Source organism: Ornithinibacillus jepli, from assembly GCF_047228935.1.
In the GTDB taxonomy this organism is placed as follows: domain Bacteria; phylum Bacillota; class Bacilli; order Bacillales; family Amphibacillaceae; genus Ornithinibacillus.
This window is the reverse complement of sequence record NZ_JBFEGG010000001.1, coordinates 115,344-1,038,089: the sequence shown is the minus strand read 5'-3', so window position 1 is coordinate 1,038,089 and position 922,746 is coordinate 115,344. Positions and strand designations below refer to the sequence as shown.

General features: G+C 34.8%; 948 protein-coding genes, 2 tRNA genes, 1 other RNA gene, 9 pseudogenes, 6 riboswitches and 3 other annotated features (2 of these 969 running past the window's edge). Of the genes and pseudogenes, 260 read left to right on the top strand and 700 right to left on the bottom strand.

The window, feature by feature from the left end; all coding sequences use genetic code 11:
* The 6 genes from vrrA to AB1K81_RS05325 all read left to right on the top strand — a co-directional run.
* Positions 1–98, top strand: the 3' end of a protein-coding gene (vrrA, locus tag AB1K81_RS05350; protein ID WP_412975596.1) for a VrrA/YqfQ family protein. Its footprint begins 349 nt before the window's first position; the window shows 98 of its 447 coding nt (coding positions 350–447); its start codon lies off the left edge, out of view; the stop codon is at positions 96–98.
* A 76-nt stretch (positions 99–174) separates the two neighbouring features.
* Positions 175–1,128 (top strand): peptide-methionine (R)-S-oxide reductase MsrB, encoded by a 954-nt coding sequence (msrB, locus tag AB1K81_RS05345; protein WP_412975595.1) that lies wholly within the window; start codon positions 175–177, stop codon positions 1,126–1,128.
* Between the two features lie 54 nt (positions 1,129–1,182).
* Positions 1,183–1,386: a DUF6501 family protein gene (locus tag AB1K81_RS05340; RefSeq protein ID WP_412975594.1), complete on the top strand. Its 204-nt coding sequence runs from the start codon at positions 1,183–1,185 to the stop codon at positions 1,384–1,386.
* Positions 1,387–1,474: 88 nt separating this feature from the next.
* Complete coding sequence (locus tag AB1K81_RS05335) at positions 1,475–2,029, top strand: NADPH-dependent FMN reductase (protein WP_412975593.1); 555 nt, start codon at positions 1,475–1,477, stop codon at positions 2,027–2,029.
* Between the two features lie 214 nt (positions 2,030–2,243).
* Complete coding sequence (locus AB1K81_RS05330; RefSeq protein WP_412975592.1) at positions 2,244–2,483, top strand: ferredoxin family protein; 240 nt, start codon at positions 2,244–2,246, stop codon at positions 2,481–2,483.
* 396 nt (positions 2,484–2,879) lie between these two features.
* Positions 2,880–4,406 carry an FAD-dependent oxidoreductase gene (locus AB1K81_RS05325; RefSeq protein WP_412975591.1) on the top strand — a complete coding sequence of 509 codons (1,527 nt, stop codon included), beginning with the start codon at positions 2,880–2,882 and terminating at the stop codon, positions 4,404–4,406.
* Between the two features lie 189 nt (positions 4,407–4,595).
* On the opposite strand, the gene modB is transcribed toward AB1K81_RS05325, so the two are convergent.
* The 3 genes from modB to AB1K81_RS05310 form a co-directional block, all read right to left on the bottom strand.
* Entirely contained in the window at positions 4,596–5,276 is a 681-nt protein-coding gene (modB, locus tag AB1K81_RS05320) for a molybdate ABC transporter permease subunit (protein ID WP_412975590.1), read from the bottom strand.
* Positions 5,257–6,042 carry a molybdate ABC transporter substrate-binding protein gene (modA, locus tag AB1K81_RS05315; protein WP_412975589.1) on the bottom strand — a complete coding sequence of 262 codons (786 nt, stop codon included), beginning with the start codon at positions 6,040–6,042 and terminating at the stop codon, positions 5,257–5,259. Before modA ends, modB begins: the two co-directional genes overlap by 20 nt.
* Positions 6,043–6,106: 64 nt before the next feature.
* A complete protein-coding gene (locus AB1K81_RS05310; RefSeq protein ID WP_412975588.1) occupies positions 6,107–6,982 on the bottom strand; it encodes a LysR family transcriptional regulator in 876 nt (291 codons plus the stop codon).
* Positions 6,983–7,093: 111 nt separating this feature from the next.
* Between AB1K81_RS05310 and AB1K81_RS05305 the strand changes: the two genes are divergently transcribed.
* On the top strand, positions 7,094–8,164 hold the full coding sequence (locus AB1K81_RS05305) for a citrate/2-methylcitrate synthase (protein ID WP_412975587.1): 1,071 nt from the start codon (positions 7,094–7,096) through the stop codon (positions 8,162–8,164).
* Positions 8,165–8,596: 432 nt separating this feature from the next.
* Here the strand turns inward: AB1K81_RS05305 and xerS are convergent, their stop codons facing one another.
* From xerS to AB1K81_RS05195, 22 genes and pseudogenes are all read right to left on the bottom strand, one after another.
* Positions 8,597–9,667 carry a tyrosine recombinase XerS gene (gene xerS, locus AB1K81_RS05300; RefSeq protein WP_412975586.1) on the bottom strand — a complete coding sequence of 357 codons (1,071 nt, stop codon included), beginning with the start codon at positions 9,665–9,667 and terminating at the stop codon, positions 8,597–8,599.
* 470 nt (positions 9,668–10,137) lie between these two features.
* A complete protein-coding gene (locus AB1K81_RS05295) occupies positions 10,138–12,744 on the bottom strand; it encodes a DEAD/DEAH box helicase family protein (RefSeq protein WP_412975585.1) in 2,607 nt (868 codons plus the stop codon).
* Positions 12,745–13,248: 504 nt separating this feature from the next.
* Positions 13,249–14,277 carry a DUF4238 domain-containing protein gene (locus tag AB1K81_RS05290; protein ID WP_412975584.1) on the bottom strand — a complete coding sequence of 343 codons (1,029 nt, stop codon included), beginning with the start codon at positions 14,275–14,277 and terminating at the stop codon, positions 13,249–13,251.
* Positions 14,278–14,963: 686 nt separating this feature from the next.
* Positions 14,964–15,564: pseudogene (locus AB1K81_RS05285) on the bottom strand (methyltransferase domain-containing protein).
* A 238-nt stretch (positions 15,565–15,802) separates the two neighbouring features.
* Positions 15,803–16,039, bottom strand: a pseudogene (locus AB1K81_RS05280) (glutaredoxin family protein).
* A gap of 88 nt (positions 16,040–16,127) precedes the next feature.
* Complete coding sequence (locus AB1K81_RS05275) at positions 16,128–16,373, bottom strand: glutaredoxin family protein (RefSeq protein ID WP_047982043.1); 246 nt, start codon at positions 16,371–16,373, stop codon at positions 16,128–16,130.
* 76 nt (positions 16,374–16,449) lie between these two features.
* The gene (locus AB1K81_RS05270; RefSeq protein WP_047982042.1) at positions 16,450–16,836 is read right to left on the bottom strand and encodes a DUF302 domain-containing protein; all 387 of its coding nucleotides are present in this window, start codon (positions 16,834–16,836) and stop codon (positions 16,450–16,452) included.
* A 25-nt stretch (positions 16,837–16,861) separates the two neighbouring features.
* The gene (locus tag AB1K81_RS05265; RefSeq protein WP_412975583.1) at positions 16,862–17,161 is read right to left on the bottom strand and encodes a rhodanese-like domain-containing protein; all 300 of its coding nucleotides are present in this window, start codon (positions 17,159–17,161) and stop codon (positions 16,862–16,864) included.
* Between the two features lie 15 nt (positions 17,162–17,176).
* Complete coding sequence (locus tag AB1K81_RS05260; RefSeq protein ID WP_047982040.1) at positions 17,177–17,536, bottom strand: rhodanese-like domain-containing protein; 360 nt, start codon at positions 17,534–17,536, stop codon at positions 17,177–17,179.
* Positions 17,537–17,582: 46 nt separating this feature from the next.
* A complete protein-coding gene (locus tag AB1K81_RS05255; RefSeq protein ID WP_047982039.1) occupies positions 17,583–17,879 on the bottom strand; it encodes a rhodanese-like domain-containing protein in 297 nt (98 codons plus the stop codon).
* Positions 17,880–17,981: 102 nt separating this feature from the next.
* Positions 17,982–18,242, bottom strand: coding sequence for a metal-sensitive transcriptional regulator (locus AB1K81_RS05250; RefSeq protein ID WP_047982038.1), 261 nt, complete (start codon positions 18,240–18,242; stop codon positions 17,982–17,984).
* Positions 18,243–18,721: 479 nt separating this feature from the next.
* Positions 18,722–19,501 (bottom strand): sulfite exporter TauE/SafE family protein, encoded by a 780-nt coding sequence (locus tag AB1K81_RS05245; protein WP_047982037.1) that lies wholly within the window; start codon positions 19,499–19,501, stop codon positions 18,722–18,724.
* A 63-nt stretch (positions 19,502–19,564) separates the two neighbouring features.
* The gene (locus AB1K81_RS05240) at positions 19,565–19,792 is read right to left on the bottom strand and encodes a sulfurtransferase TusA family protein (protein WP_047982036.1); all 228 of its coding nucleotides are present in this window, start codon (positions 19,790–19,792) and stop codon (positions 19,565–19,567) included.
* Between the two features lie 161 nt (positions 19,793–19,953).
* Positions 19,954–21,081 carry an MBL fold metallo-hydrolase gene (locus tag AB1K81_RS05235; protein ID WP_412975582.1) on the bottom strand — a complete coding sequence of 376 codons (1,128 nt, stop codon included), beginning with the start codon at positions 21,079–21,081 and terminating at the stop codon, positions 19,954–19,956.
* Positions 21,082–21,167: 86 nt separating this feature from the next.
* Positions 21,168–21,563, bottom strand: coding sequence for a DsrE/DsrF/DrsH-like family protein (locus tag AB1K81_RS05230; RefSeq protein WP_047982034.1), 396 nt, complete (start codon positions 21,561–21,563; stop codon positions 21,168–21,170).
* A gap of 12 nt (positions 21,564–21,575) precedes the next feature.
* Positions 21,576–22,127, bottom strand: coding sequence for a sulfurtransferase TusA family protein (locus AB1K81_RS05225; protein ID WP_047982033.1), 552 nt, complete (start codon positions 22,125–22,127; stop codon positions 21,576–21,578).
* A gap of 295 nt (positions 22,128–22,422) precedes the next feature.
* Complete coding sequence (locus AB1K81_RS05220; RefSeq protein ID WP_412975581.1) at positions 22,423–23,517, bottom strand: sensor histidine kinase; 1,095 nt, start codon at positions 23,515–23,517, stop codon at positions 22,423–22,425.
* Positions 23,504–24,187 (bottom strand): response regulator transcription factor, encoded by a 684-nt coding sequence (locus tag AB1K81_RS05215; RefSeq protein ID WP_047982031.1) that lies wholly within the window; start codon positions 24,185–24,187, stop codon positions 23,504–23,506. Before AB1K81_RS05215 ends, AB1K81_RS05220 begins: the two co-directional genes overlap by 14 nt.
* A gap of 70 nt (positions 24,188–24,257) precedes the next feature.
* Positions 24,258–24,647 (bottom strand): OsmC family protein, encoded by a 390-nt coding sequence (locus AB1K81_RS05210; RefSeq protein ID WP_047982030.1) that lies wholly within the window; start codon positions 24,645–24,647, stop codon positions 24,258–24,260.
* 39 nt (positions 24,648–24,686) lie between these two features.
* Entirely contained in the window at positions 24,687–25,280 is a 594-nt protein-coding gene (locus tag AB1K81_RS05205; protein ID WP_412975580.1) for a peroxiredoxin family protein, read from the bottom strand.
* Positions 25,281–25,320: 40 nt separating this feature from the next.
* Positions 25,321–26,079, bottom strand: coding sequence for a cytochrome c biogenesis CcdA family protein (locus AB1K81_RS05200; protein WP_047982028.1), 759 nt, complete (start codon positions 26,077–26,079; stop codon positions 25,321–25,323).
* A complete protein-coding gene (locus AB1K81_RS05195; RefSeq protein WP_053071969.1) occupies positions 26,079–26,726 on the bottom strand; it encodes a hypothetical protein in 648 nt (215 codons plus the stop codon). Before AB1K81_RS05195 ends, AB1K81_RS05200 begins: the two co-directional genes overlap by 1 nt.
* A 244-nt stretch (positions 26,727–26,970) precedes the next feature.
* Between AB1K81_RS05195 and AB1K81_RS05190 the strand changes: the two genes are divergently transcribed.
* Entirely contained in the window at positions 26,971–27,156 is a 186-nt protein-coding gene (locus AB1K81_RS05190; protein ID WP_047982026.1) for a hypothetical protein, read from the top strand.
* 2 nt (positions 27,157–27,158) lie between these two features.
* On the opposite strand, the gene AB1K81_RS05185 is transcribed toward AB1K81_RS05190, so the two are convergent.
* The 7 genes from AB1K81_RS05185 to AB1K81_RS05155 form a co-directional block, all read right to left on the bottom strand.
* A complete protein-coding gene (locus AB1K81_RS05185) occupies positions 27,159–28,559 on the bottom strand; it encodes a hypothetical protein (protein ID WP_412975579.1) in 1,401 nt (466 codons plus the stop codon).
* A gap of 512 nt (positions 28,560–29,071) precedes the next feature.
* Positions 29,072–30,226 (bottom strand): TniQ family protein, encoded by a 1,155-nt coding sequence (locus AB1K81_RS05180; protein ID WP_412975578.1) that lies wholly within the window; start codon positions 30,224–30,226, stop codon positions 29,072–29,074.
* Positions 30,216–31,217, bottom strand: a complete 1,002-nt coding sequence (locus AB1K81_RS05175; protein WP_047982023.1) for an AAA family ATPase — start codon at positions 31,215–31,217, stop codon at positions 30,216–30,218. Before AB1K81_RS05175 ends, AB1K81_RS05180 begins: the two co-directional genes overlap by 11 nt.
* Before the next feature lie 16 nt (positions 31,218–31,233).
* A complete protein-coding gene (locus tag AB1K81_RS05170) occupies positions 31,234–33,246 on the bottom strand; it encodes a hypothetical protein (RefSeq protein ID WP_053071967.1) in 2,013 nt (670 codons plus the stop codon).
* A complete protein-coding gene (locus AB1K81_RS05165) occupies positions 33,239–33,886 on the bottom strand; it encodes a TnsA endonuclease N-terminal domain-containing protein (protein WP_412975577.1) in 648 nt (215 codons plus the stop codon). Before AB1K81_RS05165 ends, AB1K81_RS05170 begins: the two co-directional genes overlap by 8 nt.
* Positions 33,887–34,345: 459 nt before the next feature.
* Complete coding sequence (locus AB1K81_RS05160) at positions 34,346–35,623, bottom strand: YopA family protein (RefSeq protein WP_047982021.1); 1,278 nt, start codon at positions 35,621–35,623, stop codon at positions 34,346–34,348.
* Between the two features lie 101 nt (positions 35,624–35,724).
* On the bottom strand, positions 35,725–36,276 hold the full coding sequence (locus AB1K81_RS05155) for a hypothetical protein (protein WP_047982020.1): 552 nt from the start codon (positions 36,274–36,276) through the stop codon (positions 35,725–35,727).
* A 1,110-nt stretch (positions 36,277–37,386) separates the two neighbouring features.
* On the opposite strand from AB1K81_RS05155, the gene AB1K81_RS05150 reads away from it, so the two are divergent.
* Complete coding sequence (locus tag AB1K81_RS05150; RefSeq protein WP_412975576.1) at positions 37,387–38,088, top strand: DUF4386 domain-containing protein; 702 nt, start codon at positions 37,387–37,389, stop codon at positions 38,086–38,088.
* 24 nt (positions 38,089–38,112) lie between these two features.
* On the opposite strand, the gene AB1K81_RS05145 is transcribed toward AB1K81_RS05150, so the two are convergent.
* The 5 genes from AB1K81_RS05145 to AB1K81_RS05125 form a co-directional block, all read right to left on the bottom strand.
* On the bottom strand, positions 38,113–38,685 hold the full coding sequence (locus AB1K81_RS05145; protein ID WP_412975575.1) for a Crp/Fnr family transcriptional regulator: 573 nt from the start codon (positions 38,683–38,685) through the stop codon (positions 38,113–38,115).
* A 499-nt stretch (positions 38,686–39,184) separates the two neighbouring features.
* Positions 39,185–40,636 (bottom strand): NADP-dependent glyceraldehyde-3-phosphate dehydrogenase, encoded by a 1,452-nt coding sequence (locus tag AB1K81_RS05140; RefSeq protein WP_412975574.1) that lies wholly within the window; start codon positions 40,634–40,636, stop codon positions 39,185–39,187.
* Positions 40,637–40,832: 196 nt separating this feature from the next.
* Positions 40,833–41,597, bottom strand: a complete 765-nt coding sequence (locus AB1K81_RS05135) for a CAP domain-containing protein (protein WP_412975573.1) — start codon at positions 41,595–41,597, stop codon at positions 40,833–40,835.
* Positions 41,598–42,026: 429 nt separating this feature from the next.
* Positions 42,027–43,262 (bottom strand): MDR family MFS transporter, encoded by a 1,236-nt coding sequence (locus tag AB1K81_RS05130; RefSeq protein ID WP_412975572.1) that lies wholly within the window; start codon positions 43,260–43,262, stop codon positions 42,027–42,029.
* Between the two features lie 266 nt (positions 43,263–43,528).
* Complete coding sequence (locus AB1K81_RS05125) at positions 43,529–44,980, bottom strand: DHA2 family efflux MFS transporter permease subunit (protein ID WP_412975571.1); 1,452 nt, start codon at positions 44,978–44,980, stop codon at positions 43,529–43,531.
* 199 nt (positions 44,981–45,179) lie between these two features.
* On the opposite strand from AB1K81_RS05125, the gene AB1K81_RS05120 reads away from it, so the two are divergent.
* Positions 45,180–45,419, top strand: coding sequence for a Parvovirus coat protein VP1-like protein (locus AB1K81_RS05120; protein ID WP_412975570.1), 240 nt, complete (start codon positions 45,180–45,182; stop codon positions 45,417–45,419).
* 234 nt (positions 45,420–45,653) lie between these two features.
* Here AB1K81_RS05120 and AB1K81_RS05115 read toward each other — a convergent pair whose 3' ends face one another.
* Genes AB1K81_RS05115 through AB1K81_RS05080 form a run of 8 tightly spaced genes read right to left on the bottom strand, consistent with a single transcriptional unit; the run spans position 45,654 to position 57,956 of the window.
* On the bottom strand, positions 45,654–48,458 hold the full coding sequence (locus AB1K81_RS05115) for a VWA domain-containing protein (RefSeq protein WP_412975569.1): 2,805 nt from the start codon (positions 48,456–48,458) through the stop codon (positions 45,654–45,656).
* Positions 48,442–50,250 (bottom strand): vWA domain-containing protein, encoded by a 1,809-nt coding sequence (locus AB1K81_RS05110; RefSeq protein WP_412975568.1) that lies wholly within the window; start codon positions 50,248–50,250, stop codon positions 48,442–48,444. Before AB1K81_RS05110 ends, AB1K81_RS05115 begins: the two co-directional genes overlap by 17 nt.
* Before the next feature lie 13 nt (positions 50,251–50,263).
* The gene (locus AB1K81_RS05105) at positions 50,264–51,136 is read right to left on the bottom strand and encodes a DUF58 domain-containing protein (protein ID WP_412975567.1); all 873 of its coding nucleotides are present in this window, start codon (positions 51,134–51,136) and stop codon (positions 50,264–50,266) included.
* A complete protein-coding gene (locus AB1K81_RS05100) occupies positions 51,133–52,134 on the bottom strand; it encodes an AAA family ATPase (protein ID WP_412975566.1) in 1,002 nt (333 codons plus the stop codon). Before AB1K81_RS05100 ends, AB1K81_RS05105 begins: the two co-directional genes overlap by 4 nt.
* A 3-nt stretch (positions 52,135–52,137) precedes the next feature.
* The gene (locus AB1K81_RS05095) at positions 52,138–53,724 is read right to left on the bottom strand and encodes a DUF8809 domain-containing protein (protein ID WP_412975565.1); all 1,587 of its coding nucleotides are present in this window, start codon (positions 53,722–53,724) and stop codon (positions 52,138–52,140) included.
* Positions 53,717–54,568, bottom strand: a complete 852-nt coding sequence (locus AB1K81_RS05090; RefSeq protein WP_412975564.1) for an ABC transporter permease — start codon at positions 54,566–54,568, stop codon at positions 53,717–53,719. The genes AB1K81_RS05095 and AB1K81_RS05090 overlap by 8 nt, the downstream gene beginning before the upstream one ends.
* Positions 54,565–55,503, bottom strand: a complete 939-nt coding sequence (locus AB1K81_RS05085; RefSeq protein ID WP_412975563.1) for an ABC transporter ATP-binding protein — start codon at positions 55,501–55,503, stop codon at positions 54,565–54,567. Before AB1K81_RS05085 ends, AB1K81_RS05090 begins: the two co-directional genes overlap by 4 nt.
* On the bottom strand, positions 55,503–57,956 hold the full coding sequence (locus tag AB1K81_RS05080; RefSeq protein ID WP_412975562.1) for a DUF8725 domain-containing protein: 2,454 nt from the start codon (positions 57,954–57,956) through the stop codon (positions 55,503–55,505). The genes AB1K81_RS05085 and AB1K81_RS05080 overlap by 1 nt, the downstream gene beginning before the upstream one ends.
* Positions 57,957–58,267: 311 nt before the next feature.
* Here AB1K81_RS05080 and AB1K81_RS05075 point away from each other — a divergent pair, with 311 nt between their 5' ends.
* Complete coding sequence (locus AB1K81_RS05075) at positions 58,268–58,750, top strand: ribonuclease H-like YkuK family protein (protein ID WP_412976118.1); 483 nt, start codon at positions 58,268–58,270, stop codon at positions 58,748–58,750.
* Between the two features lie 8 nt (positions 58,751–58,758).
* Here AB1K81_RS05075 and AB1K81_RS05070 read toward each other — a convergent pair whose 3' ends face one another.
* The 3 genes from AB1K81_RS05070 to AB1K81_RS05060 all read right to left on the bottom strand — a co-directional run bounded on the left by AB1K81_RS05070 (position 58,759) and on the right by AB1K81_RS05060 (position 60,861).
* Positions 58,759–59,415, bottom strand: coding sequence for a DNA alkylation repair protein (locus AB1K81_RS05070; RefSeq protein ID WP_412975561.1), 657 nt, complete (start codon positions 59,413–59,415; stop codon positions 58,759–58,761).
* Positions 59,416–59,482: 67 nt separating this feature from the next.
* Positions 59,483–60,103 carry a CAP domain-containing protein gene (locus AB1K81_RS05065; RefSeq protein ID WP_412975560.1) on the bottom strand — a complete coding sequence of 207 codons (621 nt, stop codon included), beginning with the start codon at positions 60,101–60,103 and terminating at the stop codon, positions 59,483–59,485.
* Positions 60,104–60,198: 95 nt separating this feature from the next.
* Positions 60,199–60,861, bottom strand: coding sequence for a CPBP family intramembrane glutamic endopeptidase (locus AB1K81_RS05060; RefSeq protein WP_412975559.1), 663 nt, complete (start codon positions 60,859–60,861; stop codon positions 60,199–60,201).
* A 193-nt stretch (positions 60,862–61,054) separates the two neighbouring features.
* Here AB1K81_RS05060 and AB1K81_RS05055 point away from each other — a divergent pair, with 193 nt between their 5' ends.
* A complete protein-coding gene (locus AB1K81_RS05055) occupies positions 61,055–61,231 on the top strand; it encodes a hypothetical protein (RefSeq protein WP_412975558.1) in 177 nt (58 codons plus the stop codon).
* A 56-nt stretch (positions 61,232–61,287) separates the two neighbouring features.
* Here AB1K81_RS05055 and AB1K81_RS05050 read toward each other — a convergent pair whose 3' ends face one another.
* The 13 genes from AB1K81_RS05050 to AB1K81_RS04990 all read right to left on the bottom strand — a co-directional run bounded on the left by AB1K81_RS05050 (position 61,288) and on the right by AB1K81_RS04990 (position 78,463).
* On the bottom strand, positions 61,288–62,151 hold the full coding sequence (locus AB1K81_RS05050) for a 5'-3' exonuclease (RefSeq protein WP_412975557.1): 864 nt from the start codon (positions 62,149–62,151) through the stop codon (positions 61,288–61,290).
* A 13-nt stretch (positions 62,152–62,164) separates the two neighbouring features.
* Complete coding sequence (locus AB1K81_RS05045; protein ID WP_412975556.1) at positions 62,165–65,776, bottom strand: dynamin family protein; 3,612 nt, start codon at positions 65,774–65,776, stop codon at positions 62,165–62,167.
* A gap of 204 nt (positions 65,777–65,980) precedes the next feature.
* Positions 65,981–66,454: a CBS domain-containing protein gene (locus AB1K81_RS05040; RefSeq protein WP_412975555.1), complete on the bottom strand. Its 474-nt coding sequence runs from the start codon at positions 66,452–66,454 to the stop codon at positions 65,981–65,983.
* 234 nt (positions 66,455–66,688) lie between these two features.
* A complete protein-coding gene (locus tag AB1K81_RS05035) occupies positions 66,689–68,218 on the bottom strand; it encodes an acyl-CoA carboxylase subunit beta (RefSeq protein ID WP_412975554.1) in 1,530 nt (509 codons plus the stop codon).
* Positions 68,219–68,236: 18 nt separating this feature from the next.
* Complete coding sequence (locus AB1K81_RS05030) at positions 68,237–69,016, bottom strand: enoyl-CoA hydratase (protein WP_412975553.1); 780 nt, start codon at positions 69,014–69,016, stop codon at positions 68,237–68,239.
* Between the two features lie 15 nt (positions 69,017–69,031).
* A complete protein-coding gene (locus AB1K81_RS05025; protein ID WP_412975552.1) occupies positions 69,032–69,250 on the bottom strand; it encodes an acetyl-CoA carboxylase biotin carboxyl carrier protein subunit in 219 nt (72 codons plus the stop codon).
* A 25-nt stretch (positions 69,251–69,275) separates the two neighbouring features.
* Positions 69,276–70,625, bottom strand: a complete 1,350-nt coding sequence (locus tag AB1K81_RS05020; RefSeq protein WP_412975551.1) for an acetyl-CoA carboxylase biotin carboxylase subunit — start codon at positions 70,623–70,625, stop codon at positions 69,276–69,278.
* Between the two features lie 27 nt (positions 70,626–70,652).
* Positions 70,653–71,795: an acyl-CoA dehydrogenase family protein gene (locus AB1K81_RS05015; RefSeq protein ID WP_412975550.1), complete on the bottom strand. Its 1,143-nt coding sequence runs from the start codon at positions 71,793–71,795 to the stop codon at positions 70,653–70,655.
* A gap of 108 nt (positions 71,796–71,903) precedes the next feature.
* Complete coding sequence (locus tag AB1K81_RS05010; RefSeq protein WP_412976117.1) at positions 71,904–72,458, bottom strand: TetR/AcrR family transcriptional regulator; 555 nt, start codon at positions 72,456–72,458, stop codon at positions 71,904–71,906.
* Between the two features lie 87 nt (positions 72,459–72,545).
* Positions 72,546–73,325 carry a class I SAM-dependent methyltransferase gene (locus AB1K81_RS05005; protein ID WP_412975549.1) on the bottom strand — a complete coding sequence of 260 codons (780 nt, stop codon included), beginning with the start codon at positions 73,323–73,325 and terminating at the stop codon, positions 72,546–72,548.
* 75 nt (positions 73,326–73,400) lie between these two features.
* On the bottom strand, positions 73,401–75,851 hold the full coding sequence (parC, locus tag AB1K81_RS05000; RefSeq protein ID WP_412975548.1) for a DNA topoisomerase IV subunit A: 2,451 nt from the start codon (positions 75,849–75,851) through the stop codon (positions 73,401–73,403).
* A 36-nt stretch (positions 75,852–75,887) separates the two neighbouring features.
* A complete protein-coding gene (gene parE / locus AB1K81_RS04995) occupies positions 75,888–77,840 on the bottom strand; it encodes a DNA topoisomerase IV subunit B (RefSeq protein WP_412975547.1) in 1,953 nt (650 codons plus the stop codon).
* 206 nt (positions 77,841–78,046) lie between these two features.
* Positions 78,047–78,463: a CoA-binding protein gene (locus AB1K81_RS04990; RefSeq protein WP_412975546.1), complete on the bottom strand. Its 417-nt coding sequence runs from the start codon at positions 78,461–78,463 to the stop codon at positions 78,047–78,049.
* A gap of 170 nt (positions 78,464–78,633) precedes the next feature.
* Here AB1K81_RS04990 and plsY point away from each other — a divergent pair, with 170 nt between their 5' ends.
* From plsY to yidD, 3 genes are all read left to right on the top strand, one after another.
* Positions 78,634–79,215: a glycerol-3-phosphate 1-O-acyltransferase PlsY gene (gene plsY, locus AB1K81_RS04985; RefSeq protein ID WP_412975545.1), complete on the top strand. Its 582-nt coding sequence runs from the start codon at positions 78,634–78,636 to the stop codon at positions 79,213–79,215.
* Between the two features lie 81 nt (positions 79,216–79,296).
* Positions 79,297–80,214: a GTP cyclohydrolase FolE2 gene (folE2, locus tag AB1K81_RS04980; RefSeq protein WP_412975544.1), complete on the top strand. Its 918-nt coding sequence runs from the start codon at positions 79,297–79,299 to the stop codon at positions 80,212–80,214.
* 24 nt (positions 80,215–80,238) lie between these two features.
* Positions 80,239–80,478, top strand: coding sequence for a membrane protein insertion efficiency factor YidD (gene yidD, locus AB1K81_RS04975; RefSeq protein WP_412975543.1), 240 nt, complete (start codon positions 80,239–80,241; stop codon positions 80,476–80,478).
* A 19-nt stretch (positions 80,479–80,497) separates the two neighbouring features.
* Here the strand turns inward: yidD and AB1K81_RS04970 are convergent, their stop codons facing one another.
* The 7 genes and pseudogenes from AB1K81_RS04970 to AB1K81_RS04940 form a co-directional block, all read right to left on the bottom strand.
* Entirely contained in the window at positions 80,498–80,797 is a 300-nt protein-coding gene (locus tag AB1K81_RS04970) for a hypothetical protein (RefSeq protein ID WP_412975542.1), read from the bottom strand.
* A pseudogene (locus tag AB1K81_RS04965) lies at positions 80,797–81,222 on the bottom strand (acyl-CoA thioesterase). Before AB1K81_RS04965 ends, AB1K81_RS04970 begins: the two are co-directional and overlap by 1 nt.
* Positions 81,223–81,355: 133 nt before the next feature.
* Positions 81,356–81,580: a small acid-soluble spore protein Tlp gene (tlp, locus tag AB1K81_RS04960; protein WP_412975541.1), complete on the bottom strand. Its 225-nt coding sequence runs from the start codon at positions 81,578–81,580 to the stop codon at positions 81,356–81,358.
* A 160-nt stretch (positions 81,581–81,740) separates the two neighbouring features.
* A complete protein-coding gene (locus AB1K81_RS04955; RefSeq protein WP_412975540.1) occupies positions 81,741–81,896 on the bottom strand; it encodes an FbpB family small basic protein in 156 nt (51 codons plus the stop codon).
* Positions 81,897–81,964: 68 nt separating this feature from the next.
* Positions 81,965–82,567 carry a TlpA family protein disulfide reductase gene (locus tag AB1K81_RS04950; protein ID WP_412975539.1) on the bottom strand — a complete coding sequence of 201 codons (603 nt, stop codon included), beginning with the start codon at positions 82,565–82,567 and terminating at the stop codon, positions 81,965–81,967.
* A gap of 155 nt (positions 82,568–82,722) precedes the next feature.
* Positions 82,723–85,431, bottom strand: a complete 2,709-nt coding sequence (acnA, locus tag AB1K81_RS04945; RefSeq protein WP_412975538.1) for an aconitate hydratase AcnA — start codon at positions 85,429–85,431, stop codon at positions 82,723–82,725.
* 249 nt (positions 85,432–85,680) lie between these two features.
* Positions 85,681–86,808 (bottom strand): ATP-binding protein, encoded by a 1,128-nt coding sequence (locus tag AB1K81_RS04940; RefSeq protein WP_412975537.1) that lies wholly within the window; start codon positions 86,806–86,808, stop codon positions 85,681–85,683.
* 252 nt (positions 86,809–87,060) lie between these two features.
* Here AB1K81_RS04940 and AB1K81_RS04935 point away from each other — a divergent pair, with 252 nt between their 5' ends.
* Positions 87,061–87,525 carry a DUF2621 family protein gene (locus AB1K81_RS04935; protein WP_412975536.1) on the top strand — a complete coding sequence of 155 codons (465 nt, stop codon included), beginning with the start codon at positions 87,061–87,063 and terminating at the stop codon, positions 87,523–87,525.
* 9 nt (positions 87,526–87,534) lie between these two features.
* Here the strand turns inward: AB1K81_RS04935 and AB1K81_RS04930 are convergent, their stop codons facing one another.
* The 9 genes from AB1K81_RS04930 to AB1K81_RS04890 form a co-directional block, all read right to left on the bottom strand.
* The gene (locus tag AB1K81_RS04930; RefSeq protein ID WP_412975535.1) at positions 87,535–88,014 is read right to left on the bottom strand and encodes a CcdC family protein; all 480 of its coding nucleotides are present in this window, start codon (positions 88,012–88,014) and stop codon (positions 87,535–87,537) included.
* A 36-nt stretch (positions 88,015–88,050) separates the two neighbouring features.
* Entirely contained in the window at positions 88,051–88,410 is a 360-nt protein-coding gene (locus AB1K81_RS04925; protein WP_412975534.1) for a response regulator, read from the bottom strand.
* Positions 88,411–88,436: 26 nt separating this feature from the next.
* The gene (locus AB1K81_RS04920) at positions 88,437–88,874 is read right to left on the bottom strand and encodes a Na(+)/H(+) antiporter subunit B (protein WP_412975533.1); all 438 of its coding nucleotides are present in this window, start codon (positions 88,872–88,874) and stop codon (positions 88,437–88,439) included.
* 54 nt (positions 88,875–88,928) lie between these two features.
* Complete coding sequence (locus AB1K81_RS04915; RefSeq protein ID WP_412975532.1) at positions 88,929–89,633, bottom strand: cytochrome c biogenesis CcdA family protein; 705 nt, start codon at positions 89,631–89,633, stop codon at positions 88,929–88,931.
* 178 nt (positions 89,634–89,811) lie between these two features.
* A complete protein-coding gene (locus tag AB1K81_RS04910) occupies positions 89,812–90,036 on the bottom strand; it encodes a YneF family protein (protein ID WP_412975531.1) in 225 nt (74 codons plus the stop codon).
* A 51-nt stretch (positions 90,037–90,087) separates the two neighbouring features.
* Positions 90,088–90,540 (bottom strand): sporulation inhibitor of replication protein SirA, encoded by a 453-nt coding sequence (sirA, locus tag AB1K81_RS04905; RefSeq protein ID WP_412975530.1) that lies wholly within the window; start codon positions 90,538–90,540, stop codon positions 90,088–90,090.
* A 139-nt stretch (positions 90,541–90,679) separates the two neighbouring features.
* Positions 90,680–92,680, bottom strand: a complete 2,001-nt coding sequence (gene tkt / locus AB1K81_RS04900) for a transketolase (RefSeq protein ID WP_412975529.1) — start codon at positions 92,678–92,680, stop codon at positions 90,680–90,682.
* Between the two features lie 87 nt (positions 92,681–92,767).
* The gene (locus AB1K81_RS04895; protein WP_412975528.1) at positions 92,768–93,004 is read right to left on the bottom strand and encodes a DUF896 domain-containing protein; all 237 of its coding nucleotides are present in this window, start codon (positions 93,002–93,004) and stop codon (positions 92,768–92,770) included.
* Between the two features lie 84 nt (positions 93,005–93,088).
* Complete coding sequence (locus tag AB1K81_RS04890) at positions 93,089–93,736, bottom strand: YneB family resolvase-like protein (RefSeq protein WP_412975527.1); 648 nt, start codon at positions 93,734–93,736, stop codon at positions 93,089–93,091.
* 274 nt (positions 93,737–94,010) lie between these two features.
* Between AB1K81_RS04890 and lexA the strand changes: the two genes are divergently transcribed.
* Complete coding sequence (gene lexA, locus AB1K81_RS04885; RefSeq protein WP_412975526.1) at positions 94,011–94,634, top strand: transcriptional repressor LexA; 624 nt, start codon at positions 94,011–94,013, stop codon at positions 94,632–94,634.
* A gap of 148 nt (positions 94,635–94,782) precedes the next feature.
* Here the strand turns inward: lexA and glnA are convergent, their stop codons facing one another.
* From glnA to smc, 119 genes are all read right to left on the bottom strand, one after another.
* Complete coding sequence (glnA, locus tag AB1K81_RS04880; RefSeq protein ID WP_412975525.1) at positions 94,783–96,114, bottom strand: type I glutamate--ammonia ligase; 1,332 nt, start codon at positions 96,112–96,114, stop codon at positions 94,783–94,785.
* 71 nt (positions 96,115–96,185) lie between these two features.
* A complete protein-coding gene (locus AB1K81_RS04875; RefSeq protein ID WP_412975524.1) occupies positions 96,186–96,599 on the bottom strand; it encodes a MerR family transcriptional regulator in 414 nt (137 codons plus the stop codon).
* Positions 96,600–96,702: 103 nt separating this feature from the next.
* On the bottom strand, positions 96,703–97,938 hold the full coding sequence (locus AB1K81_RS04870; protein ID WP_412975523.1) for a methionine gamma-lyase family protein: 1,236 nt from the start codon (positions 97,936–97,938) through the stop codon (positions 96,703–96,705).
* A gap of 4 nt (positions 97,939–97,942) precedes the next feature.
* Positions 97,943–99,184: a GTPase HflX gene (gene hflX, locus AB1K81_RS04865; protein WP_412976116.1), complete on the bottom strand. Its 1,242-nt coding sequence runs from the start codon at positions 99,182–99,184 to the stop codon at positions 97,943–97,945.
* 60 nt (positions 99,185–99,244) lie between these two features.
* Positions 99,245–100,180: a stage V sporulation protein K gene (spoVK, locus tag AB1K81_RS04860; protein WP_412975522.1), complete on the bottom strand. Its 936-nt coding sequence runs from the start codon at positions 100,178–100,180 to the stop codon at positions 99,245–99,247.
* A 165-nt stretch (positions 100,181–100,345) separates the two neighbouring features.
* Entirely contained in the window at positions 100,346–100,570 is a 225-nt protein-coding gene (hfq, locus tag AB1K81_RS04855) for an RNA chaperone Hfq (RefSeq protein ID WP_186868752.1), read from the bottom strand.
* A 42-nt stretch (positions 100,571–100,612) separates the two neighbouring features.
* Entirely contained in the window at positions 100,613–101,545 is a 933-nt protein-coding gene (gene miaA, locus AB1K81_RS04850; RefSeq protein WP_412975521.1) for a tRNA (adenosine(37)-N6)-dimethylallyltransferase MiaA, read from the bottom strand.
* A 26-nt stretch (positions 101,546–101,571) separates the two neighbouring features.
* Positions 101,572–102,021 (bottom strand): Dps family protein, encoded by a 450-nt coding sequence (locus tag AB1K81_RS04845; RefSeq protein ID WP_412975520.1) that lies wholly within the window; start codon positions 102,019–102,021, stop codon positions 101,572–101,574.
* 109 nt (positions 102,022–102,130) lie between these two features.
* Positions 102,131–103,981 (bottom strand): DNA mismatch repair endonuclease MutL, encoded by a 1,851-nt coding sequence (gene mutL, locus AB1K81_RS04840; RefSeq protein WP_412975519.1) that lies wholly within the window; start codon positions 103,979–103,981, stop codon positions 102,131–102,133.
* 15 nt (positions 103,982–103,996) lie between these two features.
* Positions 103,997–106,600, bottom strand: a complete 2,604-nt coding sequence (mutS, locus tag AB1K81_RS04835; RefSeq protein WP_412975518.1) for a DNA mismatch repair protein MutS — start codon at positions 106,598–106,600, stop codon at positions 103,997–103,999.
* Positions 106,601–106,715: 115 nt separating this feature from the next.
* Positions 106,716–107,297 carry an outer spore coat protein CotE gene (gene cotE, locus AB1K81_RS04830; RefSeq protein WP_412975517.1) on the bottom strand — a complete coding sequence of 194 codons (582 nt, stop codon included), beginning with the start codon at positions 107,295–107,297 and terminating at the stop codon, positions 106,716–106,718.
* A gap of 182 nt (positions 107,298–107,479) precedes the next feature.
* Positions 107,480–107,908 carry a YlbF/YmcA family competence regulator gene (locus AB1K81_RS04825; RefSeq protein ID WP_412975516.1) on the bottom strand — a complete coding sequence of 143 codons (429 nt, stop codon included), beginning with the start codon at positions 107,906–107,908 and terminating at the stop codon, positions 107,480–107,482.
* On the bottom strand, positions 107,909–109,486 hold the full coding sequence (gene miaB / locus AB1K81_RS04820; protein ID WP_412975515.1) for a tRNA (N6-isopentenyl adenosine(37)-C2)-methylthiotransferase MiaB: 1,578 nt from the start codon (positions 109,484–109,486) through the stop codon (positions 107,909–107,911). It lies immediately after the preceding gene.
* A 424-nt stretch (positions 109,487–109,910) separates the two neighbouring features.
* Positions 109,911–110,171: a stage V sporulation protein SpoVS gene (spoVS, locus tag AB1K81_RS04815; protein ID WP_010093295.1), complete on the bottom strand. Its 261-nt coding sequence runs from the start codon at positions 110,169–110,171 to the stop codon at positions 109,911–109,913.
* 124 nt (positions 110,172–110,295) lie between these two features.
* Complete coding sequence (locus AB1K81_RS04810) at positions 110,296–111,093, bottom strand: TIGR00282 family metallophosphoesterase (protein WP_412975514.1); 798 nt, start codon at positions 111,091–111,093, stop codon at positions 110,296–110,298.
* A gap of 132 nt (positions 111,094–111,225) precedes the next feature.
* The gene (rny, locus tag AB1K81_RS04805; protein ID WP_412975513.1) at positions 111,226–112,833 is read right to left on the bottom strand and encodes a ribonuclease Y; all 1,608 of its coding nucleotides are present in this window, start codon (positions 112,831–112,833) and stop codon (positions 111,226–111,228) included.
* 243 nt (positions 112,834–113,076) lie between these two features.
* Positions 113,077–114,120 carry a recombinase RecA gene (gene recA / locus AB1K81_RS04800; RefSeq protein WP_412975512.1) on the bottom strand — a complete coding sequence of 348 codons (1,044 nt, stop codon included), beginning with the start codon at positions 114,118–114,120 and terminating at the stop codon, positions 113,077–113,079.
* Between the two features lie 176 nt (positions 114,121–114,296).
* Complete coding sequence (locus tag AB1K81_RS04795; RefSeq protein WP_412975511.1) at positions 114,297–115,541, bottom strand: competence/damage-inducible protein A; 1,245 nt, start codon at positions 115,539–115,541, stop codon at positions 114,297–114,299.
* The gene (gene pgsA, locus AB1K81_RS04790; RefSeq protein WP_412975510.1) at positions 115,541–116,119 is read right to left on the bottom strand and encodes a CDP-diacylglycerol--glycerol-3-phosphate 3-phosphatidyltransferase; all 579 of its coding nucleotides are present in this window, start codon (positions 116,117–116,119) and stop codon (positions 115,541–115,543) included. The genes AB1K81_RS04795 and pgsA overlap by 1 nt, the downstream gene beginning before the upstream one ends.
* A 69-nt stretch (positions 116,120–116,188) precedes the next feature.
* Positions 116,189–117,127: a helix-turn-helix domain-containing protein gene (locus tag AB1K81_RS04785; protein ID WP_412975509.1), complete on the bottom strand. Its 939-nt coding sequence runs from the start codon at positions 117,125–117,127 to the stop codon at positions 116,189–116,191.
* A 17-nt stretch (positions 117,128–117,144) separates the two neighbouring features.
* Positions 117,145–117,936, bottom strand: coding sequence for a DUF3388 domain-containing protein (locus AB1K81_RS04780; protein ID WP_412975508.1), 792 nt, complete (start codon positions 117,934–117,936; stop codon positions 117,145–117,147).
* Between the two features lie 168 nt (positions 117,937–118,104).
* The gene (locus AB1K81_RS04775; protein WP_412975507.1) at positions 118,105–118,362 is read right to left on the bottom strand and encodes a DUF3243 domain-containing protein; all 258 of its coding nucleotides are present in this window, start codon (positions 118,360–118,362) and stop codon (positions 118,105–118,107) included.
* A gap of 86 nt (positions 118,363–118,448) precedes the next feature.
* Entirely contained in the window at positions 118,449–119,165 is a 717-nt protein-coding gene (gene ymfI, locus AB1K81_RS04770; protein WP_412975506.1) for an elongation factor P 5-aminopentanone reductase, read from the bottom strand.
* A 12-nt stretch (positions 119,166–119,177) separates the two neighbouring features.
* Positions 119,178–120,461, bottom strand: coding sequence for an EF-P 5-aminopentanol modification-associated protein YfmH (gene yfmH, locus AB1K81_RS04765; RefSeq protein WP_412975505.1), 1,284 nt, complete (start codon positions 120,459–120,461; stop codon positions 119,178–119,180).
* A complete protein-coding gene (gene yfmF, locus AB1K81_RS04760; RefSeq protein WP_412975504.1) occupies positions 120,454–121,746 on the bottom strand; it encodes an EF-P 5-aminopentanol modification-associated protein YfmF in 1,293 nt (430 codons plus the stop codon). The genes yfmH and yfmF overlap by 8 nt, the downstream gene beginning before the upstream one ends.
* A gap of 171 nt (positions 121,747–121,917) precedes the next feature.
* Positions 121,918–122,868 carry an ABC transporter permease gene (locus tag AB1K81_RS04755; RefSeq protein WP_412975503.1) on the bottom strand — a complete coding sequence of 317 codons (951 nt, stop codon included), beginning with the start codon at positions 122,866–122,868 and terminating at the stop codon, positions 121,918–121,920.
* Positions 122,868–123,917, bottom strand: a complete 1,050-nt coding sequence (locus AB1K81_RS04750; protein WP_412975502.1) for an ABC transporter permease — start codon at positions 123,915–123,917, stop codon at positions 122,868–122,870. Before AB1K81_RS04750 ends, AB1K81_RS04755 begins: the two co-directional genes overlap by 1 nt.
* Positions 123,904–125,445, bottom strand: a complete 1,542-nt coding sequence (locus tag AB1K81_RS04745) for an ABC transporter ATP-binding protein (protein WP_412975501.1) — start codon at positions 125,443–125,445, stop codon at positions 123,904–123,906. The genes AB1K81_RS04750 and AB1K81_RS04745 overlap by 14 nt, the downstream gene beginning before the upstream one ends.
* Before the next feature lie 200 nt (positions 125,446–125,645).
* Positions 125,646–126,755, bottom strand: coding sequence for a BMP family lipoprotein (locus AB1K81_RS04740; protein WP_412975500.1), 1,110 nt, complete (start codon positions 126,753–126,755; stop codon positions 125,646–125,648).
* Positions 126,756–126,861: 106 nt separating this feature from the next.
* Positions 126,862–127,587 (bottom strand): GntR family transcriptional regulator, encoded by a 726-nt coding sequence (locus tag AB1K81_RS04735; protein WP_412975499.1) that lies wholly within the window; start codon positions 127,585–127,587, stop codon positions 126,862–126,864.
* 292 nt (positions 127,588–127,879) lie between these two features.
* Positions 127,880–130,159, bottom strand: coding sequence for an FtsK/SpoIIIE family DNA translocase (locus AB1K81_RS04730; RefSeq protein ID WP_412975498.1), 2,280 nt, complete (start codon positions 130,157–130,159; stop codon positions 127,880–127,882).
* Positions 130,160–130,283: 124 nt separating this feature from the next.
* Positions 130,284–130,490 (bottom strand): YlzJ-like family protein, encoded by a 207-nt coding sequence (locus tag AB1K81_RS04725; RefSeq protein WP_412975497.1) that lies wholly within the window; start codon positions 130,488–130,490, stop codon positions 130,284–130,286.
* On the bottom strand, positions 130,487–131,221 hold the full coding sequence (locus AB1K81_RS04720; protein WP_412975496.1) for a ClpP family protease: 735 nt from the start codon (positions 131,219–131,221) through the stop codon (positions 130,487–130,489). The genes AB1K81_RS04725 and AB1K81_RS04720 overlap by 4 nt, the downstream gene beginning before the upstream one ends.
* A 135-nt stretch (positions 131,222–131,356) precedes the next feature.
* Entirely contained in the window at positions 131,357–132,232 is an 876-nt protein-coding gene (gene dapA, locus AB1K81_RS04715; protein WP_412975495.1) for a 4-hydroxy-tetrahydrodipicolinate synthase, read from the bottom strand.
* A 6-nt stretch (positions 132,233–132,238) separates the two neighbouring features.
* Entirely contained in the window at positions 132,239–133,492 is a 1,254-nt protein-coding gene (dapG, locus tag AB1K81_RS04710) for an aspartate kinase (protein WP_412975494.1), read from the bottom strand.
* Between the two features lie 29 nt (positions 133,493–133,521).
* On the bottom strand, positions 133,522–134,574 hold the full coding sequence (gene asd / locus AB1K81_RS04705; RefSeq protein WP_412975493.1) for an aspartate-semialdehyde dehydrogenase: 1,053 nt from the start codon (positions 134,572–134,574) through the stop codon (positions 133,522–133,524).
* A 77-nt stretch (positions 134,575–134,651) separates the two neighbouring features.
* Positions 134,652–135,242: a dipicolinate synthase subunit B gene (dpaB, locus tag AB1K81_RS04700; RefSeq protein ID WP_412975492.1), complete on the bottom strand. Its 591-nt coding sequence runs from the start codon at positions 135,240–135,242 to the stop codon at positions 134,652–134,654.
* Positions 135,233–136,126, bottom strand: a complete 894-nt coding sequence (gene dpaA / locus AB1K81_RS04695) for a dipicolinic acid synthetase subunit A (RefSeq protein ID WP_412975491.1) — start codon at positions 136,124–136,126, stop codon at positions 135,233–135,235. Before dpaA ends, dpaB begins: the two co-directional genes overlap by 10 nt.
* Positions 136,127–136,300: 174 nt before the next feature.
* Positions 136,301–136,534, bottom strand: a complete 234-nt coding sequence (locus tag AB1K81_RS04690; RefSeq protein ID WP_412975490.1) for a YlmC/YmxH family sporulation protein — start codon at positions 136,532–136,534, stop codon at positions 136,301–136,303.
* A 130-nt stretch (positions 136,535–136,664) separates the two neighbouring features.
* A complete protein-coding gene (locus AB1K81_RS04685; protein WP_412975489.1) occupies positions 136,665–137,888 on the bottom strand; it encodes a M16 family metallopeptidase in 1,224 nt (407 codons plus the stop codon).
* Positions 137,889–137,910: 22 nt separating this feature from the next.
* Positions 137,911–138,861, bottom strand: a complete 951-nt coding sequence (locus AB1K81_RS04680) for a polysaccharide deacetylase family protein (protein ID WP_412975488.1) — start codon at positions 138,859–138,861, stop codon at positions 137,911–137,913.
* Between the two features lie 101 nt (positions 138,862–138,962).
* Entirely contained in the window at positions 138,963–141,077 is a 2,115-nt protein-coding gene (locus AB1K81_RS04675; RefSeq protein ID WP_412975487.1) for a polyribonucleotide nucleotidyltransferase, read from the bottom strand.
* 121 nt (positions 141,078–141,198) lie between these two features.
* On the bottom strand, positions 141,199–141,468 hold the full coding sequence (gene rpsO, locus AB1K81_RS04670) for a 30S ribosomal protein S15 (RefSeq protein WP_412975486.1): 270 nt from the start codon (positions 141,466–141,468) through the stop codon (positions 141,199–141,201).
* A 148-nt stretch (positions 141,469–141,616) separates the two neighbouring features.
* Positions 141,617–142,558: a bifunctional riboflavin kinase/FAD synthetase gene (locus AB1K81_RS04665; protein WP_412975485.1), complete on the bottom strand. Its 942-nt coding sequence runs from the start codon at positions 142,556–142,558 to the stop codon at positions 141,617–141,619.
* 19 nt (positions 142,559–142,577) lie between these two features.
* A complete protein-coding gene (gene truB / locus AB1K81_RS04660) occupies positions 142,578–143,471 on the bottom strand; it encodes a tRNA pseudouridine(55) synthase TruB (protein ID WP_412975484.1) in 894 nt (297 codons plus the stop codon).
* Positions 143,472–143,551: 80 nt separating this feature from the next.
* Positions 143,552–143,896, bottom strand: coding sequence for a 30S ribosome-binding factor RbfA (rbfA, locus tag AB1K81_RS04655; protein WP_412975483.1), 345 nt, complete (start codon positions 143,894–143,896; stop codon positions 143,552–143,554).
* 41 nt (positions 143,897–143,937) lie between these two features.
* A complete protein-coding gene (locus AB1K81_RS04650; RefSeq protein ID WP_412975482.1) occupies positions 143,938–144,216 on the bottom strand; it encodes a DUF503 domain-containing protein in 279 nt (92 codons plus the stop codon).
* A complete protein-coding gene (gene infB / locus AB1K81_RS04645) occupies positions 144,213–146,378 on the bottom strand; it encodes a translation initiation factor IF-2 (protein ID WP_412975481.1) in 2,166 nt (721 codons plus the stop codon). Before infB ends, AB1K81_RS04650 begins: the two co-directional genes overlap by 4 nt.
* A 20-nt stretch (positions 146,379–146,398) precedes the next feature.
* On the bottom strand, positions 146,399–146,701 hold the full coding sequence (locus AB1K81_RS04640; RefSeq protein WP_412975480.1) for a L7Ae/L30e/S12e/Gadd45 family ribosomal protein: 303 nt from the start codon (positions 146,699–146,701) through the stop codon (positions 146,399–146,401).
* Positions 146,691–146,969, bottom strand: a complete 279-nt coding sequence (rnpM, locus tag AB1K81_RS04635) for an RNase P modulator RnpM (RefSeq protein WP_412975479.1) — start codon at positions 146,967–146,969, stop codon at positions 146,691–146,693. The genes AB1K81_RS04640 and rnpM overlap by 11 nt, the downstream gene beginning before the upstream one ends.
* 13 nt (positions 146,970–146,982) lie before the next feature.
* The gene (nusA, locus tag AB1K81_RS04630; protein ID WP_412975478.1) at positions 146,983–148,083 is read right to left on the bottom strand and encodes a transcription termination factor NusA; all 1,101 of its coding nucleotides are present in this window, start codon (positions 148,081–148,083) and stop codon (positions 146,983–146,985) included.
* A 16-nt stretch (positions 148,084–148,099) separates the two neighbouring features.
* Entirely contained in the window at positions 148,100–148,570 is a 471-nt protein-coding gene (gene rimP / locus AB1K81_RS04625) for a ribosome maturation factor RimP (protein WP_412975477.1), read from the bottom strand.
* Positions 148,571–148,826: 256 nt separating this feature from the next.
* Positions 148,827–149,705: an STAS domain-containing protein gene (locus tag AB1K81_RS04620; protein ID WP_412975476.1), complete on the bottom strand. Its 879-nt coding sequence runs from the start codon at positions 149,703–149,705 to the stop codon at positions 148,827–148,829.
* Between the two features lie 208 nt (positions 149,706–149,913).
* Positions 149,914–154,203 carry a PolC-type DNA polymerase III gene (locus AB1K81_RS04615; protein WP_412975475.1) on the bottom strand — a complete coding sequence of 1,430 codons (4,290 nt, stop codon included), beginning with the start codon at positions 154,201–154,203 and terminating at the stop codon, positions 149,914–149,916.
* A gap of 240 nt (positions 154,204–154,443) precedes the next feature.
* Complete coding sequence (gene rseP / locus AB1K81_RS04610; RefSeq protein ID WP_412975474.1) at positions 154,444–155,715, bottom strand: RIP metalloprotease RseP; 1,272 nt, start codon at positions 155,713–155,715, stop codon at positions 154,444–154,446.
* 53 nt (positions 155,716–155,768) lie between these two features.
* Positions 155,769–156,572, bottom strand: coding sequence for a phosphatidate cytidylyltransferase (locus tag AB1K81_RS04605; RefSeq protein WP_412975473.1), 804 nt, complete (start codon positions 156,570–156,572; stop codon positions 155,769–155,771).
* 15 nt (positions 156,573–156,587) lie between these two features.
* Positions 156,588–157,352 carry an undecaprenyl pyrophosphate synthase gene (gene uppS, locus AB1K81_RS04600; protein WP_412975472.1) on the bottom strand — a complete coding sequence of 255 codons (765 nt, stop codon included), beginning with the start codon at positions 157,350–157,352 and terminating at the stop codon, positions 156,588–156,590.
* 242 nt (positions 157,353–157,594) lie between these two features.
* Positions 157,595–158,152 carry a ribosome recycling factor gene (frr, locus tag AB1K81_RS04595; RefSeq protein ID WP_412975471.1) on the bottom strand — a complete coding sequence of 186 codons (558 nt, stop codon included), beginning with the start codon at positions 158,150–158,152 and terminating at the stop codon, positions 157,595–157,597.
* Between the two features lie 2 nt (positions 158,153–158,154).
* A complete protein-coding gene (gene pyrH, locus AB1K81_RS04590) occupies positions 158,155–158,877 on the bottom strand; it encodes a UMP kinase (RefSeq protein WP_412975470.1) in 723 nt (240 codons plus the stop codon).
* Positions 158,878–158,972: 95 nt separating this feature from the next.
* Positions 158,973–159,857 (bottom strand): translation elongation factor Ts, encoded by an 885-nt coding sequence (gene tsf, locus AB1K81_RS04585; protein WP_412975469.1) that lies wholly within the window; start codon positions 159,855–159,857, stop codon positions 158,973–158,975.
* Between the two features lie 118 nt (positions 159,858–159,975).
* Complete coding sequence (rpsB, locus tag AB1K81_RS04580) at positions 159,976–160,722, bottom strand: 30S ribosomal protein S2 (RefSeq protein WP_412975468.1); 747 nt, start codon at positions 160,720–160,722, stop codon at positions 159,976–159,978.
* Between the two features lie 161 nt (positions 160,723–160,883).
* Positions 160,884–161,336: a DUF6115 domain-containing protein gene (locus AB1K81_RS04575; protein WP_412975467.1), complete on the bottom strand. Its 453-nt coding sequence runs from the start codon at positions 161,334–161,336 to the stop codon at positions 160,884–160,886.
* 7 nt (positions 161,337–161,343) lie between these two features.
* Complete coding sequence (locus AB1K81_RS04570; protein WP_412975466.1) at positions 161,344–161,646, bottom strand: hypothetical protein; 303 nt, start codon at positions 161,644–161,646, stop codon at positions 161,344–161,346.
* A 57-nt stretch (positions 161,647–161,703) separates the two neighbouring features.
* Positions 161,704–163,074, bottom strand: a complete 1,371-nt coding sequence (locus AB1K81_RS04565) for a flagellar assembly protein A (RefSeq protein WP_412975465.1) — start codon at positions 163,072–163,074, stop codon at positions 161,704–161,706.
* Between the two features lie 27 nt (positions 163,075–163,101).
* Positions 163,102–163,872: a FliA/WhiG family RNA polymerase sigma factor gene (locus AB1K81_RS04560; protein WP_412975464.1), complete on the bottom strand. Its 771-nt coding sequence runs from the start codon at positions 163,870–163,872 to the stop codon at positions 163,102–163,104.
* A gap of 51 nt (positions 163,873–163,923) precedes the next feature.
* The gene (locus AB1K81_RS04555) at positions 163,924–164,421 is read right to left on the bottom strand and encodes a chemotaxis protein CheD (RefSeq protein WP_412975463.1); all 498 of its coding nucleotides are present in this window, start codon (positions 164,419–164,421) and stop codon (positions 163,924–163,926) included.
* On the bottom strand, positions 164,414–165,052 hold the full coding sequence (locus AB1K81_RS04550) for a chemotaxis protein CheC (protein ID WP_412975462.1): 639 nt from the start codon (positions 165,050–165,052) through the stop codon (positions 164,414–164,416). Before AB1K81_RS04550 ends, AB1K81_RS04555 begins: the two co-directional genes overlap by 8 nt.
* 4 nt (positions 165,053–165,056) lie before the next feature.
* Positions 165,057–165,527, bottom strand: coding sequence for a chemotaxis protein CheW (locus AB1K81_RS04545; protein ID WP_412975461.1), 471 nt, complete (start codon positions 165,525–165,527; stop codon positions 165,057–165,059).
* Between the two features lie 30 nt (positions 165,528–165,557).
* Positions 165,558–167,588 (bottom strand): chemotaxis protein CheA, encoded by a 2,031-nt coding sequence (locus AB1K81_RS04540; protein ID WP_412975460.1) that lies wholly within the window; start codon positions 167,586–167,588, stop codon positions 165,558–165,560.
* Position 167,589: 1 nt separating this feature from the next.
* Entirely contained in the window at positions 167,590–168,642 is a 1,053-nt protein-coding gene (locus AB1K81_RS04535; protein WP_412975459.1) for a protein-glutamate methylesterase/protein-glutamine glutaminase, read from the bottom strand.
* A 5-nt stretch (positions 168,643–168,647) separates the two neighbouring features.
* On the bottom strand, positions 168,648–169,526 hold the full coding sequence (locus AB1K81_RS04530) for a MinD/ParA family protein (protein ID WP_412975458.1): 879 nt from the start codon (positions 169,524–169,526) through the stop codon (positions 168,648–168,650).
* Positions 169,516–170,640: a flagellar biosynthesis GTPase FlhF gene (flhF, locus tag AB1K81_RS04525; protein WP_412975457.1), complete on the bottom strand. Its 1,125-nt coding sequence runs from the start codon at positions 170,638–170,640 to the stop codon at positions 169,516–169,518. Before flhF ends, AB1K81_RS04530 begins: the two co-directional genes overlap by 11 nt.
* Positions 170,637–172,673, bottom strand: coding sequence for a flagellar biosynthesis protein FlhA (flhA, locus tag AB1K81_RS04520; protein ID WP_412975456.1), 2,037 nt, complete (start codon positions 172,671–172,673; stop codon positions 170,637–170,639). Before flhA ends, flhF begins: the two co-directional genes overlap by 4 nt.
* A 19-nt stretch (positions 172,674–172,692) precedes the next feature.
* Positions 172,693–173,772: a flagellar biosynthesis protein FlhB gene (flhB, locus tag AB1K81_RS04515; protein ID WP_412975455.1), complete on the bottom strand. Its 1,080-nt coding sequence runs from the start codon at positions 173,770–173,772 to the stop codon at positions 172,693–172,695.
* Between the two features lies 1 nt (position 173,773).
* Entirely contained in the window at positions 173,774–174,553 is a 780-nt protein-coding gene (gene fliR, locus AB1K81_RS04510; RefSeq protein WP_412975454.1) for a flagellar biosynthetic protein FliR, read from the bottom strand.
* Between the two features lie 3 nt (positions 174,554–174,556).
* Positions 174,557–174,826 carry a flagellar biosynthesis protein FliQ gene (fliQ, locus tag AB1K81_RS04505; RefSeq protein WP_412975453.1) on the bottom strand — a complete coding sequence of 90 codons (270 nt, stop codon included), beginning with the start codon at positions 174,824–174,826 and terminating at the stop codon, positions 174,557–174,559.
* 36 nt (positions 174,827–174,862) lie between these two features.
* Positions 174,863–175,528 carry a flagellar type III secretion system pore protein FliP gene (gene fliP / locus AB1K81_RS04500; RefSeq protein WP_412975452.1) on the bottom strand — a complete coding sequence of 222 codons (666 nt, stop codon included), beginning with the start codon at positions 175,526–175,528 and terminating at the stop codon, positions 174,863–174,865.
* Positions 175,521–176,189, bottom strand: a complete 669-nt coding sequence (locus AB1K81_RS04495; RefSeq protein ID WP_412975451.1) for a flagellar biosynthetic protein FliO — start codon at positions 176,187–176,189, stop codon at positions 175,521–175,523. Before AB1K81_RS04495 ends, fliP begins: the two co-directional genes overlap by 8 nt.
* 15 nt (positions 176,190–176,204) lie before the next feature.
* A complete protein-coding gene (locus tag AB1K81_RS04490; protein WP_412975450.1) occupies positions 176,205–176,567 on the bottom strand; it encodes a response regulator in 363 nt (120 codons plus the stop codon).
* 21 nt (positions 176,568–176,588) lie between these two features.
* Complete coding sequence (fliY, locus tag AB1K81_RS04485) at positions 176,589–177,779, bottom strand: flagellar motor switch phosphatase FliY (RefSeq protein ID WP_412975449.1); 1,191 nt, start codon at positions 177,777–177,779, stop codon at positions 176,589–176,591.
* The gene (fliM, locus tag AB1K81_RS04480) at positions 177,772–178,770 is read right to left on the bottom strand and encodes a flagellar motor switch protein FliM (protein ID WP_412975448.1); all 999 of its coding nucleotides are present in this window, start codon (positions 178,768–178,770) and stop codon (positions 177,772–177,774) included. The genes fliY and fliM overlap by 8 nt, the downstream gene beginning before the upstream one ends.
* A 33-nt stretch (positions 178,771–178,803) precedes the next feature.
* Positions 178,804–179,223, bottom strand: coding sequence for a flagellar basal body-associated protein FliL (gene fliL / locus AB1K81_RS04475; protein ID WP_412975447.1), 420 nt, complete (start codon positions 179,221–179,223; stop codon positions 178,804–178,806).
* On the bottom strand, positions 179,216–179,434 hold the full coding sequence (locus AB1K81_RS04470) for a flagellar FlbD family protein (RefSeq protein WP_412975446.1): 219 nt from the start codon (positions 179,432–179,434) through the stop codon (positions 179,216–179,218). Before AB1K81_RS04470 ends, fliL begins: the two co-directional genes overlap by 8 nt.
* Before the next feature lie 63 nt (positions 179,435–179,497).
* Positions 179,498–180,376 carry a flagellar basal body rod protein FlgG gene (gene flgG / locus AB1K81_RS04465; RefSeq protein ID WP_412975445.1) on the bottom strand — a complete coding sequence of 293 codons (879 nt, stop codon included), beginning with the start codon at positions 180,374–180,376 and terminating at the stop codon, positions 179,498–179,500.
* Positions 180,377–180,455: 79 nt separating this feature from the next.
* Positions 180,456–180,824: a TIGR02530 family flagellar biosynthesis protein gene (locus AB1K81_RS04460; protein WP_412975444.1), complete on the bottom strand. Its 369-nt coding sequence runs from the start codon at positions 180,822–180,824 to the stop codon at positions 180,456–180,458.
* Between the two features lie 29 nt (positions 180,825–180,853).
* Positions 180,854–181,342 (bottom strand): flagellar hook assembly protein FlgD, encoded by a 489-nt coding sequence (flgD, locus tag AB1K81_RS04455; protein WP_412975443.1) that lies wholly within the window; start codon positions 181,340–181,342, stop codon positions 180,854–180,856.
* A 9-nt stretch (positions 181,343–181,351) separates the two neighbouring features.
* Positions 181,352–182,716, bottom strand: coding sequence for a flagellar hook-length control protein FliK (locus AB1K81_RS04450; protein ID WP_412975442.1), 1,365 nt, complete (start codon positions 182,714–182,716; stop codon positions 181,352–181,354).
* Between the two features lie 29 nt (positions 182,717–182,745).
* Positions 182,746–183,330 carry a MotE family protein gene (locus AB1K81_RS04445; RefSeq protein WP_412975441.1) on the bottom strand — a complete coding sequence of 195 codons (585 nt, stop codon included), beginning with the start codon at positions 183,328–183,330 and terminating at the stop codon, positions 182,746–182,748.
* 8 nt (positions 183,331–183,338) lie between these two features.
* Positions 183,339–183,785, bottom strand: a complete 447-nt coding sequence (fliJ, locus tag AB1K81_RS04440; protein ID WP_412975440.1) for a flagellar export protein FliJ — start codon at positions 183,783–183,785, stop codon at positions 183,339–183,341.
* Positions 183,786–183,787: 2 nt separating this feature from the next.
* Complete coding sequence (fliI, locus tag AB1K81_RS04435) at positions 183,788–185,107, bottom strand: flagellar protein export ATPase FliI (RefSeq protein ID WP_412975439.1); 1,320 nt, start codon at positions 185,105–185,107, stop codon at positions 183,788–183,790.
* Positions 185,104–185,844, bottom strand: a complete 741-nt coding sequence (fliH, locus tag AB1K81_RS04430) for a flagellar assembly protein FliH (RefSeq protein ID WP_412975438.1) — start codon at positions 185,842–185,844, stop codon at positions 185,104–185,106. The genes fliI and fliH overlap by 4 nt, the downstream gene beginning before the upstream one ends.
* A complete protein-coding gene (gene fliG / locus AB1K81_RS04425; protein WP_412975437.1) occupies positions 185,837–186,850 on the bottom strand; it encodes a flagellar motor switch protein FliG in 1,014 nt (337 codons plus the stop codon). Before fliG ends, fliH begins: the two co-directional genes overlap by 8 nt.
* A 12-nt stretch (positions 186,851–186,862) precedes the next feature.
* Entirely contained in the window at positions 186,863–188,467 is a 1,605-nt protein-coding gene (gene fliF, locus AB1K81_RS04420) for a flagellar basal-body MS-ring/collar protein FliF (protein WP_412975436.1), read from the bottom strand.
* 127 nt (positions 188,468–188,594) lie between these two features.
* Positions 188,595–188,897, bottom strand: a complete 303-nt coding sequence (fliE, locus tag AB1K81_RS04415; protein ID WP_412975435.1) for a flagellar hook-basal body complex protein FliE — start codon at positions 188,895–188,897, stop codon at positions 188,595–188,597.
* Between the two features lie 11 nt (positions 188,898–188,908).
* Entirely contained in the window at positions 188,909–189,364 is a 456-nt protein-coding gene (gene flgC, locus AB1K81_RS04410; protein WP_412975434.1) for a flagellar basal body rod protein FlgC, read from the bottom strand.
* 3 nt (positions 189,365–189,367) lie between these two features.
* Positions 189,368–189,763, bottom strand: a complete 396-nt coding sequence (flgB, locus tag AB1K81_RS04405; RefSeq protein WP_412975433.1) for a flagellar basal body rod protein FlgB — start codon at positions 189,761–189,763, stop codon at positions 189,368–189,370.
* 348 nt (positions 189,764–190,111) lie between these two features.
* Positions 190,112–190,891 carry a GTP-sensing pleiotropic transcriptional regulator CodY gene (gene codY, locus AB1K81_RS04400; RefSeq protein WP_412975432.1) on the bottom strand — a complete coding sequence of 260 codons (780 nt, stop codon included), beginning with the start codon at positions 190,889–190,891 and terminating at the stop codon, positions 190,112–190,114.
* A 30-nt stretch (positions 190,892–190,921) separates the two neighbouring features.
* Positions 190,922–192,313, bottom strand: coding sequence for an ATP-dependent protease ATPase subunit HslU (gene hslU, locus AB1K81_RS04395; RefSeq protein ID WP_412975431.1), 1,392 nt, complete (start codon positions 192,311–192,313; stop codon positions 190,922–190,924).
* A gap of 17 nt (positions 192,314–192,330) precedes the next feature.
* Positions 192,331–192,876 (bottom strand): ATP-dependent protease subunit HslV, encoded by a 546-nt coding sequence (gene hslV, locus AB1K81_RS04390; RefSeq protein WP_412975430.1) that lies wholly within the window; start codon positions 192,874–192,876, stop codon positions 192,331–192,333.
* Between the two features lie 23 nt (positions 192,877–192,899).
* Entirely contained in the window at positions 192,900–193,808 is a 909-nt protein-coding gene (xerC, locus tag AB1K81_RS04385) for a tyrosine recombinase XerC (RefSeq protein WP_412975429.1), read from the bottom strand.
* Between the two features lie 495 nt (positions 193,809–194,303).
* Positions 194,304–196,382: a type I DNA topoisomerase gene (gene topA, locus AB1K81_RS04380; RefSeq protein WP_412975428.1), complete on the bottom strand. Its 2,079-nt coding sequence runs from the start codon at positions 196,380–196,382 to the stop codon at positions 194,304–194,306.
* Between the two features lie 239 nt (positions 196,383–196,621).
* The gene (gene dprA / locus AB1K81_RS04375) at positions 196,622–197,521 is read right to left on the bottom strand and encodes a DNA-processing protein DprA (RefSeq protein WP_412975427.1); all 900 of its coding nucleotides are present in this window, start codon (positions 197,519–197,521) and stop codon (positions 196,622–196,624) included.
* Between the two features lie 80 nt (positions 197,522–197,601).
* Complete coding sequence (gene sucD, locus AB1K81_RS04370; RefSeq protein WP_412975426.1) at positions 197,602–198,504, bottom strand: succinate--CoA ligase subunit alpha; 903 nt, start codon at positions 198,502–198,504, stop codon at positions 197,602–197,604.
* 54 nt (positions 198,505–198,558) lie between these two features.
* Positions 198,559–199,725: an ADP-forming succinate--CoA ligase subunit beta gene (gene sucC / locus AB1K81_RS04365; protein WP_412975425.1), complete on the bottom strand. Its 1,167-nt coding sequence runs from the start codon at positions 199,723–199,725 to the stop codon at positions 198,559–198,561.
* A gap of 89 nt (positions 199,726–199,814) precedes the next feature.
* Positions 199,815–200,093: an EscU/YscU/HrcU family type III secretion system export apparatus switch protein gene (locus AB1K81_RS04360; protein WP_412975424.1), complete on the bottom strand. Its 279-nt coding sequence runs from the start codon at positions 200,091–200,093 to the stop codon at positions 199,815–199,817.
* Positions 200,090–201,814: a hypothetical protein gene (locus AB1K81_RS04355; protein WP_412975423.1), complete on the bottom strand. Its 1,725-nt coding sequence runs from the start codon at positions 201,812–201,814 to the stop codon at positions 200,090–200,092. Before AB1K81_RS04355 ends, AB1K81_RS04360 begins: the two co-directional genes overlap by 4 nt.
* Before the next feature lie 9 nt (positions 201,815–201,823).
* A complete protein-coding gene (gene rnhB, locus AB1K81_RS04350; RefSeq protein WP_412975422.1) occupies positions 201,824–202,594 on the bottom strand; it encodes a ribonuclease HII in 771 nt (256 codons plus the stop codon).
* A 78-nt stretch (positions 202,595–202,672) separates the two neighbouring features.
* Positions 202,673–203,527: a ribosome biogenesis GTPase YlqF gene (gene ylqF, locus AB1K81_RS04345; protein ID WP_412975421.1), complete on the bottom strand. Its 855-nt coding sequence runs from the start codon at positions 203,525–203,527 to the stop codon at positions 202,673–202,675.
* A 7-nt stretch (positions 203,528–203,534) separates the two neighbouring features.
* Positions 203,535–204,083: a signal peptidase I gene (lepB, locus tag AB1K81_RS04340; protein WP_412975420.1), complete on the bottom strand. Its 549-nt coding sequence runs from the start codon at positions 204,081–204,083 to the stop codon at positions 203,535–203,537.
* A 129-nt stretch (positions 204,084–204,212) separates the two neighbouring features.
* Positions 204,213–204,557: a 50S ribosomal protein L19 gene (gene rplS, locus AB1K81_RS04335; RefSeq protein WP_412976115.1), complete on the bottom strand. Its 345-nt coding sequence runs from the start codon at positions 204,555–204,557 to the stop codon at positions 204,213–204,215.
* A gap of 208 nt (positions 204,558–204,765) precedes the next feature.
* On the bottom strand, positions 204,766–205,512 hold the full coding sequence (gene trmD, locus AB1K81_RS04330) for a tRNA (guanosine(37)-N1)-methyltransferase TrmD (protein WP_412975419.1): 747 nt from the start codon (positions 205,510–205,512) through the stop codon (positions 204,766–204,768).
* Positions 205,512–206,027, bottom strand: coding sequence for a ribosome maturation factor RimM (gene rimM / locus AB1K81_RS04325; RefSeq protein ID WP_412975418.1), 516 nt, complete (start codon positions 206,025–206,027; stop codon positions 205,512–205,514). The genes trmD and rimM overlap by 1 nt, the downstream gene beginning before the upstream one ends.
* 13 nt (positions 206,028–206,040) lie before the next feature.
* Entirely contained in the window at positions 206,041–206,430 is a 390-nt protein-coding gene (locus AB1K81_RS04320; RefSeq protein ID WP_412975417.1) for a YlqD family protein, read from the bottom strand.
* A gap of 159 nt (positions 206,431–206,589) precedes the next feature.
* Positions 206,590–206,817 (bottom strand): KH domain-containing protein, encoded by a 228-nt coding sequence (locus tag AB1K81_RS04315; protein ID WP_412975416.1) that lies wholly within the window; start codon positions 206,815–206,817, stop codon positions 206,590–206,592.
* A 14-nt stretch (positions 206,818–206,831) separates the two neighbouring features.
* Entirely contained in the window at positions 206,832–207,104 is a 273-nt protein-coding gene (gene rpsP, locus AB1K81_RS04310; RefSeq protein WP_186868649.1) for a 30S ribosomal protein S16, read from the bottom strand.
* Between the two features lie 130 nt (positions 207,105–207,234).
* Positions 207,235–208,584, bottom strand: coding sequence for a signal recognition particle protein (gene ffh / locus AB1K81_RS04305; protein WP_412975415.1), 1,350 nt, complete (start codon positions 208,582–208,584; stop codon positions 207,235–207,237).
* Between the two features lie 13 nt (positions 208,585–208,597).
* A complete protein-coding gene (locus tag AB1K81_RS04300) occupies positions 208,598–208,924 on the bottom strand; it encodes a putative DNA-binding protein (protein ID WP_412975414.1) in 327 nt (108 codons plus the stop codon).
* A gap of 80 nt (positions 208,925–209,004) precedes the next feature.
* The gene (gene ftsY / locus AB1K81_RS04295) at positions 209,005–210,003 is read right to left on the bottom strand and encodes a signal recognition particle-docking protein FtsY (RefSeq protein WP_412975413.1); all 999 of its coding nucleotides are present in this window, start codon (positions 210,001–210,003) and stop codon (positions 209,005–209,007) included.
* 15 nt (positions 210,004–210,018) lie between these two features.
* Positions 210,019–213,585, bottom strand: coding sequence for a chromosome segregation protein SMC (gene smc, locus AB1K81_RS04290; RefSeq protein WP_412975412.1), 3,567 nt, complete (start codon positions 213,583–213,585; stop codon positions 210,019–210,021).
* Between the two features lie 445 nt (positions 213,586–214,030).
* Here smc and AB1K81_RS04285 point away from each other — a divergent pair, with 445 nt between their 5' ends.
* Positions 214,031–214,252, top strand: coding sequence for a DUF1128 domain-containing protein (locus AB1K81_RS04285; protein ID WP_412975411.1), 222 nt, complete (start codon positions 214,031–214,033; stop codon positions 214,250–214,252).
* A 49-nt stretch (positions 214,253–214,301) separates the two neighbouring features.
* Here the strand turns inward: AB1K81_RS04285 and rnc are convergent, their stop codons facing one another.
* The 9 genes from rnc to sdaAB all read right to left on the bottom strand — a co-directional run bounded on the left by rnc (position 214,302) and on the right by sdaAB (position 222,323).
* On the bottom strand, positions 214,302–214,985 hold the full coding sequence (gene rnc, locus AB1K81_RS04280) for a ribonuclease III (protein ID WP_412975410.1): 684 nt from the start codon (positions 214,983–214,985) through the stop codon (positions 214,302–214,304).
* Between the two features lie 70 nt (positions 214,986–215,055).
* Positions 215,056–215,292, bottom strand: a complete 237-nt coding sequence (locus tag AB1K81_RS04275; RefSeq protein WP_412975409.1) for an acyl carrier protein — start codon at positions 215,290–215,292, stop codon at positions 215,056–215,058.
* A gap of 33 nt (positions 215,293–215,325) precedes the next feature.
* Positions 215,326–216,066: a 3-oxoacyl-[acyl-carrier-protein] reductase gene (fabG, locus tag AB1K81_RS04270; protein ID WP_412975408.1), complete on the bottom strand. Its 741-nt coding sequence runs from the start codon at positions 216,064–216,066 to the stop codon at positions 215,326–215,328.
* Positions 216,066–217,004, bottom strand: a complete 939-nt coding sequence (fabD, locus tag AB1K81_RS04265; RefSeq protein WP_412975407.1) for an ACP S-malonyltransferase — start codon at positions 217,002–217,004, stop codon at positions 216,066–216,068. The genes fabG and fabD overlap by 1 nt, the downstream gene beginning before the upstream one ends.
* On the bottom strand, positions 217,001–218,008 hold the full coding sequence (plsX, locus tag AB1K81_RS04260; RefSeq protein ID WP_412975406.1) for a phosphate acyltransferase PlsX: 1,008 nt from the start codon (positions 218,006–218,008) through the stop codon (positions 217,001–217,003). Before plsX ends, fabD begins: the two co-directional genes overlap by 4 nt.
* Before the next feature lie 3 nt (positions 218,009–218,011).
* Entirely contained in the window at positions 218,012–218,584 is a 573-nt protein-coding gene (gene fapR / locus AB1K81_RS04255) for a transcription factor FapR (protein WP_412975405.1), read from the bottom strand.
* A 104-nt stretch (positions 218,585–218,688) separates the two neighbouring features.
* Positions 218,689–220,722 carry an ATP-dependent DNA helicase RecG gene (gene recG, locus AB1K81_RS04250; RefSeq protein ID WP_412975404.1) on the bottom strand — a complete coding sequence of 678 codons (2,034 nt, stop codon included), beginning with the start codon at positions 220,720–220,722 and terminating at the stop codon, positions 218,689–218,691.
* 53 nt (positions 220,723–220,775) lie between these two features.
* Positions 220,776–221,645, bottom strand: a complete 870-nt coding sequence (sdaAA, locus tag AB1K81_RS04245) for an L-serine ammonia-lyase, iron-sulfur-dependent, subunit alpha (RefSeq protein ID WP_412975403.1) — start codon at positions 221,643–221,645, stop codon at positions 220,776–220,778.
* A 15-nt stretch (positions 221,646–221,660) separates the two neighbouring features.
* Complete coding sequence (sdaAB, locus tag AB1K81_RS04240; RefSeq protein WP_412975402.1) at positions 221,661–222,323, bottom strand: L-serine ammonia-lyase, iron-sulfur-dependent subunit beta; 663 nt, start codon at positions 222,321–222,323, stop codon at positions 221,661–221,663.
* Positions 222,324–222,478: 155 nt separating this feature from the next.
* Between sdaAB and AB1K81_RS04235 the strand changes: the two genes are divergently transcribed.
* Positions 222,479–223,750: an NCS2 family permease gene (locus tag AB1K81_RS04235; RefSeq protein WP_412975401.1), complete on the top strand. Its 1,272-nt coding sequence runs from the start codon at positions 222,479–222,481 to the stop codon at positions 223,748–223,750.
* 126 nt (positions 223,751–223,876) lie between these two features.
* Here the strand turns inward: AB1K81_RS04235 and AB1K81_RS04230 are convergent, their stop codons facing one another.
* Both AB1K81_RS04230 and AB1K81_RS04225 read right to left on the bottom strand, forming a co-directional pair.
* Positions 223,877–225,532 (bottom strand): DAK2 domain-containing protein, encoded by a 1,656-nt coding sequence (locus tag AB1K81_RS04230; RefSeq protein WP_412975400.1) that lies wholly within the window; start codon positions 225,530–225,532, stop codon positions 223,877–223,879.
* Between the two features lie 31 nt (positions 225,533–225,563).
* On the bottom strand, positions 225,564–225,926 hold the full coding sequence (locus AB1K81_RS04225; protein WP_412975399.1) for an Asp23/Gls24 family envelope stress response protein: 363 nt from the start codon (positions 225,924–225,926) through the stop codon (positions 225,564–225,566).
* A 269-nt stretch (positions 225,927–226,195) separates the two neighbouring features.
* Here AB1K81_RS04225 and rpmB point away from each other — a divergent pair, with 269 nt between their 5' ends.
* Positions 226,196–226,384, top strand: coding sequence for a 50S ribosomal protein L28 (gene rpmB / locus AB1K81_RS04220; RefSeq protein WP_186868631.1), 189 nt, complete (start codon positions 226,196–226,198; stop codon positions 226,382–226,384).
* 364 nt (positions 226,385–226,748) lie between these two features.
* Here rpmB and spoVM read toward each other — a convergent pair whose 3' ends face one another.
* The 15 genes from spoVM to AB1K81_RS04145 form a co-directional block, all read right to left on the bottom strand.
* Positions 226,749–226,832, bottom strand: a complete 84-nt coding sequence (spoVM, locus tag AB1K81_RS04215) for a stage V sporulation protein SpoVM (protein WP_412976114.1) — start codon at positions 226,830–226,832, stop codon at positions 226,749–226,751.
* Between the two features lie 51 nt (positions 226,833–226,883).
* Positions 226,884–227,528 carry a thiamine diphosphokinase gene (locus tag AB1K81_RS04210; protein WP_412975398.1) on the bottom strand — a complete coding sequence of 215 codons (645 nt, stop codon included), beginning with the start codon at positions 227,526–227,528 and terminating at the stop codon, positions 226,884–226,886.
* Positions 227,529–227,538: 10 nt separating this feature from the next.
* Positions 227,539–228,195 (bottom strand): ribulose-phosphate 3-epimerase, encoded by a 657-nt coding sequence (rpe, locus tag AB1K81_RS04205; RefSeq protein WP_412975397.1) that lies wholly within the window; start codon positions 228,193–228,195, stop codon positions 227,539–227,541.
* A gap of 1 nt (position 228,196) precedes the next feature.
* A complete protein-coding gene (rsgA, locus tag AB1K81_RS04200; RefSeq protein ID WP_412975396.1) occupies positions 228,197–229,078 on the bottom strand; it encodes a ribosome small subunit-dependent GTPase A in 882 nt (293 codons plus the stop codon).
* The gene (gene pknB / locus AB1K81_RS04195) at positions 229,079–231,091 is read right to left on the bottom strand and encodes a Stk1 family PASTA domain-containing Ser/Thr kinase (RefSeq protein ID WP_412975395.1); all 2,013 of its coding nucleotides are present in this window, start codon (positions 231,089–231,091) and stop codon (positions 229,079–229,081) included. It lies immediately after the preceding gene.
* Positions 231,085–231,846: a Stp1/IreP family PP2C-type Ser/Thr phosphatase gene (locus tag AB1K81_RS04190; protein WP_412975394.1), complete on the bottom strand. Its 762-nt coding sequence runs from the start codon at positions 231,844–231,846 to the stop codon at positions 231,085–231,087. The genes pknB and AB1K81_RS04190 overlap by 7 nt, the downstream gene beginning before the upstream one ends.
* A gap of 105 nt (positions 231,847–231,951) precedes the next feature.
* Entirely contained in the window at positions 231,952–233,301 is a 1,350-nt protein-coding gene (gene rsmB, locus AB1K81_RS04185) for a 16S rRNA (cytosine(967)-C(5))-methyltransferase RsmB (protein WP_412975393.1), read from the bottom strand.
* 1 nt (position 233,302) lies between these two features.
* Complete coding sequence (fmt, locus tag AB1K81_RS04180) at positions 233,303–234,244, bottom strand: methionyl-tRNA formyltransferase (RefSeq protein ID WP_412975392.1); 942 nt, start codon at positions 234,242–234,244, stop codon at positions 233,303–233,305.
* A gap of 15 nt (positions 234,245–234,259) precedes the next feature.
* Positions 234,260–236,668, bottom strand: a complete 2,409-nt coding sequence (priA, locus tag AB1K81_RS04175; protein WP_412975391.1) for a primosomal protein N' — start codon at positions 236,666–236,668, stop codon at positions 234,260–234,262.
* The gene (gene coaBC / locus AB1K81_RS04170; RefSeq protein ID WP_412975390.1) at positions 236,665–237,867 is read right to left on the bottom strand and encodes a bifunctional phosphopantothenoylcysteine decarboxylase/phosphopantothenate--cysteine ligase CoaBC; all 1,203 of its coding nucleotides are present in this window, start codon (positions 237,865–237,867) and stop codon (positions 236,665–236,667) included. The genes priA and coaBC overlap by 4 nt, the downstream gene beginning before the upstream one ends.
* 270 nt (positions 237,868–238,137) lie before the next feature.
* Positions 238,138–238,338, bottom strand: coding sequence for a DNA-directed RNA polymerase subunit omega (rpoZ, locus tag AB1K81_RS04165; protein WP_412975389.1), 201 nt, complete (start codon positions 238,336–238,338; stop codon positions 238,138–238,140).
* Positions 238,335–238,955, bottom strand: coding sequence for a guanylate kinase (gene gmk / locus AB1K81_RS04160; protein ID WP_412975388.1), 621 nt, complete (start codon positions 238,953–238,955; stop codon positions 238,335–238,337). Before gmk ends, rpoZ begins: the two co-directional genes overlap by 4 nt.
* A gap of 26 nt (positions 238,956–238,981) precedes the next feature.
* Positions 238,982–239,242 (bottom strand): extracellular matrix/biofilm regulator RemA, encoded by a 261-nt coding sequence (remA, locus tag AB1K81_RS04155; protein WP_412975387.1) that lies wholly within the window; start codon positions 239,240–239,242, stop codon positions 238,982–238,984.
* Positions 239,243–239,314: 72 nt separating this feature from the next.
* Complete coding sequence (locus AB1K81_RS04150; RefSeq protein ID WP_412975386.1) at positions 239,315–240,205, bottom strand: YicC/YloC family endoribonuclease; 891 nt, start codon at positions 240,203–240,205, stop codon at positions 239,315–239,317.
* 214 nt (positions 240,206–240,419) lie between these two features.
* The gene (locus AB1K81_RS04145; RefSeq protein ID WP_412975385.1) at positions 240,420–243,092 is read right to left on the bottom strand and encodes a calcium-translocating P-type ATPase, SERCA-type; all 2,673 of its coding nucleotides are present in this window, start codon (positions 243,090–243,092) and stop codon (positions 240,420–240,422) included.
* Between the two features lie 98 nt (positions 243,093–243,190).
* Here AB1K81_RS04145 and AB1K81_RS04140 point away from each other — a divergent pair, with 98 nt between their 5' ends.
* The gene (locus tag AB1K81_RS04140) at positions 243,191–244,894 is read left to right on the top strand and encodes an Rqc2 family fibronectin-binding protein (RefSeq protein WP_412975384.1); all 1,704 of its coding nucleotides are present in this window, start codon (positions 243,191–243,193) and stop codon (positions 244,892–244,894) included.
* A 104-nt stretch (positions 244,895–244,998) separates the two neighbouring features.
* On the opposite strand, the gene AB1K81_RS04135 is transcribed toward AB1K81_RS04140, so the two are convergent.
* The 38 genes from AB1K81_RS04135 to AB1K81_RS03950 all read right to left on the bottom strand — a co-directional run bounded on the left by AB1K81_RS04135 (position 244,999) and on the right by AB1K81_RS03950 (position 286,515).
* Positions 244,999–245,859 carry a LysR family transcriptional regulator gene (locus tag AB1K81_RS04135; protein ID WP_412975383.1) on the bottom strand — a complete coding sequence of 287 codons (861 nt, stop codon included), beginning with the start codon at positions 245,857–245,859 and terminating at the stop codon, positions 244,999–245,001.
* Between the two features lie 74 nt (positions 245,860–245,933).
* On the bottom strand, positions 245,934–246,554 hold the full coding sequence (gene pyrE / locus AB1K81_RS04130) for an orotate phosphoribosyltransferase (protein ID WP_412975382.1): 621 nt from the start codon (positions 246,552–246,554) through the stop codon (positions 245,934–245,936).
* Positions 246,544–247,257, bottom strand: a complete 714-nt coding sequence (pyrF, locus tag AB1K81_RS04125; RefSeq protein ID WP_412975381.1) for an orotidine-5'-phosphate decarboxylase — start codon at positions 247,255–247,257, stop codon at positions 246,544–246,546. Before pyrF ends, pyrE begins: the two co-directional genes overlap by 11 nt.
* On the bottom strand, positions 247,254–248,168 hold the full coding sequence (locus tag AB1K81_RS04120) for a dihydroorotate dehydrogenase (RefSeq protein ID WP_412975380.1): 915 nt from the start codon (positions 248,166–248,168) through the stop codon (positions 247,254–247,256). Before AB1K81_RS04120 ends, pyrF begins: the two co-directional genes overlap by 4 nt.
* Entirely contained in the window at positions 248,165–248,920 is a 756-nt protein-coding gene (locus AB1K81_RS04115; RefSeq protein ID WP_412975379.1) for a dihydroorotate dehydrogenase electron transfer subunit, read from the bottom strand. The genes AB1K81_RS04120 and AB1K81_RS04115 overlap by 4 nt, the downstream gene beginning before the upstream one ends.
* Positions 248,917–252,117 (bottom strand): carbamoyl-phosphate synthase large subunit, encoded by a 3,201-nt coding sequence (carB, locus tag AB1K81_RS04110; protein WP_412975378.1) that lies wholly within the window; start codon positions 252,115–252,117, stop codon positions 248,917–248,919. The genes AB1K81_RS04115 and carB overlap by 4 nt, the downstream gene beginning before the upstream one ends.
* Positions 252,110–253,210, bottom strand: a complete 1,101-nt coding sequence (gene carA, locus AB1K81_RS04105) for a glutamine-hydrolyzing carbamoyl-phosphate synthase small subunit (protein WP_412975377.1) — start codon at positions 253,208–253,210, stop codon at positions 252,110–252,112. Before carA ends, carB begins: the two co-directional genes overlap by 8 nt.
* Entirely contained in the window at positions 253,197–254,489 is a 1,293-nt protein-coding gene (gene pyrC / locus AB1K81_RS04100) for a dihydroorotase (RefSeq protein WP_412975376.1), read from the bottom strand. The genes carA and pyrC overlap by 14 nt, the downstream gene beginning before the upstream one ends.
* On the bottom strand, positions 254,464–255,366 hold the full coding sequence (locus AB1K81_RS04095) for an aspartate carbamoyltransferase catalytic subunit (RefSeq protein ID WP_412975375.1): 903 nt from the start codon (positions 255,364–255,366) through the stop codon (positions 254,464–254,466). The genes pyrC and AB1K81_RS04095 overlap by 26 nt, the downstream gene beginning before the upstream one ends.
* Positions 255,367–255,513: 147 nt before the next feature.
* Entirely contained in the window at positions 255,514–256,056 is a 543-nt protein-coding gene (gene pyrR / locus AB1K81_RS04090) for a bifunctional pyr operon transcriptional regulator/uracil phosphoribosyltransferase PyrR (protein WP_412975374.1), read from the bottom strand.
* Positions 256,057–256,222: 166 nt separating this feature from the next.
* Positions 256,223–257,128, bottom strand: a complete 906-nt coding sequence (locus AB1K81_RS04085) for an RluA family pseudouridine synthase (RefSeq protein WP_412975373.1) — start codon at positions 257,126–257,128, stop codon at positions 256,223–256,225.
* The gene (gene lspA, locus AB1K81_RS04080; protein WP_412975372.1) at positions 257,125–257,595 is read right to left on the bottom strand and encodes a signal peptidase II; all 471 of its coding nucleotides are present in this window, start codon (positions 257,593–257,595) and stop codon (positions 257,125–257,127) included. Before lspA ends, AB1K81_RS04085 begins: the two co-directional genes overlap by 4 nt.
* Positions 257,596–257,779: 184 nt before the next feature.
* Positions 257,780–260,536: an isoleucine--tRNA ligase gene (gene ileS / locus AB1K81_RS04075; protein ID WP_412975371.1), complete on the bottom strand. Its 2,757-nt coding sequence runs from the start codon at positions 260,534–260,536 to the stop codon at positions 257,780–257,782.
* A gap of 76 nt (positions 260,537–260,612) precedes the next feature.
* Positions 260,613–260,841 (bottom strand) — a binding site (T-box leader).
* Between the two features lie 58 nt (positions 260,842–260,899).
* Complete coding sequence (locus AB1K81_RS04070; RefSeq protein ID WP_412975370.1) at positions 260,900–261,403, bottom strand: DivIVA domain-containing protein; 504 nt, start codon at positions 261,401–261,403, stop codon at positions 260,900–260,902.
* 165 nt (positions 261,404–261,568) lie between these two features.
* Positions 261,569–262,348, bottom strand: coding sequence for a YlmH family RNA-binding protein (locus AB1K81_RS04065; RefSeq protein ID WP_412975369.1), 780 nt, complete (start codon positions 262,346–262,348; stop codon positions 261,569–261,571).
* Positions 262,349–262,358: 10 nt separating this feature from the next.
* Entirely contained in the window at positions 262,359–262,643 is a 285-nt protein-coding gene (locus tag AB1K81_RS04060; protein WP_412975368.1) for a YggT family protein, read from the bottom strand.
* 8 nt (positions 262,644–262,651) lie between these two features.
* Positions 262,652–263,077, bottom strand: a complete 426-nt coding sequence (locus AB1K81_RS04055) for a cell division protein SepF (RefSeq protein ID WP_412975367.1) — start codon at positions 263,075–263,077, stop codon at positions 262,652–262,654.
* A 16-nt stretch (positions 263,078–263,093) separates the two neighbouring features.
* Positions 263,094–263,765: a YggS family pyridoxal phosphate-dependent enzyme gene (locus AB1K81_RS04050; protein ID WP_412975366.1), complete on the bottom strand. Its 672-nt coding sequence runs from the start codon at positions 263,763–263,765 to the stop codon at positions 263,094–263,096.
* Positions 263,766–263,790: 25 nt separating this feature from the next.
* Entirely contained in the window at positions 263,791–264,591 is an 801-nt protein-coding gene (pgeF, locus tag AB1K81_RS04045) for a peptidoglycan editing factor PgeF (RefSeq protein ID WP_412976113.1), read from the bottom strand.
* A 38-nt stretch (positions 264,592–264,629) separates the two neighbouring features.
* Positions 264,630–264,887, bottom strand: a complete 258-nt coding sequence (locus tag AB1K81_RS04040; protein WP_412975365.1) for a YlmC/YmxH family sporulation protein — start codon at positions 264,885–264,887, stop codon at positions 264,630–264,632.
* Positions 264,888–264,993: 106 nt separating this feature from the next.
* Positions 264,994–265,773 (bottom strand): RNA polymerase sporulation sigma factor SigG, encoded by a 780-nt coding sequence (gene sigG / locus AB1K81_RS04035; protein WP_412975364.1) that lies wholly within the window; start codon positions 265,771–265,773, stop codon positions 264,994–264,996.
* A gap of 120 nt (positions 265,774–265,893) precedes the next feature.
* The gene (gene sigE / locus AB1K81_RS04030; RefSeq protein ID WP_412975363.1) at positions 265,894–266,613 is read right to left on the bottom strand and encodes an RNA polymerase sporulation sigma factor SigE; all 720 of its coding nucleotides are present in this window, start codon (positions 266,611–266,613) and stop codon (positions 265,894–265,896) included.
* A gap of 19 nt (positions 266,614–266,632) precedes the next feature.
* Positions 266,633–267,553 (bottom strand): sigma-E processing peptidase SpoIIGA, encoded by a 921-nt coding sequence (gene spoIIGA / locus AB1K81_RS04025; protein WP_412975362.1) that lies wholly within the window; start codon positions 267,551–267,553, stop codon positions 266,633–266,635.
* Positions 267,554–267,890: 337 nt separating this feature from the next.
* Positions 267,891–269,012, bottom strand: coding sequence for a cell division protein FtsZ (ftsZ, locus tag AB1K81_RS04020; RefSeq protein ID WP_412975361.1), 1,122 nt, complete (start codon positions 269,010–269,012; stop codon positions 267,891–267,893).
* Between the two features lie 65 nt (positions 269,013–269,077).
* On the bottom strand, positions 269,078–270,361 hold the full coding sequence (gene ftsA, locus AB1K81_RS04015; protein ID WP_412975360.1) for a cell division protein FtsA: 1,284 nt from the start codon (positions 270,359–270,361) through the stop codon (positions 269,078–269,080).
* Between the two features lie 211 nt (positions 270,362–270,572).
* Entirely contained in the window at positions 270,573–271,364 is a 792-nt protein-coding gene (locus AB1K81_RS04010; RefSeq protein ID WP_412975359.1) for a cell division protein FtsQ/DivIB, read from the bottom strand.
* A gap of 150 nt (positions 271,365–271,514) precedes the next feature.
* Positions 271,515–272,627, bottom strand: a complete 1,113-nt coding sequence (spoVE, locus tag AB1K81_RS04005) for a stage V sporulation protein E (protein WP_412975358.1) — start codon at positions 272,625–272,627, stop codon at positions 271,515–271,517.
* 62 nt (positions 272,628–272,689) lie between these two features.
* Positions 272,690–274,039: a UDP-N-acetylmuramoyl-L-alanine--D-glutamate ligase gene (gene murD, locus AB1K81_RS04000; protein ID WP_412975357.1), complete on the bottom strand. Its 1,350-nt coding sequence runs from the start codon at positions 274,037–274,039 to the stop codon at positions 272,690–272,692.
* Positions 274,036–275,016 carry a phospho-N-acetylmuramoyl-pentapeptide-transferase gene (mraY, locus tag AB1K81_RS03995; RefSeq protein WP_412975356.1) on the bottom strand — a complete coding sequence of 327 codons (981 nt, stop codon included), beginning with the start codon at positions 275,014–275,016 and terminating at the stop codon, positions 274,036–274,038. The genes murD and mraY overlap by 4 nt, the downstream gene beginning before the upstream one ends.
* Before the next feature lie 44 nt (positions 275,017–275,060).
* Complete coding sequence (locus tag AB1K81_RS03990) at positions 275,061–276,419, bottom strand: UDP-N-acetylmuramoyl-tripeptide--D-alanyl-D-alanine ligase (protein ID WP_412975355.1); 1,359 nt, start codon at positions 276,417–276,419, stop codon at positions 275,061–275,063.
* 2 nt (positions 276,420–276,421) lie between these two features.
* Positions 276,422–277,897 (bottom strand): UDP-N-acetylmuramoyl-L-alanyl-D-glutamate--2,6-diaminopimelate ligase, encoded by a 1,476-nt coding sequence (locus tag AB1K81_RS03985; RefSeq protein WP_412975354.1) that lies wholly within the window; start codon positions 277,895–277,897, stop codon positions 276,422–276,424.
* A gap of 162 nt (positions 277,898–278,059) precedes the next feature.
* Entirely contained in the window at positions 278,060–280,012 is a 1,953-nt protein-coding gene (locus AB1K81_RS03980; RefSeq protein ID WP_412975353.1) for a stage V sporulation protein D, read from the bottom strand.
* A gap of 104 nt (positions 280,013–280,116) precedes the next feature.
* Positions 280,117–282,369, bottom strand: coding sequence for a penicillin-binding protein (locus tag AB1K81_RS03975; protein WP_412975352.1), 2,253 nt, complete (start codon positions 282,367–282,369; stop codon positions 280,117–280,119).
* Between the two features lie 15 nt (positions 282,370–282,384).
* Positions 282,385–282,753: a cell division protein FtsL gene (ftsL, locus tag AB1K81_RS03970; protein WP_412975351.1), complete on the bottom strand. Its 369-nt coding sequence runs from the start codon at positions 282,751–282,753 to the stop codon at positions 282,385–282,387.
* Positions 282,753–283,730 carry a 16S rRNA (cytosine(1402)-N(4))-methyltransferase RsmH gene (rsmH, locus tag AB1K81_RS03965; protein ID WP_412975350.1) on the bottom strand — a complete coding sequence of 326 codons (978 nt, stop codon included), beginning with the start codon at positions 283,728–283,730 and terminating at the stop codon, positions 282,753–282,755. The genes ftsL and rsmH overlap by 1 nt, the downstream gene beginning before the upstream one ends.
* Positions 283,731–283,757: 27 nt before the next feature.
* On the bottom strand, positions 283,758–284,189 hold the full coding sequence (mraZ, locus tag AB1K81_RS03960) for a division/cell wall cluster transcriptional repressor MraZ (protein ID WP_412975349.1): 432 nt from the start codon (positions 284,187–284,189) through the stop codon (positions 283,758–283,760).
* 227 nt (positions 284,190–284,416) lie between these two features.
* Positions 284,417–286,030, bottom strand: a complete 1,614-nt coding sequence (gene bshC, locus AB1K81_RS03955; protein ID WP_412975348.1) for a bacillithiol biosynthesis cysteine-adding enzyme BshC — start codon at positions 286,028–286,030, stop codon at positions 284,417–284,419.
* Positions 286,031–286,134: 104 nt separating this feature from the next.
* A complete protein-coding gene (locus tag AB1K81_RS03950) occupies positions 286,135–286,515 on the bottom strand; it encodes a DUF3397 domain-containing protein (RefSeq protein WP_412975347.1) in 381 nt (126 codons plus the stop codon).
* Between the two features lie 194 nt (positions 286,516–286,709).
* Here AB1K81_RS03950 and AB1K81_RS03945 point away from each other — a divergent pair, with 194 nt between their 5' ends.
* Positions 286,710–287,189: an N-acetyltransferase gene (locus tag AB1K81_RS03945; RefSeq protein WP_412975346.1), complete on the top strand. Its 480-nt coding sequence runs from the start codon at positions 286,710–286,712 to the stop codon at positions 287,187–287,189.
* Positions 287,190–287,273: 84 nt separating this feature from the next.
* Here AB1K81_RS03945 and AB1K81_RS03940 read toward each other — a convergent pair whose 3' ends face one another.
* The 4 genes from AB1K81_RS03940 to AB1K81_RS03925 all read right to left on the bottom strand — a co-directional run bounded on the left by AB1K81_RS03940 (position 287,274) and on the right by AB1K81_RS03925 (position 289,434).
* Positions 287,274–287,753, bottom strand: a complete 480-nt coding sequence (locus tag AB1K81_RS03940) for an RsfA family transcriptional regulator (protein ID WP_412975345.1) — start codon at positions 287,751–287,753, stop codon at positions 287,274–287,276.
* A gap of 94 nt (positions 287,754–287,847) precedes the next feature.
* The gene (locus AB1K81_RS03935; protein WP_412975344.1) at positions 287,848–288,612 is read right to left on the bottom strand and encodes an enoyl-CoA hydratase/isomerase family protein; all 765 of its coding nucleotides are present in this window, start codon (positions 288,610–288,612) and stop codon (positions 287,848–287,850) included.
* A gap of 75 nt (positions 288,613–288,687) precedes the next feature.
* The gene (gene rpmF, locus AB1K81_RS03930; RefSeq protein WP_412975343.1) at positions 288,688–288,861 is read right to left on the bottom strand and encodes a 50S ribosomal protein L32; all 174 of its coding nucleotides are present in this window, start codon (positions 288,859–288,861) and stop codon (positions 288,688–288,690) included.
* A 48-nt stretch (positions 288,862–288,909) separates the two neighbouring features.
* On the bottom strand, positions 288,910–289,434 hold the full coding sequence (locus AB1K81_RS03925; RefSeq protein ID WP_412975342.1) for a YceD family protein: 525 nt from the start codon (positions 289,432–289,434) through the stop codon (positions 288,910–288,912).
* 171 nt (positions 289,435–289,605) lie between these two features.
* On the opposite strand from AB1K81_RS03925, the gene AB1K81_RS03920 reads away from it, so the two are divergent.
* Positions 289,606–290,820, top strand: coding sequence for a nucleotidyltransferase (locus AB1K81_RS03920; protein WP_412975341.1), 1,215 nt, complete (start codon positions 289,606–289,608; stop codon positions 290,818–290,820).
* A gap of 44 nt (positions 290,821–290,864) precedes the next feature.
* On the opposite strand, the gene AB1K81_RS03915 is transcribed toward AB1K81_RS03920, so the two are convergent.
* On the bottom strand, positions 290,865–291,887 hold the full coding sequence (locus AB1K81_RS03915; protein WP_412975340.1) for a SepM family pheromone-processing serine protease: 1,023 nt from the start codon (positions 291,885–291,887) through the stop codon (positions 290,865–290,867).
* Positions 291,888–292,125: 238 nt separating this feature from the next.
* Here AB1K81_RS03915 and ylbJ point away from each other — a divergent pair, with 238 nt between their 5' ends.
* Positions 292,126–293,331, top strand: a complete 1,206-nt coding sequence (gene ylbJ / locus AB1K81_RS03910; RefSeq protein ID WP_412975339.1) for a sporulation integral membrane protein YlbJ — start codon at positions 292,126–292,128, stop codon at positions 293,329–293,331.
* A 52-nt stretch (positions 293,332–293,383) separates the two neighbouring features.
* On the opposite strand, the gene coaD is transcribed toward ylbJ, so the two are convergent.
* The 7 genes from coaD to AB1K81_RS03875 form a co-directional block, all read right to left on the bottom strand.
* The gene (gene coaD, locus AB1K81_RS03905; RefSeq protein ID WP_412975338.1) at positions 293,384–293,866 is read right to left on the bottom strand and encodes a pantetheine-phosphate adenylyltransferase; all 483 of its coding nucleotides are present in this window, start codon (positions 293,864–293,866) and stop codon (positions 293,384–293,386) included.
* A 23-nt stretch (positions 293,867–293,889) separates the two neighbouring features.
* Positions 293,890–294,444, bottom strand: a complete 555-nt coding sequence (gene rsmD / locus AB1K81_RS03900) for a 16S rRNA (guanine(966)-N(2))-methyltransferase RsmD (protein ID WP_412975337.1) — start codon at positions 294,442–294,444, stop codon at positions 293,890–293,892.
* A 404-nt stretch (positions 294,445–294,848) separates the two neighbouring features.
* Positions 294,849–295,124, bottom strand: a complete 276-nt coding sequence (locus AB1K81_RS03895) for a YlbG family protein (RefSeq protein ID WP_412975336.1) — start codon at positions 295,122–295,124, stop codon at positions 294,849–294,851.
* 74 nt (positions 295,125–295,198) lie between these two features.
* Positions 295,199–295,639: a YlbF/YmcA family competence regulator gene (locus AB1K81_RS03890; protein ID WP_412975335.1), complete on the bottom strand. Its 441-nt coding sequence runs from the start codon at positions 295,637–295,639 to the stop codon at positions 295,199–295,201.
* 55 nt (positions 295,640–295,694) lie between these two features.
* A complete protein-coding gene (locus tag AB1K81_RS03885; protein ID WP_412975334.1) occupies positions 295,695–295,928 on the bottom strand; it encodes a YlbE-like family protein in 234 nt (77 codons plus the stop codon).
* Positions 295,929–295,936: 8 nt separating this feature from the next.
* A complete protein-coding gene (locus tag AB1K81_RS03880) occupies positions 295,937–296,335 on the bottom strand; it encodes a YlbD family protein (RefSeq protein ID WP_412975333.1) in 399 nt (132 codons plus the stop codon).
* A 228-nt stretch (positions 296,336–296,563) separates the two neighbouring features.
* Entirely contained in the window at positions 296,564–297,634 is a 1,071-nt protein-coding gene (locus AB1K81_RS03875) for a CAP domain-containing protein (protein ID WP_412975332.1), read from the bottom strand.
* A 224-nt stretch (positions 297,635–297,858) separates the two neighbouring features.
* Between AB1K81_RS03875 and AB1K81_RS03870 the strand changes: the two genes are divergently transcribed.
* Positions 297,859–298,230 carry a YugN family protein gene (locus AB1K81_RS03870; RefSeq protein WP_412975331.1) on the top strand — a complete coding sequence of 124 codons (372 nt, stop codon included), beginning with the start codon at positions 297,859–297,861 and terminating at the stop codon, positions 298,228–298,230.
* Positions 298,231–298,386: 156 nt separating this feature from the next.
* Entirely contained in the window at positions 298,387–299,430 is a 1,044-nt protein-coding gene (gene ytvI / locus AB1K81_RS03865) for a sporulation integral membrane protein YtvI (protein WP_412975330.1), read from the top strand.
* A gap of 43 nt (positions 299,431–299,473) precedes the next feature.
* On the opposite strand, the gene AB1K81_RS03860 is transcribed toward ytvI, so the two are convergent.
* The 6 genes from AB1K81_RS03860 to coxB all read right to left on the bottom strand — a co-directional run bounded on the left by AB1K81_RS03860 (position 299,474) and on the right by coxB (position 304,950).
* Positions 299,474–299,929 carry a DUF420 domain-containing protein gene (locus AB1K81_RS03860; protein WP_412975329.1) on the bottom strand — a complete coding sequence of 152 codons (456 nt, stop codon included), beginning with the start codon at positions 299,927–299,929 and terminating at the stop codon, positions 299,474–299,476.
* Between the two features lie 57 nt (positions 299,930–299,986).
* Positions 299,987–300,904, bottom strand: a complete 918-nt coding sequence (gene ctaG, locus AB1K81_RS03855) for a cytochrome c oxidase assembly factor CtaG (RefSeq protein WP_412975328.1) — start codon at positions 300,902–300,904, stop codon at positions 299,987–299,989.
* Positions 300,905–301,059: 155 nt separating this feature from the next.
* Entirely contained in the window at positions 301,060–301,374 is a 315-nt protein-coding gene (ctaF, locus tag AB1K81_RS03850) for a cytochrome c oxidase subunit IVB (protein WP_412975327.1), read from the bottom strand.
* A 3-nt stretch (positions 301,375–301,377) separates the two neighbouring features.
* Complete coding sequence (locus AB1K81_RS03845) at positions 301,378–301,998, bottom strand: cytochrome (ubi)quinol oxidase subunit III (RefSeq protein ID WP_412975326.1); 621 nt, start codon at positions 301,996–301,998, stop codon at positions 301,378–301,380.
* A gap of 1 nt (position 301,999) precedes the next feature.
* Positions 302,000–303,850, bottom strand: a complete 1,851-nt coding sequence (ctaD, locus tag AB1K81_RS03840) for a cytochrome c oxidase subunit I (RefSeq protein WP_412975325.1) — start codon at positions 303,848–303,850, stop codon at positions 302,000–302,002.
* 47 nt (positions 303,851–303,897) lie between these two features.
* Positions 303,898–304,950 carry a cytochrome c oxidase subunit II gene (gene coxB / locus AB1K81_RS03835; protein ID WP_412975324.1) on the bottom strand — a complete coding sequence of 351 codons (1,053 nt, stop codon included), beginning with the start codon at positions 304,948–304,950 and terminating at the stop codon, positions 303,898–303,900.
* Between the two features lie 838 nt (positions 304,951–305,788).
* Here coxB and AB1K81_RS03830 point away from each other — a divergent pair.
* Positions 305,789–306,742, top strand: a complete 954-nt coding sequence (locus tag AB1K81_RS03830) for a COX15/CtaA family protein (RefSeq protein WP_412976112.1) — start codon at positions 305,789–305,791, stop codon at positions 306,740–306,742.
* A gap of 89 nt (positions 306,743–306,831) precedes the next feature.
* Here AB1K81_RS03830 and pyc read toward each other — a convergent pair whose 3' ends face one another.
* The 3 genes from pyc to AB1K81_RS03815 form a co-directional block, all read right to left on the bottom strand.
* A complete protein-coding gene (gene pyc, locus AB1K81_RS03825) occupies positions 306,832–310,272 on the bottom strand; it encodes a pyruvate carboxylase (protein WP_412975323.1) in 3,441 nt (1,146 codons plus the stop codon).
* On the bottom strand, positions 310,260–311,441 hold the full coding sequence (gene ftsW, locus AB1K81_RS03820) for a putative lipid II flippase FtsW (protein ID WP_412975322.1): 1,182 nt from the start codon (positions 311,439–311,441) through the stop codon (positions 310,260–310,262). The genes pyc and ftsW overlap by 13 nt, the downstream gene beginning before the upstream one ends.
* A 152-nt stretch (positions 311,442–311,593) precedes the next feature.
* Positions 311,594–311,875, bottom strand: a complete 282-nt coding sequence (locus AB1K81_RS03815) for an Fpa/YlaN family protein (protein ID WP_186868555.1) — start codon at positions 311,873–311,875, stop codon at positions 311,594–311,596.
* A gap of 230 nt (positions 311,876–312,105) precedes the next feature.
* Here AB1K81_RS03815 and AB1K81_RS03810 point away from each other — a divergent pair, with 230 nt between their 5' ends.
* The gene (locus tag AB1K81_RS03810) at positions 312,106–312,591 is read left to right on the top strand and encodes a hypothetical protein (RefSeq protein WP_412975321.1); all 486 of its coding nucleotides are present in this window, start codon (positions 312,106–312,108) and stop codon (positions 312,589–312,591) included.
* Between the two features lie 141 nt (positions 312,592–312,732).
* Entirely contained in the window at positions 312,733–313,347 is a 615-nt protein-coding gene (locus tag AB1K81_RS03805) for a YhcN/YlaJ family sporulation lipoprotein (RefSeq protein WP_412975320.1), read from the top strand.
* A gap of 44 nt (positions 313,348–313,391) precedes the next feature.
* Here AB1K81_RS03805 and AB1K81_RS03800 read toward each other — a convergent pair whose 3' ends face one another.
* Entirely contained in the window at positions 313,392–313,643 is a 252-nt protein-coding gene (locus AB1K81_RS03800; RefSeq protein WP_412975319.1) for a hypothetical protein, read from the bottom strand.
* 110 nt (positions 313,644–313,753) lie between these two features.
* On the opposite strand from AB1K81_RS03800, the gene AB1K81_RS03795 reads away from it, so the two are divergent.
* Entirely contained in the window at positions 313,754–313,957 is a 204-nt protein-coding gene (locus tag AB1K81_RS03795; protein ID WP_412975318.1) for a YlaI family protein, read from the top strand.
* 50 nt (positions 313,958–314,007) lie between these two features.
* On the opposite strand, the gene AB1K81_RS03790 is transcribed toward AB1K81_RS03795, so the two are convergent.
* The gene (locus AB1K81_RS03790; protein WP_412975317.1) at positions 314,008–314,319 is read right to left on the bottom strand and encodes a YlaH-like family protein; all 312 of its coding nucleotides are present in this window, start codon (positions 314,317–314,319) and stop codon (positions 314,008–314,010) included.
* Between the two features lie 176 nt (positions 314,320–314,495).
* Here AB1K81_RS03790 and AB1K81_RS03785 point away from each other — a divergent pair, with 176 nt between their 5' ends.
* Positions 314,496–314,678 carry a DUF5325 family protein gene (locus AB1K81_RS03785; protein WP_412975316.1) on the top strand — a complete coding sequence of 61 codons (183 nt, stop codon included), beginning with the start codon at positions 314,496–314,498 and terminating at the stop codon, positions 314,676–314,678.
* Position 314,679: 1 nt separating this feature from the next.
* Here the strand turns inward: AB1K81_RS03785 and AB1K81_RS03780 are convergent, their stop codons facing one another.
* On the bottom strand, positions 314,680–315,489 hold the full coding sequence (locus AB1K81_RS03780) for an inositol monophosphatase family protein (RefSeq protein ID WP_412975315.1): 810 nt from the start codon (positions 315,487–315,489) through the stop codon (positions 314,680–314,682).
* A gap of 134 nt (positions 315,490–315,623) precedes the next feature.
* Positions 315,624–315,824, bottom strand: coding sequence for a hypothetical protein (locus AB1K81_RS03775; RefSeq protein WP_412975314.1), 201 nt, complete (start codon positions 315,822–315,824; stop codon positions 315,624–315,626).
* A 216-nt stretch (positions 315,825–316,040) separates the two neighbouring features.
* On the opposite strand from AB1K81_RS03775, the gene AB1K81_RS03770 reads away from it, so the two are divergent.
* On the top strand, positions 316,041–316,655 hold the full coding sequence (locus AB1K81_RS03770; RefSeq protein WP_412975313.1) for a YktB family protein: 615 nt from the start codon (positions 316,041–316,043) through the stop codon (positions 316,653–316,655).
* A gap of 37 nt (positions 316,656–316,692) precedes the next feature.
* Here AB1K81_RS03770 and AB1K81_RS03765 read toward each other — a convergent pair whose 3' ends face one another.
* The 4 genes from AB1K81_RS03765 to AB1K81_RS03750 all read right to left on the bottom strand — a co-directional run bounded on the left by AB1K81_RS03765 (position 316,693) and on the right by AB1K81_RS03750 (position 319,209).
* Positions 316,693–316,965 carry a UPF0223 family protein gene (locus AB1K81_RS03765; protein ID WP_412975312.1) on the bottom strand — a complete coding sequence of 91 codons (273 nt, stop codon included), beginning with the start codon at positions 316,963–316,965 and terminating at the stop codon, positions 316,693–316,695.
* A gap of 12 nt (positions 316,966–316,977) precedes the next feature.
* Positions 316,978–317,937, bottom strand: a complete 960-nt coding sequence (locus AB1K81_RS03760; protein WP_412975311.1) for an NAD(P)H-dependent flavin oxidoreductase — start codon at positions 317,935–317,937, stop codon at positions 316,978–316,980.
* Positions 317,938–318,064: 127 nt separating this feature from the next.
* On the bottom strand, positions 318,065–318,169 hold the full coding sequence (locus AB1K81_RS03755; protein ID WP_412975310.1) for a GapA-binding peptide SR1P: 105 nt from the start codon (positions 318,167–318,169) through the stop codon (positions 318,065–318,067).
* 143 nt (positions 318,170–318,312) lie between these two features.
* A complete protein-coding gene (locus AB1K81_RS03750) occupies positions 318,313–319,209 on the bottom strand; it encodes a polysaccharide deacetylase family protein (protein WP_412975309.1) in 897 nt (298 codons plus the stop codon).
* A gap of 153 nt (positions 319,210–319,362) precedes the next feature.
* Between AB1K81_RS03750 and AB1K81_RS03745 the strand changes: the two genes are divergently transcribed.
* Positions 319,363–320,886 (top strand): glycine betaine uptake BCCT transporter, encoded by a 1,524-nt coding sequence (locus tag AB1K81_RS03745; RefSeq protein ID WP_412975308.1) that lies wholly within the window; start codon positions 319,363–319,365, stop codon positions 320,884–320,886.
* Positions 320,887–320,942: 56 nt separating this feature from the next.
* On the opposite strand, the gene lpdA is transcribed toward AB1K81_RS03745, so the two are convergent.
* The 5 genes from lpdA to AB1K81_RS03720 form a co-directional block, all read right to left on the bottom strand.
* The gene (gene lpdA, locus AB1K81_RS03740; RefSeq protein ID WP_412975307.1) at positions 320,943–322,349 is read right to left on the bottom strand and encodes a dihydrolipoyl dehydrogenase; all 1,407 of its coding nucleotides are present in this window, start codon (positions 322,347–322,349) and stop codon (positions 320,943–320,945) included.
* 5 nt (positions 322,350–322,354) lie between these two features.
* Positions 322,355–323,632: a dihydrolipoamide acetyltransferase family protein gene (locus AB1K81_RS03735; protein ID WP_412975306.1), complete on the bottom strand. Its 1,278-nt coding sequence runs from the start codon at positions 323,630–323,632 to the stop codon at positions 322,355–322,357.
* 21 nt (positions 323,633–323,653) lie between these two features.
* A complete protein-coding gene (locus tag AB1K81_RS03730) occupies positions 323,654–324,631 on the bottom strand; it encodes an alpha-ketoacid dehydrogenase subunit beta (protein WP_412975305.1) in 978 nt (325 codons plus the stop codon).
* 3 nt (positions 324,632–324,634) lie between these two features.
* Positions 324,635–325,678, bottom strand: coding sequence for a pyruvate dehydrogenase (acetyl-transferring) E1 component subunit alpha (gene pdhA, locus AB1K81_RS03725; protein WP_412976111.1), 1,044 nt, complete (start codon positions 325,676–325,678; stop codon positions 324,635–324,637).
* 415 nt (positions 325,679–326,093) lie between these two features.
* Positions 326,094–326,744, bottom strand: coding sequence for a YkyA family protein (locus AB1K81_RS03720; protein ID WP_412976110.1), 651 nt, complete (start codon positions 326,742–326,744; stop codon positions 326,094–326,096).
* A 208-nt stretch (positions 326,745–326,952) separates the two neighbouring features.
* On the opposite strand from AB1K81_RS03720, the gene def reads away from it, so the two are divergent.
* The 3 genes from def to rnjA all read left to right on the top strand — a co-directional run bounded on the left by def (position 326,953) and on the right by rnjA (position 330,066).
* Positions 326,953–327,504, top strand: a complete 552-nt coding sequence (gene def / locus AB1K81_RS03715; protein WP_412975304.1) for a peptide deformylase — start codon at positions 326,953–326,955, stop codon at positions 327,502–327,504.
* Positions 327,505–328,185: 681 nt separating this feature from the next.
* Positions 328,186–328,395, top strand: coding sequence for a DNA-dependent RNA polymerase subunit epsilon (locus AB1K81_RS03710; protein ID WP_412975303.1), 210 nt, complete (start codon positions 328,186–328,188; stop codon positions 328,393–328,395).
* Between the two features lie 3 nt (positions 328,396–328,398).
* Positions 328,399–330,066, top strand: coding sequence for a ribonuclease J1 (gene rnjA, locus AB1K81_RS03705; RefSeq protein ID WP_412975302.1), 1,668 nt, complete (start codon positions 328,399–328,401; stop codon positions 330,064–330,066).
* A gap of 59 nt (positions 330,067–330,125) precedes the next feature.
* On the opposite strand, the gene AB1K81_RS03700 is transcribed toward rnjA, so the two are convergent.
* From AB1K81_RS03700 to cbpB, 7 genes are all read right to left on the bottom strand, one after another.
* Positions 330,126–330,794 carry a potassium channel family protein gene (locus AB1K81_RS03700; RefSeq protein ID WP_412975301.1) on the bottom strand — a complete coding sequence of 223 codons (669 nt, stop codon included), beginning with the start codon at positions 330,792–330,794 and terminating at the stop codon, positions 330,126–330,128.
* Between the two features lie 93 nt (positions 330,795–330,887).
* Complete coding sequence (locus AB1K81_RS03695) at positions 330,888–332,729, bottom strand: ABC transporter ATP-binding protein (RefSeq protein ID WP_412975300.1); 1,842 nt, start codon at positions 332,727–332,729, stop codon at positions 330,888–330,890.
* A gap of 12 nt (positions 332,730–332,741) precedes the next feature.
* On the bottom strand, positions 332,742–334,490 hold the full coding sequence (locus tag AB1K81_RS03690; RefSeq protein WP_412975299.1) for an ABC transporter ATP-binding protein: 1,749 nt from the start codon (positions 334,488–334,490) through the stop codon (positions 332,742–332,744).
* Between the two features lie 160 nt (positions 334,491–334,650).
* Positions 334,651–334,893: a YkuS family protein gene (locus AB1K81_RS03685; protein WP_412975298.1), complete on the bottom strand. Its 243-nt coding sequence runs from the start codon at positions 334,891–334,893 to the stop codon at positions 334,651–334,653.
* Positions 334,894–334,962: 69 nt separating this feature from the next.
* A complete protein-coding gene (locus AB1K81_RS03680) occupies positions 334,963–336,090 on the bottom strand; it encodes an N-acetyldiaminopimelate deacetylase (protein WP_412975297.1) in 1,128 nt (375 codons plus the stop codon).
* Positions 336,091–336,108: 18 nt separating this feature from the next.
* A complete protein-coding gene (gene dapD / locus AB1K81_RS03675; RefSeq protein WP_412975296.1) occupies positions 336,109–336,825 on the bottom strand; it encodes a 2,3,4,5-tetrahydropyridine-2,6-dicarboxylate N-acetyltransferase in 717 nt (238 codons plus the stop codon).
* 108 nt (positions 336,826–336,933) lie between these two features.
* Complete coding sequence (gene cbpB / locus AB1K81_RS03670) at positions 336,934–337,386, bottom strand: cyclic-di-AMP-binding protein CbpB (RefSeq protein ID WP_412975295.1); 453 nt, start codon at positions 337,384–337,386, stop codon at positions 336,934–336,936.
* A gap of 187 nt (positions 337,387–337,573) precedes the next feature.
* On the opposite strand from cbpB, the gene AB1K81_RS03665 reads away from it, so the two are divergent.
* Positions 337,574–337,885 (top strand): ArsR/SmtB family transcription factor, encoded by a 312-nt coding sequence (locus AB1K81_RS03665; RefSeq protein WP_412975294.1) that lies wholly within the window; start codon positions 337,574–337,576, stop codon positions 337,883–337,885.
* Positions 337,885–338,799, top strand: a complete 915-nt coding sequence (locus tag AB1K81_RS03660) for a cation diffusion facilitator family transporter (protein WP_412975293.1) — start codon at positions 337,885–337,887, stop codon at positions 338,797–338,799. Before AB1K81_RS03665 ends, AB1K81_RS03660 begins: the two co-directional genes overlap by 1 nt.
* A gap of 117 nt (positions 338,800–338,916) precedes the next feature.
* Here the strand turns inward: AB1K81_RS03660 and fadH are convergent, their stop codons facing one another.
* Positions 338,917–339,684 carry a 2,4-dienoyl-CoA reductase gene (gene fadH, locus AB1K81_RS03655; RefSeq protein ID WP_412975292.1) on the bottom strand — a complete coding sequence of 256 codons (768 nt, stop codon included), beginning with the start codon at positions 339,682–339,684 and terminating at the stop codon, positions 338,917–338,919.
* A 150-nt stretch (positions 339,685–339,834) separates the two neighbouring features.
* Here fadH and AB1K81_RS03650 point away from each other — a divergent pair, with 150 nt between their 5' ends.
* The 4 genes from AB1K81_RS03650 (at position 339,835) to AB1K81_RS03635 (ending at position 342,248) form a co-directional block, all read left to right on the top strand.
* Positions 339,835–340,686 (top strand): metallophosphoesterase, encoded by an 852-nt coding sequence (locus AB1K81_RS03650; protein ID WP_412975291.1) that lies wholly within the window; start codon positions 339,835–339,837, stop codon positions 340,684–340,686.
* Between the two features lie 65 nt (positions 340,687–340,751).
* Positions 340,752–340,976 (top strand): hypothetical protein, encoded by a 225-nt coding sequence (locus AB1K81_RS03645; RefSeq protein WP_412975290.1) that lies wholly within the window; start codon positions 340,752–340,754, stop codon positions 340,974–340,976.
* A gap of 114 nt (positions 340,977–341,090) precedes the next feature.
* Positions 341,091–341,678, top strand: a complete 588-nt coding sequence (locus AB1K81_RS03640) for an SCO family protein (RefSeq protein WP_412975289.1) — start codon at positions 341,091–341,093, stop codon at positions 341,676–341,678.
* Positions 341,679–341,780: 102 nt separating this feature from the next.
* The gene (locus AB1K81_RS03635; RefSeq protein ID WP_412975288.1) at positions 341,781–342,248 is read left to right on the top strand and encodes a YkyB family protein; all 468 of its coding nucleotides are present in this window, start codon (positions 341,781–341,783) and stop codon (positions 342,246–342,248) included.
* 16 nt (positions 342,249–342,264) lie between these two features.
* On the opposite strand, the gene AB1K81_RS03630 is transcribed toward AB1K81_RS03635, so the two are convergent.
* Positions 342,265–342,645: a hypothetical protein gene (locus AB1K81_RS03630; protein ID WP_412975287.1), complete on the bottom strand. Its 381-nt coding sequence runs from the start codon at positions 342,643–342,645 to the stop codon at positions 342,265–342,267.
* Positions 342,646–342,782: 137 nt separating this feature from the next.
* Between AB1K81_RS03630 and AB1K81_RS03625 the strand changes: the two genes are divergently transcribed.
* On the top strand, positions 342,783–343,946 hold the full coding sequence (locus AB1K81_RS03625) for an aminotransferase A (protein WP_412975286.1): 1,164 nt from the start codon (positions 342,783–342,785) through the stop codon (positions 343,944–343,946).
* Between the two features lie 53 nt (positions 343,947–343,999).
* Here AB1K81_RS03625 and AB1K81_RS03620 read toward each other — a convergent pair whose 3' ends face one another.
* Positions 344,000–344,188 (bottom strand): Spo0E family sporulation regulatory protein-aspartic acid phosphatase, encoded by a 189-nt coding sequence (locus AB1K81_RS03620; RefSeq protein ID WP_412975285.1) that lies wholly within the window; start codon positions 344,186–344,188, stop codon positions 344,000–344,002.
* 187 nt (positions 344,189–344,375) lie between these two features.
* Here AB1K81_RS03620 and lepB (AB1K81_RS03615) point away from each other — a divergent pair, with 187 nt between their 5' ends.
* The 3 genes from lepB (AB1K81_RS03615) to AB1K81_RS03605 all read left to right on the top strand — a co-directional run bounded on the left by lepB (AB1K81_RS03615) (position 344,376) and on the right by AB1K81_RS03605 (position 347,544).
* On the top strand, positions 344,376–344,900 hold the full coding sequence (lepB, locus tag AB1K81_RS03615) for a signal peptidase I (protein ID WP_412975284.1): 525 nt from the start codon (positions 344,376–344,378) through the stop codon (positions 344,898–344,900).
* A gap of 319 nt (positions 344,901–345,219) precedes the next feature.
* Positions 345,220–346,380, top strand: a complete 1,161-nt coding sequence (locus AB1K81_RS03610) for a zinc ribbon domain-containing protein (RefSeq protein WP_412975283.1) — start codon at positions 345,220–345,222, stop codon at positions 346,378–346,380.
* A gap of 21 nt (positions 346,381–346,401) precedes the next feature.
* Positions 346,402–347,544 carry a S1C family serine protease gene (locus AB1K81_RS03605; RefSeq protein ID WP_412975282.1) on the top strand — a complete coding sequence of 381 codons (1,143 nt, stop codon included), beginning with the start codon at positions 346,402–346,404 and terminating at the stop codon, positions 347,542–347,544.
* Positions 347,545–347,600: 56 nt separating this feature from the next.
* Here the strand turns inward: AB1K81_RS03605 and AB1K81_RS03600 are convergent, their stop codons facing one another.
* Entirely contained in the window at positions 347,601–349,547 is a 1,947-nt protein-coding gene (locus AB1K81_RS03600; protein ID WP_412975281.1) for an EAL domain-containing protein, read from the bottom strand.
* A 27-nt stretch (positions 349,548–349,574) separates the two neighbouring features.
* On the bottom strand, positions 349,575–350,939 hold the full coding sequence (locus AB1K81_RS03595; protein ID WP_412975280.1) for a TrkH family potassium uptake protein: 1,365 nt from the start codon (positions 350,937–350,939) through the stop codon (positions 349,575–349,577).
* Positions 350,940–351,133: 194 nt separating this feature from the next.
* Here AB1K81_RS03595 and AB1K81_RS03590 point away from each other — a divergent pair, with 194 nt between their 5' ends.
* The 3 genes from AB1K81_RS03590 (at position 351,134) to AB1K81_RS03580 (ending at position 355,068) form a co-directional block, all read left to right on the top strand.
* A complete protein-coding gene (locus AB1K81_RS03590) occupies positions 351,134–352,240 on the top strand; it encodes a CdaR family transcriptional regulator (protein ID WP_412975279.1) in 1,107 nt (368 codons plus the stop codon).
* A 90-nt stretch (positions 352,241–352,330) separates the two neighbouring features.
* Positions 352,331–353,743: a glycolate oxidase subunit GlcD gene (glcD, locus tag AB1K81_RS03585; protein ID WP_412975278.1), complete on the top strand. Its 1,413-nt coding sequence runs from the start codon at positions 352,331–352,333 to the stop codon at positions 353,741–353,743.
* Complete coding sequence (locus AB1K81_RS03580; protein ID WP_412976109.1) at positions 353,743–355,068, top strand: (Fe-S)-binding protein; 1,326 nt, start codon at positions 353,743–353,745, stop codon at positions 355,066–355,068. Before glcD ends, AB1K81_RS03580 begins: the two co-directional genes overlap by 1 nt.
* A 32-nt stretch (positions 355,069–355,100) precedes the next feature.
* Here AB1K81_RS03580 and AB1K81_RS03575 read toward each other — a convergent pair whose 3' ends face one another.
* Positions 355,101–355,511: a YwpF family protein gene (locus AB1K81_RS03575; protein ID WP_412975277.1), complete on the bottom strand. Its 411-nt coding sequence runs from the start codon at positions 355,509–355,511 to the stop codon at positions 355,101–355,103.
* A 172-nt stretch (positions 355,512–355,683) separates the two neighbouring features.
* Between AB1K81_RS03575 and AB1K81_RS03570 the strand changes: the two genes are divergently transcribed.
* The 11 genes and pseudogenes from AB1K81_RS03570 (at position 355,684) to AB1K81_RS03520 (ending at position 364,230) form a co-directional block, all read left to right on the top strand.
* Positions 355,684–356,403, top strand: a complete 720-nt coding sequence (locus AB1K81_RS03570; protein ID WP_412975276.1) for a hypothetical protein — start codon at positions 355,684–355,686, stop codon at positions 356,401–356,403.
* 151 nt (positions 356,404–356,554) lie between these two features.
* On the top strand, positions 356,555–356,761 hold the full coding sequence (locus AB1K81_RS03565; RefSeq protein WP_412975275.1) for a DUF1657 domain-containing protein: 207 nt from the start codon (positions 356,555–356,557) through the stop codon (positions 356,759–356,761).
* 53 nt (positions 356,762–356,814) lie between these two features.
* Positions 356,815–357,282 carry a hypothetical protein gene (locus AB1K81_RS03560; protein WP_412975274.1) on the top strand — a complete coding sequence of 156 codons (468 nt, stop codon included), beginning with the start codon at positions 356,815–356,817 and terminating at the stop codon, positions 357,280–357,282.
* A 36-nt stretch (positions 357,283–357,318) separates the two neighbouring features.
* Positions 357,319–357,798, top strand: a complete 480-nt coding sequence (gene spoVAC, locus AB1K81_RS03555) for a stage V sporulation protein AC (RefSeq protein ID WP_412975273.1) — start codon at positions 357,319–357,321, stop codon at positions 357,796–357,798.
* Position 357,799: 1 nt separating this feature from the next.
* Positions 357,800–358,816 (top strand): stage V sporulation protein AD, encoded by a 1,017-nt coding sequence (gene spoVAD, locus AB1K81_RS03550; protein WP_412975272.1) that lies wholly within the window; start codon positions 357,800–357,802, stop codon positions 358,814–358,816.
* Entirely contained in the window at positions 358,813–359,163 is a 351-nt protein-coding gene (gene spoVAE / locus AB1K81_RS03545; protein ID WP_412975271.1) for a stage V sporulation protein AE, read from the top strand. Before spoVAD ends, spoVAE begins: the two co-directional genes overlap by 4 nt.
* 22 nt (positions 359,164–359,185) lie before the next feature.
* On the top strand, positions 359,186–359,389 hold the full coding sequence (locus tag AB1K81_RS03540; RefSeq protein WP_412975270.1) for a DUF1657 domain-containing protein: 204 nt from the start codon (positions 359,186–359,188) through the stop codon (positions 359,387–359,389).
* A gap of 14 nt (positions 359,390–359,403) precedes the next feature.
* Positions 359,404–360,261, top strand: a complete 858-nt coding sequence (locus tag AB1K81_RS03535) for a DUF421 domain-containing protein (RefSeq protein ID WP_412975269.1) — start codon at positions 359,404–359,406, stop codon at positions 360,259–360,261.
* Between the two features lie 97 nt (positions 360,262–360,358).
* The gene (locus tag AB1K81_RS03530; RefSeq protein ID WP_412975268.1) at positions 360,359–361,876 is read left to right on the top strand and encodes a spore germination protein; all 1,518 of its coding nucleotides are present in this window, start codon (positions 360,359–360,361) and stop codon (positions 361,874–361,876) included.
* Positions 361,877–361,887: 11 nt separating this feature from the next.
* Positions 361,888–362,996, top strand: a pseudogene (locus tag AB1K81_RS03525) (GerAB/ArcD/ProY family transporter).
* Positions 362,971–364,230 (top strand): Ger(x)C family spore germination protein, encoded by a 1,260-nt coding sequence (locus AB1K81_RS03520; protein WP_412975267.1) that lies wholly within the window; start codon positions 362,971–362,973, stop codon positions 364,228–364,230. The pseudogene AB1K81_RS03525 and the gene AB1K81_RS03520 overlap by 26 nt, the downstream one beginning before the upstream one ends.
* A gap of 267 nt (positions 364,231–364,497) precedes the next feature.
* Here AB1K81_RS03520 and AB1K81_RS03515 read toward each other — a convergent pair whose 3' ends face one another.
* From AB1K81_RS03515 to AB1K81_RS03485, 7 genes are all read right to left on the bottom strand, one after another.
* Entirely contained in the window at positions 364,498–365,877 is a 1,380-nt protein-coding gene (locus AB1K81_RS03515) for a Glu/Leu/Phe/Val family dehydrogenase (protein ID WP_412975266.1), read from the bottom strand.
* Between the two features lie 83 nt (positions 365,878–365,960).
* A complete protein-coding gene (locus AB1K81_RS03510) occupies positions 365,961–367,376 on the bottom strand; it encodes a hypothetical protein (protein WP_412975265.1) in 1,416 nt (471 codons plus the stop codon).
* Positions 367,377–367,523: 147 nt separating this feature from the next.
* Entirely contained in the window at positions 367,524–367,655 is a 132-nt protein-coding gene (locus AB1K81_RS03505) for a hypothetical protein (RefSeq protein ID WP_412975264.1), read from the bottom strand.
* A gap of 78 nt (positions 367,656–367,733) precedes the next feature.
* Positions 367,734–368,306, bottom strand: coding sequence for an energy-coupled thiamine transporter ThiT (thiT, locus tag AB1K81_RS03500; RefSeq protein ID WP_412975263.1), 573 nt, complete (start codon positions 368,304–368,306; stop codon positions 367,734–367,736).
* A gap of 120 nt (positions 368,307–368,426) precedes the next feature.
* Positions 368,427–368,528, bottom strand: a riboswitch (TPP riboswitch).
* Between the two features lie 64 nt (positions 368,529–368,592).
* On the bottom strand, positions 368,593–370,380 hold the full coding sequence (locus AB1K81_RS03495) for a M3 family oligoendopeptidase (protein WP_412975262.1): 1,788 nt from the start codon (positions 370,378–370,380) through the stop codon (positions 368,593–368,595).
* Positions 370,381–370,540: 160 nt separating this feature from the next.
* On the bottom strand, positions 370,541–371,974 hold the full coding sequence (locus tag AB1K81_RS03490) for an N-acetylmuramoyl-L-alanine amidase family protein (RefSeq protein WP_412975261.1): 1,434 nt from the start codon (positions 371,972–371,974) through the stop codon (positions 370,541–370,543).
* On the bottom strand, positions 371,949–372,227 hold the full coding sequence (locus tag AB1K81_RS03485) for a phage holin (RefSeq protein ID WP_412975260.1): 279 nt from the start codon (positions 372,225–372,227) through the stop codon (positions 371,949–371,951). Before AB1K81_RS03485 ends, AB1K81_RS03490 begins: the two co-directional genes overlap by 26 nt.
* A 258-nt stretch (positions 372,228–372,485) precedes the next feature.
* On the opposite strand from AB1K81_RS03485, the gene AB1K81_RS03480 reads away from it, so the two are divergent.
* The gene (locus AB1K81_RS03480) at positions 372,486–373,019 is read left to right on the top strand and encodes a YceI family protein (protein ID WP_412975259.1); all 534 of its coding nucleotides are present in this window, start codon (positions 372,486–372,488) and stop codon (positions 373,017–373,019) included.
* A gap of 41 nt (positions 373,020–373,060) precedes the next feature.
* Here the strand turns inward: AB1K81_RS03480 and AB1K81_RS03475 are convergent, their stop codons facing one another.
* Positions 373,061–373,918, bottom strand: coding sequence for a VanW family protein (locus AB1K81_RS03475; protein ID WP_412975258.1), 858 nt, complete (start codon positions 373,916–373,918; stop codon positions 373,061–373,063).
* A gap of 298 nt (positions 373,919–374,216) precedes the next feature.
* Positions 374,217–375,428: an NAD(P)/FAD-dependent oxidoreductase gene (locus AB1K81_RS03470; protein WP_412975257.1), complete on the bottom strand. Its 1,212-nt coding sequence runs from the start codon at positions 375,426–375,428 to the stop codon at positions 374,217–374,219.
* 162 nt (positions 375,429–375,590) lie between these two features.
* On the opposite strand from AB1K81_RS03470, the gene AB1K81_RS03465 reads away from it, so the two are divergent.
* Complete coding sequence (locus tag AB1K81_RS03465; RefSeq protein WP_412975256.1) at positions 375,591–376,034, top strand: DUF2663 family protein; 444 nt, start codon at positions 375,591–375,593, stop codon at positions 376,032–376,034.
* A 64-nt stretch (positions 376,035–376,098) separates the two neighbouring features.
* Here the strand turns inward: AB1K81_RS03465 and AB1K81_RS03460 are convergent, their stop codons facing one another.
* Positions 376,099–377,379 carry a SpoIID/LytB domain-containing protein gene (locus tag AB1K81_RS03460; protein WP_412975255.1) on the bottom strand — a complete coding sequence of 427 codons (1,281 nt, stop codon included), beginning with the start codon at positions 377,377–377,379 and terminating at the stop codon, positions 376,099–376,101.
* Positions 377,380–377,671: 292 nt separating this feature from the next.
* Here AB1K81_RS03460 and uraA point away from each other — a divergent pair, with 292 nt between their 5' ends.
* Positions 377,672–378,925, top strand: a complete 1,254-nt coding sequence (gene uraA / locus AB1K81_RS03455) for a uracil permease (RefSeq protein WP_412975254.1) — start codon at positions 377,672–377,674, stop codon at positions 378,923–378,925.
* Positions 378,926–378,971: 46 nt separating this feature from the next.
* Here uraA and AB1K81_RS03450 read toward each other — a convergent pair whose 3' ends face one another.
* Positions 378,972–381,128: a type IA DNA topoisomerase gene (locus AB1K81_RS03450; RefSeq protein WP_412975253.1), complete on the bottom strand. Its 2,157-nt coding sequence runs from the start codon at positions 381,126–381,128 to the stop codon at positions 378,972–378,974.
* A gap of 197 nt (positions 381,129–381,325) precedes the next feature.
* Between AB1K81_RS03450 and AB1K81_RS03445 the strand changes: the two genes are divergently transcribed.
* The gene (locus AB1K81_RS03445) at positions 381,326–381,802 is read left to right on the top strand and encodes an SRPBCC family protein (RefSeq protein ID WP_412975252.1); all 477 of its coding nucleotides are present in this window, start codon (positions 381,326–381,328) and stop codon (positions 381,800–381,802) included.
* An 18-nt stretch (positions 381,803–381,820) separates the two neighbouring features.
* Here AB1K81_RS03445 and dacB read toward each other — a convergent pair whose 3' ends face one another.
* Positions 381,821–383,215, bottom strand: coding sequence for a D-alanyl-D-alanine carboxypeptidase/D-alanyl-D-alanine endopeptidase (gene dacB / locus AB1K81_RS03440; RefSeq protein WP_412975251.1), 1,395 nt, complete (start codon positions 383,213–383,215; stop codon positions 381,821–381,823).
* A gap of 200 nt (positions 383,216–383,415) precedes the next feature.
* On the opposite strand from dacB, the gene AB1K81_RS03435 reads away from it, so the two are divergent.
* On the top strand, positions 383,416–384,696 hold the full coding sequence (locus AB1K81_RS03435) for a helix-turn-helix domain-containing protein (protein WP_412975250.1): 1,281 nt from the start codon (positions 383,416–383,418) through the stop codon (positions 384,694–384,696).
* 6 nt (positions 384,697–384,702) lie between these two features.
* Positions 384,703–384,858 (top strand): hypothetical protein, encoded by a 156-nt coding sequence (locus AB1K81_RS03430; protein WP_412975249.1) that lies wholly within the window; start codon positions 384,703–384,705, stop codon positions 384,856–384,858.
* A 603-nt stretch (positions 384,859–385,461) separates the two neighbouring features.
* Here the strand turns inward: AB1K81_RS03430 and abc-f are convergent.
* Together abc-f and AB1K81_RS03420 are read right to left on the bottom strand one after the other, a co-directional pair.
* Complete coding sequence (gene abc-f, locus AB1K81_RS03425) at positions 385,462–387,039, bottom strand: ribosomal protection-like ABC-F family protein (protein ID WP_412975248.1); 1,578 nt, start codon at positions 387,037–387,039, stop codon at positions 385,462–385,464.
* A 398-nt stretch (positions 387,040–387,437) separates the two neighbouring features.
* Positions 387,438–389,162: a methyl-accepting chemotaxis protein gene (locus AB1K81_RS03420; RefSeq protein ID WP_412975247.1), complete on the bottom strand. Its 1,725-nt coding sequence runs from the start codon at positions 389,160–389,162 to the stop codon at positions 387,438–387,440.
* Between the two features lie 283 nt (positions 389,163–389,445).
* On the opposite strand from AB1K81_RS03420, the gene AB1K81_RS03415 reads away from it, so the two are divergent.
* A complete protein-coding gene (locus tag AB1K81_RS03415) occupies positions 389,446–391,065 on the top strand; it encodes an amidohydrolase (RefSeq protein WP_412975246.1) in 1,620 nt (539 codons plus the stop codon).
* Positions 391,066–391,120: 55 nt separating this feature from the next.
* On the opposite strand, the gene AB1K81_RS03410 is transcribed toward AB1K81_RS03415, so the two are convergent.
* On the bottom strand, positions 391,121–391,501 hold the full coding sequence (locus tag AB1K81_RS03410) for a YuzC family spore coat inner layer protein (protein ID WP_412975245.1): 381 nt from the start codon (positions 391,499–391,501) through the stop codon (positions 391,121–391,123).
* A gap of 162 nt (positions 391,502–391,663) precedes the next feature.
* Here AB1K81_RS03410 and AB1K81_RS03405 point away from each other — a divergent pair, with 162 nt between their 5' ends.
* Positions 391,664–392,914 (top strand): DNA polymerase IV, encoded by a 1,251-nt coding sequence (locus tag AB1K81_RS03405; RefSeq protein WP_412975244.1) that lies wholly within the window; start codon positions 391,664–391,666, stop codon positions 392,912–392,914.
* A 33-nt stretch (positions 392,915–392,947) separates the two neighbouring features.
* Here the strand turns inward: AB1K81_RS03405 and coaW are convergent, their stop codons facing one another.
* The gene (coaW, locus tag AB1K81_RS03400) at positions 392,948–393,754 is read right to left on the bottom strand and encodes a type II pantothenate kinase (protein ID WP_412975243.1); all 807 of its coding nucleotides are present in this window, start codon (positions 393,752–393,754) and stop codon (positions 392,948–392,950) included.
* 131 nt (positions 393,755–393,885) lie between these two features.
* On the opposite strand from coaW, the gene AB1K81_RS03395 reads away from it, so the two are divergent.
* Complete coding sequence (locus tag AB1K81_RS03395; protein WP_412975242.1) at positions 393,886–395,481, top strand: BCCT family transporter; 1,596 nt, start codon at positions 393,886–393,888, stop codon at positions 395,479–395,481.
* 50 nt (positions 395,482–395,531) lie between these two features.
* Here the strand turns inward: AB1K81_RS03395 and AB1K81_RS03390 are convergent, their stop codons facing one another.
* Positions 395,532–396,734, bottom strand: a complete 1,203-nt coding sequence (locus tag AB1K81_RS03390; RefSeq protein WP_412975241.1) for a S8 family peptidase — start codon at positions 396,732–396,734, stop codon at positions 395,532–395,534.
* A gap of 214 nt (positions 396,735–396,948) precedes the next feature.
* Here AB1K81_RS03390 and AB1K81_RS03385 point away from each other — a divergent pair, with 214 nt between their 5' ends.
* The 8 genes and pseudogenes from AB1K81_RS03385 (at position 396,949) to qoxD (ending at position 403,687) form a co-directional block, all read left to right on the top strand.
* Positions 396,949–397,764: an alpha/beta fold hydrolase gene (locus AB1K81_RS03385; RefSeq protein WP_412975240.1), complete on the top strand. Its 816-nt coding sequence runs from the start codon at positions 396,949–396,951 to the stop codon at positions 397,762–397,764.
* A 106-nt stretch (positions 397,765–397,870) separates the two neighbouring features.
* Positions 397,871–398,320: an Hsp20/alpha crystallin family protein gene (locus AB1K81_RS03380; RefSeq protein ID WP_412975239.1), complete on the top strand. Its 450-nt coding sequence runs from the start codon at positions 397,871–397,873 to the stop codon at positions 398,318–398,320.
* 63 nt (positions 398,321–398,383) lie between these two features.
* Entirely contained in the window at positions 398,384–399,157 is a 774-nt protein-coding gene (locus AB1K81_RS03375) for a DUF2268 domain-containing putative Zn-dependent protease (RefSeq protein WP_412975238.1), read from the top strand.
* 212 nt (positions 399,158–399,369) lie between these two features.
* Positions 399,370–399,447, top strand: a pseudogene (locus AB1K81_RS03370) (YjcZ family sporulation protein); the annotation flags it as partial.
* A gap of 403 nt (positions 399,448–399,850) precedes the next feature.
* Positions 399,851–400,792, top strand: a complete 942-nt coding sequence (gene qoxA / locus AB1K81_RS03365) for a cytochrome aa3 quinol oxidase subunit II (protein WP_412975237.1) — start codon at positions 399,851–399,853, stop codon at positions 400,790–400,792.
* Between the two features lie 65 nt (positions 400,793–400,857).
* The gene (gene qoxB, locus AB1K81_RS03360) at positions 400,858–402,804 is read left to right on the top strand and encodes a cytochrome aa3 quinol oxidase subunit I (protein WP_412975236.1); all 1,947 of its coding nucleotides are present in this window, start codon (positions 400,858–400,860) and stop codon (positions 402,802–402,804) included.
* A complete protein-coding gene (locus tag AB1K81_RS03355; protein WP_412975235.1) occupies positions 402,804–403,400 on the top strand; it encodes a cytochrome (ubi)quinol oxidase subunit III in 597 nt (198 codons plus the stop codon). Before qoxB ends, AB1K81_RS03355 begins: the two co-directional genes overlap by 1 nt.
* Positions 403,401–403,402: 2 nt before the next feature.
* On the top strand, positions 403,403–403,687 hold the full coding sequence (gene qoxD / locus AB1K81_RS03350) for a cytochrome aa3 quinol oxidase subunit IV (protein WP_412975234.1): 285 nt from the start codon (positions 403,403–403,405) through the stop codon (positions 403,685–403,687).
* Positions 403,688–403,709: 22 nt separating this feature from the next.
* Here qoxD and AB1K81_RS03345 read toward each other — a convergent pair whose 3' ends face one another.
* Complete coding sequence (locus tag AB1K81_RS03345; RefSeq protein ID WP_412975233.1) at positions 403,710–403,958, bottom strand: hypothetical protein; 249 nt, start codon at positions 403,956–403,958, stop codon at positions 403,710–403,712.
* Positions 403,959–404,131: 173 nt separating this feature from the next.
* On the opposite strand from AB1K81_RS03345, the gene AB1K81_RS03340 reads away from it, so the two are divergent.
* The 3 genes from AB1K81_RS03340 to floT all read left to right on the top strand — a co-directional run bounded on the left by AB1K81_RS03340 (position 404,132) and on the right by floT (position 407,737).
* The gene (locus AB1K81_RS03340) at positions 404,132–405,418 is read left to right on the top strand and encodes a S8 family peptidase (protein ID WP_412975232.1); all 1,287 of its coding nucleotides are present in this window, start codon (positions 404,132–404,134) and stop codon (positions 405,416–405,418) included.
* A gap of 156 nt (positions 405,419–405,574) precedes the next feature.
* The gene (locus tag AB1K81_RS03335; protein WP_412975231.1) at positions 405,575–406,111 is read left to right on the top strand and encodes an NfeD family membrane protein; all 537 of its coding nucleotides are present in this window, start codon (positions 405,575–405,577) and stop codon (positions 406,109–406,111) included.
* A gap of 48 nt (positions 406,112–406,159) precedes the next feature.
* A complete protein-coding gene (floT, locus tag AB1K81_RS03330; RefSeq protein ID WP_412975230.1) occupies positions 406,160–407,737 on the top strand; it encodes a flotillin lipid rafts scaffold protein FloT in 1,578 nt (525 codons plus the stop codon).
* Between the two features lie 199 nt (positions 407,738–407,936).
* Here the strand turns inward: floT and AB1K81_RS03325 are convergent, their stop codons facing one another.
* The gene (locus AB1K81_RS03325; RefSeq protein WP_412975229.1) at positions 407,937–408,290 is read right to left on the bottom strand and encodes a DUF1360 domain-containing protein; all 354 of its coding nucleotides are present in this window, start codon (positions 408,288–408,290) and stop codon (positions 407,937–407,939) included.
* 121 nt (positions 408,291–408,411) lie between these two features.
* The gene (locus tag AB1K81_RS03320) at positions 408,412–409,071 is read right to left on the bottom strand and encodes a DUF3889 domain-containing protein (RefSeq protein ID WP_412975228.1); all 660 of its coding nucleotides are present in this window, start codon (positions 409,069–409,071) and stop codon (positions 408,412–408,414) included.
* 134 nt (positions 409,072–409,205) lie between these two features.
* Between AB1K81_RS03320 and AB1K81_RS03315 the strand changes: the two genes are divergently transcribed.
* A complete protein-coding gene (locus AB1K81_RS03315) occupies positions 409,206–409,415 on the top strand; it encodes a heavy-metal-associated domain-containing protein (RefSeq protein ID WP_412975227.1) in 210 nt (69 codons plus the stop codon).
* A 51-nt stretch (positions 409,416–409,466) separates the two neighbouring features.
* Here the strand turns inward: AB1K81_RS03315 and AB1K81_RS03310 are convergent, their stop codons facing one another.
* The 3 genes from AB1K81_RS03310 to AB1K81_RS03300 all read right to left on the bottom strand — a co-directional run bounded on the left by AB1K81_RS03310 (position 409,467) and on the right by AB1K81_RS03300 (position 412,048).
* Positions 409,467–409,739, bottom strand: coding sequence for a GNAT family N-acetyltransferase (locus tag AB1K81_RS03310; protein ID WP_412975226.1), 273 nt, complete (start codon positions 409,737–409,739; stop codon positions 409,467–409,469).
* Between the two features lie 41 nt (positions 409,740–409,780).
* The gene (locus tag AB1K81_RS03305) at positions 409,781–410,764 is read right to left on the bottom strand and encodes a ring-cleaving dioxygenase (RefSeq protein ID WP_412975225.1); all 984 of its coding nucleotides are present in this window, start codon (positions 410,762–410,764) and stop codon (positions 409,781–409,783) included.
* A 102-nt stretch (positions 410,765–410,866) separates the two neighbouring features.
* Entirely contained in the window at positions 410,867–412,048 is a 1,182-nt protein-coding gene (locus tag AB1K81_RS03300) for a DHH family phosphoesterase (protein ID WP_412975224.1), read from the bottom strand.
* Positions 412,049–412,166: 118 nt separating this feature from the next.
* Between AB1K81_RS03300 and AB1K81_RS03295 the strand changes: the two genes are divergently transcribed.
* Positions 412,167–412,601, top strand: coding sequence for a YndM family protein (locus AB1K81_RS03295; RefSeq protein WP_412975223.1), 435 nt, complete (start codon positions 412,167–412,169; stop codon positions 412,599–412,601).
* Positions 412,602–412,722: 121 nt separating this feature from the next.
* Positions 412,723–412,836 carry a YjcZ family sporulation protein gene (locus AB1K81_RS03290; protein ID WP_412975222.1) on the top strand — a complete coding sequence of 38 codons (114 nt, stop codon included), beginning with the start codon at positions 412,723–412,725 and terminating at the stop codon, positions 412,834–412,836.
* A gap of 163 nt (positions 412,837–412,999) precedes the next feature.
* On the opposite strand, the gene AB1K81_RS03285 is transcribed toward AB1K81_RS03290, so the two are convergent.
* A complete protein-coding gene (locus tag AB1K81_RS03285; protein ID WP_412975221.1) occupies positions 413,000–415,729 on the bottom strand; it encodes a UPF0182 family membrane protein in 2,730 nt (909 codons plus the stop codon).
* Positions 415,730–415,973: 244 nt separating this feature from the next.
* Between AB1K81_RS03285 and moaC the strand changes: the two genes are divergently transcribed.
* Positions 415,974–416,456, top strand: coding sequence for a cyclic pyranopterin monophosphate synthase MoaC (moaC, locus tag AB1K81_RS03280; protein WP_412976108.1), 483 nt, complete (start codon positions 415,974–415,976; stop codon positions 416,454–416,456).
* Positions 416,457–416,510: 54 nt separating this feature from the next.
* Here the strand turns inward: moaC and AB1K81_RS03275 are convergent, their stop codons facing one another.
* The 14 genes from AB1K81_RS03275 to AB1K81_RS03210 form a co-directional block, all read right to left on the bottom strand.
* Positions 416,511–417,029: a MogA/MoaB family molybdenum cofactor biosynthesis protein gene (locus tag AB1K81_RS03275; RefSeq protein ID WP_412975220.1), complete on the bottom strand. Its 519-nt coding sequence runs from the start codon at positions 417,027–417,029 to the stop codon at positions 416,511–416,513.
* Positions 417,023–417,625: a molybdenum cofactor guanylyltransferase gene (locus tag AB1K81_RS03270; RefSeq protein WP_412975219.1), complete on the bottom strand. Its 603-nt coding sequence runs from the start codon at positions 417,623–417,625 to the stop codon at positions 417,023–417,025. The genes AB1K81_RS03275 and AB1K81_RS03270 overlap by 7 nt, the downstream gene beginning before the upstream one ends.
* Positions 417,625–418,125 (bottom strand): molybdopterin-guanine dinucleotide biosynthesis protein B, encoded by a 501-nt coding sequence (gene mobB / locus AB1K81_RS03265; protein WP_412975218.1) that lies wholly within the window; start codon positions 418,123–418,125, stop codon positions 417,625–417,627. Before mobB ends, AB1K81_RS03270 begins: the two co-directional genes overlap by 1 nt.
* Positions 418,126–418,127: 2 nt before the next feature.
* Positions 418,128–418,361 carry a molybdopterin converting factor subunit 1 gene (moaD, locus tag AB1K81_RS03260; protein ID WP_412975217.1) on the bottom strand — a complete coding sequence of 78 codons (234 nt, stop codon included), beginning with the start codon at positions 418,359–418,361 and terminating at the stop codon, positions 418,128–418,130.
* On the bottom strand, positions 418,358–418,831 hold the full coding sequence (locus AB1K81_RS03255; RefSeq protein WP_412975216.1) for a molybdenum cofactor biosynthesis protein MoaE: 474 nt from the start codon (positions 418,829–418,831) through the stop codon (positions 418,358–418,360). Before AB1K81_RS03255 ends, moaD begins: the two co-directional genes overlap by 4 nt.
* Positions 418,824–420,134, bottom strand: a complete 1,311-nt coding sequence (locus tag AB1K81_RS03250; protein WP_412975215.1) for a molybdopterin molybdotransferase MoeA — start codon at positions 420,132–420,134, stop codon at positions 418,824–418,826. The genes AB1K81_RS03255 and AB1K81_RS03250 overlap by 8 nt, the downstream gene beginning before the upstream one ends.
* Positions 420,135–420,148: 14 nt before the next feature.
* Positions 420,149–421,159: a MoeB/ThiF family adenylyltransferase gene (locus tag AB1K81_RS03245; RefSeq protein ID WP_412975214.1), complete on the bottom strand. Its 1,011-nt coding sequence runs from the start codon at positions 421,157–421,159 to the stop codon at positions 420,149–420,151.
* Positions 421,160–421,187: 28 nt separating this feature from the next.
* The gene (gene moaA, locus AB1K81_RS03240) at positions 421,188–422,195 is read right to left on the bottom strand and encodes a GTP 3',8-cyclase MoaA (RefSeq protein WP_412975213.1); all 1,008 of its coding nucleotides are present in this window, start codon (positions 422,193–422,195) and stop codon (positions 421,188–421,190) included.
* Between the two features lie 94 nt (positions 422,196–422,289).
* Positions 422,290–423,099, bottom strand: a complete 810-nt coding sequence (gene fdhD / locus AB1K81_RS03235) for a formate dehydrogenase accessory sulfurtransferase FdhD (RefSeq protein ID WP_412975212.1) — start codon at positions 423,097–423,099, stop codon at positions 422,290–422,292.
* Positions 423,100–423,110: 11 nt separating this feature from the next.
* Positions 423,111–425,462 (bottom strand): FdhF/YdeP family oxidoreductase, encoded by a 2,352-nt coding sequence (locus AB1K81_RS03230; RefSeq protein ID WP_412975211.1) that lies wholly within the window; start codon positions 425,460–425,462, stop codon positions 423,111–423,113.
* 88 nt (positions 425,463–425,550) lie between these two features.
* Positions 425,551–426,843 (bottom strand): L-lactate MFS transporter, encoded by a 1,293-nt coding sequence (locus tag AB1K81_RS03225; protein WP_412975210.1) that lies wholly within the window; start codon positions 426,841–426,843, stop codon positions 425,551–425,553.
* Between the two features lie 274 nt (positions 426,844–427,117).
* Positions 427,118–427,651, bottom strand: coding sequence for a helix-turn-helix domain-containing protein (locus AB1K81_RS03220; protein ID WP_412976107.1), 534 nt, complete (start codon positions 427,649–427,651; stop codon positions 427,118–427,120).
* Positions 427,652–427,769: 118 nt separating this feature from the next.
* Positions 427,770–428,285, bottom strand: coding sequence for a hypothetical protein (locus AB1K81_RS03215; RefSeq protein ID WP_412975209.1), 516 nt, complete (start codon positions 428,283–428,285; stop codon positions 427,770–427,772).
* A 134-nt stretch (positions 428,286–428,419) separates the two neighbouring features.
* Positions 428,420–429,352: a hydroxymethylglutaryl-CoA lyase gene (locus AB1K81_RS03210; RefSeq protein ID WP_412975208.1), complete on the bottom strand. Its 933-nt coding sequence runs from the start codon at positions 429,350–429,352 to the stop codon at positions 428,420–428,422.
* Positions 429,353–429,615: 263 nt separating this feature from the next.
* Between AB1K81_RS03210 and AB1K81_RS03205 the strand changes: the two genes are divergently transcribed.
* The 3 genes from AB1K81_RS03205 (at position 429,616) to AB1K81_RS03195 (ending at position 431,936) form a co-directional block, all read left to right on the top strand.
* Positions 429,616–429,891, top strand: a complete 276-nt coding sequence (locus AB1K81_RS03205; protein ID WP_412975207.1) for a YqhV family protein — start codon at positions 429,616–429,618, stop codon at positions 429,889–429,891.
* A 206-nt stretch (positions 429,892–430,097) separates the two neighbouring features.
* The gene (locus tag AB1K81_RS03200) at positions 430,098–430,598 is read left to right on the top strand and encodes a DUF3231 family protein (RefSeq protein ID WP_412975206.1); all 501 of its coding nucleotides are present in this window, start codon (positions 430,098–430,100) and stop codon (positions 430,596–430,598) included.
* Between the two features lie 120 nt (positions 430,599–430,718).
* A complete protein-coding gene (locus AB1K81_RS03195) occupies positions 430,719–431,936 on the top strand; it encodes an MFS transporter (RefSeq protein ID WP_412976106.1) in 1,218 nt (405 codons plus the stop codon).
* Here AB1K81_RS03195 and AB1K81_RS03190 read toward each other — a convergent pair whose 3' ends face one another.
* From AB1K81_RS03190 to AB1K81_RS03175, 4 genes are all read right to left on the bottom strand, one after another.
* Positions 431,937–432,551 carry a YitT family protein gene (locus AB1K81_RS03190; protein ID WP_412975205.1) on the bottom strand — a complete coding sequence of 205 codons (615 nt, stop codon included), beginning with the start codon at positions 432,549–432,551 and terminating at the stop codon, positions 431,937–431,939. It lies immediately after the preceding gene.
* Between the two features lie 146 nt (positions 432,552–432,697).
* Positions 432,698–433,129, bottom strand: a complete 432-nt coding sequence (gene arsC, locus AB1K81_RS03185) for an arsenate reductase (thioredoxin) (protein WP_412975204.1) — start codon at positions 433,127–433,129, stop codon at positions 432,698–432,700.
* 15 nt (positions 433,130–433,144) lie between these two features.
* Positions 433,145–434,446, bottom strand: coding sequence for an arsenic transporter (locus tag AB1K81_RS03180; protein ID WP_412975203.1), 1,302 nt, complete (start codon positions 434,444–434,446; stop codon positions 433,145–433,147).
* A gap of 15 nt (positions 434,447–434,461) precedes the next feature.
* Positions 434,462–434,806 (bottom strand): ArsR/SmtB family transcription factor, encoded by a 345-nt coding sequence (locus AB1K81_RS03175; RefSeq protein ID WP_412975202.1) that lies wholly within the window; start codon positions 434,804–434,806, stop codon positions 434,462–434,464.
* A 137-nt stretch (positions 434,807–434,943) separates the two neighbouring features.
* Between AB1K81_RS03175 and AB1K81_RS03170 the strand changes: the two genes are divergently transcribed.
* A complete protein-coding gene (locus AB1K81_RS03170; RefSeq protein WP_412975201.1) occupies positions 434,944–436,530 on the top strand; it encodes a peptide chain release factor 3 in 1,587 nt (528 codons plus the stop codon).
* An 18-nt stretch (positions 436,531–436,548) separates the two neighbouring features.
* Here AB1K81_RS03170 and AB1K81_RS03165 read toward each other — a convergent pair whose 3' ends face one another.
* A complete protein-coding gene (locus tag AB1K81_RS03165; protein WP_412975200.1) occupies positions 436,549–437,427 on the bottom strand; it encodes a protein kinase domain-containing protein in 879 nt (292 codons plus the stop codon).
* A gap of 223 nt (positions 437,428–437,650) precedes the next feature.
* Here AB1K81_RS03165 and AB1K81_RS03160 point away from each other — a divergent pair, with 223 nt between their 5' ends.
* Entirely contained in the window at positions 437,651–439,123 is a 1,473-nt protein-coding gene (locus AB1K81_RS03160) for an aldehyde dehydrogenase family protein (protein WP_412975199.1), read from the top strand.
* A 93-nt stretch (positions 439,124–439,216) separates the two neighbouring features.
* On the opposite strand, the gene AB1K81_RS03155 is transcribed toward AB1K81_RS03160, so the two are convergent.
* Both AB1K81_RS03155 and AB1K81_RS03150 read right to left on the bottom strand, forming a co-directional pair.
* Positions 439,217–440,095: a fumarylacetoacetate hydrolase family protein gene (locus AB1K81_RS03155; RefSeq protein ID WP_412975198.1), complete on the bottom strand. Its 879-nt coding sequence runs from the start codon at positions 440,093–440,095 to the stop codon at positions 439,217–439,219.
* Between the two features lie 15 nt (positions 440,096–440,110).
* Complete coding sequence (locus tag AB1K81_RS03150; protein ID WP_412975197.1) at positions 440,111–441,358, bottom strand: nickel pincer cofactor-dependent isomerase, group 22; 1,248 nt, start codon at positions 441,356–441,358, stop codon at positions 440,111–440,113.
* Positions 441,359–441,638: 280 nt separating this feature from the next.
* Between AB1K81_RS03150 and AB1K81_RS03145 the strand changes: the two genes are divergently transcribed.
* Positions 441,639–441,803: a hypothetical protein gene (locus tag AB1K81_RS03145; RefSeq protein ID WP_412975196.1), complete on the top strand. Its 165-nt coding sequence runs from the start codon at positions 441,639–441,641 to the stop codon at positions 441,801–441,803.
* Positions 441,804–441,858: 55 nt separating this feature from the next.
* Here AB1K81_RS03145 and AB1K81_RS03140 read toward each other — a convergent pair whose 3' ends face one another.
* The 21 genes from AB1K81_RS03140 to AB1K81_RS03040 form a co-directional block, all read right to left on the bottom strand.
* Positions 441,859–443,100 carry an EAL and HDOD domain-containing protein gene (locus tag AB1K81_RS03140; protein ID WP_412975195.1) on the bottom strand — a complete coding sequence of 414 codons (1,242 nt, stop codon included), beginning with the start codon at positions 443,098–443,100 and terminating at the stop codon, positions 441,859–441,861.
* Positions 443,101–443,262: 162 nt separating this feature from the next.
* Positions 443,263–444,330 carry an FUSC family protein gene (locus AB1K81_RS03135; RefSeq protein WP_412975194.1) on the bottom strand — a complete coding sequence of 356 codons (1,068 nt, stop codon included), beginning with the start codon at positions 444,328–444,330 and terminating at the stop codon, positions 443,263–443,265.
* 196 nt (positions 444,331–444,526) lie between these two features.
* On the bottom strand, positions 444,527–449,737 hold the full coding sequence (locus tag AB1K81_RS03130) for a S8 family serine peptidase (RefSeq protein ID WP_412975193.1): 5,211 nt from the start codon (positions 449,735–449,737) through the stop codon (positions 444,527–444,529).
* Positions 449,738–450,227: 490 nt separating this feature from the next.
* Complete coding sequence (gene cyoE, locus AB1K81_RS03125) at positions 450,228–451,124, bottom strand: heme o synthase (protein WP_412975192.1); 897 nt, start codon at positions 451,122–451,124, stop codon at positions 450,228–450,230.
* A 270-nt stretch (positions 451,125–451,394) separates the two neighbouring features.
* Positions 451,395–452,276, bottom strand: coding sequence for an aminoglycoside 6-adenylyltransferase (locus AB1K81_RS03120; protein WP_412975191.1), 882 nt, complete (start codon positions 452,274–452,276; stop codon positions 451,395–451,397).
* A 296-nt stretch (positions 452,277–452,572) separates the two neighbouring features.
* Positions 452,573–452,773, bottom strand: a complete 201-nt coding sequence (gene cspD / locus AB1K81_RS03115; protein WP_186870086.1) for a cold-shock protein CspD — start codon at positions 452,771–452,773, stop codon at positions 452,573–452,575.
* Positions 452,774–453,068: 295 nt separating this feature from the next.
* The gene (locus AB1K81_RS03110) at positions 453,069–453,800 is read right to left on the bottom strand and encodes an ABC transporter permease (RefSeq protein ID WP_412975190.1); all 732 of its coding nucleotides are present in this window, start codon (positions 453,798–453,800) and stop codon (positions 453,069–453,071) included.
* Positions 453,801–454,511, bottom strand: a complete 711-nt coding sequence (locus AB1K81_RS03105; protein WP_412975189.1) for an ABC transporter permease — start codon at positions 454,509–454,511, stop codon at positions 453,801–453,803.
* Complete coding sequence (locus AB1K81_RS03100; RefSeq protein WP_412975188.1) at positions 454,508–455,419, bottom strand: ABC transporter ATP-binding protein; 912 nt, start codon at positions 455,417–455,419, stop codon at positions 454,508–454,510. The genes AB1K81_RS03105 and AB1K81_RS03100 overlap by 4 nt, the downstream gene beginning before the upstream one ends.
* Positions 455,420–455,525: 106 nt before the next feature.
* Complete coding sequence (locus AB1K81_RS03095; protein ID WP_412975187.1) at positions 455,526–456,872, bottom strand: HAMP domain-containing sensor histidine kinase; 1,347 nt, start codon at positions 456,870–456,872, stop codon at positions 455,526–455,528.
* Entirely contained in the window at positions 456,869–457,537 is a 669-nt protein-coding gene (locus AB1K81_RS03090; RefSeq protein ID WP_412975186.1) for a response regulator transcription factor, read from the bottom strand. Before AB1K81_RS03090 ends, AB1K81_RS03095 begins: the two co-directional genes overlap by 4 nt.
* A gap of 125 nt (positions 457,538–457,662) precedes the next feature.
* Complete coding sequence (locus tag AB1K81_RS03085) at positions 457,663–458,118, bottom strand: DinB family protein (protein ID WP_412975185.1); 456 nt, start codon at positions 458,116–458,118, stop codon at positions 457,663–457,665.
* Positions 458,119–458,208: 90 nt separating this feature from the next.
* Entirely contained in the window at positions 458,209–459,324 is a 1,116-nt protein-coding gene (locus AB1K81_RS03080; RefSeq protein WP_412975184.1) for a PcsB-like coiled-coil domain-containing protein, read from the bottom strand.
* A 201-nt stretch (positions 459,325–459,525) separates the two neighbouring features.
* On the bottom strand, positions 459,526–460,350 hold the full coding sequence (locus AB1K81_RS03075) for a DUF6612 family protein (RefSeq protein ID WP_412975183.1): 825 nt from the start codon (positions 460,348–460,350) through the stop codon (positions 459,526–459,528).
* Between the two features lie 148 nt (positions 460,351–460,498).
* Positions 460,499–460,765: an efflux RND transporter periplasmic adaptor subunit gene (locus tag AB1K81_RS03070; RefSeq protein ID WP_412976105.1), complete on the bottom strand. Its 267-nt coding sequence runs from the start codon at positions 460,763–460,765 to the stop codon at positions 460,499–460,501.
* 145 nt (positions 460,766–460,910) lie between these two features.
* On the bottom strand, positions 460,911–461,630 hold the full coding sequence (locus AB1K81_RS03065) for a DsbA family oxidoreductase (RefSeq protein WP_412975182.1): 720 nt from the start codon (positions 461,628–461,630) through the stop codon (positions 460,911–460,913).
* A gap of 60 nt (positions 461,631–461,690) precedes the next feature.
* Positions 461,691–462,260, bottom strand: a complete 570-nt coding sequence (locus AB1K81_RS03060) for a GNAT family N-acetyltransferase (RefSeq protein WP_412975181.1) — start codon at positions 462,258–462,260, stop codon at positions 461,691–461,693.
* Between the two features lie 15 nt (positions 462,261–462,275).
* Positions 462,276–464,225, bottom strand: a complete 1,950-nt coding sequence (locus AB1K81_RS03055) for a GTP-binding protein (RefSeq protein ID WP_412975180.1) — start codon at positions 464,223–464,225, stop codon at positions 462,276–462,278.
* A 101-nt stretch (positions 464,226–464,326) separates the two neighbouring features.
* On the bottom strand, positions 464,327–464,893 hold the full coding sequence (locus AB1K81_RS03050; protein ID WP_412975179.1) for an NADPH-dependent FMN reductase: 567 nt from the start codon (positions 464,891–464,893) through the stop codon (positions 464,327–464,329).
* Between the two features lie 255 nt (positions 464,894–465,148).
* Positions 465,149–466,369, bottom strand: a complete 1,221-nt coding sequence (locus tag AB1K81_RS03045) for a DUF819 family protein (RefSeq protein WP_412975178.1) — start codon at positions 466,367–466,369, stop codon at positions 465,149–465,151.
* A gap of 165 nt (positions 466,370–466,534) precedes the next feature.
* The gene (locus tag AB1K81_RS03040; RefSeq protein ID WP_412975177.1) at positions 466,535–469,609 is read right to left on the bottom strand and encodes an efflux RND transporter permease subunit; all 3,075 of its coding nucleotides are present in this window, start codon (positions 469,607–469,609) and stop codon (positions 466,535–466,537) included.
* A gap of 106 nt (positions 469,610–469,715) precedes the next feature.
* Between AB1K81_RS03040 and AB1K81_RS03035 the strand changes: the two genes are divergently transcribed.
* From AB1K81_RS03035 to AB1K81_RS03025, 3 genes are all read left to right on the top strand, one after another.
* Positions 469,716–470,552, top strand: coding sequence for a TetR/AcrR family transcriptional regulator (locus AB1K81_RS03035; protein WP_412975176.1), 837 nt, complete (start codon positions 469,716–469,718; stop codon positions 470,550–470,552).
* A gap of 138 nt (positions 470,553–470,690) precedes the next feature.
* Positions 470,691–472,088 (top strand): TldD/PmbA family protein, encoded by a 1,398-nt coding sequence (locus tag AB1K81_RS03030; protein WP_412975175.1) that lies wholly within the window; start codon positions 470,691–470,693, stop codon positions 472,086–472,088.
* A complete protein-coding gene (locus AB1K81_RS03025) occupies positions 472,085–473,437 on the top strand; it encodes a TldD/PmbA family protein (protein WP_412975174.1) in 1,353 nt (450 codons plus the stop codon). Before AB1K81_RS03030 ends, AB1K81_RS03025 begins: the two co-directional genes overlap by 4 nt.
* Positions 473,438–473,466: 29 nt before the next feature.
* Here the strand turns inward: AB1K81_RS03025 and AB1K81_RS03020 are convergent, their stop codons facing one another.
* The gene (locus tag AB1K81_RS03020; RefSeq protein WP_412975173.1) at positions 473,467–474,246 is read right to left on the bottom strand and encodes a DUF4181 domain-containing protein; all 780 of its coding nucleotides are present in this window, start codon (positions 474,244–474,246) and stop codon (positions 473,467–473,469) included.
* 110 nt (positions 474,247–474,356) lie between these two features.
* Here AB1K81_RS03020 and AB1K81_RS03015 point away from each other — a divergent pair, with 110 nt between their 5' ends.
* Positions 474,357–475,229, top strand: a complete 873-nt coding sequence (locus AB1K81_RS03015) for a proline iminopeptidase-family hydrolase (RefSeq protein WP_412975172.1) — start codon at positions 474,357–474,359, stop codon at positions 475,227–475,229.
* A gap of 81 nt (positions 475,230–475,310) precedes the next feature.
* Here the strand turns inward: AB1K81_RS03015 and AB1K81_RS03010 are convergent, their stop codons facing one another.
* The 4 genes from AB1K81_RS03010 to AB1K81_RS02995 all read right to left on the bottom strand — a co-directional run bounded on the left by AB1K81_RS03010 (position 475,311) and on the right by AB1K81_RS02995 (position 478,298).
* On the bottom strand, positions 475,311–476,174 hold the full coding sequence (locus tag AB1K81_RS03010) for an NAD-dependent epimerase/dehydratase family protein (protein ID WP_412975171.1): 864 nt from the start codon (positions 476,172–476,174) through the stop codon (positions 475,311–475,313).
* A gap of 180 nt (positions 476,175–476,354) precedes the next feature.
* Positions 476,355–476,525, bottom strand: a complete 171-nt coding sequence (locus tag AB1K81_RS03005; protein ID WP_412975170.1) for a hypothetical protein — start codon at positions 476,523–476,525, stop codon at positions 476,355–476,357.
* A gap of 144 nt (positions 476,526–476,669) precedes the next feature.
* On the bottom strand, positions 476,670–477,881 hold the full coding sequence (locus AB1K81_RS03000) for an MFS transporter (RefSeq protein WP_412975169.1): 1,212 nt from the start codon (positions 477,879–477,881) through the stop codon (positions 476,670–476,672).
* A 15-nt stretch (positions 477,882–477,896) separates the two neighbouring features.
* Positions 477,897–478,298 (bottom strand): MarR family winged helix-turn-helix transcriptional regulator, encoded by a 402-nt coding sequence (locus AB1K81_RS02995; RefSeq protein ID WP_412975168.1) that lies wholly within the window; start codon positions 478,296–478,298, stop codon positions 477,897–477,899.
* 231 nt (positions 478,299–478,529) lie between these two features.
* On the opposite strand from AB1K81_RS02995, the gene AB1K81_RS02990 reads away from it, so the two are divergent.
* Both AB1K81_RS02990 and AB1K81_RS02985 read left to right on the top strand, forming a co-directional pair.
* Positions 478,530–479,357 carry an FtsZ/tubulin family protein gene (locus tag AB1K81_RS02990; protein ID WP_412975167.1) on the top strand — a complete coding sequence of 276 codons (828 nt, stop codon included), beginning with the start codon at positions 478,530–478,532 and terminating at the stop codon, positions 479,355–479,357.
* Between the two features lie 327 nt (positions 479,358–479,684).
* Complete coding sequence (locus AB1K81_RS02985; RefSeq protein WP_412975166.1) at positions 479,685–480,284, top strand: YqaA family protein; 600 nt, start codon at positions 479,685–479,687, stop codon at positions 480,282–480,284.
* A gap of 38 nt (positions 480,285–480,322) precedes the next feature.
* Here the strand turns inward: AB1K81_RS02985 and AB1K81_RS02980 are convergent, their stop codons facing one another.
* From AB1K81_RS02980 to AB1K81_RS02945, 8 genes are all read right to left on the bottom strand, one after another.
* Complete coding sequence (locus AB1K81_RS02980) at positions 480,323–480,532, bottom strand: hypothetical protein (protein WP_412975165.1); 210 nt, start codon at positions 480,530–480,532, stop codon at positions 480,323–480,325.
* 34 nt (positions 480,533–480,566) lie between these two features.
* Entirely contained in the window at positions 480,567–480,692 is a 126-nt protein-coding gene (locus tag AB1K81_RS02975) for a DUF6254 family protein (protein WP_412975164.1), read from the bottom strand.
* A gap of 25 nt (positions 480,693–480,717) precedes the next feature.
* Positions 480,718–480,879 (bottom strand): hypothetical protein, encoded by a 162-nt coding sequence (locus AB1K81_RS02970; protein WP_412975163.1) that lies wholly within the window; start codon positions 480,877–480,879, stop codon positions 480,718–480,720.
* Positions 480,880–480,973: 94 nt separating this feature from the next.
* Positions 480,974–481,666, bottom strand: coding sequence for an OmpA family protein (locus AB1K81_RS02965; protein ID WP_412975162.1), 693 nt, complete (start codon positions 481,664–481,666; stop codon positions 480,974–480,976).
* Positions 481,656–483,485 (bottom strand): MotA/TolQ/ExbB proton channel family protein, encoded by a 1,830-nt coding sequence (locus AB1K81_RS02960; RefSeq protein ID WP_412975161.1) that lies wholly within the window; start codon positions 483,483–483,485, stop codon positions 481,656–481,658. The genes AB1K81_RS02965 and AB1K81_RS02960 overlap by 11 nt, the downstream gene beginning before the upstream one ends.
* 170 nt (positions 483,486–483,655) lie before the next feature.
* Positions 483,656–484,861, bottom strand: a complete 1,206-nt coding sequence (locus AB1K81_RS02955; protein WP_412975160.1) for an alanyl-tRNA editing protein — start codon at positions 484,859–484,861, stop codon at positions 483,656–483,658.
* A 124-nt stretch (positions 484,862–484,985) separates the two neighbouring features.
* Complete coding sequence (locus AB1K81_RS02950; protein WP_412975159.1) at positions 484,986–485,816, bottom strand: mechanosensitive ion channel family protein; 831 nt, start codon at positions 485,814–485,816, stop codon at positions 484,986–484,988.
* A gap of 166 nt (positions 485,817–485,982) precedes the next feature.
* Positions 485,983–486,150, bottom strand: coding sequence for a hypothetical protein (locus tag AB1K81_RS02945; protein ID WP_412975158.1), 168 nt, complete (start codon positions 486,148–486,150; stop codon positions 485,983–485,985).
* 140 nt (positions 486,151–486,290) lie between these two features.
* Between AB1K81_RS02945 and AB1K81_RS02940 the strand changes: the two genes are divergently transcribed.
* On the top strand, positions 486,291–487,208 hold the full coding sequence (locus AB1K81_RS02940) for an SDR family oxidoreductase (RefSeq protein WP_412975157.1): 918 nt from the start codon (positions 486,291–486,293) through the stop codon (positions 487,206–487,208).
* Positions 487,209–487,219: 11 nt separating this feature from the next.
* On the opposite strand, the gene AB1K81_RS02935 is transcribed toward AB1K81_RS02940, so the two are convergent.
* Positions 487,220–487,738 (bottom strand): STM3941 family protein, encoded by a 519-nt coding sequence (locus tag AB1K81_RS02935; protein WP_412975156.1) that lies wholly within the window; start codon positions 487,736–487,738, stop codon positions 487,220–487,222.
* 168 nt (positions 487,739–487,906) lie between these two features.
* On the opposite strand from AB1K81_RS02935, the gene AB1K81_RS02930 reads away from it, so the two are divergent.
* On the top strand, positions 487,907–488,968 hold the full coding sequence (locus AB1K81_RS02930; protein WP_412975155.1) for an ArsR/SmtB family transcription factor: 1,062 nt from the start codon (positions 487,907–487,909) through the stop codon (positions 488,966–488,968).
* Here the strand turns inward: AB1K81_RS02930 and AB1K81_RS02925 are convergent.
* From AB1K81_RS02925 to AB1K81_RS02910, 4 genes are all read right to left on the bottom strand, one after another.
* Positions 488,959–489,426, bottom strand: a complete 468-nt coding sequence (locus AB1K81_RS02925) for an NUDIX hydrolase (RefSeq protein WP_412975154.1) — start codon at positions 489,424–489,426, stop codon at positions 488,959–488,961. The two genes, AB1K81_RS02930 and AB1K81_RS02925, sit on opposite strands and share 10 nt — an antisense overlap.
* A gap of 17 nt (positions 489,427–489,443) precedes the next feature.
* Positions 489,444–489,884 (bottom strand): NUDIX domain-containing protein, encoded by a 441-nt coding sequence (locus AB1K81_RS02920; protein WP_412975153.1) that lies wholly within the window; start codon positions 489,882–489,884, stop codon positions 489,444–489,446.
* Between the two features lie 550 nt (positions 489,885–490,434).
* A complete protein-coding gene (locus AB1K81_RS02915; RefSeq protein ID WP_412975152.1) occupies positions 490,435–490,650 on the bottom strand; it encodes a PepSY domain-containing protein in 216 nt (71 codons plus the stop codon).
* Between the two features lie 357 nt (positions 490,651–491,007).
* Entirely contained in the window at positions 491,008–491,148 is a 141-nt protein-coding gene (locus AB1K81_RS02910; RefSeq protein ID WP_064971738.1) for a YpzI family protein, read from the bottom strand.
* Positions 491,149–491,279: 131 nt separating this feature from the next.
* Between AB1K81_RS02910 and AB1K81_RS02905 the strand changes: the two genes are divergently transcribed.
* The 3 genes from AB1K81_RS02905 to AB1K81_RS02895 are packed head-to-tail and all read left to right on the top strand — an operon-like array spanning position 491,280 to position 493,822.
* The gene (locus tag AB1K81_RS02905; protein ID WP_412975151.1) at positions 491,280–492,260 is read left to right on the top strand and encodes an ABC transporter ATP-binding protein; all 981 of its coding nucleotides are present in this window, start codon (positions 491,280–491,282) and stop codon (positions 492,258–492,260) included.
* Complete coding sequence (locus tag AB1K81_RS02900) at positions 492,257–493,033, top strand: ABC transporter permease (protein WP_412975150.1); 777 nt, start codon at positions 492,257–492,259, stop codon at positions 493,031–493,033. The genes AB1K81_RS02905 and AB1K81_RS02900 overlap by 4 nt, the downstream gene beginning before the upstream one ends.
* Complete coding sequence (locus AB1K81_RS02895) at positions 493,034–493,822, top strand: ABC transporter permease (RefSeq protein ID WP_412975149.1); 789 nt, start codon at positions 493,034–493,036, stop codon at positions 493,820–493,822.
* 49 nt (positions 493,823–493,871) lie between these two features.
* Here AB1K81_RS02895 and AB1K81_RS02890 read toward each other — a convergent pair whose 3' ends face one another.
* The 4 genes from AB1K81_RS02890 to AB1K81_RS02875 form a co-directional block, all read right to left on the bottom strand.
* Complete coding sequence (locus AB1K81_RS02890; RefSeq protein WP_412975148.1) at positions 493,872–494,633, bottom strand: MerR family transcriptional regulator; 762 nt, start codon at positions 494,631–494,633, stop codon at positions 493,872–493,874.
* A 130-nt stretch (positions 494,634–494,763) separates the two neighbouring features.
* Positions 494,764–496,029 carry an MFS transporter gene (locus tag AB1K81_RS02885; RefSeq protein ID WP_412975147.1) on the bottom strand — a complete coding sequence of 422 codons (1,266 nt, stop codon included), beginning with the start codon at positions 496,027–496,029 and terminating at the stop codon, positions 494,764–494,766.
* Positions 496,030–496,316: 287 nt separating this feature from the next.
* Positions 496,317–496,493 (bottom strand): hypothetical protein, encoded by a 177-nt coding sequence (locus AB1K81_RS02880; protein WP_412975146.1) that lies wholly within the window; start codon positions 496,491–496,493, stop codon positions 496,317–496,319.
* Between the two features lie 14 nt (positions 496,494–496,507).
* Complete coding sequence (locus tag AB1K81_RS02875) at positions 496,508–496,981, bottom strand: DinB family protein (RefSeq protein WP_412975145.1); 474 nt, start codon at positions 496,979–496,981, stop codon at positions 496,508–496,510.
* Between the two features lie 110 nt (positions 496,982–497,091).
* On the opposite strand from AB1K81_RS02875, the gene AB1K81_RS02870 reads away from it, so the two are divergent.
* The gene (locus tag AB1K81_RS02870) at positions 497,092–497,406 is read left to right on the top strand and encodes a hypothetical protein (protein ID WP_412975144.1); all 315 of its coding nucleotides are present in this window, start codon (positions 497,092–497,094) and stop codon (positions 497,404–497,406) included.
* Between the two features lie 30 nt (positions 497,407–497,436).
* Here the strand turns inward: AB1K81_RS02870 and AB1K81_RS02865 are convergent, their stop codons facing one another.
* Positions 497,437–498,285, bottom strand: a complete 849-nt coding sequence (locus AB1K81_RS02865) for a DegV family protein (protein ID WP_412975143.1) — start codon at positions 498,283–498,285, stop codon at positions 497,437–497,439.
* Between the two features lie 184 nt (positions 498,286–498,469).
* Here AB1K81_RS02865 and AB1K81_RS02860 point away from each other — a divergent pair, with 184 nt between their 5' ends.
* On the top strand, positions 498,470–500,026 hold the full coding sequence (locus tag AB1K81_RS02860) for an ABC-F family ATP-binding cassette domain-containing protein (RefSeq protein ID WP_412975142.1): 1,557 nt from the start codon (positions 498,470–498,472) through the stop codon (positions 500,024–500,026).
* A gap of 121 nt (positions 500,027–500,147) precedes the next feature.
* Here the strand turns inward: AB1K81_RS02860 and AB1K81_RS02855 are convergent, their stop codons facing one another.
* The 10 genes from AB1K81_RS02855 to AB1K81_RS02810 form a co-directional block, all read right to left on the bottom strand.
* On the bottom strand, positions 500,148–500,456 hold the full coding sequence (locus tag AB1K81_RS02855; RefSeq protein ID WP_412975141.1) for an MGMT family protein: 309 nt from the start codon (positions 500,454–500,456) through the stop codon (positions 500,148–500,150).
* A 1-nt stretch (position 500,457) separates the two neighbouring features.
* Entirely contained in the window at positions 500,458–501,006 is a 549-nt protein-coding gene (locus tag AB1K81_RS02850) for a 2'-5' RNA ligase family protein (RefSeq protein ID WP_412975140.1), read from the bottom strand.
* 1 nt (position 501,007) lies between these two features.
* On the bottom strand, positions 501,008–501,553 hold the full coding sequence (locus AB1K81_RS02845; RefSeq protein ID WP_412975139.1) for a GNAT family N-acetyltransferase: 546 nt from the start codon (positions 501,551–501,553) through the stop codon (positions 501,008–501,010).
* A 19-nt stretch (positions 501,554–501,572) separates the two neighbouring features.
* Positions 501,573–502,184: a class I SAM-dependent methyltransferase gene (locus AB1K81_RS02840; RefSeq protein WP_412975138.1), complete on the bottom strand. Its 612-nt coding sequence runs from the start codon at positions 502,182–502,184 to the stop codon at positions 501,573–501,575.
* 174 nt (positions 502,185–502,358) lie between these two features.
* Positions 502,359–503,210: a DUF72 domain-containing protein gene (locus tag AB1K81_RS02835; protein ID WP_412975137.1), complete on the bottom strand. Its 852-nt coding sequence runs from the start codon at positions 503,208–503,210 to the stop codon at positions 502,359–502,361.
* A 350-nt stretch (positions 503,211–503,560) separates the two neighbouring features.
* Positions 503,561–503,830, bottom strand: coding sequence for a 30S ribosomal protein S14 (gene rpsN, locus AB1K81_RS02830; RefSeq protein WP_412975136.1), 270 nt, complete (start codon positions 503,828–503,830; stop codon positions 503,561–503,563).
* A gap of 26 nt (positions 503,831–503,856) precedes the next feature.
* The gene (locus AB1K81_RS02825; RefSeq protein ID WP_412975135.1) at positions 503,857–505,056 is read right to left on the bottom strand and encodes a GTP-binding protein; all 1,200 of its coding nucleotides are present in this window, start codon (positions 505,054–505,056) and stop codon (positions 503,857–503,859) included.
* 37 nt (positions 505,057–505,093) lie between these two features.
* Positions 505,094–506,113, bottom strand: a complete 1,020-nt coding sequence (locus AB1K81_RS02820) for a CobW family GTP-binding protein (protein ID WP_412975134.1) — start codon at positions 506,111–506,113, stop codon at positions 505,094–505,096.
* 114 nt (positions 506,114–506,227) lie between these two features.
* Complete coding sequence (locus tag AB1K81_RS02815) at positions 506,228–507,214, bottom strand: ZinT family metal-binding protein (protein WP_412975133.1); 987 nt, start codon at positions 507,212–507,214, stop codon at positions 506,228–506,230.
* A 304-nt stretch (positions 507,215–507,518) separates the two neighbouring features.
* Positions 507,519–507,932, bottom strand: a complete 414-nt coding sequence (locus tag AB1K81_RS02810; RefSeq protein WP_412975132.1) for a carboxymuconolactone decarboxylase family protein — start codon at positions 507,930–507,932, stop codon at positions 507,519–507,521.
* A gap of 122 nt (positions 507,933–508,054) precedes the next feature.
* On the opposite strand from AB1K81_RS02810, the gene AB1K81_RS02805 reads away from it, so the two are divergent.
* Complete coding sequence (locus AB1K81_RS02805) at positions 508,055–508,489, top strand: Lrp/AsnC family transcriptional regulator (protein WP_412975131.1); 435 nt, start codon at positions 508,055–508,057, stop codon at positions 508,487–508,489.
* Between the two features lie 85 nt (positions 508,490–508,574).
* Here the strand turns inward: AB1K81_RS02805 and trhA are convergent, their stop codons facing one another.
* On the bottom strand, positions 508,575–509,213 hold the full coding sequence (gene trhA, locus AB1K81_RS02800; RefSeq protein WP_412975130.1) for a PAQR family membrane homeostasis protein TrhA: 639 nt from the start codon (positions 509,211–509,213) through the stop codon (positions 508,575–508,577).
* A 119-nt stretch (positions 509,214–509,332) separates the two neighbouring features.
* Positions 509,333–511,015 (bottom strand): arginine--tRNA ligase, encoded by a 1,683-nt coding sequence (argS, locus tag AB1K81_RS02795; protein WP_412975129.1) that lies wholly within the window; start codon positions 511,013–511,015, stop codon positions 509,333–509,335.
* 41 nt (positions 511,016–511,056) lie between these two features.
* Positions 511,057–511,283 (bottom strand) — a binding site (T-box leader).
* A gap of 137 nt (positions 511,284–511,420) precedes the next feature.
* Between argS and AB1K81_RS02790 the strand changes: the two genes are divergently transcribed.
* Positions 511,421–511,624: a hypothetical protein gene (locus tag AB1K81_RS02790; RefSeq protein WP_412975128.1), complete on the top strand. Its 204-nt coding sequence runs from the start codon at positions 511,421–511,423 to the stop codon at positions 511,622–511,624.
* A 1-nt stretch (position 511,625) separates the two neighbouring features.
* Here AB1K81_RS02790 and AB1K81_RS02785 read toward each other — a convergent pair whose 3' ends face one another.
* On the bottom strand, positions 511,626–512,102 hold the full coding sequence (locus tag AB1K81_RS02785; protein WP_412975127.1) for a hypothetical protein: 477 nt from the start codon (positions 512,100–512,102) through the stop codon (positions 511,626–511,628).
* A 304-nt stretch (positions 512,103–512,406) separates the two neighbouring features.
* Here AB1K81_RS02785 and AB1K81_RS02780 point away from each other — a divergent pair, with 304 nt between their 5' ends.
* Positions 512,407–512,997 (top strand): cell wall hydrolase, encoded by a 591-nt coding sequence (locus tag AB1K81_RS02780; RefSeq protein WP_412975126.1) that lies wholly within the window; start codon positions 512,407–512,409, stop codon positions 512,995–512,997.
* A gap of 66 nt (positions 512,998–513,063) precedes the next feature.
* Here the strand turns inward: AB1K81_RS02780 and AB1K81_RS02775 are convergent, their stop codons facing one another.
* The 5 genes from AB1K81_RS02775 to AB1K81_RS02755 all read right to left on the bottom strand — a co-directional run bounded on the left by AB1K81_RS02775 (position 513,064) and on the right by AB1K81_RS02755 (position 515,953).
* On the bottom strand, positions 513,064–513,420 hold the full coding sequence (locus AB1K81_RS02775) for a VOC family protein (protein ID WP_412975125.1): 357 nt from the start codon (positions 513,418–513,420) through the stop codon (positions 513,064–513,066).
* Positions 513,421–513,430: 10 nt separating this feature from the next.
* Positions 513,431–514,381 carry a sigma-70 family RNA polymerase sigma factor gene (locus AB1K81_RS02770; RefSeq protein WP_412975124.1) on the bottom strand — a complete coding sequence of 317 codons (951 nt, stop codon included), beginning with the start codon at positions 514,379–514,381 and terminating at the stop codon, positions 513,431–513,433.
* Positions 514,382–514,563: 182 nt separating this feature from the next.
* Positions 514,564–514,875: a DMT family transporter gene (locus AB1K81_RS02765; protein WP_412975123.1), complete on the bottom strand. Its 312-nt coding sequence runs from the start codon at positions 514,873–514,875 to the stop codon at positions 514,564–514,566.
* Positions 514,875–515,216 (bottom strand): DMT family transporter, encoded by a 342-nt coding sequence (locus tag AB1K81_RS02760; RefSeq protein ID WP_412975122.1) that lies wholly within the window; start codon positions 515,214–515,216, stop codon positions 514,875–514,877. Before AB1K81_RS02760 ends, AB1K81_RS02765 begins: the two co-directional genes overlap by 1 nt.
* Positions 515,217–515,374: 158 nt before the next feature.
* Positions 515,375–515,953, bottom strand: coding sequence for a TetR/AcrR family transcriptional regulator (locus tag AB1K81_RS02755; protein ID WP_412975121.1), 579 nt, complete (start codon positions 515,951–515,953; stop codon positions 515,375–515,377).
* A 222-nt stretch (positions 515,954–516,175) separates the two neighbouring features.
* On the opposite strand from AB1K81_RS02755, the gene AB1K81_RS02750 reads away from it, so the two are divergent.
* Complete coding sequence (locus AB1K81_RS02750) at positions 516,176–516,643, top strand: CBO0543 family protein (protein ID WP_412975120.1); 468 nt, start codon at positions 516,176–516,178, stop codon at positions 516,641–516,643.
* A 308-nt stretch (positions 516,644–516,951) separates the two neighbouring features.
* Here AB1K81_RS02750 and AB1K81_RS02745 read toward each other — a convergent pair whose 3' ends face one another.
* Positions 516,952–517,377 carry an OsmC family protein gene (locus tag AB1K81_RS02745; RefSeq protein ID WP_412975119.1) on the bottom strand — a complete coding sequence of 142 codons (426 nt, stop codon included), beginning with the start codon at positions 517,375–517,377 and terminating at the stop codon, positions 516,952–516,954.
* Positions 517,378–517,520: 143 nt separating this feature from the next.
* Here AB1K81_RS02745 and AB1K81_RS02740 point away from each other — a divergent pair, with 143 nt between their 5' ends.
* The 3 genes from AB1K81_RS02740 to helD all read left to right on the top strand — a co-directional run bounded on the left by AB1K81_RS02740 (position 517,521) and on the right by helD (position 521,208).
* Positions 517,521–518,306 carry a nucleotidyltransferase domain-containing protein gene (locus AB1K81_RS02740; protein WP_412975118.1) on the top strand — a complete coding sequence of 262 codons (786 nt, stop codon included), beginning with the start codon at positions 517,521–517,523 and terminating at the stop codon, positions 518,304–518,306.
* Positions 518,307–518,387: 81 nt separating this feature from the next.
* A complete protein-coding gene (locus AB1K81_RS02735) occupies positions 518,388–518,765 on the top strand; it encodes an SLAP domain-containing protein (RefSeq protein ID WP_412975117.1) in 378 nt (125 codons plus the stop codon).
* A gap of 169 nt (positions 518,766–518,934) precedes the next feature.
* Positions 518,935–521,208, top strand: coding sequence for an RNA polymerase recycling motor HelD (helD, locus tag AB1K81_RS02730; protein WP_412975116.1), 2,274 nt, complete (start codon positions 518,935–518,937; stop codon positions 521,206–521,208).
* Positions 521,209–521,258: 50 nt separating this feature from the next.
* On the opposite strand, the gene AB1K81_RS02725 is transcribed toward helD, so the two are convergent.
* The 11 genes from AB1K81_RS02725 to AB1K81_RS02675 all read right to left on the bottom strand — a co-directional run bounded on the left by AB1K81_RS02725 (position 521,259) and on the right by AB1K81_RS02675 (position 529,205).
* Entirely contained in the window at positions 521,259–522,122 is an 864-nt protein-coding gene (locus tag AB1K81_RS02725) for an AraC family transcriptional regulator (RefSeq protein ID WP_412975115.1), read from the bottom strand.
* Between the two features lie 70 nt (positions 522,123–522,192).
* Positions 522,193–522,933 carry a YkgJ family cysteine cluster protein gene (locus AB1K81_RS02720; RefSeq protein WP_412975114.1) on the bottom strand — a complete coding sequence of 247 codons (741 nt, stop codon included), beginning with the start codon at positions 522,931–522,933 and terminating at the stop codon, positions 522,193–522,195.
* A gap of 115 nt (positions 522,934–523,048) precedes the next feature.
* Positions 523,049–523,705 carry a ribonuclease H family protein gene (locus AB1K81_RS02715; RefSeq protein WP_412975113.1) on the bottom strand — a complete coding sequence of 219 codons (657 nt, stop codon included), beginning with the start codon at positions 523,703–523,705 and terminating at the stop codon, positions 523,049–523,051.
* A gap of 116 nt (positions 523,706–523,821) precedes the next feature.
* A complete protein-coding gene (locus tag AB1K81_RS02710) occupies positions 523,822–524,994 on the bottom strand; it encodes a hydroxymethylglutaryl-CoA synthase (protein ID WP_412975112.1) in 1,173 nt (390 codons plus the stop codon).
* Positions 524,995–525,121: 127 nt separating this feature from the next.
* A complete protein-coding gene (locus tag AB1K81_RS02705; protein ID WP_412975111.1) occupies positions 525,122–525,295 on the bottom strand; it encodes a hypothetical protein in 174 nt (57 codons plus the stop codon).
* Positions 525,296–525,359: 64 nt separating this feature from the next.
* Positions 525,360–525,650 (bottom strand): HesB/YadR/YfhF family protein, encoded by a 291-nt coding sequence (locus AB1K81_RS02700; protein ID WP_412975110.1) that lies wholly within the window; start codon positions 525,648–525,650, stop codon positions 525,360–525,362.
* 164 nt (positions 525,651–525,814) lie between these two features.
* The gene (locus AB1K81_RS02695; protein WP_412975109.1) at positions 525,815–526,216 is read right to left on the bottom strand and encodes a VOC family protein; all 402 of its coding nucleotides are present in this window, start codon (positions 526,214–526,216) and stop codon (positions 525,815–525,817) included.
* Between the two features lie 13 nt (positions 526,217–526,229).
* Positions 526,230–527,222 carry a hypothetical protein gene (locus AB1K81_RS02690; protein ID WP_412975108.1) on the bottom strand — a complete coding sequence of 331 codons (993 nt, stop codon included), beginning with the start codon at positions 527,220–527,222 and terminating at the stop codon, positions 526,230–526,232.
* Between the two features lie 19 nt (positions 527,223–527,241).
* Positions 527,242–527,976 carry an RNA polymerase sigma factor gene (locus AB1K81_RS02685; RefSeq protein ID WP_412975107.1) on the bottom strand — a complete coding sequence of 245 codons (735 nt, stop codon included), beginning with the start codon at positions 527,974–527,976 and terminating at the stop codon, positions 527,242–527,244.
* 134 nt (positions 527,977–528,110) lie between these two features.
* A complete protein-coding gene (locus AB1K81_RS02680; protein WP_412975106.1) occupies positions 528,111–528,599 on the bottom strand; it encodes a GNAT family N-acetyltransferase in 489 nt (162 codons plus the stop codon).
* 21 nt (positions 528,600–528,620) lie between these two features.
* A complete protein-coding gene (locus AB1K81_RS02675) occupies positions 528,621–529,205 on the bottom strand; it encodes a GNAT family N-acetyltransferase (protein WP_412975105.1) in 585 nt (194 codons plus the stop codon).
* 225 nt (positions 529,206–529,430) lie between these two features.
* Here AB1K81_RS02675 and AB1K81_RS02670 point away from each other — a divergent pair, with 225 nt between their 5' ends.
* The 5 genes from AB1K81_RS02670 to AB1K81_RS02650 all read left to right on the top strand — a co-directional run bounded on the left by AB1K81_RS02670 (position 529,431) and on the right by AB1K81_RS02650 (position 534,450).
* The gene (locus tag AB1K81_RS02670; protein WP_412976104.1) at positions 529,431–530,141 is read left to right on the top strand and encodes a Crp/Fnr family transcriptional regulator; all 711 of its coding nucleotides are present in this window, start codon (positions 529,431–529,433) and stop codon (positions 530,139–530,141) included.
* A 227-nt stretch (positions 530,142–530,368) separates the two neighbouring features.
* Positions 530,369–531,598: a hypothetical protein gene (locus AB1K81_RS02665; RefSeq protein ID WP_412975104.1), complete on the top strand. Its 1,230-nt coding sequence runs from the start codon at positions 530,369–530,371 to the stop codon at positions 531,596–531,598.
* Positions 531,599–531,625: 27 nt separating this feature from the next.
* A complete protein-coding gene (locus AB1K81_RS02660) occupies positions 531,626–532,786 on the top strand; it encodes a hypothetical protein (RefSeq protein WP_412975103.1) in 1,161 nt (386 codons plus the stop codon).
* A 49-nt stretch (positions 532,787–532,835) separates the two neighbouring features.
* Positions 532,836–533,726, top strand: coding sequence for an ABC transporter ATP-binding protein (locus AB1K81_RS02655; RefSeq protein WP_412975102.1), 891 nt, complete (start codon positions 532,836–532,838; stop codon positions 533,724–533,726).
* Between the two features lie 22 nt (positions 533,727–533,748).
* The gene (locus AB1K81_RS02650; protein WP_412975101.1) at positions 533,749–534,450 is read left to right on the top strand and encodes a hypothetical protein; all 702 of its coding nucleotides are present in this window, start codon (positions 533,749–533,751) and stop codon (positions 534,448–534,450) included.
* A 75-nt stretch (positions 534,451–534,525) separates the two neighbouring features.
* On the opposite strand, the gene AB1K81_RS02645 is transcribed toward AB1K81_RS02650, so the two are convergent.
* Positions 534,526–534,927 carry a cytochrome C oxidase subunit II gene (locus AB1K81_RS02645; RefSeq protein WP_412975100.1) on the bottom strand — a complete coding sequence of 134 codons (402 nt, stop codon included), beginning with the start codon at positions 534,925–534,927 and terminating at the stop codon, positions 534,526–534,528.
* A gap of 327 nt (positions 534,928–535,254) precedes the next feature.
* On the opposite strand from AB1K81_RS02645, the gene AB1K81_RS02640 reads away from it, so the two are divergent.
* The gene (locus tag AB1K81_RS02640; RefSeq protein WP_412975099.1) at positions 535,255–536,724 is read left to right on the top strand and encodes a multicopper oxidase family protein; all 1,470 of its coding nucleotides are present in this window, start codon (positions 535,255–535,257) and stop codon (positions 536,722–536,724) included.
* Positions 536,725–536,864: 140 nt separating this feature from the next.
* Here the strand turns inward: AB1K81_RS02640 and AB1K81_RS02635 are convergent, their stop codons facing one another.
* The 5 genes from AB1K81_RS02635 to AB1K81_RS02615 form a co-directional block, all read right to left on the bottom strand.
* Positions 536,865–537,614: an SDR family NAD(P)-dependent oxidoreductase gene (locus AB1K81_RS02635; RefSeq protein ID WP_412975098.1), complete on the bottom strand. Its 750-nt coding sequence runs from the start codon at positions 537,612–537,614 to the stop codon at positions 536,865–536,867.
* Positions 537,615–537,744: 130 nt separating this feature from the next.
* The gene (locus tag AB1K81_RS02630; RefSeq protein WP_412975097.1) at positions 537,745–537,900 is read right to left on the bottom strand and encodes a hypothetical protein; all 156 of its coding nucleotides are present in this window, start codon (positions 537,898–537,900) and stop codon (positions 537,745–537,747) included.
* A gap of 50 nt (positions 537,901–537,950) precedes the next feature.
* The gene (locus tag AB1K81_RS02625) at positions 537,951–538,421 is read right to left on the bottom strand and encodes an NUDIX domain-containing protein (RefSeq protein WP_412975096.1); all 471 of its coding nucleotides are present in this window, start codon (positions 538,419–538,421) and stop codon (positions 537,951–537,953) included.
* Between the two features lie 13 nt (positions 538,422–538,434).
* On the bottom strand, positions 538,435–538,896 hold the full coding sequence (locus AB1K81_RS02620; protein WP_412975095.1) for an NUDIX domain-containing protein: 462 nt from the start codon (positions 538,894–538,896) through the stop codon (positions 538,435–538,437).
* 124 nt (positions 538,897–539,020) lie between these two features.
* Positions 539,021–539,689, bottom strand: a complete 669-nt coding sequence (locus tag AB1K81_RS02615; RefSeq protein ID WP_412975094.1) for an MOSC domain-containing protein — start codon at positions 539,687–539,689, stop codon at positions 539,021–539,023.
* Positions 539,690–540,223: 534 nt separating this feature from the next.
* Here AB1K81_RS02615 and AB1K81_RS02610 point away from each other — a divergent pair.
* A complete protein-coding gene (locus AB1K81_RS02610) occupies positions 540,224–541,087 on the top strand; it encodes an ABC transporter permease subunit (protein ID WP_412975093.1) in 864 nt (287 codons plus the stop codon).
* Positions 541,080–541,997 (top strand): ABC transporter permease, encoded by a 918-nt coding sequence (locus tag AB1K81_RS02605; RefSeq protein WP_412975092.1) that lies wholly within the window; start codon positions 541,080–541,082, stop codon positions 541,995–541,997. Before AB1K81_RS02610 ends, AB1K81_RS02605 begins: the two co-directional genes overlap by 8 nt.
* Before the next feature lie 36 nt (positions 541,998–542,033).
* On the opposite strand, the gene AB1K81_RS02600 is transcribed toward AB1K81_RS02605, so the two are convergent.
* Together AB1K81_RS02600 and proC are read right to left on the bottom strand one after the other, a co-directional pair.
* Complete coding sequence (locus AB1K81_RS02600; protein WP_412975091.1) at positions 542,034–542,984, bottom strand: GrpB family protein; 951 nt, start codon at positions 542,982–542,984, stop codon at positions 542,034–542,036.
* Between the two features lie 141 nt (positions 542,985–543,125).
* Positions 543,126–543,920, bottom strand: coding sequence for a pyrroline-5-carboxylate reductase (gene proC, locus AB1K81_RS02595; protein WP_412975090.1), 795 nt, complete (start codon positions 543,918–543,920; stop codon positions 543,126–543,128).
* Positions 543,921–544,100: 180 nt separating this feature from the next.
* Between proC and AB1K81_RS02590 the strand changes: the two genes are divergently transcribed.
* The 3 genes from AB1K81_RS02590 (at position 544,101) to AB1K81_RS02580 (ending at position 545,884) form a co-directional block, all read left to right on the top strand.
* Positions 544,101–544,658, top strand: a complete 558-nt coding sequence (locus tag AB1K81_RS02590; protein ID WP_412975089.1) for a hypothetical protein — start codon at positions 544,101–544,103, stop codon at positions 544,656–544,658.
* Between the two features lie 272 nt (positions 544,659–544,930).
* Complete coding sequence (locus AB1K81_RS02585) at positions 544,931–545,401, top strand: hypothetical protein (protein WP_412975088.1); 471 nt, start codon at positions 544,931–544,933, stop codon at positions 545,399–545,401.
* 219 nt (positions 545,402–545,620) lie between these two features.
* Complete coding sequence (locus AB1K81_RS02580) at positions 545,621–545,884, top strand: hypothetical protein (protein WP_412975087.1); 264 nt, start codon at positions 545,621–545,623, stop codon at positions 545,882–545,884.
* An 842-nt stretch (positions 545,885–546,726) separates the two neighbouring features.
* Here the strand turns inward: AB1K81_RS02580 and AB1K81_RS02575 are convergent.
* From AB1K81_RS02575 to AB1K81_RS02560, 4 genes are all read right to left on the bottom strand, one after another.
* Positions 546,727–547,179, bottom strand: coding sequence for a hypothetical protein (locus AB1K81_RS02575; protein WP_412975086.1), 453 nt, complete (start codon positions 547,177–547,179; stop codon positions 546,727–546,729).
* Positions 547,180–547,707, bottom strand: coding sequence for a hypothetical protein (locus AB1K81_RS02570; RefSeq protein WP_412975085.1), 528 nt, complete (start codon positions 547,705–547,707; stop codon positions 547,180–547,182). It lies immediately after the preceding gene.
* 194 nt (positions 547,708–547,901) lie between these two features.
* Positions 547,902–548,177: a YolD-like family protein gene (locus AB1K81_RS02565; RefSeq protein WP_412975084.1), complete on the bottom strand. Its 276-nt coding sequence runs from the start codon at positions 548,175–548,177 to the stop codon at positions 547,902–547,904.
* A 30-nt stretch (positions 548,178–548,207) separates the two neighbouring features.
* Positions 548,208–548,423, bottom strand: a complete 216-nt coding sequence (locus tag AB1K81_RS02560; RefSeq protein ID WP_412975083.1) for a hypothetical protein — start codon at positions 548,421–548,423, stop codon at positions 548,208–548,210.
* Positions 548,424–548,946: 523 nt separating this feature from the next.
* Here AB1K81_RS02560 and AB1K81_RS02555 point away from each other — a divergent pair.
* The 6 genes from AB1K81_RS02555 (at position 548,947) to AB1K81_RS02530 (ending at position 552,055) form a co-directional block, all read left to right on the top strand.
* Positions 548,947–549,165 carry a hypothetical protein gene (locus tag AB1K81_RS02555; RefSeq protein ID WP_412975082.1) on the top strand — a complete coding sequence of 73 codons (219 nt, stop codon included), beginning with the start codon at positions 548,947–548,949 and terminating at the stop codon, positions 549,163–549,165.
* A 17-nt stretch (positions 549,166–549,182) separates the two neighbouring features.
* Complete coding sequence (locus AB1K81_RS02550; protein WP_412975081.1) at positions 549,183–549,317, top strand: response regulator transcription factor; 135 nt, start codon at positions 549,183–549,185, stop codon at positions 549,315–549,317.
* Between the two features lie 15 nt (positions 549,318–549,332).
* Positions 549,333–550,037, top strand: coding sequence for an EAL domain-containing protein (locus AB1K81_RS02545; RefSeq protein WP_412975080.1), 705 nt, complete (start codon positions 549,333–549,335; stop codon positions 550,035–550,037).
* A gap of 14 nt (positions 550,038–550,051) precedes the next feature.
* Positions 550,052–550,591: a PilZ domain-containing protein gene (locus tag AB1K81_RS02540; protein WP_412975079.1), complete on the top strand. Its 540-nt coding sequence runs from the start codon at positions 550,052–550,054 to the stop codon at positions 550,589–550,591.
* Positions 550,592–551,143: 552 nt separating this feature from the next.
* The gene (locus AB1K81_RS02535) at positions 551,144–551,545 is read left to right on the top strand and encodes a hypothetical protein (protein WP_412975078.1); all 402 of its coding nucleotides are present in this window, start codon (positions 551,144–551,146) and stop codon (positions 551,543–551,545) included.
* Between the two features lie 39 nt (positions 551,546–551,584).
* Entirely contained in the window at positions 551,585–552,055 is a 471-nt protein-coding gene (locus AB1K81_RS02530; RefSeq protein WP_412976103.1) for a tyrosine-type recombinase/integrase, read from the top strand.
* A gap of 358 nt (positions 552,056–552,413) precedes the next feature.
* Here the strand turns inward: AB1K81_RS02530 and AB1K81_RS02525 are convergent, their stop codons facing one another.
* The 7 genes from AB1K81_RS02525 to AB1K81_RS02495 all read right to left on the bottom strand — a co-directional run bounded on the left by AB1K81_RS02525 (position 552,414) and on the right by AB1K81_RS02495 (position 556,550).
* The gene (locus AB1K81_RS02525) at positions 552,414–553,007 is read right to left on the bottom strand and encodes a hypothetical protein (RefSeq protein WP_412975077.1); all 594 of its coding nucleotides are present in this window, start codon (positions 553,005–553,007) and stop codon (positions 552,414–552,416) included.
* Positions 553,008–553,070: 63 nt separating this feature from the next.
* Positions 553,071–553,601: a super-infection exclusion protein B gene (locus tag AB1K81_RS02520; RefSeq protein WP_412975076.1), complete on the bottom strand. Its 531-nt coding sequence runs from the start codon at positions 553,599–553,601 to the stop codon at positions 553,071–553,073.
* Between the two features lie 69 nt (positions 553,602–553,670).
* The gene (locus AB1K81_RS02515) at positions 553,671–554,000 is read right to left on the bottom strand and encodes a hypothetical protein (RefSeq protein WP_412975075.1); all 330 of its coding nucleotides are present in this window, start codon (positions 553,998–554,000) and stop codon (positions 553,671–553,673) included.
* A 38-nt stretch (positions 554,001–554,038) separates the two neighbouring features.
* On the bottom strand, positions 554,039–554,869 hold the full coding sequence (locus AB1K81_RS02510; protein ID WP_412975074.1) for a hypothetical protein: 831 nt from the start codon (positions 554,867–554,869) through the stop codon (positions 554,039–554,041).
* The gene (locus AB1K81_RS02505) at positions 554,862–555,536 is read right to left on the bottom strand and encodes a hypothetical protein (RefSeq protein ID WP_412975073.1); all 675 of its coding nucleotides are present in this window, start codon (positions 555,534–555,536) and stop codon (positions 554,862–554,864) included. The genes AB1K81_RS02510 and AB1K81_RS02505 overlap by 8 nt, the downstream gene beginning before the upstream one ends.
* A gap of 278 nt (positions 555,537–555,814) precedes the next feature.
* Positions 555,815–556,156 carry a hypothetical protein gene (locus AB1K81_RS02500; RefSeq protein WP_412975072.1) on the bottom strand — a complete coding sequence of 114 codons (342 nt, stop codon included), beginning with the start codon at positions 556,154–556,156 and terminating at the stop codon, positions 555,815–555,817.
* A 55-nt stretch (positions 556,157–556,211) separates the two neighbouring features.
* A complete protein-coding gene (locus tag AB1K81_RS02495) occupies positions 556,212–556,550 on the bottom strand; it encodes a hypothetical protein (RefSeq protein ID WP_412975071.1) in 339 nt (112 codons plus the stop codon).
* A gap of 126 nt (positions 556,551–556,676) precedes the next feature.
* On the opposite strand from AB1K81_RS02495, the gene AB1K81_RS02490 reads away from it, so the two are divergent.
* Positions 556,677–556,820 carry a hypothetical protein gene (locus AB1K81_RS02490; RefSeq protein WP_412975070.1) on the top strand — a complete coding sequence of 48 codons (144 nt, stop codon included), beginning with the start codon at positions 556,677–556,679 and terminating at the stop codon, positions 556,818–556,820.
* Positions 556,821–557,521: 701 nt separating this feature from the next.
* On the opposite strand, the gene AB1K81_RS02485 is transcribed toward AB1K81_RS02490, so the two are convergent.
* The 12 genes from AB1K81_RS02485 to AB1K81_RS02430 all read right to left on the bottom strand — a co-directional run bounded on the left by AB1K81_RS02485 (position 557,522) and on the right by AB1K81_RS02430 (position 567,551).
* Positions 557,522–558,826: a phage portal protein gene (locus AB1K81_RS02485; protein WP_412975069.1), complete on the bottom strand. Its 1,305-nt coding sequence runs from the start codon at positions 558,824–558,826 to the stop codon at positions 557,522–557,524.
* A gap of 60 nt (positions 558,827–558,886) precedes the next feature.
* Positions 558,887–559,396 carry a hypothetical protein gene (locus AB1K81_RS02480; RefSeq protein ID WP_412975068.1) on the bottom strand — a complete coding sequence of 170 codons (510 nt, stop codon included), beginning with the start codon at positions 559,394–559,396 and terminating at the stop codon, positions 558,887–558,889.
* Between the two features lie 64 nt (positions 559,397–559,460).
* The gene (locus AB1K81_RS02475; RefSeq protein WP_412975067.1) at positions 559,461–561,035 is read right to left on the bottom strand and encodes a terminase large subunit; all 1,575 of its coding nucleotides are present in this window, start codon (positions 561,033–561,035) and stop codon (positions 559,461–559,463) included.
* A 49-nt stretch (positions 561,036–561,084) separates the two neighbouring features.
* Entirely contained in the window at positions 561,085–561,471 is a 387-nt protein-coding gene (locus AB1K81_RS02470; protein ID WP_412975066.1) for a hypothetical protein, read from the bottom strand.
* Positions 561,472–561,815: 344 nt separating this feature from the next.
* Complete coding sequence (locus AB1K81_RS02465) at positions 561,816–563,393, bottom strand: DNA primase family protein (RefSeq protein WP_412975065.1); 1,578 nt, start codon at positions 563,391–563,393, stop codon at positions 561,816–561,818.
* A gap of 23 nt (positions 563,394–563,416) precedes the next feature.
* Positions 563,417–563,596 carry a helix-turn-helix domain-containing protein gene (locus AB1K81_RS02460; protein ID WP_412975064.1) on the bottom strand — a complete coding sequence of 60 codons (180 nt, stop codon included), beginning with the start codon at positions 563,594–563,596 and terminating at the stop codon, positions 563,417–563,419.
* A 213-nt stretch (positions 563,597–563,809) separates the two neighbouring features.
* Positions 563,810–564,676, bottom strand: coding sequence for an SU10 major capsid protein (locus tag AB1K81_RS02455; protein WP_412975063.1), 867 nt, complete (start codon positions 564,674–564,676; stop codon positions 563,810–563,812).
* Between the two features lie 30 nt (positions 564,677–564,706).
* The gene (locus AB1K81_RS02450; RefSeq protein ID WP_412975062.1) at positions 564,707–565,132 is read right to left on the bottom strand and encodes a hypothetical protein; all 426 of its coding nucleotides are present in this window, start codon (positions 565,130–565,132) and stop codon (positions 564,707–564,709) included.
* 351 nt (positions 565,133–565,483) lie between these two features.
* Entirely contained in the window at positions 565,484–566,689 is a 1,206-nt protein-coding gene (locus tag AB1K81_RS02445) for a hypothetical protein (RefSeq protein WP_412975061.1), read from the bottom strand.
* Positions 566,690–566,766: 77 nt separating this feature from the next.
* Positions 566,767–567,018: a hypothetical protein gene (locus AB1K81_RS02440; protein ID WP_412975060.1), complete on the bottom strand. Its 252-nt coding sequence runs from the start codon at positions 567,016–567,018 to the stop codon at positions 566,767–566,769.
* A 61-nt stretch (positions 567,019–567,079) separates the two neighbouring features.
* Positions 567,080–567,247 (bottom strand): hypothetical protein, encoded by a 168-nt coding sequence (locus AB1K81_RS02435; RefSeq protein ID WP_412975059.1) that lies wholly within the window; start codon positions 567,245–567,247, stop codon positions 567,080–567,082.
* Between the two features lie 43 nt (positions 567,248–567,290).
* Positions 567,291–567,551 (bottom strand): group-specific protein, encoded by a 261-nt coding sequence (locus AB1K81_RS02430; protein WP_412975058.1) that lies wholly within the window; start codon positions 567,549–567,551, stop codon positions 567,291–567,293.
* Positions 567,552–567,773: 222 nt separating this feature from the next.
* Here AB1K81_RS02430 and AB1K81_RS02425 point away from each other — a divergent pair, with 222 nt between their 5' ends.
* Both AB1K81_RS02425 and AB1K81_RS02420 read left to right on the top strand, forming a co-directional pair.
* Positions 567,774–568,505 carry a helix-turn-helix domain-containing protein gene (locus AB1K81_RS02425; RefSeq protein WP_412975057.1) on the top strand — a complete coding sequence of 244 codons (732 nt, stop codon included), beginning with the start codon at positions 567,774–567,776 and terminating at the stop codon, positions 568,503–568,505.
* 15 nt (positions 568,506–568,520) lie between these two features.
* A complete protein-coding gene (locus AB1K81_RS02420) occupies positions 568,521–569,669 on the top strand; it encodes a site-specific integrase (RefSeq protein WP_412975056.1) in 1,149 nt (382 codons plus the stop codon).
* A 37-nt stretch (positions 569,670–569,706) separates the two neighbouring features.
* Here the strand turns inward: AB1K81_RS02420 and AB1K81_RS02415 are convergent.
* A tRNA-Val gene (locus AB1K81_RS02415) sits at positions 569,707–569,779 on the bottom strand.
* A 327-nt stretch (positions 569,780–570,106) separates the two neighbouring features.
* On the opposite strand from AB1K81_RS02415, the gene AB1K81_RS02410 reads away from it, so the two are divergent.
* The 6 genes from AB1K81_RS02410 (at position 570,107) to AB1K81_RS02385 (ending at position 576,312) form a co-directional block, all read left to right on the top strand.
* Positions 570,107–571,837: an ABC transporter ATP-binding protein gene (locus AB1K81_RS02410; RefSeq protein ID WP_412975055.1), complete on the top strand. Its 1,731-nt coding sequence runs from the start codon at positions 570,107–570,109 to the stop codon at positions 571,835–571,837.
* Entirely contained in the window at positions 571,827–573,659 is a 1,833-nt protein-coding gene (locus AB1K81_RS02405) for an ABC transporter ATP-binding protein (RefSeq protein WP_412975054.1), read from the top strand. The genes AB1K81_RS02410 and AB1K81_RS02405 overlap by 11 nt, the downstream gene beginning before the upstream one ends.
* 64 nt (positions 573,660–573,723) lie before the next feature.
* Positions 573,724–574,452 carry an alpha/beta hydrolase gene (locus tag AB1K81_RS02400; protein ID WP_412975053.1) on the top strand — a complete coding sequence of 243 codons (729 nt, stop codon included), beginning with the start codon at positions 573,724–573,726 and terminating at the stop codon, positions 574,450–574,452.
* Positions 574,453–574,563: 111 nt separating this feature from the next.
* Complete coding sequence (locus AB1K81_RS02395; protein ID WP_412975052.1) at positions 574,564–575,082, top strand: YjcG family protein; 519 nt, start codon at positions 574,564–574,566, stop codon at positions 575,080–575,082.
* Positions 575,079–575,504, top strand: coding sequence for a GNAT family N-acetyltransferase (locus tag AB1K81_RS02390; protein ID WP_412975051.1), 426 nt, complete (start codon positions 575,079–575,081; stop codon positions 575,502–575,504). Before AB1K81_RS02395 ends, AB1K81_RS02390 begins: the two co-directional genes overlap by 4 nt.
* A gap of 106 nt (positions 575,505–575,610) precedes the next feature.
* Entirely contained in the window at positions 575,611–576,312 is a 702-nt protein-coding gene (locus AB1K81_RS02385) for a YetF domain-containing protein (RefSeq protein ID WP_412975050.1), read from the top strand.
* A gap of 55 nt (positions 576,313–576,367) precedes the next feature.
* On the opposite strand, the gene AB1K81_RS02380 is transcribed toward AB1K81_RS02385, so the two are convergent.
* The 3 genes from AB1K81_RS02380 to AB1K81_RS02370 all read right to left on the bottom strand — a co-directional run bounded on the left by AB1K81_RS02380 (position 576,368) and on the right by AB1K81_RS02370 (position 577,209).
* Positions 576,368–576,640, bottom strand: a complete 273-nt coding sequence (locus tag AB1K81_RS02380) for a hypothetical protein (protein WP_412975049.1) — start codon at positions 576,638–576,640, stop codon at positions 576,368–576,370.
* Between the two features lie 72 nt (positions 576,641–576,712).
* Positions 576,713–576,910: a hypothetical protein gene (locus tag AB1K81_RS02375; RefSeq protein WP_412975048.1), complete on the bottom strand. Its 198-nt coding sequence runs from the start codon at positions 576,908–576,910 to the stop codon at positions 576,713–576,715.
* 86 nt (positions 576,911–576,996) lie between these two features.
* Positions 576,997–577,209 carry a hypothetical protein gene (locus AB1K81_RS02370; protein ID WP_412975047.1) on the bottom strand — a complete coding sequence of 71 codons (213 nt, stop codon included), beginning with the start codon at positions 577,207–577,209 and terminating at the stop codon, positions 576,997–576,999.
* 224 nt (positions 577,210–577,433) lie between these two features.
* On the opposite strand from AB1K81_RS02370, the gene AB1K81_RS02365 reads away from it, so the two are divergent.
* The gene (locus tag AB1K81_RS02365) at positions 577,434–577,922 is read left to right on the top strand and encodes a CotY/CotZ family spore coat protein (protein ID WP_412975046.1); all 489 of its coding nucleotides are present in this window, start codon (positions 577,434–577,436) and stop codon (positions 577,920–577,922) included.
* A 52-nt stretch (positions 577,923–577,974) separates the two neighbouring features.
* Here the strand turns inward: AB1K81_RS02365 and AB1K81_RS02360 are convergent, their stop codons facing one another.
* The gene (locus tag AB1K81_RS02360; protein WP_412975045.1) at positions 577,975–578,538 is read right to left on the bottom strand and encodes a CotO family spore coat protein; all 564 of its coding nucleotides are present in this window, start codon (positions 578,536–578,538) and stop codon (positions 577,975–577,977) included.
* A gap of 143 nt (positions 578,539–578,681) precedes the next feature.
* Positions 578,682–580,043 carry a magnesium transporter gene (gene mgtE, locus AB1K81_RS02355; protein ID WP_412975044.1) on the bottom strand — a complete coding sequence of 454 codons (1,362 nt, stop codon included), beginning with the start codon at positions 580,041–580,043 and terminating at the stop codon, positions 578,682–578,684.
* A gap of 161 nt (positions 580,044–580,204) precedes the next feature.
* Here mgtE and AB1K81_RS02350 point away from each other — a divergent pair, with 161 nt between their 5' ends.
* Together AB1K81_RS02350 and prpE are read left to right on the top strand one after the other, a co-directional pair.
* The gene (locus tag AB1K81_RS02350) at positions 580,205–581,374 is read left to right on the top strand and encodes an FtsW/RodA/SpoVE family cell cycle protein (RefSeq protein ID WP_412975043.1); all 1,170 of its coding nucleotides are present in this window, start codon (positions 580,205–580,207) and stop codon (positions 581,372–581,374) included.
* A 51-nt stretch (positions 581,375–581,425) separates the two neighbouring features.
* Positions 581,426–582,172, top strand: coding sequence for a bis(5'-nucleosyl)-tetraphosphatase PrpE (gene prpE / locus AB1K81_RS02345; protein WP_412975042.1), 747 nt, complete (start codon positions 581,426–581,428; stop codon positions 582,170–582,172).
* Here the strand turns inward: prpE and AB1K81_RS02340 are convergent, their stop codons facing one another.
* Genes AB1K81_RS02340 through yjbM form a run of 3 tightly spaced genes read right to left on the bottom strand, consistent with a single transcriptional unit; the run spans position 582,173 to position 584,510 of the window.
* Entirely contained in the window at positions 582,173–583,054 is an 882-nt protein-coding gene (locus AB1K81_RS02340) for an RluA family pseudouridine synthase (protein ID WP_412975041.1), read from the bottom strand.
* 20 nt (positions 583,055–583,074) lie between these two features.
* Complete coding sequence (locus AB1K81_RS02335) at positions 583,075–583,875, bottom strand: NAD kinase (RefSeq protein WP_412975040.1); 801 nt, start codon at positions 583,873–583,875, stop codon at positions 583,075–583,077.
* 26 nt (positions 583,876–583,901) lie between these two features.
* Positions 583,902–584,510, bottom strand: coding sequence for a GTP diphosphokinase (gene yjbM, locus AB1K81_RS02330; RefSeq protein ID WP_412975039.1), 609 nt, complete (start codon positions 584,508–584,510; stop codon positions 583,902–583,904).
* Between the two features lie 127 nt (positions 584,511–584,637).
* Here yjbM and AB1K81_RS02325 point away from each other — a divergent pair, with 127 nt between their 5' ends.
* From AB1K81_RS02325 to AB1K81_RS02310, 4 genes are all read left to right on the top strand, one after another.
* Positions 584,638–585,204: a CYTH domain-containing protein gene (locus tag AB1K81_RS02325; RefSeq protein ID WP_412975038.1), complete on the top strand. Its 567-nt coding sequence runs from the start codon at positions 584,638–584,640 to the stop codon at positions 585,202–585,204.
* Between the two features lie 81 nt (positions 585,205–585,285).
* Positions 585,286–585,666, top strand: a complete 381-nt coding sequence (locus tag AB1K81_RS02320) for a globin domain-containing protein (protein WP_412975037.1) — start codon at positions 585,286–585,288, stop codon at positions 585,664–585,666.
* A 14-nt stretch (positions 585,667–585,680) separates the two neighbouring features.
* Positions 585,681–586,577: a ClpXP adapter SpxH family protein gene (locus AB1K81_RS02315; RefSeq protein WP_412975036.1), complete on the top strand. Its 897-nt coding sequence runs from the start codon at positions 585,681–585,683 to the stop codon at positions 586,575–586,577.
* Positions 586,578–586,906: 329 nt separating this feature from the next.
* Entirely contained in the window at positions 586,907–587,086 is a 180-nt protein-coding gene (locus tag AB1K81_RS02310; RefSeq protein ID WP_412975035.1) for a hypothetical protein, read from the top strand.
* A 512-nt stretch (positions 587,087–587,598) separates the two neighbouring features.
* Here the strand turns inward: AB1K81_RS02310 and pepF (AB1K81_RS02305) are convergent.
* The 4 genes from pepF (AB1K81_RS02305) to spxA all read right to left on the bottom strand — a co-directional run bounded on the left by pepF (AB1K81_RS02305) (position 587,599) and on the right by spxA (position 592,108).
* Positions 587,599–589,413 carry an oligoendopeptidase F gene (gene pepF, locus AB1K81_RS02305; RefSeq protein ID WP_412975034.1) on the bottom strand — a complete coding sequence of 605 codons (1,815 nt, stop codon included), beginning with the start codon at positions 589,411–589,413 and terminating at the stop codon, positions 587,599–587,601.
* Positions 589,414–589,506: 93 nt separating this feature from the next.
* Complete coding sequence (locus AB1K81_RS02300) at positions 589,507–590,700, bottom strand: competence protein CoiA (protein WP_412975033.1); 1,194 nt, start codon at positions 590,698–590,700, stop codon at positions 589,507–589,509.
* A gap of 80 nt (positions 590,701–590,780) precedes the next feature.
* The gene (gene mecA, locus AB1K81_RS02295) at positions 590,781–591,470 is read right to left on the bottom strand and encodes an adaptor protein MecA (protein ID WP_412975032.1); all 690 of its coding nucleotides are present in this window, start codon (positions 591,468–591,470) and stop codon (positions 590,781–590,783) included.
* Between the two features lie 242 nt (positions 591,471–591,712).
* Entirely contained in the window at positions 591,713–592,108 is a 396-nt protein-coding gene (spxA, locus tag AB1K81_RS02290) for a transcriptional regulator SpxA (protein ID WP_412975031.1), read from the bottom strand.
* Positions 592,109–592,450: 342 nt separating this feature from the next.
* On the opposite strand from spxA, the gene AB1K81_RS02285 reads away from it, so the two are divergent.
* Both AB1K81_RS02285 and AB1K81_RS02280 read left to right on the top strand, forming a co-directional pair.
* Positions 592,451–592,792: a P-II family nitrogen regulator gene (locus AB1K81_RS02285; protein WP_412975030.1), complete on the top strand. Its 342-nt coding sequence runs from the start codon at positions 592,451–592,453 to the stop codon at positions 592,790–592,792.
* Positions 592,793–592,826: 34 nt separating this feature from the next.
* Positions 592,827–594,137, top strand: coding sequence for an ammonium transporter (locus AB1K81_RS02280; protein ID WP_412975029.1), 1,311 nt, complete (start codon positions 592,827–592,829; stop codon positions 594,135–594,137).
* 51 nt (positions 594,138–594,188) lie between these two features.
* Here the strand turns inward: AB1K81_RS02280 and AB1K81_RS02275 are convergent, their stop codons facing one another.
* On the bottom strand, positions 594,189–594,782 hold the full coding sequence (locus AB1K81_RS02275) for a GNAT family N-acetyltransferase (protein ID WP_412975028.1): 594 nt from the start codon (positions 594,780–594,782) through the stop codon (positions 594,189–594,191).
* 148 nt (positions 594,783–594,930) lie between these two features.
* Positions 594,931–596,157: a putative glycoside hydrolase gene (locus AB1K81_RS02270; protein ID WP_412975027.1), complete on the bottom strand. Its 1,227-nt coding sequence runs from the start codon at positions 596,155–596,157 to the stop codon at positions 594,931–594,933.
* A gap of 340 nt (positions 596,158–596,497) precedes the next feature.
* On the opposite strand from AB1K81_RS02270, the gene AB1K81_RS02265 reads away from it, so the two are divergent.
* Positions 596,498–598,741, top strand: a complete 2,244-nt coding sequence (locus tag AB1K81_RS02265; RefSeq protein ID WP_412975026.1) for an outer membrane protein assembly factor BamB family protein — start codon at positions 596,498–596,500, stop codon at positions 598,739–598,741.
* A 48-nt stretch (positions 598,742–598,789) separates the two neighbouring features.
* Here the strand turns inward: AB1K81_RS02265 and AB1K81_RS02260 are convergent, their stop codons facing one another.
* The 3 genes from AB1K81_RS02260 to AB1K81_RS02250 form a co-directional block, all read right to left on the bottom strand.
* Complete coding sequence (locus tag AB1K81_RS02260) at positions 598,790–599,923, bottom strand: PQQ-dependent sugar dehydrogenase (protein WP_412975025.1); 1,134 nt, start codon at positions 599,921–599,923, stop codon at positions 598,790–598,792.
* Positions 599,924–600,109: 186 nt separating this feature from the next.
* Positions 600,110–600,913 (bottom strand): MBL fold metallo-hydrolase, encoded by an 804-nt coding sequence (locus AB1K81_RS02255; RefSeq protein ID WP_412975024.1) that lies wholly within the window; start codon positions 600,911–600,913, stop codon positions 600,110–600,112.
* 468 nt (positions 600,914–601,381) lie between these two features.
* A complete protein-coding gene (locus tag AB1K81_RS02250) occupies positions 601,382–601,678 on the bottom strand; it encodes a DUF378 domain-containing protein (RefSeq protein ID WP_412975023.1) in 297 nt (98 codons plus the stop codon).
* Between the two features lie 170 nt (positions 601,679–601,848).
* On the opposite strand from AB1K81_RS02250, the gene AB1K81_RS02245 reads away from it, so the two are divergent.
* Positions 601,849–602,271, top strand: coding sequence for a pyridoxamine 5'-phosphate oxidase family protein (locus AB1K81_RS02245; protein ID WP_412975022.1), 423 nt, complete (start codon positions 601,849–601,851; stop codon positions 602,269–602,271).
* Positions 602,272–602,445: 174 nt separating this feature from the next.
* Here AB1K81_RS02245 and AB1K81_RS02240 read toward each other — a convergent pair whose 3' ends face one another.
* Both AB1K81_RS02240 and AB1K81_RS02235 read right to left on the bottom strand, forming a co-directional pair.
* Positions 602,446–603,012 carry an NADPH-dependent FMN reductase gene (locus AB1K81_RS02240; protein ID WP_412975021.1) on the bottom strand — a complete coding sequence of 189 codons (567 nt, stop codon included), beginning with the start codon at positions 603,010–603,012 and terminating at the stop codon, positions 602,446–602,448.
* Between the two features lie 10 nt (positions 603,013–603,022).
* Positions 603,023–604,081 carry an LLM class flavin-dependent oxidoreductase gene (locus AB1K81_RS02235; RefSeq protein WP_412975020.1) on the bottom strand — a complete coding sequence of 353 codons (1,059 nt, stop codon included), beginning with the start codon at positions 604,079–604,081 and terminating at the stop codon, positions 603,023–603,025.
* 186 nt (positions 604,082–604,267) lie between these two features.
* Here AB1K81_RS02235 and AB1K81_RS02230 point away from each other — a divergent pair.
* A pseudogene (locus tag AB1K81_RS02230) lies at positions 604,268–604,615 on the top strand (winged helix-turn-helix transcriptional regulator).
* 218 nt (positions 604,616–604,833) lie between these two features.
* Entirely contained in the window at positions 604,834–606,789 is a 1,956-nt protein-coding gene (locus AB1K81_RS02225) for a tripartite tricarboxylate transporter permease (RefSeq protein WP_412975019.1), read from the top strand.
* A 32-nt stretch (positions 606,790–606,821) separates the two neighbouring features.
* On the opposite strand, the gene AB1K81_RS02220 is transcribed toward AB1K81_RS02225, so the two are convergent.
* Entirely contained in the window at positions 606,822–607,796 is a 975-nt protein-coding gene (locus AB1K81_RS02220) for a tripartite tricarboxylate transporter substrate binding protein (RefSeq protein WP_412975018.1), read from the bottom strand.
* A 181-nt stretch (positions 607,797–607,977) separates the two neighbouring features.
* Positions 607,978–608,154 (top strand) — a binding site (T-box leader).
* A gap of 55 nt (positions 608,155–608,209) precedes the next feature.
* On the opposite strand from AB1K81_RS02220, the gene trpS reads away from it, so the two are divergent.
* The gene (trpS, locus tag AB1K81_RS02215) at positions 608,210–609,208 is read left to right on the top strand and encodes a tryptophan--tRNA ligase (RefSeq protein ID WP_412975017.1); all 999 of its coding nucleotides are present in this window, start codon (positions 608,210–608,212) and stop codon (positions 609,206–609,208) included.
* Positions 609,209–609,215: 7 nt separating this feature from the next.
* Here trpS and AB1K81_RS02210 read toward each other — a convergent pair whose 3' ends face one another.
* The 6 genes from AB1K81_RS02210 to AB1K81_RS02185 form a co-directional block, all read right to left on the bottom strand.
* Complete coding sequence (locus AB1K81_RS02210) at positions 609,216–609,989, bottom strand: YjbA family protein (protein ID WP_412975016.1); 774 nt, start codon at positions 609,987–609,989, stop codon at positions 609,216–609,218.
* Between the two features lie 142 nt (positions 609,990–610,131).
* Positions 610,132–610,338, bottom strand: a complete 207-nt coding sequence (locus AB1K81_RS02205) for a YuzI family membrane protein (protein ID WP_412975015.1) — start codon at positions 610,336–610,338, stop codon at positions 610,132–610,134.
* Positions 610,339–610,533: 195 nt separating this feature from the next.
* Positions 610,534–611,775, bottom strand: coding sequence for a beta-ketoacyl-ACP synthase II (gene fabF, locus AB1K81_RS02200; RefSeq protein ID WP_412975014.1), 1,242 nt, complete (start codon positions 611,773–611,775; stop codon positions 610,534–610,536).
* Positions 611,776–611,826: 51 nt separating this feature from the next.
* Entirely contained in the window at positions 611,827–612,765 is a 939-nt protein-coding gene (locus AB1K81_RS02195; protein ID WP_412975013.1) for a beta-ketoacyl-ACP synthase III, read from the bottom strand.
* A gap of 123 nt (positions 612,766–612,888) precedes the next feature.
* Positions 612,889–613,851: a BMP family ABC transporter substrate-binding protein gene (locus tag AB1K81_RS02190; protein ID WP_412975012.1), complete on the bottom strand. Its 963-nt coding sequence runs from the start codon at positions 613,849–613,851 to the stop codon at positions 612,889–612,891.
* Positions 613,852–613,882: 31 nt separating this feature from the next.
* Complete coding sequence (locus AB1K81_RS02185; RefSeq protein ID WP_412975011.1) at positions 613,883–614,494, bottom strand: hypothetical protein; 612 nt, start codon at positions 614,492–614,494, stop codon at positions 613,883–613,885.
* Positions 614,495–614,620: 126 nt separating this feature from the next.
* Between AB1K81_RS02185 and AB1K81_RS02180 the strand changes: the two genes are divergently transcribed.
* On the top strand, positions 614,621–614,800 hold the full coding sequence (locus AB1K81_RS02180; RefSeq protein ID WP_412975010.1) for a DUF2929 family protein: 180 nt from the start codon (positions 614,621–614,623) through the stop codon (positions 614,798–614,800).
* Positions 614,801–614,880: 80 nt separating this feature from the next.
* On the opposite strand, the gene AB1K81_RS02175 is transcribed toward AB1K81_RS02180, so the two are convergent.
* A complete protein-coding gene (locus AB1K81_RS02175; protein WP_412975009.1) occupies positions 614,881–615,162 on the bottom strand; it encodes a hypothetical protein in 282 nt (93 codons plus the stop codon).
* A 137-nt stretch (positions 615,163–615,299) separates the two neighbouring features.
* Between AB1K81_RS02175 and AB1K81_RS02170 the strand changes: the two genes are divergently transcribed.
* A complete protein-coding gene (locus AB1K81_RS02170; RefSeq protein WP_412975008.1) occupies positions 615,300–616,112 on the top strand; it encodes an undecaprenyl-diphosphate phosphatase in 813 nt (270 codons plus the stop codon).
* Positions 616,113–616,222: 110 nt separating this feature from the next.
* Here AB1K81_RS02170 and AB1K81_RS02165 read toward each other — a convergent pair whose 3' ends face one another.
* Positions 616,223–616,534 (bottom strand): metal-sulfur cluster assembly factor, encoded by a 312-nt coding sequence (locus AB1K81_RS02165; RefSeq protein WP_412975007.1) that lies wholly within the window; start codon positions 616,532–616,534, stop codon positions 616,223–616,225.
* A gap of 69 nt (positions 616,535–616,603) precedes the next feature.
* On the bottom strand, positions 616,604–617,362 hold the full coding sequence (locus AB1K81_RS02160; protein ID WP_412975006.1) for a prolyl oligopeptidase family serine peptidase: 759 nt from the start codon (positions 617,360–617,362) through the stop codon (positions 616,604–616,606).
* 143 nt (positions 617,363–617,505) lie between these two features.
* Between AB1K81_RS02160 and AB1K81_RS02155 the strand changes: the two genes are divergently transcribed.
* The 4 genes from AB1K81_RS02155 (at position 617,506) to AB1K81_RS02140 (ending at position 619,259) form a co-directional block, all read left to right on the top strand.
* Positions 617,506–618,336 carry a Cof-type HAD-IIB family hydrolase gene (locus AB1K81_RS02155; RefSeq protein ID WP_412975005.1) on the top strand — a complete coding sequence of 277 codons (831 nt, stop codon included), beginning with the start codon at positions 617,506–617,508 and terminating at the stop codon, positions 618,334–618,336.
* Positions 618,337–618,437: 101 nt separating this feature from the next.
* A complete protein-coding gene (locus AB1K81_RS02150) occupies positions 618,438–618,587 on the top strand; it encodes a hypothetical protein (RefSeq protein ID WP_412975004.1) in 150 nt (49 codons plus the stop codon).
* Complete coding sequence (locus tag AB1K81_RS02145) at positions 618,588–618,785, top strand: DUF3813 domain-containing protein (protein ID WP_339215903.1); 198 nt, start codon at positions 618,588–618,590, stop codon at positions 618,783–618,785.
* 210 nt (positions 618,786–618,995) lie between these two features.
* Positions 618,996–619,259, top strand: a complete 264-nt coding sequence (locus AB1K81_RS02140; RefSeq protein WP_412975003.1) for a NifU N-terminal domain-containing protein — start codon at positions 618,996–618,998, stop codon at positions 619,257–619,259.
* A 38-nt stretch (positions 619,260–619,297) separates the two neighbouring features.
* Here the strand turns inward: AB1K81_RS02140 and AB1K81_RS02135 are convergent, their stop codons facing one another.
* Both AB1K81_RS02135 and AB1K81_RS02130 read right to left on the bottom strand, forming a co-directional pair.
* A complete protein-coding gene (locus tag AB1K81_RS02135; RefSeq protein WP_412975002.1) occupies positions 619,298–619,696 on the bottom strand; it encodes a hypothetical protein in 399 nt (132 codons plus the stop codon).
* An 11-nt stretch (positions 619,697–619,707) separates the two neighbouring features.
* Complete coding sequence (locus AB1K81_RS02130; protein WP_412975001.1) at positions 619,708–620,550, bottom strand: YitT family protein; 843 nt, start codon at positions 620,548–620,550, stop codon at positions 619,708–619,710.
* A gap of 98 nt (positions 620,551–620,648) precedes the next feature.
* Here AB1K81_RS02130 and AB1K81_RS02125 point away from each other — a divergent pair, with 98 nt between their 5' ends.
* The 3 genes from AB1K81_RS02125 to yppF all read left to right on the top strand — a co-directional run bounded on the left by AB1K81_RS02125 (position 620,649) and on the right by yppF (position 624,344).
* The gene (locus AB1K81_RS02125; protein WP_412975000.1) at positions 620,649–621,512 is read left to right on the top strand and encodes a DegV family protein; all 864 of its coding nucleotides are present in this window, start codon (positions 620,649–620,651) and stop codon (positions 621,510–621,512) included.
* A gap of 199 nt (positions 621,513–621,711) precedes the next feature.
* Positions 621,712–623,967: a beta-propeller domain-containing protein gene (locus AB1K81_RS02120; RefSeq protein WP_412974999.1), complete on the top strand. Its 2,256-nt coding sequence runs from the start codon at positions 621,712–621,714 to the stop codon at positions 623,965–623,967.
* A gap of 188 nt (positions 623,968–624,155) precedes the next feature.
* Positions 624,156–624,344 carry a YppF family protein gene (gene yppF / locus AB1K81_RS02115; RefSeq protein WP_412974998.1) on the top strand — a complete coding sequence of 63 codons (189 nt, stop codon included), beginning with the start codon at positions 624,156–624,158 and terminating at the stop codon, positions 624,342–624,344.
* A 54-nt stretch (positions 624,345–624,398) separates the two neighbouring features.
* Here the strand turns inward: yppF and AB1K81_RS02110 are convergent, their stop codons facing one another.
* From AB1K81_RS02110 to AB1K81_RS02075, 8 genes are all read right to left on the bottom strand, one after another.
* Positions 624,399–624,800 (bottom strand): NUDIX hydrolase, encoded by a 402-nt coding sequence (locus AB1K81_RS02110; RefSeq protein ID WP_412974997.1) that lies wholly within the window; start codon positions 624,798–624,800, stop codon positions 624,399–624,401.
* A complete protein-coding gene (locus AB1K81_RS02105; RefSeq protein WP_412974996.1) occupies positions 624,800–625,285 on the bottom strand; it encodes a GyrI-like domain-containing protein in 486 nt (161 codons plus the stop codon). The genes AB1K81_RS02110 and AB1K81_RS02105 overlap by 1 nt, the downstream gene beginning before the upstream one ends.
* Positions 625,282–625,470, bottom strand: a complete 189-nt coding sequence (locus AB1K81_RS02100; RefSeq protein ID WP_412974995.1) for a hypothetical protein — start codon at positions 625,468–625,470, stop codon at positions 625,282–625,284. The genes AB1K81_RS02105 and AB1K81_RS02100 overlap by 4 nt, the downstream gene beginning before the upstream one ends.
* A complete protein-coding gene (locus AB1K81_RS02095) occupies positions 625,463–625,753 on the bottom strand; it encodes an NUDIX domain-containing protein (RefSeq protein WP_412974994.1) in 291 nt (96 codons plus the stop codon). Before AB1K81_RS02095 ends, AB1K81_RS02100 begins: the two co-directional genes overlap by 8 nt.
* Positions 625,754–625,765: 12 nt before the next feature.
* The gene (locus AB1K81_RS02090; protein WP_412974993.1) at positions 625,766–626,257 is read right to left on the bottom strand and encodes a hypothetical protein; all 492 of its coding nucleotides are present in this window, start codon (positions 626,255–626,257) and stop codon (positions 625,766–625,768) included.
* Positions 626,258–626,356: 99 nt separating this feature from the next.
* On the bottom strand, positions 626,357–626,785 hold the full coding sequence (locus AB1K81_RS02085) for a DUF1801 domain-containing protein (RefSeq protein WP_412974992.1): 429 nt from the start codon (positions 626,783–626,785) through the stop codon (positions 626,357–626,359).
* 236 nt (positions 626,786–627,021) lie between these two features.
* Positions 627,022–628,521, bottom strand: a complete 1,500-nt coding sequence (locus AB1K81_RS02080) for an alpha-amylase family glycosyl hydrolase (protein WP_412974991.1) — start codon at positions 628,519–628,521, stop codon at positions 627,022–627,024.
* Between the two features lie 143 nt (positions 628,522–628,664).
* Positions 628,665–629,030, bottom strand: coding sequence for a YisL family protein (locus AB1K81_RS02075; protein ID WP_412974990.1), 366 nt, complete (start codon positions 629,028–629,030; stop codon positions 628,665–628,667).
* 210 nt (positions 629,031–629,240) lie between these two features.
* On the opposite strand from AB1K81_RS02075, the gene AB1K81_RS02070 reads away from it, so the two are divergent.
* From AB1K81_RS02070 to AB1K81_RS02040, 7 genes are all read left to right on the top strand, one after another.
* Positions 629,241–630,437, top strand: coding sequence for an ornithine--oxo-acid transaminase (locus AB1K81_RS02070; protein ID WP_412974989.1), 1,197 nt, complete (start codon positions 629,241–629,243; stop codon positions 630,435–630,437).
* 250 nt (positions 630,438–630,687) lie between these two features.
* Entirely contained in the window at positions 630,688–630,900 is a 213-nt protein-coding gene (locus AB1K81_RS02065; protein ID WP_412974988.1) for a spore germination protein, read from the top strand.
* A gap of 16 nt (positions 630,901–630,916) precedes the next feature.
* Entirely contained in the window at positions 630,917–631,132 is a 216-nt protein-coding gene (locus AB1K81_RS02060) for a spore germination protein GerPB (protein ID WP_412974987.1), read from the top strand.
* Positions 631,133–631,217: 85 nt separating this feature from the next.
* Positions 631,218–631,805: a spore germination protein GerPC gene (gene gerPC / locus AB1K81_RS02055; RefSeq protein ID WP_412974986.1), complete on the top strand. Its 588-nt coding sequence runs from the start codon at positions 631,218–631,220 to the stop codon at positions 631,803–631,805.
* Entirely contained in the window at positions 631,805–631,981 is a 177-nt protein-coding gene (locus AB1K81_RS02050; protein ID WP_412974985.1) for a spore gernimation protein GerPD, read from the top strand. Before gerPC ends, AB1K81_RS02050 begins: the two co-directional genes overlap by 1 nt.
* 8 nt (positions 631,982–631,989) lie before the next feature.
* A complete protein-coding gene (locus tag AB1K81_RS02045) occupies positions 631,990–632,358 on the top strand; it encodes a spore germination protein GerPE (RefSeq protein WP_412974984.1) in 369 nt (122 codons plus the stop codon).
* Positions 632,359–632,436: 78 nt separating this feature from the next.
* Positions 632,437–632,655, top strand: a complete 219-nt coding sequence (locus AB1K81_RS02040) for a spore germination protein (protein WP_412974983.1) — start codon at positions 632,437–632,439, stop codon at positions 632,653–632,655.
* 44 nt (positions 632,656–632,699) lie between these two features.
* Here the strand turns inward: AB1K81_RS02040 and addA are convergent, their stop codons facing one another.
* The 3 genes from addA to AB1K81_RS02025 form a co-directional block, all read right to left on the bottom strand.
* Entirely contained in the window at positions 632,700–636,437 is a 3,738-nt protein-coding gene (addA, locus tag AB1K81_RS02035) for a helicase-exonuclease AddAB subunit AddA (protein ID WP_412974982.1), read from the bottom strand.
* Positions 636,430–639,933, bottom strand: a complete 3,504-nt coding sequence (gene addB, locus AB1K81_RS02030) for a helicase-exonuclease AddAB subunit AddB (RefSeq protein ID WP_412974981.1) — start codon at positions 639,931–639,933, stop codon at positions 636,430–636,432. The genes addA and addB overlap by 8 nt, the downstream gene beginning before the upstream one ends.
* Positions 639,934–640,009: 76 nt before the next feature.
* Complete coding sequence (locus tag AB1K81_RS02025; protein WP_412974980.1) at positions 640,010–640,666, bottom strand: TVP38/TMEM64 family protein; 657 nt, start codon at positions 640,664–640,666, stop codon at positions 640,010–640,012.
* A gap of 223 nt (positions 640,667–640,889) precedes the next feature.
* Between AB1K81_RS02025 and AB1K81_RS02020 the strand changes: the two genes are divergently transcribed.
* Positions 640,890–641,279 carry a YhjD family protein gene (locus AB1K81_RS02020; protein ID WP_412974979.1) on the top strand — a complete coding sequence of 130 codons (390 nt, stop codon included), beginning with the start codon at positions 640,890–640,892 and terminating at the stop codon, positions 641,277–641,279.
* On the opposite strand, the gene AB1K81_RS02015 is transcribed toward AB1K81_RS02020, so the two are convergent.
* The 4 genes from AB1K81_RS02015 to AB1K81_RS02000 all read right to left on the bottom strand — a co-directional run bounded on the left by AB1K81_RS02015 (position 641,227) and on the right by AB1K81_RS02000 (position 644,034).
* Positions 641,227–641,748 carry a competence protein ComK gene (locus AB1K81_RS02015; RefSeq protein ID WP_412974978.1) on the bottom strand — a complete coding sequence of 174 codons (522 nt, stop codon included), beginning with the start codon at positions 641,746–641,748 and terminating at the stop codon, positions 641,227–641,229. The two genes, AB1K81_RS02020 and AB1K81_RS02015, sit on opposite strands and share 53 nt — an antisense overlap.
* Before the next feature lie 116 nt (positions 641,749–641,864).
* Entirely contained in the window at positions 641,865–642,017 is a 153-nt protein-coding gene (locus AB1K81_RS02010) for a hypothetical protein (protein WP_412974977.1), read from the bottom strand.
* Positions 642,018–642,227: 210 nt separating this feature from the next.
* Complete coding sequence (gene lplA / locus AB1K81_RS02005) at positions 642,228–643,223, bottom strand: lipoate--protein ligase (RefSeq protein WP_412974976.1); 996 nt, start codon at positions 643,221–643,223, stop codon at positions 642,228–642,230.
* 79 nt (positions 643,224–643,302) lie between these two features.
* On the bottom strand, positions 643,303–644,034 hold the full coding sequence (locus tag AB1K81_RS02000) for an MBL fold metallo-hydrolase (RefSeq protein ID WP_412974975.1): 732 nt from the start codon (positions 644,032–644,034) through the stop codon (positions 643,303–643,305).
* A 106-nt stretch (positions 644,035–644,140) separates the two neighbouring features.
* Here AB1K81_RS02000 and yhfH point away from each other — a divergent pair, with 106 nt between their 5' ends.
* The 3 genes from yhfH to AB1K81_RS01985 all read left to right on the top strand — a co-directional run bounded on the left by yhfH (position 644,141) and on the right by AB1K81_RS01985 (position 646,868).
* Complete coding sequence (yhfH, locus tag AB1K81_RS01995) at positions 644,141–644,260, top strand: protein YhfH (RefSeq protein ID WP_412976102.1); 120 nt, start codon at positions 644,141–644,143, stop codon at positions 644,258–644,260.
* A gap of 214 nt (positions 644,261–644,474) precedes the next feature.
* The gene (gene pepF / locus AB1K81_RS01990) at positions 644,475–646,289 is read left to right on the top strand and encodes an oligoendopeptidase F (protein ID WP_412974974.1); all 1,815 of its coding nucleotides are present in this window, start codon (positions 644,475–644,477) and stop codon (positions 646,287–646,289) included.
* A 120-nt stretch (positions 646,290–646,409) separates the two neighbouring features.
* Positions 646,410–646,868 (top strand): DIP1984 family protein, encoded by a 459-nt coding sequence (locus AB1K81_RS01985; protein ID WP_412974973.1) that lies wholly within the window; start codon positions 646,410–646,412, stop codon positions 646,866–646,868.
* 253 nt (positions 646,869–647,121) lie between these two features.
* On the opposite strand, the gene hemY is transcribed toward AB1K81_RS01985, so the two are convergent.
* From hemY to hemE, 3 genes are read right to left on the bottom strand one after another with little or no spacing between them, the layout of a single operon-like run.
* Complete coding sequence (hemY, locus tag AB1K81_RS01980) at positions 647,122–648,525, bottom strand: protoporphyrinogen oxidase (protein ID WP_412974972.1); 1,404 nt, start codon at positions 648,523–648,525, stop codon at positions 647,122–647,124.
* The gene (gene hemH, locus AB1K81_RS01975) at positions 648,525–649,460 is read right to left on the bottom strand and encodes a ferrochelatase (RefSeq protein ID WP_412974971.1); all 936 of its coding nucleotides are present in this window, start codon (positions 649,458–649,460) and stop codon (positions 648,525–648,527) included. Before hemH ends, hemY begins: the two co-directional genes overlap by 1 nt.
* Positions 649,461–649,497: 37 nt before the next feature.
* Positions 649,498–650,526: a uroporphyrinogen decarboxylase gene (gene hemE, locus AB1K81_RS01970; RefSeq protein WP_412974970.1), complete on the bottom strand. Its 1,029-nt coding sequence runs from the start codon at positions 650,524–650,526 to the stop codon at positions 649,498–649,500.
* 404 nt (positions 650,527–650,930) lie between these two features.
* Between hemE and AB1K81_RS01965 the strand changes: the two genes are divergently transcribed.
* Positions 650,931–651,425: an antibiotic biosynthesis monooxygenase family protein gene (locus AB1K81_RS01965; protein ID WP_412974969.1), complete on the top strand. Its 495-nt coding sequence runs from the start codon at positions 650,931–650,933 to the stop codon at positions 651,423–651,425.
* A 71-nt stretch (positions 651,426–651,496) separates the two neighbouring features.
* On the opposite strand, the gene AB1K81_RS01960 is transcribed toward AB1K81_RS01965, so the two are convergent.
* The 7 genes from AB1K81_RS01960 to AB1K81_RS01930 form a co-directional block, all read right to left on the bottom strand.
* Entirely contained in the window at positions 651,497–651,973 is a 477-nt protein-coding gene (locus AB1K81_RS01960) for a thioredoxin family protein (protein ID WP_412974968.1), read from the bottom strand.
* A gap of 3 nt (positions 651,974–651,976) precedes the next feature.
* Positions 651,977–652,405, bottom strand: coding sequence for a disulfide oxidoreductase (locus tag AB1K81_RS01955; RefSeq protein WP_412974967.1), 429 nt, complete (start codon positions 652,403–652,405; stop codon positions 651,977–651,979).
* Positions 652,406–652,535: 130 nt separating this feature from the next.
* Positions 652,536–653,174, bottom strand: a complete 639-nt coding sequence (locus AB1K81_RS01950; protein ID WP_412974966.1) for a response regulator transcription factor — start codon at positions 653,172–653,174, stop codon at positions 652,536–652,538.
* A 40-nt stretch (positions 653,175–653,214) separates the two neighbouring features.
* Entirely contained in the window at positions 653,215–654,252 is a 1,038-nt protein-coding gene (locus AB1K81_RS01945; protein ID WP_412974965.1) for a sensor histidine kinase, read from the bottom strand.
* 14 nt (positions 654,253–654,266) lie between these two features.
* Positions 654,267–655,019, bottom strand: a complete 753-nt coding sequence (gene liaF / locus AB1K81_RS01940; protein WP_412974964.1) for a cell wall-active antibiotics response protein LiaF — start codon at positions 655,017–655,019, stop codon at positions 654,267–654,269.
* A gap of 14 nt (positions 655,020–655,033) precedes the next feature.
* On the bottom strand, positions 655,034–656,272 hold the full coding sequence (locus tag AB1K81_RS01935; RefSeq protein ID WP_412974963.1) for an MFS transporter: 1,239 nt from the start codon (positions 656,270–656,272) through the stop codon (positions 655,034–655,036).
* 90 nt (positions 656,273–656,362) lie between these two features.
* Positions 656,363–657,001 (bottom strand): phosphatase PAP2 family protein, encoded by a 639-nt coding sequence (locus AB1K81_RS01930; protein ID WP_412974962.1) that lies wholly within the window; start codon positions 656,999–657,001, stop codon positions 656,363–656,365.
* 132 nt (positions 657,002–657,133) lie between these two features.
* On the opposite strand from AB1K81_RS01930, the gene AB1K81_RS01925 reads away from it, so the two are divergent.
* The 4 genes from AB1K81_RS01925 to AB1K81_RS01910 all read left to right on the top strand — a co-directional run bounded on the left by AB1K81_RS01925 (position 657,134) and on the right by AB1K81_RS01910 (position 659,862).
* Entirely contained in the window at positions 657,134–658,303 is a 1,170-nt protein-coding gene (locus AB1K81_RS01925) for a M20 metallopeptidase family protein (RefSeq protein WP_412974961.1), read from the top strand.
* Positions 658,304–658,433: 130 nt separating this feature from the next.
* The gene (locus AB1K81_RS01920) at positions 658,434–658,985 is read left to right on the top strand and encodes a hypothetical protein (RefSeq protein WP_412974960.1); all 552 of its coding nucleotides are present in this window, start codon (positions 658,434–658,436) and stop codon (positions 658,983–658,985) included.
* A gap of 39 nt (positions 658,986–659,024) precedes the next feature.
* The gene (locus tag AB1K81_RS01915) at positions 659,025–659,294 is read left to right on the top strand and encodes a hypothetical protein (protein ID WP_412974959.1); all 270 of its coding nucleotides are present in this window, start codon (positions 659,025–659,027) and stop codon (positions 659,292–659,294) included.
* A gap of 265 nt (positions 659,295–659,559) precedes the next feature.
* Positions 659,560–659,862, top strand: a complete 303-nt coding sequence (locus tag AB1K81_RS01910) for a hypothetical protein (protein WP_412974958.1) — start codon at positions 659,560–659,562, stop codon at positions 659,860–659,862.
* A gap of 305 nt (positions 659,863–660,167) precedes the next feature.
* On the opposite strand, the gene AB1K81_RS01905 is transcribed toward AB1K81_RS01910, so the two are convergent.
* Positions 660,168–661,382, bottom strand: coding sequence for an ABC transporter permease (locus AB1K81_RS01905; RefSeq protein WP_412974957.1), 1,215 nt, complete (start codon positions 661,380–661,382; stop codon positions 660,168–660,170).
* Complete coding sequence (locus AB1K81_RS01900) at positions 661,375–662,118, bottom strand: ABC transporter ATP-binding protein (protein ID WP_412974956.1); 744 nt, start codon at positions 662,116–662,118, stop codon at positions 661,375–661,377. Before AB1K81_RS01900 ends, AB1K81_RS01905 begins: the two co-directional genes overlap by 8 nt.
* A 578-nt stretch (positions 662,119–662,696) precedes the next feature.
* Between AB1K81_RS01900 and AB1K81_RS01895 the strand changes: the two genes are divergently transcribed.
* The 3 genes from AB1K81_RS01895 to AB1K81_RS01885 all read left to right on the top strand — a co-directional run bounded on the left by AB1K81_RS01895 (position 662,697) and on the right by AB1K81_RS01885 (position 664,291).
* On the top strand, positions 662,697–663,125 hold the full coding sequence (locus AB1K81_RS01895; RefSeq protein WP_412974955.1) for an HIT family protein: 429 nt from the start codon (positions 662,697–662,699) through the stop codon (positions 663,123–663,125).
* 141 nt (positions 663,126–663,266) lie between these two features.
* Positions 663,267–663,782, top strand: coding sequence for a tryptophan transporter (locus tag AB1K81_RS01890; protein WP_412974954.1), 516 nt, complete (start codon positions 663,267–663,269; stop codon positions 663,780–663,782).
* Positions 663,783–663,916: 134 nt separating this feature from the next.
* Complete coding sequence (locus tag AB1K81_RS01885; RefSeq protein ID WP_412974953.1) at positions 663,917–664,291, top strand: YtxH domain-containing protein; 375 nt, start codon at positions 663,917–663,919, stop codon at positions 664,289–664,291.
* Positions 664,292–664,469: 178 nt separating this feature from the next.
* Here the strand turns inward: AB1K81_RS01885 and AB1K81_RS01880 are convergent, their stop codons facing one another.
* From AB1K81_RS01880 to AB1K81_RS01870, 3 genes are all read right to left on the bottom strand, one after another.
* Complete coding sequence (locus AB1K81_RS01880) at positions 664,470–665,378, bottom strand: glycine betaine ABC transporter substrate-binding protein (protein WP_412974952.1); 909 nt, start codon at positions 665,376–665,378, stop codon at positions 664,470–664,472.
* 134 nt (positions 665,379–665,512) lie between these two features.
* Complete coding sequence (locus tag AB1K81_RS01875; RefSeq protein ID WP_412976101.1) at positions 665,513–666,364, bottom strand: ABC transporter permease; 852 nt, start codon at positions 666,362–666,364, stop codon at positions 665,513–665,515.
* Positions 666,357–667,556, bottom strand: a complete 1,200-nt coding sequence (locus AB1K81_RS01870; RefSeq protein WP_412974951.1) for a quaternary amine ABC transporter ATP-binding protein — start codon at positions 667,554–667,556, stop codon at positions 666,357–666,359. Before AB1K81_RS01870 ends, AB1K81_RS01875 begins: the two co-directional genes overlap by 8 nt.
* A gap of 300 nt (positions 667,557–667,856) precedes the next feature.
* Here AB1K81_RS01870 and AB1K81_RS01865 point away from each other — a divergent pair, with 300 nt between their 5' ends.
* Positions 667,857–668,339, top strand: a complete 483-nt coding sequence (locus tag AB1K81_RS01865; RefSeq protein WP_412974950.1) for a GbsR/MarR family transcriptional regulator — start codon at positions 667,857–667,859, stop codon at positions 668,337–668,339.
* A gap of 21 nt (positions 668,340–668,360) precedes the next feature.
* On the opposite strand, the gene AB1K81_RS01860 is transcribed toward AB1K81_RS01865, so the two are convergent.
* Positions 668,361–668,696, bottom strand: coding sequence for a DUF1878 family protein (locus tag AB1K81_RS01860; RefSeq protein ID WP_412974949.1), 336 nt, complete (start codon positions 668,694–668,696; stop codon positions 668,361–668,363).
* 205 nt (positions 668,697–668,901) lie between these two features.
* Between AB1K81_RS01860 and AB1K81_RS01855 the strand changes: the two genes are divergently transcribed.
* From AB1K81_RS01855 to AB1K81_RS01845, 3 genes are all read left to right on the top strand, one after another.
* On the top strand, positions 668,902–669,441 hold the full coding sequence (locus tag AB1K81_RS01855; RefSeq protein WP_412974948.1) for a DUF3267 domain-containing protein: 540 nt from the start codon (positions 668,902–668,904) through the stop codon (positions 669,439–669,441).
* Between the two features lie 154 nt (positions 669,442–669,595).
* Positions 669,596–669,781: a hypothetical protein gene (locus AB1K81_RS01850; RefSeq protein WP_412974947.1), complete on the top strand. Its 186-nt coding sequence runs from the start codon at positions 669,596–669,598 to the stop codon at positions 669,779–669,781.
* A gap of 119 nt (positions 669,782–669,900) precedes the next feature.
* Positions 669,901–670,797 (top strand): peptidylprolyl isomerase, encoded by an 897-nt coding sequence (locus AB1K81_RS01845; protein ID WP_412974946.1) that lies wholly within the window; start codon positions 669,901–669,903, stop codon positions 670,795–670,797.
* Positions 670,798–670,856: 59 nt separating this feature from the next.
* Here the strand turns inward: AB1K81_RS01845 and AB1K81_RS01840 are convergent, their stop codons facing one another.
* The 8 genes from AB1K81_RS01840 to AB1K81_RS01805 all read right to left on the bottom strand — a co-directional run bounded on the left by AB1K81_RS01840 (position 670,857) and on the right by AB1K81_RS01805 (position 678,084).
* A complete protein-coding gene (locus tag AB1K81_RS01840; protein WP_412974945.1) occupies positions 670,857–671,054 on the bottom strand; it encodes a sporulation YhaL family protein in 198 nt (65 codons plus the stop codon).
* A 72-nt stretch (positions 671,055–671,126) separates the two neighbouring features.
* Complete coding sequence (gene yhaM, locus AB1K81_RS01835) at positions 671,127–672,074, bottom strand: 3'-5' exoribonuclease YhaM (RefSeq protein WP_412974944.1); 948 nt, start codon at positions 672,072–672,074, stop codon at positions 671,127–671,129.
* Between the two features lie 78 nt (positions 672,075–672,152).
* Positions 672,153–672,701 carry a GbsR/MarR family transcriptional regulator gene (locus AB1K81_RS01830; RefSeq protein ID WP_412974943.1) on the bottom strand — a complete coding sequence of 183 codons (549 nt, stop codon included), beginning with the start codon at positions 672,699–672,701 and terminating at the stop codon, positions 672,153–672,155.
* A 120-nt stretch (positions 672,702–672,821) separates the two neighbouring features.
* Complete coding sequence (locus AB1K81_RS01825) at positions 672,822–675,797, bottom strand: ATP-binding protein (RefSeq protein ID WP_412974942.1); 2,976 nt, start codon at positions 675,795–675,797, stop codon at positions 672,822–672,824.
* 5 nt (positions 675,798–675,802) lie between these two features.
* Positions 675,803–677,029: a metallophosphoesterase family protein gene (locus tag AB1K81_RS01820; protein WP_412974941.1), complete on the bottom strand. Its 1,227-nt coding sequence runs from the start codon at positions 677,027–677,029 to the stop codon at positions 675,803–675,805.
* 111 nt (positions 677,030–677,140) lie between these two features.
* Positions 677,141–677,383, bottom strand: a complete 243-nt coding sequence (locus tag AB1K81_RS01815; protein WP_412974940.1) for a permease — start codon at positions 677,381–677,383, stop codon at positions 677,141–677,143.
* A gap of 184 nt (positions 677,384–677,567) precedes the next feature.
* Positions 677,568–677,885, bottom strand: a complete 318-nt coding sequence (locus tag AB1K81_RS01810; RefSeq protein WP_412974939.1) for a DUF2178 domain-containing protein — start codon at positions 677,883–677,885, stop codon at positions 677,568–677,570.
* Positions 677,878–678,084 carry a helix-turn-helix transcriptional regulator gene (locus tag AB1K81_RS01805; RefSeq protein ID WP_412976100.1) on the bottom strand — a complete coding sequence of 69 codons (207 nt, stop codon included), beginning with the start codon at positions 678,082–678,084 and terminating at the stop codon, positions 677,878–677,880. Before AB1K81_RS01805 ends, AB1K81_RS01810 begins: the two co-directional genes overlap by 8 nt.
* A 159-nt stretch (positions 678,085–678,243) precedes the next feature.
* Here AB1K81_RS01805 and AB1K81_RS01800 point away from each other — a divergent pair, with 159 nt between their 5' ends.
* Positions 678,244–678,429 carry a YhzD family protein gene (locus tag AB1K81_RS01800; protein WP_412974938.1) on the top strand — a complete coding sequence of 62 codons (186 nt, stop codon included), beginning with the start codon at positions 678,244–678,246 and terminating at the stop codon, positions 678,427–678,429.
* Between the two features lie 54 nt (positions 678,430–678,483).
* On the opposite strand, the gene AB1K81_RS01795 is transcribed toward AB1K81_RS01800, so the two are convergent.
* On the bottom strand, positions 678,484–679,257 hold the full coding sequence (locus AB1K81_RS01795; protein ID WP_412974937.1) for an enoyl-CoA hydratase: 774 nt from the start codon (positions 679,255–679,257) through the stop codon (positions 678,484–678,486).
* Positions 679,258–679,388: 131 nt separating this feature from the next.
* On the opposite strand from AB1K81_RS01795, the gene AB1K81_RS01790 reads away from it, so the two are divergent.
* Positions 679,389–679,748 (top strand): hypothetical protein, encoded by a 360-nt coding sequence (locus AB1K81_RS01790; RefSeq protein ID WP_412974936.1) that lies wholly within the window; start codon positions 679,389–679,391, stop codon positions 679,746–679,748.
* Between the two features lie 54 nt (positions 679,749–679,802).
* Here AB1K81_RS01790 and AB1K81_RS01785 read toward each other — a convergent pair whose 3' ends face one another.
* Complete coding sequence (locus AB1K81_RS01785) at positions 679,803–680,153, bottom strand: YlbF/YmcA family competence regulator (RefSeq protein WP_412974935.1); 351 nt, start codon at positions 680,151–680,153, stop codon at positions 679,803–679,805.
* Between the two features lie 144 nt (positions 680,154–680,297).
* Between AB1K81_RS01785 and AB1K81_RS01780 the strand changes: the two genes are divergently transcribed.
* Together AB1K81_RS01780 and AB1K81_RS01775 are read left to right on the top strand one after the other, a co-directional pair.
* Entirely contained in the window at positions 680,298–681,182 is an 885-nt protein-coding gene (locus tag AB1K81_RS01780) for a PucR family transcriptional regulator (RefSeq protein WP_412974934.1), read from the top strand.
* Positions 681,183–681,309: 127 nt separating this feature from the next.
* Positions 681,310–682,407 carry an ABC transporter ATP-binding protein gene (locus AB1K81_RS01775; RefSeq protein ID WP_412974933.1) on the top strand — a complete coding sequence of 366 codons (1,098 nt, stop codon included), beginning with the start codon at positions 681,310–681,312 and terminating at the stop codon, positions 682,405–682,407.
* A 234-nt stretch (positions 682,408–682,641) separates the two neighbouring features.
* On the opposite strand, the gene AB1K81_RS01770 is transcribed toward AB1K81_RS01775, so the two are convergent.
* The 3 genes from AB1K81_RS01770 to fumC all read right to left on the bottom strand — a co-directional run bounded on the left by AB1K81_RS01770 (position 682,642) and on the right by fumC (position 684,755).
* On the bottom strand, positions 682,642–682,842 hold the full coding sequence (locus AB1K81_RS01770) for an alpha/beta-type small acid-soluble spore protein (RefSeq protein WP_412974932.1): 201 nt from the start codon (positions 682,840–682,842) through the stop codon (positions 682,642–682,644).
* A 173-nt stretch (positions 682,843–683,015) separates the two neighbouring features.
* Positions 683,016–683,225: an alpha/beta-type small acid-soluble spore protein gene (locus tag AB1K81_RS01765; protein WP_412974931.1), complete on the bottom strand. Its 210-nt coding sequence runs from the start codon at positions 683,223–683,225 to the stop codon at positions 683,016–683,018.
* A 144-nt stretch (positions 683,226–683,369) separates the two neighbouring features.
* Complete coding sequence (gene fumC / locus AB1K81_RS01760; RefSeq protein WP_412974930.1) at positions 683,370–684,755, bottom strand: class II fumarate hydratase; 1,386 nt, start codon at positions 684,753–684,755, stop codon at positions 683,370–683,372.
* Positions 684,756–684,945: 190 nt separating this feature from the next.
* On the opposite strand from fumC, the gene AB1K81_RS01755 reads away from it, so the two are divergent.
* Positions 684,946–685,857 carry a zinc dependent phospholipase C family protein gene (locus AB1K81_RS01755; protein WP_412974929.1) on the top strand — a complete coding sequence of 304 codons (912 nt, stop codon included), beginning with the start codon at positions 684,946–684,948 and terminating at the stop codon, positions 685,855–685,857.
* A 32-nt stretch (positions 685,858–685,889) separates the two neighbouring features.
* Here AB1K81_RS01755 and AB1K81_RS01750 read toward each other — a convergent pair whose 3' ends face one another.
* From AB1K81_RS01750 to AB1K81_RS01730, 5 genes are all read right to left on the bottom strand, one after another.
* Positions 685,890–686,432 (bottom strand): SurA N-terminal domain-containing protein, encoded by a 543-nt coding sequence (locus AB1K81_RS01750; protein ID WP_412974928.1) that lies wholly within the window; start codon positions 686,430–686,432, stop codon positions 685,890–685,892.
* 83 nt (positions 686,433–686,515) lie between these two features.
* On the bottom strand, positions 686,516–687,079 hold the full coding sequence (locus tag AB1K81_RS01745) for an AAA family ATPase (RefSeq protein ID WP_412974927.1): 564 nt from the start codon (positions 687,077–687,079) through the stop codon (positions 686,516–686,518).
* 79 nt (positions 687,080–687,158) lie between these two features.
* Positions 687,159–688,433: an MFS transporter gene (locus AB1K81_RS01740; protein ID WP_412974926.1), complete on the bottom strand. Its 1,275-nt coding sequence runs from the start codon at positions 688,431–688,433 to the stop codon at positions 687,159–687,161.
* Between the two features lie 78 nt (positions 688,434–688,511).
* Positions 688,512–689,972, bottom strand: coding sequence for a methyl-accepting chemotaxis protein (locus tag AB1K81_RS01735; protein ID WP_412974925.1), 1,461 nt, complete (start codon positions 689,970–689,972; stop codon positions 688,512–688,514).
* A gap of 82 nt (positions 689,973–690,054) precedes the next feature.
* Positions 690,055–690,288 carry an IDEAL domain-containing protein gene (locus AB1K81_RS01730; RefSeq protein ID WP_412974924.1) on the bottom strand — a complete coding sequence of 78 codons (234 nt, stop codon included), beginning with the start codon at positions 690,286–690,288 and terminating at the stop codon, positions 690,055–690,057.
* 227 nt (positions 690,289–690,515) lie between these two features.
* Between AB1K81_RS01730 and AB1K81_RS01725 the strand changes: the two genes are divergently transcribed.
* Complete coding sequence (locus AB1K81_RS01725; RefSeq protein WP_412974923.1) at positions 690,516–691,382, top strand: cation diffusion facilitator family transporter; 867 nt, start codon at positions 690,516–690,518, stop codon at positions 691,380–691,382.
* A gap of 84 nt (positions 691,383–691,466) precedes the next feature.
* On the opposite strand, the gene AB1K81_RS01720 is transcribed toward AB1K81_RS01725, so the two are convergent.
* The 9 genes from AB1K81_RS01720 to AB1K81_RS01680 all read right to left on the bottom strand — a co-directional run bounded on the left by AB1K81_RS01720 (position 691,467) and on the right by AB1K81_RS01680 (position 700,930).
* Positions 691,467–692,297 carry a P-loop NTPase family protein gene (locus tag AB1K81_RS01720; protein ID WP_412974922.1) on the bottom strand — a complete coding sequence of 277 codons (831 nt, stop codon included), beginning with the start codon at positions 692,295–692,297 and terminating at the stop codon, positions 691,467–691,469.
* A 341-nt stretch (positions 692,298–692,638) separates the two neighbouring features.
* Entirely contained in the window at positions 692,639–693,496 is an 858-nt protein-coding gene (gene speB / locus AB1K81_RS01715) for an agmatinase (protein ID WP_412974921.1), read from the bottom strand.
* A complete protein-coding gene (speE, locus tag AB1K81_RS01710) occupies positions 693,489–694,343 on the bottom strand; it encodes a polyamine aminopropyltransferase (RefSeq protein ID WP_412974920.1) in 855 nt (284 codons plus the stop codon). The genes speB and speE overlap by 8 nt, the downstream gene beginning before the upstream one ends.
* Positions 694,343–694,774, bottom strand: a complete 432-nt coding sequence (gene speD / locus AB1K81_RS01705; protein ID WP_412974919.1) for an adenosylmethionine decarboxylase — start codon at positions 694,772–694,774, stop codon at positions 694,343–694,345. The genes speE and speD overlap by 1 nt, the downstream gene beginning before the upstream one ends.
* Position 694,775: 1 nt before the next feature.
* A complete protein-coding gene (locus AB1K81_RS01700) occupies positions 694,776–696,272 on the bottom strand; it encodes an aminotransferase class I/II-fold pyridoxal phosphate-dependent enzyme (protein WP_412974918.1) in 1,497 nt (498 codons plus the stop codon).
* Positions 696,272–697,459, bottom strand: a complete 1,188-nt coding sequence (metK, locus tag AB1K81_RS01695; RefSeq protein ID WP_412974917.1) for a methionine adenosyltransferase — start codon at positions 697,457–697,459, stop codon at positions 696,272–696,274. Before metK ends, AB1K81_RS01700 begins: the two co-directional genes overlap by 1 nt.
* A gap of 92 nt (positions 697,460–697,551) precedes the next feature.
* Positions 697,552–697,675: riboswitch (SAM riboswitch) on the bottom strand.
* A gap of 125 nt (positions 697,676–697,800) precedes the next feature.
* A complete protein-coding gene (locus AB1K81_RS01690; RefSeq protein WP_412976099.1) occupies positions 697,801–698,775 on the bottom strand; it encodes an ABC transporter permease in 975 nt (324 codons plus the stop codon).
* A 40-nt stretch (positions 698,776–698,815) separates the two neighbouring features.
* The gene (locus AB1K81_RS01685) at positions 698,816–699,787 is read right to left on the bottom strand and encodes an ABC transporter ATP-binding protein (protein WP_412976098.1); all 972 of its coding nucleotides are present in this window, start codon (positions 699,785–699,787) and stop codon (positions 698,816–698,818) included.
* Positions 699,788–700,930: a COG1470 family protein gene (locus AB1K81_RS01680; RefSeq protein ID WP_412974916.1), complete on the bottom strand. Its 1,143-nt coding sequence runs from the start codon at positions 700,928–700,930 to the stop codon at positions 699,788–699,790.
* Positions 700,931–701,060: 130 nt separating this feature from the next.
* Here AB1K81_RS01680 and AB1K81_RS01675 point away from each other — a divergent pair, with 130 nt between their 5' ends.
* Positions 701,061–701,624: an RNA polymerase sigma factor gene (locus AB1K81_RS01675; protein ID WP_412974915.1), complete on the top strand. Its 564-nt coding sequence runs from the start codon at positions 701,061–701,063 to the stop codon at positions 701,622–701,624.
* A gap of 5 nt (positions 701,625–701,629) precedes the next feature.
* Complete coding sequence (locus AB1K81_RS01670) at positions 701,630–702,349, top strand: anti-sigma factor domain-containing protein (protein ID WP_412974914.1); 720 nt, start codon at positions 701,630–701,632, stop codon at positions 702,347–702,349.
* A gap of 226 nt (positions 702,350–702,575) precedes the next feature.
* Here AB1K81_RS01670 and AB1K81_RS01665 read toward each other — a convergent pair whose 3' ends face one another.
* The 3 genes from AB1K81_RS01665 to map form a co-directional block, all read right to left on the bottom strand.
* Entirely contained in the window at positions 702,576–702,872 is a 297-nt protein-coding gene (locus AB1K81_RS01665; protein ID WP_412974913.1) for an AzlD domain-containing protein, read from the bottom strand.
* On the bottom strand, positions 702,869–703,597 hold the full coding sequence (locus AB1K81_RS01660; protein WP_412974912.1) for an AzlC family ABC transporter permease: 729 nt from the start codon (positions 703,595–703,597) through the stop codon (positions 702,869–702,871). Before AB1K81_RS01660 ends, AB1K81_RS01665 begins: the two co-directional genes overlap by 4 nt.
* Positions 703,598–703,705: 108 nt before the next feature.
* Positions 703,706–704,458 (bottom strand): type I methionyl aminopeptidase, encoded by a 753-nt coding sequence (gene map, locus AB1K81_RS01655; protein ID WP_412974911.1) that lies wholly within the window; start codon positions 704,456–704,458, stop codon positions 703,706–703,708.
* Positions 704,459–704,681: 223 nt separating this feature from the next.
* Between map and AB1K81_RS01650 the strand changes: the two genes are divergently transcribed.
* Positions 704,682–704,816 (top strand): YjcZ family sporulation protein, encoded by a 135-nt coding sequence (locus tag AB1K81_RS01650; RefSeq protein WP_412974910.1) that lies wholly within the window; start codon positions 704,682–704,684, stop codon positions 704,814–704,816.
* Positions 704,817–704,865: 49 nt separating this feature from the next.
* Positions 704,866–704,964, top strand: coding sequence for a YjcZ family sporulation protein (locus AB1K81_RS01645; RefSeq protein WP_412974909.1), 99 nt, complete (start codon positions 704,866–704,868; stop codon positions 704,962–704,964).
* Between the two features lie 55 nt (positions 704,965–705,019).
* On the opposite strand, the gene AB1K81_RS01640 is transcribed toward AB1K81_RS01645, so the two are convergent.
* The 8 genes from AB1K81_RS01640 to AB1K81_RS01605 form a co-directional block, all read right to left on the bottom strand.
* Positions 705,020–705,778 (bottom strand): (S)-benzoin forming benzil reductase, encoded by a 759-nt coding sequence (locus AB1K81_RS01640; protein ID WP_412974908.1) that lies wholly within the window; start codon positions 705,776–705,778, stop codon positions 705,020–705,022.
* A complete protein-coding gene (locus AB1K81_RS01635) occupies positions 705,775–706,776 on the bottom strand; it encodes a phosphotransferase enzyme family protein (RefSeq protein ID WP_412974907.1) in 1,002 nt (333 codons plus the stop codon). The genes AB1K81_RS01640 and AB1K81_RS01635 overlap by 4 nt, the downstream gene beginning before the upstream one ends.
* 54 nt (positions 706,777–706,830) lie before the next feature.
* Positions 706,831–708,201 carry a dipeptidase gene (locus AB1K81_RS01630; RefSeq protein ID WP_412974906.1) on the bottom strand — a complete coding sequence of 457 codons (1,371 nt, stop codon included), beginning with the start codon at positions 708,199–708,201 and terminating at the stop codon, positions 706,831–706,833.
* A 154-nt stretch (positions 708,202–708,355) separates the two neighbouring features.
* Entirely contained in the window at positions 708,356–709,492 is a 1,137-nt protein-coding gene (locus tag AB1K81_RS01625) for a bifunctional cystathionine gamma-lyase/homocysteine desulfhydrase (protein WP_412974905.1), read from the bottom strand.
* 1 nt (position 709,493) lies between these two features.
* A complete protein-coding gene (locus AB1K81_RS01620; protein ID WP_412974904.1) occupies positions 709,494–710,429 on the bottom strand; it encodes a PLP-dependent cysteine synthase family protein in 936 nt (311 codons plus the stop codon).
* 17 nt (positions 710,430–710,446) lie between these two features.
* Complete coding sequence (locus AB1K81_RS01615) at positions 710,447–710,908, bottom strand: S-ribosylhomocysteine lyase (protein WP_412976097.1); 462 nt, start codon at positions 710,906–710,908, stop codon at positions 710,447–710,449.
* A gap of 21 nt (positions 710,909–710,929) precedes the next feature.
* Positions 710,930–711,568 carry a class I SAM-dependent methyltransferase gene (locus AB1K81_RS01610; protein ID WP_412974903.1) on the bottom strand — a complete coding sequence of 213 codons (639 nt, stop codon included), beginning with the start codon at positions 711,566–711,568 and terminating at the stop codon, positions 710,930–710,932.
* A 144-nt stretch (positions 711,569–711,712) separates the two neighbouring features.
* Positions 711,713–712,330 carry a YhcN/YlaJ family sporulation lipoprotein gene (locus AB1K81_RS01605; protein ID WP_412974902.1) on the bottom strand — a complete coding sequence of 206 codons (618 nt, stop codon included), beginning with the start codon at positions 712,328–712,330 and terminating at the stop codon, positions 711,713–711,715.
* Positions 712,331–712,496: 166 nt separating this feature from the next.
* On the opposite strand from AB1K81_RS01605, the gene AB1K81_RS01600 reads away from it, so the two are divergent.
* Positions 712,497–712,733, top strand: coding sequence for a YhdB family protein (locus tag AB1K81_RS01600; RefSeq protein ID WP_412974901.1), 237 nt, complete (start codon positions 712,497–712,499; stop codon positions 712,731–712,733).
* Between the two features lie 39 nt (positions 712,734–712,772).
* Here AB1K81_RS01600 and AB1K81_RS01595 read toward each other — a convergent pair whose 3' ends face one another.
* The 6 genes from AB1K81_RS01595 to AB1K81_RS01570 form a co-directional block, all read right to left on the bottom strand.
* On the bottom strand, positions 712,773–713,993 hold the full coding sequence (locus tag AB1K81_RS01595) for an anti-sigma-I factor RsgI family protein (protein WP_412974900.1): 1,221 nt from the start codon (positions 713,991–713,993) through the stop codon (positions 712,773–712,775).
* The gene (sigI, locus tag AB1K81_RS01590; protein ID WP_412974899.1) at positions 713,990–714,718 is read right to left on the bottom strand and encodes an RNA polymerase sigma-I factor; all 729 of its coding nucleotides are present in this window, start codon (positions 714,716–714,718) and stop codon (positions 713,990–713,992) included. The genes AB1K81_RS01595 and sigI overlap by 4 nt, the downstream gene beginning before the upstream one ends.
* Before the next feature lie 286 nt (positions 714,719–715,004).
* Positions 715,005–715,838 (bottom strand): S1 family peptidase, encoded by an 834-nt coding sequence (locus AB1K81_RS01585; RefSeq protein ID WP_412974898.1) that lies wholly within the window; start codon positions 715,836–715,838, stop codon positions 715,005–715,007.
* A gap of 32 nt (positions 715,839–715,870) precedes the next feature.
* Positions 715,871–717,901, bottom strand: a complete 2,031-nt coding sequence (locus AB1K81_RS01580) for an ABC transporter ATP-binding protein (RefSeq protein ID WP_412974897.1) — start codon at positions 717,899–717,901, stop codon at positions 715,871–715,873.
* Positions 717,901–719,652 carry an ABC transporter ATP-binding protein gene (locus AB1K81_RS01575; RefSeq protein ID WP_412974896.1) on the bottom strand — a complete coding sequence of 584 codons (1,752 nt, stop codon included), beginning with the start codon at positions 719,650–719,652 and terminating at the stop codon, positions 717,901–717,903. Before AB1K81_RS01575 ends, AB1K81_RS01580 begins: the two co-directional genes overlap by 1 nt.
* A gap of 384 nt (positions 719,653–720,036) precedes the next feature.
* Positions 720,037–720,249, bottom strand: a complete 213-nt coding sequence (locus tag AB1K81_RS01570; RefSeq protein ID WP_412974895.1) for a hypothetical protein — start codon at positions 720,247–720,249, stop codon at positions 720,037–720,039.
* A 147-nt stretch (positions 720,250–720,396) separates the two neighbouring features.
* On the opposite strand from AB1K81_RS01570, the gene AB1K81_RS01565 reads away from it, so the two are divergent.
* From AB1K81_RS01565 to AB1K81_RS01550, 4 genes are all read left to right on the top strand, one after another.
* Positions 720,397–720,951 (top strand): beta-class carbonic anhydrase, encoded by a 555-nt coding sequence (locus AB1K81_RS01565; protein ID WP_412974894.1) that lies wholly within the window; start codon positions 720,397–720,399, stop codon positions 720,949–720,951.
* A gap of 131 nt (positions 720,952–721,082) precedes the next feature.
* A complete protein-coding gene (locus AB1K81_RS01560) occupies positions 721,083–722,600 on the top strand; it encodes a spore germination protein (RefSeq protein WP_412974893.1) in 1,518 nt (505 codons plus the stop codon).
* Between the two features lie 7 nt (positions 722,601–722,607).
* On the top strand, positions 722,608–723,723 hold the full coding sequence (locus AB1K81_RS01555) for a GerAB/ArcD/ProY family transporter (protein ID WP_412974892.1): 1,116 nt from the start codon (positions 722,608–722,610) through the stop codon (positions 723,721–723,723).
* A complete protein-coding gene (locus AB1K81_RS01550) occupies positions 723,720–724,859 on the top strand; it encodes a Ger(x)C family spore germination protein (RefSeq protein ID WP_412974891.1) in 1,140 nt (379 codons plus the stop codon). Before AB1K81_RS01555 ends, AB1K81_RS01550 begins: the two co-directional genes overlap by 4 nt.
* Before the next feature lie 60 nt (positions 724,860–724,919).
* On the opposite strand, the gene AB1K81_RS01545 is transcribed toward AB1K81_RS01550, so the two are convergent.
* From AB1K81_RS01545 to AB1K81_RS01535, 3 genes are all read right to left on the bottom strand, one after another.
* Entirely contained in the window at positions 724,920–726,125 is a 1,206-nt protein-coding gene (locus AB1K81_RS01545) for a quaternary amine ABC transporter ATP-binding protein (RefSeq protein WP_412974890.1), read from the bottom strand.
* On the bottom strand, positions 726,125–726,976 hold the full coding sequence (locus tag AB1K81_RS01540) for an ABC transporter permease (RefSeq protein WP_412974889.1): 852 nt from the start codon (positions 726,974–726,976) through the stop codon (positions 726,125–726,127). Before AB1K81_RS01540 ends, AB1K81_RS01545 begins: the two co-directional genes overlap by 1 nt.
* Before the next feature lie 98 nt (positions 726,977–727,074).
* Positions 727,075–728,067 carry an ABC transporter substrate-binding protein gene (locus AB1K81_RS01535; protein WP_412974888.1) on the bottom strand — a complete coding sequence of 331 codons (993 nt, stop codon included), beginning with the start codon at positions 728,065–728,067 and terminating at the stop codon, positions 727,075–727,077.
* 615 nt (positions 728,068–728,682) lie between these two features.
* On the opposite strand from AB1K81_RS01535, the gene AB1K81_RS01530 reads away from it, so the two are divergent.
* Both AB1K81_RS01530 and AB1K81_RS01525 read left to right on the top strand, forming a co-directional pair.
* The gene (locus tag AB1K81_RS01530) at positions 728,683–729,114 is read left to right on the top strand and encodes a MarR family winged helix-turn-helix transcriptional regulator (RefSeq protein ID WP_412974887.1); all 432 of its coding nucleotides are present in this window, start codon (positions 728,683–728,685) and stop codon (positions 729,112–729,114) included.
* Positions 729,115–729,133: 19 nt separating this feature from the next.
* Positions 729,134–732,247, top strand: coding sequence for an MMPL family transporter (locus AB1K81_RS01525; RefSeq protein WP_412974886.1), 3,114 nt, complete (start codon positions 729,134–729,136; stop codon positions 732,245–732,247).
* 57 nt (positions 732,248–732,304) lie between these two features.
* Here AB1K81_RS01525 and murG read toward each other — a convergent pair whose 3' ends face one another.
* Positions 732,305–733,375 (bottom strand): undecaprenyldiphospho-muramoylpentapeptide beta-N-acetylglucosaminyltransferase, encoded by a 1,071-nt coding sequence (gene murG, locus AB1K81_RS01520; RefSeq protein WP_412974885.1) that lies wholly within the window; start codon positions 733,373–733,375, stop codon positions 732,305–732,307.
* A 116-nt stretch (positions 733,376–733,491) separates the two neighbouring features.
* On the opposite strand from murG, the gene AB1K81_RS01515 reads away from it, so the two are divergent.
* The gene (locus AB1K81_RS01515) at positions 733,492–734,862 is read left to right on the top strand and encodes an MATE family efflux transporter (protein ID WP_412974884.1); all 1,371 of its coding nucleotides are present in this window, start codon (positions 733,492–733,494) and stop codon (positions 734,860–734,862) included.
* 191 nt (positions 734,863–735,053) lie between these two features.
* Here AB1K81_RS01515 and AB1K81_RS01510 read toward each other — a convergent pair whose 3' ends face one another.
* From AB1K81_RS01510 to AB1K81_RS01465, 10 genes are all read right to left on the bottom strand, one after another.
* Positions 735,054–736,031: a permease prefix domain 1-containing protein gene (locus tag AB1K81_RS01510; protein ID WP_412974883.1), complete on the bottom strand. Its 978-nt coding sequence runs from the start codon at positions 736,029–736,031 to the stop codon at positions 735,054–735,056.
* Position 736,032: 1 nt separating this feature from the next.
* Entirely contained in the window at positions 736,033–736,362 is a 330-nt protein-coding gene (locus tag AB1K81_RS01505; protein WP_412974882.1) for a PadR family transcriptional regulator, read from the bottom strand.
* A 243-nt stretch (positions 736,363–736,605) separates the two neighbouring features.
* Positions 736,606–737,793, bottom strand: coding sequence for a NupC/NupG family nucleoside CNT transporter (locus AB1K81_RS01500; RefSeq protein ID WP_412974881.1), 1,188 nt, complete (start codon positions 737,791–737,793; stop codon positions 736,606–736,608).
* Positions 737,794–737,967: 174 nt separating this feature from the next.
* Positions 737,968–739,227: a 2-oxoglutarate dehydrogenase complex dihydrolipoyllysine-residue succinyltransferase gene (gene odhB / locus AB1K81_RS01495; protein ID WP_412974880.1), complete on the bottom strand. Its 1,260-nt coding sequence runs from the start codon at positions 739,225–739,227 to the stop codon at positions 737,968–737,970.
* The gene (locus tag AB1K81_RS01490) at positions 739,214–742,078 is read right to left on the bottom strand and encodes a 2-oxoglutarate dehydrogenase E1 component (RefSeq protein ID WP_412974879.1); all 2,865 of its coding nucleotides are present in this window, start codon (positions 742,076–742,078) and stop codon (positions 739,214–739,216) included. Before AB1K81_RS01490 ends, odhB begins: the two co-directional genes overlap by 14 nt.
* A 786-nt stretch (positions 742,079–742,864) precedes the next feature.
* Positions 742,865–743,338: a tRNA (cytidine(34)-2'-O)-methyltransferase gene (locus AB1K81_RS01485; protein ID WP_412974878.1), complete on the bottom strand. Its 474-nt coding sequence runs from the start codon at positions 743,336–743,338 to the stop codon at positions 742,865–742,867.
* A gap of 53 nt (positions 743,339–743,391) precedes the next feature.
* Positions 743,392–744,237, bottom strand: coding sequence for an amidase domain-containing protein (locus AB1K81_RS01480; protein ID WP_412974877.1), 846 nt, complete (start codon positions 744,235–744,237; stop codon positions 743,392–743,394).
* A gap of 108 nt (positions 744,238–744,345) precedes the next feature.
* Entirely contained in the window at positions 744,346–745,512 is a 1,167-nt protein-coding gene (gene queG / locus AB1K81_RS01475) for a tRNA epoxyqueuosine(34) reductase QueG (protein ID WP_412974876.1), read from the bottom strand.
* A gap of 144 nt (positions 745,513–745,656) precedes the next feature.
* Positions 745,657–745,730 (bottom strand) — tRNA-Gly (locus tag AB1K81_RS01470).
* A 208-nt stretch (positions 745,731–745,938) separates the two neighbouring features.
* Complete coding sequence (locus AB1K81_RS01465) at positions 745,939–746,070, bottom strand: hypothetical protein (protein ID WP_412974875.1); 132 nt, start codon at positions 746,068–746,070, stop codon at positions 745,939–745,941.
* Positions 746,071–746,315: 245 nt separating this feature from the next.
* On the opposite strand from AB1K81_RS01465, the gene dat reads away from it, so the two are divergent.
* The 3 genes from dat (at position 746,316) to AB1K81_RS01450 (ending at position 749,936) form a co-directional block, all read left to right on the top strand.
* The gene (dat, locus tag AB1K81_RS01460) at positions 746,316–747,188 is read left to right on the top strand and encodes a D-amino-acid transaminase (protein WP_412974874.1); all 873 of its coding nucleotides are present in this window, start codon (positions 746,316–746,318) and stop codon (positions 747,186–747,188) included.
* Between the two features lie 78 nt (positions 747,189–747,266).
* Complete coding sequence (locus AB1K81_RS01455) at positions 747,267–747,773, top strand: P-loop NTPase family protein (protein WP_412974873.1); 507 nt, start codon at positions 747,267–747,269, stop codon at positions 747,771–747,773.
* Between the two features lie 165 nt (positions 747,774–747,938).
* Positions 747,939–749,936, top strand: coding sequence for a S9 family peptidase (locus AB1K81_RS01450; RefSeq protein WP_412974872.1), 1,998 nt, complete (start codon positions 747,939–747,941; stop codon positions 749,934–749,936).
* Between the two features lie 46 nt (positions 749,937–749,982).
* Here AB1K81_RS01450 and AB1K81_RS01445 read toward each other — a convergent pair whose 3' ends face one another.
* The 7 genes and pseudogenes from AB1K81_RS01445 to AB1K81_RS01415 form a co-directional block, all read right to left on the bottom strand.
* The gene (locus AB1K81_RS01445) at positions 749,983–750,942 is read right to left on the bottom strand and encodes an alpha/beta hydrolase (RefSeq protein WP_412974871.1); all 960 of its coding nucleotides are present in this window, start codon (positions 750,940–750,942) and stop codon (positions 749,983–749,985) included.
* A gap of 250 nt (positions 750,943–751,192) precedes the next feature.
* On the bottom strand, positions 751,193–752,302 hold the full coding sequence (locus AB1K81_RS01440; RefSeq protein WP_412974870.1) for an ABC transporter permease: 1,110 nt from the start codon (positions 752,300–752,302) through the stop codon (positions 751,193–751,195).
* Positions 752,299–753,561 carry an ABC transporter permease gene (locus AB1K81_RS01435; protein WP_412974869.1) on the bottom strand — a complete coding sequence of 421 codons (1,263 nt, stop codon included), beginning with the start codon at positions 753,559–753,561 and terminating at the stop codon, positions 752,299–752,301. The genes AB1K81_RS01440 and AB1K81_RS01435 overlap by 4 nt, the downstream gene beginning before the upstream one ends.
* A gap of 11 nt (positions 753,562–753,572) precedes the next feature.
* Positions 753,573–754,505, bottom strand: a complete 933-nt coding sequence (locus tag AB1K81_RS01430) for an ABC transporter ATP-binding protein (RefSeq protein ID WP_412974868.1) — start codon at positions 754,503–754,505, stop codon at positions 753,573–753,575.
* 198 nt (positions 754,506–754,703) lie between these two features.
* Positions 754,704–755,492: pseudogene (locus AB1K81_RS01425) on the bottom strand (cytochrome c oxidase assembly protein).
* Positions 755,493–755,601: 109 nt separating this feature from the next.
* A complete protein-coding gene (locus AB1K81_RS01420) occupies positions 755,602–756,231 on the bottom strand; it encodes a response regulator transcription factor (RefSeq protein ID WP_412974867.1) in 630 nt (209 codons plus the stop codon).
* A 5-nt stretch (positions 756,232–756,236) separates the two neighbouring features.
* Positions 756,237–757,325, bottom strand: a complete 1,089-nt coding sequence (locus tag AB1K81_RS01415) for a sensor histidine kinase (RefSeq protein WP_412974866.1) — start codon at positions 757,323–757,325, stop codon at positions 756,237–756,239.
* Positions 757,326–757,473: 148 nt separating this feature from the next.
* Between AB1K81_RS01415 and AB1K81_RS01410 the strand changes: the two genes are divergently transcribed.
* The gene (locus AB1K81_RS01410; protein ID WP_412974865.1) at positions 757,474–758,574 is read left to right on the top strand and encodes an SDR family oxidoreductase; all 1,101 of its coding nucleotides are present in this window, start codon (positions 757,474–757,476) and stop codon (positions 758,572–758,574) included.
* Between the two features lie 26 nt (positions 758,575–758,600).
* Here the strand turns inward: AB1K81_RS01410 and AB1K81_RS01405 are convergent, their stop codons facing one another.
* The 4 genes from AB1K81_RS01405 to AB1K81_RS01390 form a co-directional block, all read right to left on the bottom strand.
* A complete protein-coding gene (locus tag AB1K81_RS01405; RefSeq protein WP_412974864.1) occupies positions 758,601–759,485 on the bottom strand; it encodes a TIGR01777 family oxidoreductase in 885 nt (294 codons plus the stop codon).
* Between the two features lie 554 nt (positions 759,486–760,039).
* Positions 760,040–760,543 (bottom strand): DNA-deoxyinosine glycosylase, encoded by a 504-nt coding sequence (locus AB1K81_RS01400; RefSeq protein ID WP_412974863.1) that lies wholly within the window; start codon positions 760,541–760,543, stop codon positions 760,040–760,042.
* Between the two features lie 4 nt (positions 760,544–760,547).
* A complete protein-coding gene (locus AB1K81_RS01395) occupies positions 760,548–761,114 on the bottom strand; it encodes a DJ-1/PfpI family protein (RefSeq protein ID WP_412974862.1) in 567 nt (188 codons plus the stop codon).
* A 327-nt stretch (positions 761,115–761,441) separates the two neighbouring features.
* Positions 761,442–761,714, bottom strand: a complete 273-nt coding sequence (locus AB1K81_RS01390) for a DUF4190 domain-containing protein (protein WP_412974861.1) — start codon at positions 761,712–761,714, stop codon at positions 761,442–761,444.
* A 165-nt stretch (positions 761,715–761,879) separates the two neighbouring features.
* Here AB1K81_RS01390 and AB1K81_RS01385 point away from each other — a divergent pair, with 165 nt between their 5' ends.
* Genes AB1K81_RS01385 through AB1K81_RS01375 form a run of 3 tightly spaced genes read left to right on the top strand, consistent with a single transcriptional unit; the run spans position 761,880 to position 763,517 of the window.
* Complete coding sequence (locus tag AB1K81_RS01385; protein WP_412974860.1) at positions 761,880–762,458, top strand: Maf family protein; 579 nt, start codon at positions 761,880–761,882, stop codon at positions 762,456–762,458.
* A 32-nt stretch (positions 762,459–762,490) separates the two neighbouring features.
* The gene (locus AB1K81_RS01380) at positions 762,491–763,057 is read left to right on the top strand and encodes a nucleotidyltransferase family protein (protein ID WP_412974859.1); all 567 of its coding nucleotides are present in this window, start codon (positions 762,491–762,493) and stop codon (positions 763,055–763,057) included.
* 10 nt (positions 763,058–763,067) lie between these two features.
* Positions 763,068–763,517: a GNAT family N-acetyltransferase gene (locus tag AB1K81_RS01375; protein ID WP_412974858.1), complete on the top strand. Its 450-nt coding sequence runs from the start codon at positions 763,068–763,070 to the stop codon at positions 763,515–763,517.
* 27 nt (positions 763,518–763,544) lie between these two features.
* Here the strand turns inward: AB1K81_RS01375 and AB1K81_RS01370 are convergent, their stop codons facing one another.
* The 6 genes from AB1K81_RS01370 to sspL form a co-directional block, all read right to left on the bottom strand.
* The gene (locus AB1K81_RS01370) at positions 763,545–763,973 is read right to left on the bottom strand and encodes a GNAT family N-acetyltransferase (RefSeq protein ID WP_412974857.1); all 429 of its coding nucleotides are present in this window, start codon (positions 763,971–763,973) and stop codon (positions 763,545–763,547) included.
* 54 nt (positions 763,974–764,027) lie between these two features.
* Entirely contained in the window at positions 764,028–765,353 is a 1,326-nt protein-coding gene (locus AB1K81_RS01365; protein WP_412974856.1) for an alpha/beta fold hydrolase, read from the bottom strand.
* A 266-nt stretch (positions 765,354–765,619) separates the two neighbouring features.
* Positions 765,620–765,988 (bottom strand): VOC family protein, encoded by a 369-nt coding sequence (locus tag AB1K81_RS01360; RefSeq protein WP_412974855.1) that lies wholly within the window; start codon positions 765,986–765,988, stop codon positions 765,620–765,622.
* Positions 765,989–766,240: 252 nt separating this feature from the next.
* Positions 766,241–766,427: non-coding RNA, 6S RNA (gene ssrS / locus AB1K81_RS01355), on the bottom strand.
* 82 nt (positions 766,428–766,509) lie between these two features.
* Entirely contained in the window at positions 766,510–766,758 is a 249-nt protein-coding gene (locus tag AB1K81_RS01350) for a sporulation protein (RefSeq protein WP_412976096.1), read from the bottom strand.
* A 17-nt stretch (positions 766,759–766,775) separates the two neighbouring features.
* Complete coding sequence (gene sspL, locus AB1K81_RS01345; protein ID WP_412974854.1) at positions 766,776–766,916, bottom strand: small, acid-soluble spore protein L; 141 nt, start codon at positions 766,914–766,916, stop codon at positions 766,776–766,778.
* Positions 766,917–767,047: 131 nt separating this feature from the next.
* On the opposite strand from sspL, the gene AB1K81_RS01340 reads away from it, so the two are divergent.
* Positions 767,048–767,770, top strand: a complete 723-nt coding sequence (locus AB1K81_RS01340) for a hypothetical protein (protein ID WP_412974853.1) — start codon at positions 767,048–767,050, stop codon at positions 767,768–767,770.
* A 120-nt stretch (positions 767,771–767,890) separates the two neighbouring features.
* Here the strand turns inward: AB1K81_RS01340 and AB1K81_RS01335 are convergent, their stop codons facing one another.
* Positions 767,891–769,504, bottom strand: coding sequence for an acyl-CoA synthetase (locus AB1K81_RS01335; RefSeq protein ID WP_412974852.1), 1,614 nt, complete (start codon positions 769,502–769,504; stop codon positions 767,891–767,893).
* Between the two features lie 193 nt (positions 769,505–769,697).
* Here AB1K81_RS01335 and AB1K81_RS01330 point away from each other — a divergent pair, with 193 nt between their 5' ends.
* A complete protein-coding gene (locus tag AB1K81_RS01330) occupies positions 769,698–770,198 on the top strand; it encodes a spore coat protein (RefSeq protein ID WP_412974851.1) in 501 nt (166 codons plus the stop codon).
* Positions 770,199–770,227: 29 nt separating this feature from the next.
* Here the strand turns inward: AB1K81_RS01330 and AB1K81_RS01325 are convergent, their stop codons facing one another.
* The 6 genes from AB1K81_RS01325 to AB1K81_RS01300 all read right to left on the bottom strand — a co-directional run bounded on the left by AB1K81_RS01325 (position 770,228) and on the right by AB1K81_RS01300 (position 777,208).
* Positions 770,228–770,695, bottom strand: coding sequence for an RDD family protein (locus AB1K81_RS01325; RefSeq protein WP_412974850.1), 468 nt, complete (start codon positions 770,693–770,695; stop codon positions 770,228–770,230).
* A gap of 12 nt (positions 770,696–770,707) precedes the next feature.
* The gene (gene sppA / locus AB1K81_RS01320) at positions 770,708–771,700 is read right to left on the bottom strand and encodes a signal peptide peptidase SppA (RefSeq protein ID WP_412974849.1); all 993 of its coding nucleotides are present in this window, start codon (positions 771,698–771,700) and stop codon (positions 770,708–770,710) included.
* 153 nt (positions 771,701–771,853) lie between these two features.
* Positions 771,854–772,471, bottom strand: coding sequence for a 3'-5' exonuclease (locus AB1K81_RS01315; RefSeq protein ID WP_412974848.1), 618 nt, complete (start codon positions 772,469–772,471; stop codon positions 771,854–771,856).
* A 105-nt stretch (positions 772,472–772,576) separates the two neighbouring features.
* Positions 772,577–773,353, bottom strand: a complete 777-nt coding sequence (locus AB1K81_RS01310; RefSeq protein WP_412974847.1) for a Cof-type HAD-IIB family hydrolase — start codon at positions 773,351–773,353, stop codon at positions 772,577–772,579.
* Positions 773,354–773,454: 101 nt separating this feature from the next.
* On the bottom strand, positions 773,455–773,682 hold the full coding sequence (locus AB1K81_RS01305) for a hypothetical protein (protein WP_412974846.1): 228 nt from the start codon (positions 773,680–773,682) through the stop codon (positions 773,455–773,457).
* A 70-nt stretch (positions 773,683–773,752) separates the two neighbouring features.
* Positions 773,753–777,208: a hypothetical protein gene (locus AB1K81_RS01300; RefSeq protein ID WP_412974845.1), complete on the bottom strand. Its 3,456-nt coding sequence runs from the start codon at positions 777,206–777,208 to the stop codon at positions 773,753–773,755.
* 145 nt (positions 777,209–777,353) lie between these two features.
* Positions 777,354–777,456: riboswitch (SAM riboswitch) on the top strand.
* 89 nt (positions 777,457–777,545) lie between these two features.
* On the opposite strand from AB1K81_RS01300, the gene AB1K81_RS01295 reads away from it, so the two are divergent.
* Positions 777,546–778,304, top strand: a complete 759-nt coding sequence (locus AB1K81_RS01295) for a cyclase family protein (protein ID WP_412974844.1) — start codon at positions 777,546–777,548, stop codon at positions 778,302–778,304.
* Positions 778,305–778,399: 95 nt separating this feature from the next.
* Complete coding sequence (locus tag AB1K81_RS01290; RefSeq protein ID WP_412974843.1) at positions 778,400–779,503, top strand: 5-methyltetrahydropteroyltriglutamate--homocysteine S-methyltransferase; 1,104 nt, start codon at positions 778,400–778,402, stop codon at positions 779,501–779,503.
* Between the two features lie 19 nt (positions 779,504–779,522).
* Here AB1K81_RS01290 and rbsK read toward each other — a convergent pair whose 3' ends face one another.
* Positions 779,523–780,410 (bottom strand): ribokinase, encoded by an 888-nt coding sequence (rbsK, locus tag AB1K81_RS01285; RefSeq protein WP_412974842.1) that lies wholly within the window; start codon positions 780,408–780,410, stop codon positions 779,523–779,525.
* A gap of 124 nt (positions 780,411–780,534) precedes the next feature.
* Between rbsK and AB1K81_RS01280 the strand changes: the two genes are divergently transcribed.
* From AB1K81_RS01280 to serA, 3 genes are read left to right on the top strand one after another with little or no spacing between them, the layout of a single operon-like run.
* A complete protein-coding gene (locus tag AB1K81_RS01280) occupies positions 780,535–780,708 on the top strand; it encodes a hypothetical protein (protein ID WP_412974841.1) in 174 nt (57 codons plus the stop codon).
* A 42-nt stretch (positions 780,709–780,750) separates the two neighbouring features.
* Positions 780,751–781,917 (top strand): pyridoxal-phosphate-dependent aminotransferase family protein, encoded by a 1,167-nt coding sequence (locus tag AB1K81_RS01275; protein WP_412974840.1) that lies wholly within the window; start codon positions 780,751–780,753, stop codon positions 781,915–781,917.
* Positions 781,907–783,493 carry a phosphoglycerate dehydrogenase gene (serA, locus tag AB1K81_RS01270; RefSeq protein WP_412974839.1) on the top strand — a complete coding sequence of 529 codons (1,587 nt, stop codon included), beginning with the start codon at positions 781,907–781,909 and terminating at the stop codon, positions 783,491–783,493. Before AB1K81_RS01275 ends, serA begins: the two co-directional genes overlap by 11 nt.
* An 82-nt stretch (positions 783,494–783,575) precedes the next feature.
* Here serA and AB1K81_RS01265 read toward each other — a convergent pair whose 3' ends face one another.
* The 5 genes from AB1K81_RS01265 to AB1K81_RS01245 form a co-directional block, all read right to left on the bottom strand.
* On the bottom strand, positions 783,576–784,352 hold the full coding sequence (locus AB1K81_RS01265; protein ID WP_412974838.1) for an HAD family hydrolase: 777 nt from the start codon (positions 784,350–784,352) through the stop codon (positions 783,576–783,578).
* Between the two features lie 116 nt (positions 784,353–784,468).
* Positions 784,469–785,065 carry a short chain dehydrogenase gene (locus AB1K81_RS01260; RefSeq protein ID WP_412974837.1) on the bottom strand — a complete coding sequence of 199 codons (597 nt, stop codon included), beginning with the start codon at positions 785,063–785,065 and terminating at the stop codon, positions 784,469–784,471.
* A gap of 65 nt (positions 785,066–785,130) precedes the next feature.
* Positions 785,131–786,162, bottom strand: coding sequence for a S66 family peptidase (locus AB1K81_RS01255; protein ID WP_412976095.1), 1,032 nt, complete (start codon positions 786,160–786,162; stop codon positions 785,131–785,133).
* 113 nt (positions 786,163–786,275) lie between these two features.
* On the bottom strand, positions 786,276–786,845 hold the full coding sequence (locus tag AB1K81_RS01250; RefSeq protein ID WP_412974836.1) for a dihydrofolate reductase family protein: 570 nt from the start codon (positions 786,843–786,845) through the stop codon (positions 786,276–786,278).
* A gap of 152 nt (positions 786,846–786,997) precedes the next feature.
* Positions 786,998–788,410 (bottom strand): DHA2 family efflux MFS transporter permease subunit, encoded by a 1,413-nt coding sequence (locus tag AB1K81_RS01245; protein ID WP_412974835.1) that lies wholly within the window; start codon positions 788,408–788,410, stop codon positions 786,998–787,000.
* Positions 788,411–788,618: 208 nt separating this feature from the next.
* Between AB1K81_RS01245 and AB1K81_RS01240 the strand changes: the two genes are divergently transcribed.
* Positions 788,619–789,383 carry an NRDE family protein gene (locus tag AB1K81_RS01240; protein ID WP_412974834.1) on the top strand — a complete coding sequence of 255 codons (765 nt, stop codon included), beginning with the start codon at positions 788,619–788,621 and terminating at the stop codon, positions 789,381–789,383.
* A 39-nt stretch (positions 789,384–789,422) separates the two neighbouring features.
* Here AB1K81_RS01240 and AB1K81_RS01235 read toward each other — a convergent pair whose 3' ends face one another.
* The gene (locus AB1K81_RS01235) at positions 789,423–790,112 is read right to left on the bottom strand and encodes a CBS domain-containing protein (protein WP_412974833.1); all 690 of its coding nucleotides are present in this window, start codon (positions 790,110–790,112) and stop codon (positions 789,423–789,425) included.
* A gap of 35 nt (positions 790,113–790,147) precedes the next feature.
* Positions 790,148–790,477, bottom strand: coding sequence for a chaperone CsaA (gene csaA / locus AB1K81_RS01230; RefSeq protein ID WP_412974832.1), 330 nt, complete (start codon positions 790,475–790,477; stop codon positions 790,148–790,150).
* Positions 790,478–790,700: 223 nt separating this feature from the next.
* On the opposite strand from csaA, the gene pdxK reads away from it, so the two are divergent.
* Positions 790,701–791,516 carry a pyridoxine/pyridoxal/pyridoxamine kinase gene (pdxK, locus tag AB1K81_RS01225; protein WP_412974831.1) on the top strand — a complete coding sequence of 272 codons (816 nt, stop codon included), beginning with the start codon at positions 790,701–790,703 and terminating at the stop codon, positions 791,514–791,516.
* Between the two features lie 135 nt (positions 791,517–791,651).
* On the opposite strand, the gene AB1K81_RS01220 is transcribed toward pdxK, so the two are convergent.
* From AB1K81_RS01220 to AB1K81_RS01205, 4 genes are all read right to left on the bottom strand, one after another.
* On the bottom strand, positions 791,652–792,938 hold the full coding sequence (locus AB1K81_RS01220; protein WP_412974830.1) for a nucleobase:cation symporter-2 family protein: 1,287 nt from the start codon (positions 792,936–792,938) through the stop codon (positions 791,652–791,654).
* A gap of 3 nt (positions 792,939–792,941) precedes the next feature.
* Positions 792,942–793,517 carry a xanthine phosphoribosyltransferase gene (locus tag AB1K81_RS01215; RefSeq protein WP_412974829.1) on the bottom strand — a complete coding sequence of 192 codons (576 nt, stop codon included), beginning with the start codon at positions 793,515–793,517 and terminating at the stop codon, positions 792,942–792,944.
* A 141-nt stretch (positions 793,518–793,658) separates the two neighbouring features.
* Positions 793,659–793,760: riboswitch (purine riboswitch) on the bottom strand.
* Positions 793,761–793,860: 100 nt separating this feature from the next.
* Positions 793,861–794,745 (bottom strand): RNA polymerase sigma factor SigJ, encoded by an 885-nt coding sequence (sigJ, locus tag AB1K81_RS01210; RefSeq protein WP_412974828.1) that lies wholly within the window; start codon positions 794,743–794,745, stop codon positions 793,861–793,863.
* 31 nt (positions 794,746–794,776) lie between these two features.
* Positions 794,777–795,946 (bottom strand): NAD(P)/FAD-dependent oxidoreductase, encoded by a 1,170-nt coding sequence (locus tag AB1K81_RS01205; protein WP_412974827.1) that lies wholly within the window; start codon positions 795,944–795,946, stop codon positions 794,777–794,779.
* A 148-nt stretch (positions 795,947–796,094) separates the two neighbouring features.
* Between AB1K81_RS01205 and AB1K81_RS01200 the strand changes: the two genes are divergently transcribed.
* Positions 796,095–796,547 carry a GNAT family N-acetyltransferase gene (locus tag AB1K81_RS01200; RefSeq protein WP_412974826.1) on the top strand — a complete coding sequence of 151 codons (453 nt, stop codon included), beginning with the start codon at positions 796,095–796,097 and terminating at the stop codon, positions 796,545–796,547.
* Positions 796,548–796,629: 82 nt separating this feature from the next.
* On the opposite strand, the gene AB1K81_RS01195 is transcribed toward AB1K81_RS01200, so the two are convergent.
* From AB1K81_RS01195 to AB1K81_RS01185, 3 genes are read right to left on the bottom strand one after another with little or no spacing between them, the layout of a single operon-like run.
* Complete coding sequence (locus AB1K81_RS01195; RefSeq protein ID WP_412974825.1) at positions 796,630–797,079, bottom strand: DinB family protein; 450 nt, start codon at positions 797,077–797,079, stop codon at positions 796,630–796,632.
* A gap of 25 nt (positions 797,080–797,104) precedes the next feature.
* Entirely contained in the window at positions 797,105–797,803 is a 699-nt protein-coding gene (locus AB1K81_RS01190) for an SRPBCC domain-containing protein (protein WP_412974824.1), read from the bottom strand.
* Complete coding sequence (locus AB1K81_RS01185; protein ID WP_412974823.1) at positions 797,796–798,116, bottom strand: metalloregulator ArsR/SmtB family transcription factor; 321 nt, start codon at positions 798,114–798,116, stop codon at positions 797,796–797,798. The genes AB1K81_RS01190 and AB1K81_RS01185 overlap by 8 nt, the downstream gene beginning before the upstream one ends.
* A gap of 149 nt (positions 798,117–798,265) precedes the next feature.
* Here AB1K81_RS01185 and AB1K81_RS01180 point away from each other — a divergent pair, with 149 nt between their 5' ends.
* The gene (locus AB1K81_RS01180; protein ID WP_412974822.1) at positions 798,266–798,691 is read left to right on the top strand and encodes a DUF6376 family protein; all 426 of its coding nucleotides are present in this window, start codon (positions 798,266–798,268) and stop codon (positions 798,689–798,691) included.
* A 47-nt stretch (positions 798,692–798,738) separates the two neighbouring features.
* Here the strand turns inward: AB1K81_RS01180 and fosB are convergent, their stop codons facing one another.
* The 10 genes from fosB to AB1K81_RS01130 form a co-directional block, all read right to left on the bottom strand.
* Complete coding sequence (gene fosB, locus AB1K81_RS01175; RefSeq protein WP_412974821.1) at positions 798,739–799,161, bottom strand: metallothiol transferase FosB; 423 nt, start codon at positions 799,159–799,161, stop codon at positions 798,739–798,741.
* Between the two features lie 5 nt (positions 799,162–799,166).
* Positions 799,167–799,631: a GNAT family N-acetyltransferase gene (locus AB1K81_RS01170; RefSeq protein WP_412974820.1), complete on the bottom strand. Its 465-nt coding sequence runs from the start codon at positions 799,629–799,631 to the stop codon at positions 799,167–799,169.
* A 1-nt stretch (position 799,632) separates the two neighbouring features.
* Positions 799,633–800,151, bottom strand: a complete 519-nt coding sequence (locus AB1K81_RS01165) for a GNAT family N-acetyltransferase (protein ID WP_412974819.1) — start codon at positions 800,149–800,151, stop codon at positions 799,633–799,635.
* Between the two features lie 160 nt (positions 800,152–800,311).
* A complete protein-coding gene (locus tag AB1K81_RS01160) occupies positions 800,312–800,680 on the bottom strand; it encodes a YybH family protein (RefSeq protein ID WP_412974818.1) in 369 nt (122 codons plus the stop codon).
* 79 nt (positions 800,681–800,759) lie between these two features.
* The gene (locus tag AB1K81_RS01155; protein WP_412974817.1) at positions 800,760–801,299 is read right to left on the bottom strand and encodes a hypothetical protein; all 540 of its coding nucleotides are present in this window, start codon (positions 801,297–801,299) and stop codon (positions 800,760–800,762) included.
* Positions 801,300–801,505: 206 nt separating this feature from the next.
* Positions 801,506–802,288: an AAA family ATPase gene (locus AB1K81_RS01150; RefSeq protein WP_412974816.1), complete on the bottom strand. Its 783-nt coding sequence runs from the start codon at positions 802,286–802,288 to the stop codon at positions 801,506–801,508.
* Between the two features lie 12 nt (positions 802,289–802,300).
* Entirely contained in the window at positions 802,301–802,789 is a 489-nt protein-coding gene (locus AB1K81_RS01145) for an NUDIX hydrolase (protein ID WP_412974815.1), read from the bottom strand.
* 20 nt (positions 802,790–802,809) lie between these two features.
* Positions 802,810–803,226 (bottom strand): GNAT family N-acetyltransferase, encoded by a 417-nt coding sequence (locus AB1K81_RS01140; protein ID WP_412974814.1) that lies wholly within the window; start codon positions 803,224–803,226, stop codon positions 802,810–802,812.
* A 92-nt stretch (positions 803,227–803,318) separates the two neighbouring features.
* Positions 803,319–803,921, bottom strand: coding sequence for a zinc dependent phospholipase C family protein (locus AB1K81_RS01135; RefSeq protein WP_412974813.1), 603 nt, complete (start codon positions 803,919–803,921; stop codon positions 803,319–803,321).
* Positions 803,922–803,942: 21 nt separating this feature from the next.
* Positions 803,943–804,347, bottom strand: coding sequence for a VOC family protein (locus AB1K81_RS01130; protein ID WP_412974812.1), 405 nt, complete (start codon positions 804,345–804,347; stop codon positions 803,943–803,945).
* A 150-nt stretch (positions 804,348–804,497) separates the two neighbouring features.
* Here AB1K81_RS01130 and AB1K81_RS01125 point away from each other — a divergent pair, with 150 nt between their 5' ends.
* The gene (locus AB1K81_RS01125; protein WP_412974811.1) at positions 804,498–805,268 is read left to right on the top strand and encodes a class I SAM-dependent methyltransferase; all 771 of its coding nucleotides are present in this window, start codon (positions 804,498–804,500) and stop codon (positions 805,266–805,268) included.
* 51 nt (positions 805,269–805,319) lie between these two features.
* Here AB1K81_RS01125 and AB1K81_RS01120 read toward each other — a convergent pair whose 3' ends face one another.
* The 3 genes from AB1K81_RS01120 to AB1K81_RS01110 are packed head-to-tail and all read right to left on the bottom strand — an operon-like array spanning position 805,320 to position 807,159.
* Entirely contained in the window at positions 805,320–806,081 is a 762-nt protein-coding gene (locus AB1K81_RS01120; protein ID WP_412974810.1) for a nucleoside phosphorylase, read from the bottom strand.
* Between the two features lie 21 nt (positions 806,082–806,102).
* Positions 806,103–806,600 carry an NUDIX hydrolase gene (locus AB1K81_RS01115; protein WP_412974809.1) on the bottom strand — a complete coding sequence of 166 codons (498 nt, stop codon included), beginning with the start codon at positions 806,598–806,600 and terminating at the stop codon, positions 806,103–806,105.
* A gap of 1 nt (position 806,601) precedes the next feature.
* A complete protein-coding gene (locus AB1K81_RS01110; protein ID WP_412974808.1) occupies positions 806,602–807,159 on the bottom strand; it encodes an NUDIX hydrolase in 558 nt (185 codons plus the stop codon).
* 199 nt (positions 807,160–807,358) lie between these two features.
* Between AB1K81_RS01110 and AB1K81_RS01105 the strand changes: the two genes are divergently transcribed.
* Complete coding sequence (locus AB1K81_RS01105) at positions 807,359–808,195, top strand: glycoside hydrolase domain-containing protein (RefSeq protein ID WP_412974807.1); 837 nt, start codon at positions 807,359–807,361, stop codon at positions 808,193–808,195.
* 150 nt (positions 808,196–808,345) lie between these two features.
* On the opposite strand, the gene AB1K81_RS01100 is transcribed toward AB1K81_RS01105, so the two are convergent.
* The 10 genes from AB1K81_RS01100 to AB1K81_RS01055 form a co-directional block, all read right to left on the bottom strand.
* A complete protein-coding gene (locus AB1K81_RS01100; protein ID WP_412974806.1) occupies positions 808,346–809,323 on the bottom strand; it encodes a nuclease-related domain-containing protein in 978 nt (325 codons plus the stop codon).
* A 252-nt stretch (positions 809,324–809,575) separates the two neighbouring features.
* On the bottom strand, positions 809,576–810,472 hold the full coding sequence (locus tag AB1K81_RS01095; protein WP_412974805.1) for a GNAT family N-acetyltransferase: 897 nt from the start codon (positions 810,470–810,472) through the stop codon (positions 809,576–809,578).
* An 81-nt stretch (positions 810,473–810,553) separates the two neighbouring features.
* Entirely contained in the window at positions 810,554–811,114 is a 561-nt protein-coding gene (locus tag AB1K81_RS01090) for an SLOG family protein (RefSeq protein WP_412974804.1), read from the bottom strand.
* Positions 811,115–811,331: 217 nt separating this feature from the next.
* Positions 811,332–811,832, bottom strand: coding sequence for a spore coat protein (locus AB1K81_RS01085; RefSeq protein ID WP_412974803.1), 501 nt, complete (start codon positions 811,830–811,832; stop codon positions 811,332–811,334).
* A 104-nt stretch (positions 811,833–811,936) separates the two neighbouring features.
* Entirely contained in the window at positions 811,937–812,227 is a 291-nt protein-coding gene (locus AB1K81_RS01080; protein ID WP_412974802.1) for a hypothetical protein, read from the bottom strand.
* Positions 812,228–812,246: 19 nt separating this feature from the next.
* Positions 812,247–813,020, bottom strand: a complete 774-nt coding sequence (locus tag AB1K81_RS01075) for an ABC transporter permease (protein ID WP_412974801.1) — start codon at positions 813,018–813,020, stop codon at positions 812,247–812,249.
* Complete coding sequence (locus AB1K81_RS01070; RefSeq protein WP_412974800.1) at positions 812,998–813,984, bottom strand: ABC transporter ATP-binding protein; 987 nt, start codon at positions 813,982–813,984, stop codon at positions 812,998–813,000. Before AB1K81_RS01070 ends, AB1K81_RS01075 begins: the two co-directional genes overlap by 23 nt.
* Before the next feature lie 202 nt (positions 813,985–814,186).
* Positions 814,187–814,747 (bottom strand): DUF4269 domain-containing protein, encoded by a 561-nt coding sequence (locus tag AB1K81_RS01065; RefSeq protein ID WP_412974799.1) that lies wholly within the window; start codon positions 814,745–814,747, stop codon positions 814,187–814,189.
* Positions 814,748–814,759: 12 nt separating this feature from the next.
* Complete coding sequence (locus AB1K81_RS01060; protein ID WP_412976094.1) at positions 814,760–815,536, bottom strand: MBL fold metallo-hydrolase; 777 nt, start codon at positions 815,534–815,536, stop codon at positions 814,760–814,762.
* 117 nt (positions 815,537–815,653) lie between these two features.
* Positions 815,654–815,806 carry a small acid-soluble spore protein P gene (locus tag AB1K81_RS01055; RefSeq protein WP_412974798.1) on the bottom strand — a complete coding sequence of 51 codons (153 nt, stop codon included), beginning with the start codon at positions 815,804–815,806 and terminating at the stop codon, positions 815,654–815,656.
* 486 nt (positions 815,807–816,292) lie between these two features.
* Here AB1K81_RS01055 and AB1K81_RS01050 point away from each other — a divergent pair, with 486 nt between their 5' ends.
* Positions 816,293–816,841 carry a cytochrome P450 family protein gene (locus tag AB1K81_RS01050; RefSeq protein ID WP_412974797.1) on the top strand — a complete coding sequence of 183 codons (549 nt, stop codon included), beginning with the start codon at positions 816,293–816,295 and terminating at the stop codon, positions 816,839–816,841.
* A 259-nt stretch (positions 816,842–817,100) separates the two neighbouring features.
* Here the strand turns inward: AB1K81_RS01050 and AB1K81_RS01045 are convergent, their stop codons facing one another.
* From AB1K81_RS01045 to AB1K81_RS01035, 3 genes are all read right to left on the bottom strand, one after another.
* Positions 817,101–817,700 (bottom strand): hypothetical protein, encoded by a 600-nt coding sequence (locus AB1K81_RS01045; protein ID WP_412974796.1) that lies wholly within the window; start codon positions 817,698–817,700, stop codon positions 817,101–817,103.
* A 3-nt stretch (positions 817,701–817,703) separates the two neighbouring features.
* On the bottom strand, positions 817,704–817,907 hold the full coding sequence (locus AB1K81_RS01040; protein ID WP_412974795.1) for a hypothetical protein: 204 nt from the start codon (positions 817,905–817,907) through the stop codon (positions 817,704–817,706).
* 254 nt (positions 817,908–818,161) lie between these two features.
* Positions 818,162–819,094 (bottom strand): manganese-dependent inorganic pyrophosphatase, encoded by a 933-nt coding sequence (locus AB1K81_RS01035; protein ID WP_412974794.1) that lies wholly within the window; start codon positions 819,092–819,094, stop codon positions 818,162–818,164.
* A 161-nt stretch (positions 819,095–819,255) separates the two neighbouring features.
* On the opposite strand from AB1K81_RS01035, the gene AB1K81_RS01030 reads away from it, so the two are divergent.
* Positions 819,256–820,368, top strand: coding sequence for an NAD(P)/FAD-dependent oxidoreductase (locus tag AB1K81_RS01030; RefSeq protein WP_412974793.1), 1,113 nt, complete (start codon positions 819,256–819,258; stop codon positions 820,366–820,368).
* A 76-nt stretch (positions 820,369–820,444) separates the two neighbouring features.
* Positions 820,445–820,582 (top strand): hypothetical protein, encoded by a 138-nt coding sequence (locus tag AB1K81_RS01025; protein WP_412974792.1) that lies wholly within the window; start codon positions 820,445–820,447, stop codon positions 820,580–820,582.
* Positions 820,583–820,619: 37 nt separating this feature from the next.
* On the opposite strand, the gene AB1K81_RS01020 is transcribed toward AB1K81_RS01025, so the two are convergent.
* Entirely contained in the window at positions 820,620–822,290 is a 1,671-nt protein-coding gene (locus AB1K81_RS01020) for a PAS domain S-box protein (protein ID WP_412974791.1), read from the bottom strand.
* Between the two features lie 332 nt (positions 822,291–822,622).
* Here AB1K81_RS01020 and AB1K81_RS01015 point away from each other — a divergent pair, with 332 nt between their 5' ends.
* Positions 822,623–824,620, top strand: a complete 1,998-nt coding sequence (locus AB1K81_RS01015; protein ID WP_412974790.1) for a bifunctional diguanylate cyclase/phosphodiesterase — start codon at positions 822,623–822,625, stop codon at positions 824,618–824,620.
* 10 nt (positions 824,621–824,630) lie between these two features.
* Here the strand turns inward: AB1K81_RS01015 and AB1K81_RS01010 are convergent, their stop codons facing one another.
* A complete protein-coding gene (locus tag AB1K81_RS01010; protein WP_412974789.1) occupies positions 824,631–825,593 on the bottom strand; it encodes a cation diffusion facilitator family transporter in 963 nt (320 codons plus the stop codon).
* 146 nt (positions 825,594–825,739) lie between these two features.
* On the opposite strand from AB1K81_RS01010, the gene AB1K81_RS01005 reads away from it, so the two are divergent.
* Entirely contained in the window at positions 825,740–826,999 is a 1,260-nt protein-coding gene (locus tag AB1K81_RS01005) for a putative glycoside hydrolase (protein WP_412974788.1), read from the top strand.
* 151 nt (positions 827,000–827,150) lie between these two features.
* Here the strand turns inward: AB1K81_RS01005 and AB1K81_RS01000 are convergent, their stop codons facing one another.
* On the bottom strand, positions 827,151–828,026 hold the full coding sequence (locus AB1K81_RS01000; RefSeq protein ID WP_412974787.1) for a DMT family transporter: 876 nt from the start codon (positions 828,024–828,026) through the stop codon (positions 827,151–827,153).
* 100 nt (positions 828,027–828,126) lie between these two features.
* On the opposite strand from AB1K81_RS01000, the gene AB1K81_RS00995 reads away from it, so the two are divergent.
* Complete coding sequence (locus tag AB1K81_RS00995) at positions 828,127–828,312, top strand: gamma-type small acid-soluble spore protein (protein WP_412974786.1); 186 nt, start codon at positions 828,127–828,129, stop codon at positions 828,310–828,312.
* Between the two features lie 14 nt (positions 828,313–828,326).
* Positions 828,327–828,635 carry a DUF3892 domain-containing protein gene (locus AB1K81_RS00990; RefSeq protein ID WP_412974785.1) on the top strand — a complete coding sequence of 103 codons (309 nt, stop codon included), beginning with the start codon at positions 828,327–828,329 and terminating at the stop codon, positions 828,633–828,635.
* Positions 828,636–828,672: 37 nt separating this feature from the next.
* On the opposite strand, the gene AB1K81_RS00985 is transcribed toward AB1K81_RS00990, so the two are convergent.
* Entirely contained in the window at positions 828,673–829,224 is a 552-nt protein-coding gene (locus AB1K81_RS00985) for a hypothetical protein (protein WP_412974784.1), read from the bottom strand.
* Positions 829,225–829,254: 30 nt separating this feature from the next.
* The gene (locus AB1K81_RS00980) at positions 829,255–829,722 is read right to left on the bottom strand and encodes a YkvA family protein (protein ID WP_412974783.1); all 468 of its coding nucleotides are present in this window, start codon (positions 829,720–829,722) and stop codon (positions 829,255–829,257) included.
* Between the two features lie 159 nt (positions 829,723–829,881).
* Here AB1K81_RS00980 and AB1K81_RS00975 point away from each other — a divergent pair, with 159 nt between their 5' ends.
* The gene (locus tag AB1K81_RS00975) at positions 829,882–830,172 is read left to right on the top strand and encodes a hypothetical protein (protein ID WP_412974782.1); all 291 of its coding nucleotides are present in this window, start codon (positions 829,882–829,884) and stop codon (positions 830,170–830,172) included.
* Between the two features lie 73 nt (positions 830,173–830,245).
* Here AB1K81_RS00975 and AB1K81_RS00970 read toward each other — a convergent pair whose 3' ends face one another.
* The 9 genes from AB1K81_RS00970 to AB1K81_RS00930 all read right to left on the bottom strand — a co-directional run bounded on the left by AB1K81_RS00970 (position 830,246) and on the right by AB1K81_RS00930 (position 841,048).
* Complete coding sequence (locus tag AB1K81_RS00970; protein ID WP_412974781.1) at positions 830,246–831,214, bottom strand: quinone oxidoreductase family protein; 969 nt, start codon at positions 831,212–831,214, stop codon at positions 830,246–830,248.
* Positions 831,215–831,364: 150 nt separating this feature from the next.
* Positions 831,365–831,613 (bottom strand): hypothetical protein, encoded by a 249-nt coding sequence (locus tag AB1K81_RS00965; protein ID WP_412974780.1) that lies wholly within the window; start codon positions 831,611–831,613, stop codon positions 831,365–831,367.
* 201 nt (positions 831,614–831,814) lie between these two features.
* Positions 831,815–832,882: a D-xylose ABC transporter substrate-binding protein gene (xylF, locus tag AB1K81_RS00960; RefSeq protein WP_412974779.1), complete on the bottom strand. Its 1,068-nt coding sequence runs from the start codon at positions 832,880–832,882 to the stop codon at positions 831,815–831,817.
* Between the two features lie 25 nt (positions 832,883–832,907).
* A complete protein-coding gene (locus AB1K81_RS00955) occupies positions 832,908–834,443 on the bottom strand; it encodes a response regulator (RefSeq protein WP_412974778.1) in 1,536 nt (511 codons plus the stop codon).
* Complete coding sequence (locus AB1K81_RS00950) at positions 834,418–835,881, bottom strand: sensor histidine kinase (RefSeq protein ID WP_412974777.1); 1,464 nt, start codon at positions 835,879–835,881, stop codon at positions 834,418–834,420. The genes AB1K81_RS00955 and AB1K81_RS00950 overlap by 26 nt, the downstream gene beginning before the upstream one ends.
* Entirely contained in the window at positions 835,874–836,854 is a 981-nt protein-coding gene (locus AB1K81_RS00945) for a sugar ABC transporter substrate-binding protein (RefSeq protein WP_412974776.1), read from the bottom strand. The genes AB1K81_RS00950 and AB1K81_RS00945 overlap by 8 nt, the downstream gene beginning before the upstream one ends.
* A gap of 299 nt (positions 836,855–837,153) precedes the next feature.
* Positions 837,154–838,272 (bottom strand): sugar ABC transporter permease, encoded by a 1,119-nt coding sequence (locus AB1K81_RS00940; RefSeq protein ID WP_412976093.1) that lies wholly within the window; start codon positions 838,270–838,272, stop codon positions 837,154–837,156.
* A gap of 69 nt (positions 838,273–838,341) precedes the next feature.
* Positions 838,342–839,862 (bottom strand): ATP-binding cassette domain-containing protein, encoded by a 1,521-nt coding sequence (locus AB1K81_RS00935; protein ID WP_412974775.1) that lies wholly within the window; start codon positions 839,860–839,862, stop codon positions 838,342–838,344.
* Between the two features lie 82 nt (positions 839,863–839,944).
* Complete coding sequence (locus tag AB1K81_RS00930) at positions 839,945–841,048, bottom strand: sugar ABC transporter substrate-binding protein (protein WP_412974774.1); 1,104 nt, start codon at positions 841,046–841,048, stop codon at positions 839,945–839,947.
* Between the two features lie 211 nt (positions 841,049–841,259).
* Between AB1K81_RS00930 and AB1K81_RS00925 the strand changes: the two genes are divergently transcribed.
* Positions 841,260–843,026: a dihydroorotate dehydrogenase gene (locus AB1K81_RS00925; protein WP_412974773.1), complete on the top strand. Its 1,767-nt coding sequence runs from the start codon at positions 841,260–841,262 to the stop codon at positions 843,024–843,026.
* A 54-nt stretch (positions 843,027–843,080) separates the two neighbouring features.
* On the opposite strand, the gene AB1K81_RS00920 is transcribed toward AB1K81_RS00925, so the two are convergent.
* Positions 843,081–844,007: a glycerophosphodiester phosphodiesterase family protein gene (locus AB1K81_RS00920; RefSeq protein ID WP_412974772.1), complete on the bottom strand. Its 927-nt coding sequence runs from the start codon at positions 844,005–844,007 to the stop codon at positions 843,081–843,083.
* A 428-nt stretch (positions 844,008–844,435) separates the two neighbouring features.
* On the opposite strand from AB1K81_RS00920, the gene AB1K81_RS00915 reads away from it, so the two are divergent.
* Positions 844,436–844,897 carry a hypothetical protein gene (locus AB1K81_RS00915; RefSeq protein WP_412974771.1) on the top strand — a complete coding sequence of 154 codons (462 nt, stop codon included), beginning with the start codon at positions 844,436–844,438 and terminating at the stop codon, positions 844,895–844,897.
* A gap of 170 nt (positions 844,898–845,067) precedes the next feature.
* On the opposite strand, the gene AB1K81_RS00910 is transcribed toward AB1K81_RS00915, so the two are convergent.
* From AB1K81_RS00910 to AB1K81_RS00900, 3 genes are all read right to left on the bottom strand, one after another.
* Positions 845,068–845,820: an AAA family ATPase gene (locus AB1K81_RS00910; protein ID WP_412974770.1), complete on the bottom strand. Its 753-nt coding sequence runs from the start codon at positions 845,818–845,820 to the stop codon at positions 845,068–845,070.
* Positions 845,821–845,912: 92 nt separating this feature from the next.
* On the bottom strand, positions 845,913–847,400 hold the full coding sequence (locus tag AB1K81_RS00905) for a PH domain-containing protein (RefSeq protein WP_412974769.1): 1,488 nt from the start codon (positions 847,398–847,400) through the stop codon (positions 845,913–845,915).
* Positions 847,400–847,888, bottom strand: a complete 489-nt coding sequence (locus AB1K81_RS00900; RefSeq protein ID WP_412974768.1) for a PH domain-containing protein — start codon at positions 847,886–847,888, stop codon at positions 847,400–847,402. The genes AB1K81_RS00905 and AB1K81_RS00900 overlap by 1 nt, the downstream gene beginning before the upstream one ends.
* A 342-nt stretch (positions 847,889–848,230) precedes the next feature.
* On the opposite strand from AB1K81_RS00900, the gene AB1K81_RS00895 reads away from it, so the two are divergent.
* The 3 genes from AB1K81_RS00895 (at position 848,231) to arr (ending at position 852,366) form a co-directional block, all read left to right on the top strand.
* Positions 848,231–849,355 carry a CAP domain-containing protein gene (locus AB1K81_RS00895; protein WP_412974767.1) on the top strand — a complete coding sequence of 375 codons (1,125 nt, stop codon included), beginning with the start codon at positions 848,231–848,233 and terminating at the stop codon, positions 849,353–849,355.
* Between the two features lie 180 nt (positions 849,356–849,535).
* The gene (locus AB1K81_RS00890; RefSeq protein WP_412974766.1) at positions 849,536–851,797 is read left to right on the top strand and encodes an ATP-dependent DNA helicase; all 2,262 of its coding nucleotides are present in this window, start codon (positions 849,536–849,538) and stop codon (positions 851,795–851,797) included.
* Positions 851,798–851,949: 152 nt separating this feature from the next.
* A complete protein-coding gene (gene arr / locus AB1K81_RS00885) occupies positions 851,950–852,366 on the top strand; it encodes an NAD(+)--rifampin ADP-ribosyltransferase (protein ID WP_412974765.1) in 417 nt (138 codons plus the stop codon).
* A gap of 146 nt (positions 852,367–852,512) precedes the next feature.
* Here arr and AB1K81_RS00880 read toward each other — a convergent pair.
* Positions 852,513–853,133 (bottom strand): annotated as a pseudogene (locus AB1K81_RS00880) (DnaB-like helicase C-terminal domain-containing protein).
* Between the two features lie 153 nt (positions 853,134–853,286).
* Between AB1K81_RS00880 and AB1K81_RS00875 the strand changes: the two are divergent.
* The 5 genes from AB1K81_RS00875 to AB1K81_RS00855 are packed head-to-tail and all read left to right on the top strand — an operon-like array spanning position 853,287 to position 861,282.
* Positions 853,287–856,466, top strand: coding sequence for a sigma factor-like helix-turn-helix DNA-binding protein (locus AB1K81_RS00875; RefSeq protein WP_412974764.1), 3,180 nt, complete (start codon positions 853,287–853,289; stop codon positions 856,464–856,466).
* Positions 856,466–858,586, top strand: coding sequence for a DEAD/DEAH box helicase family protein (locus AB1K81_RS00870; RefSeq protein ID WP_412974763.1), 2,121 nt, complete (start codon positions 856,466–856,468; stop codon positions 858,584–858,586). The genes AB1K81_RS00875 and AB1K81_RS00870 overlap by 1 nt, the downstream gene beginning before the upstream one ends.
* On the top strand, positions 858,567–858,740 hold the full coding sequence (locus tag AB1K81_RS00865; protein WP_412974762.1) for a hypothetical protein: 174 nt from the start codon (positions 858,567–858,569) through the stop codon (positions 858,738–858,740). The genes AB1K81_RS00870 and AB1K81_RS00865 overlap by 20 nt, the downstream gene beginning before the upstream one ends.
* Positions 858,737–860,809, top strand: coding sequence for an AAA family ATPase (locus tag AB1K81_RS00860; protein ID WP_412974761.1), 2,073 nt, complete (start codon positions 858,737–858,739; stop codon positions 860,807–860,809). The genes AB1K81_RS00865 and AB1K81_RS00860 overlap by 4 nt, the downstream gene beginning before the upstream one ends.
* Positions 860,806–861,282: a hypothetical protein gene (locus AB1K81_RS00855; RefSeq protein ID WP_412974760.1), complete on the top strand. Its 477-nt coding sequence runs from the start codon at positions 860,806–860,808 to the stop codon at positions 861,280–861,282. The genes AB1K81_RS00860 and AB1K81_RS00855 overlap by 4 nt, the downstream gene beginning before the upstream one ends.
* Before the next feature lie 200 nt (positions 861,283–861,482).
* Here AB1K81_RS00855 and AB1K81_RS00850 read toward each other — a convergent pair whose 3' ends face one another.
* Entirely contained in the window at positions 861,483–862,331 is an 849-nt protein-coding gene (locus AB1K81_RS00850) for a DNA adenine methylase (protein WP_412974759.1), read from the bottom strand.
* A 145-nt stretch (positions 862,332–862,476) separates the two neighbouring features.
* On the opposite strand from AB1K81_RS00850, the gene AB1K81_RS00845 reads away from it, so the two are divergent.
* The 3 genes from AB1K81_RS00845 to AB1K81_RS00835 all read left to right on the top strand — a co-directional run bounded on the left by AB1K81_RS00845 (position 862,477) and on the right by AB1K81_RS00835 (position 865,741).
* Complete coding sequence (locus AB1K81_RS00845; RefSeq protein ID WP_412974758.1) at positions 862,477–862,848, top strand: VOC family protein; 372 nt, start codon at positions 862,477–862,479, stop codon at positions 862,846–862,848.
* Between the two features lie 97 nt (positions 862,849–862,945).
* Positions 862,946–863,725 (top strand): ABC transporter substrate-binding protein, encoded by a 780-nt coding sequence (locus tag AB1K81_RS00840; RefSeq protein ID WP_412974757.1) that lies wholly within the window; start codon positions 862,946–862,948, stop codon positions 863,723–863,725.
* A gap of 315 nt (positions 863,726–864,040) precedes the next feature.
* The gene (locus AB1K81_RS00835; RefSeq protein ID WP_412974756.1) at positions 864,041–865,741 is read left to right on the top strand and encodes a methyl-accepting chemotaxis protein; all 1,701 of its coding nucleotides are present in this window, start codon (positions 864,041–864,043) and stop codon (positions 865,739–865,741) included.
* A gap of 114 nt (positions 865,742–865,855) precedes the next feature.
* Here the strand turns inward: AB1K81_RS00835 and AB1K81_RS00830 are convergent, their stop codons facing one another.
* Positions 865,856–866,728: an alpha/beta hydrolase gene (locus tag AB1K81_RS00830; RefSeq protein ID WP_412974755.1), complete on the bottom strand. Its 873-nt coding sequence runs from the start codon at positions 866,726–866,728 to the stop codon at positions 865,856–865,858.
* 132 nt (positions 866,729–866,860) lie between these two features.
* On the opposite strand from AB1K81_RS00830, the gene AB1K81_RS00825 reads away from it, so the two are divergent.
* Together AB1K81_RS00825 and AB1K81_RS00820 are read left to right on the top strand one after the other, a co-directional pair.
* On the top strand, positions 866,861–867,172 hold the full coding sequence (locus tag AB1K81_RS00825) for a hypothetical protein (RefSeq protein ID WP_412974754.1): 312 nt from the start codon (positions 866,861–866,863) through the stop codon (positions 867,170–867,172).
* Between the two features lie 155 nt (positions 867,173–867,327).
* Positions 867,328–869,580 carry an EAL domain-containing protein gene (locus tag AB1K81_RS00820; RefSeq protein WP_412974753.1) on the top strand — a complete coding sequence of 751 codons (2,253 nt, stop codon included), beginning with the start codon at positions 867,328–867,330 and terminating at the stop codon, positions 869,578–869,580.
* A 103-nt stretch (positions 869,581–869,683) separates the two neighbouring features.
* Here AB1K81_RS00820 and AB1K81_RS00815 read toward each other — a convergent pair whose 3' ends face one another.
* Positions 869,684–870,265, bottom strand: a complete 582-nt coding sequence (locus tag AB1K81_RS00815; RefSeq protein ID WP_412974752.1) for a TetR/AcrR family transcriptional regulator — start codon at positions 870,263–870,265, stop codon at positions 869,684–869,686.
* Between the two features lie 156 nt (positions 870,266–870,421).
* Here AB1K81_RS00815 and AB1K81_RS00810 point away from each other — a divergent pair, with 156 nt between their 5' ends.
* Entirely contained in the window at positions 870,422–871,183 is a 762-nt protein-coding gene (locus tag AB1K81_RS00810; protein WP_412974751.1) for an SDR family oxidoreductase, read from the top strand.
* 402 nt (positions 871,184–871,585) lie between these two features.
* On the opposite strand, the gene AB1K81_RS00805 is transcribed toward AB1K81_RS00810, so the two are convergent.
* Together AB1K81_RS00805 and AB1K81_RS00800 are read right to left on the bottom strand one after the other, a co-directional pair.
* Positions 871,586–872,539, bottom strand: coding sequence for an ATP-grasp domain-containing protein (locus tag AB1K81_RS00805; protein ID WP_412974750.1), 954 nt, complete (start codon positions 872,537–872,539; stop codon positions 871,586–871,588).
* Between the two features lie 18 nt (positions 872,540–872,557).
* A complete protein-coding gene (locus tag AB1K81_RS00800) occupies positions 872,558–873,610 on the bottom strand; it encodes an LLM class flavin-dependent oxidoreductase (RefSeq protein ID WP_412974749.1) in 1,053 nt (350 codons plus the stop codon).
* A gap of 99 nt (positions 873,611–873,709) precedes the next feature.
* Positions 873,710–873,818: riboswitch (SAM riboswitch) on the bottom strand.
* 124 nt (positions 873,819–873,942) lie between these two features.
* A riboswitch (SAM riboswitch) is annotated at positions 873,943–874,053 on the top strand.
* Between the two features lie 115 nt (positions 874,054–874,168).
* On the opposite strand from AB1K81_RS00800, the gene ssuE reads away from it, so the two are divergent.
* The 3 genes from ssuE (at position 874,169) to AB1K81_RS00785 (ending at position 877,522) form a co-directional block, all read left to right on the top strand.
* Positions 874,169–874,696, top strand: a complete 528-nt coding sequence (gene ssuE, locus AB1K81_RS00795) for an NADPH-dependent FMN reductase (protein WP_412974748.1) — start codon at positions 874,169–874,171, stop codon at positions 874,694–874,696.
* 69 nt (positions 874,697–874,765) lie between these two features.
* A complete protein-coding gene (locus AB1K81_RS00790) occupies positions 874,766–875,572 on the top strand; it encodes a YitT family protein (protein WP_412974747.1) in 807 nt (268 codons plus the stop codon).
* A 147-nt stretch (positions 875,573–875,719) separates the two neighbouring features.
* The gene (locus AB1K81_RS00785) at positions 875,720–877,522 is read left to right on the top strand and encodes a cation:proton antiporter (protein ID WP_412974746.1); all 1,803 of its coding nucleotides are present in this window, start codon (positions 875,720–875,722) and stop codon (positions 877,520–877,522) included.
* A 29-nt stretch (positions 877,523–877,551) separates the two neighbouring features.
* Here AB1K81_RS00785 and AB1K81_RS00780 read toward each other — a convergent pair whose 3' ends face one another.
* The 10 genes from AB1K81_RS00780 to AB1K81_RS00735 all read right to left on the bottom strand — a co-directional run bounded on the left by AB1K81_RS00780 (position 877,552) and on the right by AB1K81_RS00735 (position 888,204).
* Positions 877,552–878,496: a hypothetical protein gene (locus AB1K81_RS00780; RefSeq protein WP_412974745.1), complete on the bottom strand. Its 945-nt coding sequence runs from the start codon at positions 878,494–878,496 to the stop codon at positions 877,552–877,554.
* Positions 878,497–878,645: 149 nt separating this feature from the next.
* Complete coding sequence (locus AB1K81_RS00775) at positions 878,646–879,503, bottom strand: Cof-type HAD-IIB family hydrolase (RefSeq protein ID WP_412974744.1); 858 nt, start codon at positions 879,501–879,503, stop codon at positions 878,646–878,648.
* An 82-nt stretch (positions 879,504–879,585) separates the two neighbouring features.
* Positions 879,586–881,025 (bottom strand): 6-phospho-beta-glucosidase, encoded by a 1,440-nt coding sequence (locus AB1K81_RS00770; protein WP_412974743.1) that lies wholly within the window; start codon positions 881,023–881,025, stop codon positions 879,586–879,588.
* 62 nt (positions 881,026–881,087) lie between these two features.
* On the bottom strand, positions 881,088–882,521 hold the full coding sequence (locus tag AB1K81_RS00765; protein ID WP_412974742.1) for a glycoside hydrolase family 1 protein: 1,434 nt from the start codon (positions 882,519–882,521) through the stop codon (positions 881,088–881,090).
* A 66-nt stretch (positions 882,522–882,587) separates the two neighbouring features.
* Entirely contained in the window at positions 882,588–884,501 is a 1,914-nt protein-coding gene (locus AB1K81_RS00760; RefSeq protein ID WP_412974741.1) for a beta-glucoside-specific PTS transporter subunit IIABC, read from the bottom strand.
* 255 nt (positions 884,502–884,756) lie between these two features.
* Positions 884,757–885,605 carry a BglG family transcription antiterminator LicT gene (gene licT, locus AB1K81_RS00755; RefSeq protein WP_412974740.1) on the bottom strand — a complete coding sequence of 283 codons (849 nt, stop codon included), beginning with the start codon at positions 885,603–885,605 and terminating at the stop codon, positions 884,757–884,759.
* Positions 885,606–885,739: 134 nt separating this feature from the next.
* Complete coding sequence (locus tag AB1K81_RS00750; protein WP_412974739.1) at positions 885,740–885,958, bottom strand: hypothetical protein; 219 nt, start codon at positions 885,956–885,958, stop codon at positions 885,740–885,742.
* A 12-nt stretch (positions 885,959–885,970) separates the two neighbouring features.
* On the bottom strand, positions 885,971–886,120 hold the full coding sequence (gene sspO, locus AB1K81_RS00745; protein ID WP_412974738.1) for a small acid-soluble spore protein SspO: 150 nt from the start codon (positions 886,118–886,120) through the stop codon (positions 885,971–885,973).
* Positions 886,121–886,330: 210 nt separating this feature from the next.
* The gene (locus AB1K81_RS00740; protein ID WP_412974737.1) at positions 886,331–887,860 is read right to left on the bottom strand and encodes a solute symporter family protein; all 1,530 of its coding nucleotides are present in this window, start codon (positions 887,858–887,860) and stop codon (positions 886,331–886,333) included.
* A complete protein-coding gene (locus AB1K81_RS00735; protein ID WP_412974736.1) occupies positions 887,860–888,204 on the bottom strand; it encodes a DUF485 domain-containing protein in 345 nt (114 codons plus the stop codon). Before AB1K81_RS00735 ends, AB1K81_RS00740 begins: the two co-directional genes overlap by 1 nt.
* 225 nt (positions 888,205–888,429) lie before the next feature.
* On the opposite strand from AB1K81_RS00735, the gene AB1K81_RS00730 reads away from it, so the two are divergent.
* Entirely contained in the window at positions 888,430–888,957 is a 528-nt protein-coding gene (locus tag AB1K81_RS00730) for a hypothetical protein (protein WP_412974735.1), read from the top strand.
* 16 nt (positions 888,958–888,973) lie between these two features.
* Here AB1K81_RS00730 and AB1K81_RS00725 read toward each other — a convergent pair whose 3' ends face one another.
* The 5 genes from AB1K81_RS00725 to AB1K81_RS00705 all read right to left on the bottom strand — a co-directional run bounded on the left by AB1K81_RS00725 (position 888,974) and on the right by AB1K81_RS00705 (position 893,936).
* Positions 888,974–889,717 (bottom strand): LytR/AlgR family response regulator transcription factor, encoded by a 744-nt coding sequence (locus AB1K81_RS00725; RefSeq protein ID WP_412974734.1) that lies wholly within the window; start codon positions 889,715–889,717, stop codon positions 888,974–888,976.
* Positions 889,714–891,483 carry a LytS/YhcK type 5TM receptor domain-containing protein gene (locus AB1K81_RS00720; protein WP_412974733.1) on the bottom strand — a complete coding sequence of 590 codons (1,770 nt, stop codon included), beginning with the start codon at positions 891,481–891,483 and terminating at the stop codon, positions 889,714–889,716. The genes AB1K81_RS00725 and AB1K81_RS00720 overlap by 4 nt, the downstream gene beginning before the upstream one ends.
* Positions 891,480–893,024: a solute symporter family protein gene (locus AB1K81_RS00715; RefSeq protein ID WP_412974732.1), complete on the bottom strand. Its 1,545-nt coding sequence runs from the start codon at positions 893,022–893,024 to the stop codon at positions 891,480–891,482. Before AB1K81_RS00715 ends, AB1K81_RS00720 begins: the two co-directional genes overlap by 4 nt.
* Positions 893,021–893,296 (bottom strand): DUF485 domain-containing protein, encoded by a 276-nt coding sequence (locus AB1K81_RS00710; RefSeq protein WP_412974731.1) that lies wholly within the window; start codon positions 893,294–893,296, stop codon positions 893,021–893,023. Before AB1K81_RS00710 ends, AB1K81_RS00715 begins: the two co-directional genes overlap by 4 nt.
* Before the next feature lie 229 nt (positions 893,297–893,525).
* Positions 893,526–893,936 carry a VOC family protein gene (locus AB1K81_RS00705; RefSeq protein ID WP_412976092.1) on the bottom strand — a complete coding sequence of 137 codons (411 nt, stop codon included), beginning with the start codon at positions 893,934–893,936 and terminating at the stop codon, positions 893,526–893,528.
* Between the two features lie 239 nt (positions 893,937–894,175).
* On the opposite strand from AB1K81_RS00705, the gene AB1K81_RS00700 reads away from it, so the two are divergent.
* Together AB1K81_RS00700 and AB1K81_RS00695 are read left to right on the top strand one after the other, a co-directional pair.
* Positions 894,176–894,784: a TetR/AcrR family transcriptional regulator gene (locus AB1K81_RS00700; protein ID WP_412974730.1), complete on the top strand. Its 609-nt coding sequence runs from the start codon at positions 894,176–894,178 to the stop codon at positions 894,782–894,784.
* Positions 894,785–894,851: 67 nt separating this feature from the next.
* A pseudogene (locus AB1K81_RS00695) lies at positions 894,852–895,163 on the top strand (M3 family oligoendopeptidase); the annotation flags it as partial.
* Between the two features lie 16 nt (positions 895,164–895,179).
* On the opposite strand, the gene AB1K81_RS00690 reads toward AB1K81_RS00695, so the two are convergent.
* The 6 genes from AB1K81_RS00690 to AB1K81_RS00665 all read right to left on the bottom strand — a co-directional run bounded on the left by AB1K81_RS00690 (position 895,180) and on the right by AB1K81_RS00665 (position 898,966).
* Positions 895,180–895,950 (bottom strand): hypothetical protein, encoded by a 771-nt coding sequence (locus AB1K81_RS00690; protein ID WP_412974729.1) that lies wholly within the window; start codon positions 895,948–895,950, stop codon positions 895,180–895,182.
* A gap of 159 nt (positions 895,951–896,109) precedes the next feature.
* On the bottom strand, positions 896,110–896,589 hold the full coding sequence (locus AB1K81_RS00685; protein WP_412974728.1) for a GNAT family N-acetyltransferase: 480 nt from the start codon (positions 896,587–896,589) through the stop codon (positions 896,110–896,112).
* A gap of 52 nt (positions 896,590–896,641) precedes the next feature.
* Complete coding sequence (locus AB1K81_RS00680; RefSeq protein WP_412976091.1) at positions 896,642–897,175, bottom strand: ClbS/DfsB family four-helix bundle protein; 534 nt, start codon at positions 897,173–897,175, stop codon at positions 896,642–896,644.
* A 58-nt stretch (positions 897,176–897,233) separates the two neighbouring features.
* On the bottom strand, positions 897,234–897,641 hold the full coding sequence (locus AB1K81_RS00675) for an NUDIX hydrolase (RefSeq protein WP_412974727.1): 408 nt from the start codon (positions 897,639–897,641) through the stop codon (positions 897,234–897,236).
* Between the two features lie 3 nt (positions 897,642–897,644).
* Positions 897,645–898,571, bottom strand: a complete 927-nt coding sequence (locus AB1K81_RS00670) for a hypothetical protein (protein ID WP_412974726.1) — start codon at positions 898,569–898,571, stop codon at positions 897,645–897,647.
* Positions 898,572–898,579: 8 nt separating this feature from the next.
* Complete coding sequence (locus AB1K81_RS00665; RefSeq protein ID WP_412974725.1) at positions 898,580–898,966, bottom strand: hypothetical protein; 387 nt, start codon at positions 898,964–898,966, stop codon at positions 898,580–898,582.
* 214 nt (positions 898,967–899,180) lie between these two features.
* On the opposite strand from AB1K81_RS00665, the gene AB1K81_RS00660 reads away from it, so the two are divergent.
* From AB1K81_RS00660 to AB1K81_RS00635, 6 genes are all read left to right on the top strand, one after another.
* On the top strand, positions 899,181–900,482 hold the full coding sequence (locus AB1K81_RS00660) for an acetyl-CoA hydrolase/transferase family protein (RefSeq protein ID WP_412974724.1): 1,302 nt from the start codon (positions 899,181–899,183) through the stop codon (positions 900,480–900,482).
* Positions 900,483–900,642: 160 nt separating this feature from the next.
* A complete protein-coding gene (locus AB1K81_RS00655) occupies positions 900,643–901,890 on the top strand; it encodes a hypothetical protein (protein ID WP_412974723.1) in 1,248 nt (415 codons plus the stop codon).
* Positions 901,891–902,091: 201 nt separating this feature from the next.
* The gene (locus tag AB1K81_RS00650) at positions 902,092–902,934 is read left to right on the top strand and encodes an aldo/keto reductase (RefSeq protein ID WP_412974722.1); all 843 of its coding nucleotides are present in this window, start codon (positions 902,092–902,094) and stop codon (positions 902,932–902,934) included.
* A 112-nt stretch (positions 902,935–903,046) separates the two neighbouring features.
* A complete protein-coding gene (locus tag AB1K81_RS00645; protein WP_412974721.1) occupies positions 903,047–903,838 on the top strand; it encodes an ABC transporter ATP-binding protein in 792 nt (263 codons plus the stop codon).
* A complete protein-coding gene (locus tag AB1K81_RS00640; protein ID WP_412974720.1) occupies positions 903,831–905,447 on the top strand; it encodes a hypothetical protein in 1,617 nt (538 codons plus the stop codon). Before AB1K81_RS00645 ends, AB1K81_RS00640 begins: the two co-directional genes overlap by 8 nt.
* Positions 905,448–905,620: 173 nt before the next feature.
* Positions 905,621–908,377, top strand: a complete 2,757-nt coding sequence (locus AB1K81_RS00635) for an EAL domain-containing protein (protein ID WP_412974719.1) — start codon at positions 905,621–905,623, stop codon at positions 908,375–908,377.
* Positions 908,378–908,394: 17 nt separating this feature from the next.
* Here AB1K81_RS00635 and AB1K81_RS00630 read toward each other — a convergent pair whose 3' ends face one another.
* Both AB1K81_RS00630 and AB1K81_RS00625 read right to left on the bottom strand, forming a co-directional pair.
* Positions 908,395–909,039 carry a YczE/YyaS/YitT family protein gene (locus tag AB1K81_RS00630; protein ID WP_412974718.1) on the bottom strand — a complete coding sequence of 215 codons (645 nt, stop codon included), beginning with the start codon at positions 909,037–909,039 and terminating at the stop codon, positions 908,395–908,397.
* Positions 909,040–909,147: 108 nt separating this feature from the next.
* A complete protein-coding gene (locus AB1K81_RS00625) occupies positions 909,148–909,903 on the bottom strand; it encodes a MerR family transcriptional regulator (RefSeq protein ID WP_412974717.1) in 756 nt (251 codons plus the stop codon).
* An 87-nt stretch (positions 909,904–909,990) separates the two neighbouring features.
* Between AB1K81_RS00625 and AB1K81_RS00620 the strand changes: the two genes are divergently transcribed.
* Positions 909,991–910,692 carry a CPBP family intramembrane glutamic endopeptidase gene (locus AB1K81_RS00620; RefSeq protein ID WP_412974716.1) on the top strand — a complete coding sequence of 234 codons (702 nt, stop codon included), beginning with the start codon at positions 909,991–909,993 and terminating at the stop codon, positions 910,690–910,692.
* 60 nt (positions 910,693–910,752) lie between these two features.
* On the opposite strand, the gene AB1K81_RS00615 is transcribed toward AB1K81_RS00620, so the two are convergent.
* Both AB1K81_RS00615 and AB1K81_RS00610 read right to left on the bottom strand, forming a co-directional pair.
* Entirely contained in the window at positions 910,753–912,024 is a 1,272-nt protein-coding gene (locus AB1K81_RS00615) for a mechanosensitive ion channel family protein (RefSeq protein WP_412974715.1), read from the bottom strand.
* Between the two features lie 153 nt (positions 912,025–912,177).
* On the bottom strand, positions 912,178–913,011 hold the full coding sequence (locus tag AB1K81_RS00610) for an SPL family radical SAM protein (RefSeq protein ID WP_412974714.1): 834 nt from the start codon (positions 913,009–913,011) through the stop codon (positions 912,178–912,180).
* Between the two features lie 127 nt (positions 913,012–913,138).
* Between AB1K81_RS00610 and AB1K81_RS00605 the strand changes: the two genes are divergently transcribed.
* Together AB1K81_RS00605 and AB1K81_RS00600 are read left to right on the top strand one after the other, a co-directional pair.
* Positions 913,139–913,759 (top strand): DUF3298 and DUF4163 domain-containing protein, encoded by a 621-nt coding sequence (locus tag AB1K81_RS00605; protein ID WP_412974713.1) that lies wholly within the window; start codon positions 913,139–913,141, stop codon positions 913,757–913,759.
* Positions 913,760–913,977: 218 nt separating this feature from the next.
* Positions 913,978–914,196 (top strand): hypothetical protein, encoded by a 219-nt coding sequence (locus AB1K81_RS00600; RefSeq protein ID WP_412974712.1) that lies wholly within the window; start codon positions 913,978–913,980, stop codon positions 914,194–914,196.
* Positions 914,197–914,533: 337 nt separating this feature from the next.
* Here the strand turns inward: AB1K81_RS00600 and paiA are convergent, their stop codons facing one another.
* Both paiA and AB1K81_RS00590 read right to left on the bottom strand, forming a co-directional pair.
* On the bottom strand, positions 914,534–915,052 hold the full coding sequence (gene paiA / locus AB1K81_RS00595) for a spermidine/spermine N(1)-acetyltransferase (protein ID WP_412974711.1): 519 nt from the start codon (positions 915,050–915,052) through the stop codon (positions 914,534–914,536).
* An 84-nt stretch (positions 915,053–915,136) separates the two neighbouring features.
* Positions 915,137–915,622 carry a hypothetical protein gene (locus tag AB1K81_RS00590; protein ID WP_412974710.1) on the bottom strand — a complete coding sequence of 162 codons (486 nt, stop codon included), beginning with the start codon at positions 915,620–915,622 and terminating at the stop codon, positions 915,137–915,139.
* Positions 915,623–915,809: 187 nt separating this feature from the next.
* Between AB1K81_RS00590 and AB1K81_RS00585 the strand changes: the two genes are divergently transcribed.
* Complete coding sequence (locus AB1K81_RS00585; RefSeq protein WP_412974709.1) at positions 915,810–916,826, top strand: TIGR00341 family protein; 1,017 nt, start codon at positions 915,810–915,812, stop codon at positions 916,824–916,826.
* 55 nt (positions 916,827–916,881) lie between these two features.
* Here the strand turns inward: AB1K81_RS00585 and AB1K81_RS00580 are convergent, their stop codons facing one another.
* The 6 genes from AB1K81_RS00580 to AB1K81_RS00555 form a co-directional block, all read right to left on the bottom strand.
* A complete protein-coding gene (locus tag AB1K81_RS00580) occupies positions 916,882–917,634 on the bottom strand; it encodes an immunoglobulin-like domain-containing protein (protein ID WP_412974708.1) in 753 nt (250 codons plus the stop codon).
* 33 nt (positions 917,635–917,667) lie between these two features.
* On the bottom strand, positions 917,668–919,398 hold the full coding sequence (locus AB1K81_RS00575) for an ABC transporter ATP-binding protein (protein WP_412974707.1): 1,731 nt from the start codon (positions 919,396–919,398) through the stop codon (positions 917,668–917,670).
* Positions 919,399–919,459: 61 nt separating this feature from the next.
* On the bottom strand, positions 919,460–919,939 hold the full coding sequence (locus tag AB1K81_RS00570; protein WP_412974706.1) for an immunoglobulin-like domain-containing protein: 480 nt from the start codon (positions 919,937–919,939) through the stop codon (positions 919,460–919,462).
* 86 nt (positions 919,940–920,025) lie between these two features.
* On the bottom strand, positions 920,026–921,396 hold the full coding sequence (locus AB1K81_RS00565) for a DUF4179 domain-containing protein (protein WP_412974705.1): 1,371 nt from the start codon (positions 921,394–921,396) through the stop codon (positions 920,026–920,028).
* Entirely contained in the window at positions 921,389–921,913 is a 525-nt protein-coding gene (locus tag AB1K81_RS00560; RefSeq protein ID WP_412974704.1) for an RNA polymerase sigma factor, read from the bottom strand. Before AB1K81_RS00560 ends, AB1K81_RS00565 begins: the two co-directional genes overlap by 8 nt.
* A gap of 148 nt (positions 921,914–922,061) precedes the next feature.
* Positions 922,062–922,746, bottom strand: partial view of an FAD-binding oxidoreductase gene (locus tag AB1K81_RS00555; RefSeq protein ID WP_412974703.1) — the 3' portion only. Its footprint extends 680 nt past the window's final position; 685 of the gene's 1,365 nt are visible here — the last part of the coding sequence; its start codon lies beyond the right edge, outside the window; it ends in the stop codon at positions 922,062–922,064.

The window sequence follows — 922,746 nt, the reverse complement described above, 5'->3', positions numbered from 1 at the left end:
AGAGCATAACTCAAGATTCGTTACCAAGTAGTAATGATGAACAGTCACCTGTTAAAAGAACAGGAACTGGCCAATCTACACCAAAATTATTCATATAAATGGAGCACCACACTTGATTTTTCCTACAAAAAAGGAAAAAATGAATGGTAGTAGGAATAATTGGAGGTAATAAATATGACAGATAGATTCGAAAAAGCCACTTTTGCAGGTGGTTGCTTCTGGTGCATGGTGGAGCCTTTTGATACTCGTCCAGGTGTAGAGCGTGTTGTTTCTGGTTATACAGGTGGGCATGTAGAAAATCCAACTTACGAACAAGTATGTTCTAATACAACAGGACATGTGGAAGCGGTACAAATCACTTTTAATCCAGAATTAATGCCGTACGAACAACTACTGGAGACGTTTTGGCAACAAATAGATCCGACTGATCCAGGAGGGCAATTTAACGATCGAGGAGAATCTTATCAAACAGCGATTTTTTATCATAATGAAAAGCAAAAGGAACTTGCTGAAAAGTCAAGGCATGCTTTAGAGAAAAGTGGAAAGTTTTCGAAACCTATTGTCACCAAAATAATTCCTGCCAAGCCTTTTTATGAAGCAGAAAAGGGGCACCAAGACTATTATAAAAAACAATCCTTCCATTATCGCCTCTATAAAAAAGGCTCGGGCAGGGAAGATTTCATAAAGAATACTTGGAAAGTCGACAAGACAAACCTAAAAGAGAAACTAACACCACTTCAATATCATGTAACACAAGAAAAAGGAACGGAGCGTCCTTTCCAAAATGAATACTGGGACAACCAAGAAGAAGGTATTTATGTAGATATAGTATCAGGAAAACCATTATTTTCTTCAAAGGATCAGTACGATGCAGGATGTGGTTGGCCAAGCTTTACAAAACCAATTGATGCGTATGAAGTAGTAGAAGAATTAGATACATCACACGGTATGATCCGTACAGAAATCCGTAGTAGAACAGCCGATTCACATTTAGGACATGTATTTGAGGATGGACCGAAAGAGCAAGGTGGCCTACGATATTGTATGAATTCTGCAGCAATGCGTTTTGTTCCAAAAGAGAATATGGAAGAAGAAGGTTACGGTCACTTACTAAAATTATTCGATTAAAAAATATCTGTTTACCATAATAAGATTATGTTAACTAAAGGGGTCAAATTAATTATGATGCATTTAAAGTGGGAAAATAATCCAACAATTAAACAAATTGAATGTGTACATGCAAACGCGAAAAAATTCGTTGTAGATAATAAGTTAACACCAGGGAAAAAATATGACGTCAAAAATGAAACGGAAGAGTTCTATTTTATTTTTGATGACAGTAATCGTATCGCAGGATTTCGCAAAGATTATTTTAAAGAAGTTTAATATTATCCGGCCGATTATAGGCCGGAATATTGCTACATATAGAAATATGATATAACTACTTGATTCAAAACATGATGGAGGGGTCAACATGAAAGTTGTTACATTAGTTGGAAGTATTCGAAAAGAATCATTGAACATGAAGATCGCTAAATTTATGCAGGAGCGATATAAAGATAAATTTGATATGAGTATATTAGATATAAGCGTATTACCTTTTTATAATCAAGATGAGGAACATAATCCTCCAGAAGTAGTAAAAGATTTCAAAAAAGAAATAGCAAGTGCTGATGCTGTTATTATTGTTACTCCTGAGTACAACTGGTCGATTCCAGGTGTTTTAAAAAATGCACTGGATTGGGTTTCCCGTGTTGAAAGAGTTTTCGTTAATAAACCTGTTTTTCCATTAGGTGCTTCTCAAGGAGTACTTGGAACCATTCGTGCTCAACTTCATTTAAGGGAAATATTATCCTCTACTGGAGTTCACGCAAAAGTACTTCCGCCAGGTGGAAATGAAGTTTTAATTAACCTGGCAGCTCAGAAAATTGAGCAAGAAACTGGTACTATAACCGATATAACTACTATCGAATTCCTAGATAGCAAAGTGGACACATTTATAGATTTTATCAATGCACAACGTCCATAACGTAAGAGAGGAGCAGGGTTATTCCAACCTTGCTTCTTTTTAAATTGATTTTGGGTGCTCATTACGTATTCCAATCTACGACTTCAATCGTATGAAAAAAATGAAAAAGGTGATTCTATTAGTAATTGCTTGAACAATAAAATAAAGTTCTGTAGTATAATTACTATAATATGGCATTTATACAGGTTTATATTTTGTAAAAGGAGGGTCTTACATGGCATTTGTCATTACGTCGCCTTGTAAAACAGAAAAAGCAGGGGAATGTGTGGAAGTATGTCCTGTTGATTGTATAGAAGAAGGCAAAGATATGTTTTTTATAGATCCAGATATTTGTATCGATTGTGGTGCTTGTGAAGCAGTATGTCCAGTTGAAGCAATTTTCATGGAAGACGAAGTACCGGAAGAGGAAAACGAGTATATCTTATTGAACCGTAAGTTCTTTGAGGATAGATAATTAAGCGTCGCTACCATTATAGGTAGCGATTTTTATTTTTGGGAATGCGATGTAATGTTTGTCAGTTTCATTAATGGTAACTAAAATTATCATCACGAGTGAGTGGATGATATGTTTTTATCTTCTTTAATATAAATTTCAATATTCCTTTCACTACATTCTACTTAAAATACTACTATTCTGTTCATAAGGCTTCTTACCTATCTACGCTAGTAATAACTTACTCAATCGCCGGAAATCTAATTCATATTTCATTGACTCTGCTCACTGCAAATACTTATCCCTTTTTATAAAATACCATATAAATCCAACTAATATTGGAAATACTGATTATTGATATTTTCAATGATGACATAATTGCTCGATACTTGCAGTTAATGAAGGAGTGGTTTATTGATGGCTGAATCAAAAGAATTACCGCAGTTTCCGGAATCATATTGGAGGAAGACTGACATCGAAAGTTATCCTAAATTAGAGGAAGGAATAAAGGTAGACGTTGGTATTGTTGGAGGAGGAATTGTAGGTATTACAGCTGCTTATTTACTTGCTAAGCAAAACGTGAAAGTAGCTTTAATTGATGCTGGAGAAATATTAAATGGTACAACTGGGCATACCACTGCTAAAATTACAGCTCAGCATGGTCTTATTTATGATGAATTTATTAAGCATTTTGGTGAAGAGAAAGCTAAATTGTACTACGAAGCACAAATGAATGCTAAAGATTTCATTGAAGAAATAGCTAAAGAATTATCCATTGATTGCGAATTTGAAGAACAAGATGCAATTATTTACACGAACTCAGATGATTACATAACTCAATTAGAAACGGAGAAGAAAGCATACGATACTTTAGGTATTGAAAGTGAATTAACCGATACTATCCCAATTAAAGCCCATCATAAAAAAGCATTAATTATGAAAAAGCAAGCCCAATACCATCCAATAAAGTTTTTAAAAGTATTAGCTGAAGAAGCCGTTAAACATGGTGCCAAATTTTATGAAAATACTACGGCTATTGATGTGGAATATAATAAGCATCCGGCTATAATCACTAGAGATGGACATCGGATTATATGTAAGAATGTATTCGTAGCATCCCATTTTCCATTTTATGATGGTCAAGGGTTTTATCCGACTAGAATGTATGCAGAAAGAGCGTATGTTCTAGCAATAAAATCAAAAAAGAATTATCCAGGTGGGATGTATATAACAGCTGAAGAACCAACCCGCTCGTTACGATCGGTGAAAATTGATGGGGAAGAAGCGTGGCTTGTAATTGGAGAAAACCATAAAACAGGGCAAGGGAAGTCTACCATCGACCATTACAAAGCATTACAAGATTTTGCAGAGGCACAAATTGGTGTTGAGGAGATTTTATATCGTTGGTCAGCGCAAGATTTAACTACATTAGATAAACTTCCTTACATTGGTAGAATTTCCGAGGAAGAAGATACAGTATTTGTTGCTACAGGATTTCGAAAATGGGGGATGACTAATGGAATCGTTGCAGCAAGAGTCATAACGGATATTATTCAGGGAAACGATAATCCTTTTTCTGAGTTATTTTCTCCTTCTAGGTTTCAGGCAGATCCTTCTTTACGTAAATTCGCACGTATAAATGCAGATGTAGCAAAGCATTTAATCAAAGGTAAGCTAGAATTTACGGATCAAACGATTAAATCTTTATCAAAGGATGATGCTACTGTAACTCGTATAAATGGAAAGAGAGCAGGTGTATATAAGGATCAAGAGGAGAATTTCCATTGTGTTGATACAACATGTACTCATATGGGTTGTGAAGTCGAATGGAATTCAGGAGAAAGAACGTGGGATTGTCCTTGTCATGGTTCAAGGTTCTCTTATACTGGAGAGGTAATGGAAGGACCCGCCAAAAGGCCACTTGAGCGGATTGAGCTTGAATAATTAACTTTCCTAGAATTGTTGCTAGCCGTACGGTTGTAAATAACTGTACGGTTGTTTTGTGGTTTGTTTATTTTGAAAATTGTATCATATATTATATTATGAACGTAGAGATAGGAAAGATTTAGAAAGGGGAATGACGATGGATATAGATGCAGTAAAGCCCAAGACATACTAGTCATGGACTTTTCTTTAAACTTCTCTAATACGAACAAACAACAACATAAGAAATGAGATTAAGACAATGGAAATTACCCACAGCCATGCTAATGTCATATCCCCAGAATCCATTGCAACATAAATTGCCGTAGGGACGGTTTGCGTTACCCCTGGGATATTACCAGCGAACATTAACGTTGCACCGAATTCCCCTAAAGCCCGTGCGAAACTTAGAATACAACCTGTAATTAACATTTTCGAAGCTAATGGTATCGAAACAAGTAAGAATACTTTCCTTTCACTTGCTCCATCTAATCTTGCAGCTTCTTCAATATCATTATCCACACCTTGAAATGCTGATTTAGAGGATTGATACATAAGAGGAAAAGCTACTACTATAGCTGCAGTCACTGCTGCATACCAAGTAAACATAATAGACTGGTCAAATACCCATTCGATTACTTTTCCTACTATACTATTTTTCCCAAAGATGACAATTAAGAAAAAGCCAACAACGGTAGGGGGGAGAACCATAGGAAGCATGATAAATGTTTCTAAAATGGCTTTCCCCTTAAATTTTTTCTTAGAGAATAATCGACCTATTATCGTTCCTAAAATGATTACGATAAAGCTTGAAACAACAGCTACTTTTAATGACAACCATATAGGGTTAAAAAATTGCTCTGATAGTAAATTAGTCAGTAATGAATCCATAATTTTTGAATACCTCTAATGAATTTTGTTTTTGAATAAAGTTATAAAAATCTTTAGCAGCTTCATAGTTTTTCGTATTGTTTATAATCCCAATTGGATAGGAAATATTTGAATGTGAACTTGAATCAGCAGCTGTTACAATTGCTACTTTTTCAGACTGAAGAGCATCGGTTTTATAAACAACTCCAGCTTCTACATTCCCAGTTTCTACGTATGCTAAAACTTGTCTTACATCTTTGGCATATACTATTTTTGACTCTAAATCACTCCAAAGATTGAGAGTCTCTAACGTTTCCTTTGCATATTTACCTGCGGGAACGGTTTCTGGTATCCCTATAGAAATATGTTCTATCTCATTATGTAATAAATCTTCGAAACTTGAAATACCATATGAATTTTTCGTAGGTACAATTAAAACAAGTTCATTACGTAATACGGTAATACCGTTTGCATCTGTAATTAATCCTTCTTCGACTAGCGTACTAAATTTATCTTCTGCAGCAGAAAAGAATATATCGACTGGTGCACCTTGTGATATCTGCTGTTGTAAAGAACCAGATCCGCCGAAGTTGAACCTTATTTTCACATCATGGTTTTCTTCCTCATATAATTGTTTAATTTCTTCTAGAGCATCCTTAAGGCTGACTGCAGCAGATACCGTAATCTCTACATGCCCAGGTCGACCAGAACAACCAGCGGTTATTATTAAGACTAAAACAGATAATGATATTAACATCTTTCTATATAACAATAATATCCACCTCATTTGATAAATCTAGAAAGCTAGTTATAGTTTACTATATTTAAATGTAAAATTCTGTACTTGATTGCTAACTAAAGTGGAAAGAAGAGATAAATGGAATTAAATTTGAATCTAATTGGAATTCATTTTTGTAAATAAAATACATGCTTGCCTTAGGGATATGTATAAAGTCAATAGGAACCTCTAGTAATCTACCTTCCATTAGTTCTTTATTTATACTAGATTTAGGTAAAAAGCTTACACCCATACCTTCTGCGATAAATCGTTTCGTAATATAAGACTGATTCACTTTCATTGTTTTAAGTGAAGGGATTTTAAGCTTTAGCTGTTCCTTCAACTCTAACCAATAAAAAGGATGATTATCAGTAAATAAAATATTATTTTCAAGAATTTCTTTTGCATCTAATATAGGGCCAGACTCGGCATCATATCCATCATGTCTTATTACTAAAGATACTTCTTCTTCATGAAATAGTACTGATTTTAATCTATTACCTGGTAAACAAGAAAGACCAAGATCAGCCTCGCCACTTTCTATACAAGACGAGATTTCATTTGATTCCATCACTTGAATCATTAGTTCCACAGTAGGATTCTCCCTCATGTACTTATGTAGGATGGAAGGTAATATAGTGTCCGCAAGTAATGGTGATATGGCAACGCGAACAAGCTTATGAAACCCTTGTTTGAATTGATTTAATCGCTGAATGCTAGCTTCATATTGAGAGATCATTTTACATGCTTCCTGATAAAATAATCGCCCAAACTCTGTTAAGACAATATTTCTTCCGTCTTTAACAAATAATTTTCCACTCAATTCCTTTTCTAATTGTTTAATTTGAAATGTAACAGCAGGCTGGGTTACATACAATTTCTCTGCAACCTCACGATAGTTTTCATATTCTGCAGCAAGAATAAAGGTTCTCAATAGGCGAATGTCCATCTTTACACCTCATTAATAAGTATTATTTATTATTATATTAAAAAACATTAAATATTAATAATCTTTTTAATGCTTTATAATGAAGCCAAAGAGGGAAGGGAGAGTGAAGAAATGTTTCAACCAGGATTAAAAGGGGTAACTGCTGTTCAGACCGAATTAAGTAATATTGATGGCAATAAAGGATTATTAACTTATCGAGGTACCACCGTACAAAGTTTAGTTGAGAACTATTCATTCGAGGAAGTTGCGTATTTTTTACTATATAATAAGTTTCCCAGTGCAGAGCAATTAAAGGAATTTACATTAAATTTAATACAAAATCGAATTATTCCAGATTATTTAGTAACCATACTTAATCAACTTCCTCAGAAAATGCAACTAATGGATGTAATGAGAACGATTATATCTGCTTATTATACTGATAGTAACGAGAATATTTTTCAAACAGCAGAAAAATTGATAGCGTTTATGCCTACATTAATCTCATATCGATATCGACAAGTAAATGATCGACCGATTATAAAGCCGGATCATGAACTAAATCATGTTGAAAATTTTATCTATATGCTAACTGGTAAACGAAATTCCAATCACGCTAAAATACTAGAAACATATCTCATGTTAACTATGGAACATGGATTAAATGCATCAACATTTGCTGCAAGAGTGACCATTTCTACGGAAAGTGACTTAGTTTCTGCAATCACAAGTGCACTTGGTACTATGAAAGGTCCGTTACATGGTGGTGCACCATCAGGAGTTATTGCATTATTAGAAGAAATTGGAACAAAAGAAGCAATATGTGAGGTGATTCACAAGAAATTAAAAAATAAAGAAAAAATTATGGGGTTTGGTCATCGTGTATATAAAACAGTCGATCCACGCGCGGAAGCTTTAAAAACCATCTTAATGCAAATGGATGATTTGCCAGAATGGATAACATTAGCGTTAGAAACGGAAAAAGAAACAATTAAAATCTTACAACAATCAAAACCAGATAAAAAACTTTATACTAATGTAGAATATTATGCAGCTGCAATAATGAAAACAATAAATATAGATCCAGATTTATTTACACCAATTTTTAGTTCAAGTAGAATTGTCGGCTGGTGTGCACATGCAATCGAACAATTAGATAACAATACGATATTTAGACCAAATGCAATCTATGTAGGAAAATAATTTATAATTGCTGTAGAATAATTTAAAGTTGATTCGCAGTAATTTTTTATTCTGTCTCACTATCTAAAGTATACTTGTTAAGTGAGACAGAAATTAATTTTTAACCAATAACTTCCCATAATTTATATTATGTTAACTTGGAAATATAAAATTAATTTATCATTATTCCTTCCCTTTATGCTGACCAGTGACACAAAAATACTTAACGAAATGACACAAATATACTGAATCAGTACTTTTATTATATTACTTCCCCTTTTCAGGGTATTCGTTATGCTAAAATTTATATATCTTTTACTAAAAACATTAAATCAACTTGAATTTTGTCTAATTTAGTGACACAAATTTACTTAATGAGCTGCTTTATGTTCTTTTTTTGACTAAAACAAATCAGTTAGTGACACAAAAATACTGAAACCCTTTTATGTCTAACTAGTTGTCTGCTTTATTAACCGCACTTCTCATTTCTTCATTAGTTAGATGTGTATAGATCATAGTTGTTTGTATCGATGAATGGCCCAACTGTCTTCTTAATTTAGGTACATCATTGTTTTCAAAGTGATATCTAGTTGCAAATGAGTGTCTTAATTTATGTACAGATAAGGCTGGTTTACCAAATGCTTTTGCATATTTTTCAATTATTTTTTCAATAGAACGTCCTGTTAGTCTTCTGGACGTATCTTTAGGACCCATAGATGATGCAATGAATAGAGCTTTAAAGTTTTTGCTAACCTGGTATTTTACTTCTCGCACAGATATGTATTCCTTTAAGTCTATACTTGCTTGCTCACTGAAATATACATATTGTTCTTTGTTTCCTTTTCTTATAACTCTAACAGTATTTTTTTGCCAATCAATATCGTCAATATCAATATTAACTACTTCAGAAAGTCTTAGTCCTGATCCAAGTATTAATGATACTATTGCAGTGTCTCTCTCACGGTTTTTCTCGTGAAAGTTAAAGAGCTTTTTGTTATCCTTGTGTACCAATCCGTAATCACTGGCAACAAATTGACGAAACTGTTCATATTCATCACCTCGTAATATTTTACCTTCTATACGGTTAGCTAAAGTTTCTTGATCTTCTTTTACATCATTTAATTCAATTTTCGCCATAACATTTCGTTGAATATAGGGCTCCAAGTCATTTGTTTCTGCTACATTTTGTAGGTAATGGAATAAGGATCGTAATGCAGACAATTTCCGATTAATAGTAAGTGGAGTGTTCCCTAGATTATACTCTAAAAAGGATAAAAAGTCTTCTATTTGTTGCACTGTAAGCTTTTCAAGTACATTAAGAGGTATATCTACTATTTTCCCCCTAAAATACCCCTCTGCTAATAACCAGTCAAAGAATATAATATAATCATGACAATAATTTAAAAGGGAAGCTGCAGATAATTTTCTTCGCTTTTTATCAATAAATTCACCAACATACCATGGTAGTTCTTTTACTTTTTCTTCAATTCTTGCATATAAATGTTGCTTTTTATCTTTACTCAAATAGCTCACCCCTCACCTATATTTTAATTCTACATATATTACTTCGTCAAATTTATATTTTACGTAATAATATAGTTTATTCTCCTTTCCTTTGTATAATTGACAATTAACACAAATTTGTTGCTTTTCATTAAAAAATTGTATTCCGTTTACTGTACTTTCCCAACTATTAATGCTATTAATCAAATAACTAATAGCAAGAGATTACTCTGTTATTAGTAATTAAAAACTTTTATAGCTTCTGTTGCAGATTATTCGTCCAAATTGTATGTTTTTATATGTCTAATTTAATTCTCTAGTTTTGTCCACTACGTTCTGGTGAAATAAAAGAACTGGTTTTATAAATTTTATTTGTCTCCCTTCGAATTCTGTCTAATCGATTCCAAACTGAGTTAAAATTAAGTTCATAACGTTCAAACAGAAAAGGTCGCCAATAAAGACGACTTTTCTGGACGGTGCCTCATTATTTATTAATACTGTTCCAATTCATCAAGGGGGGTTGTTTTAAGAAACTCTTCTATATCTCGGTAAGTCAATCTTTCCTTAGTAATAGTATTACCGATATGCTCCTTATGGAATAAACTCGGTTCACCATCCTTCGCTAAAACTGAACGAATAGCCCTTAACACATTCGTTGCTTTTAACGCTATTTCTCTAACATCAGATGTGTTTATGTGGAATAAGCCTCTTGATTGAGGCAAAGCGTCCCTGCGAATCATACTTTTGTGGCTTATCATGACAGCATCGACTGTTCCTTCTTCTGGGAAAGGAACATTTTCCCTAATCCATTTTTTATGCCCATCTGTCTGCCTGCAAGCATCACTGTATACAGGATCACCTTGGTCTTCTTCTGTCTTTGCTTCAAATCCAAAGAACTTATCTCTTAAGTACCAAACTCCATCTGGAACTGTATCCCCTTTTGGAAGGACAACCTCAAAACCAAGTATTCTGCCTAGATGCTCCAATCCTTGTTCAAACTTTTTGGCGTCATCGTTGTTAATCAGATCCAACAACTTCTTCATATTTTTTTCAAACATAACTCCGAATAACCCTAGATTATTCAACACCATTTCAATGTTATCTGTTTGTATCGCAAGGTAAGGGTCAATTCGTGGAACGTCTTTTTCCGTAGGAACGGTGTGAATCAAATCAGCTAACCATGAAATACCGTTGGACATTCTTAATGCAGATGAATAATAATTCCTGTCTAAATTTGGGTCTATCGGAATCATTGTTTTAGCTAAGAATGCTGTATTACCAGCGATGTAATACCACCAAGCACGATAACCCTCAAGTTCCTTACCACCACTCAATTTTTCTAGTATTAATTTTGCTTTCTCAAGAGCTCTATCTAGTTCCATTTTCCATAACGCATAAGTAAAATCAATTTCGTTTTCAACATTAAGTGTTAGTTTTTGAACCTCAGCCTTAGTTTTTTTCTCATATTCCTCTCGAATTTCCGTCACTGCATCATTAATAGCAGTAAAGTATTCTTTATCGGTTATGAAGTCATTCATAAAACCGACCATCTCTTCAACTGATTCAATTTTCCCCGAGTTACTAAGCCCAAACTCAATTTCTGCTTGAATTTCCGGGTGAAATCCTATTAAATTCTCTCGCTTAGAACAAAATTTCAATAGATTAGGATCTAGCATAATAACATTTGCAAAGTCATCATTTGAACGTGTGCATCTTCCAAGTGCCTGCGTAATCCTGGTTTTCACTAACTCACTCAACACAGCATTCGCATTTAATCTATTCCACAAAAATCCTTCTTGTAAGTTTGTAGCCTCAGGCATCCCAAACACAATTTGTAAGCGACAAGTATCCCCGGATAAATCTATCCCATCATATCTATTGGTTAGCACAAGCACGACCTTTTCCTTTGATGAAAATGGCTCCAAACTGTCTTCTATGGCTGATGAATCCAATATTGTATATTCTGGTAATTGTTGTTCCATCTTTGAAATAAAAAACTGAGCAGTACGGTTGTCCGGACATAGAACTAACGCCCTTCCTTGATTACGAATTGTACCAAACGCCACTTTCATGGCATCATCTGGATTAAAAATTCTATTTGGAAAAAGAATTAATCTCCTTCCATTACTATATTTATCCCATCCCTTAGGAATAGGTATCTTACTAATTTTCCTTATCCCTGAAATTCTTTCAAGCTCTCCTCCTTCTCCGAGTGTTGCTGACATATATATTCTCTGATTCGCATCACTAAATGCAGAGTGAGTTTTTGTAGGTGGGACTAGTGGTTTTATATTAATTTCTCCCCAGGAAAAGAACATTTGACACGCTTCCAAGTTTCCATTTATTTTTGACCATGGGTGTTTGGCATTACCGTATTCAGTGATATTTGTTTCAAGCAATTGTATCAATTGAGGTAGTTTTTCAAGATATTTTGGATAGGGAATAAGATCATAAATCGGCTTATAATGTTCGTTATCACCACTCATTATTCTCGTATAATTGTAATCTGAAATATCTTCCTTGAATAATTCAATAATGCTCTCAAAAACTTCCTTATTATCTTTTCTTTTTATCTCTACTGTCCATAATGATGAAATGTAATTTTCTGCTGAGTGAGCATCGTCCAACAGTATGGTATTTGCATCATCCATTTTAAAAGGGTTTGTGTTAAAAACAGCACTATATGTAGTAATGCCAACGGATTTGCTAGTTACATAATTTCCGTACTCTTCCTCTGAATATTCCTTCTGCGGGCCAATAAGCAGGCTTGCTGGCAAACCATATTCCTTTGCCTTAGAATAAACTTGTTTTGCTAATTGTTTAGTTGGACATAAGTAGAGTACACGTTCTTGATGGCACCTTCTCCTGTATTCGGCAATTAATAATCCGATAAGAGTTTTACCTGTCCCCGTTGGTAGTTCAATAGCGACATCTGGATTTGTTTTAAACTTATTATAATATTCCCGTAAAATATCAGCTTGTTGGGACCATAAGCCTTTTATGTTTGGTATTTGTAATTCCCTAAAAATCGATTCTGGGTCTTTTTCAACAGTCTTCACAATCTTTGGTTTAACAAATTCGAATTTCTTTCTCTCCATAACAATTCCCCCTTTTTAATTTTTGTACATTTCTCAACTGGTAATCCCTAATTTTTTATTTCTATGCAATAATATGTTATCGAAATATGGAAACGGATACAACTTATTTAGATATTTTAAGTAGAGTACGTGACCTTTATATCAAGAAAAATACTAACTTGGTTTGTTAATTTATTGTTTTAAAACTTTCTGTTTTTCTATTATTAACCTGTACCTTTAAATCCATCTCTTTAAATTAATCCTAAAATACACCAAATATATTTTTGCTTTATTAAATAAAAAAAAGGTAATCATTTTCCAATGATCACCTTGTTTATCTAACGCATATTTTAATAGAATATTAGAAGTTTTTCTTTAGCTGCACCCATTATTGGTAGAAATTAATACACTATTTAACTATATTCAATTTTTAGTGGCTTCTCATCCAGTTATAAGTCGTTTTATATATGAAAATTGGTACTATAATCAAACTATTTTTATTACTTTTTTGTTTAATCGCAGTTTTTAGAAATCTCGTCCATTAACTTTTATTTCCTTTGGCGTTCTCTTTAAGGAACCATACTTTCTCTTCATTTTCTCTATTAAGTGAAACCTTTTATCATGACAGTATATTTGGCGGTAGGATTGATAAACTTGTAAGGAGTTATAATATATAACATTTTGAACATCTTTCATTGGAACAAAGGAATTTTCCAGCTCCAAGTAATTCTTATGATAGGTTCGTTCATACATGATTAAAATATGCTTTTGTGAAATAGGTAGTGCTATTTCAATTCCTTCAGAATTGTATCCTTCGTATGACATTATTGGATGACGTTTATGAGCAACTTTAACGACAGGATTATCAGATGTGTAAAATGGCATGGTGGTTTTGTTTACCCCTACTATCCAACAATGATTAACCAAAGACTGCGCTAACATGATTGGAAAATCTCCTAATATAAACTGAGCATGTTCAACACTAGGAAATTCATGCTCTTTTTCTACGGTCATACTCCCGTATTCATAGTCTTTATCTTGCATTTTTGCCAGTCTATCAACCATTGCTTGTAATGCCCCTTTTTGGGTTTCAATTAGACCCTCACGGAATTCTTTAGATCTAACAATTTGATAGGCAATAAATAGCGATAGAGGATGACGTTCTTCTACAGTTAGCGCTTCCGAAAATAAAGGATTAGGCTTTAATACATAGCGGCTTCTAATATTTTCTAATAAACTCTTATAAGGACCTTCAATTTCTGTAGAGAAGAATTCCTCAATTCCTTGTTCAATCGTTTTATAGCCACCTTGTTTTGTATCGAAACCCAATTTCGATAGCTCTTCTTCAAGTTTTTTCTTCTCATCTTCGGATATAACTTGAAATATTTCGTCAAAGGGAATATCATAAAAATACTTTTGCGATGCAACGTTAGTAATATTACTAGGAAAAACAGCATCCGTTTCTTTATCGTAAACCCATAACTGACCTTTTTCATTTGCAAAGTACTTCAAGTATGACCTAGGCACATAATGTTGATTTTTCACTTTTCCCATTAATATCCCCCTCGACCGTCTATCTATTAATTTTCTCATAATATAATTTTCTGTTTCATTATGTATAAATAATTCTATCATAAGTTAGGTGCAACGTTTGATGGGTATAATATGTACTTAAAAGCAGGAACACTTCCTTAATCTAGATGTGTTCTTTACGGGAGTCCTATCACCTTAAAAGTTTTTCGCTATATTATATAGGGGTGCATTATCTAACATTAAACTATTAAACCTCTTATATGGCATCAATGCTGGTCGAAATATCCGTTTAATTCCACATGGATGGGTAAATAACCCAGAGTTGTTTTCAATTTTTTATACCGGAGATCTTCCATAAAAGAGACTCTCCTCTATTCCAATTTTATTATATAGTATCCATTGATAATAAAAGCAACAGTTTGTGTTAAATTAATATAAACGCAATACTTTCGTGTCATAGATTTATAACATAAATGTATTGCGTTTTATATATAATTCCTTGAAATTTTAACTTTTTTATAGACAATAGGTTTGTCATACTAGTCAGTTTGTTCAAAGATATAATAGAAAAGCTGATTTTTATTCTTATAATTAAGCCTAAACATCATAACCTAGCTTTTCAATAACTTCATTCATGGCATCAACACTTACTTTTGATTCATCAAAAAAACATTATGTTAGGCAAAATAGGGAATTTAGAGACCAAGTTAGTCGTTTGGCTTCTGCCCAACAAATTGAATAACATGTGCTAGACCTTTATGAAGTTCTCCTTCGTGACGGGTAACTTCTCCCATAAATAGGTGAACAATGCGGCAATCACCAAATGTTTTTAAAAACTCTTCTGGTTTGTACAGAAAGTCCTGACTTTGTGGTCCGCCACTTTTATAAGGAATCTGGTAAGGCGAATACACCTCTGTTAGAAAATAACCACCTGGCTTTACAGCTGCCTTTACACCTTTAAGTGTTTTTTCTAAGCTCTGTTGGGAAATGTCCAAAGATACATACAATTTCATCCCATTTGTCTTTACTCCAGTTTGCTTCATTTAAGTCTACTAGTTCAGTCAAGACCACTACCCCTCGTTCTTTTGCTAGCTTATTTGTTTTTGCAAGCCCCGACTCAGCAAAATCCCATGTGGTAACTTTCATTCCCTGTTCTGCTAAGAAAACAGCATTTCTCCCTTCTCCTTCAGCTATGGCCAAAGCTTCACCTGAAATTGGTATTTTCTTATGAAATTTCTCCAAAAAAGCATTTGGATCCTTCCCATAAACATAACTCTCTGTTTGAAAACGAGTATTCCAATTATTCAACTTTTATCAATCCTTTCTTAATTAGTTGTATACTACATACTTTCACACATTCACCCAATGTGAATTACTAATTTTGTTCCTTCATGATGATGAGTTGATGTTTGAATCTTTAACAGCTTAGCGAGGAGTAACTGCTTACTTAGTAATCCTTCAGTTGTAGGTAGTGCATTATTTTAAATCCACTATATGATTTTGATAATTAAAAAAGGGTGTTATTTTTTCACCCTTCTTAAACTCCTTATTGCTTTAGTACTTCAACAATGCTTTCAGGGTCAAAACCGATAACCCACTTACCGCTAATTTATGTTTGAGGAACTCCCATTTGTCCTGTTTGTTTAACAACCTTTTGCATCATCAACGGATCCTTTTCGACATTCACTTCTGTAAACGGAATGTTGTTTTGTGATAGAAAACCTTTAAGCATTGTACAATAGGGACATTGTGTTGTTGTATATACGGTTATGTTCTTTTCCATAATTGAACCTCCATTATTTTATTTGAATCAAACTTACCCCTTTGGGTATTTATAATAGTAAAGAATAAGTGTTATAACACCTTTCAAGCTATTTAGCCTTGGTATTTAACACTTCTAGTATGCGAACTGGATCAAAACCAAAAACCCATTCACCGTTAATATTTGTTTGAGGAACAGAGAATCTTCGCGTTTTCCCAATAAGTTTAATCATTTCTAATAGATTAAGATCTACATTAACTTCTTCGTATTCTATATTCATATTAGTTAAAAAATCTCTAACCATTCCACATACCGGACACATCGTGGTGGTGTACAGTATTACATCTTTTTTCATTCTAGATAAGCCTCTATTTCTAATATTTATTCTGCAATAAAGCAGTCTCATTGTTAATGGACTACTTTATTGATTATTACTTACTCTTATCAATACAAGCTATTAATCTATTCTCAATATCAGTGGCAACATCCTGTAAAGACTCATCCTCTATCATTTGAATGAGGCTACTTGGTTTTGGCATTCCAATTTTTGTTTTTCCTTGTTTATCTTCATATACTACGATTTTGCAAGGAAGAAAATATCCAATAAGTTGGTTTGCTGATAAAACATTTTGTGCTTCTTGAGGATTACATACCTCAAGTACAGTAAAAGGACTTTCTAAATTAAACCCCTTATTTTTCAATGTTTCTTGAACATTAAACTGCCACTGTACACCAAACTTTTCTTTTTTCAAATTCTCTTCCAGTGATTGTATCGCTTCATCTATTAATTTTGACGTTTCAACAGTATAATGAAACATATATTCATCTCCTTAGAGTTGTTATTCATTCGGTTTTACCACTCCAGTTATTCATTCCACCGAGCATTTCCTCTACCTTATATCCTAATGCTACAAGAATTCCACAAGCAGCTTTACTACGATTACCAGATTGACAAGTAATGATATAGGTTTTATCCTTGTCTAATTCATCCTTGCGTAATGCAAGTTGTCCTAATGGGATATGCTTAGCATCAGGGATTTTACCAGTTGCTACTTCTCTAATTTCACGAACATCAATTACGGTCACTTCTTCACCATCTTGAAGACGCCTAACTACTTCTTCAGGTGTTACTTGTCTTGCCATAATCGTCTTCCTTTCTTAAATCCAAGCACTCATGCCGCCTTTTACATTGTAAATTGTTTCAAAGCCTTGTTTTTTAAGCATCTTAGCAGCTTTTGTACTTCTCATTCCACTTTGGCAAATAACAACAATTTCTTTTTGCTTATCAAGTTTATCCATCTTACCAGAAAGATTAGAAAGTGGAATGTTTTTAAAAGGTTTGCGGTGATTTGCTTTATATTCGCCTGGTGTTCGGACATCTATAAATTGTACATTGTTTTCCTTAAATTTATCTTTTACTTCTTGAACACTTATATTCGTAATGCCCTTAATTGGCATGAAACGATTGACTAAAAATGCGATAATTAAAATTAACAAAATCCATTCCATAATACCCATCTCATTTCCTCTATTTTTTTATTTTTTTATTTGAGAAAAGGAGAAATTACTCCAATTCTCCTTCCCAAGCAAGCATACCACCTAACATATTCGTTACATTGAAACTATTTTGGGTTAGGAATTGGCATGCATTTCCGCTTCTACCACCCGAACGACATACCATGTAGTAATGCTCATTTTTGTCAAATTCTTCAAGACGATCAGAAATATGACCTAGTGGGATATGTTTTGCACCCGGAATTTTACCAGTAGCAACCTCCACATCTTCTCTAACGTCAATAATATTTAGCTTCTCACCTGATACTAATTTTTGTTCTAATTCTTTTGCTGTAATTTCTTTCATTATAATTTCCTCCAATAAAGCTTTCCATTTTACCCATAGGGGTATATTTTTAATCAAAAAGAAAAGTTCAACAACTCTTCCTTTGCAACTGAATTGCTGATCTTATCTACTTTTCACTAATAAATCTACTGCTTCTTTTACTAATGCCTGCGTGTTTTCACCTTTTTCTATATTTTCCCTAACACATTGTTCTAAATTCATACTTACAATTAAACCAATGGTACGATCAATTGCACTTCGTGAAGCAGATAACTGAGTAATGACATCTTTACAGTCTTGGTTTTTCTCAATCATACTTAAAACGCCTTTGATTTGACCTTCAATTCGTTTTAATCGATTGACAACTGCTTTATCATATTCCATTCTTTATCACTCCTTTTCTCTGCACGGACAGTTACTTATATGATAACTAGCAACTTGATATCCCTTGCTTCTTAAATATCTTAACCCTAAATTAAGCTCTAGGCGATCATTTGCAATCACATGTAATGTTTGGTGTGGGATTTCTTGAACAAATCTTTTCAAATATGCGTATGGTATACGCATATCACTTTGATTATGATTAGTTTCAATGTTATAGTCCCTTATGTCTAAAACAACAGTGCTTGTCTTATCATGACCGGACATTTTACATGGAATACCTCGTACAGGAAAATATCTTCTATATAACATTATACATAAAAGTGAGCCAACAATTAAAATAAAATAGGTACCCATGTCCACCACCTATTATAATAGGATAAACTTATTTTATACCCTAATGGGTATTTGGTCAAGTATATATTAGGTATAAATTCCTGCTATCTAAACTGTCTCAAAATGACAGTTTAGAATACTAATAACTACATTAAAATATCTAACCATATCTTTACTGCAGTACCAGCAATCATAAGAGCTAAAATAACTTGTAAAATTCGAGTATTCATTTTCTTACCAGTTTTTGCTCCAAGTGGTGCTGCTAGTAGACTTGCTAAAATCATAATTAGTGCTGGCCAGTAATCTACTTGACCGGTAACGAGTTTACCAACACTACCACCGATAGACGATATAAAGGTTACTGCTAAACTTGTAGCAATCGTCATTCGTGTAGGGATGTGTAAAACAGTTAACATGATTGGTACAAGTAAGAAACCACCTGCTGCTCCTACTATTCCAGATGCTATTCCAACAATTAAGGCTAAGATAACTGCAAGTGGCTTATTAAAGGTCACTTCATCTAGTTCCATATCATCTACTTGCTTTTTCGGTATAAACATCATCACTGCAGCAACTGCAGCAAGAATACCATATACTACATTCACTGCTTGTTCGGATAGGTAGCTAGATCCATAACTACCAATTAAGCTACCTATTAAGATAGCTCCTCCCATATAGATGATGAGTTGCTTATTTAGGTATCCACCTTTACGATAAGCCCATACTCCGGCAATGGAAGCAAATAGTACTTGTACGGCACTTATTCCTGAAACTTCATGGGCTGTAAATGCTACTAGACCGAATAATGGTGGAATATATAATAGCATTGGATATTTAATAATCGAGCCGCCAACACCTAGCATACCAGATAAAAAAGAACCAATAAATCCAATTGCAAATATGACGATGATAAATGTTATATCCATTAACAAACCTTCTTTCTAATTTAGAAAAGCGAGTAGTGATTGCTAATCGCTATTTGGTTTTCGTTACGCTTTTTGAATATAGAAGTATAGGACATTATCTTCTGTTTTTTGTTCTAATACATTATGACCACCTGATTTTGCCCATGCAGGAATATCGCTTAGTGCACCTTTGTCTGTTGCAACTACTTCAAGCACTTCCCCAGAATTAATCGTATCAATTGCTTTTTTAGTTTTAACGATAGGCATTGGACAAGCTAGTCCTTTGGCATCTAATGTTCTTGTAATGTTCATATCAAAAACTCCTTTATCATTTTGTTTTGTTTAGGCTAATGAGTAGATGTTTAACCAAACCTTTAAATTATTGATAGATTTATAGACCATCAACCGAAAACTCAAGGTTATCAATCGTTTTTTTTGAAACATCAACCGAATTTTCTCAACTTAATCAAATATTAACGTACCGCACAGCGGTTTGGACCAATTTCCATTTCTGTTTGTTCGTCATTGTCAGGAGTGATTTTACCCATGTTTACTTGACGAATTTGTTGATATGCATTTGGTTGTGGTGGTAGGTTATCTGTAACCGTACGTCGGAATTCAGCTTCGTCTCCGATGTTTAGACCATGGTTTTCTTTAAACAAATCACCTAGTATTCTTGCCACAGTACCATCTTCATTTAATTCATCGATGATCATGAAGTGGGCAGGTAAAACAACTAAATCCTCTGCTAGTTCACGGTAACGTATATATAATGTTTCACGTAAATCGCCTACCCAGTCTTCAGCAAGTCCTGCTAAGTCTGGACGACCGATAGAGTCAATAAATAGAATATCACCTGTTAATAGATACTGATTGTCAATAACAAATGATGTTGAACCAATCGTATGACCTGGTGAGTATAGTGCATTTACATCAATTTGAGATGCACCAATTTTCACGTTTAGTCCATCTGTTAGCGGTGCGTAATCAAACACTACTTCTCTTGCATCCTTTGGTGGTAGATAGTAAGTTGCGCCTGTTTCAGCAGCAATGTGACGTCCACCTGAAATATGGTCAGCGTGTAAGTGTGTATCAAATACATGCTTGATTACTACACCTTTTTCTTTTGCAAAGTTTGTGAATACGTCAGTGAAACGTACTGCGTCAATAATTGCAGCTTCCCCTTCAGAGATCACCATATAAGATAGGCAACCTTTACCTAGACGAACGAATTGGTATAGCTCGCCGCCATTTTCTAAATCAGCTACTTTAATTGGTTCTAGATAGCTGCTCCAGGATTTCATTCCGCCTTCAAGGTAAGCTACCTCACGACCAGCTTCTGATAGCATTTCCGCTACCATGACAGAAGATCCCTCTTTTGCACATACTACTAGCACATCTTTATCAGTTGGAAGCTTAGGTAGAATATCTCCCACCCCATCTAACAATTCAAAGTAAGGAATATTTAAATACTCAAATTTATGTCCTTCTATTTTCCAATCCTCAAACGCATCCGCGTTACGTACATCCAGAATAAATAGTTCTTCATTACCGATTACTTTTCGAGCAACTTGTGCTACTGTCCATTTGTTTACTGTCATTTTCTAAAATTACCCCCTTAGGTATAGTAAATTCGATTTTTTTGCAGTGGAGAAATTTTCCACTGCATGAATTTTTTAAAATCAATTTAGAAAGTTAGTGTTGGTGCTGCATCTTTAGCAAACTCTAGGAATGTTACTGCTCCACCAACTTCGATTCCATCAACGAAATCTTCTTTGGTAAGACCCATAACATCCATTGTCATTTGACAAGCAATAAATTTAACCCCAAGTTCTTGAGCCATTTCCACTAGTTGTGGAATAGAAGGAATGTTAGCTTTCTCAAATCCTTCAGCAAAATGTTCTTTTCCAGTAGGCATTTCTAAATTGTGCATAGTTTGCTTGTGAATTAAGTTAAGTCCTTCAAACGTAAAGAAGATTTGTACCTCTTTTTCTGAAGCTGCCGCCGCAGTTGCGATATTAAATACTTTGTATGCATCAAACACTCCACCGTTTGATGCAATAATAGCTACCTTTTCTGACATAATAAATTCCTCCTAGACCTCTTTTGTTATTTTACCGTTCCACTCATTCATACCCGGTAGAACGTTATAAACTTTTGTAAAACCATTATTAGCTAATAGCTGTGCTGCCAAGTCAGAGCGTTTCCCTGTTCGGCAAATCACATAAATTTCTTGTACTTTATCCAATTCAGCTAGGCGAGATTCTAGTTCTCCCATTGGAATGGATTTTGCACCTTCAATATGACCAAATGCATATTCTGCTGCTTCACGAACGTCTAAAATTAAACCATTTCGTGATTCAATCTCATCAAGCGAAACAGTATGTTCGAATCTTTTTTCTACTTCTGGCTCATTAGAACCTTTGCGAATATAGTGGTAAAGTACATCGCCTTCTTCCACTGTTCCTAAATATTGATGTCCTACAGAACTTGCCCAAGCTGCTAAATCTGCTTTTGATCCTTTGTCTGTTGCTTGGATTTCCAACACTTGGCCTTCTTCTATATCCGTGATTGCTTTTTTAGTTTTCACAATTGGCATTGGACATGCTAAGCCTTTTGCATCTAACCGCATATTAGCTTGAATCATTCCGTTCCCTCCTTGGTTATTAGTTTATTTTATGGCATCTATACAAATACCGGCATGGGTATTTGTATTTGTAATAAAATAGTCGTTTCTCGATAACGACTTCTCTTTGATGCCTTTTCAAATTTCCACTCATTTCGCAAGTGAAAATCAATTACACGACCTATAATATACCCCATGGGGTAAAAAGTCAACCGATTAATTTATTTTTTATTTTTGTTGGGCGCATCTTCTTTAAAATTGGCCCCATGCACACTCTGCATCTGGACATATATCAGAAATTCACGCAATCCCACTCTCAGTAGTTCTCCTCCACAGGCAATTCAAACCAAAACGTATGAATATTCCCATCTGAACTAACATCTAGCTTACCATGATGACGTTCTATAATCTCCTTTGATATAGCCAGCCCTAATCCTGACCCACCAAACTCTCGTGACCTTGAATGATCAATTCGATAAAAACGATCAAATATCCTTTCTTGTTTTTCAATCGAAATAGGTTTTCCAGGTCCTGTTAAAGACAGATAATATGTCGATTGATTCATCTTCCCTTTTATCGTAATTGGTCCTTCTCCTTCATAATAGCGGATAGCATTATCTAATAAATTACTAATCACTTGTGTTATAGCACCACTATTAACCATAACTATACTAGAAGTAACATCAACAACAACTTTAATATTTACCTGTTTTAAAGTCCAACGAAACATTTCCACAGTTTGGTCCACCAATTTTTTCATATTACTAGGAGCTTTTTGTGTAAATCTTTGATTGGATATATAGTCCCATTCTTTTAATTGTTCCATTTGTTCTACCAAGTGAATGAGTCGTTTTGACTCCTCATATAAGGATTGGTACAGTTTATTATCCCCTTCTAGCACACCACTTTGCAGAGCATGTAAATACCCATTTAAATTTGATAAAGGAGTTCGAAATTCATGGGATAAATCAGAGACTAGCTTTCTTCGGTGTTGTTCATTTGCTTCTATTTGACTCACTAAATCATTAAAGTGACTAATTAATTCTCCAATTTCTCCATCAGGTTTAACTGTAATAGGTTCAGGATACTTCCCATACTTCATTTTTTTTGTGGAATCGATTAGCTCTCTTAATGGATGGATAAGTTTTTTTGTTAAATAAAAATGTGTCAGACTACCAATGATAATTGTGGAAATGCTGAATATCCACAAATATTGTAGTAAGGTAGCTTCAAATTTGGCTTGTTTTTGATTACTCATAGAGACTAATCCATCCGCGAGTACGCATGCCGTATTATAAATTGCCCAACTACTAAGACCTACAAAGGACGTAATAACTAATATATTAATAAGAGTAAGTCGGAAAAGAAATTGTTTGGGAACTAACCCATTTCCCCATTTATTCTTTAACAAATTTATACCCCATTCCTCTAACTGTAATGATTCGTTTCGGAGTAGCTGGATCTTCTTCAATTTTTTTTCGTAGTTTTTTAATATGGGCATCTATTGTTCGATCTAGCACTAGTTTATCTGCATATGGATAAAGCTGATTGATGAGATTTTCTCTAGAGATAACTAAATTTGGATTCTCCATAAAGTAATATAGAAGATTGAATTCGTGCTTCGTTAATTTGATTTCTTGATCAAAAAGTAGCACTTCTCCTTTTCGTGGTTTGATACAGAGGCCATCGTAAGCAATTTTTTGACAGAATTGGCCCGTACGACGGAGTACCGCTTCGATATGCGCTAGAAGTTCTTCTGGCTCAAATGGTTTCACCAAGTAGTCATCTGCACCAATTTTTAACCCCTTTATTTTATCTTCCGTACGAGATTTAGCGGATAGCATAATAATCGATACTTCATTACGTTCTTGTTCACGGACCCATGTACAAAATTCTTCTCCACTAAGTTTCGGAAGCATTAAATCAAGTATAATTAGGCAAGGATGTTTCGTTAAAAAAACCTCTTTAGCTTCTTCTCCATCTGCAGCCTCTACCACGTCATAGCCTGCTTTCTTTAAATAAATCTTAATTAATTCCCGAATCATTTTATTATCTTCTACAACTAATATCGTTTGTTTCATCCTCTCACCCCTTGCCCACTATACTACACACTCTATGCCATCTTCTCAAACCTTGCAAACCACAATCCCCTTATTTTTCTCTAACTTCAATCGTTTCAACAATCTCAATTGCATCTTTAACTGACTGTACCATGGCACAGTTTTTCACTGCTAAATCCAGTGATTTTTGTACTTTGGAAATATCTAGATTCTTGCCATAAACAATGTAGTGAAGGGTTATTTTCGTAACTCTATTTGCTTCTTCTTCATTTCGTTCAAGATCTGATTCAATATCTATCGAATCAAAATTAATACGTTTCTTTACTAATATTTTCTTTAACATCCCACCACTACAACCCGCAAGTGACGAAATGAGTAACTGTACTGGTCGAAAGCCAATGTCGGGTTTACTTGAAATATCTATTTTTCCATATTCGAAGTCCCCTTGAATGACACCAGATTCTCCTAAATGAAACTTCATTCTTTTCTCCTCCAAGCTCCTAAATTATGCATGGAATGATTACTCCATCTTCTCAAATTCTTGGACCATTAAATCATAATTCATTGCTCCAAATGCTCTAAAACCAATTATCCCATTGGAGTCAACCATATAAGTGGTTGGTATTGGCTGTATCATATATAGAGTCGCTACATCTAAATTTTCATCTAACAGAATAGGAAATGTTAGCTTATATTCATCTGAAAACTTCTCAATATCTTCAAGACTAGGTTCCGTATCTGTTAAATTCACTGCTAGGATCACAACATCCTTATCCTGATGGAATCTTTCCATATCTGGCATTTCTGCTCGACAAGGCGGACACCATGTAGCCCAAAAATTGATCATCACGCGATTCCCACGAAAGTCTGAAAGTTTTACCGTATCACCAGATAAAGTTTGCAGCTGAAAGTCTGGTGCCTTGTTTCCGACTTCCAATCCAATAACTGGCTCATCTGCTTCTTCATTTTCTTCGCCTAATTTCGTTTCTTCCGTTAACTGTACATCGTCTTCACTCTTAACTTGATCAGCTGATTTTCTGTTGGAGTCGATAAAATCATATACTGCCCAACCTAGCATACCAATAACAATGATCATTAGAATCCACTTTCTCATTAACCAAACCTCCTAAAGGACTAAATTTTTAACCCCGTCCTTATCCTAGTCTCGATAACCGAGTATCTTGAATTAAATCAAGTAGAAAACCGGATATACGTGGCATTAATCCAAAGAATAGAACTAACCCCATCATGATCATCATAACTGCACCTATTTTCATAATGATGTTACTATGTCTTACAATCCATTTTGTTTTCCCTATGAAGAATGTGAGAATTAAAAATGGCAATGCAAATCCTATGACATACATGAACGTATAAAACATTCCTTGACCTGGATTACTAGCGGCAAGAAGTAAAATCGATCCAAAGATAGGCCCAATACACGGAGTCCAACCAGCAGCAAATCCTAATCCTACAAAAAAAGTTCCAATATAACCTGCAGGCTTTCTTGTGGAATGAAAACGTCGTTCCTTCATGAGAGCAGGTATGTTAATCCATCCAGCAATAAATAAACCCATTACGATGATTAATACCCCTGCTATCCGTTGAATGAGTAAGCCAGAATCCCCAATTAAAAGCTTTTGTGCCCATTGTCCCAAAAAGGATGCACTTGCACCTAAACTTAAAAAGACAAGTGAAACAGCCAATAAAAAGAAGATGGAATGGGCAAATAACTGCCGCACCATTCTACTATTCTTATTTCCCTGTAACTCTTTTACACTTATTCCAGTTATGTATGATATGTAAGCTGGAAATATCGGTAAAACGCAAGGCGACAAGAAAGATAATGCCCCTGCTCCTATCGCTAAAAGCATTCCAGCTAACAGCATTGTATCGGCTTCAATAATACCCATTATGCATCCCTCTCTCTTAATTTATAAGTTAAGCTACCAATACTGGTAGTAAAAAACAATCCAACAAACCATGGTGCCATGTTATAACCAAAAACAGTTACAAAAGGCTGAACAAATGACAATACCAGCATTCCAATCGACCACATCGTTATTATAACGATTAATAAAACTGGAATTGTGATACGCTCCCTAAGGAAGAAGAAGAAACCAATTAGAATAGTTAGTAGGATTAAATAACCTAAAGCATACGGATTATCTTCTATAACAAATTGAATAAATTCATAAACAAACGAACTGATAAGAAAGATGTGAACAAAGGATTCCAATAAAGGAAGTACGTCTAAGTTTTTCCGTTTCGCTTTATAAAAGAGTAATAAAGCTATTAGTACAATCGCAAAATAAAAGGCTTTCGAATCACTTGGGTAGGCTAAAATGGATAGAGGATCGGAAATAAAAATAGTAATATTTAATACAATTTTCCCTACCCAAATAAAGATAACGAAATTAATAAGTTGTGAGGTTAGCTCCTCCATATGCTTTTTCTTTTTTTCTTTCGTTAAATCACTAAATAAATATAAAGAAAGATATCCTAGTGCTAGACTAAGGGCTATTATACCAATTGCTGTCAATTTGCTTGCTATCGCCACCTGCATTTCCTCACTTTCGAAACACTGTCCAACTGTATCTTATCCGTCTAATATGAAAATTTGATGAAAGCCATAAAATGTTTTTAATAAAAAAGAGACCGTAAGTCTCTTTAATGTAAGTTATTGTAGTTGGCGGGGCAGCAAGTATGTCTACTACTGTCTAAGCAAATTTACGTAATTACTCTAGTATAGAAATGTATAATTGTTCGATACTAAAATAAATAATACTAAGGGCGGAATACTCATGAAATATATTGAAATACCTGTATATAAATCAAAAATATTTTTAACTGAAGAAGAGATCTCTAAGCTTTTAAGAAAAGATATGGAGTTATATAAACTAGGATTGAAACGAGGAAAAGCTTTTATCAGAAGTAAACAACAAAGAGAACGTGAAGAACGAAAATATAATGCTGAGTCCAAGTATTGATATTAATTCCCCTTATTACTACTGTTAGGACATTTTAGATTAGTAAATTCACTTTCTATGTAATTATTTGTTATGTTATAAAAACTAATTGAATTTGAATTCCCGTTTAATTTAAATTGAATTAAGAATTGTGGCAACTTCTTATATTGCAACGGTAATCCATTATGATGAATTGCTTTACATCCATTTATCTTAGCGTAACTTAACCAGTTATAAAAATGATTTATAATTAATATAGACATTGTTCTATTTATCATATATATTAACTCTTTTTTACTTACTTGTTGGCCATTGACACCGTTTTGGAATAAAATGATGAATTCTTCAAGAAAAGTACTGTCTTGTTTCGAAGCAAAATCAAAATACAAAACAGACTGTTTTTTTAACAGATGAGTACCGTTTTCTACCTCCCAATAGTTTTTTAATCCTTCTATATTTTTCCTCCAATGAACAAATGAAAAAGCAAATGGGCAATTGTCGTCTCCGTAAAACATTTTCTTATATTTATTGATACAATGTTTATGCTTATAAAGTATTGTTTTCTTTAAATAACGAACTATAGATTTAAATGTTTGGCGTGTTGATTTATAAATTTCTTCTCTTAAATTATCATTCAAAACCGATAGTTCTGGAACTTGTATAGTGACATTCTCTTTTGTAAAGTTTGCTGAATTAAATTCAAAACATAATCTTTTAAAGTTGAAATGATTTATCAATGAATTTAAAGATTCTATTTGAGTATTTTTATGATACAAATAGATCCTAGTATTACTTGACTTCCCTATTCTATTAATGGCAATCCATTCACTAATTTGCTTATCCTTTATCTCTAATTGACGAGTTTTTTTCCATTCTATAAAAATATTTCTTATGGAATTCTCCTTAATAAACATAAAGCCACAAATACATTGAAATGGAGAGCTAATATAATCATCTGACAAAATATATGGAATTCTTCTCTTACACCTAGGGCAATTATTCCTTAGCTTTGTTAAATGATATGGACATGTGTTAGTTAGATTAAATTGGTGTAGAATGCTATGAAAACCAATACTTAAGCATTTTTCACATATTTGCATATTATCTTTAAAATATTCAGGATACCCTTGTTTGCTTTTGAAAAATACAGAACATAGTTTCTGTTCGTAATTTTCCACAATACTTTTTAAGGAAAGCCCCATAAGATTTTGAATCAGTTCATCATCAAAATCAATTACAGTATACAAGCTATATCTACATTCCCTGGTATTGTTTTTTTGTGTTGTTTTCGGTTTACTAAATAAGGATAAAATATCTTCGCTCCGAACAGAATTAGCATATTTAAACTTTTCAAATACTCCCCATGGAGATTCAAATTCATTAATCCAATTGTTATCCCAGGTTACTTTTAAATCTTTTTTCAATTTACGTCATACCTTCTTATTTTTTCCTATTTTCCCCTTTCATATATAATTTAGTCATAAAAAAGTTGGACACTCAGAATAACTTTGAGAGTGTCCATAGAATAATTTTATGTGAGTTATTTAAAATATAATTTGTCTAATATGTCTAATATTTCAAAGTTCGGTTTAATAAATTTATATTCCTTTCCCCTAAATCTACCTTTTTTAAAGAAGTTATTAGGGCACCTATATTCTTTAACTATTTCAGTTATAAGGATGGGCGACTTTATATATAGAAGATATGAATTTAACGGATTTTTTGGGGTTGCTATAATTACTTTCGATAAGAGGTTAAAACTGTCAATATACTTCCAATCAAATCCTTTTCCAGTTACGAAATCATTGGCAGCTGTTAAACACCTTTTAAAATCAGCTAGAATATATTCACCAACGATGCGATTCATTTTCCAGTGGAATAATGCTCTTCTTCCAGATTCTTCCTCGCGTTGGATAGTCGAATGAATTCTATCAATTTATTCATAACCATTTACTATTGGGTAACCGTATCTAGTATAATGCTCTCTACAAAAAGGTGTAGTACCATAGTTGTCCACATAATCCATACTTTTAAAATTCTGCAGTCTACTTCTCCATATTATGTAGGCAATAGCATATGGACAAACATCCTCAAGTACCAAGTTGTCCGAGTATCTAGTGAAATTTTTAATACACCCAATATGTTTTTTTAATATTGTATTTCTCAAGTGTCTAGCAATAGATTTAAATAATTGATTACACATCAAATAGGACTCAGATTGAAGGTCGCTAATTATATGATCTTTATTAAAAATTAATTTGTATTTTTTTAGCTTTTTCTCCCTTGTGTTAATTATTTGAGGGATAGACCTAGTTAGTGAAATCTTCTCTTTTGTATGAATAAAGCCTTTGTTATTCTCTACTACAAAAAATATATCTGAAAGATTATATTTGAAATCTTCTTCTTGATAGCTACTATCTTTTCCAAACCCTTCCATAAACTGAAGTGAGTAATTAACAGAATGAATAAATTTTTTTTCATATTTTAACCACTTCATAATATTAGAATCTTTTATTTTAATAGTAGTAAGAGTATTAATACGTCGGTCAAATTTTGCGAACTCGAATCCACACTTACAAACGAATGGTGATTTATAATAAGTATCATCTAGCTCAAAAGGTATCCTTTGATTACATTGAGGACAGTCATTGAGTAATTCTATTGAGTGAAAAGGACATTTATGTATGAAAAGGAATTGATGAAGTAACGAATGGTATTTGTTCACCAAACATGCGGGACAAAATGTTAAATGTTGCCGTAAAAAGCGCTGTTCAATATCTCCTTTAAAGTTGTATAACGGTGAGAGTAACTTATGCAGTAATAGCTTATTCTCTTGTATAAGATCAAATTGAAGGGCTTGTTTTGTTAAATTTCTATCCAACTGACCCAAACCATACAACGAAACTCTTTTATCAGTTTTAAATCCTTCAATGGCCAATACTTCATTCAGTTCCCTAGTATTTAAACTATTTACTTCCTGGAACTTTTTCAATATACTCCAAGGTGATTCAAAGAGTCCTATCCATGAAGGATTCCATGTATATGAGGATTGTTTAGAATTTCTGTTTGGAAAAGTTAATCTAATCATCATAACTGATTACCTCAGCAGCATTGACATATCCAGATTCAATGATTGCTTCAAGCCACATGTTTGTAGTTGGCCATCTTTCATTCCCCTCATTAGCACCAAATTTTTTTAATACATAATTTATAATAGCTATCATATAGTGCATTGGTATTTCTATTTTATGTTTTACTCCTGCTTTGGCCCTAATTTCTTGAATACATTGCCATATTACCTCAGTTTCATTTTCTAGACGCAACCCTTCCGAATAAGCAACTGGGAAAAAGTAACGCGTATAACTCCAACCACTATTCGTTGGATACTCCGTAACATCATCATAAGAAGATAATAAAAATGCTAACTCCTCAGGTTCTCTTAATCCATAGAATCTATTTTCATGAATCATAAATCTACCAACAATTTGTTTGTCTGATGTTAAATAAGTATTTCTCCTATTAGATAATTCTTTTTGTCCAACTAGGATTGTTGTTAGTGTTATTCCATAGCTTTCTAATTCGTTATAAACATCCATTAACCATTCGTATTCTACAGTGCCTAATCGTTGTGCGTCATCAATAAATAATACGATTTGGTTCCTAATAGAACGGTTTCCTCTTTCAAATAGGAAATTAATTAATCTGTCTCTTTTAGCATCTACTTTTCCTATATTATAGAGTTCATGTCCAATATCCTTTAATAAATGTTCAAAAAAACGATTTTCATTAGGGTTTCTCATCTTTCTCGTTCTAACTATATAAGTAAACCATTGACTTTTATATTTTAAATCGAAGACCTTCTGAATATATTTTATTGCATAGCTTTTTCCTAATCGTGGCTCACCATAAATAACCGCTCCAGGATTTCTTAAATTAATCCATTTCAGTACAGAGTCTGCTAATTCGTTTATAGAAATAGTATCAATTAAATAGTCACCTTGCTCAATTGGGTGCCCTCCACTAGGAATGGAAGGCCTTGTTGAAATCTCTGGTTTTGAGCTGTTTTTATAAGCGTTAGACATTTCTACACCTCATTTTTTATGAATTAAAAGAGAATCTTTCCCTTTTTTTATACTTGTTTATATTAGTAGAATTCTGTTTACCATTTGCTTGCCGAGATGGAAAATTTGATATTTTTGTGTCAGTTGAATTACTATTGGGAGTTGAATCTAAAGAATCACTATTTAAGCTATCTGTGTTTTTTTTATCTTGACTCAAAGATTTTTCGAACGATGCAAGTTGATTCCTCACACTTTTATTATTTTTTGCCTTTTCTTTTAAATATAGATGATATACCTCTATGGGATTATCTTCTTCTAATGAAATTTTTAATTGTCCCTCCCTAACTAATTTAAGAATTGTTTTACGTAATTTAAGACTGTGTTTATGAATATACCACTTACCGGTTGCTTTCAGAATTCCTAGTTCTGCTCCATTAGGTAAATAGGCTTTTATCATTCTCAAGTCATCAATGTTTATAACTAAAGTTAATTTTTCACCTATAAGATTAAAGGCTCCAGAAAGAACTTCATTTCTATATTTCGTGCCCATATAGGTAATATGAGGTCTTCTCCCATTTTTTAAAGATCCTCTAATAACCCGCTCAATTTCAATTGTATGAAATTCATAGCCATCCCTATATTCTTCATCTAGCTTTCTATATGGCATTTTCCTGTTAATTCGCTGTTGCATTGCTTCGAGTGGGGTAAGTCCATTTAAACTTTGTAAGGGGGTTCCATTACGTTCTGTAATTAAAACTTCCAAAAGTTGTTCAATTTCATCTGAAGTTACCTCATACTTTACCGCTTTTTCTTCAGGATTTTGTCTTTTGGAGTCCTTTAGATTGCTACCCGTAGTGGTAGTTAATTTTTGAAAGCCATTTATCTCGAGTAAATGGAAAAATTTCTCTATCAATGGTCTCCTCGTCGGAGTTCCAACAGGGCCAGTATTTACTTGACATCCAACTATCTTCTTAAGTTTGCTTTTTACTATTTTGGCAATATTTGCCTTTGCATTATCAAATAACATCTCATCCCAAACAGCATATTGGGTTTCAGGAATAATATCTGATGGGAAACCACCATATTCAGGATATTTAAGACCAGGTATCATTAGTTCAATTGGAGACTTAGGAAGAATACTGGTTTTAATACATGTAAGTACATCGGATGCAGAATATTCTTTATTTAACACGAGAGTAGCACCCAATATACAACTAGTTCCACAATCAACTATAGCTAATAACCAAATACGTTCCATTACATCTGTAATTTCATCACCTTCCGGTGAAGTATATTTTATGGCAATAGATGTATCTATTTTATGCCCATCAAATTCAACACGTTGGAAGGGTCTTATGATATTGTTTGATTTATCACCCTCACCTGTTGTTCTTAGAAGAACTTCAGAGTCTTTGCCATATGCATTTATGGATTTGTGGGGATTATTTATCTTTAGTTGTCTTATATACCTATAAAATGACCTTTTTCCAAAATCTTCAGTGTTAGAAGGATAGTCTCCTTTATTAAAATCAATTAAAGGATGCATTTTGCATATGTTAACAAATTTTCTATGCAGATCTTTTCCCAAAGGAATGTTAGTTGTGGGGTTATTTTTTTTCTTTTTAAAAACCATTTCATTTATTTCATCTTCGATATCAGGGAATTTGCGAAGAAATTTCATAAAGGCTCCAGTGAGCTTCTTCTCTTCATCGTTAAAAAAACCATCGATATTTTCTTCACGGGTATATCTTTTAACTCTAAAGTTTGGAATCAAAGCCCTATATCCAAAAGGTTGTCCTGTATTATCTATTTCTAAGCAACGTTTTAATAATCTATATAAGTCCGTTTGATTAATATTTGTTATCTTACAAATTTCATTAATAGTCTTTTCATTATCAATATACATATCTATAGCTTTTTTTCTTTTTATAAATATCTCTTTCTTTTCATTATCCAATAATATATTTTCATTTACTGTTGGCCAAGTCGTTCTATTAAGATATTCATTTGGTATATTCGGTTGATCTAATAGCCTTTTATATTTACTCATACCTTCTCCACACCTTTGTTAAATAGTTGAAATGTTGCTCCTCAATATTAAAATTGATTTTTCCTTCATAATATAGGTAAAATATATTTTGGTAGAAAGTAAAAACGTCTTTTTGGCTAGTATTATCTATTAACTCTTGGAATGTTGCAGGTTTTTCATTAATATATCTTAAAAGCGAGAATATAGAAATCTCATTTAATTTATAGAAATCTTTAGTATATGGAAGTATAACTTTGAGGTTATCTAATAGTGGTTGTTTTCTAACTTGAGTTTCATCAACAATTCGGTAATTACGATTATTATTCTTAATCCACTCTCTCTGAAGGAAAATACGTCTTTTGGTATCTTTGCGATTCAGCACATCCTTATTGTAGGCAACTTCAATAAATTCTTCGTTACCGTCTTTCCATTTTATCCACATATCAAATGTTGTTTCATGGATTTTGCCATCTATAATGCCTTTTATTTTCATTGGTTTCTCACAAAAATCTACAACATTTGGATTGGTTTCAATATGAATCCAATGGTCATATTCTAAATCACTATAAAAATGAACATCTCTATTAATTTTGTTACTATAACTATCCCAGAAGTTTGCACCATAATGCTTTTTGGAAGGGTCAACGACAGGGCTATACATGTTATACCTCCTCGTATTAATTATTCTTCACTTGATTAGATAATATACAAAATATGGCAATAGTACAAGAGCGAAAATTATAATCTTCGCTCTATTGAAGTTTATGTTTCAGCATTCGCCACTTCTACTAACGCATCAAATAGTGAATGGTTAATTATCCTTTAATTTAAACCTAAAAGACATATTAAAGTTAACTATAAGCAAAGTAAATCATGGTAAGAATGTAAGATATCTTATACTAACACTTGAGGCTTCCTTTACGGTTACAACACTAATCTCTTGATACATAGTATTCTTCTCCAATGGTAAAAAATTGTGTCGGTAAATAAAATATAACTCATATCGATTGCTAACACAGGAATAGCATGCCTTCTTATTCATGTGCCGTTACTCATTGTCACAGTGTAATTGGGTAGTGTGCATAAGCACCTAAAAGTATTTACTAAACTAGGAACTTCATTATAATTTAAGCCACGGTACATTGTAATAGCTACCTCCATTTTCTACATCACCATGCCATTTGTTCTTTGATAATCTGTTATTATATCTACCACTATAATTAAGTAGTCTTAATACACACATCTCCAGCATCCATATACCAATATGATATGCACAACTTAAGTTTTCATATGAAAGCATAACTTTTTTCTTTGGATGAACAATAGAATTTCTAACTTTTACAAGAAATTCAACTGGATTGTCAGTATCTAGATTTTTTCTCTTAATATAATCAAATAGTGAGTCTAAATTTATTCCCATACTTATAAATAAATGTTCTAATTTCTCAGTAGTATCTTTCCCTTTGAATTTTCTATTAGACAATTCTTTCATATCATCTACTAGATACAATTTTGAAATCAGCTCTAATGCTATTTGGATATTTGTAATCCTGTTTTCAAGTGTTACATGTGAGAAACACTCAAAATAGGTACCAAGCAGTAAATTCTTTGATCTTTTCCAAGGCTCCCTTTCCCAAAGTAAAGAAAAGTTTTGAAATAATTCCGGAAATATTTCTTTTTTGTTTTTAGGATACCACGTATTAAGAGTTGACCAGGTATCTATCAGTTTATTTTCATAACTAGAAAAAACCAACTCTAGGTTGTTATACCCTTTTATTTCGCAAGGGAAAATTCTTCTCCCGCAAATAAATGACAAATATGAATATAATTTGTTCAAAATTACCTTAGCGTCTTTATAGGTGAAATTCTCATTGTTTTTATTGGTAAGTTTACCAATGTGTGTATTAGCAAATCCTTTGTGTGTTTCCAGTTCTTCGTATATTTGCTTATAATCTATTTTCTTCTCTAATTCTATTGACCAATCATCAAATAATAGAGAAGAAAACCCAAGATATGTTCTACGTTCTTCTTCTATGACTTTATCTCCTATAGGTATTAGATTTACTAAAGAAAAGGTTAGTTTGTTCATCTCTTTTAATTCATACTGTATTTCCCTAAGAATTTTGCCGAATACAATATTCCCACATATTCTATAAAGGTATCCTTCGCCAACGAAATTGCCAGCTTGTAGAGTATATTTTCCTAGTAACTGGGAGTTAAGTATATTGTTATAGATATCATCTATTATTTCACCTGTAAATTTTATTTCATATATATAACTAAAAGAATTTACTATAGTGCCTTTTATCTTAAGTGTATTTGTGCCGTTATTCAAGGTAAAAAAACCATCATAGATAATTGCAGTTGGATTAAATTCTCCAAAAAAATATCCATTCATCCTACCCCTCCCAATCTATGTGTAGTAAAACTACTTTGGCAATCCAGCCAGTTCTACAACGAAAAAACCACACATTGGTACTTTCAATTCTTTCCTGATTCTTAGATTGCACCGTTATTCTTTAGATTTCTGATTAACTGTAGGTTGTCATTTTCTACGTTATAAAAGTAAACTTCATCCATGTAATTTTCAATATCCCATTTTTCTATACTCCACTCATTTGTGGTGATTAATATTACTTTCTTAGATCTTATTTTATCTATTTCATCTATAAATCTGCTTAATCTTTTAGGATTATCTAGAACCAGTTGTACAGGGTAAAATAAAGTAAAAGTATTCTCATTGCCTTTAGGATTAGATTGTGTATGAGTTACATAACTGTTTATGTTAACAGTCATGTTCCCCAATTTATATGTAGCTGTTGATTTTACAGCGCTAGGTAACAAATCCCTTTTAAAAGCTCGATTAATATGATCTGCTATGTCAGTCATAGCACTTGTTCTTATAATTCCTAGTTTAAACTCTTTATTTAGGCAGGAGAGAACTACCTTTAATTTTGCTTCGTTATCGTAACCTCTTACAAGTAAAGTCCTTCTCTTTTCATCGTGTAGAAATTCCAATACTGAAGTAATAGCCTTTTGTTCATCAATCATTATTTTACTCCCCCTTTTTCTCTGTGTTTATCTATTTAATTCGCTATTAAATTAACTAGTTTACTCCGTTATTCGGAGTACTTAATATTCGAACTATTATATGTATTTTAACATAAACACATAAAACTTAGCTAAACTACTTACTTATCCGGCTCTAATGTGGATTACTGCCATTATAAAAAATAATCATTATATTGAGTAACGAGTATAAAAATTTCAATTAAGAAAAATGCGAGTTTTTTAGAATAAATCGTTCAGAAGGAATAAATGGTTAATTCATTGGAGCATTTTTATAATCATTTGTGATTCTTGGTATCCAAAAATAATAATTCCTTTAAATTTATCACAAACCATTCCACGGTTAGGACTTTCACTATTAAATTTCCTAAATATATTTCTATAGAATTAAAACAGATAAATGAAATATGGATTAAAACGAGGAATAACATATATTAAGTATTTTTGTGTCATTGGAACGTATATTTAGTATAATTGTGTCATAATTTAGTGACACAATTATACTAAAACAAAAATAAAAAACCTTAATTTAACAAGGTTTATAACTTCAGTACTTTTGTGTCACTGGTCAATTATATCTTTTTGTGCATTTTTGTATTTACTCTGCTTTGCATTCAAACCAATTTCAGACTAAGGTTATATGATTTAATCCCGTTAGATCCATCTTACCAATAAGAAAATAAATGGATTAATGCTTTAATAGATGAAGTAATCTTATTTATTCCTGTAACGGAAAACCCCTTCTTACTTACCTTTGATGATGAAAATATCGCTTATTTTTTTTACTATCCAAATAATATTAATAACTTAATAAAAACATTTGAATTTCCCATGAGACCGTCCTTTAAGGCTATCCCCCCTTGTGCTAATCAAATTTACTTTAGTTCCCGTTTATTAAAGAAAAAATTGAAATAGCCAAAGACTAAAAATGTAATTGCAAAAGTTTTATAAGGTACTATGTAAGTAAATGTCGCTTTAAATAAGGTAAAAAGTCTTTGGGCATACAGAAAAGATTAGAAGTTATTGACTTAAGTCAATGAGGTCCCTGACTTCCTCCATTACAATAAATAAAATTGAAAAAGGAGGATTTACATGACAAATCAAAGTAATTCGTTCAATAGTCAACACATTCCCGCCGTTATTGCTGGAATATCCTTAATTATTATGGGCATGGCTGCTGCTTTTTCGTATGGGTATGTTCATAATTCATTAGTAGTCAGTGCTGAAGCTGTCATCACCTTACAAAATATCGAAGCATCGCTATCTTTATTCCAATTGGGAATACTTGGATGGGTTGTGATAATTCTATCGGATATCTTAGTTTCATGGGCTTTTTATGTATTCTTGAAACCGATTCATCGTGAATTATCGCTTTTGGCTGGGTGGCTTCGTCTTATCTACACCGCAATTTTAGCCATGGCAGTTTCCCACCTATTGATTTCGAGCAACCTAGTTCGCCAACAAATGTCTGGTGAAGTTACTGAACTTGCACCCTCTGATATTATGGCATCCATGTCGGCATTCGATTCTATTTGGTCACTAGGATTAATCATATTCGGTGCACATCTAATCTTGATAGGAATTATTGCATTGAAGTCGAACTACATTCCAAAAGTCATCAGTATCCTATTAGTTATAGCAGGTGGAAGCTACATGCTAACTCATGTTTTACATGGTTTCGTTCCACAATTAGACAAAACAACTTCTCTCATCGAAATGGTTTTAATCATCCCAATGACAATTGGGGAGCTTGCATTTGGGATTTGGCTTTTGTTGAAAGGAAGAAAAATATGACCATAGACAAATTCAAAAGTGACCCTAATTAATGCGCTTTTTGATCCGAGATAATGATTCAGGGGTTATACCGAGATAGCTTGCTAGTTGGTGCTGAGGTACTCTGTTTTCCAGCCCGGGTCTCTTTTTCAGTAGTTCTTCGTATCGTTCTTGGGGAGTTGAGGACATAAACGCTGCAAAATCATAGTGCATTTCACTGATATTGTTTTCTATGATTTTGCGCGTCATTTTTTCTAAACCAGGAAATAAGTTGTACATATCCTGTTCGATTGCTAAATCACCTTCAACTAAAACACAGTCTTCCATACAGCAGATTGTATAGTTGGAGGATAAATCATTCGCATTCTGGTTAAATATAGTGACACTCTCCTCTTCAGTAAAAAAGTTATAGGTGACTTCTTTCCCGTTCTCATCTACCGCATACTGTCGTACACACCCTTTTAAGATAAAATAACATTTGTCCGGAACCTCACCTTGATGTAATAAAATGGTTCCTTTTTCAAAGGTGGTTACCTGGAGAGCATCAGCTATTTTTTCAAGTTCAGCATCACTTAAATTTGAAAAACGCTTCATATATTGAATGATGGTTTCTTTCATCCTTTTCACCCCTAATTGATTATTTGTAACCCTTTCTTCCACTAACCTGTACATTTAGTTGAAGAACTTAAAATTCAGAATCCTATATGCATTTTAACATAAAAAAGCAATTCTTAGCTCAGACAGTCCCTAAATAATAACGATTATTTGTAGGATTTTCACTCACTATATAGTAACCAACAAAAAAAACCTCTGTCCTATTTAAGGGCAGAGGTTGTAAAAATTTGTTTATAAACTTTATTGTAAATTTACTATCTATAATGTAACTGTACGAACTATAATGTAAATTTAAATAGAAATGTTACGTTTTTCGTCGAATTGGCTAATTCTACAGTCTCACAATAATACTTACTAAAAACAAAAAATATAATTGTGTTTTAATCGTTAGTATTATTGTGCAACTGGTCATTTACGATATAAACTACTTATAGTCTAAAATTAAAAGACCAGGGAAAATATCCCTGATCATTAAACTAATTATTCTACTATATTTAATACTTTATTCTACTATATTTAATACTGTTACTTTTTCCTGTGTCATAGACTCTAGACTCTTACGTATTCCTTGTGCACCCATACCAGAACCTTTAACACCAATAAACGGAAAATGATCTGGGCCACGTTCAGTACGACCATTTATTTGAACAGAACCTGCTTCAATTCGGTTGGCAATTGCGAATGCTCGATTTATATCTTTAGTAAAGACACTAGCTTGTAAGCCATATTCTGATTCATTAGCAATACGGATCGCTTCTTCATCTGAAGAAACTCGTATAATAGGAAGAATTGGTCCGAATGGTTCCTCCCAGGCAACATCCATTTCTTCTGTTACATGATCCAAGAGAGTTGGATAAATTAAATTCCCTTCTCTTTTATTTCCAGTTACTACTGTTGCTCCTTTTTCTACAGCGTCATTGACTAACTCTTGAACAAAATCTGCTGATTTAGTATTAATTAATGGAACAATTACACTATTTTCTTCTGGTGATCCCACCGTTAGCTTTTCAACTTGTTCCTTTAACAAGATTACTAGCTTATCAGCTACACTTTCATGAACTAATACACGTTTGATTGCTGTACAGCGTTGTCCCGAGTAGGAAAAAGCTCCACTTATAATATGCTTCGCAGCTTCATGTAAATTAGCATCTTCCCTTACAATACCAGGATCTTTTCCACCTAGTTCAAGTACTAATGGAACCATACTTGCTTTTTTAGCAAGCTGTACACCGGTTTTTGTTCCGCCAGTGAAAGAAATCATATTTATTCCCTTATGTTCTACTAAATAATCACCAATTACTGATCCACGGCCAGTAACTAATCCTAATATACCTTTTGGTAGTCCAGCTTTATCTAAGGCTTCAATCATCTTAATACCACTTAGGGAACCCTGTGTAGCTGGTTTAAAGACAACTGCATTTCCTGCCATTAATGCTGGTGCGATTTTAGCTGCTGCTAAGTTTACTGGATAATTAAACGGAGAAATCGCAAGTATAACCCCTCTTGGTACACGATTAATAATGGCAAGCTTTGACTTTGATCCACCAGGAAAACTGTCCCCCATCATACTTTCGCCATGCATATGGAGTGCTTCTTCAACTGTATATCGGACGAAGTCAGCTGTACGTACTACCTCTTTCTTGGCATCATTAGCAGCTTTCCCAACTTCTTTCATGATAATTTCTGCAAGTTCATCTTGCATATTGATTAGTTCATCTGCCCATTTATATAAGTAGTTCGCACGGTCTTGTAATGAAACCTTGGCCCACGATTTCTGAGCGTCATGAGCGGAACTAATTACTTCATCAACTTCATCTTGTGATATCGATTGAATTTTACCCAATGTTTCTGAAAGATACGGAGACTGAATATCAATAGTCTGTCCGGTATTACTCTCTTTCCATTCACCATTTGTGTAATATTTATACGTAGGTAGTTTAATCTTTGATGTCATAATAATCTCCAATCTTTTTTATAATATCCACCTAACCGTACTGAGACAGTTAAAGAGGAATGTCTATTATTATAATATAGAACCTAGTACTAACACCAAGTAATATGCTTATAGTTGAAAAATATATTAAAAACTATTTGTATAGTAATGACAAAAAAGAGATTAGCAGAACCGCTAATCTCTTCATGTATAAAAATTATTTACCGATAAATTGTTGTGTCCACAAGTTTCCTTGTTCCACGTATCCTACACCAATGTGTGTAAAGTTCGCGTTTAAAATATTGGCACGGTGACCTTCACTGTTCATCCATGCATTGACTACTTCCTCTGGAGAGCGTTGACCTTTGGCAATATTTTCTCCTGCAGTATGGTAAGTTATTCCAAAGCTTTTCATCATGTCAAATGGCGAACCATAATTAGGACTATTATGGCTAAAGTAATTGTTTGATGCCATATCACGAGATTTTTCTTTCGCTACTTTACTTAATTCTAAATCGATTTTTAACGGTGATAAACCATACTTCTCTCTTTCTTGATTAGTAAGATCGACTACATCTTGCTCAAATTGACTAAGTTCAGAAATATTAGATTGGCCATTATCTGGTTCTTCTTGTGTTACTTGTTCTTTAGATGGAACTTGTACAGGTGCTTGTTCTTTCGTTGGTTCACTTACCTGCGTTTGGTTTTGCTCAGGCTTTTCTGGTTGAGAAGGTTCTTCTTTTTGAACTGGTTCCTCATTTGAATCTTCCCAATCAATTAGATATTTCTCCATCCATTTATTGAATAAATCATTAATTTTAACTTGTGCATCTTCCCTACTTAAATTACCATTTTCTCCATTAATTGAATAGTAGACTTTATAGTTATATGAGGTATTTGATTCAGCATTTGCCGTATCAAAAGCTGCTCCCAAAATTAAAGTCGCTGATAAGGCTGTGACAATACCTATTTTTTTAAACATTGAACTTCCCGCTCCTTTTTCGATGAAAATTTGTTTATCAACTTACAACCACATCATAGCACACGTTTTTTGTAATAATTATGGATTATTTTTCCATTAAGACTGTTTAGAATGTTAATAAACCATACTCATCAGTTAAAAATACTAGTACTATTTAAGTTAATGGACAAATGCTCCATCTAATTAATTGGAAAATAAATGCAATATATGAATAAAATAACATGGATATAGTATTGACACCTCTATATTCTAATGAGATTTGTAACAAATATTATTACTTTGTAATCTGAGTAGCACGCATACATCGGTGCACCTTACTATGAATTTATAATTGGTAGTTGCTTATTTGCTAGGATACTTAATTAGCGCATCGAGCGATAAAGGGAACTGGAATAATTAATTCATTGGTTAACACTACTACACCTCACGCTATATATTTGATAATAACCTAAACATAATGATATAGATTATTGCACTAACTATTGCACAGGTCATAATAAAGCCAAATATTAAAATTGGAGATAATGATACAGAAAATACAACTGTAATTGGTGCAGCGAATCTCCCGAGTGAGTATTGAAGATCAGATGCCCCCATATACTGTCCTCTTGCATTTATTGGTGCATACTTACTGATAAAGTTTTGTACGACAGGTCCATGAATGATTTCACCTAAAGTTAAAATGATTGTAATTCCAAATAGTAACCATGCGTTTGTCGTCAATCCAACTAAAAACATACCTACTCCAGATAAACTGGCTGCTAGAATCAAAGAATTTCTATCACTCCATTTTTCCAACATGTTGATTACCGGGATTACACAAATAACAAATAATAATCCATTAAGTCCTAACATCCAACCAAACACTTCTTCACTACTTAGATGTACTGTCCAGGCTCCTATAGAAAATAAATTTTGCGTTGGAACAAAATTTCTTATATAAATGGCTAAATAAAGGTCCAATTGCATAATCGATATAGTTATAAAAATACCGCCAAGTATATATAGAAAGAAAACTTTATCTTTAAGTATGACGAGATAGTTGAGAACTTGATTTTTTACTACTGATATTAATTTCATCCTTTGTACATCTTCCTCGTTTTTTATAGGTATCGTTTCTTTGATTAAGAAAAAGATAGCAATGGAATAGAGAAACGTAACTACCGTACAAGTCCATAAAAGCTCACTTCGATATTGGAAAAATAAAACGGCACCTATGATCGGACCGAAAACCGCTCCTAGATTATTAGCTGATACAAAAGTCGCGAATACACTCCTTCTTTCATTTTCAGGAACTAAATCAGCAACCATTGCCGAACTTGCGGGCCGGTAGATAGACTTACCAAGACTTATTCCAAGAAAAGCAATGTAATCCATATAAGGGGAAAAGGATAGTGCAAATAGTGCAAAGAAAAGAGCCTGCATAAATGCCCCAATGAGCATAATTTTTCGCCTTCCGTATTGATCGGTAATATAGCCACCAATCATTCCGCCAAAGATACTAATTAATGAAGGTGCCGTCATCATTAAACCTGCCTCAACGAGCCCAAGCGTATCACTAAAGTATATTGTCAAAAACGGAAAATACATCCAAAATAACATATTAAAGAGCGTTTCACCTATCAATCTAGTTTTTAAATTTAAATCCCAGGAAAGCCACTTCAACGTTTTTACCCCCCTCATAAATATCCCCAGCCAGGTATTTTCAACGATAAATTAAAATTTCAGAAAAATATAGACTTATATTACAAAATGATTTATACTAATATTATAAAAGTTAGCCAATATAGGGCTTTATTTAAAATGTCCCACATAACGAACATAGGTTCTTAATAATGTTTAGTTCCCCTACTTACAATGGTAGAGGGGCTTTTTTGTGTCATAAATTTAGCCGGATACCCTAAAAGGATATCCGGCTATTTATAATTTTTCTATTGTTCTATTTCTTTAAGTTCTCTTTCTTTTAATCTCTCTTGATCTATTCTCTCTAATTCCTCCTGTGGTAGTCGTTGGTCTTTTATAAAACAAGAAATGACCAATCCGATAAAGGATAATCCAGCTACCACGATAAATGCTATATTTGCACCGTAAATATCAGGATTTACTATTTCCTTACTTATTGCACTTTCTTCTGATGTCGTCATAACGGTAACGAGTATGGCAGTTCCAATAGATGCTGCAATTTGTCTCATCGTGTTATCCATCGCTGCACCATGCGGAATTAATCGTTTTGGTAATTGATTTAAACCAGCAGTAGCTATTGGCATCATGACCATAGATAGACCAAACATTCGAATTCCATACATAATAGTCATATAGGCAAATGATGTTGTCGTATCTAAATTAATAAAAGCAAGTGATGAAACAGTTATAATGAGTAAACCAACCATAACTAATTTCTTGGCACCAAATTTATCAAATATTCTACCAGTTATTGGTGACATGAAACCTGTTATTAATGCCCCAGGTAACAATGCTAGCCCTGCTTCGAAGGCAGTAAAGTCACGCATGTTTTGCATATAAAGAGGTATTAACGTTTCCACCCCGATTAATCCCATGAAAGTAATCATTCCAATTGCAACAGCTAAAGGAAAGATAGAATAAGTAAACACTCTGAACTCGAGCATAGGGTGCTTTAATTTTAATTGACGTAATATAAATCCAATAAGTGCTACTAATCCAACAGCTAGTGATAGAATAGTCATCAAAGCGAACCACCCATTATTTCCGGCAGATGTAAACCCATATAGTAATCCACCAAATCCAAAAGACGATAAAATAATTGATATAATATCTAATTTAGGCTTCTGCAGTTCCGTGACATTTTTCAGCGCAAAAAAGGCAACAGCAATATCGATAATCGCAATTGGCAGAATAATAAAGAATAACAATCTCCATGAAGAATGCTCTGTTACATACCCAGATAAGGCGGGACCAATAGCTGGTGCAAACGAGATGACTAAACCAATTAAGCCCATAGCTGCACCACGTTTATGTACAGGGAATATCATTAGAAATACAGTCTGCATAAGAGGTAACATTACCCCCGCTCCAGCGGATTGGATAACTCGCCCTACTAATAATGTAGAAAAATTAGGAGCAATTCCTGCAACTAACGTTCCAATTGCAAATATACTCATTGCGGTAATAAACAATTGTCTTGTCGTAAATCGTTCTAATAAAAATGCACTAACCGGGATCATGATCCCATTTACTAACATAAACACTGTCGTTAACCATTGAGCAGTGTTTGGTGTAATTCCCATTTCTTCCATAATTGGAGGAATTGCTGTAATCATTAACGTTTGATTTAAAATGGCAATAAAAGATCCAGCTAGAAGTAATGTAACAATCATTTTTCTATTTATAGCTATATTCTGCATATAAACCCTCTCTCCTACTTTCAAATAATCTGACAAAAATTTTCACTTATACAGAATACCTGAATAAATTGTATTAATCTATTTGTATGCTTCATTTCAGCTGCAATTAATCTCATCTCTCTTATATTAGCCCAATAACATATATAGTTTTAAAAACTTATATATTTTCAATAATGTTGCAGATAAAGGAGGGATAAAGATGGTATGTTTACCGGGATATCGATACTGTGGGCCAAGATGTAGTGGTCCAGGGACACCCACCAATCAACTCGACTATTTTTGCATGCAACATGATATTTGCTATCGTAACCCTGTTTCAAGAAGAGTTTGTGATGATGTGTTTTTAAGACAGCTCCAACCATACTTGCATAGGAGAGATAAATTAGGTAGAGATGCACGTCTGATGTATCGAGTGATCTCATTTAAAATGAGTTTTTAAATATAATAAAACAATCACATTCAATTAGACTCTGATTGTGATTGTTTTATTATATTTACCTATAGGTAGTTATAATTTATTATTACCAAATTAGATTCGGTATTGTTCTATTTGCCTATTCAAGCAACTTATCATCTATTGTAGTTACACTTTATATCCCTAATAACATCTTTCGTGGATGAATTTTTTCTTACTTCTTTTACCTATTGATACCCTGGTTAAAATCTCCTACTTCTATCTACTTTTTCTGTTTTTTGCATCTAATAAGCGTTTCATACGATCTTCTGTACTTTCCTGTATGTAGGATGGTTTAGGTTCGGAGGTTGAAGATACGTTATTATTATATTGTTTTTTAGGCTTCGCTTCCACATGTTGAATTTGCTTCTTTGTCGTTATTGGAGAACTTGTTCTCTTTTTACTAGCTGACTTTAATTGGTCAAACGTTTGATTTAGAGTTTTCTTCTTTCCTTCATGCTTTTTCTTTAAATTTTCTTTTCTTTGATTTAGCTTTGCAAGAATGGGAATCGTTCCAAACCTTCTAATTGCAATCTCAACAAAAAATAATAGAAAGGAAGCAAGCAAAAGTTGTGTGAATATTGGTTGACTATCAACCCTCCGATTTACTATCTCTCGAAATGCATCCTTTGGATCTTCAATAATTTGTCCGTCACTTAGATCGATTATTTCGTTTAATAACAAATTATTTTTTGAAACAAGATCAAACTCCTTCGAATAAGGAACTACTATCCCAGTTTGATACGTACTAGAAATTTGATTATCCTCTAATTTTGATAACTGTAAATAATATACGCCGGTTTCCGCTTGGAATGTTATTTCATGCTCTCCAGGTGCAGTCGGTCTTATTTGAGCATCTATTTCATTTCCCTTTTCATCTAGTAACCTTGCTTCAAGTGGTAAAACATTATTGTTATCTGAAGAAACGGATAAGATTACTTCTTTTCCGTTAACCTCTTGTTGAACATGATACATTTCTTGCTGATAAGACGGTAAACTCCACGTTAACATTTCATTCCAAAGATTTGGCCATTGTTCCCATATTGGAAAGTTACCTGCCCATTCTCCGTTTACATCAGAAGTCCAAGCAATAGTATTTCCTAATCCATACTTCCATCTAATTAATATTGGATCTCCTTTATCACTAACTAAAATTTTTTCTGCTCTTGATTTTGGTTCAGTTGCCACATATGCATTCATTTGTGGAACACCTTGTTGAAATATAGGATTCCATTCCGTTCCTTCTATATACATAGGGAAAAACGGATTGTCTTCAATGTATGTTCTAGTCGATAGAATTGTTTCACGAGATAAAATACTCGGTATGATAGATGCATCATACACATCATAATACCTACCATTTCCTTCTTCTGCTAATTCTTGTAATAACATATGATCTGCGTCACTACCAATAGCTACCGTTGATAATGTGACATTTTCCTCTAACCCATTCGAGATAATTTCCATATAATCATGATCTGTTGCCGACTGACCATCCGTTAGAAGGATGATATGTTTTCTCTTCAGTTCTAATGGCGTTAATTGTTCATATGCTAATTCAAGCGCTGGAAAAATATTCGTTCCCCCACCTTCAGATACAGAACGTATCTGTTCAGCCGCTTCCTCTTTATTTTCAAGTGGGCCAGTTTCAATTATTTGCCATGGGCTGTCATCAAAAGCAATAAAACCTAATGTGTCTTTTTCACGTAATAACTCTACAGAACGGGCTGCAGCTTCCTTGGCTAGATCCATTTTATATCCTGCCATACTTCCTGAGCGATCTAATACAATAATAAGTCCTAAAGATGGTAATTCATTCTTACCCTTTAAGTCCATTTCCACTGGTAATAATCTCTCGATTGGCGTTTTGAAATACCCACCTAAACCATAGCTTTTATTTCCACCAGTCATTATGAATCCTAATCCAAAATCTTTAACTGCACTTTCAATAACATCCATTTGTACCTGTGTAACATCGGTAGCAGATACATTGCTAAAGACAATACTCTCATAATCTAATACGCCTGTTAACGTAGTCGGTAAACGAGTAGGACTTATCGTATCAACGATTACACCTGATGCATCAAATACATGTTCAATATTACTTGCTTCATTTTGAGAACCTTCAACTAGTAACACCTTAGGGGTTCCTTCTACAGTAGAAATGGCGTATCCTACATTATTTTGTAGAATTTCATCTCCTTCTGAACTTAGTTCAGCTTGAAAGCTATGTGTACCAGTAGAGTCAATCAAGTAATCAAAGGAATAGACATTAGTCCCCTGTTTTATTTGTATTGTTTCATCGATAACCAGTTCATTGTTTTTACTAATACGGAGTCTTGCAGTTGTGTCTATTGTACTAGAAACATTCGTATGAATGGTCGTCTGTTCCCCTAAAAAAAGATTTCTAGGTACCTCAAAACGCTCTAATACAATATCATTTTCAATCGTAGTGTTAAAGGGAATAACATCTACCTCTATATCCTGTGAATTTAGAATACTAATTTGCCTTTTAACATCACCAATATTTTCATTTCCATCAGTTAATAGAACTATTCTTCCGTTATAACTAGACGAGATTAAACTTGATGCTACTTGTAAACCTTCCTCTAAATTAGTAAAGGAGGTATTATCTGGATTAACATTAGAAATAATCCCTTTTTCTCGTTTAGATAAAGCCTGAACAACTTGTCCATCTTCTGCAGCCGAAATAATCGCATACGTATCTTTTTCGCTCATTCCTTCAATCGCTTCTTCCATAATCTCATACATGTTATCCTGTTGATCTCGTAAACTTTCGGAATGATCTACTACAAAAACAGTTGTTACTCCCTCCACAGGAAACTTTATAGTTGGGTTTGCCAAAGCTAGAATAATTAATGTAAATATAAGAAAACGAAGGGTAATAATGATTCTCTTCTCAGTATTGGAGCTTAATGTAACACTACGCCAAAAATGGTACAATAGCCATAACACAGGAATAAGTAATAGGAGGAATAATGGTTCTTCAAATTGTAATCCCACGTCGATAAACCTCCCATTCGATTAATAATACTACGAATGCAACTAACACTAACCAATGCCATATTTCATTCGGCTTTTCTTCACTATTAATAGCATTTTCTTCATTAGCTTCTACTATGAAACTAGTGCCTGTATGAATATACTTTTCTTCGGTATCTATAGCAACTGTGAATAGTCTTTCTGATTTACTACCTTCCGTTTCCTCTATAAGTTTATATAAACCTGGTATACGGGGAGCTTGAATAAAGGATTCATCTAAATTTACATTCATAACTTCCTGATCAGTTTCATTAACAATGACACCATTAGTTGCTTGACTATCATGGGATACAGGTAATTTTTCACTTGGTTTAACATAACCTAAAAACTGCTGTTTCTCAGTTAAAAAGTTAATAGCATTATATAAAAATATTGGAAAACTAGAATGTAATGGCCAATCTGTATCCGATATATTAAATCCAACTAGAATAATAGGATTTCCTTTATAGTAACCTTTACTAATAAGTGGCATTTCCCCACTTGCGAGTATTGTTTCTAATTCTCGCATGACATATGGCTTACTTGATTGAATGTAAACCTGTTCCATATCGACATATTGAAATAAAGTATCTTCTATAATTTGTACCGGATCTTGTAAATTCTCTTTATCCTTTATATGAATTGATTCCCCATCGGTAGGGGAAAAAATTAACGCCGGTCCATTTGGCCATTCATTATCTGGTGCATCTTCTAAAATATAAATAACATTTTCGTCTGTTTCATTTGAAAGGTTATCGGACTGGATGAGATCTGTAGTGAAGTAATTTAATGCTCTCGCCGTAAAAGAATTAATCTCACCAACAACATGAATAGTAGGCGACGTATTTTCTCCTAAAAAAGCAAACAACGTGTTATCGACTACATAGTTATCCTCATAATTCAAAACAGCTTTATAATAAGGTTTAACTGGTAAATCTGATATAGGAAGCTGTACTAATTTTCCTGGCCCAATTAATTCTTGAAACGATGTTAGTACTTGCCCATCACATTCAATTGTAATTCTAGCAAGCTGTTCTTCTTCTGACTCATTGTAAACGGTTAGTAAGCCATTTATTCCGTCAGTATGTTGCGATACACCAAATGTATGCAATGATAGATTTTCCTTAGAAGTTCCAATGCTATGAACGACTAATTTATTTTGTAAATAGTTGGTATTGACTTGTTCCTTCCTTACCAAATCCGAATAAACATGGATTTCTCCACTTGTTCCTGATAATATTTGGATACCAAGGTCTATCGCTTTCTCCACATTACCATGCTGGTAAGATGGAGTTACTTCGTTAATTTTAGACTTCATGACATTCGGATCCGTTTCATTCGAAAATAGTATGGTTGGTACTTCTTCCGCTAAAATAACAGTTAACATTTGTTGATCAAGTTGATCTATCAACTCCTCCATTTCGCCTTTTGCAATTGTAAAGCGGGTCGTTTCATCCGCTTCTTCTACTACAGTCATAGATGCAGATGTATCAAGTACTATTACAATATGTTCACCAGATAACACATTCATACCCAAAAAAGGCCTAGTAAGGGCTACTATTAAAAGTAATAATATAAAGAGCTGGAGGTACAGTAGTAAGTGATTCTGTAATTTTTTCCACCATTTAGTAGCCTGCCACTCCTGCATTACTTGTTGCCAAAGGAGGGTTGAAGGTATTACTTGTCTGTCATATTGTTTTCGAAATAAATAAAATAATATAACCGCTAATAGAAATACGGTCAATAAGAAAAAGATAGGTGTAATAAAATTCATGAAATCACCTCACCTAAACCCACCCTTTTGATGGCATTCGATTAAATAGAACATCTTCAAGAGAATCCTTAGTTTGACATGAAAGAAAACCAATGCCACGCCCATGACAAAATTTCTCTAACGTTTCCAAATGATTAGCTATACGCTCACCATATCTCACTTTAACTATTCTATTCATCGAAACATTTACTCTATCTCCTGTTTCACTATCTAATAATTCTAAATCCCCATGATAGTGAGGATTTATTTCTTCATGACCTAAAAGCTGTATAACATATAGCTCTTGTTTATAAGCTTGTAGTTTCTTTAATGCTTTCTCCAGTAGTTCAATAGGTTCTAATAAGTCACTAATAAGAATGGATACACTAGATTTCGGTTGTATGAATGATGGAACAGAATCCGAAAATGTAGATTCCGATTCACTAGATGAGATATTATCTACATAGTGAACGATTCTATTTGAAAAAGCTTTACCTTTTTTATAGCCAAAAGGATGAGAAGTGGATCCAATCGGAAAAATACCAACTCGATCATCTGCGCTTAAGGACATGTAGCCAATTGCTGCTGTAAGTCTTTTAGCAAACTGCCATTTCTCCGGAATAAGACTCATAGATTTCGTACAGTCAAGATAAACAGTTACTAGTAACTCTTTCTCATCTAGGAACCGTTTTATATAATGTTTGTTCGTTCTAGCAAAAACATTCCAATCGATTTGACGTAGGTCATCTCCTGGTTGATATATGCGATAATCTGAAAACTCTAATGAAGTACCTTGTTTAGTAGAACGTCTACCACCTTTATGATGTCCACGTTTCATATTTCGTGACTGAAATCGAAATTTATCGAGTTGATACATTAATTTACTAGTTAAAAGCGGCTCGTTCATGAAATTTCTCCAGTTGCTGTTACTATTTCATCAATAAGTTCATCTGTTGTTATACCAGTTGCTTCACCTTCAAAATTCAAGAATAGGCGATGTCGTAATACTGGCTTTATGGCTTGTTTAATATCTCCTTTTGAAACATGGAAGCGTCCTTTTGATAATGCTCTTACCTTAGCAATTCGGATTAATGCTTGTAAACCACGAGGACCCGAGCCATATCTCACATATTTTTTTACAGAGTCAATGCTTTGTTCTTGGTCAGGGTGTGTAGCCATAATAATATTTACTGCAAAATCTAATATTTCTTCTGAGAGAAGTATTTCTTTTGCTAACTGTTGAACCTCTTGAATTTTCTGTTGGTTGATTATCTTATTCACTTGTGGTAATTCTATTCCGGTTGTATTCATAACGATTTGTTTTAACTCATCTCTAGTTGGGTATTGGACGTCAATTTTCATTAAAAAGCGGTCCATTTGTGCTTCTGGAAGTGGATAAGTGCCTTCTAAGTCTAGTGGATTCTGTGTAGCTAAAACAAAAAATGGTTCAGGTAGTTGTTTAGTTTCTCCCATGATCGAAACCGTCTTTTCTCCCATTGCTTCCAGTAAAGCGCTTTGTGTTTTCGGTGTAGATCGATTAATTTCATCCGCAAGAACAATATTGGAAAATACCGGACCTTGATGAAAGATAAATTCCTGTTTTTTTCCATCTTCACCTGGTTCAATAAGCATTGTTCCTGTAATATCAGATGGCATTAAGTCTGGGGTAAACTGAATTCTAGAAAAACTTAAATCCATGACTTCAGAAATTGTTTTTACTAACATCGTCTTACCTAGTCCAGGTAACCCTTCTAATAGAGCATGGCCGCCTGAGAATATAGTCCACAGTACTTGGTCTATAACTTCATTTTGCCCGACTATAAAGGCACTAATTTCTTTTTTTACATTAGATATTATTTCCGTAATTTCCTCGAGTTGCTTTTCTTTGGATTCTAAATCGATCAAGATTCATTCTCCTTCCGGGTTTAAATCGCTAAAGTAATCTTTTACTACATTTTCTAGATATGAAGGTAAATCTAATCGATCTACACTACTTCGATAAGTGTTTGCATATTCGCCATATACCTCTTCATAAGACCGAACATTACCTTTTATAACTACTCCCTCAGGGGTTATTTGATATTCACTACCTCCCTCACCTAGCTCTGCAAAATCATCTTCAATGGACTCATCTCCTTCAAGTCTTTCTGGTATAGTCAATTCACGAGATCCTTGCCCAAACCCAGCTCCTGAACCTCCACTAGCAGTACCGTTACTTGTACCTGTGCCAGTTCCATCTCCCGAACTAGAACCATTGCCAGCTCCTGAACCAGATCCATTACCTTCTCCATTTCCGTTTCCTTGTCCATTATTGTTCCCATCCGCTTGGGAACCACCTTGACTTTCACGATTTGAAGAGCCATTTTGTTCACTAGATGTTGAATTACTACTTTGATTAGAATTACTCGAATTATCAAAAGCTAATTGATTAGAATTTGCTAAACCGTTATGAAGCATAGTTTGTTGTAATGCTTGCGCCAAGTTTTGTACTTGTTGCTGAATGGCTAATAATTCGTTTAAACCATTAGAGCTTTCTATTAAATTCGTTAACTCTTCTTCTAAAACAGCAAGCATTTCACTTAACTTTTCCTCGGTTAATTCCGATAAATCCGGATTATTTTGTTCTCCCAACTGTGCTAAAAGATTTTTAAGTGCAGTTTTTTCTTCGACAGACAAAGAAGCCATTTCTCTGTCTAATAAATTGTCTAATGCACTACTTAGCTTTTGTGAATCTTTTTCATTTAACGCTTCTGAAAGCTCTTTTAAGCCATTTACTGCTTTCGCAAGTTCTTTTAATTTATTATCATTTTGTTTAGCCTTTTGAACTTCTTGAGCAAGGTTTGCTTCTTCTTTAAGAAGGTGCTCCAACAAATCCTTACTTTTCGTTATCTTCTTAGCTTGATCCTCTAATTCTTTTATTTTTTCTGATTCGTCCTCTTTTGCTAACTCCTCAATTTTCTCTTTGGATTCCTCTACGATTTCCTGGTCCTTCTCTTTATCTAATGCAAGTTTCATGGTGTTACTAGGTAGAAAATAAAGCGTAACTGTAAAAATTAATAGAAGACCAAAGATAGTAATGGGACGCACGTAAAGCAATTTTATTCGTTTAGCTTGCAATTTTGACAATGCTTGTTTCATTTTAGTTAGTGCTTCTCTTCGCTGTAATTGACTCATGATAGATGAATCATGAATATAATTGAGGGCTGTTTGGACCCTATCTTCTTGAACAAATTCATCAAAAAGTATTGCAGCTTGTTTATTTGTAGGGCGCTTAATTACTATAAGTATGATGAATACAAGAAAAAACACTAGAGTTAAATAAAAAAATTTATTCGTTAAATGCGTAATCACAACAATTCTTGCAAGTAACATTAATAGCACCATAGAAAAACCTAAACCAAGTAAACCATAATGGAAATACTTAATTAAGTTATTAAAAACTAATTTGCGCTTTGCAACTTTTAATAAAGAAAAAAATTGTTGGTTATCATTCATTACTTACCGTTCCTTTTTTAGCCTTCATTCTTGGCCTTAATTTGATAATACTAACCCACAATGCAAGTGCGGATATAACGAAATATGTGATAACAAAACTTGCAACTAGAGAAAAATCTATGCCTGATGTTCGTTGAATTTCATCTATCATATACGGTTCATATGTTGACATTAAAATAATGAACGGATTTACCATTGCCAAGATATAAGGGAATACCGAACTACTATTTTGATAAAAAAATAAATCCCCTACAATGATTATTAAAAACGCAGTTCCTGCTGTTAAAAATAATGTAAGTCCATACGTCACAATCGACGAAATAATGGTTTTTCTAATTAACGTAGAAAATAATACTCCTAAGCTTCCAATAGTAAACATCGTTAAGAAATATAAGCTAAAAGTGGATACTAATAAACTAGGCGAAACACCGCCAAACAAAAATACAATACTGTAAATCGGCATGGATGAAAGCATCATTAAAAGTAAATAAGAAATAGATGATAATAATTTACTTAATATAATGCTTGTTGATGATTGTGGTGTTGTTAGCAAAATATTCAGCGTCTGTCTCTCACGTTCCCCACTTATAACACCTGCAGTTAAACCCGGGGTCATGAACAGTATCAACGCCAGTTGCACAAAGGATAACACCATAAACATCATTCGACTTTGCTCAGGGCTAAAAACAGATGACGAGGAGACAACAGTATTTACGATAATAAACCCCATCCCAATTATGCCTAAAGCTACAAGGTAAAAGAATAAGCCCAAAAATCCTTTAAACGAACGAAACCGGAGCTTTATTTCTTTATTTAATACTGGATTAATAAATAGTGATTTCAAGAAAATTCTACTCCCTTCGTAATTTCTAGAAATACATCCTCTAAATCCGTTTCTTCTTCGTTAAAACTAATAATTGGCAATCCTTCTAATATAGCTTTTTTGAGTAAATCTCCTTGTTCATCGTCGGTACCAGTGTAGGAAAATACTAATGAATTCCCATCTTTTTCGTGTCTTGATAGCCCACTGATTTTCGGTTCATCTTCAAAAAATTGTATAGCCTTTTCTAAATTAGATGAAAGTTTAACATGTATGATTTTGTTAGATTGAAGCTGCTTTTGGATAGAAGATACTGAACCAGAAGCTACCAATTTACCATTTGTTATAACACCTATCTCATCACACATCTCTGCCAGCTCAGGTAAAATATGAGATGAAATAATAATTGTTTTTCCCATGTTCTTCAACTCTTTTAAAATTTCTCTCATTTCAATCCTAGCCCTTGGGTCAAGACCAGATGCAGGCTCATCCAAGATTAATACTTCTGGGTCATGAATCAATGAGCGCGCAAGACACAATCTTTGCTTCATCCCTCGGGATAACAAGTCTACATAATCATTTTTTTTATGAGACAAATTGACCAGTTCTAAAAGCTGCGAGATTAATACTTCCCGTTCTTTTTTTGGAATGCCATAGCTTGCTCCATAAAAATCTAAGTACTCAACTGTTTTGAATTGATCATATACTCCAAAGAAATCAGGCATATAACCAATATGTTTTCGAACTTGTTTCGGATTTTTTGTTACATCAATCCCATTTATATATGCAGTTCCTGAAGTGGGTTTTAATAAAGTTGCTAAAATAGAAAAGGTAGTTGATTTACCGGCACCATTATGTCCAACAAAACCAAATACAGTACCTTTTTCAATTTTTAAATTCAATGAGTCAAGTGCAGTAAAAGAACCGTATTTTTTCGTAAGGTTTATTGTCTCTATCATTATTCATACTCTCCTTCCAGCTCGAGAGTTGGAATAGTAATTTCTGAATCACTTATTCCACTTTTTTCAAATTTAACGACTACCTTTCCATCTTCCGAAATATAATCGTTAGCATCCTCTTTAAAAGTAGTTTGACTATCTGCTAATGGGACAAAATCTTCTTTATTAGTATTATAAATACTATATTTCGTATCTTCTGTCGTACGGTGTCTGAGCTTCATAGTATTGATTTTAATATTGTTAAGACCCATTTCAACTGGAAGTTGATATGTCAATTGATACTCACCTTGTTCTACGACTACAAAATTATCACCATAAGATAAACCATTATGATGGATAAAACTTTGGCTGCCTGAAACAATCGAGATTTCCGGAATAATAGCATTTTGGTCCAGCTTAAATTCGCTACCAGATAATGAGCGTAATTCCACATCTACTCCTTGAGTCACAACCGATAAGGAATGAATCTCTTTCAAATTTTTATCCTCTAATGAAATTTCAGTTATTGGTTCAGACGTAAAGGCAGCTAATAAAGGTTTCTTTTGACTATTCGGTTGTATGTCAAAATACATAATAGAATCGAGTAATCCGAACTTCTTCCACTCGACTAATTTCTCCCTACTATCTGGCTCAGTTAAACCACCATAATTGTTTTGATTATAGAAACCAGGTATTGCAGATTTAGCAACACTAGATCTTGGTGCACCAATTATATTTTGAACATTTTTAGTATCTATTCCAGATTCTACATTAATGGTTTCACCAGCTTTTACTGATCCTAACGGATATGCTTTTGAACCACTCAGTAAATAGGCATCGTCAACATCAAACAGTAAATTATTCGTAACTGTTCCTTTTAGCTTATTATTCTCTACCCATAAATCTGCTTCTAGCTTTCCAGTTTCAATCGAATTGATTTCTCCCATCGCAGAGCGTATTGACCAATATTCAACATTAGAAAATGAAATTCTTGTTTGATTTAATCCTTTTTCCACCATCGGAACAGCAGAGATATCAGGATTATCATACCCATTGTAACGATACAAAGGAAAGGCTAGAAACTCATTAGGTTTAATCGTTATTGGATAGTTACCACCACTATTTGTTAGTAATGAAAATGCTCCATACCCACTTGCATATCCTTTATCATCAATGGATAGAATACTAACGTTATTAATTTGGGATCCTCCAATACGGTCTTTTGCTCCAACAATGAATATCGCTAAGCTTGAAATAATAGCAACTACTGGAATAATAATCCATGAAATTTCACGCTTATCTATTTTTCTTAAAAAGAAATAAAGTCCTGGAATAATCAAAATTAAATAGATAACAAATAAAATAACTAACGTTTTAACTGGGATAAAAGATGAAGGGTACGTCTCAACTATATTTCCAAGTCGATATGATAGTTCTTCATTAGCGTAAGTTTGTTGACCGTTCATATCCTTGTCTACTGTTTTTTGAAGTACTTCTGTCCAAAAAGTTGAATAACCATCCCATTTGGACAATGTCTCGCTCCCTATATTAAAAGCAAATTGGGTAATTTCCCCTAAACCATAATCTTTATTAACTACCATCGGAATAGAATGGTCTGCAAATACAATTTCCACATTTTCTTTTAATTTTCCGGTACTAATTTCTACGTTATCAAAATTCGGTAGATCTTCACTTTTTTCGCTAGATAAGAAATGTAATTCACTAAATGACTTTTGATCCTCTACCTCGATTAAGATTAGCTCATTGAAACCAACATGTTGTTCAAGTAGTGGATTACTTTCAAACATAATATGTCCACCAGATGTCACCCAATCTCTTAATGCATCTATTTGTTGATCAGAAAGATTTGAAATTTGGTAATTACTAATCATTAATACATCAAATACCTCTAGACCTTTAGATTCTGAGGCTAAATCATCTTTAGAAACATTTATAAACTCTATTGGTTGACTTCTATATCTTGCAGTCTTTAGCGAATTTAATGAATCTGGTGTTTCACTTAGTACACCAATGATAAGTCGTTGCTCAGGAAAAATTAATGGTCTTTTTGTTGTATTTCCATCAAGCTCAACTTCCTTGCCATTTTCCCATCCATTTTCATAAAACTTAACAAGCGATTGACGCTGATTATTTGGCCCACTATAGAAATAATTATCACTAAATCCAGGTAATGAAACTTGAATAGAAGTAGCTTCCCCCTTCGGAATCTCTACAGGAACGACAATATTTCCAACTGATTCATAATTTGGGTTTGAAAAAAACACTAAATCTCCGGATACCGTATCTCCTTTATTTGATACCTTTACAGTTACGGGGAAGCCTTTGCCCATTTGAACTTTACCTTCTATACCGTATGTAATGGATATTTCAAGATTATCTTCTGCTGGTACCTCTACAGGCGTTAGAAATACAAATAAGAAAAAGAAAACTACTAAACTTTTTACCTTCCGCACATTAACCCTCCTATAAAACAAAACAGCCTAATCTTTTCTAAAATATGTAAACTATTTTTTGATTTAACTATAACATAGAGAAAATATAAATTATATCGTATTTACAGATTTTTCTTCCAAATATTTTATTAGCTGAGATGATTTATCTATATTTTTATAATTATTTCTAATTTATAATTTACAAACTCATAAGAATAGAAGGATAATCTTTCGCAAAAATAAATAATAAGTAATTAACGTTTAGGAGGTTTGAAATAGTGCCTAATCTAAGATTGTTAGATTTTAGTTTTCAAAACTTGACAAATAAAAACATGACCTTTAACGAAGTCTTTCATCATATCGTTCGTTTTATGAAAAAGGATCCAAGTGGACGCTATAAACTAATATTTGGAACAGATTCTCAAATACACCCAACTTATACAAGGTTTATAACAGGTATCGTTATTCAATGCGAATCGAAAGGTGCATGGGCTTGTATTAGAAAAGTAATAGTACCGAGGAAAATGACGATTTTACATGAGAGAATTTCTTATGAAACAACCTTAACAGAAGAAGTTGTATCCATGTTTTCTGAGGATAAAAAGAGCCAGCTCATTGATATTGTCCTACCATATATTTACAAAGGATCTTCCTTTACAATAGAAGGTCATATTGATATAGGAGCTACGAATAAAAATAGGACTAAGGTTTTTGTCAATGAAATGGTCGGTAGAATGGAGTCATTAGGCATAGAGCCAAAGATAAAACCAAATTCCTTTGTCGCAAGCTCTTATGCCAATCGTTTCACTAAATAATAACAATGTTATAAATATTTACTTCCCTCTCGAATACTGAGTTTAGCAAGATTGTTTTCTTGTATAAATGACTTAACTGAGGCAGGGTTAGTTTTAGAATATTCACGCAACGCCCAGCCGATAGCCTTCTGTATAAAAAACTCTTTACTATCAGAATTTAATTTTATGTATTGATATAAAAGTTCTTCGTCAGTCCTATTCTTGTATTTGAGCTGAAACAAAATAGCAGTTCGTCTTAGCCACATGTTTTGGTGACTAGCCCAGTCGTCTATTTTACCTAGTATAAATTGTGGTGAATCCATAGCAATCTTACCTATTGGTTTTTGTGCGAGCATGTCAACAGTGTCCCACCAAGATTTCGTTGTGATTAAAGACTCAAATAAATCAATATGTTCTTTAGTAATTTTTCCAAGTACTTTTTCTATATAATCCAAGGCAATATTTTGATATTCTCTTTCTTCCATCCTCCACAATTCAATCACAAAGTCATTGTTAAATGGTTGATTCAAAATACCAATTTCTTTAAAAAAGGCATTGGATACCATTCTTCTTTCAGGTGTTTTAATACCTAAAAAAGTAAAGCGATTCTTCATGTATTTTTCCATATAATATGCATTCTCATCATTGCGATGTTTTTCTAGAGCATTAACAAGACTCTCAATCATTTTTTTCCGCTCCCATATTAAACATATAAGGTCTAATTAGGCGAACCTAAATTAGACCTTTGTAAGATTAGGACCCTGTAAACATTTGTACCCAAGCACCATTGTAATATCCAACACCAATGGAATCGAATTTAGGATTTAAAATATTCGCTCTGTGTCCTGAAGAGTTCATCCAAGCATTCATTACTTCCTGTGGAGTTTTTTGGCCTTTTGCGATATTCTCACCAGCTGTACGATACGAAATGCCAAACGTCTTCATCATATCAAATGGTGATCCATAATTAGGACTTGTATGAGAGAAATAGTTGGAATTAATCATATCCGCTGCCTTCTTTTCTGCAACAGCCTTTATGTCAGCTCTGTGTTTTAATGGAGATAACCCTGCCTTTGATCGCTCTTGATTAACAAGTTGTGCTACTTGTTCTTCAAAAGTAGTCGGACTTGGAGCAGTTGCTCTAAGTCTAATTACAGACCCAACTTGCATATTCGTTGGAACCACATTTGGATTTAACCTCATCAATTCACGATAGTCTAAGCCATAGCGTTGTGCGATAAACCAGAATGTATCTCCTTTAGAAACCTTATAAAAATCAAAAGGTGGTTCTTTAAACATTTTGATTTCAGCACTTGCTCCTATTGGAAAGGTAATCAATATCGCCAGAAGCAACGGAATAATTCGTTTTAACATAAAAATGTCACCTCAAATTACTTTTTTTGTAATCCCCTGCTTCTATTTTCTTCTTTTACTTTATAGTAATGCATGGTTATTCTTGGTACTTTTAATTAATAAAAAAGAGTTAACCCAATTAATATAATCATGATATCAGCACATATATGGATCATCCATGAAGCCCAAATAGTTCGATTCCGTTCGTTCACTTTATGAAATACTAATCCAATAATCCATAAACCAACAAAACAAATTGCAATAAGAGTCGGACTAAACCAAAATGCAATCATCGGAATATGGTACGATGCAAAAAGTAAAGGACTATACATGTATCCTATCTTTTTTGGTAAATTAAAGAATATAAACCCTCTGAAAAAGTATTCCTCTAAAAATGAATTTCCAAAAGTAACATAAATACCTACAATAATATAAGTAGTAGTAGTTATACCTAATCGGTCTGTTAAATCACTTTTTATTGCACTCAAATCTATAAATGGTAAACATATAAGATATGCAATGAGAACGACTGTAGCAGATGATAATCCAAGCAGAATAATTCTTTTCCATTCATTAAAGGTTATTTTCTCCAGATTAACAGGATCTTTAAATCGGAAATCGCTAAATAGAATAATATACGACCATATCGTTAGGAAAAACAAAATTATTTTTAGTCCTGTTTTAATTAAATAATTGATTTCCAAACCGTGTTCGATGAAAGCTAGTAACCCACAAGTAATTAATGTACTAATAATTATGTAATAATGCTTTTTCTTCATAATTTCCCCTAATTTATAAAAATTTTATACTTTTGTAATTATTATTACATACAAAAGGTAAGATGTACAAAGTTAAAAAAGGATAATTTTGTTAAAAAAATACGAATTAAAAATGATATTCGGGGAAATATACATTTTGTAAGGTGAAATGAACAATGTTTATTTCACAATAAAAATATAGGAGGGTCAGAAAATGGCGAAAAACAATAACAATCGCAACAACAATAACAATAACAACAATCGAAACAACAATGATAACGTTGAGTTTGCGAATGAGTTTCTAAATGAAGATTTAGATAACAACAACAACAATAACAACAATAATAAGAACAACAATCGCAATAACAACAATAACAACAACAACCGTTAATAGTGATTGAAAAGCAAAAACCTGTATTGTACTTAAATACAGGTTTTTGTTCGAGATTAAGATAGAAGCTTTATCAAATTTTTTACTTGCAGCTCCTCAAACTTACTAGAGACTTTTTCACGATTATATTTCCAAGTTGCGTTTTCTAGCGTAATATCAATCGGTACATCACAACGTATTTCTGCAAGACTCCTAGACAGATGAAGCATATCAAGATTTGCCTTTATTTTTGATTGTACTCCTTTTGGTAGCTGTTCCATATTTTCTAGTAATCCTTCAATCGATTCATGTTCTTGTAACAGCTTTAAAGCAGTCTTTTCCCCAATACCTTTAACACCTGGATAATTATCAGAAGAATCCCCCATTAATCCTTTTAAATCGATAATTTGTCTTGGAGAAAGACCTTTTTTTTCAACAAAGTTTTCTTCATTAAATACTTCATAGTTGCCTTGACCTTTCCTCATAATCGCAACACTAATTCCTGATTCGATAAGTTGTAAAATGTCTTGATCACCTGTGAGAATTAATACCTCATGCTCATTTGAAAATTGTTTAGCTATTGTACCAATACAATCATCTGCTTCGTAATTTTCAATACCAACATTTGGCATTTCAAAAGCACTTACTACTTCCTTCGCTAAATCAAATTGTGGAATTAACTCCTCTGGTGGTGCTGAGCGATTTCCTTTATAGTCCTCATACATTGTTGTCCGAAATGTTTTACTACCCATATCCCAACAACAAATAACATGTGTAGGTTGAAACGTATTTACCGCGTCTAATAAATACCTTACAAATTGATAGACTCCATTGGTCGGCACCCCGTTTTCATTCCTCATAAAGTTCCCACGAATCGATGTTGCGAAAAAACCTCTAAACAGTAAGGCCATTCCATCAACTAATAGTATAGATTGCTTCATCTTTACACGTCCTTTAGTTTATACTGTCCAACAGTTCAGATATATTCTTTGCCTTATTCATTAAAAGGTCTAGATCAATAACATCTTCAAGAATTTCTAAACTATTCGTAACATATTGCTCAATCTCATTTTGAATTTTTCTTGTTGTTAACTCTATATTGGATTTCCATTGATCATGGTAATGTTCCATCATTTTTTCACTAGTTTGTTCAATAAACCTTTGGATTTCTGGTAATATAATTTGATAAACAGCTTCTTTCATTTTTTCTTTTTCATTTTTTTCAAAGAATGCCTTTGTTCCTTTAAATAACGAATAAGCTTTTTCAAATACCTTCAAGTTTATATCCTGAAGCGGCTGAGAATATAATGGTGTTTCCAGTTGAATTACTTCAATAGATGGTAAGCTAAAATCTCTTTCAACAGATAGAAGTTTCTGAGTATAGGCATCCATTACGTCTACATGCTGTTCCTTTATATATGACTCAATCCGCAGCGATACGGCTCTAGCCTCCTGTAGAAGTTCATAACCAACATAGTCTAGTAAATCAATTGTATTCTTTTGTAGCTGATGTACTGCCTTCCGTCCAGATTCCGTTACTGTCGTCGGATTAAATTTATCTTTAAACATATCATGGAAACGAATTCCTGTTCTCTCAATTACATAATGTAATTGTTTGGATATTTTTTGATTTATTCTTTCATTATAAATATTTATATCGAGAGAACTAACTTCTGCATACAGCTTTTCTTTTTTATTTAATAATTCATCTTTATAATGTTGCTTTTCCACCTCGGTTAAACTTGCTTTCTTTATGAAGTGATCTAATAATTGTTTTACCCGAAGTAATTCATGTAAGGTAGATTTTATCGCTAGCTGTGATAATTCATTTTCTAAAAACGTATAAAAATCCTCTTCAAATTCACTTATCTCTTTGTTAATTGGTTTTATTGCTATTTTTTCTTCTAATGACTTTTTACTTGATACTGGATATATTCTTGGATTTCTAATTCCTAGTTTAGCCAGCTGTTCTTTAACATAATTTTTTACTAATTGCAATTCAGTTTCGTCATTTGCTAAGTCTGATGCATTAATGATAAAAAACATTTTATCAAGCTGAAAAGATTCCTTAACCCTTCCTAATTGCATGACAAAGTCTTTGTCTGCTTTTGTTATCGCATGGTTGTAATACGTTACATAAAGTATGGCATCAGCAGTTTTTATATAATCAAAAGCTACATTAGTATGTCTTGCATTGACAGAGTCAGCTCCTGGTGTATCTACTAAAGTAATGCCCCTTTTCATTATAGAGCAATCATAATACAAATCAATAGATTCTACAAAACAAGCCTTAGATTCATCTGTCGCATATGGTGCAAAGTTACTTAAGTGTATTTTCCGAGACTTCCCAATCCATTCCTTATGCTCGTCATATCCTTTAATCATTGCTTGTAAATAATTCTGATACATTTTACTCAAATCTTCACGATGTTGTATATCATTTTGTTTAATCCAGTTTAAGAAGCTACCAATATCAGAGAACCTAGGAGGAGTAAAATGCTTTAGTATGTTACCTAAATCTTTTATAAGCGTTTCTTGATCCTTCATATGAATTACAACGGTTTCATGTTCTAATTCTTCTGTTACCGGAGTAATCCGGTTAATTACTGCAGTTGTAGGATTCGGTGACGATGGTAAAACACCTTCCCCAATCAGCGCATTTGCAAATGATGATTTCCCCGCACTAAAAGCACCGAATAAGGCAATGGTTAACTCTCGATTTTCTAATCGCTGTTTTCGTGAATTTAACTCTTTCATAATTGTTTCAAATGCAGGTAATTCCTCCACAATCTGAACTGTTTTTTCAATTGCTTTCATTACTTCTTGTACTTGTGGAACATCGTTCTCTAAAGGCTTCACATATGGCACCACTTCTTCTGGTTCTGTAATGTAATCCACCTTAGACAAAGTCTTACCTTTAATAAAGGTTACTTTTTCTATACTTTTTTTTACTTTATCCTCAGTTTCTTTCGTGAACTCCGGAGAACGTAGCTGCATTTCAATACGAGCTACCTGTCTATTATAAACCTCTTTTAAAGAATGCAATTTTTCGAGAGCATTTGTTTGTTCTTCACTTTCTTGCAATTCTTTTTCATATTGATCTATCGTTTGTTTAGATTCGTTCTCGATAATTTTTATAATATTTGTTAATAAATTTCGCGCTGTATTTCGGTATTTTGTTTTTATTTCATGGCCGAGATTGTTTGTATAATTTAGAACGTAATCACCATTTACAATAGCACCTTTCTTAACTTGGTTTACTAAATCTTCAGGGCTAATAGCAACAGAGAACTGCTGAACGATAGTATTTATTTCTTGATTTATAATCGAATATTTTTTAAGTAGCTCTGTAACTTTTTCTCGGAATTTCCATTCAATACTAGCATGCATGCTATCCGTCACTGAAGAAAGAAATTCAACTAATCGCTTTTCGCGTTCTTCTTCGGTTTTTTTCTTTGCACCGATAATACCAATCTTAAAATCTTTTTGTTGGGATTCTAAAAAACTTAACGCTTTATCTCGAACCGTTGCTGGCATAAGATAAGCATTTTTCAATGTTTGATTGAGATCATCAATAAATTCCTTTTCTAGATTAATCGATTTTTGCTTTACTGTTTCCATGTCTTGTTGTAGGTTCTCTATTTTGTTAAACAAATCTTCATCTAGACCTTCGACATTCGAAACTTGATGAACGGACTCGTCATACTTTTCTTCTAAGAAATGTTTATGTGATTCGATAATATTTTCAACAGATGAGTCAATTCGTTGTATTCTTTTCTCTAACAATAATGTATTGACTTTTTCTTTAATACATTCAAATTGATTAATTTCCATGTCTTGCTTATAAAGTGATGAAAAATACACTTCTTCTGGGGATAATCCCCATTGATCGAACGTTTGTTTAATGCTCTTCTTAAATGATTGGAAAGTTAGTTCTTCCTCATTATGTTTATCAATTTGGTTTATAATAATATGGAATGGTATATTCATAGATTGGATATTTTTTAGGAACATTAAATTTAATTCAGATTGAACATGGTTATAATCCATTACATAAAATAACACGTCAACGAGGTGTAAAGAAGATTCCGTAATTATTCGGTCAGTATCATCTGCAGCATCAATTCCTGGAGTGTCAATAATAGAACACTGTTCCGGAATAATTGGTTGACTTGAACTTATCTCTATTTTTTGGATAGAGTCTTTATCTTTACAATATTCCTTAATCATATCCAAGTCATAAGGTTCATCATACTCAATCGGTTCCTCATTATGGAAGAACACTCTTGCAACACCCTCACCTGAGGAGAGTTTAACGATATTTGCACTAGTAGGTATTGGACTTTTTGGTAATAAATCTGTACCGATTAATGCATTGATCATCGAGGATTTCCCAGCTGAAAAATGACCTGTAAAACCAATGATATATTCATTCGATTGTTTTTTCTTATAAAGATCAATTATTTTTTGAGCATTTACTTCATCACCATGTTGCATCATAACATGATAGATACCTAATAAATTATCATTATTTAATACGGATGTCTGTTGTTGAATTGCTCTCACGAAACTAACCCCTTTATTTCTTCTTCATAAATCTATTATATCCTAATCTTTCACATCATTACTACACCTTTACAAGGGTTTTATCATTACAAATCGTTCGAAAAATATAAAAATAATCCACTACCAATGGGGAAAGTAGGGATTATTATTTATGGCGAAAACTATCTGACACTTATGAACTTAAGTAATTTCAAGATAACCAGTTTAACTAATATTACTACCTTGGATTAGTTCCGTTGTAATATGCCGTATTAAATCACCTCTACTAATTACGCCTAGTACCTTATGTGAATGGTCTAAAACTGGAATCTTTTTAAAGTGGTAATGTGAGAACATTTGAAGTGCATCATCCAAATCATGCTCCGGGCTAAGTGTTTTTATATCTTTTGTTTTCATTATGTTTGACACAGGCTTATTTAACACATACTGTAATTTATCTGTCAGCTTTTCCTTTTCTGTAACCATAACAACCGCAAACATATCAAATACTGTTCTACTATTTGGTTTCAAATAGCGAATGACATCCCCATCACTAATAACACCAACCAATGTATTTTCTTCATTAACTACTGGAACTCCTCCAATTTTATGTGTAACTAATAACTCTAATAATTCTTTTATGGTTGTATGTTCTTTTACACTTATTACATCATGTATCATGAAGTCTCTGATTAACATTATTTCACCATCTTAAATTTATTTAAACTTGAAAATAATCAATCCATTTTCCAATTAATATTCCCCTCTATAATAAGATTTACACATCACGTAACATTTATTAGTTTACATAATAAAATTATGGTAAATTAATCCGTGGATTTTATATATTATATGTAAAAACTACTAAGATGTTAGATAAATGCCCATAAAAAAATGACCCAAATAAATTCTTATTTGAGTCATCTTCTCCTTTTATACAGGATAAACTCCGTGCTTTCGTTCGGTAAAAACTACATTTTTTGCTTCATAGATACGATAACGATTCATTAATTCATCTCTTAAATTATTTGGTTCAATAATAGCATCAATAACCAGCTCACTTGCTAGACGATAAATATCGATATCATCCCGATATTCATCCTGTTTATGCTTAATAAACTCTGCCCGCTCTTCCTCAGGCAATTCGGCAATCTTGTTCGCGTAAACAGCATTTACAGCAGCTTCTGGCCCCATAACAGCGATTTGAGCAGTTGGTAAGGCAATACAACAATCTGGTTCGAAAGCAGGACCTGCCATCGCATATAAGCCTGCTCCGTATGCTTTTCGGACAATAACTGATATTTTTGGTACTGTAGCTTCACTCATTGCTGCAAGCATTTTTGCTCCATGGCGAATAATTCCAGCACGTTCTACTTTTGTACCAATCATAAATCCTGGTACATCCATTAGGAATAGCAACGGAATATTAAATGCATCACAAAGCTGAATAAACTTTGCCGCTTTATCAGCAGAATCAGGGAAAAGTACTCCACCTTTCATTTTAGGCTGATTAGCGATAATCCCAACCGATTTTCCATTTATTCTTGAAAGTCCGGTAATTAATTCTGGAGCAAATTTTTTTTTAATTTCACAGAAGCTAGCATCATCTATGATTCTATTAATTAAATCATACATATTAAATGGAGCATTTTGATTTTCTGGAATAATTTCTTCAATTGATTTTTCAAATTCTTTTGGAGCAATTGGCTCATAATCTTTAGGTTTATTTCTAAAGTTATGTGGGAAGTAAGTTAAATATTTTCTAGCATAAGTAATTGCTTCAGGTTCCGTTTTCACTAATACATCACCGACTCCTGACACAGTACAATGCATTTTTGCCCCGCCCATTTCTTCTAATGTTACCTTTTCTCCAATAACTTTTTCTGCCATCCTTGGAGAACCAAGATACATGGAAGCATTTCCATCAACCATCACAACGATGTCACAGAAAGCCGGAATATAAGCTCCCCCTGCAGCAGATGGTCCAAATAATAAACATATTTGTGGTACACGACCGGAAAGCTTTATCTGATTATGAAAAATTCTTCCAGCACCTCTTCTTCCTGGGAACATTTCAATTTGATCGGTAATTCGAGCACCTGCTGAATCTACTAAATAAATAATTGGTAGCTCTAGTGTAAGTGCTGTTTCTTGAATACGAAGAATTTTTTCTACAGTTCTTTTACCCCAGGATCCTGCTTTTACTGTTGAATCATTCGCCATGACACAAACATCTTGACCATTAATTTTTCCAATACCTGTTACGACACCATCCGATGGTAAAGACGCATCCATACAATTGGCGAAAAAAGCATCTTCAATATCCATTCCGTCATCAAATAAGAGCTCTAAACGTTTACGAACAAATAGCTTTCCTTTTTGTTCATTTGCGATATGATACTTTTCTTTTCCACCTTTTTCTATTTGCTCGACTCTCTTTTGCAGTTCTTCTATATAAGACATTATCTGACCTCCAACTCTTTAATTTCCTTTGTATACTGGGGATCGTTTCTCTTTAAAAGCTAGTAACCCTTCCAATCTATCATTTGTTGGAATGGTCTTTTTATAACATAAGTGTTCTATTTCTAAACCGGCTTTTAGATCTACTTGACTGCCCTGATTAATGGCACTTTTTGCTTGACGCAGTGCAATTGGTCCATTTTTAGCAATTGTTTTAGCGATATTTATAGCTGTGTCAAGGAGTTCATCTTCAGTAGTTAACTGTTCCACTAATCCAATAGAAAATGCTTCTTCAGCTGTAATTGCTTTTGCTGTATAGATTAATTGTTTTGCTTTTCCTATTCCGATTAATCTAGGAAGACGCTGTGTTCCTCCTGCTCCAGGGATAATTGCTAACGATGTCTCTGTTAGCCCTAATTTTATCGTATTAGCAGCGATCCTTATATCACATGCGAGAGCTAATTCCAATCCACCCCCGAATGCTACACCGTTTAGTGCTGCAATTACTGGTACGTTGATGGATTCTACTTCTGTTACGGTCTTTCCAATATATTGAACTGCTTTAACGACTTCCTCATTCGTCATTCCACTACGTTCCTTTAAATCAGCGCCAGCACAAAAAGCTTTATTTCCACTTCCAGTAATAACCACACAGTAAATTTGTTGGTTACGATTCACTTCTAATACGACTTGATCTAAATTATCTAAAAGTGCTCTAGACATGGCATTTGCGGCTTCAGGTCTATTTAACGTTATGACAGCTATATGGTTATCTACAATTTCTAAATTCACTAAGGTCATAAAATCCTCCTAAATTTAGTTAGTTTCAATAATTGCCAAACAATCGCCTTCGTTAACGAAATCACCTTCTGCAACTTTGATTTCCTTAATAGTACCCGCTTCTTCTGCGGCTATCGGAATTTCCATCTTCATTGATTCTAGAATAACGATATCTTGATCTTCTTCCACTGTGTCACCTACAGATACTAATACCTTCCAAACATTACCAGCCATTATTGCTTTAATTTCTTCCATGTTTTCTCCTCCTAAATACATTATGTTATTTTTTTATTGTACTGAAATATTCCTCAATAAATTTAGTGGTTGTTTCACCTGCTTGAAACGCCTCGTGACAAGCAATTTCTAAAAGCAAAGGTACATTTGTTTTAATTCCTTCAATAGATGTTTTCTGTAACGTCTCAATTAATAACTTGATAGCTTCATTACGATTTTGACCTTTTACTATTAATTTACTAATCATTGGGTCATAAAAGGGTGTAACCTGGTAATCACCTTTTACTGCGCTTTCTAATCGAATATTTTCACCAGTTGGTACTACAAAAGTTGTAATATGGCCTGGTGAAGGGAAAAATGTTTTCGGATCCTCGGCATATATTCTAGCTTCGATTGCATGCCCATTGATCGATATGTCTTCTTGCTTAATAGCCAATGTCTTTCCATTTGCTACATTAATTTGTTCTTCAACAATATCTATTCCTGTAATTTCTTCTGTTACAGGATGTTCTACTTGTATTCTCGTATTCATTTCTAAGAAATAAAAATTTTCGTCCTGGTCGACTAAAAATTCAATAGTTCCTGCGTTTGTATAACCAATTGCCTTCGCAGCATCAATTGCTGCTTTTCCCATTTTATTTCTAGTTGTTTCAGATATAAATGGCGAAGGAGCTTCCTCCATAACCTTTTGATTGCGGCGTTGAATAGAACATTCACGTTCAAATAAATGTAAAGCATTGCCAAAGTTATCTGCCAAAAGTTGAATCTCAATATGCCTTGCATGTTCAATCTTTTTTTCTAGAAACATCGAGCCGTCCCCGAAAAAGCTCTCCGCTCGTTTAGCATTATTATCAAACGCTTTAAATAATTCTTCATCACTATTTACGACTTGCATCCCAATTCCACCACCGCCTAGGGAAGCTTTCAACATAATGGGATATCCGATTTCCTTTGCAATTTCTACTGCCTCCTCTTTAGAAGTGATGGCATCCTCTGTTCCAGGTACAATTGGAACATTCGCTTTTTTCATTGCTTTTCTCGCTTCAATCTTACTTCCCATCATGCTTATCACTTTACTTGTTGGGCCAATGAATGTAATACCTTTCAATTCACATGCCTCTGCAAATTTGCTATTTTCACTCAAAAAACCGTATCCTGGGTGAATTGCATCCGCACCAGCTTCCTTTGCAACTTGAAGGATTTTATCCACATTTAAATAACTTTCATTTACGCGTGAGGGACCAATTAAGTAACTTTCATCTGCCATAGATACAAATGGTGCTTGTTCATCTGCTTCAGAATAGACTGCAACGGTTTGAATCCCCATTTTCTTGCATGTTCTAATCACTCTTGCTGCAATTTCACCACGATTTGCTATCAGTACTTTAGAAATCATTTTTTCACTCCTTAATCTACTTGTAGTCTAGCAACCTAATTGTCTAGCAATAACAAGTCTCTGAATCTCAGATGTACCTTCACCAATTTCAAGTAGTTTAGCATCACGCAAATAGCGTTCTACTTCGTATTCTCGCATGTACCCATATCCACCATGAATTTGGATAGCTTGATTTGCTGCTCGAAAGGCTGTTTCTGTAGCAAATAATTTCGCATAAGCCGATTCTTTCGTAAATGGTTGATTATTATCTTTTAGCCAAGCTGCTTTGTAAACCATATTTCTAGACAGTTCTACTTCCATTGCAATATCTGCAAGTTTAAACTGGATAGCTTGGAAATTTGAAATAGATTTTCCAAACTGCTTACGTTCTTTAGCGTATTGTAATGCTTTTTCAAATGATGCTTGTGCTATACCTAAGCCTAAAGCAGCAATTGAAATTCTCCCACCATCTAATGTATATAAAAATTGGCTAAATCCTTTTTGTGGATCACCTAGTAGGTTAGACCTTGGAACACGAACATTATCAAGGACAATTTCTGCTGTATCGGAGCCTCGAACACCCATTTTATCGTAATTGCTTGTGATTTTTACTCCTTCGGTATCTGTAGGAACGATAATTGCTGAAATAATATTTTTACCCTTTTCATTTTTACCAGTTACTGCTGTGACTATTAACGTCCTTGCAAAACTTGCATTCGTAATAAAGCATTTTTCACCATTGATAATAAAATCATCACCGTCTATTACTGCAGTGGTTTTTGTTCCTCCAGCATCAGAACCAGCATTTGGCTCCGTTAAACCGAATGCACCTAGCGCTTTCCCTTCCGCTAGTGGTTTTAGATACTTCTCTTTTTGTTCTTCGGTTCCAAAGTAATAGATAGGACTAGCTCCTAAAGAAACTGCTGCAGCATAGCTTAAGCCAGTACTCCCACAGACACGTCCGATTTCTTCTACGGCGATTGCATAGGATAACGTATCTCCCCCTGAGCCACCGTATTTTTCTGGAAAAGGAATTCCCAGTAGACCAAGTTCACCCATCTGTTCAAAGATATCTAAAGGAAATTTTGCTTCTTTATCAATTTCAACTGTTCGAGGCTTAATAACTTCCTCCGCAAAATCACGTACCATTTTTCTAATCATTGTTTGTTCTTTTGTTAAATTAAAATCCATATGTTCCCCTCCTTAGTTTATATAAGACCGACTGGTTGGTCGGTAATATTTTAAAAAAATACAACTTTCGTTTAGAAACTAATTGAATTATCTCATTTATTTAACCGCTTACATTTTTTCTTTTAAAATTGATCGCATAATTAAATCCACATAAATATTGCCAATTTCATCGATCGACTTATCGCCAGACTTTTTATACCATTTATATGTCCAGTTAACCATTCCTAATATGGCCATCCCGGTAATTTCTGCTGACAAGTCTTCTCGAAATTCATTTACATCTTTTCCTTCACGGATGGTATCAATGATAATATTCTTAAATTGGTCGCGCTTTTTCTTAATTAGTTCCTCATAATTTGCTTTTAAGTATACATTTTCTTGGTAAAATACTGAAATATGTGGCTTATATAAATCAAACACTTGAACAAAATTTTTAATAATTTGCTCTAATTTCTTTGTCGGAGAGTCATAGGTGTTTTTTGCTATGTATGCTTTTTCTAATACATACGTAATAAACGTATCATGTATAACAAATAAAAGTTCATCTTTAGATGTAAAATGATGATAGAATCCGCCTTTTGAAGTGCCAGTACTATCAACAATTTCATTAACCGTTACACCGTGAAAACCTTTCTTTTCAAATAAATGTAACGCCGCATCGATAATTTTATCTCTTAAATTCGTCAGAAGCCCTCCTCTCTAATTTTCCACTTTAGCTTATCATAATTTTCGCAATTTATAAAGATAAAATTATTTTTGTATTTCTATCGTTCCATAATGAAAAAGTGATGTTTTTCTTTTAAATTGGATAAACCCTAATTCGTTAAATCTATTGCTCTTCCAATGATCTTTAAGCACGACCCGTTCTTTTGCTACTCTTTTTGCTTCCCTTACAATTTCAGTAGTTATATCAGTAGTAATGGCTTGCTCTCTAATTATGTTGATACCATTTGACTCGTTAATTCCTTCATGGAACATGGGATCAAAATAAACAATATCGAAAGAATTCGATTCAGCTCGTTGTAAAAATTTTAAATGATCCAAATGAACTACTTCTATATTTCTCATTGCTTGATCGAATTCCAAAATTCCAGTTGCTAAAGAACCTAAGCCTTGTTTTGCTAACAAATATAGTATTTCGTTCCCTTCGATGCCGACTACCCTTCCATCGGGTCCGACAGCTAGGCTAGCAATTATACTATCTGAAGCTAAGCCTAATGTGCAATCTAAAAAAGATTTCCCGCTAGTTAGTTTTGCTGTTGTAATTAGTGGTTCAACTTCCCCTTTTAAAATACGTTTTGCTCGAATCATTGCTAAGTTGGGATGGAAAAATAAATTTTTATCACTTTGATAGGGTGAGATATCTATTCGGTCTTTACCTACAATCATAATATCGTCTTGGTAAAGTGATTTTAATTGAGCAATAGAAACTCCGTGCCTTTCTTTAAAGGGGATATTATACTCATGGGATAGTTTTTTTGCTTTAGCTACTAGCTGACTAGTAACTCTCCCGGCTGTAGTTATAATCATTGCTGATTCTCCTTATACCAAAATATTACTTAGTAAAAAGACAGACTGTCATATAGACGAGTCTGTCTTCTTTCACTAATCCATAGTAGGATCAAACGGTTTTTCGTAATTCGCTTCCTTCCATACTTCTACAACTTCACCTTGATTATCTGCATCAATGACAAAGGATCCATTGCTATATCGATCACTATTCGTTAATTCTAATGGGAAAATCTGATGTGTTTCCCCTTTCGATGTCGTGAAGGAAATTGTATCCTTTTCATAAGTAGCAAAGAACCCAACGATACGATGCGGTTTATTTTTCAGCTCTCTTAACATAATTAAACCACGTTTTGCTCTTGTTGATTTCTCAAATTCTCGTAATTTCATTCGCTTACAAGCTCCACGCTGTGTAATGACAACAAGTGAAGGTTCAGATAAGTCATCAAAGACTTGTCCGCCTACTACATATTCACCGTCTTTTAATTGAATTGCTTTAACCCCTGCTGCACGTTGCCCAACTACAGGAACTTCCGATTCATGGTACCAAAGTCCATATCCTTTATTTGATGCGATAAATACATCAGAATAGCCTTTAGTCTGGCAAACACTTACCACTTCATCATCATTTTTTAAATTAAGAGCGACAAGTGCTTTAGAATAGCGTTGTGCCTCATATATTTTCAATTCACTACGCTTAACTATACCATTCTTCGTAAAGAATATGAGATATTCATCATCTTTAAATTCTCTTATAGGTAAAGAATGGATAATATATTCATCCTTATCTATTTGGACTATGTTTGAGATATGCTGTCCAATATCCTTCCAACGAATATCAGGTAGCTCATGAACAGGAATATATAAGTATTTTCCTTTATTCGTAAACACTAAGATCTTATCTGTTGTATTGGCCTCGATTAATCCAACTAAATGGTCATCTTCTTTAATCGCAAAGTCTTCTCCATTGGATGCTGCATAAGAACGAATACTTGTACGTTTAATGTAGCCATCCTTCGTTACAGAAATTAACACATCCTCACTTGCTACCGTTACTTCAATATCTATCTTCAGTTCTTCAATCTTGTCTTCAATAACTGTTCTGCGTCGCTCTGAAAATTGCTTCTTCATTTCTTTTAAATCATTCTTTATTGTTTCCAGTAATTTCTCTTCACTTCCTAGAATAGATTCGTACTCCGCAATTTTCTTTCTTAATTCTTCTGCTTCTTCCTGAAGCTGTGTAACATCTGTATTGGTTAAACGGTAAAGCTGTAACATCACAATCGCTTCCGCTTGTCTTTCTGTAAAATCATATTTTTCCATAATTTGATTTTTGGCATCTTGCTTGTCTTTTGATGCGCGAATAGTAGCAACTAACTCATCTAGTATGGAAATCGCTTTAATTAATCCATCTACAATATGAGAACGATCTTTAGCTTGCTTTAAATCAAACTTAGTAGACCTCGTTACAATTTCTTTTTGGTGTAAAATATAAGCATCAAGCATTTCAGCTAAAGAAAGTAACTTCGGTGTTCTATCAAGTATCGCCACCATATTGAAGTGATAGGTAACTTGTAAATCTGTATTTTTATAAAGGAAGTTAAGAACACCTTCACTATTTACATCTTTCTTAAGCTCAATAACGATACGTAATCCAGTTCTGTCAGTTTCATCACGAACTTCGGCAATTCCTTCTACTTTTCGATCAAATCGTAACTCATCAATTTTCTTAACTAGACTAGCTTTATTTACATCATATGGAATTTCATCTATTACGATTTGTTCACGATTCCCGCGAATCGATTCAACGGTTGCTCTTCCACGGACAACAATTTTCCCTTTACCAGTGTCATATGCTTTCTTAATTTCGTCTACACCTTGAATAATACCGCCAGTTGGAAAATCTGGGCCTTTAATGATTTTCATTAATTCCTCAGTAGTAGTATTCGGCTTATCGATACGTCTGATTACACCATCAATTACTTCTCCTAGATTGTGTGGTGGAATATCAGTAGCATAACCTGCTGATATTCCGGTTGAACCATTCACTAAAAGATTAGGAAACTTGGCAGGTAATACAACTGGCTCATGATCCGTATCATCAAAGTTAGGCATTAAATCTACTGTATCTTTATTAATATCACGTAGTAGTTCCGACGAAATCTTTGAAAGCCTCGCTTCCGTATAACGCATTGCTGCTGGTGGATCGCCATCCATACTACCATTATTCCCATGCATTTCAATAAGTACATTTCGCATCTTCCAGTCTTGACTTAATCGTACCATCGCATCATATACAGATGAATCACCATGTGGATGATAATTCCCGATTACAGTACCAACAGTTTTTGCGGATTTACGAAAATGTTTATCATGTGTGTTTTTTTCTCGAAACATAGCATATAGAATTCTACGTTGAACAGGTTTTAAACCATCGCGTGCATCTGGAATTGCACGATCTTGAATTATATATTTACTATATCTACCAAATCGATCACCGATTACTTCTTCTAATGGAAGATCGAGAAATTTTTCTGACTGTGACAAGCCATTTCCCCCTTCACTTAACTATTAAATCTATTTTTATGAGTGAATTTTATCATTTTCTAGTATATTTGGATCATCATTTAATCCGAATTCTACATTGGATTCAATCCATTTCCTTCTAGGTTCAACCTTATCTCCCATTAACGTAGTAACACGACGCTCCGCTCGAGCAATATCCTCAATGGTTACCCGGATTAGAGTTCTAGTTTCTGGATTCATCGTTGTATCCCATAATTGATCCGCATTCATCTCTCCTAGCCCTTTATAACGCTGTATAATATAACCATTCTTAAACTTTTTAACTGCTTCTCGCATCTCATCATCATCCCATGCATAGATGAGTTGTTCTTTTTTACCAGTGCCTTTTGAAATTTTATATAAAGGCGGCAGGGCAATATATACTTTACCAGCTTCAATTAATGGTCTCATATAACGATAGAAAAACGTTAATAATAGCACTTGAATATGAGCACCATCCGTATCAGCATCTGTCATAATAATAATTTTATCGTAATTTGCATCTTCTAATGTAAATTCAGGACCAATTCCAGCCCCGATAGTATGAATGATTGTTGAGATTTCTTCATTTTTAAAAACATCTTGCAACTTAGCTTTTTCTGTATTAATAACTTTACCTCTCAGTGGTAATACTGCTTGGAATTTGCGATCTCTTCCTTGTTTTGCAGACCCACCAGCAGAGTCACCCTCAACCAGATATAATTCGTTTTTCTCAGGGTTTTTTGATTGCGCAGGTGTTAACTTCCCACTTAAAATAGTATCCTTACGACGTTTCTTTTTACCAGTTCTAGCATCATCACGAGCTTTTCTAGCTGCCTCTCTTGCTTCTTTTGCTTTTATAGCCTTTTTCACAAGTAAGCCAGAAATATCTGGGTTTTCCTCAAGGAAGAAGTTTAGCTTTTCAGATACTACCGCATCTACTGCAGAACGTGCCTCTGAAGTACCTAATTTCCCTTTCGTTTGACCTTCAAACTGAAGTTTTCCCTCAGGAATTCTGACTGATACTAGCGCTGTTAATCCCTCACGAATATCAGTACCTTCAAGATTTTTATCCTTTTCTTTTAAAGCATTGGTTCTTCTTGCATATTCATTAAAACATCTCGTTATCGCTGCTTTAGCTCCCGATTCATGGGTACCGCCATCTTTTGTACGGACATGGTTAACGAATGATAAAACGTTTTCTGAAAAACCATCATTAAATTGGAAGGCAAATTCTACTTCAATCTCTTGTTGTTCACCCTCAAAGAAAACTACGTCATGAAGTGGATCTTTGTCCTCATTTAAATAGTGAACGAAGGATTTTAGTCCATCAGGATATTCATATACTTCATTTTCCTCTGTGCGTTCATCTTTAATCTCAATACGTAAGCCTTTTAATAAGTAAGCTGCTTCTCGTAAACGCTCTGAAATCGTTTCATAACTAAATACGGTCGTAGAGAAAATAGAAGAATCGGGTTTGAAATGGATTCGTGAGCCTGTCTTTTTTGATGTTCCAATTTTTTTACTAGAACCCACTGGAACTCCGCCATTTTCAAAACGTTGAAAATATACTTCACCATCACGATGTGAGGTTACTTCTAACCATTCTGACAATGCATTTACTACTGAAGCTCCTACACCGTGCAATCCACCGCTCGTTTTATAACCACCTTGCCCAAACTTTCCTCCAGCATGTAATACGGTGAATATTACTTCCATTGTCGATTTACCTGTACTATGCTTACCAGTCGGGATACCTCTCCCACTATCTTCAACTGAGATACTATTATCTTTATGTATCTTAACTTTAATAACATTTCCGTATCCAGCTAGTGCTTCATCGACAGCGTTATCTACAATTTCAAATACTAAGTGATGTAATCCTCTATGATCAGTACTACCAATATACATCCCAGGTCTTTTCCGAACCGCCTCAAGACCTTCAAGTACTTGAATGGAATCATCAGAATAATGTAAAGGTGTCTTGTCCAAATCCGTTTGCTCCCTTCACCAATTGTTCATATTGTTATTATTTATATAGTAGAACAGGTGTTTGTTATTTGTAAAGGTCTCTCATTACCAGCACAATATTTATTAGTATACTACAACATATTTTGTCTTGTATAGAAGTTCTATGTGAGAGCATTCTATTTTAAATGATTCCCAAATAAAAAAGGATGACATTTGCCATCCAACTTTTACGACTTTTTAACGAGTACAGCATGTGCAACTTTAATACAAAGATCCATAATAACAGTATAGCCTCTTTCATTTAAAAACTCATACGCTTCATCATTCGTAATCCCTTGTTGTGCCCAGAATACTTTACATTCTGTTTGCGCAGCTTCTTTCGCAATATCTGGTAGAAATTCTGGTCTTCTAAAAACATTAATAATATCAATAGGTTCCTTAATATCCAGTAGAGTTGCATATGACTTTTCACCTAACACTTCATCTATCGTAGGATTTACTGGAATAATCCGATAACCTATGTCTTGCATTATTTTAGAAATCTGATAGGATGTTCTTTCAGGGTTGTCCGAAAGCCCTACTACTGCAATTGTTTTTGCTGATTGTAATATTTCTTTAATTTCTTCATTACTAGGATTCTGCATGCTTGGTTACTCCCTTCATTTCGATTATACTTATAGTTAGTTTAGCATGTAAGTTAAAATATAATTAGTAATTTGTTAAATATCATAAATTATTTTGTTTTAGTACCTTATCCTAATAGTTCATGATAAAATAAACATAATTAAATTTAAAGATGAAAGTAGGAAATGAAATGGAATATGTTCTGTTTGCTATAATTGCATATTTATTAGGCTCCATCCCATCTGCCCTAATTGTTGGAAAAGTTGGTTATAATATCGATATTCGTGAACATGGAAGTGGTAACCTTGGTGGTACCAATACATTTCGAGTGTTAGGTATTAAAGCAGGGATTATTGTAACATTAGCTGATATTCTAAAAGGAACTTTAGCAACTCTAATCCCGTTATTTTTTGACGCTGATGTATATCGTCTCGCTATTGGTATATTTGCTGTAATTGGACATACATACCCATTATTCGCTCGTTTTAAAGGGGGAAAAGCTGTCGCTACCTCTGGTGGTATTATTCTTGGAGTAAATCCTATTTTATTTGCTGTTATGGTGTTAACATTTCTATTAACATTAAAAATTTCTAAGTATGTGTCTCTTTCCTCCATGGTCACTGGTTTAGTTTCGTTTATAGTAACGCTATTTATTGGAGACATTGGCTTAATGATTGTCGTAGGCGTGTTAACCTTATTTGTTGTTTATCGCCATCTAGCAAACATAAAGCGGATATTAAATAAAACAGAGCCTAAAATTAAGTGGATGTAAAAGCGGTATGATTGAAATATATGGAATAATTGCCTTATACTTTGATAAGAGACAAGTCTTGCATTAGAAAGGGAAATAGTAATGAACGCAAATAACATACCGCATATACAACTGCCTACTAAGGAAGAAAGACACAAACTATTCGGATCAGTAGAACCCGGTCCAAAAGAGAAGCCCATCGAAAAAGATAAAATGGCTGATTTGCAAAATATGCAAAAAGACTTTTTATTTGAACTTGATTCTGTTGGAATAACGAATGTTAAACATCCGATTATGATACGAAGTCATACTAGCCCAGAAGTACAGACTAGTGTTGCATCTTTTACATTTACATCTAGTATACAACAATCAAGTAAAGGTACAAACATGAGTCGTTTCATGGAACAATTATCTTCTTATAGTAAAAATGGTTTTCAAGCTGATTTTTCTATATTAAAAGAATTTACAGCTGAACTTGCTGACAGATTAGGTCAGAAAGATTCCAAAATTGCAATTCATTTTCCTTGGTTTTATGAACGAGAAGCTCCTAATACTAAATTTGCAGGATTAAATCATGCAGACTTAACTATTGAAGTTTCTTATACTCAAGAGGAGGGACATGCCATAGAGGTTGGTATGGATGTACTTATTACTACTCTTTGTCCTTGCTCAAAAGAAATTAGTGAGTATAGTGCACATAACCAACGAGGTAAAGTATCTATGAAAGCTAGCCTAATCAAAGACTTCGATGAATCTGATATAGATTGGAAACTTGCATTATTAGAAGCAGCCGAAAGTAATGCAAGCTCACGATTACACCCTATACTAAAACGACCTGATGAAAAAATGGTGACTGAAGAGGCGTATGAAAACCCACGATTTGTAGAAGACATGGCAAGGTTAGTTGCAGCAGACTTATATGAACTAGACTTTATTAAGGGTTTTGAAGTTACATGTCAAAACGAAGAATCTATTCACATGCATGATGCTATTGCAACAATACGTTATAATAAATTTTAATCTTTCAAAAAAGAAGGTTAATATATGAAGTTTATCGTAATAGGACTTATAAAATTCTATCGTAGTGCCATTAGTCCTTTTACACCATCAACATGTCGGTTCTATCCAACCTGTTCTGAGTATGGACTTGAAGCGGTACGTAGATTCGGTGCAATTAAAGGTAGTTATTTAACCATAAAAAGAATTAGCAAATGCCATCCTTTTCATCCAGGTGGGGTTGACTACGTTCCTGAAAAAATAGAAAAACAAAAGCGCTCAAAGTGAAGTACATTTGAGCGCATAGTTATAAATTAAACTTGTTAATTTGGTCCCATACCCCTTCTTTTGTAAGAATTTCTTTTTGCCTGTCCCCAAACAAATCGAAATGAGGGTAGTTATCATCATGATGAATCCATTTTGGATCTAAATGATATTGCTCACCCCAATGAACTAGTTTAGCAAGATTCTTACAACCAACTTTCGTTACAGTTGTGCAACCAGGAAAACGGCTATCTAACCAGTAATGAGTCAGAAAGGCGATTTCTCCACTCTCTACTTGCTTTTTCCAGCTTTTCAATTCTTCTCTCTTTAATCCAAAAGCCACTACTCCTCACCTACTATATTCTTCATGTATAACTCATGCCAATTAGGAAACGCTTTTCGTAATGAAATTGGCCGGAAGCTATCTTTCTTTACAATGACATGTTTCGTTGTCCCAGTTACCCTAATGTCATCATCTTCATCTACAATAGCATAACCATATACCGTACGTAATCCGTCATATTGTTAAATTCATGTTTTAACAAATACTTTCTCTCCATATCTAACAGGTTTTTTAAACGAAAGTTGAGCATCAATAACTGGAGACACGATATCATTGTTTTCCATTTCAATATAACTTAATCCTAAATGTTCAATGAATTTCGTTCTACCAATTTCAAACCATACTAGATAATTCGCATGGTAAACTACACCCATTTGATCCGTTTCTTGATATCTTACTTCAATGGGAAATTTTATCTTTTTCAAGTTTGTTGTCCTCCTTACCCTTGTATTGTTAGTTTACCATACAGGTAAAGGTAGAATAAACAAACTGACTTAAGCGTATTTTAGGAGTAAACATAAACCTCAAACCTTTAATAGATTTGAGGTTAATTGTATGCTAATGGTCCTGTGCTTCATCTTTGATTTCAGAACGGAATCCTTCAATTGCTTCTTCACGACGTTTGTTCTTATCGATTATTTTCTGTTTTTCTTCACCTGAAGCAAATTGCATTGTTTCGTGTGCTTCTTCAATATTTTCGATCGTATTTTGTACCATATTTTGAAGTTTCTCTACGTTATCACTACGATCATCTGGTTTTGGGGATTGCTGTTTTTCGTTCATGTATATCCTCCTTTTTTAAAATCATGTTGCCACTAGCATTGTTATTTTTTGATTATCTTCTATAACTATGCAGGTAAAAATAATGATTATAAAAAGGATAAGAGGACGGAATATAATTGATATCCCATCCTCAAAAATTAGATTAATAATTTCATTCAAATTATGCTTCTTTTCTTTTTGACAAAATGTCACGTGCTCTTTTTTCTAAGTTATCTTCAATTCGGTCCAATATTTCTCGATCTGACAAGATTTGTTGTCTATTCGTTTGAACCAGTTCTTCAAATGAAAGACGCTTTTTTAAAGAAATGGTAATCACTCCCTTTTTATATAGAAGTATTACCATTCCATACTATTTTTATAATAATTTTTGTAAAATTATATACGTTAGTTTAAAGAATTCATCATATCGACCATAAAATCATATGACATTGGTCCAACTTTTCGAGGAGCTTGAATTACTCCATCGGAGCCTATGAAATAAGAAGTTGGGATAGTCATAGCCATATAAGTGTCTGTAGTCTCATTATTGTTATCTATTGCAACTGGAAACGTATAACCATATTCTTCAATAAAATCACGAACCGCCTGCTCATTACGTTCAGAACCGGTTGCATTAATAGCAATTATCGTTATTTCATCACCATGTTCTTCATAGAATCTTTCTAATTCTGGCATTTCTTCTTTACAAGGAGGACACCATGTAGCCCAAAAATTTATTAGTACTTTTTTACCCTTTAAATCAGAAAGTTTCACGGTGTCACCATTTAACAATGGTAATTCAAAATCTGGTGCAGTGTCACCTTCATTTATTCCTCTAGCACTCGGAGAGACTATTGTCACACCATCAACAGACGGATCTCCAGTTACATCGACTAAATTTGGTCCTGATGCTGCTTGTCCATCTTTTTTTTCAAAATCTACAACGTTTATCACTAAAGCTATGCCAAGCGCAAGTAATATTCCTATACCGACAAACTTTTTAATCATAGTATAAACTCCCTACATATATGTAATCCATCTTTAGCCTATGTCTATAATATACAATCTTGCCTCAATATATAAAGAAATAAACTCATATGTCATAGAGTTTTCACATTTTACATAAAAAATGAGCTCCTATCAAGGAGCCCATTCCATTTTGATTAAGCTAATTTGTTACGTAGTACCATTTGTAAGATACCACCATGACGATAGTAATCAATCTCTACTTCACTATCAAAACGTACAACAGCTTTAAATTCAGTTGTTTTACCATTTTCATCTATAGCAGTTACTTTTACAAGATCATGTGGCTTAACATCTTCACCAATCTCTAGGTTGAATGTTTCTTTACCAGTTAGACCTAATTTTTCAGCATTTTGACCTTTTTCAAATTCTAATGGAAGTACACCCATCATAACTAAGTTAGAACGGTGGATACGTTCAAAGCTTTCTGCAATAACCATCTTAATTCCTAGAAGGTTTGTACCCTTAGCAGCCCAGTCACGTGAAGACCCCATGCCATAATCTTTACCAGCAAGGATTACTAATCCCGTACCTTCTTCTTGGTATTTCATTGCTGCATCATAGATTGGCATTATTTCACCTGTAGGCCAGTAAGTTGTATATCCACCTTCTGTACCTGGAGCGATTTGGTTACGAATACGGATGTTTGCGAATGTACCACGCATCATTACTTCATGGTTACCACGACGGGAGCCATAAGAGTTGAAGTTTCTTGGTGAAACTCCTTTTTCTTGTAAGTAAAGACCTGCTGGCATGTCTTTAGCAATTGCTCCTGCTGGTGAAATGTGGTCAGTTGTTACAGAGTCACCAAATTTACCAATTACACGTAGGTTGTTTAATGGTTCTACAGTTCCTGCATCTTTTGCTAGACCTTCAAAGAATGGTGGATTTTGGATATATGTTGATTCTTCATCCCACTCGAATAAAGGCTCGTCAGTTGTATCGATTTCATTCCATTTTTCGTTAGAGTTGAATACATTTTCGTACTCTTTACGGAAAATTTCTGGATTAACGACACGACTAACTTCATTTTTAATTTCTTCCATAGATGGCCAAATATCATTTAAGTAAATAGGTTCGCCATCTGCATCTGTTCCAATTGCTTCTTTAGCTAAGTCAATATCTACAGTTCCTGCTAGTGCATATGCCACAACTAATGGTGGTGATGCCAAATAGTTTGCTTTTACTAGCGGGTGGATCCGACCTTCAAAGTTACGGTTACCAGATAATACAGAAGCTACTGTTAAATCATTATTCGCAATTGCTTCTTCAATCTCTGGTAAAAGTGGTCCAGAGTTCCCGATACAAGTTGTACAACCGTAACCAACTAAGCTAAATCCTAACTTATCAAGATATGGCATTAAGCCAGCATCTTCTAAGTAACGTGTAACAACCTTTGATCCTGGTGCTAATGAAGTCTTAACAAAAGCAGGAACTTCTAATCCTTTTTCTACTGCTTTTTTAGCAAGCAATCCTGCACCTAACATAACGTATGGGTTTGATGTATTTGTACAAGATGTGATTGCAGCGATTGCAATAGCACCAGTCTTCATTACAGTCTCTTTACCATTAGATAATTTGACTGTTACTTCTTTATCAAATTCAGATTTATCTAAACCAAAACCTTGATTACCTTGTGGTGCTGTGATAGCTTTGTTAAACTCCTCTTTCATTTTAGATAGTGGAATTAAGTCTTGTGGACGTTTAGGACCAGAAAGGTTTGGTTCTAATTCGGATAAATTAATTTCCACAACTTCAGTGTACTCAGGATCTTTTAAATCTGGTGAATACCATAAGTTGTTTTCTTTGCAATATTTTTCAACTAATTTAATATGATCTTCATCACGACCAGTTAAACGTAAATAGTTTAGTGCTTCTTCATCAACTGGGAAGAATCCGCATGTAGCACCATACTCAGGAGCCATGTTAGATATAGTTGCACGGTCTGCAAGTGGCATGTCTTTTAAACCTGGTCCATAGTACTCAACAAATTTCCCTACTACATTACGTTCACGTAGTACTTGTGTAACTTTAAGTGCTAAATCCGTTGCTGTAGTTCCTTGTGGGAAGCTTCCAGTAAATTTAACACCAATTACTTCTGGTTGAGGGAAATATGAAGGCTGACCAAGCATACCTGCTTCTGCTTCAATACCACCTACACCCCATCCAAGTACACCTAGTCCATTAATCATCGTAGTATGTGAGTCAGTACCAACTAGTGTATCAGGGAATGCATCATATTCACCATTTTCATTTTCCACTTCATGTACTACATTTGCAATGTATTCTAAGTTAACTTGGTGAACAATACCAGTTGCTGGTGGAACAGCACGATAATTGTCAAATGCTTTTTGAGCCCAATGTAAGAACTCATAGCGCTCTCCATTACGTTTGAATTCTAAATCCATATTAGCTTGTAGTGCACTTGTAGAACCGTATTGGTCTACTTGCACAGAGTGGTCGATTACTAAATCAACCGGAACTTCAGGGTTAATTTGATCAGGTTTACCGCCTAAATCTACCATTGCTTTACGTAGTGAAGCTAAGTCAACAACAGCAGGTACCCCTGTAAAGTCTTGTAAAATAACGCGAGATGGTTTGAACGGTACATCTACCCCTTTACCATCTTTAGTACCCCATTTTACTAATGCTTTTACATGATCATCATTAATTACACGGCCATCATATTGACGAACGAGAGATTCTAGAAGAACACGAATAGAAAATGGTAATCTATCAATTTTTCCTAAACCAGATTCTTCTAATGCTTTTAGTTGATAGTAGTTATAAGACTTACCATTAAGATCGAATTTCTTCTTTGCATTGAAGACACTATTCTCTCCCATTTGCATAAACCCCTTTCAATCTGAATTTGGAATAATTGCTATAAACGAAATAATATCAAATTATCATAAGCGCTTCCAAATTCTATTAGTTTTCTTTCATTATCATATTAAAGGAAAATCGAGTATAAAACAATCGTTTCATACTCGATTTAATATACAAAAATCTTATGTAAGATGATAAGTTTTAGTTATACAGTTTTAATTTTTATTTTTCCACTTAATTATATCAAAAGTATTTTCATAAAAGTGCTATTTTGGAAAAATAATACGAAATGTACTTCCCTTTACTTCATTTTGCAATATCTCTAATTTGGCATTATGCCTTTCCAGTAATTGTTTCGTAATCATTAAACCTAATCCAGTACCTTGCTGTTTCGTAGTAAAGAATGGTTCACCAAGTTTATGGATAACTTCTTCATCGATACCAGGTCCTTCATCAGCTATATCTATTCTAACTTCCGCATCCGATTCTTTTAATGTAACTGTAATAACCCCAGCATCCTCCATCGCTTCGATTGCATTTTTTAAAATATTGATTAAAACCTGCTTAATTTGCGACTTATCACAATAAATAAACTTTTCTTCTCCGACGATTTCGATTAAGATGTTTTTTAAATTCGCTTGAGGTCTTAGCAATTCCATAACATCTTTAATCATCTGTAAAATAGACTCTTGCTTTTTATTATCCGTAAGCGGTTTCGATATAAATAATAACTCCGACGTTATCGTTTCCATCTTTTCAATCTCGTCGATCATGATTTTATAATAAACATCTTTCCGATTAACTCCAGCTTGTAGTAATTGCAGAAAGCCTTTTATCGAAGTTAATGGATTTCTAATCTCATGCGCAATCCCAGCTGCTAATTGACCAGCAATAGACATTTTTTCAGACCGAATGATCATTTCCTCTGTTTCCTTCTTATCTGTAATGTCTCTTGAAGTACAGACATAAATATGTTCGCCACTTATGGGATCTTTCATTTTAGCAACTTTGCTCTCACACCATATGTATTTATGATTGATATTCATTATATGGGCATTAAACGTTTGATTCGTAAATGTTTCCTTATTAAAGTCTTTCCTTATGTATTCTATATCCTCTGGAAGAATAAATTCTGTATAGGATTTCCCTATAAGTTCCTGAGGCTTAAATCCTAGAATTGGTTCAACCGCCTTTGAAAAGTAAACACCTGTACCTCTTTTATCCCAAATAGAAAAAAATTCACTACTATTTTGTTCTATCCAATTTGTAATAAACTCTGGCAAATTTGCTAGACTATTATTATGATTAGAAGATGATGACAAAACATTATCAAAAGGGCTGATTACAATTGCTGAATTTTGCTCTATACTGTCTTTATTTGGTTCTTTCTCCATCGGATCCGCCCCTTTACTACAATTTCATACAAACTTTCAAGTTTAATATACTATATGTTGATATTTATCCAAATATGAAAGTTGTTTAAAAAGAAAACTATAATTATAATAATATTAGCATAGATAATTACTAAAAGTAATAAGTTTATCAGAATTTTAACTCTTTAGAAGCAAAAATTACAGTATTGTTACTAATTATCAACTAAATTATGTATGTCTTGCAAAGAGTAATAAGAGAAAAAGGTGGATATTATGTCATATATTATAGTGTTTTGGGGATTCTTCATGATTGGATTCATGGCAATTGGCGGATACTTCATGTTTCGCAAATTCCTAAAACAGCTTCCAAAGGAAGATGGAAAATCCATGATGGATTGGGAACTACATTATTTAGAACAAACGAAACATATGTGGAATCAAGGAGAAAAAGACTTACTTGAAGAATTCGTATCCCCTGTTCCAGAATTATTTCGTGATGTAGCTAGGCAAAAAATAGCTAGCAAAATAGGGCAGGTTGCACTGGATAAAGGATTGTCTATCATAAACCAAGAAACTGTCATCGAAGGTTATATTCTTGCAACTCCGAAGCGAGATCATAAATTTTTAAGAAAGAAATTAAAAGAAAAAGATATTGATGTATATCCTTATGAACCGTTATTTAAATTATCTAAAGACGATTATCGAACCAATTGGCAAGCGAAATACACTAAAAACTAAAAGGTGCCTTCACGATGATGAGGGCACCTTTAATTGTTTTTCTAATTGTTTATATTTATATAACATAGCTAGCCTCCAGCTGCCAAGCATACCAAAAGCTAACAGGAAAAACATCCCACTCGTTTCCCCCAATGAAATTGTCCCACCTATTAATAGTTTTAATATAACTCTAGCAATTAGTAATACAAATAATATCACAATAAAAGCTTTAGAAGGAATTAAATAAATATGCTCTTTTCGGATTTCAAATTTTGAGGTTTTAATCAGAAAAATAGAAAATATAATTCCAACAGAAAGAGCCTCTACGACCTGTATCCACTTTATTTGAAATTCCGGAAAGAAAAACATGAGAGCACCAGTACTCATAAATAATGGTGGCAGAATAATTCTCTTTACAGAAGCTGGTTTCCTTGACGCTCTTAGACGTACAACTATCATTACGGAAGCCATCATAAATGCTACCACTGTACTTGCTATAATCCAAAACATAATAACACTCTTTCTCGTGTATAGTTATCTAGCAGTTTATGATAAAACGCGATTTACCGTTTCTAGTACACGGTGTTCATCGAATGGTTTAACAATAAAATCCTTTGCCCCTAATTCAATAGCTTCTACTACAACTTTTTGGTGACCCATTGCAGAACAAACAATTACTAAAGCAGTAGAGTCAATTTTCATTATTTCTCTAATTGCATCGATTCCATTCATAACAGGCATTGTTATATCCATAATTATTAAATCAGGATGGTGCTCGGAAAATAAGGAAATAGCTTCTTCCCCATTTTCTGCTTCTCCTACTATTTCATGGTTACTTTTTGTTAGGATCGTTTGTAATGTAGTTCGCATAAATTTCGCATCATCAACTATTAAAATTCTTGCCATTTAACAAATCCCCCAATTATATAAAATCAAACTTCTGATCCTGTATCATTTGCTATATTTATAATAATTGTAACGGTTACTCCAACTACTGTTAAGTATACTCCCAAGTCAAATAGCATAGCTGTTGCAAGTTCTACTTCTCCAAATATCGGAAATTCAAAATACCCAAATGTATGTGATAGGAAAGGAGCATCAAATAAGAATGACCCTAAACCTGTTAAAAACGCAACCAATAACCCAACTGGTATAAGTACTCGGAAATTTATCGGCAATATTTTATTTACAAAGTCTATTCCGTATGCCATATATAGTAAAACTACTGCTGCTGCGGTAACTAATCCACCTATAAATCCACCACCAGGAGCATTATGGCCTGCGAAAAATAAGTAAACAGAAAACCCTAATAATATAAAGGCAATTAAAGCAGTTGCAGTTTGTAATATCAGATTATTAGGTTTAATCAAAAACAACACTTCCTTATGTAATATCTATAGGTATTATAATAATATAGTTTACCATTAAAATCCATAGAAACCTATCCACCCTGCCAGGAATGCAGTTAGTTTTGTCAACCAATCGAAAAATAATGCAATTCCTAAAGCAATCATAATATATCCACCGATTTTAACAATTTTATGGCTATTGCGTTTAATCCAACTCAATTTACCGATAAAGAAGGATAATACAAAAAACGGGATGGAAAACCCTAAAATATAGGCAATCATCATTACCATCCCTTTACTTGGCTCAGTAGCTGTTAATGTAAATACAACCCCAAGAATTGGACCAGTACATGGCGTCCACCCTAAAGAAAAAGCAAGACCTATTAAAACCGATCCTAAAAATCCAGATGGTCTGTTTTTAAAGGTGATTTTCTTATCTTTCATTAAAAATTTGAAATTAAATATCCCTACAATAACTAGACCGAAGAATATAATTAATAGAGCTCCAATTTGCCTAATTATATCTTGATATGTTACAAGAAATTGTGCAATGGCTGAAGAAAAAAAACCAAACACAATAAAAATACTTGAAAAACCAATTAAAAAGCAAAGAGTATGTAAAATACTATTACGATTTAACATTTTATTTTCATCTTTAATTTCACTAACGCTCATACCTGTTATGTATGATAAAAAAGCAGGATAGAGTGGTAAAACGCATGGAGAAACAAATGAAAGAAACCCTGCTCCAAATGCAAGAAAAATATTTATTTCAGACATAATTAGCCTCCTGAATTTCTGTGTCTATTACTCATTATAACAAAAGGATTACAAAAGAATGCTTAATGATTTTGACAATTAGACGAAAATATTGTCATGAAAAAACCCCTACTAGGATTTAGTACGGGTTATCTCTGTGCAATGTATACTTATGTTAGTATTTCATTATTGCAGAACGCTATTTATTATCCATTTGATTATTCATCGCACGCATCATTTGATTAATTTTCTTTTGTGAAGGTTTTTGCCCCATTTGCATCATTAACGTACGTAGCATTTGCTCATTAATTGGTGGATTCTTTTTCAAATAACTCATCATGTATTTTCTGGCAATAAAAAATCCAAGAGCAACACCAGCAATTAAAGCTGCTATAGCAATTAATACGACCCAAATTACGTCCATTTATTCGTTTCCTCCTTCGTGTTGTCTCTTATACAGTATAGTAAAACAGTTCTAAGAATACAATACTTGGTCATTATTATATGCAGTACTAATCTTTACAGGCGAAATCCATCCATAATTTTCATAATCATTATCAATGATGAATAAATATGGATGAAACCGTCTCAAAGTAGGAAATAATAATGCTTCAGCATCCTGTAATGTTTCACAACGAAATTTTATATGTTTTTCTTCAATATGTAAAGTAATAAATTCTCTTTTATTTCCTATTTCTAGCTTATCCATACTATACTCTCTTCGCAAAGTATTTTTAGGTTGTCTAATTAATTGTGAGATTAGAGGATCCTTTGGGAAGTTCTCGGTTATAAAATTAAATTGCATAAGTAAGTCATTACGTAATTGATTGTAATAGTGTTCTTTTAAAAATCGGAATAGAATGTCACACTTATAATAATAATGCTTAGCAAATTCTTCTTTAATCCAATATACTTTATATTCTTTCATATTTCTTCCCTCCCCTTTTCCATCTATTATACGTAATCTATTAAAAAATAATGTCATACTGCGAAACAAAATATCACTAGTTTTGTCGAAAATAAATAAAGTCCAATTCTTATTCGAATTGGACTATTACTACTGGATTTTATTTAACTAAATTCTTCACATTGATTATAACATTCTCTAACGTAAAGCCGTATTCTTCTATAAGCTTTTCACCATTCGCAGATGCACCAAAAGTTGTAATACCCATCACTTTTCCTTCTAGACCTACATATCGCTCCCAGCCTAATGGTGATCCCATTTCAATTGCAATACGGTTTTTAACTGCTTTTGGTAATACTTTTTGTTTATAGCTTTCATCCTGTTTGTCAAAACGATCCCATGATGCAAGACTAACTACTCTTACATCTATACCGTCTTCTCTAAGATTTTTTTGTGCTTCCATTGCAAGTTGTACTTCTGAACCAGAAGCAATTAATATAGCATCTGGAGTTTCTTTCGAAGCATCGCTTAGAATATAGCCTCCACGTTTGACACCTTCATAGGCGTTTACTTTAGTCCCCTCTAGCGTCGGTAAGTTTTGTCTTGTTAAGACAAGGAGTGTCGGTTGATCGGTCGATTCTACCGCAAGTCTCCAGGCTGCATTCACTTCATTACCATCTGCTGGGCGAATAACAGAGAGATTTGGCATACTTCTAAATGAAGATAAATGTTCAATCGGTTCATGGGTTGGTCCATCTTCTCCAACCGCAATAGAGTCATGTGTGAATACATACGTAACTGGTGTATTCATGATTGCCGATAAACGTATTGCCGGCCGTAAATAATCACTAAATACAAAGAAGGTACCGCCAAACACTTTTAGACCTCCATGCAGAGCCATACCGTTTAATGCTGCCCCCATTGCATGTTCACGTACACCAAACCAAATATTTCTACCACTATAATTATGTCTTGTGAGGTCTTCCTCCCCATTTATTGTAGTCTTGTTAGACCCAGCTAAATCTGCACTACCACCAAGGAAGTTAGGGATTTCTTGAGCAATTGCATTTATTACCTCACCTGAAGATGCTCTTGTAGCTAATGATTTTCCTACTTCATATTTAGGTAGATTTTCTGCCCAACCTTCTGGCAAATCCCCTCGAATTGCCATTTCTAATTCATTAGCTTCTTGCGGATACTTTTGTTTATAAGTGGTAAAAAGATTATTCCAATCACTTTCAAGTTTTTCTCCTTTAACTTGAATCTTTTCCTTGAAATCAGTATATACCTCATTAGGAACTTGGAAGTCTTCATGTCCCCATTGATAGAATTCCTTCGTTAATACTACTTCATCTTCTCCTAGTGGTGCACCATGAGAAGCTGATGAAGCCGATTTATTTGGAGAACCATAGCCAATTACTGTTTTAATTTCAATTAATGTTGGCTGTTCCGTATTTTCTTTCGCTTGTTTTATTGCAGAACGGATTTGTACTATATCATTTCCGTCCTCCACCCGAATAACCTGCCATCCATAAGATCGGAATCGTTCTTCTGTGTTATCAGAAAATGAACGGTTTAACTCTCCATCGAGAGAAATATCATTCGAATCATACAATACAACTAATTTTCCTAATCTCAAATGACCTGCTAGGGATGCTGCTTCATGAGAAATCCCTTCCATTAAATCACCATCACCAACTAGTGTATATGTATAATGGTTGATAACCTGAATATCTTCTTTATTATATTTGGCAGCTAAATGCGCTTCTGCCATCGCCATTCCAACAGACATAGCAATCCCTTGACCTAAAGGGCCAGTCGTTGCTTCAACTCCATCTGTATGATGAACTTCTGGGTGTCCTGGAGTTCTAGAGCCCCATTGACGAAACGCTTTTATATCATCTATTGTAACGTCATACCCCGATAAATGCAGTAAACTATAAAGAAGCATTGATCCATGTCCTGCTGATAAAACAAAACGATCCCTGTTAAACCATTTAGAATTCTTCGGATTATGGTTCATAAAATCTGTCCATAAAGTATATGCCATTGGAGCTGCCCCCATAGGCAATCCAGGATGACCAGAATTTGCTTTCTCAATAGCATCAATAGATAATGTACGGATTGCATTAATTGACATCTGTTCTATGTTGATTGACATAATTTCTACTCCTTTCCTTAAGTAACTAGCTATAAGTAATGACAGCCTACCATATTTCTAGTATTCCTTAATATAGCATTACTATGTCTAGTGTTTTTGGTTTCTTTCCTGCATATCACGAAGTTTTTTCGGTGTCACATCATTGCCTTTTGGATCAATAACTGTCATTGTTTTCAACTGATTTTTAAAGGAATTTCGTACATTTCCTAAATATTCTTCCCGTAATGTTTTCTGTTCTTTTTGTTCTTCCTTCGTCAATCCTTCAGCAGTTTTTGCCTTTTTAGCTAACGCATTAATTCGGTCAAGTTTATCTTGTGAAATCATATAGTAACCTCCTAGGTTCATATCATGAAAATATTAAAAAGCAAGAACATTGGATGCTCTTGCTTTTTAATATTACCTTTTCAGTTAATCTGAATCAATTATTTGGTATTCTTGATATCTTCGATGGATTGTAGCCTTCGATACTTCGTAACCCAGACCATTTAAGGTCTTTGCTATTTCACTGAACGTAAGGTTATTATTTCGTAATCGAATAATCTCTTCAATTGGCACTTCTTTCCGTTCTCTACCTGGTGATAAATGTTGATTAGTAAGGTTATGAGCAGGTTTATACCCATTAGCTATAGCCTTTTTCATTCCTCGCTTAATTTTTAAGTTATGTATCTTCCGTTGATACTCTTCAACAATCCCTACAATAGCCAGTACCATTGAATCAGATTCAGATAACTCAAGCTCCCCATCATGAATCGAACTAAAAATTTGGACGTTGAGTTTAGTTAGTTGATGAAATAAAGCTATTTTTGTATTGCCCCGGCCAAGTCTTGTCTCATCTTGAATTAAAAGAGCTTCTGCTTGTCCATTTTCAAATGACTCTAGCATATCAAAAACCCCATCACGTTCCACTTCATATCCACTTGCTCTTTCTTCTATGCACTTGATGACATTAAACTGATACCGATTAGCCAATTGAAGTAATTCTTCTTTTTGTCTAGCTAATGATGTCTCTTGAACTTTTTTATCTGTACTCACACGGCAGTAAATAATTACATTCAATTTATAATTCTCCTATTATGCACTAATTAATGAAAGGTATAAGAATCCTAATGTTAAAGCAAAACCAACAATATAAAATAAATCTGTCAAATTTACTTTACCAAACATTTCTCCATCATCCCTTCTTCTTTACATTACAAGAACCTCTGTTCGTATTTTTAGTATAACAGAACATACGCTCTTGTCAACAGTTTTTTTCGAACGAATGTTTGCTTTTTTTTCTTATCGATGATAAACTAGCAATAATAAATTATATGTGCGAGGTGTTTAATAGATGACTAAATTATCAACTAGACAACAAGCAATACTTGAATACATAAAAGAACAAGTCAAATTAAAGGGCTATCCACCATCTGTTCGAGAGATTGCTGAAGCAGTAGGCCTTGCCTCGAGCTCCACTGTTCATGGACACCTTTCTAGACTAGAAAGTAAAGGATTTATACGACGTGATCCTACTAAACCTAGAGCTATTGAAATACTAGATTTAGATGAGGAAAGTAATATTCCTAGAGACGAAGCTCGATATGCACCTGTCATTGGTAAAGTAACAGCTGGTATCCCGATAACTGCTGTTGAAAACATTGAAGAATTTGTACCAATTCCTAGTTCGACTGCAGGTCCAGATGAAAATCTATTTGTACTTGTAATTGATGGTGAGAGTATGATAGAGGCAGGTATTTTAGACGGTGATATGGTCATCGTCAAACAACAAAATACTGCTCAAAACGGTGATATTGTTGTAGCAATGACCGAAGATGACGAAGCAACTGTAAAACGATTTTTTAAAGAAAAGGATCATATTCGCTTGCAACCTGAAAATACTACGATGGAACCATTAATATATAAAAATGTATCCATACTCGGTAAAGTAGTTGGCTTGTATCGCCACATTCATTAATAAAGATATTTCCCCTATAAAATTAACTAACGCCTATTGCTCTCTTAAGCAATAGGCGTTAGTTCTAGTTATTTCAGTATAGTACTATTATTTGCAAACAAAACCGGTAAACTAAAGGGGTTGCCTTTAAATTACCGGTTTTTTATTATTAATAGTTAGTTAGATATTGATCTCTCTCCCAAGGATGGACGCTCGTTCTAAACATATCCCATTCTATCTCTTTTGCTTCAATATAGTGTTCAAATAAATGCTCACCAAGAGATTCCACGATTACTTCATCGTTTTTCAGTTCTTGTAATGCATCAATTAAAGATGATGGTAAATCTTTAATACCAACTTCATCGCGTTCTTCTTTTGACATAACATAGATGTTACGATCTACTGCAGGAGGCGGTGTTAAATTGTTACGGATTCCATCAAGACCCGCAGCTAATAATACTGATAATGCCATATAAGGATTAGCAGCTGGATCGACGCTTCTTGCTTCAACACGAGTACTTAGTCCACGAGAGTTCGGAATACGCATTAGACAGCTTCTATTAGCTGCTGACCATGCTACATAGCTTGGTGCTTCATAACCAGGTACTAGGCGTTTATAAGAGTTAACAGTAGGGTTTGTAACAGCTGTAAATCCAGTTGCATGTTTTACAATACCCGCAATAAATTGATAAGCAGTTTCGCTTAATTCTAAATCTCCACTCGGATTGTAAAATGCATTTTCATTACCTTTAAATAAAGACATATTTGTATGCATACCAGATCCGTTTACACCAAATAATGGTTTTGGCATAAATGTTGCATGTAGATTATGCTTTCTAGCAATTGTTTTAACTACTAGTTTAAATGTTTGGATATCATCAGCATGTTTTAATGCGTCGGAATATTTAAAGTCAATCTCGTGTTGCCCTGGAGCAACTTCATGGTGGGATGCTTCAATTTCAAAGCCCATTTCTTCTAATTCTAACACGATGTCACGACGGCAATTTTCTCCTAAATCAGTAGGAGCTAAGTCGAAATATCCACCATGGTCATTTAGTTCTAATGAAGGCTCTCCCTTTTCATCTAATTTGAATAGGAAAAATTCCGGTTCTGTTCCAATATTAAATGCATCAAAGCCTAATTCTTCCATTTTCTTCAGATTACGCTTTAAGTTATAACGAGGGCAACCTTCAAATGGTGTACCATCAGGACGATAAATATCACAAATAAAGCGTGCAACCTTACCTTTTTCAGAAGTCCAAGGGAACACAACAAATGTATCTAAGTCAGGATAAAGATACATGTCAGACTCTTCAATGCGAACAAAACCTTCAATTGAAGAACCGTCAAACATCATCTTATTATCAAGAGCTTTTTCCAATTGACTTAATGGGATTTCGACATTTTTAATTGTTCCTAGCATGTCTGTAAACTGAAGTCGAATAAATTTTACATTTTCTTCTTTAATCTTTCTTTCAATTTCTTCCCTAGTGTAACCCATAATTTTTCTCCTCCTAAAATTTAAAATAAAGTTAATATAGTAGGAAACTCCTTCCCTCTATACCTACTTATTTACCTATTAACAAAGAATCTAGCAAGCTCACCTTGCCTTAGGTTCGCTTTTCCAAACCGATTCGCTTCGGTAATTTCTTGTCTCAAAATCGCTCTTAGCTCTTTATCGGTTAGGTCTGATTTTTGCTTTTGAGGTAATGCTTTTTCTTCTTCTTTTTGCTCTTTTTCAGAGTCTTCTTCGTTAAGTAACAATTTGATACCAGCAAGATTTAAACCTTTGTCTAGATAATTCTTTATTTCTAGTAGTCGATCTACATCATTGAATGAGAATAGTCGTTGATTCCCCTCTGTTCGCTCTGGATGAATTAATTCATTCTCTTCGTAGTAGCGAATCTGCCTAGCGGTTAGTTCAGTAAGTTTCATTACAATACCAATTCCGAATAAAGGCATGGAGCGTCGATCTGTGTCATTCATGATTATGACCTCCCTTTACAAAATTATTATATTAAATGTGAGTTATTCTGTCAACAAAATGTTAGGTAAGTTAACATCATCTCTAAACTTTCAATTTTCTAGATTACTTTTCCTGTATTATAGCTTGTACAGCCTCGATTAACGCAATTTTTACATGGGCATATGTTAGTCCACCTTGTACAAAAGCAGTATAAGGTTCTCGAATTGGACCATCTGCAGATAGTTCAATACTAGACCCCTGAATAAATGTTCCCGCTGCCATAATCACTTCATCTTCATAGCCAGGCATTTCACTTGGATAAGGCGTAACAAAAGAATTCACCGGGGAATTTCGTTGGATTGCCTGACAAAATGCTACCATCTGTTCCGGAGTTTCAAATGTCACCGATTGGATTAAATCAGTTCGTTTCTCTTGATAGTATGGTGTTGTTACAAATCCTAACAATTCTAATAACCTAGATGTAAAGATTGCTCCTTTTAACGCCTCACCAACAATATGTGGTGATAGGAAAAAGCCCTGATACATCTCCTGAAGTAGATTGTATGTTGCTCCCAATTCTTTTCCTAACCCCGGTGCAGTGAGACGGTACGAACATAATGTAACTAGGTCATCTCGTCCAACGATATAGCCGCCACCACGTACAATTCCACCACCTGGATTTTTAATTAAAGACCCAGCCATAATGTCTGCACCAACATGTAACGGCTCCTTTTCTTCAACAAATTCTCCGTAACAGTTGTCAACAAACACTATGACATCTTCCTTTAATCCTTTAACAAAGCTTATCATTTCCGCAATTTTATCAACTGTAAAGGAAGGTCGATTTGCATATCCTTTTGAACGCTGAATAGCGACCACTTTTGTTCTATCATTTATTGCTTCTTTTATTCCAGGATAATCAATCTGACCTTCCTCTGTTAAAGATACTTCATTATATGTAATCTGAAAATCCTTGAGTGATCCAGTATTTTCTCCATCTGATCCTATTACATTTTCTAAAGTATCGTACGGTTTTCCCGTAATATAAATTAGTTCATCACCAGGTCTTAACAACCCATAAAATACTGTAGTAATTGCATGAGTTCCAGATACCAATTGTGGCCTTACTATAGCAGACTCTCCTCCGAACACATCGGCATATACAGCTTCCAATGTATCTCGTCCAATATCATCATAACCATAGCCACTTGTAGAATTAAAGTGGCTATCACTTACTTTATTATTTCGGAAAGCATCTAATACTCTTTTTTGGTTCACTTCCACTTTTTTATTAATTTCCATGTGAATTGTTGCAATGTCTTTTTCTGCTTGTTCTACGAGTCTCTCTATTTCGTTCATGTTTCTAACTTTTCTCCTTTACAATACCCTTAAGCGGATGTTCCGGACGAATAAATCCAGTTACAATATAGGATTCAGTATTTTCTTCAAATGTTTTTTCCTTAAGAATTGTCTCATGCTCAAAACGATTAAGCAAATTACCTTTATCCGCTTCGACTTTAATTTGATAAGGCTCCCATTCTTTTATCAGCACTTCTTCTATTTTCTTCACTAATCGAACTAGATCTTCATTTTCCAAAGCACTAATAATGATATAGGGCCGATTTCTCGGGATGAAATCATTTTTTATAAGATCTTTTTTATTATAAACCGTTAACATCGGTATCGAACTACTCTCTAATTCGTCGAGCAATTTTATAACCGTATCTTGATGTTGCTCATTATCTGGATGTGAACTGTCCACAACATGAAGAATAAAATCTGCTTCCTGTACTTCTTCTAAAGTAGAACGAAAGGCTGCTATCAATGTAGTTGGGAGCTGTTGAATAAATCCTACCGTATCCGTAATTAAAACTTCTAGACCGGACGTAAATTGTAATTTTCTCGTTAGAGGATCTAACGTTGCAAATAATTTATCTTCCTCTAAAGATTCGCTATCCGTTAACCGGTTGAATAATGTTGACTTTCCAGCGTTGGTGTAACCAACAATAGCAATTTGAAACACTTCATTTTGTTTTCTACGTTTACGATATTGATCACGCTGTTTTACAACTTGCTTCAACCGCCTTTTTATATCATCTATGCGTCTACGAATGTGTCGTTGATCTGTTTCCAGCTTTGTTTCACCAGGACCACGTGTACCAATACCTGCACCCAACCGAGATAATTGAACACCTTGCCCACGTAGTCGAGGTAATAAATATTGTAATTGCGCTAGTTCTACTTGAAGTTTACCCTCTTTCGTTTTTGCTCTTTTTGCGAAAATATCGAGGATAAGTTGACTTCTATCAATTACTCTTCTATCAAAGTAATCGCTTAAATTTCGTGATTGCCCAGCTGATAATTCATCATTTGATATAACTATGTCAGCTTCAAGTTCATCTATTTTTTGTTTAATTTCCTCCATTTTGCCCTCACCAATATAAAAAGCAGGATGAATTCGTTCTCTATTTTGCGTGATTACTTCTACAACAGTACCACCTGCAGTATCTACAAGTGATATAAGTTCTTCAAGTGAAGACCCAAAATAATCATCCTGCTGCTGCGGCTTTTTAACAGCTATTACAACTACTTTTTCTTCGGACATTGTACTCATTCTCTCCTTAATTGACTGCTATAATTTATGTCGCTATGTTGAGTAATAAAATTACCATATGGACTGAATGTCTTCTAGTTTTAAATCATTACCTGTTAACAATATAAGCTCATCTGGAGAGATATTATCCTTATATAATAATCGCACCGCCTGCATTCGAATCGCATGTTCTACGACATTACGGATAAATCTCGCATTAGAGAAGTTACTAGTAGGATCATTTTTTTGTTTATAGAGGAAATTTCTTAGTTTCCACTCTGCATCCTTAGATAATTGATATTCTCTTTCTGACGCCATTTGTCGCGTTATATCCATTAATTGATCTACGTCATAATCAGGGAATTCAAGTATAAACGGAAATCTAGATTTCAGACCGGGATTAAGGGTTAAAAATCTGTCCATTTCGTAAGGATACCCAGCTAATATTAATACAAAGTCATTACCACTATCTTCCATATGTTTTACGAGAGTATCAATAGCTTCCTTACCAAAATCTCGTTCTCCGCCACGTGCTAGTGAGTATGCTTCATCAATAAAAAGTACGCCACCCATCGCCTTTTGTATAAGTGCACGCGTCTTTTGAGCAGTTTGACCAATATACTCACCAACTAAATCCGCTCTTTCAGCTTCAATAAAATGTCCCTTGGATAATAAGTTCATTTCAAAATATATTTTAGCTAATTTCCTCGCCACTGTCGTTTTTCCTGTGCCAGGATTACCTTTAAAGAGCATGTGCAGAATTTGTTTGGAATTATATAGCCCCATTTGACTTCGCTTTTCATTTATAATGATAGTTGCATAGATTTCTTTTATTTTTTGTTTCAGATCACTTAATCCAACAAATGAGGATAATTCTTGATCAATATGAGCAAAAGGTTCTTTGCCTACATATTCCTCACGCTTATTGTTATCTATTTTAGCTGCTTTATTATCTTGTAATACAATATTAATTTTACCATTTTTATGATGAATCTTTTGCGTAGTCAACTTTATCACTCCTTAGTCATCTTATTATACGTTCAGAGGGATAAAGTTGTGACAAATGCCTATATCGTTTACCTGTAACGTAACATAGGTCCGCCCCCCAAAACATCATTCTATTTTGGAGGACAGACCCATTGGGAACGACACGTATTTTTAGGAATATTCCTTTTATTCTTTATCAAGATTTACATTTTTAGCTGGTGCAAAAGTAGAAATTGCATGTTTAAAAATTAACTGTTGCTTTCCTTCTGACTCCAACAATACTGTAAAATTATCAAAAGCCTTTACGATGCCTCTTAGCTGAAAACCGTTCGTAAGAAAAACAGTAACTGAAATATGCTCTTTTCTTAATTGATTTAAATATTGGTCCTGAATGTTCACAGATTGCGCCACCTAAATTTCCTCCTCTTTTCTATCTATACTATATATTTCTACTTAACTTTTAAGAAATCCTGCTAAATCAATTAAAATCTCATTAAATTTTTCACTTATTGTTAATGGAGTTAGATTATACCAATTAACTTCCATTTTGTTTTTAAACCAGGTAAACTGTCTTTTGGCAAATCGTCTAGAATTGCGTTTCAATAATTCAATCGATTCTTCTAAAGTCGTCTCTCCTCTGAAATAAGGAATCAATTCTTTATAGCCAATTGCCTTCATAGATTGGCAATTCGAATATCCTTCACTTATTAATTTATGAACTTCTTCTACTAACCCTTCCTCAACCATCAAATCAATACGATGATTAATACGTTCATATAGCATAGATCGTTCCATTTCCAATCCAATTAGCATACTATCAAAAGGCATTTCTTTTTGTTGGTGCATTTGATACTCTGTCATCGTAAGTCCAGTTTTCTCATATATTTCCAAAGCTCGAATAACCCTTCGAAAATTATTAGGATGAATCTTTTCGGCCTGTACGTGATCTATTTGTTTCAAGCGATTGTATAGAGGCTCAATTCCTTCCGCTTCCATTTCCGCTTCTAACTTTTTCGTTAAGGCATCATCTCTCTTTTCTTCTGAGAAATTATAATCGCTTAATACCGATTGTATATAAAGACCACTTCCTCCTACAATAATTGGAATGTGGTTTCTTGCTGATATTTCTTTTATGTATTGTTGAACATATTTCTTGAAGTCTGCAACAGAAAAGTTTTCATCAGGATTTTTAATATCAATCATATGATGAGGTATGCCTTGCATTTCCTCTATTTTAATCTTCGCTGTGCCGATATCCATTCCTCGATATACTTGCATAGAATCGCCACTTATAATTTCCCCATTAAATTTCTTTGCAACCTCAATACTAAGTTTCGTTTTACCTACAGCGGTTGGACCAACTATGGCAATAACTTTCTGTTTCATTCATCTTCCCCTAATATTCCATTCTTTTATTTATATGCTCGATATTGTGATAACATCCAAACATATTTTTCATAGCTTCCTAGAAGTGTAATTAGCAAATCTTTTGTTGGTTCATCATTTCTTCCTTCTGCTAATTCAAATCCTATGTCTTTAATTTCCTTTATAAGTTGTTTGTAATCATTATGTAGTTGATCTATAATTTCTTCTTCTTCATCATCAGCACTTGCTTCTACTATTGTAGCTTCCTTTAAATATTTTGACATAGTCGCTAATGGCTTACCATCTATCATCAATATTCTTTCCGCTACCGTATCCAAGTCTTCTGCAAACTTAACGTACATTTCCTCAAACAACTCATGAAGTTGAAAAAAATGTCTTCCTTGTACAAACCAATGATATCGATGCAGTTTAACATACATTACAAATTGATTAGATAGTAATTGATTTAAAAAATTGATTAGTTTTTGATTTTCCATCTGCACTCCACCTCTTTGGCTAGTAGCATTAGCTAAAACAAAGTCACATACTACCTTATTCTACCGCCTTTACTATTATCATTATCGAAGTGCAGATGAAATATACCTATTACATCACCCGTTTGAACATTTTCTCTAGTTCATAGGTTGTGAAATGAATAATAATCGGTCTACCGTGTGGACATGTAAATGGATCCGTTGTTTTCCTTAAATCTTCTAGTAAACGAAACATGTCGTCATGATTTAAATAATGATTTGCTTTAATCGAACGTTTGCAAGACATTAAAATTGCAGCTTCTTCTCGAATAGATTCTACATTAATTTTTTCATCTTGCATGATTTGCTCAATCATCTCACGAATGACTTCTTCTTCAAACCCTTTAGGAAACCAATTCGGATAAGAGCGAATGATATATGTTTGATTACCAAAATCTTCAAAGAATAACCCAACTTTTTCTAATTCGTTCTTATAATGCTCAATAAATATTGATTCCTGCTTTGAAAATTCAAAGGTGAGTGGAATTAATAGTTCCTGCACTTCATTACTTGTTCTACCTAACTTCTTCTTAAAGAATTCATATTTGATTCTTTCCTGTGCTGCATGTTGGTCTATCATGTAAAATCCGTTTTCGTTTTGAGCAAGTATATATGTTCCGTGTAGTTGACCGATAGGATACATGGTTGGCACACGTTCACGAGAAGGAATGATTTCCTCGTTTACGACTAGAATGTCATCATTTATTTCCCTCTTATCTGATACATTCTCTTCAAGTTCATTCGATTCTATCTCCTCTACCAGTATGTTTTCCATAACATGTTCAGGGCTATTTTCTGTTTTATAACTAGGAAACTTATCTAGTTGTTTAGTAGTATCTACCATTTCTTTCAGCATGTTATTATTCTTATTAAAGTCAAATGCATGTTGAAAGGATTGTTTAGGTTTTTCCACAGGCTTTTGAACTATTTCAGGTATAAGCCTTGTTTGTCTAAATGTATTCTGAATCAACTTTTCAACTAATCCAAATAGTTCCTTATCCTTACTGAACCTCGCTTCAAGTTTTGTCGGGTGAACATTGACATCCACTAGAATTGGATCCATATCAATTTTGATTACTGCGATCGGAGATCGTCCGATAGGTAGTAACGTATGATAGCCACGAATTATAGCTTGACTTAAAGGTATGCTTTTTATATATCTACCATTCAAAATAATTGAGATATAATTTCTAGATGCTCGGGTGATTTCTGGTTTAGCGATATATCCACTAATCTTAAAATCTAATGTTTCTCCTTCAATCGGCAGCATCTTTCTCGCTACACCCATACCATATATTTGCGAAATTACTTGTAGCATATCTCCAGTACCAGGTGTCCTAAATAAAGGCTTGCCATTATGTGTTGCCTCAAAGCGAACCTCTGGGTGGGATAACGCCAACCTATTTAAAAGGTCGGTAATATGTCCAAGTTCAGTATGAAGTGTTTTCATATATTTAAGACGGGCTGGCGTATTGTAAAACAAATCAGATACGGTAATTTCTGTTCCTTGTCTAGCATCACTTTTCCCGCGTTCCTTAACGACTCCACCTTCAAGTGATAAGAATGTTCCAGCCGAATCACCTTGTGAAGTCTTAATTGTAAGTCTGCTAACCGATGCAATACTAGCTAAAGCCTCTCCACGGAACCCAAGCGTATTTACATGAAATAAATCCGATTCGTTTCTTATCTTACTAGTCGCATGACGAAGAAACGCTCGTTCAACATCATCTTCAGCCATGCCTTCCCCATTATCAATTATTTTAATTTCTTCAAGCCCAGCTTCATTCAATTCCACTTTTATCCAGCTGCTACCAGCATCTATACTATTTTCAACTAATTCTTTCACAACAGAAGAAGGTCTTTCAACAACCTCTCCTGCTGCTATTTTATTTGCTAATGCATCTGGCATTTGAAATATTTTCATTAGAAAGAACCCTTTCTATTTATACTGCTTTGTCTTAATATTTTGTTTCACTAACTTTTGTAATCGGTGTAACTCATTCATAGCCTCAATTGGTGTCATATCAAATAAATCAATTTGATTTAAAGCCTCTATTAATTTACCCTCTTCAGAAGCTATAGGAGTTTTCTCTTTAACTTGGTTTACTTCCTCTTCAAAAAGCGAAAGTTGATTTGATTCATTATTTCCTTGTATTCTTTCTTCAACATCATAATTTTCTAATTGATTCAAAATTACGGTTGCTCTATCAATCAATTTATCCGGCAGGCTAGCAAGTTTAGCCACATGAATACCGTAGCTTTTGTCTGCCGCACCTTCTTTAATTTGGTGAAGGAATACAACATTTCCTTCATATTCTTCTGCACGAACATGAATATTTTTAAGTCTCGATAAGTTATCTTCTAATGCTGTTAATTCATGATAGTGAGTGGAGAATAATGTTTTCGCATGGATATGATCATGAATATATTCCACTATAGCTTGCGCAAGTGCCATTCCATCATAGGTACTTGTTCCTCGTCCAATTTCATCAAGTAAAATTAGACTTCGCTCAGTTGCATGTTCGATTGCGTGATTTGCCTCAAGCATCTCTACCATAAACGTACTTTGTCCAGAAACGAGGTCATCTGCGGCACCGATACGAGTAAATATTTGATCAAAGATAATTAGTTCAGCTTCATCACACGGAACAAAACAACCAATTTGTCCCATTATCGCAATTAATGCTAGCTGTCTCATATACGTGCTTTTACCTGACATATTCGGCCCAGTAATTAAAAGTATACTCTTCTCATCATCTAAGAGAATATCATTTGGTACAAACGTACCATCATCCATAACTTGTTCAATGACGGGATGTCTACCATTTTTCACTTGAAGTTGATGTTCTGTGAAAGTTGGTCGATGATAATTATTCGCTTCACTGACAGTTGCAAAAGCTTGTAGGACATCAATCTTACTAACTACATCTGCTAAATATTGCAATCTAGGAATTTCTGATTTTATTTTTTCACGTATTTCGGTAAATAAGCTGTATTCTAGTTCCACACTTTTTTCTTCTGCTTCTAGAATAAGCTGCTCTTTCTCTTTTAATTCTGGAGTTATGAATCGTTCTGCATTGGTCAATGTTTGTTTCCGCTCATATCTTCCTTCAGGCAACAAATGTAAATTTGCTTTTGTAACTTCTATATAATAACCAAATACACGATTGTATCCAATCTTTAATGATTTAATATTCGTTTCGTGCTTTTCTTTTTGTTCCAGTTCTGCTATCCATTTCTTTCCATTCCTGGTAGCGTCTCGATAAGCGTCAAGTTGCTTGTTAAAGCCATCTTTAATAATCGACCCTTCTTTAATTGAAATTGGTGGGTCCTCCATAATACTTGTTTCCAGAATGTCTACTATGTCTTCAGGATATTCTAATTGATTCGCTAAGTTCGTTATCTCATCATTATTAATTGTTGTTAGTAATCCTCTGATTTCTGGAATCCGTTTTAATGATTTTTTTAACTGAATTAAGTCTCTTGCATTGACATTACCAAAAGCAATTCTTCCAGCTAATCGTTCTAAATCATAAACTGATTTCAAACTTTCACGAAGTGCGTCTCTTTCCATAAATGATTGATAGAACCCTTCAACTGCTTTTAGCCTTTTTTCTATTTGGATTCTATCTAGTAAAGGCCTTTCCAGCCATTTTTTTAACATCCGAGATCCCATAGCAGTTACCGTCTTGTCTAAAACCCATAAAAGACTACCATGTCTTCCCTTACGAAGTATAGTTTCCGTTAATTCCAGATTTCGTTTGGAATACATATCTAGCGAAAGATAATCATTCAGCTCCAGTATTTCAGCTTGTTTTAAATGATCTAGTGAACGCTTTTGCGTATGCTGTACATAATTTAATAACCGACTAAAAGCTTTTACTAAACGTTCATCATTGAGATTCTCACAAATATTTCGATACTCTCCGTTAAAGGTTACTTCATCCTGATAAGATAGGGTTACTTGAAGCCTGTCAATTAATTGCCTTTGTAATTCTTCAGGTAGACTGGATGAGACAACTATTTCCTTAATTGGCTGGTTATAGAATTCATGAATGACACGGTCAAAACTTGATGCAATCTGCGCTATTCTACTCTCACCAGTAGATAGGTCACAATAGACTATTACATATGAACCATCTTGAAAATGAGATAAACTAGCAATATAGTTATTGTTCCGTTCGTTTAACATTGTACTTTCCATTACCGTACCAGGAGTAATAAGTTGTACGACCTCACGCTTTACTACACCCTTAGCATTCTTAGGATCTTCCACTTGCTCACAGATGGCTACTTTATACCCTTTTTCCACTAAATTCTTTATATAATTTTCAGCTGCGTGGTATGGTACCCCACACATTGGTATGGGATTCTCTCCTCCAGAATCACGTTTAGTTAACGTGATTTCAAGTTCTCTTGATGCACGAATGGCATCTTCAAAGAACATCTCATAAAAATCTCCCAATCTAAAAAACAAAAACGCATCTTTATATTCTGCTTTAATCTTTAAATATTGTTCCATCATCGGTGTATATTTTGCCATTACAAAATCCTCCAAAAGCCTACATATTATTCTAATATTATAGCATAAAATGTAGTAGCAGAAGTGTAACTTGCGTTCAAAAAAAAACTTACGAGGAACATCCCCCGTAAGTTCATTAATCTTTACTTCTACTACTTGAGCTACTTTCTAGGAAATCTGGATTAAGATCACTTAACTCATCCTCTGTCACCGTGTAATCCCAGCTTTCCTCATCATCTTGTAATTTGTGTGCGTTAGGCTTTACTTTAACAAATACTTTCGTTTCACCAAGCACTTGCACTAAGAATTCTCTTTCAATATCTACCAGAATTTTATTTCCTTGGTTGGAAATTCTGCACTCCAAGCAATTTGGTTGTTGAAGCACTTTGCAAATCACATCATAATCATCACTAATGCAGTTTTCGTCTAATACACCTAGAGGGATAAAGTCACTGTATGTCACTCGTTCTGTTACTACCTCTGTTTTTGTATTATCATTATAAGAATACCAAATGTTAATTTCATAGCTTCCGTTAACTTCAATGGTATCTTCTGATTTTTTCTTTGCATTGTAAAGATGATTAATCACCCAGCATCCAAGGATACTTGTAGGTCTATGTGATGGCGAAACGGAATGAGTAGCTTGCGTGAATTTTTTACCCTTACCGATAACCGCTTTTGTAATTATTTCTCGATAGTCTTTATCTAGAAAACTCATAATAACGTTTACCTCCTCTTTTTTCATAGTCATTTTATGCAAGACAAATACCTAAAGTGCATAATGAATGTAGAAAGACTTGAGGAGAATGTTAAAAATTGGGCTATAACCGTTTCAGAGAACGTGTTATAGGGATATATAAAAAACAAGCAAGAAATATTATTATCTCTTGCTTGTTTTTATTAATGCTCACAACCTACACTATTTCTCTCTCCACTACCTGTTTTTCCTGATAACGGATCTCCACCTGTTGATTCAATAACTTTATTCGTAACTTCACGTGCAATTGTTTTGGAAACAAGCTGTAATACATCATTAACTACAATCTGAGTTTCTTTAAATTCTTGTACAATGGGAATTTCATCGATCTCTGCTTGTAGTCGGTCAATTTCATCCTCTATACGTTTTAAAGCTTCTCTTTTCTCATAGGCTTGGAAATTAACAGCTTGTTTCTGTAACGTCTTTATTTTTTGGATTAATTTTTGAACCTTTTTATTTTCATTTATCTTAGTTTCTACTTGCTTAAAACGATCAATTTCTTCTGTATTTGCAAGCATATCTGCAAGTTTTTTTGCTTCTTCAAGAATTTGTGTGCGTGTATATTCTGCCATTTATTTCACCTCAACTGTATTTTCGACCATGACACCATTTAAGGACCATGTTTTTGCTTCTGTTATTTTAACTTCTACAATTTTACCAATTGCCGATTTAGGTCCTTTAAAATTAACTAATTTGTTCTTTTCTGTGTATCCTGCAAGAACATTTGGATCTTTTTTGCTTTCACCTTCCACAAGTACTTTAACTATTTTATCTTCATAAGACTTCATGGAAGCAGCAGATTGTTTGTTTACTAGTTCGTTCAAACGATAAAGCCGTTGCTTTTTCACTTCTTCTGGTACGTCGTCTTTTTTCTTTGCTGCAGGAGTACCCTCACGTGGAGAATAAATAAATGTATAGGCAGCTTCAAAGCCTACTTCCTCTACTAGAGACATCGTTTCCTCAAATTGCTCCTCCGTCTCATTCGGGAACCCTACAATAATATCTGTAGTTAATGTCGCATTGGGGATTGCTTTTCTAATTTTGCGAACTAATTCAAGATAATCTTCACGAGTATATTTACGATTCATTCGCTTTAAGACTTCATTACTACCAGATTGAACTGGTAAATGAATATGGTCAAGTAGGTTACCACCTTTAGCTAATACTTCAATTAAATGATCATCGAAGTCTCTTGGATGAGATGTAGTAAAACGAACTCTTGGAATGTCAATCTTATGAATATCGTCCATTAAATCACCAAATCGATAATCAATATCTTCAAAGTCCTTCCCATAAGCATTCACATTTTGTCCGAGTAAAGTAATCTCTTGATAACCTTCTGCAGCTAGTTGACGAACTTCTTGAATAATATCCTCTGGCCTACGACTTCTTTCTTTACCACGCGTCATCGGAACAATGCAGTACGTACAGAATTTATCACAGCCATACATAATGTTAACCCATGCTTTTATTTTTCCGTTTCGAACTTTTGGAAGGTTCTCAATTATATCCCCTTCTTTAGACCAAACTTCAACCACTTGAGCTTTACCAAACATTGCATCTTTTACTAAATGCGGCAAGCGGTGGATATTATGTGTACCAAAAACTAAATCTATATGTTGATGCTTTTTCATGATACGGTCAACAACAGACTCCTCTTGGGACATACAACCACAGACCCCTAAAATTAAGTCTGGCTTCTCTACTTTTAAAGGCTTTAAATGGCCAATCTCACCAAATACTTTATTCTCTGCATTTTCACGGATTGCACAGGTGTTAAGTAAAATAAGATCTGCTTCACTAGTTTCTGTAGTAGACTCATATCCCATCTCTGTTAGTATACCTGCCATGACTTCTGTATCATGTTCATTCATTTGGCAACCATATGTACGGATAAGGAACTTTTTCCCTTTTCCGATTTCCTGCATATCTTCTGGGATGTTAAAGTCATAATGAAATTGCACTTCTTCCCTACGACGCTTTCTAGCTTTTTTTAAATCAGGTGGTTGATAACTTGTTTGAAAATATTTTGCAATTAAATCATCACTAGACATCTTCTTTATACGTTCGATATTATCTTTTTCTGAATTAATTTCAGTAGATTGAACTGGATTTATTTGTGCTTGTTCAAGTCGTTGTTTTTCATTCATCAGACGAACTCCTTTCTAATGCTCAGGAATTTAATATGTATAGTTACTCATTATTACAGTATAAAGCCTTTCATTGAATTTAACAATAAATGTGAGAAAACGACACAATAAATTTAAAACTAAATTTTAGCATAGCTTGTAATCCACGGTTCGAATATACTAGCCTTTTACTTACAGCATCATTGCGACCTATTCTCGAAAGTACCTCGTAACGTCTCCTTACCGTGGGCTGCTAATAATCTCTTAATGAAACACTTTCGAAACGAAACTTCGTGCACAGTAAAAAATGTTTATCTTTTCAAGCGGTTTGCGTGTATTTGCACTGCTTAGTCCTCTACCTAGTTTATATATATTGTCAACTATATTGGTAAGCGGAAATAAAAAAGTGCTACGCTAGGAAGCGTAGCACTATGTATACATTATGTTATCTCGGCTCAACAATTAATTTAATTGCTGTCCTTTCCTCGTTGTCAATCATAATATCTGTAAAAGCTGGAATACAAATTAAATCTACTCCACTTGGGGCCACAAATCCTCTAGCGATAGCAACTGCTTTTACGGCCTGGTTTAATGCACCAGCGCCAATAGCCTGTATTTCTGCTGTGCCACGTTCGCGTAATACGTTCGCAAGTGCTCCCGCTACTGAATTTGGGTTTGATTTAGCTGAGACCTTCAATATTTCCAATACTAGTACCTCCTTCATTTCCTATTATAGTTCTATTGCTACTATATTCTTTTAGGCGTTAGCTTATAACCTTATTATGCATCAACAATTCAAAAAATTCAAATATCCATGCTACCAGAAGGCTTTAAGAAAAGAATGGATGGTCATCATTTATGATAATTCTATCAATATTACTTGCCTTTCCATTGTCATCACTTATAGTGACTAAAACAGCGTTTAACTGATTCCTTCCATTCGTATCCGGTTCAAACCGTACAGGTAAGCTTGTTAAGAACTTTTTCAAAACTGCATCCCGTTCAACTCCTAATATTCCATCATAAGGTCCCGTCATGCCTACATCAGTAATATATGCAGTACCATTCGGTAAAATGCGATTATCTGCAGTTTGGGTATGTGTATGGGTCCCTACAACAGCACTTACACGACCATCTACATACCAACCCATAGCCTGTTTTTCACTCGTAGCTTCAGCGTGGAAGTCTAAAAAGATAATATTCGTTCTTTTCTTTGCCTCTTCAATTAGTTCATCAGCCTTTGTAAACGGATCATCAATAGCTGGTAAGAATGTGCGCCCTTGTAAATTCATAACTGCTACTTCAGTTCCATTAATATTTATAAAAGTTAATCCTTTACCAGGAGTACCTATTGGATAATTTGCTGGTCTAATTAAATTCTTAGCATCATCAATAAATTCAAAGATGTCCTTTTTGTCCCAAGTGTGATTCCCCATCGTAATCACATGTGATCCTAGTTCCATAAACTGTTTATATATTTTTTCTGTAATCCCTTTACCTGAAGCGGCATTTTCTCCATTTATAATAATCGCATGTGGTCTATATTTTTCTTTTAGTCTAGGTAAATATTCATGTACCATATCCCTTCCAGGAGAGCCAAAAACATCACCAATAAATAAAATTTTCATTGTTTTAATCATCCTTATCATTTCTATGTAGTTTTAGTTTTTCATATCCTTTAAATAATGTCAAAATAATATATGGTCTATTAGAAAATACAAAAAGTGGGGGCTTTTTATCCCCCACTTACTCCGTACATATTATTTAGCATATTCTACTGCTCTAGTTTCACGAATCACTGTCACTTTAATATGACCAGGATAATCAAGCTCACTTTCAATACGCTTACGAATATCTCGCGCAATACGTGCAGAATCTATATCATCTATTTCATCTGGCTTAACCATGATTCGAATTTCTCTACCAGCCTGTATTGCAAATGATTTTTCAACACCTGCAAATGACTCAGAAATTTCCTCTAGCTTCTCTAAACGTTTGATATAGTTTTCTAATGTCTCACTTCTAGCACCAGGGCGCGCAGCTGATAATGCATCTGCTGCAGCTACTAATACCGAAATGACGGAAGTAGCTTCTTCATCACCATGGTGAGAAGCAATCGCATTGATTACGACTTCGTGTTCTTTGTATTTCGTTGCAAGCTCTTTACCAATTTCAACGTGGCTTCCTTCTACTTCATGATCAATTGCCTTACCAATATCATGAAGCAATCCAGCTCTTCTTGCTAATCTTTCATCTTCACCTAATTCAGCAGCAAGTAAACCTGATAAATATGCAACTTCTGTTGAATGCTTCAATACATTTTGACCATAGCTTGTACGATATTTTAGGCGACCAAGGATTTTAATTAAATCAGGATGTAGACCATGAACCCCAACCTCAAATGTTGTTTCTTCCCCAACTTCTCGTATAAATTCGTCCACCTCACGACGAGCTTTATCCACCATTTCTTCAATTCTTGCTGGGTGAATTCTGCCATCCTGAACTAGTTTTTCTAACGCTATACGAGCCGTCTCTCTACGAATAGGGTCAAAACCAGAAAGTATTACAGCTTCTGGTGTATCATCAATAATTAAATCGATTCCCGTTAACGTTTCTAACGTACGAATATTTCGACCTTCACGACCAATAATACGACCTTTCATTTCATCATTTGGAAGATTCACAACAGATACAGTAGTCTCAGCAACGTGGTCTGCAGCACAGCGTTGTAAAGCTAAAGATAGAATACTTTTCGCTTTCTTATCCGCCTCTTCTTTTGCACGATTTTCAGATTCTTTTATCATAATTGCTGATTCATGTGCCAATTCCTTTTCAAGCCGCTCTAAAATGATGCTTCTTGCCTGATCAGTAGTATATCCAGAAATGCGTTCAAGCTCCGTTTGCTGCTCTTGTAGCAATACTTCCACTTTGCTTTCCATTTCTTCAATTTGTTGTTGTTTTTCTGTAAGCGATTGTTCGCGTTTTTCTAGCATCAACTCGCGCTTATCCAATGTTTCACTTTTTCTATCCAGATTTTCTTCTCTTTGCATCAGGCGATTTTCTTGCTTTTGTACTTCAGAACGACGTTCACGTAATTCCTGCTCTGTCTGCTGACGAAGTCTATGATTTTCATCCTTCGCCTCAAGAAGCGCCTCTTTTTTAGCGGCATCTGCATTTCGATGTGCTTCTTCAACTATTTGCTTCGCTAAGTTTTCCGCACTAGAAATTTTAGCCTCCGCAATAGATTTACGAATCAGATAACCAACAAACAAACCGACTATAAGGAAAATTACGGCAAGCAAAATGGAGATGAGTAGATAGTCTTCCACGTTTTCACCTCCTCTTGCTATAAAATTGTTTCGGTTCATTCATTTAAATTGTCGGCATGTACCATATTCAATGAATAATTTAAAATTCGTATAATAAAAATATAAAATTATACAATTTAATTTTATCTGTCTAGAAAAATAATGTCAAGGAATCGACAAAAATATTACAAATATTGTTTTCAAAATTTTATGTAATACAAAAAGGTCTGTCTTTCTAACATATACGTATGAGATACATACCATATATGTTAGAAAGACAGACCCCTTAATTATGTTTAAAATTTAAACATCAAGTGTTTCTTGTGTTGGCTCCCCGTCCTCTAAATCAACTTCTGCAACACCATCTAATTCATAATGATCACGGATAGCTTGATGAATCTCATCCATAATTTCTGGATTTTCTTTTAAGAATACTTTTGCATTCTCTCTTCCTTGACCTAATCTTTCGCCTTGGTACGCATACCATGCTCCACTTTTTTGTACAACATCTAAGTCTGATCCAATATCAAGTATTTCACCTTCTATAGAAATACCTTCACCATACATAATATCTACCTCTGCTGTTTTAAAAGGTGGTGCAACCTTGTTTTTTACAACTTTAATTTTTGCTCTATTACCAATCATATCATTACCTTGTTTTAACGTTTCCGCACGACGAACTTCAAGTCGAACAGATGAATAGAATTTTAATGCACGTCCACCAGGAGTGGTTTCTGGATTACCAAACATAACACCGATTTTTTCACGAACTTGGTTAATGAAAATTGCAGTGGTTTTGGATTTATTAATTGCACCTGATAATTTTCTTAATGCTTGTGACATAAGTCTAGCTTGCAGACCCATGTGAGAATCTCCCATTTCACCTTCAATTTCTGCTTTTGGTACTAAGGCTGCTACGGAGTCTACTACTAAGATGTCAACTGCCCCACTTCGAACTAATGCTTCAGCAATTTCTAATGCTTGTTCCCCTGTATCAGGCTGTGATAGTAACAATTCGTCAATATTAACACCTAATGCCCTTGCATACGTTGGATCAAGTGCATGTTCCGCATCAATAAATGCCGCTTGCCCACCCGCCTTTTGCGCTTCAGCAATAGCATGTAGAGCAACAGTTGTTTTACCTGATGACTCTGGTCCATAAATTTCAATGATTCTTCCTTTCGGATATCCACCAATCCCTAATGCAATATCTAATGCTAATGAGCCACTAGAAGTAGTTGCTAGTTTCTGGCCTGCTTGTTCTCCCAATTTCATAACAGAACCCTTACCGAACTGTTTTTCTATTTGTTTTAAAGCCATGTCTAAGGCTTGTTTTCTATCACTCAACGAAACTACCTCCTTAAATTAACTATATCTATCATACATTGTTTTCTTCATTTTGCCAAGTAAAAAAACGAATAAATGTTCCCCTTTTTTTTACTTGTTAATCTACAAAAAAATCGATTATAAGGAAAATGAATACCATATAATCGATTTTTTATGATTTATTACTTAGTGTTTCATTATTTTAGTAGATTTAATAAAATTTCGAAACCCTTTTGAACAGCACGCTGACGAATACCATTTCTATCACCAGTAAACTCAAATCTTTCTACTAGATGGTTTTTATTCTTAATATAAACAGAAATATAAACTGTACCAACAGGTTTTCCTTCTACAGAATTAGGACCGGCAACGCCAGTAAAACTTATTCCTACATTAGAACTTAGCTTATGTGCTACATTTTTTGACATTTCTAATGCACACTCACTACTAACCGTTCCATGCGACTCAAGAATTTCATCTGATACATGTAATATATCCCGTTTCAGCGATTTGTCATAACAAACAATTGAACCTATACACACATCGGAGGCACCAGAAACAGAAATAATTTTTTCAATAAATTTACCACCTGTCACGCTTTCTGCAGAAGCAATCGTATAATTGAGCATCCGTAACCTATTGATGATAGCCTTTTCTACAGTTTCATCATTCATACCAACATAATACTTTCCAACTTTAGCTAGAATTTTTTCCTTCGTCTGTTCTAATTTTATTATTGCTTCTTCCTCTTCTTTGGCTTTAACCGTTAAACGAATTATTACACCATTTGTTTGGGCTAAAGGTGCTATAGTCGGATTGTCTTGTTGATCAATTATTTCTTTTAACTCATGTTCTAGCTTTGATTCACCAATTCCAATAAAGCGAAGAACATATGATTTTATAATCTCACTAAGCTGTAATTCTTTTCTCAAAATTGGTAATACTTCCTCTAGCATCATAGCTTTCATTTCTCGAGGAACACCAGGTAAGAATATCCAAATGGTATCATTATAATGTACAAGCATTCCTGGTGCCATGCCAACCTTATTATTCACAACTATTGCTTCTTCAAAAACTCTTGCTTGCTTGCGATTATTTGGTGTCATAATAGAATGATGTTTAGCAAAAAATGCTTCAATTTTCTCCATCGATGGTTTATGCTCTATCATGTTAAAGCCACTAATTAACTGAAAAGCCTCACGTGTTAAATCATCATCGGTTGGCCCTAGACCACCAGTAACAATGACAACATCAGAACGTTCATTTGCTAAAGCAAATGTATCCTTTACCCTTGTTAGATTGTCCCCGACCACACCGTGATAAAATACATTTAATCCATATAAAGCAAGCTGTTCGGAAATCCATTGTGCATTTGTATTAGCAATTTGACCTAATAAAAGCTCAGTACCAACCGCAATAATTTCAGCTTTATTTTGATTCATTATTTCGAATCCCTCATTACATGCCAATTTTTAACGAAATAATCGTACCCTGAAAAAACTGTAAAGAATAGGGCAATATAAAGCATTACCGTTCCAAAAGGAAATCCAATAAATGAGAACGGGAAATTATGTAGTAGAAGAACAGCGATAGCAATCATTTGTGTAGCTGTTTTTAATTTTCCCATACTACCTGCCGCAAGAACGATTCCTTCACCAGCAGCAACTAAGCGTAAGCCTGTGACAGCAAATTCTCTACTAATTATAATAATTACTACCCAAGCAGGTGCTAATCCCATTTCAACTAGTAAAATTAACGCTGCAGAAACTAATAATTTATCTGCTAATGGGTCTAAAAATTTCCCTAAATTCGTAACAAGATTATGCTTTCTTGCATAATGGCCATCAATCCAATCCGTTGCAGACGCAATAATAAATAGTAATGCGCCAACAAAATGTGAAATTGGCAATGAGGAATTCCCAATATCCCATTCTCCCCAATTAAATGGAACACTCATGATTACAATAAAGATAGGTATTAACAAAATTCGAGATAAAGTTATTCTATTTGGTATATTCATTTTCCTTACTCCTTCATGATAAAGGGATAAAACCCTTCCTCAGCATACTGCTTTTAGAAGGGTTTTATCCTATTCATTTGATTCTACAACATTTAACCATAGACGTTGATGGTCAGCACCTCTTAATGATGGATCAACAGGATATTCTAATTGAACATCATTAATCTTTACAGTTAATCCGGGTGCATTACCGATATTTAATAAAATACGAGTTTCACCAGTTAGCGTTAACTCCACAGGTTGATTAGGCTTTACCATAGCACTATAAAAGCTTTGTCCATTATCGTTTTGAACATCTAACCAAACATCTTCAGTAGATGAAAACTCAAAGTTTAATTCTTCACCAGCATTCGTAACTTCCAGCTCTGATTGTGGTTTAGGTGGTACACCTTGTTCCGTTACTGTAATATTTAACTCAGGCTCCTCTTCCACATTTTCGTCTTGATTGCCACTATCGTCTGCAGGTTCTTCCTCATTTGTATCTTCATTTGACTCTTCATCAGTAGCATCATCTTCGTCCGGATTAGGATTAGGATTTGCATTATTATTTTCTGGTCGATAAAACTCACCGCCATCTGTTTGATCGGTTTGTGGAGTTTCCTCGTTTTGTTCATTAGACTTCGTGAAGAACCACCATGCTATAAAGAGAATTCCGATAATTAATATGACAACTATTAAAGTAGGAATAAATGAAAAAATAGCATTATTTTTCGTAGGCATATTATCTTTTCTTGAACGAGCAATCCTTGTATATTGTGTTGTAGTATCTTCCTCTGTCGAAGGAATATCTTGTTTGAATTCCTCCATTAGTTCATTCGGCTCTAATCCTACGGCAATAGCATATTCTTTAATAAACGCTTTAGCATAAAATTTCCCGGGTAAAACGGAGAAATTTTCTTCTTCTATTGCAACAAGATACCTCTTTTGTATCTTAGTCGTATCTTGTAGTTCTTCTAGCGAAATATCATTTGCAACTCTTGCTTCCCTTAATCTTGCACCAATACCCATAATATAACACCATCCATTTAATAATCGAACATCGAAAAGCTGTTTCCTAGGTTAAACTGTGTATTTTCAACGACATCATATGTAATTTCTTCATCTTCATCACTGCGTAGTTCTATAATATAATCAAAATCATCAATATTATACTCTGTTGATTGCACAAATATATCCGGGTGTTCTACTACTTTAATAGCCGGTAGCTGCATTATTTCACGAATTAACTGCCAATGTTTTTCACTTGCTTTTCGCTTCGACACAATACCATCAATGATAAAAATATTATCACTACTATATTCCCCTGCAATCAATTCATTTCTAACGGTTTGTTTGATTAAAGTACTCGATACAAATAACCAACGTTTATTAGCACAGACACTAGCTGCTACGATGGATTCTGTTTTTCCTACACGAGGCATTCCCCTAATACCAATTAATTTATGCCCATCCTGCTTATATAATTCAGCCATAAAATCAACTAGTAAACCTAATTCATCGCGAACAAACCGAACCGTTTTACGATCATCTGCATCTCTATGTATATATTTACCATGCCTCACTGCAAGACGATCACGCAATTTTGATTTACGTAATTTCGTTACTTGAATAGTTTCCATTGTTTGTAAAATTAATTTTAAGCGAGTTATTTGTTCATTATTATCAGAAAGTAACAACATACCTCTTCTACCGTTTTCAACACCGTTAATGGTGACAATATTGATTGATAACATTCCAAGCAAAGAAGAAATTTCTCCTAATAATCCGGGGCGATTTATTTGAATTTCGTATTCTAAGTACCACTCTGTCTTTGCCACCTAAAACGCTCCTTTGCAAAATTAACCAAAAAGTTCCTACATAATTATAATAAATGATTTTTACTATTGTTTAAAGCTATTAATGAAAATTAATACAAAAGATTTTTTATGTTTAACATAAAAGAAGCTACGAACTATGCGCAGCTTCCTTTTATTGATTGTTAAAACTTATTGATTAGCTTGATTTTGTACTAATTTAACCATTGAATTAGCAATTGCATGTTGCTCTTCTTTTGAAGCAGCATTCCATAGCTCACGAAGTATTGCCTCTTCACTGTTTTTAGCATCTACACTATTCGCAAGATAATCTCCAACCTCATAAGCAACTTGAGAAATAGTATCTTGAGACATACCTTGTGATTTTGCTTGTTCTAATCTATTTGCTAAAAATTGCTTCCATGAGTCAAAATTGTCAAGTACAGACATTTTCATTCCTCCTTCTCATGATACATGCATAGTATTTGATTTTATCCATTGATTATGCATGTAACAATACGAGTAGAGGTTTATTTTTAATCCCAACCACCAGTTACACGTAATACTTCTCCATGGATATAGGATGACTTTTTACTAAGTAAAAAGCTTACAGCATTTGCCACATCATCAGGTTTACCCGCCCGGTTAAGAGGAATATCTTCCACTAATTGTGCTTTCTCTTCGGAAGAAAGTGGATTCATTCTTGTATCAATAAATCCTGGACTTATAGCATTTACTCTAATTCCACTAGGCCCGACTTCCTTTGCTAATGCCTTTACAAATGAATTTTGTGCGCCTTTCACCGTAGAATATAATACCTCATAACTGGCACCTATCTCTCCCCATATCGAGGAAATCAAGATTATCTTCCCTGCTTTCCTTCTAATCATGGAGGGTAGTATTTTTTTGACGATAGTTAAGGGAGCTTTAACATGTATCGATAACATGTCATCAATCATTTGCTCTGGAGTTTCTTGAAACAAACCATAATAAGCAATTCCACTTGCAAAAACAACGGCTTCAATCGGATAAACGATACGCTCGAGTAAACTAGTTACTTCTTCTAATTTAGTTAGGTCTGCTTGAATAACATCTAAAAGACAATTCTCTGGAAGAACACTTTGAATTGATTCCATCTTCTTTTCATTCTGGTTATAATGAAGGATTAATGAGTACCCTTCTTTGGCTAGTTGAAGTGCTATTTGACTGCCAATTTCTCCGCTTGCTCCGATAATTAAAACATTTGTCCCCATATGTTCTCCTTATTACTGTCCAACAATTTTACAAATACCTAATCGTTCTTCCGAAATCCAGTTTTTTAAAAATTGATTGGCATCATCAACTGTTAAGCTTTGAATTGCTGGAATTAATTCAAAGAAGTCAACACCAACAGTATGATAATGAATATACTTATTCGCAATATTTTCAAGTGAGTTCATGGACCTTAACAATTGTCCTATTTTCTTCCGTTTCATCCGTTCAAAATCTTCTTCCAATATCTCTTCAGAGTTGGTTGAAAGCAGCAACTCTTTTAGCTTTTCAATAAACTCGTCCGGATTATCTGTATTTCCACCAATGATCGAATAACCGAAATTTTTTTCTAAATTCGTTTCAAAATAAAAACTAGAATCAATCATCTTTTCTTGGTAAAGTTGTTCGTAAAACTGACCACTTTTTGAAAAATAATACGTTAAAATCATGTCTTGAAGAAGGTCTTTTTTCACAAAATCTTCACCTTGTAATTCTTCTGTAGATTCTTTTATCCCCACCGTACACTTTGCAACAGAAACCGACATTTCCATTGTATTTTCTTTCTTTGCAACTTCAGCCGGTTCATCAGGATAGTCACGTTTTATTTCATCGAGTTTATCAAAACTTTTCGCTTTTTGATTTTCTTCAATTAGATTCATCATTTTCTCCGGTTCAAAATTACCAGCAATAAATAAGGTCATATTCTCGGGATGGTAAAAAGTATTATAACAAGTATAAAGGTCATCCTTCGTAATTTCATTAATCGATTCAATCGTTCCTGCAATGTCAATGTTGACAGGAGTTTCTTTAAATAAGCTTTTCAAAGTCCCCATAAACGACTGCCAATCAGGTTGATCGTCATACATTTTTATTTCTTGACCGATAATACCCTTCTCTTTCTCAACTGACTGCTCAGAAAAATAAGGGTCTTGAACAAAATCAAGTAATATTTTCACATTGTCTTCTACATTAGTAGTTGCGGAAAACAGATAGGCTGTCTTCGTAAATGATGTATATGCATTTGCAGATGCACCATTTTTACCGAAATCTGCAAATACATCCCTATCTTCTTTTTCAAACAATTTATGTTCGAGGAAATGGGCAATCCCATCTGGTACTGTTATTTTATCCTTTTCCCCAATCGGTACAAAAGTTCGATCAATAGAACCATAGTTAGTAGAGAATATAGCATAAGTTTTAGCCATTTGAGGTTTTGGTAATAAAAACACGGTTAAGCCATTTTCTAACTTTTTCTGATGTAATGTCTCATCTATATGAGAATATTGTTTTTTACCCATTACTATTTCCCCCTTCACTTGTTAGTAGATATACAGTATCTTCTTCAATTTGCTTCGCTACTTCAATAACGTCTTCCACTTTAACTGCTTTAATTTTTTCAATTAACTGATTAGGTTGTAATTCCGATTCTGAAATTACTTGCTGATAAAGCATCTCAATTATACCTTGAGGATGATCTAATGTTTCTAATAATTGATTGACAATTAAATCCTTTGTTTCTTCAAGCTCTTCTTCACTAATTTCACCATTTTTCATCGCGGTCATTTGTTGTTCGATAATTTTTCTTGCCTTTTTGTAATCATCTGGAGCAATACCGCTAAACACAAGTAACAGCCCTTTATGACTTTCTAATCTGGACGAAGCATAGTAAGCAAGACTATTTTTTTCTCGTACATTTATAAATAATTTAGAACTAGGGAAGGCACCAAATATACCATTAAATACTTGTAGAGCTGGGTAATGTTCATCATGATACAATATATTAGTACGATAGCCGATATGAAGCTTTGCTTGTTGGACACGTTGTTTATCGATTACTTCTTTAGGCTTACTCGAAGTTTTACGCTGTTCTTCTTTTACGGGGTTCACCGTTAAACTTCTATTCTCTAATGTGAAATTATTACTGATAATATTCTCCATTTTTTCTATCTCAATATCTCCAAGCACATAAACATCTACTTGATCTTCTTTTAACAAGTTCATATAATATTGATATAAATCAGAAGCAGTAATCTTGTCGAGATCTTCCTCATATCCGCTAACATGTAATTGATATGCTTCGCCTTCACACATCTCATCAATCAATCTCATATTGGCATATTTCATCTTGTCATCAATGACCGATTTGATTTTCTGTCTTAACGTATCTTTCTCGCGGTTAAAAATTTCATTATCAAAAGAATCATTACTTACATTTGGTTTAAAAATCACTTCCTTTAATAGGCGGATCGCATCCTCGATTATATTGGATTCTCCTGGAATAAATTTTTCATTTGCTACCTCTAACCGAAAACTAAGTATATGATTATTGCCTTTTTTACCACCGTCAATAGACAAAACCGCCCCGTAAAGATCATCTAAAGCGATTTGTAATTTTTTACGACTTGGATATTCTTTTGGCCCTTGCTGTAAAACATAGGGTACTAGTGCCCTTTTGGTAATCGTATTACGACTTAAAGGGGCCTTAAATTTAATGACAATGTTTACCGTTTTAAATTTATCATTCGGTATTACATGTAAATTTAAACCATTTAATTTCTTTACATCTTCTTGAATCATAGACATAGTCCTTCCTCCAATTTTATACATTCAAAACGAGCTAACCATTAGTTTGTACTTTTTTTCATATTCAATGAATGTTTTATTAATAACCATAGTTTACCATTTAAGAAGAAAACAGCAAAAAAAAAAAAACTGACTTGAAAATTTAAACTCAAGCCAGTTTTCTATAAAAATTTATCTACTTCCTTTAATATAAGGAACTCCACTTGCTTTCGGTGCATCAGCACGACCGATAAACCCAGCTAAAGCAAGAATGGTAAGAACATAAGGTGCTATAAGTAAGTACACTTGAGGGATATCCTCTAAGATTGGAATTCCAGAACTTACAATACTTAAACTTTGAGCAAACCCAAAGAATAAAGCAGCCCCCATTGCTCCTAGCGGATGCCACTTACCAAAGATTACAGCAGCAAGTGCCATAAATCCTTGCCCCACGATAGTAGAATGGGAAAAGTTGTCTACAATCGTTAAAGCAAATACCGCTCCACCTAGCCCACCTAGTGCTCCTGATAATATAACAGCAACATAACGCATTCTAGATACGTTAATACCATTCGTATCAGCTGCCATCGGATGTTCACCTACTGCACGTAATCGTAGACCAAACGCTGTTTTGTACAGAACAAACCAAACGATAATGGCAAGAACAATAGCGATATAGGAAGTAACATATATCCCTTCAAAAAAGATTGGGCCAATAATTGGTATTTCAGATAACCCTGGAATTGTAGTTGAATTAAATCCTTCTTCTACCATATCCGTTTGACCTTTTCCATACCAAATTTTTGTTAAATAAATACCTAAACCAAGTGCAAGCATATTTATTGCTACACCACTTACAGTCTGATCAGCATAAAAAGATACAGATGCTATTGCATGGATAATAGAGAAAATGGCACCTACAACTATAGCTACTAGTAAAGAAATCCATGGAGTCCAGCCCCCAAGAACATCTGCGAATGTCAGATTGAAAACTATTCCTACGAATGCACCAATAACCATTAATCCTTCTAGTCCAATATTTACAACACCTGCACGTTCACTAAACACGCCTCCCAATGCAGTAAATATTAGCGGAGCAGAAAAGAATAATACAGTTGGTATAATTAATTCAAGTAAATGCATTATTTATTTCCCTCCTTTTTAAAACGTTGTAATGCCCATCGAATAATATAACTAGATGCGACAAAGAAAATAATAATTGCTATAATGATATCTACTAATTCTGTCGGAACACCTGCACTTGGCATTTCTCCAGCACCTTCTTTTAACACACCAAATAGAATTGCTGCTAAAACTACTCCAATCGGGTTGTTAGCACCTAATAAGGCAACAGCGATACCATCAAAACCTAAGTTAGTAAATCCTGAAATAACAGATACATTTCCGTATGTTCCCAAACCTTCCATTACTCCAGCTAGTCCAGCAAAAGCACCAGAAATAACCATGGATAGGATAATACTTTTACTTACATTCATACCCGCATATTTAGAAGCATGTTTATTAAAACCAACTGCTTTTAGTTCATATCCTAAAGTAGTCCGCTCAATAATAAACCACATCACAGCTGCAGCAAAAAGAGCTATTAATATCCCGTAATGCATTCTAGAATAAAAAGTTATACTTTGTAACCATTCTGAACCTAAAGAAGCTGTATTTGCTATTTTCTCTGTAGAAGTACTATGTTCCGTTAAAACAGAGCGGACAATTTCGTTGGAGACAAACATAGCAATGTAATTCATCATTATGGTTACGATTACTTCATGAACGCCAATTTTAGCCTTCAATAATCCGGGAATTAGCCCCCATAATCCTCCAGCAATTGCTCCAGCTAAAATTGCTAATGGTAAGTGAACAATCATTGGAGCTTCAATACTAATTCCAACCCAAACTGCCGCTAACCAACCCACTATAACTTGACCTTCAGCACCAATGTTAAACAAACCTGTACGGAATGCAAAAGCGATAGCAAGTCCTGTTAATATTAATGGGGTAATTCTTCTAATAGTTTCACCGATTGTAAATGCATCATAAAAAGCTCCATTCCATAAAGCTACATACCCATCTATTGGGTTGTGACCAGAAGCAATCATAATAATTGCACCAACAATTAATCCTAAAATAACTGATATGATTGGTACGATAATACCAAATAGTCTTTTACTTGATGTCATTTGAATCACCTACCCCATTTACTGTGCTACCAGCCATTAACAGTCCTAATTCCTGCTCATTTGTATCTTCCGGCTTTAAATTGGCAACTATTTTTCCATCAAACATTACAGCAATTCGATCACTAACGTTCATAATTTCATCTAATTCAAACGATACAAGTAGGATTGCTCTACCTTTGTCACGTTCTTCTATTAATTTATTATGAATAAATTCAATTGCCCCAACATCTAGACCACGAGTAGGTTGAGCAGCAATTAATAAATCGGGTGATCGATCAATCTCACGACCAATAATTGCTTTTTGCTGATTACCACCAGAAAGTGCACGAGCAGGTGTATATTCACTCGGTGTACGTACATCATATTCATCGATAATGTTTTTGGCTTTTTCATAAATCGCTTTATAATTTAGAATCGATGCTTTTGAATATGGCTTATGGTAATACGTTTGAAGTACAATATTTGCTCCAATTGGATAATCAAGTACTAGTCCATACTTATGTCTATCCTGTGGTATATGACCTAGACCACTTTTCGTAACATTTCTAGGACTTAAATTGGTTATATTCTTTTCTTTTAATTTAATATTTCCTGAACGAGATTTACGAAGACCTGTTATCGCTTCAATTAGCTCCGACTGACCGTTACCGTCAACTCCAGCAATCCCAACTATCTCACCAGAACGTACATCTAAATTTAATCCTTTTACTAAGTCAACTTTTCTTGCGTCCTGAACATATAAATCTTCAATCTGAAGAACGACATCTTGTGGATTAGCTGGCTTTTTCTCTGTCTTAAAGCTTACTTCTCTTCCTACCATTAGAGAAGCCAATTCATCAGGATTAGTTTCGTTGACTTCTACTGTTCCGATACCTTTCCCTTTTCGAATTACTGTACAACGATCACAAACTTCCATAATCTCTTTTAATTTGTGAGTAATTAGGATTATAGACTTTCCTTCTTTAACTAAAGAACGCATAATCTCAATTAGTTCTTTAATTTCTTGAGGAGTTAATACAGCAGTCGGCTCATCGAAAATAAGTACTTCGGCACCACGATACAATGTTTTTAAAATTTCTACACGTTGCTGCATACCAACAGAAATATCACTAATTTTTGCTGAAGGGTCGACTTTCAATCCATATCTGTCAGAAATTTCTTGAATTTCTTTTTCTGCTTTCTTAAAGTTAATAGTACCTAAAGCACCTTTGGGCTCACTTCCAAGGATAATGTTTTGTGTAACCGTAAAAGGTTCGACTAACATAAAATGTTGGTGAACCATTCCAATGCCTAAGTTATTTGCTATATTTGGATTGGTAATTTTAACTGTTTCACCTTTTACCTTGATTTCACCAGATTCAGGCTGATATAACCCAAATAGAACATTCATTAAAGTAGATTTCCCTGCTCCATTCTCACCTAATAGGGCATGAATCTCACCCTTTTTTAATTGGACTGTAATGTTATCGTTTGCAACAATACCCGGGAACTCTTTTCGGATGTTTAACATTTCGATTACATATTCCACTTATGTCACCTCTCTTAAATCTCTCTTTGATTCTATAATAAAATAATATGATTTCATAAAATAAAATCACCAAATGAAAAAGATGCTAAGCATCTTCTTCATTTGAGGATCTTAAAAAGCAAAAAGATTGAGGTTGCCATAAATGGTCTAACAACCACCCAAAAGATGTGTTAGACCATTTGGACAGCCTCAAACGTTTTTTAAAGTCCTGCTTCGAATTCTTCTAATTCTTCATGAGAAGCTGGAATCTCTACTTCACCATTTAGAATTTTGTCTTTCCACTCATTAACCGTATTAATAATGTCTTCTGTCATAGCTTCCTGATTAGTTGTAGCAAAAGCAATACCGTCTTCCTCAAGACCGAATTCTAGTTGCTCTCCACCAGGAAATTCACCATTTAAAGACATAGTTGAAACTTCTTCAACAGCAACGTCTACACGTTTAATCATAGAAGTTAATGTTACATTCTGATCGCCAACTTGTCCTTCTTCATGCTGGTCACGGTCTACACCGATTACCCAAATTTCACGTTCTGGATCATTTTGTTTAATGTCTTTAGCTTGGTTGAATACTCCATTACCAGTACCACCTGAAGCGTGATAAATGACATCCACACCATTGTCATACATATTAGCTGCGATTAACTTACCTTTAGCAGCATCACCAAAGCTTTCTGCATATTGCACGTCAACTTCAATATCAGGGTTAACAGATTTAGCACCAGCAATAAACCCAGCTTCAAATTTATTAATTAATGGGGAATTGATTCCACCTACGAAACCTAATTTATTTGTTTTCGTTTTAAGAGCAGCGGCAACACCTACAAGAAATGAACCTTGATGCTCTTTGAAAGTAATACTTGCAACGTTTGGTAGGTCCACTACTTCATCAACCATACCAAAATGAGTATCTGGATTTTGTTCAGCAATAGTTGTTAAATCTTCTTTTAATTCAAAACCGATTCCATAAATTAAATTATATTTATCACGGATTAGACGAGTTAAATTAGGAACATAATCTTCCTTTGCATTCGATTGCTCGTAACGATAACCTTCATTTTCAGTTAAACCATTTTGTTCTCCGAAAGCTACTAAACCTTCCCATGCAGATTGGTTGAATGATTTGTCATCTACTCCACCTAAGTCTGTAACCATACCTACTTTAAAATCGCTTGCTTCCTCAGACCCTGCGTCATTACCAGTATCATTATTGCCACCATCAGTAGTATCAGTGTCATCTCCACCGCCACATGCTGCTAGTAATAATCCTAATCCTAAAATCAAAACAAGTAAAAAGCTTAATTTCTTCATGGATAATACCCCCTAATATTTTTTAAAATAAGTATTTGTCAATAACAACTACATCCTTAGTCCTATAAACCTCCAAGAATCACCCCCTAAAAGTAAAGTGCATTAGTTATATACGTTTCCGCAGTACGTGGAAACTAAATACGTCAGATCGAAAATAATTTAAAGAATATAAAATTGGTTTATCGTCTTCTGTATAATGCATTTGCTTAAGTAAAAGAAGCGATTGATCAAAATCGCAATTTAGTATATTGAAAATTTTTTCATGATAACTAACTGGTTCAATATAAGTAATTGCATAACTTATTCGTTTACCAGCAAAGTCTTCCATTAGCTTGAATAATGAATCTTCTTTATGTGCTTCCTCAATCGGAATTAATCCTTGTGGTACTTTATCAATACAAAATACTACTGGCATTCCATCTGCAGTACGTACCCGCTCCATTTTTACTAATTCGGTTAACGCAAATGGTTTAAATATTGTTCTCTCTTCATCCGTAGGTTCAATTAGTTCAGTAGAGTAATATTGTGATCCTGGTTTCTTACCAGCTTGTTCAATCATGTATGTTACACTGCTAAGCTGCTCAATGCCCGAGGATACAATAGGCTTTTGATTTACAAAAGTACCTACTCCATGTCTTCTTGTTACAACATTATCCTCTTCCAAAATTCTAAGTGCCTCACGCAATGTTGCCCTTGAAACGCCTAATGTTTTGGATAATTCAAATTCAGACGGTAACTTTTGATTTGCTTTATAAATACCAGTCTCTATATCTTGTTTGATTTTATCAATTACCTGCAAATATAAATGCCTAGAATCTGATTTAATGGACATAAGGTCCCCCCTAGTATTTGCTCTTAAACCATTAGGTTAACTAATTTCCGACAAATACTGACAACTCATACCTTGAATAATATATCATTAAATTGAAAACAAATAAATAGTTTTCACCAAAAATACGAAGATTATTTCATTTATTACATACTAATTCCCAAAATACTAACCTGAAGCGATTTCAATCTATTGAATAGTCATAAAAATATATCAATTTATTATTAAAAGAAGCTAGATGACAACTTTTATTTATACATTGTCACCTAGCTTTATTTTTATTCAAGAAGACTAATTATGAAGTTTTTTCTTCTGTTTGTTGAACGAGTACTGCTCTAGGTTTACTCCCTTCATAAGGACCTACTATTCCTCTTGCTTCCATTGCATCAATTAATCTTGCTGCTCTTGTATAACCAATTCTAAATCTTCTTTGTAACATCGACACACTTGCACTTTGCATTTCTGTTATTAATTGTACTGCATCATCAAAAAGCTCATCATCAACTTCTTCTACTACTTCATTTGTATCCTCTGGAATCATCTCTTCCTGATAACTTGCCTTTTGTTGTTCGATACAATGATCAACTATTCTTTCTACTTCTTCATCTGATAAAAAAGCACCTTGAACACGAATTGGCTTAGAAGAACCAACAGGAAGAAATAGCATATCCCCACGTCCTAGTAGTTTCTCTGCCCCACCTGAGTCAAGAATTGTACGAGAATCTGTTGAAGACGATACACTAAAAGCAATACGAGATGGAATATTTGCCTTGATTACCCCCGTAATGACATCTACGGAAGGTCGCTGTGTTGCAATTATAAGATGAATACCTGCGGCTCTAGCCATTTGAGCAAGTCTTGTAATGGAATCCTCTACATCACTGGAAGCAACCATCATTAAATCTGCTAATTCATCTACAATAACGACAATATACGGAAGATTAGGCTGTTGCTCTGTCTCATCAAGTGTTCGGTTGTATTTACGAACATATTCATTATACCCTTCAATGTTTCTGGTGCCCGTATCAGAAAATAACTCATATCGTCTTTCCATTTCAGACACTACTTTTTTTAAAGCTCGTGAAGCTTTTTTCGGATCCGTCACGACAGGTGCTAAAAGGTGCGGAATTCCATTATAAACATTTAACTCTACTTTCTTTGGATCTATCATCATCATTTTTACTTCATGGGGTTTTGCTCGCATTAAAATCGTTGTAATAATACCATTTACACAGACACTCTTTCCACTTCCAGTAGCACCTGCTATTAGTAAATGGGGCATTTTATTTAACTCTGCTAAAATCGCATCTCCAGAGATATCTTTCCCTAATCCAACTAAAAGTTTTGAAGCATGATTATTCGTAATGGTATCTAACACTTCTCGTAGTGACACCATTGCAATTTCTTGATTTGGTACTTCAATTCCTACAGCAGATTTACCTGGAATTGGTGCTTCAATTCGAATATCTTTTGCTGCTAATGCCAAAGCCAAATCATCATGAAGACTTACGATTTTACTAACCTTTACACCTGCTTCTGGATAAACTTCATACTTGGTAACAGCTGGACCAACATTAACTTTCGTAACTCTAGCTTTAACACCAAAGCTATGAAACGTTTTTTCTAGTTTTCTAACTACAGACTGTATTTGTGCTTTATCATGATATTGCGAATTTTGTGCCGGTTCAGTCAATAGACTTGGTGATGGTAAGATGTATTCTGGATTTTCTGCCTCTGTCATTGGCAAAACTTCAACATCATCATCTCCATCATCTACTCCTATAGCAGGTTTATTTATATTTTCAGTAGACACTTTAGGTTCCGAATTCACTTGTTCATCAAAAGCATAAGTTACAGCAGGATACTCTTCCTCTTTCGTTTCTATTATTGAATCTATAGGATTATATTCCTCTTCTATAACATCGTCTATATCTTGAGCTTTATCATTTTTTCTAGTTTTCACTTTTTCTTTCAAAGTAATAATGTTAGCTTTACTATTTTTCACCAATTTTGTACAGAAATCACCTAAAGAAAACTCAGTCAGAAAAATTAAGCCAATTAATATCGAAAAGATTGCTACAATTTTGGCACCAACAGATGAAAATAAATAATAGCAAAAGGCAAATAATAATGCCCCTATTAAACCTCCACCAGTTTGACCAGAAGTAGCATTTCCTGCAACAAAGTCAAAAAAGGTTGTCCATGTCGCCTTTAAAATAGAGGTATTACTTGAAGCCTCTAGTAAACTTTCATATGTCTGAATATGTGTATATAATAGTGTCCCTAGTAATATAATATAGAAACCGACGAATTTCTTATGTAAAAAGTTCGGATAGCGTCTTTTTACAACAATATAAAGCCCAATACATAATAAGAATAACGAGGCAGTAAAATACCATATTCCTAAAAAGAACCGAAAGATATGCTCTAATCCATTTGGAATAGCTCCACCACTAATAGCAGTAGCACCACTACCAAAGATTGCTAAAAATACAAATAATAGCCCAAGTAGTTCGAACTGGACTTGTTTCTTTAATGTACTTTTTTTCTTTTTTCTTTTTCTCTTCTTCGCCATACACTCACCCTCTTACTACTCACTGCTGATTATGAAAACAAACCCCTGCCACAAATAGGCAAGGGTATATTATCATGCTGATTAACTATAGTATATCATATATAGCCAAATTTAACGATTGCAATTATGATAGAATCGTACCTGGAGCATACTTAACATTTAAATAATCATTCGGGTCTGTTGATAATAATTGAACTAGCTGATATTCTCCATTACCATTCTTTTCTACATACACAGTTTTTCCTTCATATGTAATGCATTGTCGATTACGGAACACTATCTCATCTGTAGGAAAAACTTCAGAATCGGATAAAGGGGTATAAAGAATCATTGAATTACCTCCGGATCTTGTTGTCCATTTGTCTCATTAATTAATTCATTAACCTTTACCATAGCCTCTTTCACGCCACCTACTTCGTCTATTAATCCATATTTTACTGCATCAGTTCCAACTACATTTGTGCCAATATCTCGTGTTAGATTGCCTTTGGCAAACATTAAATCTTTAAACTTTTCCTCTTTAATATTGGAATGATTTACGACAAAGTTAATTACCCTCTCCTGCATTTTATCTAAGTATTCAAACGTTTGCGGAACACCAATTACTAGTCCTGTTAATCGAACTGGATGAATAGTCATAGTTGCAGTAGGTACGATGAAAGAGTAATTTGTTGATACTGCAATAGGGACTCCAATAGAGTGTCCACCTCCTAATACAATGGATACGGTTGGCTTGGAAAGAGATGCAATCATTTCCGATAATGCAAGTCCTGCTTCAACATCACCGCCAACAGTGTTTAATAATATAACAACTCCTTCAATTTTAGGATTCTGTTCGATAGCTATTAATTGTGGGAGTATATGCTCGTATTTAGTTGTTTTGTTTTGTGGTGGTAGTTGAATATGACCTTCAACTTGGCCGATGATTGATAATACATGGATGTTAGAGTCTGGTGCTTGTGGGACGTTGGTTTGACCTAAAGCTTGAATTTTTTGTACAAGTGATGATGGTCCACCAGATTGTTCTTCTTGTTCTTCTTTCTTCCCTGTGTCTTTTTCCATGATTGGTAAACTCCTTTCAAAAATCACTATAAATATAGTATGGGCGTTTACGATTAAATACATTCCTAAAGAAAAAGGATTCCTTTTTCTTTAGGAATCCTTACCATAACAGTATCAATTTAAAATAGCTATTAATTATAAGACAAGATTATCTAAAAGCGTTTTAAGCCTTTTCTCCTCTTCCTTTGTTAAAGGTACTAATGGTAATCGTACTGAACCGGTGTTAATACCTTTTGTTTTGAGGGCAGCTTTTACTGGAGTTGGAGACGGCGCTTCAAATAACCCATTCATTACCGGTAGTAATTTACGATGGATACGTGATGCATTACTGATATCACCTTGTTCAAATGCTGTAATCATCTCTTGCATTTCATTCCCTATGACATGACTTGCTACTGATACAATACCATCTCCACCAATAGCTAACATTGGTAAAGTTAAACCATCATCACCACTGTATACAGTGAAATCATCACTAGTATTTTCAATTATCATAGCAGCCTGATCTAAATCCCCACTTGCCTCTTTAACTGAAACGATATTTTCTATTTTACTTAATTCAATTATCGTTTCTGCAGACATTTTTACAACCGATCTACCTGGAATATTATATAACATTACTGGTAATGTTGTTTCACCAGCAATTGCTTTAAAATGCTCATATAACCCATTTTGATTCGGCTTATTGTAATAAGGAGTAACTAGCATAACAGCATCTACACCACATTTTTCTGCTTCTTTTGTCAGTTCAATTGAACTTTGCGTATTATTTCCTCCAGTTCCAGCAATAACCGGGATGCGTTTATCAACAATTTTTACTACATGTGAAAATAACTCTATCTTTTCCTTTGTAGTGAGTGTAGGTGATTCTCCTGTTGTTCCAGCTACTACTAGGCCTTCTGTTCCATTTTCAATTAAATAGTTTACTAAGTTTGTTGTTTCATCAAAGTTGATTGCTCCATTTTCATGAAAAGGAGTAATCATCGCAGTTAAAATCTTACCAAAATTCATATATACTCACCTTTCTATTATAAAGTCATGTAAAATTGTTGATTCCTTAGCTAAATCGAATTCATCGTGTAATGCATTTACTGCCTTATAAACATCTTTACTTGGTATTAATACCCAAATAGTCGTATGACTATCTGCTGACTGTAAAATTTGTACTCCCTCATTCGTTAGTGCTTGCACAATTCTTGACGCAACTCCAGGCACACCATTCATCCCAGCACCAACTACAGAAACCTTAGTACAGTTTTTTATAACTGTTGGATGGAACCCTTTATCTTCTAGCCTAGCAATGGCCTTCTTTCCTTGAATGTCCGGAACAGTGTAAACTACCCCAGTCGGAGATATATTAATAAAATCGATTGATATCCCTGCATCTGCCATAGCTTTAAATACTTCTGATTGTAACCGATATGCTTCTTTTTCCTTCGTCTGTACTTTAATTTGCGTAATATTTGCTAAATGAGCAATACCTGTTACTAATCGTTCCGACACATCTACCGCAGACTTATTACTTTGCACATTTGTCACTAATGTTCCCCCACCTTCTTTATAGGTGGAACGTACTAACACCGGTATTTTCCCGCGCATTGCAATTTCTACTGCTCTAGGGTGAATTACTTTTGCCCCTTGATAGGCCAAATTACAAATTTCTTGGTATGTGACTACATCAAGAGCACGTGCATTTTTCACTACTCTTGGATCAGCAGTCATAATCCCATTAACATCGGTAAATATTTCAATTCGTTCAGCTTTAACTGCTACACCTAATGCAGCAGCGGTCGTATCACTGCCACCACGACCTATTGTAGTAAGTTCACCAATTTCATTCTTCCCTTGAAATCCTGCTACAACTATTACGTCATTTGTCTTTAATTCATTATAAATACGTGTTGGATTCACTTCTTTTATTTTCGCTTGGTTATAATCTGCATTTGTCAGTATTCCTGCCTGTGCTCCAGTTAGCGCTACTGATTTTATCGATTTTTTCTTTAATTCATTTGATAAAACAACTGAAGAAATAATCTCACCGCAAGCCATTAGCATATCAAGTTCACGATCTGATATGGATTGCTCTGGATAATCAACCAAATTCAAAAGAGAATCGGTCGCATAGGCTGCAGGATTTCTCCCCATTGCAGATACGACAACTACAAGCTTATATTTGTTGTTTAGTGCATTTTCAATGTGTTTTATAACATGTTGTCTAGTTTGTTTACTTTGTACAGAAGTTCCACCAAATTTTTGAACTAATATCTGCACGTTTTAAACACCTCTACCTAACTAACAATTTATTTTAATAACAGGTTCTTTTTGAGGATACGTTCTGCTATTTGTACTGTATTCCATGCAGCACCTTTTAGTAGGTTATCTGATACTATCCACAAGTGAAAACCTTTATCTTCATCTAAGTCCTTTCTTACTCGGCCAACAAAGACTTCTTTTTTACCTGCTGCACTTTGTGGTGTTGGATAGACTTGATTAGTTGGATCATCCTGTAAGATAATACCTTCTGCATGATCTAGGACCTTCCATAAATCCTCTGTTGTTAATCCTTCCTTCTCTACTTCAATATATACACTTTCTGCGTGAGAAGTGAAAAATGGAAGACGCACGCAAGTCGCGGAAACTTTTAGATTTGGTTCGTGTAATATTTTTCTTGTTTCATTAATCATTTTCATTTCTTCAAATGTGTAACCATTTTCATCAAATAAATCAATTTGTGGTAACGCATTAAATGCGATAGGATAATGATTTTTATCACTTTTTACTGGTAAAATTCCTGGTACGATTTCTTCATTTCTTAATAGTTTTTCAGCTTGAGTTCTTAGCTCCTCTACAGCCTGATTTCCAGCTCCAGATACTGCTTGATAAGTGGAAACAATAACCTTATTTAAACCAAATGCATCTTTTAACGGTTTTAATGCAGCAACCATCTGTATCGTTGAACAATTCGGATTAGCAATAATCCCATTATGGGATGCTAAATCATCTTCATTTACTTCCGGTACTACTAATGGTACTCCATCGTCCATACGAAATGCACTCGTATTATCAACTACTACCGCTCCTCGTTTAACCGCTTCAGGGGCAAATTGTTTCGAAACAGCCCCACCAGCGGAAAATAATGCAATATCTATATCTTCAAAACTATCATTTGTTGCCTCTTCTACAATTATTTCTTGCTCTTTAAACGTTATGTTTGTTCCACTTGAACGCTTGGAGGATAGAAGCTTTAACTTATTTATTGGGAATTTTCTTTCCTCTAGTAATTTCACAATCTTTTGGCCTACTGCCCCTGTTGCTCCAACTACTGCTACATTATATAATTTCTCTTTTGTCATGTTGATGACTCCCTTCCCCAAGAAGAATATTGATAATTTAATACCATCTGAATCTTAACTATATATTCTATCACAGTTTAATCAGAAAAAGGTACTAATACTGGTTGCAATTGCTTTCCTTCTAATGCAGCTGAAACAGTATCTGGTAATAACTCCATTTTAGCTACAAGAGAGTTGGGTTTTTTGAATGGATCATCTTGACCATACGGTACAAAGTAGATATGTTTACTTGCCATTAAACGCATTAAATTTACTCCGTTTAAGCCAAGTGCATCGTTTGTTGAAATACCTAACACAACAGGGGAGCCATTCCGCATTGTTGCTTTCGCGGCCATTAATGGTGGAGAATCAGTTTGAGCATTAGCAAACTTACTCATGGAATTACCAGTTAAAGGAGCAATTACCATACAATCAAGTGGATGTTTGGGACCTAACGGCTCTGCCTCGGGCATTGTAGAGATGACCTTCTTTCCAGTAATGGATTCTATTCGGTCAATATGATTCTTTGCTTTACCGAATTTCGTATCCACATTCATGACCGTATAGGTTACAACAGGAACAACTTCTGCACCTAATTCCATCAACCGTTCCATTGGTCCAAACACTGCCTCATAAGTGCAATGTGACCCAGTAACACCAAATCCAATTCTTTTCCCTTTTAAATCCATTCTAATAACTCCTTTTCCTTCGTTAATATTTGAATGATGACATCTGCCAAAATCTTACCAGCAGTCTTAGGGGCTACTATACTAGGCAAACTCCTTGCTAGAATCGCCTCAATTCCTCTTTGTTTTGCAAAATCAAAATCCGTCCCACCTGGTTTTGAAGCTAAATCAATGATTACAGCATTAGAAGGAAGATTTTGTATAGCATCTTTCGTTATCACCTTAGCAGGTATCGTATTAATTAATAAGTCGCATTCACTTGTATATTCTGGTAATCGGTTTAGTGCTATTGGGGTTAAGCCCATTTCCGTTATTCTGGCTAAGTCAGTTGAGTTTTTTGTAGCAACCGATACTTTTGCCCCCAATGCCGCAAATTTATTTGCTACGGTGTTTCCCACCCTACCGAATCCAGTTACAATAACTCGTGAAGAATGGATTGTATAATCGGTATTTTCAATTGCCATCATAATGGCACCTTCTGCAGTGGGAATTGAATTATATATCGCGACATCATCTCGATCTAATAGTGGAATTAATGTTTTATTTGTTTTCTCCATTAGTTCCGAGAGATGTTTATTGGTAATTCCGGTGAAAACGATAGCTTTATCTTTCACATTACTTAACCATTCCTCTGTAATAACGATGTCTTGGTCAGAAAATATTGTTTCTACTCTGCCCTTTTCATCTGTACCCGTGATAGGCAGAATTATAATATCTAAATTCATAACATCTAATTCGTTAAAGTCTGTTTGATTTACCCCAGTAAAACCTTGCTCTAATTTGTCATATCCAACTAAAACCAAATCTATATTTTCAATAGCTTGAAGTTGTCTTATTAGTTCTAAATATCTAGCATCTCCGCCTATTACAGCTATTAATTGTTTCATTACCTAGAACACCCTCCAACTTTAAAAAAGTCATCGATGAAAACAGTTATCTCGATTTTCTTGTTAAAGCATTTTCTTTATAGCTTATGAATAAATAGGCGGTTAGTGAATGTTAGTTAATAAAATGACAAAAAAAGGCTAGTATCTCTAATAAGATACTAGCCTTACATTTAATTACTCCGCTTCAATCATGATCATATCTTCACCAATTTTTTTTATGGAATGCCAATGAATTTTCGCAACTTCCCCTTCTTTCTTTAAACCGAACCATTTGTAATTCGGGAGAAGAAAAGACTGAATTTGCCCTGTATGTTCGTCTATCTCTAAGTCGGTTTGCCCTAATATCCCTAAACGTTTTCCATTAGTGATATTAACAATTTCCTTATTACTTATATCATTATAACGCATTCCACTTATGCCCCCCCTAAAGCCATATTTATAAGAGTATATGCATGTATTAAATAGCTATGTTATCTTCTGTATAAAAAAGATGATCAGGGGCTAACCAGATCATCTTTTTATTAAATTCATTTAAATATTATTCCATTTTTGGAGCAATAAGAGCCGCCGCTGGGGGATTACTTCCAAAAGTCATTTCAATTACTTGTTTAATGGAATCATGACTAACCGCATCAATCTCTTGAATCATTTGATCAAGTGTACGATGTCTCTTTAATAATAATTCATTCCTACCATTTCGACTCATTCTACTGTTAGTACTTTCTAAACTTAACATTAAACTACCTTTAAGCTGTTCTTTACTATTTCTAAGTTCCTTATCAGTTAATCCTTTTTCAACTAAAGTTTCAACTGTGTTTTCTATCGTTTCCTTAAGTAATGGGAGCTGTTCTTTTCCAGTTCCGGCATATATCGTGAGTAGTCCATTGTCTAAGAAGGAGGAATGATAGGAAAAGACGGAATATGCAAGTCCCCTTTTTTCTCTTACTTCTTGGAAGAGTCTAGAACTCATGCTTCCTCCTAGAACGTTATTAAGGATAATTAAGCTATATACTTCATTTGAATCAACAGATAACCCATTATATCCAATACATAGATGGGCTTGTTCGGTCTCTTTATGTCGTTCAATTGTTTCACTCAAGAAAGACGGTTTTATGATGTCAGTTTTTTTTGTAGCTGATTCATAGTGTCCAAAATAATCTTCTACCTTATAAATAAACTCCTTTTCTACGTTCCCTGCAACCGATATAACGACATTTTCTGGTATGTATTGATCGTTAATGTAAGCTCGTAAAGTTTCTGGTGTAAATGTCTTTAGATGCGATTCTGTTCCTAATATAGGATAACCTAATGGATGGTTCCCATAAGAAGCTCTAGCAATTAAATCATGAACAATATCATCGGGGGTATCTTCATACATTTTGATTTCTTCATAGACTACTTTCTTTTCTCTCTCCATTTCATCGGGGTCAAACGATGAATTAAAGAACATATCCGCTAATATTTCTAGTGCATGCTCTTTATGTGTATCTAATACTTTAGCATAAAAGCATGTATATTCCTTAGATGTAAATGCATTAACCTGCCCACCTATTGAATCAAAGGCTTCAGCAATATCTGTTGCTGTACGTGTTTTTGTACCTTTGAAGAACATATGCTCAATAAAATGAGAGATACCGTTAGTTAGATCATTTTCATTTCTGGAACCTGTTAAAACCCATACACCTATTGTTACAGATCTTACGGAAGGTATTTTTTCTAGTACAATTCTTAATCCATTATTACTAGTATGTTTTTCTATCAAGGTAGTTCCTCCTGTATTAAAGCTATCGTGCTTCTGATAATAATTTATCAATTGTTCCTATTCTATATTTTTTTGCTTTTATCTCTTTTATTAAGGTCGGTAAACCTTTTACAACTGATGGGGTTGGATGCATTAAAATCGTTGCTCCGGGATGTAATTTTCCCATCACACGATTTATCATAACATCTACTGATGGGTTCTTCCAATCGATTGTATCCACACTCCAAAGGATCGTATCCATCTGAAGTTCACTGGCAACCTGTACTACTTCATCTGAAAAACTACCACTAGGTGGAGCGAACCATTTAGGAGTCTTCCCTGTAATAGCATGAATCACTTCGTTCGTATCCTGTATTTGTTTCCTTATTTCTTCACGACCTAATCTAGCCATATTTGGATGATTATAAGCATGATTACCTATAGTATGCCCTTGTTCTGCAATCATTTTCACATAATCTACATTCTCTTTTGCCCATTTACCTTCTATGAAAAATGTTGCTTTAACATTATGATCTTTTAATATTTTTAATATTTCTGGAATATGCTCTGTACCCCAAGATACATTTATCAAGAAAGATACCATCTCCTTTTCAGGATGTCCTCGATAAATAGGTGCTGGATCTAGATCTTCTAATGAAGTTTTAGGAGGGATTTGTTCATATACAATTAAGTCCTCATTAAACTTCCCATTTTTTTTCATTCGCTCATAAGATGCATTAATATTTACTTTTCGACCGTTTCTTCCCGGTATCTTCTTCCATACCCTGTCTATATATGCATCTTTTGGATTTTCGTTGTATGCAGCACTTTTCTCTTCAATCTCTTGATAAAGAGGATCTTCTGCTTTGGTAAATTCTATCGGAGCATAAACCGACTGATATTCCGCTTTAAAAGGGTTTTGATCTATATTGAACGATACCATCACAATCATTACAAATACAATTAAATTAATATAATTCCGGTACTTATTCATAACATCACTCCTCCCTTCCATATATATGAAAGTAGAGGACAAGATATGAAATGGGAAAATGAAAAAAGAAACTGGAAATCCAGCTTCTCTTGTAGAATATATTACAGTGTTGATTTTTCTGCTTTCTCTTTTTGTTCAATTAATACTGCTTTTCGAGAAAGGTTAACTCTTCCTTGATGATCGATTTCTTTAACTTTAACCATAATTTGATCACCAATCTTCACGACATCTTCTACTTTATTGGTTCTTTCCTCTGCAAGTTCAGATATGTGTACTAAACCATCTTTACCTTTGAAAATTTCAACAAATGCGCCAAATTTTTCAATACGTTTAACCGTACCTAAATAGACTTGACCAACTTCTACTTCACGAACAATATCTTCAATGATTTGTTTCGCCTTTTCATTCATTGTAGAATCAGTAGAAGAAATAAACACACTACCATCTTGTTCAATGTCAATTTTAACACCAGTTTCTTCAATGATTTTATTAATTTGCTTTCCGCTAGGTCCAATAACATCACGAATCTTATCTGGATGGATAGACATCGTTAAAATTTTCGGTGCATATTGAGACAATTCATTTTTTGGTTCACTAATTGTTTTCATCATTGATTCTAGAATCTGCATACGACCTTTTTTCGCTTGTGTTAGTGCTTCTTCTAGAATTTCCTTAGATAGACCATCAATTTTAATATCCATTTGAAGTGCTGTAACTCCTTTACTAGTTCCAGCAACTTTAAAGTCCATATCACCTAATGCATCTTCCATACCTTGGATATCAGTAAGAATCGTATAGTCATCACCAGATTTTACAAGTCCCATAGCTATACCAGCAACTGGTGCAATAATCGGTACACCTGCGTCCATCATCGCTAATGTACTCGCACAAATACTTGCTTGAGATGTTGAACCATTTGATTCTAATACTTCTGATACTAGACGAATCGTATATGGGAAATCTTTTTCAGATGGAATAACTTTTTCAAGAGCTCTTTCACCTAGTGCACCGTGTCCAATTTCACGGCGACCTGGTCCACGCATTGGTCCAGTTTCCCCAACACTGTATTGTGGGAAGTTATAATGGTGCATGAAGCGTTTAGATTCTTCTAAGTCTAAACCATCCAAAATTTGTACGTCTCCTAAAGCTCCTAGGGTACAAACGCTTAAAGCTTGGGTTTGTCCACGAGTAAACAAACCGGAACCATGTGCTCTTGGTAGAACGCCTACACGAGATGATAGTGGACGAATTTCATCAACTTTACGTCCATCTGGGCGAACTTTATCTTTCGTAATTAATCGGCGAACTTCTTCTTTCACCATTTTATCTAATATGGAATTAACTTGTGAGATAACCTCAGAATCTTCTTCTTCATAGGAAGCTAATATTTCTTTTTTCACTTCGCTAATAGCATCTTCTCTGGCATGTTTTTCTTTTACTTGAATAGCTGCAAGTAATTTTTCTTTTGCTTCTTGTTCTACTTTTTCTTTTAAGTCTTTATCAAACTCAAACAGAACAAATTCAGACTTAACTGGCTGGATAGCTTGGACAATTTCTTCTTGGAAAGCTACTAATCGTTTAATCTCCTCATGGCCAAACATTATCGCTTCTAACATTACCTCTTCAGGCACTTCATTTGCACCTGCTTCTACCATGTTAATAGCATCCTTTGTACCAGCTACTGTTAATTCAATATCACTTTTTGCTTCTTGTTCAACCGTTGGATTAATAATAAATTCACCATCGACACGTCCAACATGAACACCAGCAATTGGTTGTTCAAATGGAATATTGGAAATCGATAAGGCTATTGATGAACCTACCATCGCAGCAATCTCAGTAGAGCAGTCTTGATCCACACTCATTACAGTACTAATTACTTGTACTTCATTTCGATATCCATCCGGAAATAGTGGACGAATCGGTCTGTCAATTAATCTTGATGCGAGTATCGCTTTTTCACTTGGTCTACCCTCACGTTTAATAAATCCACCAGGAATTTTACCTACTGCATATAATCGTTCTTCATAGTTTACAGTTAAAGGGAAAAATGGTAAATCCTTTGGTTCTTTTGATGCAGTCGCTACGGCAAGTACAGATGAATCACCATATTGGACCATACAAGCACCACTTGCTTGCTTCGCTAATTCTCCAATTTCTACAACAAACGGTTTCCCGGCTATTTCTGTGGAGAATACTTGTTTTTCTTCTGCCATAAGTTTAAGTACTCCTTTCATAAAACACTTCTATTCTTTATTTTATACTTAATAAACATGAATGTAAATTTCATCTATGTATTAACGTAGAAAAAAAGCAGGATTACTCCTGCTTTTTACATTATCTACGTAAGCCAAGTTTTTTAATTAATTCACGGTAACGTGTAACGTCTTTATTACGTAAGTAGTTAAGTAAGTTACGACGCTTACCAACCATTTTTAAAAGACCACGACGTGAATGATGATCTTTTTTATGAATTCTTAAATGCTCGTTTAGTGTATTGATTTCTTCTGTTAATACAGCAATTTGTACTTCTGGAGAACCAGTATCACTTTCGTGAACCTTGAATTCATTAATGATTTCATTCTTACGTTCTTTTGTAATAGCCATGTATGGCCACCTCCTAATTACTTTTGATATCCCCTGTCCCCTAGCAAACGTCGGAGTTTCGATTTGCCAAGCGAAGGTTTTAACTGTTATAGCTTACATCTTTTTAAGAAAAAAAGCAAGAGATTATTATAAAGAATTCCTATACAAACTAAATAAGTGAAGATAAATAGTTACGAATTAACCTTTCATCTTGTTCCATTTGTTGAATAAGTTCTTCTACACTATTAAATTTTTCCTCATCTCGGAAAAACTTATACCATTCTATTAATAATTCTTTTCCATACAAATTATCATCGAAATCTAAAATATTCACTTCAAGAGAAAGACTTGTTCGTTTTTCCGTGAAAGTGGGGTTTATCCCAAGACTAGCCATACCTTTATAGCGTATACCATCTATCAATACTCCTACAGCATATATACCGGGTTTTGGTAGTAAAGCTTCTTGAGAGTAGTTTATATTTGCAGTTGGGTAACCAATCTCTCTTCCTCTTTTATCTCCCTCAATTACTATACCAATCGTTACTAGTGCTCTCCCTAATAATTCATTTACTTTCTCAACATCACCAGATGCTAATAATTTTCTAATCTTAGTAGAGCTAACCTTTTCATTATCTAGAGATACTTGATCAATAACACTATAATCAAATAATCCACGAGAATACTCCTCTATATCCCACATATTGCCTTTACCTTTATGACCGTATGTAAAATCAAAGCCGGCAACTACATGCTTAATATGTAAACCGATAATAAAATGATCGATAAATTCCTGAGGCGATAATGACGATAATTGCTTATTGAATGTAATAATATATAATTTGTCAACACCAAGTTCTTGTAATACCGCTTCTTTTTCCTTTTGTGGAGTTATATATTTCACATCGTGATTATTCCTTAAAACAACAGATGGATGTGGATAAAAAGTAATGACTGCACTTTCCATATTCTTTTCGTTTGCTATTGAAACGGCCTGTTTAATGACTGCTTGATGTCCTTTATGAATGCCATCAAAAAATCCTAAAGCGGCTACCGACTCTTTTAATTCTTCTTTTTTAATTGAATGGGGATACGATATTTCAATAGTCTTCATGTTTTCACCTACACTTTCATTATTCGCTGAAGACGCGAACCGGTTTTATTTCATGCTCTTTTTCAGGATGTATGGAATAAATTGCTAATAATCTCTCTCCGTGCATTACTTTAAACGGATTGGTCTGTAAAGCTTGATCTGGCATTTTAAGTTTTTGCCCATTTAATACTTTTTGTTTTACATATTCATCAACATAATATGCGTCAAGATGAGTTAGACCTTTTGTAATCGGTAACAGAAGACTTTGTCCTTCTCCATTAGAACATGCCTCTTCTATTGTTTCAAAATCTACCGTATCATGCCTATGTATTGCCCCTGTTTCTTCACGGACTAAATCAGACATATGGGCTGGATATCCTAATTGTTTTCCTATATCTACACATAACGTTCTTACATAGGTCCCTTTGGAACATATTACGTTGAAACGAATGGTATTCCTTTTGTCTTCAGAAGTAAGGTAGTTAATATCATGGATTACTACTTTTCTCTTTGGACGTTCAACATGCTGATTAGCACGTGCATATTCGTATAATTTTTTACCATTAACTTTCACGGCTGAATACATTGGTGGAATTTGGACAATCTCACCCTTAAAAGATTGTAACACGTTTTCTATTTCCTGTTTAGATGGAAATTTTTTTACTTCTACTTTTTCTACTATGTTTCCATGCGCATCTTCCGTTTCTGTTGAAGCTCCTAATGTGAGCTCTGCTACATACACTTTTGTTGTATCTGTAAGAAACTGGACGATTTTCGTAGCTTGACCGATACATATTGGTAAAACACCCTCTACTTCAGGGTCAAGTGTTCCTGTATGTCCTACTTTTTTTGTTCGATACAATTTCCTTATTTTCATCACACAATCATGGGAAGTAAATCCCTTTGGCTTCCAAAGTGGTAAAATACCATCCATTAAATAAATACCCCCAAAAAGTCTAGTCTTAATAAAAATCTGACCCACAAAGAGCCAGATTTTATTTTTAGACTATTGAATTATTGCTTGTTTAAATCACGTAAAATAGTTTCGATACGATTTCCATATTCAAGTGCTTCATCAAATTCAAACGTAATCTCAGGTGTTTTTCTTAATCGGATTCGATTCCCAATTTCAGAACGGATAAATCCTTTTGCCTTTGCTAGACCAAGTAATGTATCCTTTTTCTTAGAATCATCCCCAAGTACTGATATATATACAGTTGCTTGTTGCAAGTCACCTGTAACTTCAACATCTGTTACTGTAACAAAACCAACACGAGGGTCTTTAATCTTTCTTGTTAAGATTTCACCAAGTTCTTTTTTCATTTGTTCCGCCACTCGATTTGCTCGTACGTTACTCATAGCAATCACCTCTTCATTTAAGCACCTGTATTCCGAAATAGCTATACAATTTCTAAATTCGAGATCGTTCTTTCTAATTCGGAATACGTATCAATTACTCGAAGTACTTCCTGCATTACTTGCTCACCATGGCTGCGTTCATTTGTTATCGTTACGATGCCTAACTTTGTACGTTGCCAGAGATCATGATAATCAAGTTCTGTTACCGCAACATTTAGCTCATTTCTTAATTTCGCTAATAATCGTTTGATAATGGAACGTTTATCTTTCAATGAGTGACCGTCGTACATCATGCATTCTACTTCAAGAAAGAAAATCATTTACGTTCAATTTCCTCCATGACAAATGCCTCAATAATGTCGCCTTCTTTAATATCATTATAATTCTTAATTGTGATACCACATTCATAATTTTGAGCAACTTCTTTTACATCATCTTTAAAACGTTTTAACGTATCGATTTCACCTTCAAAAACAACAACTCCGTTACGAATTAGGCGAATTCCAGCATCACGTGTTAATTTACCATCTGTTACATAACTACCAGCAATTGTTCCGACTTTGGAAACTTTAAATGTTTCACGAACTTCTGCTTGCCCAATAACTTTTTCTTCGAATTCTGGATCAAGCATCCCTTTCATTGCTGATTCAATTTCTTCAATAACTTTATAAATGATACGGTGAAGACGAATATCAACTTTCTCGTTTTCTGCCGTGTTTTTAGCATTTGCATCAGGACGGACGTTGAATCCAATTACAATCGCATTAGAAGCTGAGGCTAATATAATATCTGATTCCGTAATTGCACCGACACCAGTGTGTATAATTTTAATTTTGACACCCTCTACTTCAATCTTTTGAAGTGACGATGCAAGTGCTTCTACAGAGCCTTGAACGTCAGCCTTAATAATTACGTTGATTTCTTTCATTTCACCTTGCTTGATTTGTTCAAATAAATCATCCAAGCTAACTTTATTTGTTTCAGAGCGATTCTCTTGGATTTGTTTTTGTTGACGAGCTTCTCCGATTTGTCGAGCAGTTTTTTCATCATCAAATACTAGGAATTGGTCTCCAGCTTGTGGTACTTCATTTAACCCAGTAATTTCTACAGGAGTAGATGGCCCTGCTTCTTTAACACGTTGACCAAGGTCGTTTACCATTGCACGTACACGACCAAATGTATTACCAACAACAATCGGATCCCCTACACGAAGTGTCCCATTTTGCACTAGCAATGTTGCAACAGATCCACGCCCCTTATCAAGCTGTGCCTCAATAACAGTACCAGTTGCATTACGATTTGGATTTGCTTTTAGTTCTTCAACTTCTGTTACAAGAACAATCATTTCAAGAAGATCATCAATGCCTTCACCTTTTAATGCTGATAGCGGAACGAATATCGTATCTCCGCCCCAATCTTCAGGAACTAATTCATACTCTGTTAATTCCTGCATCACACGATCAGGGTTAGCAGATTCTTTATCCATTTTGTTTACAGCAATTATAATCGGTACTTCTGCTGCTTTAGCATGGTTAATTGCCTCTACTGTCTGTGGCATTACACCATCATCTGCGGCTACGACGATAATTGCAATATCTGTAACTTGAGCACCGCGTGAACGCATGCTTGTAAACGCTGCGTGTCCTGGTGTATCAAGGAAAGTAATTTTTTTACCATCCTTTTTAACTTGATACGCTCCAATATGTTGGGTAATACCACCTGCTTCACCAGCAGTAACCTTTGTATTACGTATAGAGTCAAGTAGTGTCGTTTTCCCATGGTCAACGTGCCCCATAATGGTCACAACAGCTGGTCTTTCCACTAATACAGAATCGTCATCTTCTTCCATGTATTTATCAAGGTCTGTATCCTCTAAAATTATTACCTTTTCAACCTCAACGTCAAATTCTGCGCAAATTAATTCAATCGCGTCATCATCAAGGTCTTGGTTTTTCGTTGCCATAACACCTAAGAACATAAGTTTCTTAATTATTTCAGAAGCTTCCTTGTTTAGTTTTTCAGCCAACTCACTTACAGTCAATGTGCCAGAATACTTAATTTCTTTTGGTGTTTCTTTGACAACTGGCTGTTGAGCGACTTGTTTATTAGGTTTGTTCTTTTTGTTTTTTGGTCCTTTATTATGTTGTTTATTATTGTTGTTTGGTTTCTGGTTGTTAGTATTCATTTGTTTTTTAGTATGTTGTACTTGCTTGTTTGTATTCGGATTTGAGTTCAAATTTGATCCTTTTTCTTTTTTATTTTCCTGATGATTAGTTTTTTTCTCAGGATTTGGTTGTTTTGTTGATTTTGTTTGATTGCTTTGGTTTTTAGAGAATCTTTGGTTTAATTTCGTTATCGTATCATCTTCAATTGTTGACATATGATTAGAAACTTCAATATTATTCTCTTTCAAAAAATTTATTACATCTTTACTTGTGACATTTTGTTGTTTCGCATATTCATATACACGCATTTTACGCATACGTTCACCCCCGAATTTATTTACCCGAGTAGAGATTCTAATTTTTTGGCAAAACCTTCTTCTAAAATTGCAATAGCTACTCTATGGGATTTTCCGATAGCATTTGATAATGTATCTCGGTCATCGGACACAATCACATATGGAACATCATATGAATTACATTTATCCGTAAGCTTTTTTCGTGTTTGTGGACCTACATCATTTGCTATAAGTACTAATTTTGCTCGCTTTTTCTGTATGTCTTTGACGATAGTTTCTTCCCCTGTAGAACATTTACCTGCTCGAAATGCTATACCTATAATATTTAAATAATTACTTTTCATTTTGATCACTTACAAGTGTTCTTAATTCTTCATAAATGGAAGCATTAATTTCCGCATTCAAATGCTTACTTAAAACACCTATCTTTTCAGCTTTATTAATTACCTCAAGGTCTCTTGTTAGATAAGCTCCTCTACCATTTTTCTTCCCAGTAGAATCTACAAAGACCTCTCCTTCTTTGTTACGAACCACACGGATAAGCTCTTTCTTAGGTCTCATTTCGTTAGTAACGACACATTTACGCTCTGGAGTTTTTCGTTTTCCAACCATACTTCCCTCTCCCTTATTCGAATAAATCCTCTTCGACTTCTGCGTAATCTGTATTTTCTTCTTCCGTTAATAAGCCTTCTTCACGTGCCTCTGATTCACTTTTAATATCAATTTTCCAGCCAGTAAGTTTTGCAGCAAGACGTGCATTTTGCCCGCGCTTTCCGATAGCAAGAGATAATTGATAATCTGGCACGATAACCGTAGTAGATTTTTCTTCTTCATTTACTAATACTCGAATAACTTTAGACGGACTTAGCGCATTAGAAACGTATACAACAGGGTCTTCAGACCACTCAACTATATCAATTTTTTCTCCTTTTAATTCATTCACAATCGCTTGTACACGCTGACCTTTTTGTCCTACACATGAGCCGACTGGATCAATCTCTTGGTCTTCTGCAAATACAGCTATTTTAGAACGATCTCCCGCTTCTCTTGCAACAGACTTAATTTCAACAATCCCGTCATAAATTTCGGGTACTTCCATTTCAAATAATCGTTTCAGTAAACCAGGATGTGATCTAGAAATAAAGATTTGTGGTCCCTTACTTGTGTTTTCAACTTTAGTGACAAACACTTTTAATCGATCATGAACCTGATAATCTTCTGTTGGCATTTGCTCAGACTCCGGTAGTTTTGCTTCTATCTTACCTAAATTCACGTAAACAAATCGCGGATCAATTCGTTGAATGATACCCGTCATAACATCTTCTTCACGGTCAGCATACTCGCTGAATATCACGCCTCTTTCCGCTTCACGAACTCGTTGAGTTACAACCTGCTTAGCAGCTTGGGCAGCAATTCTACCAAAATCCTTTGGAGTTACTTCTACCTCAATAACATCTTCAACTTCATAGTTAGGATCAATTTTCTTAGCTTCATCTAACGAAATTTCTTGTTGGCTATCTTCTACTTCTTCTACAACAGTTTTTCGTGAGAAAACTCGCATTGTACCAGATGCTTCATTTAACTCCACACGAACATTTGTAGCAGACTTAAAATTCTTTTTATAAGCTGATATTAAAGCAGCTTCTAAAGCCTCAATTAAGATTTCCTTATCAATACCTTTTTCTTTACCCAAATTTTCAATTGCATCAAACAATTGACTGCTCATTTTCTACTTTTCCCCCTTATAGTGCAACTGCGAGTCTCGCTTTTGCTATTTTCTCAAATGGAATCTCTATTTGTTGCTTTCGTGTTTTCACTTTGTACTCAATGGTAGCAATATTATTTGAGAAGCTGATCAAGATTCCTTCGTATGCCTTTTCGCCATTGATTGGTTCAAATAACTTTACATAAACATTTTTGTTTACACTTTTTGCAAAGTCCTCTACAGTTTTTAATGGGCGTTCTACTCCCGGTGAGGAAACTTCTAGGAAATACGCTTCCTTAATTGGGTCAACTTCATCTAACTTTTCACTCAATTGTTCGGACACTTCGCCACATTCTGTTATATCTATTCCGCCTTCTTTATCAATAAAAACTCTTAAAAACCAATTCTTACCTTCTTTTACATATTCGATATCAACTAATTCTAGATTCTTTTCTTCTAAAATTGGCCGAACCAATTCTTCTGTAGTGTTAACAACCTGAGAGCTCAAATCTTACCTTCCTCCTTTTATCTCTAGCTGTACTTACTATTCTTATTATTGACTAACTACCTGTTTTTCATTTCATAGCAAAACAATATAAAACCCTTGCCAAGAAGGCAAGGGAAGTTTACACAAGGTAGGCAGATTACGAAGAAAGAGTGGGAGATGCCCACTCTTTAGTCCGATACTATCGATACTTACTTCTAAAATATACCATAAGTAATAATTGCTTGCAAGAAGTTAACGGAAAAACACTTACATTTCTTTATTTGGAAAATAAATCAACTAAAGATTCTTTATTACTTTTACTATTATCAAGTTTTAAATAATCCTGTAATGCCTTTTGAAGTGATGCCTTAGTAGTTGCTTTTCCACCGAATTCAACATCAAGTTTAATCATGTTTCGTACAATTTCTGGGCGTAAACCAGTAATAACTAGTTCACTTCCCATCATCGCCACACCATCTAATAATTTTAAGAATAACTTAATTGCTTCATTATCCATCTCCGCAATTCCTGATAGGTCCATTATTAATGTTTGGATTCTAAGTCTTCCTACCTCCAGCAATACCTTTTCCTCAATAATATTTGCTCGATTCGTATCAATTGTACCAATTAAAGGTAATATACATACATCTTCTGTGATAGGAATAATAGGCACAGAAAGATTATTAACCAACTTTTGTTGTCTTTCTATTAATTCATCTTTATATTTTGAGTAGCTTATAAAAAAACTATTTGTAAATGAATCAATTAGTTCATTATAATTACTAGTTTCTACGTAGAAACTTTCACTGTCTTTCTCGTTATTTCCTAATAAAACATCAAAATGATGTAAAAACTCCCAAAAAGTTTTACGTATGGCACGAATCCATTCCAATTTAAAACTAAGGGTCATCGCATGTTTTGCCCAAACAATACCTTCTCTTTTTGCAAATTCTTCTACTTCCTTAAACTTACGATCCACAACTAATAGTACTAAATGGTGGGCATTATCTAATAGATTAATATTACCAATTAAATGTATTTCATTTATCTTATCCCGAACGTTTACCGCCACGCTAAGAAGTCTTTCTTCAAAAGGAGTACGATTTAGCATAAGGAATTCATGAATATCATCGCTTTTAATCAAATCTGGCATCATTGATCACATCCTTATCTTTTTATCCATGCTTATGTATGTATTACTATATCACACTCGAATTTATTACAATTATATCTAAGGATGAAAGGTTCTATCAAGAAATATCATAACCTAGGTTTAAGGAAGAAAATGAGAGGTGATCCCTTCATGAATAAATACCACAAAAGGAAACCTCTCAAACCAAATTCTAAAATTACTTGTTTGAAATTTAGAATAAAGATAATTGATTTTTCTCTTCCATACCTTCTAGACAACCATGATTGTCCAAATATTCAAGAACCGTTTTCGAAATCTTACTTCTTTCACGTAAATCTTCTTTGGAAAGAAACTCGCCTTCTTCTCTAGCATTCACGATATTTATCGCCGCATTCGTTCCTAAGCCTTCTACAGCGTTAAACGGCGGAATCAATGTGTTCCCGTCTACTACAAATTCTGAAGCTTTAGACTTATAAAGATCAACTTTTTGGAACGAAAATCCTCTCTCACACATCTCAAGTGCAACTTCAAGAACCGTAAGTAAACTTTTTTCTTTAGGTGATGCATCATTTCCCTTTATATTGATTGCTTCAATACGCTTACGAATAGCTTCTGACCCTTTTACCATTGTATCCAAGTCAAAGTCACTAGCACGAACTGTAAAATATGCAGCATAAAAGAAGATTGGATGATGTACTTTGAAATAAGCTATACGTACTGCCATTAACACATAAGCTGCAGCGTGTGCTTTAGGGAACATGTATTTAATTTTTTTACAAGATTCTACATACCAATCTGGTACATTATGCTTTTTCATTTCAACAATCCACTCGTCCTGCAATCCTTTACCCTTACGCACTGATTCCATAATCTTAAATGCAAGTGAAGCTTCCAAGCCTTTATGCATTAAATAAACCATAATATCGTCACGACAACCAATTACTTCAGGAAGTTGACAAATTCCCTCATTGATTAACTCTTGAGCATTTCCTAACCATACATCCGTACCATGTGATAAGCCAGATATAATAACTAATTCTGCAAAAGTTTTTGGTTTTGTATCTTCTAGCATTTGACGTACGAACTTTGTACCAAATTCTGGTACACCTAATGTACCCGTCTTACTATTAATTTGTTCTGGTGTTACTCCTAAAGACTCCGTACTCGAAAAGATTTTCATTACCTCTTTATCATCTGTCGGAATAGTCTTCGGGTCGATTCCACTTAAATCCTGAAGCATACGAATAACAGTCGGATCATCGTGTCCTAGTATATCGAGCTTCAATAAATTGTCATGAATAGAATGGAAATCAAAATGTGTTGTTTTCCATTCACTTTTTCGATCATCTGCTGGAAATTGAATCGGTGTAAAGTCATAGATTTCCATATAATCAGGAACTACAATAATACCTCCTGGATGCTGACCAGTAGTACGTTTTACACCAGTACAACCCTTCACTAATCGATCTACCTCTGCATGTTTAAAGACAAGATTCTTATCAGATGCGTAACCTTTTACATACCCGTAAGCAGTCTTTTCAGCAATAGTACCAATTGTACCTGCACGATAAACATAATCCTCTCCGAATAATACCTTCGTGTAATTATGTGCCTTTGGCTGGTATTCACCAGAGAAATTCAAATCGATATCTGGTACCTTATCCCCTTTAAATCCTAAGAATGTCTCAAACGGTATATCCTGTCCATCCTTATCTAGTGATGTACCGCATGTAGGACAATCTTTATCAGGTAAATCAAATCCACTAGCATAAGAACCATCTGTAATAAATTCATTATAATGACATTCCGGACAAACATAATGAGGCGGTAAAGGATTAACTTCTGTAATTTCGGTCATCGTTGCTACAAATGAAGATCCGACAGATCCCCTTGAACCTACTAAATAACCATCATCTAATGATTTTTTTACTAGTTTATGAGAAATTAAGTAAATAACAGAAAATCCATTACTAATAATGCTATCTAATTCTTTTTCCAATCGATCCGTAACGATTTTGGGAATTGATTCACCATAAATGAACTTCGCTCGTGTATAGCATAAGTTTCTAATTTCTTCATCTGCACCTTCAATTTTGGGTGTATATAATTCATCTTTCACAGGTGAGATGTCTTCTATTTCATCTGCTAACGCCTGTGTATTAAGAACAACAATTTCCTTTGCCTTCTCTTCTCCTAAAAAGCTAAAACATTCCAACATCTCATTCGTAGTTCGAAATGGAGTATCTGGTAAAGTAACCCTGTTTAGTGGATTACCAGCTTGTGATGCTATTAATATTTGACGATACATTTTCTCATGATCATCAATATAATGAACATTTCCACTTGCAATAACCTTTTTATCCAAACGTTCTCCTAAAGCAACTAATTTTTTTATAATGTCTAAAATTTGCGCTTCATTTTGAACAAGCTCTCTATCCATAAGATGAGTATAATTGCTTGGTGGTTGAACTTCTATATAATCATAAAACTCTGCTACTTTCTCCGCTTCTTCACTAGACGTTTGCATCATCGTTTCAAATACTTCACCTTTATCACATGCAGACCCAACTAAAATACCAGTACGATACTTTTGCAATATTGACCTTGGAATTCGTGGTACTCGGTAGAAATAATCAATGTGCGCATAGGATACTAGTTTATATAAGTTCTTTAATCCTTCTTGGGTTTGCGCGATTAAGGTGCAATGGAATGGTCTAGAACGTTGATAAGCATTACCTTCACCCATATGATCATTTAGCTGGTTATGGTTTGTAATATCCTTTTGAAGTACTGCTTTTACTAATTTCCACAATAAATAGCCAGTAGCTTCTGCATCATAAATCGCACGGTGATGTTGTGTTAACTCAATGTCTAAATGTTTACAGAGCGTATTTAATCTGTGATTTTTTAATTCTGGAAATAAGAAACGAGCTAACTCTAAAGTATCAATAACAGGATTTGTCACTTTTTCATAACCGATTTTTTGATAGCCTTGATTTAAGAATCCAATATCAAAACTAGCATTATGAGCAACAAATACAGCATTTTCACTCCAACTATAGAATTTTCTAAGAACTTCGTCTATATTAGGGGCGTCTTTTACCATATCATCCGTAATTCCGGTTAAATCTATTGTTGTTTGTGATAATGGATGATGTGGGTTTGCGAATGACTCAAAACGATCAACGATTTCACCTTGATGTATTTTTACAGCAGCAAGTTCGATAATTGTGTCATATACAGCTGAGAGTCCTGTTGTTTCAACGTCAAAAACGACGTATGTTGCATCATTTAATTCTACGTCTGCCTCGTTATAAGCAATCGGTACTCCATCATCTACAAGGTTTGCTTCTACACCATATAACACTTTAATTCCATTTTTCTTCCCAGCATTGTATGCTTCTGGAAAACCTTGAACCCCACCATGGTCAGTTATAGCGATTGCTTTGTGGCCCCACTTGGCAGCTTGTTCAACTAATCTTGCTGGTGAAACAACAGCATCAAGTTGGCTCATTGTAGTATGGGCATGAAATTCTATTCTTTTTTCATCATCGCTTACCGTATCTTGACGAGAAGCGACTTGTACTTCATGCATGTCATTTGCCATCATAGCTAGCTCATTAGAGTACATATCTGTTTGAATACTACCTCTTGCTTTAATCCACATGCCTTTTTTAAGCTGTTCAAACTTTGCTGCATCTTCATCATTTCGAGAAAACATTTTAATTTGCAAGGAATCTGTATAGTCAGTTGCTTTCGCAATCAATAAGCTTCTGCCAGATCTAAGTTTACGAATTTCCACATCAAAGACATACCCTTGCACTGTAATCCGTTTTTCTTCTTCTTGGATTTGCTGCATTTCTACTGCTTCATCTTGAATTTTATAACCTAAGGCAAAAGGCTGACTTTCTTCTACATGACGTTCCTTATCTCGTTTTTCTTTTTCTTGTATTGTTTTAAGGATCATTTTTTGATCTTCGATTGATTTTTGCTCACGAAACTTTTGAATTTCCTCTATTTCGGTTTTCACCTCTACTGTTAGAGGGTGATACGCCATCCCGGTTTTTTGACAGAAAGCTTTAAAGTTCTCATCTAACCGCTTTTTTAATGCACTGGCCTCTGCTTCATTTCTAGCAGTTAACATAATCTTATTACCGTTAACTCTAGGTTTTTGGTTTAAAACTAAATCTCGGTAAGCAGGGGAAATATCTGGAGTCATCTGTAAAAATAGTTGCCAATAATCACATACCAATTCCTCATTACAGAAATTGTCTTCTGCATATAAGGTTAATTCAATAGCTGCCACTTGCTGGAATGCATGCTTTAATCTTGTTAATAATTCTTGATATATGTTCGAGGGCAATATTTTTTCAACATCAATATGGAAATGCCAAATCTTTTTTAGTTTGTAGATTTCTAGTTTTCTTAAGGCACTTACTTGAAGGTATTGTTGAATATGTTCAACTGGCATTTCAATTTGTTCGAGCAATAATTTCATTTTTTCTTTTTTTGAAATATCCATTCTCATAGTCCTCCTGCACTTTAAACATATCAGGATAAAAAAATAAAACAATGGAAACCCTTGTCATGAAAATGAAGACAAGGGTCCCTGTACGTTTTCTATTCTATTTATTATACTATCTTCTTTAATAAACTGAAACAACCATTTTAATCTGGTAATCATTTCATTAAAACCTTTGTTCTATTAATTACTGGATAATAGACAATTACTATTTAAACAGGTAACGTATACCAGCTTAAATTATAAAAACAATCGTTGTATGTCGTTCCATGTTACGATTATCATTAGTAACATTAATAGGGCAAAGCCTACGAAGTGGAAGATTCCTTCTTTTTCTGGTTCCAATGGCTTTCCGCGAACAAGTTCAATACCAACAAATAATAATCTTCCACCGTCAAGTGCTGGTAGTGGAACTAAATTTACTACACCTAAATTAATGCTTAAAATCGCAGTCCACATTAGGAAGTTCATAAAACCAGTTTGCACTACTTGGTCTGTAGCATTATATATACCAACAGGTCCTGATAGCATATCAATTCCTAACTGGCCTGTTATTAACATCGCTAAATTTGTTAAGATCATCGAGGTTGTTTCATATGTCTTCTCTGCTCCATATTTAAAGGAGCCCCAAAAGGTCTTTTCCATCGCTTGATATACACCAATTTGTCCAATCGGTTCCCCTTCTTGACCTTCGATTGGTTTTATTTCATTCGGTACGACTGTTAAATGAAGTGTTTCTTCATTTCTTAAAACGGTCATTGTTAGCTCTTCACTCGGATTAGCACGTACAATGGAAGTAAATTCTTCCCAAGTAGCTATCGATTGATCATCTATTTGGATTATTTCATCATTAGGCATAAGACCAGCCTCTTCAGCAGGACTACCAGGTTGAATTTGGCTTAATCTTGCTTCTTCAACTGGGACACCTTGTACTACCCCTAAAATAATGAATATAAATATTGCCAATAAGAAATTCATTAATGGACCTGCAAACAACTGCATTGCACGTTGTCCTGGAGTCTTTGAAGCAAATTGACGATCGTATGGAGCAATTAAGGTTTCCTTTTCATCCATTACAAATAATGCTTTACGATCAACGTCAAAATGTAAAAGTTTATCTTCTTCGTCTATTTCAAAACCTTGAATAATTAATTGGTGGTCTAAATCAACTTTTTCTACTTCAATTACCCGAGCATTCGGATGCTTAGATTTGTTATTCACGATTATTTTATTTACTTTGCCTTCCTCATTGAATTCTAGACCAATATGATGACCAGGTTTTAAATCTATAATCTCTGGGTCTTCTCCAGCAACACGTACATATCCGCCGATTGGTAATAATCGAATCGTATATAATGTTTCATTTTTTGTAAAGGCAAATATTTTAGGACCGAAACCTATTGCAAATTCTCGGGCAAGCATCCCGGCACGCTTAGCAAATATTAGATGTCCTAATTCATGAACAAAAACTAAAAGTCCAAACATAAATATAAACGCTATAACTGTTGTCAAGTATAACACCTTCCTTTATTGAAGTAGAAAAAGGCTATCCCATTTTCGGAGGATTACCCACCTATTAATTGTAGGATTAAATGTAGGACAGGAAAAACAAATATTGCACTATCAAACCTGTCTAAGATGCCACCATGCCCTGGTAAAATCTTACCTGAATCTTTTATATCATAATGACGCTTAAATGCGGATTCAACCAAGTCTCCTATTTGACCAAAAATAGAAACCAATATTGAGATAACAATAATCGACGCTATACTATATGGAAATTGATATAGCAAATGGAAGACAACCCCAACTACTACAGCAAGGATAATGCCTCCTATTGCCCCTTCAATCGTTTTATTAGGGCTAATTTCTGGCCATAATTTTTTCTTTCCTATAGCTCTTCCCGTAAAATAAGCACCTGTATCCGTAGACCAAATTAACAGAAAGGCAAAAAAGACGTAGGCTAGTCCATCCAGTCCACTTCTAGTTTGTAACAAGTAGAAAAATCCCATTCCTACATAAAATACAGCTAATAAAACAAACCCTACATCGTCAAAAGTAAATTTGTTCTTTAGTAATACTGTATAGGCAAGTAAGCCTAAAACAAATACCAAAATAATTTGAGCTGTACTATTTGGAATTGTAAAGGGTAAATCTTCATTAGCAGCTGGATACAATATTAGCCATAATAAAGCAATAGCTATTAGCCCCGGTGCAGAGTGCCAATTTATTTTATGCATTTTAAGGAGTTCATATAATCCAACTGTTGCAAGTAAATAAACAACAATGGAAAAAGGTAATTGGCCATAAATTACAAAAGGAATAAATAAAATTAATGCGATAACTCCTGTTACGATTCGTTGCTTCATATCTGATACATCACCTTAAATACCTCCAAATCGCCTAGATCTATTCTGATAGTCCATGAGCGCTTCAACAAATATTTCTTCGTTAAAGTCTGGCCACAATATATCTGTAAACCAAAACTCTGTGTATGCTAATTGCCAAAGAAGGAAGTTACTTAACCGCTGTTCTCCACTAGTACGGATCAATAAATCTGGGTCCTGTAAATCATGAGTATATAAATACTGTGAAAGAAGATTTTCATCCACCTGTTCCACTGAGAATTTCTCGTCATCGAAATCCTTCATTATTGATTTAATCGCACTTAGAATTTCTTTTCTACTTCCATAGTTTAGAGCAAAATTTAATAACAGTCCGTCATTGTTTTTCGTTTTTTCTTTGGCATATTGAACTGCTTCTTTTGTATAATTAGGTAATGAGTCAAAATCACCTATCGTTTCAATACGAACATTATTTTTAATCAAATCAGGTAAATAAATATGTAAAAATTCTTTAGGTAACCTTAGTAAGTATTCAACTTCATGTTTAGGTCTAGACCAATTTTCTGTTGAAAAAGCAAAAAGAGTAAGAACATTAATTTTGTACTTAATAGCTAATTCTACTGTTTCTTTTACAACATCCATACCAGCTTTATGACCAGCAATTCGAGGAAGACCTCTTTGCTTTGCCCAGCGTCCGTTTCCATCCATAATAATCGCTACATGTTCTGGTACATTAGTTAACTCTTCAGCTTGTATAGGTTGTGCTTCTTTTTTTGATCTGAAAAAAGGAAGTTTCATTGGCATACTATTCCTCCGAACACTGGTGTTAAACCGTATAAAAATACTTTAATATTTATGCTATAAGTCAAGCTTATATGACAAAGCAATTTTTCTATAGTATCATAATAGCACAAATGCATGATGGTTATAATGATGCAAAATATCACTCTTATTATAACGATAATCCAATGAGAATACAAAAGCCCCCTTAAATAAGAGGGCTTATTTATGTTTCATCGTATAGGAAATACTAGAATATAACAAGCTTAAACTTCCATTATTTCTTGTTCTTTTTTCTTAGCTAATTGATCAATTTCAGCAATATGCTTATCTGTTTGTTTTTGTACTTCTTCTTGAGAATCTCTCAATTCATCTTCCGTAAGTTCTCCGTTTTTTTCAGCCTTTTTAAGTGCGTCATTTGTATCACGACGGATATTTCTTACTTGAACACGATATTCTTCTGCATATTTTCCTACAACTTTAACTAGTTCTTTTCTACGTTCTTCTGTTAGTGGAGGAATATTAATTCGAATTACATTACCGTCATTTGATGGTGATAAACCTAAATCAGCTTTTTGAATTGCTTTTTCAATATCCCCCATTGCTGTTTTATCATAAGGAGTAATGACAAGTAAACGAGCTTCTGGAGCAGAAATTGTCGCTAATTGATTTAATGGCGTGTTAGCACCATAATATTCAACGAAAACACTGTCTAAAATAGCAGGGTTAGCTCTTCCTGCACGAACTGTAGCCAAATTTCTTGAAAATGCTTGTACAGCTTGTTTCATTTTATCTTGGCATTCATTCATAATTTGATCAGTCATGTTTATTTCCCCCTTATTATTGTACCGATTGTCTCACCTTGGACAACCCTTTTAATATTTCCTTCTTCCGTAATAGAAAAAACAATTAGTGGAATATCATTTTCCATACATAATGTCGATGCAGTAGAATCCATAACACCGAGACCTTCATTTAACATTTCCATATAAGAAATGTTTTCATATTTCTTCGCATCTTTGTTTACTCGAGGATCATCAGAGTAAACACCATCCACATTATTCTTGGCCATAAGAATAACTTCTGCCTCTATTTCAGCTGCTCTAAGTGCTGCAGTAGTATCTGTTGAAAAGTATGGATTACCAGTCCCTGCTGCGAAAATAACAACTCGCTTCTTCTCTAAGTGGCGAATTGCCTTTCTTCTAATATATGGTTCCGCAACTTGACGCATTTCAATTGATGTTTGAACACGAGTAGGTATATCAATTGTTTCAAGAGCATCTTGTAATGCTAACGAATTCATTACGGTGGCAAGCATCCCCATATAATCAGCGGTTGCCCGATCCATACCCATTTCACTACCAACTTTTCCGCGCCATATGTTGCCTCCACCGACAACAACAGCAACCTCTACTCCTAAAGCTACAACATCTTTAATTTGATCTGCAATAGATTGAATAATTTTTGGTTCAATGCCATATCCTTGGTTTCCACTTAATGCTTCACCACTTAATTTTAGAACAATTCTACTGTAACGAGCTGTCGTCATAATAACCTCCACTAAGAATAGATTTTAATTAGTACAATAATCTATGTACTTATGGTGAAATAGGGAACATCATATGTGTCCCCTACCCTTCATCATTATTTTTTGACTTGGCTCATTACTTCTTCTGCAAAATTCTCAGAACGTTTTTCCATCCCTTCGCCTACTTCATAGCGAACAAAAGTTTTAACTGAAGCACCTTTAGATTCCACATATTTTTTAACTTTTTGATCTGGATCTTTAACAAAGCTTTGTTCAAGCAAGCAAATTTCTTCAAAGAACTTACCTAGGCGACCTTCAACCATTTTTTCAACGATATTTTCCGGTTTACCTTCGTTAAGAGCTTGTTGTTTAAGAACTTCACGTTCGTGATTAATTACATCTTCAGATACTTCATCACGAGAAACATATTTAGGATTTACAGCAGCAACATGCATAGCAACATCTTTCGCAACAGCTTCATCAGTAGTTCCTTCTAATAAAGCTAGAACACCAATACGTCCTCCCATATGAAGGTATTCACCAAAAGCATCGTTGTCTGTTTTAGTTAATAACTCAAAACGACGTAAAGAGATTTTTTCTCCGATTTTTGCAACAGCAGAGTTAATGTAAGTTTCTAGTGTATCACCTTCACCATTTAACTTTTGTTGTAGTGCTTCTTCTACAGAGCTAGGTTTTTGTGAAAGTAAATGATTTCCTAAATCTACTAGTAATTGTTTGAATTGATCGTTCTTCGTTACGAAGTCTGTTTCACAGTTCACTTCTAAAAGTACTGCAGTATTGCCTTCTGACGCAATATATGTAGATCCTTCTGCAGCAATACGATCAGCTTTTTTAGCCGCTTTAGCAATACCTTTTTCACGTAGGTAGTCAATTGCTTGCTCAATATCACCATTTGTTTCAGTTAGTGCTTTCTTACAATCCATCATTCCAGCACCAGTCTTTTCACGTAATTCTTTTACTAATTGTGCAGTTATAGCCATAAATATCCTCCTTAGTATTGTTAATTGTTTCTATTAGCATTACCTTATGAATTTATTACATGCCTTAAAAAAAGGTGATAAAAGGCTTATCCTCTTATCACCTGACCTTTTTTAGAAATTATGCTTCTTCAGTGGATTCAACTGAATCTTCTGTTTGAGCTTCTTCAGCTACTTCTAATTCTTCACCTTGTTTAACTTCAAGAATTGCATCTGCAATTTTAGCTGTAAGAAGTTTTACAGCGCGGATAGCATCATCATTAGCTGGGATCACATAATCGATTTCATCTGGATCACAGTTTGTATCAACAATTCCGATAATAGGAATATTTAATTTGTGTGCTTCTGCAATAGCAATACGCTCTTTACGAGGATCGATTACGAATAAAGCATCTGGAAGTTTTTTCATATCTTTAATTCCACCTAGGAATTTAACAAGACGTTCTTTCTCTTTTAACAAGCCAACAACTTCTTTTTTAGGAAGTACTTCAAATGTTCCATCTTCTTCCATTTTTTCAATCTCAACTAAACGGTTAATACGTTTACGGATTGTTTGGAAGTTAGTTAGAGTACCACCTAACCAGCGTTGGTTAACATAGTACATTCCAGAACGGATTGCTTCTTCTTTAACAGAATCTTGAGCTTGTTTCTTTGTACCTACGAAAAGAACTGTACCACCGTTTGCAGCTAATTCTTTTACATAGTTGTATGCTTCTTCAACCTTCTTAACTGTTTTTTGAAGATCGATGATATAGATGCCGTTACGCTCAGTGAAGATATATTTCTTCATTTTAGGGTTCCAACGGCGAGTCTGATGTCCGAAATGTACACCAGCTTCTAGTAATTGCTTCATAGAAATTACTGACATTATTATTTCCTCCTTGGTTTTTTCCTCCGCTTGCATCATTTCTGTATAAAGACCTACTTGGCACCATTTTATACAAATTAACAAACGTGTGTGGTTATAAATAATATTTTTTTGTATTTACACCAAAAATAAATATACCATACCGAAATCTTGTTATCAAGCTAAATATTACTTTTTTCATGAAACTTTATAATTAATTCCACTTCTGTTTTTCCGCAACCTAGTTTACGAGCGATTTCATCTGCATTTAAACCCTCTTGGTATAGCTTTAAAATTCGAGACTGTTGAGATACTTCTATCTCATCTTGAACTTCGTCATTGCCTAGTGGATTATATAAACTTTCTGCCTGTATTTGTTCTTTAGCTGGCTGTATTGCTTCTTTCATAGATGGAGTAGAAAAAACCTCTCCTTTTTCTTCATTAGAACCAGAAAGTTCTTTTTGTAAGATTCTATTTTCCTGTCTAATCTCTTCTAAATAGTCTTCCATTAAGGTTATAATTTCCGCACTATTATCTGTTGATTTATTCATAGAAAGTTGCTTACTTAAAGTATAAATAGCAACGATTGAAACAATATGTAAGATAAAGCTCACTATAAATAAAAATGATGTCATAAAACTATTAGCTCCTAATGTCAAAGTTATTCCCTAGATAGGGATGTTTGATAGCAGGTATAGTATTTGAGTTAGAATTAGCTTCCATATTAGGTTCTCTAGATACATTGCTATCCTTCTGACCGTCTTTTTGTAAATGAATAGCTTCAAACTCTTGTACTTTTTTTCTTTTTTCATTCTCCTGAATAAGCTGACTTTGGGATAATGCTTCCTGAAAATGCTGATTGGATTTTGTCATTTGATCTTGAAGTTTACCTACATCTTGTGTTCTTGGAAGCGCAACCTGCATTTCAACAGATTTCCAACTCATAAAGAATCACGTCCTTCTCGCTACAATCAAATGTGATTTTAATTTCAACATACTTGATTAGAACGAACGCATAAAGATTTCATTACGTAGTAGCTCAAATTCTACTTGTTTATAAGCAGTACTAATTACTCGTTTATATTTACCAAAAGTTACAATCGTGTTTCCGTATAAATTTCCAGTAACCGTTAATTTAGCACGATTCTCATTAGACTCTTTTGTCACCTCAGACAACTGCTCGTCTATTGTATCTAATAAAACTTTATTTTTTTCATATGAAGCCTTTTGTCTTTTGAGTGTTTCCATCATTTTGGGGTTGGATTCTATATTAGGAGTAAGCGATAACTTTTTGCCAATAATAGATAACTTCTCCAAAGTATCTTGTATTTCCTGCTTTTTCCTTTGAAGTTCTTCAATTTGAACTAACTCTTTATGACTTTGTCCTAGAATTAGCTCTGTTTTAGTATTCATATAATTGCCGACATTTTTAACTTCAATTAATTCCCCCGCTGATAACTGACCACCTATAATACTACCACGTTGGCAAACTAACTCACTACCAGCAACACATTCGCTATGAAGGATAGAGTTTTCAACATATATATTTTTCCCTGCATGGACTAATCCTTGGTTGATATACCCAATCTGAATACTTTCACCCGCTTCAATATATCCTTTTTGAAGACCAGATAATCCTTCTGATATAAAAATTGACCCTTCTGCTTTTATGGTGGCTGCCTCGACCATACCATAAATTTTAACATCTCCACCCGCGTTTATTTGGTAACCGGAAGGAACATCCCCTCTGATGACAATCGTTCCAATAAAATCTAAATTTCCTTCCTTCATTGATAACGTGTCTGTAACTTCATAAACTGGATGAACATGTATAAAATTACCTTGTACACTTGCTTGCCCAACACACTCGGCATAAAATGCTAAACTTTCCTCTTCATATCGGACATTTTTACCCGGGTTGAGTTTAGCGGGTTTTCCTGGTTTAGCAGGCACAGTATTACCATACACATCAATACCTACTGTCCCTTCGGTAGGTGGCGTAACGACAGCAAGCTTATCACCATCATTAACTGATGGGATAAGCATGACATCACGAAAATTCCAATTATCTGTTTTTTCTACCTTGGGGTTAAAATTAATTTCATAATGAATTTCGCCATCTTTTCCTGGTTCGGGTTCTTTCCCTTCGGCTACTAGGACCGGAAAATCTTCAAGAGGAATACCGCAAGCTAAATGTTGGATATTCTCTTGATGTATACCATATTCGATGTTATGTTCTGCAAGTAAATTAGTTACGGATTCTACTGTAATTTCACTATCACGATTCACCAGATATTCATCTGTATATTGAAGTTCGGCTATCATACGGTCCTTCGTTGTAGCTATTTTAAAAAATTGCCTTAGCTCGGTCATAACTTTGCTACTCCTTTAAAATAGGCATTATAAAGCCTCTTTCAAATTATTACGTAATTTAAAAATTGCTTTTTTATGAATTTGAGAGATTCTAGATGTTGTTAATCCAAGAACTTGTCCAATCTCCGTAAATGTCAATCCGTCTTGATAAAAAAGACTGATAATTAGTTGCTCATTTTCTTTTAACCCTTTAATACTATTTGCAAGAGCTTTATACTGCTCATTTTTCACAATATGTTCATCTGGTTGGACGCTTTTATCATCTGGTATAGAATAACCAATTCCTTCTTTATGTTCACTTGTACCATCTTTTGGTTTATCTTCAATGGATAGCATATTTGCAAAAAGCGCATCTCTTACATATGTTTCTACATCCTGTACTGACATATCTAATTCCATAGCTATTTCTTCGGAGCTAGGTTCCCTTTTATAGAGTTGTTCTAGCCTCTGGGTAACCTGTTCTATTTTTTTAGTTTTTTCCCGTATAGATCTTGGCAACCAGTCTTCTTTTCTTAAGCCATCAATAATAGCACCTCGGATTCTAAAGGAGGCGTATGTATCGAATTTCAAATCTCTATCAAGATCAAACTTTTTTAATGCATCATATAACCCGTATAATCCTAAACTTCTTATATCTTCTTTCAACACACTACTTGGTAAATGACTCATTGTTCTTTCAACATGATAATTTACTATGTGCATGTAGTGTTGGATTAACTGATTAGCTGCCTCATTATCTTGATAGTTTTTCCATTTATTCCATAAATCTTGTTCTAGAGGAGAGATTTTTGTACTCAAAACGAAGTGCTCCTCCCTGTCCTATTTTTAATTAACATAGTTCATCGACGATTAGATGACGTGCTCACCCTTTGTAATCGTCCGTATTTTTAAAAGGCCAGTTTGTGGGTCAAATTCTATTGTACGCCCAAAATTCCCACCCACATCAGATGAAACCACCGGAATATTATGTTCAGCTAGCTTGTTTAAAACAGCTTCTACATTTCGTTTACCAATACGCATCATGTCATTTTCAGTAGTAATATGAAACATCTGCGCACCACCAGCGATTTTTGCTTGTAATTGATTTTTTCGTAAACCATTATTTAGTAACATTTCTACCAAAATATCTATAGCTGTATCAGCATATTTATGTTTATTTAATGTTTCTTGCTTCCCTAGACTGGAATCTGGTAACATCACATGTGCCATACCTGCAATTTCTTTATTTTTATTATAAATGACAACGCCGACACATGAACCAAGACCAGAAGTCCTGATGACATCTGGCGCTTTAACAATATTTAAATCCGCTATTCCTATCTTTACTACTGTCTGATTATTATTCATAACCCTGTATTCCTAGGGCTTGAAAAATTTTATTAAATGATTCTGGAGAAGGAAGTAATAGCAACTGACCGTTTATCCCTTTTTGCTTTTCTCCTGCATCATTCATTTTAGTGTTGATTATAATTGCAAAATCATACACTTCCGAAACTTGTAGTAAACCTACTGTTAGAATTGCACCGGCCATATCTACACTTAAATGTGGTATAGATGGCTGCATATTAATATTAGTAAAATCAGAAAGAGCGGATAAATAAGAACCTGTTAAAATATTGCCTGCTTCTTGAAGCGCAGAGATAGCTAATTCACTTTGCTCTCCATCAATAGATAAAGAGATCTCATCATTATTCGTCATTTCCTTAATAAGCGTTTCCGCTTCCTCAATAGAAAATAAAAGGTAAACCATACCAGGTGCTTCGCCAAGTATTTGAAATAATATCCCGACAATTAACTTATCTGCACCCCCAACCATCTCCATAACTTCATCAAATGCCACGATGTCGATACTTGGTACTTCCATATCAACTTTTTTATGAATTAGTTTTGACATGGAAGTAGCTGCATTACCTGCCCCAATATTACCTATCTCTTTTAACGCATCAAGTTGAATAAGCGAAAGTTGTTCATAATTCATATTATTAACCTTCTACGTTTTTTAAGTCGCTAATTTCCTCATTCGTTAGAACCATCTTAAGGTCTAATAATATTAGTAGACGATTTTCTAATTTTGCTACACCTTCAATATAATCAGCGTTAACTGCACCAATCACTTCAGGAGCAGGTTCTATAGAATCTGTTGAAATATCAATAACATCATTTGCTGCATCAACAATTAATCCAACTTCCATTTCTTCTAAGTTAACAATAATAATACGAGTAGAATCCGTATATGCTGTTTCTTCGATTCCTAGACGTGAACGAAGATCGATGATTGGTGTTACTACCCCTCTTAAATTGATTACACCCTTAACAAATTCAGCTGTATTTGGTACTCGAGTGATTGGTTGAATACGCTCAATTGATCCAATTTGCTGTACAGATACTGCGAATTCCTCATCTTTTAATTGAAATACGATAACTTTCTTTTCGGTTGCTGTTTCATTAGCCATTTCGTCTTCCCCCTTAGGAATTAAATTCTCTTATTTAATGATTGCATTACTATCTATGATTAAAGCAACTTCTCCATCACCTAAAATGGTAGCTCCCGAAATTGCAAAAGCATTATTTAAATATGAACCTAGTGATTTTAGTACGATTTCTTGTTGTCCAATGAATGAATCTACAACTAATGCAGCCATTTTTTCACCTTTTTTCACAATGACGATTGAAGTATATTCGTCATCACTATCTTCGCTATCAACACCAAAGATATCTTTTAGATCAACCAAAGGAACTACTTTTCCTCTGAAATCAATAACCTTCTTATGGTGCGCTGAAAGGATTTGGTCTTTTGAAATAATTGCTGTTTCAATAATAGAAGAAAGTGGTATCGCATACTTCTCTTTATTTAGTTCAACTAGTAATACAGATATAATGGTTAAAGTAAGTGGTAGTTGAATAGAAAATACAGACCCTTTATTAAGCTCTGAATCAATTGAAATACTTCCACCTAAAGATTCAATTGTGTTTTTGACGACATCAAGTCCTACACCACGACCAGAAATGTCTGAAATTTTATCAGCTGTTGAAAAACCACTTTCTAAAATCAATTCATAGACTTGTTGATCCGTTAAACTTTCCACATCACGTTCGTTAAGAATACCGTTCTTAATTGCTTTTTGTAAAACTTTCTCCTTATTAATTCCAGCACCGTCATCAGAAATTTCAATAAAAACATGATTTCCACTATGATATGCCTTTAATTCAATGGTACCTTTCTCTGGTTTGCCTTTGCGTTTTCTTTCCTCTGGAGTTTCCACACCATGATCGATGGCATTACGTAGTAAGTGGACAATCGGATCCCCAATTTCATCAATTACAGTTCGGTCTAACTCCGTATCAGCCCCTACAATCTCAATATCTACTTGTTTATTTAAGTCTCTTGCAAGTTTACGGACCATTCTTGGGAATCTACTAAAAACAGTATCAATGGGAACCATACGCATCGTTAGAATAATATTTTGTAAGTCACTTGAAATTCTAGCCATACGTTCTACTGTTTCTTTTAAATCCGCATTTTGTAAATCTAAAGAAATTTGATCTAGGCGTCCTCTGTCAATAATTAACTCCTCAAATAAATTCATTAAGACGTCAAGTTTTTCAATATTAACACGAATCGTTTTATTATTTGTACTTTTAGTTGTTTCTTGTTCTTTCGTCTTTTTTTCTTCCTTCGCTTCTACGATTGAAACAGTAGTCTCTTCAATCGGATTTGAAGATGCTTCATTTTCTATTGACTCGCGATATTTACTTACTGAGAAATGATTTACTTTAACTTCTTCAATTTCTGATACTTTTTTAATTTTTGCCGCGATTTCATTTTGGTCTTGACTTGATACTAGAATAACAGAAAAAGTATTTTCGAAGTTTTCTTCCTCTAAATCATTCACAGAAGGTTCAGACTTAATTACTTCCCCTAGCTGCTCCAGAACTTCAAAAACCATAAATACTCGAGCACCTTTTAATAAACAATCTTCTCGTAACGTTACCGTTATTTCGTAGTTTTCAAATCCACGCTCTTTAGATTCATTAAGAATAGATAATTCAAATTCATCTAAGTCAGTAAATACATTAGATAGATTAGTAGAATCAGCCTCTACTACTTTTTCATTACTAGCTTCTGGAAGCGAATTGCCTTTTTCAATCATTTCTAGCTTTCTCGCTACTCCGGTTACATCTAGGGATCCAGTTCCACCACTTGCTATATCTTCAACCATTGTATTTAAATGGTCAACAGTATCAACCAATAAATCAATCATTTCGGATTGAACTTGGATACGGTCATAACGAATAGCATCAAAAACGTTTTCTAACGTATGAGTTAATGTGGCAAGATCATTATAGCCCATTGTTGCAGACATCCCTTTTAATGTATGTGCTGCTCTAAAAATTTCTTCTATAATTGCTTTCTCGCTAGGCGATTTTTCCAATTCAAGTAATTTTTTATAGAGTACTTCTATATGTTCATTACTTTCATCAATAAAAACGTCTAAATATTGTGTTGTATCCATTCTACATCCCCCCAGATTTATTGGTTAGCTTATAAATCATTTCTCCCATTTGATGTAAGTGAACTATATAATTAACTGCATTTGTTTTAATTGCAGCTTTTGGCATCCCATAAATAATAGCTGATTCTTCTGATTCAGCTATTATGATAGTGTCGGAATCAAGCTTCTTTAATCGTTCAATTCCTTTTGAACCATCACTTCCCATGCCAGTCAATATGACAGCAATCTTGTTAACCCTTGTAATTTCAGCAGCAGACTCTAAAAGAACATCAACTGCAGGTCTATGACCGCCTCTTTCTTCCTCCTGCGTTAGTTCAATAGCGTGGCTGGTTCCTACTTTTCTAATTTTCAAATGATAATTACCTGGTGCTATATAGACCGTTTTATCTTTTATGATTTCCCCATGTGTTGCCTCTTTAATATGTAGGTTGCTGAGATTATTTAACCGCTCTGCAAGGGACTTAGTAAATCCGGCTGGCATATGCTGTACAATTAATATAGGACTTGAAAAATCGTTTGGTAGATCCATTATTAATCGTTGTAATGCACGTGGACCACCAGTTGAAGTTCCTACTAATATAAACGTCTTAGCAAATGGTTGTTTCGTAGCAACTAAATTAGGTGTTTCACTACTCTCGGAATTTTTAGTAACATCAACTTCTGAGGCAGCAATTACTTTAGTAATAATCTCTTGTTTAATATCGGCAATATTTAATGATATAGAACCTGATGGCTTTGTAATAAAATCTACTGCACCATTCGTAATAGCTTGTAACGTACTGTTTGTGGCTTCTTTCGTTAAGCTAGAGAGCATAACGACTGGTAATGGATGTTCTTTCATAATATAAGTAAGGGCAGTAATTCCATCCATAACTGGCATCTCAACATCTAACGTAACAACATCAGGTGATAATTCTTTTATTTTCTTAAGTCCATCCGCCCCATTCCTTGCAGTTGCTATAACGTTGATTCGATTGTCGCTCTCTAATATATCCGTAATCATTTTCCTCATAAATGCCGAGTCATCGATCACGATTACACGAATGGGAATCATTATGTTCACCTTCCTTTATTAGTTAATAGACCTTTTAGCCTTTCAACAAATGTAGAAGATTCCTTGATAATCGTTCCTACTTGTCTATTAAGGTAATTTTCAGATAGTTGTTTTATAGATTGAGCAACACGCGAATTTCCATTCTCTATAGTAAATGGTGCTTGTTTTATAACGGCAGCTGATACAGCCCTATCCTCTGGTATTACACCAAGAAATTGTACATCGATTTGCAAAAATTGTTCAATCAATTTTTGGAATCGTTTTACGGTTGTTAATCCTTTTTTTATGTTGTCGGAACGATTTAATATCACATACATAGGTAGTTTCTTGTTATGTTTTGCAATATACTTAATCATGCTATATGCATCTGTAATAGATGTCGGTTCGGGAGTAGTTACTACAATACATTCATCTGAAGCAAGTACAAAATCGATACTTGCTTGTGTTGCTCCAGCTCCCATATCAAAAATAATAAAATCAAACGTCTGTAATACTTTTTTGTATTGATCTAGAAAGTAATTCGTTATTTGCTTATCCACGGAAAAAATATCTGATAATCCCGTACCACCAGCAATAAACATTAGATTATTTGGTCCTAGTTCCATAATATCATAAATAGGCAATTGTTCCTGCATTAAATTCACAATGGTTCTTTTAGCTTGTAATCCAAGAAGGATTTCTACATTCCCCATTCCAATATCTAAATCAACCAATAGAACCTTTTTACCTTGTTTACAAAGCTCAAGTGAAAAATTAACCGCAATATTCGATTTGCCAACCCCGCCTTTTCCACTAACAAAAGAAATCGTTTTAGCTTGCTCTATAGTAGTATTGGAAGCTTCCTCTAACTTTCTTCTTAAACTTTCTGCTTGGTCATGAATCAATTAAATCACCTACTAATAAGTTACTAATGAATTCTTTTGTTGGCTTCAAAATGTTATCAGGTACTTCTTGTCCGTTAGTCAAATAAGAAATATCAACTTTTTGGATTAGCGGAAGGTTAATTAAACTACCGTACTGTGTCGTTTCATCTATTTTTGTAAATATAAAACCTTTAATATTTATTCGGTGAAAATTATCGTAAATTTCCTTAACATCCTTAGGTTTTGCTGTTAAAGATAATACTAAATAGTTGACTACATTATCTTGGAATAATATGTTCTTCGATAATTCCGTTACAAATTGTTCATCACGATAATTTCTACCAGCTGTATCAACAAGAATTAAATCATAGCTTTTCAATTTTTCGATTGCGTTTTTATAATCTTCAACTGAATAAACTACTTCAACAGGAGTATTTAATATTTTTGCATAGGTCTTTAATTGATCAATTGCCGCTATACGGTATGTGTCCATCGTTATAAATGCTACTTTCTTTTTATCTTGTAACATACTGTTTGCAGCAACTTTTGCTATAGTTGTCGTTTTACCAACTCCAGTCGGACCAACAAAATGAATAATTTTAGCATTATTGGGTATTCCAACAAATGACAAATCAGATAGTCGTGTTTCAATTTCTATTTTTACTTCCTTTGCAATGGTTCGGGTATCTATAGAGTTATCATTACCATTTTGTTTACTCACAACATTTTCAATTATGTTGGCTGCTAAATCTTGATCTACCTCTTGATCAAGTAAATGCTGATATACGACTTGATAATCGAGAGAGAAACGTTGAATATTTTGCTGAGTTGATTGACTCTCTAAAATTTTTCTCATATTTTTTATTTCATTCATGAGGTCTGATTCCACTGAACTACTAGAATTAACATGCTTAAGACTTGCGTCTGATATTTTCACATTCGAAATTTGCTTTTGTTTAACAGGACTTTTATCTAGCGCAGCAATTACCTCTATTTTACTTTTCTTAAAAAAGCCTAGAAATCCACCTTCTTCGATTTCTTTAGAACTTAAAATAACTGCATCTGATCCTAACTCTTTACGAACCTGATTCATTGCCTCTGGCATTGTAGGTGCTACATATTTTTTTACCTTCATGCTACATTCACCACTCCAACACTTTGAACTTGTACAGTAGGTTCTAGCTCGTTATACGATAATACGACGACTTGAGGTAAAAAACGATCTAGCAATTGCTTCAAATACATCCGAATTGCTGGAGAACATAAAATAATTGCATTTTCTTCATGAAGTGCTAATCTTTCTACTTCTTCACTAATAGCTTTTATTATCATCTGCTGTGTATCAGGATCTAATGCTAAATAATTTCCATGCTCCGTTGATTGGATGTTCTCAGCTATTTTCTTTTCTACTTTTCCAGATACGGTTATTACCTTTAAAGAATTTTCCTGGTTTGCATATTGCTTCGTTATTTGAGCAGATAATGCTTGTCTTACATATTCACCTAATAACTCGGGGTCATTCGTAAGCTTACTAAAATCAGCTAACGTTTCAAATATTATTGGCAGATTTCTAATAGAAACATTTTCTCTTAATAATTTCGCTAAAACTTTCTGTATATCACCAATTGATAATGGATCTGGTGTTGTCTCTTCTACTAAAATCGGATAACTTTCTTTTAAATGATCAACTAACTCTTTCGTTTCTTGTCTTCCTAGTAAAGTATGTGCTTCACGTTTAATGATTTCCGTAATATGAGTTGATACAACTGAAGGGGGATCAACAACAGTATATCCAGATAGCTCTGCTTCATCTTTATTTTCTTCACTTATCCACTTTGCTGGTAGGCCGAATGCCGGCTCTTGAGTTTCAATCCCCTCAATTAAATCATTATCCATGTCCGGAGTCATTGCTAAATAGTGATCCAGTAAAATTTCACCTTTTGCTACTTCATTTCCTTTTATTTTCAAACGATATTCATTTGGATTTAATTGGATATTATCCCGAATCCTCACTACCGGAATTACAATACCAAGTTCAATTGCTAACTGCCTACGAATCATTATGACACGATCTAATAAGTCGCCGCCTTGTTTTGCATCAACCAATGGTATAAGTGCATAACCAAATTCAAATTCGATTGGATCCATACTAAGAAGGTTAATAACATTTTCCTGTGTTTTCAAAGCAGATCCTTCCACCTGATCTTCCTCTTCTTCATCAGCTACAACTGGTACTTTTTGCTTTCGCATCATAAAGTATGCACCTAGTGCCAATACTCCAGCAATTATCGTTGTTAAAAAGAAGTTAATCGGTGTAAGGCCTAATAAGAATATAGTACCGGCAGCAATGAATAACAACTTAGGGTATTGGAGTAATTGTTCAGCTACATCACTTCCTAAATTATTTCCTGTAGCAGTACTTCGAGTAACAACAATACCTGTTGCTGTAGATATTAGTAAAGCAGGAATTTGACTAACTAACCCGTCACCAACCGTTAGTCTCATGTACGTATCAATTGCTTCTTGAAAGGAGAATCCTTTGTCCATCATGCCAATGACAATACCAAAGAAAATATTAATTAATACGATAATAATTCCTGCAACCGCATCTCCTTTAACGAACTTACTCGCACCATCCATTGAACCGTGAAAATCCGCTTCGTTCTCTACCTTTTTTCTTCTATCCTTTGCTTCTTGTTCCGAAATAAGTCCTGCATTCAAATCTGCGTCTATACTCATTTGCTTCCCTGGCATAGCGTCTAGAGAGAATCTAGCTGCAACTTCAGATACACGTTCAGATCCTTTTGTTATAACTAAAAAGTTTATAATTACTAAAATGACGAAAACTACAAAGCCGACTAACGGACTATTTCCAATAACAAATGAACCAAACGTGTCCACTACCCCACCAGCGTCAGCATTACTTAAAATAGATCTAGTTGTGGAAACATTTAATGCCAGTCTAAACAATGTTAGTAATAATAGTAAGGTTGGAAAAACGGAAAACTGTAATGGTTCCTGAGTGTTCATTGATACTAACAGTACAATTAACGCAAGAATAATATTAATTAAGATGAACACACTTAATAGCCATCCAGGTAGTGGGATGACTAACATGACGATGACTAAAATTACGGCTAATAATACGGATAAATCACGGGGTTTCATGGAAGTCTCTCCTTAGGGTTTAAACTTTTTTCTCCATGCGATATACATATGCTAGTACTTCAGCAACCGCTTGGTAAAATTCTTCTGGTACAACCTCACCAATTTCCACTGAGGCATATAGAGATCTTGCTAATGGTCGATTTTCAACTGTTGTCACATTATTTGCCTTAGCAACTTCCCTTATTTTAAATGCAATGTGATCTACACCTTTGGCAACGACATAAGGGGCACTTGCTTTTTCTTCATCATATTTTATCGCAATGGCATAATGGGTTGGGTTTGTAATTACAACATCTGCATTTGGAATTTCACTCATCATACGACGCATTGATATTTGCCTTTGCTTTTCTTTTATTTTAGATTTAATCAAAGGATCTCCTTCAATATTCTTATATTCATCTTTAATATCCTGCTTTGACATTCGTATGTTTTTTTCGAAGTCGTATTTTTGATAAGCGTAGTCAAAAACTGCTAACAAAAGTAAAGCTACTGTTGCTGCAATCCCCATTATTAATGTTACTCTTGAGAAAAATGCCATTGCACCATCTGCATTTTTAAAGGCTACCATTAACATATCATCTTTAAATAACCAGATGATAAAAAACGTAATGGCACCAATTAATACTATTTTGAGTAAGGATTTTAATAGTTCCACTATTGCACGAAGCGAAAAAATACGTTTAGCTCCTTGAATTGGGTCAATCTTCTTCAAATCGAATTTTAACGGTTCTGTCGTAAATAAAAATCCGACTTGCATTAAATTGGAAGTAACACCAGCTATAATCGCTATGAGCATGACTGGTCCAACTATTTTGGCAAATTCAATCATACTTTCTGTAAAAATTGCAAATACAGTTTTTTCTGTTAAGTTCCAATGAATAAATTCTGTAAACGTATGTTGAAACAAGGCAAGCATACTATCCTTCATAAAACTTCCAAATACTGCCATAATCACCAAAACGAACATTAATAAGAAAGCTGTGTTTACATCTTGACTTTTTGCTACTCTTCCTTTCTTCCGCTCATCATTTCGTTTTTTTGGAGTTGCTTTTTCTGTTTTCTCCCCGGCAAAGAATTGGAGATCCAATGTCAATTGCAAATTAAGCACCTCCAAATAAAGTCATAAGTCCTTGCATAACTTCAAACATGTAACTAAATAAATTTTTAACTAAAACGATATAAAGACTTAAGAAAACTAGAATAGCTACAAAACTTACTAATATTTTTAATGGTAACCCAACTACAAAAACATTCAACTGGGGAACCGTTCTAGCTATTATCCCAAGTGCTACATCCACTAAGAATAAGCAACCAACTATAGGTATTGATATTTGGAAAGCTATAAGAAACATATTATTAAATGCCTTAATAACAAAATCTGCTATACTACCATTTTGAAATGGAATAAAAGTGTCTAATGGAATAAATGTATAACTATTTACAATTCCGTCTATTAACAAATGATGACCATCAACCGATAATAAAAATAGTAAAGCTATTATATAAAAATATTGCCCTGTTATCGGACTTTGTGCACCGGTTTGAGGATCCATAACATTGGCAATGGCAAACCCCATCTGAAAATCTATAAACCCACCAGCAACCTGTACGGCAGAAATAATAATATAGCCTATTAGACCTACCAAAATTCCGACAAGTGCTTCTTTAATAATTAAAAAGAAATACACTTCATCAATTTCAATCGCAGCTGCATCAACTGTGTAAAACATAATAAAGGCTAAAAACACACTTATTCCAATCCTAAAGGGTAATGGAATAGTTCGATAAGATAATAAAGGCATTGTGACAAAGAACCCTAATACTCGTACTAAAATAAGCAAAAAGATAGGAAAACTATTTAAATTAATTAATTCTATCATCGTTTACCCTACAAACCGATTTAAATTTTGAAATAAATCAGCCGTGAATTCTATCAAAGTTGTTAGCATCCATGGACCGAAAAATAATAAACCGACTAAAACAGCTACAATTTTAGGAATAAAAGCAAGGGTTTGTTCCTGAATCTGTGTGGTTGCCTGAAAAATACTAACAAGTAAACCAACAGCGAGTGCCAAAATAAGCAGTGGACCTGTTATTAAAAGTATCGTATAAATGCCTTTTTCTGCTAAAGATAATACAAATTCACTACTCAATTCCTAAACACCCTCCTTTTACTTATTCCAAATTCCTCAGAACCCAGACAATAATGAATGAGTAATTAAATACCATCCATCTACCATAACGAAAAGTAATATTTTAAATGGTAGTGAAATCATGACAGGTGGTAACATCATCATCCCCATCGACATTAGAATACTTGCAACTGCCATATCGATAATTAGAAATGGAATGAAGATCATAAAACCCATTTGAAATGCTGTTTTTAATTCACTGATTGCAAAAGCTGGTACAAGTGCGGTTAGTGGTATTTCCTGTATAGATTCCGGTGTTTCAACTTGTGCATAGCTTAAAAATAGTGCTAAATCTTTTTGCCTTGTATGCTTTGCCATAAAACTTTTAATTGGTTCGCTAGCCCGATCATACGCTTCATCAAGTGAAATTTCCTCGTTAAAAAGAGGTTGCAATCCTTGTTCATAAACTTCACTAAATGTAGGTGCCATTATAAAAAATGTTAGAAATAGTGCTAGTCCAATTAACACCTGATTTGGTGGCATTTGCTGCGTTGCAAGTGATGTTCTGACAAACGAAAGAACTATAACTATTCTCGTAAAACTCGTCATCAAGATTAATATTCCAGGTGCTAAAGAGAAAATCGTAAGCAATAGAATTAATCTTATGGATGTCGAAACATTTGTTGGATCTGAACTAGAAAACATATCGATAAATTCATTCATGGTTATCTTCCTTCTCGGTATGTTTATTCATTAAATTCCTTCTATTTTGCTTTAACTTTTCTAGTTCGTTAGAAAAAAGATTTTTAAAGTTTTGGTTAGCATTATCCGTTTTTTCAGTCGCTTGATTATTTTTACTTTGAAATAATGAAAGGATCTTTTCTGGTTTGAAATCAGCTTGTTCCTGATAACTAGATAGTATCTCTTCTTTCATTCCCTCATCTACTATCTCTTCAAGAAGTTGGACATTCTCTCCTACTCCTATAAGGTAAAGTTTGCCACCAACTCGAATAACTTGAATGGACTTACTCGGTCCAACAGATATACCACCAAGATTTTCAAGCGTTTTTACTTGATTGAAAAGCTTGTTACGTTTACTTAAAAACTTTAACAATAAATAAATCAACGCTAATATAAGAAATAAAGCAAAAACCATTTTTACTAAGTCAAAAGCTAAAGAGCCATTTTCTGATACTTCACTAACAGGTTGTTGATTACTATTATCAGGACTATTAGTATCAGAACCATCTAATTCTTGCTCAGAATCGTTTTCATTATCATACCAATCACTAACTTTATCTCCATCAGCGTAAACATTTGAAGGGGAAACTAATAGGAATAGTAACAAACCAAAAAGAATCCCCAAACAACTTTTCTTTCCCAAGGTTCTCACCTTTTCTTAATCCAATGCTTTCTGGATAGCTTCAATTACACGGTCCGCTTGGAAAGGTTTTACAATAAAGTCTTTAGCTCCGGCTTGAATTGCATCAATTACCATTGCTTGCTGTCCCATAGCAGAGCACATAATTACTTTCGCATTTGGGCTAGCTTCTTTAATCTTCTTCAAAGCAGATATCCCATCCATTTCTGGCATTGTAATATCCATTGTAACCAAGTCTGGGTTAAGCTCTTGATACAGTTCAACTGCCTGTTGTCCATCTTGCGCTTCACCAACTACTTCAAAACCATTTTTCGATAAAATATCCTTGATCATCATTCGCATAAAAGCTGCATCATCTACGATTAAGATGCGTTTACTCATGTCTAATTCCTCCTAGTATGATTATTTCAGCTTCAATAGTCGGTCAGATTGACTAATGATATCCGTCACCCGAACTCCAAAGTTTTCATCAATTACTACTACTTCACCTTGTGCTATCAATTTTTCATTTACTAAAATATCTACTGGTTCACCAGCTAGTTTATCTAATTCAATAATAGACCCACTCGTTAAATCTAAAATATCTTTAACACTTCTTCTAGTTCTTCCTAGTTCAACTGTTACTTTTAATGGAATATCAAGTAACATGTCTAGATTTCTTGGCTGACTGACAGTTGGTTCTTGATGTTCAAAATTTGAAAACTCAGCTTGTTGAATATTAGATTTGTTTTGAATCATTGAATTACCAATCATCTGTGGCTCGCTCGTTCTACCAACTGCGTGAACAGGGCTAGTTTCTTGAATTAGAGATTGCTCAAGATTTGAATTTTGTGATAACTCTTCTTGGTAAACAATTGTTTCATCTAAATGTTCTACAGCAACCGCTGATTCTGTTCGGCTCTGTTGATCATTATTTAGTAATTCAGCAACTAATTGTTTTGCAAAAGGCACTGGCATTAATTGCATAATATTAGAGTCAATTAGATCGCCAACTTTAAGTTGGAAGGAAACTTTTACATATACATCTGGTTCTCCTTCTTCAGCCTCTTCTGCAACGTTAGATTGTGTTATCGATGGTGGTGAGATATCAACTCGTTTTTCAAACACCGTTGACATACTTGTTGCTGCTGCTCCCATCATTTGATTCATCGCTTCTTGAACAGCACTTAAATGAATTTCGTTAAGCTCTCCAAAAGGTCCAAGACCATTACCACCTAGCATTACATCTGAAATCACTTGGGCATCTTCTTTTTTAATAATAAGGACATTCTTACCTGTAAAACCTTCTACATAATTGACTTGAACATTTACATGTTCAAATTGAAATGCTTCTTCTACCTTATCTCTAGAAATAATAGATACAGTTGGCGTCGTAATTTCTACCTTTTGATTTAGTAGAGTTGAAAGCGTAGTTGCAGAGCTTCCAAATGAAATGTTCCCAATCTCACCTAGCGTATCTATTTCTATCGATGAAAGATACTCATTCATATCAATAGAATTATGTTCTGTTTCATTTGTATTTTCTTCGGAATCATCAGCACCTATATTTAATAGAGCATCGATTTCATCCTGGGAAAGCATTCCATCATTCATTTTCTTCAACTCCTTCCTTTATTTCTTCCAACACCTGAACAGACAATTTATTTTTGTATTTACCAGGTTGTACATGGAATTTAGGCTCATCATTTATTTTTAAAACTAATGGTTGATCTATTGGACGATTTAATGCAATTACATCATTGGAACTTAAATCTAAAAATTGCTGAATACTCATCAAAGTTTCTCCAAGAATCGCTTTTGCATCTACTTCTACCCTCTCAATATTTTTTGCTAATTTATCAGCTGCTTCTGGATCTCGCTTTTTAGTAGTAGTTTGCATCCAATATTGTACCGATAACCTTGAGATGATCGGTTCAAGAACAATGTGCGGTATGCAAATATTAATCATACCACTAACTTCCCCAATAGCTGTATTTAGTGAAACAACCACTACTGTTTCATTTGGTGAAACTAACTGTAAAAATTGCGGATTAATTTCCATATCTTCCAATACAGGTTCTATATCAATTAATGACGCCCAAGCTTCTTTAAGACTTACAGTTGCTTTATCAAACAATTGAGAGATTAATATGGTCTCTATTTCCGTTAAATTATCTATCTTATTAATAGAATCCCCTCTCCCACCTAGCAATCTATCAAGCATTCCATAAGCTATGTTCGGGTTAACTTCCATAATAATTCTCCCGTCTAAAGGGGAAACGTTATAGAGATTTAACACAGTTACTTTAGGAATAGAGCGAATAAATTCTTCGTATGGGATTTGGTCAACTGATGCAACCGTAATATTTACATATGTTCTGAGCTGCGAAGAAAATAAAGTTGTAAGTAACCTTGCATAATTTTCATGAATTCTACCGATACTTCGGATTTGGTCCTTTGAAAATCTGAGAGCACGTTTAAAATCATAAACACGAACTCGTTTTTCACTTTCTTCTTTTTTCAGTTCTTCTGCATCCATATCTCCAGTTGTTAATGCTGATAAAAGGGCGTCAATTTCGTTTTGCGAAAGAACTTCATCTGCCAAAGATACTCACCTCCATATCGGAGTATAATTTTTCTACTGTAAAATTTTGTTAATTGTATATACTTCTTGAATCGATCCTTCTGTCATTACTTTATTTAGTTCTAATTTCAAGATATCCTCAACTTCAGAAAGACCTGATTTAAAGGCTTCCTCATCCATTGTTGCTAACTCTTTGATAAGTATGTTTCTAACTTGGAAATCACGTTTTGCAATCTCTTCCTTTGCATCCTTACCATCCGTTATGATTTGAAATTGTATACGTACAAAACTACCATCACTAAGGTCGGTTGTTATTTCAGGAGTTTGATATGAATACTCTACAATCTCATCAATAGATTGTTCTTCATCCTTATCTCGTTTATCTAGAACATTTAAAACGACGACTGCAGCGACAACACCGATTAAAATAATGATAACTAATGATAATAGCATTGTTTTGACAAATTTATTCACTTGTATTCCCCACCTCACTTAGTGAATGTATAATACCTATTCTCTTATAATAAGATGTTATAAGTTCAGTTACTTCTACTTCGGAATCTTTCACAACAACTTTCTTCCCATTGATTAGGGTAATGGTCGTATCTGGATAAGATTGAATTTGTTCTATCATAAAAGCGTTTAATGTAAAGGTTTCACCGTTTAATCGTTTCAGTTTAATCATAATATTGGAAGAAGATATCCAGGAGGGAGAAGTCCCTCCTTAAGACATCAACCTACCTCCCTATTATCGTTTTAAGTTAACGAGTTCTTGTAGGATTTCATCTGAAGTTGTAATAATTCTTGTGTTAGCTTGGAAACCACGTTGAGCAGTAATCATTTCGGTAAATTCTTCTGAGAGGTCAACGTTTGACATTTCTAATGCACCGCTGACTATTGATCCTGTACCTCCAGTCTCTGGTAATACTCTAACAGCTTCTCCAGAGTTTTCGCTTGCCAAAAAGAGGTTACTTCCCGCCTTTTGTAGGCCAGCAGGGTTTGAAAAATTCGCTAAGGCAATTTGCCCGGCAACATGGGTTTCACCAGTTTGATCAACATAGTTTACTATACCATTTGATTGAACACTAAAACTTTGTGCATCTTCCGGTATTTGTAATCGAACATAAGTGCTTGGTGTATTGGTTGTTCCATCTGTTGGAATAGTACCATCAGCATCTGCACCAGCTCCAACTAGATATAAACCTTGTGGATTTACAATGTAACCATTCTCGTCTAAATAAAAATTCCCTGCACGAGTATATGATAAATTTGCATTATCCATATTAAAAGTATCTCCGGTTAGACCACCACTTGCCACTATAAACATCCCGTCTCCCTCTAATGCAAAATCCAAAGGATTATTAGTAGTTTGACGGAAACCTTGCGTATGAATATTGTCAATGGAACCTAATTGAGATCCTAAACCAACTTGTGCTGGGTTTACCCCACCTCGAGTTGCTGTAGCACCTTGTGCGCCTGAAGTCATCTGACTCATCATATCTTGGAACGTTACACGGCCTTTTTTGAAACCTGAAGTATTAACATTGGCGATGTTATTACCAATCACATCTAATTTTGTTTGGAAGTTTTTCATTCCAGAAATACCTGCATACATTGAACGTAACATAATTTAGTTCTCCCCTTTTTTGGTATTATGTAGCTGTATCAATCGGTCAACAGCTATTGGCCTCCCATAAGGGTCCAGCCTATTCGTTAATTAAAATTGTTCCGTTAATATTTGTGAAAACTCGATTTGAAGCTTCCTCTAAATTCATTGCAGTTACCACAGTATTATTTTTTGCACTTACAAGTAGTGCTGTGTTATTCATCAGAACAAGTGAATCGGTAACTCCTTTTTGCTTAGCCTCACTCACTTTATCACTAATAAGTTGCCACTGCTTTTTGTTCAAGAAAATATTTCGTTCTTGGAGCCTTTCATTAGCGTGTCTGCTAACTTTTAGTTCTTGTTGCTCTTTTAAAATCGATTTAAAATCTACACCTTGAACATTTTTTGGCTTATGTGACGAGGGAAACTGTAAGGCTTTACTAGGTACCTGATGAATCCGATGATCCATAAATTTCACTTCCTTTATTTCAGACCCTATTATTCAGTTTCTTCATCTACTATTCCATCTTCTGGACTCTCATTACTTGCATTCGTATCCTTAATTTCAAGTATAAAATCTGCATATACACTTTCACCATTAGCTAATTCCAGTATTGCATATCCATCGACTTGGCTAACTCCTATCACTTCACTGCTTTGCTTAGGTAGCCATTTCTCAGTTTCTTCGTCATAATTTTGATAAGTGACAGTTTTACCAATAAGATGGCTATGTTGCACGATAGGGTTAACATGTTGGCTTTGAACTAATCCTTGGATAGCATTTGCCATATTCATCGTTTGCTCTAAAGATGAGAATTGAGCTAGCTGTGAAATAAATTCACGGTCGTCCATCGGATTCGTTGGGTCTTGATTTTGAATTTGCGTCATTAAAATTTTTAAAAAATCATCCTTCCCAAGGTTACTATCCGGAACCCCTCTTGTCTGTGGTTGATTTTTCAAGTATAACGAAGGATCTATAGTTGGCACTATTTTCACCTACCCTTCCATGTTTTGAATCAATTCTTCTAACTGAGCCTCAAAGTTTTCTCCACTGTTATTACTTTCCTGTTGTTGGTCTGATTCATTGGATTGGCTTTGATTTTGACCTTGAAGTGATTGTTCGTCATGTTGCTTTGTTTGTGGTTGACCTTGTCCCCCGGCTAGATCTTGTCGTTCAATAACGACTTGCTGTGGTGAAAACATATGCTTCAGTTGTCCAATATTGGATTCAAGCATATCTTTTGCCGCCTGGGTACTAACAACAATTTTCACTGTCATTTCACCATTAACTTCTATTAATCGCACCATCATTTCCCCGAGATTTTCTGGTCTGAGTGCAATGGACAATTGATTCATACCATTCGGCATAGAAAGAAACTTACTAGTTTTCATTACTTGTTGGAACTGATCAATGAGTTGTTGGTCTACGGATTGTCCACTCTGTGCTTGGTTCATAAAAATGACATATTGTTCCAACTTGGGCATTACTGTATTACTTTGAAAACTATTTTGTTGAATGGACATCATTTTATCGATACCCTCTTGATTTTGCAGGGCATTCTCTAGCCATTTCACGACGTCTTTTGCCGTAACCTGAGAATTAGAATGATAGATTTGTTTAGTAGTGAGCGAATTTCGGTTTTGATAAGCAACAAGTATATCTTTCCATACTTGATTTATCTTGATATCACTAAGCTCAATACCTTTTCCTTGGGTACCTTTAAAATTCTCTAAGTTTTTTTGAATAGCAGTCCATTGCTTTAATAAGTTTAAAATCTGAGGAGCTATTTTTTTAAGCTCATCCTTCGTATTTGCTAGTGATAGTAAACTTTCAAAATTAGTAAATATTTGCTGTAATGTTTCCTGCATTCGAACATTTTGATCTAGTTGGATTGGTTCTTTAAGGTCATTTTCTATCTTACTTAGAATAGTTAAAGTCTCCTCAGAATTAAAATTTAACTCTTGTAAGGTACTTGGATTAATACCATAATCCTCTAACTTTACCAAATCACGAAGACTTTTTACTAAAGATTCCATATTAACGTCTAAGCTTTCAATATTTCTTAATAAAGACTCGATATCCATAAATGTATGATCAATATCTTTAGATTCCAAAGATTGCGAGTTCGAATTTAATAACAATCTACTAATATTTGTATCCATACTCGCTAATAGTTCTAATAGATTCGTAGAACCATTATCGGAATCATTTACTTGTACTAATGTTGCCTCTCCACCTTGATTTCCATGTTGTTGCAATAGCATCGCAAACAAAGGGGAAGCATTACGCGAATTTGCATTTTTCATTGTTGTTGTTGTTATGGATGGAACTAAAGCCCCAAGCATTGCGATCGCATTCATATATTCACCCCCTTTCAAAGTAAATGCACTTATTGGTTTATAAAACGTTTGGTAATCTCAGCCGCTTTTTCAGGGTCCATGTTCTCCATAATTAAGCCGCGATCCTCACTAGTCATATCACTTAATATAATAAAGGCAGCTCCTGTGTCTAATTGTTCCAGGATAGATGCTGCTTGTTTATTTTTCATTTCCTTAAACGAGCTTGAAATTTGATTAATTGTTTCAGATGATTCGTCTTTTTCCGATTGATTTGTGGCTACATCCAAATCTCTTTCTAATTTGGCAATTTTTTGTTCTAATTGTTCAATCGTATTTTCCAAGGTCAATTTTTCCTGGGTCAATTCATCAATTTCCGCATCCTTCTTATCAAATCTAGACTGGATATCTTCCTCTTCCTTTATCTGACTAGCTTCCTCATCTGTTGTAATAAATGAAGAGATTACCGGAATATTATTTCCTGTATTCTTCGCCCAATCAACTACGTTTACCCCAGCCATTGCTAATACGATAGCAGTTAAAGTAATTGCGATAATAACAGGAATTACTATGGCAAATAGGAACCATAGAAAAGGGTTCATTTTCTCTTTTTCTTCCATCACTCTTTGTTTCGCCATTTTTGAACTCACCTATTTTTGTGACTTAAATATTGTTGAATGGATATTTCATTCATAAATGATTCTTCTCTCTGTTTTTGTTGATTTACTGTTTCATTAGTACGAAATTCAATTATCTTTTCAAACTTTTTTGTTTCGATATGTGCTTCTGAAAGGATCCATTGCTTAGACTCCATATTGGCCCTTGCTTGTTGAACTTGAACTTGTAGCTCCTCTATTTCCCTTTTTAATCGTTCCATGTATGCTAACTGATCTTGAATGAATTCAATATGCATATTTGAGCTTAACGCTTCTTCATATGCTTCTTCTGCCTTTTCCTTTTTCTGTAATAGATTAAAAAGTTTCGTGCCAATATCTTCAAAGATATCTACAGATCTACGATAAGCAAGCTGAGCATCCTTTTTCTCTTTCTCACGAATATCAAGTATTTTAGTTAAGACTTGAGTTCCTGCCATGTTCAACTACCCCCATTTAGCACTACTTTTAAACTATCAATAGTTTCTTCAAATGATAACTTCTCAAAAACATCTTGTTTTAAGAATGACATTAGTTTTGGATAGTAAGAGATAGCTCTATCAATCTCATGGTCTGTGCCTCTTTTATACGCACCAATTTGAATCAAATCTTTATTTTCCTCATATTTAGCTATTAATGCTCTAGCCTGTTGGGCAAGATCCTGATGCTCATTTGATACAATTTGATTCATTACCCGGCTGATAGATTTCAAAATATTTATTGCTGGATATTGTCCTTGTTCTGCTAATTTACGATCCATGACAAAATGTCCGTCTAATATCCCCCGAACTGTATCGGCAATTGGTTCATTCATATCATCGCCGTCTACTAATACCGTATAAAAAGCAGTAATCGAACCATTATTATTTGTACCGGTTCGTTCTAGTAGCTTTGGTAAGATAGAGAAAACAGAAGGTGTATACCCTTTAGTTGTAGGAGGTTCACCAGTTGCTAATCCAATCTCTCTTTGGGCCATCGCTACACGAGTAACGGAATCCATCATAAGGTTAACGTTTAATCCAAGGTCCCTGAAGTATTCCGCAATAGCAGTTGCTGTGTAAGCTCCTTTAATCCTCATTAAAGCTGGCTGATCAGATGTAGCTACAACAAGAATGGACTTACTTAAACCCTCTTGTCCAAGGTCCTTCTCTATAAATTCTCTAACCTCTCGCCCACGCTCTCCTATAAGCGCAATTACGTTAATGTCCGCCTTACTATTTCTTGCAATCATACCAAGTAGTGTGCTTTTTCCAACTCCGCTACCTGCAAATAACCCAATACGTTGTCCTTGTCCTACTGTAAGCATCGAATCGATTGCCTTTACTCCAACTTGGATAGGTTCGGTTATTGTTGGCCGAGACATTGGATTAGGTGGTGATTGTTCCGTTAAATAATTGGATAACCCTTTCGGTAATTCGGAATCGTCTAATGGTTTTCCTAAAGAATCAATTACGTTACCAATTAAACTCCTACCAATCTTGACCGTTAATGGTTTTCCAGTTGATTCAACAAGACAGCCTGGCCCAATTTCAGATACTTCATTGTAAGGCATGAGAATAATATTCTCATTGTTAAATCCAACTACTTCTGCTAGTACTGGCTTTTTCTTATTGGATAAATTTGGATGAATGTAACAAACCTCTCCAATATTAGCAGCTGGACCAACAGATTCAATCATAATCCCGACGACCCGTTGAACTTTTCCATACCGTTTATAAACATCGGCTTCCTCTATCGCATTAAAGTAGTTTTCTAGCTTCATTCTTTTTGCTCCATTACAATTTCATATAAAACTTGGTGTATTTTATTAAGTTGTGTATGGATGCTAGCATCTATTTTTCCAAATGGATGCTCAATCAAACAACTATCTTTCTCTAATGCTTCATTTAAATAAATAGAAAGGTTTGCCCTTGAGTCGAGTATTCTTTCTAACTCACTCTTTTGCGAAAGTACAGATTCATAATTATCTGGATGCAGATAGATGGATAATTCTCGTTGATCTTTTATGGATGAAATAGCTTCTTTTACGATAGGTACAAAGAATTCTGGGTTATCAGCTAATTGTTGCCTCATGATTTTTTCTGCTACATGGACAGCAAGTTTTAGAATCGTTTCCTCACTTTTTTCAACCGTTACTAGGTAATCTTTCTTTGCATCATTTATTATCCCGTTTGCTTGGGTAATTAGGTGAGAAAATTGTTCTAGACTTTCATTTTTACCTTGTTCAAAGCCAGCTTGATAACCTTTTTGTTTTGCTTGTTCAATCAACTGAATCTTTTCTTGCTCCCAATTTTCTTTTGCTAGTAGAATTTGGTTCTCTGTATCTGCTATCATACTTTCTCGTTCTTTTTTTATTGCTTCCAATTCGTTTTTAACTTCTTTTAGCTTGCTTAGTTCTAATTGTAATTGGGCTTCGTAGTTAACCGGTTCTTCTACTACTGGTCTTTGGATCTGTTTAAGTTGTATAACTTTCTTCAAACTAGACTCGGTATTAGACAATGATATCGTCTCCTCCACCACGAGCTATTACAATCTCGCCAATATCTTCAAGTCTTCTTATAATTGCCACAATACGTGATTGTGCTTCTTCTACATCCCGTAGTCTAACTGGACCCATGAATTCCATTTCTTCTTTAAACGTCTCAGCCATACGTTGTGACATGTTCTTAAACACAATATCTTTCACTTCATCACTAGATACCTTAAGCGCTAAGCGTAAGTCTTCGTTTTCTACCTCACGAATAACTCGCTGTATCGCACGATTATCAAGGATAACAATATCTTCGAAGACAAACATACGTTTTTTAATCTCGTCGGCAAGTTCTGGATCCTGAATTTCTAATGCATCAAGAATAGTTCTTTCCGTACTTCTATCTACGCCATTTAATACTTCGACGACAGTTTGAATACCACCTGTCTGCGTATAATCTTCTGTATAGGAAGAAGCTATGTTTCGTTCCAGTACCTCTTCTACTTGACTAATAATTTCTGGAGATGTAGAATCCATCGTCGCGATACGTTTTGCAATATCTGCTTGCATTTCCTGTGGCAAAGCTGATAAGATTTGACCCGCTTGCTCTGGATCCAAATAGGATAGCACTAGAGCAATAGTTTGCGGATGCTCATTTTGAATGAAATTCAATACTTGCTGCGGATCGGCTTTTCTAGCAAAGTCGAACGGCCTTACTTGTAAAGAAGAAGTTAAGCGATTAATAATGTTACTTGCTTCACTCTCGCCGAATGCCTTCTCAAGGACTGTTTTTGCATAGCCAATACCACCTTGTGATATATAATCTTGAGCAAGTGCGATTTGGTGAAATTGTTCTAAGACATCTTCCTTCATACCTGCATCTACTTTTTTTACGGACGATATCTCAAGACTTAATCTCTCAATCTCTTCTTCTGTTAAGTGTTTATAAACTTGTGCTGAAACATCTGGTCCTAGAGAGATTAAGAGAATTGCAGCTTTTTGTTTACCGGTTAATTGTGGTTGTTGTCTAGCCATATTCTCACCCCCCTAATCTTCTCCTAACCATCCGCGTAGTAATTTCGCAAATTCTTCTGGTCGATCTTTTGCCATTTTTTCTAATTGCTTTTTACGCTGAATAGATTCTGTTTCTTCTGTTGTTTCTAAATCAGGTACTGTTTCCACAGAATCAGCTGCAATTGCTTCTTCGCGAGCTTCTTCTGTCTTGCTTCTACGTTTAAGCAATAAAATGATTAAAATAACAATGACTAATAGTAATACTCCACCAACAATATACATCCAAAGTGGTGCTCTAAATCCAGGTTCAAGTGTAGTGGTGTCAGAAGGACTAAATTCCTGAAAAACAATTGAAGTTCTCGTGTTATTCTGGTCCTCTATAGCCTCATTAGGTTGATATCCTGGATCAACAGAAGTAGTAATGATTGAGTTTAAAATATCAGCTATACTATTCCTTACTTCTTCTTCTTGGGTTGCATTCAATCTATTACCTTCATTATCCATTCGATCGACCGCAACTTGAATTCCTAAGTCACGAACCTTATAAGGACTTTCTACAATTTCCTTTTGTATTCGATTAAATTCATTATTTACAGTTTCTTTTATATACTCATATTCTCCGTCGTCTCCATTGTCAGCACCTTCATATCCAGGTATATCACCTTCTCCAGCACCTGCAGTACCGCCAACTTGATTAGCCCCGGAACCTGTATATGTTTCATGAATAGTCTCAACACTGACCGGCAAACCTTCCATATTATCCTGATCAGCTGGTTCCACAATTTCTTCCACTCTATTTTCTTGAGTGAAATCCACATCAGCAGTTACAGATACAATGACATTATCCATCCCAACCATCGTACCGAGCATTTGTTGTAATCTTCCTTGAATGTCTCTTTCAATATCGCGTTTAACTGTTTGCTGATATGAATAAACATCTTGGAAACCATTAGAGGTATCTGTGTTCATATCATAGTGCTCTGAATATTGATTCATAATCGTAATGTTTTCAGGATTCAGATTAGGTACGGCCTTTGATACTAATTGATATAATGCCGTTATTTGATTTCCTTCGAAACGATGCCCCGGTGCTGTTTGAATAACTATAGAAGCACTTGTCGGTTGTGTTGCTTCATTAACAAAAATCGGCTCTTTAGGCATATTAATCATGACAGTCGCATCATTGATTCCTTGAATACTCTTAATTAAATTAGCAAGTTCTGTTTGCATTGCATCTAAGTGCATTACATTAAATTCATTATCTGTGATTCCCCAAGAAGTATTCTCACTAAAGAAGGAATAATCGATACTGCCACTGTTCGGTATCCCTAAACCTGCCAAATCAACTAGCAAGCTATCTGCTTGTTCCTTTGGTACGGAAATAGTTGAACCACCTTCGCCTATCTCATATGGAACAGCTCGTGCATCTAACTCCGCCTTTATTTGACCTACCTCTTGAATGGACAAATTTTTGTATAATGGCACGTAATCTGATTTCGTCGCAAATAATGAAATTACTACTATTAAAGCAATAACAGCAAGCGAAGAACCAATTATTAAACCTTTTTGACCTTTCGATCTGTTTGACCAAAATGCCTTTGCCGTTTCATTAAATTTCATTATTTTATCGTTGTTCATGTACTCCCCCGCCAAATTCAAAAACAAATTAATAACCATTGTTCAATCTACAAAAAATTGATTATTAATTTTAATTTTTTTTGTTAAACAATTGCGAATTATTCCGATATAACACATATAAGTTTTCTTAAACTTGCATTCTCATAATCTCGTTATACGCATCAATTGCCTTACGTTGCATTTCTACCGTTGCTTGTAGAGTAACACTAGCTTTTTGCGCAGTGATCATAACATCATGTAAATCATTAATCTGTCCCATCGCAAGGGCTTCTGTTTTTTTATCAGATACAACTTGTAGTTCATTAACATTGTTAATTGCATTTTTTAATAAATTGGCAAAGTTTGCTTGAGCTTCACCAGGAGTAGTTACCTTCTTAACATCTGTAGCGTTTATTAAGGAATTATTTAAATCACCTATAGATAAACTCATTTTCTTCCTCCTTATTTACCAATTTCTAACGCCTTCATTAGCATACTTTTACTAGCATTTAACGCTGTAATATTGGCTTCATACGATCTAGTTGCACTCATTAAATCCACCATTTCTTTTAATGGATCAACATTTGGCATCTGTACATAACCAGCATCATTAGCATCCGGATGTGTTGGATTATATACTAGTTTAAAGGGTTCTTCATCCTCAACTATCCCCGTTACCTTCACACCGCTAGCTGGATTGTTGGACATGTTAGTCGCCTTATGTAAATAAGATTGAAAGCTTTTATCGCTAGGTTCAATTTCTACCATTTTTCTTCGGTATGGGACAAACTCCCCATTCTCGTTCACTGTTGCCCTTGTAGTATTAGCATTGGCGATATTAGACGATATAACATCCATACGTAAACGTTGCGCTGTTAGTGCACTTGCACTTGCGTTAAACGCATTAAAGATAGACATATATTATCTGCCTCCTTTAATTACTGTCTGTAAACTATTAAACTTACCATTTATACGATCCACTAAACTTTGATAATAGATTTGGTTTTGGGCTAACTCTGCCATCTCTTTATCGATATCTACGTTATTTCCATTATGATTAAACATTGTGTTATTTCGTTGAACAATGCTATATGGAAGTTTTTGCCCTTGTTCAAACGTTAAATGCATGGAGTGTGTTCGCTTAGCTGTTATTGTGTTTGTAAGTTCTTCTTGAAGCACATTTTTAAAGACAACTTCTTTTGCCTTATAATTCGGAGTATCTACATTCGCAATATTTGAGGCTATCGTTTGATTCTTTACGGAAGCATAATTAAGTGATTGCTGTAATGTATTAATTGTCCCGCTAAACAGATTCATTTTTTCACCCTCCTTAAATCATTAATAAAAAAATATAAAGACGGACACAAATTAAAAATTCTATACGAATATTGTAATTTATATCTTGGTCAAAGTCTATCAAAATTCGACAGTTTTCTGGAAAACGAAGGAAAACAGGAGCATAATACTAGGTATTTTTCACTAGATGCCCTTTCGATTTTTATGTAAATATTTCCATTTTGTCTCTAAATAAAAATTTTATGTAGAAATATGTAAAATATTAAGTTCATTATACACGAAATCTAGTTCTTATTTACTACCTACCATAAAGAGTAATAAAACCGCAAAAAAACACCTGTGGATAATTATCCACAGGTGTTTTTCACATTATCTAGAACGTAATTTTTCCAGTTCTACTAAAAACTTATCATTTAAAACTTTAATGTAAGTACCTTTCATACCTAAAGAACGAGATTCAATTACACCCGCACTTTCTAGCTTTCTTAACGCGTTAACAATAACAGATCTTGTAATACCTACACGGTCTGCAATTTTACTAGCTACTAGTAATCCTTCGTGCCCATTAAGTTCTTCAAAGATATGATCAATTGCTTCTAGTTCACTGTAAGAAAGTGAGCTAATTGCCATTTGAACAACCGCTTTACTTCTTGCTTCCATTTCAATCTCTTCAGTTTTTTCATGAAGTATTTCCATTCCTACTACTGTAGCTCCATACTCGGCTAATAGTAAGTCATCATTATTGAAAGCTTCTTTTAATCTACCGATGATTAACGTTCCTAGACGCTCTCCACCACCAATAATAGGTACAATAGTAGTTAGTCCATCTTTAAATAGATCTTTGTTTTCCACTGGAAATACTGTATATTGACTATTAATGTCTAAGTTAGGTGTCGTTTCATGAATATGAAATAGACCTTCAGTATATTCTTCTGGAAATTGTCTTTCCTCAAGCATAGCTTTCATACGTTCGTTTTCAATTTCTTGATTGATTGCATAGCCTAGTAATTTACCTCTTCTACTTAAGATAAATACATTCCCTTTAATTACCTCTGTTAGCGAAACAGCCATGTCGTTAAAATTTACTGATTTACCTGTTGCCTTTTGTAACATTGAATTAATTTTTCTTGCGCGGTCTAATAGTTCCATTATTAGTTATTCCTCCAATTTTTAATTTTTTTACAATATAAATTGACTTAAGTCTTTATTCTTAACAATTGTACTTAGTTTTTGATCGACATATTCTGGTGTTATCTCAACCGTGTCCATCGAAACATCTGGAGCTTCAAATGATAAATCTTCTAGTAATTTTTCTAGTATTGTATGAAGCCTTCTTGCACCAATATTATCAGTATCTTGATTTACTTGAAAGGCGATTTCTGCTATTCTATTTACAGCTTTGTCTGTAAACACAACATTTATACCTTCCGTTTTTAACAATGCTTGGTACTGTTTTAATAGAGCATTTGAAGGCTCATTTAATATACGAACAAAGTCTTCAACTGAAAGTTTTTCTAATTCTACTCGAATTGGAAATCTACCTTGTAATTCAGGAATTAAATCAGATGGCTTTGCCATATGAAAAGCTCCTGCAGCAATAAATAGCATATGGTCTGTTTTAACTGAACCATGCTTTGTTACAACTGTTGACCCCTCAACTATAGGCAGTATATCTCGTTGAACTCCTTCACGGGATACATTTGGTGAGTTATCTTGTTTACCAGCAACTTTATCAATCTCATCAATAAAAATAATGCCAGATTGTTCAGCTCTAGTTATTGCTTCTTGTGATACTTCCTCCATATCTACAAGCTTATGAGCCTCCTGCTGGGTAAGTATTTTTCTTGCTTCAGAAACAGGAAGTTTACGTTTTTTCTTTTTCTTTGGCATAAATTGTCCAAAAGCATCTTGCATATTCATACCCATTTGTTCCATTCCAGATCCTTGTAATAAATCAAACATGGAAGGCGGAACTTCTTCAATTTCAATTGTAACAATATGTTCTTCAAGTTCCCCCATTGCAAGTTGATGTGCAACTCTACTTCGTTTATTCTTAATCTCTTCATCTTTTTCTCCGTCTTCAGAATCATCATGATTACCTTGACCAGAAAATAACATTTCAAATGGATTAGAAATAGTAGATTGCTTTTTAACTTGCGGTACGAGAAGTTTAACTAGCTTTCTTTCAGCTTCTTCCTTTGCCTTCCCCATGACTTCATTCATTTTCTCTTCTTTAACCATTCGTAGGGACATTTCTACTAAATCCCGCACCATCGATTCGACATCTCTTCCGACGTAACCTACTTCTGTAAATTTAGTAGCCTCAACCTTCACAAACGGCGCTCCAACAAGCTTCGCTAGCCGTCTTGCAATTTCCGTTTTACCTACACCTGTTGGTCCAATCATTAGAATGTTTTTTGGGACAATTTCATCCTTTAACTTTTCATCCAATAAAGTTCTACGGTATCTATTTCGTAAAGCTACTGCAACAGATTTTTTAGCACTTTGTTGGCCAATGATGTAATTGTCCAGTTGGCTTACAATTTGTCTCGGAGTATAATTAATACTCATTATGCATGGCCTCCTCTTTAATCAAGTACTTCCAGCGTAATTTGATCATTTGTAAACACACATATTTCACCAGCTATTTTCATGGCAGCTAAAGCTATGTCTTTTGCTGATAGATGATCTGCATAGTTTACAAGGGCCCTGCCAGCACTTAGTGCATAATTTCCACCTGAACCAATTGCTAGAATACCATCGTCCGGCTCAATTACTTCACCAGTTCCAGAAATTAATAACATGCTTTCTTTATTCATGACAATCAGCATAGCTTCTAACTTCCTTAATACCCTGTCACTTCGCCATTCTTGCGCTAATTCCACAGCAGCACGAGTTAAATTACCATTAAACGCCTCAAGTTTCCCTTCAAACTTTTCAAAAAGGGTAAAAGCATCAGCCACAGAACCGGCAAATCCAGCTAAAACTTGACCATTATACAATCTACGAACCTTTTTTGCTTTGTGCTTCATAACAACGGAATTTCCAAGTGTTACCTGTCCATCACCACTCATTGCACATTGTCCATTATGCTGAACAGCAAATATTGTGGTGGCATGAATTTCTTGTGCCAATTAAATCACCTCATCCGTTATTCCTACTTTTTAGCTCTCGGGTGACTATCTAAATAGATATTGCGCAAATGATCTTTCGTTACATGTGTGTAAATTTGCGTAGATGATAAACTGTCATGTCCTAAGAGTTCCTGTACTGTTCTCAAATCGGCACCCTCATTTAATAAATGCGTTGCAAAGGTGTGTCTTAATTTATGGGGATGTAAGTTTATCGTAAGTGCTGCTTTTTCCATCATATTATTTAAAACTAACCGAATGCCTCGAGTTGTTATCGGGTTTCCTCTTGAATTTAGAAATACAGCTTCGGAATTCGCATTTGACTTTTCGAGTAATTGTTTTCTACCATCTTGTATGTACAATTGAAGTGCCTTTTCAGCAAAACTACCAAAAGGAACATAACGTTCTTTGTTCCCTTTTCCTTTCACAAGCATTGTTCCAATAGAAAAGTCGATATCCTTCAATTTTAAACTCTGACATTCACTTACTCGAATTCCCGTTCCATAGAGCGTTTCTAATAAAGCTTGATTACGTTGCCCCAAAGGATCATTAGTGTCATTTACTTCAAAAAGTTTTTCCATTTCCTGTTTATATAGGAATCCTGGAATAGGTTTGGCAGCTTTTGGTAAGCTTATTAGCATGAAGGGATTTGTGATTATAACATTTTCTCTTTCTAAATACTTAAAAAAAGTACGTAGGCTAGAAATCTTTCTAGATACAGATTTCCTAGAAAGTTTTCGATTATAGAGAGTAGTTAAAAATACACGGACAGAGCGTTGATCAATGTCTTGAACAGATTCAAATCCCTCTTGAAGTACGAAAGTAAAAAACTCTTCTAAGTCATGATTGTAATATTCTACTGTGTATGGTGAAGCATTTTTTTCAATTTGAAGGTATTCTGTAAATGCTTTTTTGTATAGTGCAAGATTATCCAAAAACTCACCTCAACTTAACAGCCAAATAAAACTATACCATATATGAAATGAAGATTGCAACGAACTTAACAAAATTGTAACAAAATTCTGAATTGGTTGCAATACTTATAATCGTGCACCTAAATGCTGTCAAGTAGATTCGCTTACCACTGGACAATTATAGCGATATAAATATAAATAGTCAATAAAGAAGTACTACTTTTTTCGACATAATTCGATACCTTCAAATTATATAAATTATCACCTATTCAATATTTTTACCAATTGTGCAAAAATTATAATCACAACTTTAATTATTATTTACCCTTTTCAAAAATGGTGAAACATTTAGAACACAATAGACAACCTAACATACAATACTTATATTTCGCAAGACAAATTGCTTTTTTTACTTAATTTTTACATAAATAAAACAAAGTCGCCCATTGTAGACTGCCCTCAAATTGTTGTTAATCTAACAACCGGGGGGCAGTTCGTTATGGGGCGACTCCTTTTCTATCCTTGGGTGTTCTCTTTGTAGTCACATTGTGTGCAGATAATTTGAGTTTCTTTCTTCGATCTTTTCTCTACTAAAAGTGATTCACATTTAGGGCATGGTCGTGAAATTGGCTTATCCCAAGAAACAAAATCACATTCTGGGAATCGATCGCAGCCATAAAATACCCTACGCTTTTTCGAACTGCGCTCTACTACATTACCTTCCTTACATTTAGGGCATGTTACACCAATTTCTTTTAATATTGGTTTCGTATTTCTACATTCAGGGAAATTAGAACACGCTAAAAATTTTCCGTATCTCCCCATTTTATACACCATTTCATGGCCACAGTTTTCACAATCAATTCCAGCTGGCTCATCTTTAATTTCTATCTTTTCCATCTCTTCTTCTGCAATAGATAACCGCTTTTGGAAATCGTGATAAAAATCATCTATTATATTTACCCACTCTACTTCACCGTCTTCAATGGAATCTAGGTCATTCTCCATTTTAGCAGTGAATTCTACATCAATAATTTCCGGGAAGAATTCCTTTAATAGGTCAACTACGATAACTCCTAATTCAGTTGGTACAAATCGTTTGTTGTCTAAGGATACATAACCACGACGTTGAATAGTATCCAATGTTGGAGCATAAGTAGATGGTCTACCAATTCCAAGTTCTTCCATTGTTTTCACTAGTCTTGCTTCTGTAAAGCGTGGAGGTGGTTGTGTGAAATGTTGATTCGGATTTATTTCACTGGCGTTTACAATCATACCTTCTTCTAAGTTAGGTAAGAATTTATCATCTTCCTTTTTATTATCATCCGTACCTTCTACATAAACCTTCATAAACCCTTTAAATTTAACTTTTGAACCAGTAGCACGAAACTCTATGTCGTTATTTACTAACTGGACTGTCATAGTATCAAGAACAGCTGGTGCCATTTGACTTGCTAAAAAGCGCTCCCAAATCAATTTATAAAGACGTAATTGATCTCTAGATAGTACAGCTTTTAAAGAATTAGGCTCTCTCATCACTGAAGTGGGTCTGATAGCTTCATGAGCATCTTGTGCATTTTCATTTTTCTTTTCTTTTCTTTCTGAACCTAGATACTCATTACCATATTTATTTCCTATATACTCTTTAGCCTCACTTTTTGCTGTTTCCGAGATTCGAGTTGAATCTGTACGCATATATGTGATTAGACCAGTTATACCGCCACTTGCCTTGCCAAGATCAATTCCTTCATAGAGTTGTTGTGCTATCATCATCGTTTTCTTAGCACGGAAGTTTAATTTTCGAGCGGCTTCTTGTTGTAATGATGAAGTTGTAAAAGGCAATGCTGGATTTCGCTTTCTTTCCTTTTTAGTTACTTTATCTATCTTAAACTGTTTATCTACTAACTTATTTAAAACTTCTTTAACTTCCGCTTCGGACTTAAGCTCTAATTTTTTACCATTGATTCCGTAAAACGTTCCTTCAAATGCCTCTTTATCCTTTAAGAAGTTAGCTTCAATTGACCAATACTCTTCAGGTTTAAAATCATTAATTTCATTTTCTCGGTCAATAATCATCTTTAATGCTACTGATTGTACACGTCCAGCACTAAGTCCTTTTTTAACCTTTTTCCATAATAATGGACTAATATTATATCCAACTAAACGGTCAAGAACTCTTCTCGCTTGCTGTGCATCCACCAAATCTTTATCAATGGAACGTGGGTTTTTGAAGGATTCTTTAATAGCATCCTTAGTTATTTCATTAAATACTACACGACATTTAGAGTTCTCATCTACATTTAATGCATGTGCTAGATGCCATGCAATTGCCTCTCCTTCTCTATCCGGGTCGGCAGCAAGAAAAATCTTTTTAGCTTTTTTAGCTGATTTTTTCAAATCTTTTAGCACATCACCTTTACCACGAATAGTTATATACTTTAATTTATAACCCTCTTCTACATTGACACCCATTTGACTCTTTGGTAAGTCAATAACATGTCCCATTGAAGCTTTTACTGTGTATTTTTTTCCTAAGTATCGTTCAATTGTTTTCGCTTTTGCAGGTGATTCTACAATTACGAGATAGTCTGCCATCCTCTTCCTCCTTAGTCTGAGGTAACGAAAAACCTAGTACATATAAAATCCTAAATCATTCGTGTCCTAAACGTACTATACATCTTAATGTAAGAATAGATGTAATAAATGTCAACATTTTCTGATTAAACCCATTCATAATAAAAAAATTGTATTCATTAATAATCAATATCAAATCCTCACTAATAATAAATATATACGGAGTAATTGTCAAACATACACTGATTTTCAGCTAACGATTAGATATTACGTAAACTCACAAGTTGTTGATTCCAGTCCAATTGAATATCTTCATGAGATAATACGATTTTTGCACCTTCTTGAATGAGCTTTAAACAACCTCTGGATTGCGGTAAATGTGGCGAATCTGGCACTGCATAAACTTCTCTTCCCTGATCCAAAGCTTGATCCACTGTAATCATAGTTCCACTTTTTTCAGTCGCCTCAATCACTAGCGTAGCAAAGCTTAAACCACTTATAATTCGATTTCTTTCCGGAAAGTGATATTTTTTTGGTGGTACATTAGGAGCATATTCCGTAAGTACCAATCCATTTTCACCAATTTGATGAAATAGTAACTTATTTTCTCTCGGATATATATGTTGAAAACCACTACCTAAAACAGCTATCGTCTTTCCATCTTCAGTTAACGTTATTCGATGTGCAAAGCTATCTATCCCTTTTGCCATCCCACTAACAATCACCCAATTATCCTTAATTAATGGTCTTATAATATAACGCGTTTTTTTATAAGCATCTTTTGAGGGATTTCTTGTACCTATTACACTAATCGATGGGCATTTTAACAATAAGGATTGGTCTCCGTAGCCATATAATACTACAGGTGGGTCTTTAATAGTTTTTAACATAGGAGGATAGTTCTCGTCAACGATTGTTATTACGTTATATGCATGTAAATCGGTAATTGTTTCATTAATTAACCGCAGATTGTGAAGGTCCTTGTAAATTGATTCAGCTTGATTTTTATTGATTGAGAGATAGTTACTTATGGAGGTTATAGATAGTAAATAAATCTGTGATAAAGAGGGGTCTAAATGGAGTAATCTTCGTAGAACTCTTCTCGTCATCCCTTGACAACGATGGAGATGCACTAATCTTTGTCTTTTATTATGTAACAAATTGTCCCATCCTTTCAAGTAGAATATAAGGTTAAGGAACCTAAAAGAAGTTTCCCTCTAGGTTCCTAATATTTTATTGATTAGTGAGTTTTACACTTTTCTGCTAAACCTTTTTCTTCAAGTACACGAATCATTGTTTCTCCGATAACTGCAGGTGTTTCTGCTACTTGGATTCCACATTCATTCATCACTCTGATTTTTTCGTCGGCTGTACCTTTACCACCAGAAATGATTGCACCAGCATGACCCATACGTTTTCCTGGAGGTGCTGTTGCTCCGCCAATGAACCCTACAACTGGCTTCGTCATATTCGCTTTTACCCATTCAGCTGCTTCTTCTTCTGCAGTACCACCGATTTCACCAATCATAACTACAGCATAAGTTTCTGGGTCTTCATTAAATGCTTTTAATACATCAATAAAATTAGTTCCGTTTACTGGATCTCCACCAATTCCTACAGCAGTAGTTTGACCATAACCAGCTTGTGATAATTGATGTACTGCTTCATACGTTAATGTTCCAGAACGAGAAACTACACCGATATGACCTTTGGTATGAATATAACCAGGCATAATACCGATTTTTGATTCATCAGCAGTTATAACACCTGGGCAGTTTGGCCCAATTAAGCGTGTTTTCTTACCTTCCATATAACGCTTAACTTTAACCATATCAAGTACTGGGATATGTTCTGTAATACAAATTACTAGGTCTAGTTCTGCATCTACTGCTTCAATAATCGCATCAGCTGCAAATGGTGCAGGTACATAAATAACAGAAGCGGTAGCACCTGTTTTATCAACAGCATCTTGAACGGTATTAAATACAGGAACTCCTTCTACTTCTGTACCACCTTTTTTCGGTGTCACTCCACCTACAATCTTAGTACCATATTCAAGCATTTGCTTCGTATGGAATCTAGCTGTTCCACCAGTAATTCCTTGGACAATTACTTTCGTATCTTTATTTACATATACACTCATTATAGTCCGTCCTTTCCAAAATCTAGTCTATTAATATACAAGATTTTAAATCCATTACGCTTCTTTAACTAAAGATACAATTTTCTTTGCACCATCAGCCATTGAGTCTGCAGGAATAATATTTAATCCGGATTCATTTAGAATTTTCTTACCTAAATCTACATTAGTACCTTCTAAACGAACAACTAATGGAAGATTTAGTCCGACTTGCTTGGTTGCTTCTACTACACCTTCAGCGATTACATCACACTTCATAATTCCACCAAAGATATTTACAAAAATACCTTTTACATTTTTGTCGGATAGAATAATTTTAAATGCTTCTGTAACCTTTTCAGCAGTAGCACCGCCCCCAACATCAAGGAAGTTAGCGGGTTCTCCGCCATAGTGCTTAATGATGTCCATTGTTGACATAGCTAAGCCGGCACCGTTAACCATACAGCCAATATTACCATCTAATGCAACATAGCTGAGGTCATATTTAGATGCCTCAATTTCCTTTTCATCTTCTTCATCTAAATCGCGGTATTCTAGAATATCTTTTTGACGGTATAATGCGTTATCATCAAAGTTTAACTTAGCATCAAGCGCTAATACTTCCCCATCTCCTGTAGTAACTAGTGGGTTAATTTCTGCAATAGAGCAATCTTTTTCAATAAATGCTTGATATAAACTAGTCATAAATTTTACTGCTTTACTTAAAAGCTCATCAGGAATATTCATATTAAATGCTAGTCTACGAGCTTGATAAGGTAAAAGTCCTACAACTGGGTCAATTACTTCTTTGAAGATTTTTTCTGGAGTCGCTGCCGCAACTTCTTCAATCTCCGTACCACCTTCTTCAGAACCCATCATAACAACACGAGAAGTAGCACGATCAAGAACGACACCAATGTAATATTCTTTTTGAATATCACAGCCTTCTTCAATAAGTAAACGCTTTACTTCTTTTCCTTCTGGACCAGTTTGGTGTGTTACAAGTGTCTTACCAAGAATTTCTTCAGCATATGTACGTACTTCATCTAAATTCTTAGCAACCTTTACTCCACCAGCTTTACCACGTCCACCAGCATGAATTTGCGCTTTTACTACAGTTACAGATGTACCTAATTTTTTTGCCGCTTCAACAGCCTCATCAACTGTATATGCAACATATCCATTAGGAACCTTTACACCAAAACTCTGTAAAACTTCTTTTCCTTGGTACTCATGAATATTCATTATTTGTCCTCCCATCAAAAATCACTGCATTTTCATTGTATTAAATATTAGAAAATTGTACAAGAAAAGAGCCAATTTTTGTCGTAATTTTATTTCTTTAAACTAGTTACCTTTTGATCGGTTCTATATATAAAAGCGAATACTTCAGCTACAGCTTGATATAACTCCTCAGGTACTTTTTCATTAATATCTAATTCTGAAAGTAATTCTACAAGGGTCCTATCTTCCATAATTGGAATATGGTTTTCCTTCGCCTTTTTAATAATGTTATCAGCAATTAATCCTTTTCCTGTAGCACTTACTTTTGGAGCATATTCCTTATCTTGCTCATAAGTTAAAGCCACTGCTTTTTTCCTACTTGAATTCATATACGATAATCAACTCCTTGATATGAAGTTGGTTGATTTTTATAAACATGATTTTGCTTTTTCATTGTATCCTTTTGATTCATTAGCGGCTTAAGCGTAATATTAGATAAATGGTAATCTAATCGCTGTAACCCTTCCTTCAACAGTGGTTTCAACGACTGTGTAATAGTATTTATCGGATGGTCATTTAAAATTGTAATAGATATAGACCGCTTTTGAACTTGCATATCAACTATTGTCTCTTCCAAATTAGTTAAATCTAGAAAAAACACCACTCGACAATAATCGGGATTGATCTTACCATCTTCATCTTTTTTCCCTTCAAAGGATAATGCGACATCCTTATCAAGACCAAGACCTTCTCCAGGTAACAGAAGATTTGCCTGAAGCATCTTATCTGTTTCACTATATGATTGTAATTGCAATCCATTAATAAATTGTAATAGCTTAGTTCCTTGCTCTTGTAAAACTCCATCACTTGATTGTATTAATTGCAAAACCATCCCTTTTAGTGAGTGCAAAGGATTTTTCTCATCTTGAAGAATGGCCTTTTCGTATTGTAAACCTACATCTTGTAAGACCGTTCTTACTTGCTCAGTAAAGGATTCTTTAATGAAATGCTGTAAAAAATGATCAATCTTAACAAAATTTTCTTGTTTACCTAATACTTCTACATTACTCGCTAAAGTTTGTAAATGCTTTGGATGATTAACTAATTCCATATGCTTCATTGGAATATGTTGAAATATGCTTCGATTTAGTTCATTTTGTAACATAGTAAAAGCTTCTTCTGATAAAGGAATTTGATTCATGATACTAGTTTGAAGAACGTTTCCCCAATTATTTAGAAACGTATTAGCTTGAATGTGCACCTTATCAAGTTGTGAGATTATTGTCTGCAATTGCTTTACAGTTTCTACGTTGAAATAGTGAGTAATATTCGGTTTAACACCATCCGGATTTTGTTTTACCCGACTAGACCATGTACTAAACGGTATATTATCATCTATTATTCCTATTGCCTTTAATACATTGAAAATCTCAGGATTCTCAGCGATAGTGTTTATTAGTGCTATTTGGATTTGTCCTGTATTTCCTGTAAGTTGATGAAGTTGTTTGTTCAAGTTATTACTTGTAATTTGGTGGTGGTATCCTGTATGATTTTGACGTAATTCGTATTCAATTGCTTTTATTGTTTCTGTAAAACTCTCAAATTGTTTAACCGATAAAGCTTGGAATACAGAGTCCGTAATCGGCATTCTATTTACAATCATTTCTTTCAGCACTGCTTTAGCCTGTTCTTTATTTGCGGAAGACTCTATAAGTGGAATAGCCTGTTGTATTTGCCCCTTATCAAATGGAATTTTTTCATGTAAAAGAACCGCTACAAACTCTTGCACTGCCTTAGTATTATTTAGACCTATTTGACGTAAAAGAATAGTGGCATTCATCTCATTTGGTGCTCTTTTAGGTAATGGGTCCCCTAATACTTTAAGATGGGTCATATTTTCCATAGATTGCACTTGGAAATGGTATTTATTACCAATTTCAAGTGACGCTTCTAGCTGGGCAATTAATTGCATCATCCCTAACTGAATATGGGCTTTATTATTAGGATAAAGTTTTAAAATGTGCCCTTGAATAATCTGACCGAGCCGAAGTGTTTGGGCAGGCTCTTTTAATTTAGATAATTGGTTTTGTAATACCACCTGAATATTCAACTTAATCACTCACTTTATATTCTCTTTAACTGGGGCAAAAGACTTCCTATGATATGGGGAAGCCCCATATTCCATTAATTTTTCGATATGATACTTCGTTCCATATCCCATATTAGAGCGAAAATCATACATTGGAAATTCGTTATGAATCTCCTTCATTAGTCTATCTCGTGTTACTTTTGCCAATATACTTGCAGCAGCTATCGAGACACTTTTTGCGTCTCCTTTAATAATGGATTCTGAACTACAAGGTAAATTTTCTAGTTTTACAGCATCGATTAAAACATGCTGTGCAGGCGGATTTAATTGAGATAGTGCATCCTTCATCGCAAATTTGGTAGCTTCTAAAATATTGATTTCATCAATCTTTTGACTGTCTACGATAGATATTCCAAATGAAATAGCATTTTTTTTAATAATGTCAAAGAATTCATTTCTTTTCGCTTCATTTAATTTCTTTGAATCGTTTAAACCAAGTAGTTTAAAATCAGTTGGTAATATGACCGCTGCAGCTACTACTGGACCTGCTAAAGGACCTCTCCCCGCTTCATCGATACCAGCAACTAAATTTTTGCCATCCTGATAGCTCCGTCTTTCATATGTAGCCATTTCATAATAAGCTTTTTCTAAAGCTTCTAGTTTAAGTTTTTGTTTTTCATAAGTTTGAACTAGTTTTTGAACACCTTTACGTGTATCAGCTTTTAATGTATTGAGTTCTTCAACGGTTATTGCCCCTGATTCTAATAAAGCTTTTATTTCAGAAATCGAATTTTTCCCCATAGTAACACCTTTCTTTCTACTAATTATATCGGCATATTAAAGAAAAAATAAAAGACATCCATCAAATTGATGCATGCCTTATTCTAACTCTTTCGGTCGCTCTAAAGTAATGTTTCCTAGTCGGCCTGTTCTTAAATCACGAATCACAATATCTGAAACTTTATCAAAATTGACAGTTCCACCACTTTCAAGCGCACCTCTAAATTTGCCTATTTTAATAAAAATTTCTAACATATCTTCTTCATGCTGTTCAATTTTGTATCGTTCTTCTAATGAAGAAGGATAGTACTCTTTCAAATAATTAATCACAAAAGTAACGATATCTTGTAAAGATAATAACTGATCTTTAATTGTGCCTATGGCAGCTAAACGATAACCGACAACTTGATCTTCAAATTTCGGCCAAAGAATACCAGGAGTATCCAATAATTCAAATTCCTTTTTAACTTTAATCCAAAGCTGTTGCTTCGTTACTCCTGGTCGATCTCCTACCTTAGCTATTTTTTTATTGGCAAGTCGATTGATTAGGGTTGATTTTCCAACATTCGGAATCCCTACTATCATAGCTCGAGCAGGTCTAGGCTGTATTCCTTTTTTTAATAATTTCTCTAGCTTCTGTTGGCCTAATTCCTTTGCTAATTGGATAACCCGATTAATATCTGCTTTGTCATTAACATTAACAGCTAAAGCCGGTATATCTTTTTCTTTAAAATACTCAATCCATTCATTCGTTACTTTTGAATCTGCTAAATCTCGTTTCATTAGTAAAATCATTTTGGATTTACTTTGTAACACTTGCTGAAGCATCGGATTCTGGGACGAAAGTGGTGCACGTGCATCCACTAGCTCCATTACAAAGTCAACTAACTTTAGCTTTTCTTCTATTTCTCTTCGCGCTTTCGCCATATGGCCTGGAAACCATTGTATTGTCATTGCGGTTCTACTCTCCTATGAATTCAAATCTTTCAAATGGCCAGTAGATAACACTTGCTTTCCCAACAATCTGATCCATTGGAATTGGCCCTAGTAACCTGCTATCTGTTGAATTAGTTCGATTATCACCTAAGACGAAGACATGACCTTCTGGAACTGTAGTATAATTACCTGTAAGTTCCTCTAATGAAAAATCGTATGTCCTAACGTCCACATCAATATCATGAAAAAACTTTTCTTCTATAGGCTGACCATTTATGTATAAAATATTATCTTTATAAGCCACATGTTCACCTGGCAAGGCAATTACACGTTTAATAAAATCTTTTTGATCATTAGCATGAAACACAACGATATCAAACCGTTCTGGCTCATCTATTTTGTATAAAAACTTATTAACAATCATTTGATCTCGATCGTGTAATGTCGGTTGCATAGAAGGACCATCAACTATAATAGGTGTAAATAAGAAGGTTCTTACAAGAAAGGCTAAACCGAATGCGATTAATAAAGCTTTTATCCAATCTAACCACTCATTTTTTCTTTTCTTGGCCATAATTCAACCTCCGAAATCTACTATTTCTATAGTTATATTCATTACCATGTAGCTATTATTATATTATGTAAAAAGGAGCTTGCATAAAATACCAAGCTCCTTTCTAAATGCTTTTTTCGTTTTCTAGTCTTATCGACGTTCTTTAATACGTGCTGCTTTTCCGCGTAGATTACGAAGATAGTAAAGTTTAGCACGACGTACGATACCACGACGTGAAACTTCGATTTTATCAATACGAGGTGAATGTACTGGGAAAGTACGTTCAACACCTACACCATAAGAAATTTTTCTTACTGTAAATGTCTCGCTGATTCCACCATTTTGACGTTTAATAACGACACCTTCGTATACCTGAATACGTTCACGACTGCCTTCAACAACTTTAACGTGAACTTTCACAGTATCTCCTGGGCGGAAATCAGGATGATCGTTACGAAGCTGATCTTGTGTGATTTCTTCGATTAATTTTTGCATCCTGTTCAACTCCTTCCAAACCAATGCTCTTATTTCCGATAGGTAACAGCGGAACATCGTTTATAAGTACCTAAGTCGCACTTAAGCACAATAAATAATATATCACAATACAAAGTATACTTCAACTAGTAACTTAAAAAATTATAAGATAGCTTCCGAACTAGTGGTTCGAATACATCCCCCTTCGTGTATCCATAATACAATTAATTTAGTCATTTTTATTTTCTAGTTCTTTTAATTTTCGTATAAATTCTTTTTCTTCCTCTGTTAGAGGGAAATTTTCTAGTAGGTCTCTTCTCCGCATGTAAGTTCTTTTTAGGGATTCGTTTTTTCTCCAGGCTTCTATTTTGGCGTGATCACCAGATGTAAGTATCTCAGGGACTTTCATTCCTCTGAAATCAGCTGGTCTTGTATAATGAGGGTGCTCTAGTAACCCTGTAGAATAGGAATCTTGTGGGGCTGATTCTTGGTTACCTAATACTTCTGGTAAAAGTCTTACAACACTGTCCACCACAACCATAGCACCAAGCTCTCCTCCTGTTAAAATGTAGTCACCTATGGAAATCTCGTCTGTAACTAGATGTTCTCGGATTCGCTCATCGTATCCTTCATAATGACCACAAATAATAATCAAATGCTCCTCTTTTGAAAGTTCCTCTGCTTTTTTCTGTGTATACCTATCACCTTGCGGACACATTAAGATAACACGAGGTTTCGAATTTTTATCTTTTGTAATAGATTCAACCGCATCAAATATAGGTTGGGGTGATAAAACCATTCCAGCCCCTCCACCATATGGATAATCATCTACTTTATTATGCTTGTTTTCCGTATAGTCACGAAAGTTTACCAGGTTATACTGAAATTTATTTTTTTCCTGTGCTTTTTTTAAAATTGACGTATTGAATACCGTTTCAATCATTTCAGGAAATAAAGTTAGAATATCAATTTGCATTACTCAAGCAATCCTTCCATCGGTTGTATAACGATTCGTTTAGCTGCTACATCAATCTCACGAACTACTTCTTCAATATATGGAATTAAAATATCTTTCCCTTTAGCCTGTTTTATAACCCATACATCATTAGCACCTGGAGCTAATATCTCTTTAATTTGACCAAGACTAACTCCATCAGTCGTAAATACTTCACAACCGATTATTTCGTGATAGTAATATTCATTTTCATCTAATTCGGTAAGCTGTGATTCTTTAATTTTTAGGGCTGATCCTTTAAAATGTTCCACATCATTTATATTATCTAAGCCCTTAAAGTGTACTAAATCAAATCCTTTATGGATTCGATGACCATCAATTTCTAACTCCCGAACTACTTTTTCATCCGTCACCAAAAATAAAGTGTTACCTATTTCAAAGCGTTCTTCAAAGTCACTTACGCGAAGAACTTTTAAGTCACCACGAATTCCATGTGTATTTATAATTTTCCCTACGGTAAACATTTTCTCTTCCATATCTCTCACCTTTTTAGTTATCTATCCTAACAACTTTGCCATCTTTTATAATAATTGCTGTTTGTTCCATTATATCTTTCCAATGCGTACCAACTTCTACCTCAACAAGAGCCTCAACTTCACTTTCCACAATTTCGCTTCCAATTTCTAGCATTTCCAATTGCTCTATTTTAAACTCTACTAGTTTAATTTTTTCTTTTCTATTTTTTATCTCTTGTTGAAATCGATCGTGAAGATCCTGTTTGGACATGCTTTTTTTGTTTTGTAATTTACGTTGTTCAAATAACAACTGTTGACACTCTTGTTCAAGTCGCATTCTATGTTTCGTGAATTTTTCTCTTAAAGCTGCTTTACTTTTTTCTGTAATAATTTGTTTTATAACAACTTTCTTTATTATATTCACTTAAATTCCTCACTCTCTACCCTCACTTTTTTTAGTGGTAAATATACACATTAGTCCGTGTTAGACCAATTAGAGCATCTATCATATGTAGTTACCTAACTAATTTTGAATCCAGAGAATCTTTAAAGAATGTGTAAAAGGGAAAGGTTTCCCTTTCCCTTACATGATATCTAAATAGATTCGTTTATTTGCATCTGACTTTGCAGCATAAACTACTGTACGAATCGCTTTTGCAATACGGCCATTTTTCCCAATTACCTTACCAACATCATTCTGATTAACAGTTAGATGATAGACAATTTTTGTGTCTTCTTCCTTCTCTGTTACAACAACATCCTCTGGGTAATCTACTAATGGTGTAACAATCGATTCTATTAGGGCTTTCATGATATCACACTACTTTACTTATTAGTTTTTTGTTCGTGGAATTTCTTCATGATGCCTTCTTTTGAGAATAAGTTACGTACTGTATCGCTAGGCTTAGCGCCTTTTGCCATCCAGTCAAGTGCTTTTGCTTCATCTATTTTAACTTCAATTGGATCTACTACAGGATTATAAGTTCCAATTTGCTCAATAGAACGTCCGTCACGAGGAGAACGTGAATCTGCTACAACAATACGATAGAAAGGATTTCTTTTAGAACCCATACGTTTTAAACGAATTTTAACTGCCATTACTTGCACCTCCATTAATATGTTCTCACAAGAATTGATTTTATCAGAAACTTGAAAGTCTGTAAAGTGTTTTTACATTACATCTATTATAATAGTTGATAACTATATATAAATCAAGGACTTTTCTAAATTAAAACGGATTAAAAGGAAGTTTAAATCCTTTTCCTTTCTTTCCTTTTTGCATATTCGTCATCTGTTTCATCATCTTCTTCATCTCATCAAATTGCTTCAATAGCCTGTTTACTTGAGATACAGAAGTCCCAGATCCTTTAGCAATCCTTTTCTTACGACTGGCATTCATAATACTTGGGTCTTGACGTTCCTTCTTTGTCATCGATTTAATAATTGCTTCTACATGAGAAAGCTGTTTATCATCAAATTGAACATTTTTAAGACCCTTCATTTTATTCGCACCGGGAATCATAGCTAATAAGTCATCTAGTGGCCCCATTTGTTTTACTTGACTCATCTGTTCTAAAAAGTCATCAAATGTAAAGCTAGCATTTCGCATCTTCTCTTCTAATTCTTTTGCTTGTTTCTCATCTACTGATGCTTGTGCCTTTTCAATTAGGGTCAGCACATCCCCCATTCCTAGAATACGTGAAGCCATACGTTCAGGATGAAATGGTTCTAATTGGTCAAGTTTTTCACCCATACCAGCAAATTTAATAGCTTTACCAGTAACTGCTTTAATAGATAATGCCGCACCACCACGAGTGTCACCGTCAAGCTTAGTTAATACAACTCCTGTAATATCAAGTTGTTCATTAAAGCTTTCTGCAACATTTACAGCATCTTGTCCTGTCATTGCATCGACTACAAGGAAGATTTCATCAGGCTTAACGGTCGATTTAATTTGTTCTAATTCCCCCATTAAGTCTGTATCTACATGAAGTCTACCTGCAGTATCTATTAGAACATAGTCATGATGGTCTTCTTTTGCCTTTTCAATTGCTTTTTTTGCTATATCAACTGGATTTGCTTCTATTCCCATGGAGAAAACCGGCATATCCAATTGAGTTCCTAACGTTTCTAATTGCTTTATAGCAGCCGGACGATATACATCACAGGCTACTAATAAAGGTGAACGATTATGCTTCTTCCTTAATAAATTAGCAAGCTTTCCGGTAGTGGTTGTTTTACCAGCACCTTGCAAGCCGACCATCATAATGACGGTTGGTGGGCGGTCACTTACAGCTATTTTACTCTGCTCTCCACCCATTAACTCGGTTAGTTCTTCCTTTACGACCTTAATAACCTGTTGACCAGGCGTCAGGCTTTCCATTACCTCTTGCCCAACTGCACGTTCTTTAATACGTTTAATTAAATCTTTAACTACTTTAAAGTTAACATCCGCTTCAAGTAATGCAAGTCGAATTTCACGAGTCATTTCTTTTACATCTTGTTCAGAAACTTTCCCTTTTCCAGTAATTTTCTTTATCGTATTTTGCAGGCGGTCGGCTAATCCTTCGAATGCCATAGAAGGTGTCCCCCTAATCTAATTCTTTTAATTGGTTAATATACGTACGAAGGAGTTCATCTCCTAAATCAGCAACATATGTTTCCATTTGTTGAATAAGCTTCATCCGATTCTCAAACTTTTCATATAAATGCAGCTTCTCTTCATAGGATTCTAACATTGCTTCGGTACGTTTAATATTATCATACACTGCTTGTCTTGAAACATTTGCCTCTTCTGATATTTCCCCCAAAGAATAATCCTCAAGATAGTACATTTCCATATAACTACGTTGTTTGGGTGTCAGTAATGCTTGGTAAAAATCTAATAAATAATTAATTCTCGTCGTTTTCTCTAGCATTTCATCACCCCTTGTTAAGTGAAATCCCTTTACATTTTATCTTAACGAACACGAAAACCTTTTGCAAGTAGAAGACAAACCTATTCTTCATTTGGTTGATCTAACATATCAGCAAATAAACCATAAACAAATGCATTCGCATCAAATTTTTGTAAGTCTTCTGCTTTTTCACCAAGCCCTACAAACTTAACTGGTATATTCAGCTCGTGTCTAATTGCTAGGACAATACCACCTTTTGCAGTCCCGTCTAATTTTGTTAATACAATTCCAGTAACATCTGTTGATTCAGAAAAGGTTTTTGCTTGATTCAGCGCATTTTGGCCTGTTGTAGCATCTAATACTAATAAAACTTCATGTGGTGCACCTGGTATTTCTCTTTCAATAACACGTTTTACTTTCGATAATTCATTCATCAAGTTTACTTTATTTTGTAATCTTCCAGCAGTATCACATAATAAGACATCAACATTTCGTGATTTTGCTGCTTTAATTGCATCAAAAATAACAGCTGCTGGGTCACTACCAGCATTTTGCTTAATAACTTCTACTCCGGCACGTTCACCCCAGATCTCTAACTGTTCAATCGCACCCGCACGGAAAGTGTCTCCAGCTGCAAGCATCACTGTTTTTCCTTCTGCTTTAAGCTTATGTGCTAGTTTTCCAATGGAAGTGGTTTTTCCTACACCATTCACACCTACTACTAAAACAACAGAAAGACCATCTTCTTGAAGGTTTATTGTTTCAATTTCTTCATCATCATCACCATAGTAAATATCTACTAATTTTTCTGAAATCACTTCTCTTACTTCCGAAGTATCTTTAATATTACGGCGTTGTACTTCGAATTTTAATTCATCAATCAAATCCATGACTGTCATGACACCAACATCAGCTGATATAAGTACCTCTTCTAATTCTTCAAAGAAATCTTCATCAACTTTACGATATCGCGCGATTAGATCATTTATCCTGCCAGAGAAGGATTTTCTTGTTTTTTCCATTCCTTCTTTATATTTCGTTGAAACTTCCTCTTGATTGTCTTGTTTAAATTTATTCTTTAACTTTTGTAAAAAGCTCATGATCTTAGCTCTCCTTTACGACTGAATAAGCTCTCTTGTTTCTTCTAGACGAACCGATACTAATCTAGATACTCCAGACTCTTGCATCGTTACTCCGTATAAAACATCCGCCTGCTCCATCGTACCTTGACGGTGTGTAATTACAATGAACTGTGTATTTTCACTATAATGTTTAACATATTTTGCGAAACGCACAACATTTGCTTCATCTAATGCTGCTTCAACTTCATCTAGAACACAAAATGGTACTGGACGAACTCTTAAAATAGCAAACAATAAAGCGATAGCAGTCAATGCGCGTTCTCCACCCGATAATAAGCTTAAATTTTGAAGTTTTTTCCCCGGTGGTTGTGCAATGATGTCGACACCAGTATCTAACAAGTTATTAGGGTCGGTTAGCTTTAATTCAGCATGACCACCACCAAATAGTTGTTTGAAAACTACTTCAAATTCCTCTTTTATTTGTGAGAAGGTAGTACTAAATAGATGTTCCATCTCTTCATCCATCTCTTTAATAATAGAGAATAATGTTTCCTTAGCCTCTACTAGGTCATTTCTTTGTTCTGTTAAGAACGTATAACGTTCAAGAATACGATCATATTCTTCAATCGCACCTAGATTAACATTTCCAAGACGAGTTATATTAGCTTTAATCTCAGCGACATTATTTTTTGCTTCTTCGATATTTTCAACCTTTTGAAACTCTTGTTTCGCCCTTTCAAATGTCATAATATACTCTTCTTGTAAGACAGATAAACGATTTTCAAGTTCAACATCCACTCGATTTGCTTTAACTTCCTTCTGCTGGATCTTTTGCATTATATCTTGGTGTTTCTTACTTTCTTGTTTTAACTCTCTTTCCTCATCTTGCATTTTTTGTGTACGAGTCATTCTATTGGAACGTAGTTGCTGTATCGAAGCTGTAATGGAATCTTTTTCTTCACTTTTCTCTTGAAGCTTTTCATTGATATCTTCTTCTGTTTCTTCAGACTGTGATATAGCAATAAGATCCTCAAGCTCTTGAACTATTTTCTCGTATTGATCGAATTGTGTTGTTAATCGTTCATTTAATATATTCGTTTTCTCTTGTTGGTTTTTTACACGTTCTTCTTGTTCAGCAAGTTGTACTTGATATTGGTGAAAATCATGTTGCAGTTGATCTTGATTTTCCTTAAATTCTAGCTCTTGCTTAGATAATGTATCAATTTGAGATTGAAATGCTTGTAACTTTTCTTCAATCGAGCTAAGTTCTGCATTTAACTCCTGATTCCGATTTTCAAGTAGTGTTATATCTCTGTCATATTGTTGTTTGTCTTGATCATAGACAGAAAGATTTTCTTGTAACGAAGCAAGTTTTAATTCAATTTCCTTTTGATTGGATTTAGCATCTTGAAGGATATATTGATTTTCATTTACTTTGTGTTCAAGTTCTTGAAGCTCTTGTTCTAGTATTGCTAAATGGTCTTTTTGACTTTTTACTTGCTTTTCGAAATCTTGTGCTTTTAGTTCATATTCATTTAATTTCTCCGTTAATTCTTGCAAGTCTTTTTCTCGCGTAAAAAGAGTCGAATTTGATTTCTTCTGCGCGCCACCAGACATAGAGCCACCTGGATTCACAACATCACCATCTAAAGTAACAATTCGATACTTACGCATTACGATACGTGCAATGTCATTTGCATCCTTAAGTGTTTTAGCTATCACAACATGTCCCATTAAATGATCAATCGCTTTTTGGAAAGTAGGATTTGTTGTAACTAAATGGCCTGCAATACCTACAAAACCAGGATGATTATTTATTTGTTTTAATATATCCTGCGGTACAAATCTCGGCTGAATGGACCCAAGCGGTAAAAATGTTGCTCTTCCACTATTTGTTTGTTTCAACCAAGCAATTGCTTCTCGAGCAGAGGCATCATTTTCGACTATAATATGCTGTGCTTGACCTCCGAGTACGGTTTCTATCGCTGTAATATAAGATTTAGGCACATCGATTAATTCTATTACTGCCCCATGAATTGCGGATAGTTTCCCGTCTTCTCTGGCTTTAAGTACTGCTTTAACACCTTGAAAGAATCCTTGAAAGTCTTCTTTCATATCTTCAAGCATCTCTTTTTTTGATTTTAGCTTTTCAATATATTGATATCCTTGGTAAAGCTTTGTTTGAGAGTCTTGATATTTATTACGTTTTGTTTCAATATCCAGTTTCAATTGTTTTAATGATTCATTCTTATTACGATAGTCTTCTTCAGCAGACTCTACTAACTTGTTAGCCTCCGCTAACTGCTTTGAATAATTTTCTCTTAGGTCAATTAAGTCTTGGAATTTATCAGATTGTTTATCTTTTTTAGCATGGATTTGCTGTACTTGCTGAGCAATCGACTGTTTTTCATTTCTTTTTGCTGCTTGTTTATTAAGGAATTCAATGTATTCCGACTTAAGCTCTTCAATTTGCTCCTGTAGACTTTCTTTACCTGTAGTAAGTTTAGTCCTTAGCTCTTCAACTTTTTTCTTTGTAGTTTTCTTCTCTTGTTGAAGTTCCGCTAATCGTTTTGATTCTTCTACAAGTTCAGATTCTAATCTCTCCATTAACTCTTTCGCTTCATTTTTTTGAATTTCTAGTTTTTCTTTATTCTCAGCAAAGTGTTTTGTTCGTTCGTGGAATACTTGCTTTCTTCCTTCGTATTGTTCAAGTTGCTGTGTTGTCGTAAGTAAACGTTCTTGTAGTTCATTTATCTTATCATCAATACGTTCTATTTCTTCTCGCTCAGAAGTTAGACTTGCTTCCTTCTTCTGAATTTGTGTTTTTAGTGCTATTTCATCCATCTTTTCGGATTCAATTTCTTTAAGTAACCCTTGCCATTCTTCATGTAATAATTCAATTTCTGTTATTAGTAAAGAAATTTCCTGATGTTTAAGCAAGTCTTTTTGTTTTAAGTATTCTTTCGCTTTTTCTGCTTGGGCTTTTAATGGCTCTAACTGATTTTCAATTTCATAAATAATATCTTCTACACGGTTTAAATTCTCTTGTGTTTCAGCAAGTTTATACTCTGCCTTTTTCTTTCGCTGTTTATATTTTAAAACTCCAGCTGCCTCTTCAAAAATAGTTCTTCTTTCTTCTGATTTAGAACTTAAAATTTCTTCTACTTTACCTTGACTAATTATAGAAAATGCTTCTTTTCCTAAACCAGAATCTAGAAATAAATCGACAATATCTTTAAGTCTACAAGACTGTTTATTAATATAAAATTCACTTTCGCCAGAACGATACACCCGTCTCGTTACACTTACTTCATCATAATCAAGTGGTACTGTTTGATCACTATTATCTAAAACTAACGTAACTTCAGCTACATTTAATGCTTTTCTAGAATCACTACCTTGAAAAATAATATCTTCCATTTTCGTACCACGTAGTGATTTAGCAGATTGTTCCCCCAATACCCAACGGATAGCATCGGTAATATTACTCTTACCACTACCATTAGGACCAACAACAGCCGTAACACCCGGAACAAAGTCAACATATATCCGCTCTGCAAACGACTTAAAACCTACACTTTCTAAACGTTTCAAAAACATAAACATTCTCCTACTGAAAACGAATCTCCCCAATAATTATTACCGATTCCATTTTCTCTTTTCTCTGTATTATAAGTATTGATATTATTAAATTGAATCAACTAAAAATGAAACTGTGATCGCTCTATATTATGCAGAGACTCCCTTAATGGAATAGTGGCCAAGCTGATCTCTGCTGGTTATCCATAATCTAACTGTTCACTTTGTAGTTAACTTTCACTTAGCAAGGCCACAAAGAAGTTTACTCATGTAGTAGTACCTAACTCCCTGGACTCCACGGCAAAGTGGAGTGTTACAAAAAGCAGACCTCGTTAGGTAATTATAAAAAACTATAAACAACAATTTAATTATTGGCTTTTTAATGCATTTATTTTATCATATTTATAACAACAAAAGAAGTAAACATAAGGTTTACCCACATTATTATAACAAATAGAGGTGTAAAATGAATTTAGAAAATGCAACAAAAGAAAACCTTACATACATATTAAACGAACTAGCTAACCATCTAGCCGTCGTAAATCGTTCTTTATTTGATGTAGAAGACTACGACATCTCCAAATACGAAGATATAAAGTTTATGTATGATATCGTTGTAAAAAAAGGAAACCTTTCTGCATCAGAAACACAAGCATTTATTGAAGAGCTAAGAAAAGTAAGAATCTAAACTTCAATTAAAAAGGAGGTTGTCCATAAAGACAGCCTCCTACTATATTTTAAACTCCTAACTTATCTAGAGCATCCTTAGCAGCTCGTTGTTCCGCTTCCTTTTTCGTACGTCCAATTCCAGATCCTAGCACTTTCTCATTAATAAGCAATTCGGCAACAAACTCTTTATTATGTGAAGGACCTCTCTCATCAACAATTTGATATTCAATTGTTTGATTCTTATCTTGTTGTACAATCTCCTGTAACTTACTCTTATAATCCATCCCATGCGAAAAAGCACCTGTGTCTATTTTAGGAAATACATGTTTTTCTAAAAAGTTTAATGCTATATCGAATCCTTGATCTAAATAAAGCGCACCCAAAAAAGCTTCGAAAACGTCTGCAAGAAGAGCTGGTCGATTTCTTCCGCCTGTCATCTCTTCCCCTTTACCTAACAGAATATGTTCACCCAAATTTAAACTGCGAGCAAATGCTTCTAGAGAGGGCTCACATACAATAGCAGCACGTAATTTAGTCATTTCTCCTTCGGGCATGTTAGGAAATTTTCGATATAAATATTGTGAAACTCCAAGTTCCAAAACCGCATCCCCTAAAAATTCTAATCTTTCATTATCTGATGTAAGGATATCACGATGCTCATTCACATAAGATGAATGTGTAAATGCTTGTTTTATTACCTCAATATTACGGAATTCAATATTAAGCAGCTGTTCTATTTTTTTACGATCCATTAATACTTGCCACCTCTTGTTGATATATGGAAAAGTCTCGCGTTCTAAAGCGAGACCTTAAACATTTATATTAGCCCTGTAAATTTTTTATGTAATTTACAGCATCACCAACAGTGTTAATTTTTTCTGCATCTTCATCAGCAATTTCCATATCGAATTCATCTTCAAGCTCCATAACAAGCTCTACTACGTCTAATGAATCTGCTTCTAAATCATCTTTGAAAGATGCTTCCATTGTTACTTTTGATTCTTCTACATCAAGTTTATCAACAATAATTTCTTTTACACGATCAAATACGTCTGCCATAAAACTTTCACCTCCCTTCAAAGTTGTTTATCCTTACATAACCATGCCACCATCAATATGGATAGTTTGGCCGGTTATATAGTTTGCATCATCTGAAGCTAAAAATCGAACTACCTTTGCTACATCTTCCGGTTCACCTAATTTGGCCAAAGGTATCATGCTTAACATTCCCTCTTTTTGCTCGTCAGACAATGCATCCGTCATATCTGTTGATATAAAGCCAGGGGCGATAGCATTTACTAATATGTTACGAGAAGCTAATTCTTTAGCAGTCGTCTTAGTTAGACCAATCACACCTGCTTTAGCAGCTACATAATTTGCCTGTCCTGGATTACCACTTACCCCTACGATAGAAGCGACATTTATAATTCTTCCAGAACGTTGTTTCATCATTTGACGTGTAACAGCCTTTGTGCAAACAAAGACACCTTTTAAATTCGTATTAATAACTTGGTCAAATTCTGATTCTTTCATTCTCATTAATAGATTATCTCTAGTAATTCCGGCATTATTAACAAGAATATCTACACTACCGAATGTTTCGGTAGTCAATTTTATCATATTTTTCACTTGTTCTTCATCTGCGACGTCTGCTTGGAACTTAATAGCTTTAACACCAATCGCATTAATTTCATCAACGACAGCTTGTGCTTTAGCCTCACTACCAGCATAGTTTACGACGATATTTGCGCCTTTTTCAGCTAATTCCAGGGCGATAGCTCTACCAATTCCTCTAGAGCCACCCGTAACAATAGCGGTTTTTCCATTCAACATTAAGATTCACCTCGATACCAAGTAATAAAATCATTCAAGGATTTTTCGTCTTGTATTGTAAAAATAGTTGCTTTACGATCAATTTTCTTCACTAATCCACTAAGCACCTTACCGTTACCCACTTCAACAAAAGCCTCTACGCCGGTTTCTAACATATTACGAATGGATTCTTCAAACCGAACAGGAGAATATAATTGTTTTAAAAGAAGCTCCTTAATCTCATTTCGATCCGTAACAGGACTGGCTGTTACATTTGCAAATACAGGTATCGATGCATCTCTAATATCAACTTGATTTAAGTAAGTAGCAAAATCAGTATTTGCAGCTTCCATTAATCTAGAGTGAAATGGTCCACTGACATTTAAAGGAATAACTCGTTTTGCACCTTTTTCTTTCAGTTTATTACTTGCTTCTTGAACACCTTGAACTGAACCTGAAATAACGATTTGGCCAGGACAATTAATATTTGCAAGATCAACGACTTCGTCCGTAATGGTTTCAACAACTTCCTGAATTTCCTCTGCAGATAGACCTAACACTGCCGCCATTGTTCCTTGCCCTTTAGGAAAGGCTTCTTCCATTAAACGACCGCGTGTTGCAACAAGTGGTAGTGCATCTTTCAACGTAATAGAATTGGCCGCTACTAAAGCACTGTATTCCCCAAGGCTATGACCAACTACCATATCGGGATGAATACCTTCCGCTTCAAGTAATTTTTGTACAGCAATACTAGCTAGTAATAAAGCAGGTTGTGCATTTTCTGTCTCAGTAAGAATCTCTGATGGCCCATCAAACATTAATGATTTTAAATCTTTTCCAAGTACTTCATTTGCTTCTATATATAATTGTTGGATACTTGGATATGCATCATGAATTTCCTTTCCCATACCAACAGTTTGCGACCCTTGTCCTGGGAACATAAATGCTAGTTTCTTCATTCATTATCCTCCTCATCCACTCGCATCGATTCAACGGTTTCTTTTATCGTCTCTATCACACGGTGCTCAACCATATGGGTAGTTTGTTTTATTGCACTAAAAATTGCCCTTCTATTAGATGAACCATGTGCTTTAACCACTGGAGCCGCTAAGCCAAACAAAGCTGCACCGCCATATTCGGAATAGTCTAGTTTATCTTTCAAACCTTTTAAGTCATTCTTCACTAGCCCAGCAGCAAGCTTTGTTTTCAGTGAAGACATAAAGGTTTCTTTTAACATAGTGAATAATGAAGCCGCAGTTCCTTCTACCGTTTTTAATGCTACATTCCCCGTAAAACCATCCGTTACAACGACATCCGCCACTCCATTTAATAAATCTCGAGATTCCACATTACCTACAAAGTTAATCGGTGCTTTTTTCATTAATTCAAAAGCTTTCTTCGTTAAATCGTTGCCTTTACCATCTTCCGTACCGATATTTAATAAGCCAATACGTGGATTCTTAATAGATCTTACCTTTTCTGCATAAACAGACCCCATAATAGCATATTGTACCAAATGAGTTGGTTTTGCATCGACATTAGCACCAACATCTAACATTAGAAATCCTTCTCCCTCTAGAGTAGGAAGAGTAGGACTAAGTGCCGGACGATCAATACCCGGTATTCTACCAACCACAAAAAGTCCTGCACTCATTAAAGCGCCCGTATTTCCAGCAGATATACACGCATCAGCTCTACCTTCTTTTACTTCTTCAGCCATTTTGACCATAGATGAGTTTTTCTTTCGTCTTACAGCTCGAACGGGCTCATCATCTCCAGTGATTACTTCATCAGCATGGACTATAGTAATTCTTTCACTGTTAGTTACATACTCTGTTATTTGTTTCTCATCCCCAACAAGCGTTATATGTAAATTATCAAATTCTTGGATGGCATCCATTGCACCTAATACAATTTCCTTGGGTGCATAATCGCCTCCCATAGCATCTATTGCAATTTTCATTTGCTAATCTCCTTTTTTCTCCGTTGACCGATACATATGAAATTCGCCAGAGAAGACTTTTTCACTGTCTACAAAACTATCAACTTGAACAATTGTCATCCCTTTTTCATCCGTTCCTTGAACAAAGGCCTTTGCAACTACTCGTTCCCCTTGACGAACCTGCCTTTTGAATTTAAGTACTGAATTTGCTGTTAAAGCTAATTCATCATTTATAACTGCTACTGCAAGTGAATTCGCTTGTGCAAACAAATGGTGTCCACGAGCTATATTATTTCTAGTAAAAACATGCTCCTTACCTATATCAAGTATAGATATCGCACGTTTATCAAGTTCTAAGTCAATAATTTCCCCAATTACATCCTCTAACGGTAACGATTTTACCGTTTCATTCCATTGATGTTTCGCAACCGTTTTGATTCTTTCCCTGAGCTCAGGAATCGATAGTTCCATTCGGTCAAGTCGAATAGTTTGGATACTCACATCAAATTTTTTAGCCAATTCTTCATCCGTAATAAAAGGAGTTTCTTCAATCGTATCTTTTAGTTTTTCTTGTCTTTTTACTTTCGGTATCCTCATCAAAGCACCATCCACTTTTCAATATTTTAGGGTAATAATTGTTGCTATTATGACTTGGTACTAATAGTAATATATATTACATATTGGAATTATGCAAGTAAGAATTAGTCAAGAACTGTATCAAAAACTCCTTCATTCTCTAACAAAACTCTTAAATTTTCGTACTCTGAATCTTCATCTAGTAAGTTAAATTGGATAATTTCTTGTGCATCATTTCTTGCTGTTTCAAGTGCTCGATAGTCATGGATCATATCCGCTACTTTAAACTCTGGTAATCCACTTTGTTTCGTTCCAAAGAAGTCCCCAGGACCACGTAATTTTAAATCTTGCTCCGATAATTCAAAGCCATTATTCGTTTCTGTCATAATACGCATTCTTTCTTTACCGGTTTCACTTTTAGGGTCCGCTATTAATATGCAATAACTTTGCTTGTCTCCTCGACCAACCCTACCTCTTAATTGGTGTAATTGGGATAATCCGAATCGTTCAGCATCATAAATCACCATAATAGTAGCGTTCGGTACATTAACACCTACTTCTACGACTGTAGTGGAAACAAGAACTTGAACTTCATTAGCAGCAAATTCTTTCATCACTTGATCCTTCTCGTTAGGGTGTAACCTTCCATGCATTAGTCCGACCCTAATTGAATCAGGATAATAATCAACTAATTGATTGTACAAATCAACTGCGTCTTGAATATCCAACTTTTCTGACTCCTCGATTAACGGACAAATAATATATGCTTGCTCTCCTTCATTAACATGCTTTTCGATAAAACTTAAAACACGGTCAAATGTGTTTGCTTTTGTCCAATAAGTTTCAATCTCTTTTCTACCCTGAGGCATCTCATCAATTACGGAAACATCCATATCTCCAAAAGCAGTGATGGCAAGTGTTCTAGGGATTGGTGTAGCCGTCATAAATAAAACATCTGGGTATAACCCTTTATTTGAAAGTGCTCTTCGTTGTTCTACACCAAAACGATGCTGTTCATCTACTACAACAAGACCTAGATCATCAAAATGAACCTCATCTTGAATCAATGCATGTGTTCCTACAAGAATATCGACTTCGTTATTTTGAAGATCCGTTAATATCTCTTTTCGTTTTTTCCCTTTGACAGAACCCGTTAATAACTCTATTCTCGCCAAGCCCCCAAACATTTCTTTTAACGATTGATAATGCTGTTCAGCTAAAATTTCGGTTGGAACCATTAGTGCACCTTGTTTATTAGCGGTTATTGAAGCATATAGACCAATAGCTGCAACTGCAGTCTTCCCAGACCCCACATCTCCTTGTAAAAGTCTATTCATCCGATGTGGTGATTTCATATCGATTAAGATTTGATCTAATGATTTTTGTTGAGCATTCGTTAAAACAAAGGGAAATTTGCTTATGAATTGTTGAATCTTAGATTCGTCATATTGTTGGGCATTTCCCGCCGATTGCTCTCTACGCCTTTTCCGTAAGATTTGTATCTTAAGCTGGAATAATAGAAATTCTTCATATGTAAATCTTCTTTTAGCATGCTTTAATGAAACACGACTCTCTGGAAAATGCATCGTTTTAACCGCATCTTTACGAGTAGGTATCTTATATTCTCTAATCATATCACGAGGTAGTATTTCTTCGATTTCATCACCAAAGTCTTTAATAGCTTGTTGAATAGCCTTTTTTAAACGGAAGTTCGTAACTTCACCTTTTACAGAATATATTGGCTGAATATTAGTGGACTTCTCCATAGAACCCTTTTGATAGTTACTGACTGTTATTTGTAAACGGTGCGCATCCCACTTACCAGTAAGTGTAATAGTATCACCAATATTTATCTGATTTTTAGCAAATGCACGGTTAAACATGACAACCTTTACTGCAATATTCTCTACTTCCACATTAAAAGAAAGTCGAGATTTTTTCTTACCAAAAAAGGAAAGAGAAGGGGCACTTAATACCCTTCCCTCAATTGTCACTTTATCCTCATGGATTAATTCACTTAGGGGAAGAATTTCTAGTACATCGTATCTAGTAGGAAAATGAAACAGAAGATCTTCAACCGTATGAATATTCATAGCAGTTAAATCATCTGCAAATTTCTCCCCTATTCCCTTTACATCAGATACAGAATAATCTAGCATTACAATCACTCTTTCCAAACTGTACATTTTTTAGCTAATAGGTCCGATTTATCCTAAGCGCCAAAAATCTTCTCCTTTAAAAATCTCCCCGTCGGTGTATCGGCTAAACCACCTTCCCCTGTTTCACGCAAACTAACAGGCATTTGTCTACCGATTCGATACATTGCTCCAATAACTTCATCACAAGGTATACGACTTGTAACTCCTGCTAGTGCCAAATCTGCAGAAACAATAGCTAATGATGAACCTGCAGCATTTCGTTTTACACATGGCACTTCTACTAATCCTGCAACAGGGTCACAAACTAGACCTAACATGTTTTTTAATGTAATAGCAAATGCTTCTGAGGATTGTTGTGGTGTGCCCCCTGCCATTTCTACAATTGCAGCTGAAGCCATTGCACCAGCAGATCCAACCTCCGCTTGACAACCACCTGCTGCACCCGAAATAAAAGCATTGTTAGCAACAACAAGACCAAATGCACCTGCTGTAAATAAATAACGGATCATTTGTTCACGAGTTGGATTCAATTGCTCCTTAACAGCGAACAATGTTCCAGGAACTACACCCGCACTTCCAGCAGTTGGCGTTGCGCAAATTACACCCATTGCTGCGTTCACTTCATTTGTACCCATGGCTTTACTAACCGCATCAAGCATTAAGTGACCAGATAAAGGTGTTTTCTCACGCATATAGGTTTGTACTTTAACTGCATCACCACCAGTTAAACCGGTTACAGATTGAACTCCTTTCAAGCTATCTTCTATTGCCTTTTCCATTACTTGCAGGTTATTTTCCATTTCTGCATAAACTTCTTCACGGGTCTTATTTTTTACATCCATCTCTTGACGGATCATCACTTCAGAGATTAGGATATTTTCTCTTTCTGCGATTTCTACTAACTCCGCAACTGTTCGGAACATGATTTATTCTCTCCTCTAGCTAACAATTTTTGCAATTTGAATAATATGGTCAGCTTTTTCTAATTCTTTTAAAATATCATCTTCTATATTTTGGTCAACTTCTATGACCATCAACGCTTCTTTTCCCACATCTTTACGATTAACTTCCATATGTCCAATATTAATCTCGTGCTTTGCTAGAATTTTTGTTACGGATGCAATAGCACCAAATCTATCATTATGCATAATGAGAATAGCTGGATGGTTACCAGAAAGTCTCAATTCAAATCCATTTAATTCGGTAATTTCGACTTTACCTCCACCAATAGAAATACCAACAATTTCTAATTGTTCCTTAGCATCTCCAATTATTAAACGTACCGTGTTCGGATGTTCGGTCTTAGCACTATCTTCTATAAATTCTATTTCAAGTCCTTCTTCTTTTGCTATATTCAACGCCTTACTCATTCTCGTATCATCTGTTTCATACCCTAGTAGTCCTCCTGCTAGAGCAAAATCGGTTCCATGACCTTGATATGTTTTAGCAAACGAGCCATATAAATGGATTTTAGCCCATTTTGGTTGTCTCCCAAACAGGTGGCGTGCTGCTAATCCAATTCGTGCAGCGCCAGCAGTATGTGAACTAGATGGTCCGACCATTACGGGACCTATAATATCGAAAACGGAATTGTATTTCATTTTGACACCGCCTTTTTAATTCTTCATGATTTTTACACCTATTGTAAATTATATCAAAAACTATTATAATAATCATTTGTGGATTATAAATAAGCATCAAAATTGATTATTTTATAATCGGGTGGGAGAGGGATACGAAGACTTTAGGAGTTAACATGCCTATATTTTCCAAGAAAACAAACGCAACTTACCGTAATGATATCATTGCTGGAATAATTGGTTATTTAACTACGGTCTATATTGTCGTTGTTAATGGCTCTATTTTAAGTGAGACAGGAATCACACTGGAAGCTGGAATGATGGCAACTATTTTAGCAAGTTTCATTGGTACATTATTAATGGGGTTATATGGTAAATTGCCTTTACTTCTTATTCCAGGAATGGGAATAAATGCTTTATTTGCCTACTCCATTGTACAAGGTAATGGCTTAACTTTTCAAGAAGGGCTTGCAGTAGTATTAGTAGCATCTATCATATTTTTATTGACAGCTTTCACTAAATTAGGTGTTCTATTAAAAGCAGCAATCCCTGATTCCTTAAAGCACGCAATTAGTGTTGGATTAGGTTTATTTCTAATCTTAATTGGACTAGAGAAAAGTGGCTTAATTACTAGTGGTGAGAGTACTATAATAGCAATCGGTGATTTTAGTTCACCTGTTATTCTCGTTAGTATTCTTACGTTATTTATTGCGATATTTTTATTCGTAAAAAATGTACCTGCTAATTTCTTAGTAACGATGGTTATTGGCACATTATTGGCTTACTTTTTTGGCATAATTGAACCTGGCACTAAAATAGATCAAGTATCGAGTGAACTTGTTTTTATTCCAGCATTCACGGCAATGAATGAACTTTCATTTTGGCTAGCAGTATTTCCGCTAGCAATGATCCTTATTTTTGAGAATATGGGGTTAGTGAATGGGCAATTGTCAATGTTAGGGCGTGGAGAAAAAGCTTACAATAGAGGATATAAAACGACTGCTATTTCTTCCCTTACTTGCGCATTTTTAGGGACATCGCCTACCGTTTCTGCTGCCGAGAATGCTGCAGTAATTGCCTCTAAAGGAAGAACAGGATTAGCTGCTATTGTAGCGAGTTTATTATTTCTATCTACTATATTTATTATACCGTGGATTACTATGATTCCTAATGTAGCAATTAGTCCTATTCTAATAATAGTAGGATTTCTAATGGTGCAAAATATCCGTCACATTCCATTAGATAATATTTCTGAAGCAATCCCAGCATTTTTAATTGTAGTTATGATACCATTTACGTATAGTATCGCTGATGGTATGGCATTCGGTTTTATTGCTTATCCTATTGTGAAATTAGCACTAGGTAAGCAAAAGGAATTGTCTGCAGCCATTATGATTATTTCTTTACTTTTCGTATGTGATTTTGTATTAAAAATTGCAGGTATCTAAAAGAACAGCTAATGGATTATGGTCCATTAGCTGTTTTTCATTATACTATCTTGATAAAATAAAGCGTGATTTCGAAATCACGCTTTATTTTATTACTATATTTTTACTAATCGAAGTTAATCACTATTATTCAACCGAGAAAATATAAGAATAAATTGGTTGATTACCGTTATGAACTTCTATCTCAACATCTTCATAGTTTTCTTCAATATAACTTACTAATTCAGCTACTTCCTCTTCCGAAACATCTTCACCCGATAAAATAGTAAGTATTTCATCATCTTCTGTAATTAATTCGTTAAATAATTGTTTTACAGCTTCTAGTCGTTCTTTATGAGTAGTTACGATTTTACCTTCTGCAATCCCCATAAAGTTACCATTTTCAATCGAAATTCCATCGATTTGTGTATCTCTAACAGCATACGTAATTTGCCCAGTTTTAACATGTGAGCTTGCTTCAAGCATATTTTCTCTATTTGATTCAAGATCTTCTTCTGGGTGGAATGCTAATAATGCACTTATCCCTTGCGGAATTGTTTTTGTTGCCACTACTGCAGCATTAACTTCAGTTAATTCTGCAGCTTGCTCTGCAGCCATTACAATATTTTTATTATTTGGTAATACGATAACATTTTTAGCATTAGCTTGGTTGATAGCTTCCGTAATATCCTGTGTACTTGGGTTCATAGTTTGTCCACCCTCAATCACTACTGTAGCTCCAAGGCTTTCAAATAAAGCTTTCAAACCAGAACCCATAGCGACTGTTACGATACCGAAATCTGCTTTCTCTTTAGGTGCTTGTGGCTTAATTTTATCACCAACAATTTCTGTATGTTGCTGACGCATATTTTCAATTTTCATATTGATCAAACTACCGTGACGTTGACCAATTGTTAACACATTCCCAGGATATTCTGTATGAACATGTACTTTTACAATTTCGTCATCAGAAACTACTAGTAGCGAATCACCATGCTCACTTAATTCGTTACGAAAATCATTCTCATCAAAAGGATTATCTTTTAGTTTATCCTCTTCAAATTTAACCATAAATTCAGTACAGTAACCGAATTCAATTTCAGAAGTATCCATGAAATCCTGTGCTGATTTATGATGTTCTGCATTTATCATATCATCCATTTCCACTACTTCATCTGGAAGTTCTTCACCTTTTAACGCAGAAACAAATCCTTCATATACGGTTACAAGTCCTTGACCACCAGAATCTACTACACCTACTTCTTTTAGAACTGGTAATAAATCTGGAGTACGCTTTAATGAAGCCTTTGCTTCTTGTAGTACTTTTTCCATCATGATAATGACATCAACTTCATAGTCAGCAATTTCGACTGCTTTCTTTGCCGCGTCTTTAGCAACCGTTAAAATTGTTCCTTCAACAGGTTTCATAACAGCCTTATAAGCTGTATGCACACCTGAATCAAACGCAACTGCTAAATCTTTAGTAGTTAAAGAAGATTTATTTTCCATCCCTCTCGCAAACCCTCTGAAGATTTGTGAAAGAATAACTCCAGAATTTCCTCTAGCACCCATTAACAAACCTTTTGAAAATGATTGAGCCACTTCTGAGATATTTTCAGATTTATTCTTCTTAACTTCATTTGCACCAGATGTCATAGATAAATTCATATTCGTTCCAGTATCACCATCTGGTACCGGAAATACATTTAGTGCATCAATTTTTTTGGCATTATTCGTTAAATGATGCGCTCCAGTAAGCACCATTTGAGAAAACATAATACCGTCAAGCTTTTGTACTGCCACAATAGTTCCTCCCTCTAAACAGGCGTGCAAATTAGTCTTTTGCTACACGTACCCCTTGTATGTAAATATTTACGGAATCAATTTCAAGTCCTAATGTTTTGCTCAATGTGTATTTTACTTGAGATTGCACATTGTGAGCTACTTCAGAGATTTTTGTACCGTAACTAACAATAATATACATATCAATATGTAAGGAATTGTCTTCTTGTCTTACTACGATTCCTCGTGAATAGTTTTCCTTACGAAGAATTTCTGCAATACCATCTCTAATCTGACTTTTAGATGCCATACCAACAATTCCGTAGCATTCAACAGCTGCACCACCAGCGATTGTAGCAATTACTTCATTCGTTATAGTAACATGACCATCTTTCGTATTCATTTCAATGGACATTTTAATCCTCCTTCAGGCAATTAATCTTACCGATAATTTTACTACAATTATTATGTTTTTGCACATTAGGTAATACATTTAGTAAGAAATTGATCTAGGCGAAATTAATAATATAAAAACAGATGACACTTTTCGCCTCTTATAACAATGAACGATTCCATTCATTCTGTCAAGTGAAAATTCTTTATATACTTATTGCATTCTTTTCATAGTTATGGTAAATTGTATAAGTATTAAATTGACTTTTTTCTAGATTAGGAGGGATTAACATGGCTAGAAAATGTGTTGTTACTGGACGTAAAACAACTAGTGGAAACCAACGCTCACACGCTATGAATTCCAACAGACGTAAATGGAAAGCTAATGTGCAAAAAGTTCGTATTATGGTAGATGGAAAACCAAAACGTGTTTATGTTTCTGCACGCGCACTTAAATCAGGTAAAGTGGAACGCGTATAATATATACCTTATTCATTTTACTGATACATTAGTTATTAGCTAAAAGCACCCAAACTAAACGGGTGCTTTTTCTATTGTTTTTCTTCATAGCAAGGTTTTATTAAATTATGCACTTAGCGGCCACAAAACACGATAACTCCCACTGTAACAGTGGAATAGTTGAGACCCGAGTATACACTTTCATCTGCTAGTAATACAACGAAGCAAGCTACTCTCGGTGCAAGGCTACCGTTAAAATTCTTAAATAACGGCCTGGCTCACTAGCCCCCACAGGAAAGCCGAGTGTTTTGGGACCGCGGGCTTGGCAATAATTTAATACCCAAAAAAACTGCTTCTGCCAATTATTGACAAAAGCAAATAAACCTTACTTTTCTTTCTTAAAAATCCCAATCACAATGCGTACAAATCCTCCGAGTACTCTAGGGAGCTTAATCGTATAAAATTTCATAAGTTCGCCCTCCTCCATTTCCAACAACACTTACATGAATCGCTACCTTATTTAGTCACGACTCCTTATAACTAATACTATGCCATCCTCAAATGAAAAAGTACCATTATTTAATTTTAGCTTGTTCGAAATAGACAGAGTTGACCCCATTTTGATCGTTGCCTTCGTTAAAGGATAATAAAAACCAAGAAGTGTTAAACCACTCACTTCCTGTGTAATAGGAATAAAAGAAATGGTTGGATAATCCTTCATTTCCACAATAGAATAGGAGCCAGGATAATGTAACTCAAGATAATTAAAACGATCGATAATTACGCCAGTCATTTTCTCTTTAACTAATTGATCTAACAACTGAATATTAATTAGAGTATGATCTAATCTTCCTCCTGTTACACCAAAAAAGTAAATGTTACTTGGATGTATAGATTTAGCTATGTTAAGTGCAAGTTCTAAATCCGTTTCATCCTTCTCCACTTGGTGCTGTTCAAACTGTATAGCATGTTTTCTAATGAGTTCGAGTTCAGCATCATTTACAGAGTCAAAATCACCTACTGCATAGGCTAGTTCCATATTTTGTTTGATAATAGAAAGAGCCCCTCTATCAGCTCCTATCCAAATATCAATTTCGTTTTGATATATAGATAATTCTGGAATCAAATGAGAAGGGCCATTTCCTATAATGGCAACTTTAGTCATGCTTTTGCCTCTAATTTCCGCAAGCATTGCGAATATCTAATATTGCTTGCTCTCTATTTTCTTGATTAAACACTGCACTACCTGCAACTAACACATCGGCACCTGCATCAACACATCGTTTAGCTGTCGATACATTAACCCCACCATCAACTTCGATTTCAAAGGAATAGCCAAATTCTTCACGCCAACTTGCTATTTGCTTAATTTTCCCTAAAGTAGATTCAATAAATGATTGTCCCCCGAATCCTGGGTTTACAGTCATGATTAATACTAAGTCCACATCACCTAATACATCGCGTATCATTTCAACAGGTGTACCAGGATTTATAACAACTCCAGCTTTAACATTATTTGCCTTAATTAACTGAATCGTTCTATGTAAATGAACACATGCTTCTTGGTGAACAGTAATAATGGATGCTCCTGCTTTTACAAATGCAGGAATATAATGGTCTGGATTGTTAATCATTAAATGAACATCTAACGGTAATTTCGTTGTTGGTTTTATTGCTTCAACGATTAATGGACCAATGGTAATATTAGGAACAAAATGACCATCCATAACATCGACATGAATGTAATCTGCATTTCCTTTTTCTACGTCTTGTATTTCTTCCCCTAATTTCGCAAAATCAGCTGACAATATGGAGGGTGCTATTTTTACCATGTTAATACCTCGGCTTTCTTGATTGTATTTCTTCCAAAAAACTTAAATAGTGCTCATATCGATAAGCTGGAAGAGTTCCGTTTTCTACTGCATCTTTAACTGCACATTTAGGTTCCTTCGAATGTAAACATCCTCTAAACTTACAAGTGTCCTTTATTTCATGCATCTCAGGAAAGCAATCGGTTAATTCTTCTGCTTCAATTTGATCAAAATCTAACGCGCTAAACCCTGGGGTATCAGCTACTAATCCACCATTAATTTCTATTAATTCAACATGTCTTGTCGTATGTTTCCCACGTCCAAGACTTTTAGATATATCAGCTGTTTTTAATTCTGTCTCAGGGCTTAAAGCATTAATTAATGATGATTTCCCTACACCGGATTGTCCTGCAATTACAGTCACTTCACCTTTCAAATAATCTTTAATACGTTCAATATCCATTGGTTGTTTAATCGAGAACATTTCTGTTTTATAACCGATTGCCTCATAATCTGCTTGATATTTTTGAATCTCTTTTAACTGTTTCTCTGAAAGTAAGTCAGTTTTCGTAATAAAAATGGTTGGCTGGATTCCTTTTGCTTCTATTAACACTAAAAATCGATCAAGTAATGTTGTACTAAAATCTGGCATTACTGCAGAACTAACAATAATTGCTTGTGTAATATTAGCAATAGGAGGACGAACTAATTCATTCGTCCTTTGCTTTATCTCTGTAACATAACCTTCTTTTTCTTCTCGGACATCAAAGGATACAAAATCACCAACAAGGGGTGATATATTTTTTTTGCGGAATACGCCTCTACCTTTACATTGATACACATCATCTTCTGTTTGTACATAGTAGAATCCACTTAGAGCCTTTATGATTCTGCCTTCTGGCATTTATTCACCTTCTTCATAACGAATTGTTTCATCATAAATTTCCTCGCCATCACGCATTATTCTATACCTTGCTTGACTTTTATGTTCTATTACTAATTCTAGTGTATACTGTCTGTCTTCGGTTATAGTAAAATCATCTTTTACAACGGTAATATCCGGATTGTTCATATCTTGAACATATACCGTAATCTGTTGTGGTACTGGTTCATTATTACCGTTGTCGCCATCTCCTTGGTTATCTCCAGTATAATCTATGGAAAGTGTTACTGGATATGTTTTAGGTGGCAATACTTCCGGACCTAAGGAAATATAAACGTTAACATTATCACCTTCGTGAAGCTCTGTTTTAGCTTTCGGATCTTGCCTTATAACATGACCTTCTGGCACAGTATCTGAGTTCTCTTCATGTATGACTATTTTTAAACCTTTTGCAGTTAAATATTGCTCAGCCTCATCTCGTGTTAGACCAATCAAGTTATCCACTTCTATAGGTTCTTTACCTTTACTAACTTCAAATATTACTTTCGTATCACTAGGAACAACCTCATCACCGACATTTGGCTGTAATTGTTTAATTATTACCCCTTCAGGTTCGTCGGAAAAAACTTCATTAACATCGATATCATTATATCCCAGTTCTTTAAGTAATCGCTCAGCATTTCGAATTTGTTCACCTTCATAATCGCCAAACGTTTTTCTAGGCTTCCCTTGACTTACAAAAATTGTTACAGTTTTTCCTTCTTTTACCGTTTGACCAGGTCTAGGATCGGTTCTGACTACTTTATCTTCTTCAATTTCTTCATCAAAAACATCCTCTCGTTCCACAATCAAATTCAGATCCTCTAATTCCTCTTTAGCATCACGGTAATCGTATTCAATTACATCTGGTATCGTAACATCCTTTGGCTTCGTTAATCCTTGTACTACAAAAAACGTTATCAAAGTTGCTACCAATATTATAAATACGATAATAGAAGTGATTAATAGTTTCTTATTTCGCTTTTTCTTATTTTTGAAGTTTGTAGATGTACTTTTTTTTCCGTTCTCTACTACTTTCTTCGTTTCCGCATTTGCTTGATGAACAATCGTATCTTGATGAGCGTTTTCTAAGTAGTTCTCCGTAATTATTGGAATCGCCTTTGTTTCTTCACCTACTTCTGTCGGTGGTGTATATCTAGGCTCGTCCAATTTGTCAGGAGAAAGTGCAACCTCTAGACTGTCTTCCATATCATAAACTGTATTAAATCGATGGAACGGGTCTTTTGCGGTCGCTCTTAATACGATATTTTCCACACTTTGTGGCACATCGGGACTAAACCTTCTTACAGATGGTGTATCGCTTTGCAAATGCTTCAGAGCAATTGAAACTGGTGACTGACCAGAAAACGGTAATCTACCAGTAAGCATCTCAAAAAATACTATTCCTAATGAGTAGATATCTGACTTTTTCGTTGCCATGCCACCTCTTGCCTGTTCAGGTGATAAATAATGAACAGAACCTAAGATTGAGTTCGTTTGTGTAAGTGATGTGGCACTTAACGCAACAGCAATTCCAAAATCGGTAACTTTTATATGACTGTATGTATCAATTAATATATTTTGAGGTTTTATGTCACGATGAACAATCCCATTATCATGTGCATGGGAAATGGCCGCAGTAATTTGCTTCATTATTTCGATTGCTTCCTGTACATCTATTGGACCATAACGCTGAATAAATTCCTTCAGAGTCATTCCATCTACATACTCCATTACCATATATAGTATTTGGTCCTCTTCCCCAACATCATAGATGGTAACTATATTGGGGTGGGATAGACTAGTAGCAGACTGTGCTTCACGATCAAATCTGGCAATAAACTCTTCATCATTGGCATATTCTAACCTAAGTACTTTGATTGCAACTTTTCTATTTAATATAATGTCCTGAGCTAGATAAACATCGGCCATCCCGCCTCCACCGATTTTTTCTTTTATTCGATATCGCTCACTTAGCAGATGACCATTTAACACGACGGTTCACCTTCTCCCACGGATGTTTCAAGCTGAATAATAATAAGTGAAACATTATCCTCCCCACCACGTTCATTTGCTAAATCGATAAGCTTTTTTCCAACTTCCTCTATTTCATTAGTAGATTTTATGAATCCAGCAAGCTCATCATCTTGTACTTTATCTGTTAAACCGTCAGAACATAATAATAGTATATCTCCGTTCTCCCAATTAATAGTCTGGATATCGGGCTCAACAAAATCACCTGTACCAAGTGCCTTTAGAACAACATTTTTTCTTGGATGGTACATGGCATCGTCTTTAGAAATTTGTCCTGATTGTACTAATGCATTGACTAAAGAGTGGTCTTCTGTAATTTGCTTAAAACTATATTCATTGTATAAATAACAACGACTATCGCCAATATGAGCAACCGTAATAAAATCTTCCGTACATACTGCAGCTACTACGGTTGTTCCCATACCTTGGCACTCTTTTCTTTCAAGTGAATGCTGATAGATTGAAGTATTCGTTTCCTCTAGAGCCTGTTTCAACCATTGTTCCACTTCTTCTGGGGATTCTAATCCTTCATTCTTCCGCCATTTTTCTTCTAAAAGTGTAGTTGCCATTTCACTAGCGACATCTCCGGCTTGATGACCACCCATGCCATCCGCAATGATAGCTAGGTATTGTCCACGATTATTGGAATATATCCCACCAGAGTCTTCATTATGGCTCCTGACTTGACCACGGTCTGTCAAAAAATGTCCTTCCATTCTACCACCCCTTATCTTAGCACCACTTATTTTTGTATATAAGTATTACACAATTCACCAAATAAGAATATCCATATTAGGTATTTTTTATTATATTTTCAAACATTATGATTTTCGCATTAATCTAGTTAAGAAAAAGCCATCCGTTTGATAGTTCTGTGGAAATAATTGTAGCCCATATTTTGTTACACCTTGTGCATTTTTTAATTCTGATGGTAATTCATTAAAAAATTCCTGATCAATTTCATAGTTTTGATTACGACTTAAAAAATCTTGTACAACTTTCTCATTTTCACTAGGGTCTACGGTACATGTACTATACACTAACAATCCATTAGGCTTTAATAATGGTGCAATGGTTGAAAGAATCTCCTTTTGAATTTCTGAAAGTCTTTCAATATCTTCTTCACTTTTATTGTATTTTATATCTGGTTTACCTCTCATTACTCCCAACCCAGAGCATGGAGCATCTACTAAAATTCGGTCAAAGGTATCTTCTTCATAACGCTCTCTTAACTTTCTTGCATCCATTTGTTCTGCTTTTATATTGGTAAGTGTTAGTTCCTTAGCCTTCTCATCAATTAACTTAATTTTCTTTTTGTGTAAGTCATGGGCAAAAACGTTCCCCTCATTACGCATCTTTTCAGCAATATGAGTCGCTTTTCCTCCTGGAGCACTACATGCATCTAGTATGGTTTGTCCCGGCTGTGCATTAATCATTTCTCCTACTAACATGGAGCTTTGATCTTGAATGGTAATCATCCCTTTAGTAAACAAAGACGATTTCAAAATATTTCCCTTTTCAATGATAATACCTTGTTCTGAAAAAGTAGAAGGTGATACTGTAAATCCGTCTGATTCTAATTGCTCCATTGCTTCTATCCTAGATATTTTCATAGGCTGAATGCGAATGGATATTGGTTTATGATGTAAGTTTGCCACACACATTTCTTTTGTCGTCTCATATCCATAACAATTGACCCAACGCTTAACCAACCATTCTGGATGACTCGTTTCGATACTTAACCGCTTAACAGGATCCTCTATATCATTAGTACTAGGGACTCCGTTTCGCTGAATATTACGAAGTACCGCATTAATTAATGAGGCAACACCTTTATGTCCCCTTTGTTTAGCAATTTCAACAGCTTCATGAATAATCGCATGATCTGGAACTTTATCGAGATAAATCATTTGATAAATAGACATTCTTAAAAGCATTCTAACCCAAGGAGACAGTTTTTTATTTTTATCGATAAAGGCAGCAATATAATAGTCTAATGTCATCTTATATTGTAACGTACCGTATACTAGTTCAGTCAGTAGTCCTTCATCTTTCGGAGAGATATTTTTTGATTTAATCTCATGATTGATCAAAAGATGACTATAACCACTATCTTGTTCTATTCGAAGTAATAGCTCTATTGCTGTATTTCTAAGAAGATATTTACTCATATTATTCACCCATTTTATAACCTACTTGGATTCTGTTACTTGACCCTTGTAAATAGTCTTTTACAGTCATTCTTTTCTTTCCTGCTGGCTGTATTTCTGTAATTTTTATTCCCTTATTATTTCCACATACCACGATAAAAGCCTCATCATTTTCTTTAGAAATGATTTCGCCCGGCTCTCCTATAAACTCTTGGTCAACCGGTTCACCCCACCATATTTTCATTGTTTTATTTTCATACATGGTAAAAGCGACCGGCCAAGGATGGAGACCACGTATTTGATTAAATATCTCAGTATTTGATTTATTCCAATCAATCTTTTCCTGTTCCCGTCTAATGTTGGAAGCGAATGTTGCTTTAGACTCGTCTTGTTTAATTGGCTTTATGTCACCAGCGAAAAGTTTCGGTAAAGTTTCCATTAAAAGACTCGCACCAACTCCAGATAGCTTATCATGAAGTGATCCTACATGATCCGTTTTTTCAATTGGAATACTTCTTTGTGTTAAAATATCACCTGCATCCAATTTTTCAGCCATATACATAATGGTAATACCAGTTTCCTTTTTCCCTTGGATTATTGCATAATGAATTGGTGCTCCTCCACGTAATTCAGGAAGTAGAGATGCATGAACATTGATACACCCAAATTTTGGACCTTCTAAAAGTTCTTTCGGTAAAATCTGACCATATGCAGCCGTAACAATTAAATCTGGCTTTAAATCTAATATTTCTTGGTATTCGTATTTAATCTTTTCCGGTTGAAACACTGGAATTCCATGAATTTCTGCTTCCACTTTAACCGGAGGTGGTGTAATAATCTTTTTTCTACCTTTTGGTCTATCTGGCTGCGTCACAACTAATAAAACTTCATATTCTGAGTGTATTAGCTCTCTTAATATCGGTACTGAAAAATCAGGTGTCCCCATAAATACAATTCGTTTCATTCATTAACCTTCTTTCTACATAAGGTGATATGGTTGCATATCGATTGTTATTAATAAGTCTTCTTTTCGAACTTCTTCAGCAAATTGATCAATTATTTTCTTTAAGTATTTTCTTAAGTTTGGTTCATTTTTGTATTTTATCATGCATTGGTAACGATATCTATCTTTCATCCTTGCAATTGGTGACGGAGTTGGTCCAAGGACAACTGTGTCTTCACCTACAACTTTTAATAGTAATTGAACAATTCGTTGGGTTATTTGAACGACCTTAACATGATTAGGATGTGATACAGTTACTAATGACAAATATACATACGGCGGATATCGAAATGTCTTCCTTATTTGCATCTCTCGTAGAAAGAATTGATTATAGTCATAATGACTTGCAAGTTGTATACTATAATGATCTGGTGTGTAAGATTGGACGATAACATGCCCTGGTAATTCATGTCTACCAGCTCTACCACTTACCTGAGTAAGTAGCTGAAACGTTTTCTCACTTGAACGAAAATCAGGTAAATGTAGCATCGAGTCTGCGGTTAATACTCCAACTAACGTAACGTTTGCAAAATCTAAACCTTTTGCTATCATCTGTGTTCCTAATAAAATATCCGCTTCCCTCTTAGCAAAGCTTGTTAATAGCTTTTCATGAGACCCCTTTTTTCTAGTTGTATCTACATCCATTCGAATAACTCTTGCATGCGGCATAAGTTCGTTTAATGATTCCTCTACTCGTTGGGTTCCAGTTCCAAAATACCGTATTGAATCACTAGAACATTCAGGGCACTGTCTTGGCATATGCTCTTCGTAGGAACAATAGTGACATTTTAATTGATTAGAACGTTTATGATAAGTAAGTGCTATATCACAATGTGGACATTGTTTTACATGACCACATTCACGACACATAACAAAGGTAGAGTAACCTCTTCGGTTTAGTAAAAGTACGATTTGTTCACCTCGTGCTATTGCACTTTCCATACTTTCCTTTAACCTAGTAGAGAACATTGATCGATTACCATTGTGTAATTCCTCGCGCATATCGACAATTTCGACCTCAGGCATTTCTTTTTCATTTGTACGTTTGTCTAAAGTAGCTAACTTATATACTCCCTTTTTTGCTCTAGCAAAAGACTCCAGTGTAGGTGTTGCGCTTCCAAGCACTACTGGGCAGTTATGATACTGCCCACGTTTAATCGCTACATCTCTAGCATGATATCTTGGCTGGTCCTCTTGTTTATATGTCGTCTCATGCTCCTCGTCAATAATAATTATTCCTAAATTTTCAAAAGGGGCAAAAATAGCAGATCTAGCACCAACGACAACTTGTACTTTTTTCATTTGTATTTTTCGCCATTCGTCATATTTCTCACCACTTGATAATGCACTATGCATTACCGCAACTTTATCTCCAAAACGCCCTTTAAACCGTTTAACCATTTGGGGGGTTAGTGCAATTTCGGGTACTAATACAATGGCTTCTTTTCCTTGTTCTAACACTTCTTGAATTGCTTGCAAATAAATCTCTGTTTTCCCACTACCAGTGACGCCATGAACGAGAAATACATCATGTTTACTCTGGTTAATTTTTTCTTTTATAGGATTTAATGCTTCTTCTTGTTGCGCTGTTAAAGTTAATGGAAGTGTCTTTTCGAATGCATTCTCATCATAAGGATTACGGTATTCTTCTTTTTTATACTCTTTAAGTAACTTTTTTTCTAGTAAAGCTTTTACTACAGTTCGATTGGAATTTAATATTGTAAATAATTTAGTTTGTTCTATAGGATCAGGATTTCGAATAAAAAATGAAAGAACTTGCCTTTGCTTTTTAGCATTTGGCGATAAATCCATCAATGCTTCTTCTAATAAATAACTCTCTTTATTCGGCTCTAATATCGTCACAAATTTCTTCGTAATCTTTGATTTAACTAAATAGTTAATAGAAATAATACTATTTTGTAACGCCTTTTGTAATTTTGAATAAGGGATAATAGATTGTTCGAATTCTTCAAAACCTATAACATCTCTACCAGCAAATAAATCCTCTAATTCTGGAGAAAGTGGTTCTAATGTGTTTCGGACTATTTCTTTTTTATACTGTGATTTTAACACTTGCGGTAACATAGCCTGATAAGCATTTATATATAATGTTAATGTGTCCTCAGCTACCCATTTCCCTAATTTTAATAACTCCTTCGTTAAAACAGGTTGAATGTCCAATACCTCGATAATGGGTTTTACCTTATCAAAATCAGATGAGTCTTTTATTCCAACTACAAATCCTGTAATTTTTCTAGGACCAAATGGAACGACAACTCGCATCCCTTCTGATAAAATATCTTGAAATCGTTCAGGAATTAAGTAATCAAATGTTTGATTAATTGTTTTAGCTTGGACATCAACAATTACCTTAGCTATGCTCACGCTTCCTCATCCTTCATATCTTGTAAAATAAGCTTCAATATCTTCCTTGCAACTTCTTTTTTAGGTGCTTTCGGTATCTCCGTTTCTTCAAAATTTTTATTTAGATAGGTAACAATATTTGTCTCACTACCAAATCCTGCCCCCTCTTGTGCTACATTATTAATAACGATGGCATCTAGATTTTTTCGTTTCAACTTATCCATGCCATATTGTTTATGATCTTTAGTTTCTGCTGCGAAACCTACAAGAAATTGTTCCGTTTTTCTTTCACCGAGGGCTTTTAAAATATCTTTCGTACGCTCTAATTCTATGTGAAGGTTTCCATCTTGTTTTTTCAACTTTTCCTCATGAGTTACTTTTGGACGATAATCAGCAACTGCTGCTGCCTTAATCACAATATTCTGTTTTGAAAAATTATCCACCATAGCTTGATACATTTCTTCAGCAGTAGTAACATTAATTACATTAATTGCACTAGTTATTGTCTCGTTAACTGGACCAGATACTAATGTTACTTCCGCACCCATTTCATAAGCAGCTTCTGCTAATTTATAACCCATTTTGCCCGTTGAACGATTAGAAAAGAAACGTACAGGATCCACTTTTTCCCTTGTAGGACCTGCAGAGATTAACACCTTCTTACCTGATAGTAACCCTCGATCTTGTTGATGTGAATTAATTACTTCAATAATCGTATCGGGTTCTTCTAACCTACCTTTACCTATCCATCCACAAGCAAGATAACCAGCACCAGGTTCAATAAAGTGATAACCAATGTCAGTTAATGTCTGCATGTTCTTCATAACTTGAGGATGCCCATACATATTCACATTCATCGCAGGGGCAACATAGACATCTGCCTTTGTCGCAAGGATAGTAGTAGATAGCATATCGTCAGCAATGCCGTTTGCAATTTTTCCGATTATATTAGCAGTAGCAGGAGCTAATATAAAAACATCAGCCCAATCTGCTAATTCAATATGTGCTATTTTTTCAGGATCTTTCTCGTCGAAAATATCCGTAAATACAGGATTACGTGAAAGTGCTTGAAAAGTAAGTGGTGATACAAATTTAGTTGCTGAATTGGTCATAATTACTTTTACATTAGCACCTTGTTGTGTTAATTTACTTGTTAAAGCACATGCCTTGTAGGCTGCAATTCCACCAGATACGCCAAGTACAATATTTTTATTTATCATATTCTGTAAACACCTTTCCAGTCATAAAAATCTTCTAGTCTAGTTATACCATAATTTGGACATTAGAAAAACTAGGCATCCACTCGTCTTTTAGCGAATCAAATACTTGAAATGTAATTTGAATTACTACTTGAAAATTCTACTTGTGGTTTTACGAGGAACTATACTTCATGAATTTTGTTTTTCTTGTGTAAGCAGGAAAATATTTATTTTATCGTTATTGCTAAAAAATAATCCCTTACATTATAGATGCAAGGGATTTTACGTTTTTTATTGTTCTTCTTCTAATTTTAGTTCTTCTGCCGCGATTTCTTCAAGTGCCATTCCGACAAATTTATGCGATTTTGGGCTTTCGATACGAAGATTTTTTAATTCACGTAATTGTCTAGCTCTTTTAGCTGATAACGTAACAAGGGAATATTTTGATCTTACTTTTTCTTGTAATTCATCAATTGATGGCTCTAACATCATGTAAGTTCATCCTCCAATAATTTTTTATATTGTGCTGCAATGCGCTCTCTTTTACAATGTTCGCTTTGAATAATGGATTGAATTTTATCCACTGCTTTTTCTACATCGTCATTTACAACAACATAGTCATAAGCATCCATCATTTCAATTTCATTGCGAGCTTCCTTTAAACGATTTAGAATAACTTCCTCGTTTTCAGTACCACGGTTTATAATTCGATTTTTTAATTCCTCTAAGCTAGGAGGGAATAAAAAGATAAAAACACCTTCGGGGAAATTTTTCTTTACTTGCATTGCTCCTTGAACTTCGATTTCTAAAAAAACATCATGTCCTTTTTCCAAAGTTTCAAGAACATAGTCCTTTGGTGTTCCATAATAATTATTAACAAATTTAGCGTATTCTAACAGTTTACCTTGTTCTATTAGTTTTTCAAACTCTTCATTTGTTTTATAAAAATAATCTACTCCATCCACTTCACCAGGGCGTTTCTCCCTAGTTGTCATCGAAATGGAATAACGTAATTCAGTTTTTCTTTTAAACACTTCTTTTCTAACAGTACCTTTCCCTACACCAGATGGTCCTGAAAGAATAAATAAAATACCTTTCTCTTCAATCAAGTTTGTTCCTCCTAAAATATTTCCATTTATTCATCAGCTATTTCTTCGTGACTAAGTACGCGTTGTCCAACTGTTTCTGGCTGTACTGCAGATAAGACAACATGATCACTATCTGTAATAATTACCGCCCTAGTTCTTCTTCCATATGTAGCATCTACTAATTTATTATTATCTCGAGCAACTGAAACAATTCGTTTAATTGGGGCTGATTCAGGTGAAACAATTGATATTACTCTATTAGCTGAAACAACATTTCCAAATCCTATATTAATTAACTGCAAACCCAACTTAACTTCCCCCTTAATTATTCTAACTTATTATATAAGCTTTTTTGAGAAAATAAAAGTGGTAGAAACCTTTTATTCAATGTTTTGGACTTGTTCTTTTATTTTCTCGATTTCACTTTTTAAGCCTACTGTCCATTTACCAATTTTAGAATCATTCGACTTAGAACCAATTGTATTCGCTTCCCGATTCATTTCCTGAATAACAAAATCAAGCTTTCTTCCAATTGGGTTATCATTCATACACAGCTCTTCCATTTGATCTAAATGACTATGTAGGCGGGTAATTTCTTCGGTAATATCGCCTTTTTCTGCTAATAAGGCTATTTCTTGATATAGCCTTCCATCTTCTGAAGTTATTTGAGTATCAACAAATTCTGATACCCTTTTTATGATTCTTTGACGATACTCTTCAACTACAGCTTCTCTTCTACTTTCTAATAATAGTACCATATCTCGAATAACTGATACACGTTTTAGAACATCTTCTATTAAATATTTGCCTTCTTCCACACGCATTTTAAGAACTTGTCGACATGTTTTTTCCACATTGAATAATAATTGTTCGTTCAGTTCATTAGGCTTTTCTTCATTTTCATAGACCGTAATTAAGTCCGGTAATTCAGTAAGTACAGTTACAGGAAATTCACCATTTAAAGAATACCGTTCCTTTGCCAATTTTAATTGATGAATGAATTGATCAACTAGTTCCCAGTCTGTCACGATGGACTTATTAACAAAACCTTCTCCATTCATGTCTATATGTATTTCCACTCTTCCACGGCTGAAGTGTGATTTAATTATTTTTTTAATTCTATCTTCTAAGAATAAAAACGTTCTAGGATATTTGGGAACGATATCTAAAAAACGATGATTTACCGATCTAATTTCTACCGTAATGGTTGTATCCCTTAATGTAAAAGTACTAGTACCATATCCAGTCATACTTTGAACCAACGATATCACCTACTTCTTTAGACTACCATTTATTATAGCATAATTTTTCTAGTTCAATCATTATCCCAATTAAAGAGAACGAGACTGGGACATTTTAAAAAGTTTAAGCTGAAAAAGAACAAGTGTTAAACTAGATCCGTTTTTCACGGAGTGGGTTAGCTCTAATTATAACGGTTCATTTTTCTTAGCTTGAAACAATTTTGTCCCAGCCTCTTCTGGTTATCTATTTCTTTGTAAATCCAAATAACACAGTAGGTAATGCACTCATACCTAGGATTAATAACCAGTCACGTAATCCTAATGATACGGTATGAAAGATTGGTTGAAGTGGTGCCCAATAGAGTACAACAAGTAGTAATAAAACGGAAGATATTACCGCTAATACTAAATACATATTTTCAAATGGATTCCTGTCAAAAACTGACTTTTCACTACGACAATCAAATACATGGATTAATTGGGCCATTACTAGCGTTGTAAAAGCAACTGTTTGTGCATAAACAAGGTTATCAGGATTATTTTGATAAGTAACAATAAACGCTATTAACGTTACTATTCCGATTAAAATACCCCTTGTAATAATTTTATACCCTAGCCCACGTGCAAAAACCCCTTCATTTGGACTTCTTGGTGATCTTTTCATAACATCATCTTCGGCCTTATCAAGTCCCAGTGCCATCGCTGGTAGGCCATCTGTTACTAAGTTTACCCAAAGTATTTGAACTGGGACTAATGGAAGTGGCATCCCTAATAGCATTGCAAAGAGCATGACTAAAATCTCCCCAACATTGGATGCTAATAAATAACGAATGAATTTACGTATGTTTTCATAGATATTTCTTCCTTCTTGAATTGCGGCTTTTATCGTAGCAAAGTTATCATCCATTAACACTAAAGATGAAGCTTCCTTCGTTACATCTGTACCACTATTCCCCATACTTATCCCAATATCACTTGCTTTAATTGCTGGAGCATCGTTTACTCCATCACCTGTCATGGCAACAATGTGACCTTTTGATTGAAACGCATTGACAATTTTTAATTTATGCTCAGGTGTTACTCGAGCAAATACATAAACATCTTCAATTATATCCTCTAAGTCTTCTGTAGACATCTGATTTAACTGACTGCCTTCTATAACTAGTCCATTGTCTGGTAAGAGATTTAAATCTTTTGCAATAGCACGAGCTGTTTTTACATGATCTCCAGTAATCATAACTGTTTTAATACCAGCTTCACGACATTCTGAAATTGCTGCTCTTACTTCTTTTCGAGGTGGATCTATCATCCCAAATAAACCAATAAAGGTTAAATCTTTCTCAAGAAAAGTAGAATCTAATGATATATCTGTTGATAACGGCCTCATACTAATCGCAATCGTACGTAATGCTTTTTCTGCCATGCTATCAATAGCATGCTCAATTCTGTCTCTATCCTGTTGTTTTAAAATCTTTCTATTTTCTTTATCTAGTAAATAGTTACAGCGTGGTAGTAGAACATCTGGTGCTCCTTTTGTGATTAAAAATCGCTGACCATTTTCATCCTCTACGACAACACTCATTCTCTTCCGGTCAGAGTCAAATGGGATTTCTTTAATAATTTTAAATTTATCTCCACTTAAATGATTTAATCCAATCTTTCTAGCAGCAACAATCAATGCCCCATCGGTCGGATCGCCATCTATAATGTACTTCCCTTTTTTCACTTGAAGTTCGGCATTATTACAAACTTGTCCATATAATAGCATCGTTTCAAGATTCGGATAATCTTGCTTAAGTTTTTTCTTTCCTTGCAAGAAGGTTCCTTCTGTATCATATCCATCACCAGTTACAGAAATGTTTTCTCCATTTAAATAAATCTCCTTAACCGTCATTTGATTCTCTGTCATTGTTCCTGTTTTATCCGAGCAGATTACAGAGGCACATCCTAATGTTTCTACCGCAGATAATTTTCGTACAATTGCCTTCTTTTTAATCATTCGTTGCACACCTAATGAAAGGGCGACGGTAACAATTGCAGGTAACCCTTCTGGTATAGCAGCTACAGCAAGTGAAACCCCTGCAAGGAACATATTATAAACAGGGTGGCCCTGCATGACTCCGAGTATAACTACTAAAATAGTAAGTAGGATTGCAACAACAATTAATATTTTCCCTAATTCAGCAAGCTTTCTCTCTAATGGAGTCGGTATTTTTTTCGTATTCGTCATTAATGATGCTATTTGACCCATTACGGTATTCATCCCAGTTCCAACAACAATCCCAACACCTGAACCACGGGTAACTAAAGTTCCCATGAAGCCCATATTTACTTGATCTCCTGCATCTAAATCATTCCTAGTAATGGCAGTTGCGTGTTTCATTACAGGTAATGATTCACCTGTTAGGGCAGATTCTTCTGTTTCCATACTATTTGACTTTACAATTCGAATATCTGCAGGAACACGATCACCACTACTAACTTTTACGATGTCACCTACTACCAGTTCTTTTGAAGGAATCTTTTCCCATTTTTGATTACGAAACACATTAGCCATTGGTGCAGATAATTCTTTTAACTTTTCTAGCGATTTTTCTGCTTTCTGTTCTTGAAAATAACCAATAACTCCGTTTACTAACACAATTACCATAATGGCAATCGCGTCGACATATTCACCCAACATTCCGGCTATCAATGTGGCTGCTAGTAAAACGAGTACCATAAAATCCTGAAATTGTTTAAAGAAAATAATCCATCTTGATTGTTTTTTTGCTGATGCTAACACATTATAACCGTGTTGCTTTTGTCTTTGCTCCACTTGTTTTGAGCTAAGTCCTCTATTTGTGGTTACTTGAAGTTTTTGCTCTACTTGTTCCACATCTAATTGATACCACTTTTTCACGTCGCATTCCTCCATGCTTATCCTCATTAGCAATTACTATCCTTATTCTTATAGTGATATCTATGCAGACTTGTCCCATTTAATGCTATAATTTGGATAGTGAGGTGAGTCAAATGCCATTTGACGGAATAGTAACAAGAGCTGTGACAAAAGAATTGTCCGATTTACTTGTACCCGGAAAAATAACAAAAATATACCAACCTACTGATACAGAAGTTATCATGACAGTTCGAAGTCAAGGTAAAAATCAAGTTTTATTATTATCTATTCATCCAACATATTCTAGAGTCCACATCACCGAGGATTCCTTCCATAATCCACAAGACGCACCAATGTTTTGTATGGTCCTTAGAAAACATTTATCAGGAGCAATTTTAGAAACGATTGAACAAAATGGAATGGAAAGAATCATTACATTTACGATAAAAACTAGAAATGAAATTGGGGATATATCATACAAAAAACTGATAATAGAGTTAATGGGTAAGCATAGTAATCTTATGTTAGTTGACAATGAAAAAGGTCATATTATAGATAGTTTGAAACATGTGACGATTGCACAAAACAGACATCGTACAGTACTACCTGGTTCTAATTACGTATCACCACCTAATCAGGATAAATTAAATCCATTAGAGGTGGATGGTGAAACTGTGATTAGAAAATTAGATTTTAATGCTGGTAAGCTTGATTCACAATTGGTGCAATTATTGGTTGGCTTCTCCCCTTTTATAGCAAAGGAATTAGTCAAAAGAGCAAAGCTAGGCACAAATGAGCTATATATGGAGAAGTTTACAGAACTCCAAGAAGAAATTAAACATCATCAGTACACACCAGCAATTTATCGTGACAAGAAAGAAGATTTTCATGTCCTTAGAATTAGCTCATTTCAAGGAGAAACGGAAGCTTTTCCTACAACAAATCAAATGCTAGATTCCTTTTATTCTGGTAAAGCAGAGCGAGATCGGGTCAAACAACAAGCAAAGGACTTATACCGATTCATACAAAATGAACGTGATAAAAACGAACGTAAGTTAAAGAAACATGCACGTACTTTAAAGAAGGCAGAAAGTGCCGAAACGTATCAGAAACTTGGTGAGTTGCTTACGGCTAATATGCATATGGTTAAACAAGGAGATTCTTCCGTTAAAGTAGTCGATTATTATGATCCAGAACAAAGTGAGATTAATATCGAGCTAAATCCAAATAAAACACCTAGTGAGAATGCGCAAAGCTTCTTTAAAACATATCAAAAATTAAAAACTTCCAAAGTAAAAGTGGAAGAGGAGATAATTAAGACGAAGGAAGAACTAGCCTATTTTGATCAATTATTACAGCAAATTGATGTAGCTGGTGTTGAGGATATTGAAGAGATACGTGAAGAACTACGAGAAGAAGGTTATTTAAAAAAGCAAAGAATTGGAAGACGTAAAAATAAGCAAGTAGTACCTAAGCCAGAAGAATATATTTCCTCGGATGGAACTACTATTTTAGTTGGTAAGAATAATAAACAAAACGAGTACTTAACGATGAAACTTTCTCATCGGGATGAAATTTGGTTACACACGAAAGATATTCCTGGCTCCCATGTCGTAATAAAGTCTAAGGAACCAAGTGAACAAACTATATTGGAGGCTGCACAGCTTGCTGCATATTTTAGTAAATCACAAGGTTCTTCATCAGTTCCTGTAGATTATACAAAGGTTAGACATGTGAAAAAGCCTAACGGTTCCAAACCTGGTTTTGTCATTTATGATAATCAAAGAACCCTCTATGTTACACCTGAGAAATCAGTAGTAGATAAGTTGAAAAATTAATAATATGTTTAAAGTGATTTACCTTATTGCTTTGAAGCACCAAATCTATATAAAAGGAAAATATGATAAAGAAATTTGTCATATTTTCCTTTTTAATGCTATTTTTACAAAAACGCTTCATTTGATAACATTTTAATAAATTGGTCAACTTGAGGTAGTTCTCGTATTCCTTCTTGATAGGAAACCCATGTATAGCGGGTAACTGGTTTTCCGTCTAGTTCTAGCGCAATGTGTGGGAATTCTTCCATCATGGAATCTGACACACTTTTTGGTAAAACTGCCATCCCTATTCCTTGTTTCATAAACTGCTTACATGTTTCTATTTGGTCCACCGTCATACTGCGTACAGGCTTGATTTGATGCTGATGATGATATAACCAATTATCAACCAATTCATGCATACTATCATCACTTTTAAAAGAGATTAGAGGACGCTCTTTTAAAGAATCCTTTGGAAAAGGCTCTGTATCAAATATGTATAACGGATCATCAAATAAACGGATACTTGTTGACTCTTTTAACTTTTCCCCACGAATAATACAAACATGATAGTCTTTATGGTTCTTTCGAATGTCCTCACTAATTCCGGTCACTAAATTAATCGTCACATTTGGAAACAGTGCTGTGTACTCACCTAATATTTTCGGCAGAAATCGCTGACTAATTAAAGAAGAACAAGCAATGGATAATGTACCATGGACTTCTTTACTCGATTTTGAAAGCATATTTTTTAATGCTTGTTCTCTTTCCATAACTTGCTTTGCATGTTCTAAAATCATTTCACCACTAGGAGTTAACACAAGACTTTTAGGTGTGCGTATGAAAATGGTTTCACCAAAATATTCCTCAATATATTTTAATCTTTGTGTAACAGCAGGTTGAGAAATAAGAATTGACTTGGCTGTGCCTCGGATAGTACCTATTTCATTTAATTTTAAAAGTAATTCATAATCCTCAATTTTCATGATTCAAACCTCGTAATAATTTTTATTTATACATTTTCATTATATATTAAAAATATACTTATTTACATAACCTTTTATGAGTCTATAGAATGGCGCCAATCTAATAGGACTACTTTTTCCTTACTCGTTAGTTTACCGTCTTCTACTAAAACATGAAGTAATTCATCATAGTTGGTTAAGCTTTGATAAGTGATGTCATGAAGTTCAAAATTATGATGAGACTTTTTTAACCCATATGTAAAAATTGACATTACTTCCAACACACTAGCCTTTTCTCTCCTTAACGCTTCGACCGCTTCTAAAGATGAGCCACCTGTTGAAATTAAGTCCTCGATTACTAATATTTTCTTCCCAACTACACTCCCACCTTCAATTTGATTTCCTTTCCCATGACCTTTTGGCTTCGACCGAACATAAATCATTGGAAGGTTTAACTTATCAGCTAACCATGCAGCATGTGGGATGCCAGCTGTTGCACAACCAGCGATTACGTCAGGTTTTATCTCCATTTCGTTCACTTTTTCAACAAAAGCAGTTACGATTTTCATACGTACATCAGGGTAAGACATCGTAATTCGATTATCACAATAGATAGGTGATTTTAACCCCGAAGTCCATGTAAAGTAGTCATTAGGATTAATTTGAACTGCTTTAATTTTTAATAATTCTCTAGACAAATCACGACTAATTGTCATATGCTTCCTCCCATTCTTTAACCGCTAATTTATAAGCTTCTTTTGGATTAGAAGATTTCGTAATACTTCTTCCAATTACTAAATGATCAGCACCAGTACTTCGAGCAACACTAGGGGTAGCAATACGTTTTTGGTCAAAAGAATCGGTATGCGTTAATCGTATACCTGGTGTAACCGTTATAAATGGATCACCACATGCTTTTTTAATAGCCTCAACTTCATGAACTGAACAAACTACACCATCTGCTCCATTGTTACATGCTAATTTTGCAAGATGTACTGCCGTATCTGTTAGATTACCAGTAAGTTTCAATTCATTATTTAAGACATGTTCCTCCATGGAGGTTAAAATCGTTACCGCAATTAATTTCGTTTCACCATTTGGATTACCATTTATTAAGCCTTCCTTAGCTCTAACAATCATTTCACTTCCACCTAGTGCATGTATATTGACTATATCAACTTCTAATTTAGCTAATACGTGCATTGCCTTCATGACTGTAGTAGGGATATCATGAAGTTTTAAATCAAGAAATATCGAGTGATTATTCTCCTTTAACTTTTCAATGATTTTTGGGCCTTCTTTGTAATACAATTCCATTCCTACCTTTACAGGAACACCATATAAATCATTAGTTACTAAAAAACTATTTGCTTCTTCCCAGCTAGAGAAGTCTAAAGCTACGTAAATGGAATTTGTCATGCTGTAATCCCCTTTCCAACTGCTTCTTCCACAGATGAATATCCATATTTTTCCAATGTTGTCGGCAGTTCATCAATTATTTCTGAACAAATTAATGGGTTTTGAAAATTAGCAGTTCCAACTGCAACTGCACTTGCACCGGCTAACAAAAATTCTAGAACATCTTCTGCTGTTTGAATACCACCCATACCAATAATCGGTATACAAACTTGCTGGCTTACTTCGTAAATCATCCGTATTGCTACTGGTTTAATTGCTGGGCCTGATAAACCTCCTGTTTTATTTGCAATAAGTGGTCTTCTTGATGGTAAGTGAATTTGCATGCCAGTAATGGTATTAATCATGGATAGCCCATCTGCACCGGCAGATTCTACTGCTTTTGCCATCGATACAATATCAGTAACATTAGGAGATAGTTTGACATATACAGGTAGATTACTAGCTTTTTTTACCACTTCTGTTACACGAGCAGCCATAGTAGGATCTGTTCCGAACTGTATCCCACCCTCTTTTACATTAGGGCAAGAAATATTTAGTTCAAGAGCGTCGACCTTATTAGTTTGATTAAAAGCAGCTGCTACTTGCTCATACTCCTCTAATGTACTTCCAGCAATATTAGCGATAATATTAGTGTCATATTGGGATAAGAATGGTACCTCTGTTTCAATAATTTTATCGACGCCAGGATTTTGCAGCCCAATCGCATTTAACATGCCTCCAGTAGTCTCGGCAACTCTTGGTGTTGGATTACCAAATCGTTCTTTACCTGTTGCCGCCTTCATAATAATTGCACCTAACTTACCCAAGTCATAAAATTCACTGTATTCTCGGCCAAACCCGAAACACCCAGACGCTGGCATAATTGGATTTTTCAAGGAAAGTCCAGGTAATTCAGTACAAAGAGTTGTCATATATAAACCTCCTCAGTCGTAAACACAGGGCCATCCTTACAAATCTTCTTATAGCGTCTTCTATCTTTAGTTTGTATTACACAGGCAAAACATGCACCAACTCCACACCCCATTCTTTCTTCCAAGGATATATAGCCTTTTTTGCCTTCTAATCTAGTTGTTAGCGCCTTTAACATTGGAATTGGACCACAGGAATAGTAGCGGTCATAGGAATTGATATCGTGTAAAACATCAGTTACAAAACCTTTGTGTCCGTAAGAACCATCATTCGTAACAATTATTAGCTCTCCTAAAGATAAAAACTCTTCCTCATAAAAAATATGATCTTTCTGCTGAAATCCAAGGACAGATATAATATTGCACCCTTTTTCCTTCAAGTTCTTTCCTAAATAATATAATGGGGGAACTCCAATCCCACCACCAACTAATAAAATAGTTGATGGCACATCTTCCTCAATTGGAAAACCATTTCCTAAAGGTCCTAGTACTTCTAATTTTTCACCAGAATTATAGTTCGCTAATTCTTTAGTACCTTGACCATTTACCTTAAATAATATGGTTACGGTTTCTAATTCCCTATTACAATCCGCAATGGAGATTGGTCTTCTTAACGTATGGGCTCCAACTTGAATATGCAAAAATTGTCCAGGGTTAGCCTGTCTACTGATCAGTTCATTTTGTAAAACCATCTCTATAGTGTCCTGTGCGATAATTGTTTTAGATAGAATTTCCATTTTTACTTTTCTAATCATAGAAGAACAACCTCTTTTGTTTGCACCGGGTTAGCACTAAATGTTGTAGAATCTATTACATTTAAAATTGCATTCGCAGTATCTAAGTTTGTAAGACACGGAATACCTCTTTCCACTGATATCCTTCTAATCATAAAGCCATCAGATCTAGGTTTATTACCTGATGTTAATGTGTTTATTACAAATTGTACTTTGCCTTCCTCGATAATAGAAAGTACATTCGGCTCCTTTGCACCAAGTTTTGCAACTTCAATGACTGGAAGCTTTGAACTTCGTATGAAAGAAGCTGTTCCTTCTGTTGCATACAATTGGAAGCCAAGTTGGTGGAATCTCTCTGCAATCTGTAGCATTTCAAGCTTATCTTTATCTGCTACTGTAATTAATACTGCACCATCACTTGGTACTGATATACCAGCTGCAAGAAGCCCTTTATAAAGCGCCTTTTCCATCGTCTTGTCATAACCAATCGCTTCACCTGTTGACTTCATCTCAGGACCTAATATCGTATCTACACTCCGTAGTTTTTCAAAAGAGAATACTGGTATTTTTACTGATACTTGCTTTGTTTCTGGTAGAATCCCAGACTGATAACCTAAATCGGATAATTTTTCACCTAGAATACATCTAGTTGCTAGATTCGCCATTGTTACGCCCGTAATTTTACTTAAGAAAGGAATTGTTCTACTTGCTCTAGGGTTTACTTCTAATACATATACATCTTCACCACAGATTATAAATTGAATATTCACTAGTCCTTTAACACGAAGAGCCTGTGAAATTTTCAATGTCGCTTTAAAACATTCTTCCTTTACTTTATCTGACAAACGTTGCGGTGGATAAACTGCAATTGAATCACCGGAATGTACACCAGAACGTTCTATGTGTTCCATAATTCCCGGCACTATTGTTGTTTCGCCATCACTAATCGCATCCACCTCTACTTCTATTCCAGTAATATATTTATCTACAAGAATTGGATGGCGATCAGTAATATGACCTGTTTTATGCAAATATGCTTTCAGTTCTTCTTGATTGTAGACGATTTCCATTCGACTACCACCTATAACATAAGAAGGGCGAACTAATACGGGATAGCCAATTGTATCCGCAACTTCTACTGCTTGTTTCAATTCTCTTACTGCTTTTCCTTTAGCTCTTAGTAACCCCAACTCATCCAGTAACAATTCAAATTTATCTCTATCCTCAGCTTTATCTATTGCCTCTAATGTTGTTCCTAAAATAGTTACTCCTCTTTTTGCAAGACCTTCCGCTAAATTAATAGCGGTTTGCCCACCAAATTGCACGATAACTCCTTCAGGCTTTTCTAGATTAATAACATTCATAACATCTTCTAATGTAAGTGGCTCGAAATATAATTTATCGGAAATACTAAAGTCCGTGGATACTGTCTCTGGATTATTATTCATAATTATTGCTTCAAAGCCCATCTCTTTTATAGCAAGCACCGAATGAACCGTTGCATAGTCAAATTCTACCCCTTGCCCTATACGGATTGGCCCAGATCCTAAAACTAATACTTTTCTTTTATCTGACGGAAGTGATTCGTTTTCTTCCTCATATGTGCTATAAAAGTAAGGAGTTTGAGAATCAAATTCTGCTGCACATGTATCCACCATTTTGTAGACTGGTATAATTTTTTTCTTGATACGATAAACATATAGTTCATCGATGGTTAGATTCCAAAGTCTAGCTATATGGCTGTCAGAGAATCCTTTTTGTTTTGCTTGGTGTAAAATCTCATTTGAAAGTGGGTTACTACTTATTTCTTCTTCAAACCTGACTAGATTTTCTATCTTTTCTAAGAAAAATGGATCAATTTTCGTAAGGTTAAATATTTTCTCTAGTGTTATCCCTCTGCGAAATGCTTCCGCTATAACAAAAATCCGTTCATCATCAGCAGCTTTTAATCGTTGTAGAATATCGTCTTCAGTTGCAAAGGTTAAACTCGCTAAACCTAACTCTTCTGTACCGATATCCATGGAACGAATCCCTTTTAAAAGAGATTCTTCAAAATTCCGACCAATTGCCATGATTTCTCCTGTTGCTTTCATTTGTGTACCTAGTTTTCGATCACCAGTTACAAATTTATCGAAAGGAAATCTTGGTATTTTCGTAACAACATAATCAAGTGCAGGCTCAAATAGAGCATATGTTGTTCCAGTGATAGGATTAATGATTTCATCTAACGTTAATCCAACAGCAATCTTTGCAGCCATTTTCGCAATTGGATATCCAGTTGCTTTTGAAGCTAGGGCGGAAGAACGGCTAACTCGCGGATTTACTTCAATGATATAATAATTGAAGCTAATGGGATCTAATGCAAGCTGAACATTACAACCACCTTCTATCTCTAATGCTCGAATAATCTTTAGAGAAGCATTTCTTAATAACTGGTATTCACGGTCACTTAACGTTTGAGATGGTGCAACAACAATAGAGTCTCCTGTATGAATGCCTACTGGATCAATATTCTCCATATTACACACAACTATTGCCTGATCATTTTTATCTCGCATTACTTCATATTCAATTTCTTTATATCCCGCAATATTTCTTTCAATTAAACATTGGTTAACGGGTGACAATGATAGCCCGTTTCGAGTTATATCTCTTAAATCATTTTCGTCGTAACACATACCTCCACCAGTGCCACCTAATGTGTAGGCAGGTCGAACTATGAGAGGAAAACCAATTTCCCCTGCAAATTCAACAGCTTCTTCTACCGTATTCACTATACGACTTTCAGGAACTGGCTCATTAATTTCTTGCATTAGATTACGGAATTTTTCACGGTCTTCTGCTTTTTGAATTGCTTGTAGTGAAGTACCTAGAAGTTTTACCTTATACTGTTGTAAAATACCTGTTTTATCCAATTCTACTGCTAAGTTCAAACCGGTTTGACCACCTAATGTTGGTAATATTGCATCTGGTTGCTCTTTTCTAATAATCTTCGTTAAAAAGTCAACAGTTAATGGCTCCATATATACCCTGTCGGCCACTGTCTGATCTGTCATAATAGTAGCTGGATTGGAGTTTGCCAAAATGACGGTATAGCCTTCTTCTCTAAGTGCTTGACATGCTTGGGTACCAGAATAGTCAAATTCTGCTGCTTGACCAATTACGATTGGACCTGAACCAATAACAAGTATTTTCTGGATGTCTTTATTTTTAGGCATAAACTTTCTCCTCCTGTTTAGTCGAATTTTGCTCTATTAAACTAAGAAAATCATCGAATAAGTAGTTAGAGTCTTCCGGACCAGGCGAACTTTCTGGGTGGTACTGAACGGAAAATGCAGGAAAAACTTTATGTCTAATTCCTTCAACCGAATGATCATTCAATGCAATTTGTGTTAGTTCTAAATCTGTATTTGTAAGTGTCGAGGTTTTTACTGCATAGCCATGATTTTGTGATGTTAAAAATGTTTTGCCATTGATTAAATCTTTAACCGGATGATTTCCACCACGATGACCAAACTTCATCTTTTCGGTTTCTGCTCCACATGCAAGGGCTAATAATTGATGGCCTAAACAAATTCCAAATATCGGAATTTCATGGATGACTTTTTGAATCATTTCAATTGCTTCAGGAACATCTTGTGGGTCTCCTGGTCCGTTCGTAAGCATAATTCCATCCGGTTTTAAACGTAAGATGTTTTCTGCACTGTAATTATACGGGACAACAGTTACGTGACAATTACGTTTTGTTAGTTCACGTAAAATCCCATGCTTCATTCCAAAATCAACTAAAACAATACGTCTACCTCTACCTGGCACTATATATGGATTGGAAGTCGATGTCTGTTTCACTTGATTGCGTAGAACTGGGATATTCGATAATCTTGCAAGAATTTCTTCATCTGTTACTTCTGCATTAGCAATATAACCTCTCATTGTTCCAGCATTACGAATACATTTGGTTAGCTTTCTTGTATCTATACCAGAAAGACCAGGAATATCATGTGCTTTTAAATAACTATCTATCGTTTCATCGCTACGGAAATTGGATGGAAACTCACTATATTCTTTTACGATCAATCCATTAATGAAAGGAGCTACTGTTTCAAAGTCATCACGGTTAATTCCGTAGTTCCCAATTAGTGGATACGTTAATGTTACAATTTGCCCACAGTATGATGGGTCTGAAATGATCTCTTGGTACCCAGTCATACTAGTATTAAAAACAACTTCCCCACTAATCTCACGGTCACTTCCAAAACCTACGCCAGTAAATACAGTTCCATCTTCTAACAATAGTTTACGCTTCAACATAGCTTTCCTCCTCATACACTACTTTACCTCCACAAATAGTAAGTACAGGTATACCAGTTACTTCCCAATTATGAAATGGTGTATTTTTCCCTTTAGAATAAAACGTGTGTTTATCAATAGTATCTTCTTTATTTAAATCAATTAGTGTTAGATCTGCTACAGCATTTTCAGTTAATCTCCCAAATGGTAAGTTAAATATTTTCGCAGGTTTTACTGTTAACCAGTTAACTAATTGGCTTAATGTGAATTTCCCCGTTTTTACTAGATTTGTATAGAGTAGTGGAAAAGCTGTTTCTAATCCTACAATTCCGAATGGTGCATCGAGCATGCCTCTCGCCTTTTCATCAGCACTATGTGGGGCATGATCTGTTGCAATAAAATCAATCGTTCCATCTAATAGGCCTTCGATTAAAGCTTCTTGATCCTCTTTACTTCTTAATGGAGGATTCATCTTAAAGTTAGCATCATCCTCGGTAATAGCTTCTTCATTTAGTATAAGATGATGTGGAGTAACTTCTGCAGTGACCTTAATCCCTGCTTTCTTCGCATCGCGGATGACCCGAACCGATTCCTTTGTACTAACGTGGCAAACATGGTAATGACAACTAGCTGCTTCAGCTAAAAGCACATCACGAGCAATTTGAACGGATTCACTTAATGAAGGAATTCCTGGTAAATGAAGGCGTTTATCTACGTTCCCTTCATGAACAACACCACCATAGACTATCGAGTTATCTTCACAGTGGGCAACAATGGCTTTTCCAACTGAAGCTGCTTTTTTCATCGCACGAAGCATTATGTCTGCCGTTTGTATACCTACCCCATCATCTGTAAAGGCGAATACATTTAGTTCAGCTAATCCTTCCATATCGATTAACGTATTACCACCTAATCCTTTCGTTATAGATGCATATGGCAAGACACGAACTAAAGCATCTTGTTTTATTTTTTCTAGTAGACTACTAAATACTTCCTTATTATCTGGTACCGGGTTTGTATTTGGCATTGCACATACAGTAGTAAAACCACCTCTAGCTGCTGCCATTGTACCTGTTTTAATTGTTTCTTTATACTCTCCACCCGGTTCACGTAAATGGATGTGTACATCGATAAATCCAGGCGTAAGTAATTTATCTTCGCAATCTATTATTCGATCAATATCCCCATTTTCAACCGATAAACCAATTTCCTTTATTTTTCCTTCTTCAATTAAAACCTCACAACGTTCAAGTTCTCCGTTTTCCATCAATCGCTTAGCATTCTTTAACAAGATTTTCATTGATAATCCCCCATTCTTCTAATACATACATTAAAATTGCCATTCTCATGTAAACTCCATTATGCATCTGTTTAAAGATTCTTGAACGACTACATTCCACTAGCTCAGTATCCATTTCAACTCCTCGATTTATCGGAGCAGGGTGGAGAATGATAGCATTACGTAACATCCTCCGTTCTCTTTCTTTCGTTAATCCAAATCGTTCCAAATACTTACTTGTTTCATGCTTTTTAACATGTCTTTCATGTTGAATTCTTAGCATCATCACAACATCACAAAATTCAACTGCTTCATCTAGTGTAATGTAAGGAAAGGGTAATGATTCATCTTCATAGCCTGGTGCAGCACTTAAATATACATTAGCTCCAAGTTTTCTTAGTGTATTGGCATTAGACCTTGCTACCCTACTATGCTTGATATCTCCTACCATTACGATATTCAGATTGTCAAATTTATCAAATTCCTGATAGATGGTTAAAAGATCAAGCATGCACTGTGTAGGATGTTCCCGTGTACCAGCACCAGCATTTATAATCGGAATGGAGAATCCCTCCAACTCTTCAACCCAATTATCTGCTTTATGTCTAATGACTACTGCATTGGCCCCAATTGATTCAAAAGTTTTGACTGTGTCATAAAGGGATTCTCCTTTTGTTAAACTTGAAGTTTCTGGTTGAAAGTCTAATACTTCTAAACCTAGCTTTCTCTCTGCAACAGAAAAACTCATTTTCGTTCTAGTACTTGGCTCAAAAAATAAATTTGCTACAAATAATTGATTTGGGATTTTTATTTCATTTGATTGACACTTAGTTGCACTTTCTAATAATTGGTAAATTTGCTCATTTGTTAATTGATCAACGGATATAAAATGATTCACGAGTAACACCCCTATCTCTTATAATGTAAGCCAATAAAAAAACCTCTTTGCCTTTTGGTCGCAAAGAGGTACACGTGCAGAATTTTTTAGCACGTTATCAAAGCGACCTTGTAAACCTCTCTGGATTTATTTAAAGGTCCTTTCTATTTATTTTTCATAAATGGATACTAAATCAGTTTGGTCCGTTTCATTAAGCCGAACCACAATAATCTCCTTTTCTGATGTTGGTATATTTTTACCTACATAATCTGCACGTATTGGTAACTCTCGATGACCTCGGTCTACCAAAACAGCAAGCTGGATTTGTGAAGGTCTACCTATATCCATCACAGCGTCCATTGCTGCTCTTACAGTTCGTCCTGTATAAAGCACATCATCGATTAATATTACCTTTTTATTCGTAATGTCTTCTGGAATATCAGTATATCGTATTTCAGGTTCATTTTTCTCTACAGCTTTTTCTAAATCGTCACGATATAACGTAATATCTAATTCACCAATAGGTAATGTTAAACCTTCTATTTTTTTTATTTTTTCTTGTATTCGTTTTGCAAGCGGGACTCCTCTAGTTTTAATTCCAACAATAACTAGATTTTCTCCACCTTTATTTTTTTCAAGTATTTCATGTGCAATTCTCGTAAGCGCTCGGTTAATTGCTTGTTCATCTAAGATTTCTGTTTTCTTGTTCATGAATGTTTCCCTCCAAAATAAAAACCCCCCTTTTCTCCATGAGGAAAAAAGGGGGTTAATCATACGTATCCCATAAAAAACCGATTCCTTTTTAGCCTCTCTGGACTCAAATTTAAAGGTTCTTATTCATTTGCTCTATTATTTCAAAATAAACGTATACTGTCAACTACAATATTTCTAATTGATCGAGTAGTTCCTGGAAATAAGTTGGTGCATCAACTTCAAATCGTAGCCACTTTCCTGTTGTTGGATGCGTAAAACCTAAAACTTTCGCATGTAACACTTGACCATTCGTATCTAATGTTTTTCTCGGTCCGTATTTTGGATCTCCGACAAGCGGGAACCCAATATAACGCATATGAACTCGAATTTGATGTGTTCTACCTGTTTCTAATTGACATTCAATATGAGTAAAGTTATTAAAACGACGTAATACTTGAAAATGGGTTACGGCAGATTTCCCGTTATCAACAACACTCATTCGTTGACGATCTTTTGGATCCCTTCCAATGGGTGCATCAACCATGCCTGTATCATGATTTATTACACCGTGAACAACCGCTTCATACTTTCTTTCCACATCTTTATTAGACAATTGTTCAGACAAGTTAGTGTGCGCAATATCATTTTTGGCAACTAGTAATAATCCACTAGTATCTTTATCGATACGATGAACAATACCAGGACGTTCCACACCATTTATTCCTGACAAATCTTTACAATGGTATAACAAGCCATTAACTAAAGTTCCAGACTGGTGTCCAGCTGAAGGATGAACTACCATCCCTTTTGGTTTATTCACTACTAATAGGTCACTATCCTCATATACAATATCAAGAGGAATATTTTCTGCTTCAATATCTAAAGGTTCAACATCTGGAATTCTCCAGGTGATTACATCTCCAACTTGACACTTATAATTTGCTTTCACAATTTCATCATTAACCATAACTAGTTCTTTCGAAATCCACCCTTGAATTTTTGAACGGGACTCTCCAGAGTTTATCTCTGCTAATAATTTGTCTATCCGCATTTTATTTTCAGTTTCTGTAACAACATGCTGTAACGTCATTTACTTTTTCCTTTCTGCTTTTTCTCTTCAATTAGCGTTGCAATTACAACTAATACAACACCGACAGTCAATGCTGAATCAGCAATATTAAAAATAGGGAAATCATATCCAAAAATAACGAAGTCAAAAAAATCCACTACTTCTTGATGGAATAAGCGATCGATAAAATTACCGATAGCACCGCCTAAGATTAATCCTAAACCGATACCATATAATTTAATTTCTTTTCCATATTTATGTAGAAAGTAAATGATTCCGATAACCACAATTAATGTTATCACATAAAAGAAACCCATTTTCCCTTCTAATATCCCCCATGCTGCACCACTATTTCGATGTGAGGTCAAAGAAAAGAATCCATCTATAATCGAAATTTGTTCATATAATTCCATATTTTTAACTACTAAATACTTGGTAAATTGGTCTAACGCTATTACTAATACTGCTAAAATATAATACCGATACATTCCGGTTACCCCTCCGATTAAGCTACTTCTCTATTATTTGACTATAAATCCTTAGTTAATATTATACTGTATCCATTAAAAATTCAATGATTTAAAGGGTAATCAAGAGTTATATTAATCTGTAATATATAAAAAAAGGGTATAAACTTTGAACTCGTTTATACCCTTTACCATGTATTATATTTTACTCAGAATAGTGTCTTTCAACAACATCAGCACAACGAGAGCATAATGTTGGATGCTTTTCACTTTCCCCAACTGTTTCGGATGCAACCCAACAACGTTCACATTTTTCTGCTGGGTGTTTTTCTACAAGAATATCTACATAACGGTATTCTGTAGTTCCTTCACATTGATTGGTTATAGATGCTTCAGATACAATCAATAGCTGATGAACATCGTTAATTGCATTTAATACGGCTGTTGTTTCATCATCTTTCGGAACTATCGTAATTTTAGCTTCTAATGACTTACCAATTACTTTTTCATTACGAGCTTCTTCCAGAGCTTTTAATACATCATCACGTACTGACATGAAGTGTTCCCACTTACTTTCTAAACCTTCAAAGCCTTCAATTACTCTTGGCTCTGGAATATCTGTGAGCTGTGGACTTTCTTCTTTTACTCCAGGGATATATTCCCATACCTCATCAGCAGTATGAGGAATAATTGGCGTTAATAACTGTACTAAAGTTGTTAAAATTTCATAATAACCGGTTTGAATACTACGACGACGATGATTATCGCTAGCTTCAATGTACAGGACGTCTTTAGCGAAATCTAGATAGAATGAGCTTAAATCATCAGCACAGAAATTATGAATGTTAGAGAAAATAGGTGAAAACTCAAATTTTTCGTAGCTTTCCCTTACTTCCTTCACTAGTTGTTGTAATCGGTGTAACATGTATCGATCTACTTCTTCCATTTCCACTTCTGGAACGCGATCTGTTTCCGGATTGAAATCAGCCAAATTCGCTAGCATGAACCGGAATGTATTACGAATTTTGCGATATGCTTCAGAAGTTTGTTTTAAAATATCATCAGAGATACGTACATCTGCTTGATAATCAACAGAAGATACCCATAAACGTAAAATATCTGCACCTAATTGTTTTAAAACTTTACTTGGTACGACAACATTTCCAAGAGATTTACTCATTTTACGTCCATTGCCATCTAGTACAAATCCATGGCTAATAACTGTTTTATAAGGAGCTTTACCTGTAACTGCTACCGCTGTAGAAATAGATGAGTTAAACCAACCACGGTATTGGTCACTTCCTTCCAAATATACATCAGCTGGTCTATCATGGTCATTTCGGTTCAGTAATACTCCTGCGTGTGAAGAGCCAGAATCAAACCAAACATCCATAATATCAGTTTCTTTTGTAAACTCTCCATTTGGACTATGCTCTGAAGTAAATCCTTCTGGTAGTAAGTCTTTTGCTTCCCGCTCAAACCAAATATTTGAACCATGTTCAGCAAATAAATTTGATACATGTTCAATTGTTTCGTCTGTAATAATCGCAGTACCATCTTCACCATAAAATACAGGAATTGGAACACCCCAAGCACGCTGACGTGAAATACACCAATCTTCACGATCTCGGACCATATTATAGAGTCTTGTTTCTCCCCAAGATGGATACCAGTTGACTTTTTTAATTTCGTTTAAAATGTCTTCACGAAAATCTTTAATTGATGCAAACCATTGTGCTGTTGCACGGAAAATAGTAGGTTTTTTTGTTCTCCAGTCATGTGGATAAGAGTGTGTTATAAATGACAGTTTTAGTAAAGCACCTACCTCTTCTAACTTTTCGGTGATAGCTTTATTAGCGTCATCATAGAACATTCCTTCAAATCCAGGTGCTTCACTAGTGAATACCCCTTTATGATCGACAGGACAAAAAGCATCGATCCCATATTGTTTTGATACAAAGAAGTCATCCTCCCCGTGACCAGGGGCAGTATGAACACATCCTGTTCCAGCATCAGTCGTTACGTGTTCACCTAACATAACTAATGATTCACGGTCATAGAATGGATGCTTCGCTGTAACACGCTCAATATCATGCCCTTTAAAGTTTTTCACAACTTGAGGGTTAGCCCATTCCAGCTCAGCAGTTAACGTTTCTAATAATGCCTCTGCAACAACAAATTTATCATTATTTACATCAACTAATACATAGTTAATCTCAGGATGAACACTTATACCTAAGTTTGCTGGAATTGTCCATGGAGTAGTTGTCCAAATTACAATCTTATCGCCTGGATCTAGGACACCTTTTCCATCAACCACTTCAAATGCAACATAAATAGATGCAGAGCGTTTATCATAGTACTCAATTTCTGCTTCAGCAAGCGCTGATTCAGAAGAAGGTGACCAATATACTGGCTTTAACCCTTTATAGATATAACCTTGCTTAGCCATCTCACCGAATACTTTAATCTGTGCTGCTTCATAGTCCTTTGTTAGTGTAATATATGGATTTTCCCAATCACCACGTACACCTAGTTCTTTAAATTGAGAACGTTGGCTATCTACTTGGGTAAGTGCATATTCCGCGCATAATTGTCTAAATTCAGCAACGGAAAGCTCTTTACGTTTAACTTTTTTGTTTTTGGTTAAAGCTGTTTCAATCGGCAGTCCATGTGTATCCCATCCTGGAATATATGGTGCATGATAACCAGACATGGATTTATAGCGAGTAATGAAATCTTTTAAAATTTTGTTAAGCGCGTGGCCAATATGAATATCACCATTAGCATATGGTGGCCCATCATGTAGGATAAAGGTTGGCCTACCCTTTGTTCTTTCAACTGATTTCTCATACAAGTTCATTTCTTCCCATTTTTCACGGCGAAGTGGTTCTTTATTTGGTAAATTTCCGCGCATTGGAAATTCGGTTTTTGGCATCAGTAACGTTTCTTTATAGTCCACTGATTATTACCTCCTCATGTTTTAACGAATCATAATTGATGAAAAATTAAAAAATAAAAAAGCCCCTCATATCCCTGGAAGGGACGAGAAGACTCGCGGTACCACCCTTATAAATTTAAAATGCACTCCATTTTAAATTCACTCGAAATTCGTAACGTGAATAAGACGTCCAATTCTACTTGTTTCCTTTCAAATTGGATACTCAAGAGTGATATTCTAAAAACGTGCCGTACTAGGCTTCCACCAGTCCCTAGATCGCTAAAACAAGCACCCTGTTTTTATACTTTCTCTTTCATCGTATTTCTACTTATTATTACCTATACGTGTAAGCATTATATGTAAAATTTCATGAAACGTCAAGACTTACGAATCTTGATTAGTTAGTTCTAATTCCTTACCAACTTCTAAGTCAAACAATCCATCCCAATCATCTGATCCAATCATATCTAATTGCGCTTCAATTAACATTCTTAAACGTGTACGGAACACTTTTGCTTGTTTCTTCAACTCTTCTACTTCTATTGAAATTTGACGAGACTTACTTAATGCCTCATTGATAATACGATCAGCATTTTTTTCTGCTTCCTTAATGATTAATTTAGATTCCTTCGATGCATTCCCTTTTAATTCCTCTGCTGTTTCTTGAGCAATTAATATGGATTTATTTAAGGTTTCTTCGATATTGGTGAAATGGCTAAGCTTTTCATTCATTTGCTCAATCTTTTCTTTCATTTCTTTCTTCTCACGAATAACCATTTCATAATCTTTAATAACCTGATCTAAAAATTCATTAACTTCATCTTCATCATATCCGCGAAAACTTCTTGTAAACTCTTTATTATGAATATCAAGTGGTGTTAATGGCATTTGGTTAACCTCCCTATGAATTTTAAAAAAACAATAAGTCCATTATAAGTATACAGTAAAATTCGACAAAAATTATGTATTTCCTGCAATATTTGCTCATTTTTATAGAAAAAATGCAAAAAAACAACTATTTGATACCATTATATATCAAAAAGTTGTTCTTTACTATACTTGTAATAACGCCGTTGTTATTTTTATTTTCTCTTTTTTCGTTTGACCATTGATGGCGATTAGTTTACTCCTACCTTTTCCTCTTAAGGAAATCATATCTCCTTCTCTTAAGGAAAACTTACTATCTTCAACAGTACGATAATTTACCTTAACCAATCCTTTTTGGATAAGTGCTTGGGCATCTTTTCGCGAGATAGAATAAATTTCTTTCAAAATAGTATCAAGTCTTAATGAAGAGACTATTTTTTCAGTTTCAGACCAAATCGGTTCCTGTTCAATTAAATTAGCAAAAGATTTTTCCTCAAATGTAATAGATGATTTTTTTATCGAAGTTAAGTTCATGGAAACATAGGAGGCAATATCTTTATCGACAAGTAGTTGCACTTTACCATTATTGGCAAAGATATCTCCAACTTTTTTCCGTTTCATTCCTAAAGATAAAAAGGCACCTAACACATCTCGATGGGCAATGGAGACGAACTTTTCATGATAGGTAGCTTGTAATAAAGAAATGTTAAAGGAATCCTCTGTGATTACATCATAAAATGGAGCTATAATAGCTCGTTTACGCTCTGAATGCTTTCCGCCACCAAATAAATGGAGTTGTAACTCATCATTTTCTGTTCCGATTAACATTTCTACTATTTGTTGTTCTCTTGGATCTAAAAAGTCCGTTAATCTTGGAATAAAAGAGCGTTCAATTTGTTCCTTCCACGATATTACTTGGTCTATGAAGCCATGCTCCTCTTTACGAAAATGTTGATATATATCCATCCAACTACACTCACAGGTAGATTAGTCTGAAAAGAATATCATATAAAGCAAGAAGCCCTGTTCCAGCTAATTGTAAAACAATAATAGCAACGATAGGGGAGAAATCAATCATACCTAATGGCGGAATAAATTTACGGAACGGCTCCAAATACGGTTCATATAGCTTCGTTAATACTCGACCAAAAGACGATTCCCTAGATCCAGGAAACCATGACATAAATATATAAACAATTAATCCTAGACTATAAATACGTAATGCATAAACTAAAATCTCAAAAAGTGTATTTAGCCACATAGCTTAAGTTACCATCCTTTATTTAATTCTTCTTCTAAAGTCTCTGAAATAGAACCGGAAACATCCATGTTATCCGGTGCACATAAAAACGTTTGTGATCCTAAACGTTGAATAACCCCATTCACAGCATACACAGTACCACTTAAGAAATCCACTATCCGTTTTGCCTCATATGTTTCCAAACGTTGTAGATTAATAACTACTGCCCGTTTATTCACTATGTTATCCGCAATTTGTTGTGCTTCGTCAAATGTTCTCGGTTCATATAGAACTACTTTGGGAGAGCTCGTTTTAACACTTTTTAAGTTGATCACATTATGATTAGGAGGCTGATTTTTAATACTGGGGCTTTCTACAATTTCTTCTTCAACGTATTCATATTCATAGTCATCATCCATAGCAAAAAATGTTTTTAACTTGTTTTTAATACTCATTATTTCACCTCACTATTTACGACCCTACTAATTTAGAGCCAATTCGAATATGGGTAGCACCCTCCATAATAGCAATATCAAAATCATTACTCATTCCCATTGATAAAAATTCACAAGGTGCATGATGAAACTCTTTCTCTCTAATAGTATCGCGTAAGTTACGAAGATTGCGAAAAACATTATGTAATAATTCTTTATCATCTGTATGTGGAGCCATAGTCATTAATCCGACAACTCTAATCTTAGAGTATTCGGAAATCTCCTCCACAAAGGGAAGTACTTCATCTGGACGTAGACCATGCTTAGTTCCCTCTCCACTTACATTTACCTGAATAAAACAATTAATAGTAGATGTAGCACGTTTTTCAATTTCTTTTGCTAATGACAGTCTATCCAAGGAATGTAAATAATCTACCTTATCAATAATGTCTTTTACTTTTCTTGATTGTAAGCTTCCAATAAAATGCCATGTAGCCTTATTTCCAATATAGTTAAATTTTTCTAAGAAGCCTTCATGACGATTTTCACCAAGATTATGTATACCTGCATGGATAGCTTCCATCGTTCTTTCTATTGTAACATATTTCGTTACAGCTATTAGGTTGACATCATCTATATTTCGATTACTATATTTGCATGCTTCTTCCATTTTAGCCTTAATTTCTGTTAAATTTTTTGAAACATCCATGCTAGTGAATACTCCTCCTTACTAACTAACCAGTAAAACCAATAAAACCTAACATTCGACCGGTTTTCCCTTGATCCCGACGATAAGAAAAAAATAAATCCTCATCCCTAAACGTGCAGTAATTTGTTACATCTATATTACTACGAAATATACCAGCTTGTACAAGAATTTCGACATTTAGTTTCTTTAAATCTAATAAATAGTGCTCATTACCTAATGGTGTTAGCACCTCTTTCTGAAATGCTTCTGGAATTCGTTCTTTCACATAATTATCCACTTCATAGTTTTCGTTAGATATACATGGACCGATAGCAACAAGTATGTCCTCAGCATTAGCTCCGACCTCTACAAACTTCTTAGTCATTTCCTCGGCAATCCTTCCAACTGTTCCTTTCCAGCCTGCATGGGCAATTCCGATATATCTAGTTTTTGGATCAAAAAAGAATAATGGAACACAATCAGCAAAAAAAGCAGTACAAAGTATCCCCTTCTCACAAGTGATTAATCCATCTATACCCTTTAAAGAAGACTCTACAAAAGTCGAACCGCTTCCTCGGTCATCATTACTTACAACATAGACTTTTGATTGATGAACTTGTTCTCCGCTCACCCAGTTTTCTAAAGGGAAGCAAAGTGAAGAAGCTAATCTCTCTCTATTCTGCAGAACATCCTCTCTATTGTCAGAAACATGCAATCCTAAATTATTGGAGTGAAATGGTTCCTTACTTACTCCACCATACCTAGTCGTAAATCCTACTGTTAAGTCTGGTGCAATATTCATCCATTTATCAATATGTAGAAATGCTTTATCGTTATACTGGAACACATCTAGCAAAAAAATTCCCCCTGTAACATATTATGAAGTCATTCTAGAAACAATTTAGCCCCATCAACATCTCTTACTAAGATTACATCCGAGCCAATTGTTACGATTTGCTCCCAATATATCATTAATTCATCAGGTTTTCCAAAAAAACCTCCCTTTTTTTCACGTAGGTAAATAACTAGTGCAACAATTCTCCCACGATCCGGGTCAATTTCTAAATCTGAAATATGACCTAACCTTCTTCCGTCATTAATAGCAATTAATTCTTTTGCTTGTAAATCTGATAAAGTTATCATCCGACTCACCCACCCTTACCCTAATATATATGCACTAGACTAGTAGTTCATTCAGATGTCAATGACATAGAAAAAGGAATAGACATATTTGTCTATTCCTTTTAACTTATTCAAACATTTGCTTATTCATTTGACTAATTGCAGCTTTTTCTAGACGAGAAACTTGTGCTTGTGAAATACCGATTTCATCTGCAACTTCCATTTGTGTTTTGCCTTGGAAAAAGCGTTTATTCAGAATCATTTTTTCTCGTTCATTCAATTGATGCATTCCCTCTTTTAAGGAAAGCTTGTCTACCCATGTATCATCTCTATCTTTATCATCACTTATTTGGTCGACAACATATATCGGGTCTCCACCGTCATTATAAATTGGTTCAAATAATGACACTGGATCTTGAATGGCATCCATTGCAAATACTACATCAGAATGAGGAACTCCCATTTCTGCAGCAATTTCAGCTGGAGTAGGTTCTTTGGATGTTTTATTAATTAACTTTTCTCTAACTTGTAGTGCCTTATAAGCAATATCTCTTAAAGATCGAGAAACGCGAATCGGGTTGTTATCCCGTAAATATCTACGAATTTCACCAATAATCATCGGTACTGCATAAGTAGAAAATCTAACATTATGACTTAAATCAAAATTATCAATTGATTTCATTAGTCCGATACAACCAACTTGAAATAGATCATCTACATATTCACCCCGATTATTGAATCGTTGAATGACACTTAGTACTAAACGTAGATTACCATTTACTAGCTCTTCTCTTGCGTGGATATCTCCCTCTTGCATTTTAATAAATAACTTTCTCATTTCTTCATTTGTTAAAACAGGTAATTTAGATGTATCCACACCACAAATTACAACTTTATGTCTAGTCATTCTGTACCCTCCCAGTTGGAGATGCTGTTCATGGACAGTATCTCCTAGGAAGGGAAAATTTATGCAATTAGAATCATCGTTTTAGAAGGTATAACCCGCCTGAAATAGTTATATATCAAGCTATACCATCTTATTAAATTCTTTTTTTAGTCTTCGAATTATTTTCTTCTCTAAACGCGATATATAGGATTGGGAAATGCCTAACATATCTGCAACATCCTTTTGTGTTTTTTCTTCTTCTCCAACTAGGCCAAAACGTAATTCCATGATTTGTTTCTCTCTATCATTAAGTTGTGATAATGCATTCTGTAATAAATGCTTATCAACCTTTGTTTCTAAATTTTTCGTAATAACATCCTCTTCTGTACCTAGTACATCGGATAATAGTAATTCATTACCATCCCAATCAATATTCAACGGTTCATCAAATGAAATCTCAGATTTTAGTTTATTATTTCTCCTTAAGTACATTAAAATCTCATTCTCAATACACCTAGAAGCATATGTAGCAAGCTTTATTTTCTTTTCAGGGTTAAATGTATTTACTGCCTTAATTAAACCAATAGTACCAATACTAATTAAATCTTCAATATTTATACCAGTGTTCTCAAACTTACGTGCAATATATACGACTAATCGTAGATTTCGTTCGATTAGAACGGACCGGGCTGAAGAATCACCTTTTGTTAACAAAACAAGGAGTTCACTTTCCTCTTCCTTCGATAATGGTGGAGGTAAAGCTTCACTACCACCTATATAGTAAATTTCTTTTGGTTTAAACCCTAATCTAGCTAATAATTTATACCACCAAATACGAAATTTTAATTTCAATTTTTCCATTTGTATCGCTCCTTTTTTGTTATGCTGAATGAATAGTTGCTAATTTAATAATTTCGGGATGGAGTAAACAATGGTACCGTTTGTCATCAGTTAAATTTGAAAATTGTATTCCGATTAAAAGCTTCGTAGCAACAATTTGCTGCTCTTCATAAGTAATGGAAAGTTTTTCGGGTTTAAGCGCAAACAAAAAGTTGCTCTTTCCTTCAACACCATGGAACGGAACTACTTGAATATATTTCTCCCAATTTATAGGAATGCTTTCTACATTTAGCTCTTCATAAGCTCGTTTTAACTGATCCCATTCATTCTGGTCAAACCATTGTTTCAAAAAAGTTTCATCACATATAACAACAGGCTTTTTCGTTAATGGGTCTGTTAATTGATTACCACTATCGATAAATCCAGTAGTAGAGCAACTTTTCTTATTTATTGTTATCGTGACGTTATAAATTTGGTCATAGCGTATTTTTTCTATTACGTGCTTGTCCATACGACCCTTCGTGAACAAATAAGCAATTGGAAAACCAATAATCATAAATAGCCAACTAACCGGATCGCCATATCCAGAACTAAATGTTAGTAGGCCATTAGTGGAAAGAGAAATTGGATGTTGTAATAAAAAATGTGCTCCAAACAATGCCCCACCAACAGCAAAGGAGACAAAGTAAAACAATAAAAATTGCTTTATCATTTGTTTTACAGAGATAAAACGGAATGTAACCAAGATGATAAGAATAGAATATAGTATCTTACCGAACACCGTAGAGATATAGGTGTTTGGAAAATATAGAGTAATTGGCACAATTAAAGACGCAATAAAGGCCCCAAAAACTAATCTTCTTTTTGATGTATACTCTCGCCCAAGTGCTTGAGTTAACATCAAGAGCATAAAATCCAAAAGAAAATTTAATACCCAAACTGCGTCAAGGTAAATGGTCATACTTTTCTTCCTTTCTAAGGTACCAAGAAAGTATTTTACTATGTCATTTAAGGAATTCACTCCTTACTTATATAGGTTCGCTCATGAGAAAACTTTTTAGAATGTATTGAAGATGAAGTATAAAAAGAAGTATAAACTAGTCATAAAGCGAAGTCTGTCACTTCTTGTATGCAAAAATAAGCTTATTTCAACTAGTTATGTCGAGGGCTTTCGAGAGGGGAAAAATAGTTTTTCTAGATTATTTTTCTAAGTTGTAATGGCCATACTGGTTCTAAATTTATGTACAAAACAAAAAACGTATAGCCATTAAATGACTATACGTTCTATCTAATTTATTTTATCGGTTTCGATTTCTGTTTCGTAGGAATGTGGGAATGTCGAGTACTTCTTCTTCTTGACGAGGACGAGCTTGTTGATCTTTTGCTACATCTTCTGGCATTCTAGTTGCAGCTTGTTGTGTTTGATTTACAACTGGACGTTGTCTTGTTGGTTGCTCAACCTTTTTCGTTTCATCAAATCCAGTAGCAATTACAGTCACGATTATCTCATCTTTTAAGTCTTCATTAATGACAGAACCAAAGATAACATTAACCTCTTCATCTGCAGCATTCGTAACAAGGTCAGCTGCTTCTTGAACTTCATAAAGACTTAAGTTAGTACCACCAGTTATATTCATAAGAATGCCATGCGCTCCATCAATAGAAGTTTCTAATAACGGAGATGAAATAGCCTTTTTAGCAGCTTCTGTAGCACGATTTTCACCAGTAGCAACACCAATACCCATTAAAGCTGATCCTTTATTGAACATAATTGTTTTAACATCAGCAAAGTCAACATTAATTAAACCTGGCTTTGCGATTAAATCTGAAATACCTTGAACACCTTGACGTAATACATTATCTGCTTCTCTAAAAGCTTCAAGCATCGGTGTATTCTTATCTACAATTTCAAGAAGGCGATCATTTGGGATTACAATCAATGTATCTACATTATTTTTTAATGCATCGATTCCAGAAACAGCTTGATTGGATCTTCTTTTTCCTTCAAATGAAAAAGGACGTGTTACAACACCAACCGTCAATGCACCTAAGTCTTTAGCAATCTGTGCAATGACAGGTGCAGCACCTGTTCCCGTTCCGCCACCCATTCCAGCAGTTACAAAAATCATATCGGCACCTTGAAGTACTTCTTCTAACTGTTCTTTACTTTCTTCTGCAGCCTTTTTACCAACTTCAGGATTCGCACCAGCACCAAGTCCTCTAGTAAGCTTACCACCAATTTGTAATTTCGTTTCAGCTTTTGATAAATTCAATGCTTGTGCATCCGTATTAACTGCTATAAATTCAACACCTTCAACACCGTGGTCAATCATGCGGTTAACAGCGTTATTTCCGCCACCACCGACACCGATAACTTTAATTGTAGCTAATTGGTCAATACTTGTATCAAACTCTAACATTTTCGTTCCTCCTAATATGCTAATTACAAGATTTCTAGAAGCTAATTTTAATGTGGGAACGCTGATTAATCGAAGAAATACTTTAATAAATTAGCAATTCCAGACTCTTTTTTATTGTTTTCATTAACTGTAGTTGTTTTTGCAGGTTGTTTCTTCATTCTTTTTGCTTTTGGTTCTTCCATTGATGCCGTAATGGCAGGAAATAAATCCTTGCCTTGAATCTTTGCATTATGATAAGCAAATTGTAAAGTTCCAACACCTGCTGTATATTGAGATTCTCTCACTCCAATGTAATCCGGTATAGCAATTCGAACATTTGCTTGGAATACATCTCCCGCAAGCTCTAGAGCTCCTGGCATCTTCATTGTACCACCAGTTAAAACATATCCCCCTGGCAATTCATGAAAGCCCATTCTGCGGATTTCTCGCTCAGCATAGGCAAAAATCTCTTCTAGTCTCGCCTCAATCATATCGGCTATTTGAAGTTGATTAAAACTCTGTTTTGCGTTGCTTCCAATGATGGATGCTTCAAACACTTCATCTTCATGAGCATCATTATAAAAAGCATGACCATGGTTTAACTTGATGTCTTCAGCTTCCTCAGTAGTTGTTCTAAGTCCTATAGATAAATCTTTCGTAATGTTATCTCCACCAAGAGGAACTACACTAGTTGAAACTATATGGTCATTTTCAAAAACACTTACAGTAGTACAACCTCCACCAACATCAATTAACGCTACTCCTAAGTTTTTCTCATCCTTAGATAAGGCCACAGTACCTGCTGCAAGTGGTTGTAAACATATGTCAGCCACTTTTAAGTTAGCACGTTCAACACATTTTAGGATGTTATGTAATACTGTTTTAGAACAAGTGATAATAGTACCTTCCATTTCTAACCGAACACCTATCATACCTCTTGGATCGGTAATTTCATCAAGTCCATCTACTATAAATTGTTTTGGAATAACATCAATTATTTCTCTTTCTGGTGGGATTGAGATTACTTGAGCACCATCAATTACACGTTTTACATCTTCATTTGTAATTTCGCGATTTTCACTCTGAACAGCTACTACCCCGTGGCATGGTTGTAATTGAATATGATTTCCACTAATGCCAACTACCACACTATCTACCTGCATTCCTACCATTCGTTCTGCTTGTTCCACAGCATTACGAATAGAGTGAACGGTTTGATCGATATCTACTATAGCACCTTTTTTCATACCATTTGATTGTGCTGTACCCACGCCAATAATGTTTAATGAATCATTTAAAACTTCACCAATAATTACTTTAATTTTTGTTGTACCTATATCAAGACTGACTAGTATGTCATTGTTGTTCAACAAAGGCACCTCCTATTTCAGAAGCATCAAAAAACAAACTATATTTTCTTAATGCGAAGATTATTTCATTAAATTTATTAAACTATACTATAATCTATTATTTTAAAGGATTTTCTTCAAAAAAGAAATATATATTAGATATTTCTCTCGAAAAACTATTACTATTTTAATAGAGTCGCCAACAAGCTACAAAAAAAGTAAACCTTATCTCCTATTCGACACCATCAGTTGTAATAATTTCTTCTTCTTTTATTTCTTGATTGAATGGTTCAAAATAGGCACCAACACCTATGTGGATAATACCTTCACTTTCCGGTTCAAGTTGGGAAGCGATGGATGGATATACTTTCATCTTTTCAGAGAAATCTCGGATGGAAGACTCAACCATAAAACCATCACTCATATAAAGCGTAATCACATTTTTATTTTTATCAGTAGGTGTCCAGTGAACCTCAGATATAATGTTTAAAATATTTTTCGGTAGTTCACTCAATTCTTTAGCCATGTCAACAAAAATATTATCTTGGGTGAAGTTCACTAGTAAAGGAGCATCTCCTGATAAGCGCTCTTTTTTACTATCAGAGAGTACGGCACCATTACTTAAAATTGGATAGTATTCATTTTGCTTCTTTATGTAACCAATTCTTTCATACTCTACTAAATGAATTTCAACTGTCCACGGAAGCTTTGTTTCTACTGTAACAGTGTTTATTAATGGATTGAGTTCAAGAGTTTGAATAATTTCCTCTTTTTTTATTGTCCATATATTAGTATCTTTTGTGATACCACTCAGATCAATAACTTCATCTTCATGATAATAAGAATTACCCGTAACAACTATTGTTTTAACATGGCTTAATGGTGACTGAAGATAGACAATGATACCTATTAAGAAGAAAAAAATAGATAGGTAAAATACAAGGCGTCTGTTTGCCTTCTTTTTACGGGCTTGTTTCAACTTTGGTATTCTATCCTCTATTGAAACAATCTTTTCTTTTTTCATCCCTATTCTTTCCTTTATATAAAATTAACACATGAAAACGGCATACTAGATGCCGTTAATTCTGAGTTAAATAGATTATAACATAACATGTCCAAAAACATATAGTACACAAACAAATAGATTGACATTAAAAAATTCCCGATTACTAATCTATACTCTAGAGCTTTTGCTAATATTTAATAATATACCAACAGAGCATAGCGTCAGCGTTAAAGATGAACCACCATAACTTAAAAATGGTAAGGTTATACCAGTAACGGGTATAAGACCAATTACAACACTAATATTAATCATTACTTGAACGACTAACATAGATACGATTCCTAAAGCTAAAAATCTGCCAAACGCATCAGGTGCTTCAATTGCTACTCTAATTCCACGCCAAAACAATAGAACAAATAATAAAAGTAGAATAGAACCACCAATAAAACCAAGTTCCTCACCTAATATGGCAAAGATAAAATCCGTCTGTGGTTCAGGTAGGTAGAAGTACTTCTGTAAACTATTCCCCAAACCAACACCCATTAAACCACCTGGACCAATCGCATATAATGATTGAATTATTTGAAAACCATCGCCTAAAGGGTCTTCCCAAGGGTTTAAAAAAGCTGTAATTCTACTTATACGATAGGGTGCCGAAATGATAAGAAGTGCAAAACCGACTAAACCCAATATAGCCAGTCCGACAAAATGTGAAATTCTAGCTCCAGCAACAAATATCATAATCATACAAGTTAATACAAGTACCATGCCTGTACCTAAATCAGGCTGTAGCATGATTAAACCAAATGAAGTAAAAACAAGAATCAACGCTGGAAAAAATCCTTTTTTAAAAGAGGTGATATATTTCTGATTTACGGAGAGATAAACTGATAAAAAGATTATAAGTCCTAGTTTCATAAATTCGGAAGGTTGTATACTGAATGCACCAACTCCAATCCAGCTTTGAGCTCCACCACGAACTAATCCAACGCCTGGAATAAGTACGAGTAACAATAAGATGAAACAAACTAATAATATAATTTTTGAATATTTTGCCCAGTTACTATATGGAATGTACATAAAAAAGAACATACCCGCTACTCCAACACCAGCAAATAGTAATTGTCTTTTTACAAAATATAAAGAATCCGCATATTTATACTCAGCCCATATATAAGAAGAACTGTACACCATTACAATTCCAATTATTAATAATAAAATGATGACACTAAACAAGAAATAGTCTGGCCTGTCCTTAATTGACATCTCTTTCTTGAACATAAAGAAACACCCCTTACTTCTATAGTGAATTAGGGGCGTTCATTTATTTGTTATACAAGCCCCTACTTTATTGTATGCACGGCTTGTATAAACATGTCTCCTCTTTCTTCAAAGGTCTTATATTGATCCCAACTCGCACAGGCAGGTGATAATAATATAACATCGCCAGATTCCGAAATTTCATAAGCCATTTGTGCTGCATCTTGCACATCTTGAGCAATTTTTATGATATGAACTCCTGCTCTTTCTGCAACATCCTTTAATTTATCCGCAGTTTGACCGAACAAGACCATGGCCTTTACATGGGATAAATAAGGAATTAAATCATCAAATCCATTTCCACGATCAAGTCCACCAGCTAGTAAAATTATTGGCTGTTTAAAAGCTTTTAATGCTTTCTGTGTTGCAAGAATATTAGTTGCTTTAGAGTCGTTATAAAATAGACGTCCATTTATTTTTTCTACGAATTGAAAGCGATGTTTAACTCCCGCAAATGTTGAAAGTACATCATAAATACCTTGATTACTTGCACCACTTAATTTGGCTGCACTAACTGCTGCGAGAATATTAGACAAATTGTGTTCACCTACTAGGACAATATCATTTAAAGACATGACTTTTTCTTCTTTAAAATATAGAGATTCTCCATCAACCCATGCTCCTGTTTCTAATTTCATCGAAACAGAAAATGGTACTTTTTTTGATTTAGCATTGCTACTAACATCTACTACATTTGGTTCATCTGCATTATAAATAAGGTAGTCGTCTTCTCCTTGATTCCGGAAGATATTTGCCTTTGCTTCTTTATAGTTTTCCAATGTTTTATGGTAGTCTAAGTGTGCTTCAAATATATTAAGTAATACAGCAATTTTGGGCTTGAATTTTTGAATACCCATTAATTGGAATGACGAAAGTTCTAAAACCATCTTTTCATCCGATTCCAAATTTCTAGCGATATCTGTTGCAACGATACCAATATTTCCTGCGAGCTTTACACGCTGTTTACTTTTCTCCAGCATCTCATATATAAGCGTCGTTGTTGTCGTTTTACCATTGGATCCAGTTATACCAATTATTGTTCCTTTAGCTAATAATCCAGCTAACTCAATCTCTGTAATTATTGGAATCTCTCGCTCTTGTGCAGCTTGTAAAATTATATTTTCATATGGTATTCCTGGGTTTTTTACTATTAGGTCAATATCATCTAAAACATTAATCGGATGTGAGCCAACAATTACCTCAGCACCTAATGATTGTAAATACTGTACAGGCTCATCATCTTCCTTTGCTTTTAAATCATTAACTCGAACACTAATACCATTCTCAAGAAGAACCTTGCCTGCAGCAGTGCCACTTTTGGCTAGTCCTAACACAAGCACACGGGAATACGGAAAATCAACTAATTTATTCAACCTAACCACACCTCGATGTATATACCAAGAGCAGCAAAAACAAGACCCATAGACCAGAAAGTAGTTACAACTCTCCATTCAGACCAACCTACTAATTCATAGTGGTGGTGTAATGGACTCATTTTAAATACCCTTTTGCCGGTAGTTTTAAATGATATAACTTGAATAATAACGGACAAAGTTTCCATTACAAAAACTCCACCGATAATTACTAATAAAATCTCTAATTTTGTTAAAATTGCAACTGCTGCAATCGCACCACCAAGTGCAAGTGAGCCAGTATCTCCCATGAAGACTTTAGCCGGATGTGCATTAAATACTAAGAATCCTAATAATGCACCGACTACTGCTAATGAAAAGATTGCAACTTCAACTTGTGGATTACCATACCATGCTAGAATTCCAAAGGCACCAAAGGCAATTGCTGCTGTTCCTGATAATAATCCGTCAAGACCATCTGTTAAATTAACCCCATTCGAAGCTCCTACTAGCATAAATACAATTAATATTGCATAACCGATTCCAAGATCCCACTGAATATCTGTTCCTGGTATTTGAATATATGTTGGGAATCCTTGGTTCTTTAATATAATATAAAAAATTATAGCAATAATGACTTGGCCTAACATTTTTTGTTTAGAGGTTAAACCTAAATTTCTCTTCAAAGCAACTTTTATAAAATCATCTAAAAAGCCTAGGAAACCATAACCTAAAATAACAAATAATAATAATCCTAATTCGTAGCCAATCCCACCATATTTACTTGCCATTATTATAGAAGTTATAACAATACTTAGTACAATCATTAGCCCCCCCATTGTTGGGGTACCAGTTTTTTTCATATGAGACTTAGGTCCCTCTTCCCGTATGCTTTGTCCAAACTTTAAACGTCTTAAAAAAGGGATTAAAATTGGAGACAACAGGACGGTAATAAGAAATGCTATAGCTATTGTTATTACTAGTCCAAGAATATTCACGATATTTCCTCCTTTATTACCAACCGTCCAACCATTTTTCCTAATTATTTCAATTTATCTATAATAGATTCTAGCTTCATACCTCTTGAGGCTTTAAATAAAATTAATGTTTCATTATTTAAATGCTTCTTAAGCTCATCAAGTACTTCTTCTTTTTGCTCAAAATGTTTTACAACTAATTGTGGATATTCATTTCGAACAATATCACTTATTACTTTTGAGTCTTCTCCAACTGTATACAAATGAGCAATGGTATCATCTATGACTTCTGCTACTGCCTTATGCATACTCTTTGATTGTTCACCTAATTCATATATATCCCCGAGAACTAATATTTTCGTAGGAATGCCTTCCAGTTGTTTAACTACTTCAATTGCTGCCATCATAGAAGTAGGTGAGGCGTTATAAGCATCATTAATGATGGAAACACCGTTAATACCCGTTAACATTTCAAAACGCATCCCAGTTAGTTTAAGAGATTTTAAAGCATGCTGAATTTCCTCTTTTTTGATTCCTACTAGTTCACCTAATACAATACCAAAGCTTGCGTTTTTAGCATTGTGAGCTCCTAGTAATGATACCGTGTACTGAACCCCATCGGAACCTGTAAAAGAGGTCTTTGTTTTCTTTAATTCAATATCAGATATAATAAAATCATTATGTTCATGAAATCCAACTTTTACAACATTATGATAATCATGTACATGGGATAACAATGGTTCATCCCCATCTATAATTAATTTACCATGTTTTTGAAGTCCACTCATTATTTCTAACTTCGCCTTAGCAATTCCTTCTCTTGAACCTAAATATTCTATATGTGATTCACCGATATTTGTAATAATTGCATAATCAGGCTTAGCAATACGGGATAGTAGCTCAATTTCACCAAAACTACTCATCCCCATTTCCAATACAAGTAGTTCCGTATCTCGTTTCATTGATAAAATTGTAAACGGTAAACCAAATTCGTTATTGAAATTACCATCTGTGTAGTGAGTTCTAAATTTTTCTTTACCAATTGAAGCAATGATATCCTTTGTAGTAGTTTTTCCGTTAGAGCCAGTTACGCCGACAACAATTGGGTTAACATCATCACGATAACAGCTAGCTAAATGTTGTAATGCTTTGGTCGTATCTTCAACAAAGATTAGCAAAAATTCATCTGGTAATCCTACTGGGACCTCTTTACTTTTGTCCCAGAAGGATGCTATTGCACCATTTTCAACTGCTTGCTCTATGAATTCGTGACCATCCAGCCTTTCTCCAATCAACGGAATAAATAACGCGTCTTCTGATTTCAACCGGCTATCTGTAAAATAGCTTTTTATTTCTTTATTTCCTTCAACGTTCCCTTTCACATTAGGAAAAATATTGATTAGCCAATTTACTGTAAATAACATATTTAATTCTCCTTAAGTAATAGTGCTTCTTTTGCCACTTCACGATCATCAAAATGATACTTAGTATGGCCAATTTGTTGATATGTTTCATGTCCTTTTCCAGCAATTAAAATAATATCATCTTCTACCGCTTTATCAATAGCATGATGAATAGCTTTCCTACGATCAATTATAATTTGATAATTATTTTCTTCACACGTCAATCCACTTATCATATCATCAATAATAATCTGAGGATCTTCTGTACGAGGATTATCTGAAGTAAAAATCGCTTCGTCGGCATATTTTAACGCAATTTTTGCCATTAATGGTCTTTTCGTTCTATCACGGTCACCACCACATCCAATCACTACATAAACCTTCTTCCTAGAAAATTCACGAATTGTAGTTAAAACATTTTCCAGGGAATCGGGCGTATGTGCATAATCGACTATGACAGAAAACGATTGTTTGTGTGTCACTAACTCAAAACGGCCATTCACACCAGGAATAGTTTCTAAGGCACCTTTAATTACACGTAAAGGAATTCCGTATGACAGTGCAGCCGCACTTGCTGCTAACATATTGGATACATTAAACTTTCCAATTAATTTGCTTCTTACTTCAGTATTTCCATTTGGTGTACATAATAAAAACGTTGTCCCCATTGGAGTCAATTGGATTGATTTAGCCATAATCATTGCATCATGATCAATACCATACGTCATAACCGACTGAGCAGTAGATCGGATAAGCTTCTTACATGCAGGATCGTCTAGGTTGATAATAGCAAATTTCCGTTTATTCGGATGATAGCTGTTGCCTAATTGTGCAAATAAAAGACTTTTAGCACGTAAATAATCATCCATAGAATCATGATAATCTAAATGATCTTGCGATAAATTAGTAAATATAGCTGTATCAAAGTCGCATCCATAAACTCTGCCTTGATCTAAAGCATGTGATGAGACCTCCATTATTACTTGTTCTACTCCATAATCGATCATTTTTCGTATCGTACTTTGTAAAAATAATGCATCAGGTGTTGTATTGTCCACTGGATAAACATCTTCCCCAATTTTCATCTGAATGGTTCCTATTACACCTGTCTTCTTACTAAACTGATTAAATATCATCTCTAATAGGTATGTAACAGTAGTTTTTCCATTTGTACCTGTCACGCCAATTAATGGAATTTCATTTGAGGGGAAATTGAAAAACTGTGCCGAAGCCATTGCTAGAAAGCGGACCGTATCTTCCACTATGATAACTGGTACAGATGCGTTGATATCCCTTTCGGCAACGATAACACTTGCACCCTTTTCAATAGCTTCCTCTACATAATCATGTCCATCAACTGTAAATCCATTAATGCAAACAAACATATCTCCATTTGTAATCTCTCTTGAATCCATTTTTATTGCGTTAATTTCTAAGTCGTAAAGTGCAGAGAATTGATTAGCGAATGGATGAAAAGAAAGAATTTGCTTTAATTGCATAAAGACATCTTCCTTTCTCCAACATAATATTCTCTAAAAGAGGGTAATTTAAGAGGGTAGATGCCCCTCTTAAATACACTCACATCCAATTTATTATAACAAAAGTATAAGATATGCTGAATCTTTTTCTAACAATATATGATAAATTTTAACGTTTCACCACTATTCTTCTTCATCCTCTCGGGTTACTTTCTTATCGGATAAATAGATCCGAATAGTAGATCCCGGTTCCACTTTTGTACCAGCTTGAGGCTCTTGATCAATAATGTAATCTCCAGTTCCACTGGACTCAATTGATAAGTTTGCCATAATTTGTAATAAATCATTTTTACCAAGCCCTATTAAGTCTGGAACCTCAACATCTGGTTGTTCAGGATATAAATATTCTTTATCTAGGCCGTCTGTTCTTCGTTCTACCCCCATAACACGAAGACTATCACCAATAATATTACCTACAATAGGAGCCGCAACCGTACCACCAAATTGACGAACCCCTTTAGGATTATCAACAGCAACATACACAACAATTTCTGGATCATCTGCTGGTGCAAAACCTATGAATGAAACGATGTGATTATTCTCTAAATATCCACCATTTGGGCCAACTTTTTGTGCTGTACCAGTCTTACCTCCTACGCGATATCCATCTACGTATGCTGACCTCCCAGTCCCTTTCGCTACTACACTTTCTAACGCCAATCGGATTTGTTCAGAGGTCTCTTCGGATATTACGTGGTTTTTCATTTTAGGTTTGGTTTCCGAAACTATTTCATTAGATCTAGAATCTATCCATTCTTTGGCAATAAATGGTTCATATAAGTAACCACCATTAATAGCTGCCGAAACTGCCATTACTTGTTGTATCGGTGTAACCGATACCCCCTGACCAAAAGCTGTTGTTGCAAGTTCAACGGGACCTACATTTTCCGGTTTAAATAAAATTCCCGACCCTTCTCCTTGTAAATCAATCCCAGTTTCCGTACCGAAGCCAAATTCCTTGATATAAGAAAACAACTTCTCTTCGCCTAATTCTTGACCTAAATGTACAAAACCAGGGTTACAAGAATTTTGAACTACCTCCAGGAAAGTTTGATCACCATGTCCTCCAGCTTTCCAGCAACGAAGCTTAGCACCTCCAACTTCGATAAATCCTGGATCATGAAAATGGTCCTCATGAAGATCCACTATGTCTTCTTCTAATGCAGCTGCTAATGTAATGATTTTAAAGGTTGAACCAGGTTCATACGTACTCCAAATAGGTAAATTACGGCTGTAAATAGAAGGGTCCACCTCCTGATAATTCTCTGGGTTAAAATTTGGCCTTGCTGTCATAGCTAATACGCCACCTGTATCTGGATCAACAGCAATCGCCAGTGCTCCATCTGGATTGTATGTTGCCACTGCCAAATCTAATTCACGTTCAACTATTGTTTGAATTTTAGAATCAATTGTTGTCACTAAATCATATCCGTCCTGTGGTGCTTTATAAACATCTGCTAATTGTTCTAGTCTTCGACCTTTCGCATCGGAGTAAAATGATAAACTCCCTTTTTTACCTTTTAACATTTCATCATAGTATAGCTCTAATCCCATAAGACCTTGATTATCTATCCCTGCAAATCCTAGAACATGTGACAAATCATCGCCAAAAGGATAATGTCTACTTGAATCCTTTGCTAAGTATACACCTTCCATATTTAAGGTGCGAATTGCCCTTTCCTGTTCCTCTGTAATTTTTCGACCCTCCGGATGAAGATTAACCGAACTTGCATTTCTAGTTACATATTCAAAAGCCTTCTCCTCAGACATGTCCAATATTTGTGCTAGCTTTTTGGCTGTGTCCTCAGGATTACTAATTTGTCTAGGAACAACCACTACAGAAGGTGCCGTTACATTTTCTGCTAATATTTCTCCATTTACATCTAAAATTTTACCTCGCTCCGGCTTAAATTCGATATTCCTACTCCAGGACTCATCTGCCTTATCCATTAGCTGATCACCAAGCACAAACTGAACATAACCTAAACGAAAATCAATTATCCCAAAGACAATTAATCCAATAAGAAAAACAGCGACTAATCGTTTTCTAACTGTTACAGTTGATACACGTTTCATCATACATCCCCTTCACATAGATAGGCTTGTATCAACTATATGTTGTTAAAAATTGATTAGAACACTGTTTTTTATCAATTTATTGCATAAAATGTCGAAAATAATCATTCAAAATTATCGACAGCTTCATCTTCGGTTTCTGTATTTTCTTCCGATTTTTTCATTTCATGAATTTCGCTTGGTGTTTTTAATTCTATTCCAAGATATGAGCCTTTTGATAATTCTTTACCTTCTTCAATACTCTGAGTTATAACAAATCCATTACCTAATGTTTCTATCTGTAATTCTAGCATATCCCCTAGTTTGAGAACATCTCGTAGTGACCAACCAATGATATTAGGCATCGAAGGATTATTCGTTAAGATTAATATCCTTTCGTTAGGTAAAACCTTCGTACCAACTTCAACACTAATATCAGTTACTTTATCTCCTGTTCCAATGACTGAGTAATTTACTCCCATGGAATTTAATGTTTCCTTAACGGAAGTGACTGTCTTCCCTACTACATTAGGAATCTCTGATACTGATACATTACTACTTTTATCCCCTTTATCCGGTTCAATATTTAAATAGTGTAAAGCATTTTGCATGACATTGTTAAAGATGAAGGATACTGGTGCAGAACCAGGTTCAATACCTGTTTCAAACTCTAGTGTTGGTTGCTTAACTGATACGTACATCATTAATTCAGGATTGTCAGCGGGTGCCATACCAAGAAATGAAAATACATAGTTTTCATTTCCAGTCAAATAACCTGGGGCTTCTGGATTGGGTATTTGCGCAGTACCCGTTTTACCGCCAACTGAATAGTCATCTATATTAAACCGACTACCAGTTGCATGTTCAGATTGAACTGCAGAAATCAGCAAATTTCTAACCTGTTCTGCTGTTTCTGCCGATATAGGCTCACCTACAGTTTCTGGCTTGTGACTTTCTATTACTTTGCCAGTATCAGAATCTACTATTTTATCAATAATATAAGGCTTCAACATTTTACCATTATTAGCAATCGCTGTTGCTGCCTTCATAATTTGAATTGGCGTTGCAGTACTACCTTGACCAAAAGATGTTGTTATTTTCTCTGCTGGCCAGTTATATAGAATTTCACCCTTCACTTCACCTGGCAAATCAATGCCAGATGGCTTATCAAAATCAAAAGCATGTAAATATTCTAGAAAGGTATCTGGCCCCATTTTTTCCCAAACTAATTTACTTGCAGCTACATTTGACGATCTAGCAAATCCTTCATCATAGGATATTACTCCCCAGCCTTCACCATTATTAAAGTCATTTACAGGTCTAATATTGTCACTAATTTGATAACTACCTGATTTATATCCTTCATCACCTTTATATACTCCTGACTCAATCGCTGCGGCCCATGTGAACATTTTAATAGTAGATCCAGGTTCAAATGGTGTTGAAATAGCATCATTAAACCAGTTTTCAACATTTGCGGGATTGTTCGGATTATAGCTTGGTCGATTACTCATTGCCACAATCTCACCTGTTTTCGGATTCATAACAATAGCAGTCATCCGTTCAGGCTTATATTTCTCATCAACTTGAGACATAACATCCTCTAGTATTGTTTGTATCTTTTGATCAATGGTTAAATATACATCATCACCATTATCAGGTAATTGAACAATTTCATTTGGGTTAAGTAACTTTTTATTATATATATCTCGTTGATAAGATATATATCCATTCTTCCCTTTTAATAAATCATTCATTTCACGTTCGATACCAGCTATACCCGTAATCTCCTTTTTCGTTTCCCCTTCTACTTCAGATTCCGTCTCCTGAGCAAATCCAATTATATGGGAAGCAAACAGACCATTTGGGTAATATCTAATATTTTCTCGAATAAATTTTATTCCTGGTAATTTTAATGCTTCAATCTCTTCTTTCGTCTGAAGCGATATCCCTTTACCTACTGTACCAAATTCTACCTGTGTACGGTCATTATCGAAACCATCATTTAGCCGACTTAAAATATATTCTTTGTCCGTATTTAATAAATGAGCCAACTTTTCTGCTGTTCCATTCGGATCAACAACATGCTGTGGCTCATCTGGATCATTTGTGTATTTATCACTTACTACTGCATACATACGGTATGTAGGCATATCATATGCTAACGTCATTCCGTTTTTGTCGTATATTTTACCTCGTTCTGAGTCTAATGTATAAGAAGTTGTTCGAACAGTTTCCGCCCATGCTCCAAGAGATACTCCCTCTACTTCTCCAGAGGCTTGTATATATAAAAAACGACCTGCAACAATTAAAAACGCCATGATGAAGATTACCATTAATACTCCAGCCATGGCATGGGTTGTTCTATTTTTGTTCATGAGTAATCACCTTCACTATTGATTGAAAGCATTAGCTTGTTTTATTTCTGCTGCTTGAATCATTAGTCCATGCTCTTTAGCATATTGTGTAATTCTCTCTGGTCTACTTAAATCTTTTATTTCAAAAACTAAATTTTCATTCACTACTTGTTGACTGGTTATGGATTGTTCTAGATTTTGAATATTACGGTTTAAGGTATCCATAGAAGACGAATAAGAAACGACAAACCCTCCAGCAATTAAAAGACATGCTGCGACGAATGAATATAACATTTTTTCGCCTTTCGTTATCCAACCTTTTTTACGAACAACTACTCTTTTCTCAACTTGAGGTTGATAGGAAGAGTATGATTGTTCCCAACTTCTCGCATGATTTGCTGCCATTATTTATTCCATCCTTCCCCATATTCAAAATCAGGTGTCCACGTATTGATTTTTTCTACAATTCGTAGTTTTGCTGATCTTGATCTGCGATTTTCTTCTAATTCGTTATCATTTGCTACAATTGGTTTACGATTTAATAGTTTAAACGGAGCTTCGTATTCTTTTGGTACTACTGGTAAATTTCTTGGTGTTTCCTTATTTGTACTCCATTTTTTAAAAGCTTGTTTACAAATACGATCTTCTAAGGAATGAAAAGTAATTACCGCAATTCTCCCTTTTATGTTTACTATACGCGCTGCTTGATGTAATGCATCATGGAAAGCTTGTAGTTCATCGTTAACAGCAATTCTGATAGCTTGAAAGATACGTTTTGCAGGATGTCCACCCTTTCTCCTTGCAGGTGCAGGGATTGCATCTTTTATTATATCTACTAATTCAAATGTAGTTTCAATTGGTTTCGACTTTCGGTATTCCTCAATTTTTCTGGCGATTTGTTTGGAAAACTTCTCTTCACCATATTTAAAAAAAATCGATACCAAATCATTAAACGGCCATTCATTAACAATTTCAAAGGCAGATAATTCTTGTTCTTGATTCATTCTCATATCAAGCTTCGCGTCGTGCTGGTAACTAAACCCTCTTTCCCCTCGATCTAACTGAGGAGATGACACACCGAGATCAAACAAAATGCCGTCTACACTGTCAATGTGATGATTCTTTAATTCATCTTCCAGATTTCGAAAATTATTGTGTATAAATAAAATTCGATCCTCATATGTACTAAGTCGCTCTTTCGCCGCTTGAAGCGCGTCTATATCTTGATCAAAGGCGATTAGCAATCCATTCTCATTAAGCTGTGAGGCAATACGTTCTGAGTGCCCCCCACCACCTAATGTGCAGTCTATATAGGTTCCATCTGGTTTAATATTTAATCCTTTAATTGATTCATCTTTTAATACTGTATAATGTTCAAACATGTTGACACCTCTTTAGCGATTTTACGGTTAGATATCAAAATCCATTAGATTTTCAGCAATCTCTGCAAAAGATTCTTCAGACTCATTAAAGTAGTCTTCCCAATTTTCGCTAGCCCAAAATTCTATTCGATTTGATACACCAATAACCACACACTCTTTATCTAAACCCGCATAATTCCGAAGAGGTTGTGGAATATTTATTCTTCCCTGCTTATCTACTTCACATTCGACTGCTCCCGAGAAGAAAAATCGCGTAAAGGCTCTAGCATCTTTTTTAGTGAGTGGGAGTTTTTTGAGTTTATCTTCTAGGATTGTCCATTCTGACATGGGATAGGCGAATAGACATTTATCTAATCCACGAGTGACAACAAAACGTTCACCGAGTTCTTCACGGAACTTAGAAGGGACAATAATTCTGCCCTTTGTATCAAAGTTATGTTGGAATTCACCCATGAACATGTAGTCCGCCCCCACTTTCATATTCTCATATTACCACATCCCCCCACTTTCCACCACTTATTTTTTAAAAAAAGTATAGAATAAGGATAAATTAGTTAAAATTAACTAAAAAAATAACTGCCTATCCTAAAAGAGCCTTTGCTCAAACGATTGAATAATAACCGTTTGAGCCGTTTTGGCTATTTAGGATAGGCAGTGTTTTAAAAAGTGGGGAGAAGTGGTAGATATTAGATATAGACGACAAAGTGTTCCACATTGAACGAACAATCTTTATCTGTTAACTCCCTAAAGAACGTTATTCCGAATTCATTTAAAAATGGTAATGGATTCCAAACCCTTTCTTGCAATCCCTCAGGATATAAGGTATTCTCAAGCAACATGAATTCATATAATTCTTTTTCGTATTGTTCTTCTAATGCATGCGTTATTCGTTTTCTCATAAATTCCACATCACGAATTAAATATGCTAAATTTTTATCGGCAAGGTCTCGTATATCAGATCGTACCTGTTTTGCTATCTCACGCAATGGTTCATGGGCTTTCGTAATAGTTTGTTTAATTTCATCTACAGTTTCATCTAATGGCGGATTTATTTTTTCTTTAAACCAATCTTTTTTTATAGCACTAACTTTTCCATTTAATGCTGCCGAAGCAGATATATTGTATTTCTTCATCGTTTTCTCTATTTTACGATCAATATAAGTGAAAGATAATCTCGGGACAACAGGAGGCATTTTCATTTCAAGTACATGGAATGCTTGTTTTAAAACTGCCCAATAACTAATCTCACCTGGCCCTCCAATAAAAGCTAAGGTTGGGAATATTAAATCCTGCATTAAAGGACGCGTGACAACGTTATTACTTAATTTTTCTGGGGTTGTTTTAGCTACTTCAAGAAGTTCATCTGTCTTAAAACTTACTTCTAATTGTTTTCCAACCCAATTTCCTTCCGTATTTCGAGTTAATAGTATTCGTTCTTGATCTTTGTGATAAAAAAGATTACCGTTTTCAATTGCTACATCTAGTGCTACCGAATAATCATTAGCAGCTAACTTCTCATATGCTAAAACAACACCATTACTAATATCTTGTTGTTTATGAATCATTTCTTCAAAATAAGGAGTCTCAAGACGTCTCACTTGTTTATTTCCCGAATCAATAAGCACTAATCCATCTTCTTCAAATAACCTAAATAGTAAACGTGCAAAAAAATCAACATAGGTAGTTGACTTCTTAAGACAATCTTCTATAAGTAAGTGAATTTCCTTCGTATGTTCTGTTTCAGATAGTTCTTCTAAAACTGTCCCTAGCCATTCGGATACAATTGATTTATCTACTTCAATATCAGTTACAGGACGTTTCTCTAGTATTCTCTGGTTTACTTTATACTTTTTCATTTTGTCTTTTTGCTTTAAATATATATGATTAATTTCTTCAAAGTCATGATCTTCACCAGCTATCCAAAAAACTGGTATAACCGGTATTCCTAGATTTCGCTCCTGTTGTCTAGCTAACTGAATAATAGATATTACCTTGTTAACCGAATATAAAGGTCCCGTCAACACTCCAGCCTGTTGACCGCCAATAACAACAACACTTTTCTCATCCTTTAAACGCTCGATGTTTTTTATCGTTGATTTCGGTGCATCCCATTCTTCATTTAGTTCCATTAAAACTTGCACCAATTCATCTCGCTTATAATTGCGTTCCTTTATCTCATTAAGTCTATGTTCAAAATCAAAAATTCCATAATCAAAAAATTCCATAATGGATTCATTTTGTTTGCGATAATCTTGCATTAATTTATTTTGATTCTGAATAAGTATTGGTTCTATTCGCATTCATTACGTACTCCTTTAGAGTTTTTTGTCTATAACGTATTGTACAAGAAAGCTAGTATTATTTCATGTTTGCTGATTATAAATTTCTAGCTATTAAACTGAAGTCATACTAGAATACTTTTTACAATTCCAAATAGGACTAGTCCAATATACAGCGTAAAAAATAGTAAGAAAGATAATCTCCATAATAACTTAAAAGCTTTATAATAATTTATCTCCGAATATTTTTTCCACTGTAAAATAATTAGTACCGTAAGAATCGATAACAACAATACAAAAATATAACCAAGATAATTTACAGAAAATAAATAAGAAAGCAAAGTATGGACAGCTAAGATATATAAAAAAGTAGACCAATTTATAGCTTTATGAAATGCTTTAATTGGATTACGATAAAGATATTTTAAGATATAATACATAACAATGGTTGCAAGGATTGGTAACGTTATAACAAATGCTATTACAAATAATACAATATTTAACATGAAGTAATTGTTCCCCTTTTATTACTGTCTGTTGATTCATTTCTCAATTGTATCAAAATAATAATATTTTGTGACAAGCAAATGGGAAATATTTTCAAGTTACTATGCATTTTAAATATATCGGAAATTGTATTATAATAAATAATATACAAAAACTAAATATTTTTCTGACAACAGAGGGGATGAAAAATGCTATGGGTGAATTAAAAGTAGAGAGACTATTAATTAACTATAAAACACTAGAAGAATTCAAACGCTTTAAAGAATATGGGAATCAAGAGCTTTCTATGCTAGAAGATTTACAATCTAACATAGTGGAAAACAATAGCGATTCACCATTTTACGGTATATATTATGGAGATACGTTAATTGCAAGAATGAGCTTATATAAAGTGGATAAAAAATATGACAAGTTTTTTGACCCTCCACATGATTATTTAGAATTATGGAAATTAGAAGTTTTACCTCATTATCGAGGAAAAGGCTATGGAAGAAAACTAGTAGACTTTGCTAAAACATATGCATTACCAATTAAAACAAACCCAAGGGTAAATTCACATGGTTTTTGGGAGAAACTAGGCTTTCAAAAAGCAAAGTATGAAATGGAAAGAGATTTCGGACAAAATCCACTGCTTTGGCTACCAAATGGGGTACTAGAACGTACCAATTCCTAAAATACCTCCTATAGAAAAGAGGCTTATCCATATGGATAAGCCTCTTTTGTGTCTAGTTTTATATTATAAGAGCTTAAGAGAAAATTAATTTTTATCTTTTATCCATTTCCAAAGGTTGCCCATTTCCTCCCAGGCATTTTCATAACGCTGTAATTGATTTTTAAGCTTTTTATTTTCTTCTTCTAGTTTTTTTAGTAGCTTTTCTTGCTCTTTTTTAGCCAAATCTTGATGTTCAGCAAAATTGGATTTCATCTTTTCAAGTAGCATAATCGCTGACTCTATTGTATCTTTTTCTTGGTCTAATTTTAATCCATCATCTGACCATATTGTTTTTCTTCCGCCGAGCTTTCTTTCTTCTTTTGCTCGTTGTATTTCTTCTTGATATTGCTTACGAATTGTTGCATTCCACCTGAACCCGCACGCAGCAGACGTTCTAGACAACTGCTTCGCTACTTCTTTAAATGCTTCAAGCTGCGTCTTTCCTTCTCGGATATAGCGAAGCACTGTATCAGCTAATATAACATCTTCATCTTCAGTCCAGGCATCTTGCCTTGTAGCATTCATAACATCACTCCTTATCTCTTTGCTATCAATGTATGCAAGATATAGGAGTGATAGAATACTCTTTACCATAAATTTCGAATTTTATTCCCAAAAACTAGCTTCGATTTAGAAATGCTAAGACAGCATTTTTATGTTCTTCAGATTGCCATAAGGACGCACATTGATGTACTTCTTTTTCCATCTTCTCCCGCAATCCTAGTACACCTATCTCGTCGAGAAATTGTTCTTTTAAAATCCTCATTTGCTTAAAAGATTTGGTTAAATAAGGTTCTAATAGTTTGTCCATATCTTTCCAATCATCATTAGTTACCAATTTGTGAATCCACCCTTTTAACACTAAATCTTGAGCACTATAAATAGAACCTTCCATAATCCATTGGTAGCTAAAACTTGGATGAACTCTTTTAGCTAATAGGACTCCCCCACCCCAACCTGGTATAATCCCCAAATTCGTTTGGACAAAGCCAAATGTACTATTAGTTTTAGCAATACGAATATCACAGGCAGAGGCTAACTCACATCCTCCTCCAAGCGCACCACCATTTAAAAGAGCAATAGTAGGGACATTAAAAATCGTTAATTGATATAATACATCCATCATTTTTAATAGAACTTGCTCTGCTTCTTCATTCGTTAGTTCTCCGTGTAAGTCTTTTAAATCACCACCTGCACAAAACATAGTTTCACCAGAACCTGTAATAATTAATAACTTTAAACTATCATTCTTTGCCCTTTCGATACATTCCATTAAACTAGTTGCCATTTCAAGTGATATTGCATTCCTTTTATTTGGTCTATTTATAGTAATTATTCCATATGCCTTATCTTGAATATAAGAATACTGAATAAATTCTGTCATTACAATCATCCCCTGTCATTATGTATATAAAAAAACAGACCACAAATGATGTGATCTGTTTTCAGATTTCCTGTATTAGTTGTTAACAACTTCTTTTCCATCATACTGCCCACAAGATTTGCATACATGGTGTGGTTTAGTTAATTCTCCACAATTTGAACATTCTACCATGCCAGGCACGTGTAATTTGAAATGAGTACGACGTTGTCTCTTAACTTTTTTAGAAGTTCTTCTTTTAGGTACCGCCATGACTTACACCTCCTTCAAATACGAAAGCAAAAACAATCAAATAATTTCTTATTTTTCTTTCTCGGTATCTTTGAATAATGACTCCAGTTTTTTAAAACGTGGATCAATTTTCACTTCTTTTGGTTTTTCGGAAAGTACTTCCCAATCATTTCCCTTTTGAAGTACATCCGTTTTTTCTACTTCATCGGAGAATACGCGAAAAGGAACCTCCAATAAAATATTTTCCTTTATATACGGCATTAAGTCAAGCACTTCTCCATGAATCGGATGAATTTCTGCATCATCATCTTCATTATTATAAGGAGATGATGAGAAAATTTCTTCAGCTTCAATTTCAAATGGGTATGGAACATCGACTAAGGTACGAGCACAAGGTAAAATCATTTTTCCAGAAATAGTAAATCGAAAAAAATATTGTTCTCCTTGCATATTACACGTACCTTCGACTTCAACTGAACTAATCTTTCGAATGTCATTATTCATCGTTTCCAATTCCGAAACATCTACTTCACCTGAGAAATGGAAAGGCTTGTTAAAAGCATCTTTCTTTAATTGAGCTAATGTAAATTTCATTTATTTCACCTCAAGGCAACAAGAGTAATTTTAAAAGGAAAATGCACTTTTGTCAATATATTTTCTTTACACTATAAAAAAATATTCTTATTTGTAGCATTCCCTTAGCTGTTTTTCTATAATCAACCATAACAGGAAATTATAATTTAATAAATACTGAGGTGTAAAATCATGAATGTTTGTGGTTTGATAGTAGAATACAATCCTTTTCATAATGGCCATCTGTACCATATTGAACAAGCTAAAAAGCAAACAAATGCAGATTGTGTAATTGCTGTTATGAGTGGTTCTTTCCTACAAAGAGGAGAACCAGCTATTATGGATAAATTTCATCGAGCAAAAGCAGCCCTTCTTTCCGGAATTGATATCGTAGTAGAATTACCATATGTTTTTGCAGTTCAAAGCAGTGATTTATTTGCAAAAGGTTCTGTTTTAACATTACATGAACTTGGTGTAAATAGTATTTGTTTTGGTAGTGAAGCAGGGAATATACAAGAATTTATCAATGGCTATCAAGCGTTTATCCATAATAAACCAACTTACCAAACCAACCTTAGACACCACTTACAAGCAGGATACTCGTTTCCTGAAGCAAGTAAACTAGCCTATGAATCCATAGGTCTAACCAAAAATGGAATTGATTTATCCAAGCCTAATAATATTTTGGGTTTTAGTTATGTACGTACTATCTTGGAAAACCATCTACCCATTCAACCAATTACGATTAAAAGAAAGAATAGTGAATATCATGATACAGAAATAACTGGATCCATTGCTAGTGCAACTAGTATTAGAAAAAAATTATTGGAAGAAAAAAAGGTACTTTCCGATTTAACAAATACAATGCCGCCGGCCACTATTCATGAACTCCAAAACTACCAATCGTTCGCAACTACATTACATTATTGGGAATCTTATTTCCCACTTCTCCATTACCGTGTAACAACAATGTCAGTGGAAGAGTTAGCTCATATCCACGGTGTTGAAGAAGGGCTGGAACATCGTATTAAAAAAACAGCAAAAGAAGTTTCTACATTCTATGACTGGGTACAAGCAATTAAGACGAAACGTTATACATGGACAAGAATTCAACGAATACTCGCCCATTTATTAACGAATACAACTAAGTCAGAAATAGAAAGACTAACTACTAGGAACCACGTAGAGTATGTACGCTTATTAGGGATGACAAAAAAAGGTCAAGAATACTTGAATACACATAAAAAAGAAATGAATGTACCAATATACCCTAAATTAACTCGCGACATCCATCCAATGCTTGAGGTTGAAGAAAGAGCTACAAATGCTTATTATAGTATTTTGCCAATTGAAAAGAGGTATGCATTAATGAAGCAAGAATTAAAAGGACCTGTATTAGTTCCTTAATAATGTAAGGACAGCCCAAGAATGGACTGTCCTTTTATAAATAGTTACTTCAATTCTTCCTTTAAATATCGTAAAGCATCTTCAAATGTATCTACTGGAACAATAATCATGTCTGTTCCAATTTCTTCTGCTTTCTTTTTCGCTACTTCATAATTGGAATCTCCTCCACGACCACCTTCATTCGGCGCAAAGAATACCTCAATACCTTCCCTGTCAGCAGCTACTATTTTTTTATCAATTCCTCCAATTCTTCCAACATTACCTTCATAATCTACTTCACCCGTTCCAGCAATTTGATGACCTTTAGTAAGATCACCTGCTGTTAGTTGATCATATATTTCTAACGAAAACATTAATCCCGCACTTGGACCACCTATATTACCACTTGCAAAATTTATGGGAGGATTTACATCTACATCACGATCTGTAACAAGCGTAATTCCGATACCAACTTGCTTTGTATCTTCGTCAATTACACCTAAAGTAATATCCTTAATGATTTCCTCGTCATCACGAACAAATTTTACCGTTACTTGGTCTCCTGCCTTCTTTTCTTCAATATAGGAAATTAAATCATTTGACTCTTTGATTTCCTTATCGTCAATACCAATGATTCGATCCCCCATTTGTAATATTCCGTCTGCAGCTAAACCAGGTACTACACTTACCACATAAACCCCTTTATATTGAATCGTAATTTCCTTATTAGCAGCGGTATAAGCTACTACTGTAGAAGCTTCTTGAGAGTTCTCCATCATATGTAATTGTGCTTGAAAATACTCTTCGTCTGACACTCCCTCAGGTCGAACATCCTTTATATCCAATATTTCGTGATGAGGCAATATTTTCGCCAGTGCATATTGAATAGGTGTCGCTTGTCCCCCTCTTACTGTCACTAAATGAAAATCTCCTTCACTCTCATCTCTATTCTCAACTTCTACTATAGGATTCAATGCATCTGCTCCACCAGGCTTTTGAATATAATATGGTAAATCATAGGTAGAAAGAAAAAATGCAACAAAAATCGCTACGAGTAAAGAAACTACTTGTCCTTTAGTAAATTTCATTTAAGAGACCCCTTTCAAAACTTCAATCAGGCCATTATTATACCTTACTTAAAATAAAATCTTATATCTAGATTAAAGTGTATGGCATATTCAGGCGATGTATAAGCGTATATTGATATAAATATATATAACTCGTCTTACTATACTTCTTTTATTTCATGTATATTATCAGACTAGTTTTATTTTACTACTATAAAAAAAATAAGTACAGTTAAGCAAACAACTAGGAGGCAGTATATTGAAGCAAATAATTAAAACTTTTAGCTTTGCTACTATAACCATATTCTTCGCATTTACATTAATTAAATTTCCAAATGATGCTCTAGAGGCAAGTATTCGCGGACTTGATATGTGGTGGGAAGTAGTATTCCCTTCACTCTTGCCCTTTTTTATAACTGCTGAACTATTATTAAGTTTCGGAGTAGTAAAGTTTTTAGGAGTTGTATTTGAACCTATTATGAGACCATTATTTAATGTTCCCGGCGTAGGAAGTTTTGCGTGGGTTATGGGAATGGTTAGTGGTTATCCAACAGGGGCAAAGATTACTGTAAGATTAAAAGAACAAAAGCAACTTACACAAGTAGAGGCTGAAAGACTAGTAGCTTTCAGTAATTCTTCAAGTCCATTATTTATTTTTGGAGCAATCTCGATTGGTTTTTTTCATGATGCGAAATTGGGGATACTTTTAGCGTTTTGTCATTATGCTGGAAATGCGTTAACAGGTATCTGCATGCGATTTTACGGGCGAAAAAGGGATATATACAAAAAAAAGGAAAGTCGTAAGATATCGATTAGAAGAGCATTTTACGCAATGCATGAAACACGAATGATGGACAAGCGTCCAATTGGGGAAATCATGGGAGATGCAGTAATTAACTCCATTAAGACCCTAGTCATGGTTGGTGGGTTTATTATCCTGTTTTCTGTCTTAAACAAAATGTTATTCTTAATAGGATTTACTCCGTTAATTGCTACTTTCTTTCAGTCCATACTTCATATATTTTTCTTACCAATTGAATTGGCTTTACCATTTATTTCAGGGCTATTTGAAATTACCCTTGGTGCTAACATGGTATCGAAAGAAAATGTTGATCCATTTATAGCTAGTATTATCGTTGTAAGCTTCATTTTAGGATTTAACGGGTTTTCTGTTCAAGCCCAAGTGGCAAGTATTATATCCAAAAGCAACATTAAATTTTATCCGTATTTTTTCTCGCGAATTTTACATGGTTTTATTGCAAGTATTCTCGTTATCTTATTATATAAACCTTTATACTTAAACAGAATCGAGACAAATATTGAAGATATGCCAGTACTAAATCCTGATTTTGATAGTGAATGGATGAATGTATTATTATTACTTGAGCAGGTTGGACCAGTTATGACAATTGCTTCCTTAGGATTTGCTTTTGTGATTCTTTACCGTCGTTTCAAAAAATCATAAAAAACATGGCTGTCCTTCTCGGGAAATCACCGTTAAAAGACAGCCTGTTCACTTATCTTTTAAATTTACCTTTTAAAGCTTCTGCGACTACTACAGGAACAAGATCAGTTACGTCTGCTTTATATTTTGCAACTTCCTTAACAATGCTTGAACTTAAAAATGAATATTGGTTATTTGTCATCATAAATAATGTTTCAATTTTAGACTCTAACTTTCTGTTCATAGAAGTGATTTGCATTTCATATTCAAAGTCACTAACTGCTCTTAAACCTCGCAATATAACTTGCACATTTTTTTCTTCCGCATAGTCAACTAGTAACCCCTCACTTGAATCCACTCTTACGTTTGGTATATGCTTCGTAGATTCTTTAATAAGTTCTATTCTTTCTTCAACCGTAAATAACGGTGACTTTGTACGGTTGTTAAAAATAGCAACAATGACCTCATCAAAAATTTTAGAACCTCTTTCAATTATATCTAAGTGACCAAAAGTAATCGGATCAAAACTACCTGGACAAATTGCAATTCTTGACATGCCAGCACCCCTCTGTTATTTAATTAAATCTTCTGATAGATCGTTACTCCAATAGTTCCCCCATATTTAACTTGTTTTTTTATAGTCAGACTTGAAATGGAATCTGGCATGGTATCATTTATATCATGCTCACAATAAATTATCCCATCAACACGTAATAAATGTTCTTTTTCAATAAGATCTAGTAGTTCTTCATAATTTACTTTGTTGTATGGTGGATCTAAAAATATTAAATCAAATCTAAGTTCTCTTTTGGCAGCTGCTGTTAAAGCACGAAAAGCGTCTGCTCGAAATATTTCTACGTTATCTTCTAACTTTAACATAGAAACATTCTCTTTTATTGTCTGTACTGCTTTTGGATGCTTATCTACAAATATACAAGTTTCCATTCCACGACTCAATGCTTCTAGCCCTAAAGAACCGCTCCCGGCAAATAAATCTAGTGCTTGTCCACCATTAAAGAATGGTCCTAGTATTTGAAATACTGCTTCCTTCACTTTATCCGTAGTAGGTCTAGTACTTTTTCCCGGTACAGCTTTTAGTTGCCTTCCTTTATGTATTCCTGCAATAACTCGCATGACATTCACCTCTGTAATTCACTCGATACAATCCTACCATAAAGAAAAACTTTAATAAAATAGAATTATTCATTAAAGAAAAAATTAATTGTAGTGTATATAATTTTTACCTTTGTACATAATAGCTTAATGGAACAGCTAATGCGTAGCTTGGTTGTTTCAAAACACGGAGAAGACTTACACTTCCCCATAAGTTCTCCTCCGGTTTCTCCTCTCCCTTTGCCTTTTTGTTTTCTGGCAAGAAAACAAAGGGACCTGCAGATTTATTTCTGCAGGTTTTTTTATTTGTCAATTGTTTGTGGGGGTTGCTTGTGTCCGCCCCTTTCATTGTTATGTTTCTATGTATCTCTTAACCGTATAAATCATAAAAATAAAACCTTCGTAAACTTTCACGAAGGTTCCTTTTATATTCCCATTTTATAATCATATTGTTTTGCTTTATCGGGTTTAGCGTTTTCGTATTCTGTGCGAACAAAAGGTTTATAAGAACGATCTACCCGTGACACGAATGGATATTTTAATAATTTCTTTTCAATTTCTTCCAGACTAGTCTGCTCCACATACATAACAGCATATTTTAGCTTTTTGGATGTATATAGGACATTTCCTAATCGTTTTATTTGCTTTATGTTTTTAGAGTGCTGATACCAGACAATTATCCCTTGTCTATTCGTTCTCATAAAGAATCCTCACAATTTCAGGTAGTTTTGAAATAGTTTATCAAAATATAAAGTTAAATTCAATATTATAAAGCTTAGGATACTTTACATCCACAGCCTCCGCCACTTCCGCAGCCACAGCCACTATCAGTAAGTGCACCACCATCTTTTGGCACTTTTATCTGTTCACTTACACTAAATGCTATATATTGACTAATTTCATCTAATAAACTTTGAAAATTTCTTTCAGCAATTTTATAAGCTGCTACTTTATCATTTAAGTCCATAGCACGTTTTTTCGTACGGACGAGTTTCATAATTTCAGAGTAATCTGGATGATATCTACCAAATCTTTGCACATCTTCATATTGATCCTTCACAGCATTAAATTCTTTAATTAGTTGCTGTGCCTCGGAATCACTATATAAATCCTTTTTTGCTTCTTCAAACGCTTCATATACATCAGATTCCAAAATCATTTTCCCTAGCACTTCAGATCGATCTAATATATCTACATATTCTAAGGTAGCTATCAAGATTAATTCACCTCCACCAATAGTTTATCATCTTTTTGGTGAAAATGAAAAACAATTAATCTTTCATCATTTCTGCAAATTGCAAAAGCATTCCTACCATTTGTACATTTTGGTTCACTTTTTCTAATTTTTGTGAAATAGTTTTTCCATAAAAACGTTTAGCTTCCATCTCAATTTCTGACACTCTATTAGGATCTCTAGAGAGATAACGATACCACTCAGGATTGTGACGGATAAAGTTTATTAGTTCAGGTCTAGTTCGTAAATAGGTATATATTTCCTTATTCATCTCAATCACTAATCCCTAAACCAGCCGAAAGGATTATGCTCCTGGGTTTTAGGCCCTTTTCTACTTCCTTGGTACTGATCAATTAATTCCTGGATGGTAGCAATTGTTCCACTTAATTGATGTACTTGCTTTTGTACTTTATCAATGTCCATTTTTTCAGCATATTTTAGCAACTGACTAAATAACTCAGCCTTATTTTCATTCTCGTTCTCTGTTTTATTTTTAAACTCAGATGATTCCCCTTTAAACTTATCCCAGAATTCATCTTCTTCACCAAGTAATATCCATTTTTCATAGTACTCTTGCCATGACCTTCCTGTTCTTCTAATCTCTTTTCGAAGCTTTGGATGTTGGTTAATAAATTCTCTAAATCTCGTTACGGTCGGATGTAACTTATCTTTACTCAAGTCCTCTCACCCCTTATCTTTTATCCTAGCAAATATGGAGATACTATAATTTATGCTATAACGTTCCTTCTGTGCATTATACCTAGAAGCAAGATAGGGATAATCAAGTCATTGACGGATTAGACCGTGGAATATTAAAAAAACAAGCCATCCCACATCTTTATCCAGATCCAGAATGGCTTTATGAGTAAGAGTTAAATTGAACGAATTTCAGACTGTTTCTTCATGCTAAAAAGGCCTCGTTAGGAAGTTTTGTGTGTAATATAGCCTGTATACTCCTACACCTAAATGTGTATACTCATCATGTAACAATGCTTCTCTATGACCTTTACTATTAAGCCAGCCTTCTACAGCTGCTGGAGCATCAACATATTGAGCAGCAATATTTTCCCCTGCTGCAAAATAATATACATCCCCGGCTTCTAACCGCTCCTTTAAACCCTCGTTATTTAAGCTGTAATGAGAGAAGTAATTGTTCTCAGCCATATCCTTACTATGCGAAAATGCTACCTCACTCACCTGCTCTTCCCATGCTAATGTTCTTTTATTAAAACTATGTCTAATAACATTTGTTATATCAAATATTTGTCGCGCCATTCCATACTCTACTTTTTCCCATTCTTCATCTGAAAGATTAGACGGAGTAGGGAGTGTACCTCTATATTTTAATCCGTAGGGTCTTTGAGTTAACAATATATCACCGGTCATTATTCGAACAGATGAAAGCCTATTCGTAAACGTATCAAAATAAACTTGTAAAAATAGGTTATCAGACAGTTTTACTAAAGGACGCATTTGTAAATCTTCATCGTCTAATAAAAATGTGTAAGAAGATATACCCTTACTATATGTGATTTCTTTACTAAACTCTAACTGTTCTTTAACAGCATCATACTTGGCACCAACTGTTAATGGCTCAATAGGTATGTCATTACCAGTTGCATAAATAGTTTGAACTTTATCATCCAATATACCAAATTGAATGTATTGCGATTTATTATTCGTGTAAACCCACCAGGTATAACCATAGGAGCTAGGATCCTTTCGTTTAGGCTCTCCTAATTCTTGTTCTAATTCCTTCGTACTCGTACCGACCCAATGGAATAGTTTTCCTTTATATTTATCCTTTGCAATAACATTTTCTGGGACAGACTTCTCGTTAAGGTATGGTTTCTTTTGCGGTAGCATATGACTATTGCTTTCAATCGCTTCATTTGGTTCTAGTTGATTTTTTTCTAATAGATAAAATGTTATGGTAAGAGTAATCACTAATACGACAATACCTCTAATTAATCGCATCTTCTCTAGCTCCTCTATTAAATCTTATAGTAATCTATATGTTTTACTATAATAGAACATGCATTATAAATGGAAATTTAACTTTCCTTATCAATAATTGCTAAATAGTTACAAATTCATGGCGTATCCACATTCTACATAAAGGAAAATTTCCCATTTTCATTGCAACTTATCTCAAATAATACTATTATTAACTTAGTGAGCAAAAATGTGAGGTGTTGAAAATGAAATTAGAAAACCTAGGAATTGAAGATACAGTAATGGAACTTAAACCATTAGACCGTATTATGGGAAACAATGCGTTTATCCGTGCTGGGCAATGGGATTACGAAAGAGTTACATATGATTATAAAATTGGTTCCAATGAAAAAAATATTACTTATTATATTCGTATTCAAGGCTATGCTTTAGAAGGCGATGTGGATCGTGGGGATGCAGTAATTAAGTTATTATCTCCTTTATTAGGAAAACATTATTATCCACATGGTGTTGAATATGGTGAAGAAGAAAACTTCCCAGAGAATCTTGTTGAAAGAGCAACGAAATTATTAGAAAAAGTTAGTGAAGAGCTTAAAGAACTAAAAATTGAGAGATAAAGAATTAAATAAACCAACTACTCAAGTATGAGTAGCTGGTTTATTTTTTGTTTGCTTTTTATGGAAAAGGTTAAATCCCTATCCAGAAACATGATTTCATGCTATATTTTGTATATATAATACTGAAATTTCCGGTTACCGAAAGGAGATAGCTTTTTGTTTCGTAAAATATTCTTATTTTTAATTATTCTTTTACTACTAATTATTGGATATTTTGTATTATCCATTTCTATCCCTTTAATTATCGCTTTATTAACAGCACTAGCATTAAATCCATTAGTTCGAACAATACAGTATCGAATCAAAGTTAACAGGAAAGTTTCTGTAATAATCGTTTTCGTACTATTCCTTATTGTAGTTGGAGTCGCAGGAACTATGATCGTTACAAAAGCAGTAGGTCAGGCAATAAACTTTGTTGAAGATGTTCCTTCCCATATTAATAAAATAAATAGAATTTATGATGAATGGGAAGAGAAGATAAGTGAATACGGAAAAGATTTGCCATCTGAATTTGTGGATTCTGTAACTGCTAGCTTTGATACTTATGTAACCCAATTAAATACAACCCTTAAAGAAAAATTAACCATTAGCAAAATCGCATCGATTTTTTCTCAGATACCGCAATATATCGTGAGTATTCTAGTATATTTAATAGCCCTATTCTTATTTATGCTAGAACTTCCTATATTAAAGGAGAAGTCATTTAGTATATTTACAAAGGATACTGCAGAAAAAGTTACATTCATGAATAACCGAATTAAAAACGTAATAGTTGGTTTCTTTAAGGCTCAATTTTTAGTTAGCTTGATTATTTTTGCAGTTTCTTTAATAGGATTATTCATAATTGCACCTGAAGTCGCCTTAATTATGTCTCTCATAATATGGTTAGTGGACTTAATCCCAATTATCGGCTCAATCATAATACTCGGGCCTTGGGCTATTATAATGTTTATGGCTGGAGATATTCAAACAGGCATTGAGCTTTCTATATTAGCCATCATTTTACTAGCAATTAGAAGAACGGTAGAACCAAAAGTGATGGGAAAACATATGGGATTATCCCCCCTAGCAACATTAATCTCCATGTTTCTTGGGTTGCAAGTTTTTGGCTTATTAGGATTTATAATCGGACCATTAATTTTAATTATTTACATTTCGGCAAGAGAAGCGGACATTCTGAAGCTTAACATTAAATTGTAAGTAAAAGCATAAAAAAAGTGATAGCAATAAGCTATCACTTTTTTTATGTACCTAAAATTGCCTTAAACAAACTTGTTGTATGTCCACCATGATATAGTACATAAAGTAGCAGGTACACTACAATACCAGTACTTGCAGATCCAAACCAGATAATGGAAGTGATCGGACCAATTTTACGGTGCTTAGATATTTTACGTTTAAATGCTAGATAAAGAGTTACCACTCCAAAAACAGCTCCAACTGTAGCTAACGTAATATGGAATATTAGAAAGATTGTATAATAAACTTTGAGTTCCTCTGGTCCACCAAAACTAGTATTTCCTATGAATATAGTTCTCGACATATATATAATAAAGAATAGCAATGCACTTATTGCCGCTGAAATCATCGCTTTCTTATGTGCTTTAGGTCTATCCGTAGCAATTAATCGCCATCCTATAGCAACTAATACAGCACTTAAGAAGATAAAAAAGGTACTTATTGTAGGTAAAATTTCCATAAATTCAGGTTCTCACTTCTCATTTCGAGTAAGCGGAACTCTTCTCCCCTTTCTCACTTAAACATCATTTGTATTTGTAACAGTTGTTGGTAATGGGTCAATCTTTAATGTTTCTGGGCTAAACCAAGCATAGAATACTCTAGCCAAAATAACCCCATATACAATCTCCTGCATTAGCTTCATAATAATACCACCAAGTTGCTGATCCTCAAGCGTACTCATAGGTGAGAACATTTCAGGACCAGATATTTGGAACGTAGAAGTTAAACCTTGTAAAACATCAGAAGGTACACATAATGCTAATGCTTGTAGCCACGCTCCATTAGAGCTATATGCTGCAAATAATGGTACATCGGCAAAAATAATTAATACACAAGCAGGAGTAATTAGTACACTATTAGCAAATATATAAAATATTTTTCCTAATGGATGAGATATTTGCCACTGTTTGATTGGTGACATGATCGGAAACCAAACTAAAAATCCAAATAATAATAAGAAAACATGGAATATTGTATGTATGACCGGTGATGATTTTGTTAAATCAAAAATAGCTGGTAAATGATAAATCGAAAATAGTACATTAAATAATAAGATTGAAATTAATGGAAAAGTAAGTACTTTCATTACTGATTTAATAACTGGTTTTAATAATACTTTTTCCCATACCCATGTTGGAATACCTTTTATCATTAAAATTGGAAAAAGAATTAAATAAATTGCCATTTGTATCATATGTGCCGTTAAGGTAATATGACTTAATAAATCAACCGGCGCGCCCTTTACAGTATATAGCAAGACTAGTCCAATATAGAAAAAGGATTGCTGTTTTATTGATGGTTTTTCGAAAGACCCTAGCCTTTGACGCAAAGGACCAGTAATCAAATAATATGTAATTCCTAAAGCAACAACAAATAGTAAGAAATAGGGACTCCATAAAGCTCTAAATCCAAATAGTTGTAAATTAAGCCACATGTTATTCACTCCAAAGTAAAATAAAATATCTAACTTACATTATAACCTAAATTTCAACTCCAAACACCGATAAACTGTGACAACTTTTTAAAGACTTAGCATTACATTAGAAAAAAATTAGGATCAGGGAAGTAATATCCCTGATCCTATTATAATTACCACCAAATTACTAAGCTTAACGCTGCAACAGTTAAAACTGCAGCCCATACACCACCGTAAATCATTATCGCGACCATATCATGACCTTTATCCTTCATATGCATGAAGTAATAAAATTGAAATGCCACTTGAACTACAGCTAGTATTAGCAATAAAGGTACTGCAAGCATCTTACTCATTAAACCAGAACCAACAATGACAAATGCAATAATAGTAAAGATAATCATTGTGGCAAAAGTAATCAACTGCTTTTTCATTTCTTCTTTATTTTGTTCTTTATGAAAATCATTGGTTTTGGTGTTATCTGTCATAAATTACGCCACCTTCCCCATTAGGTATACCACTGTAAAGATGAATACCCATACAACGTCAATAAAGTGCCAATATAAACTAAATGTATTGAACTTAGGTGCATTGTATAGATTCAATCCGCGTTTTGCATTTCGAATCATTAAAGTAGCTAACCAGGTTAGACCAAATAGTACGTGACCACCGTGGAATCCTACTAAAGTATAAAATGCAGATCCAAACGCAGAAGAACGGAATGTGAATTCATAGTGATGAATGTAATGATAGAACTCGTATATTTCACATGCAAGAAAGGCTACACCTAGTAAACCGGTAATTCCAAGCCACAATTGCATCTTCTTAAAATCATTGTTTTTCATATGATACATTGCATACACACTAGTTAGTGAACTAGTTAAAAGTAGCATTGTCATCAGGAAAACTAACTCTAAACCAAATAATTCCTCAGAACTTGGACCACCAGCAGTTGAATTTTTCAATGCTAGGTAAGTCCCGAAAAGGCTTGCGAATAATACTGTTTCTCCACCAAGGAAAAACCATAACCCTAAAAACTTATTCTTTCCTTCTAGTGTTGCTTTTTCAGGGTGATGTGGCATTGTTTCTGGATTTAAACTGTGATCAGCCATATTATTCAGCCTCCTTTTCAAGTTCTTCTTTATGGATATGATAACCAAGATCATCTTTCAAAGATCGAAGTAACATACATAGTAGTGCTAAGCCCATTCCTCCGAAAAGAAGAATGTATGCAAAGTTATTTTGAGTATGGTATATAAACCCAAATCCTGCGATAAAGAATCCTAGTGACATAATGAATGGTAGAATTGATCCGTTTGGCATATGGATATCTCCTACAGGCTCAGCTGGAGTCATCTTCCCATTACCTTCCATTTTTTCGATCCATAAAGCATCTAAGCCACGTACCAATGGAAGCTGTTTAAAGTTGTAATGAGGAGTTGGCGAAGCAACCGCCCATTCCAATGTACGTCCATCCCATGGATCCTGTGGTGCAGGCTTTTCTTTGACCCAAGAATAAAATGCATTAAATATAAACACAAGTACACCAAATGTCATAAAGAAAGCACCAATTGTACTAATGAAGTTACCAGTATCTAGCTGCTGGTTTTCTAGGAATATCCAATAACGACGCGGCATTCCCATTAGACCTAAGAAATGTTGGATAAAGAATGTTAAATGGAATCCTATAAAGAATGTCCAAAATGCTAGTTTACCTAGCTTTTCATTTAAAATTCTTCTAAACATAAGCGGCCACCAGTAATGTAAAGCAGCTAAGATACCAAACACTACCCCACCAACTATTACATAGTGGAAATGGGCAACTACAAAGTATGAATCATGGTATTGGTAGTCGGCTACAGACGTAGCAACCATTACCCCTGTCATACCACCAAGTGTAAATGATGGAATGAATCCTAGTGACCATAGCATAGCACTATTGATTGTAATGTTACCGCCCCATAAGGTCAGCAACCAGTTAAAGATTTTAATACCTGTTGGTACTGCAATTGCCATAGTTGCTATCGCAAAGATGGAGTTAGCAACTGGCCCCATACCTACTGTAAACATATGGTGCGCCCATACCATAAATCCTAAAAAGGCAATTAAGATAGTCGCAAATACCATTGCTGTATATCCGAATAAACGCTTTCTAGAGAATGTTGCAAAAATCTCACTGAATACCCCAAATGCAGGTAAGATTAGAATGTATACTTCTGGGTGTCCGAAGATCCAGAATAAGTGTTGCCAGATGATGCTATTACCACCTAATGCTACATCAAAGAATGCTGCATCAAACATACGGTCAAACATCATTAAGAATAATCCAACTGTTAAAGCTGGGAATGCGAATAAAATTAATACACTGATAACGAATGTAGTCCATGTAAATAATGGCATACGCATGTAGGTCATACCAGGTGCACGCATATTAACAATTGTTACAAGGAAGTTAATACCCCCCATTAATGTACCTGCCCCGGAAATTTGTAAACCTAAAACATAATAGTCTACTCCATGACCTGGAGAAGAAGTAGATAGTGGTGTATAAGCAGTCCACCCAGCATCTGGAGCACCAGTTAACCAGCTGACGTTTAACATAATACCACCGAACAAGAATAACCAAAAACCTAAAGCATTTACAAACGGAAACGCGACATCACGCGCACCAATTTGTAGCGGCATGACGGCGTTCATTAATCCAAGTAATATTGGCATGGCCGCAAAGAAAATCATTGTTGTACCATGCATAGTAATCATTTCATTATATAAACCAGCAGATATAAAATCATTTTCTGGTTTCATAAGTTGAATACGAATAATTAAAGCTTCTAATCCACCGATAAGGAAAAAGAAACCCCCACCATAAAGATATAACTTACCTATTTTTTTATGGTCAACAGTCGTTAAATAATCCCATAATACGGCAGCGAAGCTTGTTTTCTGAGCAGTTGCTGTACTCACAAAATAAACCTCCCTAATTGATCTTACATTCCTAAACCTTCAAAAAGTTAGTTACCCGCATTCTCCGGTGTAATTTCTGAAGGACTTAATTGCATTAAATATTCTGCGATTAATGCAGCATCTTCTTCACTAACTTTAGGATACTTACCAGTCATTTTATTTCCTGGTTTGATTTCTTCTGGATTAACAATCCATTTAATTATATTTTCTTTCGAATATTCTTCTGTTCCAGCTACTCTTGAACGATCACCAAAGTTCGTTAGGTTAGGACCAACTGCTACAGGTGATGATCCAATTGCGTGACAAGCAATACAGTTATTTTCTTCAAATAATGCTCTACCTGCTACTGCATCTTGAGATTCTGGCTCTGCTTCTGGATCAACGTTTTGCATATCAGCTACCCATTGGTCAAATTCTTCTTGGCTAACTACAACAACTTTGAAGTCCATTTTAGAATGTGAAGGTCCACATAGCTCCGCACATTTACCCCAATATACCCCTTCTTCATAAGCTTCAATGTAGAACGTATTTTCATTTTCTGGGTTTACGTCAAGCTTACCTGATAAAGTTGGAACCCAGAGTGAGTGAATAACGTCAGAAGATAGCATGTTAAAGTAAACTTTTTCACCTACAGGAATATATACATCCTGACTCGTTTGGATATCTAGTCCATCATAATCGAAGTGCCACCAGTATTGGTTACCAGTTACATTAACATTTAACGAATCACTAGCATCCGCTTCATCTGCTAAATCAAACGTATAAATTACTGTCGGTACTGCGATGACGATTAAAAGTAACATCGGAATAACAGTCCAAATTGTTTCTAATGTGTGATTTCCTTCTACTTGTTTTGGAATAAAGTCCTCTCGACCTTTTTTCTTACGGAATTTAATTAACGCTACTGTGAATATAACCATTACAATAACTAGAACAACAGTCATGATAACAGTAGGTAGAATAATTAGATCTAGTGCTTTTTCTGCGCCGTAGCCTTTAGGGTCTAACGCTGTAAGGTTCTCCCTACCACAGGCTGATAGAAATAGTGCCACTAAACCCAATAGGGATAAAACTTTAAATCTTCCCATCCAACCTTTCATGTATTTATACCTCTCTTTCAAAATTTCCTTCCTTATATATAGTAAATTAGTAAGGATGATGATTAATTATGGGAAACAAATTCGAATTTTCTCCCTGTATTCCCATTAGCTATTTATTCCTTTTAGAACAAATAACAAGACAATATTTAATATTCCTTAAAAACTTAAAAATATTGTATCTAAAAGGAAAGTAACTAAGGCAAGTACTATTTACTTCTTTGATAGTAATTCAACTAGACATTTACTATCATTTTTCAATTACCGTTATACAATAGCATCTCCCATTTTTTTGAGGTAGTTGTCTTATTGAAGTTAATCTGTATATCCCCCCTTTAAACCTCTAAATAAAAGGGACATATGAAAGAAGCATACTTATTCTAGCTTTGTTAATATTACCTAAAAGTATGCTAATTATTAATGCTCATTGTTCACGGTTTCAACTTAACAATTGATTTGCCTTCCAGGATAAAACTGTCACAATTCATGAGAACTTCTGACAATTATGTGAATTTTGCATTGTAAACAAATAAAAGGCTGACTCTGCCTTCTAAATACCTAATCAAATATGTAATTGCTTTTGTCAAAAGTTTAACCACTAAGTTTACAGTATATCCCCTATATTATTTCTAGCAGACAATGAAAAACTTTGCAAGGTTTTTTTCTCATATCAACACCTTCCACAAGTAAATACATCTATTCTTTAACAATTCTGTGTCAATTCTCTTTTCCCCGCATAAATATATTGCTTTATGCTTTAAAAAAAGATTATCATGGAGAGTGGTATAATAAATATATGATAGTACATAACAACAAAGAAAAAGAAGAGGATAATGATAGTATGATTAAATTGTTAAAGTGGCTCTCAGTTCTAGCAGTCATCGGTATGACTTTTGTCCTTATAGGTGGTGCATTAGTTACTAAAACAGAATCAGGAGATGGTTGTGGTGATAGTTGGCCACTATGTAAAGGTGAAATAATCCCCTCCGAAATTGATATAGAATTGATAATTGAACTAAGCCATCGTCTAGTATCAGGATCTGTAGGTATAGTAGTACTTATCCTTGCCTATCTATCTTGGAAACGAATTGGAAACATTCGAGAAGTAAAATTTTTAGCTTTATTTTCCGTTTTATTTCTCGTATTACAAGGGCTAATTGGAGCAGCTGCTGTAGTGTGGGGGCAATCTGATTTTGTTCTAGCAGCTCATTTCGGAATCTCGCTAATTTCCTTTGCTACGATTTTCTTACTCATGTTACTTATTTTCGAGATTGATAAGAAGTTCGATGCGGATTCTTTATATATTAGGAAGAAACATCGAGTAGAAATATATGCTCTAACTACTTATACATTAATAGTTGTGTATACTGGTGCATTAGTAAGACATGTTAATGCTAACTTAGTTTGTGGAGATTGGCCATTTTGCACAAATACATCCCCGTTTGATTTCTCATCATTCACATTTGAACAATGGGTACAAATGGCCCATCGATTATTTGCAGGATTGTTGTTTATTTGGACATTAAGTTTATTGATTCGAATTTTGAAAGAGTATCCAAAGAGTAAAATTATGGTTTGGGGTTGGATTACAACCTTCTCACTTATTCTTCTTCAAGTTCTGTTTGGAGCACTTATTATATTTACGTTATTGAATTTAGGTATTGCATTAATGCATGCATTAGTTATTACATGCTACTTTGGTATGTTAAGCTACTTCTGTCTTCTATCAAACCGAAGTGCTGTTATGGAACAGAAAAACACTATTCCAGAAGAAGCATTATCTAATATTAAATAAAAATGTAGTATATATCAAAAAATCCCGTATCACTATATAAGTTGATGCGGGATTTTTTGTTACAGTATGGTATACAAGAAATGTTACTTTTATTCAAATTCGATTAATAGATCATTTACCTCTATCGTATCTCCATTTTGAACGTGAATTGATTTAATAACTCCAGTAAATGGAGCTTGAACGGTTGTTTCCATCTTCATTGCCTCTGTAATGACAAGCTCATCACCTTTTTCTACCTGTTGACCCTTTTCACAGACTACCTTTAAAACGGTACCAGGCATTGTTGCACCAATGTGCTTTTCATTCGTCTTATCCGCTTTTTGCCTAGTTGTCACTTCAGTTTGAACACTATTATCTCGGATGAATACTTGCCGAGCCTGACCATTTAATTCAAAGTATACGACTCTCGTTCCATCTTCTCTCGGCTCAGAAATAGAAACTAATTTAACAATTAATGTTTTCCCCTGCTCTATTTCTATCTCCACTACTTCACCAATGTTCATTCCATAGAAGAATGTAGGTGAATCTAATACCGAAACATCACCATAATTCTCATAGAAATGATGATAATCCATAAATACTTTCGGATATAGAGCATAAGTAATCATATCAAAGCTAGTAACTTGTCGATCTAACGATTTAAATAAGGTTTCTTTTAAATGCTCAAAGTTAACAGGATCTAGTAACTGACCCGGACGCTCCGTAATAGGTTTTCGTCCTTTTAATATTATCCTTTGTAACTCTTTTGGAAAACCTTGATATGGCTGACCAAGGTAACCACTCGCAAACTCAACTACAGAATCCGGAAAATCAATTGTTTCGCCTCTCTCGTAAACATCATCTTCCGATAAATTATTTTGGACCATAAATAGCGCCATATCTCCTACTACCTTAGAAGAAGGAGTTACCTTAACAACATCTCCGAACATATCATTTACTCTGCGATACATTGATTTTACTTCATTCCAGCGATCACCTAATCCAACCGCTTTTGCTTGCTGTTGCAAATTAGAATATTGACCTCCTGGCATTTCATGTTCGTAAATTTCAGTATGTGGTGCATTCATTCCACTTTCAAACTCACGATAATATTGACGAACTGCTTCCCAATAATAACCTAATTTTTCATAATTACCGACATTTATCTTCGGTTGACGATCTTTACCATCCAAAGCATGGTATAACGTTTGTGCACTTGGCTGAGACGTTAGTCCTGCCATTGGACCATTTGCTACATCAACAACATCAACCCCTGCATCTATCGCTCTTGCGTACATATAAACACCATTTCCACTCGTATCATGAGTATGAAGATGAATCGGGATATCAATAGTTTCTTTAAGCTCCGAAACTAAACGATAAGCTGCTTCAGGTTTTAATAATCCAGCCATATCTTTAATACCTAATATATGTGCACCAGATTGTTCTAGCTCTTTTGCTAGCTTTTTATAATAGGCTAAATCATATTTAGTACGACTCGAATCTAAGATATCGCCTGTATAACACATAGCAACTTCAGCAATTTTATTTTGGTCCCTAACAGCTTGAATCGCAGGTCTCATACCCTCTACCCAGTTTAAACTATCAAATATACGGAAGACATCTATTCCGGCATTTGCACTTTTCTCAACAAACTCCTGAATTAAGTTGTCAGGATAATTTTTATACCCTACTGCATTACTTGCACGAAGTAGCATTTGTAATAATACATTTGGCATTTTATCACGAAGTTTTAATAATCGCTCCCAAGGATCTTCCTTGAGGAATCGATAAGCTACATCAAATGTTGCCCCTCCCCACATTTCAACTGAAAATAGGCTCGGTAATAATTTTGAAGTAGGTTCAGCAATTCTAACTAAATCTTTTGTACGAACTCGTGTAGCGAGCAATGATTGATGAGCATCCCGAAAAGTTGTATCCGTTAATAAAACTTCTTTTTGATCTTTTAACCAATTTGCGAGCCCCTCTGGTCCTAAATCATCAAGAATCTGCTTCGTTCCATTAGCAAAATCTAAATGTTCAACGTTCGGTACCAAAGGATTATCAAAGTTAGGTTTTTTCTGTTTCCCAATTCCCTCAAATCCATTAACTGTTGTATTACCGATAAAGGTTAACATTTTAGTACCTCGGTCTTTACGTTTTGGGAAAACAAACAATTCTGGTGTTTCATCAATAAAGGTCGTATTGTATTCACCAGTCATAAATTGTTTATGTAGCATGACATTTTCTAAAAAAGGAATATTCGTCTTAATACCCCGAATTCGAAATTCCTTCAAATTCCGAACCATTTTTAGAACTGCTTGTTCAAAAGTAAGTGCCCAAGTAGAAACTTTCACGAGTAAGGAATCGTAATGCGGTGTTATTTCTGCACCTTGGAATCCATTGCCAGCATCTAACCGAACACCAAATCCACCACCTGTACGATATGCCATAATTTTCCCTGTATCTGGCATGAAATTATTTAATGGATCTTCAGTTGTTACACGAGATTGAATGGCAAATCCTTGTGTTCTAATATCTTCTTGTTTTGGAATTCCTATGGACTGGTCATGTATATTCTGACCATCAGCAATTTTAATCTGTGTTTGAACAATATCAACACCAGTAATAAGTTCAGTAATCGTATGTTCTACTTGAACACGTGGATTGACCTCAATAAAATAGTAATCATTGTCTTTAACTAAAAACTCAACTGTACCTGCGTTTATGTAATCCACATTCTTCATTAATTGGACTGCTGCTGAACAAATATTTTCTCGTACTTCATCTGATAGGGATAAACTCGGTGCAACTTCCACTAACTTTTGGTGTCTACGCTGTATAGAGCAATCACGTTCATAAAGGTGAACAATATTTCCAAATTGATCTCCTATTATTTGAACTTCAATATGCTTTGGATGTTCAATAAGTTTCTCTACATATACTTCATCACTACCAAATGCTGCTTTTGCTTCAGACTTTGCTCTTTCAAAACTTTCACGAACATTATTCGCGCTTCTAACGATACGCATACCGCGACCGCCACCACCAAGAGCTGCCTTAATGATAATTGGATATCCATTCATTTCACCAAAAGCTTCTACCTCTTCTAAGGAAGTAACGGGCCCTTCACTACCTGGGATAACGGGAAGACCTGCTTGTAATGCTTGAGTTCTCGCCCTTACTTTATCTCCAAACATATTTAAATGTTCACTTTTAGGTCCAATAAAAATAATCCCTTCTTGCTCACATCTTCTTGCAAACTCGATGTTTTCAGATAAGAATCCATAGCCTGGGTGAATAGCATCTACCCCAACTCGCTTTGCAATCGCAATAATTCCTTCAATATCTAAATAAGCATCGATTGGCTTTTTTCCTTCTCCTATTAAATAGGATTCATCTGCCTTATAACGATGATATGAACTTAAATCTTCCTTTGAATAAATAGCTACAGTACGAATATTTAACTCTGTGCATGCTCGGAAGACACGAATAGCGATTTCCCCACGATTGGCTACTAATACTTTTTTAATTTTGTTTAACTTGACCATCTTCTTCCTCCTTTTGTGAATGGATTAGTTGGTATGTCTTGTTTAGTAACTGGAACTGGTTCTTGTTCCTTTCTTTTAACATTCATGGCTATGTTATTCAAAACTCCCACTGATACTAATAGTATGAGTAATGATGAACCACCATAACTTACAAATGGTAATGTAACCCCCGTAATTGGCAAAATTCCACTTGCTGATCCAAGGTTAATGAATGTTTGAATTCCAATCATGGAAGAAATACCTATGGCTAGTAATGCCCCAAAACTATCATCACACTTCCTAGAAATAAATATTCCACGTAATACAATAGTTGCTAAACAACCAATAACAATAAATACGCCAATAAATCCTAGTTCTTCAGCAATTACTGCCATAATAAAGTCCGTATGTGGCCCAAATAAGTAACCAAGCTTTTGTACCCCTTGGCCTAGGCCTTCACCAGTGACACCACCTACACCAATTGCTACATACGATTGTATCAGTTGATACCCGTCATCATCTGGAGATTCAAACGGTGCATATGCTCCCGTAAAACGGCTAACTCTTTCTTCCGTAACCATTTGGGGTATCGCTATTGCTATCACTAATAAACCTATTGCAATTAATACAAATAAATGCTTAAAACGAATTCCTGAACTAAATATCACGCTACAAGCAATTAAAAATATAATTGAAGCAGTTCCTATGTCTGGTTGAGCAACAATTAGGATGAGTATTAAACCAGTTAAAATTAAAGGCGGTAGTACTCCTCTATTAAAATTATTTAAATAGGATTGTTTTTTAGAATAAACAGACGCTAGATACATTATAATACCAAGTTTAGCAAATTCAGAAGGTTGCAAGTTTACTGGCCCTAAATTTATCCATGATCTCGCATTACCCGCTACAGTTCCAAAGATTTTAACTGATAATAATAAAAGTATAATCCCCAAAACTATTAACTTAATAAACTTTTGATACTTCTTATAAGGGAAAAAGGTTGTAAACAGAAATCCAACCATTCCTATGGCAAACCATTGCAATTGTCTTAGCAAATAATGATTACTTTCATATCCCTCTACAACTGCTAATACCATGCTAGCACTATATATCATAATAATGCCAAATCCAGATAGGATTATTGGTGTTATCAGTAATGTGAAATCATAATCTTTCAATTTTTTATACATTTTTCTCTCCCCAATATGAAAACTTATTACGGTTTTTATGTACGTACAAGTTCATTGGTAATAATTTTTAGAATGAAACAAAAAAACCTTGCCATTTCATATGCAGGCAAAGTTTTTACCACAAAATCTTTCCACACGAAATGCTCTAAGTGTTAAACAGATTTTTGGGCTGCTTCATGAAGAATGTTTAAACGCCTTTCAAGATTCTCAAGAAGAGCTTTTCCTTCATCTTCATTAATTAAATTTAATCGAACAGCAAAATCAATCTCTCTTGAGAGACCGTACATTTGCGTATCTAAAACCTCTTCATATAATGGACATTGCGGCATAGTTAAGTTGTCTATTTGTACTTCTATTAGCCGCAAAATTTTATCAGCATCAGCCTTTAGAAGGGCATAGGCTTTTTCACGATGATCTATCGTTACCTCTGGCATTAATATATCCCCTCCACCTAACAAACTTTAACTTCAAGCTTGTTTTCTTCTTTGAACATATACATTTACTCTAATATTATATTATCGTGTACTACTATAAAATGCAAACTTTAGTTTCATGAAAACTATAGGAATAGAAGTTGTAGAAATATAGTGCTTTTTAGATTTCAATTATGACGGTTGTCTGATATTCTTAATAGGTATATAAATAATCGGAAAGGTGGAAAAATATGATTGTCCCTATCATAGGAAACGTTACATACCAAATTACAATGGATCCGACTGTTTGGATATTCGATGATCGAAAAATAATATTAGAAGAAGCTTTTTTAAACACTAAGAAAAATGAAAAACTAGACGATACACAAGCAGCTCAAGAAAGATGGGAACGGGCTATTAGCGGAATTCAATCAAAACCTCCAGTTAATCGAAGTTTAGCCAAACACGAGCGTGAGAATATTTTAAAATACTCTTACGTTATGCCAATAGATGATTTTCTGAACCACGCTGAAATAAAGTCAGTAGCAAAGGATGTTACATTAATTACAAATAATGGGGAAGTAATAATTCCATTAAAAGATTTGTACGACAGCTATTTACTCTTTGCTATAGATGGCAAACCATTAAAAGAAGATGGACCTGTTCATTTATTTTATAAAGACGGTTCTAACAAAGAAAAACCGATAAAAGGAATAAAGAAAATTATCGTAAATTAAGACATATTAGAATGGGATACTTAGTCTAACATTACCGTTACCCTAAGTATCCTTTTTTCTATTGTATAATTTAACATCTAATACTCAAAATAACTATATAGTTATTGCCTTGTATTTACACATTTTTAGGAGGAGTTTTAGATGTTTATTCGTTTAATTTTTGTAGGACTATGCGCCACTTTTCTAATAGGATGCGGACAAAACGAAGAAGATCATGCATTACCAACCGAAAAAGAGAATCCAAATGACAGAATTATTAATGTGAAAAACTCTGCTCCAAGGGAAGATCGAGACTTTTCAAACGAACAAATTGCAGATCATTTAGCCCATGTTGCAGGTGATGTACCCGAAGTAAATGATGCTGCATCAATTGTTATAGGACCATATGCTGTTGTAGGTATAGATGTAGACAAAGAATTAGATAGGTCCCGAGTCAGTAGCATTAAATACTCTGTTATAGAAGCACTTCAACATGATCCATATGGACGAACAGCAGTGGTAGTAGCAGATGGTGATATTTTAGAGAGGATACGTGGAATGAATGATAAAATTAGTCAAGGTTATCCAATTCAAGGTGTTATAGATGAAGTTGCTGCAATTGTTGGTAGATATATGCCTGATTTTCCTTTACCAGAAGACCGGCCAGAAGAACCAGATCAAAATCAACAAATTATTGACGATCAAAATGAAAAGAGAAAAATGGATGACATAGTAGATGATCAATCCCAAAACCAAAAAGAACAACGAGAAGAATAAAGTAAATGAGGTATCCAGTTAAGTTGTGGATACCTCATTTACTTCTATTCCGTTTCTTTTATATTATTATAATATTGAACCCCAAATTGAGATCCTTCTGATACCATTTTTGCATTCTCTAATTGGTCGGTTTCCAAATCATCCACTTCATCTGGTTTCCCCGCATTAAAGAAAGTCAAATCTTCATCAATCTCTCTTTCAACCTCTGAAGAAGGATGCTTTTTTACTCTCTTAGTACCCATTAAATAGCCTGCGACTCCTACTCCTAATGCTGATACTAGATAACGCTTCTTCATATAACCATCCTTTCTACCTTTTATCTTAATGTTCCTCTTGAAGATAGAAAATAAACATATACCTTATAGTTATGTTATAGTATTAATATAGTCCAATTTGGGGTGGTTACATGCAAGTAAAATGTACATTATGTGATATAGTGGAGAATATAGAAGATTATTCGCTTCAAGCAAAAAGACTAAGAAATCGAAAAACCTATATGTATCTTTGTAATACATGTAATGATCGTATTAAAGAAAGAACTATTGAACGCCTAGCAACTGGAAATTTTCGTTTCTACGAGGAAAAGAAAAAAGAAGATGAATTGATTTAAATAAAATAGCAGGTGGCAATTCGTATTGAATTGTCTCCTGCTATTTTTAGTTACGCTTTTTTAGCTTGTCGTTGCAAATACAATCGAATTCGATAAATCGCAAGTACTACACAAATAATGACCAAGCTTTCTGTCATCGGAAGTGGTTGTGCAGCTAACGTTGCTGGCACAATAATAAATAATATATTTAAAACGAAAATTCCAAATGCAAGTAAAATATAAACAATAACTGATTTCAAAATAGGAAGTTTTTTTGCAAAACCCAATTTATATGCAATTGCGGCTAGTATTAAATTTACGATGTAAAGTATATTAAAGACTTGCTCCACACCGTATTGTTCCATTACAAATTCATAAACCATTTAAATCCCCCATTATGTATGTTCAAAACTAATCATACTAAAATAATTGTAATCTTGCTAGTGTGAACTGAAGCGCAGGAAAGAATCCTTGGTGAAAATTTTATCAAAATAAAAACTTTGAACTGATTAATAAAAAGAACTATACTTATAATTGTACATTAGAAGGAGTGTCTTAAATGAAAAAGGTTAATATACCAGCGTTATTATTAGCTTTGTTAGTAGTATCGATGTTTATCGGAGTTGGGTTTGCGATAGCACTTCGTAACATTTGGCTTATTATTCTATTTATAGTATTAGGATTCGGTATTATGGGTACAGGAATTGCGAATAAAAGAAAAAAAAGTGGCTCTAATATTTGAGTCACTTCCTTCCTTTCTGAATAAAATCTTCTATGATCCGTTTATGTACATCTGGGTGACCAACAAACACTGAATTTCTTCCAACCATATTTATTGGGTTACCATCAATATTTGTTGTAATACCACCAACCTCACTCACTATTACCATACCAGCTGCTATATCCCATGGCGATAAGCCCATCGTTAAATAACCTTCTAAAATACCTTCAGCTACATAAGCAAATTCTAAAGCTGCTGACCCATAAGTTCTAGAACCACGAGCTGTTTTCACTAAATTTTGCATAACCTTTTCATCTACCAAACGATTTTCACATAACCAAAAGTGATTTAATCCAATCACCGACTCCTCTAAGCGAATACCTTTTTCTAGCAGTGGCAGTTTTTTATCATTTTTAAACGCACCCTCACCACGTTTTGCCGAGTATAATTCGTCCTCCATCACATTATATATAAGTCCTATTTCACCAATACCTTCATGGTACACTCCAACAGAAATTGCGAAGTTCCGTTTTTGTTGAACAAAATTCATAGTTCCATCTATAGGGTCAATAATCCAAACAGTCCCATCAAGTGAATCTAAGTCATCTCCAAACCCTTCCTCAGATAATAATAAATGATCTGGAAATGTAGTCTTAATTTTGTTAACAAAGAATTTTTCTGTATTTTTATCCATAGTCGTAACTAGATCGTTGGGGTTTGACTTTGATGATACTTCTAGGGGGTCGTCAATCGTATTTCTAATTTTACCGCCGGCTTCAAGCACCCATTCTTTAGCTAATTTAAAAATGTTTTCACGTGTATTATAATCCATAAATACTGCCTCCAATTATATCTACTCCTATTTATAGTATCAAAATATCAAACTTGAGTATACATGAGTGACTTGGAGGAGCAAATGAAAATACGTAAGGAGGAAGAATAAATCCCCCTCCTTTAAAATGTAGGTTATCTATCTAGGAGTTCTATTAATTTATCTCGTAACAGTTTCAGCTTTTCTTTAGATTTTATAATTTGAACTTTGTCATTAGCTTGTAAAGCATCATATAGAGTTAATAATTCATAATCAATTTCCATACGAAGAACTGGAATCTTTTCCTTTTCCTCTTGTTTCCTCACTTCTTCTAAAATATATTTCAAAAAGCTCACACCCTTTCAAACGAATCCTATGATAAATAACCTATGTTGTCCAAGTTTTTCATGAACAATCTGTTTGTTTCTTTATATATATGACTTTTTCCGAAATTCGTTCTTGTTAAGGTTTCTATAGGCCATTACTTAGTTAAGCTATCTGTTTTTCACTTGACTTGTTTATAGTTATTTGTTCATAATAATAACTATAATTAATAGGAAGGTGTATAATAGATGAGTATACAAGGATTTGTCAAAAGTGATTTTGATACTTTTCAAATAGATGGATTAGATGCGAGAATGGAAGCGATTCAAACTCGGATTCAGCCTAAATTTCGTGAAATTGGACAAGAATTGGTTGAGTATCTTTCCACGAAACTAGGTAATGAAGTCTATCTTCATATTGCTAAACATGCAAGACGAACAGTAAATCCACCAAAAGATACTTGGCTTGCGATTTCTCATAATAATAGAGGATATAAAAAACATCCCCATTTCCAAGTTGGCCTGTTTGATGACCATCTTTTTATTTGGTTAGCATGCATTTATGAACTACCTAATAAAAGTGATATAGCTAGAAGCTATTTAGCAAATTTTAATACAATAAAACAATTGGAGAAAGACTTTGTCATATCACTTGATCATATGAAAAAAGAATCTTTCCCACTTGAACAATTAAATAAAAGTCATTTAGAACGATTCAGAGATGTTAAAAAGGCAGAATTCCTCATTGGAAGACATCTATCACCAACTGAGCATACCGTATCAAATGGTGATGAGTTAATTAAACTTATAAAAGATACGTATAATGAGTTACTACCTCTTTACCAATTAGCACTTCAAGCATAGAGAAATGAGCATTCCTTGTTTTAGGAATGCTCATTTTTTAATTCTTCATTTTAATTAATCCACTTTCTATTTCCTTAGCCTTTTTCATAGTTTGGTAAGGAGAGTACCCTGAGTCCTTTTCAAATTCTTGAAAGTATTTCTTTTCTTCACTTTTTGCTGGTACAACTCGTTTAAATTTCCGATAACCAGCAAGCAAAATATCACGATCCATCCCTTTTTCATATGCCTTTTCAATTAATGAAAAAAATTGAATTACATCAATTATTTCTTCTTTTGTCCAACTAGTATCAATTGGATAAGAATAGTTCATACCTTTTTCACCTCATTCTATCCACTTATTTTTGATATCCTCTGCTTCAGATATTATTTTTTCAATTAATTCATGTACAGAAGGTATATTTTGAATACCTGCTACCCCCTGTCCTGCCCATCCGAACCCATCATTCGTTTCACCTTTGTGGATAAAATTTCTATTTGCTGCTCCACTTATGTAATCTTTTAATCCTTCATAACCAACTTCTTTTTCTTCTAATTGAAGAATTTTATCAGTCCATGTATTTTTAAGAGCTCTTGCTGGTGTCCCCAATGAACGTTTTATGATGACTGTGGAATTTTCATCTGCTTCTATTATCGCTTTTTTATATAGTGGATGGGCATGGATACATTCTTTTGTTGCAATAAATCGAGTCCCCATTTCAATACCGTCTGCCCCTAATGCTAATCCAGCCATTAGTCCTCTTCCATCAACAATACCACCTGAAGCAATGACAGGTATTGTTACACTATCCACTACTTGTGGTGTCAACACCAGTGTCCCTGTATCTGTTCTACCTAAATGCCCCCCACCTTCATGACCAACAACTATTACTGCATCTGCACCTAACTCTTCTGCTTTTTGTGCTTGTCTTTTAGCAGCTACTAATACTAACGTTTTTATTGGGTGACCATTAACCATATCTAATACACCTTTTGGATTTCCACCTGTTACTGATATTACAGGTACCTTTTCATCAATTGCAACTTGTACCATATCCTCAAAAGGTCTATTATGCTGTCCGATGGCAAAGTTTACTCCGAACGGACGATTAGTAAGTTCTTTAACTCGAATGATTTCATTTCTTAAATCTTCAGGGCTTTCTAAGCTCATCGCCGTAATTTGACCTAATGCTCCTGCATTAGATACAGCAGCTGCTAAATCTGCATAGGCCAAATACGCAAGTCCTCCTTGAATAATTGGATATTTAATATTAAACAACGTTGTAATCCTAGTATTCCACGACATCCTCGTCCCTCCAATATTGTCATGCTAACCTTATCCTACCATTTATAATTAATATAACAAAAAAAGTTGCATGTCTATGCAACTTAATAAACAATTCATATTTTTTATCTATGCTATATTTGTTTCGTTATTTACCTTTACACTTTTGACAGGTGCCATAAAGGACTGCCACCTTCTCGTTTTCATAATGTTCAATGGTCTTTTGGCATTTCTGACATACAATCGTCCCCATGTGCCTGCACTCCCCTTAAGAAATTGTATAACTTTATCCAATATAGTATGCACTAATTATAAAAATATGCAAAATTAGTATAACACATTTAGTTATTAAAATACCAGCGAATGAAATCCACTGGTATTTTTTAGTATTTACCTTTATTGTATAGTTTCTAGTAATCGAGGGTCTAGAATCTCATATCCTTCTTCTCTTAAACCGGTTATAATATCTTTAAGTGCTGCGTTTGTCCATTCCCTGTCATGCATGAGAAGATTTGCACCTGGTTTTAATAAAGAGTATGGTACATCAACCTCTGGTCCCTCTCCAGATACCATGGCTTCTACTAGCTTATCTTTATTCATATATGGAGTAAAATAGTCATAACCATAAGACCAGTTCATTAATACCATTTTTTCTTCTTCAGCTATTTTTCTAGAGAAGTCTGTATTTACACCGTGTGGAGCTCGGAAAAATTTCGGTCTTTCTCCAATAATATCCTCAATTACATCATTTAAACCTACAATTTCCTCTCGCTGCTTTTCTAGATCATTTTCAAGCGTTTTTAGATTAACATGGGAGTAAGTATGGTTACCGATAAGAAATCCCATATTATGAATTTCTTTTAACACTTCAGCTTCTTCAGGGGTGTCAATGAAATGTCCATTAACAAAGAATATTGCACCTGCGTCTAATTCCTTTAATGTTTTCGCCATTTCTAAAGCATACTTTTCCGGGGCATCATCAATAGTTAATAAGACGACATTCTCATTAGTCCCTTCTTCAATTGGAACAAGCGACCAATTCTCAGAAACACGATATTGTGCTTCAATATCTTCCTCCGGTATTTGATTTCCTTCATTTACATTAGGTTCGTCAGCTTTGTCATCCGAACTATCTTCATCAGTAATGTCTTCTTCTCCCTGTCCAGTAAGCTCGTCCGACTGTTCTTCTGTTTCATTTGATCTATTATCTTCATTCTGCTTAGAATTCGAATCACCACAAGCTGTTAAGAGCAAAATAAATAATGATGATAATAGTATTACTACATTTCTCATGTTATCCCTCCGATGTTGTGAACCTAATATATTCAGTTTATACGACAGGAAAAAAGAAGACAACCTATATATTTTTTCGATAGTTATCACCATAGTTGGAAATAGTAATTACAGAGATACTGTATAACAAATAGAGATAGGAAGGGTTTTTCTATGAAAAAGGTAACGAAAGTATTTTATATTTCAGTAATAATAAGTTTGTTATTCATTGTTTGGGGTGTCATACCTGATAGAATATTACCGAACGCCAATTTACAAGATGTTACGTCTAAAGTCCAAACCTATATTGTTGATAAATTTGGCTGGTTCTATTTAATTAGTGCATCGTTCTTTTTAGTATTCTCCCTATTTCTTATTTTTTCAAAATACGGTGGAATAAAACTTGGAAGACCTAATGATAAACCCGAGTACTCCTATATTACATGGTTTGCAATGTTATTTAGTGCTGGAATGGGTATTGGTTTAGTCTTCTGGGGAGCTGCAGAGCCCCTTTCCCATTTTCATAATCCTCCATATGGGGATCCTACTACGAGTGATACTGCCAAAACAGCAATGCAATATAGTTTTTTCCACTGGGGATTTCATCCATGGGCGGTATATGCAACTATAGCACTTGCTTTAGCCTATTTTAAATTCAGAAAACATTCCTCAGGATTGGTAAGTGGTATCTTAGTTCCGTTGTTTGGTGAGAGAGGTAAAGAGGTGTGGGGCACAATAGTAGATTTTATCGTTGTATTTGCTACTGTATTCGGAGTCGCCACATCACTTGGTTTTGGAGCGATACAAATTAGTGGTGGATTATCCTTTGTATTTGGGATTGACCAAACGTTTATTTTCCAACTAATGATTATATTAATTGTTACTGTGCTTTATATGCTATCAGCCTCTACCGGATTAAATAAAGGAATTAAGTATTTGTCCAATTCCAATATTGTGCTAGCCTTAGCATTAATGATATTTTTGCTACTTTTAGGTCCGACTACATTTATCCTTAACTTATTTACAACAAGTTTTGGAAACTACATTCAAAATTTACCGAGTATGAGTTTCCGAATGACACCATTTAATGAAGATAATACAGAGTGGATAAAAGGCTGGACAATATTTTATTGGGCATGGTGGATTGCATGGGCACCATTTGTAGGAACCTTTATCGCTCGAGTATCACGTGGAAGAACTATACGCGAATTCGTTCTTGGGGTATTATTAGTCCCTACAATTTTTGGTGCACTTTGGTTTACCGTTTTCGGTGGTTCAGCAATCCATCTAGAATTTTTCCAAGGTAAAGATATATATGGATTTGTTAATAATTTTGGTGAAGAAACAGCTCTATTCGCTGTATTGGAAAATTTCCCCTTTAGCATGTTTATGTCGCTGATTGCAATCTTACTGATCAGTACATTTTTTATTACGTCAGCAGATTCTGCGACCTTTGTATTGGGGATGCAGACAACAGGTGGGAGACTTGATCCACCAAATTCAGTAAAACTTGTTTGGGGAATAATCCAATCGGGGGCTGCTGCCGTATTATTGTGGCAAGGGGGATTAGAAGCATTACAAACAGCATCAATCATTGCTGCCTTCCCCTTTACAATTATTTTGCTATTAATTGTATTTTCTCTTTTAAAGTCATTCAAACAGGAAATAAAAGAGATGGAAATGAGAAGAAAAAATTAGTGTTATCTATATTAAAAAAGTGAAGTCGTCTAATGCGACTTCACTTTTCTCTATTCTTATAGCATATGAATTGGAGTTCCTAATGCAACCTCAGCTGCTTCCATTGTAATCTCACCAAGTGTTGGATGAGCATGGATCGTTAAGGCGATATCTTCAGCAGTCATACCTGCTTCAACCGCTAAACCAATTTCAGAAATCATATCACTAGCGTTAGGACCAGCAATTTGACCACCTAAAACAAGACCATCTTCTTTGCGTGTAACTAATTTTAAGAAGCCGTCTGTATTATTTAATGATAATGCACGACCATTCGCACCGAACGGGAACTTAGCTACTTTTACATTGTAACCTTGTTCTTTTGCTTCTGCTTCAGTTAATCCAACTGATGCAAGCTCAGGCTCAACGAATGCTACTGCTGGCATACCAATGTAGTCAACTTCTGATTTCTCTCCACTAATTGCTTCTGCAGCAACTTTACCTTCATACGAAGCTTTGTGAGCAAGTGGTGCTCCAGGAACAATATCACCAATTGCATAAATGTTTTCAACATTTGTGCGACATTGTTTATCTACTTTCACTAGACCTCTTTCAGTTAATTCAATTCCTACTTGTTCAAGGCCAATTTCACTTGTATTTGGACGACGGCCAACAGTAACTAATACGTAATCAGCTTCTACTACTTCTTCTTTTCCGCTAACTTCATACGTTACTTTAACGCCAGATTTTGTTTCTTCAACACCTTTAGCCATTGCCTCGGTAACAATAGTTGCCCCTTTATTTTTTAGGCGTTTCTTAACGAGTGCAGTCATTTGTTTTTCAAAACCACCAAGGATATCTTTTGCACCCTCAAGGAATACAACTTCAGTACCAAAGTTTGCATAAGCAGTTCCTAACTCCGCTCCAATAAATCCTGTACCGATAACTACTAATTTCTTAGGAACCTCTTTTAATGCTAATGCTGCAGTAGAATCAAGTACACGTTCTGAAAATTTGAACGTTGGAATTTCAATTGGAGAAGAACCAGTTGCAATTATACAGTTTTTAAATGTATAAGTTTGCGAAGATTTTTCATCCATTACTTTCACTGTATTTTTATCTACAAAATACACTTCACCACTTAGAATATCAACTTTATTTCCTTTTAATAAGCCTTCTACACCAGATGTTAATTTATTTACAACAGATGCTTTCCATTCTTGTACTTTCGCAAAATCAAAAGTAACATTTTCAGATTTAATTCCTAAATCTTCATTACCTTTAGCATGAACTACAGAATGACCAGCCTCAATTAAAGCTTTTGAAGGAATACAACCGACATTTAAACATACTCCACCTAGAGCGCCTTTATCTACGATTGTAACTTTTTGACCTAATTGTGCAGCACGAATTGCAGCAACATAACCCCCAGGTCCTGCTCCGACAACTAAAGTGTCTAATTCAATTGGAAAATCTCCTACTACCATAATCCTTACGCCTCCATCATGATTAATTGTGGATCATTTAATAATCGTTTGATTTGATTTAAGGCCATTTGAGCAGTTGCACCATCAACAATACGGTGATCAAAGCTCAAGGAAACTGCAAGCACTGGAGCAATTACTACTTCTCCGTCACGTACAATTGGCTTTTCAGCAATACGGCCAATACCTAAAATTGCTGCCTCTGGGTAATTAATTACAGGAGTAAACCATTGACCACCAGCAGAACCAATATTTGAAATTGTACTTGAAGCGCCTTTCATCTCATCTGGTGCTAGTTTACCATTTCTAGCTTTTTCTGCCAATTCATTAATTTCAGCAGAAATTGCAAAAATTGATTTACGATCCGCATTTTTAACTACTGGAACTAATAAGCCTTTATCAGTATCAGCAGCAATTCCTACATTATAGTAATGTTTTTGTACAATTTCTTCTGTAGCATCATCGATAGACGCATTTAATATAGGATATTGTCTTAAAGCAGATACTAAAGCTTTTACTACATATGGTAAGTAAGTAAGCTTAATACCTTGATCGATTGCAGCTTGCTTAAATTTCTTACGATGTGCAACAAGCTCTGTTACATCTACTTCATCCATTAATGTTACGTGAGGTGCTTTTGTCTTAGAGTTAACCATCGCTTTAGCAATTGCTTTACGAATTGGGCTCATTTTCTCACGAGTTTCTGGGAAGTTTCCTTCTAATACTGGAGCTTTAGTAGCCTTTTCACTAGTTTCAGATACTTCCTCAGCAGTTGCATTAGTAGCTGTAGACGTGCCACCATTTAAGAAATTATCAATATCTTCTTTCGTAACTCGACCATTATTTCCTGAACCTGTAACTTGTTTAATGTTTACATTGTTTTCACGAGCATATTTACGAACAGAAGGCATAGCAATGACACGCTTCGTATCATCAACATCAGTATCTGCTTGAGTATTAGTTGGTGCAGCTTCTGTTTTAGGAGCCTCTGGTTTCGCTTCTTCTTTAGGAGCTTCTTGAGGTTCTTCACTACTAGTATCCTCATAACCCTCTGCATCGAAGGAAATAAGAGTATCTCCCACGATAGCTACTTCTCCTTCTTGAACGTATATCTTTTTAACTGTTCCTTCTACTGGTGAAGGGATTTCTACGACTGCTTTATCATTTTGCACTTCACAAAGAATGTCATCTTCTTTAACTTCTTCGCCCTCTTTTACCATCCATGAAACAATCTCACCTTCGTGGATTCCTTCACCAATATCCGGTAATTTAAATTCAAAAGCCATTTAAATAGCCTCCTTTTACTTTTAGAATTTCACTACTGTGTTTACTTTTTCAATGATGTCGTTATAATTTGGTAACCATACTTCCTCTGCTTCAGAGAATGGGTATACCGTATCTGGTGCAGTAACACGTAATACTGGAGCCTCTAAATGTAAAATTGCTCGTTCTTGAATCTCTGCAACAACATTTGCAGCTATACCAGCTTGGCGTTGAGCTTCTTGAACAACTACAACACGGTTTGTTTTCTTAACTGATTCTAAAATAGTATCTATATCAATTGGTGAAATAGTACGTAAATCGATAACTTCTACATCAATTCCGTTCTTTTCTAGCTCTTCAGCAGCTTTTAATGAAGCATGTACCATTGCGCCGTAAGTTACAATCGTAACATCTTTACCCTCTCGTTTAACGTCTGCTTTTCCTAATTCAATCGTATATTCTCCCTCAGGTACTTCACCACGGAAAGAACGATACAACTTCATGTGTTCTAAATAGATAACTGGGTCATTATCACGGATAGCTGAAATTAATAGACCTTTTGCATCATAAGGAGTAGATGGAATAACTACTTTTAAACCAGGTTGCTGTGCCATTAATCCTTCTAATGAGTCTGCGTGTAATTCTGGAGTGTGAACTCCACCACCAAATGGTGAACGTACAGTAATTGGTGCTGTATGTGTACCTCCAGAACGATAACGCATACGCGCCATTTGACCACTTATTGAATCGATAACTTCATATACAAAGCCGAAGAATTGAATCTCAGGTACAGGACGATATCCTTGTAATGCAAGACCAATTGCAAGACCACCGATTCCAGATTCAGCTAATGGCGTATCAAATACACGATCTTCCCCGAATTCTTTTTGTAGGCCTTCTGTTGCACGGAATACCCCACCATTTTGGCCGACATCTTCACCAAACACTAACACGTTTTCATCGTTTTTTAATTCTACGCGTAGTGCATCAGTGATTGCTTGAATCATTGTCATTTGTGCCATTTTTTACTTCGACTCCTTTGCTTTATACTCTTCCATTTGTTCTACTAAATTATTAGGAAGTGTTTCGAACATATTAGAAATAAAATCAGTTACTTTTTGTTTTGGATATTGATCTGCTTTTTTAATTGCTTCTTTAATATCTTCTTTTGCTTTTTCGATTACTTGATTTTCCTCTTCCTCAGACCATAGTTTCTTACTTTCTAAGAATTTACGGAAACGTACTAGTGGATCTTTTTTCTCCCATTCAGAGTCAAGATCTGCTGAACGGTAACGAGTTGGATCATCACCAGCCATTGTATGTGGACCATAACGATACGTCATAGTTTCGATTAACATTGGTCCTTCACCAGCAACCGCACGTTCACGAGCATGTTTTGTTGCAGCATAAACAGCAAGAACATCCATACCGTCAACCTGAATACCTTCAATACCAGCAGCAACAGCTTTTTGTGCTAAAGTTTTAGCAGCTGTTTGTTTTTCCCTAGGTACAGAAATAGCAAAACCATTGTTTTGTACAATAAAGATATTATTAGCACCATATGCACCAGCAAAGTTCATACCTTCATAGAAGTCGCCTTGAGACGTACCACCGTCACCTGTATAAGTAATTGCTACTGCATTTTTACCTCTCATTTTAAGTCCTAAGCCAACACCAGCAGCTTGAACATACTGAGCACCGATAATGATTTGTGGAGGTAATGCATGAACTCCTTCAGGCATTTGGTTTCCATGGAAGTGTCCTTTAGAGAATAAGAATGCTTGATAAAGTGGAAGTCCATGCCAAATTAACTGTGGCACATCACGATACCCTGGTAAGATAAAATCATCTTTCTCTAATGCAAAATGACTTCCTAATTGTGAAGCCTCTTGCCCTGCAGTAGGAGCATAGAAACCTAGGCGTCCTTGACGATTAAGGGCAATTGAACGTTGATCTAATATACGAGTATAAACCATTCTTCTCATAAGCTCTTTTAAATCTTCATCAGACAAATCTGGCATGTCATCCTTATTGACAATTTTCCCATCTTCATTAAGAATCTGGAACATTTCGAACTGACTTTCAACACTCTCTAAAACGTGTTTCAAAATAGTTCACCTCTTCCTTTCATATATCCTTTTAAATTAATCTTTACTATCCTTCCCAAAAACTAGGAAAATCTGTACCCATTCGCTCATATTTATGCCTGTGTACAAATCGGTTGTAATCTATGATTAGAAACAGCCTTTAAACTGTTACATAAATCTCGCAAAAAATACTGGTACAATTTATGAATACAAGTAAAGTGTAGCTCATCTAATCATATTCGGTCAACTACTTTGCTTTATTAATTTGCACATCTTTGATTATCAGTTCAGTGTTTTGTAAAAAAACTGTTATAGTTAAGCTTCCACTCTGTTATATTTTAAACCAAAAAAATCTCACCGATTATTCGATGAGATTTTTTTGATGTGATGCTGAATACTATTCAACATATTTCACGTTTATTTCTGCTATTTCATAAAAGCTCTTTTTCAACTCGTTATACTTAGAAGTAAATTCATTGAATACACTATTTGCCTCGATTACCTCTTGGTACTTTACATTTACCTTTTCAATTTGAGCTTGTAATTCTTCTTGCTGTAGATCCTCTTTTTTTAGCATTTCATACAATTCTTTTTCGAGTACTAATGATTCATTATAAGCTTTATTCAAATTATCATAGGCTTCAAAGCGATTTTCCATCGTTTCATACATCGCTTTAGCTTTCTCTTTAATTTCTTCATCTTTAATCTCTTCTATGAATTGTTGAGACTTCTCAAATTCTGCACGAGAAGCATCTAAGCTTTCTTTCTCTAAATTAATCTTTTCTGTTCTCTCTTCAATTGAACCTAGTGCTTTATCAGCTAATTCGTTAATCTGATCTAATTCTTCAATGCCAAGTTCAATAATTTGTTTATATAGTTCTTGCTCTTCTTGCTCTAACTTAGTAATATCATCTTGCTGGTCTTTGAAACCTTCTTCTAATTGAACAGCCTCTTCCAAATGATTATATATTTGAGTTTCCGGGCTATTTCCACATCCAGCTAAAAGCAATATTATTCCTAACGAAACAACTACAATAAAATGATTCATCTTCACGTTTAAATCCCCCTAACCTGCTGTATATTTGGCTATGTCGAACTGTTTATTAGTATATCACAAAATAAAATGTTTCATTTTATAAATTTTGAGAGCTTGTCCTATAGTAAAATTATGCCTTATAAATAAATTATATGATAAACTATTTAAATGACTATAACTTAAAATAATTATAGAAACATATAGAGATGGAGTGAACAAAATGCTTACTATGGATGATATCGTACGTGAGGGACATCCTTCATTAAGGCAAGTTGCAGATGAAGTGACATTACCTCCAACAAAAGAAGAGGTTTCTTTATTAAAGGAAATGCTTGAGTTTATACAAAATAGTCAAGATGAAATAATTTGTGCAAAATATAATTTAAGACCAGGTGTCGGTTTAGCTGCTCCCCAATTAGGGATAAACAAAAGAATGATTGCTGTACACTTTGAAGATGGTGATGGAAAATTGTATAGCTATGGTTTATTTAATCCGAAAATTGTAAGTCACTCAGTAGAAAAAGCATTTTTATCCGTAGGTGAGGGTTGCTTATCTGTAGATAGAAATGTAGAGGGATTCGTTCCAAGATATGCCCGTATTACGATAAAGGCTACTGATATCGATGGAAATGAGATTAAAATTCGATTGAAAGATTATGCAGCTATCGTATTCCAGCATGAAATTGATCACCTAAACGGGGTTATGTTTTATGACCATATTAATAAAGAAAATCCTTTCACCATCCCAGAAAACGCAAAATCTATAGAATAATCATTTACAGGCTGATTTGTAATAAGGATCAGCCTGTTTTATACTCCCTTCTATAGACTTATTATCATGCATAGAAATCACCCAAATGTGAAAAATAAACTTAAGATACTGGACCTTGGTATCTCTCTAACGTTCTTATAGCTATCTTTATAAAAATGTTTTTTTAGTAAATCGGTGATTTTTATTTCAATATTTTCAAATCCATACTATACTATAAATAAGAGGGATTGGACGGTAGAATTTTTATATGCTTTTCTTTAATCTTTGGAAAGGAGTGTATGTCCTTATGTTACGTCGCCTAAAAGAAAAGCTAAAGAAGCGTTGGAAAGATTTTTTAGGCCGAGGACGTGTACCAACAACTTTTGGAGAATAAAGAAGAAGTACAGGCAGGGTATAATGATAAGCCAATCTACCGATAATGATATATCTAACATAATCATTCACCTGTCTTTTTGTTAAGAATGCATGTGTACGGATGGTAAAAATACGGAAATAGTAATGATGTACGATAGACTAGAAGTCAATCGTTATATTAAAATGAATGAAATTATATCAGATCTCCGCGTGACGGAGATACTTACATAAAAAGCTTAGGTTCTATTAATTAATAAGATTTCTTTTCTTTTTATGAATTTTTTGAATGGTAAAATTAAAGTTAAAGAGAGAGACAGGAGAGATAAAATGATTTTTAAAGTTATTTATCAAGAATCAAGATTAGAAATACCCGTACGAGAACGCTCTAAAAGCCTTTATATCGAGGCAGACTCTGAAAAAGAAGTGAGACAAAAATTAACTAATCGCAACTATAATATCGAATTTATCCAGCCACTAGATGAAGCACATTTAGCATATGAACAACAATCAGAAGACTTTAAAGTGGAGACTGTCTAGAAGATGAAATTTGTAAAGAATGATCAGGCAGCGGTATTTGCACTAGGTGGTCTAGGTGAAATTGGAAAAAATACATACGGAGTACAATTTCAAGATGAAATAATTCTTATTGATGCTGGAATTAAGTTTCCAGAAGACGAATTACTCGGTATTGATTATGTCATTCCGGATTATACGTATCTAGTGCAAAATCAAGATAAAATTAAAGGCTTAATTGTTACTCATGGTCATGAAGATCATATTGGCGGGATTCCTTATTTACTGCGTGAAATTAATATTCCTATTTACGCAGGTAAGCTTGCGATTGGCTTAATTAGAAATAAGTTAGAAGAACATGGATTACTAAGAAACGCAAAATTAAATACCATTCAAGAAGATGATGTCATTAAATTCCGTAAAACATCTGTTAGCTTTTTCCGTACAACCCATAGCATTCCGGACGCATTTGGTATAGTCGTTAAAACCCCTCCAGGCAATATTGTGCATACTGGAGACTTTAAATTTGACTTTACTCCAGTTGGAGAACCGGCTAACTTAGCAAAAATGGCAGAAATAGGAAAAGAAGGTGTCCTTTGCCTTCTATCTGATAGTACTAATAGTGAAGTACCTGGTTTTACATTGTCTGAAAAAGTTGTAGGAGCAAATATAAGTGATATTTTCAGTCGTGTAACTGGTAGAATTATTTTTGCAACTTTTGCATCGAATATTTATCGTTTACAACAGATGGTTGAAGCTGCAGTTCGCTATAACCGAAAAGTTGCTGTATTTGGTCGTAGTATGGAATCTGCAATAAAGCTTGGTCAAGAACTAGGTTATATTCAGGCTCCTAAGGACACATTTATTGAAGCAAGTGAAATTAATCGCCTACCAGCAAACGAAGTAACAATTCTTTGTACTGGTTCTCAAGGAGAGCCAATGGCGGCATTATCACGTATTGCAAATGGTACACATAGACAAATTCAAATTATCCCTGGCGACACGGTAGTATTTTCTTCTTCACCAATCCCTGGAAATACACTAAGTGTTAGTAAGACTATTAATATGTTATATCGTGCTGGTGCAGAAGTTATTCATGGTAAATTAAATGATATCCACACTTCTGGTCATGGAAGTCAGGAAGAGCAAAAGCTTATGTTACGCTTAATGCAACCGAAATATTTCATGCCAATTCACGGTGAATACCGTATGTTAGTAGAACATACTAAGTTAGCTGAAATGTGTGGCGTTAGCCTAGAAAATTCTTTCGTCATGGATAATGGTGATGTGCTAGCTCTAAGTAAAGATAGTGCTCAAGTTTCTGGAAAGATTCCTTCTGGTTCAGTTTACGTAGACGGAAGTGGTATCGGTGACATCGGTAATATCGTATTACGAGATCGTCGAATTCTTTCTGAAGAAGGACTAGTTATAGTTGTAGTAAGTATTAACATGAAGGAATTCAAGATAGCTGCAGGACCAGACATTATTTCTCGTGGTTTTGTTTATATGCGTGAATCTGAGGATATGATAAACCAAGCACAGAAACTAGTTTCCTCGCACTTGAATAAAGTTATGGAAAGAAAAACAACACAATGGTCTGAAATTAAAAACGAAATTACAGATACGATTGCTCCATTCTTATATGAGAAAACAAAGCGCCGCCCAATGATTTTACCAATCATCATGGAGGTATAATAAAAGAAAGTCTCCATTTAAGGAGACTTTCTTTTATTTTAATTTTTATTTATATTACCTTAATCATCAATCACTAACTGTCTTTCAAAGCGTGCGATGTCTTTATCGGCCCCTACAACTACCAATATATCGTCTTCTGACAATGTGTCATCTGGCGTTGGAGACACATTTATATGTCTCCCCTGTTTAATAGCAACAACAGTACAACCAAATTTCGCACGAATATCTAATTCAATAATTGACTTACCAATCATTTTCTTTCCTGCTTTTACCTCGACTATACTGTGATCATCCGAAAGCTCTAAATAATCAACAATATTATTCGATATGATACTGTGGGCTATTCTTCTTCCCATGTCTCTTTCTGGGTGAACTACTTGATGAGCTCCAATTTTATGTAAGATTTTTGCATGATAATCATTTTGTGCTTTCACGGTAATTCGTTGAACACCTAACTCGACCAATACTACTGTTGTTAAAATACTAGCTTGTATATTATCTCCTATCGCAACAATAACATGGTCAATATTTTTAATACCTAACTCTTTTAGCGTCGTTTCATCTGTTGCATCTGCTATTACTGCATGAGATGCAATATGTTTAAATTGATTTACTCTCTCCTCATTGCGATCAATCGCTAGAACTTCCATCCCTTCACGACTAAGTTCCTGACAAATACTCCCCCCAAATCGACCTAATCCAATTACTGCAAACTCTTTTTTTCTCATTCAAGTTCCTCCATAAAAAACTTCTATACTTTATACTTTAACAATTGTAAGAAAAAGAAGCAATTTCCTTATAGAAAATTACTTCTTTTAAACTTATATTGCATCAAGCATTTGGAACTGAGAACGTACTAAGTGATAGTATTCACCTTTTAGATTCATTAATTCTTCATGATTTCCATTCTCTAATATTTTACCGTTTTCCAATACAAAGATGTTATCTGCTTCTCGAATTGTAGATAGTCTATGTGCAATTATGATAGCTGTTCGTCCATACAACAGTGTTCGTAACGCAGCCTGAATTTTTAATTCTGTCTCTGTATCAATACTAGCGGTAGCTTCATCTAATATAATGATACTTGGATTTGCAAGTAAGGCACGTGCAAAGGACAATAATTGCCTTTCCCCAGCAGAAAGAATATTACCTCTCTCTTCTACTTCTGTTTCGTACCCCTTAGCTAAACGTTTAATAAAATCGTCTGCACCAACAACTTTAGCAGCTTCTTTTACTTCTTCATCACTAGCGTCTGGTCGCCCGAAACGAATATTTTCCATTATGGTACCCGAGAAAATAAACGTATCCTGTAAAACCACACTAATATGTTTACGTAAACTCTTAAGCGATACATCACGTAAATTGTGCCCATCAATTTTTACTTGGCCTTTTGTAGGATCATAGAATCTACTAATTAGATTAGCAATCGTTGATTTACCGCTACCAGTATGACCAACTAATGCAATCGTCTGACCAGCCTTCATTTCTAAAGACACTTCATGCAGCGCAATTCGATCATTATTATAAGAAAATTGTACCTTCTCAAACTCAATATGTCCCTTCATTTCTTCAAAATCATACGGATTTTCTGCTTCATCGACATTTGGTTTTTCATCTAAATACTCAAAAATTCTCTCAGAAGAGGCCATAGCAACAAGTAGTTGATTGTACATCTGACCTAAACGAGAAATCGGATCCCAGAACATCCCTAAAAAGAACGCAAAGGAAATAAATGTACCAACAGCAATACCGCCAGCCTCTGGTCCAAGAATAATTAAATGAGCCCCATAGGCGATTAATATAACGGTTCCGATCGCATTACTCATTTCTACAAAAGGACGAAACATAGCACTCTTTCTCGTAGCATCAATCCAAGCAGAATAAGTATCTGTATTTAATCCATTAAAGAACTCTGTATTTTCTTTTTCTTGTGTAAAGGATTGAGTAATTCGGATACCTTGAATGCTTTCGTTAAGATGTGAATTCATACGAGATTGCTGAATACGTACTTCCTGCCAAGTACGACGAATTTTTCTTCTGAGTACCGTCGTAATATAAAACATAAGCGGCAAGATAACCATTACAGCAATCGCTAACTTAGGACTTAACGTAAATAGTATTGTAACAATACCAAGTAATGTAACGATATCCATTAATAAATTGATTATTCCATTTGAAAACAAATCTTGTAAGGAGTTTGTATCATTCATAATACGAACCAAAATGGAACCCGCTGACCTTTTATCAAAGAAATTATTTGATAACCCTTGTACGTGGGTAAATAAATGCTGTCTCAAATCGTAAATTACATTTTGACCTAATAAGTTTACCCATTTTATTCTTAAATAGTTTGCTACGTAACTTAATAAGTAAAGAACTGCGATTATAATAACGAGATTAATTAAAAGCTTTGTGTCTTTATTTGCAATCGCAACATCAAATGCTGCCTTACCAATTAAAATTGGAATTGCTAATCGGATAGCTGTTGAAACTACCATAGCAATAATTGCACCTAGCAAATATGTCTTTGTATATGGTTTTAAATATACAAGTAAACGCCATATTTGTTTCCAGTTAAAGGGCTTTTCTATTGCTTGATCAACTGTATAATAAAATCGTTTTAAATGTCTTTTTTCAGGAGTACTGTTTATTTTACTTGCCATCCATATCCCCCCTTAGTTCACAGCATTCATGATCGTATCATGATCCTGATATTGAATATCATAAATTCGTTTATATGCACCATTTAATTTTAATAACTCATCATGACTACCTCGCTCCACAACTTCCCCATCATCTAATACAATTATTTCGTCTGCATGTTTTAGAGAGGAAATTCGGTGAGCAATAATAAATGATGTACGTCCCTTCATAACTTCCTTTAGTGCCTTTTGAATACGGAACTCTGTTTCCATATCAACTGCTGAAGTAGCATCATCTAATACTAGAATACTAGGATCAACACATATAGCACGCGCGATTGCTATACGCTGCTTTTGACCACCAGATAATCCCATACCTCTTTCACCTAATAAGGTGTCATATCCTTTTGGCATTTCCATAATAAAGTCATGTGCTTGTGCACGTTTAGCAGCATCCATAATCTGCTCATCTGTGGCATCTGGATTACCATATGCAATATTTTCACGAATTGTAGTAGAGAATAGGAATGACTCTTGTAGTACAAATCCAATATGATTTCTTAAAGTTTTTAAATCATAATCTTGTACTGGTCTTCCATCTACTAATACTTCTCCACTTTCCGGCTCGTAAAATCGTGTAATTAATTGTGTAACACTTGTTTTACCTGAACCTGTTCCTCCAATTAACCCAATTGTCTTTCCTGGAGGAGCATCAAAGCTAATATTTTTAAGTGCAGAATCATCATCTTTTGTATAGGTTAACGTAACATTATTAAATGTTACATGACCTTTAATGGATCCTTTAGTAGCATTTTCCTTCATTACGATATCTTCATTTTCCTCTAAAATTTCTCGAAGTCTTTCACCTGATGCTTTAGCTTGTGAGAACATATTAATGACATAACCAACATTCATTAAAGGTCCCATGATATACCAAACGAGACTGAAGAAAGCTAGTAATTCCCCAGGATTCAAACTGTCATTTATAACTAAATAACCACCAAAAGCTAAAAGCGCAACAGCACAGACATTCCCTATGAATTCCATTAGTGGAAAATATTTTGCCCAAAGTTCTGACGTTTTAATGTAATTTTGACGGTAATCCTTATTGCTAGTGGAGAATCTTCCAATTTCAAAGTCTTCTCTTGATAATGATTTTACAGTCTGCATTCCACTAATATTCTCTTGTACCCTTGTATTTAATTTACCAAAAGATTTACGAATTCCTCTAAAAGCGACGTGAGCTACTTTCTCGAATCGAAATGCTACGATGATTAGGAAAGGCATAGCTGCCATAGTCACTAGTGTAAGTGGCACCGAGTAATAAAACATAACACTTAAACTTATACCAATAAGTAAAATAATTCTTATCAATTCAGAAAATCCAAATGATAAGAAAAAGCGAAACCCTTCTACGTCAGCTGTTAAGCGTGACATAATATCTCCTGTTTTAGCGTTATCGTAATATTTAAACGATAATACTTGTAGTTTCTTATAAAGGGCATCACGTAATTCATATACGGTACTTACACCGAAACGGTCTCCTAAAAACTGATGATAAAATGTTGCAATTCCTTTAATAAGCATTAGAACAACAAAAACTGAAGCAATATATGGTATCAATTCGTATTTCTCTTCTGCTACTACTTCATCAATCGTTAACTGTAAAATGATAGGATACACAACCGTAATAACCGTTACAAAAAACAAGAAAAATAATGATCCAAAGAAGTATTTTCTATAAGGCCAGTAAAATTGTTTGAGCTTTTTAAATGTATCCATACATTCCCCTCCCCCTGAAGTTAATTTCTTTCACGTAATTACTAATATAACGGTTTCCGAAATAAATTACCATATCTTTTTTCAAAATTTATTAAAAAATTTTCTAAAGTTAAAAATCCCAAAAAGATGGCCCCTTAAAAAGGAGCCTCTATTACATGCTTTAACTTAATTTTTCATTTACCATTTGCGCAATTTCTTCCGCATACTGTCCACTAGCGTTTATTACTGGTCCTGCGATACTAGTGTCTGACATACCCATCACGTCTTTGTCTAACCCTGAAATAACACAGCAATCACAATGTGCAGTGTCTGCTTCTGATTTCAATTCAATAACTTCATGACCCATTGCAAGTAATGCCTCTTTTACATCTGTTAGGGATTCTTCTACCCCGATTCTAGCCATTTTCTTCACTCCTCTACGTATGCAAATTTACATCATTAGTTTTACCGAAAGTGAAGAAGATATGCGGGGTTATATTTTTCCAGATACTGTTTGTAAGAGCTGAATTACCGTCTTAGCTCCAACTTCTAGCGACTCTTCTTTAGGACTTAGCTTGGCATTATGTAAACCGTATGGTGAATCAACACCTAGCCAAAACATGAAACCAGGAATCTCCTTTAACATAAATCCAAAGTCTTCACCAGTCATTGCTTTCTTCGCTTCAACAAAATGAACTTCACTTTTCTCCAACATATCTTGAAACAATTTAACAAACCGTTCGTCATTAGATACTTGATAATAATTAGAACCATAGTCTATATTAATTTTACAATCATGACTAATCTCAAATCCACGAGAAATATTCTCTAATTTTTGTTTTACTATTGTCATAACGTCAGGGTTTAAGGTTCTAATCGTCCCTTCAAGTCTTGCAGTTTCACTAATTGCATTTTGGACATGTCCACTTGTCATTTTACCTATTGTTACAACTGCACTATCTAGCGGATCAATTGTACGTGACACTATTTCTTGTACTTGAGAAATAAAACTCCCAGCAGCTACAGCCATATCTTTCGTCAAATGAGGATAAGCAGCATGCCCACCTTTCCCGATAAAATCGATAAATAATTCACTTGTATTAGCAAATAGTAAGCCTGGCTTTGTTGCTATTGTTCCTACCGGATATTCAGGTGCAATGTGTAAAGCGAAGATACAATCTGGTTTCCACCTTATAAAAGCTTCTGATTGCATCATTGGTAAAGCGCCACCTGGCCCTTCTTCAGCAGGTTGGAAAATAAATAACACATCATCTTGTAGTGGATGATCAACTACATGTTTTAAAGCAGATAAAGCAATTGTCATATGAATGTCATGTCCACATGCATGCATATTTCCATCATGTAGAGAAGAAAACTCATATCCAGTTAACTCCTGTATAGGTAATCCATCAATATCTGTTCGGTAACCTATTATTTTTTTCGGATTTAATCCTTGTACCTTAACAAGAATGCCTGTTTTCCAAGTTTCGATTTCTACTCGATTAGTTGCAATATCCTTAATAAATTGTAATAAATAGTCCTGTGTTTTAAATTCTTGAAAGCCCAATTCCGGGATTCGGTGTAAGTCTCTACGTATTTCTATTAATTTTGCAAGTTCCATTTTTGTGCTCCCTTGCTTTTAATTATCTAATTTACGTAGCTCTTCTACTATTTCTGTCTTAGCCTTTGTTCCTTCATCAATTTCTTTTAATACTCTTGCTGGAGTACCAGCAACTAAAGTGTATGGCTCAACATCTTTTGTTACAACTGCACCAGCTGCTACGATTGCACCTTTACCAACAGTTACACCTTCTAATACAACTACATTTGCACCAATTACGACATCATCTTCTACTATTACAGGTTTGGCAGATGGTGGTTCAATTACTCCTGCTAAAACAGTACCTGCACCAATATGACAATTTTTCCCTACTGTTGCTCTTCCACCTAATACAGCGTTCATATCAATCATCGAGCCCTCACCAATTACAGCACCGATATTAATCATCGCTCCCATCATAATAACTACTCCATCACCAATTTCTACTTGATCTCGGATTACTGCGCCAGGTTCAATTCTTGCATTAATATTTTTTAAATCTAATAAAGGAATTGCTGAGTTTCGGCGGTCATTTTCTATGGCATAATCTGAAATCATTGTTTCGTTTTCTTTAAGAAAACTAGAAACTTCATCCCATTCACCAAATAAAACACCACTTTTGTCCTCTACAAAGGCTTGAATTGCTCCATAAGATAATGAGCTTAAATTATTTCCTTTTATGTAAACCTTAACAGGTGTACTTTTCTTACTGTTTGAAATAAAATTAATAATTTCTTTGGCATCCATCATTTTCATGGTAAAGCCCCCTCATAATTTTTATAATTTTCACTTTATCAAACTGTTTGCTTTTGAGCAATTAAAATATAAAAAAACCTTTGCAACGTTGTGCAAAGGATATTAGCTTTAGTTCTGTTTATTTTTCCCTGAATAAATATCTTTTCTGATTTCCTTTAGAATAGCTCTTCTAGTTAGAATACCATCAAAATAGCCAGCTTCATCTACAACACAAACAAACGGATAATCAATTAATGCTTTTAGTCCATCAATTAATGTATCACCCTTTAATAGTCTTGGAATGTCAGTGACCATGACATCTTGCACTTGTAACTCTGATAATCTATCCATTTCAAAACGCTCAAGTCCTAAGATTTCATTTAATATTTTTGTTTTTCCAATAGTGCCCTCTAATTTGTATGCAGAGTCCAATACAGGAACTGCTGAATATCCAGATTTAACTAAGACTAATAGAGCGTGCTCTAATGGATTGTTCAATTGTACATGGGCAACTTTTTCAGAGGGAATCATCATATCTTGAACAGTTAATGTTGTTAATTCCCGATCTTGCAACAAACTCATTATACCCACTCCTTTTATAAACTTCATAAAATCATACATGAAGGGGCGAACATTACTACCTATAATTAGTGTAACATATTTACGTGTATTTTAGCATGTACAACATCTATTGAATATAAAGAAAAAACGTTATAATATAATTTATAATATGAACATATGCTCATATTCTGAAATGAGGTGCATTTTAATGGAATATACATCAATTAATCAAGCAGTCATAGAACAAGTGTCTCTAACGTTTAAAGCACTTTCCGATCCAACTCGAATAAGGATTTTACACTTGCTTTTTAACCGTGAGTGTTCCGTGACAGAGATTGCGGAAACATTAGACATGCAACAATCCACTATTTCACATCAGCTAGCATATCTAAAACAACTACGATTAGTAAAAAGTCGTAGAGAAAAGAACAAGTATTATTATACGATTGACGATTACCATGTCATGAATTTATTAGAACAGACTATAAATCATGCGAAACATACGAATGGAGGAGTATAATGGGACACCACCACGATCATAGTCATCAACATGGTCATCATCACCATACATCGAATAAACGAGTATTATTAATAAGTTTTATTGCCATATTCACTTTTATGATAGTGGAGGCAATCGGTGGATTCCTTACTAATAGTTTGGCTTTACTTTCCGATGCTGGCCATATGTTAAGTGATGCGGCAGCATTAGGATTAAGTTTACTTGCATTTAAAATCGGCGAACGCCAAGCCACTAAAGAGAAGACCTTTGGTTATAAGCGTTTTGAAATTATCGCGGCATTTATAAATGGTGTTACGTTAATTTTTATTTCCATCTATATATTCTATGAAGCAATAACTCGTTTTGTTGAACCAGAGCAAGTAGATTCTAGAATGATTTTTATCGCAGTATTAGGACTACTTGTCAATGTCGGTGTAGCTATTTTACTGATAAAAGGTGGTTCAAAAGAAAATTTAAATATTAAAAGTGCCTTATTACATGTAGTTGGAGATGTATTGGGATCTTTAGGTGCAATTATAGCTGGATTGTTAATTCTAGGATTTAATTGGTACTTAGCAGACCCAATCGCTAGTATCATTGTTGCAGTACTTATCATCATTTCTGGATATCGAATAACAAAGGATTCTTTACATGTGCTAATGGAAGGAAAACCCAATCATCTTCAACCAGGTGAAATTATGGAGGAGTTATTAAAGATTGAGGGAGTAATCAATGTTCATGACTTGCATATCTGGTCAATAACAACTGAGTTACCAATGCTAAGCTGTCATATTGTAGTTGAGGAAGATATTGACCGTGACAAACTGATACAAATAGGAAATGACGTACTTATAAACACATTTCACATTAGCCATTGTACCCTACAAATCGAAGGAAAAAACATATCCACACACACGTGTAATCATTGTAACTAATTTATAAGTAGCATATAAGTAATTTTATTAAATGCATATATAGCCCCGGAGATATATTTTCCAACTATATTTCTGGGGCAAAATGATAATAAAAAACACTTGCCTACTTCTTCTTTTTTAGAATGGGAACTTATTAAGCCATTGGCCACCATCCATCGTAACGACTTCACCATTTATATAAGATGCCTTATCTGACAATAAAAAGTAGGCAAGTTCTGCTATTTCTTCAGGCTGTCCTAATCGTTTTAATGGAACTGATTCCAGAGTACGTTTCGCAGCCTCTTCAGATAAGAATAGCTTTTCAGCTCCTCCGGTCCTTTCGATTGGCCCTGGTGCTATCGCATTAACACGAATACCGTATTTTGTCCCCCATTCTACTGCTAATGTTCTAGTCATATTGAGAACTCCAGCTTTTGCAGCTGAAGAATGTATAACTCCTGCACCAGCATTCCATGCATAAGTTGCTACGATATTGATAATAGATCCTTTAATTTTTTCCTCAATCCAGTACTTTCCTACCTCTCTGCTACAATAAAACGTTCCATTTAACACTATATCAATTACGGAATTCCACCCATTCACAGATAGCTCTTCAGCTGGAACAATAAAATTACCTGCAGCATTATTTACTAAATAATCTATTCTACCAAAATGATTTATTGTATCATTTACCATTCTCTCTACATCTTCAGGCTTTCGGACATCCATTGGTACGATAAGAAATTCCCCAGTTGCTGTCTCTAATAATTCTTTACGAACTTCTTCTAGTTTATCTTTTTTTCTACCAGTTAGAACAACATTCCATCCTTCGTCAGCAAACTTTTTCGCCATGTACTTTCCCATTCCACTTGAACTTCCTGTAACGATAACTATTTTTTCATCCATATTTTCTCCTCCTAAAACTCTTACTAACTTCATACTATTTATATTTATTAAAAAAGTCAAAAAATCATTTCACTAGCCATAAACTCATAATGTACTAATAGGTTATGTATGCTATAATTTAAAAACATTATGGTTCACGAAGGTGAAAGTATGAATAGAAGATCTTTTTTAAAAAAACTATTAGGTAGCTCCCTCACTTTATTTGGTATTAGTGGTGGCACTTACTATTATGCTAGAAATATTGAACCTAATATGCTTACGATTAATAAGGAAATAATTCAATCTCCTAAAATACCAGCTTCATTTAATAATTTTAAGATAGTTCAATTTTCTGATACACATATAGGTTTCCACTATACGTTGGAACAATTTCAATCGCTTGTAACGACAATAAATTCGCTAGAGCCTGAGTTAATTGTGTTTACTGGTGACTTAGTAGATAAGCCTAATCAGTATAGCTGGAATCCAAATCTTACTAACCTACTGGCTAAATTACACGCACCAAGAGGGAAATTTTGGGTATATGGCAATCATGATCATGGTGGATATGGGACTGAAATTGTTTATGAGGTTATGAGACAAGCTAATTTTAAACTGTTAAAAAACAGCCATCATGTTATAGAGGAAAATGTAGATCGCCTCATTTTAGCAGGTATAGATGATGTGATGCTAGGACGCCCCAACATTGAAAAGGCGTTAAAAAATACAAATCCTGACCTATTTACGATACTTATGGCACATGAGCCAGACTTTGCCGACATTTCACAAGAGTTCCCAATCGATATACAATTATCCGGTCATAGCCATGGCGGACAAGTTAGATTTCCTTTTGTAGGCCACCTATATACTCCTCCATTCGCGGAAAAATATGTAGATGGAAAATACACATTTGACTCTAACAAGCTCGACTTATATGTAAGTAAAGGAATTGGTACGACAAGACTTCCATACCGCTTTCTTTGTAAGCCTGAAATTACTCTTTTTACGTTAAAATCTCAATAATCATGCTCTCATAAACGGGCTTACGCATACATTGTTATAAGTCGTTTTGTAAAGGAGAGTTTGACTTGAGTACTAATTCACCATATACCGATTACAATCCAATCAGCATAAATAACCAATATGATGAACGAGTGTTTCCAATTGTACCATTCCTAACCGGACTCGTAGTTGGGCCATTATTATATCAAGCTTTCAATCCATACTATGGGTATCCTTACCCCCTTCCCTACCCAGTACCTATACCATACTATTACAACTACAGTTATGGGTCTGATTATACAAGGAATTAGGAGAAGTCCACTTAGGCTTCTCTTTCTATTTGTAAAATTTTATTCATAGTTTTAATCTAACTTACATGTTAAAATATACAAGGAATCTACTTACATAATGTGGAGGCAATATAAATGTATAAAAAATTACTATTCTTACTAGTATTTGGGCTAATACTAATACTAGCTGCATGTAGCAGTACGAAAAGTGAAGGTGACTTCTCTTATAAAGTTGAAGATTTCAACTATACTAACCAAAACGGTGACCTAGTTAGTAAGAGTGATCTGGAAGGGAAAGTTTGGATTGCGGATTTCATCTATACTACTTGTGAAACAGAGTGCCCGCAAATGACATACAATAAGCAAAAAATTGAAAGAGCTTTACAGGATGAAGGAATTGACGATGTGGAATTTGTATCGTTTAGTATTGATCCAGAAAATGATACACCAGAAGTTTTAAAAGAATATGGAGAAGTTCGAGGAATTGAATTTGATAAGGACAATTGGACATTTTTGACTGGTTACGATTTTGACACCATCAAAGAATTTGCCGTTACATCTTTTAAAACTCCCGTTGAACAAATGCAGGATGACTCATTAGCCCATGGAGTATCTTTAACAATAGTGAACCAAGAAGGTAATGCTATAAAAAGATATAATGGACTATATTTAACGGAAGAGCAAATAACAGAAATTGTAGAATTTATTGATGGGTTACTATAAGAAGTCTATTTTACGGCTTCTTATTTTTTTAATTATTATTTGAAAGTGGACAAGCTTTGAGATACTATTAATACATATACTTAAGAATAAGGAGGTTTATTAATGCCAAGTAGTGAAACAGTTTCCTTAAGTGATTTAGCTAGAGCGATCTATACTGTGAACCGTCACGCCAAAACTGCTCCAGAACCACAACATTTATATTTTATTAAAAAGGAAACAATTAAACGATTACTAAAGGAAAAACGCGCTAAGAAGATTGGTTTACATTTCTCCGAGCATCCGAAGCTTAGTAACCAACATTCAACCCTCTTAGTTAAGGTGGATGACTATTACTTTCACATCCCTCCAACGAAGGAAGACTTCCAAGAACTTAAACATTTAGGATCACTCGATCAAAATTATCGAAATCCCCAAACAAAAATGTCATTATCACAAGCGAAGAAATTAATCTATCAGTATATAGACTATAAACCTGTAAATAAGAAAACAATAAGGAAAACTACATCTTCTTATTTTACACCATCATCTCTTGGAAAAATGGACTGGCCACCACGTAAAACTTATCGTTAAAAAGTAGTCTCATCAACTAGTATTGGTGAGACTTTTTTATATTCTTCCTCCTTCTACTCCATTGTTTAAATAAATGCGTAATACATAAACCAAAACCAAAAATTGCTAACGCCTGTAATGATAATTTTAATAATTGATATGTCATCACATCTATTTTTCCAACTAATAAAACTACCGAAAAAAAGATGACAATAAATATTAAAGCACTGAGTAAGTAGCTTACAAGTCTTTCTGATTTTAACGATAATAATATCAACGTAATTGGTCGGATTATGAAATAACATCCAACTATCCCAAGAAATATTACGAAGACAAAAAATAATTCCTGAGGCATTCCTAAAGATTGTAATTGTGAAAGTTTAATCCAGTTCACTATCCCAATGTATTCTATTATCATTTTCATCACCTCATTCTTTCTTAACATCCATTGTGAACGAACTTTATTAAAACTATACTAACATCTGGTCATATAACTAATATTTCTATAAATTTGCTATAATTTATATATACCTAAAAAAACTTGGAGGAAAAACCGTGGATCATTTATTAAATCACCGAGTTAAGACGATTGAAATATCAGGGATAAGAAAGTTTTTTAATTTGGTTGCTGATGAAAAAGATATTGTTTCCCTTACTATCGGGCAACCAGATTTCCACACCCCCGAACATATTAAAGATGCTACTACAAGAGCTCTTTATGAAAACAAAACAACATATACGAATAATGCGGGTATTATCGAACTAAGGAAGGCTATAGCCAAACTATATGAAACGAAGTATAATGTTAGTTTCCATCCGGAAAAAGAGATTATTGTTACAACTGGTGCATCCCAAGGGATTGATATTGTTTTTCGTACAATATTAAACGATGGAGATGAGGTCATTCTACCTGCTCCGATTTATCCTGGTTATGAACCATTGATTACATTAGCAGGTGCTAAACCAATCCATGTTGATACAACTAACCATCACTTTAAATTAACTGGTGATTTGTTAGCATCAGCTATTACAGACAAAACAAAGTGTGTCGTGCTTCCCTATCCTTCTAATCCGACCGGGGCTTCTTTCACTAAATCGGAGTTAAAAGAACTAGTACACGTATTAAAAGATAAAAATATTTTCATACTAGCAGATGAAATCTATAGTGAATTAATTTATGACTTTCAACACACTTCTATTTCTAGCTTTCCAGAAGTTAATAACCGTACGATTGTGATTAATGGCTTATCAAAGTCTCATTCTATGACCGGTTTTAGAATTGGCTATGTACTAGCCCCTGAATGGATTTCAACCCATATGTTAAAAGTGCATCAGTATAATGTATCCTGTGCCACTTCGATTAGTCAATATGCTGCTTTAGAAGCTTTAACCAATGGATTAGATGATTCAAAAAAAATGCGGGATACTTATATTAGAAGAAGAGATTTTGTATATGATCGTTTAATTAGAATGGGGCTTTCCGTTAATAAGCCGAACGGTGCGTTTTACCTATTCCCTAAATTTTCTAAACCAGGAATGTCTTCTTTAGAATTTGGTATTGATTTAGTAAAAAAAGGGAAAGTTGCTTTAGTTCCTGGGGGAAGCTTTACTCAAATCGGCGAGGAGTATATGAGATTATCTTATGCGTACAGTCATGATACTTTAGAAAAAGGACTTGATCGCATTGAGGAGTATTATACTAAATATTATTTAGGCTAGTTTAGATGGGATATTCATCAAGTAGGATATCCCTCCTATTAGCCATATGATAGTTAAGTATTTCTCTTTTTCCTAGTTTTAAATTCTTCTGATTTCAGTTTTTCATAGATATTTAACAATCGATCTAATTCTTGACTTAGTGTTATAGATTCTAAACTTGCTATACCTTTAGTTAATGCAACATTACTCATTTCATTCCTTAAATTTTCTATATCTTTGAGGAGCTTGCCCGTATCGCACATAAATAGATTACAATACCTCCTTTACTATTTATATTAATTTAGCATAGATAATGATTTTTTCACAAATTATTTTTTATACTTTTTTCTAAATGTGAATAAAATTTTACCTTAATAGCATTTATTATTGTTATAATAATAATATAATAATTTTTAATAGAACTTTTTAACACTGAAAGGAATGTCTTCTTTGGCCGAAGTAAAACAAAAAAATGAATGGGTTGAATGGGGTAAAGCAATCATCATCGCCATCATTCTTGCTTTTATACTACGCACGTTTATTTTTGCAACATCAATAGTTGAGGGTGATAGTATGGACCCTACTCTTCAAGATGGAGAGCGGGTTATATTTAATAAAATCGTTTATATTATTGATGAACCTAATAGAGGAGACATTGTAATTATTCATCGACCAGAGAAAAATTACGTTAAGCGAATTATTGGTCTACCTGGTGAAACAATTGAGATAAGAAACCATAAGTTATATATCAATAATGAACTTTACAAACAAACATTTTTAACAGAAGATGCTAAAAATCATACCGGTAACTATGGGCCGATTACGGTACCTAAAGGAAGATATTTTGTAATGGGGGATAACCGGTCCATTAGTAAAGATTCTAGGAATGGTTTAGGTTTTATCATGGAGGATGAAATAATCGGGAAATCAGAGTTTGTCTTTTATCCATTTAGTGAAATGGCAAAAACACGATAAATCTCAATTTGTACTAATATAGGTTGTCTTTTTAGATTCCATCATAAAAAGACAACCTTTTTGATTTTATTTTTCATTATCAAAAACACAACTACCGATAAAGAACAAAAGAATTACAAAGCAAAGAATAGCAAATGCTGTTTCAAACATGATGCGGCACCTCCTAGCAATATTATATGTATTATTTCACTATTTTTAAAATACTACTAACCCTATATATCATACCACAAGTCATCCTCAAATAAAGAGAAATGTGTTAAGATAGAAGTAAAAATAATGACGAAAATTAACGAATGAATAAAGAAAGCAGGTGAATACTTTGTTACATTGTCCAAAATGCGGCTCCTATGTTAAAGAAGAAGAATTATATTGTGTAAGCTGTGGTGTAGAGCTGCCAAAAGATATTCACTTACGTTCCAATAATAAAAGAAAATTTAATAGATTATGGTTTATACCAATTATTACCTTCGTAATAGTATTATTTGCTATTAATCTCTTTTATAATTTTTTACAAAATCAATCTGATCAAGCATTAAAACGTTATGAATTAGGTGAGAAAAGTCTTGAAGTAGGAGATTATAAGTCTGCAAATGAATATTTCACCCTAGCATTAAAAGCAAAGCCTAATTTCATACAAGGCAAAATTGCTCAAGACTTTATTCAAAAGACAGCATCTGTCAAAGCCCTTTTAGAAGAAGCAAATCAAAATCTGGAAAATCAGGAATTTCAATCTGCACTAACTAAATTAAATAATGCAGAGTCTCTCTTGACTAATTTTAATGGTGAAGCAATCACTCATTTAGTAGATGAAATTGTTTTATATCGAAATACTGTTAAAACCAAACAATTAAAAAGTTTACTTGAACAAAATCCATCAATTGATGAGTTAAAGGTTTTGCTTTGGGAAGCTGATGCTATAAACAATAATGAGGCAACACAAATTATGGAAAATATACGTAATCAAATAGTAGACTTCGTTTTTACGAAAGCAAGTGAACAATTATCTGAAAATCAGTTTAGTGATGCCTTATTAATAGTAGAAGATGGGCTAAAGTATGCACCAAATTCAGAAAAACTTCTAAGTCTTAAAACAACAATAGAAAAGGAAAAAGTATCTTTTGAGATTACACAACAACAACGTATACAACAGGCTATTGATACAGCTGAAGAAGAACGGGAAATGAATGAAAACGACGCTATCGAACTTATTTCAGTTAAATTAGAAAATGATAATCAAGGTAATATAGTAGTAAAAGGTGAAGTAAAAAGTGTTGCAACGATTCCCGTTAGTTCTATTCAAGTAGAATATTCCTTACTTACAAATGAAAACGAATTTCTTACAAATAGTGTTTATGTATACCCAGATACTTTGTATCCTAATGAAAATGGAAAGTTCGAATTTACGCATTATGATATAAATCAAAATGTGAAGAAAATCGATGTCAATGTAAATAAGGTTACTTGGTATACAAATTATTAAGCAATCTATTGGAGTGAAAACATGTCACATAATAAACTTAAGCTTCCGATTATTCTTTCGATTGCCATCGTTCTAATTGGAATAGCAAGTTCTATCTACCTTTATATCACTTGGAAATCAGACAATTTAACAGTAAGTAATCCGATGATAAATCAGGTACAGTCAGATAATAATTCAGTTGACTTAAAAACGATTGTTCACGAAGCAGAAAAAAATGTTGTACAAATCGAGGCTAATAATGATTATGAAACATTAACTGGCTCAGGATTTTTATTTAATGAGAAAGGCGATATTATAACTAATGCGCATGTGATTAAAGAAGCAGAAACGATCTATGTTCGTACCGCCAATGCCCGTGTCTACCCTGCTGCAGTAATTGGTATTGGTGAGGAAACAGATGTAGCTGTTATTCGGGTACCACAGCTTGCTGGACAAAGTGGCTTGTCCATTGAAAGAGGTAATTTATCCGAAATCGGCGATGAAGTGATTGCATTAGGAAGCCCCCATGGGTTTCAAAACACTGTTACATTAGGCATTATCTCTGGTACCGAACGTAATTTCAATGTAGATGGTTATGATTATAAAAACGCTTATCAAATTTCAGCACCTATTACACACGGTAATAGTGGTGGTCCATTAATTAACCGTAATACAGGTAATGTAATCGGCATAAACTCTGTTGGTACGCAGGATGGCACAATAGGATTTAGTATTCCGATAATAGATGTTATTCAAGAAATAGAAATTTGGTCTAAAGAAGCGCAAAATAGTCAGCTGACATTTACTAGCACGGAAGATTTATTAAGTACTATTGATCCAGATCAAATGACTCAAGATGCAGAATATGTAATGGAATATTTTTTAGATAGTATTATTATTCGAGATTATGTTGCAGCCTATTCTCTATTAGGAGATTCCCTTCAATCTGAAAACTCTTATTCAAGTTTTCGTGAAGATTATATCCAAGTGGTAGATATAAAATATAAGCATGAATCAACTACTATTATCGACAGTAACTACGCTTCTGTTTTGGTGGATGTTACATTAACGAAAAAAAAGCCAAATGAGGAAGAACAAATTGAAGAAAATATTCAATACGAGTTTACCGTTGGCTATGAAAATGATCAATTAAAAATTATTAGTATTAATGATAAAAAGCAATAAATACAAAAGCCTCCTGAATGATGTAGTACTTATATCGTTCAAGGGGCTTCTATTTTTTAAGATAAAAAGTCTGTTAATTGCTTAGGTGGTAATGGTCTACTAAACAAGTAACCTTGCATTTCATCACATCGTTCATTTGTAAGAAATTTCAATTGTTCCACCGTTTCAACACCTTCTGCAATTACCTTCATATTTAATGAATGGGACATATGGATAATTGATTTTACTATAGCTCGATTTTCTTTTTTTTGCTCATTTAAAAACATTTTATCAATCTTCAATTTTGTAATAGGAAAAACACTTAAATACTTAAATGATGAATATCCTGTTCCAAAATCATCGATTGACACTAAAACACCTAACTCTCGAAGTGAATGTAATGTTTCTATTATTTCCTCCTCATTTGACATTGCCATTCTTTCGGTAATCTCAAGTTCTAAATAATGAGGAGCTAAACCAGTTTCGTCTAGAATGTCTTTTATCTTATCAACTAAGTTCCGGTGATAAAATTGTTTCGCTGATAAATTAACGCTAACTGTTATTGGTCTAAAACCTTTATCCTGCCACTCTTTATTTTGACGGCAAGCTTCAGAAATTACCCAATCACCAATTTCAATAATTAATCCTGTTTTTTCGGCTAACGGAATAAACTCTAAAGGACTTATGAACCCTCTTTCAGGGTGATTCCAGCGTATTAGTGCCTCTAATCCTACAACCTCATTTTTTACTAAATCTTTTTGAGGTTGATAATAAAGTTCAAACTGCCCTTCCTTCATTGCTCTTCTCATTTCCACTTCCATCGTTAACATAGATTTAAAGTTCTCAGAAATTGATGATTCAAAGATATTGTAATAATTCCGATGTTTTTCTTTTATTACATACATTGCAGAATCAGCATGTTTAATTAAATCTGAAGCAGTTAAACCATTTTCTGGAAAGATACTAATCCCAATACTAACTGTTGTATAAACTTCATAACTATCAATAGTTATAGGCTTTTCAAATTCCTCAATCAACTTTTCAGCTAATTGAATTGCTTCATCTTTTGTAGTATTACGTCCTAGTATTAAAAATTCGTCTCCACTCATTCTAGCTATAAATGTATCCACTTGTTGAAACAGCTTTAAACGTCCTGCACAAGCTTGCAACAGTTTATCTCCAAATGCATATCCTAATGTGTCATTTATTTCTTTAAAATAGTCTATATCTAAAAAGAATACTGCAATCTGTTCCTTATGTTCATTTGCTTGAACGATAGCTTCTTTTAACACTTTATTAAAAAAATTCCGGTTTGGTAAATCTGTTAACTCATCATAATACGCCATATATTCTATTTTGTGTTCGTTTTCAATGCGTTCAGTTATATCCTTTACACTAGCAGCACGAACAATCTTTCCATTTTTATAATAAGGATATTCTACTATTTCAATATAAAACAATGTACCATCTTTTCGGACACCTTTTAATTCCAATATACCATTAATTGCAACCGAATCATTATCCATTAATTTTTTATAACTTTTGGGTTCGATTAATTGTTCCATCGTTTGAACTTTTAAATCTTCCAAAGTATACCCGAACATTGAAGCCAATGTTTCATCACAATCAATAATTTCCGACTTATTATATAGCACTATACCTTCAACAGAACTATTTGATATTTGGTTAATGTACCGTTTAATCTCATCTGCTCGATTACGAATCGATAATTCATCTAAAATTAAGCAATACACGCCCTCTTTTATCTGACGTGACTTGACTTCTAATAATTTTTTGTTTTCTATTTTCAATTCCATTAACAAGTGAGTTTGACTAGCATCTAACAATAAATGAAAATCTAAAAACTTATCAATTGATTGACCAGTAACTTGTTCTACATTTAATAAAGAACAAGCCTTTTCGTTACAATCTATAATCATTCCATCCTCACGTACGATTACAATTGCATCCGTTAAAAAGGATAAAAATTGAGTATTTAATGGCAAGGTAAGATTTTCATTCATTTGATTTCTCCTCACTTGTACCTGAATTTAACCTATGCTAATACGCTCTTTTGGATAATGATAATCACCTGATTTTCTTGTTTTCTTAAACATGAATAGGAAAGTTATAATCCCTACTCTTCCTATAAACATTAGAATCATTAATAATATCTTAGTCATGGTTGATAACTCTGAAGTGATACCTAAGGATAGACCTACCGTTCCGAACGCAGATGTAACTTCAAACATAATTTGGGTTATGGTAAAAGGTTCATAAGTAGAAATAATTAATATAGACATAAACACCATTAGTATTGCCATTAATGTAACCGTAACAGCCTTCATAAGATCTTCTTCATGTACTTCTCTTCTAAAAATTCGGATCCCACTGCCACCACGTGCATATGTAATAATGAAAATGACTGCTAAAGCAAATGTAGTTGTTCTTATTCCGCCTCCTGCACTACTAGGGGAAGCTCCAATAAACATTAAGAATGACATCCATAAGTGATTAGACTCCGATAATTCACTTACGTCCATAGTTGAAAGCCCGCCACTTCTTGTTGTAACCGACTGGAATAACGAATAAAACAATGACTCATGCCAAGTTTTTCCTACAAAAAACTGGGTTATATCTAATAAATAAATACCAAGTGTACCAACCAATATTAAAATTGCAAAAGTCAACGTTGTTAATTTAGTAAACAGACTAAAATGAACTACCTTCTGATTTTGATTACGAGAAAATAAAAAGTTTTTCACTTCGATTAAAACAGGAAAACCTATTGCTCCAAATATGATAAGTAAAATATTTATAAACTGTACAAAGTAATCATATTTGAACGGAACTAAAGACTCACCTGTTATATCAAACCCACCATTGGTAACAGCACTAATTGTTCCAAAAAAACCATGTAAGTATGCTTCAGCTGGTGAAGAGTAATATTTTAAAAAGTATGTACCTAATATTAGAAAGGCAATAAATTCAACAGTAATTAATACTAGGATAATTTGTTTAATTAATCGAACCATTCCCTCAAAATTCGTTTGGTTTTGATCCGTCATAATTAATTGGCGTTCCTTTAGACCTATTTTTTTTCCTAACAATAACCATATAAAAGTTCCAATAGCCATGACACCAACAGCACCAAGCTGGAGGATAAATGCAAGTATAAAAATACCAACTGTACTTAACGTATCGGCAATTGTAATCGTACTTAATCCAGTTACACTTAGCGCACTAACCGCAGTAAATACGACATCAATAAATTCTACGTCTACCCCATCTTGGTAAACAATAGGTAAACTCATCAGGGCAGTAGAAAATATAGCTGCTATTAAGTAAAAAAATAAAATGATTCGTACTGGTGATAACGTATTAATCCACCTAGCAAACGATTTTGGTAAAAACATGTATTTACAGACTCCTTGAACTACCCTAATTGATTAGAGAAGTACTTTCATTTTAATTATAGCACGATTCAAAAAATTGTCCTCTATTTTCGACAATTTCTCTAAATCCTTATACAATAAACCATACAACATTCAAAAATTATAACGAAAAGAATCGATTTTGACAAAGAAACAAATAAACTGGAGGTTATCATATGAAACTAACCGCATCTCTCGGACAAAAAATTATAAATGAAACAAAGAAATTAATCAATGAGAATATTATTATAGTTAGCGATGAAGCAATTATTATAGCTAGTACCGATATATCAAGAATTGGTGATTTTCATGAAGGAGCGCGATTAACAATAAAGAACAATTCCACCACCATTTTAACCGCTGAACATGTTAGAACTATGAAAGGCATAAGACCGGGTGTAAACTTACCAATATCTATTGATAATAAAGTGATTGGTGTAATAGGCATAACTGGTAATCCTGAAGAAATAATTCCATTTGCTTCACTCATGAAAAAGATGACCGAACTACTAATACGTGAAAGCCTATTTATACAAGAAACCGAGTGGCATGCTCGGGCAATGGAAGCATATTTCTTTGAATGGGTACAGTTACGTGAATTAACGGATCAATTTTTAAATCGAGGTAGTCTTCTGAATATAAATATTTCCCCTCCATTAAGATGCACTGTTATACAATTAAACACTTCCAACAACTCAGATAGATTAAATGAAATACTTAAGCTTTTATTATTAAAATTTGAATGTATCGGAATTCGTTGGGGCCATAACCGAATAGTTCTTCTTAATGAAGAAGACAAAATGAATGGATTAAAATCATATAAGGAACTACTTACCTCATTCCAGAGCTACATTAGTTCGAAGTTAGGAATCAGTATAACAATAGGTATCGGAACAAAATCGGATTCCTTACTCATAAAAGATTCCTATCAAAAGGCAACGAAAGCATTAAAACTTTCACCTCCTTCTGCTATTACAGCATATGATGATTTATTATTAGAATCTTGTTTAGATGAAGTAGGAAGTTTAGTAAGAAAAGAATTCACAACAAATGTACTTTCAAATCTATATAAGGAAGAATCATTATTACATACTTTGAAAATCTACTTAAGAAATAATTTGAATATGAAATTAACTGCAACTGAACTTCATATTCATATTAATACACTACATTATCGTATTAATCGTATTGAACAGCTAACCGGTCTTAATCCTAAAGAATCCTATAGTATTGCTGTTTTCTATATGGCTTTTTATTTCTTGGAGGAAAACCTAAAAATCTAGTCAAATTCTTAACCATTTTCGTATAAATATCTATATCCATACAATAGATATTATTCTAAAATAAAAGTAAAAACATTTAGGAGAATGTCTATGATAGCAAAACAATTGAAGGAACAGCTAATAGCAATTGTTGGAAAGGAAAACGTTCAAGATTCTAAAACTAGTTTATTAATGTATTCTTATGATGCTACACCTGGCTTTCAATCCTTACCAGATGCTGTAGTATCACCGAAAAACACTGAAGAAGTTTCACAAATCGTAAAGCTCTGTAACGAACATAAAATTCCAATTGTACCACGAGGATCCGGTACCAATTTAAGTGCGGGAACCACTCCATTATACGGAGGAATTGTTCTCTTAATGAAACATTTCAACAAAATAATAGAAATCGATGAAGAAAATTTAACTGTTCGCACCCAGCCCGGGGTAATTACACAAACGCTTATGGAAGCAATTGATGAGAAAGGATTATTTTATCCACCAGACCCTAGTTCCATGAAAATTTCCCAAATAGGTGGAAATATTAACGAAAACTCTGGCGGACTTCGCGGACTTAAATATGGTGTAACAAGGGACTATGTTCTGGGACTTGAAGTGGTATTACCTAACGGGGAAATTATTCATACTGGTGGAAAGCTTGCAAAAGATGTTGCTGGCTATGATTTAACACGATTATTTGTTGGTTCTGAAGGAACTTTAGGAATTGTTACAGAAGCAACGTTAAAGCTCATTCCCAAACCAGAAACTAAAAAAACAATGCTAGCTCTCTATCAAAGTTTAGACGCTGCTGCTCGGACAGTTTCTCGTATTATAGCAAATCGAATTATCCCTGCAACTTTAGAATTTTTAGATCAACCTACCCTAAAAGCTGTAGAAGATTTTGCTCAGATAGGTTTACCAACTAATGTTAAAGCTGTTTTGTTAATAGAACAAGATGGTTCAAAATCAGTTGTTGATGATGATATGGAGAAAATAGCAAGCATATGTCGTGATAATGAAGCAGTAGAAGTAACCCTAGCAAAGTCTATTGAAGAAGCTGAAGCATTAACAACAGCTAGAAGATCTGCTTTATCTGCTCTTGCTCGTTTAAGACCAACTACTATTTTAGAAGACGCTACAGTACCACGTTCTGAAATAGCTAAAATGGTAAGTTTTATACAAGAAATTGCAGAACGTTACAATGTAACCATATGTACATTTGGTCACGCCGGGGACGGAAATCTTCATCCTACCTGCCTAACGGACATTCGTAATAAGGAAGAAATGACCCGTGTTGAAAAAGCTTTTGAAGAGATTTTCATTAAAGCGATTGAATTAGGCGGAACTATCACAGGAGAGCATGGTGTTGGAGCTATGAAGTTACCTTACCTTCATTTAAAAGTTGGAGAAGCCGGTATAGAAGTTCTGCAAAATATAAAAAAGGCACTAGATCCTAATAATATTATGAACCCAGGGAAAATGTTTTTATTACCTGATAAAAATCGGGTGGTGGTTAAAAAATGATGAATACAATAGAAAAGACAAGAATTTCTAACGAATTTAAAGAAAAAATGGATTATGATGAATTATTAAATTGTATGCGCTGTGGCTTTTGTCTACCAAGCTGCCCGACTTATATTGAATCTGGGATGGATGAAGCTCATTCCCCTCGTGGTAGAATTGCGATGATGAAAGCAGTTGTAGATGGGGATATAGAGCCAGATGAAGATGTTAAAAGATCATTGGATTTATGTTTAGGATGTAGAGCTTGTGAACCAGTATGTCCTTCAGGAGTTAAATACGGTCATCTTTTAGAACAGGCACGAGATATCATATATCAAAATAAGAAACAGACTTTACCTGTCAAAGCGGTCCGAGGACTAGTATTTAACAACATTTTTCCTAATCAAAACAGAATGATTTCTGCTACTAGTTTACTAGGATTTTATCAACGGTCTGGATTACAAAAGGTAGCAAGAAAAAGTGGTATTATGAGCTTTTTCCCTGAATCATTAAAAACAATGGAGAAAGTACTCCCTAGCGTACCGAAGAAAAAAGAATTGAAAAACCGACCAAAACATCTCCTTCCTTTACAAGAACAGAAGAAAAAAGTTGCTTTCTTCTCGGGATGTTTAATGGATACTCTGTTTATGACAACCAATGATGCGACAATGAAACTTCTACAATATGCTGGTTGCGAAATTGTTATACCAGAATCACAAAATTGCTGCGGGGCTCTTCATGGTCATAGTGGTGAACGGAACAAGGCACAAGAAATGGCAAAGAAAAATATCGAAGCATTTGAAAAAGCAGATGTTGACTATATTATTACAAATGCAGGTGGTTGTGGAGCATTTTTAGTCGATTATGGATATTTATTAAAAGATGATTTAGTGTGGAAGAAAAGAGCAGAACGTTTTTCAAATAAAATAAAAGATATTACCAGCATTCTTGTTGAGTTAGACTTTGATAAAGAACGGTTAAAATTGCCAAATCAAATCGTTACCTACCAAGACTCATGTCATCTAAAAAATGGGCAAAAAACATTCATGGAACCACGTAAATTATTGCAATCGATTCATGGCGTATCCTATGTAGAAATGCATGATGCAAGTAGATGTTGCGGTTCTGCAGGTATTTATAATATTGTTGAGTCGAAGATGTCGATGCAAATATTAGATTACAAAATGGAACAAACAAAAAAGACAAATGCCAAAACAATTGTAACTGCAAATCCGGGTTGTCTTCTACAAATGAAGTTGGGTATTGAGCGTGAAGGATTGTCTGATTCAGTACGTGCCGTACATATAGTGGACTTCTTATTAGAGGCATTTGAAACTACTCATTAAATAGGCTAGGCAGAGGTTTGGTCTAGCCCATTTTATAGTAGCTGCTTAAATTTCTCTAATAATTCTTCCCCTTGATAACCTTGATTAATTAACTCTCCAAGCATTTCTTCAATTTTACTTTTTCTTTTATCTACTATCGTTCCCATAAAAATCACATTAATCTGTTTGCCAATCTTATTAATACTGTCAATAGAGGTAATAAAGGTTGCAGGTGCATTGGTTACTTTAGATATCTTTACTTCGACCATGACTTGGTCACGCCTTGTACTTAAATCTTCAAACCATTCTAAGTACTTTCTATCCATAAATGCTTCTATAAGCCATGTGTTTTTATCATCTTCTCTGTTGATTATAAGACCGTCAATTAATTCAATATCTGTCTTTACTAGCTCCTCATGTTGACTCTCAACAATTTGTAACTGTTTTAAAAGAAACGTTTTCATCTTTATCCCCCTCTCTTCCTTCTTCATTTAGTTTAGTTTACCAAATCTTTTTTATAAAAGATAACGATTAGATTAAGAAAAGGCACACTAAAAAGATTATTTATATTCTTAATTACAGGATTACTGTATAATAATATTAAAAATTATACACTTTATAGGAGTGTTAAATGATATGAAAAAATTGCTTGGCATTTTACTATTTTTCCTAGTTATGGGTGTTGGTTGTAGCAACAATGAACCAGCAATTGTCAAGGTCGATATTAATCCGGATGAAGCAAATGAAGAGCCAGAGCTTATTGAGGAAATTATAGAAGATGAAATCGTTGACGAATTTATTGAGTTTACAGTTGATGATGAAGTCATTCGTGTAAATTTAAAACAAATTCCAATATTAAAAGCATATTTACAAGGAGTAGAAGAACCCAAAACAGTAATTGAAAAAATGAAAATCGAGAAACTGTTTAATAAAGATAACAATGAAATATACTTACTGCAATTTTCTTGCCAACAAGACCAATGTTCTTATTTGTTACTTGATCAAAGTAGTGATAATACTGGACACTTAGTAGCAGATTTAGCTTCTTTTGAGGATTTTATTATATCTCCTGAGGAAAGCAAAATGTTATTAAAATTTAATAGACCGTCCAATCAAGAATATCCCCTTTCGAATATAGTGGTAATAGACCTAGTCGATTGGTCTGTCTTAACTTTAGAGAATGAAGAAATAATCAATAATTTATTTGACTATAATTGGCCCATACTTAATGCTAGTTGGGTTGATGATGAAACAATTGCTATATCAGTACCAGATTCCATCCCAATTAATAGTGAACAAGTGGAAGACGGAAATGAAGAATTGAATGAAGTCTTATTCCATATAAAAGGAAATTAATATTGCCAGTTTTTTACTTGGTTATTTCCCACTTATTTGTAAATTACTAAAGGTGTTCCATTAGGAGCACCTTTTTTAATATGGATACACCAAAAGTTTTTTAAAGCGCTGTTCCAACCACCTTAAACTTTCAATCTGAGGAGGACTATATATGACTGTAGGGAGTCAAATTAAACAAGCAGTGGCAGGATTAAAAAGTGTCCAAGCTAGCTTCGAGCAGTTTGCATTACAAACTGAAAACAAACAGGCAAAACAATTATATGAGCAAGCTGCACAACAAGCGAAAAGTATTTTAAACACTGTGGAGCCACGCGTACAACAGATTGAACAAGAAGAACCACAATATAAAGGTTTTTAATTAGGGGGAGACACACTCCCCTCTTCTATCAATAAAAGAAATAGGTGAAAAGAATGAGTAAAAGGCTGTTTCTGGTATTATTTGGGGTCATTGTATTTTTCATACAAGGCTGTGCGAATGAAGACACTTCACGAGATTTTTCTAATAATCACAATAATATTACTCAAATTTCAGCAAAAAATACGTATGACCAAACCATTTCTAACGAAGCGAAACAAACTCTATCCAAAAAAGAAAACATTACAAAAGTGGTTGCTGCAAATACGGATAAGATACTCATTATCGGAATTGAAATTCCTCACCACGAAAGATTTGGATTACAAAAAATGAATAAGAAGCTATCAAAAGAAATGGATGATAAATTTAAGGATACGGATATTCGAGTTGAATTAGTTACAGATAAAAAAATAATAATTGAATTAGAAAAAATAGAAAACAAACTACGTACTAACGATATGACAAAAAAAGAATTAGAAAAAAAACTAAAACACATAAGTAAGCTTTTAAAGGAACAGACATAATACTAACTAATTAGTTTGCATGAAAGAGGGATACGAATGGCAGATAAAAAGAAGAAAAACCTACCACCTCAAGCACAAAATTATCAGGCATTTCAAGAAAAACGAGAAGTAAAACGACCTATTGTAAAAAATTGTATAAAAGCATTTCTAGTTGGTGGATTTATATGTCTTATCGGACAACTTATTTCAACATTTTATATCTATTTCTTTGACTTTACAGAACAAACAGTTGGAAACCCAACCGTTGCAACTTTAATCTTTCTTACGATGCTACTAACTGGTTTTGGGGTATATGATCGAATCGGTCAATTTGCAGGTGCTGGTTCTGCCGTTCCAGTTACTGGGTTTGGAAATGCTGTTATTTCCGCAGCTATTGAACATCGGACAGAAGGTTTTGTCCTTGGTGTAGGCGGTAATATGTTTAAGTTAGCGGGGTCCGTTATTTTATTTGGTGTATTTTCTGCTTTTGTCGTGGCATTAATAAAAACAATTATTATGACCTGGGGTGGATTTTAAAATGCTTACAGGACACAGTACGTGGATATTTGAAAACAAACCAGTAATTATATCTACTGGAACAGTAGGTGGTCCATTTGAAGCAAATGGTAAAATTCCACATGCTTTTCACATATTGCATGATGACATGTGGTTAGAACAAGCTTCCTTTGAAAAAGCTCAACAAATGATGATGGAAGAGGCATGTCAATATGCGATAAAAAATAGTCCGATTGACAAAGAGCAAGTATCTTTTTTTATTAGCGGTGACTTAATTAATCAAATAACACCATCAAGCTTTGCTGCAAAGACATTAGGCTCACCATATTTCGGATTATTCAGTGCTTGTGCAACATCAATGGAAAGCCTAGCTCTTGCAGCTTTTATCATTAATGGAAATGGGGCAGAGTACATTCTAAGCGGAACTTCTAGTCATAATGCAGCAGCAGAAAAACAATTTCGTTATCCAACAGAGTACGGCGGCCAAAAACCACCTACTGCACAGTGGACTGTGACAGGAGCCGGTTGTGCCTTAGTTGCAAAATCTGGCAATGGTCCACAAATAACCTCTGCTACTATTGGGAAAATAGTAGATATGGGCATGTCAGATCCTTTTAATATGGGTGGTGCTATGGCTCCTGCTGCAGTGGATACGATAATTACTCATTTAAGAGAACGAAATATTGATGCATCTTATTATGATCTCATTATTACTGGAGACCTTGCACATATTGGTAGAGAAGTTGCTTTAGACCTTCTCCATAAAAACGATATTACAATACCAGAAGAAAAATTTGTTGACTGTGGGCTAACTGTTTACCGAGAAAATCAACCAGTATTAGCAGGAGGAAGTGGTCCAGCATGTTCTGCTGTAGTGACTTATGGGCATTTTCTAGAGTTAATGAAAAAGGGTGAATTGGAGAAAATATTAGTTGTTGCAACCGGTTCGTTACATTCCCCTCTTAGTGTGAACCAAAAAGATTCTATACCATGTATCGCCCATGCCGTATCTATTGAGATAGGGAGTGATATTATATGATTTTTTTCTGGGCATTTGTTATCGGTGGAATCATTTGTGTAATTGGACAAATTATGTTTGATGTCTTCAAACTTTCACCTGGACATACGTTAAGCATACTTGTAGTAGCGGGGGCTATTTTAGATGGGCTAGGCTTATATGAGCCATTAATTGATTTTGCAGGAGCGGGTGCTACTGTACCGATTACAAGTTTCGGTAACTCATTAGTACATGGAGCGATGCAAGAAGCAGAAAAGCATGGAATTATCGGTGTTGTTACAGGAATGTTCGAGGTTACAAGCTCTGGTATTTCAGCAGCGATTATATTTGGATTTATCGGTGCTCTAATTTTCAAACCTAAAGGGTAATGAGAAAGGACGGTATGTTTTAATGACAGTAGCTTCACAAGTGAAAACCTGCTTTGCAACAATAAAAAACATTGAAGCAACTTTGGGAATGTTAGCTAGCCAAACGAATGAACTAGAAGCAAGTAAAAAGTATAAGGAAACAGAAAAAGTCATCCGTGAAATTAAAGAAGCTTTAGAGAAGCAAGTATTATTATTGGCTAGAGAAGAACCTCAATACAATAAGTAGAAAGGAAAATACTGATGCCAGATTGGATTCAAATTGCCTTAAGATCGATAACACTACTCGTTATTTTGTTCCTTTTTACCAAATGGTTAGGAACAAAACAGTTATCCCAATTAAATATATTCGAATATATTTCTGGAGTTGTATTAGGGGGTATTGTAGCCATTCATGTAAGTACTTTGGATAGTCCTTTATATTATTCATTAATTTCCATGTCGATATGGTTCCTCATTCCCTATGCAGTTGAATTTCTCTCATTAAAAAGTAAGGCATTTCGAAACTTCGCTCAAGGAAGAAGTACTGTATTAATCCAGAACGGAAAAATTATGGAGGATAATTTAAAAAAGGAACATTATTCAACTGATGATTTATTAGAAAGTCTTCGGGATAAAAACATATTTCGAGTTGCCGATGTAGAATTTGCTGTGATGGAACCTACAGGAAAATTAAGTGTGCTACCGAAAAAAGAAAATCGCCCATTAACAGCAAAGGATCTCGGATTAAAACTTGCACCTGATAAACAACCTGAAACCGTGATTATGGACGGAAGACCACTTCTTGAACCTTTAGCTAACCTTTCATTGAATCCAACATGGTTAGAAGCCGAACTAGAAAAAATGAATGTCAGTATCGAAAATGTATTTCTAGGTCAAGTAGATAGTGATGGCCAACTGACTGTAGACTTATACGATGATAAAATTGCAGTGCCGACCCCAACGCAAAAACCACTTCTACTTGCAAGTATGAAAAAATGTCAAGCAGACTTAGAACTATTTGCCCTTTCGACCAATAATGAAATGACAAAACAAATGTATCAACAAAATAGTGAAAAATTACAAAAAGCTATTCAAAATATTGAACCATTTTTACGATAAACCCTACTCCATATAGGGTTTAATTTTTGGGATATGTTACATAATTTAACCTATTCTTGGAAATCGTAAGACAAAACAATAGTTGGTGATACTTTTTATGGTAAAGAGATTTATTAGAAGGTCATACAAAAAGGAAGAAAGTGTTTCAACAAAGAATGAGGAAAGCGTGTATAAGATAACAGAGATAAACCCAAATTTAACTATTACAGTTGATGCTTTTAAAAAGGTCTATTCTTATCCAGATAATCAAGATGTTATTCTGAGAGACCTTCTTATTTCAGGAACAGATAAAAAAGCAACTATATTATTTATTAATACCATAACTAATACAAGAGTAATTGACGACTATATTATCACGCCATTGCTCCAAAACAATGACCCTACCAAAGGAATCAATGAAATTGTTACCATCCAGTCTATTCAAGAAAACAATAACATTAATGACATTGTATTAAAGGTAAACAATGGATATGCTGCTCTTTTTATTGAAGGAGAGAGCATAGCATACTTACTCGATGTAGCAAAGTTTGAAGGTAGATCTATAGAGAGAACAGAAAATGAAAAAGTTGTAAAAGGCCCAAACGAAGCATTTACGGAAAAGGCTTCTACTAACATATCCCTAATTCGAAAAAAAATTAAAAGTTCAAATTTAGTTGTCGAATCACTAATAATCTCTAAACGCTCTAATAACGACCTTTATATTCTATATATAAAAGACTTAGCAAATGAAAAGTTATTACAAAACGTTAAAGACCGGGTAAATGCCTTAGATGTTGATTCCATTCAAAACCTTAGTTTATTAGAACAACAGATTGAGGAACGGAAATATTCCATCTTCCCTACCATTTTGTATACAGAAAGACCTGATCGTGCTACTTCGTTTTTAGAGGATGGATATATCGTATTATTAATGGATAATTCCCCTGACTCTTTAGTTTTACCTGCAACATTCTGGTCATTTTATCACTCTTCAGAAGACCATTATTTACGATTTCCATACGGAAATTTCACAAGACTGTTGCGTATTCTTGCATTGTTTATTACGTTATTTACCTCTTCGCTTTATGTCGGAGTCGTAACATTTCACTCTGAAATGGTACCTCCTGATTTATTATTAGCGATTGCTGCAACAAGAGAAAAAGTCCCCTTTCCTGCTGCAATAGAAGTAATTCTAATGGAAACTGCTTTTGAACTCATTAGAGAAGCAGGTTTACGGGTACCTAGTCCTATTGGGCCAACAATTGGTATAGTTGGTGCACTCATATTAGGGCAGGCTGCTGTTCAAGCGAATATTGTTAGCCCTATCGTAATCATTATTGTAGCTTTAAGTGGACTGAGCTCCTTTGCCATTGGTGATCTTAGCATGAATTTCACCATACGAATTGCAAGAATTTCACTTATTTTTGCATCTAGTTTCATGGGCTTGTACGGATTAACAGCCTTGTTTACTATGGCATTATTTTATATGGTTTCCATCAAATCCTTTGGGGTCCCTTATCTGTCACCATTAACTCCACATTATACATCATCAAATGATAAAATCTTCCGAAAGGTACTACAGAGGGAAACCTATCGACCTGGCTACGTCAAGCCAAAAGATATCAAAAAGAAGTAAGCGGGGTTACTATGGAACAATCTAAACAATTAATTGGAATAAAAGAATATATTGCAATTATCTTACTTATGATAGCAACGAAATTGACAGATGATACTCCTGCGATTTTATTTGAACATACGGATAATACTGGCTGGATGACTCCGCTAATTAATGGTCTAATAATTGCGATTCCAATTTTATTGTTGACGAAGGTTGTTACCAATTACCAAAATCAAAGTCTCTTCGAAGTGACTGAAAATATACTTGGAAAATTCCTTTCTTCAATTATTATGTTTGTCTTATGGATCATGATATTTATTGCCTTAGTGATTGATTCTACTATCTATACCGATATAATTGGAACGATGTACTTTATCAAAACACCAACTATCATAATATATGGCATATTAATGGTTGTTTGTGCATACGGGGCAAAAAGAGGCTTTGAGCAGATTGGTTCGGTAGCATGGACCGTACTTCCCTATTTACAGGTTTCGTTAATTTTCGCCCTATTTTTGTCAATCGGTAAAGGAAATTCCTCTTTTCTATTTCCATTATTAGGTCCTGGTCCATGGGAGATTATGAAGGAAAGTTCGCTCAGACTATCAATTTATGCTGATTTTCTATATTTATTTTTTTGTATCCAAATATCAAAAATGAGAAAGTCTTTAAAAAAGGGACATGGATTGGGCTTATATTGGTAACCTTAAATATAGCCTTGTCCATGGTTTGCTACATATTATTATTTGATTATAGAAATGCTATGCAATTGAATTATCCATACCATGAATTAATCAGGACTATTTCGGTTGGCTTTATTACAAATATGGAAACATTTTTTCTACCATTTTGGTTAATTGCTTCATTTGTACGATTTAGTATTTACTTATATATTACAGCACTTTTATTTGGGAAAGTATTTCGAATAAAGCATTTTGAATACGTCATTCCGTCTATTGCTACCTTAGTTGTATTCATCGGATTAATTCCAGAAAGCCCAAACCTCACTATATTTTACATTAGTGACCCATTCTTAATTATGTCATCGGTAATTATTTTCATATTCCCTTGCTTATTATGGTTCGTCGCTCTACTTAAAGGAGAGTTTAAACGTGAAAAGAAGAAAAAAATGGGATAAGTTATTATTTTTATTCTTTACTCTTCTTATCCTAGCAGGATGCTGGGATCAGAAAGAAGTGGAAGAACTTGCTTATGTCATAGCAATTGGAATAGATAAAGCGGAAGACAATGACAATTTGGTTAGCATCACTTATTTGATTTCTAATCCTGAAGCTGGTTCTGCAGCAGAATCCAGTAATTCCGGTGAACCTGCTAGGGAGATTATCACTTTTGATGCAGCCGACTTCATTTCTTCTAGAAGTTTGGCAAATACTGTAATAGCGAAGCAAATTACGTATGATCTCCTCCGTATGATATTGGTATCAGAAGAATTTGCAAGAGATGATCAGTTTATTAGGTGGATATATGACGCAACGAAGTCTATGGAAATTAGGAGAGATGTTACGTTAATTACAACAAAAGAAAATACTTCCACATTCTTACAAAATAATACACCTTTACTTGAAACAAGACCACATGAATATTTCGAAAAAATACTGGACACTGGAGATGAAATCGGTTCTAGCCCCCCTTCAGAACTAAATACTTTCTTTCGAATAACAGAGGCTGATGCTGATCTATTTTTATCGAAATATGCTACGACCGAAAAAGAAAATGACAGACAATCTAAAGAAGATCCAGATAACATTACATCAGGACAATTCCATTTCAAAGGTGAGACAAACAATACACAGTTTGTAGGATCCGCGGTTTTTAAAGAAGGTAAAATGATCGATACACTAACAATTGAGGAAACAAGGATGGCCTATTTGCTGAATCCTACTTTAAAATCAGGCTATTTCCTAGCAACGTTTGAAGATCCATTTGATGAAAATTATCGGATAGTTAGTCGTATTGAGGCTGATGGGCCATTAAAGCTAAAAATGGACTTAAAAAGTAATACACCAAGTATAAAAGTGACAGTTCCGCTATTATTTGAAGTTGTGTCAAATCACAGTATGACAGATTATACAAGGAATCTTGATAAAAGAGATAAATTAAAAGAAACATTAAAGGAATACATGGATAAGAAATTGGAAGACTTTATTAAAAAGACACAAGAAGAGTATATGGCAAATCCTTTTGGTTGGTCGTTATCAGCGAGAAAACAATTTAGTACAATTTCTGCCTGGGAAAACTTTGATTGGATGAAAAGGTACCCAGAAATCAAAGTTGATGTAGCTGTACAAGCTAGACTTGGCAAATTCGGGAGACAGAGTGACTTGCCTAGGCTAGAGGAGGTAAAAGATTGATATTGATGACATGGGTAGTTATGATAATTATGTTTTTCTATACAATGGGGTTTTCTATAACACTTTGGAAAGGTAAAAGCAAAATTGGTTCTATAGCCGTGTGTATTCTAGCAATAGGAATAGTAATAGCACCTTTTTTTACTGTACTAAGATAAATCTTAGTTGGGAAAAAGAATTTCAAGATTAGAAAAATTATAAAGTTCTTGTATATATACGTACTTATTTTTGTAAGTGCCTGATTTTTCCTTTTTCCCAACATCATTTTCTTTAGTAAAGTTTACCTTGACGATATAGGATAGTTGATAATTTCATTACAGCATGTATATAACAGTTTTGTCTTAAAGGGAATGGATCATTAAAGAATTGTGGTAAAACAGCTTCAAAGGTGTCACTCATCTTTTCATACAATTTTTCAAATACTTCATCCTCTTGGTAAAACTGTGTTTCTCTACCTTGCAACCACTCCAGATAGGAAACAATTACTCCCCCAGCATTAGCTAATATATCCGGGATGATAACGACCCCTTGTTCACTTAAATAGTCATCTGCTTCCGTTGTAACCGGTGCATTGGCACCTTCAACTATTATTCTAGCCTTTATTCCCTTCTTGTTATTATCATGAACTTGATTTTCTAATGCTGCTAAAAATAAGACATCCATATTTAAAGACAGTACGTCTTCTCGATTAAGAATTTCCGCCTTAACACCTATATGTTTTAACTCCATATCCGTTGTTGGAAGATCTCCATGATTGGAAGAACAAAATTTCACTAATGATGGAATATCTAGTCCTTCCGAGTTATGAAGTGTAACATTCCGGTCACTTACCGCTACTACTTTATTATTTAAATAATTGCATTGGTAAGCAGCAAGTGCAGCAACAGAACCGACATTTCCAAATCCTTGTACGGCTACTGTTAATGGTTTACTTTTTAAAGCTAATACAGTCTTTGCAAATTTATTATCTCGCTCCGAAACCCAAGTTTCATGTTTTTCTAGAAAGTCATGCATGAGATATCGGAATGTGTAGTAAACTCCTTTACCAGTCGCTTCTCTCCGTCCTAATGACCCACCATTTTCTACGCTTTTACCAGTAAAACTACCTCGGTATGATTCCCCTGGACGTATACTTTTGTATTCCCCCATCATCCAGTCCATTTCCCGTTCTCCAGTACCTACATCAGGAGCAGGGATATCTTTATCAGGGCCTAAAATATCACTGAAATACTGTACATATTTCTTACAAATTACGTACAGATCTTTTTCACTGTATTCCCTGGGGTTAATGATCACCCCGCCTTTACCACCACCAAATGGCACCTGATGTAAGGCGTTTTTAAGCGTCATTAAAGAAGCAAGATTTACTACTTCCTCCTCGTTGACCGATTCATGAAAACGAATACCACCTTTATATGGTCCTAATATATTATTATGTTGAACTCTAAAAGCAGGGATACGAACAACTTGACCATTCTCTAGTGCAATTCTTAAATATGATTTATTGACATGGTTTGGAGTGGAGAGAATCGAAAGTAAGGACGTAAATGCTTTCGTTCTCCTCTCCCCATTTAGTTCTGGCAAAAATGCTTGATTGTCAACTAAAGCTTGTAACGAATCTTTTACAATATCAACAGTTTGATTTGTCATGTGAAAACCCCCAACTGAATATTCTACCTTTTAATAAGATTGTAACAAATTCAATTGGAGAGACCAATTAATATTATTGAAATTTACAGAATGAACACTGCTACAAGTACCATCACAAATAAACCTAAAATGACAGGTATAAAGTTTTTACGTACTAAGTCCATAACCGAAACACCACAAAATCCAGCTATAGCAATAAGTGAAGACCAAGCGACAATCGTTCCTCCACCAGTCCAAATTGCTCCTAATTGCCCTATAGCAGCTAGTGTTCCAGCATCCATCCCCGGCGTTTCAAGAGATGCAGCAAGCGCTCCTGTAAGTGGCAACCCAGAGAAACCAGAGCCATCTAATCCAGTAATTATTCCAATTACTAAAACACTAATTGCAGCCAATAATGCACTTTGTGGAAGAAACTCTTGTGTTGACTCTACAAGACCAAACAATAAGGATGGTCCTTCCTCTACTCCTAGAATGCTACCCGAAAAATCTCCGCTACCAAGGAAGAAAAAACCTGCTATAGGAATGACTGGTCCCATCGCCTTAAACGCAAATACAAAGCCGTCCGTGATATGATTTGTAATATAGTCTAGAGCATGATGTTTTCCAAAGGCTATAGTGGAGAGTAATAATAGAATAACAGCAACCCCTCCGACAAATGCCGCTCCATCTCCCCCTACTAAACCACCTCTTCCACTAAAAAGCTTATTGTACATCATATAAATGACTACTACTAAAAGACTTAATGGAACAAACACCGCAAATACTCTACTCCATCTTGTGAGATTATTCGTCTTTGCTTCATTTTTTGAGCTTTCAGCAGTATTAAGTGTGGTCAATTCTGATGTATTTAATGGATCGTTCTTAGAACGAATTGATTTTCTATTTAAAACATAAGCCAAAAGAATTGCTACCCCACCTGCAATTAACGATAATACCAAAGCCTTATCCGCTACCAAACCTGCATCGATCCCTGCTGCAGTAGCTGAAAGACTAGGAGCGACCTGTACGATAAAATCTGAAGATAAAGCCATCCCTTGACCAGCTAGAGCAATTGCGACCGCTGCAACAATTGCAGGTAACCCTGCTCTCACAGCAGCCGGAACAAGTAAAGCACATATTAATGGTACGGCAGGAGTAGGCCAAAAAAAGAGTGAAATTATATAAGTTGTTGCTACTAATACAAAGAACGAAACATGACCATTTACCATTATTTTTTCTATTGGTTGAATCATGCGAACGTCAGCACCTAAATCCTTTAATGAATTAAGTAACGCCAGCATAAACGTAATAATTAAAAAAATACTAAATAACTCTTGTGCAGCTATTAAGTTAGCGTTAAAAATTGCAGTAAAGCCATCTACAAGGCTACCATTATATACCCAAGCAATAACAAATGTACCGAGTAATGTTGGAAGAACTACACCCTTGCGGAATATCATCGTAACAATAATAGCAAGTGTAAATATACCATATAGCCAATGGGCTAATGTAAGCTCCATACCCATCTTCCTTTCTCACCGTTGTGCTATAGCCTATGCGAATTACCTACCAGCGGTGATTGGAAGACATTTAGATTCAGTAGTTCTAACGTAAAGCTATTTAATTCCAATGATAGTATGCACTATTAAAGATTAATATCGACTAAGTTAATCCTTTTCTAATAGTTGTACGCAAGACATACAAAATAGTTCTCCACCTTCATGAACTCCATTAAGAAAACCATTTTCACAATATACTTCTTTCCCACAGCTATTACACTTTCCTACTAATTCTTTCATGGAAACACCTCCTTTTTAAAAAAAGGTAACCTCTATGTAGAGATTACCTTGTTGTGAGCGGAATAAAATATTCAGAGATTAAGCTGCTGATAACAATGTTTTTGGTTGCTTATGAAATAAGAAATAAATCCCGATTGTACAAATAACTATAGACGGTAAAATATAGCTAATATTGTATAACAACGAGTATATCCAAATATTCATTCCATCAATTGCTGATTCAAAAAATACTATACCTGCTACAAAATGCGCAAGAAATCTAAGCATTGAACCAATAATGACGCCTAGAAGGATATAGGAAAAGTAAGTTTTTGTATTCCCTTCTTTTATAGCTTCCTTTATTTTACTAGCAAAAATACCAGCAAAACCTAATACTGTAAATGCAACTAAATAATCAATTGTTCCTTGTAACCAGTGCATAATCCAGGCGCTACCTGTTACAATTTGTAATAGACCCCATAAAAAGCCTGATAGCAACCCACCTTTTACTCCCCAGCGGAATGCAACAATAAAAATTGGTATCATTGCTAACGAAATTGAACCACCTTGGGCCCATATTTTAAATGATAGAAATGGAACTAAATCTAACACTAAAGCAAGTGCTGTAAAAATTGGAACTTCAATTAAAAATAGTGTGCGTTTAGAATTCACACCGATTTCCTCCCCTAAATTGTATTTTAAAAATCTTATAAATTGATTTTCAAACACAAAAAAAGCAATGCCAAGGGGAAGCTTCCTGATGGGGAATTTCCGCTCACATTGCTAATAATTCCATCAAAAAAGCCACCATCCCTACGCTAGTACTAACTAACAGGTTCAAAGGGTCAGAACAAATTGTTCACTCTCAGCCTACCGGCTCCCCCTGTGGACTATTTCATTCACTTTTTTTGCTATTCACATTGTAGCTTAAGTTTTTCAATTTGGCAATTAATCTTCATTAAAGTGAGATAAACTCTTCCACGTCTTTCACGCAAAGTGCTAGAGCATCTTCCCAGAAATCCGGTTTTGTTAAGTCTACATTTAAATGCTTCATAGCTAAATCCTCTACATTCATACGCCCAGTATCACGGAGTAACGCAATATAATCATCTTCAAAACTTTTATCACTTTTATTTGCATGAGCATAGATTCCAAGACTAAATAAATAGCCAAATGTATAAGGAAAGTTATAAAACGGTGTTCCAGTAATATGAAAGTGCAATTTTGATGACCAAAAATTAGGATCATACTCGCTTAATGCATCACAATATGCTTCCTTCTGTGCCTCTATCATTAATTCATTTAATCGATTTACCGACACCATTCCATTCTTGCGTTCTTCATAAAATCTGGTTTCAAATAAGAAGCGAGCATGGATATTCATAAAGAAGGCAATACTACGTTGCACCTTATCTTCTAGTAATGCGACTTTTTCCTGATTACTCTTTGCACTTTTTACAGTAGCATCAGCAACAATCATTTCCGCAAAAGTAGATGCAGTTTCGGCTACATTCATCGCATAGCCTTGGTTCAAACCATGAATATCATTCATCACATGTTGATGGTAAGCATGGCCTAATTCATGAGCAAGAGTAGATATGTTTGATGTCGTTCCGGAATATGTCATGAATACACGCGTTTGTTGACTATCTGGGAAACTTGTACAAAACCCGCCTGGCCGTTTCCCAGCACGGTCTTCAGCCTCTATCCACCGTTTTTCAAATGCCATTTGAGCGAAATTTGCCATTTTAGGGCTAAACTTATTGAAATTCTCCACAATAAAATTCGCAGCTTCAGAATAAGGTACTTTTTTAACTGTTTTAGATAAAGGGGCACCTATATCATAGATAGCTAGTTTATCTTTACCAAGAAGTTCTGCCTTCTTATTTAGGTATTTTACAAAATGTTTTTTATTATTGGAAATAGCATTCCACATAACATCTAGGGTTTCTCGTTTCATACGATTTATTTTTAATGGTTCTTTTAAAACATCTTCCCATCCACGATGTTTGTATTTTTGTAAACGGAAGCCAGCTAAATGATTTAATGTCTGCCCAAATAAATCAGCATTGTCTTCCCAAGCTTTACTTATTTGTTTAAATACATACTTACGAAATTCCGGGTCAGGACTACTCATTTTATTCGCTGCCTGTCCAACTGAATAATAAGTAACTTCTCCATCCTCTTCAATTTCTACAGTTATTTTCCCTACAATCACTTCATACATCTGACCCCAAGCATTATATCCATCAACGGATAAATCATTAATCAAAACTTCCTGCTCTCTAGGCAGTAACTCTTTCGCAGCTGTTCTCGTTTCATTTAATATAAAAGCAACTTCTTGTAAAGACTCCAGTTGTAGCATTTCTTGCCACTTTTGTTCAGAAACTGAAGCTAACTTTTGGTTTAAGGTCGTACGAATGCCTCCCATTTTAGCACCTAATTCACTACGTTTTGCTACAAGTAGACTTGCTGAGGTATCTTTTACATTTTGTGCACTTAAACAGCTAATAAATGCAAAAGATTCCCTAAGTTTCTTCATTGTTTTTTCTAGTTTTGTAACAATAGTAGCTAGGTTAGTAGCACTTTCACTATCATCTGGATGAAATGCTTCAACACTAGACATTAAGTCTTGCATTTCATTTAATACGGTTTCCAAATAGGCCTGAAATTCTTTCGACTCACTGCCTCCTGAAAAAATAACATCTAAATCCCAAGTTTTCTCGTATTCCTTAATTCGTTGCATGAAATCTCTCCCCTGAATTTAAATATTTCAACTAATAAATATATTAACAATAAGTTTATCATATTTCACTAGAAATATTTTGGAAATCGAAATATTTTATACTAGAAATAAATTGAGGATATCGAAAGACCTAGGTCTTTCGATATCCTCACATTTTTTATCATTTCGTAATGGTTGCACCAGTACTTGGATGTCCATAAATCTGTACTCGGCCAAAGTCACTTGTTTCAATAATATATACATGTGATTGAGTTGTGCCTAGTATTTTATACTTCAATCCACCAAATTTTGCCGGATTTAAAAAGCCTTTCTCATTACCTTTTACTGGTGATACATTTAATGGATATACACGCCAGGAATTCTCTGATGCTGGTAAATTTAAATATTGAGTGGTCGATTGTGGCGGCCTTGTAGTGGGTACACCAGTATCATCATTATTAATCGTTGCACCTGTACTTGGGTGCGCATAGATTTGTACTCTACCAAAATCACTCGTCTCAATAATATAAACATCTGGCTGTGTACTTCCTAAAATCTCATATGATAATCCAGCGAATTTAGCAGGATTTAAAAAACCAACTTCATTACCCTTCACTGGTGATACACCTAATGGATACACTCTCCAAGATGTTGCACTTGAAGGTAAGTGTAAATGCTTCCCAGTGGAGCGATCTAAATTCCCACTTGGTTGTGAATTACCTCCAGTTTGACTACTATTTCGATTTATCACAGCTCCGGTATTCGGGTGTCCATATATCTGCACTCTACCGAAATCACTAGTTTCAATAATATAAACATGTGCTTGAGGATTACCTAAAATTTTATAGGTAAGACCTCCGAACTTGGCAGGATTTAAGAACCCTTTCTCATTCCCTTTTACTGGGGCAACATTCACCGGATAAACTCTCCACGAATTTTCTGATGCTGGTAAGTGAATATATTGACTAATAGCACCAGAGTTTCCACCATTATTACCAGGTCCGCTTGAGGGTGGGTTTATTGGAACATCTACATGACCTACATTTCCTGATGGACTTCGGTAATGGTAACCTGCATAATCACAAAAAGCTCTTACCACTGCTTCTGCATATTCTAAATGATTGTTCCGTAATTGTTCAATATCATCTCTAGGTGAATCTGCAAAACCATATTCGATAATGTTTGTTATCACATTACCAGTTTCTCGTATTATAAAGTAATAATCTTGACTTGAATTACCAGGTAAAGTCCTAGTAAAGACGCGGCGCACATTCTGCCCTTCTTTCCTCAATTCTTGGGCAATTTTTTCAGCCATTTCTTTACCATCATAAATAGAATGAATAACCTCTGCACCGTCACCGCCACCAGCGTTCAAGTGATTAGAATGACAATATTTTGCTCCACTTTCTCTAACAATTCTCGTTCTTTCATCAGGAGATAACGTTTTATCCGTAGTTCTTGTTATCGCTACAGGTATTCCTAATTCTTTATAGCGATTAAACTGGTACAGAGAAATCTTTAATGCTAAATCTTTTTCTTTCCAATAACGATTAGTTCCACCGCCAGGATCAATACCTCCATGTCCAGGGTCAATGATTAAGATCGGTTTTGCCATTTGTTGTTTTCCTCTCCTTTACTTTAATTAATCCCTTTTCTCGTAAAGTATCCCTCTGCTGTATACCTCTCTTTGTTATATAATTATTTTTAAACCATGTATTTAGTGCACTAATAGTAGTAAATAATAATGCAATAATTTGTTCTAATGTTTCACTATCAATTGGAAGTGGTGATTTACCAAATATAACTAACATTTGATTAATTAAAGCCATAAAAAGGATAGTTGTCCGTATAACAGTACCTTTATCCAATCTATAACACCTCTTTTCCTCTACTTTGTATTATTATTTTCAGTTGTCCTTTATTTCGTAACGGCGAAGCAAATGGAAATCCATTATTCTTTATTAAAATCGATACGAATTGTTAAAAAGAGGCAAAAATACCCAGTATATTTATCTTTAATTAATAATATTTTAATTAAAGTATATTGACTTTAATTGTTTATGTATATATAATTAGTTACGTAAAGTAAGTAAGGGATTAAATATTATTAACGGAGGGGAAAGTTTATGACAAAAGCAGTATGGAATGTTGACAAAAGTCACAGCTCGTTAGAATTCACAGTAAAACACATGATGATTTCAAAGGTAAAGGGGGCTTTTACCGATTTTGAAGCGACAATTGAAGCAGATCCTAATGATTTAACTGACGCTAAAATCGAATTCTCAGTAAACCTTAATAGCATTGACACACGTAATGCAGATCGTGATAATCATTTACGTTCAAATGATTTCTTTGATATTGAAAATCATCCAAAAATGACATTTGTTGCAACAGAGATTAAGAAAACTTCTGATAATGAGTACGATATAACTGGTGATTTATCTATCCGTGGTGTCACAAAGCCTGTAACATTTGAGGTTGAAATGGAAGGCGTTGGTAAGGACCCTTGGGGAAATGATGTTGCTGGATTCAGTGGCTCCACTAAAATTAACAGAAAAGATTTTGGTTTAGTATGGAATGCTGCACTTGAAACAGGTGGTGTACTTGTAGGAGAAGACGTAAAGATTAATATTGAAATTGAAGCACATCAACAAGCTTAATGGTAAAGGATTGTTTCTCATTTTTTTTGAGAAACAATCCTTTATTTAACTCTCACCTCATCCGAAGTATATATACGAATAATCATTTTACCATCTATAGCTTTTGCCCTTATTAGTATCGGATGGCTAAACTCATTTTTAAATCTAAAATCAGGTCCCCACCAACTTACCGTTGCATCCTTTCCAGGTGGTACATATGGAACTTTCCGACTATGGGAGTATCTTTCGACAATTTTAATGCCTTCTAGGTTAACTGCATTAAATAATGTAGAAGATACTTGACATATTCCTCCACCAATATCTTCAGAAAGTTCTCCTCTAACAATTACTGGTGCACGTTGATACCCTTTATTTGCTGTTCGTTTACCAACTACCTTATTAAATGAAAATTCCTCACCTGGAAAGACAACGTAATTATTAATCGCTTCAGCAGCAAGTTGAATATTATGTGCTCGTTCTTTATTACTCATTCGGTAATATGTCAAATAACTTCCAATCTCTTTTGATCGAATATCTGATAGTAATTCACTATCTACTTTTGGATATATCTTCTTTTTTGGAATTTTCATTTCATACGAAACATCACTATAAAAAAACTCATAAAAAAATCTAATAAAGCCTTCACGATCTAATGTATAGCCATGCTTTTCTGGTACTATGGACCAATAATCATCTAAAGTTGCATTTATTGGTGGCTTATAAACTTGTTCTTCTAAACGATCCAATAATATAGATAATTTCTCTAAATCAACGAATATGGTATCTATGTAGCTATACGCAAAATCTTCACGAATGATTGTCTCATTCACATTACCATCAGAAATGACTAGGCTATTTGCAGAAACGTTATTACTTTGAAGTATAAATATAAAAATCCATAATATCAAAACTCTTTTCATTAACCCACCTCCCTCTTATATTATTAGAAAGGAAGAAGAATTTCATGTACAGAAAACAACACTCTCATACAATTTTTGGAAAATAGAAAAGTATAGTTATTCTTCCTTCTGCATAAAAAACTAACGCATTCGCAAAAAAACGAGCGAATGCGAGTTTTTCTAATAAGATACTTTACTTAATTATCTAAAGTCTCTACTATCTTCCATTTTTCTGCTCGCAATGATGTAGCCGATAATCGTAGAAATTCCTATAACTAACCATTTCATAATCTTTTTCATCATACACACCTCATTTAAATTAAAATGGACGAAACTTCCCTTTCTTTAATAAGAGTTTTGGTCCACCGAGTAACAATAAATAGCGGTCATCAACAACTTTTTTCATCGTTGCAGCAGATTTACCAACTAACTTGGTTCCATTCAGTATGGAGCCGATTGCATCCGTCACACCCAAACTTGCAACAGTCCCCTTATCACTAAAAACAAACTCCTCTAATGGTTCATTACGAATTAATGCTCGTATATTATTAGCACATGTACTTGCATGCTGCATTGCTGCTTGAGCTGTCGGTGGATAAGGCCGTTCCTCTACTTTATTCATTACCCAAGCACAGTCCCCGATAATAAAGAGATTTTCAAAACCAGGAACTCGCAAATCTCCGTTAACCGTAACTCTACCTTTAGTAATTTCAAATCCGGATTTTTCTACAACGGAGCTTCCTTTAACACCACCAGTCCATACTATCGTACCAGCTTTAATGAGCTCATTGTTTTCACCGACAATAAAGCCTTCTTCAGTACACTCATTAATTTTGGTACCTTCAATTATTTCTGCCCCTCGTTCTTGTAAAGACTTTTTGGCATAGGCTACTAAATCTTTATCAAAAACTGGTAATATTGTTGGAGCAGCTTCAACATTTATGATTTTTACTTTTCCTCTATCAATATCGTATTTTTTACAAAGCTTAGGTATTTTTTCAACTAACTCGCCGATGAATTCTATTCCTGTAAAACCTCCCCCTCCTACTAAAATAGCTAAGCTGGATTCTTCCGCATTTGGGTCATTATGGTATTTTGCGAATTGATATTCAATATGTTCTCGTATTAACTGACTAGATTCAAAATTCTCAATAAAAAACGCGTGTTCATCCATACCTTGAATACCAAATGTGTTCGATTCATACCCTAAACTGATAACTAAATAATCATAAATTAATTCACTATTTTCGAGTATAACTTTTTGATTTTCCTGATCAATTTCCACAACAGTGTCATAAATTAAACGAACTCGATTAGGACTAATAATATCGCTTATCATAATACGTACTTGATTTGGGTTAATCGTACCAGCAGCTAGTTCATGTAACCAAGTCGTTTGATAATGATAGTTATGTTTATTGACTAATATTATTTCTGCTTCTTCCGGAGATAAATTCTTCATTAACTTTTTAGTTGTCATCATCCCCGCATAACCTGCTCCTAAAACAACAACTTTTGGCTTTGAACTCATATGTATCAACCTCTTCTATAAAATAGTTACTTTCTGTTTAACCAAGAAGTCCCAATTATAGTATTATGTATAAATCAAAAAACATATCCATGTTTCATAACGATATAATTTATTGATTTTTTAGATTGGACTAGCATAAATATGAAAAAGGGAGGGATTTACATGCCACTAGAAAAATTCCAAGGACTTTCGACGGATACTATTAATTTGTTAATGGAAGTCATAAAGAAACAAAAGGAGAAGGAACGATATGAAACTCGCAGAAATACATCACTTATCTGTGCATTAATACTTATGTTAATCTTTTTTGGTATGCTATATCTTACAGATTTTACTACTGTCTCTGATCCATTTACAACGTTTGCAAATATTATTTTAAATCCATTTTATCTCTTGATGATTGGATTAATATCATTATCACTTGTGTACTATAATTTTTTTCAAAAAAAGTTAAAAAAAGAAAAGGATAAATTAACAAAAATACGTTCCGAAGCAATTGATCACTTAAATGACACCAAAAATTTAAACCTCCAGGATAAAACTAGTGCTATTAAGGAAATGATGAAAAAGGAATATGATGTTAATCTATTTGTTAAAAACAAATAACTAAGTTATATCGTGTAAGTAGAAATTTCAAATTAAAAAACAGAGTCCCACCTCTGTTTTTTTATTAATATTCCAATTTTAATGTTTTAGAAGAAATATCCATTATAGTTGTCCCAGGGTAATAAAACCTAATAATTTCTTTATAGGTCCTCCCTTTTTCGCCCATGAAGTGAGCTCCCCATTGACTCATTCCTACACCGTGCCCAAACCCTCTTCCTTTCATTGTATAAACACTATCCTGAAGTTCAAGTGAATCAATTAAATAACTTTTAAAAAGTGTTCCTCCAATCATTGGGCGAATTCGATTTAGATTAACATTTTGTAAACTAACTTGTTCAAATAATATAAGGCCTTCGAGCAACTGTCTCATAAAAGTTATCGTAATAGAACCTGTAACACTTCTCCCAGAAGCGAGCTTATCACCATTAAGTTCAAATTGTGGGATATCCAATATTTTTATCTTTCCTGGATATCCATTTCGATTTAACCAATTTTTTATTGAAATAGAAATCTCTTCGTCTTCCTCTATTGTATTATCCCACCAATTAGGATTCGTAAAATCGATCGTACTATAATCAATTTGATTTTGATGCATAGAAAATTTCCAAGGATGAGTAGGATCGTATGGGTCATCTTTAATAGGAAAGTACTTCATTGCTGTTCCTCCCCATACGTTTGCATTATTCTCTGTTTTTCCACCGTTACTTGCAGAATAGAAGGTTTCAATTAATCGATTATTGAAAGTAATAACCTCTCCCTCTGTCTCTTCAACAGCTTCCGTTGTATTCTTATCCCACTCATAACCACCATATACTTGGTAACTAATCGTATCATTGATTACTTCACCAAGTTTAGATACAGCATAAGTTCTAGCGGCTAGCGTTTGTGCTTTTAGCGTTTCGAGTCCCCATGAGGAAAAAACTTCAAAAGGAACAACACCTTTTAAATAATCTTCTAACGGTAATTGATTTATAGGACGTATATTGTTTTTTTCTTCCATTACAAATTCCAATGCCCCAAGATATGGCCGTTCATTTACATATATGACATGGTTTCTATCATATGTGTTAGGAATAAGAACAAAACTACCATGTAAATTCTGTTTTTTCTTACCCTCCTGCTTTAAATATAACTCTCCCTTTTTCAACTGTAATGTATATTTCACTCCTTCTTCTATGTGTAAGGTTGGATCTAAGCTGAAAAACTCTCCTTTTACTTCAATTGTTAATTCATCTGTATTGCCAATATAGTTCACAAGCTTTACCGTAACCATATGTTCTGCGCTAATGGTTGCTGGTAGTATGATACAAAATATTGTGGTAAACAAAAGAGTAATGTATCGCATATGTATATTTTTACTAACAATTATTGGAATATACATATTAAAATTTTTTGATTGACTAATAATAGGATATTGTGTAATATCTAGATAAGTTCATACGGTTACCTTTAAATCAGTCCTGTGAGACTGGCAAGGTGTTAAGACAGTTCGTCTGTCTATAGATATAGTAGAAATGGTTTATGCCCATTTCTATATTCTTATGCTTATCAAGCACCTTAGCCTTTTCAGGCTAAGGTGCTTTTTTTATCTCTCACCTGGTAACTGTAGAGCTAATTAATTAAGGGAGAGAATATATATGGCAAAATTTGATGAAATTCAAGTAGATCAACGACTACCTTTCTTTCAAAGTCTACCATTAAGCTTTCAGCACTTATTCGCAATGTTTGGATCTACCGTCCTAGTTCCTATTATCTTTGGGGTTAACCCAGCTACTATTTTATTGATGAACGGTATCGGAACATTGATTTATATCTTCATTACGAAAGGGAAAATTCCCGCTTATCTAGGATCTAGCTTTGCATTTTTAGCACCAGTTGGAATTGTCATTGACAAGTTTGGATATAGTTATGCACTTGGTGGCTTCTTAGCAGTAGGTATTATTCTTACATTAGTTGGATTGCTTGTAAAAGTTGCGGGTACAAGATGGATTGATGTATTATTCCCACCTGCAGCGATGGGAGCTATTGTTGCTGTTATAGGATTAGAATTAGTACCGGTTGCAGCAGGTCAAGCTGGTTTAATTGGTGAAAATATTGACTCGGCTGCAATAACTGTTGCATTATTAACATTAGGAATCACAGTGATTGGTTGGGTAACATTCCGAGGCTTCTTTAAGATTATTCCTATACTTATTGGATTTGTAGCTGGATATATTATTGCTTGCTTTTTCGGATTAGTAGATTTCGATCCTGTTAAAGAGGCAGAGTGGATTGCACTACCTGAGTTTTACACGATGCAATTTGACTGGTCCGCAATTTTAATCATAATTCCTGCTGCACTAGTTTTAATTCCAGAACATATTGGTCACTTATTCGTAACATCTAATATAGTGAAGAAGGATTTAGCTAAAGACCCCGGTCTAGATCGTTCATTTATCGGTAATGGTATATCTACTATTCTTTCAAGTTTTGTTGGGTCTACTCCGAACACAACATATGGTGAGAATATTGGCGTATTAGCTATTACTAGAGTATACTCTACTTGGGTAATTGGAGGAGCAGCAGTAATTGCTATCTTACTTTCCTTCATCGGTAAATTATCTGCACTCATTTCTTCCATTCCAGATGCAGTGCTTGGAGGCATTTCCTTGCTATTATTCGGTATTATTGCTGCAAGTGGTATCCGTATGTTAGTTGAGGCAAAAGTGGATTATAGTAAATCCCAAAATCTAATTCTTACTTGTGTAATTTTAGTTATCGGTATCAGTGGAGCAGTAATACAAATTGGTGAAGTTGAACTTAAAGGTATGGGTCTTGCTACAATTATTGGTATTCTACTAAGTATCTTGTTCAAGATATTTGATATTCTAAAGCTATCAAATGAAAAATAATGAAAGAAACCAAAAGCTAGTTTGATAGACTAGCTTTTGGTTTCTTTTACTTTTCAAACTCCATTTTCCAGGAGTAATAATCTTGATTAGGATTTTTTTCGTAGCTCAAGTAAGCATTAAATTTTTTGCCTTGTTTACTAGTTAAGCCTTTAACATAGGCTTTATTATTCGTTAGGATATTTTTCACTAAGGTCTTTGTAGGTTTTTTTCGTAAAGCTGCTAAATATTTATCATTTTTCCAAATAACATACTTACAGCCTTCTTTCCAATTACTACACCCGAATCCCTTCCAGCCTTCCATAATGTTGCCACCACAATTCGGACAAGTACCAAGAATTTCATTGCTAGGTTTTGATTTAGTACTTGTTACCTCATGAATCGTAACCTCTTCATCTGATTTTATTATTTCGACTGATTCCATTGTGAATTTATAAATCGTTTCAAGGAAACTTTTTTTCGGTACTGCACCTTTTTGAATATCTGAAAGTGTCTTTTCTAATCTTCCTGTAAATTCTAAATCGAATAATGATTTAACTGGTAAAGTTTCAACTAGTCTTCTGCCTAGTGGTGTACTTACAAGATTCTTACCTTGTGAAGAAATATAGCCAACATCCTTTAATTTCTTAATTGTTTCTGCTCTAGTTGCAGGTGTACCAATACTAAATCCAGTTAAAATACTTCCCAACATTTCTTCATTATCCTCTTCAACATTTTTACCACACGTTTCCATGACTCGTAATAACGTTTTTTCAGTATGAGGTTTTGGAGGTTTCGTAACATGATCAGTAACTTCTGACTCAGTAACCTCAACGATTTCCTCTCTCTCTACTAATGGAAGCAATTTATCTTTAGAATTAACGTTCTCTACCTTTTTCCATCCTTCTTCTAGCTGCACTTTTCCTTTTGATTCAAAAAAGCCTTTTAGCTCAACATCTTGAATCTTTGTAATGAGCCTTGTCTCCTCATATTCTGCTACAGGCATAAATTGCATAATAAAACGGTTTTTAATAGCTGTATAGACTATTTGCTCGTCCGCAGTTAACCGCTTTGGTTTCATGTAAGTGGGAATAACCGCGCTATGACTTTCCACCTTTGCATTATTGAACACCCGTTTTGTTTTCATAAATTTAATTTCATCTTTGTAAGGTAAATCTTCAGCTAATGTTTTAAGTACTCTAGCCGTTTTCCCAACTAAACTTTCTTCTAGTGCCGTACTAGATGTTCTCGGATATGTAATAAATTTCTTTTCGTATAGAGACTGTGCTACTTTTAAAACTTTATCAGAAGTCCATCCCTTATATTTACTCGTGACATATCCTTGCAAGTTGGATAGATTAAATAGAAAAGGTGGAAACTCTTTTTTCTTTTCTACTTTTTTGTCCGTAACAATTGCTACTTTATGTTCCATTTCTTCTTTGATATTTTGAAGTGTTACTTTTTGTTTAAACTTATCTCCTGATTCTTCAACATATGTACCTTCATACAACTCATTATTTTTTGTTTTAAACGTTGTAACCAATTTAAAGTAATCCTCAGGAATGAAATTTTCAATTTCCTTATCACGGTCATAAATGATCCTTAACGTAGGGAGTAAAACACGGCCAATGTTAAGAGCTTTTCCTTTCCCTTTCTGGTATTTCAATGTAGCAACAGAAGTTAAGTTAATCCCGATTAACCAATCCGCCCACTGTCTACTAACACCGGCGTCTTGTAATGGACGTAATTCTTCATTAGATTTTAATGATTCAAGACCACGTAGAACTTCATCTTTCGTCCATTCATTTAATAGTAATCGATAAACGGGTTTATTCAGTTTGGCACGATAAATAATACTATCACCAATCAGTTGACCTTCCCGATCGTAGTCACATGCGGAAATAATTTCGGTAACGTCCGATCTTTTCATCAAACTATGTATAATCGTTAACTGTTTTTTAGCTCCTTGGTCTGCCCACTGTCTATTTTTCGGATTACTTTTTACTTTGTACTCAAATTTACTAGGAATGAACGGGAAATTTTCCATCTTCCATCTAGCCATTTTACTATCATAGTCTTTCGCATCGTACAATTGAAGCAAATGACCAAATGCCCATGTAATAATATACTCATTCCCTTCAAAATAACCATCTTTCTTAGCCTTAATTCTTAGAGCATCAGCTATGTTTTTTGCTACAGAGGGTTTTTCAGCGAGTATTAATTTCATAACGTACACCATCTTTCATTTTGAAGAATTTTTAGAGGAAAAAACGGGTTTATAATGAGGCTTAAAAAATGTGAGTGAATCTATTATACTACAAACAAGGTGAAGTTCACAGGGGATTTAACACATTGAACATACACTTTGTTAAATGATAAATGCTATACTTAATATAATATTAATGAAAATAGGACGGTGACTCCATGATAGCCAAAGTAGAAAAGCATAACGACGAATTTATTGCTACATTCGAACGCCACATAAACCATCCAAAAGTAAACGTCTGGGAAATGCTTACTCAAAATGACCGATTATCTTTATGGTTTGATGAATTACGGGTTGCAGAACTAAAAAAAGGTGGCTACCTTACCTTTAATATGGGAGATGGCAGCTTTGAAAGAATGGATATTATTGATTTTGAGGAGCAATCAATAATTGAGTTCACTTGGGATGATAATCTCGTTCGATTTGAATTAATAGAGGAATCGGGTGGATGCAATTTAGTTCTTATTGAAAGAATAAATGAAATTACAGAGCAAACGATGAAAGATTTGGCTGGTTGGCATGTTTGTTTAGATGTCATCATATCAATTTTAGATGGTGAAAAGATAGAAGACCGGATGGAAGATTGGAAAGTTTGGTATGAAAAATATAGAGAGCTTCTACTCCCACTAAGCTAGCTAAAGAAAGCAAAACAATTAAGAAAAAATTGTTTTGCTTTCTTTTATTATAAATTCCACTAATCGATCAATAATTTCAGGTCCTTCCTCTTCATCAAGAAGATTGTTCAACATAATAGAAAAGATTAATTCCTCCCCTTCATCTGTGGTTAAATAGCCTGATAACGTACTAACTCCCATTATTGTTCCTGTTTTTGCATGGACATTTAAACCAAACATTCTTTCATGTAGTGTTCCACCAATCATTCGGTCGGCTTCACCAGCAACTGGCAGAGAACGATAAAAACTATCAAACCACTTTTTCTCTTGAATTCGGAATAGGAAATCTGATATTACATTCGGGGGTATCAACGTAACATGTGAAATACCTGACCCATCCCGAATGACTAACTTACTTGTGTCTACACCTAACTTTTCCAAAGTCTTATTTAATACCTCTAATCCACTATCCCAGCTTCCAATACCATTCTTTATTTTTCCTAATTCTTTTACAATGATTTCACCATGACCATTATTACTTAATTTCATAAAAGGCACACTTAATTCAGCAAGTGACATAGATTTTCTAACAAATAATTGAGTGGCATCCTTTGGTGTTTTCCCAGTTTTTACTTCTCCGGAATAACTAATTCCATTTTTCTTTAAAGATCTGCAAAAAATTTCTAATGCATATTCTGTTGGCTCCCAAACAGCTACCCATTCATTAATACTAGCAGAATATTTTGGAATAGTTCCCTCTACGACAACAATGTTACTACCATGTTCTCTAGTTACCATAATATCTGCTTCTTCTTCCTCATGATTTGTTTCTAATGTGGTAGCATTATTTAAAACTTTTATGTATTTCGTCTTTGGAGTAAGCACAATTTCTGGTGTATCTCCTTCGCTTTTTCCTGGAGATATGGTAAGCATTACTGTACCAGAATCATAATCCTCATTTGGGGAAGCCGTTAATGCAGAAACTTGAGCCCCATAGTAATAATGCTCATCGTTCCAATTAAGGTCCTGCGACAACCGAATAGAATCATACCAAGTATCGTCACCTATAATATTTCCACTTATTTCTTGAATTCCTTTTTCTTTGATTATTATGGCTAATTGCTCAAAATCTTTATCTAGTAAAGTTGGATCACCTTTTCCTTTTATATACAAGTTCCCTTCTAATCGTTGTCCAACTATATCTCCATCTATCCAAAGTTCAGTAGGAAAGGCATACTCCTCCCCTAAAACTTCCAATCCTACCGCACAAGTAAATATTTTCATATTAGAAGCTGGGTGAAGACGGGTATTTCCTAAATGCTCATATAATATTTGTCCAGTTTTTCTCGAGCGAATACTTACCCCTATTAATGCACCTTCTAGCTTAGGCTCAAGATTAATTAACTCTTCAATTCTTTTCCAATGAACATTCATTTACTTTACCCCTCTTTCTTTATAAACATAGTTTAATTTATAAATCTTCTTTTTTTCACCCTAATTTCAGGAAAATTTTCCTTAAAAACTTCAAAATCCAGGAACATTTTATGTATTTTCTAACTTTGTTGAATATTATTACTATTGTATAGTATTTTATCTTTTTTTTAATTATAATGGAAGTCGTAGAGGTGAAAAAAATGGGAAATGATTTAGGACAAGCAATTAAAATCAATCGTTTAAGAGCAAATATGACGCAAGCAGATTTAGCTAATGGAATTATTTCGGTATCCTACTTGTCTAAGATTGAGAATGGTACCGCTGAACCACCGGATGAGATTATTGAACTTTTGGGGGAAAAGCTCAAAATTAATATGTTAGATTCAGACGAACATATTACCGACCAAACCATTATTAGATGGTTTCATCATTTATTACATTCTAAATTAGATGAATCAATCAGACTATACAACCGTATTAAAAATAATTTATCAAGTGCTATTGATAAGCAACTCCTGTCATTAATAGAAATACATAAACTATGTTACTATAGCTTAATTCAAGACTTAGATGAAGCTGAAAAGCAAATCGCTTCACTACAAAAAAGCTCTAAGAAATTTAGTGACATTCAAAAATATTATTTTTATAAATTTATTGGTAACTACCACTATAGGAAATTATCTTATAAGAAGGCATTGGAATCCTATCAAGAAGCGGAAAAACTTAATAAGGCAGAGTTATTTCATAAAATGGAAGAAATACATGATCTCTATTACTTGATTGCCAATGTAGCAAGTAAAAGTAGACAAACTCATTTATCATTACTATATTCACTTCGAGCACTGGATTATTACCAACCAAATTATAAACTAAAAAAATGTGCTGAATGTCAGATTATATTGGGGATATCGTATCAACGGCTACGCGAATTTGAAAAAGCAAAAGCCAGCTATTACCATGCTATCGACATAGTAGAAAAGATAGATAATAGTTTATTATTAAAATTATGTTATCAAAACATTGGGTCCATGTTTTCGGATTGGAAACAACCTACTGATGCTATTAATTATTATCTTAAAAGCTATGAGCTTAGAAAATATGACTCTGATACTATGAAGATAATACCTATTTCTAGTTTAATGAAAGAATATTATAACTTAGGTGACATTTCAAATTCAAAAGTCTGGTTAGATTTAGGTTTAAATTTAATTAAATCACTTAATCCACTTGATTCAACTTATGTATACGAGTTTACCGTATATAAGCACTTAATTAATGGAATCGATGATACTTTTGAAGATTTAATGACAAAAGAAGTTATACCCTTTGTAGAAGAAAAAGAACTAATATTTGAAAAAGTATTTTACACTAAAATACTTGCAAAGTTCTACAAAGATAACAGGAAATATAAGCTATCTAGCCATTATTATGAGAAAGCTTATAAAACAATAGCTGAGATAACTTGTCTTGAAAGGAGGTGAAAATGAATGAAGAAATCCATTTTTACATTCTTTTTAGTTACATTCCTACTTGTATCTGGTAGTTTTCTAGCTACAGCAAGTAATGCCTCTTTCATAGGGCAAACTAACTTTTTTGCTAACGATGAAGAGCCTGAGCCATTTCCAACTACTGTTAAACCATAAGTAGAAATGTACTAAATGTGTAATTTTCCTTGTCATCTCCAGGAAGTAGGAATGCGCAAGGAGTGTTTTACTCCATTATATTCCCTCGTTTTTAAACTTCTTAATAGTGTACTCTTTCCGTAAGAATGGCAAGGAAAATATTCACATTTGATGTGAATCGCTTAATTCGGTCAATTTTATCCCTACATAAATTGTTCTTCTACAGGTAACATAAAAGTGCTTTTACCTACTGTTAAAAACCACCAGCATTTGACTCTTCTGAATGCTCTCTACTCGATATACGTTCTCACTCCAACGTATTAATACAACAAAACTTATCGCTGTTGCCCATCCTATTAATGGAAAATATAGAAAATGATCAACTATATTACCAAGTTTGCCAAAATCTAGGTTCATAGTTGTATTGAGTTAAGAACTGAACGGTATTATTTCCTGTTGGGATGTACTTCCAATAGCCTCTTCCTTCTTTAATAATCGATAATTTCTGCTCTGTTCCAAAACGCAGTGATGAAGTCCTAGATCCATCTTCTGTAAGATTTCCTTCTCCCTGAGATACACTCTTTTTTCAGTTTAATCGTAAAAGTAAGAGGTATAGGACTTCCCCTACACCTCTTTTTTATTCAATAGTTTCTTCTTTTTCTTTAATAAATCTTGAAATTCCTTTTCTAACTCTGATTCAGGATTTATACTTAACCTACTTAAAACATCGGTCAACTTTGTTTCAATAACCATTAAGTCTTGTTCACTTTCATCAATTGTTTTAGGCTGAAAATTAATATAGGCATTGTAATTACCTTCAAACAACTTCATATGATGATTTTTAATGGCTATGATTTTATTTGCAACTTGTTCTATAAACCGTCTATCATGTGAAACAAAAATAATCGTACCTTTATATTCTTTTAATAAAGATTCCAGTGCTTCTACTGCTGTAATATCTAAGAAATTAGTTGGTTCATCTAAAACAATGGTGTTAATGTCGCTAAGAAAAATTTTTGCGAATGCAACTTTTACTCGCTCTCCCCCACTTAATACTTCTACCTTTTTATAAACGTCATCTTGAAAGAAATGCAGTCTTGCTAGTACAGTACGAATTAATGATACATCTTGAGAAGAGGATATCGTGATGTTTTCTAAAATGGTTTTTTCCGTATTTAAAATATCTAAGTTCTGACTAAAATAGCCTATTTTTACGGACGGCGATATTTCAATACCTTTCTCTTTTACCATCAATTTTTTAACAAATGTTGTCTTTCCAACTCCATTACTCCCAATCATTGCCACCTTGTCTCCTGCATGAATCTGAAAGGTTGCTTTATTCCATAATAACCTTGTTCCTATTCTCCCTTCCAATTCTTCCACACGAATAATTGCTCGTTTTCCAAGTAACTCTTCATGAACGATATCCATGTTTAATGGCTGCTCTTCTTTCACTTTTTCAACTTTTTCCAGCTTATCAATTCTAGTTTTGATTGCATTGGCTGTTTTTTCTAGCTTCTTTTGCTTTTTAGCAAAGTATGGGCCACTACCCATTTGATTTGCATCAGAGTCACTTTTCTTATTAGGATTTTTCGTAGCTCTGCTTGCCTTTTTCTTTTTTAATTCATATGCTTGCTCTAACTGTCGCTTCTTTTGTATATATTGAAGATATTCTTCTTGTTGTCTTTGAATCTCGGCATCTTTTTGTTCACGGTAGACAGAATAATTTCCTTTGTAGCAATTGACCTTACCACCATCCACTTCCCATATCTTATTACAAAGTGCGTCTAGAAACGCTCTGTCATGTGAAACTATTACTACCGCACCTATCCAACGTTTTAAATGCTGTTCTAGCTTTTCAATATGTTCTTTATCTAGATTAGTAGTTGGTTCATCGGCAAATAAAATTTGTGGTTTCTTAGCTAATACTTCATTGATATATTCTTGAGTGAGTTCTCCCCCACTTTTCGTTGTGTTAATAAGCTTTAATTGTGGTAGTAACTCTATACTTGCTTCAGATTGCACCGTCCCTAGATAATCTTGCTCCTTACCAGTCAATACATTAACTAAAGTCGTTTTACCGCTTCCATTTTTCCCAACTACCCCTATAAAGTCACCTTTTTGTATTTTTAAATTCTCTACATTTAAAATCTCTTTACCGTCCACTTCATAGATAATATCTTGTGCTTCTAATAAAAGCATGATCTCACCCCATTTTCTAACTAAAAAAAGCCCCCTATCCACAATTGAATAGGAAGCTTAATCCATACAAAATAAACTAATAAATGTTTACGAAACATTTATCGGGTTTACTAAGCAGAGTCTAATCCTATTCAACGTGTGAATGAATTGCATGCTAAAAAGAGGGCTATTCCCAATATTTTTAACGTACAACTATTCAACTCACCGTTTTAAAATAGGATTAATTTAACATCTGCTTAAAATAACACCCTTTCCGAATTTTCTTAAATAATACTATAAATCAATTACTTTAACCTGTCAAATAAAGAAATAGGTTAATCAAAAGGTATTTAAGGCAAAATAAAAACCTAATATTGTCCCTTACCTTGTTCCGAACTTTGCTTAGCTTTTCACTTAATCTATAGCTTAAATTGTCTTACTAAACCACTTAATTCTTCAGCTAGTTTTGCTAAGTCTTCAGAGCTTTTTGCCATTTCTTCCATGGAACTGCTAGTTTGCTGAGAAGATGCAGATGTTTGTTCAATACCTGCTGCGGATTCTTCTGAAATAGCTGCAATCTCCTCTATAGAAGCATTCATTTCTTGTGTTGTTCCAGTTATCTCCATAAGGTTTCCTTTAACTACTTTAATTCTATTTACCATATCCATTATCGATTGATTGATATCATTAAAGGTTTCCTTCGTATCAATTATTTGTTTTGTTCCTTGTTGTACTTCTTCATATCCAAATTCTAATGATTCAGTAACTTCACGTGTTTCCATTTGAATCTTTTTAACGATATTTGTAATATCGGTTACAGACAATGCTACTTGCTCAGACAATCTTCTTACCTCATCCGCAACTACTGCGAATCCTTTGCCGTGTTCACCTGCTCGTGCAGCTTCTATGGCGGCATTTAATGCTAATAAATTGGTTTGATCTGCAATATCACGAATTACAGAAACCAACTGACTAATCGCCTTAGAGTTCTCATCTAGTCCACGAACCTTATTTACTGCATCTTTAACAATTCCGTCAATGCGATTCATCTGATCTCCAGATGCTTGCATTAACTCATTTCCTCGACTAGTTAAATCTAATACAGATTCTGAAGATTTCTCTATCAGTTCACCATTTTCGTTTGCTTCTTTAACCCGATGAGTGAACTGATGCATAGTATGGGTTAAGTTACTTGCTCCATCTGCTTGTTTTTCAGACCCCACTGCTAATTCTTGCATCGTTGTTGCCACTTGCTCAGACCCTGCTCTAACTTCTCCGGCAGACTGCATCAGTTCTTCACTTTGCGCCGTGACAGTATAGGAAACCGTTGAGACTTGACTAATCACTTCTCTTAAATATGTACTCATTTTGCTCATAGAGGAAGCTAATTGTCCTATTTCATCCCTACCATTATAATCAATCGCAGAAGCAGTGAGATCCCCTTCTGATATTCTGTTACTTATATGGACAACTTTTTTAAGGACTCTTGAGATAGCAAGGCTAGTGAAAACAACTAACCCAATTCCAATTAAAATTGTAACGGCTACGATAATTAGCTGTGTGACAAAGGTTTGCTGCTGGCTTTTAATTGTATTATTAATTGCTTGTTCTCTTTCTGTATCTAATGTAACAACTAACTCATCTAATAATCCGACTGTTTCATTTCTTATTTCATTAATTTGGGGAAGAAATGATTCTGCCACATCCATATTTCCATTATTAATTGCAGATACAATATAGTTTGTAAACATACGGTACATTTCTTGATTCAAAGAGGTTACCTCTTGATAAATTTCTTCTTGTTCTTTTGAATCTAAGTTAATTCGTACTTTACTTGCCAATTCATTATATTGTACTTGGTTCTCCTTAAAGGATTCTACTAGACTTGGATCCGGCTCTTGATAGTAAGAGACGATATATATGCTCATATTCCGGGTTAATGATCCCATTTCAGAAATATTCATAGCAATATCACTTTTTGATTCTAATGCTTCAATATCTTTCCCCATACCATTGATAGAGTTTAATACAAATACTGACGACCCAACAAAAAGTAAGATTACAACGGCAAACGTTAAGCCATACTTCCAACCAATCTTTATATCCCGATGACTAATTTTTTTGAGTTTAAATCTCTTTCGCATTTTTTATCCCCCATGTTAATATCAATTACAAAACTATTCTCCTTGAATAGTAAACTAGTTCAATATCTATAAAAACATCTTTTCTATTTATCAATCATAAGCTATGAATCGCCAAAATTCAACAAATCTCGGTCGTATCTTTCAAATATTAACACAACTTTTACTTATAGATAATTTCAAACATAATTGACTTACTTTTTGGTGATTAGTATGATGTTCTTAATATTTATGCAGTTCTTAAGTTTGACTATTTTTAAAGTCTAGTTATTTAGGGGGATCCACCATGAGGAGAATTTATACAAATGGCAATTTTTATACCTTCAATCCAATTAAGCCACATGTTCAAGCAGTGGTTGTTGAGAACGGTAGATTTATTGATATGGGAGAAGAGCACCAAATGTTACTTCAATGGAATACTGGTGCTTGTGAAGTGATTAATCTTTATGGTAAAACGGTGACTCCTGGTTTAGTAGACAGCCATCTTCATTTATCACTTATTGCTGAGCAATTTATCCATTTAGACCTCACAGGAGTATCATCGAAGACTGAAATGCTAGATAAGATTCGCGCAAAAGCAAGCAATTTAAAACCAAATGAGTGGTTACTCGGTGGTGGATGGGATGAAAACTTGTTTACAAGCGGATTTATCCCTACATTGGAAGAGCTTGATTCTGTTGCTCCTTACAACCCGCTGTTTTTAAATAGAATCTGTACACATGCGGCTGTTGCAAATAGTAAAGCCTTTGAAATAAGTAACTATCATTCTACTATGTCCATACCTGAGGGCGGTTCTATTGTTTTAGATGAATATACTAAAAAACCAACCGGATTAATCTTAGAATCCGCTTCGGAAATTTTTAAACGAAACATCCCTCAAAAAACTTATGAAGAACTTCTTCAAGCAATGCGAAAGGCTGTTCAGTTTGCCCTGGAAAAAGGTCTAACAAGTGTTCATTCGAATGATCCACTTTTTCTAGGTGGTTTACAGCAAACTTACCAGATTTATGATGCTTTGTTAAATGAAGAAGAGCTTGGTCTACGTACAAATCTTTTAATTAATCATGATTTTCTTGATGATTTAAAAAATGCTGGTATGTATACTGGCTATGGAAATGAAACACTTCAAATTGGTGCTGTTAAAATATTCGCTGATGGCGCTTTCGGGCGCAGAACAGCATTATTGTCTGAACCTTATCATGATGCTCCAGAGCATTATGGAGAGGCAATGCTTGATAAAGAAGCATTGACAGATATCGTAAGAAGAACACGTGAATTATCCATGCCTATCGCAGTGCATACCATCGGTGATAAAGCACTAGAGAATGTTCTAGATGTGTTAGATCTCTTTCCTGCTGTCAGCCATCGTGACAGACTTATTCACGTGCAAGTCCTTAACCAACAATTGATAAATCGGCTAGTAAACCCAAGCCGTATTGCTGATATACAGCCTAGATTTGTAGTAAGTGACTTCCCTTGGGTAATGGAGAGACTTGGAACGAATCGTTCAGAAAAATCTTATGCATGGAAAACATTAATGAATCACGGGGTAATTTGTGCTGGTGGTTCTGACTCTCCGGTTGAACCCGTCAATCCATTACTTGGCATTCATGCGGCTGTCACTCGTAAGTTACCTGGCGAATCCCATGAAGGCTGGAATCCAAACGAAAAGCTTTCTATGGTGGATGCTTTTCGATTATTTACAGAATTAACCGCCTATGCAACTAATGAGGAAACGATAAAAGGAACGATATCTAGAGGAAAATTAGCCGATATGACCGTCTTGTCTCAGAATCCTTTTAAAATGCAAGACCCAGATGCATTATTGGAAACAGAAATTGAAATGACCGTAATCGGTGGAGTAATTAAATACGAAAAGTCTAATCAAATGACTCCTTCTAAATAAAAAAAGCCAGTTAAACTAGTATGAACAGCATCTCCAAAACTATTGGAGATGCTGTTCAAAGTTTGACTGGCCCTACTATTTTATTCCATCTTAACGCTACGGTTAATCTACAGCATTCTGTATTCCCAACCATTGATACAAACTCTAACCGTAAACCATCTGGGTTAACGTGAACATCTACATCTGATGTTATCCCAATCGATTTTATTAATCGTTTCACCTCATCCATATTAGATTCTTGTGCAGCGGTCATTACCTGTTTATCGAACCCCTTTGATGATGCAAATCGATCCAAAACAACACTTGCCTCTTTCATTAGTTTCTTTGTTTCATTAGCAGAATCATATAATAAATCAGGATCCACTTCTGGAAATTGACGGTAAGCCAAAAATTGTGGTTGTGGTGGATAAAAGTAGATCGGATAGCAATAATACATCCTTTTCCCCCCTTAATTGTCCATACAACACTATATGCTTTTTAGGAAAATGAGGAAATTGTCTAATATTAAACTTAATAGATGAATAAATTTCCATTGATAATCTAGAGCGACCAACATATAATATAGGAACAAATGTTCTTATTGAAAGGTGTAGGTACAATGGATTATTCTACTTTTCCACGTCACAATGTGTTATGTATTGATATGCGATCCTTTTATGCTAGCGTTGAAGCAATTAAATTAGGACATGATCCAATGGAAACGATGCTTGCTGTTGTAGGAGATCCGAATAGATCTGGAAGTATTGTTCTTGCCGCTTCACCTGCTTTGAAAGAAAAATATGGGATTAGTAATGTTAGCCGCTTTTTTGAGTTACCAAATGATCCTGCAATTCATATAGTCCCAGCCCATATGGCCGATTACCTTCAAGTTTCTGTAGAAATTACTAGGCTAATTAACCAATACACCCCAAAGGAAGCAATCCACCAATATTCGGTTGATGAAGTATGGGTAACACTAGATGGGTTAGAAAAATTATTCGGTGACCCTTGGAAAATTGCTAATCAAATTAAAGAAGACATTCTCGATAGCTTCGGTATTACTTGTTCAATCGGCATTGGGGATAATAAATTTTTAGCAAAGGTCGTGATGGATTTACATGCTAAAAAAGTTGGGATAGCAGAGTGTCGGTATGAAGATGTCGAGGAAAAGCTTTGGCCACATCCCGTAGAAAAAATATGGGGGATTGGTAGCAGAATGAAACGAAATCTTAATCGTATGGGCATTATCACCCTTGGACAGCTTGCAAGATTTGACTTAGATCGTCTAAAAAAACGGTTTGGTATAATGGGGGAACAGCTTTATTGGCATGCTTGGGGGATTGATTTAAGTCCAGTATTCGGGGATTTCGTTAAACATGAACAAAAAGGCTTTGGTCATGGTATCGCTCTTTTACGAGATTATACAAAAAATGAGGTTGGGGTTTGTATTTTAGACCTTTGTGAAGAGGTTTGTCGCAGAGCTAGAACCGCTGGTAAGACCGGGAAAACGATCCACCTTGGAATTGCCTACTCCAAAGAAACGGGTGGTGGATTCTCACGTTCTAGATCAATCCCGATTCCTACTAATGTCACAATGGATATGTATCATATTTGCATGCAACTTTTCCATGAGTTTTATGATGGATATAGTAATATTCGCCACGTCTATGTGACACTAGATAATTTATATGATAAAGCAGAAACTCAATTAAATTTATTTGAGGATCGATCTAAAAAAAATGACATTGGCTATTGTATGGATGCCATTCGCGAAAAATATGGTACAACCGCCATCCTTCGCGCTAGTAGCTTTACTGATGCTGGTGTGACATTAGACCGCAGTAAAAAAATCGGCGGACATTATGCTTAAAAGAAGAGCGAAACAGAGAAACTGTTTCGCTCTTTAAATTTCTATCAACGCACCAATTGCTCCAGCATGAGTACCTTTATCAAGAAAGACAGGCTCATAATTCATCATGTCACGAAAACGGTTTAAAACATCCTTTAATACAGGATTATTCGTGACAGTTCCACCGATAAATACTATTTGACTAGTTTTCTTTCTAGTGGCAACTTGACTAGCTAATAATAAAATAGTCTCCCCAATCAATTGCATGACACTAGCGAGGTGATCATGTTCTGTTGCATCCGAATACAAATGAGCTTTTCCTAAATTAGCTGCGGTTAAATCTCCATCAATAGGTGGCTCTTCTGGGTAATAGATGTCACGCACTAATAAATCACTATTCCGAGAATCACCTTTTGACGACATTTGAGTAAAGGTTTGAAAATCCTTTTTTCGGGTAATTAAATAACCTAAACCCATCAATGTTCCACCACCAATACCACTACCCAAAACACGTTCAAACGAATTTGCGGTAACATGAAAAATAGATGTCCCCGTTCCAATATTAACTAATATAAACTCTTTATTTACTATACCTTTTTCTTTTAACAAATATTTAGTTCCTGTTGTAACCGATTGAAATTCATCAATCAAATGGCAGTTATTAGAGGAAAGTTTATTTAACGCACGCGCCTTACCACCGGTTACATATAGCTCAGCATTAGGAGACAAGAATGACAACCACTTAACAACATTATCCATTTCTTGATTAGAAAAGGTTTTCGTATGTATTTTTCCTTGTTCAAAATAAGCAAGCTTAACTAAAGATCCTCCAGCATCAATACCAATTTTATCAATTAACATAGTTTACCCTCCCATATATCAAACTAAATGAATAGAGCTAAATAGAAAAGTGTGTAAATCATTGATGGAATTAATGAACTTGAGCATATTAACTATATATTAAGAAGTAATAAACAGGAAGGAATGTCTGTATGAATAATAAACTGATTGACTGGCCAACTTTTATTGGGGCATTAGTTATTTTACTAGCTGTTTCCCTACCATTAATATTCTTTCCAGAGGCTGGGTCAAACGTTATAAATGCTGTAAATAATTTTATTACAGGAAATTTTGGTGTACTATTTTTAGCACTTGGCTTATTCGCACTATTGTTTATATTATATATCGCATTTAGTAAATATGGAAAAATTAAATTAGGAAAACGTGGAACAGAGAAGGAATTTGGTACCTTTTCTTGGGCAGCGATGCTCTTTTCAGCTGGAATAGGTTCGAGTATTTTATATTGGGGAATGATTGAATGGGCCTATTATTATCAAGGTCCACCTTTTGGTGTCGGGCCCAAAACCAAAGAAGCTATTGAATTAGCTGCAACCTATGGAATTTTTCACTGGGGACCGATAGCATGGGCAATATATACCCTCCCAGCATTACCTATTGCTTATTTCTATTATGTTAGAAAAAGCCCAGTATTAAAAATTAGTTCTGCCACTAAGCCTGTTATTGGAAAGCTTGCAGATGGTCCTTTAGGTATAGTCATTGATGTCCTATTTATCTTTGGATTGTTAGGTGGTGCTGGTACGACCCTTGCCTTAGGGACTCCAATGATTGCTGAAGGAATAAGTGATATTACAGGGATTCAAGTTACTCTATTTTTACAAGCATGTATTATGCTTGTATGCACGTTGATTTTTGCGATAAGTTCTTATTCTGGACTAAATAGAGGAATTAAGATTTTGAGTGATATTAATTTGTGGTTAGCTATTTTCATCCTTTTGTTTATCTTCATTTTCGGCCCAACAGTATTTATTAGTGAGTCAACCTTTACAAGCTTAGGCGTTCTCATGGACAATTTCTTTCATATGGCGACTTGGCTAGAACCATTAGCCGCATTTGATGCCTATCCTGAAACAAGATTTCCAGAATCATGGACCGTGTTTTATTGGGCGTGGTGGGTAGTTTACGCACCATTTATTGGCCTATTTGTAGCACGTATCTCTTATGGAAGAACTATTAAAGAAATGATTCTCGGAACAATTGCTTATGGAACACTAGGCTGTATTATGTTCTTTGGTATTTTGGGCAACTTCGGTCTATATTTACAGCTTTCTGGTTCATTTGATGTTATAGGATATATGAATGAATTTGGAGCACCTGCTGCAATCATTGCCATCTTAAATCAGTTACCGATTTCTGGATTGATCGTGATTATTTTTACCATTTTAGCCATTGTATTTCTCTCTACTACCTTTGACTCAGCTTCATATATTTTAGCTGCAGTAGTACAAAAACACGTACCTGGTGGGGAAGCACTTAGGTGGAATCGCTTATTCTGGGCGTTCACACTTTTATTACTTCCACTTGTATTAATGTTCATTGGTGATTTAGAAGCACTACAAACGGCTAGCATAGTAGCAGGTTTTCCAGTCATGTTTATTATGGTACTACTGGCAATATCCTTTGTTAAAGCTGCCGGAGCAGATTTACGGGCATCAAAAGAATACCGCTCCCCTACCATTTATATAGATCGTAGAAATATAAATAAATCTGAAGATACTAAAAAAAGTTAGAGAGAGCTACTAAAGCTACCTCTAACTTTCTTGTAATTAGTACCGGTTAATTAATAACGAACCGAAGCATTCACATCAATTAGCCCATGTTGTACATACCTACCAACACCACTCATATAAACGGCTGTATTTTCAATTACAGCACGTACTTGTGCATTGTTTTTCCCTTGACCTGTAAGTAAGGCTGCCTGACCAGCAACATATGGAGAGGCCATTGATGTACCGGACATATACACATAACTATTTCCTGGATAGGTTGAAGCAATATCTACCCCTGGAGCCATCACATCGACCCAAGTACCCCAATTCGAAAAGTTTGCCTTCCGATTTCTAGAATCGACTGCACCTACCGCAATAACATTGGAATATGAAGCAGGCTCAAAAGTAGTACTTACTCCATCATTACCAGCCGCAGCCACTACTACAACACCACGATTCCATGCATAATTAACTGCATTTTCTAAAGTTTGTGTATCACAGTTACATCCTAATGAAAGGTTAATAACCTCAGCACCTGCATCCGTTGCATATATAATGCCATCAGCAATATCTGCTAAGGATCCACTTCCATTAGCATCTAGAACACGAACAGCTAATATTTTTGTATTAGGTGCCATCCCTGCAATTCCTGTGCCGTTGTTCGTCTCAGCAGCTGCAATACCTGCGACATGAGTGCCATGACCATTTTGATCGTTTGGTGTATTATCATTTTGTACAAAATCATACCCTAAAAGTACTTTTCCATCTAAATCTGGGTGATTATAGTCAACCCCTGTATCGAGTACAGCAATTTCTTGACTAGAACTTCCACGCGTAACATCCCATGCTAAATCAGCATTTGTATTAAATAGCCCATATTGGTAACTAGGGCTAAAATACGTATCATTTGGTGTCCAAGTTGCCGTTAAAATATAGTTCGGTTCTACATATTCTACATTTGGATTATTACTTAAAGCCTTTACTACTGCATCTACATTCCCTACCTCAAGTACTAAAAACGGTGATTTTACAGCATCCACATCCGCTTTTACTTTCGCATTTACATTTTTAAGTGCATTACTTTGCTTAGAAGCAGAAACATTATCCTTAAATTTTACAATTACTTCACCCTTTACATACTCACCCTTAGAAACCGATACTGAGCTACTACTAACCTTCTCTAACTTCCCTTCATCTTGAGCAGCACTTCCTACAACAGGAAATAATAAAACAAGTACCGCCATCACCATACTTCCTAACCAAAACTTTTTCATGAAACTCCTCCTCTCAGAATGTACGATAAAGTATACTTTGAGAGTGAACGTTTCATAATAAGTAATCTATACTAAAAAAGTTGGGAAACTTAGGCGGACATAGATTCTTAGGTCTAGGACTTTTAACCAAAAAATAACATTTCCGATATGATAACTTTATTTAATTTGTCCATACTAAAGATTAGACTAATATCGGTGGTGACGAAAATAATAGATGGATTACACTAAAGGATATTTGAAACTTCTAGATACTAACATTTATTGTGAATATGTTATTCAAGATAAACCGACTATTTTCCTAATCCATGGTTTTGTGGCTTCTACATATACCTTTAATCGATTAAAACCGTTACTTGCTGAACAATATTCGGTAATCGCTATTGATTTACCAGGTTTTGGTAAAAGCGAAAAATCCACTATTTTTACTTATTCATACGAAAATTACGCCAAGCTTGTACTCGAGTGCTTGAATTATTTTGACATAAATGAAGCATATATTGCAGGTCATTCCATGGGTGGACAAATCGCATTGTTTGCGGCTAAAAATTCACCTAAAAGAGTAAAAAAGTTAATATTATTTTGTAGTTCAGGATATTTACCACGAGCAAAAAATTACATGATATATAGTACATATCTTCCTTTTTTCTACGTTTTTGCAAAGCGAAAGATAAATGGACAAAGTGTGGTTAGAAATTTAAAAAATGTATTCTATGATCACTCCTTAATTACTAAAGATCAAATTGAAGAATATGGAAGACCTCTACATGACAAGAATTTCCCAAAATCACTAGTACGATTGTTACGTCATCGTGAGGGTGATCTAAAAAGTGAAGAGTTAAATACAATAACAACCCCAGCTCTATTAGTCTGGGGTAAGGAAGATAAAGTAGTCCCGCTAGTTATAGGTAGAAAACTAGCTAACGACTTACCAAATGCCAAATTAATTTCTTATGAAAAGAGTGGGCATCTAATAACAGAGGAAAAGCCACATCAGTTATATTCTCAGATACTCTCATTCACAAATGGCTAAGATTAGTATCTTCCGACTAATCTTGGCCTTTTTATCAAAGCCCACTACTTTTTACAAAGAATCGCATATTCTGATAGTAAAAATTTAGGATTATGGGGGGACCAATATGGCATCTAGAAAGAACTTGCCTAGCCGCTTCGATATTGATATGACCCCATTACATGACTTTATGAAACAAATGGATACCTTCTTTAACCGTTCCTTTAAACAAATGAACGATCACTTCCAACTTAATCCATTTTGGTTAGATGTGAAGGAAAAGTCTTCCCACTTTATAATTGAAGCAGAACTACATGGCTACAAAAAGGATCAAATTAAGATTGAAGTGGCTGGTAATCGAATTAAATTAGGTGTAGAAGATTATCGAATAATTGATGAAGAAGATAAGAAAAACAGCAGAAATCGTAGAGAACAAAGTTTTTTTAGAAAAGAACGTGTTATTACATTACCATTTGATATACCAAAAGAGGATATAAAAGCATCCTATAAAGATAATGTTTTAACAATAACAGTGCCAAAACCTGAAGTTGATTACATTGAAATAGAAGATTCCTAATTATGTGGATTCGGCACCAGCATTGCCGAATCCTTTTCTTTTTCACAGGGAGAGGTGAAAAGTTTGACCGTAATCCAAACAGATAAATGGCTGGAAAAGTCATATGATAAGCCGGAAAAAATATTCCAAAAACTCGCTGAAATGTTTAATCTTGAAGATTATAGAGAGATTGCTAGCATACTAATTAAAAATGGAATGTATCAAAAACCAGAAAAAAATGGTGAAAATCTCATCAATACGCTTAAAAATAAAAACGTATGGCAAATTATTAAAAAAGAGGAACAATACTTGCAAAAGGAATGGTCTGGAAAAAACGTTCCTATTTTTATATTCCCCTCCAATTCTTACAACTGGAAAATAAAAGAGCATTATAAAGGAAGAACCGGACTTGCATTTCATGATAAATTGTTTTTATTTATATCGGATGAAACGACAGAAGAAGAACTAAAAGCGCTCTTTACCCATGAGTATAATCATATTTGTAGACTCTACCAAGATCCTAAAAAGGAAAGAAATTATTCATTATTGGATGTAGTGATTTTGGAAGGTATAGCGGAAAATGCGGTACTTGAAAGGTTTGGGGCCAAACCTCTTGCACCATGGACATCCTATTATTCAGAATCTGAACTGAAAGAAATATGGAATGATTTAATCTTTCCAAATAAAGATTTATCTAAGACTTCTAGAAAATCAACTAATCTATTATATGGTAATAGCTTTTACCCAGAAATGGCCGGCTATTGTGTTGGGTATTACTTAGTAAAACAATACGTAAAGAAAACAGGCATACGTACTAAAGATTTAATCAAGATTCCCGCTGAAAAAATAGTTATCTAACCAGCTAGGCAAATATACAGATTACCTAAAATCTAGGTATCTATCCCAGTCAAAAAGAATGAGCTTTCATATAGTATTAACAAACACTAAGTAAAAGTGTTTTTGGCCTGAGGATAATTACCTCAGATTAACCTGAAAAAGTACGTTAGGAGGGATGTAGAATGTCATTCGGATACGGCGGCTGCGGTTATGGCGGCGGTTACGGCTACGGCGGAGGATATGGCAATGGATTTGCATTGATTGTCGTGTTATTTATCCTTCTAATCATCGTAGGTGCTGCTTGGCTATAATATAGGAATTACCTATAAACTACGATAAGACGGGGACTACTCCCCGTCCTAGGTAGTTAATATTAGGTGGAATTACGAAAGACTATATTTCTTCTAAGTTATTGGCCAAGAGGTGGGCCATAATTATAATACAGTGTATAAAAGTATCCCTATAAATTATTAGGGGTACTTTTTTATTTCCATCTAAGAAACCTTTTATCCACTATTCCCCACAGATAAAATCCAACTTTTTCCTATTTCCACGAAAAAGACAAATCTTCTTGAACATTTTGTGAAGCCTATCTCAATCCATTGTAATATTTCTCACATCGTAATAAGATATGGTAGCGGTACTTTGTGAACAAACACACAAATTTGTCCAATTTATGAACAGTAACCTAGTTAAGGTGAAAGGAGCAAGAAAATGAAACTCAAATTGGCGTTTATTTCATTTGCAATATTAGTCACGACAATACTTGCTGGCTGTGAACCATTATTGGTACTAAACCCAAAAGGTCCACAAGCCGAAACGACAGCAAACGTCATATGGTTATCGATATTTACCATGGCAGTCATTGTCATTGTCGTTATTACATTGTTAATCATTATGATTTTTAAATATCGAGCAAGTAAACAATCAGAGGATTATGAACCTCCACATATTGAAGGTAATCCGATTGTAGAGGGGCTCATTATTGGAATTCCTGTGTTAATCGTTATTTTTCTTTCAATAGTATCGGTTAAATCAACCTATGAAGTAGAAAGTGTTCCTAAAGGTTATGAAGATCAAGAGCCGATGGTTATATATGCTGCTTCATCTAATTGGAAATGGCATTTCAGCTATCCTGAGCAAGAAATTGAAACATTAAACTATGTCATTTTACCTACTGACCGACCTGTAGAATTTCGATTATACTCATACGGACCAATCACAAGCTTTTGGATACCACAACTTGCAGGACAAAAATATGCAATGGCTGATATGGTAACGAAAATAAATATAGTAGCTGACGTACCAGGTGATTATCCAGGTCGTAATGCTAACTTTAGTGGTAAAGGATTTGCAAAAAATACATTTACAGCAACAGCTTTATCACCAGATGAATTTGATAAATGGGTCGAAGAAATTCATTCTACCGCTGAAGCTTTAACAGAAGAAAAGTTCGAGCAATTATTAGAGCCTGGGCACCTTGGTCAAATGACATTTACAGGTACACATTTAGAGTTTAATCCAGCTCCTGAAGGGGAACACGCAGGGCATCACCATGGAGATTCAAGTGATGATATGGAACATGAAAATCATGAGAGTCATGAACATAATAATCAACAAGATGTTGACAGTCACGAGGACCACTCAAACCATTAAGAAAATATTAACTTTCAATACTATTAAAAGTAATCAAATGGAAATACTCGAAAGGGGTTAACATAATGGAATTTTTTGAACGATTTGCCGTCCCCCATCCAAGTCCATTAATTTACGCTTCAATGATCGCTATCGGACTTACACTAATAGCCATTGTTGTTGGTATTACGTACTTTAAAAAATGGGGATATCTATGGCGTGAATGGTTAACAACTGTTGACCATAAACGAATCGGAATGATGTATTTAATCTCTGCACTACTAATGCTATTCCGAGGTGGAGCAGACGCGATTATGATGCGCTTGCAAACTGCTGTTCCAGATAATTCATTTTTAGATGCACAGCACTATAATGAAGTATTTACGACACACGGGGTTGTCATGATTTTCTTCATGGCAATGGCATTTGTAATTGGGTTAATGAACTTTGTTGTACCATTACAAATCGGAGCTCGTGATGTAGCTTTTCCAAGATTAAATGCGATTAGTTTTTGGTTATATTTTGCTGGAGCAATGCTCTTTAATATTTCATTTGTTATTGGCGGATCTCCTGATGCAGGATGGACGAATTACTTTCCACTTGCAGGTACTGATTATAGTGAATCAGTTGGGGTTAACTACTACATGTGGTCCTTACAGATTTCCGGTATCGGTACATTAATGACAGGTATAAACTTTATTGTAACAATATTAAAGATGAGAGCACCAGGCATGAAATTAATGAAAATGCCGATGTTTACATGGTCTGCATTAGTTACAAATATTATTATTGTATTTGCTTTTCCAGTTCTAACCATTGCATTATTAATGGGTACATTCGATCGTCAATTCGGTACACATTTCTTTGCTTCTACAAATGGCGGTATGGATATGCTTTGGGCGAATCTATTCTGGGTGTGGGGACATCCTGAAGTATATATTTTAATACTCCCTGCATTTGGTATCTATAGTGAGATTATCTCTACTTTCTCACAACGTAATCTGTATGGCTATAAATCAATGGTCGGATCGATGGTCATTATCTCGTTCCTATCATTCTTAGTATGGGTTCACCATTTCTTTACAATGGGTCACGGTCCAGCGGTAAATAGTATCTTCTCTATTACTACAATGGCGATTGCTGTTCCGACTGGTATTAAGATTTTTAACTGGCTGTTAACCATGTGGAAAGGTAAAAGACGCTTTACCGTTCCAATGCTTTATTCGTTAGGATTTATTCCATTGTTTACAATTGGTGGTGTAACAGGGGTCATGCTAGCTATTGCAAGTGCTGATTATCAATATCACAACACCATGTTCCTAGTTGCACACTTCCATAACGTTATAATTCCTGGTGTCGTATTTGCGATGTTAGCAGGGTTAACTTACTGGTGGCCAAAAATGTTTGGATTCATGTTAAATGAGCGCATTGGAAAATGGGGATTCTGGTTCCTATCAATCGGATTCTGTTTTGCCTTCTTCCCAATGTATATTACAGGTTTAGATGGGCAAGCACGTCGGATGTATACGTACTCTGAGGAAACAGGATTTGGTCCATTGAACTTGCTTTCCTTCTTTGGTGCAGGATTAATGGCCATTGCATTTGCGTTAATTGTATACAATGTATACTACAGCTTCCGCCATTCACCAAGAAATGTAGGTCAAGATCCTTGGAATGCGCGTTCATTAGAATGGGCGACTCATAATCCAGTTCCAGAATACAACTTTGCTGTAACACCAGTAGTAAATTCATCTGAAGCATTTTGGGATGCAAAGAAAAACGGTCACTCCCTATTTAAAGATAAAATTTCGAAGATTCATATGCCAAATAATAGTGGTATACCAATTATTATGGCTGGATTATTCTTCATACTCGGTTTCTCCTTTGTCTTTAGCATTTGGATAGGAGTAGTAATAGCCCTAATAGGAATCCTAGGTACGATGGCATACCGTTCATTTGAACATGATCATGGCCACTATATTTCAGAAGAAGAAATTAATGAAACGGAAAATAAATATGGAGGTGCTAACTAATGAAAATTGATCACTCGCAACCTCTTGAATATGGTACACATCAGAACCAAATGAATATCCTTGGCTTTTGGATATTCTTAGGTGCTGAAATTATGTTATTTGGTACTTTATTTGCATCGTACTTTACTTTAGAAAACGGCATAGGTAACGGACCATCTGGTGCGGATATATTCGAAATTACACCAGTGCTATTAGAAACTATCATTCTCTTAACTAGTAGTTTTACAATTGGCCTTGCAACCCACGCGATGCGAATCAATAATAAAAAAGCAACACTAACTTTTTTAGCGATAACATTGTTATTAGGCTTATCTTTCTTAAGTGTTGAGATCTTTGAGTTTATTCACTATTACCATGTTGGTGCAACACTTCAAACTAGTGCATTTACCGCAATTCTATTAACAACACTAGGAACACATGGTGCCCACGTTACATTTGGTTTATTCTGGGGATTCTTCATCTTTCTTCAAATAAAAAAACGTGGCTTTACACCAGAAACAACGAATAAGTCATTTATCTTTTCTCTTTACTGGCATTTTTTAGATGTAGTTTGGATTTTCATCTTTAGCTTCATCTATTTGAAAGGAATGATGTAAACATGAAAGAATTATTTCCAGCAAAACAAGTGATAGGATTTGTCTTCTCACTAGTACTAACTGCTGTAGCACTTACTGTTTACTTCCTTGATATGTCATTTGAGATGGGCATGACTATCTTATTAATTACAGCATTTATCCAAGCTGCTCTCCAATTAGTTTTCTTTATGCATGCTGGAGAATCAGAGGATAAAAAAATGATCTATACTAATGTATATTATGGAATTGCAATAGCACTAGTAACTATCTTTGGTACCCTATTAACATTAATTTGGGGTTATATGTAAATAAAAGAAGAAGCTCACGTCTCTAGACATGAGCTTCTTCTTTATTATGATATTTTGTTTTCTTATCTTTCGTAACTACTTCTTCCGTAGCAACTAAAAATATTCCCATAATGAAAATAAATACTGCCCCCATTACTATGCCAATCCCAACACCCGTTAATACTCCGTAACCGCTACCAAAATATCCATAAAGAAAAGATACGACACCTATTGTAATTAATGAGCCACAAAGAATGCTAACCGCTCTTACAATTTTCGCAGAATTTATCATAATAAATCCCCCTTCTTTCTTATATTATTCACTCCGTTCACAAATTTGTCAAATTTATTTTAAATAAGCGAAAAGCCTTTTTTCATTCAAATTGTATAGATAACTCACTCTCTTTACACAAGCAATACATATTCTATCGTGAATCTAGATTTTAAAAAAGGGAGTGAGAAAAGATGCTTGATTATTCGTTAAACCAATTGGTTAAACGAAATGAAAAAAAATTAGACCTAACTTTACAAAATAAATTAATACAATTTTTTCGGCCATTGCGCCCAATCCCCTCTTTCCTGCAAAAGATTATTGAGAAGAGCATCAAAAAATATAAAAAATATTCCGTAGTCATAGAATTTGATCAACAATCATTCCAAAATGGGATTCAACAAGTCCAAAACACAAATTGCAAAACATTTTTAGAACTTCCTATGGTGAACTGCTGTTCTGCAAATATGTCTATAGAAAATTTAGAGCAATTACTGGAAAGCTGCTCTTCCATTAAAAAGGTTTATTATGATCGTAAAATTACAGCTCTACTAGATGTAGCTACCCCTGCAATTGGTTCAAGTACCTTACATCAATCTGGTTATACAGGTCAAGGTAAAACAATTGCAATTGTAGATACTGGAATCTATCCGCATAGTGATATAGAAGATCGCATTACGGCATTTGTTGACTTTATTAATGGACAGGTAGACCCATATGATGATAATGGACATGGCACCCATTGTGCTGGAGATGCTGCAGGGAGTGGACTATCTTCTAATCATATAAAATACATGGGACCAGCACCTGAAGCTAATTTAGTAGGTATTAAGGTTCTTGATAAAAGTGGAGCCGGAACATTATCTACAGTTATTCAAGGTATACAATGGTGTGTTGAAAACAAGGCGCAGTATAATATCGATATTATTTCCTTAAGTCTTGGCTCGGATGCTGTAGAACCAGCTCGTGAGGATCCTGTAGTGCAAGCAGTTGAAAGGGCATGGGATAGTGGAATCGTAGTATGTGTAGCTGCAGGGAACTCAGGGCCTAGTAATGGCACTATAGCCAGTCCTGGTATAAGTCCAACGGTGATTACTGTAGGTGCTACTGACGACAAGAGCACTATTGATCGATCTGATGACACCGTTGCGAACTTTTCTAGTCGTGGACCAACCATTGATGGAATTAATAAACCAGATTTAGTAACCCCTGGTGTAAATATCATATCCTTAAGATCCCCTGGCTCCTATCTTGATTATACCAATAGAATATCAAGAGTTGATGCAAACTATATTTCTCTCTCTGGAACTTCTATGGCTACACCAATTTGTGCTGGTATCGTTGCACAACTTCTTCAAAAAGAACCTTATCTCACGCCAAATGAAGTAAAAGAAAAATTGATAAACGCATGTACCGATATGGGACAACCACCTAACGTTCAAGGAAATGGATATTTAAACGCAGAAAACTTACTTGAATAGAAATTCCCTTTAATAAAATTTAGGTATCTGTAATGCTTAACTTTTTACAGATACCTTAACTGTTTTAAAAATTGTTTGTATTTTATGAAACCTACGTTACAATAGTATCGTATAATAGGTAATCGGAATTTCGAATCTACAGATAGGATGATGCATATGACATTATTTGGAGTTGATATTCAAACTATTTATTTAACAACACTTATCATATCTGGTTGTCTAATCGTTCTTTATATCTTTTTTGGAGATATATTAGACGCTGTGAGTGAAGGTGTACCTTTCTTAAATCCTACCCTTATATTAGCCTTTCTAGTTTTTCTTTCTTCATCTGGGTATGTATTAGAAATAGTCACACCGTTTTCTAGTTTAATAATACTCCTGATTTCTTTAGGTTTTGCAGTAATAATGGATGTGTTGCTAAACTTCTTTGTTTTAGTACCTCTTGCATCAGCTGAAGAATCTTTAGTTTTAACGGAGGACTCTCTAAAAGGACGAGTAGGAAAAATTATCATTTCAATTCCGGAAGATGGATTTGGGGAGGTTGTCATCGACGGAAAAGGTGGAATGATGACTAGACCTGCAGCAAGTTATGAAAATACTCCTATTCCAGAAGGAACTGAAGTGTTAATACTTGATACTAAAGAACGCGTTTTATATGTCATCCCATACGATTTAGAATCCGAGATGTCGTAGCCTAATACGGATTTAACCGTATTAAATAAAAATTAAGGGGGAATTTTAATGGGAGAATTAATTAATGGCTTGACCATTCTTATTGCAATTGCTGTCTTTCTTGTAATTGCACTTATCGGTGTTTTCATTAAAAAATACCGTACCGCAGGACCAGATGAAGCACTTATCGTAACAGGTAGCTACTTAGGCAATGGTAAAACCGTACATACGGACGAATCTGGAAATAAAATAAAAATTATCCGAGGTGGAGGTACATTTGTACTTCCTGTATTCCAGCAAGCCGAACAACTTAGTCTATTATCTAGTAAAATAGACGTTACTACTCCAGAAGTTTACACGGAACAAGGCGTTCCTGTTATGGCAGACGGTACGGCTATTATAAAAATTGGTGGAACTATTAATGAAATCGCTACTGCTGCAGAACAATTCTTAGGTAAATCAAAAGAAGATCGCGAAAACGAAGCAAAAGAAGTTCTAGAAGGGCATCTGCGCTCTATTCTCGGATCCATGACTGTAGAAGAAATTTACAAAAACCGTGAAAAATTCTCTCAAGAAGTACAACGTGTTGCTTCTCAGGATTTAGCCAAAATGGGCTTAAACATTGTCTCTTTCACGATTAAAGATGTACGAGACAAAAATGGTTACTTAGAATCATTAGGTAAACCACGTATTGCACAAGTAAAACGTGATGCCGATATTGCAACTGCCGAAGCTGAAAAAGAAACTCGTATTAAGCAAGCTGAAGCTTCTAAAGATGCAAAGAAAGCAGAACTAGAGCGCGCAACTGAAATCGCTGAAGCTGAAAAAGAAAATCAATTAAAAACGGCAGATTATAGACGTGAGCAAGACATTGCAAAAGCGCGTGCCGACCAAGCCTATGACCTTGAAACCGCTCGTGCTCAACAAGAAGTAACAGAGCAAGAAATGCAAATTAAGATCATTGAGCGTCAAAAACAAATCGAACTAGAAGAAAAAGAAATTCTTCGTAGAGAAAGACAATATGACTCAGAAGTTAAGAAAAAAGCAGATGCGGACCGTTATGCTGTTGAGCAAGCCGCAATAGCGGAAAAAGCAAAGCAGATTGCAGCAGCAGATGCGAATCAATATAGAATCGAGTCTCAAGCAAAAGCAGATGCGGAAAAAGTTCGTGTAGACGGTCTAGCAAAAGCCGAGGCGCAACGTGCTCAAGGGGAATCGGAAGCAGATGTTATTCGTCTTAAAGGTCTTGCAGAGGCTGAGGCTAAGAGAAAAATTGCGGAAGCATTTGAACAGTATGGTCAAGCAGCTATTCTTGATATGGTCATCCGTATGCTTCCTGAATATGCAAAAGAAATTGCTAGCCCACTAGGAAATATTGATAAGATTACAGTTGTGGATACAGGTGGTAACGGAAAAGATGGTGGTGCAAACAAAGTAACAGGCTATGCTACTGATTTAATGGCATCACTGCAAGAAACACTTAAAGCATCTTCTGGTATTGACGTTAAAGAGCTATTAGAAGGATTAGTTGGTACTAATAAGTTAAGTAGTACTGATCGTGATGGGTTATCCTTTGAACTTAAAGAACCAGCTAGTAATTCCGAGAAGCAATCAGATGAAAAAATTGAAGAAGAAGTTTCTAATTAATAGTTAACAAACGAAAAGCGCATCATTAATATGATGCGCTTTTTACTTAGTGTTAGGATGTAATAGACTTATTGTTTTCTTCTTTTTTTACCACAACCACAACCGGATTTTTTTACTCTTCTTTTTTGTGGTTTTGGTGAGGACGTATTTGTTACTCTGTTTTGCTTTTCCATTTAAAACGGTCCTCCTTCTTAATGAATCAATCTATTATACGTTGTAATATTGCTTCACAAATACTTGCAGCACCTGCGATTGCAAGCAGAGTGATCACTACCATACTCCATGATGGCCATAAAATGAATATCGCTAACAGTATTGCAGTACTCCAAATCCCTGTGCACCAATAGCAGCTTATTAATTCTCCAATCCAATAACGTAACCCATTTCCTTTTACTTCAATATAAGTCACCAAGTTTCCTTCTTCATCTATTTCTTCAATCTCTTCATGAAATGGTCTGCGAAGGAAGCTAGTAATTTTATCGAATACAATTAGCCTAGTAAGTCGAAAAGATGCTAGTACTAACAATACGAACTCTAGCCAGCTATCAATCATTATCCTTCATCCTTCTATTTTCATTGTCTTGAGAAAGGATTTAAAATTAAATCATTTTATAACATAGTATATTTAATCATCCTAGGAGGTGACACCGATAAACACCTAATTAGTGGGATAACTATACTTCAGCTAAGTCAAAAGATAATACTCGGTCTGTTTCAGGATTATAAATAACATTCCCTCTAATTGTTAGTTCCTCTTGCATTCGTTGTAATACAAAGTCATATGTTTCTCTCATTCTAGTTGGAGATATTTCCGTTTTACTAACAGCACTATAATCTGTTACATCAAACCCAGGGTATGCTGTTTGGACAAGTTCTAGTAAATATTTACCCCATCTCTCCTCTTCCAGCTCTAGAGAAGGAATTATTTCTATATTCATAATTCCTTGATCTAAATTAACCCCTAAGGTTTCAAATGCCTTTTGATGTAAATTAATACGATTATTCGGAAAACCCCTTACTTCATCTACAATCGTTACAATTACTTCTCTTCCATTTGCAGGATTCCGCACCTTTATCGCGTCCCCGCATTGATATGGAGACTTATCTCCCACTGCTACTGTCATATAGTCATTTGTGGACCAAGGAATGCCACATTTTGTAATTTGACCACCAGTTGTCCAAGTAGCCTGCCCCTGAATAACGTTTTGACGTGCAAGATCACTATATAGAAAATTATGGACATTAGCATTGTAATTAGGAATATTAGAATATGGATTAAACTTATACTGATATACATATGGATTATGGTTCCTATATGGATTGTAATAAAACATCTCGAATCCCCCTTAAATTAGTGTAAAACGCTACGTGATAAACGTCCTGTAATACAAGAATATGAAACTAGATGGTTGGCCTGTTACATTTATGGGAAAGATAAATAGGAGTATTATTATAAAGGAAGGATAAAATGAGTGAACATACACTATTTATAAAAGAAGCTACCTCTGAAACTGGTATAAAAAAAGTTGAACAAATATTAAATCAGCTAAAAGGGGTAGAAAGAGTATTAATTGATACAAATGACGGTGAAGTTAAAGTTGAGTTTAATGAAGGAACCATTTCTAAAGATAACATTATATCAGCATTAAGCGAACATAAGCTGACTATTTTACATTAAAAAGAGTGTAGCATGAAACTGGTTGTCAGTTACATTGCTACACTCTTCTCGCTAGGCTAGTATATCATGTAAATTATTTTTATCGATATATTTCTTCACATAGGGACATTCTGGTACAAGTTTTATCCCTTTTTGTTTAGCAAATGTGATGACCTCGTCAACAAGTTGGCCAGCAACACCTTGACCCCTTAATTCATCCGATACAAATGTATGATCTACAACCAAATTTCCAATAGCATCTTTTTGAAAAGTTATTTCGGCAGATGGGGAATGTTCATTATCACCGATATAAATTTTATTTTGACCATGTTTTATTTCGGCCATTTTTACACCTCTTAAATTTTTTATTTACATATAGTATCAATCTATTCATATTCTTTTTCAAAATCAATCGTACTTCTTATTGTATCAATTGGTCTAACTAACTTCTCAATTTCTTCACGTTTTGATTCGAAGAAAGGAGGAAGAGATAACTTTTCACCCAACGTTTCATACGGTTCATCCCCCATAAACCCCGGACCATCTGTTGCAAATTCAAATAATATTTGTGGAGCCACATTAACATATAATGAACCAAAAAAGAATCGGTCAACAAAACCGGATGATTGGAAACCAAAGCTATGAACTTGTTTCATCCATTCATCAAGCTCCGTTCGATCGTTTACACGGAAAGCAGCGTGATGAACAGTACCATATCTTTGACGTGCACGAGGTAGAACTGGATTGTATTCTACAACTACTTGGGCACCATTTCCTCCTTCGCCAACTTCAAATAAATGAAAAGCACCTTCACTATCAATTTCCTTAAATAAAAGTACTTTTTCAAGCATTTCTTTAAAATAATCAAAATTAGCTACACGAACAAATATTGGTCCAAGTCCCGTAATCGCATATTCCAATGGAATTGGCCCTTTTTGCCATGGTGTCCCAGATTCAATCCCTGTATTATGCTCATCGGATATTAACTGATAATGCTGATCATCAAAATCAACAAAAGATAGGTGCTTCTTCCCAAATTGTTCTTGTATCCCTTTATGCTTTACACCTAAACGGTCAAATCGTTTTACCCAGTATTCTAATGCTTCATCAGTTGGGACGCGGAAGGATGTTTTATATATTTCATCTGTTCCATGAACTCCTTTAGGAATACCTGGAAAGTCAAAGAACGTCATATCTGTACCTGCACTACCCTTATCATCTGCAAAAAACAAATGATACGTTCGTATATCGTCTTGATTCACTGTTTTTTTAACTAATCTCATTCCCAATACATACGTAAAAAACTTATAGTTTTCTTCTGCACTACTAGTAATAGCTGTAACATGATGAATTCCTTTTAATTGATTCATTTTTCTTCCCCCATTTATATGAATTTATTTATCTTTAATTCAAATATCTTTAATTCAATATAAATATAACACACAAAAATGTACATGTCAATATTCCTATGTCTACCATCTCTTAAGCTTGATTTTGTCAATTAAATAATGAACATACTGATCATCTCTTACTAACCACGCTTCGTAATTTCTTTTTAAATAGTTCTCACCTTCCTGAAAACTTGAGAATACATGCGAAGTCTTTTGTTGATTTTCTTCTAAATGCCACGTTTCATTCTCTTGATATAGTAAAAATATTGATTCTGTTTTACTACTATATAAAGTTCCGAATGCATTTCCTTTAGTATTGTATCGATTTCTTCTAGCATCCTCTCTTAGTGGCTCAAGATGGAAAGTTTCCTCCACGAATGAATGGTATGCAGATTGGGTCATTGTACATCCGGATGCTTTTTCATGACCTCCACCTCCATATTCACCTGCGATTTCCGATACATCAACATAATCATGGATAGTTCGGAATCCCATTCTCCTACTACCTATATTCACTATCGCTATGTAGTCAAGGTGTGGACAATCCTTACCTAGTTCATTGCCAAGTTCCGAGTGGTAAGATTCTGCAAATACGACTCCCGCATAAAAGTTTCCAATCTTATGCTGTATAAGTTCTCTTCTCTTTCTACGAATATACCGTTCCATTTTATTGTCTTCCATAACGAGTATCTTGTTTTCAAATTCATCAAAATAAAAGTGGTTCCCTTCCTGTAATCGCTCCATCATTTTTTCTTCAAATTCATCTATCGAAACTAAAAAGAATAATGCATTTAATCGATGTGCTTCATAATTTTCATTCTTTTCCCATTCCCACGTATCATATTGTCTAACTAATTCCACATACTCATCAATTGCCTGATTAGCTGTTAAATAGCCTTCTTGAACTAGGTACTCATAGAACAATGAAGTAGCAGAAGTTAAATTTCCTTCCTCATTTTCCACAACTACATGTCCCCATGAATAATCATTAAGGTGTATTGCCGTTTTATGATGGTCTATTAACTGGACTTTGCCCCCACCTTGATAAAATTCTTCTAACCTTTTTTCATTCTCTTCATTTACCGATAAATCGGTTATTAACAAAAATGTACCTCTATCACTTTTTTCTAGAAACCAAGCCACCTCCCGATCTAATCCACTAACTGAGTTGTACCGGACCTGCACTTGTTTTCCGAAAGCAAGTTTTGCAAGTATTCCGCAGCTTACACCATCTAAATCATTATGGGAAAGTAATTTGTACATTTTTCATCACCTCAGATGGTAGTATGCATTAACTTAAACAAAATATCTATATTTCCGTAAAGAATGAAACGATAGAAGAAGGGAAAATTACTACTAAATTATTTAAGGAGGTAAGCGAATGAAATATGCCACATCTTTTTTATTTAAATTTATTATGACAACCACCATACTCTGGATTGTTTTAGGTCTATTTTTTAATGTTTCATTAGGTGATATTTTACTTACAAGTATTATTATTAGTGCTGGTGCTTACTTAGGGGATGTATTCATTTTGCCTAATGTGGATAATTTCTGGGCCGTACTTGGGGACTTCGGTTTAGCATTTGTTGGGATTTATATATTAGGATATTGGTTGTTTGAACCACAAGTTTCTCTTGATGATGCCTCCTTATTTTCTGCACTATTTATTGCTTTAAGTGAAATTTTTTATCATCGTTACATGAAGCAACAAATCATACGTGAAAAAGTAAATGATACCTCAAGAAAGATCATCACTTCTAATAGGATGCAGACGGAGTTTAGTAAAGAATTAAATGAATCAGAAGATGATTAAGACTTCCGTTAGATATGATAAATGGCCAAAGCACATTTTACTTTATCTTGCCACTATGTCCACTCTCACATAACCGATTATCCATAAAATAAAAATGAATATACAAAAAGGAGGGAATAACATGAGTAATAGTGGAGGATACGGCACAAATAATTTTGCATTAATCGTAGTGCTGTTCATTCTATTAATTATTGTTGGCTCAGCCTACGTAAGTGGCGGTGGATACGGTTACTAACAAACTTGTTTAATCAATTCCGTCTTTATAAACTCGCATCCTTTGTCTTTTAGCAAATGCGTTAGTCTTTTTATGTATTCGAAAAGAATTTTATAATTCCCTTTTCGTCTAAGAAAAAAAGTTGGTTTTCGGGTATCCCCGAAAACCAACTTTTTTTAAAATATTACTCAATTTCTTGTAGTATGGCTTCAATTTCCGTCATCAATTCTCCCGCTTTTTCCCATTCACCTTGTGAAAGAGCATTTTGATATGCATCAAATTTTTCAGAAAGCTCTTTGAGCGTTTCTCCAGCATTCAGTATAGGACTCTTCTCCCCGTCTTCCGGTTCACTTGGTTCCACTCCAGAATCTGGTTCATGATTAGGATCTACGATTTCTAGAATCCTTGACAAAGCTTTCTCAAATGTTTCTTCCATCACGATATAGTCACCATATGCTACAACAACTTGTTTCACTTCAGGAAGCGATGTTTCATTTGATGATTCAATATAAATTGGCTCTACATATAAAATTGTATCTTCAATTGGAATTGCTAATAAATTACCACGTATAACTTCTGATCCACCTTGTGACCAAAGATTTAGCTGTTGAGAAATCACACTATCTTGGTTAATTCTATTTTCAATTTGTTGTGGACCGTATACGTTTTTTTGTTTAGGGAAACGATGAACAAATATCTCACCATAATGTTCCCCATCATTTCGAACACCCATCCAAGCAATCATATTCTGCCTATTTCTAGGTGTAAAAGGTTGCATTAAGATAAATTCTTCATTCTCCGTTTCATCTAGTCTCATCGTTACATAATAAGGTTCCATCGTAATGTCCTCATTATAATACTTCTCAGTCGGAAACTGCCATACATCCTCACGGTTATAGAAAACTTCTAAATTAGACATATGGTACGTTCCAAATATAGACGCCTGTGTTACAAATAACTTTTCTGGGTAACGGAAATGTGCCTTTACATCTTCAGGTATTTCTTCAGTAAATAGATCAGGAAATATGTTTTGATATGTCTGGAGCAAAGGATCCGATATATCCACTGGATAGAAATTAACTTCTCCAGTATAAGCATCTACCACTACTTTTACTGAATTTCGAATATAATTTTCCCCGTTATTATTGTAAGGTTCTGCATATGGATATTGTTCTTCTATCAAATAAGCATCCATCATCCATGCTAGACTACCATCCTCCCGAACAAAAATGTATGGATCAGTATCATATTCAAAAAATGGCGCAATTCGATTTACACGATCAACTATATTACGTGTATGGAGTAATAAACTTTCTTCCGTAATCTGATCAGAAACTAACATTCTGAAATTACCAGTTTCAATTGCAAATAATAACCTATTTAATCCAGTCATTGGTATGCCATGTTCCGACTCATAGCGCGATGTAGCATTATCTCCACCTTCTGGATAATCAAATTCTTCCTTTTTGCTATTTACGACTACTTCATCATATGACTCCTCCCCAAAGTAGACTTGCGGGCGATTGATGTCAATGACACCTTTAGGAGGTAAATTATTCAACATGTACTCCGGTTGTCCTTGTGGTGTTACTTGATTAACATGACTCATTACTACACCATATCCGTGAGTATATCGTAAATTTAAATTTTCCCAAGTCTTCGCTTGTTCAGATAAATCCTCTGACCGTAATTCTCTTGCACTGATAAAGACTTGCTCATAATCTCCATCTACCATGTAACGGTCAATATCCACATCATTAAAAGAATAATATGGTCGGATTGTTTGTGTTTGGTCATAAACATCTTGTAAAGGTCTAACATCATTGATACGAACATTATCAATCGTTAGCCTATTCCGTTCTACCATAGCAGAGTCTAATGTTTCATTAGCTGGATGCTCTTGTTCTACTATTCCAGCTAATTGATAAGCTTCACGAGTATACTCTAAATTATGTGCTAAATATGGTTCCTCCTTTGAAAATTCATTCGGAGAAACGATAAAACTTTGAACAATTACACTAGAAATTTGCCCAATGACAATTAAAAGTAAATAAACTACAATCGGAATAGCCATCGATAAAATCTTCCCGCGGTTCATCGCAATAATCATCCAAATCATGCCGATTACAGCGACCGCTGCTAAAACATATGATTTAGGAATATTGATAAGATGATCGGTATAACTTAAACCATATACAGCACTTTCTTGAAAAATATTAACTTGATTCGTTAGTAATGTTTCATATGGAGCTAGTAAATGAAGTCCAGCAAGTAATAATCCTACGAACCCTAGTGTTACACCCATATGAATTTGTGCTTTTTTACTTTTACGATACATTCCAAATACAGAATAAAATCCTGCTTCAATTAAGAAGAAGAAGATTGCTAAACCTAATAACAAGTTTAAGGCGATTTTTATAATAGGCAATGTATACATATAAAAAGAGATATCCATTTCAAAGTATGGATCCGATATACCGAAAGATGCCTGATTTAAAAATTTCAATAACGGTTCCCAACCAATTCCTTGGACAAGCGAACTACCAAATAATCCGATTAATATAGAAGTTCCAACTATGATTCCACTACTTGTTTTCTTATTTAAAATAACTTGTGGTAGTCTTTCTTTGTCTAAATAACTAATATAAGAACTACGTATCCAAAAAAGAGTGGACAGTGAAAGTACTAAAAATACAACGAATCCTATAGCGGCAAGCAGTACTTTACTACTTAATACGGTAGTAAAAACACTGCGGAACCCCTCGCTATCCATCCAAATATAATCTGTAAGTAATCCAACAGATAAAATTCCAACTAGAATTATGAAAGCGATAACCGATAATGTAATGATTTTTCCTTTCGAAAATTTTGGTGCTTTTTTAGAAGCTTTACTATCAAAAACTGTAAAATCCAAAGTTGCTCCTCCTAATAAATAATTTGAATAGGGTTGATTACCTATTTAATCATACCAGATTTTTTAATAAGCCAACTATTAATACGATACATTCCTAGATTAAGTTTCAAAAATATTTGAACAGAGGAAAATAGTAAACCAACCTATTAAAATGCTAAACTCAAAATCGTTATGCATAAGGAGAAATCTTGTCTTTTTCCACAAGCTAAAATATGATAAACATAATAGAATTTTCATAGGGGGAATCTTCATGCTTACACATTTTAATTCAGAAGGTCGAGCAAAAATGGTGGATATATCGGATAAAGAAGCTAATTCACGTGTAGCAATTGCCAGATCAAGTATTTTCATAAGTAAAGAAGTGTACGATGCGATACAAAACCAAAAAATAAAAAAAGGAGATGTCCTCTCTGTTGCACAAGTGGCAGGGATTATGGCCGCAAAACAAACCTCCACTCTTATTCCAATGTGCCATCCAATTCCAATTAGTGGCGTTAACATTACGTTTGACTGGGAAGAATCAGAGAAGGATATTGAACTAAAGATTCAATCAGAAGTTAAGACTGTTGGTAGAACAGGAGTTGAAATGGAAGCATTAACTGCAGCATCTATCACTGCTTTAACAATTTACGACATGTGTAAAGCAGTAGACAAAAGTATAACAATTGGCTCTACATATTTACTAGAAAAAAGCGGTGGTAAGAGTGGTGATTTTAAACGGAGTTAACAGCTGGAAATATAAACTAAAAAGCATTCACTAATCATCCTTAGTGAATGCTTTTTAGTTTTTGCTTAAATCTTTTTTAAGTTCGTTCACCGCATGTCCAAGCTCTGGTAATATCAATTTTTTCATTGCTAAATTGACTGCTTTTGATGAGCCAGGAGTAGAAAATACGATTCGATTGTTAATCACACCAGCTATTGCACGTGACAGCATACTTGCAGAACCTATATCGAACTGATAACTTAGCATTCTAAACAACTCTCCAAAACCTGGGATTTCCTTTGAAAATAAGGGTTGAATCGCTTCAATTGTTACATCTCTGTTAGCAATTCCAGTCCCACCATTTAATAGAACGGCATGGACTTCATTATTAGCGGTAACTCCTTTCAGCGTATCTTGTATTAATGTTTTCTCATCAGAAATAATTTCGTATTGTGAAATTTTATGGCCTTCAAGCTCTAATAATTCTATCATTAGCTTACCACTTTTATCTGTTTCCTTTGTGCGAGTATCACTCACTGTTATAACAGCACACTTCACAGAAGGTAAAGCATTTTGTCGATGATCCTTTAGCACTCTTTCCCCTCCCCTTTCTGATTATATTTCTCCAAGTCTTCCTGATAATTTATATTACGAAATGGTCTTTCGTCCAGAATTTCTACATAAGTCACATGAGTTTTTGTAAATAGTTGCTTCGGTGCATACTCTTTTAATCTAATTTGCTCCTTAATTCTATCCTTCATCGAACAATGAAAAATGGAAATAAGCGGTTCTACCCTTCCGTTTACAATTGGCACAATAGCTTCACTTCCAGTTTCCCTATGTTTCAAGAGTAAATCAAAAACCTCCTTCTTGATAAAAGGAACATCAATCGGACAAACCAGATACCATTCTGCATTAACCTCATCCATCCCGGAGAAAATACCGGCCAATGGACCTAAACCGGCTATTTCTGGTTGATCAGTAGTTATTTTCATGTTCATTTTTTGTTCGCGAAAGTTAGAGAGAAGCTCGTTACTAGTAACAAGAATAATAGAGTCTATAAACGGCTGCATTGCATCAATAGTAAACTGATAAAATGGAAGACCGTCTTTTTCTGCAAATGCCTTAGGATAACCAAATCTACTAGACTTTCCTCCGGCTAAAACAATCCCTGCAACAACCTCTCCCATCAAAATACCCCCTTTTTATAATTATTATAGACCCATTCACTTAGTTGTTGGATATCATTCCAATTAAAGATAGGAATATTTTGGGGTGGTATGTGTAGTGCATCTGATTTTATAATTCCAATTACATTATGTAAAGAAGTCAAAAAAGATAAATCCTCTTCCTCCTTTACAAGAACCAGTTTTGGAAATGATAGATTTTTAAACCCTTCTAATAATAAGATTTCAATATCCATTTGTTCGTATAATGGAAAAATCTTATCCATATCCCACTTTGTATTTGATAACTGCAAAATATTTCCTCCTAATACACCAGCAACAATTGCCCCCGCTTGTTTATGTTGTTCACTATCCGTATTCTCAAAACCTGCTGGTAGACCACCATGTCCATGATGTTTAAGGGAAGCAACCTTAACATGATTAGATATCAAAAAGTTAATAACTGCAGCCACTAAAGTAGTTTTGCCACTATTTTTATAACCTACCACTTGTAAAATTACCATGTTTAACCACCACTAACTGGTGGAATAAAAGCAACAATATCACCAGAAGAAAGCATATCGGTCGGTAAGGCATACTCCTCATTAACCGCAGTCATTACATGGTCTAGTTGTGTGAGATTATAGGTAGCCATCAATTTTCTTTTTAATTCATTCACGGTAATGTTTGATTCTTCCACAATTAATTGTTCTTTCCCAATCGTTTCTTGCAGTTGAGCAAAAAGTAAAACTGTAATCATGCTTTCTCCTCCTTATGTGATGGCTCACCATTTGGATATGGCGTATCTTCTAGTTGATCACCAATCCACGTTTCCCCGTCTTCCCAATGTTCCTTTTTCCAAATTGGTACGATTTTTTTAATTCTTTCAATCGCATATTCATTCGCTTCATAAGCAGCTTTTCGATGTGGGGAAGATACAGCGATTACAACAGCTATTGCTGAAATATCAAGTCTTCCAATCCGATGTGTAATGGCAACCTCTGTATCTGGCCATTTTTCTTTTATTTCCTTACCAATTTGTGCAAGTTTTTTAACAGCCATAGGTTTATATGCTTGATATTCCAAATAGAGTGTTTTTCTACCCTTTGTCCATTCGCGAACCGTACCTAGGAATGTTGTAATAGCTCCCGCTTCTCTGCGTGATACTTTTTCTATCATACTTTCGATTTGTATTGGTTCCTCAACAATTTCAAAAAAACTTTCATCCATTTCGTATACCCCTTTTTGAATTAATCTCCTTTTTTATAAAACTTTCAAATGTAGCCCCTTCTTGATCCTCTAATAAAACTACGGAAACTTCCATTCCAGCTTCATATCCCCTTGTACCACCAGGTAGTTGTATAAGAATGTTAGCCTGGCCTAAAGAGGAGACAACATTCGATTTATCAAGCCCGACTGGATTTGCTATTAATCTACCATTATCAAAATCTAAATGCCCTCGAACAAATCTATCAAATGGATTAGCCTTTTTAAAGTCAGTTGCTAAAATAGCAATTTCTTTTTTCAGAAAAGAGTTCTTTGTATGTAAAAACTCTCTAATAATTGGTCTTGTAAACAATTCAAATCCTACATAACAAGCAGATGGATTACCAGATAATCCAAATAATAGCTGACCATTAATTTCGGCTACCGTTGTGACACTACCTGGTCGCATCGCTATTTTGTTGAAGAGTACATTTGCACCAAGCTTGTCATATATAGCCGGAAGATAGTCATAATCACCAACAGATACTCCACCAGTAGTAATTAAAAAGTCAACTTTCCCTATCGCATCAGACACCTGTTCAAAACAAGTTTGAAAGTCATCACTAAATTGACCTAAATATACTGGCTCACCTCCAGCTCGTATAACTTGAGCATAAACCATATAGGCATTACTATTCCGTATTTTCCCAGGTTCAAGCGGCTGATCCACTTCTAATAACTCACTACCAGTAGCTATAATACCAATTTTTGGTTTTACACTAACTGGGACATGTTTATATCCGAAGGTAGCAAGCAATGCCATGATACCAGGATTAATAAATGTGCCTTTTGAAACTAAAACCGTACCTTTTTTTATATCCTCACCGGTAAATGAAATATTTTCTCCTACCCTTGATTTCCGCTTTAGATCAAAATAAGGTTTCCCGTCCACTTCAAATTCGTTAGCTAATTCAAGCATAACTACTGCATCACATCCTATAGGAATCTGTGCACCAGTCATAATTCGAACTGCCTGTCTTTCACCAACTTCCTCATTAAATACACTGCCAGCCCCAATTTCACCAATCACTTCAAATGTTACTGCATTATTCCTTGTTGCCTCTTCCGTATCTTTAGCACGTACTGCAAAGCCATCATAAGGTGAACGGTCAAAAAAAGGCACATCATGGTCAGCAATTAAATCTTGACCTAGAAAATGCCCATAGGAATTCTCAAGTTGAATAAATTGAGTACCCCCACTTTTTTTATAGCTCATCACCCGTTCTATAGCTTTATTTACTTTAATCGGTTTCCGTCTTTCTACCATGTTGCTACCTCCCCTTATCCTACAAGTTGATAGTATATATTTCTAGCTTTTTCCATTGAATCTGTTCCATGAATCAACACTCTACCATCTTTAAAAATAACAACACGATACGGTTCATACTCTAATGAGATTAAAAACTCATTTTGATGAATTGTGCCAATGTTACTTAATTGTTTGGCTAACTCTTCTATATTTACTTCTCTTTTCCCTCGTATTTGAACAGTATTTCTACCGCAAAGAACTTCCATTTTTGTCTGTGAATCATAAGTTAAGTTCGGATAACTCGGATTTTCACCACAAGTAGGACATGTATCTTTTTTAGATCTAGTCATGTCTATCGTATGATATAAATTATTCCATAAATCAAATGTTACTAGTTTCGTACGTAAAGACTGGTAGTCTTCTACTAAAAGCTTTAGTACTTCAGCTTGTTGATGTGCAACAACCATTTGTACTGTTGGATTAATAATTCCTACTGAGTCACAGGTTGCACCTGAAACTGGCGTTGAATCAAGTAAACACTGTAAGCATGGTGTTTCATGTGGTAATATTGTAAAACTCATACCTGTGCTACCAACACAGGAACCGAAAATCATCGGGATATTATATTGGTGTACTAAATCATTCATAATAAATCGAATATCAAAATTATCAGTTGAATCTATTACTAAATCCACATCATGCAATAATGGACCAATGTTTGTGCTTGTTCCATCCATTATATATGACTCAATAAGAACAGATGAATTAATTCTTTGTAAGTGTTTCTTTGCAGCAATCACTTTAGGCAATTTATTCAAACAGTCTTCTTCTGTAAAAAGCTGTTGTCTTTGCAGGTTACTTGCCTCAACATAATCACGATCGATAATGGAAAGTTTACCAATTCCCGTACGAACTAGACTCTCTGCATTAGCTGTCCCGAGTGCTCCACACCCAATTATTAGAACGTGCTTCTTCCGTATTTTGTTCTGTCCACTTACTCCAATTGGCTTATATAAGACCTGACGTGAATACCGATCGTTCATTTTCTTCCCTCACTCTTGAAATATACTATTAGCCACCTATATAAGACATTTCAATTCTATCTTTATCCCTAGCAGACTCTTCCGTTCTTTCGTCGGAATACCTGTCCGTACGTTTATCCCAAATCATTGTTATCTGCTGCTTGATTTCCTCATCGGTTGCCCCAGAACGCAAGAGTTCTCTAAAATCATATCCATTACCTGCAAAAAGGCAAGTATATAGCTTACCATCTGCTGCGATTCTTGCTCTTGTGCAAGTGGAACAGAAGGATTCTGAAACGGAGGTTATAAATCCAACTTCTACATTTGTACCAACATAACGGTAACGTTTTGCTACCTCTCCTACATATGCTGGGTCTACTGGTTCTAGATCAAAGTGGTTAGTCAACTTTTCATAAATTTCTTTTTTTGTAACCACTTTGCTAAAATCCCATCCATTTGTTTTACCTACATCCATAAACTCAATATATCTTAAGGTTACACCTTTATTTTTAAAATACTCAGCCATTCGAATAATCTCATGATCATTCATACCTTTTTTAACAACCATATTTACTTTTACTTCAAGACCAACTTGTAATGCTTTTTCAATACCTTTTATCACTCGTTCTGTACTTACACCACTATCATTTATTGATTGAAATAATTCATTATCTAGCGCATCTAAACTAACATTAATCCGTTTTAAACCAGCATCCTTTAAGCTTTCTGCCATTTTTTCGAGTAACGCTGCATTAGTAGTTAGACCAATATCTTTCAATCCTTCAATAGAAGATAATTTAGCTATTAAATAAGGTAGATCTCTCCTTAACAAAGGCTCTCCACCTGTTAAGCGAATTTTTTTCACACCAAGCTTTACAAAAGACTTAGCTAATCTTTCTATTTCTTCAAAAGTTAATAAATGGCTCTTTGGCAAGAAGGGATAATCCTTACCAAAGATCTCTTTTGGCATACAATATGTACAACGAAAATTACAGCGATCTGTTACCGATATTCGCAGATCCTGTAAGGGCCGACCGAATTTATCTGTAATACTCATTTCTGATGGCCTCCTAATAAAATAACTTATCTACTATTCTACGGGGTGGAGCTATATTCCATTAATGAAATACAGCTCCACAATCAAAACTTCATTATTTGGAAGAATCTATATTTACCTCCTCAATACGACATGGATGTGTATAGACATTCATTTTATTTCCCCTTGCAAAACCAATTGTTGTTATCCCTAAATCGCTTGCTAAATTTAATGCTAAGTCAGTTGGTGCTGATTTTGATAATATGATTCCAACACCAATCTTCGATATTTTGAGTAGCACTTCTGATGAGATTCGCCCACTAAACACTATGAGTTTATCGGATAATGGAATTTTTCTTTTTAATACAGTACCATAGACTTTATCTAATGCATTATGTCTCCCAATATCAGTACAGACCTCAAGTAATTCATCTGTTGTTGCCAGTGCCGCATTATGCACACCACCCGTACGTTTAAATTGGTCAGACCTAAGTTGTAAATCGTTCATTAAATTATAACATTGTTCCACTGAAATCGTTAACTTACTAGTAATAGTTTTAGCAGTTCTAACATCACTTTTAAAATAAAATTGTCTACTTTTCCCACAACATGATCCTATAAAACGTTTTGAATGATCTTGTTGTGATATATCAATATGTTTATATAGGTCCACATAAGCAAAACCTTGACTCTCATCTATTGATAGATTTTTAATTTCCTCGTGTAATCGAATTATCCCCTCTGAGGCAAGAAAACCTATTACCAGTTCCTGAATATTGGTTGGTGAACAAACCATGGTTGCAAATTCTTCACCATTTAAAATAATGGTAAGAGGATACTCTGTAGCAATTTCCTCATTTATTTTTGAGGCAATTGTTCCATTAAAGCGTATAATTTCCCAACCATTTTGTTTAACGTCATTCATCGTTTCACCTTCTAATGTGGTTCCATTTCAAGTTCTTCGACACGTTTTTCCACATATTTCGTATCTTTATGCGCAAAGTAAGTTTCTGCTTTCTCTACAATAACAGCAGTATTATATTCTGGAATTCCCGCAAAGCTCTCATAAACACCTTTTGGTATTAAGGAATTCCCCTCTGGCCAGTGTACCTCTAAATTACCTGATCTTACACGTTCAAATTTTGCACGACCTGTAAATGATCCATGCTGATTAAAAACAACAATAGCATCTCCTTCTTTAATGCCAAGTGATTCACCATCTCTTTGATTCATTAGTACATCGTAACGATTTGCAGCATTAAATGGATCTATATCATCATATATCATGGAATTAAATTGCTTCCCTCGCCTTGTCGTTACATAGAAATGTCCTTCTGGCTTTCTTAATTCAGGTAGCTCCACAGATATTAAATTTCCCTTTCCATCAGGTGTTGGACAAGTACCACCCTCACATAACCAAGCACCACCCCATTGGAACAAATCACCCTTCTCTTTTAAATGCTGAATCCCATTATAATTCGGCGCTGCTTTGGCTATCTCCTCACGAATTTCAAATGCATCTTGGAAATCAATCAATTCACTCTTATCTGGTTTCACTCGTTTCGCTAAATCAACGTATATTTCCCATTCAGATCTTGCTTCCTCTATTCTTGGACCTTTGATTTCTGGTGAGAAATATACCATTCTTTCCGTAGAAGTTGACGTTCCACCTCCAGGTTGTTCATATCTGGTCATGGCAGGAAGAACAATTACGGCCTCTTTTGCATCTAGTAATGTTGATGTATTCAAAATAATATCTTGGTGTACTCGCAATTCAATATTCTCTAGACTATCTTTAACAAAATCTGGATCCGGCATTGTTTCTAAGAAATTACCTCCAGACATATAATACAATTTAAGTTTTCTTTCATGAGTTTCAGGTAATAGTGCATTTTCTAAGGATACCCCAACAATATCTCCTTGCCACTCTGGAATATTAAATCCCCAAATCTGTTCTATACGTTTTCGATTTTTCTCATCTAATCCCCCACCTGGTAAGGAGAAAGGATCTGCTCCCATTTCAGCCGAGCCTTGTACTCCAGAGTGCCCACGAATCGGCATTAATCCACAATGCTCTCTACCTAGAAAACCTCTCAGTAAAGCCAAGTTGGCAACTTGTGATATATTATCCGTACCGAAGCGATGTTGTGTTAGTCCCATCGACCAAACAAATACTGCTGATGTTGATTTTGCAAGGAGTGCTGCCAACTCTAGCATTCTCTCTTTTGAAATACCAGAAGATCTCACTAATTGTTCCCAATCGTATGCAATAACTTTGTCTCTTAGCTCATTAAGTCCATTCACATGTTCCTCAATAAATTCATGGTTTAAGGCTGACCCAGGTTCACGTTCTTCCATTTCAAACCAGTGCTTCATAATTCCATGCATAAAGGCAATATCGCCACCTATATTGACCTGATAGAAGTCATCAGCGATCTTTGTACCAAATAGGGCAGATTCCGGAATAGATGGAACCCAATAGTTATCCATTGCGGGTTCATGATATGGATTAATAATGATTATTTTCGTTCCTTTACGTTTTGCCGCATACATATACTTTGTAGAGACAGGCTGATTATTAGCAGCAACAGATCCCCAAAATACTAATACATCCGTTCCTATCCAGTCTTTATAGTTGCAAGTTGATGCACCTACTCCAATGGAGCGACTAAGTGCAGTTTTGGATGGTGAATGACAAATACGTGAAGCATTATCTATATTGTTTACCCCTAAAAAACGAGCAACTTTTCCTAAAGTGTAATAAACTTCATTGGTAATTCCTCTTGAAGTAGTATAAAAAGCAGTTTGCTTCGGATTAACCGCTTTCAATTTGGCTGCAATCATATCCAATGCCTCATTCCAAGCAATCCGACTAAAATTCCGCTCTCCTGGTTTCCTAACTAATGGATAAGGGATTCTTCCTAACTTACGAAGCTCTGTACTATTCATTTTTCGAAGTTCATCAATATCAGCATGTAAAATAGATTCTTTTATTGGCCCCATTGTATTTAAACGTAGTACATTCAGTCTTGTTGTACAGACATGCGGACCTTTCAATGTTTGATCCTGAAGTCCACTTACCCCTAATGCACATCCGTCACAAACACCTTGAGTTAGAATTCGTGTCGCATAGGGCAAATTATCCTTGTTATCCCAAACCACTTTCATCGTATCGCGAATATGATGAGGTTTTACTTTACCTAATCCAAACGGTACCTTGCTTACCCAAAGTTTCGGATCAGGTTTTTTTGGTATTTTAATTGGGCCGGTATGTTTTGTTTTTCCCAAAACTTATTCCTCCTTCTTCCTTGGTTTAGATATACACGCAGGGTCGACACCCTCTATTCGAGTGCACCGACCCCATTTTTTTAGTTTATTATTCTACTTCTTTAGCTGCGGCTGATGCATGTTGAACAGATAGACTTTCCTTTTCTCCACGTAGTCGCTTAATATCCAAACGAATCCATAATGATAAACCTAACGCTATTGCAAACATAACGGAGAATATCGTCATAGTTAGTGTATAATTACCAGTATTATCATAGATTAGGGAGAGTAAGATCGGACCCACAACCCCTGCCATAGCCCAAGCTGTTAAAATGTATCCGTGAATAGCCCCTAGTTGCTTCGTTCCAAACAAATCACCAATATACGCTGGAATGGAAGCAAATCCACCACCATAACAAGTTAGAATTGCAAATAATAAAATCTGAAAAACGATCGCATTGGAAGCGAATGGTAAAATGGCAAATGCAACAACTTGGATAACAAAAAATGCAGTATAAACATTTGGACGACCAATATAATCACTTAAAGATGCCCATCCTATTCTTCCTGCACCATTGAACAGCCCTAACACACCAACCATGGCAGCTGCTGCAATAGCAGTCATTCCTGTAATTTCTTGTGCCATTGGAGAAGCTACAGCTAATATAGCAATTCCACAGGTTACGTTTATAAATAACATAAACCATAACATCCAGAAACGTCTTGTCTTAATCGCTTCATTTGCAGTAAGTTGAGATAAATCTTCTTTAATTTTAACTTTCGTCTTACCAGCTTCTTGCTTTTCAACAAACCCTTTAGGAGCCCATCCTTCTGGAGGTGGTGCTAAATATTGAGCGGATACTGTCATGACGACAAAATAAATCGTACCAAGAATAAAAAAAGTATTAGAAATTCCAACTAATCCTATTAGAGCTTCAATTGCTGGACCACTTAACATCGCAGCAAATCCAAATCCCATAATAGCAAGTCCTGTTGCTAATCCACGTCTGTCTGGGAACCATTTAACAAGTGTTGATACTGGTGAAATGTAGCCTATTCCTAGACCCATCCCTCCAATAATCCCGTAAAAAAGATATAATAATGGTAATGATTCCAAAAGGGTCGCAATCCCTGATCCTGCTACCCCTATGCCGAATAAAATCGCAGCTAACATACTTGATTTTTTAGGACCATTTTTTTCTACAAAACGACCCATAAACGCTGCTGAAAACCCTAAGAAGAAAATTGCAATACTAAATGCAGTTGATACTTGTGTCTGACTCCAGCCATACTCAGCAATCATTGGATTGGTGAATACACTCCACGCGTACGCAGAGCCAATTGATAGGTGAACCCCAAGTGCACAGGCTGCAATTAGCCACCTATTTTTTACCTTCCCCATAAACATCCTCCTTTTAAATATATATGTAAGTTTTCTAATACTAGTAGATTAGAAAACAAACTAAATAAGGAATAAACATGTTCGTAATACAGAGCTGATAATGCGGCTTTGAGATATTGCAGTTTGCCTTATATGTAAAAATATGGATAGTTAATAATCGATTCATTATTTTCACTCAATTTTGTATAATATCCTATCATGAAAACGATTACATATCAACAAAAAAATTTAGTGCTCTAATATACAAAAGCCTCACACATTTGTGAGAGGCTTTCTATAACGGATTATCAATAAAAAATGTTAACACTTTTGCTTCATTTTCATCTACTGGGATAAATAAATGGGGTTTAGAACCTTGGAAACAAGCACTATCGCCTTTTTCCATAAAATATTTCTTTCCATCATATAAAAGATAAATAGATCCCTCTAAAACAAATATAAATTCATCTTGTGAATGAGTATAAGCCTCTTCACGTAAATTTAAATTCTTAGGCGTTACATGAACAATCGTAGGTTCAAAGCCTGACAGGGATGAACGATTTGCGAGAAGTTCATATGAATATCCCATATTCTCATCTCCAAATCTTGGTCTCCTACTAGACTTTGGTAGTAAAACTAAATCTTGTTCATTCTCATCATCTAATAACCATGAGAGAGAAACCTCTAATACTTCACTGATTTTAGAAAGCGTAGCAATGGCAGAAGCAGTTTGGCCGTTTTCAATTTTTGATAACATACTTTTAGAAATACTAGCAGAGTCTGCAACCTGTTGCTGGGTTAACTTTTTTCGCAAGCGCATTTCTTTTATTTTTTTTCCGATTGTTTCTAGATTAATGGTTGCTCTCTCCCCTCTTGTTGTTGTAGATATTTATTCTATAATAGATTAGATTTTAAAACATAGTCAAGAAATGGGATAATTCACAGATTTAGCTAGCTTTTTCTGTCTTAGTATTTATTGGTACTTTTGGTTTGAGAACAAATATATAAATAGATAGCAAGATACAGAAAAATAATACTCCATGAAATAAGGTATGTAGTGTATTCGGCACAATTCCGTTCATTACTGGTAAAAATGCATGAGTATTTTCAAACATTACCGTATACCCTTCAACTTTTTCTGCTGCACCAATGCCTGTCAAATAAGGAATCCACCAACTCATAACTGCCCCACCTAGAATAAAGGATGGGTGGATAATAAGCCACAATTTAATTAATAGTGGATACTTTTTACCAATGAACAACAGGATTAAGAAGATAAGTATAGCAACTTGAACTGAACCAATTAAGGTAACTAGGATAATTTCGCCAGTAGATTTTTCCTGCTTAATAGCTTCAATATCGTTCAGCGTCCCAAGTGGAACTATGTCTTGAAAAATCATAAATAGTAATATTAAGCTATATCCTAAAAGTAGTATTTTTTCACTCAAACGAATATTTCTCATTATAAAAACTCCTCTACTCATACTAGATTCTAAGTTCCCCTCCATACTATCATAATGAATGCGATAGTAATTTATCTTTTTTGTAAATTTAAAAGAGGGTCGTGATTATTTTCTAATCACAAACCCTCTTTCTATTAAGCCGTTCCTTCAATAAAAGCTAGCGATCGACTAGGAAGTTTTTTCCCTAGTTTATTTTGAATAAATATAGATGCATCTTGAATCCTTTTTTCTTGAATTCCAGTACTGATTCCTAATCCATGTAATAGATATAGGACATCATTAGTTGCTACATTCCCTGCAGCACCTGGAGCATAGGGACAGCCACCAAGCCCCCCGATTGAAGTATCGAATCTAGATATACCATAATCTAATGAGGTCATGATATTTGCTATCGCCATCCCCCTAGTGTCATGGAAATGCATAATTATTTTTTCTTTAGGAAATCGTTTAAGTATTTCTTCTAGGAGCAATTCTACTTGAGAAGGTACAGCTGAGCCAATAGTGTCTCCAAGAGAAATATCGTCCACACCATTTGTAATTAATTGATCACATACACGCAACACCTGATTAGGTGAGATTTTTCCATCATATGGGCATTCAAATACGGTGGAAACATAACCTGTTACCTTCTTCCCTTCCTTCTTCGCCTCTTCAATAACTTGCTTTAGAACTGGAAATGTTTCATTTATAGACTTATTAATATTTTTTAAGTTATGGGTTTCACTGGCCGACATAAAAACGGATGCTCCATCTATACCTGATTCTAGTGCATCTTCAAGCCCTCTAATATTTGGAACAAGTGCTGAGTATGAAACAGTTGGATTCCGCTTAATTCGCTTCCCAACCTCTTTCGCATCAGATAAGGCTGGGATCCATTTCGGATTGACGAACGATGAATATTCTATTTCCGATACACCGGTATTCGAAAGCATATCAATCCATGCTATTTTGTCTTCGGTAGAAATGAATTGTTTTTCATTTTGCAAACCATCACGTGGCCCAACCTCTTTTAACTGTACAAAATCTTGCCATTTTCGCACTTTTTCCCCTCCTCTATAACTGCTCATGATTACGGTAAAAAAATGGTACCGTTTACATTTATACAATAAAATATGTGAGAGACATAAAAAGGTTTTTCCTAATAGTTATTCAATTTTGTGTCATCTTATTCAACTTTGTTGAATTAAGTTTAACTCATCTCAACAGGTTATGTCAAACCATTATTTTCTAACTGTTTAGACTAATAAGTATTATTTCTCCCTAATTTTTCGTCCTAAGTGTACAAGTACTGCATATAATAGCCTGAGAGATGTGTTACGGGGGAGATAGTATGTTCTCAATTTTAGAAAAGGCAATTGTTGGTATGGCATTACTTAGAATCATGTCAGGCTTCATCGAAATCTTTGCTGCGTATTTAATGTTAAGATTTAATGAAATTGAAAAAGCTTTAATTATAAACTCAACCCTAGCATTTATTGGTCCATTAGTTCTAATTATTACTACTACAATTGGTGTAGTTAGCATAGCGGATAAGGTATCATTAGTTAAACTAATTTGGATAGTACTTGGTGTTTCATTGATTTTGTATGGTGTCAAGAGTGATTAACTCCTGTTTTATGGGGCTTAGGCTGGGGAAGATATACATGATCCAGTAGATGAGCATTGTTCTCTATACATGATAATTTTAAGTTGTTCCTTGCTAGCTTCTTAACCCCTTTCGTTCTTCAAAAGCCTCTATATAATTTATTTCCTATCACATAAAAATATATTGGATTAGAGATACTAACTTAAAAACTAATAGGAGGAAAAAAGTTGGGCATATTAGATGGGAATCAACATGATGAGCCATTTCATTCCGGCGAGATATTTCATTTATGGTCATACTTACTCGGGACAAAAGCTACATTAATTACTATGCAAGTACTAATAAATCATACTGGCGACCATGATTTAAAAACGTTCTTAGAAGATCTTTTAGAAAATTGCTTTACCCAGGAAGGGCAACAAATTGAGGCTATATTAAAGGAAGCTGGAATAAGGCTCCCACCTTCTCCACCTGACAGACCAAATGTAGAACTTCAGGATATTCCTGCTGGAGCGAGATTTAACGATTCAGAAATAGCTACCTTAGTAAAAAAGGAGCTTATCACAGGTAGAATGATTTGTAGCTACATTATGGGTATTGCTATAAGGGAGGATATTGGTGAAATGTTTGGGGAATTTCATACCCAAAAAGCCGAATATGAAAGCAAACTTTTAACCATTACAAAAACTAAGGGGTGGCTTGTTCCTCCTCCGATTAATATAAAATAATCAGCTTAAAAGTAATCTAGGATTTAGAGTTACTCTAAAATAAATTTTTCCTGATAACTCCCTTTACTTTTAAAAAAACATCTTTGGGAGTGAACCTAGTTGGCTAAGAAAAAAAAGGGAATGAGTATTGTAGCTATAGGCTCAATACCACTAATAATGACTCTAGGAAATTCTATGCTTATCCCTATTTTACCACAAATGAAGAAGTCTTTAGACTTGTCCCAAATGGAAGTAAGTCTAACCATAACTGTATTCTCCATAGCAGGAGCTTTATTCATCCCAGTTGTTGGATATCTTTCCGATCGATTTTCTCGTAAAATAATCATTATACCGTCCCTCATATTATTTGGTATAGGTGGCTTAATGGCAGGTTTGGGAGCATTTATATTACCAAATGCGTATGCTTGGATTCTAATTGGTAGAACTGTTCAAGGCATGGGAGCTGCTGGAACTGCACCGGTTGCAATGGCATTAGCTGGTGACTTATTTAAAGGTGGAGAACAAAGTAGAGTACTAGGTATATTCGAAGCCTCTAATGGACTAGGTAAAGTTCTCTCCCCCATTATAGGTTCTTTATTAGCTTTAATGGTTTGGTATTCCGTGTTTTATGCATTTCCAGTATTCAGTCTGCTGAGTCTCGTATTAGTATCTATTTATGTAAAGGAGAAACGTAATAGACAAGCCCCTCCACCATTTAGAAAATATGCAAAGGGCTTACTAACAGTTTTTAAGCATGAAGGTAGATGGCTATTTACAACGTATTTAGCAGGAGGAACATGTTTATTTACTTTATTTGGAATTCTTTTCTATCTATCTGATATTTTAGAAGGAGAATATAAAATTGACGGGATTACAAAGGGCTTAATCCTAGCCATTCCCTTGTTAATCATGGTTACCACTTCATATATTACGGGAAGTAAAATAGGAAAAAACCTAGAAAAGATGAAAAGAATTGCAGTAATCGGCTTTCTGCTCATGACCTTTTCCTATGGGTCGTTGGTTTTCTTTGAAAAAATAGTCCCCTTTATTTTAGTGCTAGGAATAAGTAGTGTAGGTGTAGGTCTAATCCTACCTTGTGTAAACAGTATTATCACTGGAGCAGTAGGTAAAGAAAGAAGAGGTTTTGTCACCTCTTTATATGGTTCAGTCCGATTCCTTGGTGTAGCAGCAGGACCACCAGTATTCACACGCCTCATGGAATGGAGTAGAACAGGGATGTTTACTACACTTGCAATCTTTACATTTTTTGTTGGCTTGTTAGTCCTATTGTTTATTCGGGTAAAGGGTAAAAATGGTAAAGAAAAAAAGATCACACCAGTGAGATATAAGTATATATAATTAGGGCTTTTTTCTAAAAGCTAACGAATAAGGTATAGTAAATTCTACTCTGTAGATAAAATTCACTATCGATGTTGCTATCCATTGACTAAGAATAGCCAAAAAAATAATTTTCCAATTAATTACTAATGCATTAATGATAAAAATGGACGTATTGATGTAAAAAAGGGGTCTTCCTGGAGGTATTCCTCTCCAATGAGATATGATGAAAGCAATTACTCCAACTCCTCCATTGGAGACCCGATGTCTCATTAAAATACCAATACCAGTACCCAAAAATACAGAACCCATAATCAAATCAAGGAAAATATATTGATGAATTATTACAATATTATTTTCGAATAAATCTACGAATAAAGATGTCATCGTTATCCCAATAAATGTCCATAGGGCGAACTTCTTACCTAGATACTTTATACCAATTAATAATAATGTAAAATTAGCAATCCAGAGGGATAAGCCCATTTCTATTTCAAACCAATGGTTCATTAATATAGCAATCCCACCCGCTCCACCAGAAGGAATGGACTGTGGGAATAAAAAAACACCCATACCAAACCCTTGAAATACACATCCCAACATAATAAATCCTAGCTTTTTGATTTTGTCTTCCATAATTTCTCCTTAGACGGCTTAGGCATCGGACAACTCCTTCTATTATCCATATTCCCCTACTAAATAAATCATTCCTAAAGAAAACAATCTTGTCCAATTTTAAAGAACAAAAAAGCGCTTCTCTTTTGAAAAGCGCTAGCTAACTACTAAATATTGTTTGCTTCTATAGATTCAGCAAACCTTCTTATACGTTCCCCTATCTCATCCCGAACACGTTGGAATACCTTCCATTTTTCCTCATCTGTACCCTCGGCTTTTGCAGGATCATCAAAGCCCCAATGCTCTCGTTTAACATGGGGAGGCGTTACAGGACAATTGTCCTTCGCATCACCACACAATGTAACTGCCATTTCAGCATTGTTTAAAATGACCGGATCAATAATATCAGAAGTTTGATTAGAAATATCAATGCCTACTTCTGCCATCGCTTTTACAGCATTTGGGTTTAGACCGTGAGCTTCAATTCCAGCACTCTTTACTTCCCATTCATCACCCAAATACTTCTTTCCCCAGCCTTCGGCCATTTGGCTTCTACAAGAATTCCCTGTGCATAAGAAATATATAGTTTTTTTAGACATATAAGTTCTCCTTTATTAAAATATGGTTAACGTTAAATAAAGACCTAGTAATGTAATACTTAAAATAGGAATTGTTAAGATTATCCCTGTTTTAAAATACGTACCCCAAGATATTTTCACACCTTTTTGAGATAACACATGGAGCCATAATAAAGTCGCTAAAGAGCCAATTGGTGTAATCTTTGGACCTAAATCGGAACCTATAACATTAGCATATACTAAAGCTTCACGAATAACTCCTGTTGTATTTGTTTCAGATATGGCAATTGCATCAATCATCACTGTTGGCATATTATTCATAACGGAAGAAAGAATAGCCGCAATAAATCCCATACTGATTGTTGCAACAAATAAACCTTCCTCTGCAGCAAGTTGAATCACATTAGCTAATAAATCGGTTAAACCGGCATTTCGTAACCCAAATACAACTACATACATACCAATCGAGAAAAACACAATGTTCCAAGGTGCTCCTTTTATAACCGCTTGTGTATTAACTACTTCACTTTTTCGTGCCATAATGATAAAGAAAATCGCAATAATTCCAGCTACTAGTGAAACGGGAACATCTATAAATTCACTAATGAAGTAACCAAGCAGAAGTACACCTAATACATACCAAGATAAACGAAACATCTTCCTATCACGTATTGCTGCACTAGGTACTTTCAATTGTGTCAAATCATAATTCCGAGGAATGCTTTTACGGAAGTAAATTAGTAATACGCCTATTGTCGCAATCAGTGAAAATAGATTCGGGATTATCATTCTTGACGCATATTCTACAAACCCTATATTAAAAAAGTCTGCGGAAACAATATTAACTAGGTTACTTACTACCAAAGGTAAAGAAGTCGTATCGGCAATAAAACCGCTAGCCATAATAAACGGAAATACCATTTTCTCCTTAAAATTTAAGTTCCGCACCATAGCAAGTACAATTGGTGTTAAAATTAAAGCTGCTCCATCATTTGCAAAGAAAGCAGCGACTATCGCTCCTAGTACACTGACATAAATGAACATCTTAATGCCATTTCCTTTAGCAGCACGGGCCATATGTAGTGAAGCCCATTCAAAGAACCCTATTTCATCTAAAATGAGTGATATTAAAATGATAGCGATAAATGCCAATGTTGCATTCCAAACAATTCCTGTAACCTCTACGACATCACTTAAGGAAACTACACCAACTAGTAAAGCAATAATCGCTCCCCCTACAGCAGACCATCCGATAGATAGTCCTTTAGGCTGCCATATAACTAAGATTAATGTAGCTAAGAAAATGATCGAAGCTAAGATGATCGTTCCGGTTGCCAAATTTAATCCCCCCTCTTAACAGCATTGGATTCTTTTTCCGTCTTTTTCCAATGCCTCTATTCTATATTGTTGATTCGGTAATTGTTCTAGAAGTGGTAGAATAAATGAATAGGATGGATCCTCTTTATTAATAGAATAAAAAATCCATTGCCCCCTCCTATTTTCTTGAATGAGCCCAGCATCTTTTAATTTTCGTAAGTGTTGACTAATCGAAGGTTGACTCATTTGAAATATCTCTACGAATTCGCAAACACATACTTCTTGCTCATCTAGAATCTTCGTCATGGTAAGTCTTGTTTTATCACCTAATAGCTTCAAAATAGATGCAGCTTTTTGAATTTCTAACATTGTCTTAACCATTATTTCTCCTCCCAAATCATTGCTATATAACTATATAATAATTTACTTATATAATCAATCATGCAAATTCATGACGAATATAGTATTATATATAAAGTATGAATTACCTTTAGGTATTGAAGGGAAAGGAATAACACATGAGCATAAAAGAAGAAGTAGCAAAACGAAAAACATTTGCAATCATTTCCCACCCCGACGCTGGGAAAACAACATTAACCGAAAAACTATTACTATATGGAAATCTAATCCGTAGTGCTGGTACAGTAAAGGGAAAAAAATCTGGTAAGTTCGCAACATCTGATTGGATGGAAATCGAGAAACAACGTGGAATTTCTGTAACATCTAGTGTAATGAATTTCCCGTATAAAGATTTTCAAGTAAATATACTTGATACACCAGGGCACGAAGACTTTAGTGAAGATACGTATCGAACACTTACAGCAGTCGATAGTGTTGTCATGATAATCGATTCTGTAAAAGGGATTGAGCCACAAACCCTTAAGTTATTTAAAGTATGTAGAATGCGCGGTATTCCTATCTTTACATTTATTAATAAGTTGGATCGTGAAGGTAGAGAGCCTTTTGAATTATTAGAAGAAATTGAACAAGTACTAGAAATCGAAACGTATCCGATGAACTGGCCAGCTGGTATGGGGAAACGCTTCCTTGGTATTTTCGATCGCATGAATGAACAATTTATAAAATTTAATGCTAATGAAGATGAATCTCATATTCCTTATTCACTATTAGAACATGATGAACATAAAGAAATGACTGCTAAGGGAGAATTCGAGGTAGCCAAAGATGAGCTTGCTCTATTAGATGAAGCTGGGAATCAATTTTCTTTAGAAGCGGTATTAAACGGAGAGCAAACACCTGTATTTTTCGGTAGTGCACTTGCACCATTTGGTGTTCATGACTTTTTTGATACATTTATCAAACTTGCACCAACACCACAAGCTCGAAAATCAACTGAAGGAATCGTTGAGCCAGATCATCCAGATTTCTCCGGGTTTATCTTTAAGATTCAAGCGAATATGAATCCAGCCCACCGAGATAGAATCGCTTTTGTTCGGATATGTTCCGGAAAGTTTGAGCGTGGGATGAGTGTAAAGCTTTCAAGAACTGGAAAAGTATTTAAGCTATCTCAATCACAACAAATTGTCGCATCGTCCAGAGATACAATTGATGAAGCATTTGCTGGTGATATTATCGGTATTTATGACCCTAATGCTTATCAAATTGGCGACACTCTACTTGAAGGTAAAGCAAACTATGAATTCGATGAATTACCGAAGTTTCCACCCGAGTTATTTAAAAAAGTAATGGCTAAAAATGTTATGAAATCTAAACAATTTAAAAAAGGAATTGAGCAACTTGTACAAGAAGGAGCAATTCAGTTGTTTAAGGATAAACGTACAGAATCGTATATTTTAGGTGCTGTTGGTGAATTGCAATATGAGGTGTTTAAGTACCGTATGGAAAATGAATATAATGTAGAGGTTATGTTTGAATCGATTGGGGAACGAATACCTCGATGGCTGAAGGCTGAACAAGTAAAAGAGTCACTTTTCGACGACCGTAATTTACTTGTTCGCGACCGTCATGATAACTATCTTGTTTTATTCCGTAATGAGTTTGCTCTAAACTGGTTTAAAGATAATCACAAGGACATTGAGTTAATTGATTTGTTTGAAGTCAATTCTTATGGCCAAGTAAAATAATAGATGGATCATGGTTGGTTAAACACTTAACCAACCATGATCCATTTTTATCATCCAATCTTTATGAAACTCCTCAACATTAGTGTATCGTTTTTCCCTATCATTCTCGACAGCCTTAAGTGCTACTTCAAATAAGTCTTTACTTACATCCCACTTTTCAAAAGAACGATTTAACTCGCTACCAAATAAACAAAAGGCTACTGCTCCCATATTAAAAACATTAGTTTTTTCATCAATAACTGCACCTAATTCAAACTCTTCTGGAGACATAAATCGGGATGACCCCCACATTCTCCCCATCGAATTAAAATAAGGTTTCCTTTGATATAAATCAATATCGCATATTTTAGCTATAGATTTGCTGAAATCGTACAAAATACTTCCATCATAAAAATCAATTGCAACATAACCGTTTTGTTCTACATGAACATGAAATTCTAAAATCTGTTTAAATACTTGAAGGCGTTTTTCCACTGGTAATTGTTTAAATCGATAAAAAGGCGAATCTGGATATTCATATTTAAGTGGAGGTGGAAAAGCCCAATGATTATGTAAATTTTCTCCATCAAACCAGTCATACACTAATCCGTACCCATTTTCTAACTCAAAGTGATCTATTAAATTTACTAAATGAGGATGTTCTAATTCATTATATTTTACGACAGACTTTTTTAGATTATGAACTGCCGTCTCAGGAGTTACCGTAGAGTTGATAGTTCTAGCACCAGCATATTTTATAAATTTCTTTATACCATCTTTTTCCAAACCAAAGCTAATGTTCCCAGAATCTTGTTGATCAAACACTGCAAAAACATTACCGTATCCTTTTAACCAATCGAAATTATGGTCTGCTTTCAGCTTGAAGGAAATTCTCTGATTTATCTTTTTTTGTATCATGCTACCAAATAATACCCCCTAGAATAAATAAATCATTTCTATCTATGTCACCTCTCTCCTCCTTTTGTAACTTTCGTTATTATCTTATCACACTGAATTTTAATTTGTTTGTAAATATATGATACAAGGCCTTCAATTCATAAAATATTTCTTTAATCTTGCTTACGTTTTTTGTTTATGGGCATTCTAATTCTGAATAGTACGTTTAGATAGGAGTGTCACAATGAATACTTACCCTGAATTAACAAAAAATTATATTTCTGGCAAATGGAGAGATGGAACAGGTAATACCGAACTTGAAGTTGACAACCCTTATAATGGTGAAATTTTAGGTCGGATTAAAACAGCGAGTATTGATGATATAAACGAAGCATATAAATCAGCTAAAAATGCCCAAAAAGAGTGGGAAAAGGTCAATCCCTTTGAAAAGTCGTCTATTTTAGAAAAAGCAGTTCAGTTATTTCAAGCTAGACGAGATGAACTTGTAGACCTGTTAATTAAAGAAAGTGGTTCAACTTATTTAAAGGCAAATGTTGAAGTAGATTTTGTAATTGCGATAACCAGAGAATCTGCTTCCTTCCCTTTAAGAATGACTGGTGAAATTATACCATCACTCGTAGCTGGTAAAGAAAACAGACTTTATCGTAAACCGGTTGGGGTTGTCAGTGTTATTGGTCCTTTTAATTTCCCAATGTATTTAGCTCAACGGTCTATAGCTCCAGCTCTTGCCACAGGAAATGGTGTTGTGTTAAAACCTGATAGTCAAACACCCATTACTGGTGCAACCATTATTGCCAAAATATTCGAGGAAGCTGGTATACCTAAAGGCCTATTGAATGTCGTTGTACCTAATCGTAAAGAAGTCGGAGATATACTAATGGAACATCCGATTCCAAGGGTTATCTCGTTTACAGGGTCAACTGGAGTTGGACGACATATTGGTGAAATCTGTGGTCGCTTAATTAAGAAACCAATCCTTGAATTAGGTGGAAATAATGCATTATTAGTTCTTGAAGATGCAAATATAGACCGCGCTGTTAATTCTGCTTTATTTGGGAAGTTTTTACACAATGGACAAATATGTATGTCCTTAAACCGTATTGTCGTCCATGAAAAACTATATGATGAATTTGTTGAGAAATATGTAACCCTAGCACAAAAAATAAAAGTAGGTAACCCTGAAGATAAAGAAACACTTATTGGCCCGCTTATCAATAAGAATGCAATAGAACGTATTTTGGCTGATATTGAAAAGGCTAAAAAGCAAGGTGCAGAAGTTGTCCTTGAAGGAAAAGTTGAAGGAAATGTTTTATACCCATATATATTAACAGGAACAAATGATGTTGCAACTGCCCAAAATGAAATGTTTGGACCTGTTGCCACTATAATCAAATGTCATTCTGATCAAGAAGCAATAGATATTGCTAATGATAGTCAATATGGATTAAGTGGAGCGGTACATGCAGGTTCTATTGAACGAGGGGTTGAGGTTGCTAAACAAATTGTAACTGGTATGGTTCATGTTAATGATCAAAGTGTTAATGATGAACCACTTATTGCTTTTGGTGGTGAAAAGGACTCTGGAATTGGGCGCTTTGGAGGTATTCGCTCACTTCATGAATTTACAACCGAACAATGGATATCTGTTCAACGCGAAGAACGGGAAAGTCCATATCATGTTAACTATTTAAAATAATGTAATTTCATTAGATTTAAAATGTGAACATCATCCCGTATCACAAGAAGTGATACGGGAAATGATCTGTAAATTATAATATGACGATAGACTTTAGTTATATTTTAGATCTTTTACCGGATTAACCAATTTTTCGAATCCATCAATATGACATTCCACAGTGTCCCCTTCTGAAATTTTAACAGCACCCGGTGTTCCGGTTGAGATGATGTCACCAGGTTTTAATGTCATTACCTTAGAATGAAACGAGACTAAATCCCACGGTTTAAATGTCATGTTATTTACTACATTTTTCCGATGAACATTTCCATTGATGAACGTAGTAACATTCAGCTCTAGTAAATCTTCTACTTCGTCAACAGTAACCAATTGAGGACCAAAACTAAAGAAAGTATCAAAGCTTTTCGATCTAGTTAAATATCGCGGATTTTTCTCCAAAATATCCTCTGCTGTCATATCTAATATAGTCGTAAATCCAGCAATAACTTTCGGAACCTCATCAGGTGATATATGTTTACACTCTTTTCCAATAATAATACCTAACTCCGATTCAGCAGTAGTACGATTAGACTGAAGAGGAATTTCGATTGAATCTCCATAACCAATTATTGTTGTATCCGGCTTCATAAAACTAGCCGGTTCTGTGTTTGGTGCAACTTCATTCAAGTCGAAAGCATGATCTACATAATTTAATCCAATCCCCCAAATCTTACTAGGATACCGATAAAGTGGACCATAAACTACTTCTTGATGTGGTATCAATTCTTTAGACGTTTTTAATAAAATCATTTCTTCCTTTTCTCTTAAAAAATCCTTTAAGTCATCTAATTTCCCTTGTTTAATTATTTCAAATAAATCAGTTGGCCAAACCTCATCTAATCTGCTATTTAGAATTTCCAATGGCAACAACCCTTCATAAAAGACGATAGCGCATTGTTCTTTTCCTTCAATTGAAATCGTAGCTAATCTCATATCGAACGCTCCTTTTTAATTTGATAATTTATAAATAAGATTCCCATCTTTATATTCTAGTTTCAATTCTTCCATAATCGTGAAATCAACATCGGAAGAAATTTTTTTCATAGCAGGTTCAGAAACTATTAATCTATTTAAATGTAACGTATTAGCTATTTGTACGATACTACCCATTTCTTGATTAAAGTTTGGCCCAAGACTATATAGCGCTTGTTTAATTGCTTCTTGCTCCGTTGGATAAATAAAAGGAAACATTGCCCTTCTTAAAAAAGTACTAGTGATACAATTCATATAAGTTACTTTCCGATCGACTTTATTAAACAATTTCTCTGTTGTAAAGTCTGCAAGTCCAATGCCTTGAGCATTACCGTGTGATTTACTAGCTAAATCTAGCACTGCTATTCTTTCAATTTTAGGCTCTGGAGGTTCTTTAATACCATCGATCCTTAAACGTCCAATTATATTCGGATCCATTCCCGTACCACTGAAACATTTCCCCATTTCCTCAACAATTAATAAATCAATTTCTTTAATCGGTAGGGACGGCATGAAATCTTTGGCTTTCTCCAGTAGTGCCGCTTCTTCTTCGTGCCAATTTTCAACAGACACTCCCTGTATGATAGCTGTTTGATCATAGCTATCCTCCACGATAGCAAGTCCCATACAAATAGGTGAGTTTTCTAACGCAAGTTTTGAGCCATTGATAATGTTAGACTCCATATTTTCTGCACCTTGGCTATGAAAGAAGCTCGCACCTTTTTGCTTCCCCAACCCTACTAAAACCATTTTACTTAAACCACTTTCAATTTTCCCACTAAATGCTGTATGAGGTTTAATTCGATTAATAACTAATATTGCATCCATGTTATATGCTGTTTTATCCATAAAAACCGAAAAATCTCGATTTACTTCACCTAACTTTACAACATCCATCGAAGATAGAATCGGTGCACCAACAGTTTGTTCTGTTATTCCCAGTTGGGCTAATACCTCAACTTGCCCTTGTGCGGTAGCGCCGCCATGACTTCCCATTGATGGAATTATGAATGGGTTGAGCTGTCTATCTCTTAAATAGTTAACCGTTTCTTTTAATATCGTAACTATATTATCTATACCTCTGCTTCCAGCTGTAATGGCAACGTCGCTTTCTGGTGATAACTCATTTAATCTATTATTGTGACTAAGTTCTTCCCATATTGTTCTATGTAAGTCTTTAAGTTTAGAAGATTTAAATGATTGCTCTATTTCATAGAATATCATGTTAACTCCTCCTGATACCGTTATAATTATTAGTATACATGATATATTCTATACATTCATAATTATTGCGAATAATTAAAAGAAGATGTAACCTTTTCATGTTCACCTTATGCATTTTCCTTTAGTTCATGTTTATTAGATCCATCCTTCCTCTCACCGCTCCAATAATACAACCCTCGTCTCATTTATAATAGTTTGTTGATGTATCAATATTTTATAGTTCATTATACGTTGTGTAAGTTATTATTTTCATGGAAATACTACTCATGGAGGTGTTTATGTGGAAAAGGAATTTCGTGAATATCGTACTGGACAAGGGGTTCCAGTATCTGGATCATATATATGTCAATCCGGTGTATCCGCTAAATTAAATAAAGATGAATCATTTCCTCGATGTCCAGTGAGTAAAAAAGATACGTATTGGCAGCACCATAATGAAGAATGATATAGTAAAAAACTTTGTCTAATTATAGACAAAGTTTTTTTGTGGTCAATCACTATCAGGTTGTTTCTTTTCCAGTCATGACATCTTTTGCCCACTTCAGAGATTGTTTGTATAGTTTATTAAAATCTTCAGCATTCAGCTTTAATTTTGATGCTATTGGGTCCATTCTATACCACTCACCTTTTTCAGCAGCACATACTAGGTTTTTTACTGCAGATAGAGAGGTCTCTTTACCAAGTAATGTTTCCTTTATATTTTCTTCAAGTGGAAGCTTATGTAGGACTATTTCTAATGGTTGTTTAAAAATCGTTTCAACCAGAGAAAATAAACCGGTTAAGAACGAGCTAGAACTATCATTTCTTTTTCCTATATGAATGGATATTAGCTCACTAGCTTTAGCCCTTGTTAGGCTAAGCTTAATAACCTCTTGTAAGAATGGTTCGGATTTTTCAAGATGTTCACGAAAAGAAAGTACAAAAATCCATTTTCTTAATTCAATTAATCCTAGTAAAACTATCGCTTGTTTAATCGATTTAATTTTATTTACTAAGCCAATGGAAGGTGAGTTGAGTAATCGAAGAAGTTTATAAGACAAAGCGACATCAGACTCAATAAATTTTGTAATTCTATCTATATCTGGTTCATCCTTTGAAAGTTCTGAAATAAGAACTAGTAAATTATGATTAAGAACAGGTAAATCATTCGTTGATAAGATTACAGGTTTACTAAAGAAATATCCTTGAAAATATGTATACCCATCTTTAAGACACTGTTCATATTCTTCTCTCGTCTCCACTTTCTCTGCTAAAAATGTGATATTAGCATGTTGGAGTTTATTCATAATTCGAAGTTGTTCAGTTCGATTCGTTTTCTGTATATCAATTTTAATAATATCTGCTAATTCTACTAATTTAGTAGCGTTTTCATCTTCATTTATTAGTTCGAAATCATCCAGGGCTATCCTATAACCTTGTCTCTTTAACGTTAGACAGTTTTCAATAATTTGTTTGGTAGGCTTTACCGATTCTAATACCTCGATGACTATTAATTCTGGATGTAAAAATGTTGGTACTGAATTTTCAAGTATAGTCTCTGTAAAATTTATGAAACATGGTTTCCCTTCTGAAAGATCATCTATTCCAAAATGAAGGAAACTATTGATAACTTCAAAGGTGGCTTGGTCATGGTTTCCGTTTGAATATAGATTTTCATATTCATTATCTCTATATAACAATTCATAAGCAAAAACCTCTTGATTTTTTGTTAAAATAGGTTGCCTAGCTACAAAAACTTCCACATTCCCACCTCAAGTCACATCAAAATTATAGTAAAATCATACCATAACTTTGTAAAAAACAACCATATTATGAGAAAATAATATCATTTTTTGTCGAATATTAAAATGCTTGTATGGGGGTTCATTAATTTGCTAAAAGAGAAGGGATACCACTATGCATACTTAGGTATCCCTTCTTTTTACCACCGTCTTTTCTTTACTTTCTTTTAATCGTACAAATCGTTCAAGTTTATTTAACTCGATAAATAGCTCTATAATGCTATTTGCAATCGGAAAAACTTTAGCCCACTTAGAAAATTCTGCTCCTTGTAATTCCTCAATCAAGTTATTGATGGTAACCTGCATTGCAGCTTTTGTCTCTTTTTGCAAGTCTTTATCCAAAACGATTTTGTCTTCATACAATAGTATTATATTTTCACTATATCCATTTATCTCTTGAACAAGCTTTTTAATCAAATATGATTTATTACTTGGCATCATTTCAATTTCAAGAAAGTTTTTTTCTAGCTCTCTAATTAAATTATGCTTTTTAATTAATACTTGAATCATATGTTTATAGATAATAATGCTTCGGAAAAAACTTAACCGTTTCCGAATAAATAGTCGGTTGCGTTCATCAGAGATGATTTCATAATAATTTTTCGCATTATTAATTAATTTTTCTGCTTCTTTATCTTCCGCTCTCATTTGCGGAACGCTCATTGTTTTATTCGAGATAACCCTTAACAAAAAATTCGTTTGTTCACTTGCTTTTTTGATTAATGTAAATAATATTTTTTTGTGATCTGGTGGCATAATCAAAGCATTAATAATAAAAGCAGCTAATACACCTATGGCCACTAATGAAAGACGCTCAATGATATAAATATAACTAATTCCACCTTCTCCACCTAGCATCATCGTAATAATTGTTAAAACTGTTAAACTAACTGTCTTATTAAGTCCAAGTTTTATATTAATAGCTATGGAAATGATCACTACTGCCCCAACGGAAAGTGGATGATTTCCTAATAAGAAATAACCTCCTAAAGCAAATATAATTCCTATACTATTAGAAATAATTACTTCTTTTATATATGCATATGATCTCATAATAGAAGGCTGCATTGCTAGTACAGCAGCAATTGCTGCGACAATTTCCAATTCTAAGTTTAATAGTTCAGTAACAAGCAAAGTTAATGCTACTGCTAGCCCCGTTTTAACCATACGCGGGCCAATGTTAAATTCCATGATTTGCACCTCAAGTACATATTAATAAGATAGACTTATTATAGTGATTACTCCTACAAATTTCAATTACTAATTTTAGATTTCATTGAAATCACCATTTAAAGATAATATAAAATTTCGCATAAATAAAATAAGGTGTAGTAGCTAAATGCCAACTACACCTTATTTTTTTAGGAGATAGAAAATTAATTATTTCCTATTCCTTTTTACTTCCGTTTTTATCCTTTCCTTTGTCTTTACCATTGTTGCCTTTATCCTTGTCATTACCTTTAGATCCTTGGTCATTAGCTCCATCATCAGTAATAAATAATCTTCCTTCTGCAAATTGACGAGTTTCATTACCGAAGCTATCTCTTACCTTAACCTCTATAACAGCTCCGTCAGCAATTACGTTGCTTGGAATAGTCCAATAAGCAACATAATGACCTGGAGTAGTTTCCATTAATGGTAGCTCGATAGGATCATAAGTTGTAACACCGTTTAAATTTGTTAGTGGCATATGGACCGCAAATGTAGCTCTTAGGCCAGATTCACTATCAAATTCAATTTGAACCGTTTCACCGGCTTGTAGATACTGATCTTCAGTTGGTGTTAAATTTGAAATTTCAGCAGCTGTAAAATCTGCATAAACTGTAAATGTTTGGGTTGTTGTATTTCCAGCTGTATCTGTAGCAATTACTTCAATAGTATTTTCACCTTCATCAAGCAGAATTCGTTTTAAGAATGCTCCTTCTTCAACTGGTGCATTTAGACCATTTACCGTTACAGAAGAAAGGTTTTCATCGTTTACCGTTCCTTGAACAGTTAGTGTCTCACGATTAGTTCTTTGACCATCTTCTACATTAACAACGGTTAATTCAGGTGCAATGGTATCAAGGGTTACTGTTACTATTTCAGAATCTGTAGCTTGTTCACCATTGACATAGCTTACTGCTTGAAGCTCATTTTGTCCTTCCTCTAATTCAATATCAAAGCTGAACGCTCCATCTTCACCAATATCTGTAGTTCCTACTTCCTCACCATTATTCAACAAGCTAACCGTTGTTGTAGGTGAAGCAAGACCTTCGACAGTTACCGTAGTTTCATTTGTAATCGTACCATTTACTGGTGAAGTAATGACTGGATCCTCTACACCATATGCAACGCGGGCACGTATCATATAGTTACCTTCATCAGCTGGTGATGCAGACCATGCTCCACCCACTAATTGATAACTTCTACTAGCATTTGGACCGTTTTCATCTGTAGCTAATCCTGGTGTATTTGGATTTGGTGAAGTCTGTATATAAACCATAAAGAAGTCACCGTCTACTTGAATATTATGTTCACTTAAATCGACCACAGTCCATTGATTTAAGTCACGAATTGCTTCAGCTTCAATTGGACCAACTAACTTCTCAGAAGGTAGTCCATCTGCACCTGCACTCCATACCTCTACTGCGAAATCTGTGCCTCCAGGGGATGGCCAATCAGTACCATGGAACTGGAATACTCCTTCGGTAACGATTGCTTGTTCTTCGCCTTCAGGAAGGGACATTTTAACTGCCCAACCATTTCCAGCATCATAGAATGCACGCGCATTTTCTGCTGTTCCGTCATCATAGCCAATTTCTCCACCAGGAACTGTGAAGAACGGTTCTAATGCGATATCTAACGTTTTATCTTGATCAAACGTTACTTCTAATTCTTGCCCCTTATAATCTTGAGCAAGAATTTTCAATGTGTATGTTCCTTCATAAGCTGTGATAGAAAAGTTTCCGTTTTCATCTGTTTGAACTGGCTCTACATTTGAATCTTCTACTAAAAGAAGTGTAGCACCTGCAATTGGATTACCAGACTGTTCACTAGTAACAGTACCAGAAACCGTTGCTTTTGGTAATTCTTCTAGGACAAAGTTTGCTGTAGCTGATTCATCTTCTGCTACGGTTACACTTTGTTCTTCTGCACGGAATCCATACGTTTCAGCTACTAATGTGTATGTTCCTGCAGGAAGAGTAATTCTATATGTTCCATCTTGTGGATTAGTTGATACGGAACGTCCATTTTCTAGTACGGAAACCGTAGCGCCAAGTGGTAAACCACTAGTTTGAATGTCACCAGGTTTCACAGATGATACTAGATCATCGTCCTTTGTAGGTTGAGTAATTATTTTCTTAGGAGTTGTTTGTTTTTCTAAAGCAGCTTCTTTTTCCTTTTCAGCTTTCTCATCTTGCTTTGTAAATTGCTTACTAGCAGGATTGTTCTCTAAATTTAACGATGTGTCAGATAATACCACATCATCAATATACCATCCTAGTTTAGTAACACTGCTATCTGAATACGTATAGAATCCGACATATATCGTTTGACCTGCATAGTCAGATAGATCAACTTCTGCATCTTCCCATTCCAATACAGATCCGTGGAACTCTGCTAAAGTTGTCCACTCTACCATATCAGTTGAAATTACAACCTGACCGTAATCCCAAGCTCTTCCAGTAGAAGAATATTCGAATTCATGCCAGTTCTTAAATTGCAGATAAGCACCTTCATCTGGCACTTGAACACCTGGCATAACTAAGGTTCCATCCATACGGGACGGATATTGACCAGCAAGGTTCGTAGCATAAACATTTTCACCAGAAACAGCTTCGTTCGGACCAGAAGTTGGTGCTCCAAGTTCCCAAACATTATTACTTCCAATTAAAGTCCAACCTTGAGGATTATTCTCAAAGTCTTCCGTGTAACCTACCGTTATTCCATCACTTAGTGAAACTACAAATTCTTCACTTTCTGTTGTATTTCCAGCATAGTCACGAACTACCCACTTATAAGTGAAAGTATCACCAAAAACTTGATCAGCAGGAACAATTGCTGAGAAAGTAGACTCTAGATTACTTCCTGATTCAAGTTCAGCTTCTATTGATTGCCATTCACCGTTTTCATCTAGATAATGTAACGTTGCTCCGCCAACTAGTAGATCATCAAGAACAGTCACACTTAGATTTAGTGCCATACCACTGTAAGCAAGACTAGGTGGTGTGTGTTCGTATGTTGGTGGTATTGAATCATCGCTGTATTGGGATTCATCTGACAATGCAACATCATCAATATACCAACCATCTCTCGTTACACTTCCATCAGAATACGTGTAGAAACCAACATATACTCGTTGCCCCTGATAATCACGCAAATCAACTTCAATGTTAGTCCAGTCTTCTGAAACTCCTACAAACTCTTCTATTGTTGTCCAATTTTCCAAGTCTGTAGAAATGACTAGATTACCATAATCATATGCAGTTCCAGATGAACTCATTTCAAAATTATGCCAGCTCTTAAATTGTAAAAATGAATCTCCTTCTGGCACATCAATCGGTGGCATGATTAAATGAGCATCCATACTATTTGCATATTGACCAGCAACATTTGTAGCGTATAGATTTTCACCAGAATAAGCTTCACCTGGTCCCGAGGTAGGTGTTCCCCAATCCCACACATTATTAGAGCCTAATTTTTGCCAACCAACAGGATTTACTTCAAAGTCTTCAAAGTATCCATTGGTAATTCCAGGTTTTACTTCAATATTATACTCATCACTAGTTACTTCATTGTTACCGAAATCATTCAAAATCCAGTTATATGAGAATGTTCCTACTTCGAGTAGATCTCCTGGAACTGTAACAGTGTATTCACCAGCCTTGTAATTTCCAGACACACGCTGAGCATCAAATACTTGATCTCCTGCTTGCAATTGGACGGAAGTGATACTTACATTATCACTAACATTTACAGAAAGTTCTAGATCAAGGCCAGCATATGTTTCAGGTGGAGCAGTATGCTCAAATGTAGGAGCTTCTGTATCTTCTCCATCCATCGTCACTTGTCCTTCTATTGAACCTAGACCATCAGCAATAGTAGATACAGCTGCAAATGCATCAACTATTCCGTGACCATAACCGTTATTAGGACTTTCCGGATATTCATTATCTGTTCTAGATACAGCAGTGTCCATTAGTAATTCTTCAATGAAATCTACAGATAAGCTAGAATCTGCTGATCTCAAAAGCGCAACTACTCCCGCAACAGCTGGAGTTGCCATGGATGTACCATTATAACTGCTGTAACCTCCACCTGGTACGGAGGAACGGACTGCTACACCAGGTGCGGAAACTTCCGGCTTAATTTCACCATATGGAGATGGTCCTCTTAGTGAAAAACTAGCTAACATATCATTACTATCCGTAGCTCCAACAGCAAAAGCTTCAGGATAGTTACCTGGGGTAGCTACAGATCCCGGACCACCAGGGTTAAATAGAGTAGTATTACCAGCAGCAAATGCTGGGAATATTTCAGCTGCACGCCAAGCGATTACGATATCCTGGTAAAATTCATCAATACCGGCTCCGCCGCCCCAAGAGTTGTTAACAACATCTGGAGCTTTAGAAGCATCTCCACCTGGCTCCATAATCCATTGACCAGCTTCAATTAAATCTGCGTCATAAGCACCATCAGCTGTAAATGCTTGTACAGCAATCCATTTTGCACCAGGTGCTACCCCTACTTGGTTTGATCCGCTTGGTTCACTTCCAACCATAGTACCCATTGTATGTGTTCCATGACCATCATCATCATACGGTACTGTTTGTCCATTCACCGGGTCAAAAAAGCTATAAGTATGATCCACTTCGCCAGTTGAAGCGTTATATCCACGATACTTTTCCATTAATGCTGGATGCTCCCAATCAACACCCGTATCGATGTTTGCTACTACAGCACCAGAACCATCAATGCCAAGTCCCCATACAGCTGGAGCATTTACACGATCAACATTCCATTCAATGTTTTGTGGGGTTGCCTTTGGTGTTTCCTCAGTAGCTAATTCTGCCCTAATTAACTGACGCTTTTCATTTGGAAGTATCTTTTCTACTTCAGGAAAGCTTGCAATTTTTTCAGCAACTTCTTTAGTTGCAGTTACCGCTACTGCGTTTACAATATAGAATTCTTGAATCTCTTTAGCATTCCCTTTTGAAACTTCATTTTCTAGATAATTGACTACATTTTGTTGAGAGGCAAGAGCTGTTGCTTTTAGTTCTGAAATAACTGCTGAGCGTTGTGCTAATTCTTGATTAAAAGCCGATAATTTAGCACTTTTAGCCTTTGAACGGGCTTCTTGAGCTATTTTCAATGTATCAGCTTTTTCTTTAAATTTAACTAAAAATGTCACTTTCTCGTCTTTTTCGAATGATTTTGAAAGACTACTGTTAATCTTAGCCTCTGCTGTTTCTTTCGTATCAACTAAAGAAGTATGTGGTGAAGCTTTTGTATTAGTACTTGCTTCAGCAAAAGCAAAGGCTGGGTTAAATAATGAGAAAATCAACAACAATGTGGCAATAATACTAAATCTTTTTGCCTGTTTTCTTCTTTTCAAAGAATATTCCTCCCCCAACTAATTTCGTAACAAAAAAACCAAACTTGCCTCCTTTCCTTGAAAAGTAAGAACATGTCTGGTTGTATATTTCTCTTAGCTGTTGTAATCACTATAATCGATTGAGTTTGTCATATTCTGTAGAATAATGTCGTGATTTTCTGAATATTTAAAAATGAATATTTATCACTAGGACATTTCGCAATTATTCTGTGAAAAAAGCCATATACTCTAAAAGATTAAACTAGTATTAAAACCTAGTAATTTAACATTTACACTTATATAGTTCCATTCCCCTATGCCTTACCTTTCCTATAATTGGAAATAAAAATACTGAAAAAGTCTCACCTAAAATGGATTAATATACATAAAATGTTATATTCATCCTTTTTCTACAATATATTCAACATAACTTATTGCAAAAGTCTTAGGATCTTTTCTGTTAAATAGGAATGTTTACCCAAAATAAAAAAAGCCCCATAAGGAGCTTCATTTATAAATTAAATATAATTCCCATCAAAGAATAAATAATTATCGTTGAAAACATAACTGTCATATACAATAGCGAATATATAAATAACATTCTTGCCCATTTCGTCGAATCTTCTTGTCTATAAGCAACAATACTAATAATAAACCAAATTCCACCAAGTAATAAACCTACTAGCATTAAACCAAGGCTTAAAGAACCTAATAAGAAGCTAGCTAGTATCATAATAATTAAGTAAATATTTGTCTGCAAATACGTTCTTTTAATACCTTTTACAACCGGTAACATGGGAACATTTGCTGCTTTATAATCATCATGTCTTCGTATTGCTATCGCATAAAAATGTGGCATTTGCCATAATACAGCAATCACAAATAACCCAAGTAAAGCAGGGTGTGTAATGTCGGGATAAATTGCAGCCCAACCAATTAATGGTGGCATTGCACCCGACAAGCTACCAACTTCCGTATTATAAACTGTTCTTCGTTTCGTCCACATCGTATATGGCACAACGTATAAAAACAGACCCATAAAACCTAAAAATGCCGATAATAGAGTTGTAAATGATAGAGCTAAAATTCCTATAACTGCCAAAATGACTGCTAGCCAAACAGTAGCTTTTATACTTATAGCACCAGTTACTGTAGGTCTTATTTTAGTTCTCTCCATTACTGCATCAATATCACGATCATAGACATTATTAAAAGCACCAGCTGCACCTATGATTAAAGCAGTACCGATAATTGCAAGAATTATTTCAAGTATTTTATCTGTTAATTTATAATCATACGTATACAATGCCAATGTTAAACCTGCAATCATTGGCACTAAATTGGATTTAATAATTCCAGTTTTTAATGTCTTATCCAAAGTAAGTTTTAATTCCTTAAAGTTACCCATACCTCTTCTTTTATTTCCCTTCTATCAATCCCATCAACTGGCAGGACAATTTTCCCTTTAACACTTCTACTATTGTAACATTTCTTCCAATAATTTTCCTAAATAATTTAGCACATTTTATTGAACTTATCGGAGAATATAATACATAAGCACTTATTATGGAACAATGAGATTTACTATAAAAGGAAATCTATTAAAATAACTAGTACATAAAAAAGGTAAGAACCTCAGGAGTTATATAACTAGCTCCTTAATTCTACCTGATAAAGTTTAAAAAATACCCTTAGCATCCCTCGGTAATTCGCTTACTTTAACTAAATACTTCGTCATATTTTCATCATCTCTAGCTAAATATACAAAAGACAACTCGCCTGCTACTTCTTTCGCTAATATACGGAATAGATTACATGTAATAAAAACAGCTCTCCAAGTTTTTTCATAATCACCGTCCGCATAAGTATTTTGATACATTCTCCAATATTCATAAGGAAGGTATTTTTCAAAATACTTCCCCATTTTACCAGGAGAAATCCGAAAGTCATGCTTCATACCAATCCACCAAGAAACAACTTGATCAAGTCTTGGTCTAATAACAAGTTCAAACATCTGCTTGGCATATGGAAGTTCTTTTCTCCATAATCCTTTAGCTACGTTTTGCATACACCACCAAAAATCATTACAGCAACTAAAATACTCGGCCTCAGAAGGTTTCTCCGTCCAGTAATCCGAATCTGAAGAAGGTAATATCTCTGGTAAACAACTGTCCTTATCAAGTAACGGAATGGTAAGGCTGTCCTTTTTATAGGTAGTTAACATGAATTCTTTTGTTTGAATATGTAAATCAATACGATTACCATCAGTAAACAACATTAAATAACCATAATTTAGGCTTAAATCAACATCACTACCTAGTTCTTTATCATTCTTCTCTGGTTCTTGGAGCATTAACAATTCTCCAAACTTACTAATCCAATTCTTATCTTGAATGAAAGAATCTACGTCTGTTACTACATATACGATGTCAAAGTCTTGGAAAATATCTTTCGGTGCTTTTGAGTTTGTCCTTGAACCATTCATATATACTGCACGTATTCGTTCATCTTCTTTCGCTATCCCTAAAATCAATTCATACATCTCTTCTACTGTCCTCATCAAATCCTCCATTCTAGAAATCCATGTTTGAAATAGATTTATTATTTGCATTATAGTCCAATTGCATATTAAATAGCGACTTATATCCTATATGCAAGCAAATATGTTAGATTTTGTTGAACATTTTTTTCATATACAGACGTATTAAATGAAGATTCTTGATGTTAAGAATTATATAGGTACGGTGTTAGGATTGGTCTCGAAATAACCGAAGTACTTATAAACGAGGAATTTGATGAAAGATAAAGGAATTAAAAAAAGTTCTTCTCAAATGAGAAGAACTTTTTTAAAGCTAATTATAATTTTGTTACGTTAGCTGCTTGTGGTCCACGGTTACCTTCAGTGATTTCGAAAGAAACTTGTTGACCTTCTTCTAAAGTTTTGAAACCGTCGCCTTGAATAGCTGAGAAGTGTACGAATACGTCGTCTCCACCTTCAACTTCGATAAATCCAAAACCTTTTTCTGCGTTAAACCATTTTACTGAACCTGTGTTCATTAAGAAAACCTCCATGTGCTATATGCACGTATATTACTAATTTCAGTTCAAGATGCTAATTCAAGACGAAGATAATGACTAGAAAGTTATTACATATATCTTGTATACCTAACACGAACATCAATAAGTTAATATTAGTATACCACGTTTTAATAAAAAACTATACCCTTTTTAAAAGAAATTATTTTATTTCAACCTTCTCTTTCACGATTTGTAAAAACCTCTTAGGTTCATCTACTCGAATAGCTACCCTTTTGTATAACCTTCATTGTTTTTTTTCAAAAATTTTTAGACACTACACTGCTTTCCTTTGAAAATAAACATACCCACAAATAAAAAATACTAAAAAGCTTCCTCCTACTACCAATAGTAATTGATCCCATGGTATAAAAAAGATATCGTTTGTATCCCCACCTATATACATCATCGAAAATGGTTGTGCCCACGGATAGTACGGACCAAATGTCTCCGAATTTATAGCTAGAATAGTAGGTAGAGTAAAAATTACATTTACGGAGAAGGAAGCAGCAAAACTTTTAAATATCATAGAAACCCATAGTTGAAGCGCAATCAGTGGGAAGGTTGCCACCCAACCACCAATAATGCTTTTCCAAATTATCTCAGTTGGGAACTGGTCAGTAAATCCTTTTATAAATCCCACCCCAAGAATTGCACCAAGATATAGTACTTGAATCACCAATACTAAGAATATTAATAATAAATATTTTGATAGAAACACGTTTCCTCTAGTTACTGGTAATGCTAATAGTTGCTTCCAACCTCCCGCTTGATGTTCATATCTACAAATAGTACCAGCCAAAACCCCAGTTATTAGAGGCAGAAATAATAAGGCATATGTTAAATTAATCATCATCATGGTTCCATGCCATTGATTCAATTCTTTAGGCAACATATCCACATTCTGGATTAGACCAATTAAAAGTCCAACAATCGGTCCAGCTAATAAAATTCCTATGATTTTTGATTTCCGTAACTTATACCATTCTGATTGTAAAAGTGAGATCATTTAATTTACATCCCTTCTTGTAAAGTCCAGCATCCCAATTAGGTATAAAACGAAACCAACACCTAATCCTAAGCAAACATTTACTAGTGGTTCTTCCCAACTATTATCTAATGATGGCCATTTCCATATCATCCAATCAGGTAAAAAATAAGCCATATAACTCAAAATAACTCCTATGACACCAAGTGTTATAGGTAATCCTTGATTTTGGCACACAATAGAAACCCATAGTTGCAAACCTAATACTGGTAAGGCTGCAAATAGCGGAAAAAAGCTATATTTAACGATGTCAAAAAATGGAATACTTCCATCAAAGTTTAGATAGATACCGAATCCTAAAGAAAAAATTACTAGTAGACTACTTGCTATTACTAATAAAAATAAAAGGATGGTATACTTTGCTAAATAAACACTCCACTTTGTTACAGGCAAACTAATAAGCTGCTTCCATGCTTTTGTTTCATTTTCGATGCTTGCCATAAAAGATGACAAAATAACAATACCAAGTATTAACGCAAATGGTGTAAAAGCACTCACATTTAGAATATAATACTTCCATTCATAAGTACCTTGTGAAATAAACCACTCTTTCCGTAGTCCATAGTTAACCATTTGTAAGGATACAACTCCAAGCGGCCCTAAGATGGTTAGAAACCACAATCCTTTTCGCCTAATTTTCATGAACTCCGAACTTAACATTTTTATCATCATATAACCTTCTCCTCCGTTGTCATTTGAAGGAAAGTATCCTCTAGTGATTGTTTTTCTTCTTCAACACGATAGATTAAAAAGTCATTATCTACCAACATTTTTACAATTTTGGCAATATCCTTGTCTTTTTGGTCAAATAGTAAAAGTCTACTATTCTGTACATCTGCCTTAATACCTTTAGATAAGAGGAAACGCCATGCCTTTTCACTATCATCTAGTTTTAAGGAAATTTTTTGTTGGGCTAGCTTTCTTATTGCCTCAATGGAATCCTGAAAAATTAATTGTCCCTTCGAAATAACTCCTACACTTGTTGCAATTTGGTCAATCTCTGAAAGTAAATGGCTAGAGATTAATATTGTCATGCCAAATTCTGTTGGAAGACGCTTAATTAAGTTCCGAATTTCTATTATTCCAGAGGGATCTAGACCATTTGTTGGTTCATCTAATATTAGTAACTCTGGGTTATGTAATAGAGATGCTGCTATTCCTAACCGTTGCTTCATCCCTAAGGAAAAACCTTTTACCTTCTTATCCGCTACGTCTTTTAACCGAACTATATCAAGGACCTCATCTATTCTGTTTTTAGACACTCCATATATCTTTCGTAGAGTTTCTAAATTTTCCTTTGCGGTTAAATGTGGATAATAGGAAGGATTCTCAACTAATGAACCAACCTTTTTTAATATGTCTATTCGATCCTTCTTTAAATCCTTTCCAAAGATAGAAATTGACCCATTAGTCGGTCGCATTAAACCTAATAGCATTCGGATAGTAGTAGTCTTCCCAGCACCATTTGGCCCTAAAAACCCATAAATTTCACCCTTTGGTATTTGTAAAGCAATGTCTGCTACAGCGTATTCATTTCCAAATCTCTTCGTCAATTTTTTTGTTTCTACGATAAATTCCATTATTATCACCTCACTAACTAGCTTAAGTTACCAAGGTTAAAAGTAGATTCGTAGTATGTTTAAATTTTGTTTAAAAAAGGTGTAAATGATTTTAGTCATTTACACCTTAGCGGTAGTGAATTATCCTTATCGTTGTCCCATGATTAGTTGAATCAATTTTCCAATCTAATGACATACCTTTAACCATCATATCAACTATAGTTAAACCTATCCCAGCACCCTTTTCCGATGCTTCATCTTCGAAACCCTTACCATGATCATTAATGGAAATAGCATCGTAAGTATTAGTTGATTCAGTTTTAATCCCAATATAATTACCAGATTTAGCATGACGTATAATGTTCTGGAATAAATTATCTAAAATCCTTCCCATCCAAATAGTATCTATATTCCATGTTCCTATCGGGTTAATTTCAACGTCAATATGAAATCCTTCTTTTTCAAATACCGGATACCACGAAGCAAAAAATTCCCTAACAAAACGAGAGATTTCTACCTCTTTTGGTTCATATTTATATTTGCTAGCCATTAACAATGTATAGGACATTAGATTTTCAATCAATCGGTCAATATTATCAATCGACGATTCCATAGAATTAACAGCATGTATCCCTTCTTCAGACAACGCTTCCTGTTTAATTGTGTAAGATTGAGCACGTAATTTTGTTAGTGGTGTTCTAAGGTCGTGGGAGAGGTTCGCAATTAATTCTCGTCTAATTTGTTCTTCCTTTTGCTCACGTTTTTTGCTCTCTTTGAGCTCCTGGACCATTTGATTAAAAGAATTTTCTAACTGTCCGATTTCATCTGTCTTCTTAATGTCCACTATAACAGGCAAACCATTCTCATCACGGTTCCCCATTGCTAGCTGTAATTTTGTAAGCCGTTTCTGTATACTTCTGAAAAATAAAAAAGAAATCAGTATAAATAGGATAACAATTATAAATACACCAACTAATAATAAATACCCATACTTTTCTGTCGCCTTTAAAAGTGGTGGATCGAATACTGTTCTTGGGATTTCTATTACTATAAAACCATCTTCTTGGTTATTACCAACAAAAGCGATAACAGTATACGGATTCCCATCGTATCTATCTTTGATAAACGACGCAGTATCTACTGCATTCCAATTTGTAGGTAACGAATCACTAGCATCTACCTCAACGACTAGTTCTCCTCGTCCATTTACCCAAAACAAACCTGCATCCGGATATTCTTTCTTCCACTTCTCAAATAGATCTGTAATTGTTTCATAAGACACGTTATCCAATTTTTTCGCATCTTCATGCCACTTTTCTTCGACAATATTAGTGCTATTTTGTTCTTGGTTTCCCATATCGAATCCAAGTAAAGCTATAGTTCCAACAACTAAGTAGGCTAATTGAACAACTAAAATGGCCATAATAATAATTAGCATGTATTTAGCCAATAGGGAATTCAACCATTTATTCATGCTTTTACCCTATATCCAATTCCGCGGATAGTCTCTATTATTTTTGGTGTTGCTGGATTCTTTTCAATTTTTTCCCGTAAGTAGCGAATATGTACCATTAATGTCTTATCCCCTTCTAAATATCGCTCTCCCCAAACTCCTTCATATAATTGTTCTTTTGTTAAAATTTGATTTAGATGTCTAATGAAAAATTGAAATAGATGATATTGCTTTCCAGTTAGTTGAATTTCTTCATTCGTTTCTTGATTAAATATTAGACCTTCTTTCGTATGGATACTTAAGTGCTGAAGCTCCATAACCTCATCATTCTTTTGAAACCTTCTTAACAATACTTCAACACGAGCAGAAAGCTCTTCTAAATAAAATGGCTTAGTTAAATAATCATCAGCAAAATCTAATCCTTCAACTTTATCCTCTACCGATGTTCTTGCTGATAACATCATAATAGGCAAGTCCTTTTTCTCTTTCTTAATTCTCCTACCAATAGAAAAGCCATCTAATCCGGGAAGCATTACATCAAGTATTACGATATCAGCTGTTTCAATATGACTTTCTACTTCATTTCCTGAAGTTAACCATGTAATGTTGTGACCTTTTAACGTTAAGTCTTTCGTCACCCATTCCGCTATTTCTTTTTCATCTTCTATATATAATATTTGCGCCAACACTCCCACTCCTCTGTAGAAAAACACCATAATATATTGTAGTCTATACATATTTTAATAGATTTGAACATTTTTAAAAAGACTAACAAAAAACTCGCTTTAGTTAAGCGAGTTTTTTGATTCAGCTATTCTGATTCAACAACTTGTTTCATTATTTTTATTTTACCAAGTAATTCTGCTTCACGATGTGTAAGCATAATAAGGAGATCTCCATGTGTTTCAACATGTCCATACGGTACTTTGAATTTAACATTCGACTTCCAGAAAAGGTCGTCAAAATTATTAATTCTTATTTGCTGCTCCTCCAAATGATTCTTCAATTCCTCTAAGGTCGGTGGTTCCATTGTCCAATCCGAAACAGATTTGTCCGAGCTAAAAAGCTCACTGTATTCGCTAGGTAGCTTATGAGATGCTTTGCTAACAAATAGTAATTTTTCGTCCATTAATAAAGTATTACCGATATGCCAACGAATTGTATTTGTAAAATACTTAGATTTCTGATCTAATATTTCTTCATCTAACTCACTTATAAATGTAAGTAATGATGTTCTTGTAAGGTTAAAATGCTTTAAATATGACATAATACGTTCCTCCTATCAAAACTATTATAAATATAATGGCATTGAATATACAAATAAAAGGGATGTACCTTTTAGCACATCCCTTTTATTTTATTTAATTGTAACATTGACTCTTCGGATGCCCCACTGTAAAGCTTTGGCGCGTGTTGGTACAAAAACATCGATCTTATTCCCTTTAATTGCGCTACCAGTATCACCAGCAATAGCATAGCCATAACCTTCTACATAGACTACGGACCCTAAAGGAATAACAGTAGGATCCACTGCTATAACCTTAGTGTCGGGGTTTGATTTGAGGTCGATTCCGGTTGAAGTAACTCCTGAACATCCTTTACAATTAGCAGTATAAGCTGTTGCTATTACTTTAATAGTTTTGCCTTCAACACTCTTTACCGTTCCTTGACTATCAGTAGAATGACTATTTTTATGTTCGAGCTTCACCTGTTTAGCTGCCTCAGCTTGCGCAATTTGTTTTCGTACTTTGGACTCCATGGCTGATAAGCTGTTATCTTCTGATTTTAGTTTTTCAATTTTCTTTAGTAATTTTGTTTGTTTTGATTGAAGTGATGCTTTTCTTTGTTCATTTTCTTTCATTTGGTCTTGAACTTTTGCTAATGTTTCTTCTTGTTCTAGTTTCATATCATTTAAACTATCTAATTTCTCAAGTGCAAGTATCTTTTTCTCTTCAACAGCTTTAATATCGTCTTCTAATTGGGTAATTAATTCAGAATCAGATTTTGTAATTGTATTAACCATTGTTACTCTGCTAATAAAGTCACTAAAGTTTTGAGCACCAAATAATACTTCTAAATAATTTATATGCCCACCATTTTTTTGATAAGATGCGATTCTTTTATCTAATATTTCGTATCTCTTTTCGATATCTGTTTCTAATTGATTGATTTCTTGATGAAGCTTTTCAATATCTTTTATAGATTGATTAATTTTATCTTCTGTTTCTCTAATTAGAGCTTGATTGTTTAATATTTCTTTCTCTACTTGGCTTATTTCATCGTTTAACACATCTATCTCAGACATCACGGCAGAAACCTCTTTTTCTGCACCTGACAGATTTTGCTTGATTTGTTCACGTTGCTTTTGTATATGATTCAAATCTTTTTTGTTTTCGTCAGCTAAAACGTGGAGGTTAAAAAAACTACCAAAAATAATTGTAATAGCTAAGGTAATTACAGTTAATTTTCTCAACTTTTTCCCCTGCTTTCCTTTTAATCTAGTAAAAGAATACATTAACCACTCAAAAGTATACCATTACTAGATTTCAACCTCTTTAGCAGGATATTACAAATATGTTTCATAGATTAGTACCAAGCAAATTTAAACTACCCCAAAATATTTTAAGATCAAAAAAAAGATTGATCTGAATTAGATCAATCTTCTGTTGTCTTTTTACAGCCCACCATTAACTGCAGAATCCTTTACTTCCTGAGGTACTTCTATTGAATCAATGGTATTAATATTTTTATATTCTGATTCAACATGCTGTACTATGTCCACCGTCTCCCCTTCAACTGTCATGGACATTTCCATATCCATATTATATTCCTTTAAGTCATATGTTTTGTTATCGATAACCAGTTCAATATAGAGTGTTTTAATTTCCATATCCTCTAATAGTTGTGAAATATCTCCTAGCTCTGCTGTTAATTCTTGTGGAAGGTAATCTTCTAACATTTCTTGACTAAGCTCTTTAAATCCCTCACCATCAGCAGTTAACTTAAACACATATTCTTCATCTACTGCTTCAAACTCAAAATCTTCTACATATTTTTCCATCATTTTCAGTTGTTCTGAAACATCAGGTTGATTTGCAGTTAACGTTTCTATTGGAATAACAGAACTATCTGCTTTAATCCATTGACCTGTTAGTGATTCAAACATATACATTTCATCTTCCACGAGATATATTTCTGTTTCCATATCTAAAGGAACTTCACTTTCCATTCCTTGCATATTCATCCCCATAGACATAGTTCCTTTTTGATGCATTGCTAAGGGGTCGTTTATTACAGAGCCTTCCATATCACTTGCAATAGTAATGCTTCCTTCTTCTCCCATGGACAGCTCTTGATCTAACTTCATACTAACCTCAGCACTTTCCATTGCTTCTGATGCTTCCAATGCTTTAGTAAAGACATCTTCAGCATTTTCTGAACAAGCTACTAGTCCGAAAGAAACGGTGACTAGAAATGTAGCTAATATCCATTTTTTCAAAATTGTTCATCCCCCTAATAAATATTTGTTACAACTGTTTTACGACCAATACTTATTAAAGGTTTCAATAAATTTAATAAGATAACCTCATTTGATTCTAAAGTCCTATTAAAAAGGAAACTTCTATAAAAGAAGTCCCCTATAAATATCATGGTATATCATTAATATTTTGCTGTGCTTCTTGCACCTGTTGTCTAATATCATGTAATTCTTCAAACGCTTGTTGGAATTGGGCATTTTCTGTAGCTTCTCTTCCAGCTTGATTCTGTAGATTTTTAAGTTCATTTTCGGCTTGTTCTACCATTCGTTGTGCTTGCTCTAATATTTGTAAATCTTGTCCTTGTGCTTGTAACACTGCTGCTTGAGCATCTTTTAGCATTTTACTAGCTTGTTGTAATTTTTCATGCATATTCACTTGTGCCAATTTTAATACCCTCCATTAAACTTTTAAAAAATAAAATTACTATATTTATTGTGCCAAACAAATATACAAATATGTGTTAAGACGGATACATAAAAAAATGACCTCTACTAATTTGGTAGGGTCATTTACAAGTTTTTTATTTTTCAGGAATACTACATCCATCATCAGTACAAAGAGTGTCGTTTTCTTCAACTAAATTTTTGAGCTTAGGCTTTGGAGCTTCTTCTTCCCATACTTGATTTAATGCGCTTAAAAATAGTTCAGTTGGTTGTGCACCAGAAATCGAGTATTTTTGATTAATCACAAAGTAAGGTACTCCAGTTGCACCATACTGCTGTGCTAACATTTCCTCATTACGGACTTCGTTAGCATACTTTTCGGAATCCTTTAAAATAGTTAATGCATGTTCTTTTTCCAATCCAACTGTAGTGGCAATTTCTACTAATGTTTCATGATCACTAATTAATTTTCCTTCAACAAAATAGGAGTGGAGTATATGTTCTGTGAGCTCTTTACCTTTTCCAACTGTTTCTGCATATTTTGTTAATCGATGTGCATCAAATGTATTAGTCGGTTTCATATTGTCAAAATTATAATCTAATCCTACTGTCTTTGCTTGTTCACCAACATTTAGGTTTGCCTTTTTTGCTTCGTCCACACTCATACCATATTTTTTAGCTAATGCTTCATGAATGGACGTTCCGGAATAAATCTGTGCATTTGGATCAAGTTCAAAACTCTTGTATTCCAACTCTACTTGTTCTTGATGCGGGAATTGTTCCAATGCACTTTCTAATCTACGTTTTCCTATATAACAAAATGGACAAACAAAGTCAGACCATACTTCAATTTTCATAATCAATTCTCCTTAAAACTTAAATTATTTGATCCTAATAAGTAATCTCAAACGACAGTCTTATTCTTCACTAACTTGATAAAAATCACTTTTTAGTAAGGAATACATCAGTAAATCATCAAATTTACCATTTCCATATTCATATTGACGTAACAAACCTTCCCGGTGGAATCCATGTTTTTCTACTAAATGTATGGAAGCTAGGTTAGGAGGTTCAATTAATGCTTGCACCCGCTGTATATCCAGCGATTCAAAGCCATACGCCAACACAGCTCGTAATGCCTCACTCGCAATTCCCATTCCCCAGTATTTTTTATCTAATTCATATCCTATGTCCACTCGATGATGGTCAGATAACCAATTCAGGAATCCACAGCTACCTATCACCTTATTGTCACCTTTTAACGTTATACCCCATCTAATTCCTGTCTGACGTTGGAAAATCTTATCGTACCATTCGATTTCTCTCTTAGCTTGTTCAATAGAATTAAAAGGTGGTAAACCATAATATTCCATAACATCAGAATCAGATAAATACCTTAAAATACATTCTGCATCTTCTATTTCTATTTTCCTTAATCGTAACCGGTTTGTCTCTATTTCTGGAAATGTTACTTCCACTCTCTCCATCCAAATCTCCCCTTTTTATAATAAATGCATCAACTTCTCTGCTTCTTCCCACTTCACACTGTAACCTGCCCCCTTAGCACAAAACACTGAAGATGACGTGTAATCTGGGTCAGCATCTTTATCATAAGATATCCTATCAATTATATCATTTTCATTGTGGCACTCGTCATAGCCATAAAATGTAAGCGTGATACTTCCCTTTCCCTTCGTAAACGACGCAAGTTTCTGGGAATAATCCATAAATGTTGCGACAGGCACTGTACCTGTAATGGTTACTTTTTCCCCTTCTGTCACTGGTGCATCAAACCGACCATGAGCCGTTTGAATATCAGATAATACACGTCCAATCTGTTCTATGTCTACTTTGATTTTAAAGGAATAGTATGGTTCTAACAATATATTGTTAGCCTTTTCTAACCCCTGCCTTAAAGCTCTAAATGTCGCCTCACGAAAATCTCCTCCATGAGTATGTTTAGGATGTGCTCTTCCAGTTAGAAGCGTTATCTTTACATCAGTAATTGCTGATCCTGTGAGTAATCCATGATGTTCTCTTTCGAAGATATGTTGCTTAATTAAATTCTGCAATCCAATAGAAAGATGGTCTGTATGACATTTACTTTCATATTGAATACCACTATTCCTGTCTCCTGGTTCAATTTTTAAATGCACTTCGGCATAATGTCTAAGTGGTTCAAAATGACCATAACCAATTACATCAGTTGATACTGTCTCTTTATATAGGATTTCAGGTTTTTCGAATGCTACTTTTAGTCCGAAACGATCAATAATAACTTGCTCAAGTACTTCAAGTTGAATAGTTCCCATTACATGAATGTGAATTTGTTGAAGTTTTTCTTCCCATAACACCTTTAAGGAAGGATCTTCAGCATCTAATACTTTAAAAAAAGCTAATGCTTCTTTCACATTAACATAAGGCTCAAACACAACTTTCGAACGAAGTGTTGGCACCATTTCATAATTGTATTTATCCGTTATTGCACCAATTCCATTTCCAATACTAGCTTTAGTTAGTCCAATAACGCCAAACAACTCCCCAGCTTCTACTTCAGAAACAACTTTATACACACTACCATTTTGCCTTCGTATTTGGGTTACCTTCTCTGTTATGTCAACTGCTTGATTATGATATGTTACCTCATCTCGAACCTTTAATTTTCCACTTAACGCTTTTACATATGTTATCCTTGTTCCAGAATCATCGTAACGTATTTTATAGACTCTTCCCGCAAAAGGCTCTTCAATGCTATATTCTGATGTAGTTAAAAGATCAAATGTATGGAAGAACTCTTTAACTCCGGTATCATGTAACGCAGAACCGCATGACACTGGAAAAAGTCGGGAATCTTTAATCATTAACTTCATATTATTTAACCATTTTTCAGCATCATAACCATTTTCCAAATAATACTCCAATAACGCTTCATCACGTTCTGCAATAAATTCTATTACCCCTTCACTTAATATCCGTTCGTCGTAACCAGAAATGTCTATTATATTTTCCGAAAAAGCTTTCCGGATATCATCCATTACTTGTTTTACATCTGCTCCAGTTCTATCTATCTTATTTATAAAGAAAAAAACTGGAACTTGATGCTTTTGCAGTAACTTCCAAACCGTTTCGGTATGTCCTTCTATACCTTCTACAGCACTGATTATAATAATGGCATAATCCATCACTTGAATCGCCCGTTCCATTTCCGGTGAAAAGTCGACATGTCCTGGAGTATCAATTAAATAATAGGCAGAATCCTTATAAGTAAAATATCCTTGATCTGCAAATACAGTAATACCACGTTGCTTCTCAATCTCATGACTATCAAGAAAAGCACTCTGATGATCAACTCTTCCTCTTTCCTTTATTGACTTTGTATGAAAAAGAACTTGTTCAGAAAAAGTAGTTTTACCAGCATCAACATGAGCAAGGATTCCGATAGTTTTATTCATTTCAGTGCCCCTTTTTGATTTAAACATTAATATTATACCAAACTAACCAAATACCGACCTATCCTTTATGTAAAAAGAACCTGGAAGAATTCCAAGTTCTTTTAAAATCCATATTCCTCTTCTTTTTCCATTCGAATAGTTTGATACGTTTCTATTAACGTAACAGTATCCTCTACTAGGGTGTCAATTCGGAAAAATATATCATCATTAGTAATCTCTTTGTTATAAAAGTCCCGTTCTTCTATAAACACATACGTCTGGATAACTTGTGCTTTCATATAAGATAAAATTGGCTTTAATTGCTGTTCCGCTACTAGGAAATGTTTTGCAGATCCGGCAGTAACTACCATACCAACAACTTTATCTAAAAATGCCTTTTCGGGTAATAAATCAAATATATTTTTCAGTGGAGCTGGTATGGATGCTTGGAAGATAGGTGTTCCTATAATGACAGCATCCGCTTCCATAATCGTTTTTAAAACATAACTAGTGTCACCACTATATTCTAAATAATTCCGACCATCACTAAATTGAAGATCATAATCTTTTAAATCTAATAAAGTAACATCTACGTTGGGATATTTATCAATCAATGATTTTATTGTATACTCCATTGCGGTTCTTGTTTTCGAACCGATTATCGAACCAGATATTCCAACAATCTTCATGCCTGCTTCCCCCTAAAAGCTGTAGCCCATACCTACAAATATTGTTAGTTTATAATATGAAATCCTCGCTTAACGTTAATTTCTTATCACATTTATATTTCAAATCATATTTAGCATATTATTAGTAAATGAGATTATTTCTCACTTAATAGTACACTAAAAGACAATTAATTTGCGAATAAACTGCCTACGCTTTTATAAACTGATATGTACTAAAAAAAGATACAAGCCTTAAGACCTGTATCCTTTTCTCTCTTAATATAAACCAAACCAATATCCAATTGCAGCACCAATATAATTTCCAATTACATATCCAAGTGTACCGATAATTAATATTGGCGCAACAAGTTTCGTCCAACCTTTAGAAATAGCCATTGCAGCTGCTGTTGTTGGACCACCTATGTTGGCATTACTAGCTAGAATAATTTCTTCTAAATTAAATTTAAATAGTTTTCCGAATACAAAAGAGATAATCATATTTAACGAAACCATAATCAATACTAATACAAACAACAATGGTGCGTTTTGTAAGATGATAGGAAGTGAGGCTGGTACACCAATTACTACAAAGAATATATAGATTAGATAAGTTCCAATTTCCTGAGCACCTTTTATACTTTCAAAAAAACGCGAGAAAACGGTTACTGTAAATAGTGTTATAGTTGTTAACATTAAATATTTATCCCCGAATATCCCGTTTAAAGCATTCCATATAAAGTTAACATTCTCACCTGAAGGAATTAAGGAATCTAAAACCTCAGCTAACTTAAATGATATAGCAACTAGTGTAAATGCAGAACCTACTGCAAGGCCAATGTCCTTTAATGAAACCTCTTTTCTTTGCCAATAAGAAGCTGCTAAATTTTTATTATCTTCACCGGTTGACTTCTCTATTAACTCCTGGTATGGAGCTTTGTAACGTTTTCGGAAAAAAGCTAGGGTCGGCATTACCATTAGAATAAGAAAATATATAGCCATCATCAAATTATCAGCAACAACGGTCGATGATAATAAATCTCCAGGAGTTTCAAACCTTGCCGATAAAGCCGCTAAGTTTACACTTCCCCCAATGTAAGACCCTGTCATCATGCCAACTACTTTATATAAGTCCGGAATTAAGTCCTTTAATAAAAAGAATCCAACAATTGCTCCTACCACTGTACCGATAGAGCTTATTAGGAATATAACTAATAATCTACCACTTTCATTCCAGATTTTTAATATGTTTGACTGGAAAAGTAGTAACGGAATAGCTAATGGTATAACATATGTCCAAACTGTATCATAGACTGGTGAATCAGTTGGAATTATATTTAAATTGGCAAGTACCATAGCTCCTACTAATGCTACTATTGCTCCAGATATTTTAGAGGCCCATTCATATTTCTGTTCCAAATAAATACTAAGTGCGGCCCATCCAGCTAAAAAAGCCCATAATACCCACGTATCATCGGGTTGTATTAATGAATAAATCATCATAATTACTCCTTTTCCCCTAATATATGTATAAATTATAGCTCATTCATATATTGGCCGCTAATGATATTTTCAAAAAACTATTTTCCCAAACTATGTAATGATAAAAAACAATGTAAAAAGGGCTATCCTCACCATTAATTCGATGAAGATAGCCCTTTTATTTTAGTTTTCGATTATTTCTTTACGATTTTTCTTAAACATTTTGGAAAGTATTTCATAAACAATTGGAACAATGATTAATGTTAACAATGTCGAGCTTGCTAATCCACCGATTACCGTAATAGCAAGGCCTTTAGAAATTAAACCACCGCCCGCATTTCCAAATAGCATTGGAATAAGTGCACCAATTGTTGCTATCGCAGTCATTAGAATTGGGCGAAGTCGTGTTGCACCAGCTTCAAGGATCGCATCACGCATTCCCAATCCTTCTCGTTCCATATGAATAATTCGATCCACGAGTACAATCGCATTAGTTACTACAATTCCAATTAACATCAGTAATCCCATCATAACTGTTACAGAAATAGTTTCACCAGCAATTAATAATCCTACAAATGAACCTATTACTGCAAACGGTAAGGAGAATAGAATGGCAAATGGCGCAAGACCTTCCCCGAACGTTACAACTAGGATAAAGTATACAATTAATATCGCAGCAAGCATTGCAAAACCAAGTTGTGTGAATGTCTCCTCCATATCAGCGGTTACACCAGCAACACCAGTTGTAACACCTTTTGGAAGTTCTAATTCACTTATCTTTTCTTCAACTTCACTAGATACTTTCGAGATATCGTCATAGACGATCGTGCCGGTTACGGTAGCGTAATATTCCCCTTCACTACGAGCTAACGTATTTAAAGTTGTACCTTCTTCTACTGTAACTAGTTCAGAAAGTGGCATTGTGGTTCCTAGTGCTGTTTCTATGTCAATATCTAGCATTTCATCTATAGATTTTGGTTGTTGAACTTCCTCATCGTGTTTGACGATGACATTAAGATTAGTACCATCTTTTTCAATAGTAGTTAAAATATCTTCTGTTCTATTAGGATTTAAGGCCATAAATATTTGTCCAGTTGTTAAACCATATTGTAGAAGTTCCTCTTGATCTACTTTAAAGGTGTATTCTACATAAGATTCTTCTTTACTTGAACTTACATCCTTTAATCCTTCGTTTTCTGCCATTACATCTTCGACCATAGATACTGCTTCATTTAGTCTATCTAAGTTTTCACTATATAATGTGTAGCTAATTTCATTAGATGAGAAGGACATTGATGAGAAGTTTTGACTCTTCCATTCACCAGACTGACCAATATTGAATACATATTCTTCAATTTCTTCTCGAACCTCAGGGAAGTTCTCCATATCTTCATCAAATATGAGGTACATTAATGCACCTCCACCACCACCCATCATCATGGAGGCTTGTGGATCGTTTTCCGTAATGGACAACTGAACGATTTCAATATCTTTCCTCTTCAGCATTTCTTCTTCAACTTCGGTAACATTTGCCACAGTTTCTTCTTCTATTTCACCAGTAGCAGGAGTGTAAGTTAAGTACATTACTTTTTCCTCTTCACTACCTAAGAAACTAAAGCCAATAAGTGGTGTTAGTAGTAAACTTCCAACTAACATAATAATCGCTACTAAAGAAGTAATAATCTTATGGTTTAACGTCCAACGTAAAATTCCTTTATACCAATTCGCTAATTTGCCAACTTCTTTGTGCTTCATTTCCTTTTTCTCACTATATAATTTCTTCTTAAATAAGAAGTGAGAGAGTGCCGGTACGATAGTTATCGCAACTAACAATGATCCACCAAGAGCAAAAGTCATTGTTAGGGCAAAAGGCATGAACAACTCGCCAACCATTCCACCTACAAAAATAAGAGGGGCAAATACCGCTACGGTAACTAAAGTAGATGACGCAATCGGTTTAAACATTTCTATGGTAGCTTCACGAACTAACGCTCTACCTGTAAGTTTTTCTTCTTTTAAATGTAGTCGACGATATATATTTTCAACTACTACTATCGAGTCATCAATAACACGACCTATTGCAACTGTAATTGCACCTAGCGTCATAATGTTTAATGTAATATCCATCCAGTTAAGGAGCATTAACGCAATAAAAATAGAAACTGGAATTGAAACAATAGAAATAATCGTTGATTTGAAATCACGTAAGAATAGTAAAATGATTAGAATCGCGATTAAGCCACCAAATACTGCCTTTTCAACCATGGTTGCTACTGAATCCTCAATCGGTTCTCCTTGGTCAAGAGAAATATCTACTATTAACCCTTCAATATTGGACTCTTCATCTTCCATTAAATCTTTCACAGCATTAACAACATCAACTGTATTCGCATCTTGTCCTTTTACTACCTGAATAGCAATTGCATTCTCTCCATTTGTTCGTGAAATAGATTGAACTTTACCTACTACGTCAACAGTTGCGATATCACGTAACTTTACGAATGGAAGTGGTTGTGTTTCAGAAGGAATTAACATGTCTTTCAATTCCTTTTCAGACATGAATTTCCCATCTAGTGAAACCGCTTGCTCTCCTTCCTCAAATTCATACAACCCTAAGGAAATAGCCATATCACTAGCTTGTATCATCTGCTTGACATCATCTTCTGTTATGCCAAAGTCAGCCATCTTTTCTTCATCATAACGTAATTCTATTTCTTCTACATGTTGGCCCGTAATTGTTGCAGATGCTACCCCATCTAATTTTTCAAGCTTTGGAAGAATGATGTCTTCCACGGTAGAAGTTAGATCTACAATGTCTTCTGTTTCACTACTAATACTTAATGCGACAACTGGCATCATGTCCATACTAATAGATGTAACAGTTGGTTCTTGTGCATCTTCTGGCAATGTCACATTATCTAAAGCAGAATCTAATGCACGTTTCGCCTCATCCATATCAATTCCATAGTCATATTCGATTTGAATGCTAGCCATATTGGCATAGGAATTAGAGTAAACAGCGTTAACATCTTCTAAATTCTCCACTGTTTTCTCAATTGGGATCGAAACTTCTTCCATAACCTGTTCAGGTGTTGCACCAGGATATACACCATTCACCATTAAGTATGGAATAGAAATATCAGGAATCATTTCTGTTTTCATACGAGAACCTGAGTACATTCCTGTAACAACAATAATAATTGTCAATAGCCAAATAGCTAGCTTATTTTTTATGACAAAGTTAACAAAGTTCTTCACGCTTACACCTACCCTAAATTGACTTTTAAAACTTACTATCCTATACTAATGACTATCCGGTCAGTTTGTCAACTGAATGCTCATAATTTTAGGAGAGATTTTACAAATGAATAAAAAACAATTAATTATGGAAAAAGCACTAGAGTTATTTGCCAAACAAGGAATTAAAGAAACCTCCGTACAACAGATAACAGAATACTGTGGTATTTCTAAAGGTGCTTTTTATTTATCATTTAAATCGAAGGACGAACTTATACTTTCAATCATCGATCACTTCATGCAATTAATTACCGCTGACCTTGACTACACGGTCAGTAACAGAATAACAAAGGACACTTTATATCAAATATTCCATAAAATTTTTGATGCATTCTTAAAACATAGAGACTTAGCAAAATTTCTCATGATAGAACAGACTCACTCCCTCAATAAAGAATTACTTTCCAGAATGCAGTATTATCATAGAAAAACAGATGTAGCTTTTCTAAAAGTAATGGAAAAAATTTATGGGGAAAGTATAAATGAAATAAAATACGACTTGATCTATTCCATTAAGGGACTAATAAACGGTTATGCCAATATTATCTTATTTAATAGTGGCGTAATAAACCTAGATTTAGCAGCAAAATCTCTGGTTGAAAAAGTAGATATTTTAGCAAAAAATATAACCATACCCTTTATTACGTTAGAAAATGAAGAAATGATTCAAGATTTTTTTGTTGAGGAAATATCAAAAGATGAACTTTTGACTTTATTAGATACTACCTTAAACGAAATAGAAGGTTCTATTGAAAAAGAATCTTTACTTATATTAAAAGAACATCTTATAGAACCCACACATTCTAAAGCGATTATTAATGGGTTGATTGAAAATATTCGTAGTAACCCGGAATGCAAATGGTTAGCTTACTTACTGAGGATATATTTCCGGATAAACTCGTAAAGTACTGTTTATTAACAGTGCTTTTTTTTGTTTTCTACGTCTTAAGTCTGAGCTTAAACCCGCCTTCAGGTTCATGTAAAAATAGTTTTTTGTTGTATAATAAATTCTGACAAGTAAAAAAATACTAAGGGGGATTATATGTTAAACAAGGCACTGATTGAAGATGCACTATCTGCAGCACTTACGACAGGTGGAGACTTTTCTGAAGTATTTGTAGAAGATCGCTTTACAAGTAGAATGAAATTACAAAGCAAGAAACTAGAAACCAGTTTGACCGGAAGGGACTTTGGGGTTGGAATTCGGGTTTTTAAAGGGCTAAATAGTGTATATGCTTATACGAATGATTTTTCAAAGGAAGGCTTACTTCAAGCTGCTAACGCAGCTGCACAAGCAATCCATGGAGCAAAAACTGAGAAAACGATAGTTTTACCACAAATGAAACAATCAGTTGAGACGATTCACCCAATCGAATTGATGCCAAATAGTGTTGAGAAGTCTCGTAAACTTGCTATTTTAAGAAGAGCTGATCAAATAGTTCGAGATTTCCATTCTTCTATTTCCCAAGCAACGATTGGCTTAGTAGAAGAGGAACAACAAGTACTAATTGCTAATTCAGAGGGAACTTATGTAGAAGATACACGTGTTAGAAGTAGACTTGTCATTAATGCAATTGCATCAAATGAACACGATATGCAAACAGGTTTTTATGGCCCTGGTAGATATCAAGGATTTGAGTATATTGAGGGACTTGACCTTGAACACTATGCTAAAGAAGCAGCTCGGATAGCCGTGACAATGCTTCATGCAGATCCTGCTCCAAGTGGAAAATTCCCTGTTATTATTGATAATGAATTTGGTGGAGTAATTTTCCATGAAGCATGTGGACACGGTTTAGAAGCTTCTTCCGTTGCTAAGAATAACTCAGTTTTTGCAAATAAGATTGGAGAAAAAGTTGCCTCAGACCTAGTAACCTATATTGACGATGGGACCATTACAAATGAATGGGGATCGATTAATATTGATGATGAAGGTGAAAAAGCTCGTAAAAATGTACTTATTGAAAATGGTATTCTAAAAGGATATATGATTGATAAATTCAACTCTCGTAGAATGAACACAGCATCAACTGGTTCTGGGAGACGTGAATCCTATAAATATGCTCCTACATCTAGAATGACAAACACATATATAGCTCCTGGAAAATCTACTCCTGAAGAAATTATTGCGAACACAGAGTATGGTATTTATGCAAAGTATATGGGTGGTGGACAGGTTAATCCTGCAACAGGTGATTATAACTTTGCAATAAACGAAGCATATTTAGTTAAAAATGGAAAAATTGATAAACCATTACGCGGAGCCACTTTAATAGGTAATGGCGCAAAAACAATTCAAAAAGTTGATATGGTCGCTAACAACCTAGGCCATGGTGCTGGGATGTGCGGTGCTTCTAGTGGTAGCATTCCAGTAAATGTAGGTCAACCTACTTTACGTGTAAGTGAAATTACTGTCGGGGGAAAGGAGGCAATTAAATGAATATAATTGCATTTCGAGACCAACTATTTGCTGAAGGGAAAAAGCTAGGTTTTACAGATTTAGAACTGTACTACGAAAAGCAGACAGGATTCGGCTGTCAAATTTTCAAAGGTGAAATTGATGACTATGTATCTGCCACTACCCTAGGTTTATCTGTCCGAGGTCTTTACGATGGAAAAATGGGATATTCTTACACAGAAAAAATCGATAAAGATTCCATTAACTTTCTACTAGAGAATCTGAAAGATAATGCTATGTTGATAGAAGATGATCCTGAGGAATTATTTTCTGGTAATGCTAATTATGAAGAACTGGACTTCTACTCTCCAACTTTAGCAGAAGTATCGATTGCAGATAAAATCTCATTTTTAAAAGAAGTCGAGAAAAGAATATATGAATATGATCCAAGAGTTACCCAAACTAATTATGCGGCTATACAAGATCAATTAGTTGAAAAAGCGTTATATAACAATAAAGGACTTTCTTTAGAGGATCGTAATAACTTTCTATATGTTGCTTTCTCAGTAGTTGTACAAGAAAATGATGAAATAAAGGCAGATATGTATTTTAAACTAACAAAGGACTTAGGTTCACTTGACCCCTCTGAAATTGCTAAAGAAGCCGTGGAAAAAAGTTTAAGACATTTAAATGGAAAATCATATCCGAATAAAACTTATCCAATAATCTTACAAGGATATGCAGCTGCTAATTTACTAGCTACTTTCTCACCATCTTTCTCAGCAAAATCAGTACAAGATAATCAATCTCGCCTTAAAGGTAAGTTAGATTCTATTATTGCCTCGGAAGCTGTCACCCTTATTGATAATCCCTTTTTAGAAAATGGGATTCGTAGCGGAACTTTTGATTCTGAAGGTGTTCCTACTAAGAAATTGACAGTAGTAGAGAAAGGTAAGCTAACATCTTATTTCCATAATTTAAAGACAGCGAAAAAAGATGGTGTTAATTCAACTGGGCACGGTAATAAATCAGCTTATAAAGATTCAATTGGTGTAAGTCCATCTAATTTTTATGTTGTTCCAAGTGAAGAATCTTTTGAAGAGTTAACTAGTACACTTGATGAAGGTATTATTATTACAAGTCTATCTGGCCTTCATTCCGGTGCAAACCAAATATCCGGAGACTTTTCACTTGCAGCAAATGGGTTATATGTGAAAGATGGCAATATCGTTGGACCTACAAATCAAATGACTATTGCAGGAAACTTCTATGAGTTATTACTAGATATAGAAAAAGTTGGTAATGATTTAACATTTTCACCAATGGATTACTATGGATATATAGGTTCTCCATCATTAAAGATTAAAGGACTTGCTGTAACAGTAGATTAAAATAAGGTAGCCTTTTCGGCTACCTTATTTTAATCATTACTCTCTGGAATTTCCCAATCTATAGCTTCTTCCTCCTCAAGAAACTGATAAATACCATTCTCGCCAATAATCTGGTATGTATTATAATCGTTTGAAAAAATCGAAATGTATTCATCATAAACCGTTATATCAGAATAACTGTAATTGTTAGTTTTTAAATATAATCGATAATAATGACCTCTACTATCATCATGAAGAGATTTTTCTCGATATTCAAGTTCTGAAAATTCATCGAATATTTGGTTAATTAAGTTTGGATCTTCTATACTTGCTTTTTGCTTTATCGTAATTTGTTTAGACATATCCTCTTCATTTGGATGGAAAGAAACATCTTCTATTTCTATATATTGATTAGAATCAAGGTCAATATATCCAGTTTCTTCTAGTGCCTCTTCAAAAGTTAATGTTTTTAAGGACAAGATAATAAACCCAATAAAGATCACTCCAACAGCTATTGCTTCTATGATCGAAAGAAAATACTGTTTTTCCTCTGGCTCATACTTCCATTCTAAAAACGCTTCAAAACAAACATAAACTAACAGTAAAGCAAAAACTAAATATAACAAATTAAAGTTGTCAGTCCAATATATCAAGATAAGAATGCTTAAAGCAAGACCAATAAAAATTCTATTGCCCCACCTATGTATATGGTTTATAGGTCTATTATTTCCCCAATCTAGTGGTATATTTAATTTATTTCGAACAATAAATCTAACTAGATACATGATTAAAATTACTATAATAAAAAATATAATAAATTGGTAAAACACTCCCATCCCCCCATAGATAGTTTAACATAACTATAGATTAATTTTTGAAAATTTTATAAAAGGTGTTACTATATTATGAAGGAATTATTATGATAAAGGGGGAATATAGGATGTCAATTAAAGAAGGTTTCATCGACGTAACTGGTGGAAAGGTCTGGTATCAAATCCATGACGAACAAACTAACAACACTCCTGTTCTTATCCTACATGGGGGACCAGGCTCTTCTCATTGGTCTCTACAAGGGTTAAAAGAACTTGCTGAAGTTCGACCGATTATTTTGTATGATCAATTGGGGTGTGGAAACTCCGATCGTCCTAAAGACACATCACTTTGGACCATTGATCGTTTCGTAGAAGAAGTAAGAGAGTTAAAAGAAGGTCTTGGACTAGAGGAATTTCATATACTTGGTCATTCATGGGGGACAACATTAGCTGCTGCATATTATCTTAAACATCCTGAAGAAGTTCAAAGCATAATATTTTCTAGTCCTTGCTTGAGTGCACCGATATGGGCAGAGGACCAACGAAAAAACCTTCAAAAACTCCCTATAGATGTGCAAAATACAATAAAAGAATGTGAGGAAAATGGTAACACGGATTCGGAAGAATATAAAAAAGCCACCAAAGTTTTTAATGATCATTTCGTATGTCGGTTACCTGAAACTGAAAGACCTGCTTCCCTTAAAGAAGGATCAAAATATCGAAATTCTGAAATTTACAATATAATGTGGGGTGCATCAGAATTTCACGTTGCTGGGAACTTAAAGAACTTTGATTGTACAAAGGATTTACATAAGATAACAGTCCCTACCCTTTATACGTGTGGTCGATTTGATGAAGCTACTCCTGTATCAACGGAATATTTTAGTAGCCTTACTCCAAATAGTAAATTTCATGTCTTTGAACAAAGTGCTCATATGCCTTATATAGAAGAAACGGAAGAATTTCTCCGCATTATGAAAGAGTTTTTAATCAAAAACTAAAGTTACTTGCAACTTCTGAAAACATAACTAAAAGCCACCTTTCATTACATATTAAATGATAAGTGGCTTTTAGTATGGGAATTATTTAGCGAAAAAGGTTATCAAATCTGGTAACCAGTCATTTAAATTAGTAAAGTTGTATCCGAGATTAATAGCTTTCTCATTACTTAATGTCCATGTTTCGTTAATTGCATATGGTGATTCAATTTCCTCCTCAGTCGTAATTACAACTTCTTTACCCGTCTTCTCTGATATAAGCTTCATTAACTCTTTCATAGTAATAAAACCATTAGCACACACATTGATTGGTCCTGTAAAGTCTTTCTCTGCAATCCATGCTAAAAATTCGCCTGCTTCCTTTTGATGTACAAAGCACATCTCAGCGTCCGGATTCGGGAAGTATACTTTCTTTCCTTCTTGAGCACTTTTTACATAATGTAATAGTCTCTCCGTATAATCCTTTTCACCAAGCACAATAGGAATTCTCATTGCTACTACTGGGAAGTTTGTTTTTTGGAAAAAGTAGGACTCCGCCTGTCTTTTCCCTTCCTGATATGTAACCTCAGTTCGATCTACCATTTTTACTTCATATGTATACGGATCAAACACTTCTTCAGCCATTTTGACACCATAATCATATACAGATAATGTAGAAGTAAATACATAGCGTTTCATTTTTCCTGTTAATGTGTTCGCAATTATTTCAGCATCATTCGAAGAAAAGCATAACTGATCAAAGACAACGTCCCATTCTTTCCCTTCAACTGCTTCGCGAACAGTGGATTCATTAAAACGGTCTACCTTCAACCGTTCTACCTTATCACCAAATGAATCACCACTAGTTTGTCGTGTAGCAACCGTTACTTCAACACCGTTTTTTAATAATTTATCTACTAAATTCACACCGAAAAATCTATTTCCCCCAAATACTAATGCTGTTTTCATTAAGACACCCCTTTTTCTCATGTGCATCCATTATCGGATATAAGCGACGAAATAACAAGATAGATACATCTCGTACTATTCTGATATTGATTCTATCTAGTAGAGTTCTGTTCGTTATAATATAGTTAGTAATATTCCTCTTTTATTCTAAAAAAAGAAAAACTCCTTACTTTCAAGGAGTTAACCTACTTTTTTTTGAGGTAAAATTTGAACTGCTCTTTGTTTCTCAGCATGTTTAGCTCTTTTATTTTTTTTGTGCAACTTCTTACCATATAGGTTATTTTGAAAAGCATAGTCCCTCATCTCTTTCATTCTTCCTTCTGCCAACAGTCTATTTATTTCATAATTCATTTTCATTTCCTCCCTTGTTTTCTTACTTCTATCATACTCACTTCAAACCTTTTCAACCTCGGGACCGCGACTGATTTTTATACATAAAAAATCCCTACTATTACAGTAGGGACCTTCCGTCTTAAGACTGAAAACAAGCCATAATTACATATTTTCTACAGTAACCTGTTGTTCTAAAGATACCTTCTTCCCAGAACGGGATTGCTGAACCATGAATAAACCTAAAACGATAAGTAGTAATGCCGCACAGGCAATATATAAAACTTGGAAATTATATTTTGCAACAATCACACCAAGTACGTAAGACCCTGTTGCTATTCCAATATCCCAAAAAATATAAAATGTTGCCGTTGCATGGCCACTTCTACCTGGACCTCCTGCTTGAATACACATTGTTTGAAAACTAGGAAGCAAAGAACCGCTTCCAAGTCCAATAATCCCAGCTGCTACTAAAAACATCCAAACAGAGTTGGAAAACCCTAGTAGGACTAGACCAAGGCTAAATACGATTAAACTTGGAATTATGACATATTTTGGACCCTTCACGTCAAATAATTGTCCAAGTGAAGGTCTTGCTAAAATCATGACAAACGCAAAAACAACAAAGAAATAGCTTGCAACATGTGATAACCCATTTGAATTTGCAAAAACACTTACATATGAAAGAATACTAGAATAAGCTAACCCAACAAACAAACTAATGGCTGCAATTGGTAGTGCTTTTATTTCTAATAAATCATGGATAGAAAAGTTCTCTTTCTTACGTTCATTGAGCTTGTAAACTTCCTGTGGTACATTCACTTGTATTGCACAAAATACCCCAATTAAGGCTATCAAACTAATAAAAATGAATAGTACCTCATATGAAACGAATTGAATGAAAGATAGCCCTAAAAATGGCCCAACAACCATTGCTATATTGGTTGCCATAGCAAAGTATCCTAAACCTGCTCCTTTTCTTTCATTTGGTACCACATCTGCTGCAATTGCACTAGCAACAGTTGTTAAAACACCAAAGGAAAGTCCATGAATGAATCTCAAAATCAATAAACCTGTAAAACTATCTAATAAAAAATAAAAGAACATGGTGCCAGTAAATAAGCCCGTGCTCCACAACAATGTTTTTCTCTTACCGAATTTATCTAATATACTTCCCGATAGAGGTCTCATAATAATAGCAGCAAATAACATAATCGTTACTACTAAATCACCTTCAGCTTCTGAACCACCTAACTCATTCATTACATATAAAGGTAATGTTGTAAGTAACGTGTAAAAACCTATAAATACAATAAACTGTGTTAATGAAATATGAACAAAGTCTTTCGTCCAGATCTTATTTCTATGTTTACTCAAGATGTCGATACTCCTTTATTTTAATTTTTGTAATAAACTAAGTAATAGTTCTTTTTCCTCTCTTGAAAGATTAGAAAGCATTTCTTCTTCATGCTCCGAGACAACCTTTTCAATCTCTTTGTATTTCTCTTTGGCATCATGGGACAATTCAATATATTGATGACGTCTATCTTGACCAACCACTCGATTAATCCAACCGTTTTCTTCCATCCGTTTCACTGTTCGTGTAATCGTAGGAGCATTTACATGGAAGTAGTTCGTAATCTCGGTTTGCGTCTTAGCTCCATTTTCATGCAAAAAGTATAAAATCGACCACTGGGCATTATATAAATCATGGTCTTGTATACGTTCATTTAAGTTTTTATTTATATACCTTACTTGCTGATTTAATAGATGAATTAATTTTCGATTAATCATGACATACCTCCAATTACTTACCTAGGTAAATAATTTGCATAATGCTAATCATACATCCATTTTCCTCATATGTACAGGGCTATAAGCGATAATTCGTAATTTAACCGGTTACATTAATTCTTTATTCATTCAACAAAACTAGTCCTTTTTCTTAACACAATTTGACAAACATTCCTATCACAATCTGATATTATGGTGAAAAAGATGAAATAATAGGTTGGGAGAGACGACATGGAGAGAATTTTTGGACCGTTTAAAATGAATACTGACTTTTCAGATAAAAAACAATCGACTATTGCAGAACTTCAACAAGACGATATCAGTTTTTATCGTTTTATTGGCGGAAATCCAAGTGAAACTGAGGGATTAAGAACTAAGCTGCAGAATTTAAGAGCTCGGAAACCACTTCTAATTGGCGTCTTTCGGTATCCCTTCCGCTTTGAAGGAAAACGAAGACAAGCTACTGCTCGTGAGCAATATTATATTATGAGAGATTTTTGCGATGCCGTAATGTTCTTTGACAGTGATGGATTAATGGAAACAATTGATCTTACTACCCCAATCCATGAAGCACGTCATACATTTGATACGATAGAGGACCAAACCATAAACGGATTACGTGATTTAGTTGACGAAACTGGAAAAATCAATATCGATTATCAAGATGTTAAATCGTTTATATACCGAAATCGGGGGCCACTTTTTTTACATACAATAGAGGGAAGAAATTTCGATGAACCATTAAAGTATTTAATCGCAACCCCATACCTCCCTAAGGACTTCTTTGAAGGAAAGCAATTAATTTTAAACATCGGCTATACAAGAGGAGTAGATATGGAAGCCTTTAGACAAATTAATCTTCGCTTGAATGATCTATTTGATAAAGCAGACTTATTTAAAATAGGATCTTATTTTATAGACGAGCCCGGTCAGCGTTTTCGAATAACGTTATTAGTTAACGGATTAGATGACCCAATTGAAAATCCAAAAGTATCAAGTAATAAGACGACTACGAAATATAGAAATTTTATACGAAAATGGTTAGCGGAAACAAGATAAGCCATATTCCTTCTTTTTGCTTACATTAATTTGAATTATTCGTTCAAACTAAGCTTCAAGGAGGGATATATAGATGGCAAAGAACAAAAAGAAAAAGAATAAAAGTAAAGAAGAATTGAATGATATGAAAGGTAAAGAAAGATATCCAAAAAATAGACAATAATTCCTATTAGGGGTAGTCCTTTTCTTGATAAGGACTACCCCTTTCGTAATCTTATTCGGAAATAAAATAGACATTCTTCGACAAAATACCTTATTTATCGAGGTTATCCAGAATATTTATGATATAATTAAAAAAATAGTAAGTCCCTTGTGAGGAGATGTGCCATGGTCCAGCAAGTCAGTAAATTTTTTGAAGATTTCGGTTTTATTGGGATGTTTGTACATGGATTTATCGATGCCATCATTTTCCCGATTCCAGCTTTTTTCACTCAAGTCTCTCTCAGTATGTTAAATCCAGAGTCCGCGATATGGCTTGCAACGTTTGGATACATTGCTTGTCTTTTAGGGACACCATTTGGTTATTTAATTGGCAAGATATTGGGTGAGCCTGTATTACATAAGTTCCTTAAAAAGAAATGGATTGAAAAAGCTACTAATTCATTCCATCGAAATGGTGAAGCTGCCATCTTAATTGGTGCTTTTACTCCTATACCTTTTAAAGTGTTTACGATTCTATCTGGTTGTTTTCACTACTCACTTTGGAAATTAATCGGTTATGCCGCAATAGGGCGAGCGGTTAAATATTACGTAGTAGGTATTGCTTTTTACCTTTATGGCCAAGCTTCAGAAGAATTTGTAACAGAATACCTTACATATATTATGGGTGGCATAGCCATTATTCTATTTGGAATATTCTTCATTAAACGTAAATATACAAATAAGAAAAAACTGCCGATAGATAAAAAAGAAAATGTTGTCGGATAGAGCTAATAAGAGTTGAAACAAATCAACTCTTATTTTTATTAAGGCTCTATTCTAAAATACAACTGATCCGACTCTTTATCCCACTCGACAGCAACTACTATTTCCATACCATTTCTACCTGATATAGTAAAGCTTGGGTTACCATGCTCACCTGCTTCTCTTAACTGTTCTTCAAAAACTTCTGTCACATCTTCACTTAATAGCTTATTTAACTGTTTAATTACTTCCTCATGTGATAATTGATTCATATGTGTACTCCTATAAATTGAATGCTAATGCCTATTATTTTTTCCCGTTTTTAAATGCCTCGTCAGCTAATTGATCGAGTGATTTTACTTTCCCGTGTGGATTTTTGGCATTTTTTCTAGCACGCCATTGTCTTTCCTTTTCTTTATTTGAGTCTGTCATTTAGGAAATCCCCTTTTATCATAATTTAACCTTGCTTATTTGCTCTGGCTTTTTTTGCTTTTTCTTTATGCGCTTGATTAGATTTAGCACTTCCAAACTCTGTTGAAAACTCTGAGTCTTGTTTACTTGAATCAAACCCTTGTTTATTTTTTTGATCTGGACGATTTTTCTTCGTTTTCTTTGCCATACCCTTCCCTCCTTTTCTTTTAGTATGGAAAGGGAGAATGGAAATATGCTAATTAATCAATAAAAAAGCAGTAGATAACTCCTGCGTTAAATTACTATTCCCCTAATATTTCTCTAGTCTTATTTAAAATTTCCTCATCCTTTAAGCGAAATTTAAACTCAACTCTCCTAGAAGACTCTGCACTATATTCACCATTTTCGTCCGTGCGAAAATCCGAATAAGACTTACTATTTACTGTTAATTTATCTTGAAGGTGATCTTGAATATTTTTATATGGAAATTCCTCGCCTAATATGTAGGACGCTACGCTATACGCTCTATTCTGTGCTAGCTCTAAATTATATAGGTAGCTACCACTACGATCTGTGTGCCCTTCGATAATAATCTCTGCTACATAATCTTCATAGCCGCTTCCTAACAATACATCTAAATATTTCGGTACAAACTCATCTAAAAATTGATAGGATTCAGGTTTTAATTCTGCACGATCAAACTCAAAAAGTATATCGGTATCAAATATAATCGCGCCAGTTTTATTATCAACGGTAATCCCTGCCTCTGAATCATTGAATTCCGATTTAAGCTCATTTACTAAGTTTACTCTTACTCCCATAATCTGATCAATCGTCCGCTTCATTTCTTCGATCTGGAAAGATTTAATAACCATCATTACTATAAAAATCAGAATAAAGCAAAGTAATATTATTGTAAGTACATCGGTAAAAGATGGCCAAAAATGCCCTTCATCACTTTCCCGTTTGAATAAACGTTGGTATTTAGTATCCATTTTGATTCATCCCTATTCCAGGTGGTCTTGATGGACCTTGTTGACTAACTACACTTAACTGTCTAATCAAAGCTTGCATTTCTCTACCTAACTCTTGAAGCATGTGCTGTAAGGCTTGAGAATTCGTTTGCTGAATTTGTTCGTTTATTCTTCTGATTTCCATAAATTCACGCTTCATATTTTCATTTGTATTGTCTAATGAAGTAGAAATGTTCCGAACTACTTGGTCGATACGATTACTAAATGTACCCTCGAAGCTAGATACGTAATTAGTAAGAGCGTCCTTCAAAATGGATACACTTGTTTCCAATTGATTTTCTCGATGATTATAGGATTGGTTCATCTGATTAATTTTTGAATCTATTTCTTGCATTAATTGTTTATTTTTTATGCTCACTTGTTCAAATGTTTTCATTACTTCACGTAGATTTCTTTCAAATGCAAGTGAATCTGTCGTATGTTCCTTCAAATGATTACTAAATGTTCTATTAAAATGCTTCAATTCCTCGAATCTGTCTGCTAAAAGTTGTTTATACTCTGATTGAGTTTGATTAATTACTTGTAAAGCTTCTGGTAAGTCCGAAATAGATTCTCCAAGGTTATCAAATTCTCTAGATAGCTCACCTAAATAAGTTGTAATACCAACAAGTCTCGACGATAAATCACTTCCGAAAACTTGTTTAAATTCTTTATTATGTTGATCCATTTTTTTTACTAATTGATTGCTCTGGTTAATGATTTGTACGAAAGAGTCTCCAATCGATTGTTGACCTTGTAAAATAGATGAAGAAAACTCTTTTAAATCAAGTACAACTTCTTCAAATCGTTTTAATGTTTCCTTTTGCGTATTGGAGGCTTCTTTAACTTGTTCATATGTTCCCTCTACCGTCTTCACAATCCGCTCATTTTTTTGATCTATTTTATTAAAATAATCGAATAATGAATCAAAGTTTTTATTTAAGCGAGAAGTACCTTCACTGAATCCATTTGTGACTTCAGTCATTTGATTAAATAATTGGTTGAATTCAAGTAAGTTTTCTGACAGTCGATCATTAAATGCTGCTAGATCTTTTGCTGATTGTTGTAACCCCGTTGTATACTCCTGGAACCCTTCAAATGCTCGTTCTATATTCCCAAGAGATTGCTGATTTGACTCTGTTAAATGAACAATGGATTGATTTATCATCTCTGAAACCTGAATTAAGCGATTTATATTATTCCCATCATTACCTTCTAGGCTTGATTCTACTTTAAGCATAATATCCGTAAGTATGTGCTCAGTATTAAGAGCTTTTAATAGAACTGTCATTATAAGCGAGAATCCCATTCCGGCTATACTCGTGTAAAACGCTACATCAATCCCACCAAGCACTAATGCGATATTTTCAACTAATTGATCCCCAGTTCCATTAATACTACCTAGGGAAATGGTTAAGCCAATGAACGTCCCAAGAACTCCAATTAATATAAATACCGAAACCGTCATTTGGATCATTTTAATCAAACTAACTGCTGGTACACCGAGGACACGCCAACTTGAAAACCTCTCTTGAACGAAGGTTTCAACTGCTACTGATTCTACTTCATTCTTTTTTTGAAATTCTTTCTGAAATGAGTCTAGTGGTTCAATGTCCAATCGGTTCGTTTCATTCAAATAATTTCGTAGTTTATTCAGCCTACTAAATAAGATTAGATGTACTAACATAGCTATAATAAAGCCAACAATAAGTACCATAAAAATTAGCTCTATCAATGGACTGGATAAAATTGCTTCTGCCTTTTCTTCACTCGTAAAGATTTCTAATATAAATTGCACCACCGATTATCTCTCCCACCAAATAAGATTCATATGCTTATTAGTACATCCTATTCGAGTAGTCGTTAAATCATGAGTGCTCGGTCCATTCAATGTTTTGCAAATGATAAGTTTTTTAAATACAAAAAAGTGCCTTGGTTTATTTAGGCACCTTTTAAATAAATTATTTTTCCTTACTCTAATATCTGTACTAGCAATCCCAATAGTTCCTCACTAGATATTAGTTTTTCTCCTCCGCCTTGAGCTATTTGGTCCGTTCCTCCACCTTTTCCATTAATACTAGGTAAAGCTTCTTTCACTAATTGATTCATACTTAATTGTAATCCTGTATCACGAGCACACACTATTTGCAGCTTTTCATCCGTCTCATTGACGAACACCGTTATCGTATTATTAGAGTTAGAGGATATACGTTTAGCTAATTGCTGAAGTTCAGACATAGGTCGATTATAAAAGACTTCTTTTATTATTTCGTAACCATTATTTTGAATCGACTTTGCAATGTACGCATTCGCTTCATATTCCACCAGCTGTGATTTTAAGTCTGTCACAGTCTTTTCCAATTCTTTTGTTTGATCCACTACACGTTTTGTTGCTTCGACCAATTGTTCTTGGGGAACACTTAATAAAGCTGTCAAGTTTTGAATCACTTGATGTTTTTTATGTAGCTCTTCTCGTACTCTTTTTCCACATATAAAGTAAAGACGAATATGTTTCTTTTGCTTCTCCCAATGAAGTATTTTTATAGCCCCTACTTGTCCTGTTGATTGAGGATGCGTTCCCCCGCAACCGTTATAATCAAAATCAGGAATTATGACTAACCTAATATTTTCTGTAACGGCGACTTCTTTTCTTAGCTGAAAATTTACGAGTTCTTCTTTTGATACCCACCTAGTTTCGATGGGGCGATTTTCCAGTATAATAATATTTGCCATTTTCTCCGCTTCCATTGCTTCTTGTTCCAATAATCGATCAGTAGCTAAATCTATCGAGCAAATTTCCTTACCTAAGTGGAAACTTACCGTTTTAAACCCAAGTTCTTCTTCAAATGCTGCCGACAAAATATGCTGTCCTGCATGTTGTTGCATATGGTCTATTCGTCTATCCCAGTTTATTTCACCAACACATTCTTCTCCTACAGCAATCGTCTCTTTTATGTAATGTCTAATCTCTCCATCTATTTCTTCCACATCATAAACTGGAATGTCGTTTAATGTTCCTGTGTCAAAAGATTGTCCACCACCTGTAGGATAAAAAGCTGTTTGATCTAATACAACATAAAGTTGTTCTTTATCATCTTTTCCTGTTTGTAAAACTTTTGCTGTGAAACGCCCTAAATATGGATCTAGATAATATAATTTTTCCGTTACCACATTCATCACCTCTACTGCTAATTCTTTTCTATTACTATACTCTCCTTCAATTAGAAAAGGAAGTATTACTCTTTTAGATTAACGAAAAAGAAGCAACCACTTAATTCATGGTTACTTCTCATTAGTGTTGTTATGCATTTTTATTAATATGAACTTGATGTGGGAAAGGAATCTCGATACCGTTTTGGTCAAACGCTTCTTTAATTGCCTTTCTCAATTTCCGTTCCACAGCCCATTGCTCACCATTTTGCGTTTTTCCTATAACACGAAGAACTACCTCAGACGCACCAAATGCTTGAACACCAATCACATCTGGCCCTTCTACGATGGTCTCATCTTCTGCAGCAATTTTCTCACATACTTGTTGTAAAATTTGCGTTGCCTTATCAATATCATCATTATACGAAATGCCAATATCAACTAATGCGCGCATATTTCCTCGGGAATGATTACTTACATTCGTAATCTCTCGGTTAGGTACATAATGTAATGTTCCATCAAATCCTCTTAGTTTCGTAGTGCGAAGTCCTACCTCTTCCACTACGCCATCTTTACCTGCTACTGTTACATAATCCCCAACATCAATTTGTTGCTCTAATAGAATGAAGAATCCTGTAACAACATCACTTACTAGGCCTTGTGCACCAAACCCGATAGCAAGCCCGACAATACCTGCTCCAGCTAATAGAGTTGTTATTTCGAAATCAAAAATCGAAAGAATAAAGCCTGCGAAAATAAACATAAGGAAATAGGTAAGAATGTTTTTCGTAATAGATTCTAATGTCTTCGCTCTTCCTGAAGACATATCACTTTGTTTTCGATTAAATATTTTACCTACTGCACGATTCCCTATAGACTTCACAATAAAATAAAGAATGACTATAGCAATTACTTGAAGGGCTTTAAACCCAATATTAAGTAGTAATTCCGGCCAATTAATATCGTTTATAAAATCTAGCATTTCTTCACCTCGTAAATTCTAATCTAGCAATCTATGAATAGATTACACTACAGTATTACCTTAATCTATCAAAATTATACACTATTCGTCAAACCAAATCCTACTTATCCAAGATGTATGTAAGCAGTGCTAGGAGGGTCAATTCTACTGCCCTAGCACCTCTGAACTAAATCGTAGGATAATAAGATACATACTTTGGATTCGTAAAATATGGTGGTCGTTTTGATATCAGAGGCAGTTGAAATTGAATACCAGGTAAATACGATACAACTACCTTTCTATCAGATTGGTTCATTAACAGCAGTTTAACCTCTGGGTTGTAATAATAATTCATGATTATAAATCCTCCTACTCTGATTTTCTAGCTATTTTATTCTCACTTCGTCTGAAATGAGACTGTACAACTCTTTACCAGGCACACCATTAGCCCATTTCGAATAAAGTAACTATGGAAATGAAGGAGGAATCATTCGTATGTCAAATGATCATTCAAAAAATCAATCCTACCCAATGTACCCAAATTACGGGAAGATCACCAAATATCAGGAAGTGCCAGTAACAGTACCAGAACAACGACAATATCGACAGCCCGGATTAGAGAGCTTAATGGTTCCACAGCCAATAATTGAAAATCCTAATTATAAAGGTAGTGGCAAATTAAAAGGAAAAGTTGCTTTAATTACAGGTGGAGATAGTGGTATGGGAGCAGCAGCTGCTATTGCTTTTGCTAAAGAGGGAGCAGATGTTGCTATTGCATACCTTGATGAACATGAGGATGCTAATCGAACAAAAAATAGAATAGAAGAAATCGGTAGAAACTGCCTTTTATTACCTGGTGACCTTAGAAAGAAACAACAATGTGTCGATATCGTCAGAAAGACTATCGATACATTTGGAGAACTGCATATTCTTTGTAATCATGTCGGAATTCAGTTCCAACAATTAAGTTTGTTAGATATTTCAGATGAGCAATTTGATGAGACATTTAAAGTTAATATTTATTCCCATTTTTATACCACACGAGAAGCTTTAAAGCACCTAAAAGCTGGTAGTTCCATAATTAATACAGCTTCAGTAGTAACGTTTTATGGGTACGATCAATTAATTGACTATACTGCAACAAAAGGGGCAAATATTGGTTTTACCCGCGCACTTGCAAGAAATTTAGCCGATAAAGGAATTCGCGTTAATGCTATTGCACCAGGGAGAATTTGGACTCCATTAATCCCTTCAAGTTTCTCTGCAGATGAAGTAACGCAAGTGAACAACTTATTAGAACGTCAAGGGCAGCCCTTTGAAGTAGCACCGACTTTTGTTTATCTAGCTTCTGATGATTCACGCTTTGTAACCGGCCAAGTACTACACGTAAACGGCGGAGAGGTCTTTGGGTAATAATCGGGGCTCTATGCTCCCGATTTCACCCATTGTTTATTTATTTTTTCAACTAGCTCTTCAACGTTACAATCTAAAATTTTTACTGGTATATTTACTTGTGACGGTAATAGTCCCTTGTTCATACGATTTAACAGCTTTTTAAAAGAACTACTTCGATTTACGACTAAATCAGTATCTTTTGTAAATATCCCAATGTATGTTTGACCACCAAATTGTACGAAGTCAATATCCTCAATTTCCTCCCATTTTATTAGACCAGGAGCAATATATGTAGATTGATCAGTAATTCCTACATTATTAATAATAAGAGCTGGCTTTGCTTTAAACATACTTTTCACCCAATAAACCATGCATAAGCCAAAGAATACCAATGCAATCCCACCAATTATAAGGAATTTTATCTGGTCACTTCCACTTTCTGTTAACCCAATTCCAAAAAGTAGTGCACCTAAAGCTACGAAAATCAAACAACCTATTCCATATAAAATCATCTTTCCTTTTCTAGGATATATAACAAGATCATTCACGAGTTATCCCCCCCTACCATTTCCTTCCATTAGTATATCCTTTGTACTAGGACATTCAAGGGTCAAAAGTCCTTTCCCAGACAGGACCTTTGTAATATATTGATAAAAATTTGATTATTAGATATCTATCTTATATGATAAATACAAATCATGAATAGGAGGTATTGAATGGCCTCAGAAAGAGAAGAACACAATTATAAATCAGCAGCAGTTATAATAGAGCATTTTCATTCACCTGTAGTTGAAGCAATTGCTCTGCTTTCATCTTTAGTTAATCCGAAGCAACATGAATTCCTTATAGAAACTCACAACCAGTTAAGAAATGAATTAAGTAACCAATCCAAAGAATTCATAATGGAATGGCAACAATTATCGAATTTGGATTTCCTTGAATTAATGAGTTTGTTTCTACCAGTTCCATATTTTAATACGGTAGATCAATTTATACATAAATCTTCAGAACTCCCAAGTGAAGAATTTTTATATCACTTTTTTGGAGAAGTAATTCCATTTGCTCAAATTAAGGAGCTAGTAAGCTCTCCCACTTCTATCGATACATTTGAATCTCATATATATTGGGAAACGGCTGAAGAACGACAATTCATGAAGAACTTCATTACAAATATTGATAGTTATAGAGAAAAAATATCCATGCTTCTTTTAGACCTATCATCTACCAACGTTTTTGAGAATGGGTTACAAGAAGTGAAGGAAACAGTTAATGCTTCTATACATGAAGTAAAGGCTTTAAAGATGGAGCCACTTAACATAGCACAATATGTAATGGGAAAGACATTTCGAAGGACGAGTGTTTATAAAATGTATTATTTTATACCGTCTTATTATCTAACACCACACCGATATCGAATATTTAATAAAGATATTTGTATCGTTATTTATGGGTGTGCTAAACCTTTGTCTGATGATAGAGAATTTAGTACAGAGTTGGAAACAAAATTAAAAGCTCTATCTGATCAAAATCGATTGCTTATTTTGAAAATGTTATCTGGAAAAAAAGAGTATGGCGCAAAGCTTGCAGAATACTTAGGAATTACTACTGCAACAGTCTCTCACCACTTAGAGATTTTAAAAAAGGCTGGATTTATTAAAGAGGAAAAGGTAGGAAATATTAAATATTTCACTTGTGACGAAGCATTTACAAAATCGTTTTTTGATCATTTAAACCAATTTATTCTACCACAACATGTTAAAGGAGAGTCCTATTTATGAGACTCTCCCCTTTTTTTAATGTAATCTATAATGATTTCCCTATGGCTTCCGACTACTTTGCCATGTAATTCTTGTGGGTTAAAGAATTCAAACCTGATTGATTCGGATTGGTCTACTTCTATTTCTCCTTCATATTCATCCGTATAATATGCAATTGTAACAACATAAAATTGATCGCCATTTTCTGCTATCATAAAGTGATTTTTACCGGAATATACGCCAATTAAATGTAGTTTACCAATTGTTAATCCGGTCTCTTCCATTACTTCTCTTCTAGCCACTTCCTCTGTCGATTCTCCAAGTTCCATTAACCCTCCCGGAATTCCCCATACTCCATGTGGAAACTTCCGCTGTTGCAATAAGATATTTCCATTCGGATTCGTTATAATAACGACAGCACCTACTAATATCAAGGGTCTATGACCAACTATTTTTCTTAAGTCCTCAATATAGCCCAAACTAATCCCCCCTAAGACTATTCTTCAAGCCCAACTACTTCTTTTACTGCCCACACTTGGTGTTTATAGAAGAAAAGTTTGTCCATTTCTGAAAGTAGAACCCATTCTAGAAAGTGGTCCTCTTCAATGGGCTCTTGCACCTTCTCAAGTATTCTAGCAGAGTAGAAATAACCATCGCTTAATATATACTCACCTTTACTTGAAATGAAATAATAATAAGCAGTTCCTATATAAGTACCCACCTTTAGTCTATATCCCGTTTCTTCAAGCATTTCCCTTTCCAAACACCGATAGGCATCCTCATTCTTTTCCATTCCACCACCAGGAAGAAAATGAAAGCCTCTTCCATTATGTACTGTTAACACGTGATCCTTAGAATCATTTAATACAATGGCATATGCACCTTTTCTCAATTGATAATCACCATTTTGAACCTTACGGCCGAAAGTCGGTTTCATTTTTTACCTCATTTCTCACTAATAACGTGAATTCGCATTATTCTTACATTATAAGTGATAGGCATTAATTCCGATAGTTTATTCCATGAAAAAAGATGTTGGGACAAAAGTATGTTAGTCAAACGAACAACCGAATATAGTTCACCTACCATACACCGGAAATATACTTGCGGTTACTTCCAGTACAAGGCGACATCCGCTCGAAAGAACCCTTGCGGTGTCTTCTTTTTCGTCAGGAAGCTAGCGAGCCAGGCTACTACTTGCGTTTACTGCTTTGCCCCGAGGAAGCTTACTACTAAGCATCACTTGCAGACTAGAGTGGCATCAATGGGGTCTCACCGATGCCTTTTCCTCCCGCACGACAAAGGTTTCGGTGGGACGAGTAACCACGGTCCCAAGGAATGCTTCGGCAGCGACACACCGAACGAAGAAGAAGTGCTTTTCTTTTTCAAGGAGTCTCCGTATATTTCCGGTTCTGGTAAGATGAATTATTCGGCTTTACATCTGTACTATTTTGTTATGTCCCAACCTCTTTGATAAAATTTATAATCTAATTATTAGAACATGAATTTGCCAGTTTTAATATTTCACCGGTAATCGCATTTAATTCAATTTTAGCTTTTCCATTACTTGTTTTTAGTGCTAATACATAGTTGCCATTCTCTACATCTAATTCCATTTCTACAACCGAGCCTTCTATGACACTCTCTGCTAGTTCAATTGCTTGTAGCTCTGAGATTTGATTTGGGAAAGTAGCTTGTTCCATCTTTTCCTCCTACCGTTTCTATCGTTTTAATTATCAAGTGTATAGATAATCGTTTATGCAAAAGAGATAGAAACTATAAACTCCAGTAACTCATATTAATTTAGTGCCTAAATCTTCCTCCGTTTATATTTTTAATATAGCCATTTATCCTTAAAGCAAAATAACAATAAGATTAAAATTCGATTAGAAATATGTTAATTATTTCTCATTGTCATCTTATTCATGGCAGAGAAAAACTATTAGTTAAAGAGTCTTTTTTTACAAAAGTTAAGCCACTTTTTTACACAAACCATAATCCATTCTTTAAATATAAGAAAGGGATATTCCTAATAATTGGAATTTCCCTTTCTTACCTTACTATTTCTTTCCATCATTTAATTCCATAGCCTCTTCTGGACTAGACATAATTGTAGAACCTTTGTAACGTAAACCGACATCACGATCAGATTCAACTCTTCTACTTTTCTTTAACTTTTTTTCTTGACGGTCTTTTCCCATCTTACCACCTCCTAGTAGTAAGATGGTTCTTTTAGTTTGTATTATTCCTTAAAAAAATCTTCCTTGACAAAACCATACAATATAATACAATCATCTTATAAGATAATTATCTAATATTAAGGGGTGGAATAATGAGTGACGTTGTCATTGAAGTATCTCGGGTAAAAAGAACCTATAAAACAGAGATTGGCTACATTAAGAAAAAAAGAAAAGAAGTAGATGCTTTAAAGGGAATATCCTTCACCGTAAAAAAGGGCGAAATATTTGGTTTACTTGGACCAAATGGTGCAGGCAAAACGACGATGATAAAGATACTTACTACGATGCTTACCCCTACTTCGGGAAAAGTTTCGGTCTTAGGGCTTAATCCAGTAACAGAGACGAAATTGCTTAGACCACACATCAATTTCATTTTGGGGGGAGAACGGAATCTTTACTGGCGATTATCCGCGTACGATAACCTAGCTTATTTTTCCGACTTATATAAAATTCCCCTTTCTGAACAAAAAGAACGGATCAATGAACTTTTAGAACTAGTTGGATTAAAAGAAGTTGCTCATCAAAGAGTAGAAACTTTCTCTAAAGGGATGAAGCAAAGACTTCAGATAGCTAGAGGATTAGTTAATAATCCGGAAATTTTATTCTTAGATGAACCTTCTATTGGCTTAGATCCTGTAAGTGCAAGAAAACTTAGGGACATCATTAGACAATTAAATAATAATGGGACAACGATATTGCTCACAACTCACTATATGTTTGAAGCAGATGAACTTTGTGACAGGATTGCTTTTATCGATAAAGGAGAAATAGTGGATATAGACAGTCCACAAAACATTAAGCAAAAAACAGATAATGTTTCGGTAATTGATTTCACTATAATCGGTGGGAACGATATGAAAATTAATCAACTTTCTAGCCTTCCTGGTGTACAGCATGTTCAGACTAAAAATGAGGATATTTTAACTTCGATTAAATTACATACAAATAACCCACAGACCGTTGTACCACTTATTTATGAAACAATGCAAGAAGTCGTTATTCAAGATTTATCTATTACAAAGCCAACCCTTGAGGATGTCTATGTCCAATTAATAGGAGGAAAAGTTTCATGATAAGAGCATTATTACAGACAATCCGAGTTCATATGGGGTTATCCATGGCTAGACCAATGTTTCAATTTATAATATGGATTTCACCACTTTTCCTTGCTACCATCGCTATATTTGTATATAGCTCAGCATCTTCAGAGGAAATTTCCCATTATGTTATTTTAGGTTCTGGATTTATGGCACTTTGGTCATCTATTGTATTTTCATCTGCAAGTGACGTGAACCGGGAGAGATTTTATGGGACATTAGAAATTATTTTTGTATCTCCTGTACCTTTTGCCGTTATATTAATTGGAAAAATTATCGGAAATACGTTTTGGGGATTCTTATCCATGATCATTTCTTTTGTTTATCTAGTTGTAATATTTGGGGTAGACATCATGATACCGAATCTTATTGTATTTATTAGTGCGATATTTTTCGTTCTATTAGCTTTAATCGTATTTTCATTTTTCCTGTCGCTCGCTTTTACTCTTTCAAGGCAAGCCGAAGCATTAATGAATTTTATTGAATATCCAATTTATTTACTATGCGGCTTTATGTTTCCGGTAGCTATTTTACCAATTTGGGTTCAACCTCTCTCCTATGCAATCCCTCCTACATGGGCAATTGAATTACTACGTAAGGTAACTATGGAGGATACTACTTTAGTTCTGATTCGAGAACCTTTAACTGGTCTAGTAGTTACCACCTTGATTTACATAGGACTTGGGGTGTTTTGCTATCGAGCAGTAGAAAAAAAAGCGAGAGTATCTGGAAAATTGGGGGTGTATTAAATGGATGGTTTATTTCGTTTTGGACGCCAATGCATCTTATCGTACCGTGCACTTTTTGGTTGGCTAGACCCGAAAGTATACATGCTTGTTATGGTCTTAAGTCCTTTGAGCCAGTTACTTTTCTTCGGGGTTTTAGTAAATCATGTGTATGATGGTGAAGGATTGGCAGGCTATATAGGGGCAAATGCATTAATTCTTTGTGTTTTAAGCTCTGTATTTGGTATCATGTCCGTTATTACATCAGATCGTAGAATGGGAACACTTCAACTTGTGATGGCATCACCAGTTAATAAGGCAGGACTTTTCCTTTCTAGGTCTTTAGCGCATGTATTAAATGGCCTTTTCACTTCTATTTTGGGCTTTACGTTTGGTTTTCTAGTCTTTCAAATCACCTTACCAGTAGAAGCATTACTACCACTATTCAGTGTTTGGGTAGTTTCTATTTTTTCTGCTTGTGGTCTTGGCTTAATAATAGGGTGTTTCTGTCTATGGACACCATCTATGCATCTAATAGCGAATCTATTAGCAAGTACCTTATTATTGTTAAGTGGCGCTAATTATCCACAATCTATCATGCCGGCTTGGCTAATTTCTCTCTCTGACTTTGTTCCATTAACTCGTGGTGTAGGGTTGACAAAACAAATTATAAATGAGGGAAATTACTCAGCTATTGTTCCTCAATTAAGTGCTGAATTACTATTAGGAATATGCTTTTTCTTCATAAGTCTTCTTTTTATCAAGTATGCAGAATATTTATCACAAGTTAAGGGGACAATGGAATTAGATTAAACGATATGTACAATGCCATGCACCAATCAATCAGGTGCATGGCATTTTTTTATTCACTACCTAAATAAATCAAAATCGAATCTCGTAAAAACTTCGTACCACCTTTAACAGCATTGTCATAATAAGCTTTAAACCGTTCATCTGCAACATACATTTCCGCTAATCCTGCATGTGCCTCTTTGGAATAACTTGGCCAAGAATACATTAACCACTTTTTATGTTTCTCTGCAAGCTCTTGGGCTTTTTCCGATGAAGGGTCCCCAGTTACATATGCTTCTTTTAGTAATTTCATTATCTCTTCACCAAGCTCAGTCATTGCTTTATAATCTTCTTCGGCCATATCTCTTAACTTAGCATTACTAGCATCAACTGTTTCATCACCATACTTTTTACGTATTTCTTTTCCATAATTCTTTTCATTAGTTTCAATTAGTTTTTCTTTAAATCCAGCAAACTTTTCATTATCTTGCATCGCTACTCCTCCTTCAATACTTGCTATGGTTTTTTCAATATTTGCCATAATCTTGTCAAGACGGGCTCTTTTTTGCTTCAGTTTCTCATAGTGGTCTTTCAGTGTTTTACTTTGATTAAAATCAGGTTGTTGGATTATTTCCATAATATCCTCTAGACTAACGTCTAACTCTCTAAAAAATAGGATTTGTTGAAGCAAATCTACTTCTTTTTGCCCATAAATTCGGTAACCAGATGAATTAATTCTTGCCGGCTTTAATAACCCAATCTGATCATAATAACGGAGCGTGCGGCCGCTTACTCCTGACATACGAGCTAATTTATTTACGGTATATTCCAATACTGATCCCCTCCTGACAATTTCATTCTAAACCTTTACGCAACGTAAAGGTCAAGAGAAAATAAAAAAAGTTTTAAAAGAAACATTGTCCTTTAAAACTTTTTTCTTCTAAAAGGTTGACTTCAATAGATTAACTTTCCGTTTTTTCCTCGAGTTCATTTTTAATGACTGGCTCACCGGCTTTTAACAATTCTTTACTACCAATTAGGAAGAAGCTTGCAAAAAATGTAATAATACCAGTCCCTATTAACAGCCACTCAATCTTAATGATATCTGCAATTGGGCCGAAAATTAACATTCCTAGTGGCATCATCGAGGTGGATATCATCCCAACGACACCAAATACCCTTCCTAAAAAGTCTGGTTCAACTCTTTCTTGTAATAAGGTAGTTGATGGTGTACTAAATAACGGCATCGTTAAACCAATAATGGCCATTAACGACAAGTAAATTGTAAAGTTTGGAATAGCTCCAAGTCCTATCGTTAAAACACCAAATAAAATACACGCTAATGTCATCGTATGTATTTTATTTTTAAATCCGCCCCATGTAGCTATGACAACTCCACCAATCATCATTCCAATAGAAAATGTTACTTCAATGGCTGTCAAGCGCCAAACATCATCTCCAAAACTACGGGCTACTTGTAATGGAGTTAAAAAAGAGGGCGCCGCGGCAAAAACAAAAAATAGTGCAAAGAAGAAGAAAAACTTTTTTAAGAAAGTATGGTTATTTATATAAATAAACCCTTTCTTTAAATCATCTAAATAACTAACTTGCTCCTCTTCCACTGCCTTTTTATGTTTTGGTATATGTAACAATACTAACATGATAAATATAGCAATGGCTGCCGTCACAACATCAATAAAAAAGATAATTTCAATGGAAGCAAGCCCGAGTAGTGCTCCACTAGCCATTGGAGCTAAAAGCATAACTAGCGCTTGAATACTACCATTTGCTCCATTTACTTTTACTAGCTTATCCTCAGGCACAAACTGCGGTATAATTGCTCCTACAGCTGGTGTTTGAATACCAGTACCTAATGCACGAACCGCAGCAATTAAAAACATAAGCCATAACGATTCATAGCCCATTAAGAATACAATGGCCAATATCAAGGTTACAAAGGCAATGGAAGCATCCGAAATAATGATTAGTTTTTTACGATCATAACGGTCTGCCCACACCCCTGCAAATGGGGAAAGGATAAAGGTAGGTATAAACCCGCACAGAATATAGACTGTCATCATCATTCCTGATTGAGTATTTAATACAACATACCACATGATTGCATACTGAACTAACGAAGAACCAAATAGTGAGATAGACTGTCCTCCAAGAAATAGTATGCTATTTCGTTTCCATTGTTCCATAATGGATGTATTCTGTTTTTCCATAAGTCACGCCCTGTTCTTATTTCTTTTAATATATAATTTATACACTAAATCCGGTAGTAAAACAATGAAAATTACGACAAATAATACTGTCCTCGAAAATACACGTTCAAGACAGTATAAAACAACTATATTGTTCCAGATTACCCTTTATTTAAAACCTAATTATATGTTCCAAAAGACTTGGCTATTATTAAACTTTCATAATAAAAGAACGCTAGACTAATTTCTAGCGTTCAAGAAGGTTACTAATTAGTACAACATACTAAAAACATTGACTAGTTATTTATTTAATTTAACATTTGTAAGTGTTGGTTACCATGAAATGCTCGAAGTACAATTCCATAGGCCGGAAATTTCGTTTGATAAATTGATATAAGAAATGCACTGTTATCATATGGTACCTCTTTAAAGAGTATACTTATTTGTCCTTTTTCACCAATTTCTAAAACTCCATAAGGTGCCAAAGGCCCTTTCCTCTTTACATCTGATCTTCTTTAGTTGGCCCCATTACACCAGGAACCTTCAAATCTGCTTGTCTTAAAAGAACAGTCATTTGACCACGGTGATGTGTTTGATGATCAATCATTGAACGTAATAATGCGCCTCTAGATAGTTGGGTTCCAAAGCTGTCAACTGTCTCTACTAACTGTTCTTCCGTTAAAGCTTCTACACCTTGTTTAATCTCTTCTGCTGATTTCTTATAAGCTTTAACGATTTCAGTTGCACTTGTTGGAACATTATTTGGTCCACCAGCTGATTCTACCTTCAATCCAATTTCACCGCCAAAAAATGCTAATGCAGTTGCTAAATGCCATCCTAACCAACCTAAAGTATTATGTCCTTCAACAATAGACTGATTTAACTTGTCATCTGATAACGCTTCAAGAACTCGAACGGTTCCCTTAACAGCTTGATCCCAATCTTGTAAAAAATCTTCTTTTTTTCGATACATATATTCCTACCCCTTTCCAATTCATACAACATCATTTTAACCAATTTTACGATTAATTACATCGGACATGCATATATATTACTAATAAAATTTTTGAAAGGGGTATAGACATGAAAACGAACCTTGCCTTAATAGGGGCAATAATCGTGATTACTATATCAATATTACTAGATTCTCCCCCACCTAGTGAAGATTCGATATATTATCAATTCCAAGAAGATGATGAGTCAGTAGACGTAGATGCAATGCAAATAGAGCGCTCCGCATCGAGTTCTTTGGAATTTATCTTAGAAGAAATGAATGAAGTCAATGGGAAAATAGTGGAAACATATCAAGAATATGAGATTCACAAAGATGCTGAAGGAAACATCATTAGCCGTATTCCAACATCTAACTATCAATATATAAAATATGAGAAGGAATAAATAAGACATAGGCAATACCTGCCTATGTCTTTATATAGTCCAAAATACAGCTATTGCTCCTTCGCCAGCATGAACTGCTAAGGACGAACTTACTTCACCAATTACAATCTCCATATCTGGAAATAATAATTTAATCTCTTCTCGCAGTGCTTCCGCTTTTTCAGGAGCATTTGCATTGGCAACCGCAATTTTAGACACAGGATGTTCCGTACAAGATTCCTTAATTAATTCTATTATTCTTCGAGTAGCTTTTTTCTCAGAACGAATACGCTCCAATACACCTAGTTCCCCAGTTTCTCCGATCGATAAAATAGGTTTAATTTTTAAGAGATTTCCTAGTACAAACTGAGCACCAGTAAGTCTTCCCCCTTTAAAAAGCTGTTCTAGTGTATCTAGAAGAATTAAATTTTTATGTTTTTTAGCCATAACAGTTAACGCTTCTACAATATCCTTATAATTCAGGTCTTTATCAACTAATTCAATACCTTTTTCAAGTAAAAATGTAATTGCAAAAGACAATGATCCAGAGTCTATAATATGAGCTTCTAATCCTACTTGCTCCAACCCTGCCTTCGAGCTTGAAATTGTTCCACTTAACTTTTCTGAAACGTGAATAGCTATAATATGGTCATATTTAAGCTTTAATTCCTCATAAAGTAGCTTAAACTGCTCAACATTCGGTTGGGAGGTTTTGGGAACTTCTTTTTCAGTACGAATAATTTCATACAATTGTTCAGACGATAATGTTATTCCATCCTCATATTCTTTCCCATTTGAAATAATTACGATTGGAACGACGTATACGTCAGGATGTGCTCTTAACTCCTCCGTTAAAAAAACTGTACTATCAGTAACAAATGCAATTTTACCCTTACTCATTATTGTTCCCACTCCATTCCACCATTTTCTTTATTAAAATAATTATACATTCAACCTGAAATTATACCAAGTATTAATATCTGGTGATAATTTTTATTTTTCATTATTTACCCCCTATCACTTTTGTAAAAATATCCTTATAATAAGAAAGAATGTACCTAGGAAGGAAAAGGTGTTACGGATTATGAGTTTACTAACAGTTAAAAATTTAAGTCACGGATTTGGTGATCGTGCCATACTAGAAAATGTGTCATTCCGTTTATTACAAGGTGAACATATCGGACTTATTGGAGCAAATGGAGAAGGTAAGTCTACGTTTATGAATATAATTACTGGGAAGCTGCAGCCAGATGCTGGAGATATTTCCTGGGCAAAGCATGTCCGTGTTGGTTATTTAGATCAACACGCTGAATTAAAACAAGGCATGTCTATACGAGATGTACTTCGAACAGCATTTCAATATTTATATGATATGGAAGAAGAGATGAATCAGCTGTTCGCTAAAATGGGGGAAGTTTCCCCTGAAGAACTAGAAAAGCTACTAGATGAAACTGGTCGGATGCAGGATGCTCTTACTAACAATGACTTCTACACGATTGATGCAAAAGTAGAAGAGGTTGCGAATGGTCTTGGCCTAAATGATTTCGGATTAGACCGAGATGTCCACGATTTGAGTGGAGGGCAGCGTACGAAAGTATTACTTGCTAAACTGCTTTTAGAAAAACCAGAAATCTTACTTCTCGATGAGCCAACAAACTATCTAGATGTGGAGCATATTGAATGGTTAAAAACGTATTTACAGAATTATGATAATGCATTTATCCTGATTTCCCATGATATTCCATTTTTAAATAGTGTTGTAAATTTAATTTATCATATGGAGAATCTTGAATTAACTAGATATCCAGGTGACTATGATGAATTCTTAAGGTTACACGAGCTAAAGAAACATCAGCAATTGGCAGCATATAAAAAACAGCAAAAAGAGATTGCACATCTAAAAGACTTCGTTGCTCGTAATAAAGCAAATGCAGCAACAGCAAGAATGGCTCAATCACGTCAGAAGAAATTAGATAAGATGGATGTTATTGAGCTTGATGCAGAAAAGCCAAAGCCAGAGTTCCATTTCAAAGAAGCTCGTACACCAAGCAAATATATATTTGAAACAACTGACCTTGTTATCGGTTATAATGAACCATTATCTCGTCCACTTAACTTAACGATGGAACGCGGGCAAAAGATTGCCCTATATGGTGCTAACGGTATTGGAAAGACTACTCTTTTAAGAAGTATTTTAGGAGAGATCAAACCTGTTTCTGGCACTGTACAACTTGGAGATAATTTGCATATTGGTTACTTTGAACAAGAAATCAAAACGACTAATACGAACACCTGTATTGAAGAAGTATGGGATGAATTTCCTCACTTTACACAATATGAGGTGCGTGCAGCACTGGCAAAATGTGGATTAACAACAAAGCACATTGAGAGTAAGGTACAAGTTTTAAGCGGTGGCGAAAAAGCTAAAGTAAGATTATGTAAATTAATCAATCGCGAAACGAATTTATTAGTACTCGATGAGCCAACAAACCACTTAGATCATGATGCAAAGGTAGAATTAAAACGAGCATTAAAAGAATATAAAGGAAGTGTTCTTCTCATTTCCCACGAACCAGAATTTTATGAAGGTGTCGTAACCGATAAATGGAACTGTGAAGATTGGACAACGAAAGTCTTTTAAGAAATAATGCGATAACAGCTAATTTGTTATCGCATTTTCATTTTTATATACATCTATAAATTTGATTGTTAGAGGACTTCTTTTGATTGGCATTAATAAATTCCATATTAAGACCTCCATGTTATTTTGGTTCCCATTGATATTTTTCTAAGTCAATGCAATCTTGTTGACCCATTTCTACTCCTTCTGCCTCAAGATTTAGAAGTTGTTCTTGATATGCAGCTTGATCCTTAATAGCAATCTTTCCTCTGGAGTTAATAACGCGATGCCATGGAAGGTGGTATTTTTTACTCATGGAGTGTAAAATACGAACAACCTGACGTGCAGCCCTAGGGCTCCCAGCGATTCTAGCAATTTGGCCATAAGTCATTACCTTTCCTTCAGGTATTTGTTTTATGATGTTAATTACTTTCTCTGTAAAAGGTGTCACATTATACCTCCAGCGAGTTATCCCCTAATGGAATATCCATAAATTTAACATACTGTTTAGACTTGATTTCTTGATATACTCGAACGAAATCCACAGTATACGTTGGAAAAGGTATTAGGTGTTCATAAGCTAATTCAGCCATTTCCTCAAGTTCTTGTTTTGAAAGACCATAGTAAACCTTCCCCAAAGTTAAATGAGCAACAAATTTTTCCTTTTCAAAGTATTGGTTAATGAGTTCTTCTGATGGTTTGATAACGTCCATTAAGTGGTGATGTAGTAAAACTAAATCTTTAGCTTGACAACTCAAATATAGAATTTCTTCCCCAAAAAAATCAGGAGTGCTCAATTCAATTTCAAAAGGAGAAAATTCTCTGCAAGTAGCTATTACTTTTGTCAACCACTTCCTATCACTCGTTAATCCACCTTGAGCCTTCAACGTAATATGTGGTTCGACGACATTCATGATAGTGTTATTTTCCCATTGCTGTTGGAAGTTTATTATTCTATTTTTATATTCGTCAGGGGGAACAATCCCGATAAAATATTGCATTTTATTCTCTCCCTTTGTAGTTAGCAAAATACTCCTCTGCTAGTATCCCCATCACAATTTCATCAGAGTAAGATTCATTATAAAGTAGCGAATCTCTTAATATGCCTTCTACTTTAAATCCTGCTTTCTCATAAGCCTTAATTGCTCGTTTATTATGGGAGTATACTTCCAATTGTAATCGGTGTAATTTCAGTTCTTCAAACGTAAAGCTAAGAGCAAGATTGACCGCTTCTGTACCATAACCTTTATTAAAATACTTCTTATCATGTAGCGCTATACGAAACGCTGCTTTTTTATTATTCTCGTCTACATCTAATATCGTAAGGTCACCAATAATCTCATCAGTCTCATTTAAACATATCGCAAAGTCATATCGAGAATTATCGGTTGAAGTACGATCTACATGCTCGTTTAATTGTTCCATCGTAAAGTTGTTCCTCGTCCCTGTCATATAGCGGATTTCTTCATCTTGAACTGCTTTATAAATACTTGTATTATCTACTTTCATTAATTGTCGTAAATAAATGGTTTTTCCTTGTTTATACATTATAATATCCCTTTCTTGATTACTTGGAAGGTTTTGCCCAAATTAAAGAAACCATTCCATTCCAATGCTGTTCCAAATGTTCCACTTCCAATTTTGACTCCTTTAAGATTTTACTTATATCTCGATTACAATGGCAACCAGCAATTTTTCTATATAAGGGATTAACTATTTTTTGTGTTACTGCCAATATGGAGTTCGCACTTAATCCATGTTCTAAAAATAGTAATCTACCATCCTTTTTACACCAATCATTATACTTATTTAACGTTTCTACTGGATAAGGATAGCTACAAAGTGTTAGCGTAGATACGATACTATCAAATGAATTCGATTCGAATATGAGAGTATCAATATCCTGGTGAATAAAATTTGCATTTAGCTGGTATTTAACTGCTAACTGTTTGGCACTTTTTATCATCTCATAACTAAAATCAACTCCAGTAACCTCTTTTACCTTTTCTGGATCATAAAATGGAAAGTTAGCTCCAACTCCTACGCCAACTTCTAACACCTTTCCAAAGGCATCTTTAACTAATTTGTCTCGCCATACAGCAACAGTTGGGTTGTAGCGATTATTTTCATACATGGCAACCTTACGATCATACTTTTTAATTAATTTTTCTTTTTTCATGTCAAGACTCCTATAAGTTATTTGTTTTATGTAATGACTTATGGTGTCTATAATATTAAAGTTATAGTATCATAACTAAGAATTTAATAGGTAATAATTAATGAAATTTTAAAATAATTCATTGTAGTATCAAAAAAAGGAGGTTAAGAGTAAGTTCTCTTAACCTCCTTATCGTTAAAATAGACCAAGTTGCTTTGGAGCTAATCCTTCATATTCTATTCCAAGAATTTGCTGAAATTCTTTTGCGTTACCAGCAGCATCTCCTCCAGAATTATTATTGAATAAAACTATGATATCCTTTGAATCCTTGGACAATTCCAAAACCCGTTCTTTCCACTCTAATAGTTCTTCCCTATTATATTTATATAAATAGCGAACTTCTCGCCAATTTGTATCCGCATTTTTAGGTTTAGTCCATCCATGAACATTACGACCATGCATTCGAATTAATGTCATACTCGAATTAGTAACGACCGGTACAATTGGAATAGACCCTTCACCTGCTTGAGGCTCATCTGCAACCGAATGAATCCAACCATTCTGTTTCATAAAAGAAATGGTACTCTCACGGAATTTTTCACAATACCAAGATTGATTTCTAAATTCCAAAGCAATTGGTAAGTCGTCCATCATTTTCTTACAATACCTTAAATAATTTACATTTTCTCGATTGCATTCAAACCATGGCGGAAATTGAAATAAAACCATTGCTAACTTATCTGCCTCTTGAAAAGGTTTTAATGAGTCTTTAAATGCTTGAAACATTATTTCTTTATTTTCAAAAGGAATCTCATTACGCTCATGACCAGTCATGCCTTGATAAGCTTTTACAACAAAGCGAAATTTTTCAGGAGTATCTTTAACCCACTTCAAAGTATTCCGTACCGGCTGTATCGCATAAAAGGAGGCATCCAATTCAACTACTGGGAAGTGACTGCTATATTCTGCTAATTTATCCCTTGGTTTAAGATCCTCTGTATAGAGAGTATCATGATCTCCCCAACCAGTTAATCCAATGTAAATCATTGCGAATCCTCCTAGTGCTTTATAATACACAGCCTGAGTTATGTCTATTTCATAGTACCATATCCTAATATGATTCTTAAACAACAACTTCTCAAATTAGTAGTCAATGCTCAAATACGAAGTGAACGACTGAAGTATAAGTAAAAAAGAAGAAAATGAGGAATACGGCCACCCGTCTTCATTTTCTTCTTTCTATAGTCACCAGGTTACTGGACAAAAACCTTGATTATTCCTTATATATTGTCTAATAAAACCTATCTATTGGACATTTACTCATTTTTCCCTATATGTTTGTCCAATAGCATTCCTATCAATTAGTATTTTTCCATTCTATCGACTTCTAATAATTCCTACCAACTTGATTTCTTCACACCTGGCACTTGGCCTTTATGCGCATATTCTCGAAAGGCAATTCTTGATAAGCCAAACTTACGCATGTACCCTCTTGGACGTCCTGTAATTGCACAACGATTTTTTAATCTTGTAGGTGATGAGTCACGCGGTAATTTTCTTAGTGCTTCATAGTCACCCTTTTCTTTTAATTCTCTTCTTATTTCAGTATATTTTTCTACCATTTTTTGTTGTTTCAATGCTTTTGCTACTTTGGACTTTTTAGCCATTACCGATTTCCTCCTTATTATCATTTTTATACTGTTTGAATAGTCCATTCGAATGGATCTGGTAACGTACTCCAATCACTCTCCATTTCAGATGGGCTTAATAAGCATTTGTCCAGTTCTTTCGTAATTGTTTCTTTATCTAATTCCAACCCAATAAATACTAATTGTGTTTTACGGTCTCCAAACTTCAAATCCCATGATTGCAACACTTCTGGATTTTCCTTGAAAATCGCATTTCTTCTAGTTTCAGGTAGTGCTGCCACCCAATATGCTAGAGGTTCTATATTAGCCGAGAGTCCTGCTTGAGAAAGTAAGACTGAATACTCATTTCTAGTTGCTAACCACATAATACCTTTAGACCTTACGATATTGTCTGGCATCGTTTCAATAAACCGTAATAATCGTTTAGAATGAAAAGGAAGTCGACGTTCATATACAAACGATCCAATGCCATATTCTTCTGTTTCAGGCACATGCTCATCTGGTCCGTTGGTCAACTCTTTCAACCATCCTGCTGATGTACTTGCTTTCTCAAAATCAAAGGAGTTCGTATGCAGGATTTCTTTCGGGTTCACTACTCCATACGAGGTTTTAATAAATTTTGCATCTGGTTGTAGCTTTCTAAGTACTCCTTCTAGCTTAATCAGGTCAGCATCATCAATTAAATCGCATTTATTGAGAATTAGTACGTCACAGAATTCAATTTGGTCGATTAGTAGATCTGAAATCTCTCTTTCATCATATTCTGAAACTGCTTCCTTTCTATCCAATAAACTTTCACCAGAGCCGAAATCATTCCAAAAACGACTTGCATCGACAATAGTTACCATCGTATCTAATTTACAATACTTGTTAAGGTCTATTCCTAATTGATCATCCATATAGGAAAAAGTCTGTGCAACTGGTATAGGCTCACTAATTCCTGTAGATTCAATTAGAATATAATCAAACCTACCAGCCTTCGCCAATTTTTCCACCTCAATTAGTAGGTCCTCGCGTAAGGTACAACAAATACATCCATTAGACATCTCTACCAACTGTTCATCTACTCTTGATAAGGTACCTTCATTCTCGACTAGCCCTACATCAATATTTATTTCACTCATGTCATTTACAATAACAGCAACCTTCATTCCCTCTTTATTGTGTAAAATATGATTTAAAACTGTTGTTTTACCTGATCCTAAGTAACCGCTTAAAACAGTAACAGGTATATTCTGTGTCATAAAATCTCTCCTTTTCATAAAGCGTAATCATTACGATTTAATCTTTAAAAAAATATCCTTCTAATTGAAGGTTGAAATCTTGATCCATACAATATCGGAATCCCTTTTTTAGCTCTTCCTCATTTAAATTCATCCCAATAAAAACGAGTTCGCTTTTTCTTGGTTCATTTTCCTTCCATCTTCTATCTTCTGTACTTGCAAATAGCATATGAACTCCTTGAAACACAACACGGCGATCTACATCTTTTACATGTAAGATCCCTTTATAACGATATAGTGACTCTCCTTTTATTTGGACAAGGTAAGAAAACCAGTTATTTACCCGATCCAATATTAAGGGCTTGTCTGATTTCAAAACAAAAGAATTCATATGATCATGATGATGGTGATAATGGGTTTCTGTAAGTAAGTCCGGCTGAATCTTTACCTTTTCACTTAATTGGAATGAATTTATGCCTATTAATTTATTCATGGGTACTTCACTATTGGTCACACTTATAATCTCAGCAGTTGCATTCATCTGTTTAATCCGAAGTTCTAAATCCTTTAACTCCTCAGGAGACACTAAATCTAGCTTATTCATAATAATCAAGTCGGCAAAGGCGATTTGCTCTTGGGCTATTTCTTGCTCTAGGTGAAGGGGCAAATGTTTCGAATCTACTACGGTACAAACACTGTCAATTTCAAACCAAAAGGACATTATCTCATCCATTAGAAAGGTTTGTATAACAGGAGCTGGATTTGCAAGTCCAGTTGTTTCTATAATTACTCGACTTAGTTGAATCTCTTTTTTAGCCAATTTAACAATTAAATTTTTAAGTACCTCAATTAAATCTGCCCGGACATTACAACAAATACATCCTTTGTTAATCTCTATAATTTCTTCATTTGTCCTGAATACCAGTTCAGAGTCAATTCCGGTCTCACCGAATTCATTAATAATTACTGCTGCATGTCTATTTCTAGCGTCTCTTAATAACCGATTTAGTAGCGTTGTTTTTCCAGAACCTAAAAACCCTGTTAGTATGGTGACTGGAATTTTATGTTGACGTAACATATAGCACCTTCTTCTTATATTGGTAATATAGAGAAATAAGTAGAATTAAAATTTAACTCAAGAGGTGACAGTTCCACTTGAGTTAAGTGTATATCAATCAAATAACCAATCATTTTAATGGGCAAGCATTTCTGTCACAATACCTTCTCCATCTAACTCAGATGGGTAATATGTCGGCCAGTTTTCGACTTCTTCCAATAATGCTTGTCTATCATCTCCCCAATAAAGATGAAAATGATGGGCATCTGTCGGATAAATACTATGGTCACTGAATTGAATGTACGTCGGAACACCCGCTACTCCATCATCGTGTTTAAAGATATAACGTACACCTCTATTACCTGCTTCATACTCTAAGATTTCATATCCATCGTATGTAAACTCACCAGAATATCTTTTACCATTTTCATAGAAAGTTACCATATTATCTTTAATTACGATACGATCAACTTCTGTTTGATAACCTATATCATAGTATTCTTTATATTCTTCTGCTGTTTTACTATCATTTTCTCCTGCTTTATGGGCAAATACTTCATCCAAAGTACCATCTAATAAATATGGATATACAGACTGCCAATCACCTTCCCAATCTGATAATGGACGATCTTGAATTTGACCATCTTCAAAATATCCAGCATAGCTTTTCTGTGCTTCCTCATCATGACCATGTCCATGATGGTCGTCTATCGTAATGGTTACGGAATCCGATTCTGCCAAGACATCATGATTTTCACTATAAAGAACTGCTTTAAGCTGTATACCATCAGTCATAGCAACTCCGTCATAGTTTTTGGTAGCTTGATCCTCAACTATTTCCCACTCATTAGAACCTGGTTCTAATGTATACCAGTGCCAATGTGGATGTTCAACTTCTTTATTTGATATAGCGGTTAATTGAATTGCGCTACCAGTATGGTAATGGTCATCTAACCCTTCAATCGTTACATTAATATCCTCTGCATCTTCCTTCGGTGCTTGAGATCCTACTTCTTCCATTGAATTTACTGGGTCGTTTTCAGTTGACATAGATTCTTGACATCCCACTAGTAATAAAATTAACACTAGCATACCTAACCATCTTCTAAATGATCTTTTCATAACAAAACACCCTTCCATAAATCGTAATCATTACGATTTACACATTACACAATATATTTATAGTCGTCAAGTATTTTATTTATACATAATAGGAAACAATTTTAAATCTAAGGAAGTAGCTGGTAAATTAAATAAATGATGGAGTGAATTGAAATTATCCAGAGGTAGTGGGAAGTATTAAAAGAATTAACTAGTTTACCTGTTTAAAAATAATAGCTTTCCTCAAAACGATTTTTTATTTAATCGAAGGAAAGCTATTATTGAATATAAACTTTAGGTACCTTTTATTACAACTGATTGTAAACTATTTAATATCTAACTTCATCAAAGCACCATAATATTGCTGACAAGTAGTAAAACAGATAAAAGCACATAGCTCACTAATTTCCTCTTCTGAAAAGGTTTCATATAATAGACTAAAAACATTATCAGGAATATCACCTTTTTCTGTTTTTAAAAACACCTCCGCAAATCCTACTGCAATCGAAGTTTTTTCATCGAAAAGGTTAGGATCTGGTTTACCTTTAGCTTTACAATACATGCAACCATTCCCCTGTGCCAAGCTTCTCCTCACCTGTTCTTTTAATGTAGCAGATAAATATCCATCACACTCTAATTCGTTCCCTAGCTCCGACCAAGCTTCCATAATTTTTTTATGATGTCCTAACAATTGTTGAAATGGTGTTTCCCCATATTTAGACAGTTGTATTCTTGCCATTTTCTAATCCCTCCTCTAATATTAAATATATCTGTTAGAAATATTATTTAACATTCCATTTTTAAATAATTTAATTGAAATAATTAATATTTATAACTAGGATAAGGAGGAAATCCTTAAAAATGAAAATTGATAACATTGATAAAAAAATTATTCAAGAACTATCTCAGAATAGCCGTTTATCTATGCGAGAACTTGGTAAACGTGTTAACCTATCCTCTCCATCAGTTACAGAACGAGTAAAACAGATGGAGTCATTCGGGATAATTAAACAATATACCGTAGAACTGGATTATGAAAAGATTGGTTTTCCTATTCAATGTATAATAGAAGCAACAATTAAAAATGGGAATTATAAACAATTTATAAATAAAATTGAACATCTCCCAAATGTTGATTTTTGTTATCGAATAGCAGGAAATGCTTGTTATATGCTAAAGTTACAATTTAGAAGTTTCTCTGAAGCAGAGGACTTTATTAACGACATCAATCCCATTGCTACAACAGTTACTCATTTTATTTTCTCTGAAGTTGAAACAACATTTAAAATAGAATAGATTGTAATTTTGGTGGGTGATTAGAGTTCAAAGTAAAAAAGAGTTAGGAGCCATCCTAACTCTAACAAAAATTCACACCAAAAAATTACAAAAGGTACAAAAGAACACAAAAGAAATGACAAATGGTTCCTGCAAGCACAAAAAGGTGCCACACCATATGATGATATTTAAACGCTCTCCACATATAGAATATCGTACCAATAGTATAGCAAAGCCCGCCAATAACAAGGAGTACTACCCCATTGTACGCTATATTTTCCACAATTCTATTCCAACCTATTACTACCATCCAACCCATTAATAAATATAATATTGTGGAAGTAAATAGAAATTTTTTAACAAAGTATGCCTTAAATACGATACCTGCTAGTGCTAGTCCCCAAATAATTCCAAACAATGTCCAACCTAGAGCACCTTTCATAACAATAAGGGTAAACGGCGTATAGGTTCCCGCAATAAACAAATAAATAGAAGAATGATCAAATATTTCGAAAAGATCTTTTGCTTTACCCTGTGGTAGTGCATGCACTAATGTTGAAGATGTATACAAAATTACCATCGATGCACCAAAGATAGTAAAGCTAACTACGTGTAAGGCTGTTCCATTAAATGCCGCAAATACAATAAGTAATACTAATCCAGCAATACTTAATATTACTCCAATTCCATGTGTTATTGCATTTGCAATTTCTTCCCCTTTTGAAAAGGTATGTGTTTCTGCCAATCTAATCATCCTTTACTTCATCTGATTAATTAACATTAAATCAGTATTACTAAATTGATTAAATTTAATAACTGTGATCACATCAAAAACTGTTAATCTTTATTCATTATATCATGAGATTACATTTCCTCTGGTGCTTGAATTCCTAATAAACGTAATCCTTCTTTTAGAACAGTTTTAACCGATAAGACTAGAGAAAGTCGTTCTACCTTATGTGCTTCATCTAAAATCTTAACAGAAGCATAATATTTATTAAATGCCTTAGACAAATCCAAGAGGAACTTCGCAATCTGTGATGGATCATACTCCTCCAATGCTTTCGTAATAGTTTGTGGGAAATTTATTAATATCTTTATTATTGGCCATGCTTCTTGATCAGCAAATTTAACTTTATCTACCTCACTTAGTGTAAAGCACCCTTTTCTCAATAAAGACGAAGCACGTGCATGAGTATATTGTACGTATGGACCAGTCTCCCCTTCAAAACGAAGCATAGCTTCTAATGAAAACTCAATGTCATTTAAGCGGTAGTTCTTTAAATCATGAAATACTATAGCCCCTACTCCGACCTGTTTTGCTATTTCCTCTTTATTTTCTAATCTTGGATTTTTTTCCTCAATATTATTTAGGGCTAATCGAATTGCTTCTTGAATGACCTCTTCTAATAAAATTACTTTCCCCTTACGAGTAGACATTTTCTTTCCATCTTTTAAAATCATTCCAAATGGAACATGCACCATTCCTTTTTGCCATTCAAATCCCATTTTTTCTAGTACTTGAAATAACTGTTTAAAATGAAGAGTCTGTTCATTCCCAACCACATAAAGAGACTTTGTAAATTGATAATTTTCCCTGCGATATATTGCTGCTGCTAAATCACGTGTAGTGTATAAAGTCGTTCCATCTTGTTTGGTTATTAAACTAGGTGGAAAACCTTCTAATTCGACTACTTGTGCACCATCTGATTCAATTAATAATTTCTTATCCTTTAAAATTTCCACTATCTTATCCATCTTATCATTATAAAAAGCTTCCCCATCATATGAATCAAACGAAATTCCTAACAGATCATATATTTTCCTAAACTCCTTTAACGACTCATCACGGAACCATATCCACAAATGAGTAGCTTCATCATCCCCATCCTCAAGGTTCTTAAACGCTCTTCGTCCTAATTCATTTAACCTAGGGTCATACTCTGCTTCCTCATGGAACTTCACATATAAAGTGAGGAGCTCTCTAATCGGACTTTCTTTAACCTTTTTCTCACTACCCCATTTCTGATAAGCGACAATAAGTTTCCCAAATTGCGTTCCCCAATCTCCAAGATGATTAATACGAACAACTTGATAACCATTCTTTTCAGCGACTAAGGCTAGAGCATTTCCTATAACCGTAGAACGTAAATGTCCCATTGAAAAAGGCTTCGCAATGTTAGGAGAGGAAAAATCAATGGTTATGGTTTGATCTTTCCCATTGGTTGCATCACCAAAAAGCTCTCTCTTGTTCATAACCTCATTTATTGTCTGCGATGCCACTGTTTTTTTGTCTAAAAACACATTAACATAACTACCAACTGCTTCTACTTTTTCAAATAAGGTAGAAGCGATTTCTCCAGCCAATTCCTTTGCAATAACCTGAGGCGATTTACGATAATACTTAGCTAACTCAAAACAAGGAAACGCAAAATCTCCTAGGGAATCATGTTTTGGTATTTCAATCATCATCATAATCTTTTCGTACGGAATTGTTTCTTCGATAAACTCAGTCAATACATTGGCAAACTCTTTTTTATACTCCATCTTTTCTTCCTCCATTAAAAAAGCTCCCGCCTCTTCATTCTAAAAGAGGCGAGAGCTATTATGATCCCGCGGTACCACTCCATTTGTTTTTAAAACATCCTTAGAAACCACTCGATATTGTTAACGAGGATCTCCCCGGCTTTCCCTACTTCTACTTCAAGAAAGCATCTCCAAAGTCCGCTTCATTGCTTGCTCGTGCACTAGGCTCCCACCATATCCCAGCTCGCTTAGCCTTACAAACAACTACTCTCTTTTTCATCGATCATCATATTTTGAATTTATATTATTGTAGCAGAATCATTGGTGCCTGTCACTACCCAAATTTAATGGAATTGCAATTTTTAAAATATAGTAATTTCCAACTATCCCTTGTATAATTAAATCAAATATTAAAGGAGTGATAACATGAGTAAGTCTAAAGCGTTAAAACAACGTGAAAAATTAATTCGCGAAGGAAGATTAAATCCAGAAATTAATCGTAGTCCTTATGCACAATTAGATTTAAGAACAAGAAAAACAAAAACGAAAAAAGATTACGAATACCGTATTAAACATAAGAACCGAAACCCTAAACAATGGGAAAATGGTTCTTTTTATTTTGCTATATGATTTACAAAAGAATGTGAAGAATTACAAATAAAAATAACGTCATTCCTATATATAAATGAATAAATCGCAGACGTACTGTAGGTTTGAATAAACGTAACCAACCAGTAAATACTTGGATAGCCAATGTAAATAATGCGATTAACCCTACTACCATTTTTTTGTTTTGGAAGGAAAATCCATAATGGTATATGATTATTAGTGCATGGATAAGTATTACGATAAATGCAATATTTCCAGTCCACCGATGGATCGTAACCACTTTCTTTGAAAATCGCGCTAATCTAATCTTCGTTTTTCTACTAGAAACATTCCGAATCGTTTCAAATACAGCATTTCTTGTCCAATTGTATAAAATAAATAAAGCCCCCATAACGCCTAACCATATATGTACCTGTACAAAAGGAAAAGCATTATGCCCTATGACCTTCCATAAAACAATTATGAGGAATATAAAATTTATAAAGAACCATTTACTCATGATGGAGATATCCTTTCAATAACGTTTAAAATCACCCTTATTAGCATATCAGATTTTATGAAGCGTAACATGCTCTTACCGTAACAATCCTGAAACAACTGTAACCTTCCCCCCTTAAAATGGGTGCATTACCACTATTTTGAAGGATTGCTGGGTTTAGCAAAAAATTCCACTTATATAAAGAGCCCTTGTCCAATCTATCATTCTATTATATGTCGCTGCATTACCATTTTTTACTACTGATAAACTATGTTACATCTAGTAACCTCTTAATTGTAGCCAAAACAATTAGGAGGTTTACAACATGAAAAAATTAAAAAAATCGCTAGTAACTTTAATATTAACTGTTTCCATAATTACTTTACCAACTGTGGGTGGTGCAGCTCCATATACAGTTCAACATGGTGACACGTTCTGGTCAATTGCTCAAAAATACGGCACTACAGTAGCTAATCTACAAATAGCTAACAGTCGTACTGGTAGTCTACTATTAGCTGGTGAATCTATTAAAGTTCCAGATAACATTTCGCAAGCTGATAAACAACTAATGGCAAAACTCGTTTCTGCAGAAGCAAAAGGTGAACCATATGCCGGGAAAGTTGCTGTTGCGACGGTCATTTTGAATCGTGTTGACCATAAAGAGTTTCCGAATACCATTAAAGAAGTGATTTATGAACGTTCAGCTGGTGGATATTATGCATTTACTCCTGTTCAAAACGGACAGATTAATGGTAGTTACACGCAAGAAGACATGAAAGCTGTTAATGAAGCAATTGCTTTCCGTGGACAAGGAAGAGGCTCTATCTATTTTTATAACCCTAAAACTTCATCAAGCAGTTGGATAACTACACGTGAAGAAACGGTAACAATAGGGAATCATCGTTTTGCAAAATAATAAAGAACCAGGTATTATGCGACTTTTCTAACTCACATATACCTGGTTTTAACATTAATTAGTCATTTATTGGCAAACCATAAGCATATTTCCGTCTAGATCCTTAAATACGAAGTAATGACCATGCTCAATACCTGTTACTAACTCCACCCCATTTTCTTTCAAATATAGATATGAAGCATGAATATCACTTGTTGTGAATTGTACGTAAGGAGCTGAGAATGGAATAAATTCACCTACTTCATTTCTCCAAGCCGGCATTTCATCAAGAACTACTCCTGTTCCTTCCATATCTAATATGCATAAATGTCCATGTATTATTTCCCCTTCTTTACCGAGATTTTTAGAATACCATTCTTTTGCTTTATAAACATCTTTTACTGGAATAAATACCGTATTGACTTTATTTTGTATTAAGGTCATTCTTTTCCTCCTATTTTTTATCCCATCCTATAGGAAATTTATCAAGTTGTGGTGCCATTTTTAATTCCTTTGCCGCAGCAACGATAAATTCTTTTCTAAAATAATAACTTCGATGATACACAATCTTCCCATTTTCTACTTCTTGATATTGGATATCATGAATTAATGGTCCCATTCTGCTATCAACTACTTTTACAATAACTAACTTGCCCCACAAGAAATGTTCCTCAGCTTTATATGGTGGTAATCCATGTTGCATGGAGCCTTTACGCATAGAATCCTTAGAGAATTCTTGAAATCCTAAAGATGCCTCATGATATAATTGGTCACTAACTAATTCAAATAGTGCATTTAAATCCCCATTGTTTAACGCTTTAATATAGGTTTGAATAACCGGATTTTGATTCTTTGCTTCCTCTTCACTTGATCCACTATCTATTAATGAAAAATCTTCTTTCTTTAATCTAGTCTCCATTCGTCTAAGAGTGGAATAAATAGCTCCTTGTGTTGTCTTAACAATACCAGCCACCTCTTCCGCCTTAAACTGAAATACTTTTACGAGTAGAAATACAGCAACTTGTCTAGGTGTAAAAAGATTAACTAAATGAATTAAAGCATCTTCTGTTTCGAGGCTATCGGTGAACTCTTCACTTGGTCCTTCGATTTCTTCTAATGTTCCGATAATACGCTTTTCCCTCCGGCAATGATCAATCCAAGTATTAGTTGCTATCCTATATAAATAGGATTTAGGATTTTCTGGTTGCCACACTTGATAAAATCCACCAAAAGCTTTGATTAATGTTTCTTGAAATAAATCCTCACCATCCCATGGTGAACCAGTTAAATAACGGCAATAATTCCATAGGTCTTCTCTAAACATTACAATAAGTTCACTAAACTCATCCCTTAACTCCCTTGATTTTTCTGTAAATTGTAATGTCTTTTGTTCTAGTGAAGACATTTTATCCCCCCTTTTTCTCTTATTTTTACAACGAATACAGTAGATAAAATTATACTAGCAAAACTATATTTTTTTATGATACCTATTTATTACTTTCACATATCCCATTTTTTCCTGCAAAAAAGATGCCTGTCACATCCCATATTCATTAATGAACACGGGACATGACAGGCACCCTTTCTTTAAACGACCTTCAAGCCCATAACACCTATGATAATTGCTAGTAAGCTCACCATGCGGATTAAGCTTTTAGATTCCCCAAAAAACAACATATTCATAAGTACTACTCCACCTGTACCAACACCAGTCCACGTAGCATAAGCAATACTTGTGGGAAGATAATCAAAGGAAGCATATATAAAAGCAAAGGAAAGTCCAAGTCCACCAGCATATAAAAGTGCATTTGTAATATTTCTTTTTTTACTAAATCGATTTAATCCCCACACCCCAACTAACTCATTAGCAGCAGCTAAAATGATATAAATCCATCCCATTATTCTAACACCTCCTTCGAATCCTTTTTATCGTCTGATAATTTCAACCCTACTACTCCAGCAATAATTAGTAGAATGAAGAACACTTTTAATATATTTATTTGTTCATCAAAAATAAATATATCCATTAAAAATGTGCCAACAGTCCCAAATCCAGCAAAGATTGCATACACAGTGCCCGTCGGTAATCCTTCACAGGCCTTAGCCAAAAAATGTAAATCTAATAAAATAAATGCTACAATCAATGCCCAATGCCACCAAGCAGATGCTGTATTAAAACCGTAAATCCAAACTAATTCAGATAAACTCGTTAAACCAACATATATCCAAGACTTATTCATCCTAACACTCTCCATCATTCCGTGACTGACATTCAGTCATTTTTTCTTTAAAAGAAAATTCCCTTCTAACTTAAAGGAAATAATCTATAAGACTTCAAAATTAATTCATTTGACATCTACGAACTGATAACATCTTGGCATGATTATTAAAAATATTATTATATCTTTACCCCTAATCCATACATCGAAAACTCCCAAACTTCTTTTTTCTTTATGGCTTCCATATCCTTATCTCCATGAGAATAGAGGAATGTTTGCTCTGCAGCTGATTCTATTAGATCGATGAGCAATACTGCTGTTTGGTCAGGATCTAAATTTTGACGGAGCGTTCCTGCCTCTTTCGCATCCCCTAAAAATTTACTCATCCAAGAGTAATATTGAGAATATAGAGCTTCCCATTCTTGTAAATAATCAGTAGAAGCTAGCCCAGCATAGACTAATGCGAATATTTGACGGTATTCCTTTGTAACGGAAAAGGCAACATCAATTACATCTTTCATCTGTTCGGAGAAAGGATCGTTTTTGTTTACCTTTTTAATAATCTCACTTAATGTCTTCTCAACCATGACTTCTGCAATTGAAGGTACAACTGATAGCTTGGAAGAAAAATAGATATAAAAGGTTCCTTGGGCAATACCAGCCTTTTTCACAATATCCGAGACTTTTGTTTTTTCTAATCCTTTTTCTGTAAAAACATCCATTGCTGCATGTATAATTCGCTCTTTTTTATTATCCATTGACTTCCTCCACAAAAATGACTGATTGTCATTCATTATACAGTAATATTCTAAAAAGTCAATATGAATAGCCATATATAGGCAAGTAAACCGTTTGACAAACATGTCGAAAGTTATCAGAAGTAAGAAGAATTCTTGAAATTAAGACTATAGGAAGTCTTTTGCATAACTACGCTGTTTTAACTCACAATAAAAAGTAACTTCAAAGTAGGAGTTGCCGAAATGATATTTTTAGTATCATCTATATTAATTACTTTAGCAGTTTTTATCATGATGCCGAAGAACTTAACTTATGTAGAAATTTATACTACATCTCTATTTGCAATAGTTTTTCAATTACTTACAGATATACATTTAGAATTCAAATATAATTTATACGGTTACTTCGAAGAAGGAGTGGACTATAAAACCCTTTTAGTAATATTTTTTATTTATCCTTTATTTAGTTCTATATATCTTAATCACTTTCCATATCATAGAAAAAAACTAATAAAATTGTTATATATTATAGCTTGGACAATATTTTCACTCTGTTTCGAATATTCATCTGTTCTTACAGGTGTATTTTATTATAACAACTGGAAATTAGGCTATTCTGCATTAATTTATCCTATTGTCTATTTAATGATTTATGGAAATTTAATTTTTATAAGGAAGCTTTTTTCATTAAATAAAAATACAGACATCTAATGATAAAAAGAGGCTGGGACAATATTATTTTAGTCAAACGAATAACCGCATATAGTGCACCTACCACGCACTGGAAATATACTTACGGTTACTTCCAGTACAAGTGCGATATCAGCTCGAAGGTACCTCGGCTGCCTTGCGCCGAGGAAGTCTGCTGCGTAGCATTACTTGGAGACTAGAGGGGCATCACCGGGGTCTCACCAATGCCTTTCCACCCCGCTTGCGACTCCGTGTATATTTCCGGTGCTGATAAGGTCTATTATTCGGCTTTACATCTGTACTATTTTTGTTATGCCCTAACCTCTATTTTAAATCGTAGTATTCCCTTGAACACCATTAATAGAATAGCTAACCGTAATCTCAGCACTTAAAGAATGAGAAACAGAACAATATTTATCTTTTGATAACTCTATCGCTCTTACTACTTTATCCTCTGGAAGTTCACCTTCTAAAGCATAATGGATATTAACTTTCGTAAACTTTTTCGGGTGATCATCTGCACGATCTCCTGTAACATCCATTTCAAAAGAAGTAGGATTTAGTCGCATTTTCGTTAAAATAGATATAATGTCAATCCCCGTACAGCCAGCTACAGCACTTAACAGTAGCTCAGTAGGTCTAGCACCAGTATTCTCTCCACCTACTTCTTCAGAGGCATCCATTTTTATTTCATGACCAGATGGAGCAAATCCCGTAAATGACATCTTGTTATTCCATTTTATGTTCATTTCCATTATAATTCCTCCTTGTTTCTTCTAACTTAGTTTGCCTAGATTACATCATATTTACAACTATTTTGCTTACACTAATTTAGTAATTAAATTGTACATAGAAAGTTTTCAGAAGATTAATTGAAAAACTAAGGGGTTATTTATGAATGATTGAAAATATTATAACTATGCTCAAGAAAATAGAGAAAGAATATCATGTCAAAATTCTATTTGCATGTGAAGCCGGAAGCCGTGCATGGGGACTTGATTCGGACGAGAGTGACTATGACGTCCGTTTCATTTATGTCCATCCAACAGAATACTACTTAAGTATTGACCCTGTTGGAATAGGAAAAAAGCGAGATGTAATTGAACTAAAAAATCAATCAACTTTAGAAGTAAGTGGGTGGGAACTAACAAAATCATTAAGGCTGTTTCGTAATTCTAACCCGTCTTTATTAGAATGGCTGCACTCTCCAATTTGTTACTTTCAAGCCAATTCCACTATCGATCATTTGAAAGAATTATTACCATTAGCATTTGATGAAAAAACCTGTGTTCTTCATTATCTAAGTATGGCAAAATCAAACTACTATAAAGCTGATAAAGAAAATACTATAAACATAAAAACACTTATAAATATATTAAGACCATTATTAATTGCAAAATGGATAATAATGTATAGAAAGTTTCCATCAATGAATTTAGAAAAACTAGTTGATCACTTCATTATAATTTCAGATTTAAGAAACGACATACTTCAGCTTATATATTATAAAAAAAGTGGAAAAAGAAACTTCCCCTTTGAATATAACATATTGCAATATGCCCTAAGTGAAATAAATCATTTACAAAATAGCCTACCTTTCCCAGAAAGAAGTACAATAGAGATAACTCATCAACTGGACCAAATTTTTCATCAAACATTAAGAAATGTAAACCACTCTTTTTAAAAAACTGTTATTCTTTTCAACTAGTTCATATTCAATTAAGATAGTTACATGTATTAAGCATAAATGAGGAGAATAAATAATATGCAGAAACTACAGTACGAATCAGCCTGGGACAAAACAATTTCACCTAAAGACCGAACATTAGTGGAAGAAACTTTTAAACATTCAACATTAAATGGAGAACCTATTCAATTTACACCTTTAAGATTTGATTGGAATTATAAAAACGAATTACTCGTCCTAGTAATCGTCCATAATACTACTAATGAAGATTTCACCTTTAACCAAACTAAATTATCGCTGAAAGATCATGAGGTAACTTTAGCTGAACATATTTTTTCTACCCCAAACTTAAATGTTGAAGCAAAAACGAGTATGCCTTGGACTTTTATTTTCCCTGTTGGAAGTTATGTAAAAGATCAAGAAGTAAAGAAAGGAATATTAGAAATTACAAAGTAAAATAAAAAACGTTCTCTAAAGAAAACGTTGCTTAACCGATAAGTATATGGTAGACTATAAAAGTGTTTACTGTTTTTAGATTTCAATAAAATATTTACCCAATTATATTATAGCACCTTTGGTTTCGGGAGTCAACAAAAAAGAAAAATTATGAAACGGGGTTGATTTAATGAGTCACGACGAGGAATTACAAAAGGAGCAAAAACGGGTAGACGAAGTCGTTCAAGAAATCAACATAAAGCAGGAAAAACTCTATGCTAAATCAGGTGGTCTGAAAGAAAGCATTGTAGATTTACGAAAAAACTTTTGGGAAGATGTAACAGTTAATTTAGACGAACCAGATGATGTAATTGAAACACAAGCAAGCATAAAGCAACAAGCTGAATTATTAGCTGAACGGGAAAGGTCCCATGGTAGTATTGGAAAAGAATTAAACACGTTAGACAGGTTAAAGGATTCCCCCTACTTTGGAAGAATTGACTTTAAAGAACATCCTGAAAATGAACTTGAATCCATTTACATTGGTATTGCATCTTTAATGGATCGGAACGATGAAGAATTTCTTATCTACGATTGGCGAGCACCTATCTCTAGTTTATATTATGACTTTTCACCTGGAGAAGCGTTTTATGAGACAATGGATGAAACTGTTTCCGGTGAAATATCATTAAAACGGCAGTTCATTATAAGACAAAGCAAAATTAAAGGAATGTTTGATACTGGAGTAACCATCGGTGATAGCCTCCTTCAAGCTGCACTTGGTAATAATGCGAATACGACGATGAAAAGTATCGTTGCTACTATTCAAAAAGAACAAAATAAAATTATTCGTAATGAACATAGTAAATTACTTGTCGTACAAGGTGTTGCTGGAAGTGGTAAAACTTCAGCTGTTCTTCAACGGATTGCATATTTGTTATATCGTTTTAGAGAAAGTTTACATTCAGAGAATCTATTATTATTCTCTCCTAACCCACTATTCTCTAGTTACATCGCAAATGTACTGCCTGAATTAGGGGAAACAAATATTAGTCAGACTACTTTCTTGGACTTTTTAAAAGACGGAATAGAAGACGATATTACGATAGAATCACCGTTTGAACAAATGGAATTTATATTAACGAACAAAGATGAAAAAGAATTATCAACTAGGGAGCTTAATATGAAGCTCAAATCTAATATCCACTATAAAACCATATTGGACGAATATCTATCTTACCTAACCAAGAAAGGAATTCAGTTCCGTAATATTACGTTTCGTGATTCTGTATTAATTTCAAAGGAACAAATCTCGGATTATTTCTATTCGCTTGAGGAAACTATAGCTTTCCCTAATAAGATGGTGTTAGTAGCAAAATGGCTATTAAATGAGATTAACGTTCACCAGCATAATGAAAAATCAAAAGATTGGGTGTTAGCGCAGGTCGAATTATTAGATAAAGAAACATATCTTCAAGCTTACTATGAGAATCAACGAGTTGATGAAGAAGATTTTAGTTTAGAAGAAGATATATTACGTGGAATTGTAGTGAAAAAGCAATTTTCTAATATTAAGAAGCTTATAAAACAGTTTGCATTTGTCAATACATTAGCGACATATCGCGGGCTGTTTACTAATTGGGCTTCCGATAACCTCCCAGATAACTGGGATAAAATTAGCGAGTTAACACTTAATTACTTAACAAATAAATTTTTAACTTGGGAAGAGGCAACCCCTTATCGATACTTTAGAGGGAAATTGTTAGGGGATGAAGAAAAAAGGGCAATCCGTCATTTATTTATTGACGAGGCGCAAGACTATTCTGCTTTCCAATATGCTTATCTAAAAGAGATCTTCCCTTATACAAGAATGACTCTTCTAGGTGATATTAATCAGGCGATTTACGCGTATGCTTCAACTGAAAATCCTTTAATTCCAGATTTTATCGACGGAGAATACGAGCGTATAGTTCTTACGAAAAGCTACCGTTCCACTAAGCAAATTGTTGAGTTTACAAAACATTTTGCACCAAGTGGTGATATGATTGAACCATTTGAAAGAGATGGTGAGCCACCAACCGTAATAGAGCAAAAAGGTGAGATTTCTGATGAGTTAATTCAACTTATTCAAGACTTAAAAAATAAAGATTTCGAGACGATTGCATTAATTTGTAAAACATTAGAAGAAAGTAATACCATTTATTCGATGTTAAAAGATAGAATTTCTATAAGACAAATTAACGAAGATACGTATTCATTTGAAAAAGGAATAGTCGTATTACCTGTTTATTTAGCAAAAGGGATTGAATTTGATGCTGTTATTATTCCCGATGCTTCAAAAGAACATTATGATCAGGAATCGGATCGAACCTTGTTTTACACTGCTTGTACTCGTGCAATGCATTCGTTAACCATTCTAACAACTGAAAGACCATGTGTCTTTTTAGAAGAAGCATTAAATTAAAATGGGAATTGTCACCAAACAGCTTAAATGTTGGTGACAATTCCCTATTTTTATTTTTTCTTAATCGGTATCCATATTTCGCTGTAGTAATTTTCTGATGCCGGATCTCCGTTACTCAGGTAGACTTCCATCTCTGGTCCACCGGAATGCTCGTAGCCTGTTGAAGGAAACCACTCTGAAAATATTCGTTGCCACACTTTCGGCATTGCGTCAGGCATTGCTCCATGTACTGGAAAAATAGCCCATGTCGAACTAGGAATTTCGCTTTCCAACCAATCAGATGGTACTTCTTCGATATTCTTTTCTGCAGCTATAAGATAGGTTATGTTTTCTAGTTTTTGATCAAATTCAAGGCAAATTCCTAACAACCCTAATTCTCCACAATTTATAGCAAGTTCTGCAGTAAATCCATTCACATTAGATTCATCCCAAAATGTCGCAATAGTACGGTGGTTTTCTCCTCCAACTGTTGTTGTACTTATGCTTTTCCCGACAACTGTAAAAGCATCTTTTTCGACAATCTTATAATCCATCTCTACATCTCCCTTTAACTGAATTTGGAAAGAGAGCTTAGGGTAGGCTTTTAAGGAATGACTATTTTTTTTAGCTGCAGTAGGACTGATACCATGAATATTTCGAAAAGCTTTTGTAAAGGCTTCTGGACTTTCATATCCATACTTTAAGGCAATATCTATCACTCTAGCATCCTCATTTAGTAGTTCTTGTGCAGCTTTTGTAATTCGTCTATTTCGAATGTATTCGGTTACCGTATAACCAGTCAGCATACTAAACATACGTTGAAAGTGAAATTTAGACATGTAAGCTATTTTAGCAATTTCTTCCATATCCAATTCACCTTCAAGATTGTCTTCTATATACGCAATGCATTCGGTCATTCGTTGTAGTTTTTCCATTTTCCCTACTCCCTTTCTTATACTCAGTTTACCAAGGAGGAAAGTGTGATACCTGTCATTCCATGCTCACTTAAGACAGATTAGTTAATTCCTTCATCCAATTAACTAAATAATCATGCTTATATAAATCATCCGGATATTGTACAAACCCTGTATCCCCTTCTTCATATAAGAATTGCAGGAATTCATTTAACGCACCCATGTACTCAGAATATAAGAATTCAAAACTTATCGTTTCTTTCGGCATTAGATTCGTTTCACAAACATTCGGATTTGTATAATTCATATATGTTCTGCAAGGTATTGGACGAATTTCATAAGCCATACATTGATTCGTGTCTGTATTTAACATAGGGCACGGTGTAAGTGTTTTTCGATATTTCAACTTAAAGTCAGCATCATTTTCAAAATCTAATGAGACAACTTCTTCAATTTGGTCTTTGTATTTCTCATAATAATTAGTAAGGTGTGACTGAATTGCCTTTCGTCTCTCCTCAGGAAAATTAGCTATTGCTTGTTTCATAAATTTTGCTTCCATTTCATTAATAATAATTGGAAAATAACAACAGAAGGAACAACCTAATCTACATGTTGCAGTAAGTCCAACATACTCTTCCATACTCGTAATCTCAGAACTAACAACATCTAATAATTCTGTGAAACTATAGATAAGTTTATGTTCAACTCGGACATCCTGTTCTGCCCACTTTTCTACTATGGAATAAAATTTCTCTTCATCTATTTCATATTCATTCGTTAACTTTTCACATCTTTCTTGAATTTCTTCAAGGGATAAATATTGTATATTCATTGGTTATCTTCCTTTTACTCTACATTATGTTACCTAAACATTGTCAGCGATTGTGGTTCATTTGTAAACCGATATTTATAAAAAAAGTAACCGATTTAGGTTACTTTTTAAGCGACTATACTAATTCAGTATTACTCATTATCTCTGTTCCATTAATTGCTTGTGTTGCCAAATGGTCCGCTTCTCCGTTCTTTTTTCGGGGAACTAATTGATATTCAGGTGTAATTCCTAGTTGCTCTAGTTTTTTCTCAATTCGGTCAATCCAACGTAATAATTCTTCCTCATAGCATGGCCATTCATCCTTTAATTGATTGATCACACCTTGTGAATCTCCTGTAAAAGTCACCGGCAAATGATGTACACCTAGTAGTTCCAATTCTCCTATCGCAAAATGAAGTGCTGCATACTCAGCTTCTCCATTAGTATTCAATTCTTCAACTAATGCGTTTTTTCTAATCCTATATTGTTTTCCGTCTTGTTCATAATAAATAACACACCCTAGGCCAGATCGTTTCGTCTCCACATCAAAGCCTCCATCAAAAAAGACAACAACATTGTGTGGTTCGATATCAACACTTTCTACATATTTCTTTAATTCCTTAAACATCCAAGTAGTATCATGGTTATCATAGAATGTCATATGTTTTGCACGACCTATTTTCTCTAAATCTTCTGCTAAAAGAAGTGCTTTTTCAGGAGTCATTTCATCTGAAACAAAACTAGCCTCTGTTCCTTTAGGTGTTTTATACGTCATCTTAATTTTGATTTTCATAAAAATCATCCTCACCATTATGAACTAATATTATTTTTCACTGAAATGCATAACATCATACGATTTTAACTATATTAAAAGAACCCTGGTGGTATTTCCCCAGAGTTCTTCTTAACCTACCGTTTTTTATTCACATATTGCCTTTTATTATCCATAATTCCACTTAACACAATACTAGCTGGATCGCGATTAATATCTAATTCGATATCAGTTCCATCCGTTGGTAATGTTTCTTCAAAAATTTTCTCATATTCTTCAATTGAAACTTCTTTTCTTGCATTGAATAAACTTCTATGGCCATCAATGTTTAAGTATTGTTTAAAATTAGGTTGAAGCGTACCAGAGAAAAATTCCCCAACTGCTCCTGAACCATAGCTAAACATACCAATTCGATTACCCTCTTGTAGATCATCTTTATTTTCAAGTAAAGAGAGCAAGCTTAAGTATAATGATCCAGTATAAATATTTCCGACATTGCGATTATAAAGTGTACTTACTTGATAATTTTCTAATAAGCGTTCTTGAACATCTTCGGTTGCTTCATCTAACACGGTACGTAGCGCTTTTAGCCCCATCTTTGTATATGGAAGGTGATAACAGATTGCTTCCATATCCTTTAATTCTAGACCCGATTTTGCTTTAAATGCTTCCCAAACTTTATTAAAAAATAGAATATATTGTTCATTGGAAAACTTACCATCTACAAACGCCTTGTCCGAATAAATCGGTCGCCAAAAATCCATAATATCGTTGGTTAAGTATACGTTTGGGTTTTCTAGCACCATAATTTTAGGATTAGCACTAATTACCATCGCAACAGCTCCGGCACCTTGTGTAGACTCACCAGGAGTATTTAATCCATATCTAGCAATATCCGTACCTAATACTAATACTTTACTATCTGGATTTAATGCAATATGCCCCTTCGCCATTTGAATTCCAGCTGTTGCTCCGTAGCAAGCTTGTTTAACTTCTATCGCACGTGCATGAGGATTTAATCCTAATAACTGATGCACATATACTGCACCAGATTTTGAATGGTCAATTCCAGACTCTGAACCAAAAATAACAAAATCAATCTTTTCTCTATCTTCATCATCGATAATTTCTAAAGCAGCATTTGCAGCTAGTGTGACAGAATCCTGTGTAATTGGAGCAACTGCCATTTGGCTTTGACCAATCCCGATCGTAAATTTTGCGGGCTCTATATTCCGTGCCTCAGCTAATTTCTCCATATCTACATATATATGTGGTGTATAAAATCCGATTTTATCTATCCCAATTTTCATGTTCTATCTCCTTTAAAACCTTTTCTCACTCCTTATTATATCTGTTTGTGAATTATCACACAAATAAAACTTCTCTATATGTATAAATGGAGCTTGTTCTAATAGCCCGAACAAGCTCCATTTATAATTATCCATTATCTCTTTTACGTTTATTCTTTTTACCATTCACATTTAAAAATTCCGTGTCACTCGCAATTTCCACATCATGTTTTCCATTTCGTTCTGGTTCTGTATTATATTTAATTCCATGATTCTTCTGTCTTCCGGTATCTCGATTCTTATTTTTATTCTCTTCTGACATCATAATCCTCCTCATAACGTAATCAAGGATTATTATGTCCATGAAAGAATATCTTATTTCTTAGTTATTTTTTGGTGAACATATACTCCACTTCGTCTTCACCCATATCTACTTTCATATCAAATTCATCTAAAAACCAAGCATCTTTCTCACCGAAATAAAAGGTAATTCCATCCACTTCCTGTTTAACAGCAACTTCACCCTCTAAACCTACAGAAATTCCTAAAAAATAATTCGGATGTTCCGTTTTAATCCCACCATAGATCTTTAAAAAAAAGTGCACATAATCTCCTTGCTCCAATCCCATTTCATCTATATACCATTTCGCTGCGTCTTCTGTTATTTGTAACCCCATTGGTACACCCCACTCAACTTTTTTCTTATATATTCTATTCTACTATAGCTTAACTCAAAAGAAGGACTATATGACTTGAATGATTTGAAAAAAACATGACAAATTTGCTAGCATCACAAAAATAAGACCAACTCTTTCATGAGCGGTCTTATTATTTATATTCATTATTTCTTAAAGCTTGGACTTAATTCACTCCATACATCGAATAGATTATCATCAAGATCATAAAACACAAAGTTATATCCTGGGTGTCCACGGTCTTCTATTTCGCCAACTTTTACTTCCATTGCTCTTAAGAATGAGTGGAATTCTTTTAATTGTTCTAACCCATCTACTTCAAAGGTTAATGCAAAATGCTCTTTTTTATTTATATCTTGGAAGCTTATTCTCTCTCCAGCTATGGACTTTACAAGAAAAAAGCTTTGGTTAGCAAAATCTAAAATAGCTTTATCCTCATCACGGTAATTTTCCTTTGCACCTAGGACCGTTTGATACCAGTCAGATGCTATTTTCGGATTCTTTACCGGAATATACGTCGTACCTACTCTTTTAATAAAATTACTCATCTTTATTCTCCCCCTAATATATCCACTTCTCTGAATAGTACCCTTTCATCAAGTGAAGCATTTTTTCTAATAAAACTAATCCTTCCACTTCGGCTGCCTTAGCCTTTCTTAATAATTCAATAGCAGTTTGTTTATGTACTATTGGCTTTCCACCGTCAGGAAATGGAAATAATGAACTTAATTCATGAAAAGCTTCAGCGGATATTAAGTAGTGTTTACATGCTTTTTTTGCTAGTTCTCGAACATTGCGTTCAACTACATTTCCCCCGTCCCATTTAGTACTTAACTCTTCTAGAAACTTCACTGCAAATTGTCTTGCATCAGCGATTACATCTAGATTATAAGCATTCCCCAATGGATCGACGTTACCTCTTTCAAATACTTGTATCCAAGCATCAAAACCTTCTAATCCCATTACAAAATTCTCATTAAATATATGATTCCATTCTCTACCTCGGGCATGATCTACAATCATTTCTAATGCCATCCGGAGCATCTCATATTTAGAGTGTGCTAACTTTTCACTAATTGTTGTAATAAATAAAAACCCTTTTCTCTCTGTAAAATCCTCATATGCTATCGTTCCATCTTTGGAAGGATCTTTAGCGTAAAATTCTTGTTTCTCATCATCATAACCATAAATTAAACCAAATTCCGTTGTAAATAAATCATATGAGATTGCAGGTAGCCCCTTATCAATTGAATCTTGGATTAAACTGAATGTTTGTGCTAGCTTCTCTGGTGGTACAGGGGTCTCTGGTTCTGCAAGTGAACTTGTATATCCTAGATTACATAAATTTCTTCTTAATATATAGCCTCCTGGAAATGCGGTTGGACCTGCAGGATGAATTTTCTTTGGGTCTATATTCATTCGAAATGCATGTCCAGTTAGCCCCATAACATCCACTAAAGAAAGTTGATTACCTTCTAAGTAGCTTAAAGCCCCATAAATTGCCCCCGCTGCCGATGTTTTCGTTAATTTCCAATCTCTCTCTAGTAACTTCAAATAGCGATCCTCCGATTTATTAGAATTTAGGTGGAGTAGAAAGTATTTTCTTTCTATAGAGTCCATTTTCAGCACGTTTTAACGTGTATCCTCGAATAAAAATTCGTATCTGTTCTTTTCGAATCTTCCCTCTAGAACGGGATATCACATTATATATGTTTGCTGTTGAGGTATCAAAAAGTATTGCTAGTTCGCTAGGTGATATTGCTTCAAAAAAATAGGCCTCAAAAATTCTTTTCTCACGTTCATTTAAACAACGAATAAGTGTCTGAATACTATTTATCATTTCTAAGCGAATAATATGTTCCTCCGGTCCTTCTATTTTCGCTTTCTCAGAAGCTGAAAAGGAAAGGAATGATAATATTGCATCCAAATTTGTATAATCTATAGATTCTAATCCATTTACGCTTATCCCACTAACTGGTTGTTCATTTCGAAATGGACCGCCTCGGCGCATCTTCATATACGCTTCATTTCTTACTATTTGCCTTAGCCATGATTGAAACTTCTTCGCATCTAGTAAGGTACCTAGTTTTAAGAACGCTCGAATTAACGCATCTTGAACAATATCCTCCGCTAAATAGCCATCTTGTGTAACAGAATGCGCCCACCCATAGGCTTTTTGCCGATATTGTCTAACAAGTTCACTGAATGCATCCCGATCACCATCTCTAGCTCTTTCAACTAAAGTCTCAGTTGATTCGACCCGTTGTTTATAGTTAAGCTTTTCAACACCTTCTATGGAACCATTCATCTATGTCACTTCCTCTCACCTTTTACATAGATGCCAACTATGCACGATTTCTATCATTATAAGTGATAAAAATATATAAAAAGTTTTTTTAATAGCCGCGAATTGATTTACATTAACAGTATTCTCCATTCCAATTAAATATTTCTTTTCAATCTTACAGAAGTATATTCACCCGATTTTTCTTCATATTGATAATCAAATCCTTTTGCTTCATAAAACGGGATTGCTTTTTGGTTACCCTTTTGCACCGATACCCACTGTTCTTTTATACCCCACTCTTTTTGTTGCTCGGTAATTGCTCTTAATAATAAACTTCCCACACCTTCATTTCTTCTATTAGGATTTAAATACAAGACATATATTTCACCAGACGTATCATCGATCATTCCTCCGCCAGCTGCTCCTATAACTTCCCCACGATCAATTGCAACAAAATATCCTCCCCAGTCTTTTGAATCATGCATTACTTCTTGTAAAATTCTCTCAGGTTTATAAAATTCGTCAATAATGCTTTCTATGTAATGCTTCGAATAAAATTCACTATATGTAGCCCAGTTAGCATCAGTACACACCTTTACAATTCCATCTACGTGGGAAGGATTCGCCTTCTGTATCTGTATCATTGATATTTCTCCTTATTCTTCTTATAATAATTTCTCATAACAAACACACTCATGAACCCGTTTGAATTTTTGCTTTATTTGTTTTCTATCTTCACCTACATAATGGGCAAAGGTCTGAACTGGGTATAGCTCAGCAACATTACTTCTTATATGTCCATTTAGCTCTTTATTACCTTCTAGATATACATGTAAATAGGAATCAACCTGTTGAAACAAATTTTTCTCATACCAAGTATTGACCCCCTTATCGTCTCTAGTCCAAGCTTCTAATCGGTTAAGACTAAAATTTCTAGCTAACGCTTCACCTTTTGTTAGCAGCTTTGATGCAATTCCTTTTCTACGATAATCTGGATGAACAGCTATATGCCATATCATTCCACCTAGTCCTGTACCTCTGGAACAAACCGTCCTTTCCTGAACTTCATATTCGATATCTAATAGACCTACTATTTCTCCCCCCTCTACTGCTACTAATTCAATTGCAGGGTTTTCATATACTTCTTTCTCCTTTAATACATTGTCAAAATATGCCGTATCCAAGAAAGAAAGCACGCGACATCTTAACCAACCTTGTTCATCCGTTGGTTGATAATTTCTTATTTCCACTTAATAACCCCATTTCTAAATACAAACCATATATAGTAAAATAGTAGCAGAATTCAGATATTATTAAAATCTAAATTTATAAATACAAATATAAAGTATCGTTTTGTTCATTTTTTCACAATATCGTAACTACTGACTTATAACCAACTAATTGTTTAATGCTAAACTAAAAATATAGTTTACTACGTCTTTTCAAAGGAGATGTTATCCGTGTTAGCTAGTTTAATGATTGGTTCAAAGAGCAGTGCAAAATTATCTATTTCAGACGAATTAAGAGAATTATTAGACACTAACAGTACATCAAAAACTATCACCAAAGATTCCTTTTTATTTCACGAAGGTTTAGAGGCAAACGAAATATATATTATTAAAACTGGACTAGTTCAAGTCTCTAAACTAACAGCAGATGGGAAAGAATTAATTCTTCGTATTTGTAATCAAGATGATATCGTTGGAGAATTGTCTTTATTTAGTGATGATCCGAAATATTTACTAAGTGGAAAAGTACTATCATCAGGCGAGGTCCAAGTTATCAATAAAAACGAGTTAGAAAAAGCTTTAGTTTCGCATAGTAAATTGACTTTTGAGTATATGAGGTGGTCTAGCACTCAAATGCGAAAGTTCCAATCTAAAATAAGAGATTTATTGTTAAATGGAAAAAAAGGTGCTCTATATTCTACTTTAATTCGTTTGGCAAATAGCTACGGACTTGAGCAAGATGAAGGCACATTAATTGACGTTGCCTTAACGAATCAAGAACTAGCTAACTTCTGTGCAGCTACACGTGAGAGCGTAAATCGGTTACTCGTTAAACTTCGCCATTTGAATGTGATTTCTATTGATAAGTCCGGAAGAATTTCTATTAAAGATATCAACTATTTAAAATCCGAAATAGGATGCGAGAACTGTCCTCTTGAGATATGTAATATTAATTAGATATAGATACATTTCTATCTATAATAGAGTTTAAAAGTCTACCAAATTGGTGGACTTATTTTTGTTTTAGCTAATCACCTTCTCCCTTCCCGTAACTTCAATTTACCATTTGCATTTTTTGCCAATTACTCTTAGTATTGAATTAAGGTGAGTTTTCAATAAATTCTAATTCTACATAAAAATAGGACAATATCATCTGTTAATTGGCATTTAAAGGGGTAATCAATATGATTAAATCAATGATAATTCACGAATTTAAAATGATGATTAAAAACAAAAAGAACATTTTATTTATTATTGCACTGGTAAGTCTTATTTTAAGTTATGCAATTTTAGTCCTTCCGAAACTAGAAACAGCAGATTCCTTTGATCCAGAGGAAATGGAAGTAGAGGTAAAAAACTTAGAAGTTTTTACTCAAGGAATGATTAACAGAGGCGGTACTGGGTATGGTGGCATGACAGGTGCCCCTTATGCGAATAACACATACTCCTTAAAGGTGCAGTCGAGAATGCTTCAAGCCTTTGAAGACAAGAACTTTTACCGTTTTATCCAATTGCGGATGAAAGGCTTTGACTATGATGTACAGAGTGAAAGTAGAGATTGGTTGTTAATTGCCAATGCTCCTTTTCCCGATTTAGATCATAATCGTAATGCAAGCATAAAAAACCTTCGATATCAAGGTTTATTAGATGCTAATATCCCAATTACATATGAAATGATTGAACAAAAGACAGCTTTACAAACGGTTACTAATTTTCTATTAGGAACGACCGCGTTTATGGTGTTATTTTGCGCCATCTATTTTAGTAGTGACATCATTTCGAAGGATAAACAGCATAGAAGTCTCTTGCAAGGTATTCCGATAGGCTGGTATCGTCTAATCAATATAAAATCAATAGTAGCATTTAGTTACACCTTATTAGTTTTACTAGGACTGGCACTTTTAGCAATCATAATTATCTCCATTCAAAGTGGTTTTGGTTCCTTTAAACTCTCCGTGCCAATTACACTACCTAGCTCTCAACCCGACGATTATTTCGGATATAGATTTGCCGAATTCGATACGATTTCCATTGGTAAATTTCTATTATTAGCCTGTGGAATTATACCAATACTTAGCTATCTGTTTATCCGCTTAAACGCTATATTAAGCTTATTATTTAAAAACTCTTGGATTGTTCTGATGATTAGTTCAGTCATTTTATTTTCTGAGAGAATCTATTACTCTAGGACATTAACAGAGCTTTTCGGTATTAACGTTAGCAATCTACCGCAGACATATTTTGACTTTGGTAGAGTTATTTCAGGCGAAAAGTATTATTTGGTTAATGTAGAGGCAATTACGTATAGTAAAGCTTTCATTGTTTTACTTTGTACGATTTTAGTAATAGAACTTGCCCTTTTTATTGTATCTCGTATAGTTAGCAAACGTCGCTTTTACCGAAAAGCGGCATGATGTCAATAGACAGAAAGGAAAGTCGATATGTTTTGGAAGTATACACTTTTTGAAACGAAAATTTTATTAAATAACCGAAAAAGTTGGTTTATCGCTATATTCCTTCTTATCTTTTTCACCTTGTTTTTTATGTATTACAGCCAAGAGGAGCCACTCTCTTTAGCTGACCAAAAAAGAAGTGAATATAACATGTCAGCTGCCGCTTTCGAATATCTTGATCTTTTCCGTCACGATTTACCAGAGGTTGCAGAAGTATACGATTACTATACTCAAGCCCATTCCTTAATAGGGATGCAGACTTGGTATATTGGAAAAGGAAAAGATGGTGACCAGTATATTGAAAATGGACTGGAAATAAATCGATTACGACTAATCATACATGAACTAGGCAATGAGGGAATACCTGATCATTTAATCGTTCCTAAAGAAGACATCTTAAAAGAGGATGCATTATTGCGTTATATTAAAGAAAATAATCTACCAATTGAATCAGATTCATATGCGACAAATCATTATTTTACTAATGTTCTTGCTATGGTTTCAGGATTATTGTTCCTTGTCATTGTGTTAATAAGTGGAAATGAAATGTTACTTTATGAAAGAAGACATCTTTCCGTTATGAGGGGCTTTCCAATTTCATTCATGAGTAAAATAACAAGTAAAGTATTAATCCAGTTTCTTCACATTTCTGCTTTTCTACTACTTGGGTTTTATATCGGTAGTATTTATGTAGCGAATAAGTTTGATGCGGGTGAATTCTCCTTTCCTATTTTAGTGTATCAGAATGAAAATTATATTGCTGTTTCAACAGGACAGTACTTGCTTTATATCTTTTTAGGATTGGCACTTGCAACTATATTAATATTATTTTTATCTATTTTATTAAATATGTTATTCAAAAATGCGTTCGCTAGTATTCTAATTGGTTTAGGTATTTTTATAATCCCCGACATTACAATGGCTGCTGGATTTAAGGCAACTTTTTTACATCCAATCAAGTATATAGATATAAATAAAGTTCTTACCGGTGAGCTTGCGACACAGTTGGGAAATAGTTCTATTGATTACTGGAATGCAATGGCAACATTAGGGATAATTACAGTCATTTTAGTTGGCATCATTTATGGGATAAATAAGTTTCATTATCATAAAGTACCTAAAGAAGTTCCGTTAGAAAAAGCTTTTTAATCATTTAGAAGATAGGACCATTAATAATCTTATAGAAAAGAGGATTGTTATGCTAAAACTAGAAAATGTATCTGTTAAATATAAAGATAAAATCGTTCTAGATAACCTTTCATTCGAGGCAAAAAGTGGTGAAATTATTGGATTGGTTGCCCCAAATGGAACTGGGAAAACAACTTTATTCAACGTTATAGCGAATTTTTTAAAGCCGAATAAAGGTAGTGTTACAATTAACGGAAATCTCAAGTATAAGTCAGAAAGAAAAGAAATATCGATTCATAAACAACTTGCTACATTTCCTGACCAAGGTGATTTATTTGAAGAATTGACTGGCGTAGACCATATGAAGCTTTATGCGAACATGTGGAAAGGTACTACGAAGCATGTAAAAGAAATTTATGAACAATTACAGATGGAAGATTATGTGAAAAAGAAGGTTAAAACATACTCTCTTGGGATGAGACAAAGATTATGTTTTGCTATGATTGCCGCCGCGGACACGCCAATCATGCTGATGGACGAAGTAATGAACGGACTGGATGTAGCCAATGTTTCCCTTATTTCCAAGAGATTAATGCAAATGAAACAAAAAGGAAAACTTATATTCGTAGCTTCCCATCTGCTTTCCAATCTGGATTTATATGCTGATCGTGTCTTGTATTTAAAAGGTGGGGATATCATTCATCAGCAAGCATTAAATGAATCTACAGATGAATATTTGAAACTAGAGATAACTCCAGAGCAATATGAGAAATTAGTATATACATTACCTGAAGGGCATCTTTTTATTGCGAATCACCTTTGCTGTATCCCTATAAAAGATATGAGCAGTGATGAACAAAAAGAATGGGTTGTTAGACTGTCTGCATATAAGGACAAGGAGCTTAGCATTGGACCACTAGGAACGGCTGAATACTATGAAAAATATTACCACGAATTTTAAAGATTACTAGGAGGGAAATAAAATGAAACGGAGCCTGTTCCTCATGTTTATCACTTGCCTATTCGTTTTAATCGGCTGCAGTAACGAACCCTCGAAAAAGGTATTACGATATCAAGAAAACAATGAAATCATCGGAAAGGAAAGAGATGAAATTATTGGAGAATATAGTGATACCATTTACGAATCTATTGACCGTAGTAATTCGAAAGCAACTGAAATGATGATTGGTCCTATCAAGGGAACTGGAGAAGATATCACGCCACCAGAAGGTAGATATACGATAACTTCTGTTCCAGCATCGGATGGGTTTCCACAATCTGGTCGGGTGCTCGTCTACGATGAAGATGGGGTACTTTTAATAGATGAATTAATCGATTACTCATTTGGTGTAGGTAGTGTTACTGTAAACTTAAATGGGACTCACACCGTTCATGTTGATGGGTTAGATGAAGTTCTTTTCACTCCTGTAACGACACAAATTTCAAACGAGCTTTCCGCAGGCATTTGGGAAGTTGGGCAAGATATAGAACCAGGAGATTATTATGTGTATGCTGCATCGGATTTTGCTTTCGGGGATTTACATATTTTCGAGGAAGGAGAATCACCGAAAGTTTTCGAATTTCTTAACACTTCACCAGAATCAAAAATTGAACTTCAATTAAAAGAGGGGCAGAAATTAAGGGTTAGTGGATTATCACTACTTCATTTTGAGCCTAAATCATAATAGGGAAAAAAATAATCCTCATTCACATGTAAGTGAAATGGGATTATTTTTTTGTTGAAATTTTATCGTCTATGATTATTGTACGACTAAAGTTGCAGCCATCTCGGCATGACCTGTACCACACATGATATTACAATATATTTTATATTCCCCAGGTTTCGTTGGTGTAAATGTTGCTTCCCCATCACCCTGGATTTCAATATCGAATTCGTCAATTGAAATTCCATGATGTCCTTCTTCATTTGTAAGCGTAACTTTTACTTCTTCACCTGCTTTTACAGTAAATACATCTTGACCAAGATCAAAGTTTGTTGCTACTAGATTTACTTCATTATTTGGATCAGGTGCAGGAGCTTGTTCACTTTCGCTTGTATCAGATGATGTATCTGCTTCTTTTGAATCTGACTCCTCCCCACCACACGCTGCTAAAACTAAAATGATAGAAAAAAGTAATGCTGATAATAAACCTTTTTTCATCCTATATTCCTCCTAAAAGCAATTCTATTTACACATTTATCTTATCGGAATAAACCATTATTTAGCTGTGACATTTGTCACAAAATGAAGACAAGATTTTTGTCTAGGTTATTATAAGTCAAGATAAACATTCATTTCCCTTTCTACATAGATATAACATTATCATTTTACTAATTGCTCTCCTTTGTTTGGTGGTTTTCACACGTATGCTATAAAAATCGAGAGTATATATTGTCAAAAAACATTTGGATTATATTCATGAAAAATGTTTTCCTACCGTGTACAATAAAGAGAGTTCGTTTTTTTAATAGATTGGAGAATTTTGAGATGAAAAAAACTTATATTTATATAGCATCTATTCTTGTAGTAGTGATTGCTGTTATATTGTTAATTATGAACATCGTAAAAGACGATGAATCTTCTTCTGATTCACCTGATTTATCTAGTTTGGTAGAGTCAAAACCTTTACCGATACCACCAATCCTAGAAGACTTAAATCCAGATCCAAATAAAGCTGAATTCCATTTAACCGCACAACAGGGAACTACGGAGATTCTAGATGGAATTCAATCAGAAACATTAGGGTATAACGGGAGCTTTTTAGGACCTGTCATTAAAGTACACGAAGGTGAACGTGTAAAAGTGAAGATGAAGAATGATTTAGAGGATGCCACAACCCTTCATTGGCATGGACTTTTAGTAGATGGGGAGAATGATGGCGGACCACATTCTGGAATTAAGCCTGGAGAGACTTGGGAACCGGAATTTACCATTGAACAACCGGCAGCAACACTCTGGTATCATCCTCATATGATGAATGCAACAGCAAAACAAGTTTATGAAGGTCTTACTGGTTTATTTATTATTGAAGATGAAGTGTCTGATCGTTTAGCAATACCTAAGGATTATGGTATTAATGATTTCCCATTAATTATTCAGGATAAAAAATTAGACGAAACTGGTAATATACAATACAACCCTGAAATGAATGATATGATGATGGGATTATATGGGAATGCTTATTTCGTGAATGGGGCTATTTCACCATATTTGGAAGTACCTAGAGGAATGGTTCGTTTACGTCTACTAAACGGATCTAATGGTAGAACTTATCAACTGGAGTTAAATAACGGACAAGAGTTTTTTCAAATTGCAAGTGATGGTGGCTTTTTAGAGAAACCAGTAGAAATGACCTCGATTAGTTTAAGCCCTGCAGAACGAGCGGAAATATTAGTAGATTTTTCAAAATTCGAGCCTGGCGAAGTAATAAAACTTGTTGATACGATTTCTGAATTAGGAAAAACGATTTCTAAAGATAATGTGTCATTTATGGAGTTTGTTGTGTCAGATACGGAATCAAAGATTTATCCAATCCCGGAACAACTAACACAGATTGAAACGATTAACCCAGATAGTGCAACCGTTACTAGGGAAATGGTAATGGCAGGAGTAGGCTCTACCCTAACTATTAATGGAAAATCGATGGATATGGGTACCATTGATGAAGTCGTAACATTAAATGATACTGAAATCTGGGAGGTAAGTAATCAGCGGACAGGTATTCAAGGCGGTATGCCACATCCATTCCACTTACACGGTGTCCAATTCCAAGTTATTGATCGTGACGGAAACCCACCGCCCGAAAACGAAACCGGCTGGAAGGATACAATCTTAGTACAACCAGGTGAAACCGTACGAATTATTACTACCTTCAAACATAAAGGGCTATTTATGTATCATTGCCATATATTAGAACATGAAGACGCGGGAATGATGGGCCAATACGAGGTTCGATAGATTGTCACTTCCCATGTCTTGTAGAATAAGAAAGTCTCTAGGGAAATTTCCCCTGAGACTTCATTTATTTTCCAAGCTTTCTTAATACTATTCTTTCGATCAACTGCCAAGGTATAAATTTCTTAACTAACCATAACGATTTAGCACCCTTTCCAACTTGATAACGAAACTTTGGTCGCTTTAATCCACATATTCCGAACTAATTTCGCTACCAAGATTGGGTCACCAGCATTTTTGTATGATTGTCTTGCTAAGTGTAATGTATTTGCCTTTACTCTTTCATCTTCTCGAATATTTGCTTCTATTTCTAAACCTTTTTCCCAAATTCCTGTTTTAAAAGACGCGGGCTCTACAAGTGACACATAGATGTTTTCTGGTAGAAGCTCCAACCTTAAGCTCTCACTATAACCTTCTAAAGCAAACTTTGAAGAACAATACGGCCCTAGACCAGGAAATCCAAAATATCCACTTACACTACTTAAATTAATTATTTGTCCATTTATTGATTTCCTTAATAAAGGTAAGAAATAGAAAGTAGTCTGAATAACTCCTAATATATTTGTATTGTATTGATTCTGCCAATCTTCTATTGATAAATCAGTTGTGAAACCGCCTTGTGAGTACCCTGCATTATTAATAAGTACATCTAAATGTCCAAATTGACTTAGTACCCACTCACTTGCTTTCATTATTTCTTCCTCATTGGTAACATCCATCTGAACGTTTTTTAATTGGCAATGTAACTGTAACTCTCGAGCTATATCAACTAATTCCTTTTGATTCGATTGGTTTCTCATTGAAGCTACTACAAAGTATCCTGCTTTAAGCAATTCTAAAGTTATTAACTTACCAAACCCACCATTTGCACCTGTTACCAACGCTACTTTCATTACATTTCTCCTTAATCAAACTCGAAATCTATTGTACCTCTTTTAACTTTTCATAAATCAATAGGGTTTCTTACTACTAACACATCTTAAAGCTTCTTCTACTTTTTTCGTTTATTAATCCTTTCAATCTTTATTCGTAAAGCTTCCACTTCTTGATCTGACGCTTCCTACTTTTTGAAATCCATTGATAGTAAAAATAATTAGGGACAAGCATGATGATACTCAATATAAGCATTTCACCAATGAAATGATATTGGTCCGAAATGAATTGTTGTTTTCTATTCATCACAGTTCCCTTTTGTTTTTACCAATTTACAGTAATTCACCATGAAAATATTAATTTACATTAAAATGGTCAATTTCATCATTTAAAGAACTAGCCCACCATAATTCTTTTTTCCCATTTACATGATTATAGATCAATTCCCTTAGAGGATATGGCTGTAAATTATATATATTCAGTTCATTTATCGTTATCCAGAAAAATTCGATATGGTCTTCTTTTGATTGAGGATTTTCGTCAACAGGTACCTCTTCCATTTCAACGAGAAACAATTGATTTATTTCACAGTTCATATGACCTTTTTTCAACCATTTATGTTCCACCAGACCGAGGAATTTTTTTACTGTACATCTAAGACCCAATTCTTCTACAATCTCTCTTTCCAAAGCATCCTTTGCACTTTCCCCGAATTCAATATGCCCTCCAGGTAAAAAGGTATTCTGATACCCTTTTGCTCTAGCAACTAGTAATTTATTACCCTTAATCATTATTCCACGAGCCAAATGGTGAAAACGATTATCCATCATAAACCTCCCTTTAATTAACATCCCCTAAATAAACAGGAATCGCTTTTCCTTTGCTATAACCTATTAAATACTCTCTCATAGTTTGTGGATAAAGCCTATATTCTAATAAATCTGTTAACTCCAACCATTCTACATCAATTTGACCTTCATCTGGAATAGTCCCGTTTCCTACACTACTTCCAGGCTTAATCTTGCATAAAAACATATACTCAATTTGGTGCATTTCTCCATCAAACTCATGATGTTCATGATTTTTACCTATATACTCTCTAATAAATAAAAGATTACCAACTTCAACATTTGCATTAATTTCTTCTATACACTCTCTTCTTACAGCTTCATGGAGATTTTCTCCATGCTCTTGTCCACCACCAGGTAAAATATAGTAATCTCCTTCTTTATCCCGTTTTTTAATGGCTAAAAGTCTACAGTTCTCGATAATAATAGCCTTAGCAGAATTTCTTATTCCCATATCCTTCACAACCTTCTATCTTTAATAAAAATAATAAAATCGTACAGTAAACAATTTTCTGTACGATAATCTCATGTAATTATTAATCTAAGTTTTATTAGGGATTTGCCCTTATATAGTTTGGCTATTTACCATTCAATCGTTTTACTAATGAGCGCTTCCAACTCTCTGCGAGCAACTCACAAGCTACTAACTTTTCCGTAAGTATTAAATCATCCTTATTCACATACATCACTTCATTACAACGTGCAATGGTCCACTCTGGATAAGGACGTTCGAGTAATGTTAGTTCCTCCCCTCCCTCAACAAAACCTTCTTTCAAGACACGAAAATACCAACCAGTTCTACCTGTATCCTGGATTTGCATTGCCAAATCAATTGTTCGATGACGACGCCCAGGTTTCCAGCATGGTTTTCTTGGTTGTGAAACTTGAAGGATAGAATCACCAAATGAATAGGTATCCCCAATACAAACAGAATGTTCATCGATTAACGCTACGGCTAGGTTCTCCCCCATACCACCTATATCAATACCTTTTATATTACGTTCACATTGCCAATAATCATAATGACTCACAGGATAAGCAAATACCGCTTTTTCAGGTCCACCGTGATTTTTCTTATCTGCTACTTCGTCACCTTTCAAACCGGACTTACTAAGCCAAACTTCCATTTCAGTGTTCTCTTTAAACATGCCACTTTCCCATTGTTTATCTAAAGGATTGGTAGCATGAGGATTTCCAACCTGCTTTACCTTGCCTACTAATAATGTTTGAACGTATGGTGTTTTCATTATGTAACTCCTTATCTATCATAAAAATTGATTATTGAATAGGATATTCAACAATAGTGGACTCAGTAACAATACGATTGCAATTATTACAAGTGTATTGGAAATAACTTTAGGAAGTTTCTTTATACCCTTCCCCTTATACCATCCTGAGAATTGAAGCTTATTCCTATATAACACAAAATATAAAATAAGAATTCCAATCGACCCTAATAGCGTATATTTAGTTGGGATATCAAAACGTGCATATATCCAAAAAGTGACAAAAGAGCACACGATTCCGAATAAAGCTAGCAAAGCCAAAATACGGAAAAGTTCAAGTATGGTTCTCATGCTAAACTCCCTCTTTCTATAATAAAACATATTCTACCACTATATTAACATAAAATTTTAAATTATTTAGCTGTTTTAGCCTTTAAAACTCACCTTTATCCATAGTTGGGTAGAAATTAATTTATATTCTAACTTGACCGAGTTTTCTGATAGTGGTAATTTTTATTTATCGTTATTTTAATTGAATTACAAGGATGATGAAGAATGCGCATAGGAATATCATTTATCGGACTAATAATCTGTATCTTGTTGTTAGCAGCAGTTCCTCTATCAATCACCATCTCAGATGGAAATTTATCCATTCAGTTTCAAACCATAGTAGATTTAATCTTTAATTATTTTAGTAGTCTACTTAATGGAGACGCATTTACCTATCAACTAGGAAGAAGTGGTAGTTATAATATGCTCCAAGATGTGCCAAGTTACTTTATAACATCCCTACAATATTTAGAGATTGCGACATTTTTAACAGTGTGTCTCGGATTAATTATTTCTAGTTGGTATAGTAAATCAAAAAAAGAATGGTTAAAAGATATCATTGGGTTCCTTGGTACAATTCCTGATTTTATTCTAGTATTATTTCTTCAATTAGGGGTAGTGTTCATCTTTCAAACATTTGGCTTTCAAGTAGCAAGAGTAGCATCCCGCTCAGCTGAAGAAAATGCATTTTTACTTCCGTTAATTACATTAACCATCATTCCGACTATCTATTTAATACGAACACTTTCAGAGCGTACATATGATGTCTTAACCGAGGACTATATCTTATCTGCTAAGGCCAAAGGATTACAAAAGCACTATATTTATATAAACCATGTAATCCGTAATATTCTCCCTTTTTTAAAAGCTGATTTACACAAAGTGTTGGCGATTATGATGAGTAATCTATTTATCGTGGAGTATCTATTTAATATTAGAGGAATTACCGCGTTCATTTTTGGAGGATTCATGTATAACTACAACGTAATGGTAAATACATTATTTATTCTAGTGTTCCTCTATTTAATTATCTACTGGTCCATTCGGATATTAATATATTTTCTAGAAAGGGTGTTCGCCCGTGACTAATTGGAGATTATGGGTTGGAGGGGTTTCTACTAGTTTTATTATATGTATTGCACTTTTTGGATCATTTTTTGCCCCTTATGAAAAAGATTACGTAGAGCCTTCTGGGTATTACTATAATGGTCCAGATGATTTCGGTATGCACGCTTCTCCCTATCCACCTTCAAAAGAACATCTACTAGGAACAGATGAATGGGGATATGATATTTTAACTCTACTCCTTTATGGAGCAAAATATACAATCTTTGTTGGAATTGGTGTAGCTCTCCTTCGCATTTTTATCGGAGGATCTTTAGGAATCTGGTTTGGGCTATCAGGTAAAAATCAAAAAGAAGCAAATTCTTTCTTTGGATTACTCGGTAGTATCCCTGCTTTTTTAATTTTATATTTTTTACTAGTAGGGATAACTATAAACTCTCCTCTGTCTGTAATAGAACTAGTGATTTTGCAATCATTACTAATGACACTTGTCGGTATCCCAGGTGTTTATGCAGCAGTTTTTAGTAAAACTAATGAGTTAAGAGGAGAATTATTTATTACCGCAACTAGGGCATTAGGTGCTGGAAAACTTCGAATTATGGGAAAGCATATTTTTCCACATTTAAAAGGAACATTACTAGCAATGTTTATAAAAGAAATCATTCTAGTGCTTACTCTTATTGGACAACTAGGTATTTTTAACTTATTTTTAGGCGGTACAATTTTAAGACTAGGCGGACCACCTGTTTACATTTCAATAAGTAGAGATTGGTCTGGGTTAATTGGCCAATGGCGATCTTTCGTCTATAACTATCAGTGGATTCTTTTTTATCCATTACTTGCTTTTATTCTTGTATTATTTTCTTTTTATATTTTGTCTCGCGGAATTGAACTAAAACAAAAAGCTACCTTACAAAAGTATCCACATATTTAAGAAATAGCCTAGTTGCTCATTCACTAGGCTATTTTTTTAACCTTTGTTCTTGAATAGTTCAGGAATATGTTTAAGTGATAAAAAGGTTCTTAACTCACCATCTACAATAGGGAAGTCATCTGATTTTATCCACTTATACTCAAAAATCAGGCCAGCATCTTTATCTTCTCCACTTACTTTATGAGTCCAGTTGCTAGCAGTAGTAGGTGGAACCGATAAAAGAAAATCATGCCTTTCTACCATACGTTTAATAAACGGTTTATAATATCGAATAACACCGATTTTTCTAATAAGTGTAAAATCTGTTAATCCTGTTTCCTCCTTTATTTCTCGGTAAAGTGCCTCCATTAACTGTTCATGATCTTCTACGCCACCACCTGGAACTCGAAGGTATGGATAATTAATAGTTGATGGAAATGACAATGTTAGTAATTCATTTTCCCCTTCACTATTTTCACGTACAATATATCCCATTACAGAAGTTTTTCTATTTTTGCTTGCCCACCTTATTGCATTAGCAGTTAAGTTGGTAATTAGTTCTGCTTTTAATTGCTGGTACATACATACTTCCGTACTACTTTGTAAGATTTCTAATTTAAGATTCTTATATTTTTCCGCTTCTTTTTTAAACTCAATTAAATAATCTCGAAATACTAAATGTTGCGATATTTCTTTTGCACCAGCTTGATAAATATGTACATGATGTGTTCTTTTAGAATGAGATTCTTTCTGAAAATATCTTCTACCGCTTATTCCATTTTCTCCGCGTGGAAGATAACCGAATTTCATCATTATTTTATTAAAAGAATCTACATTTCCTATATCCTGTACTTCTACTAATATATCTATAATTGGCTTTGCAACCATACCAGGAATCGAAGTACTACCGATATGATAAATATGTAAAAGTTCTTTACCAAATATCTCCTTGAGCTTTTTAGCCTCAAACTCATATTCAATTATCCAATTGGGATTATAGGGTACCAACTCTAGTTTTCTAATAGCTTACCCCCCTTTTTTTTGAAAAATCTATCATTTAATAGTATAGTTTAAATCAATTAATCCGGGAAGTTACATGGGCAAATTAAAAGAAGAATCCATGATGGATTCTTCTAACCTACAACTTAGTTATTTCATTTTATTAATATTGGCTTGTACTGCTTTAATTATTGCTGATCGGAATCCATATTCTTCTAATGTTGCAACTGATTCAATAGTGGTGCCACCTGGTGAGCAGACATCATCCTTCAGTTTACCAGGATGCTCCCCGGTCTCTAATACCATCTTCGCCGAACCAATCAGAGCTTGTGCAGCAATGCGATATGCCTTATCTCTTGGCATACCATTTACAACTGCTGCATCAGCTAATGCCTCAATAAACATATAGCCAAACGCTGGCGATGATCCACCAACAGCACTTGCTGTGTCCATTAATTTCTCATCGATAATTTCTGCCTTTCCAAAGCTTTCAAACAACTTTTTTACCTCGTCTTGTTCCTCAGGTGTAACAAGCTCATTAAAACTAATAGTAGTCAACCCCTCTCCAACAAGGACAGGTGTGTTAGGCATTGCTTTTACCATCTTTACTTTTTTATTAAATCGTTCTTCGTTTTGTAAAATGGTTTGTCCAGCTGCAATTAAAATGATAATGGTATCCTTTTTCACGACATCTTTTATTTCTTCTATTATAAAAGGATATTTGTCAGGTGTTACGGAAAGAAAGACGATATCACATCTATCTGCCACTTCTTTATTATCCTCAGCAATATTAATTCCATATGTCACTTTTAGATCAAGTAATTTAGGCATTGTTCGATTGGAAGCATAAATGTTTTCAGGTGATGCAAACTCTGAGGTCAGGATACCACCGATAATTGCTTCTGCCATATTCCCACTACCAATAAAACCTATTTTTCGTTTCACGTAAAAAATCCTTTCCACTGTTGTCGTAAGAGTTCATTTTAGTATATTGATAGCTTTCTGGCAAACCATTTATTTATAGATTCCTTCAAAAAAATATCAATAGTTAATTGTATATAGTGTTTAATTTGAAACAAAATATAATGAAACATAATCCAATCGATAAAACTGGAGGATAAATAGATGGATAATAAACAAATATGGAATGAAATCTATGATAAAAGCGAGGAACTAAATTCTTCCCTGATTTCCTATTGGATAGAATATTCGAATATAGACTCCTGGCAATTCTGGTTTGTTTTAGGTTTATTGATAATTCCATTAATAATATTGTATTTAGCTATAGATCGTACAAAGATATTTGAAATACTTTTCTTTGGATTCTCCATACATATGTTATGGACTTACATTGACACATTGTTAGGTTCTACAACGCTATTCGTCCACAAATATTTCCTTATTCCTTTGTTGCCATTTGCTTTAAGTTTAACCTCTTCAGTTCTTCCTGTTGGTTTTATGCTTGTATATCAATATTGTTTAAATCACAATAAAAACATTTACTTTTATACTATCCTTCTTAGCGCTTTATTTTCGTTCGGATTTTTATCGTTGGAGAAGTTATTAGGGTTAGTAGACTTGAATGGTGGCATGAATGAATTTTATGTGTTTCTTATAGACCTAGTAATTGTATTTTTATCTTATTGGCTAACATCGATTATAAAGAAATTTGCTAAGTATTAAAATGCTTCAATCATTATTAAACCAACTAGATGCTATTGATTTAGTCTATTGCAGTTTAGATGAAGAAAAATACTTCTAATAGCAAAAAACACAAAATATAGAAAAAGCAAAAGCCCTTGATTATTCAAGGATTTTCTTATTGATTCTTGATTGGGCTCGAACCTACGATCTCCACCCAGTCAAGGTAGCCTTGCCAATATTTTCATTATTTTCTTAGGATATTTCAATATTTAAAAGGGAACTCTACGCTTTGAGAAAGGGATGATAAAGGAATGACTCTCAAAATACAAAGGTTATTTAACATTGCTATGGTATTAATAACTTGGTTAACACTTCCAATGTTTGGGTTACGAAACTTAAAACGTTTTCTTCCAAGTACCGTCCTTGTAATTCTATTTGAAATAGTAAACGCCCTGTATGGTAAAAAGCAAAAGTGGTGGGTATTTTATAATAAACCTAATTCCTTCTTGTTTGGAGAAGCACCTTATTACTTAGGGCCATTTTTAGGAATCTCCTTGTGGTCATTAAGATGGACCTATGGAAGCTTCAAATGGTTTATTATACTAAATGGCATTATACATATATTGTTTGCCTATCCTATTACATTTTTGTCTAAAAAAATAAAATATTATACTTTAGCTCGAATTAATAACATTCAATTTTTCCTATACTTCTTTTCTAAAGCCTTTTTATTATACGGGTTTCAACATCTATTTGAACAAATAAGACACAAAAAAAACTAACAATGCAATTAAACAGGTTCATAGTAATTACTATATTTAAAAGCACTCTGCTTATTTTTAAGGCAGGTGTTTTTTGTTATGCTAAGAAGGTTTTAAAATTAATTCAGTCGATTTAAAAATGTAATTTTTTAACAGAATAATCTTTCCTTATTTATAGAAACTATTACTGTTCTTAATACAGTTTTAGTATTTAAAATAAAAGAAAGATGGTGTGTTTTTATGAATAAACGTGGTGGAGCGATGACTTCATTACTTACTGCAGGCGCAGTTGGTGCAATAGCATATGGTGTTAGAAAAGGAATGCAAAACGGAACATTTCAACGCTGGCAACAAACCATTACGAACGCTATGAATAGTCCTCAAGCTCAGCAATTAACACAACCCTTAAGTAACATGGCGAACAACCAAGGAATTCAACAAATGGCTACTAACTTACAAAATGGATCAAATGCCAATCAACAGCAACAACAAGCGTCTCGATAATTCTTTAGGGCTATATAAATAACGATATTTGGTCAATAATTTTAGTGATCAGTTTGTTCTAAGCTTACATTCAAATTATCAAGTGTAAATAAAAAGCCCTTGTTATCAAGGGCTTTTTGAGTGATTCCGATTGGGCTCGAACCAACGACCTCCACCCTGTCAAGGTGTAGGAGTAGGGGAAATCAAGATTATTAATAGGTTATAAACCCATATTTAACAATAATACATTTAGTTATTTATGAACCATTGCGAAATAACTAAAACCAAATTATTTCCCTGCAAGATGTCGGCAGTTTGTCGGCAAGGTATTCTCTAGAATAATACAACTATAAATCCATACCCAAACACACCAGCTACACCTTGCTCTGCAAAAGTTTTAATATAATTTCCTTAAATAGTAAATAGAGCACTAAAGGAATTAACAGGAGCTTGGACAAGGAAAAATATAGAGAGAATGACTGATTAACTGGTAGAGTATATATCAGCCATCCCAATCCTTATAGGAGTAACAATTCCAGTATATAAAATGAGTAAGGAAATGAATCTAACTGAAGAACTAAAAAAGAAATCTCACAGATATTTTCAAGACTTTATTATGAGAGCTGAGGAAGAAACATTAAATTACTTAGCGAAAAACGTCTTTAAACCAAAGGATTGATAACAATGAATAGTCTAGTTATGAAATACATTGCTTACCCTCTTGTAGTAACAGTATTTAAAATTAAGTCTTCTTATTGATTAAATTGACCAAAAAAGAAGCTCCTTTAATTTGAGGAGCTTTAATCAATTTGCATAAATTAAGTATAAACAATCTACCCAGAATAGTAGATTGTTTTTACTATTTATTCTTGATGACTAGATTCCTTAATAATAATACTTGGTTCGTAATCACTAATTATTTCCAATACACCATCTGCAACCGGGTACAAGTGATGTTCTAGATTTATCGAGTCATCAGCAAAACCTGATTTTTTAACAAAATCTATGAAATCAGAATTTATCATTTTATAAAACTCAAGATTGTTATTTGAGATCATTTTAGATTTTTTTTGTGCCTCCAACATTAGATCTACAAGAGAACTTGATTGTAAAATTTCATTCGAATAGCGATAAGCCCAAACATAATCTCCAATAATTTGTGATGAACCGTCATATACAATCTCTATCTTTGTATTAACTTCATCAAGTAGTGATATCATTAAACCATTACTTGCAAGGGTTATATTGTGTTCATATATTCTTCCTTTTAAGATTTGATTTTTGGGTCTCCAAACTTTTAATTCCGGCTTTGCCATTTATTCCACCTCTATTGGTTTAAACGATTGTATAGGAATTGGTCCATCATAATACCTGATTTTGTCAATGTAATATTGACCTCTGATATTATACTGTAAGGACCAAGGATTGCCGTTAGTACCTGTAGAACGATATAAAGTTACAGTACCTTCTGAAGTATCCTTTAAATTGCTATTACCTGATCTCACAGTACCAGGCATTGCATCAAAGTGAGATTTAGCTTTAGAATAACCTCCAGTGTTTGAATAGTTTACATATCTTCCATTTGTATTATTTTTTGTTGCTTGAGATCTAATTACACCCCATTGTTGATTAGGACCACATTGTATAGTTACCCCTGAATCCTTTTCAGTAACATTTAAAGTCACAGGATTAGTTTTAACACCCATTATTTCTGGACCTACTCCCCATTTGCAACTCGGAGGAGCCGCCGAAGCAGGGTTTGCATTCATCCCAATAAACATTAGTGTCATTATTAAGAATACAGCTAAAGTTTTCAATGCTTTACTACATACAGATTTGATCATAATATTCTCCTCTCAATTTATTTAGTTAAATATTAGTTTTTTCTACTCCACTTTCATTTTATAACTAATAATTCTATATCTTACAAAAATATCCTGCTATTTATTCTTGGGAAAGTTCGAATAAAAAAGAGCTACTAACCCCCAAAAAAACTTTCCTAATTTCCTAACATAAAAAAACCTTCATAAAATGAAGGTTAATCAATTTGCAAATCAATAATATCATGCAGTTTAATTCTGGTACCGTCACAAAGTAGGATATGTTTATCCAGTACATCAACCGTATCGAGTTTTGACCTAACACTCTTGTAATCATGATTTTTGTAGTATTTAATAATCACCGTTAAATCATTATGAATAGCAAGCTGCAGCTTCACGTTAATCTCTTCTATCTGTTGCTCATCAAGTATAGGCTTCTTTTTATAATCTTGCTGCTTCCACATCTGATTCAAGGTAACATCATTGCTGTCCATTTGATACTACCACAATCATTTACGTTCATATTATGCACCTACCTTCTTGTTGATTGGTCCAGCTGAAAGGATATTCTCAAATCCAAAATTTCGTACTTTTTTACGCCAATAGCAAAGAGCCACAATAGAATTATCATCCATGCTAATAACACGAATGAACCGTTGCGTAACATTGTTCTTGTTATCGATATAAAAGATAACGATCTTCTCTTTGTTTTCGATGGAGCGTTGAAATAATCCTTTCATCATTAGAGCACCATACAGAACATTTGTTCTTATTGTAACTAAAAATACAAACACATGCAAGATGGTTTATTTTTCTTTAGATGATAGTTCACCAATTTCCTCATCATCTTCGTCTTCAAACACTAGTGGGAGTATTAGTGGATTACCTAGTACATCAACAGTCATTTGGGATATCAATAATGAGAATCTAGTTAAAAGATTTGATGCTAGAAATTGTTTATTATTTTGTAAATAAATATTGGGTCGTAATCACTTATTACCTCTACAGAAATAGGGAATAACTGATGTTCTAAATGAATAGAATCGTCAGCAAAAACCCGAGTGAATCTCTTCTATCCCTTTAACCACTATTTCTTTCTTTTATTACCCTTTTATCGACAAATATCATGACTAAATGACAATGAATCATTTTTTAAAATAACCCAAAAGGGCTATAAATTTGACTCAAAAATACTATGCCATTTGTACGGTCATTGATGTACGGTTAAACTACTAAATATTTTTCTGCTGAGGGGGAACAGCTATGGAAATAATAACTTCCTTACGATTTGAACAAAAAGAAATTGACCATTTAATTCTTGCTTTACAAATAGCGGTTGAAGAGGAGGAAAGGAAAAGATTAACTCATGATCAATTAAAACAGATGGAAAAACTTCTAATTACCTTAAAGAATTATTCGAGCATATATACGAATACTAACGAAACTTATCATAAAAAAAAAGACTTACAAAGAGAGAACTAGAGATTTTTGACTTTCTTATGAACGGTTATTCTATCAAAGAAATAGCAAAGCACTCATATTCATCATCAAACACAATTAAAACTCATGTGAAAAGTATTTACCGAAAGTTAAATGTAAAAAATCGAATTGAATTGATTATTCATTTTAAATAAAAAGGAATGGTTTACATGTGTTTAAGTAATTTATTGAATGTAGAAAAGATATATCATCTCTATCAACCTATTATTAATCTAGAAACCATGGAGATAGTTGGATATGAAGCTTTACTAAGAACCAATACACCCACACCCATTCATTCCAATATATTTAGCATTGCTAAGAATGAAGGCTGCTTATATTCCTTAGATACGCTTTCTATATCAAAGGCAATAAATGTTTATTGTCAATCAAAAGAATATGATACCGAAAAAGTATTATTTATTAATATCTATCCATCAACAATAATTAATCCAGAGTTTATCTTCTTTATTAATTCTCTCAATATTGAAAATTTAAACGTGGTCTTTGAGATTAATGAATATGAAGATATCAATGATTTTGATGAGTTACTAATAGGTATTAAACTTCTTAAAGACAAAAATATTAAAATTGCAATTGACGATATTGGTAAGGGGAATCTAGAAATTTTCAAGATCCTTGAGTTAAATCCCCACGTAATTAAGATAGATTCATCTATTACGAGAGGAATAACGGAATCATTAGAGAAGCAATTATTCTCTAAGCTTTTGGTAGATTATTGTAAACAGTTAGGCATTGAACTTGTATTTGAAGGTATTGAAAATAAAGATACTTTAATCAAAATGAAGAAAGATGGAGTTATTTATGGTCAAGGTTACCTACTAGGGAAACCTTATATGCTAAATAGCTTATAATAATGGTGACAATTATGGAGGATATACTACTTGTTACATTGATTATTTTATTTACAATATCATTAATATTAATTGCACTTATTGTCCTTATCGATAAGAAAAATAGAAAAATAAAGATGTTAGAAAGCCAATTAGATATTCTAAACAGTAATAGAACCGTTGCTACTCTTAAAAAATTAAGTGGTAGAAAAAACTACAGAGTCAAGGTTTATAATTGCCCTGCAGAACTAACCATACTAGATAGTGAAGAAAATAAGTTTAAAAAGCTTAATGGAAAGAAATTTGATGGTTCTATAGAAGATATAAGTCTGAGTGGAGTTAGAATAAAATGTGAATATAGTTTACCAGTGAATGTAAAGTTTAAACTTAGGATAAACTTTACACTAAAAAATGAAGAATTTAAATTAGATGCCCTACTTATTCGGAAGGAAGAACATTTTAAGATTAAATCAATTACATATGGTATTGAATTTATTGAACCGCAGCAAGAAGAAATAAAAAGACTAGCTTTTTGTTTACATAGTTTAGAAAGTGAGAAGAAGAGATTTTCCTAAAAAAGATCTAATTCACTTAGAAAAATGTAAAGAGCCAGAGTTACTAAAATCAATTCAGGATGAGATTGACTTTTTTAACAACATGGTTGAGCAACTAAAAAAAGAATAATGACATATATAGTCTCCGAATTTAATTCAGCAGTTGGAGGCTCTTTTTTTATGTCTAAATTATTTGGGCTGGGGTTTTAGGAGTTTTAGGGGTTTTAGGTTTAGACTCAACAAACTGTTTTAAATATACTTCTTGGGGCGATTGATTGGTCGCGGATCCTGAATTGCTCGTTGTAGTTGCACTAGACGACTGTTCAACTACACCCATCTATATCAACTCCATAATCCCAGACTGCTTAAATCTATTTTTACTAGATACAATAATTGAGATTACATCTTCTATCTTTAAGTTATTAACTTCCACATTGTTTAAATCCCTTTGCAACCTAATCCCCATTTTATTTCTACCATTTTCAGTTATTATACCTTGATTAATTTCGATAATATCATTTAATAGAAGTCCACAACTTGTAAATCTTTCTATCAAACGTAGAAGAAGAAGGAATGCGGTTAACTAAATATAAGGATAAAAAGAAAGAAGAATACAAAAATAAACCTCTACCAACTAGCACGATTCTGTATTATCACCGGATATTAAATAACATTTTTAATTTTGCAGTTGAGATTAAAGCTTTGGAAGAGTCTCCATTAAAAGGGGTAAAAAAAACTACTGTAGAATATAGAGAAATAGAACCTTACACTATTGATGAAGCAATTACGGTGTATCAAGCTCTAGATAAAGAGCTATTACACTGGAATATAGCATTTAAATTAACAATTGTTAGTGGTATGCGACGATCTGAAATCTATGGATTATATATATTGAAACATATCGATTTGGATAGAAGAATACTCCATATTCGACAAGCCTTAACATATACCAAAGAACATGGATATGATTGGTGAAATCTCAAGAAAGGCAGTAGACGTGCAAAGAAACGTGATATATCCATTCCAGAAGATTTAGTAGGTCCTATAAAATTATTAATAGAACAACGAATTGAAGAACGGTCTCATTATAATAAAGAAGAATTGTGGAGAGAAGAAAAGCATTTTTTATTACTCTCTCACGAAAATGGAGAACCTTTTAACCCTGACAGTATGAAAAACTGGTGGGAGAGATTTTTGAAACGCCATGAGTTACGATTCATTAACATACATGCCTTAAGGCACACTATGGTCACACTTTTAATTGAGCTTGGTATTCCATTATCTCAAATATCTAAACGTGCTGGACATTCTGGAATCAAGATTACAAATGACACTTACGGTCACCGTGTACAAACGATAGATGAGCTTGCCACTACCCAATTATCCGAAGTGTTAAATAGGAAAAATATTAAGAAAGATGAACCACTAAAAACCATCGAAAAACTACCTTCTGCCGTCAAAATGTCGGCAAATGCGTCCAAATAACGAAATAAAGCGAATCCTAATTTGTTCAGGAATCGCTCTATGTCAATGTTTATTCTGATGATTCCGATTGGGCTCGAACCAACGACCTCCACCCTGTCAAAATAAAGCGTGGGGGTCATTTTTCCTATTCTAACATTGAAAACGTTGATTTAATAGGAATTTCAACCCACAATAACTCATAATAACTCATAACAAATAAACTCTATGTGGTCAAATTGTGGTCAATGTGGTCAGTAGTATTTGTGTATTAATTTAGCCCACTTTTCAATAATTTCTGGTGGCATTTTTTTCAACTCTTCCTTCATTTTTTCTTTCATTTCTTCTGATATGATTATCATTAATATTTAACCTCCCAATACTAGGCAGGGGCTGCCGTGCGTTCCATCTGAAATATTCTTAATCCCTTTTGAAACATATCAACACCTATAACCCTATAATAATTATCAAAAAAAGTAAACTCATCATTCTGTACAATTGCTTGTGTATATTCATTGTCACCCATTACTACTTGTATCTCCTGTTGAGTTACTCTTATTTGTGATCCATCAATAGAAATTTTATCCTGGAACACTATACATGGAAAGTCTTCCCTAATTTCTGGTGATACAACTTCATAAATTGGACGGCCTAAGGGATCAACATCAACTATTTCCATAACTTCTTCCTGTATGACGATTGGAATCACATTTGTAGCAGGTCTAATTATTGATTGATATTCATAACCACGTTTCAACTGAACATCTGAAAACACAATAAATAATGTGTCATCTATTTTAATTGTATCTCCTCGTTTAATGGGAAAGTCAGTATGTATCTTTTTATCGTCAAAGTCATAAAGATCAGGTGTCTTTGTTAATGAAGTAACGATTACTTTACGTGTTTCTGTTTCTAAGTTTAAGTATACATCTACACCAAACTCATTAATTAAATTAGTAAACTCTCCTTCTAGCATCTTATCATATCCTTTCAGAAAAAATAAAAAACCATCCCGATATATAAACAGGATGGTTAGCATTTATAATAATATATGATCAATTGGTGTTTCTACTAAATGTGGATTTTTTTTTAAATACTCCCAAGCCCAGGGTTGAATATTATATGAGAATCCACTTCTCATATTCCCTAATTCAGAACTTCTATAAATTATCTTCCAATACTCTAATTCCCTCACTGCACCATTGGTATAATTTAATTTTTGACTTCTTGTATTTTTAATAATATAAAAACTTAGTATAGCCTTCTCTTCAGGAGTCAAATCTTTTAGTCTTTTCTTTCTAAATTTGTCTAAAGACCTATCTTGAAATTTACCCTTAATTATTAAGCCTAAATGCCATATAAGATGTCCAAGTAAAAGACTAGATGAAATAATTAATATTATCGTAATCCAAGTATTATAACTATTGTATAACTCTTCTATACCTAGCGGACTCGCTAAATCACTATTTCCAATTAAACTTAGACCACCAGAAAATATAACTATACCAAGCAAATACTTAGGACTAAGTTTTAAGATTTCAGTAAAATCTTTCCCGTTTACATTAGCCAATCATAATCCCCCTTTATAGACAATATAGAATATTTTATCATAATATTATAAGAGGGACTATAGAGTTTACTACTCCCTAAACATTACAAATGTAGAACTATTAGATTGTTCCGCTTTTAACTTTCGAATTTGTATAGTAAGTTGATCTATTCTATTCTGAAGGTTGGTTGCAAAATCGGAAATATTTAAGTCCTCATGCTGCTTATTAGCAAAATAGGACTGGTTATTAGCCATCGAGCTTAATACATCTAACGCAGTCCGCAAAATCTGAATACGCATTGACTTGTTATATTTATCAGAGTGAGCCAAATCATTATTTTCAAGATAGACTAGTAACTCATTATCTTCATAGCCTCGCAATCCTTTTAATTCCATTTTTAATACTTCTAATACTGTCAATCAAATCACTCCTAATAATTATTTTTAACTATGGATTATCATGTTGATAAAAATGCCATTATAAAAATATTTCCATCAATCCTACCCAGGCGATCGGAAGTTAATTCAATCTCATTCCACTTCCCAATTTCTAAGTAATTTCCTATATCTAAGTTAGCCTGACTTGTATTAAATTTTCCACCTAATTGACTAGTCCGATTTATACCATTTATTATTACTCCTATACCTGTAGCTATTGTACTTGTATATATTCCATGTGCAATATCATGGCTATGAGCTGGAATACTAATGTTATGAATGTGATTTGGTATTTGTACAATATGAGTGTGGTTTGGTGTACTAAAAGAATGGCTATGTGATGGAATTGAGACATTATGTGAGTGATTCCCATCAGCATCAAATGTATATATAGAACCTTCTGCGGAAGATTCAAACTGAACTGTCGGTGAATAATTTTGTTCTTGAGCGTAAGCAAAGTATCTTCTTTTTGGTAAAGTTGTTGGTTGCGACCCACTATCTACAAATAACCTATGGCGGTGATTACCTCCTGATGGAGTTGATTGAGTTGTTCCGCCTCCACTTTGAGTCGATGTGCTAGTTCCACCACCACTTGAACTAGTTGCGGTAGTACCACCGCCACTGGCAGATGTAATTACTTTTCCTCCACCAGATTCAGTCGTACCAGAATATGAACGGAAGGGAAGTAACCTAAAGTTCAAATTAGCTTCATAAATACTCAAAGTCTTGTCTGGTAAATAGACATACAACGTTAAAGGGTTGGATTCGTCTAAATTATCACTTTTCCCCTCTTGCCAACTCTGTAAAATTCCATTTTCGTCAAGTACGACCTGTTCTCCAGATTTATTCACTAATTGCAACCTCCTCAATTTTCCCATTACCCATTATGTAATGATAAATATTACCGCCAACTTCTTTGTGATTCTTCTCTATTTCTCGATATACGGAAGTAAATCTATTGATTTCACTTTCTAAACTTCTTACAATATTCCTTTTTTGTTTTAGAAGATTAGCAGCTTTATTATTATGAATACCATTAAGCACGATTTTTCCAAATGTCAGTTTCATTGTTTCAGGATCAAAATTATTATGGGGGATAAAGCGTGTATTAGTGTAATCAATACCATTAAATTGAAATACATTTAAGCAAATAGGCATTGCCCCCTTAACTAATTCAGAATCTAAATTTTGCATTTGATTTTCCCACTTCTTCACAAAGTCGAGATTTCTAAATTGTTGATATTTATTTCTACAAATCGCTTCAATATTCCTTAAAGATTTATCTTCACTTTTGATTATTTCTTTCACAACTTCAATATTTGTCGTATATTCGCCACTTACAAAAATAAGCATATCGTTATCTATTTGATATATTTTTCTTGCACTGTCGGTTATTACGTGAACATGATTATCTTTATCTTGTACTACCCCTCTACCATCAACAGAAACTAAAAGGCCATTTGGTGTAACCGTTGCTATACATAAACTCATTTGATCCACTCCTTTAATTTTTGGCAATAAAAAAAGCACCCACATTGGATGCTAAATTATCTTTCAACTTTTATTTCGATTTTTCGCACCGGAATATCATCTTTGTCGCTGTAATATTCCTGAATATACTTAAACACATCTGAATAAGAGTAATTTACGCATGTTAATTCAATAACCTCTCCATCTATATGATGAATCAATATATGATATTCAGACGCAGCCATTTTTTCAGAATTACTAAGATTATTAATAAGTGACTTTTTCAACATTAATCACCACTCTTATAAATATTAAAATTAGTCAGACTAAACTTGGTCATTCTCATTGACATCTCTAAGTATCTCGATACCCCAACTAACTAGTAGGTTAAAGCCATTGTTTTTTATCCCCCATTTTCTAAACTCATCATCATAATAACCCATCAACATAGAATTATACGCTTCATGTACATATGATATATCTTCAGCAGAAAATGAATTAACTCCCATATATAAAGCACTTTCACCCATATACTCATCTTTTAACCAATTAATTAAGTCGCCTTTTTCGATACGATCTTTAACTACTTGAACATCGACACTTTTACCTTGATCAACTAAAATAGCGCATTCTTGAGCGAATATTTTCATTACAGTTATTTTTTTCAATCATCTCATCCCCTTTGTCTACTTTATTCGACATAAGAAAAGAAAATCCTTCTTGTTAAGAAGCATTTTCTTTTTCAATAGACTCTGATTTGTCTAATAAGCTGTAACCTTTTCTATGTAGTCTAATATTAAGATGAAATAATTGTTTAATGACTTCACCAAATCCGATAAAGGTCAATCCAGAAATTAATCCCGAAAACACACAGATGAAGAAGATACCTGGTAAAAATTCAGTCATATAACTAGAATCATCTATTCCCAAAAAGAGACCCGCTAGTACACCAGCACCTATCATTATCCAACCGACATAGAATAGGGCTGAGGCAATCTTATTTTCCGGTAATCCATCATTTGATTTTGGGTAATCATCATGGTTTTTAGTTTCATTTGACAATATTAATCCCTCCTTTTTAACTATTATTCTACCATAATATTCTATATTGTCAGCATATTCTACTAGTTTTACTTATATCTTCAATATTTATAGTATAAAATAAGTAAATAAGGGTGGTGAGAGAATATGGCTAGAAGAAAACACTATACGATTCGAGCAACAATAAAAAAAAGACCTCCTACAAAAGAAGATCAGATGGTATATGATAAAATAATGGATATGTATTTAGTTCGTTTAATAGAGATAGCTGCCAAAGAAAATAGTAAGTAGATATATTTTTTCTGGGCGATAATAATTTGATATGCAATGGCAAACCCTGGTTAATAGGGGGTTATATTAGGTATATAAAGCCAACTAAGCCTCCTATTAACGTTTTTAGCTCTATAATTATATACATGCACTATTTAATGAAATCTTCTTATTATGTATAATCTATACAAATCTATGTATTTAACATAATCAAGATTATAGGAATGTAAATATTTTACAAACGCTGTAATATCAACGATTTTCCTTATATACCAACGTTTACACCCCCTTAAAATTAATGTATATCCCCCTTATATTTGACCTTAATTTCATACATTCTCAATTAGACTATAGATTTTACCAATAACACCCTAATTTGATAGAAAATGACCAATAAATTATGTATAAAATCCTGCATAAAAATGTCTTATTATATATGTTATATAGACATTTGATAGTTTGGATCATAATACACCATTGACTATCAGAAATAACTAAATATCAATAGCCTGTCTAGTTCTTGTGTAATCGAGAATAATTGTCACCCTATTGTAACAAGCGAAAAAATTTCAATATACTTTTATTCCCCAACTTTCCCATCATATCAATGTTTGTTATTTATCACTCCTATTCACTTTCAGGTTAAATCAGCACGCACACCACACTACATATAGTAGTATAAATGGAAGGAATATACCATATACAGTATACCCCCAAATATATTACTCTTTTGTTTTGCCTTGTTCTTTTGCAAGTCGTTCTTGTTCTGCGACTTTATCAATAAAGGAAATATTATCTTGTATTCCCTCAATACTAATTGCATTTAATTCTCGTAACTTCTGAATGACATTCATAATTGATTCATCGGATTTAGGCATTGATACATTGTATACAAAGCTAACACTATTAAATTCTGTGTCATCTAACTCTATGCCTTGTATTGCTAGTAATGTTCTAATACGTTCTAATCTCTGTTCAAAGCCATCTGTTAAGTATTTAGACATCATATCAGCCTTAATCTTAGCAAGTGCAAAGATACTCTCTATTGCTACTTCACCAACATTTGAGATAGTAGTGCTGCCATTTAATACGACATTTGGCATCTGACTTATATCCATTAAGGCATTACGTAATGTTCCATATAGTTCCTTGAATGCACTATGATCAAATGGATTGACAACATACTTAAAGTCTCCATCATCATCTAATCTATAACCTACACCATTGCCATGTTTTGGAAGCTCTGCATTAGTTAATGATTGGCCAATTACTACAGGTGTTCCCATGATATGACGATAATAGCCGTCAAAACTCTTTGAAAGAAGGCTTTCCATTCCATCTAAAATATCTATAATATCATTAATAAAAGCATACCCACGTGTAAAATCTACTTCATTTTCAGTCCTATAATGAATGGGCATACCTGTTAAATTAATCTTCTCTTCGACCAATCGCAAATCTTCGCCCTGGCTATTATTAAACTTATAAACTTTATCATTCGTAAACACTACGTAATAATCTACATAGTCAACATGAAAGTATTGAATAAAAGCTATCATTTCTCCATTTTCATCGTAAACAGGATACGCTTCAGCAGGATCAATAACTTGGCTTTTGATTACATTATCTTGAATAAATACATATTCAAACGATTCACCATATCGTTCAAGATCACTTAATATGCGGTAGTCTACTTTTCTATATTTTCCTTTTTTATACACCTTGTTTAGTTCATCAATTACATTTTCAGATCCGCTTAAACTTACTGGCTTACCTAAAAGAAAATTGACACTAAACTTTATAATCAGTTTTGCATACTGTAAACTTATTCTCTCCGTTTTAACTGTAACTCCATTAAACACTTCATCGGGTCTTTGTTTAATAGCGTGTCTGTTTTTACCTAAATATTCCTTTATGTTTACTATTTCCCTAATATGATTTTGTTGAGAAACACTTCCAACCTCCCCAGTAACAAACTTTTTAAAATCACCGTCATACCGATTATTTATGTACTGTGCTAAATCCACTCTATCAATTCCTTTCGTAAAATAAAAAAACACCCTTTGATAAGAGTGTTATAGTTATTCTCAGATATTCTGTTTTTCCTTAGATTTCAACCTATCAAGTTCATTAATCAAATCATTAACTACTCTCTCTTGATATTTTATATGTTCTTCTTGTTCACTATTTATTTCATATAATCTTTTATATAACATATCCTTAGCGTTTGTACTTGCTAGCATTACTATAATTATTCCTAAACCTAACAATGTTAAATGGTTAGACAAATCCTGTAACTTATTTACCCCAAAATTTTGCAGTAATGAAGTATGCGGCAATATTATAATTGAAAAAAATGCTATTACATAAAATGAAATACCGATAATATCTATTACTATTTTTAATTTTTTCCGTTGAGTGTTTTTATAAGGAAAAAGTAAAAATCTAGTAACTTCTGCATATGTAAAGAAAAATGCTGATACTGAAAAACAAAAACTTAGTATTGGATCAATAACAAAAACGTCAAATGAATGTAGAAATGATGAAAAGACAAATATAAAACCAATAATATAAATAATAATTCGGTTTATGTCCATAAACGATCCCCTCCTATTATAAATAATATAGATTATATAGGAAGTAATCAATCGATTATGGAGTTTACACGTACCATTTATTTTCTAATTTTGCTATAACTGATAATGCAGCACTAATTACCTTGTCATCGTGGCCTGTTCCTTTATTACCCATCTTCCCATCCTTTAGTTGATATATCTGCATTTGCTCAAGTGTTTCTTTGTCATTCAATAAAATATAACCTAATTCAAATTGCTCTTTAAATTTCTCAATTAATATAGGTTTGGTGGTTTGTGTAGTTGTAAATCCTAGTTGTAGTCTACGCTTCCCCTTCTGATCAAATAACTTTTCTTTGTACAAGTTCATATACAAATATTCATCACGTAATTTTTCAATAAGTACTATTCCAACGTTATTTCGTTCTATAGCGGTAAATGCTTCACCATAATATCTTAGTAAGTCATTACAAACTTTAGCAAATTTATAAATTGGTAGCTTGTTACTTCCGAAACTTGCTACTTCTATCCCCTCATCATCTATTATGGTTATAGTGGAAGAATCGCCTTGACCGTTACCATGTGCTGAATCTACACCGGCATAATAACGTTTTTTAGGATCGTATTCATGGAATATAAGCAACTCTTTATTTATGTACTTATGTAGGTTCTTAGGAAGGTCTAACAACTCTTTCTTATCAATTGGAGGGGTTATGTAGTTAACACGTTCTAATACCTTATTTTGGTCAAATACAGACTTGTTTGTACTAATAAAGGATTCCATATCATTACTAGGGTACTCTTGATAAAATTCTTCAATTTCCATATCTTGCATTTTATAATGTCTCCACATTAGTTGTTTAAGGGTTGCCCCTTGTTCATATAGTCGCTTTTCATCACCTTCTAAATCTGTTTTACTTAAACGTTTCCCATATTTGGCCTTATACCATTGTTCAGCTTCCTCATATTCATTCTTTTTAGACTCTTTATAGAATGGATGATACCAAGGAACAAAGTAAGGCTTATATTTCGAGTTACCTCTTTTAGATTTTTGATATAAAGTATAATAATAATTCCCTACACCGTTTGAAGTAGTTTCAATAGATATACTACCTTTATCAACTAATGCTTGTTCAATTGATAAAAGTTGTTCCTCTTGGCTGCCCCAAAAGGCGAACTCCGAACAATGTGCCCAAGTTAAAGACATTCCTCGACCAATATCCTTATATCCTGCTACAGCACAAACTACCCTACTACCATTCCATAATAGTAATTCATTTTTATTATCTCTTCTTGTTCCAGGAAATAAATTAGGGTACTTATCACGAGGAAGATTATCATTCATAAACTTCAAAGTATTAAACAACGCTTTGGCACTATCACCCTCATAAGAAGCAATTAAAATGGATTGATTGGGCTTAGTTACCGATTCATATAATGCCTTCGCAAGCATTAGTGTGCTTATACCTGCTCTACGTGACTTGTTAGAAATAGTATAGCGATTTCGCTTCATTAAGTCGGATAATTCTTCCTGTGCTTTATTTAATTTGAATGCTACAACTTCATTTTGTGTATTTACGATCTTGATAAAATTTAAGGCAAACTTTTCAAAGTCGTTCATTATAATATCTAACTTCTGCTTTTTAGTTAATTCAATTGTCACTCAATCACCTTCCTTGGACATAAAAAAGCACCTCCCGAAATGGAAAGTGTCATACTTTTAAATCATCTATTTCATTATCTTCTTCTTTGAATATTTCCTTTACAATGGATTGATTATCTTTAATCTCTTTTTTTAGCTGCAAGAACAATTTTACATCTTTATCATTACCGTCTTTCTTAGCTTTTTCGGAAACAAGATTATATATTTCCTCAAAATCCTGAGTTGATTTATAATCCAAGTATAATTGCAATAATGCCTTATACTCTGGATCTTTCTCCCAATTAATAAAAGCATTCATTGTTCTAGCATTAACTGAGTTTAAAAATTCTTCTTCTGTTTTCTTAGGTAATCTCTGATCATATCTAATATCAAATTTCCACTTGAAGTATTCTGCCTTTTTCCAATTTATTTTTTTAAGCATTTCATCTAACGTCAATATTTATCATTCCCTTAGAATTTTCTTAGTGGTACAGGGTGAAATATAGTGGTACAGGGTAAGGTACATAGTAAATAGGGTTAGCGTGTACCACTTTATACCTCACAAACGTTGATTTAATAATGTTTTGGCGATAGCGGTACAGTCGGTACAGGGTGATTTAAACTTTCTTTTATATCTATATAATATATATTATTATTTCTTTAACACTAAGAAGTAAAAAATAGTATGTACCGCCTGTACCACCCCTCATAAACCGTTGATATGAAAGGATTTTAGTGGTACAGGGTAGTTAAAAAAGTATGTACCAAAGACTGTACCACCATGTACCAGGTATGTACCAATTAATTATTTTCATCTAATAAACCTATGCCTACCCAAGTTAGTTTTCTACTACCTTTAATTCTTTTTCGTTCTTTCCTTGCATTAAATTTATGTTCAATTTGACTATTAAAATCATTATTGGAATATGTATAATAATTATTTCGGTTACAGTATTCTTTATATTCTTGATACAAAAGATTAGTTGATACCATAAATTCATTACCAGAATCCATAGAATTACCAACTTCACAACATTCATCTACAAATGAAACAATACTATCAGATTGTTGTATGTATTGATTTAACATTTCCTTAGTCGATTCATTTTCAGTAAATTTGTAACCATTATCTATCAGTCTATGTAATCCTTCTAATGCCTTATTGAGTAATGTTGACAAGGCACTTTCTGTAGTCAATTTATCAATTAAATGAACATCCCTATCCTTTCCTTTGAATGTATTAGGAAAAGGTATAATGATCCATCTTCTAAAGTAGGCATCTGTATTGTCGTGTGACTTTGGAATAGTATTAGCTGAATATATATGTTTGGCAAACGGTCTAAAAGTAAAAGGATCTTTTCCTTTCCTTTCAGCATCTATACTTCCACCGGTTACACTTGCTTTAAAGTTCCCATTTTGTTTCAATGCTTTATTAGGTAAATCATCAAAGGTATTGATTAGTTTATGTTCTAATTGAGCAACCTTAAACCTATTTTCATCTAAATCTTGTAATGAAACATTACTTATATTTTCCTGACCTACTAGACTACTAATCATATCAATCATTACTGACTTACCATTAGCACCAGAGCCATGAAACATAAAAGCCTTTTGACCTTTAGTATTCATTGTTAATGTATAGCCTATCATTTCATATACTAAATCAACTGTATCGGCAGGAACTACACCCCTAATAAAATCATATATAATTGGATCATTGGCATCTGGATTATACGTTACTGGCAATTGAACAGTTGATAATCTATTATGTGTATGAGGTAATAATTCACCAGTTTTCATATTGATTAATCCATTTTTAACGTTTATAAGATCATCATCAGGATTTACAATCTTTTTAGTATTTGCTATGTTTCTTTCAGTCTTTATCCAATCTATTACTTCACCTTTTCTATTTCTGCTAGTCTCTTCTTTGAGTATATTTTGAATTACCTTGTTTATCTTTGCTTCACCATTAGGAACATAAAAGCCATCATTATAATGATAAAGTTTATATCCATCATAAAAACAAAAAATATTTTCATTGATGTACTTACCTAATCTAGCAGGAACAAAACGTTTTGTATTTTGATTAAAAAAATATTCAGGTGGTAATATTTCCTTTTTTGGTTGCTTATGGATATTCTCAACATTATTTCTAGTTTCCTGTTTGAACAATTCCACATCATCAATGTTATTCATATACTCTATGTAATCTTCATCGATTAAAATCCCTTTTAAATCGGCCTTTGGGTTATGTTTGATATAATCCTCAATCTGTTCTTTATATTGTTCAGGGTACAACCTTTTAACCTCATCTATGTTAATTGGTTCATTATTGTATTCCCACCATCCAAATGGGTTAATTCTTAATTCTTCCATTTATTTTTCTTCTCCCCTTAATTCTAATGGTTATCTATATATTCTTTATATCTCTCTACAATTGTAATACTAGGCTGATATTTTCCACGTTCATACTTTGATAGATAAGAAACATCGCATTTCGCAAACTCCGCAACCTCTTTTAAAGTTAAGTTCAAACGTTGTCTCTTAATCTTGTAATATTCCCTTTCATTAATTTCCATTAATATAACCTCCTTTTATTCAATAATTTGAATCTGTATAAAAAAATATGTAGTAATCGGCTAGTTGACCAGACCAACCGACTACTTATTATATGTACCTCAAAATACAATGAAAGACGCATTCTATTTTCAAACAAGGCTTTATGTGGGTGATGAGTCCACATTTAAAAAAATTGGGTTATTCTGATATGTACACTCCGTTTATTCCAATACTTAAACAGTTTCAATAGAAAAACTTGCAGCAGCTTTTTCATTTAACAACTTAACCCCTGCTTGTTCTTCTAAGTAAACACTCATTTTAGATCCGCTTACAGACTGTACTACTGCATGGAAAGGAATCAACTGTGCTAATTCTAGGTAATCTGGATTAACTACGAATAGTTGATCTGTCAGACCTTCACAAAGTACAAATGATACATTTCCGTATACCGTAGTATAAATATCTGCATCAAACCCTAAGAATTTTTCACTAGCGAAGTAAGTTACACTCTCAAAAGAGTTGATGATTTTTTTCATTCTCGCAGGAACAAAGCAAATCATATTATCACTAGCACCAGCGTTATAGAGTTTCTCGATTGTCTCCTCAAATAAATCTTGAGTTAAAGACGCACCAGTTACTCTATTACCGACATCTATTTGTTCAAGGATACCGTTTGTCTTGTAAGTATTCGTAGCGACATCATAACCGCCACCAGTACCGTGAATATAACGGTTTTCAAACTGTGCTTTAATGGCTTTTGTTTTCTTCTCTACCTCATGTGATAGTAAATCGGAAATACCAATTGCACTAGATGCTTGTGCCGTATTTGTAACTGATGCCGTTGCACCAATTAATTCTAACCAGTTTTCCATAGGATATAGGCTATCTTTAACGTGTGCGGGAGCATCTCCACCCTCAGCCATTGTTACGGCACTTGCTGAGTTAATTTCTTCTTGCATCCACTGTACGTGGGGTGCACTCGCTTTTACAGTCTTACTTAAAAGTAAAGTTGTAAAAGGATTCTGTTTTTTGTTTACCTCGATTAAGACATCTTTCATATCGAATGATTGTCCAGGTAAAAAGTCTTGAGTATTAAACATTATCTATTTTCACCCCCTTTCAAGGTAATCTTATTTATTAAATCCAAAAATGGATTTAACCATGCCTTTTGTGTCACCGTTTTGTTTTGCAACATCATATGAATCAGTTCCTTTCTTCTTGTCAGTAGGTGTGTAAGAGTTTTGGATTTTCAAATCGGTATGTACCTTATTTAAAGCCTTGATAGTATCGTTTAGGCTCTTTTCATCTGTAGGATTAATAATCCCTTCATACATACTTAATCCAGCATCTTTTAGTTCAACTGATATTTGCTTTTGAAACAACTCTTTTTTAGCTTGTTCTAAGGCTTTCTCAGCGTCCGTTTTCTCAGGTGGTACTTTTCCCTTCAAGTCCTCTAATTCAACTTGTAATGGCTTTAAAAGTTCCTTTTCCCAATCGAGTTTGGCCTTTGCAATTGCTTCATTTACTTGCTCTTGTGTGAAAGTTTGATCTGCCATTTTTAATCACCCTCTTTTTTAAATTATTTTTATATATGAACGCTTAAAAGCGTACATGAAAAAAAGCAACCCTCTCCAATTCATATTTTTGAACTAAATACAAAATAAAAGTAGCCGATTACCTAGTAGTAACCGACCACTAAGAGGGTGTGTGCCAATTGCACACTAAGGATAGGAGAATTTCAATGAAATACGACCAAGAATTACTTAGCCGTGTATACAAAATTAAACCAAAAGGAAGAAGAAAAAATAAATCAATCAAGTAGTTAAATTAGGTGTGAAAGTATTTGAAACTTCACCCTATATCTATATATCAATTTATTAACAAGTAAAATTTGGAATTTTCTTACACTAAACTAATAGATTAATATATTTTTGACTATCTCCCTCTTTAGCAACCTTTTCACTTAACCCTTGTACTGCCTTCTCAACGTCTTTTAAGTACTTATTAAATGCTTTAATTATGTTAAGTAAAAATGAGTCCTTCCCCCTTTGTGTTAGTTTTAAATTTGTATCGCCTTTGAATATGTATTCATCAACAATCTTATATGTATTCTTATTGATATAATCCGTAACAACATCAATTATGGTATAGGTATAATCTGCTTTGTTTCTATGTAATTGTTTTGATGATAGGGTTTCTTCATTTTTAATATATACAGATTCCAAAAATTGAATAATATAACCAAAGTAATCGAATGAATTATTATTGTCATCAGAATTTCTAGTATCATATGTAATAATAGTTTGATATTGCTGCAAAAAACCTTTAATAGTTCGATATGTATTTCTGTTAGATGCAACTCTTTTTAATGTCATAAACTCGAAATACTTTTTATTGATCCGTTTTCCTATTGCCTTTTTAAAACTACTTACTGCTTGTTGAGTTATTCCAAGTTTGTCCGCTATATCCTGTTGTGTTAAAGAAACATCTAGTAGTGAGTTATATACTTTTTTCTGTTCGTCACTAAGTAGATTCCTTACGTCTCCCCCTATATATTCTATAAATTCTTCATAAGGGGCTAGTTTATCATCTACACTTATATAGTCATCGAACATTACTTTGTCTGATTTTCTTAAAACCTCTGTATCTAGTAAGTCATCGCTTAATTCTGTTACGTATTCATCATTTTCAAAGATAGGTTTATTACTCTTTTTATGATTCTCTTCATCATCCCCCCTAATCTTAATTTTCCCTTCAGCTAATCCTTGATTGTATATTTCGCCATCTAGCTTTTTAGCGATATATTTTAATATCTGTTGTGGTGATTTCTCTAAATCCACATTGTCAAAGATACTTTTTATGTTATCCTTTTTGTCAATACTAAATATTGCATTACTCACATAACTATCAAAATCAGCATAAGATAAACTGTAATATTTCCAATTCAGACTCCAGTAAATAGAATTTAATGCCTTATCGTTAAATAGCAATCTATCAACGCTGTTTTTTTTATTATCCTTATATATTTCTTGCTTAGTAGTTCCGATTAATTCATTAAAGACTATGTAATTACCTTGTTTGTACTCTAAAATGTAATCCTTTAAATTTCTCATTAATAAGTTTTTCCCTCCTTAGTTTTATTGTTTATATAAATCATCCCCTTGCTTATCAAATTGGAAAAGAAAACCCATCATTTGAAGATGGGTTCAAATTCTGCGTACTCTATTATTTCAACATCTCTACCGAAAACTATCTCTTCATCACCTTTTAAGTAAGGACTTTTTGATTTTCGTCCAGTACCGGTAACGGTGTAAAAAAACATGTTATCATCCATCACTTCCATATCAACAACAGTTACAGTTTTTCCTATCAGATCTTGATATAAGTTTTCACAAGTATCTGCCATTATTTTTATTTTTCCTCCGATAATTGTTTTTTCCATGTTCTCTTATCCCCTTTTTAATATATTTTTTTTATTTCTGTAAGTCTTGGTGTATGTATAATTAAATTCCAGTTTTAACAGGTGGATTATGAAGTTCTAACGCTAACTCTTTCGCAAGTTCATCATCTGGATGTTTTAAGCAATATCTGTCTAAGGCAATAGATAGTAACGATGCTTCAAAATAACTTGCATTTATTTGTATAATACCGCCTAAATTCACTACCTCCACTTTTATCCCCCCTTTCTAAAATTTGAATTTAATAAATTATGTATTATTTCTTCTCTATCCAATCCAATAAAAATTGCTTAGTCTTTGCAGCAGGATAGTACCACTTGTTGCCAATCTTATGTTTTGGAAAATTGGGATCATAGAAAAATTCTTTTTTAATTGTGTTCATACATAAGTTAGTTTTTTCTTCTAATGTCTTTGAATCCCAGAACAACATTTCGTTATCTAGTTTGTTAAAGTGTTCTTCTAACTGTTCTGCATAAATCTTTTTTACTTCCCTTTCGTCTAATTTGATTTCGATCAACCGTTATCCTCCCTTCTATTATCATTTAATATCATGTACTATCATTCTTTAAATTAATATTATCACCAGTTATCATAAAATACAACCCTTAATATGAAACTTTTTTATTTTATTTCATCAAAATTCCTCATTTTAACTAAAATCAACAAAAATTATTGTGCTACTATGAAATAATTGGTATACTCATGATAGTATATGATTGAATAGGAGGAACAAGGTTATATGAAGTATTATCTTAACTTTGAAGGAACAATAGGAGAATTTATCAAGCAACGTAGAAAAGCTAAAAAGATCAACTCTGTAGAATTATCAAAAGAACTCGGTAAGGGAGGGGCATATATTTCACAGATAGAAAATGGACATAATAAAAAACCTGACTTTGATATGTTGTATGAAATATTTAAACGGATAGGTATAGAAGAAGAAAGAATTGAAGATTACTTAGAGAGTTTCGGGTTTATATCCCCTGAACGTGAAGAAGTTAGAATCCAAGAAGCAATCGACAGACAAGAAAATTCTAAAGAGTATTACGAGGAATATGAAGCAAGACAAAAGGCATATGCCGATGATTATATAGAATATAGAAAACATGAAGAAGAATTTAATAAAAGAAGTGAGAATTCAACAAATAATGGTGATCATGTATTAAGAGATATTTTCAACGCTGATATTAAAGGAATACACTCTTCACTATCACAAATTGCATTTGAAAACGGAACCAGTGGATTTGAATTTACAAGAAACTTAGAAAGAACTTTAGGAAAAATGAATAAATCTGAAAATCTATATAAATTCCTTCAATTAATGTTTAAGAACGATTTAGATATTTTAGATGAAGATGGTATGGTGAGAGTTATTAATACCCTATACGAAGAATTAAACAAGCAACTAGAGGGTTGGGGAGATCGGCCTTGGGGAGAGCCAACTATTAAACAACCAATAAATAAATTATAAAAGGAGTGTATTTACATGGCATATTACAGAAGAAGAGGATGTATCTGCAAAAACAAGAAGAAATGTACTTGTGGAGCAAAATGGAGTTTTACTGTTGATATTGGTGTTGATCCAGTTACAAGGAAACGTAAACAAAAAACTGTATCTGGATTTTCATCTAAAAAAGAAGCACAAATTGCTGCTGAGGAACTAGAAAGACAGGTAAGGAATAAAACTTATATAAATGAAACAGATCAAACTTTAAATCAGGTCATTGATGAATGGGTAGAATGGGTTGCTAAAAATAATATGCGTCCTTCCACTTTAAATAATCGAATGGGAATAATTAATAGTAGGATAAAACCAAAATTAGGGCATGTAAAAATAAAAGACATTGAACCCTCTACTGTCCATTCTCTATACAATAAGATGATTAATGAAGAAGGACTATCTAAATCCTACGCTAGAACTGTACATAATTTACTATCAACTATATTTAAGTATGCTATTAAATCAAATAAAGTAAAAATTAATATCATGGAAAAAGTCGATGCGCCTATTCCAGAACACAAAGAAATGCAGACGTGGAGTGTTGAGGAAATAGATAAATTTCTTAACGAAACAAAAGATGCACCAACACATATAACATATGTATTAGCAATTTATATAGGAATGAGAATGGGAGAAATATTAGGTTTACGGTGGAAGGATATTGACTTTAACAATAAAACCATCCATATAGTACAAACTTTAGTTAGGATTGGTGGAGGATTTGATTTCCAAGAGCCAAAGACAAAGAACTCTAAACGACAAATTACTATTACGGATGATGTTATAGAAGAACTAAAGAAACATAAAGAACAGCAAAAAACGGAAAGTGAATTAGTTGTAACAACATCTATAGGCACACCATATTCACCTAGAAACCTACAAAGAAACTTTAATATGTTTATAGATAGAGCAAAAGTAACTAAAATAAGATTTCATGATTTAAGACATACACATGCAACCCTTCTACTAAAGTTAGGAGAAAACCCAAAAATAGTAAGTGAACGACTTGGACATAGCAAAATTACTGTAACCTTAGACACATATAGTCATGTTTTACCTGATATGCAAAAACAAGCATCTGAGAATTTCTCTAATCTTTTACGTGGTCAAAACGTGGTCAAAACCGATAAATAGAAAAGTACCAAGAGCCTGAAACCCTTGGTACTACTAGTGATTCCGATTGGGCTCGAACCAACGACCTCCACCCTGTCAAGGTGGCGCTCTCCCAGCTGAGCTACGGAATCATGCTGTGTAATTGTAGAATTAATTATATGGATTGTTGTAACTTCTGTCAATATCTATCTTTGGGATACATATCAGCGGTAAACGTACTTATATCGGCGAAACTTACAATATATCTGCCATTTATCCTAACATATCAGCGCGATTTGCAATATTACCGCGGTTCTACCCACTATATCTGCGAACAGCGATATGTCCCAACCCCTGAATTTATTTCTAAACTCGAAATAAATTCTTGGAAGTAAACCTGTTTATCCTTTATAATAAAAAAGCACTACATTTTTTATTTTTAAAAAATTCATAATTTCGACAACGGGGGCAAATTTCACGTGAAAACAGTTTTTTCCTATTTAAAACCATATAAATTATCTGCTATTGTTGCCATTTTACTTATGCTCGTCGAACTAGCTGTCGAGTTATTACTACCATTCTTCTTAGGTAAAATGATAGATGATGGTGTCATAAGTAAAGATTTGAACAATATTGTCATGTGGGGAAGTATCATGATCGGGCTAGCATTATTTTCATTTGCTTCTGGGATTATTAATTCCTTCTATGCATCGCATGTTAGCTGGGGATTTGCTCATGATCTTCGGGAGAAATTATTCCAGAAAATTCAAGAATTCTCATTTGCCAATTTAAATCGATTCCCTACCTCTCATTTAATGACCCTTTTTACTAATGATGTTCGTCAAATTCAAAATACCATTTTTATGAGCTTACGGATCATGTTAAAAGCACCACTTATCGCAATAGGTGGAGTCGTTATGGCATTTATTGTAAATCCTAGATTGGCAATTATATTTTTAATTACCGTTCCATTACTTATTGTATTTCTTCTTTGGGTTCTTAAGATTGCATCAAAAATGTTTAACCGTGTCCAAAATAGTATTGATCATGTTAACCGTGTGATGCAGGAGAACCTGGCAGGAATGCGACTAATAAAAGCATTCTTTAGACGTGATTATGAAGAAAATCGGTTTACAGATGCCAATACTAATTTACGCGATACTACTAGAAGAACATTTCGTTTCGTTGAAGCATCCATGCCCGTATTATTATTTGTAATGAATTTGAGTATTATTGCAATAATTTGGTTTGGAAACTCACAGACCATTGCTGGTAACGCAGAAGTCGGTGATGTAGTAGCCATTGTTAACTATGCAATGCGAGTTGCCATGGCAATATCGATGTTTTCTTTCATTATTATGGCCATTTCTCGTACGAAAGCTTCAGCTGAAAGAATTAGTGAAGTACTTTTAGAAAAGGTCGATTTATTAGATATGGATGATGCTGACGTTCAACAACAAATTACGAACGGAAAAGTGGAATTTAAAGAGGTTACTTTCCATTATCCAACATCACGTGAATCTGTCATTAATAACATTTCCTTTACTGTTCAGCCTGGTGAAAAACTAGCAATTATTGGGGCGACTGGATCAGGTAAGTCATCTTTATTCCAGCTTATCCCTAGACTATATGACGTTACAGGTGGCGAAATTCTTATTGACGATAAGCCAATTTCCTCCTATAAATTAGAAACATTACGTAAAGCAATTGGATATGTTCCACAAAGTCCATTACTGTTCAGTGGACCAATTATCGAAAATATTTCTTGGGGTAAAGACAATGCCACACAAGAAGAAATTTTAAAAGCTGCTAAAGACGCACAAATCCATGACACCATTATGGAGCTTCCTAATCAATATCAAACTCAAATTGGTCAAAAAGGTGTTAACTTATCTGGAGGACAAAAACAACGTATTTCCATTGCAAGAGCACTAATTCGAAAACCTAAAATTCTTATGCTAGATGATAGTACTAGTGCTCTTGATTTAGCTACGGAAGCTAAGCTATTAGACGCTATTCAAGATGACTTAAATACGTTATTAATCATTACACAAAAGGTATCCACTGCGATGAATGCGGATAGAATTTTACTATTAGATGAAGGTAACATGCTTCATATTGGTACTCATGATGAATTACTACGGGAGTCTGAATTGTACCAAAGAATTGTGGAATCTCAATTTGGAAAGGAGTATCCGAATGTCCATTAAACAAAAATTAAAAGATCCTTTTCAATATGAAAAAATACCACTTGAAAATATATCGGAAGAAGTTACAAAAAAAAGAGCAAAAAATACCTGGGGTACGATTAAACGAATTTGGTCATATCTTGCTAGAGAAAAAACAAGACTTTGGCTTGTAGTTCTTATGGTGCTTATCAGCTCAGCTATGAGTTTACTAGGACCATTTATGGTAGGTAAGGCTATTGATTTCTTCATCATGACAAAAGAAGCTCAAGGATTAGCTCTACTTGCGATTGGGCTACTAGGTGTATATCTATTAAATTCACTTTCTATCTTTCTACAAAGCTTTTGGATGATTGGTATTGCACAAAATACGGTTTATGATTTACGTTCAGAACTTTTTCGTAAATTCCATCGCTTACCAATCGCTTATTTTGATAAAAGACAACATGGTGAATTAATGAGTCGGATCACGAATGATATTGATAATGTGAATAACACATTAAACCAATCAGTTATTCAAGTATTTTCTAGTGTGTTGACATTAGTTGGAACGGTTGGGGTCATGCTTTATTTGAGTCCAGTGTTAACAGTTGTGACGATGTCTATCATTCCAGTTATGTTTTTTGCTACACGTTGGATTACAAAGCGTACTGGTCCACTTTATAAATTGCAGCAAAAAAGACTTGGAGAACTTAATGGATATGTAGAAGAAACTGTGTCAGGACAACATGTAGTAAAAACCTACTCACAAGAAGAACGAGTAATTAATGAATTTGAAGTGAAAAATAAAGACTTAAATCACTCTGGTTTCTGGGCATTAACCATAGCTGGCTTTATTCCAAAGGTGATGAACATGTTAAACTTCCTAAGTTTTGGAATGATTGCTTTAGTTGGTGGAATTCTTGCACTTAACACCACACTTGTTACAGTTGGCACAATTGTTATTTTCACTGAATATGCAAGACAGTTTACCCGTCCATTAAATGAACTTTCTAACCAGTTTAATCTACTTCTTTCAGCAGTCGCTGGTGCTGAACGTGTGTTTAATGTCATAGATGAAGTGGAAGAAGAATTAGATGAAGGTAATGCTATTGAACTAGAAAATACGAATGGCCATTTCAAATTTGAAAATGTTTCGTTCGGCTATGAGGACGAAACAATTCTGGACAATATAAGCTTTGAAGCAAAACCTGGTCAATCAGTTGCTTTTGTGGGTCATACTGGTGCCGGTAAAACAACCATCATTAACCTTATCTCCCGCTTTTATAATTATGATAGTGGATCCATTACACTTGATGGAATTGATTTAAAAGATATAAAGCGGTCTAGTCTCCGCTCTCATATGGCGTTTGTTTTACAGGACTCATTCTTGTTCCATAATACGATTCGTGAAAATATTCGCTATGGTCGCTTAAATGCGACAGATGAAGAAGTAATTGAAGCTGCGAAAAAAGCAAATGCTCACGATTTTATTATGCAACTCCCTGACGGGTATGACACCATTTTAGACCAAGATGGTAGCGGTATTAGTCAAGGACAAAAACAATTGCTTACTATAGCAAGAGCCTTTATAGCTGAACCAACCATTCTTATTTTAGATGAAGCAACAAGTAATATAGATACAATTACTGAACTTAAGATACAAGAAGCGTTAAAAGAGCTTATGAAAGGAAGAACTAGCTTCATCATTGCTCACCGCCTAAATACGATTCAAGAGGCTGACCAAATTGTGATGTTAGAACATGGAACAATCCTAGAAAAAGGTAATCATGAAGAATTGTTAAACTTAAGAGAAAATTATTTTAACCTATACAAAGGTCAACTTCGGGAAGTAGTCGGCAGTTAAGATTACAAGTTTTAGCTTTTCATGTTAAACTATTGCTAAGTTTAATTGCTTAGGGGTGAACAGATTGGCACGTAAAGGTAAAATGATGGAACGTGAAATAGATAGTCAATTTCTTGGTGAAAAAATGACATTGAAATTATATTTACCGGAAGCTTTTTCACCATTGTATAAATATCATATTTGTATTATGCAGGACGGTAATGATTATTATCAGCTTGGTCGTGTAGCAACTGTTAGTGACTTGCTACATGATGAAGCTGAAATTGAGAATACAATTTTTGTAGGTATCCATTATAAAGACCGATATGATCGGTTGAAAAAGTACCATCCATCAGGTGAACAATTTGATGCATACAGTAAATTTTTAATGAAGGAAGTTGTACCTCTACTAGATGACTTCCTCCCTACTTATCATATGGGAGGGGCGAGAGCATTAATGGGGGATTCTTTAGCAGGGACACTTGCCTTAATTATGGCAATTAAGTATCCCAATACATTTGGAAAAGTAATCATGCAATCACCACTTGTTGACGATGTCGTAATTAGTCATGTAGAAAATGCGACTAATATACAAGGGTTGGATATATACCATACCATTGGTACATCCGAAACAAGTGTTGATACAACGAAAGGTCCTGAAGTTGACTTTTTAACACCAAACCGAAGACTAAAAGAGCTTCTTGAACAAAAGGGACTAACTTATCATTTTAAAGAAATACCTGATGGTGAACATACTTGGAAGTATTGGCAACAGGACATGACTAATGCTTTAAAAACTATTTTCGCTGACTAATTTTCAAATTTCTGTAAAAGTAGGTAATAAAACACTTTTAATACAACCGTTTTTGTTATAAATTAAAAGATACAAATAAAGAAATACGGAAAAAGAATAGGAGGTTTTAACATGAAATATGGTATCGCAATTTTCCCATCTAAAAAAATTCAAGATGAAGCAAATTCATATCGAAAACGTTATGATCCACATTACCCATTAATCCCACCTCATATTACCATTAAGGAAGCCTTTGATGCTGATGATGATATGATAGACGAACTTATTCCCGAATTAAAACGTGTCGCAAATGATACGAAACCATTTAAGATTCGTATCAACAAAGTAAGTTCCTTTGTTCCGGTAACAAATACAATTTACTTAAAAGTAGAGCCTGAACCTGAGATAATTGAGCTCTATGAAAAACTTCACGCTGGGAAATTCCCTCAAAACAAGCGTTATAATTTTGTGCCTCACATTACTATTGGGCAAAAATTATTGGACGATGAATACTCTGATATTTTTGGAAGATTGAAAATGAAGAGTTTCCAATTCGAAGAAGAGGTTGATCGATTCCAGCTTCTTTATCAATTAGAAAATGGCTCTTGGACAGTCTATGAGTCATTTGTTTTTGGGAAGGAACTTGTATGAACATAAAAATAGTTGATACAGCTTTAGAGAAGGAACATGCATTTTTAGTTCGAACAACAGTATTTGTTGAGGAACAAAAGGTACCACAAGAAGAAGAGCTTGATATACATGATGAAAATGCAATTCACTTCATAGGGTACTTCGATTCACAGCCGATAGCAGCTAGTCGATTACGGTTTGTTGAGGGATATGGCAAGTTAGAACGTATTTGCGTCTTAAAGGAATTCCGAGGAAAATCCATTGGTAAAGCAATCATTGAAGTGATGGAAAATGTAATCAGAGAAGAAGGTTACTCGAAAGCTAAGTTAAATGCTCAATCTCATGCAGAAGCGTTTTATAAAAAATTAGGTTATCAAACAGTATCCGATGAATTTATGGATGCCGGAATACCTCATGTAACGATGATAAAAGAATTACATTAAAACAGTTCGTTTAAAAACGAACTGTTTTTTTCGTTCATACACTAATTTCCATGCATTACAATGCATCAGTTCGGTAATTATATTAGTGGAAAGGGGACGAATAACAGTGCCTTCATATTCTCAAATGCTTGTAGACACACTCTTTGGTTTCTTTGCACTTTTTGTTTTAACAAAAGTGCTAGGAAAAACAGAAATATCACAGTTAACTGCATTTGATTTCATTACTGCGATTATTTTAGGTGAACTTGTAGGTAATGCTTTATTTGATGATAAAGCAGGGATTTTACATATTGGCTATGTCCTAATACTTTGGGGTGGCTTATTATATATTACGGAAATTATTACCCAAAAATATAAGGAGACTAGACCACTATTAGAAGGCTCACCTGAAATTGTGATACGAAAAGGAAAATTAATTCGTGATGTCATGAAAAAAAATAAGTTAGATATTAATCAATTACAGCATATGTTGAGGGGGAAAGATGTTTTTTCTTTGCGTGAGGTGGAATATGCTATATTAGAAACTAACGGTACATTATCTGTTTTAAAAAAATCAGACTTTCAAACCCCAACAAGGAAAGACATGAAATTAGCACCTCAACCTGCTAATCTGTCAGTTACATTAGTAAACGATGGTGAAATAATTTATGATAATTTAGAGGAAAAAAATTTAACAGAAGAATGGTTAATGGAACAATTGAAAGAACAAGGATATGACAATGTTAACGATGTCTTCTATGCTGAGTACATGAAGGATGAAGATCTATTAGTATTACCATTTGTTAACCGTGGAAAGCCAAAAAAATAGTCATTGGATCAGCAAAAAGCCCACAAAATTTATGTGGGCTATTATTATTTCTTTACTAAACTCGTTCATTTATAATTTGTCCTACACCAGTAATCTCACTAAAAATTTGATCTATATTAATTAAATTTGTAATAGAACTTTCTACTTGATTTAAATGTAGATCAACTTTTTGGTTCCGAGTCTCCTCTTGATGTTTTAAATCTTCATATTTTGTTTTGAAAACAAGCTTATAAGGCTTTTCAACTGAAGTGATTGTTCGTTTATTCGTAATTATTCTTCTTTGATAATCTGTATGATCATGTTGTTGAATTGGTAATATATACCCCATTCTACTACCCCCTCAACCCTTTATTAACAGATTCGTAATATTCTATTATTTTATGTCCGTTTCTCAGAAAAATTACCCCTCCATCCGCTTTTCAAACTCTTTCATCCAGTTTTCTATTTCCTGAATATTTTTCATAAAACGATTGTTCCATAATGTCATTTCTTTATCGAAAGCAACCATTTTCTTCTCTGGATTTTGGAACCATTTTTCATTTCTTTCAAGATGCTTTTCTATTATTTCTAGATTCTTTATCAATTTCTCCTTGTCCATGTCTCCCCTCCAATTAGTAATGAGCAAAAAAAAGCAGCTTATTTAGCTGCTGTGGTTATGGATTATGGTAAGCATCCTGTTTAGTTTTAAATCCAGGAAAACGGACGACGGCCTCTTTCATCATCGTCTAAATCATCCGATTTAAGGCTTTCACTACTACTTGATTCCACTTCATCTCGTACATCGTCTCTAAATCCACCAAAAATAGGATCAGGTCTTCTTTTTGGCCTGATAATAACATTTTCAGCTTCAATCACAAGGTCTTTTACACGAATAACTCTTCTATTATTTTCAGACATGAATGTCACTCCTTCATGATATTTGCTCGATATTAGTCTATGTAACTTTCTAATATAGGTATGGTCAAATGCCCTGTTTTCCCTTGATATTTTATTGAGTAAGAATATCCTTTTAAATCCTGACAACGAAATAAATATCGTACATGTGCCCACACCATATAACACCAGACACATATTCTATTAGAGACAATAAGTCAATAAGCATTAGAAAGGAGAAATGTTTCATGGGTTGTGGCCATGGTAGAGTAGAAGGTGCAGCAACTGATTCCTGCGTTTGTGAGATTCTTCGTGATATTGTAGATGCTCAAAACGACGTTGTCGAAAATTGCTGCGACACTAGTTGTGAGCAATCAATTAACGATTTACTAGGTGAAACAGATCCGGGTAATGGTTTGGATACAGTACCTGTCATTTTATACTGTGCAGGTGATTGTAAACCATTTAAAGGATTTGGAGCAAAACGCGGAAATGGGCTAGGAACTATCGGTGAACTAAAATCTAGCTTTATCTTCCGTGTAAAAACAGTAACAGATGACTGTTGTGCTGTTTTAGAATTACTTCGCGATCCAGAAGATCCTTGCACTTGTGACCACTTAAAGGATCCTTGTGACCAATCAACTGACAATCTAGAGAACACTGGTATTTGTATCACTGTTGACCTAGATTGCTTCTGCCACGTTACTTGTTTACCAGCAATTAGTGTATTTGACTGATACTAATAACACCATGGAAAGAGAAACTCTCTTTCCATGGTGTTTTTTTAATTTAAAACCCTAATAGTCTTATCTCTTTAATATCATTAATTGATATTCGAGTTGTTCTCCTTCCTACTCTCATTGCAATTAATTCATTTTCTTTCTCCAATATGATACCTCGATACTTCTTCTCATCTGTAATAACTTCACATCGCATCCTCGGTAAATGTGATGGAGTGTTAATGAAATAATCTATTTTTTCCATAATGGACATATCTTTAAACTTCTTTCGTTCCTCACTATTTTCGTCAATAGATTCTTCAAACAAGGATGACGAAGACTCTGCTTCAACGTCCTCCTGAATTTGAATAGAAGGTCTTTTCTTTTTAACCTTTGGTTGCTCCATTACTTCGTTAGTGTTCGTAACCCCTTTACTAAAAGCATCTAAACTAGGTCTTTTTTTTTTAATGTTTTGTGTTTTTTCAGGTTCTTTTGTTGATTGGGGAGTGAAATCAGATGTTGTTTTTGTTTTTCTTGGTGTAGTATAAGAATGCTGCATCGGTGCGGTTGGGCTCGATATCGTAGGCTGATGAATATATAGTAAAGGTTCCCTCGCATATTTCTTGCGTTTCATATAATAAACCCCTTTCTTTTATCGTCAACCTATTATATGAACTCAGGAAATAATATGTGTTATATGCCTAGTCGTTATCTTGGAATTAATTAGGTATACAGGTACAAATAATAAGCAGGAGGATTCCCCCCTGCTTTACGTTCTTATATCAATAAACTCATAAACGCTGTAGCAAGTCCAAAATAAATTAATACCGAAATGATATCATTTATTGTTGTAATAAATGGACCTGAGGCAACTGCTGGATCAATATTTAATCTGTCCATTAAGATAGGAATCAGTGATCCGGCTAGTGTTGCTACAACTAAGGTCGCCATAATAGATAGTCCTACTAATACTCCTAAGAATAGGTTATCTTGCCAGAGAAAAATAACGACAGAAATAATCAGTCCACATACAGTTCCTGTTATGAGGCCTGTTCCTGCTTCACGTAGAATTAACTTTAATTTACCAGTATCACCATACTCCCCTGTAGCTAATCCTCTAACAGCAACTGCTAGTGCCTGGGTTCCTGTATTCCCGGCCATACCAGCTATAAGTGGAATAAATATCGATAAAATCGTAACCTGATTTAAAGTATCTTCGAATTGACCAATGAGGCTTGCAGTAACCAATCCTAAAAACAATAATATTATTAACCATGGCAGTCGTTTTCTCGCAGCTACCAGTGGATTAGCATCCCTTCTTTCTCCATCAGAAATACCAGCGAGTCGCGAATAATCCTCACTTGCTTCTTCATCAATAACATCTAAAATATCATCAACAGTAATAATCCCTAGTAAGTGCTGCTGGAAACCTATTACTGGGACGGCAAGAAAATCGTAATCTCGCATGACTTTCGCTACTTCTTCCTGATCGTCTGCTACCGATACGTGAAAGACATTTTCATTCATAATGCCTTCAATAATTGCATGATCATCTGCCACAATCAAGTCACGTAAAGAAAGAACACCTACCAGTCTTTTATCTTCATCTACTACATATAAATAATAAATCGTTTCTGCATCTGGACCTTCTTCTTTCAGTTGTAACATTGTTTCTTTAACAGTCTGCGTTTTATAAACGGAAATAAATTCCGTCGTCATAATACTACCGGCTGTTTTTTCCTCATAGTGAAGAAGGTCTTTAATTTCGTCAGCATCTTCTTCATCCATTATCGTTAACAAACTAACTACCTTATCTTTTTCCATTTCATTCAATATATCTACCGCATCATCAGTTGACATCTCGGCAAATACCATGGATGCAAAATTTGGATCCATTTCGGCAAAAAACGGCTGAATATTCTCTAGTTCTATATGTTCCATCATCTCCGCTACTTCTTCTGGAGATAGATAGCTATAAATTAATAGTCTTTCCTGTTCTTCCACATCCGTAAAAAACAAAGCTCTATCATATGGGTGCATGTCCAGAAAATAATCTCTAAAACCATCCATATTCTCATTAATTAGGAAATTCTTAAGTTTATCCATATACTCTTCTTTATCGATCTCAATATTTTCCAATGTACAGCCCCCCTTAAAATCCTATTGTAGTTATACCATCCCCTATTAAATCATACATCTAAAACAAGATTGATGGTATAATTATATAATGCTTAAAAAAACTGATGAAATCGTGTAAACTTTAAGTAGCAAAAGAATTAAATAGAAAGTTAGGATTAGACATGAATACTAATAAAAATAACATTGATTATACATTAATTTCAATTATACTGCTGTTAGCTATTGTAAGTATATTTACGATACACACGGTTGAACCTACTCTTCCTGCAAAACTTGCCAATCAAAACTTTTTTGAAAAGCAAATTATTTGGTATGTGGGTGGCAGCATTATAATTGCATTAATTATGTTAATTGATTACGACCGATTCCGACAACTAACTTGGATAATGTATGGGGTCGGTATGACGATGCTATTAATGCTTTTTTTCCGGTTTCCACCCATGATTATAGTTGAAGCTAATGAAGCGGTTAGTTGGATTAGTTTCCCTTTACTTGGAACAATTCAGCCAGCTGAATTTATGAAAGTAATTCTTATATTGACATTCGCCCATGTGATGTACACTCACAATAATAAGTATATAAAACAAACGATTAAAAGTGACCTTTGGTTACTTGGAAAAATTTTATTAATCGCGCTTCCCCCTATGGGTTTAGTCGCTGTGCAACCTGACTTAGGAGGATTACTTGTTCTAGCTGCTATTACTGGGGCGATGATTTTAGTATCTGGGATTAGTTGGCGATTAATTTTTAGTATACTATTAATTACATTAGGTATAATTGGCATCATTATTGCTGCATATTTTATATTTCCAGATTCTGTAGCTGTATTTCTTGAAGAAACGATTTTCAAGCACGTTTCCAGTCGTTTCTATGGTTGGCTACACCCTGAGCAGTACTCCGATTCAGGTTATCAATTAATTCGTGCGATGATGGCGATTGGATCTGGTCAGTTGTTTGGTAAAGGAATTGAAGTTATGCAAGTTAGTGTTCCCGAACGCCATACTGACATGATATTCACTGCTATTTCAGAACAATTCGGTTTTATCGGATCAAGTATTGTTGTCACACTATTTTTCTTATTACTATATCGTTTAATCCATATTGCGATCCAAAGTAATGACAGCTATGGTAGCTATATTGTAACAGGGATTGTTGGTATGTTTGCCTATCAAATTTTCCAAAATATTGGCATGTCCATTCAGCTCCTTCCAATAACTGGTTTGCCATTACCTTTCTTAAGCTATGGTGGTAGTTCAACATTAACGTATTTAATTGCAATTGGGATTGTACTAAATATCCATTCTAGAACGAAAAAATATATGTTTGAATAAGCGAGAATAGCAAAAACTATTCTCGCTTTCTTTTTTTAATGAGGTGATATGTTGAAAGTTGATGTGTTTGGCGATATTCATGGTTGTTTTAAAGAGTTATGTACACTATTTGAGGAGTTAGGCTATGAAAAAATTAATGACCTATATATTCACCCCCAAAATAGAATTCCTATATTTGTCGGTGATCTAACTGACCGTGGACCAGAGTCAATAAAGGTCATTCAATTAGTTTATAAGATGGTTGTAAAAGAAAAGGTAGCAAAATATGTCCCGGGTAACCATTGTAATAAACTGTATCGTTTTTTCTTAGGAAATAACGTGAAGCAGCAACATGGATTAGAAACTACCGTTGCAGAATTTGAGGCATTAGATAATAAAATGCAGGGGCATGTACGAAATCAGTTCATGAGATTGTATGAGGAAGCACCACTCTATCTACAATTACCAGAAGTAAATGCAGTAATTGCCCATGCAGGAATCAAACAATCTTATATTGGAAGACTGGATAAAAAGGTAAAAACGTTTGTATTATACGGTGATATAACAGGGGAAATTGATGAATCTGGAAAACCAATTCGAAGAGACTGGGCACAACATTATCGGGGAAATAATTGGATTGTGTATGGACATACTCCAGTACTAAATCCTAGAATTGTTAATAAAACAATTAATATTGATACTGGATGTGTTTTTGGAAACAAACTAACCGCTTTTAGGCTTCCAGAAGAGAATATTGTCTCTGTCCCATCTCTACAGCCATTCAATGAAGAAAAATTTAGATCCTTTCCAGACGCTTAATTAGTTGTCAGAAAGGATCTCCATCATTTCTTTAGGTAAGGAAGCATGGAATGTCATCCACTCTTTGGATACTGGATGTTCAAAACATAAACTAAAACAATGTAATGCTTGGCGATTAATTAACGCTTTCTGACCACCATATAAATCATCTCCTGCAAGGGGATGGCCAATATGAGAAAAATGCACTCGAATTTGATGCGTTCTTCCAGTTTCAAGCTGAATTTGTAGTAAACTATGGGTAGCTGTTTCACGTACAACCTCATAATGCGTAACAGCCCTTTGCCCATCCTCCCGTACTGTCCGTTCTATAATGGACCCATCTTTTCTACCAATATTCGCATCGATTATCCCCTTCTTTTTATCTAGCAAGCCTTCTACGATTGCATAATACTTCCGCTTCACTTTACCTTGTTTTTGCAAAGTAGATAAAATGGAATGACTAAATCGATGCTTAGCAATTAGTAATAGTCCTGACGTATCTCGGTCCAGTCTGGTTACAACATGAACAGTATAAGGGATGCTATGTTTTTCATAATGAAATAAAACGCCATTAGCTAGAGTTCCTGATTGGTGTTTAAAAGAAGGAATGGTGGCTATTCCTTGTTGTTTGTTAATAATGAGAATGGCGTCATCTTCATATACGATATCCAATGGAATATCTTCTGCCTGCATATAAGTTCCTTTTACCTCTAACGCAAACTCTACAGATACGATATCCCCAGGTTTTAATATATAGCGTAAAGTTTCTTCTGTGCCGTTAACGAGTAATTTTCCACCATTGTAAATAAGGCTTTTCAAAAGACGTCTTGAAAAGCCTTGATCATTTTGTAAAAATTCCCGTAACAATTTTCCTTCCATTTCTTTCTTGATGATCCATTCCATTTTATGTTTTCACCTATGTTTTAATTATTATCCGCAATAAATGAATCACGTACACGATTCCAAAATGGAAACGGTCTAAAACGAGCAAAGCGAATCTTCTCTTTTGCTACTCTACATTGAATTGATTTTACATTTGTGTAGTTGTGTGTAATATGATCAATCGTAATAAAGAAGCTTCGGTCCACAATTGGTTTTAACAAACAAGTATGATGTTTTGGCAAAATTAACGGTGACCCAATCGTACGGAAGACGCGATTATTTATCGAAGCCATTTCGGTTAATTGGATTGCTTCTAATGATGGATGAATGATACCTCCACCGAGTGCTTTATTATAAGCTGTACTTCCTGATGGTGTGGAAATACATAGCCCGTCACCACGAAACGTTTCAAACCGCTCTCCTCTTATCTCTACATCAAATACAACTGAGCTTTCCGGTGTCTTAATCGTCGCTTCATTTAAAGCTAAATATGTATCGGTCTTATTTCCAGTCTTAGAACGGATAATAACCTCAAGCAATGGATATTCCACGATTTGGTAAGGTGTTTTCGCAATTTCAATTACAAGCTTCTCTAATTCTTCCGGGACATAGTCTGCATAAAATCCTAGATGTCCAGTATGAATTCCGATAAACGCAGTGTTACTCAGGCGATGATTATATCGATGGAATGCTTCTAAAAACGTTCCATCTCCCCCAACGGAAATAACCAAGTCCGGTTCTTCTTTATCGTAAAGTAGATCAAAATCAATTAAATGCTGTTTCATCTTTGCTTTAATCTTATTCGATCTTTCGTCTCCCTTTGAAATAATTTTAAACTTCAACCTCTTGCCCTCCCTATGATACCAACTTATTTTCGATGAAAGATACGTTGTGCTTCTTGTATTTCTGTTTTTATCTTTGACATTTCTTCATCAAGCTTAAATGCAGCTTCCCCAGCAAGCTGTAATCGTAATTTAATATCCTCTGGGATTCTGCCTTTATATTTATAATTTAATGAATGCTCATTCGTAGCCCAAAAATTCATCGCTAATGTTCGAATTTGTATTTCCGCCATAACAACTTTATTGCCATGAATTGTTTCAACCGGATATTCAATCAACATATGGAAAGAGCGATAGCCACTTTCCTTTTCATTGGCAATATAATCCTTTTCCTCCACTATGGTAAAGTCCTTTCGAGACCTTAACATATCAACAACGGTATAGATATCATCAACAAATTGACAAACAACACGAATTCCTGCAATGTCTTGAATATCTTGTTCTATTCGATCAAAAGGTATTTTCCTTTTTTCTGCTTTTTCTAAAATACTTTGTACTGGCTTTACTCTTCCTACAATAAACTCTATCGGAGAATGTCTTGTCTCATGTTCAAATTGTGAGCGCATCCCTTTTAATTTAACCTTTAATTCTTCAACAACCTGTGAATATGGTGCAAGTATCGCTTCCCAATTCATTTATGACACCACCTGTTACATATGACTATTTCGTCTTTATTTTAACACAAATAAAATGGATATTCTTTGCATATTTTTTTCTATTTCGCCATAATCAATGTAATTAAGCATTTGCTGGAGGAATAATATGTCACAAGAAATAGAAATTGAGTTCAAAAACTTATTAACGAAAGCAGAATATGAAACCTTATTAGAAAAACTTCCTTTTCCGAAAGATGGAATGAAGCAAACAAACTATTACTTTGAAACCCCAGATTTCCAGTTGAGAAATAACCATTCTGCATTAAGAATTCGGAAAAAGAATAATCTATACAAACTAACATTAAAGGAGCCTTATCAAGGTGGTTTATTAGAAACTCATGACTCTTTAACAGAAGACGAAGCAATTGAATGGATAAAAAATAAACCAATTCCGAAAGAAGCCACTACTAATCAATTAAACAAAATGAATATTGAAATTAGTGATTTACAATACTACGGAAGTCTTACAACGGTTCGTAGAGAATATAAAGAAAACGGCCTTATTTTTTGCTTAGACTATAGCACTTACAATAATGTGGAAGACTATGAACTTGAAATAGAGTCTCTAGACAGAGCATCTGGTTTAAAAGCCCTAGGGAAGGTTTTACAAACTTTTGGTATTTCAAAAAAAGAAACTACAAATAAGATAGAACGTTTCTTCTCTAGCTTATAGTATTATGGGGAATCAGATTAGTTGCCGAGCCTTATTTATTGTTGCTACAATATAGACACAATTTATAAGGAGTAATTTGACGTGAATCATCGAACAGTATTTGAAGCAATTGGCGGTTACGAGACAGTTGAACGCCTTGTAACAGCTTTTTATAAACGTGTTGGGAATCATCCAAAATTAATTCCGATATTTCCTGAGGATTTAACAGAAACAGCTAGAAAACAAACTTTATTCTTAACCCAATTCTTCGGAGGACCAAATCTTTATACAGAGGAACGCGGAGCACCTATGATGAGACGTAGACACCTACCTTTTGAAATTACTCCATCAAGAAGAGATGCTTGGTTAGACTGCATGGAAGCGGCACTAGAAGAAGCTCAAATTGAAGAACCATACCGTACGGCTATATTTGAGAAATTGACCATGACCGCTAATCATATGATGAATACACCCGAACCGTAGAAAGGAGAATCGATGTGAGTTGGGAACTACTTGAACTAGAAAGCTCTCAAAAAGCAAACACATCGTCCGAATATAGTTGTGATGCTGTAAAAAAACCCATTGAAATTTATGTGTTTATCGACCCGATGTGTCCGGAATGCTGGTCACTAGAGCCGTATTTAAAAAAGCTATCAATTGAATTTGGACGATTGTTTACGTTTAGACCAATTATTTCAGGAGCCTCTAAGCCGCTTAATCATGATAATTTTGACCAACCAAGAAAGCTCAGAGAAATATGGGAACGTACTGCATCTAGAACCGGCATGAGCTGTGATGGTGACTTGTGGTTAGAGAACCCGATACACTCCCCTATAACGGCCTACTTAGCTATAAAGGCTGCAGAACTTCAAGGTATTCGGTACGGTAAAGTTTTTTTACGTAAAGTACAAGAAAGTTTATTTCTAAAGAAAAAAGACATATCGCAAGAGTCTGTTTTGATAGAATGTGCAAAAGCTGCAAAGCTAGACTTACAAGAGTTTAAAAATGATTTACATTCTGATACTGCTAAGAAAGCACTCCAGTGTGATTATAAGCTAAATCACGAGATGGAAATTGATTATATGCCTACAATGGTATTTTTCCATAAAAATATAGAAGAACAAGGAATAAAAATATCAGGGCTCTACCCATATGAGATTTATGTACGTGTGCTTAGTGAGATGACTGAACATCTCCCTATTCCCTCGCAACACCCTTCCTTAGAGGATTTTGTACAACATTATGGGGTAGTTGGGACAAAAGAAGTATCTGTTGTATATAATTGGTCACTGGAAAAAGCTGAGCGAGAAATGAAGAAATTGCAGTTGAAGCAAGTAGTGGAAAAGATACCAGCCAAGCACGGTTCTTTCTGGCAATATAACGAGTTTAAATAAAGGTAAAACCTTTTATATGAATATTTTTTAGATGAAACCAAGGGAATCCCCTGGTTTTTTTGTTTAAAAACAAAAAAATAAAGGATATACGGGGCAGCGTATATCCTTCTTTTCTCACTTCTTTGTATCAAAACAAAGGGGGATGGGAGAAAGTTTCATGATCAAACAAAGGGGTTTTGTTTGTGATTCATCTCACATTATTAATATATCAGGTATAATCGATTTTAGCAATAAACTTGCCCTCCTTTTCACAAATCTGTCACTTCTATTATTTTACGTTCGTACATATATATTAGTAGACACTTTACACATACTAGGGGGACATACTTATGCGAGAGTTACTTCCATATCTATTCATTATTTTAACTTTCTTTGCCATACTTTTAAATTTGCTTGGGTTGATGCAGCTTATCCCAATATATGTCACATTACCTGTACTGTTTTTCTGTATTTATTTCACACTATTTTCGTTCATTAATCGTAATAAATATCGCGGAAGAGTGAGATGAGGCTGAGACAAAAGTTTTTTAGTCAAACGAATAACCGAATGTAGTGCACCTACGACGCACTGGAAATATACTGCGCTTTCACTTCCAGCACAAGTGCGACATCAGCTCGAAAGAACCTCGCTGTGTCTTCTTTGCACCTCACAGTACAAGTGCGACATCAGCTCGAAAGAACCTCGCTGTGTCTTCTTTGCCGCGGGGGGCTGGTGAGCCAGGCTGCTACTTGAATAATCTTCTCTGTAGCCTTGCACCGAGGAAACCTGCTGCGTAGCATTACTAGCAGACGCAGGTGCATACTCGGGGTCTCACCGATGCCTTTCCTCCCGCTGGAGTCTCCGTATATGATTTGATACCATGTTTATTAGCTAAAGACTTGGTCCCTAACTTTCCTTCCCCATACTCTCTAACAACCATTAGCTTGAATTCTTCCCTATATTTAGCCATAAAAATACACCCCAAAAGTTAGATTTCACTCTAACTTTTGGGGTGCAGTACAAAATGGTCATCTTTCTCGCTTATTTGTTTAGTAATAATTTTTCCATCTCTGTTAGCTTCTCTTCAAATACATCTAATGCGTCAAGAATTGGCTGTTTAGAAGTCATATCGACACCAGCTTTTTTCAATACTTCAATTGGATAATCACTGCTACCAGACTTTAAGAAATCAAGATAACGTTCTACCGCTCCCTCTTCTTGAGAAAGGATTTTGTTAGCTAATGCCGTTGCTGCTGAGTATCCAGTTGCATATTGGTAAACATAATAGTTGTAATAGAAGTGAGGGATTCTAGCCCATTCTAAACCAATTTCTTCATCTGATACTATATCCTCACCAAAGTATTTTTTATTAAGTTCATAGTAAATCTTCGTTAAATAATCCGCTGTTAGTGCTTCTCCTTCTTGAGCACGTTTGTGAATCTCATGCTCAAACTCTGCAAACATCGTTTGACGGAAAACAGTTCCACGGAATCCTTCTAAGAAGTGATTTAAAATATAAAGTTTTTGTTTTTCGTCATCTAAAGTATTTAACAAATGATCGTTTAATAATGCTTCATTAGCAGTAGATGCGACCTCTGCTACAAAAATAGAGTAGTTACCATAACGATATGGTTGGAACTTTCTTGTGAAATAGCTATGTGCAGAGTGACCTAGCTCATGTGTTAAAGTAAATAAATCATTTACTCGATCTTGCCAGTTCAATAGAATGTATGGATTTGTTCCATAAGTTCCAGAAGAGTATGCACCACTTCTTTTACCCTTGTTTTCTTCTACATCAATCCAACGATTAGCAAATCCTTCTTTAATTACTGCTAAGTATTCTTCACCAAGAGGTTTAAGACTTTCTATTACATATTCCTGTGCTTTTTCATAAGGGATATTCATATCTACATCTTGGACTAATGGTGTATACATATCATACATATGTACTTCATCTACGCCTAAAACTTCTTTACGTAGTCTCCCATAGCGATGTAATAAAGGCAGTCTCTCATTTACTGCTTCTACTAAGTTATCATAAACTGTTTCTGGAATATTGTTGTTATCTAGAGCCGCTTGTCTTGCTGAATCATAATGATGAACCTTAGCATTGAAATTATGTGTTTTAACCGTTCCACCTAATGTAGAAGCAAATGTATTTTTAAATTGACCATACGTACTATACATTGCTTGGAACGCCTCTTTACGGACGCGTCGATCCTTAGATTCTAAGAACCCTACATAACGGCCGTGCGTTAGGTCTACCTCTTCCCCATTTTCGTTTTTAATAGTTGGGAATTTTAAATCAGCATTATTTAACATGCTAAATGTTTGAGATCCGGTAGATAATGCTTCTGAAGCCTCTGCTAATAGCGCTTCCTCTGTTTCACTTAAAACATGTTTACGTTGTCTTATAATTTCGTTTAAAACATGCTCATAAAGTTTTAACTCTTCTTTTTCTTCAAGATAGCCCTTAATTGTTGCTTCATCCATTTTTAAAATCTCAGGTACTAAATAACTCATAGAGCTTTGTGCTAAAGTTAATACATTTTCAGCTTTAGCATTTACTGCCTGGTAGAAAGAGTTTGTCGTGTCCTGATCATAGCGCATATGTGCATATGTAAATAATTTTCCTAATCTTTCTGACAATTCATCCTGGAGCTTCAGAACGGTATATAAAGAGTCTGCAGAGTCAGCCACTTTCCCTTTATATGCTTCAATTTGAGGAATATCGCTCTTTAAACTGTTTAGTTCTTTTTCCCACTCATTGTCGTTTGCAAAGATATCCTCTAATCTCCATGTTCTTTCAACAGGTACTTCATTTCTTGATTGAAGCTCTTTTGTCGCCTTTGCCATTAATCTTCCTCCTTTACATCTTTACGTATAGTAATTCGGTAAAAATTTAACTATTCCTACTGAATAACTATATTATTTAGTATAACGAATCAATTATGAATCATGCTCGTATTTTGACTTAAAAATGTGCAAAAGTTCCTTCAAAAATTGTTCATCACCTTTAATAGCATCTTCTATATGAGAATAATACTTAATATCCTTACATTTTTTGAAAACATTTTTAGAGACTTGGTTAATTAATGTTAAACAACAAAGTAATTGAAGGTATTCAAGAATAGGGTCCTTTCGGTTGGATATTAGCGGGAAAGGGATATTAGAAATGTTTTTTTGCAATTGATGGTAACATGTCTGAAGGGAAAAGGTTCCACCTATGGGAATCGGATCAATAACCTCTATACAAATCCTACTTTGCCAATCCCAAGGTGGTGTATTCATTTGATATTGTGTTTGTACTGGTAGATACACTTCAGAAGGTAAATAGTCCTTATGCAAACCTTTAAAATAAAGCCACTTATACCAAAGTAATGTTTTCCCATATAGTTTCTTTGGATTGTATATTCTAAAATTATATTTCACCTTTTTCCATTCTTGTAAAAGAAACTGACTAAAAAAAGAAGGGGTATTAAATATATCCATAAACTTGATAGAATTTAGTTTTCTTATAGTAAAATTTCCGATTGCGCGATGAGAATGGGTAAGAATGAGATTTGCTGCGGTTATAAAACTGTTAGAACGTGGGTCAAAGAAAAAAAGCAGTGGTAGTTCGTTGTGGTTATATTGTTGAAGAAAATGAAGAATAAATTGGTCTACTTTTAAAGCATGGCTCCCAATTCGATAAAACTGATTTGCACCTAATATCCATATTGGTTGAATTCCCTCTTGTAAATAACCTCTTGTTCGCTTTAAGACCTCTTCTATAGGAATTTTAGCACATTGATATTCAATTGCAATTTGTTTTAGTTTTATTCGGATATACAAATCAGCACGTTGCTTAATAGTTGGAAAATATCTCTCTAAGGTGACATCTAAGCCTTGTTTTTTAAGCCATTGATATAGTAATAATTTCCCTTTTTCGTGATAACTTCCCTCTCCTCCTTCATTTATTTGGCAACTAGCAGTACTGTGATGCGCAAAATGTGGAATCATTTTTGTTCCTGCTTTCACAATTACTTTTTGCTCACAGGCTGGGCAGTAAAAGTGATAGTTCGCTCTCAATTTCTCAATTTCCTCTTTGGAATACTGAAACAATGTGATTAGCTTATCATTATTTACTTTTGCTTGTAGCAAAAAAACCACCTCCACCCTATTAATTCGATAGAGGTACGAAAAATCCTGCAAAAAAATAAAGATACCTTTTTAAAGGTATCCTAAATGTTTGCAGGGAAATGTGCACGAATATCAGCAAAAGTATTCATTTCAAAAATTTTCTTACCGTATTCTTCTAACACATGAATGGTAATATTGGAATCATCGCCATACTCAAATACGCGTGAAATAATATCTTCTTGGGTTTGTTCATCTAATACATCTTGTGAGAATTCCATATACAAATAATATTTACCATTATAGTAATATAAAGTTTCTTCTTCACTTCCAGTATCATTTTGGAAATGGTGACTAAGTTGAATAACGTCCTCGAAGTCATTAAATCCTGCAATAATCCAAAGATTTTCTTCTACAAAGTCATCGGCTAATTCATCATTTTCACTTTTACCGAATTTTTCCTCTAAGAAAGATTCGACCTTTTCATCTACAGGAATATCTATAGTAGAGCCATCTTCATCAATTGGAAATTCTAAATTATCTCCGTTTTTAGAAAGCTGAGCTTTTGTAACGACAATTTCTAAACCTTTTTCAAGAGCATGAACTTGGATCCATAAAGGGCCATCTACATGAAAGTCTTCTTGATAATTTACCTCGTCCATCATTTGCCAAAATAATTGTTCACTGCGTTCACGATTGTACCAAATTTCTTCCCGATGAAATCCACGATCTTCAATATCTACATAAGAGATAAAGAATTTTACCGTGTTCTCATTAATTCTTTCGATTTCCATGTAATTCTCTCCCTTCTTTTTTAAATAGGTAGAGCAAGTCTTAACCTTATCTATCGAAAAAAGAATCTATCTTATTTATATTGTATGTTAGCATATTGCAATTTGAAAATTAATATGCCCATATATAATTATTTAAAATAATATTTTAACTTATTTTTTCAATTTTGTCATCTTAAAATAAGATATCAAAAGCGCAGATCCAAGTAAAGAATCTGCGCTTTTTCTTTTTAAATTAAGAAATTCTAATTAACCATTCTTCTAGCTTCTTGTAATTGAAAAGTTCGTACAGTTCTAGGTAAAAACCTACGAATCTCATCATCATTATAGCCAATTTGTAGCCTTTTTTCATCTATAATAATCGGCCTTCTAAGCAAGCCAGGATTTTTTTGAATTAAATCAAATAATTCCTTTAAAGAAAGCTGTTCAATATTCACATCTAGACTTTGAAAGACTTTAGAACGCGTCGAGATGATCTCTTCCGTACCATCTTCTGTCATTCGGAGAATTTCTTTTATTTCATCCAAACTTAAAGCTTCAGAGAAAATATTACGCTCTTTAAAAGGAATATTGTTATCCTTTAACCAAGCTTTTGCTTTTCTACAAGATGTACAACTAGGTGAGGTATAAAGTGTTACCATGATACTTCACTCCTCATAACTGTTTACATAAACGTAAACTTTAATCGGTTATTAATTAAAAATTACTTTAAATAACCTATATGTATAATTATACACCATTTGTCAAGTAATAGATAGATTATTTATAGAAATATCAATCGTTCACAAAAAAATTACATTTAGTCTTAAATTTTCCAAATACAATACCTTAGTCCCAGTCCTTAAGGTTAATATACTAATGTTAGGTTTCCTTACAATAATTAAAATAAAACCATAAATAATTCTTGATTTTTTTGAAAATTACCCTTATTATTATAATAAATTATACTTTATGTCACAAAACCTAACATTAGGAGGGGTAAAATGAAGAAAATAGAAGCCATTATTCGTCCTGAAAAGTTTCAAGATTTACGCAATAGCTTGACTGAAGTAGGGATTGGAGGGCTAACTATTACAGAAGCTGCCGGTACCGGTAAACAAAAAGGCCAAACAGGCTTATTTCGAGGAAATACGTTTAAATTACAATTGTTACCAAAATTAAAAGTAGAAACAATTGTAGATGATAGCCAAGTAGATGAAATTGTAGACATTATTATTGAAACATGTAGTACGGGAGAAATCGGAGATGGGAAGATTTTCATACACCCTATCGAAGAAGTAATTAGAATTAGAACAAAGGAACGCGGAGCACAAGCTATCTTGTAAATTTTCTTTTTATATTACTTAAGGAGGAGAATGAATGAGTATTGAAGAATTAGAGTTAGCCATTAACCTTGTATGGGTGATGTTAGGAGCGGTTTTAGTATTCTTTATGCACGCAGGATTCGCTATGGTCGAATCCGGTTTTACAAGGTCTAAAAATACGTTAAATATTTTAATGAAAAATTTTATAACCATTAGTGTTTCAGCAATTTTATTCTATATTGTTGGCTATGGGGTAATGTTTGGAAGTTCTTTTGGCTCGTTTATTGGTTCGGATGGCTTTTTACTAAGTGGTGTAGAAGACATTGGTTTCTTCGTCTTCCAAGCAATGTTTATTGCAACGTGTGCAACAATTATGTCTGGTGCAGTGGCAGAAAGGATTAAACTTGGAAGTTATGTTTTAATAGTCGTTGCTATGACAGCCATTGTTTACCCTGTAGTTGGACATTGGGTATGGCAAGGAGATGGCTGGTTAACTACCATTGGATTTAGTGATTTTGCTGGATCGACCGTTGTTCACTTAACAGGTGCTGTAGGCGCATTAATGGTAGTTCTTATTTTAGGACCTCGACTAGGTAAATATTCAGGGAAGAAGGTAAATGTTATACCTGGTCATAATATACCACTTGGAGCACTCGGTGTCTTTATTCTATGGCTTGGTTGGTTCGGATTCAATGGTGGTAGTACATTAGCAGCAGATCCAACCTTAGTACCTATGGTAATCGGTACTACATTATTATCTACCTCTGCTGCATTAGTAGCAAGTGCACTATACACTAAATTTAGATATAAAAAAGTAGATGCTTCTCTATCGTTAAATGGTGTTCTAGCTGGATTAGTAGGGATTACAGCTGGTTGTGCTGAGATATCACTTGGTGGGTCCATTATTGTCGGTCTAATTTCAGGTGTAATTTTAGTGGAAGGCATCCGTTTCTTCGATGCTAAATTAAAAGTTGACGATCCCGTTGGAGCAATTACTGTTCACGGACTACTAGGTATTTGGGGAACATTGGCGGTTGGGTTATTCTCTACTTCAACAGGGTTATTTTATGGGAATGGTATAGCCCAGCTTGGCATTCAAGCGATTGGCGTACTTGCTGTTATTGTATGGGTAAGCATTACAATTGGCGGATTTACTTATATTTTAAACAAAATATCGCCAATTCGCGTTTCCGAGGAAGAAGAAATTAATGGTCTTGACTTCGCTGAGCATGGTTCCAATGCTTATGACTTCAAGGACACATTATTAACTAATGATGATTTAGAATCACCTAGCGTTGGTCTAGCACTTGCAGACCGATTAAACAGCATCCCAGTGGGGAACTCAGAAGGTAAAACGATAGGATGATTCATATTTTTAAACTAACAAGCCTCTCCCTTGACTGGAAGAGGCTTGTTATTATTTTATTTGATCCTTCTCTAATCCAGCTAAAATATCTTCCGACTCTCTACCTTCATCATAGGTAAGCACTTCATCAACAGGCTGATAAGACTTTCCATAAATCTCCTCATCTTTATAAGTATGAATCGATTCATACATTTTTCTCATCTGTTCATATATTACTTCTTCCGACTCATCATTCGGAGACCAATAAAGTATTTCCATCGGGTTTTCTTCATTAGTAGCTAATGACCGACGATTATAACCAATGGATTGTGCATGGGTAAAACCTTCACGCTTATAGAAATGAAGCCGTTTTTCTGTATCTGTATCCTCGTAATCAACAGGCTCTACTTCTAAAATTATCGGCTTATTGTGTTGTTTTAACTTCTCGATTAGTTGATGCCCTATCCCTTGTCCTCTTGACTTCGCGGAAACCCATACATAATCAATGAAAATAAATGTATCAAATTCAGCATACATCAAGACGTGATATGGTCCTTCATCTTTATGATAGACGTCCCCTTTTTCTTTTAACAATAGTTCCATATGTGCTTTTGATTTCATTTCTTCAATAGGAAAATACTTACTTAACTTCTCATACCAATCCATAAACCTACTCCTTTGTTTTTTCTACGTTGTTAGTATAAATGAAAGAGGAAATAATGTTAAATCTCCTTTTATGCCTTATATGTTAAGTATGTGTAGTTAAACGAAAAAAAGCGAAACTTTTATTTATAGTTTCACTTTTTTTCGTAAATTATGGCGTATAATCAACATTTTCCGTGTATGTGTTACCAGCATTCCAAATTAAATACTCATTTATTCCATTATCTTGTAATGCTTTTATTTGTGCTTCTACCTCTTTTTTACCATATTGAGTAACAGGGATGCCTGTACCACTGTATATCCATGGCGCTTCAAAGTCTTGAATCCAAGGTCTTGATACTGGCGGATGTTCCAATTTAGATAGGACTTCATTTTCTACTTTAGCGTACTCATCAGTTAAACGGTATGGCTCTCTATCAGGTAGTGGAATTCCAAAATAATTATTCGTCCAATGACTAGGATAAATCATAGATGAAATGACATCCACATTTGCTGATATTTTAGAGAAATTTTGACCGATTCCTGGAGCTTCTGGAATGGTTGCTGAATAACCAAAGATATCAACGGATACATCAATATCGTAAGGCTCTAGTTCTTGTTTAGCGTATGCAACAAAGTCTGTTACCGCTTGGACTCGACGTTGAATACTATCTAGTTCACTTTCAGCATATTCACCTTGTGAGTATACCAATTCATCGTCCCTACGTTCAAATCCTTCAGGGAATCGTACATAGTCAAACTGAATTTCTTGAAATCCCATTTCAGCTGCCATTTTGGCAATTTCAACATTATATTCCCAGACTTCTTTTTGAAATGGATTTACAAATGATTCCCCACGGTTATTTTTCCAAACTGAACCGTTATCTACAAAGGAAAGATCTGGTCTATTTTTCGCTAATACACTGTCTTTAAAAACTACAATTCTTGCTATAGGATAAATTTGGTTTTCTTCTAAAGTTTTCATCATCTCTTGAGCATCTTTAATATAATTTTGGCCGATATCCGCATAAGGAGACGCTTCATCCGGCTTGAAGGTAATATAACCATGATCATCTTTAATATCAATAACCATCGCATTTAAATCAGAATTATTAACTAAATCTAACAACGTGTTAAATCGACTGCCACCTGCCGAATGACCAGTTACATAAATACCTCGAACTGCGTCAGGATATTCGAAATTGTATCCAGAGTCAAATACAAATCGCTTCATATCCACCTTATTCTCAATTAACTGTATGACAGTTTGTCTTTCCAAATGATTATGAGCAAATAATTCCTCGTCCCCACTACTTTTCTCTGGTATTGCAAACGGAAGTAAAATAATCAGTAGGAGAACAAATGGGATTATAAATCTCTTAAGCTGTGTTTTTTTCATTCTATCAATCTCCTAAACAATTAGTTGAGCATGCTCCCGTGAAGTTGATACTACAACTTTTCGTTTGCAACCCTTTAAATCTATTATAAAACAGAAATGTTAGATTTTGAATGGCAAATACGAGATTTTTGTCATTTTGTTTCATTTTATGTCGAATGACAATTTTTAAATTTTAATTTCATGTTCTGGTTATTTTCTTCTTAAAAATGCTCAAGCTAATGCATGCATGACGTTAAACTTTTTAAATTGATATTCACAATGAAAGGTTAATTTAGAAATATACGGGCAAATTACTAAAGAACCAATTCCATAACTTCTTAAGAAAGGAGCCTGAAGAAAAATGGATAAACAGTTGTGGATTGTTATTGCAGCTGTTGCAGTCATCACGGTAGTTGGCTTTTTTGCCTTTCAAAGCATGGGTGATGATGAAGAACACGCTGAACCTCCTACTACTGAAGAAACACAAGATGAAGGAGAAAACCAGGAACAAACTGAAACTAATCAACAATCCAAGGAAGATCATCATTCAGTCCAGTTTTCCGAATATACTAGAGAAGTTGCACCTAGGTTTACTGCTGAGGATTTAACTGAACCTCCAAGTGATAACTGGATTACTAATGGTGGAGATTTATACAATAGAAGATACTCCCCATTAGATCAAATTGATACGTCAAATATTGGCGATTTAAAGCTTGAATGGGTAACTAGCTTAGGATCTGGTTTAGAGTTTAAATATTCCGGTGAAGCAACTCCACTTGTTTATGATGGTGTCATGTTTAATATCACAGGTGCTGATGTTGTACAAGCAATTGACGCGACTAGTGGAGAAATTATATGGGAATATACACCACAGCTAGCAGATGGATTAGACACGGCTTGTTGCGGGTGGATTAGTCGTGGAGTTGCATTAGGAGATGGAAAGGTCTATGTAGGTCTATTGGATTCAAGACTTGTAGCATTAGATCAGAAAACCGGTAAACTTGTCTGGGAAACCCAAGTTGCTGAATGGGAGAAAGGCTATACGATTACAAGTGCACCACTGTATTACGACGGAAAAGTATACACTGGTATTGCTGGCGGTGAATATGGTATTCGAGGGTTTATGGCAGCATACGATGCCAATATAGGTCGTGAAGTCTGGAGAACATATACGATTCCAGCACCTGGAGAACCAGGTTCAGAAACATGGCCAGATGATAACGATAGCTGGATAAAAGGTGGGGCACCTATCTGGCAGACGCCTGCAGTAGATCCAGAATTAAACATGGTTTATTTTTCAACTGGAAACGCATCACCTGACTTAGATGGTAGTAATCGTGAAGGAGATAATCTATACGCAAATTCTATGCTTGCATTAGATGCGGATACCGGTGAATACCAATGGCATTTCCAACAGGTACATCATGATATATGGGATTTAGATCCCGCTAACCCTGTTACGCTATTTGATGTAGAAATTGATGGAGAAATGAGAAACGCAATAGCTGAGACAGGTAAAACTGGTTGGGTATATATTTTAGATAGAACAAATGGTGAACCATTAATTGGAATGGAAGAAAGACCTGTACCACAGGAAGAAAGACAAAAAACTTCTCCGACTCAACCCTTTCCTGTAGGAGATTCACTAGTGCAACAAACCATAACAGAAGAAGATATTAAACGAGATTTAGGAGAAGACTTTGATGGTGTAGTAGGTGATTTATTTACACCGTTCTGGGATGAACCAGTAACGATTACACCTTCTCCTCAAGGTGGCGGTAACTGGCCACCATCAGCATATAATCCAAATACTGAGTTGTATTACGTGCAAGTTAATAGTAACTATTTTGCCTATGCTCATAATGAAGGAGATGAGGCAAATGAATTCGAAGAAGGAAAAGAATGGATTGGAAGTATCTGGCAGCCAGTAGAAGGCGGACCCGTACGTGGGTATATTACAGCTGTTGATGTTAAGACCAATACTATTGCATGGCAGAAAGAATGGGATACAATTGCCTGGAGTGGATTATTAACGACTAAAGGGAATTTACTATTTACTGGTCATAACGATGGTCGCATTATTGCCTACAATGCAACTTCAGGTGAACAATTGTGGGAGTTTATGACTGACGCTGGAGCAAATGCACCACCAATGACCTATTCTGTAGATGGAAAGCAATATGTCTCTATTTTCTCTGCTGGTAACTCTTTAGGCGGAACTACCCACGGTGACAAAATTTACACCTTCTCCTTAGAAGGAGAATATGCTTCATTAGAGGACGTTCCAGAAGATGCGATTAAAAAATCTCCAGAGGCGAAAGATACGGATAATGAAACTAGTGAAGGTCCTACTGACGCAGAAGAAGGTGGCGAAGTTGCGGAGCAGGGACTAAAGATTTATGAAAACAACTGCTTATCTTGTCACGGAGCCAAGGGTGTTGGCGGACATAATGGACCTAATTTGGAAAACTCAACAATGTCTGAAGAAGAACTAATTGAACAGATAAAACATGGCGGTGCTGGAATGCCTCCATTTGAAGGAACATTATCTGAGGAACAAATTGAAGCTGTAAAAGAATATCTGAAAACACTTATGAACAAATAAACAAAAGATGGTTCTAAAGAGGGTAATTCCTCTAGAACCATCTTTTTATTAATTTGATGTTTTTTCGGCTAATGGAAGATGAATTAAACGATCATCTTTATCTGTAGGTTCACCGCGATTATCATGGTTACTTGTAATAACAAATAAAGCATCTTCCTCAATAAATACATCTCGAAGTCTTCCCGCTTCATCATAAAAATCCGCTATTGTTTCTGTAGCAAGATCAAATGTAAATATTTTCTTACCAGCTAAAGAAGAAATATATAATTGTCCATCATTAAATGCCATACCAGAAGGTGCCCACGTGCTGTCACCTGAATGAACTACTGGGCTTACCATATCTTCTCTTTCTTCGTCACCTTGAATAACCGGCCATCCATAGTTTTTACCTGCTTCAATTAAATTAATTTCATCATGTCCATCTTCACCATGCTCTGAACTGTATAGATTTCCTTGATCATCCCAAGTTAATCCTTGCGAGTTTCGATGACCGTAGGAAAACACATAGGAATCTTCAAATGGATTATCACTAGGTACGTCTCCATTAAGATCCATACGTAAGATTTTCCCCGCTAAACTATCCAGGTCTTGAGCTAACTCTCCTTGACCAAGGTCACCAGTTGTAGCATATAGCATATTATCTGGTCCGATTTTAATCCTTCCACCATTGTTCAGTTCTCCGCCAGGAATATTATCCAAGATAACATCTTCTTCTTTCCAAGTAGATTCATCTAAGACAAGCGAGACAATTCGATTTACCATGTCCCCATCCTTATCGTAAGTATAGAACGCGAAAGCTCGCTTAGAATCTTCAAAATCTGGCGCTAAAGTAAATCCTAAAAATCCGGACTCCCCTTTATGAAGTATCTCTTCTGAAACATCAACATTCTGTACTTCGACTATCCCGAAATCACCATCGATTTCTACTACAGTTCCATCCCTCTGACTTAAATAAAAGGTCCCTGCATTTTTATTAATTGTCCAAGGAATGAACAATTTATTAGCATTAATATTTCCATCTTCAGATGCTACCACTTCAATAGAATCCTCAAATACTTGAATAGCATCTTGATCATTTTGTACTTGATCTGTTTCATCCTCTGGGCCGTCAAAAACAAATAGGAAGATTAATGCAACAACTAATAACACCCCTATTAAACTAACTAAACCATACTTTTTCAAATTCTTTCACCTCTTTAAATTTTTGTCTTCGTAACATAAACGAAGATAATCATGGTAGTAATTATTTCCAAATCTCGATTTGTTATACATATTTTCATAGAAATGATTACTATTTTCACAGAATGAAAGAATTTTAAAAGTAATTTTTCTCAATAAAAAAATGGGCATCGGTAGCCCATTTATTTTTTACGAATTCAATATGGAACGAATCATATGAATAGAATCCCATTCTCCTAGAGAGAAATAGGTTATTGGATACTTTTTAGCAAATAACTTAGCTTGTATTTCTTTTTCTAGATAACCTTGTTTTCGTAAAGTAAGAACCTTCTCTTGAAGTTCTTTAAGATTATCCAACTTCTTCGAAAGAGCTTTGCGACCATCCTTTACATATCCAGCATGACAACAAAATACTTCTTGAAAATCAAAAGTTAATACCTTTTCGATTGAATCCATAATCATTGGAATACTTTCATCACGTAAAATTAAGTTTGTTCTAGGTTGGACAAATAAATCACCTGAGAAAAGCTGACCGGTTTCTTTATTTAAGAAGGAAAGATGATCTCTTGCATGCCCTGGTGTCTTTATTACATCCCAGGCTGCACTGCGTGAAGATAAACTTTTCCCAATCGCTTGTGCCTGAAAAGGTTCTCTTCTTCCCCAAAAAACTTGTCGATACAGTGGATATTTCGCTTTTTTATTAGATTCTGCTACTGTCAATTCATTCATCAAAATGGGCACCTTGAATTTCTTTTGAAGAAATGCCGCCCCGCCAATATGATCCTCATGAGCATGAGTAATTACAACCTGATCAAATTCAGCTTCCTCAAAGAACGGCTTAAATAACTTTAGCAATCTTGGAGCGCCCGTATCAATTAACAGACCATCTACACTAAAGGAATAAGCATTTAAAGTAACTCCTGCTAAAGACACATAACCATTTATAAAATGAACATTATTTTGTTTACCACTATATGCAGTAGTTTTAATCAATTCTCCATCACCCTAGAAGTTCTATTTTTATTTTTAGAATATCACATAATGAATAGTAATTCATACTTATTCAATTGTAGGATAGTTATCTTTGTGAATAACGTACATACTAATAAAAATATCAATCCGTAGGAGGAATTGTTTGTGAAAATCCTATTAATAATTGGGGTTATAATTGGCCCCTTTATCATGTATTTACTAGTTATGTCGTGGAATAAATTCCAATTAATTTTCAATATCCTGGCAATCCTATCCAGTATGATTTTTGGAATAATAGCCTCTTTAGCTGTTTATCAAGTGATAGTTGATAACAAAGTATTCATGACCTCTATCCACGCTATCTTTCTTAATCCCTTATTTTTAATAGTGTCTGCTTATATGGGACTATATGTTCTTTTTTGTTTACTAAAATTGACAATGAAAGACCTAAAGTAAAAACCATACACTAATAATGTATGGCTTTTATACTTACAGATCTTTATCTTCTCGTTTTACACTGGTAAAATCTTCTTCTTCACCAAATTCAGTACCATAATTCAACCGTCCAGTTCTATTAACATTATCTGCTTCCCTACTCGGTTCAAATAATAAAGTTAGACAATATAAACCACTGAGGCCGACTAAAGTATAAACAATTCTAGATAATAATGCATCTTGTCCGCCAAATAGTGTTGCAACTAAATCGAACTGGAATAGTCCAATTAATCCCCAGTTAATTGCACCTATAATCACAAGAGCTAAAGCAACTCTTCTTATGGTTTCCAAACCATTTCACCTCCATTTATGCCTATCTTTTGCCATCATATTTACTCCATGATAGTCATGATTATCATCTGCAATAAATTCATTATTCATACCAATGTAGTAAATAAATATGTCTATTTTTTAATGATAAATGGAATAATGGTAATATAATCGGAAAAGGGGTGTAATTGATGACACAACAAGAAATTAAATCTGCAATCGAAAACATACTGAATAATAGCTCTGTAGGCACTATGGCGACTGTCCAACACAATAAACCACATTCAAGATATATGACATTTTCCCCTAATGGGCTTAACCTTTATACCGCAACGGATAAACACACACACAAAATAGAGGAGTTAGAGAAGAATCCCTATACCCATATCCTGTTAGGCTACGAAGGGGACGGCTATGGGGATGACTATGTAGAATATGAAGGCAAAGTCCATATAACCGATTCTCTAGAGTTGAAAAAAAAACTATGGAGTCCTAATATGGAGAAATGGTTCGATAACGCAAATGACCCAAATTATATTGTGTTAGAAATTAGTCCTGAAAAAATAGCGCTAATGAATAAAACTGGGTTAGAACCTAGAATATTAGAATTGTAATTAAAGCTGCACTTTAGTACATTCCGCACTTATGGGAATGATATTCGTATCCTAATTGAGTATCCAATCTAAATACAGTTTTAAGAGCTAATTATTGCCACTAGCAATTGATTAGCTCTTTAATGTTTAGTTACGCTATTATAGATCCTACTTAACTTTCTTCACCCCAAGTTCTTAAAAGTCATAAATTGCTTCATTTTCTTCGCGAATTTTAGCATAAGTTTTCGTGAGTATAACTGTATCCTCCACTAAACGATCAATACGGAATAAAACATCATCATCCTTAATTTCCCTTCGATAGAAATCTTTTTCCTCAATAAATACATAAGATTGAACCATTTTGGCTTTCATATAAGCTAATATAGGTTTTAACTGCTGTTCGGCTATTAAAAAATGCTTTGCTGATCCTGCTGTCACAATTATGCTGACCACTTTGTCTTGAAATGCGTTAATAGGAAGCAAATCAAAAATGTTCTTTAATGTAGCTGGGATAGATGCTTGAAAAATTGGTGTTCCGATAATAATTGCGTCAGCTTCCATAATTGCTTTTGTTACATATCCTGTATCCCCATCATATTCTAAATAATTTCTTCCATCACTAAACTGGATATCATAATCAGCTAGGTCAATTAATCCAACTTCGGCATCTGGATATATTTTTGCAACTGACTTTATAGCATAATTCATAGCAGTTTTTGTTTTGGAGCCAATTATCGAACCAGACAATCCCACAATTTTCATTTTAACCACCTTATTTCTTCGCTGTATATTTTTTGATTGCTGGCAAAATTTCATTACCAATCAACTCAATATTTTTCATTAAACGGTCAAAGGGAACACCACCAAAATCAATCTGAGCGATATAACGCTGATGTCCAAATTGTTCATGTTGATATAAGATTTTTTCAATAATCTGTTGAGGACTACCCACATTTATAATACTTCTAGTATCTACACTCTGTGCAAACAGCTGCTTAGCAAAGCCTTGTCCATTTGTTTTCTTCATACCTTCATTAATATGTGGATACATATCTTTTAACGCTTGTTGTGATGTTTCTGCTGCATAGAAAAATCCAGCTGTTGCAACAGGTAATTCATCCGGATTATGGCCACCAAGTTGTGCTGCCTCGCGATATGCATCAATAGTTCGTTTAAATACAGAGACAGGTCCACCTAAATGTGCCATAAACATCCCCACACCTGCATACCCTGCTTTCATTGCACTTGCTGGCGTACCACCTACAGCACGCCAAATAGGCATTTTACCTTCTTTCGGTCGTGGAAGAACTTTAGCATTTTTTAATGGAGCACGATATTCTCCACTCCAGTTAACCACTTCTTCTTTATTTATTTGAAGTAATAAATTAAATTTTTCCTCAAATAATTCTTCATAATCTCGGAGATTATATCCTAACAATTCAAATAGTCCAACTCTAGATGCACGACCAGCAATAATTTCAGCACGCCCTTTGGAAATTAAATCTAATGTTGCAAAGTCCTCATAAACACGAACTGGATCCGAAGTACTAATGATTGTGGAGGAACTTGCGATCTTTATGTTCTTTGTAGCTTGAGCAATTGCAGCTAGAACAACCGAATGAGCCTGTGTAGTAAAATATTCTTGATGACTTTCCCCAACACTAAAAAAATCAATTCCTGCTTGATCCGCTAGCTTTGCATACTCGATTATTTCGAGTACTCTTTCTTCAGCTGATATACGTTCACCTGTTATTGGATTTGGCAGATGATCACCTAAAGTATATATCCCAAACTCAAGCCCTTTACTTGGGTCAATTCTATAGTTTTCCATTCCGTATTCCACCTTCCTAAATAACTTCATTAAATAAGAGTATTATTAGTTTTCCTCATTTATTAATAAAACAATCTTTTATCTTCCATTATCACATGCTATTATGGACAATAAGAACAAAACGTGCAAGTACGCACTTTTAGGAAATATAGTATCCAAAATGATACTATAGGGAGGAGATTTATGATGACAATTGAGCCAGATCAATGTCAAGTAAACGATGCATTAGGGATATTAGTTGGTAAGTGGAAACCAATTATTTTATTACATCTATTAGATAAAGGTACACAACGTTTCAGTGAATTAAAACGAAATGTACCAGGGATTACCCAGAAAATGTTAACAAAGCAGCTAAGAGAGTTGGAAAATGAGGACATCATTGAACGTGTAGTATACCCCTAAGTACCTCCAAAGGTTGAATATTCTATTACAGAATATGGAAGAAGCTTAGGACCAATCTTAGCAGCTATGCATGAATGGGGCAAAAAACATACACTGCATAAAATGAATAAAGAGAAAAAAAAGAGTTCTTAATACATTTAGGAGGCTAAATTTATACTTGAAACATACTATCTAGAAATAACACAAGTGTAAAAAAATAGATGCTAAGGTGGTTGAATACACCTTAGCATCTATTTTTTTAAATGTCGATTAATGTATAAATCTTGTTGCACAAAACGTTTACTTCTAGGCACATATCTATTAAATAATGAATACCCTACTCAGAGAACGAGTCAGGTAGGTGATAAATTTTGGAATTTCTTCAATTGATTGAACTTCAGCATATACTTATATTAACCTTTGGTGTACTACTTGGGATTATTATAGGTGGGATACCAGGCTTAACGCCTACAATGGGGGTTGCATTATGTATCCCTTTTACTTTTTCCTTAGGTGCAGCAGAGGGTCTTATGCTTTTAGGTGGAATCTATTGTGGCAGTGTTTATGGAGGCTCAATCCCAGCAATCATGTTTAATGTACCAGGGGCTCCAGCTTCTGTTGCAACGACCTTTGATGGTTATCCAATGGCAAAGCAAGGAAAGGCTAGGAAAGCCCTCGAATTAGCAACCATTTCTTCTTTTATTGGTGGATTATTCGGAATGCTTTTGTTAATATATTTATCCCCCTTTTTGGCAGACTTCTCTTTACAATTTGGACCATCAGAAAATTTTTGGATAGCTGTATTTGGTATTTCAGTAATAGCCGCAATTTCTAAAGGTCCCTTAACAAAAGAATTGGTAGGTGGAGCAGTTGGAATCCTAATTTCGCTAATTGGAATTAGCTCTTTTACGGGGTTAACAAGATTTACATTTGGAATAGATTCATTGGTTGGTGGTCTCCATGTAGTTTCCGTGTTAATTGGTCTTTTCGCTTTTCCCCAGGCTTTGCGTTTAATTGAGGGACTACAACAAAAAAGTGAAAAAATGAATTCATATTACTCCAAGTCTTCAATTAGACAGTCTTTCTCGGATATTATAAAAAAACCAAAATCAATCACTATAGGTAGTATTGTTGGTGGGATAGTTGGAGTCATTCCTGGAGCAGGCGGAAATATTGCTAGTATATTAGCCTATAATGAGGTTAAGCGGTTTAGTAAAGATAAAGAGGAATTTGGAAAAGGGAATAAAGACGGAATCATTGCATCGGAAAGTGCTAATAATGCAATGGTTGGTGGTTCACTAATTCCTTTACTCACACTTGGAATCCCAGGTTCACCAACAGCTGCTATCTTTCTTGGCGGATTACTAATCCATGGTATTTGGCCAGGTAAGAGTTTATTTGTTGAAAACGCGTCTACTGCATACTTGTTTTTCTTTGGATTGATTCTCGCCCAGTTTTTATTGTTACTAATTGGGTTAAGTTGTATTCGGTACTTTACTTTTTTGAATACCATTCCAGTTTATTACCTCGCTCCAATTATCATATCTTTTTGTATTATTGGGTCCTATGCTATACAAAATAATCTAACTGACATCTATGTTATGGTCATACTGGGAGTTACTATGTTTATACTTGAAAAATACGGTTTCTCTCCGGCTCCCATCGCACTAGGATTCATTTTAGGACCGATTGCAGAAGTTGGTTTGTTACAAGGCTTTCATGTTGGTCATGCAAACGGCTCTGTACTTTTATTCTTTTTTAGTGGCACTTGGAACCTTATATTAATCAGCTTCATACTTGTTACAATCTTTTTTTCTATTTTCCAATTTTATAAAAACCGGCCAGTTCTGGCACATGAAAAAGAAATATCTAAATCACACACCCGTGGGATTTGGTGGATTTTACCTGTTTTAGGTTCTATCATTGGTTACTTTTTTATTTCATCAGATTCATTTGAGCAAAGAATATTTCCGCAAATAATATTTTGTCTACTATTTCTAATTTGTATAGTTCAATTTTCTTTGCAGATAAAGGGAAAAACAAATACAAAAATGAAAAAAAGTACGAAGATAGATTGGTCATTTTATATCGTTCTTTTATTCATTTGCCTCTTTAGTTTTTTAACTAATTTCACAGGATTTTACATTCAAGTCTTACTATTAATGTTTACAGTACCATTGTATTTTAAATTCCAAAAAAGAGAATCCATTCAGCTATATAAGATATTATTTCTATCAATCGCTTTTACACTCGGAATGTTTGTCATTTTTAATATGATTTTACAGGTTCCAATTCCAAGTGGCTTCCCCTCTTTACTAATTTTTTAACAAGTAGGGGGCAACGCCCCCACTCTAATATCTTATTCAATTTCAATTGATTGGAGGAGCTCTTCGTATACTTGATACCGCTCCTCTAATTCCTTAATTACTTCCTCACGATTCAAGACAAGCATGTCAGAACCTGCCTTTTCCATTTCACTTAAAAAATCCTCATCTTCGAGTAGTTGTAGAAACATTTCTTCTAATTGCGAGATGATTTCAGGAGGAGTTCCATCTCTTGCTGCAATTCCCCTATCTGTACTCATGATAACTTCTGGATACCCTAACTCTTTAAAGGTCGGGATATCTGGAACAAAGGAATGCCTTTCTTCTTCAGCAATAGCTAAGATTCTTATATCATCTCCAAGTCTGTACATATCAGAAAGATTACCTGAAATAACGTCCGTATGTCCTCCAAGTAAGGAAGAAGCTATTGCTTCTGAAGAACCTTGGTAAGGAATATCCTTTACCTGAATACCTGCAGCATGTTCAATTAATAAAATCGCCATGTGCTGGCCTACGAATTTCCCTGCATTTCCTATAGTGATAGTGTCTGGATTTTGTTTTGCTTGATTAATCAAGTCATCTAAATCCTGAATAGGACTATCACTTCTTACAGCAAAAACGGTCGGATCCTTACCCCAGTTAACAATTGGTTCAAATGTGTCCAACTCATAGTTGGTGTCTCCAACGATTGGTTGAGTTATAATATGTGGAAGATTATAAGCCGCTAATATATAGCCGTCTGGATCTACTGAAGAAAAGTAATTCCAGCCAACTTGGCCACCACCCCCTGCCTTATTTACAATAACAAGCTCTTGTCCTAAATATTCTTTAGCATATTTTGCTATAATTCTTGCCTGGGTATCTGTAGCAGCACCTGGGGAATATGAAACAATTAGTTGGATTGGTTTATGTGGGAATTGTTTAGTGGATGGAGAAGAACAACCAATTAATAGAACAGTTAACGTTAGAATGTAAATGATTATCTTTAATTTACACCTTATACTGTCCACCTTCTTCCATGAATTCTTTCTTGAAATAGTATGCTTAAAAGGAAAAGAGTAGACTATTTATTTGTTGTTTCTTTAAGTAAACAGGTTGGTTTTATCGCTATCCTAATTATTGTTCTCCCCTTACATTCCATTAATCTTGCATTTTCAAACCAAACTATATATAATAATAAAAACTAGAATATCATTAGCTATGAAAAAGGCGCAGTACTTTTTACCCAATGATTATAGAGAGCTTGTGGTAGGTGGAAACAAGCATCAAGGTAAAAGAGGAATTGGACTTTGGAGCTTATTATTAATGAAGTGATCTTAAAACGTTTTAAGATAATTAGGGTGGCAACGCGGTTCATTCGTCCCTTCGACAAGGGATTGGAATGGGCTTTTTTTTATTGTTCAGAAATAAGGAGTGAAGAAACATGAAAACAATATTTTCAGGAATTCAACCAAGTGGCTCATTAACTATCGGAAATTATGTTGGTGCAATTAGTCAATTTGTGGAGTTGCAGCATACACATAATTGCTTTTTTTGCATTGTAGATGAGCATGCAATCACTGTACCACAGGATCGCATTAAACTTCGCCAAAACATTCGCTCTCTAGCAGCATTATACTTGGCAGCTGGAATTGATCCGAAGAAGGCTATTCTTTTCATTCAATCTGAAGTCCCAGCACACACACAGCTCGGTTGGATGATGCAGTCGATTAACTACATCGGTGAATTAGAAAGGATGACTCAATTTAAAGATAAATCAGAAGGTAAAGAAGCGGTATCTGCAGCACTTTTCACTTACCCATCTTTAATGGCAGCTGATATTCTACTTTATCAAGCTGACCTTGTACCTGTTGGCGATGACCAAAAACAGCACTTAGAACTTACTCGAGACTTAGCACAGCGCTTTAATAATCGATTCTTAGATGTCTTTACCATTCCAGAAATCAGTATACCAAAAGTTGGGGCTCGTATTATGTCATTACAAAATCCAACGAAAAAAATGAGTAAATCTGATGAAAATGTTAAAGCATCAATCTTTATGTTGGACGATCCAAAACAAATTGAAAAGAAAATAAAAAGTGCTGTTACAGACTCAGAAGGTATCGTAAAATATGACAAAGAAAATAAGCCAGGTGTATCTAATCTATTAGATATTCATTCTGTTTTCTCTGGAGAGTCTATTCATGAACTTGAACAAAAATATGATGGTAGAGGGTACGGAGACTTTAAACAAGGTGTAGCCGATGCCGTTATCGCAGTTTTAAAACCAATCCAAGACCGCTATTATGAAATCTTAGAATCAGCTGAATTAGATTATATCTTAGATGAAGGTGCAGAAAAAGCATCACTTATAGCAAATAAAACGATTCAAAAAGCTAAAAAAGCAATGGGTCTTGGCCGTGTGAAAAAGAAAAATCAGTGAGGCTATCTCACTGATTTTTTGATTTTTGTTTGGATGTACCCTCTGCATAATTACTTTCGAGTTCCCACATCTTTTCTAGAAATGGCTGACCTTTAATTAATTTCTCACAGAGTTCTTCATGAGCAAGGCTCCAACCGAATCTTACCCCATCATATAATGCCTGCCATACTTCATCTTCATCCATATAACGAATATCAGGATATTTTTTCGGGTTCCATTCTGTTAACCAATAACGTAACTCCTCAATATTATTAGAAGTACGAAGCTGATCTAATCCCATCATTAATAATTGCTTTAATTGTCTTTCTCTTCTTGTCAAACCAAATACAAGTTCAGGAGACATAGAGAGCATATGATATTCTTTTACATAAGTAGAATCATCATATCCAAAGCTTTGAGGCTTCGCTTTTTCTATCATTTCATAAACAAGCTGTTCCTGTCTTGGAATTAACCGGCTTTTTCGGATTGGAATACGGTATCCTATAGTATCAAATGCTAAAATATCATTTCCATCCGTTACAATACATGCATAATCTACTACAGAACGTTCTTGACCTTTTCTTGTATATGCCCGTTTATAAATAGCATCTAGTAATCCTTGAGGCAAATCATGCATATCGTTTTCAATGTATTGAAAAAGAGACTCTGTTATGTATAATAGTGGCACTTGATCAAGTAATTCAATCCCGTCATCTTTCCGCCATTCATGAAAATAACATACATTATAGCCGTTTTCTTCTCCTTCAAACCAGTTCACCCAAACATCGTGTAAATATAACATACAACACCCCTCACTTCCCGAATGAATCACCTTGAGGATGTTCAAAAAATTACCATCTATGCCATAATTTTTGAACACTCGCTTTAAAATACATTATGACCATCATTTAAAAATTTATTCGAGAGAGTGGTAAAATATCGAATCAAGATCGGTTTGGAAATGAATAGGTAGATAAAGTCATTAAAATTAAGCCCACGGGCAAAAAATAACACTCAATTCGTCCTGACACATATAGAAGATATTCCAACCATGATATACCTGCAGGTAAAAAATTCATATAAGCAATGAGAGTAACGCCTCCTGTAACCGCTAGTCCAAATCCTATTAAAAATAAGAAGATATATCCCATATTCTTACCACCCATGCTTGTCCAATTATTATATTTGATTATATGCTAATGGATTGTTAGACATGATAGAAAAGATAGAGGAGATAGAAATTTAGTTGGTCGCCTTATAGGGGTAAGCTTCCTGGATAGAAAGGATTAAAACATAACATCCTTATGAGACATAAAAAGACTGACCATTTCAGTCAGTCCTTTATACTACGCTTGATATTTTTTAAAAATAAGAGATACATTATGCCCGCCAAAACCTAACGAATTACTTACAACTACATTTACATCTTGTTTTCTTGCTTCATTAGGAACGTAATCTAAATCACAGTCTGGGTCCGGAGTTTCATAGTTCATTGTTGCTGGAATGATTCCGTCCTCAATTGATTTAACGGAAATAACGGCTTCTACTCCTCCTGCTGCTCCTAGAAGATGACCCGTCATCGACTTTGTTGATGACACTGCAAGTTTATAAGCATGATCACCAAATACTGTTTTAATTGCCTCTGTTTCAAACTTGTCATTCAAATCAGTGCTTGTACCATGTGCATTAATATAATCCACATCTTCTGGGTTTAATCCAGCATCACGTAAAGCATGTTGTATTGCTCGAGCAGCACCTTCACCATGCTCAGCTGGAGCCGTAATATGGTACGCATCACCCGTTGAACCATACCCTACAATCTCTGCATATATATGTGCACCACGTTCTAAAGCAGATTCGATTGTTTCAAGTATTAAGATTCCTGCCCCTTCACCCATTACAAAACCATCACGATTTTTATCAAATGGACGACTAGCTGTTTTTGGATCATCATTAGAGGATAATGCTTTCATAGCAGAAAATCCTGAAAAAGCCATATTCGTTATTGGGGCTTCCGTTCCACCTGCGATAATATAGTCTACATCACCACGTTGTACTGCTTTAAAGGCATCTCCGATAGAGTTCGCACCAGAAGCACAAGCTGTTACGGAACAAGAGTTTATTCCTTTTGCTCCTGTTTGAATCGATACTTGCCCTGCAGCCATATCTGGAATCATCATAGGAACAAAGAACGGACTTACTCGTTTAGGTCCTTTTTCCATGAATTTCGTGAATTGTTCCTCATATGTTTTCATTCCACCAATTCCTGAACCAATCCAAACACCTACACGATGAGCGTTCTCATCTGTAATCTCCAGTTTTGCATCCTTTAAAGCCATCATAGACGCAGCAACTGCAAATTGCGTAAATGGGTCCATTTTACGCGCATCTTTTTTATCCATATATAAAGTAGGGTCAAACTCTTTAACCTCTGCTGCAACTTTAGCCGGAAAATCATCTTTATTAACTTGTGTTACAAAATCAATACCCGATTTACCAGCTTGAAGATTTGCCCACATCGTTTTTACATCATTACCGATTGGGGTAACCGCTCCAAGCCCTGTCACAACTACTCTTCTATCTGACATTTTCGGTACTCCTCCTAAGTTTTAATATAGAACAAGCATTACAAGTAAACATTATCTTCCCCAACGTAATGCAACTGCTCCCCATGTTAAACCTGCTCCAAATCCTACTAATACTATACAATCATTTTCTTTAATTTTACCATCTCTTACACTTTCTGATAAAGCCATAGGTATAGAAGCAGAAGAATTATTCCCATATTTTGTAATAACCTTTGCCATTCTTTCCTCTGATATATCTAATCTTTCTCTAGCCGCTTCCATAATACGAATATTAGCTTGGTGAGGAATTAAATAATCGACATCTTCTTTTTGTAAACCAGCTTTTTCTAAAACACTTAAGGAAGACTCAGGCATTTGTCTAACCGCAAACTTGAAAACTTCACGACCGTTCATCGTAATAAAGCCATCATCCTTTTGGTAAAGATGCTTGCCACCTGAACCGTTTGCTCCTAATTCAAACGATAGGATACCTTTCCCTTCTGAAACTTCGCCCATTACTGCAGCACCAGCACCGTCTCCAAATAGTACACATGTATTACGATCAGACCAGTCTGTTACTTTTGATAATTTTTCTGCTCCAACTACTAATATGTTTTTATATACTTTCGTTTCAATAAATTGCTTTGCAGTAATCATCCCGTACATGAATCCTGCACAAGCTGCACTCACATCCATAGCAGCTGCATTCCATGCACCAAGTTTTTCTTGAAGCATGCAAGACACGGATGGAAATGGCGTATCTGGAGTAACAGTAGCTACTAAAATTAAATCTAGCTCATCCGGTTTAATATCTGCATCTTCTAATGCACTAAGTGATGCATGATAAGCCATATCGGAAGTGTCCATATCATCTTCGGCAATTCTTCTTTCCTCAATTCCTGTTCTTGTACGGATCCACTCATCATTTGTATCTACTATTTTTTCTAAGTCTTTATTCGTTACGACTTTAGATGGTGTGTAATGACCTACTCCTAAAACTCCAACACCCATATATACATCCCCTAACCTTTAAAAAGTTGTTATCAAATATTATGACTTGGTACTAATTTTAATGCAAAAAACAGAGACTTGCAAGATGTAAATATCACAACCCGTAATCAAATTAATTAAAAACTAGTATTGATTAGGAAGCAAGCCTGTTTCTTTATACTTTTCAATATATTGATTTAATGTTTCCTGGAATCGATTTGAAACCTCCTCACTGTATTCACCCATCGTAATATAATCCCCTGTAAAATCAAAAGACATAATTTCTCCTTTAAGGGATCCTTCATTAAATTTTTCTGCTGCTAATACATAAAGCCTTTCTACATGCTGTACCGTACTAGTTAATACGGTTTTCGGTTCTATTTTGATTTGATCAGAAACAAATCCAATTGCGTAAATATTATCTTCACTTGCACGTTTAATTATATCTTCACTAAAAGCATCTCCAGCTGGATAAATAACATCGACATTATAGTCCTTCATTTTTTCATAAGCCTGGATAGCAACCTCACTATCATTCCAATCATAAATGAATTCCATTCTAACATTTGTATTTGGATTTTGATATTTTACCCCTTCGTAGAATCCTTCAATTTCAGGTTGCCATTGATAAGCAGCAATAATACCTACCTCATTTGTTTCACTTGTCTTACTTGCAATCATCCCAGCAAAAAAGCCCATTGCATGAGAATTGAAATTCATGCTCGTTAGATTATCACTGTAATAGTTTCCATTAAAATACACAAAGTGAATATCCGTATAGTTTTTTGATAAATTATAAAATTCTTCTCCGTAATTACTACTATGACCAAAGATCAAATTAGTCCCATCTTTTACGAGATCACTAACTGCTTCCGAAATGTCTTTTTCTGTATTTACATTTTCAACAACCTCAATTTCTACTCCAAATGTCTCTTCTATTTGTTTAAGGCCATCATAACCTTTTTCGTTCCAAGGCTTACCTTTCATTTCACCTTCCATAATTATAGCTGCCTTATACAGATTACCGGGACTTTTGCCAAATTCACAGCCATTTGCAAAAACTAATCCAACTATCATTAGTATGATAATACCGTAACTTCTCCTCAAGTTTGTGCACTCCATTCAATTTCTACCTATTTTAATAAAGATCTTTAAATCGTTTGTAATGAGCCAGTACTTTTTTTATATTTTTCTCTATAGGTATATAGTCACGAATATAAATAGAATTTTCAAGTTTTACAGCTTCATTCAGGAAAATTTTCTTGGAGTAGACAGTAATTTCAGAAGGAATGTTAGTTGACATAATTAGTGGATAGGTCTCTTTTACAAAATCTGTAATATAAACAGCATCCATTAAAAAATCTTCAGAATTAAAGCGAACAAATCGATTTCTAATTGAAATTCCCTCTTCTGTCATATCCATCCATTCACCAAATAAAATTGGGGCATTTATTACTATAGCATCTTCAAGCTTATTTCTCATTTCATTAGTTTTTATTTGAATGATTCTTTCTGCTTTTATATCATCATTAGTTTCTCCAATAATTAATACACGGGAGTTTTTATTTTTCTTTTCTTCATAGGATTCAACCAATTCAAATGCACTATTCCTTCCTACTAACATATAAAGATTTTCTTTCTTATCAGAATCAATCTTGTCTACTCCTTTTACTACCATACCCTTATCTAGAAAATAATTAACATAATGATATCCAACCCAATTAAAACAATTATAAATTAATATTGTCATCGTTTGCCTCCTCTCTATGTAAACTATGAAGAAATGCTTTTAATTTATGAGTTCATTTGGTAAACTAAATAAGGAAATTATGTGGTATTATAATTGTAAGAGAATAGAAATTGAGAGGTGATACATATGCGTTATCTTGCAACCATTGTTTGGGCTGTGTTAATAACGTTTGTACTTTCCTACGTACTTTCAAGTATGGGTGGCGAATCACTAGATATGGTATCTACTTTAGTAATGGCAGCAATTTTCTCCATTATTATCTTCATTCTAGGAGACGGCATCTTAAGGGATCAAAAAGAGCAATAAATAAATGAATGCAAAACCCTTGCCTTGAACATCAGGGCAAGGGTTTGCTATTTCAAATATGTTCTGCTTAATGGTTCTACTTAATACCAAGGTAACAAACTCAATGCAGTGAGTGCTGCCAATGGCAGGACTAGACGATTAAATCTTCTGCGTGGCCCGAAACCATATCCTGGATAGCCAAATCCAGGATAACCATATCCAAACCACCCAAATTGACGTTGGTCTTGCATGTACGGTTGTAACTGTGGATTCACTTCATTGTCAATGGGCACCGCAAAATAGACATACTCATCATCTAACCCAGTAATGATGCCATCAAAACTAGAACCATCTTCCAACTGGACTAGCACGTATGAATGCATATGCGTTTTACATAAATCATACATTTGATTTTTATGAGACATTCTGATCGACCTCCTCACATGTTAGACTATTCATATGCCTATATGGAGGTGACAGATATAGCCAATTAAGTCTTTATAAACTAGGGGTGTATATAATGGAAAATGAACTAATCGAGTTACTAAAATATTTGTTTTTAGGTTTATTACAAGGATTTACCGAGCCTATTCCTATATCATCAAGTGGTCATCTTATTCTTGCTCAAGATATTTTAGGTGTTGGACAACCAGGGTTATCATTCGAAGCTATTGTTAATTTCGGTTCATTAATTGCGGTAATAATGGTTTATTTTAAAGACATTGTTCGATTAATAAAAAATGGGTTTCATTACATAACAACCCGTGACCCAGAAGTCAAAAGTGATTTTCATTTCATACTAATGCTTATAGTAGCCACTATTCCAACAGGAATTATTGGTGTTTTATTCGAAGATTCCATCGAGAAACTAACTAGGCCATATCTAGTTGGAATTACATTGTTAATTACAGGGATAGCACTTTGGATCATTCGAAATTTACGTGGAAAAAAAGGAGACAAACAAATTACGGTAAAAGATGCGGTTATTGTTGGTCTTGCCCAGTCAGTAGCATTATTCCCTGGGATTAGTCGTTCTGGTGCAACAATTGTGGCTTCCATGTTATTAGGAATGAAACAAGAAACAGCACTTCGTTTTTCATTCTTGCTCTACATTCCAGTTAGTTTAGGTGTAGGTTTACTTTCCGCTAAAGATATCGTAACAGATCCACAACTAAATACATTTATGATTCCTTATTTGATTGCATTTATTGCTTCTATCATTGCCACTTACTTCTCTTTGAAATGGTTTATGAATATTATGGCTAAAGGGAATTTAAAATACTTTGCTTTTTATTGCTTTATTATTGGTGTTATTGCCTTATTATTTTTATAATGGTAAATTTCCGACCCGGAAATGTTTAGAAATACGCAAATTAAAATAATTCCAAAAAAATCCACTTTCAGATTTAAAGATGAAAGTGGATTTTTTAATGTAACTTTTTATTAATCTGGAATGCCGAGAGCTATTTTTGCGTAGCGGGACATTCTTTCTTTACCCCAGGGTGGATCCCAAACAATATTTACTCTTGTTTCTTTTACTTCTGGTAAATCATATAATGCACGTTGTACATCAGCTTCAATATGTGCAGAAAGTGGACAACCCATCGCAGTAAGTGTCATCGTCACTGTGCATACACCTTCATCGTCTAGATCAACATCATATATTAACCCAAGGTTAACAATATCAATACCTAGCTCGGGATCAATTACATTTTCAAGAGCTCCCATGAGATTTTCTTTTAATGCTTCATCCATGGTTTTCCCTCCTCTTTTCTTTCCTATCTTCATTTAAACATATTTTACATATTTTTAAAATGATTTAAATCACAGATGTGAAACAAACCATTTAACTGTTTCTAATATGGCAAATCTGCTTACCTTATGTCCTCTGCCTATTTCACGAAGGAATTTAACATTGTCTTGGTCTCGATAAATACTCTTTATTTGTTGATAAAAACTATAAGAATGATCAAAAGGAACTGTCGGATCATGATCTCCATGCCAGAATAATACTGGTCTTTCATTTAGTTTTTCAGGTTGAAGTGATAAATCATAATCAAGTAACGTAACATATAATTGATTAACTTCTTGCTCAGATAGTGGCAGTGCACCGGACTTCGTATAAATATCAACCAACTCTTTAGCGAAAGTAGCTATTTTCGGTGACCCCATTAAAATAGCAGCTGTTTTAATCCAATCATACTGAGATAATGCGGAAGCAGTCGTGATTCCTCCCATACTTGTTCCAGCAACACCGATACGATTATTTAAAATAAGACCTTTTTCTTCCAAGTCCTGTCTAATTTTATGTAATTCCTTAATATTTTGTATTACGATATTAAATAAATAGTATCGAACGTCTGATATTTCATTCGTTTCTCTTTCACCATGGTACAAGCTATCTGGTAATACAACTCGAAAACCGTTCTCTGCTAATAAAAATGCTAGTGGTAAATTGTGTTCTTTTGCACTTGTTATACCGTGAAAATATATAACGGTTGGCAGTGCAGCCTGTTGTTTTTCTGTTTCCACCACGATTAAACTTTTTACTCCTCCAACACTCTCTTTTGTTATCCCTATCATCTGCAAAGTCCCCTTATCCTTTTAACTAATTATATGATAGTATTTTTTAATAAATAGTTAAACTAATTTAACTGAAAGATTACTTTATTATCCTTTACATATATAGAAAACACGAATAAACTTAATTTAAATGAGGTGAGTATATGAAAAAACAACATTTAATCGCTTTAGATTTAGACGGTACATTACTATCTGATGAAAAAATCATTAGTAATAAAAATAAACAAATTATCTCTAAGGCTATCGAGGAAGGCCACATCGTAGTAATTGCAACAGGAAGACCACATCGTGCAAGTATCCAATATTACCAAGAACTTGGCTTGAAAACGCCAATGGTAAACTTTAACGGAGCATTAATTCACCACCCCAATGATAGGAAATGGGATGTTCTACATAATCCGATGCCAAAAAGAACGGCACTTAGCATCGTGGAAACTTGTTATGATTTGGGCGTTCATAATGTTTTGGCGGAAGTACAAGACCAGGTTTATTTGGATAAATACAATCAAGATCTAATTGATATTTTTTATCAAACTGCAGAAGATTCTCCTTTTGTAATTGGAAGCTTAAAAAGTAAATTGAAGGAAGACCCTACGTCGCTTTTAATCCATCCAAAAGAAGATCATATTATGTCATTACGTAACCACTTAGACGAGTTTCATGCAGAGGTAATTGAACATCGTAAATGGGGAGCACCTTGGAATGTCATCGAAATTGTAAAAAAAGGAATTAATAAAGCGGTTGGGTTACGAAAAATTGCACATTATTATCAAATCCCAGAAGATCGTATTATTGCATTCGGAGACGAGGACAATGATTTAGAAATGATTGATTATGCAGGTGTAGGTGTAGCAATGGGAAATGCGATTGACCAATTAAAATCTATTGCCAACCATGTAACAGTAACAAATGAAGAAAGCGGTATTGGTTTGTTTTTGGAAGAGTATTTAAACCTTAAAGTGAATGTAAAGTAAAACAGTGGTACCGTAATTTTCCTACTATAAAATAAATAAATCATTCCATACTAGTTAGTGAACGTATAAAATCGTTCACTTTTTTGTTGGGAGGAATCAACTTGGCCAAAGGGAGCAAATCAAGAAGATTTAGCCAGCAAAGTGCAGATGCCGTTAAAAAGCATGCTGAAAAATTCCCATATCGTTCTAACTTTACAGATGCAGAACGCAAACGGGAAGAAGCAGATAATCATACAGTAGGAGGATTTTAAATGCAAAAAAATCTATTCCAACAAGCAAAAGATGCTGTAACTCAATTTACAAGTAATATAACTGGTGGTAATGCTTCTGAGCAAGATAAACAAGCAGCACACAATGCCATCCAAGCTGCTATGAACGATGCTACTCCAGAAGAAAAGCAACAGTTACAACAGTTACAGCAACAATTGGAACAGCATCAACTTAGCTAACCTCCATTAAGATTTTCCCAATAAAAGTAACATAATCAACGTTTGTTATGGTAATCACCAATTCATTCTTAGGATGAAAAGGGATTGCTGACGACTCAAGCTTGATGCTGGTGCTCATTCTTATATGAGCACCTTTTCCCTATTTTCCTTTTTTCTTCTGTACTTTTCTGCTAATATAGATTTAAAAGATTCATGTGGGAGGTAGAACTAATGGGAGTTAGAGCTGAAACAACACCAAATCCAAATGCGATTAAATTTACGACAGATAAGCTAATTTTTGAAGGTACAAACAGTATTTCGGTTATGCCTGGTGATACTAGTGAATATGAAGTAATGAATGATTTATTGAAACTAGAAGGTGTTGATAACGTATTTGGTTATCAAAATTTCATTACAGTAAATAAAAGCTTCGATGCTGAATGGGACGATGTAACACCTAAAGTAAAAGAAGTTTTTGAAAAACATGGATATTAATACATAAAAAATGAGGATATTTTTATCCTCATTTTTATTTACTCTTTTAAATCTAATGGTATGTAGTTTGGATTGATGATTTTTCCATCCTCTGTTTTCGTATACATTGTTACAATAACAACTTCATCAGAGCTTGTTATCTCTTCAGTAATGCCCACTACTAATTCAAAGGCTCCCCACTGTCCATCAACAGAAACGCGTTCTTCTTTCTTTACTGATTTCACTCCTTGTTCCGCTTTATAATAAAATTCATTATTTGATGCATTTACCTCGCCTGTAATAATAGCTTGGTTACGTTCAACTTGAATATCTACATTCCGAAAGTTGGCAAATACATCAGTATCTACTTCTGAAACTTGCTCTTTTGGTTCTCCTTTTTCATTGCCACATGCTGCAAGTAACAGCAACCCTACTATGATAAACACTTTTTTCAACACAATCATTCCCCTTACTCTTTTCTGAAAAAACCATATATACCGGCTGTTTGAACAATATTAGTAAATGCTTCTGGATCTACTTCTTGAATTATTTTCTCTAAGTCATATAACTCATAACGCGTAATAACAAGGTAAAGCATATGCTTGTCTTGATTTGTATAAGCCCCAACTGCTGGTAATATTGTAATCCCACGAACCATCGTATCATGAATTGCTTTTTGCAGTTCTTTTGCCTTCTTCGTAACAATCATCGCCGTTAGCTTATTATAACGTGTGTGTATTGTATCAATCACTCGCGTTGTTACATAAAGTGCCACCATGGTATATAATGCATTTTCTGGTTCATATAAAAGTCCTGCAAGTGCAATAATAATAGCATTTAACGAAATAAAGTACAGTCCAATCGGTTTGTCATTCATACGGGATAAAACCATCGCAACGATATCCATTCCACCGGTGGAAGCACCAATCTTTAGTGTCATTCCTACTCCTATTCCTGCTACCAGCCCACCAAATACGGCATTTAAAATAATATCCTCTGATAGTTGAACAATTGGTAGAAACTGTAAAAATAAGGATGAAAATATAACAGAAATAATACTATAAATCGTAAATCCTTTCCCTACTTTAAACCATCCTAAAATAAATACAGGAATATTTAATAACAATAAAAGAATACCTGTCGATACATGAAAGCCAACAAAATCACTAAATACGCTCGATATAAGCTGTGCGGTACCAGTAAAACCACTAGCATAAACATTAGCACTTTCTAAAAATAAATTTAAAGATAAAGCATTTAGCAGTGACCCAATAATTACAACTAATATTCGCTTGGCCTCTATTAAAAACATAACAATCTCCTTTTTTATATCAATTATTTTGACTATATCCCATTATAGCTATAAACTAAACATAATATAATTTTTTTAATAGAATGAGGTGGATTGAAATGAGCAATATTAAAATTATGGCAGATTCAGCAAGTGATCTTACAAAAGATTACTTTACTGAATATGACATGGAAATGGTCTCCTTAACGGTTCATTTAGATGATACGGACTATAAGGACGGGATTGACATTACACCTAAGAACGTTTTTGATTCGATGCGTAAAGGGAAATCTCCAAAAACTTCTCAAGTGTCACCACAGACTTTCAAATCTATTTTTACCAAGTATGCTGAATCAAATCAAACATTAATTTATTTAGCATTTTCATCTGAGCTATCTGGTACATATCAAACGGCAAAAATGATGGAGCAAGAAGTAAAAGAAGAATTTCCAGAGGCCGATATACATGTAATTGATACGAAATGTGCATCCATCGGTTATGGATTAGTTGTGCTAAATGCAGCTAAGATGGCAAAGGATGGAAAGAGTAAGGAAGAAATTATTGATGACGCCAGAAAACGCGCGTTAAATATGGAGCACATCTTTACGGTTGATGACTTGGAATATTTGAAGCGTGGCGGAAGAGTTAGTAAAACAGCTGCTTTTGTTGGGTCATTGTTAAATATCAAACCAATACTCCATGTGGAACAAGGGAAATTAATTCCCCTTGAAAAAATGCGTGGTACGAAGAAGCTTTTAGGACGGATGATCGAGCTAATGGAAGAGCGTGGTGGAGACTTTGAAAATCAAGTTATCGGTATTAGTCATGGTGATGATATAGAACGAGCTGAAAAACTTGCCGAAATGATCAAGGAGAAATTTGGGGTTAAGGAATTTGTTATTGAATTTGTTGGCTCAGCAATCGGAGCTCACTCAGGACCAGGGACACTAGCACTATTTTTCTTAAATAAATCATTCAAATAAAATGAACATGCGGAAATCGATCAGATTACCGCATGTTTTTTTATGTCGGTAGTCACAAATGTAAAGGCTAAGCACCCATTAGAACAACTCTTTATACGAGGAATACCCCTTAAGGAATAAACATTTTGAAACATATTTTGAAATGGCTTCGTCTTACTGATAAAGGCTAATTTTTCCTTTAAAAAATGAGGTGGAAAAAGTGTATAAAAGGATTGGGTTAATTAGTATTGTCGTTATAGTTGGTATTTGGATGCTCCTCGTGTTTGATTTCTCAAATAAAATTACAGCTGAAATTCCCCAAGCATCCAGTTTTGTTCCGACATTCAAAGATTGGACTGTTCAGTTTTCCGAGCCTATGGATCCAGAAACATTTACTGAAGAAACCGTCATTGTAAAAAATAAGCAAGGAGAACATGTTACTACAGAGATGGAATGGAATGACTCTTACACTGTATTAACCATATTCGCTCCAGACGATGGTTATACAATTGATAATGAATATGCTATTACTATCTCTAATAATGTTAGAACTGCAAATGGGAAAAAATTACCTGACCAATTCAAACATACTTTTACTGCAGTAGCAGACTTACCAAAAATTAAAGATCAAAAGCAGCTTGTTACCCTACTAAAAGAAAGAATGGAAGAACAATCGAGTGAATCTAAATTATTTAACTCCGTCACTAGTGAAGGTTCTGCTGAAGTTGAATCATCAGACACAGCCTCTGACGTGAGCAGTGGTGAGGCTGGAGAGACTTCATCAACGAATGTTCAAGTACAAGGAATTGATGAAGCAGATATTGTAAAGACGGATGGCGAGTCCATTTTCTTTGTTCGTGATGGGGATATTCTTATCACATCAGCCGAAAAACAAAACAGCACGTTATTAAGTCAAATAAAAGTGAAGAACTTTTATCCTCAAGAAATGTATATCTATAATGGATTACTAATTACAATCGGACAAAAAGTAGAGCCATTACGAAAAAGAGAGGAAAAAGATGCTGCTAACGGTGAGATTGGAATCCCTGAACCCTTTTACCATAATCAAACATCCATTTTAGTTTTTGACGTAAAAAATCCAGAAGAACCAAAGCAAATCCGTGAAGTAAGTCAGGAAGGATTCTATAGTTCATCTAGAATACTCGACGGCTATTTGTATTTAATCGCAAATGAGCATCCACCTTTTCATATTTTAGAGACAAATGAAGATGTGGATGTTAGACCATTTATAAAGGACACTGCAGTAAGTGAAGAAAGTATACCAGTCAATTATGACAAAATGTACTTCTTTCCAGAAAGTAAGGAAGAACAGTTTTTAATTCTTACTTCTCTTGACCTCAATGATATGGAAAAGGAAGCAAATATTGAAACATATCTGGGGGCTTCCGATCAAATCTACATGTCCCATAACAATCTTTATGTAGCGGTTAATAAATACAAGGAGATTGAATCAGATGAAAACAAGGTGACAGAAACCAATGATGACCCTGTAGCTGACATGATGATTTGGCGTCCAAGAGACGTTGATACGGAAATTACACAATTTCGTGTTGAAGAAGGAACATTAACGTACCATGCATCTACGGTTGTTAATGGTACACTCATTAATCAATTTGCAATGGATGAACGAAATAATACGTTCCGAGTTGCAACTACAAAAGGTGATACTTGGGATGACGAACAACAGTCTACTAACAATTTATATACTTTCGATTTAAACTTAAAACCACTAGGTGCGGTTGAAGGATTGGCTGAAGGAGAAAGAATATACAGTGTTCGCTTTATGGATGAAGTAGCTTATATGGTTACGTTTAAACAGGTTGATCCATTGTTTGTTATTGACCTAAAGGATCCGGCTAAACCAACTGTTCTAGGCGAATTAAAAATACCTGGTTTTAGCAATTACTTACATCCACTCGATGAGAACCATGTAATAGGCTTTGGGCAAGACACGCAGCTTTTGGAAGAAGAAGGTGTGAGTGAACCAGTAGTCCGAACGGATGGAATAAAAATATCTGTTTTTGATGTTAGTGACCCAACTAACCCTATCGAAAAATATTCCGAAGTAATAGGGCAAGGTGGTTCATACTCTGAGCTACTTCATAATCATAAAGTACTGTTCAAACATCAGACCGAAAGCATTTTCGGGTTTCCAGCAGTTCTATCAGAGACTAAGAAGGTTCATAAAGGTGATATAACTTATGAGGAATATAAGGTAATATTTGAAGGTGCATTACTGTATGAAATCACACCCGATGGGATTGAATTTTTAAATTCGATTACACATCAAGGTGAATTTAAAGAATATCCAGAATGGACTTCTGAGGTTAAAAGAATAGTATTAGTTGATGATTCCATATACACGTTATCTTGGGATAAAATGAAGGTGTATGACCTGAATCAAAAGAAAAATTTGGCAACTATAGAATTACCAGAGCTTTCATTTGAATATTAATCCATGTTGGAGGGAGCATTAAAGCTTCCTCCTCTTTTTTATATAGAAAATAGTACTATACATAACGCTTACAACAAGCCAGCCTTTTTCAAATCTGCAAAAATCCATCTTTTTATCATTATTACGGAAACTTAATCATATACTTTTTATACAGTTGTACTAGCAACTTTCTTAAAGGAGGGCATTTTATGCTAATAAATGAATTAGTCTCTGACTATGAAACGGAGCGAAGGGAATCTCCTAAAACGTTAAACGATATTTTAGACTACTACCAAAAGAAATACATTGCTGGTGAAATTGATATTAGATTTTACCGAGATGTGTACAACTTTTTACATCAGCAAGGTGCCACCTCCGCCCACGAATACATCTACTAAATGCTAGCCTAAAATTAGGCTATTTCTTTTAAAAAAAGCCAGATGTTAGAATTTTTATAACACCTGGCTTTGTATTACTTCTATTATTGTTTTTTTATCTTCTGGATAAGCATGTTCAATAACGTTTAATTCCTCTAAAGAGACCCACGACATTTCCGCAATGAGCTGATCAGGGTCATCAATTCCACTACTTTCTCCAATTTTATCCACTAAAAAATAATGAGTCGTTACAGCTATACCTTGAATTTCTGTCTCTTTAATGTAAAGTGCTTTTTTAATTTTAATGTTGTACCCCGTCTCTTCTCTTACTTCCCGCACACAACATTCTTCAGGAGTTTCCCCTACTTCCATTTCCCCTGAGGGTACTGCCCACGCTTTTGTTCCCTTTCCTCGAACCATCAAAACTTCTCTAGCCTCATTTATACAAATTGCTGCTGCCCCGCTCCATTCCTTCATCATTTCACTTCCTGCACAGTATCTAACAGCATGACATCAATATTTTGAGGATCATTCCATTTATTAAAAATTTCTAAATGCCATGTACTTGTTAAACGCTTATAATTATTTTCCTCCATCCAGTTTTGTAATTTTTCATAGGCTGCTATAATTTCTATATTTGCCCCTTGATGAGTCCAAACAGCATAAGTTTGAGCTGGAATAGTCAAAGCTACCATGCCATCAGGAATATCTTCAAATTGTTCCACCTCTACACATACCCAGTAACCGTCTTCCTCATCTCTATTAGTATCAACAACAAATGCTCCAATTTGAACGGAAGGATTTACCAAATGTTTAATTTTCCCAATCTCATCAGCCAATCTTTTAGCCGCTTTTGGAATTTCCACACTATATTCATCACCGGGACAAAGCACCCGATATCCTACCAATTTTAACTCACCAACTCTAGTGATTGTTTTACTTGTGAATAATTTCGCATTCATTCTATTTTCCCCCTTAATGATTTTAAGCCATCTAAAATCTTCATATCTACCTCATCAATTGGACCAATTTCCTCTTCCAAGTCCCAAAACTTTATCTTGGATGTTTCCTCATTTTCCATAAACGGATTAAGACTATCAACCATTGAAAAATATACCGGATTATATTTGAAAGTTCCTTCAGACATAACCTCCGATTTTAATAGCCCTATAAACTCTAAAATCATTAACCCTCTGTCCTGTTTCCTCATAAAGTTCACGAATCGCACATTCTTTATGAGATTCATCCCCTTCCCTACTACCTGCTGGTAATTCCCATTGATTCCTCCACACATTAAAACAAAGTAAATACCTTTTATAACATTGAATAATCGCAAAGGACCCTGCTACTGGTTCATATCGATTAATTTCATCTTCGGGTACATGTAAAAAATCCTGAAACCTTAATCCATTATTTTTTGTTTGAACCATTACCTCCCCCCTTTAAAAGCTTTTCTCTTTAAACTTATCAAAGTACTTTAACCATTTAAGAAGATTTTTTTCTATATTTGAATCGGTAGAAAGAAGTAACGATTGTAACTCTTCATTCTCTATGTATAAATGTTCCGTCCAAATTTTATCCGTCTTTTTTTGTGAAGAGGCGAAGTTACCAAAATACGCTTCTTGTATCAATCTTCTATCGTCCAGATTAATAAAAAAGATAAAATAACCATTTTCTATTAATTCGATTAACGATTGTTTATTAAGCTGCTTCGTATAATTCGGCTCAATTAAGACAAGTTTGTATTCTTGTAATGCATCATTGATCGCCATGGAATGACTAGAATCTATTGGTAGTTTTTCAAGTTCTGCGATAAGTTTTTTATTATCACCTATATATTGAACTCCGGATGTAAGAATTTTCTCTTCTATTTCTTCAGGAGAACAACCAGCTAATAAGATAAATATTAGCAATATGAGTATATTTCGCATCAAATGATTTCCTCCTCAAAGCTTTCCGTCATCAAGATTCAATGTGATTACCTAGTCTATTAGCAGGAAAATGACTGTAATTCCTAATAACATTCTAATCTCTTATTCCTGTACATCAGGATACAATTTCAGTAAAAATTCCATAGACTGCTTAATTAAAGCCTTTAATACATCAACATCGATGTCCGAAAGCTTATTAATATAAACACAAGCTTTACCTGACGTATGTTTCCCAAACTTCTTTAATAACTCATCACGATTCGGGTCACCTGTTGCGAAGTATAAACTAATCTTTGCTTTTCGGGGAGAGAAACCAACAAGTGGTGCATCCCCTTCATGACCGGATTCATATTTGTAATGATAGGATCCAAAACCAATTATACTTGGCCCCCACATTTTCGCAGCAAATCCAGTAGTTTCTGTAAAGATATCTAGAAGTTTATAGGCATCTTCTTTTTTCTTAAGACTCTCCACCTTTTCAATAAATTCTAATACACTATTATCATTCCACTTTGTTTTTAATTCGTACATATTGTCCACTCCTATTTCGTGCATATTTCCCTTTGTTATTTCAATTCTACACTTCTTATGGAAGTTTTAACCTGGTTATAACGAATGGTAATAATTTTAGATTAGCATAATATTTCAAAAATTCATAAGAAATTTCAAAAATATAATGGTAATATTATAGCCCTATTTGGCAACATCTTCTCTTACAAAATAAAAAAGCATTAGCCTTAAACGCCTAATGCTATCTTTATTTCTGTCTATTCTTCTATTTCACGCTTTTTCTGCTTTCTACTTAAATAAACTACAGCTATAACAAACAAGAATATAATAATAATAACAGGAGCAACAAATCCCCAGTTTACACCTGAATTTTCTTCCACTATAAAGACATCTGCTGACTCTCTTGCTAAGCCTACTTTATATTCCCCATCGTTTATTTCTCTTACAATGTTATCACCGAGAAGACCTCTTAGTTGCAGTCCCGATTCTAAATCAGGGATGGAAACAACTCTTGATACACTATCATTATTAATCGCAATATACATTATTTCATTTTGGTAGGTTCGCTTATAAAGACTCATCCCCTTATCAGATCCAACTAACTCATAATCTCCATATTGGAGAGCAGGGAATTCATTTCGTAGTGCTAGTACCCTAGAAAAAACTTCTTCTAATTCCTGTTCACCACTGTTAAAGTTAATTAACCGATGAATTTGTTCAATTCCCGCACCATACATTGGAATGTCAGACCCTTGAAAAATAATTGGTACACCTGGTGTCGTTAACAAAGATACTAATACAAGATTCCACGTATTAACATCATCCCTTTTATTCGCAGCTGCTACTTGAGTAAAACGGTCAATTGTTTTATTATCCACATAAAGAAGACTATTTTCTATCCCAAGTTCATCCCATTTTTCATAAATTTGATCTACAGGGTTATCAACACTGGAAAAGACATTAGCTATTGTATTGGAAAGCTCCGGATTATCTATTACATCAATTGCTTGAATTTCTTTAAGTTCTTGTGGAACTTCTTCCCCTAGCACATCCGCTATTATATATGCATTTGAATTTTCAACTTTTATTTCAGATGACAATTGCTCTAAAAAGTTAGGTGAAGCTTGATCGGCAGCATGTAAAATAAACCCATCTACATTTCCTTCATTCAGCCAGAACTTCGCTACATCCACTAGCATCTCTTGCACTTCAGGATTGTCTTGATTTAAAACAGCAACGTCCTCTAACCAAGGTTCCTTCGTTATATCCACCTTTACATTTGGTATAATCCAATCTTGCATATTTGGATCGGTTACAATTGGGTGACTATTTGCTACATAATTTGTAACTAGCTCAATAATGACTTTCATATCACGATCATGTGCTTCTTGAACTAAGGACTGAAACTCTTCCATTGTACCAAATTGTTCTTCAACTGAATAAAAATCTTCAACCCAATAGCCGTGGTAACCATCTGTAGCATTTTCCATGATAGGCGACAAGGTAATAGTTGTAAAACCTAACTTCTTTATATCATCTAGCTTTAACTTGATTCCTTCAATATCACCACCATGATAGGCAAGTGGATCATCTATCCGAACCTGATCACTAAATGCTTGATTTCCGTTATTAAAACGGTCTACTAAAATATCATAAATTATTTCTTCCTGAATGTTATCATCATCTGCAAAACTTACAACTGGATATGTATTTAGTAATAACAGTATCGCAATAAGTAAACTTGATATTTTTTTCATTTTATTTCCTCCAGCATTATTCACTCTTCATCCATTATTACCTAACTCTGCTTATAATCAACCAAAACTATCAAATTGTAGAAAAAACGACACAAAAAATGCCTCAAAGTGAAGGTACTTCCTCTGAGACACTCTTTTTACCTTTAATTAAATCCGCCTGGCAACCGGAAAAATCCTAAGGCTATTGTTATAATAAATGCTACTATTAACACACTCCAGCCAACTTTAGCAGAATCTCCGTCTTTTATTTTACCTAATGTCATTTCCATTCCAGCTATTACCCCAATACCAGCAATTCCTTTAACAATTGCTTCTGCCAACATTGGACTACCATTAAAGTAATTCATGATTAAGTCTCCACCAGAATAAAGAATTAATAAATAATCTAATCGTAGAATCATTTGTACGATCTTAGCTGCTTTCTCTTTTCCTTGTTTATGTAATACTAACGCGACGATGAACAGTATAAATGCAAGTGCCCAAGCCGTAACATGTAAATGAGTATTCATTCTCTTCCTCCTATTTGATACAAGTCTAAAGTAATTCTATCTTATCATATCATGAAAGGAAGTTCAGCATATATGAACATTACGTGAAAACATTAGATTTATATAAAACAATAACTATAAATATTCTTTTTAGTGTATAATTATACCTAAACATATAGTTTAATATTTTCAATAGTTGTGTTACATTTGCATATATAGGAGGCGATTTTTATGACTAAATTGAGTGAAAAGATTATTAACCAGACTGATACTTATGGTGCAAAGAACTATCATCCCCTTCCAGTAGTTGTAGCTAAAGCTGAAGGTGTTTGGGTTGAAGATCCTGAGGGAAATCGTTATATGGATATGCTAAGTGCATATTCTGCTGTTAACCAAGGTCACCGTCACCCTAAAATAATTGATGCATTAGTAAAACAAGCAGGAAAAGTTACACTTACATCACGTGCATTCCATAATGACCAGTTAGGTCCATGGTATGAAAAAATATGTCAGCTAACAAATAAGGATATGGCACTTCCAATGAATACTGGTGCTGAAGCAGTAGAAACCGCTGTTAAAGCAGCTCGTCGCTGGGCTTACGACGTAAAAGGTGTTCAAGAAAACAAAGCAGAAATTATTGCATGTGAAGGTAACTTCCATGGTCGTACGATGCTAGCGGTATCATTATCATCTGAAGCTGAATACAAGCGTGGCTTCGGTCCAATGCTACCTGGAATAAAATTAATTCCTTATGGTGACATTGATGCACTTAAAGCAGCCATTAATGAAAACACTGCTGGATTCTTATTTGAGCCTATCCAAGGTGAAGCAGGAATCGTTATCCCACCGGATGGATTTTTAAAAGAAGCTTATGAAGTATGTAAAGAAAATAACGTACTCTACATAGCAGATGAAATCCAAGCTGGGCTAGCACGTACAGGTAAAATGTTCGCATGTGATTGGGAAGAAGTAGAACCTGATATGCTTATACTTGGGAAAGCATTAGGTGGTGGTGTCATGCCAATTTCATGTGTTGTTGCCAATAAAGACATCTTAGGGGTATTTAATCCAGGGTCTCATGGGTCTACATTTGGCGGTAATCCTTTAGCTTGTGCAGTTTCTTTGGCTTCTTTAGAAGTAGTGGAAGAAGAAAAATTAGCCGAGCGTTCATTAGAACTTGGTGAGTACATGATGCAAGCGCTACGTAATATCGACAATCCTAAAATCAAAGAAGTTCGTGGTAAAGGATTATTTATCGGTGTAGAATTAACGGAATCTGCACGCCCTTATTGTGAAGCATTAAAGGAAAAAGGTTTACTTTGTAAAGAAACCCACGAAAACGTTATCCGCTTCGCTCCTCCACTTATCATTGATAAAGATGATTTAGATTGGGCAATTAGTCATATTAAAGACGTATTAAAAGGATAATATTTTGATGCCGTACTTCCAATACGGCATCTTTTTTATGGTTTGGTTGATTTTTTTCTAAAGTAGTTAATACTATTTACTTATGGATGATGATTTCGATATTTAGTTGATGTTTGTCCATTTCGGTTGATCCCCCTTTTACCAATCATTCGACACTCCCTAATGATCATATCATTCTTTAAATTTAGTACTAGCCTATCCTTTCAACAATTCCATAGTCCATCATAAACTATATAGGAGGAGGATTCATATGCCAGCAAAAGTAGGAGCTGTAAAAGTAAACACTGTGTCATCTTCAAGCATTTTTAATATTGGCGATGTTTATACGATGAATCCGATAAGTAGTGCGAAAACGTATGCTGGTGGAGGGTCTTTTAATACAGGAGATGGGTTACGCATTAATTTAAACCAATCTAATACGTACGTTTATGACAAAGATAATATTGATCAGCCAACAGCTTAAAATTGGAGTGAAGAAAATGAATATAACCGTTCATCAATCTATTCATATTAATCTACTAAAGGTCGGAGCGATTTCAAACTCCTCTGTTTTACAAATAGGAAGTACAGGGGCTATACAAGCAAAATCTGAATTATATAATTCAGGTGGTTTCACTGAGTTTGCTGAAGAAGCTAAGGCACAAGGACAGTATAGCCCAGTTGTTCAACTAGCACCACAGTCTCCGTTCACATAATAGTTTATTCCGCATAGGATATCATAGGTATTCGCCCAAGAATCAATAACTTTTCTTAAACCAACTACCAGAGAGGGGAATGACTATGAATATGTATGATTGGAATAATTTCATCTATGAATTACAGCAAATAACATACAAACAAAACGAACAAATCAGATTACTAGAAGAAAGAATAACTAATCTTGAAAAACAAATTCAAGAAAATGCTAGTCCAACCATCGATAAAATAGAATATCATTTTGACCAACTTAAAATAGAGCGATTAGACGGCACATTACACATCGGTCTTTCCCCTAATGATTTAGCAAATATCGATGATTTTGGAATCCCTACAGTTCATACAACCAATTCACCACAACCACTTAATCAAAGACTTATCCCTAACTTAAATAACTTCGTGAACGAGCAAGCCCCAGCAATAATTAGGAGCTTATCGGAAAAATATAATAAATCTATAGATAAAAAATTAGAAGGAGACATGATTCATGATATTCTAGGCCAAATTCCTGATCGAATCGCATTTTATGAGAAAGAAGCAAGGGAAAAACATCAATTAACCAATTCAGAGCAACTAGAAAGCTTTATTCAAGATCAGGTAAAAAAAGAAATCTATCATTCCCTTCAACGTTTTATGGAAAACTCTGATGTTCATAAAGGAGAAGAATCATAATGAATATAGAAGTGCATAATTGGGGGTTAGCTGTTGGTGATGTAGCCATAGACGCAATTACTGCTTCCTCTGTGTTTTTAATTGGGGATAACGAGGTCATCAGACTGTCTTCGTTTTATGATACTCCACCTGAATCTTATATCGTGGGCTCTATCGTCCCACTATCCCCTGTTTAGGTGATAATATGGATCAACGATATGTTCACGTCTCTAATGCCGCCATTAATTCTATCGCCTTTAGTTCAATATTTAATATTGGGGATACCGTACATTTTAATCCATTATTCAAAGGAATTGCAGTACAACGAGAAGGTATTTCCTGGAATGATAATTATGATATGGAATATAGTGATTTCCCGCTATTCCAACGAACTGCAAGTTGGATTGAGGAAGAGTTACCTATCAAAGTGAACCAATTACATCACAATGACAATATATTGGTTGGTAATGTTTCCATTACCGGACTTAGTGAATCGTCCACTATACAAATTGGTGGATTAAAACATATTAATGCAGAAGCAAGAATTAAGCATATACGGATGTTGAAAGAATAAAAATCTAATGAAACATACACACAGGTTATGCTTATCTAACATACTGTAAAGTAAACTCTTCTTATAGTAGGTGTTTTTATGCCATCAATCGTCGGACCAATTAAAATCAATAGCATTGGGGGAGGCGTTGTTAATTTTGGTGATTCATTTTACCTTTCACCTAAAAGCACATCCAAAACGGTTGCTGGTTCTGGCTCTTTAAACACTGGGGACTTTATTAATACAAATACTGGAGCTAACCTAACCAACCCATTTGATCCAGACGTAAACGATCAAACCCAAACCGCTAATACGTAAAAAACGTCTCAGAAAAGGGCTGATACCCTTTTTGAGACGTAATTTTATTTTGGAACTTTGACTAAAAGTTGTTTTGCAAAGAAATACAGATACGTTTCTTGAACAGGTGATTTCCATATCGTTTCTAATGCATGGCGATAAAGAGACAATTGTACTTTATACCGGTTAATAAGTTTAGATTTGAGCTCCTCATTCACTTCTTCTGTAATATGGTCTGTCTTGTAATCTAAAATTATCCATCCATCTTCTGAAGGTATGACCGCATCAAATACTCCTTGTACTAGTACTTGCTCATTTGTTTCACTTTTCCAATTTGCATACACTTCTTTAGCTGGTAGTGTAATCGTAAATGGAACCTCACGATAAATTTTCTCAGCAGACATCATTAGTCCACCGATTTCAGTATCAAAAAACTTTTCTACTGCTTTTATATCTACTGAATTCGCTTCTTCTCTTCGTATAATCTCTCGTTCAACTAACTCTTCAACGTATTCAGCAATTTCTATTTGTGTCATTCTCTTCTGCATTGGCAAATGTTGCATGACCGTATGCATTGCTGTTCCTTTCTCAGCAGCAGAAAGAGTTTTTTGCTTTTGCATGAAGATTGGTTTTTTAGATATAGGTGTTTTAAATGGTTGAACGAGCTGAGTTGCACTATATTCATCTTTAAGTTCACGTTGTCTTTTAATTTCCGTTACACTTTGCTTTGCCCGAGAATATGCCGCTTCCTCAAATGGATATCGATAAGAAAGTCGTTCGTCTACAAATGCCTCTAAAGCTGGCTCATTTATCTCGACTGGATGCCATGCATTTATTTTCTCTTTTAAGTTAACATCCTCTTCAATCGATTCTTCCTCTAGATTAGTAAGTTCACTACCATGAATTATCGTAATATCCCATTCAGAAGGATCCGTCCTAATTTCTTTTAAAATAACATCTTTTATTTCCTCTGTGCGAAGAGCCTCTGTTTTATGATGGCGAATTAAAGCTGGACCTACCCAATCTAAATATGATTTGGAACCAATACGAAAATGGGCTGGTAAGATCCATTCAGAATGCTCATTGACCGATTCCCAATTTTCTCGTTTCTTTTCAAATGAAGCAACATTTCCAACCATGACTAGTTTTTCCCTAGCCCTTGTTAATGCCACATATAGAACCCGCATTTCTTCTGCTAAAAGTTCCCTTCTTTTCTCTTCTTTAATTGCATGGTAAAACAGTGTTGGATAGGTTATTCGCTTTACTGGATCAATATATTTAGAAGCAAATCCTAAATCTTTATGAAGCAAGTAATTTTGACGTAAATCCATCATATTAAATTGCTTATCCATTGCACCTACAATTACAACTGGAAATTCTAATCCCTTACTTTTATGAATAGTCATGATCCTTACGACATCTTCTTGCTCACTTAATGCTCTAGCCGCGCCTAAGTCATCACCCTTCTCTTCCATCCTCTCAATAAATCGAAGAAATCGGAAAAGCCCTCGGAAGGAAGTTGTTTCGTAACCCCTCGCACGATCGTATAATGCCCGTAAATTGGCTTGCCTTTGACGACCACCTGGCATTCCACCTACAAAGTCGAAAAAGCCTGTTTCACGATAAATTTGCCAGATTAACTCTGACAAAGCACCTTGTCTAGCAGCAAGGCGAAATCGATCTAATAATTCCATGAAGCGATTTAATTTAGTCGTAATGATATCATCATTACTTTTACGATAATTTTCCACCGCTTCAAAATACGTTTTCCTTGGTTCAGCTAGGCGAATTTTGGCAAGTTCATTTTCATTTAGTCCTAAGATTGGTGATTTCAACACAGATGCAAGTGGAATATCCTGCCTTGGATTATCAATGACCTTTAATAAGTTCAACATAATTTTCACTTCAATTGCTTCAAAATATCCGGTTGAAAGCTCTGCATAAACGGGAATGCCTTGTTTTTTCAATTCGTCCACAATGGTAGGAGCCCAAGTCATAGAACGAAGTAAAATCACAATATCTCGATATTGAACATCTCTAAACGTTTCACTAGCCTTATCCACTACTTGAAGAGGCGCATTGCCCTCTGTCCCAATCCATTGCTTAATCTTCTTTGCATAGGTTCTTGCCTCAAGCTGAGCATGTTCTAAATCCTGATAATTTTCGTCACTTGTTTCTTCCACATCATCTGATAGCTGTTTTTCCTCTGGCTGTTGGCGGTCAATGATAATTAGTTCCGGATTAGGCTCTGTTAATGGTAAGGAATCATACATTTTATTTGCATAGATTAATTCAGCATCCTTGTCATAACTGATTTCACCAAGCTGTTCGTCAAGAATTTGCCTAAAAATGTAATTTGCTCCGATTAACACAAGTTCACGACTTCTAAAATTACTAGCTAAATCAATTCTTGTTCCACTGCTATCACTAGATGCAAAACGTTTATATTTTTCTATGAATAGGGACGGCTCTGCATGTCTAAATCGGTAAATGCTTTGCTTTACATCCCCTACCATAAACATATTACCCGGACCGACCTGATCACTAATTAACGTTAAAATGGTCTCTTGTACTAGGTTTGTATCCTGATATTCATCAACTAAAAGCTCACTAAATTGTTTTTGTAGATTAATAGCTACACTGGATGGCTTAGGATCTTCTATTGTAGAAGATTCATCCATTAGTAGGTGCAAACATAAATGCTCTAAGTCAGAAAAATCTACCACTGCTTTTTCCCGTTTAAGAGTAGCAAAGCGTTCAATGAAATCCTTCACAATATTCGTTAACGCTCTAACTACAGGAGCTAGCTCTCGCATATCCTCGATATGAGCTGAAAGATTTCTACTAAACCAATCTTTAATAACACCATTCCATCGTTCTTTATATTTTCGTCTTAAATCAGATACCTTTTTCTTCTTATCCTTATTTACATCAGGACGTTTTCTAGATAAGTCTTCGAATGAACTAGCAGTCATAAACCGTTGTATATCATCCCAATTTCCTAACCTTTCCAGTGCAAGTCCTAACATTTCCAAATCCTTTTCAATCGTTTCAATGTAATGATATGGCCCATCACTATCCCTAGATATTTTCAAGGCTAACTTCATTTCTTGTTCAATACCTAAAAGCTTATCTCGTAACTCACGTTTAATAATCTCAAGCCACGTTAAATCTTTCTCTGTCCAATCTTCTTTAATATCATATACATCTGCTAAATCATCTAACCAAGCTTCTGGCCATGGGTTTTGAATCGCAAAGTTATAAAGAGTTAGCACTAATTTCTCCACATCTACATCATTACGGTCACCAGAGAATCGTTCTACTACTTGGAAGAATTCCTCTTGGTCTTCCCCTTCTCGCCCATACCAGTCTTCAAATAAGTCTTCTAGAACATCCTGCTGCATTAAATCTGCTTCCATATCATTAGCAATTCGGAAACTTGGATCAATATCAATTAAATAAGCATACTGCTTCACAATATCTAAGCAAAATGAATGTAAAGTAGAGATAGATGCGCGTTGCAGAAGCGATAATTGCTTTTTCAAATGAACAGATGTTGGGTCCTGTTCCAATGCTTTTTCTAGTGCAAGTCCTACTCTATTTCGCATTTCCTGGGCAGCAGCATTCGTAAAGGTAACAACGAGAAGGGAATCAATATCGACTGGGTTCTCCTTTTTTAATAGCTTTTGAATAATTCTTTCTACTAGTACAGCAGTTTTCCCAGATCCTGCAGCAGCTGCAACTAACACATCATTGCCTTCTGTATAAATGGCTGCTTCTTGTTCTTTTGTCCATCTAACCAATGATATCTCCCCCCTCACTACTTAACTTCTCTAATACTTCTTCTTCTTTCAGTTCGGATAATCTTCTAAAGTTATTGGTTTCGAGTGATGTATCAAATTGGCATACAGATAGGAATGGGCAATACGTACAGGCCGCTTTTTGCTTGCGTTGGTAAGGATTTAAGTGAACAGCCCCACTTGTAATATCAAACCCTGCTTTATACATTAATCGGTGAATATGTTCCTGAAGAGTTGAGAAGGTTTCTTTACCCGCTACTTTAGAATTTGCCGTAAAGTCTCCATCCTTTTTCAATTTTGCAGGAATAACATCACTTCCACCTGATTCCAGTGACGTATCCATCATTTGAACAACACGTTCCTTGTTAATAAGTAAGCCCTTCATCTTATAACGTTTAAAAATTTCTTCTTCTAGGTCTTCATCGGACATTCTTGATTTACCAGATATCATTGGATTATGAACATGGAAGTATAATACCCCAGCTGGTGTTGCTTTTTTCCCTAACCACTGTTCGGATTGAGATAATACGACATCTAAATAAGTTAGCATCTGAAGCGCAATACCATAATATACATCAACCATGTCAAGTCCTCTTGCACTTGATTTGTAATCGATAATCCGCAAATATAGATCCTCTTGATCTACTGCTTTGTCCACTCGGTCAATACGTCCCCGTAACTTAATCTCATATCCGTTGGGAAGTTGTAACGTTACAGGATTAAGCTTGTCTCCTTTTGAACCAAATCCTAGTTCTAATCCAACTGGAGAAAACTTACTTAACCTTGCTTGCTCACTTAAGACGTAAGCTGCTCGAGCAATAGTTTGTTGCAGCTTGCGTTGTATATACTGATAACGATTCGTACTATGCAAAATTTGATGCTGTAATATCGGTGCAAGACGGTTTACTGCACGCTCAGCATATAAATCTGCGTCCTTTTTGGTTAAATGGGCAAAGTCTCTTCCTTCTTCTGTAATCCATTCCGTAATAATCTTAAGTGCTTCATGAAAAAGGTTTCCGATATCTGGGGCATCTAATTTATACGTTTTTCGTTCATCTAATCCTAAACTATATTGGGCAAAATGCTTATATGAACAGCTATAATAAGTCTCTAGTCTAGACACACTTGCAGTTAATTGTTTCGGATAGAGCTGTTCTATTGTTTCTTCATCTATATCTGTAGGTGTATTCTCATAATACAAGCTTTGTAAAATTGTATAAGTAGTATCATATTTTTTATGATTAGTCATATACCAATTAAGCACATGCCACCACACTGGCTTTATAGGATATCCTTTTCTGCTTCGTGCCAGTTGAGCAGTAAGTGCTGACCTTGTTTTAATTGGTGATGTTATAAAGCGATCCGCCTCTAGTAATTCATCAGGATCTTGTAGTAAAATATGTTCACTACACGCTGGGAACATATTCTCAATGCGTTTAATAAGCTGGGATGGCATTTTCGTTTTACCTTCTTCATCACTTAATGGATAACTAATCCATATATAATCAGAGGCTGCCGTAAATGCTAAATACATATAAAACCAATCATCTAATAGCTGTCTTTTACTTGTATCTGCAAGTTTCATACCATTAATAGCTAATAACTCACGCTCTGTTTCGCTAATCATGCCGTCTGCTGGTGGTTTAAGCGGCCAAACCCCTTCATTAACTCCAACTAAGAATGAACATTTAATATCGCTAATACGGGAGCGATCAATCGTCCCTACAATAACGTGATCAATACTTGGTGGTACATGGGAAAACTTCAATGTTTCCAACCCAGCATCTAATGTTACACGAAATGTTGATAGAGACATTTCTTCTTCGCCAGCCATTTCAACCATTTCATCAAATAAGTGAATCAGTGCATTCCAAACTTGTTCTTGTTCTCGACCCTTTGCTAATTGACCATTTTCATCAAAGAAATTTCGCATTTCCTCTAATCGATCCGGAGCATCTACTTGTTCTAATAATGTAAAGGTATGAATGCATAGTTCTCTAACTGTCATTGCACTTCTAATTTGTTCGTCGTATTCACCAAGAGCTCTTACGACCTGTTTCCGATAACGATTAATTCGTATTTGCATTTCCTTCTCTGAATCCGTTTGTGCGGCACGATCAAAACCGCGGAATCGCTGGAATACCCAGTCTTCCTCACTCATCCACTGCTTTCTCGAACGAATGCCATATTCAATACAATAGTTTTCTAGCTCATCTATTGCATCATTTGTTAATGGATATTCCTCATCCGATGCAGGAATAAAGCCAGTTTTTAACATACGAAATACCGCATCATACCGCCAGTTACCTTCTACCACTTCCATTGCAGAACGAATAAACTCAATTAAGGCGTGGTTTAGCATTGTTCGTTTTTCATCAATAAATACCGGGATATTATAATCCTCAAAAATTGTCCCAATAATATCCTGGTATGTTTCTGTTTGACGAATCAATACTGCTATATCTCGGTAACGATAATTTTCTTCACGAACTAATCGTAAAATCTCCTGTGCTACACCCTCAATTTCCGCACGAGGATGAACTGCTTCTGCAATTTGAATAGGTGCTTTCCCATTATATTTTGGTACTGGTCGGACATCAAAGTTTGCTTCTAAGTGAGCAAAATAAGGCTTATCATAAAAAACTCCGTCTATCGGATTTAAGATGATACTATTTTCTATTTTTATTTCATTCGCTTCTGCCATTTGTCTTAAGACTTGATAGGTTTCCTTCGTTTGATAGAACAAATCCATATCAGACAAGTTAGGATTATCTTGATCATCGACGGTTAAAGTAACAGTAATACGTTCACATTTCTTTAGAAGTGTTTCTACTACTACTAATTCTTTAGGAGTGAAACGGTGAAATCCATCAAAATAAATTTCTGCTCCTTCTAAAGACTTTGCCTCTGTTATCTTTTCTGCTAGAAGCGATAATTGGTCTTCACTGTCTATATATTTATTAGCTAGAGCATGTCCTAATTTTTCATAGATATAATAAAGATCATCTAACTTATCTACTAGTGCTCTTTCACCTGGTTCTTTATGGGCATACTGATTAATTTGATACTTCTGTGCTAATAGAGTCTCAGGTGTAATCTCATATCGTTTAAATTCCGTTATCATTTTCTCTAGCTGATTTAAAAAGCCTTGCTTCTCTACTGCTTTTTGGAATACATTCCAGTCGCCTTCTTTTTCTTCGATTATTTTTCGAAGCATCATTTGGATACCAACAGAGCTAATAAATTGTCTTGTTGCTCCACCAGTTTCCTGTAAAATTAACCAAGCAAGACGAGAAAAGCTTGTGACCTGTGTTCGAGCACTACCTTGAAACGACTCATCTTGGAACAAGGCATATTCTTGTTCAAAAGTCATTTGATCCGGAACAATATAAAATATTGGTGGACCTTGTGGATTAGCGGTTGATTTTTCTTTTATTTCTTCAAAGGCTATTTCACTTTTTTTAGTACCAGATCTCCCTAATATAAAGCGCAATCCCACTACTAATACCTCCCTATCCCTAATGAAAAAAACTTCTGATTAAATTACATCCAATACAGAAGTTTTGTTTTTTCGGTTATTTAACTTCTTCCGAATCCGCTACGTCTTTTTGTTTCGACTTTTGATGTAGCTTATTTTCTATAAATTTCCCTACAATCCAAAATAAGACAATACAAACACCAACAATGATTGTTTTAAATGGATTTTGGGCAAATGATAAAATACTTGAACCAATATAAGAAATTGAAAATATCATTACTGATTTTCCAAGTATTACAGCTAATATAAATTGGTACATATTAATATTAGATAAGCCCGCTACCACATTAATAACAGCTGACGGCGAAAAAGGAAAACACATGAGTAAAAACAACGGCCCAAATCCGTGCCTTTCCAGCCAGCTTGTTACTTTCTGGACTTGCTTATTTTTACGTACTGAAATAAATATTTTTTTATCACCGAGATTACGGATGATTAAAAATACCATAATTGCTCCTAAACTAGAACCTGCCCAGGATAGGAGAAACCCTTCTAGTAATCCGTAAGCAGCTGCATTTCCCATTACAAACACAACCAACGGTAAAAATGGAAGAAATGCTTCTATAAACGGGAGCAATATTCCCGGTAATGGGCCTAGGCTCTCATAATCTTGAAGCAGTTCCATTATGTACTGATCTAATTCATCATTACGTACAGCGCTTTTCCAATCTGCTATGATACTATATATATTCATTCATTAAGTCTCCCCATCCAAGGCCAAAATGTACAATTTAATTGTAATGTAAATTTCATTTTATGAAAAGTTTAACGAAATCTAGAATATCTTTTTTTAAACTTATTATCTAGTATAGCCTCACCCTTTTCCATTTTTACCATATTTTTTTAAAACTTTATTGTGTATTTTTTTAATACTTTGGCGTATAATGAGAACAAACGTTCTTATCGGAGGGAGATTTATGCGCTATCTAACAGATGAAGAATTAAAAGTCGCATCACGCTTTCTATTTCTCTCGATGGCAATTGTCGTAATTCAACAAGATATTCAGCACATCCAAAAGGGTGCCTTCAAAATAAAAGAACCATATTTACAGCTCTTAGAAAAAATGAATGCTAATGCACTTGCTGAACGGAGGCAATTACGTAAAAAGATGGAAGATAAAAAGCTCAAAGTGATGCTCATTAATAAAAATGATTCTTTCTCTTCTTATCTCTTTCTATGTAGGGGAAAAGAAGAAAAACGAAATTACTTTAACCCTGCTATACGAAAAAAAGTAGAAGACATTGTACAAGAAATTATGTGGAAGGCTCTGGCTTCGGACCAGGCTTTGGCCGCTGCAAATGCTTGATTCGATTGTCGAGAAGATACCTAAATTGCGCTGTTCGGTGAATTTGATTCATGATAGAACCATAGGATGCATCTATAACAAGCTTCTTCCCCGTCTTAAACACAATCTCGGTTTTATCCATAAATCGGTTTACATGGTCAATATGGGAATGGGCAATCCAAGAGCATTTAGCATTGGTAGGCGAGGTCGTAGGAAAGAAATACATGCCACTAGAAGGATCAATCGAGATTGGTGCTTTATGTGTGATTCCACATATATCTCGTGTGCCGTCTTGTCTGCCTTTGAGACTTGATCCAAAGAACCTACAAGCATAATCGATTAATTTACTAGGAGACTTTTCTACCATATATTCGGCTTCTTCTTCAAGAATATAGGTATGAACATTTCCAGTCTCGTCCTTTTTTGCGACAACAGCCAAGGTTAATGGAGTAATTTCATGTAATGGAGAATATAAATCTTCAGTTATCATATTTAATCATCCTTTCATTCATGAAAGGGTGAGGCTATATGTTAATTTACCAGATTTTCCATCAAAATTAAACATATGGTAGGTAATTTTCAACAAAATATATTAATAGTACTTTTTTATTCGTCAAATGGCTGATTTTCAGAAATATTTCCTTCTGATAATTGATTTTCTGATTTTGTTTCTAATTCCGTTTCCTCTGCGGGTACTATGAAATTAGGATTTAATATAGTAAAGGTTTCTAACTCTGGTCTTCCATCTCTCTTCTTCAATGTCGTCTCCTCCTTTTTAGTTAGTATGTATAGTTTCCATTTTTTTCATACAAATCTGATAGCAAATTACTAGGAGAGTCTTTGTTCTGTTGTTCTTTCTACACTCTATGAACTTGCGACAATTAGCTCGTCTCTTTCACTCTGGGTCATGGAACCTGTCCCCCTGTCCCACAAAAAAACCAGCTCGTGGAATGGAGCTGGTTTTAGTCATTAGTATAGTAGGTTAATAAAATCTTCTTTTGTAATTTTACCTAGGTAGTGTGATACGTCAATGTCTTCCAGTGCTTGTTCAATTGCTTGTTTTTCATGACGTACACCAATTAGTTTTTCCTCAAGATCTACAATATCTCCTAAACCGAAGAAATCACCATAAATCTTACAGTTTTCGATGACACCTTTTTTGACATCAAAACGTACATCTAATAGGCCTGATGGGAATTTATGAGAGGCTTGTACATTAAATGCAGGTGATTTACCATAATTCCACTCCCATTTTTGATAACGTTCTTCCGAGATTTTATGGATGTTTTTCCAATCTTCCTCCGTTAACTCATAACGTGGAACGTCTTTCACATCATCCACTTTAAAGATGTGTTTTAAAATACGCTCTTTGAACTCTTCCATTGAAATTTTCTCATCAAGGAATTCAGAAATATTGGCAACACGGCTACGGATGGATTTAATCCCTTTTGATTCTATTTTTTCTTTCTTTACTTTAAGTGCTTTTACTACATTTTCAATTTCAGAATCAAGCATTAATGTACCGTGGCTAAACATACGACCCTTTGTAGAAAACATTGCGTTACCAGAAATTTTACGTCCTTCCACGACAACATCATTTCTTCCTTGTAATTCAGCAGGAACACCAAGCTCATTTAATACTTCAATAACTGGCTTTAAGAATTTAGCAAAGTTATGGAAGCTTTCCCCATCGTCCTTCGTAATAAAACTGAAGTTAAGGTTTTGTTCATCATGGTAAACCGCACCACCACCAGAAAGACGACGTACTACTTTAATATTATTATCTTCCACATAATCTGTGTTAATCTCTTCAATCGTGTTCTGGTTTCTTCCAATAATGATAGAAGGCTTATTAATATAAAATAATAAGTATGTATCCTTCTCACCAAAATTTTGTAGTATATATTCTTCGATAGCTAAATTAATCATTGGATCGGTAATGCCTTGGTTATCGATAAATTTCATCGAATCCCCCTCCTAATTAGTTAATTCATTTCCAAATATTAGTTTATCGGAAATAGCATTCCTAGGCAAAGAAAAGCGTCTAAATTCCCCAAGTAAGTCCTTCCTTTGCGAGTCGTATTTTCCCATTAAAAATCTTACTCGCTTGTTTCACTAAATCTTCTGTATCCCTGTACTGAGGTAAATGGCTGAGTATTAATTCTTTCACATTAGCTTCCTTAGCAATAGTAGCCCCTTCGACACTAGTCATATGCCCGGCTTTAGATCCGTCTTGATCTTCATAAAAATTGCAATCTGTTATCAAGACATCTGCATCTTTACTAAAGGAAACCCACTCTTCCTGATAACTAGTATCTGCAGTATAAACAAGCACATGTTCCCCATCTGTAATTCTCATGCCATAACATGGAACAGGATGTTTCGTCTTTAAGAACGTAATCGAAAAAGGACCTATCGTTAACGTTTCATTTGGATCATATGCAATGCCTTCTGTATATTCATGAGTTAATTTTTCAAATCCTTCTTTATCTTCTGTATGAGCATATATTGGTAAAACATCCTTGTTTCCTACTACATAGGATTGCACTAACCAAGCATATTGAAGTACGCCAATATCAGCTATATGATCTTGATGATAATGGGAAAGTATTACAGCATCAATATCCAATACATGTTTAATTTTTTGGAGTTTAGATAGTGCACCACTTCCCACATCAATTAATAATGTAAAATCTCCTTTTTCCAATAAATAAGCAGATGTTGCGCCATCGGCAGCAGGGAATCCTCCCCAATATCCAATTACAGTAAGTTTCATCCTACATCACCTCATAACATTTTTGTTGTAACACAGTATTGACTACCTGCATACTGTTATAATACAATAATTTTAACAACGTAAAGGAGGAACCACATTGAAGAGTGTGCTGGAGTTTTTCCAAAATCTACCTAAGAGAAAGTGTCAGAAATGCGGTATGGATATCAATGAACAGGCAGATTGTTATATCAACATTTGTGAAGAATGTGATCACCCAGCTCGATAGTATTTCTCCTCCACCAATTGTAAGCATTAATAGAAAAGGAAACAACTATTGCACAGCTATTATTCAATAGCTGTATTTTTTTGATTGCAACAGGGTTAGCTAACACATTTTAAAAGTTTATTTAGAAAATTTATGCAAAACAATATCCTTCTGTCCATTTTTATATTATAATACTTAGACTACCGAAATAAATTTTCAGGAAGGGGAATATGTTATGACAACAACCCAAACAAAAAGACTACTGCGTTCAGAAGTACCAGAGGAACAAAAATGGGACTTAAGCGACCTATTTCCATCATTTGAGGATTGGGAAAAAGAACTGCAAGCTGTACAAGCTGATGTTACAGAAATTACGGAGTATAAGGGTAAGCTAGGAAACGATGCAAAAACATTATTAAACTGTCTTACAACTCTAGAAAACTACCGCGAGCGATTAGTAAGAGTCTTTACATATGCTAGCTTAAAATCTAGTGCGGATGGAAGCGATCCAGACAACCAACGTGATTCTGCAAGGATTTCTTCAACCGGGGCCACTATTGGGGCAAAACTTTCTTTTGTTCAATCTGAGTTACTAGCTCTACCCGCAGGGAAAATTGAACAATTCTTAAATGAAGAAGAAGGTTTAAAACCATACAAGAAAATGTTAGATGATATTTTGGAGGATAAACCACATACCCTAGCACCAGAGATTGAAGAAACATTGGCAGCATTAAGTGAAGTACACGATGCTCCATATATGATTTACTCCCGTAGTAAAGCTTCTGACATGGTGTTCGATTCCATCCAAGACGAAGCAGGAAATGAACTACCTATGTCTGCTGCACTATACGAGGACCGTTACGAAATAGAAGTAGATACCAAACTCCGACGTGATGCATACGACTCTTTTGTAAAAACATTAAATCAATACAAAAATACGTTTGCAGCAACATATGCTACTGAAGTGTCCAAACAGGTAACAATGTCTCGCTTACGAAACTATGAGTCAGTAACAGATATGCTACTTGCACCACAACAAGTAACAAAAGAAATGTACGAAAATCAGTTAAATGTAATTCAGGAAGAGCTAGCACCACATATGCGTCGCTATGCTAAACTAAAAAAAGAAAAACTTGGCTTAGATGAGATGCGTTACTGTGATTTAAAAGCACCACTTGATCCAGAATTTAATCCAAAAACAACGTATGAAGAAGCTAAAACGGTTATTTTAGATGCGTTAAAAGTTATGGGTCCTGAATATACAGAAATCATGGAAAGAGGCTTAAATGAGCGTTGGGTTGATTTAGCTGACAACGTAGGGAAATCAACAGGTGCATTCTGCTCAAGTCCATATGGGGTTCATCCATATATCTTAATTACTTGGACAGACACTATGCGAGGTGCGTTTGTATTAGCACATGAATTAGGCCATGCGGGACACTTCTATCTTGCTGGTAAATATCAATCGTTATTTAATACAAGACCATCCACTTACTTTGTTGAAGCACCATCCACTATAAATGAATTATTATTAGCAAATCATTTAATGGACTCCACAGACGATAAAAGAATGAAGCGCTGGGTAATCACCCAATTACTTGGAACGTATTATCATAACTTTATCACTCACTTATTAGAAGGAGAATACCAGCGACGTGTTTATACTCTAGCAGAAGCCGGTACTCCATTAACTGCTAGTGTACTAACACAACAAAAGCAAGAAGCACTGGAAAACTTCTGGGGTGATGCAGTTACATTTGATGAAGGTGCTGGACTAACTTGGATGCGCCAACCTCACTACTATATGGGCTTATATCCATATACGTATTCGGCAGGATTAACTGTTTCAACTGCAGTAGCGAAACGTATTCAAGAAGAAGGGAAACCTGCTGTAGATAGCTGGTTAGAAGTTCTGAAAGCAGGTGGAACAATAAAACCTTTAGATTTAATCAAACAAGCTGGTGTAGACATGTCTAAACCAGATCCAATACGTGAAGCGGTTGCTTTCGTAGGGTCACTAGTAGATGAACTTGAAAAGAGCTATGAATAATAATTAATAAACCGCCTATGTAAATCATTACATAGGCGGTTTATTAATTGTAAAATCCTGAAAATTATGTAAAACTATTTAATAAGATTTCGCTTAGATTGAATGAAAGGGGAATGTACGATGAAGCTAGCCGAAGCTCTAATATTAAGATCTGATTATCAAAAACGAATAGAACAATTAAAAAATCGGCTGATAGTAAACGCCAAAACACAAGAAGGCGAAGAACCAAATGAAGACCCAAAGGAACTAAGAAAAGAACTTTCAAACGTATTATCTGAGCTAAAAGAACTCATTCAGAAAATTAACTACACAAACTCTAAAACAACGTTTGAAGCAGGTAAAACACTTGCAGATGCTTTAACTGAACGGGAAATGCTTGGACACGAAAGAAAAATATATAGTGACTTAATAGAACACGCTTCTGTTCGCCATGAACGATATTCAAGGTCAGAAATAAAATATGTAGCGTCCATCAATATAAAAGAAACACAAAAATATGTTGATGAGCTATCGCAAAAATATCGTGTGTTAGATACAAAAATTCAAGAGCTTAACTGGCTAACTGTAATAGAGTCATAGATATAAAGTTGGTAGCGAAATAGAAAAGGCGAGTACAAACCCATCAGCAGGGTCACGCTGAAAAAAAGGTAAGGGTTTCGGGGTAACCCTGAGGTTCGAGTCCTCTTGTTACTACTTATACCCATTACAGTCACAAAAGTACAACTAACTATTACTGTTTTATTACCATGTACTGATTTTCTATTACGTGAGGGTTGGGTATGGGGACTTAAGAAAAAAAGGCACTTACTGTCAGCAAGTGCCTTGTTACTATTTACTTTTCTTTAAGAAATTCAATCACTTGAAGAACTGCCTTTTCCCCTTGATCAATGCAATCAGGAATACCAACACCTTCAAAAGAACTTCCAACAAAATAAACCCCTGGAAGATGTTCTTTTACTTCTTCTCGGACCTTCTCAATTCTTTCCAAATGCCCTACGGTATATTGTGGCATCACATTTTTCCATCTTGAAATCACACTAAATTCTGGTTTGGCTGTAATATTCATTGTTTTATTAAGGTCTTTTAGAACAAGCTCTACCAATTCATTATCTGGTAGATCAACTACTTCCTGGTCACTGGGCCTTCCTACATAACAGCGGATTAATGCTTTTCCTTTTGGTGTACTAGACGGCCATTTTTTATGTGTCCACGTACATGCAGTAATGCGGAAATCACTATTTCTAGAAACGACAAAGCCAGTACCATCAATGTCCTCTTTTATTGCGGAGTGATCAAACGCCATTGCGACGTTTGCAACCGAGCTAGAAGGAACATCATTGAACACCCGGAAAAAGTCATATTTACTAAACATCTTCGATAACGTTTGGTGTGGAGTAGTCGCAATAACGGAAACTGCCTTTATCACTTCTCCAGTGGTAAGTAAAACATGATAACCAGATTCTTTTTTCTCAATATGGTCTACTGCAGATTCAAGTTGCACTACTTCATTATCTAGCTTTTCTATTAATTTATTCACTAGCGTTTCTAGACCACCATTAAATGAGAAAAACGCCCCAGGAGCCTTCTGAGTAGATTTAGGAGGATTTGGGATTGATGCTTTTAATCCTTTTATTAAACTACCATATTTTTGTTCCAATTGATAAAAGTTAGGAAATGTAGCCATTAAACTCATCTCATCAATATCACCGGAATAAATTCCAGATAATAATGGTTCAATTTCATTATCAACTAATTCATCTCCGAAACGGCGTCTCATAAATGAACCAAGAGATTGGTCTGACTGCTCTGGACCTTTAGATTTAATCAAATCTAACAATGCCCGTACCTTCCCAGTCGTTGAAACAAGACCAGTACGTAAAAAAGGCCCTATTAGTTTCGGAACTCCCATAAAAGCACCCTTAGGCATTTTATGAAGTTTATTCTGTACAAGAATGAATGACTGACCTGTTCCATTTCGAATCATTTCATCTTTTAACCCGAGCTCCTCTACTAACTTAACGCCTGGTTTTTTTCTAGCAATCATGGAATCAGCACCACGTTCAATGACAAATCCATCACGCTTGTATGTATGAATTTTACCACCTAATCGACCACTTGCTTCGACTAATCTTATTAGATAAGGTAGATTCTTTTCTTTTATCTCTTTTTGTAAATAATAGGCAGCGGATAACCCTGTTATCCCACCACCTATTATCACGATAGTTTGTTTATCCATTACGCATCACGCTTTACTCGATCTTTTACAACACCTGCTAACGTTTCAATGAATAAAGGATGTGTATTTGGCATTGGTGGACGATAGTAGCTTACACCTAACTCATCACATACCACTTTACATTCATAGTCATTATCGTAGAGAACTTCTAAATGGTCTGCAATAAAGCCAACCGGAGCATATACAAATGCACGATATCCCTTTTCTTCATACAGCGCTCTTGTTAAATCTTGTACATCTGGTCCTAACCAAGGATCTGGTGTATTCCCTTCACTTTGCCATCCAAGGGCATAGTCTTTAATCCCAGCCTTTTCAGAGATTAATTTAGCAGTTTCTGCTAATTGGTCTGGATACGGATCACCGTTTTGTAAGATTTTTTCAGGAAGACTATGAGCAGATACAATAAGTACTGCTTTATCTCGTTCCTCATCAGACATTTTTGTATATTCTGCAGTAATTTGTTCAGCCCAATATTGAATAAATCCTGGAGCATTATACCAGCTTTCAACAGATTTAATCTCAATACCATGTTTTTCCGCTTCTTCACTAGCACGGGTATTATACGATTTAACACTAAAAGTAGAATAATGTGGTGCTAATACGATGGAAACAGCTTCTTTAATACCATCTTGAGCCATCTCACTAACTGCATCCTCAATAAACGGCGTAATATGTTTTAAGCCAATATATGCTTTAAATTCATATTCATCTTGCATTTCGTTCAGCTTAGTTTCAATAGCTTTTGTTTGTTCCTCTGTAATTCTCGCTAAAGGGGATGTTCCACCAATTGCTTTATAACGATCTTTCAAGTCTTGTAATGCTTCTTCAGAAGGTTTTCTACCATGGCGAATATGTGTGTAATATGGTTCGATATCCTCCTCTTTATATGGAGTACCATACGCCATTACTAAAAGTCCCATTGGTTTTCTTTCCATTTTCCTACACCTCTTCATGAAAGTTTTGTTCAAGTGTTTAGCGTTTAGAATACGAATGAATTAAATCGGATAATTTTCTTAAGGTTTCTGGGTTGATATCTGGAGTTACACCATGTCCAAGATTGAACACATGATGCCCATCTTTAATGGACTGATCTAGAATTTCTTTCGTCCGTGCTTCTATTGTAGCCCAATCCGATAATAAGATCGCAGGGTCTAAGTTACCTTGTAATACTTTTGTTACACCTAAGTCCCTTGCTTCTTTAATAGTTGTTCTCCAATCAAGGCCAATAACATCAACAGGTAGATCATTCCATTCTAATAACAAATGACTTGCACCGACACCAAACATAATAAGTGGTACGTCATCATTATGTAGTTCTGCAAAGATACGCGTCATAATTGGTTTGATGTATGTTCGGTAATCTCGAGCATTTAATGCTCCAACCCAAGAGTCAAATATTTGAATTGCCTTAACTCCTGCATTTATTTGTGCTTTGACATAAGTAATCGTCATGTCAGCTAGTTTGTCCATTAATGCAAACCAGGCATCCGGATTTGCATACATAAATGCTTTCGTTTTACCATAATTTTTCGAAGGTCCACCTTCAATTAAATAACTAGCTAATGTAAATGGTGCTCCGCTAAATCCAATTAATGGTACGGCTAATTGCTCTTCTGTAAGTAAACGGATTGTCTCCAATACGTAAGGAACGTCTACTTCAGGATTAATCGTACCAAGATTTTCTACATCTTGAATCGTTTTAATCGGATTCCCGATAACTGGCCCGATTCCAGCTTTGATATCAACATCTACCCCTATTGCCGGGAGTGGTGACATAATATCCTTGTATAAAATTGCAGCATCCACATTATACTGTTCAACAGGAAGTCTAGTTACATATGCACATACTTCAGGTCGATGCGTTATTTCGAATAAAGAATACTGTTCTTTCAGCTTTCTATATTCGGGTTGTGATCTACCTGCTTGTCTCATAAACCAAGCAGGTGTGTAATCTGTTTCTTCGCCTTTATAAGCGCGAATAATCGTATCATTTATCTTCATTTTCTCACCCTTTTGGATTTATCCATTCCTTTTATGTAGTAGTATTTAAACGTTCACTTCCAATTCGTTCCTTTTCTACTATACCTATTTCGACAAAATAAGTATAGAAATAAACCGCTTTTGTCATTAATTTGTCTAATTTAGAATTACTTTAAAAACCATCCCTAAAAAATTATTACCTGGGAAATATATGTCGAATGGAGTCGTTTAGTAAACAACTCTTTCTAACATCTTAAATAAGCAGTTTAGGTTATAATAAGCTCGATTATACGGTAAAATAGATAGTAATAATAATGAACGTTAAAAATCAACAATTACTATTATATCGATAATTCTTCTAAACTTAAAGTGATAAGAATTGTTTACTAATAATTATTATTAATAATTACAAAAGGAGTTTACTTATGAATGCCTATTTAACGAATGGTACCATTGATTTTTTAATTAAATTATCTAGTAAATATCCAGCTATAAAATTTCATTATATGAGCGGTCCATCCAATGATGTGGCTTATTATGAAGGGACTAGCCAGAAAGTCTTTCAAGCAGGACGGGATTACGAAGTCATTGTCCAATCTGGGGAATTACAAGATACCGGTTTTGTTGTCATGAACAATATCCCTATCATCGATGAAGGTAGACCATTATTTGAAGACAACTTTAAAAAGCGACGAAAAGATGTGGACAATCAGGCAGGCTTTCAAGCACTCCGATTACTAAAGCCAGCGAGAGGAAATACATATATTGTTTTGACTCAGTGGGATTCTGCTGCAAGCTATGAAAAATGGAAAGACTCAGAAGGATTTAAAATGGCACACGCTGAAACAAAACCACCAGCATACTTTGCTGATAGACCCTTTGTAATAACATATAGAATGATTGAAAAGGATGAATCGTAATAAAATAAAAGGGCAATCCTTTCACACACAAAAAAGCATGTGAAAGGATTGCCCTTTCTAATGTATTGAAATTAATTTAGTACATATTCCTCGAAGAACTGTTCATAAACCGATTCTTCTTGTTGGCCTTCTAGTCGTACAACTTCTTTGCCATCTTCATAATGAACAAGAGTTGGTGTAGATTGAATTCCAAATTGACTCACTTCAGGTGCGAATTCTAACAAGTTCATTTTCACCATTTCGACACCCATGTTTTCAGCGAGTGGAACGAGATATGGAGTAGTCGCTTTACAATATGAGCAAATTGGACTGTAGTAATAAACTGTCACCGCTTCACCATTTTCGACCTTTTCGATAAGTTCATCTGGTAAAATTTGATTTTGATAATCAGGATTATTTAACTGATCAATAGTTGCTTGATGAAGATCCTTTTTACCATATGGATTATTTTCATCTAATGCCTTGTCATTTTTATAATCTATTACAAAATAAAGTGCAAAGAACAATACAACTACTGCACCAATAATAATTAACATCTTCTTTTGCATGGATTATTCCCCCTTAGCTTGTTTTAATAAAAATAGATGTGTAACAAAAATTAATATAAATGCTGTACCAGCCATAAATGGAATCGTAATAAATCCAAAATAATTTACATATTCAAAATTACAAGGAACTAACCCACATGCTCCACCTGCTTCTTTTAACACAGGTAATTTCTGTACAAGATAATGATATGTAGATACACACATACCTATTCCACTTAAGATGAGACCAGGTAAAGCAATCGATACGTTTCTTTTAAATAATGCTGTACCATAAATAATGACTAGTGGGTACATTAAAATTCGTTGGTACCAACAAAGCTCACACGGCTCATAGCCCATTATTTCGGAGAAAAACAAACTACCTAATGTCGCAATTATTGATATTCCCCAAATACCAAGTAGAACATTTTCCCTTTTCTTCGTATGATCCATTTTAAGGTTTCTCCTCGAATAGTTTTAATTTCCCTAGTATTATACTAGGAATTCATTAAAAAAACAAAAAAGAGGATTTAGGTAGTGCACCCCAAATATACTAAAATTAGTATATTTGGGGTGTAATACCTTACCCCTCTTGTTTTAATAGATTATTTTTATGAACATAAACTGCAGCCTGCGTTCGATCATGGACATCTAATTTTGCTAGAATATTACTGACGTGAGTCTTCACTGTCTTAATTCCGATATATAATTTATCACTTATTTCTTGATTGGTCATTCCGTTACCAATACACAGTAGCACTTCCATCTCTCTTTCCGTTAATTCATCGTGTGGTTTACGAGATGCACCTCTAAAGCTAGTCATCATTTTACTAGCAACTTTTGATTCAATCACATTTTCTCCTTTAGCCGCTTTCTTAATGGCAGAAACAATTTCATCTGCAGATGATGTTTTTAGAATATAACTAAATGCTCCTGCCTCTAAAGCTGGGAAAACTTGTTGATCATCATAGTAGCTTGTCAGAATAATAATTTTGCAATTAGGATAATCTTGCATTACTAGTTTTGTCGCATCAATTCCCGTTCCATTATCCATCATTAAATCCATTAGTACAACATCTGGCTTCTCTTTAAGAATTAACTGTGCACCTTCATTGCCGCTACTCGCTTGACCAATTACATCAATTTCTGGATCTGTTTGCAAGTAGGCGATAATTCCTTTCCGTACGATTTCATGATCATCTACTACAACTACACGAATCATTTCCCTTCCCCCCAACTATTTCCACTTTACTACATAATCCTTAACACGGTATGCGAATATCTATATAGGTTCCTTCATCAATATTCGAACGTATCGTAAAGGTGCCACCTAACTCCTCACATCTTTCTTTCATTGTCTTGAGTCCATAAGAGGTCTTTTTAGCATTATCATTGGATAAATCAAAGCCTTTACCGTTATCTACAATGTGTAGGAAAAGCTCTTTACCACGTTTTACTACTTCTAACTTAACTTCTGTTGCATTAGCATGGCGTAAAATATTTGATAAAGACTCTTGGATAATTCGAAATACATGTTCCTCAATTGCTTCTGATAACTTTAACGTATCCTCTACTTCTAATTGAAAATCAATTTGTGACTTTTGCCTTAATTCTTGGACAAGTTTTTGGATTCCCTTTGGTAACGGATCTCCTGATAAATGAACAGGTCTTAAATGAAGTAATAATGCTCGCATTTCGGATTGTGCTTGATGAGCAGCATTGGCAACCTCTGTCATTTGTTCCTTTGCAATGTCTGGATTTAAATCTAGTTGTTTGATAGATGCCTCTGACATCATAGTCAAGGCAAATAACTGCTGACTTACAGCATCATGAAGATCCCTTGCAATTCGTTGTCTTTCTTCAATTACAGCAGACTTATGTGCAGATTTTGCTAACTCGGCCTTTTCATCGGCTAGACGTTGGAGTGATTTCACTTGGTTTTGCAACTTTCCTCCAAGCTCGTTTAATTCATTTGCAATTCTAGTAAGTTCGTCTCCTTCATTAAAGTAGATTTTCGATTGATAGTTCCCATTTGCAAACTGGGTAATTAAAACCGATAAGTAATCCATTCTTTGCTTCAAATCTCCGCTAGAGCGAAACCCAGCATAAATGGAAACAAAAAAGCCAATAACCACGTACAATCCAATAAATAGAAAGATGCTATTCGAAGTTAGCCAATCAGGACTAAACAAAACATAGATGGAAAGTAACACAGCTAGAATTGTAATAAATGTTAAAAACAATCCATTAAAATGTGAGATAATATAGCTGTAGCGAATACTTGAGAATCGCTTTTTCATACTCTGCCCCCCTTTTATACATAATCAACCCGAATTGAGCCAGCTTTTAATTTTAATGTTAAGTTAATTTTCCTTGTTGCAGAATCATAATTAGGTGTTGCATAACTGAGGGAGCGGTTAATACCATCAACACTTTGCCCAACTATATCAATATCCCCCGCTTTAACGGATGCATGGACTTGAAACTCCAAGTTCTCAGGAACTAGTATATGAACATCCCCGGCAAGAGAACTAATACTAATTGGTATTTCCTTTTCCGGTATATAAGCTTTAGAAAAATCATAATAGAAGTCACCAGCTAACGTCTTTACCGTTGTTGGTTCCACTTTCCAATTCGGCTGATTGAATTCATGATTTCCTACTGTAAAAAAAGAACTATTCCCATCTTCCTCTACTTTAGATTCATCATTATAAATCATCACTTTAGGCTTATTAGACTTACCTATAAAGAGGAAGCCAAAATAGACAATTAATAATGGCCATAATTTAAAAACATCTTTAAATGTAAATTGTAATACTTCAAATTGGTCTAAAAGAAGTAATGATCCAAAGATAAAGAAGAACGAACCCCATATCCAGCTTCCGCCTCTATGTCTCATGCGATCAATTATCCACTTTATACCGAACAGGACAAATAAAGATGGATATATATAACCCCATGCACTCTTACTATTTAGTTCCGTCACCCCTAAATTTTCTAGCACTAGTATTGCACCGAATAGGATTAATACTACCGCAATTAAATATCTAAAGAATCCTACTTTCATTGTTTTTCTCTCCCTTATACTAATTGGAATTCTAGTAATTTTTTATTTCTTATGTTATAGACTGCTATAAGGGTTACAATTATTCCACTCACAACAATAATCCACTGTATACTTACTCCAACCGCAATCAAAGATGACGTTACAATATAAGAAACAGGTGTTAGACCGGTGGATACCGTCATAAACATACTCATCATCCTACCTAGCATCTTCTTATCTGTTGATTGCTGTAGCATTGTAATTAAAGGAATGTTAATAATTTGAGTTAATACTGCCATAAGCGCAACTAAACCTGCCATCATCCAAACATTTGCAGAGAGTCCAGTAGTACTAAAAACAATTCCTAAACCAATTAAACTAGAAATTACTGCCATACCTGGTTTCTTTAACTTAAAGCTAGCCAGAAGAATGGCTCCAGTTAAAGCTCCAATACCCATGGAAGTTTGAATGGTAGCTAAGCTAACTGCACTACCAGCGAACACATCTTTAACAATCACAGGCATTCCGATCGCAATAGGGCCAGAGAAGAATAGATTAAGAAACAGCGCCATAACTACTACGGAAATGATAAGTTCATTTTTTCTAGCATATTGAAAACCTTCCTTTAAGTCAGCTAAAGGTGTATGTTTTTCTTCTCCTTCTTCTCTTTTCTGTACGACACGTATAAATAGAACAGCAATAGAAGCTAGTAATAACATCCCAAATGCTACTGTGAATACTCCAGCAAACCCTAACAGAGCTATAAGTGTCCCACCTAATGCAGGCCCAAGGATTGGACTAATCTGAGATGTCATCTGAATAAACGAATTCCCACGTTGTAACTGCTCATCCTTTAATAATGTTGGAATAAGTGAGTTCATTGCTGGATAACTAAACGCATCCGATATACCAAATAATCCAGATAGAACTAGTAAATGCCATATAGCTACGGTATCGGTAATTATCAAAATAATTAAAATACCAATCAGTACTGCTCGTGAAAAATCAGATAAAAATAGAATCGTCCGTTTATTCATTCTGTCAGCAATTATCCCACCAACCATTAATAGAACTAATCTTGGAATTGCTGCTACAAAAAATAATAAGCCGAAGTAAAAACGATTATCCGTAATGTTTAACATCAACCACTCTGCACCTATCAAGTAAACAAAATAACCCGGAGACGAAAATAATGCACTTATTAATAAAAGAACAAAATTACGATTTTTAAATATTGGAACCTTTAACTCTTCTTGTTCTGCTATAGCATCCATAAAAATGCTCCCTTCTTTCTCTTCTGTACTTTTATCATAATCTCGATTGAAAGAAGGGAAAACCATCTCGAGAATGCTTTTTTCTCAGCCTTAAGACCGAGAGATTATTTTTTGCAGTTTTTCATATAAGGTAATTAAAACTAGTAAGCATAAATAACCAAATACAAACCCCGCTACAATATCGGTTAAATAATGTACATTAATGACATATCTACTAATCCCTATACAAAATACTAGTAACCCAAAGAAAATTTGTACGAATAACACAGCACTAGTAGATTTTAATTTTTGGGTAAGAAAATAAGCTAGTAACCCGTAACAAACAATAGGAATCATCGCATGTCCAGATGGAAAACTTTCCCCAATCGCGTTAGCTTCTTCTAGAATGGTAGGGCGTTCTCTTGCAACAAGATATTTTATTAATTTATTCACTTGATGAGTTGCATAAATCCCTAAACCAAATAAGACCCCCGGAAGCCAATTTCGGAATAAAATGATTAGGATAGCTGCGACTATCGCTGTAAATGGATACATAAAAGATTCAGACCCTAGATTCGTAACACCTCGAAAGAATGTATAAATATATGTATCTGGGAACGTGTTAACAAGTGCTCTAGTCCATTGATCAAGATATGGAATATCACCACTCATAACTTTTATAATCCATATCCCTATAATAACTAGCATTACTACTAAAAAAGTAGTTAGTACAATACGACGTTTCTTCAAGTATGTAGAACCTCCTGATTTTCAATTTTATCATTGTCTTAATCATAGCTTATCTAATAACAATTTTAAATTAATTTTTTCACTGTTTGAAAAGATGCTATAATAGAAAAAAATAATTGAGGGGGAACGGTTATGCTACATGATATTCATAAAGCTATTGAATCCTTGTATCCAGAAATGGTGGAAATTCGTCGGTATTTACACCAATACCCAGAGCTTTCGTTTCAAGAATATAAAACGGCTCAATACATAGCAGAATTCTATGATAAATTACATATACCATATCAAAAAGGTGTTGGTGGTAATGGTATTGTCGCAACTTTAAAAGGCGGTAAACCTGGAAAAACGATTGCTTTAAGAGCTGACTTTGATGCGCTTCCGATTCAAGATGCTAAAGATGTACCCTATAAATCAAAAGTCGCTGGTGTGATGCACGCTTGTGGCCATGACGGACATACGGCAACCTTACTTATTATAGCCAAGGTATTGAAAACCTATCAGGAAGAGCTGCCGGGGACTGTTCTGTTCCTTCATCAGCATGCAGAGGAGTATGCACCGGGTGGAGCAAAACCGATGATTGAAGCCGGTGCGATAGAGAATGTTGATGCTGTATTTGGAACCCATCTATGGGCAACAACCCCAGTAGGTGTTATCCAAACTTCAACAGATGTGCTTATGGCTGGTGCTGATCGATTTGAAATCAAAATCCAAGGTCAAGGTGGACACGGTGCTTACCCTCATGAAACAAAGGATTCTATCGTTATTGCCTCACAAATGGTTTCCCAACTCCAACAAATTGTGAGTAGAAGAATTGATCCATTAGAAACAGCAGTAATTACAATAGGAATATTTGAAGCTGGTAATGCATTTAATGTCATTGCCGATACTGCTAGATTAGTAGGAACGGTCCGTTATTTGAATAGCGATACTCAAGAACAAGTGATACAGGAAATGGAAAAAGTAATTAAAGGAATTTGTACATCTTATGAATGTAGTTATACATTTAATTATGAAAAAGGTTATCCACCTGTACTGAACCATAAGCAAGAAGCTGAGCTTATCCTTGAAGAAAGTAGTAAACTACCAGAAGTAGAAAAAGCAGAAAAAATCATTCCCGTAATGGGTGGCGAGGACTTCGCTTACTACTTACAAGAAAAACCTGGTGCGTACTTCTTTACTGGTGCTAAAAAAGAAGGCAATCATTACCCTCATCACCATCCACACTTTGACTTCGATGAAAAGGCAATGCCAATCGCAGCAAAAGTATTAATTAGTGCTTACTTTGCTTATCAGGAAAAATAACTTTTAAGTAAACTCAATTGTTTATTTTCCCCTTACTTTGTAGTGAGGGGTATTTATTTTCCTAAAATATTCTCGAAACTTTTTTTAGAATATTTCGTATTATAGCTGAATAAAAAAAGGGGATGTTAATATGGTACTTAACTATGAAAAACGACATTTTTTTATGGCCATCGGAATCGGCATTTTTTTGGTCTCTCCCATCTTACTAATTTTCATTCCTGCTTTTATAGCAAACAGTATCTACCTAGAACCCGGAACCTGGATAGTTATCGTTCCTAAAGCGAGTTATTTTTTATACGGAATCGGATGCCTATTATTAGGTATTGCATGTTTAATTATTTATTTCGGTGATGTCAAAAGATTATTTGTTTTTATTGGTGTTGTCCTTTCTATTGTCGGTGTTTTCTTTCTATTACTTGGTGCAAAACCATTTATAGCTATTTCTAATGATGGCCTAACTTATAGAATAGAAGCATCAAATAATATTCACCAATACAAATGGAATGAAATTGAAACGGTTAACTATTATGATGTTGATCGTAGTGAAGGCTTTGATACGTACGAGGTTATTTTTCCAGATGGGAGTAGCATTCAAATAACTGAGAACGGTTATGTTATGCAATACCGAAATGCGTTGATGGAACAATTTCAAGAGAACAACATTTCTTTTAACTGGAAATAGCTATATTGTTGATACACTTTCATAAGAAGGAGTGATATGTTGAATTATTATAACAATGAAAACCAAAACGATAATATAGATGCTCACCATCAATCAGAAATATTTTTTGGCGATGATGACGTTGTATCAATAGGACAATGGATTTTAATCATCATCGGAATTGGAATACCCTTCATCGGAATTGGAGTAGCAATTTATTTAGCTTTTGGTGCTACTAACGAGAACTTGAACAATTTTGGTAAGGCATTATTAATTTTAATGGTTATTGGTTTGTTTCTCGCTGTTTTGCTTGGGGCATGTTCGTATTAGAATGGTAGCTTAAAAAATATGAGGAACTGCTTATACAAACACCCAATTACTTAATGAAATAAAAGATATCAAGCAGAAATTGAATTAGAAAAACCAGTATTGAGAGGAATGTTATGGATAACGAGAAAAAATTTGACTTGAGCATAAAACAAATACTTCTCTTTCTACTATTTATTATTCTTATTTCTTTTGTAACTTATGGTGCAGTTTATAAAGCTCCTTTCTACCAATGGGCTACGAAATAACGGAAAGAGAGTTCAATGGTATGACATTAGAAGCATACAATCTCTTGGGGTGGAAAAGTGAAACGGTAAATTTGTCTTTTCCAGATGAGGATTCATGGAGACTAGACGCAATTTTATATGAGGTAGATAGTCAAAAATCTTTCTACTGGTTACTATTTACTGGAGGTTCTATTTCGATTTATCTTCTCATCTATTTTATTCAGAAAGATAGTTTGCTGAAAGCCATTAGGAAGAGTAGACTTCTATTTACTATATTATTTCCAATCTTGCTAATCTATATTGATGTAAACAGAATTGAGGAATTAATACATTTATCATTATAGGAATGATTTGCTAGTTTACCTAATATTAATCCTTATTATATGAAGAAATTGAAGGCATACTTTTAAAAAAGATGCTGGGACATAACAAAATTGTACAGAAGTAAAGCCGACTGATTCACCATACTAGCACCGGAAATATACGGAGACTCCAGCGGGAAGAAAGGCATCGGTGAGACCCCGCAAGTGCGTTAGCACGAGGAGGCTCACCAGCCGCCCGCGGAAAGCGCAGTATATTTCCGGTGCGTCGTAGGTGCACTACATTCGGTTATTCGTTTGACTAAAAAACTTTTGTCTCAGCCTCCTTTCTATGCTAATTTTCTTTTTACATATCCATTTGTGAAAGCATAGGTAAAGATTATTCCACCCACTAACGTCATAAGAAAACCTAGATAAGCTTGAGCCACTATAAATACAATTGCATACAAAATTGTCTGGACAATTGCAAGTTCCATAATCCATTTTAATAGTGCTTTTTTTCTAAACTCCGCTTCCACCGGGTATAAATCTAACCACATGATGGTTCGATGATGTTGGTATAACGTCATCATTTGGAAAGTACTCATATATAGGAAAAGAATTGCAAAAATAAGCTTAATCCATATATTAGGTAGGAAGTAGATAAACACTCCCCCTATAATAATTAATCGAATATACATGGACAAATATTCCCCACCACGGATAAAGGTTATTCGATATAAATAATCATACGTATTCTTTCTTGCAAACGGAATTTTTCGATCAACAATTGAAACTAACCACTTTCGAGATCTAATCCTATTTTTCAAATGTGGTACATCGGTAAACATATTGGCAAATCGATAAAAAGTTTGTAATCGATTAACATCCTTCTCCAGTAATAATTCCCAAGTAAGACCAGCTTGTTTTCTAGATAAGGTTAAATCATATAAAAATATAATGATAAATAATATCGTAGTTATACCAGCAAGTAACATTTCTCCATTAATTAGGAAATAAAATACAGCGATATTTAATAATATCCTAACTATTTGATCGATCAAACGAAGATTTTTTTCACGAACTTTTAACATCCACCAATTCGCTATTAAATTCCAAATCTTGAAGATAAGTACTACAAGAACCATCCATAAAAATGTACTTCCTTCTCGATGTTCGTAAGTCGCCATATACAAAGGTCCCAAAGCAGCCATTACTATGGCAACAATATATAGTTGAATAATAAAGCTATATATCAAGGCATTTCTAAAGTAAGCACCCATCTGATGCTCTGCAGGAATTAGGAAAACAAGATCCGGCTCCTTAAGAAGTGTACGGACTGGACTATAACTAACAACTGTACCAATAGCAATTCCCATAATCCATGCAGTTGGAAAATTCGCTGGTATGGTTGAAAGCCATTGCTGATAATAATAAGCTAAAGCAGCGATAAAAAACAACATCGCAAATGCAATATGTCCATTAAATATGTAACGCAAATATCGACTCATATCCTTCAAATGCGCATTAACACGTTTCATAAAAAAGTCATGTGAATTAAACATGGCTATCTTCCTTTGTTAGTTGAACATATAAATCATCTAAAGTTGCACGCGGCATATCAAATTGCTGTCTTAAATCTTCTAACGTACCAAGTGCTCTTATCTCTCCCTCATGCAAGATAACAAATCGGTCACAATATCGTTCAGCGGTGGCTAAAATATGGGTTGACATTAGTATACCTGAACCGTTTTGTTTCATTTCCTCCATTAATTGTAAGTAAGACTGTATCCCTAGTGGATCAAGTCCAACAAATGGCTCGTCCACAATATAAAGAGGCGGCTCAATCAAAAAAGCACACATAATCATAACCTTCTGGCGCATTCCTTTTGAGAAGTGAACTGGAAACCATTTCAATTTCTTTTCTAAACGGAATTCTTTCAGTAGAACTTGAAGTCTTTTTTCGAATATATCTTCAGGAATATTATACGCCATCGCTGTTAGCCTTAAATGTTCGTATAATGTTAATTCATCATATAGAATCGGCATTTCTGGAATATATGCCAATTGATTACGGTATTCAGTAGGATTATCTTTAAATGTTTTACCATTTATGGAGATAGAGCCTTTTTTCGGCTGCATTAAGCCAATAATATGTTTAATAGTCGTACTTTTACCTGCACCATTTAGTCCAATCAAACCAACAATTTCTTTTGCATTTACATCAAATGAAACACCATGGAGAACATTTTTATGCGTATATCCTCCAACTAAATCTTTTATATGTAATAAAGGTTCCACAAGCTTTCCCCCTACGTTTTCACTTGTTAAAAATTTTATCATTTATATGAACAAATTCCAAAGAAAACTCTCATACCTTTTTCGACATAATTTAAAAAACTTGTGCATAGATTTTCTTAAATCGCTCAAAATACTAGTGTAGAGCCCGAGGTTGACTAAAAAGGCAACAAACCAATTTGTTAAACACAAATGAGGTGTTAGTGTTGGAAAATAGTGATGCTTCACTAATAAAACAACATGAAAAAAACAAATGGGGTGTTGACGAAAGATAACCTAATGCAATAAACCCTTTTGTTGGAAGATGTCTCAACGCCAAGGGATACTGACAAAAAGGTTTTTGTAAACCAGTTAAGTTGCTTCATGCAGGTTAATGGTAATACAAGTCCCCACATTAGTTTTCTTTACCCTAGGGCTCTACAAAAACAGGCTCGTCCTTTAATGGGCGATGCCTGTTTTATTTTAATATACTTAATTTTATTAAAACAGATTTACGTACTTCATCCAAATCTTGGCATAAAACTTTACATACATAGACACTACTAGATAAAATAAAGTAAAAACCTAGGAGTTGGTAAATCGTGGCACATGAAGATTGTATATTTTGCAAAATTATCGCAGGTGAAATCCCTTCAGCAAAAGTATACGAAGATGAACATGTACTGGCATTCCTAGATATTAGCCAGGTAACAAAAGGACATACGCTAGTTATTCCAAAAACCCATGTGAAAAATATCTATGAAACACCAAGTGAAGTAGCTTCAACTCTTTTCGCTCGCATTCCTCGTATTGCCAATGCGATCAAAACAGCTTTCGAGCCTGTAGGTATGAATTTGCTTAACAATAATGAAGCACCTGCCGATCAGTCTGTTTTCCATTTACATATTCACTTACTACCACGTTATGGTGAAGGTGACGGGTATTCTTCAAACTGGCAAGTACATACAAATGAGTATACTTCAGAAGACTTGCAACAAATTGCAAAAGATATAAATAAAGAAATCAATTAGTCAAATAATTTGTGAATTTATCCTTTTTATTTCTAAAGATGTTTGGTATAATGTCAATAAGTTTCTGCAACTGACAACGAGTGTACAGTTGAGGAACTAATAAAAAATGAGCTTAGATAGCTTAGCCGAGGAGAGGTACAAATGAATACAAGGATTTTAGTCATTCTATCACTACTTTTGGGGATAGGTGCAGTGTTGCACTTTGTCATGCCCCCAATTTATGGTGTGACACCAGACATGATGCTTTCCATGATGTTTATAGGAATTATGTTATTTCCTAAGCTGAAGTATGTAGGTGTCTTAGCAATTGCAACAGGCTTATTATCCGCTTTAACGACAAATGCACCAGGTGGACAAATCGCCAACTTTATTGAAAAACCAATTACAGCCTTCATTTTCTTTGCACTTTTTTTATTGATAAAAGACAAAGTAAATTTCAAAATAGGTGTACCTGTTTTAACTGCTGTTGGCACTATGATTAGCGGAGCGATATTTTTAACACTCGCTTTGTATGTAGTTGGATTGATGGATGGAGTCTTTCTTTTATTTTTTACTACTGCTGTATTACCAGCTGCCGGATTAAACACGGTGCTGATGATTATTATTTATCCAGTAGTACTACAAATACTAAAGCGATCCAAGCCAATAACTGTTTAAATGAAGATATCATAAATCCTCTGGCACCTGAGTTGTCAGGGGATTTTTTAAACTAAGTGATACCTCACTACATAAAGGATAAAAATAGAGAAACTAGGAAAAATTATAGTATGCGGGAAAGGAGCGGGATTATTATGGCAAAAGGCAAATCCCTGATGTTAGGCTTAATGGTTGGAAGTGTTGTAGGAGCTGCTGCAACATTATTAAGCACTCCAACATCTGGAAAGGAACTAAGAGCAAAGGTGAAGGATCAATCGATCGAATGGAAGGAGATTTTGGAGAACTTGAAATTAGATGGCTTGCGTCTAAAAGATCAAATTGCAGCAACCTCTAAAGAAGGTGTCTCCTTAATTAAAGATTTAACTCAAGAAATGAAAAGCTCTATTGTAGAATGGAAAGCATCCGTTGAACCACATCAAAAAAACATTCACCAATATTTAGAGCAGATTGAATCAAGTCTTAAAGATTTAGAAGAAAAAGTTAGCGCAAGTAAAAAAGAAGAAAATTAAATCTGTAACCAGCACTTCGAAGTGTTGGTTTTTTGTTTCTGTTCTAAATGGACGATACATTACTATTTTTTATGTTTTTTTGTTTTCCTGTTAAATGTTATCAATTACTCCCCTCCAACCACCTGTATTAAATAAAAAAAACCGCAGACTCAAAAGAGTCTACAGGTTTTATCGTCCATTATTCTATTCCTTCTGTCCACTCTGCAACTTTATCTGGATTTTCTTCAATCCATTTAGCCGCAGCTTCTTCCTCATCCATACCTTCCGAGATATCAAGCATTACAGATTCGATATCTTCTGGTGACCAGTAGAAATTATCAAGTACTTGGTAAGCTTCAGGCATATCGTCTTTTAAGCCTTCACGAACCATTGTTTCAATAGTTTCTGCCCCACCGAATGAACCATTAGGATCTTCTAAATATTTTAAATCGTATTTAGCGAATTTCCAGTGTGGAGACCATCCAGTTACGATGATTTCTTCTTCATTATCAAATGCTTCACCTAAAGCAGTAGCCATTGCACCACTGGACGAAGTTACTACTTCCCAATCTGCAAGATTTTCGTAATCTTCTAATGCTTGTTCAGCAGAAGTGACAACACCTGAACCAGGCTCAATACCAGTGATTTTCATGTCTGCTTCATCCGCTAAATCAGCAATTGAATCAACATCCATGTAAGATGGTACTACTAAACCAATTTTTGCACCTTCAAGGTTTGGTCCTAATTGTTCCATTTGGTCACCATAATCAGCGAATTGGCTTTTATGTGTAGCAGGTAACCAAGCTGCGACCATTGCATCTGCTTCACCATTAGCAACAGCTTCCCACATAATAGAGTTATCTAAAGCAGTTAGTGTTACATCATATCCTAAATCTTCTAAAACTTTACCAATAACATTTGTAGATGCGATTTCCGTATCCCATGTTACATATGCAAGGTTAATTTCTTGGTCTTCAACCGCAGCAGATGAATCGCCGTCTGTTGAGTTGTTTGATGATGTATCATCATCTGATGAACATCCAGCTGCAAATAATGATAATGAAAGTCCAGCAATAATTCCTAGACGTTTCCAGTTACGTTTGAACATAAATGTAAACTCCCCTTTTATAATATTGTATTTATATGGAACTTTTCATAGTGAAAAGTTTACCAATAGATTCTGGCATTTTTTGAGTTGGGCGAATACCATAACCCATATTCCTAATGCTACTAACTATGGCTTTATTGTTCTTTTTTGTTCATGCTTTGAGTAAAGCGATCAATGATAATCGCTAATATTACGATTCCAATACCTGCAACAAAACCAGATCCAACGTCACTACGTTGTAATGCAGTTAAAACTTCTTTTCCAAGACCTGGTGCACCAATCATGGAAGCAATAACTACCATGGAAAGTGCAAGCATAACCGTTTGGTTAATACCAGCCATAATTGTCGCCTTTGCCATTGGTAGCTCTACCTTAAACAGCTTTTGAACACCGGTACTACCGAATGCTTCTGAGGCTTCGATTAGCTCTTTGGAAACTTGTCGTATACCTAGATTCGTAAATCGAACAGTAGGTGGCGTTGCAAAAATTAATGATGCAAATACCCCAGGTACTAATCCAATTCCAAAGAAAGCAACTGCAGGAATTAGATAGACAAACGCAGGCATTGTTTGCATGAAATCAAGTATCGGTTTTATGATAGCTTCTGCTGTGTTACTCTTCGACATTAAGATACCAATTGGAACACCAACAACAATGGAAAGTAGACTAGCAATTATTACGAGTGTAATGGTACTCATTAAATCTTCCCAATATCCTTGGTTATAAATTAACCATAAACCTATAACCGTAAATATAGTTAGTCCAATTCTTTTCTTGGATATGATAAACGCTATTATAGCAATCACAATAATAAATATAGATACTGGAATTTGCATTAAAATATCTTCCGAAAACCATTCCATAAAATTACCCAGGTGTTCTTTAATTGGATCAAAAAGAACAGCAAACGTTTCCTTGGTCCATTTCGTAAAGCTTTCAGCCCAATCTGGGATTGGAATTCCTTCTGTAAACCATTCCTTAAACATGTTCAAGATTCACCTCACTATCCCCTGCAAGAGCAGCTATAACAGCTCCACGTACAATAATCCCAACTAATTTCTTATCTTGTACAACGGCTACAGGCACTGGTGAACCATTGATAACATTAAAGATTTCTTGCATGGAAGTTTCCTTCTCTACTTCTTTTATATCAGTTCGTAATATTTCTTCTAAATCACGAACATCCTTATTCCTTGCTTCAGAAGCATCATCAGCTGTTACATAACCTTTTAGATTACGTTTACTATCAACTACTAAAATGCTAGAAATACCTGATTCTCTCATTCGTTCTAAAGCAACACGAGGACCATGTTTTTCAATATTAATTGTTTCCGGACGCTTCATGATATGTTGGGCTGTTAATACCTTAGAACGATCAACATCTTCTACAAAACGTTCAACATACTCATTAGCCGGATTGACTAAGATTTCTTCTGGCGTACCAATTTGTACAATTGAACCATCTTTCATCAATGCAATCCGATCACCAATCCGTAATGCCTCGTCTAAATCATGAGTAATAAAAATAATCGTCTTCTTCATGGTAGATTGTAAGTCGATTAACTCATCTTGCATGTCCTTACGAATTAACGGGTCTAATGCTGAAAATGCCTCATCCATTAAAAGAACCTCAGGATCATTTGCTAGTGCTCTAGCTAATCCAACACGCTGTTGCATCCCACCAGATAATTGATCTGGCTTTTGGTCGGCGTATCCATCAAGACCAACAAGTTCAAGTGCTTTCCTAGCTTTTTCCGCTCTTTCTTGTTTTGCCACCTTTTGAATCTCTAATCCATATTCTGCATTTTGGAGGACTGTCCGATTAGGAAATAGTGCAAAACGTTGAAACACCATACCAAGTTTTTCACGACGAACTTGTCGTAAATCCTTTTTATCCATCTGCGCTAAATCCTGTCCATTTATTAAAATGCTTCCCTCAGTCGGTTCAATTAAGCGATTAATCAGCCTTACTAAAGTCGATTTACCACTACCAGATAATCCCATAATAACGAAGATTTCTCCTGGTTCTACTGAAAAAGTCGCTCGATTAACCCCTACTGTACTTCCTGTCTTTTTCAATATTTCTTCCTTTGATAATCCCTGATCCAAAAGCTCTAAAGCTTGCTTCGGATTTTTACCAAAAACCTTTGTCAGGTTTTTTGCCTCAATAATCGGCAAAACCTTCACCTCTTTCATATTCAATTAACCTATATATCCATTAAATTCAAAGATTAATAGATTTTCGTTAAATGGCCGTGTTTTTGCTTACTATATTACTATACACTCCATTGTACGAACTGGACAAACTTTATATTCTTTAAAATTCGATTGTATTTTTTGTACAGTTTATTCTGTACGAATTTAAAAACACTTTTCCTTATAAATGCTCCAGTTTACTCCAAAATCCACCCGAACTAGACATTTTCAAAAAGTGAAAGACTGTTGTAACCTAAAGATAGGTAATTTTAGGAGGTTTGCATGTTGGATAACAGCAACGAAAAGGTTAAAAATGGGATTCTACTCGAATTCGCTAAAACAATTGAATTATTTGGGTTGTCACCTTTAGAGGCTAGAGTTTTTACTATCCTTTATATAGAAGAAAAACCTTTAACTTTAGATGATTTAAGTGAGGCACTAGGCAAAAGTAAAACATCCATGAGTACTAGTGTTAGGAGTTTAGTAGAATTAAATCTTGTGAAACGAGTATGGAAAAAAGGTGTTCGAAAAGATCTGTATCAAGCAAACACACATCTATTTAAGCAATTTATGAGTTTCTATTTAAAGAAATGGCAAGACGCAACTGAAGATCGCAAAGATGCATTACTGGAAATTAAGAAACAAATTGACCAACTAAAAGAAAGCGAGAAAGATGAAGACGTCGAGAACAAACTCCATGATTTACTACTATTTCATAAACATTTAGAGGAATTTTTTAAGGAAGCTTCAGATATAAAAAAGTGATGGCTTATAGAGGGAAACCTCTTATAAGCCATCTTTTTTTATTATGCTAATAAATTCATCTAACAGCTCAATAAAACAACCTTCCTTTCTCAATGCATAAATTGTTTTAGTTGGTTCTAGCTTTTCCGTTAACAGACTTCTGAATTTCGCTAAAAGGGAAGAAAAATCGAGTAACCCCTCTTGTTTTTGCTCTATATATTCAAAATCAATTTTCTCCAAAAGCATAAAAATTTGATTATACTCTTCTTCTGTCACATTATTTTCAATGACAATCTTGGTGAAAGGGAATTTATTCACATCTATAATCTTCGTTAACAATTGTAATTGGAATGTTGCCAAATTGTCACGCTGAATCATACTTTCCCCCCTCTTATTGCCCACTCTTTTTATAGTTATCAGAATATAATCTCTATTGCCAGTATTTATATATATTTTTTTTTCGAAAATCCTATTGCATTTTCTCCTATAAGATAATATCATCAATAAGGCTTTCGAAATAATAGTCATTCATAAAGAATGATTGTCATAACTTAACATAACGAAGTAAAGGAGAAGGCTGAATATGAATTGCTGGAAATCTGTTAATCTCAATAAGCAGTATGGTATGAAATGGATTAATTTAATATCTTGTTTTACTAGTCTTCTAACCTTTATCTTACTATATGTTCCGTTTTCGATGTTACATTTAGGTAACCCAATAAATGACTCTGGTATGATACTATTTGTTATTGCTTTAATCCTGTTACCTACACTTCATTCTTTATTGCATATTTTACCATTAATTATGATAAATAGAAGAATTAAATTAGTAATCAATAGAAAAAAAGGATTACCGATATTCACATTTTATGCGGATGCACGTTTAAATAAGTATGCTTATATTGTTTCAGCACTAACACCAACTATTGTTATTACAATTCCTGGTATCATTATGTCATTACTTTTCCCAAGCATATATGTATATTTTCTCTTAATCACATCGATTAATATTGGGTTATCCTTCATTGACTTCTTAACCATTAAACATATTTTAAAGGCACCGAGACACGCTATCGTTGAGAAGGATGATCAAGGTTTCGATATTTTATTAAAAGCAAACTAGAAGAGGCAAATATTGCCTCTTCTTTTTTTCACTATCCAACAATTGAAATTTTTGTTACAGTATTTTATAGGTAACCTCATATTATTTAGTTATAATCATTGAATTATACAAGTAAATAATTGGTTAAGAAGTGAACAGGAGGAGGTCGTAAGGTATGTTCCTTGTTTTCCTTGTTTATGGTTTCATCATTCTCATTATATTCAATTCATTAACCGATAAATTTTGTAAAAAATTAGAGATGAATGCTGCTAAACAAGCTAGTGTATTTCGTATTACCAATATAATGATACTTATCTTACTGGTATCCTCTTATATAAAAGTATTAAATGCTGTAGTTTAAATCTAAATATGAATTGTGTAAAAAATGAGTAATTCTACATTTAACTATTACTTTATAGACAAACTATGGTATATTAATCAATATTAAGTGAAGTAACAAGAGATTAGGAGTGTAATGTAATGAAAAAACTAACAATCGCAGCAACCATTACTGCAGGTGTTTTATTATTATCTGCTTGTAGTGCTGATGATGAAGCAAACTCAGAAGTAATTGTAGAATCAAAAGTAGGAGACATAACAAAAGATGACTTCTATAATGAAATGAAAAGCTATATTGGAGAAAGTGCGCTTTACAATATGGTGGTTATTAAAGTATTAGAAGATAAATATGAGGTAACGGATGAAGAAGTAGATCAAGCAGTTCAAGAAACAAAGGACGAACAAGGTGAAATGTTCTCTGCATGGTTAATGCAACAAGGTTATCCAGACGAGGATGCATTCCGTGACCAAACTTATCAACGCCTACTTCAAGAAAAGTTAATGTTTGAAGATGTTGATATCTCAGATGAAGAAATAGAAAATAAATATAATGAAATGAAAGAAAATCGTGAACTAGAAATTCGTGCAAGCCATATTTTAATTCAGAAAAATGAAGAAACAACACAAGAAGAAGCAGCAGAACTTGTTACGGAAGTTCAGAAAAAATTAGATGAAGGCGAAGATTTTGCGGAATTAGCTAAAGAATACTCTACTGATGGTAGTGCAGCTAATGGTGGAGATTTAGGATATTTTGCTACTGGAAAAATGGTAAAAGAATTTGAAGATGCAGCATACGCTCTAAAAGAGAATGAAGTTAGTGGACCTGTTAAGTCTGAATTCGGTACCCATTTCATTAAAGTAACCGATATCCCTACACTTGAGGAGAAAAAAGAAGACATTCGTCGTCAACTAGCTTCAGAGAAGATTGACTATGCTGCAGTTCAAGAAAAAATGAACAAGCTTATTGAAGATGCTGGCGTAGATGTTAAGATTGATGAATTTAAAGATTTATTTAAAGCACCAGAAGCACAAGGATAAATCAATTAATAAAAAGACAGCTTTCCAAAAGATATGGAAAGCTGTCTTTTTTAATTGTTCTAATTCGTTACTTCCTTTTGTTTTTTGCCACGTTGTTCACGTTCTTCTTCCATTCTTCTGATATAGACCTGTCCTTCTCGCTCAATATATTGCCTCTCTAGTTCCTTTTCTGCACGCATTGCACGAAAAGACATATAACCACTAAAGAATATAAATAAAATAACCATGAAAACCCACCAAGGCATTCCTAATATCATGTTCTTACCCCCTTGTCCAAAACTACTTATTAAATTTATATGTACAAGTGGGTAAAATGATTACTTAAAAAATCACTTCTCTTCAAATGTTGGTTTATAGAATGAACGATTATCCATCGCATATAAACGCTCTGTGAATTCTCCTGGTTTTATTTTATCTAATGCACGATTTAACATATTCAGTTTTGCATCTATTAAATCAATGAAATGTAAAATCTCAGCTTCTCTTATTAATGGTGGTGTTGGACTACCCCATTCGGCTTTTCCGTGATGGGAGAGCACTAAATGTTGAAGAATAAGAACTTCCTCACCCTCAACTTCTAATTCTCTAGCAATATGACCGATTTCCTCCACCATAAGTGGAATATGCCCTAGCAGTTTTCCCTGTAGCGTATAAGATGTAGAGACTACTCCAGACAATTCTTTTAACTTCCCAATATCATGTAAAATAATGCCTGCGTACAGAAGATCTTTATTTAACTGTGGGTACAATTCACATAATTCTCTTGCGATCTTCAACATGCTAACGATATGGTGGGCAAGTCCCGACACATACTCATGATGATTTCTCGTAGCAGCAGGGAAAAGTAATAAAGGATCCTGATACTTTTTAATGATGGCTCTGACAATTCGTTGAATGGTTGGATTTTGCATTTCAAAAATAATCTCTGTGAGTTTTGTCATCAATTCCTCACGTTCAACTGGTGCCTTTTCTAGAAAATCTGAAATTTGTACCCCATCCGTTGCTTGTGCTAACCGGATAGAATTAATTCGCATTTGGGCTTTTCCACGAAATTGATTCATTTCACCGGTAATACGAATAATTTGTTCTTGAACAAATAGTGATTCATCTTCTCCTGTAATATCCCATAGCTTTGCCTCAATTTCCCCAGTTGCATCTCTTAGCTTGAGCGTAAGAAAAGGTTTACCATTACTCGCTGTTCCCTTTATTGCTTCTCTTATCAAAACAAATCCTTCAAATGAATCCCCGATATTGTGATGTCCAATTCCTAATGCCATATGAATTCCTCCCCCATAACAGAAATGAGATTGACTCCTCGCATTTAAAAGCAATCGTCAATCTCAGCTGTTATAACTTTATTTATTCTTCGGTATATATTCGAATATCTCTCCTGACTCAACAACATGGATAAATTTCATTAACCATTTATAATAATTCTTCGCATATTCTAATCGCTCCAAATCACGATTAATTCTTTGTCTTAAATCTTCATCTTCTGTTGAATCATATATCATTCTTAGTTCCTCTAATGTTTCTTCAGCCTCTTCAATATTCGATTCTGTGTTCTTTCTCCAACGATTTCCAAACAAAGATGTGAAGGATTTGTACCAATCTTCTTCCGATTGATATAAGTCTTTGCGAATACCCTTTTTATAAGTTGATTCGACCATTTTCATATCAGAGAGTGCTCTAACCCCAGTTGACATGCTTGTCTTACTCATTTCAAGAGCTTCCCTCATATCATCTAATGTCATTGGTTCATCGGAAAAATATAGAACACCGTATAATCTACCTATGGAAGAAGTTAAGCCATATAAATTCATATTCTTCGCAATCGTTTGGATGAATTTTTCAATTGTTTCTTCGTGTTTTTCCCATTCTTTACTTCTTTTGTCCTCTGTCACAGGAAGTACCCTCCAATTGTGCATGATATACGAAGTTCTAACATGTATAGATAAGGATATTTCATCTAGTATCATCAATGGATTAGCTATAGTTTATCACTCGTATACTTTATTTTATTACTAATTTTCTACTATGGGTACTGCATTTGTCAACCGCAGTAAGTTTTTGTCATTAATTCTTGATGTCAAGTCCTGTTTACAAGTAAATAAAAGGATTTGATGTTGGTCTGAAACATTTTCTAAAATTTGAATCATCCGATCATAACGTATCATGTCAAAGTGAACAAAGGCATCATCCATAATAAAAGGCATTTGTAGACTTTCACTCATTACCATGCTAATCGCTAATCGCAAGGATACATATAATTGATTAATTGTCCCCTGAGATAATTCCTGAACATGGAACCGTATATGATCTTGGCGCTCTACTATAAATGGTTTCTCTTCTATAGGTGGAAACACATTGATATAGACGTTATCTGTAATTAACTGGAAAAAGTATGTAGTTTTTTCCATTACTTTTGTTAAGTATTTATCCCGGAAGTTTCCTTTTGTTTCGGTCAACAATTCTTTTGCTACCTTATGAACAGCCCATTTTCGAGCAAGGTTTGCTAACTTTTCCTTTTCTGACTCGAACATATGCATAATTTGTGAATACACTTCCGATGATTCTAGTTTTTGAAATTCAAGAGTAATTCTAGCTAATTGTTGTCTTTTTTCTTCTTTTTCCTCCTCTAACTTGTGTATTTCTTCATTTGTAGTAGCTATATCTAATTCAATGATATTTTGTTGCGGAGGCTTATTAACTAATTCTTCCCACTTATCTTCTGTGAAATAGTTAGAGAATTGAGTTTTTATGTTTTTGCAACTATTTGCAAGTTCCCTTTGTTCCATTAGCTCTCTTGATTTTTGATAATAAGCTTCTTCATCTTTAACTTTTGCAATTTCAAATAGGGAATGAATTTCCTGCTTTAACGTATTACATTGAATTACTAACTCATTCAAATCCTCATTTACTTCGATAAGCTTTTTATCGATTTGTTGAAGTTGTTTTTCACGATCCCGATATTTTTCTAACTCTGCTTCTAAATATTCTAGTCTAGCTTCTATAGTCCTCGGAGTACTGTCAAATTCGAGGGTATCAAAAAATAAATCCACAGCTTCATGATATTTTTCTATTTCCTTAAGAAGATCCCGTTCTCGTAATTTTAAATGGTTAATATGACTAACAACTTTGCAAATTCCTTTTAAAGCATGATATAGCTCCTGCCAGTATATCACCTCTATATTGGCTAGAAAAGGATAAGTAGCCCTCTGGGTATCAATATCACGTTGTAAGTTGGCTTTTCTATTTTCTAATAAGACTTTCTGTTCTTGCAATTGATTCAACATAATGTCTGAATCTCTTAGTTTATCCTCTAGTAATTCCATTTCACGTAAGTTAATTTGATGCATTTCAAGAAGCTCTGCTGCCTTTTGTCTTTCAACTTCAGTAATAACTACCTTAGAATTATGAGATATAGTTATTGGGTTTAGCATAGCTTCCATATTTTGAATCGATTTTTTTCCAAATCCCCACTGAACTAATCCTAATAGAATGCTGATAAATGTAATAGTTACATACAGATAGTCTTTAGTAAAAAATGCTAATACCGCGAAGAAAATTCCGACAAAAATACTTATACCAAGAAATTGTCCTATTCGCTTATTAGTCTGTTGTTTCGTTTTCACCCAATTAGTTTGTTGTTCATTTTTTTCCTTTTGCAAAGCATCTAGTAGTTTATTTTCCTTATAAGTCTCGACGATTTCCTCTAGTTCTTTTCTTTTATCTGGTGTAAGCAAAGATAAACTAATATCCTGTAATTCCTGTTCGATTCTTTTTTGATTTGCTTGTTGTAAATGTATATTTTCCTTGATCGTTTCAAACTCGTTGTTTAAATTCTCAAATGTTCTCTTCAATTCAGACCATTTATGTTCCAATTGAAAAGGAAGTGATATATTTTCCAGTTCGTCTTTGCCTATGCCTAAATTTAATTCCAATATTTTGTTATTAATTTCTTCTTCTAGTCTTTTTATTTGTTCTTGAGTAGATAATAGATTTTCCTGATGCTTTTGGTAATCTGCATGCTTGGAATAGACGTTTACAGCTTCTTCAAATGGAAACTTGTAGTTTATGGACTGTAATTCATTTTTTTCTAATACAAGACTTTCCTTATTTTTTTCTAATACCTTTATTTCACTCTGTATAGGATACTGTTTATCTTTTAATGATTCTAATCGTTCTATACCTTCTTCGGGGAAAGGTAACTCATCGGGTAACTCTTTCAGTTTATTTTGATACTGTTTGTAAGCTTTTATTTGAGGTAGAGCCTGGACAATTTTTTCTAACTCGTATTGTTTTTGTTTTAATTTATTTGTTTGCTGTGTAATCGAAGTGATTGTTTTTTCCATTTCTACCATTGCATTTTTCTTTTCCTGATATGTTGCTTCTTCATTTTTTAACTCTATTAACTGCTTTTGAAGCTGTTCTAGCTTCACTAATTGTTGGTTGACAGCTGGATTTTTTCCATATGGCTTAAAATAATCACTTATTCTTTGATCAAGTCTTTTCTCTATAGCATGAATCTGAGCTGAACCAGTTAGGCCGATTCCTAGTAATACTTCACTTATATTTTCTTCTTTTATTTCTTGTAAGTGACTTAAATCAGTCGCTGAAAAAGAATATATCGCTTTATATGTTTTTTCATTTATCCCTTGTAATCTTTCCTGAAGCCATGTTTCATCATACTCTTTTCCATCTTTTGTAAGACAAATCGCAGCACCGTTTCTCGTATCTGCTAGGCGTTCAATTGTATACTGACCGACTTCATGATCATATACCGTTAAACTTCCTCCCATTCTACTACTAGTCTTCGGTTGATATAACTTACGCTGCTTTGGTGGGAGCCCAAAGAGCATAAACAAAATAAAACGCTGCATAGTTGTTTTACCAGACTCATTTTCCCCATATATAGTTAGAAATGATTGGCTCTTGAAATCGATATGATAATCAACACATTTACCAAATCCATAAATGGTTGCTTGGAGTAGTTTCATTTTTTTCACTCCTTCATCAGCTCATGTAAAACAAGCTCATAAGCTTCTTTCTTTATTCGTTCTTCATCTTCCAGTGACAAACCATCTAAAAATTTTCTTACTACCTTATGATGATATAATTCTGTTAAATGATCTGCAGGTGAGAAATCATCTAAATTCAAGGTCATTTCTCCAAGAAAATGCTCACCCTTATAACTATCAGTATGACTACCTGTAAATTCAATCGTATGACGGAAAATATAGATCCAATTTTTTTGTTGGCTTAAACTCTCATTAATAATCTCTAGTAAATCTTCTATTAGATTATCGTTTTTCCACTCAAATATATTATTCTTGTTACTATAGATTTTCATATCAAGTAGTTGAGGTGAACCTGCGTCTATGTCTTTCAGTTGTTCTATAATGACCTGTTCCACTTGGTGAATCGCTTCACAATTCGTTATATCAACCGTAACTTGACTATAGAGAATAGCGTGAAGTGGAATAAATTCTAGAGTTTCGTTACCTTCCATTAGCTCCACATAATAACAACCTTTTGCACCGATTTCCTTTCTATTTCTCCCTTGGGTATTCCCGGGATAAACAATATAAGGATTCTCCTTTAAGATTTCTCGTTTATGGATGTGACCTAGCGCCCAGTAGTCCATATCTTTTTCTATTAAATCTCCAAGTCGAAACGGAGCATATGTATCATGTTCTGTATTACTTTCAATACTACCGTGAAGCATTGCAATATGATACGGAATATGCGGATTAACGTTTTTAAACTCCTTAACCTTGTTGTCGGTTAAAGACCGTCGTTCATAACTAAATCCATAAATCTGAGCTAGTGGGTTATTATCTTTTTCATAAATAAATGTGTGTACTTGTTCATCTGGGAAAACATGAACATTTTCTGGATATGTAATTGGATAAATATTTCCTTCTATAAAATCATGATTACCATAGGATAAATACACTTCTATATGATGGCGTTGTAATTCTTCAAAGGCATTTCGTAAACTAATTTGTGCTTTTAGACTTTGTTTTTCATTATCGAATAAATCGCCTACTAAGAGTACAAAGTCAACTTTCTTCTTAATGGCTGTATCTACTAGATTCTGAAGCGCTGTAAACGTACTTTTCCGTATTTCTTGAAATAACTCCTGATTAATATCTGATAATCCATTAAATGGGCTATCTAAATGTAGGTCCGCTGCATGAATAAAGGAAATTTTCTTTTCCAATATCATCCCTCCTCTTTCATCTTATTCTATCAAATTCCAATAGCGAATGCACGTTCGTAGGATATATTCTAAAGTTTCTGTAACCACACAAAAAAAACCGCATTAGCGGTTTTATAACTACATGCGTTTAGATAATATAAGCCACGTCGTCCAAAAGGTTACAATTACTAGAGAAATAAGGATTCGAACAACTTCTAATACACTAAATTCTAAGATATCGAACTGAATTAGTAGATTTAGTGCTATTAAAGTAAGCAAAATGATAAAAATGGTATAGTACATTCCCTTTTGTTTGATTTGTTTACTACGTTCATCATTTTCCTTAAATTGTGGGTAAAGATAACTAATTATAAATGCCATGTACACGAGAGATCCCCAATTGATTATTTCTACTATTATAACATCCCCGTTGAATATAGAGAGAAAGACTCTCATCATAAAAAAGATTAGTAATAGTATTCCTACAAAGAAAAATCTCCTTTGCATTGTCGTTTTTTCACTCCTTATATAGTTTCTTTATTTTAAGTACAACACCTTGAATCACTTAATCTTTCGCATTGTAATATGCAGTAGAAATCCCCATGATTAAGCAATGTAACATATAAAGTACAGTTAACAAGAAAAAGGCGAATGAAATACCATCAAATATAATAACAATTGGCCATGCTATTAGCATAATTACTAGCATAATATCCCAAGTGCGACCTTTTGCCCGATTATTAACCTGATAATATCGCTCATCATATCGATTCTGCTTTTTACCAATTCTTCTCTGCATAACGAAGATAGCTAACATGAATAAGTAGTTACCTATTAAGATAATAACAACCCAAGGTGCTTCTAAAAACTCCTGACTAAACATTTTCATCCCCCTCAAAAATAAATAAGTCTTCAATTGAGCATTCAAAAATCTGTGCTAGTTTATGAGCTAAGACTAGTGACGGCTTATACTTTCCTTTTTCTAAAGAAATAATCGTTTGCCGTGATACTTTTAATAGCTGTGATAATTCTTCTTGTGTCATGTTTTTCTCTGTTCGTTTTTCACGAATTAACGTTTTCATCATAACCCCTACTTCTTTTGTAAAGTTAACTTTACGTAAAGTGTACTATACATCCCAAATCAAGTCAAGCGAACTTTACATTGCTATTTGTTGATTTTTAGCAGGATATTTTTGAAATAAGTCGAATATTAACTATAAGAAAAACTTCAGGAGGTAACCATGAGAACATATGTATTAACCGTTTTTGATAAAAGTGGAGAGAAGTTATTAGATGAATCATTCGAAGCTGTGAATGATCAAGAAGCTAAAAGATTAGGGGAAGAGCGTCTTGCAAAAGAGGGATATTTAGAACATACCCATCGATGTGTGTCACCCGATGCTAAACTAATCTTATTTCATCGTTAATAATAGGCTGTCATAATTTCAAAAATTATGACAGCCTCTCATTATTTTGAAAGATTATTTACCACTAAAACTCGGCTTTCTTTTCTCTAGAAATGCTAAAACACCCTCTTTATGATCTTCGGTATTTCTAAGTTCCCACTGGTTTTGCTTTTCATTTTCTAAATAGCGATCCAATGTCGAAACATGCTGCTTATGAAATGTCATCTTAGTTTTTACCATCGCTTCGAGTGGAGATTGAAGTAATCTTTGTCCAAGTTTTCCCGATTCTTCAAAAACATCATTTTCCGTTAAAATATCTACTAGCCCCATGTTTATAGCTTCCTCGCCAGTAACTTGTTTTGGATTTCCCCAAATAAATTGCTTAGCTTGTTGGGTACCAAGACGCTGCTCCGCCCAGAAATGTCCACCGCCATCAGGTGCTAGACCAACCCCAATGAATAACATTCCTAATTTAGCGTTTTGATGCGCAACTACATAATCAGCAGTTAATGCCAAGCTTAATCCTAAACCAGCAGCAGAACCTTGAACACTCGAAACTACTATTTTAGGCATTAAGTATAGCTTACGAACTATTTGTGCAATTGTATCCATTACGCTATCAAAGAATTCTTTATTTGAAAAATCCTTCATCATCGCAATATCCCCACCGGCACAGAAAGCATGCCCTTCTCCAGTAAGGATTACGACTCTGTCTTCATTTTGTTCAACTTGTTCTACTACATCTAATAGCTCCTTTAACATTTCTTTATGTAACGCATTATATCGGTCTGGTCGATTTAATGTAATGTACGAGATTTGCTGTTTACTTTCTAATGATATAAAATCCATTTCCATTCCCCCTCTATTTATATCTATTTATTCGCCAATAACTTCACTAATTCCTGCTATGTTAATCTTGAAACAATTATTTGGCTACTTCCGTCTTAATAATACTTAGTAAAAAGTGGGAGGTGATTAAAATGCAAAATCGAAACAATATTTTCGTAATTTGTAGCATTATATCACTAACATTGTTAACCGCTTGCGGGTTTTCAGTAGAGCACAAAGAAGACAGTGGTGTAGAATCAACCGATGATAATTTATCAGGAACTATGTTAGCAGGAGAGGACCTACCTGAACAGATAGGATTACTGAAGAGTATTAATGACAATGATGAAGTAATCATTACGATAGATAATAAAGATATAACGTATCGATTATCAGAAGATGCGAAAGAACAGCTTGACACTAACCAAGTTGAATTAGGAGCAGAGGTAACATTTACTACCTACACGATTGGGGACGAAATAGAAACAATTGATCGGTTTCATATGGAATAGCTGCTCGAATTCCAAAAAAGAGCAAGGAATAATTATCCTCGCTCTTTTCTGGAATTATCCTTGTTGAGAACCGTAAAGTTCTTCTAAAGGCTTCGTTATAATTTGACTTAATTCATTTATTACCATATTTAAACGTTGCTCTTGTTCCATTAATTGTGAAATTGCTTCATGTTGTTGAACTAATTCAACAACCTGACGAGCCTTTTCCACTTCTTCTTCTGTAATTTCTAGACCTTGCATTTGTTTTTGTTGAAGCTCCATCTGTGTATCACGGAAATCTTCAAATGTTTTTTTCGCTACTGGATCTCCCATAACCGCTTCAAACGCAACTTTTAAACCTTTAAATTCTTCGCTATCACGAATCGCCTTTTCTAAATCATAGGCGCTATCATACATATTAGACAAAACAAATTCCTCCTTGATTAGGTTACCCCCACTATAACAAACGAATAGAACGATGTATACTAATACAATTATGTTCCCGCTTTTTTAAATAGCAATTCAATTGGTATAATTAAATCAAATTTAATTATAAATGAGGTTTTTCGATTGATTGATAAATTAAAAAAAATATTTCCTTCACTAGAACATTATGAAACAATTCCAGCTCAATTAAACAATCAACTAAAATGGTTTGTAACACCTGACTCCCAATTAATCGGTATCCATCCCGAGGAATTGCAAGAGAAAGACTTATTACTATTAAGCACATTATTAAATCCATATGAAAATCTCTTCCCTCCAATGACCGAAGAAGAAGAAAAATGGCAGAATTGGATTCAAGAAGAAGGGGCAGCATATGAAAATAGAGATACCATTCGATTTGTCTTTTTCCAATTCCCTAAAAATCAAATCGAACCGCAAGCATTTAAAGATGCGATAAATCAACTGTTTGAAAAAGAAACTACCATTTTATGGGAAAATGAACACGAAGGGGTGATCATTGACACCTATAATGATAATCTAGAAGAAGGCATCTCATATAAGGAAATTATTGATATATTAATCAGTGACTTGTATATTAATATTCGTTTTTTTGTAGGGCCATATTTTCATACTTTGGACGGAGTAAAGGATTATTATGAGCAAATAAAATTGGGAGCCAAGTTATCCTTTAAAAGCTCTCAGCAACATGTTATAACCTACATCGAGGCAATTCCTTATATATTTGTCGCTCAAGTGGACTCTTCTTTTATAAAGAACTTACCTAATTTAATATTACAGGAGTTCCAAGAAGACAAGGATTTCCTTAAGATGATGGAGCTTTTCTTTGAGAGTAATTTAAATGTTACCGTTGCTGCCAAGAAGCTATATATGCACCGTAACAGTCTACAATACCGTATTGAAAGGTTTTACGAGAAAACCGGAATAGATGTCCGCATCTTTCAACAAGCACTCACAGTGTATTTAGCCGTTTTAGCTCTTGATAAATAAGTATATGTAAACATGCACAAAGACTATATACATCTTTGTGCATGTTTACTATTTAGCCTTTTCATTATCTTTACTATAATAATTACATAGCATTAAAACGCTTTCAAAATTAAAGGGGGACTACTACATGGCTGAATTACGATTAGAACATATTCAAAAGAAATACGATAAAGAAGTACTAGCTGTTGATGATTTTAACTTGCATATACAGGATAAGGAATTTATTGTTTTCGTTGGACCATCTGGATGCGGTAAATCTACCACACTTCGTATGATTGCTGGTCTTGAAGAAATTACGGATGGGGAACTATACATCGACGATAAAAAAATGAACGATGTTGCACCAAAAGACCGTGACATTGCAATGGTATTCCAAAACTATGCCCTATATCCTCATATGAATGTATATGATAATATGGCATTTGGCTTGAAATTACGTAAATTTAAAAAAGACGAAATCGATAAGCGTGTACAAAGTGCTGCCAAAATCCTTGGATTAGAAGCATACTTAGACCGTAAACCAAAAGCACTATCTGGTGGTCAACGTCAGCGTGTTGCTTTAGGACGTGCTATCGTTCGTGATGCAAAAGTTTTCTTAATGGATGAGCCACTTTCAAACCTTGATGCTAAATTGCGTGTACAAATGCGTGCTGAAATTCAAAAACTACACAAACGTTTGCAAACAACTACTATTTATGTAACGCATGACCAAACTGAGGCAATGACAATGGCAACTCGCTTAGTTGTTATGAAAGACGGGGTAATCCAACAAGTTGGTGCTCCAAAGGAAGTGTACGATAATCCAAACAACGTATTTGTTGGTGGATTCATTGGCTCTCCTTCTATGAACTTCTTTACTGGTATAATCAAAGATTCTTATTTTGTAATGGATGACGTTAAAATTAAAATACCAGAAGGAAAATTAAAAGTTTTAAATGAACAAGGCTATAAAGATAAAGAAGTAATACTAGGTGTTCGACCTGAAGATATTCATGATGAATTAATTTTTATTGAAGCAAGTCCTGAGACAAAAGTTTCTGCTTATATAGATGTTGCAGAACTAATGGGAGCAGAAACATACCTTTATTCTAAAGTTAATGAACAAGATTTCATAGCTCGCGTTGATTCTAGAACAGACATCAAAGGTGGAGAAACAATTGAGTTAGCATTAGATATGAACAAAGCTCACTTCTTCAATGCAGAAACAGAAGAAAGAATTAAATAAGATATAATAAGTTAGCGGCACTAATTTTGCAGCTAACTTATTTTTTATAGAATCATATTTTGTGTTCAGAATTTTATACGCTCATAACGAAATAAGTTTGAGTTAATTTTTGTTAACAATAGGGAATTATTTCTATAAATTAGTAAATAATACAGGTATCAAATTATAAAAAAGGAAAAGCCCAATTGGACCTTTCCTTATATTTTAAGGAGTTTCGTGTACTCCATGCCATTATTATTGAGTTTTACCAGACATTTGTTGTTGTGCGGTTTGTACTAAACGCTTAGTAATTTCTCCGCCAACAGATCCGTTAGAACGTGAAGTATTATCAGCACTTAAGTTTACTCCGAACTCAGAAGCAATCTCATACTTCATTTGCTCTAATGCCTGTTCAACACCAGGTACTAGTAATTGATTTGAGTTGTTGCTAGCCATTAATATCACCTCCTGTAATAGTTAGTTTGAACATAAGTTGATATCTTATCACAAGAAATCGATGGCAAATAATAGGTTTATAACCAATAGACTAGATAATTAAAGGGAAAGCCTAAGACTTTCCCTGTTAGAAAGGTTTCAAAAAGGGGGTATCCCCCCCCCTCATTCCATCATTATTGAATTTTACCAGATAATTGTTGTTGAGCAGTTTGTACTAAACGCTTAGTGATTTCTCCACCAACAGAACCGTTAGCACGAGAAGTAGTGTCAGCACCAAGGTTTACACCAAACTCAGAAGCGATTTCAAATTTCATTTGTTCTAGAGCTTGTTCAGCCCCAGGTACTAGTAGTTGGTTACTGTTTGAGCTGTTGTTGTTAGCCATATTATCACCTCCTGTAACTATATTGTGAGCAGAACTGAAAATCTTATCACAAAAATCCATTGGTAAATTGTGGTTACGTTATCATAATAAAAAACTATTTAGTACAAAAAAAAACCCGCCATAAGGCAGGGTTCTTTTTTCGTATTATTTAGGATGTGTCATTTCTCTAGGATTTACATATTGATCAAATTCCTCAGCAGTTAATAAACCTAATTCAACAGCTGTTTCTTTTAAAGTAGCATTATCTGCAAATGCTTTTTTGGCGATTTTAGCTGCATTTTCATATCCGATATGCGGGTTTAATGCTGTTACAAGCATTAAAGAATCGTTTAAATATTTATCAATTTGATCAAGGTTTGGCTCAATACCTTGTGCACAACGCTCATCGAATGAAAGCATGCTATCCGCTAGTAACTCACATGATTGCAAGAAATTATAGGCGATAACTGGTTTAAATACATTAAGCTCAAAGTTTCCTTGGCTTGCTGCAAATCCGATTGCTGCATCATTACCCATTACTTGAGCAGCAACCATTGTAACAGCTTCACTTTGAGTAGGGTTTACTTTACCAGGCATGATAGAGCTTCCTGGTTCATTAGCTGGAATTGTAATTTCACCGATTCCACAACGCGGACCACTTGCTAACCAACGAACATCATTCGCAATCTTCATTAAATCAGCTGCAAGGCCTTTTAATGCGCCATGAGCAAAAACCGTCTCATCGTGACTTGTTAAAGCATGGAATTTATTTTTAGCTGAAACGAAATCTTTGCCAGTAAATTTACTTACTTCTTGGCAAACACGATCAGAAAATTCTGGGTGAGCATTTAGCCCTGTTCCTACAGCTGTTCCACCAATAGCTAATTCTTTTAAATAAGGTAGACTAGATTCTATCATACTTTCTGATTTCTCTAACATGCGATGCCAACCACTAATTTCTTGTCCAAGTGTAAGTGGTGTTGCATCCTGTAAATGTGTACGTCCGATTTTAACTATATCTTGGAATGCTTCCATTTTTGTTTTTAACGTTTGTTTTAATTGACGTAAAGCTGGGAGTACAACATCTTCTAGTTTAAGTACTTCTGCGATGTGCATTGCAGTTGGATATGTGTCATTAGAGCTTTGCGATTTATTAACATCATCATTTGGATGTAATGATAAATCACTACCCTTCTCTTTTAACCAACCGTTTCCAACATAAGCGATAACTTCATTCATGTTCATATTAGACTGAGTACCAGAACCAGTTTGCCAAACAACTAATGGGAAATGGTCATCTAATTTACCCTCAATTATTTGTTTAGCAGCAAATTCTATTGCTTCTGCTTTTTCAGCTTCCATTAAGCCTAAATCACTATTAGCCTTTGCTGCACTTTTCTTTAAGATTGCAAACGCTTTTATTATTTCAGATGGCATTGTTTCTTTACCAATTGGAAAGTTCTCTTTACTACGCTGAGTTTGTGCTCCCCAGTACTTATCTGCAGGAACTTTTACTTCCCCTAACGTATCATGTTCTGTACGATATTCCATATGTATTTCCTCCCCCAATGTTGATGGTTAATATTCCTATTCTATTGTACCAAATTTTTTTAAAATGAGAATCAAATTCGTCTATCGATTATTAAAAAATAGTATTATTATTAATTCACAATATTGTAATGCTAAAGTAAATAGTTTACCCTTATAATATATTTATATGAATTTATTAGGAGGCCTTTACATGCCTAACATTTGGACACATATGCTTTTTTGTGAAGAAGTAATTGACTCAATAGGTATATCAAAGTCAATTCCTAAGAATAGCTATATATTAAATATAGGTGCTCAAGGCCCTGATCCATTCTTCTATTATAACTTCTGGCCATGGAAAAGAGATGATTCCGCTGTTGAAATTGGAAACCTTTTACATACCGAAAAATGTGGAGAATTTTTATTGGACTTAATCCAATCAGTTAAAGAGCAATCTGATGAAATTAAATATTATGTGTTTGGATTCGTAACCCACCATATTTTAGATCGTAATGCACATCCATATATTAATTACCGAGCTGGATATGAAGGCAATAATCATTCTAAATTCGAAGTCATTATTGACACGCTGATGATGGAAAGATATAAGAACCTTAAAACATGGAAAACACCAGTATATAAAGAGATTCACTTAAATAAGAATGTAAAGCTTGATATTGCAAATTTACTTCATCAAACAATACAAAACCATTTTCCGAAATTAGAAGTCAATACAATGAAAAATATTATAAAATCCTTTCATGATATGAAATTAGCATTAAAAGTATTAGCAGACCCACATGGCTGGAAAAATAAATTGCTTCATTCTTATGTTTCGTCTTTTTCTCATCAACCAATTGTTGATCATAAAGATTATTTAAATATCGAACATAGAACTTGGTATCATCCTGCAACGAAGGAGCCAAGTAAGAAAAGTTTTATTGATTTATATGAGCAGGCTAGAATTGAAGGCGTAGAAATAATGAAAAAAGTAATTGGATATTGGCAAAATGATGGGTCGACTATGGATGAATTAACGGAATTAATTGGAGATATTTCCTATGATACAGGATTACCGTTAGAAGCAAATATACGCAATCAATATTGTGACCCGATTATATAGCAAAGAGCTTAGAATTAACTCTAAGCTTTTTGCTATTTAATGTATATCTCTATCTCATCTTTATATTTTTCCATTAAATCATCTATTAATTGGTTGGCACGTTCATCGAATTGCTCTAAATCTTCCATATCTGTTTCACCAAGCATTTCCATGACATAGGCATTCACATATGCCCCCATCTCAGCTGTAACCTCTTGATATTTCATATAGTATTCTTCCGGTCCCATCCCTAGTTTTTTACCTTGAGATTTGGCAAATTCCTGAATGGAATTTGCTAATTTATCCCCTGTATCTTTAGGTGGATAGGGCCTAATTGTTTGTTCTATTTCTTCTGTAACATCCATGTTCATATCTTTTGCTTCTTGCATTATTAACATTGCTTTTTCGGTGCCTTCTAGATTAGACATTACTTTATCATCCGTATAAAGAAGCCTAAGATCACCAACAGTAATCTCTTCTCCTCTTACCATGGCTGCAACATCCTCATCTTTATAATTTAATGAATTAGAACAACCAACTATAAATATTGAAAAAAATATTAGTACTGTTATTATGAAACTTAACTTATTTAGCAATATATTCCCCCACTTCATCGCTCAACCTATGTTGGATAATACGTTTTTATTAAATAGGGATTCGTTATCTTACTACAATCCAATTAACTATCATTGGCAATTCTAACGATTTTTCCAATTACCGCCTCTACCTCCATACCATCCTTTACTACAAATAAATAATCCGCTTCCATTTCAGTAGGATCTATAATATCATCTCTATTTGACTCTTCCTGTTGCCTAGTTAATACTTGCTTGAAACTTGTTGCCCCTCTGAAAATATTTGTATTCCTGTTACTGTTTTCAACTCTAGCTAGGAGGATGTGATCTGGAATATTAAAATGTACTATTATCCGTATAAAGTTATCTTTTGGAAAAAGCTCTTTTAGTAAATACTCCCGATCATGTATGCTTCGATTAGAATTACTTATTATAAGATGGTAATTAGTATTTACTACTGTATAATCAACAATTAACTTGGATATCGCATGTTTTAATGTATTTGGGCCAGTTTTAGGCTGTAATTTTTTATAGTACTTATTAATAAGCTCTGCATGGATATCCTGATCCATGACGATAGTATCCTCCAGTTTATTTTCTAAAAGCCTGGCAAATGTGGTTTTACCACTATGAGTCTTTCCAACTGTAATAATTACAAATCTTCTCATTCGCTTAACCTCTCTAACAAAAAACCGCACAGGAAAGAACTGTACGGTACAAAACTTTTTAAGTCACCCACAAAAATCTCTAAGCAGCAGTGTAATTCTTTGCATCTTCTTTCCCTTTCTCTACATTAACACGACTTAGGAGGATAATACCTAAAATGAAAAAGACCATTAATGAAAGAATTCCAAATCGACTATTGCCTGTAATTTGACCGACAAAACCAAATACGAAAGGCCCAAAAACAGCAGAGAACTTCGATGAGATTCCATAAAATCCAAAGAATTCACCTTGTTTACTAGCTGGAACCATACGACCATAAATCGATCTACTTAGTGCCTGTGCTCCACCTTGAACAAAGCCTACAGCAGTTGCTAATAGATAAAAATGAAGTGCAGAATTCATGAAATAACCTAATATAACAATACCTAAATAAATAAAGAGTGTAATCATCAATGCTTTTTTCGCAGAAATTTTCCCTGCTAACCAACCAAAAAAGAACGTACAAGGTATCCCAACAAATTGTGTAATTAAGAGAGCTATAATTAAATCATTTTGTCCAATCCCTATTTCGGTTCCATATATCGTTGCCATACGGATAATAGTAGATATCCCATCATTAAATAACCAAAAGGCAAATAAGAAAAGTAATAATTGTTTAAAGTGTTTAATTTCTCTAAACGTATTTCCTATTCTCGAAAACCCGATTCTTATGTATGATTTATCTCGCTTTACAGGGTTCTTTTTCTCATCATGTATATTTCTAAGGAGTGGTATTGAAAAGATAAACCACCAAATTCCTACAGTAGCAAAAGAAACTTGCATCGCACTGATTTGATTTAAACCAAACATTTCCGGTTTAAGTATCATAATTACATTGATAAGTAATAGAATGCCACCACCTACATAACCAAGCGCAAAACCTTTAGAAGATAGCTTATCAATCTCATCTTCATCAGCAACTTCAGGTAAAAATGCATCATAGAAAACATTTGCTCCCGAAAAACCAATTGAACCTATGATAAATAATATTGCTACAAAAATATAATCCCCTTCACCAGTGAAGGCTAAAAGTATGCTAGCAATCATTCCCATAAAAGCAAAAAAACGTAGAAACTTTTTCTTCGCAGCGGAGAAATCAGCTATTGAACCTAAAATAGGTGCTAATATTGCTACTACTAAAACCGCAAAAGAGTTAGCGTAGCCCCAGTAACTTGTTGCTAACGTACTATCGATATTATTTGCTGCCACACTCGAATAAAAAATAGGTAGAATTGCTGCTAACATGGTTGTAGCAAAGGCTGAATTTCCAAAATCATATAATGCCCAGCTTAATTGTTTTTTCGTATCTTTTTTCAACTTATAAACACTCCTCTCATTTTATAGCATAGCAAAATAATAAGGACTACCACAGTAAAGAATTTGTAAATTCCTTCCTTACGCATTTTCTAACGATGCGGCTGCTTCATTCGTAACTTCAATGGCATGCACCAAATTCGTCATTCGGTTAACTTGTTCATCTACCATCGCCTCTAATTCTTCTATCGTAGCTGTTGTTTCCTCAATGATAGAAGCAAGATGATCAACTGATTGCTCAATATTTTCTGAAGAACTTCTAATTTCATTTGCTCTTTCATTTAAAAAATGTAAATACTTGATAAAATTTTTCAATTGATCAGTAATTTTTTCAAAGTTCTCTTTCGCTACCAATGTATGCTCCGTACTTACCATTAACTTATCCTTATTATTGCTTACTTCCACCTGAGTATTTTTAGCATCGTTTTCAATCATTAACATATTATCGCTTATTTGCTTAGCTGTATGCTGTGAAACTTCAGCAAGTTTACGAATTTCGGACGCCACGACAGAGAATCCTTTACCGAATTCTCCAGCTCTGGCTGCCTCAATACTCGCATTTAACGCTAATAGATTAGTTTGTTCTGCTATTTCTTGTATTTTTTCTGCATTTGAATTATTTTCATCTATTCTATTTACTAAGCTTTCCATATTCTCTGTCAGTTTTTCAAAGGATTGTTTAAAGTCCTCAATCGTATCCTTCAATGTCTGCATGGACTCTTGTCCAACATTTGAAATTTGAATAAGGGTTTCTCCATCTTCAACACTCTTACCAAAAGATTCAATCATTTTTTCGAGTAATTTGTGATTATGATTTGTTGACTCTGATATTCCCGTAGCTGACTCTGCTTGTGCTTGACTAGCTTCCGCAATTTCATGAAAAGCCTCGAGCATCTCTTGCATTTGTTTTTGATTCAAACTACTATCTTCTTCAATAATCCCCATCTGCTTTCTAACGTTTAGTGTTCCAGCACGTATAATTTCGGCTCGTTTTTCTTCTTCATTCGATTTCGCCTCTATTTCTAGCATTGTTTCGTGCATTGAAGATATAAATCCCCTTGATACTCTAATTTGTATGAACAATACAAGAAATACTAAACTAAAAAATACAATCGTAATAGCAGCTGATCTTGTATCAAATCCTACTGTTTCTCCTTTGACTGCTATAAAAAATCCTAATAACGCAAGACCTAATACACCACCAGTTGTAAGGACTGCTTTAGACAAAGACACTGCAGCAACTGCTAATAAAAAGAAAGTAAATAACATATTCGTCACATAATTGGAACTGAGCATAATTACTAAGGATACCCCAGTTAAACACACAACCGCGATATATGGTACTACTTTACTAAATATTCCCTTAAAATTAAAAATCGCAATTAATCCTACTCCAATAATTCCACCTGCAGTAAGCGCTATCATATTTTCAAGCGGTGCACCAACTACTATCTCTGCCCCGAGTCCTAGTAACATTGCAAAAATTAAAATATAAAATAGTAATTGATTTTGACGTTTTAAGATGGTTTCATCTAATTTCATAGTATCCCCCCATAATTTATCTTTCCTTACATGAAAACAGCCTCACCAAACGTAGGCAAGGCTGATGAAGGATGTGTAAGCTTTACTCCCAAATATATTGTAAATACAATTCGCGAACGCTTTTAAATTCATCTTTATTTCCATTTTGGATAGATTGATTTATTTTCTCTTCTAACATCTTTTTATTCCAATTAAAGCATAATTCATCCAAAATAAGCCGCGATGTTAACTTAATTTCAAAGGATATTTCTCTTTTTGCGCTTAGGACCTTTCCTTCATACGGATAAAAGCGGTAACTTACCTTTTCCTTTTTCATTGGATACGCCCCTTTGCTCCTTTCTTAATATTATCCTAAATTTTTAGAATAATTGCAATGAAAATTTATCCTTCGTACAACTTAAAACGAGTCTATATTATTTGGAGTAAGGAAACATACTTATAATATGTCAATTCATATTCCTTGGTGCTTATCTTTTTCTCTAGACTCACCTAGGATTACTTTGTTATAGTGATGAAGTTATTTGAATTCTTGGAGGTAATTTAATGAACCAACCAAATATACAAAATGGAGAAAAAGGTGCTTGGATTAGTATCTTTGCTTATTTATTTCTCTCCGCAACAAAGCTTCTAGTCGCATACATAGGAGATTCAGACGCTTTATGGGCAGATGGTTTAAATAATTCAACAGATGTTGTTGCCTCCATCGCCATCTTAATTGGCATGAGGATTTCACAAAAGCCACCTGATCAAAATCATCGCTATGGTCATTACAGAGCAGAAACAATAGCTTCGTTGCTGGCAGCATTTATAATGGTGGCGGTAGGTTTACAAGTAATTTTTTCTACTGTAGGGAAAATGTTCGGTGAGCATGTTACTAAGCCTGATATGTTAACAGCTTGGACTGCTTTATGTGCTGCAATTATTATGTACATTGTTTACCGGTACAATCTTGCCTTATCTAGAAAAGTAAATAGTAGTGCCTTATATGCAGCCTCACAGGATAATCGCTCAGATGCACTAGTAAGTATAGGAGCGTTCATTGGTATACTTGGTACACAATTTGGAATTTTTTGGTTAGACCCACTTGCTGGATTACTTGTTGGAATCATAATCTGTAGGACTGCTTGGGAGATTTTTAAAGATGCAACACTAGTATTAACGGATGCATTTGATGAGGAGCTCTTAAAAGAAATTAAAATTGAAATTAAAAAGTTTCCAGAGGTTAAAATTGTACCTGATATTAAAGGAAGAGCACTTGGTAATCAATCCGTACTGGATGTTACGATAAAAGTAGACCCCAATCTTACTGTAAGTCAAAGCCATGATATTACTGTTCGTATTGAAAAAAAGCTAGCTAATGAATATGGAATACTGCATACGCATATTCATATTGAGCCTTATATTGAATGAGTGAATTTAGACATACTGTAATCTAAATATACGAAAGCCCCGAAAGAAAAGTAGGCTTTCGTATATTTCTTTGCAAACTACTTCCTATAAGCTTTTCATTAGCTTCATCTTATAACTTTCCTGTTCATAATTTGAATTGTTTACTTTGTGCTTTTTGATGTTTAATCTATCATAAATCTCAGCTTCTAACTTCAGTCTTTCCTCTAGTACTTTCAATGTTCCCTCTAACCCTTTATAATTTTTCTCTTTTCCGAACCCTTGATTAGTATAGTAATCTATAAACCCTTCATACCACATCTTAGGTCTCTCCTGTACAGCTTTTCTAAATGAAAATTCCAGATTATTTTGCTCAACATAGAATAAGGTTGGGTTTAGTCTTTCAATAATTTTTTCTAACCTTTTAACATAATCTATCACTTTTTCTCTCGGTCCATTATATTTGACCATCCCAATAGTTACTGGATTCTGTATGAAACAACATTCAAATATATAAATTTTATCGCTCCGTAGAGCATTTTGAGCAAACTCTTCCCATCTATTTGTAATTAACTCCATGTTTTGATCGAATGGAAGTTCATATATATCATGTTGAAATACCCAGTTAAATAGCGATTCCGGAAATTCAATGTTGAAATCATATTTCATCTTTCCATAAGGTACTAAATAATTTCCTCCATTAAAAATTATATGTTCTTTAATAGCTTCTACTAAGTCTCCACTGTACACTATCAATTGCTCGTATTGCTCTTTTGTAAAACAAGCTACTCTATCGTAATCGGCCGGATGATTTAAGTCACCTTCCAAATATAACTGCACATCTATGTTCTTCTCAACTAAGGTATCATGAATAATTTTTGCAGTAGTAGATTTTCCAAATCCAGGTAGACCCTCAACCAATATTAATTTCGTATTCATCCATTATCCCCCCTTAAACTTTTATCTAAAGAACGATTCCTATAAACGATTAGCACAACATAAAAAACCCCTCCTACTTAAAATAGAGAGGGGATTAGAATTAATACCTATTCGGGCATCCTAAATAATAATTGGAATTTCCTATAATAGAAAAATAGAATACCTATTTTGCCATTCGAAATGGCATACTAATCCCTTGTCTATTGAATAATTTGATTTCATGATCAAATTTTCTTTAAAACAAATGATTAGTTATCCATTTAATAAGAAATACCTCCGTTCACTATATGTTATCTATAGTATAGTGAACAATACGTATAAAATCAATCAGATTAATTATATTAATCTATGAGAGTTAGCAACATTTCACGAACCGTTTTACAAGCCATTGCTGTTGAGGCTCCGGATGGATCATACGGTGGAGATAACTCCACTATATCTGCTGATACTATTTGGTTTAGTTCTTGTAATTGCTTCATTGCTTCTAGTAGCTCTTTGTACGTGATACCGCCTGGTTCAGGTGTACCTGTCCCTGGAAAAATACCAGGATCCAGTACATCTAAATCTATCGTTATATATACTGGTACATCTTTTAATTCCTGCACTTTTTCCTTCAATGTTGTGATAGCAAAACGTTCTAAATACGTGTGCTCTTTCGCCCAGTCAAATTCTTCTTTCATGCCAGAACGAATACCAAATTGGAAAATTCTCCCGTCTCCAAGAAAATCATGACTGCGGCGAATAACGGAAGCATGTGATAGCTTTTCACCTAAATAATCATCACGTAAGTCTGTGTGAGCATCAATATGAATTAAATGTAGATCCGGATACTTTTCATAAGCTGCTCTTATAGTAGATAAGCTAACTAAATGCTCTCCACCTACCATTAAAAATTTCTTTCCGGCATTTAATACTTCCTTGCTATACGTATATATTTGGTCTAAAGCTTTTTCGGTATTACCAAGCGGCAATTCCAAATCCCCGCCATCATAGATAAAAGCATCTTCCAGATCTTTATCTAAATATGGTGAATACGTTTCAAGTCCAAAAGAATCATTGCGAATAGCCTGCATGGCAAAACGTGTTCCAGGGCGAAAGCTTGTCGTTCCATCAAATGGTACACCGAACAGTACAACTTCCGCTTCATCAAATGATTTTTCACAGCCAATAAACGTGCTAAAATTTAAGGGTTTACTCATCACTATCAAGAGCCTCCTTTACATAGGACGGCAATTGAAATGCACCTACATGTAAATCTGTATTATAATATTTCGTTTTCAAGCCAATATTTTTCCATGCTTCTACATGAATATCTTTGATTGGATCATATGTCTTTGATGCAAATCCAAACAGCCAATGGCCAGATGGATAGGTAGGCATATGATATTGGTATACATTCGTAATTGGAAAAATCGCTTTAATTTTTTTACGTGCTTTTCTCATGCTCTCCGCATATTCAGCGAAATATGGTGATTCATGTTGGTTAATCAAAATTCCATCCTTATTTAATACACGGTAACATTCTTCATAAAATGCTGTTGTAAACAATCCTTCACCAACAGAGATTGGATCAGTTGAATCAACTAAGATAAGATCGAAGGAAGCATCTGGAGCATTTTTCACATAGGCTAACCCATCTTCAAATCGAAGCTCCATTCTAGCATCTTCTTCTACTCCCTTTGCAGTTACAGGTAAATATTCCTGACACAAACGAAATACCCTCTCATCAATTTCTACCATTACAACTTCTTCAACAGAAGGATAACGTAGCACTTCACGTGCAGTACCACCGTCTCCCCCACCTATAATTAATACTTTTTTAATGTTAGGATTCGTAGCGAAAGCAGGGTGAACAATCATATCATGGTAAATAAATTCATCTTTTTCATTTACCATCATTAAACCATCTAGCGTAAAAAAGGTTCCAAATTCTTCTCCTTGATAAAAATCAATTTGTTGAAACGGGCTTTTTTCACTGTGCACTTCTCTATCATACTTTATTGAGAATTTGCAATCATTACTCCATTGTTCTGTATACCAAGTCATTATTTTACACCTTCTAGTAATGGTTTCACTTGTACATCTTCAATTTCACGTTCTGCAAATTGTTTAATTTTATCAACCATACCACGTGGTACTTCAAATGATTCTGTTTGTTTAGCCTGTAGTTTTTCCCCTAGGTATTCAGCTGCCTTCCAAGGACTCACTGAATCACCACAAGTATATACATCTACTGAAGCATAACCATATTCTGGCCAAGTATGGATAGTCAAATGTGATTCAGCAATTATAACTGCACCTGAAACACCATAAGGGTTGAAATGATGAAATACGGATTCAACAATTGTCGCACCAGAGTAATCTGCAGCCTCATTCATAAATTTCTCAATTAATTTATTGTTTTCAATAATATCACTTGGACAACCGTAAAACTCTATTAATACATGTCTTCCTAGCGTCGATAATTTAAAACCCATTTTACGCATTCTCCTTTACAACTGTAATTTGATTTTTTTCTTTCGCCTCGGTTAACACTTCCCCTAACGTTTGACGATAATAATGATATTGCTTTACTACATCTTCCGAAATTAGTTCTCCTGGAATAACAAGTGGAATACCTGGTGGATAAATCATGATCGTGTCTCCACTTATTCGTCCAATTGCTTTATCAATAGCAACTGTTTCATGCTCAGAGTAAAAAGCATCCCTTGGACTAAGAATCAGTTCATTTACTTGGTCTGCAGTTACATTCGTAGACATCATGACGGTTCTTTCTCCGTAAATTTCTTCAATCTCTCGTAATGCTGCAACCAGTTTTCCAATTGATTCTTCTGTATCAGACGTTGTAATAACAGCCATCACAACATATCCTTCTGCAAGCTCCATTTGAATTCCATATTTTTGTTTTAAAATCGTGTATACATCAAATCCGGTCATTCCAATGCCATTGACCCGGATTACTAATTTAGTCCAGTCATATGATTGATTAAAATTCTTTAATACATAATCATTCTTTAATACTTCATAACGAGAACCTAACTCAATTTCTGAGATAGCATTTTCTACAATTGGTTTTAGGCTACAGTACCGTTCATAGCCATGCAACGCTAATTCCCTTCTCGCTACATCTAAAGAACTCATCAATAAATAGTTAGCACTTGTAGACTGAAGCATACTTAATATCTTTTGGATTGCCTCGGGTGCAATTCTATTATTCTGTAAAATTAAGATCGAGCTTTGCGTTAATGACCCGCCTGTCTTGTGCATACTAATTGTTACACCATCTGCTCCCGCTTTAATCGGATCTATTATTTCATCTGATAGAAAGGGCAGATGCGCTCCATGTGCACTATCCACAATAACCGCAATATCTCGTTCATGAGCAAGCTGGCAAATTTTCTCTAAATCACTCATGGACCCAAAATATGTTGGGTAGGTAATTAATAAAGCCTTTGCCTCTGGATGCTCCTGGATTGCTTTTTCAACACTGTTTATCGATACGCCATGTGATATACCAAAATGATAGTCTACCTCTGGTTGAATAAATACAGGTTTTGCACCACTTAAAATAATTCCATCCATTACAGATTTATGACCATTCCTTGGTACTAGTAAAGTATCACCCGGTTTACAAGTAGCCATAATCATAGTTTGGATGCCAACCGTTGTACCATTTACAAGAAAATAAGCATAATCTGCTCCAAAAGCATCTGCTGCTAATTCCTGGGCTTCTTTTATAACGGACTCGGGATGGCTTAACAAATCTAACTCCTTCATAGAGTTAACATCCATTCGCAACGCCATCTCACCTAGTACTTCTTTCAAAGGACTCATAGAAGAGCCCATTTTATGACCAGGTACATCAAAAGGAGTTACATCACGTTTAGCATATTGCACTAGTGCATCAAATAAAGGCATCTTATCTTGATTCAATATGGAAATTGGTCTCGCAACAAGTTCCTTCACGTTATTCATTAGCGGTAAACCCCAGCTAATTCAAACTTTGCTACTGCTTCTTGTAAATCAACTACTTTATCAGTTTTTTCCCAAGACACATTCAAGTCATGGCGTCCAAAATGTCCGTAGGCTGCCACTTGTTTAAACTGCGGTTTTCTAAGTTCCAGCATATTAATGATGCCGCTTGGAGTTAAATCAAATACTTCACGAATCGCCTTTAATATTCTTTCGTGCTCAACTGTTTCCGTACCGAAAGTATCAAGAGCAATACTGATTGGCTTACTTACACCAATTGCATAAGAAAGCTGAATTTCACAGCGTTCCGCTAATCCTGCTGCAACGATATTTTTTGCTACATAGCGTGCGGCATAAGCAGCAGAACGGTCAACTTTAGTACAGTCCTTACCAGAGAATGCCCCACCACCATGTTTAGCAGCTCCACCATAAGTGTCTACAATAATTTTTCTACCAGTTAATCCTGTATCACCATGAGGTCCACCAATTACAAAACGGCCAGTCGGATTAATTAACACTCGAAATTCTTCATTCATTCCATATTCACAAGCAGTTTGTTTAATAATGGATTCTGTCACAAATGCTTCAAATTTATCTTTATCAAAATCCTCATCATGTTGAATAGACATTAAAACTGTGTCAATTTTAGGCTGAATAGGATTAGTATAGTCAATGGTAACCTGTGATTTCATATCAGGACGAGCCCACGTAAACTCACCTGTTTTTCGTAGTTGAGATGCTCGTTTTACTAAAGTGTGAGCCATCTCGATTGCTAGTGGCATCATAGATTCTGTTTCATTCGTAGCATAACCAAACATAATCCCTTGGTCACCAGCACCTATTTCACTAATATCACTAGAAGTATCTACTCCCATCGCAATATCTGGAGATTGTGTATGAAGTAATACTTCTACATTACAAGTACTTCCATCAATTCCAAATCGATCATCTGTGTATCCAATCTCGATTAATGTATCTCGGACGATCTTTTCCACATTAAGATTTGCCTTAGTGGTTATCTCTCCACCAACAATTACTGTATTTGTTGTTGTAAATACTTCGCAGGCAACCCTTGAATATGGGTCCTGTGCTAATGCCGCATCAAGTACAGCATCCGAAATTTGATCGGCAATTTTATCAGGATGTCCTTCTGAAACGGACTCCGATGTAAATAAGATTTTTTCTGCCAATTTTAACCATCCCTTCCATTTTATTCATTTCAGGGCATAAAAAAAGCTCTCCTACAACCTAAGGAAAGCTTCGATTAATATCAGCTGCTATCCTCTTATTGTTCACAAAACGATATATGTTTTGCGCTCAGGTTGGGCACCCATATCTGATTTAGTTAATCAAACTGGTTTGCCACCGCATCTTAGACCCCTCGTCTCAGCGGCTATTAATAAGATAGACTTTTAATATGCAGGATTAATAGTAAGGCATATTACTCTATATGTCAATTTCTTTTTTTGTCGATATTTAGAGTAAATATTTCCAATTAAAATAGATACAGGTATATATACCTGTATCTATTTTAATTAGTTCGAATTTCTTGCCTAATAAATAAATAATAGGCAATCATGAAGCAGATTAGTGTTGCTGCTATTAGCCCAGTTAATTGAGGCCAGATTAATAGTAAGCTTTGTCCGAGTGGTAATGGACCAGCTAGAGCACCTACTGTTTGCTCCATTGTTAAAGGACCTAAAGTTCTTACTCCAGGTGATAATAGTGTAGTTGTAGATTCAGAGAATAGATAGCTTGGTGACAACCTATATAAATTTAAGATTGTCTCTTGCCGATTAATAGCCTCCTCCATACTAGATATGGACTCTGTATTTAAATAGCCTTTACTAATAAAATCTATGATCATATTATAAAAAATACTAAAGAAAATCCATACCGCTATACCAGATAGTGCTGAAGTAGCTGCTTGTTTAAAGCGTACAGAAAAGAGAATTCCTAAATTTAGCCAGAAAGCGATATATACAATACATAACACTAAAAAACATAGTATCCGGATAAACTCTTCGAAAGTTAATGGTAAGCCGATAATGAGGATTCCTAGTGCCATAACTAATAATCCAAGTGCAAAAAATAGCACCATATTTACTAATAGCGCCGCTACAAATTTGGCATTAATTACATAATCTCTTGGAATCGGTTGAGCCATTAACCTTGTTAGAGTACCCTTATTTCGCTCTGAATTAATAGCATCAAATCCTAATGCTACCCCTAACAATGGGCCTAGTATTGTTACGAATGTAATAAAAGGTGGTAATGTTCCATCTGATGTTGTAAATAATTTTAGAAATAGGTAAGAATGTTTAGCAAGTTCCTTCGCTTCATCCGACTGATCTAATGTATCCTTAATAGTTGTTATAGCAGTGTATAAAGAACCAAGGCAAGTTAACCCAATAATAATAAGTAGGATAATGATTCTCCAACTTCTTATATAGTCTGTAAATTCCTTTTGAACAATCGCACTGAAGACAGATTGTCTCTTATCCATCTTATCTAGTACTTCTTCCTTACTCTTTTTGAAGGTGATCTTACTTTTTATTTGCTGTAGCTTCATTTAAATCACGCCCTTCAAAGTACAGATGATAGATTTCATCCAATCCGAAATTTTTCTTACTAATATTTGTCAAATCTATATCATAAGACATTACTTTCTTGGCAATTATTGGAGTAATATCTTTTTCACAATAAATATCTATACTTGAATTATCTAATCTTTCTACACGACTAACTTCTTTAATAGCCATTAGTTCATTTATCATATCTCCTGTAATAGGTTCAGCCTCTAAATGAACAATATAAACATCGTTCTTAAATAATTGTCCCGCCAAATCATCCATATTTCCTTTAGCAAGTAGCTTACCTTTAACAAATATACCAACTCGATCACATACTTGTTGCACCTGATGTAAATGATGTGAGGAAAGTAAAACCGTTATATTCTTTTCTTGATTCAGGCTTTTAATTAACCTTAGTAATTCACGTACCCCTTCTGGATCAATCCCTAAAGTAGGTTCGTCTAATATAATTACTTCGGGATTTTTAATTAAAACATCAGCAAGCCCGAGACGTTGTTTCATCCCACGAGAATACTTTCCTGTTTTCTTATGCATAGCATCTTCTAATCCTACTTGTTCTAGCAAAGAAATCGCCCGCTCTTTTGCCTCATGCCCTGGAATCCCATTTAGCGAAGCTGTATATAAGAGGTTTTCAAAACCAGTCATATGTTGATAGAATCCCAGATCATCTGGTAAATACCCTACTCGCTTTTTAACCTCTAATGGATTTTTCGTAGAGTCTATTCCACAGACACTTAAACTTCCACTAGTTGGCTCTGTTAATCCTAATAACATGAAAATTGTGGTAGACTTCCCGGCTCCATTTGGCCCTAATAATCCGAATATCTCACCCTTTTTAATGGATAAAGATAACCGATCAACTGCAGGTACATCATCATAAATTTTTGTGAGTTCTTCAACTTCAATAATTGCCTCATTCACCAGTTATCTCCTCCCATATTTTTTAAAAATATAGTAGAGTCCGCCAACGACAACTAGAATAATTGCGACCCCAACAAATCCCCAAGCAGTGGAAGTTTTAACGGAAATACGGAAATTAGCTTCAGAGGAAGCCTCACCAGTATCCGCACTAAATGTAGCAGCATAGTCCCCAGCTATTGCATCTTCTGGAGCTTTTAATGTTGCTTTCACGTTTGCTTTTTCCCCTGCCTTCAGTGTTGGGATAGTATCTCTATCAAACTCTACTTCCCACTTTGGTGGGGTAGATGACTTTACATTAATATCTGTTAAATCAACTGATCCGGTATTTTCAACTACTAAATCAATGACCGTATCTCCTCCAGCAGTTATATCATCACTTAATAACCCATTTGGCGTTGAAATAGTTAATCCATACTTACCAGTAATAACTGCTTCTAACTCAATCTCACTTGAAGTTCCACCAGATTGGGCTTTAACTGGAATTTTATACGTATCAGCCTTTGCATTATTTGCAGGGGTCACGACGATATCTACTGTTTTTTCTTCGTTAGGTTCAAGTGTTACTGAAGTTACCCCATTTCCATCTACCTTAAATTGTGTTGTCCATCCATTTGGTGCTTGTGAAGATAAGGAATAATGTTGCTGTTCTGCTGTTTGATTTTTCAATGTTGTACTATATTCAAAGGTTGAATCAGCATGTCCTTCCATATTAGGTTGATCGATAGTGAAGTTTGTTTTAAACGTACCTTCTTCTGTTACATTAACTAATAAATCTAGTGTACTAGTACTACTTCCTTCCGCTACTAAATCAAATTCATACCTTCCTTTTTCTACTTGTAATGGGACGGTTACAACTAATCGAATAGATTGTTCCGCATTTGGTCGAATAGATAATTGCTCAATATTAGTACCATTTGATGAGATTTGATATTCCCAACCTTCTGGTAGTCCTCTCACCGCAAATCCTACATTTTCTATCGAACTACCACTATTTATAATATCTACCGAGTATTCAATATCCTCCCCTGGTGTTACAGAAAGACCAGTATGTGGAGTATAGACAGAGACTTCGGCAAAAGCGGTTGAGGTAATAAAGAACCCTCCTATCACTAGTGTTAATAATGAATAGAATATTTTTCTAATCATCTGACATATCCTCCTTATTTTCTAAATTCATAAATGATACGAGATTTTTTGGAGAACGGATTTATTTTTTTATAATTATTCCATACTTTTTTGCTAAGATATTGTCAGAAAATTAGAAGGGGGTCCTATAATGGATACAAAGCAGGATGAAAAACTCTTGAAATTAATTGCAAAGGGTTCTCAGGCTGCATTCAATCAATTTTATGAAACTTATGTATCCTTTGTCCTTCAGATTGCAATTAAGTTGTTAGAAGACCAGAAAGAAGCAGAGGATATTTGCCATGATGTTTTTATCGAAGTCTTTCAAAAACCATTGCAATATAGACCAGATAGAGGCAGTGTAAAAGCATGGTTAGCAGTTAAAACTAGGAGTAGGTGTATAGATCGTTTAAGGAAACATCAGCCTGTTTTACTTAACAAATTAGAAAAACTTGATACGGAGCAATCTATAAAACTAGAAATGTATGTTTTAATGGAAATTGAAAGAGAAATATTAGAAAGTGCCTTAAATCAACTTCCTCAAAAACAACGAGATTTAATTTACGGAGCCTATTTTGAAGGGAAATCTCAACGAGAATTAGCAAATATGTATGATAAACCACTTGGTACGATAAAATCCTCAATACGTTACGGCCTGCAAAACTTACGAAAGCAAAAGACCTTACTTCATTGGGCTAGAACGGACAAGGAGTGAGAAAAATGAGACATATTCCAGAAGAATTACTTGTTGATTACGCTTTAGGGAATTTATCGGAGGAAGTTTACGAAACGATAAATCATCATCTGAATTACTGTGCGTATTGTACTGAACAATTAAAATCTTGGAACCAGATACTGAGCAACAACAAGGAACATAATCCTTCCGATACCTTAAACGAGCGTATAGTAACTTCCATCAGTTCTAAGTCAGATGATAAGCAGAAAAGCAGTAACCGAAAAGCTATGTATTCGGTAATCAGTGCTGCAGCAATCTTTTTCATTGGCTTAGGCTTGTTCCAATTCAGTAAACAACAACCTGTTGCCGAATTATCAGGTAAAGAATATATTACTGCCCAGCATGATTTAATACCAGAACAACACTTTATGAATAATCCAGCAACTAACAGACTAGATGTTACTCCGGTAACCATGGATCGAAATATTCGCGGTGACGTGTGGTTAAATGAAGTAACAAACGAGCTATATTTACAGGTGGATGGACTTAAACCTCTTGAAGCTCAAGACTATCAAGTGTGGCTAGTCCATGATAATAACGGGTGGAAAGAAGAACTGTTACGCCTGCAAAATGGTAGAGTGCAAGTTTATTATAAAGGACCAAATGTAAAGACACTCCGGTTTATTAAAGTAAGTGTAGAGCCATTAGGCGGAAGCCAACTACCAACAGGGCCAGAAACATTGTTTATTGATTTAAAGCAATAATAGGAATTAAGTTAGGTGAGGAGGACGGTGCACTTCCCCCACTCCAAAATTATTTTCTCTTTTACTTCCAGCAACAAGTGCGACATCTGCTCGAGAGGACCTCGCAGTGTCTTCTTTGCACTTCACAGCACAAGCGCGACATCTGCTCGAGACGACCTCGCAGTGTCTTCTTTGCCTCATGGGGCTTGTAAGGTGCATTCTCGGGTCTCACCTAAACCTTTCCTATTTAGAAGGTCGTAAGCAAAAATACTGATAATATTGCGCCAATCACTACAAAAATGACATTTAATCCTATATAAGCTAAGACTACTGCAACTAACGCTCCAAACAATCCAATATGTGGTTTATCGGGATTAACCGTCATTACTCCAGGAAATATGAGTGCCCCTAATGCTGCATATGGAATTGCGTTTAGCCACCGGTTCACCCAATCTTTAAATTGAAGTTTATCTACAATAAATGCGGGAATTACCCTTGGCAGCATCGTAACTATTGACATTCCGATAATAATGAACCAAATCATGAGCGTTCCTCCTTCAACAAAAAAACACCACTTAACCCACCTAACACAGTTCCAACAACAATTGCCCAGCCACTACTCATAAACTGAAGACATATAACATTTACTAACATAGCAACTAATGCTATCATTCCTACCCTAAGCTCTTTTTTTACAGAAGGTACTAATAAACCAATAAACATCGCATAAAGGGCTATTCCCATGCTTTGACTCAATACTTCAGGAATAATCTCCCCTAAGACACCACCTAGTAAAGAGCCAAATACCCAAGAAAGATAGGCAATTAATGTAAGGGTAATATAAAATATAAAACCTTTTTCTTCATTCGCTTCTTTAGTATGTAAAGATGACACAGCAAATGTTTCATCCGTTAATCCAAGGGATAAAGGTAATTTCCATTTCAATGCAACAGGGCGCATTCGATTCATATAAGACAAGCTCATTACAAAATGTCGAAAGTTTAACACAAAGGTTGCGATAATTATTTCTATTGCCCCTGCTCCGAGAGCTATCATGTTAGCTCCCATAAATTGACTGGCTCCAGCAAAGACTAAAACACTCATTAAAGTTAGCTCAGTAAGTGTCAGCCCTGCCTGTTTAGCAAGTACCCCATACGTTATCGCTATCGGAATATAACCTAGCATAATTGGAAAGCCAACCGTAAACCCCCGTTTAAACATGGTCATTTTTGCAGCTACTGTCTTTCTATTTAAGTTGATGGTTTCCATTCTTATATCCCCCATTAAAATTTCTAATAATTATAACTGATAAAATGAATAGTGAAAACCATAGAAGCAAAAAAATCTGTACAGTTGTTGTACAGATTTCCTTAAGCTTTATTTATCTTGTTCCGTTAAAATAATTGGATCTCCTTCTGTTATAACAATCGTATGCTCATACTGTGCAGAACGACCACCATCCACAGTTCTTGCCGTCCAATTATTACTATCGACCTTACTACGCCAATCACCTTCATTCAACATTGGTTCAATCGTAATAACCATTCCAGGCTTTAAACGAAGCCCTTTATTTGGTAAGCCAAAATGCGGAATATGTGGATCCTCATGAATTGTCGGTCCAATTCCATGGCCGGTAAAGTCACGTACGACTGAAAATCCCTCTCCTTCAGCATAAGTTTGTATTGCATGGCCAATATCACCAATTCGATTACCAGCTTTCGCTTGTTCAATTCCGATATATAATGATTTTTTTGTTACTTCCATAAGACGTAGACCGTCTTCATCAACATTTCCTACAGCATACGTCCATGCAGAATCTGCTAATCCACCATCTAAATTAACAACCATATCAATCGTTACAATATCTCCGTCCTGAAGTTTATCTTCTCTCGGAAAACCATGGCAAATTTCATCATTAATTGAAGCGCATGTCGCATAAGGGAATCCATTATATCCCTTTTGTTCTGGTGTTGCACCATGCTCTTCTAAAAATCGGTCAACAAAAGAATCAATTTCCATTGTACTAATCCCAGGTTTAATCATGTTTGCAATTTCTTTATGAACTTGAACTAGTAAATCTGCAGCCTTCTGCATTTGCTCAACTTCACGTCTGCTTTTTCTTGTAATCATGAAATCGTCCTTTCTATCTATCAGCATTTACGCTGGCATATAGCATATTTTTCATTTTCTTAGTGTAACACATTTTTAAATCTCTTTCATTACAACCAATTATATTCAGGAAAGCTTGTACCTTTGACGAAACAAAATACGCCAATTCTAAACTATATACCGTACATTCGCCCTGTCACCGAGACAAATGTTACATACATTGTACTAGAGGAGGTGGCAATAGATGAGTAATGAAAAAGAATATGGAAAAGGCTTTGCCTTTATTGTTGTGCTGTTTATTTTATTAATCATAGTTGGTGCTAGTGGCTACGGCGGTGGTAGCTATGGTTATGGAGCTGGTGGCGGTTGGGGCTATTAACGGCCTAATAAATAGATAAAAGGGATATTAAAATAGGAGGTGATATATAATGGGACACGGATTTGAAGGCGGATTTGCGTTAATCGTTGTTCTATTTATCCTGCTTATTATCGTTGGTGCAGGTGGCTATGGAAAAGGATATTACTAATATCTAAAAATAGTAGGATGTCTTATAGTGAAAATCTATAAAGACATCCTTTCTTCTATACATATTCATTTACATCGTATATTTTTCCATTTTCGATACTGGCTTCATCATTCAGTATATCAATTAAAATCCCACCAACTGTATCAGTACTTCGTAGCTGTTTACTTTCCTTATATCCTTTAAATTTCTCCACTTCATAAAAAGCTTCTTTCGTACTAGAGCGTATCGTTTGTTGCATAGATGTATCCATTATTCCTGGATTAAAGGCAATAATTTTATTTCCTGTTTTTAATATATCCTGTTCAAGAGCTGCTGTTTTTGTATACATATTTATGCTTGCTTTCGAGCTACAATACAGTCCCCAACCATATATTGGTCTATTAGCTGCACCAGATGTAATATTTACACAAATAAAGGTCGTATCTGTACTAGATGTAAAATTTAACATTTGGTTAGAAAGAATCATCGGTACGACCGTGTTAAGTTGAATATGATATTGAAGATCTCGATTATTAATATTAGAAACTTGATTAATCGGATCAATAACGGCAGCATTATTAATTAAATACAATAATGAAGGATCATAACTAGCAATATCTACTTTTAACTTTTCAATTGTTTCCTCTAACTCATTCATACTTCCTAAATCGCAAGGATAATGGTGATATTTTACCTGATTACTTGCAGCAACCTTTTCTAAGTGCTTATTTACATTTCTCGAAACACCTAACACATGAATTCCAGACTCTAGAAAAAGCTTTGCAATGGATTCTCCTAACCCTTTAGAAACCCCTGTGATTAGAGCTAATTTCATTTATAAACCTCTTCTCCTTCATTAATTGATACGATCGGAATACTTTGTTCAATTCTATTTTTAATTTGCTTCATCCAACCTTGGATTCTTTCATTCCGTTCTTTTGGAGCAATCTTTTTATTTAATGCTGAATAAAGCGTAATATCTCTTACTTTTAAGAATAAAGATAACAATTCTTTCCAGTTAGTAGGAGGTTGTATTTCTTCAGCATACCCATTAATAAACGAAGTAATAAATTCATTGGCAAATTGAGCTTTCTGTAGTTGATTCGATTCATCTGGAAAAAGAGAAGTACATGCATAGTACAAAGGAATTGCAATATCCGATACATGCCAAAAATAACAGGCATCATCAAAATCAAAGATATGAATTTCCTTTCCGTCAAAGAAAAAATTTCCATTATGGACATCATTATGAATGAGACCAAAATTCTCTTCAGGTAACTGCTTTAATTTACTAATAATTTCTTTTGTACGTTCAATTACAATTGGTTCATTAGACACATACTTTTCTATCTCAAACAAATCATCTTCGAACCACTGTTTTCTTATCCCGGTTTGTGGCTGAAATTCAGATGTTATACGATGTAATTTACCAATTTCCCTACCCCAACTATGAAACAATGTAGTATTGAACTTAGGATCGTTGGAACGGATAGGATTTCCTTTTACTTTTGAAAACAGGCATGCATAAAAAATGGTCTCATCTTCTGCGACTTGTTTTTCTACTAGGTATTGATTAATGGAAGAAAAAACAACAGACACATTTGCCCCATTCTCATGAAGGAAGTTTAACCACTCTATTTCACCATATATTTCTTCCTCACTTCGGTGTGAGCTATGTGTGATACGTAAAATGAAAGCTTCATCACCCTTTGTTACTTCATACACATAGTTTTCAAAGTCTCCTAGTAATTTATACTCGTTATCTAATTCATATGCCATTAAAAATTTATTGATAATTTCTTGACTAAATACTGCTTCTACTGTTCGCTCCACTCGGAACCCCCCCTATAAAGAATTTCCCAGGAGATTCCTGGGGATAGTGTCCTACTAATTCTCTTTTACTTCATTCCAATAATAAACTAAAGTCTCCATACCTTTATCAAAACTATCTAATGGGAAGCTTTCATTTGGTGAGTGTAGCCTATCATCTGGGGTGCCGAAACCTAATAAAACGATCGGCATTCCGTAAATATCCTCTATCCATTCTACTACTGGAATTGATCCACCCATACGAACATAAACCGTTTCTTTACCAAATGCTTTCGTATAGCTTTTTGCAGCTTTTTGTATTAACGGATGATTAGGCTCTACCTTATAAGCTTTAGCAGAAAGCTTCTCTTTCTTAACAGTTACTGTTACGCCTTTAGGAGCAACTTTTTTCACATGTGCTTCAAGAGCATTTTGTATTTCGGTTGGGTCTTGACCTGGCACTAATCTGCATGTGATTTTTGCTGTGGCAGAAGTTGGAATAATTGTTTTCGTTCCTTCACCTTGATATCCGCCATAAATACCATTAACTTCAAATGTTGGACGAGCCATTGTATGTTCTTTTGGTGTATACCCTTTTTCTGAAACAGATTCTGGAATACCTGTAGCTTTGACAAAGTCTTCTCCTGGAACTTGTTCAATTAGCTTTCTTTCCCCTTCCGTTAAATCTTCTACTCCATCATAGAAACCCTCTACAGTCACAACTTCCTCCTCATCTTTCATAGAACTAAGAATATGTGAGAGGGCCATAATTGGATTACGGACTGCACCACCATACATACCAGAATGAAGATCATGATCTGGCCCTGTAACGGTAATTTCTATTCCAGTAAAACCTTTTAATCCATACAAAATTGTCGGTTGGTTTTTTGCTACCATTCCAGAATCAGAAATTACAGCAAAGTCAGCGTCGAATAAATCCTTTTTCTCTTGTAGCATGGCATACAGGTTTTCACTACCAATTTCCTCTTCTCCTTCTAGGCAAACCTTTACATTGAGAGGTAGCTTACCTTCTGTTTTGATGATTGCTTCAAATACAGCCAAATGCATAAATACTTGCCCTTTATCATCACTTGAACCACGTGCATAAAGACGTCCGTCTCGAACTTCTGGTTTAAAAGGATTACTTTCCCATAAATCGATTGGATCTACTGGTTGGACATCATAATGACCATATAGTAATACTGTGGGTGCTTCTGGACCAGCGTTTGTATACTCAGCATAAACAATAGGATGCTTTTTCGTTTCTATTTGTAGAATATTATCAAAGCCTATATCAGTTAAATATTCTTCTAAGAAGTTTGCTGCTTTTCTTACATCTTCTTTATGTACACTATCTGTACTAACACTCGGAATAGACAAAAATTCATTTAGTTTCATTAGTAATTGATCTCGGTTATCTTTTAAGTATTGTAGTGCTTTTTCACTCATCGAAGCCATTCCTTTCTATCTTATATTGTGTTCATTCTAGCATATTTTGGGAAGAAATAACTATAAGACTTTCTTGCTATATTTAAAGTTGAAGTAATTGGAGAATAGTTTTTCCTAAAAACCAAAAAGGACAGCTTCTAAAGCTGCCCCTAACTTAATTTTCTAATGCTTGGTCTAAATCTTCAATTAAATCTTGTACATCCTCAATTCCGACAGAAATTCGAATTAATCCATCAGTAATTCCAAGTTCTGCTCTTCTATCTGCTGGAATGGATGCATGTGTCATTTTAGCAGGTAAAGAAATCAAGCTTTCTACTGCTCCGAGACTTTCAGCTAGTGTGAAATACTTAACCTTTTTCAGTACTTCTTCCGCCAATGCTCCACTTCCTACGTCAAAGGAGATCATGCCACCGAAGCCAGACATTTGTTCTTTGGCTCGCTTATGACCAGGATGTGACTCTATACCAGGATAATAAATCGTACTAACTTTTTCATGCTCTTGTAGAAACGCAACTATTTTTTGCGTATTTGCTTCAATTGCTTCCATTCGCAAAGCTAATGTTTTAATCCCTCTCATTAATAACCAGGAATCTTGAGGTCCTAAAACTGCCCCAACAGAATTTTGCAGAAAATGAATTCTTTCCGCTAATTCTTTAGAACTTACTGCCACTAATCCTGCTACAACATCACTATGACCACCAATATATTTTGTAGCACTATGAAGAACAATATCTGCTCCCATTTCTAATGGTTGTTGCCAATATGGTGTTGCAAACGTATTATCCACTATTAAAAGCAGATTGTGTTTCTTAGCGATACTAGCCATCTTTTTAATGTCAGTAATCTTTAAAAGTGGATTTGTAGGTGTTTCTATATATAGTGCCTTTGTATTTTCCTGTATTGCATCCTCGACCTTATCCGGATTACTTGTATCAACAAATGAATTCTGTAAATCAAACCGTTCCAATACCTTGGTCATTAAACGATATGATCCACCATATACATCATCCGTTAGAATGACATGGTCTCCTGCATCTAATAGCATCATAACTGTTGTAATAGCAGCCATTCCTGAACCGAAAGCAAATCCATGCGAACCATTCTCTAAATCCGCAATTACGGTTTCAAGTGCGTGTCTAGTGGGGTTGCCTGTACGAGAATATTCATATCCACGGAAATTCCCAACACCATCCTGCTTATACGTGCTCACTTGATAAATTGGTACGGAAACTGCACCTGTTTGTTCATCACGTGTAATTCCACCATGAACCATTTTTGTTTTTGAACGCATATTATAACTCCTTCCCTAAAACATCTGGGTAAATCTGTTTACTCAAATACCGATCGCTACCATCCGGAAAAATGACAACGATATTCGAATCCTGTTTGGCAACCTTTGCTTCTTCTATTGCAGCATGCATCGCAGCACCAGAAGAACTTCCTACTAACAGTCCCTCTTCACTTGCAAGTCTTTCAACCATCATAAAAGCGTCTTCATCACGTACTGTGTGTATTTGATCAAAATAACTTGTATCCATAAAGGTAGGCAAAAATTCCATCCCAATACCTTCCGTACGATGGGGACCTGGAGCACCACCTGCAATAATTGATCCCTCTGGCTCAACAATTACCGTCTTTATATGCGAAGACTTTTCCTTTAAAAAGCGAGAACAACCCATAAAAGTACCACCAGAACCTGCACCTGCCACAAAAGTATCTATTTTTCCATCTAACTCCTGCCAAATCTCTGGAGCTAAAGTTTTATAATACGTCTGAGGATTTGCAGGATTAGAAAATTGTTGTGGTGAATAGCTATTTGGAATTTCTTTTAGAAGCTCCTCGGTTTTTTTAATAGCACCAACCATACCATCTTCTCTTGGTGTATGAATGATAGTAGCTCCTAATGCTTGCATAATCAATTGTTTTTCTTGACTAAAATGCTCTGGAACAACAAATATAACCTTTAACCCTTCATTTTTAGCAGCAATTGCTAATCCAATTCCAGTATTCCCAGCTGTAGGTTCGATGATGGTACCACCTTCAGTTATTTTTCCCTTTTTTAAAGCATCCGTTATAAGTTCAGACCCTAATCGGTCTTTTATACTTCCACCAGGATTATAAAACTCTAGTTTCGCATATATATTAACACCATTTGGTATGCTGATATTTTGAAGTTTAAGCAAAGGAGTATGGCCGATTAAATCGTGTATCGACTGATATAATGCCATTTTTTCACCCCATTATTTTAAAAAACTTCTCTCCAACCATCTTTTTTAGCTAGCATTTCTTCTGCTATTTCTTTTGCACCCTCTAAGCTATGATTTGCAGCCCAACCACATTGGACTTCATTACATGCTGGCACTTCGTCAGCTGCTAATACATCTTGTAATGTTTTTTCCAAAGTAGTTAACACCTCATCATATGAATCATTATTTAAAATTGCCAAATAGAAACCTGTTTGACACCCCATCGGACTGATATCAAGTACATTATCCATATGGTTGCGAATATTTTCTGCCATTAAATGCTCTAATGAATGTAATCCAGCCATCTCCATATGCTCTTTATTCGGTTGTTTAAATCGTATATCATACTTATAAACTTTATCGCCATTTGCACCTTCTGTTACTCCAACAAGTCTAACGTAAGGTGCCTTTACTTTTGTATGATCTAAATTAAAGCTTTCTACATTCATTTTTTTCATAATCTCCATCTTCTCCTTTATACCTTATTTATAAGTTGCTATGATTAACCAAACAAATTCATTCATCTGTTTAAAAGAAACATTAAAATTATTGTCAGAAAAAATTCGTTCGATAGTTTCGAGGTTTGGATAGTACTCTCTTCGTAGGTCCTCAGCTAATGCAAGAAATCCAGAATCTAGAGCTTCTTTTATCTTTCGCTGCCTCGCCAAGTCTGATACGAAAAGTGTATCCGCAAAAACAATTTTACCACCTTTAGGGAGTAATTTTGCTAATTTTTTAATAGCTTCTTCTTTTTCTTGATCATTTAAATGATGAAAGGCATAAGAACTAACAATAGTATTGACCTGATTATCAGGTACCGGAAAATTTAGAAAATCACCATCTTGGATAGAAAGTTTAGGTAATTTAACTTTAGCGATTTCTCGCATAGCAGGTGAAGGCTCAATCCCAATCACGTGATGCCCTTTATCCATTATTTTTTTCGTTAAATTACCCGTACCAACACCAAATTCAAGAACTGTGCCTACCGAATTGTTTACAACTTCATCTAAAATTTGGTCATAATGTCGAAAAACCTCTATATATTCAGGGTCTTGCCCATTGACAGTTTTATCGTAATCATTAGCCCACTCTTCAAATATCTCTAAAAATTCTCTTCCCATATTCTCAGCTCCATATTTCAGAAATCATAGTAAACCACTATGTTTAATATGAATTATATGTTCTACTGTACCATATGTTGAGGGAATATGAAAAGAAAGAGCATCAAAAAAAGCGCCTCCTATAAGGAAGCACTTTTTTCTATATTATCTATTTTGTGGAAAAACACGTTCAATCATATTCCCAATTTCTTCAAAGAAGCCTTCAATTGGTTCTCCTCGTTCCACATCGCCAGCATAATTATTCGCTAAATCAAGAAAATCGGGATTAGTTGATACATAAACATTTTCGATGCTATTATCAACGGATTTCACAATTTTAGATATCTCATTCTTCACATCATCTGTTAAATCATCATTTTTGTGATTTAAGTTATTACCATTTCGATGAGTATCTAATTCAGCAGCAACATAAGCGTTATTGTCCGTTGTCAGAACATAAGCATTATCAATAACGTCAACTCGTTCAACTATTAAATCAGCTGCTTCTTCAGCTACATCATAACGATTAGAATTCGTTTGTTCATTTTGATTGTTGATATTTCTTGTATCGTTATTTATATTTCTAAAACGGTTAGGTTCCTCTAAATCACGTTGCATCGAATAGTTTCGATTATCACGTTCTAAACCTTCTGGATTATTTTGATACCTAACTGGTTGGATATTGTTATTTTCTGTGCCTCTTTGGCCTTCTTCATTGTCCCCAGCACATCCAGAAACAATAAATAAAGAAGCTAAAGCAACACTGATGATTTGTTTTTTCATCTTCTTTATCCCTCCTCTCATCATTTTTTAGTATGTATCAGCCTGAACTGTTTATGCTAATTAACACTGACCTTTAATTGGAAACCACACCAAACAGTCTCTAGAAAATATATATATATTACGGGGAAGCTATAATTACCCTTGAAGTGTTTAAGGAGGGGAATTCATGGATATTCCAGACTACGACAAGGCGTTGTACTACACATTATGGGGACAGTGGGACGATCTTTTAGTATTAATGGTTCGTACAAAAGACGATTTACTTTCTAAAAAAATACAAAATTTCTTACACGCGTACCATTATTCCTTAGATGATAAAAAAATAATCGAATCACACGAAAACCTTCTCTACTATATAGACCATGCAATGAAGTTTACTCCAGAAGCCGTATTTGAAATGTAATAATAAAGATAGGCTAACTCAAATGGAGTTAGCCTATCTTTATTTATATTGGGGTACACCTAAGGAATAATCATCATCGTGTTGGTTGCCTTTTCCTCTTTGAATATGTTTATCTGGTCCCTTTCCATTATTTCCATCAAATTCATGTTTGCTCTTATCCTTATTTGGATGTTTATTATTATTTTTGTCTGGTTTGTCTTGCTTATCAGGACCTTTCCCATTGTTTTGGTTATGATTTTTAAATTCATTTTTATTTTTGTTCTTTATTTCATTATGCTTTTTTTTATCGTGTTTGGGATAGTCATTTTTTTTCTCTTTCCCATAACTTGATTTTTCTAGAAGATCCATTTTGTTATCTTTATTTAGCCCTTTTTCCTTATCCTGTCCATTGCCTGGATTTGCTGAGTTATTTTTCCCTTTCTGGTTGCTTGGGTGTAACTCATCCTTTTTATTATGAGGTTTTGGTTCATTATGACTTATTTCATTTTCATTGTGATTTTCAGATGAATTCTGATCGGTCACTTCAGCACTAGTTTTTTTATTATGGAAAAATGATTGCAATACTTCACTGTCCTCTTCTGTGACGATAGATTTAATGTCTTCATCCGGTTGTTCGTTAACCTTCTGTGCTAATGCTTCATTCATGGAGAGTTTCTTCTCTTCTGCTGTTATTCTCACCTCTTCAGGTATCGTTACTGTCACTACTTCCCAATCTGTGGGCTTTTTAGCAAAATGCTCTTCAATTACGTCCAGTACATGCTCATCCTTTTGACTTTTCACATAATGAACGCCAATTAAAACGTTCTTAACTGCATTCACTAATCCATTTTTTTCACTTTGATTCATGATTACCTCTATTGCATTTTCAACTTCCATCCCCTTTAAATTACCAATATCATCGAGTAATGAATTCGCATCATCATTCAAGGGAATCAATTTTGACACTTTCAAGTCATTGTTGATTTCTAGCTCGATACTTGGGTTAATATCGATATCTACATAAGCATAAGTTTCATTTCCATTAACTACCATATAAATAGGTAATAACATGATTAGAAATACAACAGCAATGGAAGCAACACGCATCGTGAGGAACTTTTCTTTAAACCCCGAAAACCAATTGTTTTGGATAATAGGCTCATATTCTACCTCAAAACCGATACTGACATCTTTGATTGGATGTGCTTTTTCAAATAAACCATCATGTGTCATCACAATGATATACTTTCGATGTTGCTCCATGACAATACCTTTTTTCACTGGCCCACCCCCTTTAAATAATCATTAAGAAACACATAATCTCCACCGAGAATTATGAATATCGCCAATATAAATTTCCGATTCCGTTCTAATGTTTTTTTACTAACGTCTACTTTTTTCGCCAATTCTTTAATTGGAAGCTTCTTCTTATGTTCAACATACTCACTTAAGGATTTATCATCTCGAATAAGTCTTGCAATTCGAACAGCACTATCGCGAGCATCTCGATGCTTTGGTGAAACTTCAGCAAGATCTGTCAATGTTAACTTATAATCTGCTAGTGTTTTTTGAAATTCAAGGATTTCTTGCCTTCTATACCATGCTTCTTGTTCCTGTTGATAGATATTTTTAACCGCTTCAACTTCGGTAGGATTCTCCATTTTTTCTTCATCATAAGTCTCATCAAAGGAAATAGTCGCAGGATACTTACTTTGAGATCGAATATAGTCAATAACCTTACGTTTCACAACAAGGCTACTAAAAGTTAAAAAAGAGCTCCCTCGATCAGGCGAAAACATACGGATTGCTTCATGGAATGCTGATAATCCAATACTAAATTCATCATCTCGTTCTGGATCAATGTATCGTTTACATACTTCTGAAACATTTTTAGCTATAAATGGTTGATATTTCTGCAGTAAAAAGTTTACTGCATCTTCATCACCATTTTGTGCTTGCTCTATTAACTCTTCCATAGGGATGTCCTTTAATAGTTCTGAACTCAAAGAAGACCACCCCAAGCATTCATATATTTCGTTTCTGTTACAATTTTTTTGGGTGTGTCGAATATTAATTTTATGAATTTATTTTGTATTTTATTTATATAAGAACAGGTCATCATAAACCCACCATACTTTTAATATTTTCCATTTCAAGAATATGACTATCTTATCGTACAAGTATTACAGAGAGTATCACAGAAGGATTACAATTTGTTTAAAAATAGGTAACCAGCCCTATAAAAATAGAAGAGGCTATGCTCTCTTCTTTTTTATCGGATAATTATTAAACTTACGAAGTATTCAACGTAGAATTCTCATAAAAGTATTCAATCGGTACGAATAAACCAACTTTTCCGTACTCATCATGATTTAAGGTAGCAAATATGACACCTATTACCTGTCCCTGTTCATTGATAATAGGACTACCACTGTTTCCTCGATAGACTGGAGCTTCTATCATTACAACTGGTTGTTCCCAACTCTTTAAATCAGTGTATCCTATAATACTTCCTTGATTAGCAATTCCACTCCAAGCTAAAGGATTTCCTATAAAGTTTATTTTCTCATTTTGTTCAAAAGTTGTTTGCTCTGCTAGTTCTAAGAAAGGTAACTCATCCTCAGATTCTGTTTTTAATAACGCTAAATCCACCTCAGGATAGGTTTCTACTACTTCAGCGCTAAAAAGACCTATCTCAGGAAAAGCCACGGTTACACTATTCTGTTCATCCACAACATGGGCATTAGTGATAATAAAACCATCACTTGAAATTGCAAACCCTGTTCCCTTACTAGTACCCGTATCCACAACGACTACAGCCTCTTTATAAGATTTTATCTCTTCGTCAGTAGATAGTTTTGCTGACGTTACTAAAAAATCAATAGCTGGGATGGAAAAAGTCGTCGGTAACAAAGCAACAACATTAATTAATAATGCAATAGCAATAAGCCAAAACGTCCACCTTGGAAAAGGACGCTTTGGCTTAATATCTTTATCTTGTAAGGTAGATTTAATGAGTGCCTCTTTACGAGCAGCTTCAACGATTTCAAGCATTTCTTCCTCATCAAATTCTTCATATAAATCTTCATCAATAATGTCAGGCTTCTTTCTATCATGACGTTCCATCAATGCTCACCCCACATTTGTCCTAAAGAGAACTAAACAGCTCTTTGGGAAATACCTTGCTGCATTTTATACATTTGATAGTAAGTTCCCTTTTCCGAAATCAACTGTTCATGGTTACCCTCTTCTATAATTTTACCATGTTCTAGGACAAAAATGTTATCAGCTTGTTGGATTGTAGACAAACGATGTGCGATTACTAAAGTTGTTCTCCCTTTTTTCAAGACTTCTAATGCATGTTGGATCACATTTTCCGTCTCGGTATCAATATTGGCAGTTGCTTCATCCAATATTAAAATAGCTGGGTCAAAGGCTAACGCTCTAGCAAACGAGATAAGTTGGCGTTCCCCTAAAGAATACGTACTACCACCTTCTGTTACACGTTCATCATATTTTTTAGGCAATTTTTCAATGAAACGATCTGCCCCCACTGTTTTAAGTGCTTCAATAGCTCGTTCCCGAGAAATTTTAGGGTCATTCATTGTCACATTTGAAATAATTGTACCTGAGAATAAAAACGGATCTTGTAACACGATTCCCATATGACTTCTCACCTGTTGTCTCGACCATTTACTCGTATCATGATTATCAATCGTGATTTTACCTTTTTGTGGATCATAGAATCGGAATAATAAATTCATAATGGAACTCTTACCCGAACCCGTATGACCGACAAAGGCTACTGTTTCCCCTGCCCTAATAGAAAGAGATAGATCTTTTAAAACGTAATCTTCCTTTTCGTAAGCGAAGGAGACATGTTCGAATTTGATGTTGCCTTTATATCGATCAATTTCCTTCTGGTTAACTTCCTCCCCATCAAGATCCATTAATTCAAATACACGTCCACCAGCAACCCTTGCTTGTTCTAAAAGTGGTAACTGATTTACGATGTCATTTACTGGTTCAAATAAACGAGTTAATAAATCTACAATCGCATAAAGCATACCGATTGAAATCATGGTTTCAAGGTTCAACGATTGAGAACCAAAATACCAAATAAAGGCTACAAAAGCGATGTTACGGAATACAGTTACTAAATTATATGAAGTAAGTGCACTTAACTTCAATAGCTTTCGCTGATATTTAAAATGTCTTGTATTTAACTCTTCAAACTCTTCCTTCGTTTGCTTTTCTCTACGAAATGCTTGAATAATCGTCATTCCTTGAATTGCTTCATTGATTTTCCCATTTATTTCACTAATGGTAGAACGAATAACCTTATTATATTTGGTTCCAAAGAATTTATAGAATTTCATCCATACTAATAGTAGAGGAACTAATAGCAAGAACCATACAGCAAGCTTAGCATTTAATATAAATAACGCTACAAAGATTCCGGCCATATAAATAGCACTTGTCACTATAATACTTAAGACTCTCTCATAAAGATCACGAATCGCCTCAGTATCATTTGTCACTCGAGCAACAATCTTCCCTGCAGGTTGATTTACGTAATAATTAATTGGAATACGTTGTGTATGTTCAAAAATATCATTCCGCATTTTCTTAACAATTTGGTTCGATGCCTGTTGTAGTAAAAATGTCTTATAAAACTGGAATATACCTGCTATTACTAGTAAACCAACGTATAAACCTAATAACCATAAGATTGGTCGTTGTTCTGGCTGGAAAAAGCTATAAATTTCACGAACAGAAATTTTCTGGCCTTGGAAAGCGATTTGCTCACTCTGTGACTTCACATAAATCGTCGAATCATCTACGCTTCGTTCTCCAAGTAGCGGTACTTCCCCCTCTACTAGATAGTACTCCCTTCCAATTTGAAGTAGCGTCTTTGTACTTACAATCGTATCATCTTCCTCTATACGGTCAGCTCGCTTATAATTACTTTCATTAAATTCAACCGTATTACGATCATTATTATCACTTATTTCATACCAAGTACCTTCTACTCCGACAATATGATTATCAATTATCGTCTTCGCTATTAACGGCCCTGCTAATTCAAGGGCAGTAGCAATCATTAAAAATAAAATACCGATAATTATTTTTTTCTTAAATTGTAGTGCATATTGAAATAGTCTTTTCTCTGTAGATTTCTTTTGCATTAGGAGATCGCCTCCTCTTCATCCTCAAGCTGTTGTTGTTCATACTGCTCCTTATACCATGCACCATTTTTTATTAATTGTTCATGAGTTCCTTCCTCGACGATTTTACCGTCTTCAAGAACAATAATATGATCTGCATGGGTAACAGCTGACAATCGGTGTGCAGCTATAAAGGTTGTTTTATTTTTTCTTTCTTCTCGTAAATGCTCAATAATTCTCGATTCTGTTTTTCCATCTACAGCAGATAACGAATCGTCTAATATTAATATTTCAGGATTTTTAATAAAGGCTCTTGCTAATGCTACACGTTGCTTTTGCCCACCTGAAAGGGTTACACCACTTTCTCCTACTTTTGTATCTAATCCCTGAGGTAGTTGTTTTATATCCTCCAAGAAATGAGCTAGCTCCATGACACGATAAATTTCTTCATCTGTAGCATCACTTTTACCAAATTGGATATTTTCCCTTACACTTTTTGAAAACATTACTTGGTCTTGTGGCACATAACCAATCCAAGAACGAATTTGATCAAGACTCATTTTCTCTATATTCACATCGGAAATTTTAATATTTCCTGATACTCCTGGATATTGACGTAGCATTATTTTGAATAATGTTGTTTTTCCAGATCCTGTCTTTCCTACAACCCCAATTGTCTGTCCCTTAGAAACGGAAAGGACGATGTTTTCCAACTGTTTATTTTTTGTTCCAGGATAGGAGAATGAAACGTTTTCGAAATCTATCGAGTTAACTCCAGTAACCGTTATTGGATTTTCTGGATTTTTCACATCAGCTTCATAGCCAATGGTTTCATTAACTCGGTCTAAAGAAGCGTTACCACGTTGTAATACGTTAATTAACTCCCCTACAGCAAACATTGGCCAAATTAACATTCCTAAGTAAACATTAAAGGAGACTAAATCCCCTAACGAAATTGTATTTTGGAATACTAATATCGTTCCATATCCTAATCCAATCGTATAAGATAACCCAACAAGTATTTTCATTGTCGGTTCAAACATCGCATCAATTTTTGCTACAGCAATGTTCTTCTGATATACATCCTCTGTCATTGCTTCAAAACGGTCTTTATCCTGCTTCTCTTGTACGAAAGCACGAATAACCCTTACACCTCGAATTGATTCTAGAACTTCGTTATTCATATTACCAAACGCAGCTTGTGCCTCTGTAAAACGAGCATGAATGGCTGCACCATATTTATTCATAATAATTGCCATGATTGGAAGTGGAATTAATGCAGCAAGTGTTAACTTCCAGCTAATAGAAAACCCCATCATCGCAATTAACATAAACATAAATGTAGTGGAGTCTACTAACGTTAAAACTCCAAAACCTGCTGTTTGAGCAATGGCTTTTAAATCGTTTGTACTTCTAGCCATTAAATCTCCAGTTTTGTATTTCCCATAAAATGTTGGTGTCATTCTAAGGAAATGATTGATTAACTTAGAACGAGTCCATCTTTCAAGAATTACCGCCCCACTGAATAGTGTGTAGTCCCAAATAAACGAAACACTATAGTGAACGACAATCAATACAAGATATCCAACAATAATAATCGTTAACAATTGAGAAGTTAACGTTTCAAATTGGATGTGATCAATCGCATACCCAAGTAATCTAGGTGGGATTAATCCAATTGCACTTGCTAAAATTAATGTAATGATTGCAAACGTATATCGCTTCCAATAATGCTTAAAAAACCAATCTAACTTTTTAAAAACTTGAAACATCGTTATCACCTTCTTTATCTCTTTTCCTGCTGTTAGTTTTATTTTTTGGTAGTATTCAAACACAAAAAATGCATGCGCCAGTGACGCATGCATGTAAAGACATAGAAAAGCTTACGCTAATCCCTCATATTTACAAAAAGGCCACAGCACATGGTGACCTTTTACAATACTGAAAAGAATTCTATTTTCAGAATTTAGTTCCTGCTTGTAAGAGGTCACATGAAATATTCGGTTTTAAAGCTATACCATTTACTACGATAATGTTTTTCATTTTCATGACCTCCTTTTCATAATTTTGAATACTTAATTAGTATAAATTGGTAATAACGAATAGTCAACAACTTTTTAAAGATATTTTGTTTTCAAACTTTTTTAATTTGATTATTAGTAACGCTCCACCGTATAATCTATAATTCGTTTTACAAATTCATCGGAAAGATCTGTTCCATTAGATATATCAAGAAGTTGTGCATATGGATGTTTTTTTACATAAGAACGCACCTTCTCCATTCCTTCTAAACAACGTTGACACATAGAAAACGCACTAAACCCCATCGGTTCGAAACACAACTTACAATTCCTCACATCCCCACTCATCTCGTCCCATCCCCTCTAAATCTAAAATACCTCTTTATATTTGGCTGAAAAGAACTAATGGATAATAATATATCCCTTTTTATTTTCTATACTGTTCGAAAAATGATATAGTTTTAAGGGGTATTTTATGTTAAAGGAGTGTTAAAAATGCATTTAGATGATATGTTAGCATTTAACAAACAATTTGTAGAAGGAAAAGAATACGAAAAATACGCTACCGATAGCATTCCAAACAAAAAAATGGTCATATTTACTTGCATGGAATCCCGCTTAGTTGAATTATTACAAAGAGCATTAAACATCCAAAATGGCGATGTTAAAATGGTAAAAAATGCAGGAGCCATCGTACGTAAACCATTTGATAGCATCATGAAAAGTATACTTGTTGCTATCTTTGAACTACAGGCTGAAGAAGTAACAGTTATTGGACACCATGATTGTGGAATGTCACGAGTGAACATAGAAAAGCTAACTAGTAAAATGATAGATAAAGGAATTCCTGAGGAAACCATTGAGACGTTACAACATGCTGGAATCGATTTTGATTATGAGTTTCATGGATTTGAGACCGTTGAAGAATCTGTTAAGCAGAGCGTTAACCTTATACGCAATCATCCACTATTACCACCTTATGTAAAGGTACATGGATTAGTTATTGACCCCGGAACTGGTAAAGTAGATGTTGTGACAAGAGCTAAATAATTATGGATGAAGCAGACAAGTAGACTACTTGTCTGTTTTTCTTTTTCCTTAACTTCCCCTCCCTGGGGACTTATATTTTTTATATTTCCACACATACTAATCGATAACCAGAATTTCTTATGGAGGCACGTATGTGGAGAAGACATAAAGCAAACAGACCAGAGAAAGACTCGATATTCCCGTTAAAAATAGATATGCTTGAAGATTTATTAAAAAAACAATTTGAGAATAATCCTGATTTAAAATTCTCAAGATATGTCATAAATAATAAAAAGGTGGCTGTTTTTTTTCTAGACTATCAAATTGAAATAGATAAATTACAACAATCACTTCTTCAGCCTTTACTAAATATTGATGAAAACAAAACATTAACCAATGATACGTTATTAGATGAGCTCCCTTTAAATTCTGGTTCTACCTCACAAGCACTAAAAAGTATATTAGAAAAGTTAATAATTGGTGAAGTATTTATTTATATTGAAAATGAAAATAGTATTGTCAGTTACTCTATTTTGCTCAAAGAAAGTCGTTCCTTAGAGAAAGCAGAGACAGAGTCTTTAGTTCTTGGTCCAAAGATTTCCTTTACTGAATCGCTTGCTAAGAATATGAACGTCATTCGCTGGAGGATTAAATCTACTGACTTGGTTTTTGAGGAAATAAAAATTGGCCATCTATCTCCACGTGATGTTCGATTGGTCTATTTAAAATCCATCGCAAATGAAGTTGACATAAATACGATGCGTCAACGATTAGAGGAATTGGATGTAGATGAAATTGAAGATACTATTGTATTAAAGCAATATTTAGAGGACTCACAGACTAACCTTTTCCCTCAATTTGATGAGACGGAATTACCTGACCGATTTACTTACAATATAACAAGAGGAAAAATCGGTGTCTTGGTAGAAAACAGTCCAACAGCATTTATTGCACCTGCTACTTTGTTTTCCTTTTTAGAATCTACAGAAGATCTCTATATGCGTTGGCAAGCAGGATCATTTCTACGAATAATGCGTTTTCTAGCAATGGTTTTTTCTATTTTGATTACACCTACCTATGTAGCGGCGGTTACATATCAATACGCGATTATTCCCACCCAGTTACTTGTTTCAATTGGGCAATCAAGGGCAGCAGTACCGTTTCTGCCAATATTTGAAGCGCTGTTACTCGAATTTTTACTAGAGTTATTACGAGAAGCTGGTGCAAGATTACCAACAAAGGTTGGTCAAACGATGGGTATCGTAGGCGGTATCGTCATTGGCCAAGCAGCGGTAGATGCTGGGCTTACTAGTAATATACTAATCATTGTTGTAGCAATGAGTGCACTATCTTCCTTTACAACACCAAATTATTTATTTGGTACAACTATTCGAATAATTCGTTTTCCATTAATTGTACTAGCTGGGGTACTAGGCTTGTTTGGAATTGCTTTTGGTTTATGTTGGCTAATCATACATTTGCTAAGATTAACGTCTCTCGGCCGTCCATATTTAGCACCAATATATCCATTACAATTAAAGGACTTTAATAAAGTATTTTTTCGTACCCCATTTAACCATTCAAGTCGTAGAGCAAAGACCTATCGCCCGAAATCTATTATTCGTTTTAACAAAAAGGATGCCAAGCAGAAACGTGATATTGATGAGTAGGTGACATATGGAAATCAATCTAAAGGTTAAAACAAATCTTCAAATACGGCCATTTTACCTATTTTTTATCGTTTCAGGCTTACAACTTGGGGTTGGGATAATAGGTGCACCACGATTTATATTTCTAGAGGCAGAGCGTGATTCGTGGTTATCCATACTAATCGCTTTTCTGTTTACTTGTTTAGTGGTTGCCGCCATGTTTTTTATACTTAATCAATATGAAAGTGCCGATTACTTTGGCATTCATGTAGATGTGTTTGGCAAGTGGCTTGGAAAATTACTCGGAACGGTATTCATTGTATTTCTATTTGCTAGCTTCCTTTCTATATTAATGACCTACATTCAGGTTGTTCAAATCTTTATTTATCATGCTCTCCCAAATTGGGTGCTTACAGTTCTTATTATGATTCTTGTCCTATATGCTGTATTCGGAGGAATAAGAGTTGTAGTTGGAGTAGGCTTTGTACTATTTCTTATAACCTTTTGGTTACTGGTTACACTAGTTGATCCCATTACTCGAATGAATTGGTTGAATTTATTACCTATGTTCCAGGCTACCCTTCCAGAACTACTAAAAGGAGCAAGGGCAACAGCTTATACGTTATCTGGTTTTGAAATTCTAATGATTATTTATCCTTTTATTATTAACAAACATAAAGCTAAGCTACCAACATATCTTGGTTTAGCATATACCTCATTTATTCTATTACTTGTTACGATAATATCTATCGGGTACTTTAGTTCAATAGGATTAAAAAATATAAACTGGGCTGTTCTAATATTAGTAAAAAGTGCCTCATTCACTTTCTTAGAGCGTATAGATTATATTGTTGTCGTTATGTGGTTAATGGTCATAATTCCTAATTTAGTATTTTTAATGTGGGCAATTGCACATGGATTAAAACGAATGTATAAAATCACTCAGAAAAAAACCCATTTTATCCTAACAATAATTATTTTAATCATTGTTAATTTTTTTCATTATGATTATCAAATTACAGCTCTAACTGACTGGATAGCGAAAGTAAGTTTTTGGGTCGTATATATCTACCCTTTTATTTTGCTACCATTAGTGATGATAAAAAAGAAATGGAAAACAAAAAAAGGTAGTGGTCAGTCGTGAGAATAATCCTTATCATTCTATTTCTCTGCACCTTTCCTTTATTAAGTAGCTGTCTTGAATCAGCACAATTAGAGGATCTTGGAGTAATTACTTCTCGCGGTGTAGATTTAACTGAAAATAATCAAATTAAAATGAGTTTGGCTATTTTACAATTTCAAGCTAATTATTCCCACCCTACTACCGTTGTTAAAGGAGTATCAGAGACTATCAAGGGAGCAAGGGAGGATGCGAATCAGAAAGTGAGTCAGCAATTAGTTCCAGGGAAATTACAACTGGAGATATATGGAAAGGAACTGGCGGAGAAGGGTGTCAATCCATTCATCGATACTCTAGTGCGAGATGCAGCCATTCCTGATACTATGCTACTAGCTGTTGCAGAAGAAAATGCAGAGGAACTTTTTGATATCCAAGTGGAAAATATTTCAACAAATCTCGGGGAATTCCTTTATGGATTACTACAGCCAACTACGGAAACTCATCAATTTCCCAGTGTTACGCTACACAGATTTGGATTTATTATTAATAATGAAGGAATAGACCCCATCTTACCCATTATTGGTGTTAGGGAGGATATCCCGACGATTGTTGGTATCGCGTTATTTAAAGACGATATAATGAAAGGGCAACTCCCGATAGAAGATGAGCATCTGTTAAAAATAATTGATCGTCCCCGACTTGGTGAATCACTTGAAGTTATACTACCTATTGACCAACTTTCTAAGCATCTTGGAAAAAAAGAGGATCGAGAAAATGAAGAGGAGCTTAAACTAGTATTTTTAATCGAACATGGCTCGACAGATATAATTCTTACCAATAAAGAAAAACTTACATTTGATACTAATGTAAATCTTGACTTAAGTTTACAAGAATTATCTACGAAATATAATTTAGATGACCCTAAGGCGATTAAAGGTCTAGAAAAGGCAGTGGAACAGAAATTAAAGACTCGATATGAGGAAATTCTAAAATATCTTAAAGAACTGAATACCGATGTCTTTGGATATGGTATGTTTTATCGTTTAAAAAATAAGGGTGGACATCTTACAGATAAAGAATGGGACGGAAAATTTCCTAATATAGATGTAACCTTTAATATTGATATTAATATTATTCGGCACGGAACTACAAATGAGTAGGGCTACTAAAAAGAAGCCCTACTTTAGTTTGCAGTTAAAATATGTTATGTTACCCCTTAATTATAATACTTCTTTACTTTCTACAATATCCTCTGTAACTAATCCTGATAGCACATGAACACGCAAAATAAATCCTACTAATTTTGCCTCATCATTTACAACTGCTAATGGATATTTCGATTCCAATGCTTTTGGAATGAGATCATGTATATACTCATCTTTTTGGACAATAACATAATCACTTTGTAAAATGTCCACTAACGATTTATTCTCTTTCTTCGCTTTAATAGCATCATCTACCGTAACGATTCCCTTTACGTGACGGGCTCGATCTACCACATATACACTAGATATTCCGTTTTCTTCCATTTCTTTTATCGCCACATTTAAACCATCTTTTAAAGATACTAGTGCGTTAGGTTTAATCATAATATGTTCGGCTTGAAAAACTTTAGAACGATCAATATCTTTAATAAATTCGGATATATAATCATTCGCTGGTGCTTCAATGATTTCTTCAGGTGTACCAACCTGTACGACATGACCGTCCTTCATAACTGCAACTCTATCACCTAGCTTAAACGCTTCATTCACATCATGTGTTATAAAAATGATAGTTTTTTGTAAACGTTCTTGAATATCCAGTAATTCAAGCTGCATTTCTCTGCGGATTAATGGATCTAGTGCACTAAACGGTTCATCCATTAATAAAACATCTGGATCATTTGCAAGTGCTCGCGCAAGTCCTACACGTTGCTGCATACCACCTGATAACTCATCTGGATATTTATCCTCGTACCCTTTTAATCCAACAATTTCAATATTTTTTAAGGCAATTTCCCGACGTTCTTCCTTTGAAACGCCACGGATTTCCAACCCATACTCGACATTAGCCAGAATGGTTCGATGACTGAAAAGACCAAAGTGTTGAAACACCATCGCGATTTTTTCCTGTCTAATCTTTTTTAGTTCTTGCTTATTCGATTTTGTTATATCAACATCGTCAATATAGATTGAACCTGCTGTCGGTTTATTTAATAAGTTAAAACAACGGATTAAAGTAGATTTGCCACTACCAGATAAGCCCATAATGACAAATACTTCACCCTTTTTAATATCTAAGGATGCGTCATATACACCTACCGTGTGACCAGTTTGGGCAAGAATCTCTTCTTTGTTTTTTCCTTCTTTAATTAAAGGAATAACCGACTTCGGCTTAGGTCCAAAGATTTTCGATACATGATCAATTTTTATCTTTGTCTCCATTAGTTAATCCCCCTTTGGAACTTAGCTGCCACACCATTTGTCACGCGATCAATAATTACAGCTAAAAATACAATACTTATTCCCGCTTCAAAACCTAAAGCAATATCAATACGATTAATTGCAACAAGTACTTGCTCACCAAGGCCTTTAGCACCAACCATTGATGCGATAACGACCATTGCTAATGCCATCATGGTAGTTTGGTTTACACCAGCCATAATAGTTGGCATAGCTTGTGGGAGTTGTACTTTGCGAAGCATTTGCCCACGTGAAGAACCGAAAGACTGTGCCGATTCGATAACTTCCTTATCTACCCCGCGGATAGCAAGCTCGGTTAAACGTATAACCGGTGGCAGCGCATATATTAACGTGGCAAATATGGCTGAAACGTTACCAAGTCCAAAGAAGAAAATCGCAGGTATCAAATAAACAAAACTAGGCATTGTTTGCATCGCATCAAGAATTGGTCGCATAATATTTGAAAATCCTTTATTAAACGCCATCCATATTCCAATCGGTATACCAAGAATTAAACATATAATCACGGCTGCTACAATTATCGCAATTGTTGTCATCATATCTTCCCATAATCCGAAACTTCCGATTAGAAAAATAAATACTGCGTATAGTACTCCTGAAAAGATTGATTTAAAATACCAACCTAGTAAAAATATAATAATAATGAAGCTCCACCATGGCAATGCCACTAGCATATCATCAATAGAATTTATCGTGCTAGAAGATATGAATCGGATGAAATCAAACAAACTCTCTAAATTGCTATCTAAAAAACTAACAAACTGATCAACATAATATCCTAAATTAGTACGTATATCTGGAAAACTTCCCATATATAAGCTGCAAATTGCAGCCTATTCACCTCTCTTTACATCATATATATATGTTTAAACGAAAAGCAGCCAACCAATTGGCCAGCTGCTCTTGAATATTACTGTAGAGCTTCTTTAACCTTTTCTGCTACATCTTCTGATACCCAGCTAGTCCAAATGTCTTCATGCTGATTCATCCACCAAATAGCCGCTTCATCAGGCTCAGCACTATTTTCGTCCATATAGACTAAAGCTTCTTCCGTAAGTGCACTGCTCGTTTCATAGTTGCTTAAAAAATCATATACATCTGGTGCTTGATCTTTGAAATCTTTGTGAACCGCTACTACTACATCATTCGGAGGGAATTCTGTTGCTTTAGATTCATTCCATACCGCCTCTTCATATGGTGCCTCTTCTAACAGTGTTAGGTCATACTTAGCTGTTACTAACGTTGGAGACCAGTAATATCCAACCCACGGTCTTCCGGCTTCATAAGCGTCCACTAAGTCAGCTACAGCAGCTGAGTCAGAACCAGGCATGAAATTATTCATTGTTTCATCTAGACCATATGTTTCAAACTTATCATTAATAGCTTCGGCTACTGCCCAGCCACTTGGGGCATTAAGAATACGTCCTCTACCTGGATCTTCTGGATCTGCAAACACATCAGGATATTTCTTTAAATCTTCAACCGTCTTTAAATCTGGAGCAGCAGGTTTAATCCCACGCTCTTCGTCCCCCTCGATTACATAAGTAGGAACATATAAACCTTGAACATTATCATCGAAGTTCACAGATACTGTTTCAAAATCTCCAGCTTCCGTTGCTTCTTCGTACAGTTCTTTAATATTATCTGTCCAAATTTCCATATAAACATTTATATCACCTTGGCGTAGGCCTTGTACTGTTGCAGCAGTAGACCCTGAAGTAACCTCAGTTTCATAACCATAGCCTTCCTCCATAATAATTTGCGCAATACTATTATGAACACGGATGCTATCCCAACCGGCATCTGCTAAAACAATTTTATCTAGTTCGCCATTTGAGCTAGTTCCACAAGAAGACAGGATTAAGAGTAAACCTGCAAATAACATAATACTTATTTTCTTCATTGAATAAATGCTCCTTTATATTTTCCTTTTTTCTTGAATCCATGAAAAATCCACACGAATAATAAAATATTCCCAATTATCGAAAAATTATTTTTACAAAAATACTTCTCTAGAGAAAAATCCGACCAATTTCGAAATGATAGATTATAAGAAGAGAATAATAGAATAGTGTGGAGGTTTCTAAAGAATATCCCATGAATACAACAACATATATAATGTTACAGTTATATTATAAATCTATCAAACTGAATAAAATTCGAAATAACAGAATTAACTTACGTTTTACTTTCTTAAAGTAATAAAATCTTGCCATTCTAGCCATATTTCCGTTTATACTCTGTATTACTTAAGTATACTTACATTTTGATAAAGATTAATCAAATTGAAATGATAGCATTTACATTCCTTACCCACCTTCGGAACACTCTCTTCGCCTCCTGTTACAATAGAAATTTCTATCCATAATGATTAATACCCACCGCCTTCTTTTCATAAACTTTATTTTAATGGATAAAATAATTGCATCTACTTATTGACATTGTTATGATATAGTAGTTCATTAGGTGAACTATTTATGAAGTGAACCTTTTTGTTTATATTTAGGAGGTCAAATACATGGAACTAAAGGAGCTCATCGAAAGATATCAATCATCCATTAATCAAGTTTATCGAAGCGTTAATCTTATATTGAAAGATAAAATACAATCTGATTTAACATCTGATCAATTTAGTACGATGCACTTTATTTATAAAAAACAACGATGTACGAGTACCGAAATAGCAAATGAATTCGGCATTGGTAAAAGTGCTGTCACGGCTCAAATTACCCGTCTTTATGATAAGGGGCTCATTGTACGAAATCGGGATGATGATGATCGGAGAGTCATTTATTTACATGTAACCGAGAAAGGAATTGAGTTCGTTGAAAATACGGAAAAAGCACTTTTTCAAGAGTTAGGAACTTATTTAAGTCATTTCGACGATGAAGAAATTTATATGTTCATTCACACCCTAGAAAAATTAGCTAAAAAAATGAAAGAAGAATAAAGAGAGGAGAAGTTTTTGTATGAAACAAATTATTCGCTTTCGATGGGTAATAGCTATTTTGTGGGTTCTTGCGGCTATTGGATTATTTATTTTTTCCCCCAACCTCCAAGAACTTGTCCGTGAAAAAGGACAAATTTCCGCCCCAAAAGATTCACCATCTGTTCAAGCACAACAGTTAATCGAATCAATGTCAAAAAATACCGGTGCCAATTTAACTAGTGCTGTGCTGGTATTTCATGAGGAAGATGGATTTAATACTACAGAAAAGGAAGAAGTAATCCAGGCTATTGAGATATTAGAAGAAAATCAAGAAAATCTTGGTGTTTCCGAGATATTAGCATTTAATTCTGATCCTGCTATTGAAGAACAAACTATTTCAGAAGATAAAAAAACAATCATTGTTCCGTTCCAGGTGTCCTTAGCAAACCAAGACATTGATATTGCTAGAGATGCAATTTATAGGGAAATGGACTCTATTAAAATAGAACACTATCTAACCGGGGAAGCTTTTATTACGCAAGACATAATTATAAATTCAGAAGCTGGTTTAAAAAAGACAGAACTTATTACGGTTGGATTAATTCTCATTATATTATTCATTGTATTTAAATCATTAGTTGCACCTTTTATTCCTTTATTAACAGTAGGTATATCCTATCTTGCAGCGCAAGGAATTGTTTCTATTTTAGCTGATAAGATAGATTTTCCATTGTCTACTTTTACACAAATATTTATGGTTGCAGTTATGTTTGGTATAGGAACTGATTACTGCATTCTATTAATTAGTAGATTTAAAGAAGAAATGGCTAAACAAGATTCAATAAAGGATGCCGTACTACAAACATACAAATCAAGTGGTAAAACCGTTCTTTTTGCTGGAATTGCCGTATTGATTGGCTTTTCAACAATTGGTTTATCCACGTTCTCCTTATACCAATCGGCAGTGGCAGTGGCAGTCGGTGTTGCGGTTGTATTAATTGCTCTCGTTACATTGGTACCATTTTTCCTAGTACTACTAGGGAAAAAATTATTCTGGCCCTTTGATAAATCTGTATCCCATAAGGATAGTAAACTTTGGGGTTCCATCGGTACTCTTGCTTGGACTAGACCGATAATAGCTTTAGCCATAATCGCCATTATTGCCGTGCCAGCTTTACTAACATACGATGGAGATAAATCCTATAATTCACTGGAAGAAATTGGTGAATCATATGATTCTGTCAAAGGATTTAATTATATTGCGGAAGGCTTTGGACCAGGTCAAACAATGCCAACTACGGTTGTATTAAAAACAGAAAAACCAATTGATACTGCTGAAGAATTTCAACAAATTGAAAATCTATCTGACGCACTTGCCAAAATGGATGGCGTTGAGCAAGTTCGGAGTTCTACTCGACCTAGTGGCACGATTATTGAAGACTTTCTAGTGGATAATGTTACAGGTGAGCTTGCTACTGGAATAGGTGATAGTACTAATGGTTTAAGTGAAATCCAGGCTGGGTTACAAGAAGCATCGGATGAACTAGAAAATGCCAAGCCACAATTAGAAGAAGCACAAGACGGTGTCGATCAATTATTAGTGGGGACAGCGTCAGCTAATAATGGGATTGGCGATATCCAAATTGCCCTTCAAGAAATTCAAAATGGTATCAACTCAGGTGCAATAGGGGCAAAGGATGCAAAAGTTGCTTTACAGGAAATAAAGACTAATCTTGACAAAACCATTGATGGTAATAAGGAATTATTAAAAGGTTACCAAGAAGTTTCAAAAGGGTTAAATAAGCTAAATGAAGAACAGTTTAGTATGATAAGTCAACTTCCAGGAACCATTGAACAAGTTTATTACAGTCTAGGTAATGTACTGGAGAATCATCCAGAGTTGGAAGAAGATACTGAATTTATGACTGCTTATATGACATTAGAGAAACTCTCTAAAGAGACAGTACCACTAGCAGGCATCCAAGATATGATGAGAACGAATGTAATTGGTCCGTTAAATCAACTAAATGAGCAAAATGAACAATTTAACTTTAACCAATCCATTCAAGCTCAAGAGCAATTATCTTCGGGACTAAATGAACTAATTACTGGGATAGAGCAACTTGAATCTGGCTTGACTCAGGCAGCAAATGGTCAAGGTCAAGTAGTATCTAATCTACCAAGCTTACGTGATGGCGTCGCACAAATTTATGGTGGTCAAGAAGAGCTTAAAACTGCTTTTGAAGATATGCAAAATCAGTTAGGACAGCTATCCACAGGTTTATCAGAAGGTGCTAACGGGTTACAACAAGTTGGAGATGGACTATCACAAGTGAAAAGCTACCTTGAAGATATTGAAACAGAATCTACTAATCCAATTGTAATGATTCCTAATGAAGCATTAAATAACGAAGCCTTTATGGAAGCTGCCAATATGTATTTGTCAGAGGATAAAACAATCGTTAAATTTGATGTTGTATTAGAATATAATCCTTATTCAACAGAAGCTTTAAAAATGGTAGATAAGATAAGTAACAAAGTAGAAGAAGTATCAAGCGATACTATTTTTGAAGCAAGTGAGCCACTATTAGGTGGAATTAGTAGTACGAATAATGATTTGCAAAATGTATCAGATGAGGATTACTCTCGTACTGTACTATTTATGCTTATTGGCATATTCATTATTTTAATCATTCTATTACGTTCCATCATTATGCCAATCTATTTAATTGGATCATTAATCTTAACTTATTTTACATCGATGGCTATTTCAGAGATTATCTTTGTGAATGGTATTAACTACGATGGCCTCACATGGGCAGTTCCATTCTTTGCCTTTGTCATGCTAACTGCTTTAGGCATTGATTACAGTATTTTCTTAATGGACCGTTTTAATGAATATCGAGACAATAATCTGAAAGAAGCAATGTTAACAGCAATGAAAAAAATGGGAACCGTAATTATTTCAGCAGCGGTAATTCTAGGTGGTACATTTGCAGCCATGCTCCCATCCGGAGTATTATCAATTTTACAAATTGCTACAGTTGTACTATTAGGATTATTCTTATATGCCCTTATAATGCTACCATTATTTATCCCAGTAATGGTAAGACTATTTGGGAAAGCAAATTGGTGGCCATTTAAAAAATATTAGTCTAACTATAAAAAGCATGCGAGCTAAGTGTTCGCATGCTTTTTAGCTAATTATAGACTATCTTGCTGATTCCTTTATAATTTCAACAACACGGTCTCGTGATTTTTCACTTTGATAGGCTTTCATTTTATCTAACATAATTGGTCCTTGTTGAACAAGCTTTTCAAGTTCCTTCACAAGCGTTTCCTCTGTTAAATCCTCTTCCTCTAATACTCTGGCATAGCTTTTTTCTTGGAAGGATTTCGCATTAATGATTTGGTCCCCTCTACTCGCCTCTTTTGATAGTGGAATTAGTAGCATCGGAATTCGCAGCGCTAAAAATTCAAAAATCGCATTAGAACCTGCACGAGATAAAACGAAATCCGTTGCAGCAAAAATATCTTTTAATTCTTCATTTACATATTCAAATTGTATATAGCCTTCTCGTTTTATAGAGGTATCAGCTTTCCCACTTCCACAAATATGAACCACTTGGAAATAATCTAACAATTGATCCAATGTATCTCGAATCGTGTTATTTATTTTTTCTGAACCTCCGCTACCGCCCATAATTAATAAAACAGGCTTACGAGGATTGAATCCGCATAAGGACAGTCCTTTTTCTTTATTTCCTTCAAATAATTCCTCACGAATAACAGCACCAACATATTCTGCTTTATCCTCAGGTAAATAGTTCATTGTCTCTGGAAAAGTTGCCAGAACTTTTTTAGAAAATGGGATTGCTAACTTATTCGCAAGGCCAGGTGTATAATCTGATTCATGAATAACAGCAGAAACACCACGCAATTTTGATGCAAGTACAACAGGAACTGATACAAAGCCGCCTTTTGAAAATATAACAGAAGGCTTTTGTTTTCCAATAATTCTCCATGCTTGTAAGGTTCCCTTTATAACTTTAAAAGGATCTTTCACATTTTCTAAAGACATGTAACGGCGTAATTTACCAGTTGAGATAGGATAATAGGTTACACCGTCTATCTGTTCAATTAAAGAACGTTCAATGCCATTTTTAGAACCTATATAATCAATTTCCCATCCTTCACGCTGGAATACAGGAATTAATGCCAAATTGACAATAACATGACCCGCAGAGCCACCGCCTGTGAATAGAATTCGTTTGTTTTTCATAATATCTTGAAGTCCCCTCTTTCCAATTTTACCGCATCATCGTATAATTACCTTTATGCATGTAAAATCTTTACCTCTTTATCCTATTAGAAAATAAAAGAAAAAGGAAGCATAATATGTATCAAACAGACACGTTAAAACAAAAAATTAAATTATTTTTTTACATATTCTTTCCCGTTTTAGTAACCCAAGTAAGTTTAAACTTAATGACTTTCTTTGATACAGTTATGTCTGGGCGTTCAGGAGCAGTAGACTTAGCAGGAGTTGCTATTGGCTCTAGTCTTTGGGTACCGGTATTTACAGGAATTAATGGAATACTACTTGCCATTACGCCCATTATCGCCCATTTATTAGGAGCTAAGGATGATCAATCTATTAGCAAAAAAGTACAGCAAGCTATTTACTTGTCTATTGGTTTAGGAGTTATAATCCTTCTTATTGGAATCATCCTATTAAATCCTATATTAAATATGATGGAATTAGAATCTTCTGTCCATCATATTGCCAAATACTATCTTATTACATTAGGTACTGGTATTATACCATTATTCATTTTTAATACATTACGAAGTTTTATTGATGCTTTAGGTCAAACACGTATTTCCATGATTATCATCTTAATTTCCCTACCTATTAATATTCTCTTTAATTATATATTTATCTTTGGGAAATTGGGCATTCCTGCTTTAGGTGGAATCGGTGCTGGTGTAGCTACTGCATTAACTTACTTAATATCTTGTGTGTTAGCATTTGTAATTCTAGCTAAAATGAGCCCATTTCGTGAGTATCGTATCTTTAAAAACTGGGTGAAACCAAGAATCAAAGATTGGTTAGAGCAATTAAAAATTGGAGTACCTATTGGGTTTGCTATTTTTTTTGAAACCAGTATTTTTGCGGCAGTAACCTTACTCATGAGCGTCTATAACACGCATACGATAGCCGCACACCAAGCAGCAATGAATTTTGCATCATTACTTTATATGATCCCGTTAAGTGTTGGTATAGCACTTACCATTACGGTAGGATTTGAAGTAGGTGCAAGAAGAATGCATGATGCCAAAATCTATGGGTATATCGGAATCAGTGGCGGAATTTTCATTGCAGCATTTAATGGTGTCATTCTTTATGTATTTCGGGAAGGAGTGGCTGGACTTTATAATTCTGATCCTGATTTAATTGCTTTAACGGTTCAATTTATTGGATATGCTATTGTGTTTCAGGTAGCTGATGCATTTGCTGCCCCTATTCAAGGAGCACTTAGAGGTTATAAAGATGTAAATGTAACGCTAGTCATTGCCCTCGTATCTTATTGGGTAATTGGGCTACCGATAGGTTGGTTACTTGCGAACTTTACTTCACTTGAACCATTTGGTTATTGGGTTGGTATTATTGTAGGCTTAAGTGCTGGAGCAATTGCATTGTTAGGAAGGCTAAGGTTTATTCAAAAAAAGTATAACGTAGAAATGAAAAACTCCTCTGGAAATTGATTTGCTGAGGAGTTTTTTATTTGTATAACGAGTAAAAACTTTAATGACAAATCGAAAAACGTTCATTATACTATATTTATAATTAAAATGGTGGACACATTTTCCAAAAGACAGATGCACCTCTCAATAAGTCAATTAGGACTTAGGAGGGTGCATCTTTTTCTGACTCATTTTATTTTTAAGGAATACATTTACTTTCCATCAGTTTTCAATATGTTATAAGCACCAGAAAACATGGAAAACAGTATACCGGCGATTGGGAAGATGAGCCAATTGATTGCCCATGCATCAAATACAAAACCACTGATTAGAAAAATACAAGTTGCTAGCGGAAAGATAATTGCAGCAACTGCTGCTATCACTTTGTTTTGCTCTTTTTCTTTCTTCGAATATTCACCAATTCCCAGTAGCTTTCGATAGCCTGCCCTAACCACTCCATAATAAATAAAAATATAAACAGCAAAAGCTACCATGCAAAGTAACACAAATACTCCATAACTACTAGTATCAGTACCTACAGTGAAATTAATAATAATGAGCGTTATAGGTGATATAATCATTAACAACACACCTGCTATGAGAGATTTAACATAGACAGGTTGAAAGTCCTCATTTTTTTGGAGAAGTATTGTGCGGATTTCATTCGAAAAATCTACACCATGTTCAATATACTTATACTTTTCCATTCCCATACTCGCGTAGATAAATATGCCTACAGCGATGGCAATAAACAAAAAGAACGGGATGAGACCAGCAATAGTATCAAAGCCTTCTGAACCAATTTTAAATACACCACCATACATTAGTTGATTGAATAAGATCAGTATAGCTGGTGCAAGAATACATAAGACCGTACCGAGACCAATCATTTTCGCGAACCTTTTATTCATTCGCAAATAGTCATAGATTTCTTCTTCACTCATAAAAGTAAATGATTCCTCAATTACCTCGTCACGCTGCTCAATCTCAAATTCCTCGATCAACTCGTCTATATTACCAAATTCTGAAATGACTATCCCAATTGCTTCATTTTCCGTTTTTCCATTTCTCTTTAATTCATGGTACTTATCCTCCATATTGGCAAGGAGCTCTTCTTTAAGCTTATTCATTTCCGATGTCTTTGGCATGTTCTTGAACATGTTATCCAAGTAACTTATTATCGTTTCCATTTTAAATTACCTCCCTAATAAATTGATTGATAACCTCTTTCGTCACTTCCCATTCCTTACACTTTTCGTAATAATAATTTACTCCCGCATCTGTAATACGGTAATACGTACGTCTTTTTCCATGTGTCTGCTCCTGATAAAAAGACTCAATGTACCCATTTTTTTGTAGACGGTTAAATGCTGAATACAGTGTTGTTTCTTTTATAATGTATTTTTCATCTGACAATTCTTTAATCTTTTTTGATATTTCGTATCCATATGAAGGATGATCTAATAGGAGATAAAGAATGATGGTATCATTGTATCCACGAATAACATCACTACTAATCAATTCATACGCTCCTTCCTGCTACAGTCTCACAATGTAATTACCCGATTACTGCATCTGACATACTATGTCTGTCGTAGTAATTTTAGTTTATCACAATTACTATGACTGGTAAAGTAATAACGATAATATAAGGTTGTCAGAAATTTTAGTGATTTATTACTAAATATGACTTTACCAATACAAAAAGGCTTGAGGATATATATACCTCAAGCCCTTTTCGTGTATAATTTATAAAGCTGTTAATCAAATAAATAAGCCAGCGATAGTTGCAGATAAGATAGAAGCTAGTGTTGCTCCAAGTAAGAGCTTAAGACCAAACTTCGATACTTCTCCTCCCTTTTCTCGATCAATCCCTTGAACGGTACCTGCAATAATCCCAATCGAAGAAAAGTTTGCGAAAGATGTTAAAAATACGGTAACAATCCCAACCGTTTTTTCTGAAACTTGTCCAATCATGTTTTGAAATTCTAGCATTGCAACAAACTCATTAGTCACAATTTTTGTTCCCATAATACCACCTGCATCAATAACCTCGCTAGTTGGAATCCCCATTAAAATACCGATTGGTGATAGCACATACCCTAGTATTTGTTGAAGGGTTACACCAGCAAATATTGCTTGAATAATCCAGTTAACAAGCTCTAATGCTGCAATAAAGGCAACTAACATCGTACCTACGATTAATGCAATTTTACCACCCTCAAGTGCTCCATTACCCATCGCCTCAAATATACTTTTATCATTGGAAACGTCTGTAATATCAACTTTATCTTCTTGCTTCGGAACATTAACTGGAGCAATAATTGATGCAATAATTAATGCACTAAACATATTAAGCGGTAATGCCACTAATACATATTCAGGCGGGAGCATTTGCATATATGCTCCAACTATGGATGCAGATACAGAGCCCATAGCAGATGCACTAACTATATATAATCTATTCGCTGTTAAATGATGAAACTGAGAGCGTATTGCAATTAAAGCTTCTGATTGTCCAAAAAATATACTATTGACTGCATTAAAAGATTCTACTTTCGGTAAGCCAGTAATCTTAGAAATGATTCCACCAATATATTTAATGAATATTGGTAGTATCTTAAGATATGTAAGAACTGATAAAATGGTAGCGAAGAAGATAATCAATAATAGGACATCAAAGAAAAAGACGCCACCTTCTGCTTCCACTACTCCACCTAAAATAAAATCGACTCCCGCATTACCAAATTCAATTAATTTATTAAATACGGCTGATATACCGTTTATTATCGTTTGACCAATTGTCGTGGAAAACATAAACCAAGTAATAAGGAGTTGGGCAAGAATCATAATTCCAATTCCTCTATAGTTAACCATTTTGCGGTGATTTGATAAAAGATATGCAATACCTAAAACAACTATGATTGCTAAAATACCAAGAATAATATCCATATGTTGAGTCCTCCTAAGTTGTCTAATTACTCTTTTTAGTAATACCCCAATTTAAATTGGAATAACAGGAATTTATATATATTGATGTAACTCTAACAAAATACTTATATTGTAAAAATAAATATCCCTGCTATAACTCCCGTTATAGCAGGGATAAGACTAGTAAAATAATTATTATCCTTCTAATAGTAAGTCATAAGGATCTTCCAGTAGTTGTTTAACACGTACTAAGAACTGAACTGCCTCTTTACCATCAACAATTCTATGGTCATAAGAAAGTGCTAAATACATCATTGGACGTACTTCAATAGAATCATCAGGCATAACGACTGGTCGTTTAATGATATTATGCATTCCTAAAATTCCAACCTGTGGTGCGTTTAAGATAGGTGTGGAAAGCATAGATCCGAACGTTCCACCATTTGTAATCGTAAATGTTCCACCTTGTAGGTCTTGTATTCCAAGCTCTTTGTTACGAGCTTTTTTACCTAAGTTAGCGATTTCGCTCTCTACTCCTGCGAAGTCTAATCGGTCTGCATCACGAACAACTGGTACTACTAATCCATCATCTGTTGAAACAGCAATACCGATATCATAGTATTTTTTAACGATAAGATCAGTACCATTGATTTCAGCATTTAGTAGTGGGAAGTCTTTTAGTGCACCGACTACAGCTTTTGTAAAGAATGACATGAAACCAAGTTTTACGCCATGTTTTTCTAAAAACTTATCTTTACGCTCATTACGAAGCTTCATAACATTTGTTAAATCTACTTCGTTAAATGTAGTTAGCATTGCAGCAGTTTGCTGAGCTTCTACTAAGCGTTTTGCAATCGTTTGACGACGTCGAGACATTTTCACTACTTCTACCGGTTTGCTGTAATCAGTAGTAGTTTCTGCTTTTGGTGCTTCTTTCTTAGCAGGCGCAGGCGTTTCTGTTTGCTTAGGTGCACTTGCAGCAGCTTCAACATCTTCAGGACGAATGCGCCCTAGTGGATCACGTGTTGCAACAGTACTTAAGTCAATATTTAATTCACGAGCTCGTTTTCTTGCAGCTGGTGATGCAATAACATCACGGCTAGAACCTGACTCTTCTTCTGTCTTAACTGGTTCTGATTTTGTTACTACTGCTTCTTTTGTTTCTTCTTTAGCCGCAGGTGCAGGCGTTTCCTCTTTAGCAGGTTCTATTACCGCTCCACCTTCTTCACTTACTTTAGCAATAACATCACCTACGACAACATCATCGCCTTCTTCTCGTAGGATTTCTGTGATAACACCAGAAACTTCAGAGTTAACTTCAACATTAACCTTATCGGTTTCTAGTTCAACAACAGGGTCACCTTTTTCTACTGTATCCCCTACTTTAACTAACCATTCGGCAATTGTTCCTTCTGTAATAGATTCGGCAAGTTCAGGTACTTTAATTTCTTTCACTGGAATCTCCTCCTAATGTCGGGTTAATTGCTTGCTGTATAATTCTCTCTTGTTCTGATTTATGCACATTTGGATCACCAACAGCAGGTGCTGAACGCTTAGGGCGACCAATGTATCGTAAGTTTTGACCTGGTTTTAATAAAGCTCTTAAGTAATCATCCACAAAATCCCATGCACCCATGTTTTTTGGTTCTTCTTGAACCCAAACAATTTCTTCAAGATTTGGAAGATCTTTTAATTCTTTTTCCAACTCTTTAGTTGGAAATGGATAAATTTGCTCTAAACGCATTGCACGTAGCCAATCGTATTTCTCATCAGAGTTATCAATAGCTTCTTCTATATCAACCATAACTTTTCCAGTACCAATTAGTAAGCGTTTCGCATTTTTCTTACTAACTTTTAAATTTGGCTGATTGCGAAGTGGCTGGAATTTTCCTTCAGTAAATTCTTGTGCAACTGATGCAATACGTTGATTACGGAGCAAACTACTCTTCGGTGTCATAAGTACTAATGGACGCGCTTCTTCCTTATTACGTAAAGCTGCCTGTCTGCGAATTAAATGGAAGAATTGAGCAGATGATGTTACATACGCAACAATCCAGTTATTCTCTGCAGCCATTTGTAAGAAACGCTCTAATCTTGCACTAGAATGTTCTGGTCCTTGACCTTCATATCCATGTGGTAACAACATAACCATATTAGACTTATCGCCCCATTTTGCACGGGCTGCTGAGATAAATTGATCAAAAATAGTCTGGGCTACGTTTGCAAAGTCTCCAAACTGTGCTTCCCATAAAACTAAAGTATTAGGAGCCTGAACACTATATCCATATTCGAATCCTAAAACAGCTACTTCAGATAGTGGGCTGTTTCGAATATCAAATGATGCCTTTGCGTCGATGCCATGGAATATACTGTACTTCTCGTTTGTAACAGCATCATTCAACACCGCATGACGGTGGGCAAACGTACCACGCTCAGAATCTTGACCAGTTAAACGAATTGGCGTACCATCTTTAAGAATAGATGCATAAGCAAGCGCTTCCCCTGCACCCCAGTCAATTGTGTTCCCTTCATTTAGAGCTTCTTTACGACGTTTAAAAATTCTTGCAAGCTTTTTATTTTCCGTAAATCCTTCAGGTCGGTTGAATAATTCCTCATTAAGAGCAACTAATTCATCCATCGTTACAGCAGTTTCATATTTTTCCAAATCAGTATTGAGAGCATCTGGCATTGGTTTACATTCTACTTTAGCAATTTCGGTTTCTTTCATACCATCGTAGATCGCCTTAAGATTTTCCTCTACACTCGCTACCATTTGGTCAAATTCTTCTTTCGATACGGCACCTTTTGCCACTAATTCCTTTGCGAATACATTCGCTGGAGTTGGATGATTATCAATGATGCTATAAAGTTTTGGTTGTGTAACTCTTGGCTCATCCATTTCATTGTGACCATAACGGCGATACCCAACTAAATCTATTAAAATATCCTTGTTGAACTTCTGACGATAGTCATATGCCAGTTTGATCGCAGAAACACAAGCAACTGGATCATCCGCATTAACATGAATAACCGGAATCTCGAAACCTTTTGCTAAATCACTAGCATATCGAGTAGAACGACCATCTTCATGGTCAGTTGTATAGCCTAGCAAGTTGTTCGCGATAATGTGCAATGTGCCACCAGTTCTATATCCAGGTAAGTTTGCGAGATTCAAGGTTTCAGCCACAACACCCTCACCGATAAATGCAGCATCACCATGAATTAATACTGGAATTGCTTTAGAAACATCTTGCTTAGGATAGCCACTCTCAAAGCGGTAATCCTGTGCTGCACGTGCAAACCCTTCTACTACAGGATTTACGAACTCTAGATGAGATGGGTTGTGTGCTAGTGTAATCTTAATCTTCGTTTCTTCCCCATCTTTTACATCTTTCACCGCACCAAAGTGGTATTTAACATCTCCAGTCCATCCATAGTTAATTCCTCTAGAACCTTCTGAAGGTATTAACTCCTTATTAGGTGAATGATGGAACTCAGAGAAAATTTTATCAATAGGTTTTCCTAATACGTGGGCTAACACACTTAATCTACCGCGGTGTGCCATACCCATCATAATATTTTCAACCTTATCTTCTGTAGCATATTTTACGATATGATCAAGCATTGGAACCATTGATTCAAGTCCCTCAATGGAGAAACGCTTCTGTCCGACAAATGTTTTTTGTAAGAAACCTTCAAACCCCTCTACATTTGCTAAGCGCTCTAATAATTGTTTTTTCTCATCGTCTGATAGGTTTAAGCGTGCTTTCCCTGACTCAATATAATCAGACAACCAATTACGCTCTTCTTCACTATCTACATGATCATATTCAAATGTAATGGTACCAGTATAATTTTTTCGTAATTCTCGAACGACATCTAGCGCTGTTTCAATACCAACAGGCGCTTTTTCCCATATCCAATTAGCTGGAATTTCTTTCAAGTCTGCTTCTGTCAACCCATAAGTTTGTGGATTAAGTAATTCTGATTTTCTTTCCTCATTAATACTTACTGGGTAAATATCTGCTTCCAAATGTCCGAAACGACGAATAGCCTCAACTAATTTGTATGTTGAGGTGATTTTCTTGACATCGTTTATGGATGTGTTTGTAGAACTTTGTTGTATATTGCTGGTTGAACTGCTCAACCAATTAGGAGCTCCATACTGATCAAATAACTCTCTTAAAGACTGATCAATAGCTTGAGGGTCCTCTTTATATAGCTCATACTGTTCTTCCACATACCCCATGTTAGGACCATGAAACTCTCCCCAGAATCTTTGTGAAGATTCGTCATTTTGTGCCACGTCTTATACCCCCATTAGAAGTTAACATTTCTCCGCATGAAAACGGTTTTTAATTGCAATACTATTATAGAACTGACTTGATTCTACATCAACTAATATACCTTATTTTCATAGCGGAAACAATATATGTTATGCGCATTAGTCGATAATTGTATCTTCCTTTAAAATTTGCGAATTTTCTTTCATATCAATTCATACAATTGTAACCAATCTTAGTTCACATTCTGATATTTTTTCGCTATAATAAGGACAGATATAATTAAGTTATTTTTATACATATGCATTAATCAAAGGAGGCCCTAACATATGAAATTAGCTCTAATCTTAGGCGTTACTGTAACATTTTTGGCAGCCATCTTTTCTGCTGGATATGATGCAAAACCAGGAGTACCGAAGAAAAATCAATAATAACTTGTGAAAGCTAGCTCTTTTGGGGCTAGTTTTTTATTTTGTCGAATGAAGAAGCATTGCCCAATATTTCTGTTACTTTTTTTATATCTGTTTAATTTATAAGGGATTAGAGTTTGACTCTCTGATTCCATTTTTATAGTACTACTTCAAAAAAGGGATCTAATAGAGCTCTTCTATTACTATTTGGTCTTCCTTATCCAATAAAAGGAACTCGATAGAACTCCTCAATTATCTTTTTGAATTCACAACCATTAAAAAGGAATCATACAAATCTCATATATAACTTTTCTTCCTTTACTACCCTTAAAAAGGAATTAGTGAAAACCACAAACAATCAAAAAACGCCACCCACTTAAAAGTGAATGGCGACTAACCTTATGTTAAATTTGGAAAACCTTGTTGTCTTAAGGCTTCATAAATGATGATTGCTGCAGTGTTAGAAAGATTTAATGAACGGACCTTATCATTCATATGGATGCGAAGACACTGTTCTTCTTTCCCCACTAATAATTCCTTAGGAAAACCAGTCGATTCTTTACCAAATACAAAGAAAATATCTTCATCAGAATTACTATAATCATAATCGGTGTAATGTTTTGTACCGAAATTTTCTATATAATAGAACTTCCCATCTGGATATTTATCATATAAATCAAAAATCGAGTTATATTCTTCCATATCAACGTTTTGCCAATAATCTAATCCAGCCCGGCGAACAGCTTTTTCATCTGTTGAAAACCCAAGTGGATGAATGAGATGTAATTTTGTATCTGTTGCTAAGCATGTTCTACCAATGTTTCCTGTATTAGCTGGAATTTCTGGTTCAAATAATACGACATGTAAACTCACAATTCATTTCTCCTTGCTATATTCCTTTGCACTAACAATTTCACATTATACCACTAATCGCCGATGTGGAAAAACTTATACTTTATATTAGGTGTATAGGCACTTGAGTCTTCATACGACCAATAGCGTTGTCTGCTGTTTTGTGTGTGTGCGTTTACTAAAGGCATGCCATCAGTATCCTTTCCGACAACAATAGTAGTATGATTCCATCTTCCGTCTCCTTCAAAGTCATAACAGATTACGTCGCCAGGTTGAAGTTCGCTAGCAGAATCAACTTCTCTCCCCTTCAATCCTTGGGTAGATCCTGATAGATACCATCTTAAGGAGTGAGCAACAGCCCAGCTATAACTCCAATTATTCCCCGAATACCACCAACCTTGATTTCGATTGGGTGCTCCACGCATCGGTGCCCCACCTGCACGTAAACATTGGGAAACATAATTAGTACAGTCTACGTCAAATTTACGATACGCAGGATTATAACTATTCCACCATCGTTCAGCATATTGTACAGCAGCTAATCGGTCATATACAAACCGTTCCCCATTTTCACTTTGCCCTGAATCCGGTTCTAATTTTCCAGATAGTTCCTCTTGTTCTCTTACCTCTGTCAGTTTGTGATTTACGATTTCTCCATCTTTTAAAATGAACTCATAAGGAATCGTTCGTTCTTCCCGAATAAAATAATTTCCTTTTTTTAGAAGCATGGATAAGTGTAGATGATAGTATATTTTTTCCTCTTGGTCATATTTCATCCTTTGATAAATGTGACCTTTTCCATTAACTCTGACTATTTTCAAATCACGCTTCTCGTATAATATCCTTTGTCTTTCTAACCAATCACTATTAAATTGATTGGATTCAAATAGTTCTTGCCAAAATTGTGTAAGTATCTTCATGAAGAATCCCTCCACTATTGATTATATGGAGGGATTGCATGTCTTTAAGATAACTATTTTTATGTTTCATTTAAAATTCTTCTTTATCTAGTCCAACATAATAGCCAACTAGTTTTCCACCTGTACATCTTTCGTTAATTGTGTTTCCCGAAATGCCAGACCCTTTTCCATTTCAAAGAGGACGTTTGTGTCGTTTTCCTTTTCCATCGCATCTGTTATCGCCTGGAATGCATCTTCAGTTCCTATCTTTCCTAAAGACCAAGCGGCTGTACCCCGGATTACAGGACGAGGGTCATTTTTCATAATCGCAATTAATTCGTCCACAGCTGTTTTATCTTTATAATGCCCGAGTCCAATGATGGCGTTACGTTGAATTGGTTTTTTTCCACGCCATGATCCGGAGACATGGCCAAACTGTTCTTTAAATTCTCGATTAGACATAGTTAGCATTGGCTTAAGCAATGGCTTTGCGACATTATCTTCTGGTTCAAACTCTGGATGAATGTGAAAATCTACTTTTTTATTTTTTGGACAAACTAGCTGACATGTATCACAGCCGTATACTCGATTCCCTAGTTTCGAACGGAATTCTTCTGGAAGAAAGTCCTTCGTTTGTGTTAAAAAAGCAATACACCGTTGTGCATTTAACTGACCACCTTGTACAATCGCGCCTGTCGGACAAGCATCGATACATTTACGGCAATCACCACAACCATCTTCTACAGGTGTGTCTGGTGTAAAAGGTATATTTGTAATAAGCTCTCCTAAATAAACGAAGGATCCAAATTCTTCTGTTATTAATAAAGTATTTTTCCCGGTAAAACCAATTCCAGCTCGCTCGGCTACGGCACGATCGGATAATTCTCCAGTATCCACCATTACCTTTGTAACAGCATCTGTTACTTTTTCATGAATAAAGCTTTCTAGTTTTTGTAGTCGATTGCGAAGAACATCATGATAATCCATGCCCCAGGAAGCTCTACAGAAAAAACCTCTCCGTTCTTCTTTTGTACTTTTAGGAGCGTCTTTACTTATCCGTGAAGGGTAGGCCATGGCAATGGAAATGATGGATTGAGCTTCTGGCAATAACCTTCTTGGATCAGTCCGTTCTTCGTTAGAACCTTTCTCAAACCCAGACTGATAACCGAGCTCTTGTTGACGCTTCAACCGCTCTTTCAGTTCACTAAACACATCTGCTGTTGTAAACCCAATCTTATCAATGCCTATTTTTTTACTGTACTCAATAATTTCTTGTTTCAGTTGTTCGGCATTCATCTCCATGCCTCCCTTCTCATGTATTATTTTAACCATACTATGTGCATTTTGTTTTGTTAAGTGTTCTGAGGAATTTTAGTGTGGGAAAAGTAAAAACGCAACATCTCGTAAGTTATTACGAAACACTGCGTTAGGACATATGTATGGAGCGGGTGATGGGAATCGAACCCACGACATTAGCTTGGAAGGCTAGAGTTTTACCATTAAACTACACCCGCATTAAGTGTAGATTTATTATTCATCTGTTGTTTCACGCACGGTCATGCCCCTGCGTCTTCTAGTATTTTCAAGGAAGCATATTCCTCGGGGCAACTCGCAGTTTATTCGGTAGAAGTATCGCTCGTGGCTAGAGTTTTACCATTAAACTACACCCGCATTAAGTTAAGACTTGTTATTTAATTTTAATTTTAAACCAAATCTGGTCCATTATGCCCCTGCATCTACAAGCATATTCAAAGCAGTGAATTCTTCGGGGCAACTCGTAGCGGATTCGGTAGAAGTATTGCTCGTAACTACACCCGCATTAAGTGTAGATTTATTATTCATCTGTTGTTTCACGCACGGTCATGCCCCTGCATCTTCTATATTTTCAAGGAAGCATATTCGTTTTGTGAATGCAAAATTTATTATAGCAACTTCTTCGACAATATGCAAGTATATTTTTAAAAAATATGGTTCATCTTAAATCCCCCGCATCTTTAAAACTAACCCATTTCAACAATACGAATATTATATAAAAAACAATCATTTACAACTAATTAAGGAAGTAATAAAATAATCATAACACTAAGGAGGGGTATTAGTTGTCAATATTTCCAGTAATTTTATCACAAGCAAAATTTATTCATCGTGACAGTTTACAATTTCCAATTGAAGAGCGAGCTCTACAGTTTGGAGATGGTATATATGAAGTAATTCGAATTTATAATGGAACCTACTATTTATTAGATGAACACATTGATAGACTATTTCGTTCGACGGAAGCTATTAAAATTAAACTCTCTCAATCTAAAGAAGAAATGAAAGAATTATTACTTGAGTTACTAACCCGTAACGATATAACTGGAGATGGCAAGCTATATATGCAAGTATCAAGGGGTTCTGCACCACGTGATCATGTTTTTCCTAAAGATGTTGAGCCAAATATTTATGCTTATGCTCAGTCTCTTCCGCGTAATCTAGAAACGATAAAAAACGGCGTTAGTGTTATTACTCACCGTGATATACGCTGGGAAAACTGCTATATTAAAAGTTTAAATTTACTTCCTAACGTATTAGCAAAACAAGAAGCAAAAGAACAAAACTGCTATGAGGCTATCCTGCATAAAGAAGGCCGTGTAACGGAATGTTCTGCTGCCAATGTTTATTTAGTGAAGAATGGAACGATTTATACACATCCAACAACTAATAATATATTACATGGCTGTGTTCGGATGGCAGTTGAAAGATTTGTAGAAGAATTAAACATTACATTTATTGAGGAACCTTTTACGTTAAAGGATTTAGCTGAAGCGGATGAGTTATTTTTAACTAGTAGCACTTCAGAGATCACACCGATTATTCGTGTTGATGGCAAGCTTATAAAGGATGGGAAACCTGGTGAAATTACAAGAAAGTTACAAGCTGCTTATGAAAAGGATGCTAATATAGAAGATAAAGTAATAGCAAATGCCTAAATTTGTGCTGTCTTAAGGATTAGGTTAATCCAAAGACAGCCTTATTATTTCTATCTTTAAAAAATAAAGGAGGTCTACATGAAGAAGATAACTATTTTAGGGAATCCTGGAGCAGGTAAATCAACTTTAGCTAAACAACTAGGAGAATTACTGGACATCCCTGTTTACCATATGGATTCTATTTATTGGAAACCGAATTGGCAGCCAGTTGAAACAGATGAATTAATTGAAAGACATGATGAAATTCTACAAAAGAATAGTTGGATTATTGATGGAAACTATAGTTCCACACTGCAAAAACGCTTAGAAGATGCTGATACGATCATATTCCTTAACTACTCTACACTTCGCTCTTTATATGGCATAATGAAAAGGAGAATCCAATATCGAAATAAAACTAGACCAGATATTGGAAAAGATTGTCCAGAAAGATTGAACTGGGAATTTATAAAATGGTCAAAGAACTATAATAAAAATAATGCGCCAAAAATGTACGAGAGACTTTCCAATATAAACGATAAGGAACTTCATATTTTTAAAAACAGAAGAGAATTACAAGAGTGGCTGAAAAATCTATCAATCTAGAATTTGTTAATTGCTTCGCATCCCGAAATAGTTTAAAATAATATTAGTAAACTCCGCATTCGTCATATTATTCGACTTTGCTGCAGTTGAAATTAGCAGACGTTAAATTTTCAAAATATTCCATCTGCTAAATTGAAGATTCTACTTACATTGGAGGTTTTATTAATGACAAAACGCGCAATCACGACGGAAGATTTCATGAGTTTAGAAGTATTTAGTGATCCACAATTTTCTCCTGATGGAACTACATATGCCTATGTTTCAACCACTATTAATGATAAAAGAGAATACGAGTCAAATTTATTTGTTCAAAAGCTAAACGAGAAAACTGCTAAACAATGGACATTCGGTGCTAATAAAAACAGCAATCCCCGCTTTTCACCAGACGGAAAAAAAGTAGTATATCAATCAAATCGTAGTGGTATACCACAGCTCTACCTACTTCCATTAGATGGCGGTGAACCAAAACAACTTACTACTTTTAAAAATGGTGCAGTAAATCCTGAATGGTCTAAAGACGGAAAAGCAATCATCTTCACCGCTTCTTTAGACAAAGACGATGATGTAACAAATCAAAAGGAATTATCGAAAGAAGAACGTCAAAAAGAAAAAGAAGAAAAAAGTAAAAAACCTCTACATGTAACGACTTTAAAATATAAATCCGATGCACAAGGTTTTCTAGATGACAAGAAGGCACAAATTATTCTGTACGATATTGAAAAAGAAACTTTCACACAATTAACAGAAGCAGATCACCACCACGGATATCAAGATATATCACCAGACGGTTCAACGATCTTATTTGCTGGTAATCTAAGCGAGAATTCAGATTATGAATTAAAAAGTGATATTTATCTGTTGGATACCACAACTAAAGCAGTAACAAAGCTAACCGATGGAGAAGGTTCTTATTACACAGCAAGGTTCTCTCCAAGTGGTAACAAAATTGCTTATCTTGGTCATAAACAACAATATTTGAATGCCACATTAACAGAGCTTTATATTCATGATATACAAACAAAAGAAACAGTTTGCTTAAGTGAAAAATGGGACTTCCAACTAGGGGATTTAATTGTAGGTGATACACGTTTAGGCTCTTCAGAAGGTGGCCCAGTATGGTCAAGAAATGAAGATAAGGTATTTTTCATCGGATCAGACCGAGGGGCAGTTAATCTTTATGAAGTTAGTTTAACTGGAGAATTAAAAGAACTTTATAATGTTGATAGTCATGTATTTGGTTTCTCTTATAATCCAACTCAAGGATCTTTTGTTATCGGGGTAAGCTCACCTACTGATCCATGTAATTTCTATCTACTAGACTCGGAATCTAATGTTAAGCAACTAACAGATGCAAATCGAGAATTTCTAGATAACGTTTCAGTTGGTAAACCTGAAAGTATTAGTTTCAAAGCAAAAGACGGTTGGGATATTCACGGTTGGTTACTACGCCCTTATGGATTTGAAGAAGGTAAGAAGTATCCATTAGTACTTGAAGTTCACGGTGGACCACATGCAATGTATGGCCAAACATTTTTCCATGAAATGCAATTACTAGCTGCTCAAGGTTATGTTGTTGTATATACGAACCCTCGTGGTAGCCATGGTTATGGTCAAGAATTCGTTGATGCTTGTCGCGGTGACTATGGTGGAGGTGATTACGGTGATGTAATGTCTGCAGTGGATTATGCAATTGAAACGTATGACTTTATCGATCAAGAACGTCTAGGAGTAACCGGTGGAAGCTATGGTGGTTTTATGACGAACTGGATTGTCGGGCATACAAACCGCTTTAAGGCAGCTGTTACACAGCGTTCAATTAGTAACTGGCTAAGCTTCTATGGCGTAAGTGATATCGGTTACTTCTTTAATAAATGGCAACACGGGTATGATTTATTAGATGACCCTAAAGCATTATGGGAAATCTCACCATTAAAATATGCAGATAAAGTAGAAACGCCTCTATTAATCTTGCATGGTGAACTAGATTATCGTTGTCCAATCGAGCAAGGGGAACAATTCTATGTAGCACTTAAACATTTAAAGAAAGAAGTGGAATTCGTTCGCTTCCCTGGCGCTAACCATGAACTTAGCCGGAGTGGAAAACCAGAAATGCGCGTGGAACGATTGAATCATATTTTACGCTGGTTTAAAAATTATTTATAGAATCCTGAAAAAAGCTGACGTACTAATTACGTCAGCTTTTTCATGTTTATTTTTCAAAATTCTCCTCTAGAAACTCCTTCACTACCTTCTTATACTTCTCCTCATCTGAAACAAACGACTCCCCATGATTGGCATTATCAAAGGTTACAAGCTCTGCTTTACTTTTAGTATTCTGATAAAGCTCCTGAGTCATTTCTGTTGGAACAAAGGTATCGGCATTCCCAGTTATATATAAAATAGGTACTTCCGCTTTTTTCACCTGTTCTAATGCAGAAGCCTCTTTAAAGGAATATCCAGCTTTAGCTTTCGTTACTACACTAGTTGAATGAATAAAAGGGAAAGATGGTAAATGAAACATTCTATTAATTTGATAAGAAAATAAATCATGCACACTCGTATATGGGCTATCAGCAATAACAACTTTCACATTATCCGACAGGTCTTCCCCAGCCGTCATTAATACTGTAGCAGCTCCCATAGAAAGTCCATGAAGAATAATCTCCGTCTCCGGACCTAACTTCTCTACAAGCAAATTAATCCAGTCCATATAATCTAACCGATCCGGCCAGCCAAACCCATAATAATCCCCTTCACTTCTTCCATGCCCTCGGGAATCAGCAGTAAAAAAATTATAGCCTAATTCCTCATAATAATACTGACCATATAAGGCCATATCACTCCCACGACCTAAGTAACCATGAGCAGCAATGACAAGCTTATTCGTTGGTTCTTTTGCTTCAAGAAAATAACCTTGAAGAAGCAATCCATCACGAGAAGTCATTTCAATATGCTCGAACTCCTGTTCAGATACCCATTCGCGCCAGCCACCATCTAGTAATACCTCCATCGTCTCTGCGGAAACTTCAAGGTCTTTATTTCCACTCAAGAAATCTTTCGGTCCCCGGCTAATGGCGAGATCATAAAAATAAAAACTAGCAATTACATCTATAATCAATATAACAATAAATAGTCCAGTTAATCCTCTTAAGATTTTCCTCTTCACCATACTTTCCCCCTAGATGTATTCTCTTGTTGTCTATAATACTATTATACTAGAAATTTTCGCACAAAATTGAAATTTCTTCTTGGTAGATATTTGTAAGCATCCCAAGATAAAACATCTAAAAGGGGTGGTGATGATACAACTACTGAACTAGGGGACCACCGTTAGAAAGTCTAATTGGGGAATATTATAGATAACTTGAAATGTAAAATAAAAGCGCTTGATGTGTTCTCCATTCAAGCGCTCACTTTCTTTATATATGCCTTCTTTCCATTAGATGAATTCCAATCCCAATCGCACATACTCCCATTAAAACTAAAATACTGATTGGCATTAAAATCTCTTCCATTGGATATCCATATACCACCCTACCTTGAAGAGCCTGCATTCCATAATATAGTGGATCAATTTTTGCCAAGGTTAATAAAAACTTCGACTCTACAATTTCAATCGGCCAATACGCCCCTCCGATCATTGCCATACTCACCGAAAAAATTGGTAGAATAGCATTAAATTGCTGGACTGTTTTTACAATAGCCGTAATTAAAATAGCGATTGAAACAATAGCGAACACATACGGAATTAAAAGTAATAACGTATCAAAATATCGCCCATTAAAATCTACTCCAATGATATACCGGAAAACTGTAAAGGTGATAGCAACTTGGACATATCCTGTTATAAAACTATATATTAAATTCGCAACGTACATCTCCCACTTTTTCACAGGAGATAATATCATCCGGTCCCATATCCCATCTCTTTTTTCAACTAATATAGGTAAAACATTGTAAGCAATCGTGTAAATTACAAAGAATAAGGAAAAGCCAAATATGTGGTGCAAATTACTATTATAAACAAACGCATCGTCTCCACGGAAACTACTAGATTCTATAGCGAAAACTGGCTCAGATAATTCTTCCTCCATGGTTTCTAGGAAATCCTCTTGCTCTACAGGTGAAGTTATCCCACTCACATGTATTAGCTGATCTCGTAAATTCTTTTCTTGATATATCGAATGGACTGTTTGCTCAATTAGACCTGAGTTAAAGGAATCTACCCCAACAACGAGTTGATAATTTTCTTCTTTTAAGACTACACCTAATTCTGCTTTTCCATTGGAAACCATCTCTTCTAACTCTTCTTCAGTCATCCAAATAAAATCCATTGAGTCTACTTCTTTCACTGAATCTTTGATAAAGGAGTCTACATTATTACCAGCGTAGACAGGAACAGTTATATTGGAAGGTCCCGTTGAACCTCCAAAGATAAGAGCAAACACGATAGACATTCCGGTAAAAATTAAAAAAGTAAATGGGGTACGGATAAATTGTTTTAGCTTAGCATTTAATATTCCAATCATGCAGATAACCCCCTCTTCGGAAAACATAGGACAGCTATTACTACCGCCGATATACCAAAGCATGCTAGGTAGATTAATTGATTTCCTATTGCCCCTAACTCCTCACCTCGTAATATAGTTAAATATGCCGTCATACTAGCGCCATTTGGTGTTAAATTGCCTAGAAACTGTATCGTTTTAGAAAACTCACCAACCGGTGCAAAGCTACCACCTAAAACCGCAAATATCGTTACTATAATACCGGAAAAGAAATGAATTACGGTATCTGAGTTACCTCGAAAACTTATAGATACTAATAAAACCGCAATTCCTCCTACAGCGAAAGAAAATGCTAGTGTTACTAATAAAAAACTAGTTAAATCCGGCCATGTCACTCCAAATACAAATCGTGAAAACGTAAAAATAAATATAGACTGGATAAAAGCAAAAATAGTACCTGAGAGTAGTATGCCAATGAAATAAACCCATCTCGAGATATTTGCCACAATAATTCTATCCACTACATGCAATCTCTTTTCTTTAAATGCAAAAGATCCAATAGCACCAGCCAAAAATAAGACATTCATTAATACCATACCTAATGTGTAGTAAGCTTGTGATGTTACAGGTTCTTTCTCATTTATCGTTACAATTTCGCTTCGGATATCTTCATTTAATTGAAGTTCTTCCAGTTCAAACCCATTTGATCCTAGAAACTTTCCTAAAGTCAATTGCTCTTGAAATTGCTCTAAAATACTATGAACTATATTGACTCCAACTTGTTCCCCTTCATTTTGTGTAACTAATAAAGTAGGCTGCACGTCCTCACTTAACACTAAATTGGATAACGTATTGTAAGTAAAATTGTTAGGAACTTCAATTAAGGAAGTGAAAGAATCATCCGAAAGTATTTCCTCACGTTCAGCGGAAGTAATATAATGTACTTCTATAAATTCTTTAATTGTCTCCTGTTCAAAGACCGATTGCTTTAATTGCTTGATAGGAAGCATACTATCTATATTTGCACGTATCTCATCCATAACCTCAGGAGGAAGTTTATTCTCTATATCCTCTAAAAAACGGTCAACCTGCTCTCCCTCAGACTCATGTTCCAAAAATGCTACTTGAACCTTTATTGGTGCGCTTTCTCCATTCATCAAACCACCAAGTGCTGTTGATAAAATGGTAATTAATATTATAGGAAGTGCTAATAGTAACAATAATTCTTGTGGATTCCTCAAGAAAATTAATCCTTGTTTCTTTATAATATTCCAGACCATCTTATTCACCCCTAATCCCTTAAAGCTCTTCCAGTAAGATGTAAAAATACATCCTCAAGCGTTGGGGCTTTGTTATCAACGGAGATTAATTCAATCTCATTTTCTTCTGCGATTTTAATGACTTCAGAAAATATTCGAACTGATTTCGGAACAATTACTAGCACTTCTTTATCTACAACCGTTACTTGTGTTACTGATGGATGTTGTTTTAAAGCATGTAGAAATTCATCATTAATTTGCTCTGCTTTAATGGATATCGTATTTTCATTGGATAATATTTTCTTTATTTCATCCTTTGTACCAGATGCGATTAGATTCCCTTTATCCATAATGTAAATACGGTCACATAAGAGCTCTACTTCTTCCATATAATGACTCGTGTATAATACCGTCATCTTTCTTTCCTTATTAAGTCGCTTAACCGTCTCTAGAATATAATTTCGGGATTGTGGATCGATTCCAACTGTTGGCTCATCCATTATAATTACTTCTGGATCATGTAACATTGCTACTCCAATATTTAAACGTCGCTTCATTCCACCCGAAAACTTTTTTACAACATCCTTCCGTCGATCTGTTAAGCCAATTTGTTCCAATACTTCATTAACCTTTTGCTTTAGCTTTTGGCCACGTAAATGATAAATTCTCCCGAAAAAATAAAGATTCTCCTCCGCGGATAAATCATCATATAACGCAATTTCTTGTGGTACAATTCCTACAATCTTTCGGAAGCTACTTGGGTGTTTCACAATACTTTTGTTCTCAAAAAGGACATCTCCACTAGTAGGTTCCACTAAAGAAGAAAGCATAGATATTGCCGTGGACTTACCAGCACCATTCGGTCCAAGTAATCCAACTATCTCTCCTCTTTCTATAAATAAGTTTAAATTTTTCACCGCTTCAATTTGCTTAAATCGCTTCGTTAAATTTATTAATTCGATCATTTAATTCCCCTCCTAGCTTTAGAATACGGAAGTTTATTAGAATAATATACTACCTGGAGTCATGAAGTGGAAGATTGGAGTATGACCTGAGTCACTTTTTAGATAATCGATTGAAAATCCCCTTTATTTGGCTGAGATATACACCTTGTATTAACTAAAAAAGCCCTTCTAATTCGAAGAGCCCTTTAACCATACTATTTATTCTATTGAAAACCTTCTCCTCAATAAATACGTTACACCAAACACGATTATAGCTGATATTAACAAAATTCCCCCACCAAGTTGCTGCTCCTTAACTGGTTCAAATGGTAGTAGTAAAAGTGCTAACTCAGGTGATATCCCTTCTCCAACTGGCAAGCATACTTCTAACGCTTGGGTAAAAGTAGTCAAATCAGTATATGCCTGATATAAGATTTCCTTTGAAACTAGTAGAATTCCCCCAAGTGGAATCATACTCCCTATACAGAAAGCATGATAGGAAAGTGTATTATTCTTACCACTAATAATTGGTACCCACATCAACAGTGATGTAATCAATAAAACGAATAAGTAAAAATAATTCCCATATAAATCAATTCGGGCCTCGTCAAATATCGGTGGATGATGGTAAATATATAATGCTAGAAAGAATTAACTAATTGTTACGTATGGCCTTATAAGAAAAGAGTTTATTCTACTAATAAGCTCATACTGTATTAAACGATGAATTATATTCCACTTCATTCCTATTAATAATAGTGGTGGTGCAATCAAACAAAGCAGTACTACTTGTATAATATGGACACTAAATTGTATTCGACCAATTATATTTATTGGACTACCAGTTGCAATAAATAGAACAATCAATCCTATGAAAAAGAACACTGTCTTCCATAACCTGTGATTTTTCTCCTGTGGCAGTAAAAATAAATAGATAATAGCGGCAAACGCTATAAAGAGAAATATCCCTGTATTCCAAAGTGAAGCAAAGGGAAACTCCTCTAACATGATATCAAGCATCTAGAACACCTTCTTAAGCGATTCTTTCCTTCATTATAAAGGATTTAATAACGGGAATTAGTTCTAGATATTACAAATTTATGAATAGGGTTTTGACTTAAAGCTCGTGCTTCACTGCAAATATCGCAAGTTGCGTTCGGTCCCTCAACCCTGTTTTTTGAAGGATTTGCGTTATATGATTTTTTACTGTCCCAATAGAAAGGAATAGTTCATCAGCAATTTCCTTATTTGTTTTCCCTTCACCAACTAGCTTTGTAATCGATAGTTCACGTGGAGAAAAATCAATATTAATCGTTTCTTTCGTACTTTTTTGAAGTAACTTCGGCATAACTTTAGCCGCTACTTCATCATGTAATGCTAATCCACCTTTCATGCAGCTGTGTACTGCTTCAATTAGCTTCACTGAATCCGCTGTCTTTAATAAGAAGCCATTTGCTCCTTCTTTTAATGCTTCAACCGCATATTCATCGTCATTAAATGTTGTGAGAATTAGTATTTTTATTTCCGGCCACTTTCTCTTTATAATCCTAGTCGCTTCTATGCCATTCATAACCGGCATTCGGACATCCATCATAACAAAATCGATAGAATATCTTTCTAATATATCAATTGCTTCCGCACCATTTTCCGCTTCATGGGAAACACGAATATTTTCATCCTGCTCTAAAATTACTTTTAACCCTTGCCTTACTATAGCTTGATCTTCAACTAATAATACATGCCACATACTATTTATTCCCCCTTACCCGCTGGAATAATTCCCGTTACAAGAAACTGGTTATCTTTTTGAAATACGTCTAATCGTCCATTAATTTCTTCTAATCTATTTTTCATATTTGTGAGTCCAAAGCCTAACTTAAAAGCTTTCACTTCATAAACAGCATTAGAAATTTCAAAGGTAACATCGCCAATAGCCGATTTACCTAACTCTACATGAATCTCTCTTGAATGGCCGTGTCTCATTGCATTTGTAAGTGCTTCTTGAATAACTCGATATAAGACAACACTATTTTCATTTGATAATGGAACAGTAAGTACACCTTGCTTCAATGTAAACTGAACAACAATTTGACTTTCTGCTTCAAGTTTTCGAATTAAGTGCACGACAGTTGCTATTCCTTCACTTTCCTCTGCTTGTAATGTCCTTACCGCTTGACGTGTTTCTCCTAAACTATCTTCGGCCATTTTCTTCAGCTCACGATAATCTTCATTTTTTGTTTGAATAGCTAGTACTTCGAGTTTCATAATTAAAGCAGTTAGCCTATGTCCGACCGAATCGTGGATATCCCGTGCGATACGATTCCGTTCCTCTACACGTGCATTTTCTTCAGTAAGTACGTTTATTCGCTTTTGCTTACGGTATTCGCTTAGTAGTTCTTCATAGAGGGTGCGCTGCTCTTTTAAAGTCCCGTCATAATGATTAATAGATAGGATCAAAAAAGAGAGGAAACAAGCAATTATCGACACTGCCAATACATGCTCCAATTGGAGGTAACTTATGAAAATAGCTAACCCAAGATTGAAGAGGATATATAACTTTAGTAAATGATCACGTAACCTTAGTGAAGCTATAATAGAAACAAAAAATAATAGAATTACGTTAAAAAGATTCCCATCTGTGAAAAGTAATCCATGTAAAAAAATAATCTTGGAAAGTATAAAATACAAATAAAATGGTACCTTTTTTAAAGATAGGAAAAAGAAAATTCCCATCGAACCTGCTAACCATAATATACTGACCCCGACATTCTCACTATATTGAATAATTATTAGGCTCCAAAGTGCGACAAATATAATAAATCTAAACCAAAAATACCTCATAACACCCTACTTTCCTAGCGGTCTATTTTTTATGTATTCCAATATTATCTTATCATAGGACTCAATTAAATAATTGTAAATTATTTCCTAAGCAATAAAGGAAATTAGATGATAGTTATCGAAATAGACTATACAGGAGGAGATTAATTTGAATTATTCTTTTTTTATAACCGGTTTTCCTGGCTTTTTAGCATCAAGCTTAATAAAACAACTGATGAACGATCACTACTTAAATATTGAACATATCTATTTATTAGTACTACCGAATCAGGAAAAATTAGCCATAGAGACACTTCAAAGCATTGTAACGACTAGTGAGTTAACTAAGGAGCAATTTACTATTATTTTAGGTGATATTACGAAAGCAGATATTGGGATATCTTCTGAATATAAAGACGTACTAAAGGATAGGATAACCCATGTTTTCCATCTAGCTGCAATATATGACTTAGCTGTTCCAAAAAATATTGCCTATGAAGTAAATGTGAACGGAACAAATAATATCAACAAATGGTTGACTAGCCTAAAGCAGTTAAAACGTTATATCTATTATAGTACCGCTTATGTATCTGGGAAACGAGAAGGAAAAATATATGAAAATGAGTTACAAAAAGGGCAAGAATTTCGGAACCATTATGAGCATACGAAATATTTAGCTGAGGTTCTCGTGCAAGAGATGAAGGACAAAATTCCCACTACAATTATTAGACCAGGCGTAGTGAAGGGTCATTCAAAAACAGGGGAGACGATTAAGTTCGATGGACTATATTTTATGTTAAATGTATTAGATAGATTCAAATTCTCACCTATCCTTCCATACTTTGGAAAAGGCACTGCAGAGGGCAACTTTGTACCCTCAGACTATGTTCTAAAGGCTACAAGTTATCTTGCCATTAATCCAGTAGGTGAAGGGAAAACCTATCACCTTACGGACCCTAACCCTTATAAAATGTGGGAGCTTCAGAAAATGCTAACTCAACACTATTTAGGAAGATCCCCTAATATTCGTGTACCACTTGCATTAACGAAAGGATTTTTAAGTGTAAAGCCGATTCGGAAATGGTTAAAAGCAGAAAAAGAGGCGATGGATTACTTTATTATTCATTCTTCCTATGATTGTAGCCAAGCAATACAAGATTTAGATCCGGTTGGAATTCGTTGCCCTGATCTAAAAGATACGCTTGAGGCAATGATTCGTTTCTACCGAAAATATAAAGATGATCACACTAAACACATTAAGATTCGTTAATAAAAAGGCGTAGTTCAATATAAAAACTACGCTTTTAAAATATCTTGAAAAGCATCTTCTACCGTTTCAAAAGTAAAATCAAAGCCTTCCTGTTTCAATCTATCAGGAACAACCCAACGGCTTTTTAATACTAATTCTGTTTCGGTACGGATTATAAAAGCTCCGATTTCAAGAAGCCATTTTGGTGAGGGAATTCCTATTTTTTTGTCCAATACATTTCTTAACGAGGCCATAAACTCCTTATTACTTACAGGATTTGGTGCAGAGCAATTAAATGCCCCCTCTAAATACTTTCTTTCATTTAAAAATAGAACGATTTGGAATAAATCCTCAATATGTATCCAACTTACCTTTTGCTTACCATTTCCTTGTTTCCCACCTAAACCAAATCTTACAAGGTTACGAATAGGTTCTAATGCACCACCATCTCCTAGTACAATCGCGATACGTAATGCAATTTGTCTTGTATTTAGTAGTTCAAAACGAAAAAATTCATCCTCCCATTTTGCAGCTACATCCACTGAAAAACCTGAACCAATTTCACCATTTTCTTCTGACATTGGTCTGTCATCTGCATCACGATAAATTGTAAGCGTACTGGAATTCATCCAAACCTCAGGAGGCGTAACACATGCCTCTATACATTCGCCAAGAATTTTAGTTGTCGAAATTCTAGACTCAATAATAGCACGTTTATTTTTTTCATTGTATCGACAGTTGATCGATTTCCCAGCAAGATTGATGACCATTTCAGATCCTTCTAGCGCATCTATTACACCTTGTCTATCTTCCCAAGAAATGTGATTTTGCTGCCTTGAAATAATATGCACCTCATAGCCATATTCAAGGAAACGTTTCTTGAAGTATGTACCTATAAAACCAGTTCCACCTGCTAAAACAACCTTTTTCATCGTTACCACTCCATTTTATAACTGCTACCGTAGATTTCTAGTTCTATGGTCCCTCTATCGACAAATATCTAGGAAACTGGCACTTTGTAGGTATTTAGCCACTACAAACTAAATTCTGTGAATATTTTACCATTTCACAATTATCTCGATACGAGACCCCCTCATTTGTAGTATAATTAAGGGGACAATACGCTAGGCTTGAGACGAACATGATATTGGAGTTACTATCGGCGGCTTCAAAAAAATCCCCAAGAAAGGGGCTGAAGCTCGTGATTCCAATTGAAAAAACCCTTGAACTAATGTTGATGTTCTCAACACTTGTATTGTTAGTTGTGAACAGTCGTGAAAAAAAGTAATCAACCTGTCTCTTCATAAGAAACCAGGATAATTACCTTTTTCACCAAGAAAGGAAGTCGCCGCAGCCTACGCAATTGTCCGAGTCGTAAGTTGCCGCTTACGACTCGCTCCCATTCTCCAGCTACGACACTCCCAAAGACAATTATACCGAATTGGATGTGCTACCTTCAACACTTTTTTGAAAATTACATATTTTTCTAAAGGTAATTCAATATTTCCTTCCATTCCACTATTTTTTCCTGCAAAGTTTTATTGTAACGACCAGGAACAGGACTTGAGGAGGAAAGTTTTATAACCGGGATATGGGATAAGGATTCCGGAGAATAATATTTTTTTAACGTGTTAAACGATTTTGTTCCATTACATGCAATAAGCTTTATGTTTAAATATTTTTGAATAAGACCAGGAAGGTCATTTGGTTCTTCATCTCGAATCTTTGCATCTAAACTTCCCTCTCGATAGCAAGAACCGATGGTATCCCACAAAGCTATATTTTTCCTCTGCAGAAAAATGATCTTTTCTCCATAGTTATCTAATGGAATTTCATTAAATAAACTGAAGATTATTTTCCAAAAATGGTTACGAGGATTTCCATAGTATTCTTGGCTTTCTAAAGATAATACACTTGGCATTGAGCCTAAGATTAATACTTTAGAATCCTTTGTTATGACTGGTGGTAAACCGACTATTCTATGTATCAACTGATTAAACTTCTCCCTTACTAAATAAATACGCACTCTCACGCTGTTCATTATTTTTCCATAAAAGTAATTGATCAAGTACTGCTAGGGTAAATTCCGGGAATGCTGTCCCTTTTGCCGTAATAATGTTATCCTGGACTTCTATTCTTTCTCCAGAATATTCTGCGCCAACGAATACTTCTTTAAACATTTCATAAGTATTCGCTGTACAGGTGAATTTATTCTCTTTTAATAGACCTGCTTTGCCAAGAATAGTTGCAGATGCACATATGGATGCTATTGGTTTATGTAGTGTATTTGCTTGTTGAAGAAAATTATGAATCCGAATATCATCTACGACTTCTGAAACACCATCTCCACCAGAAATTAATATTAGGTCAAAATCAGTAGGATCCGCTTCAGAAATTGATAAATCAGGAGTTGTTCTTATTCCTCCAAGACTCTCCACTACTTTTCCATCAATGGTTGCCGTTATCAGATTAGCCTTACCTAGCTTTCTCAAAAAGAATAATGTATGAGCTATTTCAAAATCAGCATACATCGGATAGGCAAAAAATAATATGTTTGTCATTCTCCATCCTCCATTTTCAAAATCAATGCTTCACCATCAATATCTATAACTGTCCACGTGGATACATTTCTATTTCAAGTCGTTACAGTTTTCCATCAACCGGGAAAAATATATTCAACATTAATGTAAGAAGGTTCATCTTATACTTCCTTTTCATTATTTAAATTATATAGGAAATTTTCTGTACTTTAAACCACCATATAAAAATATTCTAGTTACCACGATAGTTGATTTTTCACCTTATAAAAGTTGGTAAGTTGAGATTTGAGGAAAAACATAAAAAGAAAAAAAAAAGAGATCGATATAATGATCTCTGTTTTCTAATGATTAATAGCCCGAAATTGTTGTAAACGCTGCAAAACTTAAAATAATTAATACTAAAAGAATACCGTAAATTGCTACTCCTATAATGCTCGTTACTCTACCAGCAATCGCTAGCCCTCGACCACCCTCATTTGTCACTACGATTTCTTTCAAACTACTATTGGATAATATAATACCTATAATTCCAAGAATCAAGCCAACATATGGTATAACAATAGATAAAATACCAAGCACTAATGCTGCAACAGCTTTTCCATTTGTTTGTTGTGTTTCCAATGGTAGCCCCCCCTTCATTTCTTTTTGTTATATACTTTATAAAAATATCAAAAATTCCCATTTATGTATAGAAATAATTTATTCGTTAGGAACTTTCACAACAGGCATTCAATCTAGTATACTTCTCTATATAAATAAATATGTAAGAATTTACGGGGGGCTTTTATGGAACCAACTTTAATATTAGCTTCAACCTCACCAAGGAGGAAAGAACTATTAGAACTAGTTCATATCCCTTTCACTATTAGAAAGCAGGATGTTGATGAATCAGTCATTACCATTAATGATCCCGCACAAAGAGCTGAACAACTATCCTTACATAAAGCAGTGCATACTAATTTTATTCATTCTAGTGAAGTTATCTTATCAGCAGACACCGTAGTAGCGTTTGAAGGTAAAATCTATGGAAAACCAAAAGATAAAGAAGAAGCTTATGCCATGCTTTCAACTTTAAGCGGAAACAAACACGAAGTATTTACTGGAGTAACAATTCGCTCTCAGGAAAAAACTATTTCCTTTGTCGAATCAACTTCAGTAGAATTTTGGTCCCTAACTGAAGATGAAATCCATGCTTATATCAAAAGCAACGATGTTTACGATAAAGCAGGAGCATACGGCATTCAAAGTCTTGGCGCATCATTAGTTAAGAAAATTGATGGAGATTTTTATACGGTTGTAGGCTTACCTATTTCTAAAGTTGTACGGGAATTAAAGCAATTTCATATTAACCCAATAAACTTATAAACCTAAAATGACCGTTGGAGAAGGATTGAAAAATGTTAAAAAATGAACAGGACATTATAAATGTTATACAAGATGATAAAGACATGATGAAAATAATAAACGCAGCCCAAACGCTCGATTTACCAGATTGGTGGATATGTGCGGGCTTTGTTCGTTCAAAAATTTGGGATCTTTTGCACGGATTTCAGGAAGCAACACCTATTGATGATGTGGATGTAGTTTATTTCGACCCAACCAATATAGATGAAGCGACAGAAAAGGAGTTTGAACGTAAACTTCACAGAATTTTACCAGGTGTCCCATGGTCAGTCAAAAATGAAGCTAGAATGCACATTGTTAATAATGTTGAACCATTCAAAAATACGGTTGATGCTATATCTAAGTTCCCAGAGACAGTAACTGCACTTGGCATAAAAATAGATAAGGATGGAAAATTGATATTCACTGCTCCCCATGGAGTAGAAGATGTCTTAACATTAACCGTACGTCCAACTCCTAACTATAAAAATTCAGAAGAGGGAATGAAAATCTACTTGGGGAGATTGAGTAAGAAAAAGTGGAAAGAGCATTGGGATAACGTGATTTATTTAAACGAGTAGGAGAAAGAATATGAACATTGAAATAAAACAAATAACAAAAGAAAATATTCGTGAATGTGTTCGCTTAGAAGTTTCAGAGGATCAAAAAGAGTTTGTAGCTCGAAACATAGCAACCATTGCATGGGCATATGTCGATGACACTTTTACCCCTTATGCCCTATACCATCATGATACTGTAGTAGGTGTTGCAGCGATTGAATACATACCGGAAAATGACCTAGAGGATAAGCATTGGATTCCTCGTTTTATGATTGGCGCTGAATTTCAAGGAAAAGGTTATGGGAAAAAGGCAATGGAAGCACTAATCAATATGATTTCTAAACATGACGACTGTGAACGAATTCGTTTATCCGTTGTACCTGAAAATGTTGGAGCTATAGCCTTCAATGAAAAAGTAGGATTTAAGATGACGGAAGAAAAAGTTGAAGATGAATTAGTGATGGAATACTTTATCCGATGACATAAAAGAGAAGCATCTGCTTCTCTTTTATAATTCTTTCTCTAAAACTACTACTTCGTCTATCACATAATGACTTTTACGATATGTTGTGATTGCAGCTTCATTTTTAGATCCAGTTAATATTTTCATAAACTTCACACCACGAGAAATAAGTTCCTCTTCTAAAACAGAAATCATCATGTTAGCCAAACCTAATCTTCGAGCGTTCTTTTCTACATATAACTCGGTTATTTCACCTACTGCACTTGAATAACAAAAGGAGTTAAAGCTTTGTCCACATGCAAAGCCTACAACTTTTTCATCCAAGGTTGCCACAACTACAATTTCATCACTTGTCATTAGATGCTCGATTATTTTTTCAGGGACAATTTCCTCCCCACCATTAAATTCTTGATTAAGACGGGCGAGTTCTATCGCATCCATCTTTGTTGCAAGTCTAGCTTGTATTTCAGGCATGACTTTTCCCCTTTACGATTCCTTGAATTCTCTAAACCAAGTAAATCTTTCTACTTAGTTCCGGCACTCCACCACAACAGTTCCAAACAAATCACCACCGACATAAACTTGAAGTTCCCAAACTCCTTCAGATGGTAAGGACATACTTGAAGGTAAATGAGCGTCAGCACCATTGTTTGATCCACCTAATGTTCCCGCTTCAAAAACTAAAAGCTCCTCTCCACTACTGACATTTTTACCAATTACTTGGAATTCCCCATCAAGCTCATCAGGTTCCCCCCAAAAATGCCACATATATTTTTGTGCTTGATTCGGTATAAAACGAGTTACATCCGTACCATCATAAATAAAACCAATTCTACCTTCTTCCCCAATCATCGTATAATTGTTAGCCTCAAACAGAGAACTTACTTCAACTTCATTTGGATTAACTTCTAAAGCTTTGTTAATAAATTGTTGTAAGCGTGATTGGAATTCCTCTGTTGCAACAGAATATGCCTTGGTATGTCCTGCATTTGGCACAATCCAAAGCTCCTTGTCTCCACCTGCAGCTTCATATAATTCATGGGCCATTTGAGTTGGTACTAATTCATCTGCATCCCCATGAATGATGAATAAAGGCTTTGTATTATTCTTTACCTGATCAATTGCTGATGCTTCACCAAAATAATAACCCGCACGAACTTTCGTAATAACACTTGTTACATCCAGAATCGGAAAAGATGGAAGATGGTATAAATATTTTAATTGATGTCTCAATTCCTCTTTTACCGTAGTATAACCACTGTCAGCAATTATTCCTTTCACTTCGCCTGGCAAGTCTTCTCCACTTGTCATCAGTACAAGGGACGCCCCCATTGAATTACCATGTAAGAAAATATGCTCCGCACCATATTGTTCAATGAGTAAATCAATCCACTTCAAATAATCCAATCGGTCATGCCAACCATACCCAATATAATCCCCTTCACTCTCTCCATGACCTCGAGCATCTGGCATCAACACATCGAAACCTCGGTCATAATAAAACTTCACTAAATCATCCATATCGTCATGTTTACCACGATAACCATGTGCTAAAATAACTGCTTTTCCATTGTCTAAGTCATTTTCAAGAAATCCTGCTTTTAAAAGTAAGTTATCATATGATGTAATTTCCAGTACTTCTTTTTCTTGATCGGCATACCACTTTTCGGCTTCTTCTAAAATGGATAAAGCTGTCTCACTAGCTAAAGCGTTTACACTCGCAGGCTCACTGTGTAATTCTATATCGGTTCCACGCTTAATCCCCTCACTGTAAAAATAATTACCAGCTACTAGTAAGCCAATTACTAGTACGCCTACGATAGCCCCTAAACTTATTCCTATTTTCTTTTTCACTTGCAATCCCCCTGATTTTTTTATATATCTAAGATAAGTAATATGTTAATTGATGAAAAATGGATTAGATAACCAAGTATTAGTATCTAGTAATAATACAAACTTAAATATATATATTATCATAAGAATAATTAAACTACTATTAGGAAAATAATGTTTATGTTTGGAGGGTACAAAGCAATTAGGTGAAAATTATATGACGAAATATTTAGAATAATTTTACCATATAAAAAGGATTTCTCACAATTAGGAGAAATCCCTTTTAATTATATCCACTGAAGAAATTCTAATCTATTCCCAAATGGGTCATGTAAATAGAATCTATTTGCACCAGGAAGATTGTTGTCTACTATATACTCAGTATCCTTCTCGTCTAAATATTTTTTCATTGCTTCAATATTCTTCACTCGTATTGCGGGATGTGCTTTTCTAGCTGGATGAAACGGTTCTTCTATTCCAATATGAATATCAACCTCCCCATTGGAAAACCAAACACCACCGCGACTTCTTAAGTTTTCCGGTTTTTCAACTTCTGTAAAGCCTAAAATACCATGATAAAACGCTCGCGCCTTCTCTTCTCCACCCTTTGGAGCAGCTAATTGTATATGATCAAGCTGTTCATATTGAAAATCCATCCAAATCCCTCCCTTGATGCTTTCATTATATAGAAGGATGTAAAGATTGAAAAATACTAATTTCCAATATAATTTGATAGGTATTGGTTATATAGAAGATTGGAAAGATTAGTGGCTAAAATCGGGTAATTTCGCTGATATGTTAGGGGATTGGTGGATATCTCACTGAATCGGTTGATAGCTTACTCCTAAATGATAAGAAAACAAAAATGACCAGTCTCCCGTAGGAAACTGATCGTTTCATTTTAATATTCAGCAGCCACATATGCCGTATTTGTAATAAAAAGTTTTAAACCACCACTTCACTAAGTGGGTGTTTGCAGAAACCTTCCTGCCTTCCGCTACTCTAGGGCGGCTCGGCATTAGAGCTTCAATGTAAAACTCCCTATTATCTATTTAGAGGTTAAAACTTAGTAAAATACGTACATCGTAGCTTGTATATTTATATTACTATGTCCGCATCAAATTATCAATGTCAATGTCATCCAATTATGGAAAATAGGCTGATAATCCTATTATTTTTAGAAGATTAACTCATATACTTCACGTAGCTGACTAACTCGAACATCATCTTGAACATTCTCCGCATAATTAATTTCTCGCTCAAGTATTTGATCTAAGTACTGCATCTCTCTATCATCTAAATCCTCAACAAACTCCCTTTCATTTTGATACTGATTTTGTTGAAGTTTTAGATAAATACCTCTACTAAGCTCATGATTCTCGTAATTTGATAATGATTCACGTAAGAATTGTAATGTATTATCTATTATAATCACCTACTTAATTAAATCTTCGTATTCTTTTTCTTAGCCCGATCTTCCAAAACTGATTTAGGGCGGTGATTTGCAGTTTCCTCTGTTAGTCCCTGTGGGTTAACACTTGATGTAACACGCTTTTTACTCCAGTTATCACTTTTTTCTGGCATAACGAACACCTCCACTAGATAGTATTTCTAAAAAGAAGCGTATTATCCAAAGGGTTGGGTATTTTAATTAGTGATGATGCAGTAATGGATTGGGTACATTGTACTATCAATTGGGTGCGGCATAATGTTTTATGATTTGGGGTCATTTCTTTCTTCTTGGGGGCGATGTTCTCCACTTTTGGGTTCATCTCTTCCTATTTTGGGGCGATGTTCTTTCCACGAGGGCTCATCCCTTTCTTCTTGGGGCAATGTTCTCTCCATTTGGGTTCATCTCTTCCTACTTTGGGGCGATGCTCTCCACTTTTTGGTTCATCTCTTCCTACTTTGGGACGATGTTCTCCACTTTTGGGTTCATCTCTTCCTACTTTGGGGCGATGTTCTCCACCTTTGGGCTCATCTCTTCCTACATTGGGACGATGCTCTTTCTATTCGGGCTCATCTCTTTCTTCTTGGGGGCGATGTTCTTTCCATTTGGGGTCATCTCTTTCTTCTTGGGGGCGATGCTCTCCCCATTTGGGGTCATCTCTTTCTTCTTTTGGGCGATGTTCTCCCCAGTCGGGTTCATCTCTTCCTTCTTTGGGGCGATGTTCTCCCCAGTCGGGTTCATCTCTTCCTACTTTGGGGCGATGTTCTCCCCAGTCGGGTTCATCTCTTCCTTCTTTGGGGCGATGTTCTCCCCATTTGGGTTCATCTCTTCCTTCTTTGGGACGATGTTCTCCCCATTCGGGTTCATCTCTTTCTATTTTGGGGCGATGTTCTTTCCACGAGGGCTCATCTCTTCCTTCTTTGGGGCGATGTTCTCCACCTTTGGGCTCATCTCTTCCTACATTGGGGGCGATGCTATCCCCATTTAGGTTCATCTCTTCCTACATTGGGGCGATGCTCTCTTTCAAATTGGCTATATCTTGCCTTCCTCTATCTCAATACCTTACAAAAAAGCATAGCCACCAATATGACCATGCTTTAAACCAACTCTATTCCTCTTCTCCCAATCCCTTATATTCATCTCGCAATTCTCGCTTCAATACTTTCCCGCTCGGATTTTTAGGTAATCCTTCCGTAAATGCAACATACTTTGGTACTTTAAATTTTGATAACGTACCACGACAGTATTCCATAATGGATTCTTCTGTTAGATTTACTCCTTCTTTTGGTACGATAATCGCAGTTACTGCCTCAATCCAATATTTATCTGGTATACCTATTACCGCAACTTCTGAAACTCCTTCAAGTTGATAAATCGTTTCTTCCACTTCACGGCTCGAAACGTTTACTCCGCCTGTATTAATCATATCTTTTTTCCGATCAATAATCGTTATATACCCTTCTTCATCCATTACACCTAAGTCACCACTATGGAACCAACCTCCTCGAAATGCTTCAGCTGTTTTTTCCGGATCATAAAGATATCCCTTCATTGCATGTGGTGTTCGGTGGACGATTTCACCAATCTCTCCACGAGGTACTTCTTGGTCATTTTCATCTACAATACGTGTTTGTATATTTAACGAAGGTTTACCTGCCGAACCTAGCTTACGCAATTGATCCTCTGGTTGTAGAGCTGTAGCTAATGGAGCTACCTCTGTTTGACCATAAAAATTCCAAAAACGAGCATTAGGTAGCCGCTCAGACAGTTCCTTTAAAACTTCCATCGGCATAATTGCTGCCCCATAATAACATTTTTCCAACGTAGACAAATCTTTCGTATCAAATTCTGGATGTCTTAAAAGGGCAATCCATACAGTTGGAGGACAAAACAGCTGCGTTGCACCTTCCTTTTCAATAGTACTTATAATGACTTCTGGGCTTGCACTATCTAATATAATACCGCTAGAACCGATATATATGCTCGTTCCTAAAAACACATGCAGTTGTGCACTATGATACATTGGCAAAGCATGTACCAACACATCTTCCTCTGCCATATGACCATCCACAATACAGCTCACATACTCACTTATAATACTTTTATGTGTTAACATGACTCCTTTAGGTCTTGATTCTGTTCCACTCGTGTATAACACATGTGCTAAGTCATCATCGGACAGATTAGCATCTACAAAATCGATTGGCTGTCCCTCACGAATGTCACGTAACAGCTTCCACTCTTCTAACCGACCATCCAACAAATCCCCTTCTTCAATATCCATAATAAATCGAAATGAAATGTCCATTCCAAGTGAAGCATGTTCAAGAACTGGCGCATATTCTAAAGAGGCAATTAGTCCACAAGCACCCGCATGGTTCAAAATAAACGCAACATCATCTTTTGTGAGCATATAGTTGATTGGTATCATTACCGCACCAATTCTGGCTAGGGCAAAATTTACCACGACAAAATCTAAGCTGTTCTTAGACATGACCGTAATCATATCTCCCTTTGTCATACCTAATTCACGAAATGCATGAGCTGTTTGGTTTACCAAATTATCAAGTTCCTCATAATTTAATCGTTTATCACGGTATGCAAGAGCAAATTTTTCCGGCATTCTTTCTCTCGTTCTCGCTAACAAATCACCTAATGTATTTCTTCTTGCCCGCTCTAACAATTGATCTAGTCCATCAAGTACATTTGAATCAGTGTTCATTTTAACAACCCCTCCAAATATTTTGAAGACTGATATGTATATAAAATTCTATTAATTATTTTAATTCAGATAAATTATAGAAGCAACATACTTTACAAAACTTCATGATATTCGCCTAATTTCGACCTAACAAGCTTCTTTCGTCACTACAGTAGAATATAGTTAAAATGACTACTCACTAGGGGGAAATATAATGGAAAAATCAATGAACAGACAGCCTCAGCATTTAGCATGGCATGAAACTCTGGAAATACATGAATTAGTTGCTTTTCAAGCAATTGGATTAATGAAATTAAAAAAAGCGATTGGTGATATCAAAGATCAACGACTCAGAACGATTTATCAAAACACGATTTCAGCTTTGGAAAATAATCTTCAAGACCTTCTGCAATTTTACGCGATTGCACCAAGAGCAGATGCTACAAACATCATGGAACTAGACTCTGGATTCTATGCTGGGGATTTACTGGCCCTTGCGAAGACCTCAGTTCGTAACTATGCGATTGCGGTTACGGAAACTGCTACACCTGTCGTTCGTGAAACTCTAACAAATCACTTACAAAAAGCAATCAAGACACATGCCGATATATTCCAATACATGTACGATAATGGACTTTATCCAGCATATGATTTACAGCAGCTACTTGAAAATGATATGGCACTTGCCAATAAAGCAATGGAAATGGATTTTTAACAAAAAAGACACGGAATAATACCCGTGTCTTATCTATCATATACTACTCTTGTATTAGCAAACATATCATGTAATCCTTGCTTCTGATTAGTAAAGCCAACCATAATATACAATATCATCAAGAAATTAAATACTCGATAAATAAAGCGGCCAATTACTTCTCTAAAAAATAAATCACTCCACCTAAGTGGTTCTTCATCTTCTCGAATCACTCTAATCCCTAAAACCATCTTCCCTATCGTCTGTCCAAAAAACTTTGTCATCAATAAGAAATATGCGAAATATACTATCGAACTTACAATCCCTGTAACTGTCCATATTCCAACGCTTATCGCGATTCCATCATTTACAAATTTAAATGGTGAGAGTAATATTCCATTTAAGCTAGTAATAACCACAATATCGATCACATATGCCCAGAATCTCATCCAAAAACCGGCATAGCGTTGCTCAGAAACAGGGGTAGCGTTCGCATATCCTACCATTGTCTCATTCATAATTGGCCCTCCTTAATTGGAATATAAATACATCGCTCTTGGCGTATTGGAATCTTGAACGATTTGTAATAAGTTAACTAACTCTTCATCTTTTCCAACTAAACTTTGAACAGACATTCCTAAAAATTGTTCAAGCCCAACTGAATTATTATATGTTACAACTTGTGCATTGGAAAGGTCGAAATCTTCCTTCATCATAGCAATGGTATCCTCTAATGTTCCAAGCTCATCCACTAGACCATTTTCTTGTGCCTGTCTACCTGTATATACGCGACCATCCCCTAGCTCACGCACCTGGTTTTCAGACATGCCTCTTCCATCGACAATAACTTGAACAAAATCCGCATACATATCATCAATCATCGCTTGAAGTAGCTCTCGTTCTTCATCTGTCATTTCACGGAAAGTGGACATAATGTCTTTGTACTCTCCACTTTTAATTGTATTAAATTCAATCCCTAGCTTATCCGTTAAACCTGAAAGATCATAACCTTGCATGATAACACCAATAGAACCTGTTAAAGTTGCAGGGTGTGCCACAATTTTATCTGCAGGAGCTGAAATATAATATCCACCTGATGCTGCAGTATTCCCCATTGACACATAGATAGGCTTTTCATTTTCCTCTTGTATTTGAACAATCTTATCGTGAATTTCTGCACTTTCTACTACACCTCCACCAGGTGTATTTACTCGTAAAATAATCCCATCTACATTCGGGTCACTACCTGCTTCCTCGATCATTTCTAAAAACTTTTTATGATTATATGAAGTTGTATTTAATAGCGTACTCGGAGTTGTATCTTGAATAACACCATCAAGGTTTAGTACGACAATTTTTCCGTTTGTTCCATCTTCTATTACTTCTTCCTGAAACTTGCTTTCCGGGAAAGCAAACAACTGCTCAAAATTCGTACTTGCAATACTCGTTACAAGCTGAAATCCTGTTGAAAGGATAAATAATACAACAGCCACAAGTAGTGCAAACCAACGTTTCTTGTTCATGAAAAACCCTCCTGTTTTACCATAATTATGTATAGTAAAAGGATACACTATTTGAATTGGGATATCTAATTTTTGCACAATAAACAATGTAAAAATAATATAAAGCAAAAAGGAAGATAGGTCACGAGAACCATATCTTCCTTTCTAATCCCACTAAAAATATAATGTTGTTGGCTTCTTTTTCTGTGTCCGTTTCACTTTCGGCGGATAATAACCTCTCTCGAAAATTCTGCCCTTTGTTATATGACACTGATTCAAAAAGGTCTCAATCGAATCTGCTTGAAAATCTTCAATCGCTCTTTGCAACACCTTTGCAGCAACACGCGCATCCTCTAAAGCATTATGATGATTTAAAGGAAATCCGTGATAAGAAGCCAACGTATTTAATCGATGATTTTCCATATGTGGCCAAACACGCTTGGCAATATTAGCTGTACATAGATAGTCCAATTCAGGATATGTAATTTTATCTCTATCTAACGATTGACGGATAACACTCATATCGAAACTCGCATTATGTGCAACGACTAGATTTCCTGATAAATAGGTTTTAAGCTCTGGCCATATTTCAGAAAAGGTCATTGCATCTAAGACATCGTCCTCTACAATACCATGAACCCTTATATTAAATGGGTTGAAGTATGTTTCAGGATTGATCAAACTATAATACTCATCCACTATTTCCTTCTCGTTCGCAACCACAATTCCAACTGCACAAGGACTATGACGTTTTTCATTTGCTGTCTCAAAATCTATCGAAACAAAATTCATTATATGACATTCCTTTATTTATATCGTTATAACCATCATAACATGACAAGCATATTCCTGTAAGAAAAAATGCTGTAGAAATTGACCTACAGCATCACTCATAACTTATAGGAGTCCTACCATTTTCAAACCATAATAGATTCCATCTTCATCAACTGGTTTTGTGACATATTTAGCTACTTCCTTCACTTCATCTACACCATTTCCCATAGCAACACTATTCGTAACCTTCGTAAGCATTTCAACATCATTTAATCCATCACCAAAAGCATAAATATTCTCTTTAGGGAGTTGTAACTTTTCCATAATTTTTTCAATTCCGTTCGCTTTCGAGCCACCCTTTGGCAGTATATCTGTACTAAGCGGATGCCAACGAACGAAATCAAACTCCGGAAACGCTTCTATATACTCCTCTTCTTCCTCCTCCACACAGAATAAAAGAGACTGAAATACAGCATTGTTTTTATAATAATGAGGATTATAAGTCGGTAGCCCAATTTTTAACGTACTAATACTCTCCATAATATGTGGATGCTCTGGGACATTCGCATTCATTCCTTTTGGATCCATATAGAGGACTGGATGTCCATTTACAGTTGCCTGGTCTGTCAGTTTTTTCAATGAGGGCTTTTGCAATGCGTTCATATATACTTCTTTTCCTTCTAATACGACATACTGCCCGTTATAACTAATATAAGTATTAATTCCTAACTCTTCACGCACTTTCTTAAACATAAATGGTCCTCGTCCTGTGGCAATAGCAACAATATGACCTTTTCTCTGTAGCTCTTGAACTGCTTTTCTAGTAGAAGAAGGTATCTTCTTATCGTGATCAAATAAAGTCCCATCAATATCAAAAAAAATAATACTTTGGTCGGTCATGGTTGAATGTCTCCTTTAATTACGATTTAGTCTATTTTCATTCTAACCATTGAAAGGCTTTACAAGTCAAACAGTTAATCGAACAAAATTCACCAAGACCATTATCTTTCGTTACCTCTTTTAAAGTTTCCTGTCACTTTAGCCATAACTAATTGCTCTTCTTTTATATTATTCACAGCATTTATTTTACTTAGAAACTTTGTTGCCTCTTTTCCTTTCAATATCTTCACCTGTTTTCCAAAATAGGTGATAAAGACCGTATTATCCTTTGAAATTCGATAACTAAATGGCTCTTCTTCTAGACGATCTCTCTTATCAATCTTTGACATTGTGACCTCCTATAAAATATCACACAGTATTTCTACTGTGTGATTGTTATTTAGATAAATTCTATTAAACTTAATCCCATTTTTTCATCTGATCAATCACATTCTTTTTAAACTTAGATAGGAATGTCTCATTTCCTTCAGAAGACTTTTGCTTTTGCCATTCATTGTAACTAGCTATCGTAATTAGAATAGACCCAGCTATTAATAAATAACCCCACCATGGTAAATTGCCCCAATACGGTCTAGTTTGCATCAATACATTGAAAAGAAGTACCCCTGCTCCTACAAAGAAAAATGACTTCATTTGATAGATCATTCCTGCTACAAGTGATGCCAATGATAGCACCCCAACAATTAAAGCATCATAAATCGTGTTACTAGCTAGACCATCTTGAACTAATAGAAGGGCTACTATGACTAATACTGCCCATTGAATATAATTTGTAACTTCTTTCTTTTCCTTCATTACGTATTTCCGAAGAACTATAACGACTACTATCCAAGGTAATACATAAATCTCTCTCTCAATTAAACTCGGTAACTCTAAATGACCTAGCAAAGCATAATAAGGTTGGAATGCAATAACAAATGCTATAAATATTATCCATGTAGAAGAAATTTCCCACACACGTTTCCTATTTAGGAATAACCCAATGATAACTAATATCCCCGGAAGAACTTTGAAAGCTAAGTTATCGGTATTGATACTATATTGGTATAAGTTTAGGAACGTTATAAATGCTAAGATCGTATACCAATCTAGCTTAAGATATTTTCCTTCTAGCTGATAAACAGTTTGATAGATAATACTTCCTGATATTAGTAGTGCCACTCCAAATGAAGCTAGAATATAAGGTTCATAAACAAGTAAATTATCATTATTACTGAAGTTCATGAAGCCTGCGTACATCAGTAATAGCGGAATAACGGAAAGGATATCCCATTGCATACGGTGTAAAACGAAAAGTACCATCGCCACATACAAAATGGTTGCTATAAACAAGATTGTGTCATATGGATAACTCATCAAGAAACCTAAAATACCAATACTAGAATATGGCACAAAATAATAGAAAATACGTTTTTTCCAAACTTCTTTCCCAATCAGCCAGAACACCAACAACAACACACTAATGATAAAGTAAGTATAGACGTATTCGATATTCCATTCGAATTTAGCAAATGCTAATGGTAAAGAAATCCAAAAAGTCGTAATGCCCGAATAGAAAAATGTTTTAATTTGCCATTCCTTATTTACTGATCTAACAGTAATTCCATAAATAATCGTTGTTAGTAAAAAAGACCACCAAGCATCCGTCTCATTAAACAGAACCGAAACGATTAATGCGAATGGCAAGTAGATTTGCCCAACCCAGTAAAAAGCACTCTGGTAAAGGCGCCCTCTCTTCCCAATAAGTATTCCGACACCAAGTAATAATACTGCTCCTAATACAAATTGAACCCATTCAAACACATCTGGAACAGTAGCTACATTATCATGAACTACATTTAGAATGTTTAAATAGAATAATAAAGAGAAGCTAGATAGGAAGAATGGGATTGCTACCCAACCGCTTCTTCTGTATAAGAGATATGACATCCCGATACCACCTAGTGTAATGAAAGCTCTTATTGGGGACTCTAAACTGAAACTATCAAGAATAACTACTCCATAAAGTAATTGAGCAAAGTAGAAACTACTATTCGAGAATACCGGCCGATTTATCGCCTTCCAAACGTAGCTAACAACTAAAACTGTTATACTACCAAACACTAAGCCTATTGCTAGGAAAACATCCTCAAACAACATTGAATCTTGTTGGGCTATATAGATGTAAAAGACAGTAACAGCAAAACTTAGAGCTATTCCATGTATCCACGGGGCAACCTGAGCAAAATTACCCCTTCTCTCATATTTGTACATGATAAGTGCTAATAGGGATGTTAATAATAACATAATACTCAATTCAAGGTTCATAAACGATACTAGGCAACCTAATATGCATACCATCATTACTAGACTACTTACATCCCGCGTACTACTCTTTAAAGGCTTCCAAAGTGATGCGTTTACGAAACAACCACCTAAAATATACAGAAGATAAGCCAATATAAATCCAGGTAAAATAATGGATTCATAACTAAGCCACTCCTGCCCTAATAATGTTAATTGATACAATGCACTTACTAGGAATATTGGGCTTAAATAGTTGAAAAGCTTATTCTTAACAAGTGATGCGAGAAAAGCAAAATTAAGGGAAATTATGACATAAGCAATTAATAAAACAATCGATCCTTCCCCCATTCTTAAAATAAGCCCTTCAAAACTAATATACAAAAAAGCTAAAGAAGAAACGATTGCACTAGTTATTTGAAAAACTTTTTGTAACGCACCCGCTTCATTAAGAAACTTCGGTAAAGCTAAGAAAAGTACCCCAAGTAATGCAAAAGCTACCTCACTAACACTTTGCAAAATTGAATTTTCTACTAGCTGATACACACCGTATATTAACATAGCAGTAAAAACAAAATGATAGGACTGTTTCTTGGAAACAAAAATCATAGAAAAGTAAATTACTGCTGTTAAAAGTAGGTTAAAGCTATACATCAATTCATGATCATAGAATAGTAGCATCAGTAAGGTTGATAAAATAAGATTTGCTTGAATAAAGGGAACGAATTCCTTTATAAATAGCTGTAATTTTGAATTCCCTTGCAACATACGATACCCAACAATTAAAAGTCCATTGTAAAGCATGATTGCTAGATAGAAGCCATCAACCGGTAGATATACTGAAGCAATTAAAAGTCCAACAAACATACTGCATGCAACGTAAGAGAACCAAACAAAAAGTCTAGATGACAGTTTCCTAGCAAATACTGCATAGATAGGTAAAACTAATAATGTTCCAATAGCACCATATAGAAATTTACCCTCTCCCGAAAAGGAAAAATAACTACCAAATAGTTCATAGTATCCTGCTGAAACAACGATAATAGGTAAAAATAAACTCCCCAATACCAAGAATGCAAAAGCAGTCTTCTTAATTTGAAGCACACTATTCGTCAACCATGCTAAACCGTAAAACAGGATTGCTACTGTTGAAATTAACCCTGTCTTTGCCCAAGAACCGAGGGTATCCCACGTACTGGTCGCAAGAACTAATCCCCCTAAAAGTAATAATATTACCCCGAGATTTAGTCCCCAAGTAATATTTCTATCTCTAATTTGCTGATCTGTAAACGTCTTCTTAGGGTTTGGAATTGGCTTTGCCTGATTATTATTTTCCTTAGGTTGTGGTGATTGAACCTTAGGTGTAACGGTTACCTTTGGTTCAATTGTTGGCTGTTCAACTTCTGCCATTTCTTGCTTAATCTGATTTACTGTTGGTTTATTTATATAATACTTTGTATGTGCATTTACAATTTTTGCAGCGACACTCATATTAATATATCTTGCCTTTACTAACTGATGAAGTTCTTCCCGAACAATCTCTCTTTTTTCATCTGGGCTAAGCTGTGTCATGTAACTCCCACCTTTAGTCATTCGATATAATCATCATACCAATAAGTACGATCTGATTCATTATAATTTTTAAATTTATAGAAAATTTCATCTTGACATATACGAAAGACCGGTGTAAAGTGAATTTTAACAATTAAATTACCAATTCTTATCCAGAGAGGTGGAGGGACTGGCCCTTTGAAGCCTCGGCAGCGGACTCATCGTGAGTACTGTGCCAATTCCAGTAGCTATAAGCTAGAAGATAAGAAGAGATCCTAACCTAAATTTGTTTAGCCTCTTCTTATTTATGAGAAGAGGTTTTTTAATTGTTAAATAAACTTTTTTTGAGGTGAGGAATATGACAAACGAAATTTTGAAAAGCTCAAACGAAGTATTAAAGGCTATTGAATTATTAAAAGAAAAAGAATGGGTGGATCTAACACATACTTTTGGGCCTGACTCGCCACACTTCTCTTCATTTGAATCAGCTGATTTTAAAACATTATTCACACATGATGACGGATTTTTTGCACAAAGTTTCACCTTCCCGGGACAGTATGGTACCCATTTAGATGCACCAATTCACTTTGTTCGAAACAAACGTTACTTAGAAGATTTGGACTTAAAAGAATTAGTTTTACCCCTAGTAGTTATTGATAAGTCAAAGGAAGCTTCGGAAAATAATGATTTTACAATTACTCCCGAGGATATTTTAGCTTTTGAAGAAGAATATGGCCGAATTGAAGCTGGTAGTTTTGTTGCACTAAGAACAGATTGGAGTAAGCGCTGGCCAGACCATGAGTTATTTAACAATAAGGACTCAGAAGGAAATGCTCATGCACCAGGTTGGGGACTAGACGCCCTAAAGTTCCTTTTTGAAGAACGTAAAATTAAAGCAGTTGGTCACGAAACGTTTGATACAGATTCCGCAATAGACTATCGAAACAATGGTGCATTACTTGGAGAATATTATGTACTAGAACAAGATACTTACCAGGTTGAACTACTAACCAATTTAGATAAAGTGCCTGCAAAAGGTGCAGTGATCTTTAATATGGTTCCAAAAGCAGAAAAAGCGTCTGGATTTCCAGTACGATCATTTGCATTATTGCCTTAAACTATTCACATTCCGATGATTACAGACTTGAAAGACTAGTATCGGAAAGCTGATTTAGTCTACTTAAAAAATTTCTAAAGAAAGAAGGAACTAAAATGAGTAAAAATTCGTTTCAAGCACCATTTCGTGCAGATCATGTAGGTAGCTTATTAAGACCAGAAAATCTATTAAAAGCACGTGAGGATTATAAGAAAGGCAACATTACAAAAGAGGAACTAAGAGATGTTGAAAATAAAGAATTACAACGAATCGTTGATAAACAAATTGAAGTAGGTCTTGAGCTTGTAACAGATGGTGAGTTCCGACGCTCTTTTTGGCATATTGATTTCCTTGAAAATCTAGATGGTTTAGAAGGTTATGTACCGGAAAGAGGGATTCCCTTCCAAGGTATTGAGACTGAGCCTTATGACGTCCGAAATATCGGGAAAATATCCTTTAATTCTGACCATCCATTCCTAGAAGACTTTAAATTGTTTAATGAAATCGTAGCAGGTCGTGCTGTTGCAAAACAAACCATTCCTAGCCCGAACCAACTATTTCATCGTGGAATCCGAAATACAGCAATTTATCCTACGGTTGAAGAATATGCAGAAGACGTTATTCAAACTTATCGCGATGCTTTAAAGGCTTTCTACGAGGCTGGTGTTAGATACCTGCAATTAGACGACGTATACATAGCTGGACTGAATGCTGATAATTTAATAGCTTATGAGCCAGCGCTTTCCCGACAGGAATTAATTGATTTATCACTTTATGTAGTAAATAGTGTATTAGAAGGTAAGCCTGATGACTTATATGTCACGACACATCTATGTCGCGGAAACTATGAATCTAGATGGGCGTTTGAAGGCAGCTATGCACAAATAGCACCAACGTTATTTGCAAAAGAAAAAGTAAATGGGTTTTTCTTAGAGTATGATGATGATCGCTCTGGTGATTTCAAACCATTAGATTATATTCCTGATGGAGGAGCACGTGTCGTTTTAGGACTTGTAACTTCTAAATTTGGAGAGTTAGAGGATAAAGAAGAAATAAAGCGCCGTATTGAAGAGGCAAGTAACTATGTGCCACTCGAACAGCTTGCACTAAGCCCACAATGTGGATTTTCATCCACTCATCATGGCAATAAACTTAGCGAGGATCAACAGTGGGCGAAATTAAAATTTATCGTGGATATTACGAAGGAAGTTTGGGGATAAACGGATAAGGGATCAACCCTTATCCTTTTCTTTTCATAAATTCTAGTACTTGTTCTCTAGTCGGCATTCCTTTTTGTGCTCCTATTTCCGTAACCGATAATCCTGCAGCAGCATTGGCAAATCTAATTGCCTCTTCCCTCGTTGCTCCAAGCCCTACTTGAACTGCCAGTGCTCCATTAAATGTATCTCCTGCCCCTGTTGTATCTTTCACCGTAACTTCATAAGCGGGTACTAATTTTTCATTCTCTTCTTCAAAATAAACAGTACCTGTGGAACCTTTAGTGATAATGAGCTTTCCCCTAATTTCATCAAAAGATATATGTTTAGCCATTTCCTCTGCTTCCCCTTCATTTGGTGTCAGAAAGGTTGCACTTTCGTATACTTCTTCCGGAAGCGCATGATATGGCGCTGGGTTAATTATAACTGGAACATGGTATTCATTCGCTAATCTTGTTACTAGTTGAATCGTTACTAAAGGGATTTCCAGCTGCAATATAACAACATCACTATTTTGTATGATGGACTCATGCTTTGCTATTAAGTCAGGTGTTACATAGGAATTCGCCCCTGGGGCAACGATAATTCGATTATCCTGTTCTGATAAAATAATCGTCGCCGTCCCAGTAGCTATCTCCTCTTTTACCTCGACACCTGTAGTATCAATTCCTTCTGCCCTTATATTCGCAAGTAACGCATTTCCAAACCTATCGTCTCCTACTGCTCCTATAAGATGTACCAAAGCACCTAATCTTTGTGCAGCAACTGCTTGATTTGCCCCTTTGCCACCTGGATACGTAGCGAATTCTTTCCCTAATACCGTCTCTCCTTTATCAGGCATTCGGTCTGTCGTTACCGTTAAATCCATATTAATGCTCCCGACTACTGTTATATGTATCTTTTTCTGCATCATAATCCCCCTATGTTTATAAGTAATGGTAGAAAAATTTAAAAAACTATAAAATAATTATTAGAACTTTGGTAAAATGTAAGAAAAGATTACCTTATTTACTAATTTCAGGAGGAACCTCCCCATGTTGTGGTTTTGGATTATTTTTATCATCATATTATTAATTGTACTTGAAGAAGGATTATATTACCTTTCCAATTGGCTTGCATTTGATAAAGAACCAAAAGAACAATTACATGATAACGTAGAAGAGAAGTCTGCCGCAAGACAACGTCGACTGTTTAGAAGAAAGCATTAGGATAATCCTGATGTTTTTTTGTATTAAGAAAGGAGTTCAATTATGTTAAAGGATTATCAATTACTACGTATCCCAGGGCCAACACCAATCCCACCAAGTGTACAACTCGCTATGACAAAACCAATAATTGGCCACCGTGACCAAGAAACAAAAGATTTATTAAAGCGAATTAAGCCTAGTTTAAAAAAAATCTTTGGAACAAAAGAAGAAGTTGTTATTCTAGCAGGTTCAGGTACAGCAGGAATGGAAGCAGCAGTTGTAAATACCGTTAGCCCAGGTGATGAAGTACTTGTTGTTGTAACAGGTTCTTTCGGGGATCGTTTTGCAAAGATTTGTGAAGCATATAATCTACATGTGCACAAATTAGAGTACGATTGGGGAAAGGCGTTAAATCCTGAGGAGATTAAAACATACTTAACAAAGCACCCAATGATAAAAGCTGTATTTGCAACACATTGTGAAACCTCAACAAGTGTCTTAAACCCGATTCATAAACTCTCTGCTTCTATTAAGGAAGTTTCCGATGCCTTAATTATTGTTGATGGGGTATCTAGTGTAGGCGGAGTAGAAATGAAAATGGACGAATGGCAAATCGACGTCTGTATAACTGGCTCTCAAAAGGCGCTTATGTTACCACCTGGACTGGCATTCGTCGCTACTAGCCAAAGAGCTTGGACCATCATCGAAAAGAATAATCAATCATCACACTTCTACTTGGATTTAAGAAAATATCAAAATAACATCCAACAAGACTCCACACCCTTTACACCCGCACTTTCCTTACTATTCGGCCTAGAACAATCACTACAATTAATGGAAGAAGAAGGTCTTCATAACATTATTAAACGACATAAAACGATGAAAAACATGACAAGGAATGCTTTCAAAGCACTAGGAATACCATTATTAACAAATGATAAAGACGCCTCTCCTACTGTAACAGCAGTAAAACCCACTGACTTTGATCCAGACAGGTTAAGAAAAATATTAAAAGAAAAATTTGGTCTTGTATTAGCAGGAGGACAAAATCATTTAAAGCGTAAAATCTTTCGGTTCGGTCATATGGGCTACTGTACGCCAGCAGACGTCTTACAGACAATTAGTTGTATCGAATTAGGATTAGCTAACATTGGCAAACTTTATAGTTTAGGCATAGGAGTTAATGCTGCTCAAGTCACATACCTTCAGGAGGAATTTCATGAAATATAATCTATTGATTGCTGACCCATTAAGTGAAGATGGAATTCAACCACTGAAAGATGCTTCCGAAATAAATATTGTCATGAATAAAGACTGGAGTACAGAAAAACTACTTGAAAACATCGGAAATTTCGATGCATTGATCGTAAGAAGTCAAACACAGGTTACAAGAGAGCTACTAGAACGAGCAACAAATTTACGGATTATCGGACGTGCCGGCGTTGGCGTCGATAACATTGATATCGGCGCTGCAACGGAACGTGGTATTATAGTCGTCAATGCGCCAAATGGAAATACGAATTCCGCTGCAGAGCACACGATGGCGATGCTAATGGCACTGTCTCGAAAGATTCCCCAAGCATATCTAGCATTAAAAAATCACCAATGGAACCGCAAAAAATATATCGGGGTGGAGCTTAAAGATAAGACTCTGGGTATCATAGGATTAGGACGTATTGGGGCAGAAGTTGCTTACCGTGCAAGAGGGCAACGCATGAATGTTATTGCCTTTGACCCGTTCCTAACAAAGGAAAAGGCTGAAAAAATGGGCATTGGATATGGCACGTTGGACGATGTTTTACAATCTAGTGATTTTATAACCGTTCACACGCCCTTATTAAAAGAAACAAAGCATTTATTAAATAAGCAAGCCTTTCAGAAAGTAAAACAAGGCGTACAAATCATAAACTGTGCCCGTGGTGGTATAATCGACGAAGATGCTTTATATGAGGCTATTTTGTCTAAAAAAGTAGCGGGGGCTGCACTTGATGTTTTTGAAGAAGAGCCTTTTCTTAACCATAAACTACTGGAACTTCCAGAAGTTATTGCCACACCACATCTTGGAGCAAGCACAGTAGAAGCTCAAGAAAATGTAGCAATTGATGTAAGCGAAGATATATTACGATACTTTCAAGGAGGGACAGTACGAAATCCTGTTAACATGCCATCCCTTGATAGTGAATTACTGCTAAAGGTAGAGCCATATTTTCACGTTTCTGAAAAACTTGGAGAATTTCTCATTTATTTAACGGATGAAGTAGTTGAAGAAATATCGATAACATACAGTGGAGACCTTATTAGACATGAACTTTCACCATTAAGTAGAAGAGTAATGAAAGGGATATTGAAGCGACATCTCGGTACACATGTTAATGAAGTAAATGCCCTCTACTTAGCTGAAAAAAGAGGTATTCACATTCACGAAAACAAAACCAATACGAAAAAGGGTTTTTCTAATCTAATAAAAGTAGAAATGAAAACGAAAACGCACATTCGTAGTGTTGCGGGAACAGTGCTTACTGGACTTGGTCCACGAATTGTCAGAGTTGATCACTACCGGGTAGATTTCACACCTGAGGGTCATATTATAGTCATTCACCATACAGATCAGCCTGGTGTAATCGGAAAAATGGGTAGCTTATTAGCTAAACACGAAGTAAACATCGCTACAATGCAGGTAGACCGATCCAACATTGGTGGTGATGCCATCATGATGCTTACAGTTGATAAGCATGTCAACGATGAGGTATTACAAGAACTCCTATCACTTAACGAGATTCATAGTGTTAGAGCAATAGATTTATAAAGCCTTTGCTCTATTCCAAGGTTTAAGAAAAAGCAATGTACAGAAAAAATCTAGCTTTCTAAAAGACTGCTAGATTTTTTCTTTATTTAACGAGTGAAACAAGCTCCTTTAGCTCCTTAATTTCATAGGTTGGTAGAATCTCGGTCGCTTCCACCCCCTCTCTATTAATCCAAACATTCTTCATACCAATTCGATTAGCACCTAAAATATCCGTATTCAAATTATCTCCAACCATCATTGCATCCTCTATCTGTAACCCAATATTTTCAAGTACATGATTAAAAATGGAAGAATCCGGTTTACCGATTCCAAATTCACCAGAAATAAATATTTTATCAAAATAGGATTGTAGCTTTGGTGTTAATGCTAGCTTCGTTTTTTGCAGAGATGGTGCACCATTGGTAAGCATGAATAATGGATAGTTTCCTATTAATTCGTCTAGCACCTCATACGTATCGTCGAAGACCTGGTTGAATTTTTTGCGATTAGCTGAAAAAGAATTAGCCAAAGTTAACGCGAAGTTCTCATCTTCTATTCCCATCGATAGTAATCCTTTTTTCCAAACCGCTAGTTGATACAACGGTACAATATGATGTAATCTTTGAAACTCTTCTCCACTATCATCAAAAGTCCCCCATAGACCTTCGAAGGCATTAATGCCTATTTTTTTGATGAAGTCGTAAGTTGGGTAAGTAGCATATAGTTCCCTAGCATACTCGCGAACTATTTTCTCCAATAATTCTGGATCAATGTCACACTTCTCATTTGCTAATTGACAAGTAGCTTTAAAGGCTTCATTTATACTTCTTTTATCATTCAATAATGTATCATCTAAATCGAATATAATCGCTTTAACCATAGGACTAACCTCACTTTTCCGAGTAGAAACACATACCCTTTTGGTTAATGCTCCTCTCTCTACTCCCTACTAGTAAAAACAAACGCCAAGGCAATTGGTCACCTCGGCGTTACTTCCTAATAAATTTCATAATTCTGCCCAGTCTGAGCTCCCTCTACACTCTTACGATAAGCTAGAGCAACTCGACTTGCTGGTACGGGGTTAAAACCAACAAAAAATTTCTCCAGTCTCTTGAATGATTCTTCTACAATTGTTGGACTAACACTGTTAATTCGTATCCCTCTCGGCATTTCAATGGAGGCAGCTTTTACAAAAGCTTTTACCCCACCATTTGCCATTGCAGCTGATGCACCCATTCGAATCGGGTCATCCATCATAACACCTGTCGTTAAGGTAAAACTTCCACCATCATTTACATAATCCAAACCTAGTAAAACTAAGTTAATTTGCCCTTTTAATTTACTCTGTATCCCTCGTTCGTTTAACTCAGGAGTTAGCTCTGATACAGAAGCAAAATTAGCGCCACCTGCAGCATTTACAACCGCATCAACTTTTCCAATTTTTTCATACATTGCTTTAATACTATCGACAGAGGTATTATCCACCGAAACATCTAATCCATTTCGTCCAGCACGGATTATGTCATGATGTTCTAATGCTTTACAAATCTCACTGCCAATTGTTCCACTGGCACCAACTACTAATATCCTCATCTGCATATCCCCTTTTTGGACATTAATATCCCTATATTTAATTACTATGATGGACAGTTTGTAAACTATTCCACTGCATTTTCAACAATGGAAAATCTAGCTTGGTCACAGTCAATTTCTGCCAGCCTGCCATAAGGTAATATGAACTTTGGTTCAGTGTGCCCGAAGTTGAGATTATATACCACTGGTAAATCCTCTCGGTCAAACTCCTTCAACACCGTCAGAATCGCTTCCTTATATTCTACATAATATTCCTCATCCATTGGCTTACCAAAAACAATACCATTCAATCTTTCTAAAATACCTTGAGCACCATAGTTTCGAAGCCAATATCGCAGAAGGTTGGGATGTGGTTTTTCTTCTGAGGTTTCTAGGAAAAGTATACTATTATCAAATGTATCTAAATCTGGCCAAATTACTGTACCTTTAGCAAATTCAAGCACTTCCATGCACCCACCAATTAATGGCCCTTGTACTACCCCTTTTCCTTGCACAACTTCATAACTAGAATTCGGATTCATCTTACGCTTTGTATCTTTATTTGCTTCCTCCCAAGGAAGAAATTCACTGGTCCATTCAGAAGCAGGTAAAATTTCACCAATTGGTTGACTAGAAAACAGTGTACGTTTCACCATCTCAATTGTATATGGATGCATGCTTATATTTTCAGCAAAGTCTGTCAGAATGGCAGGTCCATAAAAAGAAGAAATTCCAGCTTTATGGCACATCAAATGGTTAATCGTGGTATCAGAATATCCAATGAAGATTTTTGGGTTATTGCGAATTACATCAAAATCAATATATGGTAATAATCGAATACTATCATCGCCACCAATATTTGAAAAGATCGCTTTTATGGATTTATCCTGAAAGGCAGCCATTAAATCTTCCGCTCTTGCCTCAGGGTTCTCATAAATATACTCTGTACCTTTTAAACTGTTTGGCATTGGAATTACTTCCAGCCCAAATATATCCTTTAGCCTTTGAATCCCTTGATCATAGCGCCATCTTAGCCCTTTATCTCCTGCGCCACCCCAAGATAAGCTTACAGTTGCAATTTTATCGCCTTTTTGTAATTTCTGAGGTTTGATTAACATTGCTACACTCCTTTCTACTATGTTATTCGACATGTCATATCAAACCTCCTTTTAAATACATGACCCTATTAAAATTTTTGTGGAAAAGTTTATAATGCGATTGAATTCTTTCATTAATTTCCATCCCACCGGTAGATCATTTGAACAACTCCAGAAGAGAAGGTTCTCGTATTAACCATTCTTAAATTTAGCCTCTGATTAATATCAACAAATAACGGTTTACCCTCTCCCAAAACTACGGGATGAATGGATAATCTGAATTCATCAATAAGACCTAGCTTAATAAAAGTTTTTATGAGAGTTGAACCACCATATAACCAGATATCTTTACCAGGCTTTTTCTTCAAATTATTAACCTCTTCAAGAATGTTATCATTGATAAATATTGCTTGATTATCAGTCTTATTTTGAGTTCTAGAAAACACATATTTCGTTTTACTATGAACCAATTCCCAAATCTCCTTTTCTTCATCAGAGTCCTCATTCTTAGGAATATACTGTCCCCATAAATCGTAACTTTTTCTACCGTAAAAAATAGTATCAATTTGATTCAAAAAATTAGTGAACTCCATTTCAGGGTCCATAATACACCAATCGACTTCCCCGTTTTTCCCTTCGATAAAACCATCTAAAGTAACTGCCAAATCTAAGATAATCCGTTTCTGTTTCATGTCATTTAACATAACTCACCATCCCTTTATCGTTCTGATTTTCTTCACCACAACACGAATATTTGTTCTAATTAAATTATATCAAAAGAAAGAACAGGTAACAAAAACTAAATTAAATAAAAAAACCCAGTGAGAGCTACTCTCCACTGGGTTACTTGCAATTATTATTTTCCTCTTGCACTAGCACCTTGTTCATACTTTATAAAGAAAGTCAGTACTAAACCTATAGCAGCTGTTATTCCAGCAACAGCGAACGACATATTTACACCGTGAATGATTCCGTTTATACCTTCTTCCGGTATGGCACTGCTCGTCATAATGGTTACTAGTAATGCAGTACCAATCGCACCAGCCATTTGACGTAATGTATTATTCATCGCTGTGCCATGCGGAAGCATTTCACTAGATAACACATTTAATCCAGCAGTAGTAACTGGCATCATGACCATCGCAATCCCAAGCATTCGAAATGCCTGCACAGTTGCGATATAAGTAAATGTTGATTCAGAAGTTAAAATGGTTAACAAGAATGTTGCTGCTGTAAGAATAATGAGACCAATAAGTGATAACCATTTAGCACCAAACTTGTCAAACAATCGACCAGTAATCGGGTTCATGAGTCCCATTATCAATGCACCAGGCAAAATGGCTAATCCTGATAGCATTGGGGAGAAGCCAAGCATATCCTGCATCAATAAAGGAAGAATTACTGCCCCACCAATCATAGCTAAAAATACCGTCATGCCAAGTACCGTTGTTAATGTAAAAATCTTTTCTTTAAATATCCGAAACTCTAATATCGGTGTTTCTAGTTTCAACTGTCTTAAAATAAACCAAGTTAAGATGACACCACCAAAAATGACGGATAAAAATACTTCTGCACTAGCCCATCCTTTTGAGCCTGCCGCACTAAATCCATATAACAAACCACCAAATCCTAATGTGGATAGCATTATCGATAAGATATCGACTTTAGGATTCGTTTGTTTCGTAACATTTACTAATACGAAGTAGGCTAAAATAATATCAATAATTACGATTGGCAGTACAACATAGAATAAACTTCTCCAAGGATAATGCTCAATTAAATATCCAGATAAAGTTGGTCCAATTGCCGGAGCAAAGGAAATTATTAATCCAAATAGCCCCATGGCAGATCCCCTTTTTTCCACAGGGAAAATTAAAAACATAATCGTCTGCATAAGCGGCATCATAACGCCTGCACCCGCAGCCTGTAGAACCCTACCAATTAATAACGTAAAGAATTCCGGAGCAATAGCACATACAAATGTACCTAAAGCAAATGAACCCATCGCATAAAGGAATAGCGTTCTTGTTGAAAACCGAGCAATTAAAAATGCTGTTATCGGAATCATAATTCCATTAACTAATAAAAAGATAGATTGTAACCATTGCACGGTATTATCATCAATATTTAAATCCCCTTTTATTACTGGCAATGCAGTAACTAATAGGGTTTGGTTTAAAATAGCAACAAAAGCCCCTGTTAATAAAACAGCTAAAAGCGGGACCTTCCGAATATTCTCCACTGATTGCACTTCATGATGATGCACCATATTCTAGCCTTCTTTCTCTAATGTCTCTTAGTTATTGATACCACAAGACATGAATTTTATGTCAGTGAAGTTTAAATGATATATTTACCATAAACTGCTAACGCTCAGGTGGTGATAATTATAACAAAAAATACTTCAAAATACGAAATAATATTATTTAGACTACTTTTTTCTTATAATAATGTAAAAAAGGAGACGTATTTAGCTTATGTGTTTGATTCTTTTCCAATTACAAAAACATCCTAAATATAAGCTTATCTTAGCAGCTAACCGTGATGAAGCGTATAATCGCCCTACGAAACATGCGCTTTTTTGGGAAGACAACCCAGAGGTATTAGCAGGGAGAGATTTATTACAAATGGGAACCTGGCTTGGGATAACAAGTAGTGGAAGAATTGCTGCGCTTACGAATTATCGGAATCCAGGACATATGAAGTCAAGTAAAAAATCACGGGGGCATATTGTGTCGGATTATTTAGCGGGCAATGAGAATTCAGGAGTATACTTGAAACAATTAAGTAAGAAAAAACATGATTTTGTTGGCTATAATGTCATAGTTGGGGATAGTGATCACCTTATGTATTATAATAATATAGAAGATACTATCACCTCTATCAAGCCCGGCACTCACGGTCTTAGCAATCACTTCCTTAACACACCATGGCCAAAAGTGGAAGCAGGCAAGAGCCGCTTACAATATTATTTAAATCAGACAGACGTTATTGATCCGAATGAATTATTTCAGATTCTTTCAGATAGAGAAGAAGCCAATAAATCATCACTACCAAATACTGGAGTCGGGTTACATCTTGAAAAGAAATTGTCCCCTATGTTTATTAAAATGCCTGACTATGGAACGCGTTCTTCCACAGTCTTAACCATTGACTATGAAAATTTTGTTTCTTTTTCCGAAAGAACATTTGAAAGTGGGGAACTTATTAATGAAGTAAATTACCAATTTCAAATAAAATGAAGTCCAAACAAGCCTCTTTGACTTGTTTGAACTTCACGTTTACTGCACACCCATTATATCCCATGCCGTGATAATCCCAAGTAGCTTTTCATTCTTTTCTCCATTATTTGTAATTAGTAAGGCATCTAACCGATTTCCTTTCCCAATATTCTCTTTAAATAACTCAACTGCCTCATAAATAGATGCAGTTTTATTAATAAACTCATGATTATTCTCCTTTTGATAAGGCAAAATTTCATGTAGAAGTATTTCCTTGGTAGAAGCTTCTTTATTTTCGGAAAGCCATTTTGTAATACCATTTTCTGTAACTAATCCTTTAAAATTCTCCCCATCATAGACTGGAAACTTAGAATACCCCTTCTCCTCAACAGCATCCAATAAACTAGAAAGAGAATCGTTTATTTCAAAAGAATGTACTTGTTTTTCAAACTGTGGAATGACTAGTTTTGGTTTGGTAATCTCTTGTTCGATTCTTTCAATTTGTTCTACTATCGAATCATGTGGTTCTGCAATAACTTGAACTATATCAATTCGATTATGTACAATGGCATTTCTTAGCTCGGCGAACTCTAATAAATCATCTTTATATCTCCGAATAACCGGATTGTACTTCGTCAATATACGTACAGCCTTAGAAAAGCCTATTCCCTTGTTGCTTTCAAGCTCACTATCTAATGCTTTATCAATTCTGTTAAAAGCTGTTATAAATCGATCTGAGTTTCTTTCCATTATTAAATCTCCTTAAAGAACATACACGTTGATGTTTATGATATTTTAGTACCATTTTCGACTACTTCATCTGGGGCAAGTAATACGACATCTTCTTCAGTTGGCACACCACCTAGAACTAATACCTCTGACTTAAATCCTGCAATTCTTCTTGGTGGAAAATTAACCACTGCTGCAACTTGTCGTCCAATAAGTTTTTCCGGATTATAACGCTTCGTAATTTGTGCGGAAGATTGCTTAATTCCTAGCTCTCCAAAATCAATTTCAAGCTTAATTGCAGGTTTTCTTGCCTCAGGAAAATCCTCTGCCTTCAATATCGTACCAATTCGTAAATCTAGCTTCATAAAATCTTCAATCGTTGCCATTTTTATAAACCCCCATAAAAAATAATAGCCCCCAATGTAAATACATATACATGGCGGCTCTTCTTAGTTGCAGTATCATCTATTATTACTATTTTACAAGCTCTTATACTTTTGTGAAAGTAATTTATACTTTTAAGGGAAATCTAAGTGTGTATTCTTTATTTTATAATTAAAATATAATATCCTAGTAAATGTGTAGGTTTAATTTCAAGGGGGATTTAACATGACATTGAAAAAAGCATTAACCCTAGCAGGTTCAGATACTAGTGGTGGAGCTGGAATTCAAGCAGACCTTAAAACGTTCCAAGAACATGGTGTGTATGGAATGAATGCTTTAACATCTATCGTTACAATGGAACCTAATGGATGGAATCACAATGTAACAACGCTTGATGTTAGTGTTGTAGAAAAACAATTAGAAACAGTACTTTCTGTCGGCATCGATGCAATGAAGTCTGGCATGCTTGGTACAGTTGATGTAATAGAACTTGGTGCGAAGAAAATTAGAGAACACCAAATTGAAAAATATGTTCTTGACCCGGTAATGGTATGTAAGGGGGAAGATGAGCTTCTTCTGCCTGAAAATACTGATGCAATGCGTGAAGTACTACTGCCAGTATCCTTAGTTACAACACCAAACCTTTTTGAAGCATGGCAATTAGCTCAAACCTCTGGTCCAATTAAAACAATTGATGACATGAAGGAAGCGGCTACTAAAATTCATGAATTAGGTGCAAAAAATGTTGTGATTAAAGGTGGACGTGCCATCCAGCATGAAAATGCAGTGGATTTATTCTTTGACGGAAAAGATTTCACTCTACTTGAAAGTGAAAAGATTGATACTACTTATAACCATGGAGCAGGTTGTACATTTGCTGCTGCGATTACTGCAAATTTAGCAAATGGACTGTCCGTAAAAGACGCTGTAACCAATGCGAAGAAATTCGTTTCAGCTGCAATCAAACACGGCTGGAAATTAAATGAATACGTTGGTCCAGTAATGCATGGTGCTTATAATAAATTTGAAGCTAATAAATAATGGATTGAAGCGGTAGGCCTGTCTCAGAAAAAAACTGAGATAAACCTAAATCAAAAAGCATCTCGTATCACTTTAAGTGTGTAATACGGGATGCTTTTTATATTCTTTATTCATATACGAAGAATTCTCTAACTATTACGCTTCTTTTTCTACCATGACTGAAACAGATTGTTTCGATGGCAACATATTAAACACGATGTTTAATACAATAGCGGTAATACTTCCTGCCACGATTCCATTACTAGTTATAATTTGCACACTAGATGGTAATTGAGCAAATAATTCCGGTACAACTGTAACACCAAGTCCCATTCCAACCGAACAAGCAACAACCATTGAGTTTCCAGTTGATTTGGAGATTTCTTTACTTAGCATTTTAATTCCTTGTGATATCACCATACCGAACATAGCAATACTTGCACCGCCTAATACTGATGTTGGAATAATGGTGGTAAATGCGGCTATTTTAGGCACTAAGCCTAATGCGATTAATATTGCTCCCGCAACCACAATAACCCTCCTCGTCTTAACTCCAGTAATTTGAACAAGACCAACATTTTGTGAAAACGTCGTATATTGTAATGCATTAAATAAACCACCAAAAAATATAGCTAAACCTTCCGCACGATATCCCTTAGATAAATCTTTCTCCGTTAATTTCTTATCTGTAATATCACTTAAAGCAAAGTATACTCCAGTTGATTCCACTAGTGAAATCAAAGCAACTAGTGTAAGTGTTAAGATCGGTGCCCATTCAAATGTCGGCGCACCAAAATAAAATAGCTCGGGTAAATGGAAAAAGGACGCATCGTTAACCGCATTAAAGTCTACTTTACCCGTAAATGCCGCAATAATTGTACCACCTATTAATCCAATTAAAATAGAAATAGATCGAATAAAGCCTTTAGTAAAACGGTACATTAAAATAATAAAAAGGAGTGTTCCAAAACCTAACGTAATATTTGAAATTGAGCCAAAGTCTGCTGCATCTTGTCCTCCACCAAGATTGTTAATAGCAACAGGGATTAGTGTTATCCCAATAATGGTCACTACTGTTCCGGTAACGATTGGGGGAAATATTCGTACAAGCTTTCCAAAAATCCCACTTACTAGTACAACGATAATACCAGAAGCGATAATCGCACCATACATTGCGTTAATACCATACTCCCCACCAATCGCAATCATCGGTCCAACTGCTGTAAATGTACAACCAAGAACAACAGGCAAGCCAATGCCAAAAAAACGATTGGAAACGACCTGCAATAACGTTGCAACACCACACATTAAGATATCAATTGCAACTAAATAGGTTAGTTGTTCTGGGGTTAAACCAAGTGATCCACCAACAATAAGTGGAACTAATATTGCTCCTGCATACATCGCTAAAACATGCTGGATCCCAAGTGCAGCTGTCTTCATCTTTTATTCCTCCCTGAAGGTAATTTGCTTATTTTCTAATGAATTGATAATCGCTAATGATTCAACACGAATCCCATTGCCACGTAGTTCGTCTCCACCAGGCTGAAATCCTTTTTCAATAACACTACCTACTCCCGCCAATTTACATCCTGCTTGTTTAACAATATCTACAAGTCCACGAGCGGCTTGTCCATTAGCAAGGAAATCATCAATCACTAATACCACATCTTCATCTAGTAAATAGTCCTTGGATACCGAAATGTCATTCGTTACTCCTTTCGTAAACGAATGAACCTTCGCGATTAATAAATTATCAACTAATGTTAACGACTTGCTTTTTCGAGCAAAAACTACTGGAACATTTAATTTCAATCCGGTCATCACAGCAGGAGCTATCCCTGAAGACTCAATGGTAAGGATCTTCGTTATCGGTTCCCCTTGAAATCTTCTAGCAAATTCTATTCCTATTTGTTCCATTAATGCTGGATCAATTTGATGGTTTAAAAAAGCATCGACCTTCAAAACATTAGGTGATAATGCTTTTCCTTTTTCGATAATAGCTTGCCTTAGTAGATTCATAGAATCCTCCCTTTTGTTTAAAGCTTTCATTTCCTTTTCTATCAAAAAAGCCCGAAAACATCACTATAAAAAGTAATGTTTTCGAGCTAAAGGGTTGTCGAAAAAATAGAATAATATTCACTCAGGTAGAGAGTGCATATCAACCATTCCGTTACTTTTCATAGTCAGCTCATTTACGGTAAGCTGGTAGAAACTTGCAGGCCATATCCCTGCGATTATATGAAAATAATATTAAATTTGTTTTTTTAGTATACTGGCATATTCCAACAAAATCAATACCAAATACGAATATAAAAAGATTCAGACTTTTAAAATGTTCGGATTTAAGATTATAAAAACTACTTTATGACAGTGTAATCAATTGATTCGTTAATTTTTTCAGCTTATCTGGATTCCGAACAAAGAATATATTTTTTAATAGATTATCCTCTAGTTCAAACATCGCTACAAGAAAAATTTCCTGATGATTATACATAACTAAACCATCTTCTCCATTAAGTGATACCTTTCCAAACCGAACACCCTCTCCAAATAACGGTAATCGTTTTAATAAACCTGTCAAGAAGCGAAATACCAATTCTGGAGTATGAATTGGATAGATAGCTGCCGGAACCTTCCCTCCCCCATCGGAATATAGCGTGATCTCTTCTGATAAAAGCGGCATCAGTACTTCTAAGCTACCATGCTCCATAGCAGATATTAAATTACCCATCCAATCCTTATCGACTTGATATTGGGTAGAGTCCTTTTGCTTAGCCCCAAGCTTTTCCTTTGCTCTACTGAAGATTTTGCGACAATTTACTTCACTCTTATCTACAAATCCAGAAATCGTCTTATAATCGAAAGAATATGCCTCTTTTAAAATGAAGATAGATCGTTCTACAGGTGATAACTTTTCCATTAAAACTAAAATTGCATATGATAGTAAATCATTTTGAATAATGACATCACTAATATCGTCTGTTGTTGTTAGAATTGGCTCCGGTAACCATGTTCCTACATACTGCTCTCTTTGATTTCTTGCTGATTTCAATAAATCTAAACACCGATTGGTAATCATTTTACAAAGATACGCTTTCGGATTCTCTAGATCATCATTTTCAATATGATGTAGTTTTACAAAAACGTCCTGCACTACATCCTCTGCTTCCGAACTACTCCCTAACATTTGATACGCTAATGTGAAAAGTAATGGTTTATAATTATCATACAAATCACCTATCTCCATCATCCGTCCACCCCAGTTTTCTCATTTTCTTTTATTTTACCAGACTAGCCATATCCCAAGTCATCTTTCTTATCCAATAACCTAATTTTCCTGACAGAAATAGGTTAAACGTTGGTAAAGCAACCCATACTAATCCTTGTGTTTCACCTAGACCGATGCAATATGTTGTCATTGGTTTCTTATGAACTGGAACTTTTTGTTTGTTTAAATCTGCTTGGATTATTTTTCCTAATCGTTTACCTTGTATCGTCGCTTCCTTACAATTTGCCTTATCTTCCATTTTATTCTTTGGATCTATAATTCTAGCGCAATCTCCAATACTGTACATGCCAACTCTACCTATAACACGATAAGAACTGTCCACCTTCAATCTACCGTTTTCGGTTAGTGGTAACTCCCAATTTGAGAGAATGGGATTAGGAACCAATCCTGTCGTCCATATACATAGACCAGTTGGGATACTTTTGTTGCTTTTAAGTTCTAGTTTTCCGTTGGCTTCATAAGTAGCTCTTTCATTGTGTAGGACTTCCACTCCCAATTCTTTTAATCTGCTTTCTAGCTTTCTACTTAATTTTTCAGGACCATCCATAAACAATCGTTCTTTAGAGTTTATTAGTAATACACGGACTTCTTGACTTAGTCCGTTAGACTGAGCTGCTAGTCTTATTTGCTCTGCTAGTAATGCTGATGTTTCAATACCACTTATACCTGCACCGACAACTGTAACCGTTAATAGTCGTTTCCGCTCCTCTTTGTCATCTGTATGTTTGGCCAGTTGAATATTTTCCTTCCATCGTTGGTGAATACGTTCAGCATTATTCAAACTAGAAAGCTCGATTCCTCCTCTATCCATACTCTGGAAAGTACTGCCTACTGTTATAATTACAGCATCATAATTGATTAGTATTTCTTCCTCTGAGCTCCTCCGTACTGATATTGATTTATCAAAATGATTAATAGCGGTAACAAAACCTTGAATAATCTCTACACCGTTTGGAAATATCCGCTTAAATGGAATTTTTATATTTGTTTTTTTGGCAGCAGGTTTAAATAATAAAACCTTTTTAATATGATCCGGATTGGGATCAATTAATATAACCCGATGTGATTGATTCTTTTTTTGAACTTTTTTCTGAATAGCTTTTACTGTATGAATCCCCGCATATCCCCCACCAATTACTACATATGTCATTTTACGCATCGATAATCACTCTCCATTCGTTTAAAAATAGAACGATTGAGGGAGTGACTTTGTGACATTATATTCTAAGGATTATTTTATTCATGATAAAATATTCTTAATTTAAGGAAATTAGCAAGATGGAATAATGAAAACTATTGGAGGAAATATGGATAAATACAGGGTGTTAAGAATAACGACTTTATTGGGAAAAGACTCCAATATTCTTGTAGAGGATAGTAAAAATGAGGGTTTCCGATTTGTAGAAAGATTAGTTACAGAATATAAAAATGGAAGTAATCAATTTAACAAACAGGGCGAGGCATTATATGGAGTTTATTCGGAATTGAACACGTTAATAGCTGTAGGCGGAATCAATATTGATCCATTCTCTAACGATGAAAAGGTTGGTAGATTGAGAAGATTTTATGTAAAAAAAGAATTTAGAAGACAAGGAGTCGGATCTATTTTGTTAAGAAAAATCATCCAAGAAGCGGCCGATAATTTTAGTGTACTAACTTTGAAAACAGATACATTGGAAGGGGATCAGTTTTATACTTCATTTGGCTTTACGAAAGGTAATCAGTATCTTAATTCCACCCATTGTTTTAAATTGAAATAAGGCGCAAAAAATTTTTTACTGCGCCTTTTCCGAACTAAAAAGGAAATAGGTAACTTCATTAAACGCTAAGGCATAGATCACTCTATGCCCCGACCTTCTCACTAATCTGCTGCAAATGATGAACATCATGCTTTACAAACATCTTGGTAAAGCTTTCAGCTGAAAAGTGTCTTTTACCTTTTCCAATTGTAAATTTCACATCATCTCCAATCCTCATCAAACTCTTTATTAATCTTTTACGAGTGTTTACAAAAAGTTCGATAATCGATTCTACTGAATGATCTTTTAAGTACGTGATTGCTTCATTATTATATGAATCATGGTCAGGAAACTCAGGAAGTTTTGCGTCTTGTGCCATCTGTGGAACCATTTTTTCTAAAATAAATTTATCCCAATAATATAAATGTGCAATAATCTCCCTGATTGACCATTTCCCTTTACTGATTGGATCCGTTAATAAAGATTCTTCTTTGTCTCTTACATTTAGTATCTCGGTTATCATATTTTCAAATTGCTGATATGTCTTATTCATGCTCATCCCCCTAGGTTAATATTACTTAATATGGTACTGGATACGTATCAACTTGGCATTCAATATCTAATTTCTCAGTACCCCGCATCACATTTAGCGTTACAAACTCCTTAATTGTCTTAGTGTTTATTAACTTTTCGAAAGACTCATAGCCTAGTACGGGATCCTGATCTATCTTAAGTATGATATCACCTTGATTTAAGCCAGATTTTGCTGCCACACTTCCATCTTTCACTTGTAGGACTCTCGTTCCTTTACCATCTAGATTAGTAGTATGGGAAACACCTATCCAAGTTTTCCAAAGATTGTTTCGATTATCCTGTCCTAACTCGTACACACTTTTTAAATTTTCGAGGAATTGGCCAGTTCCAAATAACATATTTTCCTTTGCCACATTATCCATTTCTAACATAAAGGATGCTCGGTATTCAATACTAACTTTAATACCATTTTCTACTTCTTGTAATTCCGTAATCGTCTTAAAATCACCATCATTGCTCTCTAAAACAAAACGACTCATTGCATTGATCTCCGTATAAACACCTTCAGAGGTTGCTCCCCAACCATGGTTCATATAACCTCTTCCGCCAACACGAAAATCAATATTCGCTTCTTTTGTATACCAGCGATTTAGATGTTCCTCTTTTGTTAAAGCGTTCCAAACCTTTTCCAGTGGAGCATTTACAACAATCTCTCTTCTTACCGAATCTTGAACTTTAGTCATCCTTCAATTCTCCTTTTTCTACATAATTTTTCAAGCTAGCAAGCTTGTCATCTAGTAAATCTCCGATGTATTGAAGCATTTCACTATAAGCCCTTTGTAACGTGTCTACATTCAAGGTGTATAACCGGTATTTTCCTTGAATCGTTGCTGAAATCAATTCTTCTTCTAAAAGGACATTTAAATGCTTCTTGATGGCTGGTTGAGAGATATCAAACGCCTCAACAATTTCCTTTTGTGTCATGCTTTTCTCTTTAAGCATCTTCATAATGTGCCGTCTCGTTGAATCACCTAAAGCTCGATAAACATCTGGCATAGTATCTCTCACCCCCATTATATAACCATTTGGTTATATATACTTTAGCATAGGCAAATTTAAAGTTCAACCACTTTTTAAAAAGAATGATTTTTCTTAGAATTGATGTTATCCTTTAACTAATAACGGTACGTAAAAGGAGATTGTTCATGAAAAAAACAATTAGTTTACTCTTGTTCGTAACGGCCCTGTTTTTATCTGGCTGTGGTTTTCTAGAAGAAACCCAAACGACAATTAATTATGCTACAGAAACAACAGAATACTTGAATGAGTTAAGTACAATCGCAGAGGATGTTCAGACTTCCATCAATGAAGGGAATGTTGACGAACTAGAGACACTTCTTACTGATTTAGAAGGAAAGATTGAGGAGTTCAATTCATTGGAAGTTCCTGTTGTAGCTGAAGGAATACATGATGACATTTTAGCTAATAATGAAAAGCTGTTAGATACGATAGCCAGTATTAAGGCTAATGGAGAAGTTGCTATTGATGAAATAAAAAATACCGAGATTATCCAAACAATCGAAAGTATTACAAACTTTATGAATAAGATAGAAGAGTTAGGGATTGAATAAGAGTAAAAAGGCTGATCCAAAAATGTACATATTTTTGGATCAGCCTTTTATTCATAAAACTTCATATGTGACATTGCTGATTTATAATATGCCAATCTGTCCTCTAAAGTCCCAGTATGAAACTCAAACTTATGCCCATCAAGGTCTATAAAGTAAATAGACTGTTTATCTCGAATATCACGTTCTCTACCTGGAAGTATTGTTACATTGAGATTTTGAAGTTTATTATAGTAAGCTTCAAAATCCTTTTCATCTATAGAAAAAGCGATATGGGTATAAGATTTGTGAATTTCACTTCGGGGTATATCTTTTTCCTCATTTAACGCTAGCCACAATCCATTTAAGTCTAAATAGGCTGTTGTTCTTCCCTTTACGAGTAACTTAGCATTAAAAACCTGTTCATAAAATGTAATAGATTTCTCAAGATTTGAAACAGAAAATAATAAATGATTAATCCCATCTAGCCTCAATTCGTTCACCCTTTGATCATAACATTAAACTGCATATCACCACGCCAGAACTCTTTCTCTATTACAAACCCAAAGTTTTCATATAAACGAATTGCACGTTTATTGAAGTCTGCAACGGTTAAACGTAAGCATTTAGAAGACTCCTCACAAATATCTTGTAATATAAATCCGAAGAACGGTGTTCCTAAACCCTTTCCGGTTAAGTCTGGTTTCATACCAAGTCCAATATCCATACAATCCCGAGAGTAAGCACCTACCTCATTCCCCGCGGGAACTTGAGCATCTTTACCTGTACAATAAAAACCTACTACTTCATCGTTTAATAAAATTGCTTTATAAGAACTACTCGTAAGTTCCATTATTGCTTCGCCGGAAAGTACATTATTATATAGATCATACGGCTTCTCATATTTCCATTTCAATATTTCAATTGCATAATTGTCTGTCATCTTACTTGTTGTGAATTCCAACTCAGTCCCTCGATTCTTTGTTTAGAAATAACGACATATACTCTTCATCCAAATAAACATTCCGTATTTTTATCGCTTTTTCATCAATACCAAAAGTTTCAAATCCCATTTGTTTATAAAGTGCCTTTGCTCCATAGTTAATCGATACGACAGCCAGATTAATCTTGATTAGTCCCTCGATTTGTTTCGCTTGATTAATCGCTGCTTCAAGCAGTGCCTTACCAATTCCTTTTCCACGATAATCCGGCGTCACATACATTGCAAAAATATTCGCTTTATGCTTTAGTTTTAGCTTTGTTTCTGGAACTAATGACACCATTCCAACCAATGTCTCTTCATCAAAAGCTCCTAAGTTATAATGAGTATTGCTAAATCTTTTCTCGTACAGTTGAATAGGATTTTCTTTCTCCGATTCTTCCTCAAAACTTGCAGAAAAAGCCTCTGGATTTTCTTTTAAAGCTTCAAGCCGTAATGTAGCATATTGTTTAGCATCAGTTGGGTCTAGTAACCGAATCATCATGATCAACCCTCCAAAACATGTTCCTTCTTAATTTTAGTTCGACAAGGAATAGCATAATCCCTTTATATATAGGTAAATAAAAACCCGTTTGAGCGGAATTTTCAAACGGTTTTTATCGTTAAACAGTAATTTTAGACCTAAATGACTTTCTTTCAAGATTTTACCTTAAACTACTCAAATGCTCATGTATCAATTTCCACTCACCTAGAGAATCTCTCACAAAAACATTCGTAGCTCTCCCACTTCCTTGCACAAACTTCCCATCATAATAGCCTTCGTATTCATATGTATAGATACAGGTTGCACTATTTTCTTCCGCAACCAACCACTCTACATCCGTTGCCCGGTAAACCTCATCTTTTATCGTCTCCCATGCATTTTCAAAATATTGCTGGATTTCACCAATCGATCTACAAGATTTATCTGAAAACCAATAAACCGCCTCCTCAGAGAGTAATTTCCTTACATATTGAAAATCATGCGTATTTGTTGCAGCGATATATGCAATTAATGCCTCTTCGTATCCCAATATTAATCCCTCCATAATCAACCTTAATGCTTACCTCCTGTTTAAAATACAGAAGAAAAACCCTTCTACTCAAAGGGTTTTAATTATAGCTAAACAATATATTTCCGTCCTGGTCAACCACATCAAATGTTATGGAATAAGTATCCGCTAATTCTTCTGATAGTACATCGACGAAAATATGCTTTTTATTAATATCAATCTGATTTTGATGAAGTGTTCCATTATCATTTTGTATTTTGTAGGTAACTTGTTCAGCCTTAGGATAATGAAAAACCCCACCCCAAACAAGGTTAATAGGTGTATCCGAATTTTTTCCAACTGTATCCATATGAATAAATTCATATTTCCTACCAATATCAACCGCAACGGAGAAATAGTCTTCTGTATTTAATTCGTAACGATTAAAACTAGTTAGTTCATATGTAGTTCTACAAATAACAAACTCCCCATTACTGTCTTTTGTTAAAAATATAACAATCCCTACATCGTCATTTTGATACAAGATTTCAGGATTATCATATTTTCCATACTCACTACTTATTGCATCATAAAGAGTCTGTGATGAACAACCAGCCGAAATCACAACGATGAACACCAAGATTGTTATAACTTTTCTCATTGTCTCCTCCCTATTAATATCTATTAGCACACCGTTTTATCTAAATTTAACTTGAACCATTAAACCTGAAATATAGGATCGATCGTTAGATGGTTTTACTTTTAAAATAGTGAAGGTTCAAATAAAGTTTCTCTTATATAGACGTAAAAAGGAAGGTAAAGGTTTCAAAATATTGGAAAATAATTTCAAAAAAAAATAAAAGTGTCTTATAAATAACGGAGGAAGCTAGCTGGATTATTTAAAAAATCTCTTGTTAATTTTACATGTTCCACTTCGTCATATTCTTTTCTTATTAATTTGTCATCTTCAAAGCAATAAATTGCTGCATTTGGTAAAGCCATTAATATTGGTGAATGGGTTGCAATAATAAACTGACCATCTTCCTTTACCATGTCATTAATCATCGAAATAAGTGTAAGTTGTTTCAAAGGAGAAAGTGGTGCTTCTGGCTCATCCAAAATATACAAACCACCTGGTTGGAACCTAGCTTGAAATAAATCTAGAAAGCTTTCTCCATGGGAACGCACGTCCAATCCCTCACCATAAAGATTTTTTAAATCATGCAAAGTGTTTGCATATGGTAATACTTCAAGGCTGTACGGATCCCTCTCTTTAATTTCCTGATATGCTTGTTTCGAATCTGCTCTAATTGCGGCAATTCGTTGGGTAAAATTTATAAAATCATTCGCTCGGAAGAAAAAACCCTTTCTCGTTTTTAACGTCCAAACTAATTTCAATTCCTTTCCAAGCTCTCGTGCAGGGTCAAGTGATGGATCAGAATCAATATTCTCTCCACCTATTAAAATACTACCTATATTAGCTGCAATTGCTTCTAATAATGTAGATTTTCCTGTTCCATTTTCCCCAACTATAATTGTCACCGGAGATGTTAGGTTAAGTTCTTGAAAGTTACGAATAAACGGAAGATGAAATGGATAAGAATCTTCCCTTGGTGAACCTTGTTTTGTTACAGATTTTAAATGAATCATGGAAATTACTCCTTAATAGATTTCTTCAAGAATAGATAGGGATTTACGTTCAAACTTTTCTACATTTCCATTACGGTAAACAAAGTGATGTCCATACACTTCTTTAACCTGAAGCAACTCCTGCAAGAAATATTGCAAATTAGCTACACCTGTATTATCGGGGTGAAAAATCCAGTCGATTTTTTTCCAATCTAATATTCCTTCATCCGTTTTTATAGGCGTAGTATACTCATATGATTCTGGTACTTCTCCGATAAAAGCATACATACCACCGTTATAAGACTTATCACCTTCCCAAGTAACCAGTCCTTTAAACTCTATCTCTTCAAGCACAATACCGGTCTCCTCTAGTACTTCTCTTAGAATACATTGTCTTGGCGATTCACCTTTCTCAAGCTTACCGCCAACCCCATTCCAGCTACCCATCCATGTTGATTTTTCACGGTTTAGTAATAATATTTCATCGCCACGTCTAATGAACCCGATTGTATATTTAAGCATGTATCTTCCCCTGCCTAACTTTAGTCTATAAGTTTCTTCCCCATAATAACATAAGGCTTTGCATTTTCACCTGGGAAAAAGTCTTCTTTTAAAGTCAGCCATCCCAATTTCTCATAAAGGTTTCGTGCTGGTATATTATCTATTTGAGTTGTTAATATGGCAGTTTTATTGGTCGAATGTTCTATTAGCTCTTGTAGTATTACTTGTCCTACATTTTTTCGCCTATAGGAGGGATCTACTACAAGTTCAACCAGTTCAAAGCAATCGGATAACCAACTTTCCTGCTCCTCATCTGATAAACTATTTTTCAATAATTCATGGTAATATTGTCCCTCCAAAGATGTGTATCCATAGGCAAAGCTTATTATCTCTTCTCCATCACCTGCCAAAACTCCACGAAAACCTGAGTAAGTAGCATGCCGCTTAAACCGTTCCAAAAAATCATTGGATTCCTATTCCCATGCCCATTTATAAAGTCGAGCTATACTACTAAGTTCAGACTCATTGAATAAAATATTCCTTATTTCAATCATGTTATCCCCAACTCCCGAAGCTTTATCACACCACGCTCAATAGATGTTTCTAGATAACCGATAATTTGTAGTAACGTGAACACTTTAAGTTCCTCCGTTAAGTGTTCTTGCGGATAATCCATATCTCCTTTTACATAATGGATGAAGTTTTTCACATCGTCTACCTTTACTTCCTCTATATCGTGTATACTATCTAGTTTTATTTCATCTAAAATACTAGATTCTATTTGATAGTATTGTAGTAGTTTTGCATTTAATAGACGAAAATCACCGTGATATTGTTCGTAAAATGTTTCATCTGCATTCATTCGATTTTTTAACCAACCGAAGTAAAAGCCTTTAATCCAAACATAGTCAGCAATTAAATGTGTGTAGTATCCTAGCACATAATCGGTACGTTCTGGATACTTTTTCAAGAATGTATCAAATTTAACTGTTGTAGAATAATTTTCTTCAGTACCTGAGTAAAAATGAGATTTATTCTTTGGATATACTGCATCAGGAGCAACTCCTCCTAATAGAAATGCCTCTTCATCCTGTATACCAATCTTCTCTGCTATTCTTTTAGCGATAATTAAATGCATGATTCTAGATCCCATAGGACATCTCCTTTTCTCCTCTTATATTCCTTCTGTATTCATTAACACAATCCGCCACCCATCTGGATCTTCGATGGTAACTCCTTTTTCCTCCCAATAGCCATTCTCAGGTTCTACTTCTGGATATCCCATTAATTCCAATTTATTTTTTATTGCGACGATTTCAGCATGTTTCGGAATATAAAAAACTAGTAAATTATCTTTAGTTGGTGCTGGACAAGGGGAGCCATCCACGTGTTTTGTAAACTCTAAATGATAAGAGGCATCAGGAAGACCTAGAATCACACCCGAATAACCACTATGTCCTTCAAAATCAGTAAGCCTGTTGAGCCCTAATCCATTTTCATAGAATTGAATTACTTCATCATATTTATCAGTTGGCCGTGCGATTCGAACTTGAGCCGCAGTAAAGTTAGGAAAATTCATTTTTAACCTCCGGATACTAAAGAATATAAATTTTACAAACATTATAACACTTTATATAATAGTATCGAGGATAAAAAGAGGACTTTTTCCAAGTAATGGCGATGGGAAATAGGATTGTCCTAAAGTTAATGTATACCGTGAGGAGAAAAAATGAAACTAGAAAACTATGAAGAGTATGATGACCCGATTTTGTACGACAAAGAGAATGAACCATTTATAGCTGAACTGCCTTATTTACTAAAGTGGGCTGAAAGATTGGAAGGTCCCATTATTGATTTAGCATGCGGTACAGGAAGAATAACAATTCCTATGGCCCAGAATGGACATAGGATGATCGGAGTTGACATTCATAAAGGAATGTTACAGGAAGCGGTAAAAAAATCATCCAAATTTGATTTAAAAATAGACTGGGTGGAACAGGACTGTACGAAAATGGATTTAACCATCAAAAGTAATTTCATCTATTCCGTTGGCAACTCATTTCAACATTTTCTAACCAACGACGCACAAGATGAATTACTAGTTTCCGTTAACAAACATTTAGAAATTGGAGGGATTTTCATTTTTGGTACTCGCTTTCCTAGTAATGAAGAATTACTTCAACCAAGTACCGAAGAATATTGGAAAACTTATACTGACAATGATACGCAAAACCTAGTAGATGTTTACACAATTAGTAACTATGACTCTTTGAATCAAATCCAACATTATACTACCATTAGAAGATATAAGAATGAAGCTGGAGAACTAATCGATGAGAAGACAACCAATATAAGGTTACGATATGTTTTTCCAAAAGAAATGGAACGACTTTTACATTCACATGGGTTTCAGATAGTTAATGTTAATAAAGACTGGAAAGGTAACCCTATAACGAATGATTGTTATGAAATGATTTATGTATGTAAGAAGATTAAATAGCCTTAATCAGAAAGGAACTTGCAAAATGCAAGCTCCTTTCGATATTTCAACCTATGCCCAAGAACCAACTTTTAGTGACGCTAAATGAAGTGCAAGCTCACGAATCTTTATATCTGTCTCATCAATAAGATTTTTCGTTTTCTTAGTTGTTGTATAAAATGTATCACCTTTAATTATGTGATCAGTTAGATTCAATAATCCAATCGCACTACGATTAAAATACCTTGCAATAGAAAAAGTAGTTGCCGTTTCCATATCAACACCAAGATGTCCATCCTCTGACCAGCCTTTTACAATTTCTGCTGTCTCCATATACATCGCGCTCGTAGACATAACCGAACCTGTTACATAACGATAGCCTTTTTCTTCACAGTATTGCATAGCTGCCTCTACTAATTTCGGATCCGCAAAAACTTGCGTAGCTCCTGGTGAATACCACTGTGAAACACCATCTTCCATATAGGCACCTGTCACAATGAGGATATCTCCGTATTGAACATCATGCGAGAGTCCACCGAAATAACCAGTTTGGATAAATTTTTCCGTACCAACATTTCCGAATATATGTGCCGTGATAGCAGCAGATGGACCACCAAATACATTTGAAAAACCGACTCTTTTTCCTTGATGATTGCCAATTACCGTGTTCCATTCCGGATTTGACTGTTCATCGGAAAGAATTTGCTTCCACAGTTCTAGATTCTCTCTATGTTCCCATTCTCCATGGAGGATGAATGTTTCTGGGATATCTTTATCAGTAAGTTTTAGAGCTTGCATCCAGTCCTCTTTTTGAAAATCACCATATAGTTTCATTATTTAGCCCCCTATTCTCTATTACGCCAGTTTGTTCTCGATTTGCAAAGCATGTTCGAAAATTTCTTGATGAACCTCATGCCAATTCTTAAATGTTAGTGCCTCATTTAACGGAACGAATTTCCTTCTACTAGACTCATATTTGGCATCAAACGGAAGCACCTTCGTAATATTCATACGGTAAAATAATTGATAGCCAACTATAGGATATTTACTTGTGCCGTCCCAAGTCGGATTTTCATGATGGTCGACTTCAACTGCTCCTAATAACTGTAATTCTCCCTCCACATATCCTTCCTCCATCGCCTCTCGTCTGAAACATTGTTCAGGTGTCTCACCTTGTTCAATATGACCACCAGGTAAATCCCATCCACGGTGATTAAGATCCACTAGTAATACTTTTCCGTCCTTAAAACAAAAGCCATGAATACTCGTAATTAGCTCTAGCGGTGGTTGATAGTCTTTTTTCCAAGTTAATTTAACAATTGCCTCTCCCCAGTTTACATAGTAAGAAGTCATGCTACTCCTCCTTCAACCGATTCATTAGAAACGATTTTGCCATATAATAAGCACTCGCTGTAAATAACTGATTAATTTCACCGGTTGTGAGCATCTTTTCCATTTCTTCAATATCAAATAAATGCACATCTACTATCTCCATCGGGTCTAAGTCCTGTTCAAATGCCTGGTATGCATCAAGAAATAGATAGGTAATTACTTTATTCGTTTGCGTTGCAGGATTAACAAAGAATTCCCCTAATTTAATCGGTTCAGATTCAGAAATATACCCAGTTTCTTCCCTGACCTCGCGAATAATCGCCTCTTGGTGAGATTCATTAGCCTCAGGTTTACCAGCAGGAACTTCCAAGAAAAAATCCTGTGCTGCATGTCGGTATTGCTTAACTAATACAATATGGTGATCCTTTGTTAAGACAACAGCATTAACCCAGTCATCATATTCATTTACATAATAGGTATCAATCAGGTTTCCATCTGGAAGTACTAATTTGTCTCTCCGAAGGTTTCCAAATGAAGATTTAAACACATAATCAGATGCAATCGTTTTCCACTTTTCCATCGTAATCACCTCGAATTTATCCACATAGAAATGGATTAATGTTTTTTCTCTAGTAAACCTTAATTTTGCTCAATAATTAGTCATATTGTACTATTCGACAAACATTTTCATTATCCTTCTATGAATCTTATACGCAAGCCCACACCTCTGACTTCCCCAACCATATAATGCTATAGGGGTTGAAAGGAGGTTTAAACCCATGAAGAAGTACGAACTTTTCACCCTAGCAAGTTTAGCTCTTGTAATTGCCATTCCCCTCTTCTTTTACTTCGTCGTTTCACCAATTAACACCTCTGACAGCGTACAGGATCCAGACACAGAAGAACAAGAGAATAATCATGGTGGTGGCGGAAACGAAGAAGAAAACAGTAATGATGGAGCCACCAATGATAACGGTAATGAAATTCATTGGGGAGTTGACTCAGCAACTTATACGGATGAAGAGTTCCTTGGCTGTGTAGTAGATAATTTCGGAAAACCTGTTGTCTGGGGACGTTACCTAGGAGAAAAAGAAGGGGTATCGGAAGGAATAGACAAAGCAGAAATCCAATTGCTACACGATAATGATATTCAAATTCTCGTAATCTATAACCATGTGGAAGATGCCCGTGGTTACGATAATGGTGTTAACCATGCAGAAGAAGCAATTGCAATGGCTGAGGAATTAGAAATCCCTGAAGACGTTGCTATATTCGTGGATATCGAACCAGACTACCCAGTAGATGCTGCATTCATGGAGGGATGGTATCAAACAATGGTTGACTCCAATTATGAACCAGGCGTATACGGAGTATTTGATGAAGAAAGTGAACTCCTGAATGCTTATAATTCCATGGAACAAGAGGTACAAGAAAACACAATCGTATGGACAGCTTACCCTCAAGAAGAAGTAACGACTAAAGAAAACGCCCCAGATTATAACCCACAAGGCCCTGATAACGCTAGAGTATACGGTTGGCAGTATGCTATCGACTCCGAAACATGTAATATAGACACGAATCTATTTGAAGGAAATATGCTAGAGTACCTTTGGTAAAAAAGTGGGCTACATGGCCCACTTTTTCGGTCGGGTGAGCGGATATTTTGTGGTTTGCGTCGCTGAGTATCGGTTGTGCGAGTGAATTTGTGAAAACTTCGCGCTAGTTCTTTTATACTTCGGGGCATATAGAGAAATCTTAGGGTAAGATTAGTTCATCTTCGGTTTTTTATCAAAATTAAGCTTATATCTAGTATCACTTGTTGTTCCAATCTTCTCAAAACCACCTTGTTTTAATAGTTTCTTTACCACATCATAAGAATTTACGTTTAAAAAATCCCTTGCCTCTCTATTATTTATATCCCTTTTAATTAAGATAGAGTAGTCTTTTAGGGCATTAAGATACACCTCATTTGAAACCCATCCACAAATTCCGCATTTCCACTTGCCATGGTCTCTATTCATAATCTCCTTGCAATGTTCACAGAAAACACCCTTAATTAAATCGTTATAAGAGATCGTATATTTTTCTAAGATATCTACCAGTTGGGATGCGTGTTGTTCCAGTAACTTTTTGATAACTCGTTTTATTTGTCTTATTGACAATGTGGACTCCTGATACCTCTCTTCTAATTGGGTTAATCTACTAAATAATTTATCCTCGTGAATAACTAGGTTTCCAAAATATCTATTACTTGTCATGTTCCGAATTATTGTACTACTATTACTAAAAACGACTAGCTTCTCTATTGGAATGGTTGGGAATTTATTGGCCTTTAACCACCTTTTAAATCTATACTCCTGCTTTACTATTTGTTCTATTGGACTCCGAAATCCCTCTTCAATATCATTGTGAGATCGAATCATTTGCCCCATTTCATCAAAAGTTACCGTCCCAAATATATTTTTAACTTCTATCAAAACGCACAAACTTTTAGTTAAAATGAGATTATCAATTTGGAAAAAACCATTTGTATCTGGAATTCTTAAATTATGAAGAATGTAATAAGTGGAGTTATCAAGGAGTGAGAGAGTAGAATCTAAGGACTTTTCACCATTATAACCAGCTCTGAGTCTTCGAGCATCGTTACTAACTAGTTCTTTCATTTTATGGTGTTGGGGTAACCTTTTATCCAATGCCTCTGTCTGCAACAATATAAGAGGAACATCAAGAGGTTTAACAATCAATACTATCATCCACCTTTCTGATTCTATATTTTATTTAGTTCGATAAAATTACAGGAAAATCCTGCTAGTTACTACCAAATTTTATCTTCATATTTAATAAGAATCGGTCATTCGAGCGAATTTGTGAAAACTTCAGGTCAAATTAGGCAGACTTCGAGGCAATTGCTTAAAACTTCGTGCCAAATCACATAAACTTCGTGTTTTTGCTGATCTTCCACACAAAAAAACCAGCCCGACATAAGGACTGGTCCTCTACTCAAACACCTTCGTTTTCTGCAGTGACGGTGGACAAGCGTAATTATATGCTTTGATCTTTTTATTAATCTCTTTAACTAATTTTTTACGCTCTTTCCCCTCAAGATCTGTTAAGCTTTCTTTCAACTTGTCAATCTCATTTGCTAGTTCTACCCATTGTGGAAGTACGTGGTTATCTTTTAATGTTTTGTACAGCTGTGCCTCTGATGGATTTGTATAACTTGGTCCTAGGTCAAGTGGTTTCCCTTTTCCGGGAAGGTTATCGAAGTCTCCTTCTGCTTCTGCTCGTTTAATAATCTCTGTCATATGGTCGGAGTACTGTAAATCTGGTGCATCATTCTCATATTTTTTCCTCCGCCATTCCGGTTTTAATATGGACAGCACATTTGCATCATGAGATTTATTATGCTGGAACAGATAACCACGAAGGACTCCTTCATGCTTAAACCCTACTTTTTCTAGCAAGCTATTGGAAGCATCATTTTCTGGAAAAGTTATTGCGCCGATCCGGTGAAGTCCCATTTCCACAAAGCCGAATTCTAATACACTGTTTAGTGCTTCGGTTAAAATTCCTCTTCTCCAAAAATTAGGATGTAGTTCAAATCCCACTTCTGCTCTTTTCATTGCAGAGGCATAATTATGTATGCCGATTGTACCGATAAACTCGCCAGACTCTTTCCACACTATCCCCCATCGAATACCACGCCCACTTTTAAATAACATTTGAAAGTGATCAATCATCGCTTCCGCTTCCTCAATGGATACCATACTTTCTCTACCATAAAATTTCATAACGTCCGCAGAAGACATTATATCGAATATAGTCTCATCATATTGGTGATCAATCTCTATTAAATTTAGTCTTCTCGTAAAGATTACCGGAAATTTTTTCATAGATTAGCTCTCCTAACTAGTTTTGCAAGAACGTTTCCTTGTTTTATTATTCGACTTTTCAAAAGGAGATTCCTGCAAAATCTATTCGTTATTCCAATAATTTGGATCACTCATGCGCATTTCTTCTACCATTTCATCTAAGTCTGATGGTGTAATAGAATAAATCGGATAATCTTTTTGCGCTTTTTTAGCTTCTTCATAGAAAAATTTGTTACTACCTGGATACTCTTCATCTAGTAAAAGTAAACAGCCATCACTTTTTTCTACTAACCATTTATTCTTTGCTCGGAATTGATATGGCCCCTTATATTCACCTTGGTATAGTGGTTGATAAAAGTCTGCCAGCATCGTTAGTTCCTCATACTTTAATTTTAAATCTTCCGGCCAGCGGTCTTCTTGTTGTTCAAAAGGTGGGATAATTGCTATTTGAATGTCATACTGTTCCTTTAAGTCCAATGCTACCTCTGCAGACCATAATTCTACTCCCATCTGACCCGAGATAAGAATCCATTCTAATCCTTCTTCAATAAAACCAATTAATCGCTTCTTAAGTGCTGCTTTTATAATATTGATCTTAGGATCATTTTCTTTAAAAATATTTATTTCTCTCGGTTTATATCCTGTTACAGTAAGTACTTTCATGTGCTGCACATCCTTTAACTAAACATAGGTGATTTTTTCATACTTCCCTCTAACTGTTCTAGTAAACTTCTTAAGACCATTCTGCATGAAAAAGTTATAACTTGTCCAATATACAACGTTACAACATATAACAGATGACTTGCACAAGTTATCGCACTCTTTACATATAATAATGAGCCAGCAGTGTCTGCCAGCTCATTATCAAGTTAACTTACTATTAGCACTTAGGTTTTTTGCCCCATCCATGTGCTGCTCCTGGTCCCATACCTGGTGACATTGCTCCTGCTACTTGACCTGGTAATGTTGTCGGTGTACCCCATGGTCCAGCTCCCATTCCTGGTCCCATGCCTGGTTCAAAAGCTCCTGCCACTTGGCCTGGGCCTCCTGGACCTCCTGGCCCCATGCCTGGTCCTAATCCTGCTCCCGGATCAAATGCTCCAGCTACTTGACCCGGTGCTGGGCCTGCTGGGCCAAGTCCCATTCCTGGAGCAGCAGGTACATTAAATGAACCTCCATATTGGTCTACACTATTTACATTATTTTGAAAAGAAGTAGAGTGTGGGAATACATGCTGGTTCTTAATTAGGTGATGGTTCACTACTGTCGTATGAGAAGGATGAATATGTTGTATCGTTTCTTCAGTGCATTGATGAACTACATTATGCTTAGTAGGATGCACAACACATTTTGGACATCCACAATTGCGTCCGTGTCTCATTAAATTACCCCTTTCTTGTGATAGTACACTATTAACCTATGACAAGTGAGGAGTACTTGTATCAGACACTAACCTATTTATTAGGAAAAAAGTTTAATTTCGTCTTACGAATTCTTCTTCCTCATCCACTTTATTGCGAGTATGCTAGTAATGACAATAAGCCCAAAGCCAACCAAAGAAACAGCCACAACAGACTTAGATGATTTATTTAATTTATCAGTAAAGTCTATGACCTCCTCCGGTGCAGTCCCTTGACCTAGCACATCAAAATCCGCTTCTACTTTCATTGAATCAACAGACCCCGTTCGATCACAAATCCCTGTTACAGGACGACTCTCTCCTTTCCCATATACTAAATCTAAAATAAGATTCAAAAAAAATGGTATCAGCTTCATGAGCCAATACCATTCCCTCTTAATAATGAGCAAGTAATCCCTTCTGCATCGCAAACTTCTCGCATCGTAAGAAAATAAATAATCCAATACCGAAATAAAATACAGCATTAAATACAAGAATTAAAATATCTTCGACCTGAAACTGGGTAATCGTTACCCCATTAATCATAATTTCTCGCACCATATCAATCCCTTTTACAAATGGGAAAAATGCTAAGAAAGGTGCAACTGATAACGGAACAAACGTAAGTCCAGCTAATAAGAATTGCAATATCTGCAGAAAAGCTTGAATTTGTTTCAAAATCATCGTGAATCCTGCAATAATCAATCCAAGCCCAAACATGCTAATTAATGTTAATATTAACACTGGTAAAATTGAAATTACATCCACGTTCAACCACTGTCCAGCAGTTAACATACTTAAATATAACAATCCAATTATAATGATAAATTCAACTAATGTAGTGGAAAACAATCTCGATAACATGATTTTCCATATCCCCATTGGTGACATTCCTAATTGCTCTAAAGTACCTTGTGTTGCCTCATTGGTAATTTGCCAACCAATGTCATTAACGACTAGCATCGCTAAAAACCAAAAGATATAGTTTACAATCACATATTGTATATTAGCATCCTGTGTACTCGGGTCACCAATTAGTGTAATACCAAAGAACATCCCTAAAAATAGCACATAAAACGTGACTAACATGGCGATTGTATTTGGCAGGTAACGTTTAAGTAAAATATATTCTCTGCGAATGTTTGCTTTAAGCACGTTCAGGAATTGCATATTCGTTCTCCCCCTTGACTATCTTCATAAATACTTGTTCAAAATTAATTGTCTTGCGATCAATTGTATCTACTGGGATTTGTTCTAGCTTCAGAATATCAAATAAGTCATACATTTCCTGACTATTCGTTAACTCAACTTCCAACTTGGATTGATATGTATCTGGTGTGTAGATGAGCTGCGGAAATTTTTCTAATAGCATTTCATGTTGCTCCTCACTTAAATGCCCATCAAGCTTAATCGAATAAGCTCGTACTTCAAATAGCTTCATTAAATTTTCCACTCGATCATTTGTAACGACTTTTCCACTATTAATAATAACCGTACGTTCACATAAATCTTGAATAACATCCATATCATGTGAGGTAATGATGATCGTCTTATTTTGAGTTCTTACGATATCTCGCAATAATTCACGAACCTCATAACCAGTCTCAATATCAAGTCCTAACGTCGGTTCATCTAATAAAATCACCTCACTACCAGCAAGCATCGCAACGGCAATCGCAAGCTTTTGCTGCATTCCACGAGATAGACGGTTCACCATTTCATTTTCTTTATCCTTTAACCTAAACTGCTCCAAAAGTTCATCAATCTTACCCGCAACAGACTTACGAGACTTTCCACGATTGCCTGCAAAATATTCCAGATTCTCCCTTACTGTTAACCGCCAATATAAATTACGATTCCCCTCTAACACTGCGCTAATATGCTCCTGTGCATGTAATCTCTTTTTCTGATTATCGATCCCATTAATCGTAATGGAACCGCTATCGGGAACAACTAAGCCGCAAATCATTTTAATCGTTGTCGTTTTCCCTGCACCATTTGGCCCTAATAAACCTAGGATCTCTCCTTTATTCACGGAAAATGAGATATCATTTACTGCAGTGATTATCTCTTTTGTCTTTCGCTTTTTGTAAGACTTTCTTAAGTTTTTCACTTCAACAATAGCTTGCGTCATTTCTTCCATCCCCTCTGTATTTTCTATCTTTAGTCTACTTCAGCTTATTAACTCCTTCTACGGCCCATGGTTCGAAATAGTTTCAGACCTAAGACGGAGATTAGAAAAACTTGTGAGTTGGAAGATAATAGGAGTGATTGTATCATTATAGCTGGTTTAATCGGTAATTGGGTGTATAAAGACATCATTAAAAAAAGGGCTACTAGGAAATATTTCCTCCATAGTAGCCCTTCGTTTCTATTAATTCCTTACCATAGACAATTAAATCCTCATAAGGATTGTCCCCATCAATTCCAAGTACCTGACAAAATGCAGGCTCTGTTTTAATGCCTTGATGTTTTAACCGGATTATTTTTTCTTTTATAGTAGGGTATTGTTGCAATAACTCATACTCAATGACCATATGTACAAAAGCATTTTGCTTCCTAGTAGATTCTGCCTGACCAAACAATTCAAAATCAAAATCTAAGTAACGAAAATTTGCTTTCAGAACTTTTTTGCCTTTCATCACCGTTTCTTTCATCCGAAAAGAGGGCAGGTCTTGATAAAGACTAAAAATAAGCTCTTGAAACTGCTCAAAATCATATACTTCGAAAATAATATCCAAATCTGACTGTTCTACATCTATTCCTAACGGTATCGTCCCGCACAAAAGTGGATTATACCCTGCCAAATCCTTTAATATATTCAACCTTGAAATTGCTTCATATGCCTTCTGTTGTTTTACCGACCCGTTCTTTAACACTTCTATTGAATCAAACAACTGGCTTTCCTCCTAAAACTGAATACTTATTGATTTAAACGTATGTATTCCAGTGCCATGCCGTACAACATCTCTTCTCCTAAGTTCGTATACTGCGTCTTGAACTTCAAATAATATGTTTGGATCAAGTCCTAATGTGTTATGCGATCCAAATACGCGTTGCACTTGTAAAAAGGAAATACGCTCTAAGGAATCAACTAAAGCCACAGGTTCTGTAGTTGGATAAAAAGCATAGATTGGTGTATCCGTATACAGCAAGTCCCCAGTAAATAAATACTCACGGTCATTATCCAATATACAAATATGTCCTGGCGAGTGACCTGGCGTATGGAAAATGGATATTAATCGATCTCCTAAATCAATTATATCCCCATCCGAAACGAGTGCTGTTGGCTTCCCTGTAAAAGGTTTATATGTATTGGGATCAAACTCTCGCGGTGTAGGCTTCGTAATATCACGGCCGATATCTTTTCTTATTTGCTCAAGAGGTAAACCTTTAATCCCGTTCAATAACCAATCTTCCTCTAAATGATGAACTATAATTGTTTCATAAAGCCCATGACCACCAATATGGTCTGCATGAACATGGGTTGTAATGACTACAATAGGTAAGTCCGTTAATTGATCAGTAATTCGTTTTATATTATCAATTCCTAAACCAGTATCAATTAACGCTGCTCTTTCTGTACCTATTAATAAAAACGAATGCACTTTCTCCCAATGACCATATTCACTTATGGCAAAAGTAGTCGAATCAATTTCTTCAACCGTAAACCAATTATCGCTAATATCAACCACTCAAATTCCCCCCACAACAAAATCAATATATTGTATATATTAGGTTATCCTATTATTAATAGCAATCTTCAAGAAAAAAGACAGTCCACCGACTGCCTTTGAATAATATTACAAACCATGATGTGGATTATTCTTTTGTCTAGAATGATTTCGATTTTTCACCTTTTTCGATCCATCTAACCCTTCTCCATATGGCATTTCTGGCGCTTTTGGAAGATTCGGTTGTTCTTGTTGCTTCGGCCCTTTAGGTCTTGCACTCATCGCTATTCCTCCTTTCTTACCTATGTAATTAGTTTTGGGAAGAGAAGAGATTTTATGCATCTATAAAAAGGTAGTAGTCATCACTAGGATGAACTACTACCTTTTACTAGAAAGAGAATTTTAATGGATGGAGTTACATACAGTTAGGGCGCTAAAACAGACACTACCGCAATTAATAGGATAATTGGTGTAAAGATTACGAACCAAAAGAATAGTAACAATAACGCTGCAATCATCGACTCCCACCTCCTAAAACCTTCTGTTGAGGCCTCACATTAATAAATTATGAAAGGTAAAAACTTTAGTTTGGACGAAATCACCTTTCTATTAAAAAATGGTGATATTCAATAGGTTCAACAACCTATTTAAGCTATTTCTAGTAGGCAAGCATATATTTTCTTCCTCTAATAGACTGACACACTTACCAAGTTATTCCTACTCGCGTAAAGTTGTAATGAAGGGAAATATGTAAAGGTGGTGACAATTATGGCAAATGCTACTTCCAGACGAACTGCAGCTAGTAAATATCGGGAAGCAAAAAAACAACGTGTTACTCCTCAGTCCCCTTCTACCCAATCTAGTCAAATCCAAATCCGTTCCAGCAATTATCAAACTAAAAACTATCTAGCCTCAAATTCTAAAGCTACCCCACTTTTAGAGCAGTTTAAAACTGAGTGGAAGAGTAGTAATGTAAATTCACAATGGTTAGAAGGGATAAAAGAAATACTAAAAGTTTTGCAGTCCGAAGAAGGTAAAAAAATTGTGAAGTCTCTATTGGATGGAACTAAAAAAGTTGTGAAAAAAATTCCAATTGATAAGGTGGTGAATACGTTGGCGAAGGACCAAAACCTTTCCGAAATCCTGAAAAACTTAACAAAAAGTGGCAATTCTTCAGAGATTCTCTCCAAAATGATGAAGGACCCGGAAATGAAGAAAGCAGCAATGGATATGATGCAAGAGATGTTGAGCGATGAGAAGAAAATGGAAGAAATGACTGACCTTATGGGTAAGATGCTAAATCCAGACAAAGAATAGTATGTAGGATGCCTATTTTATCTACTGATTTTAGTAGAAATGATGAAAACATACGAGCAACTTCTACCTCCTTTCATAAACTACTAATAGAAAGGAGGTAGAATTATGTTAAACGATATACAATCTCAATTAAAGCATCTATTGAATTGTGCTCAAGCTAAAGTAAATAAGCTCCGCTCTAAAATCTATTCTGCGTCTAGTAAAAGATAGTTCTTAATTTATTTAGCTACATCTCTCCTTTTAATATAGAAGTCTTGAGTTAAGGCTCAAGACTTTCTTTAATTGTTAATTCATAAAAAGATTCAAACATCATAAAGCTAGCCATAAAACTTCCATGAAGATTATGGAATTGAGTTTGTACCGTTTTTCTAGATTCCAAATTGCCCATCTGAATCTTCCTAATCGAATCCTCTAAATGAAGTAAACTTTCAATGCTACCAACTAGATACTGCCTTTGTTCATATGTATAATTTTCTCTTTCAAATAGATTGAATAAAGAATTTCTAACATTTATCACTTGATTCAAACTATTATCTAAATCAGTTTTCGTAAAGTTGACTGGTTTTCCACTAACAATCCAATCTTGTTCAAACAAGTGGAGTATGGTTTGTGTCTGATTAACCGTATAATTCATTGGAGTTTCAGTACTCATATTCTCATAGTCCTTTTCATATGTACTTTTAAAATCATTTAACTCTCTAACATATCCTTGTACCATGATAGGATCTGGTTTGTAAGTATAACTTTTATAAAGACTGAAGGAAGAGAACGGATAGTACCAAGTAATTAGAAACATTACAATCACATATAGTCCAGCCAATATCAAAATGCTTCTGTAAAATTTTTTTGTATTAAACATAGATCAATCCCCACTCCTAGATTCACTAGCCTTCCCTTTTGTCCGCAACAAAAGCTCCGATATACCAATTGCTATACTAGCATTTAACATTACTAATATTGATATCGCCATTACCATACTGTCAAAATCACCTATAAAATTAAAAATTAAAAATACAAAACTAAAAAAGAACACTATAAGGCCAAAAATAAATAAAAACCTATCCATCGTTGCTTTCACCTCTTAAATGTTATAGATAGTTGACAATAATCCCTACTAGAGTGCATATCTTCCATTAAATCTTGTTGACCCTATATATAAATCGGAAGGAACTGTTCCATCATGAGACTTCCAACATCTACTAAACAAATGATAATTCAATATTAACATAATTTTAAATAGTAGTTATTAAACATAAAAAACACACTGTTACCTAGTCAGCAACAGTGTGTCTTAATAATTTTTCTATTTATTGTTAGTTACTACTTCGTAAAAACATCTGTTAACGCTGTAACAATCTGTTTCTTACGAGATACTACTCCTTTTAGTAAAGCGCGATTATTATTATCTAGTTCGACCTTGAATGCTTCTGCTACTTTTTCAATGTTTCCTCCACGAGCTAGAACCTCAGAATCATTATTTAAGATATCCGTTACAACAAATAAGAATAGATCTAATCCTTTTTCGTTTACCGCTTTATCCATCACTTCTTCTAATTCTGCTTGAAGCTCGTAAACTTTACTTGCATCCACTGTATTTACTTGAGCAATTTCCACTTTGGCATTACCCATCGCAAATTCCTTCGCATCCATTGTAATAAGCTCTTGTGGAGATTTATCACTTAGGTCAGCACCTGCTTGAAGCATATCTAATCCATACTTTTCAAGCTCAACACCAGCTAAGCTAGCAAGCTCATGTGCTGCATCAACATCTTCTTGCGTGCATGTTGGGGATTTTAATAATAGAGAGTCAGAAATGATGGCAGAAAGTAATAGTCCAGCAATCTCCTTCGTTAGCTCTACCCCATTTTCCTTATACATTTTATTTAAAATCGTTGCTGTACAACCTACTGGCTCCGCACGGAAATATAGTGGTTCTTTCGTTTCAAAATTCGATACACGGTGATGGTCAATTACTTCTGCAATACGTACATCTTTAATATTACTTACACTTTGTTGAAATTCATTATGGTCTACTAGAATGACATCTTTCACTTCGTTAGGTACAGACTCAATAAATTGAGGTGCCTCTACATTAAAATAATCTAGCGCATATTGTGTTTCCTTGTTTACTTCGCCAAGTCTTGCTGCTTCAGCATTTACACCTAATTTGTTTTTTAAGTTAGCATATGCTATTGCTGAACAGATTGTATCTGTATCCGGGTTTTTATGACCAAATACAAGCGTCTTCTCCATCTTCATTCTCCTTTATATGTATAGCTTTTATATCAATTTTTCCTACGTATAAGATTATCATAAATTCTAGTTGGATTGAATTTTTTTACACGTGAAGTTTTACTTTTCCGCTTATAATTCTTATAGTTATGATAGATTACATTATAAAAGAAGGTATTAACATGAAACGTTATATTATTGTAGGTGCGGGAATTTTAGGTGCAACTACTGCTTATAAATTAGTAAAAAGCGGAGCAGACGTACTAATTGTTGACCAAAAAGGGATTGGCCAAGCGACTGAAGCTGCTGCTGGAATTATTTGCCCATGGTTATCTCAAAGGCGGAATAAGGCCTGGTATAACCTAGCAAAAAATGGTGCTAGAATGTATCCTAAATTAGTAGAGGAATTGAAAGCAGATGGAATACTCGAAACAGGTTATGCAAAGGTCGGTGCACTAAGCCTTCATAAAGAAGAAAAAAAGCTATTAGCTATGCAAGAAAGAGCATTAAAACGCCGCGCAGACGCTCCAGAAATTGGTGAAGTAACATTATTAAATAACCGAGAAACGAAACAACTTGTACCAATGATAGATGAAGGCTATTCATCCATATATGTCAGAGGGGCAGCCAAATTAGATGGTATGACCTTTAGAGAAGCTTTATTAAAAGCTGCTCAGAACCACGGTGCAAAGGTATTAGAAGGGAAAGCAACTCTTTACCAAAAAGATAACCAAGTTCTTGGTGTATTTGTAGAAAATGAACGATATGAAGCCGATCAAGTGATTGCTGCTTGTGGTGCTTGGATGAACGAATTTCTTGCACCTATTGGAGTTAACTTCCAATCAACAGGACAGAAAGGCCAAATTCTTCATCTTGATATGCCTGATTTAGAAAGTAAGGATTGGCCAGTGATTATGCCTCCAACAAATCAATCTATCGTTCCGTTTGAGAACCGTATAGTCATTGGAGCTACCCATGAAAATAACAAAGGATTTGACCAACGAGTTACTGCTGGTGGAGTCTTCGATATTTTATCCAAAGCATTAGAAGTGTTACCAGAACTTGAGAATAGTACAGTACTTGAAGCTCGAGTAGGGTTTCGTCCATTCACACCAGAATTCCTTCCTGTAATCGGCAGGTTACCCAATGTTAATGGCTTAGCTTTAGCTAATGGACTTGGATCATCTGGTTTAACGACTGGACCATTTGTGGGTACACAACTAGCTAAATTAGTTTTAGGGGATACATTAGATATTTCACTTGAGGACTATGACGTTAATACTGCAATCAAATAATTCCATTTACAATAAGTACTAGATTTGCTACCATTTAATCAAGTAATAGACCGTCCATATAAAGGGGTAAGTTCATTTGAAAAACAAACAAGGAAAAATTGCCGTTTTTCTCATCATCATTTTTATTCTTTTAGCAGTAGGTGCTGCATACTGGTTACTAGATATTTATACACCGGATGAAAATAGCGGAGAAATAATTGAGCAAATAAACTAAAGACAGTGTCTAGGGGAATAGCCTCTTCCACTGTCTTTTACATTTTAATAGAATATCGATTTCCACCGGCATGTTTTGCCTCATATAATGCCTGGTCAGCATTTCTGAATAACGACTCGTAGGAATTTGCCTTGTCTCTTGATAATAAAGAAATACCAAGACTCGTAGTCGTCACAAACTCCGCATGATCAATTTGCCAAGGTGCTTTTACTGCATCGATAATATCCTCTGCAATATGGATTGCATCATCTTTACAATCTAATGACTGCAATAAAAGTACAAACTCATCCCCTCCAAGTCTAGCAAGGGTATCTTTACTACGAATTTGTTTCCCTACTCGGAAGGCAAATTCAGAAATTGCCTTATCACCAATATCATGGCCAAACGTATCGTTAATTTCTTTAAACCGATCTAGATCCATAATAATAATTGCAAATTTATCGCCATTACTCTCAAAAGAATCTAATGCTTCCTTCAGTTTCATGGTGAAATAGCGACGATTCGGTAGCCCTGTTAACGAGTCGTGATAAGCAAAATACTTTAACTTATCCTCGTAATTTTTTCTAAATGAAATGTCTCGTGATAATACGACCATCTGTTTAAATGCTTTATTCTCATCAAATACTGGAGATCCTTTTAATTCTGACCAAATCCAGCCCATTTTACGGTGCTTTTGTCTAAATTGCGCTTCCCATGGTTTGCCACTTTTCTTAGAATTCTCAAAAGACTCGAATAAATCATCTATATCCTCTGGATGAACATTATAATAGAATTCTTTCCCGATATATTCCTCCGGATTAAAGTTTAAAACGTCGCGATAGGAAGGTGATACATAAGTAATTTTCCCAGCATGGTCTAGCATCGTAATTAAATCACCCGAATACTCCGCAATAATTTCAAACTTATTTTCACTTTCGGTATATTTATTTTGAATCGTGATTTGCTCGGTAATATCTTTGCAAATCGCATATATGCCAACTGTTTTATCATTCACAATAATTGGTGTTAGCTTAATAATCAGTTCAATATTGTCACCAGATTTATTCCGCATTTTGACGCTAAACTCTTCTAAAATACCATTGATTGCGATTTCAAAATACTTCTTTGCCTTATCAACATCTTCTGGTAATATCAGCGTTATATAAGGTACACCTTTTAAATTATCTTCAGAGTAACCTGTGATCAACTCTATTGACCGATTAGCAGCTACAATTATTCCATCTTCATCTATGGCCATAACACCGTCTAAGTTATAGTCAAAAAGAGATTGGTACCGTTGTTTTCCTTCGATTAGTAATTCTCTTGCCTTTTCAGCAACATCTTCAGCAAGTCTTCGCTCCGTAATATCTTTCACAACAGCTACTATATGCGTACAATTATTATCTTCATCAAAGATTGGAGTTAATACATTTTCACCATATCTCGTTTCGCCGATGGGAGATGGGAATAAATCGTTATACACAACAATATCCTTTGAATCTAGTACTTCCTTGTATTTCCTATATAAAAAGTCTGCTTTTTGTTGATCTAATACTTCGTGAAAGGTTCTACCAATAATGTCCTTCGTCAAACCGGCATACTTTAACACTGCATGATTAATAAAGTTATAAATAAACTTATCCTGGTCCTTTACTTCCATTATATAGACCATATCTTGTATGCCATTTAATAAAACATTATTTAATAATTGTTCTTTTGGTATAATCATTTATCCTCACACTTATTATTATGACGTAAAATAAACCCTTTTCCGGCTGGTAAATCAACAAATATAGTTAAAAAATACTAGATATTATACTAGAAAACAATAGGACTTTATACCTATTAATGCCCCTCTTACCAATAAGTCTAAATAACCATTACACTCTATTATCTCAAATTAGAAGTATAATCTTATTAATTTTACACCATAAATTGGTATAGATAATTCAATTAAACCTAATATTTTGTCAAAATAAATATTTTTCCAATTTTTAATAATTTATGTTACACTCAAATTATTAAATACTTATTTCGACAAAATTTGACAGGTGAAAACAGATGACCAAACTTAGCTTAAAAAAGATTCCACTAATTCTTTGGGTATTTGGAGCTATAGTTTTAGCTCTATCTATCTACATAGAAACAGGTACCTCCATTGAATCAGAAAGCATATTTCTTACCATCAACGTCATTATGATTGCTGTTTTTTCCTATTATGGCGGTTTATACGGTGGTATTTTTTACTTCATGTTTTTTAGTGGAGTATATCTTCTTATGGGAATGTACATGACACCTAAAGAACTATCCGTTCAAAATCATTTCCCCTATGTTATTGGATTAATTATTGCGTTATCTATCGGAACACTTGGCTCAAAAATTAAAACAAACGAAATCCAACTTAAAAAGCTATTTGAAAATAATGATATTACCTTCTGGACTTGGGATCTTGAGACTGATGAACATACATTCTCAGAGGGATACGCTAAAATTTATGGAGTTACAAGAGAATCCATAAAGGATAACCCATATCATTGGCTCGATGTCGTCCATCCAGATGATAAACATATTCTGCTCAATGCAATTGAGCAACAAAAAGCTGGTAAAAGGACGACGATTACGTATCGTTTCTTCCACAGCAGTGGTGAAATCAGGTGGTTACGTGATTCCGCAACCCCACAAATTGCAAAAAATGGTGTTGTAACACATGTAGACGGTGTCGTATTTGATATCACGAATCAAAAACAAGCCGAACACAAAATGAATCAATTATTACACTATGATTCGTTAACTGGATTAACTAACCGTATTTGGTTCAAAAATTATTTAGATACAGCATTACTTTCTTCCAATAAGTACGGTCGTTCTGTAGCAGTCATGTTCATTGATTTTGACAACTTCAAACGTGTTAATGATACCCTTGGCCATAGTACAGGTGATCAGTTATTAATCCAGATTGCTAACAGGTTGAAATCGATACTTAAAGAAAGTGATATCGTTTCTCGACAAAGTGGTGATGAGTTTTTAGTACTTGCAGAGAATCGTAATTTGGATCAGATTGAAGAATTAGCAAAAGAGATTATTGCAATGATGAACGCTCCCTATTCCATAAATGGAACCGAGATCATATCAACTCCAAGTATCGGAATCAGTATAAATTTTGATTACGAAGATGATGCAGAATCATTAATTAAAAAAGCCGATTTTGCCATGTATCTTGCAAAAGAAAACGGTAAAAACAATTACCAATTTTACAATGAAGAACTTAATAAAAAATTGAAACGAAAAGTAATTTTAGAAACATACTTACATAAAGCAATTGAGAATAATGAATTAACCGTTCATTATCAGCCACAGTTCAATTTAACATCTTATGTGATCGTAGGTGCTGAAGCTTTACTTCGATGGGAATGTGAAATGGGCAAAATTCCACCAGACGAATTCATTCCTATCGCGGAGGAAACAGGACTAATTATTCCGATAGGCGAATGGGTTTTAAGACAAGCCTGTCGTGATATAAAACGGTTTAAGGCGAATGGATTAAACTCCTTTCCAATTTCAGTTAACATCTCAACGAGACAGCTTATGACACCAAATTTCATCGAGCGAGTTCAAACGATTATTACCGAGGAAGAAGTAGATCCAAAATTATTAACACTTGAAATTACAGAAAGTGCATTCCTTTATTATGAGGATGCGAAAGAAAATATTTTAGCACTTCGAAATCTAGGTGTTGGTGTTTCATTAGATGACTTTGGAATTGGCTATTCGTCCTTAAGCATGATCCGGAATATTGAAATAGATGAATTAAAAATTGATCGTTCATTTTTAAATGATTCCATTAAAAATAAGCGTGTACGCTCCTTATTAGAAGCAATTATACAAATTGGTAAGAAAATCAATACAAAAGTTGTCGTGGAAGGTATAGAAACAAAAGAACAAATTGATATTTTAACCGTTCATGATGTATATGGACAAGGTTACTTTTACAGTAAGCCTCTATCAGTAGAAGAATTCGAGTTATGGTATTCACAAGGAGAAAAAGCGAAGAATTATTAGACTCTTCGCTTTATTTTTCTTCTATTTCTTTCCAAGACTTTTTCTCATCATCTTCAATTATGCCTAGCACTACATCACTTATCTCTGGTTCACGTAGTAATTTATCGGAAAGCATAAACTTAATATCATCGGCATCAGCAAGGGATAATCCTTTTTTCAATTCCACGGTCACTTCTACATGATACGTTCTTCCTTCTTGCACTGTACGTAACCTGTAAATATCGACGACACTTTCATCTTCTAATAAATCCTTAGCAATTCTATTCTCAACATCTTTAGGTGCAGCGACCCCAATTAAGCCGACCATATTATCATAACCAACGCGGAATGCAACATAAAGCATCAAAATTCCAATAAAAATAGAAATTACGCCATCCGCTTGTAAAATATCAAAATACTGTGACAGAACGATACCGATAATAGCTAAGACTGCACTTGATGTTGCAACCAGATCTTCATAAAATACCAATCTTGTCGCAGGAGAAGCCTTACTTGCACCTTTAAATGCCGTTACAATTAAATTTCCTCCCCCTTCTATTTGTGCTTCTTCTTTTATCTCTTTCATTGCTTTAACTAAAATAAAGCCGTCAACTATAAATGCTGCCACTAAAATACCAATGTTTAACCAAAAGTTACTCGCTTCTGCTGGATGTTGGATAATATGCCAGCCTTCCTTAATCGTTTCATAAGCCATGATAGTGACGACTATTACAGCTACCATACAGAAAAGATTGATAACCCGTCCAAATCCTGTTGGAAACCTCTTGGAAGGCTTCATTTCTGACAAAACACTACCAAAGAAAACAAATCCCTGATTTACTGCATCTGCAAATGAATGCATGGCAGATGCAAACATCGTACCACTCCCACTAATAGCAGCAGCGATTGATTTTATAATTGCTAAAAATGCATTGCCTAATGCTGCCACTCCACTGGATGTATTCCCCTTTTTAACAAGTTGAATAAAACTCATACACATTCCCCCAAAATTTTATAGTTCTCCTTTTAGTTTTCCCTTTTTTAACATTATCATGTACTTGAAAAAACACACGCAATTGCTAATTAATAACTCGAATCAAAGTACCTTCAAGTACACATCGTAATTAGTACAAGGAGGGGATGAAGCTGACTAAAAAAATAATCTCATTAATATTCTTCATCATGTTGATTGGATGTACAACAGAACATGATGCGACGCCTGATAAACCACAAGATTTAGGTAATAATCATATAAGCAATAATACCACAATTGGTAATAGTCTGAAAAACACAACTAAAAACTTAGACAACCGAGTAAGAAAAATATCATCTACAAACGATAAAACAAAAGACGTACAATCTTTAGACCATGCAGCGGAAAAGCCAAAGCGTACTCCTACTGATAAAGAAAAACCTCAAAAGGTTGATGTGAGAGGAATTTATTTGAACCGAACTTCTATAAGAGAAGAAAATGTCCAGAAATATATTGACCTCATTAAAAGTTCCAACCTCAATGCAGCCGTCATCGATATAAAAGATGATTATGGTAAATTAACCTATGATTCCAGTATCGACCTTGCCAACCAAATCGGTTCTGACAATAACCCTGCCGTTAGTGATTTGAACAAGCTAACCCAACGGTTTAAAGATGCAGGAATTTATACAATTGCTCGTGTAGTAGTATTTAAAGACCCCTATTTAGCCGCCAATAAACAAGAATATGCTATCAAACGAAAAGATGGCACCATCTGGCAAGACCCTTCCGGAACGAAATGGATTGATCCATACAAGGAAGAAGTTTGGCACTACATTACATCCATAGCTAAAGAAGCAAGTGACAATGGATTTGACGAAATTCAATATGACTATATTCGTTTTCCGGAACGAGGAAAACAGGTTGATCAAGAAGTCACTTTTGACAATCCAAATGGTCTTACGAAAGCTGAAAATATTTTATCATTTCTAAAATATTCAGAAGAACAATTAAAAAATCAGCCATCCTACGTTTCTGCGGATGTGTTTGGACTAGTAACAACCGCAACGGATGATATGGGAATCGGCCAATTATGGGAAAACATTTCCCCACATGTTGATTATATCTCGCCGATGACATATCCTTCCCATTATGCACCAGGTTCATACGGAGTGCCAAATCCTGATAGAGCACCATATGACATCATGGCAAGGGCAATGAAAGATGCAAAAGAACGAAATGCCGCTTTAGAAGAAAACGGAGAAGAATCTGCAACCATTCGTCCTTGGGTACAGGATTTTGACTACCTAAGTAATTACACCGTTCAAGATGTACAAAAACAAATTCAAGCTATCTATGATCAAGGAATTACACAATATTTAATCTGGAATGCAGGTAATGTATATACAGTCGATGCATTCCAATAATAGAAAAAACCGCTGAGTTTCAGCGGTGTACATAAATACCCGAAGTTTTAATAAATTGACACGAAGATTTTTCTCAAGTGACTCGAACTTGTTATAAAATTACCCGAACTGTTCACATTTTTACTTGAAGTTGAAACGATAACACAAATTTTTAATGGAGTTTCTTCTTCTTAATACGTAATTCACTCAAGAAAGTCGACCCCAATATCAAAATTCCTCCAATAATTTGCACGAATGTCATACTTTCACTCAAAAAGATCGCAGCCATTAATACTGCTGAAATTGGATCAATATAACTCATCACCGCTATTGTTTGCCCTTTTAACTTCTTCATCGATGAAAAATATAACAAATACGCAAAACCCGTATGAACTACCCCAAAAATCGCAATTAAGATAATCGACTGAACACCTAACCCACTATAATTCATTTCTTCCGTCAGAAATACGTATGGGAACATCACAATGGTAGCCATGGCAAGCTGCATAATCGTTGTTTCAAAATCAGATAAATCACGAATAAATTTATTAATTAAAATAACACTAGCATATAATGCTGCTGCTAATAATCCATAGCCAATTCCAACTGGATGGTTATAGTCGCCGCTAACTAATCCTCCAGGTTGTATGACTAAAAATAATCCGATAAAAGCTAGTCCAACACTTATAGCTTTTCTAACCGTCCATTTTTCTTTTAATAAAATTGGTGCTAAAACCAAGACAAATATCGGAGCAAAATAGTAACTCAATGTCGCATTTGAAATCGTTGTAAATCGATATGCTTCAAATAAGAAAATCCAATTAAATCCCATTGCAGCACCTGATACTAAAAAAAGAATTAAGTTCCGCTTAGATATTTTATAATGAACCTTTTGTTTAATAAGGAAGCTTGCAGCAATTAAAAATATACTCCCAATCGCACCGCGAAATAATGCAATTTCACTGGAGGATAAGTCGATATTTTTCACAAATAAACCTAAACTACCAAATATTAACATCACTACGATGAACGTTGCTTTTGCCCCCACAATTTCTCCCCCTCTAAAGCATTCATGTAATTTGTATTTTTCATTATCTCATATTCCTACCTACAATGGCACAGAATAAAAATAAGGAAGGAGTAATTACATGAAAAAGTTTACTGTAGCTGGTACCGATATTGAAGAGGTTAAACGAAAAAACGCGAAATCTGGTTTGTCCTATAACGAAGTCAAAGCGTTGCTCGCTCAAACTGGTGGGCATGAAACTGCCAAGTTCAGCGATACAGATCCAGAAGATGTGAAGAAACAAATACATCAACATCCACCCGTTTAAAAGGAGGTTTGACAATGGCAGAAAAGGATTTTGAAAAAATTTATAATGAGTACCGTAATCAAACAGAACAATCTGTTGAAATTGGACAGGTTAATACAGATGGGAAAGAGCAAATTGTTGCAGTGAAGAAAAATGATGATGGAGATATTATCGCCTTTAAAACCGATACTGGTAGGGAATTGGACTATGTAACAGCATTAGACGAAGCAAAAGCAGGAAACCTCGCACATGTGGATGTATTTCATAAATATGGACGAGACATTATTCGTAGCGAGCCTGATGGGATAAAAGAAAACAATTTAGATAATCTTCCTGAATTTTAAATAAGCAGCCCAGTTTTAAGGCTGCTTATAATCTAACCTAAGCACTTTTCCAAATCTTAGTATATTTCTTTTTATACTTTTCATCATCTACTTCTTCAATTAATGCCAAGGAAATTTCCTTAATTTTTTCATCGTTCACCGCATCATAAAGATGTCGCAATCCTTGAAGGATATCAGATCGAATCAATGTGTAATTCTTTTCTGATGTCCCATTCTTAAACCGATCGACTAAAGACTTAAGTAAAAGCTCTTTCTGCTCATTACCCGCTAACCCTATCTTCCAAATGGATTGTAACGTATGGCGTGCTGTAACGAATTTATCATCATAGGTTACCTTCCAAATTTTATCAAAATCTTTCATTATTCGTTTTTCTGGATCACTCTTTGCCAGACCACACAAAAATTGTGCAGCTCTAGAACGTTCGTGGTTATTTTGATGTGTAAGATTTGCGACTAATTCATCCCATACTTCATAAGCCCAGCTTACACGTTTATCTATGGCAGTCATTATTCCATGGAAAGCCTCATTTTGTTTATCTTTATCATCCGATTGTAAATTCTCAAAATAACTTTTGATTACTTCATCCACACCAATCACCCTTTAACAAAAAAGCAGTCCTTAAGACTGCCCTAATTTTTGATCAATATCACTTGTATCTACTTTCCCACCAAACCAGCTCTCTAATTTTTCTCTAGCTTTCGCCTTAACTTCATCATCAACGTAAGCAGCAACTTGCAATAAAGCAGCAGTCAAAATCCCTAAATCATCAATAAATCCAGCTCCGAAAGCGACATCCGGAATTAAATCAATTGGAAGGATAAAATATCCTAAAGCCCCTACAATAGTTGCTTTCACTTTTTTCGGTATCTCTGGTTTCTGTAACGTATAATAAAGAATTAAGACGACATAAATAACGGATGAGCCAGCCTTCTTTGCAAATTTCCCGATCTTCTTCCAAAATTTATCTTCCGTATAGTGCACACCATGCTTTTGAATCTCTATTTCATCAACATTTACTATACCTTGCTCTATTTCTTCCATTTGTTCTTCACTTAGTTTTTTCTTTTTCTTGAACTTTTCAAACATAACATATCACCTCGGATTGGTTTGGATTTTGAAAAGCTTGTCCTAATCTTATTATAAACGTTAACTTGTCCTTCGTGAACTACCACCGACAGAATCCGCGAAAATTCACCTTGTATTGCACCTGATTTTTACTATACTAATATTAAGGAGGTGAATATTATGGAACAGGAAACACTACTTAACGAAATTTCACATGCGTTTACGCTTCATGGAGAGCATATAGACAAAAAGTTCGCTGAAATGGACAAGCGTTTTGAAGAAATAGATAGTAGATTTGAACAAATCGATAAAAGATTTGAAGAAGTTGAAAAACGCTTTGACCGTTTGGATCTAAAAGTAGATGGCGTACGTATGGATTTATCGGATACACAAAAGACCTCAAATTTCTTACTCCGAAAAGTAGCAAAACATGATGACAAACTTCTAGATCTATCCCGGCAGACAAAGTAATTCCTCTCTAGGTTAAAATTCCAGTAAAAATACCTTCACTCTAAATTTCTGGTGTGAAGGTATTATTGTTCTACTAAACATGAAGAAGTATTTTCCCTGTATGCTGCCTCTTTTCTATTAAACGATGTGCATCCGCAGCATCACTTAACGTAAACTCTGCCCCAATGACAATATTTAACTCCCCACTAGCTAAAAACTTAATCACTTGATCAGATACTTCCTTCAACAAATACGGCCTTTTCTTTCGGGTATTACCTAAACTAAATCCTAATACTGACCTACAACTATTATGCAGCTCATTTGTTTTAAAATTCCCGACCGCACCACTAGAATTCCCGAAATGCACTAATCTTCCATACTCAGCAAGACATTTCATATTCTCCTCTGACACCTTACCAGCCATTGAATCTAGAATAATGTTTACTCCCACGCCATCAGTCAACTCAAGTACATTAGCTGAAAAATTATCATAAGTAAACACATCATCTGCCCCTGCATTACGTGCAACTTCAAATTTAGCCGGAGACCCTACTGTTCCAATCACTTTGCTGGCACCTAACAGCTTAGCCATTTGTATGGCGGTCGTACCGACACCACCAGATGCAGAATGAACAAGAACAGTCTCCCCTTCCATCATTCTCCCGACATCCTTTAACAGCATATAACTTAAGAATGCTACAATTGGACTTGCAGCTGCTAACCTTAGTCCAATTTCATCCGGAATTGGAAAAGTAAGCTGTTCACTTGCAACAGCATATTCTGCATAGGAACCCGTTCTTGGAAAGGCTATTACCCGCTGACCTACTTTTAAATCTGTAACCCCTTCTCCTAGCTCATCAATTATGCCTACCAAATCCAAGCCTAATATGATAGGAAAATTCCCTGTTGATTTTTTACCTGTTCTATTTTTAATATCAGCATAATTGACACTCGTTTTCTCAACTTTTATTAGTACTTCATGTTTACCTGGCTTGGGTGTTGCGACTTCTTTATATTGCAAAACCTCTGGTCCGCCAAATTGTTCTATTACTATTGCTTTCATAATACTCCCCCTATTCTTTCAACCTGACACTGTAATACCTTCGGGTAACTTACATGAGTTAATTTATATTTTATCAAATTTAATTTGGGTAATATTAACAATACAAAAAATCTCCTTCTAACTTTTAAGGAGATTTTTTAAAACTCTTTACTAGAAAAAATCCTTTTCTTCAATCAGAGAATATCTGCCCTTTTCTACTCTAGTTAGCACCCTGAAATAATCAGGTATCGTAGAAATATTATTTCCCCCATGTGAAACAGGAACCATTTCATCCATCGGTGTACTAAAGTCTTTCCATCTTGAACCATAGTTAGAAACAACCCACTCTTCTATCTCACTAGCTGTTCTAGCACCACCTAGATTTTGGAATGCATCGATAATCGCTTCAACTTGAGTCAAAGTAATTCCCCCTAGTAAAATCGTATAGTTTTACTTAAGTTAATACTATGTTTCTCCTAAAACCCTTTAGTACTTTTACCTCTATTATATATATTTCTACACTTTCCCCTAAAACCCTTTAATTAATGCTAATTTCCTCACGCGCTTTGGACAGCGAGACAGGTCCATCATCCCAAATGGGTCGATGGACCTGTCCCGCTTTTAATTCCCATATACTTCTTCCCTTGTATGAAATCCGTCTGCAATAATGGTTTCGTCGATATTATTTTGATTGACCTCAATAGGTGAGAGCAAGACAGATGGAACTTCTATTTTCCCATTATTAATCTTCCTGTTTGTTTCAAAAGCTTCACCTCTTGCCATAGCAACAGCAATTTCCGCAGCTTTCTTTGCAAGATTACGGATTGGCTTATACGCTGTCATCGTTTGAGTCCCTTCCACAATACGCTGTACAGCAGCAAGGTCTGCATCCTGACCGGCGACAGGTATTTTTCCTGCTAACCCTTTTTCTTCCAAAGCTTTTATTGCACCGCCAGCTGTTCCGTCATTGGCAGCGATCACGGCATCGATTTGATTTTGATTTGCTTCTAAAGCTGCTAACATATTTTGATAAGCATTCTCTGGTGTCCAATTTTCCGTCCATTGATCGTACACCACTTTTATGTCCCCACGGTCAATGTAGGGCTGGAGTACATTAAAGACACCTTTTTTAATAAGAATTGCATTATTATCGGTTACAGATCCTCCTATATAAACATAATTCCCTTTTGGTACTAAATCTGTGATTACCTCTGCTTGCAACTCCCCTACCTTTTCATTATCAAACGAAACATATAAATCAACATTGGCATTTTTAATGATTCGATCATAAGATACTACCTTAATACCTGCAGAATGGGCCTTCTCCACAACAGCCGCCGCCGTTTCTGTATAATAAGGAACAACTACTAGCAAATCAGTACCGTTAGATATCATCGTTTCAATTTGGGAAAGCTGAACAGCAGCATTTTCATTGGCCACCATTATTTCTACTTCTGCACCTAAAGCTTCTAATTCTTCTCGAAACAAATCCCGGTCCTTCGCCCACCGTTCTTCCTCTAATGTATCCATGGAGAAACCTATTTTAATTTCACCTTTTGGAGAGCGGACATTTTCATTCGGCATTGTTCCGTTATTTTCTTCAACACTCTGCTTCGTTTCACAAGCGGAAAGTGTGATTAAAAAAATTGTCATGATAACCATAAGATAAAGATTGAATAGCTTTTTCACTGGACGATCCCCCTAAGCCTTACCCTTACTTTCCATGAATCGCATTTTGATATTCCTTCGGTGAAACATGTACCATTTTTTTAAATACTTTACTAAAATAATTTGGTTCGTGATAGCCGACTTCAATTGCAATCTCCTTAATACTTCGTCTCGGATCTTGCATCAATTTTTTTGCTTTTTCTATTCGGCACTCTGTAAGAAAATCAATATAATTGATGCCCATTTTTTCCTTAAATAATTTACTTATGTAAATAGGGCTAAGTCCCATTTCCACACTTAAAGTTTCCAGCGAAATTTCTTCATGGGAATGGGCTTGAATATATTGTTTGATTTGCTGGACATTATCAGCCTCTAGTTGTTGATAATAATGAATATGTTTTTGCTTTAACAAATCCAATAATTGACCCGTTTCCATTCGAAGCTGTCGGTAATCGATAGTTTGAAAAGCAAATAGTGGTGATTTGGCTTCTATTCCTAAATCATTTAAGACACGAGAGACGACCCATAAAACTTCTAATATTCTTTGCTGACTATATACTAAACTTGCACCTTGTTGCTCAAAAAACTGTACTAAGCTCAACACTTCGGTACGAATCGCTTCCCACTGTCCTAATTTAATTTGATCCACAATATCTTTTTTTAATGTTGTTAGTCGTAAATCAAAAAAGTCCTCTTCTACTATTTCTATTTCAGCATAGAATCGATATTTAGCCGGAGAAAGATATTCCATTGCTGCTACTAAGGATTCTTGATAGGATTTTTTCACTTGATTTAGTTCGGAATAAACGTTACCGATCCCAATAAACCATCCTAACGCTTCATGATGCTGCTTTACTGTTATAATTTTTTTAGCAAAGGACGTTGCTTGAAAACGAAACGAAACATTCTTATCACGAAATACAATAATAGGTAATTGGTTTCCTGAAAGTGCCCCAACTAAACAATTACCTAGCTCGCTTACTTTCTCCTTTATTAAAGGGTACGGATGATCCGAACTATCTGGTACAAGGACATTCATTACAAATACTTCATGATTTCGATCGATTTCAAGCATATCAATTAGTAAATCAACATTTACTTCATGGACATGCTCAAATAATAATTGCGTGACTAAATCTGCTTCAATAATTGATCTTGTTTTCTGAATCACGGTTTCTTGTCTCTTACTAGCTGCTCGTGACCTTTTATCTACAACAATTTCTTTGAGAACCTTTCCAACTGTTTCAACAATGTCAGCTGCTTTACTTGGCTTTAAAAGATAGTCTGATGCCCCTAGTTTAATCGCTTTGCGCATATAATCAAATGTATCATACGCGGTTACCATAATAAATTTGATGTCTGTACTAAATTCCATGATCCGTTCCAACGCTTCTAAACCACTAATTCCTGGCATTTTTATGTCCATTAAAATTAAGTCTGGCTTTATCGTTTTAGCAATCTCAATAGCCATTTTTCCATTTCTTGCTTCCAGCACCTCAAGACTAGGAAAGGATTTTTGCAAGATGAATTTCATACCTTCCCTTTCAATTTGTTCATCATCCACGATTAGGAGTTGCATCATTGCCTTCCCCCTTTTTCTTCCAAAGCTTTAATACAATCTTTGTATAACAATCTTTGACACTATCGATATGGAATACGTCGTCTCTACCATAATAAAGCCGTAGACGTGTCATGACATTACTACAACCGATTCCAGTAGAATGTCCCTCAGATGATTTATACTTCTCTGAGAGTAATTTCTCTATCGTTTCTTCATCCATTCCTATTCCGTCATCTTCAATTTCGATAGTTACCCATTCATTATCATCCAATATTCGTATCCATATATTTCCGCCATCTTCTTTTGGTTCTATTCCATGAATAACAGCGTTTTCAATTAGTGGCTGTAGTGTGAGTGTTGGTATTAGTTCCTTTAAACACGACTCATCAATTTCCATTTGTACCTGAAGGCGGTCTGTTAATCTAGCTTTTTGAATCTCTAAATATTGTTGTAAAACTTCTACTTCATCCTTAAGTGGAACTTTCCGGTCCATTTGCTTCAGATTGTACCTTAATAATCCAGCAACATTTACTAATAAATCACTAGTCTCTTGAGCTCCTTCCAAATAGGCCTTTTTTGAAATGGCATTCAATGTGTTAAATAAAAAATGAGGATTAATTTGACTCTGGAGACTACGGAACTGACTCTCTTGTAATAAAATTTTATTTTGTTGCAGTTCATGCTCAAGCTTTGCTTTTTGTTGAATTTCTAAAAATAATTTATTGATATTCTTCCGCATATGGTCAAAGGTTTTTGCTAGAAAAGCAATTTCATCATTTGTGTCTACCTTCACCTGCAAATCAAATCGCCCTTTAGCAAGTTCATTAGCCGCTTTCGTAAGGTCGAGCACAGGCTTTGTTATACTTCTAGAAAACCAATATGAAAGAACAAGTAATATAAATGCAATTAATAATATTAACCAAATCCCAAGCTCTTTTAATTCATTCGATTGTTTAATGATACCTAGGTAAAATAAATCATAGGTTTTTAATTCTTTTTCCATTAATGAAAGTGTCATATCGGAAATATGATTAGATATGCTGGATGCTTCTGCAAATTCCTTTGTAGATAACTCTATTTCATCTTCTGCGTAATATAATAAAAATCGATTAGTAGATTCTATAAAGCTATCTATTAAATTACTATAGTTCGTAATCGTAAAATCATTATCACTATTTCTCAAACTGTATACTTGTTTCTTTGCATTCAGTACGGTCTGTTTACTCAATTCAATTTGCTGCTTATTTTGGAGAGAGGGAATAATCATATAGTCATTTAAGTTATTTATCACATCTTGACTTGCGGTGGAAACTTGATTCATACTCAAGTATCGCTGCAAGATTTCATTATATTGTGTCAATGTTTTATTATTGTAATATGTTAATGCAATCCAAATCGATGACATGATAACAAGCATTATAGCGGAGACGGTCCAAATCTTCTTCTGTATTTTACTCATGTAAATCCACTGCCTTTAACACTTGAATGTCTGTTACATACCCTTCTGTATTAAGTGGAACGAGGTTACCATTTAACCATTTCGTGAGTAAATCAATACTCTTTCTCCCCATCTCCTCTGGTGATTGCTTAATAACAGCATCTATTGTACCTTGCTTAAGTAACGAGAGGGATTCCGGCCCTTCATCGAATGAGTAAATATAAAATGGTTCCACTTGATAACGCTTACTTATTTCTTGAACAATAGCTCCAACACTATTAGCATTAACTGCTATAAACGCATCAGCATTTGGAAATTGATTTAACGTGTCCTGAATCGTCGCAACCATATCTTCCCTGGCACTCGAAGTCTTTGCATAGTGAAGATTTATACCCGTATAATCCTGTAAAACCTCTTCTATACCAGCAATTCGTTGCTCCTGATAATGCTCCACATTTTTATTAAACACAAGTACAACATCACCAGTATCCCCCATGTCAGAAATTAATTGTTTTGCTAAAAGTTCTCCAGATTTGTATTGATCAGATCCAACATAGGTTCTTCGAAAACTTTCTTCTATTGGCACATCATTCGCTATCGTCATAATCGGAATTCCATAAAAAGAAGCCTTAACCTTTGTTAACTCTTTAAATTTGTCTGAATCTAGCCCCTGAACAATTATTCCGTCCACTTTTGACTGGATGGCAACTTCCAAGTTAGTCAAAAAGTCTTCCTGATGACTACCATAATTTCCCCATACTTCTAAACTTATCCCCAGTTTTTGTGCCTCTCTCTCTGCCGCTCTACTTACTTGATTCCAAAAAGGTGTATCCATTTCCTGTGTAATTAGGACAACTCGATATGAGGATTCACTCTCCTTGATAGACGTCGGCATCTCCCAGTCCGATTCAAAGACATGAAGCGCAGATGTTGTTGTAAAAAAGCAAAGAACGATAAAAATAATACTTAAAAAAATAAAAGATGTCTTACGCAAGTAGAAGCACCCCCATTATGTAGGACTAATAAAGTAATCGTTATCTAGTAAATGAATGAATATTCACTGTTATCATACACCTAATTATATATAACAACAAACCAATAGATGAAGAAGTTAGTAGATTAGCTAATACAGATAAAAGTGGAAACTGAGACTAAAAAGAGTTATATGGAGAAAAACTCTTTCACTTGCTCGTAATTTATTTCTCTTATGCAGGAGAAATTCTGATACTATCCGCTCCGCAAAAATAACGTTAGAGACAATAAGTGTCCCTAACGCTTTAAACTATACTTCATTTAACTTGCACGTTTTCTAGTCATTACATCAAAAATAACCGCTAACGCTAATACTCCGCCGCGAATCATATATTGATAGGATATACCGACACCAAGTAGATTCATTCCACTCGTTAACGATGCCATCACTATCGCACCAATGATCGCTCCAGTTACTTTACCAACTCCACCTGCAGAGGATACTCCACCAACATATGCTGCAGCGATAGCATCCAACTCGAACAACGTACCTGCTGTAGTCGTTGCAGATTGTAAACGGGAAGTGAATAGTATCCCGGATAAAGCAGCAAGGAAGCCCATTGATCCGAATACAAGTAACGTTATCTTCTTCACATTAATTCCACTTAAATTAGCAGCCTCTGGATTACTTCCGACAGCATATATATGTCTTCCAATAACGGTTTTCGTCGTAATGAAATGATAGACTACAACCACAAGCAAAATAATTACTAATGTCCAAGATAACCCATTATATCCTGCGAGAATCCAAGTAATATAACCAATAATTGCAGATACGAATACTAGCTGCAATATGAAGATTGGTTTGGAAACCACTTCAAATTCATATTTCAGCATTTTCCTCCGCTTCGATATAGAACTATAGATAAATAATAGAATACCTATTGCTCCAACTAATAATGAGAGTAAATGTAGTCCCCCCAATTGAACAATAGATGGAATGTATCCATTACCAATTGCATTAAATGCATCATTTTGAATAATAATTGTCCCAGATCCCTCGGTAACTTGTAATAATGCTCCTCTGAAAATAAGCCATCCGGCTAGTGTTGCTACAAACGAAGGAATCCCGACCTTCGCTACAAGAAAACCTGTCGTGAGCCCAATACATGTTCCGATAAGTAGAATAATCGGAATAACAATATATACTGGCATGCCTGCTCTCATTAATAGAATAGCGGCTATAGCTCCCAGAAATCCTGCTAAGAATCCAATTGATAAATCAATATGTCGAATAACGATTACAATCATGACCCCGACCGCAAGAACTGCTATATATCCAGCGGAATCTAGTAGATTACTAATATTACGCGAGGATAAAAATAATCCATCTGTTAATATCGTGAAAGTAAGCATAATAATAAGTAAAGCAATATACATTCCGTAATCGCGAATGTTATTTTTCAGTAGTGATTTTAATTCAGCAAAAAAACTCAATGATTCCACCCCCTATTGTGTTGCAAGTTGCATGATATTTTCTTGTGTTGCTCTTTCTGCTAAAATCTCACCTTTAATTTCGCCTTCTGCCATTACATAAATTCGGTCACTCATCCCTAATACTTCTCCAAGCTCAGAAGAAATCATGATGATACTTAACCCTTCTTCAATGAGGCTATTCATAATCGTATAAATCTCAAATTTTGCCCCAACGTCAATCCCTCTCGTTGGTTCATCCAAAATTAAGATATTTGGCTTAATAAACAGCCATTTTCCTAGTGAAACCTTTTGTTGGTTCCCACCACTCAAATTACCGACTAATTGTTCAATAGAAGAAGCTTTAATAGTTAAATCTTTCTTATATTCATCTGCAACCTTTATCTCTTCATTTTCATTAATAACACCACTAGCAGATATCTCCTTTAAATTGCCAATGGATATATTATTTTTAATATCTTGTGTTAAAAATAATCCGTCACCTTTTCTATCCTCTGTTACATAAGCTATTCCAGCTTTAATCGCATCACTAGTGTGCTTGAAATTCCTCACCTTACCATTGACTTTTAATTCCCCTTGGATTTTATAGGACTTTGGATTACCAAAAATGCTCTGTGCAAACTCAGTACGTCCTGCTCCCATTAACCCAGCTATTCCTACGATTTCACCTTTTTTCACATGAAATTGTATATCTTTAAGAATTTGTTTACCTACTTGGGAATCATAAGCAGACCAATTCGATACTTCTAAAATTATATCCCCAAAGCTTTTATTATCACGCTTTGGATAAATATCACTAATTTCACGACCTACCATGTTTTTTATAATAATGCTTTCTGTAATTTCACCTTTAGAAGCGTCTAATGTGCAAATCGTGTTTCCATCTCGAAGTACTGTTGCACTATCCGCAATGGCAATAACTTCCTTCAGTTTATGAGAAATCATGATGCTCGTAATCCCTTGCTTCTTTAGATTTCGTAATAAATTTAATAAATTTTCACTATCATCTTCATTTAAAGCAGCTGTTGGTTCATCTAAAATGAGCAGTTTAACATCCTTACTTAAAGCTTTAGCAATTTCGATTAGTTGTTGCTGTCCAACCCCTAAATCTTTAACTAGCCTTTCTGGATCCACATTTAAATTCACTTTATCCAGCATTTTTTTTGCAGCGTGAATCGTATCGTTCCAATCAACAATTCCTTTATGGTGTACTTCATTTCCTACAAATAAATTTTCATATACAGGAAGGTCCGGAAATAGGGCAAGCTCTTGATAAATAATTGCTATACCGGCATTTTCACTATCATTTATTTTAGAAAACTGTTGAATATCACCTTCAAATATAATATTTCCATCATATGTCCCATAGGGATAAACACCACTTAAAACCTTCATTAAGGTTGACTTACCCGCTCCATTTTCACCAACTAAGCAGTGAATTTCTCCTTTTTTCACTTTAAAATTCACATTGTTGAGCGCTTTAATTCCTGAAAACTCTTTAGTAATTTGATCCATCTCTAGAATGTATTCACTCATCGCACCCACCCTTTTAAAACAAGTTAAAATGGTGAAATAGTAATAGATTGTATATTAACCTATTACTATTTCAAACCATCTATTATTCTAGTCCTGTAAATTCATCCGCTTCATAGTAACCAGAATCAACAAGCTCTGATTTTACATTATCTTTATTTACAACAATTACGTCTGTTTGCTTCGCTTTAATATCGGCAGCTCCATTGTTGTACGTACCTGTTGTTTCAGGTGTATTGCCTTCTAATACATCAATTGCCATACCCATTGCATCTGTTACAAGTGTACGAACATCTTTAAATACAGTCATCGTTTGCTTACCATCTAGAATATATTGGATGGATGCTTTCTCAGCATCTTGACCTGTAACGACATAACTAGTAATTGCTGGATCAGCTGAGAACACGTCAGCAATTGCTCGAGCTGTACCGTCGTTTGGTGCAAGAATTGCTACATCGCCTTTTAAGTCATCACTTACTGCTGTTAAATGTGTTTCTGCTTTATTCTTTGATTCGTTTGGATCCCAATTCGTTGTTACCTGGCCTAAGATAGCACTCATTTCATCACGAGTAAGCTCAGGCTTGTCTTTTAATGCTTCTGCTTCACTTGAGTTAGCAATAACAAATGTTCCATCAGCAATCTTTGGCTGAAGAACTTTCCATGCTCCTTCAAAGAATAGGAAAGCGTTATTATCAGAAGATGCACCCGTATATAGATATAGAGGAACACCAGTACCTGATGTATTATCAATTAAATATTGCCCTTGTGCCTCACCAACTGCAACACTATCAAACGTCACATAGTAATCTACAGCTTCCGTGTCAGTAATTAATCGGTCATAAGCTATAACTGTAATCCCTTCAGCTTTTGCAGCTTCTACAGCCGCACCTGCAGCAGCACCATCGTGAGGAGCAATAATTAGTACTTCAATCCCTTTACTAATTAATGTTTCCACATTTTCTTTTTCCTTTGCAGAAGAACCTTGGCTGAATAGGATTTCAGTCGTATAATCAGAACCCTCTAAAGCAGCCTTAAATCGTTCCTCATCTTGTACCCATCTCGGTTCATCTTTAGTCGGAAGAACAATACCAACACTTACTGAACCACTTGAATTATTACATGCAGCAAGTAAAAACATTGCCATAACAGCAACAAAACCTAAAGCTAAAACCTTAAATGATTTCTTCATCTTTTTCTCCCCTTTTTTTTATACTTCTTTTCTACATGACTCATTATATAAGGGTTATTACTACATGAAAGCGTTAACAATAGGTAATTTTTTAATATTATCTGTATTTTTTTAACAATGGGACAAGTAACCTGTCCCGTTGTCCCAATCTAATGCCCAATAAGAACGAGCATGTTACAATAATAGAAAAAAAGGAAAGGAGGAAGCTGTTGTGCCTGATTGGTCCTACCATGGTCTTTTCAAACCACTGTTAAATACATTACCCCCAAGCTTGTCTAGGGAACTAATTCATCGGGAAATGAATTTAATTGCTTCCCTCCCATTCGGCAGCGGTTCACATATCATTAATTTTCTAGGACGAGAAGAAAGTTCCCCATTATTGCAGAAGGATATCTACAAAATAGATTTTGCTAATCCTGTTGGATTGTCTGGTAAAATCGATCCACTTCTTTCCGGTACGAAAGCATTTACGAATCTAGGATTTGGCTTTCTTGAAATTGGTCCTGTAACAGTTTCAAAATCAGCGAAATTAACGAGTCCTATAGTTGATCGACAAAGACAAAAAATCCAATTCCCTATTAAATCTGAATCTATTGGACTGGATATGACCATTAAGAAATTGACAAGTGTTAAAAAGAAACAACCTATGTTCATTAGGCTAGTTGGGAATAAAGAAGAACTTGAGTCCATGATGAAGGCGCTTGATCATTTTGCGGATGCTTACATCATCGAATCACCTTTTCCTGAGTTAAAAAACAAAACGAATAAGCCGATTTTTTTTGCTACTTCTGAAGTTGATGAGGAAATAATGAAAAGCCCATATGCAGGAGTTGTACTAGAGAACATTGAAGACCATGCTAGATTCGTAGAAAAGATACAGTTATTACGAGGAAAAGGTTATCCAAATACCATTATTACTTCCGGTGGAATCGATGAACCAGAGCATGCATTACATCTATTAGATGCTGGTGTTGATCTCGTCATGTTATCAGACGGGTATGTTTTTTCCGGGCCAGGACTTACCAAACGGATTAATGAAGCACTGGTGGACCGTCTCGCTGTTAACACACCTCCTCAGTCGGGTTGGTTTTCCTATTGGTTATTTGGTTTATTTATTGCGATTGGAGGATTACTTGCTTTCTTGTTCAGTGTAACCACGATTATTCTCCCTTATGATGAAGCATTCTTAAACATGGAGAGACAAACTATTTGGGCTTTTAATGAACGAATTATGTTATTTATGGCTCATGACCGGATGACACTCGCTGGGACGATGATTTCTGGTGGTATCGTGTATATGCTACTTGCTAAGTATGGAGTAAAACGTGGCTTACGCTGGGCAAAACAAGCAATTGATATAGCAGCTATTATTGGTTTTCTCGGTATTTTTGCTTTTATTGGATATGGCTATTTTGATTGGCTACATTTGATTTTTTGGCTAGTACTACTTCCTCTTTACCTTTATGGGTTTATCAAAACGAGAGGAATAAAGGGTACTCCATCCTCAAAAAACAGAAGAAATAGCCGGATTTTCAAAAGAGGATTGTTTGGTCAGCTAGCTTTTGTATTGTTAGGGTTTTCTTTCGTACTTGGTGGGATTGTTATCTCTACAATTGGAGTGACATCCATTTTCGTTCCTACTGATTTAATCTATATTTGTATGACACCGGAAGTAATGGAAGAATTTAATCAGAACTTACTCCCTGTTCTAGCCCATGATCGTGCTGGTTTCGGTAGCGCATTACTAAGTGTAGGTTTATTAGTATTAACGCTTTCCTTGTGGGGTTTTCAACAAGGAAACCGATGGGTATGGTGGGCCTATTTGATTGGCGGAATTCCAGCTTTCTTGGCAGGAATCTATATCCATTTTGCAATTGGTTATACAACGTTTATTCATTTACTTCCTGCATATTTTGCTCTTGTTTTATATCTAATTGGCTTGCTACTTTCTTATCGCTATTTGACTCATCAGAACTAATTGTAGGACAAGGGGATAGGTTCCGAGTGGGGCGACGAACCTGTCCCCTTGTTTCTACTCCAATAGCTCTAATAACAGATCTGGCCGATCAGTCATTATACCATCAGCACCTAAATCGATTAATTCTTCCATCACATCGGGATCATTAATGGTCCAATAATGCACATCCATACCACGTTTGTGAGCACCTTGGATTAGATTTTTATCCATTAAGTTTATGTTGCTATCTTCTGTAGGAATTTGCAGTGCATGAACTTTTTGTTGGTACAATCCATTAAGGAACAGCTTATGAAAGATAACGAAATTCTTAATTTCCTCACGGCCGCCACTTACAAGCGCTTCACCATTGGAAACATCAATCACCATATCTACTATAGCTTGATCAAATGCTGCAATAATTACATTGTCTTCTAACCCAAATTCCTGAATGAGCTTCCATAGTTTTTCACTCATTTCCATATAAAGTTCAGGATCATTGGAGTCCTTAATTTCGATGGTGTACAACATATCCGGATCATTTATAGTGGTAAAGATATCCTCCACAGTTGGAATATAAACTCCCTTCCCTCGAAAACTATACTCCCCATTTAAATCTTGAAAGCTATCTGCCGCATCTAGCGCCTGGATCTCTTCCAATGTCATATCATTCACTCTTCCCGTACCATTTGTCGTACGATCTACTGTCGGGTCATGAATAGATACTAAATGACCATCGCTAGTCATATGTATATCAAACTCTAGAACATCCACACCAAGTTCATATGCATTTGTAAATGCAGCTAGCGTATTAGAGGGTGCTAAATGATTACCTCCACCATGGGCAATAACTAATGGTCTTTCCATATGAAATGCCTCTAAATCTTCATTTTGGGAAACTGGGAAAAAATAAATTACTAACCAAGTGAATAGTATAATTCCAATAATCAACCCTAGTATTCGCCATTTCGATCTCTTTTTAGGCTTATTAACAGTATTTGTCACCATTTCACTCCTTTCCGTAACTAGGTCCATTATAATATAATTACTAATAGGTAGTAGGAAAGAGATATAAAGTTAAAAAGCATTATAAAAGAGCAACCATACGGTTCGTACAAAGGGACGACACCATATCCGGAATGTTAACTATAATCACCGTAGGCTTAAAGAATGAATACAACGTTTTAATTGGGTTGCAATGAAATATCTGAATAATTACCTAGCCTTTTTCTACTGTTAGAATCATAGGAAAGCATCTTACTAATGGTCTCTATTTATGGAATTTTTTGTTTGAATATTATGTTATTATCTACTAGAAGATACCGTACTAACGGTGTAGGATCGCTGGATATTTTGCTTGCTTTTATTCAGAAATCGGGCTAAATAATGGGGGAATTCTTACCTAGATTAAAATGAAGGAGGAGAATTAACTAGTGATTTTTTTGTTTTTTATTTTGGTTGTACCCATCTTTGTCTTATTACATGAAATAGGTCATGGCATTGGTGCCCTTTCTACGTCAAAAGCTGATATACATATTTATTTAGGTCCATTTAGTGAGGATAATATAGAAAACTTTAAATTTGGAAGGTTTCACTTTCATATTCAATGGTCATTCGTAGGTTATGCTTATTGGGGAGAGAGTTTAGATAAACACCAGAGAGTTGTAGCACTTGCTGGGGGACCTTTGATGTCGTTATTTCTTGCATTTATATTTGGACTAATAACATCATTAGATATACAGAGCGAAATACGTCAGTTGTTCAGTTGGTCGGCTACTTATAATTTAATTCAATTTATTGTAACAATAATTCCAATAAGATATCCTGGTTGGATGGCTGCATATAACGGTATGCCCTCCGATGGCTTGCAGCTAATACAACTATTAAGAAAATAACTCCCAAAAAGCAACTAATAGATTCTCAGTTCTTGATGCGTTATCGGGGACGTTAGTTTAACAAGCAAATATTATAAAAATGGAACTTTCCATTTAGTCGAAGTTCCATTTTTATAACTAATATCAACATTAAACCTTAACAGAGCAAGATATAAAAAGGAAAATGTCTCTCATCCCAATAAATGATGCAATAACCTTTCCTTATCCTCAAAAAAGCTCTTCATTGTCTTATAATGAGTAGTTTCTTCCAATTCCAGCTCATCCATTCCTTCTTCAGTCAGCTGAATAATTTTTGCATTTGGATAGGCCATAATAATCGGGGAATGCGTCGCAATAATAAACTGACACTCCTCATTTACAAGCTCATGTATTCGAGAAAGCATAGACATTTGTCTTAATGGAGACAAGGCTGCTTCTGGTTCATCCAAAATATATAGTCCATTCTCGCCAAATCGATGAATGAACGCTGCAAAAAAAGATTCCCCATGGGACTGTTGATGAAGGGATTTTCCTCCATAAGAATCGATAATTCTGCCCCCAAATGCTTGCTTATCCAACTCCTCAATATTCGTTGCTAAATTGTAAAAGGATTCCGCCCGAAAGAAAAAGCTATTCTTCGGTCGGAAACCACCTCTTGCTATCCGTAAATAGTCATGTAAATTGGAATGAGAATCATAACTCGAAAAATTAAAGTTCAACGTTCCACCTTCTGGATTAAATCCTAAGCCAACCGCTATCGCTTCTAATAAGGTGGATTTCCCCATCCCATTTTCCCCAACGATATAGGTTACATTCGGGTGAAAATTAATCTTTTCAAAATATCGGATTACCGGTAAATTAAGCGGGAACTTATCCAAGGAATCCATATTATCTCGTTTTAAATCAATACTCTTTAAGTATTGTGTATCTCTGTCTAATAGCATGGACTTTTCTCCTTTGCTACTTACTTTTTCATAAATTATTTCCTCGGAAATATAAGAATATTGTCGATTTACTCTTTCGATAGTCCTATTGACTACTTTATTTGCACATCTTGCTGACGCGCAAGATACCATTCTTTCATAGCATCCGCATATTCTAATGGAATATCTTGGATTGTTTCGAAATGAGAAGGAACTGAACGATTAATTGTCGTGATGGACGCTACATCAAATGCCCTTTGTAACCTTGTTTGAGAATAAGCCATCTCTATGACATTTTTCCTTTTTGTTATGAACATCCGACTTGTAAATCCTCCATGCCACCACTGAACCTGATCTTCAGTAACTGCATATTTGGTATGTATATAATCCAGCACCCTATGAATGACAATCAAAACAAACAGTCCAATAATCGCAATCCACCATGTTTGTTCAATTTGAAAAAGGTCTGGTTTAAAATAGATTAAGGCTATTGTTGCAATGATCCATATCCAGCTTGGCCTTAATAACTTTACCCATAAAGACTTACGCGGAAGCCGTTTCAACTCCACGTCCAATTGATAGATAGGGAGTAATTCTTCTATTAAGCGAAACGCCTTATTTACAGGTAAGAATGGATAGAGAGAATTCACGTTTACTGAGCCTTCTTGATTAGGATTAGAGGAACTAATTAACTTCACTTCTGCCAAGCCAAATAGTCTCTTGATCCATGTTTGGGTCATCTCTAAACCTTGAATCTTCCTTTTCTCAATAGCAAATTGACTTTCATCCAATACACCACGTTCAATATAGATATGCGACGCATCCGATGCAATCTCATACTTTCCATATCGGATAAAGGTTCTAGCAACTCCAAACCCGACCGCAATCAATACTATCAAGACTACGATGATAGCAATCAGCCATTTAGTTGCTAGTAAAGTGAGAAAAATCCCCTCCACTTCATCTTCTTCTGGCAATACAGGACGCAAATAATCTAATGCGCCAAACACAATCGGAATAATCGCTAGAAAGCTCAGTGAAGTAAAACTCGCCTTCCATAAGTCCTTTCGTTCTGGCTTAAAATGAACTGTACGATTCGGCTTTGGTACCGACGCTTCTATTATTTCTTCCTCTTCCATTGCACTTCCACTAATAGCCTCATTTTTCAGCTTACCAGATTGTACTAGCTCTATTAAAAAGTTAGCATGATCCTTTTTCAATACCTGAAAATGAATAGAATCATCCTCACCATCCATTGCTGTCTCAAATGTCACAGAAGTAACACCTAGTAGCTTATGAAATAACGTTGTTTTTCTCGTCACATTTTGAATCTTTGAAAATGGAATCATATTCGTATGTTTTACAAAAACACCCTTGTGTATGTGAAATGTACGCTCCTGCCATTCATGCTTCTCCATAAACCAAGCAAGAACGATATGAGCTAATTGCAATACAACAATTACGATAAATGCATATCTACCATATTCAAACAACCAAAAGTCGGAATCCTTTCTTAACACAAATAATAAAATAATGAAGAAAAAGCTATTTTTTATGAGTTGGTAGATACGAAATGCTATCGTCAGTGGATGATATCTCATTATTCATCCACTTCCTTCAACTTTGCATATTCTATTAGTCTCTCCCTTAATTCTAGCGCAATCTTTTCATCTATAGCCGGAATAACGTGAGAAGAGCCCATTGTTTCTACTTTTATAGAACGGGTATGGTAGCGTTTCATAATGGGGCCTTGTACAGTAGAAACAGATTGAATCTTTGTCATCGGAACAGTTACCCACTGTGTCTTAAACACTCCATAACTTAATTGGAGATACTCTTCATCATATTGATAACTCCAACTTCGGTAAAGGTAGATAGGTTCAATTAAGGACCATATTATACCGACTACCGTAAACACTAGTAATGCAATCAAAATCCATAAAGCCCACACCGGCCAAGCAAACAGATAATTTAACCAAAATAATATTCCTACTACCACAAGTCCGACTAGATTAGTAATCGTGTCAGAAATCATGCGTATTTTCGGAAAAGAAGGCGATAAAGTATGTACAAGCTTTCTATCACTCATATGAAGTGACCTCCTTTTGGAACATCGGGACAGGTGAGTTGTCCCAGTTTTAGTTACTATACGAATTCATTCATGAAATGGTTTCAACAAAAAATTTATAAATATAGTGTTCTTCCTTATAAACATCGGTTAACTATTACTTCCATTCAATACCTTTAATAGATGTTTTTAGCGCTACATTAGCTAAGCTCCATCCATAGGACTTCGTAGTAATAACTCCATTCTATCTAATTGCAAACTTTTTGTACGATATTTAATAAAAAACTACTATCTAACCACCCATTTGTTCATACTGTTATTACGAATAATCTAGAAAGCTACAAAAAAGTTAGGATGATACGAATGCCGAAAATAAGAAGTATTCTCTATCTTTTGCTATTGTTAGGTGTACTTTGGCATTTTTACGGAGAGGATTTACAGGAATCTGGATTCTTTGGGACGTATAACGAGATAAAAAGTGATATAAAGGAAATAGTTGAAAGTCCTAGAGTTTCCTTAACACTCGATACTATTAAACAAGAAATAGAATTGCTGTGGAATCGGTTCAGCAACAAACAAAATGATACATCAAAAGCACCTGCACCAGAAGCACCAAATTTATATCAACCAACGAAACAGTCATTTTCTCTCTATAATATTGAAATTGGCGACAAGCGTTCGGATGTAGAAAAACAAATTGGCGAGCCAAAGCGTTCAACATTAAATGAATACGGTGTTGAGTGGTCTACCTATCATGAAGATTATCATCATTTTCTTATGGTAGCTTATGATGAACAGGACCAGGTTGCTGGACTATATTCGAATCAAGACTTATTAACGTCTACAGTTGGAATAACCTTTGATAGTACTAGAGAAGAAGTGTTGTCTACACTTGATGATCCAATTCAAGCCATTCGTAAGGGGAGGATCCTTTACCAAATTCAAGACACAGAAGAATACAACACCTTTTTAATCGATAACAACTATGTCACGATTTTTTATGATATCCATGAAAATAATACTGTGACTGCTATTCAAATAATTAGTGCAGATCTCGAAAAACAGAAGGCTGCATACTTTGCGGACCCAAGTCCTGAATTAATGCAAGGATTAGAATATCAATTATTTGACCTAACCAATGCTGCAAGAGTAAACCATGGGCTATCTGTCCTTACCTGGGAAGAGCCTTTACGAAAAACTGCCCGCAACCATAGTGCAGACATGGCGAAGAACAATTATTTTAGCCATGAAAATCTAGAAGGTCAATCTCCCTTTGATCGGATGGCTGAGGATGCCATTTCATTCCGCGGGGCTGGAGAAAATCTAGCAACAGGTCAACCAAGTAGTATTTTTGCTCATGAAGGTCTAATGAATTCACTTGGACATAGGGAGAACATTTTAAAAGTTGAGTATGAATTCTTAGCAGTTGGGGTTGCATTTAATTCGGCTAATCAACCATTTTATACGGAGAATTTTTTGATTAAGTAAGGTGGGACTAGGGGACAGGAACCATGACCCAGTTAAACTTAATCATAGAAGGCTTACTATACTAGTAATGCTATATTTATTAATAATGACCGTTTTTAGCTGGGACACAGCACCTGTCCCTCTGTCCCTCTCCATCATTAACTGTTAGACTAGGAGTAACAAACTATTTTAGGTGATATGATGACAAACGTTGTGAAAATCTCAGTTAGAAACTTAGTTGAATACGTGTATCGAAGTGGCAGTATTGAATCAGGTTTTCGTACATCTTCTACCATGACAGAAGGAACGAGAATCCACCAATTAATCCAAAAAGGCTATCGAGAACAAGATGAAAAAGAAGTTTTTGTGGAAGTAGAGATTCCATATGAAGACTTCGTTGTTCGAGTGGATGGACGTTGTGATGGATTACTTAAAGATGGAGACTCTATCACCATTGATGAGATAAAGTCCACTGTACATTCGTTGGAGGAAGTTCAGGCGGATACCCATCCTGTACACTGGGCACAGGCTATTTTTTACGGTTATATTTATGCGTTAGACCATGATTTATCAGAGGTGACCATTCAGCTTACTTATGTACAAGTAAAAACAGAGGAGCAAAAGAAATTTCAGCGTGTCATGTCATATGAGGAAATGGAATCCTTTGTTTATAAAGTAATCGAAGAATATGCTTCGTTTTTAAAAGTGAAGCTAACGCATAAGGTAAAGCGAAATGAATCCAGTATAGCACTGGAATTTCCATTTGATACCTATCGTGAAGGTCAACGAAAATTGGCTGGTGCAGTATATAAATCCATTGCTGATAAAAAGACATTATTCGCTAGGGCATCTACTGGAATTGGTAAAACGATATCGACTATCTTCCCAACTGTTAAAGCAATCGGTGAAGGAAAACTGGAGAAGATGTTTTATTTAACAGCAAAAACGATTACCCGAACAGCTGCCGAAGAAGCATTTCGACTTTTGATTGAAAACGGCTTAGATATGCATGTTCTGACGATAACTGCTAAAGATAAAATTTGCTTTCAAGAGAAAACGATTTGTACTAGTGTAGATTGTCCATTTGCAAATGGTTTCTATGACCGAATTAACGGTGCGATTATTGACATCTTGGAAAATGAAAAAATGATGAATCGAGGCATTGTCGAGGTGTACGCCAGAAAGCATCGGGTTTGTCCTTTTGAGTTTTCCATTGAACTTGCTTATGCCGTGGATGCAGTCATTTGTGACTACAATTATATTTTTGATCCTAGAGTATCATTGAAACGTTTAATAGAGGATCAGAAAAAGAAAACTGCCATACTAGTAGATGAGGCACATAACTTAGTAGATCGTGCTAGAGAAATGTACTCTGCTGAAATTTATAAATCTAGCTTTTTACAGCTGAAGAGAGAGTTTAATAATAGTGCTACAGCTAAAGCTGCTAAAGCAGTTAATGAACACTTATTACAGATTAAGAAGTCTGAGGAGTATATAAGTAAGGAACTAGATGAAGAACTAGTAGAATTACTAGAAACATTCATCATGGAGGCAGAGATTGAGCTAGTACGGAATGATCATGATTTGTTACTAGATACGTATTTTGCCGCTCAAACCTTTGTGAAGATCGCTAAGCTATTCAATGAACAGTTTGTCACGTATGTTGAGGTTCATAAGAGTGAGGTGAAGCTGAAGTTATTTTGCCTTGACCCATCCGAGCAAATTCTTAAGATGGGAAAAGGATTTCGGGCAAGAGTGTTCTTTTCCGCAACGTTAACACCTGCTGATTATTATAAAGACCTACTTGGCGGACAAGCTGATGATTATGTTATCTCCATTCCATCACCTTTTGCAAGAGAAAATGCCGAGGTCATCATCCAACCGTTATCGACGAGGTATCGGGATAGAGTAAAGACATTGGAGCCAATGGTACACTTTTTCAAGGATGTGTTGGACAGGAAGGTTGGAAATTTCTTCATCTTCTTCCCTTCCTATCAATATATGCGAAATGCGTATGAGCTATTTACCGAATATTATCCAGACATGAGTACGATTATGCAAGATGTAGGGATGTCGGAAGTAGAACGGGAAGATTTTTTAGCTGCGTTTGAGTCAGAACGTTCCGATAGATTGGTAGGTTTTGCTGTACTTGGTGGGATTTTTTCTGAGGGTGTGGACTTAAAAGGTGACAGGTTGCAGGGTGTTATCGTAGTAGGGGTTGGCATGCCACAGATTGGTTTGGAGCGGAATATTATGAACGACTATTTCCAATCGGTTGGAAGGAACGGCTTTGATTATGCGTATGTTTATCCTGGAATGAATAAAGTACTGCAAGCTGGAGGGCGACTGATTCGTTCGGATTCTGACACTGGGGTGATTGCGTTGGTGGATGATCGGTTTTTGGAGAGGAAATATCAGGGGTTATTACCTTGGGAGTGGCAGCATTATAGAGTAGTGGAGTGATAAGGTTAATCAATAGTCACAGGTAATCTTCGTTCCATATACCCTCCCTACTTACATTATACTACGATTTATCATACATTTATAGACTACTCTTTTGGTAGTTCCTATAATATACTGTTATACACAAATCTAAATAGAAGAGGTGTATGCATATGAATGACAAAAAAGATGTTTTAGATCCTGGACCTTTTTTCCACGGTACGAAAGCAGAACTAAAAATTGGAGATTTATTAGAACCTCAACACCTATCCAATTATCAAGATAAGAAATCGAACTATATCTATTTTACAGCAACATTAAATGCTGCTAAATGGGGTGCTGAATTAGCAAGATCTCAGTCAAAGGAAAGAATCTATATTGTGGAACCATTAGGTGATTTCGAAAACGATCCAAACGTGACAGACAAAAGATTTCCAGGGAACCCAACACGATCTTACAGATCTAAATCTCCTTTGAAAATTGTGGCGGAATTAGGTTCTTGGGAAAGACATACGGATGAAGAGATAAATCAAATGCAAACATCGTTAAAACAGTTACGTGAACAAGGTAAGGATGTCATATATGATTAATTAATCTATAGCGTAATGATTTAAGAACCTAAAAAACAATTGTATAATTGTTTTTTGGGTTCGACTTTTATATGCTGGCCAAGCCATTTCCTTTTATATAATTTTGCTTAGACCAAACAAGACATCAATAAAAAACTTGCCATAACTTACCCGACAAACCGACCATATTCCCGCTGATACAACATCTCCACCGTCCCAGTTGGACCATTTCGCTGCTTACCAATTATCACCTCAAGCTTGTCCCCCTCCTCCGACTTTCGGTTATAATAATTATCCCGATACAAGAAAGCAATCAAATCTGCATCCTGTTCAATATTGCCAGATTCCCTTAGGTCTGACATCATCGGCCGCTTATCCTATCTGGACTCCATCCCTCTCGATAATTGAGATAATAATACAATCGGAATATCCAGATCCATTGCGAGTAGCTTTAATTCTCTCGTAATCTCTCCAACTTCTAAATCACGACGTCCTCGCCTCACTACAGGCGATATAAGCTGTAAACAATCAATAACGACAAGATGCTTACTATCCGGATTGTCATTTACTGCCTTTCGTATCGCGTAGCGGATTTCCGTAACGGTACGTTTTTGAGCGCGAATCTCCAAATGCCATTTAGATATTTCACCAATCGCACATAGAGCTCTCTCGTAATCTTCTTCAGAGAATGTCATACTCCTCCACTTTTGGCCATTAATCATCCCTTGGCAGGAGATCATCCGCTGCAACAAACTTTTCGTTCCCATTTCCAAGCTAAAAAATCTAATATGAATAAAATTTTCAAGTTCACTAAGGGGAAATGTTAGGAAAGTACTTCTAAAGAATTAATCCAAAGGAAAATTTTACAAAATATTGATCTTTTATTTTATTTATTCTTTTGTTATGATCGAAGTAAAATAAAAATGTATAGAGGTGATAGGATGTCGAGTTTTGTTATACCTCCGCACTTAAAGGATAAGGTATTGCCTAATCACAAAGAAAACATACTTTCTGCACTAAAAGATAGATATAGTTGGCAAACTTACGGTGACATTAATGAAGATGAATTAAAAAAGGTTTATAAACAAGAATTAGATAGTTTTTGGACTATAATCAAATACTTGTCCTTCCAAGGATTTAAGTTTAAAGGAAAACTTTCCCGTTATACTTTTCCAAACCACAATAATATAGATGAGTTCACACTAGTTCTAAAAAACTTCAATAGCAATTGTACTTTAGATTACGATTTTAAATATGCTTTTCTAAAATTACAATTACAATCATATGGAATATATGAAAAATACGACCTACACCTTGTACCAGTGCACCACATCTTAAATAAGCACATGAACCCAATAAGTATAAGAAGCTTCTTTGAAAAAGAGGGATTTTTAGTATTGAAATCCCAATCTGTAACTAGTGACTATAACTTTAATATTCTATTAAACAACGAAGAAAAAAATAAGTCAACAATAAAAGATTTGTTTTTTTCTATAGGAAATATTACCTATAAAGTACCTTTTGAGAATGGGAATATTTCTCTAATAAGTGGAACAATTCCACCTTCAAAAGTACTTAATGCCCTCATTAAGAGAGGTTTTAAAGTGGTGAGTGATTTACCAACTGATATGACATTTTTACTAGATATTCCATATGTTTCACATCGAGCTGTTGAAAAGTTTATTAATTCATTAAGTGGCTATCATTTTGAGACAATAGATTCTTTAACAGTAAAAAAACTAAAAGAGTTTAACACCATCGCACAAAAATTTGGTTTTAATTATTATGGTGAACATATTCCAGTACCACCAGAAATAATTAACGAACCAATTAAACAAGAACAACTAGATAATACCTTGTATGATTTATTTATTAAAAATAATCTTAAGATCATCGGTGAACTCCCATATGATATTGAAGCGTTTTTACGTGGTTTTGGCTTTAAAAAAAGTGAAAGTCGAAAATTAAGCACAAATCTCTTTAATTGTCTACCATTTAGTATTTTAGAGGAACTTTTTTTCAATTCACTAAAAAGAATCACCTACAAAGACAAACCTGACTTTATTAATGAAAGGGATTGGGAAATAATTCTCTATAGAATTGGTGGTAATACATTAGAAGAAGTAGGAGAAAAATTTGAACTAACCAGGGAAAGAATTAGACAAATTACAATTAAAAATCTTGATAAAATGTTTCAACGCTACAATTTATATTTTACATATCTAAAAAAAGAAATTAGTATGTATCCTTTCATCAATATAAAAGATCAATTTAATGGGGTAGACCAGCAGAGTATAGAAACTTTTATTAACTTTATCAATGTTTATTCACTACCATTTAATATCTATGGTAATTATTTAACTACCAATGGAAGAGAAACGTTCCTAGAAACTTTTAATCAATTTAAAGCGGATTTTGAAAATTCATTTGAAGAGAACCACCTTTTTACACGCGATGAAATAGGGAAGTATATACTAAGCTATTTTCCGATGGATAAAAATGATGAAGGAAAAATTAAAGATCTTACTAACGAAGTAATAGGGAAGCTATTTGAACCCTCTAATCAATTAGACCATTATATCTATAAACGAAAATTGTCAAAAGCTAGAATGTGTCAAATTGTATTCAAGGAAGAATTTGCTGATGGATTGGAAGTTTATAAAAAGAAAGATCATTTTATAAAGAAACTATTAGAATACTACCCTAATGAATTTAAAAACGACTCTCCTAGATCGATAATAGCAAACCTTTTAAGAGATGAGAATGCTATAGTTTTATGGAAAGTTGGATATTTTAAACATATTTCTGCCATTAATCCAGAAATTAATGCGGAATCACTCTATCCAATAAAAGAATGGTTCCTATCCAAACTCTCAGAAGACAATATACAAATTAATACTAATGCAGCGTTCAAACAATTTCAAAATGAACTAAAACAATTAGAAATTGACACGGAGCATGCTCTATTTTCACTTCTAAAAATTTATTATCCAGATACTTTTAATTATAGCCGTTCTCCGACTCTAGTTATGAAAGGTTATGAGCGAATGGAAAGAAGAAGGATAATTGAAAATTATGTTATTGATTGTAATGGTTATGTAACTAATATGGAACTAATAAACCATTTTGTTGATAAACTTGGTTGGAAGAAAACTATGTATGAACAGAACCTTGCAGCATCAGAATGTTTATTAAAAACTTCAGATGGATACGTGCACATCGACAATCTAAACATAGAAAAAGAAGATTTAGAAAGTATTTATTTATATGCAATGCAAAAAATAAATCAGCTTCAAAATAGTTATTCTATTGAAACTATCTTTGAAGAAAGAAAATCGTCCTTATTACAAATGAATATTAGAGACAGCAGAATACTCTATCATCTTCTTGAAAAGTTTTATCCTGATAAATTTGACTTTTTCCGGTATCCACACATTCATCCGGTAGGTAAATATACAACTGAGCAATTATCAGTAGTTGGCCAATTTAAAACCTTTTTTTTGGAAAATGAAGATTGTTTTCTACGTGATGAATTATACGAAGAATTTGTTAAAGAACGTGGCTGGGGTATGTCAACCTACTATATGGCTTTTAATAAAAGTAAAGATGAAATTTTTGAAGTTTTTCCTGAAGAGTTCGCACATATTCAACTAGTTGAATGGAATAAGGAAAAAGAAAAAAAACTTATTGAAATTTTAGATGGATTTCTAATAAAACAAATAGATAAACCTTTTATTCATATTGAAAGGGATATAATAGCTAATGATAGTTTAATAGAACAATTCCCGGACATTAATCCGTTATTTGAATGGAATCATAACCTTCTTGTGTCAATTTTGCAGCATACAAATAATTATATTCTATTAGGTGTTAAAAAGTCTGGAATTCTTGCTAAAAATAACAGTTTCAATATTAAGAATGAACAAGACTATATTTCATACCTGTTAAAGAATAAATTTGATGGCTTTGTAAAATTAAGTGACCTACAAAAATACTTGTATTCAATTGATTTATGTGGTCATTCATCTATCCCTAGTTATTACTTATCATCTAATGAAAAAGAATTAGATTATAAACTTGTTAATGACGAAGTAATCTTAAAAGAATTGATGGTGAGATAATGGCTTTTCGTTCAATAGATTTAAATTATATTTACGATAATGCTAATGGAAATATATTTGATGATTTATTTAATCCACTTCTTTCTCATTCAATTTCATATAAGAGAGGCGTTGGGTATTTTACCTCTTCCTGGTTAGAAATGTGTATAGAAGGGTTATTAAAGATGGCTGAGGTAAAAGGAAAAATAATATTAGTTACTTCTCCCCATTTAAGTGAGAGAGATTGGGATGCATTTAAAATTGGGAATGAAGCTAAAAAAAACGAAATTCTTTATAAATCCCTGACTAAACAAGTTGAAGATATGAAAACTAGTTTGAATAGTTCTAAGCTCACATTACTTGCTTGGTTAATAGCGGATGAACTCCTTGAAGTAAAAATAGCTATTCCTAAAAATAACCTTGGTGATTTTCATGATAAATTTGCAATCTTTGAAGATGAAAATGGGGATAAAGTTGCCCTACATGGATCATTAAATGATTCTGAGAAAGCAAGTTACAACGGTGAAGGTGTATCAGTATTTCGATCGTGGATTCCCGGGCATGAAGGATTTGTTGAAGGCCACGAAACTAGATTCAATCAGTCATTTTTACAATCATCTAACTTTTATCATGTATACGATCTTCCAACAGCAATACAAGTTGATATTGTTCGTTTAAAAGAAAACAAACCTAGACCATATAAGTTAAGTTTTAATAAAATGAAACTACAATTTAAATTACCTGACCATATAAAATTACATGATTTTCAATCTCTAGCTATTAATAATTGGTTTGAAAATGATTGTAAAGGTTTATTTGAAATGGCTACGGGAACAGGAAAAACGATTACTTCCCTTGCTGCAGCGTCCGAATTTGCTAATAATCAAAGGTCAAGTGTATTGTTAATAACTGTTCCTTTTAATCATTTAGTTGAACAATGGGAAGAAGAGGTTCGAATGTTTGGGTTTAGTCCGCTATTACGTAAAAGTACTACCTCTACATGGATTTCTCAACTTCGAACTAAGATATATGACATTAATAAAGGTTTACGCTCTAACCTTTGCATTATAACTACACATGATACAGGTTCATCAGAAGAATTTTTAAGAATAATGGAAAAAATAAAAGCTCCAATTTTATATATCGCTGATGAATCACACTATTTAGGTGCAAAAAAGCTAAGTAAGCTACTTCACCCGCATTTTAAATATAGAATTGGCCTTTCTGCAACACCGGATCGCTGGTTTGATGAAGATGGAAGTAGTATATTAAGAAAATACTTTGATAAAACAGTGATTGAGTTTCCAATAACTCTAGCTGTAGAAAAAGGATTTCTAACACCATACAGATTTTATCCCCAATCAGTTTCAATGACTGATTCGGAGTATGAAGAATTTCAATCTTTCACGAAAAAAATTATTAACACTCAAAATGATAAGGATTTATCGCCATCTGAAAAAAAGGATAAGGTACAGCAATTATTAATTCAACGCTCCAGAATAGTAAATAATGCAGAAAATAAAATGGCATTACTGCGTGAACTACTTATGAAAAAAATTGAATATAAGGGGTTAAAGAACATTCAACATACCCTTGTATATAGTCCAATTGGAAAAACCAGCGAAGTAGTAAAGATGCTAGCAAATCTTGGAATCAGGGCTCATGAATTTATTTATACTGTTTCCAATCAAAAGAAAATGGAACTTCTTGAACAATTTGCAAATGGTGATATTCAAGTTCTTGTTGCTATGAAATGTTTAGACGAAGGCGTAAATATCCCTGCCACAAGAGAAGCTTATTTTCTATCAAGTACAACTAATCCACGAGAGTTTGTACAACGTCGAGGAAGAATTTTAAGAAAGTATCGTGGGAAAAAGGAAGCAATTATCTATGATTTCTATGCAGTTCCCCCAACTTCAAATTGGGGCGAGGATGCTGGTGCAGGGTTACTCAAACGTGAAATTCCAAGATTTGCTGAATTTGCAGAAGGAGCCTTGAATAAGTTTGAAGCTAGAGAGGTAATTCTACCTATTCTAGGTGCTTATAATTTACGAAATATTATTGATTTAAAGCCGTGGGATGCATATAAAATGATGCAGATTGAGAAAGGAAGTGGAGATGATGGAAAATATGAACATTAATGAAAAAATATTAAATAAACTAGAAAACTATGACGAAGAGGTACAAAGTATCCTTAAAAAGGGGATTAATTATACTGATAGAGCACAATTAACTAGAGTAAAGAATCGTATAGCTCGAGACATTGAAAGAATGGCAAAGGAGGGGATAAAATGAGATTAGTAAAGATTACAATGAAGAACTTTAAACAGTATTATGGGGAGCAATCCATTAGCTTCTCCGGTTCAGAGGATGACGAATCCCAAAATGTAACAGTAGTCTATGGAGAAAATGGACGAGGTAAAACTACACTTTACCGTTCTATGTTGTTTGGATTCTACGGTGACCGTTACTTGGAGCAAGATGAATATGAAGATAATAAAGATTCGATAATTTATTTGGCTAATTTAAGAGCAATTGATGAAGCCGCAGTTCAAAACAGCGGTATCGAGGTTGGGGTTACAATTGAATTTACTCATAATGATGAAAAGTATGAGATAAGCCGGTATTTTAATGCTATCAAAGACGAAAAGGGTGAAATACATGAAGATTTGCCTTCAGTAAAATTCACAATCATTAAAAATAATGGGAATACTGAATACTTGGATGATACTAAACTTGATGAGATTAGAGAGATTATAAACTCCATCTTAGATGAAAGAGTCAAAAATTACTTTCTATTTGATGGGGAACGTATTGAATCATTGACTAAAGCTTCAAAGAAACAAAAAGAGAACATTAGAATTGGAATCAAAAATCTTCTTAAAATAGATAATTTATTCTTATTAAAACAAGCATTAGAAGAAAATAAAAAAGATTTAAATAGTGAGTTAAAAAAAATATCTACTGGAGAAATGCATAGAAATCTCCAACAACTAGAGGAAGTAAGTGAAAGGATCTCTGACATCCAATCCTTGATTGAAATTAAAGAAAGAGATTTGGAAATTGCAGAAAATCAAAAAGATATAATTGATCGTAAGTTAAAGAAACTTGAAGAACAGCGACCTACTTTAAACAGAATTCTTGAGATAGAAAAAGCTATAGATAAATTAAATGAAGAAAAGAAGAATAACAATCAGCAAATGGTGGAATTAACCTCTTCATTGAGTATACTCTTAGCAAAAGACCTAGTTGCAGAGTTAATTGCAGATATAGAAGGTCAAAGAATCCGCGGAGAAGTTCCCTCTGAAATTAAAACAGAACTAATTGATAGACTATTAAATGAAATGAGTTGTATCTGTGGACGAGAGATAAATATCGATTCGAAAGAATATGAAAGCCTATTAGATTGGAAGCAGAAGTCAAATACACAAGTGTATGAAAAACATGCAATGAAGTTATTTGGTGATTTTAAAACTACAACTAGTAAAATAATATATTCTTCAGATTCGATTTCCCAAAGTCTATCGAATGCCGCTCAAATTGAAGAACAACTTGAGATTTATACAAATGATTATGAGCGATTAAAGAAAGATATTGGTGAAGTTTCTGAAGAAGAAATGGTTAATGATTTCCAATATCGCGATTCATTAATAGCGGATATAATAAGAGCAAAAGAGCAAATAGAAAGATATGAGGAAGATCTTATTGATGCCTTAAAGAAAAAAGAAAGTTTAGAGAAGAAGCAAAAAAGTCTCAGAGTTGAAAATGAACTACAATCCCAAATTACACGTCAATTAGAAATTGTTGATAAAAGTTTAGGTGCTTTAAATGAGATTATCAAAAGCTTTGAGCAGGAAATTAAAGTTGAATTAGAAGCCAAAGCTAATGAAATTTTCAAACACCTTATCGATGAAGGGGGTTCGACTAACCTCAAGAAAATTATAGTTAAGGATAACTATACATTGGATGTGTTAGATTGGAGTGGTCGTCCATTCCTTGCAAATATATCTGCTGGTCAACGGCAGATCATTTCACTATCTTTTATTACTGCTCTAGCCGCAGTTGCTGGTGGAACATCTATTTTAGAAATACCATTGTTTATGGATACTCCATTCGGTCGTCTGTCACCCGATCATCGATATAACCTGGTAAGCCATATTCCAACTATCACTCCACAATGGGTACTTCTTGTAACTGGTAGTGAATTTAAAGAAGATGAAGAAGCGAAGTACTTAATGGAGACTGGTAAGTGGGGTAAATTCTATCTACTAGATGCAATTTCTGAAGGAGTTACAAGGATTGAGGAAATGGCACCTTATGACTTGCCAATGATAAAAGCTAAAGAAAGGAATAAATCAAAATGAGTTTAGGTCACCGTGTTTATGTCAGGAAAAAGTATATTGATATTTATAGAGAATTAAGAACCGATAAGCCTTCCAGCCCTCGAATATTCAAGGAGAACAAAGATTTATTCACACTTTGTTGTACAATTGGATTCAACTTTGGAATGAAGAGTAACGAATTAAAAAACACAGAAATGTTACTATGGTCAGGAACTTTAGATGAACACCAGGATACAGTTCTTAAAGCAATTGCAATAAAATCAACTAAGGAGAAAAACCTATCGATACTAGATAATGTAGAGGATGTCTATCGTATTGCAGAACTATATGCAGATCATGGTATGGAAATTCTAATAGAGGAACTTCTCAAACCATATATAAAAGAACAAGAGGATGGGACACTTTCTATCGTTTATAATGAAAAAGCTGACTTATTAAAAGCCATTATTCATTACGTTGATAGTTTAAAAGAAGAAAGTAATCCTTTTGACTAATATATTCAGAGTCTGCTGTACTATAGAAATAAACTAAAAAGTAAGAGACTAAAATACTAATTTATTCAAATAAAAGCTTTAGTAAAATAAATCCGCGTGAAATCAAGAATTTTATTTATGATTTCATGCGGTTTATTCGCTATAAAATATTCACTTGGCCACTTGTTTAATATTTATTAACTTTATCTTATATAACTCTCCTATTTAAAAATATGTTTACCAATCACGAGAATTTCATTGGTTTTCCATCTTCCAGTTGCTTTAGAACTGATAGCTCTTGATACCGGAATTTCAACTATTTCAAAGTCCCTATATAACTCTCTTATTAATTCAGTATTTGAATTGCTCAATAGAACTTTCCTACCTCTATCATCAAGATCCTTAAATAGTTCCCCTAACTCTCTTTGTTTTTCTTCTCCAAAACCATCCTGAGCATAGCCAGTAAACGAAGACGTTTTATTTATTGGATTATAGGGTGGATCAAAATATATAAAGTCCCCTTTTTTTGATTCATTAACTGCTTCTACAAAGTTTCCATTTTTAAACTCAATAGTATTCTTATTTTCCTTTAAATATCTATGTACTGATAATAATACATCTTTATTAACTATGTCAGGATCCTTGTACTTACCCATAGGGACATTAAATTGTCCTTTACTATTGACTCTATATATACCGTTAAAACATGTTTTATTTAAATATATAAAACGAGCGGCTTTTTCTACTGGAAGAAGGGTTTCAAATTCTTCTTTCCTATCTAAATCACGTACTTTTTTATAATGATCAGCACTATGTTTTTCTTTATGCTTTGTTAATAAGTCTAGTAAGTCATCTATCTTTTCATTGTCTTGTAGGAATCTATATACATTAATTAATTCTCCGTTAATATCATTAACAGTTGCTCTATTAGGTTGAAAATGGAAAAATAGTGCACCTGCCCCTAGAAAAGGCTCAAAATATCGGATTTTTTCTAAATTCGGGACAAATTCTTCAATTTTTGGAATCAATCTTCTTTTTCCACCAGCCCATTTAAGAAATGGTTGTATCATGTTATTAAATCTCCTTGCTGCTATTCTTTTATTATTATATATTATATCTATTAACATAAAATAATGAAAGATGATTACATAAGATAATTAAATCTTCCTCTAAGGTCACAACTCATAATTGCATAATTAATAAGGAGGCCCACCCATGAACCTAGGCGCATTCTCCATCAGCCTTAACGTCAAAGACATCCACAAATCCAAGGAATTCTACGAAGCACTTGGATTCGAGACATTAGGCGGAGACATTAATCAAAACTGGCTAATATTGAAAAATGGAACAACCGTAATTGGACTATTCCAAGGTATGTTTGAAAAGAACATGCTTACCTTCAACCCTGGTTGGAACCAAAACGCAGAGAATCTAGATTCTTTCACAGACGTTAGAGACCTTCAGGAGGAACTGAAAGCTAAAGGAATTAATTTCATTCAAGAAGCTGATGAGTCCACAGAAGGTCCAGGGCATTTTACAATCCTAGATCCAGACGGAAATCCAATACTTGTAGATCAACACAGATAACGTAAAGAGCCTCTCACTTTCTTTTTTAAAAGTTGAAAGGCTCTTTTTCTCTGCAAGACTAATAGTAAGATATTCTTTTGAAATAAGGAGGTTAACGATGCAAACCATACAAGATCATCTTGGTAGAACACTCACCTTACCACATCTACCAAGCCGAATCATCTCCCTCGTCCCCGCCATCACCGAAACCATGTACCACCTTGGACTAGAAGATAAAATCGTTGGACGAACAAGATTCTGCATTCACCCAAAAGACAAAGTAAAACAAGCAACTAACATTGGTGGAACTAAAGAAATCAAACTCGACCGAATCCATGAGCTAAAACCTGATCTCATCATCGCTGAAAAGGAAGAAAATACGAAGGAAATCGTAGAAACGCTAGAACAGCACTTCCCTGTCTTTGTGTTTGAAGTGAAGAAGATTGCGGATGTTTACCGGATGATTACGGACGTTGGGAGATTAACCGAGCGAGAATCGGAATCTGCCAAACTAGTAGAAAGTATCCAACGTGAATTCCTAAATCTACCAAAAATGAATGGCAAACGGGCAGCATATGTAATTTGGAAGAAGCCATACATGGTCGTTGGGAAAGAGACATACATCCAATCGCTCCTTGAGGAAATGGGCTTTATCAATCCATTCACAACAATGGAGGGCAGATATCCAGTGGTGACCGAGGAAGATTTTCGCAAGGTAGAGCTTGATTACATCTTATTAGCCACAGAACCGTATCCATTTCGTGAAAAGCATCTAGGAGAATTTCAAGCTATGTTACCTGATGTATTGCCAGTCATTGTTGATGGTGAGATGTTTTGGTATGGGTCTAAAATGATAAAATCCGCACGTTACTTTGAAGAACTACTTCATAAAATATAATAAACGATAAGAAGTGACTCCTACTTATTAATAGGGATTACTTCTTATCAACAAAGAACATTCTGAAGTATCTCTACCTTTCTAAATTTATATAGAATTATTAATAATCATATAGTAAAATAAAACTACTTCTATTGTGTACAGACAAAGAACCTGATATCGGATTCATTCTCTCAAACATAGATTACTTTTAAAACGCCTGTAATAGTGGCTTTTTTTATTTTACCTAATAATAAGGAGGTACGATTTACATATATTTACGCTAAAAATGCACCGGTGCTTTTGATTTCAATTAATCCTGAAGGGACACATAACATGAAAAATCACTTTAATAAATTACGATTCGGAACAAAACTAAATCTATTAGTTATATCCATATTACTAGCATTTTCAATTATTCTAGCGTTTGTGGTTCAAGGTCAAATTAGATCTGCTATAGAAGAATCTGCACGAGCAAAGGCATTATCAGACTTAGAATTAGGATATAACTACTTGGATGTTCAGTACCCTGGTGAATGGAAAATTCAAGGAAACTCTTTATATAAAGGCACAACAGAAATAAACGACAACGAAGAGATTGTGGATAGTATTGGAGAAATGATTAACGGTACTGTCACTATATTTATGAATGATACTCGGGTAACTACGAATGTAATGAATGAAGGAAATCGAGCAGTAGGTACAGTAGCTTCTGAAGAAGTAATAGAAAAAGTTATCCATAATGAGGATATATACACTGGCACAGCGACAGTTGTAGGGCAAGAATACCAAACTGCTTACCAACCAATATATAATAGCAATAATGAAGTAATTGGAATGTGGTATGTTGGAGCTTCGCAAGCATTTATTGATGAAACAATAGCTAGTACGTTACAAAAATTCTTTATCGTTCTTGCTGTTGTCATTGTCCTAGCATTAGGAACAGTAATTTGGTTTACTAATCGTTTGAAAAAACGTTTATCTAAAGTGACAGGGGCTCTAGAGTTAGCTGGTCAGGGAGATTTCACTTCGGATATAACAGATCATGTTGAGGATGAAATTGGACAATTAACTACTAGCTTTAATCATATGAAGGAAAATCTAAAAGGATTACTTCATAATGTAGCTGATACGTCTAACCAGGTAGCAGCATCATCTGAACAGTTAACAGCAAGCTCTGAAGAAACTAGTAAAGCTACAACCCAAATAGCTGAATCTATTCAAGAGGTAGCGGCAGGTTCTGAGAAGCAAGTAGAAAGTGCAAATGATGCAAGTAACCTTGCAAACGAAATTTCTACAGGCATTGAACTAATTAGAGGGAATATCCAATCGGTTAATCAATCTTCTATTACAACTTCTGACAAAGCCCAACAAGGCGCAGAAGTTATTGATAACACCGTAAACCAAATGAATGCAATTCAAGACAAAACAAATTCAACTGCTGTAATTGTGAAGCAACTAGGAAATAAATCGGAAAAAATTGGAGAGATTGTTTCGTTAATTACTGATGTTGCGGAACAAACAAACCTTTTAGCTTTAAATGCTGCAATTGAGGCTGCTAGAGCAGGTGAACATGGAAAAGGTTTTGCTGTTGTAGCTGACGAGGTTCGGAAGCTGGCCGAGCAGTCCGGAAATTCTTCTAATCAAATTAGTGAAATGATTAAAAACATTCAAACAGATATTATGAAATCTGTTCAATCGATGGGTGAAGGTCAAAAAGTAGTAGAAGTTGGAAGAGATTATGTGCTACAAGCAGGTAAATCTTTTGAAGAAATTCAAGAAGCTATTTCAGTAGTATCTAAACAAATCGAAGAGGTGACTTTTGCAATTCAGCAAATCAGTGAAAGCACGGTTTCCATGGTAACCTCTATTAATGGTACAGCACAAATCGCTCAGGACGCTGCTGGTTATACACAAAATGTTGCGGCATCTGCTGAAGAACAAAATGCAACCATGCAAGAAATTAGCGCGGCAGCAAACGTACTTTCCAACATGGCAGAAGAATTACTAGCGGCTGTTAATACCTTTAAATTGTAAAACTAAACATCTGAAAAGAGTCCGTTTGATATATAGATACACATAAAAAGAAGTAGTTGCGCCCTTGTTGTGTGATTACTTCTTTGTACTTTAAGATAAGCTTAGAATTACTAATCACCCCACCAAAAACCCCAAAACATCCCAATAAACAACCTCACGCTCCACCTCATTCAACACCTCATGCTTCATACCTGGATACACCTTACTCGTAATATGCTTATAGCCTACTCTCCGCAATGAATCCAATGAATCCTTCAAGCCACTTTCTCCTCCCGTAACCGGATCTTCTGCGCCAACCACACTAAGAATCTTCAGTTCTGGATTCTTGCATTTAAATTTACGAAAACTATGTAATTGTCTATCTGCATTAAATACGGTTAGTGAAGCATTGTTTTGGTACTCGTAATTACATAATGGGTCCTGAAGATAATTTTTTATATTTTCCTTATTAGCACTTAGCCAGGACTCATCACGACTGCTTTCCCCAATATTACTGAGAATCTTGCTGTAACTATGCTTGCCTGAGAAAAAGGTAATGACTTTAGCAACCATAATGGCAAGATTCACCCCTTGTACATAATTAGCCGTGCCACTTAATACAAGCTTATCGATTTCGTCATCATGCTCCTGGAGGTAACATCTAGCAAATATAGATCCTAAAGAATGCCCGAATAAATGCAAATTCCTCTTAGGAAATCTCGCTTTCACATAACTCGTAATAATTAGTTGGTCCTCTAGTATCTCATTCACACCATTCATATATCCCAATGGATAATACTCATTAATGGAAGCACCGTGCCCTCTAGTATCTGCAATTATAACTGTAAGGCCGTGATCAGCTAGAAACTCTGCGAAATCATAATACCTCTCTTTATGTTCATTTGCACCATGTATCATTTGAACAAGTGCCTTTGTTTCCTTTGCTTTAAATAGTGCAACGGATAATTCTAGCCCGTCTTTAGCAGTTAATTTGAACTCTTCCATCATCGCTTCTTCCTCATACAATAGTTGGGTTATACTATCTTATTCTTACCAATTTATTGTGTTCTATTTTATTATTTTTAGAGAGGAATGACAGCATTCGTGGTAAACTAATAACAAAAGTTTGGAGGAACAACAATGGAAATCTCACTAACAGAATGGAAAGCACTAGTCGAAAAGAAGCTTAAGAAGAAAGTTCTAATTAAAATGATTTGGAATGAACAGGAAAAGATAACCCTTTTTATTACACCAAATATGAAAATAAATTCCTTCATCTATGATGAAAAAGAAGGATATCTATTCTACGATATCGAAGGAAAACTAATTGATTATCCAATACCAAGTATGTTAACAGAGAAGGATATCGTGGATGGAAAAATAGTTTTTCATCATAACTTAAAAATTAATAATCAATCTATTTCAAAAAGCGAAATTCTGGAGAGTAAATAGTAGATCGATACAACTTGGTACTTGGTAACACCACTTCCCTCAATACCATTTTCATATAATATATCCCCTTCATTCATTTGAAATTTATCGTATACCCATCCTTATTTCATGGATACTAACACCATAGTAATCTAAATAAGCGTGGTGAAACGATTATGCCGAGACAAAAACGAAGTGCCGCACTATTTATCATCATGTACTTAGCCACTTATTATGGTTGGCTATGGATTTATGCAGATGATACTTGGATGCGAGTATTTGTTACTTCACTATTTCCGATTATTGGAGCATCGGTTGCTATTTATTGGTTGTTTAGGCCATATCGTATTTTATCAACCGAACATCGAATATTCATCATTTTACTAAATCTAGGGATAAGCCTTTACCTTTTATCCAATTTCATCTGGTTAGTCAATTTAGTAGTTATTGGAGAAACAGACTATCCCACGGTGTCCTTTATTCTTTGGTTATTGGAGTATGTATTTTTCTTAACTGCCCTAATATATAAATTAAAATTATTATACAAATCGTTATCCATGGGTCCTTTTCTATTTAATATATTAATTTTTATGATTACGGCTATTTCGTTTAGTGTTCATTATTTAATCCATCCAATCATTCAAATATCAACTGAGTATGCTGCCCTTTTATACATTCTATTTCCTATCCTTGATATAGGTATTGGGTTCCTTTCTATTAATATTTTTTTTATGACTCGATATACAAAGGAGTTTGGTGCATTCTTATTCCTTTCCATCGGTTTCTTGATCCAAATCTTGAATGATACTCTTTATGTCTACTTATTAACCAGTAATCAATACGAAATAGGTGGGATAATCGATCCAATGTGGTCGCTAGCTATCCTTTTCTTAGGATTCACGAATTTTAATGTTAAAATATTCGAGGAAGAAACTATCTGGAAACCAAATTCGTTTCCTAATCGAGGAGATACCGGTTTATTACTTAATTTAAGTGTTATCTTGTTAGCTTTTCTTGTCATGGAAAGTACCGGTTGGATCTGGAATGCACTAGTATTAGGGCTTATCCTTTCTATCATAGTCATCGTCATTAGACAAATCATCATGATGAAAAAGCATCGTGAGCTTCTACATGATCTTTGGTATCATGCGTACCATGATACACTTACCGGCCTACTCAATCGATCTAGTTATTTAGGAGATATTGAAGAACTTATTAGCTTTGCAAAAGAACACCGAAAAAAATTTGCTGTCATGCTCTTGGATTTTGACCGGTTTAAAAACATTAACGATACACTAGGGCATGAAATTGGTGACCAGCTTTTACAGGAATGCGCCATTAGACTGAAACAATCCATTTCAGCAAATGATCGTGTGTATCGAGTTGGTGGTGATGAATTTATCATTATCCTTCAGGAGGCAACGGAGGCGTATAGTACTAGCATTGCCGAAACTATTTTAGACAATTTTTCTAAAGACTTGACGGTTAGTCATTATCATATATCCATTACCCCCAGTATCGGTATTAGCCTTTATCCAGAAAACGGAACTACTAGTGAGGTTTTACTAAAAAATGCTGATACCTCGATGTATCTTGCTAAAAGTAAAGGTCGAAATTCATATGAATTATATAGTGTTGAATTAAATAATAAAATGGCTAGAAGAATGCAGATAGAAAATGACTTAAGCCATGCCATCACTAGAAATGAACTCTTGCTTCATTACCAGCCTAAAGTGGACTTACGAACACGTGAAATTATTGGAGTAGAAGCCTTATTACGATGGAAACATCCAACACTGGGTTATATCGCTCCAGATGAATTTATTCCACTAGCTGAAGAAACAGGACAAATTGTTTCAATTGGTAACTGGGTTTTCTCCAATGCTTGTAAACAATTAGTACGCTGGCAGAAGAAGGGATACTACCAGTTAAAAATGTGTATCAATGTTTCCGTTGGTCAGTTTCAACATAAAGATTTTCTAATGAATTTAAAAGATATATTAGTTATAACCGGGGTCAATCCTAACGATATTGAATTAGAAATAACCGAGAGTATTATGCAAAATATTGTGGATTCTACTAGTATTCTGCATGAGTTACGGAATATGGGAATCCTTTCAGCCATTGATGATTTTGGCACAGGCTACTCCTCTCTATCCGTTTTAAAGACATTGCCGATAAATGCGATTAAAATCGATCGTTCTTTTATCCAAGATTTATCCGAAACAGATATTGCTATGGTAAGAACTATTATGAATATAGGCTACAATTTAGGCTTGGAAGTTATCATCGAAGGCATTGAGTATGAGGAACAACGAACTATCTTACTTGAAATCAGTAATCGTGATATATTAGGTCAAGGCTATTTATTTAGTAAACCAGTAGCTGCAGACGCATTGGAAGAGATTCTGAAGAAAAGGAAATTATAGTGAAAAGAAGGGTTTGTATTATTTCAAGCATAAAGATGTAAGGAAACTATGTGTTTCATTAAATGCAGAGAAAACAAGGAAGTGAGGATTCCCCACTACCTATTCAACCTAGCCTACGAAAAGGGCTGCTCAAGGTAAGGATTTTGATTAATTGTTTATTTAATTCCTCTGCAGCTGTCTCATACCCCCGTCGATGCCACTGTATCAACAATCCTAAAATGGCATTAGTCTGATAGCTTAGCAGGTATTCTATTAACCCTTCATCTTCGGAATCCATATACGTTTTTGCTAAGGAGTCTTCCATAAAAGAGCGTACAGAATCAAACAATAAATAATAATACATCATCGGAATCTGCGCACTAAAAACAATTTGGTAAAAATCCTGATACTTTTTTACATGATGGAAAATTTGAATCATATCTTCCGTCATGTTTTCGATTCGAAATCTGGTTTTAATATATGGTTCCTCGTACGCACTTCTAAAGTCTTCCACTATTACTTCTAAATAGCGCTTAAATACCTCATGAACATCCTTATAATGAGTATAAAATGTTCCGCGATTAATTTGTGCTAAGCGACATAATTCCGCAACAGAAATCGCCTCAAGCGGTTTCGTTTTGAGCAACTCCAATAAGGCATGTCGCAAACTTTCCTGTGTTTTGACCACTCTTAAATCATGTTTCATAATTTTGTCACCTCTAAATGAACACAAACTCTAAAAAGTGTTGAATAATCAACGTTTTTCAGGCTTTCCGTTGTTTGTTATATAGTAGGACGTGTCGTATAATTTTACTGTACACATGTTCATTATATTTTTTCAAGTTAAAAGGAGGAATATGGAATGAAATTACAAGACAAAGTAGCAATTGTAACAGGTGCAGCTTCTGGTATGGGGAAAGCTATCGCAGAACTTTATGCAAGTGAGGGTGCGAAAGTAATTGTAGCCGATCTTAATATGGAAGGTGCGGAAGCAGTTGTAAGCGCAATCAACGAAAAAGGTGGCGTAGTAAAGGCAGTACAAGTTAACGTTGCGAAACAAGACGATATTGATAATATGATTGATACAGCAGTGAACGAATTTGGAACGTTAGACATTTTAGTTAACAATGCTGGTATTATGGATGGATTTGAACCGGTTGGAGATATCCTAGACGAGCGTTGGGATTTAATTTTTGACATCAATACAAAAGGTGTTATGCGTGCAATGCGTAAAGCGATTCCTATTTTCTTAGAAAAAGGAAAAGGAAACATTATTAACACAGCTTCAACTGGTGGATTAAATGGTGCTCATGCAGGTGCAACATACGGAGCTTCTAAACACGCAGTAATCGGATTAACGAAAAACACTGGTTACATGTATGCACAAAAAGGAATCCGTTGTAATGCGATTGCACCAGGTGCAGTTGCAACAAATATTTCTGCATCGATGAAAAATATTAATCAGTTTGGTATGGAACGTACCAAGCCGGTACAAGGTGTCATCCCTAGAGTTGGTCAACCGGAAGAAATCGCTCAAGTAGCATTATTCCTTGCTTCTGATGAATCAAGCTTTGTAAACGGTACGGTATTTACAGCTGATGGTGGTTGGACTGCAGCGTTTTAATGTTTTTTATATGGGGGAAGAAGTCGCGCCTACAGGAAATATGAGAATCACGCGCAACTTTGCCCACTTAGTCAATAGCATAAAATTATCTTAAGATTAAAAGCGGTTGGGACATAACAAAATAGTACAAATGTAAAGCCAGATAATAGACCTTACCAGCACCGGAAATATACGGAGACTCCAGCGGTAGGAAAGGCATCGGTGAGACCCCGCAAGTGCGTTAGCACGAGGGGGCTCACCAGCCGCCCACGGCAAAGAAGACACTGCGAGGTCTTTTCGAGCAGATGTCGCACTTGTGCTGGAAGTGAAAGTGTAATATATTTCCGGTGCGTGGTAGGTGAACTATATTCGGTTATTCGTTTAACTAAAATAATTTTGTCCCCACCTCATATACCGTTAATATTACCTCTCCACGGTTTCCGCAACCTTATTCAGTTCTCTTTCTAAATACTCACTAACAGCAAGCATCCCGTATTTTCCACTCGCTGCCTCTGCCTCACTGTTATAGTTCGTATTCGTGTTAATATCATAAGTGAAAATATTTCCATGCTTATCCTCGATAAATTCAATACCAGCTATTTTAATATGATTTGCTGCTAACAATCGCTCATATTTTTCAATAACTGGATGTTCAAATCCTTCCCTGATTTGGAACTTCGCTGGTTTGGAGTTCTCTTCTCCTACAGGACAAAAAAGATCATCAATGGTACATGCGTCAGCAGGACATAATTCAAAGCCTTCTGAAGTGTCGACACGTAGAGCATAGAAAAACTTTCCATCTATAAACTCACAGCGTGTAATAAAAGACTCAGGAGACTCAATATAGTCCTGAAGCAATGTTATTCCGTCTACTGGCTCCTCAAAGCTCTCCCCTTTCACATAGTGTTGCAATGCTTCTACAGAAGTAAAAAGTTGTACCCCAAGCCCTTTACCTGCTCGATTATGCTTCGTAATAAATTTCTTCCCTTCAAACTCCTTGGCTGCTTTTAAAATTTCATCTTTTCCAACTGCAGCAATCGTTCTCGGTGTCTTAATTCCAAATTTCTCAAGCTCCAAATATTGTAAGACCTTACTTAACTCAAACTGAAGGACACGACTTCCATTAATGACTACCCTACCATGGTGTTCCAACCAAGAAAGAACAGCGCTCGTGAACTCCGGGGCAAACCGATGTCCTCGTGTATGGGAAGACGCACTCATTCTACTATAAAAGACACCCTCAGGTGGAACAGAAGCTAGGTCGACAGTACCATTTACCAGATTCCAATCTTCATATGGTAGATTTAACTCTTCTAATCTCTTGAATAGATGTTCTGTCCATTCACTATTCTCATGTATGACATATATTTTACTCATCTTTAATCCCCCGTTACTTTAGTTTTTTGTTAATGCGGAGCGTAATTCTTCTACTTTTGGCATAACTTGCTTGGAGAAACGCTCGAGTTCTTCTAGCTGTGGGGAACATTGTAGTAATAATAAATCTACCCCTACCTCCTCAAAAGCTAGTATTTGTTTCGCTATCTGCTCAGGTGTACCTACTAGATTAGGGCGGATTCCCCGATTGGATACGGAATAATCTTGTAACTGGATTTGTTGTTCCAGCTCTGATTTAGAAGTAAAATCTTTAAACCCTGCATAACCACTTAAATCTTTTACCGTAGTGATTCGTTTTAATTCTTCCTGTGCTTCTTCCTCCGTATCGCGACAAATGACATAAGCGGCCATTCCAATAGTTGCAAGAGGTTCACGCCCCGCTTCTTCTCGACGCTTTTTCATGTCTGTAATCTTAACTTTTGCCTCCTCTACCGTATGTCCATGAATTACATAGGCATCACAAAGCGATGAAATAATTTGTTTCCCTTTTTCACTTTCACCACCCGCATATAAAATTGGATTAGGACGCTGCACTGGTTTAGGTGATAGTTTGGTATTTTCTATTTGATAGAATTTCCCGTCATAGGAAAACGTATCTTCTGTCCATAATCCTTTTAAAATCTCAATAAACTCTTCTGTACGATCATACCGCTCATCGTGTTCGGTGAAATCCCCACCATATTGTTTTGCTTCTTCGACCCACCATCCTGAAACAATATTTAAGGTAAAACGGCCATTACTAATATGGTCAATATTTGCGGCCATTTTTGCTGTTACGGCAGGGTTATGATATATTGGGCGAACAGCTGTCATGATTTCAATTTTCTCGGTAACTGCTGCTAAGGCCGCTGCAGTTGACCATGCTTCTAGGGAATCCTTGTCTGTTCCTTTAATATCATTTAAGTATAGTTCAGCAATTAAGGTTGTATCATAGCCCCATTCTTCTGCAGATTGGATTACTTTCTTTGCATACTCAAACGTAGGTGGCATATTTTCTTCTTTAACATTCCGTAACCACCCACCAAAAATTGGTAACCAAAAACCATATTTCATAAAATTCCTCCTCATCCTATTATGTTTTGATTGTAAAATATAAAAAAATCCCTTTTCCTAGATAGGAAAAGAGATTAATACTAAAAATAACGTAGCACTCTCCTATCTTCCAAGCATATGCTTGATGGAATTGGCACAGTATTCTAATTAAAAGAACCTGTTGCCGAGGCTTCAAAGGGCCATATCCCTCCACCTCTCTGGATAAGATGAAATTATCTGATTATTGCTTTATATCATAAAGTAATCCTTTGTATCTTGTCAACAGATTAATTCCGACTTGACTGATAGGATTTATTCGAATAGAATATAACAATATAATTATATACAACTACTTCTTATCAAGAGAAGCCGAGGGACCAGGCCCGAAGAAGCTTCAGCAACCTCTGATCTAATTAAGTCAGAAAGGTGCTAATTCCGACGAGATTATTCTTGAGAGATAAGAGATGAACATACTATGTAAAATCCCTTTATTCTCATCCAAAGAATGAGGGATTTTTTTATGAGCTTTTCTAAGTAAAAACTTAAGCTACCATGAAAAGTAAGAAAGGATGAGCATGTATGAGTGAGATCATTACGATATCTGGAAGCACCGCCAAATTATCCGGTTCAGAGCAGGTATTAAAATATTTTGGGACACTTCTAAATGATAAGCAATTATCCGTAACCCATATTTCAGTAAAAGATATACCTTATCAAGATTTGTTTGAAATGAACGTAAACAACCCAAAAATAAAACAAATCATAGCATTAATCCAAAACGCTCGCGGTGTCCTGATTGGATCACCTGTTTATAAGGGGGCATATTCTGGGGTCTTAAAAGCATTGATTGATCTTTTACCACAGGATGCTTTAAAGCATAAGCCAATACTTCCTATCATGACCGGAGGAAGTCCTTCACATCTTTTAGCTCTTGAATATACGCTTAAACCATTATTAGCGACATTAAAGGGGCATAATTTAAAAGGTCTCTATTTATTGGATGAGTATATTGATAAACAGAAAAAAATGCCTATTATCAATGAGGAAACATTACAGAGGGCAAAAAAACAGCTTGATTATTTTAGCGAACTAGTAAAACTCACATAAGACACCACGAGTGTACGTTAAAAAGTTGATCATTAAACTAAATTGTAAACACTAGGGAGAGTTCAAAACATGAAAAATTTAGTCGTCATAGTCGGTTCTTTAATTGTTGCATTTGCCTTTAATTTCTTCCTAGTCCCTTTTGGTATTTTAAGTAGTGGCGTTAGTGGTATTGCCATATTGATTGGATTAATCACCCCATTGGATATAGGATTGTTGACATTTATTCTTAACCTGCCTTTACTAATTCTAGGCTACTTTAAATTAGGAAAGGTAATTACTATCAATACGTTAGTTTGTGTTGGTTCACTTTCTTTCTTTTTATACATTTTGCCAGTAGTTGCTGTAACTGACGATATTTTGCTTTCCACGATTTTTGGTGGAATTATAGGTGGAATTGGTGTCGGTGTTATACTGAAATATTCTGGAACCTCTGGTGGCCTAGATATTATAGCGATTATTATTTCCCGAATTAGTAATACTAGTGTAGGGCTTCTCCTTACAGGTATGAATGGAATCGTTGTACTTTTATCTGGTTTTGTCTTCAGTTGGGATATTGCATTATACACCCTTTTATCGATCTATTTGACTGGGAAAGTAATTGATACCATTCACACGAGCCATATCAAACTGACGATGCAAATTGTAACGACTAAAGGTGATCAGATAAGAAAGGATTTACTTCAATCCATTTACCGAGGTATTACCATTACAGAGGGGTACGGAGGATACACAGAGGAAAAGAAACAAATTTTAATGATGGTCGTTACACGTTATGAGACGTTAAAAATAAAAGAAATTGTTCGTAAACACGATGAAAAGGCCTTTATTAATATATTTTCTACTGTTGAAGTTGATGGAGAATTTGCGAAGAATTAACGTGGTGTTTTGACCGCTTTTTTAGTTAAGACATGTCCTTTCATCTAATTGTGTCATAAACATAATTTGGCAAGTCTGGTTAAAACTAACTTACATTAGCTACCAACCAAAGTCAGTGATAAAATATTTTTATCGAACAAAAAGAAGGTGATCTATATACATACAGAATTTGCACTAATTAGTATCGTTATTGTAATTACGCTTGGGATTTTTTCGCAGTGGTTGGGTTGGAGAATTCAATGGCCGTCCATTGTTATTATGTCTCTTGCCGGGTTATTAATTGGACCAATATTTGGCTTAATAAATCCACAAGTTGCACTTGGAAGTCTTTACAGTCCAATTATTTCGCTTGCAGTGGCACTAATTTTATTTGAAGGTAGTACAAGCCTAGATGTACGTGAGCTGAAAGGAATATCCAAGTCTGTGTACCGAATTGTAACGATAGGTACCACTATAGCTTGGATTGCTGGGTCCTTAGCTGCTCATTTTATAGCTGGACTTAGTTTGGAAATATCGTTTATTATTGGTGGTTTATTTGTCGTAACAGGTCCGACAGTCATTATCCCTTTATTAAGACAGGCAAAATTATCCTCTCGAGTATCCTCTGTATTGAAATGGGAAGGTATTGTAGTGGACCCAATCGGACCGTTGCTAGCGCTATTTGCGTACGAGATAATTAAAATCACCTCAGCAGAAAGTTTTAGTTACCGTGATTTTATTCCGTTTTTCGGTGATGCACTTTTAGCCGTTATCGTTGGATTTGTAATTGGGTTATTAGTAAGTTTTCTAGCGGGGAAAGGCTGGTTTCCAGAATATCTAAAATCGCCTATCACCTTTTGTTTTGTACTCATTTGTTTCACCATTGGCGAAGCAATTATGCATGAGACAGGAATGCTTGCGGTAACCGTAATGGGACTTACGTTAGCGAGAACTAAGAAATTTGTTCATTCCATAAGTAGTATTAATCATTTCATGGAGAATATCTCGGTCATGTTAACATCGACTGTCTTTATATTACTAACGGCCTCTCTTACGAAAGAGACTATTTTGCAAGTATTCACATGGCCAATTATTATATTCGTCTTAGTCATGTTATTTATCGTTAGACCATTATCCATCTGGGTCTCTACCATCGGAACAGAACTAACAATACAAGAAAAAACGCTAGTCGGTTGGATTGCACCTAGGGGAATAGTAGCGCTTGCAGTATCCGGTTATTTTGCGGGGATTCTTGTTGAGGATGGTTATCCGAATGCAACGATCTTAACATCATTAACATTAGCCTTAGTATTCATTACGGTTTGTGCACATGGTTTTACGATCGGTCCCATCGCACGAAAACTAGGCTTAGCCAATACCGAATCTACTGGAGTTGTTATGGTCGGAGCAAGCAGCTTCTCCATAGCATTTGCTCATCATTTAAAACAATTAGGGACACCAGTATTGATTTCAGACTCCTCTAACACTCGCTTAGAACAAGCGAAAAGATTAGGAATTGAAACGTATCATGGTGAAATTTTGTCAGAGCAAAGTGAATTCGAAATAGATATGGCTCCGTATGAAATAATTTTATCGTTGACAGGGGATGCTGCTTACAATGCACTCGTATGCCAATCGTACATTCCAGAGTTTGGCTATCAAAATATTTTTGCCTTGCCAGTGCATAGTCATAAAACTCCAGATACAGCAATTCCGTCATCACTAAGAGCCAATCTTCTTTTTGGAGAAGGTGAAACATTTACAGAAATAAATAAAAAGGTCAATATTGGATATAAAATAAAGAGTTTTGATATTACGGAGAAAAAGTCAGTTCTTAAGGGTGAACTATCATTTAACGGGACGCCATTATGTATGAAGAAGAAAAATGGAAACATTGTCTTTGTCACGTACAAAGAGAAGCTTATGCTTGATGAAGGTGATCAACTTGTTGCTTTGGTGCTGGAGGATTAATCCTCCAGCTTTTTATTGATAACTTATTACTACTGATCTAAGTTTAATAAGTTAATTAAATTAATAACTTTTTCATCTTCACCTGGGTCTATGTACACTAGCTCTGTGTTTTCTATTATATCCGTGTAAAATTGTTTACCAGCAGGGTATTTGCCATCCCATCGCAAAGGAACATTGTATACATTAATCGTCCCATCCCCATTACCACTATATGTTACCGTTCCATCTACTAAACGAGTACCTGCTAACTGGATTACATCTTCAGGATAGCTAGCACTGGTATCATCATTCGGGTTAAGTGGTGTGCCAGCTGGGATATGCCGAACGTACAATTCCTCTAACGCTTGATTTGGTCCAAGCTCCAACCAAACTCGTGCATATTCAATTTGCTCACTTGAATAGTGGGACAGTGTTTCGTCGTCTCCCTTATTGCCTACATTTGAACCACTATTCTCAAAATCTTGTATTAACATGACAGAGAATTCTCCATCATATGACACCCAATTAACTGAATCTATATGAATGTTATCATGGATAGTAGGTAAATCATTCATGATTTTTTCAGCCACTTCAAACATTTCTATTGTTCTATCATCATCGAAATTAGGAGAGCCATTTACAAATATATCCGTAATCTCTTGTCCAAATTCTTTCGTATCAGGCAGAATCTTCACGGTATAGTTTGTTATCCCAAGTTCTTCGTTCACCCATTCTTCCGTGACATAATGGGTATTATCCAATGAATACTGCTCATTTAAGTAATCCTCTACATCAAAGTCAGGTGTATTGCCATCTGATTCTGTCGTATTAGTAGGTTGATCTTCTTCACTATCTTCTTGATTAACCACTCCTGAATTATCTCCCGTGCTGGACGAACTTTCGGTATTAGACTTCTCTTCTTCTTTATCTTGTGAACAAGCACTTACTAGAATCATTATAATAGCTAGCATAATTATGATAGATACTTTCTTCATTTTATATCATTCCTCACTAATCAGATTGTTATATTTTGGCAACATACAATTTCTAGTATATCATGAGAAATATTTATATAGTGACAAGTAACTTTTGAGTTGGGGGGCATATACGTAACAAAGAAGCACGTTGTCGCCTCATTCCGAATTTACTTCGTATGTAACACATAATTATTAATCGCATAAGCAACACCATGATTATCATTAGATAAAGTTACAACATCACTATGTTTTTTGATGTCATCGCTAGCATTTTCCATAGCGACTGATAATCCAGCTATATTGAACATTGAAATATCATTACTTTCATCGCCAATAGCTACTGTATCTTCTAATGGAACATTCAAATAGTCAGCCATATATTTTAAAGCATTTCCTTTACTAGCTTGGTGGTGCATAATATCAAAATAAAAGGACGTAGAAGCTATATTAATACCATCAATTGAATTTAAAAATGTTTCTAATCTCATTCTCTGTTTTAAATCCAATGCGATACCAAAAATCTTTTGTACTGTATATGATTTGTCTTGTAAAATATCATCAAGTTGATCGAAGTGTGAGATCTCATACTGTTTATGGAAGGTTTTAGCCATGTTTAAGTCAATATTTGGAAAGCTTACTTCTGACAAATTAGGAGAAGAAAACACGTTATCTAGTCGCTCATCCCAATTGCTAGGAGCTAAAACCCCTTTATTTGTAGACAACATGAATGGGATATATTCCTTATCTAGTTCTAATGCGATTGGTTGAACTTGATCTGGCTGCAATACTATCATCTGTTCTAAACTATCATTTACATACAAGGAAGCTCCATTATTAGCACCAATATGGCATTTTAAGCCATATTTTTCTAATTCAGGTTTGATTTCAGTTAGCGCACGTCCAGACAACACCATGACTATATGACCTTGCTCTTGTGCCCCTTGAATTGCATCTAAATTTTCTTTGCTAATTATATTTTTTGAATTTAAAGTCGTACCATCTAAATCAAGCGCAATTAGTTTCATTCTATCTTTCCTTTCACGGGACAGGGGGACAGGTTCCTTGACCCAATTGGGTCAAGGAACCTGTCCCCCTGTCCCACTCTAATTATAGTTCTTTTCCATTTGTTTGGATTATATTTTTATACCATTCAAAGCTTTTCTTTTTTGTACGTTTTAGGGTTCCGTTCCCTAGATTATCTCTGTCTACATAAATGTAGCCATAGCGCTTTTTCATTTCGCCTGTGGAAGCACTAACGATGTCTATTGGTCCCCAGCTTGTGTATCCGATTATATCAACACCATCTCGAATTGCTTCTTTCATTTCCTTTAGATGTTCTCTTAAATACGCAATACGATAATCATCAACTACGGCACCGTCTTCATTCGGTATGTCAACAGCTCCTAAACCATTTTCTACTACAAATAATGGCTTTTGGTAACGATCATATAGTTGATTTGCAGTAATGCGCAGTCCTTTCGGGTCAATCGTCCAGCCCCACTCTGATTTTTCTAGGTATGGATTTGTAATCGATCCAAACACATTTCCACTTGTCGTGTTTTCTTGAATTTTTGGATCAGTACTAGTAACTCGGCTAGAGTAATAACTAAATCCAATATAATCCACTGTATTTTCTTTTAGGATTTTCTCATCATTCTCTTCCATATCCAATTCGATATCATTTTCCAAGAAGAATCGTTTTGCATATCCTGGGTATTCTCCTCTAGACTGTACATCGATAAAGAAAAATGATTCGCGGTCCTTATCCATCGCATCCATCACATCATTCGGATTACTAGAATACGGATAAGTCATTCCCGCTGCTAGCATACAACCAATTTTTGCATCTGGTATAATTTCATGACCAGCTTTTACTGCTAGGGCACTGGCAACAAGTTGGTGATGTGCTGCTTGATATTTTACTTGTTTTTCATCTTCACCTTCTTCAAACACTAATCCTGCTCCTATATAAGGTAGGTGTAGTAACATATTAATTTCGTTAAATGTTAACCAATATTTTACTTTCTTTTTGTAACGAGTAAATACAGTTCTAGCATAGTTTTCAAAAAAGCTTATTAGCTTACGATTTTTCCAACTGCCATATTCTTTTACTAAATGGACTGGAACATCAAAGTGGGCAAGTGTAACTAGCGGTTCTATATTATATTTCTTTAATTCATCAAACAAATCATCGTAGAATTGTAATCCTGCTTCATTAGGCTCTATCTCATCTCCATTTGGAAAAATACGTGCCCACGAAATGGAAAGACGTAATGTTTTAAATCCCATTTCGGCAAATAATGCGATATCTTCTTTATAACGATGATAAAAATCAATTGCTTCATGAGACGGATAAAATTCTCCTTCTAATGGGGAAAAGGAAGGAAGTTTTCCAATCATTATCGGAAATCTCTTTTCTCCTATTGGAAGAAGATCAACTGTTGTTAGTCCTTTTCCATCCTTTAAATATGCACCCTCTGTTTGGTTTGCTGCAATAGCTCCACCCCATAAGAATGATTCAGGAAAACCAGTTAAATTCTTAGACATAAATTTATCCTCCTTAAAAATAGAACAGTGAGGAAGAAGTCCCCACTGATCTTTATTTTTTCTTATAAGTTTTCTCCATTAGAAGAAATGACTTCCTTATACCAGTAGAAAGATTTCTTAGGTTTACGTTCTAATGTTCCACTACCATCATCGTGCTTATCTACATAAATATATCCGTATCGTTTCGAGTATTCACCAGAAGATGCACTTACTAAGTCAATACAGCCCCAGCTCGTGTAACCCCATAGTTCAACTCCATCTTCAATAGCTTCACCCATTTGATCAATGTGTGCACGAAGGTAGTCAATTCGGTAATCATCATTAATAGAACCGTCTTCCTCTACTTTGTCATACGCACCTAAACCATTCTCTACCACCATTAACGGTTTTTGGTAACGACCATAAAGCTCGTTTAAGGAAATACGAAGTCCTACTGGATCGATTTCCCATCCCCAATCACTCGCTTTTAAGAATGGATTTTTCACTCCACCAATAAGGTTACCAGCACCTAATTCCTCAGGTGTTTTTTCTTTTTTGTCTGTACGTGACATGTAGTAGCTGAAGGAGATAAAATCAACCGTTCCCTCTTTAATTGTTTCTAAATCACCATCTTGAATTTCTAGATTAATATTATTTTCTTGGAAATAACGCTTCGCAAAGTAAGGGTATTCTCCTCTTACTTGGACATCTCCACAGAAGAAATTAAATATATCTGCTTCTTGTCTAGCGTGCATAACGTTCTCCGGATTTGAGTCATACGAATAAACTGGAGCATAAATTAACATACAGCCAATCTGTGAATCCGGAATTATTTCATGACCAAGTTTTACAGCTTGAGCACTAGCTACGAATTGATGATGTAAACCTTGGAAGCTATCTTGCAGACGAGTTTCTTCATTCTCTGGTGAAAAACCAAGTCCAAGTAAAGGCATATGTGTAGCACCATTTATTTCATTAAATGTTAACCAGTATTTCACTTTGTCTTTATATCTAGTAAAGATTGCTCTTACATAACGTTCAAAGAAACCAACTAATTCACGGTTTCTCCAACCACCATACTCCTTCGTTAAATGAAGAGGTGTCTCATAATGAGCAATCGTAACTAATGGCTCAATTCCATGTTTATGGAGTTCATCAAATACGCGATCATAAAACGCTAAACCTTCCTCATTTGGCTCTAGTTCATCCCCATTAGGGAAAATACGACTCCAAGCAATACTCATACGGAACACTTTAAAGCCCATTTCAGCAAACAAGGCAATGTCTTCTTTATAACGATGATAGAAGTCAATTCCTTCATGGTTTGGATACGTATATTTGGATTTGTCAATTTCAAAATTAAAACCAGTTTGTCCTAATAATTTTAATCTTTCCTTACCACCTGGTAAAACATCAGCAAGATTAAGTCCCTTGCCACCTTCTTGGTAAGCACCTTCTAGTTGGTTTGCAGCAGTTGCGCCGCCCCATAAAAATCCTTCTGGGAAACGTTTTGTCATGGTTATTCCTCCTAGATTTTGTTTGTTGTGAGCATCTGCTAGCGTTACAGCAGATACCCACAACTATTAATTACTTTTTACTTCAAATAATGCTTCTTGCGACTTAACTAATGAACTACTTAACTGTTTGATCTCATAATTATCTTGGTTAGTTATTACAATTGGTGTTGTTAAAGCAAATCCAGCTTCTTTAATAGCATCAAGATCAAAATCAATTAATAGTTGTCCCTTTTCAATACGACTTCCTTGTGAAGTATGAGCAGTGAAATACTTACCTTCAAGTTGAACTGTATCCATTCCAATATGAATTAGAATTTCTGCCCCACCTTCTGTCGTAATTCCAATTGCATGATTCGTTGGGAATAATGCAGATACTGTACCAGAAACTGGTGCATATAATTTACCTTCTGTTGGTTCAATTGCAACACCTTTTCCAAGAGCACCTGAAGCGAATGCTGCATCTTCAATATCAGCTAAATTTTTAACTTCCCCATGTAAAGGGCTGGCGATTGTTTCCTCTTTTACGTTTTTTACTACCGTATTTTCTTTAGTTGTTGTAGTAGCAGCATTATCTTGATTTTTATTGATTCCTCCGAAGAAGTAAGTTAATACGAATGCTAATACAGAACCAACTACAACTGCGAGAATAGTTCCGTAAAATGCACCGTTTAAACCTTCATCAGGATGAATAAAGCTTGGCCATTGGAATACTCCAAGTCCGCCCATTACATATCCGATTGAACCAAATAATCCTAATAATGCTCCACCAATCGCAGATGAGATAAGTGTAAAGATAAACGGTTTTTTAAGCGGTAATGCAATACCATACATACCTGGCTCTGTTACACCAAAGATTGCTGAAATGAATGCTGGTGCACTAAGTGTTTTAGTAGTATTATTTTTAGTTTTAAGCCAAACTGCTAAGATAGCAGCTGCTAATGCAAATGAGTGTACAAAGATTAAAGCTAAGATTGGGTCTGATCCGTGAACAGTAAAGTTATTGATTGCAATCGGAACAAGTCCCCAGTGTAAACCAAACATTACAAAGACTAACCAGAAACCTCCAATAAATGCTCCTGCAATAACTGGGCTTAATTCATACACCCAAACTGTTGCCTGTCCAAGTAAAGAGCTTGCCCATGTTGCAATTGGTCCAATAACAATAAACGTGATCGGAATGATGATTAATAGTGTAAACATCGGAACTAAGAACATCTTAACTACATCCGGAATTACTTTAGCAAAGAATCTTTCTAGTTTAGCCGCAAAGAATGCAGAAACGATAATTGGAATAACGGACATAGAGTATGTCATTAAGATTACTGGAATTCCAAAGAATTCTATATAAACAGGGGATTCAAACATCGTACCTGCAAATAATGTGTACAACGGTTCTCCTGCTCCTGGTATACCTTCAAGCGCCGGATAAACTAGAGCCATTGCTATAACCATACCTAAGAACGGGGTTCCACCAAATTTCTTCATTGCAGTGTATCCCAATAAGATTGGTAAGAAGTAGAACAACGCATCTCCGATTGCGTTTAATATTTGATATGTTCCTCCTGTATCATCAAGCCATCCAATTGCAACAAATAATGCATTGAAACCTTTAATCATACCAGAAGCTGCTAATACTCCTAGAATAGGAGTGAAAATTCCTGAAATCATATCGATAAATCGATTGAATAAACTACCTTTTTCTCCAGGTTCAGCCTCAACTTGATTTTCTGATTGGAATCCACCAACCGTTACTACTGCTTTATACACATCAGGTACATGGTTACCAATAACTACTTGATATTGGCCACCGCTTTTCATAACGGTTACTACACCATCCATATTTTTTAATACGTCTGTATTCGCTTTCTTTTCATCCTTTAATTTAAAGCGAAGTCTTGTAATACAATGAACTACACTATTAACGTTTTCTTCCCCGCCGACATTAGCAATAATGTCTTTTGCCAATTGTTCGTACTTCATAATAGACCACCTTTTCTTCTCTTTATTTTTTTAATTCCCGGAATGTTCGTTCTAATTTAGGTAAATAAAAAACCTGAACCAATTTGATTACACGAAATTCAACATATCGCGATAATCAAATTAGCTCAGGTTATGCCCAAAATAGGTAACATTCCTAAATAATTTTATTCAGTTAATTTGATGTAAATTAATTTACAATTAGACTTTACCATGATGTTTTTCTGAAGTCAACATTTTTTTAACCGCTTTCACTAATTATCCGTTTTTTTGTCGATGAGTAACACGATGAATATGTACGGTTAAATAAATTTCTTCATCCTTTGATAAATGCCAATCAAATTTATTTTCTAAATAGAGAGTTATCTTCTTCGTACACTGATATGCAGGAGCATATTTTTCTCTTATTTGGTCATGTAAAAAATCATCCACTGTATCTTCCATTTTCTCTTTTCGAATAAACCGGATTGAAAAATATCGTAAGTGCGTTAAGAAGCGTTCATAATTAATCGAGTTTTCATCTAAATCCATTTGGAAGTGATATTTTACGATATTTAGTATGTTGTTCACCATATCCGTCACTTTCACGGCTAGTTCCATATTTTCGCCAGAAATTTGACTATTGACTAAATGTAATGCAATCGATGCAGCTTCGTCTTCATCCAAGTGAATACCTGTCTCTTCCTCAATAAACTCGACTGCCTTTAAACCAATTTCAAATTCTGCTTTATAGTACTTGCGAATTTCATAAAGTAGTGAGTTCTTTAAATGTATCCCATTGCGGTACCTTGTAATTGCAAAGCTAATATGGTCTGTAAGTGCAACGTAAAGATATTCATCCAGCTTGTATGGAAGCTTTGACTGTGCATAGCTAAGAATTTCAGATGCTATATCGAGATATTTTTCAGAAGTATCCTTCAATAAGTGCATTAGCTTTTCAGAGATACCTGTATTTTGAAGGACAAAGGTCTTCTCAACCTTGGATTCATCTATCGATTGCCCGACCTTTTTTTGAAAAGCAAGACCTTTCCCCATCACAACTAATTCCTGTTTCTGACTGTTCTCCGTTATTACCACGTTATTATTTAGTATCTTATCAATTTTCATTAATCCAGTTACTCCTTATTGGTATTCATAACTGTTATTTACCATATATCACAAATAGTAGTCAAAGCAAATGATAAGTAGTCCCACTTACCTACTAAAAAAAGTGCTCAGGTGAAACACCCAAGCACTTTTTCCTATTCATCAAACTGCTTCCCTCGAAACATTTCTTCAAAACGTTTCATTTTTTCATCCTTGATTTGATTAAGGGAAGATAGTGCATTTCGATTAATATTGGTAGTCATTCCAACTTGGGAAGTCATACCTATTTGCGTTCCATGCGAGTCGTTAATAATACTCTCTCTTCTGCCATCAAAATGCGGAGTTGTCTCAGTTCCAGTATCGCGACGTGGCATGCAATAACCCCTTTACTGACGCTTTTTCGTCTTTTTATTATTGTATTTCTCGTTCGGTGTCAGTGGCTCATTCGCAAATTCATGATCAAACTGCTTTGAGAGCTTCTTTCTCACAGCCTGCTCATCACTAAAACCACCACTACTCAACTTCTTCTTACTCATAAGAACACCTCCCACTAATAGTATTTTCATTTTAAATCTAAATATGTGGGACAAGGGGACAGGTTCATTGTCCCAGAACATGGAAAGAAGCTGATCTAACATATTCCTCAGGATTTCCGTCAATAATCAGGATTGGAGAAACATATCTTTGGATATACTCATTAAAAGAGCAACCGCACAAAGCGATTGCTCCTTTTTTCCATTTTCGTTTTACTCACGATACCCAGTATTAGCCCTTACCTTCACCTCAGCATATCGCTTAATATCATATTCTTTCGAGAACAATGTACCAAGATATCCACCTAAAAATCCTAATGGAACACTGACTAATGCAGGATTATCTAATGGGAAGATTGGGTTTCCAACAAATAGTGCTGCACCTTCCACAGGTGAGAATACACTAGGACTTATGGATACTAGAATTAACGCAGATCCTAAACCTGCTACAACGGACCATATGGCACCAGATGTGTTAAACCGTTTCCAATAAACGGTGTAAAGAATAACTGGTAAGTTTGCACTTGCAGCGATACAGAACGCTAGTGAAACTAAAAAGGCAACATTTAAATATTGTGCTCCGAGTGATAACAGGATTGATAATACGGACACACCTAACGCAGCATAACGAGCTGCCTTTACTTGTTGCTGTTCGGTTATATTACCTTTTTTGATAATTTGCCCATAAATATCATGTGCAAAAGCAGAAGCTCCAGATAGTACTAGTCCTGCCACAACAGCAAGAATTGTAGCAAATGCTACTGCGGAAATGAAAGCGAATAATATATTTCCACCGATTGCTTCAGCAAGTAATGGCGCGGCCATATTACCACCAGAGTTCGCAGCTAAAATGTTGCTTTCTCCAACATAAATCGCTGCCCCAAAGCCTAGGAACAACGTGAGGATGTAGAAAATTCCGATTGTCCAAGTAGCCGTAATTACCGAGCTTCTTGCCGTTTTTGCGTCCTTTACGGTAAAGAAGCGCATGAGAATATGTGGTAAACCTGCCGTTCCAAGTACCAAAGCAAGCATTAACGAAATAGTCCCTAATGGATCATCATACTTAATACCTGGGTTTAAATAATCTGCCCCATGACTTGTTGCTGTCTTCACTTCGGTAAACATGGCACCAATATTAAAGTTAAATTTCATTAAAACGATAAACGAAATAATTACCATACCAGCCATTAGTAGCACTGCCTTGGTGATTTGCACCCAGCTTGTTGCAATCATACCACCGAATAATACGTAGATTGTCATCATGACCCCTACAATTAACACGGCAATCCAATATGGAATATCAAATAAAAGTTGAATAAGTGCCCCTGCACCTACAAGCTGTGCAATCATGTAGAATAGCACAATCGTAATCGTGCTAAGTGCAGCAACTCCTCTTACCTTTTTCGCATCAAACCGTGAATTAATCATATCAGCTAGTGTGTATTTCCCTAAATTACGAAGTGGTTCTGCAACTAATAGTAACACCACTAAATATGCAATCAAAAATCCGATACTATAGAAAAATCCGTCAAATCCATTTAATGCAATAGCCCCAGCAATTCCAAGGAAAGAGGCTGCAGATAAATAGTCCCCTGCAATAGCAAGACCGTTCTGCCATCCTGTAAGACCTCCACCAGCTGTATAAAAATCCCCTGCAGACTTAGTTCGTTTGGCCGCATAATACGTAATATAAAGTGTCAGTGCAACAATAGCTAAAAAAAGTATTACAACTACCGGATCCATTACGCCTTACCTCCTTTTTTAATCTGATTCGCAATAATTTCATTGGCTTCTTTATCAAAGGAAGTAGCCTTTTTCACATAAATCGTACAGATCACCCAAGTCATGACAAATTGAGCAACCGCAAATATCCAAGCCCATGTAATATCTCCAATAGCCGGTGTGTTTAAAAACGTACCATAAGAAGTGGAGATAGGTAGTAAGAAGTAAAACACTAAGAAAAAGATAGTCAACGGCAGTATAAACTTCTTTTTGTTCTGCATGAACTGTTTAAATTGAGGACTGCTTGCCACTTTTTCATAATCTATGGAGCTATTCTTCTCCTCATTAAGTTTCGGTTCAGCCATAAAATCATCCTCCCATACACTTTTTATTGTAAGCGCTTACTAGTATTATAATTATTTTGGACATTCAAAATATAAAGTCTGCGTAAACGGTAGATAATTTGGAATGAATGGTTTTAATCGTATGATTAATGGTTAAGAATGGTTTTTATTTTCTGAAATCATGTGCATCACAAGGACATGTACCTTATAATAAAGGAATAACAGAATACGGAAAGAAGGTTTATAATGAAATTCATTAGTCAATACAGCAATCAAATACAAGTTCTTTTATTTACCATCTTATCCGCCGTTTTCATTATAATTGTCTTGGAAGGATACATCATCAATCCAACTCCTTCCGATGCCTTAAAAGACGAAGCTGGTGCACCACCACTTGTTTTAAATATTGATAAGAATAAATCATTAGGTATTATAGAATTAGCAGATGGATTTCATCTCTATGCCCTTTCCGACCGTTTCTGGGGGTGGACTATCACTGATGAAGTTTTCATTTCAAATGTGGACACGATTATCACGAAAAATGAAACCTTTACATTCAAAAATAATAATCAAATTGATCTCATTCTTATTACAAACCCGCAAAAAGAGATAGATTATTTTAAAGCACATGATGAAAGTAACAATTTTTTTAATTTCAATGTTATTAAAAAAGGGAAAAAGGAGCTACACTACGTCTATAGTGAAACTCCCCTAACAGGCAATATAACTTACGAAGGATTTTCTAATGAGAATCTTTTACTGTATAAAAAGTAACGTGGAATCACCCAACTTAAACCCGAAATGTCTTCAAAATACTTTTACTTGCAGAACGACTCACCGGTATAACTGTCCGAGCCTTATCCTTCAATGTCAAATTACTCGTACCGTTAAACCATGGTGTAATCTCTAAAATATGGTTCAAGTTCACCAAATAACTCCGATGTGCACGGAAAAACTCATGTGCGGAAAGCTTTTCTTCTAACTCCTGTAACGTCATCCGACTCATAATGACCTTATCTTCCGTATGAATTTCAAGCTGTCTATTGTTCGGAACCGCATAATAAATCGAATCAGGTGATACGACAACCATTCTTTCTCCATCGTCCACTAACAGTTTCGAGGCTGTCGGCTGCCCATCCTGTGTTCCTTTTTTCACCTTACTCGCATAACTCTTACGAATACGCAACATTGTCTTTTTAAATCGTCCCTCATCATAAGGCTTTAATAAATAATCCACTGCCTCAATTTCAAATGCATCTAACGCATACTCATCATAAGCAGTAGTAAAAACAAACATCGGACTATCTTCACCAGCTTGATCGGTAATATATTTCGCAGCCTCTACTCCAGTAAACCCTGGCATCTCAACATCAAGGAAAATAACATCCGGCTTATGCTCTGTGTATAACTCAATCAGCTGTTCTCCAGTTTCGGCATGTGGTGTGAGAATAATATCTTTTTCATCCTTTAATAAATATAGCAATTCTTTTCTTGCCATCATTTCATCCTCGGCAATCATAGTACGAATACTCATCCCATCACCTGCTTTTCTCCCATTTGAATTCGAATCGGAATCGAAAAACTGACTTCACTTCCGCCACTTGGCAAATTCTGAATATGTAGTCTCGCGGACTCGCCAATTAAATGGATTAATCGCTGATTCACATTATATATTCCTGTCCCGCCATTTTGGTTATCTACTAACGGTTTATGACTAACGAGGGGCAAAATATGCTTTGGAAATCCACAGCCATTATCCTGAACCGAAACATTAAGTTCTCCATTTATCCGGCTTATTTTAATTTTTACCTTTGCTCCCTCTACTACATTTTTCAAACCATGTTGTACCGCATTTTCTACTAAAGGCTGAATAGTAGATGGCGGAATGTAAATATTAGATAAATCCTCTGGTGTCTCCATCGTAATTTGCAAGCGATTCTTAAAACGTTCCTGAATGATAGCAGTATATGCCTGAACATGCTCACATTCCTTTTCTAGCTCCACTAGCGATTTGGAAACAAGTCTTAAGTTAAATCGCATGTAGCTTGCAAGCTGTAGTGTTAAATGACGGGCTATTTTTGGTTCTTCCCGAAATAATGATGCAATTAACTGTAGTGTATTAAATAAAAAATGTGGATTAATCTGTGCTTGTAAATTTCGGAGTTCCGCATCTCGTATATGAGCTTTTAATTTTTCTGTAGTCAATACATTCAACTGATTGGAAATAAACTGCCCTAGTCCTTCTGCAAGCATTAGTTCAACTGGTGTAATATGCTGCCCCTTTCGAAAATAAAACGTAATTAAATAGGTGACATCATCCGCTTCTGTTATTGGAATTATGATTGCTGCCTCAAGTGGACATTTTTCCACCTCACAAGGAATATCCGATTTCAAGTACGCTACCTGCATTTTCTTCGTTTCAATCGTTTCAAACGCAAGCGGTGTTTTAATCGGGTCTCCTACCTTATGATGCTGATCTCCTAACCCTTTATGTGCCAGCACCTCATGCTTATTTGTAACAGATACTGCTGCAAGTTCCAATCTGTCATATAATAAATTAGCAAGTCCATTGGCAACATCCATATTGGAATCCTTTTTCAAAAAGGGGAGTGCTTCTTCAGCTATCGTTAACGCCTGCTTCGTCGCAATCGCCGCTTCGTTCTCCTGCTCCTTCATTACGACACGAATCATTGTCGTAAAAATAGCAATCGCAATACTGTTCGATAACACAAGGGGCAATCCAATTTGGTCCACAATCCCGACCATTGCATCACCATTTGTATACATAATAAGTAGTAGCTGCATTTGCAAAATAGGTGGAAATACTCCAATAAATAACGCCTTTAACGGAGAGATTACCCGCTCATTAGAAAAAAACCTCGCAGTCATTCCAGCAAGTATACCTGTCAACGGATTTACTAGCCCATTAGCTAGCCATCCTACTCCTCCTAATAACATTAAATGAATTCCCGCAATTAATCCTGCACCTAGCCCAACAATTGGACCACCAAGTAGTCCAGCAATTACAATAGCTACAAGGCTTAAACTTACAATAAGCTGTCCTGTATCTACTGGCAAAATAACAAAAGTATGGATGATTTCACCTTGTTCTGTAATTAAAATCCCTGTTACCGTACTTGCTATCCCAAATATCCCAAACACAACGGCATGAACAAGTGACATCTTCCAGCTGAATTCCCGATACAAGAGCGATTTAAATCCCGGTGTACGAGTTAACACAAATGCAATGACAAGCAATAATCCTAACCGTTCAAATAGCATAATCGTTAAATCTTTCACGAGCTCTCTCTCCTTGGAGGAATACCAGTTTGTCCTTTAATGTAAAACTGCCTAAATTCAGCACCTGTTTGCAAATGTTTCTTGGAAAATACAGTACCAAGATAGGCACCTAAGAAACCAATTGGAATTGCAATAACTCCTGGATTATAAAGAGATATAACTGCCTCTCTTGAGATCCACCCTCCATCAGGATTCATGATATGTGGGCCTAGTAGAACAAAAACTAATGAGGCGATAAGCCCACTAACCATTCCAGTTATTGCCCCCACTTGAGTAAAACGCTTCCAATATATCGTTAAAATTAACACTGGAAAGTTACTTGCTGCAGCTACCACAAAAGTCATTGAAACAAGAAACGTTACATTAATCGCTTCAAGCTGTAAGGCAAATATAGTAGAAACTAGCCCAATTCCGAGTGCAGTCCAGCGTGCAGCGGTGAGTTGCTCCTTTTCGGTAGATTTCCCCTTTTTCCAAATATGATGGAAAATATCATGGGAAAACGCCGTTGTTGCCGAAATGACTAGCCCAGCCACTACCGCAACGATTGTCGTAAAAGCAATAGCTGATACAAATGCTAACAAAAAGTCGCCACCTACCTCGCGGGCCAAAAGTGGTGCAGCCAGATTTCCAGTCGGATCAGTCGTAGTTAAGGATTGATATCCTAAAAGTGCAACAGTACCAAGACCTAAGGCTAGGGTCATTATATAAAAAATACCAATAATCCACGTCGAACTAATTAACGAACGTCGAACCTCCAACGTATTTTTTACTGTAAAAAGGCGAATTAAAATATGTGGCAACCCGGCTGTACCAAGTACTAATGCTAGTTGAAGCGAGAAGAATTCGATTGGATTATCGAATTGATGCCCCGGAAGAAAAAAATCATCGCCAAGTGGTGTACCTTCCTTTACCCTAGCAATTAAAGCTGTGACATCCCAATTGAAATTCGAAAAAACAATCAGAGATAGAAGAAACGTTCCAGACATAAGAACCACTGTCTTCACGATTTGCACCCATGAAGTTGCGACCATCCCACCAAACACTACGTAAATCGTCATCAACCCACCAATTACAAGAACGGAAATGGAGTAATCAATATTTAATAACAAACGTAATAAAAAGCCAGAAGCGACAAGCTGCGGAATCATATAAAGAATTGAAATGATAAAGGCACCAATAGCCATGATTAGCCGTATTTTATTACTCGGAAAACGTGAACAAATCACATCACCCAATGAATATTTTCCGAGGCGATGAACAGGCTCTGCTACTAAAAACAACACCACAAGATAAGAGACAAGAAAGCCAATGGAATATAAGAAACCATCAAAGCCACTTATCGCAATCATCCCAACAATCCCTAAAAAGGATGCAGCACTAATGAAATCCCCTGCAATAGCCATTCCGTTTTGAAATCCAGTTAAACTACCAGCAGCAGTATAGAAGCGATTCGTCGTGTTACTACGTTTCGCCGCCCAATATGTAATAATTAATGTACAAACGATAATACAAATGAAGAATAAAAAATACGTAAGATTCACGACAACTCCTCCCGTATGATTTCTTCTATCTTCTGGTCAAACTTTTTTGCCTTCACATGGTACATCCATCCCATAACCCAAGTCATCGGAATTTGTAAAAATCCATAAACCCAAGCCCATGTCACCCCAGGAATAACACTATGCTGATTCATAACTTCAGGGAAGAAAAGGAGTGATAACGGAAGTAGAAAATAGAACAAAAAAATTATCATCATAGACGGGGCAATTAACCGCTTTTTTTCGCGAATTAAGATCAATAATCGTTCTTCCATCCCGATTCCCCTTATTAAAAGTCTGTATTTTTGTATAATTCAAAAATAACTAAAATGGCTTGGGTTGTAAAGGCATTTGTTTGGAAGTGTAGAGACACGAAGTTTACAGAATTTCACACGAAGTATCTTAAATTTAGCCCGAAGTTTACAAAATATAACCCGAACTTGTCACGTTTTCACCCGAACATAATAAAAACGAAGGCTGAAACTTAATCCAGCCTTCGCTAAACTATTGAACTTCACTTTCATCCATGAAGAATATCTCCCATTGGTGTCCATCAAGATCATGAAAGCTTGTGCCATACATTGGTCCATTTTGAGCTGGTTCATAATCAAGTGTTCCTCCTGCTACTTTCACCTTACTCGCAATAGTATCAACACTTTCTTTAGAATCAATTGCTAAAGCGGTAATAACTTCAGAGGCATTTGAATTATCAGCAATCTCTTTATTGGTAAATCCTTTAAATTTCTCTTCCGTTAACAACATGGCGTACATATTTTCGCCAATAATCATACAGGTTGCTGTTTCATCTGTGAAATGAGGATTGAACTCAAAGCCTAACTTTGAGAAAAATTCTACAGTTTTATCTAAGTCTTTTACTGGTAAATTCACAAACATTCCTTTAAATTCCATACAAATCATTCCTTTTCATTAAAAATATTCTTTGCAAATTTTTAAGTACTAGCTCTTCTTAAACCCCGTATTACCTAAAAATCATCCACCTCCCTGTAATTTTACAAGTGTAAAGTTATGCTTTTTATATAATAAAATATAACTTTATAATTGTAAAGTTAAACTTTAAAAAAGGTTTATAATATTTGACTTCAATTTAGTAAATACCTAGTATAAATATAAGTACCACTAAGGGAGAAACAGTTATGGGAAAAATTCGTGATGCAGAACGTACAAGAAAAAAAATAGTAGAAGCTGCGAGAGAAGAGTTTTTTGAAAAAGGATTTAACGGAACTAGAGTAGAATCTATTGCAAAACGAGCTGGTGTAAACAAACAGCTAATCTACCATTATTTTAAAGGAAAAGAAGAATTGATTAATGAAACGATAGCAGATTTTATTTCAGGGGTACCTGCTGCTAATTTAATTTTACCTGCTAACCCTGCCCAAATTGCTTCCTTTCGTTATAAAGTTAATCAGGAACATTTAATGGATTTCTTAAAGTTTACTGCTTGGGAAGCAATAGAAAATCTTCCACCAAATCCTAATGGAGAAGATACTAGAAAACGAGTCCTTCAATCCTATGTGGAAGATATGCGTGCAAAACAGGAGATGGGACTTGTACCAAAAGAATTAGATCCTGCACTCATTACATTAATGATGTCTAGCATTACCATCTATCCACTCCTTTACGGAAATGTCACGCGTTTAATAACTGGATTAGAACCAGAAGACCCAGCATTCCAGGAAAAGTGGACGAGCTTTCTTAATGAAATTAGTAAACGAATTTTTAATATGGAACATGAGGAGGATTAGTCCTTCTCTTTTCTTACTAAAAATACGAACAAATATTCTATTTGATGATGAGTTATGATAGAATGATGAAAACTACTCCGAGCATACTTGGCTATGGACTCCACATTACTATATAACTGGAAAACCGTTTTACAATTTCCCTTATACTTTTGGGTTTCTATTCACCCTATGTATTTATGCAAAAGCTAAAGAAAAAGGGGAAGATTTCGAGAAAGAGTATTTGGCACTTCTTAGGGACTCAGGTAGCATGTCAACTGAGGAATTAGTAATGAAACACTTGAATGAAGATACTACATCCGAAAAGTTTTGGGAAAAGGGATTAACAATATGTATGGAGGATGTTAGAGAGTTTATCAATCTGACATCTGCTGATATATAAAAAATAGGAACGAAGCTTATGTATCAAGCTTCGTTTTCTTACTTTTCTTCGTATGGTCTTCATAAATTATCTCATAATCATCATTAACTACAAGATTCCTCGATAAATATTTATGAATAACATCATGTACTATGATTTCAATCTCATTGTGATCCACAAGTTCTTTTGCTATGGTTATAAGAACAATAATCTTTATAGGGAGTTGATTATAGTTCAATGCTATATTTGCATACGGAAATTTCAAATCTAATTTTTGAGAAATTTCCATTATGATATCGTACCAAATCAGAAGCTCCTCTTCACTTAGGATTTTTTCTTTTATAGGTCTAGTCGGCATAAGTGACGGGTCCGCACCACTCGAAGTTTGATACTCATTATCCTCCGTATATGGTCCGATCCAACTAATTCCAAATTGAAAAATGCGATCGGCAGTATCACCATTAGTTACATATTCAAGTCCATTACGTATATAATTTCCGGTAAAGTCATACCCTTCTTCCTCTTCCAATCCAAACGATGCCACAATTCCTATTGTTAGCTTAGTGAATCCCTTATAAAAGGAAATGGCTTCTAGTCTTTCCCCACCGTCAAAGTCTCCTTCTACATCAATGGAAGGGATACAGCATGTAATTTTTTGAGCCTGATATTCATTCTTGTATTCATACTCAATTAAATATCTACCATCTACATCTCGACAGTATTTGTCTACAATATACCTAATCGCTTTGTATTCCATTTCTTCATCATTAACAAACAATTTAACCGGACCAAGTGGTGTATGCAACATGAATATCACCTATTTTCTATCATCTATTTAAATAACAGAACTAAACAAATCCATCTGTATAATCGTAATAATCGATACCGCACATATACATGGGATTTCCCCTCTTTATAAAACCACCATTCCTTTTCTTACGCTGTTTATTGAAATAGTAAGCGTAACTCATAATCTTTTACATAGTATTTCTCCTGGCAGCCCATCTATTTCACATACTTGTTCAGATACGAATCCATTGTTTAGTAATATTTTTCTAGAAGGAATATTCTCTGGGTCGATAATAGCTTTTAGAACTTCTAACTCCGTCTGATAAGCAATGTCTATTAATTTACTTGCAATTTCTGTCCCAAAACCCTTTCCCCAATATTCCGGCATCAACATATACCCAATTTCCGCTTCAGTAGTTATAGTTTCATTCAATGTTAAATGGCCAAGACCAATAAAATGATTAAAACGATCAAATATTTTATACGAACCATATTTCTCATATTTACTATTACGATTCAATAACTTTTGAAAGTTCGTTCTGGCTTCATCAAGAGGAATCGAACGTTCAGTTATTTGTGCCATTACCTTTTCATTGGAAACTAGTTTATAATAATCGTCAAAATCACACTCAATAAATTTTGTTAATTTTATAGTCATTTTTTTCAGCTCCGTAGTTAATATATCATCTTGGAATCATTTTAATAGATTACTAGAACACCTTTTCTTTATTCATTTCATGATGTATATACTCGGCAATTGCCTCACATTTGTTTATTGCCCAAACATAATGCTTTGACGTGTTTGCTGCAAAATAGCTATATAAATTACTAGTTTTCGTCCACTTATAATATTTTTTGGTCATGATTTCTTCATTGCTATGTGACTTAATTAGGTCCATTACTCGATCGTGGCTTAACTTTAATTTCTTTAGCGCCTGATTTAATGTAATATCCTGGTAATTTTCCCATGTTTTTTTGTTCAAAAGCTTTATCGTACTCCATTTATACCCTGGCGCAGGCATAGAAGGAACATCTCCATCCATCCCTTCTCTATACCATCTCTCAAGCATTGCGTGCCACTCATAAAGATGCATGATGACATCACGAAAATTTTTATCTCTTTCATCTGTTTCTATTGAAATGGTCCTCTTTCTACTAGGTACCGAACCAATGATTTCAAGTAATGCTTTAAAATATTTATCACTATCCATTAGTAAATTTTGTTTTTCATTTACTTCTGTCATGATTTTTTCCCCTTTTTTAACCATATTTACTTCTTTTACTTTAGAACGATCCAAGCCCCTAAATATCTATATAAAAAGGATGCATACGCTCATCCAAACAATACTCAATTCTCTCTCTGAAGTTGAAAAACGTAACCATATCAAGCGCTTTTTCAATCGGAAAGAAACCTACTTCCAAACTCTCCGGACTAGTAGTTGGTACTCCGCCAATGGCTTTTCCTAAAAATAACGAATTACAAATAGATCGCTCTACATTTTGGAAGATTCCGCAGAACTTGATAATTTCGATATCGATTCCTGATTCCTCTTTCGTTTCTCTAATAGCCGCAGCCTTTAACGATTCACCTTCTTCCACCTGTCCACCAGGCATTTCCCATCCTCTACGTGGGCCTTTTATTAATAAAATTTCATCTTTCTCATTTAATACAATAGCTGCTGCAGAAATAATATGCTTTGGTGGTGTCATATCCTAGTTCTCCTTATCCCCACTTAATATCTCTTTCTCAAATGTTTCTCCATTTGGGTAAACAACCTTTAGCACAAGCCTCATATCCTCATAATTTTCGATATTATTTTTTTCAAAAGATCTATGCCCTGGTCCACTATCATTCATATCCAATTCTTCCTCACCAATCAGCTCGTCTTGTTGATATTTTAAGAGAAATACTTGTTTTATTAAATTTTCATTCCCTTCTTTTACGTCTTGATTTAGATACACTCGAAATTCTTTCTCCTCTAAATAAACACCGGTTTGTACAAAGCCATACATTTGTGTAGAAAAGTCATGTAAGTATCCTGTTTGTATATCACCATTCTTATACGATCCGTCTTCTTTTAAAACGGAAATGTAATAGTTAAAGGCCGTTTTTTCGTATTGTTCTTCCTCTATCTCAAAATTCAGTCCTTTGTCAAATTCATTGACGTATTTCGTTACACCATAGACTTCCGTCGGTTCCCAGACCGGACCTATACTTGACTCAAAAGGAATAGTCGCCTCAAATATCCCCCGTTCTATTTCTGTTGCTGGAGTGCTCGTGTATTGGTCATCTTCTGTAAAAGCATAATTCAGCATCGCATCTGATGCTCCTTCCAACTCTTTTACTAGCCATTTAAAAGTTAATTCACCATCACCAACACTTGTGGTGGTGGTACTAGCCTCTATATTAATGGTTCCGAGCCAGCTCTGTTGCTGTTGAAATTCATCAAGAACACTCATGATTTGATTCGTTTGCCCACTCACTTCACTCGAAAGATATTGTTGTTCAAACATTACCTGGTTTACTTGCTTCCCTATTTCCCCCACCTTAGTTACCAAATAAATGTTCAAAATCAAACTAACTCCTAACGCTGAGATAACAAAAACTGTTATATATTTAATGCCTTTTTTCTTTCTCATACTTCCCCCTATTTTGGTTCTGGTTTACTTTCTAATAAACCTTTAAAGTTCTCACGATAATGCCAAGCTAATAGAGCCTCTAATAATACTACTAGTACTGCTAAAATTAATAATTCTGGGTCTACAAATAGATGAAATGCAAGAATATTGATTATGATACTAGCTAACACAACAAGTACTAGTGGGACAAATCTGCGGATTAATAATAATACACCCGCAATAATCTCGACCCCTTTCTCCAATGCTAGTAGATATCCATCACCTAGAAAGGCCATTGCAGCTGGACTAGTTGGGGCAAAGGGATCTAAACCGAATAATACAGTGTAACCATTTAATCCCGCACCCAGAAATATTATCCCTAGCAATATTTCAGCTAATCGAATGACTATTTTCATAGCAACTCCCCCATTTTATAGGAAATATATTCCTTCCCTTTCTATATTACCATTCCATTAGTAAAAATTTTTATCAATTTTAAAAAAAATTTAGTTTCCTTATTCCAACTTGTAAAAAGATGTTGCATGAATCATTGTAAACGCTTAAAGAATGGATTGCTCGATCATTTGGCAGTTGATATAATTTCATAAGTAGTCAATTAGAATTCACACCATGAGAAAGGATTGGCCAACTATGTCTCCTCTACATAAACAAGCAAATACAAAGTCCGATATTTTAACTATCTTATCGAACTATCAACATATCATAGTCTCCATGGCGAACGGCGAGGCTGACTATATATTAAATATCATTGATGAACACCCAGACGCCTTTACCAATCTTAAAATCCACCAAATGTTAGAAATGAAAAATCGTAAATTTATTCAAGGTGATTTTCCTAATATTCGTTACGTCTCGTATTTTCTAAGTAAATATACTAGACAAGCATTTTTAACGGGAAATTGTGATTTAGTCCCAAATCATTTTCATCAAATGCCTCGTCTACTTGATGAGCTATGCCCAAATCCAGTAGTTGTGTGCCAAACTTCCCCAATCGATGAGGATGGGTATTTCTCATTAGGCACAGCAGGAGATTATACGGCACATTTTATTGGAAAGGCACCATTTGTTATTCAAGTAAATAACTATGTTCCACGAACTCATGGTAAAAATAAAATTCATATTTCTCAGGTGGAAGGTTTCATTCAACATGACCAGCCACTAAATGAGCTACCCAATGCACCAATCCGTGAAATTGACCAGCAAATAGCAGAATATGTTGCAGAACGAATTGATAACGGCTCAACACTTCAGGTTGGAATTGGTGGGGTTCCAAATGCGGTAATAAGTTTACTAAAGAATCACCGTGATTTAGGAATTCACACGGAAATGCTAACCGATGGTGTATATGATCTCGCTACAGCCGGTGCCATAACTGGGAAGAAAAAGAACACCCATCAAGAAAAAATTGTAGCCACTTTTGTCTATGGTACACAACGTCTTTATGACTTTATAAATAACAATGAACGAGTGGAAATTTTACCTGTTAATCATGTTAACGATCCTCGTGTAATTGCTCAAGAGGATAATATGGTAGCCATTAATGCTACAACAGAGATTGACTTTTACGGGCAATGTGCCTCGGAGACGGTTGCTGGAAAATACTATAGTTCTACAGGTGGACAAACTGATTTCGGAAGTGGCGTACGATTTGCGAAGAATGGAAAAGGATTTATTTGCCTTTATTCCACTGCGAAAAATGATACTATTTCTCGGATTAAACCAATGCTAACGCCTGCCTCTGTAGTAACTACTTCTAAAAACGATGTAGATTTTATTGTTACAGAATATGGAATTGCTCAGCTTAAAGGGAAATCCATTTTTGCTCGGACCAAAGAATTGATTAATATCGCACACCCAAAGTTTCGTGAGGAATTGACATTTGAAGCAAGGAAAATGGGATTTATAATCTAATTAAACTAATTGAGAGCTTGATATTTATCAGGCTCCTTTTTTAATTTCCGTCCAACACAAAAATTTCCATATTTTTCCTTTATTAATGCTTTTAGAGAAAGTGGTTAAAATTACTAAATGGGTAATAATAACTGTAATCATGTTTAATCGGAGGAAGAAAATGGATAACTACCAAAATACAAACAAGGCACGTCGTTATAAGGCACATGTTAGTATTTTGGGGACAACCCAAATACATCTGAGAAACCCATGGACGATAGCCATGTGGTCTGTTGCCTTCCCTGGTTTTGGCCACTTTCTCCTAAATAAGTACCTTAGAGGGTTTACCTTATTTTTTTGGGAAATTTTTATTAACCAAATGGCGAATATAAATCAAGCAATTGTTTATTCATTTGCAGGTGACTTTGAAGCTGCTAAACAAGTATTAGACACTAGAATGATATTAATGTATTTGCCTGTATACTTATTTGCAATTTGGGATAGTTATCGAACAGCAGTCGATTTGAACAATTTATATTGGTTGGCTAAAAAAGAGGATGCTAAGTTTAATTCATTCTCCATTGGTAATCTAGAAATTAATTATCTGGATAAACGAGATCCTATTATGGCTGTCTTGTGGTCCATGACCATTCCTAGCTCTGGTCAGCTTTACATTCATCGGATTATTCTAGCTGCCTTCACACTATTTTGGACTGCTATATTTGTATATTATTCACATTTATTAGAGGCAGGCATCTATTTAATCAATGGTGATTTGGTAAGATCAAATGCTGTGTTAAATGCCCAATGGCTTTTATACATGCCGACCTTTTATTTTTTTACTATTTATGATTCGTACGTTAGTACAGTTGAAAATAATAAACTTTTTGAAGATGAGCAACGAAGTTTTTTAAAAAGGCATTATCAACAGTATCGCCTAAATCTAAAGAAAACAGGTAAGGTGGATCATATGCAAATATTTGCTACATTTGAACACTCAATCTACCTCGAATCGGCTATATCTGAATTAGAAGAACATGGCATTAAAAATATTCTTGCTATACCGTTAAACAATCGAGAGGAAGAAAGAAAACTCTTCGATAACGTTCATCAATCTGATGGGGTTTCCTTGATATCTAAAGCGATGATATTAGCGTTTCTCTTCTCAACTATGGGGGCTGCAAAAGGATTTTCATGGGAATGGGGGCCAATAATCTGGGGATTAATTGGAGCTGGAATAGGTGTTATAATAGGCTTGGGTATAGATTTGGTTATGAAAAAGGTCATTAAAAAGAAGCAACGGTTATTAAGAGGAAAAAATTCAGAAGTGATACTTATCATAGAATGTGAAGATCATCAATCAAAGGATGTTATTAGCATTCTTCGAGAACGATTAGCATTTGGAATAGCGGAGTTAAAACCGGAATAATAAGAGAAATAAAGCAGCTAACATTTTTCTAGCTGCTTTTCCTTTTGGAATGGTCATTTTTGTTTGAATTAAGCATTGTATATGTGGGTTTTTTCTTTCCATTTGATTATAAGTTTAGGGAGCAACAAAATCGATAAATCCTAAACCATATGATAAGCTTTTATTTAGATACTTATAATTCATACATAGGAGTGATGCTACATGTCAAACGCAATTCCAGAAATCATACTAAATGATGGTAATCGTATTCCTGCTGTTGGTTTTGGTACTTATAAGCTAAAAGGCAATGATGGTGCTCATGCTATTGAGAGTGCAATCAATAACGGCTATCGTTTACTAGATTCCGCTTATAATTATGAAAATGAAGGAACTGTTGGTGAGGCGATTCGTAGAACTTCTGTGCCTCGGGATCAACTACTTATTACTTCAAAACTTCCCGGACGATATCATACATATCAAGATGCAGTGACGACTATCCAGGAATCCCTTTACCGAGCTAATCTTGACTATTATGATATTTACTTAATCCACTGGCCAAACCCAAATCGAGAACTTTATGTGGAAGCTTGGCAAGCTTTAATTGATGCAAAAAAATGGGGATTGATCCGTACGATTGGAGTATGTAACTTCCTGCCTGAACATCTAACTAAATTACAAGAAGAAACTGGTGTGCTACCTGCTATCAATCAAATTGAACTACATCCATTTTTCAACCAAGAGGATCAGCGTAAGTGGCATGAAGAAAATGATATTGTAACGGAATCTTGGAGTCCACTTGCTCGAGCGAATGATGTATTTGAAAATCCAACGCTTCAAAATATTGCAGCGAAACATAACAAAACTGTTTCACAAATCGTTTTACGCTGGCATTATCAGCTTGGATCAGTAGCAATCCCTAAATCCGCTACTCCAGTCCGTCAGCTTGAAAATATCTCCATCTTTGATTTTTCACTAGATTCAGATGATATGCAAACAATTGCTAGCATGTCACGTCCAGATGGTCGTTTAAAAGGTCAGGATCCGGCTGTTTATGAGGAATTTTAATATGAAAATTATTACTCTCTACGTCATGTAGGGAGTTTTTTTTATACTATTGCAATCCCCTCTCCACATTGTTATCGTTAAAGAAAATAGATTGATAGAAAGGATTTTGGGGATGAATGAGAAAGTTTTATCACTTCATGAGTTAACGATGAGTTATTCAGGTAATAACGTGCTGAATGGAATCAATCTTGATGTGTACCGAGGTCAAATCATTGGATACATTGGACCAAACGGTGCTGGGAAAAGTACCACTCTAAAAATTATCCTTGGACTTGTTGAAGGATACAAGGGTACTGTTGAAATTTTCGGTGAGGACATTGCCTCCAACAATCTTACTTATAAACAAAAAATCGGCTATGTTCCGGAAAATGCAGAAATCTATGACACCCTAACAGCAGCTGAGTATTTAACATTCACCGGCGAGCTTTATGGATTAGAACGACAAAAAGCAGAAGATAAAGCATTAAAACTTCTTGAACAATTTGATATGGAAGAAGTCTTTCATTCTAGAATTTCATCTTTTTCCAAAGGTATGCGACAAAAGGTACTTATCATCTCAAGTCTATTACATAACCCGGATATTATTTTCCTTGATGAACCATTAAGTGGTCTAGATGCGAACAGCGTGATGGTCATAAAAGACATGCTAGAAGCTTTGGCAAATCAAGGGAAAACGATTTTTTATTCCTCACACATCATGGATGTCGTAGAGAAAATTAGTAATCGTATTGTACTGTTAGTTAATGGTGAAATCGCTGCGGATGGATCATTTGATGAATTAAAAGAACAAAGCCAAGAAGGTTCACTAGAAGGTATTTTCAACCAATTAACTGGTTTCGATGTTCATAAAGAAACAGCAGAGAATATAGTTTCCATTATTACCGAGGTTGGTCAATATGAGTAATTTTCGAACATTAAAGCTGCTTGATCGCTTCCAATTTATCTTTCGTAAATTGGACATTGATTATAGTGTCATGCGTAAAATTGTAGAGATTAAACTTATGATGGACAGTAGGCGCGTGCCAACGATACTCAATGATATGAAGAAAAAAGAGGGGAATCAGTTTTTAAAATCGCTCTGGATATATGCGCTATATGGTATTATGCTTGTACCATTTCTATTTATAGGCGATAACTACATGCTCCAATCCACTATCATGATTGCCATTTCCATGTTCATCCTAATGACATCTATGATTTCTGACTATTCCTCAGTTCTATTAGACATTCGAGATAAAGTAATTTTGAATACGAAGCCAATCAATACGAGAACAATTAATGCTGCAAAATTTGTTCATATAGGGATTTATTTATCTTTTTTAACCGGTGCATTTATTGCTGTACCGTTAGTCGTGATGCTATTTGTTCATGGGATCTTCTATTTTCTACTATTCATTATCGAGATTATATTACTAGATTTGTTCATTATGGCCTTAACTGCATTAGCTTATATTCTAATATTGCGATTTTTTGATGGAGAAAAATTAAAGGACATTATAAATTATGTACAAATCTTTTTAGCTGTCGGAATCGTGATCGGATATCAAATTATAATTCGTGTGTTTGAATTTGTTGACTTGACTGCCCTTTATCATTTTAGCTGGTGGCATGTTATCGTCCCACCATTATGGTTCGGTGCTCCATTTGAACTGTTATTAAATCAAAACTATTCAATTGAATTTATTATTTTATCAGCACTTGCTGTTATCTGTCCTATCATTTCAATATTCATCTATTACAACATGATGCCTTCATTTGAGAAGAATCTACAGAAACTAATGGAGGAATCTAGTAAGAGGAAAAAGAAAAAATGGAGTCTTAACAGTATTAAGGAAAAAGTTGTTTGCTTCAACAAGGAAGAAAGAATTTTTTATCGTTTCGCCTCCATCATGATTAGTCGGGAAAGAGACTTTAAGCTAAAAGTTTATCCGTCTCTCGGTATGGCGTTAATCTTTCCATTCATCTTTCTTTATAATAATGTGAGCTACATGGAATTTTCTGACTTAGGGGATAGTAAAACATATTTGACCCTTTATTGGGCAAACATTATTATCGCAACAGTAGTATATATGCTTCAATTTTCAAGTAAATATAAAGGGGCATGGATTTTTCAAACGATACCTATTCAAAAAGAGTCTCATGCATATAGTGCCACTTTAAAAGCTTTTATCGTAAAACTATATTTACCAATTTTATTCGTTTTATCTGTCGTATATATTTGGATATTCTCATTTCGAATTGTTCCAGATATACTGATTATACTTTTAACAGCTATCTTGCAAGTGCTCATTTCCTATAAAGTATTTAATAAAGGAAAATTCCCATTTACGGAGCCTTTCTCCTCTGCACAGCAAGGAGGGGCAACTGCAGGTATTATAATCGTATTAATGCTAATCGTAGGGGGTTTTGCTTTAATACATTTCTTGATTACGTTAATAAGTTTTGGAACATATGTATACCTAATAATATTAGCAATTTTAACGATCGTTCTTTGGAAAAGTATGTTCAGATAAAATTATGGGGGCAGTTAATTACTGCTCCCATATTCTTTCCTAGCCGTGTAAATGAAAAGATAGCTCCATCACCTTGTTAGTAAGGATAGAAGTTGTAAGCGATACATGAAGAACTTATATTTTGGAGATACTATTCGGGATTAATCTTCAATATATTAGGAGTGTCTCTCAACATGATGCAAGCATCTTATAGTCCGGTTCTAACTACCTTCTCATTCATCATATTCATTCTTTCCATTTACACTACTTTACTCATAGTAGAGAGAATTTTTGATGGAGTTCGTTCGCATAGAAGAATTTGGATTATAACAGGAATTTTGGTCATGGCAACAGGTATCTTTTCTATGGATTTCCTTGCTATGATTGCCCATCATGTTGCATTTCCTATGAGATTTAACTTAACTCTATTAATGGTTGCCTACTGTTTTGCCTTAATCACATCTTTAACTACATTTCTAACCCTCTTTCTTCAGCTTTCAAAGGCGAAGCACTTGATTAGTGTATTAATTATCGCTTCAGGATTACTTTCGCTTAACTATAGTGCAGTCTATGCAACCGATGAGCCATTTACAATTCAATTTACCTCTATATACTTTTTCTTAGCTATTATGTTTGCTATGGGGTTCGCCTTTTTAACCCTTAAAATATCCATTAACATGAAAATGAGGAAAGAACGTTCTTTATTTATGGTTGGAGCATATACGTTCTTATTAGGAATCGTAATCTTATTATTAGACTACTTTGGGATGAAATCTATTAATTTTATACCCCATTCCCATGATCTTAATAACTATAACGGATTAGATACCTTTACTTTAGGAATCATTTTAACGATAAACTCTTTACTGATTATGATTTCTGTTTTAGTTACAGCTCGACTAGATTACCATGCTATTCAAAAAGAGAAACAACTTGTAAGCCAACTCAAAGAAAGCGACAAACGTTATCACGATTTAGTAGAGCATTCTCCCGAGGCAATTGTCGTGCTAGATGGGGAAAAGATAGTATTTGCTAATGAAGTCTGCATAAAAAATATACGGGCAAAAGATAAGAATGAGCTTATCGGTCGAACAGTGATGGATTTTATTCATCCTGACTATCAAGAAAAAATAAAAAATCGATTTTTAAAATTAAAACAAGGGGATCCACTAGATTTTTCAGAGGTCAAATTAATTGCGCTAGATGGTTCTATTATTGATGCAGAATCAACCATTTTCTCCATAACCTATGATAATACTTCGGCTATTCAAATCATTGTACGAATATTAACCGAAGAAAAGAAGATAAAACGTGCACTTGTCAATCAACAACAGCAGTTTCTATCCTTATTTCAATATAATCCTAATCCAGTATTTTCATTGGATTTAACAGGACAAATTCGAGACTTTAATCCACCAGTATGGGATTTATTTGGCTATTCTAAAGAAGACCTAGTCGGTAAATATTGGTATGAAGTAATTGATTCAGATTTTATCACCCTAATGAATGAGAACTACAATAAAGTATTGCAGGGTTCAACCCAAAAATATGACCTACATGTTAAAGCTAAGGATGGACGCTTAATCGCATGTAACATAACAAATATTCCTATTATTATTAACAGTATGGTGGAAGGATCATTTGTAATCGTTAAGGATATGACGAGAGAAAATGAAGCTATTTCACAAGTAAAAAAACTCGCCTTTACAGACCAGTTAACCGGCCTACCAAACCGTAGATGGTTTTATCAACATCTTTCAGAAGTTATCCAAAAAGCTAAGAAGGAAGAACAATCTCTTGCACTTCTTGCCATTGACTTTGATAATTTTAAAGACATAAACGACTTACTAGGACATCAAACAGGTGACATCTATTTGCAAAAAGTCTCCAGGAAATTAACAAATACCATAGACGGCAAAGGTAAAATTGTTAGACTCGGTGGCGATGAATTTATTATTGTATTAGAAAACATTACAAAGAAGGAAACCGTAGAATTAGCTGAACGAATACTGCGTATAGTAAATGAGCCAATCGAAATAGCCGGTCATGAAATGTTAGTAACCTTATCCATTGGAATTAGTATCCATCGAAAATGTACTGTTGACGTTGAAACGATACTTAAGCAAGCGGATTTAGCCATGTATTTAGCCAAAGAGAAAGGGAAAAACAACTACCAGTTTTTCAATGAAACTCTGAATGAACAGTTAGAACGGAAGTTACAATTAGAGAATGCGTTAAGAAAGGCAATAGATCATGAGGAGTTTATCTTATATTACCAACCACAAATAGACATGCGAACAGATAAACTTGCTGGATTAGAAGGTTTACTTCGGTGGAATTCTCCGTATGGAAATGTTGAACCAAGCGAATTTATACCTATTGCGGAAAAAACAGGGTTAATCGTTCCTATTGGAGAGTGGGCTATTCGTGAAGCGTGTCGCAGAATTAATTTCTGGAAACATCACGAAAAGCTTAACGTTCCTATTTCTGTCAATGTATCCGTAAGACAATTTATTGATCCTAACTTTACCAAACGAGTAGCACAAATAACGGATGAACAAAAAATTAATCCAGCCTGTTTAATGCTAGAAATTACAGAAAGTATCATGATGGACTTTGAAGATACCGTAAAGATTACACAAGAATTAAAATCGTTAGGAATAAAAATAGCGATTGATGATTTTGGTGCGGGCTATTCTAACCTACATCTCATGACAAAGTTAGAATTTGACATACTTAAAATCGATAAATCACTGGTAGATATTCATAATGAGCAAAAAATGAAAATACTAGATGCTATCATTAAGTCAAACGATGCACAAATTGTCATTGAAGGTATAGAAACAAAAGAAGAATATGAAGTACTGAAGGAATATAATACGATTGGGCAAGGCTACTATTTCGCCCGCCCCATGCCACCAGAGGATTTATTAAAGTTGGGGCAGGTATAAAATTACCCGCCCCTTATTTATGCACTAGATTTCGTTAACTGTTTTTCCTGGTATTTCCGTTCAATAACCAAAATTACTTCTTTAAATTTCCTTAAAGTAAAAGCAAAAACAGGACTTTGGACGAACGTAAAAATAAAAGTAAAGATAAACACTGGACCACCTAACAGAAAGCCAATCACTAACACTAGCGTCTCCACAACAATACGGATGGTTCCAATAGATTTACCTAATTTATCTGCGATAGATAGCATAAAACCATCTCTTGGTCCTGCACCGATATCAGCAGAATTGTATAATCCTCCACCAAAGCCCATCGTAATAATTGCGACTAGCATGATTAAATAATCTGTCCATGTGTGAGTTGCATGTGGGAGAAAATCAATCCAAAGAAATATATCCACGAATACTCCGACAAGAACTCCATTTAAAAAGGTCCCTATTTTCACATAGCTTTTATCTAACATTAACGAAACAACAATTAATAATACCGAAATAATAATTGCCCAAGAACCTATCGACAAACCAAACTTATCATACAGAGCAACATTTAACACATCCCATGGATGAACACCTAAATACTGCATTTTTAGCGCTATTGTGATTCCATAACTGAAAATAATTAACCCTAACATATAAAAAAGCCAACGTATAACACGTATCATGTTTCCCCTTCTTTCTGTTCTCCATCATAATATGATTTAGGTAATAAAGAAAGATATCTGTACTGAAAAAAAAGATACGCGGTTTTTATTAATTTGAGGAATAGTCATTCAAACCAAAACCTTATTTTTTTCATATATTTCAATTGCTTTTTCTAGAAATTCCAAGAGCTCTCCTTTAACTGGATATAAGTTAATATCCTTAGACTTTTCTTCTGATTTGCGTATTTCGTAAAATTTATTAGCCAATTCCTTGTCCCCTCGAAATAATTCATCTGATAATATTAGCACATCTTCGGCAATAATTTGTGCTTCTTCAGATTCAGGTAGGACACCTTTTTGCATACAAAGATCCAATCTTCTAGTTACATTAATCCATTTCTTTATTTCTGGTCCACCCTCCTCCATTTTTGGAAGTGTTGCTTTTAACGTATCCTCTTCTTGTTCCTCAAAATACTTGCTCCAATTGGGATTTGCTTTTTCCCTGTTTTTCGCTTCTTGTATTAATGGAATTAGCTGCTCCCAGTTAATCTCACCTTCCAAATGCACTATACTTATAATCGTGTTTGTATTTTTGATTGATTCACTTAGTTCATTTAGTTGCAGTTCTAGCGACTCTCTATGAGCTTGCAGTAATTGTTTAATCGTAATTTTGGATAATATTTTTTCTATATCATGTAATGATAAGTTCAACATTTTTAGAATCGTGATTTTTTGTAATATAAGTAAGTCCGAATCACTATATAGTCTCTTCCCATATTCATCCTTTTGGCTAGGAATTAACAATCCAATTTGGTCGTAATACCTTAGCGTTCTTACAGAGATGTCTAACTTTTTGGCTACTTCTCCAGTCGAATAAAAATTCATCCTAATCCCTCCAAAAATAGTACTTGCGGGTTACGTAACGTCACCAATTACAATTACTATAGCATAAAAATGAAAAGGGGATTCCAAATGGATAGAAAACAATTATTCAAACAAATGCCATGGTCATGGAAAGAATTAATCGTATTATTAGTGCTTGTATTAATAGTAGTGCCTTTTTTTATCGAATATTTATTACAAACTAATTTAACAGACCTATTTCAAAATGACTTTTACTCTGGAACACTGACAGGGTTCATTATGTCGATCATTTTTCTAGTTGGACTGTATATGGTTACGTTGCGACCTAAAAAACTTTCTTGGAAAGAGGTCGGATTGCTAAGATTTTCAAAATCGTATTGGTCGCAAACCATTTTATGGGCAGTTGTGTTAGTTATAAGTTCTATTGTATTAGCAATTATTATCGACCTACTATTCGGAATTGGAACCGATAATCAAAAAACGGAAAGCATTCAAACTAGATTATCGACGATTAATATCATCATTGCTTTTGTCTCCGCAGCAATTATTTCACCTGTTTATGAAGAAATATTTTATCGAGGATTTTTATATCGATGGTTCCGAGTAAAATTTGGGTTAGTAACAGGACTGTTGGTCAGTTCCTTCATTTTCACATTGGTACATATTCCAACATATAATTCACTTCCATATAATTTTTTATCTGGACTTATCTTTGCTTGGACATATGAAAAAACAAGCTCAGTTTATCCAGCAATAATCATCCACGGAATATTCAATGGGCTTAGTGTAATACTCACTGTAATTATGTAGAATATTTTAAGGGCAGTAACTCAAGGATACAATGTTCCTTGAGTTACTGCCCTCTTTTATCTATTCTTGTCCAGATTCTCGAACCTGCACTTTTTCACTTTTGGTGTCTCTAAAGTATCTAAAATCATTACCTGTTGGATTTTGGAATAAACGTAGTCCAAACTCTGGGGCGACGGCAAATAGATGATCAAATATATCCGATTGGATTGATTCATAAACCGCCCATTCTATTGTATTCGTGAATGTGTATATTTCAAGTGGCACCCCATTTTCCGTCGGATCTAATTGTCTTACCATTAATGTCATGTCCTTATGAATATTTGGATGACGTCTTAAATAGTTATCGATATACGCACGGAATACACCGATGTTTGTCATTGCTCTTCCATTCACCGGATTTTCTCTACTTATCTTGTGCATTAAATTGTATTCTTTTATTTCCTCTTCCCTCTTTGTAATATACTCCGTTAGAATATGAATCTGTTTTAAACGTTCTATCATCTCCGGCGTACAAAAGCCGATACTCGTTGTATCAATAAATAAGGAACGTTTAATCCTTCTTCCACCCGCATCCTGCATTCCACGCCAGTTTTTAAAGGAATCGGATACTAAGGAATAGGCAGGAATCATAGAAATAGTCTTATCCCAATTTTGAACTTTAACGGTATTTAACGTGATATCAATAACATCACCATCTGCTCCATATTTCGGCATTTCGATCCAATCACCAACTCGTACCATGTCATTGGCCGAGAGCTGCACCCCAGCAACAAAACCTAAAATAGAGTCTTGGAAGACTAACATAATAACCGCTGACAATGCCCCAATTCCACCGAGTAACACAAGTGGACTTTCCCCAATTAAATTCGCAATAATTAGGATGGCCCCTATCGTAAAGAAAATAATATTGGCTACTTGAATGAATCCCTTGATCGGTCGTGTTTTAGATATTTCAAAGGTTCGGTAAATATCATTAATGGCATGTAGCGTACCATTTATCACCAATAACATAATCATGATAATGTACGTAGTGGAAGCTTTTTCTATTATGTTTTGATAACCTTCGAATATGTTAGCAAAATTGTAAATAATAATTGCTGGAACAATATGTGACAATCTATGAAACACTTTCCGTTCAAGAAATACATTATCCCATTCATATTTATTGTTTTTAATAACACGTGAAATAATATTAACAACAATTTTCTTCGTTATAAAATTTGCAATAACACAAATGAATGCTATGAAAAGAATATTAAGACTGGTTTCTAGGTATTTTGCTGTAGTTGCATTTAGTTCTAATCCACCAACCCAATTCGTAATAAACTCCATGTTTCTCCTCCATTATATGAATCGTTCATAATAAAACAATAAGTAAAACTGCCGATACAATTTCCTTTTAAGGCAGTATCTTTATCATAACAAAGATAAAATTATTTTGCCTAGCCAAAGAAAGTTTATCCTATTATATAAAGGAGATATGAGTTACCTTGGAAAAGCCTCATCTTTAGAAACCCTAATCATTTCTTCAGGAAAATACTTCTTAAAATACTTTTCTACCGCTACATGAATATCTTTACGATACCACTTAGACAAATCATGTTTCTCGAACAATGCTGGCATCCCTAACCTAGTTGAACGCCTACCCATTGCTCCATCACCTATGCTTAACGTATCAATCCAAATATGATCTACTATCCCTTCCAATGCACTAGCAAAGTCAGGAGTAAATGGTAATACCGGAGAAATGGATGCTTGAGTTGGTATCCCTGCATCATGTAATTTTTTCAATACCTTTAGTCGTAATTTAATCCCAGGAGCATATGGAGCAAAAATCCGCTTCATATCTTCTCTATCCGTTTCAATCGTCATGGATACAAGAACGTTACACGTTTCTTTTAGTTGCTCTATTAAATCGATATCTCTTTCGATTAAAGGACCCCGAGTTTGGACTTGTACAAAATCTGGTGGATTTTCAATCATTTCTTCCAATATTCCTCTCGTTATGTTAGCTTGTCGCTCAATCGGTTGATAAGGATCTGTTGCAGAGGACATAAAAATATTAACTGGAGTACCCTTCTTACGTAGCTTCTGTATCTCATTTCGATAATTTTCTCTAGCATTTGTTTTAATATCTACCCATTCTCCCCATGGGATATCTTTAAATCGTTGGAGAGGCATTTCTCTAACGTAACAATACAGGCAAGAAAAGCCACAACCACTATAAGGATTTAACGAATGAGTAAATCCAACATCTAGATATCCTTTAGCTTCGGTCAATATTTTCTTGGAAAGTACTTCTTTTAACTGAATGTTCATATTAGAACCTCTCCCATATTTATCATTGTCATATTATACTACGAGAAAATACCTTATTACAGTATTTCCTTTCCTACTCACATCTCCTTCTTTAAAGAATAAGATAATCAAAAAAGGAGTGAGATATTTGCCTAATTCCTTCCCTGTTCAAATTAGGACTCATCAAGTTAGTGCTGGGCCAGATAAAATTGTCTATTATCCACAAGTAATTCTGATGAATAATTACTTGATACAAAACTATATCAATCAAACTATCATTAAAGAAACCCAGGGCTTAATTGACCAACAAGTTGATGAGACTCCTTCAACTGTGGCAGAAATGCTTGGAACGTATGAGATCAAGAATAATCAACGTGATGTACTAAGCCTTACCCTCACCAATTATACGTATCATGATAAAGCGGCTCACGGGATGACTTATAAAAGAGCTTTAACATTTGATATAAAGACCGGTAAAAGATATGAATTAAAGGATCTTTTTAAACCAGATAGTAATTATATCGAAAGGCTATCCACCATCATAAAAGAACAAATCAAGGCACGTAATATCCAGCTTATTGAAGATTTTACATTAATTAGCCCGAACCAAGACTTCTATATTGCTGATAAAACACTAGTAATCTATTTCCAATTATATGATATAACACCATACGTATTTGGTTTTCCAATGTTCCCTATTTCTGTCTATGAGATACAAGATATAATTAGAGAGGATGGACCTTTAGGAAAAATGGTAGAAAATAACTAATATGTTAAAGGTTATTAATTATTTTTCACTGCTGTAGACACCTTTTATGTTACCCCTACTTGTTCATATACCACTATAAATTGTTTCCTGCTGTAAAGAAGACTTACTGTTTCCATAACAAGCAGCATTGAAATGAATAAATTGTCATGCCAACATTCTTCAAGGGGAGTGTTGGTTTTTTATTTTATGGACATATTATTACTAGGAGGTGTTTCATAGTGAAAAAGAACCCTGAGGAACGAATTCAATCTTCTAGCCGACGAGAACGTTCAGTGGATGCTGATGATATCTCCAAAGAAGAACGACAAAACAGTAATGTTCTTGAATCAACTATTGAACAAGCATATCCTAGAATTAAGCATATCCTAGAATTGATACGGAAAATCTATAACCATTCAACATTTCCTTGTTATGATATACCTTTAATCTTGGTATAACCCAAAAACCCGTTATGTTAAACATCTAGCGCTATTAAGATATTAAAAAGCACCCTTCTACAGTCGTATATAAACACTTACGACTGTAGAAGGGTGCTTTTTTCTCTGACTTATTTTATCTATATTTTCCCATCCAATCTCTCCTTCTTATTCTCATTTTAATTATAACGCAATTAAAAAGGATAGATTGGTCAAGAAGTTATAAAACATGAACTCTTTCCTCATACTGTCTGCAATTATTTTTTGCATAGATTAATCTCTCAAGGTTTCCAAAACGTCCTCAATGGTGATAATGTAATATACCCCATTGTTACTACACCTACAATTCTTTACGACATTATATAAGAGTTTTGGTCATAATTATATCCACTTGTTCTTCATCACCCATATAAAAAGAGTGAGATCCCGTTTGAACAAACCCCATTTTTCTATAAAATTCAATCGCATTCTCATTCTTTTCCCAAACACCAAGCCAGATTTTATCTTTATTAAGTTCCAAAGCAATTTCCATTGCCTTATTTAATAACTTTTTCCCTAGTCCGTGTTTTTGATAATGACTCTTTATATATATCCTCTCTACTTCAAGTGATTCATCACCCATATCTTCCGATTGAGCCTCATTGATATTGACCTTTAAATATCCAGCTAGTTTACTTTGAAAATAAATAAAATAAAACTGTGAGGAAATAGTGGTTAACTCTTTTTCTAATTGTTTTATGTTAAACGCCTTTTCCAAATAGGTATACATATTTTCTGGTGAATTTTGGTTTTTAAAGGTCTGATCAAAGGTTACGTAACTAATTTCTTGAAGTTCGATTAAGTCTTCAAGGGTACACCTTTTTATCGTAATCGCCACTTTTTATTCACTCTCCTGCAACTCCTTTAAAATACTTGTTGGGATCCATGTAATTCCAATAACAAGTATAAAATTATTTCCTATTCAATTAAAATTTCCACTTAAAGCCACTTCCCAGCCTTCTTCCACTTCGTCAAAACGGTAATCCAGATTTCCTAACTTCCACTTATCATCCCTTTGACCAAACCACAGGCGCACATTATCTTTTATTATCTGTTCTCCATTTTCCATGATAACTAAATCAACCGTACCAGTTGGATACGTATCATCTAGTTTCACACGTAGGTCACTGTATTCTACAAGGTAAATACCATCTTGCTTTAAATCTTTAATCCTCTCAATCCACTGTTTCCTTGCATCTTCATACGAAATAATTGGCTCTAAATCTGATGCTACATCATAATAGTAAACACTATCGAAAGCATTCTCATAATCTTCGTCAATTACATTGTCTAAAACATTTTTCACAGCACTTCTAGACTGATATTCGTCCAATAAACCAGGTATAAATACAACACCTAATAAAATAATAATCCCTACCGAAATAAAAATAATTATAACCTTTTTCATAAAAACATCCTTTCAAATATTACTTATATCCAGCTATCCCTATTGTCCTACTCACTATATGTACACCATAATAATAACATAAGATTCAGAATTTTTTTACCGAAATATTAACTTATTAAGATTTTTATAAGAAGCTTTTTATGGAAAGGATAATGTTAACAAGTTAAAAAATTCAGGTGAAGAAACGATGGAATTACAACTAATCGAGGTCTATGTACCAGAAAAATACTTTCATCAAATAGATACGTCCTTGAAAGAATTTCCGTATGTTTCCTATTGGACATCATTAGTAACAGTGGATCAAGCTCTTATCCGCGTACTTGTCAGGACAAATGACACTGAGGAAATATTAAACTTCCTAGAAAATCAAGCACAAATCATTGATAGTTTTGAAGTGCTTCTTTTTCCCGTACATACTTATATCAAACAATTAACAGAAGAAGAAAAACAGCAGAGAGAAAAAGAAACAGAAGAAAGTGCAAGTGAGATACAGCGAATCAGTAGACAGGAATTATTAGGAACGATAAAGAAATCCAGCCATATTACACTTAACTATACGTTAATGATTATTATCGCATCCATTGTCGTCACAATAGGATTTATCCAAAATAGCCCTGCTGTAATAATTGGTGCGATGGTTATTGCCCCAATGCTTGGTCCTGTTATTTCTATTGCTTTCTCATCTATCCTTGGCGATTTCACATTACTAAGAAGTTCGTCTTTAACACTTTCCTATGCGGTTGCTATTGTAATTGCCATATCAATTGGGTTTACATTCTTTTTTCCAGTACCAATTGAAAGCAGTGAATTTGCTTCTCGGACTCATGTCAATTTAATCGATATCGTATTAGCTTTTGTTACTGGAATTGCCGGTGCACTATCGATTTTGAACCGATTACCAGGATCTTTAGTGGGCGTCATGGTCGCGGTTGCCCTTATACCACCTAATGTTGTGATAGGAATGTCTATTGGCTCAGCAATGTGGAAAGAGGCTTTCGGTTCGATGTTATTATTAATAGGAAACATTACATCTGTTATATTGGCCGGAATTATCGTTTTTTCTCTAAGTGGAATTCGTCCAGTGAAGTGGAGTGAAGTGGAAAAAGCGAGAACATCACGAAAAAAATCGATATTATTTGTTAGTTTAGTAATTATCATGTTGATATTCGTCATTCTGTTTAGTAAAAAGCTTGATTTAGTTTAAGATTATAAAAAATAAGCACCCGTTATTTGTTGGCTCTGGGTGCTTGGGAACAAACTTATTTCAGTTTAAACTCGGCTGCCAATATATTTTCCTCTCCATTTTGATAAAAAGCTTTCACGATTCTGTAGGTACCTGCTGTGAGTTTTTCATCTATAGAATCGATTGACAACTCTTGTTCCTCAACTCCACCTTGATGTAATACTAATCCTATATCTGGAAACGCTATATCATCCTTATAAGGAATTGGCTGCCATCTGTTACCGACAAATTTTTCTAAATAATGATAGGTTCCAAAATTGATATCCGTTGTACCATTGTTCTCTAAAGATAGAATTATTTCTTCTGTTGTCGATAATAGGTACTCCCCAGTGTCAGTAGTTATCTCAATTGATGTTTTGTCGTCCTGATATAAATTGGACAACTCTCCGTATTCTGATCCTAATGGTAACCTTAATAGGACGTCATATAATAGCTCTTCTCCATAATCCCAGTACCGCCCTTGGACTCCCATATTCATAGGCTCTTTATTATAACCTAACTGATAAACTACTTCTTCCCCGCTCTTTAGAAATAACTTGTAATCTCTCCCTATAAAGTCCATTTTAGCGGTTGACACGCTATCTGCGTTGGACAATTCTTCCGTCAGCTTTTGAATAAAATCTTGATCCGTTATAGTCATTTCCAATACTTCAGTCTCCCAATTGACTACTTCAATCTCTGTAATATCTTCTTCAATTAGAAAACTACTTTGTTGACACCCGGCTAAGCAAAGGACGAAAAACAGACCAGTCAAGATAACTCTTTTCATAAATTCCCCCCTATATTCTAAGGTTCTGTCGTCTTATGTTAATTGCTGTTCAGCAAATTCTCTATATAATGGATGTGTATCAACTAATTTCTGGTGAGTACCAATTCCGGTCACTTTCCCTTTTTCAATAAAAATTATTTTATCTGCATCAACAATGGTGGATAAGCGATGGGCAATGACAAAGGTAGTACGTCCTTCCATTAATCTTGTCAAAGCATCTTGAACAATCCCCTCTGATTGACTATCCAAACTAGCTGTTGCTTCGTCCATCATTAAAATTTTTGGGTTCCTTAAAAAGGCTCTTGCTATATTAATTCGTTGTCTTTGACCACCAGAAAGCTTCACTCCACGTTCACCTACTTCGGTATCTAACCCTTTACTAAATTCTTTAATAAACCCGTCTGCATAAGCCATCTTTGCCACTTCCCATAATCGATCATCCGGTATACTGTCTGCATCATCTAAACCATAGGTTAAATTTTCTCGAATTGTTCCAGCCATCATAGCATTTTCTTGAGATACATAACCAATCTGACTACGCCATGATGCTAGGGATAATTGATGGATTGGTATTTCACCAACTTTTATTTCTCCAGAGGTAGGTTCATAGTACCTTTCCAATAAGGCAAACATGGTAGACTTTCCACCACCACTTGGACCTGCAAAAGCAATCATTTCACCTGGATTAGCGTTAAACGAAACACTATCAAGGACCGATTCTCCTTCCTCATAAGCAAATGAAATATTGGACACAGCTATTGGTTTATTCGCTATATCCATATCCATTCCGTCTTGTCCTTCTTCATCGTCTAAATCAAGAATGGATATAATTCGCTCTGTTGCCCCTTTTGCCTTCTGTAACTGGGTGAAAAACATCGCAAAAGAAGTAATAGGGAAGATAATTTGAAATAAATACAGTAAAAATGCAACTAACTCTCCTGTTGACATCAACCCTTCCGCTACTCTAATCCCACCGTATCCAATAATCACTACAATAACTAACATCATCACGGTGTACATCAATGGACCGATCAAAGCAAAAATTCGTGCTTCTTTTAAGCCAAATTGTAGTAACTTACCGATACCAGAAATACCCTTTTGTTTCTCCACTGATTCCGCAGTAGATGCTTTCATTAAACGAATTTCACTAATCGTATGTTGAATCATTCCGGAATATGTAGCCGTTTCATCTTGAAGCCCTTTTGAAACCTTTGCCATCTTAGATCCTAATGGAATCATAACAACCGCAGTGACCGGAACCGCTATTAGCATCATCAGCGTCATTTTCCAATCCATAATAAGTAATATCGTTACAGCACCAATAATTGAAATGATCCCACCAATAAATTGCGGGAAATGCTGGGAAATTAAATCCTTTACAATCCCAGTGTCATTTACAACTCGACTGACTGATTCTCCACTAGCCTGTTTGTCAAAATATCGAACTGGAAGACGAATCAACTTCTTCCACATAAGTTCACGTAACTTGGCTACAATCTTCTGTCCAACAGCTGCTAATAAATAGGTAGAGACTCCATCTACAACAGCTTGTAATATAAATACAACTACAATCGCGATAATAATTCCCACACTCAAGGATTCTAATGAAAATCCATCTACTAGCTGACCAGTTAGAATCGGTATTGTAAGTCCGATTAGGGTAGTAATAACACTTCCGATTAATCCTATTGTTAATGCTAGTTTTGGGATGTTAGTTGATTTGATAAGGGAAAGAAATGGTTTTAATCCATTCTGTTTTTTCATTTTTTATAGCTCCTATTTTTTCTTATTTTACCTATTTTAAATTGGTTCTTTCATCCTCACACTACTCAAGGACCATTTCGACTAGCATAAATTCACTACCTAGAACTACTTCTTCTCCATCATGCCAAAATTTCTTTATAATTCGATATGTACCCAAAGATAGTTGATAGTTTATAAAGTCTAGTGGCAGCTCCTCTTCATAGGTCGCCTTTGGTTCAAGTCCTAATCCTTCATCCGTAAAAGTAAAATTGTCTTGGTAGGGAACCTCATACCATATACCATCCTCCAACTTTTCCAGATACAGAGCTCCCCCATATCCTATATCAGTAGTGCCATTATTCGTAATATGTAATTTAATTTTCTCTACGGGTAAAATATACATATTTTTATCCGTGGTAATCTCAAAGGAAGTTTGTTCTTTCTGAAAGGTATTTTTCAACTCACCATATTCTGATTCGATTTCTAATGTGGTAGGAAGAGGATCAGAACATGCAACAAGTAACAAGCCTACAACTATAAGAGAGACTAAAACTTTATACATCTCATACTTCCTCCCAATAATGGTCTATGCTTTATTTTACCAAAGATTCTCATTCAGCATCCCATTTAACTGCTTAATAAGTATCATTATTGATTTTCGTATATGTTTTCTACCTCAAGGATAGTTTGTCCTTTGGTAGTAAACGAATCCACGATTTCCCATTCTCCGGATAGTTTCTTTGCCTTGAAGACATGATTTATTCCATCTTCTGATTTATAAATTAAATATGCATTTGAATCTGTTCTTTCTTCTACAAGAGCTGTCGGCTTCACGACATTCTTTTGATTTATCTTCTCCTCTTTTTGAAAATCACTAGCGAAATGGGGACTTAAAACCGATAAATCTGCTTTAGTATATTCTCCAAGCTCAATACCTAATTCATTCCCGACTTCCTCTACCATATAATTACGTAAGAAGGTCTCTAGGTCAACCTTATCTTCTATTAGCCCATAATCTGTTGATTCGTTAGTAACTTCCTTCCCTTTGAAAGTACTTAAATCTACCTCAATCGCTAATTCTTCCATCTCGATTACATTACCGTTATCTTGTAATACAGGAACAATTATTAACCGTTTTTCCTCTGTAGGCTCATATACTGCATTCGTTTTCACTACTTCTTTATCAAATTTGACTAATGGTATATTTTTTTTACTTTCTTCTATGAATTCTAATACCTCTCCATTATGCTTATACACAAGGAAATCATATACTTTATCTTCACCTATTGGTGTATCCAGTTCAAGATGGATTTTCGTTCCACTAGGTGTTAACTGAATATCAAATACCTCAAATTTATATTCATCTACTTCCTTTTTCTTGTTTACTTCATAGACTAATGCTTGTGTATTCTTAGTTACAGGTAATCGGAAACTCCAGTTACCTTTTTTATTGAATACCTCACTGAAGTTGATATCTAAAGTAAAACTATCTGGCAGTCTGACATTCGTTTCAATCGTCCCTAACACCACATTTTCTTTCACCGTACTTTGTGCGTGCATACTAGTTACAGTTTTGTTATCGATTAATAATTTCATCTCAGTCCCCAAAGCCTCATAATCAGCAATCTTTTCTGTAATTGGTATGGAGTATCCAATGACTAATCGAAAATTATCATAGTATACCTCCGTAATGGATACCGGAATATCTTGATCTACAAATGTTTCCCCTACTTTGGTAACTAGTCCCTTATTCGATACTTCTTCCAGTCCAATATCAAAATAGGATAGCACGCCTCCAAATAATGGAACCTGACTCAAAAGCTTTGCCATGGCAGGGGAAACAAATGCGGAACCGAACAGAATGACCATTAAGCTGGCAGCCACAGCCAGTATATAAGTAAATTTTTTAGGACTCCTATTATTAGAAGAAATAGTATTAGAAATTGCGGCATTCATCTTTTCTTCAGGAATTGGAATCGCATTAACTTTTTCTTTAAAGTTATGTATTTCATTACCCATTCATATAGTCCTCCTCTATCTTACCTTTAAGTACTTTGAGAGACCGATGTAAAGATGATTTTATCGTACCTTCAGGACAGTCTAGAATTTCAGCAATTTCTCTATTAGTTAGATCCTCATAGTATTTTAGAATAATCACTGATTTATCTCTTTCATTTAAGTAGTCTAATAGTTGGTATAAATCTAGTTTTTCGTCAGAATGAACTTTGCGTTCCTCTGTTATCCTTACATCTCCGTATTCAATAGGGATGATTTTCTTTTCCCGTCTTAGAAAGTCGATAGCACAATTTATGGTTATTCGCTTTAACCAAGCAGATATTTGATTTATATCTCTTATACTCCCTATAGAAATTAATGCTTTGAACGTCGTATCCTGTACAATATCAACAGCATCATTTTCGTTTTTCACGTATAGAAAAGCAATCCGATAAAGCCTGTTTTTTTCTGTTTGAATGATTTTTTCAAATGCTTTTTTATTTCCTTTTACGGCTTTTTTTACATCATGTACGGTATACATTTTGTCCTCCTTTCCTATACTTGACGGTTGAGTGGGGATAAAACGTTGCACCTATTTATAGAAGAAATGAATAGTTGATATAAAAAAATAAACTACTATACTAGAATAGTAGTTCCAAAGGATTCCATCAATTGTATTTCCATATAATTTAGTCTGGAGTAATATTGTGATTATGGCGAAATTTGTTATCTGAATCATATCTTTTCTTCACCTGTACGAGACGATTATAATTTTCTTGATAAGCTAATCTTGCCAATCCCTCACCTTGTCCTATCCCATTCAAATATGATGCTCTCTTATGTGAGTATGGTAACAGTCTATTATACACAGAATCAGTCCACAGCTCGCACATCTCATCTTCACCTGGCATTGCCATGGTATCGACCAACAGGGCATATTTTGCATCTCTAATTGCAAAAGCAGTAGCATCACTAGCTACTCTATTCATCTCTCCACCTAATGCCCATAATTGAAAAAGAACACTTGGTACTGGCGCGCTATCTATTTTAGATAAGATAGCATCGGTTACCTCTTCAGTTAATTCCTGAAAATAAAGAGACGTTCCATACACATTCACATATTCCTGTATCATTTTATCCAGCTTGTTCTGCACTTGGGTAAAAGGCATAACCATAGATTGATCGATAATTGGTGTAGCAAGTTGCTGAAGTGGTTTAAATGCTTCTTCTCCATCTTCAATATCTCCAGTATAAACACCTGTAACCATTATGACTTTCTTCATATGCAAGGACTCGGGTAAAAATGCAGCAGGTGGTAATACGGTGATGATTAGATTAATAGCGATAGCGTCATCAGTAGCATTCAAAACAAAC

Excerpts from the sequence above, each read along its gene's own strand:
- msrB (WP_412975595.1), top strand. The coding sequence starts at position 175 with ATGACAGATAGATTCGAAAAAGCCACTTTTGCAGGTGGTTGCTTCTGG.
- AB1K81_RS05340 (WP_412975594.1), top strand. The coding sequence starts at position 1,183 with ATGATGCATTTAAAGTGGGAAAATAATCCAACAATTAAACAAATTGAA.
- AB1K81_RS05335 (WP_412975593.1), top strand. The coding sequence starts at position 1,475 with ATGAAAGTTGTTACATTAGTTGGAAGTATTCGAAAAGAATCATTGAAC.
- AB1K81_RS05330 (WP_412975592.1), top strand. The coding sequence starts at position 2,244 with ATGGCATTTGTCATTACGTCGCCTTGTAAAACAGAAAAAGCAGGGGAA.
- AB1K81_RS05325 (WP_412975591.1), top strand. The coding sequence starts at position 2,880 with ATGGCTGAATCAAAAGAATTACCGCAGTTTCCGGAATCATATTGGAGG.
- modB (WP_412975590.1), bottom strand. The coding sequence starts at position 5,276 with ATGGATTCATTACTGACTAATTTACTATCAGAGCAATTTTTTAACCCT.
- modA (WP_412975589.1), bottom strand. The coding sequence starts at position 6,042 with ATGAGGTGGATATTATTGTTATATAGAAAGATGTTAATATCATTATCT.
- AB1K81_RS05310 (WP_412975588.1), bottom strand. The coding sequence starts at position 6,982 with ATGGACATTCGCCTATTGAGAACCTTTATTCTTGCTGCAGAATATGAA.
- AB1K81_RS05305 (WP_412975587.1), top strand. The coding sequence starts at position 7,094 with ATGTTTCAACCAGGATTAAAAGGGGTAACTGCTGTTCAGACCGAATTA.
- AB1K81_RS05295 (WP_412975585.1), bottom strand. The coding sequence starts at position 12,744 with ATGGAGAGAAAGAAATTCGAATTTGTTAAACCAAAGATTGTGAAGACT.
- AB1K81_RS05290 (WP_412975584.1), bottom strand. The coding sequence starts at position 14,277 with ATGGGAAAAGTGAAAAATCAACATTATGTGCCTAGGTCATACTTGAAG.
- AB1K81_RS05275 (WP_047982043.1), bottom strand. The coding sequence starts at position 16,373 with ATGAAAAAAGATGTAATACTGTACACCACCACGATGTGTCCGGTATGT.
- AB1K81_RS05270 (WP_047982042.1), bottom strand. The coding sequence starts at position 16,836 with ATGTTTCATTATACTGTTGAAACGTCAAAATTAATAGATGAAGCGATA.
- AB1K81_RS05265 (WP_412975583.1), bottom strand. The coding sequence starts at position 17,161 with ATGGCAAGACAAGTAACACCTGAAGAAGTAGTTAGGCGTCTTCAAGAT.
- AB1K81_RS05260 (WP_047982040.1), bottom strand. The coding sequence starts at position 17,536 with ATGGGTATTATGGAATGGATTTTGTTAATTTTAATTATCGCATTTTTA.
- AB1K81_RS05255 (WP_047982039.1), bottom strand. The coding sequence starts at position 17,879 with ATGAAAGAAATTACAGCAAAAGAATTAGAACAAAAATTAGTATCAGGT.
- AB1K81_RS05250 (WP_047982038.1), bottom strand. The coding sequence starts at position 18,242 with ATGGAATATGATAAAGCAGTTGTCAATCGATTAAAACGAATTGAAGGT.
- AB1K81_RS05245 (WP_047982037.1), bottom strand. The coding sequence starts at position 19,501 with ATGGATATAACATTTATCATCGTCATATTTGCAATTGGATTTATTGGT.
- AB1K81_RS05240 (WP_047982036.1), bottom strand. The coding sequence starts at position 19,792 with ATGAACATTACAAGAACATTAGATGCCAAAGGACTAGCTTGTCCAATG.
- AB1K81_RS05235 (WP_412975582.1), bottom strand. The coding sequence starts at position 21,081 with ATGACAGTAAACAAATGGACAGTAGCACAAGTTGCTCGAAAAGTAATC.
- AB1K81_RS05230 (WP_047982034.1), bottom strand. The coding sequence starts at position 21,563 with ATGTCAGAAAAGGTAGCTATTATTGCATCAAACGGTGGAGTGTTTGAT.
- AB1K81_RS05225 (WP_047982033.1), bottom strand. The coding sequence starts at position 22,127 with ATGATTCAAGCTAATATGCGGTTAGATGCAAAAGGCTTAGCATGTCCA.
- AB1K81_RS05215 (WP_047982031.1), bottom strand. The coding sequence starts at position 24,187 with ATGAAACAAACGATATTAGTTGTAGAAGATAATAAAATGATTCGGGAA.
- AB1K81_RS05210 (WP_047982030.1), bottom strand. The coding sequence starts at position 24,647 with ATGAAGTTTCATTTAGGAGAATCTGGTGTCATTCAAGGGGACTTCGAA.
- AB1K81_RS05205 (WP_412975580.1), bottom strand. The coding sequence starts at position 25,280 with ATGAGAAAGTGGATTCTAATGATCATTGTTATTGGTATGCTAGGTTGG.
- AB1K81_RS05200 (WP_047982028.1), bottom strand. The coding sequence starts at position 26,079 with ATGGGTATTATTGAAGCCGATACAATGCTGTTAGCTGGAATGCTTTTA.
- AB1K81_RS05190 (WP_047982026.1), top strand. The coding sequence starts at position 26,971 with ATGAAATATATTGAAATACCTGTATATAAATCAAAAATATTTTTAACT.
- AB1K81_RS05180 (WP_412975578.1), bottom strand. The coding sequence starts at position 30,226 with ATGATGATTAGATTAACTTTTCCAAACAGAAATTCTAAACAATCCTCA.
- AB1K81_RS05175 (WP_047982023.1), bottom strand. The coding sequence starts at position 31,217 with ATGTCTAACGCTTATAAAAACAGCTCAAAACCAGAGATTTCAACAAGG.
- AB1K81_RS05170 (WP_053071967.1), bottom strand. The coding sequence starts at position 33,246 with ATGAGTAAATATAAAAGGCTATTAGATCAACCGAATATACCAAATGAA.
- AB1K81_RS05165 (WP_412975577.1), bottom strand. The coding sequence starts at position 33,886 with ATGTATAGCCCTGTCGTTGACCCTTCCAAAAAGCATTATGGTGCAAAC.
- AB1K81_RS05160 (WP_047982021.1), bottom strand. The coding sequence starts at position 35,623 with ATGAATGGATATTTTTTTGGAGAATTTAATCCAACTGCAATTATCTAT.
- AB1K81_RS05155 (WP_047982020.1), bottom strand. The coding sequence starts at position 36,276 with ATGATTGATGAACAAAAGGCTATTACTTCAGTATTGGAATTTCTACAC.
- AB1K81_RS05150 (WP_412975576.1), top strand. The coding sequence starts at position 37,387 with ATGACAAATCAAAGTAATTCGTTCAATAGTCAACACATTCCCGCCGTT.
- AB1K81_RS05145 (WP_412975575.1), bottom strand. The coding sequence starts at position 38,685 with ATGAAAGAAACCATCATTCAATATATGAAGCGTTTTTCAAATTTAAGT.
- AB1K81_RS05140 (WP_412975574.1), bottom strand. The coding sequence starts at position 40,636 with ATGACATCAAAGATTAAACTACCTACGTATAAATATTACACAAATGGT.
- AB1K81_RS05135 (WP_412975573.1), bottom strand. The coding sequence starts at position 41,597 with ATGTTTAAAAAAATAGGTATTGTCACAGCCTTATCAGCGACTTTAATT.
- AB1K81_RS05125 (WP_412975571.1), bottom strand. The coding sequence starts at position 44,980 with ATGCAGAATATAGCTATAAATAGAAAAATGATTGTTACATTACTTCTA.
- AB1K81_RS05120 (WP_412975570.1), top strand. The coding sequence starts at position 45,180 with ATGGTATGTTTACCGGGATATCGATACTGTGGGCCAAGATGTAGTGGT.
- AB1K81_RS05110 (WP_412975568.1), bottom strand. The coding sequence starts at position 50,250 with ATGAATTTTATTACACCTATCTTTTTCTTATTGACCGTATTTCTATTA.
- AB1K81_RS05105 (WP_412975567.1), bottom strand. The coding sequence starts at position 51,136 with ATGAACGAGCCGCTTTTAACTAGTAAATTAATGTATCAACTCGATAAA.
- AB1K81_RS05095 (WP_412975565.1), bottom strand. The coding sequence starts at position 53,724 with ATGAATGATAACCAACAATTTTTTTCTTTATTAAAAGTTGCAAAGCGC.
- AB1K81_RS05085 (WP_412975563.1), bottom strand. The coding sequence starts at position 55,503 with ATGATAGAGACAATAAACCTTACGAAAAAATACGGTTCTTTTACTGCA.
- AB1K81_RS05075 (WP_412976118.1), top strand. The coding sequence starts at position 58,268 with ATGACCTTTAACGAAGTCTTTCATCATATCGTTCGTTTTATGAAAAAG.
- AB1K81_RS05070 (WP_412975561.1), bottom strand. The coding sequence starts at position 59,415 with ATGATTGAGAGTCTTGTTAATGCTCTAGAAAAACATCGCAATGATGAG.
- AB1K81_RS05065 (WP_412975560.1), bottom strand. The coding sequence starts at position 60,103 with ATGTTAAAACGAATTATTCCGTTGCTTCTGGCGATATTGATTACCTTT.
- AB1K81_RS05060 (WP_412975559.1), bottom strand. The coding sequence starts at position 60,861 with ATGAAGAAAAAGCATTATTACATAATTATTAGTACATTAATTACTTGT.
- AB1K81_RS05055 (WP_412975558.1), top strand. The coding sequence starts at position 61,055 with ATGGCGAAAAACAATAACAATCGCAACAACAATAACAATAACAACAAT.
- AB1K81_RS05050 (WP_412975557.1), bottom strand. The coding sequence starts at position 62,151 with ATGAAGCAATCTATACTATTAGTTGATGGAATGGCCTTACTGTTTAGA.
- AB1K81_RS05040 (WP_412975555.1), bottom strand. The coding sequence starts at position 66,454 with ATGTTAATCAGAGACTTCATGATACATGATGTAATAAGTGTAAAAGAA.
- AB1K81_RS05035 (WP_412975554.1), bottom strand. The coding sequence starts at position 68,218 with ATGTCTTATATAGAAGAACTGCAAAAGAGAGTCGAGCAAATAGAAAAA.
- AB1K81_RS05030 (WP_412975553.1), bottom strand. The coding sequence starts at position 69,016 with ATGACCTTAGTGAATTTAGAAATTGTAGATAACCATATAGCTGTCATA.
- AB1K81_RS05025 (WP_412975552.1), bottom strand. The coding sequence starts at position 69,250 with ATGGAAGAAATTAAAGCAATAATGGCTGGTAATGTTTGGAAGGTATTA.
- AB1K81_RS05020 (WP_412975551.1), bottom strand. The coding sequence starts at position 70,625 with ATGATTTCTAAAGTACTGATAGCAAATCGTGGTGAAATTGCAGCAAGA.
- AB1K81_RS05015 (WP_412975550.1), bottom strand. The coding sequence starts at position 71,795 with ATGGATTTTAATTTAACAAAAGAACAAACAATGATTAGAAAAATGGTA.
- AB1K81_RS05005 (WP_412975549.1), bottom strand. The coding sequence starts at position 73,325 with ATGATTATAACTACAGCCGGGAGAGTTACTAGTCAGCTAGTAGCTAAA.
- AB1K81_RS04990 (WP_412975546.1), bottom strand. The coding sequence starts at position 78,463 with ATGCAGAATCCTAGTAATGAAGAAATTAAAGAAATATTACAATCAGCA.
- plsY (WP_412975545.1), top strand. The coding sequence starts at position 78,634 with ATGGAATATGTTCTGTTTGCTATAATTGCATATTTATTAGGCTCCATC.
- folE2 (WP_412975544.1), top strand. The coding sequence starts at position 79,297 with ATGAACGCAAATAACATACCGCATATACAACTGCCTACTAAGGAAGAA.
- yidD (WP_412975543.1), top strand. The coding sequence starts at position 80,239 with ATGAAGTTTATCGTAATAGGACTTATAAAATTCTATCGTAGTGCCATT.
- tlp (WP_412975541.1), bottom strand. The coding sequence starts at position 81,580 with ATGAACGAAAAACAGCAATCCCCAAAACCAGATGATCGTAGTGATAAC.
- AB1K81_RS04950 (WP_412975539.1), bottom strand. The coding sequence starts at position 82,567 with ATGATTAAAAAGTTTGTCGGTATAGGAATATTACTTGCGCTTGGCATA.
- acnA (WP_412975538.1), bottom strand. The coding sequence starts at position 85,431 with ATGGGAGAGAATAGTGTCTTCAATGCAAAGAAGAAATTCGATCTTAAT.
- AB1K81_RS04940 (WP_412975537.1), bottom strand. The coding sequence starts at position 86,808 with ATGGAGAAAGAACCAAATAAAGACAGTATAGAGCAAAATTCAGCAATT.
- AB1K81_RS04935 (WP_412975536.1), top strand. The coding sequence starts at position 87,061 with ATGTCATATATTATAGTGTTTTGGGGATTCTTCATGATTGGATTCATG.
- AB1K81_RS04930 (WP_412975535.1), bottom strand. The coding sequence starts at position 88,014 with ATGTTTTGGATTATAGCAAGTACAGTGGTAGCATTTATGATGGCTTCC.
- AB1K81_RS04925 (WP_412975534.1), bottom strand. The coding sequence starts at position 88,410 with ATGGCAAGAATTTTAATAGTTGATGATGCGAAATTTATGCGAACTACA.
- AB1K81_RS04915 (WP_412975532.1), bottom strand. The coding sequence starts at position 89,633 with ATGTCTGAAATAAATATTTTTCTTGCATTTGGAGCAGGGTTTCTTTCA.
- AB1K81_RS04910 (WP_412975531.1), bottom strand. The coding sequence starts at position 90,036 with ATGGACGTAATTTGGGTCGTATTAATTGCTATAGCAGCTTTAATTGCT.
- sirA (WP_412975530.1), bottom strand. The coding sequence starts at position 90,540 with ATGAAAGAATATAAAGTATATTGGATTAAAGAAGAATTTGCTAAGCAT.
- tkt (WP_412975529.1), bottom strand. The coding sequence starts at position 92,680 with ATGTCAATCAACATAGAACAGATGTCAATTAATGCAATCCGTACATTA.
- AB1K81_RS04895 (WP_412975528.1), bottom strand. The coding sequence starts at position 93,004 with ATGATTTCACAAGATAAACTTGACCGAATTAATGCGTTAGCTAAAAAG.
- lexA (WP_412975526.1), top strand. The coding sequence starts at position 94,011 with ATGACTAAATTATCAACTAGACAACAAGCAATACTTGAATACATAAAA.
- glnA (WP_412975525.1), bottom strand. The coding sequence starts at position 96,114 with ATGGGTTACACTAGGGAAGAAATTGAAAGAAAGATTAAAGAAGAAAAT.
- AB1K81_RS04875 (WP_412975524.1), bottom strand. The coding sequence starts at position 96,599 with ATGAATGACACAGATCGACGCTCCATGCCTTTATTCGGAATTGGTATT.
- AB1K81_RS04870 (WP_412975523.1), bottom strand. The coding sequence starts at position 97,938 with ATGAACGAAATAGAGAGACTCGTAGAACAAGCAGAAAAAGACATTGCA.
- hflX (WP_412976116.1), bottom strand. The coding sequence starts at position 99,184 with ATGTCCGAAGAAAAAGTAGTTGTAATAGCTGTTAAAAAGCCGCAGCAG.
- miaA (WP_412975521.1), bottom strand. The coding sequence starts at position 101,545 with ATGAAACAGAAAGTTATTGCCATAGTTGGTCCAACCGCTGTAGGTAAA.
- AB1K81_RS04845 (WP_412975520.1), bottom strand. The coding sequence starts at position 102,021 with ATGGAAAATCAAAAACTAATCAATTTTTTAAATCAATTACTATCTAAT.
- mutL (WP_412975519.1), bottom strand. The coding sequence starts at position 103,981 with ATGAAAATATTTCAAATGCCAGATGCATTAGCAAATAAAATAGCAGCA.
- mutS (WP_412975518.1), bottom strand. The coding sequence starts at position 106,600 with ATGGCAAAATATACACCGATGATGGAACAATATTTAAAGATTAAAGCA.
- cotE (WP_412975517.1), bottom strand. The coding sequence starts at position 107,297 with ATGAGTTTTCTAGATAAAGACTATCGAGAAATAATTACAAAAGCGGTT.
- AB1K81_RS04825 (WP_412975516.1), bottom strand. The coding sequence starts at position 107,908 with ATGGCAGAATATACACGCACACAAATTCTTGAAGAAGCAAAAAAACTT.
- miaB (WP_412975515.1), bottom strand. The coding sequence starts at position 109,486 with ATGAATGAAAAACAACGACTTGAACAAGCACAAATAAATCCAGTTCAA.
- AB1K81_RS04810 (WP_412975514.1), bottom strand. The coding sequence starts at position 111,093 with ATGAAAATTTTATTTATTGGTGATGTTTTTGGCTCTCCTGGAAGGGAT.
- rny (WP_412975513.1), bottom strand. The coding sequence starts at position 112,833 with ATGAACCGAAACAATTTTATAGCAAGAGGAGGTGAAAACGTGGAAGAC.
- AB1K81_RS04795 (WP_412975511.1), bottom strand. The coding sequence starts at position 115,541 with ATGAATCAAAATAAAGCTGAAATTATTGCGGTTGGTACTGAGCTTTTA.
- pgsA (WP_412975510.1), bottom strand. The coding sequence starts at position 116,119 with ATGAATATACCAAATAGAATAACTTTATCTCGAATTTTGTTAATACCT.
- AB1K81_RS04785 (WP_412975509.1), bottom strand. The coding sequence starts at position 117,127 with ATGGGTATTGGTGCAAGATTAAGGGAAGCAAGAGTTGCAAATGATATT.
- AB1K81_RS04775 (WP_412975507.1), bottom strand. The coding sequence starts at position 118,362 with ATGTCTGTACTTGACAATTTTGACTCATGGAAGCAATTTTTAGCAAAT.
- ymfI (WP_412975506.1), bottom strand. The coding sequence starts at position 119,165 with ATGGGGACAAATGTTTTAATTATCGGAGCAAGCGGAGAAATTGGCAGT.
- yfmH (WP_412975505.1), bottom strand. The coding sequence starts at position 120,461 with ATGGGTAAAAAACAATATTCTCATATAGATGAGACATTACATCAGAAA.
- yfmF (WP_412975504.1), bottom strand. The coding sequence starts at position 121,746 with ATGTCTATGATTCAAGAAGATGTAAAGAAATTAAATGGTTTAAATTTA.
- AB1K81_RS04755 (WP_412975503.1), bottom strand. The coding sequence starts at position 122,868 with ATGCATTTACTTGAATTAATTATACCAACTGTATTATTCTTTTCTGCT.
- AB1K81_RS04750 (WP_412975502.1), bottom strand. The coding sequence starts at position 123,917 with ATGACATCAAGTAAAAGACTATTTGGTATTATCGTACCAATCATATCA.
- AB1K81_RS04740 (WP_412975500.1), bottom strand. The coding sequence starts at position 126,755 with ATGAAGAAATTAAGCTTTTTACTTGTTTTGATTTTAGGATTAGGATTA.
- AB1K81_RS04735 (WP_412975499.1), bottom strand. The coding sequence starts at position 127,587 with ATGTCCATTAAATCAGATTCTAGGCATTTATATTTGCAGGTAATTGAT.
- AB1K81_RS04730 (WP_412975498.1), bottom strand. The coding sequence starts at position 130,159 with ATGGCGAAGAAGAGAAAAAGAAAAAAGAAAAAAAGTACATTAAAGAAA.
- AB1K81_RS04725 (WP_412975497.1), bottom strand. The coding sequence starts at position 130,490 with ATGATTCTTTATACCCCTTTATCCGATTCTGAAGTTTTTCCTACAGAT.
- AB1K81_RS04720 (WP_412975496.1), bottom strand. The coding sequence starts at position 131,221 with ATGGAAAAAGACACAGGGAAGAAAGAAGAACAAGAAGAACAATCTGGT.
- dapA (WP_412975495.1), bottom strand. The coding sequence starts at position 132,232 with ATGAATTTTGGTAAGATTTTAACTGCGATGATTACTCCTTTTCATGAA.
- asd (WP_412975493.1), bottom strand. The coding sequence starts at position 134,574 with ATGACAAAAGAGAAATTATATAATGTAGCAGTAGTTGGAGCAACAGGG.
- dpaB (WP_412975492.1), bottom strand. The coding sequence starts at position 135,242 with ATGGATTTAAAAGGGAAAAGAATTGGATTTGGTGTTACTGGGTCACAT.
- dpaA (WP_412975491.1), bottom strand. The coding sequence starts at position 136,126 with ATGAAACAATTAATAGCTGTAATAGGCGGAGATGCTAGATATTTAGAA.
- AB1K81_RS04690 (WP_412975490.1), bottom strand. The coding sequence starts at position 136,534 with ATGCGTTATAATGATATAAGTAATAAGGAAATTGTTAATATCACTAAT.
- AB1K81_RS04680 (WP_412975488.1), bottom strand. The coding sequence starts at position 138,861 with ATGAATAAGTACCGGAATTATATTAATTTAATTGTATTTGTAATGATT.
- AB1K81_RS04675 (WP_412975487.1), bottom strand. The coding sequence starts at position 141,077 with ATGGCAGAAGAAAAACAAGTATTCTCCACAGAAATAGCCGGGAAACCG.
- rpsO (WP_412975486.1), bottom strand. The coding sequence starts at position 141,468 with ATGGCTATTACAAAAGAACGTAAGAATGAAATCATTAATGAATTCAAG.
- AB1K81_RS04665 (WP_412975485.1), bottom strand. The coding sequence starts at position 142,558 with ATGAAGACTATTGAAATATCGTATCCCCATTCAATTAAAAAAGAAGAA.
- truB (WP_412975484.1), bottom strand. The coding sequence starts at position 143,471 with ATGGATGGTATTTTACCACTTTGGAAGCCAAAGGGATTTACTTCCCAT.
- rbfA (WP_412975483.1), bottom strand. The coding sequence starts at position 143,896 with ATGAGTAACGTACGAGCAAATCGAGTGGCGGAACAAATGAAAAAAGAA.
- AB1K81_RS04650 (WP_412975482.1), bottom strand. The coding sequence starts at position 144,216 with ATGATTTTCTTTCTTGAAGTAGAATGCATGATGTACGACGGTCACTCA.
- infB (WP_412975481.1), bottom strand. The coding sequence starts at position 146,378 with ATGCGTAAAATGCGTGTATATGAATATGCGAAACAACAAAATGTCACA.
- AB1K81_RS04640 (WP_412975480.1), bottom strand. The coding sequence starts at position 146,701 with ATGAAAAGTAATTATTTAAATATTATAGGTATAGCATTTCGAGCAGGT.
- rnpM (WP_412975479.1), bottom strand. The coding sequence starts at position 146,969 with ATGGTTGGAAAACGAAAAACTCCAGAGCGTAAATGTGTCGTTACTAAC.
- nusA (WP_412975478.1), bottom strand. The coding sequence starts at position 148,083 with ATGAGCAGTCAATTGTTTGATGCAATTGAAAATTTGGGTAAAGAAAAA.
- AB1K81_RS04620 (WP_412975476.1), bottom strand. The coding sequence starts at position 149,705 with ATGATGCCAGATTTGATTAAAAGCGATGATATTCATGAATTCCTTATG.
- AB1K81_RS04615 (WP_412975475.1), bottom strand. The coding sequence starts at position 154,203 with ATGGATATTTCAAAAAAAGAAAAAATGAAATTATTGCTCGAACAAATT.
- AB1K81_RS04605 (WP_412975473.1), bottom strand. The coding sequence starts at position 156,572 with ATGAAGCAACGAATCGTAACAGGAGTTATCGCATTAATTTTATTTATT.
- uppS (WP_412975472.1), bottom strand. The coding sequence starts at position 157,352 with ATGCCAATGAAACTTCCTTTTTTCAGATCAAAAAAAGAAGCACAACCT.
- frr (WP_412975471.1), bottom strand. The coding sequence starts at position 158,152 with ATGACTGATCAAATTATGAATGAATGCCAAGATAAAATGAAACAAGCT.
- pyrH (WP_412975470.1), bottom strand. The coding sequence starts at position 158,877 with ATGACGACAGCTCGTTACAGTAGAATTGTTCTAAAATTAAGTGGTGAA.
- tsf (WP_412975469.1), bottom strand. The coding sequence starts at position 159,857 with ATGGCTATAACTGCACAATTAGTAAAAGAATTACGTGAAAAGACTGGT.
- rpsB (WP_412975468.1), bottom strand. The coding sequence starts at position 160,722 with ATGTCAGTAATTTCTATGAAGCAATTACTAGAAGCTGGTGTACATTTC.
- AB1K81_RS04575 (WP_412975467.1), bottom strand. The coding sequence starts at position 161,336 with ATGACATCATTTTTATTTATAGTGAGCTTTATCTTACATATTGTTTCA.
- AB1K81_RS04570 (WP_412975466.1), bottom strand. The coding sequence starts at position 161,646 with ATGAGTTGGAAATCTGTTGAAATGCAGGTTGCGCTTCCAAGAACACAA.
- AB1K81_RS04565 (WP_412975465.1), bottom strand. The coding sequence starts at position 163,074 with ATGACCGAGCTAAGGCAATTTTTTAAAATAGCTACAACGAAGGACCGT.
- AB1K81_RS04555 (WP_412975463.1), bottom strand. The coding sequence starts at position 164,421 with ATGAATAATAATCAGACAGTAGTAAAGATAGGAATAGCGGATTTAAAT.
- AB1K81_RS04550 (WP_412975462.1), bottom strand. The coding sequence starts at position 165,052 with ATGAATTATGAACAACTTTCGCTTATTCAACTTGATGCGTTAAAAGAG.
- AB1K81_RS04545 (WP_412975461.1), bottom strand. The coding sequence starts at position 165,527 with ATGGCTAATGAAACAGCAACCGAAAAGAAAGTTATCGTATTTCAATTA.
- AB1K81_RS04540 (WP_412975460.1), bottom strand. The coding sequence starts at position 167,588 with ATGGATACAACACAATATTTAGACGTTTTTATTGATGAAAGTAATGAA.
- AB1K81_RS04535 (WP_412975459.1), bottom strand. The coding sequence starts at position 168,642 with ATGATTCCCATTCGTGTAATCGTGATCGATGACTCGGCATTTATGAGG.
- flhF (WP_412975457.1), bottom strand. The coding sequence starts at position 170,640 with ATGAAGGTAAAAAAATATGTAGCACCTACAATGCCAGAGGCAATGAAT.
- flhA (WP_412975456.1), bottom strand. The coding sequence starts at position 172,673 with ATGAAACCCCGTGATTTATCCGTATTATTAGCCGTAATTTTAGTCATC.
- fliR (WP_412975454.1), bottom strand. The coding sequence starts at position 174,553 with ATGATAGAATTAATTAATTTAAATAGTTTTCCTATCTTTTTGCTTATT.
- fliP (WP_412975452.1), bottom strand. The coding sequence starts at position 175,528 with ATGAATGAATTTATCGATATGTTTTCTAGTTCAGATCCAACAAATGTT.
- AB1K81_RS04490 (WP_412975450.1), bottom strand. The coding sequence starts at position 176,567 with ATGAGTAAACGCATCTTAATCGTAGATGATGCAGCTTTTATGCGAATG.
- fliY (WP_412975449.1), bottom strand. The coding sequence starts at position 177,779 with ATGAATGATGGAATGCTTTCCCAGGATGAAATCGATGCTCTATTAAAT.
- AB1K81_RS04470 (WP_412975446.1), bottom strand. The coding sequence starts at position 179,434 with ATGATTAAACTGAAACGATTAAACGGTGAAACCTTTACATTAAACGCT.
- flgG (WP_412975445.1), bottom strand. The coding sequence starts at position 180,376 with ATGTTACGTTCAATGTATGCAGGTATTTCTGGAATGAAAAACTTCCAA.
- AB1K81_RS04460 (WP_412975444.1), bottom strand. The coding sequence starts at position 180,824 with ATGGATCATCGGATTCATCAGGTACCTAGTAAAGCCTTACAGTTTCCC.
- AB1K81_RS04450 (WP_412975442.1), bottom strand. The coding sequence starts at position 182,716 with ATGAATGCGATCGCAATGCTTGGGGCTTTAGTTCCATCCATAACAACA.
- AB1K81_RS04445 (WP_412975441.1), bottom strand. The coding sequence starts at position 183,330 with ATGGCGAAACAAAGAGTGATGGAAGAAAAAGAGAAAATGAACCCTTTT.
- fliJ (WP_412975440.1), bottom strand. The coding sequence starts at position 183,785 with ATGGCAGGAACTCAAGTCTTAACTAAAATACTTGATATTCGTGAGAAA.
- fliI (WP_412975439.1), bottom strand. The coding sequence starts at position 185,107 with ATGAAGCTAGAAAACTACTTTAATGCGATAGAGGAAGCCGATGTTTAT.
- fliG (WP_412975437.1), bottom strand. The coding sequence starts at position 186,850 with ATGGCTAGACAACAACCACAATTAACCGGTAAACAAAAAGCTGCAATT.
- fliF (WP_412975436.1), bottom strand. The coding sequence starts at position 188,467 with ATGAACAACGATAAAATAATGAAATTTAATGAAACGGCAAAGGCATTT.
- fliE (WP_412975435.1), bottom strand. The coding sequence starts at position 188,897 with ATGAGTTTATCTATAGGTGATTTAAATAATTCCTTAATAAACGCTACA.
- flgC (WP_412975434.1), bottom strand. The coding sequence starts at position 189,364 with ATGTCTATCTTTAATGCGTTTAACGCAAGTGCAAGTGCACTAACAGCG.
- flgB (WP_412975433.1), bottom strand. The coding sequence starts at position 189,763 with ATGAATCTGTTTAGCGGGACAATTAATACATTACAGCAATCACTTAAT.
- codY (WP_412975432.1), bottom strand. The coding sequence starts at position 190,891 with ATGGAACTATTAGACCGCGCAAGAAAAATTAATTCAATGTTACAAAAG.
- hslU (WP_412975431.1), bottom strand. The coding sequence starts at position 192,313 with ATGAGTATTAATTATACTCCGAGACAAATTGTAAGCCAACTGGACAAT.
- topA (WP_412975428.1), bottom strand. The coding sequence starts at position 196,382 with ATGGCAGACTATCTCGTAATTGTAGAATCACCTGCAAAAGCGAAAACA.
- sucD (WP_412975426.1), bottom strand. The coding sequence starts at position 198,504 with ATGAGTGTATATGTAAATAAAGATACGAAAGTAATTGTCCAAGGAATT.
- sucC (WP_412975425.1), bottom strand. The coding sequence starts at position 199,725 with ATGAATATTCATGAGTACCAAGGAAAAGAAGTTTTACAGAGTTTTGGT.
- AB1K81_RS04360 (WP_412975424.1), bottom strand. The coding sequence starts at position 200,093 with ATGAATTCAAGTAGGAAAAAAGCAGTGGCTTTAACTTATGAGCAAGAT.
- rnhB (WP_412975422.1), bottom strand. The coding sequence starts at position 202,594 with ATGGGGAAAAATTCGATTTCTGAAATAAAAGCTTTATTAGAATCAGGG.
- ylqF (WP_412975421.1), bottom strand. The coding sequence starts at position 203,527 with ATGACAATACAATGGTTTCCAGGCCATATGGCGAAAGCGCGAAGAGAA.
- lepB (WP_412975420.1), bottom strand. The coding sequence starts at position 204,083 with ATGGCCAAGAAAAGAAAAAATGAGTGGTTAGATTGGATAAAAGCTTTA.
- rplS (WP_412976115.1), bottom strand. The coding sequence starts at position 204,557 with ATGCAAAAATTAATCGAAGAAATCACACAAGATCAGCTTCGTAACGAT.
- trmD (WP_412975419.1), bottom strand. The coding sequence starts at position 205,512 with ATGCAAATTGATATTCTAACTTTATTTCCTGAAATGATTGAAACGGTA.
- rimM (WP_412975418.1), bottom strand. The coding sequence starts at position 206,027 with ATGGAAGAGAAAATGTTTACCGTAGGGAAAATTATAAATACACATGGA.
- AB1K81_RS04315 (WP_412975416.1), bottom strand. The coding sequence starts at position 206,817 with ATGAAAGCCCTAATAGAATCGATTGTTACACCATTAGTAGATTACCCA.
- rpsP (WP_186868649.1), bottom strand. The coding sequence starts at position 207,104 with ATGGCAGTTAAAATTCGTTTAAAACGTATGGGTTCTAAAAGAAATCCT.
- ffh (WP_412975415.1), bottom strand. The coding sequence starts at position 208,584 with ATGGCATTCGAAGGATTAGCCGACCGCCTGCAAAATACGATAAAGAAA.
- AB1K81_RS04300 (WP_412975414.1), bottom strand. The coding sequence starts at position 208,924 with ATGCTAGAGAAAACGACGAGAATTAATTATTTATTAGATTTTTACCAA.
- ftsY (WP_412975413.1), bottom strand. The coding sequence starts at position 210,003 with ATGAGCTTTTTACAAAAGTTAAAGAATAAATTTAAACAAGACAATCAA.
- smc (WP_412975412.1), bottom strand. The coding sequence starts at position 213,585 with ATGTTTTTGAAACGTTTAGAAAGTGTAGGTTTTAAGTCGTTTGCAGAG.
- AB1K81_RS04285 (WP_412975411.1), top strand. The coding sequence starts at position 214,031 with ATGAATTTAGAAAATGCAACAAAAGAAAACCTTACATACATATTAAAC.
- rnc (WP_412975410.1), bottom strand. The coding sequence starts at position 214,985 with ATGGATCGTAAAAAAATAGAACAGCTGCTTAATATTGAATTCCGTAAT.
- AB1K81_RS04275 (WP_412975409.1), bottom strand. The coding sequence starts at position 215,292 with ATGGCAGACGTATTTGATCGTGTAAAAGAAATTATTGTTGATAAACTT.
- fabG (WP_412975408.1), bottom strand. The coding sequence starts at position 216,066 with ATGTTGAATGGAAAAACCGCTATTGTTACGGGTGGCTCTAGAGGAATT.
- fabD (WP_412975407.1), bottom strand. The coding sequence starts at position 217,004 with ATGAAGAAACTAGCATTTATGTTCCCAGGACAAGGGTCGCAAACTGTT.
- plsX (WP_412975406.1), bottom strand. The coding sequence starts at position 218,008 with ATGAAAATTGCAATAGATGCTATGGGAGGCGATTATGCACCCAAGGAA.
- fapR (WP_412975405.1), bottom strand. The coding sequence starts at position 218,584 with ATGAGGATACCGAAAGTAAAAAGACAAGAAAAACTAAAAGATACGATT.
- recG (WP_412975404.1), bottom strand. The coding sequence starts at position 220,722 with ATGCTAGATTATTCTGTATCTGATGTAAAGGGAATAGGGGAGAAATTT.
- sdaAA (WP_412975403.1), bottom strand. The coding sequence starts at position 221,645 with ATGTTCCGAACAGTTGCGGAGTTAGTAGAAATCGCAGAAAGAGAAAAT.
- sdaAB (WP_412975402.1), bottom strand. The coding sequence starts at position 222,323 with ATGAAATACAATTCCGTTTTCGATATTATAGGTCCCGTAATGGTCGGA.
- AB1K81_RS04235 (WP_412975401.1), top strand. The coding sequence starts at position 222,479 with ATGCCTATATTTTCCAAGAAAACAAACGCAACTTACCGTAATGATATC.
- AB1K81_RS04225 (WP_412975399.1), bottom strand. The coding sequence starts at position 225,926 with ATGTCCATTGAAATGAATACGAAAGATGGTCATGTTACTATAACGAAT.
- rpmB (WP_186868631.1), top strand. The coding sequence starts at position 226,196 with ATGGCTAGAAAATGTGTTGTTACTGGACGTAAAACAACTAGTGGAAAC.
- spoVM (WP_412976114.1), bottom strand. The coding sequence starts at position 226,832 with ATGAAATTTTATACGATTAAGCTCCCTAGAGTACTCGGAGGATTTGTA.
- AB1K81_RS04210 (WP_412975398.1), bottom strand. The coding sequence starts at position 227,528 with ATGACTAAAGTTGCCATTATAGGAAATGGCCCTTCTCATTTGATTCCA.
- rpe (WP_412975397.1), bottom strand. The coding sequence starts at position 228,195 with ATGGTAAAAATAGCACCCTCCATATTGTCAGCTGATTTTGCGAAATTA.
- rsgA (WP_412975396.1), bottom strand. The coding sequence starts at position 229,078 with ATGCCAGAAGGCAGAATCATAAAGGCTCTAAGTGGATTCTACTATGTA.
- AB1K81_RS04190 (WP_412975394.1), bottom strand. The coding sequence starts at position 231,846 with ATGGAAGGACATTTTTTGACAGACCGTGGTCAAGTCAGGAGCCATAAT.
- rsmB (WP_412975393.1), bottom strand. The coding sequence starts at position 233,301 with ATGAGTAAATATCTTCTTAGAAATACAGCAATAGAGCTATTACTTCGA.
- fmt (WP_412975392.1), bottom strand. The coding sequence starts at position 234,244 with ATGAAACGAATTGTATTTATGGGGACACCTGATTTTTCAGTACCGATA.
- coaBC (WP_412975390.1), bottom strand. The coding sequence starts at position 237,867 with ATGATAAATAAAAATATTGTACTTGGCGTATCTGGTGGAATTGCAGCC.
- rpoZ (WP_412975389.1), bottom strand. The coding sequence starts at position 238,338 with ATGATGTTAGAGCCATCAATTGATGAATTACAAGAAAAAGTAAGATCA.
- AB1K81_RS04145 (WP_412975385.1), bottom strand. The coding sequence starts at position 243,092 with ATGGAGGAATGCGACGTGAAAAAGTGGTATCAATTAGATGTGGAACAA.
- AB1K81_RS04140 (WP_412975384.1), top strand. The coding sequence starts at position 243,191 with ATGCCATTTGACGGAATAGTAACAAGAGCTGTGACAAAAGAATTGTCC.
- AB1K81_RS04135 (WP_412975383.1), bottom strand. The coding sequence starts at position 245,859 with ATGAAAATTGAGGATTATGAATTACTTTTAAAATTAAATGAAATAGGT.
- pyrE (WP_412975382.1), bottom strand. The coding sequence starts at position 246,554 with ATGACAATTAGTCGTGATTTGTCTAGAGAATTATTAAAAATTAAAGCA.
- pyrF (WP_412975381.1), bottom strand. The coding sequence starts at position 247,257 with ATGACAAATTCCATTTACGTAGCTTTAGACTTCTCTAGCTGGGAAGAA.
- AB1K81_RS04120 (WP_412975380.1), bottom strand. The coding sequence starts at position 248,168 with ATGACAACTCTTTGTACTGAATTACCTGGACTTTCCTTGAAAAATCCA.
- AB1K81_RS04115 (WP_412975379.1), bottom strand. The coding sequence starts at position 248,920 with ATGATTAGAAAAGTAAAAATGGAAATTCTATCTAAAACAATTATCGCA.
- carB (WP_412975378.1), bottom strand. The coding sequence starts at position 252,117 with ATGCCTAAAAATAAAGACATCCAGAAAATACTTGTTATTGGTTCAGGT.
- carA (WP_412975377.1), bottom strand. The coding sequence starts at position 253,210 with ATGTTGAAGCGTAAACTATTGTTAGAAGATGGAACTGTATTTACTGGC.
- pyrC (WP_412975376.1), bottom strand. The coding sequence starts at position 254,489 with ATGAAAATCTTGTTAAAGAATGCTAAGCGATTGATGGAAAACGGAGAA.
- pyrR (WP_412975374.1), bottom strand. The coding sequence starts at position 256,056 with ATGAACAAGAAAACAGAAATCTTAGATGAACAAGCAATTAACCGAGCG.
- AB1K81_RS04085 (WP_412975373.1), bottom strand. The coding sequence starts at position 257,128 with ATGACGTTACAGCATGTTGTTACAGAAACTGAAAATAAAATGCGGATA.
- lspA (WP_412975372.1), bottom strand. The coding sequence starts at position 257,595 with ATGTATCGGTATTATATTTTAGCAGTATTAGTAATAGCGTTAGACCAA.
- AB1K81_RS04070 (WP_412975370.1), bottom strand. The coding sequence starts at position 261,403 with ATGCCATTAACACCACTTGATATTCATAATAAAGAGTTTACAAGAAGT.
- AB1K81_RS04065 (WP_412975369.1), bottom strand. The coding sequence starts at position 262,348 with ATGGATATATATCAACATTTTCGTAAAGAGGAGCATGGCTTCATAGAC.
- AB1K81_RS04060 (WP_412975368.1), bottom strand. The coding sequence starts at position 262,643 with ATGTGGCTAAATACACTTTTTGAGATTTTAGTTTATGCATTACGTATT.
- AB1K81_RS04055 (WP_412975367.1), bottom strand. The coding sequence starts at position 263,077 with ATGAGTATTAAAAACAAGTTAAAAACATTTTTTGCTATGGATGATGAC.
- AB1K81_RS04050 (WP_412975366.1), bottom strand. The coding sequence starts at position 263,765 with ATGGATGTTTCAAAAAATTTAACAGAAATTAAGGCTAAAATGGAAGAA.
- AB1K81_RS04040 (WP_412975365.1), bottom strand. The coding sequence starts at position 264,887 with ATGATAACTTTATCAGATTTACAAGCAAAAGAATTAATTGCTATTAAT.
- sigG (WP_412975364.1), bottom strand. The coding sequence starts at position 265,773 with ATGACTAGACATAAAGTTGTAATTTGTGGTGTGGATACATCTAAATTA.
- sigE (WP_412975363.1), bottom strand. The coding sequence starts at position 266,613 with ATGGAAAAATTGAAATTAAAATTTCGTATTTGGTGGTATAAATTATTA.
- spoIIGA (WP_412975362.1), bottom strand. The coding sequence starts at position 267,553 with ATGACCATTTACCTTGACGCAGTTTGGGTATTAAATTTTCTTTTGGAT.
- ftsZ (WP_412975361.1), bottom strand. The coding sequence starts at position 269,012 with ATGTTAGAGTTTGATACAAGTATTGACCAATTAGCTACAATTAAAGTT.
- AB1K81_RS04010 (WP_412975359.1), bottom strand. The coding sequence starts at position 271,364 with ATGAAAAAAGAAAAGATTGTTTCAATAGAGGATAGAATACCAAAGTTG.
- spoVE (WP_412975358.1), bottom strand. The coding sequence starts at position 272,627 with ATGTTCAAGAAAGAGATGTCAATTAAGGACAGGCCAGACTATTTCTTG.
- AB1K81_RS03990 (WP_412975355.1), bottom strand. The coding sequence starts at position 276,419 with ATGTTATTTACAGTAAATTGGCTAATCAATATTTTTCCTAATGTGAAA.
- AB1K81_RS03985 (WP_412975354.1), bottom strand. The coding sequence starts at position 277,897 with ATGCAATTAAAGCAAATTCTTTCTTTTCATCCATTCGCTAATCAATTC.
- AB1K81_RS03980 (WP_412975353.1), bottom strand. The coding sequence starts at position 280,012 with ATGAAACGTGTATCAACTGTAACAGTTAGAAAACGATTAGTCGCTGTT.
- AB1K81_RS03975 (WP_412975352.1), bottom strand. The coding sequence starts at position 282,369 with ATGAACAAAAATAGAACAACCCATGCCATGGCTGGAGTATTAATGGTA.
- ftsL (WP_412975351.1), bottom strand. The coding sequence starts at position 282,753 with ATGGCAGCAAATCATGCGAGAAGTTGGGAACAATCATACTCTTCCTAT.
- rsmH (WP_412975350.1), bottom strand. The coding sequence starts at position 283,730 with ATGTTTGAACATTATACAGTATTAAAAGATGAATCAATTAAAGGATTA.
- mraZ (WP_412975349.1), bottom strand. The coding sequence starts at position 284,189 with ATGTTCATGGGTGAATTCCAACATAACTTTGATACAAAGGGCAGAATT.
- bshC (WP_412975348.1), bottom strand. The coding sequence starts at position 286,030 with ATGCGAATAGAACCAATACTTATTCAGAATCAAAATAAATTAATGCAA.
- AB1K81_RS03950 (WP_412975347.1), bottom strand. The coding sequence starts at position 286,515 with ATGTTAAATATTGTATTATTTGTAATAGCATTTGTTATAACGTTACCA.
- AB1K81_RS03945 (WP_412975346.1), top strand. The coding sequence starts at position 286,710 with ATGGGTGAATTAAAAGTAGAGAGACTATTAATTAACTATAAAACACTA.
- AB1K81_RS03940 (WP_412975345.1), bottom strand. The coding sequence starts at position 287,753 with ATGAATGCTACAAGGCAAGATGCCTGGACTGAAGATGAAGATGTTATA.
- AB1K81_RS03935 (WP_412975344.1), bottom strand. The coding sequence starts at position 288,612 with ATGACAGAATTTATTCAGTATTCTTATATTCAAGATAAGGCATATGGA.
- rpmF (WP_412975343.1), bottom strand. The coding sequence starts at position 288,861 with ATGGCGGTACCTAAAAGAAGAACTTCTAAAAAAGTTAAGAGACAACGT.
- AB1K81_RS03925 (WP_412975342.1), bottom strand. The coding sequence starts at position 289,434 with ATGAAATTTACATTAGCTCAATTAAAGAAAGATGCTTTTAACAAGCCT.
- AB1K81_RS03920 (WP_412975341.1), top strand. The coding sequence starts at position 289,606 with ATGAATGTTTGTGGTTTGATAGTAGAATACAATCCTTTTCATAATGGC.
- AB1K81_RS03915 (WP_412975340.1), bottom strand. The coding sequence starts at position 291,887 with ATGAAATTTACTAAAGGACAAGTAGTTTCTTTACTCGTAGCGATTTTT.
- coaD (WP_412975338.1), bottom strand. The coding sequence starts at position 293,866 with ATGTCAAGAATTGCAATTTGTCCAGGTAGTTTTGATCCGATTACTTTT.
- rsmD (WP_412975337.1), bottom strand. The coding sequence starts at position 294,444 with ATGCGAGTTATTGCAGGAATACATAAAGGAAGGCAACTAAAAGCTGTA.
- AB1K81_RS03895 (WP_412975336.1), bottom strand. The coding sequence starts at position 295,124 with ATGAGAACGAATAGACAAGGGATAATTGTCTGGTATCAGCACTCTAAA.
- AB1K81_RS03885 (WP_412975334.1), bottom strand. The coding sequence starts at position 295,928 with ATGAATAAGGAAATATATACCTATTTACGAACTAGACCTGAACTAATA.
- AB1K81_RS03875 (WP_412975332.1), bottom strand. The coding sequence starts at position 297,634 with ATGCGATTAATTAGAGGTATTGTCGTATTAGTGATTACTCTTACCATA.
- AB1K81_RS03870 (WP_412975331.1), top strand. The coding sequence starts at position 297,859 with ATGAAATTAGAAAACCTAGGAATTGAAGATACAGTAATGGAACTTAAA.
- AB1K81_RS03860 (WP_412975329.1), bottom strand. The coding sequence starts at position 299,929 with ATGGAAATTTTACCTACAATAAGTACCTTTTTTATCTTCTTAAGTGCT.
- ctaG (WP_412975328.1), bottom strand. The coding sequence starts at position 300,904 with ATGTGGCTTAATTTACAACTATTTGGATTTAGAGCTTTATGGAGTCCC.
- ctaF (WP_412975327.1), bottom strand. The coding sequence starts at position 301,374 with ATGACAGATAACACCAAAACCAATGATTTTCATAAAGAACAAAATAAA.
- AB1K81_RS03845 (WP_412975326.1), bottom strand. The coding sequence starts at position 301,998 with ATGGCTGATCACAGTTTAAATCCAGAAACAATGCCACATCACCCTGAA.
- coxB (WP_412975324.1), bottom strand. The coding sequence starts at position 304,950 with ATGAAAGGTTGGATGGGAAGATTTAAAGTTTTATCCCTATTGGGTTTA.
- AB1K81_RS03830 (WP_412976112.1), top strand. The coding sequence starts at position 305,789 with ATGATTAAATTGTTAAAGTGGCTCTCAGTTCTAGCAGTCATCGGTATG.
- pyc (WP_412975323.1), bottom strand. The coding sequence starts at position 310,272 with ATGGTCAAGTTAAACAAAATTAAAAAAGTATTAGTAGCCAATCGTGGG.
- ftsW (WP_412975322.1), bottom strand. The coding sequence starts at position 311,441 with ATGTATAAAAAATTGAAAGATTATGATTTCACATTACTGATAACACCA.
- AB1K81_RS03815 (WP_186868555.1), bottom strand. The coding sequence starts at position 311,875 with ATGCCAGAGGTAACGATAGATCATCGTGAAAAAGCCTATGCCCTTCTA.
- AB1K81_RS03810 (WP_412975321.1), top strand. The coding sequence starts at position 312,106 with ATGATTGTCCCTATCATAGGAAACGTTACATACCAAATTACAATGGAT.
- AB1K81_RS03805 (WP_412975320.1), top strand. The coding sequence starts at position 312,733 with ATGTTTATTCGTTTAATTTTTGTAGGACTATGCGCCACTTTTCTAATA.
- AB1K81_RS03800 (WP_412975319.1), bottom strand. The coding sequence starts at position 313,643 with ATGAAGAAGCGTTATCTAGTATCAGCATTAGGAGTAGGAGTCGCAGGC.
- AB1K81_RS03795 (WP_412975318.1), top strand. The coding sequence starts at position 313,754 with ATGCAAGTAAAATGTACATTATGTGATATAGTGGAGAATATAGAAGAT.
- AB1K81_RS03790 (WP_412975317.1), bottom strand. The coding sequence starts at position 314,319 with ATGGTTTATGAATTTGTAATGGAACAATACGGTGTGGAGCAAGTCTTT.
- AB1K81_RS03785 (WP_412975316.1), top strand. The coding sequence starts at position 314,496 with ATGAAAAAGGTTAATATACCAGCGTTATTATTAGCTTTGTTAGTAGTA.
- AB1K81_RS03780 (WP_412975315.1), bottom strand. The coding sequence starts at position 315,489 with ATGGATTATAATACACGTGAAAACATTTTTAAATTAGCTAAAGAATGG.
- AB1K81_RS03770 (WP_412975313.1), top strand. The coding sequence starts at position 316,041 with ATGAGTATACAAGGATTTGTCAAAAGTGATTTTGATACTTTTCAAATA.
- AB1K81_RS03765 (WP_412975312.1), bottom strand. The coding sequence starts at position 316,965 with ATGAACTATTCTTATCCAATTGATACTAGTTGGACAAAAGAAGAAATA.
- AB1K81_RS03760 (WP_412975311.1), bottom strand. The coding sequence starts at position 317,937 with ATGTCGTGGAATACTAGGATTACAACGTTGTTTAATATTAAATATCCA.
- AB1K81_RS03755 (WP_412975310.1), bottom strand. The coding sequence starts at position 318,169 with ATGGGGACGATTGTATGTCAGAAATGCCAAAAGACCATTGAACATTAT.
- AB1K81_RS03750 (WP_412975309.1), bottom strand. The coding sequence starts at position 319,209 with ATGAGAAATGTAGTAATACTATTATCATCATTATTTATTTTGCTCTTA.
- AB1K81_RS03745 (WP_412975308.1), top strand. The coding sequence starts at position 319,363 with ATGAAAAAGGTAACGAAAGTATTTTATATTTCAGTAATAATAAGTTTG.
- lpdA (WP_412975307.1), bottom strand. The coding sequence starts at position 322,349 with ATGGTAGTAGGAGATTTTCCAATTGAATTAGACACTTTAGTTGTCGGA.
- AB1K81_RS03735 (WP_412975306.1), bottom strand. The coding sequence starts at position 323,632 with ATGGCTTTTGAATTTAAATTACCGGATATTGGTGAAGGAATCCACGAA.
- AB1K81_RS03730 (WP_412975305.1), bottom strand. The coding sequence starts at position 324,631 with ATGGCACAAATGACAATGATTCAAGCAATCACTGATGCACTACGCGTA.
- pdhA (WP_412976111.1), bottom strand. The coding sequence starts at position 325,678 with ATGTTCCAGATTCTTAATGAAGATGGGAAAATTGTCAATAAGGATGAC.
- AB1K81_RS03720 (WP_412976110.1), bottom strand. The coding sequence starts at position 326,744 with ATGAATCATTTTATTGTAGTTGTTTCGTTAGGAATAATATTGCTTTTA.
- def (WP_412975304.1), top strand. The coding sequence starts at position 326,953 with ATGCTTACTATGGATGATATCGTACGTGAGGGACATCCTTCATTAAGG.
- AB1K81_RS03710 (WP_412975303.1), top strand. The coding sequence starts at position 328,186 with ATGATTTTTAAAGTTATTTATCAAGAATCAAGATTAGAAATACCCGTA.
- rnjA (WP_412975302.1), top strand. The coding sequence starts at position 328,399 with ATGAAATTTGTAAAGAATGATCAGGCAGCGGTATTTGCACTAGGTGGT.
- AB1K81_RS03700 (WP_412975301.1), bottom strand. The coding sequence starts at position 330,794 with ATGAGAAAAAAAGAGTTTGCAGTAATTGGATTAGGTCGATTTGGGGGG.
- AB1K81_RS03695 (WP_412975300.1), bottom strand. The coding sequence starts at position 332,729 with ATGGCAAGTAAAATAAACAGTACTCCTGAAAAAAGACATTTAAAACGA.
- AB1K81_RS03690 (WP_412975299.1), bottom strand. The coding sequence starts at position 334,490 with ATGGATACATTTAAAAAGCTCAAACAATTTTACTGGCCTTATAGAAAA.
- AB1K81_RS03685 (WP_412975298.1), bottom strand. The coding sequence starts at position 334,893 with ATGGCTAGAATCGGGGTAGAAGAATCCCTAACAGATGTAAAAGAGGCA.
- AB1K81_RS03680 (WP_412975297.1), bottom strand. The coding sequence starts at position 336,090 with ATGGAACTTGCAAAATTAATAGAAATACGTAGAGACTTACACCGAATC.
- dapD (WP_412975296.1), bottom strand. The coding sequence starts at position 336,825 with ATGAAAATGATGGATGCCAAAGAAATTATTAATTTTATTTCAAACAGT.
- cbpB (WP_412975295.1), bottom strand. The coding sequence starts at position 337,386 with ATGAGTTTGTTGCAAGATCGGGAATTAACAACATTAACTGTTCAAGAT.
- AB1K81_RS03665 (WP_412975294.1), top strand. The coding sequence starts at position 337,574 with ATGGAATATACATCAATTAATCAAGCAGTCATAGAACAAGTGTCTCTA.
- AB1K81_RS03660 (WP_412975293.1), top strand. The coding sequence starts at position 337,885 with ATGGGACACCACCACGATCATAGTCATCAACATGGTCATCATCACCAT.
- fadH (WP_412975292.1), bottom strand. The coding sequence starts at position 339,684 with ATGGATGAAAAAATAGTTATCGTTACAGGAAGTTCAAGTGGAATGGGA.
- AB1K81_RS03650 (WP_412975291.1), top strand. The coding sequence starts at position 339,835 with ATGAATAGAAGATCTTTTTTAAAAAAACTATTAGGTAGCTCCCTCACT.
- AB1K81_RS03640 (WP_412975289.1), top strand. The coding sequence starts at position 341,091 with ATGTATAAAAAATTACTATTCTTACTAGTATTTGGGCTAATACTAATA.
- AB1K81_RS03635 (WP_412975288.1), top strand. The coding sequence starts at position 341,781 with ATGCCAAGTAGTGAAACAGTTTCCTTAAGTGATTTAGCTAGAGCGATC.
- AB1K81_RS03630 (WP_412975287.1), bottom strand. The coding sequence starts at position 342,645 with ATGATAATAGAATACATTGGGATAGTGAACTGGATTAAACTTTCACAA.
- AB1K81_RS03620 (WP_412975285.1), bottom strand. The coding sequence starts at position 344,188 with ATGTGCGATACGGGCAAGCTCCTCAAAGATATAGAAAATTTAAGGAAT.
- AB1K81_RS03605 (WP_412975282.1), top strand. The coding sequence starts at position 346,402 with ATGTCACATAATAAACTTAAGCTTCCGATTATTCTTTCGATTGCCATC.
- AB1K81_RS03600 (WP_412975281.1), bottom strand. The coding sequence starts at position 349,547 with ATGAATGAAAATCTTACCTTGCCATTAAATACTCAATTTTTATCCTTT.
- AB1K81_RS03595 (WP_412975280.1), bottom strand. The coding sequence starts at position 350,939 with ATGTTTTTACCAAAATCGTTTGCTAGGTGGATTAATACGTTATCACCA.
- AB1K81_RS03590 (WP_412975279.1), top strand. The coding sequence starts at position 351,134 with ATGAAACTAACCGCATCTCTCGGACAAAAAATTATAAATGAAACAAAG.
- glcD (WP_412975278.1), top strand. The coding sequence starts at position 352,331 with ATGATAGCAAAACAATTGAAGGAACAGCTAATAGCAATTGTTGGAAAG.
- AB1K81_RS03580 (WP_412976109.1), top strand. The coding sequence starts at position 353,743 with ATGAATACAATAGAAAAGACAAGAATTTCTAACGAATTTAAAGAAAAA.
- AB1K81_RS03575 (WP_412975277.1), bottom strand. The coding sequence starts at position 355,511 with ATGAAAACGTTTCTTTTAAAACAGTTACAAATTGTTGAGAGTCAACAT.
- AB1K81_RS03570 (WP_412975276.1), top strand. The coding sequence starts at position 355,684 with ATGAAAAAATTGCTTGGCATTTTACTATTTTTCCTAGTTATGGGTGTT.
- AB1K81_RS03565 (WP_412975275.1), top strand. The coding sequence starts at position 356,555 with ATGACTGTAGGGAGTCAAATTAAACAAGCAGTGGCAGGATTAAAAAGT.
- AB1K81_RS03560 (WP_412975274.1), top strand. The coding sequence starts at position 356,815 with ATGAGTAAAAGGCTGTTTCTGGTATTATTTGGGGTCATTGTATTTTTC.
- spoVAC (WP_412975273.1), top strand. The coding sequence starts at position 357,319 with ATGGCAGATAAAAAGAAGAAAAACCTACCACCTCAAGCACAAAATTAT.
- spoVAD (WP_412975272.1), top strand. The coding sequence starts at position 357,800 with ATGCTTACAGGACACAGTACGTGGATATTTGAAAACAAACCAGTAATT.
- spoVAE (WP_412975271.1), top strand. The coding sequence starts at position 358,813 with ATGATTTTTTTCTGGGCATTTGTTATCGGTGGAATCATTTGTGTAATT.
- AB1K81_RS03540 (WP_412975270.1), top strand. The coding sequence starts at position 359,186 with ATGACAGTAGCTTCACAAGTGAAAACCTGCTTTGCAACAATAAAAAAC.
- AB1K81_RS03535 (WP_412975269.1), top strand. The coding sequence starts at position 359,404 with ATGCCAGATTGGATTCAAATTGCCTTAAGATCGATAACACTACTCGTT.
- AB1K81_RS03530 (WP_412975268.1), top strand. The coding sequence starts at position 360,359 with ATGGTAAAGAGATTTATTAGAAGGTCATACAAAAAGGAAGAAAGTGTT.
- AB1K81_RS03515 (WP_412975266.1), bottom strand. The coding sequence starts at position 365,877 with ATGACAAATCAAACTGTTGATATTGTAAAAGATTCGTTACAAGCTTTA.
- AB1K81_RS03510 (WP_412975265.1), bottom strand. The coding sequence starts at position 367,376 with ATGGAGCTTACATTAGCCCATTGGCTATATGGTATATTTACACTTGCT.
- AB1K81_RS03505 (WP_412975264.1), bottom strand. The coding sequence starts at position 367,655 with ATGAAAGAATTAGTAGGAAAGTGTAATAGCTGTGGGAAAGAAGTATAT.
- AB1K81_RS03495 (WP_412975262.1), bottom strand. The coding sequence starts at position 370,380 with ATGCAACGAATTAAGGAATACGAGAAAACTTGGGATTTAGATGTTATT.
- AB1K81_RS03490 (WP_412975261.1), bottom strand. The coding sequence starts at position 371,974 with ATGGCAAAACCGATCTTAATCATTGACCCTGGACATGGAGGTATTGAT.
- AB1K81_RS03480 (WP_412975259.1), top strand. The coding sequence starts at position 372,486 with ATGACAAAAGCAGTATGGAATGTTGACAAAAGTCACAGCTCGTTAGAA.
- AB1K81_RS03475 (WP_412975258.1), bottom strand. The coding sequence starts at position 373,918 with ATGAAAAGAGTTTTGATATTATGGATTTTTATATTTATACTTCAAAGT.
- AB1K81_RS03470 (WP_412975257.1), bottom strand. The coding sequence starts at position 375,428 with ATGAGTTCAAAGCCAAAAGTTGTTGTTTTAGGAGCAGGTTATGCGGGG.
- AB1K81_RS03465 (WP_412975256.1), top strand. The coding sequence starts at position 375,591 with ATGCCACTAGAAAAATTCCAAGGACTTTCGACGGATACTATTAATTTG.
- AB1K81_RS03460 (WP_412975255.1), bottom strand. The coding sequence starts at position 377,379 with ATGCGATACATTACTCTTTTGTTTACCACAATATTTTGTATCATACTA.
- uraA (WP_412975254.1), top strand. The coding sequence starts at position 377,672 with ATGGCAAAATTTGATGAAATTCAAGTAGATCAACGACTACCTTTCTTT.
- AB1K81_RS03450 (WP_412975253.1), bottom strand. The coding sequence starts at position 381,128 with ATGAAATTAATACTCGCTGAAAAACCCTCTGTAGCAAAAAACATAGCT.
- AB1K81_RS03445 (WP_412975252.1), top strand. The coding sequence starts at position 381,326 with ATGATAGCCAAAGTAGAAAAGCATAACGACGAATTTATTGCTACATTC.
- dacB (WP_412975251.1), bottom strand. The coding sequence starts at position 383,215 with ATGAATGTTCATTGGAAAAGAATTGAAGAGTTAATTAATCTTGAGCCT.
- AB1K81_RS03435 (WP_412975250.1), top strand. The coding sequence starts at position 383,416 with ATGGGAAATGATTTAGGACAAGCAATTAAAATCAATCGTTTAAGAGCA.
- AB1K81_RS03430 (WP_412975249.1), top strand. The coding sequence starts at position 384,703 with ATGAAGAAATCCATTTTTACATTCTTTTTAGTTACATTCCTACTTGTA.
- abc-f (WP_412975248.1), bottom strand. The coding sequence starts at position 387,039 with ATGCTTTTATTAGAAGCACAAGATATTATCTATGAAGTGGACGGTAAA.
- AB1K81_RS03420 (WP_412975247.1), bottom strand. The coding sequence starts at position 389,162 with ATGCGAAAGAGATTTAAACTCAAAAAAATTAGTCATCGGGATATAAAG.
- AB1K81_RS03415 (WP_412975246.1), top strand. The coding sequence starts at position 389,446 with ATGAGGAGAATTTATACAAATGGCAATTTTTATACCTTCAATCCAATT.
- AB1K81_RS03410 (WP_412975245.1), bottom strand. The coding sequence starts at position 391,501 with ATGTATTATTGCTATCCGATCTACTTTTATCCACCACAACCACAATTT.
- AB1K81_RS03405 (WP_412975244.1), top strand. The coding sequence starts at position 391,664 with ATGGATTATTCTACTTTTCCACGTCACAATGTGTTATGTATTGATATG.
- coaW (WP_412975243.1), bottom strand. The coding sequence starts at position 393,754 with ATGTTAATTGATAAAATTGGTATTGATGCTGGAGGATCTTTAGTTAAG.
- AB1K81_RS03395 (WP_412975242.1), top strand. The coding sequence starts at position 393,886 with ATGAATAATAAACTGATTGACTGGCCAACTTTTATTGGGGCATTAGTT.
- AB1K81_RS03390 (WP_412975241.1), bottom strand. The coding sequence starts at position 396,734 with ATGAAAAAGTTTTGGTTAGGAAGTATGGTGATGGCGGTACTTGTTTTA.
- AB1K81_RS03385 (WP_412975240.1), top strand. The coding sequence starts at position 396,949 with ATGGATTACACTAAAGGATATTTGAAACTTCTAGATACTAACATTTAT.
- AB1K81_RS03380 (WP_412975239.1), top strand. The coding sequence starts at position 397,871 with ATGGCATCTAGAAAGAACTTGCCTAGCCGCTTCGATATTGATATGACC.
- qoxA (WP_412975237.1), top strand. The coding sequence starts at position 399,851 with ATGAAACTCAAATTGGCGTTTATTTCATTTGCAATATTAGTCACGACA.
- qoxB (WP_412975236.1), top strand. The coding sequence starts at position 400,858 with ATGGAATTTTTTGAACGATTTGCCGTCCCCCATCCAAGTCCATTAATT.
- AB1K81_RS03355 (WP_412975235.1), top strand. The coding sequence starts at position 402,804 with ATGAAAATTGATCACTCGCAACCTCTTGAATATGGTACACATCAGAAC.
- qoxD (WP_412975234.1), top strand. The coding sequence starts at position 403,403 with ATGAAAGAATTATTTCCAGCAAAACAAGTGATAGGATTTGTCTTCTCA.
- AB1K81_RS03345 (WP_412975233.1), bottom strand. The coding sequence starts at position 403,958 with ATGATAAATTCTGCGAAAATTGTAAGAGCGGTTAGCATTCTTTGTGGC.
- AB1K81_RS03340 (WP_412975232.1), top strand. The coding sequence starts at position 404,132 with ATGCTTGATTATTCGTTAAACCAATTGGTTAAACGAAATGAAAAAAAA.
- AB1K81_RS03335 (WP_412975231.1), top strand. The coding sequence starts at position 405,575 with ATGACATTATTTGGAGTTGATATTCAAACTATTTATTTAACAACACTT.
- floT (WP_412975230.1), top strand. The coding sequence starts at position 406,160 with ATGGGAGAATTAATTAATGGCTTGACCATTCTTATTGCAATTGCTGTC.
- AB1K81_RS03325 (WP_412975229.1), bottom strand. The coding sequence starts at position 408,290 with ATGATTGATAGCTGGCTAGAGTTCGTATTGTTAGTACTAGCATCTTTT.
- AB1K81_RS03320 (WP_412975228.1), bottom strand. The coding sequence starts at position 409,071 with ATGTTTTATTACAATCCATATAGGAACCATAATCCATATGTATATCAG.
- AB1K81_RS03315 (WP_412975227.1), top strand. The coding sequence starts at position 409,206 with ATGAGTGAACATACACTATTTATAAAAGAAGCTACCTCTGAAACTGGT.
- AB1K81_RS03310 (WP_412975226.1), bottom strand. The coding sequence starts at position 409,739 with ATGGCCGAAATAAAACATGGTCAAAATAAAATTTATATCGGTGATAAT.
- AB1K81_RS03305 (WP_412975225.1), bottom strand. The coding sequence starts at position 410,764 with ATGAATCAATTAAAAGGAATTCATCATGTTACAGCTATTACTAGTAGT.
- AB1K81_RS03300 (WP_412975224.1), bottom strand. The coding sequence starts at position 412,048 with ATGTACAAATTACTTTCCCATAATGATTTAGATGGTGTAAGCTGCGGA.
- AB1K81_RS03295 (WP_412975223.1), top strand. The coding sequence starts at position 412,167 with ATGAAATATGCCACATCTTTTTTATTTAAATTTATTATGACAACCACC.
- AB1K81_RS03290 (WP_412975222.1), top strand. The coding sequence starts at position 412,723 with ATGAGTAATAGTGGAGGATACGGCACAAATAATTTTGCATTAATCGTA.
- AB1K81_RS03270 (WP_412975219.1), bottom strand. The coding sequence starts at position 417,625 with ATGGGAGAGGTTGTTGCAGGGATTGTTTTAGCCGGAGGAAAGTCTAGT.
- mobB (WP_412975218.1), bottom strand. The coding sequence starts at position 418,125 with ATGGTAATTTTACAAGTGGTAGGTTATAAAAATAGTGGCAAAACTACT.
- moaD (WP_412975217.1), bottom strand. The coding sequence starts at position 418,361 with ATGATTACAGTTTTACTTTTTGCTCAACTGCAAGAAACGATTGGGAAA.
- AB1K81_RS03255 (WP_412975216.1), bottom strand. The coding sequence starts at position 418,831 with ATGGATGAAAGTTTTTTTGAAATTGTTGAGGAACCAATACAAATCGAA.
- AB1K81_RS03250 (WP_412975215.1), bottom strand. The coding sequence starts at position 420,134 with ATGGTAGAAAGACGGAAACCGATTAAAGTAAATAAAGCTATAGAACGG.
- AB1K81_RS03245 (WP_412975214.1), bottom strand. The coding sequence starts at position 421,159 with ATGAACGATCGGTATTCACGTCAGGTCTTATATAAGCCAATTGGAGTA.
- moaA (WP_412975213.1), bottom strand. The coding sequence starts at position 422,195 with ATGAGTATTACAGATAAATTCGGTCGGCCCTTACAGGATCTGCGAATA.
- fdhD (WP_412975212.1), bottom strand. The coding sequence starts at position 423,099 with ATGAATGACGTTAAACAAAATGGTTGGGAAATTATACGCTTTAATGGA.
- AB1K81_RS03225 (WP_412975210.1), bottom strand. The coding sequence starts at position 426,843 with ATGGGGAAGGTAAAAAATAGGTGGCTAATTGCAGCCTGTGCACTTGGG.
- AB1K81_RS03215 (WP_412975209.1), bottom strand. The coding sequence starts at position 428,285 with ATGAGAAATATTCGTTTGAGTGAAAAAATACTACTTTTAGGATATAGC.
- AB1K81_RS03210 (WP_412975208.1), bottom strand. The coding sequence starts at position 429,352 with ATGAGCAGTTATAGAGGAGGGGAAAAAGTGCGAAAATGGCAAGATTTT.
- AB1K81_RS03205 (WP_412975207.1), top strand. The coding sequence starts at position 429,616 with ATGTTCTCAATTTTAGAAAAGGCAATTGTTGGTATGGCATTACTTAGA.
- AB1K81_RS03195 (WP_412976106.1), top strand. The coding sequence starts at position 430,719 with ATGAGTATTGTAGCTATAGGCTCAATACCACTAATAATGACTCTAGGA.
- AB1K81_RS03190 (WP_412975205.1), bottom strand. The coding sequence starts at position 432,551 with ATGGAAGACAAAATCAAAAAGCTAGGATTTATTATGTTGGGATGTGTA.
- arsC (WP_412975204.1), bottom strand. The coding sequence starts at position 433,129 with ATGTCTAAAAAAACTATATATTTCTTATGCACAGGGAATTCTTGTAGA.
- AB1K81_RS03175 (WP_412975202.1), bottom strand. The coding sequence starts at position 434,806 with ATGGTTAAGACAATGTTAGAAATTCAAAAAGCTGCATCTATTTTGAAG.
- AB1K81_RS03170 (WP_412975201.1), top strand. The coding sequence starts at position 434,944 with ATGAGCATAAAAGAAGAAGTAGCAAAACGAAAAACATTTGCAATCATT.
- AB1K81_RS03165 (WP_412975200.1), bottom strand. The coding sequence starts at position 437,427 with ATGATACAAAAAAAGATAAATCAGAGAATTTCCTTCAAGCTGAAAGCA.
- AB1K81_RS03160 (WP_412975199.1), top strand. The coding sequence starts at position 437,651 with ATGAATACTTACCCTGAATTAACAAAAAATTATATTTCTGGCAAATGG.
- AB1K81_RS03155 (WP_412975198.1), bottom strand. The coding sequence starts at position 440,095 with ATGAGATTAGCTACGATTTCAATTGAAGGAAAAGAACAATGCGCTATC.
- AB1K81_RS03150 (WP_412975197.1), bottom strand. The coding sequence starts at position 441,358 with ATGATATTCTATGAAATAGAGCAATCATTTAAATCTTCTAAACTTAAA.
- AB1K81_RS03135 (WP_412975194.1), bottom strand. The coding sequence starts at position 444,330 with ATGGAATTTAACATTGGCCCGCGTATGGTTAAAACGGGGCTAGCAGTA.
- cyoE (WP_412975192.1), bottom strand. The coding sequence starts at position 451,124 with ATGGGTAACTTTAAGGAATTAAAACTTACTTTGGATAAGACATTAAAA.
- AB1K81_RS03120 (WP_412975191.1), bottom strand. The coding sequence starts at position 452,276 with ATGAGGACAGTAGAAGAGATGTATGAATTGATTTTAGGGATAGCGAAA.
- cspD (WP_186870086.1), bottom strand. The coding sequence starts at position 452,773 with ATGAACACAGGTTCAGTAAAATGGTTTAACGCAGAAAAAGGTTTTGGA.
- AB1K81_RS03110 (WP_412975190.1), bottom strand. The coding sequence starts at position 453,800 with ATGATCTCACTTTTACAATCAGAATGGTATAAGTTACGGAAATCAAAA.
- AB1K81_RS03105 (WP_412975189.1), bottom strand. The coding sequence starts at position 454,511 with ATGATGATAAAAATGTTAAGTTCGGAGTTCATGAAAATTAGGCGAAAA.
- AB1K81_RS03100 (WP_412975188.1), bottom strand. The coding sequence starts at position 455,419 with ATGGAATTTATCGTAGAAACAAAAAAATTGACGAAGAGATTTGGAAAT.
- AB1K81_RS03095 (WP_412975187.1), bottom strand. The coding sequence starts at position 456,872 with ATGAATAAATGGTTGAATTCCCTATTGGCTAAATACATGCTAATTATT.
- AB1K81_RS03085 (WP_412975185.1), bottom strand. The coding sequence starts at position 458,118 with ATGTCATATTTAAAGCATTTTAACCTTACAAGAACATCATTACTTACA.
- AB1K81_RS03065 (WP_412975182.1), bottom strand. The coding sequence starts at position 461,630 with ATGAAAATTGAAGTATGGTCTGACTTTGTTTGTCCATTTTGTTATATA.
- AB1K81_RS03060 (WP_412975181.1), bottom strand. The coding sequence starts at position 462,260 with ATGGAGAGAGTGGAAGTAACATTTCCAGAAATAGAGACAAACCGGTTA.
- AB1K81_RS03055 (WP_412975180.1), bottom strand. The coding sequence starts at position 464,225 with ATGAATAAAACTATCGGAATCCTTGCTCATGTTGATGCTGGTAAAACT.
- AB1K81_RS03050 (WP_412975179.1), bottom strand. The coding sequence starts at position 464,893 with ATGAAGATTGTTGGAATATCTGGTTCGATAATCGGTTCGAAAACAAGA.
- AB1K81_RS03045 (WP_412975178.1), bottom strand. The coding sequence starts at position 466,369 with ATGATTTATTCATTAATACAACCCGATGATACGTGGGTATTATGGGCT.
- AB1K81_RS03035 (WP_412975176.1), top strand. The coding sequence starts at position 469,716 with ATGAATAAAAAACAATTAATTATGGAAAAAGCACTAGAGTTATTTGCC.
- AB1K81_RS03030 (WP_412975175.1), top strand. The coding sequence starts at position 470,691 with ATGTTAAACAAGGCACTGATTGAAGATGCACTATCTGCAGCACTTACG.
- AB1K81_RS03025 (WP_412975174.1), top strand. The coding sequence starts at position 472,085 with ATGAATATAATTGCATTTCGAGACCAACTATTTGCTGAAGGGAAAAAG.
- AB1K81_RS03015 (WP_412975172.1), top strand. The coding sequence starts at position 474,357 with ATGTCAATTAAAGAAGGTTTCATCGACGTAACTGGTGGAAAGGTCTGG.
- AB1K81_RS03010 (WP_412975171.1), bottom strand. The coding sequence starts at position 476,174 with ATGAAAACAGCATTAGTATTTGGGGGAAATAGATTTTTCGGTGTGAAT.
- AB1K81_RS03005 (WP_412975170.1), bottom strand. The coding sequence starts at position 476,525 with ATGAATTATGAAATAAATAGACTGTTGGCAGAAGGAAGAATGAAAGAG.
- AB1K81_RS02995 (WP_412975168.1), bottom strand. The coding sequence starts at position 478,298 with ATGATTAATCGAAAATTAATTCATCTATTAAATCAGCAAGTAAGGTAT.
- AB1K81_RS02990 (WP_412975167.1), top strand. The coding sequence starts at position 478,530 with ATGGAGAGAATTTTTGGACCGTTTAAAATGAATACTGACTTTTCAGAT.
- AB1K81_RS02985 (WP_412975166.1), top strand. The coding sequence starts at position 479,685 with ATGGTCCAGCAAGTCAGTAAATTTTTTGAAGATTTCGGTTTTATTGGG.
- AB1K81_RS02980 (WP_412975165.1), bottom strand. The coding sequence starts at position 480,532 with ATGAATCAATTATCACATGAGGAAGTAATTAAACAGTTAAATAAGCTA.
- AB1K81_RS02975 (WP_412975164.1), bottom strand. The coding sequence starts at position 480,692 with ATGACAGACTCAAATAAAGAAAAGGAAAGACAATGGCGTGCTAGAAAA.
- AB1K81_RS02970 (WP_412975163.1), bottom strand. The coding sequence starts at position 480,879 with ATGGCAAAGAAAACGAAGAAAAATCGTCCAGATCAAAAAAATAAACAA.
- AB1K81_RS02965 (WP_412975162.1), bottom strand. The coding sequence starts at position 481,666 with ATGGATACTAAATACCAACGTTTATTCAAACGGGAAAGTGATGAAGGG.
- AB1K81_RS02955 (WP_412975160.1), bottom strand. The coding sequence starts at position 484,861 with ATGAATGTGGTAACGGAAAAATTATATTATCTAGATCCATATTTAGGG.
- AB1K81_RS02950 (WP_412975159.1), bottom strand. The coding sequence starts at position 485,816 with ATGCTAGATTTTATAAACGATATTAATTGGCCGGAATTACTACTTAAT.
- AB1K81_RS02945 (WP_412975158.1), bottom strand. The coding sequence starts at position 486,150 with ATGAATTATTATTACAACCCAGAGGTTAAACTGCTGTTAATGAACCAA.
- AB1K81_RS02940 (WP_412975157.1), top strand. The coding sequence starts at position 486,291 with ATGTCAAATGATCATTCAAAAAATCAATCCTACCCAATGTACCCAAAT.
- AB1K81_RS02930 (WP_412975155.1), top strand. The coding sequence starts at position 487,907 with ATGGCCTCAGAAAGAGAAGAACACAATTATAAATCAGCAGCAGTTATA.
- AB1K81_RS02920 (WP_412975153.1), bottom strand. The coding sequence starts at position 489,884 with ATGAAACCGACTTTCGGCCGTAAGGTTCAAAATGGTGATTATCAATTG.
- AB1K81_RS02915 (WP_412975152.1), bottom strand. The coding sequence starts at position 490,650 with ATGGAACAAGCTACTTTCCCAAATCAAATCTCAGAGCTACAAGCAATT.
- AB1K81_RS02910 (WP_064971738.1), bottom strand. The coding sequence starts at position 491,148 with ATGGGAAAAGACCGTCAAGAAAAAAAGTTAAAGAAAAGTAGAAGAGTT.
- AB1K81_RS02905 (WP_412975151.1), top strand. The coding sequence starts at position 491,280 with ATGAGTGACGTTGTCATTGAAGTATCTCGGGTAAAAAGAACCTATAAA.
- AB1K81_RS02900 (WP_412975150.1), top strand. The coding sequence starts at position 492,257 with ATGATAAGAGCATTATTACAGACAATCCGAGTTCATATGGGGTTATCC.
- AB1K81_RS02895 (WP_412975149.1), top strand. The coding sequence starts at position 493,034 with ATGGATGGTTTATTTCGTTTTGGACGCCAATGCATCTTATCGTACCGT.
- AB1K81_RS02885 (WP_412975147.1), bottom strand. The coding sequence starts at position 496,029 with ATGGAAAAACAGAATACATCCATTATGGAACAATGGAAACGAAATAGC.
- AB1K81_RS02875 (WP_412975145.1), bottom strand. The coding sequence starts at position 496,981 with ATGTATCGAAAAAAAGAAGATTTTTTACAAGATTGGGATCAAGCTGTT.
- AB1K81_RS02870 (WP_412975144.1), top strand. The coding sequence starts at position 497,092 with ATGAAAACGAACCTTGCCTTAATAGGGGCAATAATCGTGATTACTATA.
- AB1K81_RS02865 (WP_412975143.1), bottom strand. The coding sequence starts at position 498,285 with ATGAGTAAGGGTAAAATTGCATTTGTTACTGATAGTACAGTTTTTTTA.
- AB1K81_RS02860 (WP_412975142.1), top strand. The coding sequence starts at position 498,470 with ATGAGTTTACTAACAGTTAAAAATTTAAGTCACGGATTTGGTGATCGT.
- AB1K81_RS02850 (WP_412975140.1), bottom strand. The coding sequence starts at position 501,006 with ATGCAATATTTTATCGGGATTGTTCCCCCTGACGAATATAAAAATAGA.
- AB1K81_RS02845 (WP_412975139.1), bottom strand. The coding sequence starts at position 501,553 with ATGTATAAACAAGGAAAAACCATTTATTTACGACAATTAATGAAAGTA.
- AB1K81_RS02840 (WP_412975138.1), bottom strand. The coding sequence starts at position 502,184 with ATGAAAAAAGAAAAATTAATTAAAAAGTATGATCGTAAGGTTGCCATG.
- AB1K81_RS02835 (WP_412975137.1), bottom strand. The coding sequence starts at position 503,210 with ATGATTTACATTGGATTAACTGGTTGGGGAGATCATGATACTCTCTAT.
- rpsN (WP_412975136.1), bottom strand. The coding sequence starts at position 503,830 with ATGGCTAAAAAGTCCAAAGTAGCAAAAGCATTGAAACAACAAAAAATG.
- AB1K81_RS02825 (WP_412975135.1), bottom strand. The coding sequence starts at position 505,056 with ATGACACAGAATATACCTGTTACTGTTTTAAGCGGTTACTTAGGATCA.
- AB1K81_RS02820 (WP_412975134.1), bottom strand. The coding sequence starts at position 506,113 with ATGTTACGTCAACATAAAATTCCAGTCACCATACTAACAGGGTTTTTA.
- AB1K81_RS02815 (WP_412975133.1), bottom strand. The coding sequence starts at position 507,214 with ATGAAAAGATCATTTAGAAGATGGTTAGGTATGCTAGTGTTAATTTTA.
- AB1K81_RS02810 (WP_412975132.1), bottom strand. The coding sequence starts at position 507,932 with ATGGCAAGAATACAACTGTCTAAATATGGGGAAACACCATTTCAACAA.
- AB1K81_RS02805 (WP_412975131.1), top strand. The coding sequence starts at position 508,055 with ATGAAAATTGATAACATTGATAAAAAAATTATTCAAGAACTATCTCAG.
- argS (WP_412975129.1), bottom strand. The coding sequence starts at position 511,015 with ATGGAGTATAAAAAAGAGTTTGCCAATGTATTGACTGAGTTTATCGAA.
- AB1K81_RS02790 (WP_412975128.1), top strand. The coding sequence starts at position 511,421 with ATGAGTAAGTCTAAAGCGTTAAAACAACGTGAAAAATTAATTCGCGAA.
- AB1K81_RS02785 (WP_412975127.1), bottom strand. The coding sequence starts at position 512,102 with ATGAGTAAATGGTTCTTTATAAATTTTATATTCCTCATAATTGTTTTA.
- AB1K81_RS02780 (WP_412975126.1), top strand. The coding sequence starts at position 512,407 with ATGAAAAAATTAAAAAAATCGCTAGTAACTTTAATATTAACTGTTTCC.
- AB1K81_RS02775 (WP_412975125.1), bottom strand. The coding sequence starts at position 513,420 with ATGACCTTAATACAAAATAAAGTCAATACGGTATTTATTCCAGTAAAA.
- AB1K81_RS02770 (WP_412975124.1), bottom strand. The coding sequence starts at position 514,381 with ATGTCTTCACTAGAACAAAAGACATTACAATTTACAGAAAAATCAAGG.
- AB1K81_RS02765 (WP_412975123.1), bottom strand. The coding sequence starts at position 514,875 with ATGGGATGGATTTATATCATTTTAGCTGCTGCTAATGAGTTAGTTGGG.
- AB1K81_RS02760 (WP_412975122.1), bottom strand. The coding sequence starts at position 515,216 with ATGAATAAGTCTTGGATATATGTTGGTTTAACGAGTTTATCTGAATTA.
- AB1K81_RS02755 (WP_412975121.1), bottom strand. The coding sequence starts at position 515,953 with ATGGATAATAAAAAAGAGCGAATTATACATGCAGCAATGGATGTTTTT.
- AB1K81_RS02750 (WP_412975120.1), top strand. The coding sequence starts at position 516,176 with ATGATATTTTTAGTATCATCTATATTAATTACTTTAGCAGTTTTTATC.
- AB1K81_RS02745 (WP_412975119.1), bottom strand. The coding sequence starts at position 517,377 with ATGGAAATGAACATAAAATGGAATAACAAGATGTCATTTACGGGATTT.
- AB1K81_RS02740 (WP_412975118.1), top strand. The coding sequence starts at position 517,521 with ATGATTGAAAATATTATAACTATGCTCAAGAAAATAGAGAAAGAATAT.
- AB1K81_RS02735 (WP_412975117.1), top strand. The coding sequence starts at position 518,388 with ATGCAGAAACTACAGTACGAATCAGCCTGGGACAAAACAATTTCACCT.
- helD (WP_412975116.1), top strand. The coding sequence starts at position 518,935 with ATGAGTCACGACGAGGAATTACAAAAGGAGCAAAAACGGGTAGACGAA.
- AB1K81_RS02725 (WP_412975115.1), bottom strand. The coding sequence starts at position 522,122 with ATGGAAAAACTACAACGAATGACCGAATGCATTGCGTATATAGAAGAC.
- AB1K81_RS02720 (WP_412975114.1), bottom strand. The coding sequence starts at position 522,933 with ATGAATATACAATATTTATCCCTTGAAGAAATTCAAGAAAGATGTGAA.
- AB1K81_RS02715 (WP_412975113.1), bottom strand. The coding sequence starts at position 523,705 with ATGAAAATCAAAATTAAGATGACGTATAAAACACCTAAAGGAACAGAG.
- AB1K81_RS02710 (WP_412975112.1), bottom strand. The coding sequence starts at position 524,994 with ATGAAAATTGGGATAGATAAAATCGGATTTTATACACCACATATATAT.
- AB1K81_RS02705 (WP_412975111.1), bottom strand. The coding sequence starts at position 525,295 with ATGTCAGAAGAGAATAAAAATAAGAATCGAGATACCGGAAGACAGAAG.
- AB1K81_RS02700 (WP_412975110.1), bottom strand. The coding sequence starts at position 525,650 with ATGGGGTTACAAATAACAGAAGACGCAGCGAAATGGTATATAGATGAA.
- AB1K81_RS02695 (WP_412975109.1), bottom strand. The coding sequence starts at position 526,216 with ATGAGTAATTTTATTAAAAGAGTAGGTACGACGTATATTCCGGTAAAG.
- AB1K81_RS02685 (WP_412975107.1), bottom strand. The coding sequence starts at position 527,976 with ATGAATGGTTCCATAGAAGGTGTTGAAAAGCTTAACTATAAACAACGG.
- AB1K81_RS02680 (WP_412975106.1), bottom strand. The coding sequence starts at position 528,599 with ATGATACAGATACAGAAGGCGAATCCTTCCCACGTAGATGGAATTGTA.
- AB1K81_RS02670 (WP_412976104.1), top strand. The coding sequence starts at position 529,431 with ATGATTGGTTCAAAGAGCAGTGCAAAATTATCTATTTCAGACGAATTA.
- AB1K81_RS02665 (WP_412975104.1), top strand. The coding sequence starts at position 530,369 with ATGATTAAATCAATGATAATTCACGAATTTAAAATGATGATTAAAAAC.
- AB1K81_RS02660 (WP_412975103.1), top strand. The coding sequence starts at position 531,626 with ATGTTTTGGAAGTATACACTTTTTGAAACGAAAATTTTATTAAATAAC.
- AB1K81_RS02655 (WP_412975102.1), top strand. The coding sequence starts at position 532,836 with ATGCTAAAACTAGAAAATGTATCTGTTAAATATAAAGATAAAATCGTT.
- AB1K81_RS02650 (WP_412975101.1), top strand. The coding sequence starts at position 533,749 with ATGAAACGGAGCCTGTTCCTCATGTTTATCACTTGCCTATTCGTTTTA.
- AB1K81_RS02645 (WP_412975100.1), bottom strand. The coding sequence starts at position 534,927 with ATGAAAAAAGGTTTATTATCAGCATTACTTTTTTCTATCATTTTAGTT.
- AB1K81_RS02640 (WP_412975099.1), top strand. The coding sequence starts at position 535,255 with ATGAAAAAAACTTATATTTATATAGCATCTATTCTTGTAGTAGTGATT.
- AB1K81_RS02635 (WP_412975098.1), bottom strand. The coding sequence starts at position 537,614 with ATGAAAGTAGCGTTGGTAACAGGTGCAAATGGTGGGTTTGGTAAGTTA.
- AB1K81_RS02630 (WP_412975097.1), bottom strand. The coding sequence starts at position 537,900 with ATGAATAGAAAACAACAATTCATTTCGGACCAATATCATTTCATTGGT.
- AB1K81_RS02625 (WP_412975096.1), bottom strand. The coding sequence starts at position 538,421 with ATGGATAATCGTTTTCACCATTTGGCTCGTGGAATAATGATTAAGGGT.
- AB1K81_RS02620 (WP_412975095.1), bottom strand. The coding sequence starts at position 538,896 with ATGGGAATAAGAAATTCTGCTAAGGCTATTATTATCGAGAACTGTAGA.
- AB1K81_RS02615 (WP_412975094.1), bottom strand. The coding sequence starts at position 539,689 with ATGAAAACACCATACGTTCAAACATTATTAGTAGGCAAGGTAAAGCAG.
- AB1K81_RS02610 (WP_412975093.1), top strand. The coding sequence starts at position 540,224 with ATGCGCATAGGAATATCATTTATCGGACTAATAATCTGTATCTTGTTG.
- AB1K81_RS02590 (WP_412975089.1), top strand. The coding sequence starts at position 544,101 with ATGGATAATAAACAAATATGGAATGAAATCTATGATAAAAGCGAGGAA.
- AB1K81_RS02585 (WP_412975088.1), top strand. The coding sequence starts at position 544,931 with ATGACTCTCAAAATACAAAGGTTATTTAACATTGCTATGGTATTAATA.
- AB1K81_RS02580 (WP_412975087.1), top strand. The coding sequence starts at position 545,621 with ATGAATAAACGTGGTGGAGCGATGACTTCATTACTTACTGCAGGCGCA.
- AB1K81_RS02575 (WP_412975086.1), bottom strand. The coding sequence starts at position 547,179 with ATGGCAAAGCCGGAATTAAAAGTTTGGAGACCCAAAAATCAAATCTTA.
- AB1K81_RS02570 (WP_412975085.1), bottom strand. The coding sequence starts at position 547,707 with ATGATCAAATCTGTATGTAGTAAAGCATTGAAAACTTTAGCTGTATTC.
- AB1K81_RS02565 (WP_412975084.1), bottom strand. The coding sequence starts at position 548,177 with ATGGACAGCAATGATGTTACCTTGAATCAGATGTGGAAGCAGCAAGAT.
- AB1K81_RS02560 (WP_412975083.1), bottom strand. The coding sequence starts at position 548,423 with ATGAAAGGATTATTTCAACGCTCCATCGAAAACAAAGAGAAGATCGTT.
- AB1K81_RS02555 (WP_412975082.1), top strand. The coding sequence starts at position 548,947 with ATGGAAATAATAACTTCCTTACGATTTGAACAAAAAGAAATTGACCAT.
- AB1K81_RS02550 (WP_412975081.1), top strand. The coding sequence starts at position 549,183 with ATGAACGGTTATTCTATCAAAGAAATAGCAAAGCACTCATATTCATCA.
- AB1K81_RS02545 (WP_412975080.1), top strand. The coding sequence starts at position 549,333 with ATGTGTTTAAGTAATTTATTGAATGTAGAAAAGATATATCATCTCTAT.
- AB1K81_RS02540 (WP_412975079.1), top strand. The coding sequence starts at position 550,052 with ATGGAGGATATACTACTTGTTACATTGATTATTTTATTTACAATATCA.
- AB1K81_RS02535 (WP_412975078.1), top strand. The coding sequence starts at position 551,144 with ATGCGGTTAACTAAATATAAGGATAAAAAGAAAGAAGAATACAAAAAT.
- AB1K81_RS02525 (WP_412975077.1), bottom strand. The coding sequence starts at position 553,007 with ATGCTAGAAGGAGAGTTTACTAATTTAATTAATGAGTTTGGTGTAGAT.
- AB1K81_RS02490 (WP_412975070.1), top strand. The coding sequence starts at position 556,677 with ATGGCTAGAAGAAAACACTATACGATTCGAGCAACAATAAAAAAAAGA.
- AB1K81_RS02480 (WP_412975068.1), bottom strand. The coding sequence starts at position 559,396 with ATGGACATAAACCGAATTATTATTTATATTATTGGTTTTATATTTGTC.
- AB1K81_RS02465 (WP_412975065.1), bottom strand. The coding sequence starts at position 563,393 with ATGGAAGAATTAAGAATTAACCCATTTGGATGGTGGGAATACAATAAT.
- AB1K81_RS02460 (WP_412975064.1), bottom strand. The coding sequence starts at position 563,596 with ATGGAAATTAATGAAAGGGAATATTACAAGATTAAGAGACAACGTTTG.
- AB1K81_RS02455 (WP_412975063.1), bottom strand. The coding sequence starts at position 564,676 with ATGTTTAATACTCAAGACTTTTTACCTGGACAATCATTCGATATGAAA.
- AB1K81_RS02450 (WP_412975062.1), bottom strand. The coding sequence starts at position 565,132 with ATGGCAGATCAAACTTTCACACAAGAGCAAGTAAATGAAGCAATTGCA.
- AB1K81_RS02445 (WP_412975061.1), bottom strand. The coding sequence starts at position 566,689 with ATGAGAAATTTAAAGGATTACATTTTAGAGTACAAACAAGGTAATTAC.
- AB1K81_RS02440 (WP_412975060.1), bottom strand. The coding sequence starts at position 567,018 with ATGGAAAAAACAATTATCGGAGGAAAAATAAAAATAATGGCAGATACT.
- AB1K81_RS02425 (WP_412975057.1), top strand. The coding sequence starts at position 567,774 with ATGAAGTATTATCTTAACTTTGAAGGAACAATAGGAGAATTTATCAAG.
- AB1K81_RS02420 (WP_412975056.1), top strand. The coding sequence starts at position 568,521 with ATGGCATATTACAGAAGAAGAGGATGTATCTGCAAAAACAAGAAGAAA.
- AB1K81_RS02405 (WP_412975054.1), top strand. The coding sequence starts at position 571,827 with ATGTCCATTAAACAAAAATTAAAAGATCCTTTTCAATATGAAAAAATA.
- AB1K81_RS02395 (WP_412975052.1), top strand. The coding sequence starts at position 574,564 with ATGAAATATGGTATCGCAATTTTCCCATCTAAAAAAATTCAAGATGAA.
- AB1K81_RS02390 (WP_412975051.1), top strand. The coding sequence starts at position 575,079 with ATGAACATAAAAATAGTTGATACAGCTTTAGAGAAGGAACATGCATTT.
- AB1K81_RS02380 (WP_412975049.1), bottom strand. The coding sequence starts at position 576,640 with ATGGGGTATATATTACCAATTCAACAACATGATCATACAGATTATCAA.
- AB1K81_RS02375 (WP_412975048.1), bottom strand. The coding sequence starts at position 576,910 with ATGGACAAGGAGAAATTGATAAAGAATCTAGAAATAATAGAAAAGCAT.
- AB1K81_RS02370 (WP_412975047.1), bottom strand. The coding sequence starts at position 577,209 with ATGTCTGAAAATAATAGAAGAGTTATTCGTGTAAAAGACCTTGTGATT.
- AB1K81_RS02365 (WP_412975046.1), top strand. The coding sequence starts at position 577,434 with ATGGGTTGTGGCCATGGTAGAGTAGAAGGTGCAGCAACTGATTCCTGC.
- AB1K81_RS02360 (WP_412975045.1), bottom strand. The coding sequence starts at position 578,538 with ATGAAACGCAAGAAATATGCGAGGGAACCTTTACTATATATTCATCAG.
- AB1K81_RS02350 (WP_412975043.1), top strand. The coding sequence starts at position 580,205 with ATGAATACTAATAAAAATAACATTGATTATACATTAATTTCAATTATA.
- AB1K81_RS02340 (WP_412975041.1), bottom strand. The coding sequence starts at position 583,054 with ATGGAATGGATCATCAAGAAAGAAATGGAAGGAAAATTGTTACGGGAA.
- yjbM (WP_412975039.1), bottom strand. The coding sequence starts at position 584,510 with ATGAATTGGGAAGCGATACTTGCACCATATTCACAGGTTGTTGAAGAA.
- AB1K81_RS02325 (WP_412975038.1), top strand. The coding sequence starts at position 584,638 with ATGTCACAAGAAATAGAAATTGAGTTCAAAAACTTATTAACGAAAGCA.
- AB1K81_RS02310 (WP_412975035.1), top strand. The coding sequence starts at position 586,907 with ATGCGAGAGTTACTTCCATATCTATTCATTATTTTAACTTTCTTTGCC.
- pepF (WP_412975034.1), bottom strand. The coding sequence starts at position 589,413 with ATGGCAAAGGCGACAAAAGAGCTTCAATCAAGAAATGAAGTACCTGTT.
- mecA (WP_412975032.1), bottom strand. The coding sequence starts at position 591,470 with ATGGAAATCGAAAGAATTAATGAGAACACGGTAAAATTCTTTATCTCT.
- spxA (WP_412975031.1), bottom strand. The coding sequence starts at position 592,108 with ATGGTAACACTTTATACCTCACCTAGTTGTACATCTTGTAGAAAAGCA.
- AB1K81_RS02285 (WP_412975030.1), top strand. The coding sequence starts at position 592,451 with ATGAAGAAAATAGAAGCCATTATTCGTCCTGAAAAGTTTCAAGATTTA.
- AB1K81_RS02280 (WP_412975029.1), top strand. The coding sequence starts at position 592,827 with ATGAGTATTGAAGAATTAGAGTTAGCCATTAACCTTGTATGGGTGATG.
- AB1K81_RS02275 (WP_412975028.1), bottom strand. The coding sequence starts at position 594,782 with ATGGATTGGTATGAGAAGTTAAGTAAGTATTTTCCTATTGAAGAAATG.
- AB1K81_RS02270 (WP_412975027.1), bottom strand. The coding sequence starts at position 596,157 with ATGAAAAAAACACAGCTTAAGAGATTTATAATCCCATTTGTTCTCCTA.
- AB1K81_RS02265 (WP_412975026.1), top strand. The coding sequence starts at position 596,498 with ATGGATAAACAGTTGTGGATTGTTATTGCAGCTGTTGCAGTCATCACG.
- AB1K81_RS02245 (WP_412975022.1), top strand. The coding sequence starts at position 601,849 with ATGACACAACAAGAAATTAAATCTGCAATCGAAAACATACTGAATAAT.
- AB1K81_RS02240 (WP_412975021.1), bottom strand. The coding sequence starts at position 603,012 with ATGAAAATTGTGGGATTGTCTGGTTCGATAATTGGCTCCAAAACAAAA.
- AB1K81_RS02235 (WP_412975020.1), bottom strand. The coding sequence starts at position 604,081 with ATGGAAAACTATAGAATTGACCCAAGTAAAGGGCTTGAGTTTGGGATA.
- trpS (WP_412975017.1), top strand. The coding sequence starts at position 608,210 with ATGAAAACAATATTTTCAGGAATTCAACCAAGTGGCTCATTAACTATC.
- AB1K81_RS02210 (WP_412975016.1), bottom strand. The coding sequence starts at position 609,989 with ATGTTATATTTACACGATGTTTGGGTGAACTGGTTTGAAGGAGAAGAA.
- AB1K81_RS02205 (WP_412975015.1), bottom strand. The coding sequence starts at position 610,338 with ATGGGATATATCTTCTTATTTTTAATAGGATTTGGACTAGCGGTTACA.
- fabF (WP_412975014.1), bottom strand. The coding sequence starts at position 611,775 with ATGTCAGATAGAAGAGTAGTTGTGACAGGGCTTGGAGCGGTTACCCCA.
- AB1K81_RS02195 (WP_412975013.1), bottom strand. The coding sequence starts at position 612,765 with ATGGGTGTTGGAGTTTTAGGAGTAGGTCATTACACACCATCTAAAGTC.
- AB1K81_RS02185 (WP_412975011.1), bottom strand. The coding sequence starts at position 614,494 with ATGACAATATTAATTTATAATTGTTTTAATTGGGTTGGATATCATTAT.
- AB1K81_RS02180 (WP_412975010.1), top strand. The coding sequence starts at position 614,621 with ATGCGTTATCTTGCAACCATTGTTTGGGCTGTGTTAATAACGTTTGTA.
- AB1K81_RS02175 (WP_412975009.1), bottom strand. The coding sequence starts at position 615,162 with ATGCATTCATACGTGCTAGTCCAGTTGGAAGATGGTTCTAGTTTTGAT.
- AB1K81_RS02170 (WP_412975008.1), top strand. The coding sequence starts at position 615,300 with ATGGAAAATGAACTAATCGAGTTACTAAAATATTTGTTTTTAGGTTTA.
- AB1K81_RS02165 (WP_412975007.1), bottom strand. The coding sequence starts at position 616,534 with ATGGATGAAGCATTAAAAGAAAATCTCATGGGAGCTCTTGAAAATGTA.
- AB1K81_RS02160 (WP_412975006.1), bottom strand. The coding sequence starts at position 617,362 with ATGATAGGGATAACAAAAGAGAGTGTTGGAGGAGTAAAAAGTTTAATC.
- AB1K81_RS02155 (WP_412975005.1), top strand. The coding sequence starts at position 617,506 with ATGAAAAAACAACATTTAATCGCTTTAGATTTAGACGGTACATTACTA.
- AB1K81_RS02145 (WP_339215903.1), top strand. The coding sequence starts at position 618,588 with ATGCAAAAAAATCTATTCCAACAAGCAAAAGATGCTGTAACTCAATTT.
- AB1K81_RS02140 (WP_412975003.1), top strand. The coding sequence starts at position 618,996 with ATGGGAGTTAGAGCTGAAACAACACCAAATCCAAATGCGATTAAATTT.
- AB1K81_RS02130 (WP_412975001.1), bottom strand. The coding sequence starts at position 620,550 with ATGTTTTTAATAGAGGCCAAGCGAATATTAGTTGTAATTATTGGGTCA.
- AB1K81_RS02125 (WP_412975000.1), top strand. The coding sequence starts at position 620,649 with ATGAGCAATATTAAAATTATGGCAGATTCAGCAAGTGATCTTACAAAA.
- yppF (WP_412974998.1), top strand. The coding sequence starts at position 624,156 with ATGCTAATAAATGAATTAGTCTCTGACTATGAAACGGAGCGAAGGGAA.
- AB1K81_RS02110 (WP_412974997.1), bottom strand. The coding sequence starts at position 624,800 with ATGAAGGAATGGAGCGGGGCAGCAGCAATTTGTATAAATGAGGCTAGA.
- AB1K81_RS02105 (WP_412974996.1), bottom strand. The coding sequence starts at position 625,285 with ATGAATGCGAAATTATTCACAAGTAAAACAATCACTAGAGTTGGTGAG.
- AB1K81_RS02100 (WP_412974995.1), bottom strand. The coding sequence starts at position 625,470 with ATGTCTGAAGGAACTTTCAAATATAATCCGGTATATTTTTCAATGGTT.
- AB1K81_RS02095 (WP_412974994.1), bottom strand. The coding sequence starts at position 625,753 with ATGGTTCAAACAAAAAATAATGGATTAAGGTTTCAGGATTTTTTACAT.
- AB1K81_RS02085 (WP_412974992.1), bottom strand. The coding sequence starts at position 626,785 with ATGTACGAATTAAAAACAAAGTGGAATGATAATAGTGTATTAGAATTT.
- AB1K81_RS02080 (WP_412974991.1), bottom strand. The coding sequence starts at position 628,521 with ATGAAAAAAATATCAAGTTTACTTATTGCGATACTGTTATTACTAAAT.
- AB1K81_RS02075 (WP_412974990.1), bottom strand. The coding sequence starts at position 629,030 with ATGAATACTCATTTACATGTTACGGCTTGGGCACTTGCATTTATACTG.
- AB1K81_RS02070 (WP_412974989.1), top strand. The coding sequence starts at position 629,241 with ATGACTAAATTGAGTGAAAAGATTATTAACCAGACTGATACTTATGGT.
- AB1K81_RS02065 (WP_412974988.1), top strand. The coding sequence starts at position 630,688 with ATGCCAGCAAAAGTAGGAGCTGTAAAAGTAAACACTGTGTCATCTTCA.
- AB1K81_RS02060 (WP_412974987.1), top strand. The coding sequence starts at position 630,917 with ATGAATATAACCGTTCATCAATCTATTCATATTAATCTACTAAAGGTC.
- gerPC (WP_412974986.1), top strand. The coding sequence starts at position 631,218 with ATGAATATGTATGATTGGAATAATTTCATCTATGAATTACAGCAAATA.
- AB1K81_RS02050 (WP_412974985.1), top strand. The coding sequence starts at position 631,805 with ATGAATATAGAAGTGCATAATTGGGGGTTAGCTGTTGGTGATGTAGCC.
- AB1K81_RS02045 (WP_412974984.1), top strand. The coding sequence starts at position 631,990 with ATGGATCAACGATATGTTCACGTCTCTAATGCCGCCATTAATTCTATC.
- AB1K81_RS02040 (WP_412974983.1), top strand. The coding sequence starts at position 632,437 with ATGCCATCAATCGTCGGACCAATTAAAATCAATAGCATTGGGGGAGGC.
- AB1K81_RS02025 (WP_412974980.1), bottom strand. The coding sequence starts at position 640,666 with ATGAATATATATAGTATCATAGCAGATTGGAAAAGCGCTGTACGTAAT.
- AB1K81_RS02020 (WP_412974979.1), top strand. The coding sequence starts at position 640,890 with ATGCGCTATCTAACAGATGAAGAATTAAAAGTCGCATCACGCTTTCTA.
- AB1K81_RS02015 (WP_412974978.1), bottom strand. The coding sequence starts at position 641,748 with ATGATAACTGAAGATTTATATTCTCCATTACATGAAATTACTCCATTA.
- lplA (WP_412974976.1), bottom strand. The coding sequence starts at position 643,223 with ATGAAATTTATCGATAACCAAGGCATTACCGATCCAATGATTAATTTA.
- AB1K81_RS02000 (WP_412974975.1), bottom strand. The coding sequence starts at position 644,034 with ATGAAACTTACTGTAATTGGATATTGGGGAGGATTCCCTGCTGCCGAT.
- pepF (WP_412974974.1), top strand. The coding sequence starts at position 644,475 with ATGACAACAACCCAAACAAAAAGACTACTGCGTTCAGAAGTACCAGAG.
- AB1K81_RS01985 (WP_412974973.1), top strand. The coding sequence starts at position 646,410 with ATGAAGCTAGCCGAAGCTCTAATATTAAGATCTGATTATCAAAAACGA.
- hemY (WP_412974972.1), bottom strand. The coding sequence starts at position 648,525 with ATGGATAAACAAACTATCGTGATAATAGGTGGTGGGATAACAGGGTTA.
- hemH (WP_412974971.1), bottom strand. The coding sequence starts at position 649,460 with ATGGAAAGAAAACCAATGGGACTTTTAGTAATGGCGTATGGTACTCCA.
- hemE (WP_412974970.1), bottom strand. The coding sequence starts at position 650,526 with ATGAAGATAAATGATACGATTATTCGCGCTTATAAAGGCGAAGAAACA.
- AB1K81_RS01965 (WP_412974969.1), top strand. The coding sequence starts at position 650,931 with ATGAATGCCTATTTAACGAATGGTACCATTGATTTTTTAATTAAATTA.
- AB1K81_RS01960 (WP_412974968.1), bottom strand. The coding sequence starts at position 651,973 with ATGCAAAAGAAGATGTTAATTATTATTGGTGCAGTAGTTGTATTGTTC.
- AB1K81_RS01955 (WP_412974967.1), bottom strand. The coding sequence starts at position 652,405 with ATGGATCATACGAAGAAAAGGGAAAATGTTCTACTTGGTATTTGGGGA.
- AB1K81_RS01950 (WP_412974966.1), bottom strand. The coding sequence starts at position 653,174 with ATGATTCGTGTAGTTGTAGTAGATGATCATGAAATCGTACGGAAAGGA.
- AB1K81_RS01945 (WP_412974965.1), bottom strand. The coding sequence starts at position 654,252 with ATGAAAAAGCGATTCTCAAGTATTCGCTACAGCTATATTATCTCACAT.
- liaF (WP_412974964.1), bottom strand. The coding sequence starts at position 655,019 with ATGAAAGTAGGATTCTTTAGATATTTAATTGCGGTAGTATTAATCCTA.
- AB1K81_RS01935 (WP_412974963.1), bottom strand. The coding sequence starts at position 656,272 with ATGGATGCTATAGCAGAACAAGAAGAGTTAAAGGTTCCAATATTTAAA.
- AB1K81_RS01925 (WP_412974961.1), top strand. The coding sequence starts at position 657,134 with ATGCTACATGATATTCATAAAGCTATTGAATCCTTGTATCCAGAAATG.
- AB1K81_RS01920 (WP_412974960.1), top strand. The coding sequence starts at position 658,434 with ATGGTACTTAACTATGAAAAACGACATTTTTTTATGGCCATCGGAATC.
- AB1K81_RS01910 (WP_412974958.1), top strand. The coding sequence starts at position 659,560 with ATGACATTAGAAGCATACAATCTCTTGGGGTGGAAAAGTGAAACGGTA.
- AB1K81_RS01905 (WP_412974957.1), bottom strand. The coding sequence starts at position 661,382 with ATGTTTAATTCACATGACTTTTTTATGAAACGTGTTAATGCGCATTTG.
- AB1K81_RS01890 (WP_412974954.1), top strand. The coding sequence starts at position 663,267 with ATGAATACAAGGATTTTAGTCATTCTATCACTACTTTTGGGGATAGGT.
- AB1K81_RS01885 (WP_412974953.1), top strand. The coding sequence starts at position 663,917 with ATGGCAAAAGGCAAATCCCTGATGTTAGGCTTAATGGTTGGAAGTGTT.
- AB1K81_RS01880 (WP_412974952.1), bottom strand. The coding sequence starts at position 665,378 with ATGTTCAAACGTAACTGGAAACGTCTAGGAATTATTGCTGGACTTTCA.
- AB1K81_RS01875 (WP_412976101.1), bottom strand. The coding sequence starts at position 666,364 with ATGTTTAAGGAATGGTTTACAGAAGGAATTCCAATCCCAGATTGGGCT.
- AB1K81_RS01865 (WP_412974950.1), top strand. The coding sequence starts at position 667,857 with ATGTTGGATAACAGCAACGAAAAGGTTAAAAATGGGATTCTACTCGAA.
- AB1K81_RS01860 (WP_412974949.1), bottom strand. The coding sequence starts at position 668,696 with ATGATTCAGCGTGACAATTTGGCAACATTCCAATTACAATTGTTAACG.
- AB1K81_RS01855 (WP_412974948.1), top strand. The coding sequence starts at position 668,902 with ATGAATTGCTGGAAATCTGTTAATCTCAATAAGCAGTATGGTATGAAA.
- AB1K81_RS01850 (WP_412974947.1), top strand. The coding sequence starts at position 669,596 with ATGTTCCTTGTTTTCCTTGTTTATGGTTTCATCATTCTCATTATATTC.
- AB1K81_RS01845 (WP_412974946.1), top strand. The coding sequence starts at position 669,901 with ATGAAAAAACTAACAATCGCAGCAACCATTACTGCAGGTGTTTTATTA.
- AB1K81_RS01840 (WP_412974945.1), bottom strand. The coding sequence starts at position 671,054 with ATGATATTAGGAATGCCTTGGTGGGTTTTCATGGTTATTTTATTTATA.
- yhaM (WP_412974944.1), bottom strand. The coding sequence starts at position 672,074 with ATGGCATTAGGAATTGGACATCACAATATCGGGGATTCATTTGAAGGA.
- AB1K81_RS01825 (WP_412974942.1), bottom strand. The coding sequence starts at position 675,797 with ATGAAACTACTCCAAGCAACCATTTATGGATTTGGTAAATGTGTTGAT.
- AB1K81_RS01820 (WP_412974941.1), bottom strand. The coding sequence starts at position 677,029 with ATGATATTGGAAAAGAAAATTTCCTTTATTCATGCAGCGGACCTACAT.
- AB1K81_RS01815 (WP_412974940.1), bottom strand. The coding sequence starts at position 677,383 with ATGGCATTTATAATTAGTTATCTTTACCCACAATTTAAGGAAAATGAT.
- AB1K81_RS01810 (WP_412974939.1), bottom strand. The coding sequence starts at position 677,885 with ATGTTTAGTCAGGAGTTTTTAGAAGCACCTTGGGTTGTTATTATCTTA.
- AB1K81_RS01805 (WP_412976100.1), bottom strand. The coding sequence starts at position 678,084 with ATGAAAACGTTAATTCGTGAAAAACGAACAGAGAAAAACATGACACAA.
- AB1K81_RS01800 (WP_412974938.1), top strand. The coding sequence starts at position 678,244 with ATGAGAACATATGTATTAACCGTTTTTGATAAAAGTGGAGAGAAGTTA.
- AB1K81_RS01795 (WP_412974937.1), bottom strand. The coding sequence starts at position 679,257 with ATGGATTTTATATCATTAGAAAGTAAACAGCAAATCTCGTACATTACA.
- AB1K81_RS01790 (WP_412974936.1), top strand. The coding sequence starts at position 679,389 with ATGCAAAATCGAAACAATATTTTCGTAATTTGTAGCATTATATCACTA.
- AB1K81_RS01775 (WP_412974933.1), top strand. The coding sequence starts at position 681,310 with ATGGCTGAATTACGATTAGAACATATTCAAAAGAAATACGATAAAGAA.
- AB1K81_RS01770 (WP_412974932.1), bottom strand. The coding sequence starts at position 682,842 with ATGGCTAGCAACAACTCAAATCAATTACTAGTACCTGGTGTTGAACAG.
- AB1K81_RS01765 (WP_412974931.1), bottom strand. The coding sequence starts at position 683,225 with ATGGCTAACAACAACAGCTCAAACAGTAACCAACTACTAGTACCTGGG.
- fumC (WP_412974930.1), bottom strand. The coding sequence starts at position 684,755 with ATGGAATATCGTACAGAACATGATACGTTAGGGGAAGTAAAAGTTCCT.
- AB1K81_RS01755 (WP_412974929.1), top strand. The coding sequence starts at position 684,946 with ATGCCTAACATTTGGACACATATGCTTTTTTGTGAAGAAGTAATTGAC.
- AB1K81_RS01745 (WP_412974927.1), bottom strand. The coding sequence starts at position 687,079 with ATGAGAAGATTTGTAATTATTACAGTTGGAAAGACTCATAGTGGTAAA.
- AB1K81_RS01735 (WP_412974925.1), bottom strand. The coding sequence starts at position 689,972 with ATGAAATTAGATGAAACCATCTTAAAACGTCAAAATCAATTACTATTT.
- AB1K81_RS01730 (WP_412974924.1), bottom strand. The coding sequence starts at position 690,288 with ATGAAAAAGGAAAAGGTAAGTTACCGCTTTTATCCGTATGAAGGAAAG.
- AB1K81_RS01725 (WP_412974923.1), top strand. The coding sequence starts at position 690,516 with ATGAACCAACCAAATATACAAAATGGAGAAAAAGGTGCTTGGATTAGT.
- AB1K81_RS01720 (WP_412974922.1), bottom strand. The coding sequence starts at position 692,297 with ATGAATACGAAATTAATATTGGTTGAGGGTCTACCTGGATTTGGAAAA.
- speB (WP_412974921.1), bottom strand. The coding sequence starts at position 693,496 with ATGAGTAAACCCTTAAATTTTAGCACGTTTATTGGCTGTGAAAAATCA.
- speE (WP_412974920.1), bottom strand. The coding sequence starts at position 694,343 with ATGACTTGGTATACAGAACAATGGAGTAATGATTGCAAATTCTCAATA.
- speD (WP_412974919.1), bottom strand. The coding sequence starts at position 694,774 with ATGGGTTTTAAATTATCGACGCTAGGAAGACATGTATTAATAGAGTTT.
- AB1K81_RS01700 (WP_412974918.1), bottom strand. The coding sequence starts at position 696,272 with ATGAATAACGTGAAGGAACTTGTTGCGAGACCAATTTCCATATTGAAT.
- AB1K81_RS01690 (WP_412976099.1), bottom strand. The coding sequence starts at position 698,775 with ATGGATAAGAGACAATCTGTCTTCAGTGCGATTGTTCAAAAGGAATTT.
- AB1K81_RS01680 (WP_412974916.1), bottom strand. The coding sequence starts at position 700,930 with ATGATTAGAAAAATATTCTATTCATTATTAACACTAGTGATAGGAGGG.
- AB1K81_RS01675 (WP_412974915.1), top strand. The coding sequence starts at position 701,061 with ATGGATACAAAGCAGGATGAAAAACTCTTGAAATTAATTGCAAAGGGT.
- AB1K81_RS01670 (WP_412974914.1), top strand. The coding sequence starts at position 701,630 with ATGAGACATATTCCAGAAGAATTACTTGTTGATTACGCTTTAGGGAAT.
- AB1K81_RS01665 (WP_412974913.1), bottom strand. The coding sequence starts at position 702,872 with ATGATTTGGTTCATTATTATCGGAATGTCAATAGTTACGATGCTGCCA.
- AB1K81_RS01660 (WP_412974912.1), bottom strand. The coding sequence starts at position 703,597 with ATGGAAACCATCAACTTAAATAGAAAGACAGTAGCTGCAAAAATGACC.
- map (WP_412974911.1), bottom strand. The coding sequence starts at position 704,458 with ATGATTACAAGAAAAAGCAGACGTGAAGTTGAGCAAATGCAGAAGGCT.
- AB1K81_RS01650 (WP_412974910.1), top strand. The coding sequence starts at position 704,682 with ATGAGTAATGAAAAAGAATATGGAAAAGGCTTTGCCTTTATTGTTGTG.
- AB1K81_RS01645 (WP_412974909.1), top strand. The coding sequence starts at position 704,866 with ATGGGACACGGATTTGAAGGCGGATTTGCGTTAATCGTTGTTCTATTT.
- AB1K81_RS01640 (WP_412974908.1), bottom strand. The coding sequence starts at position 705,778 with ATGAAATTAGCTCTAATCACAGGGGTTTCTAAAGGGTTAGGAGAATCC.
- AB1K81_RS01630 (WP_412974906.1), bottom strand. The coding sequence starts at position 708,201 with ATGAGTGAAAAAGCACTACAATACTTAAAAGATAACCGAGATCAATTA.
- AB1K81_RS01625 (WP_412974905.1), bottom strand. The coding sequence starts at position 709,492 with ATGCGTTCAAAAACAAAAATGGTTCATGGTGGAATTACACGTGATGAA.
- AB1K81_RS01620 (WP_412974904.1), bottom strand. The coding sequence starts at position 710,429 with ATGGCATTATATCAGTCGATACACGATTTAATCGGCCATACTCCTTTG.
- AB1K81_RS01610 (WP_412974903.1), bottom strand. The coding sequence starts at position 711,568 with ATGGGAAGAGAATTTTTAGAGATATTTGAAGAGTGGGCTAATGATTAC.
- AB1K81_RS01605 (WP_412974902.1), bottom strand. The coding sequence starts at position 712,330 with ATGAAAAAACAAATCATCAGTGTTGCTTTAGCTTCTTTATTTATTGTT.
- AB1K81_RS01600 (WP_412974901.1), top strand. The coding sequence starts at position 712,497 with ATGGATATTCCAGACTACGACAAGGCGTTGTACTACACATTATGGGGA.
- AB1K81_RS01585 (WP_412974898.1), bottom strand. The coding sequence starts at position 715,838 with ATGGAACGTCATGATAGAAAGAAGCCTGACATTATTGATGAAGATTTA.
- AB1K81_RS01580 (WP_412974897.1), bottom strand. The coding sequence starts at position 717,901 with ATGCAAAAGAAATCTACAGAGAAAAGACTATTTCAATATGCACTACAA.
- AB1K81_RS01575 (WP_412974896.1), bottom strand. The coding sequence starts at position 719,652 with ATGTTTCAAGTTTTTAAAAAGTTAGATTGGTTTTTTAAGCATTATTGG.
- AB1K81_RS01570 (WP_412974895.1), bottom strand. The coding sequence starts at position 720,249 with ATGAGTGGGGATGTGAGGAATTGTAAGTTGTGTTTCGAACCGATGGGG.
- AB1K81_RS01565 (WP_412974894.1), top strand. The coding sequence starts at position 720,397 with ATGCATTTAGATGATATGTTAGCATTTAACAAACAATTTGTAGAAGGA.
- AB1K81_RS01560 (WP_412974893.1), top strand. The coding sequence starts at position 721,083 with ATGTGGAGAAGACATAAAGCAAACAGACCAGAGAAAGACTCGATATTC.
- AB1K81_RS01555 (WP_412974892.1), top strand. The coding sequence starts at position 722,608 with ATGGAAATCAATCTAAAGGTTAAAACAAATCTTCAAATACGGCCATTT.
- AB1K81_RS01545 (WP_412974890.1), bottom strand. The coding sequence starts at position 726,125 with ATGGAGACAAAGATAAAAATTGATCATGTATCGAAAATCTTTGGACCT.
- AB1K81_RS01540 (WP_412974889.1), bottom strand. The coding sequence starts at position 726,976 with ATGGGAAGTTTTCCAGATATACGTACTAATTTAGGATATTATGTTGAT.
- AB1K81_RS01535 (WP_412974888.1), bottom strand. The coding sequence starts at position 728,067 with ATGAAGAAAATAAGTATTATGTTATTTGCAGGTTTACTCTTAATCCTG.
- AB1K81_RS01530 (WP_412974887.1), top strand. The coding sequence starts at position 728,683 with ATGGAACTAAAGGAGCTCATCGAAAGATATCAATCATCCATTAATCAA.
- AB1K81_RS01525 (WP_412974886.1), top strand. The coding sequence starts at position 729,134 with ATGAAACAAATTATTCGCTTTCGATGGGTAATAGCTATTTTGTGGGTT.
- murG (WP_412974885.1), bottom strand. The coding sequence starts at position 733,375 with ATGAAAAACAAACGAATTCTATTCACAGGCGGTGGCTCTGCGGGTCAT.
- AB1K81_RS01515 (WP_412974884.1), top strand. The coding sequence starts at position 733,492 with ATGTATCAAACAGACACGTTAAAACAAAAAATTAAATTATTTTTTTAC.
- AB1K81_RS01510 (WP_412974883.1), bottom strand. The coding sequence starts at position 736,031 with ATGGAAACGATAATAAGTTACTTGGATAACATGTTCAAGAACATGCCA.
- AB1K81_RS01500 (WP_412974881.1), bottom strand. The coding sequence starts at position 737,793 with ATGGATATTATTCTTGGTATTTTAGCAATCATAGTTGTTTTAGGTATT.
- AB1K81_RS01480 (WP_412974877.1), bottom strand. The coding sequence starts at position 744,237 with ATGAAGATACTTACACAATTTTGGCAAGAACTATTTGAATCCAATCAA.
- queG (WP_412974876.1), bottom strand. The coding sequence starts at position 745,512 with ATGAATGCCGAACAACTGAAACAAGAAATTATTGAGTACAGTAAAAAA.
- AB1K81_RS01455 (WP_412974873.1), top strand. The coding sequence starts at position 747,267 with ATGAAGAAGATAACTATTTTAGGGAATCCTGGAGCAGGTAAATCAACT.
- AB1K81_RS01450 (WP_412974872.1), top strand. The coding sequence starts at position 747,939 with ATGACAAAACGCGCAATCACGACGGAAGATTTCATGAGTTTAGAAGTA.
- AB1K81_RS01445 (WP_412974871.1), bottom strand. The coding sequence starts at position 750,942 with ATGGTGAAGAGGAAAATCTTAAGAGGATTAACTGGACTATTTATTGTT.
- AB1K81_RS01440 (WP_412974870.1), bottom strand. The coding sequence starts at position 752,302 with ATGATTGGAATATTAAATGCTAAGCTAAAACAATTTATCCGTACCCCA.
- AB1K81_RS01435 (WP_412974869.1), bottom strand. The coding sequence starts at position 753,561 with ATGGTCTGGAATATTATAAAGAAACAAGGATTAATTTTCTTGAGGAAT.
- AB1K81_RS01430 (WP_412974868.1), bottom strand. The coding sequence starts at position 754,505 with ATGATCGAATTAATAAATTTAACGAAGCGATTTAAGCAAATTGAAGCG.
- AB1K81_RS01420 (WP_412974867.1), bottom strand. The coding sequence starts at position 756,231 with ATGTGGCATGTATTATTAGTTGAAGATCAAGCTATAGTAAGGCAAGGG.
- AB1K81_RS01415 (WP_412974866.1), bottom strand. The coding sequence starts at position 757,325 with ATGAGGTATTTTTGGTTTAGATTTATTATATTTGTCGCACTTTGGAGC.
- AB1K81_RS01405 (WP_412974864.1), bottom strand. The coding sequence starts at position 759,485 with ATGAAAAAGGTTGTTTTAGCAGGTGGAACTGGTTTTATAGGTACATAC.
- AB1K81_RS01395 (WP_412974862.1), bottom strand. The coding sequence starts at position 761,114 with ATGACAAACATATTATTTTTTGCCTATCCGATGTATGCTGATTTTGAA.
- AB1K81_RS01385 (WP_412974860.1), top strand. The coding sequence starts at position 761,880 with ATGGAACCAACTTTAATATTAGCTTCAACCTCACCAAGGAGGAAAGAA.
- AB1K81_RS01380 (WP_412974859.1), top strand. The coding sequence starts at position 762,491 with ATGTTAAAAAATGAACAGGACATTATAAATGTTATACAAGATGATAAA.
- AB1K81_RS01375 (WP_412974858.1), top strand. The coding sequence starts at position 763,068 with ATGAACATTGAAATAAAACAAATAACAAAAGAAAATATTCGTGAATGT.
- AB1K81_RS01370 (WP_412974857.1), bottom strand. The coding sequence starts at position 763,973 with ATGCCTGAAATACAAGCTAGACTTGCAACAAAGATGGATGCGATAGAA.
- AB1K81_RS01360 (WP_412974855.1), bottom strand. The coding sequence starts at position 765,988 with ATGGATTTTCAATATGAACAGCTTGATCATATACAATTAGCTGCTCCA.
- sspL (WP_412974854.1), bottom strand. The coding sequence starts at position 766,916 with ATGCCAGAAAAAAGTGATAACTGGAGTAAAAAGCGTGTTACATCAAGT.
- AB1K81_RS01340 (WP_412974853.1), top strand. The coding sequence starts at position 767,048 with ATGATTTGGGGTCATTTCTTTCTTCTTGGGGGCGATGTTCTCCACTTT.
- AB1K81_RS01335 (WP_412974852.1), bottom strand. The coding sequence starts at position 769,504 with ATGAACACTGATTCAAATGTACTTGATGGACTAGATCAATTGTTAGAG.
- AB1K81_RS01330 (WP_412974851.1), top strand. The coding sequence starts at position 769,698 with ATGGAAAAATCAATGAACAGACAGCCTCAGCATTTAGCATGGCATGAA.
- AB1K81_RS01325 (WP_412974850.1), bottom strand. The coding sequence starts at position 770,695 with ATGAATGAGACAATGGTAGGATATGCGAACGCTACCCCTGTTTCTGAG.
- sppA (WP_412974849.1), bottom strand. The coding sequence starts at position 771,700 with ATGAACAAGAAACGTTGGTTTGCACTACTTGTGGCTGTTGTATTATTT.
- AB1K81_RS01315 (WP_412974848.1), bottom strand. The coding sequence starts at position 772,471 with ATGAATTTTGTTTCGATAGATTTTGAGACAGCAAATGAAAAACGTCAT.
- AB1K81_RS01310 (WP_412974847.1), bottom strand. The coding sequence starts at position 773,353 with ATGACCGACCAAAGTATTATTTTTTTTGATATTGATGGGACTTTATTT.
- AB1K81_RS01305 (WP_412974846.1), bottom strand. The coding sequence starts at position 773,682 with ATGTCAAAGATTGATAAGAGAGATCGTCTAGAAGAAGAGCCATTTAGT.
- AB1K81_RS01300 (WP_412974845.1), bottom strand. The coding sequence starts at position 777,208 with ATGACACAGCTTAGCCCAGATGAAAAAAGAGAGATTGTTCGGGAAGAA.
- AB1K81_RS01295 (WP_412974844.1), top strand. The coding sequence starts at position 777,546 with ATGACAAACGAAATTTTGAAAAGCTCAAACGAAGTATTAAAGGCTATT.
- AB1K81_RS01290 (WP_412974843.1), top strand. The coding sequence starts at position 778,400 with ATGAGTAAAAATTCGTTTCAAGCACCATTTCGTGCAGATCATGTAGGT.
- rbsK (WP_412974842.1), bottom strand. The coding sequence starts at position 780,410 with ATGCAGAAAAAGATACATATAACAGTAGTCGGGAGCATTAATATGGAT.
- AB1K81_RS01280 (WP_412974841.1), top strand. The coding sequence starts at position 780,535 with ATGTTGTGGTTTTGGATTATTTTTATCATCATATTATTAATTGTACTT.
- AB1K81_RS01275 (WP_412974840.1), top strand. The coding sequence starts at position 780,751 with ATGTTAAAGGATTATCAATTACTACGTATCCCAGGGCCAACACCAATC.
- serA (WP_412974839.1), top strand. The coding sequence starts at position 781,907 with ATGAAATATAATCTATTGATTGCTGACCCATTAAGTGAAGATGGAATT.
- AB1K81_RS01265 (WP_412974838.1), bottom strand. The coding sequence starts at position 784,352 with ATGGTTAAAGCGATTATATTCGATTTAGATGATACATTATTGAATGAT.
- AB1K81_RS01260 (WP_412974837.1), bottom strand. The coding sequence starts at position 785,065 with ATGAGGATATTAGTAGTTGGTGCCAGTGGAACAATTGGCAGTGAGATT.
- AB1K81_RS01255 (WP_412976095.1), bottom strand. The coding sequence starts at position 786,162 with ATGTTAATCAAACCTCAGAAATTACAAAAAGGCGATAAAATTGCAACT.
- AB1K81_RS01250 (WP_412974836.1), bottom strand. The coding sequence starts at position 786,845 with ATGTTAAATGACATGAAACAGAAACGGATTATCTTAGATTTGGCAGTT.
- AB1K81_RS01245 (WP_412974835.1), bottom strand. The coding sequence starts at position 788,410 with ATGGTGCATCATCATGAAGTGCAATCAGTGGAGAATATTCGGAAGGTC.
- AB1K81_RS01240 (WP_412974834.1), top strand. The coding sequence starts at position 788,619 with ATGTGTTTGATTCTTTTCCAATTACAAAAACATCCTAAATATAAGCTT.
- AB1K81_RS01235 (WP_412974833.1), bottom strand. The coding sequence starts at position 790,112 with ATGGAAAGAAACTCAGATCGATTTATAACAGCTTTTAACAGAATTGAT.
- csaA (WP_412974832.1), bottom strand. The coding sequence starts at position 790,477 with ATGGCAACGATTGAAGATTTTATGAAGCTAGATTTACGAATTGGTACG.
- pdxK (WP_412974831.1), top strand. The coding sequence starts at position 790,701 with ATGACATTGAAAAAAGCATTAACCCTAGCAGGTTCAGATACTAGTGGT.
- AB1K81_RS01220 (WP_412974830.1), bottom strand. The coding sequence starts at position 792,938 with ATGAAGACAGCTGCACTTGGGATCCAGCATGTTTTAGCGATGTATGCA.
- AB1K81_RS01215 (WP_412974829.1), bottom strand. The coding sequence starts at position 793,517 with ATGAATCTACTAAGGCAAGCTATTATCGAAAAAGGAAAAGCATTATCA.
- sigJ (WP_412974828.1), bottom strand. The coding sequence starts at position 794,745 with ATGGAGATAGGTGATTTGTATGATAATTATAAACCATTACTTTTCACA.
- AB1K81_RS01205 (WP_412974827.1), bottom strand. The coding sequence starts at position 795,946 with ATGCGTAAAATGACATATGTAGTAATTGGTGGGGGATATGCGGGGATT.
- AB1K81_RS01200 (WP_412974826.1), top strand. The coding sequence starts at position 796,095 with ATGGATAAATACAGGGTGTTAAGAATAACGACTTTATTGGGAAAAGAC.
- AB1K81_RS01195 (WP_412974825.1), bottom strand. The coding sequence starts at position 797,079 with ATGAATAAGACATATCAGCAATTTGAAAATATGATAACCGAGATACTA.
- AB1K81_RS01190 (WP_412974824.1), bottom strand. The coding sequence starts at position 797,803 with ATGACTAAAGTTCAAGATTCGGTAAGAAGAGAGATTGTTGTAAATGCT.
- AB1K81_RS01185 (WP_412974823.1), bottom strand. The coding sequence starts at position 798,116 with ATGCCAGATGTTTATCGAGCTTTAGGTGATTCAACGAGACGGCACATT.
- AB1K81_RS01180 (WP_412974822.1), top strand. The coding sequence starts at position 798,266 with ATGAAAAAAACAATTAGTTTACTCTTGTTCGTAACGGCCCTGTTTTTA.
- AB1K81_RS01165 (WP_412974819.1), bottom strand. The coding sequence starts at position 800,151 with ATGATGATTCGGTTACTAGACCCAACTGATGCTAAACAATATGCTACA.
- AB1K81_RS01155 (WP_412974817.1), bottom strand. The coding sequence starts at position 801,299 with ATGAGAAAAGTTATAACAATCTTGGTGTTCATCGTTGTGATTTCGGCT.
- AB1K81_RS01150 (WP_412974816.1), bottom strand. The coding sequence starts at position 802,288 with ATGATTCATTTAAAATCTGTAACAAAACAAGGTTCACCAAGGGAAGAT.
- AB1K81_RS01145 (WP_412974815.1), bottom strand. The coding sequence starts at position 802,789 with ATGCTTAAATATACAATCGGGTTCATTAGACGTGGCGATGAAATATTA.
- AB1K81_RS01135 (WP_412974813.1), bottom strand. The coding sequence starts at position 803,921 with ATGGGATCTAGAATCATGCATTTAATTATCGCTAAAAGAATAGCAGAG.
- AB1K81_RS01130 (WP_412974812.1), bottom strand. The coding sequence starts at position 804,347 with ATGAATTTTCCTAACTTTACTGCGGCTCAAGTTCGAATCGCACGGCCA.
- AB1K81_RS01125 (WP_412974811.1), top strand. The coding sequence starts at position 804,498 with ATGAAACTAGAAAACTATGAAGAGTATGATGACCCGATTTTGTACGAC.
- AB1K81_RS01120 (WP_412974810.1), bottom strand. The coding sequence starts at position 806,081 with ATGAAACTATATGGTGATTTTCAAAAAGAGGACTGGATGCAAGCTCTA.
- AB1K81_RS01115 (WP_412974809.1), bottom strand. The coding sequence starts at position 806,600 with ATGACTTCTTACTATGTAAACTGGGGAGAGGCAATTGTTAAATTAACT.
- AB1K81_RS01110 (WP_412974808.1), bottom strand. The coding sequence starts at position 807,159 with ATGGAAAAGTGGAAAACGATTGCATCTGATTATGTGTTTAAATCTTCA.
- AB1K81_RS01105 (WP_412974807.1), top strand. The coding sequence starts at position 807,359 with ATGAAGAAGTACGAACTTTTCACCCTAGCAAGTTTAGCTCTTGTAATT.
- AB1K81_RS01095 (WP_412974805.1), bottom strand. The coding sequence starts at position 810,472 with ATGAAAAAATTTCCGGTAATCTTTACGAGAAGACTAAATTTAATAGAG.
- AB1K81_RS01090 (WP_412974804.1), bottom strand. The coding sequence starts at position 811,114 with ATGAAAGTACTTACTGTAACAGGATATAAACCGAGAGAAATAAATATT.
- AB1K81_RS01085 (WP_412974803.1), bottom strand. The coding sequence starts at position 811,832 with ATGAGACACGGACGCAATTGTGGATGTCCAAAATGTGTTGTGCATCCT.
- AB1K81_RS01080 (WP_412974802.1), bottom strand. The coding sequence starts at position 812,227 with ATGAAGCTGATACCATTTTTTTTGAATCTTATTTTAGATTTAGTATAT.
- AB1K81_RS01075 (WP_412974801.1), bottom strand. The coding sequence starts at position 813,020 with ATGCAATTCCTGAACGTGCTTAAAGCAAACATTCGCAGAGAATATATT.
- AB1K81_RS01070 (WP_412974800.1), bottom strand. The coding sequence starts at position 813,984 with ATGACGCAAGCTATTGTTGAAGTGAAAAACTTAAGAAAGTCTTACAAA.
- AB1K81_RS01055 (WP_412974798.1), bottom strand. The coding sequence starts at position 815,806 with ATGAGTGCAAGACCTAAAGGGCCGAAGCAACAAGAACAACCGAATCTT.
- AB1K81_RS01050 (WP_412974797.1), top strand. The coding sequence starts at position 816,293 with ATGGCAAATGCTACTTCCAGACGAACTGCAGCTAGTAAATATCGGGAA.
- AB1K81_RS01045 (WP_412974796.1), bottom strand. The coding sequence starts at position 817,700 with ATGTTTAATACAAAAAAATTTTACAGAAGCATTTTGATATTGGCTGGA.
- AB1K81_RS01040 (WP_412974795.1), bottom strand. The coding sequence starts at position 817,907 with ATGGATAGGTTTTTATTTATTTTTGGCCTTATAGTGTTCTTTTTTAGT.
- AB1K81_RS01035 (WP_412974794.1), bottom strand. The coding sequence starts at position 819,094 with ATGGAGAAGACGCTTGTATTTGGTCATAAAAACCCGGATACAGATACA.
- AB1K81_RS01030 (WP_412974793.1), top strand. The coding sequence starts at position 819,256 with ATGAAACGTTATATTATTGTAGGTGCGGGAATTTTAGGTGCAACTACT.
- AB1K81_RS01020 (WP_412974791.1), bottom strand. The coding sequence starts at position 822,290 with ATGATTATACCAAAAGAACAATTATTAAATAATGTTTTATTAAATGGC.
- AB1K81_RS01015 (WP_412974790.1), top strand. The coding sequence starts at position 822,623 with ATGACCAAACTTAGCTTAAAAAAGATTCCACTAATTCTTTGGGTATTT.
- AB1K81_RS01010 (WP_412974789.1), bottom strand. The coding sequence starts at position 825,593 with ATGAGTTTTATTCAACTTGTTAAAAAGGGGAATACATCCAGTGGAGTG.
- AB1K81_RS01005 (WP_412974788.1), top strand. The coding sequence starts at position 825,740 with ATGAAGCTGACTAAAAAAATAATCTCATTAATATTCTTCATCATGTTG.
- AB1K81_RS00995 (WP_412974786.1), top strand. The coding sequence starts at position 828,127 with ATGAAAAAGTTTACTGTAGCTGGTACCGATATTGAAGAGGTTAAACGA.
- AB1K81_RS00990 (WP_412974785.1), top strand. The coding sequence starts at position 828,327 with ATGGCAGAAAAGGATTTTGAAAAAATTTATAATGAGTACCGTAATCAA.
- AB1K81_RS00980 (WP_412974783.1), bottom strand. The coding sequence starts at position 829,722 with ATGTTTGAAAAGTTCAAGAAAAAGAAAAAACTAAGTGAAGAACAAATG.
- AB1K81_RS00975 (WP_412974782.1), top strand. The coding sequence starts at position 829,882 with ATGGAACAGGAAACACTACTTAACGAAATTTCACATGCGTTTACGCTT.
- AB1K81_RS00970 (WP_412974781.1), bottom strand. The coding sequence starts at position 831,214 with ATGAAAGCAATAGTAATAGAACAATTTGGCGGACCAGAGGTTTTGCAA.
- AB1K81_RS00955 (WP_412974778.1), bottom strand. The coding sequence starts at position 834,443 with ATGATGCAACTCCTAATCGTGGATGATGAACAAATTGAAAGGGAAGGT.
- AB1K81_RS00950 (WP_412974777.1), bottom strand. The coding sequence starts at position 835,881 with ATGAGTAAAATACAGAAGAAGATTTGGACCGTCTCCGCTATAATGCTT.
- AB1K81_RS00940 (WP_412976093.1), bottom strand. The coding sequence starts at position 838,272 with ATGTATATTGCTTTACTTATTATTATGCTTACTTTCACGATATTAACA.
- AB1K81_RS00935 (WP_412974775.1), bottom strand. The coding sequence starts at position 839,862 with ATGAGTGAATACATTCTAGAGATGGATCAAATTACTAAAGAGTTTTCA.
- AB1K81_RS00930 (WP_412974774.1), bottom strand. The coding sequence starts at position 841,048 with ATGAAGAAATCATTTAAGGTTTTAGCTTTAGGTTTTGTTGCTGTTATG.
- AB1K81_RS00910 (WP_412974770.1), bottom strand. The coding sequence starts at position 845,820 with ATGCTATTAGACAGAGATACACAATACTTAAAGAGTATTGATTTAAAA.
- AB1K81_RS00905 (WP_412974769.1), bottom strand. The coding sequence starts at position 847,400 with ATGAGATATCATCCACTGACGATAGCATTTCGTATCTACCAACTCATA.
- AB1K81_RS00900 (WP_412974768.1), bottom strand. The coding sequence starts at position 847,888 with ATGAGTGATAGAAAGCTTGTACATACTTTATCGCCTTCTTTTCCGAAA.
- AB1K81_RS00895 (WP_412974767.1), top strand. The coding sequence starts at position 848,231 with ATGCCGAAAATAAGAAGTATTCTCTATCTTTTGCTATTGTTAGGTGTA.
- AB1K81_RS00890 (WP_412974766.1), top strand. The coding sequence starts at position 849,536 with ATGACAAACGTTGTGAAAATCTCAGTTAGAAACTTAGTTGAATACGTG.
- arr (WP_412974765.1), top strand. The coding sequence starts at position 851,950 with ATGAATGACAAAAAAGATGTTTTAGATCCTGGACCTTTTTTCCACGGT.
- AB1K81_RS00875 (WP_412974764.1), top strand. The coding sequence starts at position 853,287 with ATGTCGAGTTTTGTTATACCTCCGCACTTAAAGGATAAGGTATTGCCT.
- AB1K81_RS00870 (WP_412974763.1), top strand. The coding sequence starts at position 856,466 with ATGGCTTTTCGTTCAATAGATTTAAATTATATTTACGATAATGCTAAT.
- AB1K81_RS00865 (WP_412974762.1), top strand. The coding sequence starts at position 858,567 with ATGGAAAATATGAACATTAATGAAAAAATATTAAATAAACTAGAAAAC.
- AB1K81_RS00860 (WP_412974761.1), top strand. The coding sequence starts at position 858,737 with ATGAGATTAGTAAAGATTACAATGAAGAACTTTAAACAGTATTATGGG.
- AB1K81_RS00855 (WP_412974760.1), top strand. The coding sequence starts at position 860,806 with ATGAGTTTAGGTCACCGTGTTTATGTCAGGAAAAAGTATATTGATATT.
- AB1K81_RS00850 (WP_412974759.1), bottom strand. The coding sequence starts at position 862,331 with ATGATACAACCATTTCTTAAATGGGCTGGTGGAAAAAGAAGATTGATT.
- AB1K81_RS00845 (WP_412974758.1), top strand. The coding sequence starts at position 862,477 with ATGAACCTAGGCGCATTCTCCATCAGCCTTAACGTCAAAGACATCCAC.
- AB1K81_RS00840 (WP_412974757.1), top strand. The coding sequence starts at position 862,946 with ATGCAAACCATACAAGATCATCTTGGTAGAACACTCACCTTACCACAT.
- AB1K81_RS00835 (WP_412974756.1), top strand. The coding sequence starts at position 864,041 with ATGAAAAATCACTTTAATAAATTACGATTCGGAACAAAACTAAATCTA.
- AB1K81_RS00830 (WP_412974755.1), bottom strand. The coding sequence starts at position 866,728 with ATGATGGAAGAGTTCAAATTAACTGCTAAAGACGGGCTAGAATTATCC.
- AB1K81_RS00825 (WP_412974754.1), top strand. The coding sequence starts at position 866,861 with ATGGAAATCTCACTAACAGAATGGAAAGCACTAGTCGAAAAGAAGCTT.
- AB1K81_RS00820 (WP_412974753.1), top strand. The coding sequence starts at position 867,328 with ATGCCGAGACAAAAACGAAGTGCCGCACTATTTATCATCATGTACTTA.
- AB1K81_RS00815 (WP_412974752.1), bottom strand. The coding sequence starts at position 870,265 with ATGAAACATGATTTAAGAGTGGTCAAAACACAGGAAAGTTTGCGACAT.
- AB1K81_RS00810 (WP_412974751.1), top strand. The coding sequence starts at position 870,422 with ATGAAATTACAAGACAAAGTAGCAATTGTAACAGGTGCAGCTTCTGGT.
- AB1K81_RS00805 (WP_412974750.1), bottom strand. The coding sequence starts at position 872,539 with ATGAGTAAAATATATGTCATACATGAGAATAGTGAATGGACAGAACAT.
- AB1K81_RS00800 (WP_412974749.1), bottom strand. The coding sequence starts at position 873,610 with ATGAAATATGGTTTTTGGTTACCAATTTTTGGTGGGTGGTTACGGAAT.
- ssuE (WP_412974748.1), top strand. The coding sequence starts at position 874,169 with ATGAGTGAGATCATTACGATATCTGGAAGCACCGCCAAATTATCCGGT.
- AB1K81_RS00790 (WP_412974747.1), top strand. The coding sequence starts at position 874,766 with ATGAAAAATTTAGTCGTCATAGTCGGTTCTTTAATTGTTGCATTTGCC.
- AB1K81_RS00780 (WP_412974745.1), bottom strand. The coding sequence starts at position 878,496 with ATGAAGAAAGTATCTATCATAATTATGCTAGCTATTATAATGATTCTA.
- AB1K81_RS00775 (WP_412974744.1), bottom strand. The coding sequence starts at position 879,503 with ATGAAACTAATTGCGCTTGATTTAGATGGTACGACTTTAAATTCAAAA.
- AB1K81_RS00770 (WP_412974743.1), bottom strand. The coding sequence starts at position 881,025 with ATGTCTAAGAATTTAACTGGTTTTCCTGAATCATTCTTATGGGGTGGA.
- AB1K81_RS00765 (WP_412974742.1), bottom strand. The coding sequence starts at position 882,521 with ATGACAAAACGTTTCCCAGAAGGATTTTTATGGGGCGGCGCAACTGCT.
- AB1K81_RS00760 (WP_412974741.1), bottom strand. The coding sequence starts at position 884,501 with ATGAAGTACGAACAATTGGCAAAAGACATTATTGCTAATGTCGGCGGG.
- licT (WP_412974740.1), bottom strand. The coding sequence starts at position 885,605 with ATGAAAATTGATAAGATACTAAATAATAACGTGGTAATAACGGAGAAC.
- AB1K81_RS00750 (WP_412974739.1), bottom strand. The coding sequence starts at position 885,958 with ATGCCACGTCGCGATACTGGAACTGAGACAACTCCGCATTTTGATGGC.
- sspO (WP_412974738.1), bottom strand. The coding sequence starts at position 886,120 with ATGAGTAAGAAGAAGTTGAGTAGTGGTGGTTTTAGTGATGAGCAGGCT.
- AB1K81_RS00740 (WP_412974737.1), bottom strand. The coding sequence starts at position 887,860 with ATGGATCCGGTAGTTGTAATACTTTTTTTAGCTATTGTTGCACTGACA.
- AB1K81_RS00735 (WP_412974736.1), bottom strand. The coding sequence starts at position 888,204 with ATGGCTGAACCGAAACTTAATGAGGAGAAGAATAGCTCCATAGATTAT.
- AB1K81_RS00730 (WP_412974735.1), top strand. The coding sequence starts at position 888,430 with ATGAAATTCATTAGTCAATACAGCAATCAAATACAAGTTCTTTTATTT.
- AB1K81_RS00725 (WP_412974734.1), bottom strand. The coding sequence starts at position 889,717 with ATGAGTATTCGTACTATGATTGCCGAGGATGAAATGATGGCAAGAAAA.
- AB1K81_RS00710 (WP_412974731.1), bottom strand. The coding sequence starts at position 893,296 with ATGGAAGAACGATTATTGATCTTAATTCGCGAAAAAAAGCGGTTAATT.
- AB1K81_RS00700 (WP_412974730.1), top strand. The coding sequence starts at position 894,176 with ATGGGAAAAATTCGTGATGCAGAACGTACAAGAAAAAAAATAGTAGAA.
- AB1K81_RS00690 (WP_412974729.1), bottom strand. The coding sequence starts at position 895,950 with ATGTTGCATACACCACTTGGTCCGGTTAAATTGTTTGTTAATGATGAA.
- AB1K81_RS00685 (WP_412974728.1), bottom strand. The coding sequence starts at position 896,589 with ATGACTATAAAATTAACAAAATTTATTGAGTGTGATTTTGACGATTAT.
- AB1K81_RS00680 (WP_412976091.1), bottom strand. The coding sequence starts at position 897,175 with ATGACAGAAGTAAATGAAAAACAAAATTTACTAATGGATAGTGATAAA.
- AB1K81_RS00675 (WP_412974727.1), bottom strand. The coding sequence starts at position 897,641 with ATGACACCACCAAAGCATATTATTTCTGCAGCAGCTATTGTATTAAAT.
- AB1K81_RS00670 (WP_412974726.1), bottom strand. The coding sequence starts at position 898,571 with ATGAGAAAGAAAAAAGGCATTAAATATATAACAGTTTTTGTTATCTCA.
- AB1K81_RS00665 (WP_412974725.1), bottom strand. The coding sequence starts at position 898,966 with ATGAAAATAGTCATTCGATTAGCTGAAATATTGCTAGGGATAATATTT.
- AB1K81_RS00660 (WP_412974724.1), top strand. The coding sequence starts at position 899,181 with ATGAGAAAGGATTGGCCAACTATGTCTCCTCTACATAAACAAGCAAAT.
- AB1K81_RS00655 (WP_412974723.1), top strand. The coding sequence starts at position 900,643 with ATGGATAACTACCAAAATACAAACAAGGCACGTCGTTATAAGGCACAT.
- AB1K81_RS00650 (WP_412974722.1), top strand. The coding sequence starts at position 902,092 with ATGTCAAACGCAATTCCAGAAATCATACTAAATGATGGTAATCGTATT.
- AB1K81_RS00645 (WP_412974721.1), top strand. The coding sequence starts at position 903,047 with ATGAATGAGAAAGTTTTATCACTTCATGAGTTAACGATGAGTTATTCA.
- AB1K81_RS00640 (WP_412974720.1), top strand. The coding sequence starts at position 903,831 with ATGAGTAATTTTCGAACATTAAAGCTGCTTGATCGCTTCCAATTTATC.
- AB1K81_RS00635 (WP_412974719.1), top strand. The coding sequence starts at position 905,621 with ATGATGCAAGCATCTTATAGTCCGGTTCTAACTACCTTCTCATTCATC.
- AB1K81_RS00630 (WP_412974718.1), bottom strand. The coding sequence starts at position 909,039 with ATGATACGTGTTATACGTTGGCTTTTTTATATGTTAGGGTTAATTATT.
- AB1K81_RS00625 (WP_412974717.1), bottom strand. The coding sequence starts at position 909,903 with ATGAATTTTTATTCGACTGGAGAAGTAGCCAAAAAGTTAGACATCTCT.
- AB1K81_RS00620 (WP_412974716.1), top strand. The coding sequence starts at position 909,991 with ATGGATAGAAAACAATTATTCAAACAAATGCCATGGTCATGGAAAGAA.
- AB1K81_RS00615 (WP_412974715.1), bottom strand. The coding sequence starts at position 912,024 with ATGGAGTTTATTACGAATTGGGTTGGTGGATTAGAACTAAATGCAACT.
- AB1K81_RS00610 (WP_412974714.1), bottom strand. The coding sequence starts at position 913,011 with ATGAACATTCAGTTAAAAGAAGTACTTTCCAAGAAAATATTGACCGAA.
- AB1K81_RS00590 (WP_412974710.1), bottom strand. The coding sequence starts at position 915,622 with ATGAAAAAGGTTATAATTATTTTTATTTCGGTAGGGATTATTATTTTA.
- AB1K81_RS00585 (WP_412974709.1), top strand. The coding sequence starts at position 915,810 with ATGGAATTACAACTAATCGAGGTCTATGTACCAGAAAAATACTTTCAT.
- AB1K81_RS00580 (WP_412974708.1), bottom strand. The coding sequence starts at position 917,634 with ATGAAAAGAGTTATCTTGACTGGTCTGTTTTTCGTCCTTTGCTTAGCC.
- AB1K81_RS00575 (WP_412974707.1), bottom strand. The coding sequence starts at position 919,398 with ATGAAAAAACAGAATGGATTAAAACCATTTCTTTCCCTTATCAAATCA.
- AB1K81_RS00570 (WP_412974706.1), bottom strand. The coding sequence starts at position 919,939 with ATGTATAAAGTTTTAGTCTCTCTTATAGTTGTAGGCTTGTTACTTGTT.
- AB1K81_RS00565 (WP_412974705.1), bottom strand. The coding sequence starts at position 921,396 with ATGGGTAATGAAATACATAACTTTAAAGAAAAAGTTAATGCGATTCCA.
- AB1K81_RS00560 (WP_412974704.1), bottom strand. The coding sequence starts at position 921,913 with ATGTATACCGTACATGATGTAAAAAAAGCCGTAAAAGGAAATAAAAAA.